The organism is Flavobacterium acetivorans (assembly GCF_020911885.1).
Taxonomy (GTDB): Bacteria; Bacteroidota; Bacteroidia; order Flavobacteriales; family Flavobacteriaceae; genus Flavobacterium; species Flavobacterium acetivorans.
In genome coordinates this window covers 807,403-1,730,148 of sequence record NZ_CP087132.1, presented here as the reverse complement: position 1 = coordinate 1,730,148, position 922,746 = coordinate 807,403, and the positions used below count along the sequence as shown (strand labels likewise).

General features: G+C 35.8%; 789 protein-coding genes, 20 tRNA genes and 7 pseudogenes (1 of these 816 only partly in view). 369 read left to right on the top strand and 447 right to left on the bottom strand.

Features of this window, described 5'->3' with window-relative positions:
- The 12 genes in view from LNP19_RS07660 to fucP are tightly spaced (at most 47 nt apart) and all read right to left on the bottom strand, a layout consistent with a single transcriptional unit that may run on beyond the window.
- On the bottom strand, positions 1–328 hold the 5' end (the start) of the coding sequence (locus LNP19_RS07660) for an amidohydrolase family protein (RefSeq protein ID WP_230064174.1). Its footprint begins 500 nt before the window's first position; 328 of the gene's 828 nt are visible here — the first part of the coding sequence; the start codon lies at positions 326–328; its stop codon lies beyond the left edge, outside the window.
- Positions 325–663, bottom strand: a complete 339-nt coding sequence (locus LNP19_RS07655) for an L-rhamnose mutarotase (protein WP_230064173.1) — start codon at positions 661–663, stop codon at positions 325–327. The genes LNP19_RS07660 and LNP19_RS07655 overlap by 4 nt, the downstream gene beginning before the upstream one ends.
- Positions 664–666: 3 nt before the next feature.
- Positions 667–1,521, bottom strand: a complete 855-nt coding sequence (locus LNP19_RS07650) for a fumarylacetoacetate hydrolase family protein (RefSeq protein WP_230064172.1) — start codon at positions 1,519–1,521, stop codon at positions 667–669.
- 12 nt (positions 1,522–1,533) lie between these two features.
- Positions 1,534–2,865: an alpha-L-fucosidase gene (locus LNP19_RS07645; RefSeq protein ID WP_230064171.1), complete on the bottom strand. Its 1,332-nt coding sequence runs from the start codon at positions 2,863–2,865 to the stop codon at positions 1,534–1,536.
- A 29-nt stretch (positions 2,866–2,894) separates the two neighbouring features.
- Positions 2,895–5,276 (bottom strand): family 20 glycosylhydrolase, encoded by a 2,382-nt coding sequence (locus tag LNP19_RS07640; protein WP_230064170.1) that lies wholly within the window; start codon positions 5,274–5,276, stop codon positions 2,895–2,897.
- Positions 5,277–5,283: 7 nt separating this feature from the next.
- Positions 5,284–6,813, bottom strand: a complete 1,530-nt coding sequence (locus LNP19_RS07635; protein WP_230064169.1) for an alpha-L-fucosidase — start codon at positions 6,811–6,813, stop codon at positions 5,284–5,286.
- A gap of 47 nt (positions 6,814–6,860) precedes the next feature.
- Positions 6,861–7,445 carry a LutC/YkgG family protein gene (locus LNP19_RS07630; protein WP_230064168.1) on the bottom strand — a complete coding sequence of 195 codons (585 nt, stop codon included), beginning with the start codon at positions 7,443–7,445 and terminating at the stop codon, positions 6,861–6,863.
- 4 nt (positions 7,446–7,449) lie between these two features.
- Entirely contained in the window at positions 7,450–8,826 is a 1,377-nt protein-coding gene (locus LNP19_RS07625; RefSeq protein WP_230064167.1) for a lactate utilization protein B, read from the bottom strand.
- Positions 8,827–8,830: 4 nt separating this feature from the next.
- Positions 8,831–9,568 carry a (Fe-S)-binding protein gene (locus tag LNP19_RS07620; RefSeq protein WP_230064166.1) on the bottom strand — a complete coding sequence of 246 codons (738 nt, stop codon included), beginning with the start codon at positions 9,566–9,568 and terminating at the stop codon, positions 8,831–8,833.
- Positions 9,568–10,332 (bottom strand): SDR family NAD(P)-dependent oxidoreductase, encoded by a 765-nt coding sequence (locus LNP19_RS07615; protein WP_230064165.1) that lies wholly within the window; start codon positions 10,330–10,332, stop codon positions 9,568–9,570. Before LNP19_RS07615 ends, LNP19_RS07620 begins: the two co-directional genes overlap by 1 nt.
- A gap of 41 nt (positions 10,333–10,373) precedes the next feature.
- Positions 10,374–12,014 carry a UxaA family hydrolase gene (locus tag LNP19_RS07610; protein WP_230064220.1) on the bottom strand — a complete coding sequence of 547 codons (1,641 nt, stop codon included), beginning with the start codon at positions 12,012–12,014 and terminating at the stop codon, positions 10,374–10,376.
- Positions 12,015–12,044: 30 nt separating this feature from the next.
- A complete protein-coding gene (gene fucP / locus LNP19_RS07605) occupies positions 12,045–13,334 on the bottom strand; it encodes an L-fucose:H+ symporter permease (protein ID WP_230064164.1) in 1,290 nt (429 codons plus the stop codon).
- A gap of 123 nt (positions 13,335–13,457) precedes the next feature.
- Here fucP and LNP19_RS07600 point away from each other — a divergent pair, with 123 nt between their 5' ends.
- Positions 13,458–14,324, top strand: a complete 867-nt coding sequence (locus LNP19_RS07600) for an AraC family transcriptional regulator (protein ID WP_230064163.1) — start codon at positions 13,458–13,460, stop codon at positions 14,322–14,324.
- Positions 14,325–14,350: 26 nt separating this feature from the next.
- Here the strand turns inward: LNP19_RS07600 and LNP19_RS07595 are convergent, their stop codons facing one another.
- The 16 genes from LNP19_RS07595 to tgt all read right to left on the bottom strand — a co-directional run bounded on the left by LNP19_RS07595 (position 14,351) and on the right by tgt (position 38,372).
- Positions 14,351–16,504, bottom strand: a complete 2,154-nt coding sequence (locus tag LNP19_RS07595; protein WP_230064162.1) for an alpha-N-acetylglucosaminidase — start codon at positions 16,502–16,504, stop codon at positions 14,351–14,353.
- A 221-nt stretch (positions 16,505–16,725) separates the two neighbouring features.
- Positions 16,726–17,976, bottom strand: a complete 1,251-nt coding sequence (locus LNP19_RS07590; RefSeq protein WP_230064161.1) for a glycoside hydrolase family 27 protein — start codon at positions 17,974–17,976, stop codon at positions 16,726–16,728.
- Positions 17,977–18,004: 28 nt separating this feature from the next.
- Positions 18,005–19,687 carry a DUF4091 domain-containing protein gene (locus tag LNP19_RS07585; RefSeq protein ID WP_230064160.1) on the bottom strand — a complete coding sequence of 561 codons (1,683 nt, stop codon included), beginning with the start codon at positions 19,685–19,687 and terminating at the stop codon, positions 18,005–18,007.
- A gap of 60 nt (positions 19,688–19,747) precedes the next feature.
- On the bottom strand, positions 19,748–22,369 hold the full coding sequence (locus LNP19_RS07580) for a family 20 glycosylhydrolase (RefSeq protein ID WP_230064159.1): 2,622 nt from the start codon (positions 22,367–22,369) through the stop codon (positions 19,748–19,750).
- 18 nt (positions 22,370–22,387) lie between these two features.
- Positions 22,388–25,543, bottom strand: coding sequence for a glycoside hydrolase family 2 TIM barrel-domain containing protein (locus LNP19_RS07575; RefSeq protein ID WP_230064158.1), 3,156 nt, complete (start codon positions 25,541–25,543; stop codon positions 22,388–22,390).
- Positions 25,544–26,020: 477 nt separating this feature from the next.
- On the bottom strand, positions 26,021–27,235 hold the full coding sequence (locus tag LNP19_RS07570) for an asparagine synthetase B (RefSeq protein WP_428979039.1): 1,215 nt from the start codon (positions 27,233–27,235) through the stop codon (positions 26,021–26,023).
- 402 nt (positions 27,236–27,637) lie between these two features.
- Complete coding sequence (locus LNP19_RS07565) at positions 27,638–28,324, bottom strand: response regulator transcription factor (RefSeq protein ID WP_230064156.1); 687 nt, start codon at positions 28,322–28,324, stop codon at positions 27,638–27,640.
- Between the two features lie 3 nt (positions 28,325–28,327).
- Complete coding sequence (locus LNP19_RS07560) at positions 28,328–29,119, bottom strand: sensor histidine kinase (RefSeq protein WP_230064155.1); 792 nt, start codon at positions 29,117–29,119, stop codon at positions 28,328–28,330.
- A 3-nt stretch (positions 29,120–29,122) separates the two neighbouring features.
- On the bottom strand, positions 29,123–29,515 hold the full coding sequence (locus tag LNP19_RS07555) for a hypothetical protein (protein WP_230064154.1): 393 nt from the start codon (positions 29,513–29,515) through the stop codon (positions 29,123–29,125).
- A 246-nt stretch (positions 29,516–29,761) separates the two neighbouring features.
- Positions 29,762–30,160, bottom strand: a complete 399-nt coding sequence (locus tag LNP19_RS07550) for a hypothetical protein (RefSeq protein WP_230064153.1) — start codon at positions 30,158–30,160, stop codon at positions 29,762–29,764.
- 156 nt (positions 30,161–30,316) lie between these two features.
- On the bottom strand, positions 30,317–31,861 hold the full coding sequence (gene dnaB, locus LNP19_RS07545; RefSeq protein WP_230064152.1) for a replicative DNA helicase: 1,545 nt from the start codon (positions 31,859–31,861) through the stop codon (positions 30,317–30,319).
- Positions 31,862–32,001: 140 nt separating this feature from the next.
- Positions 32,002–32,955 carry an acetyl-CoA carboxylase carboxyltransferase subunit alpha gene (locus LNP19_RS07540; RefSeq protein ID WP_230064151.1) on the bottom strand — a complete coding sequence of 318 codons (954 nt, stop codon included), beginning with the start codon at positions 32,953–32,955 and terminating at the stop codon, positions 32,002–32,004.
- Between the two features lie 221 nt (positions 32,956–33,176).
- A complete protein-coding gene (locus LNP19_RS07535) occupies positions 33,177–35,105 on the bottom strand; it encodes an LTA synthase family protein (RefSeq protein WP_230064150.1) in 1,929 nt (642 codons plus the stop codon).
- Between the two features lie 106 nt (positions 35,106–35,211).
- On the bottom strand, positions 35,212–36,093 hold the full coding sequence (locus LNP19_RS07530) for a DMT family transporter (protein ID WP_230064149.1): 882 nt from the start codon (positions 36,091–36,093) through the stop codon (positions 35,212–35,214).
- A complete protein-coding gene (locus tag LNP19_RS07525; protein ID WP_230064148.1) occupies positions 36,080–37,168 on the bottom strand; it encodes an LptF/LptG family permease in 1,089 nt (362 codons plus the stop codon). The genes LNP19_RS07530 and LNP19_RS07525 overlap by 14 nt, the downstream gene beginning before the upstream one ends.
- A gap of 73 nt (positions 37,169–37,241) precedes the next feature.
- The gene (tgt, locus tag LNP19_RS07520) at positions 37,242–38,372 is read right to left on the bottom strand and encodes a tRNA guanosine(34) transglycosylase Tgt (RefSeq protein ID WP_230064147.1); all 1,131 of its coding nucleotides are present in this window, start codon (positions 38,370–38,372) and stop codon (positions 37,242–37,244) included.
- A 334-nt stretch (positions 38,373–38,706) separates the two neighbouring features.
- On the opposite strand from tgt, the gene LNP19_RS07515 reads away from it, so the two are divergent.
- The 5 genes from LNP19_RS07515 to LNP19_RS07495 all read left to right on the top strand — a co-directional run bounded on the left by LNP19_RS07515 (position 38,707) and on the right by LNP19_RS07495 (position 42,097).
- The gene (locus LNP19_RS07515) at positions 38,707–39,120 is read left to right on the top strand and encodes a DoxX family protein (RefSeq protein WP_230064146.1); all 414 of its coding nucleotides are present in this window, start codon (positions 38,707–38,709) and stop codon (positions 39,118–39,120) included.
- Positions 39,121–39,406: 286 nt separating this feature from the next.
- Positions 39,407–39,694, top strand: coding sequence for a rhodanese-like domain-containing protein (locus LNP19_RS07510; protein ID WP_230064145.1), 288 nt, complete (start codon positions 39,407–39,409; stop codon positions 39,692–39,694).
- A gap of 2 nt (positions 39,695–39,696) precedes the next feature.
- Positions 39,697–40,011, top strand: coding sequence for a rhodanese-like domain-containing protein (locus tag LNP19_RS07505; RefSeq protein WP_230064144.1), 315 nt, complete (start codon positions 39,697–39,699; stop codon positions 40,009–40,011).
- A gap of 193 nt (positions 40,012–40,204) precedes the next feature.
- Positions 40,205–41,059 carry a transketolase gene (locus LNP19_RS07500; protein WP_230064143.1) on the top strand — a complete coding sequence of 285 codons (855 nt, stop codon included), beginning with the start codon at positions 40,205–40,207 and terminating at the stop codon, positions 41,057–41,059.
- Between the two features lie 84 nt (positions 41,060–41,143).
- Complete coding sequence (locus LNP19_RS07495) at positions 41,144–42,097, top strand: transketolase family protein (protein ID WP_072944442.1); 954 nt, start codon at positions 41,144–41,146, stop codon at positions 42,095–42,097.
- 117 nt (positions 42,098–42,214) lie between these two features.
- On the opposite strand, the gene LNP19_RS07490 is transcribed toward LNP19_RS07495, so the two are convergent.
- From LNP19_RS07490 to LNP19_RS07395, 20 genes are all read right to left on the bottom strand, one after another.
- Positions 42,215–42,568, bottom strand: a complete 354-nt coding sequence (locus LNP19_RS07490) for a hypothetical protein (protein WP_230064142.1) — start codon at positions 42,566–42,568, stop codon at positions 42,215–42,217.
- 293 nt (positions 42,569–42,861) lie between these two features.
- On the bottom strand, positions 42,862–43,173 hold the full coding sequence (locus LNP19_RS07485) for a DUF3467 domain-containing protein (RefSeq protein ID WP_072944437.1): 312 nt from the start codon (positions 43,171–43,173) through the stop codon (positions 42,862–42,864).
- A gap of 3 nt (positions 43,174–43,176) precedes the next feature.
- Positions 43,177–47,490: a DNA-directed RNA polymerase subunit beta' gene (gene rpoC / locus LNP19_RS07480; RefSeq protein WP_230064141.1), complete on the bottom strand. Its 4,314-nt coding sequence runs from the start codon at positions 47,488–47,490 to the stop codon at positions 43,177–43,179.
- A 296-nt stretch (positions 47,491–47,786) separates the two neighbouring features.
- The gene (rpoB, locus tag LNP19_RS07475) at positions 47,787–51,599 is read right to left on the bottom strand and encodes a DNA-directed RNA polymerase subunit beta (RefSeq protein WP_230064140.1); all 3,813 of its coding nucleotides are present in this window, start codon (positions 51,597–51,599) and stop codon (positions 47,787–47,789) included.
- Between the two features lie 277 nt (positions 51,600–51,876).
- Positions 51,877–52,248 (bottom strand): 50S ribosomal protein L7/L12, encoded by a 372-nt coding sequence (gene rplL, locus LNP19_RS07470; protein ID WP_072944430.1) that lies wholly within the window; start codon positions 52,246–52,248, stop codon positions 51,877–51,879.
- Positions 52,249–52,339: 91 nt separating this feature from the next.
- Positions 52,340–52,843 (bottom strand): 50S ribosomal protein L10, encoded by a 504-nt coding sequence (gene rplJ / locus LNP19_RS07465; protein ID WP_230064139.1) that lies wholly within the window; start codon positions 52,841–52,843, stop codon positions 52,340–52,342.
- 22 nt (positions 52,844–52,865) lie between these two features.
- On the bottom strand, positions 52,866–53,555 hold the full coding sequence (gene rplA, locus LNP19_RS07460) for a 50S ribosomal protein L1 (RefSeq protein ID WP_230064138.1): 690 nt from the start codon (positions 53,553–53,555) through the stop codon (positions 52,866–52,868).
- Positions 53,556–53,568: 13 nt separating this feature from the next.
- Positions 53,569–54,006 (bottom strand): 50S ribosomal protein L11, encoded by a 438-nt coding sequence (gene rplK, locus LNP19_RS07455; protein ID WP_072944424.1) that lies wholly within the window; start codon positions 54,004–54,006, stop codon positions 53,569–53,571.
- Positions 54,007–54,076: 70 nt separating this feature from the next.
- Entirely contained in the window at positions 54,077–54,628 is a 552-nt protein-coding gene (nusG, locus tag LNP19_RS07450; RefSeq protein ID WP_230064137.1) for a transcription termination/antitermination protein NusG, read from the bottom strand.
- Between the two features lie 8 nt (positions 54,629–54,636).
- Positions 54,637–54,834 (bottom strand): preprotein translocase subunit SecE, encoded by a 198-nt coding sequence (gene secE, locus LNP19_RS07445; protein WP_072944420.1) that lies wholly within the window; start codon positions 54,832–54,834, stop codon positions 54,637–54,639.
- 16 nt (positions 54,835–54,850) lie between these two features.
- Positions 54,851–54,921, bottom strand: a tRNA-Trp gene (locus tag LNP19_RS07440).
- Positions 54,922–54,976: 55 nt separating this feature from the next.
- The gene (gene tuf, locus LNP19_RS07435) at positions 54,977–56,164 is read right to left on the bottom strand and encodes an elongation factor Tu (protein WP_230064136.1); all 1,188 of its coding nucleotides are present in this window, start codon (positions 56,162–56,164) and stop codon (positions 54,977–54,979) included.
- Between the two features lie 54 nt (positions 56,165–56,218).
- Positions 56,219–56,290 (bottom strand) — tRNA-Thr (locus LNP19_RS07430).
- An 85-nt stretch (positions 56,291–56,375) separates the two neighbouring features.
- Positions 56,376–56,456: transfer RNA gene (locus LNP19_RS07425), tRNA-Tyr, on the bottom strand.
- A gap of 51 nt (positions 56,457–56,507) precedes the next feature.
- Positions 56,508–56,581: transfer RNA gene (locus tag LNP19_RS07420), tRNA-Thr, on the bottom strand.
- A 91-nt stretch (positions 56,582–56,672) separates the two neighbouring features.
- Positions 56,673–56,975 carry a ribosome hibernation-promoting factor, HPF/YfiA family gene (gene hpf, locus LNP19_RS07415; protein WP_072944528.1) on the bottom strand — a complete coding sequence of 101 codons (303 nt, stop codon included), beginning with the start codon at positions 56,973–56,975 and terminating at the stop codon, positions 56,673–56,675.
- 40 nt (positions 56,976–57,015) lie between these two features.
- Positions 57,016–57,909, bottom strand: a complete 894-nt coding sequence (locus LNP19_RS07410) for a tyrosine-type recombinase/integrase (RefSeq protein WP_230064135.1) — start codon at positions 57,907–57,909, stop codon at positions 57,016–57,018.
- A gap of 76 nt (positions 57,910–57,985) precedes the next feature.
- Positions 57,986–58,180 (bottom strand): 30S ribosomal protein S21, encoded by a 195-nt coding sequence (gene rpsU / locus LNP19_RS07405; protein ID WP_072944412.1) that lies wholly within the window; start codon positions 58,178–58,180, stop codon positions 57,986–57,988.
- A 183-nt stretch (positions 58,181–58,363) separates the two neighbouring features.
- Positions 58,364–59,533 (bottom strand): acyl-CoA dehydrogenase family protein, encoded by a 1,170-nt coding sequence (locus tag LNP19_RS07400; RefSeq protein ID WP_230064134.1) that lies wholly within the window; start codon positions 59,531–59,533, stop codon positions 58,364–58,366.
- 200 nt (positions 59,534–59,733) lie between these two features.
- Complete coding sequence (locus tag LNP19_RS07395; protein ID WP_230064133.1) at positions 59,734–60,621, bottom strand: ComEA family DNA-binding protein; 888 nt, start codon at positions 60,619–60,621, stop codon at positions 59,734–59,736.
- Between the two features lie 299 nt (positions 60,622–60,920).
- Between LNP19_RS07395 and LNP19_RS07390 the strand changes: the two genes are divergently transcribed.
- Positions 60,921–62,372 carry an amino acid permease gene (locus LNP19_RS07390; RefSeq protein WP_230064132.1) on the top strand — a complete coding sequence of 484 codons (1,452 nt, stop codon included), beginning with the start codon at positions 60,921–60,923 and terminating at the stop codon, positions 62,370–62,372.
- A gap of 71 nt (positions 62,373–62,443) precedes the next feature.
- Here LNP19_RS07390 and LNP19_RS07385 read toward each other — a convergent pair whose 3' ends face one another.
- Positions 62,444–62,671 (bottom strand): PspC domain-containing protein, encoded by a 228-nt coding sequence (locus LNP19_RS07385; RefSeq protein ID WP_230064131.1) that lies wholly within the window; start codon positions 62,669–62,671, stop codon positions 62,444–62,446.
- Positions 62,672–62,726: 55 nt separating this feature from the next.
- Complete coding sequence (locus LNP19_RS07380; RefSeq protein ID WP_230064130.1) at positions 62,727–63,998, bottom strand: DUF2851 family protein; 1,272 nt, start codon at positions 63,996–63,998, stop codon at positions 62,727–62,729.
- A 154-nt stretch (positions 63,999–64,152) separates the two neighbouring features.
- Between LNP19_RS07380 and LNP19_RS07375 the strand changes: the two genes are divergently transcribed.
- Entirely contained in the window at positions 64,153–65,829 is a 1,677-nt protein-coding gene (locus LNP19_RS07375) for a GLPGLI family protein (protein ID WP_230064129.1), read from the top strand.
- Between the two features lie 284 nt (positions 65,830–66,113).
- Here the strand turns inward: LNP19_RS07375 and LNP19_RS07370 are convergent, their stop codons facing one another.
- From LNP19_RS07370 to LNP19_RS07340, 7 genes are all read right to left on the bottom strand, one after another.
- The gene (locus LNP19_RS07370; RefSeq protein ID WP_230064128.1) at positions 66,114–66,596 is read right to left on the bottom strand and encodes a 3'-5' exonuclease; all 483 of its coding nucleotides are present in this window, start codon (positions 66,594–66,596) and stop codon (positions 66,114–66,116) included.
- A gap of 136 nt (positions 66,597–66,732) precedes the next feature.
- Positions 66,733–68,094: a pyridoxal-phosphate dependent enzyme gene (locus LNP19_RS07365; RefSeq protein WP_230064127.1), complete on the bottom strand. Its 1,362-nt coding sequence runs from the start codon at positions 68,092–68,094 to the stop codon at positions 66,733–66,735.
- Positions 68,095–68,267: 173 nt separating this feature from the next.
- Complete coding sequence (locus tag LNP19_RS07360; RefSeq protein ID WP_230064126.1) at positions 68,268–70,217, bottom strand: putative porin; 1,950 nt, start codon at positions 70,215–70,217, stop codon at positions 68,268–68,270.
- Positions 70,218–70,367: 150 nt separating this feature from the next.
- Entirely contained in the window at positions 70,368–71,921 is a 1,554-nt protein-coding gene (locus LNP19_RS07355) for a RagB/SusD family nutrient uptake outer membrane protein (RefSeq protein WP_230064125.1), read from the bottom strand.
- A 12-nt stretch (positions 71,922–71,933) separates the two neighbouring features.
- Positions 71,934–75,005: a SusC/RagA family TonB-linked outer membrane protein gene (locus tag LNP19_RS07350; protein WP_230064124.1), complete on the bottom strand. Its 3,072-nt coding sequence runs from the start codon at positions 75,003–75,005 to the stop codon at positions 71,934–71,936.
- 372 nt (positions 75,006–75,377) lie between these two features.
- Positions 75,378–76,874 (bottom strand): RagB/SusD family nutrient uptake outer membrane protein, encoded by a 1,497-nt coding sequence (locus LNP19_RS07345; RefSeq protein WP_230064123.1) that lies wholly within the window; start codon positions 76,872–76,874, stop codon positions 75,378–75,380.
- Between the two features lie 11 nt (positions 76,875–76,885).
- Complete coding sequence (locus LNP19_RS07340) at positions 76,886–80,107, bottom strand: SusC/RagA family TonB-linked outer membrane protein (protein ID WP_230064122.1); 3,222 nt, start codon at positions 80,105–80,107, stop codon at positions 76,886–76,888.
- A 386-nt stretch (positions 80,108–80,493) separates the two neighbouring features.
- On the opposite strand from LNP19_RS07340, the gene rnhB reads away from it, so the two are divergent.
- A complete protein-coding gene (rnhB, locus tag LNP19_RS07335) occupies positions 80,494–81,153 on the top strand; it encodes a ribonuclease HII (protein ID WP_230064121.1) in 660 nt (219 codons plus the stop codon).
- 27 nt (positions 81,154–81,180) lie between these two features.
- On the opposite strand, the gene lipB is transcribed toward rnhB, so the two are convergent.
- Both lipB and LNP19_RS07325 read right to left on the bottom strand, forming a co-directional pair.
- Positions 81,181–81,882 (bottom strand): lipoyl(octanoyl) transferase LipB, encoded by a 702-nt coding sequence (gene lipB, locus LNP19_RS07330; protein ID WP_230064120.1) that lies wholly within the window; start codon positions 81,880–81,882, stop codon positions 81,181–81,183.
- A 69-nt stretch (positions 81,883–81,951) separates the two neighbouring features.
- Positions 81,952–82,701 carry a hypothetical protein gene (locus LNP19_RS07325; protein WP_230064119.1) on the bottom strand — a complete coding sequence of 250 codons (750 nt, stop codon included), beginning with the start codon at positions 82,699–82,701 and terminating at the stop codon, positions 81,952–81,954.
- Between the two features lie 204 nt (positions 82,702–82,905).
- On the opposite strand from LNP19_RS07325, the gene LNP19_RS07320 reads away from it, so the two are divergent.
- The 4 genes from LNP19_RS07320 (at position 82,906) to lysS (ending at position 88,052) form a co-directional block, all read left to right on the top strand.
- The gene (locus LNP19_RS07320; RefSeq protein WP_230064118.1) at positions 82,906–83,655 is read left to right on the top strand and encodes a lipid A phosphoethanolamine transferase; all 750 of its coding nucleotides are present in this window, start codon (positions 82,906–82,908) and stop codon (positions 83,653–83,655) included.
- A gap of 229 nt (positions 83,656–83,884) precedes the next feature.
- Positions 83,885–85,117: a hypothetical protein gene (locus LNP19_RS07315; RefSeq protein ID WP_230064117.1), complete on the top strand. Its 1,233-nt coding sequence runs from the start codon at positions 83,885–83,887 to the stop codon at positions 85,115–85,117.
- 14 nt (positions 85,118–85,131) lie between these two features.
- Complete coding sequence (locus LNP19_RS07310; RefSeq protein WP_230064116.1) at positions 85,132–86,139, top strand: NHL repeat-containing protein; 1,008 nt, start codon at positions 85,132–85,134, stop codon at positions 86,137–86,139.
- A gap of 209 nt (positions 86,140–86,348) precedes the next feature.
- Positions 86,349–88,052: a lysine--tRNA ligase gene (gene lysS, locus LNP19_RS07305; RefSeq protein ID WP_230064115.1), complete on the top strand. Its 1,704-nt coding sequence runs from the start codon at positions 86,349–86,351 to the stop codon at positions 88,050–88,052.
- A gap of 127 nt (positions 88,053–88,179) precedes the next feature.
- Here the strand turns inward: lysS and LNP19_RS07300 are convergent, their stop codons facing one another.
- The 5 genes from LNP19_RS07300 to LNP19_RS07280 all read right to left on the bottom strand — a co-directional run bounded on the left by LNP19_RS07300 (position 88,180) and on the right by LNP19_RS07280 (position 93,722).
- Complete coding sequence (locus tag LNP19_RS07300) at positions 88,180–89,985, bottom strand: hypothetical protein (RefSeq protein ID WP_230064114.1); 1,806 nt, start codon at positions 89,983–89,985, stop codon at positions 88,180–88,182.
- A gap of 210 nt (positions 89,986–90,195) precedes the next feature.
- Positions 90,196–91,155 carry a transporter family protein gene (locus tag LNP19_RS07295; protein ID WP_230064113.1) on the bottom strand — a complete coding sequence of 320 codons (960 nt, stop codon included), beginning with the start codon at positions 91,153–91,155 and terminating at the stop codon, positions 90,196–90,198.
- Positions 91,156–91,160: 5 nt separating this feature from the next.
- Entirely contained in the window at positions 91,161–92,201 is a 1,041-nt protein-coding gene (locus tag LNP19_RS07290) for a cytochrome-c peroxidase (protein ID WP_230064112.1), read from the bottom strand.
- A 261-nt stretch (positions 92,202–92,462) separates the two neighbouring features.
- On the bottom strand, positions 92,463–93,260 hold the full coding sequence (locus tag LNP19_RS07285; RefSeq protein ID WP_230064111.1) for an MbnP family protein: 798 nt from the start codon (positions 93,258–93,260) through the stop codon (positions 92,463–92,465).
- 108 nt (positions 93,261–93,368) lie between these two features.
- The gene (locus tag LNP19_RS07280; protein ID WP_230064110.1) at positions 93,369–93,722 is read right to left on the bottom strand and encodes a hypothetical protein; all 354 of its coding nucleotides are present in this window, start codon (positions 93,720–93,722) and stop codon (positions 93,369–93,371) included.
- A 149-nt stretch (positions 93,723–93,871) separates the two neighbouring features.
- Between LNP19_RS07280 and LNP19_RS07275 the strand changes: the two genes are divergently transcribed.
- A complete protein-coding gene (locus LNP19_RS07275; RefSeq protein ID WP_230064109.1) occupies positions 93,872–94,318 on the top strand; it encodes a DUF4890 domain-containing protein in 447 nt (148 codons plus the stop codon).
- Positions 94,319–94,368: 50 nt separating this feature from the next.
- Here the strand turns inward: LNP19_RS07275 and hemL are convergent, their stop codons facing one another.
- From hemL to LNP19_RS07255, 4 genes are all read right to left on the bottom strand, one after another.
- The gene (hemL, locus tag LNP19_RS07270; RefSeq protein WP_230064108.1) at positions 94,369–95,655 is read right to left on the bottom strand and encodes a glutamate-1-semialdehyde 2,1-aminomutase; all 1,287 of its coding nucleotides are present in this window, start codon (positions 95,653–95,655) and stop codon (positions 94,369–94,371) included.
- A 55-nt stretch (positions 95,656–95,710) separates the two neighbouring features.
- The gene (locus tag LNP19_RS07265) at positions 95,711–96,586 is read right to left on the bottom strand and encodes a glucosaminidase domain-containing protein (RefSeq protein WP_230064107.1); all 876 of its coding nucleotides are present in this window, start codon (positions 96,584–96,586) and stop codon (positions 95,711–95,713) included.
- Entirely contained in the window at positions 96,579–97,475 is an 897-nt protein-coding gene (locus LNP19_RS07260; protein ID WP_230064106.1) for a 1-aminocyclopropane-1-carboxylate deaminase/D-cysteine desulfhydrase, read from the bottom strand. The genes LNP19_RS07265 and LNP19_RS07260 overlap by 8 nt, the downstream gene beginning before the upstream one ends.
- Positions 97,476–97,582: 107 nt before the next feature.
- Complete coding sequence (locus LNP19_RS07255) at positions 97,583–97,912, bottom strand: hypothetical protein (protein WP_230064105.1); 330 nt, start codon at positions 97,910–97,912, stop codon at positions 97,583–97,585.
- A gap of 292 nt (positions 97,913–98,204) precedes the next feature.
- Between LNP19_RS07255 and LNP19_RS07250 the strand changes: the two genes are divergently transcribed.
- The 8 genes from LNP19_RS07250 to LNP19_RS07215 all read left to right on the top strand — a co-directional run bounded on the left by LNP19_RS07250 (position 98,205) and on the right by LNP19_RS07215 (position 106,941).
- Positions 98,205–98,378, top strand: coding sequence for a C1orf53 family protein (locus LNP19_RS07250; RefSeq protein WP_230064104.1), 174 nt, complete (start codon positions 98,205–98,207; stop codon positions 98,376–98,378).
- Between the two features lie 192 nt (positions 98,379–98,570).
- Complete coding sequence (hutU, locus tag LNP19_RS07245; RefSeq protein WP_230064103.1) at positions 98,571–100,562, top strand: urocanate hydratase; 1,992 nt, start codon at positions 98,571–98,573, stop codon at positions 100,560–100,562.
- 49 nt (positions 100,563–100,611) lie between these two features.
- Positions 100,612–101,151 (top strand): DUF4136 domain-containing protein, encoded by a 540-nt coding sequence (locus LNP19_RS07240; protein WP_230064102.1) that lies wholly within the window; start codon positions 100,612–100,614, stop codon positions 101,149–101,151.
- A gap of 359 nt (positions 101,152–101,510) precedes the next feature.
- Positions 101,511–102,095 (top strand): acetolactate synthase small subunit, encoded by a 585-nt coding sequence (gene ilvN / locus LNP19_RS07235; protein ID WP_230064101.1) that lies wholly within the window; start codon positions 101,511–101,513, stop codon positions 102,093–102,095.
- Between the two features lie 7 nt (positions 102,096–102,102).
- On the top strand, positions 102,103–103,347 hold the full coding sequence (gene ilvA, locus LNP19_RS07230; protein ID WP_230064100.1) for a threonine ammonia-lyase IlvA: 1,245 nt from the start codon (positions 102,103–102,105) through the stop codon (positions 103,345–103,347).
- A 60-nt stretch (positions 103,348–103,407) separates the two neighbouring features.
- Positions 103,408–103,806: a group III truncated hemoglobin gene (locus LNP19_RS07225; protein ID WP_230064099.1), complete on the top strand. Its 399-nt coding sequence runs from the start codon at positions 103,408–103,410 to the stop codon at positions 103,804–103,806.
- A 35-nt stretch (positions 103,807–103,841) separates the two neighbouring features.
- Complete coding sequence (locus LNP19_RS07220; protein ID WP_230064098.1) at positions 103,842–104,972, top strand: esterase-like activity of phytase family protein; 1,131 nt, start codon at positions 103,842–103,844, stop codon at positions 104,970–104,972.
- Between the two features lie 211 nt (positions 104,973–105,183).
- On the top strand, positions 105,184–106,941 hold the full coding sequence (locus LNP19_RS07215) for an aromatic amino acid hydroxylase (protein ID WP_230064097.1): 1,758 nt from the start codon (positions 105,184–105,186) through the stop codon (positions 106,939–106,941).
- 136 nt (positions 106,942–107,077) lie between these two features.
- On the opposite strand, the gene LNP19_RS07210 is transcribed toward LNP19_RS07215, so the two are convergent.
- The 4 genes from LNP19_RS07210 to alaS all read right to left on the bottom strand — a co-directional run bounded on the left by LNP19_RS07210 (position 107,078) and on the right by alaS (position 112,435).
- Positions 107,078–107,698, bottom strand: a complete 621-nt coding sequence (locus LNP19_RS07210; RefSeq protein ID WP_230064096.1) for a DUF4230 domain-containing protein — start codon at positions 107,696–107,698, stop codon at positions 107,078–107,080.
- A gap of 2 nt (positions 107,699–107,700) precedes the next feature.
- Positions 107,701–108,651, bottom strand: coding sequence for a GSCFA domain-containing protein (locus tag LNP19_RS07205; RefSeq protein ID WP_230064095.1), 951 nt, complete (start codon positions 108,649–108,651; stop codon positions 107,701–107,703).
- A gap of 30 nt (positions 108,652–108,681) precedes the next feature.
- On the bottom strand, positions 108,682–109,419 hold the full coding sequence (locus LNP19_RS07200; RefSeq protein WP_230064094.1) for a hypothetical protein: 738 nt from the start codon (positions 109,417–109,419) through the stop codon (positions 108,682–108,684).
- Positions 109,420–109,771: 352 nt separating this feature from the next.
- Positions 109,772–112,435 carry an alanine--tRNA ligase gene (alaS, locus tag LNP19_RS07195; RefSeq protein ID WP_230064093.1) on the bottom strand — a complete coding sequence of 888 codons (2,664 nt, stop codon included), beginning with the start codon at positions 112,433–112,435 and terminating at the stop codon, positions 109,772–109,774.
- A gap of 220 nt (positions 112,436–112,655) precedes the next feature.
- Here alaS and LNP19_RS07190 point away from each other — a divergent pair, with 220 nt between their 5' ends.
- The 7 genes from LNP19_RS07190 (at position 112,656) to LNP19_RS07160 (ending at position 119,006) form a co-directional block, all read left to right on the top strand.
- On the top strand, positions 112,656–113,633 hold the full coding sequence (locus LNP19_RS07190; RefSeq protein ID WP_230064092.1) for a M23 family metallopeptidase: 978 nt from the start codon (positions 112,656–112,658) through the stop codon (positions 113,631–113,633).
- Positions 113,634–113,702: 69 nt separating this feature from the next.
- A complete protein-coding gene (locus LNP19_RS07185; RefSeq protein ID WP_230064091.1) occupies positions 113,703–114,035 on the top strand; it encodes a MerR family transcriptional regulator in 333 nt (110 codons plus the stop codon).
- A gap of 59 nt (positions 114,036–114,094) precedes the next feature.
- Positions 114,095–114,682, top strand: coding sequence for a LemA family protein (locus LNP19_RS07180; protein WP_230064090.1), 588 nt, complete (start codon positions 114,095–114,097; stop codon positions 114,680–114,682).
- A 94-nt stretch (positions 114,683–114,776) separates the two neighbouring features.
- Positions 114,777–115,214 (top strand): TPM domain-containing protein, encoded by a 438-nt coding sequence (locus LNP19_RS07175; RefSeq protein ID WP_230064089.1) that lies wholly within the window; start codon positions 114,777–114,779, stop codon positions 115,212–115,214.
- A complete protein-coding gene (locus tag LNP19_RS07170) occupies positions 115,214–116,026 on the top strand; it encodes a TPM domain-containing protein (protein WP_230064088.1) in 813 nt (270 codons plus the stop codon). The genes LNP19_RS07175 and LNP19_RS07170 overlap by 1 nt, the downstream gene beginning before the upstream one ends.
- A gap of 270 nt (positions 116,027–116,296) precedes the next feature.
- Positions 116,297–117,805: a sulfatase family protein gene (locus tag LNP19_RS07165; RefSeq protein ID WP_230064087.1), complete on the top strand. Its 1,509-nt coding sequence runs from the start codon at positions 116,297–116,299 to the stop codon at positions 117,803–117,805.
- 85 nt (positions 117,806–117,890) lie between these two features.
- A complete protein-coding gene (locus LNP19_RS07160) occupies positions 117,891–119,006 on the top strand; it encodes a formylglycine-generating enzyme family protein (protein ID WP_230064086.1) in 1,116 nt (371 codons plus the stop codon).
- Between the two features lie 136 nt (positions 119,007–119,142).
- On the opposite strand, the gene LNP19_RS07155 is transcribed toward LNP19_RS07160, so the two are convergent.
- A complete protein-coding gene (locus tag LNP19_RS07155; RefSeq protein WP_230064085.1) occupies positions 119,143–121,935 on the bottom strand; it encodes an outer membrane beta-barrel protein in 2,793 nt (930 codons plus the stop codon).
- A gap of 93 nt (positions 121,936–122,028) precedes the next feature.
- The gene (gene der / locus LNP19_RS07150) at positions 122,029–123,339 is read right to left on the bottom strand and encodes a ribosome biogenesis GTPase Der (RefSeq protein WP_230064084.1); all 1,311 of its coding nucleotides are present in this window, start codon (positions 123,337–123,339) and stop codon (positions 122,029–122,031) included.
- A gap of 107 nt (positions 123,340–123,446) precedes the next feature.
- Between der and LNP19_RS07145 the strand changes: the two genes are divergently transcribed.
- Entirely contained in the window at positions 123,447–123,950 is a 504-nt protein-coding gene (locus LNP19_RS07145; RefSeq protein ID WP_230064083.1) for a hypothetical protein, read from the top strand.
- 195 nt (positions 123,951–124,145) lie between these two features.
- On the opposite strand, the gene era is transcribed toward LNP19_RS07145, so the two are convergent.
- Positions 124,146–125,027: a GTPase Era gene (era, locus tag LNP19_RS07140; protein ID WP_230064082.1), complete on the bottom strand. Its 882-nt coding sequence runs from the start codon at positions 125,025–125,027 to the stop codon at positions 124,146–124,148.
- 117 nt (positions 125,028–125,144) lie between these two features.
- Here era and LNP19_RS07135 point away from each other — a divergent pair.
- Both LNP19_RS07135 and LNP19_RS07130 read left to right on the top strand, forming a co-directional pair.
- Positions 125,145–125,217: transfer RNA gene (locus LNP19_RS07135), tRNA-Met, on the top strand.
- 33 nt (positions 125,218–125,250) lie between these two features.
- Positions 125,251–125,323 (top strand) — tRNA-Met (locus LNP19_RS07130).
- A 94-nt stretch (positions 125,324–125,417) separates the two neighbouring features.
- On the opposite strand, the gene LNP19_RS07125 is transcribed toward LNP19_RS07130, so the two are convergent.
- The 3 genes from LNP19_RS07125 to LNP19_RS07115 form a co-directional block, all read right to left on the bottom strand.
- Positions 125,418–126,371 carry an ISAon1 family transposase gene (locus tag LNP19_RS07125; protein WP_428979049.1) on the bottom strand — a complete coding sequence of 318 codons (954 nt, stop codon included), beginning with the start codon at positions 126,369–126,371 and terminating at the stop codon, positions 125,418–125,420.
- Positions 126,372–126,393: 22 nt separating this feature from the next.
- Positions 126,394–126,714: an ISAon1 family transposase N-terminal region protein gene (locus LNP19_RS07120; RefSeq protein WP_230061469.1), complete on the bottom strand. Its 321-nt coding sequence runs from the start codon at positions 126,712–126,714 to the stop codon at positions 126,394–126,396.
- A 226-nt stretch (positions 126,715–126,940) separates the two neighbouring features.
- Entirely contained in the window at positions 126,941–127,795 is an 855-nt protein-coding gene (locus LNP19_RS07115; RefSeq protein ID WP_230064080.1) for a leucine-rich repeat domain-containing protein, read from the bottom strand.
- A gap of 177 nt (positions 127,796–127,972) precedes the next feature.
- Here LNP19_RS07115 and LNP19_RS07110 point away from each other — a divergent pair, with 177 nt between their 5' ends.
- A complete protein-coding gene (locus tag LNP19_RS07110) occupies positions 127,973–128,455 on the top strand; it encodes a DUF1761 domain-containing protein (RefSeq protein ID WP_230064079.1) in 483 nt (160 codons plus the stop codon).
- Between the two features lie 83 nt (positions 128,456–128,538).
- On the opposite strand, the gene LNP19_RS07105 is transcribed toward LNP19_RS07110, so the two are convergent.
- The 3 genes from LNP19_RS07105 to LNP19_RS07095 all read right to left on the bottom strand — a co-directional run bounded on the left by LNP19_RS07105 (position 128,539) and on the right by LNP19_RS07095 (position 134,356).
- Positions 128,539–131,457, bottom strand: coding sequence for an FAD-binding and (Fe-S)-binding domain-containing protein (locus LNP19_RS07105; protein WP_230064078.1), 2,919 nt, complete (start codon positions 131,455–131,457; stop codon positions 128,539–128,541).
- A gap of 32 nt (positions 131,458–131,489) precedes the next feature.
- On the bottom strand, positions 131,490–133,385 hold the full coding sequence (gene serA, locus LNP19_RS07100; protein ID WP_230064077.1) for a phosphoglycerate dehydrogenase: 1,896 nt from the start codon (positions 133,383–133,385) through the stop codon (positions 131,490–131,492).
- 155 nt (positions 133,386–133,540) lie between these two features.
- Complete coding sequence (locus LNP19_RS07095) at positions 133,541–134,356, bottom strand: DUF1338 domain-containing protein (RefSeq protein ID WP_230064076.1); 816 nt, start codon at positions 134,354–134,356, stop codon at positions 133,541–133,543.
- A gap of 267 nt (positions 134,357–134,623) precedes the next feature.
- On the opposite strand from LNP19_RS07095, the gene LNP19_RS07090 reads away from it, so the two are divergent.
- Positions 134,624–135,097, top strand: a complete 474-nt coding sequence (locus LNP19_RS07090; protein WP_230064075.1) for an Lrp/AsnC family transcriptional regulator — start codon at positions 134,624–134,626, stop codon at positions 135,095–135,097.
- 8 nt (positions 135,098–135,105) lie between these two features.
- Here the strand turns inward: LNP19_RS07090 and LNP19_RS07085 are convergent, their stop codons facing one another.
- Entirely contained in the window at positions 135,106–135,384 is a 279-nt protein-coding gene (locus LNP19_RS07085; RefSeq protein WP_230064074.1) for a 4a-hydroxytetrahydrobiopterin dehydratase, read from the bottom strand.
- Between the two features lie 93 nt (positions 135,385–135,477).
- On the opposite strand from LNP19_RS07085, the gene LNP19_RS07080 reads away from it, so the two are divergent.
- Positions 135,478–136,626, top strand: a complete 1,149-nt coding sequence (locus LNP19_RS07080; protein WP_230064073.1) for an 8-amino-7-oxononanoate synthase — start codon at positions 135,478–135,480, stop codon at positions 136,624–136,626.
- A gap of 9 nt (positions 136,627–136,635) precedes the next feature.
- Here the strand turns inward: LNP19_RS07080 and LNP19_RS07075 are convergent, their stop codons facing one another.
- Complete coding sequence (locus LNP19_RS07075) at positions 136,636–137,505, bottom strand: diacylglycerol/lipid kinase family protein (protein WP_230064072.1); 870 nt, start codon at positions 137,503–137,505, stop codon at positions 136,636–136,638.
- A gap of 66 nt (positions 137,506–137,571) precedes the next feature.
- Between LNP19_RS07075 and LNP19_RS07070 the strand changes: the two genes are divergently transcribed.
- On the top strand, positions 137,572–138,537 hold the full coding sequence (locus LNP19_RS07070; protein WP_230064071.1) for an App1 family protein phosphatidate phosphatase: 966 nt from the start codon (positions 137,572–137,574) through the stop codon (positions 138,535–138,537).
- Positions 138,538–138,598: 61 nt separating this feature from the next.
- Here LNP19_RS07070 and abc-f read toward each other — a convergent pair whose 3' ends face one another.
- Positions 138,599–140,506 (bottom strand): ribosomal protection-like ABC-F family protein, encoded by a 1,908-nt coding sequence (gene abc-f / locus LNP19_RS07065; protein WP_230064070.1) that lies wholly within the window; start codon positions 140,504–140,506, stop codon positions 138,599–138,601.
- A gap of 73 nt (positions 140,507–140,579) precedes the next feature.
- On the opposite strand from abc-f, the gene LNP19_RS07060 reads away from it, so the two are divergent.
- The gene (locus LNP19_RS07060; protein ID WP_072942830.1) at positions 140,580–140,960 is read left to right on the top strand and encodes a DUF983 domain-containing protein; all 381 of its coding nucleotides are present in this window, start codon (positions 140,580–140,582) and stop codon (positions 140,958–140,960) included.
- 4 nt (positions 140,961–140,964) lie between these two features.
- Here the strand turns inward: LNP19_RS07060 and LNP19_RS07055 are convergent, their stop codons facing one another.
- The 7 genes from LNP19_RS07055 to topA form a co-directional block, all read right to left on the bottom strand.
- Positions 140,965–142,017, bottom strand: coding sequence for an NAD(P)/FAD-dependent oxidoreductase (locus LNP19_RS07055; protein WP_230064069.1), 1,053 nt, complete (start codon positions 142,015–142,017; stop codon positions 140,965–140,967).
- A gap of 100 nt (positions 142,018–142,117) precedes the next feature.
- Positions 142,118–143,008 (bottom strand): type IX secretion system ring subunit PorN/GldN, encoded by an 891-nt coding sequence (gene porN, locus LNP19_RS07050; protein WP_230064068.1) that lies wholly within the window; start codon positions 143,006–143,008, stop codon positions 142,118–142,120.
- Between the two features lie 49 nt (positions 143,009–143,057).
- On the bottom strand, positions 143,058–144,599 hold the full coding sequence (porM, locus tag LNP19_RS07045; protein ID WP_230064067.1) for a type IX secretion system motor protein PorM/GldM: 1,542 nt from the start codon (positions 144,597–144,599) through the stop codon (positions 143,058–143,060).
- Positions 144,600–144,647: 48 nt separating this feature from the next.
- Positions 144,648–145,298 (bottom strand): type IX secretion system motor protein PorL/GldL, encoded by a 651-nt coding sequence (gene porL, locus LNP19_RS07040; RefSeq protein WP_230064066.1) that lies wholly within the window; start codon positions 145,296–145,298, stop codon positions 144,648–144,650.
- 59 nt (positions 145,299–145,357) lie between these two features.
- Positions 145,358–146,761, bottom strand: coding sequence for a T9SS ring complex lipoprotein PorK/GldK (gene porK / locus LNP19_RS07035; RefSeq protein ID WP_230064219.1), 1,404 nt, complete (start codon positions 146,759–146,761; stop codon positions 145,358–145,360).
- Between the two features lie 284 nt (positions 146,762–147,045).
- Entirely contained in the window at positions 147,046–148,197 is a 1,152-nt protein-coding gene (locus LNP19_RS07030) for a formimidoylglutamase (protein WP_230064065.1), read from the bottom strand.
- Positions 148,198–148,199: 2 nt separating this feature from the next.
- Positions 148,200–150,731 carry a type I DNA topoisomerase gene (gene topA / locus LNP19_RS07025; RefSeq protein ID WP_230064064.1) on the bottom strand — a complete coding sequence of 844 codons (2,532 nt, stop codon included), beginning with the start codon at positions 150,729–150,731 and terminating at the stop codon, positions 148,200–148,202.
- Between the two features lie 307 nt (positions 150,732–151,038).
- Between topA and miaB the strand changes: the two genes are divergently transcribed.
- The 8 genes and pseudogenes from miaB to LNP19_RS06985 all read left to right on the top strand — a co-directional run bounded on the left by miaB (position 151,039) and on the right by LNP19_RS06985 (position 159,451).
- Positions 151,039–152,484 carry a tRNA (N6-isopentenyl adenosine(37)-C2)-methylthiotransferase MiaB gene (gene miaB / locus LNP19_RS07020; RefSeq protein WP_230064218.1) on the top strand — a complete coding sequence of 482 codons (1,446 nt, stop codon included), beginning with the start codon at positions 151,039–151,041 and terminating at the stop codon, positions 152,482–152,484.
- An 83-nt stretch (positions 152,485–152,567) separates the two neighbouring features.
- Positions 152,568–153,824, top strand: coding sequence for a sigma-54 interaction domain-containing protein (locus LNP19_RS07015; RefSeq protein ID WP_230064063.1), 1,257 nt, complete (start codon positions 152,568–152,570; stop codon positions 153,822–153,824).
- Between the two features lie 105 nt (positions 153,825–153,929).
- Complete coding sequence (locus tag LNP19_RS07010; RefSeq protein WP_230064062.1) at positions 153,930–154,433, top strand: LptE family protein; 504 nt, start codon at positions 153,930–153,932, stop codon at positions 154,431–154,433.
- A gap of 73 nt (positions 154,434–154,506) precedes the next feature.
- Positions 154,507–155,355 carry a tetratricopeptide repeat protein gene (locus LNP19_RS07005; RefSeq protein WP_230064061.1) on the top strand — a complete coding sequence of 283 codons (849 nt, stop codon included), beginning with the start codon at positions 154,507–154,509 and terminating at the stop codon, positions 155,353–155,355.
- Between the two features lie 7 nt (positions 155,356–155,362).
- Positions 155,363–155,677 carry a preprotein translocase subunit SecG gene (secG, locus tag LNP19_RS07000; RefSeq protein WP_230064060.1) on the top strand — a complete coding sequence of 105 codons (315 nt, stop codon included), beginning with the start codon at positions 155,363–155,365 and terminating at the stop codon, positions 155,675–155,677.
- A gap of 132 nt (positions 155,678–155,809) precedes the next feature.
- Positions 155,810–156,085 (top strand): co-chaperone GroES, encoded by a 276-nt coding sequence (locus tag LNP19_RS06995; RefSeq protein ID WP_230064059.1) that lies wholly within the window; start codon positions 155,810–155,812, stop codon positions 156,083–156,085.
- Positions 156,086–156,162: 77 nt separating this feature from the next.
- Positions 156,163–157,791, top strand: coding sequence for a chaperonin GroEL (gene groL, locus LNP19_RS06990; RefSeq protein ID WP_230064058.1), 1,629 nt, complete (start codon positions 156,163–156,165; stop codon positions 157,789–157,791).
- Between the two features lie 119 nt (positions 157,792–157,910).
- Positions 157,911–159,451, top strand: a pseudogene (locus LNP19_RS06985) (IS1182 family transposase).
- Positions 159,452–159,588: 137 nt separating this feature from the next.
- On the opposite strand, the gene LNP19_RS06980 reads toward LNP19_RS06985, so the two are convergent.
- The 8 genes from LNP19_RS06980 to xrtF all read right to left on the bottom strand — a co-directional run bounded on the left by LNP19_RS06980 (position 159,589) and on the right by xrtF (position 166,441).
- Complete coding sequence (locus tag LNP19_RS06980; RefSeq protein WP_230064057.1) at positions 159,589–160,278, bottom strand: DedA family protein; 690 nt, start codon at positions 160,276–160,278, stop codon at positions 159,589–159,591.
- A 139-nt stretch (positions 160,279–160,417) separates the two neighbouring features.
- The gene (locus LNP19_RS06975) at positions 160,418–160,759 is read right to left on the bottom strand and encodes a heavy-metal-associated domain-containing protein (RefSeq protein WP_230064056.1); all 342 of its coding nucleotides are present in this window, start codon (positions 160,757–160,759) and stop codon (positions 160,418–160,420) included.
- A gap of 19 nt (positions 160,760–160,778) precedes the next feature.
- Positions 160,779–162,791, bottom strand: a complete 2,013-nt coding sequence (locus tag LNP19_RS06970) for a TonB-dependent receptor plug domain-containing protein (protein WP_230064055.1) — start codon at positions 162,789–162,791, stop codon at positions 160,779–160,781.
- Between the two features lie 70 nt (positions 162,792–162,861).
- Positions 162,862–163,275: an HYC_CC_PP family protein gene (locus LNP19_RS06965; RefSeq protein WP_230064054.1), complete on the bottom strand. Its 414-nt coding sequence runs from the start codon at positions 163,273–163,275 to the stop codon at positions 162,862–162,864.
- Positions 163,276–163,328: 53 nt separating this feature from the next.
- The gene (locus tag LNP19_RS06960; protein WP_230064053.1) at positions 163,329–164,684 is read right to left on the bottom strand and encodes an MBL fold metallo-hydrolase; all 1,356 of its coding nucleotides are present in this window, start codon (positions 164,682–164,684) and stop codon (positions 163,329–163,331) included.
- A 26-nt stretch (positions 164,685–164,710) separates the two neighbouring features.
- Entirely contained in the window at positions 164,711–165,550 is an 840-nt protein-coding gene (locus tag LNP19_RS06955) for an ATP cone domain-containing protein (RefSeq protein WP_230064052.1), read from the bottom strand.
- A 59-nt stretch (positions 165,551–165,609) separates the two neighbouring features.
- The gene (locus tag LNP19_RS06950) at positions 165,610–166,053 is read right to left on the bottom strand and encodes an exosortase F system-associated membrane protein (protein WP_230064051.1); all 444 of its coding nucleotides are present in this window, start codon (positions 166,051–166,053) and stop codon (positions 165,610–165,612) included.
- On the bottom strand, positions 166,028–166,441 hold the full coding sequence (gene xrtF / locus LNP19_RS06945; protein ID WP_305070140.1) for an exosortase family protein XrtF: 414 nt from the start codon (positions 166,439–166,441) through the stop codon (positions 166,028–166,030). Before xrtF ends, LNP19_RS06950 begins: the two co-directional genes overlap by 26 nt.
- 210 nt (positions 166,442–166,651) lie before the next feature.
- On the opposite strand from xrtF, the gene LNP19_RS06940 reads away from it, so the two are divergent.
- The 5 genes from LNP19_RS06940 (at position 166,652) to rpe (ending at position 171,884) form a co-directional block, all read left to right on the top strand.
- The gene (locus LNP19_RS06940) at positions 166,652–167,113 is read left to right on the top strand and encodes a GAF domain-containing protein (RefSeq protein WP_230064049.1); all 462 of its coding nucleotides are present in this window, start codon (positions 166,652–166,654) and stop codon (positions 167,111–167,113) included.
- Between the two features lie 128 nt (positions 167,114–167,241).
- Positions 167,242–167,508: a 30S ribosomal protein S15 gene (rpsO, locus tag LNP19_RS06935; RefSeq protein ID WP_072942618.1), complete on the top strand. Its 267-nt coding sequence runs from the start codon at positions 167,242–167,244 to the stop codon at positions 167,506–167,508.
- Between the two features lie 204 nt (positions 167,509–167,712).
- Complete coding sequence (locus tag LNP19_RS06930) at positions 167,713–169,848, top strand: polyribonucleotide nucleotidyltransferase (RefSeq protein ID WP_230064048.1); 2,136 nt, start codon at positions 167,713–167,715, stop codon at positions 169,846–169,848.
- A 163-nt stretch (positions 169,849–170,011) separates the two neighbouring features.
- Entirely contained in the window at positions 170,012–170,875 is an 864-nt protein-coding gene (locus tag LNP19_RS06925; protein ID WP_026707723.1) for a sigma-70 family RNA polymerase sigma factor, read from the top strand.
- A gap of 346 nt (positions 170,876–171,221) precedes the next feature.
- Positions 171,222–171,884 carry a ribulose-phosphate 3-epimerase gene (gene rpe, locus LNP19_RS06920; protein WP_230064047.1) on the top strand — a complete coding sequence of 221 codons (663 nt, stop codon included), beginning with the start codon at positions 171,222–171,224 and terminating at the stop codon, positions 171,882–171,884.
- A 44-nt stretch (positions 171,885–171,928) separates the two neighbouring features.
- On the opposite strand, the gene LNP19_RS06915 is transcribed toward rpe, so the two are convergent.
- The 17 genes from LNP19_RS06915 to LNP19_RS06835 all read right to left on the bottom strand — a co-directional run bounded on the left by LNP19_RS06915 (position 171,929) and on the right by LNP19_RS06835 (position 189,943).
- Positions 171,929–172,351 (bottom strand): CBS domain-containing protein, encoded by a 423-nt coding sequence (locus LNP19_RS06915; RefSeq protein WP_230064046.1) that lies wholly within the window; start codon positions 172,349–172,351, stop codon positions 171,929–171,931.
- A 144-nt stretch (positions 172,352–172,495) separates the two neighbouring features.
- A complete protein-coding gene (locus LNP19_RS06910) occupies positions 172,496–173,311 on the bottom strand; it encodes a zinc-dependent peptidase (protein ID WP_230064045.1) in 816 nt (271 codons plus the stop codon).
- Between the two features lie 115 nt (positions 173,312–173,426).
- Positions 173,427–173,500: transfer RNA gene (locus tag LNP19_RS06905), tRNA-Arg, on the bottom strand.
- 69 nt (positions 173,501–173,569) lie between these two features.
- A complete protein-coding gene (locus LNP19_RS06900) occupies positions 173,570–174,019 on the bottom strand; it encodes a GatB/YqeY domain-containing protein (protein WP_230064044.1) in 450 nt (149 codons plus the stop codon).
- Positions 174,020–174,253: 234 nt separating this feature from the next.
- The gene (ftsZ, locus tag LNP19_RS06895; protein ID WP_230064043.1) at positions 174,254–176,185 is read right to left on the bottom strand and encodes a cell division protein FtsZ; all 1,932 of its coding nucleotides are present in this window, start codon (positions 176,183–176,185) and stop codon (positions 174,254–174,256) included.
- Positions 176,186–176,243: 58 nt separating this feature from the next.
- Positions 176,244–177,620 carry a cell division protein FtsA gene (gene ftsA, locus LNP19_RS06890; protein ID WP_230064042.1) on the bottom strand — a complete coding sequence of 459 codons (1,377 nt, stop codon included), beginning with the start codon at positions 177,618–177,620 and terminating at the stop codon, positions 176,244–176,246.
- Positions 177,621–177,626: 6 nt separating this feature from the next.
- Positions 177,627–178,349 (bottom strand): cell division protein FtsQ/DivIB, encoded by a 723-nt coding sequence (locus tag LNP19_RS06885; RefSeq protein WP_230064041.1) that lies wholly within the window; start codon positions 178,347–178,349, stop codon positions 177,627–177,629.
- Positions 178,336–179,685: a UDP-N-acetylmuramate--L-alanine ligase gene (gene murC / locus LNP19_RS06880; protein ID WP_230064040.1), complete on the bottom strand. Its 1,350-nt coding sequence runs from the start codon at positions 179,683–179,685 to the stop codon at positions 178,336–178,338. Before murC ends, LNP19_RS06885 begins: the two co-directional genes overlap by 14 nt.
- Positions 179,686–179,697: 12 nt before the next feature.
- A complete protein-coding gene (gene murG / locus LNP19_RS06875) occupies positions 179,698–180,792 on the bottom strand; it encodes an undecaprenyldiphospho-muramoylpentapeptide beta-N-acetylglucosaminyltransferase (protein ID WP_230064039.1) in 1,095 nt (364 codons plus the stop codon).
- A 45-nt stretch (positions 180,793–180,837) separates the two neighbouring features.
- Positions 180,838–182,124: an FtsW/RodA/SpoVE family cell cycle protein gene (locus LNP19_RS06870; RefSeq protein WP_230064038.1), complete on the bottom strand. Its 1,287-nt coding sequence runs from the start codon at positions 182,122–182,124 to the stop codon at positions 180,838–180,840.
- Positions 182,125–182,205: 81 nt separating this feature from the next.
- Positions 182,206–183,537 carry a UDP-N-acetylmuramoyl-L-alanine--D-glutamate ligase gene (gene murD / locus LNP19_RS06865; protein ID WP_230064037.1) on the bottom strand — a complete coding sequence of 444 codons (1,332 nt, stop codon included), beginning with the start codon at positions 183,535–183,537 and terminating at the stop codon, positions 182,206–182,208.
- Between the two features lies 1 nt (position 183,538).
- A complete protein-coding gene (gene mraY / locus LNP19_RS06860) occupies positions 183,539–184,768 on the bottom strand; it encodes a phospho-N-acetylmuramoyl-pentapeptide-transferase (RefSeq protein ID WP_230064036.1) in 1,230 nt (409 codons plus the stop codon).
- Between the two features lie 7 nt (positions 184,769–184,775).
- Positions 184,776–186,239, bottom strand: coding sequence for a UDP-N-acetylmuramoyl-L-alanyl-D-glutamate--2,6-diaminopimelate ligase (locus LNP19_RS06855; protein ID WP_230064035.1), 1,464 nt, complete (start codon positions 186,237–186,239; stop codon positions 184,776–184,778).
- Positions 186,236–188,239 carry a penicillin-binding protein gene (locus LNP19_RS06850; RefSeq protein ID WP_230064034.1) on the bottom strand — a complete coding sequence of 668 codons (2,004 nt, stop codon included), beginning with the start codon at positions 188,237–188,239 and terminating at the stop codon, positions 186,236–186,238. The genes LNP19_RS06855 and LNP19_RS06850 overlap by 4 nt, the downstream gene beginning before the upstream one ends.
- Positions 188,230–188,577, bottom strand: a complete 348-nt coding sequence (locus tag LNP19_RS06845) for an FtsL-like putative cell division protein (RefSeq protein ID WP_230064033.1) — start codon at positions 188,575–188,577, stop codon at positions 188,230–188,232. The genes LNP19_RS06850 and LNP19_RS06845 overlap by 10 nt, the downstream gene beginning before the upstream one ends.
- 9 nt (positions 188,578–188,586) lie before the next feature.
- Positions 188,587–189,495, bottom strand: coding sequence for a 16S rRNA (cytosine(1402)-N(4))-methyltransferase RsmH (rsmH, locus tag LNP19_RS06840; protein WP_230064032.1), 909 nt, complete (start codon positions 189,493–189,495; stop codon positions 188,587–188,589).
- On the bottom strand, positions 189,470–189,943 hold the full coding sequence (locus LNP19_RS06835) for a division/cell wall cluster transcriptional repressor MraZ (RefSeq protein ID WP_230064031.1): 474 nt from the start codon (positions 189,941–189,943) through the stop codon (positions 189,470–189,472). Before LNP19_RS06835 ends, rsmH begins: the two co-directional genes overlap by 26 nt.
- Before the next feature lie 364 nt (positions 189,944–190,307).
- On the opposite strand from LNP19_RS06835, the gene LNP19_RS06830 reads away from it, so the two are divergent.
- Both LNP19_RS06830 and yihA read left to right on the top strand, forming a co-directional pair.
- Entirely contained in the window at positions 190,308–191,072 is a 765-nt protein-coding gene (locus LNP19_RS06830) for an alpha/beta fold hydrolase (protein WP_230064030.1), read from the top strand.
- Positions 191,073–191,110: 38 nt separating this feature from the next.
- Entirely contained in the window at positions 191,111–191,731 is a 621-nt protein-coding gene (gene yihA / locus LNP19_RS06825; protein WP_072942575.1) for a ribosome biogenesis GTP-binding protein YihA/YsxC, read from the top strand.
- A 72-nt stretch (positions 191,732–191,803) separates the two neighbouring features.
- On the opposite strand, the gene gldC is transcribed toward yihA, so the two are convergent.
- Together gldC and gldB are read right to left on the bottom strand one after the other, a co-directional pair.
- Complete coding sequence (gldC, locus tag LNP19_RS06820; RefSeq protein ID WP_072942573.1) at positions 191,804–192,142, bottom strand: gliding motility protein GldC; 339 nt, start codon at positions 192,140–192,142, stop codon at positions 191,804–191,806.
- A complete protein-coding gene (gene gldB, locus LNP19_RS06815) occupies positions 192,142–193,098 on the bottom strand; it encodes a gliding motility lipoprotein GldB (RefSeq protein WP_230064029.1) in 957 nt (318 codons plus the stop codon). The genes gldC and gldB overlap by 1 nt, the downstream gene beginning before the upstream one ends.
- Positions 193,099–193,200: 102 nt before the next feature.
- Between gldB and nadE the strand changes: the two genes are divergently transcribed.
- Both nadE and LNP19_RS06805 read left to right on the top strand, forming a co-directional pair.
- Positions 193,201–194,001 (top strand): NAD(+) synthase, encoded by an 801-nt coding sequence (gene nadE / locus LNP19_RS06810; protein WP_230064028.1) that lies wholly within the window; start codon positions 193,201–193,203, stop codon positions 193,999–194,001.
- 91 nt (positions 194,002–194,092) lie between these two features.
- Complete coding sequence (locus LNP19_RS06805; protein WP_072942566.1) at positions 194,093–194,722, top strand: response regulator transcription factor; 630 nt, start codon at positions 194,093–194,095, stop codon at positions 194,720–194,722.
- 138 nt (positions 194,723–194,860) lie between these two features.
- Here LNP19_RS06805 and dnaG read toward each other — a convergent pair whose 3' ends face one another.
- The 5 genes from dnaG to LNP19_RS06780 all read right to left on the bottom strand — a co-directional run bounded on the left by dnaG (position 194,861) and on the right by LNP19_RS06780 (position 201,027).
- A complete protein-coding gene (dnaG, locus tag LNP19_RS06800) occupies positions 194,861–196,837 on the bottom strand; it encodes a DNA primase (protein ID WP_230064027.1) in 1,977 nt (658 codons plus the stop codon).
- Between the two features lie 132 nt (positions 196,838–196,969).
- Complete coding sequence (locus LNP19_RS06795) at positions 196,970–198,562, bottom strand: hypothetical protein (RefSeq protein ID WP_230064026.1); 1,593 nt, start codon at positions 198,560–198,562, stop codon at positions 196,970–196,972.
- A gap of 34 nt (positions 198,563–198,596) precedes the next feature.
- Positions 198,597–199,316, bottom strand: coding sequence for a hypothetical protein (locus tag LNP19_RS06790; protein ID WP_230064025.1), 720 nt, complete (start codon positions 199,314–199,316; stop codon positions 198,597–198,599).
- Positions 199,303–199,863, bottom strand: coding sequence for an RNA polymerase sigma factor (locus LNP19_RS06785; protein WP_230064024.1), 561 nt, complete (start codon positions 199,861–199,863; stop codon positions 199,303–199,305). Before LNP19_RS06785 ends, LNP19_RS06790 begins: the two co-directional genes overlap by 14 nt.
- A 186-nt stretch (positions 199,864–200,049) precedes the next feature.
- On the bottom strand, positions 200,050–201,027 hold the full coding sequence (locus tag LNP19_RS06780) for a polyprenyl synthetase family protein (RefSeq protein WP_230064023.1): 978 nt from the start codon (positions 201,025–201,027) through the stop codon (positions 200,050–200,052).
- Between the two features lie 148 nt (positions 201,028–201,175).
- Between LNP19_RS06780 and LNP19_RS06775 the strand changes: the two genes are divergently transcribed.
- Entirely contained in the window at positions 201,176–202,258 is a 1,083-nt protein-coding gene (locus LNP19_RS06775) for an alkaline phosphatase family protein (protein WP_230064022.1), read from the top strand.
- Positions 202,259–202,348: 90 nt separating this feature from the next.
- On the opposite strand, the gene rlmN is transcribed toward LNP19_RS06775, so the two are convergent.
- The gene (rlmN, locus tag LNP19_RS06770) at positions 202,349–203,392 is read right to left on the bottom strand and encodes a dual-specificity RNA methyltransferase RlmN (protein ID WP_230064021.1); all 1,044 of its coding nucleotides are present in this window, start codon (positions 203,390–203,392) and stop codon (positions 202,349–202,351) included.
- A gap of 82 nt (positions 203,393–203,474) precedes the next feature.
- Between rlmN and LNP19_RS06765 the strand changes: the two genes are divergently transcribed.
- The gene (locus tag LNP19_RS06765) at positions 203,475–204,116 is read left to right on the top strand and encodes an O-methyltransferase (protein WP_230064020.1); all 642 of its coding nucleotides are present in this window, start codon (positions 203,475–203,477) and stop codon (positions 204,114–204,116) included.
- Between the two features lie 50 nt (positions 204,117–204,166).
- Here LNP19_RS06765 and LNP19_RS06760 read toward each other — a convergent pair whose 3' ends face one another.
- The 8 genes from LNP19_RS06760 to LNP19_RS06725 form a co-directional block, all read right to left on the bottom strand.
- Entirely contained in the window at positions 204,167–204,733 is a 567-nt protein-coding gene (locus LNP19_RS06760) for a phosphatase PAP2 family protein (protein ID WP_230064019.1), read from the bottom strand.
- On the bottom strand, positions 204,733–205,059 hold the full coding sequence (locus LNP19_RS06755) for a Sec-independent protein translocase subunit TatA/TatB (protein WP_230064018.1): 327 nt from the start codon (positions 205,057–205,059) through the stop codon (positions 204,733–204,735). Before LNP19_RS06755 ends, LNP19_RS06760 begins: the two co-directional genes overlap by 1 nt.
- 103 nt (positions 205,060–205,162) lie before the next feature.
- Positions 205,163–207,406 (bottom strand): M1 family metallopeptidase, encoded by a 2,244-nt coding sequence (locus tag LNP19_RS06750; RefSeq protein ID WP_230064017.1) that lies wholly within the window; start codon positions 207,404–207,406, stop codon positions 205,163–205,165.
- 65 nt (positions 207,407–207,471) lie between these two features.
- The gene (locus LNP19_RS06745; protein WP_230064016.1) at positions 207,472–207,975 is read right to left on the bottom strand and encodes a DUF6702 family protein; all 504 of its coding nucleotides are present in this window, start codon (positions 207,973–207,975) and stop codon (positions 207,472–207,474) included.
- Positions 207,972–208,718 carry a BamP family beta-barrel-assembly machinery protein gene (gene bamP / locus LNP19_RS06740; RefSeq protein ID WP_230064015.1) on the bottom strand — a complete coding sequence of 249 codons (747 nt, stop codon included), beginning with the start codon at positions 208,716–208,718 and terminating at the stop codon, positions 207,972–207,974. Before bamP (LNP19_RS06740) ends, LNP19_RS06745 begins: the two co-directional genes overlap by 4 nt.
- A gap of 54 nt (positions 208,719–208,772) precedes the next feature.
- Complete coding sequence (gene bamP / locus LNP19_RS06735; protein ID WP_230064014.1) at positions 208,773–209,528, bottom strand: BamP family beta-barrel-assembly machinery protein; 756 nt, start codon at positions 209,526–209,528, stop codon at positions 208,773–208,775.
- Positions 209,518–210,243 carry a carboxypeptidase-like regulatory domain-containing protein gene (locus tag LNP19_RS06730; protein ID WP_230064013.1) on the bottom strand — a complete coding sequence of 242 codons (726 nt, stop codon included), beginning with the start codon at positions 210,241–210,243 and terminating at the stop codon, positions 209,518–209,520. Before LNP19_RS06730 ends, bamP (LNP19_RS06735) begins: the two co-directional genes overlap by 11 nt.
- The gene (locus tag LNP19_RS06725) at positions 210,230–210,994 is read right to left on the bottom strand and encodes a hypothetical protein (protein ID WP_230064012.1); all 765 of its coding nucleotides are present in this window, start codon (positions 210,992–210,994) and stop codon (positions 210,230–210,232) included. The genes LNP19_RS06730 and LNP19_RS06725 overlap by 14 nt, the downstream gene beginning before the upstream one ends.
- Positions 210,995–211,155: 161 nt before the next feature.
- Here LNP19_RS06725 and pepE point away from each other — a divergent pair, with 161 nt between their 5' ends.
- Positions 211,156–211,863, top strand: coding sequence for a dipeptidase PepE (pepE, locus tag LNP19_RS06720; protein WP_230064011.1), 708 nt, complete (start codon positions 211,156–211,158; stop codon positions 211,861–211,863).
- Positions 211,864–211,900: 37 nt separating this feature from the next.
- On the opposite strand, the gene LNP19_RS06715 is transcribed toward pepE, so the two are convergent.
- Both LNP19_RS06715 and LNP19_RS06710 read right to left on the bottom strand, forming a co-directional pair.
- Positions 211,901–211,973, bottom strand: a tRNA-Gly gene (locus LNP19_RS06715).
- Between the two features lie 128 nt (positions 211,974–212,101).
- Positions 212,102–212,174: transfer RNA gene (locus LNP19_RS06710), tRNA-Gly, on the bottom strand.
- Between the two features lie 135 nt (positions 212,175–212,309).
- Here LNP19_RS06710 and LNP19_RS06705 point away from each other — a divergent pair.
- On the top strand, positions 212,310–212,750 hold the full coding sequence (locus tag LNP19_RS06705; RefSeq protein ID WP_230064010.1) for a GNAT family N-acetyltransferase: 441 nt from the start codon (positions 212,310–212,312) through the stop codon (positions 212,748–212,750).
- Positions 212,751–212,817: 67 nt separating this feature from the next.
- On the opposite strand, the gene LNP19_RS06700 is transcribed toward LNP19_RS06705, so the two are convergent.
- Positions 212,818–213,531, bottom strand: coding sequence for a murein L,D-transpeptidase catalytic domain family protein (locus LNP19_RS06700; RefSeq protein ID WP_230064009.1), 714 nt, complete (start codon positions 213,529–213,531; stop codon positions 212,818–212,820).
- 178 nt (positions 213,532–213,709) lie between these two features.
- Here LNP19_RS06700 and LNP19_RS06695 point away from each other — a divergent pair, with 178 nt between their 5' ends.
- From LNP19_RS06695 to pruA, 7 genes are all read left to right on the top strand, one after another.
- Positions 213,710–216,106 carry a DUF5916 domain-containing protein gene (locus tag LNP19_RS06695; protein ID WP_230064008.1) on the top strand — a complete coding sequence of 799 codons (2,397 nt, stop codon included), beginning with the start codon at positions 213,710–213,712 and terminating at the stop codon, positions 216,104–216,106.
- Between the two features lie 244 nt (positions 216,107–216,350).
- Positions 216,351–217,868: a 2,3-bisphosphoglycerate-independent phosphoglycerate mutase gene (gpmI, locus tag LNP19_RS06690; protein ID WP_230064007.1), complete on the top strand. Its 1,518-nt coding sequence runs from the start codon at positions 216,351–216,353 to the stop codon at positions 217,866–217,868.
- Between the two features lie 131 nt (positions 217,869–217,999).
- Positions 218,000–218,818 carry a type I methionyl aminopeptidase gene (map, locus tag LNP19_RS06685; RefSeq protein WP_230064006.1) on the top strand — a complete coding sequence of 273 codons (819 nt, stop codon included), beginning with the start codon at positions 218,000–218,002 and terminating at the stop codon, positions 218,816–218,818.
- Positions 218,818–219,588: a class I SAM-dependent methyltransferase gene (locus tag LNP19_RS06680; RefSeq protein WP_230064005.1), complete on the top strand. Its 771-nt coding sequence runs from the start codon at positions 218,818–218,820 to the stop codon at positions 219,586–219,588. The genes map and LNP19_RS06680 overlap by 1 nt, the downstream gene beginning before the upstream one ends.
- Before the next feature lie 82 nt (positions 219,589–219,670).
- Complete coding sequence (locus LNP19_RS06675) at positions 219,671–220,927, top strand: type IX secretion system plug protein (protein ID WP_230064004.1); 1,257 nt, start codon at positions 219,671–219,673, stop codon at positions 220,925–220,927.
- A gap of 81 nt (positions 220,928–221,008) precedes the next feature.
- Positions 221,009–221,395, top strand: coding sequence for a Co2+/Mg2+ efflux protein ApaG (apaG, locus tag LNP19_RS06670; RefSeq protein ID WP_230064003.1), 387 nt, complete (start codon positions 221,009–221,011; stop codon positions 221,393–221,395).
- Between the two features lie 171 nt (positions 221,396–221,566).
- Positions 221,567–223,198: an L-glutamate gamma-semialdehyde dehydrogenase gene (pruA, locus tag LNP19_RS06665; protein ID WP_230064002.1), complete on the top strand. Its 1,632-nt coding sequence runs from the start codon at positions 221,567–221,569 to the stop codon at positions 223,196–223,198.
- A gap of 94 nt (positions 223,199–223,292) precedes the next feature.
- On the opposite strand, the gene rsmG is transcribed toward pruA, so the two are convergent.
- Complete coding sequence (gene rsmG, locus LNP19_RS06660) at positions 223,293–223,925, bottom strand: 16S rRNA (guanine(527)-N(7))-methyltransferase RsmG (RefSeq protein ID WP_230064001.1); 633 nt, start codon at positions 223,923–223,925, stop codon at positions 223,293–223,295.
- 108 nt (positions 223,926–224,033) lie between these two features.
- On the opposite strand from rsmG, the gene LNP19_RS06655 reads away from it, so the two are divergent.
- The 3 genes from LNP19_RS06655 to purT all read left to right on the top strand — a co-directional run bounded on the left by LNP19_RS06655 (position 224,034) and on the right by purT (position 227,802).
- The gene (locus LNP19_RS06655; protein ID WP_230064000.1) at positions 224,034–225,128 is read left to right on the top strand and encodes a fatty acid desaturase family protein; all 1,095 of its coding nucleotides are present in this window, start codon (positions 224,034–224,036) and stop codon (positions 225,126–225,128) included.
- Positions 225,129–225,178: 50 nt separating this feature from the next.
- Positions 225,179–226,366 (top strand): pyridoxal phosphate-dependent aminotransferase, encoded by a 1,188-nt coding sequence (locus LNP19_RS06650; RefSeq protein ID WP_230063999.1) that lies wholly within the window; start codon positions 225,179–225,181, stop codon positions 226,364–226,366.
- Between the two features lie 275 nt (positions 226,367–226,641).
- Complete coding sequence (gene purT / locus LNP19_RS06645; protein WP_230063998.1) at positions 226,642–227,802, top strand: formate-dependent phosphoribosylglycinamide formyltransferase; 1,161 nt, start codon at positions 226,642–226,644, stop codon at positions 227,800–227,802.
- A 3-nt stretch (positions 227,803–227,805) separates the two neighbouring features.
- On the opposite strand, the gene LNP19_RS06640 is transcribed toward purT, so the two are convergent.
- The gene (locus LNP19_RS06640; RefSeq protein WP_230063997.1) at positions 227,806–228,666 is read right to left on the bottom strand and encodes a helix-turn-helix domain-containing protein; all 861 of its coding nucleotides are present in this window, start codon (positions 228,664–228,666) and stop codon (positions 227,806–227,808) included.
- Between the two features lie 198 nt (positions 228,667–228,864).
- Between LNP19_RS06640 and LNP19_RS06635 the strand changes: the two genes are divergently transcribed.
- The 9 genes from LNP19_RS06635 to LNP19_RS06595 all read left to right on the top strand — a co-directional run bounded on the left by LNP19_RS06635 (position 228,865) and on the right by LNP19_RS06595 (position 233,583).
- Positions 228,865–229,122: a DUF983 domain-containing protein gene (locus tag LNP19_RS06635; RefSeq protein ID WP_230063996.1), complete on the top strand. Its 258-nt coding sequence runs from the start codon at positions 228,865–228,867 to the stop codon at positions 229,120–229,122.
- 58 nt (positions 229,123–229,180) lie between these two features.
- Positions 229,181–229,516 carry a DUF6370 family protein gene (locus LNP19_RS06630; RefSeq protein WP_230063995.1) on the top strand — a complete coding sequence of 112 codons (336 nt, stop codon included), beginning with the start codon at positions 229,181–229,183 and terminating at the stop codon, positions 229,514–229,516.
- Positions 229,516–230,094, top strand: a complete 579-nt coding sequence (locus tag LNP19_RS06625) for a Crp/Fnr family transcriptional regulator (protein WP_230063994.1) — start codon at positions 229,516–229,518, stop codon at positions 230,092–230,094. The genes LNP19_RS06630 and LNP19_RS06625 overlap by 1 nt, the downstream gene beginning before the upstream one ends.
- A 123-nt stretch (positions 230,095–230,217) precedes the next feature.
- A complete protein-coding gene (locus LNP19_RS06620; RefSeq protein WP_230063993.1) occupies positions 230,218–230,934 on the top strand; it encodes a pirin family protein in 717 nt (238 codons plus the stop codon).
- A 15-nt stretch (positions 230,935–230,949) separates the two neighbouring features.
- Entirely contained in the window at positions 230,950–231,234 is a 285-nt protein-coding gene (locus tag LNP19_RS06615) for a GNAT family N-acetyltransferase (RefSeq protein ID WP_230063992.1), read from the top strand.
- Between the two features lie 16 nt (positions 231,235–231,250).
- Entirely contained in the window at positions 231,251–231,478 is a 228-nt protein-coding gene (locus LNP19_RS06610) for a (4Fe-4S)-binding protein (protein WP_230063991.1), read from the top strand.
- Between the two features lie 9 nt (positions 231,479–231,487).
- Positions 231,488–232,018 (top strand): YceI family protein, encoded by a 531-nt coding sequence (locus tag LNP19_RS06605; RefSeq protein ID WP_230063990.1) that lies wholly within the window; start codon positions 231,488–231,490, stop codon positions 232,016–232,018.
- Between the two features lie 292 nt (positions 232,019–232,310).
- The gene (gene fabD, locus LNP19_RS06600) at positions 232,311–233,183 is read left to right on the top strand and encodes an ACP S-malonyltransferase (RefSeq protein ID WP_230063989.1); all 873 of its coding nucleotides are present in this window, start codon (positions 232,311–232,313) and stop codon (positions 233,181–233,183) included.
- A gap of 148 nt (positions 233,184–233,331) precedes the next feature.
- A complete protein-coding gene (locus tag LNP19_RS06595; RefSeq protein WP_230063988.1) occupies positions 233,332–233,583 on the top strand; it encodes a hypothetical protein in 252 nt (83 codons plus the stop codon).
- Positions 233,584–233,621: 38 nt separating this feature from the next.
- On the opposite strand, the gene galE is transcribed toward LNP19_RS06595, so the two are convergent.
- Positions 233,622–234,635 (bottom strand): UDP-glucose 4-epimerase GalE, encoded by a 1,014-nt coding sequence (gene galE / locus LNP19_RS06590; protein ID WP_230063987.1) that lies wholly within the window; start codon positions 234,633–234,635, stop codon positions 233,622–233,624.
- 70 nt (positions 234,636–234,705) lie between these two features.
- Positions 234,706–235,836 carry a DegT/DnrJ/EryC1/StrS family aminotransferase gene (locus LNP19_RS06585; protein WP_230063986.1) on the bottom strand — a complete coding sequence of 377 codons (1,131 nt, stop codon included), beginning with the start codon at positions 235,834–235,836 and terminating at the stop codon, positions 234,706–234,708.
- A 205-nt stretch (positions 235,837–236,041) separates the two neighbouring features.
- On the opposite strand from LNP19_RS06585, the gene LNP19_RS06580 reads away from it, so the two are divergent.
- From LNP19_RS06580 to LNP19_RS06565, 4 genes are all read left to right on the top strand, one after another.
- On the top strand, positions 236,042–237,283 hold the full coding sequence (locus tag LNP19_RS06580; protein WP_230063985.1) for a 3-deoxy-D-manno-octulosonic acid transferase: 1,242 nt from the start codon (positions 236,042–236,044) through the stop codon (positions 237,281–237,283).
- Positions 237,270–237,716, top strand: a complete 447-nt coding sequence (locus LNP19_RS06575; protein WP_230063984.1) for a GNAT family N-acetyltransferase — start codon at positions 237,270–237,272, stop codon at positions 237,714–237,716. Before LNP19_RS06580 ends, LNP19_RS06575 begins: the two co-directional genes overlap by 14 nt.
- A gap of 23 nt (positions 237,717–237,739) precedes the next feature.
- On the top strand, positions 237,740–239,914 hold the full coding sequence (locus tag LNP19_RS06570; protein WP_230063983.1) for a S46 family peptidase: 2,175 nt from the start codon (positions 237,740–237,742) through the stop codon (positions 239,912–239,914).
- A gap of 195 nt (positions 239,915–240,109) precedes the next feature.
- Positions 240,110–240,304: a hypothetical protein gene (locus LNP19_RS06565; RefSeq protein WP_230063982.1), complete on the top strand. Its 195-nt coding sequence runs from the start codon at positions 240,110–240,112 to the stop codon at positions 240,302–240,304.
- Positions 240,305–240,441: 137 nt separating this feature from the next.
- Here LNP19_RS06565 and LNP19_RS06560 read toward each other — a convergent pair whose 3' ends face one another.
- The 4 genes from LNP19_RS06560 to mutS form a co-directional block, all read right to left on the bottom strand.
- Positions 240,442–240,789: a DUF1508 domain-containing protein gene (locus tag LNP19_RS06560; protein WP_230063981.1), complete on the bottom strand. Its 348-nt coding sequence runs from the start codon at positions 240,787–240,789 to the stop codon at positions 240,442–240,444.
- 108 nt (positions 240,790–240,897) lie between these two features.
- Positions 240,898–240,983 (bottom strand) — tRNA-Leu (locus LNP19_RS06555).
- Between the two features lie 11 nt (positions 240,984–240,994).
- Positions 240,995–241,070, bottom strand: a tRNA-Gly gene (locus LNP19_RS06550).
- 149 nt (positions 241,071–241,219) lie between these two features.
- Positions 241,220–243,826 (bottom strand): DNA mismatch repair protein MutS, encoded by a 2,607-nt coding sequence (gene mutS / locus LNP19_RS06545; protein WP_230063980.1) that lies wholly within the window; start codon positions 243,824–243,826, stop codon positions 241,220–241,222.
- A 162-nt stretch (positions 243,827–243,988) separates the two neighbouring features.
- On the opposite strand from mutS, the gene LNP19_RS06540 reads away from it, so the two are divergent.
- The 3 genes from LNP19_RS06540 to LNP19_RS06530 all read left to right on the top strand — a co-directional run bounded on the left by LNP19_RS06540 (position 243,989) and on the right by LNP19_RS06530 (position 248,240).
- A complete protein-coding gene (locus tag LNP19_RS06540; RefSeq protein WP_230063979.1) occupies positions 243,989–244,441 on the top strand; it encodes a DUF1573 domain-containing protein in 453 nt (150 codons plus the stop codon).
- A 75-nt stretch (positions 244,442–244,516) separates the two neighbouring features.
- Complete coding sequence (locus LNP19_RS06535) at positions 244,517–245,053, top strand: RNA methyltransferase (protein WP_230063978.1); 537 nt, start codon at positions 244,517–244,519, stop codon at positions 245,051–245,053.
- 100 nt (positions 245,054–245,153) lie between these two features.
- On the top strand, positions 245,154–248,240 hold the full coding sequence (locus tag LNP19_RS06530; protein ID WP_230063977.1) for a T9SS type B sorting domain-containing protein: 3,087 nt from the start codon (positions 245,154–245,156) through the stop codon (positions 248,238–248,240).
- A 5-nt stretch (positions 248,241–248,245) separates the two neighbouring features.
- Here LNP19_RS06530 and folK read toward each other — a convergent pair whose 3' ends face one another.
- Entirely contained in the window at positions 248,246–249,379 is a 1,134-nt protein-coding gene (gene folK / locus LNP19_RS06525; protein ID WP_230063976.1) for a 2-amino-4-hydroxy-6-hydroxymethyldihydropteridine diphosphokinase, read from the bottom strand.
- A 139-nt stretch (positions 249,380–249,518) separates the two neighbouring features.
- On the opposite strand from folK, the gene sppA reads away from it, so the two are divergent.
- Positions 249,519–251,279 carry a signal peptide peptidase SppA gene (gene sppA / locus LNP19_RS06520; RefSeq protein ID WP_230063975.1) on the top strand — a complete coding sequence of 587 codons (1,761 nt, stop codon included), beginning with the start codon at positions 249,519–249,521 and terminating at the stop codon, positions 251,277–251,279.
- A gap of 160 nt (positions 251,280–251,439) precedes the next feature.
- The gene (locus LNP19_RS06515; protein ID WP_230063974.1) at positions 251,440–254,064 is read left to right on the top strand and encodes an AsmA family protein; all 2,625 of its coding nucleotides are present in this window, start codon (positions 251,440–251,442) and stop codon (positions 254,062–254,064) included.
- Between the two features lie 87 nt (positions 254,065–254,151).
- Here the strand turns inward: LNP19_RS06515 and LNP19_RS06510 are convergent, their stop codons facing one another.
- Entirely contained in the window at positions 254,152–254,946 is a 795-nt protein-coding gene (locus LNP19_RS06510; RefSeq protein WP_230063973.1) for a DUF2797 domain-containing protein, read from the bottom strand.
- A gap of 139 nt (positions 254,947–255,085) precedes the next feature.
- On the opposite strand from LNP19_RS06510, the gene LNP19_RS06505 reads away from it, so the two are divergent.
- Together LNP19_RS06505 and LNP19_RS06500 are read left to right on the top strand one after the other, a co-directional pair.
- Entirely contained in the window at positions 255,086–256,609 is a 1,524-nt protein-coding gene (locus LNP19_RS06505) for a GH3 auxin-responsive promoter family protein (protein ID WP_230063972.1), read from the top strand.
- 3 nt (positions 256,610–256,612) lie between these two features.
- Positions 256,613–256,759, top strand: coding sequence for a hypothetical protein (locus tag LNP19_RS06500; protein WP_230063971.1), 147 nt, complete (start codon positions 256,613–256,615; stop codon positions 256,757–256,759).
- 53 nt (positions 256,760–256,812) lie between these two features.
- On the opposite strand, the gene clpX is transcribed toward LNP19_RS06500, so the two are convergent.
- The 3 genes from clpX to LNP19_RS06485 all read right to left on the bottom strand — a co-directional run bounded on the left by clpX (position 256,813) and on the right by LNP19_RS06485 (position 260,331).
- Entirely contained in the window at positions 256,813–258,045 is a 1,233-nt protein-coding gene (clpX, locus tag LNP19_RS06495) for an ATP-dependent Clp protease ATP-binding subunit ClpX (RefSeq protein WP_230063970.1), read from the bottom strand.
- Positions 258,046–258,116: 71 nt separating this feature from the next.
- The gene (gene clpP / locus LNP19_RS06490; RefSeq protein WP_072942420.1) at positions 258,117–258,791 is read right to left on the bottom strand and encodes an ATP-dependent Clp endopeptidase proteolytic subunit ClpP; all 675 of its coding nucleotides are present in this window, start codon (positions 258,789–258,791) and stop codon (positions 258,117–258,119) included.
- 214 nt (positions 258,792–259,005) lie between these two features.
- The gene (locus LNP19_RS06485; RefSeq protein WP_230063969.1) at positions 259,006–260,331 is read right to left on the bottom strand and encodes a trigger factor; all 1,326 of its coding nucleotides are present in this window, start codon (positions 260,329–260,331) and stop codon (positions 259,006–259,008) included.
- Positions 260,332–261,268: 937 nt separating this feature from the next.
- Between LNP19_RS06485 and LNP19_RS06480 the strand changes: the two genes are divergently transcribed.
- The gene (locus LNP19_RS06480; protein WP_230063968.1) at positions 261,269–262,252 is read left to right on the top strand and encodes a phosphotransferase; all 984 of its coding nucleotides are present in this window, start codon (positions 261,269–261,271) and stop codon (positions 262,250–262,252) included.
- A 130-nt stretch (positions 262,253–262,382) separates the two neighbouring features.
- On the opposite strand, the gene LNP19_RS06475 is transcribed toward LNP19_RS06480, so the two are convergent.
- The 14 genes from LNP19_RS06475 to LNP19_RS06410 all read right to left on the bottom strand — a co-directional run bounded on the left by LNP19_RS06475 (position 262,383) and on the right by LNP19_RS06410 (position 274,835).
- Positions 262,383–262,454, bottom strand: a tRNA-Glu gene (locus LNP19_RS06475).
- A gap of 177 nt (positions 262,455–262,631) precedes the next feature.
- Positions 262,632–264,908, bottom strand: coding sequence for a multicopper oxidase family protein (locus LNP19_RS06470; RefSeq protein WP_230063967.1), 2,277 nt, complete (start codon positions 264,906–264,908; stop codon positions 262,632–262,634).
- A gap of 194 nt (positions 264,909–265,102) precedes the next feature.
- Positions 265,103–265,333 carry a hypothetical protein gene (locus LNP19_RS06465; protein ID WP_230063966.1) on the bottom strand — a complete coding sequence of 77 codons (231 nt, stop codon included), beginning with the start codon at positions 265,331–265,333 and terminating at the stop codon, positions 265,103–265,105.
- A gap of 38 nt (positions 265,334–265,371) precedes the next feature.
- Positions 265,372–267,906 (bottom strand): heavy metal translocating P-type ATPase, encoded by a 2,535-nt coding sequence (locus tag LNP19_RS06460; protein WP_230063965.1) that lies wholly within the window; start codon positions 267,904–267,906, stop codon positions 265,372–265,374.
- An 86-nt stretch (positions 267,907–267,992) separates the two neighbouring features.
- On the bottom strand, positions 267,993–268,553 hold the full coding sequence (locus LNP19_RS06455) for a helix-turn-helix domain-containing protein (protein ID WP_230063964.1): 561 nt from the start codon (positions 268,551–268,553) through the stop codon (positions 267,993–267,995).
- 92 nt (positions 268,554–268,645) lie between these two features.
- Entirely contained in the window at positions 268,646–269,350 is a 705-nt protein-coding gene (locus tag LNP19_RS06450; protein ID WP_230063963.1) for a DUF3347 domain-containing protein, read from the bottom strand.
- Between the two features lie 63 nt (positions 269,351–269,413).
- Positions 269,414–270,223, bottom strand: coding sequence for a hypothetical protein (locus tag LNP19_RS06445; RefSeq protein ID WP_230063962.1), 810 nt, complete (start codon positions 270,221–270,223; stop codon positions 269,414–269,416).
- A gap of 1 nt (position 270,224) precedes the next feature.
- Positions 270,225–270,752 (bottom strand): heavy-metal-associated domain-containing protein, encoded by a 528-nt coding sequence (locus LNP19_RS06440; protein ID WP_230063961.1) that lies wholly within the window; start codon positions 270,750–270,752, stop codon positions 270,225–270,227.
- A 5-nt stretch (positions 270,753–270,757) separates the two neighbouring features.
- Complete coding sequence (locus LNP19_RS06435; protein WP_230063960.1) at positions 270,758–271,237, bottom strand: TlpA family protein disulfide reductase; 480 nt, start codon at positions 271,235–271,237, stop codon at positions 270,758–270,760.
- Between the two features lie 31 nt (positions 271,238–271,268).
- Complete coding sequence (locus tag LNP19_RS06430) at positions 271,269–272,123, bottom strand: DUF3347 domain-containing protein (RefSeq protein ID WP_230063959.1); 855 nt, start codon at positions 272,121–272,123, stop codon at positions 271,269–271,271.
- 294 nt (positions 272,124–272,417) lie between these two features.
- Positions 272,418–272,783 carry a hypothetical protein gene (locus tag LNP19_RS06425; RefSeq protein WP_230063958.1) on the bottom strand — a complete coding sequence of 122 codons (366 nt, stop codon included), beginning with the start codon at positions 272,781–272,783 and terminating at the stop codon, positions 272,418–272,420.
- A gap of 83 nt (positions 272,784–272,866) precedes the next feature.
- Positions 272,867–273,211 carry a phage holin family protein gene (locus tag LNP19_RS06420; RefSeq protein ID WP_230063957.1) on the bottom strand — a complete coding sequence of 115 codons (345 nt, stop codon included), beginning with the start codon at positions 273,209–273,211 and terminating at the stop codon, positions 272,867–272,869.
- A 53-nt stretch (positions 273,212–273,264) separates the two neighbouring features.
- Positions 273,265–274,026, bottom strand: coding sequence for an alpha/beta fold hydrolase (locus tag LNP19_RS06415; protein ID WP_230063956.1), 762 nt, complete (start codon positions 274,024–274,026; stop codon positions 273,265–273,267).
- Between the two features lie 95 nt (positions 274,027–274,121).
- Complete coding sequence (locus tag LNP19_RS06410) at positions 274,122–274,835, bottom strand: pyridoxine 5'-phosphate synthase (protein WP_230063955.1); 714 nt, start codon at positions 274,833–274,835, stop codon at positions 274,122–274,124.
- Between the two features lie 116 nt (positions 274,836–274,951).
- Between LNP19_RS06410 and LNP19_RS06405 the strand changes: the two genes are divergently transcribed.
- From LNP19_RS06405 to murI, 8 genes are all read left to right on the top strand, one after another.
- Complete coding sequence (locus tag LNP19_RS06405; protein ID WP_230063954.1) at positions 274,952–275,608, top strand: CBS domain-containing protein; 657 nt, start codon at positions 274,952–274,954, stop codon at positions 275,606–275,608.
- 86 nt (positions 275,609–275,694) lie between these two features.
- On the top strand, positions 275,695–276,579 hold the full coding sequence (locus LNP19_RS06400) for an NAD kinase (RefSeq protein ID WP_230063953.1): 885 nt from the start codon (positions 275,695–275,697) through the stop codon (positions 276,577–276,579).
- Positions 276,580–276,752: 173 nt separating this feature from the next.
- Complete coding sequence (porG, locus tag LNP19_RS06395; protein WP_230063952.1) at positions 276,753–277,436, top strand: type IX secretion system protein PorG; 684 nt, start codon at positions 276,753–276,755, stop codon at positions 277,434–277,436.
- Between the two features lie 4 nt (positions 277,437–277,440).
- A complete protein-coding gene (gene uppS, locus LNP19_RS06390) occupies positions 277,441–278,181 on the top strand; it encodes an undecaprenyl pyrophosphate synthase (protein ID WP_230063951.1) in 741 nt (246 codons plus the stop codon).
- Positions 278,114–280,858 carry an outer membrane protein assembly factor BamA gene (gene bamA / locus LNP19_RS06385; RefSeq protein WP_230063950.1) on the top strand — a complete coding sequence of 915 codons (2,745 nt, stop codon included), beginning with the start codon at positions 278,114–278,116 and terminating at the stop codon, positions 280,856–280,858. Before uppS ends, bamA begins: the two co-directional genes overlap by 68 nt.
- A gap of 38 nt (positions 280,859–280,896) precedes the next feature.
- On the top strand, positions 280,897–281,907 hold the full coding sequence (locus LNP19_RS06380) for an OmpH/Skp family outer membrane protein (protein WP_230063949.1): 1,011 nt from the start codon (positions 280,897–280,899) through the stop codon (positions 281,905–281,907).
- A gap of 26 nt (positions 281,908–281,933) precedes the next feature.
- Positions 281,934–282,434 carry an OmpH/Skp family outer membrane protein gene (locus tag LNP19_RS06375; RefSeq protein ID WP_230063948.1) on the top strand — a complete coding sequence of 167 codons (501 nt, stop codon included), beginning with the start codon at positions 281,934–281,936 and terminating at the stop codon, positions 282,432–282,434.
- 113 nt (positions 282,435–282,547) lie between these two features.
- On the top strand, positions 282,548–283,324 hold the full coding sequence (murI, locus tag LNP19_RS06370; RefSeq protein ID WP_230063947.1) for a glutamate racemase: 777 nt from the start codon (positions 282,548–282,550) through the stop codon (positions 283,322–283,324).
- A gap of 10 nt (positions 283,325–283,334) precedes the next feature.
- Here the strand turns inward: murI and LNP19_RS06365 are convergent, their stop codons facing one another.
- Both LNP19_RS06365 and LNP19_RS06360 read right to left on the bottom strand, forming a co-directional pair.
- Entirely contained in the window at positions 283,335–283,850 is a 516-nt protein-coding gene (locus tag LNP19_RS06365; protein ID WP_230063946.1) for a gamma carbonic anhydrase family protein, read from the bottom strand.
- Positions 283,851–283,870: 20 nt separating this feature from the next.
- A complete protein-coding gene (locus LNP19_RS06360) occupies positions 283,871–284,866 on the bottom strand; it encodes a PorP/SprF family type IX secretion system membrane protein (RefSeq protein ID WP_230063945.1) in 996 nt (331 codons plus the stop codon).
- 141 nt (positions 284,867–285,007) lie between these two features.
- On the opposite strand from LNP19_RS06360, the gene LNP19_RS06355 reads away from it, so the two are divergent.
- The 4 genes from LNP19_RS06355 to LNP19_RS06340 all read left to right on the top strand — a co-directional run bounded on the left by LNP19_RS06355 (position 285,008) and on the right by LNP19_RS06340 (position 287,731).
- Positions 285,008–285,907: a NifU family protein gene (locus LNP19_RS06355; protein WP_230063944.1), complete on the top strand. Its 900-nt coding sequence runs from the start codon at positions 285,008–285,010 to the stop codon at positions 285,905–285,907.
- A gap of 113 nt (positions 285,908–286,020) precedes the next feature.
- Positions 286,021–286,221, top strand: coding sequence for a dodecin family protein (locus tag LNP19_RS06350; protein ID WP_230063943.1), 201 nt, complete (start codon positions 286,021–286,023; stop codon positions 286,219–286,221).
- 188 nt (positions 286,222–286,409) lie between these two features.
- A complete protein-coding gene (locus LNP19_RS06345; protein WP_230063942.1) occupies positions 286,410–286,817 on the top strand; it encodes an apolipoprotein A1/A4/E family protein in 408 nt (135 codons plus the stop codon).
- 86 nt (positions 286,818–286,903) lie between these two features.
- A complete protein-coding gene (locus tag LNP19_RS06340) occupies positions 286,904–287,731 on the top strand; it encodes a mechanosensitive ion channel family protein (RefSeq protein WP_230063941.1) in 828 nt (275 codons plus the stop codon).
- A gap of 6 nt (positions 287,732–287,737) precedes the next feature.
- On the opposite strand, the gene tsaB is transcribed toward LNP19_RS06340, so the two are convergent.
- The 7 genes from tsaB to LNP19_RS06305 form a co-directional block, all read right to left on the bottom strand.
- Positions 287,738–288,406 (bottom strand): tRNA (adenosine(37)-N6)-threonylcarbamoyltransferase complex dimerization subunit type 1 TsaB, encoded by a 669-nt coding sequence (tsaB, locus tag LNP19_RS06335; protein WP_230063940.1) that lies wholly within the window; start codon positions 288,404–288,406, stop codon positions 287,738–287,740.
- Between the two features lie 49 nt (positions 288,407–288,455).
- Positions 288,456–289,751 carry an efflux RND transporter periplasmic adaptor subunit gene (locus LNP19_RS06330; protein ID WP_230063939.1) on the bottom strand — a complete coding sequence of 432 codons (1,296 nt, stop codon included), beginning with the start codon at positions 289,749–289,751 and terminating at the stop codon, positions 288,456–288,458.
- Between the two features lie 6 nt (positions 289,752–289,757).
- Entirely contained in the window at positions 289,758–291,128 is a 1,371-nt protein-coding gene (locus LNP19_RS06325; RefSeq protein WP_230063938.1) for a TolC family protein, read from the bottom strand.
- A gap of 81 nt (positions 291,129–291,209) precedes the next feature.
- Positions 291,210–292,325, bottom strand: coding sequence for an efflux RND transporter periplasmic adaptor subunit (locus tag LNP19_RS06320; RefSeq protein WP_230063937.1), 1,116 nt, complete (start codon positions 292,323–292,325; stop codon positions 291,210–291,212).
- A 39-nt stretch (positions 292,326–292,364) separates the two neighbouring features.
- Entirely contained in the window at positions 292,365–293,627 is a 1,263-nt protein-coding gene (locus LNP19_RS06315) for an ABC transporter permease (protein WP_230063936.1), read from the bottom strand.
- Positions 293,628–293,629: 2 nt separating this feature from the next.
- A complete protein-coding gene (locus tag LNP19_RS06310; RefSeq protein WP_230063935.1) occupies positions 293,630–294,874 on the bottom strand; it encodes an ABC transporter permease in 1,245 nt (414 codons plus the stop codon).
- Positions 294,867–295,568 (bottom strand): ABC transporter ATP-binding protein, encoded by a 702-nt coding sequence (locus tag LNP19_RS06305; protein WP_230063934.1) that lies wholly within the window; start codon positions 295,566–295,568, stop codon positions 294,867–294,869. The genes LNP19_RS06310 and LNP19_RS06305 overlap by 8 nt, the downstream gene beginning before the upstream one ends.
- A gap of 170 nt (positions 295,569–295,738) precedes the next feature.
- Between LNP19_RS06305 and LNP19_RS06300 the strand changes: the two genes are divergently transcribed.
- Positions 295,739–297,148: a DUF4403 family protein gene (locus LNP19_RS06300; RefSeq protein ID WP_230063933.1), complete on the top strand. Its 1,410-nt coding sequence runs from the start codon at positions 295,739–295,741 to the stop codon at positions 297,146–297,148.
- Between the two features lie 92 nt (positions 297,149–297,240).
- Here the strand turns inward: LNP19_RS06300 and LNP19_RS06295 are convergent, their stop codons facing one another.
- From LNP19_RS06295 to LNP19_RS06170, 26 genes are all read right to left on the bottom strand, one after another.
- Complete coding sequence (locus LNP19_RS06295) at positions 297,241–297,525, bottom strand: hypothetical protein (RefSeq protein WP_230063932.1); 285 nt, start codon at positions 297,523–297,525, stop codon at positions 297,241–297,243.
- Positions 297,518–298,057: a DUF420 domain-containing protein gene (locus tag LNP19_RS06290; protein WP_230063931.1), complete on the bottom strand. Its 540-nt coding sequence runs from the start codon at positions 298,055–298,057 to the stop codon at positions 297,518–297,520. Before LNP19_RS06290 ends, LNP19_RS06295 begins: the two co-directional genes overlap by 8 nt.
- A gap of 6 nt (positions 298,058–298,063) precedes the next feature.
- Positions 298,064–298,750, bottom strand: coding sequence for an SCO family protein (locus LNP19_RS06285; RefSeq protein ID WP_230063930.1), 687 nt, complete (start codon positions 298,748–298,750; stop codon positions 298,064–298,066).
- Positions 298,751–298,761: 11 nt separating this feature from the next.
- Positions 298,762–299,403 (bottom strand): hypothetical protein, encoded by a 642-nt coding sequence (locus LNP19_RS06280; protein WP_230063929.1) that lies wholly within the window; start codon positions 299,401–299,403, stop codon positions 298,762–298,764.
- A gap of 78 nt (positions 299,404–299,481) precedes the next feature.
- Positions 299,482–299,832 carry a cytochrome C oxidase subunit IV family protein gene (locus LNP19_RS06275; RefSeq protein WP_072942320.1) on the bottom strand — a complete coding sequence of 117 codons (351 nt, stop codon included), beginning with the start codon at positions 299,830–299,832 and terminating at the stop codon, positions 299,482–299,484.
- Positions 299,833–299,848: 16 nt separating this feature from the next.
- Positions 299,849–300,877 carry a cytochrome c oxidase subunit 3 gene (locus tag LNP19_RS06270; protein ID WP_230063928.1) on the bottom strand — a complete coding sequence of 343 codons (1,029 nt, stop codon included), beginning with the start codon at positions 300,875–300,877 and terminating at the stop codon, positions 299,849–299,851.
- 42 nt (positions 300,878–300,919) lie between these two features.
- Complete coding sequence (locus LNP19_RS06265; protein ID WP_230063927.1) at positions 300,920–301,507, bottom strand: cytochrome c oxidase subunit 3; 588 nt, start codon at positions 301,505–301,507, stop codon at positions 300,920–300,922.
- Between the two features lie 2 nt (positions 301,508–301,509).
- Positions 301,510–302,412, bottom strand: a complete 903-nt coding sequence (cyoE, locus tag LNP19_RS06260) for a heme o synthase (protein ID WP_230063926.1) — start codon at positions 302,410–302,412, stop codon at positions 301,510–301,512.
- Positions 302,413–302,585: 173 nt separating this feature from the next.
- Positions 302,586–304,709, bottom strand: a complete 2,124-nt coding sequence (locus tag LNP19_RS06255) for a capsule assembly Wzi family protein (protein ID WP_230063925.1) — start codon at positions 304,707–304,709, stop codon at positions 302,586–302,588.
- Positions 304,710–304,727: 18 nt separating this feature from the next.
- Entirely contained in the window at positions 304,728–305,471 is a 744-nt protein-coding gene (gene deoC, locus LNP19_RS06250) for a deoxyribose-phosphate aldolase (RefSeq protein WP_230063924.1), read from the bottom strand.
- Between the two features lie 196 nt (positions 305,472–305,667).
- Entirely contained in the window at positions 305,668–306,039 is a 372-nt protein-coding gene (locus LNP19_RS06245; RefSeq protein WP_230063923.1) for a VanZ family protein, read from the bottom strand.
- Entirely contained in the window at positions 306,032–306,412 is a 381-nt protein-coding gene (gene gcvH, locus LNP19_RS06240) for a glycine cleavage system protein GcvH (RefSeq protein WP_230063922.1), read from the bottom strand. The genes LNP19_RS06245 and gcvH overlap by 8 nt, the downstream gene beginning before the upstream one ends.
- Before the next feature lie 85 nt (positions 306,413–306,497).
- A complete protein-coding gene (gene sov / locus LNP19_RS06235; RefSeq protein ID WP_230063921.1) occupies positions 306,498–313,670 on the bottom strand; it encodes a T9SS outer membrane translocon Sov/SprA in 7,173 nt (2,390 codons plus the stop codon).
- Between the two features lie 24 nt (positions 313,671–313,694).
- The gene (ruvA, locus tag LNP19_RS06230) at positions 313,695–314,276 is read right to left on the bottom strand and encodes a Holliday junction branch migration protein RuvA (RefSeq protein ID WP_230063920.1); all 582 of its coding nucleotides are present in this window, start codon (positions 314,274–314,276) and stop codon (positions 313,695–313,697) included.
- A gap of 88 nt (positions 314,277–314,364) precedes the next feature.
- Entirely contained in the window at positions 314,365–316,647 is a 2,283-nt protein-coding gene (locus LNP19_RS06225; protein WP_230063919.1) for an NADP-dependent malic enzyme, read from the bottom strand.
- Positions 316,648–316,802: 155 nt separating this feature from the next.
- On the bottom strand, positions 316,803–317,237 hold the full coding sequence (locus LNP19_RS06220) for a CBS domain-containing protein (RefSeq protein WP_230063918.1): 435 nt from the start codon (positions 317,235–317,237) through the stop codon (positions 316,803–316,805).
- A 142-nt stretch (positions 317,238–317,379) separates the two neighbouring features.
- Entirely contained in the window at positions 317,380–318,303 is a 924-nt protein-coding gene (gene queG / locus LNP19_RS06215) for a tRNA epoxyqueuosine(34) reductase QueG (RefSeq protein ID WP_230064217.1), read from the bottom strand.
- A 126-nt stretch (positions 318,304–318,429) separates the two neighbouring features.
- Entirely contained in the window at positions 318,430–319,452 is a 1,023-nt protein-coding gene (ruvB, locus tag LNP19_RS06210) for a Holliday junction branch migration DNA helicase RuvB (protein WP_230063917.1), read from the bottom strand.
- A gap of 78 nt (positions 319,453–319,530) precedes the next feature.
- Positions 319,531–321,327 (bottom strand): cytochrome c oxidase subunit I, encoded by a 1,797-nt coding sequence (locus tag LNP19_RS06205; RefSeq protein WP_230063916.1) that lies wholly within the window; start codon positions 321,325–321,327, stop codon positions 319,531–319,533.
- 30 nt (positions 321,328–321,357) lie between these two features.
- Complete coding sequence (locus LNP19_RS06200) at positions 321,358–322,512, bottom strand: cytochrome c oxidase subunit II (protein WP_230063915.1); 1,155 nt, start codon at positions 322,510–322,512, stop codon at positions 321,358–321,360.
- A 19-nt stretch (positions 322,513–322,531) separates the two neighbouring features.
- Entirely contained in the window at positions 322,532–323,875 is a 1,344-nt protein-coding gene (locus LNP19_RS06195) for a quinol:cytochrome C oxidoreductase (RefSeq protein ID WP_230063914.1), read from the bottom strand.
- Between the two features lie 27 nt (positions 323,876–323,902).
- Complete coding sequence (locus LNP19_RS06190; RefSeq protein ID WP_230063913.1) at positions 323,903–324,448, bottom strand: c-type cytochrome; 546 nt, start codon at positions 324,446–324,448, stop codon at positions 323,903–323,905.
- 7 nt (positions 324,449–324,455) lie between these two features.
- On the bottom strand, positions 324,456–324,983 hold the full coding sequence (locus tag LNP19_RS06185) for a DUF3341 domain-containing protein (RefSeq protein ID WP_072942279.1): 528 nt from the start codon (positions 324,981–324,983) through the stop codon (positions 324,456–324,458).
- Positions 324,976–326,379 carry an NrfD/PsrC family molybdoenzyme membrane anchor subunit gene (gene nrfD, locus LNP19_RS06180; RefSeq protein ID WP_230063912.1) on the bottom strand — a complete coding sequence of 468 codons (1,404 nt, stop codon included), beginning with the start codon at positions 326,377–326,379 and terminating at the stop codon, positions 324,976–324,978. Before nrfD ends, LNP19_RS06185 begins: the two co-directional genes overlap by 8 nt.
- 29 nt (positions 326,380–326,408) lie before the next feature.
- Positions 326,409–329,459 carry a TAT-variant-translocated molybdopterin oxidoreductase gene (locus LNP19_RS06175; RefSeq protein WP_230063911.1) on the bottom strand — a complete coding sequence of 1,017 codons (3,051 nt, stop codon included), beginning with the start codon at positions 329,457–329,459 and terminating at the stop codon, positions 326,409–326,411.
- A gap of 86 nt (positions 329,460–329,545) precedes the next feature.
- Positions 329,546–330,865, bottom strand: a complete 1,320-nt coding sequence (locus LNP19_RS06170; RefSeq protein WP_230063910.1) for a cytochrome c3 family protein — start codon at positions 330,863–330,865, stop codon at positions 329,546–329,548.
- 218 nt (positions 330,866–331,083) lie between these two features.
- Between LNP19_RS06170 and LNP19_RS06165 the strand changes: the two genes are divergently transcribed.
- Complete coding sequence (locus LNP19_RS06165; RefSeq protein ID WP_230063909.1) at positions 331,084–331,473, top strand: SPOR domain-containing protein; 390 nt, start codon at positions 331,084–331,086, stop codon at positions 331,471–331,473.
- A gap of 286 nt (positions 331,474–331,759) precedes the next feature.
- Here the strand turns inward: LNP19_RS06165 and infB are convergent, their stop codons facing one another.
- The 3 genes from infB to rimP all read right to left on the bottom strand — a co-directional run bounded on the left by infB (position 331,760) and on the right by rimP (position 336,483).
- Complete coding sequence (infB, locus tag LNP19_RS06160) at positions 331,760–334,639, bottom strand: translation initiation factor IF-2 (protein WP_230063908.1); 2,880 nt, start codon at positions 334,637–334,639, stop codon at positions 331,760–331,762.
- A gap of 112 nt (positions 334,640–334,751) precedes the next feature.
- Positions 334,752–336,005 carry a transcription termination factor NusA gene (nusA, locus tag LNP19_RS06155; RefSeq protein WP_072942264.1) on the bottom strand — a complete coding sequence of 418 codons (1,254 nt, stop codon included), beginning with the start codon at positions 336,003–336,005 and terminating at the stop codon, positions 334,752–334,754.
- 13 nt (positions 336,006–336,018) lie between these two features.
- Positions 336,019–336,483 (bottom strand): ribosome assembly cofactor RimP, encoded by a 465-nt coding sequence (rimP, locus tag LNP19_RS06150; RefSeq protein ID WP_230063907.1) that lies wholly within the window; start codon positions 336,481–336,483, stop codon positions 336,019–336,021.
- Positions 336,484–336,657: 174 nt separating this feature from the next.
- Here rimP and LNP19_RS06145 point away from each other — a divergent pair, with 174 nt between their 5' ends.
- The gene (locus LNP19_RS06145) at positions 336,658–337,482 is read left to right on the top strand and encodes a universal stress protein (RefSeq protein WP_230063906.1); all 825 of its coding nucleotides are present in this window, start codon (positions 336,658–336,660) and stop codon (positions 337,480–337,482) included.
- Between the two features lie 70 nt (positions 337,483–337,552).
- Here LNP19_RS06145 and LNP19_RS06140 read toward each other — a convergent pair.
- Positions 337,553–337,623, bottom strand: a tRNA-Gln gene (locus LNP19_RS06140).
- Positions 337,624–337,888: 265 nt separating this feature from the next.
- On the opposite strand from LNP19_RS06140, the gene LNP19_RS06135 reads away from it, so the two are divergent.
- Together LNP19_RS06135 and LNP19_RS06130 are read left to right on the top strand one after the other, a co-directional pair.
- Positions 337,889–341,182, top strand: a complete 3,294-nt coding sequence (locus LNP19_RS06135; protein ID WP_230063905.1) for a glycosyltransferase family 117 protein — start codon at positions 337,889–337,891, stop codon at positions 341,180–341,182.
- Between the two features lie 90 nt (positions 341,183–341,272).
- Complete coding sequence (locus tag LNP19_RS06130; RefSeq protein WP_230063904.1) at positions 341,273–341,908, top strand: polysaccharide deacetylase family protein; 636 nt, start codon at positions 341,273–341,275, stop codon at positions 341,906–341,908.
- Between the two features lie 23 nt (positions 341,909–341,931).
- On the opposite strand, the gene LNP19_RS06125 is transcribed toward LNP19_RS06130, so the two are convergent.
- A complete protein-coding gene (locus tag LNP19_RS06125) occupies positions 341,932–342,228 on the bottom strand; it encodes a thioredoxin family protein (RefSeq protein WP_072942252.1) in 297 nt (98 codons plus the stop codon).
- A gap of 74 nt (positions 342,229–342,302) precedes the next feature.
- Positions 342,303–343,538 carry a metallophosphoesterase gene (locus LNP19_RS06120; RefSeq protein ID WP_230063903.1) on the bottom strand — a complete coding sequence of 412 codons (1,236 nt, stop codon included), beginning with the start codon at positions 343,536–343,538 and terminating at the stop codon, positions 342,303–342,305.
- A 273-nt stretch (positions 343,539–343,811) separates the two neighbouring features.
- Here LNP19_RS06120 and polA point away from each other — a divergent pair, with 273 nt between their 5' ends.
- Positions 343,812–346,664, top strand: coding sequence for a DNA polymerase I (gene polA, locus LNP19_RS06115; RefSeq protein WP_230063902.1), 2,853 nt, complete (start codon positions 343,812–343,814; stop codon positions 346,662–346,664).
- 76 nt (positions 346,665–346,740) lie between these two features.
- Here polA and LNP19_RS06110 read toward each other — a convergent pair whose 3' ends face one another.
- Positions 346,741–347,766 (bottom strand): LacI family DNA-binding transcriptional regulator, encoded by a 1,026-nt coding sequence (locus tag LNP19_RS06110; protein ID WP_230063901.1) that lies wholly within the window; start codon positions 347,764–347,766, stop codon positions 346,741–346,743.
- A gap of 351 nt (positions 347,767–348,117) precedes the next feature.
- Here LNP19_RS06110 and rplM point away from each other — a divergent pair, with 351 nt between their 5' ends.
- From rplM to LNP19_RS06085, 5 genes are all read left to right on the top strand, one after another.
- Complete coding sequence (gene rplM, locus LNP19_RS06105) at positions 348,118–348,573, top strand: 50S ribosomal protein L13 (RefSeq protein WP_230063900.1); 456 nt, start codon at positions 348,118–348,120, stop codon at positions 348,571–348,573.
- Positions 348,573–348,959 carry a 30S ribosomal protein S9 gene (gene rpsI / locus LNP19_RS06100; RefSeq protein ID WP_072942245.1) on the top strand — a complete coding sequence of 129 codons (387 nt, stop codon included), beginning with the start codon at positions 348,573–348,575 and terminating at the stop codon, positions 348,957–348,959. Before rplM ends, rpsI begins: the two co-directional genes overlap by 1 nt.
- Before the next feature lie 166 nt (positions 348,960–349,125).
- Positions 349,126–349,893 (top strand): 30S ribosomal protein S2, encoded by a 768-nt coding sequence (rpsB, locus tag LNP19_RS06095; protein ID WP_230063899.1) that lies wholly within the window; start codon positions 349,126–349,128, stop codon positions 349,891–349,893.
- A 141-nt stretch (positions 349,894–350,034) separates the two neighbouring features.
- The gene (gene tsf, locus LNP19_RS06090; protein WP_230063898.1) at positions 350,035–350,859 is read left to right on the top strand and encodes a translation elongation factor Ts; all 825 of its coding nucleotides are present in this window, start codon (positions 350,035–350,037) and stop codon (positions 350,857–350,859) included.
- Between the two features lie 88 nt (positions 350,860–350,947).
- Positions 350,948–351,511, top strand: a complete 564-nt coding sequence (locus LNP19_RS06085; protein ID WP_230063897.1) for a DNA-3-methyladenine glycosylase I — start codon at positions 350,948–350,950, stop codon at positions 351,509–351,511.
- A 39-nt stretch (positions 351,512–351,550) separates the two neighbouring features.
- Here LNP19_RS06085 and aat read toward each other — a convergent pair whose 3' ends face one another.
- Positions 351,551–352,201 carry a leucyl/phenylalanyl-tRNA--protein transferase gene (gene aat / locus LNP19_RS06080; protein WP_230063896.1) on the bottom strand — a complete coding sequence of 217 codons (651 nt, stop codon included), beginning with the start codon at positions 352,199–352,201 and terminating at the stop codon, positions 351,551–351,553.
- A gap of 70 nt (positions 352,202–352,271) precedes the next feature.
- Between aat and LNP19_RS06075 the strand changes: the two genes are divergently transcribed.
- Genes LNP19_RS06075 through LNP19_RS06060 form a run of 4 tightly spaced genes read left to right on the top strand, consistent with a single transcriptional unit; the run spans position 352,272 to position 354,400 of the window.
- On the top strand, positions 352,272–352,565 hold the full coding sequence (locus LNP19_RS06075) for a hypothetical protein (RefSeq protein ID WP_230063895.1): 294 nt from the start codon (positions 352,272–352,274) through the stop codon (positions 352,563–352,565).
- Positions 352,559–353,050: a phosphatase PAP2 family protein gene (locus LNP19_RS06070; RefSeq protein ID WP_346432224.1), complete on the top strand. Its 492-nt coding sequence runs from the start codon at positions 352,559–352,561 to the stop codon at positions 353,048–353,050. Before LNP19_RS06075 ends, LNP19_RS06070 begins: the two co-directional genes overlap by 7 nt.
- 53 nt (positions 353,051–353,103) lie before the next feature.
- Complete coding sequence (locus LNP19_RS06065) at positions 353,104–353,424, top strand: ISAon1 family transposase N-terminal region protein (protein WP_230061469.1); 321 nt, start codon at positions 353,104–353,106, stop codon at positions 353,422–353,424.
- Positions 353,417–354,400 (top strand): ISAon1 family transposase, encoded by a 984-nt coding sequence (locus tag LNP19_RS06060; protein ID WP_428979048.1) that lies wholly within the window; start codon positions 353,417–353,419, stop codon positions 354,398–354,400. Before LNP19_RS06065 ends, LNP19_RS06060 begins: the two co-directional genes overlap by 8 nt.
- Positions 354,401–354,512: 112 nt before the next feature.
- Here LNP19_RS06060 and LNP19_RS06055 read toward each other — a convergent pair whose 3' ends face one another.
- Positions 354,513–354,884 carry a DUF3127 domain-containing protein gene (locus tag LNP19_RS06055; RefSeq protein WP_230063893.1) on the bottom strand — a complete coding sequence of 124 codons (372 nt, stop codon included), beginning with the start codon at positions 354,882–354,884 and terminating at the stop codon, positions 354,513–354,515.
- A gap of 27 nt (positions 354,885–354,911) precedes the next feature.
- On the bottom strand, positions 354,912–355,787 hold the full coding sequence (locus tag LNP19_RS06050; RefSeq protein ID WP_230063892.1) for a flavin reductase family protein: 876 nt from the start codon (positions 355,785–355,787) through the stop codon (positions 354,912–354,914).
- A 169-nt stretch (positions 355,788–355,956) separates the two neighbouring features.
- On the opposite strand from LNP19_RS06050, the gene LNP19_RS06045 reads away from it, so the two are divergent.
- The gene (locus LNP19_RS06045; protein ID WP_230063891.1) at positions 355,957–357,105 is read left to right on the top strand and encodes a sensor histidine kinase; all 1,149 of its coding nucleotides are present in this window, start codon (positions 355,957–355,959) and stop codon (positions 357,103–357,105) included.
- Here LNP19_RS06045 and LNP19_RS06040 read toward each other — a convergent pair.
- The 3 genes from LNP19_RS06040 to greA form a co-directional block, all read right to left on the bottom strand.
- On the bottom strand, positions 357,102–358,274 hold the full coding sequence (locus tag LNP19_RS06040) for a transglutaminase domain-containing protein (protein WP_230063890.1): 1,173 nt from the start codon (positions 358,272–358,274) through the stop codon (positions 357,102–357,104). The two genes, LNP19_RS06045 and LNP19_RS06040, sit on opposite strands and share 4 nt — an antisense overlap.
- A gap of 68 nt (positions 358,275–358,342) precedes the next feature.
- The gene (locus tag LNP19_RS06035) at positions 358,343–358,732 is read right to left on the bottom strand and encodes an HIT family protein (RefSeq protein ID WP_230063889.1); all 390 of its coding nucleotides are present in this window, start codon (positions 358,730–358,732) and stop codon (positions 358,343–358,345) included.
- 31 nt (positions 358,733–358,763) lie between these two features.
- On the bottom strand, positions 358,764–359,240 hold the full coding sequence (gene greA / locus LNP19_RS06030; protein WP_230063888.1) for a transcription elongation factor GreA: 477 nt from the start codon (positions 359,238–359,240) through the stop codon (positions 358,764–358,766).
- Positions 359,241–359,405: 165 nt separating this feature from the next.
- On the opposite strand from greA, the gene LNP19_RS06025 reads away from it, so the two are divergent.
- Positions 359,406–359,825, top strand: a complete 420-nt coding sequence (locus LNP19_RS06025) for a Rieske (2Fe-2S) protein (RefSeq protein WP_230063887.1) — start codon at positions 359,406–359,408, stop codon at positions 359,823–359,825.
- Between the two features lie 60 nt (positions 359,826–359,885).
- Here LNP19_RS06025 and LNP19_RS06020 read toward each other — a convergent pair whose 3' ends face one another.
- The 5 genes from LNP19_RS06020 to LNP19_RS06000 all read right to left on the bottom strand — a co-directional run bounded on the left by LNP19_RS06020 (position 359,886) and on the right by LNP19_RS06000 (position 366,295).
- Positions 359,886–362,105 (bottom strand): TonB-dependent receptor, encoded by a 2,220-nt coding sequence (locus LNP19_RS06020; RefSeq protein ID WP_230063886.1) that lies wholly within the window; start codon positions 362,103–362,105, stop codon positions 359,886–359,888.
- 268 nt (positions 362,106–362,373) lie between these two features.
- The gene (gene arfB, locus LNP19_RS06015; protein ID WP_230063885.1) at positions 362,374–362,778 is read right to left on the bottom strand and encodes an alternative ribosome rescue aminoacyl-tRNA hydrolase ArfB; all 405 of its coding nucleotides are present in this window, start codon (positions 362,776–362,778) and stop codon (positions 362,374–362,376) included.
- 25 nt (positions 362,779–362,803) lie between these two features.
- Complete coding sequence (locus LNP19_RS06010) at positions 362,804–364,918, bottom strand: DUF4301 family protein (RefSeq protein ID WP_230063884.1); 2,115 nt, start codon at positions 364,916–364,918, stop codon at positions 362,804–362,806.
- On the bottom strand, positions 364,879–365,502 hold the full coding sequence (gene pnuC / locus LNP19_RS06005) for a nicotinamide riboside transporter PnuC (protein ID WP_230063883.1): 624 nt from the start codon (positions 365,500–365,502) through the stop codon (positions 364,879–364,881). The genes LNP19_RS06010 and pnuC overlap by 40 nt, the downstream gene beginning before the upstream one ends.
- Before the next feature lie 37 nt (positions 365,503–365,539).
- Complete coding sequence (locus tag LNP19_RS06000; protein WP_230063882.1) at positions 365,540–366,295, bottom strand: phosphoglycerol geranylgeranyltransferase; 756 nt, start codon at positions 366,293–366,295, stop codon at positions 365,540–365,542.
- Positions 366,296–366,389: 94 nt separating this feature from the next.
- Here LNP19_RS06000 and LNP19_RS05995 point away from each other — a divergent pair, with 94 nt between their 5' ends.
- The 3 genes from LNP19_RS05995 to LNP19_RS05985 all read left to right on the top strand — a co-directional run bounded on the left by LNP19_RS05995 (position 366,390) and on the right by LNP19_RS05985 (position 367,733).
- Positions 366,390–366,986: a Crp/Fnr family transcriptional regulator gene (locus LNP19_RS05995; RefSeq protein WP_230063881.1), complete on the top strand. Its 597-nt coding sequence runs from the start codon at positions 366,390–366,392 to the stop codon at positions 366,984–366,986.
- A 76-nt stretch (positions 366,987–367,062) separates the two neighbouring features.
- Complete coding sequence (locus LNP19_RS05990) at positions 367,063–367,350, top strand: hypothetical protein (protein ID WP_230063880.1); 288 nt, start codon at positions 367,063–367,065, stop codon at positions 367,348–367,350.
- Positions 367,350–367,733, top strand: coding sequence for a group III truncated hemoglobin (locus LNP19_RS05985; protein WP_230063879.1), 384 nt, complete (start codon positions 367,350–367,352; stop codon positions 367,731–367,733). The genes LNP19_RS05990 and LNP19_RS05985 overlap by 1 nt, the downstream gene beginning before the upstream one ends.
- Here the strand turns inward: LNP19_RS05985 and LNP19_RS05980 are convergent.
- On the bottom strand, positions 367,730–368,371 hold the full coding sequence (locus tag LNP19_RS05980; RefSeq protein ID WP_230063878.1) for a 4'-phosphopantetheinyl transferase family protein: 642 nt from the start codon (positions 368,369–368,371) through the stop codon (positions 367,730–367,732). The two genes, LNP19_RS05985 and LNP19_RS05980, sit on opposite strands and share 4 nt — an antisense overlap.
- 293 nt (positions 368,372–368,664) lie before the next feature.
- Here LNP19_RS05980 and ahcY point away from each other — a divergent pair, with 293 nt between their 5' ends.
- Positions 368,665–369,981, top strand: a complete 1,317-nt coding sequence (gene ahcY / locus LNP19_RS05975) for an adenosylhomocysteinase (protein ID WP_230063877.1) — start codon at positions 368,665–368,667, stop codon at positions 369,979–369,981.
- A gap of 200 nt (positions 369,982–370,181) precedes the next feature.
- Positions 370,182–372,956 carry an outer membrane beta-barrel protein gene (locus LNP19_RS05970; protein ID WP_230063876.1) on the top strand — a complete coding sequence of 925 codons (2,775 nt, stop codon included), beginning with the start codon at positions 370,182–370,184 and terminating at the stop codon, positions 372,954–372,956.
- A 198-nt stretch (positions 372,957–373,154) separates the two neighbouring features.
- On the opposite strand, the gene rpmA is transcribed toward LNP19_RS05970, so the two are convergent.
- On the bottom strand, positions 373,155–373,421 hold the full coding sequence (gene rpmA / locus LNP19_RS05965) for a 50S ribosomal protein L27 (protein WP_066333538.1): 267 nt from the start codon (positions 373,419–373,421) through the stop codon (positions 373,155–373,157).
- 23 nt (positions 373,422–373,444) lie between these two features.
- A complete protein-coding gene (rplU, locus tag LNP19_RS05960; protein ID WP_230063875.1) occupies positions 373,445–373,867 on the bottom strand; it encodes a 50S ribosomal protein L21 in 423 nt (140 codons plus the stop codon).
- A 260-nt stretch (positions 373,868–374,127) separates the two neighbouring features.
- Between rplU and LNP19_RS05955 the strand changes: the two genes are divergently transcribed.
- Together LNP19_RS05955 and LNP19_RS05950 are read left to right on the top strand one after the other, a co-directional pair.
- A complete protein-coding gene (locus LNP19_RS05955) occupies positions 374,128–375,450 on the top strand; it encodes a M16 family metallopeptidase (RefSeq protein WP_230063874.1) in 1,323 nt (440 codons plus the stop codon).
- Positions 375,451–375,460: 10 nt separating this feature from the next.
- On the top strand, positions 375,461–377,509 hold the full coding sequence (locus tag LNP19_RS05950; RefSeq protein ID WP_230063873.1) for a M16 family metallopeptidase: 2,049 nt from the start codon (positions 375,461–375,463) through the stop codon (positions 377,507–377,509).
- A 92-nt stretch (positions 377,510–377,601) separates the two neighbouring features.
- Here LNP19_RS05950 and LNP19_RS05945 read toward each other — a convergent pair whose 3' ends face one another.
- Complete coding sequence (locus LNP19_RS05945) at positions 377,602–378,468, bottom strand: DMT family transporter (RefSeq protein ID WP_230064215.1); 867 nt, start codon at positions 378,466–378,468, stop codon at positions 377,602–377,604.
- A 110-nt stretch (positions 378,469–378,578) separates the two neighbouring features.
- Between LNP19_RS05945 and LNP19_RS05940 the strand changes: the two genes are divergently transcribed.
- The gene (locus LNP19_RS05940) at positions 378,579–378,953 is read left to right on the top strand and encodes a heavy-metal-associated domain-containing protein (protein ID WP_230063872.1); all 375 of its coding nucleotides are present in this window, start codon (positions 378,579–378,581) and stop codon (positions 378,951–378,953) included.
- Positions 378,954–379,045: 92 nt separating this feature from the next.
- Here the strand turns inward: LNP19_RS05940 and gldD are convergent, their stop codons facing one another.
- Genes gldD through mutY form a run of 4 tightly spaced genes read right to left on the bottom strand, consistent with a single transcriptional unit; the run spans position 379,046 to position 382,482 of the window.
- Entirely contained in the window at positions 379,046–379,642 is a 597-nt protein-coding gene (gldD, locus tag LNP19_RS05935; RefSeq protein ID WP_230063871.1) for a gliding motility lipoprotein GldD, read from the bottom strand.
- Positions 379,635–380,933: a gliding motility-associated protein GldE gene (locus LNP19_RS05930; RefSeq protein WP_230063870.1), complete on the bottom strand. Its 1,299-nt coding sequence runs from the start codon at positions 380,931–380,933 to the stop codon at positions 379,635–379,637. The genes gldD and LNP19_RS05930 overlap by 8 nt, the downstream gene beginning before the upstream one ends.
- Positions 380,934–380,956: 23 nt before the next feature.
- Positions 380,957–381,397 (bottom strand): single-stranded DNA-binding protein, encoded by a 441-nt coding sequence (locus LNP19_RS05925; RefSeq protein WP_230063869.1) that lies wholly within the window; start codon positions 381,395–381,397, stop codon positions 380,957–380,959.
- Positions 381,398–381,447: 50 nt separating this feature from the next.
- Positions 381,448–382,482 (bottom strand): A/G-specific adenine glycosylase, encoded by a 1,035-nt coding sequence (mutY, locus tag LNP19_RS05920; RefSeq protein ID WP_230063868.1) that lies wholly within the window; start codon positions 382,480–382,482, stop codon positions 381,448–381,450.
- Between the two features lie 134 nt (positions 382,483–382,616).
- Here mutY and LNP19_RS05915 point away from each other — a divergent pair, with 134 nt between their 5' ends.
- Both LNP19_RS05915 and LNP19_RS05910 read left to right on the top strand, forming a co-directional pair.
- On the top strand, positions 382,617–382,907 hold the full coding sequence (locus LNP19_RS05915) for an HU family DNA-binding protein (RefSeq protein WP_016989051.1): 291 nt from the start codon (positions 382,617–382,619) through the stop codon (positions 382,905–382,907).
- A 391-nt stretch (positions 382,908–383,298) separates the two neighbouring features.
- Positions 383,299–384,843: an Rne/Rng family ribonuclease gene (locus LNP19_RS05910; RefSeq protein ID WP_230063867.1), complete on the top strand. Its 1,545-nt coding sequence runs from the start codon at positions 383,299–383,301 to the stop codon at positions 384,841–384,843.
- Between the two features lie 130 nt (positions 384,844–384,973).
- Here the strand turns inward: LNP19_RS05910 and LNP19_RS05905 are convergent, their stop codons facing one another.
- Positions 384,974–385,417, bottom strand: a complete 444-nt coding sequence (locus tag LNP19_RS05905) for a nucleoside deaminase (protein WP_230063866.1) — start codon at positions 385,415–385,417, stop codon at positions 384,974–384,976.
- Positions 385,418–385,455: 38 nt separating this feature from the next.
- On the opposite strand from LNP19_RS05905, the gene LNP19_RS05900 reads away from it, so the two are divergent.
- Together LNP19_RS05900 and LNP19_RS05895 are read left to right on the top strand one after the other, a co-directional pair.
- Positions 385,456–387,243 (top strand): 1-deoxy-D-xylulose-5-phosphate synthase, encoded by a 1,788-nt coding sequence (locus LNP19_RS05900; RefSeq protein ID WP_230063865.1) that lies wholly within the window; start codon positions 385,456–385,458, stop codon positions 387,241–387,243.
- Positions 387,244–387,274: 31 nt separating this feature from the next.
- A complete protein-coding gene (locus LNP19_RS05895) occupies positions 387,275–388,225 on the top strand; it encodes a DUF3078 domain-containing protein (RefSeq protein ID WP_230063864.1) in 951 nt (316 codons plus the stop codon).
- Positions 388,226–388,228: 3 nt separating this feature from the next.
- Here the strand turns inward: LNP19_RS05895 and LNP19_RS05890 are convergent, their stop codons facing one another.
- The 5 genes from LNP19_RS05890 to LNP19_RS05870 form a co-directional block, all read right to left on the bottom strand.
- Positions 388,229–389,575, bottom strand: coding sequence for a deoxyguanosinetriphosphate triphosphohydrolase (locus LNP19_RS05890; RefSeq protein WP_230063863.1), 1,347 nt, complete (start codon positions 389,573–389,575; stop codon positions 388,229–388,231).
- Positions 389,576–389,702: 127 nt separating this feature from the next.
- Positions 389,703–390,179, bottom strand: a complete 477-nt coding sequence (locus LNP19_RS05885; RefSeq protein ID WP_230063862.1) for an RDD family protein — start codon at positions 390,177–390,179, stop codon at positions 389,703–389,705.
- Positions 390,180–390,439: 260 nt separating this feature from the next.
- A complete protein-coding gene (locus LNP19_RS05880) occupies positions 390,440–392,854 on the bottom strand; it encodes a ribonucleoside-diphosphate reductase subunit alpha (protein ID WP_230063861.1) in 2,415 nt (804 codons plus the stop codon).
- A 222-nt stretch (positions 392,855–393,076) separates the two neighbouring features.
- On the bottom strand, positions 393,077–394,054 hold the full coding sequence (locus LNP19_RS05875; protein ID WP_230063860.1) for a ribonucleotide-diphosphate reductase subunit beta: 978 nt from the start codon (positions 394,052–394,054) through the stop codon (positions 393,077–393,079).
- Between the two features lie 260 nt (positions 394,055–394,314).
- Entirely contained in the window at positions 394,315–394,884 is a 570-nt protein-coding gene (locus LNP19_RS05870) for a DUF3109 family protein (protein ID WP_230063859.1), read from the bottom strand.
- Positions 394,885–395,127: 243 nt separating this feature from the next.
- On the opposite strand from LNP19_RS05870, the gene LNP19_RS05865 reads away from it, so the two are divergent.
- From LNP19_RS05865 to LNP19_RS05855, 3 genes are all read left to right on the top strand, one after another.
- A complete protein-coding gene (locus LNP19_RS05865) occupies positions 395,128–395,706 on the top strand; it encodes a MarC family protein (protein WP_230063858.1) in 579 nt (192 codons plus the stop codon).
- 127 nt (positions 395,707–395,833) lie between these two features.
- Positions 395,834–396,037 carry a hypothetical protein gene (locus LNP19_RS05860; RefSeq protein ID WP_072942162.1) on the top strand — a complete coding sequence of 68 codons (204 nt, stop codon included), beginning with the start codon at positions 395,834–395,836 and terminating at the stop codon, positions 396,035–396,037.
- A 2-nt stretch (positions 396,038–396,039) separates the two neighbouring features.
- Positions 396,040–396,648: an FAD-dependent oxidoreductase gene (locus tag LNP19_RS05855; RefSeq protein WP_230063857.1), complete on the top strand. Its 609-nt coding sequence runs from the start codon at positions 396,040–396,042 to the stop codon at positions 396,646–396,648.
- A gap of 104 nt (positions 396,649–396,752) precedes the next feature.
- On the opposite strand, the gene LNP19_RS05850 is transcribed toward LNP19_RS05855, so the two are convergent.
- The 3 genes from LNP19_RS05850 to LNP19_RS05840 all read right to left on the bottom strand — a co-directional run bounded on the left by LNP19_RS05850 (position 396,753) and on the right by LNP19_RS05840 (position 399,501).
- Complete coding sequence (locus LNP19_RS05850; RefSeq protein WP_230063856.1) at positions 396,753–398,330, bottom strand: S41 family peptidase; 1,578 nt, start codon at positions 398,328–398,330, stop codon at positions 396,753–396,755.
- A 142-nt stretch (positions 398,331–398,472) separates the two neighbouring features.
- Entirely contained in the window at positions 398,473–398,904 is a 432-nt protein-coding gene (locus tag LNP19_RS05845; RefSeq protein WP_230063855.1) for a deoxycytidylate deaminase, read from the bottom strand.
- A gap of 3 nt (positions 398,905–398,907) precedes the next feature.
- Positions 398,908–399,501, bottom strand: coding sequence for a HupE/UreJ family protein (locus tag LNP19_RS05840; RefSeq protein ID WP_230063854.1), 594 nt, complete (start codon positions 399,499–399,501; stop codon positions 398,908–398,910).
- A gap of 194 nt (positions 399,502–399,695) precedes the next feature.
- On the opposite strand from LNP19_RS05840, the gene LNP19_RS05835 reads away from it, so the two are divergent.
- Positions 399,696–400,127 carry a tellurite resistance TerB family protein gene (locus LNP19_RS05835; RefSeq protein ID WP_230063853.1) on the top strand — a complete coding sequence of 144 codons (432 nt, stop codon included), beginning with the start codon at positions 399,696–399,698 and terminating at the stop codon, positions 400,125–400,127.
- A 761-nt stretch (positions 400,128–400,888) separates the two neighbouring features.
- Positions 400,889–401,011 (top strand): annotated as a pseudogene (locus LNP19_RS15485) (IS91 family transposase); the annotation flags it as partial.
- 220 nt (positions 401,012–401,231) lie between these two features.
- Here the strand turns inward: LNP19_RS15485 and LNP19_RS05830 are convergent.
- Both LNP19_RS05830 and fbp read right to left on the bottom strand, forming a co-directional pair.
- The gene (locus LNP19_RS05830; protein WP_230063852.1) at positions 401,232–402,680 is read right to left on the bottom strand and encodes an SNIPE associated domain-containing protein; all 1,449 of its coding nucleotides are present in this window, start codon (positions 402,678–402,680) and stop codon (positions 401,232–401,234) included.
- Between the two features lie 1,059 nt (positions 402,681–403,739).
- Complete coding sequence (gene fbp / locus LNP19_RS05825; RefSeq protein WP_230063851.1) at positions 403,740–404,759, bottom strand: class 1 fructose-bisphosphatase; 1,020 nt, start codon at positions 404,757–404,759, stop codon at positions 403,740–403,742.
- Positions 404,760–404,919: 160 nt separating this feature from the next.
- Here fbp and LNP19_RS05820 point away from each other — a divergent pair, with 160 nt between their 5' ends.
- From LNP19_RS05820 to LNP19_RS05810, 3 genes are all read left to right on the top strand, one after another.
- Positions 404,920–405,408 carry a GNAT family N-acetyltransferase gene (locus LNP19_RS05820; RefSeq protein ID WP_230063850.1) on the top strand — a complete coding sequence of 163 codons (489 nt, stop codon included), beginning with the start codon at positions 404,920–404,922 and terminating at the stop codon, positions 405,406–405,408.
- Between the two features lie 28 nt (positions 405,409–405,436).
- A complete protein-coding gene (locus tag LNP19_RS05815; RefSeq protein ID WP_230063849.1) occupies positions 405,437–406,693 on the top strand; it encodes an aspartate kinase in 1,257 nt (418 codons plus the stop codon).
- Positions 406,694–407,070: 377 nt separating this feature from the next.
- Positions 407,071–407,580, top strand: a complete 510-nt coding sequence (locus tag LNP19_RS05810; RefSeq protein WP_230063848.1) for a hypothetical protein — start codon at positions 407,071–407,073, stop codon at positions 407,578–407,580.
- A 683-nt stretch (positions 407,581–408,263) separates the two neighbouring features.
- On the opposite strand, the gene LNP19_RS05805 is transcribed toward LNP19_RS05810, so the two are convergent.
- The 5 genes from LNP19_RS05805 to LNP19_RS05785 all read right to left on the bottom strand — a co-directional run bounded on the left by LNP19_RS05805 (position 408,264) and on the right by LNP19_RS05785 (position 438,574).
- Complete coding sequence (locus LNP19_RS05805) at positions 408,264–408,413, bottom strand: hypothetical protein (protein WP_230063847.1); 150 nt, start codon at positions 408,411–408,413, stop codon at positions 408,264–408,266.
- Positions 408,414–408,820: 407 nt separating this feature from the next.
- Complete coding sequence (locus tag LNP19_RS05800; protein ID WP_230063846.1) at positions 408,821–410,764, bottom strand: OmpA family protein; 1,944 nt, start codon at positions 410,762–410,764, stop codon at positions 408,821–408,823.
- 40 nt (positions 410,765–410,804) lie between these two features.
- Entirely contained in the window at positions 410,805–411,737 is a 933-nt protein-coding gene (locus tag LNP19_RS05795; RefSeq protein WP_230063845.1) for a PorP/SprF family type IX secretion system membrane protein, read from the bottom strand.
- A 47-nt stretch (positions 411,738–411,784) separates the two neighbouring features.
- Positions 411,785–437,050 (bottom strand): T9SS type B sorting domain-containing protein, encoded by a 25,266-nt coding sequence (locus tag LNP19_RS05790; protein ID WP_230063844.1) that lies wholly within the window; start codon positions 437,048–437,050, stop codon positions 411,785–411,787.
- Positions 437,051–438,370: 1,320 nt separating this feature from the next.
- Positions 438,371–438,574, bottom strand: coding sequence for a hypothetical protein (locus tag LNP19_RS05785; protein ID WP_072946060.1), 204 nt, complete (start codon positions 438,572–438,574; stop codon positions 438,371–438,373).
- Between the two features lie 817 nt (positions 438,575–439,391).
- Here LNP19_RS05785 and LNP19_RS05780 point away from each other — a divergent pair.
- The 3 genes from LNP19_RS05780 to LNP19_RS05770 are packed head-to-tail and all read left to right on the top strand — an operon-like array spanning position 439,392 to position 440,802.
- Positions 439,392–440,147: a hypothetical protein gene (locus LNP19_RS05780; RefSeq protein ID WP_230063843.1), complete on the top strand. Its 756-nt coding sequence runs from the start codon at positions 439,392–439,394 to the stop codon at positions 440,145–440,147.
- Positions 440,148–440,543 carry a DUF5675 family protein gene (locus LNP19_RS05775; RefSeq protein WP_230063842.1) on the top strand — a complete coding sequence of 132 codons (396 nt, stop codon included), beginning with the start codon at positions 440,148–440,150 and terminating at the stop codon, positions 440,541–440,543. It abuts the gene before it with no gap.
- Positions 440,544–440,574: 31 nt separating this feature from the next.
- The gene (locus tag LNP19_RS05770; RefSeq protein WP_230063841.1) at positions 440,575–440,802 is read left to right on the top strand and encodes a hypothetical protein; all 228 of its coding nucleotides are present in this window, start codon (positions 440,575–440,577) and stop codon (positions 440,800–440,802) included.
- Between the two features lie 661 nt (positions 440,803–441,463).
- Here LNP19_RS05770 and LNP19_RS05765 read toward each other — a convergent pair.
- Positions 441,464–442,063 (bottom strand): REP-associated tyrosine transposase, encoded by a 600-nt coding sequence (locus LNP19_RS05765; protein ID WP_230063840.1) that lies wholly within the window; start codon positions 442,061–442,063, stop codon positions 441,464–441,466.
- Between the two features lie 343 nt (positions 442,064–442,406).
- Between LNP19_RS05765 and LNP19_RS05760 the strand changes: the two are divergent.
- Both LNP19_RS05760 and LNP19_RS05755 read left to right on the top strand, forming a co-directional pair.
- Positions 442,407–442,601, top strand: a pseudogene (locus tag LNP19_RS05760) (transposase); the annotation flags it as partial.
- Positions 442,602–442,626: 25 nt separating this feature from the next.
- Positions 442,627–442,956: an IS110 family transposase gene (locus LNP19_RS05755; RefSeq protein ID WP_230063839.1), complete on the top strand. Its 330-nt coding sequence runs from the start codon at positions 442,627–442,629 to the stop codon at positions 442,954–442,956.
- Positions 442,957–443,085: 129 nt separating this feature from the next.
- Here the strand turns inward: LNP19_RS05755 and LNP19_RS05750 are convergent, their stop codons facing one another.
- From LNP19_RS05750 to LNP19_RS05715, 8 genes are all read right to left on the bottom strand, one after another.
- Positions 443,086–443,532 (bottom strand): hypothetical protein, encoded by a 447-nt coding sequence (locus LNP19_RS05750; protein ID WP_230063838.1) that lies wholly within the window; start codon positions 443,530–443,532, stop codon positions 443,086–443,088.
- Between the two features lie 162 nt (positions 443,533–443,694).
- Complete coding sequence (locus LNP19_RS05745) at positions 443,695–444,108, bottom strand: hypothetical protein (protein ID WP_230063837.1); 414 nt, start codon at positions 444,106–444,108, stop codon at positions 443,695–443,697.
- 14 nt (positions 444,109–444,122) lie between these two features.
- Positions 444,123–444,788 carry a hypothetical protein gene (locus LNP19_RS05740; RefSeq protein ID WP_230063836.1) on the bottom strand — a complete coding sequence of 222 codons (666 nt, stop codon included), beginning with the start codon at positions 444,786–444,788 and terminating at the stop codon, positions 444,123–444,125.
- Between the two features lie 180 nt (positions 444,789–444,968).
- The gene (locus LNP19_RS05735) at positions 444,969–445,292 is read right to left on the bottom strand and encodes a hypothetical protein (protein WP_230063835.1); all 324 of its coding nucleotides are present in this window, start codon (positions 445,290–445,292) and stop codon (positions 444,969–444,971) included.
- A gap of 1 nt (position 445,293) precedes the next feature.
- On the bottom strand, positions 445,294–447,696 hold the full coding sequence (locus tag LNP19_RS05730; protein ID WP_230063834.1) for a hypothetical protein: 2,403 nt from the start codon (positions 447,694–447,696) through the stop codon (positions 445,294–445,296).
- Between the two features lie 90 nt (positions 447,697–447,786).
- A complete protein-coding gene (locus LNP19_RS05725) occupies positions 447,787–448,761 on the bottom strand; it encodes a hypothetical protein (protein WP_230063833.1) in 975 nt (324 codons plus the stop codon).
- Positions 448,762–448,902: 141 nt separating this feature from the next.
- Positions 448,903–449,250, bottom strand: coding sequence for a hypothetical protein (locus tag LNP19_RS05720; protein ID WP_230063832.1), 348 nt, complete (start codon positions 449,248–449,250; stop codon positions 448,903–448,905).
- 179 nt (positions 449,251–449,429) lie between these two features.
- Positions 449,430–449,975: a hypothetical protein gene (locus LNP19_RS05715; protein ID WP_230063831.1), complete on the bottom strand. Its 546-nt coding sequence runs from the start codon at positions 449,973–449,975 to the stop codon at positions 449,430–449,432.
- A gap of 155 nt (positions 449,976–450,130) precedes the next feature.
- Between LNP19_RS05715 and LNP19_RS15400 the strand changes: the two genes are divergently transcribed.
- Positions 450,131–450,265 (top strand): hypothetical protein, encoded by a 135-nt coding sequence (locus LNP19_RS15400; RefSeq protein WP_255665932.1) that lies wholly within the window; start codon positions 450,131–450,133, stop codon positions 450,263–450,265.
- Between the two features lie 157 nt (positions 450,266–450,422).
- Here the strand turns inward: LNP19_RS15400 and LNP19_RS05710 are convergent, their stop codons facing one another.
- From LNP19_RS05710 to LNP19_RS05700, 3 genes are all read right to left on the bottom strand, one after another.
- Positions 450,423–450,842: a hypothetical protein gene (locus LNP19_RS05710; protein WP_230063830.1), complete on the bottom strand. Its 420-nt coding sequence runs from the start codon at positions 450,840–450,842 to the stop codon at positions 450,423–450,425.
- Between the two features lie 78 nt (positions 450,843–450,920).
- Positions 450,921–451,388, bottom strand: coding sequence for a helix-turn-helix domain-containing protein (locus LNP19_RS05705; RefSeq protein WP_230063829.1), 468 nt, complete (start codon positions 451,386–451,388; stop codon positions 450,921–450,923).
- Between the two features lie 64 nt (positions 451,389–451,452).
- Positions 451,453–451,716, bottom strand: a complete 264-nt coding sequence (locus LNP19_RS05700) for a hypothetical protein (protein WP_230063828.1) — start codon at positions 451,714–451,716, stop codon at positions 451,453–451,455.
- A 1,496-nt stretch (positions 451,717–453,212) separates the two neighbouring features.
- Here LNP19_RS05700 and LNP19_RS05695 point away from each other — a divergent pair.
- From LNP19_RS05695 to LNP19_RS05685, 3 genes are all read left to right on the top strand, one after another.
- Entirely contained in the window at positions 453,213–456,251 is a 3,039-nt protein-coding gene (locus LNP19_RS05695) for a SusC/RagA family TonB-linked outer membrane protein (RefSeq protein ID WP_230063827.1), read from the top strand.
- Positions 456,252–456,267: 16 nt separating this feature from the next.
- Positions 456,268–457,692 (top strand): RagB/SusD family nutrient uptake outer membrane protein, encoded by a 1,425-nt coding sequence (locus tag LNP19_RS05690; RefSeq protein ID WP_230063826.1) that lies wholly within the window; start codon positions 456,268–456,270, stop codon positions 457,690–457,692.
- Between the two features lie 103 nt (positions 457,693–457,795).
- Entirely contained in the window at positions 457,796–460,339 is a 2,544-nt protein-coding gene (locus LNP19_RS05685) for an alpha/beta hydrolase family protein (RefSeq protein WP_230063825.1), read from the top strand.
- Between the two features lie 105 nt (positions 460,340–460,444).
- Here the strand turns inward: LNP19_RS05685 and LNP19_RS05680 are convergent, their stop codons facing one another.
- From LNP19_RS05680 to LNP19_RS05665, 4 genes are all read right to left on the bottom strand, one after another.
- The gene (locus LNP19_RS05680) at positions 460,445–460,699 is read right to left on the bottom strand and encodes a DUF6520 family protein (RefSeq protein WP_230063824.1); all 255 of its coding nucleotides are present in this window, start codon (positions 460,697–460,699) and stop codon (positions 460,445–460,447) included.
- A gap of 117 nt (positions 460,700–460,816) precedes the next feature.
- A complete protein-coding gene (locus LNP19_RS05675) occupies positions 460,817–462,328 on the bottom strand; it encodes a DoxX family protein (RefSeq protein ID WP_230063823.1) in 1,512 nt (503 codons plus the stop codon).
- A gap of 197 nt (positions 462,329–462,525) precedes the next feature.
- On the bottom strand, positions 462,526–463,452 hold the full coding sequence (locus LNP19_RS05670) for a helix-turn-helix domain-containing protein (RefSeq protein ID WP_230063822.1): 927 nt from the start codon (positions 463,450–463,452) through the stop codon (positions 462,526–462,528).
- Between the two features lie 96 nt (positions 463,453–463,548).
- Complete coding sequence (locus LNP19_RS05665; RefSeq protein WP_230063821.1) at positions 463,549–463,926, bottom strand: DUF7793 family protein; 378 nt, start codon at positions 463,924–463,926, stop codon at positions 463,549–463,551.
- A gap of 176 nt (positions 463,927–464,102) precedes the next feature.
- Here LNP19_RS05665 and LNP19_RS05660 point away from each other — a divergent pair, with 176 nt between their 5' ends.
- From LNP19_RS05660 to LNP19_RS05650, 3 genes are all read left to right on the top strand, one after another.
- Entirely contained in the window at positions 464,103–464,363 is a 261-nt protein-coding gene (locus LNP19_RS05660) for a hypothetical protein (RefSeq protein ID WP_230063820.1), read from the top strand.
- On the top strand, positions 464,324–466,744 hold the full coding sequence (locus LNP19_RS05655) for an aminotransferase class I/II-fold pyridoxal phosphate-dependent enzyme (protein WP_230063819.1): 2,421 nt from the start codon (positions 464,324–464,326) through the stop codon (positions 466,742–466,744). Before LNP19_RS05660 ends, LNP19_RS05655 begins: the two co-directional genes overlap by 40 nt.
- 261 nt (positions 466,745–467,005) lie before the next feature.
- On the top strand, positions 467,006–467,317 hold the full coding sequence (locus tag LNP19_RS05650; protein WP_230063818.1) for a hypothetical protein: 312 nt from the start codon (positions 467,006–467,008) through the stop codon (positions 467,315–467,317).
- Positions 467,318–467,818: 501 nt separating this feature from the next.
- On the opposite strand, the gene LNP19_RS05645 is transcribed toward LNP19_RS05650, so the two are convergent.
- The 3 genes from LNP19_RS05645 to LNP19_RS05635 all read right to left on the bottom strand — a co-directional run bounded on the left by LNP19_RS05645 (position 467,819) and on the right by LNP19_RS05635 (position 469,828).
- Positions 467,819–469,066 carry a type II toxin-antitoxin system HipA family toxin gene (locus LNP19_RS05645; RefSeq protein WP_230063817.1) on the bottom strand — a complete coding sequence of 416 codons (1,248 nt, stop codon included), beginning with the start codon at positions 469,064–469,066 and terminating at the stop codon, positions 467,819–467,821.
- 57 nt (positions 469,067–469,123) lie between these two features.
- Positions 469,124–469,414, bottom strand: a complete 291-nt coding sequence (locus LNP19_RS05640; protein ID WP_230063816.1) for a helix-turn-helix domain-containing protein — start codon at positions 469,412–469,414, stop codon at positions 469,124–469,126.
- A gap of 141 nt (positions 469,415–469,555) precedes the next feature.
- Positions 469,556–469,828, bottom strand: coding sequence for a hypothetical protein (locus LNP19_RS05635; RefSeq protein WP_230063815.1), 273 nt, complete (start codon positions 469,826–469,828; stop codon positions 469,556–469,558).
- Between the two features lie 128 nt (positions 469,829–469,956).
- Here LNP19_RS05635 and LNP19_RS05630 point away from each other — a divergent pair, with 128 nt between their 5' ends.
- The gene (locus tag LNP19_RS05630; protein WP_230063814.1) at positions 469,957–471,024 is read left to right on the top strand and encodes a glycosyltransferase; all 1,068 of its coding nucleotides are present in this window, start codon (positions 469,957–469,959) and stop codon (positions 471,022–471,024) included.
- A 170-nt stretch (positions 471,025–471,194) separates the two neighbouring features.
- On the opposite strand, the gene phoU is transcribed toward LNP19_RS05630, so the two are convergent.
- From phoU to LNP19_RS05590, 8 genes are all read right to left on the bottom strand, one after another.
- On the bottom strand, positions 471,195–471,863 hold the full coding sequence (phoU, locus tag LNP19_RS05625; protein ID WP_230063813.1) for a phosphate signaling complex protein PhoU: 669 nt from the start codon (positions 471,861–471,863) through the stop codon (positions 471,195–471,197).
- Positions 471,864–472,025: 162 nt separating this feature from the next.
- Positions 472,026–472,778, bottom strand: a complete 753-nt coding sequence (gene pstB, locus LNP19_RS05620; RefSeq protein ID WP_072945832.1) for a phosphate ABC transporter ATP-binding protein PstB — start codon at positions 472,776–472,778, stop codon at positions 472,026–472,028.
- Position 472,779: 1 nt separating this feature from the next.
- A complete protein-coding gene (pstA, locus tag LNP19_RS05615) occupies positions 472,780–473,658 on the bottom strand; it encodes a phosphate ABC transporter permease PstA (RefSeq protein ID WP_230063812.1) in 879 nt (292 codons plus the stop codon).
- Between the two features lies 1 nt (position 473,659).
- Positions 473,660–474,868, bottom strand: a complete 1,209-nt coding sequence (gene pstC / locus LNP19_RS05610) for a phosphate ABC transporter permease subunit PstC (protein WP_230063811.1) — start codon at positions 474,866–474,868, stop codon at positions 473,660–473,662.
- A 181-nt stretch (positions 474,869–475,049) separates the two neighbouring features.
- Positions 475,050–475,913: a PstS family phosphate ABC transporter substrate-binding protein gene (locus LNP19_RS05605; RefSeq protein ID WP_230063810.1), complete on the bottom strand. Its 864-nt coding sequence runs from the start codon at positions 475,911–475,913 to the stop codon at positions 475,050–475,052.
- Positions 475,914–476,046: 133 nt separating this feature from the next.
- Positions 476,047–477,264, bottom strand: a complete 1,218-nt coding sequence (locus tag LNP19_RS05600; protein ID WP_230063809.1) for a porin — start codon at positions 477,262–477,264, stop codon at positions 476,047–476,049.
- Between the two features lie 318 nt (positions 477,265–477,582).
- Entirely contained in the window at positions 477,583–478,659 is a 1,077-nt protein-coding gene (locus LNP19_RS05595; protein WP_230063808.1) for a sensor histidine kinase, read from the bottom strand.
- Between the two features lie 84 nt (positions 478,660–478,743).
- Complete coding sequence (locus tag LNP19_RS05590) at positions 478,744–479,427, bottom strand: response regulator transcription factor (RefSeq protein ID WP_072945825.1); 684 nt, start codon at positions 479,425–479,427, stop codon at positions 478,744–478,746.
- A gap of 324 nt (positions 479,428–479,751) precedes the next feature.
- On the opposite strand from LNP19_RS05590, the gene LNP19_RS05585 reads away from it, so the two are divergent.
- The 5 genes from LNP19_RS05585 (at position 479,752) to LNP19_RS05565 (ending at position 486,007) form a co-directional block, all read left to right on the top strand.
- Entirely contained in the window at positions 479,752–482,532 is a 2,781-nt protein-coding gene (locus tag LNP19_RS05585; RefSeq protein WP_230063807.1) for a TonB-dependent receptor, read from the top strand.
- A gap of 185 nt (positions 482,533–482,717) precedes the next feature.
- The gene (locus tag LNP19_RS05580; protein WP_230063806.1) at positions 482,718–483,890 is read left to right on the top strand and encodes a hypothetical protein; all 1,173 of its coding nucleotides are present in this window, start codon (positions 482,718–482,720) and stop codon (positions 483,888–483,890) included.
- Positions 483,891–483,998: 108 nt separating this feature from the next.
- Positions 483,999–484,337, top strand: a complete 339-nt coding sequence (locus LNP19_RS05575; protein ID WP_230063805.1) for a T9SS type A sorting domain-containing protein — start codon at positions 483,999–484,001, stop codon at positions 484,335–484,337.
- A gap of 314 nt (positions 484,338–484,651) precedes the next feature.
- The gene (locus LNP19_RS05570) at positions 484,652–485,563 is read left to right on the top strand and encodes a pseudouridine synthase (RefSeq protein WP_230063804.1); all 912 of its coding nucleotides are present in this window, start codon (positions 484,652–484,654) and stop codon (positions 485,561–485,563) included.
- 81 nt (positions 485,564–485,644) lie between these two features.
- Positions 485,645–486,007 carry a nuclear transport factor 2 family protein gene (locus LNP19_RS05565; RefSeq protein WP_230063803.1) on the top strand — a complete coding sequence of 121 codons (363 nt, stop codon included), beginning with the start codon at positions 485,645–485,647 and terminating at the stop codon, positions 486,005–486,007.
- 137 nt (positions 486,008–486,144) lie between these two features.
- On the opposite strand, the gene LNP19_RS05560 is transcribed toward LNP19_RS05565, so the two are convergent.
- A complete protein-coding gene (locus LNP19_RS05560; RefSeq protein WP_230063802.1) occupies positions 486,145–488,292 on the bottom strand; it encodes a M3 family metallopeptidase in 2,148 nt (715 codons plus the stop codon).
- Between the two features lie 199 nt (positions 488,293–488,491).
- On the opposite strand from LNP19_RS05560, the gene LNP19_RS05555 reads away from it, so the two are divergent.
- Positions 488,492–488,812 (top strand): ISAon1 family transposase N-terminal region protein, encoded by a 321-nt coding sequence (locus LNP19_RS05555; protein WP_230063801.1) that lies wholly within the window; start codon positions 488,492–488,494, stop codon positions 488,810–488,812.
- The gene (locus LNP19_RS05550; protein WP_428979047.1) at positions 488,805–489,788 is read left to right on the top strand and encodes an ISAon1 family transposase; all 984 of its coding nucleotides are present in this window, start codon (positions 488,805–488,807) and stop codon (positions 489,786–489,788) included. The genes LNP19_RS05555 and LNP19_RS05550 overlap by 8 nt, the downstream gene beginning before the upstream one ends.
- A gap of 127 nt (positions 489,789–489,915) precedes the next feature.
- Here the strand turns inward: LNP19_RS05550 and LNP19_RS05545 are convergent.
- Positions 489,916–489,997 (bottom strand) — tRNA-Leu (locus LNP19_RS05545).
- Between the two features lie 111 nt (positions 489,998–490,108).
- On the opposite strand from LNP19_RS05545, the gene LNP19_RS05540 reads away from it, so the two are divergent.
- The 4 genes from LNP19_RS05540 (at position 490,109) to LNP19_RS05525 (ending at position 494,028) form a co-directional block, all read left to right on the top strand.
- A complete protein-coding gene (locus LNP19_RS05540) occupies positions 490,109–491,497 on the top strand; it encodes a dipeptidase (protein ID WP_230063799.1) in 1,389 nt (462 codons plus the stop codon).
- Positions 491,498–491,750: 253 nt separating this feature from the next.
- A complete protein-coding gene (locus LNP19_RS05535; RefSeq protein ID WP_230063798.1) occupies positions 491,751–492,176 on the top strand; it encodes a toxin-antitoxin system YwqK family antitoxin in 426 nt (141 codons plus the stop codon).
- Positions 492,177–492,193: 17 nt separating this feature from the next.
- Positions 492,194–492,568 carry a BlaI/MecI/CopY family transcriptional regulator gene (locus LNP19_RS05530; protein ID WP_072945810.1) on the top strand — a complete coding sequence of 125 codons (375 nt, stop codon included), beginning with the start codon at positions 492,194–492,196 and terminating at the stop codon, positions 492,566–492,568.
- Positions 492,565–494,028: a M56 family metallopeptidase gene (locus tag LNP19_RS05525; protein ID WP_230063797.1), complete on the top strand. Its 1,464-nt coding sequence runs from the start codon at positions 492,565–492,567 to the stop codon at positions 494,026–494,028. Before LNP19_RS05530 ends, LNP19_RS05525 begins: the two co-directional genes overlap by 4 nt.
- A 68-nt stretch (positions 494,029–494,096) precedes the next feature.
- Here the strand turns inward: LNP19_RS05525 and LNP19_RS05520 are convergent, their stop codons facing one another.
- Entirely contained in the window at positions 494,097–495,467 is a 1,371-nt protein-coding gene (locus LNP19_RS05520; protein ID WP_230063796.1) for a saccharopine dehydrogenase family protein, read from the bottom strand.
- A gap of 151 nt (positions 495,468–495,618) precedes the next feature.
- Between LNP19_RS05520 and LNP19_RS05515 the strand changes: the two genes are divergently transcribed.
- The 3 genes from LNP19_RS05515 to LNP19_RS05505 all read left to right on the top strand — a co-directional run bounded on the left by LNP19_RS05515 (position 495,619) and on the right by LNP19_RS05505 (position 498,940).
- The gene (locus LNP19_RS05515; RefSeq protein ID WP_230063795.1) at positions 495,619–496,005 is read left to right on the top strand and encodes a DUF423 domain-containing protein; all 387 of its coding nucleotides are present in this window, start codon (positions 495,619–495,621) and stop codon (positions 496,003–496,005) included.
- 80 nt (positions 496,006–496,085) lie between these two features.
- The gene (gene pckA, locus LNP19_RS05510) at positions 496,086–497,687 is read left to right on the top strand and encodes a phosphoenolpyruvate carboxykinase (ATP) (protein WP_230063794.1); all 1,602 of its coding nucleotides are present in this window, start codon (positions 496,086–496,088) and stop codon (positions 497,685–497,687) included.
- A 152-nt stretch (positions 497,688–497,839) separates the two neighbouring features.
- On the top strand, positions 497,840–498,940 hold the full coding sequence (locus tag LNP19_RS05505) for a DUF4407 domain-containing protein (RefSeq protein WP_230063793.1): 1,101 nt from the start codon (positions 497,840–497,842) through the stop codon (positions 498,938–498,940).
- A 123-nt stretch (positions 498,941–499,063) separates the two neighbouring features.
- On the opposite strand, the gene LNP19_RS05500 is transcribed toward LNP19_RS05505, so the two are convergent.
- From LNP19_RS05500 to ruvC, 7 genes are all read right to left on the bottom strand, one after another.
- On the bottom strand, positions 499,064–501,364 hold the full coding sequence (locus tag LNP19_RS05500; protein WP_230063792.1) for an aminotransferase class III-fold pyridoxal phosphate-dependent enzyme: 2,301 nt from the start codon (positions 501,362–501,364) through the stop codon (positions 499,064–499,066).
- A gap of 240 nt (positions 501,365–501,604) precedes the next feature.
- Entirely contained in the window at positions 501,605–502,315 is a 711-nt protein-coding gene (locus tag LNP19_RS05495; protein WP_230063791.1) for a PH domain-containing protein, read from the bottom strand.
- Positions 502,316–502,389: 74 nt separating this feature from the next.
- Entirely contained in the window at positions 502,390–502,755 is a 366-nt protein-coding gene (locus LNP19_RS05490) for an MmcQ/YjbR family DNA-binding protein (RefSeq protein ID WP_230063790.1), read from the bottom strand.
- Between the two features lie 45 nt (positions 502,756–502,800).
- The gene (locus tag LNP19_RS05485; RefSeq protein WP_230063789.1) at positions 502,801–503,562 is read right to left on the bottom strand and encodes a cyclase family protein; all 762 of its coding nucleotides are present in this window, start codon (positions 503,560–503,562) and stop codon (positions 502,801–502,803) included.
- A 40-nt stretch (positions 503,563–503,602) separates the two neighbouring features.
- Positions 503,603–503,887 (bottom strand): GIY-YIG nuclease family protein, encoded by a 285-nt coding sequence (locus LNP19_RS05480; protein WP_230063788.1) that lies wholly within the window; start codon positions 503,885–503,887, stop codon positions 503,603–503,605.
- Between the two features lie 38 nt (positions 503,888–503,925).
- On the bottom strand, positions 503,926–505,083 hold the full coding sequence (hemW, locus tag LNP19_RS05475; RefSeq protein WP_230063787.1) for a radical SAM family heme chaperone HemW: 1,158 nt from the start codon (positions 505,081–505,083) through the stop codon (positions 503,926–503,928).
- Positions 505,084–505,149: 66 nt separating this feature from the next.
- Complete coding sequence (gene ruvC, locus LNP19_RS05470; protein WP_230063786.1) at positions 505,150–505,704, bottom strand: crossover junction endodeoxyribonuclease RuvC; 555 nt, start codon at positions 505,702–505,704, stop codon at positions 505,150–505,152.
- A 54-nt stretch (positions 505,705–505,758) separates the two neighbouring features.
- On the opposite strand from ruvC, the gene LNP19_RS05465 reads away from it, so the two are divergent.
- Together LNP19_RS05465 and LNP19_RS05460 are read left to right on the top strand one after the other, a co-directional pair.
- Positions 505,759–506,703, top strand: coding sequence for a flippase-like domain-containing protein (locus tag LNP19_RS05465; protein ID WP_230063785.1), 945 nt, complete (start codon positions 505,759–505,761; stop codon positions 506,701–506,703).
- Positions 506,703–507,797, top strand: a complete 1,095-nt coding sequence (locus LNP19_RS05460) for a glycosyltransferase family 2 protein (protein ID WP_230063784.1) — start codon at positions 506,703–506,705, stop codon at positions 507,795–507,797. Before LNP19_RS05465 ends, LNP19_RS05460 begins: the two co-directional genes overlap by 1 nt.
- A 109-nt stretch (positions 507,798–507,906) precedes the next feature.
- On the opposite strand, the gene LNP19_RS05455 is transcribed toward LNP19_RS05460, so the two are convergent.
- A complete protein-coding gene (locus LNP19_RS05455) occupies positions 507,907–508,383 on the bottom strand; it encodes a hypothetical protein (RefSeq protein ID WP_230063783.1) in 477 nt (158 codons plus the stop codon).
- Positions 508,384–508,498: 115 nt separating this feature from the next.
- Here LNP19_RS05455 and LNP19_RS05450 point away from each other — a divergent pair, with 115 nt between their 5' ends.
- Positions 508,499–508,999 (top strand): DUF456 domain-containing protein, encoded by a 501-nt coding sequence (locus LNP19_RS05450; RefSeq protein WP_230063782.1) that lies wholly within the window; start codon positions 508,499–508,501, stop codon positions 508,997–508,999.
- Between the two features lie 82 nt (positions 509,000–509,081).
- Here LNP19_RS05450 and LNP19_RS05445 read toward each other — a convergent pair.
- The 7 genes from LNP19_RS05445 to dnaE form a co-directional block, all read right to left on the bottom strand.
- Positions 509,082–509,155, bottom strand: a tRNA-Asp gene (locus tag LNP19_RS05445).
- Positions 509,156–509,416: 261 nt separating this feature from the next.
- Positions 509,417–509,490 (bottom strand) — tRNA-Asp (locus LNP19_RS05440).
- An 86-nt stretch (positions 509,491–509,576) separates the two neighbouring features.
- Positions 509,577–510,503, bottom strand: coding sequence for a DUF58 domain-containing protein (locus LNP19_RS05435; RefSeq protein ID WP_230063781.1), 927 nt, complete (start codon positions 510,501–510,503; stop codon positions 509,577–509,579).
- Complete coding sequence (locus tag LNP19_RS05430; protein ID WP_230063780.1) at positions 510,500–513,070, bottom strand: M1 family metallopeptidase; 2,571 nt, start codon at positions 513,068–513,070, stop codon at positions 510,500–510,502. Before LNP19_RS05430 ends, LNP19_RS05435 begins: the two co-directional genes overlap by 4 nt.
- 180 nt (positions 513,071–513,250) lie before the next feature.
- Positions 513,251–513,568, bottom strand: a complete 318-nt coding sequence (gene trxA, locus LNP19_RS05425; RefSeq protein WP_073244015.1) for a thioredoxin — start codon at positions 513,566–513,568, stop codon at positions 513,251–513,253.
- 215 nt (positions 513,569–513,783) lie between these two features.
- On the bottom strand, positions 513,784–514,695 hold the full coding sequence (locus LNP19_RS05420; RefSeq protein WP_230063779.1) for an outer membrane beta-barrel protein: 912 nt from the start codon (positions 514,693–514,695) through the stop codon (positions 513,784–513,786).
- 174 nt (positions 514,696–514,869) lie between these two features.
- Entirely contained in the window at positions 514,870–519,405 is a 4,536-nt protein-coding gene (dnaE, locus tag LNP19_RS05415; RefSeq protein WP_230063778.1) for a DNA polymerase III subunit alpha, read from the bottom strand.
- A 645-nt stretch (positions 519,406–520,050) separates the two neighbouring features.
- Between dnaE and leuC the strand changes: the two genes are divergently transcribed.
- The 4 genes from leuC (at position 520,051) to leuB (ending at position 524,960) form a co-directional block, all read left to right on the top strand.
- Positions 520,051–521,445 carry a 3-isopropylmalate dehydratase large subunit gene (leuC, locus tag LNP19_RS05410; RefSeq protein WP_230063777.1) on the top strand — a complete coding sequence of 465 codons (1,395 nt, stop codon included), beginning with the start codon at positions 520,051–520,053 and terminating at the stop codon, positions 521,443–521,445.
- 168 nt (positions 521,446–521,613) lie between these two features.
- On the top strand, positions 521,614–522,210 hold the full coding sequence (leuD, locus tag LNP19_RS05405) for a 3-isopropylmalate dehydratase small subunit (protein WP_230063776.1): 597 nt from the start codon (positions 521,614–521,616) through the stop codon (positions 522,208–522,210).
- A 134-nt stretch (positions 522,211–522,344) separates the two neighbouring features.
- Positions 522,345–523,868 carry an alpha-isopropylmalate synthase regulatory domain-containing protein gene (locus LNP19_RS05400; RefSeq protein ID WP_230063775.1) on the top strand — a complete coding sequence of 508 codons (1,524 nt, stop codon included), beginning with the start codon at positions 522,345–522,347 and terminating at the stop codon, positions 523,866–523,868.
- Between the two features lie 30 nt (positions 523,869–523,898).
- Entirely contained in the window at positions 523,899–524,960 is a 1,062-nt protein-coding gene (gene leuB, locus LNP19_RS05395) for a 3-isopropylmalate dehydrogenase (RefSeq protein ID WP_230063774.1), read from the top strand.
- A gap of 121 nt (positions 524,961–525,081) precedes the next feature.
- Here leuB and rbp read toward each other — a convergent pair whose 3' ends face one another.
- On the bottom strand, positions 525,082–525,435 hold the full coding sequence (gene rbp / locus LNP19_RS05390) for an RNA-binding regulator (protein WP_072945748.1): 354 nt from the start codon (positions 525,433–525,435) through the stop codon (positions 525,082–525,084).
- Positions 525,436–525,582: 147 nt separating this feature from the next.
- The gene (locus LNP19_RS05385; protein WP_230063773.1) at positions 525,583–526,053 is read right to left on the bottom strand and encodes a DUF6252 domain-containing protein; all 471 of its coding nucleotides are present in this window, start codon (positions 526,051–526,053) and stop codon (positions 525,583–525,585) included.
- 196 nt (positions 526,054–526,249) lie between these two features.
- Between LNP19_RS05385 and LNP19_RS05380 the strand changes: the two genes are divergently transcribed.
- From LNP19_RS05380 to LNP19_RS05360, 5 genes are all read left to right on the top strand, one after another.
- On the top strand, positions 526,250–526,795 hold the full coding sequence (locus tag LNP19_RS05380) for a 30S ribosomal protein S16 (RefSeq protein ID WP_230063772.1): 546 nt from the start codon (positions 526,250–526,252) through the stop codon (positions 526,793–526,795).
- 14 nt (positions 526,796–526,809) lie between these two features.
- The gene (rimM, locus tag LNP19_RS05375) at positions 526,810–527,334 is read left to right on the top strand and encodes a ribosome maturation factor RimM (RefSeq protein ID WP_230063771.1); all 525 of its coding nucleotides are present in this window, start codon (positions 526,810–526,812) and stop codon (positions 527,332–527,334) included.
- 77 nt (positions 527,335–527,411) lie between these two features.
- Positions 527,412–528,125: a tRNA1(Val) (adenine(37)-N6)-methyltransferase gene (locus LNP19_RS05370; protein ID WP_230063770.1), complete on the top strand. Its 714-nt coding sequence runs from the start codon at positions 527,412–527,414 to the stop codon at positions 528,123–528,125.
- A 188-nt stretch (positions 528,126–528,313) separates the two neighbouring features.
- Positions 528,314–529,492, top strand: a complete 1,179-nt coding sequence (locus LNP19_RS05365) for an acyl-CoA dehydrogenase family protein (protein ID WP_230063769.1) — start codon at positions 528,314–528,316, stop codon at positions 529,490–529,492.
- A 91-nt stretch (positions 529,493–529,583) separates the two neighbouring features.
- Positions 529,584–530,369 carry a DUF3050 domain-containing protein gene (locus LNP19_RS05360; protein ID WP_230063768.1) on the top strand — a complete coding sequence of 262 codons (786 nt, stop codon included), beginning with the start codon at positions 529,584–529,586 and terminating at the stop codon, positions 530,367–530,369.
- Between the two features lie 35 nt (positions 530,370–530,404).
- On the opposite strand, the gene LNP19_RS05355 is transcribed toward LNP19_RS05360, so the two are convergent.
- The 7 genes from LNP19_RS05355 to LNP19_RS05325 form a co-directional block, all read right to left on the bottom strand.
- A complete protein-coding gene (locus tag LNP19_RS05355; RefSeq protein WP_230063767.1) occupies positions 530,405–530,722 on the bottom strand; it encodes a 2Fe-2S iron-sulfur cluster-binding family protein in 318 nt (105 codons plus the stop codon).
- 198 nt (positions 530,723–530,920) lie between these two features.
- Complete coding sequence (locus LNP19_RS05350; protein WP_230063766.1) at positions 530,921–531,160, bottom strand: NifU family protein; 240 nt, start codon at positions 531,158–531,160, stop codon at positions 530,921–530,923.
- Positions 531,161–531,238: 78 nt separating this feature from the next.
- Positions 531,239–532,375 (bottom strand): Mrp/NBP35 family ATP-binding protein, encoded by a 1,137-nt coding sequence (locus LNP19_RS05345; protein WP_230063765.1) that lies wholly within the window; start codon positions 532,373–532,375, stop codon positions 531,239–531,241.
- A gap of 223 nt (positions 532,376–532,598) precedes the next feature.
- Complete coding sequence (locus tag LNP19_RS05340; protein ID WP_230063764.1) at positions 532,599–532,925, bottom strand: MGMT family protein; 327 nt, start codon at positions 532,923–532,925, stop codon at positions 532,599–532,601.
- Positions 532,926–532,972: 47 nt separating this feature from the next.
- On the bottom strand, positions 532,973–533,608 hold the full coding sequence (locus tag LNP19_RS05335) for a LysE family transporter (protein ID WP_230063763.1): 636 nt from the start codon (positions 533,606–533,608) through the stop codon (positions 532,973–532,975).
- A 49-nt stretch (positions 533,609–533,657) separates the two neighbouring features.
- Positions 533,658–534,335: a tRNA (guanosine(46)-N7)-methyltransferase TrmB gene (trmB, locus tag LNP19_RS05330; protein ID WP_230063762.1), complete on the bottom strand. Its 678-nt coding sequence runs from the start codon at positions 534,333–534,335 to the stop codon at positions 533,658–533,660.
- 165 nt (positions 534,336–534,500) lie between these two features.
- On the bottom strand, positions 534,501–535,007 hold the full coding sequence (locus LNP19_RS05325; RefSeq protein WP_230063761.1) for a nuclear transport factor 2 family protein: 507 nt from the start codon (positions 535,005–535,007) through the stop codon (positions 534,501–534,503).
- 181 nt (positions 535,008–535,188) lie between these two features.
- Between LNP19_RS05325 and LNP19_RS05320 the strand changes: the two genes are divergently transcribed.
- Both LNP19_RS05320 and LNP19_RS05315 read left to right on the top strand, forming a co-directional pair.
- Entirely contained in the window at positions 535,189–536,835 is a 1,647-nt protein-coding gene (locus LNP19_RS05320) for a L,D-transpeptidase family protein (protein WP_230063760.1), read from the top strand.
- Positions 536,836–536,889: 54 nt separating this feature from the next.
- The gene (locus tag LNP19_RS05315; RefSeq protein ID WP_230063759.1) at positions 536,890–538,491 is read left to right on the top strand and encodes a L,D-transpeptidase family protein; all 1,602 of its coding nucleotides are present in this window, start codon (positions 536,890–536,892) and stop codon (positions 538,489–538,491) included.
- Between the two features lie 139 nt (positions 538,492–538,630).
- On the opposite strand, the gene LNP19_RS05310 is transcribed toward LNP19_RS05315, so the two are convergent.
- The 7 genes from LNP19_RS05310 to LNP19_RS05280 form a co-directional block, all read right to left on the bottom strand.
- Positions 538,631–538,945, bottom strand: a complete 315-nt coding sequence (locus LNP19_RS05310; RefSeq protein WP_230063758.1) for an HPF/RaiA family ribosome-associated protein — start codon at positions 538,943–538,945, stop codon at positions 538,631–538,633.
- 352 nt (positions 538,946–539,297) lie between these two features.
- Positions 539,298–541,409 carry a prolyl oligopeptidase family serine peptidase gene (locus LNP19_RS05305; RefSeq protein WP_230063757.1) on the bottom strand — a complete coding sequence of 704 codons (2,112 nt, stop codon included), beginning with the start codon at positions 541,407–541,409 and terminating at the stop codon, positions 539,298–539,300.
- Positions 541,410–541,512: 103 nt separating this feature from the next.
- Entirely contained in the window at positions 541,513–543,720 is a 2,208-nt protein-coding gene (locus LNP19_RS05300) for a TonB-dependent receptor (RefSeq protein ID WP_230063756.1), read from the bottom strand.
- Between the two features lie 222 nt (positions 543,721–543,942).
- The gene (locus LNP19_RS05295) at positions 543,943–544,293 is read right to left on the bottom strand and encodes a hypothetical protein (protein ID WP_230063755.1); all 351 of its coding nucleotides are present in this window, start codon (positions 544,291–544,293) and stop codon (positions 543,943–543,945) included.
- 99 nt (positions 544,294–544,392) lie between these two features.
- Positions 544,393–545,382, bottom strand: a complete 990-nt coding sequence (locus LNP19_RS05290; protein WP_230063754.1) for an aspartate-semialdehyde dehydrogenase — start codon at positions 545,380–545,382, stop codon at positions 544,393–544,395.
- 159 nt (positions 545,383–545,541) lie between these two features.
- The gene (gene mscL / locus LNP19_RS05285; protein ID WP_230063753.1) at positions 545,542–545,958 is read right to left on the bottom strand and encodes a large conductance mechanosensitive channel protein MscL; all 417 of its coding nucleotides are present in this window, start codon (positions 545,956–545,958) and stop codon (positions 545,542–545,544) included.
- Positions 545,959–546,045: 87 nt separating this feature from the next.
- Complete coding sequence (locus tag LNP19_RS05280; RefSeq protein WP_230063752.1) at positions 546,046–548,490, bottom strand: bifunctional UDP-N-acetylmuramoyl-tripeptide:D-alanyl-D-alanine ligase/alanine racemase; 2,445 nt, start codon at positions 548,488–548,490, stop codon at positions 546,046–546,048.
- Between the two features lie 219 nt (positions 548,491–548,709).
- On the opposite strand from LNP19_RS05280, the gene LNP19_RS05275 reads away from it, so the two are divergent.
- Positions 548,710–549,315 carry a hypothetical protein gene (locus LNP19_RS05275; protein WP_230063751.1) on the top strand — a complete coding sequence of 202 codons (606 nt, stop codon included), beginning with the start codon at positions 548,710–548,712 and terminating at the stop codon, positions 549,313–549,315.
- Here LNP19_RS05275 and LNP19_RS05270 read toward each other — a convergent pair.
- A complete protein-coding gene (locus LNP19_RS05270) occupies positions 549,310–550,053 on the bottom strand; it encodes a porin family protein (RefSeq protein ID WP_346432222.1) in 744 nt (247 codons plus the stop codon). The genes LNP19_RS05275 and LNP19_RS05270 overlap by 6 nt on opposite strands.
- A gap of 230 nt (positions 550,054–550,283) precedes the next feature.
- Positions 550,284–550,412: a hypothetical protein gene (locus LNP19_RS15395; protein WP_255665901.1), complete on the bottom strand. Its 129-nt coding sequence runs from the start codon at positions 550,410–550,412 to the stop codon at positions 550,284–550,286.
- A 1,010-nt stretch (positions 550,413–551,422) separates the two neighbouring features.
- Here LNP19_RS15395 and LNP19_RS05265 point away from each other — a divergent pair.
- The 6 genes from LNP19_RS05265 to LNP19_RS05240 all read left to right on the top strand — a co-directional run bounded on the left by LNP19_RS05265 (position 551,423) and on the right by LNP19_RS05240 (position 555,736).
- Positions 551,423–552,178 carry a hypothetical protein gene (locus LNP19_RS05265; RefSeq protein WP_230063750.1) on the top strand — a complete coding sequence of 252 codons (756 nt, stop codon included), beginning with the start codon at positions 551,423–551,425 and terminating at the stop codon, positions 552,176–552,178.
- A gap of 1 nt (position 552,179) precedes the next feature.
- On the top strand, positions 552,180–552,623 hold the full coding sequence (locus LNP19_RS05260) for a DUF5675 family protein (RefSeq protein ID WP_230063749.1): 444 nt from the start codon (positions 552,180–552,182) through the stop codon (positions 552,621–552,623).
- A 284-nt stretch (positions 552,624–552,907) separates the two neighbouring features.
- Complete coding sequence (tnpA, locus tag LNP19_RS05255) at positions 552,908–553,192, top strand: IS66 family insertion sequence element accessory protein TnpA (RefSeq protein WP_230061925.1); 285 nt, start codon at positions 552,908–552,910, stop codon at positions 553,190–553,192.
- A complete protein-coding gene (gene tnpB / locus LNP19_RS05250) occupies positions 553,192–553,542 on the top strand; it encodes an IS66 family insertion sequence element accessory protein TnpB (protein ID WP_230061926.1) in 351 nt (116 codons plus the stop codon). Before tnpA ends, tnpB begins: the two co-directional genes overlap by 1 nt.
- Positions 553,543–553,597: 55 nt before the next feature.
- Positions 553,598–555,190, top strand: coding sequence for an IS66 family transposase (tnpC, locus tag LNP19_RS05245; RefSeq protein WP_230061927.1), 1,593 nt, complete (start codon positions 553,598–553,600; stop codon positions 555,188–555,190).
- A gap of 246 nt (positions 555,191–555,436) precedes the next feature.
- Complete coding sequence (locus LNP19_RS05240; RefSeq protein ID WP_230063748.1) at positions 555,437–555,736, top strand: hypothetical protein; 300 nt, start codon at positions 555,437–555,439, stop codon at positions 555,734–555,736.
- Positions 555,737–556,143: 407 nt separating this feature from the next.
- Here LNP19_RS05240 and LNP19_RS05230 read toward each other — a convergent pair whose 3' ends face one another.
- Entirely contained in the window at positions 556,144–556,680 is a 537-nt protein-coding gene (locus LNP19_RS05230) for a hypothetical protein (RefSeq protein ID WP_230063746.1), read from the bottom strand.
- Between the two features lie 212 nt (positions 556,681–556,892).
- On the opposite strand from LNP19_RS05230, the gene LNP19_RS05225 reads away from it, so the two are divergent.
- The 12 genes and pseudogenes from LNP19_RS05225 to LNP19_RS05175 all read left to right on the top strand — a co-directional run bounded on the left by LNP19_RS05225 (position 556,893) and on the right by LNP19_RS05175 (position 567,703).
- A complete protein-coding gene (locus tag LNP19_RS05225) occupies positions 556,893–557,885 on the top strand; it encodes a tyrosine-type recombinase/integrase (RefSeq protein WP_230062045.1) in 993 nt (330 codons plus the stop codon).
- Positions 557,864–558,980, top strand: a pseudogene (locus LNP19_RS05220) (IS91 family transposase). The gene LNP19_RS05225 and the pseudogene LNP19_RS05220 overlap by 22 nt, the downstream one beginning before the upstream one ends.
- A 777-nt stretch (positions 558,981–559,757) precedes the next feature.
- The gene (locus tag LNP19_RS05215) at positions 559,758–560,627 is read left to right on the top strand and encodes a DUF5677 domain-containing protein (RefSeq protein ID WP_230063745.1); all 870 of its coding nucleotides are present in this window, start codon (positions 559,758–559,760) and stop codon (positions 560,625–560,627) included.
- A 196-nt stretch (positions 560,628–560,823) separates the two neighbouring features.
- Positions 560,824–561,051: an HTH-like domain-containing protein gene (locus LNP19_RS05210; RefSeq protein WP_230063744.1), complete on the top strand. Its 228-nt coding sequence runs from the start codon at positions 560,824–560,826 to the stop codon at positions 561,049–561,051.
- Between the two features lie 4 nt (positions 561,052–561,055).
- Positions 561,056–561,280, top strand: a complete 225-nt coding sequence (locus tag LNP19_RS05205; RefSeq protein WP_230063743.1) for a hypothetical protein — start codon at positions 561,056–561,058, stop codon at positions 561,278–561,280.
- A 317-nt stretch (positions 561,281–561,597) separates the two neighbouring features.
- Positions 561,598–562,824 (top strand): DNA cytosine methyltransferase, encoded by a 1,227-nt coding sequence (locus LNP19_RS05200; RefSeq protein WP_230063742.1) that lies wholly within the window; start codon positions 561,598–561,600, stop codon positions 562,822–562,824.
- Positions 562,812–564,962, top strand: a complete 2,151-nt coding sequence (locus LNP19_RS05195; RefSeq protein ID WP_230063741.1) for a sensor histidine kinase — start codon at positions 562,812–562,814, stop codon at positions 564,960–564,962. The genes LNP19_RS05200 and LNP19_RS05195 overlap by 13 nt, the downstream gene beginning before the upstream one ends.
- A 3-nt stretch (positions 564,963–564,965) precedes the next feature.
- The gene (locus LNP19_RS05190; protein WP_230063740.1) at positions 564,966–566,336 is read left to right on the top strand and encodes a hypothetical protein; all 1,371 of its coding nucleotides are present in this window, start codon (positions 564,966–564,968) and stop codon (positions 566,334–566,336) included.
- 35 nt (positions 566,337–566,371) lie between these two features.
- Positions 566,372–566,464, top strand: a complete 93-nt coding sequence (locus LNP19_RS05185; RefSeq protein ID WP_230063739.1) for a very short patch repair endonuclease — start codon at positions 566,372–566,374, stop codon at positions 566,462–566,464.
- Positions 566,465–566,524: 60 nt separating this feature from the next.
- Positions 566,525–566,824 (top strand): very short patch repair endonuclease, encoded by a 300-nt coding sequence (locus tag LNP19_RS05180; RefSeq protein ID WP_230063738.1) that lies wholly within the window; start codon positions 566,525–566,527, stop codon positions 566,822–566,824.
- A 47-nt stretch (positions 566,825–566,871) separates the two neighbouring features.
- Positions 566,872–566,931 (top strand): annotated as a pseudogene (locus LNP19_RS15480) (hypothetical protein); the annotation flags it as partial.
- A gap of 82 nt (positions 566,932–567,013) precedes the next feature.
- The gene (locus LNP19_RS05175; RefSeq protein WP_230063737.1) at positions 567,014–567,703 is read left to right on the top strand and encodes an NgoBV family restriction endonuclease; all 690 of its coding nucleotides are present in this window, start codon (positions 567,014–567,016) and stop codon (positions 567,701–567,703) included.
- 67 nt (positions 567,704–567,770) lie between these two features.
- Here the strand turns inward: LNP19_RS05175 and dcm are convergent, their stop codons facing one another.
- From dcm to LNP19_RS05100, 15 genes and pseudogenes are all read right to left on the bottom strand, one after another.
- The gene (dcm, locus tag LNP19_RS05170) at positions 567,771–569,138 is read right to left on the bottom strand and encodes a DNA (cytosine-5-)-methyltransferase (RefSeq protein WP_230063736.1); all 1,368 of its coding nucleotides are present in this window, start codon (positions 569,136–569,138) and stop codon (positions 567,771–567,773) included.
- Positions 569,128–569,442, bottom strand: a complete 315-nt coding sequence (locus LNP19_RS05165; RefSeq protein ID WP_230063735.1) for a DUF6471 domain-containing protein — start codon at positions 569,440–569,442, stop codon at positions 569,128–569,130. Before LNP19_RS05165 ends, dcm begins: the two co-directional genes overlap by 11 nt.
- 98 nt (positions 569,443–569,540) lie before the next feature.
- A pseudogene (locus LNP19_RS05160) lies at positions 569,541–569,675 on the bottom strand (ATPase); the annotation flags it as partial.
- Between the two features lie 237 nt (positions 569,676–569,912).
- Positions 569,913–570,269 carry a hypothetical protein gene (locus tag LNP19_RS05155; protein WP_230063734.1) on the bottom strand — a complete coding sequence of 119 codons (357 nt, stop codon included), beginning with the start codon at positions 570,267–570,269 and terminating at the stop codon, positions 569,913–569,915.
- A 149-nt stretch (positions 570,270–570,418) separates the two neighbouring features.
- Complete coding sequence (locus LNP19_RS05150) at positions 570,419–570,883, bottom strand: type II toxin-antitoxin system death-on-curing family toxin (RefSeq protein WP_230063733.1); 465 nt, start codon at positions 570,881–570,883, stop codon at positions 570,419–570,421.
- 2 nt (positions 570,884–570,885) lie between these two features.
- Positions 570,886–571,935 (bottom strand): DNA-binding protein, encoded by a 1,050-nt coding sequence (locus tag LNP19_RS05145; protein WP_230063732.1) that lies wholly within the window; start codon positions 571,933–571,935, stop codon positions 570,886–570,888.
- A gap of 460 nt (positions 571,936–572,395) precedes the next feature.
- Positions 572,396–573,055 (bottom strand): ATPase, encoded by a 660-nt coding sequence (locus LNP19_RS05140; RefSeq protein WP_230063731.1) that lies wholly within the window; start codon positions 573,053–573,055, stop codon positions 572,396–572,398.
- Positions 573,039–574,088, bottom strand: a complete 1,050-nt coding sequence (locus LNP19_RS05135; RefSeq protein ID WP_230063730.1) for a transcriptional regulator — start codon at positions 574,086–574,088, stop codon at positions 573,039–573,041. Before LNP19_RS05135 ends, LNP19_RS05140 begins: the two co-directional genes overlap by 17 nt.
- Positions 574,089–574,131: 43 nt before the next feature.
- Positions 574,132–574,431 carry a helix-turn-helix domain-containing protein gene (locus LNP19_RS05130; RefSeq protein WP_230063729.1) on the bottom strand — a complete coding sequence of 100 codons (300 nt, stop codon included), beginning with the start codon at positions 574,429–574,431 and terminating at the stop codon, positions 574,132–574,134.
- A gap of 290 nt (positions 574,432–574,721) precedes the next feature.
- Positions 574,722–575,558 (bottom strand): RteC domain-containing protein, encoded by an 837-nt coding sequence (locus tag LNP19_RS05125; RefSeq protein ID WP_230063728.1) that lies wholly within the window; start codon positions 575,556–575,558, stop codon positions 574,722–574,724.
- Positions 575,559–575,746: 188 nt separating this feature from the next.
- Complete coding sequence (locus tag LNP19_RS05120; protein ID WP_230063727.1) at positions 575,747–576,985, bottom strand: site-specific integrase; 1,239 nt, start codon at positions 576,983–576,985, stop codon at positions 575,747–575,749.
- A 236-nt stretch (positions 576,986–577,221) separates the two neighbouring features.
- A tRNA-Ser gene (locus LNP19_RS05115) sits at positions 577,222–577,308 on the bottom strand.
- Between the two features lie 55 nt (positions 577,309–577,363).
- The gene (locus LNP19_RS05110; protein ID WP_230063726.1) at positions 577,364–578,392 is read right to left on the bottom strand and encodes an asparaginase; all 1,029 of its coding nucleotides are present in this window, start codon (positions 578,390–578,392) and stop codon (positions 577,364–577,366) included.
- Entirely contained in the window at positions 578,382–579,518 is a 1,137-nt protein-coding gene (locus tag LNP19_RS05105) for a 1-acyl-sn-glycerol-3-phosphate acyltransferase (RefSeq protein ID WP_230063725.1), read from the bottom strand. The genes LNP19_RS05110 and LNP19_RS05105 overlap by 11 nt, the downstream gene beginning before the upstream one ends.
- A 60-nt stretch (positions 579,519–579,578) precedes the next feature.
- Positions 579,579–580,346 (bottom strand): TatD family hydrolase, encoded by a 768-nt coding sequence (locus tag LNP19_RS05100; protein ID WP_230063724.1) that lies wholly within the window; start codon positions 580,344–580,346, stop codon positions 579,579–579,581.
- A 95-nt stretch (positions 580,347–580,441) separates the two neighbouring features.
- Here LNP19_RS05100 and LNP19_RS05095 point away from each other — a divergent pair, with 95 nt between their 5' ends.
- A complete protein-coding gene (locus LNP19_RS05095) occupies positions 580,442–580,882 on the top strand; it encodes a retropepsin-like aspartic protease (RefSeq protein WP_230063723.1) in 441 nt (146 codons plus the stop codon).
- 57 nt (positions 580,883–580,939) lie between these two features.
- On the opposite strand, the gene odhB is transcribed toward LNP19_RS05095, so the two are convergent.
- On the bottom strand, positions 580,940–582,157 hold the full coding sequence (odhB, locus tag LNP19_RS05090) for a 2-oxoglutarate dehydrogenase complex dihydrolipoyllysine-residue succinyltransferase (RefSeq protein ID WP_230063722.1): 1,218 nt from the start codon (positions 582,155–582,157) through the stop codon (positions 580,940–580,942).
- A 98-nt stretch (positions 582,158–582,255) separates the two neighbouring features.
- Positions 582,256–585,033 (bottom strand): 2-oxoglutarate dehydrogenase E1 component, encoded by a 2,778-nt coding sequence (locus LNP19_RS05085; protein ID WP_230063721.1) that lies wholly within the window; start codon positions 585,031–585,033, stop codon positions 582,256–582,258.
- Between the two features lie 117 nt (positions 585,034–585,150).
- Between LNP19_RS05085 and LNP19_RS05080 the strand changes: the two genes are divergently transcribed.
- Positions 585,151–585,693: a hypothetical protein gene (locus tag LNP19_RS05080; RefSeq protein ID WP_230063720.1), complete on the top strand. Its 543-nt coding sequence runs from the start codon at positions 585,151–585,153 to the stop codon at positions 585,691–585,693.
- A 116-nt stretch (positions 585,694–585,809) separates the two neighbouring features.
- Here LNP19_RS05080 and LNP19_RS05075 read toward each other — a convergent pair whose 3' ends face one another.
- Entirely contained in the window at positions 585,810–586,163 is a 354-nt protein-coding gene (locus LNP19_RS05075) for a hypothetical protein (protein ID WP_230063719.1), read from the bottom strand.
- A gap of 79 nt (positions 586,164–586,242) precedes the next feature.
- Positions 586,243–587,217, bottom strand: a complete 975-nt coding sequence (locus LNP19_RS05070) for a polyprenyl synthetase family protein (RefSeq protein WP_230063718.1) — start codon at positions 587,215–587,217, stop codon at positions 586,243–586,245.
- 199 nt (positions 587,218–587,416) lie between these two features.
- Here LNP19_RS05070 and LNP19_RS05065 point away from each other — a divergent pair, with 199 nt between their 5' ends.
- The 5 genes from LNP19_RS05065 to LNP19_RS05045 are packed head-to-tail and all read left to right on the top strand — an operon-like array spanning position 587,417 to position 594,172.
- Positions 587,417–587,938, top strand: coding sequence for a YceI family protein (locus LNP19_RS05065; RefSeq protein WP_230063717.1), 522 nt, complete (start codon positions 587,417–587,419; stop codon positions 587,936–587,938).
- Between the two features lie 19 nt (positions 587,939–587,957).
- A complete protein-coding gene (locus tag LNP19_RS05060; RefSeq protein ID WP_230063716.1) occupies positions 587,958–588,560 on the top strand; it encodes a TetR/AcrR family transcriptional regulator in 603 nt (200 codons plus the stop codon).
- Positions 588,553–589,890, top strand: coding sequence for a TolC family protein (locus tag LNP19_RS05055; protein WP_230063715.1), 1,338 nt, complete (start codon positions 588,553–588,555; stop codon positions 589,888–589,890). The genes LNP19_RS05060 and LNP19_RS05055 overlap by 8 nt, the downstream gene beginning before the upstream one ends.
- A gap of 8 nt (positions 589,891–589,898) precedes the next feature.
- A complete protein-coding gene (locus tag LNP19_RS05050; protein WP_230063714.1) occupies positions 589,899–590,966 on the top strand; it encodes an efflux RND transporter periplasmic adaptor subunit in 1,068 nt (355 codons plus the stop codon).
- A 29-nt stretch (positions 590,967–590,995) separates the two neighbouring features.
- Positions 590,996–594,172, top strand: a complete 3,177-nt coding sequence (locus tag LNP19_RS05045; RefSeq protein WP_230063713.1) for an efflux RND transporter permease subunit — start codon at positions 590,996–590,998, stop codon at positions 594,170–594,172.
- Positions 594,173–594,224: 52 nt separating this feature from the next.
- Here the strand turns inward: LNP19_RS05045 and LNP19_RS05040 are convergent, their stop codons facing one another.
- Both LNP19_RS05040 and LNP19_RS05035 read right to left on the bottom strand, forming a co-directional pair.
- Complete coding sequence (locus LNP19_RS05040; RefSeq protein ID WP_230063712.1) at positions 594,225–595,223, bottom strand: GntR family transcriptional regulator; 999 nt, start codon at positions 595,221–595,223, stop codon at positions 594,225–594,227.
- 251 nt (positions 595,224–595,474) lie between these two features.
- Entirely contained in the window at positions 595,475–596,479 is a 1,005-nt protein-coding gene (locus tag LNP19_RS05035; RefSeq protein WP_230063711.1) for a TlpA family protein disulfide reductase, read from the bottom strand.
- Between the two features lie 148 nt (positions 596,480–596,627).
- Here LNP19_RS05035 and aspS point away from each other — a divergent pair, with 148 nt between their 5' ends.
- The 19 genes from aspS (at position 596,628) to LNP19_RS04940 (ending at position 614,965) form a co-directional block, all read left to right on the top strand.
- Positions 596,628–598,379 carry an aspartate--tRNA ligase gene (gene aspS, locus LNP19_RS05030; RefSeq protein WP_230063710.1) on the top strand — a complete coding sequence of 584 codons (1,752 nt, stop codon included), beginning with the start codon at positions 596,628–596,630 and terminating at the stop codon, positions 598,377–598,379.
- Positions 598,380–598,490: 111 nt separating this feature from the next.
- Positions 598,491–598,685, top strand: coding sequence for a cold-shock protein (locus tag LNP19_RS05025; protein WP_007137066.1), 195 nt, complete (start codon positions 598,491–598,493; stop codon positions 598,683–598,685).
- Positions 598,686–598,928: 243 nt separating this feature from the next.
- Positions 598,929–599,294: an NADH-quinone oxidoreductase subunit A gene (locus LNP19_RS05020; RefSeq protein ID WP_230063709.1), complete on the top strand. Its 366-nt coding sequence runs from the start codon at positions 598,929–598,931 to the stop codon at positions 599,292–599,294.
- Positions 599,295–599,382: 88 nt separating this feature from the next.
- A complete protein-coding gene (locus tag LNP19_RS05015) occupies positions 599,383–599,931 on the top strand; it encodes an NADH-quinone oxidoreductase subunit B (protein ID WP_072939960.1) in 549 nt (182 codons plus the stop codon).
- 5 nt (positions 599,932–599,936) lie between these two features.
- On the top strand, positions 599,937–600,458 hold the full coding sequence (locus LNP19_RS05010) for an NADH-quinone oxidoreductase subunit C (RefSeq protein ID WP_230063708.1): 522 nt from the start codon (positions 599,937–599,939) through the stop codon (positions 600,456–600,458).
- Between the two features lie 32 nt (positions 600,459–600,490).
- Positions 600,491–601,729 (top strand): NADH-quinone oxidoreductase subunit D, encoded by a 1,239-nt coding sequence (locus LNP19_RS05005; protein WP_230063707.1) that lies wholly within the window; start codon positions 600,491–600,493, stop codon positions 601,727–601,729.
- A gap of 3 nt (positions 601,730–601,732) precedes the next feature.
- Positions 601,733–602,263 (top strand): NADH-quinone oxidoreductase subunit NuoE family protein, encoded by a 531-nt coding sequence (locus tag LNP19_RS05000; RefSeq protein ID WP_230063706.1) that lies wholly within the window; start codon positions 601,733–601,735, stop codon positions 602,261–602,263.
- Between the two features lies 1 nt (position 602,264).
- Positions 602,265–603,632 carry an NADH-quinone oxidoreductase subunit NuoF gene (gene nuoF, locus LNP19_RS04995; RefSeq protein ID WP_230063705.1) on the top strand — a complete coding sequence of 456 codons (1,368 nt, stop codon included), beginning with the start codon at positions 602,265–602,267 and terminating at the stop codon, positions 603,630–603,632.
- A gap of 87 nt (positions 603,633–603,719) precedes the next feature.
- Positions 603,720–604,763 (top strand): NADH-quinone oxidoreductase subunit G, encoded by a 1,044-nt coding sequence (locus LNP19_RS04990; protein ID WP_230063704.1) that lies wholly within the window; start codon positions 603,720–603,722, stop codon positions 604,761–604,763.
- A 3-nt stretch (positions 604,764–604,766) separates the two neighbouring features.
- Positions 604,767–605,819 carry an NADH-quinone oxidoreductase subunit NuoH gene (gene nuoH, locus LNP19_RS04985; protein ID WP_230063703.1) on the top strand — a complete coding sequence of 351 codons (1,053 nt, stop codon included), beginning with the start codon at positions 604,767–604,769 and terminating at the stop codon, positions 605,817–605,819.
- 58 nt (positions 605,820–605,877) lie between these two features.
- The gene (locus tag LNP19_RS04980; RefSeq protein WP_230063702.1) at positions 605,878–606,423 is read left to right on the top strand and encodes a NuoI/complex I 23 kDa subunit family protein; all 546 of its coding nucleotides are present in this window, start codon (positions 605,878–605,880) and stop codon (positions 606,421–606,423) included.
- A complete protein-coding gene (locus tag LNP19_RS04975; protein ID WP_230063701.1) occupies positions 606,423–606,935 on the top strand; it encodes an NADH-quinone oxidoreductase subunit J family protein in 513 nt (170 codons plus the stop codon). The genes LNP19_RS04980 and LNP19_RS04975 overlap by 1 nt, the downstream gene beginning before the upstream one ends.
- 1 nt (position 606,936) lies before the next feature.
- Positions 606,937–607,257: an NADH-quinone oxidoreductase subunit NuoK gene (gene nuoK, locus LNP19_RS04970; RefSeq protein ID WP_072939988.1), complete on the top strand. Its 321-nt coding sequence runs from the start codon at positions 606,937–606,939 to the stop codon at positions 607,255–607,257.
- Between the two features lie 6 nt (positions 607,258–607,263).
- Positions 607,264–609,147 (top strand): NADH-quinone oxidoreductase subunit L, encoded by a 1,884-nt coding sequence (nuoL, locus tag LNP19_RS04965; RefSeq protein ID WP_230063700.1) that lies wholly within the window; start codon positions 607,264–607,266, stop codon positions 609,145–609,147.
- A 9-nt stretch (positions 609,148–609,156) separates the two neighbouring features.
- Complete coding sequence (locus LNP19_RS04960) at positions 609,157–610,599, top strand: complex I subunit 4 family protein (RefSeq protein ID WP_230063699.1); 1,443 nt, start codon at positions 609,157–609,159, stop codon at positions 610,597–610,599.
- A 13-nt stretch (positions 610,600–610,612) separates the two neighbouring features.
- Positions 610,613–611,983 carry an NADH-quinone oxidoreductase subunit N gene (locus tag LNP19_RS04955; RefSeq protein WP_230063698.1) on the top strand — a complete coding sequence of 457 codons (1,371 nt, stop codon included), beginning with the start codon at positions 610,613–610,615 and terminating at the stop codon, positions 611,981–611,983.
- Between the two features lie 177 nt (positions 611,984–612,160).
- Positions 612,161–612,877: a DsbA family oxidoreductase gene (locus LNP19_RS04950; RefSeq protein ID WP_230063697.1), complete on the top strand. Its 717-nt coding sequence runs from the start codon at positions 612,161–612,163 to the stop codon at positions 612,875–612,877.
- A 382-nt stretch (positions 612,878–613,259) separates the two neighbouring features.
- A complete protein-coding gene (locus LNP19_RS04945) occupies positions 613,260–614,534 on the top strand; it encodes a Y-family DNA polymerase (RefSeq protein ID WP_230063696.1) in 1,275 nt (424 codons plus the stop codon).
- The gene (locus LNP19_RS04940) at positions 614,525–614,965 is read left to right on the top strand and encodes a LexA family protein (protein ID WP_230063695.1); all 441 of its coding nucleotides are present in this window, start codon (positions 614,525–614,527) and stop codon (positions 614,963–614,965) included. Before LNP19_RS04945 ends, LNP19_RS04940 begins: the two co-directional genes overlap by 10 nt.
- A 37-nt stretch (positions 614,966–615,002) precedes the next feature.
- On the opposite strand, the gene LNP19_RS04935 is transcribed toward LNP19_RS04940, so the two are convergent.
- A tRNA-Leu gene (locus LNP19_RS04935) sits at positions 615,003–615,082 on the bottom strand.
- A gap of 530 nt (positions 615,083–615,612) precedes the next feature.
- On the opposite strand from LNP19_RS04935, the gene LNP19_RS04930 reads away from it, so the two are divergent.
- The 3 genes from LNP19_RS04930 (at position 615,613) to pth (ending at position 618,136) form a co-directional block, all read left to right on the top strand.
- Positions 615,613–616,554 (top strand): ribose-phosphate pyrophosphokinase, encoded by a 942-nt coding sequence (locus LNP19_RS04930; RefSeq protein WP_230063694.1) that lies wholly within the window; start codon positions 615,613–615,615, stop codon positions 616,552–616,554.
- A gap of 42 nt (positions 616,555–616,596) precedes the next feature.
- Positions 616,597–617,208 carry a 50S ribosomal protein L25/general stress protein Ctc gene (locus LNP19_RS04925; RefSeq protein WP_230063693.1) on the top strand — a complete coding sequence of 204 codons (612 nt, stop codon included), beginning with the start codon at positions 616,597–616,599 and terminating at the stop codon, positions 617,206–617,208.
- 253 nt (positions 617,209–617,461) lie between these two features.
- Positions 617,462–618,136: an aminoacyl-tRNA hydrolase gene (pth, locus tag LNP19_RS04920; RefSeq protein WP_230063692.1), complete on the top strand. Its 675-nt coding sequence runs from the start codon at positions 617,462–617,464 to the stop codon at positions 618,134–618,136.
- 30 nt (positions 618,137–618,166) lie between these two features.
- On the opposite strand, the gene LNP19_RS04915 is transcribed toward pth, so the two are convergent.
- On the bottom strand, positions 618,167–620,845 hold the full coding sequence (locus LNP19_RS04915) for a zinc-dependent metalloprotease (RefSeq protein ID WP_230063691.1): 2,679 nt from the start codon (positions 620,843–620,845) through the stop codon (positions 618,167–618,169).
- A gap of 208 nt (positions 620,846–621,053) precedes the next feature.
- On the opposite strand from LNP19_RS04915, the gene LNP19_RS04910 reads away from it, so the two are divergent.
- From LNP19_RS04910 to bioB, 4 genes are all read left to right on the top strand, one after another.
- The gene (locus LNP19_RS04910) at positions 621,054–621,983 is read left to right on the top strand and encodes a bifunctional riboflavin kinase/FAD synthetase (protein WP_230064213.1); all 930 of its coding nucleotides are present in this window, start codon (positions 621,054–621,056) and stop codon (positions 621,981–621,983) included.
- A gap of 107 nt (positions 621,984–622,090) precedes the next feature.
- Positions 622,091–622,528, top strand: a complete 438-nt coding sequence (locus LNP19_RS04905) for a hypothetical protein (protein ID WP_230063690.1) — start codon at positions 622,091–622,093, stop codon at positions 622,526–622,528.
- 77 nt (positions 622,529–622,605) lie between these two features.
- The gene (locus tag LNP19_RS04900; RefSeq protein WP_230063689.1) at positions 622,606–623,043 is read left to right on the top strand and encodes a hypothetical protein; all 438 of its coding nucleotides are present in this window, start codon (positions 622,606–622,608) and stop codon (positions 623,041–623,043) included.
- Between the two features lie 99 nt (positions 623,044–623,142).
- Positions 623,143–624,228, top strand: coding sequence for a biotin synthase BioB (gene bioB, locus LNP19_RS04895; protein WP_230063688.1), 1,086 nt, complete (start codon positions 623,143–623,145; stop codon positions 624,226–624,228).
- 120 nt (positions 624,229–624,348) lie between these two features.
- Here bioB and LNP19_RS04890 read toward each other — a convergent pair whose 3' ends face one another.
- Entirely contained in the window at positions 624,349–627,579 is a 3,231-nt protein-coding gene (locus LNP19_RS04890; protein ID WP_230063687.1) for a T9SS sorting signal type C domain-containing protein, read from the bottom strand.
- A 369-nt stretch (positions 627,580–627,948) separates the two neighbouring features.
- Between LNP19_RS04890 and LNP19_RS04885 the strand changes: the two genes are divergently transcribed.
- Positions 627,949–628,419, top strand: coding sequence for a regulatory protein RecX (locus tag LNP19_RS04885; protein ID WP_230063686.1), 471 nt, complete (start codon positions 627,949–627,951; stop codon positions 628,417–628,419).
- 6 nt (positions 628,420–628,425) lie between these two features.
- On the opposite strand, the gene LNP19_RS04880 is transcribed toward LNP19_RS04885, so the two are convergent.
- From LNP19_RS04880 to LNP19_RS04825, 12 genes are all read right to left on the bottom strand, one after another.
- Complete coding sequence (locus tag LNP19_RS04880) at positions 628,426–629,598, bottom strand: beta-ketoacyl synthase N-terminal-like domain-containing protein (RefSeq protein ID WP_230063685.1); 1,173 nt, start codon at positions 629,596–629,598, stop codon at positions 628,426–628,428.
- 99 nt (positions 629,599–629,697) lie between these two features.
- Positions 629,698–630,969: an adenosylmethionine--8-amino-7-oxononanoate transaminase gene (gene bioA / locus LNP19_RS04875; protein WP_230063684.1), complete on the bottom strand. Its 1,272-nt coding sequence runs from the start codon at positions 630,967–630,969 to the stop codon at positions 629,698–629,700.
- A 93-nt stretch (positions 630,970–631,062) separates the two neighbouring features.
- Positions 631,063–631,695 (bottom strand): dethiobiotin synthase, encoded by a 633-nt coding sequence (bioD, locus tag LNP19_RS04870; protein ID WP_230063683.1) that lies wholly within the window; start codon positions 631,693–631,695, stop codon positions 631,063–631,065.
- 35 nt (positions 631,696–631,730) lie between these two features.
- A complete protein-coding gene (locus LNP19_RS04865; RefSeq protein ID WP_230063682.1) occupies positions 631,731–632,132 on the bottom strand; it encodes a GxxExxY protein in 402 nt (133 codons plus the stop codon).
- Positions 632,133–632,174: 42 nt separating this feature from the next.
- A complete protein-coding gene (locus tag LNP19_RS04860) occupies positions 632,175–633,332 on the bottom strand; it encodes an aminotransferase class I/II-fold pyridoxal phosphate-dependent enzyme (RefSeq protein WP_230063681.1) in 1,158 nt (385 codons plus the stop codon).
- Positions 633,333–633,394: 62 nt separating this feature from the next.
- On the bottom strand, positions 633,395–633,676 hold the full coding sequence (locus LNP19_RS04855; RefSeq protein ID WP_230063680.1) for a FoF1 ATP synthase subunit delta/epsilon: 282 nt from the start codon (positions 633,674–633,676) through the stop codon (positions 633,395–633,397).
- 68 nt (positions 633,677–633,744) lie between these two features.
- Positions 633,745–635,256, bottom strand: a complete 1,512-nt coding sequence (atpD, locus tag LNP19_RS04850; RefSeq protein ID WP_230063679.1) for a F0F1 ATP synthase subunit beta — start codon at positions 635,254–635,256, stop codon at positions 633,745–633,747.
- A 250-nt stretch (positions 635,257–635,506) separates the two neighbouring features.
- On the bottom strand, positions 635,507–637,030 hold the full coding sequence (locus LNP19_RS04845; protein ID WP_230063678.1) for an SGNH/GDSL hydrolase family protein: 1,524 nt from the start codon (positions 637,028–637,030) through the stop codon (positions 635,507–635,509).
- Between the two features lie 32 nt (positions 637,031–637,062).
- Positions 637,063–639,894, bottom strand: coding sequence for a TonB-dependent receptor domain-containing protein (locus tag LNP19_RS04840; protein ID WP_230063677.1), 2,832 nt, complete (start codon positions 639,892–639,894; stop codon positions 637,063–637,065).
- Between the two features lie 290 nt (positions 639,895–640,184).
- On the bottom strand, positions 640,185–642,032 hold the full coding sequence (gene glmS / locus LNP19_RS04835) for a glutamine--fructose-6-phosphate transaminase (isomerizing) (RefSeq protein ID WP_230063676.1): 1,848 nt from the start codon (positions 642,030–642,032) through the stop codon (positions 640,185–640,187).
- A gap of 7 nt (positions 642,033–642,039) precedes the next feature.
- The gene (gene bamH / locus LNP19_RS04830; protein ID WP_230063675.1) at positions 642,040–643,677 is read right to left on the bottom strand and encodes a BamH family beta-barrel-assembly machinery protein; all 1,638 of its coding nucleotides are present in this window, start codon (positions 643,675–643,677) and stop codon (positions 642,040–642,042) included.
- A gap of 21 nt (positions 643,678–643,698) precedes the next feature.
- On the bottom strand, positions 643,699–644,505 hold the full coding sequence (locus LNP19_RS04825; RefSeq protein WP_230063674.1) for a glycogen/starch synthase: 807 nt from the start codon (positions 644,503–644,505) through the stop codon (positions 643,699–643,701).
- A 78-nt stretch (positions 644,506–644,583) separates the two neighbouring features.
- Between LNP19_RS04825 and panC the strand changes: the two genes are divergently transcribed.
- The 8 genes from panC to LNP19_RS04785 all read left to right on the top strand — a co-directional run bounded on the left by panC (position 644,584) and on the right by LNP19_RS04785 (position 651,382).
- Entirely contained in the window at positions 644,584–645,462 is an 879-nt protein-coding gene (panC, locus tag LNP19_RS04820) for a pantoate--beta-alanine ligase (protein WP_230063673.1), read from the top strand.
- A 14-nt stretch (positions 645,463–645,476) separates the two neighbouring features.
- The gene (gene panD / locus LNP19_RS04815) at positions 645,477–645,827 is read left to right on the top strand and encodes an aspartate 1-decarboxylase (RefSeq protein WP_072940070.1); all 351 of its coding nucleotides are present in this window, start codon (positions 645,477–645,479) and stop codon (positions 645,825–645,827) included.
- A 197-nt stretch (positions 645,828–646,024) separates the two neighbouring features.
- Complete coding sequence (locus LNP19_RS04810) at positions 646,025–646,522, top strand: alpha/beta hydrolase (protein WP_230063672.1); 498 nt, start codon at positions 646,025–646,027, stop codon at positions 646,520–646,522.
- Complete coding sequence (locus LNP19_RS04805) at positions 646,522–646,875, top strand: hypothetical protein (protein WP_230063671.1); 354 nt, start codon at positions 646,522–646,524, stop codon at positions 646,873–646,875. Before LNP19_RS04810 ends, LNP19_RS04805 begins: the two co-directional genes overlap by 1 nt.
- On the top strand, positions 646,875–648,236 hold the full coding sequence (radA, locus tag LNP19_RS04800) for a DNA repair protein RadA (RefSeq protein ID WP_230063670.1): 1,362 nt from the start codon (positions 646,875–646,877) through the stop codon (positions 648,234–648,236). The genes LNP19_RS04805 and radA overlap by 1 nt, the downstream gene beginning before the upstream one ends.
- Before the next feature lie 114 nt (positions 648,237–648,350).
- Positions 648,351–648,755 (top strand): hypothetical protein, encoded by a 405-nt coding sequence (locus LNP19_RS04795; RefSeq protein ID WP_230063669.1) that lies wholly within the window; start codon positions 648,351–648,353, stop codon positions 648,753–648,755.
- Between the two features lie 73 nt (positions 648,756–648,828).
- Positions 648,829–649,239, top strand: coding sequence for a PX domain-containing protein (locus tag LNP19_RS04790; protein WP_230063668.1), 411 nt, complete (start codon positions 648,829–648,831; stop codon positions 649,237–649,239).
- Between the two features lie 181 nt (positions 649,240–649,420).
- Complete coding sequence (locus LNP19_RS04785) at positions 649,421–651,382, top strand: transglycosylase domain-containing protein (protein ID WP_230063667.1); 1,962 nt, start codon at positions 649,421–649,423, stop codon at positions 651,380–651,382.
- A gap of 71 nt (positions 651,383–651,453) precedes the next feature.
- Here the strand turns inward: LNP19_RS04785 and LNP19_RS04780 are convergent, their stop codons facing one another.
- From LNP19_RS04780 to LNP19_RS04770, 3 genes are all read right to left on the bottom strand, one after another.
- Positions 651,454–652,491 (bottom strand): aldo/keto reductase, encoded by a 1,038-nt coding sequence (locus LNP19_RS04780; RefSeq protein ID WP_230063666.1) that lies wholly within the window; start codon positions 652,489–652,491, stop codon positions 651,454–651,456.
- 115 nt (positions 652,492–652,606) lie between these two features.
- Positions 652,607–653,548 (bottom strand): OmpA family protein, encoded by a 942-nt coding sequence (locus LNP19_RS04775; protein WP_230063665.1) that lies wholly within the window; start codon positions 653,546–653,548, stop codon positions 652,607–652,609.
- Positions 653,549–653,579: 31 nt separating this feature from the next.
- A complete protein-coding gene (locus LNP19_RS04770; protein WP_230063664.1) occupies positions 653,580–654,344 on the bottom strand; it encodes an exodeoxyribonuclease III in 765 nt (254 codons plus the stop codon).
- Between the two features lie 138 nt (positions 654,345–654,482).
- Here LNP19_RS04770 and LNP19_RS04765 point away from each other — a divergent pair, with 138 nt between their 5' ends.
- Positions 654,483–656,285: a GNAT family N-acyltransferase gene (locus tag LNP19_RS04765; protein WP_230063663.1), complete on the top strand. Its 1,803-nt coding sequence runs from the start codon at positions 654,483–654,485 to the stop codon at positions 656,283–656,285.
- 70 nt (positions 656,286–656,355) lie between these two features.
- On the opposite strand, the gene LNP19_RS04760 is transcribed toward LNP19_RS04765, so the two are convergent.
- The 11 genes and pseudogenes from LNP19_RS04760 to LNP19_RS04710 all read right to left on the bottom strand — a co-directional run bounded on the left by LNP19_RS04760 (position 656,356) and on the right by LNP19_RS04710 (position 666,964).
- Positions 656,356–656,637, bottom strand: coding sequence for a TM2 domain-containing protein (locus tag LNP19_RS04760; RefSeq protein ID WP_072940093.1), 282 nt, complete (start codon positions 656,635–656,637; stop codon positions 656,356–656,358).
- 426 nt (positions 656,638–657,063) lie between these two features.
- Positions 657,064–658,035 (bottom strand): annotated as a pseudogene (locus LNP19_RS04755) (2-hydroxyacid dehydrogenase); the annotation flags it as partial.
- A gap of 539 nt (positions 658,036–658,574) precedes the next feature.
- Positions 658,575–659,351: a pyrroline-5-carboxylate reductase gene (proC, locus tag LNP19_RS04750; protein ID WP_230063662.1), complete on the bottom strand. Its 777-nt coding sequence runs from the start codon at positions 659,349–659,351 to the stop codon at positions 658,575–658,577.
- Between the two features lie 77 nt (positions 659,352–659,428).
- The gene (mgtE, locus tag LNP19_RS04745) at positions 659,429–660,781 is read right to left on the bottom strand and encodes a magnesium transporter (RefSeq protein WP_230063661.1); all 1,353 of its coding nucleotides are present in this window, start codon (positions 660,779–660,781) and stop codon (positions 659,429–659,431) included.
- Complete coding sequence (gene rsmA, locus LNP19_RS04740) at positions 660,771–661,550, bottom strand: 16S rRNA (adenine(1518)-N(6)/adenine(1519)-N(6))-dimethyltransferase RsmA (RefSeq protein ID WP_230063660.1); 780 nt, start codon at positions 661,548–661,550, stop codon at positions 660,771–660,773. The genes mgtE and rsmA overlap by 11 nt, the downstream gene beginning before the upstream one ends.
- Positions 661,551–661,661: 111 nt before the next feature.
- On the bottom strand, positions 661,662–661,973 hold the full coding sequence (locus tag LNP19_RS04735) for a DUF4286 family protein (protein WP_230063659.1): 312 nt from the start codon (positions 661,971–661,973) through the stop codon (positions 661,662–661,664).
- A 67-nt stretch (positions 661,974–662,040) separates the two neighbouring features.
- Complete coding sequence (locus tag LNP19_RS04730; RefSeq protein ID WP_230063658.1) at positions 662,041–663,819, bottom strand: tetratricopeptide repeat protein; 1,779 nt, start codon at positions 663,817–663,819, stop codon at positions 662,041–662,043.
- 93 nt (positions 663,820–663,912) lie between these two features.
- Complete coding sequence (serS, locus tag LNP19_RS04725; protein ID WP_230063657.1) at positions 663,913–665,184, bottom strand: serine--tRNA ligase; 1,272 nt, start codon at positions 665,182–665,184, stop codon at positions 663,913–663,915.
- 143 nt (positions 665,185–665,327) lie between these two features.
- Complete coding sequence (locus tag LNP19_RS04720) at positions 665,328–665,867, bottom strand: DMP19 family protein (RefSeq protein WP_230063656.1); 540 nt, start codon at positions 665,865–665,867, stop codon at positions 665,328–665,330.
- Between the two features lie 198 nt (positions 665,868–666,065).
- The gene (locus LNP19_RS04715; protein WP_230063655.1) at positions 666,066–666,236 is read right to left on the bottom strand and encodes a hypothetical protein; all 171 of its coding nucleotides are present in this window, start codon (positions 666,234–666,236) and stop codon (positions 666,066–666,068) included.
- A 179-nt stretch (positions 666,237–666,415) separates the two neighbouring features.
- Positions 666,416–666,964: a hypothetical protein gene (locus tag LNP19_RS04710; protein WP_230063654.1), complete on the bottom strand. Its 549-nt coding sequence runs from the start codon at positions 666,962–666,964 to the stop codon at positions 666,416–666,418.
- Positions 666,965–667,411: 447 nt separating this feature from the next.
- Between LNP19_RS04710 and metG the strand changes: the two genes are divergently transcribed.
- The 6 genes from metG to LNP19_RS04680 all read left to right on the top strand — a co-directional run bounded on the left by metG (position 667,412) and on the right by LNP19_RS04680 (position 673,639).
- Positions 667,412–669,469 (top strand): methionine--tRNA ligase, encoded by a 2,058-nt coding sequence (gene metG / locus LNP19_RS04705; protein ID WP_230063653.1) that lies wholly within the window; start codon positions 667,412–667,414, stop codon positions 669,467–669,469.
- Positions 669,470–669,572: 103 nt separating this feature from the next.
- Positions 669,573–670,460, top strand: a complete 888-nt coding sequence (locus LNP19_RS04700) for a DMT family transporter (protein WP_230063652.1) — start codon at positions 669,573–669,575, stop codon at positions 670,458–670,460.
- A 31-nt stretch (positions 670,461–670,491) separates the two neighbouring features.
- A complete protein-coding gene (locus tag LNP19_RS04695) occupies positions 670,492–671,184 on the top strand; it encodes an HAD family hydrolase (protein ID WP_230063651.1) in 693 nt (230 codons plus the stop codon).
- A gap of 268 nt (positions 671,185–671,452) precedes the next feature.
- Complete coding sequence (locus tag LNP19_RS04690) at positions 671,453–672,709, top strand: OmpA family protein (RefSeq protein ID WP_230063650.1); 1,257 nt, start codon at positions 671,453–671,455, stop codon at positions 672,707–672,709.
- Positions 672,710–672,904: 195 nt separating this feature from the next.
- The gene (locus LNP19_RS04685; protein ID WP_230063649.1) at positions 672,905–673,414 is read left to right on the top strand and encodes a ferritin; all 510 of its coding nucleotides are present in this window, start codon (positions 672,905–672,907) and stop codon (positions 673,412–673,414) included.
- A gap of 57 nt (positions 673,415–673,471) precedes the next feature.
- Entirely contained in the window at positions 673,472–673,639 is a 168-nt protein-coding gene (locus tag LNP19_RS04680) for a hypothetical protein (protein ID WP_230063648.1), read from the top strand.
- Between the two features lie 57 nt (positions 673,640–673,696).
- Here LNP19_RS04680 and LNP19_RS04675 read toward each other — a convergent pair whose 3' ends face one another.
- On the bottom strand, positions 673,697–674,029 hold the full coding sequence (locus LNP19_RS04675; RefSeq protein WP_230063647.1) for a single-stranded DNA-binding protein: 333 nt from the start codon (positions 674,027–674,029) through the stop codon (positions 673,697–673,699).
- Between the two features lie 190 nt (positions 674,030–674,219).
- Here LNP19_RS04675 and LNP19_RS04670 point away from each other — a divergent pair, with 190 nt between their 5' ends.
- The 7 genes from LNP19_RS04670 to LNP19_RS04640 all read left to right on the top strand — a co-directional run bounded on the left by LNP19_RS04670 (position 674,220) and on the right by LNP19_RS04640 (position 681,683).
- Positions 674,220–675,746, top strand: coding sequence for a carbon-nitrogen hydrolase family protein (locus tag LNP19_RS04670; RefSeq protein ID WP_230063646.1), 1,527 nt, complete (start codon positions 674,220–674,222; stop codon positions 675,744–675,746).
- On the top strand, positions 675,746–676,093 hold the full coding sequence (locus tag LNP19_RS04665) for a hypothetical protein (protein WP_230063645.1): 348 nt from the start codon (positions 675,746–675,748) through the stop codon (positions 676,091–676,093). The genes LNP19_RS04670 and LNP19_RS04665 overlap by 1 nt, the downstream gene beginning before the upstream one ends.
- A 30-nt stretch (positions 676,094–676,123) precedes the next feature.
- On the top strand, positions 676,124–678,505 hold the full coding sequence (locus LNP19_RS04660) for a M28 family peptidase (protein ID WP_428979038.1): 2,382 nt from the start codon (positions 676,124–676,126) through the stop codon (positions 678,503–678,505).
- A gap of 178 nt (positions 678,506–678,683) precedes the next feature.
- Positions 678,684–679,697 carry a hypothetical protein gene (locus LNP19_RS04655; RefSeq protein ID WP_230063644.1) on the top strand — a complete coding sequence of 338 codons (1,014 nt, stop codon included), beginning with the start codon at positions 678,684–678,686 and terminating at the stop codon, positions 679,695–679,697.
- 28 nt (positions 679,698–679,725) lie between these two features.
- Positions 679,726–679,884 carry a hypothetical protein gene (locus LNP19_RS04650; protein WP_230063643.1) on the top strand — a complete coding sequence of 53 codons (159 nt, stop codon included), beginning with the start codon at positions 679,726–679,728 and terminating at the stop codon, positions 679,882–679,884.
- Positions 679,885–679,921: 37 nt separating this feature from the next.
- A complete protein-coding gene (locus LNP19_RS04645; protein ID WP_230063642.1) occupies positions 679,922–680,725 on the top strand; it encodes a Rossmann-fold NAD(P)-binding domain-containing protein in 804 nt (267 codons plus the stop codon).
- A 1-nt stretch (position 680,726) separates the two neighbouring features.
- Positions 680,727–681,683, top strand: coding sequence for a DMT family transporter (locus tag LNP19_RS04640; RefSeq protein ID WP_230063641.1), 957 nt, complete (start codon positions 680,727–680,729; stop codon positions 681,681–681,683).
- A gap of 33 nt (positions 681,684–681,716) precedes the next feature.
- Here LNP19_RS04640 and LNP19_RS04635 read toward each other — a convergent pair whose 3' ends face one another.
- On the bottom strand, positions 681,717–683,780 hold the full coding sequence (locus LNP19_RS04635; RefSeq protein WP_230063640.1) for a M13 family metallopeptidase: 2,064 nt from the start codon (positions 683,778–683,780) through the stop codon (positions 681,717–681,719).
- Between the two features lie 232 nt (positions 683,781–684,012).
- Between LNP19_RS04635 and LNP19_RS04630 the strand changes: the two genes are divergently transcribed.
- The 7 genes from LNP19_RS04630 (at position 684,013) to LNP19_RS04600 (ending at position 693,869) form a co-directional block, all read left to right on the top strand.
- Complete coding sequence (locus LNP19_RS04630; RefSeq protein WP_230063639.1) at positions 684,013–684,681, top strand: SCO family protein; 669 nt, start codon at positions 684,013–684,015, stop codon at positions 684,679–684,681.
- Positions 684,682–684,810: 129 nt separating this feature from the next.
- The gene (locus LNP19_RS04625; protein ID WP_230063638.1) at positions 684,811–685,050 is read left to right on the top strand and encodes a FeoA family protein; all 240 of its coding nucleotides are present in this window, start codon (positions 684,811–684,813) and stop codon (positions 685,048–685,050) included.
- Positions 685,050–687,149 carry a ferrous iron transport protein B gene (gene feoB, locus LNP19_RS04620; RefSeq protein ID WP_230063637.1) on the top strand — a complete coding sequence of 700 codons (2,100 nt, stop codon included), beginning with the start codon at positions 685,050–685,052 and terminating at the stop codon, positions 687,147–687,149. Before LNP19_RS04625 ends, feoB begins: the two co-directional genes overlap by 1 nt.
- Positions 687,150–687,155: 6 nt before the next feature.
- The gene (locus LNP19_RS04615) at positions 687,156–687,281 is read left to right on the top strand and encodes a FeoB-associated Cys-rich membrane protein (RefSeq protein ID WP_106357426.1); all 126 of its coding nucleotides are present in this window, start codon (positions 687,156–687,158) and stop codon (positions 687,279–687,281) included.
- A 484-nt stretch (positions 687,282–687,765) separates the two neighbouring features.
- Positions 687,766–690,639 (top strand): TonB-dependent receptor, encoded by a 2,874-nt coding sequence (locus tag LNP19_RS04610; RefSeq protein WP_230063636.1) that lies wholly within the window; start codon positions 687,766–687,768, stop codon positions 690,637–690,639.
- A 173-nt stretch (positions 690,640–690,812) separates the two neighbouring features.
- Positions 690,813–691,334 carry a YfiR family protein gene (locus tag LNP19_RS04605; RefSeq protein WP_230063635.1) on the top strand — a complete coding sequence of 174 codons (522 nt, stop codon included), beginning with the start codon at positions 690,813–690,815 and terminating at the stop codon, positions 691,332–691,334.
- Positions 691,335–691,412: 78 nt separating this feature from the next.
- Positions 691,413–693,869 (top strand): PAS domain S-box protein, encoded by a 2,457-nt coding sequence (locus LNP19_RS04600; RefSeq protein WP_230063634.1) that lies wholly within the window; start codon positions 691,413–691,415, stop codon positions 693,867–693,869.
- Between the two features lie 13 nt (positions 693,870–693,882).
- On the opposite strand, the gene LNP19_RS04595 is transcribed toward LNP19_RS04600, so the two are convergent.
- Positions 693,883–694,536 (bottom strand): metal-dependent transcriptional regulator, encoded by a 654-nt coding sequence (locus LNP19_RS04595; protein ID WP_230063633.1) that lies wholly within the window; start codon positions 694,534–694,536, stop codon positions 693,883–693,885.
- A 60-nt stretch (positions 694,537–694,596) separates the two neighbouring features.
- Positions 694,597–696,468 carry an Nramp family divalent metal transporter gene (locus LNP19_RS04590; protein WP_230063632.1) on the bottom strand — a complete coding sequence of 624 codons (1,872 nt, stop codon included), beginning with the start codon at positions 696,466–696,468 and terminating at the stop codon, positions 694,597–694,599.
- Between the two features lie 104 nt (positions 696,469–696,572).
- On the opposite strand from LNP19_RS04590, the gene LNP19_RS04585 reads away from it, so the two are divergent.
- The 12 genes from LNP19_RS04585 (at position 696,573) to LNP19_RS04530 (ending at position 709,754) form a co-directional block, all read left to right on the top strand.
- The gene (locus tag LNP19_RS04585) at positions 696,573–698,825 is read left to right on the top strand and encodes a TonB-dependent receptor (RefSeq protein WP_230063631.1); all 2,253 of its coding nucleotides are present in this window, start codon (positions 696,573–696,575) and stop codon (positions 698,823–698,825) included.
- The gene (locus tag LNP19_RS04580; RefSeq protein ID WP_230063630.1) at positions 698,825–699,289 is read left to right on the top strand and encodes a thioredoxin family protein; all 465 of its coding nucleotides are present in this window, start codon (positions 698,825–698,827) and stop codon (positions 699,287–699,289) included. The genes LNP19_RS04585 and LNP19_RS04580 overlap by 1 nt, the downstream gene beginning before the upstream one ends.
- Positions 699,290–699,323: 34 nt before the next feature.
- Entirely contained in the window at positions 699,324–700,475 is a 1,152-nt protein-coding gene (locus LNP19_RS04575) for a lycopene cyclase family protein (protein WP_230063629.1), read from the top strand.
- A 110-nt stretch (positions 700,476–700,585) separates the two neighbouring features.
- A complete protein-coding gene (locus LNP19_RS04570; protein WP_230063628.1) occupies positions 700,586–700,996 on the top strand; it encodes a BrxA/BrxB family bacilliredoxin in 411 nt (136 codons plus the stop codon).
- 254 nt (positions 700,997–701,250) lie between these two features.
- Positions 701,251–702,609 carry an oxygen-dependent tRNA uridine(34) hydroxylase TrhO gene (gene trhO / locus LNP19_RS04565; protein WP_230063627.1) on the top strand — a complete coding sequence of 453 codons (1,359 nt, stop codon included), beginning with the start codon at positions 701,251–701,253 and terminating at the stop codon, positions 702,607–702,609.
- A gap of 6 nt (positions 702,610–702,615) precedes the next feature.
- Positions 702,616–703,857, top strand: coding sequence for a peptidase U32 family protein (locus tag LNP19_RS04560; protein ID WP_230063626.1), 1,242 nt, complete (start codon positions 702,616–702,618; stop codon positions 703,855–703,857).
- On the top strand, positions 703,857–704,087 hold the full coding sequence (locus LNP19_RS04555; RefSeq protein WP_230063625.1) for a ferredoxin: 231 nt from the start codon (positions 703,857–703,859) through the stop codon (positions 704,085–704,087). The genes LNP19_RS04560 and LNP19_RS04555 overlap by 1 nt, the downstream gene beginning before the upstream one ends.
- A gap of 185 nt (positions 704,088–704,272) precedes the next feature.
- Positions 704,273–705,562, top strand: coding sequence for a PSP1 domain-containing protein (locus LNP19_RS04550; RefSeq protein WP_230063624.1), 1,290 nt, complete (start codon positions 704,273–704,275; stop codon positions 705,560–705,562).
- Positions 705,546–706,025, top strand: a complete 480-nt coding sequence (locus LNP19_RS04545) for a gliding motility lipoprotein GldH (protein WP_230063623.1) — start codon at positions 705,546–705,548, stop codon at positions 706,023–706,025. Before LNP19_RS04550 ends, LNP19_RS04545 begins: the two co-directional genes overlap by 17 nt.
- 8 nt (positions 706,026–706,033) lie before the next feature.
- Positions 706,034–708,340 carry a penicillin-binding protein 1A gene (locus tag LNP19_RS04540; protein WP_230063622.1) on the top strand — a complete coding sequence of 769 codons (2,307 nt, stop codon included), beginning with the start codon at positions 706,034–706,036 and terminating at the stop codon, positions 708,338–708,340.
- A gap of 50 nt (positions 708,341–708,390) precedes the next feature.
- The gene (locus LNP19_RS04535) at positions 708,391–709,092 is read left to right on the top strand and encodes a CoA transferase subunit A (protein ID WP_230063621.1); all 702 of its coding nucleotides are present in this window, start codon (positions 708,391–708,393) and stop codon (positions 709,090–709,092) included.
- Positions 709,093–709,094: 2 nt separating this feature from the next.
- Positions 709,095–709,754 carry a 3-oxoacid CoA-transferase subunit B gene (locus tag LNP19_RS04530; RefSeq protein ID WP_230063620.1) on the top strand — a complete coding sequence of 220 codons (660 nt, stop codon included), beginning with the start codon at positions 709,095–709,097 and terminating at the stop codon, positions 709,752–709,754.
- A gap of 117 nt (positions 709,755–709,871) precedes the next feature.
- Here LNP19_RS04530 and LNP19_RS04525 read toward each other — a convergent pair whose 3' ends face one another.
- The 15 genes from LNP19_RS04525 to hemA form a co-directional block, all read right to left on the bottom strand.
- Positions 709,872–711,473: a fumarate hydratase gene (locus tag LNP19_RS04525; protein WP_230063619.1), complete on the bottom strand. Its 1,602-nt coding sequence runs from the start codon at positions 711,471–711,473 to the stop codon at positions 709,872–709,874.
- 412 nt (positions 711,474–711,885) lie between these two features.
- Positions 711,886–713,325 (bottom strand): nucleoside recognition domain-containing protein, encoded by a 1,440-nt coding sequence (locus LNP19_RS04520; RefSeq protein WP_230063618.1) that lies wholly within the window; start codon positions 713,323–713,325, stop codon positions 711,886–711,888.
- A 111-nt stretch (positions 713,326–713,436) separates the two neighbouring features.
- Entirely contained in the window at positions 713,437–714,150 is a 714-nt protein-coding gene (locus LNP19_RS04515; RefSeq protein WP_230063617.1) for a 3'-5' exonuclease, read from the bottom strand.
- A gap of 90 nt (positions 714,151–714,240) precedes the next feature.
- Positions 714,241–715,524 (bottom strand): NAD-dependent succinate-semialdehyde dehydrogenase, encoded by a 1,284-nt coding sequence (locus LNP19_RS04510; RefSeq protein WP_230063616.1) that lies wholly within the window; start codon positions 715,522–715,524, stop codon positions 714,241–714,243.
- A gap of 60 nt (positions 715,525–715,584) precedes the next feature.
- Positions 715,585–716,055 (bottom strand): methylated-DNA--[protein]-cysteine S-methyltransferase, encoded by a 471-nt coding sequence (locus LNP19_RS04505; RefSeq protein WP_230063615.1) that lies wholly within the window; start codon positions 716,053–716,055, stop codon positions 715,585–715,587.
- 111 nt (positions 716,056–716,166) lie between these two features.
- Positions 716,167–716,601 (bottom strand): c-type cytochrome, encoded by a 435-nt coding sequence (locus tag LNP19_RS04500; protein ID WP_230063614.1) that lies wholly within the window; start codon positions 716,599–716,601, stop codon positions 716,167–716,169.
- Between the two features lie 7 nt (positions 716,602–716,608).
- Positions 716,609–717,604 (bottom strand): porphobilinogen synthase, encoded by a 996-nt coding sequence (gene hemB, locus LNP19_RS04495; protein WP_230063613.1) that lies wholly within the window; start codon positions 717,602–717,604, stop codon positions 716,609–716,611.
- A 165-nt stretch (positions 717,605–717,769) separates the two neighbouring features.
- The gene (hemF, locus tag LNP19_RS04490) at positions 717,770–718,678 is read right to left on the bottom strand and encodes an oxygen-dependent coproporphyrinogen oxidase (protein ID WP_230063612.1); all 909 of its coding nucleotides are present in this window, start codon (positions 718,676–718,678) and stop codon (positions 717,770–717,772) included.
- Positions 718,678–719,058 carry a hypothetical protein gene (locus LNP19_RS04485; RefSeq protein ID WP_230063611.1) on the bottom strand — a complete coding sequence of 127 codons (381 nt, stop codon included), beginning with the start codon at positions 719,056–719,058 and terminating at the stop codon, positions 718,678–718,680. The genes hemF and LNP19_RS04485 overlap by 1 nt, the downstream gene beginning before the upstream one ends.
- A 109-nt stretch (positions 719,059–719,167) precedes the next feature.
- Positions 719,168–720,193, bottom strand: coding sequence for a uroporphyrinogen decarboxylase (hemE, locus tag LNP19_RS04480; RefSeq protein WP_230063610.1), 1,026 nt, complete (start codon positions 720,191–720,193; stop codon positions 719,168–719,170).
- 74 nt (positions 720,194–720,267) lie between these two features.
- Complete coding sequence (locus LNP19_RS04475; protein ID WP_230063609.1) at positions 720,268–720,924, bottom strand: uroporphyrinogen-III synthase; 657 nt, start codon at positions 720,922–720,924, stop codon at positions 720,268–720,270.
- A 2-nt stretch (positions 720,925–720,926) separates the two neighbouring features.
- A complete protein-coding gene (locus tag LNP19_RS04470; RefSeq protein WP_230063608.1) occupies positions 720,927–721,634 on the bottom strand; it encodes a potassium channel family protein in 708 nt (235 codons plus the stop codon).
- 10 nt (positions 721,635–721,644) lie between these two features.
- On the bottom strand, positions 721,645–723,387 hold the full coding sequence (locus LNP19_RS04465) for a TrkH family potassium uptake protein (RefSeq protein WP_230063607.1): 1,743 nt from the start codon (positions 723,385–723,387) through the stop codon (positions 721,645–721,647).
- A 12-nt stretch (positions 723,388–723,399) separates the two neighbouring features.
- A complete protein-coding gene (gene hemC / locus LNP19_RS04460; protein WP_230063606.1) occupies positions 723,400–724,326 on the bottom strand; it encodes a hydroxymethylbilane synthase in 927 nt (308 codons plus the stop codon).
- A 62-nt stretch (positions 724,327–724,388) separates the two neighbouring features.
- Positions 724,389–725,645, bottom strand: coding sequence for a glutamyl-tRNA reductase (gene hemA / locus LNP19_RS04455; RefSeq protein WP_230063605.1), 1,257 nt, complete (start codon positions 725,643–725,645; stop codon positions 724,389–724,391).
- A gap of 227 nt (positions 725,646–725,872) precedes the next feature.
- Here hemA and LNP19_RS04450 point away from each other — a divergent pair, with 227 nt between their 5' ends.
- From LNP19_RS04450 to LNP19_RS04425, 6 genes are all read left to right on the top strand, one after another.
- Positions 725,873–726,745, top strand: coding sequence for a helix-turn-helix domain-containing protein (locus tag LNP19_RS04450; RefSeq protein WP_230063604.1), 873 nt, complete (start codon positions 725,873–725,875; stop codon positions 726,743–726,745).
- Between the two features lie 100 nt (positions 726,746–726,845).
- Positions 726,846–727,865 (top strand): ferrochelatase, encoded by a 1,020-nt coding sequence (hemH, locus tag LNP19_RS04445; protein ID WP_230063603.1) that lies wholly within the window; start codon positions 726,846–726,848, stop codon positions 727,863–727,865.
- 6 nt (positions 727,866–727,871) lie between these two features.
- Complete coding sequence (locus LNP19_RS04440; RefSeq protein WP_230063602.1) at positions 727,872–728,426, top strand: CopD family protein; 555 nt, start codon at positions 727,872–727,874, stop codon at positions 728,424–728,426.
- A 2-nt stretch (positions 728,427–728,428) separates the two neighbouring features.
- Positions 728,429–729,901: a sensor histidine kinase gene (locus LNP19_RS04435; RefSeq protein WP_428979037.1), complete on the top strand. Its 1,473-nt coding sequence runs from the start codon at positions 728,429–728,431 to the stop codon at positions 729,899–729,901.
- A gap of 9 nt (positions 729,902–729,910) precedes the next feature.
- Entirely contained in the window at positions 729,911–730,693 is a 783-nt protein-coding gene (locus tag LNP19_RS04430) for an enoyl-CoA hydratase/isomerase family protein (protein WP_230063601.1), read from the top strand.
- A 179-nt stretch (positions 730,694–730,872) separates the two neighbouring features.
- Positions 730,873–731,274, top strand: coding sequence for a hypothetical protein (locus LNP19_RS04425; protein ID WP_230063600.1), 402 nt, complete (start codon positions 730,873–730,875; stop codon positions 731,272–731,274).
- Here LNP19_RS04425 and LNP19_RS04420 read toward each other — a convergent pair.
- From LNP19_RS04420 to LNP19_RS04410, 3 genes are all read right to left on the bottom strand, one after another.
- Complete coding sequence (locus LNP19_RS04420; protein WP_230063599.1) at positions 731,267–731,926, bottom strand: HD domain-containing protein; 660 nt, start codon at positions 731,924–731,926, stop codon at positions 731,267–731,269. The two genes, LNP19_RS04425 and LNP19_RS04420, sit on opposite strands and share 8 nt — an antisense overlap.
- Positions 731,927–732,040: 114 nt before the next feature.
- Positions 732,041–733,027, bottom strand: a complete 987-nt coding sequence (locus LNP19_RS04415) for an acyl-ACP desaturase (RefSeq protein ID WP_230063598.1) — start codon at positions 733,025–733,027, stop codon at positions 732,041–732,043.
- A 10-nt stretch (positions 733,028–733,037) separates the two neighbouring features.
- On the bottom strand, positions 733,038–733,772 hold the full coding sequence (locus LNP19_RS04410; RefSeq protein ID WP_230063597.1) for a lysophospholipid acyltransferase family protein: 735 nt from the start codon (positions 733,770–733,772) through the stop codon (positions 733,038–733,040).
- A 128-nt stretch (positions 733,773–733,900) separates the two neighbouring features.
- Between LNP19_RS04410 and rnpA the strand changes: the two genes are divergently transcribed.
- Complete coding sequence (rnpA, locus tag LNP19_RS04405; RefSeq protein WP_230063596.1) at positions 733,901–734,314, top strand: ribonuclease P protein component; 414 nt, start codon at positions 733,901–733,903, stop codon at positions 734,312–734,314.
- Between the two features lie 106 nt (positions 734,315–734,420).
- A complete protein-coding gene (locus LNP19_RS04400; protein ID WP_230063595.1) occupies positions 734,421–736,058 on the top strand; it encodes a S41 family peptidase in 1,638 nt (545 codons plus the stop codon).
- Here LNP19_RS04400 and LNP19_RS04395 read toward each other — a convergent pair whose 3' ends face one another.
- The 10 genes from LNP19_RS04395 to LNP19_RS04350 form a co-directional block, all read right to left on the bottom strand.
- A complete protein-coding gene (locus tag LNP19_RS04395; protein WP_230064210.1) occupies positions 736,059–736,505 on the bottom strand; it encodes a GNAT family N-acetyltransferase in 447 nt (148 codons plus the stop codon). It abuts the gene before it with no gap.
- Positions 736,506–736,573: 68 nt separating this feature from the next.
- Positions 736,574–737,551: a DUF4837 family protein gene (locus LNP19_RS04390; protein WP_230063594.1), complete on the bottom strand. Its 978-nt coding sequence runs from the start codon at positions 737,549–737,551 to the stop codon at positions 736,574–736,576.
- Between the two features lie 48 nt (positions 737,552–737,599).
- Positions 737,600–739,594, bottom strand: a complete 1,995-nt coding sequence (locus tag LNP19_RS04385) for a LysM peptidoglycan-binding domain-containing protein (protein ID WP_230063593.1) — start codon at positions 739,592–739,594, stop codon at positions 737,600–737,602.
- 111 nt (positions 739,595–739,705) lie between these two features.
- Positions 739,706–740,893 (bottom strand): phosphoglycerate kinase, encoded by a 1,188-nt coding sequence (locus LNP19_RS04380; protein ID WP_230063592.1) that lies wholly within the window; start codon positions 740,891–740,893, stop codon positions 739,706–739,708.
- Between the two features lie 159 nt (positions 740,894–741,052).
- On the bottom strand, positions 741,053–742,027 hold the full coding sequence (locus LNP19_RS04375) for a PorP/SprF family type IX secretion system membrane protein (protein WP_230063591.1): 975 nt from the start codon (positions 742,025–742,027) through the stop codon (positions 741,053–741,055).
- 45 nt (positions 742,028–742,072) lie between these two features.
- Positions 742,073–759,928: a T9SS type B sorting domain-containing protein gene (locus tag LNP19_RS04370; RefSeq protein WP_230063590.1), complete on the bottom strand. Its 17,856-nt coding sequence runs from the start codon at positions 759,926–759,928 to the stop codon at positions 742,073–742,075.
- A gap of 143 nt (positions 759,929–760,071) precedes the next feature.
- On the bottom strand, positions 760,072–762,726 hold the full coding sequence (locus LNP19_RS04365) for a PorP/SprF family type IX secretion system membrane protein (RefSeq protein ID WP_230063589.1): 2,655 nt from the start codon (positions 762,724–762,726) through the stop codon (positions 760,072–760,074).
- Position 762,727: 1 nt separating this feature from the next.
- Positions 762,728–764,200, bottom strand: coding sequence for a T9SS type B sorting domain-containing protein (locus tag LNP19_RS04360; RefSeq protein WP_230063588.1), 1,473 nt, complete (start codon positions 764,198–764,200; stop codon positions 762,728–762,730).
- 105 nt (positions 764,201–764,305) lie between these two features.
- Positions 764,306–765,601, bottom strand: a complete 1,296-nt coding sequence (locus tag LNP19_RS04355; protein WP_230063587.1) for a hypothetical protein — start codon at positions 765,599–765,601, stop codon at positions 764,306–764,308.
- Between the two features lie 46 nt (positions 765,602–765,647).
- Entirely contained in the window at positions 765,648–766,088 is a 441-nt protein-coding gene (locus LNP19_RS04350) for a hypothetical protein (RefSeq protein WP_072940296.1), read from the bottom strand.
- 845 nt (positions 766,089–766,933) lie between these two features.
- On the opposite strand from LNP19_RS04350, the gene LNP19_RS04345 reads away from it, so the two are divergent.
- The 8 genes from LNP19_RS04345 to LNP19_RS04310 all read left to right on the top strand — a co-directional run bounded on the left by LNP19_RS04345 (position 766,934) and on the right by LNP19_RS04310 (position 773,486).
- The gene (locus tag LNP19_RS04345) at positions 766,934–768,082 is read left to right on the top strand and encodes a DNA polymerase III subunit (RefSeq protein ID WP_230063586.1); all 1,149 of its coding nucleotides are present in this window, start codon (positions 766,934–766,936) and stop codon (positions 768,080–768,082) included.
- A 4-nt stretch (positions 768,083–768,086) separates the two neighbouring features.
- Positions 768,087–768,470 (top strand): DoxX family membrane protein, encoded by a 384-nt coding sequence (locus LNP19_RS04340; RefSeq protein ID WP_230063585.1) that lies wholly within the window; start codon positions 768,087–768,089, stop codon positions 768,468–768,470.
- Positions 768,471–768,509: 39 nt separating this feature from the next.
- Positions 768,510–769,019 (top strand): acyl-CoA thioesterase, encoded by a 510-nt coding sequence (locus tag LNP19_RS04335; protein WP_072940305.1) that lies wholly within the window; start codon positions 768,510–768,512, stop codon positions 769,017–769,019.
- A 185-nt stretch (positions 769,020–769,204) separates the two neighbouring features.
- Positions 769,205–770,212: a recombinase RecA gene (recA, locus tag LNP19_RS04330; RefSeq protein ID WP_072941004.1), complete on the top strand. Its 1,008-nt coding sequence runs from the start codon at positions 769,205–769,207 to the stop codon at positions 770,210–770,212.
- A 259-nt stretch (positions 770,213–770,471) separates the two neighbouring features.
- On the top strand, positions 770,472–770,882 hold the full coding sequence (locus LNP19_RS04325; protein WP_230063584.1) for a hypothetical protein: 411 nt from the start codon (positions 770,472–770,474) through the stop codon (positions 770,880–770,882).
- Between the two features lie 192 nt (positions 770,883–771,074).
- On the top strand, positions 771,075–771,488 hold the full coding sequence (locus LNP19_RS04320; protein WP_230063583.1) for a hypothetical protein: 414 nt from the start codon (positions 771,075–771,077) through the stop codon (positions 771,486–771,488).
- Between the two features lie 16 nt (positions 771,489–771,504).
- Positions 771,505–772,047 (top strand): RNA polymerase sigma factor, encoded by a 543-nt coding sequence (locus LNP19_RS04315; RefSeq protein ID WP_230063582.1) that lies wholly within the window; start codon positions 771,505–771,507, stop codon positions 772,045–772,047.
- A complete protein-coding gene (locus LNP19_RS04310; protein WP_230063581.1) occupies positions 772,044–773,486 on the top strand; it encodes a hypothetical protein in 1,443 nt (480 codons plus the stop codon). The genes LNP19_RS04315 and LNP19_RS04310 overlap by 4 nt, the downstream gene beginning before the upstream one ends.
- Here the strand turns inward: LNP19_RS04310 and LNP19_RS04305 are convergent.
- Positions 773,451–774,230: a lysophospholipid acyltransferase family protein gene (locus tag LNP19_RS04305; protein ID WP_230063580.1), complete on the bottom strand. Its 780-nt coding sequence runs from the start codon at positions 774,228–774,230 to the stop codon at positions 773,451–773,453. The two genes, LNP19_RS04310 and LNP19_RS04305, sit on opposite strands and share 36 nt — an antisense overlap.
- A 107-nt stretch (positions 774,231–774,337) precedes the next feature.
- On the opposite strand from LNP19_RS04305, the gene LNP19_RS04300 reads away from it, so the two are divergent.
- Both LNP19_RS04300 and trpS read left to right on the top strand, forming a co-directional pair.
- Positions 774,338–774,715 (top strand): GxxExxY protein, encoded by a 378-nt coding sequence (locus LNP19_RS04300; RefSeq protein ID WP_230063579.1) that lies wholly within the window; start codon positions 774,338–774,340, stop codon positions 774,713–774,715.
- Positions 774,716–774,899: 184 nt separating this feature from the next.
- Positions 774,900–775,874 (top strand): tryptophan--tRNA ligase, encoded by a 975-nt coding sequence (trpS, locus tag LNP19_RS04295; RefSeq protein WP_230063578.1) that lies wholly within the window; start codon positions 774,900–774,902, stop codon positions 775,872–775,874.
- 59 nt (positions 775,875–775,933) lie between these two features.
- On the opposite strand, the gene dprA is transcribed toward trpS, so the two are convergent.
- Entirely contained in the window at positions 775,934–777,055 is a 1,122-nt protein-coding gene (dprA, locus tag LNP19_RS04290; protein WP_230063577.1) for a DNA-processing protein DprA, read from the bottom strand.
- A gap of 203 nt (positions 777,056–777,258) precedes the next feature.
- On the opposite strand from dprA, the gene LNP19_RS04285 reads away from it, so the two are divergent.
- The gene (locus LNP19_RS04285; RefSeq protein WP_230063576.1) at positions 777,259–778,200 is read left to right on the top strand and encodes an HU domain-containing protein; all 942 of its coding nucleotides are present in this window, start codon (positions 777,259–777,261) and stop codon (positions 778,198–778,200) included.
- 226 nt (positions 778,201–778,426) lie between these two features.
- Here LNP19_RS04285 and LNP19_RS04280 read toward each other — a convergent pair whose 3' ends face one another.
- The 7 genes from LNP19_RS04280 to LNP19_RS04250 all read right to left on the bottom strand — a co-directional run bounded on the left by LNP19_RS04280 (position 778,427) and on the right by LNP19_RS04250 (position 789,278).
- Positions 778,427–778,996 (bottom strand): helix-turn-helix domain-containing protein, encoded by a 570-nt coding sequence (locus LNP19_RS04280; protein ID WP_230063575.1) that lies wholly within the window; start codon positions 778,994–778,996, stop codon positions 778,427–778,429.
- 182 nt (positions 778,997–779,178) lie between these two features.
- A complete protein-coding gene (locus tag LNP19_RS04275; protein ID WP_230063574.1) occupies positions 779,179–781,449 on the bottom strand; it encodes a helix-turn-helix domain-containing protein in 2,271 nt (756 codons plus the stop codon).
- Positions 781,450–781,615: 166 nt separating this feature from the next.
- On the bottom strand, positions 781,616–782,191 hold the full coding sequence (locus tag LNP19_RS04270) for an OmpH/Skp family outer membrane protein (RefSeq protein ID WP_230063573.1): 576 nt from the start codon (positions 782,189–782,191) through the stop codon (positions 781,616–781,618).
- Positions 782,192–782,436: 245 nt separating this feature from the next.
- Entirely contained in the window at positions 782,437–783,285 is an 849-nt protein-coding gene (locus LNP19_RS04265; protein ID WP_230063572.1) for a class I SAM-dependent methyltransferase, read from the bottom strand.
- Positions 783,286–783,441: 156 nt separating this feature from the next.
- Positions 783,442–785,313, bottom strand: coding sequence for a tRNA uridine-5-carboxymethylaminomethyl(34) synthesis enzyme MnmG (gene mnmG / locus LNP19_RS04260; RefSeq protein WP_230063571.1), 1,872 nt, complete (start codon positions 785,311–785,313; stop codon positions 783,442–783,444).
- A 273-nt stretch (positions 785,314–785,586) separates the two neighbouring features.
- Entirely contained in the window at positions 785,587–786,003 is a 417-nt protein-coding gene (gene ybeY / locus LNP19_RS04255; protein ID WP_230063570.1) for an rRNA maturation RNase YbeY, read from the bottom strand.
- Complete coding sequence (locus LNP19_RS04250; protein WP_230063569.1) at positions 786,000–789,278, bottom strand: DUF4175 family protein; 3,279 nt, start codon at positions 789,276–789,278, stop codon at positions 786,000–786,002. Before LNP19_RS04250 ends, ybeY begins: the two co-directional genes overlap by 4 nt.
- A 178-nt stretch (positions 789,279–789,456) precedes the next feature.
- Here LNP19_RS04250 and gltX point away from each other — a divergent pair, with 178 nt between their 5' ends.
- The gene (gene gltX, locus LNP19_RS04245) at positions 789,457–790,962 is read left to right on the top strand and encodes a glutamate--tRNA ligase (protein WP_230063568.1); all 1,506 of its coding nucleotides are present in this window, start codon (positions 789,457–789,459) and stop codon (positions 790,960–790,962) included.
- 33 nt (positions 790,963–790,995) lie between these two features.
- Here gltX and LNP19_RS04240 read toward each other — a convergent pair whose 3' ends face one another.
- Positions 790,996–791,637 (bottom strand): PorT family protein, encoded by a 642-nt coding sequence (locus tag LNP19_RS04240; protein ID WP_230063567.1) that lies wholly within the window; start codon positions 791,635–791,637, stop codon positions 790,996–790,998.
- 76 nt (positions 791,638–791,713) lie between these two features.
- On the opposite strand from LNP19_RS04240, the gene LNP19_RS04235 reads away from it, so the two are divergent.
- Positions 791,714–792,697 (top strand): SPFH domain-containing protein, encoded by a 984-nt coding sequence (locus LNP19_RS04235; RefSeq protein WP_230063566.1) that lies wholly within the window; start codon positions 791,714–791,716, stop codon positions 792,695–792,697.
- A gap of 31 nt (positions 792,698–792,728) precedes the next feature.
- Here the strand turns inward: LNP19_RS04235 and LNP19_RS04230 are convergent, their stop codons facing one another.
- From LNP19_RS04230 to LNP19_RS04215, 4 genes are all read right to left on the bottom strand, one after another.
- Positions 792,729–792,983: a DUF6327 family protein gene (locus LNP19_RS04230; RefSeq protein WP_230063565.1), complete on the bottom strand. Its 255-nt coding sequence runs from the start codon at positions 792,981–792,983 to the stop codon at positions 792,729–792,731.
- A 3-nt stretch (positions 792,984–792,986) separates the two neighbouring features.
- Positions 792,987–793,337 (bottom strand): phage holin family protein, encoded by a 351-nt coding sequence (locus LNP19_RS04225; protein ID WP_230063564.1) that lies wholly within the window; start codon positions 793,335–793,337, stop codon positions 792,987–792,989.
- 40 nt (positions 793,338–793,377) lie between these two features.
- Positions 793,378–793,707 carry a YtxH domain-containing protein gene (locus LNP19_RS04220; RefSeq protein ID WP_230063563.1) on the bottom strand — a complete coding sequence of 110 codons (330 nt, stop codon included), beginning with the start codon at positions 793,705–793,707 and terminating at the stop codon, positions 793,378–793,380.
- A 307-nt stretch (positions 793,708–794,014) separates the two neighbouring features.
- Positions 794,015–796,117 carry a glutamine--tRNA ligase/YqeY domain fusion protein gene (locus LNP19_RS04215; RefSeq protein WP_230063562.1) on the bottom strand — a complete coding sequence of 701 codons (2,103 nt, stop codon included), beginning with the start codon at positions 796,115–796,117 and terminating at the stop codon, positions 794,015–794,017.
- 146 nt (positions 796,118–796,263) lie between these two features.
- Here LNP19_RS04215 and folB point away from each other — a divergent pair, with 146 nt between their 5' ends.
- Both folB and LNP19_RS04205 read left to right on the top strand, forming a co-directional pair.
- Positions 796,264–796,623 carry a dihydroneopterin aldolase gene (gene folB / locus LNP19_RS04210; RefSeq protein ID WP_230063561.1) on the top strand — a complete coding sequence of 120 codons (360 nt, stop codon included), beginning with the start codon at positions 796,264–796,266 and terminating at the stop codon, positions 796,621–796,623.
- A 104-nt stretch (positions 796,624–796,727) separates the two neighbouring features.
- Positions 796,728–796,798 (top strand) — tRNA-Cys (locus tag LNP19_RS04205).
- Between the two features lie 363 nt (positions 796,799–797,161).
- Here LNP19_RS04205 and LNP19_RS04200 read toward each other — a convergent pair.
- Genes LNP19_RS04200 through rnr form a run of 3 tightly spaced genes read right to left on the bottom strand, consistent with a single transcriptional unit; the run spans position 797,162 to position 800,749 of the window.
- On the bottom strand, positions 797,162–797,836 hold the full coding sequence (locus LNP19_RS04200; protein WP_230063560.1) for a LysE family translocator: 675 nt from the start codon (positions 797,834–797,836) through the stop codon (positions 797,162–797,164).
- Positions 797,837–797,875: 39 nt separating this feature from the next.
- Positions 797,876–798,544 (bottom strand): head GIN domain-containing protein, encoded by a 669-nt coding sequence (locus tag LNP19_RS04195; protein ID WP_230063559.1) that lies wholly within the window; start codon positions 798,542–798,544, stop codon positions 797,876–797,878.
- Positions 798,545–798,556: 12 nt separating this feature from the next.
- Complete coding sequence (gene rnr / locus LNP19_RS04190) at positions 798,557–800,749, bottom strand: ribonuclease R (RefSeq protein ID WP_230063558.1); 2,193 nt, start codon at positions 800,747–800,749, stop codon at positions 798,557–798,559.
- A gap of 117 nt (positions 800,750–800,866) precedes the next feature.
- On the opposite strand from rnr, the gene LNP19_RS04185 reads away from it, so the two are divergent.
- Entirely contained in the window at positions 800,867–801,106 is a 240-nt protein-coding gene (locus LNP19_RS04185) for a DUF2007 domain-containing protein (RefSeq protein WP_072940402.1), read from the top strand.
- Between the two features lie 693 nt (positions 801,107–801,799).
- The gene (rpiB, locus tag LNP19_RS04180) at positions 801,800–802,228 is read left to right on the top strand and encodes a ribose 5-phosphate isomerase B (protein ID WP_230063557.1); all 429 of its coding nucleotides are present in this window, start codon (positions 801,800–801,802) and stop codon (positions 802,226–802,228) included.
- A 102-nt stretch (positions 802,229–802,330) separates the two neighbouring features.
- On the opposite strand, the gene LNP19_RS04175 is transcribed toward rpiB, so the two are convergent.
- A complete protein-coding gene (locus tag LNP19_RS04175) occupies positions 802,331–802,594 on the bottom strand; it encodes a DUF1294 domain-containing protein (protein WP_230063556.1) in 264 nt (87 codons plus the stop codon).
- An 87-nt stretch (positions 802,595–802,681) separates the two neighbouring features.
- On the opposite strand from LNP19_RS04175, the gene LNP19_RS04170 reads away from it, so the two are divergent.
- Complete coding sequence (locus tag LNP19_RS04170; protein WP_230063555.1) at positions 802,682–804,805, top strand: Tex family protein; 2,124 nt, start codon at positions 802,682–802,684, stop codon at positions 804,803–804,805.
- 66 nt (positions 804,806–804,871) lie between these two features.
- Here the strand turns inward: LNP19_RS04170 and LNP19_RS04165 are convergent, their stop codons facing one another.
- Together LNP19_RS04165 and tatA are read right to left on the bottom strand one after the other, a co-directional pair.
- Complete coding sequence (locus tag LNP19_RS04165) at positions 804,872–805,480, bottom strand: porin family protein (RefSeq protein WP_230063554.1); 609 nt, start codon at positions 805,478–805,480, stop codon at positions 804,872–804,874.
- Between the two features lie 175 nt (positions 805,481–805,655).
- Complete coding sequence (gene tatA / locus LNP19_RS04160; RefSeq protein WP_072940420.1) at positions 805,656–805,838, bottom strand: twin-arginine translocase TatA/TatE family subunit; 183 nt, start codon at positions 805,836–805,838, stop codon at positions 805,656–805,658.
- Positions 805,839–806,054: 216 nt separating this feature from the next.
- Here tatA and LNP19_RS04155 point away from each other — a divergent pair, with 216 nt between their 5' ends.
- The 5 genes from LNP19_RS04155 (at position 806,055) to LNP19_RS04135 (ending at position 811,665) form a co-directional block, all read left to right on the top strand.
- Positions 806,055–806,567 (top strand): peptidase, encoded by a 513-nt coding sequence (locus tag LNP19_RS04155; RefSeq protein ID WP_230063553.1) that lies wholly within the window; start codon positions 806,055–806,057, stop codon positions 806,565–806,567.
- A 73-nt stretch (positions 806,568–806,640) separates the two neighbouring features.
- Positions 806,641–808,128: a GH3 auxin-responsive promoter family protein gene (locus LNP19_RS04150; protein ID WP_230063552.1), complete on the top strand. Its 1,488-nt coding sequence runs from the start codon at positions 806,641–806,643 to the stop codon at positions 808,126–808,128.
- A gap of 31 nt (positions 808,129–808,159) precedes the next feature.
- Entirely contained in the window at positions 808,160–809,839 is a 1,680-nt protein-coding gene (locus tag LNP19_RS04145; RefSeq protein WP_230063551.1) for a DUF6909 family protein, read from the top strand.
- A gap of 42 nt (positions 809,840–809,881) precedes the next feature.
- Positions 809,882–810,865 (top strand): UDP-glucuronic acid decarboxylase family protein, encoded by a 984-nt coding sequence (locus tag LNP19_RS04140; RefSeq protein WP_230063550.1) that lies wholly within the window; start codon positions 809,882–809,884, stop codon positions 810,863–810,865.
- A gap of 29 nt (positions 810,866–810,894) precedes the next feature.
- Positions 810,895–811,665, top strand: coding sequence for a glycosyltransferase family 2 protein (locus tag LNP19_RS04135; RefSeq protein ID WP_230063549.1), 771 nt, complete (start codon positions 810,895–810,897; stop codon positions 811,663–811,665).
- On the opposite strand, the gene LNP19_RS04130 is transcribed toward LNP19_RS04135, so the two are convergent.
- Genes LNP19_RS04130 through LNP19_RS04120 form a run of 3 tightly spaced genes read right to left on the bottom strand, consistent with a single transcriptional unit; the run spans position 811,666 to position 814,424 of the window.
- On the bottom strand, positions 811,666–812,193 hold the full coding sequence (locus LNP19_RS04130; RefSeq protein ID WP_230063548.1) for an ORF6N domain-containing protein: 528 nt from the start codon (positions 812,191–812,193) through the stop codon (positions 811,666–811,668). It abuts the gene before it with no gap.
- A gap of 48 nt (positions 812,194–812,241) precedes the next feature.
- Positions 812,242–813,555: a phenylacetate--CoA ligase family protein gene (locus LNP19_RS04125; RefSeq protein WP_230063547.1), complete on the bottom strand. Its 1,314-nt coding sequence runs from the start codon at positions 813,553–813,555 to the stop codon at positions 812,242–812,244.
- Positions 813,555–814,424, bottom strand: a complete 870-nt coding sequence (locus LNP19_RS04120; RefSeq protein ID WP_230063546.1) for a hypothetical protein — start codon at positions 814,422–814,424, stop codon at positions 813,555–813,557. The genes LNP19_RS04125 and LNP19_RS04120 overlap by 1 nt, the downstream gene beginning before the upstream one ends.
- A 120-nt stretch (positions 814,425–814,544) precedes the next feature.
- Here LNP19_RS04120 and purD point away from each other — a divergent pair, with 120 nt between their 5' ends.
- Positions 814,545–815,819, top strand: a complete 1,275-nt coding sequence (gene purD, locus LNP19_RS04115; protein ID WP_230063545.1) for a phosphoribosylamine--glycine ligase — start codon at positions 814,545–814,547, stop codon at positions 815,817–815,819.
- Between the two features lie 25 nt (positions 815,820–815,844).
- On the opposite strand, the gene LNP19_RS04110 is transcribed toward purD, so the two are convergent.
- A complete protein-coding gene (locus LNP19_RS04110) occupies positions 815,845–816,075 on the bottom strand; it encodes a DUF6341 family protein (RefSeq protein WP_230063544.1) in 231 nt (76 codons plus the stop codon).
- A gap of 143 nt (positions 816,076–816,218) precedes the next feature.
- Here LNP19_RS04110 and LNP19_RS04105 point away from each other — a divergent pair, with 143 nt between their 5' ends.
- Positions 816,219–817,148, top strand: a complete 930-nt coding sequence (locus LNP19_RS04105) for a DUF6427 family protein (RefSeq protein ID WP_230063543.1) — start codon at positions 816,219–816,221, stop codon at positions 817,146–817,148.
- Here LNP19_RS04105 and upp read toward each other — a convergent pair.
- A complete protein-coding gene (gene upp / locus LNP19_RS04100) occupies positions 817,143–817,796 on the bottom strand; it encodes a uracil phosphoribosyltransferase (RefSeq protein WP_230063542.1) in 654 nt (217 codons plus the stop codon). The two genes, LNP19_RS04105 and upp, sit on opposite strands and share 6 nt — an antisense overlap.
- Positions 817,797–817,917: 121 nt before the next feature.
- Here upp and LNP19_RS04095 point away from each other — a divergent pair, with 121 nt between their 5' ends.
- Positions 817,918–818,523 carry a DUF4254 domain-containing protein gene (locus LNP19_RS04095; RefSeq protein WP_230063541.1) on the top strand — a complete coding sequence of 202 codons (606 nt, stop codon included), beginning with the start codon at positions 817,918–817,920 and terminating at the stop codon, positions 818,521–818,523.
- A gap of 42 nt (positions 818,524–818,565) precedes the next feature.
- Complete coding sequence (locus tag LNP19_RS04090; RefSeq protein ID WP_230063540.1) at positions 818,566–819,582, top strand: glycosyltransferase family 9 protein; 1,017 nt, start codon at positions 818,566–818,568, stop codon at positions 819,580–819,582.
- A gap of 87 nt (positions 819,583–819,669) precedes the next feature.
- Here LNP19_RS04090 and LNP19_RS04085 read toward each other — a convergent pair whose 3' ends face one another.
- Positions 819,670–820,722, bottom strand: a complete 1,053-nt coding sequence (locus LNP19_RS04085) for a ferredoxin--NADP reductase (RefSeq protein WP_230063539.1) — start codon at positions 820,720–820,722, stop codon at positions 819,670–819,672.
- Between the two features lie 130 nt (positions 820,723–820,852).
- Here LNP19_RS04085 and LNP19_RS04080 point away from each other — a divergent pair, with 130 nt between their 5' ends.
- From LNP19_RS04080 to LNP19_RS03970, 23 genes are all read left to right on the top strand, one after another.
- On the top strand, positions 820,853–821,194 hold the full coding sequence (locus LNP19_RS04080) for a PadR family transcriptional regulator (protein ID WP_230063538.1): 342 nt from the start codon (positions 820,853–820,855) through the stop codon (positions 821,192–821,194).
- Between the two features lie 10 nt (positions 821,195–821,204).
- The gene (locus tag LNP19_RS04075) at positions 821,205–821,864 is read left to right on the top strand and encodes a hypothetical protein (RefSeq protein ID WP_230063537.1); all 660 of its coding nucleotides are present in this window, start codon (positions 821,205–821,207) and stop codon (positions 821,862–821,864) included.
- The gene (locus tag LNP19_RS04070) at positions 821,861–822,568 is read left to right on the top strand and encodes a hypothetical protein (RefSeq protein WP_230063536.1); all 708 of its coding nucleotides are present in this window, start codon (positions 821,861–821,863) and stop codon (positions 822,566–822,568) included. The genes LNP19_RS04075 and LNP19_RS04070 overlap by 4 nt, the downstream gene beginning before the upstream one ends.
- Positions 822,569–822,615: 47 nt before the next feature.
- Positions 822,616–824,085, top strand: coding sequence for a DUF5687 family protein (locus LNP19_RS04065; RefSeq protein ID WP_230063535.1), 1,470 nt, complete (start codon positions 822,616–822,618; stop codon positions 824,083–824,085).
- A 49-nt stretch (positions 824,086–824,134) separates the two neighbouring features.
- The gene (locus LNP19_RS04060; protein ID WP_230063534.1) at positions 824,135–824,830 is read left to right on the top strand and encodes an ABC transporter ATP-binding protein; all 696 of its coding nucleotides are present in this window, start codon (positions 824,135–824,137) and stop codon (positions 824,828–824,830) included.
- Positions 824,831–825,172: 342 nt separating this feature from the next.
- Positions 825,173–827,794 (top strand): type IX secretion system periplasmic lipoprotein PorW/SprE, encoded by a 2,622-nt coding sequence (porW, locus tag LNP19_RS04055; protein WP_230063533.1) that lies wholly within the window; start codon positions 825,173–825,175, stop codon positions 827,792–827,794.
- A gap of 5 nt (positions 827,795–827,799) precedes the next feature.
- The gene (locus LNP19_RS04050) at positions 827,800–828,207 is read left to right on the top strand and encodes a bactofilin family protein (RefSeq protein WP_230063532.1); all 408 of its coding nucleotides are present in this window, start codon (positions 827,800–827,802) and stop codon (positions 828,205–828,207) included.
- Positions 828,176–828,400, top strand: coding sequence for an AtpZ/AtpI family protein (locus tag LNP19_RS04045; RefSeq protein ID WP_230063531.1), 225 nt, complete (start codon positions 828,176–828,178; stop codon positions 828,398–828,400). The genes LNP19_RS04050 and LNP19_RS04045 overlap by 32 nt, the downstream gene beginning before the upstream one ends.
- 519 nt (positions 828,401–828,919) lie before the next feature.
- Positions 828,920–830,059 (top strand): F0F1 ATP synthase subunit A, encoded by a 1,140-nt coding sequence (gene atpB, locus LNP19_RS04040; protein ID WP_230063530.1) that lies wholly within the window; start codon positions 828,920–828,922, stop codon positions 830,057–830,059.
- Positions 830,060–830,099: 40 nt separating this feature from the next.
- Positions 830,100–830,300, top strand: coding sequence for an ATP synthase F0 subunit C (atpE, locus tag LNP19_RS04035; protein WP_031453874.1), 201 nt, complete (start codon positions 830,100–830,102; stop codon positions 830,298–830,300).
- 82 nt (positions 830,301–830,382) lie between these two features.
- On the top strand, positions 830,383–830,874 hold the full coding sequence (locus LNP19_RS04030; RefSeq protein WP_230063529.1) for a F0F1 ATP synthase subunit B: 492 nt from the start codon (positions 830,383–830,385) through the stop codon (positions 830,872–830,874).
- 4 nt (positions 830,875–830,878) lie between these two features.
- Positions 830,879–831,412 (top strand): ATP synthase F1 subunit delta, encoded by a 534-nt coding sequence (gene atpH / locus LNP19_RS04025; RefSeq protein ID WP_230063528.1) that lies wholly within the window; start codon positions 830,879–830,881, stop codon positions 831,410–831,412.
- A 38-nt stretch (positions 831,413–831,450) separates the two neighbouring features.
- Positions 831,451–833,028, top strand: a complete 1,578-nt coding sequence (gene atpA, locus LNP19_RS04020; protein ID WP_230063527.1) for a F0F1 ATP synthase subunit alpha — start codon at positions 831,451–831,453, stop codon at positions 833,026–833,028.
- A 73-nt stretch (positions 833,029–833,101) separates the two neighbouring features.
- Positions 833,102–833,962 carry an ATP synthase F1 subunit gamma gene (atpG, locus tag LNP19_RS04015; protein ID WP_230063526.1) on the top strand — a complete coding sequence of 287 codons (861 nt, stop codon included), beginning with the start codon at positions 833,102–833,104 and terminating at the stop codon, positions 833,960–833,962.
- A gap of 191 nt (positions 833,963–834,153) precedes the next feature.
- Entirely contained in the window at positions 834,154–834,594 is a 441-nt protein-coding gene (locus LNP19_RS04010) for a DUF547 domain-containing protein (protein WP_230063525.1), read from the top strand.
- A 96-nt stretch (positions 834,595–834,690) separates the two neighbouring features.
- Positions 834,691–835,134 carry a GNAT family N-acetyltransferase gene (locus tag LNP19_RS04005; protein ID WP_230063524.1) on the top strand — a complete coding sequence of 148 codons (444 nt, stop codon included), beginning with the start codon at positions 834,691–834,693 and terminating at the stop codon, positions 835,132–835,134.
- Between the two features lie 11 nt (positions 835,135–835,145).
- Positions 835,146–835,622 (top strand): hypothetical protein, encoded by a 477-nt coding sequence (locus tag LNP19_RS04000; protein WP_230063523.1) that lies wholly within the window; start codon positions 835,146–835,148, stop codon positions 835,620–835,622.
- 59 nt (positions 835,623–835,681) lie between these two features.
- Positions 835,682–837,151: a lipopolysaccharide biosynthesis protein gene (locus tag LNP19_RS03995; protein WP_230063522.1), complete on the top strand. Its 1,470-nt coding sequence runs from the start codon at positions 835,682–835,684 to the stop codon at positions 837,149–837,151.
- A 67-nt stretch (positions 837,152–837,218) separates the two neighbouring features.
- Positions 837,219–837,653 (top strand): dUTP diphosphatase, encoded by a 435-nt coding sequence (dut, locus tag LNP19_RS03990; RefSeq protein ID WP_072940518.1) that lies wholly within the window; start codon positions 837,219–837,221, stop codon positions 837,651–837,653.
- A gap of 131 nt (positions 837,654–837,784) precedes the next feature.
- The gene (locus tag LNP19_RS03985) at positions 837,785–838,795 is read left to right on the top strand and encodes a sugar nucleotidyltransferase (RefSeq protein WP_230063521.1); all 1,011 of its coding nucleotides are present in this window, start codon (positions 837,785–837,787) and stop codon (positions 838,793–838,795) included.
- 49 nt (positions 838,796–838,844) lie between these two features.
- A complete protein-coding gene (locus tag LNP19_RS03980; RefSeq protein ID WP_230063520.1) occupies positions 838,845–840,191 on the top strand; it encodes a tetratricopeptide repeat protein in 1,347 nt (448 codons plus the stop codon).
- Positions 840,192–840,198: 7 nt separating this feature from the next.
- Positions 840,199–840,972, top strand: a complete 774-nt coding sequence (gene lolB1, locus LNP19_RS03975) for a lipoprotein insertase outer membrane protein LolB1 (protein ID WP_230063519.1) — start codon at positions 840,199–840,201, stop codon at positions 840,970–840,972.
- A 25-nt stretch (positions 840,973–840,997) separates the two neighbouring features.
- Entirely contained in the window at positions 840,998–842,287 is a 1,290-nt protein-coding gene (locus LNP19_RS03970) for a murein hydrolase activator EnvC family protein (protein WP_230063518.1), read from the top strand.
- Between the two features lie 86 nt (positions 842,288–842,373).
- On the opposite strand, the gene LNP19_RS03965 is transcribed toward LNP19_RS03970, so the two are convergent.
- The 8 genes from LNP19_RS03965 to rseP all read right to left on the bottom strand — a co-directional run bounded on the left by LNP19_RS03965 (position 842,374) and on the right by rseP (position 851,817).
- Positions 842,374–843,219 (bottom strand): polysaccharide deacetylase family protein, encoded by an 846-nt coding sequence (locus LNP19_RS03965; RefSeq protein ID WP_230063517.1) that lies wholly within the window; start codon positions 843,217–843,219, stop codon positions 842,374–842,376.
- Positions 843,220–843,244: 25 nt separating this feature from the next.
- Positions 843,245–844,282, bottom strand: a complete 1,038-nt coding sequence (locus LNP19_RS03960) for a hypothetical protein (RefSeq protein WP_230063516.1) — start codon at positions 844,280–844,282, stop codon at positions 843,245–843,247.
- Positions 844,283–844,358: 76 nt separating this feature from the next.
- A complete protein-coding gene (locus tag LNP19_RS03955; RefSeq protein WP_230063515.1) occupies positions 844,359–845,477 on the bottom strand; it encodes a PQQ-dependent sugar dehydrogenase in 1,119 nt (372 codons plus the stop codon).
- A gap of 208 nt (positions 845,478–845,685) precedes the next feature.
- Entirely contained in the window at positions 845,686–847,506 is a 1,821-nt protein-coding gene (locus LNP19_RS03950) for a cytochrome c peroxidase (protein ID WP_230063514.1), read from the bottom strand.
- A 64-nt stretch (positions 847,507–847,570) separates the two neighbouring features.
- A complete protein-coding gene (locus LNP19_RS03945) occupies positions 847,571–849,043 on the bottom strand; it encodes a PhoX family protein (protein ID WP_230063513.1) in 1,473 nt (490 codons plus the stop codon).
- A gap of 885 nt (positions 849,044–849,928) precedes the next feature.
- Positions 849,929–850,246 (bottom strand): GIY-YIG nuclease family protein, encoded by a 318-nt coding sequence (locus LNP19_RS03940; protein WP_230063512.1) that lies wholly within the window; start codon positions 850,244–850,246, stop codon positions 849,929–849,931.
- Positions 850,247–850,266: 20 nt separating this feature from the next.
- A tRNA-Asn gene (locus LNP19_RS03935) sits at positions 850,267–850,340 on the bottom strand.
- Between the two features lie 133 nt (positions 850,341–850,473).
- A complete protein-coding gene (gene rseP / locus LNP19_RS03930) occupies positions 850,474–851,817 on the bottom strand; it encodes an RIP metalloprotease RseP (protein WP_230063511.1) in 1,344 nt (447 codons plus the stop codon).
- Between the two features lie 203 nt (positions 851,818–852,020).
- Between rseP and LNP19_RS03925 the strand changes: the two genes are divergently transcribed.
- The 8 genes from LNP19_RS03925 (at position 852,021) to hflX (ending at position 863,031) form a co-directional block, all read left to right on the top strand.
- Complete coding sequence (locus tag LNP19_RS03925; RefSeq protein ID WP_230063510.1) at positions 852,021–853,091, top strand: NADH:flavin oxidoreductase/NADH oxidase; 1,071 nt, start codon at positions 852,021–852,023, stop codon at positions 853,089–853,091.
- Between the two features lie 6 nt (positions 853,092–853,097).
- Positions 853,098–854,138 carry a Gfo/Idh/MocA family oxidoreductase gene (locus tag LNP19_RS03920; protein ID WP_230063509.1) on the top strand — a complete coding sequence of 347 codons (1,041 nt, stop codon included), beginning with the start codon at positions 853,098–853,100 and terminating at the stop codon, positions 854,136–854,138.
- A gap of 171 nt (positions 854,139–854,309) precedes the next feature.
- Positions 854,310–855,521: an MFS transporter gene (locus LNP19_RS03915; RefSeq protein ID WP_230063508.1), complete on the top strand. Its 1,212-nt coding sequence runs from the start codon at positions 854,310–854,312 to the stop codon at positions 855,519–855,521.
- A gap of 349 nt (positions 855,522–855,870) precedes the next feature.
- Positions 855,871–858,708, top strand: coding sequence for a TonB-dependent receptor (locus LNP19_RS03910; protein WP_230063507.1), 2,838 nt, complete (start codon positions 855,871–855,873; stop codon positions 858,706–858,708).
- Positions 858,709–858,726: 18 nt separating this feature from the next.
- Positions 858,727–860,076, top strand: coding sequence for a DUF5689 domain-containing protein (locus tag LNP19_RS03905; protein WP_230063506.1), 1,350 nt, complete (start codon positions 858,727–858,729; stop codon positions 860,074–860,076).
- 64 nt (positions 860,077–860,140) lie between these two features.
- Positions 860,141–860,590 carry an FKBP-type peptidyl-prolyl cis-trans isomerase gene (locus tag LNP19_RS03900; RefSeq protein ID WP_230063505.1) on the top strand — a complete coding sequence of 150 codons (450 nt, stop codon included), beginning with the start codon at positions 860,141–860,143 and terminating at the stop codon, positions 860,588–860,590.
- Positions 860,591–860,770: 180 nt separating this feature from the next.
- Positions 860,771–861,640 carry a hypothetical protein gene (locus LNP19_RS03895; RefSeq protein WP_230063504.1) on the top strand — a complete coding sequence of 290 codons (870 nt, stop codon included), beginning with the start codon at positions 860,771–860,773 and terminating at the stop codon, positions 861,638–861,640.
- A 140-nt stretch (positions 861,641–861,780) separates the two neighbouring features.
- Positions 861,781–863,031, top strand: a complete 1,251-nt coding sequence (gene hflX / locus LNP19_RS03890; protein ID WP_230063503.1) for a GTPase HflX — start codon at positions 861,781–861,783, stop codon at positions 863,029–863,031.
- A gap of 69 nt (positions 863,032–863,100) precedes the next feature.
- Here the strand turns inward: hflX and LNP19_RS03885 are convergent, their stop codons facing one another.
- The 6 genes from LNP19_RS03885 to LNP19_RS03860 form a co-directional block, all read right to left on the bottom strand.
- Positions 863,101–863,952 carry a DUF3078 domain-containing protein gene (locus tag LNP19_RS03885; RefSeq protein WP_230063502.1) on the bottom strand — a complete coding sequence of 284 codons (852 nt, stop codon included), beginning with the start codon at positions 863,950–863,952 and terminating at the stop codon, positions 863,101–863,103.
- A gap of 58 nt (positions 863,953–864,010) precedes the next feature.
- A complete protein-coding gene (locus LNP19_RS03880; RefSeq protein ID WP_230063501.1) occupies positions 864,011–864,514 on the bottom strand; it encodes a DUF2480 family protein in 504 nt (167 codons plus the stop codon).
- A gap of 80 nt (positions 864,515–864,594) precedes the next feature.
- Positions 864,595–864,918 carry an SUF system Fe-S cluster assembly protein gene (locus LNP19_RS03875; protein ID WP_230063500.1) on the bottom strand — a complete coding sequence of 108 codons (324 nt, stop codon included), beginning with the start codon at positions 864,916–864,918 and terminating at the stop codon, positions 864,595–864,597.
- A 7-nt stretch (positions 864,919–864,925) separates the two neighbouring features.
- A complete protein-coding gene (locus tag LNP19_RS03870) occupies positions 864,926–865,348 on the bottom strand; it encodes a SufE family protein (RefSeq protein ID WP_230063499.1) in 423 nt (140 codons plus the stop codon).
- A complete protein-coding gene (locus LNP19_RS03865; RefSeq protein ID WP_230063498.1) occupies positions 865,335–865,778 on the bottom strand; it encodes a hypothetical protein in 444 nt (147 codons plus the stop codon). The genes LNP19_RS03870 and LNP19_RS03865 overlap by 14 nt, the downstream gene beginning before the upstream one ends.
- A gap of 105 nt (positions 865,779–865,883) precedes the next feature.
- Positions 865,884–867,098 (bottom strand): aminotransferase class V-fold PLP-dependent enzyme, encoded by a 1,215-nt coding sequence (locus LNP19_RS03860; RefSeq protein WP_230063497.1) that lies wholly within the window; start codon positions 867,096–867,098, stop codon positions 865,884–865,886.
- Positions 867,099–867,255: 157 nt separating this feature from the next.
- On the opposite strand from LNP19_RS03860, the gene LNP19_RS03855 reads away from it, so the two are divergent.
- Positions 867,256–868,602 carry a serine hydrolase domain-containing protein gene (locus tag LNP19_RS03855; RefSeq protein WP_230063496.1) on the top strand — a complete coding sequence of 449 codons (1,347 nt, stop codon included), beginning with the start codon at positions 867,256–867,258 and terminating at the stop codon, positions 868,600–868,602.
- A 267-nt stretch (positions 868,603–868,869) separates the two neighbouring features.
- On the opposite strand, the gene sufD is transcribed toward LNP19_RS03855, so the two are convergent.
- The 4 genes from sufD to LNP19_RS03835 form a co-directional block, all read right to left on the bottom strand.
- Positions 868,870–870,186: a Fe-S cluster assembly protein SufD gene (gene sufD, locus LNP19_RS03850; RefSeq protein WP_230063495.1), complete on the bottom strand. Its 1,317-nt coding sequence runs from the start codon at positions 870,184–870,186 to the stop codon at positions 868,870–868,872.
- A gap of 73 nt (positions 870,187–870,259) precedes the next feature.
- Entirely contained in the window at positions 870,260–871,012 is a 753-nt protein-coding gene (gene sufC, locus LNP19_RS03845; protein ID WP_230063494.1) for a Fe-S cluster assembly ATPase SufC, read from the bottom strand.
- Between the two features lie 64 nt (positions 871,013–871,076).
- Positions 871,077–872,525 (bottom strand): Fe-S cluster assembly protein SufB, encoded by a 1,449-nt coding sequence (sufB, locus tag LNP19_RS03840; protein WP_230063493.1) that lies wholly within the window; start codon positions 872,523–872,525, stop codon positions 871,077–871,079.
- A gap of 20 nt (positions 872,526–872,545) precedes the next feature.
- A complete protein-coding gene (locus tag LNP19_RS03835; protein WP_072940607.1) occupies positions 872,546–872,875 on the bottom strand; it encodes a HesB/IscA family protein in 330 nt (109 codons plus the stop codon).
- Positions 872,876–873,122: 247 nt separating this feature from the next.
- Between LNP19_RS03835 and LNP19_RS03830 the strand changes: the two genes are divergently transcribed.
- From LNP19_RS03830 to LNP19_RS03810, 5 genes are all read left to right on the top strand, one after another.
- Positions 873,123–874,082, top strand: coding sequence for a YjgN family protein (locus tag LNP19_RS03830; RefSeq protein WP_072940609.1), 960 nt, complete (start codon positions 873,123–873,125; stop codon positions 874,080–874,082).
- A 4-nt stretch (positions 874,083–874,086) separates the two neighbouring features.
- Positions 874,087–875,154 carry a M48 family metallopeptidase gene (locus LNP19_RS03825; RefSeq protein WP_230063492.1) on the top strand — a complete coding sequence of 356 codons (1,068 nt, stop codon included), beginning with the start codon at positions 874,087–874,089 and terminating at the stop codon, positions 875,152–875,154.
- Between the two features lie 183 nt (positions 875,155–875,337).
- Entirely contained in the window at positions 875,338–876,198 is an 861-nt protein-coding gene (locus tag LNP19_RS03820; protein WP_230063491.1) for an MBL fold metallo-hydrolase, read from the top strand.
- Positions 876,199–876,272: 74 nt separating this feature from the next.
- A complete protein-coding gene (locus LNP19_RS03815) occupies positions 876,273–877,898 on the top strand; it encodes a S8 family peptidase (protein WP_230063490.1) in 1,626 nt (541 codons plus the stop codon).
- A 60-nt stretch (positions 877,899–877,958) separates the two neighbouring features.
- Positions 877,959–879,833 (top strand): M1 family metallopeptidase, encoded by a 1,875-nt coding sequence (locus tag LNP19_RS03810; protein WP_230063489.1) that lies wholly within the window; start codon positions 877,959–877,961, stop codon positions 879,831–879,833.
- Positions 879,834–879,905: 72 nt separating this feature from the next.
- Here the strand turns inward: LNP19_RS03810 and LNP19_RS03805 are convergent, their stop codons facing one another.
- The gene (locus LNP19_RS03805) at positions 879,906–880,844 is read right to left on the bottom strand and encodes an L-threonine 3-dehydrogenase (protein ID WP_230063488.1); all 939 of its coding nucleotides are present in this window, start codon (positions 880,842–880,844) and stop codon (positions 879,906–879,908) included.
- Positions 880,845–881,156: 312 nt separating this feature from the next.
- Between LNP19_RS03805 and LNP19_RS03800 the strand changes: the two genes are divergently transcribed.
- Both LNP19_RS03800 and mfd read left to right on the top strand, forming a co-directional pair.
- Positions 881,157–881,759, top strand: a complete 603-nt coding sequence (locus LNP19_RS03800) for a hypothetical protein (protein ID WP_230063487.1) — start codon at positions 881,157–881,159, stop codon at positions 881,757–881,759.
- Complete coding sequence (gene mfd, locus LNP19_RS03795) at positions 881,752–885,111, top strand: transcription-repair coupling factor (protein WP_230063486.1); 3,360 nt, start codon at positions 881,752–881,754, stop codon at positions 885,109–885,111. Before LNP19_RS03800 ends, mfd begins: the two co-directional genes overlap by 8 nt.
- Positions 885,112–885,181: 70 nt before the next feature.
- Here mfd and LNP19_RS03790 read toward each other — a convergent pair whose 3' ends face one another.
- The 3 genes from LNP19_RS03790 to LNP19_RS03780 all read right to left on the bottom strand — a co-directional run bounded on the left by LNP19_RS03790 (position 885,182) and on the right by LNP19_RS03780 (position 887,273).
- A complete protein-coding gene (locus LNP19_RS03790) occupies positions 885,182–885,838 on the bottom strand; it encodes an aspartate kinase (protein ID WP_230063485.1) in 657 nt (218 codons plus the stop codon).
- 118 nt (positions 885,839–885,956) lie between these two features.
- Positions 885,957–886,316 (bottom strand): YraN family protein, encoded by a 360-nt coding sequence (locus LNP19_RS03785; RefSeq protein WP_230063484.1) that lies wholly within the window; start codon positions 886,314–886,316, stop codon positions 885,957–885,959.
- Between the two features lie 57 nt (positions 886,317–886,373).
- On the bottom strand, positions 886,374–887,273 hold the full coding sequence (locus LNP19_RS03780; RefSeq protein WP_230063483.1) for a S66 peptidase family protein: 900 nt from the start codon (positions 887,271–887,273) through the stop codon (positions 886,374–886,376).
- A 164-nt stretch (positions 887,274–887,437) separates the two neighbouring features.
- Here LNP19_RS03780 and LNP19_RS03775 point away from each other — a divergent pair, with 164 nt between their 5' ends.
- From LNP19_RS03775 to amaB, 3 genes are all read left to right on the top strand, one after another.
- On the top strand, positions 887,438–888,547 hold the full coding sequence (locus tag LNP19_RS03775) for an endonuclease/exonuclease/phosphatase family protein (protein ID WP_230063482.1): 1,110 nt from the start codon (positions 887,438–887,440) through the stop codon (positions 888,545–888,547).
- A gap of 124 nt (positions 888,548–888,671) precedes the next feature.
- Positions 888,672–889,211 carry a 3-hydroxyanthranilate 3,4-dioxygenase gene (locus LNP19_RS03770; protein WP_230063481.1) on the top strand — a complete coding sequence of 180 codons (540 nt, stop codon included), beginning with the start codon at positions 888,672–888,674 and terminating at the stop codon, positions 889,209–889,211.
- Positions 889,212–889,390: 179 nt separating this feature from the next.
- Positions 889,391–890,944 (top strand): L-piperidine-6-carboxylate dehydrogenase, encoded by a 1,554-nt coding sequence (gene amaB, locus LNP19_RS03765; RefSeq protein WP_230063480.1) that lies wholly within the window; start codon positions 889,391–889,393, stop codon positions 890,942–890,944.
- An 80-nt stretch (positions 890,945–891,024) separates the two neighbouring features.
- Here amaB and LNP19_RS03760 read toward each other — a convergent pair whose 3' ends face one another.
- The 3 genes from LNP19_RS03760 to LNP19_RS03750 form a co-directional block, all read right to left on the bottom strand.
- A complete protein-coding gene (locus tag LNP19_RS03760; protein WP_230063479.1) occupies positions 891,025–891,522 on the bottom strand; it encodes a DUF6646 family protein in 498 nt (165 codons plus the stop codon).
- Positions 891,523–891,565: 43 nt separating this feature from the next.
- On the bottom strand, positions 891,566–892,291 hold the full coding sequence (locus LNP19_RS03755; RefSeq protein WP_230063478.1) for a metallophosphoesterase: 726 nt from the start codon (positions 892,289–892,291) through the stop codon (positions 891,566–891,568).
- Positions 892,292–892,617: 326 nt separating this feature from the next.
- Positions 892,618–893,757 carry an ATP-binding protein gene (locus LNP19_RS03750; RefSeq protein WP_230063477.1) on the bottom strand — a complete coding sequence of 380 codons (1,140 nt, stop codon included), beginning with the start codon at positions 893,755–893,757 and terminating at the stop codon, positions 892,618–892,620.
- A gap of 93 nt (positions 893,758–893,850) precedes the next feature.
- Here LNP19_RS03750 and LNP19_RS03745 point away from each other — a divergent pair, with 93 nt between their 5' ends.
- On the top strand, positions 893,851–894,672 hold the full coding sequence (locus LNP19_RS03745) for a DUF4382 domain-containing protein (RefSeq protein WP_230063476.1): 822 nt from the start codon (positions 893,851–893,853) through the stop codon (positions 894,670–894,672).
- A gap of 78 nt (positions 894,673–894,750) precedes the next feature.
- Here the strand turns inward: LNP19_RS03745 and LNP19_RS03740 are convergent, their stop codons facing one another.
- Together LNP19_RS03740 and LNP19_RS03735 are read right to left on the bottom strand one after the other, a co-directional pair.
- Complete coding sequence (locus LNP19_RS03740; protein ID WP_230063475.1) at positions 894,751–895,503, bottom strand: SDR family NAD(P)-dependent oxidoreductase; 753 nt, start codon at positions 895,501–895,503, stop codon at positions 894,751–894,753.
- 45 nt (positions 895,504–895,548) lie between these two features.
- Positions 895,549–896,421 (bottom strand): aldo/keto reductase, encoded by an 873-nt coding sequence (locus LNP19_RS03735; protein WP_230063474.1) that lies wholly within the window; start codon positions 896,419–896,421, stop codon positions 895,549–895,551.
- 212 nt (positions 896,422–896,633) lie between these two features.
- On the opposite strand from LNP19_RS03735, the gene LNP19_RS03730 reads away from it, so the two are divergent.
- The 9 genes from LNP19_RS03730 (at position 896,634) to LNP19_RS03690 (ending at position 906,327) form a co-directional block, all read left to right on the top strand.
- On the top strand, positions 896,634–897,638 hold the full coding sequence (locus LNP19_RS03730) for an AAA family ATPase (protein ID WP_230063473.1): 1,005 nt from the start codon (positions 896,634–896,636) through the stop codon (positions 897,636–897,638).
- A gap of 72 nt (positions 897,639–897,710) precedes the next feature.
- On the top strand, positions 897,711–898,574 hold the full coding sequence (locus tag LNP19_RS03725; protein WP_230063472.1) for a DUF58 domain-containing protein: 864 nt from the start codon (positions 897,711–897,713) through the stop codon (positions 898,572–898,574).
- A gap of 84 nt (positions 898,575–898,658) precedes the next feature.
- On the top strand, positions 898,659–899,018 hold the full coding sequence (locus LNP19_RS03720; protein ID WP_230063471.1) for a four helix bundle protein: 360 nt from the start codon (positions 898,659–898,661) through the stop codon (positions 899,016–899,018).
- A 134-nt stretch (positions 899,019–899,152) separates the two neighbouring features.
- Complete coding sequence (locus LNP19_RS03715; RefSeq protein WP_230064209.1) at positions 899,153–900,784, top strand: hypothetical protein; 1,632 nt, start codon at positions 899,153–899,155, stop codon at positions 900,782–900,784.
- Positions 900,784–901,785 carry a vWA domain-containing protein gene (locus LNP19_RS03710; RefSeq protein WP_230063470.1) on the top strand — a complete coding sequence of 334 codons (1,002 nt, stop codon included), beginning with the start codon at positions 900,784–900,786 and terminating at the stop codon, positions 901,783–901,785. The genes LNP19_RS03715 and LNP19_RS03710 overlap by 1 nt, the downstream gene beginning before the upstream one ends.
- Before the next feature lie 58 nt (positions 901,786–901,843).
- Positions 901,844–902,878, top strand: coding sequence for a VWA domain-containing protein (locus LNP19_RS03705; RefSeq protein WP_230063469.1), 1,035 nt, complete (start codon positions 901,844–901,846; stop codon positions 902,876–902,878).
- Between the two features lie 53 nt (positions 902,879–902,931).
- Entirely contained in the window at positions 902,932–903,708 is a 777-nt protein-coding gene (locus LNP19_RS03700; RefSeq protein ID WP_230063468.1) for a tetratricopeptide repeat protein, read from the top strand.
- Positions 903,709–903,784: 76 nt separating this feature from the next.
- Positions 903,785–905,530 carry a BatD family protein gene (locus LNP19_RS03695; RefSeq protein WP_230063467.1) on the top strand — a complete coding sequence of 582 codons (1,746 nt, stop codon included), beginning with the start codon at positions 903,785–903,787 and terminating at the stop codon, positions 905,528–905,530.
- Between the two features lie 50 nt (positions 905,531–905,580).
- Complete coding sequence (locus LNP19_RS03690; RefSeq protein ID WP_230063466.1) at positions 905,581–906,327, top strand: tetratricopeptide repeat protein; 747 nt, start codon at positions 905,581–905,583, stop codon at positions 906,325–906,327.
- 148 nt (positions 906,328–906,475) lie between these two features.
- On the opposite strand, the gene LNP19_RS03685 is transcribed toward LNP19_RS03690, so the two are convergent.
- The gene (locus LNP19_RS03685; protein WP_230063465.1) at positions 906,476–906,979 is read right to left on the bottom strand and encodes a CvpA family protein; all 504 of its coding nucleotides are present in this window, start codon (positions 906,977–906,979) and stop codon (positions 906,476–906,478) included.
- A 142-nt stretch (positions 906,980–907,121) separates the two neighbouring features.
- Here LNP19_RS03685 and LNP19_RS03680 point away from each other — a divergent pair, with 142 nt between their 5' ends.
- The 3 genes from LNP19_RS03680 to LNP19_RS03670 all read left to right on the top strand — a co-directional run bounded on the left by LNP19_RS03680 (position 907,122) and on the right by LNP19_RS03670 (position 909,052).
- The gene (locus LNP19_RS03680) at positions 907,122–907,478 is read left to right on the top strand and encodes a hypothetical protein (RefSeq protein WP_230063464.1); all 357 of its coding nucleotides are present in this window, start codon (positions 907,122–907,124) and stop codon (positions 907,476–907,478) included.
- Positions 907,479–907,590: 112 nt separating this feature from the next.
- Entirely contained in the window at positions 907,591–908,610 is a 1,020-nt protein-coding gene (gene pheS / locus LNP19_RS03675; RefSeq protein ID WP_230063463.1) for a phenylalanine--tRNA ligase subunit alpha, read from the top strand.
- Positions 908,611–908,644: 34 nt separating this feature from the next.
- Entirely contained in the window at positions 908,645–909,052 is a 408-nt protein-coding gene (locus LNP19_RS03670) for a hypothetical protein (protein ID WP_230063462.1), read from the top strand.
- A gap of 88 nt (positions 909,053–909,140) precedes the next feature.
- Here the strand turns inward: LNP19_RS03670 and LNP19_RS03665 are convergent, their stop codons facing one another.
- From LNP19_RS03665 to LNP19_RS03655, 3 genes are all read right to left on the bottom strand, one after another.
- Entirely contained in the window at positions 909,141–910,136 is a 996-nt protein-coding gene (locus LNP19_RS03665) for an NAD(P)H-dependent glycerol-3-phosphate dehydrogenase (RefSeq protein WP_230063461.1), read from the bottom strand.
- A 295-nt stretch (positions 910,137–910,431) separates the two neighbouring features.
- Complete coding sequence (locus LNP19_RS03660; RefSeq protein WP_230063460.1) at positions 910,432–911,589, bottom strand: iron-containing alcohol dehydrogenase; 1,158 nt, start codon at positions 911,587–911,589, stop codon at positions 910,432–910,434.
- 2 nt (positions 911,590–911,591) lie between these two features.
- On the bottom strand, positions 911,592–912,362 hold the full coding sequence (locus LNP19_RS03655; protein WP_230063459.1) for a type 1 glutamine amidotransferase domain-containing protein: 771 nt from the start codon (positions 912,360–912,362) through the stop codon (positions 911,592–911,594).
- 86 nt (positions 912,363–912,448) lie between these two features.
- On the opposite strand from LNP19_RS03655, the gene LNP19_RS03650 reads away from it, so the two are divergent.
- The gene (locus tag LNP19_RS03650; protein ID WP_230063458.1) at positions 912,449–913,345 is read left to right on the top strand and encodes a LysR family transcriptional regulator; all 897 of its coding nucleotides are present in this window, start codon (positions 912,449–912,451) and stop codon (positions 913,343–913,345) included.
- Here the strand turns inward: LNP19_RS03650 and nadD are convergent, their stop codons facing one another.
- From nadD to LNP19_RS03630, 4 genes are all read right to left on the bottom strand, one after another.
- Positions 913,346–913,927 (bottom strand): nicotinate (nicotinamide) nucleotide adenylyltransferase, encoded by a 582-nt coding sequence (gene nadD, locus LNP19_RS03645; RefSeq protein ID WP_230063457.1) that lies wholly within the window; start codon positions 913,925–913,927, stop codon positions 913,346–913,348.
- The gene (gene gmk / locus LNP19_RS03640; protein WP_230063456.1) at positions 913,927–914,502 is read right to left on the bottom strand and encodes a guanylate kinase; all 576 of its coding nucleotides are present in this window, start codon (positions 914,500–914,502) and stop codon (positions 913,927–913,929) included. Before gmk ends, nadD begins: the two co-directional genes overlap by 1 nt.
- 37 nt (positions 914,503–914,539) lie before the next feature.
- Positions 914,540–915,400: a YicC/YloC family endoribonuclease gene (locus LNP19_RS03635; RefSeq protein ID WP_230063455.1), complete on the bottom strand. Its 861-nt coding sequence runs from the start codon at positions 915,398–915,400 to the stop codon at positions 914,540–914,542.
- Between the two features lie 87 nt (positions 915,401–915,487).
- Complete coding sequence (locus LNP19_RS03630) at positions 915,488–915,838, bottom strand: arsenate reductase family protein (RefSeq protein WP_230063454.1); 351 nt, start codon at positions 915,836–915,838, stop codon at positions 915,488–915,490.
- An 83-nt stretch (positions 915,839–915,921) separates the two neighbouring features.
- On the opposite strand from LNP19_RS03630, the gene LNP19_RS03625 reads away from it, so the two are divergent.
- Positions 915,922–916,377, top strand: a complete 456-nt coding sequence (locus LNP19_RS03625; RefSeq protein WP_230063453.1) for a DinB family protein — start codon at positions 915,922–915,924, stop codon at positions 916,375–916,377.
- Between the two features lie 86 nt (positions 916,378–916,463).
- The gene (locus LNP19_RS03620) at positions 916,464–917,609 is read left to right on the top strand and encodes a cystathionine gamma-synthase (RefSeq protein WP_230063452.1); all 1,146 of its coding nucleotides are present in this window, start codon (positions 916,464–916,466) and stop codon (positions 917,607–917,609) included.
- A gap of 63 nt (positions 917,610–917,672) precedes the next feature.
- Here LNP19_RS03620 and LNP19_RS03615 read toward each other — a convergent pair whose 3' ends face one another.
- On the bottom strand, positions 917,673–918,476 hold the full coding sequence (locus LNP19_RS03615; protein WP_230063451.1) for a THC0290_0291 family protein: 804 nt from the start codon (positions 918,474–918,476) through the stop codon (positions 917,673–917,675).
- A gap of 272 nt (positions 918,477–918,748) precedes the next feature.
- On the opposite strand from LNP19_RS03615, the gene gdhA (LNP19_RS03610) reads away from it, so the two are divergent.
- The 3 genes from gdhA (LNP19_RS03610) to recO all read left to right on the top strand — a co-directional run bounded on the left by gdhA (LNP19_RS03610) (position 918,749) and on the right by recO (position 922,646).
- A complete protein-coding gene (gene gdhA / locus LNP19_RS03610) occupies positions 918,749–920,092 on the top strand; it encodes an NADP-specific glutamate dehydrogenase (RefSeq protein WP_230063450.1) in 1,344 nt (447 codons plus the stop codon).
- A 339-nt stretch (positions 920,093–920,431) separates the two neighbouring features.
- Positions 920,432–921,775, top strand: a complete 1,344-nt coding sequence (gdhA, locus tag LNP19_RS03605; protein WP_230063449.1) for an NADP-specific glutamate dehydrogenase — start codon at positions 920,432–920,434, stop codon at positions 921,773–921,775.
- A 157-nt stretch (positions 921,776–921,932) separates the two neighbouring features.
- Positions 921,933–922,646: a DNA repair protein RecO gene (recO, locus tag LNP19_RS03600; protein WP_230063448.1), complete on the top strand. Its 714-nt coding sequence runs from the start codon at positions 921,933–921,935 to the stop codon at positions 922,644–922,646.
- The last annotated feature ends 100 nt before the right edge of the window (positions 922,647–922,746 follow it).

The window sequence follows — 922,746 nt, the reverse complement described above, 5'->3', positions numbered from 1 at the left end:
CGCCCTGAACTATATGCCGGAAACCTTTCAGTTTTTTGAATTGGGAAAAATATTCCAATCTTGCTTCTAAATTTGCCCCACGCAAATCTATCCAACCCACCACTGCTTTTATGAAATCATTTTCTTCTGCCAATTGCAACAAAAAATGAGTTTCCTCTTCGCTTTGGTCGGCTTGAATAGCGATACAGCCATCAATATTATTTTTTCTCAATAAAGGAGCTAAATCGGCCGGCAAAAAATCCTGCTGAATTACTTTCATCTCATCGGTAATCCAGGCGTCTTTCGCCGGATGATAGTTCCAAAAATGTTGATGGCTGTCTATTTTCATTTCAATTCAAATATTTTTTCCATAAGCATCCATTTCTCACCGGATTTTGCCCAAGGCAAGGCCTGTTGAAACTTCCACATCAATTCTTCCCATTGCTGAACTTTGGGATTACTGGCATCCATTGCTGATTTTTTTTCGAAAGAAAAACTTTCATTCGCCTCAATAATCATGCACATCCGGTTGCCCACACAGTAAATATCTAATACTTCGATTCCGGAATCCTTGATGCTTTTTAGAATTTCCGGCCAAACTTCTTGATGGTAGGCTTTGTACTCGGCCATCAATTCCGGATCTTCTTTTAAATCTAATGCCAAACAATATTTTTGCGCCGCCATAATTTATTTTTTGTAAGCGACCGCCACTTGTTTGCTGGATCCCAATCCGTCCATTCCCAACTCAATTACATCTCCTTCTTTTATATATATCGGTTCCGGCTTGATTCCTAAACCAACTCCTGGAGGGGTTCCCGTGCTGATGATGTCGCCCGGCAGCAAAGTCATAAACTGGCTCAGATAATGAACCAAAAATGGGATTTTGAAAACCAAATTCGAGGTATTGCTGTTCTGGAATTTCTTTCCGTTCACAGTCAACCACATAGGAATATTATTTACATCCGCTATTTCGTCCTGAGTCGCCAAGAACGGTCCAAGCGGAGCAAAGCTGTCGCAGCCTTTTCCTTTTGCCCATTGGCCTCCCATTTCAATTTGAAATGCTCTTTCGCTATAATCATTCAATAAAGCGTAACCGGCCACATAATCTAGCGCTTCTGCCTCTTCGACATAACTTGCTTTTTTCCCCACAACAAAGGCCAATTCGACTTCCCAATCTGTTTTCGTGCTGTTTTTTGGAATAATTAAATCATCATTTGGACCGCATAAAGAGGTAGTCGATTTGAAAAAAATAATTGGTTCCGTTGGAATTGGCGCATTGGTTTCTCTGCAGTGATCCACATAGTTCAAACCAATGCAGATTATTTTTGACGGTCTTGCCACCGGAGACCCCAAACGAACAGCAGCGTCTACTTCCGGTAATACCGGATTATTTTGCAAAGCTTTTTCTAATGTTTTTAATCCGTCATTTTCAAAGAAAACTTCATTATAATCCGCAACAATTGAGGACACATCGTATCTTTTTTCATTGATTATAACTCCTGGTTTCTCTTTTCCCGCTTCTCCAAATCGTATCAGTTTCATGTCTGTTTTTTTTTATTTTAATTGTAATTCTATAATCGTGTCAATAGGGTCTAAAATTATCCCTTCTAAATAAATATAAGTCCCCTCTGGTTTTATTTTAAACTTTAATGCTTTTTTACTGTTAAGCAAGTTGCATTTAGCAATTTTATTTTTCATATCCGGAATCAAAATATAAGAAGAATCTTTTGGTGTTTTGATAATATGGGCAAACCAGGTTTTATCTTTGGCTGTCACCACGCCCCAATCTTGTGCTTTTAAAACATCACCTCTGGTTCCGTAAATACTTTGTCCGTTTATTTTCATCCAATCTCCCATTTCCTTTAAGGTGGCCACAAATTCCGGTTGGATGGTTCCGTCTGGCATTGGACCAACATTCAAAAGAAAATTAGCATTTAGACTGGCAGCATTGACCATATAATGGATTAAATCTTTGGTCGATTTGTATTTTTTATCGGTAATGTTAAATCCCCAAGAATCATTCATGGTCTCACAAGTTTCCAATGGCAATTGAGAAATAGATTGCCCTCCGAAACCGGTTGAATTTCCTCCCGGCAAATCTTTTTCGAAAGCTTGAAAATCTTCTCCTGGAATTGGAGTCAAATGATGATTATTAGAAATTAAACATTGCGGTTGTAAGGAATGAATAAGCTTATAAATTTCGTCATAATACCAGTCAACTTTTGATTTTAATGTTTTATCGGTATCATTATCCAATTGATCCCAATGGCCGTCAAACCAAATTCCGTCAATTTTACCGTATTCCGTTAACAATTCGGTCAACTGCGCTTTCATAAAACGGATGTAACTTTCCCAATCACTCTTTTGGGTTCTGCCGGTTCCTTTACCGGTTTTTCCGGTTTCATATTGGTAATCGCTGCGATACCAATCCAACAGAGAATAATACAGAAATAACTTAATTCCTTCTTTGTGGCATTCATCGGCCAATTGTTTCAGCGCATCTTTGCCGTAAGGCGTATTGGTGATTTTCCAATCGGATTGTTTGGTATCCCAGTTGCTGAAACTGTCGTGATGGCGCGTAATGAAAGTGATGTATTTCATTCCGCCTGCTTTGGCGGTAGCCACCCATTTTTTGGCATCAAAATTTTGCGGATTGAAAATATTAATCAAGCGGCCGTATTCATTCACCCCGATGTTGCGGTTGTTCATCACCCATTCTCCATTGCCCAAAACGCTCGAAGCTCCCCAATGAATGAACATTCCGAATTTCATATCTTGAAACTCCTTTCTAGCCGCCAGATTTTCGGCAGTTGGCGTATAGGTTTGTGCCTGTAATACCATTGTAGCAAAGCAGCAAAACAACAAATTAGATAGTAATCTTCTCATAATTGGTTATGGTTATTTGAAGGTTCATTTTATTCCTCTTCCTTTATAGCTTGAATTTGCGCATCCGATAAAATCGTATTGAATACTTTTAGATCTTTCATTTTACCGATGAAAGAATTTTGACCGTCGCCAATGGTATTCAAAGGAAAAAACAAGGTTTTCATGATCCAAATTGAATCGTTTTTGTGCCCTGTTGGAATTTTTTCCCTGCTTAGTTTTTTTGCTAACTGACCGTTCAAATACAAAGTCGTTGAATTATTATCGCCAGTAATGGCAATATTAGTCCACTTATTTTCGGGAATCGAAATTCCAAAATCATAATCCTTGCCTTCATGCGAAAAACCAAGATTCGATGTATTGCCTTGTTTTAGTTTTACAGTGGCATGTTTAGAATGAAAAAGCACCGCATTGGCAGCATTATTTTCCGAAGGATTTATTGCAAAACTAACTGTATAATTGTATCCAATTTCTTCATAAGGAAGTTTTACATAACTGTCTTTTTGCTTAAGATTTAGTGCTTTTTGCTTTCCGTCAGCAACATAATTAACATATTGTTTTTCTTTAATCTTATCTTTTCCCTTTAAGGCAAAATTCAGCACCAAAGGATCCTTAGCCTTAATTATTCCTCTTAAATTCAAGCCCGGCCCTTCGTTTATATTTTTGGCATTAGCTGAAAAACCATTAAAATCGACTGCGGTATTTGTTCCGCTCCACATTTTTTCGCTCAAAACCTGAATTGCAGGAAATACTCTGTCCGTAACATCCTGAGCGGTGATGCCGTTTTTGGCTACATCATTCCATACCGCAAACATTCCGCCTCTGATAAAAGGATCTCCTTTTTTGAAAATTACATTACCAATGGTTAACGGCTCCCAAGTATTGTACAAATGTTTGATGTTCAAATAATCATAATAATATCCTGCGGCCGGAACGATATACAACAAGCCATCGGGTGTACTGATTAAAGGATAACCCAATTCTTTCATCTTCAAAGGATCAGCATAACCATTGTACCAGGCATTCATCGTAACTCCTTTTGAGGTAACGGGAGTAATTCCTTGGGCATGGGTCAAAGCGCCCCAAACCCGAACGTCCTTGCCAAAACTTTGTACATATTTTATAAAGTGATCTGTAAACTTTCTAAAAGGTTCCGCTTCTTTTTTATCGTATTCGTCGGTTCCGATATGCACTTCTTTAAAACGGAATACCGGTGAATCTCCTTCTAAATATTCTTTAAATACGTTTTCAATAATGGTATAGGTTTCCGGATTTTTTATATCCAAATGATCTTTACCATATTCTTTACTTGCAATTTGCGGAAAAGCTTTGGAAAAAGCCAAAGAATGAGCTGGAACATCAATCTCGGGAATAATATTTATGCCATAACTTTCTGCTAATAATTGCAAATCAATAAATTCTTTTTTAGTATAAAATTCTCCTTTGGTAGGAAGTTCAGGATAACGTTCATTCTCCAATCTAAACCCACTATAAGTCTTGTCCCAATCATTATCATAGTGCTGTACAAAAGCATTATCGCTAAGATGCAGCTGAAAATCTCCCATCTTATAATAGGACATCATCTTTACATAATCGCGCAGAAAATCAATCGTGAAATATTTTCGCCCTACATCAAGCATAAACCCGCGAACTTCGTATTTAGGATAATCTCTTGCAATTCCCTTTGGTAAAGAACTCAGCTTGGCATCTTGTTCCAGTATTTGCAAAATGCTACGCGTTCCCCAAAAAGCCCCTTTATACTGGGCCGCATTGATGGAAACATAGTCTTTTATCGAAAGTGAATAACCTTCGGCTCCCAATTCTGAAGCATTTCCATCCAATGACATAAAAATATCACCTGCTTTCGGAATTCCTACAAGAACGGCTGGTTTTACTTTACATAGTTCAAACAAATCATTTTGAAAAACCTTGGCAGCCTGCATCAGTGTAGTTGCATTTTTAGCATCTACAACAATTCTAGATTTGGCTGTCAACACAAAATTACCTTCGGCACCAACCCATTCTCTCAGTGAAGGAATTACAAAAGGTTTTGCGTTTTTTCCTTGATCTTTATAGCTTCCTTCTACATTTACGGCAATCGGAATTTCTAGACTTGACTGATCATTAATCTTAGTTGCTTTAAACAAAAGATTAACCGAAAGATTATTCAAAGGAGTAAAAATAGTCCCCGTTTTAGTGATTACCGAAAGATTATCCGATCCTATTAGTTGAAGGCTAAAACCTTCGGGCGCCACAGGCATTTTATAGTTTGAAATTCCTTTGGCAATAGTTGCCTCGACAGTCATTTTATTTCTCAAGAAAATTGAATCGGATTTACTCATTCTTGATTGAGCAAATCCTTGAATAGCTAAAAACGAAAATAAAATCGCCAAAGCTTGTTGTTTGTAAGTCATAATTATTTTATTGGTTATTTTTATCAAAATACAAGCCCATTTCAGCCAAGGCCGGTTGCAATCTAGCAGATATAATACGCAATCTTACCTTAGAAGTGGTGATGGTAGGAAACTCCAACAAGCGTTTGTAACCAATGGTAGTTCCTTCGGTTGCTTTTTTCCATTGGTTATTATCCCAATATTCAAGTACGAATTTCTCAACCCTTTGCCCAACTCGGATATTTTCCTGAAGCAATAATACGTTGAATGTTTTTTCTCCATTTAAATCCATTTCAACGGAATTATCGTTTGCTTTCATCGAAAATAAATGATGGGTCGCATCGTTCCCGTCCAACAGCGGTTTTATTTTTTTTACCGATCCAACAGCCTTTGCCTTCTTCAAAAGATTCTCTTGAAAAATTTCATCCAGTTTTTTTCTCCATCCCTTTAAAGCCGCAAGATCATAATCTGAAATTAATCCTCTTTTATCCGGGGGAATGTTCAATAATAAAACACCATTTCTTCCTACAGAATGAAAATAAATTTCCTTTAATTTCTCTGCTGTTTTTACTTTTTTGTCTTGGTCTACATGATAAAACCATCCCGGACGAATCGACACATCCGTTTCGGCAGGATACCATTTTAAGGCGTCTCCATCTTTTAACTGACTGCGACTTCCCAAAACATTGCCCATCATATCCCCAGCTGGTGGCGCATCCACTTTTGTTTGAGAGCCATTATCCGTTTTATTCTTTTTCCCAACAGGAACTACGCTCCATTCTTCCTCTCTGCCTTGACCCGTTTCTGTACCTACCCAACGAACGTCAGGCCCTGAAACCGCAATCACCGCCTGTGGTTGTAATCTTCTGATATGCGCATACCATCTTTCAAAATCATATATTTGTTTTTTCCCATTGGGACCTTCACCATTAGCTCCGTCAAACCAAACCTCATCTACTTGTCCGTACTGAGTCAATAATTCCGTTAGTTGGGCCACCATAACATCATTATAGGCATCACTCCCATAAGTGGGATGATTTCTATCCCAAGGCGAAACATAAACTCCAAAACCTACTCCCAGTTCCTTACAGGCATCAGCAACTTCTTTGACTACATCTCCTTTTCCTTCTTTCCAAGGGCTGTTTTTCAAAGAATATTCCGTTGTTTTTGTTGGCCATAAACAAAAACCATCATGGTGTTTAGCTGTAATAATTACTTGCTTGATTCCTGCATCTTTACACGCTTTCACCCATTGTTTGGCATCCAAGGCCGTTGGATTAAACAACTTCGGATCATCTTTACCTTCTCCCCATTCTCTTCCTGTAAAAGTATTAATCCCAAAATGGATAAAACCCGTTAATTCCAAACGCTGCCAGCGCAATTGCTGTGGCGAAGGAACGATATTAGCAGCGATCTCTACTAATTGTTTTTCAGTCATCGACGAATTGACAACTGCAAAGTTTTTAGTTTGTGAGTAACCTGATAGCACAATTGACGAAAAAGTTAACCCCAACAAGGTTCTCTTTATTCCATTTTTTTTAGTACGATTATGAATCATTATATTGCTTTTTAATTATTAATTTCTCTTCAAATTATTCTTTTCTATTATTCTACAACATAAACAGTAGCACTTCTTGCTCCATGCGCCCCGATAACTAATGACTGTTCAATATCGGCTGTTTTTGAAGGTCCAGCAATGAATGCGCCGAAACCTTCTTTTGCCACATCAATACTCTCATAAGCCTGATGCATTGTTGCTACTATATCTTTTTTATCAATAACTATAATCAAATGTTGGCAAATAAAAGGCAGCAATCTATTTTGCATCTGACTTTCATAAACCCAAACCGCGCCATTTTCGGCCACGCCAAGGGTTGCTTTGATATAGGTTTTTTCAACTTTTTCCATATCCGAAGCCTGCATTGAAGCCACTTGATTGTCCAGCTCGCCTAAATCCGCTACGGCATTTATAACAAAATTACCGCTCGCTTTATCTGCGATGAATTGCTTTTTTAATTCAGTTAAGTTCTGAATCAATTTTACTTTTCCCCCAATACTTTCCAACACTGTTTTAAACTGTGCGTAACGATCTTCATAATCAATAACAGCATTGCGTTCAATCACAGGAAGCGGAACCAAACTCGGTTGATTCGTCGCTATGGCATTCAATATGTTTTCTCTTGCACTCATGCTGTTAGTTTCTGTTGATTTTTCCGTTTTTCAAATACCAATCTCTAAACGATTCTTTTGGCGATTCGGGCATTTCCCTTTGTTTGTACCAAATATTCAATTTGTTGTTGGTCACAAAAGGAAAGATCCGCATCATCCAGCGACCCCATTTTCCCGCAAAGCGGTACAGGCTTGGCTTTGAAAATAAAAAAGCCATTGCGTTCATGCCTATTTTTTTAGTTGCATCTGTATAACCTTCGGCCGCAATTACTTGTCTCCATTTCCACAATTGCTCGTGAATGTTAATTTTCACGGGACAAACATTGGTACAACTGCCGCATAAAGTAGATGCAAAAGGCAAATCGGCATTGGCTTTCATATCCAAATTTGGATTCAAAATAGACCCGATAGGCCCCGCCACCGCAGTATGATAACTGTGTCCGCCACTGCGACGGTAAACTGGACAAGTATTAAAACAAGCGGCACAACGAATGCACTTTAATGAATTTCTGAAATCTTCACGACTCAATTGTTTACTGCGACCGTTATCTACAATTACAATATGCATTTCTTGCCCCGGTCTTGGTTTTTGAAAATGGCTCGAATAAGTCGTGATCGGTTGCCCCGTGGCACTTCTTGCCAATAATCTCAAAAACACACCCAAATGTTCAGCTTTTGGAATTATTTTTTCAAAACCCATGCAAGCTATGTGTATGGCAGCAGTATGCGCGCCCATATCGGCATTTCCTTCATTGGTGCAAACCACAAAACCGCCCGTTTCGGCCACTGCAAAGTTTACTCCGGTAATCGCTAACTCCGATTGAACAAACTTGTCGCGCAAATGCTGTCTGGCAGCTTCGGTTAAATATTGGGGATCATTGTTCCCTTTTTCTGTTCCAAGATGCTCGTGAAAAGTAGCACTTACATCTTCTTTTTTTAAGTGAATTGCCGGCAATACAATATGACTTGGCGGTTCTTTTCGGAATTGCACAATCCGTTCCCCTAAATCAGTATCGACTACTTCTATGTTATACTGTTGCAAATATTCATTCAAATGACATTCTTCGGTAAGCATGCTTTTGCTTTTCACAATTTTTTGAATCTTATGCCTTTGGATAATGCCGTGAATAATTTTATTATGTTCGGCTCCATTCTCCGCCCAATGGACAATTATTCCATTGGCTTTTGCCTTTTCCTCAAATTCTTTTAAATAGTCCGAAAGATTAGAAAGCGTATGGTTTTTTATCTGCGAAGCCCATTCTCTTAATTGTTCCCATTCCGGCAAACCATGCGCGGCCTTATCCCTTTTTTCACGTACAAACCACAAAGTTTCGTCGTGCCAATCGGTTCTTGGCTCGTCTGCGATAAATTTTTCCGCTAATTTTGAATGTGTTGTTTTCATCCTTTTATAATGAGCTATTCAATATCTCCGCAATATGAATGATTTTTACCTTACTTCCTTGTCGCTTCAATATTCCTTCTAAATGCATCAAACAACTCGTGTCTCCGCCGGTGATATAATCTACGGAGTTGGCATCGTGTTCTTCGACTCTGTCTTTACCCATTTTTACGCTTACCGCTTCTTCGAATACGCAAAAAGTCCCTCCAAAACCACAGCATTCATCGTTGCGTTTTGGATTACTCAATTGAATATCTTTCACCATATTCAGCAGTTGTTCCGGTTTAGAAAAAGCGGGCAACATTGTTTCTGTCATAGAAGAAAGATGCAAACCTCTCTGGCCGTGACAGCTGTTGTGCAAGCCTACTTTGAAAGGAAATCGTGCATTAAGTTTTTTCACTTTCAAAACATCGGTCAAAAATTCACTGAGTTCATAAATATTGTTTCGAATCCTGCTAACTTCTTCAAGATGTAATTCGGCTTTTAAATGCTCTTTTATATGCAATACGCAGCTTCCTGATGGAGCCACAATATAATCAAATCCTGAAAAATTTTTGACAAAATTAATATCACAGCCTTTACTCAAACTGGCAAAACCACTATTGGCCATAGGTTGGCCACAACAACTTTGCTCTAAAGGGAAGGAAACGTCACAACCCAGTTTTTCCAATAGCTGTAAAGTCGCAATCCCTACCTGCGGATAAAACTGATCAATGTAACAGGGTATGAATAAGGCTACTTTCACTAGTTGTTCAATTTTATAAATCCACCATCAATTGGATAATCACAGCCCGAAATAAACGAAGCTTCATCACTGCATAAATACAACGCCAAAGCAGCCACCTCATCTGGTTTTGCCATTCGTCCTATAGGTTGTGTCTTAGAAAGTTTTTCAAACATTTCAGCTTCTTTTCCCGGATAAGTTTTAGAAATAAATCCATCGACAAACGGCGTATGTACCCTAGCCGGGGAAATCGAATTGCAACGGATGTTCTCTCCTATATAATCTTTGGCAACCGATAATGTCATTGCCATAACAGCACCTTTTGCTGTAGAATAGGCAAATCGATCCGGAATTCCTACCCAAGAGGCGATGGAAGCCATATTTACAATAACTCCTCCGTTGCTTTTTCTTAACTGTGGAATAGCTGCATGCAAACAGTTGTAAACTCCTTTTACATTTACATTCATAATACGATCAAAATCGGCTTCGGATGTCGTATCTACTTTTCCAATATGTGCAATTCCGGCATTGTTAACTAAAATATTAATGTTGCCAATTTTCTCGAATGTAGCCAATACTTCCTGTTGGTTGGCCACGTTACAGGCATGTGCAACCACTTTTCCACCATTGGCAGTTATTTCGTCAACGGCAGTTTTGGCGCTTTCTTCTGTCAATTCCAGAATGTGAACCGTTGCCCCTTGTTTGGCAAACAATGCTGAGATTGCTTTTCCTATCCCGCTGCCGCCTCCGGTTACCACCGCTATTTTATTTTGTAATGAAAACATAATCTATGTTTGTTTTTTAAATTTTAATAAAAAGTAATTCTTTATAAAGAGACTCCTCGTTTCCAAGGAATAAAATCATCTTGATTCAGTTGTACTGCTTTAGGGATAATTTCACCGCTGGCTACTTTGATACAATATTCCAGAATGTCTTCTCCCATTTCTTCGATGGTTTTTTCACCACTGATAACCGGCCCACAATCGATATCAATAATATCGCTCATTTTTTTGGCCAGAACCGAGTTGGTCGCTACCTTAATAACCGGGCAAACCGGATTTCCTGTTGGCGTTCCCAAACCTGTCGTGAATAAAATTAAAGTTGCTCCGGCTGCTGCCTTACCAGTTGTAGCTTCCACATCGTTGCCCGGAGTACAAACCAAACTTAATCCCGGTTTTACAACGGGTTCTGTATAATCCAATACATCCACCACTGGTGCGGTTCCTCCTTTTTTGGCAGCACCAGCACTTTTGATGGCGTCAGTAATCAAGCCGTCTTTGATGTTTCCCGGAGAAGGATTCATGTGAAAGCCGGAACCTACTTTATGTGCCAATTCATCATAAGACTGCATGAGATTGATAAATTTTTTCGCAGATTCTTCAGTAACACAACGGTCAATCAAATTTTGTTCGACTCCGCACAATTCGGGAAACTCGGCCAATAATACTTTACCGCCCAAAGCCACTAATAAATCAGAAGTATAACCCACCGCAGGATTAGCCGAAACACCACTAAAACCATCGCTTCCTCCGCATTTAACGCCCAAACACAAGTCGCTCAAAGGAGCTGGAATTCTTTCTAACTTATTTATTTCTATTAATCCTTCAAAAGTCTGTTTGATTGCATCGGCAATTAATTGCTCTTCACTAACTGACTGCTGTTGCTCAAAAACAAGCAATGGTTTATCAAAAGAAGGATTTTGTTTTTTAACATCATTTATAAAATCCTGCACCTGTAAATGTTGACATCCCAAACTCAAAACAGTAACGCCTGCTACATTAGGATGATTGGCATAAGAAGCTAACAAAGCACTTAAAGTTGCCGAATCCTGGCGGGTTCCTCCACATCCTCCCTGATGATTCAGAAATTTTATTCCGTCAACGTTTTTAAATACACGATTGGCATTGACAGTAGCTGGCAATTGTAAATCAACTTTCGCTAGGTCTGCTCCATTTTGATATGCTTCCAATAACTGATGAGTATATTGTGTATATTTATCCGTTACTGAATAACCCAATTCATTATGCAATGCTTCCTTAATCACATCCAGATTTCGGTTTTCGCAAAATACTGTTGGAACAAATAACCAATAATTAGCCGTTCCCACACGACCGTCATTTCTTTTATACCCATTAAAAGTTCGTTCTTTGTATTTGGAGATATCTGGAGATTGCCATACAAAATCTACCTCACGATATCCATAAGGCTCAGCCGCATGTTTTAGATTTACTGTTGTCATCAAACTGCCTTTGGCAAGATCACATTGCACTTTTCCGACCAAAACTCCGTACATGATTACCTCATCCCCTTTCTTTAAATCGTTTATATAGAACTTATGCTTTGCTTTAATGTCATCCTGAAGAATATAAATTTCTTCTTCAAAAATCACTTTTTCATTTTTTGGTAAATCTGTTAATGCCACCAAAACATTATCTTTTGGGTGCATTTTAATTACCAATCTTTTCACTTCGTTGTTTAACATGGTATATAAATAGAATTATGCTTTATTTGTTTTATGTCCGTTGAATGCAAACAATAATATTACAGCAAAACACATCAAAGGCACGGTATAACCGTATTGAATATTCCCTGTAATATCTGAGACTAGCCCTAAAACAGGAGGCAATAAGGCACCACCCACAATAGCCATCACGATCAATGAAGAACCAATTTTAGTGTTGTGTCCCAATCCGTCAATTCCCATTGAAAAAATAGTTGGAAACATAATACTCATAAAAAATGCAATGGCTATTAAGGTATAAACTACTATCATTCCAGTTCCTGTTATTGCTAAAATTGACAACAAAATATTGATGGTTGTGTATACAATCAATAATTTTCTTGGTTGGATATATTGCATCAAAAAAGTTCCGGCAAAACGTCCTAACATGAATGCCAATCCAAAAAAACCTAAATATTTAGCTGCGGAAGCCTCTTCAATACCGGCTGTAGTGGTAGCCATTTTGATAAAAAAACTTCCAACGCAAACTTGCGCTCCCACATAAAAGAATTGAGCCAAAATCCCCCATCTTAATTTCATCGATTGTAAGGCTCCTCTAAAACTTGCTTTTTCGCCTCCTTCTACATTTTCATCTTTAACATCCGGCATATTGGTAAAATAAAAGAGTATTGCCACAGCCAAAATAATCAATCCCAAAATGAGGTAGGGCATTTTTACGCTTGCCGCTTCTGAAGCTAAGTAAGTGCTTAATTCTGTTGACGACATGCTTGCCATCTCTGCTTCGGTTAAATTTTTTCCTGATAATATCATTGGCCCAACAACTGTTGGAGCAATGAACGCTGCCAATCCATTGAAAGATTGGGCAAAATTCAGTCTTTTGGTTGCGGTTTCTGCCGGTCCTAATATGGTTACATACGGATTGGCAGCGGTTTCCAGAAAAGTCAATCCGCAGGCAATGACAAACAAAGCGCCCAGAAAGTAAACATATTGCAGTGAATTAGCAGCAGGCACAAATAAAATAGATCCAATACCAAACAAAACCAATCCAATCAAGATTCCTGATTTATAACCATACTTTCGCATTACATATCCCGCAGGTAACGCCATGGCAAAATAGGCTATAAAAACGGATGAATCGATCAGTGAAGATTGCAGATCTGTCAAATTAAAAGCTTTTCTTAAATGTGGAATTAAAATTGGATCTAAATTATGGACAAAACCCCAAAAAAAGAATAAACTAGTTACCAATATAAATGGGAACAGCCAGCTTTTGGTTGTTGCAGAGACTGCTTTATTTTGCACATTCGATTGAGCTGCTAATGCCATACTTATTTTATTAAATTCATACTGTTTTAGAATTCGAAAGATAGAATTACTATGGTATATATATTAATTCAATATTATCTTTGTTTAATTATTAATTATCTTCGTCTCAAAAAAATTAAGAAAATGAAAGTTGAGAAAACAAAAATAACATCCTATCTAAACAGTTCCATTTCGGTCCTTTCTCGTGAAGAGCCCTTTTTTCAAGCTCCCTTTCATTCTCATCCTGAACTTGAATTAGTCTATATTAAAGAAAGCTATGGCAAAAGAATCGTAGGCAATTCAGTAGCTCCTTTTGAATCTGGTGACATGGTTTTTTTAGGTTCCGATATTCCTCATGTATGGCTTAATGACGAAATCTATTATCAAAACATAAACAAACTCAAAGCTAAAGCCATTGTCGTTTATTTTAATAAAGATTTGTTTGGACCTGCTTTTTATGAACTCAAAGAAGCACAAAAAATCAATACTCTTTTTAATCGAGGCATCAGAGGTTTATCCATAAATGGGAAAACAAACAAACTGATTGCTAAAAAACTAGAAAAGCTGGTTCTCAAAAAAGACTTTGAAGTTATCATTGGCCTTTTTGAAATTCTATCAATCTTATCTGAAAGTACTGATCTTAGTTTTATCAACAACGAAGCTTATACACCTATAAACGAACAAACCAAAAATGACCGTTTATCAGACGTTTTTGAATACGTAAATAAAAATTATAAAGAAGATATTTCTCTCGTTGAAATTGCCCAAATTGCGAACCTTACCCCTACCTCATTTTGTAGAATGTTTAAGCTAAAAGCTAAGAAAAGCTTTGTGGAACACCTCAACGAAATAAGAGTAGCCAATGCCTGTAAGTTCCTTATTGAAACCGATATGGGCATGTCTGAAATCGCCTATCAATGTGGTTACAAAACCGCTTCTAATTTCAACAGACTCTTTAAAAAACTAACTAGAACAACTCCTAAAGAATACCGAAAAAGGGCTGAAAATTAATTTTTAAAAATTATCATTATATGTATTTAAATATTTAAAAAAGCTACAATCTCATTTATTACTTCCAAATAATTTCCCTTTGGTGTTGTGACATACACATTCTGTTGCTTGGCCCATTTTAATTCCATTGCAAAAAAATCAATTGCTTTAATAGGTCTTCCAGCAAGCTCATTATCTAATTCTTCAAAAAACAATTTCCATCTCGGTTCGTATAAGTCTTTTATCAACCCTGACCATTCCTTATGAGCATACTCATGCAGGTTAGTCTTTGGATTGTTATCCGGTCCCCAAAAAGTAATTTGCATCCTTGCATTCTTTTCGGCTAATTGCTTTTCATTAGCGGTTCTACCAAAATCTTTCGCCTGTTTGATCCAAGTTCCTACCAAAGAGTTTTTATTAGTTGCCATCAATTTTTCCTGCAATTGCATCAAATCAAGAAATTCCTTTTTATATCTCTTGTAAGTAACTGTATCTTTTTGTTCAAAAGCTTTCATCAGAGAATCATAAGCCATTTGACCCCGATTCGCTACTACCTGTCTACTGATATCAGTAAGATCGTATTGGAAAGTTTCACTGTTTTTGAAAATATCAGAGGCCTTCAAAAAAGATTTTAATCCTTCTTCCAATATTCGATTATCATAAAACAACTTTCTCGTCCCCCAGCTTGAAACCGATTGGATATTTTTAGCTGGTCTTGCCGTAAACAAGGATTCGGTACATCCTTCCTGATATTCACTATGCGAGCTATATACAGATTTCTTCAACGAAAGCAATCCATCAAAAATAGCATTATTCTCTTTCCCATAGCGATATTTTGCATAATCAAGCAGCAAACTATCCGTATCTGTCGTCTTGCCCCAAGCACTGTTCAGCGAGAGATCATACAACAACGGATTATTCAAAATCCCTTCGGGGATGATACCAATTCCTTTCATGTATTTTCCCTGCGGGCTTTGCAATGCACGATGCGGCTCTTCGATAATGCGTTGCAGTTTCCCATACAAACCCGGCTTTTCGCCAAAATTATTGACACTACACCAGACCCAAGGTGTTCCATTGTACGCATTGGAAATTTCCCAATTGTTTTGGTTTTCACCAAAAAGATCAATTACCAAAACCTTATCTTTTTGTAAATCCTTCAATAATTCTTTTCGAGGATTTCCGCCCCAACCCTGCAATACCCATGTACTGTTTATGAAATTAGCCTGCATTTGGTTCTGAATATTTTTTGCCGAAAGCGATACATCGAGCCCTTTACTGCTTCCCCCTTCATGAAAAGGATCACCTCCAAAAAAATTACAATCTCCGTAAGTTTTTTTTAAGTTTTGATAATATATTTTGGCCATTTTTGCAAACAGACTGTCTTGTGGAGATAACATAGCTGGACGTTGAAAACCACCCGCCCATTTGCCCTGTTCTACAATTTTTGCCGACGGAAACTTAGCTTGCAATGTTGAAGGTACCATACCATAAAATCCCTGAAGAATAGGTTCGATACCCAATTCTTTCATTCGAGAAAGCATCTTTTTTTGCAATTCCGATTGTCGTTTGATCATCCCATCTGTAACTGGACCGCCCCAGCCTTCAAGATTTCCCATCAGCCACCAAGCCGTATAAGCTGGTCCCGGAATAAATTCTTTTATCTCTTTATCAGTAAAACCAAATTGCTCCAGTGTTTTTTGCCAAACAATTTCAGTGCCGTTTGTAGCCAAAATTAAATTTACTCCATGCAAGGCCATCCAATCCAGTTCTCTCTCCCAATCCTTCCATTGGTAAAAACTCATCGAATAATTATAGGTACAATAATTCAACGCATAACGGTATTTAAATGGTGTTTCAATTACAATTTTTTCTTTGACCTTAGGCAATATCACAAGTGGCTTTAAATTTTGAGCACCATGAGATATACTTTGATTGCAAAAATGATTCAGATAATAGTTGAATCCCATCGCCGCCGCAGAAGCTGAAGTGGCCCAGACATGTAGTTTTGTATCTTGGGTAAACAATTCAAATCGGTCATTAGTAGATGTGGCAAGTGAATGAAAAACAATTTTTCCTTTTGTCCAAGGAGCTACCCTTTGAGTCAATGCAGTTACAGCACTAAAATCCTGTGCCTGCATCGATTGAATATTTGCGCAAAAAGAAACCATGAACCATAAAAATCCAAATCTTACTTTCATCTTATTTTAATTTTAAGAAACTTCATTCAATAAACCAATCAATAAAAACCCTTTATTTCTATTGCTTAATTTGCAACATAACTATCCCATGAGCAGAAATAGTTGTTTAAAATTTACTTTTAAACAACTATTTCTGCTTTTTCCCAAAAGCTTGTGCCATTTTTGACTCCTTTTTAATTGTAAAAAGAGTATGGAAATTTATCAGGAACTTTCTTCTTTAGCTAAATCTTTTTCAAACGAAACATTTTTGTTTCATGACTCTTCACTTTTCCATTCCATTTTTTTCCTTTTCCTACCACTTTATGTTCCCATAAATCTCTGATTTCGAAGCTTGCATTTAATCCTAATTCGGCAAAATTAATTTTAGCATTTTGTGTAGCTTCAGAACGGTTTAAAATGGCAATCGCAAAATCACCATTTGCCAAGGGGCGTACAAAAACATTCCAAGTATCATTCTTGATTTTACAAACAGCTTGTTTCCCCAAAGCATCCTGATTAATCGCAATTACTTCCTTATTCAATAAAATACGTTTAGTTTCGACATTCATATTACGAACATCATTTGTTGCTGCTAATGGTGAATTCATGATAGACCAAAGACTCATCTGACTTTGGTATTCAGTATCGGTACAACCTACGCCGCCCAAAGCACCTGAAGGTCCTTCTTTACCATAAAGTCCTACTACAAGCATATCCAAATCATTCCAATGTCCTGGGCCTGCATAAGAAGCATAATCGTGGGAGTAATCAACAATATCCAATATTCCCGCACCAACTGAGTGCAACTCACCTCTTGTTTTTACGGCTTTAGTATTCTTCCATTTATCTCTCACATCAGCGGTTGTTCTCCATAATTGCCCGCCTACTTGTCCGGCCCAAAGCCAAGGTTTACGATCGCCCCATTCGCAAATACCAAAAGCAATGTCACGACCGCTTTTGCGCAAGGCATCGGCCATTTTTTTGTAACGGGTTTTGGCAATTTCCATATCATCTGGAGCGCCACAATAATCATATTTTAGGTAATCAATTCCCCAAGAAGCAAACGTTTTGGCATCCTGTTCTTCAAAATTCAAACTGGCAGTATAACCCGCGCAAGTAAGCGGTGCTGCATCCGAATAAATTCCTATTTTCAAACCTTTACTGTGCACATAATCCGCTAATGCTTTGATGCCCGAAGGGAATTTTACAGGATCTGGAATCATATTGTTTTTGTTATCACGACCACCTTGCCAGCCATCATCAATAAACATGTGATCGTAACCTGCGGCTAACATACCGCTACTTACCATAGCGTCAGCCATTTCCCGAATGTCTTTTTCATTGATATTATCGGCAAAATAATTCCAGGTCATCCAACCCATTGGTGGTGTTGGCGACAATATACTGCCGTCAATTGATTTTGATTGTGCTTCTACGCTACCATTACCCAAGCAAAGTGCGATTACGAAAAGGCTAAGAATTTGTTTTTTCATTGTTATTTAGATTTAATTTTACTGATTATTAGAACTTATTCAATTTTGTTTTTGCTGCATCAACCGTTTTTTCAGAAGGAATCTCTTTAAGCATTTTTAAATCAAAACTACTCAGCAACCGATTCAGTTCCTCCATCTTTTCTTGATTTCCTGACTGTTTAAAGCCTTCCTGAAGTAGGTGTATTTTTTCGAAATCCTGAATTCCTTCAATCAATTTTTCAAAACGAATCGAAGTCATAGGACCGGGATATACCTGAAAAGTATCTCCTGCGGGCCAAGCCGTAAAACGACTGTCTGCCAATGGATTTTCAGGCCAGCTATTATAGGCCCAACGCAAATAACCCGTAAATCCTTTTGCGGCAGCATACCAACCCATCCATACGTGTTCTGCAGGGGGTGAAAAAGTAAAACCGTTAGGATAATTTTCTTCGCAACAAGTGTACCAAGTACTTGGTTTTCCTAATGCCGTACGCTCTTTCAAAATTGTCGCATCAAACTGAAATCGCGATGCTATGCTGTAATCAAAAATATCTTTTTCAATCTCAGGATGGTAATTTCCTGCCAAGGCAATTTTCCAATTTGGGTCAATATCTTTCAATAGTTTAATGACCGTTTGCATATCTTTCATTGGTCTTTCGTCCATAGCGATAGTACTGATATCAAACCATCCTTTTTCTTTCAGATGTTTTGTAAAATCTTTTATCATCGAAGACCAAAAACTATTGTATTCATCAGAACCTATTTTAGCGACAAGTTCGGTGTTTTTTGAAAGATTTTCATCGTAGTACTGAAAAGACAACTTCCACGGCACCATACTATAACAATTGATGCGTTTAGTAATTCCGCAGCTCATCACAAAAGAAACATATTTGTCAAACAAGCTGTAATCATAATGCCAGCTGCCATCTTTTTTCCTTATCCATTTTATAAGACTTGGAAAATCATCATAAGTTTGATGTCCCCAAGGCTCATGCATGATACTGGCTGTAATGCATTTTTGACCGGCACTGGCAAGCATGGTATAATAAGGGCGCATTTTTTCAAAATGTTCCTTGCTCCATAAATCTACTTTATGCACTCTGGCAACTGAAGCAGGATGTTGCCAAAGATCCAAATCGAATTTCCATTTATCAGCAGTCGGAAGTGCGTGTTCGAGCACATTTATAGAAATAGGCAAGCTAAATTTTCTCCCTGTATTTATAGAAACAATTCCTTTATATTGCCCTGCAACAGCATTAGCAGGAATACTAATACTCAACCAAATTGGCTGTAATTGCTTTTTTTTAACCGCAATAGAAGATGCCCAATCAATAGGATCAGCCACTAATGAGGATTTGAAATCTTCTGGTTTTCTATGACCACAACCACCAGCAAACTCATCAGTAATGACGTACTGCACAAAACCAGTTTTTACATTCGTTTTAGTAATCTGAGCTCCGGCTTTATTTTTTAGATCACTAATACTTACCGTTAATTTAGTAATATCCGTATCGGCCCAAACCAATATTTGAGCATGAATTTTTTCACCTTTCCAAGCTGTAGCCTCCCAATTCTTAACTGGCAAAACAGTAGGTTTTTCCTCTTTTGCAAAGCGGCTATTACTACTTGCAAAACTAATAAAAACGGGACTTGACTGTTTTGTTTGAACTTTTTTTTGTGCCCCTGTAGTTATACCCACAAATAAAACAATCAGTAAAAAAATATTCTTCATAAAAAGTATTTAATTTTGAAACATTCGCTCTTTTGTTCTCTATTGGTTTGACTAGAATCCTTATTCGGTTACTTCAACAAAAGTGAACATCCATTTTACTGGATTTTGCCAATTAGTTCCTTTGAATGAGCCTACCGGCAGTTTTACCCTGACCTCATTCCATCCCTTTTTTAAAGTGATTTTTGTTGGTTCTCTAAATTCGTATCCTTCATCAATTAGTGGGATTTCTGAGTTACCTTTTTGGTTAGGACGTTCCCAAAGCGGTGGTTCAACCAACTCATTATTTACCCAAATTAAACTATTCAAATTATTCCAAGTTCCCGCCACTGGAGAATCCGTATTCATGGAACGAGATAAATTATTAAAACCAATCCAAAATTCCTGCTCTTTATCCTCATCACTCCAAATTTGAGTTTGAGCATACCAAGTCGTATTTTCTTTTGGTTGTTCTATAACTCCCGAAATTAGCGGAGCCCACCAGTGTCTCATTACCAAAGTACCACCGCTCTCTTTGTACAATGGTTTTTCTTTCGATGGGTTAAATTTTGGCTTTTCGGGTGCAAAAATTTTGGTTAAATCCCCTTTATTGTCAAAAGGACCATAAATATCCCAAACCAAATCAGCTTGTTTTACATAAGTAAAAGCTAAGTCTTTAAAATATTGCTTTTTTTGATCCAACAAACGGTTTTCGAACTCTGCAAAAGCAATCGCTCTTTCACTATTTGGCTCACCAATAGTTGCTGTCCAACCCGCATGACCACCACCAAGCCAGCTGCGTTCAGCAAAAGCTAACATGCCGGGATAAACCGGATTCATAGTCATAACATCTTCTTCATTGGCCACAGCCCTATCATTCCAAACGCAAACGATAGCCCCCAAAGCATTTTCATTGCCTTCGCTTAAATTGCATATTTGGCGATTAAAAATAGTGACTACACTTTCGAGAGGATCCATGTGGTTTAAATACAAATGCCTTGAATCCAGATATTTTATACTTTTATTCTTACTTACCTTAGTTGCGCCTTCCATCCAAAGCTGGCGAATTACTCCATCACTAAAATTCCCACCTGGCTCCCATCCTATTACTTTTTTCCCTAAACTTTCGGTTAAAGCAATTACTTCGGGCAAAAACTTTTGATTGGTGATTTTTACCTCATCGGCACCCAAATGCAAATAAGGCACATCATAGGTGGCACAAAATTCTTTTATGATGTTTTTTACAATTTCTAAACCTTCATCGCTTTGCATATCAACTCCCATCGCCCTTTTGAAAGCAGCGCTGTGACCTGGCATATCAATTTCAGGAACTAAGGTGATGTATCTTTCTTTGCAATAATTGATTAACTCTTTTAAATCACGCTCCGTATAATATTCGCCTTTGTCACGAAGCATAAATTCCGGATTTGTTAACTGCGGATAAAGCTTACTTTGCAAACGCCAAGCGATATCTTCGGTAGGATGAAAGTGAAAAATATTCAGTTTATAAGCTACCATCGCATCAATTTGTTGCTTTAACAATTTAACGGATTGAAAATTTCTTCCCACATCGACCATAAATCCGCGCCAAGCAAAAGCGGGCCAATCTGTAATTTCAACAGCATCTACAAAAACATTGTCGCGCATTAACTGCAATAAAGTCTGGATACCACTATAAATACCCTGAGGTGTATTGGCGGTAAGTACAATTTTATTGGCCGTTGTTTCCAGATGATAGGCCTCAGATTGATTTTGCAGCGAAGCGACTTTTCCCAGACGAAGCTGAATATAGTTTGTTGCCTCCGACACTTCATTGGCTAATTTCACATTGAGACCTTTTTGCTCCATCGCTTTTTTCAGGACCAAAGCTTCCTTTGCCAAAGCCGGATTATCTGTAACAATTGTAGTAACTCCAGTTAATGGAAAAAAACCGTTATTCCATTTCAACTGTTGCGGTTTAGGCAATAAAGAAGGTTTGGATTCCAAATCAAAAACATAAGGATAAACCAAATGCTTCCACATTAAATAGCCTTCTCCCTTGAGGTGTAAACCATCATTAGTAAATTCTTTTATTAGCTTACCATTTTGATCACAAAATGGAGTGTGCAAATCCATATAAGTATAAGGGAATGCCGCTGCATTTTGTTTCAACTTGGCATTTAACTGTTTTATTTGTTCTCCTTTGCTGGTGTGTCCTCCAAATTTTTTGTAGACATCATTCACCGGCAATATACTTTGCACGTACAATTTAGTCGAAGGGGATTCCTGTTTTAGATAAGAAGCAATTTTTGTGATATTTTTAAAAACACTATCTGTCGAAGTATTTCTTGAAAGGTCATTAGTTCCTATCAGTAAAAAAACTTTTGCGGGTTTTCTTATGCTGATTTCATCAATACGGTTCAGGACTCCAGTACTTATGTCACCGCTGATTCCGCGGTTTTTGATGCGATTGTCTGCAAATAATTCGCTCCATTCCGCTCCATCGGTAATACTGTTTCCTAAGAAAACAATATCATTTTTTGTTAAAGGCAGGCTTCTAAAATGGGAAACCCGTTGGTGATAATAGGTAGAAAACAAACTATCAGGCAGTGTTGTTTTTTTTAAAACAGAAACGGTACCGGGAACTAATCCCGACACCTTTTTCTGTTGTGCATTGGTACTAAAAAAAACTAGAAGCAATACTAAAAAGACAATCTGTTTTTTCATTTTTTTATCTAAAATTGATTATTCAACTTTCATCCAATAGCTGTACTTGTAATTTTTAAACGGAATTCTGTATTTCTCCATTGGCATAGAACCCCAGCTATCAATCCCTTGCATACCTGTTTGCTGCAAGTCCATGTGAAGGTAGATTTCGTTTCTTTTATTCAATTCGCCACTATGGTATTGTTTCTTTTGCGCTTCAGGATCTAAATCGTCTAGATTATAAGGCAAGGCTGAAAAACTCAATAAATGATCTACAAATGCAAAACTGATTTTTTTACCTTTTGCATTGGCAAAAGTCACCCAGCGCACTTCGGTTTTGTTCCCGCTTTCCTGTGGTCTGGCATACGGAAAATACTGCTCATCTACTGATTGCTTGAATTGACCAATGAATGTATTGGTTTTTCTATCCCAATAATTCTCACCCGGACCGCGACCATACCAATTGATGGTATTAAAATTTTTATTGATAACCAAATCATTTCCAGCTCTCAACAACAACGAATTTTTACCTTTAATAGCCGTAAATTCATTATCTACTTTGATACTTCCATCACCGTAAACTGTAAATAGTTGTTGGTGCGAAGCTTCTCCGTCAATCAATTTACTTGTAAATTTTACTTGAACCGAACCATCTGTGTTTTTTGAAACAGCGGTCTGCATTTCAGTAGCATTATCATAGGCATTTCTCCATTTTCTTAGGCTGGTATTGAATCCTGCTCCAATATCGTTGTCTGTTGGTGCTCTCCAGAATGAAGGTTTTGGTCCTTGCTCGATAAATTGCTCCCCTTTGACACTATAGCTCGTCATGATACCTTTTTTCAAATCAAAAACAACCTCAAATTTGTCTCCAGAAATAGTACACTGCTCTTTCGTTTCTTTCAAGACCAAAGCTTTTTTCATTTTTGGCGTAAATGCAGCTGCCGGAAGTGTTTTTAGTACAAACTGATCATCGGCAATTTCGTATCCTTTTGGCAAGAAAGGCTCTTCAGTTTTTAGCGAATAATACACATTCAACTGGTATTCTTTATCGGTTTTCTGCGCTGTTTTGATTACTAATCTGAATTCTTTTTCAGTTTGTGGCCCTAATGAAATAGTGTTAATGATGCCATTTTCTTTGGCAATTCCATTTTCCATCAATTGCCAACGCATCATTACATTATCCAGATTTTTAAAGAAAAAACCGTTTTTAATGGCAATCGTATTGTTGCCAATGGATTTTGTTTTAATGTTTTGGTGTGCTTTTTTCACTTCCAAAGCCATTGGCGTAATTTCTCTGTAGGCCGTAACCACTCCTTTTACACAGAAATTATTATCACTTAAATTTTCATCAACTGGTCCTTCTAGCGGAAAATCTCCGCCATACGCCTTGATGCGTTTGCCATTTTTAAGGGTATCTATCGATTGGTCAATCCATTCCCATATAAATCCTCCCTGAAGTTTTGGATTATTTTCTACCACATCCCAATAATCTTGAAAATTCCCCAAACTGTTCCCCATAATGTGGGCATATTCACTTTGAATATTTGGAATTTTGGCATCACTTTTTGAATACCTCAACAAAGCGTCGGGAGACATATATTGCGGGCAAAAAATCTCTGAATAATGCGTATCATTTGGCCTTTCATAATTAATATCTCTTTCATACTGAATTGGCAAAGTCGTATGCTGTTTCAACCAATCGTAAGCGGCATAAAAGTTAGCTCCGTCACCGGCTTCGTTTCCTAAAGACCAAGTTACTACCGAAACATGATTTTTATCTCTTTCATACATACGCTGAATACGTTGCAAATGCGATTCTTTCCAAAGTGGATTGTTTGCCAAAGTCACATCCAAATCGTAACCCAAACCGTGCGATTCAATGTTGGCTTCATTCACCACATACAAACCGTATTCATCACAAAGTTCCATCCAATATGGATCTGACGGATAATGCGACTGACGAACCGCATTGACGTTCAGTTTCTTCATCATCTCCATATCTTTTCTCATGTCTTCCTTACTCAAGGTATGACCATTTGTAGGGTGATGTTCATGCCTGTTAACTCCTTTTATGAAAACTCTTTTTCCGTTTACAAGAAAATCAGCTCCTTTGATTTCTATTTTTTTGAAACCAATACGAAGTGGTACTACTTCAATCACAGCACCTTTTGCATTTTTTAAAGTAAGGTATAAACGGTACAGATAAGGCGTTTCTGCCGTCCATTTTTGTACGTTTTTTATAGTAGTTTGAAATTCTACGTTCGTCTTATATTTCCCCAATATGGTTTTAAAATCTTTGGTTTTATCTTGGTAAACCACATTTCCTTTGGCATCCTCTAAACGTACCTCAACCGTTAGGCTGTCTTTCTTGCTATATAATCCTTTTTCGGTTTTATAGCTGTTAATTTCGGCATCAATGCTAAGCAATCCATTTGTATAAGTATCGTCAAGAGTACTGATAATCTTAGTATCACGAATATTTAATTTTTCTGTGGCATACAAAAAAACGTCTCTTTCGATTCCTGAAAAACGGAACATATCCTGACATTCTAAATAACTGGCATCACTCCAACGGTACACTTGAAAAGCGATTAAGTTTTCTCCTGGCTTCAAAAATTTTGTAATATCAAATTCAGCCGCTAATTTACTGTCTTCACTGTAACCTACTTTTTTTCCGTTTACCCAAACAAAAAGACAAGATTTAGCATTACCTACGTGAATAAAGACCTGTTTCCCCTTCCAATTGGCAGGTAAAGTGATTTTTTTACGATACGAACCTACCGGATTGTTATTGAAAGGAATATCAAATGGTGGATTCATTTTGGCATAGCGTAAATTATGGCCGGCAAAATCATAAGGCTGGTTTACATAAATTGGCAAACCATAGCCATTTACCTCCCAACTCGCTGGTATACGAAAATCCGTCCACTTAGAATCATCATAAGTGGTTTCGAAAAAATTCTCTGGACGCTGGTTCGGGTCTTGCACCCAATTGAATTTCCAACTTCCGTTTAATGAAAAATAGTTAGCCGATTTCTCTCTGTCGTACAGCTTGGCTTTCTCCATGTTTTCGAAACTAAAAGCGCTGTTTCTCATGGGCATTCTATTTATAGAAACGATCTCTGGATTGAGTAGTTCGGCAGGTAGTTGAGCAAAACTGACAGCAGACAAAAAAAACATAGCGACTAGCATCATGATTTTTTCTAATCTTTTAATTTTAATACTATTACAAAGAATCTGTCGATAAACTGTCTTGCACGGCTTTGTTTTTTTCATAACTTTTAATATATCATTTTTGGTTCAAAATTAATAGACATAGTTGTCCCTCACTATTCGGTTTTATATCAATCTGATTACAAAATCCGGCATCAATCAATAACAGCTGTTGCTTTTTAATTAACACAAAAAACTTATTATTTGCATTTATCTACCGGATAGATTTACAATATCATTTATTCAACGACATTTTGTTTCCATTTTAAAAAAAAACCAAATCCAAAAATAGGACACTTTAGTTATAAAATATACCAGTCCCTACCAGTTTTTTTTATTTCTATAAAACCCTTCCAATATGAGAGAAAATCATATTTAAAGCACCAAGAAACTGTGATTTATCACTAAAAAAAAAGCCAATCGCAAACGATTGGCTTTTCTTGGTTTTTAGTAATTCGATTATGTTTTTTGTTTTTTCTTTCTGGCAGCAGGAAACAGCACATTATTCAGAATCAAACGATATCCAGGCGAATTGGGATGCAGATCCAAAACTGTGGGCGCATCACCTACCTGATGCTGATAATCCTCGGGATCATGACCGCCATAAAAAGTAAACATTCCCTTTCCTTTTTGACCATGAATGTATCGTGCTTCTCCGTTTAGTTCACAACTCCCCATGACTAAAACATTAGATTTTATTAAAGCAGCGTCAAAAGAAGTCGTTTGTCCCATAAAACCTTTAACAAGTTGAGTATGATTCTGACACAGCATACTGGGAATAGGATCCCACTTTGCCGAAAAATCCATTAGACTAAAGTAATCTTTATCCATAGGAATTCTTCTTTTATCAGTCATGTCAATATCTGAAAACTCATATCTTTCAGGCTTTCTTTCCAATGTAAAATCCTTAAAGGCAAAGGAATTCGCATAATTTATTTTAGACTGATAATTGGCCTCGCTCTGATCACCATCAAACATAGGCTCACAAATATCAACTCCATCCGCAGCCAAGGCGATATCAAAACTATCGGTAGCAGAACACATGGCAAACATGAATCCGCCTCCAATGACGAAATCCCTGATTTTTTTAGCAACAGCGCCTTTCTCTTGGGAAACTTTTGGATAACCTAATTTAGCAGCTAAAACTTCTGCTTCATTTTTTTGTTCAATATACCAAGGCGCATTTTTATAAGTACCAAAAAACTTCCCATATTGCCCCGTAAAATCTTCATGATGCAAATGCAACCAGTCATAAAGCAGCAATTGATTAGTTAAAACCTCTTCATCATATACAGCAGTAAAAGGAATCTCGGCATAAGTCAAAACAAGAGTAACGGCATCATCCCATGGTTGTTTCCCTTTAGGGGTATAAACCGCAATTCTGGGAGCTTTCTCCAGAATAACCGCTTCCATGTTTTGCGAAGGACTTGCTATCTCATTCAATATATTAGTTTGCTCGGCATCAGATAGGATCTCAAAACTAACACCACGAATTTGACATTCTTTGCGTATTTCTAAGACATCAGGAAGTAAAAAAGCCCCACCCCGATAATTGAGCAACCAGCTGGCTTTATAGTTTTTTTCTAAACACCAAAAGGTTATTCCATAAGCTTTGAGATGGTTCTTTTGCGTGTTCTCGTCCATTGGCAAGAGAATAAAAGAAGCCTTTGCCATTATTGAAATCAGCAAAAAAAGAAAGCATAGTACTCTTTTGAACATCATTTTAAACTATTTTCTATCAAAGATAAAAAAGCACGGCATTTTAGTACCTTAAAATCTTACTTTTTATTCTGTTTCAAAATCTAATTGACCTGTGATCAAAAACATTCTGATTTTACTATTACAGCGAAAAACATAATAAAACACGTAAAAACCCCCATAGCCATCCAGATTCCAATACTTAAATTTGTTTCTGTCAAATTTAAACAAAAAAAACTCTAATGGAATCAAGCGAAAGAAACACTGAATTAAAAGGTCTCGCAAAACTTAAAAAACCAGCTTTATTTCTATTAATAGTTATTATTATTGCTTTTTATGTTTTGTCCTTTAATTTCCTTTTTCAATAAAACTTACAACTCAAAAGAATCGATCTATTTCTTTTTTCTCCAGGATTACCAACTCATTTTGTATAGCAAAAACTACTAATCCTGCGCTATTTTTAGATTCGGTTTTGAGTAATAAATTATTCCTGTGCCCTTCTACGGTTCTTGGACTGATAAAAAGTTTTTCGGCTATTTCGACGGTTGTATTTTGATCGCAAATCATTTTTAATACCTCCAGTTCTCGATTGGTCAAAAAGTTAGAATCCATGTGACTTTTAGTATTCTTCTCTTCCAATAAATTTTCCTGAATAATTTTCAGCACATAATCCGAATAGTAAAATCCTTTTAAAGCTACCTCTTGTATGGTTTTCAATAATTCTTGAGGGCTTGCATTTTTTACGAGATAAGAAACAGCACCAATAGCAATCATATTAGCGACAAAAGATTTAGATTCATAACTAGTCAAAGCAATAATCTTGATTTGGGGAAATTCTTTAAGAATGATTTTCGTCGCTTCAACACCATTTAATGAAGGCATTTTCAAATCCATAATGATAATATCCGGAAGACTTTGAGCTTCCCGCAAAAACAAAATAAGTTCACTACCGCTTGAAGCTTCAAAAATAATCTCCAAATTTTCCTCTCTACTCAATAGAAAAGAGATTCCTTTTCTAAAAAGAACTTCATCATCTGCTAAAATTATTTTTATGCTCTCATTCATAATTTAAAAATTAAAAGTGACTTGAGTTCCGTTATTGATTTGAGAAGAAAAGAAAATTTCGCCTCCTAAAAAATCAATTCTACTCTTTATATTATTCATCCCAAGACCGTTTTGATTCCTCTTGTCCTTCAAATCAAATCCTATCCCATTATCAAAATACCTACACACTTTCTTACTTTCTTTTTTTTCAAAAGCTATCACAATTTTTGAAGCTTTTCCATGCCGAAGTGAATTATTCATCAATTCTTGTAAAACCCTAAAAACATGAAGATGTTTATCCTTTTCTAAATCGTCAAACACAACCGCATTATGATACTCTACCCGAACTGATTTACTGCTGTTAAATTCTAAACACAATTCCTCAACACCGGCATGAAGTCCAAATTTATCAAATACAGGAGGCAATAAATCATGGGCAATCCTTCGGGTACTCTCTAATGCTTTTCCGGTGAGACTAATGATATTTCCGGTAATATCTTCAATTTCATTCTTGGTCAAATTTGATGCTTTTAGAAGATGACTATTCAAGGAAACAACGTTTAGTTTTGAGCTGATATCATCATGTAAGTCTTGGGCAATTCGTTTTCGTTCTTCTTCCTGTGTAATGATGACGGCTCGCAATTGCTCTTTTTGATACTGTATAATCAAATCACTTTTTTCTAATTCCTTCTGGATAATTTTTTTCCTCGAAAAATAAAAGAACAAGACTAAAACTACCGAAACAACAATAAAAAAAACTGAAGTAAACAGAATTATTCTGATTATTTCTTTCTCGTATGCTGGGTTTGCTAACATGATTTATTTTTGAATTGCTTTTTTAGAAAAGCTTTTTTTCCATTCCAATAATATAAACAGTTGGTAAATGATTATCAATCCAGCATTCAACGTCCATGTTAGCAAACTTAGTTTTGGATTCAATAAAGCAGTTAAATTTCCAACAAAAAACAAAACCGTACTTCCCAACAAGTAAATGATAATTCCCAAATTGATGTAATAAAACTCTTTCTTCTCGGTGAGCATGTTGTACAGATGCAAAACAGCAAATACGACTAACAACAAAGAAGTAACGGCAATCTCAAACAAATTGAACTGAAAAAATTGCTTAGGATCAAAAGCATACTGCACTCCTAAAGCAAGTAAGCCCATACCAATGCCCCATTTTACAAAATCTTTTTGTCGTTTTGCTATCATTAAGGATTCATAAAATAACCCCAACAATACAAATTGTCCAATAAAATAAAAATGAGACACAAACAAGTTGTTAATATATAACTTCATCATAATAAATGATATGATTTGAATGCTGAAAATTATTCCTAAATACCATCTAAAGAATTGAAAAGCTTTCCCGTAAGCATAAAAGCTTTTCAAATATAATACTAAATTTACTAAAGAAATTAAATATCCAATATTTACAAGTGTGTAATACATCCGTCATTACTGATTTAATGGACTTTCCGGATCACCGGCAGGCGGACAAGGCGTTGAAAAATCATAAATATCATCTTGCTCAGTTGCTGAAGCCCCTGCACCAATGGTAATCATGTCTTCGTAGATTCCTGTTTCCGGATTAAGTTTAGTTCCAACTATCATAAGCTTTTCCACATTATTTGCATCAACCCCAATATAAGCTCTTACTGCATCTACACCTTCTGCTAAAACTTCAATCAAATCAATTTTTGGAATAAGGAAAGCATGCAACTCGTGATGCTTATTGTAATGTCCTTCTTTCTTACTCCATCTATTAACCCATGCTTTTGCCTCTTTTAAAGGAATAGTATTAATCTTTTTTACTTCTCCAGTATTATTACTCATAGGGTTGGTTTCTTGGGTCATAATTTAAACTTTTATAAATTAAAACAATCTTTTTAAAAGTATTTTGACGCTAATTTACTACTTATTTTTTCTCAATTAATCAAATGTTAAAATTTTAAAAGATTTTTATTAAACGACAAAAAAAATCCATCCGTTTTAGTCAGATGGATTTTTGTTTTAAAATGGCATATCACTGTCATCATCGTCGTCATTTAAATTGCTTCCAAAAGCCTCATGCGCTGATGGCAAATTTTTAGTTGCAAAAGGATTTTCATCCTGATTCATAGATGATGGTAAATCATCATAATTTCCGCTGTAATCTTCTAAATTGTCAAATTTACCAAGATGTCCAATAAATTTCAAACGTACGTTTTCAATACCACCATTACGGTGCTTGGCAATCATAATTTCGGCCTGTCCGGCAGTTGGAGAAGCTTCATCATCATCCCACTCGTCAATTTTATAATATTCCGGACGATATAAAAACGAAACAATATCAGCATCTTGCTCAATCGCTCCCGATTCACGAAGGTCAGAAAGCAATGGTCTTTTACTGGATCCACGAGTCTCTACCGCACGCGATAATTGGGAAAGCGCAATAACTGGAACATTCAATTCCTTAGCCAATGCTTTCAAGTTTCTGGAAATTGTCGAGATTTCCTGCTCTCTATTTCCTCCCCCTTTTGCATTCCCTCCGGCAGTCATCAACTGCAAATAATCAACAATTATAATTCGTATCCCGTGTTGCGAAACTAAACGTCTTGCTTTGGCTCTTAAATCAAAAATAGATAGTGATGGTGTATCATCTATAAAAAGGGGTGCTTTTTCTAAATTTTTCACTTTCGTACTTAATTGCTCCCATTCGTGTTTTTCGAGTTTTCCGGTACGCAATTTTTCGGAAGACAATCCCGTTTCCGAAGAAATCAAACGCGTGATCAACTGAACGGATGCCATCTCCAGTGAGAACAATGCTACAGGCATTCCAAAATCAATAGCCATATTTCGAGCCATCGATAATACAAAGGCTGTTTTTCCCATCGCAGGTCTAGCCGCAATAATAATTAAATCACTTGGTTGCCAACCGGAAGTTAATTTATCTAATTTCTCAAAACCGGTCGCTACTCCACTTAATCCTTCTTGTCCGGCTATTTCTTCAATTCTCTTTTTAGCCTGTAATACTAAACTCTGAGCCGTTTCGGAACTACGCTTGATATTCCCCTGAGTAACTTCGTATAGTTTTGATTCGGCTTTGTCCAATAAATCAAAAACATCTGCCGTATCATCATAGGAATCTTCGATAATCTCCGAAGAAATACGAATCAAACTTCGCTGGATAAATTTCTGCAGAATAATTCTAGAGTGAAACTCAATATGCGCCGAAGAAGAAATTTTTTGGGTCAATTGAATCAAATAGAAATCACCTCCCGCTAAATCTAGTTTAGCATTTTTTCTTAATTGAGCCGAAACGGTCAACAAATCAATTGGCTGTGTATCTGTAAATAATTGAACTATTGCTTCAAAAATATGTTTGTGTGCCTCTTTATAAAAAGCGTCCGGTTGCAAGATGTCAATTACATCATCAACTCCTTTTTTATCAATCATCATGGCGCCAAGTACAGCCTCTTCCAGTTCGATAGCCTGAGGTGGTAACTTCCCCTTTTCCAGACTTATAATTGTTGTTTTATCTACCTTAACAGGGCTTATATTTTTGAAGTTTTCCATATAGCGAATGTACCATAAAATTAAAAAAAAATGCTATTGAGTTATTACAAAGAATTGTTTATAAGTACCTCAATTTTGTTTACAACCAAAAAAAAATCCGAAACAACAAGGCTTCGGATTTTTTATAAAAATGTAAGATTTTACTCCTTGAACTCGCCCATTTTACAGTATTTATCCATTCTCTGAGCGATTAGATCTGCTGTTGATAAGTCTTTCAATTCATTATAACCTTTCATAATATAATGCTCCACTGTCTTGAAAGTAGTCTCTCTGTCGTAGTGTGCTCCACCTAATGGCTCAGGTATGATATCATCAATCAGTTTTTGCTTTTTCATGTCAGAAGAAGTCAATTTCAAAGCTTCAGCAGCTATTTCTTTGTATTCCCAGCTTTTCCATAAAATAGAAGAGCAAGATTCAGGAGAAATAACAGAATACCAAGTATTTTCTAACATGTAAACTCGGTCTCCAACACCTATTCCTAAAGCACCACCGGAAGCACCTTCACCTACAATAATTGTTATAATAGGCACCTTAAGACGAACCATCTCAAAGATATTTCTGGCAATGGCTTCCCCTTGTCCACGTTCTTCAGCTTCAAGTCCAGGATAAGCACCCGGAGTATCGATAAGTGTTATAACTGGAATTCCAAATTTTTCAGCCATTTTCATCAATCGCAATGCTTTACGGTACCCCTCAGGATTTGCCATCCCAAAGTTTCTGTATTGCCTTGTCTTTGTATTATAGCCTTTTTGTTGACCAACAATCATAAAAGATTGTCCTCCAATTTTACCCAATCCACCAACCATGGCTTTATCATCTTTGAAGTTTCTATCCCCAAAAAGTTCAAGAAAACTATCTCCGCAAAGTGCCTTGATATGGTCCATTGTGTACGGACGACTTGGATGTCTAGACAATTGTACCCTTTGCCATGCCGTCAAATTTTTGTAAATCTCCTTCTTAGTATCTATTAGTTTTTTGTTGATTTGTTTACAAGTATCTGTAACGTCAACATCTGACTCCTGACCAATAACAAGGCATTTATCTAACTGATCTTCTAGTTCTTTTATCGGAAGCTCAAAATCTAAATATTCCATAGGATTTGTGCGTTTTTGTTTTTATTTTGGACTGCAAATATAAAATATTATATCGTTCATAAAGCTATATTTTTTATTTATGTCCTAAAACTATCGGTCTGAATTTGCAATTTAGTTCAAAGTCAAAGCAATACTTGAGGACAGCTTTTGATTTAATTTTAAAAAATAATAGCCAGAAATTAATTTATTGATTCTTTAACACAAAGAAGATAAACCAATTACTACTTATCCAGTTTTTTATCTACTACTCTTTCCATATAATCCTGGATAAAAGCCTTGCAGTTTAACTCTATTTCATCCATTTCAGCATTTCTTTTCTTTATTAAATTATGCTTCAATGCTTTATCCTCTTTATCATAAAAACCAAGGGCTTTTTTTCCGTCAAATGTACAAATGTAATTTCCCTTTGCGAATTGATAAATATTTCCGGTAGAGTTGATTACAAATGGGACTGAGGTTTTTTTATCCAACAAACTTCTGCCCCAGCTTCTAAAAGGCTTATCGTAACCTATCATGTCCAAAATAGTAGGATAAATATCGATTTGCTGTGCCAAATCTTCATCGACTCCCACATAACTACTATTTGGTTTGTAAATCAATATAGGTACCGCAAAACGATTTATGGGTTTTTGATACTCATCATAATAAATTTGATTACAATGATCAGCCACCATCACGAAAATGGTGTTCTCAAACCAAGGTTCTTTTTTGGCCTCTTCGAAGAAACGTTTCACTGCATAATCTGTATATTCGACAGCTTTATGAATAGGAACACCTCCCTCATGAAAACGATTTTTATATTTTTCAGGAATAACATAAGGCTCGTGTGAGGAAACCGTAAATACAGAAGCGAAAAACGGTGTTTTCTTTGTGTCCAATGTTTTTTTCATAAACTGAAGGAAAGGCTCGTCCCAAATTCCCCAAAAACCATCAAATTGAGAATCATCATTGAACTCCGTTCTTCCGTAATAATCATCTATTCCCAGAATTTTACTGAAACCTAAAAATCCCATAGAACCATTGGCAGCACCATGAAAAAAGGAAGTATTGTATCCTTCTCCTTTTAAAGTAGAAACAAGCGATTCTATTTTTTGTTTTGGATAAGGCGAAGAAGTAAAAGCATCCTTAAACGAAGGAATACCTGCCAAAACAGAGGACATGCCGTGAATGGACTGTCTTCCATTAGCATAAGCATTGGTAAAAATCATACTATGCTGCGCCAAAGAATCCAAAAAAGGCGCGTGACTTTTATAATCCGGTATATTCGATTTTTTATTGAAAGCACCAATGTATTCCCGTCCATAACTCTCCAGAATAAAAACCACTACGTTCGGTTTGGTTTTCGGATTATTGTGATAGCTTTTTACAGGTTGAATTTTATCAGTAATAACTTTCGAATTGACTTCAGGATAATCAACCTTTAAAAAACTATTAGAGAATAAAGTTCGAATTATTGCAAAAGGCGTATTCAAAACAATATCCGAATGTACAATATTTTTTACATTACGACTGGCATCCAAAAGATTAATCGGTCTTGTGGATTTCTTGAAATCACCACCACGAATTCCTCCAATCACAAATAAAACGATCATTAAAAACCCAACGGTAGAAAAGCTAAAATATGGCACATATCCTGTAGGTTTAAAATCCTGTACTTTTATTCTTTTATACAAAAATACCCAAAGTGCCGAAGTCAAAACAAACAACGCAAAGACATACCAATATTCTACCAAAAAATTAAGGAACAAAGTCGTTTTATTCGTTTCATGTTCTAAAACATTCAAGGCTGCAGATGTAGTACGGGCAAAGGTAAATTTATAGTAAATAAAATCTATAAAATTAGTAGCAAAAGCCAGTAGATTAGTACCGAAATACAAATAAAACAGAAACTTTTGATATCCTGCATTGGTATTTTTCCAAAAAGGAAGAATGGAAAAAACGATAAACAGCAAATTTATATATAAAATGGCCGTAGTATCAAAAGCCAATCCATAATAACTAAGCGATAAAAAATCACTAACCGACTCAACTCTCAGCAAATCAGCATTAAAGTAATAAAATAAAACCCGGGCAATAAAATAAAATAAATAGGCTAAAGCTATCCTGTAAAATAAGATTTTGTACTCGTTTAGGCGCAAGTGTTTTTGCATTCTATTTTTATTAATTAGTAAAACTTGGCAAAGGTATCACATTTAATTTGTTCCATACTGTTAAAAAAACTCTAATTGAAACCTAAAATTAAATGTAAAAAATAACTTAAACTTCTTTCTGCCTGTGCTTTATAACTCCATTCAAAATGACCGTTATAATAATAATCACGGCTCCCACATAAAAAGAAAAACTCATTTTCTCTTTACCGCCAATGATAAAATACGCTAAAATAATACCATAAACAGGCTCTAAATTAGTGGTAAGCATCACCGTATAAGGACTTAGTTTCTCCATTACTTTTACCGAAGCTGTAAAAGCATAAGCCGTACAAATGGAAGCAAGAAGCAGGATCAACATCCAGTTATTAAGATTTAGATCAAAGAAATCTACGGAGAACTTATTTTGATACAAGAAATAAACAGAAATAAAAACCATACCCGCCAGAAATTCATAAAAAGAAATAACAGTAGCATCATGTTTTTCAATTAGTTTCCCATTCATCAACGTAAACAAAACACCCAATATAATAGAGATCAAAGCAAAAATCATCCCACTCATATAACCCACCTCTACTTTCATAATCATCGCTAATCCCGCCATAATTATCAAACCGAAGAACACCTCATACCAAAGTACTTTTCGACCATAAAAAATAGGCTCTAACAACGAAGCAAAAAAAGCACCTAAGGAAAAAACGGAAAGCGTGATTGACACATTAGAAACATGAATAGCATGAAAGAAAAAAATCCAATGCAGGGCGATCAACAATCCCACAAAAATCAATTTCAGAAAAGATTTTAAGGGAATCCGAAAAGACTTCTTTTGAAAAGCAATAAAAAAAAATAAAAAAACTGCTGCAAAAAGCATTCGATACCAAACGATAGCATCGGCAGAAATAGTAATTATTGCGCCTAAAATGGCCGTAAAACCCCAAATAAAAACAATTAAATGAAGATTTAAATAACTTTTGAATTTATCGTTTTGCATTGCGTAGTAAAAATATAGCCAGAATTCCAAAAACAATATTTGGAAACCAAACGGCAATCAAAGGGGAAAAAGTAGACTTCTCAGCTAAAGTGCCGAATATTTTATCAAAAAAAACAAAACCAAATGCCACAGCAATTCCAATGGTTAGATTCATTCCCATTCCTCCTCTTCTTTTCATTGAAGAAACCGAAACAGCAATAACAGTTAAAATAAATGCCGAAACAGGCACACTGTATTTCTTATACAACACCACCAAGTAAACATTGATATTAGAAGATCCTCGTTTTTTTTCTTTATCGATAAACTGGTACAGTTTATTCAAACTCAAGGTTTCTGCAATATAAACCACCGGAGTCAAATCCTCCAATTCAAAACTGAATTTTGCATTTTTCTCTGGTGCTTTTTCAAGTTTATCACCAAATTCACCTACAGTTCTTTTAGAATAATCATACAGGGTATACGTACTATCCTTAGGGTTCCATTTTATTCTGCTGGCGGTAATTTTTGATACTAGCTTTTCTTTATCGAATTTTTCCAAAACAAAGTTAAAGGCCACTTTTGATTCTGTATTAAAGCTATTCACATATAAAAATTCATTGCTGCTTATTTGTCGATACACATCGGTATTATCACCACGCATCAATTCCTTGCCTCCTGTCTTGAGATAGGTATATCGGAAATTATTGAAACCTTCACTCGAAACTGGAACAACAAAGAAACCCATCAACAATACAAAAACAGAGATAATCGATGCCCCAATAATATAAGGTCTTAAAAAACGGGTAAAAGAAATTCCCGAACTTAAAATAGCAATAATTTCTGTATTGTTAGCCAGTTTTGAGGTAAACCAAATAATGGATAAAAACAGAAAAATAGGAAACAAAGAGTTAGCAAAATAAATCGTGAAATGATAATAATAGACCGCAACAGCAAGAAACGGCACCTTATTTTCAATCATGAAGTTGATTTTCTCCGAAACATCAATGATAATCCCAATAGGTATAAACATCAACAACATGGCTGCAAAAGTGGCCAAGTATCTCTTCAGGATATATTTATCTATTATTGTTAACATAAAAAGTTTAATCGGTTAATCGTTAATTTGGCTATTCATAGATTCGATTAAACAAATAACCAAATCAACTAATTTACAAACGTTGGCTCATATTGCGCACCATCATTTCTTTCCAAGACCTAAAATCACCGGCGATAATATGTTTTCGGGCCTCACGAACCAGCCACATATAAAAACCAAGATTATGGATGGTCGCAATTTGTTTTCCTAAGTATTCATTGGCTGCAAACAGGTGACGCAAATAAGCTTTAGTATATTCCGTATCGACAAAAGTATGCCCCATTTCATCAATAGGAGAAAAATCGGCTTCCCATTTTTTATTCTTGATGTTAATGGTACCGTTAGCCGTAAAAAGCATCCCGTTTCTGGCGTTACGCGTAGGCATCACGCAGTCAAACATATCAACTCCAAGAGCTATATTTTCCAAAATATTTATAGGCGTCCCTACGCCCATCAGATAACGCGGTTTGTCTTCGGGAAGAATTTCGCAAACTACTTCGGTCATCGCATACATTTCTTCGACTGGTTCCCCTACTGAAAGTCCGCCGATAGCGTTTCCTACTTGGTTCGAATTAGCTATATATTCTGCTGATTGCTGGCGTAAATCCTTATAACAACTTCCTTGAACAATAGGAAAAAAAGCTTGATCGTAACCGTATTTCACAGGCACTTTTTCCAAATGATTCACACATCGGTCCAGCCAACGATGGGTCATTTTCATCGAACGTTTTGCATAGTTATAATCACAAGGATAAGGTGTACATTCATCAAAAGCCATGATAATATCAGCCCCAATAGTACGCTGAATTTCCATCACATTTTCTGGTGTGAAAAAATGATAAGAACCATCAATATGCGATTTAAACTTCACTCCTTCTTCTTTGATCTTTCGATTTGAAGACAAAGAATACACTTGATATCCTCCAGAATCAGTCAAAATATTACGATCCCAGTTCATAAATTTATGCAATCCACCCGCTTTTTCTAAGATTTCCGTCTGCGGACGTAAATATAAATGGTAGGTGTTCCCCAGAATAATATCCGGGTTTATATCTTCTTTCAATTCTCTCTGGTGCACTCCTTTTACTGAGGCTACAGTCCCAACAGGCATGAAAATAGGTGTTTCAATTACACCGTGATCTGTAGTAATACTTCCCGCTCTAGCTTTGGACTGCGGGTCTTTTTGTAATAAATCAAACTTCATAGTAACGTTTTTCTACCGATTGTTCGGCGGGCAAAGATAGGTTAATTTGAAAACTAGATAATTAGATAAGTTAAAAATTTAAAAATGTTTTATGATTTCTATTAAGCGTGCCCTCCTTCATCTATCCAATCAGGCTCTTCGCCCTATCTTTATACCGCTACTATTCTTTGTGTAAAAAACAATTTCAAAGAAGGCATACCAAAAACCACAAATAATATCCTCTCCCAAAAGAAGAATAATTATAATAGTATTGATTTACAATTTTTAAAGCGCAGCAAAATCTTTTAAAAATTATATTAGATTTGTAAGAGTTATAAACCTAAAACTTAAAATAATGATTCAAAAACTACTATCCCCAATTTCTTGGTCTGCCAATGCTGCAGCTTTGTCTTCACTTATTTTGCGATTAACACTTGGCTTGTTGATGCTGAGTCATGGCATCCCAAAACTCATCAACTTAATAAATGGCAATATGGAATTTGGAGATCCAATAGGTATTGGCGCCCCGGCTTCATTAATCTTAACCGTTTTTGCCGAGGTATTATGCTCTTTATTAATCATAATTGGATTATGGACCAGATTAGCTTTGATTCCCCTCATTATAACAATGGTAGTTGCCGTATTTATCATCCATATCAATGACAGCCTAGGAACAATGGAACCCGCTTTAATGTATTTATTATCGTATTGTGCTTTATTTTTATTGGGTAGCGGTAGGTTTTCTGTTGATGCAGTTTTGAAAAAATAGATCCAGAAACACAAACTATAAGATTTAAACAACAATTGACTTTTAGCCTGTTTTAGACAGGCTTTTTTTATGATTACTTACTAATTTAACTTCAATGTTACTTAAAAAAACTTCCCCTTCAAAGATTAGCCAAGCATCCTTAGAAAATTAAACAGTAAATTTACCTTATGTAACAAAAGTTACTGTAAACAGCTATTTTCTATATTACTTTTGTCTTATAAATAGATTTAGAGCGATTCAACAACAAACATCGCTTTAATTCCAAATCATCTTTAAAAAAAACAAAATGGATTTAGAAAAAATAATCACAGAAAACCAAGGAACAATAATCGATGTACGCTCTTATGCCGAGTTCATGGGAGGCCACGTTGTCGATTCGATCAACATTCCTTTGAATGAAATACCGCAAAGAATAGAAGAATTAAAAAACACTAAGACACCTTTAATTTTATGTTGTGCTTCAGGAAACAGAAGCGGACAAGCCCAACATTTCCTTTCGCAACAAGGAATAGAATGCTACAATGGTGGTTCTTGGCTGGACGTTAACTATTACAAATCAAAAGCAACAAAATAATCATGATCAATACATTAAAAAAAATATTAGGCTTAGGGCCAAAAGTAAACTACGCTGATTTAGTAAAAAAAGGAGCTATTATACTGGATGTACGTTCTCCCGGCGAGTACAAACAAGGACACATTAAAGGTTCTACAAATGCGCCCTTGAACGAACTTTCAAAGCATCTTTCGAAAATAAAAAAAGACACTGTAATTATCACTTGTTGTGCTTCAGGAATGCGAAGCGCTTCGGCAAAAAGCATTTTGAAATCAAATGGTTTTGAACAAGTCTATAATGGTGGAGGTTGGAGCAGTTTGCAAAACAAAATACAATAAAACTAAAAAGACAACGTCCTAAAAAACTCGTAAGTTACAACAGAAAGATTGCTTTATTTTTAAATAAAATTCCAAAAAGTCCAATTTCGGGCTTCTTTTTTATCAACACAGACGACTGTAACAATTATAAAAAATCATTTGTCTTACGCCAAAATAAAATTACCTTTGCGCAAGTTTAACTTTTACACACAAAATGAAGCCTAACACACAACAATTAAACGATTTAACTATCCAAGTCAGAAGAGATATTCTTCGAATGGTACACGCTGTCAACTCAGGTCACCCAGGAGGCTCTCTTGGTTGTACTGAATTTCTGGTAGCCCTGTACCAAAACCTAATGGATCGCAAGGAAGGATTTGATATGGACGGAATTGGAGAAGATCTTTTTTTCCTTTCAAACGGACACATCTCACCGGTTTTCTATAGCGTATTAGCAAGAAGCGGTTATTTTCCAGTTTCTGAATTAGCGACTTTCCGTCTGATTAACTCAAGATTGCAAGGACACCCAACTACTCATGATGGTTTACCTGGAGTAAGAATGGCGTCGGGTTCTCTTGGACAAGGATTATCTGTAGCTATTGGTGCTGCACAGGCTAAAAAACTAAATAATGACAATCATATCATTTACTCTCTTCACGGAGATGGTGAATTACAGGAAGGTCAAAACTGGGAAGCAATTATGTATGCCTCTGCTAAAAAAGTAGACAATATTATTGCTACAGTAGATTTGAACGGAAAACAAATTGACGGTACTACTGATGAAGTATTGAACATGGGAGATCTTCGTGCTAAATTTGAAGCATTTGATTGGGAAGTTCTTGAAATTAAAGAAGGAAATAACATCGAAGCGATTATCGCAGGAATGACTGACGCAAAATCCAGAACAGGAAAAGGAAAACCAGTTTGTGTGTTATTACATACTGAAATGGGTAACGGTGTAGACTTTATGATGCATACTCATGCTTGGCATGGTAAAGCGCCTAGCGATGCTCAACTAGAAGCTGCTTTGGGGCAAAATTACAATACAGGAGGACAAAGCGACTACTAGAATTAAGATTGCAGATTAGGAATTTCTGAATTCAGATTTTTTTTTAATCTTTCAATTTTTTAATCTTTCAATTTTACAAGAATAATGAAAAAATATACAAACACAGGAAGTAAAGATACTCGTTCGGGTTTTGGTGCGGGAATGACTGAGTTAGGTCAAAAAAATGAAAATGTAGTAGCACTTTGTGCTGATTTAATTGGTTCGTTAAAATTTGACGATTTCAAGAAAAATCACCCAGAGCGTTTTTTCCAAATTGGTATTGCTGAAGCTAACATGATCGGAATTGCAGCTGGTTTAACTATTGGTGGAAAAATTCCTTTCACAGGAACTTTCGCTAACTTTTCTACGGGAAGAGTTTATGACCAAATTCGTCAATCAGTAGCTTACTCTGAAAAAAACGTGAAAATTTGTGCTTCTCACGCTGGTTTAACACTAGGAGAAGACGGAGCTACACACCAAATACTTGAAGATATCGGTTTAATGAAAATGTTGCCGGGAATGACCGTAATCAATACATGTGATTACAATCAAACTAAAGCTGCGACTCTTGCTCTTGCCGATCATCATGGTCCTGCTTATTTGCGTTTTGGACGTCCCGTAGTGCCTAATTTCATGCCTGCTGACGAACCATTCGTAATCGGAAAAGCAATTCTTTTAAACGAAGGTACTGATGTAACTATTGTTGCTACAGGTCATCTGGTTTGGGAAGCTCTTATTGCTGCTGAAGCATTAGAAGCTAAAGGAATTTCTGCCGAGGTAATTAACATACACACTATAAAACCATTAGACGAAGAAGCTATTCTAAAATCATTGGCCAAAACTAAATGCATTGTTACTGCTGAAGAGCACAATATTCTTGGAGGTCTTGGCGAAAGTGTTTCTAGAGTATTGGCATTACACCACCCAGCTCCACAAGAGTTTGTAGCGGTAAATGACAGCTTTGGTGAATCTGGAACTCCTGAGCAATTGATGGAGAAATACAAATTGAACAATCAAGCGATTGTTGAAGCTGTAGAAAGAGTGATCAAAAGAAAATAAGTTCACAGGGATAATCCTTTCTTGAAATAAAAAAAACCGTTGATGAAAATCAACGGTTTTTTTATGCCTAGTATTTCGTACTATTTCTATTTATCGAAAACGAAAGCAATTGCTTTATTAAGCCAAAGCACTTTCAAAATTTACTGCTTTTTTCAAAAAAGCTTTAATCAACAAACGGTTAGGAGTTAATCCAGAAGTCATAATTTGCTTTTTAGTATTTGCTCCTTCAGTTGATATCGTACTATTTGGATTTTGTTTTGAAGTCATAAACCAAAGAACAAATTCTAAATTAGAATTTCTAACAGAGGCCCCTTGTTTTATTTCGTGAGTAGTTTCATTAGTGGTAGATACAACTGCATCTTGCTCAACAGATTGACCAAAAGCAGTAACATTAAACAATAAAACAATAGCAACAACGAAGTAAAAACTCAAAGATTTTTTGTTGTCGTTATGTGTAAATAAATTGTTCATAATATTCTTTTTTTTTAATGATAAACTTTTATCACTTATTCTTGACCAAAACTACCGCAAGAAATACCTACAAAAAAATATTTTCGACAAACAGCTGTTATAAACGTTTAGCTACAAAAATGTAACAACACACAGTACAACCAAACCGTTATATTTAGTTTATTAAAACATTAACCGATAAACAAACTACAATTAAAAAAAAAATCCCGAAAGTGTAAATACAATCGGGATAAAGTAACTTTAAAAAACACTAAGACAAAAAAAGGCTTCCACAACGGAAGCCTTTTTAAAAATTATGCTTGTCCTGCAGGACCAAAATTAAGCGGAATAGGAGCTTGTTCGGTGTCTTTGATTTCGCCATGGGCAATTTCGAAACGATGAATATTCTCTCCAATAGCCTTTAATAGTCTTTTGGCATGCTGTGGGGTCAAGACAATTCTTGATTTCACTTTGGCCTTAGGAACACCAGGCATGATACTTACAAAATCTAAAACAAACTCAGATGAAGAATGATTGATAATAGCTAAATTAGAATAAATCCCTTCAGCTGTTTTTTCATCCAATTCAATATTTATTTGCTCTTGTTGTTGATTAGAATTACTCATGTCTTAGTAAATATATTCCTCTTTATTAGCCATCATATCATTGTAATCTTCTTTTGAACCTACAATTGTATGATCGTATTCTCTCATACCCGTTCCGGCAGGGATTCTATGACCTACAATTACATTTTCTTTCAATCCCTCTAAGTAATCGATCTTACCTGCTACAGCAGCTTCGTTCAATACTTTAGTGGTTTCTTGGAAAGAAGCCGCAGAAATGAATGATTTCGTTTGAAGAGATGCCCTTGTGATACCTTGTAATACCGGAGTTGCAGTTGCAGTGATTACATCACGAGCCACAACTAGGTTTTTATCCGTACGTTTCAAAAGAGAATTCTCATCACGTAACTCACGAGGCGAGATAATTTGACCTTCTTTCAAATTCGTAGAATCACCAGCATCTTCAATTACTTTCATTCCGTACAATTTATCGTTTTCTACGATGAAATCTTTAGTATGAATCAATTGATCTTCTAGGAATAATGTATCTCCTGGATCTTGAACTCTCACTTTACGCATCATTTGACGTATTACTACTTCAAAGTGCTTATCATTAATTTTCACCCCTTGTAAACGGTAAACCTCTTGAATTTCATTTACTAAATACTGTTGAACAGCAGCTGGCCCTTTAATTCTTAAGATATCGTCTGGAGTAATCGCTCCGTCAGACAAAGGTACACCAGCTCTTACAAAGTCATTTTCTTGAACAAGAATTTGACTTGAAAGTTTCACTAAGTACTTTCTAACATCACCAAATTTAGATTCGATAACGATCTCACGGTTACCTCTTTTGATTTTTCCAAAAGAAACAACACCATCAATTTCAGAAACTACAGCTGGGTTTGAAGGATTACGAGCTTCTAAAAGTTCAGTAATTCTTGGTAAACCTCCTGTAATATCCCCAGATTTAGAAGAACGACGTGGAATTTTCACCAATACTTTACCAGCTTTAATTTTCTCTCCATCTTCAACCATCAAGTGAGCTCCAACCGGTAAGTTGTAAGAACGGATCAATTCACCGTCTTTACCGTAAACCAATAAAGTTGGAATTAATTTCTTATTTCTAGCCTCAGAGATTACTTTTTCTTGGAAACCAGTTTGCTCATCAATTTCAACCATGAATGATTGACCTTGCTCTAAATCTTCGTAAGCAATTTTACCGGTAAATTCCGAAACAATAACTCCATTATATGGATCCCATTTACAGATTACATCTCCTTTTGCAACAGACTGACCGTCTTTTACAAAAATACTTGATCCATAAGGAATGTTATGTGTATTTAAAACAATACCTGTTTTTTCATCTACTAATTTCAATTCAGTTGAACGAGAAACCACGATATCAACAGCATTTCCTTCGTTATCCTCCCCTTTAACAGTTTTTAGATCTTCGATTTCAAGCTTACCGTTGAATTTAGTAATGATACTAGATTCTTCAGAAATACCACCCGCAACCCCACCAACGTGGAATGTACGCAGTGTTAACTGTGTTCCTGGTTCTCCAATAGACTGAGCAGCAATAACTCCAACTGCCTCACCTCTTTGTGTCATTTTTCCTGTAGCTAAGTTTCTACCATAACATTTGGCACAAATACCTTTTGTAGCTTCACAAACAAGAGGCGAACGTACTTCCACTTTCTCAATAGGAGAAGCGTCAATAGTTTTCATTATAGCCTCAGTAATTTGTTGTCCCGATTGAACTAGCACTTCACTAGTTAAAGGATTAACAACATCTTGCAATGCAACACGTCCTAAAATTCTTTCTCCTAATGATTCAACAATTTCTTCATTCTTTTTCAATGCAGAAACTTCTACACCTCTTAATGTACCACAATCGTCAATGTTAACAATAACATCTTGAGAAACATCATGTAATCTTCTTGTTAAGTATCCAGCATCTGCCGTTTTAAGAGCCGTATCTGCAAGTCCTTTACGCGCACCGTGAGTAGAGATAAAGTACTCAAGGATCGAAAGACCTTCCTTAAAGTTAGAAAGAATCGGGTTTTCAATAATTTCACCACCACCAGCAGTCGATTTTTTAGGCTTAGCCATCAAACCACGCATACCGGTTAACTGACGAATTTGTTCTTTAGATCCCCTTGCTCCAGAGTCAAGCATCATATACACTGAGTTGAAACCTTGTTGGTCTTCTCTAATGTTTTTCATTGCCAATTCTGTCAATTGTGCATTCGCAGAAGTCCATACATCAATAACTTGGTTGTAACGTTCGTTATTAGTAATAAGACCCATGTTATAGTTAGCAGAAATTCCTTCTACTTGCTCACGAGCATCAGCAATCAATTGTGTTTTTTGTTCTGGAATTCTAATATCACCTAAAGAGAATGACAATCCACCTCTAAAGGCAAATTTGTAACCCATATCTTTCATATTATCCAAGAAGGCAGCCGTTTCTGGTACACTTGTTGAATTTAATACGTGACCGATAATATCTCTAAGGTTTTTCTTAGTCAATACATCATTGATATATCCTGCTGCTTCTGGTACTACTTCATTAAATAATACACGTCCGGCAGTTGTTTGGATAATTTTGTATACTAATTCTCCTTCATCATTAAAATCTTTGGCTCTAATTCTCACACGAGCATTCAATTCTAATCTTCCTTCATTCAATGCGATATTCACCTCTTCAGCAGAATAGAAAGTCAAATCTTGACCTAAAATTTTCTTTTCTGGTGTTGATATACGTTCTTTGGTCATATAGTATAGACCCAAAACCATATCCTGAGAAGGTACTGTAATTGGCGCACCATTTGCAGGATTCAGAATGTTATGAGAAGCCAACATTAACAATTGTGCTTCAAGAATAGCTTCTGGTCCTAATGGTAAGTGAACTGCCATTTGATCCCCATCAAAATCCGCATTAAATGCCGTACAAACTAAAGGGTGCAATTGGATTGCTTTTCCTTCAATTAATTTTGGTTGGAAAGCTTGAATACCTAATCTGTGCAAAGTAGGAGCACGATTCAGTAATATTGGGTGACCTTTAATTACATTTTCAAGGATATCCCAAACTACAGGCTCTTTCTTATCTATTATTTTTTTAGCTGATTTTACCGTTTTTACAATACCTCTTTCTATCAATTTACGGATAACAAAAGGTTTGTACAATTCGGCTGCCATATCCTTAGGGATACCACATTCGAACAATTTCAATTCAGGTCCAACGACAATTACCGAACGAGCAGAATAATCCACACGTTTTCCAAGTAAGTTTTGACGGAAACGTCCTTGCTTACCTTTTAGGGAATCAGATAATGATTTTAATGGTCTGTTTGATTCTGTTTTAACAGCAGATGCTTTTCTTGTATTGTCAAATAATGAATCTACCGATTCTTGCAACATACGTTTTTCGTTTCTCAAGATCACCTCAGGAGCTTTAATCTCCATCAATCTTTTCAAACGGTTGTTACGGATAATTACACGACGATATAAGTCATTTAAATCTGAAGTTGCAAAACGACCTCCATCAAGCGGAACAAGCGGACGTAATTCTGGCGGTATAACCGGCACCACTTTCATGATCATCCATTCTGGACGGTTCTCACGGTTCAAGTTAGACTCACGGAAAGATTCAACTACTTGTAATCTTTTTAATGCTTCTGTTTTACGTTGTTTAGACGTTTCATTGTTGGCACTATGTCTCAATTGGTAAGACAATTGATCTAAATCAATTCTTGCCAATAAGTCCATAATACACTCCGCTCCCATTTTGGCAACAAATTTATTTGGATCAAAATCATCCAAATATTGATTATCAGCAGGAAGAGTATCTAAGATATTCAAATATTCTTCTTCAGTTAAGAAGTCAAGTCTTTGAACTGATTCACCATCAGCATTTTTAGCAATACCCGCTTGGATTACTACGTATCTTTCGTAGTAGATAATCATATCTAATTTCTTAGATGGAAGACCAAGGATATAACCAATTTTGTTAGGAAGAGAACGGAAATACCAGATGTGGGCAATTGGCACAACAAGGTTGATGTGACCTACTCTATCTCTACGTACTTTCTTCTCCGTAACTTCTACTCCACAACGGTCGCAGATGATTCCTTTGTAACGAATTCTTTTATACTTACCACAAGCACATTCAAAATCCTTAACTGGTCCAAAAATTCTTTCACAGAAAAGACCGTCACGCTCAGGCTTGTGCGTACGGTAGTTGATGGTTTCCGGCTTTAAAACTTCACCTCTTGATTCTTTCAAAATCGATTCAGGAGAAGCAAGACCTATTGAGATTTTATTAAACCTTTTTACAGGGTTTTTATCTTTATTGTTATTATTTCTATTATTTATCATAGTTTTTACTATTGATTTATTTGCAATTAAAAATTGATTCTCGTTTTAGCCTAAATTCAAATGTCTTACAGTTTTAAAAGTCACGTATAACTTTCGACTTTGGACTTTGACACTTTCGACTATAACACTACCTCGAATTACTTCTCTAAACTTCAAATCTAATTTTGAAGTGCTAATTATAAAACCTTTGGTTTGTATAAAAAATCGGAACGGTTTACGGGTCTAAATCCTAAAAACTCTTATAAACAAGTAATCAGTCCCGATAAAAATCAGGACTGAATACTGCAAACTTTAATTTATTCTTCTAATCTAAGATCTAAACCAAGACCTTTTAATTCATGCATTAATACATTGAACGATTCAGGCAATCCTGGTTCTGGCATAGATTCACCTTTTACGATTGCTTCGTAAGTTTTAGCTCTACCTATAACATCATCCGATTTCACTGTTAAGATTTCTCTCAGTGTACTTGATGCTCCATAAGCTTCAAGTGCCCAAACCTCCATCTCTCCAAAACGTTGACCTCCAAATTGAGCTTTACCTCCAAGTGGCTGTTGTGTAATCAACGAGTATGGTCCGATAGAACGTGCGTGCATCTTATCATCAACCATGTGTCCTAATTTAAGCATGTAAATTACACCCACAGTTGCCGCTTGATGGAAACGTTCTCCAGTACCACCATCATAAAGATGGGTATGTCCAAAACGTGGTACTCCAGCTTCGTCAGTCAATTCATTAATTTGGTCAAGAGAAGCACCGTCAAAAATTGGAGTAGCAAATTTTCTACCCAAGTTCATTCCAGCCCAACCTAATACCGTTTCATAAATTTGACCAATGTTCATACGTGAAGGTACCCCTAGTGGATTCAACACAATATCAACTGGTGTTCCGTCTTCAAGGAAAGGCATATCTTCATGACGAACAATACGAGCAACAATACCTTTGTTACCGTGACGTCCTGCCATCTTATCCCCTACTTTCAACTTACGTTTCTTAGCGATATAAACTTTAGCTAATTTCAAAATTCCTGATGGCAATTCATCTCCAACAGTAATGGTGAATTTCTCTCTTCTTAAAGCTCCTTGTAAGTCGTTCAACTTAATTTTATAGTTATGAATTAAATCATTCACCATTTTATTAGTTGCATCATCAGCTACCCATTGACCTTTGCTTAAGTGAGCAAAATCTTCCACTGCATAAAGCATTTTTTGAGTGTATTTTTTACCTTTTGGTAAAACTTCTTCACCCAAATCATTCATTACACCTTGAGAGGTTTTACCGTTTACGATCAAGAACAGTTTCTCTACTAATCTGTCTTTTAATTCAACAAATTTAACTTCGAATTCCATTTCTAAAGCGCCTAAAGCATCTTTATCTTGAGTACGTTTGCGTTTATCTTTTACCGCTCTTGCAAATAATTTTTTGTCAAGAACTACACCGTGTAAAGATGGAGATGCTTTTAATGAAGCATCTTTTACATCACCTGCTTTATCCCCGAAAATTGCACGAAGCAATTTCTCTTCTGGAGTAGGATCTGATTCTCCTTTTGGTGTAATCTTACCGATAAGAATGTCTCCAGGTTTCACCTCGGCTCCAATTCTAATCATACCATTTTCATCCAAATCTTTAGTAGCTTCTTCAGAAACGTTTGGTATATCATTTGTAAGTTCTTCGTTACCTAATTTAGTATCTCTAACTTCTAATGAATAATCATCAACGTGAATAGAGGTAAAAATATCATCACGAACTACTTTTTCAGAAATTACAATCGCATCCTCAAAGTTGTATCCTTTCCATGGCATAAACGCCACTTTTAGGTTACGACCTAAAGCTAGCTCCCCGTTTTGAGTAGCATAACCTTCAGATAATACTTGACCAGGCACCACTCTATCCCCTTTTCTTACGATAGGTTTTAAGTTGATACTTGTTCCTTGATTGGTTTTTCTAAATTTAATTAAATTGTATGTTTTCTCATCAGATTCAAAACTTACCATTCTTTCTTCTTCAGAACGGTCGTATTTGATAGTGATGATATTTGCATCTACATATTCAATAACTCCATGACCTTCAGCGTTAATTAAAACTCTGGAATCAGAAGCTACTTGACGCTCTAAACCAGTTCCAACAATAGGAGCTTCAGGACGAATCAATGGTACGGCCTGACGCATCATGTTAGATCCCATCAAGGCTCTATTCGCATCATCATGTTCCAAGAAAGGAATCAACGATGCCGAAATAGAAGCAATTTGGTTAGGAGCTACGTCTGTATAATCTACTTTAGCTGGATCAATTACAGGGAAATCACCTTCTTGACGTGCAATTACGTTTTCAGCAATAATTTTACCTGAATTATCCATTTCAATGTTGGCTTGTGCAATCAACATTCCTTCTTCTTCTTCAGCACTTAAGTAAATTGGAGTGGAATCTAAATCTACTACTCCATTAGTTACTTTACGGTAAGGTGTTTCAATGAATCCCATTCCGTTTACTTTAGCATAAACTCCAAGAGATGAAATCAAACCAATGTTTGGTCCCTCTGGCGTTTCAATAGGACATAAACGTCCGTAGTGCGTATAGTGAACGTCACGAACCTCAAATCCGGCTCTTTCTCTCGAAAGTCCACCTGGTCCTAGTGCAGATAATCTTCTTTTGTGTGTAATCTCAGCTAATGGATTCGTTTGATCCATAAATTGAGACAACTGGTTCGTTCCAAAGAAAGAGTTGATAACTGATGATAATGTTTTAGCATTAATCAAATCAATTGGTGTAAACACCTCGTTATCTCTAACGTTCATTCTCTCGCGAATAGTTCTAGCCATACGTGCTAAACCAACACCGAATTGTTGAGACAATTGTTCTCCAACTGTTCTAACACGACGGTTTGATAAGTGGTCAATGTCATCGATATCCGCTTTTGCATTTATCAATTCAATTAAATACTTCACGATAGTTATGATATCTTCTTTGGTAAGCACTTGCTTTTCCATTGGGATATCTAAACCAAGTTTTTTGTTCATTCTATAACGACCTACTTCACCTAAGTTGTAACGTTGGTCAGAGAAGAACAATTTATCAATAATACCACGAGCAGTTTCTTCATCAGGCGGTTCTGCATTACGCAATTGTCTGTAGATATGCTCAACGGCTTCTTTTTCAGAGTTTGTTGGATCTTTTTGTAACGTATTATGAATGATCGCATAATCAGCTTGATTTGCATCTTCTTTATGTAACAAAATAGATTTAACGTTAGAATCGATGATTTCTTCCACATTATCTTTGTCGATAATGGTATCTCTATCAAGGATAATCTCGTTACGTTCGATAGAAACTACTTCACCAGTATCTTCATCTACGAAATCTTCATGCCATGTATTCAATACACGAGCAGCCAATTTTCTACCGATATATTTTTTAAGTCCTGTTTTAGAAACTTTAATTTCCTCAGCAAGGTCGAAAATTTCAAGGATATCCTTATCTCTTTCGAAACCGATAGCACGGAATAAAGTAGTTACAGGTAATTTTTTCTTTCTATCGATATAAGCGTACATAACGCTATTGATGTCAGTAGAGAATTCTATCCAAGATCCTTTAAAAGGAATTACTCTTGCAGAATATAATTTTGTTCCATTAGCATGAAAAGACTGTCCAAAGAAAACCCCTGGAGATCTATGTAACTGAGAAACTACAACACGCTCAGCACCATTGATAACAAAGGTACCACTAGGCGTCATGTAAGGAATTGTTCCAAGATATACATCCTGTACAATTGTTTCAAAATCTTCGTGTTCTGGATCTGTACAATACAGTTTTAATCTTGCTTTTAAAGGTACGCTATGAGTTAAACCTCTTTCTATACATTCTTGAATTGTATAACGTGGTGGATCTACAAAGTAGTCCAGGAATTCCAATACAAAGTTATTTCTTGTATCTGTAATTGGAAAATTTTCCATGAAGGTATTATAAAGTCCTTCATTGCCTCTTTCATCAGATTTAGTTTCTAATTGAAAAAAATCTTGAAAAGATTTTACCTGAACATCTAGAAAATCTGGATAGTTCGGGATATTTTTTGTAGAGGCAAAATTCAATCTTTCAGTCTGATTTGTTATCATCAATGGACAAAATTTTGATTAAAAAAGTAATTTTTTGTGTATAAATAAAACCTATTTATACTTTTCTTCTACGACCATTACATCTTTAAAAACCAATTTAAGATAACTACTTTCTTATTATCTGTTAATTTTTTTTCCTCGTAATGGGCAAAAGGAATTGAATTTCAAAAGCTAATTTTATAGCAAAATAAGATAGACTTTTGTAATACGAAAAATGGTTTAGGTCTTTGGGCGACTAAACCCAAGACCTAAACCTTATTCTTTAAACTGAGTTTAACTATTTAAGCTCAACTACAGCTCCAGCTTCTTCTAAAGATTTTTTAAGACCTTCTGCCTCTTCTTTAGATACACCTTCTTTAACATTAGATGGAGCTCCATCAACTACATCTTTAGCTTCTTTCAAACCTAAACCTGTAAGTTCTTTTACCAATTTCACAACAGCTAATTTAGAAGAACCAGCTTCTTTTAATACTACTGTAAATTCAGTTTGAGCTTCTTCTGCAGCACCATCAGCACCACCAGCAGCAACTACTACAGCTGCAGCAGCTGGTTCGATTCCGTACTCATCTTTTAATATTGTTGCTAATTCGTTAACTTCTTTTACAGTTAAATTAACTAATTGTTCTGCGAATTGTTTCAAATCTGCCATTTTTTCTATCGTTTTAAAATGATTTGTAAAATTATATTTTGTTTATTGTGCGCATTGTAAATAATAAAAGGGAACTAAAAGTTCTTTTTTATTATGCTTCCTCAGCTTGCTCTTCTCCAGCAAATTTGTTTTGAAGTGCAGAAATAATTCTTTGTGCTGGTGATTGAAGTAATCCAATAAGTTCACCAAGAAGTTCTTCTTTAGATTTGATAGTTGCTAACGCATCTAATTGATCATCTCCAATATAAACTTCAGCATTTATATAAGCTCCTTTCAAAATTGGCAAAGCCGATTTTTTACGGAAATCTTTAATTATTTTCCCAGGTGCATTAGCCACATCTGAAATAAATATAGCACTGTTACCTACAAGAACTGAAGGCAATTCACCATAACTATTGTCAGAAGCTTCCATTGCTTTTGCAAGCAAAGTGTTCTTAATAACCTCTAATTTCACACCTGCTTTAAAACAAGCTCTTCTCAAGTTTGAAGTTGTTTCTGCATTTAGTCCAGAAATATCTGCTACATAAACAATATTTGTACCAGCTAACTGTGCAGTTAAATCTTCAATCGCGATTGATTTTTCTTCTCTAGTCATACTAAAAATTTTTAACTACCAATTATACTGCTTTAGGGTCCAATGCAATTGCCGGACTCATAGTGCTTGTAAGGTGAATACCTTTAATATAGGTACCTTTAGCAGCAGTTGGTTTAAGTTTGATTAATGTTTGAATAATTTCGTGTGCATTGTCATAAATTTGCTCAGCTCCAAAAGAAACCTTACCAATTCCTGCATGTACGATACCGGTTTTATCAACTTTAAAGTCAATTTTACCAGCTTTTACCTCTGTTACAGCTTTTGCAACATCCATAGTTACAGTACCTGTTTTAGGGTTAGGCATTAAACCTCTAGGTCCTAAAATACGACCTAATGGACCTAATTTACCCATAACAGCAGGCATAGTGATAATTACATCAACATCTGTCCAACCGTCTTTTATCTTTTGTAAATAGTCATCAAGACCTACATAGTCTGCACCAGCTGCCAAAGCTTCCGCTTCTTTATCTGGAGTAACTAATGCTAATACTTTAACATCTTTACCAGTTCCATGAGGTAATGTTACCACACCTCTAACCATTTGATTCGCTTTTCTTGGATCTACACCCAAACGTACTGCGATATCAACAGACTCATCAAATTTTGCAGAAGCTATCACTTTGATTAATGCAGCTGCATCTTTCAAAGAGTATAGTTTGTTCTTTTCAATTTTTGAAGCAGCCTCTTTTTGCTTTTTTGTCAATTTTGCCATGTCTTTCTCTTAATTAAAAAGGAGCGTCTCCTGATACAGTTATACCCATAGATCTAGCTGTTCCAGCAACCATACTCATAGCTTTCTCAATAGTGAAAGCATTTAAGTCCGGCATTTTGTCTTCAGCAATAGTTCTAATTTGTTCCCAAGTAACACTTGCTACTTTTCTACGATTAGGCTCACCAGAACCAGATTTAAGCTTCGCAGCTTCCATTAACTGAACGGCCGCAGGAGGAGTTTTTACAACAAAATCGAATGATTTGTCTTTATACACAGTAATTTGCACTGGGCATATTTTGCCGGCTTTATCTTGTGTTCTAGCATTAAATTGCTTACAGAACTCCATGATATTAACACCAGCAGCTCCTAAAGCAGGTCCAACCGGTGGCGACGGATTCGCAGCACCTCCCTTAACTTGTAGTTTAACTACTTTACTAATTTCTTTAGCCATTTTTTTAAAAATTTAACACCACAATCATTGGAAGCGACTGCAATGGTTATTATAGGTAATGTAACAAAAATTATACTTTTTCAACTTGCATAAAACTCAACTCTAATGGAGTCTTTCTTCCGAAAATCTTAACCATTACTTCCAGTTTACGCTTTTCTTCATTGATTTTCTCAACAGTTCCATTGAAACCATTAAAAGGACCATCAATAACCTTAACCGTTTCACCAACATTGAAAGGAATTGAACGAGTATCAGTATTCACAGCTAACTCATCTACTTTTCCTAACATTCTATTTACTTCGGAAATCCTTAACGGAACAGGCTCACCACCTTTAGTTTCACCTAAAAAACCAATAACACTTGTTATAGACTTAATAATATGTGGAATTTCTCCAATAAGGTTAGCCTCAATCATAACATAACCCGGAAAATAAACTTTATCCTTAACAATCTTCTTTCCCTCTTTTACAGTAACTACTTTCTCAGTAGGAACCAAAACTTGAGAAACAAAATCTTCCATCCCTAATCTAGAGATTTCTGTTTCAATATAAGCTTTTACCTTATTTTCCTGACCACTTACCGCTCGAACGACATACCACTTTTTTATACTACTATCTGTCATCACAAAAATTAAGCTTTTATCCAGTTAAAAAATCCAGCTAATGCTTTTGTAAAAAACTCATCCACTCCCCATGTTGCCAAAGCGAATAATACCGAAAAAACAGCAACAACAATCGTAAGTTTTTGAACTTCTGCCCAAACAGGCCAAGTCACATTTGATTTCAATTCTTCAAATGCCTCTGATATGTAATTAACAATTTTTGCCATGATATATATTTTTTTGCACGGGCGGAGGGATTCGAACCCCCATCAACGGTTTTGGAGACCGCTATTCTACCCTTGAACTACGCCCGTAGAATTAACCAGCAATACCAATAAAGATATTGCTGGTTATAAATTTATTTTATAATTATGCTACAATCTCAGTTACCTGACCTGCACCTACAGTTCTACCACCTTCACGGATAGCAAAACGTAAACCTACATTCATTGCAATCGGGCTTAACAAAGCTACATTAATAGTTAAGTTATCTCCTGGCATAACCATCTCTACACCTTCTGGCAAAGTAATAACTCCAGTTACGTCAGTTGTACGTACGTAGAACTGTGGACGGTAGTTATTATGGAATGGAGTATGACGTCCACCTTCTTCTTTTTTCAAGATATAAACCTCAGCTTTAAAAGTAGCGTGTGGCTTCACAGATCCTGGCTTAATGATAACCATTCCTCTTTTGATAGATTCTTTATCAATACCTCTCAACAACAAACCTACGTTATCTCCAGCTTCACCTCTATCAAGGATTTTACGGAACATCTCAACTCCAGTAATAGTAGAAGTCAATTTCTCAGCCCCCATACCAATAATTTCAACCGCATCACCTGTATTAGCAACACCAGTTTCGATACGACCTGTAGCAACAGTTCCACGACCTGTAATTGTAAATACATCCTCAACCGGCATCAAGAAAGGTTTCGCAACATCTCTAACAGGCTCTTCAATCCAAGCATCAACAGCATCCATCAATTCAAGAATTTTTGGTACCCAAGCTGGATCATTATTCAATCCTCCTAAAGCAGAACCTTGAATTACAGGACAATTATCCCCATCATATTCATAGAAAGACAATAAGTCTCTGATTTCCATTTCAACAAGCTCTAACAATTCCTCATCATCAACCATATCCACTTTATTCATGAATACAACAATTCTAGGAATACCTACTTGACGACCTAAAAGGATATGCTCACGTGTTTGTGGCATTGGTCCGTCAGTAGCAGCTACAACAAGAATAGCCCCATCCATTTGAGCAGCTCCAGTAACCATGTTCTTTACGTAATCCGCGTGACCAGGACAGTCAACGTGCGCATAGTGACGGTTAGCAGTTTCATACTCAACGTGTGATGTATTAATTGTAATACCTCTTTCTTTTTCTTCAGGAGCATTATCAATTTGATCAAATGATTTTGCTTGACAGTAACCTGCATCAGATAACACTTTAGTTATCGCAGCAGTTAATGTAGTTTTTCCATGATCTACGTGTCCGATCGTACCAATATTTAAGTGTGGTTTCGAACGGTTAAAGGTTTCTTTTGCCATTTTACTTAATTTTTAATCTTAGTTATATATTTATTTCAATTTCCTACTTACTTGAGCCAACTACGGGAATTGAACCCGTGACCTCTTCCTTACCAAGGAAGCACTCTACCTCTGAGCTAAGTCGGCAGAACCCTTGATTTAAAAGCTTTTATTTTCAAAATCCAGACCTTAAATCTATTTTCAAAAATAAGCAACCTAAATTCCATTCTTGTGGGGAGAGCAGGATTCGAACCTGCGAAGTTCTCACAGCAGATTTACAGTCTGCCCTCGTTGGCCGCTTGAGTATCTCCCCTTTTTTTTATCAATAATTGCATGAACTGGTTCCAATCGCATTGGAAAAAAGAGCCGGCGGAGGGACTCGAACCCACGACCTGCTGATTACAAATCAGCTGCTCTAGCCAACTGAGCTACGCTGGCGATTTCAATAAAAAAAGTCCGCTATTTCTAACGGACTGCAAATGTAGAGATTTTATCCATGAATCAAAACATTTTTTTAAAAAAATTTGCATTATATATGTGTTCTTATTTTTTCTTTTCTTTTTACCAGCAATCTCTCCAAGGATTCTGCCGACAATTCGATTGCCTCCTCAAAAGTTTTACATTGTTTTTTTACCAGAAAATCATCCCCCGGAACATTAACCTTTACCTCAACAAGCTTATTCTCTTTATCACTCGTCTTTTCCACCTTCAAATAGACATCTGACGAGACCACCTTATCATAATACTTTTCCAGCTTATCCATTCTCTCTTGAACATAATCCACTAATTTCCCGTCAACAGTAAAGTTAACCGCATGAACATTTACCTTCATAATTACTTTTTTTTAATAGTTAAACTTTTTTACAGAATCATTATCTATTCCTTGGATGCGCCTCTTCATAAATCTTTTTCAACTCAGACAAACTACTGTGCGTATAAATTTGCGTTGAAGCCAAACTAGAATGACCTAATAATTCTTTTACCGAATTCAAATCTGCCCCGTTATTTAATAAATGAGTCGCAAACGTATGTCTTAAAATATGCGGACTTTTTTTTACCTTTTCCGAGACAGTACTAAAGTAAGAATTTATTAACCGATACACAAAAGAATCACTCAATTTTAATCCTTTTTTTGTTGTAAAAAAATAACCACAATCCTCACTAATTCCCAACAGAGCCTTCTCCTTAACATATAACAAAAACTGATCCATCACAACAGACAAAACAGGAAGCAACCTTTCTTTATTTCTCTTACCAAGAACCTTTATTGTGTTATTCGAAAAATCAACTGCATTAACCCCTAAATGAATCAATTCCGTCCTTCGTATACCCGTAGTATAAAACAAGTCAATTATCAACTTATTCCTCACCTCTTCAAAACCAACTAAAACCGAAGCTCCAGCCAAGACCGCATCCACTTCTTTCTCTGAAAAAGGTATCTGCAGTTTTTTTGCCGTTTTTAATGCTTTGTGCTTAAGTAGCGGACTAACCTCTATCCGCTTGATTTTTAATAGAAACTTATAAAAAGCTTTTAAAGATGCTATTTTTCTATTAATAGAGGCATTCGACATTCCATTATCAACCAATGAAACTATCCAACTCCTAATTTGAGAATACACCACTTTTTCTAAATCATCCTGACCAAAACAAATCTCATTAAAAGACTGAAAACTTGCCAAATCATTCAAATACGCATTCACAGTGTGCTGAGAATATTTCTTCTCCTTCTCTAAATAATCCCTGAATGCAATTAAAATGGAACTCATATAAAATAAAAAAACCGTTAGTATCAAAGTTATAAAACTTTAATGACTAACGGCATTTAATTTAAAAAGATATTAACTAGTTCTCTAAGTTATCTTTCATGTTTTGAATATAAGCTGCTTTCTGGATCTTAATTCTATTTTTCACAGAAGGCTTAATAAAAGCAGTACGTGCTCTTAACTGACGAACAGTTCCTGTTTTATCAAATTTTCTTTTATAGCGCTTTAATGCTCTATCGATATTTTCTCCGTCTTTAATTGGTATAATTAACATAATATTGACACCCCCTTTCGTTAAGTGTGCAAAAGTATATATTATTTATGAGTTATGAGTTATAAATTTCGGATTATTTTAAAAGAAATAAATCTCAACAAACAAAATTCATTTTTCCTCATTTTCTAATTAACAAAACAGAAATAAACAAAAAAACCTTTTTTAATCAATTAGAATTCGCCATTATTTCACGGCTGGCTTATAATTTTGTTTATCAATAATCATTTTCGAAAGAATCTCTTTAAGAATTTCCGAAGTTCCTCCGCCAATTGGCCCCAAACGACTATCTCTAAACAAACGTGCTAAAGGATATTCTTCCATATAACCATAACCACCCAACATTTGCAGACAACTATAAATGGTTTCATCGGCCACTTTTGTAGACTTCAATTTAGCCATGGTAGCCTCCTTAACCACATACTCCCCTTTATCCAATCGCGCTACAGCGGCATAATTAAACACCTTGCAATGCTCAACATCCGTTGCGTGCTCTACTAATGTATGCCTTAATGCCTGAAACTTATCTATTGTTTTACCAAATGCTTCGCGTTGCGACATATATCCTATTGTATAATCAATAGCATACTCCGCTCTTGCATGGGCATTTATAGCCATAATCAAGCGCTCTAAAGCAAAATGCTGCATAATATAAGGAAAACCCTTTCCTTCTTCTCCCATTAAATTCTCTAGAGGTATTTCTACATTATCAAATGCGATTTCGGCTGTATCCGAAGCTCTCCAACCTAATTTATCTAATTTGGTAGCTGAAATCCCTTTGAGATTACTATCCATCAAAAACATACTTATCCCTTTATTTCCCAGCTCTGGACTTGTTTTTGCAGCAACTACATAATAATCTCCATAAACACCATTTGTAATAAAAGTTTTAGAGCCGTTAATAACATATTTATCTCCTTTTTTAACAGCCGTTGTTCTCATCCCTGCAACATCACTACCACCAAAAGGCTCTGTAATACACAAAGCTCCTATTTTATCACCAGCTATACTTGGCGCTAAATAGTCTTGCTTAATTCGCTCGTCACCTTCAGCATTTAAATGCGTCATCGCTAAATAAGAATGCGCCCACATAGCAGCAGCAAAACCAGCAGATTTTATTTTTTGAAGCTCTTCTAGAAAAATAACCGTATAGAATAAATCCAAATTCAACCCACCATAAACCTCAGGATAGCGTATTCCTAAAAAACCCATTTCACCAAACTTTTTCCATATAAAACGCTCTATTGTACCTGTTTTTTCCCATTTTTCAATATGAGGTACAACTTCTTTATGCAAAAAATCTTTTAAACTCTCTCTAAATAATTGATGTTCTTCCGTGAAATAAACTGAATCCATATAATTAATAATTTTATTGTTTTGACAAATTGATGTGGCAGAAACTTTTTTAACAAAAACAAAAAGCAAGGACTTTATACCTCAGATTTAAGCTAATGTTAAGCTAGATAACAGAGTTACAACTTCCCGAAATCAAAACAAGTAACAAAAGAATATTTTGTATCCAATTAAGAAAAGCTCAAACCCTTTAATACACACATCTAATTAAATGCCAAATATAAACCAATTATATTCGCTTTTTCTATTGGGAAACCTTTAATTTTTGTTAAATCCTCAACACCTTTAAGATCCCCATTCATACTTCTATACATTACAATTTCCTTTGCTAACGCATATTTAAAATATGGAAACTGAGCAATTTCCTTTAACGAAGCATTATTTATATCTATTTTTTTGATATCCGGCAAAGCCGAAATCTTGAAACGAGCATTAAGCTTTTCAATTACTTCAGGGGACAAACCCCAAACATCCTCCATCTGATTCATTGAAACAAATCCACCAAGACTTTCCTTCAACTTTAAGATACGAACAGAAATCACCTCGCCTATCCCATAAACTTTCATCAAATCTTCCTTAGTAGCTGTATTGATGTCTATCAAAACAAGCTTTTCCTTTTTTGAAAAAGTCTTATCCTTATAATCTATGTACTTTTTAGATTCTTTTTGCTTATTCACCCAATCCGGGAATTTAAAATAAGGCGACATTACATTCAAAAGAGAATCAGAAACTTTAGTGACATTTTGAAATTCTTTTGCTGAATTAACAAACTTCCCCATTTTTCTATACAAAAGAAGCCTATCGATTTCTTCAATTGACATTCCAAGTTTATACCCTTTGTAATCTGTAATAAAATTGGGATTGAAAAGATAAATTTTAAAATCACGTTTCGAATTCGCTTCTTTCATCGAATCAATTTCGGACTGAACAGAAAGCCACTTTTGTTTTTCGGGAGCGCTTTGCACAGCTGGATCAAAACCAATAAAAAAATAAATTGACTGCAAGATTATAATAATTATAAATAATGAGAAAATCCCTGCACTTTGTGATTTCGAAAATTTAAAATAAGTATTCGCTTTTTTTAAATCCATTTATGATAAAATTATGATTACTTAACTTATATTATAACCTGCCTAACGACAGTAATTAACAAATATTAAATTTATTAAAAATAACACAAAATCAACAACTTAAAGACAATTGTTCAATAACCAATGAGATAACGTTGAGTTTTTCACAAGATTAACAGAAGAAATATACTTATTTCAGAATAAAGCAGCAAATTGCAAATCAAAAACAACAATATTTACCTATAAAACTAGATAATTGTTTTAATATTTTACAAAAAAGAATACATTTGAAAACTTAAAACAATAAAACCCATAAATATATGTCAATTTGGAAAACAAAACCTCTATCGGTTTTACTAAACGAAGCGTCAGAAGATGAGAAAGGATTAAAAAGAACTTTATCTTCTCGATCACTTGTAGCCCTGGGAGTTGGTGCAATAATTGGTGCCGGATTATTTTCATTAACAGGAATTGCGGCAGCCGAACATGCGGGACCTGCTGTAACCCTCTCTTTTGTTTTAGCAGCTATAGGATGTGCCTTTGCAGGTCTTTGTTATGCTGAATTTGCATCTATGATACCTGTTGCTGGTAGCGCTTACACCTACTCTTATGCTACAATGGGAGAATTTATGGCTTGGATTATTGGTTGGGATTTGGTTTTAGAATATGCTTTAGGGGCCGCAACCGTTGGAGTAAGCTGGTCACGGTACTTACTCGAACTGCTAAACAAATATGGCGTACATCTCAATCCAAAATTTATCTGTTCGCCCTGGGAAACTCTAACCTTGGGAGATGGAACCGTAGTCGAGGGTGGCTACATCAACCTTCCTGCTATTTTAATCGTTTCTTTATTGTCTTTATTATTAATTAGAGGAACCAAAGAATCAGCAAACATCAATAACTTTTTAGTAGTATTAAAAGTTATCGTAGTAATATTGTTTATCGTTTTAGGATGGCACTATATAGACCCAGCTAACTATTCTCCATATATTCCTGAAAACACAGGTGTAAAAGGTCAATTTGGATGGACCGGAATTGCAGCCGGAGCTGGAACAGTTTTCTTCGCTTTCATTGGCTTTGATGCTGTTTCAACTGCAGCTCAAGAAGCAAAGAACCCTCAAAAAGGAATGCCAATCGGTATTTTAGGTTCTCTAATTATTTGTACTATTCTATATGTACTGTTTGCTCATGTGATGACTGGTCTTATACCTTATTATCAATTTGCTGGTGATGCAAAACCTGCTGCAACTGCATTTGCTGTAACCGGATACAACTTCCTTCAAACAGGACTAATTGTAGCTATTTTGGCAGGATACACCTCAGTAATGCTAGTGATGTTAATGGGACAAAGTCGTGTCTTTTACACCATGAGTAAAGACGGTCTATTACCTCCATTTTTTGGAGAAATTCATAAAAAATTCCGCACTCCTTGGAAAACAAATTTATTCTTTATGTTTTTTGTTAGTTTGTTTGCCGGTTTCGTACCTGTAAGTGATTTAGGTCATATGGTGAGTATTGGAACCTTATTGGCTTTTACTTTAGTTTGTTTTGGTGTTTTGGTAATGCGTAAAAAAATGCCAGATGCACCAAGATCTTTCAGAACTCCTTTCGTTCCTTTTGTTCCTATTGCAGGGATTTTAGTTTGTGTATATTTAATGTACTCTCTACCTTATGAAAGCTGGATTCGATTAGTTTTATGGATGGCTTTAGGGGTTCTTTTCTATTTTGTATACGGAAAGAAAAACAGTAAATTAAACAATCCTGACAAATAATTTATTACTGAAATAAAAAAGGCTATAAAGTATCTGATACTTTATAGCCCTTTTTTTATGCTAACTATTTTCTATAAATCAAAAACTGATGTTCTTTTGGCACGAATCAGATCTTTTAAACGAATCCAAAAAGCCAAAGTCAAATACACACCAAATCCCAATCCTGCAGTAACAAAAGAAATGTAAATAAAAAAAAGCCTCACACTAGTCACCCGCATTCCTAATTTATCGGCCAACCTAGAAGATACATGAAAACCATATTTTTCAAAAAAGAACTTTAGTTTAATTACTAGTGACATTTTAAATTATTTAAATTTAAAGGCAAAATTACAAAAATAAAGCAATTTTACCCTTTTAATTACTTCTTAATAAATCGATCCCAACGGCGCATTCTAGACATTTATTCTTAGTGCAATACTCATTTTTAAGTTGTAAAAGAGATTGAGTTTCAAAAGCATTTTTGGGTTTTATTCCAAAAAAAATAAATTTATCCATCACCGCATTCTTCTCCGGAACAACTCCGTTTAATAATTTTATTAAGTCTTCCGAAATTTCCGAACCTTGACTTTTAGCATAAGCAAACTGAATTGGGACTATTGTATTTATGATGATTAAATCAACAAAAGCCTTAGAAAGCTTTTTCTTCTTCTTTGGACTTACTTTATCAAACTGATAATGATTTTCCCAATATGTCGAGCTAGCGATTTGAAAAAGTTGATAAATATCCGTGACCGTACCTGGATTTTGTACTTTCGAAAAAAGATTGTGATGACTATGATACAAATTAGCCAATTGAGAAAGTCGGATTGTGGGGAAATTATCAGGTCGGTGTTTAAAAAACTGAACATACACCCGGCTGTTTTTATCTAATTGATATTTATGCGACAAATACGCGAACCTGCTTTTTAAATCTGTAAAATAATTATCTTCCTTTTCTGAGTCTAATAAACCTGCATAACCCAAAAAAAGTGCTTCCAGATTTTCGACTTCGATACTTTCTTTTCTGACAATCGAAAAAGGAATCGATTGGGCTATTCTCAAAAAAGATTCTCCATTGGTATTCAATCCAAAATTTTTTGCCAACAGACAAAACAAAACTGTTTCCCAATCATTATTAGTGGTTTCCAACAACTCAAACACCGGTTTTGATTTTCTTTCTAAACGTTCAAAAAACAAGCGCTCTTGCCAATTTTTAAAAGTAAATCCCTCAATTTCTTTTATTTGTTTTTCGCAAAAAATCCAGGATTTAGGCGACACAAGCGACTCGTAATTTGACAAAACTCTTGAATCAACATAATTCTTAAGCTCCAAAACAGGAATCTCTGAATTATTTTTCCTAAAAACAGCAGTGTCATGTTCCCAAACTACATGTAGAATTACATTTTCATAAGCCCGATCATTCTCGTGATGATGCACATACCAATCTGAAGATTTAAGATGAATTTCAACATTCCCGGCCCATTTTTGATTACCAATGATTATTTGGGCATTAAAAAAATCAGGCCCTGCTAATTCGAGATATTGCCCCGCATTAACAATAGAAATCTCCTCACCAGCTGATGTTTTTAAATTTAAAGTGTCAAATTTCTTAAATTTCCACAGGTAATGGAGAAAATCTTCTTTCATCGTATCATTTTTAAATAAACACCTCAAAATGAATTACCTAAAGTATAAAATAATAATGAATTTTCATTACAATTATTTATTTCGATTCAAGTTTTAGAAACATACAAAAATTTCATCACACTTTATTTATATTTGTATTTCAACAACTATTTCAATGAAAAACTATTACATCCTACTCCTTGCGCTTTGTGTAATCTTACCAACTCAGGCACAAAAAAAACCAAAATCAATAAAAGTAAGTTATCTAAAAAGTTCTAACGGAAAAGTTTTGGGAAACCAAGATCCAATACTACTCTTTACTTCTGAAAAAACCAGCCTAGTTAGTACCGAAAAAATCAGGCTTCAAAAAGCCGATTTTCCAATTGAACAAGTTTTTGTTGACTTTCAATTGAAAACCATTTCGCAATTAGCTCAATTCAAAAATCAAAGCACAATTTTAAGCATTGATAGTTTGGCTTTGGGCAAACAAAATTTCACATTTAGTACCGAAACCAGAAAAATATTAGGCTACAATTGCAAGAAAGCCACAACCTCAATCAATTCCAATACGATAGAATTATGGTACACGGATGAGTTGAATCTAAAAGGAGCACCTACAGTTTTAGGACAAGATCTGGGCTTGGTCCTAGAAATGGTTCGCAATGGAAACAGCAAAGTGACCGCCAACAAAATAGAAATATTAAAGAATGTTCCTGCATTTCTAAAACTTCCCATTCCCCAACCCAAAATAGTAGATCAGCTGACGTATAAAGACCTGCTTTGGAAAAGCCGTTTCACTTCTATTCCAATTTTCGAAAAAGAAATCATCAACTTTTCGGATGCAGCCCAATCTAATGACAGTATTTTACGATTTGCCAATGGTACTATCATTGTCAAGAAAGTACGTTTTCCTAAAATCAAAAAAGGAAGTTCTGTTTTTGTAGATGTTACAGAACAATCTAACGGTGATGCCTACGACAGAACCGGATCTGTATTTGTAATTCCTACTGACAAAAGCATTTCGTTCTTAGATGGTTTAAAAAACGGAGCCAAAACACTTCCTATTTATGAAAATGGAAATGGAGAAAAATACCAAGGAGTTGTTCGTACAGAAAATTATGCTCCTCTGCTGGAACTGATGCGTTTCTTTACTCCTTTTGGCGTAAAGCAATTCAATAACCTTCAATTAAAAAATAAAGTTTGGCAAGATAGCGTGTATTATCGCCAAGAAATTTCAGAACTGCTTCCTGCCTTAGATGATCAAGAAGTGTGGGTAGGGATGAATATTGGAAATTATGACAAAGGCGGTCATAAAGTGAGCCTGAATGTTTCTATTCATCAAGGAGATGACAGTCAAACGCAAAACAGTTGGTTGCTGCCTCTTTTCAACACCAATAATGTCATGGAAATGGCCGGACAACAATATGCTACCATGTTCAATAGCGAGAAAGGTCTCGAACTAACATTTGAAGTGCCGGAAGGCAACAAAAATTACAAACTTCGCTACATCACCACCGGTCACGGCGGATGGGGAAATGGCGATGAATTTATACCAAAGAAGAATACGATATTAGTCGATTCTAAAGAGATTTTTGCTTTCACTCCCTGGCGTACTGATTGCGGTTCGTATCGCTTGAGTAACCCCGCTTCAGGGAATTTTAGCAATGGATTGTCATCGTCTGATTTAAGCCGTTCAAACTGGTGTCCCGGTACTGTTACTCCTCCTGTCTATATTGATCTAGGAAAACTATCCGCCGGAAAACACAGCATCCAAGTTACAATTCCTCAAGGAGCACCCGAAGGCTCTAGTTTTAGTTCATGGAATGTATCGGGAATAATAATCATGGAATAAATGATTATTGCTAATTTACCTTTATTCCTCCAAACTGACTACAGCTTAAAATAGATCAAGATCATGGTATTATTCTATGCAAAAGCCAATACTTATTTTTCAATTTACACACAACTTTTGGGATTGATCTAACTGTAGTATACTGTTTTGTTTTCATGCACTATCCATGCTTTATCCATACACTATCCATGCTTTATCTATACACTGTAAAAATAAATAAATCCGTTTAATCTTTGTTCTATTTTTATTTTGGAACCGCAAACAGATAATCTTATTATAATTAACTATCGCAATAAATATAATTTGGCACAAGCCCGAGCATCTGACAAAGCTTCATGGTGATTGAGTTGAATTTTCATTGCTCGGCAGCAGTCGCTAAGCTTAGTTGGTCTCAATCCTTTGGCCTTATAAATTTTCACCGTGCATTCCCAGCGAGAAGCAATATTCAAATCGGCATAATCTAAGCCATAAAGCGCCATTGATTTAGCCAGAACGTTGCGGTCAAAACTTTCGTTGTGAGCCACGACAAGCCTATTTTTTAACCGTTTTTGAATTTCGGGAAAAACCTGAAGAAATGATTTTGCATTGACTGTGTCTCTAGGATAAATCCCATGCACTTGAATGGTAAACGGAGAATAGAGATTATTGGGCGGTTTGATTAGGCTGACAAACTCATCTACAATAACTCCGTTTTCTACGGTTACAATACCCACCGAACAAGGATGGAAGGCTGTCGCGGTTTCAAAATCTATCGCAGTGAAGGTCATATTGGAGGTTAGTAGTTAGAGGTCGAAACTTTAAATTAGAATTCATTTAATAAATTAAAAAAAGCCACAAATTACAATAATTGACACAAAATAAATTTGCGTTTCTTAGTCTAATTTGTGGCAAAAAAAAAATGTTTTATTTGATAGAACCGATAATATCATATTTTGTAATAATATGATATCTACCATTTCCTAAATCCAACAATACAGCTTGATTTTCTTTGGTAAACAGTTTAGAAACTTCTTCAATTGCAGTTCCTAATTTCACTATTGGATAGGGTTTTCCCATCACTTCACGAATAGGTCTTTCGGCAGTATTTTTATCATTGACATAACTTTGAAACAAATCTGATTCATCAAGCGAACCCACAAAACCGTTAATATCAATCACTGGAATTTGCGAAATTTTGTATTTACGCATTCTTTCTATCGCATGCGAAACCAATTCTTCGGTGCGCGCTACAATCAAAGGTTTTTCGATGTGATCTTGAATTACGTCCTCTGCTTTGGTAATATTCTCATCAAGAAAACCACGCTCTCTCATCCAATCATCATTGAACATTTTACCCACATAACGGCTTCCCGAATCATGGAATAAAACCACAACTACATCTTCTGGTTTGAAATGTTCTTTTAGCTGTAACAATCCTTTTACCGCTGCTCCTGCTGAATTCCCAACAAAAATTCCTTCCTCAAGAGCAATCTTACGGGTATATACTGCAGCATCTTTATCAGTGACTTTTGTAAAACCATCAATCAGCGAAAAATCAACATTCTTAGGTAAAATATCTTCTCCGATTCCTTCGGTGATGTAGGAGTAAATTTCGTTTTCATCAAAAATCCCGGTTTCATGGTACTTTTTAAACACCGATCCATAGGTATCAATTCCCCAAATTTTGATATTTGGATTTTTCTCTTTCAAGTATTTTCCAATTCCCGAAATGGTTCCACCGGTTCCCACACCAGAAACAAAATGGGTGATTTTGCCTTCGGTTTGTTTCCAAATTTCAGGACCTGTTTGTTCATAATGCGCTAATGCATTAGATGGATTATCGTATTGGTTTACATACCAGGAATTTGGTGTTTCCTCGGCCAGTCTTTTCGAAACCGAATAATACGATCTAGGATCAGTAGGTTCAACATCAGTAGGACAAACCACTACTTTAGCGCCAACAGCACGAAGGATGTCCATTTTTTCTTTAGACTGTTTATCTGATATCACACAGATTAATTTGTATCCTTTTATGATTGCCACTAAGGCCAATCCCATTCCAGTATTTCCAGAAGTTCCTTCGATGATGGTTCCGCCTGGTTTTAATCTTCCATCAGCCTCAGCGTCTTCAATCATTTTTACCGCCATTCTGTCTTTGACTGAATTCCCAGGGTTAAAAGTTTCCACTTTGGCCAGTACCAAAGCGTCTATTCCTTTGATCACTTTATTGAGTTTCACCAATGGTGTATTGCCAATTGTACCTAATATATTTTCTTCGTATTGCATTGAATGATACGTTTAAGATTCTAAATTGTTATAAATAATTATGCAAAGATAGTATTTTGTTATAAAATATTAGCTGATGATTGTTTTTGCGTTCACGATGGCAGCGGCATCCTTTAGCGGCTTTCTTTAAGCGGCTAAAGATATAGCGAACAGCGTGATGAAACGCCCAAGAATTAATTGAAAAAGTTCCAAATCAAACCAAATCGGATCATGAAATCACGATAAGGCATATTGGGTGCGGAATAGAAGTTATTTCCAGAAAATGAAGAATTAAAATGCTCCGCCTTTAGATAAATACGGGTTCTCTGAATTTTGGCGTTAATGAAAAAATCCAGGTTAGGATAATTCCCAATTTCCTTTTTATTTTGGATAAAAAACTCTCCAATTACAGGATTGTAATCATTAGCCATGTATTTTGTAAAATAATTTAAAGTCACTCCGGTTTGCAGAAACAGGGCTTTTTTAAACATATAATTAGTATAGTAAATGGTATTTCGCGTTACAATCTCGGGAACATTTAGAATGGCATCCATTTGATCCGTTTTTTGATACAAAAGCGTATTGTTTAAGGCAAAATTCCCAAATTTAAATTCCTTAGCAACTTTTACCGAAACGTAATTTATCGTTTTTCCGTACTGATTTGGAGTGATAACTTGTTCTTCATTATAAATGGCTGTATTTTCAAAATACAAATGATCCCTTAGCGTCATCAATTGAACCGAAGCTTCGATCCAAGGCGTACTGGCATTGGCCACGATAGTATTTATTTTCTCATTTCTAAAATCATTGTACCAATTATACCCAATATAACTGCTTTGATACAAATTGTAATTATCATTTGGGAGCTTATTTAAGTTTTGATATTTAAACGAAAATTGATAATCCTCATTTAAATCATATTGTAAATTGGCATCCAAATTAGACAAAGACTGATTTGTAATTGATCTGGAATATAAAAAATTCCCTTTCCAATTGTTTTTTTGATATTCGTATTGTCCGCCGGCGCTATTAATATTTCTACTCAATGAGGCAGGTATGGTCTTGTCATCTCGAATTAAAATTTGGTTGTAATAGTAATTGCTTCTGAAGTCATCTACAAAAAAATGAAATTTTCCCAGAGTCATATTCTCATAAGTCAATCCCGCCTTATTGTACATTTTATTGTAACGGGTTTGATCGTTGATTCCGCTTGTCACATAAGAATCCCCAAAACGAAATACTGTTGTAGCACCTACAGTTGAAGGAACCGTTACCTGATTGTACTCGAAAAACTTATTCTCATAATTGAACTGATGTGCCACATATAAATTGTTGGCTCCTTTTGTAGTATTGATTCTAAAAAAATGGTCTAAAAATATTCTTTTCCCCTTTAGAAAAGACTTGGCATCGGTCAAATAGACCTCTAACCTTTGTCGGTTATCGTATTTAGGGTCTTCATTCTCGAAATCCGAAATGGTCGTGATTCCGCCATTTTCTTCATTTAAAATATCTTGATAGGTATAATGAGCATTCGCAAAATAACGTTCGTTTGACGTATTATAACTGGTGGTAAATCTAAAGTTTCCCGTACTTGCTAGTTGGTTAATGTATTTTCCACTGGAACGCAAGCCTTTGTAAGCAATAGAAAAATTAAGCCTTGGCGTAATATTCAAAGTAAAAAAAGCATCTAGAGATTGTCCTTTTTCCATCACGGACTTAAAATACAATTCGGTTACCGGCGTAGCCACAGAGCTGTATCTAATTTGGTTTGCTTCCAAGAAATTGAAGTGTTTGGCCTTAAAACCAAATTCCGGGTAAGGAGAAAACTTCGTTAAACTATATTGTAGCGTATTGTAGGTTTGTCCTTCATTAGGAAAAGCCAAAAGCCCAAAATTATCCTTGCGTAAATAGTTGTGACTGTATTCTTTTTGTATTGTAAGTGAAGTATCAATATAGGTTGTATCGCGTTCTAAGGTAATAAAACGGTATTGGTCTATACTAGCCTGTTCTTTGGCTTTCTGTTCTTTAATGGATTCTGAATCTCCCCTCAAGGATTTTATTTTGTTCGTATTCTCCGCAGATCTTATTTGAGAGAACAACACTGTTGGCACTATTAAAAAATATAAAAAGAAGAGAATTCTCATTTGGAAGGATCTTATTAAGACTATTACAAGTATAATTTTATAGTGGCAAAGGTAAATTAAAAAAGTTTTTAAAAATAAAAAACATTTGATATGAAAAAACCGCCTAAAATAAATTTAGACGGTTTCAACTACAATACAATCATATCTCAACTACCAACCAGGGTTTTGCTGAGCTTTCAAAGTTGGGTTATTATTAGTTTCTTGAAGTGGTATAGGCCATAAAAATCTTCTATCTGTAGACGGAATAGCTGCTGTCAAACTACCACTATAAGGCGTCCCCAAAGCATAAGCAGATGCTGCTGGATAACCATTAGGAACTTTACTTGGAATCCCTGTAGTCGGAGCAATGTCATCATTCAAAAGTCTATGAATATCACCCCATCTCTTCCCTTCACAAATAAATTCAATTCTTCTCTCTTTAAGAATTGCTTTTACTAAATCAGCATCTGTTGCAAAAGAAATTGCAGTATATGCTTGAGTAGTTGGATTTGCCAAAGCTCTATCTCTAACTTTATTAAGCAAAACTAAAGCATCTGTACTATTTCCTAATCTAGCATTAGCTTCAGCTGCAGCTAAAACCATTTCAGCATATCTAATCAATGGTGATCCATCTGAGTAATTAGTTACATCTTTGTATTTTCGTGTAAACACGGCATTAGATACCACCTCAGTATCGGCTCTCCTTTTATCATCCACTAACCATTGGCTATCTCTCCAAATCAAAGGAGAAATAGCAATAAGATTTCGTCTGTTAAATTGCGAAGCTAAAGCACCATTAACCCCTGGATTTGTATTTGCTGTATTATACATTGAGAAAATAGATTCATTATTGCCATAATTATTAGCAAATACTCCCATAGGATTGGCTTCTAAGGCATACTGACCTTCCAATTTAGCAAATTCGATCAATACAGCTGGCCAATTTCTCATGTTTTGGTAAGCAACTATTTTGGTTGATATAGCTGCCCCTTTATTCACCTTAACTATCTTATCAATCCCGGCTCTTTGTGCTTTTGTTGGAGCATTTAATTCCGCAAAATTCAAATCATCTAAAGCCAAAGTATAACATTCAGCTACGGTATTCCTAGCTTTAGACAGATTTGCATCAACATCTTCAGGAGTAACAATAGCAGCAGTCCTGTATGGCACACCAAGGTGCGAAGCATCAGAAGTATAAGTATAAGGCATTGCAAAATGCTTCAGTAATTCCAAATGAGTTAATGCTCTGAAATAGCGTATCTCAGCCCTGTAACCATTAGCAATAGCTTCAGTGATTGTACCATTAGCAACAGCTCCGTCTAATCCTTTAAGCACAACATTTGCTTTATTAATCAAAAGATAGGCATCTGACCAGTAATAAACATTATTAGCTGAAGTCGCATCGTAATTGGCTTCATAAGTCAATTGATAGAAAGCTTCCGTATTTACAACATCCTCTCCTCTAGCTTCGTTTTGTTGAAAATAAGCTGCTCCAAAAACATATCCTCTAGAAGCAGGGCTACCTTCAGTACCATTGAATACTCCCATCTGAGCAGCATTATAAACTCCGTTTACTGCTGCTTGAATTAGCGTAGGACTTGAAAATGCTGTTTCAGACTTAACTGTTCCAGACGGATCAATTTCAACGATTTCTTCTGAACAGGAATTCAATAAAAAAATTGAAAAAATCGCTAAGGTTACTAAAAATTTATTTTTATTTTTCATATCATATTTTAATTATAGTCCAACATTTAATCCAACAGAAAACACTCTTGAACGAGGTACCACATTGTAGTCAACTCCTCCAATTTCCATCTCTGGATCAGAACCTGAATATTTTGTAATAATAATAGCATTTTGAGCTAAAATATAAAGTCTAAAATTCTTAATATTTAATTTCTCAGTAATACTAGAAGGCAAGTTATATCCTAAAGATATATTGTCAAATTTGATAAAATCACCTTTCTCAACAAACCTAGAATTTGATGTAATAGGCCCGTTTACTATAGGATCTGCACTTGACCATAACTTAGGTGTCCATCCGTCTCCAGGATTATCAACACTTTGCCATCTTCCTAAAATCTCAGTAGAGTTATTATTAAAGTTTTGACTTAACATCTCATATCTAGTAACATTCATTATTTTATTTCCACCGCTGAATCTCACTAATGTACCAAAATCAAAATTATGATACTTCAATTTTAAATCAACAGCCCCAAAATACTTAGGTAAAGTATTTCCTAAAACCATTAAATCTGGAGATGTAGCAGTTTTAGAAATATCTGTTGGGTTTGCCGGATCAAAAACCCTATAATTATTAGTAGCCAAATTTCCTTGAACTAAACTGCCGTCATTTTTGTAGTATACAGGATTACCATTACTGGCATTAACACCCCAATATTTAACTCCATAAAGTGAATTCAAAGGCAATCCTTCTTTAATAATATTATACGTAGAAATTTGATCAATTCCTTTTGACAATGAAACTACTTTATTCTTGTTGAATGATAAATTTGCATTCACATCAAAAGTAAACTTCTCTTTGTTTATTACATTAAAATCAACACCAAATTCCCAACCGCTATTGTTAATATTTCCAACATTCGCAGTATACTGATTGTTTGGCACCCCTAACGACATAGGTGTTTGAAATCTTTCAACTAATTTATCCGCATCATTACTATAGTAATCGACAACAAATTTAATTTTATTCCCTAATAATCCAAAATCAACACCGATATTACGTTTTTCGATAACTTCCCATGTCAATTTCAAGTTTTCCATGTTTGTAAACGCTACACCATTATAATCTCCATATTTCCTAGGTCTATAAGTTCCCATATAAGGAAAATCACCTCCCAATACACTAAAGTTACCTGTTTTACCCCACGAAGCTCTAACTTTAAAATCATTAACATAATTGTTAATTTTCTCAAAGAACTTTTCATTTGATGCAGTCCAACCTACCGATACTCCAGGAAAAACCTCTGACCTCAAATCAGGTGCAAATTTTGACATTAAATCTTTACGCAAGGAAGCTTGAACATAATATCTCTTATCAAAATTATATCCTGCTTTACCTAAATAAGAAACTATTGCATTTGCAGATTTATACCCACTTGAAAAAGGAGTTCCGTAAGATCCCGTTATAACGTTTTGAGAAAAGAACTCATCTGCTAAATCCGTTCCTCCCCCTATATAACCATTAACTTCGTTTTTTTGATACTCATTAACAGCAGATAGAGATAAACTATGCTGATTAAAATCTTTATTAAAAGAAAGAATATTTTGCCAGTTATAGGTTTGTGAAATATCCGTACTATTCTCGATTCTTCCTTTTGAACTCACCCCATCACCATGAAAAGGATGCCAAAATCTTAAACCTGTTGCATTCGACTGATCTAAACTTACTTGAGTTCTAAAGTTCAACCAAGGCTTAATAGCATATTCTCCAAACACACTTGCCAGAACTCGATTTGTCGTAGTTCGCTGAATATTTTTATCCAAAACAAATCTGATATTTGGAAGATTATTTGCAATATAAGCAGTATTTTGACCTCTTCCTACAATTGTATTTGCTCCCACAGTTGCAATATTATAACCTCTAGGACCATTCACATCATAAACTTCAGTATTTGGTAATTGACGGATTACATTAAACATTGCTCCCGAAAGAGAATTATTACCTGTATTCAAACCATTTGTCAATGTTCTTGATAAAGCTACATTTGAACCAATTTTGAAGTTTTTAGTAATTTTTTGATCAACATTAAACTTAGCATTATAACGTTCCAAATCATTAGACAAAATTATACCTTCTTGCTTCGCATATCCTACAGAAGCATAATATGTACCACTCCCTAATCCTCCAGAGAAATTTAGATTGTGTTCTAATTGTAAAGCACTTCTTAGAATTGCTTTTTGCCAGTCAGTATCAACAGTATTGCCAACAGCCCAAACACCAAGACCTCTATTAGCTCTTTTTTCGTTAGAAATTTGAATAAAATCATCCGTCTTTAGCAAATCTGCATATTCAGCAACTTCAGCAAAGCCCGTGTAGGTATTATAACTGAAATTTGTTTTTCCTTCTTTACCCTTTTTGGTCGTAATCAAAATAACCCCATTAGAAGCTCTTGACCCATAAACAGCAGATGCTGCACCATCTTTCAATATTTCAAAAGATTCTATATCATTAGGATTAATATCAGCTAAAGCATTATTAGCAGCATAACCACCTAAATCTCCAGTAGAAATTGGCAAACCATCCACAACAATTAAAGGATAAGTGCTAGAATTTATTGAATTAATACCTCTAATTCTAATTCTTGGCGCTGCCCCTATTAAACCAGAGTTTTGAGTTATTTGCACACCAGCAGCTCTTCCAGCTAATTGTTGATCAAAACTCTGAGTAACAAGACCTTTAATCTCTCCACCTTTAATTTGAGAAATCGAACCCGTTATTTCACTCTTTTTTTGAGTTCCATACCCCACAACTACCACCTCTTCTAGAGCTTGTGAACCTGATGTCAATTTTACATTTACAGTATTAGAAACACCAACTGTTACAGATGAATTATCCATCCCTATAAAAGAGAATACTAAAACATCTCCCACTTTGGCTCTAACGGAATACTTACCATCAAAATCTGTTTGAACACCTATTTTGGTTCCTTTAACAATTACGTTTGCACCAGGTATCGGACCTGAAGCATCTGAAACAACTCCACTAACGGTTTTCTCTTGAGCAAAAGAAAACTGCACAGACAACGCTATCAATAGCGTAAAGATCCATTTGAATTTTAATCTCATATTAATTTATTTGAATTAGTTATCCGACAAAAATCATAATAATTTCTTAAAAAACCAAATATTCTTGGAATTTAATAATTTAACTTATTACACATATTTAACTAAATAAAAAGCAATAAATAATCAAAATTAACAACTAAAACTAAATAAAAACAACTAAAATCCAGAGATAAAAACACTAACTTAAAAACAAGCAAAAAAACAACACTAATAAAAACCAAAAAAAAGCTTAATAAACACAGAGCCAAACACACCACAATAGACTAAAAACAACCAAAATTCCATCTAAAAACAAAACAACAGAATCTTAAACTACTAATTCTAACAAAAAAACCCGCTTTTAAAGCGGGTTTTTAAATTTAACAAAATTCATTAATCTATAAATGGATTATTTAAAACTTCTTGTTGCGGAATCAAAAATGATAAACGAGGATCATCATATGTGAATGTCTGACCTTTCAAATTAAGATGATTAGAAGCTCTTGTACTGGATCTTTTATTTCTCTTCATAGCTAAATAAATTTTACCTTCACCCCATAACTCAACACGCATTTGTTTATAGATCTCGTCTTTTAATGCATCACCCCCCAAAGCATCAACATAAGCATAGTCTAGAGCAGAAGCAAATCGAATAGCTAATAACTTCTTAAGGCTATCAATAGCAGCACCTTCATTATTTAACTTAGCATTTGCTTCAGCATTTAAAAGTAAAAACTCATCAGATCTCATATAAATATAATCAGTTTCAATTACTCTTTGACCTCCAACTACACGCTTTGGATCGAAAAACTTACCTAAAGGCCTAAAAGAACCACTTGAAAACTGAGCTCTTCTTATGTCCGTAGTAGGTATAGAAAGCAACAAATCACGATCAATACCTTTTGGATCTCCAGCCCATGAATAGCTGTATGTATAATAATCCATCTGACCCCACCAAGATATAAGATCAAGATTGATCGCATTTGTCAAATCAACACCCCACATCCAACTTGGAGTGTTAACATTATTAAAGCCAGAATCACTATTAGTTAAAACACCATTAGCTAAAACAGCAGTAGATTGACTTTTAGTTGTTAACGGATAAGCAGCTAAAATATCGTTCGTTAAAGACACAATTTTTGTTAAATCGTCTGTAGTACCACGAGCAGCATAAACATACGCTAACAAACCTTTAGCAACATTCTTGTCTAAATTAAATTTTGCAGAACGTGTATAACCATCTAAATAAGCTATAGACTGAGTCAAATCAGAAATCATCAAATCATAAACTTCTGAAGCTTTACTCTTCGGCTGATTATTAGACTTCGCATCTTTATAAATTGGCAATATTAATTCATCCGCTTTATAAGATATTTGATACATCTGAGACAAATAAAAATAAGCATAAGCACGTAAACCTTTTGCTTGCCCCATAACGTTTTTTGCCTCTTGATCTACAAGAACAGCATCAGTACCTCCTAAAGCATCAATTACAGAATTAGCTCCCAAGATGATCTTATAATAATATCTCCAAGGCTTGTAATTTTCATTATTTGCAAAATTAGGAGTAGCCGTCAATTGCGTAAGTGCATTATACCAACCATAATTATTAGCTGTATAAGCCATATCAGAACTCAATAAATCTAAGGTAATATCAACTCCTTTTTGACCAAAGTCAGAATGATCATCTGTTCCACCAGCACCTACAGTATACATAGTTGAATACACCCCTAGCAACAAACCGTTTAAAACTTTTGGATTCACTTTTGCAATTTCATCTAGCTGAGAATCCGTAGTGGTTCCTCCGTCAGGGCGCGCATCCAAGTAATCTGATTCACAAGAAATCAAAAAAACTGAAATAGCTAAACTAAATATTAGTATTTTTTTCATAATTATATATATTAAAATTTAACACGAACTCCATAAGAAATGGTAGACAATGGAGAATAACGATAAGTATCCGAAGAACCTGCTTCACTAGTAGATGGATTAAAACCAGTCCTTTTAGAACTCAACCATAAATTATCACCAGAAACAAAGAAGTTCAAACTAGACAATCCGATTTTTGTAACAAATTGCTTTGGAAGCGTATATCCAATTCTAACGTTGTTCAAAGAAATGTAATCAGACTTTGTAAGGAAACGAGTTGATGAAGAATTCACATTCGGATCTTTACCATTAGATAATCTAGGAACATTTGTTACATCCCCAGGTTTTTGCCAACGATCTTGAATATCAACATGCCAATTATTTGAACCAGCTTGACCTGAGCCCATTAAACCTGCATAAGCTCCATCATATGAATAACCTCCAATACCATACAAAAATTGCATTGACAAGTCAAAACCTTTAAATCCGGTATTCACATTAAAAGCACCACGTATTTTTGGAACTGCTGTTTTTCCAACATATTTCGTAGCAGCTTGGCTGTAAGTTTTAGTAGTTGTTTCAACAATACCGCTTACATTATTAGGATTAGCTCTAACATACTCTTCCATTGAAGTAATAAAATCTTCATTACTATCTTTCGCTCCATTTGCATTAGCATCAAAATAATATGCATTCCATTGAGAACGACCATCAGCAGGATCAACTCCAGCAAACTCTCTCATGTAAAAATCATATATAGAATTACCAACAGATCTTCCGTATATACCATCAATATCAATTACTTTTTGCTCTCCTGTTGCAGGATCAATAGGCATACGTGTAAGCTTATTATTAATCAACTCACCATTAAACGACAAATCTAAGAAATAATCATTCCCTTTTAACACATGTGCAGTTAAATCAAACTCCACCCCATTATTAACCAATGCGCCATCATTAACAAAAATTGAAGCATACCCAACAGATGGACCTACACGTCTATTAAAAAATAAATTATCCGTTTTTTTGTTATAGTACTCAACAGTAACGTCTAAAAATTTCCCTAATCTAAATTCAACACCCGTCTGAAACATATTAGATTTTTCCCATGTCAAATTTGGATTCCCTTTCGTAGCGAAAGCAATTGAAAACTCGTCATTCAAGTTAGATGTATTATAAATATCATATCCTGAATACAAAGAAGCACCTCCTTGATCTCCAATAACCCCGTAACTTGCTTTTAATTTCAAAAATTTCAACCAACTTACATCACTCATAAATGATTCATTCGAAACTACCCAACCGGCACCTACTGCCCCAAAAGTTCCCCATTTATTATTTAAAAATCTTGAAGAACCATCTCTTCTCACCGTACCAGAAAAATAATAAGTATCTTTAAAATTATAAGAAACCTGACCAAAAACACTCTCTAATGAAAACCTATCAGCAAAAGAGTCAGAAGGATTACTTACTACAGCATTACCTAATTCTGTTCCTTCAGGATCTAATAAATTATACTTAGAAGCTGTCAACACTCTATTCTCATAGTTGGTATTCTCATGAGCTAAAAGACCGTCTATACGATGATCGCCAAATGACTTTTTGAAACGCAGTAATTTTTGAAAATTATAATTCAATAATTCTGTATTTCTTTTAAAAATCGACCCCCCTTGAGAAGCTGAAGGACCATAAAAAGGATTCTCCTTATTAGTATAGGCACTATTGAAATACTGAGCTCCAAAACGAGTCTCAAATGTCAAAAAGCTTGCTATTTTAAAATCTAATGAAGTATTCAAATTCAACTCATTACGTTTCGTAACATTCACACTACGAACAGCATCAGAAATTGAATTTGTTAAACCACCAAAACCTCTTGTCAATCCATAATCATACAAACCTCCACCGTATATTGGATCGTTAATAATCGCCCCAGAGGCATCACGCTGAAACAATGGATAAATTGAAGGAATATTATCTACAAACCAAAAAACACTTCCTGAATCTGAAGATTGCCCATTACTATTTGTTGTTGAATTAGTATATCCAAAATTAGCGCTACCTGATAACCAAGGCTTCACTTCATGAGTAACATTTAAACGCGTTGAGATACGCTCAAAATTAGAATTCACAATATACCCCTTATCATTTAAATAACCCAAAGAAGAGAAGTATTTTGTCTTACCTTCTCCACCACCTAAAGTTAAATTAATCTCTTGACGTACCGCTTTTTGAAAACCAAAATCCTCCCATTTTTCCGGTGTATATCTCCTAGTTACCCCAGCCTTAACCTTTCCTGTTGCAGGATCAATTAAATCAGCACCATTAGCAACATTCCACATATTATAAGTAGGATCGATACCCGCATTATTCGGATTAAACAAAGATGAATTAGCGTAATCTGTAGCAGCAGTTCCTGACAAACCTTCATAATACTTACCCTGATTCAACAATGACTCCCACGCATAACCAATATACTCATCAGGAGATTTAATTGTTTTATAACGAGGCAATAAAGAATAATTTAAACCAATTTTCGAATCTACCTCAATAAAACTAGTATTTGATTTACCTTTTTTAGTAGATACAAGAATCACACCATTAGCTCCACGCGAACCATAAATCGCTGTCGCCTCAGCATCTTTCAAAACAGTCGTTGACTCAATATCGCTTGGATTAATAGCACTCAACGTCCCATTAAAAGGAATTCCATCAACCACATAAAGAGGAGCTCTATTACCATTAACAGAACCTATACCACGAATACGTATAGTAGCCGCAGATCCCGGTTGTCCAGAAGTATTAATTACCCTAACACCTGCAACCTCACCTGCTAATGCCTGAGAAATATTTGAAACACTTTTTTTCTCAATATTTTCAGACTTAACTTGTTTTGCTGATCCAGTAAAAGATTGCGTTGAAACTGTTCGGTAACCTACAACTACTACTTCCTCTAGAGCTTGCGAGGCAGCAGTCAACTTCACATTCACATTAGATGCAGCACCAACAGTAACAGAAGAATTATTCATTCCAATGAATGAAAACACTAAAACATCTCCAACTTTTGCTCTAACCGAATACTTACCATCAAAATCTGTTTGAACACCTGTTTTAGTTCCTTTAACAATTACGTTCGCACCAGGAATTGGCCCTGTTGCATCTGAAACAACTCCACTAACAGTTTTTTCTTGAGCAAAAGAAAACTGCATAGATAACGCTACCAATAGCGTAAAAATCCATTTGAATTTTAATCTCATATTAATTTATTTGAATTAGTTATCCCACAAAAATCTTAATTATTTCCTAAACTTCACATAGCCCACTCCTTCTAAAATCAAAGTTTAACTTTAGACAAAGTATTACTCAATACAAGTGCTAAAAAATAGATAAAAAATATAAATATTAACATTTTACATAAAAAATCGATAAATAAAATTTAAAAAGAAAATCCTAAAAACACCAATAAAACCAAGCATTAACAAATTTCAATATTAACATTAAGTTAAATATCGTCGTTACCTATCTTTTATTTTAACTTTTTCAATATTCTAAAATCAAAATCCCAATCTATAAATCCTAGCATCAAATAAAACATTTATTTAGAATAAAATTTTACAATCTTTGCAACATCAAAATATCACTAGTGCTTAAAATTACTTTTTCAAACAAAATACTGGAATCCGGAACCGATGAAGCCGGTCGCGGCTGTCTTGCCGGACCTGTTACTGCAGCTGCAATTATTCTTCCCCCAGACTTTGAGAATGAAATTTTGAATGACAGCAAGCAACTGTCTGAAAAAACCAGAGAAAAACTACGCCCTCTAATAGAACAACAAGCCATTACATATGCGGTAACTCATCTGGAACCAATGGAAATTGACGATATCAACATATTAAATGCCTCTATTAAAGCCATGCAGGAATGTGTTTTAAAACTCGAACCGCAACCGGAATATATTATAATAGATGGAAACGCTCCTTTTATTAGAAAAAAAGGCATTAAAAACAATAGCGGAAAAATCTTCTCCCCAGCCGAAATAGAAATCCTCGCTTCTATCCCTAGTAGCAGTATCGTAAAAGGAGATTCTAAATTTATGAGTATCGCCGCAGCATCCGTCTTAGCAAAAACCTACCGAGACGAATATATGAATCGGATACATGAAGAATACCCGATGTACAATTGGAAAAAAAACAAAGGCTACCCAACCAAAGAACATCGGGAAGCGATTAGGAAATATGGCGTAACAAAATACCACCGAATGAGTTTTCGACTATTGCCCGAACAATTGAAATTGGATATATAGATTTTTGGATTCTTAGATTTTTCAAATTTATCGAATAAACGAACATTCGAATAATTCTGAGAAATGTTTTAAGATTTTTTCCTTTACTTCCTCTTCATCGACTTTTTCAACACCCAGTTCCACGTTTAAGGAAGTTACCGCTTTGCCGCGAATTCCACAGGGAATGATATTGTCAAAATAACCCAAATCGGCATTTACATTTAAAGCAAATCCGTGCATGGTAACCCAGCGTGAAGCGCGAACCCCCATAGCACAAATTTTTCTGGCAAATGGAGTTCCAGCACCAAGCCAAACTCCGGTTTCACCTTCGCTTCGTCCGCATTCTACACCATAATCCTGTAAAGTAAGAATAATAGATTCTTCGAGTAAACGCAAATATTTATGAATATCAGTAAAGAAATTTTCCAAGTCCAAGATAGGATACCCAACAATTTGCCCAGGTCCATGATAGGTTATATCACCGCCACGATTGATTTTATAAAAAGTAGCCCCTTTATCTTCCAGTTGTTTTTCAGATAAAAGCAAATTACTTAAATCCCCGCTTTTCCCTAAAGTATACACATGAGGATGTTCTACAAACAAAAAATAATTTGGAGTTTCTAAATTGGTTTCTTCTCTCCTATTTTTGATTTTTAAATCAATAATTTCTTTGAACAATTCCTCTTGATATTCCCAAGTGGTATTATAGTCTTTATTTCCTAAATCTTGAAGCTGAATTATTTTGTTCATTTTATTTCTTTGAGACGCAAAGTTACAAAGGTTTTTACTGACTTAAAGTGATATTACCAAAAATTGAGCCTAGATATCCTCCTCCAAAACCACCTCTAGATTTGTACTCTCTGGGTTTTGCAAACAATCCGATAATAAAAAGTATAATTTAACTGATTTACGGTCTTCACTAATTTTAGCACCCGCATTAGAAACTGACTTTATTTTTCGAGGAAAACGATAATCTAACGTATACGTTTGAACCAATTGAAACTTTGAAAATCGTTTTTTTAAACTCTCAATTTCATCAAAATTCTTTTTCAACAAAACAGCATCAATTATCTTCACTGTTCTTTTAAAGGTATTCCCATCAAAAGTGTAACTAACCCTATAATCATGTTCTTCGGCAGTTAGGGCATAATTGAATTTTATATCACTTGCATAATTATCTGTTTTATATAAATCAGGTACCTCTTCTACATTAGCAAAAGATTGCGAAATTACGGTTCTAAATTCCTTCTCAAAAGCACTTTGCTTACTATGAACCTTTACCTTACTATATTCACTTAGAAACTTTTGCTCAGGCTCGGTGTATCTAACAAAATTTTCATTATACTTTTTTATATAATCTTCAAATACATAAGTAGTATCCCTAAAGATTGTCTCTTTCGAATAATTCTCTCCTACCAACTGCATATAACTATGTTCTTCTCTATGCTTTACAACTTCAATGGTTCCGCTACCATCTTGATTGATAGCAATTGTCTCTCTAATCTCGCAGCTTACTGTAAGTGTAATTAAAAACAAAAGAAAACTCCCCTTTATAGTCTTAAATATCATTCTATTTAATTTTTACCAAATATAATTAAAATCTGACAATAATTACCGTTACTAATTTTACCACAACAATTGATTCACCATTAAAAAATTCTATTAACGAAACAAAAATAAATCATAAAGTCTTATTTTACAGTATTTTAACTAACTTTATAAGACTTTTCAAAACCAAGTTTTTTTTAATACGTGACATCAATATGGGAACTCATGAAAACCACCATTTTTCAAATCTTAACATTTCTCATTTGGGTAATTCCTATGAATGCTCAAGAAACCGTTTCACGAAGTTTTTTGACTGAACCCCGATTTAATTTTTTCAAAAAAACAATACTTATTTATAACGAATATTTAAACACTAACGATGGTTCATACAACACCACAAACCTTCGAATACTTTATCCACTTGGCAATAAAGCTTTGAATTTTAGATTTGATTTACCAATTATCACCACAAACAGTCCAGACTTCACTGGCCAAACCGGCCTAGGCGATATTGATCTCTCTATTGCTTACATACCACAAATGAATGAGAAAACCGGTATTGCATTTAGAGGTAAAATCAACATCCCAACTGCAACCGAAAACGCATTTGGCACTGGAAAATGGGTTTTTATCTCGACCGCTTTTTTAGGTCATTATTGGGACACACAAAAACAGTGGTTCTCCATCACCAGTCTGGAACAGCAGTTTAGCTTCGCTGGAAAAAAAACAAGAACCCCTGTAAATACAACTATTTTTGAGAATGATATTTATTATTCATTCCAAAAAAATTGGGTTGGAACCACTGCTATCATCCGCTATAATTTTGAACTACAAGGCTGGCAAAACTCAATCGCTGTAGAATATGGCCGAAAACTAACTCCCAGTTTTAACGTTTATATCCATCCAAGCGTTGCCATTGGGTCGAAAAAATACTATAATAATGGTGTCGAAATTGGCTTCTTCCTATTCTTTTAATTGCGTTCAAAAAAAATCACTAGAAAAATCCTATTCAATCCAAAAAAAAAATCACCAAAAATAGAACTCAAAAAAGACGACCAACACAATAATACTTCTCTTACTAAACTCAACCATTATAAAAACAAAAAACAATTTTTTATTTAAAAAAGAAGTGCGGAATTTTACGGTTTTAAAATAAAAAAAATACAATACCCTAAAATCTTTAACAAATTATCAAACCCACTAAATGAACCCAAACACTAAAAAATGGCTCATTCTCAACCTGCTATTTGCCCATTTTACGATCGTCACAAGCTGCGACAACGAATCCAAATTTTCAAGTTACAATGCTAATTACTTACCAAGTATTGATGCAACAAATTTACCGCTAGAAAACAGGCCAATGACTCTGTTTGAAGACAATGAAAATCCTTCAAAAATGTATGACAAAAAAGACCGTTGGTTTCGAGTAAATCAACCGTTACAAGTAATACAACAAGGAAAAGATTCAGTACAAGTATCTCTTTATTCTCCAGTTGAACTTAGCGATGTAAAAGTTTATGCCAAACTTCCTAATTATGACAAGCGATTTTTGATTTATCATTTTACAACAATCCCGGCTTTTCATCGTTCTTCCCACCAGATTCCATTGGTAGCGGGAAAAAATGATTATTTACTGGAAAATGGCAAGACTGTCACCATTGACAAAATTGAAGGCTTTTCTTCTGGTGCAATTGAATTTTCAGTAGAATCCAGCGATCCGTTATTTGCCAAATTCAAAAAAATAAAATCTTCAAGATTGGTACAATTTCACGATGGTTACCACATCAATGAATATGGTAAATTTTTACCAATGAATCCAGTTTTGGCTAAAGAAGCCATAACAATGATTCTTAATTACTCTTATGCTTTGAGTCATCCTATTTACTACGAGACTTTTACTAATTTTAACAAATATAAGCAAGAACAAGCTGCTCTAGCTGGAACTGCGATAAATGGTGCAAATGATTGGCATGGAAATGCAGATGATGTTAATGGAGTTTACGATTACATCAGTAAGGCAGAAATAGAAAAGATATACTGGAGCTACCTCGATAGCAGAACTCTTTATATAGCAAGGGTAGGAGGAGCTGCTGCATTAGGAGGTGGTCCTTTAGCTTCTCAATGGGAATCAGGATATGTAACCGGACATTGGATAGGTGAAATGTCAATTTGGTCCCATGAATATTCGCATCATACAGGCTTTGGACACAGCAGTAATCTAGCCAATAGCGGCGAAGGTGGCGGTCAGCAAGAAATGCTAACCCATTTTTACAAATATCTAATTTACCTAAACGATCTTCCATTTACCGATCCGGATATATTGAAAGGGTGGACTAAAACCGAGTACTTGACCGGAACTTACAAAAAACCTGTTTTCACTATCAGCCCTAAAAACACATTTTTATTAAAATATAAAGGAGCTGGAAAATGGAATTAAAACCTCAAATCAACATGAACAAAATAGCTTTCTTTCTATTATTACTTTTTTCCTTTACTAATTGCAGCAAAGATTCTTACGATGCAACTAAATCTAGCTATAGCTATTACTATCCTACTAATGAAGCTGAAATCACCGCAAGTCAAATTGGAGACGGAACAGGAAAACTGGACCCAAAGGGAATCGCTATTGCTAACGATAAATTATACATCTGCAATGGTGATGTACTCGAAGTTTTCAATGCTAAAACTTTAACATTCTTAAAAACAATTTCGACTTATTCCAAAGGAACAACGAGCGTTCCATTTACTAAACTTTCATCCATTTCTATTGACAACGGACGCATCTACCTAGGAAGTGTAGATTCTAGACTTTTTGTGATTGATGAAAACACAAATCTCGGTATCAGCATAGTCGGAAACGGACAATGGTGGAATACTTTTGTACACGTTTTTGGAGTTGCGGTAAAAGACGGACTCGTATTTGTCAAAGAAAAAAGCACCACCATTAAAGTTTTCGAAACATCACAAATTACCGAAACAAGCAATTGGAACATCGCTCCTATCGCTAAGTTAAACACCTTACAAGGTTTTGACGAAATCTATTCTATGGATATTGACACCGGAAACTTAGTGATTGCCGGAAGAAATACAAAAGGGTATCTGTATTATAAACTTACAGATATTCGTGCCAATGCCACAAATTCGCTCACGACTCCAATCAATCCAACAGTAGTTCCATTTGCTGACACAAAACCTCTAGCGGTTTCTTTTAGTACCGATTGGGCAGTCACATCAGAATATAAGGGAGGCTTAAATTACCTATGCCTATACCCGAAAGAAGAATTTATGACTAAAACCTATAATCCTAGAATAAATGCTTCTGATGTCCTGGGAGAAAATCCTTTTGGCACTATTGTGAGTACCGCACAACTGGACGATCGCCTATTCTTGGCTGATAATACCAATAAAAAAATACGAATTATCAAACTGAATCAATCCGCAATCGTTGAGCAAAGGTAAATTAAATACCACTAGATGTAAAGTCGTCCTATCAGTATTAAGAAAATGTTTTAGGTCATAAAACCAGTATTGGAATTACAAAATTTATATAAAAAACCAGGCTCATCTGGCTCTATTTTGCAATAAATTTATCGTCCAAAAACCTTTACTTTTAAACTTAAAATTTAAAAACAAAAACTTTATCTTTGCAGACTTAAAAACAGCATAAAATGGCATTATCCGAACAAGAAATCATCCGAAGAGAGAAACTTCAAAACTTACGCAACCTAGGAATCAATCCTTATCCTGCTAATCTTTTTCCTGTAAATCATACTTCCAAGCAAATAAAGGAGTCTTTTGAAGAAGGTAAAAAGGTGATCGTTGCCGGACGTTTGATGAGTGTAAGAGATCAGGGCAAAGCTTGTTTTGCTGAATTGCAAGATAGCGAAGGACGTATACAATTGTACGTTAATCGTGATGTTTTATGTGAAGGAGATGATAAAACGTTGTACAACCAAGTGTTTAAAAAATTAACTGATTTAGGTGATTTTATCGGCATTGAAGGTGAATTATTTACTACTAAAGTGGGTGCGCAATGTATTCGTGTTGACGGATTTACTTTTTTGAGCAAAACCTTACGTCCGCTACCATTACCTAAAGTGGATGAAGACGGAAACGTACACGATGCTTTTAACGATCCTGAATTGCGTTACAGAATGCGTTACGTAGATTTAACAGTGAATCAACATGTTAAAGAAAATTTCATCAAACGTACGAAGTTGTACACCGCTATGCGTGGCTATTTTAATGATGCCGGATATCTTGAAGTAGAGACCCCTGTTTTACAGTCTATTCCAGGTGGTGCAGCAGCACGTCCGTTTATCACACACCACAACTCCTTAGACATTCCGCTTTATATGCGTATTGCTAACGAATTGTACTTAAAAAGATTAATTGTTGGTGGTTTTGAAGGTGTTTATGAATTCTCGAAAAACTTTAGAAATGAAGGTATGGACAGAACGCATAATCCTGAATTTACCGCTATGGAAATATATGTAGCCTACAAAGACTACAACTGGATGATGGAATTTGCCGAAGGTTTATTAGAACATTGTGCTATTGCTGTAAACGGAACTAGCGAAGTGACTTTTGGTGAACATAAAATCAACTTTAAAGCACCTTATGCTCGCGTAACCATGACCGATTCTATCAAACATTTTACTGGTTTTGATATTTCCGGAAAAAGCGAAGTAGAATTGTTTGATGCTGCAAAATCAATGGGAATCGACGTTGATGAAACCATGGGTAAAGGAAAATTGATCGATGAGATTTTTGGAGCAAAATGCGAAGGAAATTACATTCAGCCTACTTTCATTACCGATTATCCAAAGGAGATGTCGCCTTTATGTAAAGAGCACCGCGACAATCCAGAGTTGACAGAGCGTTTTGAATTAATGGTTTGCGGAAAAGAAATCGCTAATGCTTATTCTGAATTGAACGACCCTATTGATCAACGTGAACGTTTTGAAGACCAAATGCGTTTGGCTGAAAAAGGGGATGACGAAGCAAATGGCGTAATTGATGAAGATTTCTTGAGAGCACTTGAATATGGTATGCCTCCAACATCCGGAATGGGAATTGGAATGGACCGTTTGATTATGTACCTAACCAATAATGCTTCTATTCAAGAAGTTTTATTCTTCCCGCAAATGCGTCCGGAGAAAAAACTAGTTCAAATTGAATTGACCGAAGAAGAAAAACTAATCATCGATTTATTGAAAGCCAGCAATAACCAAGTAGAATTGCCTATTTTGAAAGAGAAAGCAGCTTTAAGCGGAAAAAAATGGGATGTTTCGATGAAAAATTTAGCTAAACACGGATTAACAAAAGTAGTTGTTGCCGGTGATACCAAAATGGTAGAATTGGTGGATTAAGACTTTTTTATCTTTAAAATATATTTTATAAAAGGAACTTCGTTATGGAGTTCCTTTTTTATCTTAAGCAAACAACAAGTTAACAAAATAGTTAAAACGGCTTGAATTACTCAAGCCGTTTATTTATTTAAGCCAATTCCAATTCGGGAATCTTGACCTCAATTAATTCCTCCTTATAAAAATGCAACAAGTATTGCACCTTCGCATTATCTGCCAAAGAAGTACCGGTTGAAACGAATAAATTTTGATAATAGCTTATTCCTTCTAACAAATTATTTTTAAATGCGTTCCATTTTTTTATTTGCCCGGCATTTATCTCAGCAGAAACCGTTGCAATTTCATTTTTCAAATAATCAATATACATCGACAATTCCTTCACAAACATATTCGGGCGGTTTGTGGTAGTCAAAACGGATGCATTCCCATAAATATGTTGCACCATTTTAGAAAGAGACACTTCTTGGTCAAAATAAGCCATATTAGGTCCAGGACATATTACAACGCCTTGAGCCTGTCCCTTAATTTTTATGTCATTTTCTAAATAAGAAGCATTGGCTAAACCTACGCAAAGACAAGATTTATCAGTAATTTTATTTTTAGCGTTTTGGTAAATCGCAGCAGACATATTCTCTTTATTTGCTTCCAGTTCTTCCAGTTTGACATCCTGGTATTTCTTAGAAGCGGTACAAATTCCTTGTGCTCCAAATTCTTTGCTCAGGGCCAAAAACTTTTTAGGACAGGAACTTCCTGCCTTATTTTCCTGAATTCTCTTTTGCTTCAGCTTTTCATTGGTCGTTCCTCTCAAGGTATTAAAAGGAATTCCTAAAGGCGAAATAGGGCTCAGATACAAATCTTCTTCTTTGGCTTTGGCCAATAATTCACGAGTATGCGCATCCACAGAAGTTGCTTCGGGAACCAATAAAAACGGTGAACCCCAGCCCACAGAATCTACTTCGTAATGATTCAATAAAAAATCATGCTCTTCGGCAGTTCCTACGCCGCCCTGAACAGTAATTTTCAATTCCAAAGGCATTTCTGGAATGTGTTTTCCCTTTTGCGCTAAGGCTTTTACCATCAATTCATGAGCAGAAGCTATCAATTGCCCTTTTTTCTCTTTGAATTCCTCTAAAATTGGTCCTAACAAAAAGCCTTCGGTAGCAAAAGCATGTCCACCACAGTTCAAACCGGATTCAATGCGATATTCCGAAACCCAAAGCCCTTTTTTAGCCAAGAAATTCCCTTGAATCATAGCCGATCTAAAATCGCTTACTTTCAGAATAATTTTCTTATTCAGTTGGTTGTTTTCATCTGGAAAAAAGACATCAAAATTCTCGAAATAACTGTACAATCTTGGATTCATTCCTGCCGAAAGCACCACCGAAGAAGTCAAAGTACTATTGGCAAAACCACGAAGTGAAGCATGTGCGTCATTAAATTCAGTAGGCAATTGCTTGTCTTTAATGAAATTGTCCTTATCAACTTTGGTCATGATATTCACATCAATTTCACCCGGAGTCAAATTAGAATCCAAATAATTCATCACAGCTTCCTTGCCTTCTTCCATCAGGTTTTGCAAGCCTTGCTTAATTTCGGACTTGTTAGGTAACATCGCAATGTAATTCTCCAATGCTAATTTGCTTTCGGCTAATTCATTCTTGAAATTCTCAAATTTCTCTTTTACGATTTTATCTACCAAATTCAAATAAGAAGTCACGCGTTCTGCACGGTAATCGTGAATTTTTTGCGTAATTTCCTGATAAGGCAGATTAAATTTAGTGCTATAAAAAGCATTCATCTTTTCTATAAGATCGTCATCTATGATAGAAATCACAGAGGATATACCATACTTTGCCACTCGAATGGGACTGTCAATAGTGTATGCCAATCCCATTACAGGAATGTGAAAAGTATGCAATGGCTTAATTGTTGTCATCGTTAATTATTTTTTATTCGAATAGTTTACAAATTTCGATAAAGCAAACCGTTTAAAACCTGATATTTATCATGCCTTTTAATCACTTAAAAAAAAAAAGAAAAGCATGAAAATCAGGCAAAAATAGTTCTCGCCTAATCATTCATGCTTTTACCTCAATTCTCTTTGGAAAATTATTATCCGCTTTTTCCTAACGGTTATTCCTGTTTTTTACAACACATAATTAAGATTAATACTCCAGCGGTAATTGGCTTCCATATTTCCATTTGATAAATTTTGACTGATGGGAAGCATGGCATTAATACCAATCGAAAGTTTTTCTTTTCCCACTTCAAGGCCAAATTTACTAAAAAGAACATCTCCCGAAGTATTGGCTAATTTCTCACCATATTGTTTGTTAGACTCGAATACTTCTCCGGCAACGCCAATTTGCGGCACAATTTTTAAAGTATTATAATCCAACAGATAAAACAAGGTACTACCATAATTGAACTGATTCCCAAATTGATAATTCTTTTGATTCTTTGTCTTAAAATTGTAATTTAACATTGTATTCAAACCCAGATTTTCCTTTTTCACAACGTATTCACCAACCAAAAGATAATCCCAACTGCCGGTACCCAACTGAAAACTTTGATTAACAGTTCCTGCATTATTTGCTTCCTCAAACTTTCCTGTTGGCATTTTTATTCCGCCACCCAATTGTAAATCATGGACCAAAAGAGCCTCTTCCTTTTGAGTTTTATAAATCGAATAACTTGCAATAACGGATGCATCACCCAATCCTTTGATACTCTCCGTTCCAGCCGTTAGTGCTCGATCGTGAAAATGGTAAGGAATCAAAGCCGAAAGCTGAACTTTTTTACCAAGGGGTATTTTGGACCAAATCTGGAGTGTATTGAAATTCTCGTCTATCCAAGGTGAATTAGCAAAAATTCCGTCTCTGCTGGTATAACTTTGCTTGAAATAACGCAAGCCTACAAAATTGCTGTTGAGCATAGAACTATAGCCCATACTTCCGCCACTTGCTGAACAACCGCAGGCATCACAATCAAAATCGGTTAAAAGTTCCCTTTTTTGAAATGTAAAATTGGAAACACTATCCACTTCCCCATTTGCAATAGCAAACTGAAATGCAAAAAGAAATACTATTATTATTTTATTTTTCATTGTATTTAATATTCTGAAAATCGTTTATCGTTTAGATATTGATTATCGGTTAATGTTTTTAAAAAGGCTACTAATTGTTTTTTCTCTATCGTAGAAAGAGGAATTCCAAGCGCGCCGTTTTTATTTAAAATGGGATCCAGCGTAGCTGATTTTTGAACACCCAAACTATAATGATTTAAAACGGCTTCTAAGCTCCCAAAACGTCCATCATGCATATAAGGGGCGGTCTTTTCTACATTTCGCAAACTAGGCACTTTAAATTTATAATAATCCGTTTCCAATTCGGTTACACGAAATCGCCCAACATCATTCAGCGCTGGATTAATTGCCAAACCATTGTTTCGAAACGAATTATCAGTCATTAAATCAGTAGCATGACAGGAAGCACAATTTGCATTAAAAAGGGCATAACCGGCCAATTCATCCGAAGACAGCTCACCTCCGGTTTCATGGCGACGAAACTTATCAAACTTTGAATTTGACGAAGTGAGCATAACCATAAACTGTGAAAGGGCTTTAAGCATGTTTTCGGCATTAATTTGCCCGTCAGCAAATGCTTGCTTGTACAACTTCCTATAAACGGGATCAGCTTTCATCATAGCGATAATCGCTGTTAGATCAGCATCCATCTCCACCGGATTGGTCAGCGGAATAATAGGTTGCAAATCCAAATGGTTAGTGGCACCATCATACATGAATGTAGTTTGATAGGCTAAATTTTGAATCGAAGGCGTATTCCTAGTCCCAATTTTATCCGCTACACCATGACTAAAAACATGCCCATGGTGCGTGAAAGCATCTTCCTGAATATGACAAAATCCGCAGGAAACAAGTCCGTCCGAAGATAAGCGTCCATCGTAGAACAATTTTTTTCCGAGTTCAAATCCTTTAACTGTTGGCGGATTCAGATCGATATTATAAGCCAATTCCGGAAAATTTTCGGGTACTTTAAAATCTAAAGTTTGATCATTATATGCTGCATCATCATTATCAGAACAGCTAAAAAACAATGGCAATAGGAGCCAAAGAAAATAGTTCATTTTCATAGTTAATGTTTATGGGGTTATATCGACATACAAATCGCTGTCGGGAATAATTCACCTCAGTTCATCCAATCTCAAATGGATTTAATGTGATGTGAATTTTCTTTTTTGGATTCCATCATCAAGGAACGAAGAAGTGATCAATAGCCCCGATAGAGCCGATATCCCGTTCTGTCTTGTACAAAAAACAAGACAGAACGGATAAAGGGGAAAGCGGGACAAAAATGTATTGTATGATAAAAATTTCTGCTCCTTAAAACCTAACTAATCGTTATGAACGTGATCTACCGTAAACATATTGGAAATATTTTGAGTGATTAAAGGCAAAGTAGCTCCTCCCATAATCATGGCTCCCATTCCTCCCTTATTATTATCAGAAAGTTTGATTTTATTGGTTCCGTCAATTACTTTAGACAAATCAGTAATAACATGGATTATTGGACTTATTGAACTGCGGACGATGGCTTTTGAAGGTAAATCCAAAGTAACTTCGGTATAATTATAGTCCGTTCCCGTTTGTCCGGTGTGTATCATAAAAGAGGTTTCATCGCTCACCGTTGGAGCAGTAAACATTCCTTCGAAAGCGATAAATTTATACCCTGCAGACCAGCTCCACATCATTCCTGCAGCTTGTGCCTCCAAGAGAAAATTGCCCTGTCCGGTAGCTCCAAGTTCCCATTGCGCTTTATCAACTCCGATTCCAAATTTTATTTTGGTATAATTTCCGGCTGGCACATTTTCTAATTTTGCGATTAAACTTGTAGGATTTGATTCGTCAATTATGAAATAGCTTTTATTTTTTGGATACGTAAAAACGGTTCCTTCGGCAGTGGTCAAAACGATATTACTGATGATGTACTTAATTTTTTCGATTTTCAAAACTTCATCATTAGAAGTGATATTAGGTTGCGTGCTTAAAATCAAATCATTCCCCGCAAAGGAATTATCAAATTCTACACCTAAATTTCCAGTTCCTGACATTGTAGTTTCATCATTAGTACAAGCTGTAAACACAGCGCTTAACGCAATAATAGCTATTGCTCTATTTAGTAAATTTTTCATTTTATGCTATAATTTTATTCTCAATTTTAAATTAATAGTGCGCAAAGAAGTTCTTCAAATGAAAATATTCAAATGAAAAGCACACACGAAAGTCGTTCAACTAAAAATTTAAGAAATAAAATTGGGCGGGTGAAATATAGCATTTCCATTCAAATAAGAATATAGATTTGAATAGCTACTATTTAATTGGTCTTTTTCGATAAAACCCACTGATAAAAAAGACAAGGAATTGATTTCATAGAAAAACAATACTTCTTGCATAGGAGTAACTGTTTTTTTATTTGAAGGTAAAGAATCAGTTGTATCTGAGGCTTTGGCCAATTCTTTCATCAAGTGGCATTTTCCATTACACTCTAACTTGGGTTTTTCCTTGTTTATACAGAGTACTTTTGAAATATAGTCATAATTGACCACATATTCCAGAACCGGAAATACCGGTTTTAAAAGAATAAATAAAGCCAATATGAACACCCCTTTTTTCACGATGCAAATATAAAGCTCCTTTTCATAATAAAATGTGATATAAATCAGTTTTCACATTTTTATGTTAAGGATTAAACTCTTTTAAAAAAAAGCAGTCTTACTAACTATAAACTATAAAACAACATACCATGAAAAAATTAATTATCGCCGCATTACTGGTTGTAGGAATGACCACATTTGCACAAGACAAAAAAGAACGCCCTAAAAGAGCCCAAATGGAGAAAATGACTCCGGAGCAACGTCAAGAAAAACAACTGCAGAGAATGACGACTGAATTAGGTCTAAACGCCAAACAACAGGAACAAATGAAGCAACTTCTTGCGGAACAAGCCACCAAAAGAGAAGCTATGATGGAAAAAAGAGAGGCTAGCAGAGAAGAGATGAAAAAACAACGTGAAGCTTCTCGAGACAAAATGGAAAAGCAAAGAGAAACTATGGAGAATAAAATGAAAGCTATTTTGACTCCTGAACAATTGGCGAAATGGAAAAGCAACCAAGAAAAGATGAAAGAAAGAGCCGGAAATCGAATGAAAGAAAGGATGCATGACAAAATGCAAGACGATATGGAAAATTAAAAAAAAGCTTCGGAAAACATCCGAAGCTTTTCTTTTTAAGTAAAACAAATCTATAACGTTTTTGCTACTTTATCTATTGCTTGTATTGTAAAGTCTAAATCATCGTAAGAAAGTGCATCAGTGATAAACCAAGTTTCATAAGCCGATGGCGCGATATAAACGCCCTCATCTAACAATCCGTGAAAGAATTTCTTAAAGCTTTCGTTATCTCCTTTAGCCGCAGATTGAAAATCAACCACAGGATTGGCATCAAAATGCACTGAAATCATAGATCCAATTCTATTGATGGTAAAAACAATATTATTTGCTTTTAAAACCCTTTCGATACCTTCATGCAAATAAGCTGTTTTCTCTTCAAGTCTTTTAAAAATAGCGCGATCCTTATCCAAAGCTTGCAACATCGCTAATCCAGCCGCCATAGCCAATGGATTTCCTGATAAGGTTCCAGCCTGATAAACCGGCCCAAGCGGAGCTAAATAATTCATGATTTCCTCACGCGCTGCAAAAGCACCTACAGGCAAACCACCGCCAATTACTTTTCCGAAACAAACAATATCTGCATTGATGTTAAATAATTCTTGGACTCCACCTCTTGCCAAACGGAAACCGGTCATCACCTCATCAAAGATTAATAGAATCCCATTCTCGGTACAAAGTTGGCGCAAGCCTTCAAGGAAACCCTTATTTGGAGGAATACAACCCATATTTCCTGCTACAGGCTCTACTATAATGGCAGCAATCTCATTTGTGTTGGCTTCGATTAATGTTCTAACATTTTCTAAATCATTGTACCTTGCCAATAAAGTATCTTTGGCTGTACCTTCAGTTACTCCCGGGCTATTAGGCGATCCAAAAGTAATAGCACCACTACCTGCCTGAATCAAAAACGAATCTGAATGGCCGTGATAACAACCGGCAAATTTTATTATTTTATCTCTTTTTGTAAATCCTCGTGCTAGACGAACGGCGCTCATACAAGCCTCGGTACCGGAATTTACGAATCTTATTTTGTCGATATTAGGAACCATCGAAACTGCCAAAGCGGCAATTTGAGTTTCTAATTCTGTTGGCATACCAAATGAAGTTCCCAGTTTCGCTTTTTCAATCACGGCTTCAACAACCGGCTCATAGGCATGACCTAAAATCATTGGCCCCCATGAATTGATGTAATCTATTAAACGATTTCCGTCTTCATCATACAAATAAGCTCCTTTGGCACTTTTCACAAAAATGGGTGTTCCACCTACTGCTTTGAATGCTCTCACCGGTGAATTTACTCCTCCCGGAATTACTTTTTCTGCTTCAGCAAAAAGCTGACTGCTTCTTTTATATATCATCTTTAAATTATGATTTTGGATTTAAAATATCCGATATGTAATTGTCTTCAGGTTTTTAATTTACCCTCAACTTCTGCCCAATAGAAAGGGTATTATCACTAAGATTATTATTCTGTTTTAACTGATCAACCATTAGGTTAAACTTTTTCGATATAGAATACAAAGTATCTCCTTTTTGAACTTCATAAAAAGAACCACTTCTATTATCTACACTGGCAATTTTAATCGTTTGTCTTTCTGAAGGGACATATTTTCTTCCCAAGGCTTGATTATCATATTGCTCTAAATTGTATCTTTCAATATAGGAAATTAATTTTTCAGGATATTTTGGATCAGTAGCATAACCCGCTTTTCTTAATCCAATGGCCCATGCCTTATAATCTTCTTTAGGCAAAGAAAACAAACTTGCATAGCGGCTTCTTCCAGTTAAAAACAAGGCATGATCATCAAAAGATTCAGCCGGATTACTGTATTTTCTAAAACATTCTTGACTGGCATCATCATCATGCTTTACACTATCACCCTCCCAACCCGTATGACATTTAATCCCAAAATGATTATTGGCATTCATGGCCAAGGTTCCTCTTCCTGCTCCTGATTCTAATATTCCTTGAGCCAAAATGATACTTGCAGGAATACCATATTTTTTCATGTTGCCCATTGCAATATCTTTGTATTCAAAAATATAATCCCCAATCACATCATTGGTAACACTTGTTCTTGAGCTAGACTCAATCACTTCGGCTACCCCTCTATTTGGGGTGCGCGAGTCTGTTCCCTTAGCTGTAGGTTTGACTTTATTTTTAGTGGAATGAGATACGGTTTTTTTAACTTTTCCGGGAACCAGCTTTGTGGTCACAATAGCCGGCTTTGTGGTATTACAACTTACGATAGTCAGAATTACAAGTAGGAGCAGTATTTTTTTAAACATAAATATCTATTGTTGGTAATTGTTTGTTTTTTAGTTTCAAATTCATGCCTTGGATTCCTTGAATTCCACCGGTATGAATTAACAAAATCTTTGAATGAGGGCTAAAATAGTCTTTTTGTATTAAATCCATAACGCCAAAAACCATCTTTCCAGTATAAATAGGATCTAAAGGAATCTGATGATCAGCATAAAACTGGTTAATAAAGGCAATTAAATCTTGATTCACCTTCCCATAACCACCAAAATGATATTGCGTTATTAGCTCCCAATTTTCATTTTGGGCAAAAATACGAATTTCATCTTTTAAAAAATCCCCTTTTAAGGCAGGAAATCCCAAAACTTTTTGATGTGGCAACGCACCGTTGATAATTCCCGATATGGTTCCGCCGGTTCCCACAGCACAGCACACATAGTCAAATTGCGCATCTTCATCGGTCAAAATTTCCTGACAACCTTTTACCGCCAACTCATTTGTTCCACCTTCTGGAATAAGATAAAAACTTCCAAATTTCCGTTTTAAATCGTCTAAAAAAGAGTCGTCATTCTTTGACCGATAGGTTTCTCTTGAGACAAATTCGAATTGCATTCCGCAACTTTCAGCAAATTTTAAGGTTGGATTTTCTGAAATTTTATCTCGCAGTTCATCTCCCCGAATAATTCCAATAGTCTTAAATCCTTGTTCTTTTCCTGCAAAAGCAACTGCGGCAATATGATTAGAATAAGCCCCACCAAAGGTAAGCAGCGTTTTCTGCTTGTCTTCTTTGGCTTGCAGCAAATTGTATTTTAGCTTTCGAAACTTATTTCCAGAAACAAAAGGATGAATTAAATCCTCGCGTTTAATATGCACGGAAATCGAATTTGGAAATTCTATAACTAACTTTTGGTTCAAACTGGATGATTTTGCAGCAAAGGTAAAATTTATATATAAAAAAAGGCAATCTACATCCACTGCATTTTTTTTATAAGCTTCCGGTTTAAGGTATTTGCCTTCTCCTTTTACCTTAAAAATTTGACAAATCTAAAAAAAGACCGTTTCTTCAAATAACCTAATTCAGATTCATGAGCATAAGCCTCGCGCTCAAAACTGATATTTCGATACGCTAAATGGCTATTCCTAAACTGAAGCAATCGAATCAAATACTCCAAAAAATACCAAATAAAAAAAGGAAGTACTAACAGTTCTATCTGTTGGCGCAAATGAATTTTTTCGTGATTTATAAGAACACCACTCTCTTTATCAATACAGCATTTCAAAAAAACAAAAGGAAACACCGTTAATCCGCGATATCCTTTTGGAACCAAATATTTAGATACAATAAAAATCATTGAATAGGATTTTGAAAAAATTAAAACAAAACAATCATGAAATTCTATAAAATTAGGAATTTAAAATACAGCCCTTTTTAAGAAATTATTTTTTTTTTTAAAATCAAAATAACTTGTCCAAACAAACTTCAAAAAGCTTAGGATTTAAATATTCGGTAGCATTAACAATCATTCACTATAAAATCTATAAATTTGTACATCTGGAATTGCGTATTTTAACATAAAATCCAATTATTAAAGTTGTTTTTAATTTACGAGCATTCCAAAAAACAATAGAATACTTCAAAAAAAGATGACTCAAAATAATGAAAATAAAATAATAGAAGGAGAAGATTTCTATTACACCCCAGAAGGATACAAATGCTTTACGGAAAAATTCCATCTCAAAAGAGGCTATTGTTGCAAAAGCGGATGTCGTCATTGTCCTTATGGCTATGATAAAAAAACAGGAACAAATAAAAAATAGTCAAATAAAAACTAACTGCCTTTAATTAAAAACAAAATGGATATTCGTTTGCAAAAATACAGGATAAGGATTCACAAGTCCTACCACCGATCGGATATTCGTTATCCCTAGTTGTTTCGTTACAAATGACAATCCGCGAAAACCGACAAGGTTTCAAAGTGGCTTTTTAATAAATTAACGAATCTATCTAAAATGACTTTTCAAGAACAAATTCAACAGGGAATCCCTGCTATATTACCTCAACCAAAACCGTACGAGGCTAACATCAATCACGCACCTAAACGTAAAGAAATACTATCGGCAGAAGAAAAAAAACTGGCACTTCGCAATGCGCTTCGCTATTTTGAGCCGAAACATCATGCCGAATTAATTCCTGAATTTCGAGAAGAACTGGAAACTTACGGTCGCATTTACATGTACCGTTTGCGCCCGGATTATGAAATGCGTGCGAGACCTATTCAAGAATATCCAGGAAAGAGCGAACAGGCAAAAGCCATTATGCTAATGATCCAGAACAATCTGGATTATGCCGTAGCCCAACATCCACATGAGTTAATTACATACGGAGGCAATGGAGCCGTTTTCCAAAACTGGGCACAATACCTCCTAACCATGCAATACTTATCGGAAATGACCGATGAGCAAACACTGACCATTTATTCTGGCCACCCAATGGGCTTATTCCCTTCGCATAAAGAAGCACCAAGAGTAGTGGTGACCAACGGAATGGTAATTCCTAATTACTCTAAACCGGATGATTGGGAAAAAATGAACGCTTTGGGCGTTTCTCAATACGGACAAATGACCGCCGGAAGCTATATGTACATTGGTCCGCAAGGAATTGTACACGGTACAACTATTACCGTTTTAAATGGTTTTAGAAAAATAAAACGCAGTCCATCAGGGGGACTATTCGTAACCTCAGGATTAGGCGGTATGAGTGGGGCACAACCCAAAGCCGGAAACATTGCCGGCTGTATCACCGTTTGCGCCGAAGTTAATGCTAAAATCACCAACATCCGCCACAGTCAAGGTTGGATCAATGAAGTTATAGAAGACATTGACGAACTAGTAAAAAGAGTCGCTTTGGCCAAAGCCAACCAAGAAATCGTATCTATTGCCTATTTGGGAAATGTGGTTGATGTTTGGGAAAAATTTGACAAAGAAAACATACATATCGATTTAGGTTCTGACCAAACCTCACTTCACAATCCATGGGCTGGAGGCTACTATCCTACTGGTTTTAGTTTCGAAGAATCGAATGAAATGATGGCCAACAATCCGGAACAATTTAAAGTCGAGGTCCAAAAAACATTACGCCGTCATGCCGATGCTATTAACAAACATACTGCCAAGGGAACTTATTTCTTTGACTATGGAAATGCCTTTTTACTGGAAGCATCCCGCGCCGGAGCAAATGTAATGGCCGAAAATCCTACTCTAGGAAGAGAATTCAAATACCCAAGTTATGTACAAGATATCATGGGACCTATGTGCTTCGATTATGGGTTTGGCCCATTCCGTTGGGTTTGCGCCTCTAACAAAACAGAAGATTTGGCAAAAACAGACGCTATTGCATGTGCGGTTCTTGAGGAAATGATGAAAAACTCACCTGAAGAAATCCAGCAACAAATGGCTGATAACATTCAGTGGATAAAAGGAGCTCAAGAAAATAAATTAGTCGTAGGTTCTCAAGCACGTATTTTATATGCCGATGCAGAAGGTCGTGTAAAAATTGCCGAAGCTTTCAATCAGGCTATTGCCAAAGGAGAAATTGGAACAGTCGTTTTAGGTCGCGATCATCACGATGTTTCCGGAACTGATTCTCCATACAGAGAGACATCCAATATTTATGATGGATCCCGTTTTACAGCCGATATGGCCATACAAAACGTAATAGGAGACAGCTTCCGTGGTGCCACCTGGGTATCAATCCATAACGGAGGAGGAGTTGGCTGGGGCGAGGTTATTAACGGTGGTTTTGGTATGGTTCTTGATGGTTCAACAGAAGCCTCTAAACGTTTGCAATCCATGCTCTTTTGGGATGTTAATAATGGGATTTCCAGAAGAAGTTGGGCAAGAAATGAAGGAGCTGTCTTTGCCATAAAAAGGGCAATGGCAACACAACCTCTATTGAAGGTCACTCTTCCTAATACAGTGGCAGACGAGCTATTGGATTTTTAAAAATTTGAGCGTATCTTTAGTAAACACATAGTAACCAAATATTTAAGACATGAAAGCAATTAAATTCCTTCCAGTATTCTTACTTTTCGTTATTGCATCATGCAGTTCCGTCAGAGTATATTCAGATTATGATACCAATGTTGATTTCAATCAATACAAAACCTATGCTTTCCATAAAAGAGGTATTGACAGAGCTAATATTTCAGAATTAGACAAGAAAAGAATTCTTCATGCAATTGACAACGAATTAAGCAAAAAAGGAATGACCAAAAGCGAAAATCCAGATTTACTCATCAATATTCTTACTAAAGAAAGAGAGCGTTTAGATGTAAATCAATACAATGCCGGCTGGGGATATGGCTGGGGATGGGGATGGAATCCTTACCTTTGGGGAGGACGCACTTATGTAAGCTCTTCTACAGAAGGAACCCTTTATATTGATTTAATTGATGCCAAGAAAAAAGAATTAGTTTGGGAAGGTGAAGGCAATGGTTATTTAACTGAAAATCGCGCCAAAAAAGAAAGCCAAATTAATGAATTTGTCTCAAAAATTTTAGCGCAGTTCCCTCCTTCAAATTCAAAAAAATAATATTTTTTAATTTGATTTTATCAAATAATCGATACATTTGCCCAACAAACAAAAAACAATGAAAAATTTAAGTAACATTATTATCGCTATTATCATTATTATTATTCAACAATAATAGCGGAGTGTTATATAAATTAGTAAAACAAATATATTTATCAAACCTCCCACATCGGGAGGTTTTTTTTTTAGTCCAATGAAAAATTTATCTATAATCGCAATTATCATTATTATCATTATTCGTTTCAGTTGACGAGTCAGAATAATAGTGCCCCTATTTGCCTTTCTCACCAAAATGAGAAAGGCTTTTTTTTTATCTAAAAATCAAAAAAAGCAAACACTTTCAAAAAAACAAATAAACAATGAAACAGGAATATACCATAAGCATCTATACCGAAAATGAGCTCAACCTTATCAATAAAATTGACCTTATTCTTTCCAGAAGAAAAATTAGAACAGAAAGCTTAAACATTTCACTTAACGAAATAGAAAAAAAATATAGATTTGCCATTGTGTTAAACGAGACTGATACGGTGGTAAAAAATCTGATTCTTCAAATAGAAAAAACAGTGGGTGTTTTAGAAGTTTATTCCAATACCGCTGAGGAGATAATCGAACAGGAAACAGCATTATGCAAAGTCCCAATAGCCAGTAGCTTCAAAGAAGCAAAAGCGGAACAACTATTAAAGGAATACGGAGCTAAGCCTGTCCTGATTCAAGAAGATTACGCCATATTTGAAGCCCAGGGAAAGGGACAGGAAATCAATAATCTTCTTCAGGAACTACGGAAATATGATTTGATTGAATTTGTCAAAACTTGTAGAATTGCACTTCCAAAATCGAATGAAAAACCAATAGGTATTTTGGACATAGAGAAAACCTCAACACAAAAACACAGCAACAACCCATTTTCAAATCATAGCAACATGGTTTTTGAAACAAAATAAATAGATTATGAAAATATTAAAAGAAGCGTTAGCGGCAATGAGTCAGTTGAACGGAGTGATTTCTTCGACACCGTTAAACCAAAACCTAAATCTTTCAGAAGAATTCGAATCGAATATATTACTAAAAAGAGAGGATCTACAAATTGTACGTTCCTATAAAATAAGGGGTGCTTACAACAAAATCAGTACCTTAACATCACACGAAAAAAACCAAGGGGTTGTATGTGCCAGTGCCGGAAATCACGCACAAGGGGTTGCCTATTCCTGCAATTTACTAAAAATAAAGGGCAAGATTTATATGCCTAAAACCACCCCAAAACAAAAAGTAAAACAGGTACAATTATTCGGAAAATCCTTTGTTGAAATTGTACTTACAGGAGATACTTTTGACGATGCTTATGCAAAGGCAGCTCAAGATGCGACAGAAAACAAGCTAACATTTGTTCACCCCTTTGATGACTTAAAAGTTATTGCAGGACAGGGCACCGTAGGCTTAGAAATTTTAGAATCCTTCAAAGAGCCCATAGACTATGTCTTTGTCCCTATTGGCGGTGGCGGATTGGCAGCAGGACTTTCGGAGGTATTCAAGGAATTGAGTCCCAATACTAAAATCATAGGTGTAGAACCTGAGGGCGCCCCTTCGATGAAAACTGCTATTGCCGCAGGTGTAAACACACCATTAGAAAGCATCGATAAATTTGTGGATGGCGCAGCGGTAAAACAGGTAGGCAACATGACTTTTGAAATATGCCAAAAAAACCTTGACGCTATTATTCTGGTTCCCGAAGGAAAAGTATGTACTACTATTTTGCGCTTGTATAACGAAGAAGCTATGGTCGTAGAACCAGCGGGAGCCTTAACTATTGCGGCTTTGGATTTTTATAAAGACGAAATAAAAGGAAAAAACGTGGTTTGTATCGTCAGCGGAAGCAACAACGACATCGAGAGAACTGCCGAAATAAAAGAACGTTCTTTATTGTATGAAGGGCTCATGCATTATTTCATGATCCAATTTCCGCAACGTCCAGGTGCCTTAAAGGAATTTGTAAATGACATCCTTGGTCCGGATGACGACATTACTTATTTTCAGTTCACCAAGAAAAACAGTCGAGAGGTAGGTCCAGCCGTTGTAGGACTGGAATTAAAAAACAAGAATGACATTATGGCTATCAAAAACAAAATGACACATAAAGGATTTGAATTTAAATACCTCAACGAAAAACAAGATCTTTTCACTCAATTAATTGGATAAAACAATTTCCCTTTCCTAATTTATGGCCTACCTTTGCGTAGGCTTTTTTTATACCCAATTATGACAACCCTTACAGACATAAAAACCTTAGAAGATATCAAATTACTGGTAAACACCTTCTATTCTAAAGTTCAGAAAGACGAATTCATTGGCCCTATATTCAACGAAAAAATTGGAAACCAATGGCCAGAACATCTGGAAAAGATGTACCGTTTTTGGCAAACTATCCTTTTGGAAGTCCACAGCTATTCCGGAAGTCCTTTTCCTCCGCACAAACAATTGCCGGTTGCCAAAGAACATTTTGAGCGTTGGATGGAAATTTTCAGCGAAACAATAGACGGATTATTTGTTGGCCCAATTGCTGATGAAGCAAAATTACGCGCCAAAAACATGGCTGAAATGTTCAATTATAAGATTGATTATTTTAGAAATGCAGCAAAAAACAATTCACAAAACTAATTATACATTCTAAATATAAACATCGGACAATTCTCATGCGTAAACTTCTATTTGGATTCCTTTCCATCTCTTTTTTTCTTTCTTGTTCGAATTTAAAACAAGCAAGCCAAACCAATTCAACTCCCCGCTTAAATTTTGTAAACGCAATCGAAATTCCTTACAATCAGGATTTCAAGAATACCAAAATTGGTGGACTTTCCGGCATTGATTACGACAAAAAACAAGATACCTATTATCTGATCTGTGACGAAAGATCCCAAGTTAACTCTTCCCGATTTTACACAGCGAAAATCGACCTGGATAACAATCAGATACAAGCCATCGATTTTCAAGATACACATACCCTAAAAAATCAAGAGGGCAAACTTTTTGGCAATTGGTTAAGCACTCCCGAAACCTCTGCCGATCCCGAAGACATTCGATACAATCCCAAAAGCAACTCTTTAATTTGGAGCAGCGAAGGCGCACGCGTCCTCACTTCTGACAAGACCGTTTTACAAAATCCATCGATCACTTTTATGGATTTGAAGGGTAATTTTAAAGATTACATTAAGTTGTCTTCTAATCTTGAAATGCAAAAAGAAGAGAAAGGACCTCGAAATAATGGAACCCTTGAAAGCATCACATTTGATAAAAATTACAAAAATATTTATACCTGCATAGAAGAACCTCTTTTTGAAGACGGAGAAAAAGCCAGCACAGATAAAGGCGCATTGATTAGACTGTATCAATTTAATGTTAAAACAAAAAAAAATACGGCCCAATATGCATATCTATTGGATCCAATTGCCAAAGAACCCAATCCTAAAGGCTCCTTTGGCGTAAATGGTGTCGCAGCCATTCAATATTACAAAAAAGACCAATTACTTGTACTGGAACGTTCCTATTCAACCGGAACCCTAGCCTGCACGATAAAAGTATATTTATGCCATTTGAAGAAAGCTACTGACGTAAAAAACCTTGTTTCTTTAAAAAACCAATCTATCGAAGTCGCTTCAAAAAAATTAATCTTGAACATGGACGATTTGGGGATTTTTACTGACAATATTGAAGGACTGACTTTTGGGCCAAAACTGGCAAACGGACACCAATCGCTGATTTTTGTATCGGACAATAATTTCTCCGATAAACAGAAAACACAATTATTATTATTTGAAGTAGAATAAAACAAAAGTTTAAAATCATTCAGAATCCGCAACATGGCTGTTGCGGATTTTTTTTATACTTTTTTAAATATTAAAAAGCTACCGTTAATTCTCATTCTATCAAAGCAATAAGCCCTTATAAAAAGTAAAATCTACAAAAAACTTGCAACGAAAAGCGGTAAATAGCTCTTGAAATTTGTACTTTTACGACTTAAACTACAACGTTTTCGAAATGAATCCAACTATTGAAACTAATCCGTTATTAGAGCGATTACCAAAACATTTAAAGCAATTTATTAAGCCTCAAGACTATAGCGAGTACAACCCTATTAATCAGGCAGTATGGCGCTACGTGATGCGCAAAAACGTAGATTACCTTTCAAAAGTGGCACATCATTCTTATTTAGATGGCTTGAAGAAAACAGGAATAGAAATTGACAACATCCCCAGCATGTATGGCATGAATCGAATCCTTAGTGAAATAGGATGGGCAGCCGTAGCTGTTGACGGATTTATTCCGCCAAATGCTTTCATGGAATTTCAAGCTTATAATGTCCTTGTTATTGCATCAGATATTCGTCAATTAGAACATATAGAATACACGCCAGCACCGGATATTATTCACGAAGGTGCCGGTCACGCCCCTATTATTGCTAATCCTGAATATGCTGAATATTTACGTCGTTTTGGAGAAATAGGTTGCAAAGCCATTTCCTCATCTAAAGATTATGAAATGTATGAAGCTATTCGACTGCTTTCTATTTTGAAAGAAGCCGAAGACACTCCGCAAGCAGATATTGATGCCGCCGAAAAAGCGGTGGAAGATTTACAGAATGACATGGGTGAACTATCCGAAATGGCTCAAATTAGAAACCTACATTGGTGGACGGTAGAATACGGATTGATAGGTACTGTAGAAAATCCAAAGATATATGGTGCCGGCTTGCTTTCATCCATTGGTGAAAGTGCTTGGTGTATGACTGACAATGTCAAAAAAATCCCTTACGATATATCGGCTGCCAATCAAAGTTTTGACATTACTAAGCTGCAACCACAGCTTTATGTCACCCCAACTTTTGCCTATCTGAATTTAGTTTTAGAGGATTTTGCCAATAAAATGGCCTTAAGAACTGGCGGATTATCCGGTATAAAAAAGCTGATTACTTCTAATGCTTTAGGAACTATAGAACTAAGTACCGGACTACAAATTTCGGGTGTTTTTACCAATGTAATTGAAGACGAAGGCAAGCCCGTTTACATACAAACCACCGGAAAAACCGCCTTGGCTTACCGCGAAAAAGAACTGGTAGGACATGGGACTTTGACTCATCCAGACGGATTTGGCAGTCCAATTGGTAAACTAAAAGGAATTAACCTTGCTATCGAAGATATGAGCCCAAAAGATTTGAATGCTTACGATATCTTGGAATCCAAAAGTGTCAAACTGGAATTTGAAGGCAATATTACTGTAGAAGGCGAAATAATTACGGGTTCCAGAAACCTACAAGGAGAAATCATACTTATCCGATTGAATAACTGCACCGTAACTCATGGTGAAACTGTCTTATTTCAACCGGAATGGGGCGTTTATGACATGGCTGTAGGCAAAAAAGTAGTTTCTGCATTTTCCGGTCCCGCAGATGTGAACAGTTTTGATTTGATTTCGCATATTCCTTCAAGCAAAACCATCAAAGCAAAACACACTTTAGAAAAAGAGGAACTGGAAGAATTATACAAAACCGTTCGTGACATCAGAGAAACAAATGGCGCACAAACAGCCTTAAATTTTGTCTTCAATAAACTGACTACAAATCATTCCCATGATTGGCTTTTAGCCATAGAAATTGCTGAACTTTTGGCAAACCAAAAAGACTCCGAGCTCTTAACAAAAGTGCTTGATTATCTTGAAAAAATGAAAATCAAAAGACCTGAAACGGCCCATTTAATTGATGCTGGCTTAGAATTGATTTTTACTAAAGAAAAAGCCTAAAAAAGCAAACCGCAAATTCGCAAATTCGTAAATTATACAATTCTAAGCTATAGCAATAATTACCGGATTTGCGGTTGAAAGTATCCAAAAAAACTAAACATAAGTGATTGTTAAAACTAATAGAAACCTAAGGTTTCTAAAGTTTAATTTTCTGATTCATGTCTTTTTCACTTTCAATCAGCTCCCCTTTATATTGCAACTTCCATCCAAAAGAATTACTAAGAATCAATATTTTAGACAGTTCACTTATTAAACGGTTCTGGGCATTCTTTTTTAAGGATGATTTTTCAATTTTCTTAGCCAAATTTGTTTTAACTGATTTATTTATTTTATTGTAATCTTCGGCAGTAAATGGGTTCAATTTGCTTTGCTCCACATCATAAAACTGGATGTCCGGACTTATTTTTATTTCTTCTTTTGGAATACTAATGATTGTGATTACTTTGTTTTCTTCATCGATATTATATTTCATTTGATGCAAGTCATAAGCAACCGTTACATCAGCATTCACTATTACTAAGGCTTTTTTCTCAAAAGAAAGCATATCTAACAAATATTTCTCTTGGTTTTTATATGTAATCACTTCAGAAAAATGCCCTTCTGTCACCACAAGTTTACCTACGTTGACTATTTGTTGCTGAATGAGATTTGTATTGTAATTTAAATCTTCAGCATCGTTTTTTTTAAATTCACAAAACTTGAACAATAAAAATATGCTGACAATAATTCCTGTTCCAATGCCTATTTTTCTAATCATATTTAAAATTTCATGAATGAATATTGAGATTCCAATTTACTGATTTTATCCATCAGTTTGCTTTCAAATTTACGATGACTTTCTGAGTTAGGATTAAAAGGTTTATGTGAAAGACTTTTTTGGATTGTCTCTACCTGATCCATAATTGAAAAACAATGCTCAGAAATATTTGTTTCTTTGAAGCGTTTCCAAATAAAATCTATCGCTACAGAGCTAGGATGCAACATATCTTCGGCATAAAAACGATAATCACGCAGTTCGTCCATCATGATTTCATAACTTGGAAAATAGCTTATTGGTTTAGCTTTATTGCTTATTAGCTGATGGATACCCGAAATCAAATGTGCTTTACTTAGCTGATTTTCGACAACACCATCTTTAATATGACGCACGGGTGAAACGGTAAAAATGATATTGCAATTAGGATTTACACAATAAATTAAATCCATTGTTTTCTCCATACTTTCTTTAATTGTTTCAATCGAAAGCAACTCTTTCTCAAACTGTTTTTGCGGAACTTTATGGCAGTTAGCAACTATTTCATTATTGTCAATATTTCGATACACCCAAGCCGTACCATAGGTAATCACGACATGAGTAGCTTCTAGTATTTGTTGATGCATAGTCTTAATCGTATCATTCAAATCACTTGACAAGCTATCGGGATTAGGATTACTTAAATCGGAATGAGCATCGAAACAATGCCATTGTTCATTATGAAAAAACAAATCAGCCTTAGTAAACTCTTTTTCAGATACTGCAAATTCAATTAGCTTCTCAATAGCCAAAGGATGAAACAAAATCCCGAACGGATTACACCAATTTTCGAACTTAAAATAATTCAGTTTCTCCGCCATATTAACCGCAAAACAAGAACCCAAAGAGATAATCTTTGAGTTGTAATCGATTGGGGAAATACTCTTAGAAATAGGTACTGGGGTCCTGAATTGCATTTTATATTTTTTCCCAAAATTAAGTATTAATTAATAGAAAAACTGGGTTTTCACATAATTTGGGTTTACAATACTGGCTTCAGTAACGTGTTCTACAGGATAATCATCAGTGTCATATTTAAAAACACCTTGATACAAATTTGCCGATGAAGTCAATTGATCATCTTGGATAACAACTCGCTCCACTACAGCCAACCTATTATTATTAATTGAAATCACCTCATTATGACTTAACAACTTAGCATATCCTAAGATGTTATAAAAAGGATTATTCTTGGAATCGTATTCAAAACTTACTTTTTGTTTAGATAACACACCTTGCGGCGAATCGTCAAAAATCCGTTCATCTTTAACTAAATTCCAATTTTCAAAATATAAAATTCCATGAAATACTTTTGTTTCCTGATTTTGAGAATCTAGTACTACTTTCTCATAAGAAACAGTTCCATCTCCCTTATGACTATAATTCATCACATAACCCTCTGAAGAATGCATGCGCACTAATTGTGCTTTATTATAGGTATAATCTAATGTGACACTCCATTGACTCTCTTTGTCTTTAGTTATAATTTTAGTAATGAGACCATCCGTATAAGTATAGCTAATGTATTTCTTTGCTCCGTCAACACTTACTATTTCATTGCCATTGTAATTATACAAAGTAGTGGTCGAAGTTCCATTTTCAGAAATTTTAACTGTTTTTCTCAAGAGTTTATCCGTACTTACTTTATCTTCTGAACAAGAACAAAGTACTACTATCGAAACCATCAAAAGACTTACTATTTTATTTACCTCTCCCAAGCCAGCTATTTTTAGAATAAATTCAATCTAATTCAACACAAACTATTTTACTGGCTAAAGTTAAAATCTTAATTCACTAACACCTTAAAAGAACGTTAATTAGCTAAAAAACTCGTCAAACAGTGTTTTTTAACACAACTATTCTTGGGCATTTACAAAATACTATTTTTTTTTCGAGGAACTCTATTTCAGACACTTAACCATTAAAATAATCACAAAAAGTAGATTATTCCCTAACTTTATCAAAAGAAATTCATAAAAAAAACCTCTTCCAAACAAATTAGAAGAGGTCTTTTCTATATTAAAAAAATATTCGAAACTATTTTACAAAATCAATTGCTTTTGCTAAAGCTTCCGGAATTCCGGCAGCATTTTTTCCTCCTGCAGTTGCAAAGAAAGGCTGCCCTCCTCCTCCACCTTGGATAAATTTTCCTAATTCGCGAACTACCTGACCCGCATTCAGATTTTTATCGGCAACCAATTCCTTAGAAATATAACAGCTCAACATTGGTTTTCCTTCTTCGGATGTAGCCAAAACTAAAAATAAGTTTGTGCCTAAATTTCCTAATTCATAAGCCAAATCTTTAGCTCCTTCCGGATTCAAATCGACTTGTTTAGCTAAGAACTGAACACCGTTTATTTCTTGCAATTCTTTGATCAAATCACCTTTCATGTTTTTGGCTTTCTCTTTCAACAAAGCTTCCAACTGTTTTTTCAATTTGGCATTTTCATCTTGTAATGAAACTACAGCTTTTACCGCATCCTGTGGATTTTTCAATGCTGATTTGATTTCGCTCAACAATTCTTCCTGCGAAGCAAAAAATTGTCTTACACCATCGCCTGTAATAGCTTCAATACGGCGAATTCCAGCTGCAACTGCTCCTTCAGAAACAATTTTGAATGACCAAATATCAGCTGTATTGCTTACATGGATTCCACCACACAATTCCATGCTGTCTCCAAATTTAATTGCACGAACATGATCTCCGTATTTTTCCCCAAACAAAGCCATCGCACCTTCGTCTAAGGCTTGTTGGATTGGGATGCTTCTTCTTTCAATTAAGGGCAATTGCTCTTGAATTCTCGCATTAACAAAGTCTTCAACTTGCTGTAATTCCTCATCGGTTACTTTTGCAAAATGTGAAAAGTCAAAACGCAGATAATTTGGATTGACCAAAGATCCTTTTTGCTCCACATGCGTTCCTAAAATAGATCGCAAAGCCTGGTGCATTAAGTGCGTCGCTGAGTGATTTTTAGACGTATCTGCTCTTAAATTGGTATTTACTTTTGCTACGAAAGAGGCGTTTAGATTTTCCGGTAATTTTTTAGCAAAATGCAGAATTAAATTATTTTCTTTCTTGGTATCTATAATTTCAATGCTTTCATTTGCCGAAACCAATGTTCCTTTGTCTCCCACCTGTCCTCCTCCTTCCGGATAAAATGGCGTAGCATCTAAAACAATTTGGTACAAAACACCATCTTTTTTAGAATCTACTTTACGAATGCGAGTAATTTTTACTTCGTTTTCTGTTTGATCGTAACCAACAAAAGATTCCGTATTTCCATCAACCAGAATTTTCCAGTCATCTGTAGAAACTTCCGAAGCCGCACGAGAACGTGTTTTTTGTTCTTGCATGTTCTTTTCAAATCCTTCAATATCAACAGAAAATTTATTTTCTCTAGCAATTAATTCTGTTAAATCAAGTGGGAAACCATAAGTGTCGTAAAGTTCAAATGCAAGATTACCACTTATTAATTTTTCTGGATGAGCTCCTTCTTCTTTCAAGCCTTGAATTAATCCTATGTGCAAATTAATTTTACTAAGACCATTTTCAATTGTTCTCAAGAAAGAAGCTTCTTCCTCACGGATTACATTAGTAACCAAAGTTTGTTGTTTTTTGATTTCTGGGAAAAACTCTCCCATTTGATCTGCCAAAACAGCCACCAATTGATAGATAAACGGCTCTTTTGTACCCAAAAATGTAAATCCGTAACGAATAGCACGACGCAAAATACGACGAATTACATAACCCGCTCCCGTATTCGATGGCAATTGTCCGTCGGCAATAGCGAAAGCTACAGCACGAACGTGATCTACAATTACACGAATAGCAATATTGGTTTTATTTTGTTCTTCAGAAACATTTTTCACTTCGTTTGAAGTGTATTTCAATCCTGTAATTTGCTCCACTTTTTCAATAAGCGGCGTGAAAACATCGGTATCATAGTTTGACGTTACATTTTGCATCGCCATACACAAACGCTCAAATCCCATTCCTGTATCAACGTGTTGCGCCGGTAATTTTTCTAAAGAACCATCGGCTTTACGGTTGAATTCCATAAATACGTTGTTCCAGATTTCGACTACCTGCGGATGATCGGCATTGACTAAACTTCTACCCGAAACAGAAGCTCTTTCTTCATCGGTACGCAAATCAATATGAATTTCAGAACAAGGTCCGCAAGGTCCCTGATCTCCCATTTCCCAGAAATTGTCTTTTTTGTTTCCAAGAATAATGCGGTCTTCCGAAACAAATTGTTTCCAAATATCAAAAGCTTCTTGGTCAAAAGGCACATTCTCAGCTTCGTTTCCTTCAAAAACAGAAACATACAAACGGTCTTTGTCTAATTTTAAAACTTCGGTCAAAAATTCCCAAGCCCAAGGTAAAGCTTCTTTTTTGAAATAATCTCCAAAAGACCAATTTCCTAGCATTTCGAACATCGTGTGGTGATAGGTATCAAAACCTACATCTTCTAAATCATTATGCTTTCCTGAAACACGAAGACATTTTTGTGTGTCAGCAATTCTAGCGCTTTTTGGTGTGGCGTTTCCTAAAAAATATTCTTTAAACTGTGCCATTCCTGAGTTGTTGAACATCAGGGTAGGATCATCTTTTAGAACAATCGGTGCCGAAGGAACAATTAAATGCCCTTTACTTTGAAAAAAATCCAGAAATTGTCTACGTACTTCTTGTGAGTTCATTTATTTATTTTTTTTTCACTAAGGCGCTAAGGCACAAAGTTTTTAAATTTATTTTTTTATCAAAATCAAAAATTCAATAATCTTTCAATCATTAAATTTTTAAATCTTTTAATCCGTTTTATATTTTATTTATTGCCTAAAAAAGATTGAACAAATGAAACATTTATTAAATTTGTTCAACTAACACTTTATAAGGTGCAAAAATAGGGTATTTTAAAATATGGCGAAAGTAAAATATTATTACGATTCCGAAAATCTGGCGTATCGAAAAATTAAAACAAAAAAACGATGGAAATTTGGCTTCGCAGCCTTATTTTTAGTGGCTTCGGCATTATTTGGTTTCATCAGTTTTGTCATTTTACTGAACACTCCTTATTTCGACACACCAAAAGATCGTTTGTTAATACGTGAAATTGAAAATTTAAAACTGAATTATGCGGTTTTGAATAAAAAAATGGATCAGGTAGACGATGTCATTGAAGCCATTGAAGACCGAGACAACAATTTATACCGCACCTATTTTAATACCGCTCCCATTCCAGAAGAGGAAAGAAAATCAGGCTATAAAGACATCAATAGATACACCGCTTTAGAAGGTTATGACAACACCCAGTTAGTCCTAAACACGACAAAAAGAATAGATGTTCTTAGCAAACAATTAGCAATACAATCAAAATCGCTAGACCACATCTTAAAACTGGCCAAAGAGAAAGACAAATTATTGTCTGCCATTCCTGCCATTCAACCTGTGAGAAATGAAAATTTAAAACGAATGGCTTCAGGTTTTGGCTACCGGACAGATCCATTTACAAAAGCTAAGAAAATGCATGAAGGAATGGACTTTACAGCAAAAACAGGCACTCCGGTTTTTGCCACCGGAGACGGAGTAGTAAGTCAAGCTGACAATAAAGCTTCCGGTTTTGGGAATCACGTAGTAATTAGGCATGGTTATGGATACGAAACTTTATACGCCCATTTGAGCAAATACAACTGTCGAGCCGGACAAAGAGTAAAGCGAGGTGACATTATTGGTTATGTAGGCAGCACAGGAAGATCCGAAGGGCCTCATTTGCATTATGAAGTCCACAAAGACGGTAAAGTGGTCAATCCGCTTAATTTTTATTACGGCAATATTTCGGCTGTCGAATATGTTGCTATTTCAAAACTGGCGAACCAAGAAAATCAATCGCTGGATTAATTTATAATATAAGAGCTTGTTAGCAAAGTATTTTGCTTTAAACTTGAAACATTAAACTTGAAACAAAAAATGCATATAGAACTATCTGCTGATAAAAGATATTACAGCATTGGCGAGGTTGCCAAGGCTTTTGATGTAAATGCATCTCTTATCCGTTTTTGGGATAGTGAGTTCGACATTCTTAAACCAAAGAAAAACGCGAAAGGCAACAGAATGTTTACGCCCGAGGATATCAAAAACCTACAGCTAATTTACCATTTGGTAAAAGAAAGAGGTTTTACCCTTGAAGGAGCCAAAATCCATTTGAAAGAAGGTCAAAAGAAAACTTTGGATAAGTTTGAAATTATTCGAAAACTGGAAGGTATCAGAACACAATTAACTAATATAAAAAATCAATTATAATTTTTGGATTGATGAATACAAAATAAAAACCTTAATATTAAACTTTAAATTAAACAAACATGAAAAGATTTTTGCCTTGGATTATTGGAGCCGTTATTATTTTTGGGATTTACAGCTGGGTTAAAGGAATTAACAATACAGCCGTAACTTTAAATCAAACCGTTGAACAATCATGGGGAGACGTACAAACTGCTTACCAAAGACGAAATGACCTAATTGGAAACTTAGTCAACACCGTAAAAGGAGCTGCTGATTTTGAAAAAAGCACTTTGACTGCTGTTATTGAAGCCCGTGCAAAGGCAACACAAACAACCGTAGACCCTACAAATATTACTCCTGAACAATTGGCCGCATTTAACAAAGCTCAAAGCGGTGTTAGTAGCTCATTATCTCGCTTATTAGTTACAGTTGAAAAATATCCTGATTTGAAAGCCAACCAAAATTTCTTGAAATTACAAGATGAACTGGCAAGCACCGAAAATCAAATATTAACAGCTAGAACTCGTTTTAACGAAGCAGTAAAACCATACAATACTCATATTAAAACTTTCCCAAATTCATTATTTGCAGGCATGTTTGGTTTTAAAGAAAAAGCTTATTTTAACGCTGTGGAAGGAGCTGAGAAACCTGTGGAAGTAAAATTCTAAAAAACGATTTCAGATTTTCGATTAACGATTTTTGATCACAGAATAAATACTTCTAAAATCAAAAATCGTTAATCTTCATTCAAAAATTTTTCCCATGTCAAAAGTAGAAGATTTTTTAACCCAAAAAGAAGAACAAGAAATTGTGGAAGCCATTCGTTTGGCCGAAAAAAATACTTCTGGAGAGATTCGAGTTCATCTAGAAAAAACAACAGAACTAGATCCCTATGATCGTGCATTGGAAGTTTTTCATGACCTAAAAATGGACGAGACCCAACTCAAAAACGGTGTGTTAATTTACGTAGCCATAGAAGACAGAACCTTTGTAATTTGTGGAGATCAAGGAATTAATGATATTGTTGGTCATGATTTCTGGGATTGTACCAAAGATATTATGGTAGCCCATTTTAAAAACAGCAATTTCAAACAAGGACTTATTGACGGAATTGACAGAGCTGGAGAACAATTAAAAAAACATTTCCCTTACCAAGAAGGGGACGTTAATGAATTATCAAACGAAATATCAAAAGGATAATGAAAACAAAAAAAACTATTTCTTTTTCCCTAAAACTGTTCGTTTGTTTATTTATCACTCAAATTGGTTTTGCTCAATTTACAATCCCTGAAAAACCGAGTTTTCAGACTTCTGTGTACGACTATGCCAAGGTACTAAGCGCAAATGAAAAAGCACAATTAGAAGAAAAACTCATCAAATATTCTGATTCTACCACAACCCAAATCGTAGTAATTACAATTGAAAGCCTGAAAGGTGAAGATATTGGAATTCTAACTCCAAAATGGGGACAAACATGGGGAATTGGAGGGACAGAAAAAGACGACAATGGCGTTCTTATTTTATTGGCTAAAGCCGAAAGAAAAATATGGATCTCTCCTGGTTACGGACTCGAAGACCGATTGACAGCAGGGATTGGAGGGGAAATCACCCGAAACATTATCATTCCCGAATTTAAAGCCGGAAGCTATTACAAAGGACTTGATAAAGGTACGGACGCCCTGATTGATGTTTTTAAAGGCAAATACAAAGGGGAAAGAAAAAAACAAACCAAAGGGAAGGACTTTCCTATTCTCCCGTTTATCGTTATTATCGTATTTATTGTTATTCTTATTTCGAGAAACAAAGGCGGTGGAGGCGGAAACTCTGGCAATAACAACGGAGGACACCATGGCCCAAGTCTACTAGACGTCATCATATTGAGCAGTCTGGGTCGCGGAGGAGGCGGAAGCGGTTTTGGAGGTTCATCTGGAGGTGGCTTCGGCGGAGGATTTGGTGGCGGAGGATTTGGTGGCGGAGGATTCTCAGGTGGTGGATCTGGCGGAAGCTGGTAAAAAAACAAAAGATTATAAATAAGGCTGTCTAATTTTAGACAGCCTTATTTATTTGAAAATTGAGTAAAAAATAAGCTGTTTTAAAACTAAATCTGACTAATAAAAAAGAACCCGTTTCGCTTTAAGCCAAAACAAACTGGTAGGCACTAGTATATTTTTTTTAAAAAACTATTCTATTTTTGGAATTAAACCTGCATTAAAAAAAATTAGAACCTCCAAAAAATAATTTTGTACCCACTAGCTGACAAACTAACTTTAAAAACTAAAAATATGACCAGAGTAAGAAATACTTTTTTTCTATGCTTGATGACAAGTTTACTCTTTGCCCAACAAAAACCTAATGTTGTTTTCATCTACGTAGATGATTTAGGTTATGGTGACCTAAGCTGTTATGGCGCCACCAAAATCAGTACGCCAAATATTGACAAACTGGCCAAACAAGGCGTTCGGTTTACCAATGCGCATTCCACCTCGGCCACTTGCACCCCTTCCCGCTATGCATTGATGACCGGAATTTATCCTTGGCGTAAAGCTGGAACCAGTATTTTACCTGGAGATGCAGCTTTAATCATCCCAACGGACAAAACAACCTTGCCTTCCTTATTCCAAAAAGCAGGATATCAAACCGGCATAGTAGGAAAATGGCATCTGGGATTAGGGGACAAACTCGAAAAAGAGTGGAACGGGGAAATAAAACCCGGACCAAACGAAGTTGGTTTTGACTATTCCTTTATTTTTCCGGCAACTGCCGATAGAGTTCCTAGCGTGTTTATAGAAAATCGTCATGTGGTTGCCCTAGACCGTAACGATCCCATCGAAGTTGATTATAAGAAAAAAGTAGGAAATGACCCGACAGCTGCTGAGCATCCTGAACTGTTAAAAATGCCATCTTCACCCAATCATGGTCACAACAATACGATCGTAAACGGCATTGGTCGTATCGGTTACATGAGTGGCGGCAAAAAAGCTCGATGGACTGATGAAGAAATGCCTTTAACTTTTTTGGCGAAAGCCAAAGAATTTATCGACACCAATAAAAACAATCCCTTCTTTCTATATTACTCCCTAACTGAACCGCATGTACCCCGAATGCCTTCAACTCTGTTTAAAGGAAAAAGTAATCTGGGGTATCGGGGTGATGCCATTTTACAAATGGATTGGGCAGTGGGCGAAATAATGAAACAACTGGCGAATTTAGGCATAGCCAAAAATACTTTAATCGTTTTTAGCAGCGACAATGGTCCCGTGCTCGATGACGGATATCAAGACGAAGCGGTTTCAAAATTAAACGGTCATACTCCCGCAGGTGTTTTACGCGGAGGAAAATACAGTACTTTTGAAGCAGGAACAAGGGTGCCAATGCTTATAAGTTGGCCATCAAAAACAAAACCGACTGTATCACAAGCCTTACTATCACAAATTGATTTTATGGCCTCGTTTTCAAAACTACTCAACATCAAAAAGGAAGACAGCGAAGCAACTGATAGCGAGGATATGCTCGATGCCATGTTAGGAAAAACGACCAAAGGGAGAACTATCCTGATTGAGCAAGGGACCTCTTCCTTAGCAATCCTGAGAGATAATTGGAAATATATCGAACCCAACAACAGACAGGCGATGGATTTATTAACCAATACAGAATTAGGAAATAATCCGCAACCACAATTGTACGATTTGAATAATGACATTGGAGAAAAAGAAAATCTTGCAAATCAAAAGCCCGAGGTTACAAATGAATTGGCAAGCTTATTGCAAAAAATAAAAGAACAAAAAAAATAAGAATAAATTATTTTTCTTAAAAATAAAGAATAAACTGCTCATTAAAACTATTTTTAGCTTTAAAACAGGATTAAATAAATAACAAATGAAACATCAGACGGTTACTCTTGGACTACTACTATTTTCAATGTATGCCTGTGGTAAAAAAGAGGGAAATGTGGCTAAAATGGGTAATAAAGAAACCATGAGTTGTGAATCTTCTCTCCCATCCCGTTTTTCGGCATCAAATAAAACCGATACGATCAGCGAGTCAAAAACGGTTTCCTATGACGGAATGGTTCAAATCCCTTCAGGTGAATTCCTCATGGGCGCATCGGATGATGAAGGAAGACAAGATGAGTATCCGCAGCACCGAGTTAAAATTAGCGGTTTTTGGATGGATGCCACCGAAGTGACCAATGCACAGTTTGAAAAATTTGTCAAAGCCACAGCTTATGTAACCACCGCCGAGATAAAGCCGAATTGGGAAGAGATAAAAAAACAATTACCTCCAGACACTCCAAAACCGGACGAAAGTTTGTTGGTTGCCGCTTCACTTGTTTTTACCCCAACTAAAACAGCTGTCGATTTAAATAATGCCTCTCAATGGTGGAGTTGGACCGAAGGAGCCAATTGGAAACATCCCGAAGGTCCAAAAAGCAACATTAAAGGCCGAGAAAACTATCCAGTGGTACACATATCGTGGGATGATGCTAATGCTTATGCAAAATGGGCCGGCAAAAGATTACCCACAGAAGCCGAATGGGAATATGCTTCCAGAGGAGGATTAATTGACAAAAAATATTTTTGGGGAAATGAAGACCCTGAAAAGGGAAAGCCTAAAGCGAATATCTGGCAAGGAAAATTTCCGTACCTGAACACAACTAAAGATAAATTTGTTGGCGCTTCACCTGTAAAATCATTCGCTCCCAATAAATACGGACTCTATGATATGGCTGGAAATGTTTGGGAATGGTGCAGCGATTGCTACACGCCCGAATACTACAAGGAATTGTACGGCAGCATTGCAAACAACCCAAAAGGCCCTTCAAAAAGCTATGATCCCATGGAACCTACAGTTCCCAAAAAAGTGGTTAGAGGAGGCTCATTTCTATGTAATGCTTCTTACTGCAAAGGATATCGCGTTACAGCACGAATGAAATCATCTCCTGATACCGGATTAAGTCATACCGGTTTTAGATGCGTTGCAGATATCAAATAAAATCGTTACAATTAACACCAATAAAAAATAATCTTATTGCAACACTAGAAAGTGTAAAATATAAAAAAGTCCCGATAAAATCGGGACTTTTTTAGTTGTATATAGTTTTGTAATTAAAAATAGAGACTAAATTATTCTAGTGAAAAATCATTCTATTACCTCCAGAAGGCTTTTCCTTACCTCCAAACTTATTCAGTTTATAAGTCAATGAAAACATCGCATATCTTTTTAAAACAACATTTTCTTCATCGCGAATGTTTGTTGGAGAAATTGTTCTTGTGGCACTTTGATTTTGGTTCAACATATCGTAGACTTTTACTTTCGCCGTCATTTTATTAGCAAAAAAACTATAAGCTAAACTGGTATTCCACAAATAAAAATCTTTCTTAAAACCATCTGCAATATTAGAATTATAGGTATATCCAAAATCATTTCCAAAAACCCAGTTTTTAGGCCAAAAATTGGTCGTTTGAACATTAAAACGATGCACTACACTTGAGGCACCACTTGTTCTGTAATTCGTATATTTTGAGTCATTGTAAGTAAAATTATAAGTTGGGTTAACAGTCAACAACTCCCCATATTCATAAGTAAAATTGGCCCTAGGATTCAACCTTAATGTTTTGGCTTCAAACATTTCTCCATCAATAAAACCTTTTGACAATCCATAATTAGAACTGAAACCCAAACCAAATTTAAAATTATGAGCGTCTTTTTTGATTGACTTGTTCCAATTGCTTCCAAACCAAGTAGAATAGGTTCCGGAAACATTTTCGAAAGTAGTGAAGTTTGTTAAATTTTCAGTATCGTATGAAACTGAAGAGGCCACTTGATCACCATACAAATTTCCACCAAAATAAATTGAATAACCGGAGCGTGTAGCATAATCATAATTATTGAAACTAAAATACCCCCATTGATTTCTACTCGGCTTTAAATTTACATTCCCCATAACGGTACTCAAAGGATTGGATAAATCCTCAACCGGTAAAATTTGACTTGCTGTAGGAAAATCAAAATCATAACTATAATTCATGTAAATCGATTTGGACTTCGTTAATCGATACCCAAGTCGGGCATTAGCATAAGGCAAAACATAATCTCTAGTCAAATTAGTAGTTTGCCCAAGATAAAGCGAATTCGCATCAAATTGTACAAACGAAGGTCCGGCATTAACATTAATATTAAATTTTTTCTTATTCAAACCGAATCCCGCTTGTGGGCGAAACGTTTTTTCACCGGAAGACAAATGATTAGTCAACTCTGGATTCAAATCAGAATAGGATTGAGATCCCGAATTAAAATCATAGGTATTCCTGTCGTCTGATTTGGATTCATTGCTGTAATTCATCCCAAATTTAACATTCAATGAATCAGTAATAGGTTCAGCATATTCCATTTCGGCAACATACTTATCCATCAAATTCTTGTTTTTTCTAATTTGATCTCGAACAACATCAGGATCGGTACCTTGATAAAACACGGTATTAGTTTTATTTAAAGAACTCACATCCTCTTTTGAGTTTTCATTATTAAATGACAAACTGAAAAAACGACCTTTTCTTTTGAATCTTTTATTAAAATTTATCGAATTGCTAAAACTCCCTCTATCACTGTCATCAAAAACCAAAGCAGTACTTTCATTTACCAATTGACTGCTGTCATTAAAATATTTTTCAGAAGAATCATTAGTAAATTTAGAAGTCGACTTGGTGAATTTCGGTCCAACGAAAATGGTTGCCGTAGAATCTATTTTATATTCCAATTGAAAATTAACATTGTGTCCAAAGTTTTCGCCATTTGTTGTTGCTTCTGATTCTCTGTTTATATTTCCAGTAGGCAAAAATGTAATCATTTTAGTTCTGTTTACATTTTCAGAATTAGAATTCGAGAAAAAATAACTGCCGCTCGTTTCCAAATCTTTTACGAATTGATCCGAATAATTTATCCCCAACATATTAGAGCGGGTAATTCCTTTTCCGCCACCAAAACGATTGCCGTTAAGCGTAAAAGAACCTCCATCTGAGTTGTATGACATAGAACTGTTTCTTCCTCCGCCCATATTATCAAAAATTTCGTCCATCGAGAAACCCGTAGAATTGATATTATTGGAAGAAGCCAAAACACTAATTTTTCGTTTATTTTTAAAATAATTTAGCAGGGCACTGCTCTCATAACGATTATCCGTTCCATAACCGCCCATAAATTTCCCGAAGAGTCCTTTATTTTTCTTTTCATCAATGGTGAGATTGATGCTGGCATTATTAGAAGTCGAAGCTTCCTTGTTCAGCTCTTCTTTTTTCGTTTTTGTATCCGAAATTTGAACTTTATTGATGATATCCGAAGGCAAACTCTGAAGTGCTATTTTTCCATCTTTATCAAAAAATGGTTTTCCGTTGACCAATATCTGATTTACCTCTTTTCCGTTAACGGTAATTTTCCCGTCTGTTCCAACTTCCACTCCTGGCAGCTGTTTTAATAAAGTTTCCACATTCGCATCTGGGCGAACCTTAAAAGAGGAAGCGTTAAACTCCAAGGTATCTTTCTTTATTCTAACGGGTGGCGCTTCACTTTTAATAACCACTTCTGACAGCACATTTGGATTTTCAGAAAGATGCAAAACACCAAAATCCTTGTTTTCAGTAACTGTTTGCATTTCCTGTTTAAAAGTCTGATATCCCATATAGGATATCTTCAGAAAGAAAGGCTTGTTAATTTTTTTGGTATCTATTTTAAAAAAACCGTTTTTATCCGAAATGGTGTAGTCAATAACCGTAGAATCTTTCACCGAAGTTAAAAAGACAGTAGCGGCTTCAATGGGGACTTGGGTGTTCTTATCTAAAACTTTACCTTTGAGGCTAATGCTGTTTTGTGCAAACAAAGAAACACTGAAAAAGACAAACAAAATAAGGAAATAACTTTTTTTCATAAATAAAAAATTCGCTGTTAATGATTGTAAATCAACAGCGAATTAAGTTATTTATTGTGAGTTTATGTAATTTCTTACATAAAATTTAACATTTTATTTTTCTCTAATATAAATATCGATAGGAACTCCTGAAAAATCCCAATTGTCTCTGATTTTATTTTCAAGGTAACGTTTGTAAGGCTCTTTTACATATTGCGGCATATTGGCAAAAAACACAAACTGAGGTGTTGGTGTAGGCAATTGCATACAATATTTAATTTTTACATACTTCCCTTTGGTTGCTGGTGGCGGATAGGCTTCAATCACTTTCAACATGTATTCGTTAAATTTAGAAGTCGCTACGCGCTGTTGTCTGTTTTCATAAACTTTTACCGTCGCCTCCAATGCCTTCAACAAACGTTGTTTTGTTAACGCAGAAACAAAAAGAATGGGCACATCGGTAAATGGCATTAACTCTTTTCGGATTTTTTCCTCATAATCACGGGTTGACATCGTATCTTTTTCTACCAAATCCCATTTGTTTACTAAAATAACAACTCCTTTTCGGTTCTTTTCTGCTAACCAGAAAATACTTTGATCCTGACCTTCAAAACCACGCGTGGCATCAATTATCAAGATGCAAATATCAGCATGCTCAATCGCACGAACCGAACGCATTACCGAGTAAAACTCTAAATCTTCCTTCACTTTGGCCTTACGACGAATTCCAGCGGTATCGACCAAGTTGAATTCAAAACCAAAACGGTCAAATTTTGTATCAATTGCATCACGAGTTGTTCCCGCAATATCAGTTACCATAAAACGCTCTTTACCAATTAATGCATTAATAAAGCTTGATTTTCCAGCATTTGGACGACCAACTACTGCAAAACGAGGCAAAACAACAGCTTCCTGAACTGGTTCAGGTTTTACTGGAAATGATTCGATTAAAGCATCTAATAAATCTCCTGTTCCGCTTCCTGAAATACTTGCAAAAGTGTAATATTCCCCTAAACCAAGGTTGTAAAACTCAATTGCATCTTTTTCACGCATGGCGTTATCTACCTTGTTCACAGCCAATAAAACGGGCTTAGTAACTTTACGCAACAAACGGGCAACAATATCATCCATTGGTGTAATACCTTCCTCAACATCAACTACAAAAATAATAACATCGGCTTCATCAATAGCCAATTCTACTTGTTTACGGATTTCCCCTTCAAAAACATCATCGGATCCACGAACGTATCCACCCGTATCAATTACAGAAAATTCTTTTCCGTTCCACTCGCTTTTACCATAGTTTCTATCTCTGGTAACCCCAGAAACTGAATCTACAATAGCTTCTCTTCTTTGTATCAGCCTATTAAAAAGGGTTGATTTCCCTACATTAGGTCTTCCTACTATCGCAACAATATTGTTCATAATATAAATTCAAATATTTTGCAAAGGTAGTGTTTAAAACCCTGAATATCTATTTTTTTGGTATATTCGCTACAATATGTTTACTTAACCTCTTCATTTCTACATTTATGGACACTAATAATGAGATCCGTTTGCGTTTGCGATTCTACAGAGATGTCAATCAGAACATCGATTCACTGCGTCAAAAATTCATACAATTCACAACCACAAAATCTCCGGATTTCATTTTAAAAATAAAAGAATATCATGTTTGGATCAACATCAAAGGTCCAAAAAAAGCCTATTGGTCACCCCATTTACATCTCGAAATGGAATCCAAAGGCGAAAATCAAACTCACATCCGCGGATTATTTGGACCTGATCCTAATTTATGGACTTTTTTCATGTTTCTGCATTTTATGATAGCGGGAACATTCATCATTTTTTGCGGAATCGCCTATTCCCATTACGTTCTAAAAGAATCAACAACAGCTGATTTCGTTATAATGTCTCTCATGGTTTTCGCTTGGTTTCTGCTCTACGTCATCGCCAAACAAATTCGCAGCAACGGCGAAAAACAAATGAATGACATCGAAAAAGTATTTTTAGAAATTATTGAATCATCTTTATAAAACTTAACCGCAAAGTTCGCAAAGGAATCGCAAGGCACGCAAAGCTTTGCAAACTTAGCGTAATTCTTTGAGCTCTTTGTGGTTTAAAAAAAAAAATCAGTATCAGAAATAAATTCCAATACTGATTTTATATTTATTAGCTTTAAGTTCGAACTTACTCACTGAACACTAAAAAGATGAATTCTGAACACTTCTTTACTGGTTGTAACCAAATCGTTTCAGCATATTAGCATTACTTCTCCAGTTTTTATTTACTTTCACATACAACTCAATATGTATCTGTTTTCCAAAGAATTTCTCCAAGTCTACGCGAGATTCCATTCCTACTTTCTTTAGAGCAGCTCCTTTGTGACCAATAACGATCCCTTTTTGCGTATCTCTTTCCACCATGATCAGAGAACGAATTCTAATAATATCATCTGTTTCAACAAATTCCTCTGTAACAATTTCTACTGCATATGGAATTTCTTTGTTGTAATTCAACAAAATCTTCTCTCTAATGGTTTCATTCACAAAGAAACGTTCTGGCTTATCTGTCAAAGTATCCTTTGGATAATAAGCCGGCGATTCCGGCAACAATTCAATAATTCTTCCAAAAACTTCTGGTACATTAAAGTTTTTCAAAGCCGATATGGGAAAAATCTCCGCATTAGGGACTTTAGCAGACCAAAAAGCAACTTGTTCTTCCAATTGCTCTTGATTTGAGTTATCGATTTTATTCAGCAATAACAAAACCGGAATTTTAGCATGAATGATTTTATTAAAAAAAGCTTCATCTTTCAAATCTTGCTCCCCTATTTCGACCATATAAATCAAAATATCAGCATCCTCAAAGGCAGACTTAACAAAATTCATCATAGATTCCTGCATCTCGTATGCCGGTTTTATGATTCCAGGAGTATCTGATAAGATTACCTGAAAATCATCGCCATTAACAATTCCAAGGATTCTATGACGTGTTGTTTGTGCTTTAGATGTAATTATAGACAATCTTTCCCCTACAAAGGCATTCATTAAGGTTGACTTACCTACGTTTGGATTCCCTATGATATTTACAAAACCTGCTTTATGTGACATTTCTATTTTATTTATTTTGCAAAGGTAGTCATATCAAGTCAATAGATAAAATAAAACATTTTTTTAAATTTATGTTGCAAAATGCGGAATTTGGTTGTACATTTGCACCCGAAACATCGCGGGATAGAGCAGTAGGCAGCTCGTCGGGCTCATAACCCGAAGGTCACAGGTTCGAGTCCTGTTCCCGCTACTAAGTTAATTTATTGAGATTACAAACGCACATCGCGGGATAGAGCAGTAGGCAGCTCGTCGGGCTCATAACCCGAAGGTCACAGGTTCGAGTCCTGTTCCCGCTACTAGAAAAGCTTCAGAGAAATCTGGAGCTTTTTTTATTTAACACTATTTTCGCTTCTCTAAAGGATCATGGGATCATGCGCAAAAGTTGGGGGATTAGGCAAAAAGATTAGATAATCTGAACAAGAAGAAATCTATTTTCCTTACTCCTCTAAACTGACTTCTAAAGGCTTTTATTTTTGCATTGAAAGATTCAGCAGAAGCATTGGTACTTCTATTATCAAAGTAGTTTAAGATTGACCGGTAATTGAAAGTTATAGTATTGAGTAGAATATTGAAGTTTTTAAAACCAGATTCCTCTACATTCCTATACCAATGTGCTAGTTTAGTCATCGCAATGTGCTTGTCATTGTTGCTATTGTAGATACCTCGAAGTTGTTGGCTTAGATAATAGGCTGTTTTTATATCTGGATATAGTCCAAATAATAATTGAGCTCTTTCATTTTGATTCTCAGTCCATTTTTCGCGAGATTTATAAAGTGCATATCGACTCCTGGCTAATAGCTGTTTTACAGAGTCACCGTTAGCTAAGAGCTCCGGAATATAGGTTTGATTCTCTCTTTTGGCTTGCAATATCAATTGATTCTCAAAATCCATAGCCTCCCATCGATGTTTAATCTTAATCTCTTGTAAGGCTTCCAGTGCCAGTTTTTGGACATGAAATCTATCTGTTACCTGTGTGGCTTTAGGGAAACATCTTTTAGAGATCAATTTCATAGAATTAGCCATGTCAAGTGTTATTTCTTTGACACAGCTTCTCTTCTTGTAATCAATCTTTCTGATATGTTCTATGACTTTATCTGCCTTTGTTCCAGCAACAATGGCAACTAAGGAACCTTTTTTACCTTTGAACTTCTTGTTGGTTACAATAGTGTAAAGTTCACCCTGAGACAAAGCTACTTCGTCAATTGATAAATGGGTGCCCATATTTTCAGGGTAAACAATCCATTGATGTGCATGTTCTCGTGGAGCCCAAGCATTAAAGGAACTCAGGTGTTTTTTATATTGTCGTTGGAGTTTCTTTCCGTTGACTCCGAAGAAACCACCAATGGTGTGACAATCAGTAGCACTCTTATCTATTAATTTCTTTTAAAAAAGCCGCAAACTCTTGAGTCATGCGGGTTCCTTTAGCAACTAAATTCCAATCTCTTTTAAGAATTTCGCCTGTTGTCTTATTTGTCCAGCGACGTCTTTTTATATGTAGATATACATATTTACCTCTGAGAGGGAAATCCTGAATGGTTATCTCATCCTGAAAGCCCTTTGATACTAGTTCCAGTGTATCAAATTCTTTTGGAGGCTTGGCATTCTCTTCAAAATATAGGTGTACTATTTCTTCTGTGTTAGTAGAAGAAACCACTTCAAAGTGATCTACTAAAAAGTCAGGTAACATGAATTTTAAAAGGTCTATTGGGGGCATCTCTCATTCTTAAGATTGCAAATCTCTCAATTTATTTTGACATTTCCCCCCAGGTTTTGGGATTGATCCTCTCTAAACCCACTACAACAAAAAAACCCGTGAAGCGCAAACTAAACGGGTTTTAAATGAACTAAATTTACCAAAACAAACTTATTATTTAGAGCAACTAAAAAATTAAATTACAACTCTCAAAAGTACACTAGTCCTCAGACACCAAAGGCCTTTGAACTTCCATCGCTACATCCATCAAAACCGCCACACCTTTATCATTAATCATTGTCAGATTCAGGGTATCCAAAACCGCTAATTTTCTTGAAACCAAACCATTAAACTTATTATAGGAAATATTCATCTCTTTCAAATTGTTTAATTTTTCCAAATCAAAAGGGACTTGGCCTTCAAAATTATTTTCAAACAAACTCAAATTTTCTAACATTTTTAAGTTTGCCACATCCATACTTAATTTTCCACTTAACTTATTACTGTTTAGAAGCAAAACCTTTAATGTACTGATTTCATAAAGAGAATTTGGTATCTGGCCTTCAATTTCATTATTAAAAAGAGCCAAAGTTTCCAATTCTTGCAAATCCCCTATTTGAGCAGGTAGCTGACCTGAAAGTCTATTCATATACAACTCTAGCTTCTTCAGGCTTTTTATTTCACATAATGAAGAAGGAATAATACCCGAAAATTTATTGAAGGAAAGATCTAAAACTTTCAATTCCTTTAAATTCCCTAAAGCTGCAGGTATTCTACCCGACAAAGCATTCTTGTGCAAATTCAATTCCTGCAAACTTACTAAGTCACCCATCTCACTTGGCAAATCTCCCTCTAAATTATTATTAGCCAGATTCAGCCCAATTATCTTATCACCGCTAAGCTTAACACCATACCAAGAAGATACTGGAGCAGACAAATCCCATTTTGTTTTCCAGTTTTCCCCATGAGTAGTTTTATGCAACTTCAAGAGCACTTTTTTATCTGCAACCGAAATATCTGCCATCATTGAGATAGAGGCAAAAACCGTTAAAATAATAGTGAATAGATTTTTCATAACCCGGAATTTTATTTTGTGTAATTAAAAGTACTCACAAAACAGCTTATCAACAAAAATACTCGATGAAATACACAATTTACAATTAAAAAAAGGTATTTTTCTTACAAATAAGATTATTTATTAACAAACAAAATAATTTCTTACATTTGATTCACTAACCTTAAAACCAAATTTATGGAAATCAATTTTTTAGTCCTTTTACTTGCTGCGGTATCGACATTATTAGTAGGTTTTGTATGGTACCACCCAAAAGTATTTGGAACAATCTGGATGAAAGAGGCCGGTATGACCGAAGAAAAAATGAAAGGAAGCAACATGGCTTTCATCTTTGGAATGGCAGTATTCTATGCTTTTCTAATTGCAATGGTTCTTCAATTCCTAGTAATCCATCAATGGGGAGCAGTTAGTATGACTGGAGGCGAAGTAGCAAACGCCAAACCTTCATACGCTGCTTTTATGGCTGATTATGGTACTGTTTTCCGCACCTTTAAACATGGTATGCTTCATGGATTTATTACAGGATTATTTCTAGCACTTCCCATAATAGGAACCAATGCTCTTTTTGAGAAAAAAAGCTGGAAATACACTTTGGTAAGTGGCGGTTTTTGGATCATTTGTTTTATGCTAATGGGCGGCATAATTTGCGCTTGGAGCTAAAAACAAAAAAACCTCGACTCTTTGATTCAAGAGACGAGGTTTTGTATCTAATTTACAGTACTTTTCTTTTTAAAAAATCCTTATTATTTTAAAGCTTTATATAAAATTTCAACCGGATGTAAAGCCTTCACTCCAGTTCCATCTGCAATTTGATGACGACAACTGGTTCCGGAGGCCGAAATCAAAGTCGTTGATTCTTCGGCTCTAATAGTTGGGAACAACACCAGTTCACCAATATTCATCGAAATTTCATAATGCTCTTTTTCATACCCAAAAGATCCTGCCATTCCACAACACCCACTTGGAATATTCAAAACAGCATAATTCACAGGAAGGGAAAGAATTTTTTTCAAAGGAACCAAAGAAGACAAAGCCTTTTGAAAACAATGACCATGCATACGGATTCGCTCTACCGAATCTGTAAAGAAATCCGCATTGATATTAGCCGCTTCCATTTCATTAGCCAAAAACTCTTCAATTAAAAAAGTACGTTTGGCTATTTCCTTGGCTTTGGCTTTCAATTCGCCTCGGCACAATTCTGGATATTCATCTCTAAAAGTCAGAATTGCCGAAGGTTCAATCCCAATCAACAATGCATCTTGCGGAATGCTTTTTCCGAAATCAACTATATTCTGCTCAGCAATATCACGAGCTTGTTTGACCATTCCTTTAGACAAATACGTACGTCCGCTAATTCCCAGATTAGGAACAATAACCTCATAACCTAATTTATTTAAAAGCTTTACCGCCGTTTGTCCAATAGCTACATCATAATAATTCAAGAATTCATCATTGTATAAATAAACGGCAGGCTTATCAAAAGTCCCTTGCTGCAAATAACTTTTAAACCATTTATCAAAAGTGGTTCCGTTCATTGTTGGCAATTTTCGCTCCGTGGCAAAACCGGTCATTTTCTTGACCACAGTACCAATGAATCCTTTGGTCGAAAGATTATAAACCCAAGGAATACCCGCAAAAAACTTATTGATAACCGGAGTGTTACCTATTAATCTAGAGCGGAATTTCACCCCGTTTTTATCATGATACTGCTGTAAAGTTTCAGCTTTTAACTTGGCCATATCCACATTTGAAGGACATTCCGACTTACACCCTTTACAACTCAAACATAAATCCAACACTTCAAGCAAAGCTTCGCTGTCAAATTTATTCTCCTTATCCGAATTCGTGATCGTTTCTCGGAGCATATTAGCTCGGGCACGTGTAGTGTGTTTCTCATTGCGTGTCGCCATATAACTAGGACACATAGTTCCGCCGCTTTTCTCTGTTTTGCGACAATCACCTGAGCCATTACACATTTCAGCAGCGCGAAGAATTCCGTTCGTTTCTGTGAAATCAAAATAGGTATCCGGCATTGGCGTATCCTGTCCCGCAGTATAACGCAATGAGGTATCCATCGGCGGTGTATCTACAATTTTACCCGGATTAAAAATATTCCAAGGATCCCAAGTATGTTTTACTTCTTTGAAAATTTGGTAAATTTCATTACCTAACATGAGCGAAATAAACTCTCCTCTTAGTCGACCGTCTCCGTGTTCTCCACTTAACGAACCTTTATATTTTTTTACTAAATGTGCAATATCAGTAGCAATGGTTCTAAAAAGAGCGGTTCCTTCGGCTGTTTTTAAATCCAGAATTGGACGCAAATGAAGCTCCCCTGTAGCCGCATGAGCGTAATGCACACAATTCAAACCACGTTCTTTTAAAATCGCGTTGAAATCTTCGATAAAATCAGGTAAATCATTTACATCTACAGCCGTGTCTTCAATTACAGCCACCGCTTTAGCATCACCCGGAATATTGGACAACAATCCAAGACCAGCTTTTCGAAGTGTCCAAACCTTATTGGTATCTTCACCAAAAACTATTGGGAAATGATGACCTAAGTTTTTAGCTCTCATTTGGGCCTCCATCTTTTCGGTAATTTCCAAAATTTCTTCTTTGGAATCTCGTAAAAATTCGACTACCAAAATCGCTTTAGGATCTCCTTGAACAAAGAATCTGTTTTTACTTTGTTCGATATTTTCTTTGGTACATTCCAGAATGTAATGATCGATCAACTCGACACTGTCCGGATTGAACTGTAAAGCTTCCAAATTCGCTTTTAAGGATTCATTGATACTATCACAATGCACACAAACCAAACCCGAAAACGGTTTTAAGGCGTCGACTAAATTCAATTTAATTTCCGTTGAAAAAAACAAAGTTCCCTCAGAACCCGCAATCAACTTACAGAAATTGAATTTCTCATCGAAATCACCAAACGGTTTACTATCTGCCAATAAATCTAAGGCATAACCCGTATTACGACGTGGAATTGATTTTTTTGGATAATTTTCATCAAATAAATCTCTAGTCGTTTGGTTCGACAAAATCGCTTTTGCCTGAAGATATATTTTTTGTTCTAATTCGCTAACAACGTTTTCTCCTTTGCATTTTGCCTCAAATTCTTCATTGGTCAATGCTCCAAAAGTAACTTCATTCCCATCAGCCAAAAAACCTTTAATTTCTAACAAATGCTCTCTGGTAGAACCGTAAATCACCGAACGCGCTCCGCAGGCATTATTCCCAACCATTCCGCCTATCATACAACGGTTAGAAGTAGAGGTTTCCGGACCAAAAAATAACTGATAAGGCTTTAGGTACAAGTTTAATTCATCGCGAATTACTCCAGGCTGAACCCAAGCAGTTTTAGTCGCTTTATCAACCGAAAGTATTTGGGTGAATTTTTGTGAAATATCTACGATAATTCCGTTCCCCACCACTTGACCAGCAAGCGAGGTTCCAGCCGCACGAGGAATAACACTTGTTTTATTCACTCGGGCAAATTGAATTATTTTCTGAATATCTTCTTTGGTCGAAGGTATCGCCACAGCAAGCGGCATTTCTCGATAAGCACTGGCATCAGTGGCATAAAGCGTTCGCATAGTGTCGTCATAAAACAACTTTCCCTCTAATTGATTCGCTAAACTTTGAAGATTCATTCTGATATTTTTATTATTTAAACCAATATTCATTAATACAATATTCTGTATTTTATCGTATTAGGAATTTCTTTTAATTTCTTTTCTAATTCTGGGTTGTAAGCATTATCTATATCTGTAATTACATAACCCAATTGCTCATTGGTTTTAAGATATTGTCCCAAAATGTTACTATTCGAATCTGAAAGTATGGTATTGATTTGAGCCAGGATACCTTTTACATTTTCGTGAATATGCATAATTCGGTGGGCACTTTCAAATTCCGGCAACTGGATTTCCGGAAGGTTCACGCTTCCATAAGTTGTTCCGGTATTGATATAGTTTATGATTTTTTGAGAAACAAACTGCGCAATATCAACCTGAGCTTCTTCGGTACTTCCACCAATATGAGGCGTCAAAATTACATTTGGCATCCCACATAATTCCGAAACAAAAGGTTCATCATTACTTTTTGGCTCTTCAGGGAAAACATCGATTGCAGCTCCTTTGATTTTACCATTTTTCAAATTAACAATTAAAGCCTGAATATCGACCACATGGCCTCTTGCCAGATTCAAAAAGACAACGCCTTCTTTCATACTTTCAAAAGCATCGGCATCAATTAAATTCAGATTACTTTTTCTTCCATCAACATGTAAACTAACTACATCAGCAACCGAAAGTAATTCTTTTAAAGAAGAACACTTTTTGGCATTTCCTAAAGCTAATTTATCAACAACATCATAAAAATACACCTTCATTCCCAAGGCTTCAGCAATAACCGAAAGCTGAGATCCAATACTTCCGTACCCTACAAGTCCTAGTTTTTTCCCTCTAAGTTCCACGCTATTATTAGCCGATTTATCCCAAATTCCTTTGTGCATTTTATTGCTTTTTTCAAAAGTATCGCGAACCAGCATAATCATCTCCCCTAAGGCCAACTCTACCACAGAGCGGGTATTGCTATACGGAGCGTTAAAAACCGCTATTCCTCTGTCGCTACATTCCGGTAAGTTCACCTGATTGGTTCCGATACAAAAAGTACCAATCGCATGGAGTTTAGTTGCTTGATCCAGCACTTTTTTAGAGATTTGTGTTTTTGAACGAATCCCTAATATCGAAACATCTTTTATTTTTTCACACAATTCCTCTTCTGACAGCGATCCTTTTACAGTTTCCACATTATACCCTTCTTTGGCGAAAGCCGCAACGGCATCAGAATGTACGTTTTCTAACAACAATACATTAATTCTATTCTTTGGATACGAAACAGATGCTTTATATGATAAATCATATAGAATTTCATCCAATGAAGGTGCAATACGATCAGCATTATCAATTACTATTTGGCGACTCACATTTTCAGTAAAAGCATAAAACTTAGAAACCGCTCCACCTTGCAAAGTTTCATAATCAGTATAACCATCACCAATCATAAAAACATCACCTTCTAATTTGAGAGACTTGATCTTTAAAACTTTACCTTGATTTTCACATAACTCATCTTTTTCGTCAAAACCAATAATATTTCCATCGTGATCAAATTTAAAAGTGTTAGCCAAAACCTGCTCTGGTCTTATACCATATTCCTGAACAATAGGAATAATAATCTCTTTAAATCCGTTTGAAATGATATATATATTTTGGGCATGCATTTTAAAAAAAGCTCGGTTTCGAACCACTGACGAGGACACTTTATTTTTTAAGGTCTCAATCAAAGCTCCTAAATGATCTCTATTGGCTTGCAATAATCCTATTCGTTCTGTTAATGATTCTTTTAGAGACAATTTTCCTTCCATCCCTAAATCAGTTAGTCTCTGGATTTCTGCTAAAACCTGCTTACCGGTACTATTGTTTGCATAAATGATTTCGCATAAAACATCAAGCGCTTCCACTTGAATAAAAGTACTGTCAAAATCAAAAATAAAAGTTTCTTGTTTCTTAATCATTGTCTGTGTGTTGCTGTAGTTTTTAATAAATTTCAATCTATTGAAACGCAAATTATTTTGTTTCATAATACAAAGAAAACCAATGTATATCAAAAAAGCCCTCTTAATTTGACAAGAGAGCTTAATTTTATTAATTTAACAATGAAACCCCCTAATTAATTCATACTTTGCAACTTTACATCGGTACTTTCGAAAATTTTGTCTGCAGAGGCAGCCACAAATCCTTGATACAATTCTCCATTTTGCATTGGGTAACGAAGTGCAAACTCATAATAGCAAGAAGGAATGTGTTTTACACCCTCATCAAAAGTAACTTCATACAAATCAGCCAAAGTACTGGATTGTTCCAATAATTGCTCTGGAGTCCCTTTAATTTCCCCACCAGAAGCATTCATTTTCCAGTTATTTTCTTTCAAATAAGCATTCAATTCTTCTAAATTCTGAAAACCAGTCAAAGCATTCACATTGATCGTAAAATGATTGGCTCTAAAGCCATACACATACATCCAAGCAGCATACTCCGATTCTTCTAATAACGAAGTATAAGTTTCATACGAATTTGCACTCCAAACTGCACCACTTAAAACCAAATCTTCTTTTTCAAAAACACTTTGATCGCAACTGTCCAATAAGTTTTTAACCGAATTTTGAAGACTTTCGGAACATTTTTCTAATTCTAACTCTGATATAAAAATCCTTGGTGCTTTAGAATCAGTCTCATGCTCATAATGTTTGGCATACAATTTTTTAGACTCAAAAAAATATTCTCCTTTGGCTACATAACCCGCTTTTACAAAGGGTTTTTCTAAAACACTAATATTCACACGCACATCATTATAGGTTCTAATGGCGATATGGTCATTCTCAATTGTTTCGCCATTTTGCTCCAGCAAGGCGTGTATTCTTTTAGCAGAAGGAGTGATGTTTTTATATTGCTCCCATAACTTTGACAATAATAGATCTTTATTCATAACGCTAATATTAATTAGTAAATATGACACAAATCTAGCTTGTATGTAATTATATTTACACTATATACTCTAAATTTTAAATTTTATGACATTATAACACTTAGTATGTGTAAATTTGACACAAAATCAATCCTAGTTTCACTGATTTATGGTCAAAATTATTTTTAATGATTTTCAAAGGCTCTTTTTAGGCCATCAAAACATACTTTTAATCTTAATAATTAATGCATCATTAAGTCAAAAAATTTAATCTCCATCAAAAAAATCATGAATAAAAACAGCCACAACGAAAATATTGATTTCATCAACCAACAAATCATCGCAATGCTAAGTACTGATGGTCGCATTGCCTATTCAGAAATTGCAAAAGAATTAAAAATCTCGAATTCATTAGTGCATCAACGCGTTCGAAAATTACAAGAAGCCGGAATTATAAGTGGTTTTTCGGTTATGCTAAATGCCAAAGAAATAGGCTACGAAACCATTACTTATACAGGAGTTACAACCAAAGAAGCGCGTTTTGCCTATTCGATTGCCGAAAAACTAAAAGAAATCCCTGAAGTGGTGGAATGTCATTTTGTTTCTGGAAAATATGCTCTGTTTCTAAAAATCGTCGCTGCCAATAACGAAGAATTCAGAAAAGTTCTTTACGAAAAAATACACAATATTGAAGGCGTAGGCGGCACTGATTCCTTCATCTCCTTTGGATCAGCATTCCAGAAAAATGTTACTTTACTGTAAAATACTGATTACATTATTTTTTCTATGGCTTTCGCCAAATCAAAATCCCTATCGGTCAATCCGTTAGCATCATGAGTCGATAATCGAATATCTACTCTATTATACACATTGAACAGCTCAGGATGATGATTGTGCTTCTCTGCCAAAACCCCAACTTGAACTATAAAACCCAAAGCCTGATTAAAATTTTTGAAAACAAATTTCTTCTCGATCCCATTATTGTTAAATCTCCAATCGGCTAAATCTTTCAAAAAAGGCTGTGCTGAATTCTCGTTATAAGTGTCCATCTTTTTTTTGATTAAAATTAGTTAAAAATATCCTTAATTGCTTTCTCATTTAACTTTATATACTACTTTAGACAAACATAAATAGTTTTTCAATTGAGCCCTGATTTTTCCTTCAAAATTTATTCTTCTGTCCAAAATTTACCATTCAATTGGGATTCCTTGGCCAATGAAAACATTTTTCTTACTAAGGATTATCTGACAGTACTAGAAATTTCTGCACCAAAAAACATAAGCTGCCACTTCATCGGTTTATTTATGGGTGATGAACTAGTAGGCATTGCAACATCTCAATTCATCAATTTAAGCGAGATCAGCTCTTTTGGCGAGCGCGATCATTGTATAAAAACACATATTAGAAATTTTGTTTTTAAAAATTTCAGTTCTAAAGTTTTAATCCTTGGCAACAATATGCTAACGGGACAGAATGGTTATTGCTTCAGCCCAAAACTTCCCATTAAGGAAGGATTAATTCTATTGAAAAATGCAGCCGATGAACTAAAGCATATTTTCATCAAAAAAGGAACTAATGTACATCTCACTATTTTTAAAGATTACTTAGAATCAGACATAGAGCATTTCAAAATTCCTGAGTACCAATCTTTTTTTCAGTTTTCTACCCAGCCCAATATGGTTTTCAAAATAAGGGATTCTTGGCAAGTATTTGATGACTATGTGGGCAGTAAAAGCAAGAAGTACCGCGACCAATACAAAAGAGCAAGAAAAAAAGGCGAAGGGATTTCGAAAAGAAAATTATCGCTTGAAGAAATCAAAATTCACAATAAACGGATATACGAACTATACATGAATGTGGCTAAAAATGCACCGTTCAATACTTTTTATTTACCCGAAAATCATTTCGAAATTTTCAAAAAATCACTAAAAGACAAATTCCTTTTTTACGGTTATTTTATCGAAGAAAAACTAATCGGTTTCAACACTTTGATAAAAAACGGCAATGACTTTGACACCTATTTTCTGGGATATGACGATCAATTTCAACGAGAAAAAATGCTCTATCTAAACATGCTTTATGACATGATTGGCTACTCCATAAAAAAAAGGCACAAACAGATCATCTTTGCCAGAACTGCATTAGAAATCAAAAGCTCTGTGGGTGCCCAACCCATAGAAATGTTTGGACTGATGAAACACAGTAATCCCTTTATCAATTTATTTGTTTCTAAAACTTTCCGTTATTTTGAACCAAAAATGGAATGGCAGGAACGCAATCCTTTTAAATAATTGCTAAATTCAAGCAATTGCTACTTTTAACTTATGAGGTGAAATACTTACTTGGAGCTCATTTACAGCGCCACAATATTCTCCATCAATCTGAAAACTCACCGGAACATTCGTTTTAATCGTTGCCTGATCTGTAGAAATAATTTCAACATCCTGAAGATCAACAGGCATATTGCCAGTGATAATTTTACCAAAAACCTTCAAATCTAAATTTTTTAGAATTATTAATTCGAATTTCCCATCGTTCATTACTCCCACGGGATTAATCACAACGCCGGTGCCATATTTTTTTGCGTTTGCAATAACAATCATCCTTACCAGACATTCCACGACTTGATTATTGGCTGTAATTGTAGCTAAAAACAATTCATCAACATCAATCAAAGTAGTAAAAGCTTGCAAAACATAGCCCCATTTTCCATGTATAGAGCTTTTTTCATAGTTTTTTATAAGTTTTGCATTCAGTCCCAAATCACTTAGATGCAAACTTTTTTGTTGGTTAATGATTACAACATCCATTTCGGCATAATTATCCCCAAAAGCAATTTTTAGATTTTCCTCCAATGTTTTGACTAAATTCAACTCGGCCGCTAGTCCATTTGAGGATCCGGCGGGTAAAATCCCTAAAATCACATCTTGGTTTTCTACAGCTTCAACAACCATCTTTAAGGTTCCATCACCACCAGCAACAATAATTCTTTTGGGAGTAAATCGTTCATTCAAACGTCGTATCTTAGAAATATCATCTTCACCCGATGTTTCATAAAGCACAAAATTAAGATTCTCTCCAGCAGCAAAAAGAGCCGTCTCCTTAATATATTCCGATTTATCGAGACCGCCCGAAACAGGATTTACAATCATTAACACATTATTTCTCAAGGCTTTATTTCTTTTATTCCTTAAAAATAATTAATTTTAAGAACACTTCGAAAGTTATTCCATAATATGAAGCCTATTTTAAAATTATATCGCGGTTATGCCAATGAGCAAGAACTAATTGTGATGGGTCATGTATTTAAACCTACTAAAAGAGAAGACTACGATTTTCTTTCTAAAAACTTTAAAAATGCTACTTCGACGATCAATATGTTCCGGATCAAAACCCAAGCTAACGCCGATGTTTACCTAAAACACAACAATCAAAAAATTCATACCAAAACTCTTGTTGACGGCTATTTTAAGTTTTGTATTCCTTTAAATCAAGATAATTACGGCTGGATTGATTATGAAGTTAGCATCATTTATCAAAACAAAACTATAACGACCAAAGAAAGTTACATTCGTCCCGAAGTGGGGAATTTAGGTATCATATCTGATATTGATGATACGTTTTTGGTTTCCTACACTTTAAATCCTGTAAAAAAAATGTATCATTTGTTGTTCAGAAATGTTGCTTCGCGTCAAATTTTTGAAGATGTGGTGACACATTATCAAGCTTTAAGTTCGGCCGGGAGAAGTAATCAAGAAGAAGAAAACGCTTTTTTTTATGTTTCTAGCAGTGAATGGAATCTCTATCGATTTATTGTAAAATTTACTGAAATTCATCAGTTACCCAAAGCCGTTTTATTATTGAAAGACATCAAAACCAGCCTGACTAACTTTTTTTGGACTGGCAGAGGCGGCCACAATCATAAATTTGAAAAGATAAAACACATCTTAGAATTTTATCCTAATTTAAAATATGTCTTAATTGGTGACGACTCTCAGCACGATCCTTTTTTATACGAAGCAATAAGTAAAATTTTTCCATTGACCGTAAAAGCTATATATATTCGGCAAACTGGTAAACGTAAAAAAGAAAAGGTACTCCTAGCCTTAAACAATCTAGAGACATTGAATGTAGCTGTTTGTTATTTTAAAAATAGCACCGAAGCCATAGCCCATTCAAAATCCATTGGGCTAATTTCATAAAAAAAAGAGTCCATGTAGGAACTCTTTTTTTATATTTCAATAAATACCGAAGTTAAAATAACTACAAATTATCAATTTCTTCCTGAACAATTTCCCAGTCTGAAAGTAGCTTATCTAATTCAGCTTTCTTTTTATTGTAAGCCGTAAAAAACTTGGCATCTTCAATATGTTTGTCATAATTAGAAGCCAACATTTTATCATCGTTTTGGATGTCTTTCTCCAATTGCTTGATTTGACTTTCCACTTTACTCAAACGATTCTGTAATGCTTTGCCTTTCTTTTGCTCTTCATAAGAAGCTTTGTTGCTTTCTTTGGGAGCTGCCGCCTTTACAGCATCTTTTTTCTCAACTTCACGCATGTTTTCAAGATTGCGCTGTTCCAAGAAATAATTAATATCCCCTAAATATTCTTTGATTTTTTGATCTTTGAATTCGTAAACGATATTCGACATCCCTTGCAAGAAATCCCTATCGTGAGAAACCAATAATAGTGTACCTCCAAATTTTTGAAGTGCTGCTTTCAATACATTCTTAGATTTAATATCCAAGTGATTGGTAGGCTCATCCATCAACAAAACATTGATAGGCTGCAACAACAATTTACACAATGCTAAACGGTTTCTTTCTCCTCCTGAAAGGACTTTTACCTTTTTTTCGACATCGTCGCCACGAAACAAAAATGATCCCAGCATGTCACGTACTTTGGAACGATTTGTATCCATAGCCGCATCTTCCATGGTTTGAAGTAAGGTGATTTCACCATCGAGATATTCAGCCTGATTTTGGGCAAAATAACCCAGCTGAACATTATGTCCTAATTTTATATTTCCTTGATATTCGAATTCGTTAACGATGGCTTTAATAAAAGTTGATTTCCCCTGACCGTTTTGTCCCACGAAAGCAATTTTACTACCGCGTTCCACTAATAGATCTATGTCTTTCAGAATCACTTTATCGCCATAAGCCTTGGTAACATTCTCGGCTTCTATTACCACTCTACCTGGCTCTTTAGATACCGGAAAAGAAATATTCATCACCGAATTATCGTCTTCATCGACTTCAATTCGCTCTACTTTATCTAATTTTTTAATCAATGATTGCGCCATCGAAGCCTTGGAAGCCTTGGCACGGAATTTCTCAATTAACTTCTCTGTTTCCTCTATTTTCTTGGCCTGATTCTTTTGGGTGGCCAATTGTTTCTCACGAATTTCATGACGCAATTCTAAATATTGAGAATAAGGTTTATTGAAATCGTATGCTTTACCAAGAGAAATCTCAATAGTTCTATTGGTCACATTATCCAAAAACATTTTATCGTGCGATACGATGACAACAACTCCCGGATAATTTCGAAGAAAACTCTCCAGCCAGATGATACTTTCGATATCCAAGTGATTCGTAGGCTCATCCAGCAATAAAACATCATTGGCCTGCAATAAAAGCTTGGCTAACTCGATACGCATTCTCCATCCTCCAGAGAAAGTTTCGGTTTGATTATTAAAAACCTCTCTTTTGAAACCTAAACCAAGTAGAATTTTTTCAGTATCTCCTACATAATTATAACCGCCCAATAATTCAAAACGATGAGTATAATCAGACAGGTCTTCAATAATCTGACTGTATTCTTCGCTTTCATAATCAGTACGGGTGACCAATAAATGATTAATTTCTTCTAACTTTTTCTCTACAACTTTTATTTCAGTAAAAGCTTCATAGGCTTCTTCAAGTACAGTTCTTCCCTGTTCAAAATCAATATCCTGACGTAAAAACCCCATTCGAAGGTCTTTTTCTTGAGAAATAACTCCCGAATCAGGAGCAAAATCTCTGGCCAACATTTTAAGCATAGTTGATTTTCCGGCTCCGTTTTTTCCAACAAGACCTACACGGTCTCCAGCACCCAATCGAAAGGTCACTTCTTCAAATAAATAAGAGCCACCAAACGAAACCGATAAATTATGTATATTAAGCATGTATTGTTATTTTATTTCTTTTTGAATGTGTAAATTTACAACTCCAAAAAAGGAAAAATTAATTTTTTTGCAAATGTTAAAAAAAGGATCCAAACTATATAGTATTTTAACAGGAACTTGTCCTAAATGTCAGAATGAGAGTATGTATTTAGATAAAAATCCATTTCATTTAATGAATACTTTAAAAATGCATGAAAATTGCAGTCACTGTGGTTTAAAATACCAAATTGAACCTTCTTTCTTTTATGGCGCCATGTATGTCAGTTATGGACTGAATGTAGCACTTGGTATAGCTGCTTTTATTATTTCCTATGTGATCTTAAATTCCTCTTTAAAAACGGCTTTTATTGCAATCATTGCATCCCTGGTTATTTTATATCCTTATGTACTTCGTGGATCACGAAATATTTATATCAATATGTTTGTTTCTTACGATCCAAACTTTAAGAAATAATTACTTATTTCTGATTTTTAGGTCTAAACCTTTTGATATCAATTGCTGAATCTAAAGGCAATTTATTTTCAACATGATCAAACAGCGCTTTAGCCATAGCCGGCCCAAGCATAACTCCTCTTGTGCCTAAACCATTAAGAATATGTACAGAACTATAATCCGGATGTGTTCCTACTAGTGGACGCCTGTCTTTGACCGTGGGACGAACTCCGGCAAAATGTTCCACAATTTCAAATTTACAATTTAAAATTTCGTTGATTCTCTCTATCAATTCCACCTTCCCTTCCACGGTAGGCAAATCTGTTTTATCTTTCCAATTATAAGTGGCACCTACTTTGAACAAATCATTCCCTAACGGCAAAATAAAAACACTGGTATTCACAATAACATCCAAAACTAATTCAGGTGCTTTAATGATAAAAAGCTCCCCTTTCGTTCCATCCAAAGGCAAATGATTAAAATAAGGATTAGCATGCAAGCCAAAACCCTCAGCAAATATGATATGCTTAGCTTCTACATCTTTATATCGCACACTATCCTGTTCGACTTGTAAAAGCGTATAATCAAACGCTTCCTCCCGAAACCAATTGTTTTTTATTAAATAGTCCTGATACTTAGATAGTAGTAAAGCTGTATCAACATAACCGGTATGCAATACCTCTCCATAAGAATAGGGAGAATCAATCCCTGCATATTTTTTCGAAATTAAGTCTGGAGACAAGAATGGCGCTAAAGTATCTTTATCCGATGCAGAGAACCAATTATTCTGTTCTTCTATTGAAAAAAATTTTCGCAAAATTGGCATTTTAAAATCGACTTTCATTTGGAGTTTTTCTTCTAAAACACCATAAAACTCTTTCATTAAAACCAATTGTTCTTGCGCCTTCCAAACCTCACTAAACCTTTTTAAAATAACAGGATTATACAAGCCGCCTGCAATTTTTGAAGAATTCTGCGAATTATTATCCAAAACTAAAATGGATTTATTGTGACCTAAAGCCATTTCAGAAAAGGAAATCCCTGCAAGACCAGAACCCACTATTAAATAATCAATCATATGAAATACTTACTTTTAAAAAACTGCTCAAAGATAAGCCGATTAAAACAAAAAAACTCTTACCATGACGGTAAGAGTTTTATCTATTAGAAAATGAAATCTAGTAATTCCACATATCTTGTTCAAAATTGCGAATTTTCTCTTTCACTCTTTCTGATTCCAGCAATTGATTTTGCGCATTATCTTTCATGTACTCATCTATGGCGCGATCTCCATAAACGTTTTCTTCTTTATAAATAACACTATTAAAACGCCTCGAATTCAAAATTTGATCAAACGAAATTGGCATCGCTGAATTTTTATTATTGAAAGCTTTTGCTTCATGCAAAACATCTCTTGCAGATGGGAAAAAGATCCAAAACAATTCAACATAATCCTTTTCCTCCTCATTCATCGTATATACATCCGGAGTAACAGGACAAATTCCAAGCAAACGATATTTCAATTCACTCTGTCTTTTGTCAAAATACCAATACCCTTTAATTTTATATTGGGTAACATCTTGAGCCGTTAAATCAGATCTCAAAATATACTCTGGAGACAAGCTCATTCCAGCATTAATTTGTTCTCTACCGGCATCAGTAGTATCAATACGGCTCAATGCCGCTTGAATGTCTTTGAATGATTTTTTTGTATTAAAATAGCTATCCGAATACACCTCACTAATTTCACCTCTTTTTATGGCTTTTGTCAAAACATCATACAAAGAACGTCTATCAGGTCCTATATTGGCTGTATCAACTGGAAAATACAAAGCAAAATTGATCTTCTCGTTCAAATCAATAATCTCCCATGTCATTTTGCCCATTAGAACATCTCTGTCATGTACATAACCGTAAGCTAATGGCTTATCATTATCTGAAATGAGTTGCGCATCTGTTTTTAGTCCTATTTCCTCCGGAATTCTTGCATTAAGCAAATTCGATTGTGCAAAAGAGCTACAACTCCCGGCAATAGACACAATAGCTATTAAAATTTTTTTAACATTCATCTTGTTATGATTATAAGATATTGAAAATGTTTTTCAGACAAATTATTTATTATTGTATTTCAAAAATAACTGGAGCTGTTCTTGGCAATAAATAGCTACCCGCCCCAACTAGCTTTGTTTTGATCTCAGAAATACTCACTTGATCTCCTCTACCAGCCTTAGAAATAACTGCTTTGCATTGTGCATTTAACCTATTTCCTTGAACAACCACAGTAGGTTGACCACTAACTTTCAAATTGAAACCAACCACATCCAATCCTACTTCGAAGTCGAAATCTTCTAATTTAGCACCAATGGTAGCAATCTCTAAATTAGATTTAGGCCCTTTTACAATACCTGATTCTCCTCTAATTGTTCCTGTTGGACCTGGAATCCCTTTGATTCTAAATACTTTTTTATCAGAAACTTTTGAACCATCATTAAGAACCGCAGTAACATTAATTACCACTTCATTTCCTGAGCCTGGACTCATTTTATATTTTCCTCCACCTGCTGAAGTAAGACCTGGAGCAGAAGCCACCACTTTATCAGCAGATACACCTGCAAAAGATATAGTCATAGGATTCACAACACCTCTATAAACCACATTCATTTTATCAGCAGATATTGTAGCTGCATTAGGTCTTGGTACTACAACATAATTCCCTTTGAACTTAAGAGGTATATTTTTACCGTCTTCTAAGAAAGTAAATTGACCATTTATTGTTTGCTCACCTACATTTCCGGCAGTCATGGCTATAACAGCCTGGCCGTTTACAATTTTTCCAGGACCTGAAAAAGAAGTTGGTTTAGTATTCTCGTCATATCTTCCCAATACCACTTTTCCTGTTACTTTTTCTCCTTGAAAATAAGCACTCTTATCAAGCACAACAATCGCCTGATAATTACTATATGATGCAGCTGCTACAGCCGCTTTTCCCAACAATGTATTATAAACATCGGTTTCAACTTTCTTCACATCATTCTGCCAAGCAGAAAGTTTTGCCAAGGAAGCTACTGCAGGAAAACCTTTAAAATGATAATCTAAATAATCAATAGCAATGCCATCTTTATTTTTAACCTTATCTAAATTAAATTTACTATTTACTTCTGAAAGAATTGGTTTTAATTTGGTATTACTGCCTAGGGCAGATTCCATATCTGACTTGTATTTTTCAATTGTAGCAACAACTTCTTTCCCTTTTGCAGAATAACCTCCAGGCCCGAACCATAATTGATCTATATTATCCCCTTTATCCATTTCCTCATAGGGTAATTTACCCGTTTCAGGATCAGCTTCTGTGCCTACTAAAACTTCTGATTTTATGTTTCCAATATAATCATAAAAGTTTTTAGTGATTGCTTCCACTTTGTGAGCAGTAACCGCGGCTTCCGTAAATTCACCTCCAGCTTCAGAAGCTTTAGCATCTAAACCAGCTAACATTTGCATGTTAGATGACTGTGCTGAGGAGTTTGCTCCTTCAAATTTTTCATTCATTAAACCAAAAGCAGATAAAACTTCTTTGGACATATTTAAAGCTAACATTGCGATAAAAATCAAATACATCAGATTTATCATCTTCTGTCTAGGGGTTAATTTTCCTCCTGCCATATTTTCTAATAATTAATTAGTTGTTGTTTTTTAATAGTTCGAAACTAATTATCCCTTATTACTCATTGCAGAAAGCATTCCACCATAAACATTGTTCAAAGAAGACAAATTTGTAGTCAATGACTGCATTTGCTCTTTTAATTTTAAATTATTTTCAGCAACTTCTTCATTAATTTGAGCATTTCTTGAAGCACTTTGCAATTGTACTTTATACAAGCTATTCAAAGACTCCATTTGTGCAGCTGCCAAAGTCAACTCTTCACTGTATTTTTTTGTAGAAGCAATTGAATCAACAGTTGGCGCAATTCCTTTTGCAGCAGATTCGAAATTCTTAATACTATTCCCTAAACTTGACATCAATTCACCATCAATTTTAGCATCTTTCAACATAGCATCTAACTTTTGAGACAATAAACCTTGAGCATCAGAAGGAGTTTCAACTTTTGCCTTTCTTGCTGCTGCCGGAGTACCGTTTGCTAATTCAGGATAAACCAGAGTCCAGTCTAACTCTTCATCAACAGGTTCAAATGCAGAAAGTGCAAAAATAGCGGCTTCAACAACAAGCCCAATAGTCAACATTAAATTTCCCGTAATAAAACCGAATTCAATATGCGTTATTTTGAATAAAGCTCCGATGATTACAACTGCAGCACCCATTCCATAACAGAAATTCATTGCTTTTTTACCCAATATTGCCATAATTTTTAATTTTTTTTAAGTTTATTGTAGATTAATTTAGTAGGTTCTGATTTTAATTTTTATTTTCTTTTTCCGTTTCCGGTTGTTTGTAATCCCATATAGTCTTGAACGGTTCTGAATCCTATAAAACTTCTTGCAGAATCAGCATATTCAAAATCTCTAGTACTTACTTGTAAAAAGTATGCTACGTCTTTCCAAGATCCTCCACGAACTACTTTGCGTTTATTAGAAGCATCCAATACATTTGGATTCATTGATGAAACATATTCATAAGCATTTGGATCATAAGCTGAATCTGTCCATTCTGAAACATTTCCTGCCATGTTATACAAATTATAACCATTAGGCTCATAGGACTTAGCCTCTACGGTATATAAAGCTTCGTCAGCAGCATAGTCTCCTCTATTTGGTTTGAAGTTTGCTAAGAAGCAACCTCTGTCATTTTTAGTATAAGGACCTCCCCAAGGATAGGTTGCAGATTGAAGGCCACCTCTGGCGGCATATTCCCATTCCGCCTCCGTAGGCAATCTAAAACTATTAATCAAATCACGGCCTTTTTTCTTAGATTTAATATAGCTGTTTTTATTTAGCGTTCTCCAAGCACAAAAAGCTTTGGCTTGAGTCCACTTCACCCCAACTACTGGATAATCACCGTATGCTTTATGCCAAAAATAATCATTGTGCATTGGCTCATTATAAGAATAAGCAAAATCTTTAATCCAAACTGTAGTATCAGGATAAACCTTAATTTCTTCTGTTTTAATGAAATTTTTTCTATTACCCACTTTTGCTTTTGCTGCCCCTTGAATATCCATCCATGAATAACGGAATTTCAATTTATTCACATCAATAGTTCTCAAACCATTATAAGAAGCTTCTATAGGCAAGTACATCGAATCCATAACCTCAACATAATATTCGTCTGGATATAATTTCGGATCTTTAATCAACTTTACCTTTTTATTTAGCTTTCTTCCGGCATACTGATCATCATCCGTACCTACGCTATAGTAGTTATCGTACATGTACTTATCGTAAGCAGTCATTTTTTCCGGATCAGAATCATTAAAAGCAAAATCTCCAATGCTACCTGCATTTTTCCCTTTTCCTTTTACATCTCCTGCCTTAATCCCACTCATGTCCGCAAGAATAGCTAAACGAACTCTCATAGTAGAATCCTTAACCCATTCCACAAATTGACGGTACTCACTATTTGTGATCTCCGTTTCATCCATATAGAACGACCTAACAGTAACTGTTTTAGTAGGTGCATCCTGAATATCAGCCAAATCGCCATCAGATTTACCCATAATATAAGCTCCTCCTGGTATCAAAGCCATGCCATAAGGCTTCTCTGGATGCCATTTTCCTCCCTTGACACCAACTAGTTCGCCTTTATCACTTGACTTACCACAGCTAATTAATAGCGTCACAATTGCTATAAATGCAATGAACTTCTTCATATAAATTCGGGTTATTATATTCATTATTTTTAAGTGTGTAAACCTATTTATTATTTATTAATAAAACAATATTTTTTTTCCTTAAAACATGTTCACGATTCAAAATTAAAGTTAATTAAATTATGAAAAAAATATTTTATCGACAAAACAACAAAAACAATCGATTAAATACAATCCGCTAAGCCTTTTCGTAAAAACAAATAAAACTTAACTTACATAAAATCAGCAGATATAAGATTTTACCCCAAACTTCTGTTATTAACAACAATTTTTAAATAAAAAAATCAAAGAACATTCTTACGTTGAGCTTTCCACCATCTTTCGGGTATTTCTTGATTACAAGCCGCTAAATACTCTTCGTAAGAACATGGTAATAACGTATTTCTTTTTAACTTATTATTCCCATTAGAAACAAAAGGAATCTCAATCCACCATCTGTCAGTTTTATCGCTCTTATAGAAAACAAGTAATTCTTCTTCTATTGGAACAATATATTTGATGTAATTTTCTCTACTCCCAAAAGGATACTCGTAAGAACGATAATGAAAACCTTCAATAAAATACCAAATAATCTGAGCTACCAAAACGGATTCCTGAGCTGAGTTATTGTGATTAAATATTCCAAAAAGCGAGACTTTATCACTAATTCCGGCATATCTGGACAAAGAACAAATCTCTTTTCCGTTAAAACCATTTGGCATAAATTTCACGAAATTCCCAGAATCTGAAGATTTTATCGAATTTAAATCCAAACTCACAATATCAGCATCCCTAAAAACAGGCTCTGCTATAGCGATATTGTTAGAAACTTCACCCAGCCTGTAAGCATCAAAAAATAATTTTTCAATCAGATCAATTTCTTCTTGCGAATTATAATAGGTTTGGTAACCGATATTAGAATAATTAAAAAGATTATTAGGCTCATCTATAATGATTTTAGTCAAAAAAGAGGAAGCCAAAACATTCTCATTTTCTTTCCCAAAATCAAATTTACTGTCTATAGACACCAAATTCACCATTTGTTCCAGTTCATCATAAGCCCTATACAAGGCATAAGTCAAATCTTGAGAACCTCCTATCACGATAGGAATAATTTTATTTTTAATCAAACTCGATACCACTTTGCGCAAAGCAAAATAAGTATCCGTTGCCGAATTCCCAGCTAAAATATCCCCTAAATCAGCTACAGAAGCATCCCAATTACCGGGAAACATACTGTAAAACTCTGTACGAATAGCCGATAAATCAACCACAGAATCAACATTATCGCTTCCTCTATTTTCTAGAACACCAATTATTGCAATATTAATTTTATTTAAATCCGGAAATTGATCTTTCGTATGAAAAACTATTTTACTACCCAATTGCTGGGAAGTGAACCCCTGTACTAATTTAAGGATTTTATCATTTACAGGTTGCAGAAAATCAAATTCCATTTTTATTTCTTTTTAGCTACGGTTTTTTTTGCTACCGGTTTTTTATCAGCTGCTTTCTTTGCCGGAGCTTTTTTGGCAGCCACTTTCTTTGCAGGGGTTTTCTTGGCTATCATTTCTTGAACTTCAGCCAAGGTCAATTTTGTAGCATCTACATCTTTACTCAACTCAATTTTGATTTTACCTTTGGTAATAACCGAACGTCCCCAACGCGCCTTTTCAACCAAGATTCCTTCTTCTTCCCAGTTATGCAAAACCTTATCAATATTTTTCTGCAGTTTATCCTCTATCAATGCTTCAATATCCGATTGGGACAAATTATCAAAATCGTACTTCTTACTTACATTGATGAATATTCCGTTCCATTTAATAAAAGGCCCAAAACGGCCAACGCCTTTTTGCACTCCTTCTCCTTTATAAACCGCAATTGGCGCATCAGCCAATGCTTTTTCATCAATTAATTCCTTTGCTCTTTCAAAATCTACATCCAGCGGATTCTCGCCTTTTGGCAAAGAAACAAAAGCCGCTCCGTGGCGAATGTAAGGACCAAAACGTCCATTACTCACTTCCACTTCTTCGTCTTTATAATTTCCAAGATTTTTGGGCAACAAAAATAAATTTAGGGTTTCCTCCAAAGTAATATTCCCAATATTTTGATCCGCCATTAAACTGGCGAATTTCTTATCCTCATCATCCGCAGCTCCAATTTGAGCCATTGGACCAAACTTACCTAAACGAACCGAAACCGGTTTGCCTGTTTTAGGATCTGTACCTAAAATACGTTCTCCGCTTTCTCTTTCAGCATTCGCTTCGACATCTTTCACCGTTGGATGAAACTGATCGTAGAATTCCTGCATCATTTTTGCCCATTCGATATTTCCTTCGGCTATTTCGTCAAAATCATGCTCCACTTTTGCAGTGAAATTATAATCTAATATGTTTCCGAAATTCTTCACCAAGAAATCGGTAACAATGGTACCGATATCTGTTGGAACTAATTTCCCTTTATCCGAACCTGTATTTTCTTTCAACAGCTTCTCTCCTACTTTTCCAGATTGTAAAGTCAGTTGTGTATAATTACGTTCTTGACCGTCAAGATTTCCTTTCTCCACATAATTTCTGTTGATGATTGTAGAAATCGTTGGCGCATAAGTAGAAGGACGGCCGATACCGAGTTCTTCCAATTTTTTCACCAAAGAAGCTTCGGTATATCTTGCGGCAGCTCGAGAATATCTTTCGGTAGCCGTGATGTAATTATTTTGTAATTTTTCGCTGACTTTCATCGCCGGCAACATCCCCTCTTGCTCTTCTTCGTCATCATCATGACCTTCCAAATACACTTTCAAAAAACCTTCAAAAAGCAATACCTCGCCGGAAGCGGTAAAAATTTCACCGTGATTGTTCGCTTCAATTTTCACGTTCGTACGTTCCAATTGCGCGTCGCTCATTTGCGAAGCTAAAGTTCTTTTCCAAATCAAATCGTACAAACGCGCTTGATCTCTGTCAATATTCACCGTATGACGCGACATATCCGTAGGACGGATCGCCTCGTGCGCTTCCTGGGCACCTTTGCTTTTATTGGTAAAAGTTCGAGGTTTCGAGAATTCCTTACCATAGGATTTGATAATTTCGGCTTCGGCAGCTTCCATCGCCTCTTTAGATAAGTTCACGCTGTCCGTTCTCATATAAGTTATAAGTCCGGCCTCGTATAAACGTTGTGCGAGTTGCATCGTGATTCCAACAGGCAAATACAATTTTCTCGCCGCCTCTTGTTGTAAGGTCGAAGTGGTAAAAGGTCCTGTTGGTGATTTTTTAGTAGGTTTCGTTTCTAAATCCGCTACCTTATAAGTAGAACCAATATTTTTATTCAAAAAATCTTCGGCTTCTTTTTTTGTATTGAAATTTTTAGGCAGTTTTGCCTTGAATGATTTTCCGGCTTCGTTAGTGAATTCTGCCACAACAGAATAAGTTGCCACTGCTTTGAAATTCTGGATTTCGCGTTCTCTTTCGACAATCAAACGAACGGAAACCGATTGCACGCGACCGGCAGAAAGTCCGCCTTTGATTTTTCTCCACAAAACCGGAGACAATTCGTAACCAACTAATCGATCCAGAACTCTTCGCGCTTGTTGTGCGTTGACCAAATTGTAATCAATTTCACGCGGATTATCGATAGCTTTCAAAATCGCCGTTTTGGTGATTTCGTGAAAAACGATTCTTTTTGTTTTCTTTTTATCTAATTTTAATTCTTCGGCAAGATGCCAAGAAATAGCTTCTCCCTCGCGATCCTCATCACTTGCTAACCAAACCATTTCGGCATTCTTAGCTAAAGTCTTTAGTTTGGAAACCAATGCTTTTTTATCAGCAGAAACTTCATATTTAGGCTTAAAACCATGCTCTACATCTACCCCAATTTCTTTGGAAGGCAAGTCGGCAATATGCCCATAACTTGACTCTACTTGAAAATCACTCCCCAGAAATTTCTCTATTGTTTTCGCCTTTGCAGGTGACTCAACTATCACTAAATTCTTTGCCATTGCTCTATTTTTCTAGGACAAAAGTATCTATTTTTTTTAAATGACAGATATTTTGAAATGATTTTTAAAAATCACGTCAATCAAAGGCAAATAAAAATAAGTGCTAAAAACCCGCTTTTTTCAACAACTACTAGTTTAGAAATCTATCCTTACAAACTTCTACAAAATGTATTTTTCTGAAAAAACAAAGGAACACTCATTACTTTAAAAACAAAAAACAATGTTAATTCTTCATCTGACATCTTGTCAGATTTATTCAAATAATCGTATCTTTACCGCCTTATTAAAAGACACTTTAAAAGTGATTATGGAAAAGATTATTGAAGAAAGCAAACAAGGAGGAACTATTGTCTTAGAACAAAAACCGCAAAACACCAAAAAACTATTCATAGAAAGTTACGGCTGCGCAATGAATTTTTCAGACAGCGAAATAGTGGCCTCTATATTATCTGATGGAGGATACAATACCACCCAAGTTCTAGAAGAAGCTGATTTGGTTTTGGTAAATACCTGTTCCATTAGAGACAAAGCAGAACAAACGATTCGCAAGCGTTTAGAAAAATACAATGCCGTAAAACGAATTAACCCAAAAATGAAAGTAGGGGTTTTGGGCTGTATGGCCGAACGTTTGAAAAGCCAATTCCTAGAAGAAGAAAAAATTGTGGATCTTGTTGTAGGTCCGGATGCCTATAAAGACCTTCCTAATTTATTAGCAGAAGTTGAAGAAGGACGAGACGCTATTAACGTGATTTTGTCCAAAGACGAAACTTATGGCGATATTTCACCAGTGCGATTGATGAGCAACGGCATTACTGCCTTAGTTTCCATCACCCGTGGTTGCGATAATATGTGTACCTTTTGTGTAGTACCTTTCACCCGCGGACGCGAACGCAGCCGTGAACCACAAAGCATCATGAAAGAAATTCAGGATTTATGGGATAAAGGATTTAAAGAAATTACACTTTTAGGCCAAAATGTAGACAGTTATTTATGGTATGGTGGCGGATTGAAAAAAGATTTCGAAAATGCTTCTGAGATGCAAAAAGCAACCGCAGTGGATTTTGACCAATTACTGGAAATGGTAGCGACAGGTTTTCCTAAAATGCGCATTCGTTTTTCAACCTCCAATCCACAGGACATGCACGAAAGTATTTTGCATGTCATTGCAAAACATCCGAATATTTGCAAACACATTCACTTACCGGTTCAATCAGGAAGCAATCGAATTTTGAAGGAAATGAATCGTTTGCACACTCGAGAACAATACATGACTTTGATTGACAAAATCAGAACAATCATTCCAAACTGTTCTATTTCGCAAGATATGATTGCGGGATTCCCAACAGAAACAGAGGAAGATCATCAAGACACCTTGAGTTTGATGGAATATGTAAAATATAATTTTGGTTATATGTATTCGTACTCGGAACGTCCGGGAACTTTGGCAGGAAGAAAAATGGAAGATGACGTAACTGAAGAAACCAAAGCCAGAAGATTACAGGAAATTGTCGACTTGCAACAAAAGCACGCTTGGTTGCGCTCTGAAGAATTCATAGGACAAACAGTTGAAGTTTTAGTCGAAAAAGTTTCTAAAAAATCAACCGAAGAATTCTCCGGCAGAAACTCACAAAGTATCACAGTTGTTTTCCCAAAAGAAAACTATAAAATTGGCCAATTTGTCAATGTAAAAATTACCTCTTGCACCAGCGGAACTTTGAAAGGCGAAGCGGTTGGACTGAGTGAAATGAATTAAAAAAAGTTTGTTTCAAGTTTCAGGTTTAAAGTTCTCTCGATAACTTGAAACCTGAAACAAAAAAAACTTTAAACAAAAATCAAATGGAATCAGTTCAAAATATAAAACAACGATTTGAGATTATCGGGAATGACCCGAAGCTCAATCGTGCCATCGAAAAAGCAATTCAAGTTGCGCCCACTGATATTTCGGTATTAGTCACGGGGGAAAGCGGAGTTGGAAAGGAAAGCATACCAAAAATCATTCATTCTCTGTCGCACAGAAAACACGGCAAATACATAGCCGTAAACTGTGGCGCTATACCAGAAGGAACAATTGACAGCGAACTTTTTGGCCACGAAAAAGGTTCATTTACCGGAGCAACAAGCACCCGCGAAGGCTATTTTGAAGTTGCTAACGGCGGAACTATCTTCCTTGACGAAGTAGGCGAATTACCCCTTACAACTCAAGTGAGACTGCTTCGCGTACTGGAAAACGGCGAATTTATAAAAGTAGGTTCTTCACAAGTACAAAAAACAGATGTAAGAATCGTAGCGGCTACGAATGTCAATTTATTTGACGCAATTGAAAAAGGAAAATTTCGTGAAGATTTGTATTATCGTTTGAGTACCGTAGAAATTTCTTTACCACCTTTGCGAGACAGAAAAGACGATATCCATTTATTGTTCCGAAAATTTGTTGCCGATTTTGCCCATAAATACAAAATGCCCCCATTAAAACTGAATGACGATGCGGTTCAAGTGTTGCAAAAATTCAGATGGAGCGGAAACATCCGCCAGCTTCGAAATGTAGCGGAGCAAATTTCGGTATTGGAAACCAATCGTGACATCACTGCCGAGACTTTAAATTCCTATTTACCAACCGAAGGAAGTAATTTGCCTTCAGTTATAAAAACTAAAAAGGAAGAAAGCGACTTCAGTACCGAAAGGGAAATTTTGTATAAAGTTCTTTTTGACATGAAAAGTGATTTACATGATTTAAAAAAACTTACCTTAGAATTAATGCAAAATGGCAGTTCTAAAGTACAGGAAACCAATCAGAATTTAATCAAAAAGATATATGGTTCTAAAGAAAACGACAGTGAAATCGATTTTGAAGAAGAACCAAGAACTGCTTTGATAGCAACCCAAAACAAGGAGGAAGCATATCAGGAAAATGATGACAATTACCTTTTTGCAGAAACTATCGAAGAGGAAGAAATTTTACGATTAGAGCAAAAAGAAATCGAGATGATTAAAAAATCATTGGAGAAAAATAAAGGAAAAAGGAAAGCAGCAGCCGATGAACTTGGGATTTCCGAAAGAACGTTATACCGAAAAATAAAGCAATTTGACTTGTAGTTTTTCTGATAAAACAGAAAAATCCACGACAAATAATTTAATCCTTAAAATGAATATCTTTGACCCAAGCGTTAGCAAACCGGCAAAGCAATTTTAAATATAATAATGAGACACTTACACCTACTAATTTCTTTTGTCCTACTTGCAACTTTTAGCAGTTGCTCCGTATACAACTTTACTGGAACAGGGAAAATTGACGCAAAAACATTCCAGGTAAACTTTTTTCAAAACAATTCAGATTTAATTGAACCTGGAATTGACAGAACATTTACGCTTGCTTTACAGGAACTCATCCAGAATCAAACCAATTTAAATCTGGTAAAAAACGGAGGCGATTTAACCTATGAAGGCGAAATTGTAGATTATAGAATTAGCCCAATGACAGCAACCGCGGATCAACAAGCCTCACAAAACCGCTTAAAAATAAGAATCAATGTTCGATTTACCAATAAAAATAAAGAAGCTGACAATTTTGAAAAACCTTTTGAATTTTATTACGATTATCCTGCAAATCAACAACTTTCAGGCGCAACATTGAATTCAGCTTTAAAAGATATTTTTGACAGAATTACCCAAGACATTTTTAACGAATCACTGGCTAAATGGTAAAGAATGTGTTGATTTGTTTATTTGCTTAATCCGAAAACAAATCAACGAATAACCAAACAAACGAATCCTCTTTATGAATGTAACCGATTATACTTATTTAATTAACAAACCAGACACAATAACCGAGAAGCAAACGCTGGACTTGGAAAATGTCTTGGAAGAGTTCCCTTTTTTTCAAAGTGCAAGAGCTTTGAGACTAAAAGGGCTTTACAATCAAAATAGTTTTAAGTACAATCAAGCTTTAAAAGTAACGGCGGCTTATACCACTGATAGAGCCGTTTTGTTTGACTTCATAACATCTGATCATTTCATTGCTATTGAGAAAAAAATATTCGATAAAAAAGCGCTTGAACTTCTTGACATAAAAGTAATTGATAGTACCGAGTTTGTACCAGAGAAAAAACCAGAAGTTAAGGCAACTCCCTTAGAACAATCCATTCTGACTTCTATCAAGGAAGCTCAAACTGTAGAGACTAAAAAAGAATCTACTGAAATTGAAGACAAACTGTCCATTGGAAAACCTTTAGACTTTTCAAAAAAAGAAACGCATTCTTTCCAAGAATGGCTTCAACTTTCCAGTACTCAGCCTATAATTAGAGAAGTTGAAACTGTTAGTCCTGCCAAATCTGCATTCGAAAATGAAGAGAAAAAGAAAAAAGCAGAATTGATAGACAAATTTATTGAGACAAGTCCAAAGATTTCACCGGTCAAGAATGGTGCTTCACCCGTAATTCACATTGACATTAACAAAGACGACAATAGCCATCTGATGACTGAAACTCTGGCTAGAGTCTATTTAGAACAAAAAAAATATCAAAAAGCGATTCAAGCTTATGAAATATTAATTTTGAAATATCCAGAAAAAAGTAGTTTCTTTGCAGACCGCATCTCGGATATAAAGATTTTACAACAAAATAATTAAATAAACAATGAGCACATTTTCAATTTTTTTAGTTTTAATAACTATAGTTTGTTTTCTATTAATCGTAGTTATAATGGTTCAAAATCCTAAAGGTGGCGGACTTTCTTCTACATTAGGAGGTTCAACTCAAATGGGTGGTGTACAAAAAACAACTGACTTTTTAGACAAAAGTACTTGGACCCTAGCAACTATTTTAATCGCCTTAATATTACTTTCTAGCTTAAGCTTTACAGGAACATTAAGCGATACTGATTCTAAAATTATTGAAAAAACAGAAACTGCTGCTCCTGTGCAAAACGCTCCTGCAAATCCTGCAAAATAGTTTAATTACAAATATATACAAAGTGCCAGCCTGTCAAAGCTGGCATTTTTTATAGGAAAAAATGTCACCTTTGGGAGAATGGCATAATTTCTGAAATCTAAACAGCATTCATAAAATTAAAAAAATAAAATCATGGCTTTAAACATTAAACCACTTTCTGACCGAGTTCTTATAGAACCAGCGGCTGCTGAAACCAAAACTGCGTCAGGGATTTTTATTCCAGATACAGCTAAAGAGAAACCACAAAAAGGAACTGTTGTTGCCGTAGGAAACGGAACCAAAGAACATGCAATGACCGTTAAAATAGGTGATAGTGTCCTTTATGGAAAATACGCCGGTACTGAATTGAAATTAGAAGGAAAAGATTACTTGATAATGAGAGAAGACGATATATTAGCGATCATCTAAATAGTTTTAAGTACGAAGAATTAAGTATCAAGGCAACTTGAAACTTTAAACAAATTAAACATTAAACAAAAAGAAAAATGGCAAAAGACATAAAATTTGATATAGAAGCACGTGACGGATTAAAACGTGGTGTGGATGCATTGGCTAATGCAGTAAAAGTAACGCTGGGACCAAAAGGTCGTAACGTAATCATTGGAAAATCTTTTGGTGGTCCAACAGTTACTAAAGATGGAGTTTCGGTTGCAAAAGAAATCGAATTGAAAGATCCATTGGAAAACATGGGTGCTCAAATGGTAAAAGAAGTCGCTTCTAAAACCAATGATTTAGCCGGAGACGGAACTACAACTGCTACTGTTTTAGCACAAGCTATCGTAAAAGAAGGTTTAAAAAACGTTGCTGCTGGAGCAAATCCAATGGACTTGAAAAGAGGAATTGACAAAGCAGTTGAAGCTATTGTTGCTGATCTTGCAAAACAAGCTAAAGTAGTAGGAAGTGATTCTGATAAAATCAAACAAATCGCAGCTATCTCAGCAAACAACGACGAAGTAATTGGCGAATTAATTGCTAATGCTTTTGCAAAAGTGGGTAAAGAAGGAGTAATTACTGTTGAAGAAGCTAAAGGAACAGATACATTTGTTGATGTTGTAGAAGGAATGCAATTTGACAGAGGATATCTTTCTCCTTATTTTGTTACCAATCCTGAAAAAATGGAAGCAGAACTAGAAAGCCCTTACATTTTATTGTATGACAAAAAAGTTTCTTCTTTAAAAGAACTACTTCCTGTTTTAGAGCCAGTTGCTCAATCAGGAAAACCCTTATTAATCATTGCTGAAGACGTTGATGGTGAAGCCTTATCAACTTTAGTTGTAAATAAATTGCGTGGTGCCTTAAAAATTGCTGCCGTAAAAGCACCTGGTTTTGGAGACAGAAGAAAAGCAATGTTGGAAGATATCGCTATCTTAACTGGTGGAACTGTAATTTCTGAAGAAAGAGGTTATACTTTGGAAAACACAACCATCGAAATGTTAGGTACTGCAAAAAGAGTAACGATCGACAAAGATAATACAACGATTGTAAGTGGAGCTGGAGAAGCGGATACAATCAAAAATCGCGTAAACCAAATCAAAGGTCAAATGGAAGCTACAACTTCTGATTATGACAAAGAGAAATTACAAGAGCGTTTAGCTAAATTAGCCGGAGGTGTTGCCGTTCTTTATGTTGGTGCTGCTTCTGAAGTGGAAATGAAAGAGAAAAAAGACAGAGTTGACGATGCTTTACACGCTACTCGCGCAGCTGTTGAAGAAGGAATTGTTGCTGGAGGAGGCGTTGCTTTGTTAAGAGCTAAAAATGCTTTAGCTGACTTAAAAGCTGACAATGCTGACGAAGCAACCGGAATTCAAATTATTTCACGTGCAGTAGAATCTCCACTAAGAACTATCGTTGAAAATGCAGGTCTTGAAGGTTCAGTTGTTGTTGCAAAAGTAGCCGAAGGAAAAGACGACTATGGTTACAACGCTAAAACTGACGAATATGTAGACATGCTAAAAGCTGGAATTATCGATCCTAAGAAAGTAACTCGTGTAGCATTAGAAAATGCAGCATCTGTTGCCGGAATGATATTAACTACTGAATGTGCATTAATCGATATTAAAGAAGAAAACGCTGGCGGAATGCCAATGGGTGGCGGAATGCCAGGAATGATGTAACATCAATCCTTTCTAAATAAAAAAGAAGCCGTCTCAAAACTGAGGCGGTTTTTTATGCTTACATTTGTTTTTGTATAGGTTATTTCGTATTTTTAAGTATTGATTTACAGATATTAAATATGAAATTCAAGCATTATAACCAACAACAAACGGTGCTTTTGCCTTATTCGTTTGACGACTTAATTCCAGAGAAACATCCTGTTCGAGTAGTTGACTACGTAGTGGAGTCGATTAACATCCAACCACTTTTAAAAGCTTACAGCAAAGAAGGTAATCCAGGCTATCATCCAAAGATGTTGCTTAAAGTGATGTTGTATGCCTATATGACCAATGTTTATTCCTCTCGCAAAATAGAATTGGCCCTTCGTGAGAATATCAACTTTATGTGGTTAACCTCAATGACCATTGTCGATCACAATACCATTAACCGTTTTAGGAGCAATAAACTAAAAGACAGTTTTAAAGAAATCTTCAAACAAGTAGTGTTGATGTTGGCATCAGAAGGGTTAATTACGCTCAAGCAAATCTATACTGATGGTACGAAAATAGAAGCCCAAGCGGGTCGCTATACTTTTGTTTGGGGCAAAAGCATTAAAACCAACAAAGCTAAAATGCTTACCCAGTTAGAAGATTTATGGAATTATGCCCAAAGTATTGATAATGATGACAACCCTGATCCAGAGCCAACCGAGTTTAAGGAAATTAGCAAAGAGGTGATTGAAAAAACCGTTGCCAAAATAGACGCCAAACTCTCTGGAAACGAAAAAGCCAGTTCCAAATCAAAAGCCAAATTACGCTACATCAAAAATAATTTTGTAGCCAATTTAGAAAAATACGAGCAGCAAGAAGCTATTTTAGCAGAACGCAACAGCTACAGTAAAACCGCGATACAGAAGCCACATTTATGCGTATGAAAGAAGACCATATGCGAAACGGACAACTCAAGCCGGCTTATAACACCCAAATATCAACCGAGAATCAAATCATCGTTCATTATACCATTCATCAAAACCCAACCGATACTAAAACCCTGAAACCTCATTTAGAAAATTTTGAAAAAACCTTTGGGAAAGAAGCACTTCAGCAATTGAAAGAAATAACAGCCGATGCAGGTTATGGCAGTGAAGAAAACTATAATTATCTACAAGAAAAAGAGCTTACCGCTTACGTGAAATACAATACTTTTGATAAAGAGCAAGACAAGAACTACCAAAAAAAGAACAAACCATTTAGCAAAGAAAATCTCTATTATAATCCAGAAGAAGATTATTATGTTTGTCCAATGGGGCAAAAAATGCACAAAACCCATCAAAGCAAGCGTACCACCGAAGCAGGGTACGAACAATCATTGAGTCATTATCAAGCAAAGAACTGTGAGGGTTGCCCACTACGAGGGAAATGTTTTAAAGCCAAAGGAAGCAGAAGCATTGAGCGAAACCACAACCTTGAAAGACACAAACAAAGAACAAGAGAGTTACTACTAAGTGAAACAGGAATCCAAAAAAGAAAACAACGCACTGCCGATGTAGAACCAGTCTTTGCTCAACTCAAGCATAACAATGGATTTAGACGATTTTCTCTAAAAGGACTTCAAAAAGCAGAATTAGAGTTCGGATTAATGGCTTTAGGACATAATTTAAGAAAGAAAATTGCCGCTTAAGCACAATTTTGACTTTTTTTCAAAAGGAGTAAAAAATCAATCAAATTAACAGAAATGAAAAAACCGCCTCAAATTATGTTTTGAGACGGCTTCTTTTTTTATAAACAATATTAAATCAATCTTAGTCGATTATTTTTCTATTTATCTTCTTCAGGCGCAGGCGTCTTTTTAGCAAACTTAAGAATCACTGGCAAAAGAGTAACAACAACCAAACCTATAACAATTAACTCAATATGCTCTTTCAAATCGATTTGATAGCTGTCAAGTAAGAAACCGTATAAATAATGTCCCGCAAAAATCAGTGTAAAAGACCAAACTAAAGAACTCACTACGTTATAAAACATAAATTTCTTTCTTTCCATATTTACAATTCCCGCTACTATTGGAGCGAAAGTTCTGAAAATAGGTAAAAATCTGGCAAAAATAATTGCCCTTCCTCCGTGTCTTTCAAAAAAATCTTTAGACTGAACAAGGTATTTTCTCTTAAACCAAAATGAATCTTGCTTGTTATATAAGTAATATCCACTTTTAGAACCAAACCAGTAACCTATCATATTCCCTAAAATACCGGCCACAGCCACCATGGAAGCCAAAAGCGTCACATTTACAAAATCACTCTCTATGAATAAAATATTCTCTATTAACTCTCTATTGTAAATTCCCGCAAGGAAAAGCAAACTGTCCCCCGGCAAAAAGAAACCGGCAAAAAGCCCCGTTTCTGCAAACACAATAAATAAAACGATGTAAATACCTAATTTTATTCCATTTACATCAAAATGGATATAAAAAAGCGGGTCTATTAAATTCTTCCAATCAAAACTGTTCATTCTTTGTCTTTTTAAGCTAAAATAATTCGTGCGTGAAAGTAATCATAAATTACATCAACAACAATTTATTGAATCTTTTTAAAGTTTTATTAACTATAAATTCAAAAAAAATCCAAGGCTTTCGCCCTGGATTGAATTATTAATTTCTTTCGTACAAACAACAACCGTGAAGCTTGTCATAAGCTTCTTGAGTTGCCTTGACTCTTTTTGTATCATGTCCTACTTTTACAACTGATTTCTCCACATCCAAAAGTGACGTTTTTTGCTCATTTAGAATCAAACTCAATTCATGTGTCCCAGTATCCCAAACTGCCGATTTCACACCAGAAACACCATAAGCTGCTTTCTCTATTCGTTTTTTACACATCTCACAATTGCCATTAACATCAATAGTATATTTGGCATTTTTATTTTTTTTCTCTTGCGCCTGTGCACTTAATCCAAAAAACACAACAGCGATAATCATAATTATTTTTTTCATTTCAATATTTTTTTAAAGTTTATTTTATTTTAAAACGCAATCCAGCATAATACATTCGACCAAAAATAGGCGCATACACCATAGAAGTATCAAAAGTAGTTCCAAAAGGATTATCAGCACCCAATATCGCTTTTTCCTGTCTGTAATTTCCAATATTCTCTCCACCTAGATAGATTTCAAAAGTTGAAGAAAAAGTTCGGGTTACTTGAGCATTCATCACAGAAAAAGCAGGCGAAAATTCCGGCAGCCTATCTTCAACAGGATTTCCATTAGTCGATGGCAATTGTTGTTTTCCCAACCAATTGTACGTAAAATCAAATTTCCATTGTTTTCCTTTCTCCACAATATGCGTTTCGTATGCTAAATTACCAAAAAAACGATGTTTGGCCTGCATTGGTCTTTGAAAAGTTCCAGACAAATAAGCTGTTTGAATATCATAATATTTATAAGCTGTTCGCAAATTTAAATGTTCCAACAACTCATAATTAAACTCTACTTGCAAACTATTGGCAATCGATTTTCCATCCAAATTATAAAATAAAACCTGCTGCGGGCTTTGAAATAAATCAACCACAGCTTGATTTTTAAAATCGGTTCGGTAAAAATCAAATCCAAAATCCCCTCCTCTATTAAACAAACTAAATCCTTGCATAAAACTTAGTCCATAATTCCATGCAATTTCCGGATTCAGCCCATATATTTTTCCGCCAGTATTTAAAACATCAAAGGTTCTAGAGCTTGCAAAAAGCTGTTGATTCTCTGCAAAAATATTAGCACTTCGTTTCCCTCTTCCTGCCGAGAATCTCAAAACCCCTTTTTCCCAAGGATTGTATCTGGCATGTAATCTTGGCGTAGCAAATGTCCCTAAACGATTGTGATTATCAATTCTTCCTCCTAATACTAAGCTAAAATTATCCGTATTATCATAGGTATATTCAAAAAAAGCGCCAACAGAATTATCAATTCTGCTATAATCTGCAACATTTACAAACTCATCATAAGCATCGTATGTAAAATTCAAACCTGTAGCAAATTTATGCATCGTATTATTGATTATCGAATTGAAAATTAAATTCGAATAATAACTTTTTTGCTTGATATTGTACTCTTTCAACCCAAAATAAGAATCCTGATCATGGCTGTTAAAAGCATTTTGAAAACCAATACTTTGATAAGGCATTTCTGGAAAAACATAGCCCAGCTTAGTCGAAACATCAATTCGCTCCGTATTGATTTCTGAACCCCAATAATTAGTCATTCCTTTATCTCTATCCCGCTCAAATTCTAATTCTCCCGTTTGCTTCTTGTCATTCATATAACGGAAATTAACAAAACTCACCCAGCCTTTTTCAGCATCAGTATATTGCCAACGATTCAGGACATTGATTTGTTTCCCCAATGGATTATCAAGAAAACCATCTTCATTCATGTCGTTTTTAGAAACCCTAGCGTTTCCGTGAACAAAAAGACTACTGCTCCATTTATCAGATATTTTCCTGTTGAAATGGGTATTCAATTCAAATCTGGAATCGCTCGATCCATAAGCATTCAAGAAAAAAGGAATGTCATTTATTGGCTTAATCAACTCGGTATTGATTTGTCCTGAAATACTTTCAAAACCATTCACAACTGATCCAGCTCCTTTGGTAATTTGAATGCTTTCGACCCAAGTCCCTGGTGTAAAAGACAAACCATAGGCTTGAGAAGCACCTCGCACTGATGGAATATTCTCTTCGGCAATCATCAAGTATGGACTGGTTAAACCTAGCATTTTTATCTGCTTCGTCCCTGTTAGTGCATCCGAAAAACTGACGTCAATTGAAGGATTTGTTTCAAAACTTTCGGCAAGATTACAACAAGCAGCTTTGAGCAATTCTTTGCTAGTCAGCGTAGTCGTATTAGAAGTTAAGGTATAGGATTTCTTTAAGCTTTTACGCGTTGTTTTAACTTTAATTTCCTGTAAAGTATCTTGAGAATAGGAATTAAAAGCGCAAAACAAAAACAATAAAAGCATTGTAATTTGTTTATTCATGATAAATTTTTAATGTTTAAAAAAGATTTTCAAGCCACAAAACGCAGCCTGCTTCATAAAAACATTAAAATTAGGCGTAGAAAATATATTGATGGTACAATTTAAAAAATGGTGGTGCATTTGCATCACAAACATAAGGAGTAACTGGATAAACTTTGAAATTCGCCTCCAATGGGAAGACTAAAGGACTCCAATCAGGCACCAGAACGGCGGTAACTAAACTAAAAAAGAATGTTTTTACGACAAAATGATCTGACTTTTTTTGAAAATCAACAAGCTTGTCTTTACAGCAAGTTTCGTTGGTTTCCGAAACAGAAGTACAACATTGCTCCTCCGAACTTTGTCCAGTTGGCGAAACTTTGAAATAAACTGGAGCAACAGAGGCGATTTCCCCGCCACAATAATGCACATTTACAGCCAATCCCAAATTGGAAACCAATAAGAAAATGGCTAAAAGTAAACTTATGTGTCGCTTCAACTTCATAGAGCAAAAATACTACTTTAATCAGTATTGACCTCTAAATAGCTGTTAAAAATTTAAAGCTCAAACTCCTGTCCCATTAAAGGAATCACACAATCAAAACCATAGTGTTCATTAATTTTTATTCGAAGTTCATCCGCAGGCTGGTTTTCGCCATGAACCAAAAACACTTTTTCAGGCTTATTTTCCAAAGCTGAAAGCCAATTCAATAGGTCTTTCTGATCACCATGCGCAGACAATCCTTGTATTTCAAGAATATTAGCCAATACTGGATAATATTTCCCGTGAATCTTAACTTCTTTAGCTCCTTCTAATAATTTTCTTCCACGAGTTCCTTCAGCTTGATAACCTACAATAATGACAGTGGTTTCAGGCAACCCAATATAATGCTCTAAATAACTTAAAACCCGCCCTCCGGTAACCATTCCGCTCGCGGCAATTACAACCTTAGGTCTCTCATCATATATTGCTTCTATCGTATCTTTATAATCTGTAATCATCTGAAACATCTTACTCATTGCAATACAATCTTCCAATTTCAACTTATGCCATTTCAAATTACCAAAGAAAATATCAAAGGCTCCTACCCCCATAGGAGAATCAATGATATAAGGAATATCCGGTATCTTATTCTCTTCTTTAAGCTGCCAAAGCAAATACATAATGGTTTGTGCCCGTTCCACTGCAAAACTAGGAATGATGGTTGTTCCGCCTTTATCAAAAGTATTATTGATATACATCTCTAATTCTAATTTCGCATCCGTATCAGGGTGAAGTCGATTTCCATAGGTACTTTCAAGGAATACATAATCTGCTTTTTTAGGCTTGATTGGCGGAAACATCAAAACATCATTATCCCTTCCTACATCTCCTGAAAAAACTAAGGTTTTATTTTCGAGCATCAATTCTATGCTGCAAGCCCCCACAATATGACCTGCATTAATAAAAACGGCTTCGATTTGCGCATCGAAAGGCACTGATGCGTTAGTTTCTACAACCCTAAACAGAGGAAAGACTTTTTTTGCCTGATCCACATCATAAAGAGGCTCTGCAATTTCATGCTTAGAATAGTTGCCTTTATTAGCTTTCTCGGCTTCTTCTTCTTGAATTTTGGCACTGTCTAACAAAATTAGCTTTGTTATCTGCTTCGTTGGCTCAGTACAATAAATCTTTCCTTTGAAACCTTGATCTACTAATCTTGGTAACCAACCACAATGATCTAGATGTCCATGCGTCAATAAAACAAAGTCTATCGTTGAAGGTAAAATAGGCAAAGACTCCCAATTGAGTTCCCGCAAAGGTTTTATTCCTTGAAATAATCCACAATCAATCAAAATCCGAATCCCATTACTTTCCACTAAGGTTTTTGATCCGGTTACTGTTCCAGCTCCTCCAATAAATTTAATTTTCATGATATTATTTTTTAAAATCAATAAAATCAGATATTCAAAACGCATCGACTTAACTCCCGTGCTTCTTTCAAAACATTTTTTATCCTTGGTAGACTCAATCCGATTTTCTCCAAACTATCCGAATTATTTATTAGTTCTTTTACCAAAATTACATCTAAAATGAGTAATTTATCCTTCTCAGCAATTGTCAATGTAGTCAAACAAGTTATTGGGTAAAGGCAATCAATATCGTTCTTCGTTTTTAAATTGTCATTTTTTGGATAATCCCAACTTAATAAATTCATACCGGAACATTTTGCAAAATCTATGGCATCGGCAGTAAACCTATTATTAGTAACAATCCAACATTTAGAAATCATTTCTTTTTTAGAAAAAATAGTATGTTCCCTTCCTTTCAAATCATTAAATCTAGAAAGAACATACAAAGGGACTTTTACATCTGAAGCCGCTTCTCTACTTACGTGAAATTTACATTCCATCATAGCAATGGCATTGTTCTTCTTTACCAAAACATCTATTTCATGGGAAACACATTTTCCTTGCAAAATAATATTGTTTTTTGTCTCATATTTTTCTGCAGAGAAAAGCTTTGCGATATATTTTTCGAAGAAAAAACCCGCTGGTCCCAACAACTGAATCGCTGCTCTTAAATTGTAGCGCGCAGCATGAGAATTAGCCTCTTTTTTTAATAAACCAAAAGCTCTTTTATAAATATGTTTGGTACTGATTCCTTCATAAATCTCCTTACATATTTTACTAACAATATCTTCAACAATCTTTGGATTGGCACCAGATTTCAACAGTGATTTCCTGAGTTTTTCAGGTTCAAAATCCACTATATCTCCTGAATGCTTAATAATTTTCATACGCACAAATAACTGATTAACAAATCAATAAAACCATCATTAAAGGTAGTTAAAATAAATCATTTATTTATTTTTTGATAATAAAATGCAGGGATAAACAATAGGGCAAAAATAGGCTGTATAAGAAAACGCCTTACGTAAAAAAGGATAAGATTATTGGTTTCCCCATAAAAATAAATAATAGTATAGAAAGAAAAAATCAAAATTAGAAAGAAAAAAAAATATAAAAAGCCAGCAAATTTCACCATTGATTCATCTTCAAAAAGAGTATAGATCATCGCTAGCGAAATCAACATATTTAACGAATACCTAAACAACAATCCAAAAAACAACCGAAATGGATCATAGACAGGAAGTGATACACCATTAAAATCGCTTTTAAAATAATTCAAAAAAGGATCATAGAATAGATAATCCTCATAAGCTCGAACTAAAGCAAACAAAAAAATAAGTATTAATACTAAAGTAATTTTCAACTTATGTTTCAACAGTATTTTTAGCATACAATGAAAATTTACGTACCCAGATTACCCATAGAATAAAAACAACACCATAAATAAACAACGGAAAAAGCACGCCGTGAATTACAGGATTCTGTCCCGGAAAAAAATACAACAAGACGCATAATACAGCTATTCGAAACACATTCAACACATAGATAATCAAGCTTCCTAATATAATAAAAAACAAAGTTTGCCTGAATCGACCAGAAAATGAAACTACAAATGCGATAAATAAAATAATAACATTTATTGCATTACAGCCCTCAATTATACGAGCAATATAAACCTGATTATAAAACAACCTAATATAAGGCTCTGATGATTCTTTGTCAATTATTGCATCTGCACCAAAAAATTGCAGCACTTGCTCTGTATTTATAGCAACCATGAGGGTAACCGAATCTACCTTATTATTCTCAAAACTTTCCAAAAATTACTGATAAACCAAGGTAAGAATACTATAGATCAAAAAAAACTTTGCCAAAAAAAGCAAAAAAGGCTTATACAGAGTAAAGTATTTTTTCAACATCTGTTTTTTAACAAATTTATACAATTTTTAAAAGCTACTTTAAATACTTTTACAAAAAAAAACTCAAACATGTCATTTCAAGAATTAAAACCAAAAGTAACCGCAATTACAGCTGACCAGAATCTTACAAGAGACGAAAAACTCTTAGCTGTCTGCCAACTCCTAAATAAAAACATCGATTATTATAACTGGGTTGGCTTTTACTTTGCAAATCACGATGCACAAACCCTACATTTAGGTCCTTATGTTGGTGCAGAAACAGATCATACTGTAATTCCTTTTGGGAAAGGGATTTGTGGACAAGTAGCTGTTTCCAACAATAATTTCGTGGTACCAGATGTAAAAGCACAGGACAATTACATTGCTTGCAGCTTCACCGTAAAATCCGAAATTGTAGTTCCTTTATTTGTCAATGGACAAAATATTGGACAAATAGACATTGACAGCCATGTTATTGATCCCTTTACAGAAGCCGACGAACGATTTTTGGAATTTGTTAATGAAGAAATCGCAAAGACTTTCATCAATTAACTCCTTGAAAAACAACATCCTGAATCTTACATAAATTTTCTGTTGTCGTTTTAAAAATAAATATTATCTTTGCCCCCGTCTTACAATAGCTGTATGACATACATAAAAATCATTAAAATAATATTGGAATGTATTTAACGAAAGAGATTAAAGAAGAAATCTTCGCACAACACGGAGAAAAAACAAACACTGGAAAGGCTGAAGCTCAAATTGCTTTGTTCACTTACAGAATTTCACACCTAACTGAGCACTTGAAAAAAAATCGTCATGATTACAACACTGAGCGTTCATTAGTATTATTAGTTGGTAAAAGAAGATCTTTGCTGGATTACTTAAAGAAAAAAGAAATCAACAGATATCGTGAGATTATCAAAGTATTGGGTATTAGAAAATAATCAATATCAAAAAGAGGTGCGAAAGTGCCTCTTTTTTTATATAAGAATTTAGAACTTTAGCTTTAAATTCTTCAATCGCATCAACTTTAAAAGTTGACATTTACATAAAAAAGTTTGGTTTTTCATTGGGTTTTTTAGACAACAACTACACACAACAACTACAACACAACTAAAATCCATTGTATAACCAATAAGGAAAAAATTATGATTCCACAATTATTTGTAGAAAGCATCGATTTAGGTGATGGCAGAAGCATCACAATCGAGACAGGTCGTTTAGCCAAACAAGCAGACGGATCTGTAGTAGTAAGAATTGGAAAAACTGTAATTCTAGGTACAGTTGTTTCTTCAAGAAAAGCAAGTCCTGGGATCGACTTTCTACCACTTACGGTAGATTATCGTGAAAAATTTGCTGCAGCAGGTCGTTTCCCTGGCGGTTTCTTCAAAAGAGAAGCTCGTCCAAGTGATAGCGAAGTATTAACTATGAGATTAGTTGACCGTGTATTACGTCCACTTTTCCCAAGTGATTACCATGCTGAAGTACAAGTTATGATTCAATTAATGTCTTATGACGAAGACGTAATGCCAGATGCATTAGCAGGATTAGCCGCTTCGGCAGCACTGGCGCTATCTGACATTCCTTTTGAAACTTTAATTTCTGAGGCTAGAGTAGGAAGAATTGACGGTAAATTTATCATCAACCCATCTCGCGCACAATTAGCATTATCAGATATTGACATGATGATTGGAGCTTCAATGGATTCTATCGCAATGGTAGAAGGAGAAATGAAAGAAATTTCAGAAGCCGAAATGTTAGAAGCAATTAAATTTGCACACGAACACATTAAAGTACAAATTGCAGCTCAAGAAAGATTAGCAGCCGCTTTTGGAAAAAAAGAAGTTCGTACCTACGAAAAAGAAAAAACAGACGATGCTATTTACGCCAAAGTAAAAGCAGCGGCTTACGATAAAATATACGCAATTGCAAGCAAAGGTTCGGCTAAACACGAACGTTCAGCTGCTTTTGATGCTGTAAAAGAAGAAGTAAAAGCCTTATTTACTGAAGAAGAATTGGCAGAGAATGGAGATTTAGTTTCTAAATACTTCTATAAAACCAATAAAGAAGCGGTTCGTAATGTAACTTTAGATTTAGGAACGCGTCTTGACGGAAGAAAAACTACCGAAATCAGACCAATCTGGTCAGAAGTAGATTATTTGCCTTCTGTACACGGTTCAGCATTGTTTACACGTGGAGAAACTCAAGCTTTGGCAACAGCCACTTTAGGAACTTCTAGAGAAGCAAACCAAATTGATTCACCATCTGAACAAGGAGAAGAAAAATTCTATTTACACTATAATTTTCCACCATTTTCAACAGGAGAAGCTCGTCCTTTAAGAGGAACTTCAAGAAGAGAAGTTGGTCACGGAAACTTGGCTCAAAGAGCATTAAAAAACATGATTCCTGCTGATTGTCCTTATACAATCCGTGTCGTTTCTGAAGTATTAGAATCAAATGGTTCCTCTTCTATGGCTACCGTTTGTGCTGGAACACTATCTTTGATGGATGCCGGTATTCAAATGATTCGTCCCGTTTCTGGAATTGCGATGGGATTGATTACTGACGGTGAACGTTTTGCCGTTTTATCTGATATTTTAGGTGATGAAGATCACTTAGGAGACATGGATTTCAAAGTAACTGGAACTTCTGAGGGAATTACAGCTTGTCAAATGGACATCAAAATCGACGGATTGAAATATGAAATCATGGAGCAAGCTTTGGCTCAAGCTCGTGATGGACGTTTGCATATCTTAGGAAAAATAATGGAAACGCTTGACAAACCTAATGCAGATGTAAAAGCACACTCTCCAAAAATCATCACAAGAACCATTCCTGGAAACTTTATTGGCGCATTGATTGGACCTGGTGGAAAAGTAATTCAAGAATTACAAAAAGCTACCGGAACAACTATCGTTATCAACGAAGTAGACGAACAAGGTGTTATCGAAATTCTTGGAACTGATCCTGCTGGAATTGAAGCTGTTTTAGCGAAAATTCAATCCATCACTTTCAAGCCTCAAATGGGAGAAGCTTACGAAGTAAAAGTGATTAAAATGCTTGATTTTGGAGCTGTAGTTGAATATACTGCTGCACCAGGAAACGAAGTATTGCTTCACGTATCTGAACTAGCTTGGGAACGCACAGAAAACGTAGCTGACGTTGTAAAAATGGGAGATGTTTTCCAAGTGAAATACCTAGGTTTAGACCCAAAAACAAGAAAAGAAAAAGTGTCAAGAAAAGCGCTTTTACCAAGACCTCCACGCGAGGAGAAAAAAGAGTAATCAGATCTTAGTTTACTAAAGGTTCTTTTATAGAAAACCCCGATTCATGCATTTGAATTGGGGTTTTCGCATTTAATTAAAAAATCTTCATGACTTTTGTAACTTTTTAGCAACTCCACACGTATAACAACTCGTACACTTAAAATTGAGGAGACAAAACAACATGAGACAACTTAAAATCACCAAGCAGGTTACCAATCGTGAAACTGCTTCATTAGACAAATATTTACAAGAAATTGGAAAAGTTGACCTTATTACCGCTGACGAAGAAGTAGAGTTAGCACAAAAAATTAAAGCTGGGGACCAAAGAGCCCTTGAGAAATTGACAAAAGCGAATTTACGTTTCGTAGTTTCCGTAGCAAAACAATACCAAAATCAAGGATTAACCCTTCCTGATTTAATTAACGAAGGAAATTTAGGATTGATAAAAGCCGCACAACGATTTGATGAAACACGTGGTTTCAAATTCATTTCGTATGCCGTTTGGTGGATTCGTCAATCGATACTACAAGCTTTGGCAGAACAATCTCGTATCGTTCGTTTGCCTTTGAATAAAATTGGTTCTATCAATAAAATCAACAAAATGTACGCTTTACTAGAACAATCTAATGAACGTCCACCATCTGCTGAGGAAATTGCAAAAGAACTAGACATGACCGTAAATGACGTAAAAGAGAGCATGAAAAACTCTGGTCGTCACTTATCAATGGATGCCCCTCTTGTTGAGGGAGAAGATTCAAACCTTTATGACGTTTTACGTTCTGGCGAATCTCCAAATCCAGACAGAGAATTAATCCACGAATCTTTACGTACCGAAATTGAGCGTTCCCTAGAAACATTGACTCCAAGAGAAGCTGATGTTGTTCGTTTATACTTTGGCCTTGGTGACCAACATCCAATGACTCTTGAGGAAATTGGAGAAACTTTTGACCTGACTCGCGAGCGTGTACGTCAAATTAAGGAAAAAGCCATCCGTAGATTGAAACATACTTCTAGAAGTAAAATACTAAAAACTTACTTAGGTTAAAAAATATTTGTTTCAAGTTTAATATTCCAAATTATTTAGTTAATTTGGAATATTAAACTTGAAACTTTTTTAAAGCAAACAACAGTCTGATTAACTGTTCGTTTTTTGATTGATGATTGAAACTCCGGCTGATTACCGGAGTTTTACTTTTTCAGTAAAACTCTCGAAGTTCACTGAACTCCTATAAAAATAAATACAAAGCGAAGCACTCCCTTACGTAATACACAGATAGTTTACAGAATGTTCCTTCAACAAAAAAATCTTTCCAGTTTGTTTTAAATAAACTAATTTTGCACAAATAACTCAACTGTAAAGACGCAGCTCGTCTCAACACAACAACTACAAAATGAAGAATACACTTATCGCACCATCAGTCCTAGCGGCAGATTTTGGAAATCTACAACGAGACATTGAAATGATTAACAACAGCGAAGCTGATTGGTTTCATATCGACATCATGGACGGTGTTTTTGTTCCTAACATTTCTTATGGTATGCCAGTTTTAGAAGCAATAAACAAGCATGCTAAGAAAACTATTGATGTACACTTGATGATTATAGATCCAGATCGTTACATTAAAACTTTTGCTGAATTAGGAGCTAATGTATTAAGCGTACACTATGAAGCCTGCACACACCTTCACAGAACACTACAAGCGATCAAAGCAGAAGGAATGAAAGCTGGTGTAGCCATCAACCCACACACAAATATCGACTTACTAGAGGATATAATCAATGATATCGATTTAGTTTGTATTATGAGTGTCAATCCAGGTTTTGGAGGACAATCTTTCATCGAAAACACTTATGCTAAAGTTAAAAAGTTAAAAGATTTAATCACAAGAAAAGGAGCCTCTACATTAATCGAAGTGGACGGAGGAGTGACCAATAAAAATGCAAAACAACTGGTTGAAGCCGGAGCAGATGTTCTTGTTGCCGGAAGCTTTGTTTTTAAAGCAGTAAACCCAACAGAAACCATTGCTGATTTAAAGAAATTAACAGCATTCTAAAAAAGCAAAAACTCCCTTTCAAATTAGAGAAAGGGAGTTTTTTTTTATTTGTATTGATCTATAAGATATTTTATCAAATCAGTAGTAGTTACAATCCCAACCAACAAATCACCTAAACAAACCGGTAAGGCATGAAACTCGTTCTCAGACAAGATTTCAGCAGTTGCTTTTATAGTTGTTTCAGGCGATACGGTAATCAACTTCTTAGCCATTACCTGTTCAATAGTAAACATATTATAGAGCGTTACATCAACTACCTCCGCATCATCATCAACAGCATCAACAAATGAGATTCGCAATAAATCCGTATAGCTAAGCATACCAATTATTTTATTGCCATCCACAACAGGAATATGTCTAATTTTATGTTTCTTAAAAAGCTTTTCGGCTTTTATTAAATCATCTGTTTTATTTAATTTAATGACATTTTTAGTCATTATAACTGATACTGGTACCTTTTCTTTCATAATCTACTAGTTTTTTGATTTATTCAAAATTAACTCAAACAAAGCATTAAAAACATGATGTTTATCATCCGCAATTGCCCCATTTAATTCTTACAAAGAATACTCTTTCACAAATTCAAATAATCCTAAAACAAGAACCCTTTTCTACTGCAAATCGCTTTCCTCAAAGTTGATCATACTTCTAATATTATTATACAATTCAGGGAACTCCTGTTTAAAAAGCTGTGGCGTTTCAAAGAAATGTTCTAAAACTACAGCAAAAAATTCAGCCTGACTGGTATAAGCATAAATCCTTAAATAATTTGAAGCAATGAGATGATCCAAAACTTTAGGCTGCACTAAATACTCTTGTATTTTGACATAGGCATCTGCAAATACAACACTGCTTTGATCTTTAGCTTTTAAACCATGAAAATACAAAGCGTGAGCAAATTCATGCAGACCAAGATTAATATTATCGTTTTCAAATTGAAAACCTTCCTTAAAATCCTTCCAAGAAAAAACGACTGCCTTTACTCCCGGATTAAACTCTCCCTTATGAAATTCTTTATTTATCGTTGAAAAATACGCCTCTGGATAAATGATAATCTTATTAAATACCTTTATCAAATAGTACCTTATTCCAAAAGTAAGCATCACAAAAGTAGCCGAAACCAATACTTTAACCTGATCCGTAATGACAAAACCTTCTTTACCTATAAATTTATACTTCGATATAAATGCAGCTACCCTAAACTCAAAAAACCGCTTTCTTTTATCGGATAATTTTCCATAAAACACAAATTCCTTTTCCAAGATACTTCTTTGAGAAGCGGTTAATTTTTGTCCAAAAGGATACCAATGAATATAAACTGGTTTATTAAAAACAAGCACATACAAAGGCTCAATAATAGCCCCAAAAAACAACAAAGCGATAAAAAAACCAAAAAATACAATTATAAAAATCTGAACTAGACTCATCTATCTTACTTTTTAACCTAATTGATTGCTCTAAACTACAAAAACCAATAGTCGGAAACAAAAAAAGCAACAAAAAGACAAAAGTAAATTTGTCTTTTTGTTGCCCATATTGAAGTGGCCGCGACAGGGTTCGAACCTGCAACCCTCAGAGTCGAAATCTGATATTCTATCCAGTTGAACTACGCAGCCGTTATATTTGAGATTGTCGATTAATGATAGTAGATTTAAAAAAAAGTAATCAACAATCTAAATAAAATGCTACGTCAATAGTTTCTTAACGATTGTAGAAATCGTTTTTCCTTCTGCAGTTCCGCCTAATTGTGCCGAAGCCAATCCCATTACTTTACCCATTGAAGCAATTCCAGATGCTCCGGTTTCGGCAATGATTTTCACAATAACAGCTTCCACTTCAGCTTCACTTAATTGTGCCGGTAAGAACTTTTCAATTACAGCCACCTGTGCCAATTCTGGCTCAGCTAAATCCAAACGGTTTTGTTCTGTAAAAATCTTAGCACTCTCTTTACGGGTTTTAACCAATCTTTGAAGTAATTTTATTTCGTCAGCTTCAGAAATTTCCTCTTTTGATCCTGATGCAGTTTCAGCCAAAAGGATTTCAGATTTGATTGCTCTTAAAGCTTCTAAAGCTACCGTATCTTTGGCTCTCATGGCGGTTTTCATTTCGCCCATGATGTTTTTTGATAAACTCATTTTATTTTTATTTTATGAAGCGTTATCCGCTTTAGTTTAATTTTTTTTGATTTTTTGAAACTAATTTTAGCGTTTCAAATAGTAATGAAAAGCATTTGATGAGAAAACACTCTCATGAGAAGAACTATAAGTCCTCAAACATCATCACCTTCAATTATTGTGCTGCGAAGATAAAAAAAATAACCCGAAAATTAAATTCAATTTTCGGGTTGTTTTGATTTTGATTCAAGTTGACTAGTCTACATTGTCGTGTAAATACGAGTTATTAGAACGCAGCTGTAAATCATTATTGCTATCCATCCCAACAGATATTCTTGAAGTAGTATTATTAGCTTGTGTATTTGATATATCTATACCCAATCTTTTATAAGCAGGCTCCTTTTCATACTCATCAATTTTAGAAACATTGTTGTGAAACTTATAATTGAATTCTTTTAATTTTTTTCTTCTCTCATCGGCTCTAAGTCTTAGAGTCTCTTCGATCGTCATTTCCATAGGGGAGATTTCCTCTAATTTTGACGGAGCATTTGCATAACTCTCAACTTGCTTCATCGTGATGTTCAACTCCTCAGGAACAACCTCTTCAACTACTTTTGAAACAGGCTTAGAAGTCATAAAATCATTTTCTAATTCCATATATTCCTCTAGAGAATACTTGATAACCCCTTTATCCGAAACCTCCGTTACAGGCACAAATTGAACTGGTTGATTTACTTTTATATCTCGAGTTTCATTTGTTAATTCAAACAAAACCTCCGGCTCTTTTACCGCTACTGGCTCCGGCTTAGAAAGTGGTAAATCAAAAGAAAAAGTAGTTTGCTCTTGTCTTTCAATTGCTTTAGGTTGCGGCACTTCTTTAACTTCGACAGCTTTTGGAGCCGTAAAAGTAAAATCGGTATCTTTTATAGGAGATACGATTTCAAAAGCTACATCTAGGTTTTTTATAAACTCAGACATAGCCATCAAATCTTCATTCCCTTCTACAGGAACAATAGGTTCAGGAGCAACTTTATCTTCTGTTAATTCAAAAACTACTCTTTCTTCTGTATTGGCTTTCGGAGTTTCGGTATCTAAATCGAAAGCAGGAACCGTATTTTTAGTTAGATTATAAACACTTCTTTGTTCGTCTTCTAGCGTATGAATTATCTTTTTTGGCTCTGTATTTACAATCCCGTTTTGTTGTTCGATATCAAATCCTGTGGCAATAATTGTCACTGCAATAGCATCTCCTAATGTTTCATCTTCACCAACACCCATAATAATATTAGCATTGAAACCTGCTTCGGCTTGAATATGGTCATTGATTTCACCAATTTCATCCAAAGTGATTTCATTAGATCCAGAAACGATGAGCAACAATACGTTTTTGGCCCCTGTAATTTTATTATCATTTAGTAAAGGAGAATCTAAGGCTGAAATAATAGCTTCTTTGGCTCTGTTTTCGCCTGAAGAAACAGAAGAGCCCATAATAGCCGTTCCACTATTTGCCAAAACAGTCTTAGCATCACGTAAATCGATATTTTGCGTGTAGTGATGTGTTATTACTTCGGCAATACCTCTTGAGGCTGTAGCCAAAACTTCATCCGCTTTTGAAAACCCAGCTTTGAAACCAAGATTTCCATATACTTCTCTTAACTTATTGTTATTGATAACTATTAAAGAATCGACCTGTTTGCGCAGTTTTTCGATTCCTATTTTTGCTTGTTCCTGACGTACTTTCCCTTCAAACAAAAACGGCAATGTTACAATACCTACAGTAAGAATTTCTCTTTCTTTGGCCAATTGAGCAATTACTGGCGCTGCACCTGTACCGGTACCTCCGCCCATTCCTGCTGTAATAAAAACCATCTTAGTATTGCGATCCAACATTTTTTCGATATCGGCTATACTTTCTATAGCTGACTGTTGTCCCACATCTGGATTTGCACCAGCACCAAGACCTTCAGTCAAGTTTACTCCCAACTGAATTTTATTTGGAACAGCACTATTCTGTAATGCCTGAGAATCAGTATTACAAACAATAAAATCCACTCCTTTAATTCCTTGTTTAAACATGTGGTTTATAGCATTACTACCGCCTCCACCGACACCAATTACTTTGATTACATTTGATTGGTTTTTTGGTAAATCAAATGAAATACTTCCAAATTCTGAGTTGCTCATCATATTATTTGGTTTTTGATATTAATTATAAATTGTTGTTTTAATATTTTGGGCGTTACCCCTATTCTGCATTATCTAAAAAATCCTTAATCTTATCTACATAACGATCAAAAAAAGATCTCTTAATCTTATCTCCCGTAGATTCTTCTTTCTTTTCATATTTTTTAGTTTGCTCTTCCCGTTCTTCTTCTCTTAATTCATTAGTTTCGAAAGCAGGCGCTCTATAAACTGGTATTTTTGGAGCAACGATTTCGTCTTTTCTGACTGCGCTTTGAGTATTATTCTCAATACTATTCATTACCAGACCAACCGCTGTTGCATATAATGGACTTGAAAATTCCTCATCAGAATCACCCGCTAAATGCTCATTTGGATAACCTATTCTGGTGTCCATTCCAGTGATATATTCTACTAATTGCTTTATATGTTTTAGCTGTGCGCCGCCACCTGTAAGCACAATTCCGGCAATTAATTTCTTGCGCGGATCTTCGTGTCCGTAAGCTTTTATTTCTGTAAAAACCTGCTCTACAATTTCCACAACACGAGCATGAATTATTTTCGACAAGTTTTTCAAAGAAATCTCTTTTGGCTCTCTTCCTCTCAATCCAGGAATAGAAACAATTTCATTGTCTTTATTTTCTCCCGGCCAAGCAGATCCAAATTTCACTTTCAATAATTCGGCTTGCTTTTCAATAATAGAACAACCTTCTTTGATATCATCCGAAATTACATTTCCTCCAAAAGGAATTACAGCAGTGTGACGAATTATCCCATCTTTGAAAATGGCCAAATCTGTTGTACCACCACCGATATCAATCAAAGCTACTCCAGCTTCTTTTTCTTCCTGACTCAATACTGCATCTGAAGACGCTAATGGCTCCAACGTCAATCCTGACAATTCAATTCCCGAACTTTGGATACATCTTCCTACATTTCTTATTGACGAAGCCTGCCCCACTACGACATGAAAACTAGACTCTAATCTTCCGCCATACATCCCAATAGGCTCTTTGATTTCTGACTGCCCGTCAATTTTAAATTCTTGAGGTAAAACATGGATTATTTCTTCTCCGGGCAACATCGCCAATTTATTTACCTGATCAATCAAAAGCTGAATATCTGCCCCTCCAATTACTTCTTCAGGATTGTTTCTGCTAATATAATCTGTATGCTGAATGCTGCGTATGTGTTGACCTGCAATTCCCACAACAACATCTTTTATTTTATAACCCGAATTATTCTCGGCTTCTCCTATTGCTTGCTGAATAGACTGTATTGTTTGGGTAATATTGTTAACTACTCCTCTGGCAACACCTAAACTTTTAGCTTTACCAACTCCTAAGATCTCTAACTTACCATACTCATTTTTCTTGCCTATCATGGCAACAATTTTGGTTGTCCCAATATCTAGACCCACTGCAATATTCTCTTTTTCCATTATCTATTATTTAGTGCAAACTACTTGTTTTGTAAATCTGAGATCTATCTTTTTATATTTATACAACGAACTATCTAAAACTGCTTTTTGAAAAAAAGCTTTATAATCTTTAAATTTTTGTTCAAAATTAGCCGTTCCACCAAAATTAATTTGGTAATTGTAATTCCTATTAAGCATTTTTAAGCTCCCGCTCGGCATAATTTGAATCGCAATAATGTTTTTTTTCAAAAAATCATCATCATAAATTACACGTAACAATTGAACTAATTTATCGTTGTTTTTTTTATTTATTGCACCAGTTACAAGCGGAACTCTAGCTGTAAAATTGTCTGATAATGGCATTACACCCCCTTCATAATCAATATAAAAAGAGTCGTTTCCATCAAAAACCCTTGCTATTGGAGTCTTCTGTTTCACCACGGCTTTCAAAACACCATCAATACTTACAAACACATCCGATTGTTCAATCATCTCGTTCGAAGACAGCTTTCTTTCCAGCCTATTCAAAGCTAATTTTTCTTTTCTTATACTTGATGCGTTCTCATTATTTTCTATTAACAATTTATTAACCGTTTCTCTTTTCAAAAAAAGAGTATTTTCTCCAACAAAAACCACTACTGATTTTGTCAGTTTTCTATTTTGATTTCGCTTTGAAGTGAATGAAAATAGAAAAAGAACAACCCCAATCATCAGAAGCAATCTACTATTTGTCCAATTAAATATTTTCATTTAATGTTCGTTTTATCTCCCCTACTAATTCCCCAATATCACCTGCTCCTATAGTCACAATTATTGACGCATCACTCTTTAAAATTGCATCAACCACGCTTTCTTTTGAAACTAATTTCTTATTTGGATTATCAATTTTTCCCAACAACCATTCTGATGTTATTCCTTCCATTGGAAGTTCTCGAGCAGGATAAATATCCATCAAAATAACTTCGTCAAAGTTAGCAAGACTTTTGGCGAAATCAGCAGCAAAATCGCTTGTTCTGCTGAATAAATGAGGCTGAAAAACAGCCAAGACTTTCTTCGTCGGATACAATTCCCTAACTGCTTGATAAACTGCATTAATCTCCGTTGGATGATGCGCATAATCATCAATATAAACTAGACCATCCGTTTTTATCTGGTAAGAAAACCTTCTTTTTATTCCCTTAAATGAAGCTAAGGCTATCGCAATAGCACCGGTTGGGGTGCCGAAATTTATTGCCATTGCGATAGCCATTAAAGCATTCATTAAATTATGTTTTCCCGGTAAGCCAAAACGAAAATCTGCTAGAATCCCATCTGGAGTTTTTACATCAAAAACATAAGTCCCATTATCGATTCTAACATTAAAAGCACTATAAACCGCATCTTCATTTACAGCCACAGTTACACCTTCTAAAGGCAACTCCTTCGTTATAAATAATCTATTCTTATCTTCAATCTTATTCGCAAATTCCACAAAGGACTCTTCTATAGCTGCACTGGTACCGTAGATATCCAAATGATCTGCATCCATTGAAGTAATGCAAGCAATATTAGGATGCAAATGCAAAAAAGAGCGATCAAATTCATCAGCTTCTACAACAGTTACCGTTTTTCCGCTTCCTATCAAATTCGAATTATAATTCTCAACTATTCCGCCTATAAAAGCCGTAACATCGGCGCCGCTTTCATATAATATATGTCCTAAAATACTGGAAGTCGTTGTTTTTCCATGCGTTCCGGCAACGGCAAAACAAAAAGTATCTTTTGTTATTATCCCTAATACCTCGGCTCTTTTTTTAACATGATATTCTCTTTCCAAAAAATAATTCCATTCAGAATGAGTTTTAGGAACCGCAGGAGTAATAATCACCAAAGTATTTTCGACAAAATAGTCTTTTGGAATCAAGTTAATACTGTCCTCAAAATGAATAGCAATCCCGCTTTCGATCAACTCTTTTGTCAAAGTCGTAGGAGTCTTATCATAGCCCGAAACTTGCTTGCCGATATTTTTAAAATAACGAGCCAAAGCACTCATTCCGATACCACCAATCCCGATGAAATAGACGTTATGTATTTGATTTAAATTCATTGCTATCGCTTACTATTTATTTTTAATTAACTTCACAATTTCGTCAGCAATTCGTTTTGTTGCTTCAGGCATTGCTAATTCTTTTATATTCTCACTCAATTGTTTCTGCTTGCCTTGATCTTTCAATAAAGCTTCAAAAACAAGACTAAATTGAGAATCAAGTTCTGATTCTACCAGCAAAAGAGCTCCTTTTTTATCTACGATTGCTTTTGCATTTTTCGTTTGATGATCTTCGGCTACATTAGGCGATGGGATAAAAATTACCGGTTTTCCCACGATAGCTAATTCTGAAACCGAGGACGCGCCCGCTCTTGAAATAATCACATCAGCTGCAGCATACGCAAAATCCATTTTTTCGACAAAAGCTAACACTTTGACATTAGCTGAGTCATATTTCTTATAGTCCTCATAATACAATTTCCCGCATTGCCAGATTATCTGGATATCTTGGGAAAGCATATTTTTCAACTCTTTTTCAATTAATTGATTTACCCGTCTTGCTCCCAAACTTCCCCCAAGAACCAATAAGGTTTTTTTATTGGCATCTAAATTAAAAAATTCAATTGCTTCAGCTTTTTTCCCTTCAATATCAATTAAATCCTGACGCACTGGATTTCCAGTCAAAATCATTTTATCGGCAGGGAAAAATCGATCCAAATTTTCATAAGCCACACAAATTGCACTGGCTTTTTCACTCAATAACTTATTAGTAATTCCCGGATACGAATTTTGCTCCTGAATTACCGTTGGAACATTCATCAAACTAGCCATTTTTAACAACGGACCACTGGCAAAACCACCGGTACCAATAACAACGTCTGGTTTAAATTGTTTAATTATTTTTCGGGATTTCCATAAACTATCCGCTAATTTAAATGGAAACATTAGATTTTGTAAACTAATTTTTCTTTGCAAACCCGCAATCCATAATCCCTTAATTGAATAACCTGCCTGTGGCACTTTTTGCATTTCCATTTTATCTTTGGCACCCACAAAAAGAAATTCGGCATCAGGAAAACGCAACTTTAATTCATTGGCAATCGCAATAGCAGGATAAATATGTCCTCCGGTTCCACCGCCACTCAATATGAATTTATACTGCCTCATCTTATCTAAAATTATGATCGTTATCTAAAAAATTATTGCAAATTATTATTTATTCAAAACCGCATCCATCGGATTTGCTGCTTTATCTTCAATGGAATAATTATCTAAATTTTCTTCACCCGAAGCCAATTCCGCATCAATCAGTTTTTGAAGTGCTTCGTCTCTTTTGGCCGCCACTTTCAATTCCTCTTCAATTTCTTCATCTTTTTTGGTCACCCCAATGATGATTCCCAACGCAATACAAGTCATCCAAATTGATGTTCCTCCACTACTGATTAACGGCAATGTCTGCCCTGTTACGGGCAATAATTCAACAGCCACCGCCATATTAATCATGGCCTGAAATATCATAGGAAATCCTAAACCTACAACCACTAATTTGCCAAACATGGTCTTAGCTTTGTGCGAGGCGATAACAAATCGAAAAAGCAACAATAAATACAAAGCTAAAACCCCTAAACCTCCTATAAGCCCGTATTCCTCAACAATAATGGCAAAAATGAAATCAGAAGAAGACTGTGGCAAGAAGTTTTTTTGAACGCTTTTTCCCGGACCCAATCCATAAATTTTACCGGAAGCAATCGCAATTTTAGCTTTTTCGATTTGATAATCGTCTTCACCTGGTTTATCACTAATAAAACTTTCTACACGACTTTCCCAAGTATGCACCCTGTTTTTAAATGCATCCGGAAATGCTTTAGCAACTAAAATAAAAAAAGCTAGCGCCAAAATACCCATACCAATTATAAAACCAATATATTTTACAGGATATTTCCCAATGAATACCAAAATGATTATCATAGAGAAAATTAAGGCTGTAGTCGAAAAATTCGAAGGAAGAATAAATATCAACGTAACAAAAACTGGCAACCAAAGCTCTTTAAATGACTCCACAAAATCAATAGGTTCTTGCCTGGTTTTTGACAAATAACGAGCCACAAAAACAAATAACACCAAAGCCGCAAAAGCCGAGGGTTGAAACGAAATTCCTACCACAGGAATTTGAAGCCATCTACTCGCATTAGCTCCACCTATCACCGTTCCCTTTATCATTGTAATGGCCAAAACACACCAAACTACCGGCAATAACCATTTAGAAATAGAGCGAAAATAATGGTACGGAACTTTATGAATACAATAAATAATCATAAAACCGCAGCCAATATGTGCCAAATGCTTTACCAAATAGCCCAATGTATTGCCGGTTCCACGACCTAAATAAGCTAAATTACTGCTTGCACTAAATACAGGCATAAACGAAAACAAAGCCAATAAGGCCACAAACGACCATATCCCTTTATCTCCTTTTAATTTGCTTACTAGTTGTTTCATTTTAGGTTTTGACTTTTTTTAATTTAGGAATTAGGATTTCGCCCTTATAATGGAATTCTCAATCCTGAATTTCTTATTCTTTTATAAATTATAAACTGCTTGTTTAAACTGATTCCCTCTGTCTTCATAATTTTCAAACAAATCAAAACTGGCACAAGCCGGTGATAATAAAACAGTATCTCCTTTTTCAGTCAATCGTTGCCCCATTCTCACTGCATCATTCATAGTATTAACTTCAACCATTACATCCACCACGTTTCCAAAAGCTTCGATAATTTTTTTATTGTCGACTCCCAAACATATAATAGCTTTTACTTTTTCACGTACTAGCGACATTAACTCGTTATAATCATTTCCTTTATCAACACCACCAACAATCCAAACCGTTGGCGTATTCATACTATCCAAAGCGAAAAAAGTAGCATTCACGTTTGTTGCTTTCGAATCATTGATGTATTGCACATTCTGAATTTTCAAAACCTTTTCCAAACGGTGTTCTACCCCCTGAAAATTAGACATACTCTCACGTATTGTTGATTTGCGTATTTGCATCAATTTTGCCACAGAGGTTGCTGCCATTGCATTTTTCATATTATGTTTTCCTTCTAAGGCAATAGATTCTGTTTCCATTAAAAACTCCTCTTTATTGATAATTACTTCCATTTTATTGTTTTTTATATATGCTCCTTCACTGAATGTTTTGGTCAATGAAAAAGGAATTAATTTAGCTTTCGTTTTATTATTTTTCAACCATTTTTCTATGGCTTCGTCATCGGCATCATAAATGAGGTAATCTTCCTCAGTTTGATTCATTGTAATTCGGAACTTTGAATCAATATAATTTTGATAATTATATTCATAGCGATCCAAATGATCCGGACTTATATTGGTAATAATGGCTATATGTGGCTTATAATTTACAATCCCATCCAGTTGAAAACTACTCAATTCAAGAACATAGGAATCAAAATTATTTTCTGCAACCTGCCAGGCAAAACTCTTTCCAACATTTCCCGCTAAACCCACATTCAATCCAGCCGATTTAAGCAGATGATACGTCAACATTGTCGTAGTCGTCTTACCGTTACTACCAGTTATTCCAATTGTAATGGCTTTTGTAAAAGGAGCCGCAAATTCAATTTCAGAAATTACCGGAATTCCTTTTTCAACCAGTTTTTTAACAATCGCCGATTTCTCTGGAATCCCCGGACTTTTCATAACCACATTGGCATTTAGAATCAAATCTTCGGTATGCTTTTCCTCTTCCCACGCTATCTCATTATTAATCAGAACTTCTTTGTAAGATTCTTTTATTTTTCCAAAATCAGATACAAAAACATCATATCCTTTTTTCTTTCCAAGGATAGCAGTTCCAACACCACTTTCTCCTCCACCTAAAACAACTAATCTCATACTATCTTAGTTTTAAAGTGACAATTGATAGTATAGCCAACATGATTGCAACAATCCAAAATCGGGTTACAATTTTACTCTCATGATAACCTTTCTTTTGATAATGATGGTGAAGAGGCGACATTAAAAATATCCTACGTCCTTCGCCAAAACGTTTTTTGGTATATTTAAAATAACTGACTTGTAAAACAACTGAGAAATTTTCGACCAAAAATATCCCGCACAATAATGGAATCAATAATTCTTTTCGAACAGCAATTGCCAAAACTGCAATGATTCCACCAATAGTCAAACTTCCCGTATCCCCCATAAATACAGATGCCGGATACGAATTGTACCATAGAAATCCAATTAACGAGCCAACAAATGCCGCAATAAATACAGTCATTTCGCCTGAATTGGGGATGTACATTATATTAAGATAATTAGAGAAAATAATATTTCCTGAAACGAAAGTAAATATCCCCAATGCCAAAACTGATACTGCCGAAGTTCCCGCAGCGAGTCCATCAATTCCATCAGTTAAATTAGCTCCGTTAGAAACCGCCGTAATAATAAAAATCACAACCGGAATAAATATCAACCAAGCCCATTTTTCATAACCTTCTCCGGTCCAAGCCAACAACTCTGCATAATCAAACTCATTATTTTTAAAAAACGGAATGGTCGTAGCTGTAGATTTCTCTTCTAGAGGCGCTTGGGTGATGACATTCTCCGTTGTAACTTTAAAGACATCTGTTTTACCAGTATCTTTTCTTACGGTCACTCCAGGATGAAAATAAAGAACAAAACCTACAATTAAGCCTAAACCAACTTGACCGAATACTTTGAAAATCCCTTTTAAACCCTGTTTGTCTTTCTTGAAAATCTTAATATAATCATCCACAAAACCGATAGTCCCCATCCATAAAGTAGTCACAATCAACAACACGATATAAATATTATGCAGTTTAGCAAACAGCAAAACAGGCACTAGTGTAGCAAAAATGATAATCAAACCTCCCATGGTAGGTGTTCCCGCTTTTTCATTTTGACCTGCTAATCCCAGCTCTCGCACAGTTTCACCTACCTGTTGATTTTGCAAAAAGCGAATAATCCTTTTACCATAAATAGTAGACAACAACAAGGAAAGCATTAATGCCAGTGCCGATCTAAAAGTGATGTACTGAAAAACACCAGTCCCAGAAACGTCTAATGTTTTGTCTAAATATTCAAATAAGTAATACAGCATATTTTTACTATTTATGAAGTTGTTCTAATATTTCTTTAACTATTTCCATATCATCAAAATGATGACGCACACCATTTATTTCCTGATAGGTTTCATGTCCTTTTCCAGCAATCAAAATAATATCATTGGTTTGAGCCAGTTGACAAGCTGTTTTTATCGCTTGTTTTCTATCAGTGATTGCTAACACTTTTTTATAATTCTGAGCTGCAACCCCTTGCTCCATTTCATGAATAATCGTTTCCGGATCTTCATTTCTTGGATTATCAGAAGTCAATATCGCTTTATCACTCAAATCAGAAGCAATTCCGGCCATAATTGGTCGCTTGGTTTTATCTCTATTTCCTCCGCAACCCACAACAGTAATCAGTTGTTCATTTTTGGTCCGAATATCATTAATTGTTTTCAACACATTTTCCAAAGCATCTGGGGTATGTGCATAATCTACAATTGCAGTAATATTAGTATCGGAAACGATGTATTGAAATCTTCCCGAAACACTTTCCAACTCAGACAATAAACGGAGTGTTTCCAGACTATCTAAGCCCAACTCAATCGCGGTTCCATAAATAGCCAAAACATTATAAGCATTAAAAGTTCCGATTAGTTTTACCCAAACTTCATTGCCATCAACCTTCAACAACAAACCTGATAATTGGTTTTCAAGAATTTGCGCCTTATAATCCGAATAGGATTTCAAAGCATAAGTACGTTTTTTGGCCAATGTATTTTGCAACATAATCGTCCCATTTTTATCGTCAATATTTGACAGGGCAAAAGCTGTTTTAGGCAAATTATCAAAAAATGACTTTTTCACGTCTCTATACTCCGAAAAAGTAGGATGGTAATCCAAATGATCGTGAGATAAATTAGTGAATACACCTCCGGCAAAATGCAAGGCTTCAGTTCTTTCTTGATGAATCCCATGAGAACTCACTTCCATGAAACAATATTCGGCACCGGCATCAATCATCTCTTTCAAATAATGATTAATGGTTATGGAATCTGGTGTTGTGTGTGTCGCTTTGTACTCAAGATCATCCACCATTATTTTTACCGTAGACAATAAACCAACTTTGAAACCTGCTTTTTTAAATAATTGGTATAACAACGAAGCAATAGTAGTTTTCCCGTTTGTACCGGTTATACCTACTAGTTTTAATTTTTCGGAAGGATTTCCAAAATAATTAGCCGCCATAAAGGCCAACGCTTTATTCGTGTCTTTAACTTGAATATAGGTAATCTCTTTTTCAAAATTCTCTGGAAAAGTATCACAAACAATCGCTACAGCTCCTAACTCAATTGCTTTTTGAATGTAATCATGTCCATCCGAAATTGATCCTCGTATTGCTACAAAAACATCCTTTTGTTCAATTTTTCTAGAATCAAATTCAATTTTACCAATGGAAACATCCGTTGAACCATGAACCACTTCAATAGCTACTTTATACAATATATCTTTTAGCATAATCACAATAATTCTAGTGTTATGGTTGCGTTTTTCATTATATCCTGACCCGCTTGAAGGGATTGATTTTTTACTTTTCCTATTCCAACAGCTCTTACTTTTAAACCTAAATTCTCTAACAATGCAATTGCATCCATAGCCGGCATTCCTTTAACATTAGGAATTGACTGTTGCTGTTTTTGCACCTTGGCAAAATAAGTATTGTAACTTTCTTCCTGTTTTGGAATCTTTCTATTCAACTTTTTAATTTCATTCGTTGAAGGAGCATCAGTGAAAATTTTCTGTGCGATTCTTTTAAAAACAGGCCCAGCGACATCGGCACCATAATAATTGTTTCTTGCTGTACTTGGCTTATGCACCACCACTATGCAGGAATACTTTGGCTTGTCAGAAGGGAAATACCCCACAAATGAAGAAGCATAATAAAAGCTTGTTCCATCATTTTTCCCGTAATTCACTTTAACCGTACCCGTTTTACCCGCCATTGAAAAATCTTTGGAGTACAATTTAGAACCCGTTCCTTTCTTAACCACATTGGCTAATACCGCTTTTACTTTTGAGAGCGTCTCCGGAGAGCAAACCTTTGGATTAATAACTTCTTTCTCTTTTTTTACAATCGTTCGGTTCCATTCTTTAATTTCAGAAACAAATTGCGGTTTTACCATTTCCCCATTATTGGCAACCGCATTGTAAAAAGTTAAAGTTTGCATTGGAGTTACCGAAACACCGTAGCCAAAAGCCATCCAAGGAAGCGAAATATTTGACCAGTTTTTATCGCTTGGCTGCGGAATATAGGGTCTTCCTTCTCCCTTAAAATCCATATTTAATTTTTTATTAAATCCGTACGAATTAACATGTTTAATAAACCTAGAAGGATTGTTTTTATAATTATCATAAACCGCTTGTGCTACTACTGTATTTGACGATAATTCAAATCCTCTAGCCAAAGAAACTTTTCCATACCCCCCTTTTTTAGAATCCCTTACTACTTTTCCCGAATATCTTACTTCGCCCCCATTAGTATCATAAACGGTACTAGTATCTGCAACTTTGTCTTCCAAAATAGCCATTAAATCAACCAGCTTAAATGTAGAACCCGGCTCATGAGACTCTGCAACGGCATAATTAGTGGTCTCATAATAGCCTCCATTTTTATCCCTTCCTAAATTCGAAATGGCTTTTACATGACCGGTATTAGTTTCCATAACTACAACACAGCCATGATCCGCCTCAAAATCCTCCAATTGTTTCAACAAAGCATGATGAGCTATATCCTGAATATAAACATCAATGGTAGAAATCACATCATAACCATCTCGAGGATCTATTTCATTAACATCTCTGATTGGTTTCCATTGGCCTTTTGCAATTTTTTGTTTTAAAACCTTACCGTCTTTTCCATTTAGATAATCTCTGTAAGCCCATTCGATTCCTTTTCCGTCAAAAGTCCCGTCAGGCCTTTTTCTCTCATAACCAATAGTTCTTTCCGCAATTTTACCTATTGGATGTTCTCTGATTGTTTTTTGTTCAATTATAATACCTCCTTTGTTTGCTCCAAGATTAAACAAAGGGAAACTTTTAATTTTCACATATTCAGTGTAACTTAAATTGCGTGCAATTAAATAATAACGATTCTTATTTGCTCTAGCTTTCCTAAGCTCATTTAAATAAAAACCACTGGATTTTCCTAAAATAGACGCCAATGAATCCGATAAGGACTCGACATTTTTATCAAAATTTTCTTTTTTAGGCGCAAGAGCATCAAATCGTATCTCATAATTTGGTATCGATGTCGCTAATAGGCTCCCATCAGCCGAATAAATATTTCCTTTATTAGAAGGAATAACGAAGTTCTTAACCGTTCTTTCTTTGGCTAATTTTCGATAATAATCCCCTTCCACCCATTGGATATTAGTTAACTTTACAGCTATCGCAATGGCTATCAAAAAAATAGCAAAAGCAACCAGATAGATTCTATACGATATTTGTTTATCTTCTACTGCCATATTTTTTTAAGAAAACTTTTTTCCTCTTCTTTTTTTACCTTAATCTTAACTGGAGGAACTGTTGATGGAAAAATTTGTCTTTCGAGCATTTTCTCTGAAACAGTCGACTCCATTTTTAATTTCATTAACTGAGAACGCTTATCTACAAACTCTGATCGCAGTTCTTTCACTTCATTTGTCAACCCGGCAATCATAAACACTTTTTGCTCAAAACGTTGCGTATTAGCAATCATAATTATAGCCAGCAAAATAAGAAAAACGATAAAGCGCCAATTTTTAACCGCATCATCATCGATAAGAAACCTTGCTTTTAATATGTTATACACACCGTATTTCATACCTTATAATTATATCTTTTCTGCTATCCTTAATTTTGCACTTCGCGCTCTATTGTTTATCCTAATCTCCTCTTGATCCGGAATAATTAGCTTTCCTATTGTTTTAAACGGAACTGAAAAATTTCCAAAAAAATCACGCTCCGGTTCTCCTTCGAACATTCCATTCTTCATAAATCGTTTCACCAACCTGTCTTCCAATGAATGATAAGAAATAACACTCAATCTTCCGCCTGGACTCAAGATCTCCAAGGATTGCTCCAGAAACTCCTTCAAAACATCCATTTCCTGATTGACTTCAATTCGAATGGCTTGATAAATTTGAGCCAAAATTTTATTTCTAACTTTTTCAGGTAAATATTTAGCCAAAACCTCTTTCAGTTCATCTGTAGTCTTGATCGATTGTTTCTCCCTTGCCTCAACAATTGTTCTTGCCAAAGCAGGAGCACTTTTTAATTCACCATAATCTAAAAAAACTCTTTTTAAATTTACCTCATCATATTCATTTACAACTCGGTACGCATTAAGATCATTTTTCTGACTCATTCTCATATCCAAACCAGCATCAAATCGAGTAGAAAAACCTCTTTCAGCAACATCAAACTGATGAGAAGAAACTCCTAAATCAGCCAAAATCCCATCTACACTCTTTACACCATGAAAACGCAAAAAACGCTTAATGAACCTGAAATTTTCATTAATAAGAACAAATCTCTCATCAGACAAAGCATTAGCGAGAGCATCCTCATCCTGATCAAAAGCAAACAACTTACCGTTTGGACCTAATCTTCTTAAAATTTCTTTTGAATGCCCACCTCCACCGAAGGTCACATCAACATACACCCCATCAGGCTTAATATTTAAACCATCAACTGATTCCTGAAGCAAAACCGGATTATGATATTCCATTGTCGTCGTCATTTATATTTCCCATTACTTCTTCTGCTAAATCGGCAAAATCAATATCTTCACCGCTTATCGATTTCTCATACAAGTCTTTATCCCAAATCTCAACTATATTCACTGCCGAAGAAAAAACAACATCCTTAGCTATACTTGCAAAAACCACTAAATCTTTAGGCACCAAAAGTCTCCCCAAAGCATCTATTTCAACTATTTTTACACCCGCTGTAAACCTTCTAATAAAATCATTATTCTTCTTAACAAAACGATTGAGCTTGTTGATTTTTTGCATCATCAAATCCCACTCCTCCATTGGATACAACTCTAAACAAGGCTGAAAAACAGAACGCTTCAAAACGAAACCGCTTTGAAGTGAAGTAGCCAATTGCTTTTTCAAAGGAGACGGCAACAAGACCCTTCCTTTAGCATCGACTTTACATTCATATGTCCCTACAATCGTGTTCAAGCGCGTTTTTTATTAAAATTGATGTAGAGCAAAAATATAAAAAAAATTACCACCATTTACCACAATCTACCACTTTGTTAATAAGTTTAACCACTTTTTACAAAAAACCCTTAATTTTTAGACTGTCAATAGATTAGCTATCCCAAAGTATCCTTGCAAGAATGTTCATACAAGACAAAAAACAACAAACAATACGAATAAAATCCCAACCCAAAATCACATTATTTTGAACACAAAAAGTCTTAAAAAACCATCTTTTCCACTTCAATAAAAAGGATTGAAAAACAAAAAAAAGTTCTCAAAAATTCATTTTAATTTATTAAATCCTATATTTGTGAAAATTGAAAATCACCATCCAAAAAACATGGAAAAAAACTATAAGAAAGAAGGTAAATACAGCTATTATGAAGCAGGAGAGGGAACTCCAATTGTAATTTTACACGGCCTGATGGGAGGCTTGAGTAATTTTGACGCAGTTGCGAGCCACTTCTCTAAAAAAGGATATAAAATAGTCATCCCAGATTTACCTATATACACCCAAAACATTCTAAAAACGAACGTTAAAAGTTTCGCCATTTACGTTAAAAATTTCATCACTTTCAAAGGATTCGACAGAGTCATCCTTTTAGGAAATTCACTAGGAGGCCATATCGCCTTATACCACACTAAAATGTATCCTGAAAAAGTTGCCGGACTAGTTATTACAGGTAGTTCCGGATTATACGAAAGCGCCATGGGTGACAGCTACCCAAAAAGAGGCGACTATGAATACATCAAGAAAAAAGCCGAAGACGTATTCTACGACCCTAAAATTGCCACACCAGAACTTATTGACGAAGTTTATGCCACAGTTAATGACAGAATAAAACTAATAAAAACCCTGACGATTGCCAAAAGCGCCATTCGTCACAACATGGCAAAAGACTTACCTAAAATGCACGTTAAAACTTGTATAATCTGGGGAAAAAACGATAAAGTTACGCCACCAGAAGTCGCAGAAGAATTCAACAAATTACTTCCTAACTCCAACTTATACTGGATAGACAAGTGTGGACATGCGGCCATGATGGAACAACCACAGGAATTCAATCGCCTACTCGAAGAGTGGCTAACAGAAAGCCATTTATAAAGCACCCTCTCTCTAAAAGAGATTTACACAAACAGAATATGAAAATCAATACCGCCGAATTTGTAATTAGCAACTCTGATGTAAGCAAATGCCCTAAGGACTTTTTGCCCGAATATGCTTTTATAGGCAGGTCTAATGTTGGAAAGTCATCATTAATCAATATGTTGACCAACCAAAAAAAATTAGCCAAAACATCAGGAAGACCAGGAAAAACACAGCTGATTAATCATTTTTTAATCAACAACAATTGGTTTTTGGTAGATTTACCTGGATACGGCTATGCCAAAGTATCCAAAAAAACCAAATCGGTTTTCCAGCAATTCATAACGGACTATTTTGAAACCAGAGAACAATTAGTTTGTGCTTTTGTTTTGATAGACATTCGCCACGAAGCCCAAGCCATCGATATTGAATTCATGTCTTATATGGGAGAAAGCGAAATTCCTTTTTGTATCATTTTTACCAAAGCTGACAAGATCAGTAAAACAAAAATTGATTCCCATATTGCAGCCTACAAGAAAAACATGTTTGCCAATAACTGGGCCGAAATGCCGCACTATTTCGTGACCTCTGCCACAGAATCAATAGGAAAAGACGAAGTTTTAAATTATATAGACGAAGTAAACCAAGAGGTTTTCAAAAACAACAGTCAGTTTTAGAAAACTTATTTAACATAAAAAAAATTCCAAAACTCAATCTGAAGAGTTTTGGGATTTTTTTTATGAAGCTTATTACTGCTTTTTCAATTCTAATTTTTCGGCAAAATAATCGCAAAAATCTTTCATCGTATCTGACATTTTTTCATCGCCAGTGGCTCTATGAAAAGTATCTGACATAGCTACTAAGGTTTGATGAAAGAAAATCTTCATCTCATCTACAGGCATGTCCTTTGTCCACAAATCGATACGCATACTTTCTTTGGCCTTACTATCCCAAACAGACAGCATAATTGCCTTGGATTCCTCTAACTCGACACCTCCGTCTTTTGCGGACCACAATAATTTTTCAGGAACACGGTTCTCATCTAATTCTACTAGAAACTTAATTTCTGATCTGTTTTTATCTGACATTACTTTTTAGGTTTGTATTTTGATTTTTCAAATATTTCTTTAGCATTCGCATCTAATAATTGCTGCAAAGATACTTCATTGTTTTTCATATAAGACCGAACAATTTGCCATCCTATCCACGCACCCACACGTCCCGGACTTTCATTATCTATTTCTAAATAAAATTTAGAAAAGGGCGCTGGACTTACAAATCTGGAAATCAACTTCTGTTCATCACTATAAAGCAGCTCATTTTCGATGAAATAACGCCACATATAACTCTCATTTTCCTCACACCATAATAACTGTTGATCCGTATAACCCATTTTATCGGCATCACTATAATCAGGCAATAGCAAATCCTTTATATACAATTCTTTCCCGGAATAAATCATGTTTGATAATAGGTTTTTATCCAAATTTGGTTTCATTTTCTGCTTTACAAAACTAGAAACCACATCTGGCATCATCTGTCTTTGCTCAAAATTTTGCTTGATATAATTTGGAAACTGATAAAACTTATGCTCTTTCCCTAAATACAACTCCAGAGAAACAATCAAAAGGCTGTCTGCATAAATCACCTTATTATTATAGTCCATTTCCGAGATCACCGTAATAACTTTTGGCGTTTTCGTTTTAGGGAAGTAGTATTTTATACGTTTAAACAAAGTTTCCAATTCCTTTTGTTCAGGTTCAAAATTTGAATATTTTTTCTGAACCTCAGCGTACAATTCACGCCAAAGCGGATCTTGCATTTTACTCAACCAAACAGCATCATTGTTACCAGCCGGAAAGAAAAGCGGAAAATCTTGCTTCACCTTATCCAAATCCTCGGGCTTTGTTTCAAAAAAAGCTTTATCAAAGCGCTCTACCTTTATAGTAACTGGAATTTCCTCAACTGCTTTATCTATTTTATCTTTTTTACCGCAGGAAAAAAAAAACAAACATAAGAGAATAGGTATTTGATATAATTTCATTTTTTTTTAATTAAATTTGCACACATAAAAATCAGATAAGCGAGTAAATCTCTGAATGCTTTTGCAAATATACATTCCTACTCGTTAAAACTTAAACTATTTATGATTAAAAAAGTCGCTTTTCAGGCTGATAAAGTGAACACGCATATTGTGAACTGGTTAAAAACCTATGCCGAAAATGCAAATGTCAATGGTTTTGTCGTAGGAATTTCGGGTGGAGTAGATTCTGCAGTAACTTCTTCCTTATGCGCACAAACTGGTTTAAAAGTTTTATGTGTCGAAATGCCAATCCATCAACACGAAAGCCATGTCAGCCGTGGACGTGAGCACATTGAGCAATTAAAGAAAAGATTTCCCAATGTTAGCAACACATTAACCGATTTAACTTTGGTTTTTGAAACTTTCAAAAAAGAAGTTCCTACTGATTTTGATGAAAAAAAATTACACCTAACCCTTGCAAACACACGTGCCCGCTTACGCATGACTACCTTATATTATCACGCAGGTGTTCATGGATTATTAGTTGCAGGAACAGGAAACAAAGTAGAAGATTTTGGTGTTGGTTTTTTTACAAAATATGGTGATGGCGGAGTCGACCTCAGCCCCATAGCAGATCTAATGAAATCAGAGGTGTTTACTCTAGGCGCTTATCTAAAAGTTCCGGAGTCCATACTCAAAGCCGCCCCCTCAGACGGTTTGTTTGGCGATGAAAAGACAGATGAAGAGCAATTAGGTGCTAATTACGACGAATTAGAATGGGCAATGCTTGCTGATGAAGCAGGAAAATTAACAAATGATTTCTCAGGTAGAGAAAAAGAAGTTTTCGATATTTACAAATGTCTAAACAGAACCAACCAACATAAAATGAAAGAAATACCAATTTGTTTAATTAATCGAACATAATTGCATTTTATCAGGAAAATTAGTAATAATGTGTTTTTTTTTATTAAATTTATAAATGATTTTAACAAACAACTCTTAAAAATTTAAAGTTATGATTAAAGTTTGTTTTGCAGATAACTACCCTGTCGTACATTTTGGTGTTAAATCTTATTTTAAAGACCATGCCGACATATCAATTGTTGCCAATGTAGGCAGTTTTTTGATGATTCGCGATATACTCCTTACTAAAGATATTGATGTTTTAGTACTAGATTTAGAACTGGAAGGACTTTCCAGTATTTTTGAAGTGAAATCCATTTTGAAAAACTTTCCTAAAACAAAGATTATTATCTTCAGTGGTCTTTCGGAACAAATTTACGCACCCAATGCCATTAAAGCAGGTGTAGCTGGATTTGTCCATAAAAAAGAAAAACTAGAAACTTTGGGAGCTTCTATCATCAAAGTTCACCAAGGAAAGATTATCATGAACGAAACCGTCAAGAAAAATTTAGCCTTAATTGCCAAACAAAGCAAGAGCGAAAGACTGTATAGAAAACTTTCTAATCGTGAAGTGGAAGTTCTACGCTATTTAAGCGGCGGAAAGAAAAACCATGAAATTGCCGAAATCCTAAATCTAAACGAAAAAACAATTAGTACTTACAAGTTGCGCCTATTGACAAAACTCAATGTTACTAATCTAGTTGATTTAGTTAACAAAGCAAAAACATTAGAAATTGTCTAAAAGAATATCGCTATTCTATTTTAGTATTTCCTAGTCAAAAAAGCAGCACACTAAATGTGTCAAAATGAAAACGCTGCATTAGCCGAATAAAATTCAGCTAATGCAGCGTTTTTTATTTATACAAAGAGCCACGTCTAATTAATGATAACGAACTACTACTCTACCTAATTTTTTAGAAAACTTACCTCTAAGCTCAATATAACTCATCACCATAGACAAGGATTCCATATTATCAGAGCCCGGCTCATTTGAGATTGAATTTTTTAGATTTTCAATAATCTCACTAATCAAAAACCATCTTAAAGTAAACAATGTGTCTGACACTCCTTGATTCAAGGTTTCTTCAATAGTTTTTGGAAATATATTTTGCCCCATCCAATCATGCAGCACATACTTTTCATCTTCCATCATTATCGTCGTTATCTCTTGTGGAACACCTGACTGCAAATGATTAATGTATTTTTCAACTCCTGAATTTTCATTTTGAAGATAATAATTAATCAAATCTTCATAAATAGATTTAAAAACAGGACTTGCAAACTCTATTTCATCTTCTTGTAAACTCAAGAATATTTTTTGAAATACCTTTAACTCTTTGAATTCCGTAACTTCAATAATCTCCCCCTCTTCATTAGACTTCATCAATGTTTCTTCAAAATTTTCAGTCTTATTGCCATAAAGCAGCAAAATTCTGATAATTTCTCGCTCAACATTAGCTAACACATCTACTTTTTCAGTCGATTCTGGGTTTTCGTTTTTTATTACATCGAACGTTTTTTGCTCCGGTTTTTGTTTCTTTGCAACCTCAGCTATATCTTTTTGAGTTAATTGTGCCAAAGTACTCACTAAAACTTGCTCGGAAATATCCATGATTCGAGAACATTCCTGAATATATATTTCACGCTGAATTCTATCGGGTATCTTGGAAATACTCGTCACCATATCCCGAATTAAATCAGCTTTTTTTATAGGATCATTCTTTGCTTCATCCATTAAAAGCGATGCCTTGAACTGGATAAAATCTTTGGCATTGTTTTCCAAATAAGCCACTAGATCATCATGCGAGGTTTTTTTGGCAAAACTATCCGGGTCTTCTCCCTGCGGAAAAGTACAAACTTTGACATTCATACCTTCTTCAAGAATCAAATCAATTCCGCGGATAGACGCCCGAAGTCCGGCTGCATCTCCGTCAAAAAGAACCGTTATGTTTTTTGTCAACCTATTAACTAAACGAATCTGATCCGGCGTCAAGGCTGTCCCTGAAGAAGCCACAACATTTTCAATTCCCGATTGATTGAACTGAATAACATCCGTATATCCTTCAACTAAATAACAATTATTCAATTTAGCAATAGATTGTTTGGCTTGATAAATACCATACAAAACCTTACTCTTATGATAAATATCGCTTTCTGGAGAATTCAGGTATTTTGCCGCTTTTTTATCATTGGTCAAAATCCTTCCTCCAAAACCAAGTACTCGTCCGGACATACTTTGTATAGGAAACATGACACGTCCTTTGAAACGATCAAAAGGCCTGTCCTCTCTTGCGATTGTCAATCCGGTACTTTCGAGGAATTCTAATTTATAGCCTTTCCCAAGCGCTTCCTTAGTAAAAGCGTCCCAAGTTTCTGGAGAATATCCAAGACCAAACTTTTTTATAGTTTCACCGGTAAATCCTCTTTCTTTGAAATAAGAATAACCAATGGCTTTTCCTTCTTCGGAATTTAAAAGTGTATTATGAAAATAAGTTTTCGCAAATTCAGATACGAGATACATACTTTCCCGTACATCTGTATTTGCTTTCTCCTGGTCAGTCTGTTCCGTTTCTTCAATCTCAATATTATATTTTTTAGCCAAATATCGAATCGCTTCCGGATAGGTAAAATGTTCGTGCTCCATCAAGAAAGCGATAGAATTGCCGCCTTTTCCGGAACTGAAATCCTTCCAAATCCCTTTAGCAGGCGAAACCATAAATGAAGGCGAGCGCTCGTCAGAAAACGGGCTCAATCCTTTAAAATTACTTCCTGCGCGTTTCAATTGTACAAAATCACCAATAACCTCCTCTACACGAGCAGTTTCGAAAACAGTATCTATTGTGGCTTTTGAAATCAAAATATATGAAATAATTTATTTATTGAAAGAAAGCAAAAATACACAAATCATAGCTCATAATTGAATTACTTAAAATAAAAAAGCGCCTCTTTCGAAGCGCTTCTAACCTATAAACTAATTGAAAATAAATTATTAATTAAAATCAAAACGCAATCCTAAGGAAACATTATTTTGCTTCACTGCATTATTTTTAAACAAAGGATTCAAATCGTATTTCAGATAAAAACTGGTTGCGCCATAGCCCAGATAACCACTTAATCCGTAGATAAAATTATCTACATTAAAACTGCCTTTGGTAATTTCTTTTGTTTTGTATCCATCAATATCATAGTCTATGTATTGCTTCGATTTCAAATTAGTCCCAACAAATCCACCTAGACCCAAACGAAAACTTTCGTGACTTTTAAAATAGGTTTTGCCATCTTTAACTTTCGGCTTTGTAAAATCCAATTCTAAATGCAATGGAAATACTAAATTCACATTTTTAAAACGCGAATCTTCTTGAGGAATGGGATTCAATTCTAAATTAGTTTGATTATCGTTCACCACAAAACTTCTATTAGCTGTTGGACGAAGATTGTTATACACTACAGAAAACCCATATTTAGCATGTAATAAGTTGTTGTTTTTCAAGATTCGGCTATTGTATGTCAAACCCCATTCGTAAAAATGTGATCCCCAATATTTAAAATCCGATTTGCTCGCTGTCCCATTTGTAACAACATTATTTAGCCCAGTCGCAAAAACCAATTGAGTTGTTGTTCGCTTTGCTTGTCGATTTTGCTTATCCTCTTGTCCATTATAAAACTTCAATCCAGTAACATTTAATTCTCTACTATACTTACCAATAGAATCATTATTAATCCCTAAAATGACCTTGGTTCTACCTCTCACAATTTCTTCTTCTTCAAACTTTCCATCAACTTTATCCTGTATTAGCTGACTTAACTTCCCTTCTTCAATCGCAACTTTTGTTTCAATATTAGCCGCACATTCTTCCGCTTTTTTTAATTTAAGTTCTTCTGCTTTTTCTTTAGAAATTATTCCTTTTGTAACTTCCTTATCTATTACTTCTATTTCGGCTTTTAATGCGTTCTTTTGATTGTCTTTAATAGTTTTAATTTGCTCAGCAATTACTTTTGCTCTTTTTTCAAATGAAACTACTTTGTTTTTCCTTCCTTTAACCGAACCTGTTTCGGGAACAGCATCATCAACTACTTCCAGTTTTACGTCTTTAAACCAAATTTGACCAATACCATCTAACAAAACTCCATAAGAAATTGACGTTGCCTCTTTGGGCACAAATAAAACAATTTCATACTTTTCCCAATCCTTCGTCCCTTTTATGGCTCTATTTTGCATATTATCGAAAGCCAAAACAGCAGCCGTATAATAATCTACACGCATCCAAAGTCCAGCCCAAGATTTGACTTTGTCGCTTTTAACGTAAGCAGTCATTTTAAGGTTTTTTCCTCTATACAAATCAGAATTGACGGTTTTCATAATATTGCCAAAACCATTGATTTTACTTTCAATCGATTTAATTTTAAGAACAGTTTGACCGCTAAATTCAGTATTTTCCTCAGGCCCCATTTCATAACTGGCAGGCTTAGAACCTCTATAATACCATTCTGAAGTTTTGCTAATTGAATCGGATTCCTGAGCATTTAATTTGGTTGCCACAGCAACCAACATTAATAGTGTAACTAAAATAATTTTTTGCATGATTTTCGTTTTTTGATTGATGATTGATGATTATTTATTCTTCATAATTTCTATTAGCTAAAACTGTTTTTATAGCATTATAATTTTTGTTCAATTTTTCTAATGCAGATTCTCTAAAAGATTGATTTAATTCCGTCTCAACATTTGATAATAAACTGTTTGGATCTATAGAAATAACCTTTATCGTTTTTTCTATAATTTTATCCGAAGCTCTTGCTTCAAATTTAGTATCATAAACTTCCGCTAATAATTTCTCTGCCGAAACGTATTTATTTCTGCTGATAGATTGGTAATCCTTGTTATCAGAAGAATTAATTACGATATTATTTCCCTTCGATTGATTGATGATTAAACCCTCCTTATTGTTATTTTTAAGCGGATTGGACGGAGTTTTGAGTTTATTATTCTGAGCAACTACTTGTTTTGCAGTATTTGTATTCTTAATAGAATTTAAAACTGACGTTTCCTCATCGATAATCCCGGATTCTTCCGAAGAAATTTCTGGATCTTTTTGCTCTATAACCAGAGGTAGATTCAGATCTATTTTCTTTGTCTCATAAGTCTTAAAGAAAAATGTCCCAATGAAAACAAACCCAATGAAACTTGCGGCAATATAAATCCAAGACCATTTACGTTTGGGTTTTTCGACACCGTTTAACATTGCGTCCAATCTATCCCAAGCCATTTCTGATGGTTTGATCTCTCGTGAATCTAACTTCTCTTTTATCTGTTTTTCAAGTTTACTCGGTTCCATACTCATAATTTTTTAACTTGTTAATCTGTCCTTGCAGCATTTTCCTTGCATGTGACAATTGCGATTTTGATGTCCCTTCATTTATCTCCAGCATACTTGCAATTTCCTTATGCTTAAAACCCTCAATAGCGTATAAATTAAAAACCATTTTGTAACCATCCGGCAAACTGTCTATCAAGAACTGAATATCATCAACTGAAAACTGGCTTTCGATAGCATTAAAACTTTCCTCAAAAAAAGTCTCCTCTTCAACAAACCGGACCTTTTTTTGAACACGAAGAAAAGAAATGCATTCGTTGACCATTATTCTTCTAATCCAACCTTCGAAACTACCCTGGTGCTGAAAATTTTTAAGATTAACAAAAACCTTCATAAAAGCGGTAATCATTATGTCTTCTGCCTGATGAATATCTTTAATATATTGTCGGCAAACACTTAACATTTTTGGAGAAAACTGGGTATAAATCTTCTGTTGCGCTTGCCGATTGTTTTCGACAGCCAACTGGATTATTTCGTTTTCCTCTTTATGTAAGTTGATTACCTTCATTATCAGTGTTTCGTATTCAGCTATTAGTTCACAGTTGAAACACTAATAACGATCTTCTATTAGTATAGACGAGATGGAATGCAAAAAGGTTGCATCCTAATTTGGATAAAAATAACATTTAAGAGCCTAAAAATTTTAAACACAACAAAATCAGATACTTAAAACAATAAAGAAGTTGAAAAAAAATTATTTTTTTCTTTCAATTACATAATTCACCATCAAGATCAAGGCATCTTTAAATTCGGAATCAGAGTAATTATCTAAAAGCGAAAGCGCTTCTTGTTGAAACTGAATCATTTTTTGCTCAGCATAATGCAAACCGTTATTGTTTTTGACAAAAGCAATCACTTCTTTTACTCGTTTTTTGTCTTTATTGTGGTTTTTGATCGAATTGATTAACCAACTTTTTTCTTTTGAAGTACAAGTATTTAAAACATGGATCAAAGGCAAGGTCATTTTTTGCTCTTTAATATCAATTCCTGTTGGCTTGCCAATGGCATCTTCAGTATAATCAAACAAATCATCTTTTATCTGGAAAGCCATCCCAATAAGTTCACCAAATTTCCGCATATTTTCGACCTGAACTTCATCTTCAATAACAGATTTAGCCCCAAGAGCGCAACAAGCAGCGATAAGTGTCGCCGTTTTTTTTCGAATGATTTCGTAATAAATATCCTCAGTAATATCTAGTCTCCTTGCTTTTTCAATTTGTAATAATTCGCCTTCACTCATTTCGCGGACAGCGACAGATATAATTTTCAGCAAATCAAAATCACCATTATCGATCGAAAGTAACAATCCTTTGGACAATAAATAATCTCCCACCAAAACGGCAATTTTATTTTTCCATAGCGCATTGAGTGAAAAAAAACCGCGTCGGCGATTACTGTCATCCACTACATCATCATGAACTAAGGTTGCAGTATGAATAAGCTCAATGACACAGGCACCGCGATAAGTTCGTTCGTTAACGATATTGTTTGAAACCATTTTGGCTGTCAAGAAAACAAACATCGGACGCATTTGTTTGCCTTTTCGGTTCACGATATAGTAAGTAATCCTATTCAGCAACGCCACTTTGGAAGTCATCGATTCATAGAACTTTTTTTCAAAAAGTTCCATTTCATTAAAGATGGGCTGTTTTATTTGAGAAGTAACATTCATTTAGGATTCAAAGATACATTTTTTGGCCACGAATAAATAGTCTTAAAACTAATTTTGATAAAATCTAAAAATAACTTTATTTTTAAACAACAAAAAATAAATTAAGAGTTTAAAACCTAAATAGCAATCAACAGCAAAAACTACAAAAATGAAAAAAATCACTTTAATTCTATTCCTATGCTCTGTCCTATTAACTCACGCCCAAAAAACAGAAAATATTATCATCATAACCACAGATGGATTGAGATGGCAGGAACTCTATAAAGGTATGGATCCTTCTATTGCTAATAACAAAAAATTCAACCAAGGCGACAGTACCTACATTTACAATAAATACTGGAGCGAAAACACATCCGAACGCAAAACAAAACTCTTGCCTTTTATATGGTCTACCATAGCCTCAAAAGGCCAATTGTACGGAAACAAAGATTACAATAACAACGTAAATAATGCCAACCCATATTGGTTTAGTTATCCCGGATATAGTGAAATGCTGACGGGTCATGCAGATCCACTAATTAATTCCAATGATTACAAGGCCAATCCAAATGTTAATGTATTGGAATTTTTGAACAAACAACCTAAGCTAAAAGGAAAAGTAGCCGCTTTTGGCGCATGGAACGCCTTCGATAGAATCCTAAACGAAGAAAGAAGTGGCTTTCCGGTAATTTCAGCTTTTGACAAAATTGGAGGAAATAGTCCAAGCCCAAAACAACAATTAATAAATGACATGTTGGCTGATTCTTTCAAACCATTTCATCAGAGTGAATGTCTTGATGTATTTACTCATTATGCCGCCATGGAAGAATTGAAAACCAAAAAACCGAGAGTATTATATATTGCCTACGGCGAAACAGACGAATGGGCACATTCTGGACATTATCGCTCTTATTTAGACGCCGCCCATCAAGTGGACTCCTGGATCAAACAAATTTGGGATTATATCCAAAATGACCCGCAATACAAAAACAAAACCACATTAATACTAACAACAGATCACGGACGTGGAGACGAAATAAAAACTCAATGGACCAGTCATGGAAGCCAAATAAAAGGCGCTTCAGAAATTTGGTTTGCTGCTATGGGTCCCGGAATTAATGCTAAAGGGGAAATAAAAACAGAAACTCAATTATACCAAAAACAAATTGCCCAAACTATCGCTAAACTTATGGGCTACACTTTTGAAGCCAATCATCCAATAGCCAAAGAAATAACCGAATTAGCACATTAATTTCTTTTAAAAACACGCTTCTAAACAAAAAAAGGATTGACTTTTATCAAGTTCAATCCTTTTTTAATATATTTATAAAACAGAATGCAATTACACTTCTTTATTGGCCAATTGGCCACAAGCAGCATCAATATCTTTTCCTCTACTTCTTCTCACCTTAACAACTATACCCGAATTTTCAAGCGCTTTGATATAGGCATTAATCGATTCTTCCGAGGCTTGTTGAAATTCGCCGTCATCAATCGGATTGTATTCTATCAAATTTACTTTACAAGGAACATATTTACAAAATTTAACCAAGGCATCAACCGATTCTTTGTTGTCATTGATATCTTTCCAAACCACATATTCGTAAGAGACCTTACTTTTGGTTTTTCGATACCAATATTCCAAAGCTTCTCGTAAATCTTTCAAAGGAAAATTTTCACTGAAAGGCATAATTCTAGAACGGATTTCATCAATCGCCGAATGTAAAGATACTGCGAGCTTAAATTTAACGTCGTCATCTGCCAATTTTTTAATCATTTTTGGCACACCCGAAGTAGAAACCATAATCCGTTTTGGTGACATCCCTAAACCTTCGGGCGAAGTTATCATTTCGATCGCTTTCAGCACATTATTGTAATTCATAAGCGGCTCGCCCATTCCCATAAAAACAATATTCGAAAGCGGATGATTGTAATACAAACGGCTTTCTTTGTCAATGGCAACAACCTGATCATAAATTTCAGCCGGTTCCAGATTACGCATTCTTTTTAATCGCGCTGTGGCGCAAAAATTACAATCCAAACTACAACCCACCTGACTGGAAACACAGGCTGTTGTTCTCGTATTTGTAGGAATCAAAACCGATTCTACCACCAAACCATCATGTAAACGGACTGCGTTTTTAACGGTTCCGTCTTCACTTCTTTGCATCGTATCTACTTTGATATGATTGATAACAAAATTGGATTCAAGCATTAGCCGAGTTCCTTTTGCCACATTAGTCATATCATCAAAACTATGGGCGCCTTTACTCCACAACCATTCGTAAACTTGATTTCCGCGAAAAGCTTTGTCTCCTTGGGAAACAAAAAAATCACGCAATTGTTCTTTAGATAAGGCTCGTATGTCTTTTTTTTCGATTTGCATGCTGCAAATTTAAGGACAATTTGTTGATTTGTTGTTTTGATAATTTGGTAACTTTGACCCAAATTGAAAAAAACACACAAAAATGCATTTCATTTCCCAAGAATTAGAAGATTATATTGAGCAGCATTCTCAAAAAGAACCTGAACTGTTAGCCGCCTTAAACAAAGAAACCTACCAGAAAATTTTGCTGCCGCGCATGCTGAGTGGACATTTTCAAGGACGAGTTCTAAGTATGTTAGCCAAATTAATCAGACCGTTAAATATTCTAGAGATTGGAACCTACACAGGCTATTCGGCTTTATGTTTGTGCGAAGGGATGCAAGAAAACGGCCAACTCCATACAATTGACATTAAAGAAGAGTTAATAGACTTCCAGCGAAAACATTTTGACAAATCCCCTTGGGGAAATCAAATCGTGCAACATTTAGGCACGGCCATTGATATTATTCCAACGCTTGACCTAAAATTCGACTTGGTTTTCATTGATGCCGACAAGGAAAACTACATTAATTACTTTGAATTGATTGTTCCCAAAATGAACAAAGGAGGCGTTATTCTTTCGGATAATGTACTATGGAGCGGAAAAGTATTGGAGCCCTTGCAAAAAAATGATTTGAGTACTAAAATACTATTGGAATACAACAAACTATTAGTGAATGATCCTCGTGTTGAAACGGTTTTATTACCTATTCGGGATGGTTTAACCGTAAGCAGAGTACTCTAGTTTCTACAAACAAAAAGAGCTTCCGTTAGAAGCTCTTTTTGTTTGTAGAATTATGATTGAGGAAAATATTTCTTTTGAACAGCCTGATATATTTTAAAGAACATAAATCCTGAAAATATACCAAATAAATAACCACACATAATATCTAAAGGATAATGCAATCCTAAATATATCCTACTGTAAGCAAATATTAAAGGCCATAAAAATAGCAATCCAAAATATTTAAAATACCTTTTATAATTGAAATATAAAAAAACAGCTACTGCCATACTGTTTGCAGCATGACCCGAAAAGAAACTGAACGAACTGCTTGATTTAACTACTCTTATTATAGTATTAATTTCCGGATTACTACAAGGTCGTAATCTTTGAACATTATTTTTAACCAAGTTCGTTACTTGATCGGTAAATGTTATCAAAAGAGCTATGAACAAGATCAAATACAAGCTTTGCTTTGCTCCAATTTTTTTAAAAATAAAATATAACAATAGCAAGAATAAAGGAGTCCAGTAGATTTGCTTGGTAATTATAAGCCAAAACCCATCATAAGTTTCTGAGCCAAGACCGTTCAAAAATATTAATAACTCGGTATCAAGTGATAGTATTTTTTCCAGCATTACATATTTCGTTTTACTGGTCCGGTAATGTCTTCGATGTCTTCTTTAACTTTAGTGGCCTGAATTACTGAATCACCCAAAAGATCTTCTTTGGCTTTTTCAATTTCTGAAGTTATATTTCCTGTCATATTTGTAAAAGAAGCTGCATCAAGACCATTAGCCTCAGCGCCTTTTTGAATTTCACTTTTTATATCGTTGGTTGCATTTTTTAATTGTGCCATTGCCTTACCCATTGTACGCGCCATTTCAGGTACTTTATCAGCGCCAAAAAGCATCAGTACAATAAACATAATGAAAACCAACTCTCCTCCTCCTATGCCAAACATATTTTTATATTTTATTGTTGCAAAGATATTAAATTTTGCCCCCTAGTTATTTAAATTTTTCATAAAAAAGGACTCTTTACAGAGTCCTTTTTTATGTGATTATTTAATCAAATTTAGATTTCAATTCTGTTTTTGGCCAAGTGTTATTGGTTACATCAACATCTGCTGTTTCTAATTTTGGATCAATTTGAATTTTCTTAATCGCTTTTTCTGTAGCATATACCTTTCTGGCAGTATCATTATTTTTTCTCCAGATTTGAGCTGGATATTTAAAGTTTTCAACCGTTCCGTCTTCGTATGTAAACTCTACAACAATTGGCATCAGCATCCCTCCAGGCTTACTAAATTCAACTTCATAGAAGTATTTAGGATTTTTCAGTTTAGACTTTTCTTCTGCAGAGAGTTTTGTATTTACATAATCCGAAAGTAATTTTACTTCTTCAATTTGCAAAGGCTTCTTTGAAGAGGATTTCAATTCTTCGTTTTTATCTGAAACTAAATATAAAAAAGGGCCTTTATCTAATCCGAAACGCCCTCTTCTTACTTTGGCATCCTTCAATTCCTTAGTTGGAGTCTCTGTAACATAATATTGCTTCACATCATTGATGGCAATATCTACAACATCGGTCGAGTAAAACCATCCTCTAAAGAACCAATCTAAATCTACTGCCGAAGCATCTTCCATAGTTCTGAAAAAATCTTCCGGTGTAGGGTGTTTGAACTTCCATCTGTTTGCATAAACTTTGAAAGCGTAATCAAACAATTCTCTTCCCATAATGGTTTCTCTAAGAATGGTAAGTCCCGCTGCCGGCTTTCCATAAGCATTATTACCAAACTGAACAATACTTTCAGAGTTAGACATTATTGGCTCTAAAAACTTCTGATCACCACTCATATAAGGAACAATTTTACTTGGAACTCCTCGATTAGAAGGGAAATTAGTACCTAATTCCTGTTCGGCCATATATTGCATAAATGAATTTAAACCCTCATCCATCCAAGTCCATTGACGCTCATCAGAATTAACAATCATAGGAAAAAAATTGTGTCCCACTTCGTGAATCACTACTCCTATCATCCCATTTTTTATGCGTTCATTGGTCACTCCGTTTTTATCAGGACGCCCATAATTCCAGCAAATCATTGGATACTCCATTCCTTGATCTTCAGCAGAAACGGATACTGCCTTTGGATAAGGATAATCAAATGTATGCGAAGAATAACTTTTCAAAGTATGTGCAACCATTCTAGTAGATGTTTCTTCCCAAAGCGGATTAGCCTCTTTTGGGTAAAGCGATTCTGCCATCACCACTTTGTTACTCAACTGAACCGCCATGGCATCATAAATAAACTTCCTTGATGTAGAAATACCAAAATCTCTAACATTTTTAGCACTGTATTTCCATGTTTTTTTCTTGTCCGAAAAACCTTTTTCACTCGCTTCAGCTTCAGCCTGAGTCACAATTATTACCGGTTTATCAAAAGATTTTTGGGCTAACTCATATCTTTTTAGTTGTGCCGGAGTAAAAACCTCACTTTTGTTCATCAATTCTCCTGTTGCATTCATCACATGATCTGCAGGAACAGTAATATTTACATCAAAATCCCCAAAAGGCAAAGCAAATTCCCCACTTCCCCAAAATTGCATATTCTGCCATCCTTCAACATCATTATAGACAGCCATTCTAGGAAAAAATTGAGCAATTACATACAATCTATTTCCGTCTTTTTCGAATAATTCATAACCGGAACGACCTCCTTCTTTTTGGTAATTATTGATATTATACCACCATTTTATAGCAAACGAAAATTTCTCTCCTGGCTTCAATGGAGTTGCTAAATCAATGCGCATCATCGTATGATTTATAGTATATGCTAATGGCTTCCCTTTGGAATCTTTCACATATTCAATATTAAATCCTCTATTCAATCCTTCTTTCAAATACTCATCGGAGAATTTCTCCACAGGCAACACCTGTTCAATTTTTTCGTTTTCAGCCAATGGAGATTGAGAATTTTTAGCGGCTTGATTTTGGTCTAATTGTACCCATAAATACTCTAAGCTGTCTGGGGAATTATTATAATAAGTTATCGTTTCTGAACCATCAAGTCTGGCATTCTTATCATCTAATTCTATATCCATTTTATAATCTGCCTGTTGCTGATAATAAGCTGGTCCTGGAGCGCCCGAAGCCGTACGAAACATATTGGGTGTAGCCAATAAATCATACATCTGTCGAAACTTATTCGTATCGTATTTCCCTGCTTCTTTTGGAGCCGGCGTTGTCGCTTTTTCCTGGGCAAACAATGCCATCGGGAGGAGAAAAAATAATGTGATTTTTTTCATGGGTAGTTTTCGAAATTATTTAAGTGGGTGAAAATAATAATTTCGAACAATTTTTTAAGTATAATTTAATATTTTAACACTTCACGAGTAGAAGAATTAGTAAAAAGAAAACTATTCTTAATCTTATTAACGCTAAAATGGGTTATATTTTGCTGTTCTGAATTCCAATCGACCAATACCGCATTATACACTTCGATCGATTTAATTTTTGACACCTCTCTAATATTCCAATAACAAACCATTACATCTCCGTCTAGTTCTTTACTCAAAAACTGTATTGGTTTCAATTCCCCGTTTACCTTAAGGGAAAATTTTTCAGACATGTACTTTTTCAACAAAACCAGTTCCTCCGAAGATTCTTTATCGGTTCCCAAATTCAGTTTCTTAGTGTACTTTTTCTCCAGAGCATTATTCAAATCATCTACAAAGATCCTCGAAGTGATTTGTAACATCTTCTTATCTGGCGCATAATTGACTTGATAAATTCCCATATAAAATTTATGATAGCCAAAAGAAGTAAGACTCAAGAATACTATTCCGAAAAATAAATAGACGATGGTGTTTTTCATTCTACAAAAGTAGCAATTCTTTTAAACTCTTGATTTTTCGTAATTAAAAAATCAATCAGATGAAACTTATTCTCCAATTTCACAAAAGATTGGGCTCTAGAATCATTTTCGCAAAAAATCAAAAAAAGACCTATTTCCTCTTTTTTTAGCTTTAATGTCTGGGTAAAAAAATCAGCTGTAACTGCTTTGGAAGCAGCTTCACTAAAATCTTCATAGTAATCGCCTCTCTTTTTCTCCGCCTTCTTTTTACTGAACATATCCCCAATCATTCTGCCCACTTTTATAAAATCAAAACCGTTTTCAATCCCCATAAGAGGCATTGTGGTGTTTTTGAGTGAAGATTGTGCATCATCAAAATAAGGCCTATCAATCATCAACTGATTACTCAGTAGATAAGGCACTCTTGTTTTTGAAACAACCACTTCTTTTAAATTATTGGTAAAACTTTCGAGCTTTATAATCAGCAAAGGAACTTTGAAATTTTTATCTGTAAGAATGATTTTCTTTGATTTGAAAGCCAAACTCGAAATTAGTAGCGTATCATTTGCCTTAGCAAGAACATCAAAAAAACCTTCGGAACTAATGAATGTCTTTAGTTTTGCACTGCTGTTAAAAACATATCCACCGCTAACCCGCAAGGAATCATTTAAAACTTGTGCATGCAATGGTTTTCTTTCTTCTATTTGACTGAAGCAAAACTGACAAAAGAACCCCATAAAAAGAATCGTAATTTTAGCTTTCATCCGTAATAAGTTAGTGGCATTTTCTTCAAAAATAGTATCAAACTCAGTACTTGTTTATTTTTCAAGGGCAGTGACACTTTTGTATTCCTTATTCTTTGTTACCAAAAAATCAATCAACTGAAATTCCTCACTAGGTTTCATCAAAAACCTTGATTTAGGATCATTTTCGCAAAAAACAAGAAAAAGCTTAATTTCATCATCATTCAATTTTAATGTATTAGCAAAAAAAGAATAATTGATGCGCTTCAAGGCAAGCTCAGAAAAGCTGGTTTCCTGATAGAAATCGACTTTTTTAGGATTATTTTTTCTAAGTACCTTTAAAACATCCTTGTAAATCCGTACAAAGTCCATCCCATTTTCAATCCCACCCACTGGCGGCATTGTTCTGTTTTTTGGAGACGATTTTTCGTCATCAAAATACTTAACATCTACATATTTCTGGGTATTACCACTAATTGGATTCAGTTCTTTTTTGGCTAAAACTAATACCTCAGCCAATTCATTTGTGAAAACATCCAATTTTACCACAAACAGTGGATTGATAAATTCCTTCTCTGAGAGAACAATCCTCTTAGATTTAAATGCCAAACTCGAAAAAACCAAAGTATCATTTGCTTTAGCCGGAATAGTAAAGAAACCATACTGATTAACGACCGTCCCCGTTTGAGAATTAACATTAAAAACAATCACATTTTCTACGGGTACCAGATCATTCCTCACCTGACCCTTCAATGTCTTTCTCTCTCCTACTTGAGCAAAACAAAATTGACAGAACAAAGTGAATAGTATTATTGTTGTTTTAGTTTTCATCTTTTATGATTTTATTGTATTTCAAAGCCAAAGTGGTAATTAAAAACTTTGTCAAAGTTTTATTTTTAGCTGCTAAAGCCGCCACAAAACCGTTATCCTCTACGCAGTAATATTGAAATCCCCGAATATAATCTTGTGGAATCTTTAATTCTTCAACATAATATTCATCTTCAAAAAGATACTCTAATCTATTCAATACCGTCTCTTTTCCCTCTACAACAATTTCCTTTTTTAGCATCTTCTTCCTGCCCGAAATAGTATTCAGCAAACCATCAATCCCTCCACCTGATGTAGCGGTATACATTTTCCTTTCGGCAGCTGTATATTTCTTTTGACCATAAGGAATAATTCTTAAGTTTTCAGCCGTTATATGCGAATTTTCATTGATAATCACTTCCTTCAAGGGGATGTTTTTCAACGCCATTTGAACCTTAATCACATCCACCACTAAATCTTGTGCATTGATTCTCCTACGTAAAGTTACGAGATTTACGGCAGAAAAGACCAAAAGATCTCCTTCTTTTACAAAAAGCGAAAAAGTCCCATTTTTATCTGAAACAGTGGTTTTAGAAGTTCTTGTATTGACAATATTAACCGCCTCCACAGAACTGGAATCGGCACGAATTCTTCCCTGAATTTCAATTTCTTTTAATTGTCCAAAAGAAATTTGGCATAATAAAACCAGAAAAATTAATAGAATATTATTTGTTTTCAATATCAATGATTTCTTTATATTTTATAGCTAATTCACTTAACAGAAACTCGGTAGTTGTTTTGTTTTTTGACTCCAAAATTTTAGTGAATTTTTCATTTTCTACAGTGTAATATTCAAATCCTTTCACGTAGTCTGACGGGATTTTTAATCTATTTACAAAATGATTTCGGTCGAACATTTTTTCCAATAACTTCATATAATGCTCTTTTTTCTCCACCTTAAGTTCTTTTTTGAGCATTTTAGTTCTGCCCGAAAGAAAATTAAGCAAAGGATCAGCCGAGACGGAACCTCCAGCCATACTTCCTGCATTTGCCGAAGCATTAAGATCGGTGGCCGTGTATAACTTTCGCTCGGCCTCAGTATATGATTTTTGATTCCCAGGAATAATCCCTAATGCAACAGCATTGATATTATTGTAACGTTTAATCACAACTTCATTCAACTGATTCATTATAGGCTGCATTCGCACCAAAAAAAGACTACTTCCAAAATCTTGGTCTGTCAAAACAACTTGAATCTTTTTATATTGAAAACCAGAAAAAACCAAAGTATCGCCAACTTTGGCCATAATAGAAAACGCTCCTCCATCTTGGGTGACAACCGTGTTTTCTGTCTTTAAATTCACAACATAAATCCCATCAAGACCCGTCATTTCAAAGCTTACTTTTCCATGGAATAATTGACCGGCAGTTCCTTGTCCCGAGACATTAACCGCATTAAAAACAAAAAACAGGAATACGAATCTAAACATGAAACTAGCCCCAATTTAAATATGGGTTGCTTGTAAAAGTATCCTAATTCGCTCCAAATTAATTATTAAGGACTTGGTAAAAATATGTTAATTAAAATCAAAAAACCGCAGAGCATAAAAATACGATTTTATACCTTTAGCCCAATTTATTAAGCAAACACATGAAAAACATAATTATTGCTAGCACATCTACCCTACATGGTGGGGAGTATCTAGACTATATTTTGCCCGAATTACAGAATCATTTCAAAAACTGCAAAACGATTCTTTTCATTCCCTATGCAAGACCAAGTGGTATTTCGCACGAAGATTACACTGCAAAAGTAGCTTTGGCTTTCGCCAAAATAAACATAGCCGTAAAAGGAATACACGAATTTGAAAACGCAGCAGAAGCAGTTCAAAAAGCAGAAGGAATTTTCACAGGAGGCGGAAATACTTTTTTATTGGTAACCCAATTATACAAAAACGAAATCATGACCATTCTTGCCGAAACGGTAAAAATTGGAACTCCTTATTTAGGTACCAGCGCCGGAAGCAACATTTGCGGATTGACTATGCAAACTACAAATGACATGCCTATCATCTACCCGCCCAGCTTCAAGACTTTGGGATTAATTCCTTTTAACATAAATGCACATTACCTGGATTCTGATAGTCAATCAACCCACATGGGCGAAACACGCGAAACAAGAATAAAAGAGTTTCATGTTTTCAACACTATTCCCGTTTTAGGACTAAGAGAAGGAAGCTGGCTGGAAGTAAAAGACGATAAAACACTTTTAAAAGGCAATCTAAGCGCACGTCTTTTTAGACAAAACCAGATTCCCGTAGAAATAGAAAGCGGAACTGATATTAGTGATTTAAAATAAAAAAAGCCGAAACTTAATAGTTTCGACTTTTTTAAAGAGCGAAAGACGAGGCTCGAACTCGCGACAACCAGCTTGGAAGGCTGGAGCTCTACCAACTGAGCTACTTTCGCATTAACAGGGTGCAAATATACAAACTAAATTCAATTTGACGCAAGTTTTTTTTATTTTTTTTTTCAATGATTTAAAATAGTCCAAATCATTAAAAACAAAAAACCTCAAACTTACGTTTGAGGTTTAGAGCGAAAGACGAGGCTCGAACTCGCGACAACCAGCTTGGAAGGCTGGAGCTCTACCAACTGAGCTACTTTCGCATTACTGTGGTGCAAATATAAATAATAAGTTAGCTTTGAACCAAGTTTTTTTAAATAAAAATGCAATAAAAAATCACATCAATTCTTAACCTTTTTAAAATTAAACCTTTATAAATTAATTTATTTTTTATCAAAATGTATTCTATCCAAAAAATCAGTGCTCAGGACACTTATTCAGTCCGCCACCCTGTCCTTAGAAAAGGAAAACCTACAACTACTTGCTACTTTGATGGGGATGATTTAGCAACAACTTCTCATTTTGGCTTTTTCGCAGACCAAGAATTAGTTGGAGTCCTTTCACTATTTAAAAAAACTAACACTCTATTCTTAGAAAAAGAACAAAGTCAGATTCGAGGCATGGCCATTTTAGAAAATCAGCAAAAGAAAGGATTTGGAGAAGCACTAGTCCAGTATTGTGAAAAAGATTGCATTTCAAAAAAAGTCCCTTTGATATGGTTCAATGCTCGAATTCAAGCTGTAGGATTCTATCAGAAATTAGGATACTCCATAAAAGGGAATCCATTTGAAATTGAAAACATTGGCGAACATGTTGTTATGTTCAAAAAACTGATTTAGAAAAAATCGCATTGTATTTTTTCAATTAAAACCCGTTAGACAATCTTAGTAAAACTTGACTATACAATCAAGAAACTAATTTCGAAGTTTCTATATAGCTTTGAGACGGATAGTAAATAAACAAACAAGATTTGTCTTTAATTGTTTGTATAATACCATCAACTAGCGGCAAAGGTACCGCAGGACAACCTAAGCTCCTTCCTAATCTTTTATTGTTTTTTATAAAGGAATCCGACACATAATCGGCTCCATGAATGACAACGGCTCTTTCTCTAGCATTACTATTGATACCCTTTTCTAAGCCATCCAAACGCAATGAATTACCGTGTTTTCCATTGTATATTTCTCCTGTGACATAAAACCCTAAACTACTTTTGAAAGATTCTGCCACATTAGAAAAACTAGCCGCAAATTCATCACCAGTATTTCTTCCGTGTGCGACTAAAGTATTATATAAAATTTTATTCGTATTCAAATCAATCACCCAAAGCCTTTTGGAATTAGATGACAAACTAAAATCAATTAGTGTCAATATGTTTTTACTAATCAAGCCTTTCTCTTTTAATCGATTAAAGCCTTTTAAAGCCTGTGTAAAACTTTCTAATTTAGGCAAAGGGTATTGATCCGAATTCAATTTACTATAAACCTTTTCTTCATCATTGTCAGAACTCGATTTAATCAATTCTACCGCACTGGTTTTTTTAATTTCCGGTAAGAAAAACTTGTTTGGTGACAACGAAATAAACATTAGCAATAAAGCGGGACAAATTTTATAAATCATTGATTATTATAGTTTTAATTTTTTTTGAATGGCTCCAAATATATAACATAAGATTGTTTTTCTAAAACGAACAAAAGCGAAAAAAGCGATTTTGTAATCAAAATAAGACATCTAAAAATGTTAAAGATTTGCTTATTGTGTTAATTATGTTATTTTTGCTTACCTATACCTCTGATTTATGTCTAAATTTCACTATTTACCGTTATACTTTTTAATTTTATTTAATTTTTCCGCTTTTAGCCAAAAAAAGAGTTTAAAAGCGAAATCTATTACAGAAAGTATCACTGTTGACGGAAAAATAATTGAGGATGCCTGGAAGGAAAATACTGAAGTTGCTACCAATTTCATCATGTTTGAACCAGACAATGGCAAACCAATAAACAAAGATAAGAAAACAGAAGTAAAGGTATTGTACGACAACGACGCTATTTATATTTCGGCAATTTTATACGACAACGAACCTGAAAAAATCCAAAAAGAAATAACCAATCGCGATGTTTTTGGGGTATCAGATCATTTTTCAGTTTCCATAAACGGCTTTAATGATGGTCAGCAAGATTTTAGATTTTATGTTAGTGCTGCCGGAGTTCAGATGGATTGTTTAGCAACAAAAGACAATGAAGATTTCACTTGGGATGCAATCTGGGACAGTAAGGTTGCTATAACCAATTTTGGATGGGTTGTTGAGATGAAAATCCCTTACGCTGCTTTACGTTTTTCAAACACTCAGAAACAAATTTGGGGATTGAATTTCATGCGAGAAATAAAACGAGATGTGCAAAAGTACACTTGGAATCACGTCGATACTAAAATTGGTGCTATAATTGCCCAAGCAGGAACTCTTGAAGGTATTGAAAATATGAAAACCGCAACACGTCTTTTTTTCATTCCTTATACTTCTGCCTATTATCAAGAAGATGATTTTGCCTCTGACCGAACATTCAAAGCGGGTCTTGACATCAAATATGGCATCAATGATTCTTTTACCTTGGATGCGATTTTAGTTCCGGATTTTGGACAGACGCGATTCGACAATGCAATCTTGAATTTGGAACCTTTTGAACAAAAACTCGAAGAAAACCGACCTTTTTTTACCGAAGGAACCAATCTATTCAACTTAGGAAATTTATTTTATTCCCGAAGAATTGGTGGCGCCCCTACCACTGGACCTGGACTAGTAACAAATGAAGAAATCACCAACTATCCGAGCAAAGTTGATTTAATTAATGCGGTAAAAGTTTCTGGCCGAACAGAGAATGGTTTGGGAATTGGTTTCTTAAATGCCGTTACCGAGAAAACTTATGCCGAGATTCTGAACAACGACACAAACGAAAGCAGAAAAGAAGTCGTAGAACCCTTGACCAATTATAACATTTTAGTCTTAGACCAACGTTTTAGACAAAATTCTTCGGTTTCTTTTATCAACACAAACACCACACGTAACGGCAGTTTTAGAGATGCCAATGTTTCAGCCTTACTTTTTGATTTAAGCACCAAAGCCAATACTTATAATCTATATGGAGATTTCAAATACAGCACTATCAATGACATTGAAGATTACAATGGTTTTAAAGCGGGATTAAACTTCGCAAAAACTAGCGGGAGATACCGCTATCTTTTTACCGGAAGATACCTTTCTGAAAATTACGACATAAACGATCTAGGTATTATTTTTTACAACAATTACCACGGCGCTTCGGCCAATGTGAGCTATCGAATATTGAACCCTACTACTCTATTCAACAAATTAAAAATAGAACAGGAACTGAATTTTGAATCTCAAAATACAACAGGAAAAACACAAGAAGCCTGGTACAAAACCATAATAAAAGCAAGTACTTTAAAAAATCATTACGTTGAATTTGCATTGGTTGCAAATCCTCTTGAAAAGTTTGATTTTTACGAACCTCGTAATTATGGAAGTTACGTTTACATTCCCAGAAGTGTTTCCTCCTATTTAGGCATTGAATCTAACAGAAACAATCCCCTAACAATTGATGCCACCATCTCAGGAGCAAAGTTTGACGAAGATGGAAGAATCACCTATGGCGTTGCCGTTAGACCCAAATACAGATTCAATGACAAGCTCTCATTAGAATACACCTTAGATTATACCCGTAAAGAAAATGATCGAGGATGGGTCGCTTTCACAAATACCGATATTATTTTTGCCCAACGAAACAGGGAAATTGCCCAACATGATTTTACAGGAAAATATGCCTTGAGCAATAAAATGACCTTAAACCTTACCGCTCGTTATTATTGGTCTTATTCTGAAAACAGTAAATTCTTTAATTTACAACAAAATGGCTATCTAGCTCAAAACGACGACTACACTTTGAATAAAAACAGAAATTTCAATTCTTGGAATTTTGATTTATCCTACTCTTGGTGGTTTGCGCCCGGCAGCGAATTATCGATTTTGTACCGAAACTATGCACAAGAAAGCACCCCCGATGTCGAGAAAAGCTTAAACACCAATCTGAAAAATGTTTTCAACAGCAACATGACTAATATCTTTTCGATAAGTCTCCGCTATTTTATTGATTACAATTCCGTAAAAAACAAATTTTAATTTTCGGCAAGCCTTACAAAAGCAGTCTTCCCCAAAATCATTGCTAAAATCCCTTCGCATAAAACAAAGAAAAACAATTCAACACACATCAACTGCGCAAGGGAGTTATAATTAATTTAAAAAAAACTGTGATAGAAAATGCATTTGTGATTTTTCAACGCTCTTAGCTTGCAAATACATAATTGTGATTTTGTTCGCAATGAAGATTTTAGAAATACTTTATATTTGTATAAAATTAATCAAAATGAACAAGAAAGTAATTCTAATGATTTTAGACGGTTGGGGAAAATCGCCCGACCCTAAAGTTTCTGCAATTGACAATGCCAATATTCCATTCATAAACAGTCTTTACAAGAATTATCCAAGCGCCCAACTTAGAACTGATGGTTTAAATGTAGGTTTGCCGGAAGGCCAAATGGGAAATAGCGAAGTAGGACATATGAACCTGGGTGCCGGAAGAATCGTATATCAGGATTTAGCCAAAATAAATCTGGCTGTGGCCAATAAAACTTTAGCAAAAGAGCAAGTACTTAAAGATGCTTTTCAATACGCCAAAGACAATAATAAAAAAGTACATTTCTTAGGATTGGTTTCTGATGGTGGGGTTCATTCGCATACTTCTCATCTAAGAGGTTTGATTGACGCAACCCAAGATTATGGTTTGAAAGATGTATTCGTTCATGCCTTTACTGATGGTCGTGATGTTGATCCAAAATCTGGAAAAAAATACATTCAGGATCTGGAAAATTATATTGCAAATACTTCGGTAAAAATTGCTTCGGTAATTGGAAGATATTACGCAATGGATCGTGACAAGCGTTGGGAAAGAGTGAAACTTGCCTATGATTTAATTGTAAACGGAACAGGAACTCATTCCAAAAATCTTGATGTATCCATAGAAGAAAGTTACAAAAATGACATTACAGATGAATTCATCCATCCTATTGTCATGGTAGACGAAAATGACAAACCGCTGGCAACAATTCAAGACGATGATGTTGTTATTTTCTTTAACTTCAGAACCGACAGAGGAAGAGAATTAACAGAAGTATTAAGCCAAACAGATTGTCATGAACAAAACATGCACAAGTTGAACTTGTATTATGTTACCCTTACTAATTATGACGAAACCTATAAAAATGTAAAAGTCGTTTACAATAAAGACAACATCACCGAAACCTTAGGAGAAGTATTAGAAAAAGCGAACAAAAAACAAATACGAATTGCCGAGACTGAGAAATACCCTCACGTGACTTTCTTCTTCTCAGGAGGAAGAGAGGAACCTTTTATTGGCGAAAGCCGCATTTTAAAAAACTCTCCAAAAGTCGCTACTTACGATTTGCAACCGGAAATGAGCGCTTATGAATTGACAGACGCCTTAGTTCCTGAACTTGAAAAAGGAGAAGTGGATTTTGTTTGCCTTAATTTTGCCAACGGAGACATGGTTGGCCATACCGGAATTATGAGTGCCGCCATCAAAGCCTGTGAAGCTGTAGACAAATGCGTCGAAAAAGTAATTACCGCCGCCCTAACCAACGATTACACCACAATTGTAATTGCCGATCACGGAAACTGCGAAACCATGATTAATCCTGACGGAAGCCCAAACACGGCTCACACAACCAATCCGGTTCCAATTATTTTAGTAGACAAAGATTTGAAAGTGATTCATGATGGTGTTTTAGGCGATATTGCTCCAACGGTGCTGGATTTAATGGGAATCGAAAAACCGGAGGTAATGACTTGTCATTCTCTTTTATAAAAAAATTGGATTAAAATCCAAACAACTCTCAACTAAAGCTGTTCCAATCGGGACAGCTTTTTTTATTATAAACTACTTTGATTTTATAAGTTCTTATAAAATCGTACTTTTGCCAACTGAAAACAAGAAATATGATTATAGTTAAATCACGTGAAGAAATAGAATTAATGCGCGAAAGCGCATTAATCGTGTCAAAAACATTAGGAATGATTGCTTCTGAAATCAAAGAAGGAGTAACCACTTTATATCTTGACAAATTAGCCGAAGAATTCATTCGTGACCACGGAGCTGTTCCAAGTTTCCTTGGTTTATACGGATTCCCAAATTCACTCTGTATGAGCCCAAATTCTCAGGTAGTACACGGAATCCCAAATAACAAACCATTAGAAAGTGGCGATGTCATATCGGTGGATTGTGGCGCTTACAAAAATGGATATCATGGGGATCATGCCTACAGTTTTGAAATTGGCGAAGTAGCTCCTGAGGTAAAAAAATTATTACAGGTAACCAAAGAATCTTTATACGTTGGAATCAGAGAATTCAGACTTGGTAACCGCGTGGAAGATGTTGGAAATGCTATTCAAAAATATACCGAAGCACACGGTTACGGTGTTGTTCGTGAATTAGTAGGACATGGAGTTGGTCAAAAAATGCATGAAGATCCAGAAATGCCTAATTACGGAAAACGTGGTCGCGGAAAACTTTTTATCGAAGGAATGGTTGTTGCCATTGAACCGATGATTAACTTGGGAACTCGCAACATCAAACAACACAAAGATGGCTGGACAATTACCACCGCTGACGGAAAACCAAGCGCCCATTTTGAACATGATGTAGCTATTATTGACGGAAAGCCAGAAATACTATCTACTTTTGGATACATCTATAAAGCATTAGGAATTGTGAGTAACGAAGAGGATGAATTTAGAAAAACACCTTTAGTTCTGTAATGAAAAAACTCTTCAAACTCGTACTCAATACCATACCTCGCCCATTACTTATTCGTTTAAGTTATGTTGCGCGTCCTATTATCGCTTTTTCATTAAAAGGAAATAAATATACCGATCCTATTGACGGAAAAAGTTTTAAATCGATGTTGCCTTATGGATACGAAACACAACGCAACAATGTGCTTTCGCCAAGTACACTTTCACTCGAAAGACACCGATTACTTTGGTTGTATTTGAACGAGGAAACTGATTTTTTTACTTCTAAAGAAAAAAAGAAAGTCCTGCATTTTGCACCCGAACAGGCTTTTTATAAATTATTCAGAAAACAAAAAAACCTGGATTATACCACAACCGATTTGTTTTCGCCTTTGGCCGATGTAAAAGCTGATATTTGTGATTTGCCTTTCGAGGACAATCAATACGATGTCATTTTGTGCAATCACGTTTTAGAGCACATTCCGGATGACACCAAAGCAATGCAGGAGTTATTCCGGGTTTTAAAACCCGGCGGAATGGCCGTTTTACAAATTCCGCAAGATTTATCAAGAGCCATAACATTTGCAGATGACACGATTACAGACCAAAAAGAGCGCGCTAAGATATTTGGGCAATACGATCACGTTCGAATTTACGGACGCGATTATTTTGATAAATTAAGAAGCATTGGCTTTAAAGTAGTTGAAGAAGATTACACAAACAAAATCTCGCCAGAATTAGTAGAGAAATATTGTTTAGCAAAAGGGGAAATTATCCCTGTTTGTTTTAAATAGGCTCCAAAAAAAGCTTTGACAGATTGGCATAATAATGGTACTACTTTATTTGTTATATTTACACTTTAGCAATACCATTATTATGCTTAAATCTTTTTTACAAAAAATAATCCTACTCCTTTTTATTACTTCAGCTGCTGCCCAAGTAGAGAATGAAGTAAGCCCACCATATAACATAAAAACAGTTTCGTTTGTCCAAAACAATCAAAATGCAATTCCAATATTCCCATTAGGAAGTGGATTTCAATTGCAGTTTGATGATTTATTTGGAAATGAAGCCGATTATTTTTATGAAATTATCCATTGTGACTACAACTGGATTCCTACTGATATCCCAAAAAATGAATATCTACAGGGTTTTGACAATCAAAGAATCCAGGACTATACAAATTCTTTCAACACCTTACAAATTTACTCGCATTACAAATTAGCAATTCCCAATCAGCACACCCAGCAATTGCTTATTAGCGGGAATTACATGCTCAAAGTTTTAAACAGCGATAGAGAACTTGTCTTTTCGAGAAAATTCATCCTTCATGAAGATGTAGCAAGCGTTCCTATCCAAGTAAAAAGAGCCCGAACTGTACCTAATTTAGAATCCAAGCAAAACTTAGAGTTCACTATAAAATCAAAAATTATCACGTTCCAAAACCCTCTAAAAAACATCAAAGTAGTATTGCTTCAAAACGGAAAATTCAACTCCGCCATTAAAAACATCAAACCTCAATACACCATTGGCAATGATTTAATTTACAAATACGATGCAGAAACCCAGTTTTGGGCAGGAAATGAATTTTTATATTTTGAAAACAAAGATATAAGAGCTGCTAACAACAATGTGTCACGAGTGGACTCAAGTACTGATATTTACAATTCTTATCTATACACAAACAATGCCCGAACAAATTTCCCTTATTCCATCACCCAAGATATTAATGGAAACTTTGTTGTTCGAAACTTAAATGCAGCAAATGATGAAATTGAAGCGGATTATGCTTGGGTATACTTTAGTCTTTCTGCCCCAACTTTCCGTTTAAATAAAGACATTTACATCAATGGTATGTTCAACAATTACAGCCTGACCCCAGAATACAAAATGGACTATAACCCAAAAAAAGGGATTTATGAAAAAGCTCTTTTAATCAAACAAGGATTTACAAATTTTGAATATACTGTGGCTGACACCAATAAAAAAATTGACTACCCAAATGCCATAGATGGTAATTTCTACCAAACGGAAAATGATTACACCATTTTAGTTTATTACCGAGAAAATACCGATCGATACGATCGTGTAATTGGAAAAGGCACTACAAATTCAACAAATATCATCAACTAAAAAAACATCCGCATAAACAACAAAACCAAAGCAAAAATTTTGTATTTTTGTTTCTGTAACGCACCCCTTTACTGTTCAAATATGGTAACTCAAATTACAAGAGGTATAAAAATATCAGTATTGACTAGTTTTGAAGGAACCTACTTCAAAAACTACAAAATTCACTTTGCCTTTAGTTACCAAATCACAATTGAAAACCACAGTAAAGATTCTGTTCAACTGATATCTCGCCATTGGGAAATATTTGACTCTTTAAATGATGTCGAAATTGTTGACGGAGAGGGAGTTATTGGAAAAAAACCTGTTTTAAAACCAGGCGAACGCCACACCTATAGTTCCGGCTGCTTACTATCATCTCCTTTCGGCTCGATGAAAGGCTATTTTAACATGATTAATTTCACAAGCACAAAAAACTTCAAAGTTTTCGTACCTACCTTTAGGTTATGCGCACCATTTGCGTTAAATTAAGCTTTTGATTTCTAAAGTTATTTTTGATTTTCTTATCGTTTATTTATACCATTTTTAATTTATCCTTTGTACTTTTGTTGGGCAGTAAATTATTCGCAATCATTAGCGTAATTTATTTTTTTTAATGTCTAATCTTATCTGTATTTAAACAGATTAACAAATTACAACATCATGCTAAAAGGATTTTTTCATGTACCAAAAGCAGTAAACGAGCCGGTAAAGAGCTACGCACCTAACTCACCAGAAAGAGCAGCTGTTCAAGCGGCCTACGCAGAAATGTGGAATTCTAAAATTGACGTTCCTCTTTACATTGGAAACGAAGAAATTAGAACCGGAGACACTAAAACAATGTCAGCGCCTCACGATCACCAACATATTGTAGGGACATACCATCAAGCTGAAAAATCACATATCGAAAAAGCCATTTCAACAGCACTTGAAGCTAGAAAGACATGGTCAAAAATGGCGTGGGAACAACGTGCAGCTATCTTCTTAAAAGCAGCCGAATTGATCGCAGGACCATACAGAGCTAAAATTAATGCAGCAACTATGATTGCGCAATCTAAAACTATTTACCAGGCCGAAATTGATGCCTCATGTGAACTTATTGACTTTTTACGTTTCAACGTAGAATACATGACGCAAATCTATAACGAACAACCTAAGTCAACATCAGACATGTGGAACCGCGTTGAATACAGACCATTAGAAGGTTTTGTATACGCGATCACTCCTTTTAACTTTACAGCAATCGCTGGAAACTTACCTTCTTGTGTTGCTTTAATGGGTAACGTTGTAGTTTGGAAACCAGCTGCAACCCAAGTATATTCAGCAAATTTATTGATGCAAATATTTAAAGAAGCCGGATTACCTGATGGTGTAATCAACATGGTAATGGGAGATTCAGGAATGGTAACCGAAACCTTATTAGCAAATCCACATTTCGCTGGAGTTCACTTCACCGGTTCAACTGGAGTTTTTAATGATATTTGGGCAAAAATTGGAACAAACATCAGCAAATACAAAACATACCCAAGAATTGTAGGAGAAACAGGTGGAAAAGATTTCATTATTGCACATCCATCAGCTAACGCAAAACAAGTAACTACAGGGATTTCTCGCGGTGCATTTGAGTACCAAGGGCAAAAATGTAGCGCTGCTTCTCGTGTATATATTCCACAAAGTTTGTGGCCAGCTGTAAAAACTCAATTAGAAGCCGATTTAAAATCGATGAAGATGGGTTCTCCGGAAGACATGAGCAACTTTATCACTGCTGTTATATCTGAAGGTTCTTTCGACAAATTAGCTAGATATATTGATCAAGCTAAAAAAGATAGCGATGCTGAAGTAATTATTGGTGGAAATTATGATAAATCAAAAGGTTATTTCATTGAACCAACGGTTATTTTGACAACAAACCCAAAATATACTACAATGGAAACCGAATTATTCGGACCTGTTGTAACTATTTATGTTTATGAAGACGCTAAATGGGCCGAAACTTTAGAATTAGTTGACACTACATCTGAGTACGCTTTAACAGGTGCTGTTTTCAGTCAAGATCGTTACGCTATTGAAGAAGCTACTGTAAAATTACAAAACGCTGCTGGTAACTTCTACATCAATGATAAACCAACTGGAGCTATAGTAGGGATGCAACCTTTTGGTGGAGCAAGAGGGTCAGGAACCAATGATAAAGCAGGTTCTATGCAAAATTTATTGCGTTGGGCTTCAGCAAGAACAATTAAAGAAACTTTTGTAACTCCAGTAGACTACAGATACCCATTTTTAGGAGAAGAATAGTCTGAGACCTGCCTCAAGTGACATTATATAAGAAACCCACAAGATTCAATTAGTTGATTTCTTGTGGGTTTTGTCTTTAAATAAAAAAACTTAATTATTGCGCAACAAACTTTAACGGTAAATGCACTACTTTTTTAGTTTCGAAAAATTCATCTTCAAAAAAATCAGCTAGATCGTACTGCGTTGCTTTTGGGAAGTCTTTTAATTCCTCTGTTAAATCTCCACCTTTTAGATATAAAATTCCGTTTTTTAATTCGTGTTTATGCTGTTTCTTGATTTTAGTTTTCACCCAAGAAACAAAATCAGGCATATTAGTAACCGCTCTACTAACGATAAAATCAAAGTCTCCTTTTACGTTTTCGGCGCGAATTTGTTCTGCTTTAACATTTTTAAGCTCCAAGGCTTCGGCAACAGCCTGAACGACTTTTATTTTTTTGGCAATGACATCAATCAGGTAAAATCGTGTTTCAGGAAAAAGTATCGCCAATGGAATTCCGGGAAAACCGCCGCCAGTACCCACATCCAGTACATAAGTTCCGGGTTCGAATTTCATTATTTTAGCTATTCCCAAAGAATGCAAAATATGCTTTGTATACAAAGCATCAATATCTTTTCTTGAAATAACATTTATTTTTTCGTTCCAATCATGATATAGCAAGTCTAATTTCGCGAATTGCTCTTTTTGAGCCTCAGTCAAATTAGGAAAATACTTAAGAATCTCGTCCATCAGTCTAATTTTTTAACAAAAGTACTCTTTTTAGCTTGGAAATATTTAACTCAATTTTGCAAATTGAAAATTTATAATAATTATCTTTGGAAACTATTTCAATTTTATATGAATAATACTGCTCCTACATTTGCTAAGCAAGATCCTTTGAAGTTTTTCAGAACACTTAACTCCCGAGTTAACAACTACTTTAAAGAAAATAATATCCAAAAAACCGGAAACTGGAAACTTCACCTCAAAGCTGTCATCTTATTTACAGTTTTTCTTGTTCCTTATTTTCTTATTCTAACCCTTGATATGCCGTTTTGGGCTCACTTACTTTTAACCATTGTTATGGGGATTGGAATGGCTGGAATTGGCATGAATGTCATGCACGATGGCAACCATGGATCGTATTCAAACAAAAGCTGGATTAATAAAATAATGGGAGGAACCATTTATGTATTAGCCGGAAACGTATACAACTGGCAGGTACAACACAATGTTTTACATCATACCTATACAAACATTCCCGGCCATGACGAGGATCTGGATGCAGGAAGAATCATCCGTTTTACGAAAAGTGCAAAATGGCATAGCTTTCACCGCTTCCAACAATATTATTCTGTTTTCTTATACGGTTTGCTTACATTCAATTGGGCGATTACAACCGATTTTAAACAGATGAGAAACTACCTTAAAAGAAAATTATCTTACGGAGAAGCCAAAAGTCCAAAAATCCTTTGGACAACTTTGATCATAACAAAAATAATCTATGTGACTATCTGGATTGCATTGCCTATAATCATTGGAATCACATGGTGGAAAGTGCTGATAGGCTTCTTTGTCATGCATTATACAGCCGGATTAATCCTAAGCATCGTATTCCAATTAGCACATGTTGTTGAAGAAACAACCAACCCTTCCCCAAATGAATTAGGAGAAATGGATAACACTTGGGCAATTCATCAATTGTTCACGACAACTAATTTTGCTCCAAAAAACAAAATAGTAAACTGGTACACCGGTGGCTTAAATCACCAAATAGAACACCATATATTCCCGAATATAAGTCACATTCACTACGGTAAAATTGCCAAAATTGTTCGTGAAACCGCACAAGAATGCAATCTGCCTTATTACGAATACAAAACGATGCGAAGTGCCGTTATTGCTCACTTCAAGCATCTAAAAGAGTTAGGAATGAAACCGGAACTTAACTAACAAGAGAACTAAAAACGTATCTAAAAATATTTAACTACAACCTATTTACAATGAATCCACTTTCAGACAGAATCAACAACCTGGCTACCTCGCAAACACTAGCAATGGCAGCTTTGGCCAGAGAATTAAAAGCGCAAGGAAAAGACATTATCAGCTTAAGCTTAGGAGAACCGGACTTTAACACGCCCGATTTCATCAAAGAAGCAGCAAAGAAAGCAATTGACGAGAACTACAGCACTTATTCTCCAGTAGAAGGATATCTAGAATTGAAAGAAGCAATCTGCAGAAAATTCAAAAGAGACAATAATTTAGAGTACAAACCTTCACAAATTGTCGTTTCAACAGGAGCAAAACAATCTTTATACAATATTGCACAAGTAATGTTAAACGACGGTGACGAGGTAATCTTACCAGCTCCATATTGGGTTTCATATTTCGAAATCGTAAAATTATCCGGTGGAGTGCCTGTAGAAGTTCCAACTTCTGTAGAAACGGACTTCAAAATCACAGCTGAACAACTGGAAGCTGCCATCACACCAAAAACTAAAATGATGTGGTTCTCTTCTCCTTGCAACCCAAGTGGTTCAGTATACAGCAGAGAAGAATTAACTGCCTTAGCTAAAGTATTGGAAAAATATCCAAATATTTATGTTGTGGCTGACGAAATATATGAACATATTAATTTTTCAGGGACTTTTTGCAGTATCGCATCTATCCCAGGAATGCTAGAAAGAACAATCACTGTAAACGGAGTTGCCAAAGCATTTGCAATGACAGGATGGAGAATTGGTTATATAGGAGCACCAGAATTTATCGCAAAAGCCTGTACTAAAATCCAAGGACAAGTAACTTCTGGAGCAAACTCCATTGCACAACGCGCTACAATCACCGCATTAGATGCTGACCCTGCTGTATTAAACGAAATGGTTCAAGCTTTTCACAACCGTAGAGATTTAGTAGTTGGATTATTAAAAGAAATTCCAGGAGTAAAAATCAACGTTCCTGAAGGTGCTTTTTATGTATTCCCAGACGTTTCTTCATTCTTCGGAAAAACATTAAAAGGAACCGAAATCAAAAATGCGATGGATTTATCAATGTACCTTTTGGCCGAAGCTAACGTAGCCACAGTTACAGGTGATGCTTTTGGGAATCCAGATTGTATTCGTTTTTCATACGCAACAAGCGACGAAATCTTAAAAGAAGCTTTAAAAAGAATCAAAAACGCTTTGGCATTGTAGTCAAAAACGCATTCTATACCATTTTGCCTCAAGGAAACTTGGGGCATTTTTTTTGGGCGTGCCCCGCCAAAAAAAGCGGGTCAGGCTATTCGCTCTAGCTTTTATTCCGCTAGGCTTCATAAAAGGATGCCGCTACTATCCTTCACGCGAATAAAACTAACAAGGCGAAAATACTCAATCCGCAAAACATAATATATAACACAAAATAATCAGCGAATTATCGCTCAAAAAAAAGCAATTCAGTATTTTTACATCTCAAATTAGATTTAAAAACGATGAAAATACTATTGCTAGGTTCAGGCGAATTAGGAAAAGAATTTACAATTGCAGCCCAACGCATCGGCCAAACCGTTATTGCTGTTGATAGCTATGAAAACGCACCAGCCATGCAAGTAGCTCATGACTTTGAAGTCATCAACATGCTTGATGGTGAAGCTTTGGATCGCATTGTAGCTAAACACAATCCTGATTTTATCGTTCCAGAAATAGAAGCCATCCGTACCGAGCGTTTTTACGATTACGAAAAACAAGGAATCACAGTGGTTCCCTCTGCCAAAGCGGCTAACTTTACTATGAATCGCAAAGCCATTCGCGATTTGGCCGCTAAAGATTTAGGACTAAAAACAGCTGCTTATCGTTACGCTACAACTGCCGAAGAATTAAGACAAGGAGTCGAAGCCGTTGGAATGCCTTGTGTGGTAAAACCATTGATGAGTTCGTCAGGAAAAGGACAATCAACCATAAAAACCGAAGTGGACATTGAAAAAGCATGGAATTATGCGGTAGAAGGTTCCCGAGGTGATGTGGTAGAAGTTATCGTTGAAGCATTTGTGAAATTCAATTCCGAAATCACTTTATTAACCGTTACTCAAAATAACAATCCAACACTTTTTTGTGCTCCGATAGGACATCGTCAAGAACGAGGTGATTACCAAGAAAGCTGGCAACCCGCTAGAATTTCGGACAAAGACTTATACGAAGCACAGGACATGGCCGAAAAAGTAACTGAAGCTTTAGGAGGCGCAGGACTTTTTGGAGTCGAGTTTTTCTTGGCAGATGATGGTGTTTATTTCTCGGAACTCTCTCCAAGACCACACGATACCGGAATGGTAACTTTGGCAGGTACACAAAATTTCAACGAATTTGAACTGCACCTAAGAGCTATTTTAAGCTTACCTATTTACGAAATTACCTTAGAAAAAGCAGGAGCCAGTGCTGTAATTTTAGCCACAGCAAACTCAAACAATCCAAGCTTTAGCGGAATTGAAAAAATCGCTTGTTTACCCAAAACTGATTTCAGACTTTTTGGCAAACCTACATCAAGACCATATAGAAGAATGGGTGTCGCTTTGACCTATGGCAGCTTAGAAACTCCAATCGAACAAATTGTCGAACGAGCTAAAAAAGCAGCCGATTTAATCTCTGTACACTCATAAATTTCATTTAGAAACCCTAAAATCTGTGGGAGTAACAGTAGTGTTTTTTTTGAAAAATCTAGAAAAATAGGAATAATCATCATATCCCAATGCGGTAGCAATCTCATTGACAGTCATTTTCTTGTCCATCAACATACGCTTTGCCTCGAGAATAATCCTATCGGTAATAACATCTGTGGTTGTTTTTTTCAGGATCTCATTACATATTCGATTCAAATGCTTTAATGTAATATTGAGTTGTGAAGCATAAAAAGATGCTGCTTTTTGATCTTTGAATTTTTTTTCTAAAAGCTTCTCAAATTCACTGATTTTCACATTATAAGAATGCTTTTCATATACATAGGTTTCACTATATTTTCGAGCAATTTCAATATGAATGATATCTAGCAAATTCATTATTTTATCTTGCTTTAATGCTTTGTTTCCTTGGTTTTCAACAATTAAACTATTAAAATAAGGCAACAAAGCTTTTGATTCAGCATGATCAAAAATAATTTCGGGAACACTATTAATTGAATGATAGAAAGAATAGTCTTCAATTCCTTTTTGTCCAAAATAAAGATTATACACTTCCTGAGAATAGAAAATAACAAATCCCTCCACATCATCGGACAAATTCCAATGATGCATCTGTCCGGGTTGCATCATGAAAACACTTCCCGGTTGCACCTTATAAGTGTCAAAATCAATTTCATGAAAACCGGAACCCTTAGTAAAAAAGGTTAAAACATAAAAACTATGCCTATGAGGTTCCTCTACAAAACTATGATCTATCAAATGGTTTTTGAACGTATTGACATACAAATCGCCATTAACTGAATTACAGTTAAACCGCTGAATATTGTAAATAGGATACTTTTTCATAAGCTTAAAAATGTCTTTATTGTGCTATAATAAGCGAATATAGAAAACATCTGAAACATAGCTTATAGATATCTTTGAAAAAAAATAACAAAAATGTCAAGCACAATTGCCCACATCCTAAACAATGACTGCCCTCATTGTCATCAAGGCAAAATTTTTAAAGAAAAAAGCATCTTTTTTAAATTTGGATTCCCAAAAATGAACTCCCATTGTTCTCATTGCCAGTACAAATTCGAAAAAGAACCTGGTTTTTTCTTCGGTGCCATGTATGTCAGTTATGGCCTGACCGTAGCCGAAAGTATTGCCACTTATGTCATTGCCCAATTCTTTTTTGACAAAGCTTTCGATTTAAGACTCATTCCTATTATAGGTGTAGTTATTCTCGCAATGGCCTCCTTTAACATTAGACTCTCGCGATTATTATGGATTTATATGTTCAAAAATTATTCGATGTAAAAATTTGAAATAGCAATCCAAAAAAGTACTATATTGGTCGGAATAAATTTGAAACGAAATGAAAAAAATTCTAACTTCTATATTCCTGTTCTCAGTATTAGTAGCCACTGCCCAAGATAAAAAAGAACAGCCAAAAACACAAATTCTAGATGCAGCCTGCGGACAATGCCAGTTTAAAATGGAAGGATACGGCTGTGATTTAGCAGTGCGCATTGACGGGAAAAATTATTTTGTAGATGGAACTTCGATTGATTCCCATGGCGACGCCCATGCCGATGACGGTTTTTGTGCCGTTATTAAGAAAGCAGAAGTTGTTGGCGAAATAAAAAACAATCGCTTTGTGGTTACGCATTTCAAAGTACTTCCCGAGCAAAAGAAAAAAGACCAAAAATAGTGTCCCTCATTCTACTCAATATCAACAAACACATCTCGCTTAGTCCAGAAGAGCAGCAACTTTTTTTGTCCAAAACTGAAGTCCATCATTTTAAAGCCAAAACCATTTTGTTGAATTCCGGCCAAGTTTGTAAACATTCTTACTTTGTAAATTCAGGAACACTCAGGAGTTTCAACATCAATGATAATATTGTCGAGCATGTGCTTAGTTTTGCTTGTGAAGGCTGGTGGATTAGCGATATGTATAGTTTAATTTCACAAAAACCCGGTAATCTCTTTATTGAAGTTCTGGAAGATGCCGAAGTGGTATTACTTTCAAAAGAAAACCAAGAACAGCTTTATATCGAAATACCAAAATTCGAACGCTTTTTTAGAATTCTGACCGAAAACTCCCTAGTGGCTAATCAACAAAGACTAATGGACAGTTTAAGCTTATCGGCCGAAGAACGCTTTGAAAAATTTTGCGAAAAATACCCCACTTTAACCCAAAAAATTCCTCAAAAGCAGATTGCTTCTTATATAGGCGTAACACCCGAATTTTTCAGTAAGATGAAAAGCAGATTACTAAGAAATCAATAAGTCGTCTTCAGTCGCAATTTAGAGTCTTAAAAACGCAATACTACTTTTCTTAATCTACATTAAGAGCCTACTCCTTTCAATGGTTGTAAATTTGTATCATAATAATCACTAAATTTATATATCATGAAAAATACCGTTTTACATAAAGCAGATACAAGAGGACATGCAGATCATGGTTGGCTAAACGCTTATCACAGTTTTAGTTTTGCAAGTTGGTACAACCCAGACCGAGTTCAATTTGGAGCACTTCGTGTATTGAATGATGACACCATTGCAGGCGGAATGGGTTTTGGCACACACCCCCATGACAATATGGAAATCATCACCATTCCTCTTGAAGGCGATTTAGCCCATAAAGACAGCATGGGAAATACGGAAACCATTAAAACCGGTGACATTCAAGTTATGAGTGCCGGAACTGGGGTAAAACACAGTGAATTTAATCCAAATTCTGATCAAAGAACAAAATTATTGCAAATTTGGGTTTTTCCAAACAAAAGAAATGTAACGCCTCGTTACCAACAGATTACTTTAGATTCTGAAGATCGAAAAAACAAATTACAACAAATTCTTTCACCAAACGAGGAAGATGCCGGAGTTTGGATTCATCAAGATGCTTGGTTTCATTTGGGCAAATTCGACAAAGGAATTGAAACTACTTATGATTTAAAAAAATCAGATAATGGCGTTTATATTTTTGTTCTTTCCGGAAATCTATCCATCAACGGACAGGAATTAGAAACTCGAGATGGTCTAGGGCTTTGGGACACCAATTCTTTAGAAATTAAAGCAACTTCTGATGCCGAATTCTTATTAATGGAAATCCCAATGCATTATTAATTAAAAAATTAGGTTATGAATGCAATTCCAGAACTAGAGTACAACGAGAAAAAAGGCCATTTCCACATCACAGTAAATAATCAAACAGAAGCCAAAATGACCTTTGTTTTCGCTGGTGAACACAAAATAATCATTGACCACACCGAAGTAAATCCAGCTAGTAACGGCAAAGGCTATGGGAAAAAATTAGTAGAAAAGGCCGTTGAATTTGCCCGAGAAAAAGGAATTACAATTCTTCCTTTATGTCCTTTTGCTAAAAGTGTTTTTGATAAAACACCTGAATTAAGAGACGTATTGTAACCTAAAAACTAAGATTATGGATCCAAAAGACATCAAAAAAGAATACACTAACGGAGAAATTACCATAATATGGCAATCAGGCAAATGTATTCATTCAGGCAACTGTGTACGAAATAATCCCGATGTTTTTCAACCTAAACAAAAACCATGGATTAAGATTGAAGGATCTTACAGCAAAAAAATTATTGATGCGGTACAAAAATGCCCATCAGGAGCTTTAACTTATTACAAAAATAACATATAAAAACATCTTATGGCAACAACAAAATGGGCAATTGACCCAACACATTCAGAAATAGGCTTTAAAGTAAAACACATGATGTTTACTAATGTTTCAGGTAAATTTGAAACTTATGACGCTACAATTGCTACCGAAGACGAAAACTTCGAAAATGCAAAAATTGAATTTTCAGCCGACATTAATTCTGTTAATACTCACAATACGGATAGAGATACCCATCTAAAAAGCGCTGACTTTTTTGACGCTGACAATCATCCTAGACTTACTTTTAAAGCATCTTCTTTTTCTAAGATAGACGATCATAATTACACTTTGACAGGAGATTTAAGTTTAAGAGGAGTAACAAAACCTGTACAATTCCCAGTTGAATTTAGCGGATTAATGAAAGATCCTTGGGGAAACACTAAAGCCGGATTGAACATTTCAGGCAAAATTAACCGTAAAGATTGGGGACTAAACTGGAATGCGGCTTTGGAAACAGGTGGTCTTTTAGTAAGCGAAGAAGTACGTTTACAAATCGAATTGCAATTGGTAAAATTGTAATTCCAAAACAGATTCCTAATACTAAAACAGCCTTATTTTTCAAATGAAGAATAAGGCTGTTTTTTTTTTGTGTATTACAAAAGCTAAACTTTCTCTTTAGCCCTGATGGAAGTAAAAATCCTTTACAGCCGGGGTTCGGCTGGAAAGATTGAAACGTACAGCAGGAGAAAAACTGATTAGAAGCACTTGATGAATGCTCCTAAAACTCCTTGCCATAAATTATAAAAAAATAGTATTTTTGCAGTCGGTTTAATTTATTGAATCGTTCAATCTTTAAATAAAAAAACTACAGATGAAAGCATACGTATTTCCAGGTCAAGGGGCACAATTTACAGGAATGGGTAAAGACCTATATGAAAACTCTACATTAGCCAAAGAATTATTTGAAAAAGCAAATGAAATATTAGGTTTCCGTATCACAGACATCATGTTTGAAGGTACGGCAGAGGAATTAAAAGAAACCAAAGTAACCCAACCGGCAGTCTTTCTTCATTCGGTAATTTTGGCTAAAACATTAGAAAACTTTGAACCAGAAATGGTAGCAGGACATTCTTTAGGCGAATTTTCGGCCTTAGTAGCCAACGGTGCTTTGTCCTTTGAAGACGGTTTAAAATTAGTTTCGCAACGCGCTTTGGCCATGCAAAAAGCTTGCGAAATAAAACCATCAACTATGGCGGCCGTTTTAGGATTGGCCGATAATATCGTCGAAGAAGTTTGCGCTTCAATTGACGGGGTTGTAGTCGCAGCAAACTACAATTGCCCGGGACAATTAGTGATTTCGGGAGAAACATCAGCAGTAGAAAAAGCTTGTGAAGCGATGAAAGCCGCTGGCGCAAAAAGAGCCCTATTATTGCCTGTAGGTGGTGCATTTCACTCGCCAATGATGGAGCCGGCAAGAGAAGAGCTGGCAGCAGCAATTGAAGCAACTACTTTCTCTACACCTATATGTCCGGTATATCAAAACGTAACAGCAAGTGCTGTTTCTGATCCTGCTGAAATAAAGAAAAATCTAATTATCCAATTAACTGCTCCGGTAAAATGGACACAATCAGTACAGCAAATGATTGCCGACGGCGCTACCTTATTTACCGAAGTAGGTCCAGGAAAAGTATTAGCCGGATTGATTGGAAAAATCGATAAAGAAGCTGCAACAGCGAATGCTTAATTTAAAAGGCAGCTTCTAATTTGCAACGTACAGCCTTCAAAATGGGGCTCAACGATAAAATACTCATGAACAAAAGTTTATGAGTATTTTTTTTTATCTTTATCAACAATACTCTAAATCGATTATTAATTCATCTAAAACCAAGAAAATGAGAAAAGTACTTTTAGGATTAGCATTTATTGCAACTTTAATGACTTCGTGCAAGAAAGAAACAAAAGACGAAGTAAAAGAAGCTACCGAAGCCGTAGGCGACGAAATGAAAGAAACTATAGATTCAGCAAAAGTAAAAGCTGATGCTGCAATTGACTCTACAAAAGTCAAAGCCGCAGAAACACTTGAAAAAGGGGCTGAAAAAATGGACGAAGCCGCTGAAAAATTAAAAAAATCAGGTGAAAAATAATTACCAAAAAAAGGCTGTCCTTATTGACAGCCTTTTTTTTATTCTCTGATTTTTTGCTCCCATTTCCAAGCGCTCGCTAAAGACTCCTCCAGAGTAGACTTAGCTTTCCAACCTAAAATTTTATTCGCTTTATCAGTATTGGCATAAGCCTCAGTGATATCACCTTCACGACGAGGAACTATTTTATAAGGTAATTTTTTACCACTTACTTTTTCAAATGCTTGAATTACTTCCAAGACTGAACTTCCTGTTCCAGTTCCCAAATTAAAGGTTTCAACCTTGGTCTCATTTTTCTTACTCAATAATCGCTGCAAAGCAACTACATGCGCCTTGGCCAAATCTACTACATGAATATAATCACGAATCGCTGTTCCGTCAGGAGTAGGATAATCATCTCCGTAAACTGATAATTGCTCACGCAAACCAAAACCGGTCTGGGTAATAAACGGCACTAAATTTTGAGGAACACCGATAGGCAATTCTCCTATTTCAGCCGAAGGATGAGACCCAACCGGATTGAAATAACGCAACAAAATGGCGTTCACATTAGTCACTTTGGCCACATCAGTGATGATTTCTTCTCCAATTTGCTTGGTATTTCCATAAGGAGACATCGCCGTTTGAATCGAAGCATCCTCTGTTATTGGCATTGTTTCCGCTTGGCCATAAACCGTACAAGACGAACTGAAAATAAAATGCGCCTCTGGTTTTTGCTGTAATTCCTGAAGCAAATAAACTAAAGTATTGATGTTATTTTCATAATACAACAACGGATTCTCGACACTTTCCCCTACTGCTTTTGAAGCAGCAAAATGAATTACACCGGAAATATCATCGTGTTTTTTGAAAAAATCCTGAACTGATTTTTTCTCTCTAAGATCTAATTTTTCAAAAATGGGCATTTTAGCTGTTATAGCAACAATTCCTTTCAAAACTTCTTCCGAAGAATTAGATAGATTATCGATAATTACTACTTCAAATCCTTCATTCTGCAATTCAACAACGGTGTGCGAACCTATAAAACCTAATCCGCCTGTTACTAATACTTTCATGTAATCTTAATTTGTTGATTCGTTTAATCGGTTTATCGATTAAACGAATAACCGATTAAACAAAAAAAAATTATTTTAAAAATTCTAAAACGCTATCTGTGATAAATTTGATTTGTTCTTCATCAAGTTCCGTGTGCATTGGTAAGGAAATCACTTCTTTTACCAATTGATTGGTTACCGGAAAATCTTCTTCTTTATATCTTGGATCCAAATACGCTTTTTGAGAATGCAAAGGAATCGGATAATAAATAGCACATGGAATTCCTTTATCTAATAGATGTTGCATCAAAGCGTTTCTGTCAGCATCTATAATTCTTAACGTATATTGGTGAAAAACATGACAGTCGCAAATATCACAGATATTTGGCGCCACAATATTCTTATGCCCTTCAAAAGCAGCAGAATATTTCCTGGCCGCATCTTGTCTGGCTTTATTATACTCATCGAGTAACGGCAATTTAGCATTCAAAACGGCTGCTTGAATACTGTCTAAACGAGAATTTACTCCTACAACATCATGGTGGTAACGTTCATACATTCCGTGATTTACGATTCCACGAAGTTTGTGTGCCAAAGCATCATCATTTGTGAAAATTGCTCCGCCATCACCATAACAACCTAAGTTTTTAGAAGGAAAAAAAGAGGTTGCTCCTACATGTCCAATTGTTCCGGCTTTCTTTTTAGTCCCGTCCGAAAATTTACAATTGGCTCCAATAGCTTGAGCATTATCTTCAATAACGTATAAATTATGTTCCTTGGCCAAAGCCATAATCGCTTCCATATTGGCCGCACGACCAAATAAGTGAACCGGAACAATCGCTTTTGTTTTAGGCGTGATAGCCGCTTTGATTCTTTCCAGCGAAATATTCATATTATGCATATCTACATCGACTAAAACCGGTGTTAATTGCAATAATGCGATCACTTCTACCGTTGCTGCGAAAGTAAAATCGGCTGTGATTACCTCGTCACCTGGCTTTAAATCCAATCCCATCATGGCAATCTGCAAAGCATCCGTTCCGTTTGCACAAGGAATTACATGTTTTACATCAAGATATTCCTCTAACTCTTTTTGAAACTGGTGCACCTGAGGCCCATTAATGTATGTATTTGTATCTAAAACATTTTGAATAGAAGCATTTACAGTTGCTGCAATTTTATCATATTGACTTTTTAGGTCAACCATTTGGATTTTTTTCATTTCTATTTTTTTTAAATCAATTAGCTCCGAATCTCAATAATCTGGCTTAGCCAACACATTGTATTCATGACATTGTTCAATTCTACATGGGAGCAGTCCTCGTTAGACTTCATTAAAATTCTTAAGGGCAAAAATATGAATTTAAGCACTAAGATTTAAATGATAAACAAAAGAAACTGTATTTTAGCAAAATAAATTTATCCGTATGCTTTTTCTATACAACACGGCACTACAAATTGCCAGTTTTCTCCTAAAACCCATCGCTTTCTTCAATTCAAAAATCAAACTTTTTGTAGATGGAAGAAAAGTAGTTTTCCCTATTTTGGAACAAAAAATCAAAGCTTCCGATAAAACGATCTGGTTTCACGCCGCTTCGCTTGGCGAATATGAACAAGGCTTGCCGGTAATGGAAAAAATCAAAGAAAAATTTCCCAACCACAAAATCATTCTTACTTTCTTTTCTCCTTCGGGATACGAAGTCCGTAAGAACAATACGGTAGCTGATGTAACTGTTTACCTGCCTTTGGACACTAAAAGTAATGTCGAAAATTTCTTAAAACTGGTACATCCTGAAATGGCGTTTTTTATTAAATATGAGTTTTGGCTCAATTACTTAAACGAATTAAAAAAACAACAAACTCCTACTTATTTGATCTCTGGGATTTTTAGAGAGAACCAAATGTTTTTTAAATGGTACGGCGGTTTTTACAAAAAGGCATTAGACGCCTTCACTTTCTTCTTCGTTCAAAATGAAAGCTCTAAAAAATTACTATTAGAATTAAACAAAACCAATGTAGCCATTTCTGGCGACACCCGTTTTGACCGAGTTGCCACCATTTTGGAAAAAGACAATTCCTTAGATTTTATTTCTGAATTTAAAAACAATAAACTTACAGTAGTTGTTGGCAGTTCATGGCCAAAAGACGAAAATTTACTGATTGACTATATCAATTCGAACAAACATTCCATTAAATTTATTATTGCGCCACACAATATTAAAAGCGAACAAATCAAGCAACTAAAAGCCAAGATCTCAAAAAAAACAGTATTGTACTCTGAAAAAACGAGTAAAAACCTTACCGATTTTGATGTGTTTATCATTGACACGATTGGAATTTTGACTAAAATTTACAGCTATGCTGATATCGCTTATGTGGGCGGTGGTTTTGGAAATCCAGGTGTTCACAATATTTTAGAGCCGGCAACATTTGGTGTTCCAATAATTATCGGACCTAATTATTCCCACTTTGCCGAAGCTACAGCATTAGTCCATATGGGCGGCTGCATTTCGATCAAAAACAGCAAAGAGTTAAATACCGCTTTTGAAGATTTAATTATAAATGAAGACTTCCGAAACGAGAAAGGACACATTTGCAACACTTTTGTATTAATGAACAAAGGCGCTACGGCTATAATTTTAAAAAATATTTTGAATGATCCAATTTAAACCTTTAGCACTTTCTGACATTGATACCATCGTAGATTTGATGCAGCAATTTTACGCTATCGACAATTACCCAATTGACATTGAAATCTCTAAATCGTTATTTAAAGAATTTATCACCGATGAAAATCTGGGAAAGGCTTGGCTTATTCTATCCGAAAACGAGATTGTTGGCTATGTTATTTTAACCTTTGTTTTCAGCTTTGAATATCAAGGAAAAATTGCCTTTTTAGACGAATTGTATTTGACCGAAAAAGCGCGGGGCAAAGGAATTGGAAGCAAAACCATTGCCTTTATTTTGGACGAAAGTAAAAAAGCAGACCTAAAATTAATCTACCTTGAAATAGAAAACCACAATCAAAACGCACAAAAATTGTATCTTGCCAACGGTTTTGAATTACATAATCGAAAATTAATGGCATACAAAACCAGATAAAATTGAAAACTAAATTTATAAACATGAGATTTTTAAAGTTATTCGTATTATTATTCGTCATTCAAACCCAAGCCCAACAAGGTGGCATGTGGATTCCTTCTTTACTAAAAGGAATGAATGAGACAGAAATGAAAAATTTAGGCATGAAAATGTCGATAAAAGAAATTTATGATGTAAACCAATCCAGTCTGAAAGATGCTGTTCCGCATTTTAACGGTGGCTGTACATCGGAAGTTATTTCTCCAAAAGGATTAATATTAACAAATCACCATTGTGGATTTTCTCAAATCCAGTCGCATTCTACCGTAGAAAACGATTACCTAACTGATGGTTTTTGGGCGTATAAAATGGAAGACGAATTACCAAACGAGAATCTATACGTAACTTTTATCGTAAAAATTGAAGACGTTACCGCATCCGTACTGGAAGGAACAGCCGCACTTACTAATGAAGCGGAAAAACAAAAGAAAATCCAGGAGAATATTACAACTCTTAGCCGCACTTTACCAAAAGAAAGCTGGCAGGAAAACAAAATCCGTACTTTTTACGAAGGAAACCAATACATGCTTTTCGTAACCGAAACCTTTACCGATGTTCGTTTGGTGGGTGCTCCGCCTTCCTCAATTGGGAAATTTGGATCTGATACTGACAACTGGGTTTGGCCGCGCCATACCGGAGATTTTTCTTTGTTCAGAATCTATGCAAACAAAGACAACCGTCCGGCAGCCTACTCAAAAGACAATGTTCCTTACACGCCAAAACACTTCTTACCTATTTCACTTGATGGTGTAGCCGAAGATGATTTTACGATGGTTTTTGGATATCCTGGAAAAACAAACGAATATTTGCCTTCAGTTGCGATTGAACAAATCGTAAACGAATTGAACCCTGCAAAAATCGAAATTAGAGACAAAGCATTAAAAGTAGCCGATGGCTTTATGAGAAAAGACAATGCCATCAAAATCCAATATGCCTCTAAATATGCCGGAATTGCTAACTATTGGAAAAAATGGATTGGTGAAACCCAAGGTTTAAAAAAATCAAATGCTATTGCCATTAAAAAAGAATCCGAAAAAGTTTTCCAAAACAATATTACGAAAGCAGGCAAAGAGAAAGAATACGGCAACCTATTAACTGATTTTGACAAAAACTACACCGAAATAGCTCCTTATGCCTTAGCAAGAGATTATTTCCAAGAAGTGGTACAGCGTAATACCGAGTTATTAAGCGTTGCATACAGACTGTACCAATTGGAACAAGTATACAAAGCAAATGGTGAACAATCCTTCACAGATCGAAAAAACAATTTGATTACAGGTCTTTCCGGTTTCTATAAAAACTTTAACGCAAATGTGGATCAAAATGTTTTTGAGCAACTAATAGACTTGTATTCTAAAAAGTCCCCTAAACAGTTTTTACCTCAAAGCTTGGTAAATATAGATGCTACAAATCTGGCTACGGAAATTTACAGCAAATCCAGACTTAAAAGCTATCAAGATTTAAAAGAGCTATTGACCGGCGATACCAAAACCGTCTTAACCAACCTGAATAACGACAAAGCTTATCAACTTGTAAAAGAGTTGTCCGATAAATATTCTATAGAAGTGGCTCCAAAATACGATGAAATCAATTTAAAGATAACAGCCCTGCAAAGAACTTACATGAAGGCGCAGTTAGAATTAAACAAAGACAGCAGAATTTTCCCAGATGCAAATAGCACTTTAAGGGTTACTTACGGAAAAGTAAAAGGATATGAACCAAAAGACGCAACCATTTACACCCCTATCACCTATTTAGAAGGAGTTATGGAAAAATATGTACCTGGAGACTATGAATTTGATGTACCCGCAAAATTAATCGATTTATACAAAGCAAAAGATTATGGAATCTATGCCGAAAATGGCAAACTACCTGTAAACTTCATTGGTACGAATCATACTACAGGAGGAAACTCAGGAAGTCCTGCTATTGATGCAAAAGGAAACCTAGTAGGACTTAATTTTGATAGGGTTTGGGAAGGAACAATGAGTGACATCTATTACGACCCTAGCATTTGCAGAAACATTATGGTAGATGTAAGATACATCTTATTCATCATGGATAAATATGCCGGAGCTAAAAACTTGATCGAAGAATTAAAATTAGTCCACCCAAAAAAGACTAAAACACTGAAAACAAAAACAGTAAATAAAAAATAACGCTCAAAAACAAGTCACTTTATAGATGTATCTTTTCTATAAAGTGTCCTGTTTTAAAGGCTCCACCTAGGCACACTAATTTGAGCTTCACAAAAAACATTATTTTTTCAAAAAAAAAATGAAAATATATTTTACATGTCAAAAAATTTATATCTTTGCCTCGAATTAATAATTAACCTTTTATAATAAAGTAAGATGAAAAAAGTATTTTTAAGTTTAGCTGTTGTTGCTGTTTTAACTGTTGTATCTTGTAAAAAATCTGATGCTGCTGCTGAAGAAACTACTGCTGCTGACACTACTGCTGTAGTTGCTGATACTACTGCTGTTGTTGCTGACACTACTGCTGTTGACACTACTGCTGCTGCTGTTGAAGCTCCTGCTGCTGAGTAATTTTAAATTACATCAAAAAATAAAGCCATCCCACATTGTGTGATGGTTTTTTTTATGTCAAGAAAGCATAAAAAAGCGCCCAAAACAACTGGTTGTTTTTGGGCGCTTTTTTTCATTCACTAATCAATAAAAACAGATCAATCTTCGAACACAAAATTATTATTCGAAAAATCTAAAATCTCAGCTTTCGAACCATATTTCACAATCTCAGCAATTCCCTTTTCTACCATCAATTCCGTACTATACTTTCTACTAGTCGCCACAACCTCATTATCCACTACCACTCTAAAAAAAAACTTTCCTTTAGATGTTTTAAACTTCACATAAGAACAAGTCTCCAAAACAGACCTTATATGCTCTGCTGCCGACTCACAATCCATACGCAACTCATAGGCATTACTTGTAAAAATTGTCTTTCCCTTCCTAGAAGTAAATTCAAATTTATAGTCACCACTAAACCTTTTACTAATTACAAAAGAAGCCATATTTTTTTGAGTGATTTTTTTTATACAAAGCCAGAACCGACTTATCATAATCCCTATCCAAGAATAGTATTAAACAAAAAAAACCTCTTCAAAAAGAAGAGGTTTTTGTACTCAGAGCGGGACTTGAACCCGCACGAACATTGCTGTTCACTGGATTTTAAGTCCAGCGTGTCTACCAATTTCACCATCCGAGCATTGTGTGATGTGGAGCGAAAAACGGGGCTCGAACCCGCGACCTCGACCTTGGCAAGGTCGCGCTCTACCAACTGAGCTATTTTCGCATTTTCAATTCTTAAAAAGAACCGCAATACTTGTTCTGTATTGCGGATGCAAATTTAGGACATTTATTGAATTACACAAGTCTTTTTTACAAAAAAATCAAACAGAAAAGTTAAACTTCTGATAACCTCAACTTTAAAAACAAATAAATTTATTTCCTGCTTAGCATTCTCTTGATTTCATTCAATTTCATCAACGCTTCTACCGGCGTCACGCTATTGATATCCAAATTAAGAATCTCTTCCTTGATTTCTTCCAATAAAGGATCATCCAAATTAAAGAAACTCATCTGCATTTCTTCTTTATCCGATTTAACGCCACTCAACATCTCACCAGAATGATCTTTCTCCAGCTTCTTTAATATTTTTTGAGCCTTCAAAATCACTATCTGAGGCATTCCCGCCATCTTAGCCACATGAATACCAAAACTATGTGCACTTCCTCCTTTTACTAATTTTCGAATAAAAAGAACCGTATCTTTCAATTCCTTTACCGAAACATTATAATTCTGTATTCTAGGCAGCGACTCACTCATTTCATTCAACTCATGATAATGCGTTGCAAACAAAGTCTTAGGCTTTGAAGGATGTTCGTGCAAGAACTCCGCAATGGCCCAAGCTATAGAAATTCCGTCATAAGTACTGGTTCCTCTACCAATTTCATCCAGAAGCACCAAGCTTCTGTCGGAAATATTGTTCAAGATGGAAGCTGTTTCGTTCATTTCAACCATAAAAGTTGACTCTCCCATCGAAATATTATCACTCGCTCCTACTCTGGTAAATATCTTATCCACAATTCCCATTCTCACGCTGTCTGCCGGAACAAAACTTCCCATTTGAGCCAAGAGCACAATCAAAGCTGTTTGACGCAAAATAGCCGACTTACCAGACATATTGGGTCCCGTAATCATAATCAATTGCTGTGTTTCTCGATCCAAATACACATCATTGGCTATATAAGGCACTCCCACCGGCAATTGTTTTTCGATAACCGGATGCCTTCCGTTTTTAATATCCAATTCAAAAGTTTCATCCAGCTCAGGACAAACATATTTATTTTCAATGGCTAATTGAGTAAAAGAACACAAACAATCCAACTGCGCGACTAAATTCGCATTCATTTGAACCGGTTTAATGTAAGTCGAGATCCAAGCGACCAACTGTTCGAATAATTCCACTTCTATTTTGTGGATTTTCTCTTCGGCACCAAGGATTTTAGCTTCATACTCTTTCAACTCCTCCGTAATATAACGTTCCGCATTCACAAGTGTTTGTTTTCTAATCCACTCTGCAGGAACCTTGTCTTTATGCGTATTTCTAACCTCGATATAATACCCAAAAACATTATTAAAGGATATCTTCAAAGAAGAAATCCCTGTTCGTTGTGACTCTCGCAACTCTATTCCTTCAAGAAACTCTTTTCCTGAGGTCGATATCGCTCTTAAATCATCCAGCTCAGCGCTGATTCCTTTAGCAATCGCATTCCCTTTGGCAACAGCCACAGGTGCATCCTGATTTAGCGTCGTTTTAATTTTCTCCCGAAGCAAATCACAACTATGCAAACTGTCTCCAATAATCTTAACCGCTTCCTGCGAACTTTCTAATGCTAGTTTCTTCATAGGAATAATAGCATCCAAAGATTCCTTCAAATAAACAACCTCACGTGGCGAAACTTTTCCCGCCGCAATTTTCGAAATCAAACGCTCTAAATCCGAGATTTGTTTTATTTGATATTGCATACTTTGCAACACTTCTTGTTTTTCTTTCAAATAAGACACCACCTGATGACGACCTTGTATTTTGTTCGCATCCTTCAAAGGCAAGGCTAGCCATCGCTTCAACAAACGTCCTCCCATTGGCGAAAGCGTTCTATCGATAACATCCAGAAGCGTAACCGCATTTGGATTATAACTATGATACAACTCTAAATTTCGAATCGTGAATCGATCCATCCAAACGTAAGCATCTTCGGCGATACGCTGAATAGCAGTTATATGTTGCACCCGGTTGTGTTGTGTTTCGGACAAATAATACAAAATAGCCCCCGAAGCAATAATCCCTTCTTTCAAATCTTCGATTCCAAATCCTTTCAAAGAAATTGTTTGAAAATGCTTGGTCAAAATTTCATTTGCATAATCTTCCTTATAGATCCAATCTTCTAAATAAAAGCTATGATACTCATCTCCAAAATTCTCAAGAAAGTCTTTCTTATTGTTTTTTTGAACTAAAACCTCCGAAGGATTAAAATTCTGCAATAATTTATCAATGTATTCCGCGTTTCCTTGAGCCGTAAGAAACTCTCCAGTAGACACATCTAAAAAAGATACACCTATTGATTTATTGGCAAAATAGACAGAGGCCAAAAAGTTATTGGTCTTTGAATGCAAAACCTCATCATTCATCGAAACTCCAGGAGTCACAAGCTCAGTAACCCCTCGTTTTACGATGGTCTTAGTCATCTTTGGGTCTTCTAATTGGTCGCAAATCGCCACACGAAGTCCGGCTTTGACCAACTTTGGCAAATAGGTATTTATCGAATGATGCGGAAAACCCGCCAATGCAGTCTCCGTTTCAGAACCTGCTCCTCTTTTAGTTAAGGTAATTCCTAATATTCTAGAAGCTCTTACAGCATCTTCTCCAAATGTTTCATAAAAATCTCCCACCCGAAATAACAAACAAGCATCTGGATATTTCCTCTTGATTTCATTATATTGCTTCATTAACGGCGTTTCTTTAACTACCTTATCTTTAGCTGCCAAATTATTGATATTTATATTAATGTTAGAAATGACAGCGAATTTAAGATATTTAATAGCGAATATGGAAGGTCTTAAAGTAAAAAATAAAAAATTTTAAGTGTTTTTTAAGTTTTAATTTCAATATTTTCTATAAATTTGTTATGAATAATAAAACGACACAAAATGAAAAAAATATTTTTACTAGCTGTGCTTACAATTTTAGGGGTTACAACTTCTAACGCCCAAGAAACTACCAAAAAAATAAAAGCGAAAGCAGCAACTAAAGCAAGTGTTGCTAAAGTTGACGGAGCAGGAATCGTTTTTGTTACTGAAACAATTGATTATGGTACTGTTGCATACAATTCTGATGGAAAACGTGATTTTGTATTCACAAATAACGGAAACAAACCTTTAATTATAACAAATGCTCAAGGTTCATGTGGATGTACTGTACCAACCTATCCTAGAGAGCCAATTGCTCCAGGTGCAAAAGGAGTTATTAGCGTAAAATACGATACTTCTAGAGCTGGACAACCTTTCACAAAAACAGTAACTTTGACAACCAATGCTAATCCTTCTAACAAAGTTTTGACTATAAAAGGAAATGTATTGGCGGCTGATGCTCCAAAAAGCTAAATTTTAAAATAATATCATTAAAAAGCTTCCTCACTCTTGGAAGCTTTTTTTATTTCAACATACCCCAAAAAGAGAATGAGAAAATTAGAAAACAGTGAACTAGAAAGAAAATCAATTGAGGATTTCAAAAAATCAGAAAAAACACCAATCATTTTAATACTGGATGATGTCCGCAGTTTGCACAATATTGGATCGGTATTCAGGACTGCCGATGCTTTTTTGATTGAAAAAATATATTTGTGCGGCATAACAGCGACACCTCCAAACAAAGAAATTCACAAAACAGCACTTGGCGCAACAGATACCGTTGCCTGGGAACATAACGAAAACGTACTTGAAGTCATTGCCAATTTAAAAAAAGAAAACGTAACGACATTGGCGATAGAACAAGTCGAAAGCGCCATTTTTCTTCAAAATTTCAAAATAGAGAAAGACCAGAAATACGCCTTAGTTTTCGGGAATGAAGTTCATGGTGTTTCTCAAGAAGCAGTTGCCTTATGCGATGGCTGCATCGAAATTCCGCAACTTGGAACCAAGCATTCATTGAACATCTCGGTGAGCGCAGGAATTGTGGTTTGGGATTTATTCCAAAAACTGAAATGGAATCGATAAACTTTAAATTTAGTTTTTACACAAACGAATTTATTATTGTCATTTATTTCACACATTTCTTAACTATTTTTACAAAATCATTTTGAGAAATCGATTTTGTATGAAAAAAATATTCTTTATTGGTTTATTATTCAATAGTTTGTCTGGGTTTACTCAAAGCACTATTATTCCTGATGTAAATTTTGAAAAGGCGCTTATTGACTTAGGAATTGATAGTGGCATTCCAGATGGAAAGGTACTTACAGCTAATGTTCAACTACTTTCCAGTTTGGATGTTTCTAGTAAAAACATCACTAATCTAACTGGAATTCAGGATTTTTTGGCATTAACTAATTTGAATTGTTTTAACAATCAATTAACTAGTTTGGATGTTACTAAAAACATTTCTCTGACTTATTTATCTTGTTTTAATAATCAACTAACCAGTTTAGATGTCACAAAAAATACTTCTTTGACATATTTAGATTGTAACAACAATCTACTAACTAGCATTAATGTTACGCCAAACACTGCTTTGACTCATCTATTTTGTAATGATAATGAATTAACTAGCATTAATGTTACGCTAAATACTGCTTTAGCTGGTTTAGGTTGCAGCACAAATCAACTTACCAGTTTAGATGTTACCAAAAATACTTCTTTGACTTACTTATCTTGTTTCAGTAATCAATTAACTAGTTTGAATGTTATTAAAAACACCTCTTTGACTTATTTAACTTGTTCTTTTAATCAATTAACAAGTTTAGATGTTTCTAAAAACATGGATTTAAAGGAATTATATTGTACTACAAATCAATTAACCACTTTGGACGTTACCAAAAACACTTCTTTAAATGCTTTAACTTGCTGGAACAATCAATTAATTAGTTTAGATGTTTCTAAAAACACTTCTTTAAATCTTTTATTTTGTGACAATAATCAATTAACCAGTTTAGATGTCTCCAAAAACACCTCCTTGAATGATTTTGCTTGTTCTAATAATCAACTAATAAGTCTCAATTTAAAAAACGGAAATAACACAAATATCAATACCGTACCCTTTGACTTAACTTTCAACCCCAACCTAAGCTGCATACAAGTAGATAATCCCAGTTATTCCAACATCAACTGGACATCACACAAAGACGCCTCGGCTAGTTATTCCAATAACTGTAACGCAATAGTTCCTCCAATCAACAACTCCGCTCCCATTATTTCTACTATAGGTGACCAAATCTATTGCCCACTCACCAACATCAAAATAGTAACTGACATAACAATTACTGATTCAGACGACATAAGTACTGATGCAATTTATATTCAAATTACTTCAGGCTATATCAACGGACAAGATCAATTAATCCTTGCTGGATCACACCCAACGATCACAACGAGTTGGGATGTTGGCGAAGGAAAATTAAAACTATACAGTCCAACCGGAATACCAGTACTCTATACAGACTTTGTCGCAGCTATAAAGGATGTCCAATTCAACAATTCAACACTTAACCCATCAGGTATTCGGAACTTTTCCATTAGCATTGGACAGGCCAATTATCTTCCGTCATCAGGTCACTATTATCAATTTATCCCTAGCCCAGGTATCACTTGGACAAATGCGAAAACAGAAGCCGAATTAAGAACTTATTATGGCTTACAGGGTTATCTAGCGACCATAACAACTTCTGAAGAAGCACAGTTAGTCGGAGCGCAAGCTTCAGGCACTGGCTGGATTGGCGGTAGTGACGCTACAACGGAAGGGGTCTGGAAATGGATGACAGGCCCAGAAAAAGGGACTGTATTTTGGAATGGAATACAAAATGGATATACTCCAAACTTTGCCTTTTGGAACATCGGAGAACCCAACAATGGTTCTGGAAGCATTGAACATTATGCCCATATTACCGACCCAAACCTTCCCGGTGCAATCAAGGGCTCATGGAATGATTTAGCAGATATTGGAGGTCCCGGATTATATTATCCCAAAGGATATATTGTCGAATACGGCGGAACAACAGGAGACCCCATACTAAAAGTTGCTGCCAGCACAACAATAACAATCCCTCAAATCTCTGGAACAACTCCCGCCATAATTTGTGATTCTGGAGCCGTTACACTTAAAGCAACTGCTTCAATTGGAAATGTATATTGGTATGGCGACGCAACTGTTACTACTCCATTGGCAACAGGCAATAGTTTCACAACACCTCAATTACTGACCTCGACAACTTATTATGTAAGTACCGAATGCTCTACAACCAGAATTCCAGTAACAGCCACAATAGACAAAACCCCTACAATTAGCATGACAAACTCTCCTGTTTCCAGATGCGGTGCGGGATTGGTAACTCTAACAGCAAACTCTGATATTGGAAGTATTAAATGGTATTCAACCCTAACCGGAACATCTATCGAAGGGATAGGGACTCGTTTTACAACAAACATCACACAAAGTACAACATATTATGTAGAAGCCATAAATAACAGCTGTACCAATGGCATACGAATTCCAGTAACCATAACTGTTTACCAACCTCCTTTGGTGGCAGACGAAGAAGTAATACTTTGTGAATTAAGCACATTAACACTGGATGCTTTACTCCCAGGAATGCACTACGAATGGTCTACCGGCGAAACAACCCAAGAAATTATTGTATCAAATCCTGGTATCTACACAGTGGAAATAACCAGTTCCACACCGGAAAACTGTACCAGCACCAAAAAAATCACTGTGCTAAAACGCAATTTGCCACAGATAAAAAACATTACAATCAATGAAACTACCGTTGCAATCAATCTAAAAAATCCGGAAAATTATTTTGAATATTCTGTTGACGGCATTAACTATCAAAGCTCAAATATTTTTTTTAATGTCCCAAGCGGACTTCAAACAGCATATGTAAGAGAAGTTAATCTTTGCAGTTATGATTCACAAACCTTTATCATACTCAATGTCCCTAAGTTTTTCACCCCAAACAATGATGGGTATAATGATTTTTGGGAAATAAAAGGATTAATTAATTACTCAGAAGCCGAAGTAGCCATTTTTGACCGATATGGAAAATTAATTACCACACTAAACACATTAAAATCAACCTGGGACGGAACTTACAATAAAAATTTATTGCCTGCTTCAGATTATTGGTATGTGATAAAAATAGACCAAACAAAACCTGAGATAAAAGGCCATTTCTCATTAAAAAGGTAATTACATTAGCTTATTTTCTTTTTAATTTCATCCAAAATATAAAGATAATCTTCCTGATTTTTTACAAAATCCCTATCAGAAACATCAATAATCAGCACATTTAAATCCGTTTGTGATTTTATATAATCCAGATAGCCATTATTAATTTTATCTAGATATTCGGCTGGGATTTCTTGTTCGTAACTTCTACCCCTTTTCTTGATGTTTTGTAGTAGTCGTTCCGAATTTTGATACAAATAAACGTACAAATCAGGTTTTGGCATTTCCCTATAAATAATATCGAATAAGTTGCGGTACAAACGGTATTCATCATCTGCCAAGGTAATTTTGGCAAAAATCAAGGATTTAAAAATATGATAATCGGCAACTAGAAAATCTTTAAACAAATCAAATTGTGCTAAATCATCCGACAATTGCTGGTATCTGTCAGCCAAAAAAGACATCTCCAGCGGAAAAGCATAGCGATTCTGATCTTTATAAAATTTAGGTAAAAAAGGATTATCGGCAAAACGCTCCAAAACTGTTTTCGCATTGAAATCATCGGCGATTTTAGAGACCAAAGTTGTTTTTCCGGCTCCAATATTTCCTTCAAAAGCAACATAATTAAACTGTTCCAGAGTAATACTGTCCAAAGGACTTTCTAAATTCTGAACCACTTTGCAAATACTTAAATCCGGAGAACTCTCCAACAGTTCCGAGATTGTCTTATCAAAAACGGGATGTTTCCAATCTAAATTTAAATCCTGAACCGGCAGCAATACAAAATTTCTATTTTGCATTAAAGGATGTGGAATTTGCAATTTTTCAGAATCTACAATCTCCTCATCAAAAGCAACTAAGTCAATATCAATGATTCGGGACTGATATCCTTTCTCAGTTCCTCTAATGCGACCCAGTTTTTTTTCAATCTTTAAAGCCTGAGACAAGATTTTATGAGCCGTATTAAAGGTATGTAAAACTAAAGCACAATTGTAAAAATCATCACTTTCAAAACCCCAGGAAGGGGTTTCATAAACTCGGGAAACTTTGATAACAGTACCCATTTCCTGATGGATTAACTCAATGCAATGTTTTATATTTTCAAGTCGATCGCCTTGATTACTCCCTATAGATAAAATGACCTGATGCTGTGCTTTCATAATTAAGCACAAATTAACTAAAAGAATTTTAGAAATAGCGATATATTTGCGCAAAGTGTTGGAACTAAATTTTCACTTATACCATCTCGTAATGTAACATTTTAGCACTTTTCACTACTTATTATATAAAAATATTATTATGAAGTTTTTAGGAAATGTTTTGGCAACCATCATAGGGCTATTTGTCTTTTGCATGTTATTCTTTTTTGGAATTCTGATTATCGCAACCGTTTTTGGCGGTGAGGCCGAAACGGTAGAAATCAAAAACAATTCGGTTATCGAATTGAATTTGGAACACATCAAACATGATTATGCCGGAAAATACGAAGATCCATGGATCACCATTTTTTCAGACAAAAAAAATATCGGATTATCAGATGTTCTCTCGGCTATCGAAGAGGCTAAAATAGACGACAACATCAAAGGGATTTCTATCCTAAACAACTACTCCTCTTTAGGTATGGCACAAAGTAAAACGTTAAGAGATGCTTTGGAAAGTTTCAAAAAGTCAGGAAAATTTGTAATGGCTTACGCTAATTCCTATTCCCAAAAAGAATATTACTTAAACTCCGTTGCCAATACGATCTATATCAATCCTGTAGGAGATATGGATTTTAAAGGTTTGTCTTCTGAAATTATGTTTTTCAAAGATTTACAAGATAAATCCGGCGTAAAAATGGAAGTGATACGTCACGGAAAATACAAAAGCGCCGTAGAACCTTTCCTGGAAAACAAAATGAGTGATGCCAACAGGGAACAAGTTACTGCTTTATTAAATTCGATTTGGAGCTCTGTTGCCGCTGACATCTCAAAAAGCAGAAACGTATCTGTAGCACAACTGAATGCAATTGCTAATGGACTTCTTGCCAGAACACCAGCAATGGCAAAAGAACAAAAACTAGTAGACGTTGTAGCCTATGAAGATGTTTACCACAATGCCATCAAAAAAGCTTTGAAAGTTAACAAAGACGAAGACTACAACAAAGTCAGTATTTCCGAATACACCAAAAAAATAATGACTACTGCAGCGCTGAATGACAGTAAAGATCAAATAGCCATAATTTATGCCCAAGGCGAAATTCAAGGCGGCGAAGGTGATGTTACCACTATAGGCGAAGGATCGATGCGCCGTTCATTGCAAGATGCAAGAAAAAACAAAAACGTAAAAGCCATTGTACTTCGTATTGACAGTCCTGGTGGAAGTGCCTTGACCTCTGATTTAATTTGGAGAGAAGTCGAATTAACAAAAAAAGTAAAGCCAGTCGTGGTTTCCATGGGCAATTATGCGGCTTCGGGCGGGTATTATATCGCTTGTAATGCGAACACTATTTTTGCCGAAAACAACACCATCACAGGCTCTATAGGGGTTTTTGGAATATTACCTAATTTTAGCCAACTAGCCACTAAAATAGGAATAAACACAGAACAAGTAAAAACCCATGAAAATGCGGCAAGATACAGCCCATTTGTACCTATTGACGAAAAATTCAAAGCAGTCACACTGGAAGGAGTAGAACACATCTACAAAACTTTTGTAACCCACGTTGCCGAAGGTAGGAAAATGACCTTTGCACAAGTGGACGCCATTGCACAAGGTAGAGTTTGGACGGGTTCTGAAGCGATCAAAATTGGATTGGTGGATAAAATCGGTGGATTAAAAGATGCAATTAACGAAGCAGCAAGATTATCTAAAACAAAAGATTTTTCTACTCAAAACTATCCAGAATACAAGAAAGACATCAATGATCTTTTTGCCGAATTCCCTTTTGGACAATCTAAAGAAGCCTTAATAAAAGAAGAAATTGGCGAAGAGAACTACAGGGTCTTAGAACAAATAAAAAAACTACAAACTAAAAAAGGAGTTCAGGCAATGATGCCATTTGAAATCAACATCCAATAAAAGAGTTTAAAACCAAAAAAGAATCCGTTTGATTAAATTTCAAACGGATTCTTTTTTATGACAACTTTAAAGATTCCTTAATTCATAAAATATTATTTTTGTAAATAAATTAAGGCAACATTTTTGCACTACTAATTGAAAAACAAAAACATTAAAAGATATGCTAAAGAAAATTTTAAAAATCACCGGAATTACAATCATCCTATTTGTTGCGGCATTATTCGCTATTCCGTATTTCTTTAAGGATCAAATAAAAGCTAAAATTGCAGATGCTATTAATCAAAAAGTAGATGCAAAAGTCACTTTTGCAGAAGCTGATTTGAGTTTGTTCAAGAGTTTTCCTAACGCCACAGTTACCTTAGATCAATTACTGATCATCAACAAAGCGCCATTTGAGGGCGACACTTTAGTTTCGCTTGGAGAATTAAATTTAAAAATGTCTATCAAGGAACTTTTTAAAGGAGAAAACGAAGCGATGAATATCGAAGGAATTTCGTCAAAAAACGGTTTAATAAATATCATTTTCAACAAGGATGGAATTGGCAATTATGACATTGCTCTCAAAGATGACACTAATACGGACGATACCAAAAGCAAACCTTTATCCTTAAAAATACAGGATTATAAAATAGAAAATTTCCAGTTTCGCTATTTTGACGAAAGTTCCAAAATAAAAATGCGCATCGATAGTCTGAACCATGAAGGAACTGGAGATTTTGCGGCATCAAAATTGGATTTGGTCACTAAGTCGACTGCAAAAGTGTCTCTCGACATGGACAAAGTCAATTACATGAAAAATGTTGCACTAACACTCGATGCCGTTTTAGGAATTGATTTAGAAAAAAGCAAATATACTTTCAAAGAAAACAAAGCATTAATCAACCAATTACCGCTAGAATTTGATGGGTTTATTCAACTTGTTGAGGCTGGTCAGGAATATGATTTGAAATTTAAAACACCCACTTCCTCTTTCAAAAACTTCTTAGGAATCATTCCAGCGGCCTATGCTTCGAGTTTAGATAATGTAAAAACGACCGGAGATTTTACGGTCATCGGCTTTGCAAAAGGCCTTTATTCAGATACGACTGTTCCAAAATTCAATGTCGAAATCGCATCAAACAATGCTTCATTTCAATATCCTGATCTACCAAAATCAGTTCAAAACATTATCATTGACACTAAAATTATAAACGAAACGGGAATCCTGAACGATACTTATGTCAATCTGGACAAACTTTCTTTTAGAATAGATCAAGATGTTTTTAATGCAAAAGCAAACATTAGAAATATAACTCAAAACGCCTTAGTCAATGCGGCTTTAAAAGGAACCATCAACTTGGGGAATTTATCCAAAGCTTATCCCGTAAAACTGGACAAACCTTTGAGCGGAATTTTGAAAGCGGATGTAACCACCAAATTCGACATGCAATCGGTCGAAAAGAGTCAGTACCAAAACATCAACAATGCTGGAACGATGAGCTTGACCGGATTTAAATATGTTGATGAAAATGGCAAAACCATGAACATCAGCAAAGCCTTGGTACAATTCAATCCAAATCAGGTCAATCTAAAACAATTTGATGCTGCAACCGGTAAAAGTGATCTTAGTGTAAGCGGCGTTTTAGAAAACTTTTATGGTTTTATCTTTAAAAATCAAGAACTAAAAGGAAACTTTAACCTGAATTCTAATCAAATTGCGGTTAGCGATTTTATGACCACAGAAGAAGCCAGTAAAGCGGAGACCAAACAAACAGAAGCCATGAAAATTCCCGCTTTCTTGAATTGTTCTCTTACTGCAAAAGCGAATACGGTTTTATACGATAACTTAACTCTAAAAAACGTTTCTGGAAAACTGATTGTTAAAGACGAAAAACTGACGATGGAAAATGTAAAAACATCTATTTTTGGCGGAACCATTGGCTTAAACGGAGCAGTTTCCACAAAAGGAAAAACACCTACTTTTGACATGAATTTGGGGTTAAACCAAGTAGACATCGCGCAGTCATTTACCCAATTGGACATGTTGAAAAAAATTGCTCCAATAGCAGGAATTATCAACGGAAAATTAAATTCGACCATAAAACTGAACGGAAATCTAACCGATTCCATGAGTCCTGATTTAAAAACATTAACGGGAGATTTATTAGGACAATTACTTTCAACAACCGTCAATTCAAGTAATTCCACCTTACTGACAGCTCTAGGTTCAAATTTGAAATTTATTGATTTAAAGAAAATCAATTTAAATGATTTAAAAGCGGCAATTACTTTCAAAAACGGCATGGTTAACGTAAAACCTTTTGATATCAAATATCAGGACATAAAAGCAAACATTGGCGGAACACATGGCTTTGACCAAAGCATGAATTACAATTTAAAATTTGATGTTCCTGCTAAATATTTAGGCTCTGAAGCCAACGCCTTAATCGCAAAACTATCTCCAGCTGATGCTGCGAAACTGGAAAACATTCCAATCAATGCCATGCTAACAGGTAATTTTACAAATCCTAAGATATCCACTGATTTAAAAACGGCAGTTAGCAATCTGACCAATCAATTGATTCAACAACAAAAAGAGAAATTGGTTGGTAAAGGCACATCGGCATTGACTGATTTAATCAACAAAAACAAAAAACCTGGCGACACTACCAAAACAGTTGTCCCGGCAACTAAAGAAGAAGTAAAAACAAAAGCGAAAGAGGAAGTTAAAGCGAAAGCCTCGGAACTATTGAACGGACTTTTCAATAAAAAGAAAAAAGTAGCCGACACTACAAAAGTAAAATAAAAAGCAATTTAGAATTTGTCCTAAAAAAAGAGGAATCCTGATAGTTCAGGATTCCTCTTTTTTATTGCTTTAATAGTATTGTTTAGTTTAAACAGCAATTTTCACCACATAACCCTCAGAGCCTCTAATATTAAAAACCGTTCCGTCTTCAAATAAAAGATACTGCCCTTTTATACCGGTTAATTTCCCTTGAAAATGAGGCGTTTTATCCAAACTCAAACTTTTAACTTTGGCAGGATATTCCAAAACAGGATAATGCATCTCGTACAAATCATTTTTATTCAAAAAGAAGTATTCCTGAACTTCGGCAGGAATGAGGTTTTCCAGTTTCAATCGTTCTTGAATTAAGTCAATATGCTCTACAGAATTAGTTAACATTTTTCGCCAATTGGTTTTATCGGCATAATGGTCTTTTAGTGCTACCTCAGTGATTCCCGCCAAATAACGATTGGGTACTTCCACTATCGAAATGGCCTGAATTGCTCCCTGATCAATCCATCGGGTAGGCACTTGGGTTTTTCTGGTCACTCCCACTTTTACTTCACTTGACAAAGCCAAATAAACAATATGAGGTTGCAATTGTACTTTCTGTTCATAAACCAAATCCCTGTCAGCTATTCCCAAATGGGCGGTACTTAACTCCGGTTTCATAATCCAATCTCCAACAGCAGCACTGGAATAAAAACATTCATAGCAAAATCCCTGACGAAATATCTTCTTCTTCTTTCCACAATTCAAACATTGATAGCCTTCAAAATTGATTTCAATATTTTTATCTAACAATTGATTTACGTTTAAAAAACTATCCTCAAAAACCAAATAATATTGAATCGGCTCTCCAAATTCTGTTTGCATCTTAGTAAGTACTCCCTCGTATTGCATTAAGTTTAAATTTTAAAGTTTGAAGTTTAACAAATTTTGTTATTTTTGGTAAAGTTAATATTCAAATCTTAAATTTCACCCTTTTTGCAATTGCAAAAATTTGAAATCTAAAATCGTTAATCAACAATCTGAAATCTATATGCCATTAACAATAATAAATTCTTTTGCATCTTGGGTTTTAAAGCAACGAATCCACCAGATTGAACTTTTCATAAAATACCCCAATGAAGTTCAGGAAGAGTTATTGTTAAATCTAATACGAGGCTCCGAAAAAACAGCCTTAGGCACTGAATATGACTATGCGTCCATAAAATCATACCAAGCATTTGCTGAACGAGTTCCTATTTCTACTTATGAAGAATTACAACCCTTAATAGAGCGCACCAGACAAGGCGAACAGCATGTTTTTTGGGAGACCCCTATAAAATGGTTTGCCAAATCAAGCGGAACCACTAATGCCAAAAGCAAATTTATTCCTGTCAGCAACGAAGCGCTGGAAGACTGTCATTACAAAGGAAGCAAAGATTTACTTTGTTTGTATTTGAACAACAACGAAGACTCTGAACTCTTTCTTGGAAAAAGTCTTCGCCTTGGCGGCAGCTCTCAAATATATGAAGATAAGAATACTTTTTTTGGCGACTTATCGGCGATACTGATTGAAAACATGCCTATTTGGGCTGAATTCAGCAGTACGCCAAGCAACAAGATTTCGTTGATGAGCGAATGGGAAGCCAAAATCGCAGCCATCATAAACGAAACCAAAAATGAAAACGTCACCAGTTTCGCCGGAGTTCCATCGTGGATGTTGGTTTTAATGAATAAAATGCTCGAAGAAACAGGAAAAGGAAACTTACTGGAAATTTGGCCTAATTTAGAAGTGTATTTTCACGGTGGCGTCAGTTTTGAACCATATCGCGACCAATACAAAAAAATATTACCGAAAAAAGATTTTAAATACTACGAAATATACAATGCCTCTGAAGGTTTCTTTGCCATTCAGGACTTGAACAATTCCAGTGATTTACTGTTAATGTTAGATTACGGAATTTTCTACGAATTTATTCCAATGGATACTTTTGGAACTGCAAACCAAAAAACGATCCGCTTGTCTGAAGTGGAGCTTTTCAAAAATTATGCTTTGGTCATTACTACCAATTCTGGTTTGTGGCGCTATTTGATTGGTGACACCGTTCGTTTCACCTCATTAAATCCGTACCGAATTAGAGTAACTGGCAGAACTAAACACCACATCAATGTTTTTGGCGAAGAATTGATGGTCGAAAATACCGATCAGGCCATAGCCAAAGCCTGTCAGTTGACCCAATCAGAAGTTATTGATTATACAGTGGCACCTGTTTTTATGATTGACAAAGAGAAAGGAGCACATGAATGGATGGTTGAGTTCAAGAAAAAACCAGCCGACGTAGCCCTTTTTCAAAGAATTCTAGACGAAACTTTACAGTCTTTAAACTCAGATTATGAAGCCAAAAGACACAACAATATGACGCTAAATCCGCTAATTTTAAATGTGGCTCGCGAAAACCTGTTCTATGACTGGTTAAAAGACCGCAACAAACTAGGCGGACAACACAAAATTCCAAGGTTGTCCAACCAAAGAGATTATTTGGAACAGTTGAAAGACAGGCAATTTACAGCAATTTAACCCATGAAAACAATTCACCTAATAGCCGTGTTTTTCATTTTAACTTCCTGTGGGCCGCATAGAATGCGTTGTGGCGCAAGAGGAATTTGCCAAACTCAGCCCGAATTGATTCAGCCGGAAATCCAAGCAAAAATCACTATTAAAGCATAAAAAAATCCCGTATTGAACTCACAATACGGGATTTTTACTATTTATAAGTTGGATTATGAAGCAATTTCCAATCGTTTCAACAAATTTCTATTCAAAGTTTCCTTTGCATATTCTTTATTGATTTCTAATACTTTATCATCAGAACTTGGCAATTCATACATCGCATCCGTTAAGATTGCTTCGCATAAAGAACGCAATCCACGAGCTCCTAATTTGTATTCTAAAGCTTTATCCACAATAAAATCTAACGCCTCATCAGTAATCGTGAATTCTACCTCATCCATCAAAAATAATTTTTGATACTGCTTAATTAAAGCATTTTTAGGCTGTGTCAAAATCGCTCTCAAGGTTTCTCTATCCAAAGGATCCATGTGAGTCAAGACCGGCAAACGACCAATAATTTCGGGAATTAATCCAAAATCCTTGATGTCTTTTGGGATGATGTATTGTAACAAATTGTCTTTGTCAATATTATCCACATTTTTTGAAGTAGAATAACCCACAGCCTGACGGTTCAAACGTTTCGAAATTATTCTTTCAACACCATCAAAAGCACCACCGGCGATAAACAAAATGTTTTGGGTATTAACCTCAACAAATTTTTGGTCCGGGTGCTTACGCCCTCCTTTAGGCGGTACATTTACTACCGTTCCTTCCAATAATTTCAATAAGGCTTGTTGCACTCCTTCTCCCGAAACATCACGTGTAATAGATGGATTATCGCTCTTACGGGCAATTTTATCAATTTCATCAATGAATACAATTCCACGTTCCGCTTTGGCCACATCATAATCTGCAGCTTGTAAAAGACGGGTTAAAATACTCTCTACATCTTCTCCAACATAACCTGCTTCGGTCAATACCGTGGCATCAACGATAGCCAAAGGAACGTCTAACATTTTAGCGATGGTTTTGGCCACCAATGTTTTTCCTGTTCCCGTTTGTCCCACCATGATAATGTTACTTTTTTCGATCTCTACCTCATCGTCTAATTGCTGTTGCATCAAACGTTTGTAGTGATTGTAAACCGCAACCGACATTACTTTCTTTGTTTGATCCTGACCAATAACATATTGATCTAAAAACGCTCTGATTTCTTTTGGCTTTTTCAAAATCAAATCACCAACCAATTTAGAACTTCCGCTTGATTTTATTTCTTCAAGAACAATTCCATGTGCTTGCTCAATACATTTATCACAAATATGCGCATCAATTCCCGCAATTAACAATTGGGTTTCTGGCTTTTTCCTTCCACAAAATGAGCATTCTAATTTTTCTTTCGCCATCTTTTATAGTTTTCAGTCTCGGCTAACAGCTACAGTACTGAATACTGCGACTGCAAACTGCCAACTGATTTTTATCCTCTTATTAAAACTTCATCAATCATTCCGTATGCTTTTGCTTCTTCAGCAATCATCCAATAATCGCGTTCGCTATCATTGTGTACTTTTTCGAAAGTTTGTCCTGAATGGTGCGAAATAATTTTATATAATTCGTCTTTCAGTTTCAACATTTCTCTCAAATTGATTTCCATATCCGTAGCAACACCTTGTGCTCCTCCTGATGGCTGGTGAATCATTACTCTTGAATGTGGCAAAGCCGAACGTTTTCCTGCCGCACCTGCGCATAACAACACGGCTCCCATAGAAGCAGCCATTCCTGTACAGATTGTAGCTACATCAGGCTTAATGTATTGCATGGTGTCATAAATCCCTAAACCGGCGTAAACGCTTCCTCCTGGAGAATTCAAATAAATTTGAATGTCTTTTGAAGCATCGGCACTTTCAAGGAACAACAATTGCGCTTGAACGATATTTGCAATTTGATCGTCAATTCCTGTTCCAAGAAATATAATTCTGTCCATCATCAATCTCGAAAAAACGTCTAATTGCGAAATATTCAACTGACGTTCTTCGATAATATAGGGAGTCATATTTGTAGGAGTCATAGCACTTACGATTTTATCGTAATACATTGCATTTACTCCTTGGTGCTTTGTAGCAAATTTTTTAAATTCTTTACCGTAGTTCATTTTTATAGGTTTAAAAGTTTGAAAGTCTAATGTCTGAAAGTTGCTCAAACATAATGCGAAGCATCAAACAAAAGAGCGTCAGAAAAAAATTTCTGACGCTCAAATATAACTATTTTTTATTGTTTACCATCTGTTATGAAATCATAAAATTTTAATAATCTCTTGCACTCTTAGGGCCTTTGACTTTCGACTTTATGACATTACAAACAAAAATTTATTCTCCGTAAGATGCAGCAATAAATTCTTCGTAAGTAACTTCTTTAGTTGTTGGGTTTGCTTTTTCTTTGAACAATTCCAATAACTTCTCAGCTACCACTTGGTCAGAAAGTCTTTTTACTTCGTCTTGGTTAGACAAAACTCTCGCTACAATTCCTTGAACTTCTTCGTCTGTAGGATTTGTTTGCCCGAATTGTGCCATTTGTTGACGAATGTTTTTCGCTGTAAATGTTTTCAAATCTTCAAAAGTGATTTTGATGTCTGATTGAGCCATTGCTCTACCTTCGATCAATTGAAAACGCAATCCTTTTTCAGAACGTGCATATTCTACTTCAGCTTCTTCTGGAGTCATTTTTTTCTCTCCTACAGTTTGCAACCATTTTTTAAGGAATTCAGCCGGTAAATCAAATTTGGTATTTTCGATTAAGAACTCAGTAACATCTCCTAATAATTTTTGGTCTGCTTGTTGTGCAAATTGAGCTTCAGCATCTTCTTTGATTTTTGCCTTCAATTCTTCTAGTGAAGCTACATTTCCAGCTCCAAACAATTTATCAAACAATTCTTGGTTTAATTCAGCCAATTCAGTTGTATTGATTGCTTCGATAGTGAAATCTACGTCAACTGCAATAGTATGAACCTCATCATGAGCAATTTTCATCACATCCATCAATTGATGAGCGTCTTCAAATAAATCTTTTGTATTTACAGTAACCACATCACCTACTTTTTTACCGATGAATTTATCAGCAGTAGCTTTGTCTTTAAAAATATCCAAAGAAATAGTTGTTGCGTTATTGATTCCGTTTTCTTCATTTGTGAAAGTTCCTGTCAAATCTGAACCTGCCACAACCACTTCTTGAGGGATGGCAGTACCAAATTGTTTTTGGATACGCTCTACTTGACCGTCAATTAATTTATCGTCAGCAGTAACCACATATTTCACGATGTCGTTTTTAGCCTCTAAGTCTAATTCAAAATTTGGAACCAAACCAATTTCATATTCGAATACCAATTCCTCAGCATCCCAATCAAAATTTTCGTTCACTTTAGGAAGTGGAGTTCCAAGAAGGTTTAATCTTTCAGACTGAACGAAACGCTCAAGAGCCAAATCAACTACTTTTTTTACCTCTTCTTCTTTTATTTTTTTACCGTATTGTTTTTCAACAAGATCTTTAGGTACCTGCCCTTTTCTAAAACCTTTTACGGTTGCCAATGGCATTTTTTCGTTTATTCTTTTGGCTACTTGACCTTTGTAATCCATGTGAACAACTGTCATTACAATCGTTTCATTTACAGCGTCTATTGCTACTCTTTTAATATCCATCTTCTTCTTTAATTTACATAATAAAATTGGGTTGCAAAATTATAAAATTTTTACAAGCCAACCAAGGATTTTACCATTTTGAATTTTAGGCGGTTATTTACTAAAATTCAAAATCTAAAAAGGAAAATAATTTGAGCATGTCCCTCCGTAAAAACTGCGGGGTAGGCTGTTCGTTACAAACGAAGTTCCACAGCTAGCGCGAGCGTCCCGCTCGTGCACACACAGCATAAAAAAACAAAAAAAAATTAGATAGTCAATGATTCTACTATATTTTTTTAAATGATTTTGACTGTGGGCACGAGCGGGACGCTCGCGCTAGCTAAAGATCTGAATTAAAGCCATCGATTATCCATTTTTGTAGGACAAATTGAACTTGCTAAGCCACAATAAGCTAATCTTTTAAAAAGTCTTTAATCATAAGAAAAAACATATAAATCCAAGCTTTTAAACTAAAAAATAGCATAAAATCACCAAACGGATAATGCATAGTTAAAGCATGGATAGTGTATGACTGAAGTATCAAAACTGGAAAGCAGCAATAAAACACTAAAAAAGAGCCAACCTGAGCACTAAAAAACACTTATCGAATTCCTACAAAAACCACTTAATACGGATAAAGAATAATTAGAAAAACTGAAGCTTTCAAATCAAAATTCACAGGAATGAGAAATATTGATTTTTTTCTTTTTAGGCTAACTTCAATTTATGCATAATTTCTGAAATTTCACAGCTTTTCCTATTGATCCACTAAAACCTAATACATATTCAAAATACCCTGCTGCGCAAAGTCTCCCGACTTTGCGCTTTTTTTTAAAAATCATCTTATAAACTATTAACGTCATTAAGTCTTCAGACTTTTAAAACATTTTATTATCGATTGTATTTTGCAAATCTAATCAATAGCATAGCTTTGCAATCCGGGTAAAAATTAAAAAAAATGACACATTTTCCAGTTACAACATCCACTCTCTCTGCTACCGCATTAGGTCAATTGGCTATAGAAAAATACACCTTGAGCCAAAACGCTACTTGCCAACTGTATAGAACAGGAATGAATCACACCTATTTTATCACTGACAACGATGCAAAATATGTGTTTCGTGTATATTGCTTTAACTGGCGTTCCAAGTCTGAAATTGAAGAAGAAATCAAATTGTTACAGCTCCTAAAAGAAAACCAACTTAGCATCTCTTTTCCTATTGCGGACAATCAAGGCGAATTCATTCAAGATATAAACGCCCCAGAGGGACTGCGTCATGCCGTTCTTTTCTCTTTTGCCAAAGGAGACAAAATAAGATTCATGGATAGCAAAACTTGTTTTTCTATTGGCATGCTGATAGCCAAAATTCACACTACGACTGCCAACAAAAGTATCGATCGCATCGATTATAATGTAGAGACTTTGTTACGATTGCCTTATGAATATGCGAAAAATCATTTTCTGGAATCGAATACGGAAATGCAATTCATAAAAAACCAAAGCAAGAAAATCAGTCAAACTTTTGACACGATCGACTATTCAAAGGTTCGAAAAGGAATTATTCATTTGGATATTTGGTATGACAATATGAGCGTGACAGATAAAAACGAAATCACCATTTTTGATTTTGACTTTTGTGGCAACGGTATATTAGTTTCAGATGTGGCTTATTTTTGCAAACAGCTTTTCCATATTGAAGCAGATAAAGCAGAATACGAACTCAAAAAAGACCATTTCTTAAAAGGCTATCAAAGTATCAAACCATTAACTCCCGAAGAAATCAAATTAATTCCGGAAGCTGCAGCGGCAATTTGGATTTTTTATCTTGGCGTACAATCGCAACGATTTGATTGGTCTAATATCTTTTTGACCAAAAATTATCTAAAAATGTATGTAGGCAGAATGCAATCTTGGCTCAGCTATCATGATACCACAAAATAATCCAGATTTCTTAAAATTGAACTGTTGTATTTATTTTATCAAAACTGCAAAAAAGAAACAGCAAATCAAATAATAAAAAAAGCCTCGAAAAATAATTTTTGAGGCTTTTTAAGCTTGTTTTTATAAAATGTAGCCCGTAGCGGAATCGAACCGCTCTTACATGGATGAAAACCATGCGTCCTAACCGATAGACGAACGGGCCTTACTTTGTATTGCGGGTGCAAAAATAGTACTTTTTTCGAGATGCGCAAACCCAAAATCCAAAACAGCCAATCAAAAACAGCTTTTTTTTCATGCGCCAATTACAACCAATTCATAATTAGCACTTACCAAAAAAAGGAGAAGAAAGTTTTTTCAAAAACAAGAGGCTATAAAACTCTTAATAATTCAAATTGATTCCAAAACCCGCCCCCATGTCACTGTCATAATGTGTGGTTATCCCAATATTTTTACCCACAATATATTTCAATCCTGCCATATATTCCTTATCGGTATTGACCATAAACGCCATTCGCAGTCGTTTTGAAACCGGAATATCCTCCCGCATCAACTGAAAACGAACATTCCCATCATGGGAAACCTCAGCTTGAGCAACCACTAAAAGAGGCAAAGTATAATTGACTCCTAAACTCAACACCGCTCTTTTATCCTTAGTATTCGATTTTCCAAAAACGTTTTTCTCTATTTCGTTCCTTCCCATTTTTCGATAACGCCAGTCGAAACCAATAAATGGCATCAACCATTGATTTTTATCGATGTAGCGGCCAATATGTGTTTCAGTTTCATAACCGTGTTCGGCATGATACCCCAAACGCCATTCGGTTTCAAAACTCCATCTTGCATTTTGCAGCATGGCTCTTCCATCATTCCCATTGGTAGCAAAATCATTTTCGGCCATAAAATGAAGTCCGTTACTTTCTCTTTGTAATTTTTTGTAAGCCCATTCTTTATTGGGCAAAAGCGGATTGGGAGCCGAGTTTTCATAACTAAAAACCCTGTTCATTCCCGCCATCATATGGTATAAAATGTGACAATGAAAAAACCAATCTCCATCAGTATTGGCATTAAATTCAATAACATCAGTTTCCATTGGCATAATGTCCAACACATTTTTCAATGGTGCATAATCTCCTTGACCGTTTAACACCCTAAAATCATGTCCGTGCAAATGCATAGGATGGCGCATCATGGAATTATTGCGCAAAACAATGCGAAGATTTTCTCCTTTTTTAATTAAAATCTTATCCGATTCTGCCAGCACTTTATTATCCATACTCCATTGATAGCGACTCATATTTCCCGTTAATTCAAAATGCAATTCCCGCACGGGAGCATCTTTGGGAAGCGTAGTCACCGTGGGTGATTTCAGCATCGAATAATTTAGCGTTGTAATATCTGAGGAATTGGAACTCATAGTATGCTTTGAATGATCCGTTTTATCATTCCTATCCATTGTATTGGAAAGTTCATTTGGTTTTTCTCTTTCCGCTTTTTTCTTTTCTCTTTTTTCTATATCACCAGTAATCTCTGGGTACATCACGGTATTCATATCCATTTTTTGCAAACTCATATCCATACCCATATCATTCATGGTTCCGTCCATGTTCATCATATCATTCATCATTTTCATCCCTTCAAAATAATTCAATTTTGGCAAAGGCGAAACTAATTGTTTGATCCCATTTCCAATATACAATGAAGCCGATTTCGTTCTGTCTTCCGGCGTAGCCAAAAATTCATAGGCGGTTTTATCCGCAGGAATAGTCAACACCACATCATAGGTTTCTGAAACTCCTATTATTAATCGATCTACTTCAACCGGTTCCACATCATTTCCATCATTGGCAATGACCGTAATTTTTCCGCCGGCATAAGTCAGCCAAAAATAAGAGGAAGCACCGGCATTTGAAATTCGCAAACGCACCTTATCTCCCGCTGCCGACTTAAAATCTGGAGCTACTGATTCATTTTTTCCATTAATTAAAAATTTATCATAATACACATCGCTGACATCCATAGCCAGCATGCGTTTCCATTCGTTAGTGAGTTTGGTTTTAAAATGTCCTTTTTTGATGGCTTCGGCATAACTTTGGGTTGTTCCTTTTTTGATAGCAAACCAATCCGAAGCATTGTGTAGCATTCGATGCACATTATCCGGATTGTAATCTGTCCATTCGCTTAAAACAACAGGAAGCGTTGGTAGATCATCAATTCCTTTTCTAAAAGTAGGATCATTGTCTTTCTTTTTCAAAATCAAAGCGCCATACATCCCAATTTGTTCTTGCATTCCGGAATGGCTATGGTACCAGTGTGTCCCACTTTGCACGATAGGAAAGCTGTATTTGTGGGTAGTATGAGGAGCAATTGGCATCTGCGTAAGAAAAGGGACACCATCTTCCTTGTTAGGCAAAAAGAGACCGTGCCAATGCAAAGAAGTTGCCTCTTCCATTTCATTATGAACATAGATTTCGGCAATATCCCCTTCGGTAAAAGTCAATGTAGGCATCGGGATTTGCCCGTTTACAGCAATCGCTCTTTTTTCCTTTCCTGAAAATTTAACAAGAGTATCTTTTACATACAAATCATAGCGAACTACTTTTTGAGCGTTAGCAGCAATTGCAATTAATACTAGTAGTAAACTTAATTTAAGTTTCATTTTTTTTCACTTTCTGTTTAATAGATTTACTTTCTTTTTCTATACCTATGGGCCAATACTATTAATAACAGCGCAAAAAACAATATTGAAAACCACCAAAAAACATGCATTCCCATAAATGAGTAGGCTCCCATATGCATTCCTTCATTACCATGATTATTCATAACTTTATCGTTTTTGGATTATTTTAAATCTCAGTGATGCCCTTTATGATCTTCTTCTTTTTTAGACTTCTGATCCATTGCTTTCATTTTATTATTCATCAACATTTCCATCATTTCCTCAGACATACTTTCGTCATTGGCAATGGCGTTCATGATTTGGGTTCTTTTCTCTGATTTTGACAAAACCGTATTAGTGGACTGACAGGAAAATAAAAAAGCAGCTACACCCAACATCAATACTAATTTTCGAAGTGCTTTCATGATTTTATTTTTTAGATTAAAAACAAACTATAACATCATTACAATTTTAAATTTCGAAGTCTCAAGGCATTTCCAATAACAGAAACAGAGCTAAAACTCATCGCTAAAGCCGCAATCATAGGAGACAATAGCAATCCAAAAAAAGGATACAATACTCCGGCTGCAACCGGAATCCCCAGCACATTGTAAAAGAAGGCGAAAAATAAATTCTGATTGATATTTTTCATCACGGCATGACTCAGTTTCTTTGCTTTCACAATCCCTTGTAAATCGCCTTTTACCAAGGTTATTTTAGCGCTTTCAATCGCCACATCGGTACCGGTTCCCATTGCTATTCCTACATTGGCTTGAGCCAAAGCAGGCGCATCGTTGATTCCGTCACCCGCCATCGCCACGATTTTTCCTTCGGCTTGTATTTTTTTAATCTCCTTGAGTTTATCTTCAGGCAAACAACCCGCAATAAAGGAAGTCAGTTGCAACTCATCGGCGACAGCCTTAGCGGTATTATTATTATCGCCTGTCATCATAATGACTTCAACTCCTTGACGCATCAATTCTTTTACAGCCGCAGCACTTGTCGCTTTGATCGCATCGGTGATGGTCACATAGCCTAAAACCACTTTGTCTATCGCGATATAGGAAACTGTTTTTCCCAGCTTTTGTTCTGCAATAATTTTATTTTCAATTTCAGAAGTAACCGTTGCTCCAACTTGTTCTAATAGGCTTTTATTTCCTAAGGCTACTTTTTTATTGGCTACCGTTCCTATCACTCCTTTTCCGGTTACAGCCTCAAAATCGTTAACTTCAACTAATGAAATATTTTTCGCTTTTGCAAAATTTACTACGGCTTGCGCCAAAGGATGCTCGCTGTACTGATTTAATGAAGCTATATTTAGCAGTAAATCATCCTCTTGATTATTAGAAGAAAACACCTTTTCTACAGAAGGTTTTCCCTCAGTTATAGTTCCCGTTTTATCTGTAATCAATACATTTACCTTATTCATGTTTTCTAATGCTTCGGCATTTTTTATCAAAACTCCAGATTGCGCTCCTTTACCCACTCCCACCATTACTGACATGGGTGTTGCTAATCCTAATGCGCATGGACAAGCGATAATCAGCACTGCAATGGCGTTGATAAATCCATAAACCAAAGCCGGTTCCGGACCAAAACTTGCCCAAATAAAGAAAGTAATTATGGACACAATCACAACAATAGGCACAAAATACTTCGCAATCCTATCAGCCATTTTTTGGATAGGTGCTCTAGATCGGCTGGCGGTATTGACCATCTGTACAATTTGAGAGAGTAAGGTTTCTGAACCTACTTTCTCAGCGACCATAACAAAAGATTTATTTCCATTTATCGTTCCTGCAACAACAGCATCATCGATTTTTTTATCCACTGGGATAGGCTCTCCCGAAATCATTGATTCATCAATAGTACTTTCTCCGGCAGTTATTTTTCCGTCAACAGGAATTTTCTCTCCCGGTTTTACTCTTAACAAATCGCCTTTCTTGATATCTTGGACAGCAATAACTTTATCGTTTCCATCAGCAACTAAGGTAGCTACTGTGGGCGCCAGCTTCAACAACTCTTTAATTGCCCCACTGGTTCTACTGTGGGCTTTGGCTTCTAATAGTTGTCCTAATAAAACCAAGGTCAATATCACTGTTGTCGCTTCAAAGTAAAGATGCGCTGTTCCTCCATGAGATTTAAATTCATTCGGGAATATTTCAGGGAAAAACAAAGCTATTAAACTAAACAGAAAAGCTACTCCTGAACCAATCCCAATAAGGGTAAACATATTGAGATTCCAACTAACAATTGACTTCCAAGCGCGTTCAAAAAACATCCAGGCTGCATAAAAAACAACTGGTAGCGATAAAACAAGCTGAACCCAATTCCAACCTGAAGTGTCCATAATTTTCAACAATGGATTATTGGGAATCATGTCAGACATGGCAATAATAAAAATGGGCACTGTAAAAATAAGAGCTATTTTCATTTTATGCAATAAATCAATATAGGTCTTATTCTCCTCGCTTTCCGCAGGTTCCATTGGTACTAAATCCATCCCGCAAATAGGACAAGACCCTGGTCCTTCTTGAATAATTTCAGGATGCATCGGGCAAGTGAACATGGTCTTCGCCGGAGTTAAATCAGGTGCTTTTACCAAGTCCATTCCGCAAACAGGGCAATCACCCGCTTTGTCATATACTTTATCTCCCTCGCAATGCATAGGGCAATAGTATTTTCCGGCAGCATTTATTAAAACCGAATGTTCAACTTTGTGCTGGTGCATTTTTTGAGTGCCGCAACAGGATTTCGCCATCGGTTCTTCTTTATCCGCTTTAGTGGGAGATTTACTCATCTCTATGGTATAATTACCCGCTTTGGACAAAGCTTGTTGTAATTCTGAGGTAGGAATATGATTTTTCATTGTAATGGTAGCCAAAGAGGACTCTAAAACCACCGTGGCCTGAATCCCTTCTATGGCGTTGAGCGTTTTTTCTACTTTGGTACGACAACCATCGCAACTCATTCCGTTAATAGTATAGGTATGTGTCATTCTATTGTATCTTAAAATTAGTAATACAAAGTTGCCACTAAATAAGACCTTGACTCTTATACAATTTTGGTTCTCTTTTGTATCTTTTATAGATTTTCAAGAGGTTGACGTTTTTGTTCTTTCAAGGTTTTGAAATACGTAGGGGTCAAACCTGTTACTTTTTTAAACTGCTTGCTTAAATGCGATGCACTGCTGTAATTGAGTTCAAAAGCAATCTCATTCAAACTTAACTCATCATAAACGAGCAACTCTTTGACCCTTTCAATTTTTTGAAGGATATAATATTGCTCAATAGTAGTGACTTCTTGCAATGAAAACAAATTACTGATATAGCTGTAATCATTCCCAATGGCCGCTACTAAATAATCTGATAAATTCGTTTTGAAACGGTTGTCTTTCAAATGGACTAATTCCACAATCAGGTTTTTTACCTTTTCGACTATTCGCTTTTTTTTATCATCTATAATTTCGAAACCCAAAACAAGCAATTGCTCGTTCAGCTCATGCTCTTTTTCTTTTTCCAAATCTTCGGAAATTTCTACTTCGCCCAATTCAACCGAGACGGGATGAAGTCCAAACTTTTTCAGTTCAGACTTCACCACCATGACACATCGGTTGCAAACCATATTCTTTATGTATAATTTCATTGATGTGAAATCTATTTATCAGTAAGTCCTATTCTATTCACAAATCTTCGTTAGTGAATACGACTAATTACGGTTACACTCATTTCAAAATACTATTTTACAGTAGCTACAATGCTGCCACAATTTAACATTTGAGAGCCAAAATACGGATTTCGGATTTCTTTGGTTTCAGAAATCCAATACCCACTTTTTCCTTCTTCATACATTGGACAATAAGCCTGATAGAGTTTTTTGTCTGTTCCAAAAGCTTTAATAAGATCATTCATGTCTTTACTCAACAGGGCAAAATATGCTCTTTGATGGTCTATATCAGCTGGATTTCCAATAATATGTTTCAAATGTTCATTTATAACAGCGGAAATTTTCGCGTATTTCTTTTTCCCAAGCTCATCCAATTCATTCGGATTCGAGGAGTTTAAAGTTACGGATAAAATCGCAGATACTTTGGCCGCGGCTTTAGAATCGTCATTGGCTAACGCATTGGCCAGTTTTAGATAATCCTCAACTACTTTATTGATTGTAAATGAAGACAAAATTACTTCATTTATTTTAGTTTCCGCTTTGGCTTCAACAACTGCCTTTTGGCTTGTTTTACTAATTGGCTCTGTCAATTCCATAGCACATACTGGACATAAACCTCCTTTTTTGCCAATAACCTCAGGATGCATAGGGCAAGCATATTGTCCAGAAGCCGTTTCTGTTTGTTCCAAATTAGAAGTCTCAGCCTGCTTGCTTTTTTGGTTGCAACCAATAAACAAGAATGCAACGGCAATTATAGAAAAGATCTTATTTTTCATATTATTAAATTAAATTTAATTGTTGGTATTTTCCTCACTGCTTTTCTCTAAAGTCAGTTTCATCTACTTGGTTACATTAAAGAAAGTATATTCCAGTTTTAGATAAAAACCATCCGAAGCGGAACGGAGCATCGAACTGTACAATTCCTTTTTGTAAGCCACATCAATTCTCGCCTGGCTGTTGATTATAAATTGAACAGAAGGCACCACATCCAAATACGATTTTCCACTATCAGTCAAAGTTTGCCCAACAAATTCCAACATCGTATTGATATTAGTTTGTTTAAAGCTAGTGTATTTTTTAGGATGCATCAATCTTCCTACAGAAAAAGTATAATTTAAAGCATTGCTTCCCAGAAATTCCGGAAACTGATAATCCGGTTTGTTGTCTGTGGCCTTTCCGTAACTAACAGAAGAACTAATCGCTACTTTCTTGATCAATTGTGTCGCAACCAAGCCCGCTTCATAGCCCGAATTTCCAGCAGTCATATCAATAGCTTCTTGCCTTATAGCCGAATTATTCCAGCTGTAACGTCCAAAAGCAGCCATACGAAAATGGCTTTGCAAATCGTCTACCGAAAAGAAACGATATTTAGCATATACACCAGCACCTTCGGCTTTCAATTCATTAGTGGCATTAGTCGAAAAAACTGAGCCGCGCACCATCAAATTCTTATTGATTCCCCAAGTCACCTCAGGAGAAAGACCATAAACGGAGCCACTGCCTATTTCCTTTTTCATCAAAGATTGACCAACACGAACCCCAATGGAACCCGCAGGAACATTGCTCGCGGGTTCAGTAACTACAAATAATTCCTGAGCATTCATTTCGAACGAAACAAAAGCCAATAAAACAATAGATAAATACCTCATATTAAAAAGTTTTCACATGATAATCGTCCTCATTCTCTGTCGCATAACTCGGATACTTAGAATAGGATTTCATTAATTTTTTATATTCTTTTTGAGTTACAAAACCTTTGTCTAGCACCTTCACTCTCGTTTCGGCCGATAAAACTTGATTTTTGCTGTCGATAAAAACAAACGAAGCTTCTCCTTTTTTAACAACAACATTATCTTCAATTTTTAAATTATCAAAAGGCATTGTCAGCACCATTGAGCCCACAAAAAACCCTGCTTTTTCAACGGCAGTTTTAAGTACTTTAGGCTGAACCGCATTGTCTTTCTTGAAATAAACTGTAAAAGTATTGGTATTCAAATCAGTGCCTACACTGTCCACTTCGGTCATTGCTTTCAACTGTTTGTTTATCGCATTCGAGCACATCGAACAGGTTAGTCCCGTGGCTATTATTTCAGCTTTTGAGATTTGAGCATGGATTTGAGCACTTGTCATTAAAGCAAAAAGTGCGATTGCTACCAATTTTATATTTGATGTTTTCATAGTATTTATTTTTTAATTTGGGCAATAATTTCTTCTTCTGTTGGATTGATTGCGATTAGTTTACCTGTAGTGTCAAAAAGATAAGCAGCCGGTAATTCTTCTACCCCAAAAGTCACTGCAGATTTAGCGTCGAATCCTTTGGCATCTATCAATTGCTGGTGTTTCATTTTGTCTTTTGCAATGGCATTCAACCATTTTGTCTTATCTGTATCGATGGATATTCCAACAATTTCAAAGTTTTTGTTTTTATAGGTTTCATAGAGTTTAACTAATTTTCTGTTGGCCAATCGGCAAGGACCGCACCAGGAAGCCCAAAAATCTACCAGAACTGTTTTCCCTTTGAATGAATCTAATTTCACTACAGTATTTTGATTGCTTTGCAATGCGACATTAGGAAAAGTATCTCCCAATTTCACTTGAGCCTTAACACTTGAAAAAACAAGCATAAAACTGAAAGCCAGAATTATATTTTTTATTTTAATCATTAATTTATGATTTTAAACAGCCTTGACTGAATTATTTCTTAATCGTTTCGACAGTTTCTCCACAGCTCAACATTTGAGAACCATAGTAAGGATTTTTAACCGAATCTTCTTTACTTAACCAATTTGCACCTTTCCCTCCATTTGCCATAGGACAAAACTGATAATAAACAGGAACTTCATATTTGGCCACCTTTATTAGATCATGCATATTTTTAGACAAAGACATAAATAGGGTTCTTTGTTTTTTGACATCTTGTGTTTCAGAAATTGTTTTGGCCTCTGTGTTTAAATCTTTCATTACTTTCATCCAAACCATATGCACATCCATCGCTAATTGATCCATTTGAACAGCATTAAGAGCCAAAAGCAATTCTTTAGCCTCGGCCGATGCCGTTGCACCATCCGTTTTTACCAATGCATCTTTTACCAAAAAATAAGTATCAAAAACCGCATTTAACTGATTCGATTCTTGCTGTAGCTTATTCGTTTGCATCGCATGATTAGTATGATTTTCTATTTTTGCCATTCCAGTTTCAACAGTTTTTGCTTCTCTGTCGTATTGACAACAACCGTGTAATTGATCATAAACTGCATCCGGAGCCAAAAATTTATCGCTATCATAACCAGCCAATGCCACACGTTTCAAGATTTCGTCTGAATTGGTTTTCTTAGCATCATAAGTTATAGTAGCCATTTTCGTGTCAGCATTCCAATCTACCTTTGCTACTTTTTTAACGTTGGCAGCTGTTTCGATATTTTTTTTACACATACCACAGTTCCCATAAATTTTAATGTTTTCGGTGGTAGCATTTTTAATTTGCGCATTCGCGATAGTGACTGAAAGCAATAGCGTTATTGCCATCAATATGTTTTTTATTGATTTCATTTTGTAGATATTTAATGTTGTTTTTAAAAGTCGAATGTAATTTGCAGAATTGCCTTTGGTATTTATATCATCGTATACAACTTTGTTTTGGCATTCGATGATTTTCAATTAAGACCAATTTGCAGCAATGCTCCTTTCATTCTAATATTAATTTAGAAGTGAGATAAACCTAAAGCACGAAACAAACTATAGCACAATGACTATAATTAAAAATGCATTTAGATTAAAATTTAATGATTTTAAAGCACAAGAAGGCTTTGAATCAGACAGACTTCTGGCTGTCAATAAAGGAATTTAGCTTATTTTAGGTGGAAGCCAAACAGAACGAAAATCTGAAGAAATAAAGATTTCCGAATAATAATAATTTTGATTTTCTTTCGAAAAAAGGAAAGTTTGGTTCAATTCTTCATAGAATACAGAAGGCAAGCCCAAATGAACAACAGGACTGCAAGAAATATTCTTACAGGCTCCGTCGCAACCGCTATGCGAACTTTCGTTTGATTTTTTATTCTTCTTACAACAATCAGGAGTTTCAGTTTGTGAAGAAGATTCTTTTTTACAACAAGCTTTCTCTGTCTTTGTTCCACATGCAAAAGCTAGGCTTGGCGTCATAAAGAAACCAAACATAACCAACAATAAGATGTAAAACTTTTTAGACATCAATCCTCATTTAAAAAGCAAAGGTATAAAATTAGCCGTTATTGCCATTTTATACCCTCCTAAATAGTTGTTAAAAACCGATTTTATTTTCCTTCGCCCAATATTCCATTCAATATGGATTGGGATAAAGATAGAATTACACTAAATAATAAGGCTGTCCAAAACGAATCTACGCCAAATCCTCCCACAATATTGGAGCACAACAAAATCATTAATGCGTTGATGACCAACAAAAATAATCCCAAGCTAAGAATGGTGACCGGCAAAGTTAGTATCACTAAGATAGGTTTGATAAATATATTAAGCAAGCCCAAAACGATGGCAACAAATAAAGCCGTCGTAAAACCAGCAACATGAACTCCTGGCATAAAACGTGAAATAAACACAACCAGTGCCGCCGTAATCAGAATTTTAAGGATCAATTTCATGAATTTTTGTTTTAAGATTTTAATAAAAGTACTACTAATTCAAATTAGTTGTTCTATTTCAAAAAAGAAAATACCATTTGATGAAACAATTGTGGATTTTCGGCATGAAGCCAATGACCCGCATTTGGAATTGTTTCTAGTACTGAATCCGGAAAATGTTGCTTTATGTTTTCCATATCACTGTCTAAAACATAATTGGAATTGCCCCCGCGAATAAAAAGCGTAGGTTTCACAAAAACTGCATTCTCTGCTAAGGCTACCCCTATTTCATCCATTTTTCTATTAAAAACTACTAGATTAAAACGGAAAGCGAGTTGTCCCGGTTCTTTCCAATACAAACCTTTCATCAAGAATTGTCGGGTTCCAAAATCGGTTATGTGCTGCGCTAAAATTTCTTCAACTTCGGATCGGCTTGGCTTTTTAGAAAAATCAACGGCATTCAAGCCTGCCAAAATGGTTTGATGGTGTTGCGGATAAAATTTGGGACCAATATCGGCTACAATGAGCTTATCAACCATTTCAGGATAGGTTGTTGCAAACAACATCGCGGTTTTTCCACCCATCGAATGACCTAGAATGTTAACGCTTTTAAGATTATTGCCCTGACAGTATTCAAAAACATCTTGAACCATCAATGCATAACTAAATTCTTCTGAATGAAAGCTACGACCGTGATTGCGCAAATCTAATAAGTGAACTTCGAAACCATCGGCAGCAAATTGCACTCCGAGTGTTTTCCAATTGTCTGACATTCCCAGAAATCCGTGGAGGATTAAAAGCGGCTTTCCTGCGCCTTCTATTTTTGAATATAACATTTTGATTTTAGATTTTAGAGTACCGATTTTAGATTGCAGAAAATGACTTTGAAAGTAAAATCAAAAATCATCATTCGTTAATCTTCAATCGAAAATCATTTTAATTTTTGTAAATACATATTAACCACATTCTCCAAGCCCAAGTACAATGCCTCAGAAATCAGTGCGTGCCCGATGGAAACCTCGAGTAAACCGGGGATGTTTTGTTTGAAAAATTGAATATTATCTAAACTCAAATCATGACCTGCGTTGATCCCAAGTCCCAATTCATTAGCCAAAACCGCGGATTTTATGTAAGGATCAATTCCGTTTTCATTTCCCAAACTGTATTGATGTGCAAAAGCTTCAGTGTACAATTCGATTCTATCTGTACCGGTTTTTTTGGCTTCTTCAATCATTTCTAAAACGGGATCCACAAAAATGGAAGTTCGAATGCCGTTGCGTTGAAATTCCTGAATCATCTCGGTCAAATACGCTTGGTTTTTTATGGTATCCCATCCTGCCGAAGAAGTAATCGCTCCAATCGCATCAGGAACCAAAGTAACTTGATCCGGTTTACATTCTAAAACCAAGTCGATGAAATTATGTTGTGGATTTCCTTCTATATTGTATTCGGTGTAAACGATTGCTTTTAAATCGCGTGCATCTTGATAACGAATGTGACGTTCATCCGGACGCGGATGAATCGTGATTCCTTGTGCGCCAAATTTTTGAATGTCGGTGGCTACCTTCAATAAATCGGGAACATTTCCTCCACGCGCATTACGTAAAGTAGCTATTTTGTTGATATTTACACTTAACTTTGTCATTGGTACACTTTTTATTTATGAAACAACTGTTTTACAACGGCAAAAATACAAAGTAAAAGGTAGGACTATTTGCCTTTTTTTGATTATTTTGCATAAAAATTAAGTATTCATTTAAGATGGAAATTACGAACTACATAACCACGGACTACAAAGCCATTGACAGCCAAGAGACTATTGTGGCTGTTAAAGAGTTTTTTACTGAGCTGGGCTATTCGCATTTCCCTGTGACTGAAAACGGGATTTACATTGGCAGTATTTCATCAGATGATATTGAAACTTTTGATGATGATAAAAAGCTAATTGATTACAAATACACCCTGGAAGGTTTTTTTACTAAAACAGATTCCATCTGGCTTGAGGTTTTAGAAGTTTTTGCAAAAAACCACACTGATTTGATTCCGGTATTAGACCAGAACAATACATATGTGGGCTATTATATGATAGAGGACATCATGAGTTTTTTTCACCAAACCCCTTTTTTAAAGGAGCAAGGACGAATTATCAAAGTTAAAAAAGGAATATCGGATTATTCTATGGGACAAATTGCCCAAATTGTGGAAAGTAATAATGGCAAACTCTTAGGATTGTTTATTTCGGAATCAGACAACGAAAGCGTTGAAGTGACGATAAAAATTACTTTGGGAGCCATCAATGAAATTATTCAAACTTTCAGAAGATACAATTACGAAATCACTTCTGAACATAATGAAGACGACTACATCAATAATCTAAAGGAGCGTTCGGATTATTTGGACAAATACCTTAATATGTAACCGCTTATTTGGAGATTTGTTGATTCGGTTATTCATAACCACATTCTCAAATAACCAAATAACCAAATTAACGAGTAAACAACAAAATGAAAATAGCCATATACGGTCAATATTACCAGAACAGTACCGAGCCTATTATTAGAGACATCTTTTTATTTTTCAACGAAAAAAAAGTAGAATTAGTTATTGAAGCTAATTTTTTAAATATTCTTCACGAAAAAAAACTGATCGAAAAAGAATACAAAACCTTCGAATCTCATACGGAACTAAATCAAAGTTTTGACATGCTAATCAGCGTTGGTGGTGACGGAACGATTTTAAGAGCCGCAACTTTAGTACGGGATTCAGGTGTACCCATATTGGGAATAAATGCAGGCAGACTGGGCTTTTTAGCTACAGTTCAAAAAGACAATATTGCTGAATTCTTGCAACTTACAATCGACAAGAAATACACCCTGTCTAAAAGAACCTTATTAACTTTGACTTGTTCCCCAGAAAACGAATCTTTTCAGAATATTAATTTCGCAATGAACGAAGTTACTATCAATCGAAAAGATACTACTTCGATGATTACCATCGAAACCTATCTGAATGGAGAATATCTTAACTCTTATTGGGCCGACGGTTTGATCATTTCTACACCAACAGGATCAACAGGATATTCGTTAAGCTGTGGCGGACCAATATTGACTCCTGACGTAAAAAGCTTAGTCATCACTCCTATTGCTCCCCACAATTTAAATGCTAGGCCACTTGTTATTCCTGACGAAACCGAAATTAGATTAAAAATTACCGGAAGAGAAGAACACTATCTCGTTTCTTTGGATTCTCGAGTAAATACCATTAAAAAAGAATCCATATTAACCATAAAGAAAACCCCCTTTCATATTAATATGGTCGAAATCCCAGAAGAAACCTTTCTAAAAACACTTCGTTCAAAATTACTTTGGGGTGAAGACAAAAGAAATTAATTCTTTTTTCGGCAACAGACTATACGATTCCATCCATAACATCCGTTTTACTTTAGACAATTTTATTTAATATCGTCCTAAGCAGCCTATTATTGAAATAAAAGGCATATTTAACAGATTAGATATTGATTCGTATTGATTATTATTATATTTGCACGCAATTTTCAATTAAAATGACTAAAACTTTCAGTTTGTTTATATGCTTATTCTCAAGTATGGCTATGCAATCGCAAATCCATGAAATAGGTGTGTTTATTGGCGGAAGCAATTATATTGGCGACATTGGCTCAACGACTTATATCGCTCCAAACGAACCTGCTTTAGGACTTCTTTACAAATGGAACAAAAGTCCCAGACACGCATGGAGAGCTTCATATACTATGTCTAAAATCAGTTCTAATGACCTCAATTCAAAAGAACCCAGTAGAAACCAAAGAGGATATCATTTTGAAAATAGCCTAAAAGAATTATCTTTAGGGCTTGAATTTAATTTTTTTGATTTCAATCTCCATCAATTAGGACGAAAAACCACTCCTTATGTATACAGTGGTTTGAGCTATTTAAGATATGAAGAAATGTATTTTCAATCGGGAGAAACGCAAAAAGACAAGAATTCAAATTCATTTGCTATCCCCATGATTGTGGGAATTAAATCAAATATTTCAAGAAGTCTAATTTTGGCAGCGGAAATTGGGGCACGTTACACATTTACTGATAATCTAGACGGCAGCAACCCTAAGAATGAGAATTTGAAACCATTTCAATTTGGAAATATTAATAATAATGATTGGTATGTTTTTTCAGGGTTTACATTAACTTATACCTTTGGCGAAAAACCTTGTTATTGCGCAGACTAAAAAAATGAATTTACTAGAGAATATAGATAAAGATAAGTTACCAAGACATTTAGCCATTATTATGGACGGCAACGGCCGTTGGGCTAAACAGCAGGGTTTTTTGAGAGCAATTGGACATGAAAGTGGTTCCAAATCAGTGAAGCAAATCATAAAAACAAGTGCCAAATTAGGCATTGAATTCCTTACCTTGTATGCTTTTTCAACGGAAAATTGGAACAGGCCCAAACTAGAAGTTGACACCTTGATGAAAATCCTTATTAGATCCCTAAAAAAGGAACTCCCAACATTAGAACAAAATAACATCAGACTCAATACAATAGGAAACTTAGAAAAACTACCTCAATCAGCTCAAAAAGAACTGCTTGATGTGATGGAAAAAACTAAGAATAATACGCACATGACTCTAACGCTAGCGCTGAGTTACGGCTCAAGGGAAGAGATGGTTAGCGCGATAAAAGAGATCAGTAATAAAGTTAAAAATAATATAATTTCGATAGACACTATTGACGATTCAATTATAAATGAGCATCTTTACACGCATGATTTACCTGATGTAGATCTATTAATACGAACAAGTGGAGAACATAGGATAAGTAATTTCCTGTTATGGCAGATAGCCTATGCAGAATTGTATTTTACTGATATATTGTGGCCTGACTTTAAAGAACAAGATTTATATGAGGCTATTGTTAGTTATCAAAAAAGAGAACGTAGATTTGGAAAAACAAGTGAACAAATTAAATAAATTTTCAGTGTTGAATAAAAGTACAAAAGCAATCCTTACCCTGTTATTATTGGGAAGTTTTTCACAAATTAAAGCTCAAGAAAAAGTCCCTTTTGACCAAGGAAAAAAATACATTCTTGCTGGCGTTTCCGTTACCAGCGAAATCAGCTTCAACGAACAAACAGTAGTAACCTTTGCCGGACTTGAAAAAGGACAAGAAATTACCGTTCCAGGAGAAGAGATAAGCAGCGCGATAAAAAAACTAGGGAAACTAGGGCTTTTTGACGAAATTTCATTCTACGTGAATCGAATTCAAAATGACAGCATCTACCTTGATTTAGACATCAAGGAACTTCCTAAATTGAATGAAGTAAAATTCGTTGGAGTTAAAAAAAGCAAAACCGAAGCGCTGATTAAAGACAACAGCCTTAACAAAGGAAAAGTAGTTAATGAAAATTTAATTACAACTACCAAAAACTACATCGAAAACAAATACAAAAAAGATGGTTTCTACAATACCAAAGTAAACTTAAATATTGTAAAAGACACTGCAGCAACAAACCAAGTCAATATGGTTGTTAGTGTTGATAAGGGAGAAAAGATAAAAATTCAAGAAATTGATTTCGTAGGAAACGAAAAATTATCAGACAAAACCTTGCGTAAGGCAATGAAAGATACGAAGCAAAAAAATCCTATTCGATTATTAAAAGCTTCTAAATTCATAAAAGACAAATATAAAACTGATTTAGAAAAAGTAATTGCAGCCTATAAGGAAAAAGGGTATAGAGACGCTAGAATCCTTTCAGATTCTGTCACTTACAACAAAGACAAAAATACTTTAGCCATAAAAATAAACGTAGAAGAAGGAAACAAATACTACTTTGGAAACATTAAATTTCTAGGAAATACAGTATATCCAGACCAAGGGCTTAGCAGAATGTTAGGCATCAAGAAAGGAGAAACATACAACGGTACACTTCTTGAGAAAAGAATCGCTGACAAGTCAAAACCAGACGGAGATGACATTACCAATTTATACCAAAACAGTGGTTATTTGTTTTCGAACATCAATGCCGTTGAAGTAAAAACAGCTAATGACACCATTGATTTTGAAATAAGAATCACCGAAGGTCCTTTGGCTTATTTCAACAAAATATCAGTTGTAGGAAATGACAAAACGAATGACCGCGTAATCTACAGAGAATTAAGAACAAAACCGGGTGAAAAATACAGCAAAGAACAACTGGTAAGAACCATTCGTGAAATTGGACAATTAGGCTTTTTTGATCCTGAAGCAATCGATCCTAAATTTAAAAATGTAGACGCAGGCGCAGGAACCGTTGACATTGAGTACAATCTTGTCGAAAAAGGATCCAGCCAAATTGAACTTCAAGGAGGTTATGGAGGCGGAGGTTTCATAGGTACCTTAGGATTGTCATTCAACAATTTCTCAGCCAGAAACTTAATGAATAAAGACGCTTACAAACCACTACCAATGGGAGATGGACAAAAAGTATCTTTACGTTTACAAGGAAGTACTTATTTCCAGACTTATAGCGTATCTTTCTCTGAACCTTGGTTTGGTCAAAAGAAACCAGTACAATTTAGTACGTCTTTATCCTATAGTAAGCAGTTTTTAAACAATTACATTACTTACAAAGTAGACAAAACCAAAAGTTTTAACATCTTAACTTTATCAGTAGGTTTAGCCAAAAGATTGACGGTTCCAGATGATTTCTTTGTACTATCACAATCTATAAGTTACCAACATTACGACCTAAACAATTACAACACTGGTTTATTTACATTTGGTAACGGAACATCAAGAAACTTTGCTTATACTGTTGGGCTTTCTAGAAGCAATAAAGGGGTAAATCCTATATTCCCTACTTCTGGATCCGAATTCAGTATCACGGCAAAACTGACGCCTCCTTATTCACTAGTAAACGGAACTAATTATGCAACCTTAGGAGACAAAGCAGAATACAAATACAAATACAGCGGAACATCATACATTGGTTCTGATGGAATAATTGTAAAAGAAGGAGACTATGTTAGCGCTATACCAACAGCCGCAAACCCATCTCCGAACAAAGTTACTAATTTACAAGACGCCGCTGCCGATCCTGCATTGGTCGACCAAAAGAAATACGATTGGTTAGAATATTACAAAGTAAAGTTCAAAGCAGATTGGTATACCAAAATTTATGGTAAATTAGTATTGCGAACATTAACTGAATTTGGATTCCTAGGAGCATACAATCAAGATAGGGGTTCAATTCCTTTTGAAAGATTCTACGTAGGAGGTGATGGAATGGCCAATTATTCAATGGATGGTAGAGAAACGATACAATTAAGAGGATACCCAAACAACTCTCTTACACCTATTAATAGTAATGGAGAACAAATTGGAGCAACTGTATACAATAAATTCTCTATGGAATTACGTTATCCAATAACATTGAAAGCATCGGCCTCTATTTATGCATTGGCATTTTTGGAAGCAGGTTCATCCTATCCAGATTTCAAAAGCTACAATCCGTTTGCTCTAAGCCGTTCCGCCGGAGTTGGTTTACGTGTATTCATGCCAGCTTTTGGATTATTAGGAATTGATTTTGCAAATGGTTTCGACGCCTTACCAGGTCAATCAAAACCAAATGGATGGGAAACCCATTTCATTATTGGGCAACAATTTTAAAAAAAAATTGGCCTATAATTTTCTAATACTATAAAGCTATGAGAAAACAAATTTTATTTCTATTTTTAGCCTCGATTGTAGCCACAACAGTACATTCACAAGCTAAAGGAACAAAAGTAGGCTACATCGATATGGAATACATTTTACAGAATGTTCCCAATTATAATGAAGCCAATATCCAATTAGAGCAAAAAGCTCAAAAATGGAAACAAGAAATAGAGGCCAAAAAGATTGAAATTAACAAATTAAGAGAAACCCTCAATTCCGAAAAACCTTTACTGACAAAAGGTCTAATAGAAGAAAGGGAATCCGAAATTAAGTTCCTTGAAAATGAATTACTGGATTTTCAGCAAAATAGGTTTGGAGCCAATGGCGCTTTAATGATTCAAAAATCAGCTTTAACCAAGCCCATACAAGATCAGGTTTTCACCGCCATACAAGATATTGCAGAAGCCAGAAATTATGATTTAATTTTTGACAAATCATCTGATCTAACAATCCTTTTTGCGGCAAAAAAATTCGACATTAGCGACCAGGTTTTACGCATATTGAATAGAGCTGAAAAAAGAGAAAAGCTAACAAAAAAAGAAATTGCTGACGAAGAAGAGCTAGAAAGAAAACAAGAGGCAATTGATGACAATCCGGCCTTGGCTGAAAAAGAAAAAGCCTTAGAGGAAAGAAAGTCCGTTAGAGAGCAACTCATAGCCGACAGGAAATTAGCTCAAGAAGCTAAGAAAAAAGAATTTGAAGATAGAAGAGCAAAAATTTTAGCAGATAGAGAAGCTAAAAAAAATGGCACGGTTTCTGCCTCTGATAAAAAAGAAGATGCAAAACCTATTAATAGCAGTAGCCCCGCAAAGGATTCTAAAACAACAGCTGCCGAAGAAGCCATCAAAAAACAAGCAGACGCAAAAGCTAAAACATTAGAAGATCGAAAAAAAGTACTGGAAGATCGAAAAAAAGCAATAGAAGAAAAAAGATTGAGAACGCTCCAAGTTAGAGATTCGATAAAAAAAGCAAGAGAAGAAAAATTAAAACCAAAACAATAAATTAATTACTTAATATTTTAAAAACGATGAAACAAATTAAAACTTTATTAATTGCTGCAATATTTATCCTAGGAGCAAGTCAAACTAGTAATGCTCAAGCAAAAACAGCCCATGTTGATGTAAGTGAAATCATGTCCAAAATGCCAGCAATGCTTGACGCCCAAAAACAATTGGAAAAATTAAGCGCAACTTATGATACCGACTACAAAAAAATGGTAGATGAGTACCAAACAAAATTAAAAAAATACGAAGCAGAATCAGCTACTGTAACTGACGCAATAAACGCAGATCGTTCTAAAGAAGTTCAGGACATGCAAAAAAGAATTGTTGATTACAGAGACAACGCTCAAAAAGAATTACAACAAAAAGAGTCTGATATTGTAAAACCATTAATGGAAAAAGTAAGAACTTCAATCCAAAAAGTAGGAAAAGCTAAAGGCTTCCAGTACGTATTAGACGGTTCTTCTCTTTTACTTGCTGATGGTCCTAACTTAACTGCAGATGTAAAAAAAGATTTAGGTTTCTAATAAATACATTCCTAACAATCTAAAAAACCGCTCAGCCAAAATTTGGAATGAGCGGTTTTTTTGTTAGAATAATTCTTTAGGAAAATTAGTCAAGAGAACTTAACTTTGTCTTAATGGAGAACAATCAAGCTATAGGGATATTTGATTCAGGCATAGGAGGAACATCAATTTGGAAAGAGATACATCATCTACTTCCAAACGAAAAAACCATCTATCTTGCCGACAGTAAGAATGCACCTTACGGCCAAAAATCTAAAGAAGAGATTATTGAACTGAGCATGAAAAACACCGATTTCCTGCTTCAGATGAATTGCAAACTTATAGTTGTGGCTTGCAATACAGCAACCACAAATGCAATCAAGGAATTAAGAGAAAAATACGATGTTCCTTTTATTGGCATCGAACCGGCAATAAAACCCGCAGCCACCAATTCAAAAACGCAAACTATAGGAATCCTCGCCACGCAGGGTACTCTAAACAGCGAACTATTCCACCGTACGGTACAAAAGTATGAAAGTACCAAAATAATTGAACAAGTAGGACATGGATTAGTTCAATTGATTGAAAGTGGCAAAATCAATTCACCAGAAATGACTCAATTACTCTATTCCTACCTCAACCCAATGATTGATGCCAATATCGATTATCTTGTCTTAGGTTGTAGCCATTACCCTTACTTGATACCACAAATAAAAAAAATTCTTCCTAATCATATTCAAATTATTGATTCAGGAGAAGCAGTAGCTAAGCAAACTCAGCATTTATTGCAGGAAAAGATTGGTTTTAATACACAAAAACATGTCGAAACTCTTTTTTACACCAATACCGATCCGTCTGTGCTAAAACAAATCTTAGAAAACAAATACGAAGTCAGCCAAATAGATTTTTAATTAATTATATCTATTCTTCTTTAAACCAACCGGAATACATCACATAATTATTCGAAATACGTTCGATCTCTCCAGCAAAATCAGATTGATCTATATCCTTCACTTTTTTAGCAGGTACACCAGCCCAGATTGTACCAGATTCCACAACAGTATTTTGAGTGATTACAGCGCCGGCTGCCACAATCGAATTACTTTCTATTACACAATTATCCATTACTATTGCCCCCATTCCTATTAGCACATTGTCATGAACAACACAGCCATGAACTATTGCGTTATGCCCTATTGAAACGTTATCACCAATAATTGTAGGATGCTTTTTATAAGTACAATGCACAACAGCACCATCTTGTATATTTACCTTATCCCCTATTGTAATAAAGTTGACATCACCTCTAATAACAGCATTAAACCAAACACTACAGGATTTACCAAAAGAAACATCTCCTACAATGGTAGCATTTTCGGCCACATAACAATCCTCAGGAATAAGCGGAGATTTTCCGTTTACAGATTTTATTAACATTAGAATATAAAAATTTAGATTTAATTAATGGCAGGACAGTAGCAATCGTATTTTTCTCGTTTACAAAACAAATTAATTCCTAAAGTGATTTGGTGGTACCCACCATTATCAAACTTCACCGCTCCCGTAAGATGGGAATAGGTGTAAGCCACCATAAAGTTTTTATAATTCACCCCCAAAACAGGAGTTATATACTGCAATTTTTGCTTAGCAATACCTGCGTTATTACTATACTCGGCGCCTTCCAGACTTCTACGATAAGACAAACCTCCCCAAAGCTGACCAAAATCAATACTCTTGTATACTTTCATATTCAAATCGACTGTTTTTTCCTTGGTTTTATCCACCATCATTAACAATACAGAGGGTTCAAACAAAATTCTTTCTTTATTTCCAAAAACATAACCGGCACTCAACAAATATTTTCTCAAATTATCGCTTTCATACTCTGTGTAAAGATCACGTCTTGTTTCCAAAGCACCTTGAACAGTAGCATGAGCATAAAAATCCAAATAATTAAAAGAAGCCCCTATATCAACGTTGAAATAAGAATCCTTTTGAATTTGACCAAATACTGTTGGATCAAAAACGCCCGATTGCAAAAAACTAGTTTCATCTAATTGATTTTGGATCAATCCAGCGCTTACTCCAAAAGACAATTGATTTAAATCTATTTCATCTCTGGAAAACATAATATGATGCGCAAAACTTAGTTTTACTCCTTTTTGAGAATGATAACCATTCTTATCATTAAAAATGATAATACCGGCTCCTGACTTTTCTCCCACACGCCCATTAAAACTCAATGTTTGAAGTTCAGGCGCATCTTGTTGACCAAACCATTGTTTGCGCGCTGTCAACCTTATCTTGGCACAATTTGAAGCCCCTGCCATAGAAGGATGAATCAAATAATAGTTATCTGAAAGATAGTCTGAGTAGACCGGAATACCCTCTTGACCAAAAGAATACAGGCTCACAAACAAACAAATTAAAAAATACTTGATTTTGATTTTCATTGGACAATTTTTAATGTAAAAAAATTAATTCAACAAAATTTAGGCAAAAAAGCTGTACTAAAGTTAATTAAATAATTAATATATCAAATATAGCTATTCGTAGAAAATAACTTTAGTAAATTTGTAAAAAATTACAAGATCATGATAAAAGTTAGCATAAAAGAAACTCAAAATCCAACCATACTAAAATTTGAATTCGAAGATTTCATCACAAAAAACGAAAATTTTGAATTTAAAAACATCGACGAAGCCAAGGCATCGCCACTTGCCCAACAATTATTTTATTTGCCCTTTGTAAAAACCGTCTACATTTCGGGAAATTTTATTGCAATCGAAAGATTTAGTATTGTAGAATGGGAAGACGTGAAAGACGCCGTAGCTGAGCAAATTGAAAACTTTGTGAACAATGGAGGCACCATCATCACAATTGATGAAAACAAGACCAAAAAACAACCTATAACCGTATACGGAGAAACGACTCCAAACCCGGCTGCTTTAAAATTCGTCGTAAGTCGCATGTTGACTAAAACGGCAATCGAATTCAAAAATATTGACGAAGCCACTGCCTCACCTTTAGTACAGGAACTTTTTAAATTCCCTTATGTAAAAGAAGTTTTTATTGACGAAAACTACATCTCAGTTACAAAATACGAAGTAAACAACTGGGACGAAATAACGCTGGAACTAAGAAGTTTTATCAAACAATTCATCGAAAATGGCGGAACCGTTCTTGACGAAAGTCTAATTGCTATCAACGACAAAAAAGAAAATAACAAAAACGAAGATTTCGATAAACTAGATGTTACCTCCCAACAAATTATTAACATCCTTGAAGAGTATGTGAAGCCTGCCGTAGCCGCCGATGGAGGAAATATTGCTTTTGATTCTTTTGATGAAGAAACCAAAACAGTCAAAGTAATCCTTCAAGGAGCTTGTAGCGGTTGTCCCTCTTCGACTTTTACCCTAAAAAGTGGTATAGAAAATATGTTAAAAAGCATGCTAAACGATGATAAAATAAATGTAGAAGCTGCAAACGCTTAAGAAAAATATCACAACATATTGACATACTATTAGTTAAGATACTTAAATTTCATTTTTTTTCTAAAAATCTAAAAAAAATAATTAAATTTAAGATCACCTAAAAAATAGAAATTATGTCAGTATTAAAAGTCATTGAAGTTCTTTCCAGTTCTGAAGTTAGTTGGGAAGAAGCAACTCAAAAAGCAATTTCCAAAGCTTCAAAATCTGTCAAACACATACGTTCTGTTTATGTAAACGAACAAAGTGCCGCAGTAAAAGATGGTAAAATATCAGAATTTAGAGTCAATCTAAAAATAACTTTTGAACTTGAATAAGTTATTTTAAGAAAAATATTTAAAGCGTTTCGCAAGAGACGCTTTTTTTTATCCTTAACTCTAAATCTTACTTACACAAAATTTAAAAAATACACCTAATGATTGATTATCAGCAAATTATTAGCATTTAAACAAAACAACCAACAGATAAAATGCTTACTATTGTAAACTAATCAAATAAAAAAGCCATGGGACTAACATCATTTTTAAAGAATTTATTTGGCTCTGCCACAGAAACAACAAATGAACTGACAGCTAAAGCCGAAACAGCTTTAGAGCAAACAAAAGAAACAGCGGCGCCTTATATGGAAAAAGCCCAAGCTTTTGCAGAAGAAAAAATTGGCGATTTAAAAGAGGCAGCCCAACCAATTATAGAAAAAGCAGAAGCACATGCTGAACATGCTAAAGAGCTAGTTAATGAATATACTGAAAAAGCAAGCAACCTTTTAGGGAATGTTTCGGAGAAAGAAAATGCAACAGAAGCCATAAAAACCCCGGAAGAATTAGTTTCAAACACCATGAAAATCGTTTCTGATGACATAGAAACAAATCCTAATCCTGCTTCCGAAGAAACGGATGACTTAAAAAAGGAATAAAATCTTTTTTTCGAAAAACTATTAATTTGTACTTTTGTCACACAAACTCAAACCTTCTCTAAGAGAGGGTTTTTTATTTCTTAAAAATGTACTTAAGTCCTGAACATCTTACCAATTATGCCGAAACCTTTATCAACGTTTTAATTGATTATTCTCCAAAATTAATTTCGGCCTTTCTAATTCTGTTTGTTGGCCTCTATGCCATAAGGATTATAAATAGATCTATTAGAAAAATAATGATCAAAAGGGAATTAGAGCCCACTTTGACTAAATTTCTGACCGATATATTACTTTGGGTATTGAGAGTATTATTATTCGTTACATTCATCGAAAAGCTAGGAATTGGAGCTTCTTCATTTGTAGCCATTCTAGGCGCTATGGGGCTTGCGGTAGGACTTTCACTTCAAGGTTCACTGTCTAATTTTGCAGGAGGAGTGCTGATTATTCTTTTTAAACCATTCAAAGTTGGAGACACTATTGAAGCACAGGGAATCATAGCTTCTGTTAGCGAGATACAAATATTTTCAACAAAATTAATAACATCAAACAATCAAACCGTTTTTATACCAAACGGAGCATTATCTAATGGCACTATTATCAACCATTCGATGCAAGGCTACCGAAGAGCTGATTTGACCTTTGCTATTTCTTATGATTCGGATATCAAAAAAGCAAAAGATATAATTACAAATGTTTTAACCGCTAATCCAAAAGTACTTAAAACTCCTGGCTTTGAAGTTTCTGTAAAAAGCCTAACAGACACTGCGATCCAGTTAGCAGTAAGACCTTGGGCTACTAATGAGAATTTTGGTTCAATTACTTCGGATACATTAGAAAATTGCAAAATTGCATTTGATGCAGCAGGTATTTCAATACAGCCTTTTGTAAAAGAACTATCTAAAAACGACGCCTAATAACATCTATTTCTTAGAAGTAGTAATCATAAAATCTTTCAAATAATAAGGTTCAAAATAAGCGACATCTACGGTGTCGCTTATTTTGTATTTATCAAAACTTAAAGAACTCATTTCTTTTGCGGAAGGGTATTTAAATTCGTCCAAGAAAACAAAATTCTCTTTGGTCAAAACCGTTTTGCATTTCTCAGCACAATCTCCCACAAAATAGATAGTCTCCGCTAAATCATCAAAAGAAACCTCAGTTATAACTTCGGCTTGAGTCGCTCTTATAGTTTCTAAATTTGGGCCAAATATCGCGCTATACACTTCCATTCTTCTGGCATCGATCATTGGAACAATCAATCCGTCAGAAATATGTGCCTGAGCTGCCAAAGTTTGCATCGTATCTACCGCAATCAAGGGAATTCCTAAGGCAAAACACAAACCTTTAGCCGCCGAAACGCCTATACGCAATCCGGTATAAGAACCCGGTCCCTGACTTACGGCAATAGCAACTAAATCTTTATAGTTGATTCCGGCTTCTTTTAAACTTTCCTCAATAAAAACGTGCAAACGCTCAGCATGAGAATAACCTTCTTCGGCAATTTCTTTGCACACAATAGTTTTTCCTTCTTTTGCAATAGCAACAGAACAATTTTTTGTGGAGGTTTCGATATTAAGAATATAGGACAAAGCTTTTAATTTAAAATTACTAAGAGCTACAAATGTAAAATAAAACTATTTATTTCTTACTCTTTTCTTTATCTGTCTTCACCGTCACTTTGTCTCCTGAATTCAATTCTTTAGTTACTGTAGTATAAGGCCCTGTAATTACAACATCTCCTTTTTTCAAACCGTTTACAATCTCAATATTAGTGTCGTCTTGAATTCCTGTTTTAATGACGCGAATTTTTGCCTTATCACCTACTTTTACAAAAACACATTCAAATTTTTTATCACTTTTAGGAGCTGCTTTTTTTTCATCGGCTACCTCATACTTCTCTACTCCTTTTACTGCAGCAGTATCGGATTTGATAACTATGGAGCTAATTGGCACATTTAAAACATTCGATTTCGTTTTAGTAATAATATCAACAGTCGCGGTCATTCCTGGTCTAAAAGGAGAATAAGACACTGGCTTTCCAACCAATAAATCTTCATAGGATTCTTTCAAAATCCTAACCTTTACTTTAAAATTAGTCACCTGATCCGCAGTCAAAGCAGTACTAGCCGAATTTGAGATACTAGTAACCATTCCTTTAAATTGTTTTTTCAAATAAGCATCAACCTCAACATTAGCTAGATCTCCTACTTTAATTTTTACAATATCATTCTCATTTACATCAACCTCAACTTCCATATTATTCAGGTTAGCGACTCTTAGAATTTCCGTTCCGGTCATCTGTTGAGTTCCCAAAACACGTTCCCCTAATTCTACATTAAGCATCGAAATAGTCCCATCTGCAGGAGAAAAAATGATGGTTCTCCCCAGATTATCTTTGGCCTCATTGACAGATGCCGAAGCACTTTGAACATTAAAATAAGCCGATTGCTTGGTTGCTTTGGCTACTTCAAAAGAAGCAGTGGCTTTATCCCAATCCGACTTAGAAATAATTCCTTTTTCGAATAAAGACTTATTCCTGTCATAACTCGCTTTAGCTTCCTTAAACTGCGCATCAGCCTGTGTCAATCCCGCTTTGGAACCGGACAAACCCGCAATGGTTCTGTTTAAACTTGAAGTATATAAATCTGGATTGATTTTTACCAATAAATCTCCTTTTTTAACCACTTGTCCTTCTTTCACCGGTAAAGAAATGATTTCTCCAGAAACCATCGAAGCAATTTTAACCTCAATTTCAGGCTGAATCTTACCCGTGGCAGAAACTGTTTCTACAATAGTCGAAACATTTACCTGAGCAGTTTCTATCTCGATTCCTGTATCCTTATTCCCAATTACCCCACTTTTAGAAAGCGTAATTAAAGCAACTATTACTAAAACTGCTCCACCTACTATATAATAAACTGTTTTTTTAGACATAATGTATTAGTTTTTAATGATTGGAATTCCAAAATAGAATTCTAATATTTTTATTTTAAAAATGTAATCGTATTTAGATCGCAACACTTCCGATTGAGCGTTAGAAAGCAAAGTCTGTGATTGGTTCAAGTCAAAAGAATTCATCAAACCAACATCAAATTTTTCTTTGGCATAATTGTAAGACTCTTGTCTAGAATCTAATGCCACAAGTGATGATTCGTGCGCTTTTAAAGCGCCTTTGGCATCTGCAAAAGCGGTATATACATTTCTCTGCAAATCCAGATTTTGTTGTTCAACTGCAATTTTAGACTTCTCTAAATTCACTTTAGAACGCTCCACATTATTTCTGGCAGAGAATCCGTTAAAAACCGGAATACTCAATTGTGCCCCAAATGACTGTCCTTTATTGGTATTAAACTGATCAAAAAATGGCGGCGCCGCTTGAGTTCCTATAACCATCCCATTACCGTCTCTCAATGGAACATCAGCATAGGAAATTCTGGAACTAAAGCTGTAAAAACCTTGTAAAGTGGGCTGAAAACCTCCTTTTGCAATAGCTAAACTTTTTTGGGCGATTTCAAGATTTGTTTCCGCAATCTTTAATTCGGTTCTGCTTTCTTTGGCCTTATCATAAATGGCAACCGGAGTTTGAGACAGGATATTATTCTCATCTTTTGCCATAGTGTCATCTACGACATCAAAACTTTCAAAATCCTTTAATTGCAACAATTGGGCTAAACTCAATTTCGAAATCAACAAAGTGTTCTCGGCTGTTATCACTTTTTGATTATCTGAAGCCAATGTTGCTTTTACATCTAATAAATCTCCTCTCGGGATAGTTCCAGCCTTAACTAATTCCTCTGAACGGGACAATTGCTTTTCATTAATACTTCTTTGTTCTTTTTGAACCTTCAAATTCTCCTTATTAAAAAGCACTTGCAAAAAAGCATTTGCTACATTAAGCGCAATATCTTCCTGCATTTTCAACAACTGATATTTTGCCGCAACTATAGAAAGATTAGCTCTTCGCAATGAATTTTGGTTTTGCAGGCCTTTATAAATATCAATACCTACACTGGCTCCGGCAGAAGTAAATTGAGTGGTTTGGTTTTGTAAAAGACCAGTAGTAATATCCTGGTTTAAACCAATATTCCACGAATGAGAAGCATTTGCATTTAAGGAAGGAAGAAAATTTCCTATGGCTCCTTTCTTATCAATCGCCGCAGTTTTGGTATCTAACTCGGTTTGCTTGATTGAAATATTATTTTGTATGGCGTAATTCACACATTCTTCCAGCGACCATTTTTTAGTTTGTGCCTGAGCAGACAAACTAATGACAGAAATTAAGACTAAAGATATCCAACTATTTTTTTTCATATATTTTAAATGGTGGTGTAGCAAAGATACTACACAAGATTAACATTCTTTTTTAAAACAAAAAATTCTTTAAGACTCTAATTAAGATTTAGGCTCTTCTTTTTTCAGACCTTGGTTCCAAACTTTAATTTTATCCGAAGCTTTCAAACCGCTTTTTATCTCTACGTAAATTCCATCACTTACTCCCAACACAAGGTCTTTTCTAACAAATTTCTGGGAAGCAGTTTCGATCTCTACATAAGGTTTTTGTGTTTTTTTATCAAATTGAAGCAGCGATTCTTTGACAGCCAAAACCTTGTCGGCTTTTTCCAATATAATTGATGCATTTGCACTCAAACCCGCTCTGATAAAAGTATTATCAGAATTAGAAAGGCTGGCCTTAATCTCAAATTGAATTGCCCCATTCTCTGTTTTTCCTTTTGGCGCAATATATTCTAAAACAGAATCAAATTTTTTGTTTTCTATAGCACCAATAGTGATTTCGATAGGCAATTTTTCTTTTATTTTCCCTACTTCGGATTCGTCTATTTTACCTACAAATATCATTCTTCCCACATCGGCTACACTGGCAATGGTTGTTCCTTCATTAAAATTATTACTTTCAATAACCTGATTTCCTACTTTTACAGGAACATCAAGCACCATTCCGTTCACAGTTGAACGAATTAAAGTATTGGCATAATTCCCTAAACCGGATGTTGTTCCAGTTTTTACAATATCAAAACCTTGTTTAGAAGAAGCATAAGCTTGTTTGGCTTGCTTGTAAGCTAATTGTGCCGTATCAAAATCATTGGCCGAAATCACCCCTTTATCAAACAAAGTCTTTTGTCTTTGGTACACTTTTTCTTGGTTATCCAAAGCGATCTTAGTCGTTTGCACCTGATTTTGGGAATTGCTCAAATTAGAGACATTAGCCACCACCTTAATTTTTGCAATTAAATCCCCCGCTTTGATACTCTCACCGGCTTTGATATAAACCGCTTCAATAATGCCTGAAATATTAGGCTTGATTAAAACCTCTTCATCCGGAACAATATTTCCTGTGGCAATGGTATTTTTTACGATTGTTTTGACCTCTACTTTATCTGTCTCAAACACTACTGGAGACTCTTGGTTTTTAGCATACAAATAATACAGAGACCCAAAAAACAGTACCGTTATAAGAATTAAAATCGTGATTGTAGCTCCTTTTTTCATTGAAATATTAGATTAGTCGGTTATTTTTTGATTAAAAATTTATTCGGCGCGCAAGGCATCGACGGGTTTTACATTTATGGCAGTTTGAGCGGGGATGAATCCGGCCAATAAACCGGAACCAACCAATATAAGTAGGGCAATAAATACTACTGTTAAATCGACACTTGGATTGGCAAACATCATTCCTTCGCCCGGCATTGAATCCAAAATCATATTGACTACAGCCAGTAATCCGGTTGCAGCGGCAATCCCAAACATTCCGGCGATAATAGTCAGAAAGATGGCTTCGGACAATATTTGGGTTCGAATAGCTCCTGGAGTTGCTCCTAGTGCTCTGCGAATTCCAATTTCTTTTGTTCGTTCTTTGACTACGATCAACATGATATTTGAAATCCCAATAACTCCTGAAATTAAGACTAGAGTCCCAACAAAATAAGCGATAAATCTTAATATTGAAAACAGACCTCGTATCTTATTAAACTGTTCGTATAAATCAAAATTACCAATAGCCCTATCATCTGTAGGATTTATGGAGTGTCGCGATTTAATGACTTCTAATATCTTTGGCTTCAAATCGGTTATGGAAGAATTATCATTGGCCGTAAGCGCCATCCATCCTACTCTATTCCCAAAATTAAACGCTTGTTGGAAGGTAGTAAAAGGCACAAATATTTCTTTTTGTTCCTGTTCCGCATTCCCTTGATTGGATTTAGAATTATAAATCCCAACCACCATAAAATTCACACCATTAACCTTGATATAAGTACCAATAACCTCTTCAGTTTTCTCATATAGTTCATTGATAACCCCTTGCCCTATCACCGCAATTTTTCTCTTTAAAAGAATATCTTGTTGATTCACAAAACGCCCTTTGATAATGGTTTTAGGTTGTTGTTTGATCAGTTCCGGATAATCCCCATATACTGTAAATGCAGCCGTTTTTGTCCCTCGAACCACATTATTTGCTCCTTCAAATCCTCCAAGTTGATTGCGAGGCGAAACATATAACAAATCCGGCAAGGCCTCTTTTAAGGCCGCAACATCACTGTTCCTAAAATCATACCTTCTGGTTTTTGGCAATCCTTTATAAGGCTTTGAAGTCGTTTGCGTCCACATAAACATAGTATTGGTCGCAATGCCATCAAAACCTTTCTTGACTCCATTTTCCAGTCCATTTCCGGCTCCAAGCAATATCACCAAAATAAATATTCCCCAAAAAACACCAAAAGCGGTAAGGATAGTCCTGAAAGTATTTGCAGTAAGCGCCTCTAAAATTTCGTTCCAATTATCTCTATCTAACATAATTATTCGTCTCTAAGTGCAACAATCGGTTTAATTTTAGCGGCTCTATAAGCAGGAAAAAAACCTGCTATTGCTCCTGCAACTACCAGTATAACTAAAGTGGTAAGAGCAACACTAAAGTCAACTTCAGGATTCAAAAAGTAATCACTCTTTATTTGCGGCCCTACTAATTCCAAAAGTAATAAACTTGCTAAAAGCCCCAAAAAACCTGCAATTGTGGTAATAAATACAGACTCATGCAGAATCATCCCAACAATTGAAATTGGAGAAGCACCTAATGCTTTTCTAATACCAATTTCTTTGGTTCTTTCTTTTACAATAATCAACATGATATTACTTACCCCAACCACTCCTGCAATAATAGTACAAATTCCAACCCACCAAAAAAACAGTCTGATATAAAGATTTAGATCATAAAACTGTTTGGCATTCTCTATCGAATTATTAATTCCAATAGCTCCGTCATCTTCCGGGGCAATCATATTTTTACTTTTCAATAACAGACTTAGTTCTTGGGTAAATTTATTAGACTGTGCCAAAGCCTCTTCATAAGTGTCTTTTTTCTTAAGGGTAAAATCCAAATTACTGACTTTGTCCCCCACACCAAAAGCTTTTTGAGTAGTGGTAAAAGGCAGATAAACTCTCGATTCTTCCCGTTCTCCAGCCGGATCGGTAAACACACCAACCACTTTGAAATTAATGCCACTGATAACTATTTGTTCTCCAATAGGATTTTTATCTTTAAATAAATCCGATTTTACTTTTTGACCAATAACCGTAACTTTTTCGCTGTTGATCAAGTCCTTATCGTTAATAAATCTTCCTTCGATAACTTTTGCGTTTTCCACAGCTTGATAGTCTGGATAAACTCCTATATACCTGTAATTCCCTGTTTCTTTACCATAAGTCATAACTCCATTCCAGAAAATAAAATTGGCTGATTTAATCTCTAATTTGTCATCAAACTTTTGAACCGAGACATCAAAATCGCTGTTTCTGAACTGAATTTGTCTTCCGGGATTCAACCCTTTATATTCCTTGGTTGTGGTTCCGGACCAAAACGAGATCAAACCATTGGCATCATTTTCAAATTGTCTTTCGATTCCGTTTTGAAGTCCTTTTCCAGCCCCCAAAAGAATCACTAAGATAAATATGCCGGAAGCCACCGAAACGCCCGTAAGAAAGGTTCTCAGCTTATTCTTGGCAATAGCCTCAAATATTTCCTGCCAGCGCTCAATATTAAACATAATCAGACGCTCTAACTTGTTCTACCATTTTATCATCGATGATTAGACCATCTTTTAATACTACATTTCTCTTACACATTGCAGCGATATCCGGTTCATGGGTTACTATCAAGATTGTTTTTCCCTCATCATTAATTCCTTGAATCAATTCCATCACTTCATAAGAAGTTTTGGTATCCAAAGCTCCCGTTGGCTCATCGGCCAATAATACTTTCGGGTTAGACGCTAAAGCTCTAGCAATGGCAACACGCTGTTTTTGACCTCCCGAAAGTTCGTTTGGCAAATGATGAGAATGCGAGGCTAAGCCTACTTTTTCGAGGTAACTCATCGCGATTTCGTGACGTTCTTTTCTTTTTATTCCCTGATAATAAAGCGGCATAGACACATTATCCAAGGCGCTTTTATAATTAATCAAATTGAATGATTGGAAAACAAAACCTAAAAATTGATTTCGATATTTAGATGCAATCGTTTCATTAAGATTCCTAATGGTCACTTTATCCAAAATATAATTTCCGGAATCCGCTTCATCCAAAATCCCTAAAATATTCAACAGTGTTGATTTTCCTGAACCAGAAGACCCCATAATAGCCACTAACTCTCCTTCTTTTATATTGAAATTGATTCCTTTTAAAACATGTAATTCGGAATTTCCCATTTTGTAGGATTTATGGAGATCTTTAATTTCAATCATATTTTTGTTATTTTAAACAATATTAAATATTTAGAAAAAGAAATAGTACTAAAGAAATGCTAAAAACTTTTCCTACTTCTTTGAATAAGACAATAATTGAGTTAAAATGTTACAGTTTCAACTAAAAAATATTCTCCTTTTAGTAATTTTGTTTTCACAAATCCAAACTAATGACAAAATCCATCATAGCCTTACTCGTGATTCTATTCGTTTATAGTATTTCAGGCTGTTCTTCTTCACAAAAAATAACAGCCCTAAAACCGGAACCAGATGATGCCAGTCCTTTGGTTTATGATAGCGCCCCTTCCTTCATCAACTTGCCCATAAGCGTAAAATTAAAAGACATTGAAAACCAGACTAATTCTTTATTGAAAGGACTAATCTATGAAGACAATAACATCGAAGACGATGATATTGAAATAAAAATTTGGAAACTCGCTCCTATAACAATTGAAAATGAAAACGAAAAAGCGGGAGAAAAAATAAAAACTGTTTTGCCATTAAAAGCTTTGGTTAAATACCGTATAGGGACAAAAACCCTTGGCACAGAACTCTACAACATTCGTGAATTTAACTTGAACGGAAGAGTCACTTTAACTAGCGATGTGGCCTTAAACAACTGGAATTTAAAAACTAAAACAGAATTAAAATCATTAGATTGGAACGAAAGCCCTACGATGAGCGTTTTTGGCAAAAAAGTTCCAATTACCTATCTTATTAATCCTGCCGTAAAACTGTTTAAATCCAAAATAGAAAGAAAAATTGATGAAGCCATAGAAAAATCAATGGATTTCAAACCTAATGTACTGGCTGCTTTAGAAAAAATGTGCACTCCTTTTAAAATGAATAACGCTTATGAAAGTTGGCTTAGAATTGTACCGGTTGAAATTTATTCGACCGCTGCTAAATTAAAAAACGATTCCTTCTTGTTACAAATGGGAATGAAGTGCACCATGGAAACCTTAATTGGACAGCAACCAGAAACGAAATTCGACGCCAATAAAATCATTCTAAAACCCGTCGTTAAAATCCCGAACCTAATTACAACAAATATTGTCGCCGTTTCTAGCTATAGAGATGCTTCAAAAATAATGAATAAAAATTTCTATGGTCAGGAATTTGGTTCTGGAACTAAAAAAGTAAAAGTGCAAAATGTAGCTATTTGGCATAAAGAAGGCAAAATGGTAATAGCCCTGGATCTTTTGGGCTCGGTAAACGGAACCATCTACTTAGCCGGTTTCCCTCAATATGATGAGAAAACCAAAGAAATCTATTTCGATAAGCTCGATTATGCCTTAGACACCAAGAATAAGCTGATGCGGACCGCTAACTGGCTTGCTCAAGGAATAATTTTAAGAAAAATTCAGCAAAGCTGTCGCTATTCGATAAAACCTAATTTAGAGGAAGGCAAACAAACCATGATGACTTATTTAAAAAATTATTCTCCTATGCCCGGTGTTTTTGTAAATGGAAAAATGGACGATATTCAGTTTCAAAAAATCCAATTGACAAACAATGCTATCATCGCATTTGTAAAAATAAATGGCGAAATTAATGTCTCGGTTGACGGTTTAAAATAACAACCATCACAGAGATTCATCTCCATAAAAACACAAAGGCATCAAGTTTTCTAATTAAACTTGATGCCTTTGTCATTTATTTTTTCCCGCTATTATTTCGATTTATTTTTTCTCATCCTATAAACAGAGTAACCTATAATTGCAACGAGTAAATAGGGTATTGCCATCAAATAGACGATGCCGTCATTTACAGCTTGTGCTTGCGTTGTATTAGCATCTCCTCCCAAAGCCGCACGACACATAGCGCATTGCGCATTAGCCGTAACAGAAAAAAAGATCGCAAATAATATATAACAATATTTAGCTAAAAAAGATTTTCCGCTTTTCGTTATCGTTCTATTTTCTGTATTCTGAATTTTATTTTCCATTTTACGCATAATAAGGAGAAATCATTAAATAAACAACAACGCCAGTAACAGCAACATACAACCAAATAGGAAAGGTAATTTTGGCAATTTTTTTATGTTTGTCAAATACTTGAGCCAATCCGCGAACGTAGGTAATCAATACCAATGGAATAATAACAATTGACAAAATAATGTGCGTTATTAAGATAAAATAATAAACGTAGCTTATCAACCCTTCCCCACCAAATTTTGTAGAATCCGAAGTCATGTGATAAGACACATACATCGCCAAAAAAGCAACAGAACAGCCTATAGCCGTTTTCATCAAATTCTCGTGTAATTTCCTTTTCCCATTTTTAATAGCCACTACCGCCACTATTAAAACCAAAGCTGTAATACCGTTTATTGTTGCATAAATAGGTGGTAAAAAAGAAAGCGGCTCCACATCATAACCTAATTTTCTTAAATTAACACCAAAAAGTAAAGCTACCACAAGCGGAATTGCCACTGACAATACCACAATCCATTTATTATATTTTTGTTCTAAATTTTGTTCTTTCATTAGTACTTATTCTTTTAATAATATATTGATGTCTTGCTGCAAGTCTCGTACCCCTTTTTTATCTAAACCATCATAATATAAGATAGGATTTCCAAAATTATCTCTTCGGCAACGGATGTTTCCATTTTTATCAATCAAGGCAAACAAGCCTGAATGCTCAAATCCGCCATTAGCCTTACTATTTTCTCCTGCATAAAGATTAAAACCTTTATTAGCCAAATCAAAAATAGCTGCCTTTTCTCCACTTAGAAAATTCCAGTTTGAAGACCTTACTCCTAATAAATCAGCATGCTCTTTTAACACCTTAGGTGTATCATGTTCAGGATCGATTGTAATAGAAACAATCCCAAAATTAGGATTCCCAAAAAATTTATTTTCAATTTCCAACATGCTTTGATTCATTTTCGGACAAATGGTAGGACAAGTTGTAAAGAAAAATTCCAAAACATATACTTTCCCTTTATAGGTTTCATTACTAATTAAAACGTTATTTTGATTAGTTAATTCGAACTTTGGAGCAGGTCCTATTTCAACTAACTTTCCGTCTTCTTTTGTACCCGTGGAAACCTTATCCAGCCGTTCTCCTTTTACAATGTCATCATTCTGAATTCTTGAAACTAATTTAGGGATTACAAAGATTCCGAAAACAAGAATTACAAATGAAATCCCGATATAAGATTTATTTTTGAACATAAAATATGATTTTAAAGCTGTTTTGAAGCATTATTATTTTTCTTAAGAGCTGCTCGGTATTCATATAAAATGATTTTAAAATCATCAGCCATTTCATTACTTAACTCCGAAGGGTGAAAAGTATTATAACCTTCCTTATACTCATCCTGATCCTTTCTCCCTCTAAGGTTTCTTTCTTTATCTACAATAAATACATTTGGAGTCCCAGTATTAGAATCTAATTTCCCTACTAATTTAAGTTCTTTGTAATAGGCATTTATTTGATCAGGAGTGGCAAATAAGAAATGCCAATTAGAAACATCAGTGAAATCGTCAAATGCATCCATAATCTGATGAACATCTCCTTCGGTACCCAAAGGACAAATCATAACAAATTGAAGATCCTTAAACGTGTGGTATTTTTGATAAATTTTTTCATTGAGATTAAAAAGATTACCTCTATTTTTTAAAATCTCAGTCCCTCCAAAACCAAGAATTGTGATTTTATTATCCAGCGTGGCTTTTTTACCATCTAAAGACTGCCATTCTCCAAAATCAGCAATTTTAGGAATAATGACCGGTAGTTTTGTAAAACCATTTACCCCTGAAGCAAAGAATAGATAAGCTACAATAGGCAAAATAAAAAGAACAAAAAGAACGATATTTTTTTTCATTATGATTCTGATAATGTTTAATCGGCAAAAATAAAAAAAGGTACGCAATGCGTACCCTTTTTTTGAATTAATATATTGTTAAAAGTTCCATTTAATGGTCGAATCCTTAAAAACACCATAAATATAATCCCCTTCAGTCAAAAGTATAAAAAGTATATACAAAATCAGAAATACAATAGGCAAAACAATTGACCATCTAAGACTTGATTTTTCACCTTCTAAATGCATAAATGCCCATACAATATAATATGCTTTAAAAACAGTCAGTATATAGAAAATCCAATTTAGCAAGTTCATACCTAGGAAATGATTCAAATGAAATACAGCCGGTTTATAAATACCAAGTATAACCTCAACTATTGTTACCACAGATAACAATGCAAAAACAAACCAAATTCTCTTTGTATTAGAAACGTGTTCGTGTGACATAATAATAAATCTAAAATTAAACTAAGTAGAAAACTGTAAATACAAATACCCAAACTAAATCAACAAAGTGCCAGTAAAGCCCCACTTTTTCGACCATTTCATAACTTCCTCTTCTCTCATAAGTTCCTAGAAGTACATTGAAAAATATAATGATATTGATAATCACTCCAGAAAAAACGTGGAATCCGTGGAATCCTGTGATAAAGAAAAAGAAATCAGCAAATAATTTATTCCCATATTCATTTCTTATCAAATTCGCTCCTTCAACAACATGAGCTGCTTGCGCTAATCTTAACTCTGACTCTTCTCTAGTTAAAACTGTTTTGAATTTAACTTTAGACAAATCATGGTTTATTGTAGAATTCTTAGCCTCTTCAACACTTCCTTCATAAATAACTTCAGTTCTAATCAACAATTCAGGATGCGCTTTAAAACCGGCTTGCACCTCAGCAATTGAATACGAAGGTAAGGCAGGCTCACTAACAAACCAGCTTCCTTTATCCCTTGTATGCTGAACTCTTTCTTCATTTAAGGTTGCTGCAAAATCAGCTAAAGCCACACGTTTACCATCTTTATCAACAAACTGAAGCAAACTACCTCCAGTTGTTTCGATGGCACCATACTGCCCCTTTATGAAATTCTTCCATTCCCAAGCTTGTGACCCAACGAAGATCAAACCACCAATAATGGTCAAAAACATATAAACGACAACTTTATTTTTTTTCATTTGATGACCTGCATCAACAGCCAAAACCATCGTTACAGATGAAAAAATCAAAATAAAAGTCATCAATGCCACATAATACATTGGCGCATCAACACCATGCATAAATGGGAAGTGATTAAACACTTCATCGGCCAAAGGCCAAGTTTCAATAAATTTAAATCTAGAAAAACCGTAAGCTGCTAAAAATCCAGAGAACGTTAAGGCATCAGACATGATAAAAAACCACATCATTAATTTACCGTAACTTGCTCCCATTGGCTCATTGCCGCCTCCCCAAGTTTTTTCTTCACTATTTGCAGTAGTAACTGTCGCTTTCATAAAAGTTATTCGTTAAAAAGTTCCCAAATTTACGTTTTTTTCTTATTTAAAGAAATATAAAAATACAAATAAACAAACCCATAGTAAATCCAGAAAGTGCCAGTACATCGCACCTAGTTCTATACCAAGAGTTTGAGTCGAATTGTATTTTTGTTTAAAATGATTATAAATTATAATTAGAAGCGAAATCAATCCTCCAGCCAGGTGCAACAAGTGAACAAAGGCGATAACATATAAAAAAGTCGTAGTTATTACGCTTGACGGACCTGTAGGATAATACCCCATTTCAATCAAGTTTGAAAACCCCACAAATTGCAAGATAACAAAAAGTATCCCCAATGCTAATGTAACTAAAAGATACGTAGAAGTAGCTTTTCTATTGTCTTTTTGAATCGATTTTTTAGCCAGATGCATTGCAATACTGCATCCAACGATTACAATCGTACTAAAATAAAACACCGCTGGCAATTCGAAATCTTTCAACCAGTCTACCCTAGACTTACTGACTATAAAAGCACTGGTTAACCCTCCAAACATCATTGTCATACTAATTATAGCAAACAACAATATCATCTTAGACGACCTCGCTGCTCTTTCTTTATGCTCCTCTGTTGTCATTATCATATCCATAACTATCTTAAAAATTTATCAAATATATACACTAACTGTAATAAGGTAATATAAGAAACACTTACCAGCATTAACGTTCTAGCTGCTTTAGCACTTCTCACCTTATATAAACGAACCGCATAAAACAACATCCAAAGCCCTAATAAAAAAACAATCACAGCAGATATTGGCGTAATAAACAATTGCCCCGTAAACCCTAAAGCAGGCAAAAGTGACGCTATAAGAAGCCAAACGCTGTACAGAATAATTTGCAAAGCAGTTCCTTTATCTTTTTTCCCCGTAGGCAACATAAAGAAACCCGCCTTCTCATAATCTTCATATAAAAACCAGCCAATAGCCCAAAAATGAGGAAATTGCCAGAAAAACTGAATCAAAAACAAAGTTCCCGCCTCTATACCAAACTCACCCGTTGCAGCCACCCAGCCCAACATAAAAGGAATTGCTCCAGGAAAAGCACCTACAAAAACAGACAACGAAGTCATCGTCTTCAAAGGTGTATAAACACTCGTATATAAAAAAATCGAAATAGCACCAAACATGGCAGTTTTAGGATTAATCGCATAAAGCAAGGAAATCCCCGCCACTGTAAGAAGAGATGCTACAACCAGAGCCAACAAAGGCGACATTCTTCCCGACGGAACCGGACGATTCTTAGTTCGATCCATCAAAGCATCCAAATCCTTTTCGATCACCTGATTATAAGCATTAGAAGCGCCCACCATACAGTAACCTCCAACAATCAACATCAACAAAACAGACCACTGAAAAGGATGTTTATCATCAATCCCCAGGAAGTAGCCCGCAATGGAAGAAAACAAAACACTTATAGCCAACCCTGCTTTTGTGATTTCTTTGAAATCCGAAAAAACCGTTTTAAGGGAAAATGTATTTGATATTGTATTCAATGCGGTTTTTCTTTAGATTTTACAAAACTGTTGCAAAGGTACAAATTAGATACAGAAATAGAAATTAAGAATTTAGATTTTTTCAATCGAAAAAAACAAAAGCAAAACACCCGCAAAACTTGATTCCTGAACCTATAACAAACATCAAAAAACATGTTTACTAAAAAAGAACATTAATAATCAAAATACCAATTAAAAACATCAGACCTTAAACCTAAAGCAAACCAATTTGTGCTTTGATTAAAAGTAGCCGCAGTATTCATTTTCGGGTCAAAATTCCTGTAAATATAACTTCCAAAAAGCTTTAGATTAGTCGCCGGATTTACCAAATAGCCTCCCTGAATGTCCACCATAAAAACATTCGTCTTATTTCCCTGACCTACTTTTACACCGGAATCAAAAGGCCTTTTTTCATCATAATCTTTATAAATATTTCCGCCATAATTAAAATTATCTTCTACTGTATCAAAATCCAGACCTCTAGTTCCTAAAGTAATTTTGGCATCACCAAAATACCGATCCTTATGATAACGCGCTATTGCAATAAACTCTTTAAAATTCCCGCCCCATTGATGCCCCACACTTTGGTTATTATGCCCATAATTAGTAACAGGCTCACTATGAGAATACACATAAGGTCTTACATGATTGTATTCGAGCTGCAACAATAAATTATCTACCTTAAAAGCATTGTAATATTTAGCCCCTAATTGATATCCGTATTTATTTCTCCAACTATTATCTCCATTCTTGATATCTCCAAGTGAAAATTCATCCAAAAGAAACTGACCGTAAAGATTAATATGATTATTCAATTTGTATTTAAATGACAAACCCAAAAGCGCATTTCCTGTCCTAGCCGAGGAAGCAAACTCAACAGATCGATAAAAAATAATTGGATTTACAAAACTCGCATCAAAACCTCGGTCATTTGTATTTGTCCAAATCACCGATTCAAAAAAACCAAGATTTAATTTATTAGACACATTCCAACTTAAATAATGGTTAGCCATAAACTTAGTTGCATAAGTTCTTTCGAGCGTAACTGCTGGCCTAACATCTTTAAGCCACATATAAGTATTGGTGTATTTTATTTTCCAAAAATTGGTGTTCAGCTTAAAATAAGGATATGGACTAGCTCCATCACTTCCCAACAAAGAACGATAACCATCACCTATAAAATTCCTGCCATAACCCAACTGTAAATCGATGTGTTTTGTAGGTGCAAAAGTCAAATTAGCTTCCGACAAAGGGAAATCATAGGCATCCGTTTTAAAATCTTTAGCGATGCCCATCCCCGGAATAATGGCAGGATTGCCTCCAGCCGGCATAATAGACTTAGCATAATCATTAAAATAATCAGCAAAACGTCCTTGACTTTCGAAAATAGTTGTGGTAAAATTTAATTGTTTTCCCAATCCACCTCTGAAATTAATCGCTCGCGTATTTACGTAGGTGTACGAAGCTTTATTTTGTGAGGCCTTCCCTAGTTGTAAATCCAAAATAGGATTCAAAGCAAACCAATAATCCTCGCCTTGAATTTCCACCATATTTTCATTCCATAATTTTCTGGCCCACCAGCCAGAAGCATTTTTTTTAAGTTTATCATTCACTCCTTTTAGGTCATAGTATTTAGCAACTTCAGCATAAGTATAGGGCTTAGACGCTGTATGATTATTACTTCCCACTCGGTTCAACGAGGAATCAAATTGCGCATAATAACTATGAGAGAAAGGAATATTTAAATGACTTTCATATTCTGGATTCTTGTATTTTTTATACACAATACTATCCAACTCCGTAAGTTGTTTCGTATTACTCTGTAAAATATCGGCTTTAGCCAAAGCTTCAGCAGCTAAAATGTCAGGACTTTTTAATGGAATTTCAATGGTTATATTGTATTTTGAATAAGTGGGCTTCCCATCATAAGTCGCCGAAACAATCTTAGGAAACTTAGCAAACACCCTTTTCGCTTCCTGAATCAGTGCGTCATCCAAAGCATTTACATAAATCACTTTAAACACACCTTTCTCATCTACTTCAAATAGTACTTTAAGACTTCCTTTAAAATGATTTTGTATCAAATTCTCAGCAACAACAAAATTTTCAAAAACATGCTCTTGTACCTTCGCATAAAAACAGTTTTCCAATTCATTGTCTTCTAAAGTAGCACAAGAAGGAAAAACAGGAAAACGTTCGGCAGAAAAATTAGATTTCGTAGCGGTATTGGTTAAATTTTGAGAGTAAGTAAAAAAACAAAAAAATGATAAACCGAGAGTTAGCCAACCTTTTTTCATATGTTTTTGATTGTAGATTTAGTATCCAAGCTTTGCGTTTTCACGATTTGCAATTGCTTTTGCTCCTGAGGTCCCAATACGCTTCACCCCTAATCGAATCATTTCGATTGCCTCTTCATAAGTTCTTACTCCTCCAGCCGCTTTTATGGGAAGCGGAGACGCATTCTCCAGCATCATCATGATTGCGGAAATGGTGGCGCCATTCGGCAAATCATTCTCTGTTTTATAAAATCCTGTCGAAGATTTCACAAAAACGGAAGCATAATCTGCTTCTTTAAAATTAGAGATCACCATATTTTTTATCAAAGCCGAAAGTTGCATAATTTGTTTATCATTGAGTGCCGCAACTTCTATAATCCATTTTACAACTTTACTGTTTTCCAATCCTAGTTGGGTACATCGTAGAATTTCATCTTTCACCAAAGCAACATCACCCTTTTTGAAGGCTTCATAATTACAAACAAAGTCCAAATCATCAGCACCATCTTTAATTGCTTGGACCGCTTCTTTAATTTTATCTTCCACATTTGAGTTTCCTTCCGGAAAATCAATTACAGTTCCTATTTGCAGGGGCGAATTAGCATCTAAAATCATTTTTTTAGCAACAGAAACCATATCGGGGCGAATCATAATAAGCTTGAACTTCTCTTCAATAGCTTCTTGAATAAAGTTTTTAACCACTTGAAGATTTTCATTCTCATCAAGTCCCGCTTGGCTTGGAGTTTTTAAATAAGTCGAATCTAAATACTTTCTGATATTCATTAAGCTTATAATTTCTGGTTGGCACCAATTTGATTTCTAAGAATGCACAACAAATTCCTACTGGTATAAATATAATCATTTCACTTTTAAAAACAACATCACTATCGATGAGTTTGCATTTACAGCGACTATCAAATTGTTCTTTTAACAAAAAAATCCCACCGAAGTGGGATTAGTAATATTTATATCATTTTTTTTAGCGCTTCTTTCTAAAATAAATCCGAAGAATCAGAACAGCTAAAGTGGCTCCTGTAACATTTGCCAAAATATCTGACACATCTGACTTTCGACTTATAGTAAACATTCCTTGAGCTATCTCAATTGCAATTCCAAAAAAAACAGATAGCAAAAAAGAAACAACATAAGGCTTTGCTGAATACTGATTTTTGAATTGTTCTTTCAAAAATAAAAACCAAAGAAAGGTAAATACAAAATGAAAGAAAGCGTGAACATATTTATCAACATTCTGAATTCCTACTGTTGGAACATCATTCAATTGAACTAAACAAAGAATAAGAACAACCGCAGTCCAAGAAAAAGCAAGCCAAAAAAATATTTTTTTAAGCACCAATAAGTTCTTTATAAGCTTCGCTTGAAAGCAACGAATCATAATCAGCTACGTCAGCAACTTTAATTTTTATCATCCATCCCGCTCCATAAGGATCAGAATTTACAGTTTCTGGAGCGCTTTCTAAAGCATCATTAAACTCAATAATTTCACCTGCTAAAGGAAGAAACAAATCAGAAACCGTTTTTACTGCTTCAACAGTTCCAAAAACTTCGTCTTTATCTAAAGTTTGATCTAAAGTTTCCACTTCTACATAAACGATATCCCCTAATTCTTTTTGAGCAAAATGTGTAATTCCTACAGTTGCAACATCTCCTTCTAGACTAACCCATTCGTGATCTTTTGTGTACTTTAAATTTGCTGGTATACTCATAATAAATAGTATTGATAATTGATAATATTTTTTTGTTTGGCAAATGTAACAATCTTCTTTTCAAATCCTGTTTAGATTTGAAAAATTAATTTCCAAAATTATAACGGAGCGTAAAGCCGGAACGAATATTTGTCAAAGGAAAGGTTGTTGATATTACTGCTTTCGAAAAAGAATGATCATAATAGAAAATCGCTGTTAGATTTTTACTAAAAGCATAATCGGCAGTTAACTTTAACGACCATATATTTTGCCCACCAGCCAGTTGATTGTTATCATAATCTAAATAACGCACAATGGTTTGATTATTACGATATGAAAAATCAGCTTTCATGTTGATATCTCCTTTGATTATTCCCGTAGGATTATCGGCTAATCGAGAAGAGAAAATCACGTCTTTAAATCGATACCCAAGTCCTATCACATATTCAATACCTTTAACCTCTGTCAATAGATTATTATCAAAACTCATAGACAAGGCTCTGTCTTTTTTCACTTCTGTCAGTAATTTTAAAGAGCTTTTCAATTCAAAATCCATTCGAATAAGCGGACTAAACTGCTCTACCAAGTTAATGTTTGACATGATGGTCTTGTTAAAAAAGTTACCATTAGCATCCACTCCATTTGGTGTATTATCATATTCAAAATTAGATCGATACTGATTGATTGTATAAGAAGCTCTGTAATTATGTTGCAAAGAAAAACGCTTAAAATTATTTTTAAACAAATTATATCGCATAAGCCCATTGTATCTGACAGACCAGTTCGGAATTGGGAAATTCCTAAAAATGCCGAGCGAAGATCCTGAAGCATCACTACCAGCATAGGCTGCCAGAAAAGCCGGTAACAATACCGCTTGATTATTTTTACCATAGCCCAACGGATATCCATCAGCATCCAAATTAGCCGGATTACTTATATCAATACCCCGTTGTGTTGCTAATCGATTAGCCACCGTGAGCCTATTGGCCCTAAAATCATCAAAAGCTGCAGATGAAATTTCGTCACTTGTAGAAAAGGAAGTTTTAATCAACACTGTCGATATTGAGAAAAGGCCATAAGTATAAGGCGAACGCGAATTATAAATTCCATTAGACACATCATATTGCTCTGAAAAATTTTCAGAGAACGAACGATCCGCAGTAAGGTCAATCTTTAAATCCGGGAATAAATCTACACTGGCAGTCGCTTTGAAAAGTTTATTATCTATCTGTGTGTAGTTTTGATTGAATTCCTGATAATTAGTCAACCAACCATTCTTGGCAGCTTCGTATCTCACATCGTCTTGACTTCCAAAAATAAAACCTAATGAAGGTCTCGAAGAACCCAGAAAACCTATACTTGGCGTATAGCCGGGCAAAACCGTACCGCTGTTCTCTGCATAATTGATTTGGATGTTTTTAACACTTGTCAAAACTCCTATAAGTCCATCAACAAATTCATTGCTTTTCGCAGCTGGTTTTACATTTGTATTTACCAGTTTTTCACCTGGCCTCGGCGCTTGTACTTTAGGCTTACTTGCTACTTTATTAGCCGTTTTAGACAATCCCAAATACTTGTACAGCATTTCCATATTGAAATTTGCATTCAAATTATTAGAACGCGCATTTTGAACTGTATTCCCTAAATTATAATCGATTCCCTCAATTTCAATTTGCGACAGGGCTGTAGAAGAACGTTGCCAACTATAGTCGCCAGTATAAGAATAATTAGCCTTTACAAAACTAAACAATGGAATTTTATTAATCGGGATTTCATAATTCAGAACCAGTTGCTGCATGTGCTGATTAGGATCTCCAATATCCCAATAACTATCCCAAATGGTAAAACTATCTATTGGCTCATTATCCTGATTTAAATAATTTTTAACAATATTATTAGACGAAGCCGTATAGCTTAACTTTAACGATTTACTCAAATTATAATTAAAACCGTATTGGTAATTGAAGGCAAAATTGCGTCTGTACAAAGGATCCAAACCTATGCCCTGAACATCTTCTACCTGTCTAAACTGCTGACGATTGTATTGTCTGTTAATATTAGTATTGAACGAAATATTAGACGGCAAATAATTAAAATTAAAATCGCTGAGTAATTTCCAATAGCTGCTCTTTTTCATAAACTTCGTGTTCTTGAAAGGTTCAACTGGCTTTGGCTGGAAACTGTAAGCATAATCCACTGACGAAGAAGCCTGCTGATCTGCATAATCTTCAATCTCAAAATCATGCCTTTCAACTTTATTATAAGACTGCGAAAAAGTAAAATTCTCTGGATCGTAAACATGTGGTTTCTGCTCAGGACTTCTTTGTTTTCTTACTCCAATAAAATTAATACTAGTGCGTTTTGTATAATCTATGGCTCTATTTCTGATATTGTCTTTCGCGGCCTGATCTGTGGTAAAATCCAATAACTGGTTCAACCTAATATCTTGATTAAAAGGATCATATTCTGGCGTTATAATTTCTTCACCAATACCATAATTAAAAGGCAGATTGATTCCCCATTTTACTGGTAATAATTTTCCAAGATTGATATTAGTGACTATATTATACTGCTGAATATCTTCCCTACTTCTCTCATTTGGACCTTGTTCCAAAGCTCCAAAACCAATAGTACTCATTTTTCCTGTAGCCGAAACCGTTGCAAAATCAGCTAGATTAGAGTCAACATTCAACACGGCTGCCATACCTCCTTTATTGTCCATATCCGCAAGACGCAGTTCATTGAACCACACTTCTCCTTTTATATCCTGATGTGTTTCATTACTTTTTACACCCACCATCAAAGTACGAACCAATCCAAAATTAGGATTCCCTTTTATCCCCAATCTCAATTTATTGATTTTATTAGCTAAACCAGGATTTAGCTCATCTTCATTTTGATAATAAATTCCGTCCAGAGGCAAATCACTTGGATTCACACTCATTGCCTGAATTTTCAATTGAGTCAATAAAGCTAATGTCAAATCGATCTCATTGGCTTCCGGCCAAACCAGTTCGGCACTCAAAGGAGAACAATTAGCTCCTGAAGTAGAGGAAGGCAAAGTCACTTTTAACGGAATTTCAATCTGGTAGAAATTCTGGGTAAAATCATTTCCAAAACGAATAAAACCTACCATCTGATCATCTGTTAAGACGGTTTCATTAGGTAAAGATTCGGCATGTAAAAACATTTTCAGTTTTTTGAATTGACGCATGTCAACACTAACATTTTTAAAAACAGCTCTGGAATCTTCCGGTTCTAATCCATCACCGGAAACTCTTAGCGCCAACGATTGTTCGTTTTGATTAATCAGTGTATTGTTGTTATACAATTGTTCACGTTGCACGCCCGGAGGAGTTATATAATTTACAGGACATCTTTCGTTGTTTTCTTGAACATTTACAGCCAACACATCCAAATCAGTTCCATCATCCGCAACATTCGTATCATTAAAATCAAGCGAATTAGTATACCTTCTCCAATCTCCTCTTACTAAATCCAAAGCTCCAAAACGAACAGTCACTTCCTGATTAAAGCCTGTCATAAACATTCTCATGAAACGAATCGATCTGAAATCGGAAATATTTCCAATGGTGTTCTGTGGTTGCGAAACCGGTATTTTAAACTGAAGCCATCTGGCCTCTGTCACCTCTCCATTAGCCAAGGTAACTTGCGTATTTCTTACATCAGTTATATAATTTTGACCAATCTCCATCGCAGGTCTTACATCAATACTGTATTCATAATATGCATTGATCGTATTCATGGTGTTATCCCTGTTTATATCTTCGACATCCGGAACGGTCGAAGCTCCACGATTAGGATCATTAATATCTACAGCCGAGTTCCCCTCTACTCCATTGTAATTTTTATATCGCTCAATAACACTGCCTGTTGTATTCAAATAGTAAGTATAATCATCTGCAGCGGGATCTAAAACTGAAGCAAAATTATCATAAACTGCTCCTTCATTGGCGCTAGACAAACCATCCAATCCAACATCCTGATTAGCACGATTACCGGCATTGGCATCGAAGGCATAAATTAAAGATTGCGAAGCCGGAACATCTCCCCAAATTGGTCTTGGATTCACCAATATCTGATCAGGACCGAGGCCATTTTCATATTGCTTTCTTCCATCCTTCAAAACATCTTCGGATATTTCACCCAGATTGAAATAGATTTTACCCATATTGGTATCTGTCGTTTTTCCTTTCCCAACAAAAGGATCTAAAACCCAAAGCTGAATGTATTCTACGTTTCCTTGTTCAAAATTAGTAGAATTCAACGATCGCATAATCCCACCAAAATTAGATGCAGGATCAGCAGCATAATTTACATTATTATTGTACGGCCCTCTATCCGAAGGATAATAAGTTAAATCCAATGTATTTACCACCTGCGACTGCCCTTGGGCAATATCTGTCAAAGGATACAATTCTTCGCTGTAAATCCTTCTTGTGGTATTAAAAGACAAATCATCATTGGTAATTCCGGATGGTTTTTGAGCATAAAAAATTGGATCTATCGAGTACCAAGCCAACTTGGCTCTCTTAAAACCATAACTCAAATCATTGGCTCCTGCATTAAAATCATACGTACTGTAAGCGTTTTTTTCAGGAGTAGACGCCAAGCTCCAAGCGTAAGCGGAACGCATGTCAATAGTAGACTGCGAACCTTCAAAATCATCTATATAAATGGTAGACTCGCCTTCAAAACGATCGGCTTTTGGTGAATCCGGCTTTAAAAAAGCAACTTCTCCTCTTACAGAAAGATTCGATGGAACATCGGTATCGAGATTAGGCAATTTATTCACTAATCTTGTTAAAAAAGGAACCTCTGTAGAAAAATTAGTATTGAATCCAAAAATAGTATTGTTCACCGATTCCTGACCAAAACTGGATTTTTGGGTAAATGGTTTTTCGGTCATCTTCAAAAAAGTGGCGCCAACCAAGAAATTATCCGAAATTTTATGTTCTACATTGACACCCATAAAACGTCTGGTTTGCTGCCCAAAAATTGAATTATTTTCCAATGAAACGTTTATAGGCGTATTGGATGCTTGAAGCGATGGGTCCAGAATTTGAACTCTTCCCAATTGATAATTCACGCTATAATCAACGCCTTCAACTAGAACTCTTCCCCCGGCCGTAACAACTACTGATCCTTGGGGAACATTAAATGCTCCAATGGGAATTCCGTCACCACTAGACGACTTAAATTTCCCTCTTAAAAGAAACTTATTTTTCTCACTGTCTTGCAAAGCCCCAGATTGAGTGTTGCGATACATATTTCGAAACACATACTTTTTTTGATTTGGATTATACGAATTTACATCATTATAATTTTCGCCACCATTTGCTAATTTAGAAAACAACAATTCCCCAAACGGTTCTTTGGTAGTGAATATAATTCGTCCGTTTTGAGAATCCACGGTCAAGCCCTGCATAAAATCAAAAAAACCGTCTCCACCCACTTGCGGATCGTTGTTATAATTGAGTTTATCTAAATTGAATACTTTTAATAAAGGCGTTTCTTTAACTCTATCTTCTACCGAAGGATTGGATGGAAATGGGATAGGGTTACCAGTTGCATCTTTGGCTTCAGTGATGTAATTCAAAGGCGAAGGATCTGTGTAAAGGATATTAAATCTAAAATCCTCTTGCTTCACTTGATAAGCACCTGGAATTTGATAAATATTTTTCATCATCAAGTTCCAAACTGGATTTTTCACATTGGTCAAATTGCTTTTCAGCATTTTAAGAACCAAACTTTGAGTAATAATAGCGCGATTAGAATCGGTTCCAGTTACTACTGTGGCATCAATTCCGTCACTTCCAAATTCCCCTACCTGATACACTTTTTCTCCAATTGTATATTCGTAAGCAACCGCTAGAATCTCATCATTAGCTAATTTTTGTTGCAATGAAATATACCCTAATTGCGGATGATAGGTATATTCATTCGAACTTAATTTTCTGGCATTCTCTAGTTTTGAATAATCCTGACCTTCACTTACGGTAACGTTAAATCCAGAATTTGAAGTTACAATTTCTCGAATATTATTATTTAAAAAACCTCCGTTCCCTATTAATGCCGGGTCATACTTATTATTTTTATTGTCTGAAGGCGTACCTAATCCCGAAATAAAAAAATCAGCCGGAATAGGATCCAAAACTACAACTTCATTATCATTTATTGGATTTCCGTTTGAATCTCTTAATTGACCTTCTCCTAAATCTTGAAGCGCAATAATGTTTCTTAAATTATTAGAAGTGGTATTAACCCTTGCTTGTTTATTAGTTACCCAAATCTCCAATCTCGTGATTTGAGCTCTACTATCAACAAAAGGATAATTTTTTAACGAAGCGTCATATCTACTTCTAAAATACTGCGACAGGAAAAAGTGTCTGTCACTGTCATAATCCAACGCAAAGATGTCAAAATCCTGAATGGTACCGCCGCCTTGAGAAACGATACTTTTAGTCTGTGATTTCTGTTCAGAAAAAACTCCGGTAACCGTTGTTTTCCCAAACTGCAATTGGGCTTTTACCCCAAATAAGCTCTGAGTTCCTCTTATCAAAGAACTGTTCAAAGGCATACTTACATTTCCAACCTCAATTTTTTGAATGATATCATCCTCGGTAGGACTATATTCTAATTTCATTAAATTTTGAAATGCAAAAGTAGACTGCGTATCGTAATTTGCGTTAACATTCAATCTTGTCCCTACTTTTCCCATCAAGCTCATGCTGATGCGTTGTTCAAAGTCAAAAGACAAATTGGATCTGTTTCTTGGAGAAAAGGATGGATTATCTTGCTTGGTATATCGGGCACCTAAATCCATTTCTACGGATCCAGTAGGTTTTACATCAATGGTATTACTTCCAAAAATGGATTCAAAAAGACCGGAATTCACATAATATTTAGGCAGTAAATCTTTTTTATCTCCTTCGCTACCTTCTTTTTTACCGTCAATAGCATCGGTTTTTTTCTTAAAATAGGCTCGCATTGATTCTTTCAAAACCAAGCTTTCATACTCTTTTGGGGTCAAAACAACCGGATAGTTAATAGAAAATCCATCTATAGAATTAGTATAGATATATCTGTCACTGGCAGCATCATAAGTATATCCAGACAAAACACTTTGAGGGTCTTTCATTTGAATTTTCCCTTTAGAAAAACCAGTTTTAACTGTATCCTTAACTTCTTGTTTTACCTGAGCTTGTGATATAAAACCACAAAACAAAATCAGCAAAAAAATATGAAATCTATACATACAATTCGTGTTTTTGAATACTTTTTATAGAATCTTCAATGCCTTTTTTATAATCGACTCAACAGAAGCTTCCGGATCCTCTTTTATAATTTTTTCAATAACTTTTTCAGCGTTTTTTCTAACAAAACCTAGAACCTCCAAAGCAGATAACGCTTCGTCTCTATTTGTATTGCTTTGCGAAACCAAAACTTCATCTAAATCGTACAACTTTAACACTTTTTCTCTTAAATCGAGAATTACTCTTTGGGCTGTTTTACTTCCAATACCTTTTATAGATTGAATGGTAACCACATCAGCAGAGCCAATAGCATTTGTAATTTGCTTAGGATCTAATGAGGAAAGCATCGTTCTGGCGATATTAGCACCGATACCCGAAACGGATAATAGTAATTTAAAAATCTCTCTTTCTGATTTCTCGACAAACCCAAATAAAGTATGTGCATCTTCTTTCACTTGAAGATACGTATATAATTTTAAAAAATCTGTATTTGCAAGCAATGAAAAGGTATGCAGCGATATATTCACATGATAACCAACACCTCCACAATCGACAACAACATGTGTTGGCGTTTTTTCTACTAATTTCCCTTGAAGTTGTGCTATCATTTATTTATTGTATGATTCATAAATTCCTTTAACCAAAAAACAAAAAGGTTCCTTAAAAACTCAAGGAACCTTCAGTCTAATAAATAAATTATTTAATCTTTTTCTTTTGCTTTTCTTGGGCGTCAATAACTGTAATGGCAGCCATATTGACCATTTCTTCTACACTGGCTCCTAGTTGAAAAATGTGAACGGGTTTCCCCATTCCTAACATTATTGGCCCTATAGAATCTACCTTGTTTAATTCTTTTAACAGCTTATAAGTGATATTTGCTGAATCAAGATTAGGGAAAATCAAGGTATTCACTTTTTTTCCAGCCAATCTAGAGAACGGGAATTTTTCTTTTAGCATTTCCGGATTTAAGGCAAAATCGGCTTGAACTTCGCCATCAATAACCATTTCTGGATGATTTTCATGCAAGTAAGCTACCGCTTCTCTAACTTTTCTTGCGTTGTCATCCGTTGATGACCCAAAATTAGAAAATGACACCATTGCAATTACTGGTTCAACACCAAACATTCTTGCTGTTTTTGCAGTCATAATTGCAATTTTGGCTAAGTCATCTGCCGAAGGATTGATGTTTATAGCCGTGTCTGACAAAAACATTGGACCACGAGATGTCATCATCATATTTGTAGTCGCTACAATAGAAGCCCCAGGAGCTTTATCAATAAGATGAAGCATTGGTTTTACCACTGAAGGATAACTTCTAGAATGTCCCGAAACCAAACCATCTGCCTCTCCTTCATTGACCATCATGGCAGCAAAATAATTTCTTTCTCTCATTAATTTTTGAGCATCCAGTAAAGAAATCCCTCTTCTTTTTCTAGATTCCCAATAAGTAGTAGCAAATCTATTTCTCCTGTCTTCTTCTTCTTTTGTTTTTGGATCAATAATTTCAACTTCGGCATCGAATCCTAATTCTTCTTTTAGTTCCAAAATAATCTCTTTGTTTCCCATCAAAACAGGAAAACCAATACCCTCTTCATGAACAATTTGCGCTGCTTTTAAAACATCTAAATGATCTGCTTCGGCAAAAACGATTTTTTTAGGATCCATTTTAGCTCTATTGGTAATCAATCGAACCATCTTGTTATCATTTCCTAGTCGATTCAAAAGCTCTTCTTCATATTTCTCCCAATCCGTAATTGGATTTAATGCCACTCCAGAATCCATCGCTGCTTTTGCAACTGCAGGAGCTACAATCGAGATCAAACGAGGGTCAAAAGGCTTCGGTATAATATAATCTCTACCAAAAACTAATTTAGTCGCTCCATAAGCAATATTTACTTGTTCTGGAACAGATTCCTTTGCTAATAATGCCAATGCTTTTACAGCTGCCATCTTCATCGCTTCGTTAATCTTAGTGGCACGAACATCTAATGCTCCTCTAAAAATATAAGGAAAACCAAGCACATTATTTACTTGATTAGGATGATCAGATCTTCCCGTTGCCATTATTATATCTTTACGTGTGGCGATAGCTAAATTATAATCTATTTCGGGATCAGGATTTGCCATGGCAAAAACAATCGGGTTTTCGGCCATTCCTAACAACATTTGAGCTGTCATGATATTCCCAGATGACAAACCTAAAAACACATCCGCTCCTACCAATGCTTCTTCAAGACTCATTGGAGCCTTATCTGTAGCATATTTTTGTTGCATAACCGATATAGAAGGACTATCCTTTGTCAAAACTCCTTTACTATTGAACATCAATATATTCTCTACTTTTACTCCAAGTAAAACATATAAATCAGCACAAGCCAAGGCTGCCGAACCTGCACCAGACACGACCATTTTCACATCTTCTGCTTTTTTACCCGCCAACTCTAATGCATTTATTAATGCCGCCGAAGATATAATAGCCGTTCCATGTTGATCATCATGCATCACTGGGATGTTCAATTCTTCCACAAGTCTGCGTTCGATTTCAAAAGACTCAGGCGCTTTGATATCCTCTAAGTTTATCCCTCCAAAAGTTGGAGCAATATTTTTTACGGTTTGAATAAATTCTTCAACGTCTTTAGTACCTATCTCAATATCAAAAACATCAATATCAGAAAATATTTTAAACAGCAATCCTTTGCCCTCCATTACTGGTTTTGAAGCCTCAGGACCAATATCACCAAGTCCTAAAACAGCCGTTCCGTTAGTTATTACAGCAACCAAATTTCCTTTTGCAGTATATTTATATACATTATTTACATCTTTGGCAATTTCCAAACAAGGCTCAGCTACGCCTGGCGAATAAGCTAATGACAAATCCCTTTGGGTTGCATATTTCTTGGTAGGAACTACTTGTATTTTCCCTGGAGTAGGTTTAGCATGATATAATAATGCTTCTCTTCTTTTGCTATTTTTGTTCATTTTATTAGATTTTATTCTAGTATACAAAGATATAAGACTTGATTTAATAAGGAAGCTTTTATATTATTCTTTTACAAAAAACCAACCTCTCTTTTGAATAAAAAAAAGCCGCATCAATTTGCAGCCCTTTATTAATCTATCTGTAGAAATCGAATTTAGGCCTTAGAGCCACTGATATAGGAGTCCAAATGCGCAATGGTATTTTTCTGAACTTCGATTATCGCCATAACAACATCCCCAATGGAAATAATTCCCAAAACTAAATTTTCATCCATAACTGGTAAGTGACGGACTCTTCTTATGGTCATTAATTCCATACAATAATCTAGATTATCGGTCGGTTTTACGGTAATAACCTTTTCCTCCATAATCTCTTTCACTAGAGTATCTTTAGAAGCTTTGCCTTTTAGAACAATCTTACGAGCGTAATCTCTCTCAGACATGATCCCTTTTAGAATCCCATCTTCAATTACTAAAATAGCACCAATATTTTTCTCCCCCATTGTTTTAATGGCTTCATATACCGTAATTGTGGAAACAACAGAGTAGATCGCATTGCCTTTTCTGCTTAATATTTGATTTACAGTCATAACTAAAAGATTTAATTGACTCTAAAGTTAAAAAAAAAAGCACACAAAAGATATTTTATTAAGCTTGATAAAAACCTAAAGTCCAAAAAAAGGAAAAAAAATTAAATAAAAAAGAAGAGAAAAGCTATTGAGAAACCTTCGTTTATTTTAAAAAATCGATATTTCTTTTAATTCCTTGAAATTTTGTTCGCTTCAAAGGAGAGTTTTTAAAGACTGATTTAAAAGTTTCCTCGGTAATTTCCTCCCAATCTTTTTTAGACATCGAAAGTAATTCTGGATTTGGATCAAATAAAGGTTCCTTATGCGCTTTTGAGAATCGGTTCCAAGGACACACATCCTGACACACATCACAACCAAAAGCCCAATCAGCAAACTTTCCTTTCATTTCCTTAGGAATATTTTCTTTGAGTTCAATGGTAAAATAGGATATGCATTTGCTACCATCAACAACATAAGGAGCTACGATTGCCTGAGTAGGACAGGCATCAATACAAGCAGTACAGGTTCCACAATGATCCGTTGTGGCGTTATCATAATCTAAATCCAGATCGATAATCAGTTCAGCTATAAAATAAAAAGAACCTACTTTTTGAGTCAGCAGATTGCTGTTTTTCCCTATCCAACCCAAACCGCTTTTGGCTGCCCAAGCTTTATCGAGTACTGGAGCCGAGTCTACAAAAGCACGACCGGAAACCTCACCTATGGTTTCCTCAATTGAAAACAATAACTCTTTCAATTTATCCTTTATGACAAAATGATAATCCTGACCAAAAGCATATTTAGAAATCTTATAGGAATCCGGATTTTGTTTTTCTTCCGGATAATAATTCAACAATAGAGAAATGACGCTTTTGGCATCATCGACAAGCTTAGTAGGATCTAAACGTTTGTCAAAATGATTCTCCATATAGGTCATCTGTCCGTTCCTGTTCTTATTAAGCCAATCTTCCAGTCTAGGCGCTTCTTGCTCCAGAAATCCAGCCTTAGATATACCACAAGACAAAAATCCGAGGCGTTTGGCTTCGGATTTTATAAACTGCGTGTATTGAGATTTTAAATTAATGATTCCATATCCTAAATTAATAACTAAACGTTTTTGGCTCTGATAGCAACGGCATGCCAAGCCTTTTTTTGGCCTGGATATAGAGCATAGCAGAACACGAGCGAAGCGAACTGATGAAGTAAATCGTTCCTAAAACAATCCTCCTTGAATATTTGTATTTACTTTTCCTAAATGTTTATAAGCTTTATCCGTCACTTCTCTCCCTCTGGGGGTCCTCATAATAAATCCTTCTTGAATCAAGAAAGGCTCATAAACTTCTTCAATGGTTTCACTACTTTCAGAAACAGCAGTTGCTAAAGTTGATAAACCAACCGGGCCGCCTTTAAATTTATCAATAATAGTATTCAATATTTTATTATCCATTTCGTCAAGCCCGTGCGCATCAACATTCAATGCTTTTAGGGCATAACGAGCAATCTCAATATCAATGGTTCCGTTGCCTTTGATTTGGGCAAAATCACGAACGCGACGCAATAATGCATTAGCAATACGAGGTGTTCCCCTACTTCTGCCAGCAATCTCAATTGCAGCTTCCAAAGAAATAGGCATTTTTAAAATAGAAGCGCTACGTTCTACAATGGTAGTCAATAATTCAGTCGTATAATATTGTAATCTCGATGATATACCAAAACGGGCTCTCATGGGCGCTGTTAGCAACCCTGAACGTGTTGTAGCACCTATTAGAGTAAAAGGGTTAAGATTAATCTGTACTGTTCGTGCATTTGGCCCAGATTCAATCATAATATCAATCTTAAAATCTTCCATTGCTGAATACAAATATTCTTCAACAATAGGACTCAAACGGTGGATCTCATCAATAAACAAAACGTCTCTTTCTTCAAGATTTGTTAACAATCCCGCTAAATCACCCGGCTTATCAAGAACGGGACCTGAAGTTATTTTTATTCCAACTTCCAATTCGTTAGCTAGAATGTTGGCCAAAGTCGTTTTTCCCAAACCCGGAGGACCGTGAAAAAGGGTGTGATCTAGTGCTTCATTCCTCTGATTTGCAGCCTGAACAAAGACTTTTAAATTTTCTAATACCTGATCTTGACCCGCAAAATCATCAAATGACAATGGTCGCAATTTTTTTTCAAGATCAAATTCTTCCGAATTATAGCCTTTGGTTGTTGGATCTAAATTTTCATTCATAAAGCAAAGATAGAACAAAGTTACAAGTAAAAAAAAATGCCTCTCTGAATAGAAAGGCATTTTTTATATTTATAGAAACTAGTGATGTAAAACTTCTTCACCTGGTTTCATTGGTACATTTTGAGGAACAAAATCCTCTTCATGATTAGGATTACTATAGTCATATGGCCATCTATGAACTTCTGGAATTTCACCTGGCCAGTTTCCGTGTATGTGTTCAACCGGTGCAGTCCATTCAAGAGTGTTCGATTTCCAAGGATTCTGAACGGCTTTCTTACCGTAGAAAATACTAACAAAGAAATTATACAAGAAAACCAATTGGAATATACCTCCTATTAAAGCAAATGCTGTAATAAGTACGTTTACATTTTGCAAATCGTCAAACAATGGGAAATTTGTATTTGTGTAATAACGTCTTGGTAAACCTGCTAATCCGATAAAGTGCATTGGGAAAAATACTCCATAAGCACATATTGCAGATACCCAAAAGTGAACATAACCTAAGTTCTTATTCATCATTCTTCCATACAATCTAGGGAACCAGTGATAAACTCCGGCAAACATTCCATAAAGAGCAGAAATACCCATTACCAAGTGAAAGTGAGCAACTACGAAATAAGTATCGTGAACGTTAATATCCAAAGTACTATCTCCAAGAATAATTCCTGTTAAACCTCCAGTGATAAAAGTTGAAACCATTCCAATAGAGAATAACATTGCAGGGTTTAATTGCAAATTACCTTTCCATAAAGTTGTAATCCAGTTGAATGCTTTTACCGCTGACGGTATCGCAATTAATAAGGTTGTAAATGTAAATACAGAACCTAAAAACGGATTCATTCCTGAAATAAACATATGGTGTCCCCAAACAATTGTAGACAAGAAAGCAATTGCTAAAACAGACATAATCATCGCTCTGTAACCAAAAATTGGTTTACGAGCATTAGTAGCCATAACTTCAGATACAATTCCCATTGCCGGTAAAATTACGATATATACCTCTGGGTGACCTAAAAACCAAAATAAGTGTTCAAACAATACTGGAGAACCACCTTGGTAATGTAAAACTTCTCCAGCTATATAAATATCTGACAAGAAGAAAGAAGTACCAAAACTTCTATCAAAAATCAACAATAAAGCTGCTGATAATAATACCGGAAACGAAACTACACCAATTATTGCTGTAACAAAGAAAGTCCAAATTGTTAATGGCAATCTTGTCATTGACATTCCTTTTGTTCTAAGGTTGATTACAGTAACAATATAATTCAAAGAACCCATTAATGAAGAAGCAATGAAAATAGCCATAGATACTAACCAAAGTGTCATACCCATACCAGAACCAGGAATTGCTTGTGGCAATGCACTCAAAGGAGGATAAATTGTCCATCCTGAAGATGCAGGACCTGCTTCAACAAATAATGAACAAATCATAATAACGGCTGATAAAAAGAACAACCAATAAGAAACCATGTTCATGAATCCTGAAGCCATATCACGTGCTCCAATTTGAAGTGGAATAAGCAAATTACTAAAAGTTCCACTTAAACCGGCAGTCAAAACAAAGAACACCATAATGGTTCCGTGAATTGTAACCAAAGCTAAATAAATATCATTAGCCATAACACCCTCAGGAGCAAACTTATCTCCCAATAAGACATTAAAAATCTTAAAAGACTCTTCTGGCCATGCAATTTGCATCCTAAAAAGCAATGACATCAAAATCCCGATAACCCCCATAATAATACCTGTTATCAAGTACTGCTTGGAAATCATTTTATGATCTATACTAAAAATATATTTAGTAATAAAAGTTTCTTTATGATGATGTTCGTGTTCGTGATCCATTGCGTGATCGTGACCTTCTGCTGACATATATGTATACTTTAAATTTTCTTAATAATTTTATTTCATTGCTATTTTTGCAACAGCCGTGGTATCACCACCTTTTGTAGAATCGACTTGAATCTCTCCTTCAATAGCAGCTGGAGCCTTAGACTCTTTTACTTGTTGTACCAAAAGCGCTTGTTCCTTCAACCATTTCTTATAATCCTCAGGAGTATCAACGATTACTTTCATTTGCATATTGTAATGTGAAGCACCACATATTTTATTACAAAGCAACAAATAATCAAAAGTATAAGGATCTAAAGCATTTCCTCCTTTTGCAACAAGTTCAGTACTCTTCTTGGCTCTTAATGCATTTATATTAGCCACTTTTTCAATCATGTATGGCAATTCTCTGTACTCTGCTGTGGTATAGACCGGCAAAAACGCAAATTCAGTAACCATACCAGGAACACAGTTCATTTGTGCTCTAAAATGAGGAAAATAAGCAGAGTGTAATACATCCTGAGACCTCATTTTAAAATGAACCTTTTTACCTTTTGGGATATGCAATTCTGAAACCACAATATCATCTTGAGCATAAGGATCTGACATATCAACTCCAAGAGTGTTTACACCATCAATTAATCTCACATTTGCTTTTCCAAGAACATTATCTTCTCCTGCATATCTCGCAGTCCATTTAAATTGTTGTGCATATAATTCGATTACAACTGTATCCTCATCTTCATCAACAAACATGATATTAGTCCAAGCATAAAGTCCATAAAGGATTAAACCAGCTAAGACTACTGCCGGAATTACACTCCAAATTGCTTCTAATCTATTGTTATCAGCAAAAAACAATGCTTTTTGACCTTTTTTACCTTTATATTTAAAAGTAAAATAGTGTAATAAAACTTGTGTAATCGCCTGAACTATAAAAATCAAGACCCAAGTAATATTCATTAAGTTATCTACTTCTCCACCATGTTCAGAAGCAGGTGTATGTAGCACTAATGGCCCCCATTTTAACAACCCATAAATAGAAAATATATAAAGAAAGGCTAAAAAACCAAACATTAAATACCCCTGTACATTATTATCTTTATCTGTAGCTATTTCGGAAGTGTCCGTACCTGAACCTACCTGAGTAAGGTCAAATATTTTTGTCAATTGCCACAAGGCAACAGCCAATAAAACTAAAACTATAATTACCAACAAACTTGTCATCTGTTTATTTCTTTAAATATTAATAATGGAAATGTTTACTTTCTTCTATAAATGGATTTCTTTTTGGCAACAAAGGAGCTTTAGTTAATGCAGTAAATACGGCATAGATAAATAATCCAAGGAAGAAAAGAACGGATGCAATTTCAGACACACCAATAAACCATCTGTCCCCTACTGTTCCAGGCATGATCATATTGAAAAAATCAATATAATGTCCTGCTAATATTACAACACCAGCCATAACTATAACCCAAGAGATTCTTTTGAAATCTGTATTTATTAATATCAACAATGGGAAAACAAAATTCATAACTATAGCGCCAAAGAAAGGCAAATTATACAGCTCGATTCTAGTAACATAATAAGTCACCTCTTCAGGAATATTTGCATACCAAATCAACATGAATTGCGAGAACCATAAATAAGTCCAAAACACGCTAATTCCAAACATGAACTTAGCTAAATCATGAATATGACTTGTATTAACATATTCTAAATATCCTTTTGATTTCAAGTATAATGTAACCATAGCAATCATTGTAATACCGCTTACAAAGAAACTAGCGAATACATACCATCCGAATAATGTACTAAACCAGTGTGGATCAATTGACATAATCCAGTCCCAAGACATAATTGATTCAGAAACAATGAAGAAAACTAAAAATCCTGCAGAGATATTGAAATTCTTTTTGTAAAAGGAATTATCATTAGACTCATCTTGAGCAAGACAATTTTTTCTAGTATAATAATTATACAAATTCCAACCTATAAGGAATATTGCAGCTCTCACTATCCAAAATGGGAAATTTAAATAACCCGCTTTATTTGCAATAAGCGCATCATGAGCCACTACTTCAGGATCTAACCAAATAAATAAGTGATTGAAATGAAGACCACATAAAACCAATATGATAAAGAAAATAACAGAACCATAAGGCAAATAAGCCGTAATTCCCTGCATTACTCTAAACAAAACTGGAGACCAACCCGCTTGAGCGACTTGCTGAATAGCGTAAAATGCTAAAACCCCCATAGAAAGAAGCAAAAAGAAAATACAAGCAACATATAAAGCCGCCCAAGGCTTGTTTTGTAATTGATGCAAAACATGAGTTAAATGTTCTTCATGTTCAGCTGCAACTTTAGCTTCATCAACTTTGTTATGAACTCCGTGAGCATCTTCAGAGGATTGAGTATCTTGATGAGCTACTGCTCCGTGACCACCATGATTCTCTACAGCTAGGAGAGTTTCAACCTCGTGAATATCTTTGGGTGCATTGAAAAAACCATAACCTATTCCTAATATACCAACGGCCATTAAGATGAAAGAAAAAGTTTTTAATTTATTTGAAAATGTATACATATCTATTACGATCAGTTAGTTCAACAATTATAATTGGCTTTTAAGTTTAAGAACATAGTCAGCAACCAACCAACGTTCATGTTTACTTAATTGATTTGCATGAGAACCCATTGCATTTAAACCATAAGTTTCAACATGAAAAATACTTCCTTCGGTAATTTCCCTGTCCTTATAGCTAGGAACTCCTAAGAATTTTTCTCTTTCCACTAATTTCCCTTTACCATCACCAGTTGCACCATGACAACTGATACAATAAATATCATAAAGTGCTTTTCCTTTATCAGAGCTTCTGTCCAATGAATCTAAAGGTGATTTAAGATTCGCTTTGGCTAGTTCGTAACCTGCAGTCGAATTCTCATAATCATAAGTTTCAAAACCTCTATTAATAGTACCATCAACAGGTAATTGTCCTTCTTTTCCGTTTTTGAATGCAGCTGACTCAGAATAGGTTTCATAACCTACAGATTCGTACATATTTGGAAAATACTGATAATTTGGCGCTTTTTTATTATGACAAGATGCCACTAAAATAGTGATGCCAAATAAAAGTGTTATTTTATATACCCTTTTCATATCTAAATTAATTCTTTTCTATTACTTTAACTTCTACAGCTCCTGTATTTTTGAAAAAAGAAACTAATTCCTCTTCATTATCATTAATGGAAACTTCCATCAAGAAGTGATCATCTGTAGTTCTAACATCAGGATTTTCAGCCTGTTTAAAAGGCCACAATTTACTTCTCATATAGAAAGTAATAACCATTAAATGTGCTGCAAAGAAAACTGTCATTTCAAACATAATAGGCACAAAAGCAGGCATATTTTGAATATAACTAAAACTAGGCTTCCCACCGATATCCTGAGGCCAATCTTGAATCATAATATAATTCATCATTGCCGTTGCAACAGTGATACCCACACATCCATACAGAAAAGCACAAATCGCTAATCTTGTAGGTGCTAATCCCATAGCCTTATCTAGACCGTGCACTGGGAATGGTGAAAAAACTTCCTCAATATGATGATGAGCTGCTCTGGTTTTTTTAACCGCATCCATCAATATATCATCGTCATTATAAATGGCGTAAATAACTTTATTACTACTCATGGTGTGAATCTTTTTTTACTTCTCTTTCTCTAATGTAATTATCTCCAGTTGCTTTCAATATTGTTTTTACCTCTGCCTGAGCAATCACTGGGAATGTTCTAGAATAAAGTAAAAATAATACAAAGAAGAAACCAATTGTTCCAATGAAAATTCCAATATCAACAAAAGTAGGAGAGAACATTGTCCAAGAAGACGGTAAATAATCTCTATGCAAAGATGTAACAATAATTACAAATCTCTCAAACCACATTCCTATGTTTACAACAATAGAAATGATAAAAGAAAACATAATACTTGTTCTTAATTTCTTAAACCACATGAACTGAGGAGAAAACACATTACAAGTCATCATTGACCAGTAAGCCCACCAGTAAGGTCCTGTTGCTCTATTCAAGAAAGCATACTGCTCATACTCTACTCCAGAATACCAAGCAATAAATAACTCAGTAATATAAGCAACCCCAACTATCGAACCCGTAATCATAATTACGATATTCATCAATTCGATATGCTGTATTGTAATATAAGCCTCAAGGTTAGACACTTTTCTCATAACAATAAGCAAGGTATTTACCATCGCAAATCCTGAGAAAACCGCACCAGCCACGAAATAAGGAGGGAAAATTGTAGTATGCCATCCCGGAATTACCGAAGTAGCAAAGTCCATCGATACAATAGTATGTACCGAAAGTACAAGTGGAGTAGCCAAACCTGCAAGAACCAAAGAAACCTCTTCAAAACGTTGCCAATCTTTAGCTCTACCGCTCCATCCAAAACTCAATATAGAATATACTCTTTTATTAAAAGGGGTTATAGCTCTATCTCTAAGCATTGCAAAGTCAGGTAACAAACCAGTCCACCAGAAAACTAATGATACTGATAGGTAAGTAGAGATCGCGAATACGTCCCAAAGCAATGGAGAGTTAAAGTTTACCCATAAAGATCCAAATTGATTTGGAATAGGCAATACCCAATAAGCTAACCAAGGACGTCCCATGTGAATAATTGGAAACAAACCAGCTTGGATAACTGAGAAAATTGTCATTGCTTCCGCAGAACGGTTAATCGCCATTCTCCATCTTTGACGAAACAATAATAATACAGCAGAAATTAAAGTTCCTGCGTGACCAATACCAACCCACCAAACGAAGTTCGTGATATCCCAGGCCCATCCAACAGTTTTATTTAATCCCCAAGTTCCTATACCTGTAGATACGGTGTAGATGATGCAACCCAACCCCCAAAGGAAGGCAATTAATGCGATTGTAAATACAATCCACCAATGTTTGTTGGCTTTTCCTTCAACAGGCGCAGCGACATCTACTGTTACGTCGTGATATGATCTATCACCTATAACTAAAGGCTTTCTAATACTAGAGTCGTATATATGAGACATATTCCTTTATATTGATTTTTAATTTATTTCTAAGTGTTTCTAACTTTAACGTGATAAATCACATTTGGTTTTGTTCCTACATGCTCTAACAAGTGATACATCCTATCATCTGCAGCTAATTTAGCAACTTGACTTTCAGTATCATTAACATCTCCAAAAACCATTGCCCCAGTAGAACAAGCATTTGAACAAGCCGTTTGGAATTCCCCATCAACAATAGCTCTTCCTTCTCTTTTTGCTTTCAAGATAGTTGCTTGTGTCATTTGAATACACATAGAACATTTCTCCATTACACCACGAGAACGAACATTCACATCAGGATTCAATACCATACGCCCTAAATCATCATTCATATGATAATCAAATTCACTGTTTTTGTTATACAAGAACCAGTTAAAACGACGTACTTTATAAGGACAGTTGTTTGCACAGTAACGAGTACCCACACATCTGTTATAAGCCATCTGATTTTGACCTTGACGACCATGAGAAGTTGCCGCAACCGGACAAACAGTTTCACAAGGTGCGTGATTACAATGCTGACACATTACAGGCTGGAAAGAAACTTGAGGATTATCTCCTGCTTTCTCCATTTCATTAAATGTAGACAAAGAACTTGACAAACCAGCAATATTTTCTTTTCTTTCATTATCCCCTTCAAAAGTACTTTCAGAAGAGTAGTATCTGTCGATACGCAACCAGTGCATATCACGACTTCTTCTTACCTCTGATTTACCTACTACAGGAACATTATTTTCAGCATGACAAGCGATAACACAAGCACCACAGCCAGTACAAGCATTCAAATCTATCGATAGATTAAAGTGATGACCAACAGAACGATCAAATGAATCCCATAAATCTACTGTTGTAGCCTCAACCTCTTGATGATTTAAAGACACCATTGGCACTTTGTTCCAAATTTTAGCATCCTTAGTATTAAAGATTTCCAAAGATGTTTCTTTGATAATATCTCCTCTACCCATCAATGTCTTTTGACCTTGAACACAAGCAAATTCGTGTACACCGTCAGCTTTTACCAATGTAACTGATTGTACATCATTAAAACCTTTATATAAAGAGTAAGCATTTACACCTACTTGCATTTCTTCTTTTAAAGCCGCTTTGCGACCATAACCTAATGCCAATCCAATAGTACCAACCGCTTGACCTGGCTGAACAATTACAGGTACACTTTCAAGTTTTACTCCACCTGCCATAGCAATTGTAGCATAACTTCCGTCTAAACCACCATTAGCAACAATTTCATTAGAAAGACCCAATTTCTTAGCATCTTCATTAGAAACAGTAACATAGTTATCCCATGAAACTCTTGTGATAGGATCCGGAAATTCTTGCAACCAAGGGTTATTAGCTTGCTGACCATCTCCCATTCCTGTTTTAGTATACAATACTAATTCAAAATCACTAGAAGCTTTTGATTTCGCCAATTCAGCAGCAGCAGCTGCATAATCTGCAGAACCTGACAATGCAGAAGAAGCTCCTACAAAAACACCATCATGTAAAACGCTGTTCCAAGTACTACCTGAAATAAACGAAGCCGAATTTGCTTTAACATAATCGTAAAAAGTTCCAGTCAAACCATTCAAAGACATCAAAACATCTTGAAATTGTTTTGTATCAAACAACGGACGAATTACTGGTTGAGTCAAACTGTAAGTACCTTTAGTTAGGCTTAAATCCCCCCAAGATTCTAAATAATGAGGAACCGCAGCTGCAACAGTACTAACCAAAGCTGTTTCATCTTCTTTTATCGAAAAAGCCACTGATGTTTGAACTTTTTTAAGTCCACCCACAAATGACGCTGAATCCGCTAAAGTATAAACAGGATTAACACCACTCATTATCAAAGTATGAACACTACCCGCATTCATGTCTTTCAATAATTGAGCTACTTTCTCATTAGATCCTTTACGTATTTGTCTAGTACCTGAGGTCACAAAAGCCTCACTAGCCAAAACTTGATTGATTGCTAAAACTAATAATTGAGCATTTTTATCCTGAATCCCAGAAACCAAAACCCCTTTAGAACCAGCAGCTTTTAATTGTTGACCTGCCTTTGTAACTTCTGATTTAAACTTAGCATCTAAACTCACAGCAACAGAAGAACCAGTAACAATATTATAAATATGTACTAACGCTTGTTTTTGATTCGCAACAGACATAGGCAAACGCTTATCAGCAGCAGCACCAGACAAAGTCATATTTGCTTCTAACTGAAAATGACGCGACATTTTTCCGTTTTTCGGAATCCTACCTTGTGCATAAGATGTATCATATCCTCCACCTTGCCAATCTCCCAAGAAATCTGCACCTACAGAAACTATAAGTGAAGCTTTTGAAAAATCATAATCCACTAAAGCTCTTTCACCGTAAACCGTTTCGAAAGCATCTAAAGCTTCTGACGAAGAAACCGCATCATAAACCACATGCTTAGCAGTTGGATTACTTGCAATAAATTCACCTATTAATTTTTCAGTCGATGGACTCGCCAAAGTATTGGTTAACAATACTACTTGACCTCCTTTAGCTTTAGCATCTGCAAGACTAGCCTTAATTTTTGTATCTACAGCAGCCCAAGTCGCAGATTTACCCTCAATTTTAGGCTCCTTCAAACGCATATTGTCATACAATGACAATATTGAAGCATGAACCCTAGCATTTGCAGTAAACTTTGCTCCAGAAATAGTGTTATTATCTACTTTAATAGGACGCCCCTCACGTGTTTTAACAAGTAGATTTGCAAAATCAAAACCATCAAAAACAGAAGTCGCATAATAATCTGCAACCCCAGGAATGATTTGTTCTGGTTGTAATACATAAGGAATCGACTTGTGCACCGGCCCTTCGCACGCTACAAGCGTAGCTGCAGCAGTACTAAAACCAACGTACTTTAAAAAATCACGACGTGATGTTGAAGACGATGACATAGCGTCATTATTTCCTAAAAACTCATCAGTAGGAATTGCCTCAACAAATTCGTTATTTCTAAGCGCCTCAACAATAGAACCATTTTCTAGCTCCTCAACACTTTTCCAGTATTTTTTGTTTGATGACATTGTATATAAATATTAGAATCTTAATTATTTTTATTTGTTCAATTGCAATTTAAGAAATCAGTCATAATTAACCGACTAAGTAAATCTTAGTAATGACACTTACCACATTCTAAACCTCCCATTTGCGCTGCAGTCAATTTCTCTACACCGTATTTTTTTGAAAGTTCAGCATGAATCTTAGCGTAATACTCATTACCTTCCATTTTAACATCCGTTTTTCTATGACAATCAATACACCAACCCATTGTTAAAGGAGCAAATTGTTTTTGCACTTCGTATGTTTCAACCGGCCCGTGACAAGTCTGACATTCAAGACCAGCAACTGTTACGTGTTGAGAGTGATTAAAATAAACAAAATCAGGTAAATTATGAATACGAACCCATTTCACAGGCTCCGTTTTTCCAGTGTAAGCTTGAGTTGATTTATCCCAACCCACCGCGGTATACAACTTCTGAATTTGCTCATCATAAAAAGCTTTACTGTATTCCGGAGTAGCAGTAGTTTCAGCTACTTCAGCAATATTCTTATGACAGTTCATACAAACATTTAAAGAAGGAATACCGGCATTTTTACTAACTCTAGCTGCAGAATGGCAATACTTACAATTAATTTCATTATCACCTGCGTGAATCTTATGAGAAAAATGTATTGGCTGAATAGGAGCATAATCCTGATCCACACCCACTTGCATCAAATAACCATACACAAAATAACCACTTGCCAATAACAAAAACACTGAAGCAACCAATACTAAAAATTGATTTCTAACAAATGCTTTCCAAATTGATTGTCTTGGCTCATTTGGAGACACCTCTATACCATTAGCTTTTGCCACTTTAGTCAAAACATTGCTCACCAAGAACAACATCACAACCAACATTAGCATTACAAGTGCAAGAGCGCCTAAAATTAAATTATTAGACAAACCACTTTCCTGACTAGCTGTACCAGCAGCAGCACCAGGCAATGGAGCCGGAGCTTCAGCCTTAACTTCTGAAGTATAAGCTATAATATTATCAATATCACCGTCTGACAACTGAGGAAAAGCAGTCATCGCAACTTTATTATTCTCTTCAAATACTTTTACAGCAGCTGCATCACCTGATTTAATCAAATCAGCACTATTACGAATCCACTTGTAAAGCCATTGCATATCATGCTTTGCAATAATACCTCTAAGGGCAGGACCCGTAGATTTACCGTCAAGTTTATGACAAGCTGCACAATTAGAATTAAAAAGCTCTTTACCCTTTATCGGGTCACCCCCTTGAGTAGCTACTGGAACTTCTGTTGCGGCCGCTGGCGCAGCATCTTGAGCAAATGAAGTTAAGGAAAAAGCCAGCGATAAAGCTAAGCTAAAAAACAATTTCCTCGAGATCGAATTATGGTTACCCACCTTTTTCATATTATATAATGATTATCTAATAAAAATTGGCACAATATTTTCTATAATGAAATACATAAAATACGGTTCCTTTATTATAAACTTCGACAAAAATACGACTTAAGAACTATTCTCAAAACCTTAAAATAGCCTTAATTCCAATTTATACTTATTCTAAATAATAAATCTGAATACTATTTATACATTAAATACTATTTTTGCACAAAAACAATCACGTTATGAGAATTTTAAGACTTGGAAAACTATTTTTTTATTCATTTACACTTTGTATTTCATCGAGCTACATCATGGCTCAAGACCGAAATATTAACATAAAACAAGATGCTAAGTTTGAACAATTACTAAATGAAAAGCGAAAAATCAATGCTTCGAACTCTGTAAATGAATCTTATAAGATTCAAATATTTAGCGGGAACAGTGAAACAGCTAAAAAAAAGCTTAAAGAATGCCAACAAGACTTCCAAAATCTTGATGGAACTATCGTTTTCAACACACCAAACTATAAAGTTTGGATTGGAAATTTTAAAACTAAAATAGAAGCCGAACGTCACTTGATTGACGTAAAGAAAAAATATCTAAATGCGTTTTTAATCAAACCTCAAAAATAAGGTTTTAGCCAACTATTAAACGAAGAAACCATTCAGCTAGCTGAATGGTTTCTTCGTTTAATACAACTTAGCCTCAAGCTTAAATCAACAATTCAAACATCTATTTAAAAACACAATAACAACTACGATTGTTTCTATTTTCATCGACATACCACTAAAACATCTTTTTCTTTATTCATCTCAAAAAAAACGACAATTTAAACCTATAAATATCGTATCTATAATAGCAAATACGACAAAAAAAATCCCGACGAATCGGGATTTTTTAATTTAATATATCGAAATTTTATTTCAATTTTTTCTTGATAGCCACTTCATGATAAGCTTCAATAACATCTCTTTCTTCGATATCGTTGAAGTTTTTAATTTGAATACCGCAATCGTATCCTTTTGCAACTTCTTTCACATCGTCTTTGAAACGTTTCAGAGCCAATAACTCACCTTCATGAACTACAACACCATCTCTGATAATTCTAATCTTAGCATTTCTGGCAATTTTACCGTCCATAACCATACATCCTGCAATTGAACCCACTTTAGAGATTTTAAATATCTCTCTGATTTCGGCAGTTCCAAGAACTTCCTCTTTCATCTCAGGAGCAAGCATTCCTTCCATCGCATCTTTCAAGTCATCAATTGCTGCGTAGATAATTGAGTAGTAACGGATATCGATCTCTTCTTTATCGGCAAGTTGTCTTGCATTTCCAGCAGGACGAACATTAAATCCGATAATAATTGCATCAGAAGCAGAGGCCAACATAACATCTGTCTCGGTAATTGCCCCAACCCCTTTATGAATAATATTAATTTGAATCTCTTCAGTCGACAATTTAGAGAACGAATCAGATAAGGCTTCTACAGAACCATCAACGTCTCCTTTAAGAATTACATTCAATTCTTTAAATTGACCCAATGCAATTCTACGTCCAATTTCATCCAATGTGATATGTCTTTGCGTACGTACCGATTGCTCACGCATTAATTGAGAACGTTTAGCAGCAATTTGTTTTGCTTCTTTTTCGTCTTCAAAAATATTGAACTTATCTCCAGCAGTTGCTGCTCCATCCAAACCTAAAACAGAAACTGGAGTCGAAGGCCCTGCCTGAGTAACAATATTTCCTCTTTCATCATGCATGGCTTTAACCTTACCATGATGCTTACCAGCTAACATATAATCACCCACTTTAAGCGTACCATGTTGCACCAAGATAGTCGAAACATATCCTTTTCCTTTATCCAAAAAGGCCTCAACAACAGTACCTTGAGCCGCTTTATTAGGATTCGCTTTTAAGTCTAACACTTCAGCTTCTAACAACACTTTTTCTAATAATTCCTTAACACCTGTTCCTATTTTTGCAGAGATATCTTGTGATTGGTATTTTCCTCCCCAGTCCTCAACAAGTAAATTCATACCTGCTAATTTCTCTTTAATTTTTTCTGGATTAGCATTTGGCTTATCCACTTTATTGATTGCAAATATAATAGGAACTCCAGCAGCTTGCGCATGACTGATTGCTTCTTTAGTTTGCGGCATGATATCATCATCCGCAGCAATTACAATAATTGCAATATCTGTAACTTGAGCACCACGTGCACGCATCGCGGTAAACGCCTCGTGACCTGGTGTATCAAGGAATGCTATTTTTTGTCCATTATCCAAAGTTACTCCATAAGCACCGATGTGTTGCGTAATTCCACCCGACTCACCTGCAATAACATTTTCTTTACGAATATAATCCAGTAAAGATGTTTTACCGTGATCCACGTGACCCATTACAGTAACAATAGGCGCTCTAAAAACCAAGTCTTCTTCTTTATCTTCAACTACCTGAATTGCTTCTTCAATATCAACAGTAATAAACTCAACTTCGTAACCAAATTCATCCGCTACAATCGTTAATGTTTCCGCATCAAGACGCTGATTTTGGGTAACCATAATTCCAAGAGACATACATGTTCCAATTACTTTTGTAATTGGTACATCCATCATTATAGCAATTTCACCAACAGTAACGAACTCAGTAACCTTAATAGTTTTACTTCCTTCTTCTATCGCTCTTTGCTCTTCATCCGATTTCTGACGGTGTGTATCTCTTTTATCTCTTCTGTATTTTGCCGCTTTAGATTTTCCTCCTTTTTTACCTTGAAGCTTCTCTAAAGTCTCACGAATTTGATTTTTAACTTCTTCTTCTGTAGGCTCTACTTTAGCTACAATTGCAGGTCTGTTTCCTTTTACGAAACCAGGTCTAGAACTTCTGTTAGCATTAAAACCGCCACCACCAGTATTTGGCGTAATCTTATTAGGATTTGGTACTCCAGGAACCCCAGGAGGTCTAGGTGTTGTGCCCGGTTTAGGAGCAATCCTTTTACGCTTGTTCTTATTTGCAGCTCCAGCAGCACCAGGCGCACCCGGTTTGTTTGGAGTAATTTTAGGCTCTTCTTTCTTCTTTTTTGGCTTGTTAAACTGAGACAAATCAATAGTTTGCCCTGTCAATTTAGCACCTGATAATTTTTGATATTGAGTAGCAATTGCTTCTTCAACTGGAGCTTCATCCGTTTTTGGAACTGCTTTTGTTTCCGGAACAACTACTTTTGGTTCTTTAGCAACAACCTCTTTCTGAACCTCTTTTACAGGCTCTTTTATCTCAACAACAGGTTTTATCTCTTTTACGTCTGAAACAGGTTTTTCAGGAGCAGCTTGTTCTTTTTGAGCCGGTTTTTCAGCGACAATCTCAGTTTTTGGAACTTCAATATTTTCAGCGACTACTTTCGGAGCTGGTGTAACAACTGCTTTTTTTAGATTAAGATCAATTTTCCCCACTTGAACAGGACCCGTTACAACCGCTTTTGCTTTTATAACTTCTTGTTGCTGTTTTAGTCGCTCTTCATCCAGCTTGCGTTTATCCTCAATCTCTTTCTCTCTCTCAACACGCAAAGCTTCTTTTTCTTTTCTCTTCTCTTCGCCTACTTCTTTTGAAGCCTCTTTTTTCCCTCTGTCACCTGCAAACTGACCGCACAAGACATTGTATACATCATCAGAAATTTTTGTGTTTGGATTTGCTTCAATAGCAATTCCCTTATCTTTCAGATAGTCCACAGCTCTTTCTAAAGAAATATTCAATTCCCTTAAAACTTTGTTTATTCTAATAATTCTCTCTTCAGACATAAAACCTTTTTATTATTACCTTTTTTGTTATTCCTCACTTTGCTCCCAAATCGATACCTATCGAATTAGAATTCATTGCAAAATGGCACGTTTATCGTTGAAGATCCCTTGACTAACTATCAAATTCTTCTTTCAATATTTTCATTACATCTAGAATCGTTTCCTCTTCTAGGTCTGTTCTTCTTACTAAGTCTTCTACATCTTGCTTCAAGATACTTTTTGCCGTATCCAAACCAATTTTTGCAAATTCTTCAATAACCCAGTCTTCGATTTCATCTGAAAACTCTGTTAATTCAACATCGTCTTCATCAGCAGTAGCACCAGCTACATCACCCTCACGGATGACATCTAACTCATAACCTGTTAATAAACCAGCCAATTTAATATTATGACCACCTCTACCGATTGCTTTAGAAACCTCTTCCAATTTCAAAAACACTTCTGCTCTTTTTGTTTCTTCATTAATTTTAATTGAAGAAACTTTTGCAGGGCTTAATGCTCTTGTAATAAACAACTGTATATTATTAGTATAGTTAATAACATCAATATTTTCATTTCCTAGTTCACGTACAATACCATGAATACGAGATCCTTTCATTCCCACACAAGCTCCCACTGGATCAATACGATCATCATAAGAATCTACAGCTACTTTTGCTTTTTCACCTGGAATTCTTACTACTTTTTTCACCATGATTAAACCGTCAAATACTTCAGGAATTTCTTGTTCAAACAATTTCTCTAAAAACTTCTCCGAAGTTCTAGACATAATAATTTGAGGTTTATTTCCTTTCAATTCAACGCTTTCAATAATTCCACGGACATTATCTCCTTTACGGAAAAAGTCAGATGGAATTTGCTTTTCTTTTGGCAATACGATTTCGTTCCCTTCATCATCCACCAAAATTACAACTCTTGGACGTACATGGTGTACTTCGGCAGTATAAATCTCTCCAATTAAATCTTTAAATTGTTTATAAAGATTGGTATTGTCGTGCTCATGAATTTTAGAAATCAAGTTTTGACGCAAAGCCAAAATAGCTCTTCTTCCTAAGTCAATCAATTTCACCTCTTCAGAAACCTCTTCGCCAATTTCAAAATCCGCTTCAATTTTTCTAGCCTCAGTTAAAGTAATCTCTTCATTTTCAAAATCCAAATCTTCGTCAGCAACGATTACCCTTCTTCTCCATATCTCCATATCCCCTTTATCAGGATTGATGATGATATCGAAGTTATCATCCGAACCGTATTTTTTCTTCAATGCATTTCTAAATACATCTTCTAAAATTGCCATAAGCGTTACACGATCAATAAGTTTATCATCTTTAAACTCCGAGAATGAATCGATTAATGCTAAATTTTCCATGCGAATTCTTTAATTAAAATGTTACTGTAACAATTGCCTCTTTAATCTCTGTATAAGGTATCTGTTGCTCTTTTTGTACTGTTTCTTTTCCTTTTCCTACTTTTTTAGGTTCTCTCGCCTTCCAAGACAAAATTATGAAATCTTCGTTAGCATCAACCAATTCAGCTTCAATTTTTTCAGTTTTTGTAGTCACAATCAACGTTCTACCAATATTTTTCTTATACTGACGAACAATTTTCAACGGCGATCCCACTCCCACTGAAGCCACTTCTAGAGAAAAATCCTGCTCTTCTCGATCTAAATTACTCTCTATTGCACGACTAACATCAATACAATCCTGTAAAACCACACCATTGTCATCATCTAAAGTCACAATAACCTTAAAAGCATCTGTAATAGTTAGGTCAATCAAAAAAAGCGACGGCCTTTCAGATAGCGCTTCCGACAACAATTTATTTACTTTTTCTTTAAATACCATAATTTTATAAAAAGAGGGGACATTTAGTCCCCTCATTATCTAGATTTTAATAAATAACGGTGCAAATATAGTGTTTTTTTTATAAACCTAAATAATTGATTGATGTTAAAAATATTTCTTATCTTTATTCAAACAAAAAATAAAGATTTTTCCCATACTTTAACCACCAAAACTATGAAACGAATTCTTGTTCCAACTGACTTTTCTTCCCATGCCGAAAGCGCTTTGAAAATAGCCGCCCAAATTGCAAAAAAAAGTAATTCGGAGATATTCCTTCTCCACATGATTGAAGTCCCCAGTCAAATGAACGACGCCATCACTGGCGCCACCGGCATACCAGAAACAATGCTATTCATTCAAAAAGCAAAAGAAACACTCCAAAAGAGTAAGGAAAAAGAATACCTAAAAGACATTCAAATCACCGAACAAATAAGCTTTGAAAGAGCACACGAAGGAATACTATCCTTTAGCACAAAAAACGAAATTGATTTAATCGTTATGGGTTCACATGGAATTTCCGGAATTGAAGAAATTCTCATAGGATCCAATACCGAAAAAGTGGTACGCCTTTCGGACACACCAGTACTGGTAATTAAAAAAAACACAAGCGAATTAAAAGTCGAAAATTTTGTATTCGCCTCCGATTTTTCAGAAGAAATAAAAAAACCGTTTAAAAAAATGCTTGAATTCGCTAAACTGTTTGATGCAAAACTACATCTTACAATGATTTGCACACCCAACAGTTTCAAAACAACAGCGCTTTCTGAACAAATAATAAGTGATTTCACCACAGCTTTTGACCTTAAAAACTACGCCACTCATATCTACAACGACACCAATATAGAAAAAGGGATCATCAACTTCTCTAATAAAATAAATGCTGACTTAATCGGACTATGCACACACGGTAGAACAGGAATGGCACATTTTTTCACAGGAAGCATAAGCGAAGACTTAGTAAATCACGCCGCTAAACCTGTTATTACTTTCAAAATATAAAAACAAGCTACAATCAGAACCTAAACTTTAGTCCATAAAAAAAACCTCTCAAATTTGAGAGGCTTTTCTGTTGGTCTACAAGGACTCGAACCTTGAAAGACTGCACCAAAAACAGTTGTGTTACCATTACACCATAGACCAATATCCTTTCGCTTAGCAAGCTATTATTCTGCTTAGCGAGTGCAAATTTAATACAAATTTTAGTTTGCGCAAACTTTTAGAACATTTTTATTAAAAAAAAATTCAAAAAAATTCCAATCTTCAAAATTGTTTTACAAAATCTACTGACAACCAAATAATTAACATTACGAACCAGATTTACAAAAATTTTGTTAATACCTCGAGCTTTAAACAAAAAAACATTTTCTTTGTATCTTGCAAAAAAACTAAAATTTAACACGTAAATATGGCAGCATTCAATTTCAATAAGTGGAACACGATCATAGGTTGGTTTACATTTGGAATCGCATTATTAACTTACACACTCACCGTAGAACCCACAATGAGCTTTTGGGACTGTGGAGAATACATTGCTACCGCAGCAAAACTTGAAGTAGGACATCCACCGGGAGCTCCTTTATTCCAAATGATTGGTGCCTTTTTTGCAATGTTTGCCGCTTCAGACCAACACATTGCTTTAATGGTTAACATGATGTCTGTATTTTCAAGTGCCTTTACCATATTATTTATGTTCTGGTCTTCTTCGATGATCTTGAAAAAACTCATCACAGCATCCAATGCATCACAACCAGAAGAAAAACCAAGTAAATACGACGCTATTGTTATTCTAGGAAGCTCCTTTGTAGGATCTCTTGCTTATACCTACTCAGACAGCTTTTGGTACAATGCGGTAGAAGCCGAGGTTTACGCTATGGCCTCTTTATTTATTGCCTTACTATTTTGGCTTGGATTACGTTGGGAACAAGACATGGACACTCCAAGAGGGAACAAATGGCTACTTCTTATATCTCTAGTTATAGGATTAACTTTCGGTGTTCACTTTATGGCACTCCTAACCATTCCTTCCATTGGTTTATTGTACTTTTTCAAAAACTACAAAACCGTTACAGTCAAAAATTTCATTATTGCCAATATCGTAGTAATTTCTATTCTACTTTTCATTTTCAAATTACTGCTACCGTTAACGATGGCCTTTTTTGCCGAAACAGAAGTATTTACTGTTAATGCGCTGGGAATGCCTTTTAACTCCGGAACCATTTTTGTTACTATTCTTCTTATCGCCTTATTCTATTTTGGACTAAAATACACTCAAAATAAAGGCTTAGTTACTTACAACACCTTAATATTATGCATTCTTTTTGTTTTAATTGGTTTTTCAACATGGACCATGCTACCAATTAGAGCCAATGCTAATGTAAATATTAACGAAAACAAACCTTCAGATGCTCGTGAAGTTTTAGCCTATTACAATAGAGAGCAATACGGCTCTAATCCATTATTCTACGGACCGCAATACACAGAAACCTTTGCAGGATTAGACAAAAACAAACCCTATTTAGACAAAGCCCCTAATTACGAAAGAAACTACACAACAAAAAAATACGAAATTGTAAATAATTTCAAAAATGCAGAGCAAAACAGCGATGATAATCAGAAGACTTTCTTACCTAGAATGTGGAGTTCTGATCACATTGTTAACTATATGAATTTCACCAATCCTCCGCAATTCACCCTAAATCCTAATTATCCTTATGAAGAAGATTTAGCACAATACGGAATTGACGCAAGCCAACTTAGCGAAGAGGATTACAACAAAGCAGTGAGCCAACTAAAGCACGAGATTGAAAAAATAGTTAGCGAATTCAGACAAGCTTACGCCCAAAAACAAATTGACAACGACGGCTATGTAAAATTTCTTAAAAGTTATGGTGATTATTTAATCATTCAAAAACCTACAACCGCAGACAACCTAAGCTTCATGTTTGAATACCAATTTGGATACATGTACTGGAGGTATTTGATGTGGAACTTTGTAGGAAGACAAAATGATGTACAAGGAAGATACGATTATCTTGACGGAAACTGGATGAGCGGCATCAAGTTCATGGACGAACTTCATTTAGGCTCACAAGACAACCTACCTTCGGACGTATTAAACAACAAAGGACGCAACACCTATTACTTCCTACCTTTCCTTTTAGGACTAATTGGCCTAATGTACCACGCTAGCAAAGATCGAAAAAGCTTCTACGTTTTACTAGTGCTGTTCCTTTTTATGGGGATTGCCTTAAAAATCTATCTAAACGAAAGACCTTTTGAGCCTAGAGAACGTGATTACGCCTTAGTAGGATCTTTCTATGTTTTTGCAATATGGGTAGGATTTGGAGTTTATGCCTTATATGATAGTGCCAAGAAATATCTAGCCCCAAAAATAGCAGGACCTGTTATTATTGCAGCAAGTTTATTAGCTGCACCTGTACTTATGGCTTCACAAAACTGGGATGACCATGATCGTTCAGGGAAATATACAGCTACAGCAATGGCAAAAGCTTACCTTAATTCTTGCGAACCTAACGCCATACTATTTACAATAGGCGACAATGACACCTTTCCGCTATGGTATGCCCAAGAAATTGAAAAAATCAGAACCGATGTAAGGATTGTCAATACCAGTCTTTTCATGACAGACTGGTATATAGACCAAATGAAAGCTAAAACTTATGAATCAAACCCTCTGCCAATATCCTTTACCCACGATCAATATGTAGGGGATAAACTAGATTATGTTGCACATATTCCAAAAATAGAAAACAGATGGGACATAAAAGATCTTTTGAGCTTTATCAAAAATCCTAAATCCACTGTTGAAATGCAAAATGGACAAACAATACATTTTTATCCAACGAATAAGATCAGGATTCCGGTTGACAAAAACAACATCATCAAAAACAAGGTGGTTGCTGAAAAATATTATGATTCCATCGTCCCTTACATTGATATAGACATCAAAGGAAAAGCATTGTACAAGAACAGACTAATGATGCTTGACGTAATTGCCAATAATAACTGGAAAAGACCTATTTATTTCAGCCCAGGAGCTTTTGATGATGAAGATTATCTTTGGATGAAAAATTATCTTCAATTGGACGGAATGGTTTACAGATTAATTCCGGTAAAAAACACTATTCCTAAAGACGGAAGCCCGCTAGAAATGGGACAAATTGACTCCGAAAAAATGTATAACATTGTCATGAAATGGGATTGGGGAAATAGTGATAGTGATAAAATATACCATGATCCGGAAACCCGTAGAGAGAGCATTACTTATAGAAGCAACCTATCTCGATTGATGAATCAGTTAATCGCTGAAGGCCAAAATGACAAAGCAAGAAAAATAATTGACTTAGCCATGACTAAAATGCCTTTTGAAAAATACGGCTACTATTCTTTACTGGATCCTTTTGCATCTGGCTATTACAAAATTGGCGAAAAAGCAAAAGCACAAGATCTTTTGAAAAAATTGATTAACAAATACAAGGAAAACCTTAATTACTACGGTAAATTAAAAGCATCTGAACAAACAGGAGTAGCCTATGACATCATAACTGATATTGAACGTTACAGAGGCCTGCTACAAGTAATGAAAGAAAATAACGACCTTACTTTTTACAATGAAAGCAGAAAAACATTCAACACTTATACAGATATGTTTGAGCGTTTTGGTCGTGAAAAAGAATAATTCCTATATTTGTTTCAATTAAAAAATGTGGTAAAATCAAGCGATTTTACCACATTTTTTTTTATTTTTAATATTATAAAACAGAAACTAATGCGTTTTTATTGGATTAAAACAAATACAATCATTAAAAGAATATTCTCCAATTACATTTGGGATATCCCCAATAGGAACAATAAAATCTACCTAACTTTTGATGACGGCCCCACACCTGAAATTACAGAATGGGTTTTAGAAAAACTCGACCAGCATAATGCCAAAGCCACTTTTTTTTGCATCGGAAAAAACATCGAAGCTCAGCCTATTATTTTCAAAAAAATAATCGCTAAAGGACATGCAATAGGCAATCACACCTTCAACCATTTAAACGGATGGAAAACAACAACAGAAGAATATTTAAAAAACATCACTCTTTGCGAGCAATCCATTTTAAAGCATAAATTGCCCTCCAAAGTATTTCGTCCGCCTTACGGCAAAATCAACTCTATTCAGGCTAAAAAATTAAGAAGAAAAGGATACAAAATCATCATGTGGGATGTACTAAGCGCCGATTTCGACCAAAGCATCACCAATGAAAAATGTCTAAAAAACGTAGTCGAAAATATAAAACCAGGCAGTATAATTGTTTTTCACGACAGCCAAAAAGCATCTGATAATCTCAAATATGCCTTACCAAAAGTCTTGTATTTTATAGACAAAAAGAATTTCAGTTATGAAATTATAAGTTAATAAAGTATTTAAAAACACACTCTTTAGAATTGCCCTTGAACAAGTCCTATTATAGTGTTAGCATCAAGCTCACCAGATTGTCTCCAAATCATTTGCCCCTCTTTATAAATCATCAATGTAGGAAGGCCTTTAATTCTTAGAGCATCAGCCAACTCTTGATTTTTATCTACATCAATCTTAATTACCTTTGCTTTGTCACCAAGAGCAGCCGCAACATCTCTTATAACAGGATGCATAGAAACCGATGATTCATTCCAGTCTGTGTAAAAATCAATTAACACAGGCACTTGTGCGCTTATAAGTTCTCCAAATTTTGACATAAAATCAACAAATTTAATTTTTAAATCTACTAAAAAAATAGATATTAATTTACAAATGTAGCATTTTTAACGAATTATGATACATTAGACCCTTTTTTTAGCTCTATAACCGTTATTTCAGGCATAATCCCTACTCTTCCAGGATAAGCATGATATCCAAACCCTCTATTTACATAAACATATCTTCCCAAATTCTCGTACAAACCTGCCCATTGGGCATATACATACTGAGCTAAACTCCATTTAAAATAACCTGGAATTTCAATCCCAAATTGCATTCCATGGGTATGTCCTGAAAAAGTCAAATGAAAATTCTTTTCATGATTTTTAATTTCATAATCCCAATGACTTGGATCGTGACTCATCAAGATTTTAAAATCTTTCTGATCTACCTCTTGCGAAGCCTTGTTTATATCGCCAGCTTTTTTAAAATTATGACCCCAATTCTCCACTCCAATCAAGGCAATTCTATCCTCTCCTTTATGGATATAGGCATGCTCGTTCAACATCAATTTAAAGTCAATCTGCCCATAAAGATCCTTTATCGCCTGAAAATTCTCGTCTTTCGCTTTTTCTGTTGGCCAAGTGACATATTCGCCATAATCATGATTCCCTAAAACAGAGAACTTCCCATATTGATGTTCTTTAATCCTTTTAAAAACATCTATCCAAGGATGCATTTCCTTAGCGTCAGTATTCACGATATCTCCAGTAAACAAAATCATATCCGAATCCTGCTCATTAATCAAATCAATCGCATAATTTATTTTTTCTGGATTATCAAAGCTACCACTATGCACATCTGATATTTGCGTAATTCTAAATCCATCAAAAGCATCCGGTAAATCCGGAAAAAAAATGCGCTGCTTCATGACCTTGTAATTATACCTCCCAACAGTTATACCATAAATCAAAGACAAAAAAGGAACAGCTGCCAGACCCAATCCCAACTGACTGACAAATTTTCGTCTGGAGGCCAAAAAACCAATTTTATCATTCTTATCAATAAAATAGTTAACTGAGCCCGCTCCCATCCTAAAAATGTCCTCACCCAGTAAAACCAAAGCCAAAACTAACTTAGGAACATAAATTACCAACAACAAAGCCATCGTAAACATCGTTTGTCTGGTTTGCCCCACAGAACGGTCAAACTGGGTAAAAGAATAGAGAATAACTACAAAAAAAAACAAACTTAGAATTTGATACGAAATCAATACCCATCTCGACTTCACCAAAGTTTTTAAAGCCTGATAAGCATACAGCTCTATAGCAAGAAGAATCAAACTTAATACTACTATTCGAAAAACCATTAGAATTATTTTAGTTGACAAAATAACAAATTAAGTAAGCATTACACACTTTTATTAATCAATATTTAACTAAAATCATACCATTCTATACTGTCATGACAACTTAAGCAACTGAAAAACCTTCACCAAAAACCAGACAGCAACAAACTTAAAACCAACATCCTTTTCACCTATTGTCAGTACAATTCTTAAATGAATTACAGAAATAGTAAAATCAGCCTATCCATTCTCTCTTAAGTTTTGTACTTTTGAAATCTTTACAAAATCACAATTATGTCGCAACAAAAACGCCTTTTCCTACTCGATGCCTACGCTTTAATTTTTCGTGGTTATTATGCCTTTATAAAAAACCCAAGAATCAATTCTAAAGGAATGGATACATCCGCCATTATGGGATTTATGAATTCCTTGATGGATGTTATCAAACGTGAAAAACCGGATCACTTAGCCGTTGCATTTGACAATGGCGGGAGCCAATTAAGAAACGAAATATTTCCAGAATACAAGGCTCACAGAGATGCCACTCCCGAAGCCATAAAAATTGCCGTTCCTTACATACAGGAATTACTAAAAGCCATGCATATTCCCATTATAGAAGTCAAAGGTTACGAAGCCGACGACCTAATTGGAACCATCGCTAAACAGGCCGAGAAAGAAAACTATAAAGTCTTCATGGTAACCCCTGACAAGGATTTTGCCCAACTGGTATCTGAAAATATTTTCATGTACAAACCTGCCCGAATGGGGAACGGTATCGAAATCTGGGGAATTCCAGAAGTCTTAGAGAAGTTCCAAGTCGAAAGACCCGAACAAGTAATTGACTTTCTAGGAATGATGGGCGACGCTGCCGATAACATCCCCGGACTACCCGGCGTAGGCGAAGTTACCGCCAAAAAATTACTAAAAGAATTCGGCTCCATGGAAAACCTTTTAGCAAATACAGACAAGCTTAAAGGGAAAATGAAAGAAAACATTGAAGCCAATAAAGAAAAAGGCCTTTTGTCCAAAACCCTAGCAACCATTCTTTTGGACTGCCCTGTTGTTTTTGACGAAAACGACTATGAACTATCGACTCCTGATGTCGAAAAAACAGACGCCTTATTCAACGAATTGGAATTTCGCCGAATGGCAGAGCAATTTGACGCTATATTCAAAAAAGGAACAACAGCAACAACTCCGACAGTTGACGAATCCAAATTATATAAAAAACCGCTCCCGAAATCTTTCGGGACAAAAAACGAAGATCAATTTGATCTTTTCGGAAGCGCCATCTCCGAGGACAATACAGCAGAAACACACCATAAATACTTCAACACCTTAGAAGACACGCCTCATTCTTACCAAATTATTCAAGGCGATTTAGGTCTTAAATTGTTGTTGCAAAATTTAGAAAAACAAACTTCGGTTTGCTTTGATACTGAAACTACCGGATTAGATGCTTTGCATGCGGAACTAGTTGGGATATCTTTCTCTTACGAGAAAGGCAAAGGATTCTACGTACCTTTTCCTGAAAACCAAACCGAAGCCAAAGCTCTAGCAGAAAAATTCATTCCTTTTTTCGAAAACGAAACCATTGAAAAAATAGGTCAAAATATAAAATACGATTTAAAGATTCTTTCTAATTACAATATTAATGTAGCAGGAAAATTATTTGACACCATGATTGCCCATTATCTTATTAATCCGGATATGCGCCATAATATGGATATTTTATCCGAAACCTATTTGAAATATTCCCCAAAATCCATCGAAGAATTAATTGGTAAAAAAGGAAAGAATCAAAAATCAATGCGCGAGGTTGAACTCGAAGACATTAAAGAATACGCTGTAGAAGATGCTGATGTTACACTTCAACTAAAAGAACTATTCTCAATCGAATTAGACAAAACAGAAACCAAAAAACTTTTTGACGAAATCGAAATTCCATTAGTCAAAGTTCTAGCCGACATGGAAAGAGAGGGAATCAATTTAGATGTTCCGTTTTTAAAAAGCATGTCAGTCGAAATGGCTGCCGAAAGCAATGCCTTGGAACAAAAAATATACGAAACTGCTGGCGAAAAATTCAATTTGGCTTCGCCAAAACAACTGGGCGATATTTTATTTGACAAATTAAAAATTGGCGGTGCCAAACAAAAGAAAACCAAAACAGGCCAATATGCTACTGGCGAAGAAGTCTTGAGTTACCTTGCCAATGACAACGAAATTGTACGCGATATTCTAGAATGGCGTCAAATGGTAAAATTACAAAGTACTTATATTGATGCTTTGCCCAATCAAGTCGACTCAAAAACAGGACGTGTTCATACGGATTACATGCAAACGGTTGCTGCAACGGGACGTTTGAGTTCGAATAATCCGAATTTACAGAACATCCCAATTCGCACCGAAAGAGGCCGATTGATTCGCAAAGCGTTTATTGCTCGTGATGAAAATTACACCTTGGTTTCTGCCGATTATTCTCAAATAGAATTGCGCATTATTGCTGCTTTGAGTGGTGAAGAAAATATGATTAAAGCCTTTCAAAATCACGAAGATATTCACAAATCGACTGCGTCTAAAGTTTTTAATGTGCCGCTTGAAGAAGTAACTCGAGAACAAAGAAGCCATGCCAAAACAGTAAACTTCGGAATCATCTATGGCGTTTCGGCTTTTGGACTTTCAAATCAGACGAACCTTTCTCGTTCAGAAAGCGCCGATTTGATTGATGCATATTACAAATCGTACCCAAGATTAAAATCCTATATCGGCGAGCAAATTGATTTTGCCAGAGATCATGGTTATGTACAAACGGTTTTAGGGCGTCGCAGGTATTTAAAAGATATTAATTCACAAAACGCAATTGTTCGTGGCGGCGCGGAGCGAAATGCCGTAAACGCACCTATACAAGGAAGCGCTGCCGACATTATCAAAATTGCGATGATCAATATCCATAAAAAACTAACTTCAGAAAACTGGAAAAGTAAAATGTTGTTGCAAGTACATGATGAACTTGTGTTTGATGTTCACAACTCTGAACTCGAAAAAATCCAACCGATGATCAAACACGAAATGGAAAATGCTTTTAAATTGACCGTACCCTTGGATGTAGAAATAGGAATGGGACAAAATTGGCTAGAAGCACATTAAAACCAACTAAAATATCTGTCATAAAAAAAACCATCTGAATTCTCAGATGGTTTTCTCTTTTATATCTAATTAAAAATTAGCCTTTTTTAGTAGTTTCTCTTTCTTTCAATACCGTCTTAATGACAACGGTCTCATAAGGCTTATTTTCCTCTTCTGATTCTAGTCTATCAATAAGCAGTTTCGCGGCAACTTCCCCGATTTCAACCCCATGCTGACTTACCGTGGTCAAACTTGGCGTCAATCGTCTTGATGCCAAAATTCCATCAGCAAAACCAATAATAGCCAAATCCTCCGGAATACGGAAATGTCTTTTCAATCCCATTTTTAAAGCGGCAACCGAATCATTTTCGTCCAAAGCAAAAATACCATCAATGATGTTATTCTCAAAGATCGATTCAACCCTGCGCTTCATTTCTTCCTCAGAATTAGTGCGAATAATTATTCTTTCATTAATCGCGATATTATTATCCTTCAAAGCTTGCAAATAACCCTCAACTCTTAACTTCCCAACACTCAGATTATCTACAGAAGAAACCAAAGCAATATTCTTGCATCCTAAATCAATGAGATGTTGCGTAGAATTCATAGCCGAATCAAAATCATCAACAATTACCTTATCACATTCCACATCATTAGCAATCCTGTCAAACATAACTATAGGTGTCCCTTCATTGATAACATCTTTAAAATGTCCGTATTCATTAATCTCTTGCGCTTCTTCAGAAATTGACAAAATAAAACCATCAATGGTTCCGTTGCTTAACATTTCTAGGGTGTGTGCCTCTTTTTCTAGTGATTCATTAGAAATACACATAATTACATTGTATCCTTTTTCATCGGCTACTTTCTCAATGCCGCTAAATACTTTGGCAAAAAAAGAGTTTAAAATATTAGGAATGATTACCCCTATTGTTTTTGTTTTTCTGTTTTTTAGATTCAGACCAATAACATTAGGCTTATAATTTTTAAGCTTAGCGTATTCTTTTATTTTGATTTTGGTCAACTCACTAATCTCCGGACTATCATTAAGAGCTTTAGAAACTGTAGAAACAGAAACATTAAGCTCCTTGGCAATTTGTTTTAAAGTGGCTTTGACTTTCATAATTTGGCATTTATTGTCATTGTTAGTAAATTAATAAGCTACCGATATTTTTAGTTCCTTTACCAGCAACGCTTTTTGAGGTTAAAAAACGTCATTCTTTTTCATAAAAAATACAGGTCAAGAACGCAATATAAAAATTTTATTTTTGACTACAAAAGTAATATAAAAATAGAAAAAAAAGCGGGACCAAAATCTCAAATAGGAAGTCCTGTAAATCATTTGAAATATACAATTGATAATCAGGATAAAAACCACTAAAAATTATTCTTTTAAGGTATTTGTATTTAAAATAATTAATTGTACTTTTGCAACCCCTTTATTGGGGATGGAATGTTTAATTAAAATAATATTATGGACGCATTAAGCTACAAGACACAATCAGCAACAAAAGCCAACTCAACTAAAGAGTGGATTGTTGTAGATGCTGATGGTCATAACTTAGGTCGTCTTGCTTCTAAAGTCGCTATGATTTTAAGAGGTAAGTACAAGCCAAGTTATACCCCTCACGTTGACTGTGGAGATAACGTAATTGTTATCAACTCAGAAAAAATTAACCTTACAGGTAACAAAATGGACGAAAAGATTTACATGCGTCACACAGGTTACCCAGGAGGACAAAGAACTTTAACTGCTAAAGTATTGCAATCAAAAAACCCTGCATCACTAGTAGAAAAAGCGGTAAAAGGAATGTTACCTAAAAATAAATTAGGAGCTGAACTTTTCAGAAATTTAAATGTTGTTGTAGGTTCAGAGCACAAACAAGGTGCACAAAAACCGAGAACAGTTAACCTTAACGATCTTAAGTAATGGGAGTTATTCACAAAATCGGTAGAAGAAAATGTGCTGTTGCACGTGTTTATGTTTCGGAAGGAACAGGAGTAATCACTGTAAACAAAAAAGAATTCGCAACTTATTTCCCAACAGCTACTTTACAATACAAAGTAATGCAACCTATGTCTATGACAGAAAACGCAGCTAACTTTGACGTAAAAGTAAACGTTTATGGAGGTGGTTCAACTGGTCAAGCAGAAGCTGTAAGAATGGCATTAGCCCGTGCAATGTGCGAAGTAGGTGAAGGAAACAGAGCTATACTTAAACCAGAAGGTTTATTAACAAGAGATCCAAGAATGGTTGAACGTAAGAAATTCGGTCAGAAGAAAGCTCGTAAGAGATTCCAATTCTCTAAACGTTAATATTGCCTGTCTTGTTCCATTAGGACAAGACTCATTTATATTGAATTTAAAAACAATGTTGTTGTTGCCTACCGAGGTAGGAATTAGTTTAGCATCTAAATGTATACAGCCGAAAACATCGCCATTTATACATTGCTAATCAACAGAACGTAAACTAGTACAAAAAATGTCAAACAAAGTAGAAGTAAAAGAATTACTAGAAGCAGGTGTTCACTTTGGACACATGACTAGAAAATGGGATCCAAACATGGCCCCATACATTTATATGGAACGTAATGGTATTCACATTATCAATCTATATAAAACTGCAGCTAAAATTGAAGAAGCTAATGAAGCTTTGAAAAAAATCGCTGCATCTGGTAGAAAAATATTATTCGTTGCTACCAAAAAACAAGCAAAAGACATCGTTGCTGAAAAAGCAAAAGCTGCAAACATGCCTTACATCACTGAAAGATGGCCTGGTGGAATGCTAACTAACTTCGTAACTATCCGTAAAGCTGTTAAAAAAATGGCTACTATTGATAAAATGAAGAAAGACGGTACATTCATGACCCTTTCTAAAAAAGAGCGTTTACAAGTTGATCGTCTTCGTGCTAAATTAGAGAAAAATTTAGGTTCAATCTCTGATATGTCTAGATTACCAGCTGCATTATTTGTAGTAGACATCAAAGCTGAACACATCGCAATAAAAGAAGCTCAAAAATTAAACATTCCAGTTTTTGCAATGGTTGATACAAACTCTGATCCACGTGAAGTAGAGTATGTAATTCCATCAAATGATGATGCTTCTAAATCAATCGATAAAATTTTATCTTTAGTAACTGCTGCAGTTATCGAAGGACTTTCTGATAGAGGTTCTGACAAAGAAGCTGATGCAACTGACAAAGAAGCTCCAGTAGCAACTGAAACAGCTGCTCCAGCAACTGAAGAATAAAAAATACAATTTTTAAATTCCAAATTTTAAATTCCAAATTCCCCTTAAAAATTAGAAACAATTAGTTGATAATTTAATAAAATTGGAATTTGGGATTTAAGGGTTGGAATTTTTACTTTTAACCTTAAAAAATAATACAACATGGCAACAATAACAGCTGCAGACGTAAATAAATTAAGAACAGCAACTGGTGCAGGAATGATGGACTGCAAAAAAGCATTAGTTGAAGCAGAAGGGAATTTTGACTTAGCAATCGAAAACCTACGTAAAAAAGGACAGAAAGTAGCTGCAAACCGTTCAGATAGAGAATCTACTGAAGGTGCTGCAATTGCTATTGTAAACGCTGACAAAACAGTAGGTGTGGCTATCACACTAAACTGTGAAACTGACTTCGTAGGTATGAACGAAAGTTTTGTAACTATGGCAACTGAATTAGCTGCTTTAGCATTAAACTTTGACACAAAAGAAGCTTTCCTAGCTGCTGAATACAAAGGAATTACTGTTGCTGAAAAATTAATTGAGCAAACAGGTGTTATTGGAGAAAAACTTGAAATCAGAACTTTTGAGAAATTAGAAGGCGCATTCGTAGGATCTTACATCCACTCTGGTAACAAAATCGCTACTTTAGTAGCTTTATCTGCTGCTCCAGCTGGTGCTGAAGAAGCTGCTAGAAACGTTGCAATGCAAGCTGCCGCAATGAACCCAATTGCTTTAGATGCTGCTGGTGTTGATGCTTCAGTTATTGAAAAAGAAGTAGAAATTGCTAAAGAACAATTAAGAGCTGAAGGTAAGCCAGAAGCAATGTTGGAAAACATTTCTAAAGGAAAAATCCAACGTTTTTACAAAGACAATACTTTAGTAAATCAAGATTACATCAAAGATAGCTCAGTAAATGTTGCTGCTTATGTAAAATCAGTTGATGCTAACTTAGTTGTTACAGGTTTCAAAAGAGCTGCTTTAGGATAATCTATATTCTAAACAACATATTAAAATCCCATTTCAAAGCAATTTGAAATGGGATTTTTCTTTATATTTGGCTCAATAATACAAATATATGGAAGTAAAAAACAGATGCGCTTGGTGCGAAAAAAACGATATGTATAAAGAATACCACGATCAAGAATGGGGAATTCCTGTTTATGACGATGCTACTTTATTCGAATTTTTACTCCTCGAGACCTTTCAGGCAGGACTAAGTTGGTATACCATTCTCAACAAAAGAGAAAATTTCCGCAAAGCCTTTGATAATTTCGATTATCAAAAAATAGCAACCTATTCCGAAGAAAAAATCCAAGAATTACTCCTAGACGCCGGCATTATTCGAAATAAACTCAAGGTATATTCTGCCGTAACTAACGCTCAGAATTTCATCAAAATCCAAGAAGAATTTGAAAGTTTTTCTAAATACATTTGGGCTTTTACTGATGGCAAACCCATTGACAAAAAACCCAAAACATTGAAAGAAGTTCCCGCCACTACTCCTCTTTCGGATGCCATTAGCAAAGATTTAAAAAAAAGAGGATTCAAATTTGTAGGCTCAACAGTAGTATATGCTCACATGCAAGCCACAGGCATGGTGAACGATCATGTAGAAGATTGTTGGACAAGAAAGAAGTAGAACAGTATTCACTAAACAGTCGCAGCTTCATAATCTATGCTATGAATCAACCTTTTCGACTTTCAATATTTCGATAAATTCTTCTCGATCTATTTCCCTGCATCCCAAACTTTCTAAATGAGAATTATAAACCTGACAGTCGAGCAGTTTATAATTCTCTGTTCTTAATTTTTCTACCAAAGCAATAAAAGCCACTTTCGAAGCATTGGAAACCAAAGAAAACATACTTTCGCCACAAAAAACATGGCCTAAATCGACGCCATACAATCCGCCAACTAATTCCTCATCTTGCCATACCTCAACCGATTTAGCTATTCCCAATTCATGCAATTTACAATAGGCTTCAATCATATCATTAGTAATCCAAGTACCGTTTTGACCTTCTCTTTTTACTTCTTGACAATTAGAAATTACATCTCTAAAATTCTGGTTGAAAGTCACTTTCAAAACATTTCTGTTTAAAATATTTCGCATGCTTTTAGACACAATTAGTTCGTCCAAAAACAAAACCATCCTAGGATTTGGTGACCACCAAGTAATGGGTTCTCCATCTTCAAACCAAGGGAAAATACCGCTTTTATAAGCTAATTGTAATCGTTCTGGCGACAAATCTCCTCCCAAAGCAATAATTCCCGAAGAGTGTGCTAGAGAAACAGATGGAAAAAATAATTCTTTAGGTAAATAATACATTCTTTTTTAATCTAAAATATAAAACAAACTGCTAATTTTGACTGAGCAAATTTACATCATACAAAAAACTTTGAGAAACAATATCCTAACAACAAGAAAATTATTTATACTCTTCTTTACATTGATGGCATCTCAAATGTACGGACAAAGTCTTGACACAATAACAAGAACTAGAAAACTAAGTTATAAATCATTCATTTTTCCAGCTTTACTTACAACTGGAGGTATTGTAATGATCAATTCAGATTTAAGTAATACTATTCAAAATCAGTCAAATCTCCTTTTTGGAAAAAACTTCAAAACAGGCACCGATAATTTCCTTCCTTTTGTTCCAATTGCCCAAATCTATATGGGCCAATTTTAGGTTTCAAACCAAAAGACAATATTCGAAATCAAACAATAGATATCGTCGTTGCAAATTCTATAACATTTGCAGTTGTAGGAATTACAAAAAATATTGTTAGATACGAAAGACCAGATCTTTCAAATAAATTTAGTTTCCCGTCAGGGCACACTGCCATTTCATTTACCACAGCAGCACTCCTATACCATCAATATAGAGATTCTAATTTATGGTATGCATCTAGCGGTTTTTTGTTTGCAACAGCAACAGGAATTCTTAGAATAGCCAACAACAAACATTTTGCGCCAGATGTAATAACCGGTGCCGGAATAGGTTTAGCCTCTGGGCTTTTGGTTTCCTACTACAATCCCTTACGAACTATTAAACTTGGAAAGAACAAGAAAACTTCGGCTTTAGTTTACCCACAAATTGGAAACCAAATTGGAGTTGGCTTAATTTTAAAGGATCAATCCCAAAACCTGGGGGGAAATGTCAAAATAAATTGAGAGATTTGCAATCTTAAGAATGAGAGATGCCCCCAATAGACCTTTTAAAATTCATGTTACCTGACTTTTTAGTAGATCACTTTGAAGTGGTTTCTTCTACTAACACAGAAGAAATAGTACACCTATATTTTGAAGAGAATGCCAAGCCTCCAAAAGAATTTGATACACTGGAACTAGTATCAAAGGGCTTTCAGGATGAGATAACCATTCAGGATTTCCCTCTCAGAGGTAAATATGTATATCTACATATAAAAAGACGTCGCTGGACAAATAAGACAACAGGCGAAATTCTTAAAAGAGATTGGAATTTAGTTGCTAAAGGAACCCGCATGACTCAAGAGTTTGCGGCTTTTTTAAAAGAAATTAATAGATAAGAGTGCTACTGATTGTCACACCATTGGTGGTTTCTTCGGAGTCAACGGAAAGAAACTCCAACGACAATATAAAAAACACCTGAGTTCCTTTAATGCTTGGGCTCCACGAGAACATGCACATCAATGGATTGTTTACCCTGAAAATATGGGCACCCATTTATCAATTGACGAAGTAGCTTTGTCTCAGGGTGAACTTTACACTATTGTAACCAACAAGAAGTTCAAAGGTAAAAAAGGTTCCTTAGTTGCCATTGTTGCTGGAACAAAGGCAGATAAAGTCATAGAACATATCAGAAAGATTGATTACAAGAAGAGAAGCTGTGTCAAAGAAATAACACTTGACATGGCTAATTCTATGAAATTGATCTCTAAAAGATGTTTCCCTAAAGCCACACAGGTAACAGATAGATTTCATGTCCAAAAACTGGCACTGGAAGCCTTACAAGAGATTAGGATTAAACATCGATGGGAGGCTATGGATTTTGAGAATCAATTGATATTGAAAGCCAAAAGAGAGAATCAAACCTATATTCCGGAGCTCTTAGCTAACGGTGACTCTGTAAAACAGCTATTAGCCAGGAGTCGATATGCACTTTATAAATCTCGCGAAAAATGGACTGAGAATCAAAATGAAAGAGCTCAATTATTATTTGGACTATATCCAGATATAAAAACAGCCTATTATCTAAGCCAACAACTTCGAGGTATCTACAATAGCAACAATGACAAGCACATTGCGATGACTAAACTAGCACATTGGTATAGGAATGTAGAGGAATCTGGTTTTAAAAACTTCAATATTCTACTCAATACTATAACTTTCAATTACCGGTCAATCTTAAACTACTTTGATAATAGAAGGACCAATGCTTCTGCTGAATCTTTCAATGCAAAAATAAAAGCCTTTAGAAGTCAGTTTAGAGGAGTAAGGAAAATAGATTTCTTCTTGTTCAGATTATCTAATCTTTTTGCCTAATCCCCCAACTTTTGCGCATGATCCATTTTAAAACCAGAATAATCTTCATTCGAAACACTATAGCACAAAAAAAGCCTTGAGATTATCAAGGCTTTCAATGAATATATGTATATTAAAATGGTAAATCGTCCGGTTCGTCTTCGTTTAAACTTGTAGCTGGAGCAAAGGTTTGAGCTGTAGGCATTGGAGCCGAAGGAGCTTGTGCTTCATTAGCCATTTTCTCAATTCTCCACCCTTGAATACTGTTAAAGTATTTTGTTTCTCCTTGTGGATTAACCCATTCTCTACCTCTTAAATTGATTGAAACTTTTACAGGCTCACCAACACTATAGTTGTTTAACAAATCACATTTATCTTGAGTAAACTCAATCATAATATGTTGAGGATATTGCTCTTCTGTAGTAACAACTAACTCTCTTTTTTTAAATGATGCACTAACTTGTTGTTCTGGATTAACAACTTTAATTTTCCCTGTAACTTCCATCTTCGCTATTTTAATTGTTATTTAAGATTATTTTTTGGCCAGAAGCACTTTCCATGCAGAAAATACATCATCGTTATCTAAGTATTTTTTAGCTTCTTGATGCACCTTTTGTTTGTCATCTGAGCTCAATACTCCTTTCACAGAAAAATTCTGTTTTACAAATATACTAACTTCTTCTATTGTAGGCAAGGCTTCAATATTTCCTAATTTACCCAAATCATTCCCGTCAAATACGGCACTTTCCTTGACATGATTCGGGATAGCGTCAACACCAATACCCAAAGTCACCAAAGGTTTCGGCACTTCAAATAATCCTTGATTCGACCTGGAATACCAATTCCCGCCTAAACGAGAAACTAAATCAATTTTATACTGATCAATCACTCCATTTTCGTCCAAAATCGCTTCATCGATATGAATTTTTACCACCTCACAAAGAATTAAATTCCCAGCTCCGCCCTCAGTGCCTAACGGAATTATCTGATTCACTTTACATTCAAACTGCACCGGCGATTCTTTAACCCTATACGGCTTCACAATATCCGAGGGAATTGCGGTTAAACCGGCCTTCAAAAACTCGTTTACGCCATCGGCATATTCGGTACTTGCAAGAGAAGTTTGTTGTACGATATTAAAGTTAACGACATTGATCACCACTTCTTTGGTTGCTTCACAATTCATCAAAGTATGCTTAATTGAATTATCGCGCACGCGTCTTGAAGGCGAAAAAACTAAAATAGGCGGATTAGCGCTAAAAACATTAAAGAAACTAAAAGGGGATAAATTTGGATTCCCTTTTTCATCTACGGTACTTGCAAAAGCTATTGGCCTTGGACCAACAGCGCCTTGTAAATATCCTTGTAATTTAGCAGTTGCAATACTTTTGGGATCAATACTAATCATATTTATTTTGGTTTCGCCATTTTATTTTACAAAAATAAGTAAATCGTTTTGTAAAAAAAGAAGCTAGCTCTATTTAATCTTAAAAAATACTTTTAACAATAATCCCTCTATTAAAAACTGAAATAATACTGCGTATATTTCGTTATATTTATACCTCAAAATCTCATTTATGCAGTTTTCTAAAAAAAGAAACACCACACGCTGGGTCATTATTACCGCCTCTTTCTTTATTATTTCACTAATTCTATGGAATACGTATACCTTTTTTCAAATATTCAAAAACGAAGAGCGTCTAAAAATGAATCTTTGGGCAAACGCCCAAAAAACACTAAAAACAGCTGGAGAAAATACGGATGTTGAACTTCCGTTACTGATTTTCAGCAACAATACTTCCATCCCTATCATTCTTACTGAACACGACAGCATTATAAACACCGTTAACATTGACGAAGAAATCATAAAAAACACTGATAAAGCCGCTGATTTTTTATCTGATTTAAAAAGTGAAAATGACCCCATTGTAATTGAATATGTACCCGGTAAATTTCAAAAACTATACTATGGAAATTCGGCCTTACTCAATAAACTCAAATACTATCCCATAGCCTTGTTGCTCATCATTTTCTTATTTGTCGCCTTGGTTTACAATTTTTACAAAAGTACCCGAATAGCCACACAGAACAAACTTTGGGCTGGAATGGCTAAAGAAACCGCACATCAAATTGGGACTCCACTCTCTTCTCTAATAGGCTGGGTCGAACTACTAAAAACCGAAAATATTGACAAAAATACCACGGCCGAAATCGAAAAAGACATCGAACGCCTGCAAACCATTACGGATCGTTTCTCAAAAATAGGCTCTGAACCTGTACTTGAAAAAAAAGATATTATTGAAGAAACCCTACAGTCATACAACTACCTGCAATCCCGATTTTCCAAACAAATTGAATTTACTTTCGAAGGTCCAAAAATGCCTCTTTATGTAATGCTCAACCCTATCTTACATAGTTGGACGATTGAAAACTTGGTGAAAAACGCCATTGACGCCATGAAAGGAAGAGGAAAACTATCTATAAAAATTGAACAAGACAATGAGATAGTAAAAATAAATATTACAGACAGTGGCAATGGAATTCAGAAAAAACAATTCAAAACCATCTTCGAACCTGGCTTCACTACCAAAAAAAGAGGCTGGGGATTAGGACTTTCCTTGACCAAAAGAATAGTAGAAGAATACCACAAAGGAAGTATAAAGGTATTGAACTCCGAAATTGGGAAAGGAACCACTATGCAGCTTTCATTCAAAAAAACAAGTTAATTTAACGGGATTCCAAACCAAGACACTTTCGAAAACATTGTTTTTCTAACTAATTTAGATTTTCCTAAATAGTCTTTTACAAACAAAGCATGTTCTTCGGCTTGGGCCAAAGCGGTTGCAATACTACTTTTAATCGAAGTTAAGTTTGATGCATTCTCACTCCCTACTGAACCAATACTATAGATATCATTCTGACATTTGATTAATTTCTCTCTTGGAATTTGGATCATACTATTGATTTGCTCATCCGGAAAAGTAGGTTTAAACTTTTTATTTCTGTAATTAATAAAATCATTCAATAAAACCACCGCCTCATTCATCTCATTCACGATTGAATTCAATTTATCAATACTTATACTTTGTCTCAAATAAGCTATATTCTTCTTTTTACCTTCATAACGCTCCAGAATCATGGCGTTTTTCAAACCGTTTTCCTCTATTCTTTTGGCAGTCTCAAACAATTGATCAATCTCTGACAAGCCATTGTACTTGACAATTTCTTTTTCAAAGTCAAAGTACTTCTTCGTTTTATTAATTTGGATTTTACCTTCATAAAACTCCCCATTGGTTATGGGATAATTCAGGAATTGCCATAAATAATCAAACGAAATATGAGAGGCAATCATTTTTGTAGGCGCAACCTTAAAATAAGCATCGTTTATTTTTTTATAAAACTTGCCGTTATTAACGTATCCTGCGCCCCATGTTGGGTCAAAAAGAAACCATTGTCCATCAATTTTTGCCACAACCCAAGCGTGAGCCAAATCTCCCACTTTTCCGTTTTGTTTTGTATAGCCCTCGATGATATAAGACTCGATACCTATTTTCTTAGCAATATCATTAAAAACAGCAGCATAGTGACTACAAACTCCTTTTTTTGTCTGTACTGTCTTGGTTATTTTTTCTAGTTCTGTCTCATTGAAATTTACAGCAAACATATTCGCTACATCATAGCTTATATTAGAAGCAGTCCAATGAAAGGCAGCACGAATTTTATCATTGTCCGTTTTGAAATTAGTACTAATAAACGCTGCTATCCCAGCCGTGGAACTACTCAAATCCCTAGGAATTACAGTCATTTTATTATCAACTACGGTGTAAGTCGTTTTCGTTTGAGCAAAACTAAAAACGGATAAAAACAAGATTAAAAATGAAAAATAGTTTCTCATACTCGTTAAATTATTTCATAAAAAAAAACACGACAAAAATCGTGCTTCTTTTTAATAGAATTATGTTGCTATAAATTAGATTGAATGCTTTGTGCCAAAGCTTCAAATTCTTCTTTGGTCAAAGAAACTTTATTTTGAAATCGCATTTCGTCCATTTCATTCAAGGGAATTAAATGCACATGGGCATGAGGTACTTCAAGTCCTACAACGGCCATTCCAATTCGTTTACAAGGAACAGTTTTCTCTAGCGCAATGGCAATCTTTCTTGAAAAATGCATCAAGCCCAAATAATGTGCTTCATCCATGTCAAATATTTTATCGACTTCAAACTTCGGGATACAAAGCGTATGTCCTTTTGCATTTGGATTTACATCCAAAAAAGCCAAATAATTCTCGTCTTCGGCAATTTTGTAACAAGGTATTTCCCCGTTTACTATTTTGGTAAATATTGAACTCATTTTTTACTTTGTAATTTTTAAAAACTAATAATTAGTCGCGGGAAATTTCTAGAATTTCAAATTTCAAAACCCCGTTTGGAACCGTAATTTCGGCAACTTCACCAATGGATTTCCCTAATAAACCTTTCCCAATTGGAGAAGTAACGGATATCTTTCCGGTTTTCAAGTCAGCTTCACTTTCGGCAACCAAGGTATACTTCATTTCCATGCCATTAGCCTGATTTTTGATTTTCACGCTAGACAAGACTAATACCTTAGAAAGATCAAGGTTCGTTTCATCAATCAATCTTGCATTAGAATGTATTTCCTCTAATTTGGCAATTCTCATCTCCAACATTCCCTGTGCTTCCTTTGCCGCATCATATTCTGCATTTTCTGACAAATCTCCTTTATCTCTTGCCTCAGCTATATCAGCAGATGCTTTTGGACGCATCACACTTTTCAAATAATCCAATTCTTCTCTTAACTTTTTTAATCCTTCTGCGGTGTAATAAGATATTGCGCTCATAGTTTCGTCATTTATTTAAATAGAAAAAATCCCATCAGGACGGGATTTCTTTCCACAAAGATACTTTTATTTTCTTTAGTCTAAAATTATATGTTAATCATATATATAAGTCAAAGTTAAATAAATTAAATTTGTTTAACTAATACTTTTAATTTATTTTAAAAAATGAAAAAACACCTTCTCCTACTCCTGATTGTGCCTTTCTTTTTTGGCTGTAGCGATAATGGTTTTAACAATAAAAACCCATATATCCCTAATTATAGTTTTTCGGTAAATCTAAATTTGGCTTTTTATCAGAATCTTACCTATCCAGGAAATGCCATTTATTACTCGGGAGCTGGCGTAGGATCTAGAGGTATTTACGTTTTTAATACCGGTAGTGGTTACAATGCTTTTGATGCGGCCTGTCCTAATCAAAGCTTGGATTCCTGCACTAACTTGACTTTAAAAGGAATCAATCTGGTATGTCCCTGCGACAAATCTGAATATAGCTTATATACAGGTCTAAGTCAATCGGGATTGCAATATCCTTTAAAACAATATAGGGTTGAAGTGAATGGAACTGTGCTGCGGGTTTATAATTAAAACTAAAAAAGGTTGAAAGTTTAAAACTTTCAACCTTTTTTACTATTTACATTCTTATCTTTAAAACTTCAATGTCAATCCGGCAAGGAAATTAATTCCGGCTTGCGGATAATAACCTGCCCCTTCAATTGTGGTAACAGCAGGCGGATTAGAATAATCATCATCATAAGTATAGAAATACCCATTAGACACGTATTTATAGTCAAAAATATTATTCACCAAAGCAGACAGCAATATTGATTTAAAAACCGACTTTGGTTTAAATTCATACGAAACGTTCAAATCATTTACAAAATAGGATTTCAACTTAGATCCATCTGAGTCTATGTTACCCATGTATTGCTCTCCAACAAATTTAGACAACAACGATATTTGAAGATTTTTAACTGGTAAAAAGTTCACCATATTCCCGGCAATAAAATCAGGTGAATACGCAATATTTGTATTTCCCAAGGCGGTCAAAACGCCATCTCTCTTAAAGAAAAAATCTTTGTTTTTATTGGTACTTATTGTCGCATTAGGTTTGATAAACAAATTATCTAATATTGCAATTGTAGCATCAAGCTCAAGACCCAAACGGTAACTGTCTCCGCTATTTTCACGAACAGGAGCACCAACATCGTCTAAGGCTCCGGTAAGAATCAATTGATCTTTGTAGGCCATATAATAAACATTGGCATTGAATTTTACTTTTGAGCTAACGTGGCGCAAACCTAATTCAAAATCATTCAGTTTCTCCGGTCTTGGACTACCGTTTTCATAATCGGTTCTATTAGGCTCCCTATTCGCTCTGGCATAAGAAAAATACAAAGCGTTATTGGCGTTGATTTCAAAATTCAAACCCGCTTTTGGGTTAAAGAAATTAAAATTGTCGTTAACTAAACCTGCTTCTGCGCTATTTGCTTTATAATGCACATTTCTAAGTTGCAAATCTCCAAACAAACTAAGCTTTTCGGCAATTTGATAATTGGCTTTCACAAAAATATTCCCGTCTGTTCTTGAAGCGAAATCATCGTAATAACGATCATCCAATTCACTTTGTGAAGCATAACGCGCCCAGATTATTTTCCCAAAATGAGCTCCTTCGTATTTGTTGTATCCACCGCCAAAAATCACATCCAATTTTTCGTCTTTGTAATTAGCCGAAAAAGTGGTTCCATAAAAATCATTGTCCAGCCATTTTTGACGAATTAAATCAGTTCTATTAATTATGGCTCCATTAATAACAATTGGAGTTAAACCATAAGCCGAAAATTTCGCATCTTCTTTGTAATTCTCATAATAGCCTTTTCCTTTGGTGTAATGAAAAGCCAAATTCGTGTTCCAATTTTCAGCCACTTTTTCATTCCAATGCAACTGATAATGGTCTTGCTGGTAATTATCGGTTTCATTGTCATAAAAACGAGTGTTCCCAAATTCATCGGTATACATTCCTGCAGTATTGTAGGTTCGGTCATTTTTTAGTTTATCCAAATCTTCCAAACCGTTCCAAGACTGATACGTTTTCTCCATTCCTCCAAAAGCCAACGCTTTTATTAAAGTGGCTTTACCCACATAAGTTCCTTGCAAGAAATAGGATTTCAAATCAGAAAAAGCCCTGTCAATATAGCCATCTGACTTAAGAGCAGATACTCGACCTGCTAATTCAAAATGATCATCAATTAATCCGGTACTGAATTTTACAGTATGCTTTCTGGTATTGAAACTTCCAAAAGAATTAGAGATTTCCCCATTGCTTTCCTTGGCAAAAGAATCCGTCAACATATTCAAACTCGCTCCAAAAGCTCCAGCACCATTAGTCGAAGTTCCCACACCACGCTGCAACTGCAAACTTTCTATCGAAGAAGCAAAATCTGGCATGTTTACCCAAAAAGTCCCATGACTTTCGGAATCATTGTAAGGAATCCCATTAATAGTTACATTGACTCTGGTTGCATCGCTACCACGGACACGAATCCCTGTGTAACCTACTCCATTTCCGGCATCACTAGTCGTAACTACAGATGGTAAAAAAGTCATCAAAATAGGAATATCTTGTCCTAAATTTCGAAATTTAATCTCTTTTTTATCGAGGTTGCTAAAACTTACCGGTGTTTTTGTGCTGGCACGAACTGCCGAAACCAAAACGGCATCGAGCTGATTGACTTTGGTCGTGTCTTTGACTTGTGAAAAAGTGAAAAGTGAAAAGTGAAAAATGAAAAGTATAAAAAATACTCGAATTGAACTGTTTGGGTTCTTGCTTTTTGGCTCTTGGCTCTTTTTGTAAAATAAAGTATTCATCCGTAAAAAAATTACGAATAAAAGGGGGAATTATTCTTTTTGTTAAATTAATAAATGATTGTTTCCTATGACAAATAGATAGTGTGCACGCTACGTTTTTGTCATTTTTTCCCTTAGCAACATTACTTGCTCAGGTTCGTTGGGTATAATCTCAGCTCGTTATTTAGAGCACCCCTTTGAGACGCGGCAAATTTAGAAAAGATTTTTAGATATTCAGATTGTTTATCCCTTAGATTTAAAAAAAATAATTCCATTCCAGAAAACACTATCAATTTAAATCTGGTTTTCTGCGGTTTAGCTTGGTTTGAGAAATATTCTTTTTGTCCTTAATTCGCTTTCTAATGGCTGATTTTGGTATCTTGGTTGCTTTTCTTTCTTTAGGAACCAGCAATCCTTTTTTGATCAATTCCAAAAAACGCTTCGTAACAATTTCTTTATTTTTAAGCTGACTGCGGTTCTCATCACAATTTAATATTAAGATCAAATCAGAGGTTAATCTTGAAGCCAAATTCGTTTGCAACAGTAACTTTTCTTCTTCGGACAATGCCTGAGATTGTTTTAAATCAAAAGTCAAAACCACCTTTGATGCAACTTTGTTCACATTTTGTCCACCAGCTCCACTGCTTCGAACAGCCTTATACTGTAACTCAGATATTATTTTATGCGTTTCCATTTAGACTGAATTTATTTCAGTTAGATTAATGTGATTGATGTGCTGGTTTCAATAAATCGTTTACCGTTTTTACGGGATTAAAAGTAATCAAAGGCACTTCGACAAAAACTGTCAGCCAATTTGCCATAGCTCCATTCCACAAACCTGGTAATTCATAGGCTTTAATACATTTTCCCGAACTGTTTTTTTCAACAATAAAACCGCTATTGTGATTTACAAACTGCAATAAATCAAACTTTTCGTTTTTGTAATTTTTGATTCCGCAAACAAGATCAACAGGGTTAAAATGGGTGGCATCAGCAAGAATCTTGGCTTGATTTTCATCATTCAAATCCACTTGCGAGGATTCTACAATCTGAAGTGAAACTGTATTATCCTCATTCCTGACCCAAAACGGTCCACCTCCGGGTTCTCCTTCATTCTTCACCATTCCACAAACTCGAATGGGTCTATTTAAAGCATTGTTGACAAATTTAATTTTATTTTCCAAAGCCAAGGCATCAAAACCCGCTTCCATTTCTACATTTAATTTCGTTTCTAAGAAAACCCTAATTCCTTCAACTTGTTCTTCATTTATCGAATTTTGATCCATTAGCTTCAAATAACTAAAAATTTGCTGCTGTAATCCAACCAATATCCCCGCCAAAGCCTTTTTATACAACGCATTTTTCTCGTTGTTATCATGAATAACATTGTCAATGTTTTTTATAAAAATGACCTCAGCATTTAATTTATTCAAATTCTCAATGAGAGCGCCATGTCCTCCCGGTCTAAAAACCAGTTGGCCTTCATCGTCTCTAAACGGCTTATTTTCCAGATCAACAGCCAGCGTATCGGTACTTTTATCCTGATAGGAGTAAGATACATTTATTGCCGTTTTAGATTCCTCTTCCACCTTAGCTTTTATCGAATTGATTATGCTCTCAAATTGATCTTGATGCGCCTCAGAAACGGTAAAATGCAGATGAGATTGCCCATTAGAACTGCCATAATAACTACATTCGTACAAATGCTCCTCTATTGGTGTGGCAATATTGGTTGCATATTTATGAAAAGGCAAAATCCCTTTTGGTTTATTGGCAAAATCAAAATAATCCGAAGACAAGAGGAATTTTATAAAATAATAATTCTTATAGTCGTTTTCCAAAGCATCAAAACTTGGAAATTCTTCTCTTAGCTTTCTATCAATTGCCTCAAAAAACGGAAACTTCTCCATAGCGACAATAAAAATCGACAATTCGCTGTCTTTTTTTCGATTGATATAAGCATTGATAGTTTCATTATTAATATCAAATTCATTTAAAAAAGCAATCAAAAACTTGAACATCCTTGTGGCTGCACCCGAAGCAGGAACAAATTTCAGCAGATTTAGGGATTGTTTATTGGCATCAAAAAAAGCTGCCCTTTCTATAAAATCCGTTTCAGAAAGTTTCAAAATCCCATTATATAAGGTTGCCGGCTGTACCAACAGTGTTTTGGAGATTCCGTTTTGAAGGAATTGCAATTGTTTTTGAATCTTCTCTATTGAAATTCCACGAGTATAAATCTGAACAAAATCAAGCGAAGAAAATCCCAATTCTTTCGCTTTAGTTAAATCATCAGTAATAGAAATTGCCGTATTCAATCTCAATTTTTGATCTCCCGAAAGAGTAATAAAAGGTTTTTTATTATCAATCAATGATTGCTTGAAAACTTCAAAAACGTTTTCTCGTCCTTCGGCTGTATCTCTTAAATCATCTTTTTCCCAAGGAACATCAATATCTGTCAGAAAAAACAAATCGTATTCGTGTTCCTGAGCCGCTTTGTCCAGCAAAGGATCACAATAGTTATAATAAACTTCCGAAAACACCTTAGTCACCAATAAATTAGTATCGCAAAAAAGGTATTTATTGGCGATCGACAGCTTTTCGTTTTCCAATTGCGTTTGACCATAAGCAATAGGCAACATATCATTTACATCACAAATAAGCTGGCTCTTATCCCATTTCTCTTGAAGATATTCCCTTGCAAATTCAGGAGCCCAAGCCGTTTTATAATGTCCAGCGAGTTGTTTTGCCAATGTCGTTTTGCCGGTGCTTTCAGGACCAAACAAAGCGATTTTTATAATTGCGGATTGCTTTTGTTTAAGATTTTTCTCCATTCTAAATAGGCCGAAATAGCCATTATTGTAAAAATTAAATATTGCAAAGATAACATTCCCAGTCCACGATAAGCATACAAAGGAGTCACAATTATATCACCGATTATCCAAAGTGTCCAGTTTTCGATTTTCTTGTTAGCCATAAACCACATTCCGGTAAAAAATATTCCCGAGGCAATAATGTCTAAATAATTTTCCTTATGAATCTCGTAATCGAACCATTTGTATATCCCAAAAACCACTAAAACTGTAATAAAAAACAATAAAATTCCAATGGCTTTTTCTTTGGTATTTGTTCTTGTTATAGGCAATTCTTCGGTATCATTTACTTTGCGACCCCATTTATACCAGCCATAAATACTCATAATAGAGAAATAGCCATTAATCATCATATCACCCAGATAACCAGCAACAAAAAGCAAATAAACCGAAATAACTGTTGCAATCAATCCCGTTGGGTAAACCCAAATATTCTCTTTTTTGGCAAACCAAACACTTAAAATTCCGAATACAAAAACAACAAACTCCAATATGATTTGAGTAATTGAGGCATTCTTGTAAGCATCTAGAAAAAATTCTATCATTTTAGTTCATATTTAAATTTCAAATAGTGATAAAAAATTAACGAATGCTGCTTTTTGATTGCTCCGCTATTCTAAAATCAAAAAAATTCATGTCATTTTCAAAAGCCGTCCCAATGACCACTAAATCAGCTCCCGCTTCATAGGCATTTTGAATTTCGCGCAAATTTACGATTCCGCCTCCAACAATTAAGGGGATTCCTATATTTTTAGAAACTAATCCAACCATTTCTAAAGGAATTGCCTGTTGGGCACCGCTTCCGGCTTCCAGATAAATTAATTTATTACCAAGCATTTCTCCGGCTTGAGCGGTTGCCAAAACCAAATCCGAATTATTTCTGTCTAAAGGTTTTGTTTTGCTAATTCTTTCAACGGCAGTTTCTCCGCCGCTTTCTATCAAAACATATCCGGTAGGAATTATTTCAAGACTAGTTTGCCTCAAAATGGGTGCCGCTTTTACCTGATGTTCTATCAAATAATCGGGATTTCTTCCCGAGATCAATGACAGAAACAAAATCGCATCGGCTTTGTCCGAAATTTGCGAAGGATTTCCCGGAAAGAGTACGATTGGCAAAAGACAATTTTGTTTTATCTTTAAAATTAATTCGTCAAGAATAGTAGTGGTAACCAAGCTTCCGCCGATGAAAATATGTGTTCCCGGCGATTGGTTGATTTTTGAAATCAGATTGTCTAAATTCCCCCAAACGATCTTGTCAGGATCCAGCAAAATAGCCAATAATTTTTGACCATCCAACTTCGCCCGAAGTATTTGACAATATATATCTTTATTTTTCATAACGAACGTAAAAATATAGGTTTTTTGAAAGCCAGCATTACTTTTATAAAATTTATCTTTGTTTTAGGATTCTAAAATACAAAAGAAAAAAGCCATGATCGAAATAGAATTACTCGAAAAATATGGAGCGGTACGAAAGCAATACAAAAAGTCGGAAATCATTTTTGAGAAAGGCAATTTGGCAACGCATTATTATCAAATTATTTCGGGAGCCGTAAAAATGAATAATTTTAATGATGAAGGTCGGGAATTCATCCAAGGTTTTTTTTATGCAAATCAGAGCTTTGGCGAACCTCCTCTATTTTTAGACCGAACCTATCCCGCCAACGCCGAAGCCATCGAAGATTGTGAATTACTTAGTATTCCGAAAGACAGTTTCCTGAAATTAATCGCCGAAAATACCGCAGTTTCTATTAAAATCATCGAAAACCTAGCGCAGCGTCTGCATTACAAATCGGTTATGGCGGCGGAGATTTCGACCCAAGATTCGGAGCACCGACTCTTGCAGTTATTTGATTATTCTATTACTTATTTTAATTTTAAAAAAGACAAGAACGGATTTCATATTGATTTGACGCGACAACAAATGGGAGATTTAACAGGCCTTCGGGTAGAAACCGTCATCAGAACCATTAAAACATTGGAAAAAAAAGGAGAGTTGAAAATCGTAAATCGAAAGGTATATCGGTAAAAAAAGCTTTATGACCTAGGTCATAAATAATCGAATCCAAGCGGTCGTAAATTTGTACCAACAAAAACAAATTATCATGACACTTTACAAAAAAACACTCACAGGTTTTGACAACAATTTCATTGGCTCTGCAACATTAATCGTTATTGGACAAAGTTGTTTGGGTTCAGCCGCTGCCATGAATGTTCTTAAAAACGGAACAACTCTAGTACAAATGCTTCAATTGGCCGTTATTGTACTGATTTGTATGCTTGTAAACACTTCTATTTTGGCACAAATGAAACATAAAGTCATACTTAATCTTACCATTATTAGTGTATTTTTCAGCATTTTATTTATTATAATCAATTCCATTACCATCTGATGAGAAAACAAATTGAAAACCGAGACGATCTAAAGCTTTTAGTCGCCACTTTTTATGATAAAATAAGAGCAGACGAGGAAATTGGTTTTTTCTTTAATGAAACCATCAGCAACTGGGACGAACATCTGGAGAAGTTGACCGATTTTTGGGAAACCAATTTATTTGCCGTAAAAAAGTACAAGGGAAACCCAATTTTGGCACATAATGCGGTCGACAAACGTTTTGGTCAGCGCATCACGCCAAACGAATTTGGGATTTGGCTGAATTTGTGGTTCGCTACTTTGGACGAACTTTTTGAAGGCGAAAATGTGGAAATTCTAAAACGAAGAGCCCGAAAAATGGGGACTTTTCTCTATATGAATATTTTTGAAAGTCGGGCTTAAGATTCGTTTTCCTGAAAAGCATAAACCAAGGTAAATCCCTCAATTTCTTCAAAATGAATAATGAAATCTTTGATCAGATTATCAAAATGAAGTTTAACATTGGCTTCTTTACTTTCTAATTCAAAGGCATCGACCTTGATGTGATTTTTGAAACTGATTCCTTTTTCGTTTCGGATTTTGAAAATCGCTTCTTTGGCACCCCAAATCATCGTTAATTTTCGGATGTAATCCGGCATTTTTTCGGGTTCGAGGAATTGAAATTCGCAGTCGCAGAATTTATCGGCGATTTTGATGATTTTCTCGCGCTGCAGTTCGATGTCGATTCCCACAGTTTCGTCGCTGATAATAATTGCCGAAAAATCATGGGAATGCGTTATCGAAATGTGCTTTCCGTCATGCAAGTGCGGTTTCCCGAATTGGTCATAATACAAATCGAAATCCGTATAACCCAATTCCTGCAGCAATTTACGCACACTCAAAAACGCACGTTGCTGCATTTGGGATTTCATTCCACCTAGACGAATACTGTTTTTTTCGTTTAGTTGTATTTCATTGTTTAGTTCCTCGAATGATTCGGTGATTTTCCAAACTAGGATTTGGGTGGCCGAATTGAAATTGATGGTTTTAAAAAGTGGCATATTGGTTTCTTGATTTTATAGCCCCGATGGAAACGGCATCCTTTTTATGCTGAATTCATTTCAGCGTCCTGAAATGAATTCAGCATAAAAAGATATAGTGTACAGCGGGATCAGCTCCTAAAACGAAATCTATCTATAAATTACAGCATTAATATTCAAAAGATTAAGCCATTAAACATTTCACAAATATTCTACAAATTAGTATATTTCTAAAGATATTACGTAATTTTGCACAAAAATTTTCACCCGAGCCTGAAAGGCGAACGGACGAAGTAATTACAAATATACTATAAATGAGTACAACGACTATGCCTTTTGTGGCTTTCAAAGTAAAAGACATTTCCTTAGCGGCTTGGGGAAGAAAAGAAATTGAACTGGCGGAAGCTGAAATGCCAGGTTTAATGGCACTTCGTGCGGAATACAAAGACGAACAACCGCTTGCTGGTGCTCGTATTGCAGGATGTTTGCACATGACGATACAAACTGCGGTTTTGATTGAAACTTTAATCGCTCTTGGAGCTGAAGTGACTTGGAGTTCTTGTAACATTTTCTCTACTCAGGATCAAGCTGCTGCTGCTATTGCTGCTGCTGGAATTCAAGTTTATGCTTGGAAAGGTCTAAACGAAGAAGATTTTGACTGGTGTATCGAGCAAACTCTTTTCTTTGGTGAAGACAGAAAACCATTAAACATGATTCTTGATGATGGTGGAGATTTAACAAACATGGTTATTGACCGTTACCCACATTTAGTTGAGGGAATCAAAGGATTGTCTGAAGAAACTACCACTGGAGTTCACAGACTTTATGAAAGAGTAAAAGCGGGAACTTTACCAATGCCTGCAATTAACGTAAATGACTCGGTTACTAAATCGAAATTTGATAACAAATACGGTTGTAAAGAATCGGCTGTTGATGCGGTTCGTCGTGCAACTGATATCATGTTAGCTGGAAAAAGAGTTGTTGTATGTGGATACGGTGACGTAGGAAAAGGAACTGCAGCTTCTTTTAGAGGTGCCGGTTCTATTGTAACTGTTACTGAAATTGATCCAATTTGTGCTTTACAAGCTGCAATGGACGGTTTTGAAGTAAAAAAATTAAACACCGTTGTTGGAAATGCTGATATCATCATCACAACTACAGGAAATAAAGACATCGTTTTAGGTGAGCACTTCGAGCAAATGAAAGACAAAACTATCGTTTGTAACATCGGACACTTTGATAACGAAATTGATATGGCTTGGTTGAACAAAAACCACGGTGCATCTAAAATTGAAATCAAACCACAGGTTGACAAATACACAATCGCCGGAAAAGATATCATCATTCTTGCCGAAGGTCGTTTAGTAAACCTAGGTTGTGCTACAGGTCACCCAAGTTTTGTGATGAGTAATTCATTCACCAACCAAACTTTGGCTCAAATCGAATTGTGGAAAAACAGCGCAGCATACAACAATGACGTTTATATGTTACCAAAACACCTTGATGAGAAAGTGGCTATGTTGCACCTTGCTAAATTAGGCGTAGAACTAGAAACTTTACGTGACGATCAAGCAGCTTACATTGGTGTTGCTGTTGAAGGTCCATTCAAACCAGAATATTACAGATACTAAATAATTTAAGATTGTAGATTTTTAATTTACGATTTCAGAATTACAACCCTTACAGCGAACTGAACTAAATTCAGTTTGAATGTAAGGGTTTTTTTATGCGTGCTCGACAACAACACCTGCTAGCTGAAAAATAATTTTTCTATAAACCATTAAACCTTTCTAATTATTTGACATCTAAAAACCAGTCAAATAAATTTAATATGCTAAAGTACTATTCCATTCTGCTTTTTTTAATTTTTCCTTTTCTAACTAATGCTCAAGAACAATACAGCATTACTGGTAAAGTTTTAAACATCAATGACCAAACTCCGCTAGAAGCAGCTACCGTCTATTTTTCTACTGTAAAAGATTCGGCCGTATTAGAATATGCTACTACAAACAAGGAAGGCATTTTTAAATTTATGACTAAGAAATACGATAAACCTGTATTTCTAAAAGTCAGCTTTATGGGATTTCAGACATTTACAGAAGAACTGACCAAAATTTCAGAAAACAAAAACTTCAATACTATTTACCTATCTGAATCCTTCAACACATTGGATGGAGTAACGATAAAAACAGAAGCCCCGCCTATTCGAGTAAAAAAAGACACCTTAGAATTTAACGCCTCTTCTTTTAAGGTGCGCCCAGACTCTAATGTAGAAACGCTGCTAAAACAATTGCCCGGTGTTGAAATTGACAGTGACGGAAAAGTTTCGGTTAATGGAAAAGACGTAACCCAATTTCTAGTCAATGGAAAAACCTTTTTTGACAAAGATGGAGCGATGATTTTAAAAAACTTACCTGCCGAGATCATCAATAAAGTTCAGGTTTCTGACTTTAAAACCAAAAAAGAAGAACTATCAAAACAAGAATCTACTTCTGATTTTTCGAGTATTAACTTCACTATCGACGACAACAAAAACAAAGGTATGTTTGGGAAATTTTTAGGAGGCTACGGCACAGACAATCGTTATGAAAGCAGCATGGTAATGAACTTCTTTAATAACAAACAAAAAATTAGCGTTTTAGCTTCCTCTAATAACATCAACTCTACAGGCTTCTCTATGGATGAAGTTTTTGACAGCATGGGTGGTGGGAGAAACAATAACGGAGGAAACAGTTCTTCCTCAGGAAGAGGAATTACAAAGTCAAATTTAGGAGGATTTAACTATACTGACGAATGGTTTAAAGGTTTTGATGCTTCGGCAAATTACTCGTTTAACAATACCAATACCACAAACGACAACCGATCTAAAACAATAAATCTTCAACCCACCGGGAATTTCACAACAGAATCTAATTCAAGCTCAAAAGATGAAAACACCGGAAATAAAGCTAATTTTGAATTGGAATATAAAATTGATCCTAGAACACGAATAGTCGTTAGGCCAAATGTCAATTTATCTCGTTCGAATAGTTCTAATAACTCCGACAGCTTTTCTAAAGACGAAAATGACCAATTTTTAAACGAAAGCAATTCAATATCGTTGCGAGAAAACCAATCAAGCAGTTTTGGAAATTCGATTAATTTCAATAGAGCTTTTGAAAAAAAAGCACGTAATTTAAGTTTTGTTTTCAACAACAATAACAACAACAGCGACTCAGACACTTTTGCTGAATCTACCACAATTCTTTACAAGGATGGTTTATTCGAATCAAATGATATTCGAAATCAAAAGAGCAAAAACGACAACATCTCGGATTCCTATTCGGCCGATATCGAATACACTGAACCTATTACCGACTCTTTGCGTGTCCGCTTTGGAGCTGATTTTGACTGGAGGAATGAGATCAAAGATTTAAAAACCTACGATTTTGATACCAATTCAAACAGCTTTTCAATTTTAAATGAAGGATTATCGACTTACACTACTTCCAGACAAAACTCAATTAGTCCAAAAGTTGGCTTGAGTTTTGAGAAGAATAAATTTACTTTTAACTTAAACTCCAGCACTTCGATTATACAATTTGACAACTACTCGCTCTACAAAGGAGAAGCTGCCAATTTAAATAAAAAATACCTGCTGCCTTATGGAGGCGCACAAATCAGATATCGAATCGAGCGCTCTAAATTTATTGCTTTAAAATATGATTACCTTAATAGCTTGCCCTCATCAAATCAATTATTAGCGATTACTAATTTATCTAATCCACTGAACACTGTAATAGGAAATCCCGATTTAAATCCCAATGAAAAGCACAATATTAACTTAGATTTCAGGAATTTTGATTTCAGAACTCGTTCCGGCTACAGTTTATTTGCAAGCGCAACTTTTAATAATAGCGAAATTGTTTCAAGCACTGTTTTTGATGAAAGCAGAAAAAGAACAACGACCTACGAGAACATATCAGGAACCTATTCGACTTCACTGGGAGGAAACTGGAATCAAACCATAAAAAAGGAGGAACATGTCTTTCGATATGGAATAGGCCTTAGAGGTAGCTATTCATTGAACAAAGGTTTTACAGACGGCGTTTTATATGAGGCTAAATCAATAGGAATCAGTCCTAGAATGTATTTTAATTATGATTACGGAGAATTATTAACCATCGCCCCTTCCTACAGCATGTCGTATAATGAATCCAAATATCAAAATTATCAGATTAGCGGAAGATCGAATGCTGTTCACAGAATTAATTTACAAACCACAAACTACTGGCCTAAAAATTGGATTTTCGGAAATGACTTTGGCTACACTTATGATGCCAGCAGAACAAATAATAATTTCTACCAATGGAACTCTAGCTTGTCCTATGGTTTATTTGACAAAAAACTGATTGCAAAAATAAAGGTATATGACGTTCTGAATCAAAATCAGAGTTATTCCAGAACCATTTCGGCCACAACTATACGCGATGAAGAAAACACTATTTTAAAGCGATACGCCTTATTTTCTTTAACCTATAAAATCGAAGATTTTGCTGGCATGAAAAAAATCCCTGGAAATAGAGATAACAACAGAAGAGGCGGACAAAATTTTAGAAACGACTAAAACCCTCACAAAACACTTCCATTAAATTCAAAAACCAAAAGCCGTTCTTAGGACGGCTTTTTTTATGAGTTCAAAACGGAAAAGAATAAACTTTTAAATTGACCAAATCACAAACACAATCACTCCCTTTAAAAAGCTAAGAACACAAAAAAACCCGCTTCTTTCGAAACGGGTTTTTAAATAAATTGAGAAAATCAATTATGCTTCAACTTCAAAAGGAAGGATTGAAACGTATGATTTATTATCTCTTTTCTTTTGGAAGTGTACCACTCCATCTACTCTTGCGTGTAGGGTGTGATCTTTACTGATGTAAACATTTTCACCTGGATTGTGTTTTGAACCTCTTTGTCTTACGATGATGTTCCCTGCAATAGCAGCTTGTCCACCAAAAATCTTAACACCTAAACGTTTCGATTCTGATTCTCTACCATTCTTGGAACTACCGACACCTTTCTTGTGAGCCATGACGTATTAGTTTTATTTTGTTATTATTCTTGAGTATCTTCTTTTTTTGCTTTTGGAGCTTTCTTCACTTTTGGAGCTGCAGTTTCTGCAGTTGCTTCTACCGCCGCTTTTTTAGGAGCTGCTTTTTTAGCACCAGTTGAAGTAATACCTTCAATTACAATTTGAGTAAGACACTGTCTGTGACCGTTTCTCTTTTTGTATCCTTTTCTTCTTTTCTTTTTGAAAACGATAACTTTATCTCCTTTTAAGTGTTGTAACACTTTAGCTTCTACAGAAGCACCTTCTATAGCTGGGGCGCCTAAAGTAACGTTTCCGTTATCGTCTAATAAAAGAACTTTATCAAAAGAAACTTTTGAACCTTCTTCATTAGCCAAACGGTGAACATAAACCTTTAAGTCTTTGCTTACTTTGAATTGTTGCCCTGCTATCTCTACGATTGCGTACATAACAAATTGTTTTATTAATTTTTAAGGTTGCAAATATACAATTAAATATTTACTAAGCAATCAGTTGTATCAAAAAAAATAGCCTCTTTATTTTCGCTTGTTTTAGAAACCATAAACCAGCACAAGTTAGCTTTCTCAAACTTGACTAATCTTGTTAAAAAAGCAGTAATTTTCCTATTTAACCATTAAAAAAAATTACTTTTGATGTAACAATAGAACAACTATTGCTACTTACTACCAACATAATTTTATTAATTCTTATGAAAAAATCAATAATGGCATTAAGCGCCACACTTTTACTTGGAGGAGCTGTTTCTGCTCAAAAAGTAGCCTTCGAAGAATACACTTTAGACAACGGCCTGCATGTTATTTTACAAAATGACCCTTCGGCACCAGTTGTAATCACATCAGTAATGTACCATGTAGGTGCCAAAAATGAAAACCCGGAAAGAACTGGTTTCGCACACTTTTTTGAACATTTATTATTTGAAGGTACCCAAAACATCAAGCGTGGTGAATGGTTTAAAATTGTTACCGGAAACGGAGGAACAAACAATGCCAACACCACTGAAGACAGAACCTATTATTACGAAGTATTCCCTTCTAACAATCTAGAATTAGGACTATGGATGGAAGCCGAAAGAATGCTACACCCAGTAATCAACCAAATTGGCGTTGATACGCAAAACGAGGTCGTTAAAGAAGAAAAAAGATTGCGTTATGACAACAGTCCTTACGGAGAATTGATTCCCGAGGTAAAGAAAAAAATGTTTACAAACCATCCTTATCGCTGGACAACCATTGGATCAATGAACCATCTAGATGCCGCAACACTGGATGAATTTGAAGCATTTAACAAGAAATTTTACGTTCCTAACAATGCTGTTCTTGTTGTTGCCGGAGATTTCGACAAAAACCAAGCTAAAGAGTGGATTCAAAAATACTTTGGCGTTATTAAAAAAGGTGCTCCTATTGAAAGAGAAACTTTCGTAGAAGAACCTATTACCAAAACTATTAAATCTAAATTTGAAGACCCTAACATTCAAATCCCAATGATAGTTGCTTCCTACAGAACGCCATCGATGAAAACTCGTGATGCTAGAGTATTGGATTTCATTTCAACAATCTTAAGCGATGGAAAAAGCTCCAGATTGTACAAAAAAATTGTTGACGACAAAAAAATGGCTTTACAGATTGGTGCATTTAGCTACAACCAGGAAGATTACGGAACATACATCCTGTACGGTTTACCGCAAGCTCCAAGCACAGCTGAGAACATCCTTGCTGAAATTGATGCTGAAATCGTAAAATTACAAACTGAATTAATTTCGGATAAAGAACTAAAGAAATTACAGAATAAGTACGACAATCAGTATGTAAATAGCAACTCTACAATTGAAGGAATTGCCGAGAATCTTGCTACTTTCCACCTGCTATACAAAGACGTAAATCTAATTAACACTGAGATTGAAATATACCATTCTATCACTCCAGAAGAGATTAGAGACGTTGCCAAAAAATACCTAAATCCAAACCAAAGATTAGTATTAGATTATGTTCCAACTGACAAATCCAATAATTAATACCAACATCATGAAAAAAACAATATATATAATATCCAGTCTGTTTTTGACTTTAGCTATGCAAGGACAAATAATTCCACAACCAAAAGCCACCGCTTCTCCAACAATCAAAATTGGTAAATCCAACAATTTTGAACTAAAAAATGGACTAAAAGTAATGGTGGTTGAAAACCATAAACTACCAAGAGTTTCATTCCGATTAAGTTTAGACAACATGCCTTATGCCGAAGGAGACAAAAAAGGAGTTGCCGACATTACAAGCCAACTTATAGGAAGCGGAACCACTAAAACTAGCAAAGACGCCTTCAATGAAGAAGTAGATTTCTTAGGAGCAAATATCGGTTTTGATGCAAATGGAGCTTCTGCCAGCGGATTATCTAAATATTCCGGTAGAATATTAGAATTAATGGCAGACGGTGCGCTAAACACTGTTTTCACTCAAGAAGAATTCGATAAAATAAAAGCAAAAATGCTAGAGGCCATCAAGTCTCAAGAAAAAAGCATTACTGCTGTAGCCGGAAGAGTTGAAAATGTTTTGACTTTTGGAGCAAATCATCCTTCAGGTGAATATTTAAGCGCGGAAAGCATCAACAAAGTAACTTTGCAAGATGCCGTTTCAAACTACAAAAACAATTTTGTCCCAGGAAATGCATACCTGATTATTGTAGGTGATGTAAAAACCAAAGAGATAAAAAAAGTAGTTGAAAAACTATTTGGTTCTTGGAATAAAGCTACTGCTCCGCAAATAACTTATCCGGATCCTAAAAACGTAGCGCAGTCACAAATTAACTTTGTAGACATGCCCAATGCGGTACAATCTGAAATTTCCGTTGTAAACACAGTCAATCTAAAAATCACCGACAAACAATATTTTGCCGCTATTTTAGCAAATCAAATTCTTGGTGGCGGTGGCGAAGGAAGATTATTCCTGAACTTACGTGAAAAACACGGTTGGACATACGGAGCATATTCTTCAATAGGATATGGCAAATATGTAGAAAAATTCCGTTCTTCAACATCAGTAAGAAATGCTGTAACAGACAGCTCTGTAGTTGAAATTTTAAACGAATTAAAAAAGATCAGAACCGAATTAGTATCTGCTGACGACTTGAAAAATGCCAAAGCAAAATACATTGGTAACTTTGTAATGCAAATTCAAAAACCGGCAACAGTAGCCCGTTATGCATTAAACACAGAAACACAAAATTTACCTGCTGATTTTTACGAAAATTACATCCGAAGCATCAATGCGGTAACCGTAGAAGATATCAAAGCGGTAGCCAATAAATATTTCTTGGCCGATAATATCCGAATTCTAGTTGTAGGTAAAGGAGCCGAAGTAGCTCCAGCATTGGAAAACCTAAAAATGCCAATGTTTTATTTTGACAAATTTGGTAATCCTATCGAAAAACCAGTTTTCAAAAAAGACATCCCAAAAGACGTAACATTCAAAAGCGTATTAGACAAATACATTGTAGCCATTGGTGGAGAAAAAGCGGTAAAAGCAGTAAAAACCATCTCCATGAAAGGTTCTACTACAATCCCACAAGCTCCTTCTCCGCTAAGCTTTACTTCAAAAGCAGACAGCAAAGGAAAACTAAACGTAGAATTAGCCATGGGGACTATGAGTCTAATGAAACAAGTAGTTAATGAAACAAGTGCTTACGTTCTTCAACAAGGACAAAGAAAAAACTTTGAAGGAAGCGAATTAGCTGAAATGAAAAGTAGCGCAGTCTTATTTGAAGAATTACAGCTTTCCAAAAAAGAAGGTATCAGCCTTGACGGTATTGAAAACTTAAACGGAAAAGAAGCTTATGCCATTAAAAACGGAAAAACTACACTTTATTTTGATGTGACTTCTGGATTGAAAATTGCCGAAGCCAAAACAATGGAACAAGGAGGTAAATCCATCACCCAAACAACTAACTTTGGCGACTACAGAGAGGTAAAAGGAGTAAAAGTACCTTTCAACATCGTTCAGAATGTAGGTTTTGAATTAGACATTAAAATGTCTGAAATTACCATTAACGAAGGTGTTACTGATGCTGATTTCAAATAGTCAAAAATACGACTAACCAATAAACCAACCAACAAAGGCTATCGCAAATGATAGCCTTTGTTATTTTATAAATAGTCTGCTTAATTTGAAAACTACTTTTTGGCAGATAAATAAACCCCAATCAATATGATAAAAGCACCAAAAAACTGTATCGAAGTAAGCATTTCATTATCCAGCAATCCCCAGAAAAAAGCCACTACAGGAATCAAATAGGTCACCGAAGTTGCAAAAACAGGCGATGAAATCTGAATCAATTTGAAAAATAAAATATTAGCAATCCCCGTTCCCACAACTCCCAAAATCATAATAAACAAAATAGCCTCTTGCACTTTTTCGATATGAATTGCTGAAGTAAAACCCGTTAAATATAAAATAGTCAAAGACGGAAATAGCAATACCAAAAAATTACCTGTAGTAATACTCACCGGACTCAAATCAGACAAAAACCGCTTAATCAGATTCACATTTACTGCATAGCAGATTGAAGCAATAATTACCAAAATTGCATAATAGTAGTTCTGATCCGGATGGTTCATTGCACCGTTAAAAACCAACAACAAACTACCCAAAAGCCCAATAAAAACACCAAAAACCTGTCTTCTTTGAAAACTAACCCCAAAAATCAAGGCTCCCAAAATCAAGGTATTCAAAGGCGTCAGAGAATTAAGAATAGAACTCACTGAACTATCAATCTCCGTTTGAGCCAATGCAAAAAGAAAAGCAGGAACAAAAGTTCCAAACAACGAAGTCAAGGCAATATATTTCCATTTTTCTTTCGGAATCTTAAACAAACTTTTGAAACCAATTAACAACAAAAACAAAGCAGCAAACACAATTCGTAGCGAACCCAACTGCAAAGCAGTAAGCCCTATTAATCCTTTTTTGATTAAGATAAAAGAACTGCCCCAAACCAAGGCAAGAACTGCCAAATAAACCCATTTCAACTGTTTTGATTCCATCATCTCTATTTTTCCCCCAAAATTGTAATAATTTTATGAATTAGCCCTCGTTTTTTTATTAATTTTGCAATCGAATTAAATTCTTGTTAAATCCCTAAAAATCAATTACTATGAATATCACAAAATCAATTACAGCGATAACTCTTGCCAGCCTTCTTTTTGTAAGTTGTAAAAAAAACACTCCTGAAACTGCCACTGCAGAAACAGAAACAGTAGCTCCAAAAGTTAAAAAAGAAATTGCTGCAGAGAATCTACAAACAGCCAGTTTTGCCATTGAAGGAATGACCTGTGCCATGGGTTGTGCCAAAACGATTCAAGAAGAATTGACGGCCCTTGACGGCGTACAAACAGCCACAGTAGATTTTGAAACAAAATCAGCTAGCGTAACTTTCGACAAAACGATCCAAAATCCTGAAAGTCTAACCAAGGTAGTTCAAGCTACAGGAGACGGTAAAACATACACTGTAAAAAGCTCTAAATCATAATCAAATTATTTTTTGATTGTATAAAAAAAAGCATTCACTTCGCGGTGAATGCTTTTTTTTATGAAAAACTTTTATAAACAACCTTAGACAGTTTACTTCCACTTCATGGTCTCCATCAGTCGCTGCATATCATTTTTAATATAACTCGCGGCCGGCATGATTGAATCAAAGTTAGGCTTCGCATAGAAATAAACTGAACCGGTGACAAAATGCTTTATACTATCCGTCACATAGAATTGCGAATTCGTGGCTGCATTTCCATCCACCTGATAAAACATCCCATAAACCTTGTTATCCGGATTCAAATAAGGTTGCTCCAAAATGTCATCTGCTTTGATCACATGTTCAAAAGTCAGTTTTTGCGCATCGCGCAACAGTTTATTAATATCATTATTGACCGGTTTATAAGTCAAATAGATCGTTGCCTTCATTTTTGGATACGAAATAGTAAAACCGCAATTCTTCTCACCTTTAATCACTGCATCCGAATTCATTTCAAAAGTAAACGGACATTCATTCTCAAAATCAGCATATTTTGCGACAGGATAATCCAAACGCAAATAGCCCGAAGGCTTAGGCAATACATCGTCTTTACAAGCCGAAAACAAGAGCAATCCAAAAATCGCAATCAACCTTATCGCAGCTCTATTTTGATTTGATTTTTGTTGGTAGTACTTTAAATTAAGCATCAATGGTAACTTTTATCTGTATTATTCTTTTTTTATCCACAGCTTCAACGGTGAACAGGCAATTTTCGTATGCTATTTTTTGTCCTTTTTTAGGGAAGTTTCCTAAAATTTCCAGAATAAATCCCGCCAAAGTCTCTGCTTCTCCTTTTTTGACTTCAAAAAGATCTTCGTCAACATCTATAATCCTGTAAAAATCCTTCAGGTTTATTTTCCCTTCAAAAAGATAATTGTGATCGTCTATCACTGAATAAACCACATTTTCATTGTCAAATTCGTCACTAATGTCGCCCACAATTTCCTCGATCACATCCTCAAGAGAAACCAATCCTGATGTCCCGCCATATTCATCAACCACAATAGCCAAGTGACTTTTCATCCTTTGAAAATCCTTTAACAAGTTGTCTAGTTTTTTATTCTCCGGAACGAAAAAAGGCTCTCTAACCAATGCAACCCAATCAAAATTCTTTTTATCAATATGCGGCAGCAAATCCTTCACGAATAAAACACCTTCAATTTGATCAATATTATCGCGATAAACCGGAATTCTGGAATAACCTTTCTCAATAATTTTCGAATAGATCTCAACAAAGGATTCTGTGATTTCAAGAGCAAAAATATCTATTCGAGGACTCATCACCTGTTTTGTATCTGTATTTCCAAAAGACACAATCCCTTCTAATATTTTCTGTTCATCAGACGAAGTGTCTTCCGAAGAAGTCAACTCCAGCGCCTGAGAAAGCTGATCTACCGAAAAATTTGTTTTTTGCTTTCCCAGCTTATTATGCAAATAAACCGTTGTGTTGCGCATGGGCACGCTAATAGGCGAAAGCAGTTTATCCAGTAAAACAATTGGATAAGCAATTATTTTAGCAAACTTAATATTGTTTCTGCTGGCATATACTTTAGGCAAAACCTCTCCAAACAACAACAATAAAAAAGTAACTACAATAACCTCCAATACAAATTTTAAAACTGGGGAAGTTATACCCGAAAACAAATCACGACCAACAAAAGAAAACAAAATTACCACACCAATATTGATAAAATTATTAGCCACTAACAAGGTTGCTAATAGTTTTTTTGGTTTCTGTAAAAGATCCGATAGGATTTTTCCTTTTGAGGGATTTTCTTGAATTGTATCATCGATGTCTTTTTGAGACAAGGAGAACAAGGCTACTTCGGCTCCGGAAACTAATGCCGAGCAAAAAAGCAAGGCCGCAATTCCGATAAAATCAATCACTAGTTCAGTATCTAGTGCGTTTAAAAGTGTTAAACTGGGCTCTGGGTCCAAATTAAAAAGGATTAGTTAGACAATCAAAACGGCAAATCATTGATTGGCAAGCCGTTATTTTGTGGGTCAAAGTTAGTGTTTTTTACGGAATCCTGATCGGGAATTTGTTTGCTGTTTTCATTTCCTTTTTTTGTCGATAAAAAAGTAAACTCAGTCACCTGAATTTCCGAAGTATGCTTCACAATTCCTTCCTCCGTCTGCCATTGTCGTGATTTTATACGTCCTTCCACATAGATCTTATCCCCTTTTGATAAATATTTTTCACAAATTTCGGCCGCTTTGTTACGCACCACTAAATTGTGCCATTCGGTAGAAACAATCTTTTCGTTTGTCGTTTTATTGATATAGACTTCATTGGTTGCTAATTGAAATCGACCAATACAATTGCCTCCGTCAAAATAATGCATCTTCACTTCATCACCAAGATGACCTATCAGCATTACCTTATTTAATGTTCCGTTCATAGTGTTTAAATCGCATTTCTACCAAAGGTACATTTTTTTAGAAATTAATTTTATTCCTTTTCAATAAAATTATAAATCACAATCGGGAATGGCAAAGTTTTTAAATTCTCTTTATTTATACCGCCTTCAACTCTGCCTTTTATCTTTATCTTCCAAAATTTTATATGCAAATGCTGATGCGATAATTTATGAATGATACTTTTTTCATTATCCTCCATCATACCTATAATAGTATTGGGAGCAAAATGATTCTTTTGCACCTGATCAGCAATACAATCAAAACCTTCTTCTTTTTCCGTTTCAATCAAAGGGAATTCATATAAGTTGTGCCAAATTCCCTTCGAAGTCCGTTTTTGAATTATAGTATTTTCCTCCTCATCCGAAACCACTAAATAATTAAAGTAGCGATTCCTCACTTTCACCTTCTTTGATTTCACCGGCAATTGAGCCACTTTCTTTTTTTGCAAGGCGGCACAGCTGTTATTAAAAACACAAAGACCGCAATCGGGACTTTTAGGAACGCATTGCAAAGCGCCAAACTCCATTATCGCCTGATTAAAAATAGCCGGCATATCTTTTGGCATTAATTCGAAAGCCAGAGCCGCGAATTCTTTTTTGGCTGAAGCCAAAGCAATATCCGTTTCAACATCAAAATAACGAGAAAGTACTCGAAACACGTTTCCATCTACAACCGGAACCGCTTCGTTATACGAAAAAGAAGCAATCGCCGCAGCAGTATATTCGCCCACGCCTTTCAACTTCAACAAATCATTATAAGTTCCAGGAAAAACACCACCTAACTCAAAAGCCACATATTGAGCCGTTTTATGCAAATTCCTTGCACGAGAATAATAACCCAAACCCTGCCAAAGCTTCAGCACCTCTTCCTCATTGGCTTTGGCCAAATCAAAAACAGTGGGAAAGGCATCCATAAAAGACAAAAAATAAGGCGTTCCTTGCGCCACACGAGTCTGTTGAAGCATTATTTCTGAGAGCCAAATAGCGTAAGGATTTGTAGTATTTCTCCAAGGTAAATCACGTTTTTTTTGTAAATACCATTGAATAAGTGAGTTAGAAAAAATCATTATTGAATATTTGTTGACAAAAGTAAAAGTTTATGTGATTAAAATTTAATGAATTAGCTTGAATATTTGTTTTTTAAATTCCTATATTTGCAAACTCAAAAAAATTATTATAAAATAATAAATAAGGAAAGAAAATGACGAAAGCAGATATCGTAGCGAAAATTTCAGAAAAATTAGGCCTTGAAAAAGGTGATGTTCAAGCAACAGTTGAGACCTTTATGAATGAAGTAAAAAATTCATTAGAGACTGGAGATAACGTTTATTTAAGAGGTTTTGGTAGTTTTATAGTAAAAACTAGAGCAGAGAAAACAGGTAGAAATATCTCTAAAAACACTACAATAAAAATTCCTGCGCATAACATCCCTGCTTTCAAACCTGCAAAAGTATTTGTAGAAGGAGTAAAAATTAATAACGAAGCAAAATAATAATATTAACTAATCATAAAATCGACAAGATATGCCAAGTGGTAAAAAAAGAAAGAGACATAAGGTAGCGACGCACAAACGTAAAAAAAGAGCTAGAGCTAACCGTCACAAAAAGAAAAAGTAGTTTTAAACTACTTTTTCTTTTTTAACCGTTCATTGAAATTTGGAAAAAAGAAAACAGATTACAGATTACAGATTGCAGTTTTAACTGCTGCCTGAAAACTGGCATCTGCCATCTGAACTTCCATCCGGGTTCAATACCTGTTAAAATTATTGTTTAATCCATCCTTACAATTCAGTTATGAGTTATAAGTTATGAGTTATGAGTTGTAAAACTGAAAACCATAAACTGAAAACTGAAAACTAAAAAGTTCGGATAAAAATTTACAACGTGAATAAAGAATTAATCATTCGATCTAGTTCTGATTTCGTAGATTTTGCCTTATTAAAAGATGGAAAACTAATTGAATTACACAAAGAAGAAGAGAAAAGCAACTTTCAGGTTGGTGATATTTTTGTTGCCAAAATACGAAAACCAGTTGCCGGATTAAACGCTGCTTTTGTAAATGTAGGCTTCGAAAAAGATGCTTTTTTACATTATCACGATTTAGGTCCTAATCTAACTTCCCAACTGAAATTCATAAAACTTGTAAGCGCAGGTAAAATAAAAGATTTCTCCCTAAAAAACTTTCAGTTTGAAAAAGAAATAGACAAAGATGGCACCATTACCGATGTAATCAACGCCAATCAATCTATTTTAGTACAAGTCGTCAAAGAACCAATATCTACCAAAGGGCCAAGAATTAGCGCTGAGCTTTCTCTTGCCGGACGTTTTATTGTTTTAGTTCCTTTTTCGGATCGCGTTTCTATTTCTCAAAAAATAGAAGACAAAAAAGAAAAGGATCGCTTGAAACGATTAGTACAATCCATCAAACCAAAAGGATTTGGTGTTATTGTTCGCACAGTAGCCGAAGGCAAAAATACAGCCGAATTAGAAAAAGATTTGCAGAACCTGCTTGGCAGATGGACTGCAATGTGTAAAAAATTACCAACTGCTCATCATCCGTCCAAAGTATTAGGAGAACTCAACAGAGCTTCTTCAATATTGAGAGACGTTTTTAACGATACTTTTACCAGTATTCAAATTGATGATGAAGAGTTGTACCACCAAACAAAGGATTATTTGCAAGAAATTGCACCATCCAAACAATCCATTGTTAAGTTTTATCAATCAAACGACACGCCTATTTTCGAGAAATACAATATAGAGAGACAAATCAAGACTTCATTCGGGAAAACTGTTTCCATGAGTAAAGGGGCTTATCTTATTATCGAACACACCGAAGCTCTTCACGTCATAGACGTAAACAGCGGAAACCGTTCTAATAAAGCCACTAACCAGGAAGACACCGCCATGGAAGTCAACATGATTGCCGCTGCCGAAATCGCCAGACAATTGCGTCTACGAGATATGGGCGGAATTATTGTGATTGATTTTATCGACATGTCGAATCCCGAAAATCGTAAAGTTTTGTTCGACTTCCTGAGGGAAGAAATGAGCGATGATAAAGCGAAACATAAAATCTTGCCTCCTAGTAAATTTGGATTAGTCCAGATTACCAGACAAAGAGTAAGACCAGAAAGAAACATTAAAACCAGAGAAGAAGATCCTAACAATGAGAATGGCGAAATTGAAGCGCCAATTTTAATCATTGATAAAATTGCATCTGATTTAGACCGAGTTTTAAAAACCCATAAAGAAGTTGTTCTCAACGTACATCCCTTTGTGGCAGCATACCTTACCAAAGGTTTTCCATCATTACGTTCAAAATGGTTTTTTGAACATAAAAAATGGGTGAAAATCATACCTCGTGACGCTTACACGTATTTAGAATATCATTTCTATGACAAAAAAGGAAATGTTATAAAAGAATAAATCAGAAACTCCTCAAGAAATTGAGGAGTTTTTTTTTGCTTATTTTTTTAAGTATATTGTTCATATTGACTCAATATTATCAACACAAGTACAACCCTATTACATTAAAATCAAATTCAGAAAAACAGGATTACTTTCTTTTCTTAGCAAAAAAACGTTTCATCAAATCAGAGGCTTCATCAGCCAAAACACCTCTTTTTACAATTGTTTTAGGATGCAGCTGTGTTCCCATTTTCTCGTAGCCCCGATTTTCATCGCTGGCTCCAAAAACAATTTTAGAAATCTGGCTCCAGTACAAAGCGCCTGCACACATTTGGCAAGGCTCCAGCGTTACATAAAGCGTACAATCTTTCAAATATTTCCCACCTAAATAATTAGCCGCGGCGGTTATAGCTTGCATTTCGGCGTGGGCCGTGACATCGTTCAGCATTTCGGTCAAATTATGACTTCTCGCTATTATAGTATTATTAACAACAATAACAGCTCCTACAGGAATTTCACCATGCTCAAAAGCCATTTCGGCTTCTTGTAAAGCCTTTTTCATAAAGTATTCGTCAGTGAAAATATTTTCCATGAAGCAAAAATACAGCATTCAATTCGTACATTTGCTTTATGCCAGAAAATTTGCTTTTAAACATAAACGATCCCGAGGATTTACGCCAACTCGACGAAGCCCAACTTCCTCAAGTAGCACAAGAATTACGTAATTTCATTATTGATATTGTTTCAACAAAAGAAGGCCATTTAGGCGCTAGCTTAGGAGTAATCGAGTTAACCATCGCTTTGCATTATGTATTCAACACACCAGAAGATCAATTGGTTTGGGATGTGGGACATCAGGCCTATGGGCATAAAATATTGACCGGAAGAAGAGCCATTTTTCACACCAACAGACAATTACATGGGATTTCCGGTTTCCCAAAAAGAAGCGAAAGTATTTATGATGCTTTTGGCGTAGGCCACTCTTCCACTTCCATTTCGGCAGCCTTGGGAATGGCAATTGCGTCCAATTTAAAAGGAAACTACAGCAAACAACACATTGCAGTGATTGGCGATGCCTCTATAGCCTCAGGAATGGCTTTTGAGGGACTAAATCACGCCGGAGTAACGGATGCCAACTTATTGGTAATTTTAAACGACAACGCCATCGGAATTGACCCAAGTGTTGGTGCTTTAAAAAAATACCTGACTTCGGTTAAAAACGGAAAAAATCCAAAGCAAAATAACATGATCAAATCCTTGAATTTTGATTATTCAGGACCTATTGACGGGCATGATGTTTTTGCCTTAATCAAAGAATTGAAACGATTACAAAAAACAAAAGGACCAAAGTTCCTTCACGTTATCACCACAAAAGGAAAAGGCTTAAAACAAGCCGAAGAAGACCAGGTGAAATACCATGCTCCGGGAAAATTTGACGCCAATACAGGAGAAATACATAAAAAATTAGAGGAAAACCTCCCTCCAAAATACCAGGACGTTTTTGGCCTAACTCTTTTGGATTTGGCACGAAAAAATGAAAAAATCATTGGCATAACCCCAGCAATGCCTTCCGGGAGTTCCCTCAAATTTATGATGGAAGCATTGCCGGATCGCGCTTTTGATGTAGGAATTGCCGAGCAGCATGCCGTTACACTTTCGGCAGGAATGGCAACACAGGGGATGATCGTTTTTTGCAATATTTATTCTACTTTTTTACAAAGAGCTTATGACCAAGTAATTCATGATGTTGCTCTACAAAATTTGCCCGTCATTTTTTGTTTGGACAGAGCTGGATTAGTAGGAGAAGATGGCGCCACGCACCATGGCGTATATGACTTGGCTTATTTGCGTTGTATTCCCAACATCATCATTTATTCTCCTTTGAACGAAATTGACCTCCAAAACATTTTATACAGCGCACAATTAGGACTAAAAAACCCAATAGCCATACGATACCCGCGCGGTCGTGGTGTGATTAGTGATTGGGAATCCGTCAATTTCGGTCACTATGAAAAAATAGCCATTGGCTCTTCTAACTGCTTAAAAGAAGGAACTAAAATAGCAGTCTTATCCAATGGACCGATTGGTAAAAACGTTACTTTGGCTTTAGCCAAAATAGCAAATCCGGATGAAATTGCGCACTACGACTTCGCATTCGTCAAACCCTTGGACGAGAAAGCACTACATTCTATTTTTAAGAAATTTAAAACAATCCTTACAATAGAGGATGGCACAATTATTGGAGGATTTGGATCTGGCGTTCTTGAATTTGCATCACAACATCAATATTTCCAAGAAATAAAAACATTAGGAATTCCTGATCAATTTATAGAACAGGGAACGGTAGAAGAACTACAACAATATTGCAACGTTGACGTTAGCTCTCTTGAACAGATTTTTTTAAACTATTTGAAATAATTATATTGCCATCTAAAAAATATTGATATTCATGACAAAGTTAGCATGCAACACCTTATTGACACTTTTATTACTGTTCACTATAAACAGCTTCTCCCAAGACATTGTAAGCCCTAAACCTAAAAACGTTTCAAATTGGAACGGAAAAAACACTATTGGTTTCGATTTCAGCGAAATTGCCTTTATGAACTGGAGTTCAGGAGGAGAGAGTTCTATTTCAGGATTGTTTAAAGGAAGCTTTGTTCTAACTTATTCTAATAGAAATGTCAAATGGGTCGAAGAACTTATTGTGCGTTATGGTGTAAACAAACAAGACGGTCTTGATCTTAGAAAAACAGATGATGCCTTTCGATACAACTCCACTATCGGCTACAGAAAAGACAGTACTTCTAATTGGTATCATTCGGCAAAATTTACCTTTAATACCCAGTTTACAAACGGTTACAAATACCCGAATAGAGAGATCGCTATTTCGAGACTTTTTGCGCCTGCTTATACTTTCCTAGGAGCCGGAGCAGAATATTCTAGCAAGAAAAAAGACGAAAACCTTTACATCTCACCTATCACGATGAAAAACACGCTCGTTTTAGATCAATATTTAGCAAATCAAGGAGCCTTTGGTGTTGCCAAAGCCGTCTACGACGTCGACGGAAACTTAATTTATGAAGGAAAAAAATCAAAAACAGAACTTGGATTCCTAATAACCAGTTACTTAAAAAAGGAAATTTTTAAAAATATAATTCTTGAAAACCGATTGAGTTTGTATTCTGATTACATCAATAATTTTGGCAATGTTGACATTGATTGTAATACTCAATTAAATTTAGTGGTAAACCGATATGTCAGGGCGAATATTGGAGCCCATTTTGTCTATGACGACGATATTAAATCCAAAGAAGAAATTAACGGAGTACAAACAACCGTCGGCCCAAAACTGCAATTAAAACAAGTTTTAGGCGTAGGTTTAGAGTATGTTTTTTAATAATTAATCTTTCTTGCGTCCATTGATTGTTTCGTATAATTCCAATGCATTTCCATCTGTAAGCAAGGAAATAAAATGGCAAATATGAAGCAATCTTTCATAAACGTTTTCTTTTTCCAAAAGATGTTTCTCCGGCAATAATTTCAAGATCAACGCATCATAATTCGACGCATGCCCGTTAAATTTATTATTATAAGCCGTTATGAATTTATCCAACAAAGTCTGTATAATCTGGTAACCCACGATTTCTTTTTCAATCACTTCGCGACTTTGATAAATATTATTGACGCTAATCTTAATAATATCATCCATCTGAACCTTGTACTTACTTTTATCCATTAAAGCAAAAGGGAATTGCCCTTCCAAAATCGCTTCTTCGTTAGCAACAAATACTTTTACGGCATCATTGATCAAACTACCGATAGCCAAGGCCCGCAGATAACTTATACGATCTTCTTTAGTCTCTAAGGTCTTGTACTTTGAAGTATCAATACTGTCTTTGACCAATTTAATCAAATATTCTAAAGCAAAATCTTCTGAGACCAAGCCCAAATTAATTCCGTCTTCAAAGTCAATAATAGTATAGCAAATATCATCCGCAGCTTCCACAAGATAAGCCAAGGGATGTCTTTCAAAACCAATGTCATCTCCTGTTTTATTGAAAATCAAACCCATATCTTTGGCTGCTTCCTGAAAGAATTTTTTATCCGTTTGGAAGAATCCGTATTTTTTATCAGCGATATTTTTTGTTGGTTTTTTTGGAAGACTCTCTTTAGGGTATTTCATAAAAGCACCCAAAGTGGCAAAGGAAATTCGGAGTCCGCCTTCTATTCCGGGACGACTGGCTGTCAAAACCGAAAAGCCATTGGCATTCCCTTCAAAATCAATCAAATCCTGCCATTCTTTATCAGTCATCTGGCTTTTATATTGCTGACCATTTCCAATCGAAAAATACTCTCCGATGGCTTTCTCTCCTGAGTGGCCAAAAGGCGGATTCCCAATATCATGAGCCAATGATGCTGCAGCCACAATAGCCCCAAAATCGTTCATATGAAATCCGTGAACTTCTTTTAAATGCGGATATTTTTCAATAATCTTTTTCCCAACCAAACGTCCCAAAGAACGCCCAACAACAGAAACTTCTAAACTATGCGTTAATCGGGTATGAACAAAATCCGTTTTAGAAAGCGGAATCACCTGCGTCTTATCTTGAAGGCTTCTGAAAGCCGAGGAAAAAATAATCCGGTCATAATCTACCTCAAATCCCAAACGGGTATCATCTTGTTCTATTCGCAATCGCTTGCTGGTATCGCCTTGGCGTTTTAGTGATAAGAGTTGTTCCCAGTTCATTTTTACTATTTAAGTACTATTAAATTACAAGTAGCGAATATAGAAAAAAGCAACTGTTTAAAACAAAAAAACCATCGTTAATGATGGTTGTTTTTATTGTTTTCAAACTATGCTCCCGCAGTTTCCTCTAAGTTTCAATTAATTTCATTTTTCTGGCTAACTTCTTTTTCTTGACTACATAAGTCTCCGAAAAAACATCATGCCATCCTCTTGATGAAGCGCCTAAAAAGGAGAAAGGTTCAAAAGGAATAAACCTAAACAATGTTCTTTTGAAGAACATTGCATTATCAGGTTTAGAACCGTCTTTCTTCACAACAACCGTTCTGGTTACCAGTTGAGCAAAAGTTCGAGAGAAATAAATCTCGGTCAGGCTATAGTACAAAAACATAATTAGTAAGCTGTAAAAAACAATCTCAAGCCAACCCATTGACTTTATCCAATCAGAAAGCGCCAAATTATAAGAAGCTTCTCCTATAAGCATAACAGCTGTCCCAACACTCAATATAATGATATAGAGAAACAGTAAATCAATGATTAAATTGAGAAGACGCTGCTGTTTAGTCGCCAGCAAATCATCCGTAATTGTAAATTCTATATTTTTCATATTTTACCGTTTTAGTATCTTTTAAAAAATAAAAACCTAACAAAGTATAACTTACTCAAATATAACTAATTATCAGCAGACTATAATTCTAATCAAACTAAATTATTTACATCAATAAACCGCAATTTTATTTTTTTATTAACTCAAAAAAAAAGCAGCTACCAAAATGATAGCTGCTTTAGAACTCTCCTTCGTCGAAATGACAAAAGAGCTATGAATTATTGAATTTCGATTAAAAATCGTTAATCACTCCAAAATTCTTACGACCCACACATTTCACAATCATCCGGATCGGCGTTTTTAGCCAATTCGATCATCGCTCTGTATTCTTCGGCAGTCAATTCTACCGGAGCAGTGGCAACAGGAGCCGACACAGGTCTCGACAATACCTGAATTGGTTCTGCTTTTTTATCGTTGTTCAATGTGAATTTAATTGCATCAACAGCCGCTTTTGTTCTTAAGTAATACATTCCTGTTTTCAATCCGGATTGCCAAGCATAGAAATGCATAGAGGTCAATTTCGAATAGTTGGCATTTTGCATAAACAAGTTCAATGACTGAGATTGATCTACAAAATAACCACGTTGACGTGACATATCGATAATGTCTTTCATAGACATTTCCCACACGGTTTTGTACAATTCTTTCAAATCTTGCGGAATATTTAAGTCTTGAACCGAACCATTATTTCGCATTAGTTCTTGTTTCAAGGTTTCATTCCATAAACCAAGTTCTACTAAGTCATGCAACAAATGTTTGTTTACCACGATGAATTCTCCTGACAATACACGACGAGTGTAAATATTAGAAGTATAGGGCTCAAATGCTTCGTTGTTTCCTAAAATTTGAGATGTAGAAGCTGTTGGCATTGGCGCAACTAACAATGAATTACGAACTCCGTGCTCTACCACTTCTTTACGCAATGAAGCCCAATCCCAACGACCTGATAATTCCTCATCTTTCATTCCCCACATATTGTGCTGAAACTCTCCTTGAGACATTGGTGAACCTTCAAAAGTAGAATACGGCCCTTCTTCTTTGGCCATTTCCATCGAAGCCGTTACAGCAGCGAAGTAAAGGGTTTCAAAAATTTCCTGATTCAGTTTCTTAGCTGCATCACTGGTAAAAGGCATACGCAACATGATGAAAGCATCCGCTAATCCTTGTACTCCAAGGCCAATAGGTCTGTGACGTTTATTTGAATTCTCTCCTTCTTTTACAGGATAATAATTTCTATCAATAACTCTATTCAAGTTTCGGGTTACACGTTTTGTAACGGTAAACAATAATTCGTGGTTGAATTCATTATTCTCCACAAACATTGGCAATGACAATGAAGCCAAGTTACAAACTGCAATCTCATCTTTGGAAGTAAATTCCATAATCTCCGTACACAAATTCGATGAACGAATAGTTCCCAGATTTTTTTGATTTGATTTTCTATTGACCGCATCTTTATACAACATGTAAGGAGTTCCAGTCTCAATTTGCGATTCCAAGATTTTCTCCCACAATTCATGCGCTTTGATCGTTTTCCTTCCTTTTCCTTGCTGCTCGTAACTTACATACAAAGCTTCAAATTCTTCGCCATAAACATCATATAATCCTGGGCATTCGTTAGGACACATCAAGGTCCAAATACCATCTTCCTGTACTCTTTTCATGAATAAATCCGAAGTCCACATAGCAAAGAACAAATCTCTAGCACGCATTTCTTCTTTTCCGGTATTCTTTTTCAAATCCAAGAATTCAAAAATATCGGCATGCCAAGTTTCGATATAAATCGCAAAACTACCTTTGCGTTTTCCACCACCTTGATCAACATATCTTGCCGTGTCGTTAAAAACTCTCAACATAGGAACAATCCCATTTGAAGTTCCGTTGGTCCCGCGTATATAACTTCCTGTCGCGCGGATGTTGTGAATAGAAAGTCCTATTCCACCTGCTGATTGCGAGATTTTCGCCGTTTGCTTCAAAGTATCATAAATCCCGTCAATACTATCATCTTGCATGGCCAAAAGGAAACAAGAAGACATTTGAGGTTTTGGAGTTCCTGCATTAAACAATGTTGGTGTGGCGTGAGTGAAGAATTTCTTCGACATTAGCTCATAGGTTTCAATCACCGATTCTAAATCATCTAAGTGAATTCCAACTGACACACGCATCAACATATGTTGTGGTCTTTCAACAATTTTACCGTTTATTTTCAACAAATAAGAACGCTCTAATGTTTTAAAACCAAAATAGTCATAATTAAAATCTCTGTTATAGATGACATGAGAATCCAAGAATTCCGCATTCTCCATAATCACCTTATGCACTTCCTCTGAAAGCAAAGGCGCATCTTGTCCATTTCTCGGGTTCACATAATGAAACATATCGTTCATTGTTTCCGAGAATGATTTTTTAGTATTGGAATGCAAGTTCGAAATCGCAATTCTCGCCGCCAATTGAGCATAATCAGGATGCGCAATAGTCATCGAAGCCGCGGTTTCGGCTGCTAAATTATCTAATTCTGACGTAGAAACTCCATCATAAAGTCCTTCAATTACTCGCATCGCCACTTTCACGGCATCTACTAAATCATTCAAACCATAGCATAGTTTTTTAATTCTATCCGTGATTTTGTCGAACATTACCGGCTCTTTACGACCGTCTCTTTTTACTACGTACATACTTTTGTTTGTTTTTAAAACAGAAAATCCCTTCGCTGTTTTCGTTATTTGTAATCTTTTTTTGGAGCTTCTTCCAGCTATCCGTTGCAATCTTTTTATTTAAAAAAAATAAAAAGGATTTCCACTGCTATCTGGGCTAAAACCACAGTAACAGGAAGGTATTAAACAAAAATCAAACCAGTCAAGAACTAATTAACTACAGGTTCAATAAAAATTTTAATTTTAAAAATCAGCGTCAAAAGATATTTTTTGAGCATCACTATCCGTATTCATCACACCTGATTTTTGATATTCGGCCACTTTTTTCTCAAAGAAATTGGTTTTCCCTTGAAGCGAAATCATGTCCATAAAATCAAATGGATTTGTAGTATTGTATTCTCTGTCACAACCCAATTCCACTAACAATCGATCCGCAACAAATTCTAGGTATTGCGTCATCAATGTAGCATTCATCCCTATTAAACTTACCGGAAGCGACTCCGTAATAAACTCTCTTTCTATATTCAAAGCATCTACAATGATACTTCTAATTCTGTCTTTTGGCACTTTATTCACCAAGTGGTGGTTGTGCAAATGCACCGCAAAGTCACAGTGAACACCTTCGTCACGAGAAATTAATTCATTAGAGAAGGTCAATCCTGGCATTAAACCACGTTTTTTCAACCAATAAATAGAACAAAACGCCCCTGAGAAGAAAATCCCTTCTACGGCTGCAAAAGCAATCAAACGTTCTGCAAATGAATCCGATTCAATCCATTTCAAAGCCCAATCTGCCTTCTTCTTGATTGCAGGAAATACTTCCAATGCATTAAACAGCTCATCTTTCTCGGTTTCATCTTTGACATAAGTATCAATCAATAACGAATAAGTTTCGCTGTGAATGTTCTCCATCATGATTTGAAAACCATAGAAAAATTTCGCTTCGGCATATTGCACTTCATTGACAAAGTTTTCAGCCAAATTCTCATTTACAATTCCGTCAGATGCGGCAAAAAAAGCAAGAATATGTTTAATGAAATATTTTTCATCTTCACTTAACTTATTGTTCCAATCATTCAAATCTTGCGATAAATCAATTTCTTCTGCAGTCCAAAAACTGGCCTCCATCTTCTTATACCATTCCCAAATATCATGATGTTTGATAGGAAAAATTACGAAACGATTTTTATTCTCTTGTAAAATTGGTTCAATTTGCGACATTATAATTTTATTTTTTAAAAGATTTTAACGGAATTTTATACTTTTTGAGAGTTACAAAGATTGTGAAATATTGCGGCAATTAAAAGCCAAACTTATTCACAATCGGCCCTAGTTTTTAACAAAGGACAGAAATAGAATATTTTTAAAGCTTATTTATATCTAATTGAATATGAGTGTTTTACAAAACATAAAAAACCCTTAAGTGCCGTAAAATATAGGATTTATAAAAGCAAAAAACAAATAAAAAAAATAGTTTTCTCTTATTGCTTTTTTAACTCTTCAGCAACTTTTTCAAGCTCTGCATACCAGTCTTCACCAAACTTTCGAACCAGCGCTTCTTTAACAAATTTATATACAGGAACTTCAAGTTCCTGACCTAAAGAACAGGCAGCATCACAAATATCCCATTTGTCATAATTAACAGCTGCGAACTCCGAGAAATCTTTCACCCGAATCGGATAAAGGTGACAAGAAACAGGCTTTTTCCAGTCAATTACCCCTTGATTATACGCTTGTTCAATTCCACACAAGGCGGTTTTACCATCAAAAATTACGTAAGCACAATCCTTATTGTCAATTAGCGGAGTTTCTAAATCACCGTCAATACCATTCACCCAAGTTCCCTGAGCTTCGATTGCCTCGATGCCCTGCTTGCGTAAAAAAGGTTTTACCTTAGGATAGATTGCTTCCAAGATTTTAGTTTCATCAAGACTCAAAGGTGCGCCGGCATCGCCGTCAACACAACAAGCCCCTTTACAGGCTGATAAATTACAAACAAAATCTTTTTCTAAAATGTCTTCTGAGACGATAGTTTTTCCTAATTGAAACATTACTTTGTAGTACTTAATAATTAAACGCAAAGGTAATTAAAGTATCCTATTATTCTCCGGATAAAAACCAACTTTAACCTTTCTACAAAATCCAACACAGAGTCAAGCAGCGATAAACACATCACAAACCTAGTCCCAACAAGACAATCCGCACGACCTTAACCAAAAAATTAAAAATAAAACACTTACTCCCTAAAATAACCAATAATAAGTCAAAAAGTTTAACTTTGCTCATAAAAAACTATGCTAGGATTAGACTTAAAAGAAATCATTACCGTAGGAATGGTATTATTTGCAGTAATTGACATTATCGGTTCTGTTCCCATTATCATAAATTTAAGATCTAAGTTTGGACATATCGAATCCGAAAAAGCCTCGGTAGTCTCTGGAATCATCCTGATAACTTTTCTTTTTGTTGGAGAAGAACTTTTAGACCTCATTGGAATCGACGTCAACTCTTTTGCTGTAGCAGGTTCCTTTGTATTGTTTTTTCTAGCACTGGAAATGATTTTAGGAATACGAATTTACACAGACGAAGAAGCGAGTTCAGCCTCTATAGTTCCGCTTGCTTTCCCTTTGATTGCCGGAGCAGGAACTATGACCACATTGCTTTCATTAAAATCACAATTCCACACCACTAATATCATCATTGCCATACTCCTTAATGTTATCTTGGTGTACATTGTCTTAAAATCCTCTTCTAAAATAGAAAGAATGCTGGGAAAAAACGGCCTTGGTGTTGTACGAAAGACTTTTGGAGTAGTCCTTTTGGCTATTGCTGTTAAATTATTCGCAGCGAATGTTAAAGGTTTGTTTCTCTAAAAAAAAATTTTATAAATTTACTCCCTAATTATCGCTGTAAAAATAATCCTAAGTTTACATGGATTGTAATGTAAATTCAAAACAGACTGAATATCTTGAATTTACAACAGAAATAAAAAATCAACTTATGAAAATCTTTACTAACATCTTAGTAGTTTTAGCACTGGCGCTTATTATTTTCAATATCACATTACTGGATTTCAAAAATCCTTTTCAAGGAGATAGTATAGTTGCTTTTATTGGAATTGCAGCCTCTTTCTGCGCGATGTTGATTCTTTTAATTTTTAGAATGTCTAAAAAAATAGAAGAAAAAATGAAAGACAAACTATAATTATGTTTGATGTCCTTATTATTGGCGGCGGAGTTTCAGGCATATCCTGCGCTCTGGTCTTAGGCTCTGCAAAAGACAAAGCCTTTGCCCTCAATAAAAAAATAGGTATTTTTACCCACCAAAAAACATCTTCTCTTCAAGAAGCTGTTTTTAACAACGCCTACGGAATCCCACCGGGGAAACTAGGATCAGACTTGTTAATCGAAAGTACCCGGGATTTATCCGAAACCTATCCGCACCTTATTCAAATTCCAAACGAGAAAGTTCTAAAAATAGAAGGAGCCTACCCTGAATTCACGATCACTACAAACAAAAACAGCTATCAGTCTAAAATAATCGTGGTCGCCATTGGAGCAGCAAACACCTTTGCAATAGAAGGATTGATGGACTACATTGAACCCCATAAAAAATCGATTCCAGAGAAGCAACGCATCCAGTTACGAAATGTTGATCATAAAGTTACCGAGGGCATTTATGTCGCAGGTACACTTGCCGGCTGGAGAAGCCAATTATCCATTGCCGCAGGAAGCGGAGCCGCTGTCGCTACAGACATTCTTACTTTATGGAATAACGGCATTCAGACCCACGCACACGACAGTATTAAAAAATAGTCCTATTAAGGTTCGAAATCAAAAGTCAATATACTTATTTGAGACAATAAAAAATAGACTCATTTATAAATCCTGCCAAAATTGCCAAAATGGGTTTTGGACAGCTAATTTAACCGATTCAAAACTCGTTTGATCATCGCGTCCTCCTTTAAAACAATTTTGTAATAATAATTTTCTCCAAACAATTGTCGGGCAAATTCTGCTTCAAGATAACGCTTGACCAAGGCTTTACTGCCTCTTAAATTTACATCCAAGCCTATTTTTGAAAGATATTTTTGAAAGGAGTTAAAATACAAATCGCTCGCATTCATTTTAGTGCTAAGTTTCTCAAAAGTGGTGTTTTTAAAAAGGTTACGGTTTTTATCCAATTCTTCAAAAACAAACCTGCCAACGATTCCTGTTTGCATCAAATAAGAAACATTAATATCGCCATGCTCTGTTTCAATAGGAACAAACAAATCCGGAACGATGCCACCTCCACCATAAACAATTTTCCCTTTTGGTGTTTTAAACTTTAGACTGTCGGCTACTTTGATACTGTCTTTATTGAATAATTCCCCGTTTGCAAAACGAGATTCCGACTCCTTAAGATAAGCTTCATTTCCTTTAGAATAAGGCTTCTGGATGGAGCGTCCCGTTGGGGTATAATATCGGGCAACTGTCAACCTTACTGCTGATCCGTCTTCAAAATCCATTTCTCTCTGCACCAAACCTTTACCAAAAGAACGACGACCAATGATAATCCCCCTGTCATTGTCCTGAACTGCACCAGCAAGAATTTCACTTGCTGAAGCACTATTCTCATTGATTAGCACAAAAACTTTTCCGCTTTCAAAATCACCTTTCTTAGTGGCAAATGTTTTCTGAATCTTTCCCTTTTTATTTTTGGTAAAAACAATCAACTGCTTATCCTTCAACAATTCATCGGCAATAGCAATGGCTTCTTCCATATAGCCGCCTCCATTATCCCTAACATCTATAACCAGTGATTTAGCGCCTACTTTTTTCAGTTTTGTCAATCCGGTTTTAAATTCTGCAAAAGTAGTTTCGGCAAAACGATTGATTTTAATATACCCCGTGCTGTCATTTAAAAGTATAGCCGCATCGACACTTTTTAACGGCACCACATCCCGAATGACATTTAATTTGATTCTTTTGCGCTCAGATTTCCTGTAGATTGTAAGTTCCACAACAGAACCTTCTGCACCTTTTAACTTAGAAAACAAGCTGTCGCTTGGCCATTTTCTTCCATATAATTTTGTCTTGCCGGCATAAAGAATTCGATCTCCCGCTTTGACTCCCGCCTTGGCAGAAGGACCGTTTTCGACGGGTTTTATTACCGCAACAGAATCATTATACATATAAAAACTCACCCCAATCCCAACAAAATCTCCTTTCATATTCTCAGCTACCTGAGCCTGTTCGCTTGGCGGAACGTAAACAGAATGCGGATCCAATTGCCCCAAAATAGCATCAACAGTCCTATCTACAATAGAATCTGTATTTACGTTATCTACATATTCATTATCAATAAAGTCAATTAGACTGTTTAGCTTTGCTTTCGAATTGTTTTTTGCTAAAAAATGACTTTGGTCAGAAGAATTCAACCATCCGCCAAGCAACACCCCAAAAGCAAGAGTAGCACAAATGATGATTGGAAAATATTTAGAATTAGTTTTCATATATGTGAAATTTATATATCAGCGGTCATATATGGTATCGCCTTTTTATTTTATTGGTATTTATCTCACTCTATATTATTGCCATCGGTGTTCGATGATTATTCAATTGCTTTCGCAAACTTGTTAAAAATGGCGATTTCATTTATTCTTCTAATATCGGGATATGCTCCACTTCAACTCCGGCCTTAATTAAAAACTGGATTCCGGAATCGTCACGATAACCATGGTGATAGACTACTCTTTTTATACCGGATTGATGAATTAATTTACTGCATTCTTTACAAGGAGAAAGTGTAATATACAAAGTAGCTCCTTCGCAAGACTGCGTTGATCTGGCCACTTTTAGGATGGCATTGGCTTCGGCATGCAGAACATCCCAACGCGTCAATCCTTCATGGTCTTCACAGCAATTTTCGAACCCAGTTGGTGTTCCATTATAACCATCAGAAATAATCATTCGGTCGCGAACGATTATTGCTCCTACTTTTTTACGGTTGCAATAAGACAAAAGCCCCCATTCGGTTGCTATTCTAAGATAAGCTTTATCGTATTTATTTAATTTTTTCTTCTCCATTTATTATCTCGTCCAAATTTCATTCTCAATAATCATTGGCAACACCACTCCAATCACAAATGCCGACATCACCAAAGTCCAATCCCTTTTAGAAAATCTAAAAACGGTTTGTACAATATACGACAAAATCAACACTACAAAAACGACAATAATTTGAGCCGCCTCAATCCCCAAAGCAAATTCGGCCAAAGGAAGTAATTTAGAGGTCGCACTTCCGCCCAGAATCGATTTGAAGTAATTTGAAAAACCTAGGCCATGTATGATACCAAAGAAAAGGGTAACAAAAAAAATCAAATTGATGCTTTCCTTTTTATTGGATTTCCCGGCGGTAAAAAGGTTAAACAATGCCGTTATTAAGATCGTAATAGGAATTAACAACTCAACCACATTCACTTTTATGGCAATAATTCCCATCACCGAAAGCAACAAAGCCATCGTATGCCCTACTGTAAAAAGGGTCACCAATAAAACGATTCGTTTCCAATCTTTAAAAGAAAAAGGAATTGCAAGAGCGATTAAAAATAAAACATGATCATAGGCTTTGATATCCAAAACGTGTTGTAATCCTATTTGAAAGTAAATCCAAAACTGCGACATAGGTTGGTTTTAATTAATTTATTAAAGGGGTTGTAAACTTACGATTTATTTTGAAAATCCTTGTTTTGAATCTTTGAATCCAAAAATTAAATTTCTGTTTAAAAAAAAGAAAATTATTACGAAATTAAACCTGAATTGAAATTAATAATTTAAAAATTGAATTATCTTTGTGAGACAACAAAAACAAATTAATTATGTCATTTTCAGATTTATTTGATAGCGAATTTAAACAACGAAATAAAGGTCATTTTTCTGCCATTGTTCGCGTAGCTTTAGCTGACGGCATCTGTGCCCCAGAGGAAAAAACCTTTTTAGACAAATTAGCTACTAAACTAGAGATTTCTGCCGAAGAGTATGAAGAAATTTTAGAAAACCCGTTAAAATACCCAATCAATCCCCCGTATTTATACACGCAAAGATTGGAGCGTTTATATGATTTAGCCCGAATGGTTCACGTGGATCATCAACTAGGAGACAAACAAGAAACCCTGTTGCAAAGAATTGGTCTTGCTTTAGGTTTCACTCCGGGAAATGTTAAGCACATTATTGCCAAAGCACTTTCTTTGGTAGATAAAAAAGTAGATTTGGACACTTTTGTCTTTGAAATGCAAAACATGAACAAATAATACAAAAACTTCCGCTAAAAACGAGGATGGTAAAAATCTTCTCCTCTTTCTTAGTTTATTAAAAAAGCGATTAAGTTAAAACTGATTTTAACTTAATCGCTTTTTCGTTTGTAAAGATTTGAATCCTATTTCGATTTTCTGTTTATTTAAGTGCTCTTTTATAGTAATTGGAAGTAAGCTGTTGTAAAGTTTTTTTTTGACCCTAACGCTCTAAACATCCTGAGAAAAATGAGTCTTCTTTTTGGTTTAGTTTTTCATACATTACTCATACACTATCCATACACTATCCATGCTTTATCCATGCACCATCCATGCACCATCCATTCCATTGATTAGTGATTGCCCTATCCCGTGACCCCAATGTCATTAAGTTAAAGATTCGTCAGTTCGAATTGAGTAATAATTTGCGATAGAAAATTATTGCGAAGTATCGAGAACCCTTATGTTTCGCAAGCTTCTCGATACAATTTTGAACATTAAAGCTATCGCATTAATACTCAAAATCACTACCATTGACGTTTTTGTTAAAAGAAAAAGATTAAGGTTACTAATTTTCTTTTTTGCTTGATCAAAAAAGAAACAAAAAAATCAAGTCTGAGCTTCCTCGTCGGTCAAATTAGTTTTCGAAGTCTAAAACAAAAAAACTCGCTTCGCTCAAACAGTTTTTGTTTTTACGACTTCTTCAAACATTTGACACTCGACTGCGGAAGCTAAGGACAATTGAATCTTGGAAATAATAGCAATTTGAATTTAATTGAGCATTTTCACCCAAATGCCCTTGTTGTAAAATAGGCAATTTACACCGAATAGCAGTCTTCGACCAGCGTGGTCCGCCTGCTTGGTATCTTGGCGGTGGCCAAAACACCAATCCCTGTCAAAACTAACTTCATGGGTAGGGGCACTTATGCCCGAAAGTGAAGGAAAAACACCTGAAAACCACCTGAAAAACTACTTCAAAAAAAAGAGGACACTAAATCCTCTTGACATTCTCTCTCAAAACTTTACGATAACTCCATAGTACCTGCCAGTGACCGGTTCCGTTCAACAGGAATTTCATTGTTCGTGCTGCGCACGCAACGAAATTCTAGCTGTTGTAGGCAGTGCTTAATTTAGAGTGTTCGGATATTCTTCGGCTATAATTTCTTCAACTGTTTTGATTTTTTCTTTTGAATTTATTCTATTTAAGATTGCTTCTGTTTCTCTAAATTGCATAGCTTCAGGATATTTTGTGAATTCTGCTCCAAATCCTAATTCTTTTATTTTATTTTCGATTTCATCTAAACTTACTTTAAAAAATTCCTTTCTATAATTTAACATATTGATTTTTTTATCTTCAAAAGCTTTATGTAATTCATTTTCTAAACTTCTTGCTTCTTCGGAATATATCATCGCATGTATGTCAAACTTAAATGGAACTGATGCATTTCCCAATTCATAAACTCTATCAGACGGCTCTAACCTTCTTGTCATTCCTATTTTATACACATCTTCTCCAAAAGAACCAATATTTGAAATTATGTAAACATGACCACGTTTTGTTTGCTGAGCCATTGATATCGCTCTTTCTTTTTTAACTTGAGCATTTTGCAACTCAATTTCCAATTTTTCAATTTTATTTTGAAGTTTTTCAAATTCTTTACCTGAAGCTAAACCTAATCCTTTTTTTGCTTTGTCTAATTCAATTTTAAATTTATCTTCTTCCTTTTCGGCTTCTCTTTCTTCTCTTTCAAATTCCCTTAAAGCTCTCTCTTCTTCTTTCAGTTCTTCTCTAATTTCTCTTAATTCTTCTTTTTCTTTTTGTTTTTTTGCCTGATATTCATATTCTAAAAATAATTCATTCATTTTTAATTTTAAAAATTCAAGTTGAATAAAAATTTCTTGACTTTTTCCTAGTTTATTTAATGTTTCAAATGAATTTAGAATTCGCAATTTCATTTGATTTACATTATTCCATTTTACTTTTGCAATCAATGAATTACATTCTCCATTAAAAGCCTTTAAAACTAATTTTACGTATCTATTTACCGAAACTCTACCTTTTGTTTCACTACCATTAATTGTCCATTTTGTTTCACATATTACAGCTTTACCTTGCTTTATTAATTGTCTTTGTTTTTCAATTATTTTATTTTGCTCAGTTCGATAATCTTCAGATTTATTAAATTCGTAAACAGGTTCATAAATACCAAATTCTATTAAATCTAATTTTGATTCATACAGACTTACATCTTTTCGAAGGCGAGTATAAGTTTCGAATGAAGTCTCATAATTCAGTTTTAATTCGTCAAAATCTTTTCGTATATAATTTATTGCTAGTTTTTTGTTCTCAATAATTGAATTTAATTCAATTTCTTTATCTGAAATAACTTTATTAAGTTCTTTTTCTTTCTCTAAAATTTCATTTGTTTTATTTTGGATAAGCAATTCTAGTTCGTTCTTTTTATTGTCAACTTCATTTTGAATATCAGTAATAGTTTTAAACTTTTCAAGTTTTTCTTGAAGAGTACATATTTCTTCAAATTCTTTCTTTTTTAGAAAATCGAAAAATCCCATAATTAGAAATTTATGATAAAGTGTTTATTTATATTGCTTTTTTGCGCAATTTTGGGCGCATTGCCTACAACTTGCATATAGGCCTGATCATGTCCGATTTATCACCCTTAAATCGGGTAGATAGATCTGACAAACAGCAGTGTTTATTTATTTTCAAATATATAAATTAATACCGAAAATACTTATAAAAGTAATTGGTTTTGTCTCTTTTATCAAAACTAACTCCTTTTGATTCAGGGATTTTACGGGAAACCGTAAATACTATTTATTAGTAAAACAGACTGTGGTTTTTTAGGATTGTACTTTGTGGTGTTTTAGTTGGTTTGGGTATCGAGCTAGATGTTCGCCTGCTGGCTTCTCGATACAATTTTGAACATTAAAGCTATGGCATTAATACTCAAAATCACTACCATTGACGTTTTTTACATTGAAGCCTCTCGACTCCGCTCGAGGTGACACTGTGGATTTCATATCATATTGCTTTTTTTGGTAAAAAATTATGCTTCGAAGTGACGGAAATCAACCGACAACTCACAAACCACAACTCACAACTCACCACTACCATTGACGTTTTTTACATTGAAGCCTCTCGACTCCGCTCGAGGTGACACTGTGGATTTCATATCATATTGCTTTTTTTAGTGAAAAATTATGCTTCGAAGTGATGGAAATCAACCGACAACTCACAACTAGCATTGACGTTTTTTACATTGAAGCCTCTCGACTCCGCTCGAGGTGATACTGTGGATGTTATATCATATTGCTTTTTTTGGTAAAAAATTATGCTTCGAAGTGACGACTGAAACAGCTCAACTTAATGATCATTGAGGCCTCTCGACTCCGCTCGAGGTGACACTGTGGATTTCATATCATATTGCTTTTTTTGGTAAAAAATTATGCTTCGAAGTGACAACTGAAACAGCTCAACTTAATGATATTGGTCCTGACCCTGCAAACGCTACGATTCTACTTTTTATTAAAATTGATAAAAAAGGAAAAAGAGTAGAAATCCAGGACTTCTACTCTTTTTTGTTACTATTAAAATAAGCTTTTTAGTTTTTAATACTTGCTTAATTTCGCCTCGTTCATAAATTCCTCTGCTTTCTCGACCATATTATAACTACCGCAGAAAAAGGGAACTCTTTGATGCAGTTCTGTAGGTTGAATTTCCATAATTCTTCCAAAACCATCAGAGGCTTTTCCGCCGGCCTGCTCCACTATAAAAGCCATCGGATTGCATTCGTACAGCAAGCGCAATTTGCCTTTTGGCGCTTTGGAACTGGTAGGATAAATATAAATTCCGCCTTTAATCATGTTTCTGTGAATATCCGAAACCAAGCTACCTATATAACGAGAAGTATAAGGACGATCTCCTTCTTCGGATTGACAATACTTGATATAATTTTTTACTCCTTGGGGAAAATGAACATAATTCCCCTCATTTATCGAATAAATATTGCCGTCCTTAGAAAACTGCATATTAGGATGCGACAAATAGAAGGTTCCAATAGCGGGGTTTAATGTAAATCCGTTTACGCCATGACCGGTGGTATAAACAATCATCGTCGAAGTACCATAAATCACATAGCCTGCGGCGACTTGATTGATTCCCGGTTGCAGAAAATCTTCTAATGTTACCGGTGTGCCTATGGGTGTAATTCTTCTATAAACCGAAAAAATAGTCCCCACCGAAACATTGACATCAATATTTGAAGAACCATCGAGCGGATCCATCAAAACCACATATTTGTTGTTATGACTTTGATCGCTGCCTTCTACGGTAATAAAATCATCATTTTCTTCGGAAGCGATACCGCATACAATCTCCCTATTTATTAAAGTCTGGATAAAAACCTCATTGGCATATACATCCAATTTTTGCTGGTCTTCTCCCTGAATATTTTGTTCTCCGGCCGCTCCTACGATGTCAACCAGTCCCGCTTTGTTCACTTTGTAGTTGACCACCTTGGCCGCCAATCTAATTGAATTAATAATTCTGGATAATTCACCTGATGAATACTGAAAAGCATTTTGGTTTTCGATGATAAATTCCCCTAAGGTCTTATTGCGTTCTTTCATTACGAAATCGTTGTAGTTAATTTGAAGTCACAAATATCGTTTTTTTTGTGAAAATGAATTCAATAATATTTACTTAGTTTATCACTATTGTATATTTGCTGATAAAACAGTCTGAAATACTATCGATAAAACTGCTTTTAATCACAAAAAACAGGGAATTATGAATATTAGAAGAGGAAAAGCTGAGGACATGAAAGCCGTTTTAGGACTGATTCAGGAACTGGCTGATTTTGAAAAAGAGCCGGATGCCGTCCTGATCACTGTTGACGATTTAATCCGAGATGGTTTTGGTGCTAATCCGCTATTTCATGTTTTTGTTGCCGAAATTGAATCGGACACGAAGGAAATTGTAGGTATCGCCTTGTATTATTACCGTTATTCTACCTGGAAAGGAAAGATCCTTCATTTGGAAGATTTGGTTGTCAAGGAAAAAATGAGAGGTACTGGCTTGGGTTATGCCTTATATTCTGAAATCATCAAGCAGGCCAAGAAAGATCAGGTTCGCCGGATTGACTGGCATGTGCTGGACTGGAATACTCCTGCAATTGAGTTTTACGAAAAAACCGGGGCGAAGTATTTAAAAGACTGGTCTGTTGTGCAAATGGACGAAATGGGGATCGACCATTTCATCGAGAACAAATTAAAATAAAGAAAATTAAAATTATATTCTAAATACTATGAGAGTATTCAAATTTGGTGGCGCTTCCGTCAAAGATGCAGCGGGAGTTAAAAACGTTTACGATGTGCTACAAACGGTAGGTTATGAGGATGTACTTCTGGTGGTTTCGGCCATGGGAAAAACCACCAATGCGCTTGAAGCGGTTATTAAAGACTATTTCGATAAATCGGCAGGCTTGCAATCCTCTGTTCAAGAGGTAAAAAAATACCACAATCAAATCCTTTTGGATTTATTTGAGGATGATAAAAATGCCGTTTTCACGGCGGTAAATGCTCTTTTTAGTGATTTGGAATACTTTTTAGCCCATAACAAATCGCCGAATTACAATTTTGTCTACGACCAAATTGTGAGTTATGGCGAGTTGATTTCGACAACGATCCTTAGCCATTTCATGAATCACATGGGCATACAAACCCAATGGATTGATGTGAGGAGTTTTATAAAAACCAATTCGAATTACAGAGATGCCGAAGTGGATTGGGATTTGACCCAAAAGAACATTTCTAAAAATGTAAAACGAAAAATTTTAAATATTACCCAAGGATTTTTAGGCTCTGACGAGAATAATTTCACCACCACTTTAGGTCGTGAAGGTTCTGATTATACTGCCGCCATTTTTGCCTATTGCCTGAATGCTGACAGTGTGACCATCTGGAAAGATGTACCAGGAGTGATGAATGCTGATCCGCGCTATTTTGAAAATGCCCGTTTGCTGAATCATATTTCGTATAGAGAAGCAATCGAATTGGCTTTTTACGGGGCCACGGTAATTCACCCTAAAACCTTGCAACCTTTACAGAAAAAAGAAATTCCTTTGTATGTAAAATCTTTTATCAATCCGCTCTTAGAAGGAACAGAAGTTTCAAAAGGAGCCGCTTTGGAACCCTATTTGCCTTGTTTTATCGTCAAAAAGAATCAGTTATTGATTTCGCTTTCCTCGATTGATTTTTCTTTCATTATGGAGGAAAACATCAGCAGTATTTTTTCTTTGTTTCACCAATTCAAGATCAAAGTCAACCTGATCCAGAACTCGGCGATTAGTTTTTCGGTATGCGTCGAAGACAAATTTGATAATTTCAAACAGCTGAATACCATTTTATCCAAAAATTTTAAAGTCGACTTTACTGAAAATGTAACGCTTTATACCATCAGACATTTCAATGAAGATGCCGCTTTAACAGTAGAAAACGGCAAAACGGTACTGTTAAAACAAATCAGTACGGAAACCATGCAGATTGTGACAAGTGGGAATTAAAAAACATTTCCAATAATCTCATTTTTTTAAAGCCATCTAATTTCCCTGGATTTCACTTTCCGGGGATTTTTTTGTTATATCTAAAATAGATTAGCTCAAAGTTATTCACCGCGAATTCGCAAATTTCATTTTAACCTTATGGAATAATTAGTGTGTTAGTGTCTCTGCCTTAATGGTTAATTCGGCTTAAACAACAAGTGATTAAAAAAAAGAATTGTTTTTAGGTCTTCAATAAAATTCACACAAAAAAGCTGATTTACAACAAAATAAAAAACAAAGTAAGTGACTCTTATTTTTCAATAGAATATTCCAAAAATTATAAGAAGATATTTAATAATTTACTATTTTTAACATAGAAACCTTAAAATCAAATCACTATGAAAAGATTAGTAGTATTACTTTCGTTTTTTGTCATTTCCAATAGCTTCTATGCTCAAGAGGCAGTCGCTAAGAAAAAAACCTCTATTTCAAAAACGGAAAAACTAAAAACGGAAAAACTAAAAATGGAAAAGGCTGAAGCTGAAAAAGAAGCTAAAAAACAAGCCGCCAATGAAAAAAGAAAGGCGACCATAGCCGCTAAAAAAGAGGCTGCTGAGACGGCAAAGAAAGAAGCTGAAAAAGCCAAGGAAAACTCTGCATCCACAAAAGGGGAAATAAAGTCTACCGCAGGAAAAGCAAAGGCAGCAACCAATAAAATGGATGCCAAAATGAAAGAGGAAAAAAAGGCGGTATCCAAAAAAATGAAGGAGGTTTCAAGTAACGAAAAAGCACCAAAGGTAGCGGATAAGGTTACGGGGGAGTATAACGGTAAAAAAGTGTATACCGGTCCTAGAGGAGGAAAATATTATATTAACTCTAATGGAAATAAAACTTATATTCAGGAATAATAGCTTTTTTTTAAATACAAAACGAGCCTCCACAACTATGCAAAGGCTCGTTTTTTTTATAGTAATACAATTTTATTTTGGTACTAAAGCATAACCACAGTTTATACTTTATTAGCTCATTTAACTTCTATTTTAAGTGGTATCTACTTCGTTTATTCGATTACAATGGTTTAAATAATTATGATTTTACTTTTTTAGCTCACTCAAGTTTATTTTAAGTGGTGTTTGCTTCGCCTGTTCGCTGCGCTCGAGTGTCTGAATATTTGATTTGTCTTGATTAACCCTTCGACTTCTCTCAGGGTGACGGAAACAAAAAAACTATTAATCCCGTTTCAATAAAAGCAAGCAATATTGGTTTTCAACAATCATAGCTTTTCTTTTTTGCTTGATCAAAAAAGAAACAAAAAAATCACTGCCTAACGATTTTTACCTAAAAAATCATCGAACAAATTTCCCCTATCGCGACCCCAGCCGCTCGTCGTTCCTCCTCGTCTCCGGGGTCACTCCCGCCGGCCAACGCAGAAATCTGCTTCGTGATTTTGGAGGCAAAAATAGTAGGGCGGAAAAAAAATCGTTAACAATAACGGTTACCAGTAAGCAAGTCTGTCTCCTGAAAGTTTCGCCCTTCGACTTCGCTCAGGATGAAGGAAACAAAAAATATTCATATATGTAAAATTTATTTATTAGAGGTCATATATGGTATCGCCTTTTAATTTATTGGTGTTTGCTTGCGCAAACTTTTTGTTATTGGCGATTTCATGCTTTATTATTCCTTTTTGGTATTCATGACCCGAGCCTGCAAAGCGAACGGATGAAATAATCTTCGATTTCACTGCCTAAAAATTCAAAACTTAAAAACTAATCTTTTTATATACCTGACAGCCACTGGCTGTCCTCCTCGTCTCCGGGGTCACTCCCGCCGGCCAACGCAGAAATCTGCTCCGTGATTTTGGAGGCAAAAATAGTAGGGCGGATTTAAGCCATCAGTTTTGGGTTGGAGGTTATCTGTATTCTGACTTTTGCTTTCTTTTCTGTTTTCATTATATTATTACCGTTTTTGTTCCGCAGATTATTATATTATAAATATTTTAAAATCTGCCAATTTACGGTGTGTTTTTTTTAGAAGATAGAGCGAAATGCACTCAAAGTGCATCGTGTTAGACTCTATTTGAAATCAACAAATACAAAAAAAACCTTTCCAAAATGGAAAGGCTGTTTTTTTCATGCTCTTATAACATGCTTATTCTAACGCAAGAATAATAAATTCACTTCGCCTATTGGCTTGATGTTCTTCCTCTGAACATTTGACAGCATCACTGCATTTGTTGACCAGCTGACTTTCCCCATAGCCCTTAGCGGTCAATCGATCCGCAGCAATACCGTTTTTGATCAACCAAGCCACCGTAGATTTAGCTCTTCTATCTGACAATGCTAAATTGTATTGGGCTGTTTGACGGCTGTCGGTATGTGAACGGACATCGATTTTCATTTTTGGATATTGTTTCATGACATCGAGGATTTTCTCCAGTTCAAAGGCCGCTTCTTTTCGGATTAAGGATTTATCCAAATCGAAATAAATCATTTTTATGCCAAAACATTTTCCCAAATCATCTCCAACGGCCACCTTACAGCTTGCTTTGGTTAAAGCCAACGAAAGATTGGTTCTGCCAGAGTTCTTGGCAATAGTCACAGCCTCTTCCTTTGTCTCGTAGCTGTCTTGTGTGGCTCTCACATAATAGGTTTTTCCGCAAATTAGCTGAAAATCATAATAGCCGTTTTCATCAGCCTTAGTCTCTTTTAAAAGAACAAATTTTTCATCAAATAAGCTCACCACCGAATTGGCCAAAACCAAGCCCGTATCCTGATCGCTAATAACACCAGACAAAGATTGCTCACAGCTCATCTTTTTAATCTCAGTAAACTTATAGATATCGTCATAGCCTTTCCCCCCAGGCCTGTTAGACGTAAAAAAACCGGTACGGCTGTTGGCATCTATCAAAAAAGCAAAGTCGTCAGCAGGACTATTTACCGGCGCCCCTAAATTCTGAATTTCTTCAAAGCCGCCTTGCTCTTTCATTTTGGCTACAAATAAGTCCAAACCACCCAAACCCGGGCGTCCGTCACTGGCAAAATAGAGCTCATTATCGGCGGATACAAAGGGGAAGGTTTCCCTTCCTTCGGTATTGATTGCACTGCCTAAATTCTCCGGTTTGCCATAAGTACCATCCTTTAGTATGGCTACCTTAAATAAATCCGATTGCCCTAAAGTCCCCGGCATGTCAGAGGAAAAATAAAGGGTTTCGCCATTTGGACTCAAAGTCGGATGCGCTACATTGTATTGGTCGCTGTTAAAAGGAAGTGCGGTTATATTAACCCATTTTCCATCCTCAGCTCTCGTTGCCTTATATATTTTCAAGAGCGTGATTTTTTTATCATCCTCCCCTTTTCTTCCGTTCAAATAATTATTTCGGGTAAAATACATGGTCTTTCCATCGTTAGTAAAAACTGGCGTAGACTCATGAAATTTAGAATTTATTTTCTTGTCGAATAAGACCGGGCTGTTCAGATTCCCATTCGCATTCACCTCCGAACTGTAGAGGTTGGTAAATGTTTGATTGGTCCATCGAAAGATTTTTTTGGAAACTCCTCCAGTATCACGAGCAGAGGCAAACACTAATTTATTATTAAAGAAAGAACTCCCATAATCGGAGTATTCTGAATTAATCCCTGCATCTGCAATGGTATAGCGCCCTGAATTGGCCTTAATGTCTTTCAGATAATTCTTGTTTTCCATAAAGAGTTTTGCTCTTTGGTCATTACCTGATTTTTTATTGAACTGCTCCAACATTTTATCGGCTTTGGCATAATCTCCAATTGACTTGAGTGCCTGCGAATAACGATAATAATATTCGGCTTGCTGCTCCTGATTCATTGCAAAAAGTTCGCTATACCAATGCGCTGCCTTGGCCAAATCAGCATTAAAATAATAGGCATTCCCTAGTTTTTGGAACATTTTTTCGTCTTTGTATCCCTTTTCGGCCACACGCTCATAAGTGGCTATTGCATCCACATAAGCATAACGTTCGTATTGTTTATCAGCTGCTTCCACAGCTGTTTTTTGTCCGTAACTTTGAAAAGAAAGTGCCGTTAAAAAAAGACTGTAAAATATATTTTGTATTTTCATCTGTAGCTATTTATTGCTTTTTATGGATCCAATATCCTATTTAGAAAAATCTTGGAGAAACCATTTTATCGTACCTATTAAACAATTCGTATCTCAAAAATATCTCATGGGAACCCGAATTGTAATTTTCCAATCGGGTGGTTTCTAAATCATAGCTGTATCCAATGAACCAAGAATCATTGACCTGAAAACCAACCATCGCACTCAAAGCTGCGCTCCAACGGTAGGCTACCCCTGCCATCACTTTATCATTAATCAAAAAGTTTCCGGACAAATCTACTTGAAGTGGTGCACCCTGAACCAACTTAGTCAGAACTGATGGCTTAAACTTTACTTCAGAACTCAAATCAAAAACATGACCGGCTATTAGATAATAATGCATTTTTTCGGCGGCAACATGACTGTTGGCTCCTCTACTGGCATAACGATCAAAATGTTTGGTTTCTAAAAAATTAGGAACCGAAAGACCGATATAACTATTTTCAGAATGCAAATACACTCCCGCTCCAATATTGGGAGAAAACTTATTGTCGATATTGGTCTCAAACTGATAATCATTCAAATCGTATTTGCTCAGCTTATTAATAAAATCAATATTAAGTAGGCTGGCGCTTGCCTTCAATCCGAAAGACAATTTAAGAGTTTCGGAAGTAGGAATCGTATAGGAGAAATCAGCGGAAATGGTACTCTCATCTGAAGGTCCAATTTTATCATTGACAATTGAAAACCCCAGTCCCACATCACTGCTGTTCATAGGAGTATGGAGCGAGACGGTATTGGTTACCGGAGCCCCATCCAGACCTACCCACTGCGCCCGATGCAGTACAAAAATACTCATCGCCTCCCTGGATCCGGCATAAGCAGGGTTGATGTTAATGGTATTGTACATGTATTGGGTGTACTGCGAATCTTGTTGGGCATAGCCAACGGCTGTTAAAAAAAATAAAAACAATCCTGTAAACTTCTCTTTCATACTCTGTTTATAGTACCAGGGGATCTACTCCCCCGGTTATTCTTTTTTTATCGATTTATATACAAATAGCCTGATTTCTCGTAGGTATTTGCCCCGCCATCCTTGTATTTCAAAATATAGAAATAGGTTCCCGTTGGTAATTCTTCTGCTTGTTTTACCGTTACACGTCCTTCAGATGTTCCTCTAAAAGCTCTGTCGTCATTATTGTAACGGTCGCGTTCAAATACCAAGACACCCCAACGATTATAAATTTCGACCGTATTTTCCGGGTAAAACTGCAATCCTTCTATCCTAAAGACATCATTGAATCCATCTCCGTTTGGAGATACTGCATTGAAGACTTTAACTACACTTTCAGGCAATACTAATTTCAGACCGGTATTTACCGTATCCTCATCTGACACCCTAACTGCAGTTGGACTATCCGCAGTCGCCGAAGCTGTATTTATGACTTCACCCCTATCTATGTCAGTTTGGGTTATACTATAGGTAAGCGCATACTCTTTGTTTTCTCCCACCGCTAAGCTTATCGAAGCTGCAGTTGTATCAAAACCAAGCATTGCATCTTTTACAATTGCATTTGTCAAAGCCACATTACCCGTATTAGTCACTAACAAAGTATAGCTAATTGTTTCCCCTACTTGTGTAGAACCATTTCCGTCCTCATCGTTTAAGACTGCTGTTTTCACTAGAGCAATACTTGGAGCTTCTACCTCCACCGATGGAATAGTGATTGTTGCTGTTGCCGTAGCACAAGCTGACGGAGCTAATTTATCACATAACTGGTAAGTCACATTATACACTCCAGCCGCTGTTCCTGTTGCCACAGTAATCGCTCCAGTAGTCGTATTCAAACTAATGCCTGCTGGCCAAGTTCCGTTCTCTGAAACTGTCGAGTTCGTTGTCGTACTCGGAGCCCCATTAGTTGTATCATTAGATAATACATTGGCAATAGCTGTTCCTCCTGTTGAAGGCGCGGTTCCGCTATCGGCCGCTGGGCATACATAACTATTGATTGTAACTGCAACCGGATTAGAGGTACAACCTCCAGCACTAGCTACCGTAAAATTATAAGTGGCTCCTGCCGCTAAGCCGCTAATCGTTGTTGTACTTCCCGTTCCTGTAATATTCCCAGGATTAATGGTCCAGTTTCCTGCCGGCAAGCCGCTTAACAATACCGTTGCTGTAGGAATTGAACATGTGGGTTGGGTGATGGCTGTTGTAGGTTGAGCAGGTTGTGTTCCTGTTACTACCCATTTACATGTAGCGTCATCAAAAGTCGCTGTCTCCCAACATTCTGTAGCTGGTTTCGTTTCTTGCGTTCCTGTTACTACCCATTTACATGTAGCGTTATCAAAAGTCGCTGTCTCCCAACATTCGATAGTTGGTTGAGCTGGTTTTGCATTCACCATTACATCTCGTGTTATTGTAACATCACCACAACCACCTGTACCTAATACGGTATAAGAAATAGTTGCTGTTCCTGCTGTAACTCCCGTAATCAATCCTGTTGAAGAAACTACTGTGGCAATTGAAGTATCAGAAGAAGTCCATGTTCCACCTGTTACAGTTGATACAAATGTTGTTGTACCATCGATACAAATTCCTTGTGTCCCTGATAATGTACCAGCATCTGGCAACGCACTTACAGTTACTGTTTGAGATGCTGTATTGATACAACCTCCTGCAGTTGTTACACTATAATTGATAGCACTAGTTCCTGCTGCAACTCCTGTTACAACTCCTGTACTTGCATCAACTGTAGCTACTGCTGTATCAGTAGAACTCCATGTCCCACCTGATGTTGTACTAGCGAAAGCTGTTGTGCTTCCGATACAAACCGTATTTGTTCCTGTTACTGTTTGTGCAATTGGCGCACTTACAGTTACTGTTTGAGATGCTGTATTGATACAACCTCCTGCAGTTGTTACACTATAATTGATAGCACTAGTTCCTGCTGCAACTCCTGTTACAACTCCTGTACTTGCATCAACTGTAGCTACTGCTGTATCAGTAGAACTCCATGTCCCACCTGATGTTGTACTAGCGAAAGCTGTTGTGCTTCCGATACAAACCGTATTTGTTCCTGTTACTGTTTGTGCAATTGGCGCACTTACAGTTACTGTTTGAGATGCTGTATTGATACAACCTCCTGCAGTTGTTACACTATAATTGATAGCACTAGTTCCTGCTGCAACTCCTGTTACAACTCCTGTACTTGCATCAACTGTAGCTACTGCTGTATCAGTAGAACTCCATGCCCCGCCTGATGTTGTACTAGCGAAAGCTGTTGTGCTTCCGATACAAACCGTATTTGTTCCTGTTACTGTTTGTGCAATTGGCGCACTTACAGTTACTGTTTGAGATGCTGTATTGATACAACCTCCTGCAGTTGTTACACTATAATTGATAGCACTAGTTCCTGCTGCAACTCCTGTTACAACTCCTGTACTTGCATCAACTGTAGCTACTGCTGTATCAGTAGAACTCCATGTCCCGCCTGATGTTGTACTAGCGAAAGCTGTTGTGCTTCCGATACAAACCGTATTTGTTCCTGTTACTGTTTGTGCAATTGGCGCACTTACAGTTACTGTTTGAGATGCTGTATTGATACAACCTCCTGCAGTTGTTACACTATAATTGATAGCACTAGTTCCTGCTGCAACTCCTGTTACAACTCCTGTACTTGCATCAACTGTAGCTACTGCTGTATCAGTAGAACTCCATGTCCCGCCTGATGTTGTACTAGCGAAAGCTGTTGTGCTTCCGATACAAACCGTATTTGTTCCTGTTACTGTTTGTGCAATTGGCGCACTTACAGTTACTGTTTGAGATGCTGTATTGATACAACCTCCTGCAGTTGTTACACTATAATTGATAGCACTAGTTCCTGCTGCAACTCCTGTTACAACTCCTGTACTTGCATCAACTGTAGCTACTGCTGTATCAGTAGAACTCCATGTCCCGCCTGATGTTGTACTAGCGAAAGCTGTTGTGCTTCCGATACAAACCGTATTTGTTCCTGTTACTGTTTGTGCAATTGGCGCACTTACAGTTACTGTTTGAGATGCTGTATTGATACAACCTCCTGCAGTTGTTACACTATAATTGATAGCACTAGTTCCTGCTGCAACTCCTGTTACAACTCCTGTACTTGCATCAACTGTAGCTACTGCTGTATCAGTAGAACTCCATGCCCCGCCTGATGTTGTACTAGCGAAAGCTGTTGTGCTTCCGATACAAACCGTATTTGTTCCTGTTACTGTTTGTGCAATTGGCGCACTTACAGTTACTGTTTGAGATGCTGTATTGATACAACCTCCTGCAGTTGTTACACTATAATTGATAGCACTAGTTCCTGCTGCAACTCCTGTTACAACTCCTGTACTTGCATCAACTGTAGCTACTGCTGTATCAGTAGAACTCCATGTCCCGCCTGATGTTGTACTAGCGAAAGCTGTTGTGCTTCCGATACAAACCGTATTTGTTCCTGTTACTGTTTGTGCAATTGGCGCACTTACAGTTACTGTTTGAGATGCTGTATTGATACAACCTCCTGCAGTTGTTACACTATAATTGATAGCACTAGTTCCTGCTGCAACTCCTGTTACAACTCCTGTACTTGCATCAACTGTAGCTACTGCTGTATCAGTAGAACTCCATGTCCCGCCTGATGTTGTACTAGCGAAAGCTGTTGTGCTTCCGATACAAACCGTATTTGTTCCTGTTACTGTTTGTGCAATTGGCGCACTTACAGTTACTGTTTGAGATGCTGTATTGATACAACCTCCTGCAGTTGTTACACTATAATTGATAGCACTAGTTCCTGCTGCAACTCCTGTTACAACTCCTGTACTTGCATCAACTGTAGCTACTGCTGTATCAGTAGAACTCCATGTCCCACCTGATGTTGTACTAGCGAAAGCTGTTGTGCTTCCGATACAAACCGTATTTGTTCCTGTTACTGTTTGTGCAATTGGCGCACTTACAGTTACTGTTTGAGATGCTGTATTGATACAACCTCCTGCAGTTGTTACACTATAATTGATAGCACTAGTTCCTGCTGCAACTCCTGTTACAACTCCTGTACTTGCATCAACTGTAGCTACTGCTGTATCAGTAGAACTCCATGTCCCACCTGATGTTGTACTAGCGAAAGCTGTTGTGCTTCCGATACAAACCGTATTTGTTCCTGTTACTGTTTGTGCAATTGGCGCACTTACAGTTACTGTTTGAGATGCTGTATTGATACAACCTCCTGCAGTTGTTACACTATAATTGATAGCACTAGTTCCTGCTGCAACTCCTGTTACAACTCCTGTACTTGCATCAACTGTAGCTACTGCTGTATCAGTAGAACTCCATGTCCCACCTGATGTTGTACTAGCGAAAGCTGTTGTGCTTCCGATACAAACCGTATTTGTTCCTGTTACTGTTTGTGCAATTGGCGCACTTACAGTTACTGTTTGAGATGCTGTATTGATACAACCTCCTGCAGTTGTTACACTATAATTGATAGCACTAGTTCCTGCTGCAACTCCTGTTACAACTCCTGTACTTGCATCAACTGTAGCTACTGCTGTATCAGTAGAACTCCATGTCCCACCTGATGTTGTACTAGCGAAAGCTGTTGTGCTTCCGATACAAACCGTATTTGTTCCTGTTACTGTTTGTGCAATTGGCGCACTTACAGTTACTGTTTGAGATGCTGTATTGATACAACCTCCTGCAGTTGTTACACTATAATTGATAGCACTAGTTCCTGCTGCAACTCCTGTTACAACTCCTGTACTTGCATCAACTGTAGCTACTGCTGTATCAGTAGAACTCCATGTCCCGCCTGATGTTGTACTAGCGAAAGCTGTTGTGCTTCCGATACAAACCGTATTTGTTCCTGTTACTGTTTGTGCAATTGGCGCACTTACAGTTACTGTTTGAGATGCTGTATTGATACAACCTCCTGCAGTTGTTACACTATAATTGATAGCACTAGTTCCTGCTGCAACTCCTGTTACAACTCCTGTACTTGCATCAACTGTAGCTACTGCTGTATCAGTAGAACTCCATGTCCCGCCTGATGTTGTACTAGCGAAAGCTGTTGTGCTTCCGATACAAACCGTATTTGTTCCTGTTACTGTTTGTGCAATTGGCGCACTTACAGTTACTGTTTGAGATGCTGTATTGATACAACCTCCTGCAGTTGTTACACTATAATTGATAGCACTAGTTCCTGCTGCAACTCCTGTTACAACTCCTGTACTTGCATCAACTGTAGCTACTGCTGTATCAGTAGAACTCCATGTCCCACCTGATGTTGTACTAGCGAAAGCTGTTGTGCTTCCGATACAAACCGTATTTGTTCCTGTTACTGTTTGTGCAATTGGCGCACTTACAGTTACTGTTTGAGATGCTGTATTGATACAACCTCCTGCAGTTGTTACACTATAATTGATAGCACTAGTTCCTGCTGCAACTCCTGTTACAACTCCTGTACTTGCATCAACTGTAGCTACTGCTGTATCAGTAGAACTCCATGTCCCACCTGATGTTGTACTAGCGAAAGCTGTTGTGCTTCCGATACAAACCGTATTTGTTCCTGTTACTGTTTGTGCAATTGGCGCACTTACAGTTACTGTTTGAGATGCTGTATTGATACAACCTCCTGCAGTTGTTACACTATAATTGATAGCACTAGTTCCTGCTGCAACTCCTGTTACAACTCCTGTACTTGCATCAACTGTAGCTACTGCTGTATCAGTAGAACTCCATGTCCCGCCTGATGTTGTACTAGCGAAAGCTGTTGTGCTTCCGATACAAACCGTATTTGTTCCTGTTACTGTTTGTGCAATTGGCGCACTTACAGTTACTGTTTGAGATGCTGTATTGATACAACCTCCTGCAGTTGTTACACTATAATTGATAGCACTAGTTCCTGCTGCAACTCCTGTTACAACTCCTGTACTTGCATCAACTGTAGCTACTGCTGTATCAGTAGAACTCCATGTCCCGCCTGATGTTGTACTAGCGAAAGCTGTTGTGCTTCCGATACAAACCGTATTTGTTCCTGTTACTGTTTGTGCAATTGGCGCACTTACAGTTACTGTTTGAGATGCTGTATTGATACAACCTCCTGCAGTTGTTACACTATAATTGATAGCACTAGTTCCTGCTGCAACTCCTGTTACAACTCCTGTACTTGCATCAACTGTAGCTACTGCTGTATCAGTAGAACTCCATGTCCCGCCTGATGTTGTACTAGCGAAAGCTGTTGTGCTTCCGATACAAACCGTATTTGTTCCTGTTACTGTTTGTGCAATTGGCGCACTTACAGTTACTGTTTGAGATGCTGTATTGATACAACCTCCTGCAGTTGTTACACTATAATTGATAGCACTAGTTCCTGCTGCAACTCCTGTTACAACTCCTGTACTTGCATCAACTGTAGCTACTGCTGTATCAGTAGAACTCCATGTCCCACCTGATGTTGTACTAGCGAAAGCTGTTGTGCTTCCGATACAAACCGTATTTGTTCCTGTTACTGTTTGTGCAATTGGCGCACTTACAGTTACTGTTTGAGATGCTGTATTGATACAACCTCCTGCAGTTGTTACACTATAATTGATAGCACTAGTTCCTGCTGCAACTCCTGTTACAACTCCTGTACTTGCATCAACTGTAGCTACTGCTGTATCAGTAGAACTCCATGTCCCGCCTGATGTTGTACTAGCGAAAGCTGTTGTGCTTCCGATACAAACCGTATTTGTTCCTGTTACTGTTTGTGCAATTGGCGCACTTACAGTTACTGTTTGAGATGCTGTATTGATACAACCTCCTGCAGTTGTTACACTATAATTGATAGCACTAGTTCCTGCTGCAACTCCTGTTACAACTCCTGTACTTGCATCAACTGTAGCTACTGCTGTATCAGTAGAACTCCATGTCCCGCCTGATGTTGTACTAGCGAAAGCTGTTGTGCTTCCGATACAAACCGTATTTGTTCCTGTTACTGTTTGTGCAATTGGCGCACTTACAGTTACTGTTTGAGATGCTGTATTGATACAACCTCCTGCAGTTGTTACACTATAATTGATAGCACTAGTTCCTGCTGCAACTCCTGTTACAACTCCTGTACTTGCATCAACTGTAGCTACTGCTGTATCAGTAGAACTCCATGTCCCGCCTGATGTTGTACTAGCGAAAGCTGTTGTGCTTCCGATACAAACCGTATTTGTTCCTGTTACTGTTTGTGCAATTGGCGCACTTACAGTTACTGTTTGAGATGCTGTATTGATACAACCTCCTGCAGTTGTTACACTATAATTGATAGCACTAGTTCCTGCTGCAACTCCTGTTACAACTCCTGTACTTGCATCAACTGTAGCTACTGCTGTATCAGTAGAACTCCATGTCCCGCCTGATGTTGTACTAGCGAAAGCTGTTGTGCTTCCGATACAAACCGTATTTGTTCCTGTTACTGTTTGTGCAATTGGCGCACTTACAGTTACTGTTTGAGATGCTGTATTGATACAACCTCCTGCAGTTGTTACACTATAATTGATAGCACTAGTTCCTGCTGCAACTCCTGTTACAACTCCTGTACTTGCATCAACTGTAGCTACTGCTGTATCAGTAGAACTCCATGTCCCGCCTGATGTTGTACTAGCGAAAGCTGTTGTGCTTCCGATACAAACCGTATTTGTTCCTGTTACTGTTTGTGCAATTGGCGCACTTACAGTTACTGTTTGAGATGCTGTATTGATACAACCTCCTGCAGTTGTTACACTATAATTGATAGCACTAGTTCCTGCTGCAACTCCTGTTACAACTCCTGTACTTGCATCAACTGTAGCTACTGCTGTATCAGTAGAACTCCATGTCCCACCTGATGTTGTACTAGCGAAAGCTGTTGTGCTTCCGATACAAACCGTATTTGTTCCTGTTACTGTTTGTGCAATTGGCGCACTTACAGTTACTGTTTGAGATGCTGTATTGATACAACCTCCTGCAGTTGTTACACTATAATTGATAGCACTAGTTCCTGCTGCAACTCCTGTTACAACTCCTGTACTTGCATCAACTGTAGCTACTGCTGTATCAGTAGAACTCCATGTCCCACCTGATGTTGTACTAGCGAAAGCTGTTGTGCTTCCGATACAAACCGTATTTGTTCCTGTTACTGTTTGTGCAATTGGCGCACTTACAGTTACTGTTTGAGATGCTGTATTGATACAACCTCCTGCAGTTGTTACACTATAATTGATAGCACTAGTTCCTGCTGCAACTCCTGTTACAACTCCTGTACTTGCATCAACTGTAGCTACTGCTGTATCAGTAGAACTCCATGTCCCACCTGATGTTGTACTAGCGAAAGCTGTTGTGCTTCCGATACAAACCGTATTTGTTCCTGTTACTGTTTGTGCAATTGGCGCACTTACAGTTACTGTTTGAGATGCTGTATTGATACAACCTCCTGCAGTTGTTACACTATAATTGATAGCACTAGTTCCTGCTGCAACTCCTGTTACAACTCCTGTACTTGCATCAACTGTAGCTACTGCTGTATCAGTAGAACTCCATGTCCCGCCTGATGTTGTACTAGCGAAAGCTGTTGTGCTTCCGATACAAACCGTATTTGTTCCTGTTACTGTTTGTGCAATTGGCGCACTTACAGTTACTGTTTGAGATGCTGTATTGATACAACCTCCTGCAGTTGTTACACTATAATTGATAGCACTAGTTCCTGCTGCAACTCCTGTTACAACTCCTGTACTTGCATCAACTGTAGCTACTGCTGTATCAGTAGAACTCCATGTCCCACCTGATGTTGTACTAGCGAAAGCTGTTGTGCTTCCGATACAAACCGTATTTGTTCCTGTTACTGTTTGTGCAATTGGCGCACTTACAGTTACTGTTTGAGATGCTGTATTGATACAACCTCCTGCAGTTGTTACACTATAATTGATAGCACTAGTTCCTGCTGCAACTCCTGTTACAACTCCTGTACTTGCATCAACTGTAGCTACTGCTGTATCAGTAGAACTCCATGTCCCACCTGATGTTGTACTAGCGAAAGCTGTTGTGCTTCCGATACAAACCGTATTTGTTCCTGTTACTGTTTGTGCAATTGGCGCACTTACAGTTACTGTTTGAGATGCTGTATTGATACAACCTCCTGCAGTTGTTACACTATAATTGATAGCACTAGTTCCTGCTGCAACTCCTGTTACAACTCCTGTACTTGCATCAACTGTAGCTACTGCTGTATCAGTAGAACTCCATGTCCCGCCTGATGTTGTACTAGCGAAAGCTGTTGTGCTTCCGATACAAACCGTATTTGTTCCTGTTACTGTTTGTGCAATTGGCGCACTTACAGTTACTGTTTGAGATGCTGTATTGATACAACCTCCTGCAGTTGTTACACTATAATTGATAGCACTAGTTCCTGCTGCAACTCCTGTTACAACTCCTGTACTTGCATCAACTGTAGCTACTGCTGTATCAGTAGAACTCCATGTCCCGCCTGATGTTGTACTAGCGAAAGCTGTTGTGCTTCCGATACAAACCGTATTTGTTCCTGTTACTGTTTGTGCAATTGGCGCACTTACAGTTACTGTTTGAGATGCTGTATTGATACAACCTCCTGCAGTTGTTACACTATAATTGATAGCACTAGTTCCTGCTGCAACTCCTGTTACAACTCCTGTACTTGCATCAACTGTAGCTACTGCTGTATCAGTAGAACTCCATGTCCCGCCTGATGTTGTACTAGCGAAAGCTGTTGTGCTTCCGATACAAACCGTATTTGTTCCTGTTACTGTTTGTGCAATTGGCGCACTTACAGTTACTGTTTGAGATGCTGTATTGATACAACCTCCTGCAGTTGTTACACTATAATTGATAGCACTAGTTCCTGCTGCAACTCCTGTTACAACTCCTGTACTTGCATCAACTGTAGCTACTGCTGTATCAGTAGAACTCCATGTCCCGCCTGATGTTGTACTAGCGAAAGCTGTTGTGCTTCCGATACAAACCGTATTTGTTCCTGTTACTGTTTGTGCAATTGGCGCACTTACAGTTACTGTTTGAGATGCTGTATTGATACAACCTCCTGCAGTTGTTACACTATAATTGATAGCACTAGTTCCTGCTGCAACTCCTGTTACAACTCCTGTACTTGCATCAACTGTAGCTACTGCTGTATCAGTAGAACTCCATGTCCCGCCTGATGTTGTACTAGCGAAAGCTGTTGTGCTTCCGATACAAACCGTATTTGTTCCTGTTACTGTTTGTGCAATTGGCGCACTTACAGTTACTGTTTGAGATGCTGTATTGATACAACCTCCTGCAGTTGTTACACTATAATTGATAGCACTAGTTCCTGCTGCAACTCCTGTTACAACTCCTGTACTTGCATCAACTGTAGCTACTGCTGTATCAGTAGAACTCCATGTCCCACCTGATGTTGTACTAGCGAAAGCTGTTGTGCTTCCGATACAAACCGTATTTGTTCCTGTTACTGTTTGTGCAATTGGCGCACTTACAGTTACTGTTTGAGATGCTGTATTGATACAACCTCCTGCAGTTGTTACACTATAATTGATAGCACTAGTTCCTGCTGCAACTCCTGTTACAACTCCTGTACTTGCATCAACTGTAGCTACTGCTGTATCAGTAGAACTCCATGTCCCGCCTGATGTTGTACTAGCGAAAGCTGTTGTGCTTCCGATACAAACCGTATTTGTTCCTGTTACTGTTTGTGCAATTGGCGCACTTACAGTTACTGTTTGAGATGCTGTATTGATACAACCTCCTGCAGTTGTTACACTATAATTGATAGCACTAGTTCCTGCTGCAACTCCTGTTACAACTCCTGTACTTGCATCAACTGTAGCTACTGCTGTATCAGTAGAACTCCATGTCCCGCCTGATGTTGTACTAGCGAAAGCTGTTGTGCTTCCGATACAAACCGTATTTGTTCCTGTTACTGTTTGTGCAATTGGCGCACTTACAGTTACTGTTTGAGATGCTGTATTGATACAACCTCCTGCAGTTGTTACACTATAATTGATAGCACTAGTTCCTGCTGCAACTCCTGTTACAACTCCTGTACTTGCATCAACTGTAGCTACTGCTGTATCAGTAGAACTCCATGTCCCGCCTGATGTTGTACTAGCGAAAGCTGTTGTGCTTCCGATACAAACCGTATTTGTTCCTGTTACTGTTTGTGCAATTGGCGCACTTACAGTTACTGTTTGAGATGCTGTATTGATACAACCTCCTGCAGTTGTTACACTATAATTGATAGCACTAGTTCCTGCTGCAACTCCTGTTACAACTCCTGTACTTGCATCAACTGTAGCTACTGCTGTATCAGTAGAACTCCATGTCCCACCTGATGTTGTACTAGCGAAAGCTGTTGTGCTTCCGATACAAACCGTATTTGTTCCTGTTACTGTTTGTGCAATTGGCGCACTTACAGTTACTGTTTGAGATGCTGTATTGATACAACCTCCTGCAGTTGTTACACTATAATTGATAGCACTAGTTCCTGCTGCAACTCCTGTTACAACTCCTGTACTTGCATCAACTGTAGCTACTGCTGTATCAGTAGAACTCCATGTCCCACCTGATGTTGTACTAGCGAAAGCTGTTGTGCTTCCGATACAAACCGTATTTGTTCCTGTTACTGTTTGTGCAATTGGCGCACTTACAGTTACTGTTTGAGATGCTGTATTGATACAACCTCCTGCAGTTGTTACACTATAATTGATAGCACTAGTTCCTGCTGCAACTCCTGTTACAACTCCTGTACTTGCATCAACTGTAGCTACTGCTGTATCAGTAGAACTCCATGTCCCGCCTGATGTTGTACTAGCGAAAGCTGTTGTGCTTCCGATACAAACCGTATTTGTTCCTGTTACTGTTTGTGCAATTGGCGCACTTACAGTTACTGTTTGAGATGCTGTATTGATACAACCTCCTGCAGTTGTTACACTATAATTGATAGCACTAGTTCCTGCTGCAACTCCTGTTACAACTCCTGTACTTGCATCAACTGTAGCTACTGCTGTATCAGTAGAACTCCATGTCCCACCTGATGTTGTACTAGCGAAAGCTGTTGTGCTTCCGATACAAACCGTATTTGTTCCTGTTACTGTTTGTGCAATTGGCGCACTTACAGTTACTGTTTGAGATGCTGTATTGATACAACCTCCTGCAGTTGTTACACTATAATTGATAGCACTAGTTCCTGCTGCAACTCCTGTTACAACTCCTGTACTTGCATCAACTGTAGCTACTGCTGTATCAGTAGAACTCCATGTCCCGCCTGATGTTGTACTAGCGAAAGCTGTTGTGCTTCCGATACAAACCGTATTTGTTCCTGTTACTGTTTGTGCAATTGGCGCACTTACAGTTACTGTTTGAGATGCTGTATTGATACAACCTCCTGCAGTTGTTACACTATAATTGATAGCACTAGTTCCTGCTGCAACTCCTGTTACAACTCCTGTACTTGCATCAACTGTAGCTACTGCTGTATCAGTAGAACTCCATGTCCCGCCTGATGTTGTACTAGCGAAAGCTGTTGTGCTTCCGATACAAACCGTATTTGTTCCTGTTACTGTTTGTGCAATTGGCGCACTTACAGTTACTGTTTGAGATGCTGTATTGATACAACCTCCTGCAGTTGTTACACTATAATTGATAGCACTAGTTCCTGCTGCAACTCCTGTTACAACTCCTGTACTTGCATCAACTGTAGCTACTGCTGTATCAGTAGAACTCCATGTCCCACCTGATGTTGTACTAGCGAAAGCTGTTGTGCTTCCGATACAAACCGTATTTGTTCCTGTTACTGTTTGTGCAATTGGCGCACTTACAGTTACTGTTTGAGATGCTGTATTGATACAACCTCCTGCAGTTGTTACACTATAATTGATAGCACTAGTTCCTGCTGCAACTCCTGTTACAACTCCTGTACTTGCATCAACTGTAGCTACTGCTGTATCAGTAGAACTCCATGTCCCACCTGATGTTGTACTAGCGAAAGCTGTTGTGCTTCCGATACAAACCGTATTTGTTCCTGTTACTGTTTGTGCAATTGGCGCACTTACAGTTACTGTTTGAGATGCTGTATTGATACAACCTCCTGCAGTTGTTACACTATAATTGATAGCACTAGTTCCTGCTGCAACTCCTGTTACAACTCCTGTACTTGCATCAACTGTAGCTACTGCTGTATCAGTAGAACTCCATGTCCCGCCTGATGTTGTACTAGCGAAAGCTGTTGTGCTTCCGATACAAACCGTATTTGTTCCTGTTACTGTTTGTGCAATTGGCGCACTTACAGTTACTGTTTGAGATGCTGTATTGATACAACCTCCTGCAGTTGTTACACTATAATTGATAGCACTAGTTCCTGCTGCAACTCCTGTTACAACTCCTGTACTTGCATCAACTGTAGCTACTGCTGTATCAGTAGAACTCCATGTCCCGCCTGATGTTGTACTAGCGAAAGCTGTTGTGCTTCCGATACAAACCGTATTTGTTCCTGTTACTGTTTGTGCAATTGGCGCACTTACAGTTACTGTTTGAGATGCTGTATTGATACAACCTCCTGCAGTTGTTACACTATAATTGATAGCACTAGTTCCTGCTGCAACTCCTGTTACAACTCCTGTACTTGCATCAACTGTAGCTACTGCTGTATCAGTAGAACTCCATGTCCCGCCTGATGTTGTACTAGCGAAAGCTGTTGTGCTTCCGATACAAACCGTATTTGTTCCTGTTACTGTTTGTGCAATTGGCGCACTTACAGTTACTGTTTGAGATGCTGTATTGATACAACCTCCTGCAGTTGTTACACTATAATTGATAGCACTAGTTCCTGCTGCAACTCCTGTTACAACTCCTGTACTTGCATCAACTGTAGCTACTGCTGTATCAGTAGAACTCCATGCCCCGCCTGATGTTGTACTAGCGAAAGCTGTTGTGCTTCCGATACAAACCGTATTTGTTCCTGTTACTGTTTGTGCAATTGGCGCACTTACAGTTACTGTTTGAGATGCTGTATTGATACAACCTCCTGCAGTTGTTACACTATAATTGATAGCACTAGTTCCTGCTGCAACTCCTGTTACAACTCCTGTACTTGCATCAACTGTAGCTACTGCTGTATCAGTAGAACTCCATGTCCCGCCTGATGTTGTACTAGCGAAAGCTGTTGTGCTTCCGATACAAACCGTATTTGTTCCTGTTACTGTTTGTGCAATTGGCGCACTTACAGTTACTGTTTGAGATGCTGTATTGATACAACCTCCTGCAGTTGTTACACTATAATTGATAGCACTAGTTCCTGCTGCAACTCCTGTTACAACTCCTGTACTTGCATCAACTGTAGCTACTGCTGTATCAGTAGAACTCCATGCCCCGCCTGATGTTGTACTAGCGAAAGCTGTTGTGCTTCCGATACAAACCGTATTTGTTCCTGTTACTGTTTGTGCAATTGGCGCACTTACAGTTACTGTTTGAGATGCTGTATTGATACAACCTCCTGCAGTTGTTACACTATAATTGATAGCACTAGTTCCTGCTGCAACTCCTGTTACAACTCCTGTACTTGCATCAACTGTAGCTACTGCTGTATCAGTAGAACTCCATGTCCCGCCTGATGTTGTACTAGCGAAAGCTGTTGTGCTTCCGATACAAACCGTATTTGTTCCTGTTACTGTTTGTGCAATTGGCGCACTTACAGTTACTGTTTGAGATGCTGTATTGATACAACCTCCTGCAGTTGTTACACTATAATTGATAGCACTAGTTCCTGCTGCAACTCCTGTTACAACTCCTGTACTTGCATCAACTGTAGCTACTGCTGTATCAGTAGAACTCCATGTCCCACCTGATGTTGTACTAGCGAAAGCTGTTGTGCTTCCGATACAAACCGTATTTGTTCCTGTTACTGTTTGTGCAATTGGCGCACTTACAGTTACTGTTTGAGATGCTGTATTGATACAACCTCCTGCAGTTGTTACACTATAATTGATAGCACTAGTTCCTGCTGCAACTCCTGTTACAACTCCTGTACTTGCATCAACTGTAGCTACTGCTGTATCAGTAGAACTCCATGTCCCACCTGATGTTGTACTAGCGAAAGCTGTTGTGCTTCCGATACAAACCGTATTTGTTCCTGTTACTGTTTGTGCAATTGGCGCACTTACAGTTACTGTTTGAGATGCTGTATTGATACAACCTCCTGCAGTTGTTACACTATAATTGATAGCACTAGTTCCTGCTGCAACTCCTGTTACAACTCCTGTACTTGCATCAACTGTAGCTACTGCTGTATCAGTAGAACTCCATGTCCCACCTGATGTTGTACTAGCGAAAGCTGTTGTGCTTCCGATACAAACCGTATTTGTTCCTGTTACTGTTTGTGCAATTGGCGCACTTACAGTTACTGTTTGAGATGCTGTATTGATACAACCTCCTGCAGTTGTTACACTATAATTGATAGCACTAGTTCCTGCTGCAACTCCTGTTACAACTCCTGTACTTGCATCAACTGTAGCTACTGCTGTATCAGTAGAACTCCATGTCCCACCTGATGTTGTACTAGCGAAAGCTGTTGTGCTTCCGATACAAACCGTATTTGTTCCTGTTACTGTTTGTGCAATTGGCGCACTTACAGTTACTGTTTGAGATGCTGTATTGATACAACCTCCTGCAGTTGTTACACTATAATTGATAGCACTAGTTCCTGCTGCAACTCCTGTTACAACTCCTGTACTTGCATCAACTGTAGCTACTGCTGTATCAGTAGAACTCCATGTCCCGCCTGATGTTGTACTAGCGAAAGCTGTTGTGCTTCCGATACAAACCGTATTTGTTCCTGTTACTGTTTGTGCAATTGGCGCACTTACAGTTACTGTTTGAGATGCTGTATTGATACAACCTCCTGCAGTTGTTACACTATAATTGATAGCACTAGTTCCTGCTGCAACTCCTGTTACAACTCCTGTACTTGCATCAACTGTAGCTACTGCTGTATCAGTAGAACTCCATGTCCCACCTGATGTTGTACTAGCGAAAGCTGTTGTGCTTCCGATACAAACCGTATTTGTTCCTGTTACTGTTTGTGCAATTGGCGCACTTACAGTTACTGTTTGAGATGCTGTATTGATACAACCTCCTGCAGTTGTTACACTATAATTGATAGCACTAGTTCCTGCTGCAACTCCTGTTACAACTCCTGTACTTGCATCAACTGTAGCTACTGCTGTATCAGTAGAACTCCATGTCCCACCTGATGTTGTACTAGCGAAAGCTGTTGTGCTTCCGATACAAACCGTATTTGTTCCTGTTACTGTTTGTGCAATTGGCGCACTTACAGTTACTGTTTGAGATGCTGTATTGATACAACCTCCTGCAGTTGTTACACTATAATTGATAGCACTAGTTCCTGCTGCAACTCCTGTTACAACTCCTGTACTTGCATCAACTGTAGCTACTGCTGTATCAGTAGAACTCCATGTCCCGCCTGATGTTGTACTAGCGAAAGCTGTTGTGCTTCCGATACAAACCGTATTTGTTCCTGTTACTGTTTGTGCAATTGGCGCACTTACAGTTACTGTTTGAGATGCTGTATTGATACAACCTCCTGCAGTTGTTACACTATAATTGATAGCACTAGTTCCTGCTGCAACTCCTGTTACAACTCCTGTACTTGCATCAACTGTAGCTACTGCTGTATCAGTAGAACTCCATGCCCCGCCTGATGTTGTACTAGCGAAAGCTGTTGTGCTTCCGATACAAACCGTATTTGTTCCTGTTACTGTTTGTGCAATTGGCGCACTTACAGTTACTGTTTGAGATGCTGTATTGATACAACCTCCTGCAGTTGTTACACTATAATTGATAGCACTAGTTCCTGCTGCAACTCCTGTTACAACTCCTGTACTTGCATCAACTGTAGCTACTGCTGTATCAGTAGAACTCCATGTCCCGCCTGATGTTGTACTAGCGAAAGCTGTTGTGCTTCCGATACAAACCGTATTTGTTCCTGTTACTGTTTGTGCAATTGGCGCACTTACAGTTACTGTTTGAGATGCTGTATTGATACAACCTCCTGCAGTTGTTACACTATAATTGATAGCACTAGTTCCTGCTGCAACTCCTGTTACAACTCCTGTACTTGCATCAACTGTAGCTACTGCTGTATCAGTAGAACTCCATGTCCCGCCTGATGTTGTACTAGCGAAAGCTGTTGTGCTTCCGATACAAACCGTATTTGTTCCTGTTACTGTTTGTGCAATTGGCGCACTTACAGTTACTGTTTGAGATGCTGTATTGATACAACCTCCTGCAGTTGTTACACTATAATTGATAGCACTAGTTCCTGCTGCAACTCCTGTTACAACTCCTGTACTTGCATCAACTGTAGCTACTGCTGTATCAGTAGAACTCCATGTCCCGCCTGATGTTGTACTAGCGAAAGCTGTTGTGCTTCCGATACAAACCGTATTTGTTCCTGTTACTGTTTGTGCAATTGGCGCACTTACAGTTACTGTTTGAGATGCTGTATTGATACAACCTCCTGCAGTTGTTACACTATAATTGATAGCACTAGTTCCTGCTGCAACTCCTGTTACAACTCCTGTACTTGCATCAACTGTAGCTACTGCTGTATCAGTAGAACTCCATGCCCCGCCTGATGTTGTACTAGCGAAATCTGTTGTGCTTCCGATACAAACCGTATTTGTTCCTGTTACTGTTTGTGCAATTGGCGCACTTACAGTTACTGTTTGAGATGCTGTATTGATACAACCTCCTGCAGTTGTTACACTATAATTGATAGCACTAGTTCCTGCTGCAACTCCTGTTACAACTCCTGTACTTGCATCAACTGTAGCTACTGCTGTATCAGTAGAACTCCATGTCCCGCCTGATGTTGTACTAGCGAAAGCTGTTGTGCTTCCGATACAAACCGTATTTGTTCCTGTTACTGTTTGTGCAATTGGCGCACTTACAGTTACTGTTTGAGATGCTGTATTGATACAACCTCCTGCAGTTGTTACACTATAATTGATAGCACTAGTTCCTGCTGCAACTCCTGTTACAACTCCTGTACTTGCATCAACTGTAGCTACTGCTGTATCAGTAGAACTCCATGCCCCGCCTGATGTTGTACTAGCGAAAGCTGTTGTGCTTCCGATACAAACCGTATTTGTTCCTGTTACTGTTTGTGCAATTGGCGCACTTACAGTTACTGTTTGAGATGCTGTATTGATACAACCTCCTGCAGTTGTTACACTATAATTGATAGCACTAGTTCCTGCTGCAACTCCTGTTACAACTCCTGTACTTGCATCAACTGTAGCTACTGCTGTATCAGTAGAACTCCATGTCCCGCCTGATGTTGTACTAGCGAAAGCTGTTGTGCTTCCGATACAAACCGTATTTGTTCCTGTTACTGTTTGTGCAATTGGCGCACTTACAGTTACTGTTTGAGATGCTGTATTGATACAACCTCCTGCAGTTGTTACACTATAATTGATAGCACTAGTTCCTGCTGCAACTCCTGTTACAACTCCTGTACTTGCATCAACTGTAGCTACTGCTGTATCAGTAGAACTCCATGTCCCACCTGATGTTGTACTAGCGAAAGCTGTTGTGCTTCCGATACAAACCGTATTTGTTCCTGTTACTGTTTGTGCAATTGGCGCACTTACAGTTACTGTTTGAGATGCTGTATTGATACAACCTCCTGCAGTTGTTACACTATAATTGATAGCACTAGTTCCTGCTGCAACTCCTGTTACAACTCCTGTACTTGCATCAACTGTAGCTACTGCTGTATCAGTAGAACTCCATGTCCCACCTGATGTTGTACTAGCGAAAGCTGTTGTGCTTCCGATACAAACCGTATTTGTTCCTGTTACTGTTTGTGCAATTGGCGCACTTACAGTTACTGTTTGAGATGCTGTATTGATACAACCTCCTGCAGTTGTTACACTATAATTGATAGCACTAGTTCCTGCTGCAACTCCTGTTACAACTCCTGTACTTGCATCAACTGTAGCTACTGCTGTATCAGTAGAACTCCATGTCCCACCTGATGTTGTACTAGCGAAAGCTGTTGTGCTTCCGATACAAACCGTATTTGTTCCTGTTACTGTTTGTGCAATTGGCGCACTTACAGTTACTGTTTGAGATGCTGTATTGATACAACCTCCTGCAGTTGTTACACTATAATTGATAGCACTAGTTCCTGCTGCAACTCCTGTTACAACTCCTGTACTTGCATCAACTGTAGCTACTGCTGTATCAGTAGAACTCCATGTCCCACCTGATGTTGTACTAGCGAAAGCTGTTGTGCTTCCGATACAAACCGTATTTGTTCCTGTTACTGTTTGTGCAATTGGCGCACTTACAGTTACTGTTTGAGATGCTGTATTGATACAACCTCCTGCAGTTGTTACACTATAATTGATAGCACTAGTTCCTGCTGCAACTCCTGTTACAACTCCTGTACTTGCATCAACTGTAGCTACTGCTGTATCAGTAGAACTCCATGTCCCACCTGATGTTGTACTAGCGAAAGCTGTTGTGCTTCCGATACAAACCGTATTTGTTCCTGTTACTGTTTGTGCAATTGGCGCACTTACAGTTACTGTTTGAGATGCTGTATTGATACAACCTCCTGCAGTTGTTACACTATAATTGATAGCACTAGTTCCTGCTGCAACTCCTGTTACAACTCCTGTACTTGCATCAACTGTAGCTACTGCTGTATCAGTAGAACTCCATGTCCCGCCTGATGTTGTACTAGCGAAAGCTGTTGTGCTTCCGATACAAACCGTATTTGTTCCTGTTACTGTTTGTGCAATTGGCGCACTTACAGTTACTGTTTGAGATGCTGTATTGATACAACCTCCTGCAGTTGTTACACTATAATTGATAGCACTAGTTCCTGCTGCAACTCCTGTTACAACTCCTGTACTTGCATCAACTGTAGCTACTGCTGTATCAGTAGAACTCCATGTCCCGCCTGATGTTGTACTAGCGAAAGCTGTTGTGCTTCCGATACAAACCGTATTTGTTCCTGTTACTGTTTGTGCAATTGGCGCACTTACAGTTACTGTTTGAGATGCTGTATTGATACAACCTCCTGCAGTTGTTACACTATAATTGATAGCACTAGTTCCTGCTGCAACTCCTGTTACAACTCCTGTACTTGCATCAACTGTAGCTACTGCTGTATCAGTAGAACTCCATGTCCCACCTGATGTTGTACTAGCGAAAGCTGTTGTGCTTCCGATACAAACCGTATTTGTTCCTGTTACTGTTTGTGCAATTGGCGCACTTACAGTTACTGTTTGAGATGCTGTATTGATACAACCTCCTGCAGTTGTTACACTATAATTGATAGCACTAGTTCCTGCTGCAACTCCTGTTACAACTCCTGTACTTGCATCAACTGTAGCTACTGCTGTATCAGTAGAACTCCATGCCCCGCCTGATGTTGTACTAGCGAAAGCTGTTGTGCTTCCGATACAAACCGTATTTGTTCCTGTTACTGTTTGTGCAATTGGCGCACTTACAGTTACTGTTTGAGATGCTGTATTGATACAACCTCCTGCAGTTGTTACACTATAATTGATAGCACTAGTTCCTGCTGCAACTCCTGTTACAACTCCTGTACTTGCATCAACTGTAGCTACTGCTGTATCAGTAGAACTCCATGTCCCGCCTGATGTTGTACTAGCGAAAGCTGTTGTGCTTCCGATACAAACCGTATTTGTTCCTGTTACTGTTTGTGCAATTGGCGCACTTACAGTTACTGTTTGAGATGCTGTATTGATACAACCTCCTGCAGTTGTTACACTATAATTGATAGCACTAGTTCCTGCTGCAACTCCTGTTACAACTCCTGTACTTGCATCAACTGTAGCTACTGCTGTATCAGTAGAACTCCATGTCCCACCTGATGTTGTACTAGCGAAAGCTGTTGTGCTTCCGATACAAACCGTATTTGTTCCTGTTACTGTTTGTGCAATTGGCGCACTTACAGTTACTGTTTGAGATGCTGTATTGATACAACCTCCTGCAGTTGTTACACTATAATTGATAGCACTAGTTCCTGCTGCAACTCCTGTTACAACTCCTGTACTTGCATCAACTGTAGCTACTGCTGTATCAGTAGAACTCCATGTCCCGCCTGATGTTGTACTAGCGAAAGCTGTTGTGCTTCCGATACAAACCGTATTTGTTCCTGTTACTGTTTGTGCAATTGGCGCACTTACAGTTACTGTTTGAGATGCTGTATTGATACAACCTCCTGCAGTTGTTACACTATAATTGATAGCACTAGTTCCTGCTGCAACTCCTGTTACAACTCCTGTACTTGCATCAACTGTAGCTACTGCTGTATCAGTAGAACTCCATGTCCCACCTGATGTTGTACTAGCGAAAGCTGTTGTGCTTCCGATACAAACCGTATTTGTTCCTGTTACTGTTTGTGCAATTGGCGCACTTACAGTTACTGTTTGAGATGCTGTATTGATACAACCTCCTGCAGTTGTTACACTATAATTGATAGCACTAGTTCCTGCTGCAACTCCTGTTACAACTCCTGTACTTGCATCAACTGTAGCTACTGCTGTATCAGTAGAACTCCATGTCCCGCCTGATGTTGTACTAGCGAAAGCTGTTGTGCTTCCGATACAAACCGTATTTGTTCCTGTTACTGTTTGTGCAATTGGCGCACTTACAGTTACTGTTTGAGATGCTGTATTGATACAACCTCCTGCAGTTGTTACACTATAATTGATAGCACTAGTTCCTGCTGCAACTCCTGTTACAACTCCTGTACTTGCATCAACTGTAGCTACTGCTGTATCAGTAGAACTCCATGTCCCGCCTGATGTTGTACTAGCGAAAGCTGTTGTGCTTCCGATACAAACCGTATTTGTTCCTGTTACTGTTTGTGCAATTGGCGCACTTACAGTTACTGTTTGAGATGCTGTATTGATACAACCTCCTGCAGTTGTTACACTATAATTGATAGCACTAGTTCCTGCTGCAACTCCTGTTACAACTCCTGTACTTGCATCAACTGTAGCTACTGCTGTATCAGTAGAACTCCATGTCCCGCCTGATGTTGTACTAGCGAAAGCTGTTGTGCTTCCGATACAAACCGTATTTGTTCCTGTTACTGTTTGTGCAATTGGCGCACTTACAGTTACTGTTTGAGATGCTGTATTGATACAACCTCCTGCAGTTGTTACACTATAATTGATAGCACTAGTTCCTGCTGCAACTCCTGTTACAACTCCTGTACTTGCATCAACTGTAGCTACTGCTGTATCAGTAGAACTCCATGTCCCGCCTGATGTTGTACTAGCGAAAGCTGTTGTGCTTCCGATACAAACCGTATTTGTTCCTGTTACTGTTTGTGCAATTGGCGCACTTACAGTTACTGTTTGAGATGCTGTATTGATACAACCTCCTGCAGTTGTTACACTATAATTGATAGCACTAGTTCCTGCTGCAACTCCTGTTACAACTCCTGTACTTGCATCAACTGTAGCTACTGCTGTATCAGTAGAACTCCATGTCCCACCTGATGTTGTACTAGCGAAAGCTGTTGTGCTTCCGATACAAACCGTATTTGTTCCTGTTACTGTTTGTGCAATTGGCGCACTTACAGTTACTGTTTGAGATGCTGTATTGATACAACCTCCTGCAGTTGTTACACTATAATTGATAGCACTAGTTCCTGCTGCAACTCCTGTTACAACTCCTGTACTTGCATCAACTGTAGCTACTGCTGTATCAGTAGAACTCCATGTCCCGCCTGATGTTGTACTAGCGAAAGCTGTTGTGCTTCCGATACAAACCGTATTTGTTCCTGTTACTGTTTGTGCAATTGGCGCACTTACAGTTACTGTTTGAGATGCTGTATTGATACAACCTCCTGCAGTTGTTACACTATAATTGATAGCACTAGTTCCTGCTGCAACTCCTGTTACAACTCCTGTACTTGCATCAACTGTAGCTACTGCTGTATCAGTAGAACTCCATGTCCCACCTGATGTTGTACTAGCGAAAGCTGTTGTGCTTCCGATACAAACCGTATTTGTTCCTGTTACTGTTTGTGCAATTGGCGCACTTACAGTTACTGTTTGAGATGCTGTATTGATACAACCTCCTGCAGTTGTTACACTATAATTGATAGCACTAGTTCCTGCTGCAACTCCTGTTACAACTCCTGTACTTGCATCAACTGTAGCTACTGCTGTATCAGTAGAACTCCATGTCCCACCTGATGTTGTACTAGCGAAAGCTGTTGTGCTTCCGATACAAACCGTATTTGTTCCTGTTACTGTTTGTGCAATTGGCGCACTTACAGTTACTGTTTGAGATGCTGTATTGATACAACCTCCTGCAGTTGTTACACTATAATTGATAGCACTAGTTCCTGCTGCAACTCCTGTTACAACTCCTGTACTTGCATCAACTGTAGCTACTGCTGTATCAGTAGAACTCCATGTCCCGCCTGATGTTGTACTAGCGAAAGCTGTTGTGCTTCCGATACAAACCGTATTTGTTCCTGTTACTGTTTGTGCAATTGGCGCACTTACAGTTACTGTTTGAGATGCTGTATTGATACAACCTCCTGCAGTTGTTACACTATAATTGATAGCACTAGTTCCTGCTGCAACTCCTGTTACAACTCCTGTACTTGCATCAACTGTAGCTACTGCTGTATCAGTAGAACTCCATGTCCCACCTGATGTTGTACTAGCGAAAGCTGTTGTGCTTCCGATACAAACCGTATTTGTTCCTGTTACTGTTTGTGCAATTGGCGCACTTACAGTTACTGTTTGAGATGCTGTATTGATACAACCTCCTGCAGTTGTTACACTATAATTGATAGCACTAGTTCCTGCTGCAACTCCTGTTACAACTCCTGTACTTGCATCAACTGTAGCTACTGCTGTATCAGTAGAACTCCATGTCCCGCCTGATGTTGTACTAGCGAAAGCTGTTGTGCTTCCGATACAAACCGTATTTGTTCCTGTTACTGTTTGGGCGATTGGTGCACTTACAGTTATAGCCCCAGTAGTATTTACTGTACCACAACCTCCCGTTAAGCTAACTGTATACGAGAACGAACCAGAGGCGGTTGGCGTTCCGCTGATAGTCACAACATTTCCAGCCCAAGAACCCGTCACACCAGTAGGCAAACCACTGACTGTAGCTCCCGAAGCTCCTGTTGTTGTATACGTAATATTCGTAATTGCAGTATTGATACATTTAGTCTGGGAATCCGTACCCGCAGCTGAACTCAATGCAATGGTATTATTTGCACTCGTCGTTACCTCAATCACATTGGAAGAATCAGTACTAAGACCACATGAATTTGACGCCCAAACCCTATAAAAATATTTAATCCCTGGAGTTAATCCCGTTAGAGTATAAGAAGTAGAAGTACTATTTAAATCAACTCCGTTAAGCCCATTGACAATCTGAGTAAATTCGATATTAGTAGAAACCGCCAACGAATAAGAAGTAGCTCCAGCAACCGCATTCCAGTTAGCAGTAAAGCCACTGCAAGTTACAGCTGTTGCAGCTGTAGCCACAGGCGCTGATGGTCTTACTGGTTGTGCATCAACCGCAACACTTGCCGATGTTACACTTGTACATCCAGCTGAATTGGTTACAGTATAAGTATATGTTCCTGTAGCTAATCCTGAGATTGTAGTACTAGCCCCCGTTCCTGTTGAAGTTACAGCTCCTGGACTTCTTGTTAAAGTCCATGTCCCACTTGACGGCAATCCATTTAAGACAACACTTCCAGCAGCTACTGAACAAGTGGGTTGCGTGATTGTTCCAACTGTTGGAGCTGTAATTGTTGACAGATTCAAAGTAACCGAAGCACTATTATTCGTTGGGATTTCATCTTTCCCTTTACCAGAAATATTTGCCGTATTGGTATAAGAACCTGTAGCGTTTACTTTGGCTGTAATTCTTAATATAACAGTAGCCGGATAAAAAAAAGAATCGCCAATAGTCCAAACCCCTGTACCTGACACATAACTACCATTCCCATTATCACTTACATAAGTATAACCTGTGGGGAGTTTATCTACAACCTTTACCTCCTGTTCAGTAGAAGGACCATTATTAGTTGCTGTTAAAGTAAAAACTACATTATTCCCAACACTTTGACAATTAGAATCTACACTCATCGTAATTCCAAGATCAGCTTTTTGAGCTACAATTGAAGAAGAAAATATTAAAAACAAAAACAAAAAAACTCTTTTCAAAAAAGTAAAATTCCGCATATAGGCAATGATGTTAAATTTTTAAGTAAATTATTAAGGATTGGATGCTGAGATCAAATAAGTCCGTAGCGCTATTTTTTGTCCAAGCCAATCCGGAAATCTTGGGGTTTAAAGCAGTGCTGTAGGTCGAATTGAGATTAAAAAAAGAATCAGCTTTGCGCTTTCTGCTTTTCTTACAACTCCTCTAGCCCAGCAACCAACTAGGAATCAAATTCCGACAAAAAACCAAAACCGTTAACAAGGAGTGATCTAACAAATAAATTGTCGCCTGAAGAATTTGCGACTGGGGATAATTGCAGAAACAATTGATCCATATATAATTCAGTAGGTTTCATACTATTTATATCAAAGGATAAATTTTATCCTTAAGTTTAACAATCAGATATTTAGGTGTGCGAAAATACACTAATTAAAAACAACAGAAAACATTAATATTGTTTTATTTATAATTATCGACAAACGGTATTTTTCTATAGATGAACTACATTAAATTCACCTATAAATCCTTTATTTTACTACAAAAAAGTCGTTTTTTTTAGAAAAAACTATATCGTAGTGGGTTGTGGGTTGTCGGTTGTGAGTTGTGAGTTGTGGCCCTTCGTCCGGCTCAGGGCAGGCTTAGCTCAGGGTAGGATCTGCTACCATTGACGTTTTTATTAAAAGAGAAATATTAAGGTTGCTAATTTTCTTTTTTAGTGGTGTATCCTTCGTCTGTTCCCTGTGCCCGCGTTTGAATCTTCGATTTCAATGCCCGAAAATTAAAAACACTACTCTCTGATTTCTAAGTTAAAAAATTTGACCGCAAATTCCGCAAATTTTCACTGATTCGTTTGCGGGAATTTGTAGGGTTTGTGGTTAGAAACACTTTTGCATTGGGGTGTGGGTTGTAGGGTGTCGGTTGTGGGGTGTGTCCTTCGACTATGCTCAGGATGACAGTGGGTTGTGAGTTGTCGGTTGTGAGTTGTCGGTTTCCTGAATCCAGCATTCTTTGCTGTTTTCATTTCACTATAACATTTTTACTTTTTCGCTAGATGAAAGAAGCTTCTTAAAAATTAAAAACATCATCCTCTGATTTGGCAGTTAAAAAATCCCACCGATGATTCCGCTAATTCGTTTTTGGTTAAAAACCAGTTCTTATTTTATTATATTAACAACACATAAATCGCATAACTAGGCAATTGATTATGCTCTCCAAAAATTATTTGAACCAGTCATTGGACCAGTCATTGAACTAGTTCGCAGAATGTGTAAAAATCGGTCTGAGTTATTTATCTCAAACGACTAACCCACAATCAGCGGTTGTACCAGTTCTAATTTTAAGCCCGTGTATAAACAAAATTCTTCAATGCTTAGGAATTGATGTTCTTGCTTATTCAATTCCTTTTTAATGGCAATTAGAAGTAATCTTGAATACCGATAACTTTTACCTGTAATCCTCTGAACGTCTTTTGGGTATATGCATATTCTTTTCTGTTCTGCTTTCATTGACCCGTTCTAAAATAACTATAAATATTATTAAATAAATCTTATTATAGTTATACAAATATAACTTTTAATCCGAAACTTACTACACAAAATCAGGCCGGTACCTTCGCCTTGCTCGTGCCTAAAAACTAATTCGGATCTATATCTAAAACTGTAGTATCCTTATGACCATTAGGATGGAACTAAAAGTCAAGAGAGATTTGTAGCGGGGAAAGCTTTGATGAGATCCCCGTCTTTATTTAGTGCTGTCGCCTTTCTGTAATTTATTTTCGAAATCAAATTCCTTCAACCAAAAAACATTAATTCCATTTTGTTGAAAATGAAAATTATAGTTTAATACTTTTCTTTTTTGCTTAATCAACCCTTCGACTTCGCTCAGGATGACAGTGGGTTGTGGGTTGTGGGTTGTGAGTTATCGGTTATCGGTTGTGGGTTGTGGGTTGTGGGTTGTGGGTTGTGGGTTGTGGGTTGTGGGTTGTGTCCTTCGGCCCTTCGTCAAAAGCTCAGGGCAGGCTCTGCTCAGGATGACAGTGGGGTGTGGGTTTTCTGTTATCGGTTAGGGTTGGAAATAAGCTTGATAGAAAAATAATACTGGAATTTGCCGCACTGGGATGTAAAATTGTATAGTATAAAATAGGCCATAATGGTTTTTAATAGTCCTTTATGGTCGTTTATGAACCCTAGTGCTTTGATTTTCATTTAAATAGTGAAAGCTTTGTACCATAGATCCGCTTTTAGATGCATCGAAATTGGTTTTATAAGGTTTGAAAAAATGTACCTAACATTTTATACATCAACATTATAACAATTAGAAATTATGGCCCAGCAAAAAGGTATAATTAAATTAAGAGGTACTATCGGGGATATTACTTTTTACAAAACTAAAGACGGTCATTTGGCTCGTGAAAAAGGAGGCGTTGATGCCAAACGAATTGCCAATGATCCTGCTTTTCAGCGTACAAGGGAAAATGGAGCTGAATTTGGCAGAGCCGGAAAGGCAGGTAAAGTTTTAAGATCTTCGATACGCAGCCTGCTTTTGAATGCTGCTGACAGCAGAATGGTCAGCCGATTGACACAAGCTATGATCAAGGTCATTCAGGCCGACACTATCAGTATCCGTGGTTTGCGAAACGTTATTGACGGAGAAGCTGAATTGTTAGGCGGTTTCGAATTTAATATCAATGGGACATTGGGTAGTAGTTTGTTTGCCCCTTATGCCGGAACTATTGATCGTATTAGTGGTGAAATTGCGGTTGCCATTGCTCCTTTTGTGCCCGCAAATATGATTGCTGCTCCTGCCGGGACGACGCATTTTAAAATCATTTCGGCTGGAACCGAAATTGATTTCGAAGCGGAAACATTTGTAGCCTCGCACTCAGAAACTGCTACTTTAGCCTGGGATATGGCACCTACGATTGCCATTAGCCATGTCAATATGGTGACTCCAAACAGTACTAAGCCTTTATTTTTAGTATTGGGCATGGAGTTTTACCAAGAGGTCAACGGACAGATGTACCCCTTGAAAAATGGTGCTTATAACGCATTGGCTGTGGTTGCCGTAAGCGGACTATAAATGGTTTTGGTATTGACCAGAACGTATTTCCCCGAAGGAACTAACGGGAAGCTTGTACATGAAGGCACAATAATCTGTCATACGATTGAATTGCCATGGAAAGACAATCTTAGTCAAGTTTCCTGTATTCCTGAGGGGGAATACTTTATAGAAAAGCGCTACAGTAGCCGATTTGGATGGCATTTGGAAGTTTTGAATGTTCCGAACAGGAGTTTGATTTTGTTTCATCCGGCTAACAATGCCTTGAACGAACTACGGGGTTGTATTGCTCCTGTTAGTCAACATTCAGGTTTTGGATTAGGGCTCCAATCGAAACAAGCCTTTAGAAAGCTTCAAACGGTGGTTTATCCTGAACTGGATGCAAAAGAGAGTATTTTATTAATTGTTCAATCTTGATTCCTTAAGGGAATTGCAAAAAAATAAAATTATGAATGTTATCAAACGAGCGAAAGCTCCCACTCCAAAATTTTTTAAAATGCTTCGAAATATCGGGCTTGCCTTGGCGGCGGTTGGCGGCAGTATTATTGCTGCACCAGTAGCCTTGCCTTTGACCCTTGTTTCGATAGGCGGTTATCTGGCTGTTGCCGGTGGTGTATTATCGGCTGTAAGTCAGCTGACTGGCGAGCCTAATTATGATCCTGATGCAAACGAGTAACAGTCCGCTCATAGGGACTGCCAGTGGTACTTTTTTGAGTGTGCTACCGAATTTACAATCGGAAGACTTATTGAAAACCATTGTGCTGGCAATTATTGGCGCAGTTGTTAGTTTTGCCATCTCGGTCCTGCTCAAAAAACTGGTTCGAAAGGAGAAGAAATGAAACTTTTCCTGATGTGAGTTGTGTCCTTCGGCAAGCTCAGGATGACTCTGTTGTGAGTCTTGAGTCCAGACCTTAAGGTCTGGGCTTTTTTTTGATTTAAGGGAGGTTCTTGTGGGTTTCCGGTTATGGGTCATTGGCTTTCCCGAGGCTAACATATTGCTTGTGCCCAAACCAATTCTAATCTATTTTTAAAACTGTATTATCATTATCACCAATTTGAAAGGGACGCAAAGTCAGGAGACGTTTGCGGAACTGATCTTTTTTATTTTGCTTTTAGGTATGGAAGAGATTACCCCAAGCATCAAATTGGCGTCTTTCTACCGCCACAGCTGCCTCGTCAGAGATGACAATTATACTTCCCAGATAATCCCGGTGTAAATAATATTTTTTATCGAAAATGGCCCCAGCTCTTCGAAGTGTTTCCTAAAAGTCAGGGTTGCTGTGCGAAGTCTCCCGACTTCGTACCCGTTCCAATATTCCGTCCCTACTTTGTCAAACTCAATATTCATTATATTTAGTAAAATTATTCAAATTCAAAACATCAACAATAGGATTGTCTGCTTTTTCAATTTTTAGTAATCCTGTATCTGAAACATAATTACTGGCACTGGAATAAATATAATGCGATGCTTTCTCGACAATACCAGCACGCACAGGATTAAGATGGATATAATCCAACTTTGACCACATAAATTGGTTGCTATAAATTTCTTCAGGATGATTGCCGTACTGCCAAAACTGATAGTTTTTGTTTCTAGAATGACTTTCGGTTGCTAATTTAAAACGCTCCAACATCCATTCTCGTCGACTCTCTGGATCTGATTTTATCTTTTCTAATATTTTTGTAGCCGTAAATTTCTTGAAATCTCGCAACAAATCCGACAATTCTCCATCGCCCGATTGCACTACCATGTGGATGTGATTGCTCATAATTACATAGCCATACAAAACCATTGCTTTGTTTGTAATACAATATTCTAAACATGCTACAACTATGTCTCTGTAATTTTTTCTTGTAAAAACATCAACCCAATCTACAACGGTTGCTGTGATAAAATGAGGCAAAGTTTGATCTCTTATTTTATACCCCTCTGACATATCTTTTTAATTCAAATATAATAGTTTTTTACTACAAATAAATACTTGCCTTTTTTGACTTGTTTTTGTTGCTCACGTTGTGGCTCAACCTCAACTTTGTGGGTACGAAGTCAGGAGACTTCGCACAGCGCCCTAGATTTTTAAGAATGTTTATTTTTTATGGAACACTTCGGAGAGCTGGTGTCGGGAGACTTCGCACAGCACCCTAGAATTTTAAGAATGTTTTTTTTTATGGAACACTTCGGAGAGCTGGTGTCGGGAGACTTCGCACAGCACCCTAGAATTTTAAGAATGTTTTTTTTTATGGAACACTTCGGAGAGCTGGGTTGATAGTCCAGTCATCAAAAATTTTGCTAAAAATCTATTAAGAGACTATGAGGCTGTTAACAATGCAGTGATTACTCCATATAGTAATGGGCAAGTTGAAGGCCAGGTTAATAGACTTAAGAACATAAAAAGGATGATGTATGGAAGGGCTGGATTCCAATCGTTAAGAAAAATAGTGTTGTCCAAATCGATTTTAGATCACCAAAATTGACGAAGAACCACTTTGTAGCGGAATCATGGTGCACTTTGTAGCGGAATCGTGGCGACCTTTACAGCGGAATATCCAGATAGAGAATATCTGTACAATACCTGGTATAGGTGAGCTAACTGCTGTTATTATTTTGGCGGAAACTAATGGTTTTGAACTCATACGAAGCAAGAGACAATTGACAAGTTATGCAGGACTTGATGTTAAAGAAAAACAATCCGGAACATCGGTAAAAGGAAAACCTCGAATATCAAAAAGCGGAAATAGACACTTGCGCAAAGCAATGCATTTACCAGCACTAGCTGCAGTAAAATGGGATGATAATTTCAGAGATTTATACCTGCCACAAAACTACTAAAAAAAGTCTCTCAAAATGGTGTTCAAGGAGCTACTTTAAAGATTTCTTTGCTGAAAATATAGCAACTTTATAGAACCAGAAAACCCGAGCTATTGCTCGGGTTTTCTGGTTCTATGTCTTTTTTTTGAACTACATTTTATTTTTGAGAAGTTTTTTTGTCTCATTATTATAAAGTTCTTTTGCAATAGTTATTTCCTTTGCATTGATAAAATCATCTATACTGATGTATATAAATCCATTATCATCATCTATATTTAGATTTTTTTTGTCGGCACATTTTACACTTTTTTTTCCATCTATTAGGTAAAGTAATATTCCGTCATTAAAATTTTTAATCGCAAGTTCAATTAATCTTTTGTAAATCACTTTATTTATTTCTTCATAACTAATACTTCTAAAACAAGATTTTATAGAACATAAATCTTCTAATGGAAAATTAGGATATGCTTCAATTTTTTCAAGAGGAGTTAAATCACTATGACAAAATGTGTAATATTTTTTTTGAATATCTCCCATTTGATTTTGACTAAATGAAATATTTGATGCTAATAAGAAAAGAAAGAATATCTTTTTCATAAACATATCAGTTTTTAGGTTAGTTTTCATCATTTAGTTAGATTTAAAAATTGATTATACATCTGACTATTAAAGTAAGGAGAACCCATACTTTGTTCCCAACCATAAGCCTTAACTTCTGAACGGGCATTATTTCCGAATTGATTTAGCCATCCAGCATAATTACCGCTTATATAATCTGCAACGTGATTTAATTCGTGACCAGCTACACTTGCAACGTGTCTTACACTGTTTAAAGCCAGCTTTTTTTATATAAATTAATCCTTTAGATACTATTTTGTAATTTCCTGGCGTCCCTGTTTGTGATTTTTGGGCTTGACCACAAACATTATCTTTTCCGCCTATGACATCTTGTATTTCAAACCTTACTTCATGATACTTTTCTTTACCAAGTTCAACTTCAAGATTCTCACAATCTTTATCAAACTCTGAAATATTATTTTTTAAAATCCCATTTAGTGTATTCATACTAGGAAGTCCAAAAGGGACTGTTGCTCCAGAGCCCCAGATAATTACAGGAGGTGTTTTTAGATAATTTTGAATTACTGTAAATACTGTTTCTTTTATTTCTTCCATTTCAAATATGCCTTTCAAAAAATTATTTTATCACAATATTTAATTGCCTCGGGACAATGAATAACTATTCCGTTTTCAATTTGAACTTCAGAAAACCATAATAACCTGTGTTCTTGTTGATGCTCATATTTTTTATGCTTCATAAACATTTCAACCCCTAAAGTTATTTGGGATAATTCCTCTTTCATTATAATTGGATTTTCAAAGTCAATATCATGAAATGCTTTATTCTGTTCATTTTCTAATATTTGAACTTTAGAATCTCCATATATACAATCTCCTTCAATACCGGTATTAACAAAAGGTAATTTCCTTGCTATTTCTTTACCAAAATTTACTGAATCTTTTATTTTTATTGCACCTATACCTTTAAAATCCTTAATTACATTTTCATTCAAAGAATTTGTAGCACACAGTACATAAGCGTTGATCCCACCTTCATAAGATACATATTGGCTAGCGTCTTTGCCATTAAATCCACCAACTAGATTTTGTCCTTCAGTTCTATCACCTTGCATTTCATCTTCATATTTTTTAAAATTTTTAAAACTTGATAGATAAATATTTCCATTCTCAAAAAAATCTTCAACATATTGAATATCACTTAAAATTCTGTAAATAGGATTTAATCTACTTAACCAAGTTACATGAAAAGCTGATGTACTGTGAATATAGTTCATAATGTTTGCGAAATTTCAGCTCCAACTTTTGTCATTCTTGCTAGTATTAATTCTTCCAATTCTTTATTATCATATTCAATAACCTCGTGCCAACTTTATTTCCATTCTATGTTTTGTATCTCACTCATTATTTACAGGTGAATTGTTAATGCTGGGTTTATTGTTTTTAAAATTTTAAAATTAAAAAGGTAAATCATCATCATCGTCATTAACTAAAGAAACTTGTCCAGTTGATTCAATTGTTGATATGCTTTCATTATATTTTTTAATAATTTCGATTATTGTTTCCAAAACAATTGAAATTTTCCCTTCTTTAGGTAAATCATCAGTGTTTTCAATTTTAATGAAAATGTTTTCTTCAATAAAAACGGTTAAAGTTTCTACTAAATTAGTAAAGTCAATATCGCCAGTGTAATCAATTTGAAGATTATTAGAACCGATACCCTCAATTGTAATAATGTTAGCATCTTCATCAAACAATATTTTAGCTATTTTTTCTGTCATTTTAATTATCTTTTAAAATTCTTTTAATGTTATATTTTTTAGATCGCATATTGAAGATATATTCTCCACCATCAAGTATTCCGCAAATTTCTTTTTGAGCATTTTGATTTTCAAGGACAACTTGTTTATAGCTAATCTTGTTACTTTGATTTGATGCTATGATTATGCTTTCAGCATCTCCATACACAACAATTGATGGATTATGTGTAACTAAAAAAATTTGTTTATTGAATTTAATTTCTCTTATTAGTTTTACCAATGTATCGGTAATGAATTTGTTCCCAAGATTGTCTTCGGGTTGATCTATAAAAATAATTTTAGACTTGGGGTTTTTTAAAATTATTTCTAAATATTTTTCAGAGTTATATCCAGGACTATTCTTTTTGGAACTTTCACCATTTTCATATTCCAAATAATCTGTTGGATTGTCATATGAATTTAATAAATCTGAAAGTTGTTTTCTTATTTTTTTCCGAAGAGAATCACTACTTACATCGCTATAATTTTTAATGCTTTTTTTAGAATTAAGAAGACCTAACGTATTAAGATATAAACTAATATTATTTTCTCCATTTTGAATACCCTCAAGAATTAAATCAATAATAGTATTTACTTTTTCTATTTCTAGAATTAATGAAACACTATCATTAATTTTAATAGGTTGTTTTAATTCATAGTTGAATTTTTCAAGAGAATCAGAACTTTTTTTAAGAATTACACTAGAATTAAATTTCTTTTCAATACTAGTTTTTAAATCATTAATTATTTTTTTTGATTCACTCTTACTTCTTGCTTCTTGGGTAAGTTGTTGATTTACATTATCGATTACAGAATCTATTGAATTCAAAAACCTTATTTTTTTTGTATTTAGTTTATCTAATTTCGAAATTAATTCCAATTTGACATCGATTAAATCTTCATAATTTTGAATTGTTTCTAACTCATTTTCTTTAAACGAAAGAATGGTCTTTGTTTTTAATTCAGCATTTTTTTCTTTAATTAAATCTAGTAAGTCTTTTGATTCAGTTATCAAATCCGTTTGATCTAATTTTTCAAACGACTGGTTTTTATTCCAACTGAATACAAAATGTTCACTTAATATATTTTCAATAGTTGAATCGTGAAGTATAAACTTTTGTCCTTTATCGTTTGAGCTTACACTATATGCTTCTAAAAAGGTATCAATTACAGAATCGAAGGTTCTTTTATGTTCCGTAAAAAGAGTACGTGTTTCTGTATATAGAGTCCCTTTATTAGCTTCTTTTGCTAAATCTTCAAGTTTTTTATCTTCAAAATATCTAACAATATCACCCTGCTTAATGTAGATAATTTCATCTTTTGTTATTGATGCTTTGTCTCCATAAAGCATATCAAATTTTGACTTAATTTCAATTTGATCGTAATCGATATTGTACTTGCTTTTTTCAATATTTACACTATCAATTTTATCTCCTAAAATTGTCATCATTAAACTCTTTCCGCTTGAGCGTCCACCTATTAATGTGTTTAGGTGTGGACTAAATACTAACTCACAATCGGTTAATGTAGAATTATTAGTAATCTTTATTTTCTCAATATAGTTGAAAGTTGGATGAATTTTGTCTAGCTCTGGTGTTGATTTAATTCGAGATTCGGGATCTATAAAAGCTAAACGCAATGCTTCAAAACTTTTATCTCCTTTTAGATAATAAAACTGATGGATTTTACATTCCTGCCCTCCTTTATTGGTACAAGGGTATTGTGAAATATTATGATTGTCAGAAAAGTTAATATACGGTATATCATTTCTTTTCTTAAAATCATATTCTAAAACCTTATCAAATCCTTTGTTATATTGTTGCCTAGCTTTTTCGGCTACTTTTTCAAATGCACTTGGCATTAACAAAACCATTCGTTGAGCGTCTTCAATATTTTCTTTATAGCCATCTAAAATACTTTTTGTATTTCCTGCGTGAGGGATAAAAAAGAAATCATCATCTGGAAATAATTCTATAACTTCCTCAATATTTAATACCCTCTCTTTATCTGCAACACCATTTTGAGCGTATTTGGCTTCTAATTTATCTGAAATATTTCTTGCGTTTGTTTTATCCTGGAAATTAAAAATTATTAATGAATGGTATGTTTTATTACCTCTTGATTCAGTATTAACAATAATGTCAAGTTCTACGCCAAGTAAAAGTAATGGGTCCTCAAATTCATTATAACTATCATAGTAGGCATTATAAGCATCAATGTTTATTATATTATGATCGGTTAGGGAAAAAATATTAACACGACTCTCTTTTAGCTTTTGTTTGAGAATATCAACACAAAAACTTCCGTTATAATCATTTTCCTTTGTTTTTCTACTCCAATCTGTGTGGATATGGAGATCTATTTTCTGCCAATCTGAATAACTCATAATTAGTTCCTTTTTAATTTTATATGGTTATCGTTCTTTTTAAATTTTACCAAAAAAGATAAAAGTCACAGCTAACCAAAATCACACATTTTAATCAAACATTCCATATTGAGATTCGTCAGCTTCTCGTTTTTGTCTATAATTTTTACCTTCTGGAGTTTCAATAGGTTTGTCATTTTCAAAATAATTATTCACTCTTTTTATGGTATAGTTAGAGATTTGTTCAATGCCTTCGTTGTTCATCTTCTTGTCTATTTTTAGTAAACAATTTATTGAAGAACCATTTTTGAATTCAATTTTACCAGTTTGAACTAATGTTTTAAATTCATTGGATTTCATTGTAAAAGAAACGGTTTCTCCATTGTAAATACCTCTCCATTTGTAATCTCCTTTTTTTAGTACTGGGGAAATAATTTCAATAATTGCATTGTCAATATAATCAGGTTCTAGTTTATCAGTAACTAAAATAAATTCTTTGAAATTTTCTTTTCGAACAAAATTTTCTTCGGAAACACGTTTTTTGTCTTTATCCTGAATAGCAATTGAAACCTGAGTGACTTTTGGATATCTGTCTAATATTTCATAAAAATTGGATTTCTTTTTACTGATTACAGTGTTTTTATGTAACAACTGTCTTTTGAGCTCTACATTGAGTTTTAATTCTTCGAGTTCAAGTTTTTCTTTTTCGGTAGCACGATTAGTTTTTTCTTCATCTTCAAATGCCTTTTCAATTAATTTTTCTGTAGCTTTTGTTACAACAGTATTTAGAGGGGTAACTAATATTGTTGTGGCTAATGCAGTTACAATAGCAACTTTTAAAACAGATGATTTTTCATTTAATTTGGTTTTTATTCTAAACCAACGTATCAAACCACCATCACCAAAAGGTTCTGTTTCAATTATTATTTCTGCACCGAAAGTAGTTGCAATTTCATTAATAATACCAAGGAACTCCAATTCACACTTATTCTGAACAAAAGCATTCATTGTGTGCGAGTTATCGTTAAACCAATAATGCAACTCTAAAGCATTTGCATTTAAAACGGTTGTCGTTTGTTGTTCCATATTATTTGTTTTAAAATTCCATTTCTATTTTTTAATTGTCGTTACACTGTCACGTCAATTAAACTAACATAAATATTTGCTCAATAAATAAATTTTACTTTCATCAAACCAGTGATTTGAATTTCTGCATTATAATAAAATCTAACCTGTTTTATATTTATAGATTCGAGCTTGATCTTTATATTTTTCGACAAACTCTTTTGCATCTTTTATGTTTTCTGGATATTTTGCGTAATTTTCATAAACTATGATTCCACTTTTTTTGACTTCAACATTTTCATAAACATGTTGATAGTAAAAACCATGTTCAATTAGAAAATTTACAGTTTCCCATTTTTTGTCTTCAGTTTTTTTAGGCGGTTTGAATCTGTGTGGCAAAAGTGTCATAGGTTTTCCACATTCAGAGCATGGATAAATTCTCTCAGAATTACTGTCAATTTCCCTATTTAATGATTTTCTACATTCTAAACAAACACTTTTATGTCCCATTTCTTCTTTTGAGTAATTTTCGTTTAAGCTGACGCATAACGGTTTGCTGCTTTGAGATGGCTGGAAATTCGTAACCTTTCAATTTTCGGCTTAACGAAAACTTGATGCGAAACGGTAATTCCACTAAACCCACAATCTCGCTAAATGGCTGTTATGCCTTATACTTTTCATCTCTAAGATTAATCTATAAAATAAGATTCGTTTAAAGTGAGTACAAAACCAGTACCCATTCCATATGGTCTTTTCAGTTCTTCGAAGTGATTACCTACTCGATTTCCTGCTCCCATTGAACAAGTAGCTCCAGTTGATTTAATGGATATCCATTGAATTTCAATAAATGGTTGTAATTCATTGATAGTTTGATTGTTTAAAACCAATGGGATTTGAGAATTGCTTTTCTCTAAAAACTTTTCAGCATTATCATTTCCAATAATTTCACCAATCAGCAGGGTCATTTTTGTTTTGGTAGGTGTCTGTAATAAATTTTCAATATTTACTAAAATATCTTTTAAATCGGATTCAGTCTTATTTGCCCATTCAGCTAATACTTGATTATATTCTTGTTGTTCTTTTTCACTCCAAACGGAACCAGTAGCTGAAATCATTCCTCCAACAACTGGAACTGAACCAAGCGAATTTAATATAAATCTAATAGCTTGTTTTCCTGCTGGTTTTTCAATTATTTCATTCATTTTTTGAATTAACTCATATTTTTCTTTACTCATTTTTTTGTCGTTAGTTTTTTTAGTAGAAGGCATAACGTCAGTCTGTGAAATAACCTCCGTTGTATTACCACCAAATATAACAAAATACTTGTGTAAAAAGAAGATTATTCTTATTTTTAAGAAAGCAACACATCAGCGGAATTTGCCACCAACAAATGCGTTTTTCAAGTTTAGAAGACGCAATACCTTCATTGAGTTTTAAAAACATTCACGCAAACAGTCAGGAGAATTTCATTATTCTTGCGGCTTTTAAGGGTATTTTAAAGAAAATGCATGAAACATTTGCCTAGCGTAGAGACGAACACTTAGTGGAGCGGGATACGAAGTCAGGAGACTTCGCACAGCGCCCTAGATTTTTAAGAATGTTTATTTTTTATGGAACACTTCGGAGAGCTGGGAGCCTGTTAGCCGTTCGTGTATTTACTATTCTTCCAATCCCTTTCAAAGTCAATGACCTCTTAATTGATGCAACATTAACGACAAATTTTCATTGTCTTTTATAAACTCTAGTAAAGATGATTCTGTAATAGTGAACTGCTCATTATTTTTTGTCTTGGTTCTAAGTACCTGTTCGTTATTTTCAGTTATCTGAAAACTATGAATTATTCGGTTTCTTTTGCCAATTACCGATGAAAATAATACTGCAATTTTCGTGTCGGAATTTTTAGTAATGGTTTCTTTCACAGGCTGCGACAAATCTCCGGAAGTTTTATCTATTAGTTCATACCAATTGTAATTCGAGTCGTCTATTCTCAAAATATTTTCGATAATAAATTGATTATTAGAATTAAACACACAGATTGCAGAACCTAGCAATTCTCTATATCTTTTTGAAGGCAATGCTTGTCGGCTATATTCTTCGTACATAGTAATATTCTTTTTTAAATCTTTCCCTTTACGTATTTTTATATATCATTTATATAGTCTCAATCATTTTTTGTCCTCTCAAAACAAAATATTTTTTCCATAAAACTCCTCAAATAATTCCCCTGGCTTCTTTCCGATAGCTTTTTCAATAAATAGTAATTCATAGGCATCTAAAGCTCCTTTTCTATAATACAATTCACTTAATCTTATTTCATTAATTCCAGTTTTAGCTGAAATTTCTTCTAGCGAATTTGTGATATTCTCGTATTTAGACATTATTTTCCCAAATTCATTACGCTCTTTAGGAATCCATTTATTTAAATCGAATTTCTGATTTAGGAATACAATTCTAGTTGCATTATCTATAGAATCATTAAAAGCTTTTACAATTAAATAAAAGGTTTGAGCAGATAATTTTGATACTGAACCATTTTTTAGTTTGCTAACTTGTCCTTTTGATAACCCAGAAATTTCGGATAGTTGTTTATCCTGCCATTTTAATTCTGAAATCTTGTCACTAATGTATTTATCAATATTATGATTCATTTTCTTTGTTTAAAAATTTTGTAATTAAGAAACTATTGTTATATTTGTTCTAGCGAATTGACAATTAGCCTTTTTTGGCATAATCAAAACGATGTTTTCTCGAACCGAAACGACCAATTTTACTATCGAGAGTATCGTGAAGTCGCTCCATGTCAAAAAGTTTTTTACTTTTGCAAGGCATGCGAGCGGTTCTCACGTAAGCTTTAGATAGTACCTTCTCAATCGAAAGATTGTGGGGATGGGTTTGGTCGCCCACGGTTCTAAAGTGTGAGGCCGCTCCTTGCTTTTTCTGCAAAGACCATTCATACCACGAAATACATCGTTCCATAACCATAAACCTATAAATTATGAGAACGATCTTTTTATGCATCAGCACGATCAAACCACCTTAACCACCTGCTACAAGCAAGCTGCTTTACCGTCTCAAAACCGGAAACAATTAGGGCATCAAGCCAGGAAAACAACAAACAGGATTGTAATCCTGCAGCGTTTAACCCTGCCTTGACACATAAAAAAAGGAATTACATAAAATAATCCCCTTTATAGCCCATAAAACTTAAAATGCCTTTGGCACTTCGATTGAAGCCCTTCCTCTTTAAACTCGCACTTTAAAAGTATTGTCTTTATTTCTATTTTCCAAATGCGTCCCCAAAGTTTTCAGACTTTGTTTCAGTAAGCCTAGTAAAAACAGCTTCTTAAACCCCAAACCCATAATTCAGCATTCCCAGTCAGGAAAATGTACTTTTCTTAACCGGTCAGGAATCCCTATGCCAATTTTAACCAATAACCTGTGTCACCCTGAGCTTGTCGAAGGGCATAACTGATAACAGACAACCGATAACTAAAAAAACGCCAATGATAAAAAAATACCAAGCATAAAGACTTTAAGACCTTAGACTTGAAACTTTAAGGCTAAAAAAAAACACCTGCACCGCACGATCCTTTGAGCAATTGATCTCATTAATTTAATTTGAATTTATTAATGGTGCAGGATGTTTTTATCGTGAGATGTGTCCTTCGACAAGCTCAGGATGACAAAGAATAAAGAGTAAAGAAAACAGTGGTCAGAGGTCAGAAGGCAGTGATCAGATTGCAGTGGTCAGACAACAGACAACCGATCCCGATCGCTATTGGGGCGGATAACCGACAACAGAAAACTGATAACCGACAACCCATAACTCATAACAGATAACCTACTAAATAACATGAAATATTACAAACAAATACAAGCCTTATTAATACTAGCATTTATAACATTGATATGCCTTTATATTTATGGTTGATGAAGAAAGAAGGCAGTGGTCAGTGATCAGATTGCAGTGATCAGAAAACAGAAAATCCATAACTCAAAACGCCTATGACTAAATAAAGATTATGCTTTTGCTAAAACCGCCCTTCTATTTTTATCTCAGAAAATCGAAGAATGGATTTAAGCCTTGGCCGAAGGGAGTGACCCCCGAGTCGAGTGCGCAGCAAGAGCGGCTGGGGTCGCGATAGGAAAATACATCCGAAGATTTTCAGGATAAAAATAGTCAGGCTAGCGTTTTTTGGTTCTTTTTTGGGCAATGCAAAAAAGAACGGAATAGTAATTAAAACCCAACTGTTTATGGATAAAAATAAATTTAATGTTTAATCACTAACAAAAGATCAACTATGACAGAGTAATAATAATAAAAGTGAGGTTAGCTAACGCTCCGTTCGCTTCTCTCGGGTGCGTCGTACCTCGCAATGACTTTGTAAACAAAAAAGGCCCCCTAACCGTCTGGACAACTGAAGAGAACCATCGCAAACAAAACTAACGTTTCATTAAACTAAACCAATATTATGAAAAATTCTTCATTTCACAACACAGCTTCAGCTTTATGCTACATAATCCTTATCGGGATTATCCTAAGCAGCAGCCCAGCCTTAGCTAACAAAACACTAAGGCCAGAGCTGTCTGAACGACAGCAAAACCAAATAAGTGGTATCATAACCGATGGCAGAACCCCCTTGCCCGGCGTGACCATCTCCATAAAAAACCGCGTCAATTATGCCGTCCTATCCGACTTTGATGGCAAATACAGCCTCCTAGCCAAAGCCAATGATACCTTAGTTGTGAGCTATATCGGTTACAAAACAGCTATAATCCCCATAAACTACCGCAAAAACATCCACATCCAGCTACAGGAAGACATCACCTCCTTGCAGGAAGTCCGTATCAATGCCGGTTACTATTCCGTCAAAGAAAAGGAGCGCACCGGAAGTATTGCCCGCATTACGGCTAAAGATATTGAGACCCAACCGGTAACTAATGTGCTGGCTGCTATGCAGGGACGTATGGCGGGGGTAAATATAACCCAGACTACTGGTGTCCCGGGAGGTGGATTTGATATACAGATACGCGGGCACAACAGTCTCAGAGCTGATGGAAACCGACCATTATATATTATAAATGGGGTGCCATATGCAAGTGATCCCATCGGGTTTAGTGCCACTGCGTCAATTATGCCTACCTTGACTAGCCCCTTGAACAATTTGAATCCCGGAGATATTGAAAGCATAGAAGTACTCAAAGATGCTGATGCCACAGCTATATATGGTTCTCGTGGAGCCAATGGCGTGGTACTGATTACAACTAAAAAGGGGAAGGCAGGCAAAACCACTTATGCCGCAAACTATTCCTATGGTTTTGGCAAGGTAACCCGCTTTATGGACTTAATGAATACAGAGCAATACTTAGAAATGCGTAAAGAAGCTTACGCTAATGATGGTTACACTAAATATCCTGCTTCTGCTTATGAAATCAATGGTACTTGGGACCAAACTCGAAATACCAATTGGCAAAAAGTACTTACCGGAGGTACTTCCACCATCACGAATCTACAATCCTCTGTTATGGGTGGCAACGAATACACTCAGTTTATCATCAATGGAAATTATGGAAAAGAAACGACCGTTTTTCCCGGTGATTTTGGATATAAAAAAGGAAATGTCCGGATCAACTTGAACCATGCGTCTGAAAATAAAAAGTTTGGCATTACGTTTTCAGCTGGCTATACAGTACAGGACAATAATCAGCCCTCTACCGACCTAACTACTATTTCAAGAAAACTAGCCCCGAATGCTCCAACGCTTTATGATGCAGCAGGCGAGTTGAACTGGGAGAACAGTACTTGGGAAAATCCTTTGAGCAATTTGAACGGTAAATCATTGAGCAAAACCTATGATTTTGTAGCAAACACTATTTTATCATATCAACTTCCCTATCACTTTGAACTGAAATCTAGTTTTGGTTTTACTGAGCTGAAACACACAGAGAGCAGTACTTTTCCATCGACGATTTACAACCCTGCTTATGGACTTAGCAGTGAATTTTCTTCTCTTTTTACCAATTCAACTTCTAGACAATCATGGATTATAGAGCCACAGATAAATTGGCACACTACCATCGGTCAGGCTAAGATTACGATGTTATTGGGAAGTACTTTCAATCAACTCAATGGAGAACAGCTGGTTCTAGGCGCTGAGGGATTTACCAGCAACAGCTTGATTTATGATTTGGCATCGGCCTCTAATGTCAATATTATGAGTAGCGATGATACTGAATACAAATACCAAGCTTTCTTTTGTCGCGCCAATTTAAGTTGGCAGGATCGCTATTTTGTAAACGTTACCGCTAGAAAAGATGGTTCAAGTCGTTTTGGTCCAGGCAACAAGTTTGCTAATTTTGGTGCCATCGGTGCTGCATGGCTTTTTACTAAAGATAGTTATACAACTGATGGAAACACTTCACTTCTAAGTTTCGGCAAACTGCGAGCCAGTTATGGAATAACAGGAAATGACCAAATCGGGGATTACCAGTATTTAGACAGCTACAGCTCTTCTGGGAATCCATACCAAGGGATTGTTGGCTTAGAACCTACTCGACTATTTAATTCTAATTTTGGATGGGAAAACAATAAAAAATTGGAGATAGCAACAGAACTTGGCTTTTTTAAAGACCGCGTTTTCTTGACCGCCGGCTGGTTTCGAAATACCTCATCGAGTCAATTAGTAGGGATTCCTTTACCTGGAACAACTGGTTTTAACAGTATACAAGCCAACCTTGATGCCAGTGTACAGAATGATGGAATAGAATTGACACTACGAACCGCAATTATTCAACGCAAGGACTTTGGATGGAGCAGTAATTATAACATTAGTATTTCGAAAAACAAACTGTTGCGATTCCCAGATTTAGAGAGCTCAACCTATGCAAATAAGTATGTTATAGGGGCACCCTTGAATATTGTAAAAGTATATAATTTTACAGGCCTTGACCCCGCAACAGGATTATATCAGTTTGAAGATTTTAATGGTGATGGAGTACTTTCTGCTAAAGATGATAAAAAATACCTTAGCGACTTAAATCCTGCGTTTTATGGGGCTTTACAAAACCAACTTCACTACAAAGGCCTACAGCTCGATTTCCTATTCCAGTTTGTTAAGCAATTAAATTACAACTCAGTCTCTACCCTTGGCTTGCCTGGAAGTAGAAATAACCAAACGACTGATGTGCTGGCGCACTGGCAAAACCCTTCTGATGTAGGCCCTTTTCAGCAATACAGTACCGGTGCAAAGGCTGCTGTAGCAAACGCATTTACTAAATACCGAGAAAGCGATGCGTCAATTACTGATGCTTCCTACATACGATTAAAAAATATATCCTTGAGCTATGAGCTCCCTTCTAGCTGGATAAAAGGCGTAGTGTGTAAATTCAATATCCAGGCACAAAACTTGGTCACCTTTACCTCCTATAGAGGTGCTGATCCTGAGTTTAAAACCAGAGGTGGACTACCCCCATTGAAAATAGTTACTACAGGATTCCAATTTAGCTTTTAACCTTAAACCCACAGAAATGAAAAATATATTTAATAAAAATAGCGGTCTTATTTGGCTGCAGAAAAAAAATCGCTTTCTCGCATTCGGTTTTAGTGCTAGTTTATTATTCTCACTTTTCGCCTGCGAAAACTTTGTAGAAATCGAACAACCCTCTTCACAACTTGCCTCTAGCGGAGTATTCAATAGCCCTAGCACTGCTAACGCTGCAATGGTAGCCATTTATGCTCAATTGCGCAATGCTACCCTATTAACAGGTTCACCACTTGGACTATCGAATCAGCTCGGACACTATGCTGACGAGCTTAATTTTTATGGGGATACTGAAATTTCGACCTTTGGTTTCTACACAAATAGTTTATTAGCTTCGAATAGTACCGTTGCCGGATTATGGAACAACAGCTACCATGTCATTTATAATACTAATGCTGTAATAGAAGGGGTTACAGCCTCTACTACATTGCCTGATGCAACAGCCCAACAGCTTAGGGGTGAGGCTCTATTTGTAAGAGCATTGGTGCATTTTTATCTTGTTAATATCTATGGTGCTATTCCATATATCACTACCACAGATTACAAGCAAAACAGAGTAGTCACTAGGATGCCAATTGAAAAAATATATGAATTGATCATTACTGACCTATCTCTTGCCTCGTCTTTACTTTCCTCAGAAGATAGTAGTGGAGAAAGGACTCGTCCAAATAAATATGTAGCTCAGGCATTACTGGCACGAACGTATTTATATGATGGATTATGGTCGCAAGCGGCTAATGCTTCATCTGCTATACTAAACAATACCGCAGTTTATCGCCTAGAAAATGATCTCAATTCTGTTTTTTTGAATGGCAGCAGTAGTACGATATGGCAATTTTCGCCCGGATATTATGGCAGTAGTACAGAAGAGGGCAACCTATTTATATTTACTTCAGGCCCTCCCCCTTTTACTGCTTTAAGTGATGTTCTTATGGCTGCGTTTGAACCGATGGACATGCGCAGAGCAAAATGGACAAATGCTGTAACTAACGGTACCTCAACTTGGTATCATGCCTATAAATACAAAGATAATAATTCCACCACCTTCTCTGCTGAATATGCTGTTATTCTGCGACTTGAAGAGCAATATCTCATCCGTGCAGAAGCGCGTGCAAGGACTGGTGATTTGATTGGAGCAAAAGAGGATTTGAATGTGATTCGAAATCGAGCGGGGCTAGATCCAACACTTGCTGTTTCCCAGCAGCAAATTTTAGATGCTATTTTGAAAGAGCGACGTGTGGAGTTATTTACAGAACATGGACATCGCTTTTTTGACTTAAAACGATATGGAAAACTTGATGAAGTTTTAGGTACTAAAGTAGGCTGGAACTCCACCGATGCATTGCTTCCTATTCCGGAAACAGAAATACTCGTGAATCCAAATCTTGCCCCTCAAAACACAGGCTATTAATAAACAGACTATGAAAAATAAAAAAGGCTGTGCATGGATAGTCGTTTACCTACATTACGCTCGAACGATAGGGTTACTAATGTTTTTGGTTTCCAATCTATCCATGGGTCAGATAAAAGAGAAAAAACAATTGACTGCTGCTGATTATGCGCTCTGGGCGAAGCTTGGACCACAAGAACTTTCAGATAATGGCCAATGGGTAAGCTATAACCTAAGTTATGAATCACATCAGGACACTTTATTTGTCAGGGATACCCACACTTTAAAAACATATGCCTTAGCCAAGGGCAAAAATGGAAAATTTAGCAAAGATGATTTTTTTACTTATTTTGCTGCCCCTGATACTTTGAATGTACTCGATTTAAAAAAGGATAAGGTAAAAATATTTAGCCATGTCAAGGACTACCTTTTTGCCAATGATGATCGCTTTCTTATTCTTACCATAGATTATCAAAAAGAGCGAAAAATAGTTATTTGTAAAACCAATGGGCAAATACTCAAAAGTATTGATTCTGTTCTTTCTTTCTCATTAAATCCTGATAAAACTATCATGGGTATTGTTACTAAAAGTAAGAAAGGGATTGTTGCAGAATTAGTCTTTATGCAGGAGCATTTCAGGCACTTAAAAATGGTGGAGAGCCAAGATGAAAACTTTGAAAAAATAACCTGGAGTAAAAAAGCCAAAGCACTAAGTTTTTACGGCATTTCTATGACTGATCCAATACCAAACATTACACTTTATCATTATACTATTGACCAAAAGAAGTTAGCCGTTTTTGATTCCAGTCGTGCTGACTTTCCTAAAGCAATGCAATTGTCCAATGATATAGCACCGTTGACTTTATCGGATGATGGGAATAGAGTGTTTATGAAAGTCTCTAAAAATGAAGCTGTTCTTACCGTAACGGATACTGCAATGGTTTGGAATACTACCGACCCTCTGTTGTATCCTGAGCGAAAACAAATGAAAAACACCATTTTTTACTCGGTATGGTGGCCAAAAAGCAATCGCTATTTACAAATTACCGATGCAGCATTGTCTAGGATGATGCTCAATGGGAACCAAAGTGTGGCCCTTTTATTTGATTCTGAAACGCACCACCCCCAATTCAAAGACAATAAAGATGTTACTTCTTGGCTACTTGATCTCGATACAGGCCACAAGCAACTTTTCCTGAAAAAGCATCCCAGTTTAGATAATCCTATCCTTGCTTCCCCCAGTGGTGGGTATTTTAGTTATTTCAAAGATAGCAACTGGTGGGTATACAATATTGCCCAAGCCACGCATACGAATGTTACCCAAAACAGAACTGCATTTTCACATCACCCCTATGTTGTGCAGGAAGATGCTCAGCCTTTTGGCCTTGCAAGCTGGAGCACTAATGACAAATCACTATTGGTATATGACCAGTTTGATCTTTGGGAAATTACTCCCAACGGCAGTACCGCCCAACGTTTGACTAGTGGAAAGGAAGACAATCTTGTTTATAGAATAGCGCTAAGAGAGCAAGTGCAACGCATTGCTCCCAATTACAGCGGTATGACCAGTGCCTGCTTCAATTTGGACAAAAACCTCATTTTGAAAGTCCATAGTACCGATTATACGGCCAGTGGCTACTCTTTGTGGCAACGTACTAAAGGTTTACAGTCCCTCGTATTTGAAAAAAAGAAAATGGATAATTTGATTACTTCCAAAAAAGGAAATACCTATGTCTACCGGGAAGAAACCTTTGAGCACTCCCCTGCATTAGTTTTTAAATCAGATGCTAAGGCGGTACCCAAGCTCATTTGTAAAAGCAACAGCCAACAGCAAAAATATTTGTGGTCTAAGGCGCAAAGTATCTCCTATATCAATAGCACCGGTACCCCTTTGCTGGGTGTACTGTTTTATCCCGCTGATTATGATCCACACAAAAAATATCCAATGGTGGTTCATATTTATCAGAAACAGTCGCAAGAGTTACACCAGTATGTCAATCCTTCGCTACATAATTCTGCGGGATTTAATGTTCGTAATTTAGTCGCTCAGGGCTACTTCGTACTGTATCCGGATATCGTTTACCACCAGGGTCAACCAGGGAAATCGGCAATGGATTGTGTATTAGCAGCCGTGGATCAGTCGCTTTTGACGGCATCCATATCGCCTGAACACATTGGCCTTATTGGTCATTCTTTTGGGGGCTATGAAACGAACTTCATCATTTCACACAACAATAGATTTGCAGCTGCTGTGGCAGGAGCTGGCGTAGCGGATCTAACGAGTTTTTATTTGCAGATTAACGGCGTAACGGGCAAAGCAAATTACTGGCGTTTTGAATTTCAGCAGTTCCGAATGGGAACATCCTTATTTGAAAACAAACAAGGCTATCTGAACAATTCCCCCATACTTGATGCTGCAAATGTGAATACGCCTCTTTTATCTTGGTCAGGAGATTCCGACCCACAGGTGCATTACTTACAAACTGTCCATTTTTTTATGGCTTTGAGGAGAATGCAAAAGCCATCTACAATGTTACTCTATCCCAATGAAGGACATGCATTAGAGCAGCGCAAGAATCAACAGCACTTAACGCAACACATTGAAAAATGGTTTGACCATTATTTAAAGAAAGAGGTTTCAGAAAATTTGAAATCACCCCCTAATTGATATATAAACCAATAATGTTTTCTTAAAAAAAACAATACGGTTTCTCGAAAATAGAAACCGCATTGCCAACTACTAAATCTAAAACCTAAAAATACAAGCTTTTAGCTATTGCTTGTAAAGAGGAACGTTACAAGTTGTAGCTTCGGGATTAGTTTTACCCCACAGTCGTACCTCTTCCACACCTACAGTACAGAAGTCTCCAATTACATCAGAACACATTTCTGAAATGTCACATACTGACGAAGGACTGGTATGCGTGTATCCTTGCCTAAGCGCAAATGCTTTTGATTTTTTATTCATCGCATTTGAACTGAACGCGCCTGATATGGCAACTGCAATGACTGCCACTGGCAGTATCATTTTTAAAATTTCTGTTCTCATAATTAATAGAATTAAAAATTAATGATCTACTCTGTTAACAGGTTTTCGATCGTATCCCTGATAGCCGGGCCCGGTTATTTTTTAAATTCATAGTACTTAATTTTGATTATACTTAAAGAGGCTGTTTAATTTATAAATGACCAAATGTGTACCTACGATAGCGAACAGTTGCTTGTCCTCTACGACAAAACTTTTCATTTTTTCTTTCTTTATATTGTATATAGGAAAACTAAAAAGATAACTGTTGTTTTGAAGATTATACACATCAATAATAGTTGCTGTTTCCCAAAGTGCGATTGGCTCATATTTTCCTGGCAATGCTGAGGCTACATACAACAAATTACTGTGAACCGCTATTGCTTTGTTGACTACAAAAGGAGGAGCAACCATTTTCCGTTCCTTAGATTGAGGTAGATATTTTACTTGTATTTTTGCTTTGCTGAAAGTATCAATAGTTTTACCACGAGCAACCATTGAAAGCTTTTGATCCATTGTTATATACTGATTCCGATACTTATAGCCGTATACTACTTTATGCTTTAGTTTGTCAAATTTAAGCATCCCATCGGTATCAAATACCCCGTCAATTTGTTTTTCCAAAAGCTTTGGATTGAAATATATGGTATTCACTTTGGCAAGTTTAAATAGACCTAAAGTATTTTCTCCTGTTTTAGGTGCAAATGCACGAAAAACAACAGTGTTTGTATCAACAGGCTCTGCCAGCGTGTATCTAGTTTCAATTGATGCTTGAAGTTTGGCTTCCCAATCTGCTATTTTTCCTTTGTAAATGCATGGAACTGTCCCATCAAATAAGTAGAAAGTAGAGTCTAGTACACGCATTTCGGCACTATGAAAATTGAAATTAACTTGGTCTAGCTGAATATTATTTTCCTTAATTGTTTTTAAAAGAGTGTCCACTACAGTAAGTTGAAATGGGGTTGTATAATTTCCGAGATAAATTGTTCCAGGATTCGTACCAGCAAAATAATAGGAGTTGTATTTAAGATCCATCTGACGTATTTGAGTTGTCGGATAATGGGGAAAACGTCTGATAAAATTATTGCGATGGTGGATAATATCTTCTGACCACATAAACAACAAAGCAACAATGCCAATACTACAAAATAGCGATAGTGAAAAAATACTGGCAAGGGCAGCGGGTTTTGAAATTCGGCGTTCCTTAGAAACGCCACCGCGCAGTATCAGGATACCCGCTGCCGCCAGTATTACAAACACAATATTAAATATCAGATGCTCCGTCCAACCCATCTTCTCCAAAATGCCTCCACAAGAACAGGGAACAAATGAACTATAATTCAATATGATGAAAATATAAGTAGTAAACATTACCATTAAACTGAATGCGGCAAAAAGCCCCACAAGACGAAATCGTGGAAAAACCAGTAATAACGCAATTACAAGTTCTACAATTACAACTCCCCAGGATACCCATCCCGCAAAAGCACTCAACAAAGGCGATTGCCCCAGCTGTACCTGAAAGTTCTCAAAATCCAGCAGCTTACTCACTGCCGCATAAACAAATAATAATATATAGAGCAGGCAGATAATTTCGACAATAATTCTTTTGGTGGTGGCAGCTAATTTCATATCGGTCGTACTTTAAATTAATCCGATATAAAATTCCGAAAAAACCAACAAAGAGCAGTACTCAAATCAGGAGTATCACTAGTCAAAAAGGGATTCTTTAAATAACCCAAAAAACACAACCAATTAACAACAAACAACTTAACACTTCCTCCCGACACGCTCTCCAAACCGATAACAGACAACTGACAATCAATAACTCACAACCGCAAACCGCCTCCCCTCCTCTTAACATCCATAGGACTACAGCCAAAACATTTCTTAAACCCTTTCAAAAAGTTAGAATAGTTATTAAAACCACAGCTGCTGGCAATCAGCTTAAAAGGCATTCCCGTTTGCTGAATCAATAAATGCGCCTTTTTCAGCCTCTCATTAGTATAAAATTGATAAATTGTCGTTTTAAACAAAAGCTTGAAATCACACTTCAGCTTATGTTCATTAGTGCCAAAAATGCGCGAAAGCTCTTTGATTGAAGGTAAGGTCGAATCCAAATTCTCTAAAATATAATCATAAACATCCTGCATCAGGGCAATATCCGAATGCCGATACAAACCGCCAAGCAACTGAGGCGCTTCAGCCACAGCTACACCATCGGTATCTATAGTCTCTTCAATGACGCAACCAACCATACTGATTAAAATAGAAGAACAGCCTAATATTCGCGAAATGGAGCAATAAAAAGAAACAAGCGACTCATCCTGATTAATAAAAACCAATTCCAATCTGCTCCTATAATGGTCCTGATGTGGAATCTCCGCCGCAACGCGATTCCAGGATGCCAAAGAAGACTCCGCAAGAATACTGCTGAACGGATTGTTATCAAGCATCCCACAGGAAAAACCCAATACCTCCAGAGCATTTGCATTATAACCTTTGATGACAAAATCGGCATCCAGTATAAAACTGCTCTCCAGAAGATTTTTATAAGTACGATGAGGATTGATAAAACCGGCATGAAAAACACTCTCCCTCAATTCCTCAGCAAGCATGTTAGCAAGAACAGCCAATGCTTCCAATTCATCATCTTTTCCCGTACGCCTTATCCTATAACTAAAATTACCTTTCGCCATCTGAAGAAGCATTTTAGAAATTTTACGAATACGCCTTTGATTAATCTTCTGATCCATAGTGTAAAGTTTATGATAGTAAGCCATTCGCTCTAATTAGAATCCCCTTACAACCCAAAACCGAAAACTCATAACCCATAACTGAGATCTCACAACTCACACATACCCCCCCAGAAACCCCAAGGCACCCCCACTATCGGTAAAAATCGCGCTAGGCACCCGATGCTTGTTGACTTCAAGATAAAAAGTGGAAAGCGTCAAAGAAACAGGACCGCTGTATAGTAAAGCCACTGCCTTCGTCATAACAGAACCGCTTTGAGCCAGATAATCCCGTCCCCCTTTATCAATAAAAGCAATACCCCTGGTATCACATAAAACAGGATAATAGCTATTGTTTTGAAACCGAATCCGATCGGCCACAATCAGCCGGGCGGCAGCCAAATCAATACTAACATCGGGCTTATATTCAAAAAACAGAATCCCATTCCGAATCCAAAATTGGCTAAACTCATTTTGATGATAATCAGCTGTCATTTTCACGAATTTTAAAATAAAACCCCCAATTTAACCAAAAAAATAGTATAAAACAAAACCACCTCGGGATAGACAACCTAAAACTCATAACTGACAACTCACGATTCACGATTCACAACCGACTTCTCGATACAATTTTATAAAAAGGCTATCGCTATTTTATAAAATCACTCGAAGTGACGGAATCAACTGAAAACCGACAACTCACGATTCACAACCCACAACCGACAACAGACAACCGACAACCGAAAAGTGTCAAATCGGGAGTATTAGTAGTCAAAAAGGGATTATTTGCAAGTCCATCTACCACAATCATGTTTTTATTCAGAATTTTACTAAATAAAAAACTGCGCATGCCTCAAAAAAACCTACTCTCTAACCTAAAACTTAAAATGACATGGCAAAAATTAAACACAACAATTTCATTGATACCGTAGAGGAAGTATTCTCAGCAGCAAAAAAAGAAGGCGTACTCCATCTCTATGCCGAAGACAAAAACCTAAACGGACGTACCCTGCAAATAAACGGCCAAAAAATGTTCCATTTTGGTACAACAGGCTACCTCGGACTCGAACAGGACAGCCGTTTAAAACAAGCGGCAATCGCAGCCATTCAACAATATGGCACCCAATTTCCACTTTCAAAATCATACATATCCCATCCGCTATACAGCCAATTGGAAGCCAAAATCGAAGAAATGTATGCAATCCCTCCTATTATAACCAAAAACAGTACCCTCGGTCACATGGCCGTTATCCCAACAGTGATAAGGGATGAAGATGGGGTAATTCTCGATCATCAGGTGCATTGGGGCGTTCAGAATGCCTGCCAAATTCTCAAGACAAGAGGCATTCCGGTCGAAATGATCCGCCACTCCAATCTGGATATGCTGGAAGACAAAATCAAATACCTCACAACCCGATGCAATAAAATATGGTATATGGCAGACGGCGTATATTCCATGTTTGGCGATTATGCACCCATAAAGGAACTGATGCAACTCGCTGACAAATACCCCCAGCTGCATCTTTATTTTGATGATGTGCACGGCATGAGCTGGAAAGGAAAAAACGGAACTGGATATGTCTTGGACATTTTAAAGGAATTACCGGACAATGTCTTACTCTTCGGTACCTTGAGCAAGACCTTTGGTGCCAGCGGAGCAACAGTACTGTGTACCGATAACCGCCTGCGCGAAAAAATTAAAAACTTTGGCGGCCCCCTCACTTTCTCAGCCCAACTCGAACCCGCTTCCGTAGCTGCCGCAATTGCATCGGCACAAATTCACCTTTCTCCCGAAATCACAGCCTTGCAATCCGATCTGGCCGATAAAATCGAATACTTCAAATCCCTATTGGCAAAAACAGCCCTGCCAATGATAGCCCCAAACAACTCTCCGGTGTTTTTCCTGGGAACCGCTATGCCGCTAACGACTTATAAATTGGTCCAATGCCTCTTTAACGAAGGCTTTTATCTCAATGCCGCCATCTATCCCGCCGTACCGATAAAAAATACCGGTATCCGCATCACCCTCTCCCGTCACAATCAAAAAGAGGAAATAAAAGCATTGGTAGAAGCAATGGAATACCATTTCCCCAAAGTCCTGCTGGAAACGGCCAACAGCCAATCTAAGATAAAGCGAGCCTTTGGAATAGCAGAAACCAACCCGCCAGCTAAGACAATAGAAAGCGGAACAGCCTTAATACTCCAATACGAAACAACGATACAAAAAATAAACAAACCGCTCTGGAACGAACTCTTGGGCAGCCAAAGCGTTTTCGACTGGGATGGGCTCTGTTTCCTTGAAAACACCTTTACAAATCAAGCATGTCTGGAAAATCAATGGGATTTCCATTATTACATAATCAAAGACCAAAACGGAATGCCGCTATTGGCTACTTTTTTTACCATTGGTTTATGGAAAGACGATATGCTCGCACCGGAATCCATTTCACTGCAATTGGAAGAAAAAAGAAAACTAAATCCATTATACCTGACTTCAAAAGTACTGGGAATGGGCTCACTGTTCACCGAAGGGAACCATTGCTACATCAACAAAACCCATCCCTTGGCAGATGAGGCTTTACAACTCTTACTAGAGCAAGCTGAAGCTTTATACCATCAATTAAATGCCGACATGTTAGTATTAAGAGATTTTGATGAAGACAAACAAATAAATGACATTTTTCACAATCAAGGCTTCCTAAAAATAAACATGCCCGAAAGCTGCATCGTGCAAAATATAAGCTGGAATACCATCGAAGAATTTTCTGCTTCACTTTCTCCCCGTTCTAGAAAACATTTCTTGAAAGAGATACTGCCTTTTGAACAGGCTTTTGATATTGTAATAAAAAATCAATTAACTAATGAAGAATTAGAACAAGCGTATAAACTGTATCAAAATGTTAAAAATAACAACCATGCCATAAATACATTCACCTACCCCATAGAAGTATTCCAAAAAATGGATGAACATTCCCAATGGGAATTCATTCTATTATATTTAAAAAAAGGAGTTTCAAACCCATTGGTCGGAATCATGTTTTGTTATAAAAACACAGAGCAAACTTATGCTCCGGCACTAATCGGAATGGATTATGATTCTGCTAAAGAATTCCACCTCTACCGCCAACTTCTATTTCAAACCATCAAGCGGGCTCGGGAAATAAATCGGAGCAAAATTGATTTTGGCTTTTCTGCAACTTTCGAAAAGAGAAAACTGGGAGCGACAATAATTCCAAAAGTAGCCTACATTCAAACAAGAGATAATTTTTCGATGGAATTGATGGGAATGCTACAAAACGAAGCTTTAAGCTAAACCTCTATAGACTGACGAAGAAAAAGATTTAGTTTGACTGATTGAGAGTGCATCCGGTTAAATTTAAACTACAAATTGCACTAATTTTCACAAATTAATTAGTACCAATACTTGCAATTTGTGATAAAGATGTTTTTTATAATAATTCTGTATTTAATATAGAATCCCGAATATAATCGGGATTCTATATCATTACTATTCGGAATTATATACCAAAATTATGGATTATTAAGACCCTTCTGCATCTCAAATCTAAAAAACATGAAACCTATAAAACACCTCACCCGCTTATTTGATCGCCTGATTGAAGACCAAGCTATTCATCCCACCCACATCAGTTTGTACTTTACTTTATTTCAATATTGGAATATCAATCGCTTTCAAAATCCGATTAGCATTACCCGAGATGAGATCATGATCATTAGTAAAATAAGCTCTAAGACTACCTACCATAAATGCATGCGGGAGCTTAATGATAAAGGCTATATCAAATATGAACCGACTTTCAATCCATTCAAAGGCAGTATAGTATTGTTATTTAACTTTGCGGAAGATGAGGGTGTGGAGGTATGAATTATCGGCTGTAAGTCAGCTGACTGGCGAGCCTAATTATGATCCTGATGCAAACGAGTAACAGTCCGCTCATAGGGACTGCCAGTGGTACTTTTTTGAGTGTGCTACCGAATTTACAATCGGAAGACTGGATATGCACATAAAACCTGCAGTATAAGTTAAGCTACATTTTTGTAATTAATTTGATTGTTAAATTCTTCAATAGTTGCATAATTCAAAGTAGACCCGAGCGTAGAAAAGCCAAATCAATGTCTTTTTTTTCTGTTATACCCAGTTTCAATGTATTGCTTCGTCTGTTGACTGTGCTCGGGTCAAAGATTTGAAGAAGCTTACCGCTACAGCATTATTCCAACAATTTCCTTTACGACGCAGCTCAACAAATAAATCATCATTAATACTGTAATTAACAGATAAAAAAAAGTAGTTTTTAATGAAAAATGGAGGTGGTCATTTTGAATTGGAATTGGGTGGTCAATTTGACTGGTTTTTCCAGCTAGATTACTAAAAATGGAATGCTTTTATCATTAATTCCTGCTCATTTCTTGAAATTCCTATTTCTTTAGCTATAGATTTCCAGTTGCTTGTTACTTGAATAACTTCTTGCATAATAACTTCCATTTGTTGTTTGTTTAAACGGAAATATTTGCCAACGCTTTTTGCCAAATCCAAATCGAGTGCATTATTGTCCATATCAATGTTCAAGGCTAAGCCGTCTTTATCAATGGAAGGATTAAGGTCATAAGCAGGAGATAAAATCCAACCTTCTGTTGTTAATATAAATCCGTGGTTGCGTAGATGGTCATCAGTATTGGAAATAGCAATATTGAAGATAATTCTTCGCCATAGTTGGTGTAGATTGGCTTCTACATTAGCACCATGATTACTAATGAACTCGGCAATGTCTAAATAACTGGCCGGATTGTCCCGGATAGTATCCTCATTGTTCGCTGTCATGGTCATTGCAGAAGCAAAGTGAATTCTTTCTCCGTTTTCTCTATCAAAGCGTTTGGTGAAGAAAGTATGGTGGTTGCCCATGATTTTTTGTATACGGCATGGTGCCATGTCAATTCCTGCATTAATCGCTAATTGACAGGCTAGGAATTCCCAAGCTGCTTTATCGATAGCATCTGTTTTGGATGGGAATTTAGCAATCCAAAGACTTTTATCATTGTCTAGGATATTGGCTTTTGGTCTTGCTCCACCCAAAGAAGAACCCGGAGCCATCAATACTGTTAACCATTTATTGACTTCATCGTTTTCGTTGTCATTCTCGAAAATTGAAGCTGCGTTTTGTAATTCTCTAATAGAGGACCAAGGTGGAGTAGAAGAGGTTTTATTATTGTCTAAGAAATCTCCATCTGGGTCTGTTTTAAAACGTAAGGCTCCCATACGACTTTCGTCATACACACCTAAAAGAAAATCAATATCGTAAAGCGTCTTCGGTTTTTCATTATTTTCTCTTGCTAATTGTGCTTCTCTGCGTTTCATTAATGTGCGTCCCCAGGTGTCGGGCATGCTGTCTAGAAAAATTCCGAAGTTTTCCTTTTGGTTTGGGTATTGTGAGCCACCATAGAGTTGGATGTCTGGGTCTAAAAGAAACTTCTGTTCTGTTTTGAGCCAGTTTTTATCGTATTCAAAGCTAAATGCTTTTTTGCCTTTGGCTTGTTGTGCTGATAGAATACCAATAATTTTTGGTTCTTGTATGCCCTTCCAGTGGGCGTAAACATATATGTTGGTTTTTGTGGACATATAGATTTTAAGAAGGTTAGATTTTTGGACGAGATTGCTTCGTACCTCGCAATGACTTTATTTAAGAAGTTCGAGATCTTGGAGTTTTCTTCCTAGTTCATCGTCTGCAGCTAGTTTTAGGAAGTCGTCTTGTAATCCTAAAACGCGGAGCACATTGAAATAAGCACCAATAGCTACACTCGGATTTCCTTTCTCTATTTGGTATAGAGTAGTACGAACAATATCTGCTCTTTCTGCTACTTGTGTAGCTGTGAGCTTCCTTCTTTTTCTAGCCAATTTTATATTTTCACCCATATGTTCCAAGATTTTCAGGTGCTTTGGGAATATGGATTGCTTTCTACTACTCATGATGTAATGTTCATTATTATGAACAAAGTTAGCTTATTTGTTCATAATAACAAACATTTATCGATTGTTGTTGTGATTTTTCGTATGTTAAAACTATTGGAATGAAGTAATCTAATATTGTTATGTCAACGAATTGATTGGTTAAATTGAGTAATTCTCTATAATAATCTGAATTTTATGACTTATTTGATTTAATATCTTTCCATTGATATTTGTTCTGCCAATTTGCTTTTTTATAATTTCTTTACGTTTATCGACCAATAATCGTCTTTCGTTATTAAAAAATAATTTTTCTGCTTCATTGAGTTCTTGATTGTCTAATGTTTTTAGGCGAAGTAATTCGTATTTTATTTCCCGTTTTATTTCACCGTTTTCTAAAATATAATTGACAATTTTTGGATGTAAATTTTCCAAACTTAGCGGAAAAGCCTAGAAATAAAACTATTCCAAACAACAACTTAAGAATTTGGTAACGCTTTACCAACACAAAAAAACCAACACTTTATGTATCTTTCGTTTTGATTAAAACTTAGAGTATACAAATGGAAAAAGACCCCAGCTACAAAACTATTTTGGTTGCCCCGTTGAATTGGGGTTTAGGACATGCTACCCGATGCATCCCCATTATCAAAGCCTTACAAGACAATAATTACATCCCCATAATTGCGTCGGATGGTGTTGCCCTCGCACTTTTACGAAAAGAATTTCCCTATATAAAAACACTCGAACTGCCTTCTTATCAGATCGAGTATGCCAAAAACGGCAAAAATTTCAAGTGGAAACTAATAAAAAGTCTCCCAAAAATGATTCGTGCCATTTGGAAAGAAAAAAGAACCACCAAAGAATGGATTGCGAAATACGAAATTGATGGCATCCTATCTGACAACCGCTTGGGCGTTTTTGACCAGAAAACGCCATCGGTATTTATCACCCACCAACTCAACGTGATGACAGGAAATACCAGCTGGCTTAGCAGTAAAATCCACCAGAACATCATAAAAAAACACCGCATTTGTTGGATTCCGGATGTAGCGGGAACACCAAATCTAAGCGGGGAACTGGGCCACCTTCAAACGACTGATTTGAAACTGAACTACATTGGACCTTTAAGTCGGATTCAGAAAAAAGAAGTCGAAAAAAAATACGATCTCATGGTTATTCTCTCAGGGCCGGAACCGCAACGAACTTATCTGGAAGAGAAATTAAAAACGGAAGTTCAAAACTATACCGGAAAGGTGATTTTCATAAAAGGTATCATAGAAAAAGAACAGAAAAAAGAAGAAAAGGAAAACATCACTTTTTACAATTTCATGAACACAAAACAGTTGGAACAAGCGTTTAATGAAAGTGACTTGGTATTAAGCCGTTCCGGTTATACCACCATTATGGATTTGGCCAAACTAGAAAAAAAGGCTTTTTTTATTCCAACTCCAGGCCAATACGAGCAAGAATACTTAGCTAAAAAACTAGAAAAAGATGGCATTGCCCCTTGGTCAAGTCAGGGTGATTTCAGTATTGAAAAATTATCGGAAGTGAGTGCTTATTCGGGATTAAAAAAATTCAACAGTCCCGTAGATTGGAAGCAACTTTTCGAAATATTTGAACAATAATATGGGTTATCGGTTATCTGTTTTGAGTTATGGCCGACATAGGTTGTTGTAGGAGCAAGATGCTCGCAGAGGAAGATTAAGAAGCTGAAGTATGAACTTCAAGACCTGTCAGGCTTCGAAAACCTGACAGGTCTATCCCTTACATTTACAGTTAAAATTCAACCCCAAAATTACTTCTTATCAAACAATCTTTCGTGTTTAATTGTCTTGGCATTGATCATAAAATAGACCGATTCTGCAATATTCGAATTGTGATCTGCAATTCTTTCCATGTGTTTCAGTGCAATAATAAGATTGGTTCCCGAGCCCACAGTTTTAGAATGGTTCTTCATTTCACCAATGATTTCTTCTATAGCGGTTGCGCTCTTGGATTTTATACTATCATTCAAAACAAAAATTTCTTCGATAGTGGTTTCATCCCTATCTTGAAAACACTCATTTGTTTTTATTGTAATGGTCTCCACTTCTCTGGCAATTTCGGCAATATTGAATTTTGAGATCAATTCGTGTTTCTCTTTGATGTTTTTAGAAGCCTTTATAACACTGACTGCTAAATCCCCGATTCTTTCTATTTCATTACTAATTTGCATTGCTGACATGATAAAGCGCAAGTCAGAAGCCACCGGTTGTTGCAAAGCAAAAACACTTTGACAAATATCATCGATTTTTACATCTAATTTATCAATCTTATTTTCTGTTTTCTTCACTTCTTTCCCCACAGCAACGGGCTCGGAAAGCAATGCTTTTACCGACTCGGCCACTTGGCCTTCAGCCAGCTTAGCAATTTTTAATATGATATTTCTAAGTTTACCTAGTTCTGTTTCTAAATATGATGCCATTTGATTTTAGATTTTAGATTTTAGATTTTAGATTTTAGATTTTAGATTTTAGATTTTAGATTTTGAAACTTAAAACAAAACTACTACTTTAATTAAAACGAACTTATTCATAAGTCACATTTGACAAATAGTACCTCCTAATTTTAGTCCCAATAACTAAAACTATCCAAACCTTCCTGTTATATAATCTTCGGTTTGTTTTATCGCCGGTTTTGTAAAAATCGTCTTTGTTGTATCGTGCTCAATCAACTCTCCCATGTAGAAAAAAGCGGTCGTATCACTGATACGTCCTGCCTGTTGCATGTTGTGCGTTACAATAACGATGGTGTATTTATTCTTGAGCTCATAGATTAATTCTTCGATTTTTGAAGTCGAAATGGGATCTAAAGCAGAAGTAGGTTCGTCCATCAACAATACTGATGGTTTAATGGCCAAGGCGCGCGCAATACACAACCTTTGTTGTTGTCCTCCGGAAAGTTCAAAAGCCGATTTTTTAAGTTTGTCTTTGACCTCATCCCAAAGTGCTACTTGTTCTATTGAAGTAATCACTCGTTCTTCAATTAGCTTTTTATCGGTAATTCCGTTTACTCTTAGACCATAAGCCACATTCTCATAGATTGTTTTAGGAAAAGGATTGGGTTTTTGAAAAACCATCCCGACATTCTTACGCAAATCGTCTACATTCGTGTTTTTGGCATAAATATCGTTCCCATCAATAAGAATACTTCCCGACATCTGGGTATTGTCAATCAGATCATTCATTCTATTCAATAAACGAAGATAAGTAGACTTTCCACAACCCGAAGGGCCTATTAATGCGGTCACCGTATTGGTTTTCATTGATAACGAAATATCGTGTAATGCTTGATTTTCGCCGTAGTAAAAATTTACGTTTTTGGATTCTATTTTATGCATGTTAATTCATTTTTACTTTTTTTCCGTAATACTTGCGAAGGGCGTTCGCCAATAAATTAGAAATTAATACAATAATAATTAAAATAAGCGCTGTACCATAAGCCATCGCTCTCGAAGCTTCTATATTAGTTCCACTTGTCGCTATCACATACAAATGATAAGGCAAGGCCATGGCTTGATCGAATATTGATGTAGGCAATTTAGGTAAAAAATAAGCAGCAACGGTAAACAAAATTGGTGCCGTTTCTCCCGAAACCCTTCCAATGGATAATATCAATCCGGTAATAATATTTGGAAAGGCAATTGGAAACACAATTTTACTGGTGGTTTCCCATTTACTGGCTCCTAATCCAAAACTGGCCTGACGGAAAGTATCATCCACCGCTTTTAGCGATTCCTCTGTGGTTCTAATCACAATAGGCAAAACTAATAAACCAAGCGTCAAACCTCCGGCTAAGATCGAATCGCCAAATCCCATCTTATTAACAAACAAAGACATCCCGAACAATCCAAAGACAATCGAAGGTACACCGGCAAGGTTGTTAGTCATTTGCTTGATTATTTTCTTAGGCCATCCTTCTTTGACATACTCATTCATGTAAATTGCAGCCAAAACACCTACCGGAAAGGCAAACACCATACTCACTAAAACCAGACAAAGCGTTCCTATTATGGCAGGGAAAATTCCTCCTTCGGTCATTCCATTACTTGGCATTGCGCTAATAAATTCCCAACTGATAACTCCTATTCCTTTGATTACAATAAAAGCTAATATTACAAATAAAATAGCCACAACTGTATAACTAATAAGGCTAAATATACCAAAAGCAATTTTTTGATTTCTTCTTTTCTTTTTTGCTAAACGAATTTCCTTACTCATTTTAGTGTTTTTTATGGGATTGTTTATTCGTAACCATCTCTACTAACATATTTATTCCAAAAGTGATTAGAAACAAAATACATCCTAATGCAAATAAGGCCTCATAATGCAAACCACCGTTTGGCGCTTCTCCTAATTCTGCAGCAATAGTAGCCGGAATCGTCCTTACAGGAGCTAAAAAAGAATTTGGTATCACAGCCGCATTTCCGGTAACCATTAAAACCGCCATAGTCTCCCCAATAGCCCTACCAATTCCTAAAATAGCTCCTGCCGTTATCCCAGAAGCAGAATAAGGAATCACCACTTTATAAATAGTCTGCCATTGGCTCGCACCCAAAGCCAAACTGGCTTCTTTCATGGCACGTGGTGTATTGCGCATCGCATCTTCAGAAATAGTAATAATTGTAGGCAAGGCCATAATAGCCAAAACGACACTTCCCGCCAAAGCCGTTTCTCCAACTGGTAAATTGAAAAGACTTTGAATTAAAGGCACTATAACCACCAAGCCAAAGAAACCGTAGACCACTGATGGGATTCCCGCCAGCAATTCGATAAGCGGTTTTAACAAACTGCGAGTTTTTTTCTTGGCAATTTCACTCAAATAAATCGCAGCTGCTAAACCTATAGGCAAAGCCAAGAGGATTGCTCCAAGACTCACCCAAAGCGTTCCATAAATCAACGGCTTTACTCCCATTTGAGCAATGGGCTGTGCTGTTGGGAACCATTCTTCGCCCGATAAAAACTCAAAAACCTTGATTTTATCAATGTCAAGTTCCTTTCCTTTAAAATCTTTGGCTTTGTATTTATCCGAGAAAAAAGCAACTATTCCGGGAGTTTTAGCGATAAGCTCATTAATCTTTGCCGGAAAATACTCAAAATTCTCACCAAGTTCTTCGTCCGTGTAATAGTCGGTAATATCACTTGTTCGAAACAAAACGATCGCTTCGTCTTTTCCACCAACTTCTTTCCAGTTTTTAATTTTTTGATCAAAAATATCTTTAATCTGGGAAGGTTTTAATTTCTTTACCGGATTATCCGCCGCAACAGCGAGCAAGAAACCATCTTCTATGGGTTTTTTAGTAAAAACCCCAGCGCCTTCAATAAATAAAAAAAAGACAATAAGCAATACCGTAATACTAGTAGCAGCGCTACTTAGCATCAAAATAGATTCAATTATCTTCTCCTTAATCTGTTTCAAATTTGTTTTCAAATCAGTCTTTTTTATTTTTAGCAAAACTACGTTAGGTATTTGTTAACCATGTTTTGATGTTGTTATCCTTGTGTTAGCTTAATGTTAAGAAAAACTTGTTGCTTATAAATTTACAACTTATTTCAATAAAAAAAGCTATCGCAATACGACAGCCTTTTCTAGTTATAAAAATTAACCTTTATTAATTTAATGGAATATAACCTATTTCAGAAACATTTTTCTGTCCTTCTGCAGAAAGAGCGTAATCAATAATTACTTTCACTTTTGCTGCATTAGTCTTATCATACATATAAAACAATGGTCTTGAAATAGGGTAAGACTTGTCTTTAGCAGAAGCAATAGATGGCTCTACAAATGTTTTTCCCTGATCGTAAGATACTGCCAATTGTTTTACTTCTTTGGTCTCATAAGCCAATCCGATATATCCAATTGCGCCTTTCGTCTGACCTACTGCTTGTACAATAGCCCCTGTTGCCGGCAAACTCAAAACATCTGTAGCATAATTTTTCTTATCCATTACCTCATCCTTAAAGAACTCATAAGTCCCCGAAGAAGATTCTCTTGAATAAGCTACTATTTTCTCATCGGCTCCGCCTACTTCTTTCCAGTTTTTAATTTCTCCCGTAAAGATTTTCTCTAATTGCTCACGAGTTAATTTTGAAACTTTATTTGCCGGGTTAACGATAACCGTCAATGCATCATAAGCAATGATTACTTCTTCGATTTCTTTTTTCATTTCTGAAAACTTCAATTTCTCTTCTGTTTTAATATCTCTTGAAGTCATTGCAATATCAGTGGTAGCATCAATTAAGGCTGTCAATCCTACTCCACTTCCACCACCTACAACAGTAACACTAACATCGGCATTCTTTTTCATTAATTCTTCTGCCTCTTTTTGTGCCAATGGCAAAACGGTGTCACTTCCTTTGATTGTAACAGAAATAGCGGCTGTTTTAGATTCAGTTCCTTTGTCTTCTGTTTTTGCTTTACCGCAGCTTAACATACCAATTAATGGTAAGATTAAAAATAATTTAGTTCTATTCATTTTTGTTGTTTTTTTGTTGTTTTTATTTTTGACAAAAGTATTTCTTAAGTGTTAAGTCAGTGTTAAGCCAGCATTACCCAATTGTGATATTTAAGGCTTTCTAAATCAAGAAAACGAGCTCATCCCCAAATTGTTATATTCCAATTTCAAATTGAAAACGAACATACCAACTTCCTGTTGTGTTCCCCGAAAAATGATTTAAGTTCTCGTACGAACATTCTGTTTGTAATTTTACTTTATGCTCTAAAAAATATTTAGAGAAACTAACGGCAAACTCTTCTGCATCCGGAGTAAAAGCATGAATTTCTTTCCCTACATTTTGCGTAGAATATCTTCCGGCAATTTGATATTTAGACGGAAACAAATAACTCAATTGGGTGTCTACCCCTTCCCCCACAAAAACAGCCTGGGTTTTCGTGTTGTCCAAAGGATTTCTGGTAATTGGATTATCCGCTCTTCTTGACATATAATTAGCCGAAGCCGCCCATCCGTTGTACTTTAGCATTGTATCAAAAAAGAAAGATTGTAATGTTCTTGCTTCAAATAAATCATTACCCAGTTGACCTTGTGATCTACGGGCATTATTATTTTGATTAAAAGCCCCGGAAATCAATAATTTTGGCGTTTTTTCTCTTGCCAAATCTGCTTCAAAGTGAGAGCCATTTTTGGTAAATGAACCCAAAGGAAACAATTCCAGTTTTCCCGTTAAGGATATTCCATCATCTTTAGTTTTTGTCCAGTTTCTACCTTCTCCTTTAGTCAAGGCTCCTTTTACAGCATAGGTAAAATGATTTGGATTTTCTTTTCCATAGTCAATAAACAATCCAAAGTCACGATCAATATTGAACTTAGAGTTATTTATAGTTCTATCTGTAAATTCCAGCGCTCCCGAAGAAATTACACGCTGATTGTTCCCTGGCAATTTAGTCTGACCAAAACCGATCGACCAATTTTTTGTTGGCTTATAAAAAAGAACCCCGTCTAAAATTACATTTTGATTTTCTCCCGCCTTGATTACTCCTAAATCTCCTGCCGAAAAACCAAGTTCAATTTTATAACCAAACTTTGGATTATAAACAAAACCATCAAACTTTAGTCGCATTCTTCTGATTTCCCCTTCTACTGCACCCGCTTGTCCATCCGTCTTCTGATAACCGGCTCTACTTTGAACTCTAACACCAATATTCACCTGGAACAAACTGTCTTGGGCTGTGAATCCCAACTTTTTATCTGAGTTAAAATAATTCTTGGAACTCGCTTTTTTCTCTGAAGTCTTCCCTTCAATTTTACTGTCCTGCGCCGCTGCAATCATAGAAAACATAAAGAAGGCAAGTAATGATAGTTTTTTCATTTTGATTTTTAATTAACGTTGTGTTATTATAAAGCAAAAATAATGTTAATTTTTTTTTCTTATATTAAGAAAAGGTTACGCTTCTAATAAATTTAGGTAATCTCCCGCCCATAAACAACCGTTTGACAGTATTTTATAAAAAACAGCAGCAGAAGCATCAGAACATTCCTTCAGCTTCTGTTTTTCATTTTTATTTCTTCACAAAAGCTTAGATACTTACTCCTTTATAAAAAGTAAAAGCACAAAAAAACCTGTAGCTGAATAAACAACTACAGGTTTGAAAATTCTTCCTATATAAGAATCTATTTTTTATATTAATTAAGTTTTAGCAATCTTCTTTCGGGGGGCTTTTTCGAGGGTAAATGAAAAATCAGACCCTATACCAAACTCACTTTCTACATAAATTTTTTCTTTGTGCGCTTCTATTATATGTTTCACAATGGCCAGCCCTAAACCAGAACCTCCTTCAGAACGGGACCCGCTTTTGTTGACCCGATAGAAACGTTCAAAAAGTCGGGGAATATTCTGCTTTTCGATTCCCTCCCCGTTATCACTTATTCGGATCAATATCTTTTTCTTGGTTAGATTAACGACCGTCACTTCGGTAACCCCATTCTCTTTTCCGTACTTAATGGAGTTCACGATCAAGTTTTCGATCACCTGCTGGATTCTGTCTTTGTCTCCTTGAACAAAATTTGGTTGAATATTAGCATTTTCGAAACACAGTTTGATATGTCTTTTTTCAGCTTTCATTTCCAATAAATCAAAAACGTTCTGGATCAATTCGACCACATCAAACTCAGAATACTCTAAATTCAAATCCCCCGCTTCTAACTTGGTAATCATATCTAAATCCTCCACAATGTAGATCAATCGCTCCACGCCTTTCTCGGCACGTTTCAGGTATTTTTTTCGAATATTCTTATCTTCCATCGCGCCATCAATCAATGTAGAAAGATAACCTTGAACGGTAAACAAAGGGGTTTTTAACTCATGGGATACATTACCCAGAAATTCTCTTCGGTATTCTTCCCGAATTTGCAGCATTTCGATTTCCAGTTTTTTATCCGTGGCAAATTTCTTCACCTCTCTGGACAGGGTCTCCATATCTGTAGTAATGGGTTGATTAATCAAACTACTGGATTCGAGTAAGGAAACCTCATCATAAATCTTTTTTACTCTCCTATAGATAAAACGCTCCACGCGGTATTGCAAAACAATAAATGAAAAAGCATAAAGGCAAAAAATAAAGACAAACCCAAAAAGCAATAAACTTTGAAAGCTGGGCTTAAAAATTGAATTCACAATTAGCAATCCAAATCCTGTGGCAAAGACACTGATATACAATGCCGATTTTATAGCAAACTTGTAGGTTTTTTTAAAACTGATTTTCATCTAATATACATGCTGTTAATATCGTCGAAAGCAAAATAGCCTTCGACTCATTTAAAATTTATCACTACCTATATATAGTATCACTTAAACTTCAAATTTATAACCTACTCCTTTTATGGTTTTAAAAAGATCTTCTCCTATTTTTTCTCGCAGTTTCCTGATGTGAACATCAATGGTTCTTCCTCCTACAACGACCTCATTTCCCCAAACCTTATCTAAAATTTCATCTCTCTTAAAAACCTTACCCGGTTTTGAAGCTAATAGATAAAACAACTCGAATTCTTTCCTAGGTAAGGATATTTCAATTTCATCCTTTACAATCTTGTACTCTTCGCGATTTATTTCAATTCCGCCTACATTCAGGGTTTCCGTATTTTGTTCTTTCTCCTTTAATCTGCGCAAGAGTCCTTTTACTTTACTCACCAATAATTTAGGCTTAATTGGTTTTGTAATATAATCATCGGCTCCGGCATCAAATCCGGCCACCTGAGAATAATCTTCGCTTCGTGCTGTTAGAAAAGTAATGATTACATTACTCAATTCAGGAATTTTTCGAATATTCTCGCAAGCTTCCATTCCATCCATTTCCGGCATCATCACATCCATAATAATAAGATCCGGCAATTCTTTCTTGGCTTTCAAAATGGCTTCTTTACCGTTTGCTGCAGTAACTATTTGATAACCTTCCTGGGCAAGATTGTAGCCTACAATTTCCAAGATATCCGGCTCATCATCTACCAACAAAATCTTTGTATTTTTCTTTTTCATAGTATGTAAAAATTATTTGTCTTTGGTCATATATGGTATCGCCTTTTATTTATTAGGTGTTTGCTTAGGCAAACTTGTTGTTAGTGGCGATTTCATAAATGCAAAATTATATTTCTTGCTATCGAATCTTCATCAATATTTAGACCCAATAATTGTTAAATGTGTTGTAAATGTAAGAATAAAACAACGGCTAAAAAACTGAGTTTACCTTAATTTAATATCATAACCTTTTAATAATATTAGAACAACGCAATCGTAACAAAGCATTAACCTGAACTTTACAAAGACGACATTACTTTGCGGTAAATAAAAACAACAAACACAATGAAATTTAGAATTCTATTTATTGCCCTATTAATTACCACTTTGGCTTTCTCCAAAAGTCAGGGTACAATTACAGGAATATTGAAAGACCGAGACCTTAATGACAAAGGTTTACCCGCAGCAAACGTACTAATTAAAGGAACAAACATTAGTACTAACACTGATGCTGACGGAAAATACAGCTTGACCATTACACCTGGAAACTATGTTGTCCAGTTCAGCTTAATGGGTTATGAAACCGTTGAAGTACTGGTAACTGTAAAAGAAGGGCAAACAACCGTTATTAACGAAACTTTGGTTTCTGCCAGCTACAATCTGGACACCGTTGTTATTAAATCAAAGGTGAACAGAGAAAAGGAAACCGCTTTGCTATTAGAACAAAAAAATGCGGTTGAGATAAAACAAAGTATTGGTGCCCAAGAAATGTCCAGAAAAGGAGTGAGCGATGTAGAAGAAGGACTGAGTAAAATTACAGGTATCACCAAAGTAGAATCACGTGGTTTATTTGTTAGGGGATTAGAAGATCGCTACAACAATTTACTAATAAATGATTTACAGGCACCGTCTAATAGTCCTTTTACCAAAATTATTCCATTGGATTTGTTTCCTACAGATATTGTTGGAGTACTAAATGTCTACAAAACTTTTAATCCAAATATTTCCGGTGATTTTGCAGGAGCAACCGTGAACATAGAAACAACTCAAGCTAAAAGTACAACCAAGATCAGCTTAGGAGCTGGTTACACAACTGCAAATAATGGCTCTGATTTCTTAATCCATTCAGACGCTAACAACACTCAAGGTATCTTTGGTTTGAACGGGAAAGACCGTCAATTAAGCACTGCTTTTGGTAATGTCCCTACAGCCAGAAAATTAACTCCAGAACAATATAATACCGCATACAAAGATAATACTTGGAATGTAGACAAAACTTCAAGTCCGTTAAACACCAGTATCGGTTTTATTCATTCTGAAAAATTCGATTTAGAAAACGGAGATAAAATCAATTACTCCTTTTCTATAAACGGAGACAATAAATACGTTATCCGTAAAGGAGTAGATCGTACATTTATATTAGGTGCCGGTGATTATGACAATAATTTTCAAAAAGAAAGCTACAGCTATCAAACTAACGCATCAGCTTTAGTAGCTATAAAATACAAAGCAAAACGATTTGATATTGGCATAAATTCTTTCTATTTGCGCTCTACTGACAGTAAAATCCAAGACCAATTAGGGTATACAAACAATCAGTCCTCAAATCCAAACATCTTAATTCGCACCAATCAATTTGATCAATCTGACTATATTAACACCCAACTTACAGGAAACATTAAACTTACTGAAGATGAAAGACAAACTCTAAAAATTGGCGGTTCTTTTGTAAAAACAGCTTACGAGCAACCTGACCGTAAATTTATCGTTGGAGAGAAAATTTCGAATACGGAAATCAACACCTCATATGGTGGAAATCATTTGAACAGACAGTATTTAGACATCAACGGAAACTATTATTTCTCTGGCTTATTAGAGTACAGTCTAAAATTTAAAGAAAAAGAAAATGGTAAATTCAATCGTTTAACCATTGGCGCAAACTCTTTTGTTAATAATCTAAACTCTATTTATAGAATTTTTTCCGGATTTAGAATGACAAACAAAAATTACACTGCTCCTATCAATACTATTGATCAATTTATCACAGAGGATATCAATAGTGGAATCTTAAGCGTTCGTGAAGAAACTAATGCGGATTATAAAGTAAAATTAAACCAAATGGTACATGCTGGATATGTAAATTACTTACACCAAATTGGCGACAAGTTTGAGATCAACGGAGGAATTCGAATAGAAAACTCAGAAAGAGTTATAGATTATAGGAATTTTGGAGACATCATCAATGGGAAATACAGAAAAATTAACAACCAGAAAACAAACTTTCTACCTGTTGTAAATGCTAAATACGAATTGAACGATAAAACTAATTTACGTTTTAATGCTTCTAAAACAATTACCAGACCAGTAACGATGGAGTTATTACCAATACAATACATAAGCCCAGACGGAAAATCTATTTTAGGTAATAAAAACATAAAAGACAGTGACAATTACAACCTGGATGCGAAGTATGAACTGTTTCCAAAAAGTAACGAATTGGTAGCCGTAGGTCTATTTGCCAAACAAATTCAAAACCCAATCGAAAGAATTTTCATTGCAGGAGCCGGAGGTAGCGGACAAACAATGACCTACCAAAACTCCAAAGAAGCTTTCCTATTTGGCGCAGAAATTGAACTGCTTCTACAATTGGAACGTTTATCCCCCCTTTTATCCGATTTTTCTTTTGGATTTAACACTTCCTTAATGAAAACCGATGTCAAAGTAAATTACGGCCCTACTTCATTAGAAAACAATCCGAGTAGAAAACTACAAGGAGCTTCAGAATGGATTGTGAATTCAGATTTAAAATATGACTTTAAATTCAATGAAACCATGAAAAACTCCGTTTCGCTTGTTTATGGAGTATACGGGCCTAGAATTTTCGCAGTAGGTTCTGCAGGAATGGACCATATCTACGAACAACCGTTTCATAAATTAGATTTTATATGGACCAGTAAGTTAACTAAAAATATCGATGTCAAATTTGCTGTAGATAACATTTTAAATTCATTATATAAAATGGAATTAGGTACTGAGAATCGATTTACAATAAACGAAAGCTCCTTAATATTAGAGAATTTCAAAAGAGGCCGAGGATTCTCCTTAAACCTTTCATATACTTTTTAACACCTAAAGCTACCTAAAACGGTAGCTTTTTTTGTGAAAAACAAAAAATAATGTCAATCACTTTATATAAAGTTTACATAAAATTCAAATTTTAGCAACAGTATTATAATATTGAGTTAACCTCTGCCTGTAATATCCTTTCTAGATTTGTATCAAATAATTACAACAAAAACAAAAAAATGAAAATGAAAAAATTAGTATTAAGCTTAGCAATAGTAGCTTTAACTTTAGGAAGCTGTTCTTCTGATAATGAAGACATCAAAAATGAACCAATCCCAACTGGAGAAATTAGCGGAGAAATCACAACAGACAAAGAGTATCCGTTAGGAAACTACACGATACAAGGAACGGTAAAAATTAAAAGTACAGGATCATTAACTATTGCTGCCGGATCTACAATCACAGCAAATGGCAGTGATGGTACAGCAGATGCTTTACTTGTAGAAAACGGAGGGCAATTATTTTTGAATGGTACAATTGCTTTGCCAATTATTTTTACCGAAACATCAAAAACTGCAGGTTCTTGGGGAGGAATCATCATGTATGGTGATGCTCCAATAGTAGGTGCAAATGGAGTAACATCTGCGACCTCTGAAGACGGAAACAATTTAACGTACGGAGGAACAAATGCAGCTCACAATGGGGGGGCATTAAAATATGTACGTGTAGAATATGCAGGTAAAAAATTAACTGATAACACTAGTGAAATGAATGGGTTTTCATTTTATTCCGTGGGTTCAGCAACTAAATTAGAAAATCTAATTGCTTACAAAGGGGCTGATGACGGATTTGAATTTTATGGTGGAACTGTAAGTGCTAAAAACTTGATTTCTTATGGAAACTTTGATGACTCATTTGACTGGCAAGATGGCTGGAGAGGTGCTGAAAATACAAACTGGTATGCTTATCAAACAGGAACCGGAAATTATGGAATGGAAATTGAAGCTAAATCAGTAAACAATGCTTTTGGACCAAAAATCAGCAACATTACTTTAACTAGAGCTGCTGGAACAGCTACTGAAGGAGGTTCATCTGCTGCTGAATATGATGCTATCCAATTCAAAAAAGAAGGAAATGGAGAATATTCAAATGTAGTAATCTCTGGATACACTACTTCTGGAGCTACTGCAGTAAGAATTCAAGATGCTACAACAAACACTAATCAAGTAACTGGTGGAAAAATCAAATTATTGAATGTAAAAATCAATGATGGTACTTCTCTATTTGGAGGTGTTGGAACTGGATTTACTGTTGCTTTCCCAACAGGAAATTACACCACAAGCAGTACTTCTACTGGAGCTTCATTAACAGGCGGAGCTTGGGCTATCATCGACGGTGTTAATTTATTAGGAAAATAATAAAGCAAACTTTTTATTATATTTAAAAACACCCTGACAATCAGGGTGTTTTTTTTGGCATACTATTTGAATATTTTTTTATATCTTTACTATTCAAAAATCCTGCTAATGAAAAAAAAATACTTTTATACTACAATCTTAATGGTACTTTTCTTTTCCTTAAGCCTCAGCGCACAGGATCTTAAGCAAATACCAAAACCGCAAGAAACCTCGGTCATTGAAGGTTTGAACTTGTACCCCAATCCTGTGAGTAATGGCAAAGTATACATTTCGACAAAAAATGATTTAGAAAAAGAAATCATTATTTTTGACCTTCTAGGAAAAAAAGTACTCCAAACGATGATTAATTCCAGAGAACTAAATGTTTCCAATCTATCACCGGGTGTTTACATCATAAAGATTAACGAACAAAACGCATCGGCCACCCGAAAACTCATCGTAAGATAAAACACTAAAATAACTTATAAAGCTCCAACTCAACTTGGGGCTTTTTTTATTTAGATCCCGAAAAAAAACATCAAAGACCCGAATCAAAAAGGTCCTGCATTTTCCTGAAATGATTTACGCAGGGATTGAAAGCCGATTTAAACTCAAAAAAAAACTCAGCAATTCATCTTGCCCAAAGAAAAAATAAAACCTCTTTTACAGCAATTACAATATCCTTCCAACAGACTTATTAATTAGAGAGTTAGCGTTTTATAATTAGCATTTATCGATTCTCAATGATATAAATACTATCTTTGCACAAATTATGGAATATTATGAGTAATAAGGAAGGCAATAATAAAAGAAGCGGAGCTAGACCAACAAGTTCTAGACCTAGTTCTAATAAGCCAAAACCTGCGATGCAAAAAAGGGCACAAGGTCCAAAAAAAGCAAAAATAAATACTAAAGCAGTAGAAGTTGTTTCTGATAAAGTGGAAAAAAAACCAAATCAGGCACCTAAAAGACCTAAAGTAAAAGACGAAATTCGTTTGAATAAATATATCGCCAACTCTGGCGCTTGTTCCCGCCGTGATGCGGATATTTACATTCAATCCGGTAACGTAAAAGTAAACGGAATTCCGGTTACCGAAATGGGATACATGGTAAAACCAGGCGATACCGTAAATTTTGACGGAGCAACATTAACTCCTGAGAAAAAAGTATACATCCTATTAAACAAACCAAAGAACTTTACAACGGCACTTGACGAAGGTCAGGAATTTCGAAATGTATTAGAACTGGTAAAAGGTTCTACAACTTCAAAAATTGCTGCTGTAGGAAGAATGGACAAGAACACTACTGGTCTGCTATTGTTTACGAATGATACCGATATGATTCGTAAATTCTCCTTACCAAGCCAAAAATCATCTAAAATCTACCAGGTTTCTTTAGACAAGAATTTGAAATTTGAGGATTTAGAAAAAATCAGCAAAGGTCTTGTTCTTGATGGACACCGTGTTTTTGTAGAAGATGTAAGCTATATTGAAGGAGAAGCAAAAAGTGAGATTGGACTTAAATTAAGATCTTCAAACGTAAAAGTGGTTCGTTCTATTTTTGAACACTTCAAATACGATGTTTTAAGAATTGACCGTGTTTCATTTGCTGGTTTAACCAAGAAAAATTTACCAAGAGGAAACTGGAGATTACTTACAGAACAAGAAGTTATCAATTTGAAGAATCTAAAATAAATTCATTGAAATCATTACAATTAAAATCCCTTTCGTGACAAACGGAATGGGATTTTTTTATGCCTGACAAACACAATTATTATGACAGCCGAAAAATTACAGTCTATTGCCTTCAAATGGTTTGATGCTTTTAACACACACAATCTAGAACAACTGCTTTCGCTTTATGATGATGACGCACAACATTTCAGTCCAAAATTAAAGATTCTCAAACCTGAAACTAACGGACTTGTCATTGGGAAACAAGCCATGCGCGAATGGTGGCAGGACGCCTTTCACAGATTGCCAAGCCTAAACTACAAAGTCACTTCGCTTACGGCAAATGGCGATCGCGTCTTCATGGAATACACCCGATCTGTAGAAGGAGAAGACAACATGCACATAGCCGAAGTTCTTGTGGTAAAAGAAGATAAAATCATCGCTTCACGCGTATATCACGGATAAGATTTAACAGACGTTCGATACTGAATTTGCGGTAAAAATATTTCTAGAAACTAAAACGATACTTGAAACCCACAAAAAAAGCCTACAACAGAAATATTCTTGTTGTAGGCTTTTTTGACAGTAAAAGACTTTATTTATTATCCCCTCACTTTTTTAGTCGGCGCTTCCTTTTTATCTAATCCTCTTTTTCTTAACAAAGGTGCAATACTCGGTTCTGCCCCGCGAAAACGCTTGTAAAGAATCATTGGATCTTCTGTCCCTCCCTTTTCCAAAATATTCTCGCGGAATAGTTTTGCTTTCTCGGGATTAAACAAAGTAGTGGTTTTAAAGGCTTCAAATGCATCGGTATCCAAAACACCAGACCAGATATAGCTATAATATCCTGAAGAATAACCTCCTGCGAATATATGGTTAAAATATGTACTTCTATATCTTGGAATAATCGCGTCTATTAAACCTATTTTATTCATTGCTGCCTTTTCAAAAGTATTTGCATCAACAGTAATATCTTTGGTTTGCGAGTGGTATTCTAAATCAAGTAAAGAAGCCGCAAGATATTCAGTAGTAGTAAAACCTTGGTCAAAAGTTCCTGCTTTTTTTAATTTATTGATTAAACTTTCAGGAATAACTTCACCCGTTTTGTACTGTTTGGCATACATTTTCAAAACCTCTGGTTCTGCTGCCCAGTTTTCCATAATTTGAGATGGCAATTCAACAAAGTCTCTTGGAACGCTTGTTCCCGCAAGACTCTTATAAGTTACATTAGATAACAATCCGTGTAAAGCATGTCCAAATTCATGGAAAAAAGTAGTTACTTCGTCAAAAGTCAACAATGCTGGAGTCGATCCTGTAGGTTTTGTAAAATTACAAACAATAGAAATGACTGGTGCCATACGTTTTCCATCAACCGTTTTTTGACTTCTGTACGAGGTCATCCAGGCGCCACCACGTTTTGATTCACGCGGATGAAAGTCCATGTAAATAATCCCAATATGACTTCCATCAGCTTCTAGAACTTCCCACACAGAGGCATCTTCGTGATACTTAGGAACATTATTTAATTCTTTAAACTGAATTCCATATAATTTCTCTGTTACCTGAAAAACTCCGCTTCTCACGTTTTCTAAACTAAAAAAAGGTTTTAATTCTTCCTCGTCTAAATCAAAACGCTCTTTTCTGATTTTTTCGGTATAATACCTCCAGTCGTAAGGCTGCACCTCACCTTTTATACCATCTTTGGCCATCATTTTTTTAATATCGGCCGCTTCTTGCTTGGCAATTTCCAAAGCTGGTTTCCACAAATCACTCAAAAGTTTGTTCACATTCTCAGGTGTCTTGGCCATCGATTCTTCCAATACATAATTAGAATGGGATTTATAACCCAGTAAACGGGCTTTCTGACCACGCAAATTAGCCAATTTTACGGCGTTCTCTTTGTTATCAAATTCATCATCATGATTTGCCCTAGTTTGATAGGCATTCCAAATTTCCTGACGCAATTTTCTATTAGAGCTGTATTGCAAGAAAGGCATCACGCTAGAATTAGCAAGTGTAAAAACCCACTTCCCTTCTTTTCCTTTAGCCTTAGCATCTGCGGCTGCCGCATCAATTAACCCTTGGGGCAAGCCGGCTAAATCCTTTTTAGCGGTGATAACCAATTCGTATTTATTGGTTTCGGCCAAGATATTTTGGCCATATTTCAGCCCTAATAACGAAAGTTCTCCATTAATTTTTCTGAGTTTTTCTTTATCTGAATTTGATAAATTAGCGCCACTTCTCACAAAATCTTTATAGGAATTATCCAGAATTTTGGCCTGCTCTAAGTTCAATCCCAAAGATTCTTTTTGGTCCCAAAGTGCTTTTACTCTTGCAAATAACTTTTCGTTAAGGTAAATATTGTCTCTGTGTGCCGACAAATTCGGCGCCACTTCTTTGGCAATATTTTGCATTCCTTTATTGGTATTCGCACCATTTAAATTCGAAAAAACCACATTTACATTCGATAATAATTCTCCTGCATTTTCCATGGCAAGAATCGTATTATCAAAAGTAGGAGCCGCTATATTATTGGCAATGGCATTAATTTCTGCATCATGTTTTTTGATTCCTTCTAAAATTGCAGGTTTAAAATGCTCGTTTTTGATCTTATCAAAAGGCGGCACGTTAAAAGGAGTATCATACGGCTGAAAAAAAGGATTCGCTATCGATCCATCTTTTCTTTCTTGGGCGTCAATAGTTATCATATTACCGATAACTAACAGCATAAAAAATGATTTCTTTCTCATTTGAGTGTAATTAATTTAAAAAAGTAAACTTATACAAAACAACTCAAAAGACTAATCATAATAGAATTAGTTAACTAAATTTTAGGAATATTTTACACATTCCGGATCAATCCCAAAACCTGGGGGGAAATGTCAAAATAAATTGAGAGATTTGCAATCTTAAGAATGAGAGATGCCCCCAATAGACCTTTTAAAATTCATGTTACCTGACTTTTTAGTAGATCACTTTGAAGTGGTTTCTTCTACTAACACAGAAGAAATAGTACACCTATATTTTGAAGAGAATGCCAAGCCTCCAAAAGAATTTGATACACTGGAACTAGTATCAAAGGGCTTTCAGGATGAGATAACCATTCAGGATTTCCCTCTCAGAGGTAAATATGTATATCTACATATAAAAAGACGTCGCTGGACAAATAAGACAACAGGCGAAATTCTTAAAAGAGATTGGAATTTAGTTGCTAAAGGAACCCCCATGACTCAAGAGTTTGCGGCTTTTTTAAAAGAAATTAATAGATAAGAGTGCTACTGATTGTCACACCATTGGTGGTTTCTTCGGAGTCAACGGAAAGAAACTCCAACGGCAATATAAAAAACACCTGAGTTCCTTTAATGCTTGGGCTCCACGAGAACATGCACATCAATGGATTGTTTACCCTGAAAATATGGGCACCCATTTATCAATTGACGAAGTAGCTTTGTCTCAGGGTGAACTTTACACTATTGTAACCAACAAGAAGTTCAAAGGTAAAAAAGGTTCCTTAGTTGCCATTGTTGCTGAAACAAAGGCAGATAAAGTCATAGAACATATCAGAAAGATTGATTACAAGAAGAGAAGCTGTGTCAAAGAAATAACACTTGACATGGCTAATTCTATGAAATTGATCTCTAAAAGATGTTTCCCTAAAGCCACACAGGTAACAGATAGATTTCATGTCCAAAAACTGGCACTGGAAGCCTTACAAGAGATTAGGATTAAACATCGATGGGAGGCTATGGATTTTGAGAATCAATTGATATTGCAAACCAAAAGAGAGAATCAAACCTATATTCCGGAGCTCTTAGCTAACGGTGACTCTGTAAAACAGCTATTAGCCAGGAGTCGATATGCACTTTATAAATCTCGCGAAAAATGGACTGAGAATCAAAATGAAAGAGCTCAATTATTATTTGGACTATATCCAGATATAAAAACAGCCTATTATCTAAGCCAACAACTTCGAGGTATCTACAATAGCAACAATGACAAGCACATTGCGATGACTAAACTAGCACATTGGTATAGGAATGTAGAGGAATCTGGTTTTAAAAACTTCAATATTCTACTCAATACTATAACTTTCAATTACCGGTCAATCTTAAACTACTTTGATAATAGAAGTACCAATGCTTCTGCTGAATCTTTCAATGCAAAAATAAAAGCCTTTAGAAGTCAGTTTAGAGGAGTAAGGAAAATAGATTTCTTCTTGTTCAGATTATCTAATCTTTTTGCCTAATCCCCCAACTTTTGCGCATGATCCCACATTCCTCAAGTTTAGATCTAAAATCCAAAACACGGAACAGGAGTTGAATCCAGAAAATAAAACCAAAAAAAAAAGCTTCTCGATTGAGAAGCTTTTTTTGTGCGGATAATAGGACTCGAACCTACACGCCTTGCGGCACCAGATCCTAAGTCTGGCATGTCTACCAATTTCACCATATCCGCGTAATTGTGGGTGCAAAGATAATCATATCTTCCAATATTCAAAACATTTTTTCAAAAAATTTATTATTCTCTTTTTTGTACTTTTGATTTTTATAAAAATTTAGCCCATACATGGAAAATATTAAGTCATACGTACAAGAAAACAAGGAGCGTTTCCTAAACGAATTAATTGAATTATTAAAAATCCCATCCGTAAGCGCAGACACAGCCTACTCTCAAGATGTCATCGACACTTCTGAAGCTGTAAAACGAAGTCTGGAAAAAGCAGGTTGTGACAAAGTCGAAATTTGTGAGACGGCGGGCTACCCTATTGTTTATGGAGAAAAAATAATTGATCCAAGTTTGCCAACGGTTCTCGTTTACGGTCATTACGACGTACAACCGGCCGATCCAATCGAGCTGTGGACCTCTCCTCCGTTTGAACCCGTAATAAAAACTACCGAAATTCATCCCGAAGGAGCCATATTTGCCCGTGGCGCCTGCGACGATAAAGGCCAAATGTATATGCACGTCAAAGCGTTCGAATACATGATTCAAAGCAATACTTTGCCTTGTAATGTGAAGTTCATGATTGAAGGAGAAGAAGAAGTAGGTAGTGTTAATCTAAAAACCTTCGTAGAAAACAATGTCGAGAAACTGAAAAATGATGTGATTTTGATTTCGGATACCGGGATGATTTCTAATCAACAACCCTCTATTACAACTGGATTACGCGGCTTAAGCTATGTCGAAGTGGAAGTGACCGGACCAAACCGCGACTTACACTCCGGACTCTACGGTGGCGCAGTTGCCAACCCAATAAACGTTTTAGCAAAAATGATTGCTTCGCTTCACGACGAGAACAATCACATTACCATCCCAGGATTTTATGATAACGTAGAAGAATTATCGCTTGAAGAAAGAGCCGAGATGGCCAAAGCACCTTTCAATCTGGAAAATTATAAAAAAGCACTCGATCTAAATGATGTTTATGGCGAAAAAGGTTATGTTACTAACGAAAGAAATTCGATTCGCCCAACGCTGGACGTAAACGGAATTTGGGGCGGTTATACCGGCGAAGGCGCAAAAACGGTAATTGCAAGTCAGGCTTTTGCAAAAATCTCGATGCGTCTGGTTCCAAACCAAGATTGGGAAAACATCACCGAATTATTCACCAAACATTTCATGAGCATTGCTCCTGCTGGTGTTACCGTGAAAGTAAAGCCACATCATGGCGGTCAGGGTTATGTAACACCTATTGACAGCATTGGCTATAAAGCAGCAAACATGGCTTATACCGAAACCTTCGGTCTTCCTGCTATTCCGGTTCGTTCTGGAGGAAGTATTCCTATCGTTGCCTTATTTGAAAAAGAATTAAAAAGCAAAACAATCTTAATGGGATTTGGTTTAGACAGTGATGCTATTCACTCTCCAAACGAGCATTTTGGGATTTTCAATTACCTGAAAGGAATTGAAACTATCCCATTGTTTTACAAATATTTTGTTGAGCTATCAAAATAATTTCAGCATAAATAAAGTTTCAAATCCGTTCAGCAATGAGCGGATTTTTTTTTTTTGCGTTCCCTTCGGTCGGGCTATCCGCTCTATCTTTTGTTCCGAAAAATCGAAACAAAAGGATGCCACTACTATCCCTAACGCAATTCTGCAAAAAACATAATCAGCTACTAATCAAAATAATCCGAAATAAATTTGCTTCTTAATAATATATCTCTACATTTGTAGAACAATGTCTTTTTCTGTAGAGCAAAAACAAATGAAAAAATCAATTATAATTCTAGGCTGCGCAATTTTGAGTTTGTTTTCCTGCAAATCCAAACTAACCAACCAAAAGATAAACAAAAAAAGAGAAGGCCTTTGGATAGAACAATATTCACAAGACAGCTCACACTACAAGTCCATCGGGAAATATCACAATGACGATCCCATCAAAAAATGGCGTTATTATCTAGACGGAAAAATAATCAAAAAAGAAAAACACAAAGGCAACAGCTGCTTTACCCGTTTTTATCACAAAAACGGAAAAATACAATCTCAAGGAAAAACTACTTTGGATCTCAGCAAGAAATACGCCCATTGGTTTTACAGTGGCAATTGGAATTTTTATGACGACAAAGGCAAACTAATAATGAAACGAGATTATGACAAAGGCAGGCTTGTTTCTGAAACAATATTGAAATAAAACTTAAAAAAATCAAAATGCAACAACTCACCAACTCCGAAGAACAATTAATGGAACACCTTTGGAAACTAGAGAAAGCTTTTATGAAAGATTTACTCGAAGCTTATCCCGAGCCAAAACCCAAAACAACTACAGTCGCCACCTTATTAAAGAGAATGATCGACAAGCAATTTATTGCTTATACTGAATTTGGGAACTCAAGAGAATACTATCCTTTGGTCAAAAAAACGGCCTATTTCTCGAAACACGTCAACGGATTAATAAAGAACTTCTTTAACGATTCCGCTTCACAATTTGCCTCTTTCTTTACAACCGAAACCAATTTGTCTGAAAAAGAATTAGAAGAGCTCAAGAAAATAGTAGATAGTGCCATTCAAAAAAAGAAAAAATGATAGACTTCTTAATCAAATCGACACTTTCCTTAGTTGTGCTGTTGGCCGTGTACCATCTGGCATTGGAAAAAGAAAAAATGCACCATTTCAATAGGCTTTACCTGTTGTTTAGCATTCTGTTTTCATTTAGCATTCCTTTCATAACCATCGAAGTAATCCAAGAAGTTTCCTCTCCTGAAGCATCTCAAAACATCATCACAATGGAAGGAAGCAGCACGGCTGTGCTTGAAGATTCTACTAATTATTGGCTTATAGCCGTATGGAGCCTGTATACTTTACTGACTTTAGTGTTGTTACTTCGGTTCATTTTAAATATTATAAAATTGACTGCAAGAACAAAATCAAATCCAACTATTGATTACAAAAATTCGAAACTGGTTTTAGTCCAAGAAGAAACGCTTCCCTACACTTTCCTGAACAGTATTTTTATCAATGAAACCGACTATCATCATCGAAAAATTGAAGCCGAATTATATACCCATGAGCTGATTCATGTCAGCCAAAGACACACCTTAGACATACTATTTATCGAAACCCTGAAAGTAATTTTTTGGTTCAATCCCATTTTTATCTTTTACAAAAAAGCCATTCAACTCAATCATGAATTTCTCGCCGACGAGAAAGTCGTGAAATCCCATAACAATGTTCCGTTTTACCAAAATTTACTTCTATCAAAGGCAAACGCGAACCCAACCTATTACTTGGCCAGTAATTTGAATTATTCAGTAACCAAAAAACGATTAATTATGATGACAAAAACCACGTCTCCATCAAGAACTGTGTTGAAAAAACTAGTGTTAATACCGCTATTCACAGGACTTACTTTCTTAGTATGCACAAAAATAGTTGCCCAAGAGACCAAGACAACTAAAAAACAAGAACCCTCTAAAACTTCAAATATATTTGATGACTACTACAACAATACAACTTTTAAAATTAAAGATGAAAAAGGCAAAGTTACAACCCAAAAAAAATACAAAGAATTAACACCTATCGAAAAGAAAGCTATTCCTTCATTTATACCCAAAAAAGAACCTTTACCTACACCTGAAGAACTTTTGGCAATATTAAAAAAAGGAGCTTCAGAATCAATCGAAATAGATATTTACGATCCTAAAAACCAAAAAGTTAAAAAATCGGAAGGAGAAACACACAACGTTAGCGAGCTCACAGAAAACCCATCTTACCCTGAAGGAATGGAAAAATTTTACTCTTTTGTTGCTCAAAACTATAAAATCCCAACACAAGCTAATTTAAAAGGAAAAATATATGTAACATTCATTGTTGAGGTAGACGGTAGTCTAAGTGACATTAAATTACTTCGAGACATTGGCTATGGAACGGGAGAAGAAGCCGTAAGAGTTTTAAAATTAAGCCCTAAATGGAATCCTGGAAAAGTCAATGGAGAAGCCGTTCGAACAATGTACAGCCTACCCATCACTATTCAATCTAAAATATAAACAGCAAAAAAAATCCGCTTCCTGGCATGGAAGCGGAATAATAAAAACTAAAAAAATCTAAAAAAAATCTAACTAAAAATCTTATCGGGTTTATACCCCAAATATGGCATGGATTGCTCTTTAAAGACAACTCCATACTCCTCTAACTCTTCCAAAATAGGCAGATACACTTCTTTATTGATAGGAAGCTGTACTCCTGGAGTTTTTATTTTTCCGTTTAATATTTGCAAAGTAGCCATAGCAACCGGCAAACCAACGGTTTTAGCCATTGCCGTATAGGTTTGATCGTCTCCTATACAAACCATTTTTGAATCGATTTGCTGTTTTACTCCATCTAATTCGTAACCAAATTTATGATACATCACGATCATATCTTTGTCATTGGCTTGCAGTGCCCAACTTTCGCTTAATATTTTTTCTAATATTTGAGCCGGTGTAGCATTTTTGAGGCCAACGATTTTAGCATCGTTGAACAAATCCAATTCCAGTAGCTTATCCCACATAATATCATCCTGATCGATTTTTAGAATCAAACGCGTTTTAATTTCAACTGAATCCGTTGGATGATAAGGCAAAAAGGAATTCACAAATTGGCGGTAACTCATATTTTCAGAATCCTCCATCACATAGCTATCATCAGTCATTCCCAGTTGAACAAACATATTCCAAGCCTTTGAAAAACCAATACGCCTTATTGTACCCCTATATAAAGTTAGAACGTCATCTAAACCATAGACGCTTTTATATTTTAGCGAATCTCTATTGGAATAAGCCTCAAATCGTCCATAACCTTCCACTTCCAAGAATTCAGTCCTTCTAAATAAATTACAATAGGGAATGTATTTATAAGTCCCTTCTTGGATAAACTTTGCGCAACCGCCTTGTCCGGCAAGTACCACATTACGCGGAGCCCAAGTAAATTTATAATTCCAAAGGTTGTTGTCAGATTCAGGAGCAACTAGGCCACCACAAAAGGATTCGAATAAAAGCATTTTTCCTCCTTTATCCCTAATGCTGTCAATAACTTTCATCGCACTCATGTGGTCAATCCCCGGATCCAGACCAATCTCATTCATAAAAATAAGATTGTTTTCTTTGGCAGCCGCGTCCAGCTTCTGCATTTGATCGCTAATATAAGAGGCGGTAACCATATTTTTTTTATAGGCAATACAATCTCTGGCAACTTCGATATGCAAATGAGCCGGCAACATCGAGATAACGATATCGGCTTTTTGAATCGCTTCTTTTCTTTGATTGGCATCAAAAATATCCAAAGCTATTGCTGTTGCATTAGGATGATTATTCGTTTTCCTTTGAGCCAAGTCCAATGACAGGTCCCCAATAACGAGATGCAAATCCTCTTCTATTGATTTATTTAAAAGATACTGTATCAACGAAGATGCGGATCTACCTGCACCAATTACTAAAATGACTCTCATAATTTACATAAATATAACACAAACATACATAATTGTTGTATTTATAACAACATCGCTGTGTTAAAAAAGCAAGAAATACCAAAAGTATCTATCCAATTCCTTTTGGATTTCTCAGATAAGGAATACTTTTACAATTAAAAAAAAAATAAAAATGGACAGAAAAATAATATCCACAGGAGCTTTAATTGGGATGGTAGCTATCATATTAGGCGCGTTTGGAGCGCATGCTCTCAAAAAAGTTTTAGACGCAGAACAACTAATCACTTTTGAAACAGGTGTACGCTATCAAATGTATCATGGTCTATTTTTAATCCTTATTGGCACACTAACAAGCTTGCCAGAAAAAACAAAGAAAAAAATCTATTTCTTGACAGTTACGGGTGTTCTATTATTCTCTGGATCAATTTATTTATTGGCAACAAACAGCCTCTCCTCATTTGATTTTAAAACAATTGGTTTTGTAACACCTATAGGCGGACTCCTATTAATACTTGCTTGGGGAGCCTTATTATTGAATTATTTTAACAAAAAATCATAAAAATAAGATAATCAAAACATATCTGAAATATAATTTCTACTTTTGTTGCCGTTAAATTAAACAACACAATAATTAATTTTATGGATAATAACACACCGTTTACGCAATCGATTTCGCTTGAGCACTTAGGAATTGAAAACGCAAAGATTCATTATCAATTATCAGCCAACGAATTACACGACATTACTATAGCCTCAGGCCAAGGAATTGAAACCTCAACAGGAGCTTTAGCTATTAATACGGGAGAATTCACAGGACGTTCCCCGCAAGACCGATTCATTGTAAAGGACAGCATCACTGAAAACCAAGTTTGGTGGGGAAATGTAAATATCCCTTTCGAATCGAAGGCTTTTGATGCCTTATACAACAAGGTTACTGCCTATTTATCTAATAAAGAAATCTTTGTAAGAGATTCTTATGTATGTGCAGATCCAAATTACAGATTGAATGTGCGCGTGGTTACTGAAACGGCTTGGGCAAATTTATTTTGCTACAATATGTTTTTAAGACCTACATCAGAAGAAATAGCTAATTTTAAATCGGATTGGACAATAATGTGTGTTCCTAGTTTTCTAGCAGATCCTGCAGTTGATGGAACACGTCAAAGCAATTTTGCCATCTTGGATTTTACCCGAAAAATTGCATTGATTGGCGGAACAGGTTATACCGGAGAAATGAAAAAAGGAATTTTCTCAGCATTAAATTTCATACTTCCAGTTGACAAAAACACCTTACCCATGCATTGCAGTGCCAATGTAGGAAATGAAGAAGATACTGCTATTTTCTTCGGATTATCAGGAACAGGAAAAACAACCCTTTCTGCTGATCCAAACCGAAAATTGATTGGTGATGACGAACATGGTTGGACTAATGAAAATACCGTTTTCAATTTTGAAGGAGGATGCTACGCAAAAGTGATCAACCTTTCGGAAGAAAACGAACCGGATATTTTCAGAGCCATTAAAAAAGGGGCTATTTTAGAAAACGTAGTTTTCAAAAAAGGAACAAATGAAGTGGATTATAGCGATATTTCCATAACTCAAAATACCCGTGTAAGTTACCCTATAGAACATATTAACAATATTCAACCGGGCTCAATTGGAAAAAACCCTAAAAATATTTTCTTCTTAACGGCCGATGCTTACGGGATTTTGCCTCCAATCTCAAGACTTACACCAGGTCAAGCCGCTTATCACTTTATTTCAGGTTATACTGCAAAAGTTGCAGGAACAGAAGCTGGTGTTACTGAACCTCAACCTAATTTTTCAGCTTGTTTTGGTGCTCCATTTATGCCCTTACATCCTACAAGATATGCCGAAATGTTGAGTAAGAAAACTAAAGACGCTAATGTAAAAGTTTGGTTAATCAACACTGGATGGACAGGTGGACCTTATGGAACAGGAAGCCGAATGAAACTAAAATATACTCGCGCCATGATTACTGCCGCTTTAAACGGAGAATTAGACGCAGTAGAATATAAAGACCACGCTGTTTTTGGAATCGCAATTCCACTATCTTGCCCTGATGTTCCTAGCGAAATATTAAACCCTAGAAATACTTGGGAAGACAAGGATTTATACGACCAAAAAGCGATCGAATTAGGTCAAAAATTTAAAAGCAATTTCGCTAAATTCGAAGAGTTTGCCAATGCCGAAATTATGGCAGGCGCTCCTAAAGCATAAGTTAATTATAATTCAATAATTAAAAGAGCTGTCCCAAAAGGACAGCTCTTTTTGCATTCAACAATACTACAATCAAAAACAAATCAGTGTTTTACAACAATATTCATTTTTTGGCGTTAAATTTGCATCATCAATCAATCAAAAAATCAATCATGTTAAAACATTTTTTTATCCTCTGTTCAGGGGCTGACAAAGAGCTGCTCGAAGGCTGCTCCGAAGGTGAACAAACCAAATACATTGGTATTGGTGCTACCGTTTTTTTCACAGCAGTGATGGCATTTATAGCCAGTGCTTACGCCCTTTTTACTGTTTTTGACAGTGTTTATCCCGCCCTACTTTTTGGACTCGTTTGGGGTCTGCTTATTTTCAATTTGGATCGTTTTATTGTTTCTACCATTCGAAAAAGAGATAAATTTGGAAGTGAATTTCTTCAGGCAACACCCCGAATTATTCTGGCGGTTATTATTGCAATCGTAATTTCGAAACCACTTGAAATTAAGATTTTTGAAAAAGAAATCAATACCGTTTTATTGAAAGAAAAAAATGCAATGGCTTTGAATAACAAAAAAGAAGTCGCTAATTATTTCAAATCGGATTTAGACAAAAACAAAGCCGAAATCGACAGCCTAAAATCAGACATCATTAAGAAAGAAAAGGAAGTAAATACCTTGTATGAAACCTACATCACCGAAGCCGAAGGAACAAAAGGCACCATGAAATTAGGCAAAGGACCTGTTTTTAAAGAAAAAATAGCCAAACACAATCTGGCTTCGGCCCAATTGGACAGCATTCGAAAAAACAACTTAGCAAAAATTGCCGAGAAAGAAGGCAAAACAAAATTACTTCAAGCTGATTTGGACAAAAAAGTAAGCGAAACACAGCCGATAATTGATGGTTTTGATGGTTTAATGGCTCGAATAAATGCTTTGAATAAGTTGCCTTGGCTGCCTTCATTCTTTATCATGCTATTATTTTTGGCCATAGAAACCTCGCCGATTATCGCCAAATTACTTTCTCCAAAAGGGGAATACGACTTTAAACTAGAAGACTTGGAAACCGCTTTGAAAGCAACGTTAAACCAAGACAAGTACCAAAGAGAACTTTTGGTAAAAACCAGTGCGGCCATGCACGATAAAGTATATGCCGATATCGCCGAGGATAAAAAATTATATGATTTACAACGGCAAAAGGCGACCGAGCTTTTGGAATTACAAGCTCACAATTTTGTTGAAAAACAAAAGAAAACTTTATAAAAAAGAGGCTGTCCCAATAAAGACAGCCTCTTTTTTTTTCTCAAATCAGCTCATCTACTGAAAATGTTGAACGACTTTCAAAAATTTCAGAGCAGTATGTAAGGAGCACTTGGTGACAATCATTTAAAAACCAGCAAAAACGGCATCCAGATTATCCACAAATTCATCCGCATTTTCTTTACTGAAAATAATCGGTGGTTTTATTTTTAAAACATTATACAAAGGCCCGTCAGTACTGATAAAGAAGCCACGGTCTTTCATTTTCTCGACAATAAGATCAATTTCTGGAACGGCGGGCTCGAGTGTGATTCTATCTCTTACCAGTTCCACGCCGACGAACAATCCGTTGCCACGGACGTCGCCAATGATGTCGTATTTCGGTTTTAATTCGGCTAATCTCTGCAGCAAATAATTTCCAACTTCAAGCGCATTTTTTTGTAGTTCTTCTTCTTCAATTACATTCAAAACCGCCAATCCAGTTGCCATTGATACCGGATTTCCTCCAAAAGTATTGAAATATTCCATGCCGTTATTGAAAGCATCGGCAATTTCTTGGGTGGTGACCACCGCTGCCAACGGATGTCCGTTTCCTATCGGTTTTCCCAATACCACGATATCTGGAACTACTTCTTGTAACTCAAATCCCCAGAATTTCGTTCCCACGCGACCAAATCCCACCTGAACCTCATCGGCAATGCAAATCCCACCCGCCTTTCTTACCTTGGCATAAACCTCTTTCAGATAATTAGGCGGCAAGGCGATTTGGCCTCCCACTCCCAATAAAGTTTCGCAGATAAACGCGGCCGGTTTTTTGGAATCCGTTTCCAAGGATGCAATGATGCGGGAAACATCTTTCGCGTATTTTTCCCCGGCTTCGCCGTCGCCGTATTTAAATTCACCTCGGTACATATCCGGATTTTGCGCTTTGTGTATGTAAGGCATTTTTCCAAAACCGCCTTTGCCGTCAAATTTATACGGACTCATTTCAATTGCGGTAGTCGAGGTACCATGATAAGCATGATCCAATACAATCACGTCTTTTTGTTTGGTGAAATGACGACTCATTCGAATGGCGAGATCATTAGCTTCACTTCCGGAATTGGTAAAATAACAAACGGTTAATTCTTTAGGAAGTGTAGCGGTCAATTTCTTGGCGTATTCGATGATTTTGTCATTTAGATAACGCGTATTGGTATTTAATGTGGCAATCTGTTTTTGCATTGCTTTTACCACCGCAGGATGGCAATGACCCACATGACTCACGTTGTTCACACAATCAAGGAACGTATTTCCTTGGTCATCATAAAGATATTGAAGCGCTCCTTTGTCTATTTTTACTTTTTGGGCGTAGCTGATGCTTAGGTTTTTGCCAATATAGTGTTGCCTTTCTTTCAGGATTGCTTCGTGTTTGTCATTTGGATTTATCAAAGACGAGAATCCGCAAGCGAGCCTAAATTCGTTATGCGCTTTTAAAGGATTGATTCGGATAAGTTGCTGCAGTAATTTCAAGGCCGGTTTTTCGGTGAGAAAATGATGCTCGTTTGTACTGTCTTTCGAATAATTGTAGGCCGATTGGCACAAACTAATACAAAGTCTGCCGCCAATAAGGTAATACAACAAAGAAAGTTCCTGCTCAGTTAAAGGCATTTTCTCATGATAGCCTTTTGCGATTTCGGCAGCAACTTCAAGTGGTTTTTCGCTGTCCAGCATTGCATAAGTACAGGCAATAGCTAAATTATTTATCAGTGAAGTATGGACCATATCGCCAAAATCGATCAAACCGCTAACGGCATCTCCATTTACCAACACATTGTAATCGTTGGCGTCGTTGTGGATAGTTGCGGTTCGGAGCGACGAAATATTTGGTGTAACTTCGGTTTCAAATTGCAACAAAAAATAATCCACTAAACGTCTGTTTTCATGTGATTTGATGCAATGTAAATTTTTCCTTGCGTCTAAGGTGTTTTTGATGTCCCATTCGTAATAGCGGTTTGCCGCAGCATGTTTGAAATCTTTCAGAAGGGAATCCATTTCACCTAAAAACTGTCCCAAATTTCGGGCTAAGACAGGCGATTTTTCTTTTTGGTTTACCCAAAAATCTCCTTCCAAAAAAGAAAGCAATCTGTAATAGTATTTGGTTCCCTCAATGGTCATCTGTCCGATGTCTTCCTTGCTTACGATAGCGATATAATGTTGGAATTTTTCTGCCAATTTACTTTTAGAAAGCAACTTAAGCATTTGTACCTGCGCATCCAAAAAGTACGGATTGTGTTCTTCGGTGGCAATTTTAAAAATATATTTTTTATCAAAAGAGTCTGTCAGTAAAAAATTAAGTTCGTCATATCCGTTCAATATTTTGCAACTCACATCCAGTTTATATTGTTCTTGAATGAGATTAGTTATAAAAGATTCTGTAAATTTCATATTGGTGGTTAATTATTTTAAATGTTAGAGTAAAGATATTGGATTTTTATTACAGCGTTTATTGTCAATAAAAATAAGCGCCTAATTAAATCCAGTCTTTTAAAAAAAAAATTAAAAAACTTTTAATAGTATTAAATTCTTACCGATCAAAGCATTTTACCACTGCAATACCGAAAATTGAACTCCTAAAAAAAAGCTGCCTTAAACAGACAGCCTCTTTTAAAATTCGCATTCGATTGCTTACATGTAGCCCAAAATTTCTTTTTTGTAAGCATCATATTCTCCCTGTAAAATCAATCCGTTATCGAGTAGTTTTTTATAATTCTGTAATTTTTCAAAAAGCTCGTCCTGAGACAATTCACCAAGTAATTGTTCTTTTGAAGTTTCTTGTTGGGTGTAATTCTTTAGGTTTTCGGCACTGAAATCCGGCGGGCTTACTGTCATTATCTCGGCAAAGCTTGTCACTTCTTCTGTTTCCATTTCTTCAACTGCCTCAAATTCATCGGTTGTACCCACTGCAATTTCCTCAAGAATCGTTGCATTCGAAACAGCTCCGCTTTTTAAAATATCCAATTGCTCTTTGGCATAGGTAAATATCTTTCTGGCTTGAATTTTAGGAATATAATCAATAGAAACTTCCATATTCGTTTTGGTCGAAAACGAAAACTCAGATCCTAATATATTTTCTTTAACAAAAGTGCCTTCTATTTCATCCCAGGTATAATCAATAAAATTCATCGAAAGTCCCAGATTTTTTGGCTGACAAATGATAATCCTTTTGTTTGTCATCACAATGCTATCCGGTAAAACGGTAATTGCCGGTTTTTTTTGAACTGCTATATAACCTATTTCTTCATTTTTCATCAATAAATCATCCAGCTTTGAAGTGATTTTCTCAATGGCTTTTGGGTCTTGTTCCTCGTTTAGGAATTTCTTGATTTGTTCTTTCATTTTTATGCTGAATTTATTTCGGTATCTATTTATTTTTTAGCTTAAAAAGGCATAGCAAAAGTAATACCTAAATTCTATAATTCTGCAATTTCATTCTGAATTTTCTTCGTTAAACTTTTGAAAACCAAATCATAGGAATGGTCAATCAATTCCTTAACCAGTGCATCCGGAACAGCTGTATTCAAGCTTATCGTATTCCAATGCAGTTTACTCATATGAAAACCCGGTTGAATTTCATCATACAGAGCCCGCAATTCCTGGGCTCGGTCTGGATCACATTTTAAATTGACAGATGCTTCGCCTTTTTCCCATCTCTCCAAAGAAGATAGGGCAAACATTTTTCCGCCCACTTTAAACACCAAAGTATCTTCATCAAAAGGGAAATGTTCCGTCACTGCTTTTTTAAAAAGGCAATATTCATAATAGGTTTCTAGATTCATTTTAAAAAACTATTTTAAATTATAAATGTTGAATTATAAATTTAATTAATTATCCTCTAAAGTAGCATATAATAGCGGTTTACTTGGACTCGCATCATTTTCGAAAGAGGCTATTTGTAAATTCAGCAGATAGCTCCCATCTGGCACTTCATCAGCAACAAAAATCATTTCGGTAATCGTACAATCCATTCGAGCATCGGCATTCAAATGATGGACATCTTTTACATTCCAAAATGCTTTGTGCGCCACTAATTTCCCTTCATCCTGTTCCTTATCCACACTTGGCAAATCAATCAACAAATGTTTTATTCCGCTTTCGCGAATGAAAACCGCAGCCGCTTCCTCCAGATAAGGCGGATTCGTATTCGAATATTTCTTAGTGCGTTTTTCGGCAGAATTTGGCAATGTTCTGATAATAATTGCTTGGCGGCTTTTTCCATTCAAGGCTTTCTCAATCTCATCTTTTGTAATCACCAAATCTTCTCCTTGAACTTCAGGCTGTACCGAAACCAATTCTGCCATAAAGAAAAACTCTCTTAAACATTGATTAATGCTGTAAAATTCTCGAGTAATATGTCCCAGACATTCGGTATGTGTACCATGACCGTGCGGATTGAAAAGGATGTTATTGAAATTAGTCGAGCTCCCTTCGGATACTTTCCCAATCCAATCCCCAAAAACTACCGGTTTTATCTCCGGTTGCTCAATATACCAAGCAATCGGATTAGCATCCGTATTTGATAAAGGAATCGAAATATCGATTGGTTTTGAAAGATCTATTTGAAAGTTATTTATTGTTGCTATCATTTATGCTGAATTTATTTCAGCATCTCATTGTGAGATACATTTACAAACTCAAATATAAATCTTTTAACTCAGGATTTACTAATTTTATTAAATTCAGTTTCCAATCCTTGTGCCAATTTTTCAATTGTTTTTCTCTTTTAAAAGCGTCCGAATAATCTTCAAATCCTTCAAAATAAACCAATATTGTAGCATTATACTTTTTAGTAAAAGCTGCACCTCTTCCATTAATATGAGTATCAATTCTTCTTTTTAAGTCTTTAGTTGCTCCCACATATAAAACAGTATGATTTTTATTTGTTAAAATATAAACAAACCCTTTTTTCATAATCTCTGTTGTAAAATTAAACAGATCCTGAAATAAATTCAGGATAAATAAAATAAGTCCGATGCAATTCCATCTGTCAGAAACTTTCCTTTTGAAGTTGGTTTCAAAATGTTATTTTCAATAAAAAGCAACTCATCCGCTAAGAACTTCTGTGCCTGCTTTAGTAAATAATCGAAATAAATTTGCCCAAATTCCGATTGAATTCGATCCAATGAAACGCCCCAAATCGTTCGCAAACCTGTCATAATATATTCGTTATAGCGGTCGGCTACACTTAAAACTTCGGTTTCTTTAGGCAATTGGTTTTCTTGAATCGATTTCAAATACAACGGATTATTGGCAATATTCCAACTTCTGGAAATCCCATCATAACTGTGCGCCGAAGGACCTATTCCAATATATTTTTTTCCTAACCAATAAGCCGAATTGTTTTTTGAAAAATAATTTTCTTTTCCAAAATTCGATAATTCATAATGAATAAAACCATTGGCTTCAAGCGTTTCAACGAGAATCATAAAATGTGCTGAAGCCACTTCGTCTTTGGGCTCGGCTATTTTTCCGGTTTGAATTAATTTATTCAAAGCTGTCTTAGGTTCTACCGTCAACGCATAACTGGAAATATGCGGGATTCCAAAACTCAAAGCGGTTTCAATATTTTGTTTCCATTTTTCGTTGCTCATTTGCTGCGCCTGTTCGCCATTTTGGCTCGAGTCAGGAACGCCATAGATTAAGTCCAATGAAATATTATCGAAATATTTTGTCGCTATTTCAAGGCATTTTTTGGCTTCTTTCGCATCATGTGCCCGATTCATCATCTTCAAATCATCTTCAAAAAACGATTGGATTCCGATGCTCAATCGGTTGATTGGACTTTTAGACAATTCAATTATTCGTTCTTCAGACAAATCATCCGGATTGGCTTCCAAAGTAATTTCAGGATTATCAATCACTTTGTAATTATTGTAAATCTCAGCAATCAAAAAATTAATTTGCTCCGAAGACAATACCGAGGGAGTTCCTCCACCAAAGTAAATCGTTTCGACCACTTCATTTTCAGATTCATTTTTGCGCATTTGAATTTCCTTGGCCAAAGCCAAAACCATTTCATCTTTCTTCTTCATTGAGGTCGAAAAATGAAAGTCGCAATAGTTACAAGCCTGCTTGCAAAATGGGATATGAATGTAGATTCCGGACATTTTTTTAGTGTTCTGTAATCAGTAATTAGTGATCAGAACTGCTAGCTGAACACCGAATACTGAATCCTATTTTTTAATTCGTTCTTGATTTTGTTGTACAAAAGCATCCCAGCCGGTATAGCTTTTTGTTCCGATTACTTTTCCTGAGTTGAAAAAGTGACAAACCGCAGCCGCCAATCCATCAGTTGAATCGAGGTTTTTAGGTAATTCTTTCAATCCCAAAAGCTGTTGTAGCATTTTGGCCACTTGTTCTTTACTGGCATTTCCGTTACCGGTGATTGCCATTTTAATTTTCTTGGGTTCATATTCCGTGATAGGAATATCTCTCGAAAGTCCCGCCGCCATGGCGACTCCTTGCGCACGTCCTAACTTCAACATCGATTGTACGTTTTTTCCAAAGAAAGGCGCTTCAATGGCAATTTCGTCCGGATTATGGGTATCAATTAACTCAATCGTACGTTCAAAAATAATTTTCAACTTTTGATAATGGTTGTCGTATTTAGACAATTGCAGTTCGTTGAGCTGCAAGAATTCCATTTTCTTGTTGACAATTTTTATCAACCCAAAACCCATTATTGTTGTCCCTGGGTCAATTCCTAATATGATGCGTTCGTTTGCCAAAAGATTTGTTTAAAGTTTAAAGTTCAAAGTTTAAAGTTTTGTTTCTTTGCACCCATGATTTCAATATCCCACAAAGCTAAACAATTCCTCGTTCTTATAATCAAACTTTTGATTGTGGGCGGTGCATTCTATTTCATTTACGATCAACTGGCCCACAACGACAAACTCGACTGGGAGAAGTTTATTGTTTTATTCCAAAAAAACCAGTCCGTTTCAGGAATCTGTTTTATTTTATTATTGAGTGTTTTGAATCGTTACTTCGAAATCTTGAAATGGCAAAATTTAGCCCAACACATTCACAAAATATCCTTGGCCGAATCAACAAAACAGGTTTTGGCAGCTTTAACCGCAGGATTATTCACTCCAAACGGCGTGGGGGAATATGCAGGAAAAGCGTTGTTTTTCAGTAAATCTGATGCTAAAAAAGTGGTTTTCTTGAACTTAATTTGCAACGGCATCCAAATGGTTTTGACTATCCTTTTTGGAATTTTTGGCTTATTGTATTTCAATTCCCTTTTCAATGTCATCACTCCAAGAACGGTTTTGATTCTTTTTGGAATTTTAGTTGCTCTTTTCATCCTGCTTTTTTCGATAAAAAAACTAACAATCAAAGGTTATTCCATTGAAAAACTAATTCATAAAATTAACGAAATCCCAAAAACCATTCACCAACGCAACATTCTTCTTGGAATTTGTCGCTATCTGGTTTTCTCTCATCAATATTACTTTTTGTTTTTAGCTTTTGATGTCAATTTACCTTATTTAATACTGATCGCTACCATTTCTAGTGTGTATTTCCTAGCTTCTTCATTACCTACATTTCAGTTTCTGGACTTTGCCGTCAAAGGAAGTGTGGCGGTTTATTTCTTTGGGATTTTGGGCGTAAATGAATGGATTGTTATTTTCATTTCGACCCTGATGTGGTTTCTCAATGTAGTTTTACCAGTTATTATTGGCAGTTATTATGTATTGAATTTTAAAACGAAAGAAAACGCCTAATGCTTTTTCTATTTGTCATATTACACCTTTATTTCGCCACTATATTACTTTTGATTTATGGTTTTACAAAAGTAAAAACTTACTATTCTATTGACTTAAAGCCAAAAACAGCATTTGCTATTATAGTTCCTTTTCGAAACGAAGCAGATAATTTACCCTTGCTTTTGGAAAGTTTTTCAAAACTGAACTACCCAATGGATTTGTTTGAAGTGATTTTGGTTGACGATGAATCGGAGGAAGAGTTCAGTACGCAACATTCAGTATTCAGTATACAAATTATTAAAAACAACCGGGTTTCAAATTCACCCAAGAAAGATGCGATAACAACAGCCATTCCCTTTGTCAAAACCGATTGGATTATCACCACTGATGCCGATTGTATTGTTCCTGAAAACTGGCTTTTAACCTTAGACAATTACATCCAGCACAACAAGGTTTCTATGATTGCCGGAGCCGTGACTTATAATTGTGATACTACTTTTTTGCAGCAATTTCAACAATTAGACTTAGCCAGTTTACAAGGTGCTACGATGGGTAGTTTTGGCATTGATAAAGGATTTATGTGCAATGGCGCTAATTTGGCTTACACCAAATCTTTATTCAAAAAACTCAATGGTTTTGACGGAAACAACAAAATTGCCAGCGGCGACGATGTTTTCCTGTTGCAAAAGGCTATGGCAAAATATCCTGAAAAAGTGCATTATTTGAAATCCAAAAACACAATTGTCACGACAAGTCCATTGCCGGATTGGAAATCTTTGTTTGATCAAAGAGTCCGTTGGGCTTCTAAAACAGCCGCTTACCAAAGTAATTTCGGGCAGTTTGTAGCCATCCTTGTTTTTGTTGCAAATCTGGGTTGGATTTTCAGTTTGGGCTTGGGGATTTTTAGATTAATTCCGATTGAGAATATGGTCCTTTTCCTAATTATCAAGTTTATAGTTGACACTCTATTAATCCAAAAAACAAATGCTTTTTTAGGAAATAAAAGTCATTATCTTGTTCTGGGCAATTTGATTTATCCTTTTTTTAGCGTTGGGGTTGCTCTCTATTCGCTATTTGGAAAGTACGAATGGAAAGGCCGGCGGTTTAAATAAATGTTGTGGTAACAAAGAATGCCTTAGCCCAGATGGAAGCGGCATCCTTTTTCTTTTTTCTTTAAAAAGAAAAAGATAGAGCGAACAGCTGGAAAAAGCTCCAAAAAAACTACTCTACTTTAATAATTACGGGAAGAATAAATTGGGTTTTAACTGGAATTCCGCGTTTGATGGCGGGATTAACTTTTGGAAAATCGACCAGTCTGGCATTCAAGATGCTGTCTATTTTTATGGTATCATAAGCCACCGAATCTTTGGGAAACTGAGGTTCAAATTTCATCTTTGCATTTGGAAAAATCGTCACCTTGACTTCTATGGTATCGAGTTCAGGATAAAGAATCGAAAGGGTGTCAATACTGAGCTTTTCTTGGATTAACTGGGCTAAATACTCAAAAAAACATTGCTGACGCTGACTCTTATTGCCTAGTTTATCACAATCTTTAAATGATGGATATTCGTCTACTTCTTTCCAATTGATGGCTTTCAGTTCCTTTTGCAACAATTCCTTTTCCGAAGGCACTTGCTTTTCGAAATATTGGCAGGAAGTAAAAAGTAAGAATACTAAAAAAAAGTAATAGTGCTTCAATGTTTTGTTTTTGAATTGGACTAATATGTTATAAAAATACAATTATTATTTGGGTAACGCTTTATAAAGCAAATAATGGTTATTTTTATTTTTCAAAATTACTAAAAAATAATTTATGGATACATTGTTCTTAATTCTTGGTATAGCATGTATGCTTATAGGTCTATTAGGCAGTTTTATCCCTGTTTTGCCTGGCCCGAGCATTAGCTGGGTTGGCTTGCTACTCTTATACCTTACCAATGCCGTCCCAACTAATTATTGGATTTTAGGTATCAGCTTATTGTTAACCATCATCATCACCGTTTTAGACTACCTGATTCCAGCCAAAGGGACAAAGTATTTTGGAGGCAGTTCCTATGGTATTTGGGGAACAAATATCGGCTTGCTTATTGGTCTTTTTTCTCCTATTCCTTTCGGTTTCATAATTGGAGCTTTTGTTGGAGCTTTGATCGGTGAGCTCGTCTACGATTCTAAAAATCACAATCGGGCATTGAAAGCAGCGACAGGCTCGTTAATAGGATTCCTTGCCTCTACTTTTATGCAGTTTTTAGTAGCTGTACTTTTTATGGGATTATTTATCGCTATTGTATGGCAGTACAGAGCCAGTTTGTTTTAAAGATTTTAGGATTATAATCATTCTTAAACCTACAGATAATAAAAAAAGCCTTTCAGTTACGAAAGGCTTTCCCCAATATTAGCGGTCTGGACGGGACTCGAACCCGCGACCCCATGCGTGACAGGCATGTATTCTAACCAACTGAACTACCAAACCTCTGCTTTATTGCGGTGGCAAAGATACAATAGATTTTCGTTTAAACACGAAAAAACTAAAAAAATTTACCTTAAAATTTTACTGCGTAAATCTAGCTTGTTTAAAATCAAAAAAGCCGTTCGCCGAGGCGAAAAGCTTTTCATTGGTCTAACTACTAAACCGGGTTAGCTTACAAAGGCTAACCAAACAACACAACTAGCTTTAGATACTTTATAGGGGCAAAAAAAGCCTTTCGATTACGAAAGGCTTCCCCAATATTAGCGGTCTGGACGGGACTCGAACCCGCGACCCCATGCGTGACAGGCATGTATTCTAACCAACTGAACTACCAAACCTCTGCTTTATTGCGGTGGCAAAGATACAATAGATTTTCGTTCACACAAGCCTTTTCACAGAAAATATTTCATTAAATCTTTTCCATTTATCCAAAGTTTTGTTTTTCAGCCAAATATGTTAAAATTATTTTTTCAAAATTTTCTCCAACACTCACCGGAACATACTTAATTCTATTTTGAGCACAGCTTAACGCAAGTCTTTTAAAGTATAATTGGGTTTGTTTTTCATATTCCAACTTCACATTATCGGCAAAAACAGAAATTTCCTCTCCCGTTTCCACATCAATAAACTTTCGAGGAGCATTATCAAAATCAAAATTAAGCTCCGTTTTATGATCCACAACATGAAAAAGAACTACTTTATGCTTATTCCTCTTCAAATGTTGCAAGGCATTAAACAAATCCGCTTCGTTCTCGGATTGAAACATATCAGTAAACAGAATAATCATCGAGCGGCGATGCATCTTTTCGGCAATTTGATGCAAAAAGGCAATCGTATCGGTTTTTTTTCGGGCTGCTGGCTTTTCCAAAAGATTTTCGAGCGCATTCAGAACCATTCTATGATGACGATCACTGCCCTTTTCAGGCGCGTAGTACTCATAGCTATCCGAAAAGACACTCAAGCCTATGGCGTCTCGTTGCTTCTTTAAAAGATTCATTACAACCGCCGAAGCCAAAACCGAAAAACCGATCTTGTTTTCAAAAAAATTTTGCGCACCTTTTAATTTAGGATAATGCATTGATGACGAATTATCTATAATGATATGACAACGCAAATTCGTTTCTTCCTCGAAGCGCTTGGTATATAGACGGTCCGTTTTGGCAAACAGCTTCCAATCGATATACCGAGTGCTTTCGCCCATATTATACACTTTATGCTCCGCAAATTCAGCCGAAAAACCATGAAAAGGACTCTTATGCATTCCCGATATAAAGCCTTCCACTACTTGATTGGCCAGCAATTCAAGATGTTGAAAACTGGAAATTCTTTCTATTTGCGATTCAATTTTCATTCTGCTTCTTTTTTTATTTCCTGAGCGCGCGATAAATCATCCGTAGCCTGCAATAATTTTCTCTTTAAAATTGGACTAAATTTAGGATTTTCTTTTAAAAAATCATTAACAATCTCAAAAGCATCTGAAGACGAATACTTGCCAACACTATTAACAAGCCATCCTTTTGGAAAGAAAATATCTCCCGTGAGCTGAACCTCTTCAATCAAATCCAGGCATTCTCTTAAATACTTCTTAGACCTTTGCTGACGCAACGGATGATGAATATTAGCCAAAGCCAGCTGTACCCATGACTCTTTTTCCCTATTCTTTTCCTGTTTTAACGATTCCATAAAAGCATCTCTCACCAACTCATCCTCTGACAAGGAAGGACGCAAAAAATCAAATCGCTTTTGTTTATCTGAATTACTGATTAAATCTCTGGTTTTTTTAAGTATTTCAGCTGATTTTTTATGCTTATAAATAGCCAAATTCATCGCCATATTTGCATAGTCATCTTCATTCAATTTCAAATTGGCAATCACAACCTCCTTATTCCAAACCTGATATAATTTTTCCATTGCTGTTTCAGAATAAGCAATATCCGCAAACAAAGCAAACAGGTTCTTCTTAACATTAGCAGGTAAATCTTCCTGCAACCTTTTATACAACATTGTTTCCTGCTGTTTCTGAATGCCAAGCTGTTGTTTTTCGGTTAGAAATTTCCAAAACAAAGCATTCAATTGACCAGACAAAAGCTTTACAACTAACTCATTCTCCTCCTGAACAATTCCTTTTAAACAACTCTCAAAAGCCTTTATAGGTGCAATTTTACCTATCAGCGTATTCTCATAGAGATTCATATAGCTGTAAGCACGCGCGACTTCGTCCTTTATTTCGAGGATTTTATCTAAATTATCGATATCTATTGGAAATACTCCATATCCGTATCCATTGTAATTATAAATAATCGAAATTGGCTTTGGTAAACCTGTCGCTTCTTTCACTTCCGTAAATCGACCATTCATATCTATTTTAATCAACTTAGTTTCATCAGGATAAACTAAACCAATTTCGAAAATTTGGGGCCATACACTCAAAGAAGAATCCTCGGCCTGTTGTCGTATTACAAAACTTTTTATTGCACCTGCTCCATCATATGCAATTTGATCCGTAAACAACGCTCTGCCGGATTGATTCACCCATACATCACTCCATTTTTTTATATCTACAGGAGTTTCCTTATCGAAAATAGCAACTAGGTTTTCCCAATCCGCATTCGCATTTGCATATTTATGGATGTATTTCTGAATCCCTCTTTGAAACGCCTCTACTCCCATAGTTGCTTCTAACTGCCGCATCATAATAGGTGCTTTGTTGTAAATGATACTTCCATAAAGAGAACCCGCATCTTTAAGATTAGCTAAATTTTGACGAATAGGATGCGTTCCTTTGGTGCGGTCTTCTCCATAAGCACTGGGATAATGAGCCGTGAGAAACTGCAAATCATGATTGATACCAGGAAAAGCCGGATTCATTATTTTGTCGGCCATAAAATTAGCAAACACTTCTTTCATCCAAACATCGTTAAACCATTTCATGGTCACTAAATCACCAAACCACATGTGCGCGGTTTCGTGGGCAATCAATTTTCCTCGATTCAGCTTTTCGCTATTGGTTGCAGCATTATCCAAAAACAAGGTTGACTCCCTATACTGAATAGCCCCTACATGTTCCATTCCTCCATATTGAAATACCGGAATTGTAGCAAAGTCCATTTTCTTAAACGGAAAAGGATATTGGGTATATTTTTCTAAAAAAGAAATGGACTGACGGTGCAAACTAAAAATAGGCTCCATGCTCTCTTCCAGTTTTTCGGGATTATTCTCCCGATACAAAAGCGTCATAGGAAAGTTATCAATATTCTGAGAAACACTTTTAAATTTACCCGCTACAAAAGAGAACAAATAGGTACTCATCAAATCGGATTTTTCAAACTGGTATTCATTAAATTCTCCTTTTTCCGTTTTTTGACTAAGTGGAGCTCCTGCCAAAACCGACCAATCCTTAGGCGCCGTTATAGAAAGTGTATAAGTGGCTTTAATATCCGGTTGATCAAAACAAGGGAACAAAGTACTGGCTCTATCCGGAACCAACAAAGTATATAAAAAATCGTCGTTCCTGTTCAATGATAAATCCCCCGCGACAAAATCAATTTCAACAATATTTTGTCCTTTAATTAAGTATTCTTTGGGTATAATCAGATGCTCTTTCTCGTGCAAAATAGCAATCTCTCTACCATTGACAATTAGGTTTTTTAGATTTTGCTTCTTTTCATTAAAATCCAAATATAAAGGCTCGCTTACATCATTAAGTTTAACTTTCAAAATAAGCTCCGATAAAATAGGACTTTCTTTTTTTTCCGGAATAGCAAATGACAATCCATAAGATACTTCCGAAACTTGATTTTTTCGAAAAACAGCTAGCTCTTTAGCAATTCCATTTTCCAACAGCAAAGCAGATCTCTTAACCGATTGGCAAGAAAAAATCACTAAAGCAAAACACAACAAACAGGAACTGATTTTCATATATGTGAAATTTGTTTTTTTTTAGCTGTCCTATATGGTATCGCCTTTTATCTATTGACGTTTGTTTGCAACAAACTTGTTGTCAGTGGCGATTTCATTATAACAAAGATTAATGTGGGCTAAAAATAAGAAAAGGCTTGACTTTCGCCAAACCTTTCTATATAAATCATAATCTACAGATTACAACAAAGCGTCTAAACTATCTGCATAGGTTTGTTTTGGAGCTACTCCTACTTGTTTCCCTACAACTTCTCCGTTATGAAAAACCAATACCGTAGGTATGTTTCTCACTCCGTATTTTGCAGCAAATTCTTGGTTTGCATCAACATCTACTTTCCCAATTACTACTTTTCCGTCGTATTCAGTACTCAATTCGTCAATGATTGGACCAACCATTCTACAAGGTCCACACCATGCTGCCCAAAAATCTACCATTACCGGTTTGTCTGATTTCAAAACTACTTCTTCAAAAGTAGCATCTGTTATTGCTAATGCCATATTATTTGTTTTTGTTTAAAGTTTAAAAAAGCCTTGATCGAATTCAAAACTTGGATACAAATTTAGAAATTAAAAACAAATCAAACACTATTCACAAATTAGTTTTGACTATAAATACATTGTCAATAGCTATCAAAATGTCTTTTAAACAAAAAAGGTTGCCAAAACTGACAACCTTTTTACAAACTATATTTTTTTTTAAAAAAACTGTAGTATTACAGACTGTATTTCAAACCTACTGTCAAACCTAGACCACTAATCCCAACATAAGAACTCAATTCGTCCATTGGTTTACTACTATCCAATCCATTTGGATTTGTAGCAGCGTTATTTGAATTTACATCCAAACGATCTACATAGTTTGTATGAATCTGTGCTTGAGTTCTACCTGCTAATGCATTTGTACCGTTTACAGTAAACTCAGTAGTTTCCTTGCTTTTTCCATGCACGGTAAAGTTACGGTACTCTAATTCTGCAAAAGCAGAGATTTTCTTCCCTAATCTATATGAAGTTCCTAAAGCTGACATAAATCCTACTGTTGGATTAGGTTTTACCTTATCAACACTATGAACAGTCATCGTCGCCGGACTAGCCACACCTGTTGGAGCCACAGCATCTGTAGTGATTTCTAAATCACCGTGAACAGGTACTAAAACACCTACTTTTGTATAAGGTTCAAAACCTTTGTGTTCTCCTAAAAACAACACTAAGGCTGGAGCTAAATCAAAAGCTGTAATTTGACCGACAGACTTGAAATTATACACAGGCTTTCCACCGGAAATAAAAATATTATCAGTGGTTGTTTGGGCCATTGTTTTATCATTACTAGAATAATAATTAACCCCCATCTCAACACCTAAACGGGTATTGAATCTATATCCTGCTGTAATTCCAGTTCTAAAACCTTCACCAAAAGACCCTGTAACACTTTCTTCAGAAGTTAATTTTCCTCCTACATAAACTTTGTTCAATGCTGCATTCCCTCCCACAGTTGGAAATTCAGTAGCCGCTGTTTGAGTAAAATAAGATCCACCCAATTTAAAATACCAGCTTTCTTTTTTGTCAGTTTGCCCCATCATAGTCAAAGAGCAAGCCATAAATCCTAATAAAAATAGGTTTTTTTTCATAATATTTTTTTTTGTTTTACAACAAACATAAATAATTTAGACAACAGCTCTTAGCCATTTTTAAAATAAATACGAGCTTAAAATCAAAATTATATGCACGCATATAAACATCAGGCTTTTACAAAAAAAAATTAACCCATTTTAATTAAAATAAAGAATCCATAAGCTCCAGAATTAATTCAATTTAAAATTAATCTGCATTTTTTCTAATTCAAAAAGCAATTCGTTTGAGATTTTAATTTTTAATTTTCTACTTGGCATCGACAACTTCGTCACTACATTGATCTCTTCTATCTCGGTAACTCCAACTGTGTTTGAAGAATCGGATTCTGAAGTTTCGACATCATCGATTTCTTCAACAAAAGCATCTTCGTCGTTTTCAGAAACTACCGGATCTGCCTGCACAATCTTCCTGACTTTCTCCAGCTCCATGATTTCAAAAGTAACTTGATTGTCTCCTTTATTCTCCTGAAAAAGTCGGCTTAGTTTATGAATAAATTCCGCCTGTAAATCTTTTATATTCAACAGCAAAATCAACTTTTTGGCAAAATCATCCAAGACATCCTGTAAATACTGCACTAAAGTGAACTGTATTCTGGGTTCACTGCGTTTCCCTGTATCCTGATTAACCCAGCCTTCTTTGACCAATACCTTTATGTAGGTAAAGTTATTTTGAATAAAAAAATGCCTGAACTTTAGATATTCTTCACCAAAAATTTTAAATTCATAACTTTCATCATAGCCTTCTAAGGTAAAAATCCCCCAGCCTTTTCCATTTTTGGCCACGCGATGCTGAACGTTATTGATTATTCCGCCAAACGACAGACTTTTCCCTACGTACAAATCCAGACTTTTAAGAGCTTCTAACTTAGCGTTACAAAAATATTTCATTTCAAATTTGTAATCATCCAACGGATGTCCCGAAATATAAATCCCAACAACTTCTTTTTCTTTGGCCAATTTTTCCATCGTACTCCAATCCTCGCAAGGCGGTACAACAGGTTCCGCAATTTGCACATCGCTGGCTTCTCCAAACAAACTCACCTGTGACGAATTCTCGTTTTCCTGAAATTTAGCACCGTAACGAATCGCCTTTTCATAAAAAGTAATTCCGTCACCGTCATCATGAAAATACTGTGCCCGAGTGGTTCCCAAAAAAGAATCGAATCCTCCGGCCAAAGCCAGATTTTCTAATGCTTTTTTATTGGCGGCACGCAAATCGATACGCTTGGTCAAATCAAAAATAGACTTGTATTTCCCGTCTTTTCTATTCTCTACGATAGTTGCCACGGCTCCAGAACCCACACCTTTAATAGCCCCCATCCCAAAACGCACCGCATAATCATCATTTACGGTAAATTTATGAAAAGACTCATTGACATCAGGCCCTAAAACCTGCAGCCCCATACGCTTACATTCTTCCATAAAGAACGACACCTGCTTGATGTCACTCATATTATTCGAAAGTACCGCAGCCATATATTCTGCCGGATAATGCGCTTTTAGATAGGCCGTTTGATAAGCAATCCAAGCATAACAAGTAGAGTGCGATTTATTAAAGGCATAACTCGCAAAAGCTTCCCAGTCTTTCCATATTTTCTCTAATACTTTAGCATCATGACCTTTGGCAGCGGCTTGTTCTACAAACTTTGGTTTCATTTTATCCAAAACGTCTTTTTGCTTTTTACCCATGGCTTTACGCAAAACGTCAGCCTCACCTTTGGTAAAATCGGCCAAGGACTGAGACAAAAGCATCACCTGCTCCTGATAGACCGTAATTCCATAGGTTTCACCAAGGTATTCTTCGCAGGCATCTAAATCATAAACAATAGGTTCCTCTCCATTTTTTCTTCGAACAAAAGAAGGAATATATTCCAAAGGTCCCGGACGATACAAGGCATTCATCGCAATCAAATCCCCAAAAACCGTTGGTTTCAGGTCCTTCATGTATTTCTGCATTCCGGGTGACTCGTATTGGAATATCCCCACCGTTTCCCCTCTTTGGAACAACTCATAGGTTTTGACATCGTCAATCGGGAAAGTGTCCGGATCCAATTGAATTCCGGTTCTGTATTTTACTAGTTTTACAGTGTCTTTTATCAAAGTTAGGGTCTTCAAACCCAAGAAGTCCATTTTTAATAGTCCGGCACTTTCAGCAACCGAGTTATCAAATTGGGTCACATATAAATCCGAATCTTTGGCCGTGGTTACCGGAACGAAATTAGTGATATCCGATGGCGTGATAATCACCCCACAGGCGTGAATACCCGTGTTTCGCATCGAGCCTTCCAAAATTTTCGCCTGTTGAATAGTTTCTCCTGCCAAACTATCTTCATTGGCAATGGCAATCAGCTCTTTTACATTCTCAAATTCGTCCGAACGCAAGGCTTTTTTAACATCTTCTTCTTTTTCTGAAATAAAACGCGCCAAATTCCATTTAGAAGGCATCATAGCCGGAATCAGTTTTGCAATCCTGTCGGCTTCAAACAAAGGCAAATCAAGCACCCGAGCCGTATCACGAATCGCTGATTTGGTTGCCATTTTACCATAGGTGATAATCTGAGCCACCTGATTGGCTCCGTATTTTTTGATTACATAATCCATTACACGACCACGACCTTCATCATCAAAGTCAATATCGATATCGGGCATGGACACACGATCAGGATTCAGGAAACGCTCAAAAAGCAAGTCGTACTTAATCGGGTCAATATTGGTAATTCCAAGACAATACGCCACCGCCGAACCCGCTGCCGAACCACGACCCGGCCCTACAGAAACATCCATTTCCCGTGCTTTGGCGATAAAATCCTGCACAATCAAGAAATAACCCGGATATCCGGAATTGGAAATAGTCAATAACTCAAAATCCAATCGTTCCTGAATAGAGGGTGTAATTTCACCATATCTTTTTTCCGCCCCTACCATAGTTAGGTGACGCAAATATTTATTCTCCCCTCTTACTCCTCCATCCGCTTCATCTTCAGCAACTACAAATTCTACTGGAATATCGTATTTAGGCAGCAATACATCCCTGTAAAGCGAGTAAATTTCGACCTTGTCTACAATCTCCTGAATATTAATAATGGCTTCAGGCAAATCAGCAAAGAGTTTTTTCATCTCTTCTCCCGACTTGTAATAATATTCCTGATTGGGTAAGCCATAACGATAGCCTCGGCCTCGACCTATTGGCGTTGCTTGCTTCTCCCCATCTTTTACACACAATAAAATATCATGCGCATTCGCATCTTCTTTATTTACATAATAGGTATTGTTAGTAGCGATTAATTTTACATCGTGTTTTTTTGAAAATTCAATCAGGGTTTTATTCACCCTGTTTTCATCCTCTTGATTATGACGCATGATTTCGATATAAAAATCAGCTCCAAATTGTTCCTTCCACCAAAGCAAGGCTTCTTCGGCTTGGTTTTCACCAATGTTTAGAATTTTACTCGGAATCTCTCCGTATAAATTCCCGGACAACACCATGACATCTTCCTTGTATTTTTCTACAATCTTTCGGTCAATACGCGGTACATAGTAAAACCCATCTGTAAAAGCTATCGAAGCCATTTTGGCTAAATTATGATAGCCTTTTTTGTTTTTGGCTAATAAAACAACTTGATATCCATTGTCTTTTTTGGTTTTATCCAAATGATTCTCGCAAATATTAAACTCGCAACCTACAATGGGTTTGATTTCGGTTTCTGTTGGTTCTTCTCCATTTTCTACCAAAGATTTATTTTTGGCAGAAGCTCCTTTGTTATGGTTCATTATCGCACTCACAAAATGGAAAGCTCCCATCATATTACCGGTATCGGTCATAGCTACAGCCGGAAAACCATACTTAGCAGTTACGGAAACCAAAGGCCCCATTCCAATAGTCGATTGCAAAACCGAAAATTGAGTATGATTGTGCAAATGAGCAAACTTGGCCGCCGAAAAATCTTTTTTATCTGCATCCGAAATAATCGTTTGCGAAAGATCCTGTCCAACCTCTTGAAGCTGCTGACGAATCTTATCCGAAGCTGCCTTTAAATTGATATGTTTTAATCCAATAAGTTGAATTTCTCTTGGATTCTTAGCTTGGAAATCCTGAAAATAACTCGCCGGAACATCCAGCTGTTCTTTGGTAAAATTTTCTCTTCTAATTAATTCTAAAAAACAACGCGTAGTTGCCTCCACATCGGCAGTGGCATTGTGCGCCTCAGCAAACGGCTTATTAAAAAGAAAACTATGTAATTCAGTCAAGGTAGGTAGCTTAAACCTTCCTCCACGACCACCCGGCAATTGCAATAAAGAAGCCGTAACTTCGGTACAGGTATCGAGAACCGGAATATTAGCCATTGGACTTTCGACCCCAAAACGGTAAAATTCACAACCCATAATATTGACATCAAAACCTAAATTCTGACCTACAATAAATTTGGCTTTGCCTAGTGCAACATTGAATTTCTCCAAAACTTCCGCCAACGAAATACCTTCGGCTTCGGCCAATTCAGTAGAAATACCGTGAATTCGTTCGGCATCATAGGGAATATTAAAGCCGTCTGGCCTCACCAAATAATCCTGATGTTCGATGAGTTTCCCCATGTCATCATGCAACTGCCAAGCGATTTGAATACATCGCGGCCAGTTGTTCGTATCGGTTATGGGGGCGTCCCAACGCTTAGGTAATCCTGTAGTTTCGGTATCGAATATTAAGTACATAATTGCAAATGAGATGATTGTAATTTCAAAAAATTACAAAAATTGAATTTCAAATTTAGTTTTTTTTCAAGTAAGAACTAAGGCAAGTTATCAACAAAAGAACATCCAAAGATCCCATCATTGTTTCTTTAAAATTCCCACAACCAAATTTAAAAATCTTCTAATTAACGAGCTGCTTAATTTTTTGGATGTCGTAGTATTTTACAAAAAAAATGAACAAACAAATGAAACAAAATATCCTTTTTTCGCCTAATAAAAAACAATTGAACACGATCAATCAAAAAAACACAAAAGAAGCAATCATTGCTAATTATAAACAAAAATATCGTTTATATTAAATTATTTTTAAAACAACCTTCAATTTGAAATGATTTTAAAGCACATGAATAATTTTAAAAAAAAACATTCCTTCACCTTTAAACGAAAAATAAAAGAAAATTAAAACCAAAACCAAACTGCTTTATAAAATTATTTGCAAACAAAATTAAGCACTAGACAGTTGTAAAAACGGCGTTGGGTATCGTATATAATGAATAATCGAAATTTATTTTATTGACTCTTTTAATAAATTTGCTCTCATTGCTACGGCTTTATTTAAAGAATTGGGCTGAACAAAGAAGAAATACACTAAAAAAATAGTTAAAAATGAGTACTACATTATTCGACAAAGTATGGGATTCGCACGTGGTGCGTAAAATTGAAGATGGACCGGACGTTTTTTTTATTGACCGTCATTTCATCCATGAAGTTACTAGTCCTGTAGCTTTTTTAGGTTTAAAATCAAGAGGGGTTTCCGTTTTATATCCGGAACGTACTTTTGCCACTGCCGATCACAACACACCAACTATAAACCAACATTTGCCTGTTGAAGATGCTTTATCTGCCAATCAGCTGAAAGCTTTAGAAGATAATGCTGCCGAATATGGCATTTCACACTGGGGATTAGGTCATCAAAAAAACGGAATTGTACATGTTGTAGGTCCTGAAAACGGAATTACTTTACCTGGAGCAACAATCGTTTGTGGGGATTCTCACACTTCTACCCACGGTGCTTTTGGCGCAATCGCTTTCGGTATCGGAACTTCAGAAGTTGAAATGGTTCTTTCTACCCAGTGTATCATGCAGCCGAAGCCAAAGAAAATGCGTATTAACGTAAATGGCAAATTAAGCAAAGGAGTGGGACCAAAAGATGTCGCTCTTTATATCATCTCTCAATTGACTACTTCGGGAGGTACGGGATATTTTGTGGAATATGCCGGAAATGTTTTCGAAGAAATGTCTATGGAAGGTCGTATGACGGTTTGTAACCTAAGTATCGAAATGGGTGCTCGTGGTGGTATGATTGCTCCCGACCAAAAAACATTCGATTTCCTTGAAGGAAGACTATACGCTCCTAAAGGTGAAGCTTGGGATAAAGCCGTTGCGTACTGGAAAACCTTGAAAACCGATGCAGACGCCGTTTTTGATGCTGAATTAAACATCAATGCCGAAGACATTGAACCCATGATTACTTATGGTACCAACCCTGGAATGGGAATTGGCATCTCTGCAACTATTCCAAATGCCAACCAAGTAGAAGGTGGTGAGGAAACTTACAAAAAATCTTTGGCCTATATGGGCTTCGAAGAAAACGACGTAATGATTGGCAAACCTATTGATTTTGTTTTCTTGGGAAGTTGCACCAATGGCCGAATTGAAGATTTCAGAGCTTTTACCGAAATTGTAAAAGGACGAAAAAAAGCCGATAACGTAACCGCTTGGCTAGTTCCGGGTTCTCATGTTGTTGAAGCGCAAATCAAAGAAGAAGGACTATTAGACATTCTTACCGAAGCTGGATTTGTATTGCGTCAGCCGGGATGTTCGGCTTGTTTGGCGATGAATGATGATAAAGTTCCTGCAGGAAAATATACGGTAAGTACTTCCAACAGAAACTTTGAAGGTCGTCAAGGTCCAGGCTCAAGAACTTTATTGGCCAGTCCGATTATGGCTGCTGCTGCTGCAGTTACCGGAGTATTAACCGATCCGAGAGAGCTTTTTTAAAGATTTATGAATGAAGATTAACGATTTTTGATTTCAGATTTCGACACACTTCATTAAAAAATCTCCTAAAAATTTCAATTTACATTTTACAAAAAAAAATTAACGCCTACTATTTTACATTCGAATAAATCTAAAATCAGAAATCGTTAATCAAAAATAAAAAATCAAATGGCATACGATAAATTTAACATCCTTAGAAGTAGTGCAGTGCCACTACCTATCGAAAACGTAGATACTGATCAAATTATTCCGGCGCGTTTCTTGAAAGCAACAGAACGTGTTGGTTTTGGCGATAACCTTTTCCGCGATTGGAGATACAATGGAGACGATTCTCCAAAAGCAGATTTCGTTTTGAATGATACAACTTATAGCGGAAAAATATTAGTAGGCGGAAAAAATTTTGGTTCAGGTTCTTCCAGAGAGCATGCTGCTTGGGCGGTTTACGATTACGGATTCCGTGCGGTAGTTTCTTCTTTCTTTGCTGACATTTTCAAAGGAAACTGTCTAAACATCGGGGTTTTACCAGTTCAAGTTAGCCCAGAGTTTGCTGATGCTATTTTCAAAGCTATTGAAGCTGATCCAAAAACCGAATTGGAAATCAACCTAGAGGCGCAAACTATTACCTTATTAACAACAGGACAACAAGAATCTTTTGCCATCAATGGTTACAAAAAGAACAATATGTTGAATGGTTTTGATGACATCGATTATTTACAAAACATCAAAGAAGAAATTATTGGCTTTGCCGATAAACTTCCTTATTAAAAGCAACCAATAAACGCAGTTACTCTAGTCTCAACTTTATTGGTGAGCTAAGTAACTGCTTTTACTATTATCCAAAAAAACACAGGCATTCGACTGCAGAGTATCATTAAAACAAAAATCGTATTAGTATTAAGATGGAAAAAAGAAAAATTGAAATAATGGACACCACACTCCGTGATGGCGAACAAACCTCAGGAGTATCCTTTTCTGCTGCAGAGAAGCTAACCATTGCACAATTGTTGTTGGAGGAATTAAATATTGATAGAATCGAAATTGCTTCGGCACGCGTGAGTGAAGGCGAATTTCAAGGTGTAAAAGGAATAATGGTTTGGGCTGAAGAAAAAGGATATAGCAATAAAATTGAAGTGCTAACATTTGTTGACGGCGGACTTTCTATCGAATGGATGAAAAAAGCCGGAGCTAAGGTTCAAAACTTATTAACCAAAGGTTCTTTGAATCATTTGACACATCAATTAAAGAAAACACCCGAACAACATTTTGCCGAAATTGCACAAGCCATTGCGTTGGCAAATGAGAACAATATTGTTACCAATGTCTATTTGGAAGATTGGAGCAACGGCATGCGCAATTCTCCTGAATATGTTTTTCAGTATTTAGATTTTCTGACCAAACAACCCATCAAAAGAGTCTTACTTCCAGACACTTTAGGCGTTTTAATACCTTCTGAAACCTTCGAATTTATCTCTAAAATTGTAACGAGATACCCAAATACCCATTTTGATTTTCACGCACATAATGACTACGATTTAAGTATCGCCAATGTAATGGAAGCTTTAAAAGCAGGTATACAGGGACTTCATGTAACCGTAAACGGTATGGGAGAACGTGCTGGGAACGCTCCGCTTGAAAGTACCGTTGCCGTAATCAATGATTTCATGCCTGAGATTGCAATCAATGTAAAAGAATCTTCTTTGTACTCCGTGAGTAAATTGGTGGAAACATTTACAGGTTATAGAATTCCCGCCAACAAACCCATTGTTGGTGACAATGTTTTCACACAAACTGCAGGAATTCATGCCGACGGCGATAACAAAAACAATCTCTACTTTAATGATTTATTACCAGAACGTTTTGGCAGAAAAAGAAAATATGCCTTAGGAAAAACTTCGGGAAAAGCTAATATCGAGAAAAATCTTCAGGAGCTAGGTTTAAAATTAAATCCTGAAGATCTAAAATTAGTCACCCAAAGAATCATTGAATTAGGAGACAAAAAAGAAACCGTTACTAAAGAGGATTTGCCTTATATTATTTCTGATGTTTTGGACAGCCAAAGCTATCAGGAAAGAATTATAGTCCAATCGTATATTTTATCGCACGCCAAAGGAATGCGCCCTTCAACAACACTTTGCCTTAAAATTGAAGGAGAAATCATTGAAGAACATGCCCAAGGCGATGGCCAGTTTGACGCTTTTATGAATGCTTTGGCAAAAATATACAAGAGCAAAGAGCTCGAATTGCCTCAACTAATCGATTATGCAGTGCGAATCCCTCCCGGAAGTAGCTCAGACGCTTTATGCGAAACCATAATCACTTGGACAAGTAACGGAAAAGAATTCAAAACAAGAGGTTTGGATTCTGACCAAACAGTTGCTGCAATCATAGCAACACAAAAAATGCTGAATGTAGCAGCAAACTAATCCTTAAAACAACAATACAAAATCTCTATAATGAAATACACCATTGCCCTTTTAGCCGGAGACGGAATTGGACCAGAAGTAATCAATGAAGCCGTAAAGGTTTCGGATGCTATTGCCAAAAAATTCAATCATGAAATTACCTGGACTCCAGCTCTTACAGGAGCTTGCGCCATTGATGCCGTTGGCGTTCCCTATCCTGACGAAACGCACGAAATCTGTATGAAAGCCGATGCGGTTTTGTTCGGAGCTATCGGACATCCGAAATATGACAACGATCCATCAGCACCCGTAAGACCGGAACAAGGATTATTATTGATGCGCAAAAAACTAGGTTTGTTTGCCAATGTACGACCAACTTTTACCTTTCCGTCTTTAATTGATAATTCTCCTTTAAAAAGAGAACGCATCGAAGGAACCGATTTGGTTTTCTTAAGAGAGCTTACCGGTGGAATTTATTTTGGAGAAAAAGGAAGAAGAGACCACGGAGAAACAGCTTTCGACAACTGCGTTTACACCAGAGCAGAAGTACAACGTTTGGCAAAAAAAGGTTTCGAATTAGCAATGACACGTTCTAAAAAATTATGTTGTGTGGACAAAGCCAACGTTTTGGAAACTTCCCGTTTGTGGAGAGAAACTGTTCAAGCCATGGAAAAAGAGTATCCAGAGGTGACTGTTTCTTACGAATTTGTAGATGCGGTTGCGATGCGATTAGTACAATGGCCCAACTCTTATGACGTTTTAATTACCGAAAACTTATTTGGAGATATTTTAACAGATGAAGCTTCTGTAATATCAGGTTCTATGGGATTAATGCCTTCTGCATCCGTAGGAGAACACACTTCGTTGTACGAGCCAATTCACGGTTCTTATCCACAAGCAACCGGATTAAATATTGCTAATCCTTTAGCTACAATATTATCTGCAGCGATGATGTTTGAAGATGCTTTCGGCTTAAAAGAAGAAGCGGCAGCAATAAGAGAAGTCGTTAATAAATCACTCGAACAAGGAATTGTTACCGAAGATTTAGCAGAAAAAGGAAACAAAGCATATAAAACCAGCGAAGTAGGAGACTGGCTGGTTGCTAATTTGTAAAGATGCACCGCAGAAATGTAAAGACGCATTGCAGTGCGTCTCTACACAATACAAAACAATATACAAACAAAAAAGCTGTCAATTTTCATTGACAGCTTTTTTTATATGATTGAAAAAAATATTAATATCTTCCTCTGTCTCCACCACCACGGTTGTCTCCACCACGGTTGTTTCCGTAACCTCCGCGAGAATCACCTCCACGGTTGTTGTTAAAACTTCTTCTTTCACCTTCTGGTTTAGGCTCAGATTTGTTTACTACAATTGCACGTCCTTGAACAGTCGCTCCGTTCAATTCGTCAATTGCTTTTTGAGCATCGTCATCATTTGGCATCTCAACAAAACCAAATCCTTTACTTCTTCCTGTAAATTTATCTGTGATAATTTTAACTGAATCAACTGCTCCGTAAGCCTCGAAAGACTCTCTTAAATCTGCTTCCTCAATACTGAATGGAAGGCTTCCAACAAAAATATTCATATGTACTTATTTATAATAATGCAACAAATGTAGACTATTTTTATTCTAATCCACTATCTATTAGCTTATTTATGTTTTTATTTTGATTAGCAAACATAGAATCCAAGTAAAATCAATCGATTGCAAATGGAATTGCTATTAATCATTCTATTGAACTAATGGTACTTTATAAAAAATCCCTTGCTGAAAATTTAAAAACTCACCCGCAAATGGATTATTGCTACTATTCACGGCATTAAATTTAAAAGTACCTGAAACTGTCCTCCCTAACTCATCATATTCTGTTATTACAATTTGACCATCGCCAAAACCAATTCCAGTAGAAAAAATAATTGTACCATCGGCTTCTGTCAAAATATAGGTCGCCCGCTTCGAAGTACTATTTCCTAAAAAATAAGTTTGAGGCAAAGCAGAAGTAGTTTTCAAAGTAATCACTTCGTTTCTGGAATAAGCCTCGATAGTTAAACCTCCATTGGCTTCTAAAATCGCTTTTGAATCGACAGCCCTCCAAAAAACATTGTCTTTTACGCCTTGAAAAGATGGATTATTAAACTTGACATCTTCTTGACAGGAAATCAAAAAAGACAACATACTAATAAATACAAGATATTTTTTCATAAACGCTTCTTTTACAATAACAAAAATATGCTTTTGTGTTCAAAAAAAAGAATTTACAACAAAAAAAGCCAGGTAAAAACTCCCTAAAACTTTCTTATTCATTACAATAAGCGCTATTGCTATATTAAAATAAATACTATATCTTTGCACCCTTAATTAATCGAGGTCGAGTACCTCAAAATTTAATCATAAGATTATGTCAGTAAAAATTAGATTACAAAGACACGGTAAAAAAGGAAAACCTTTTTACTGGGTTGTAGCTGCAGATGCACGCTCAAAAAGAGATGGTAAATACTTAGAGAAAATCGGTACTTACAATCCAAACACAAACCCAGCAACTATCGACTTAAACCTTGATAGCGCAGTAAAATGGTTGCACAATGGTGCTCAACCAACTGATACTGCTAAAGCAATTCTTTCTTACAAAGGAGCTTTATTGAAACACCACCTTGATGGAGGTATTCGTAAAGGAGCTTTAACTCAAGAACAAGCTGATGCTAAGTTAGCTGCTTGGTTAGAAGCAAAAGCTGGAAAAGTTGATGCTAAAAAAGACGGTTTAACAAAAGCGCAAGCTGATGCTAAAGCTAAAGCTTTTAAAGCAGAACAAGAAGTTAACGCTAAACGTTTAGCTGCAGCTGCTCAAGCAGAAGCTGACGCTATCGCTGCTGCAACACCAGTTGCTGAAGTAGAAGCTGAAGAAGCTCCTGCTGCAGAAGAAAATAACGAAACAACTGAAGCATAATTTAGTAGGCGAAGATGCGTAAAGAAGATTGTTTCTATTTGGGTAAAATCGCCAAAAAATTTAGTTTCAAAGGAGAAGTTCTGGCTTATTTAGACACGGACGAACCTGAGTTATACCAAAACTTGGAATCAGTGTTTGTTGAATGCAACAAACACTTGGTTCCTTTTTTTATTGAAAACAGCTCATTGCACAAAAACGATTTCCTTAGAATTCGTTTTGAAGATGTAAATACCGAAGAGGAAGCCGATGCTCTATTAGGCAACGACCTTTATCTACCTCTTAAAATGTTACCCAAACTTAGCGGCAATAAATTTTATTTTCACGAAGTAATTGGTTTTGAAGTAGAAGACAAACGCCTTGGCGTTGTTGGAAAAATTCAATCCATAAACGACACTACCGCCCAACCTCTTTTTGAAGTTCTCAACGGCAGCGTAGAAATTCTCATTCCGATGATCGACCATTTTCTGATAAAGATTGATCGCGAAAACAAAAAAGTCATCATGGATCTGCCGGAAGGACTTATCGAAATGTATCTTTAGAAAAGTATTCAGTGTTCAGTCGCAGTATTCAGTTGGTAAAAAACCTAAAAATCTGCATTCGTTAATCCAAAATCGCTATGTCCAAATTCCAATTCAAACAATTCTCTCTTGAACAAGACCGTTGTGCCATGAAAATTGGAACCGATGGTGTTTTATTAGGCGCCTGGACCCCATTAGACAACAATCCATCCCGCATTTTAGACATAGGAACAGGAACAGGAATCATTGCCTTAATGCTTTCACAAAGAAGTCAGGCAGAACAAATTGATGCTCTTGAGATTGACGACGAAGCCTACGAACAAGCAACTGATAATTTCGAAAACTCCCCTTGGAACGACCGCTTATTTTGTTTTCATGCCGGCTTGGATGAATTTGTCGAAGAACCCGAAGACGAATACGACCTAATCGTTTCCAATCCTCCATTTTACTCCGAAGACTATAAAACAGCTTGCGATCAAAGGGATTTAGCCCGCTTTCAAGACGCCATGCCTTTTGAAGATTTGATTGAAGCGGCTGATTTATTATTATCCGAAAACGGAATTTTTTCCGTTATCATTCCATTCAAAGAAGAAGATAAATTTCTGACTTTAGCCAAAGAATACGAATTATATCCTTTGAAAATCACTCGCGTAAAAGGTGCTCCAACTGCAGAAATCAAACGCAGTCTATTGGCTTTTAGCCGAAATGAAAATCCAAATTTCCCGATTGATGAATTAATTATAGAAACCGCCAGACATATTTATACTCCAGAATATATTGCCTTGACGAAGGATTTTTATTTGAAGATGTAAATTTCAAATAAAAACCAGTTATCTTCATAAATCCTATTTTTCAGAACAAGAGATCACTCCGCCCATTCTCCAAGCCCACAAATCAAAAATTCATCCCTTTTCAATCAAATTAACTTGCTTTTACAACATTTTAATCTGGTTTTGTTATATTTCTTTATGTAAATTTGTTTTCTAAAAACGAACGAACCATGAAACCAGACCTATTTCAAGCTCCCGATTATTACAACCTTGATGATTTACTAACTGAAGAACATAAATTAGTACGCGATTCAGCCCGTGCCTGGGTAAAACGCGAAGTCTCTCCAATTATAGAAGAATATGCTCAAAGAGCCGAATTTCCAAAACAAATCATAAAAGGTTTGGGAGAAATTGGTGGTTTTGGCCCATACATTCCGGTTGAATATGGCGGCGCAGGACTAGACCAAATTTCGTACGGTTTAATCATGCAGGAAATTGAACGTGGTGATGCAGGTGTTCGTTCTACCTCATCGGTACAATCTTCCTTAGTGATGTATCCCATTTGGAAATACGGAAACGAAGAACAAAGAATGAAATATTTACCCAAACTAGCCACTGGAGAATTCATCGGTTGTTTTGGATTAACAGAACCCGATCACGGTTCTGACCCTGGAAGCATGATCACCAACTTTAAAGACATGGGAGACCATTATTTATTGAACGGTGCCAAAATGTGGATTTCGAATGCTCCCTTCGCCGATATTGCCATTGTTTGGGCAAAAAACGAAGAGGGAAGAATTCACGGACTTATCGTAGAACGCGAAATGGAAGGCTTTAGCACTCCAGAAACACACAACAAATGGTCGCTTCGTGCCTCAGCTACCGGGGAATTAATTTTTGACAATGTAAAAGTACCTAAAACCAATTTATTACCTAATAAATCCGGACTTGGAGCGCCACTTGGATGTTTAGATTCTGCCCGTTATGGCATTGCCTGGGGCGCAATTGGTGCCGCCATGGATTGCTATGACACAGCGCTTCGTTATGCCAAAGAAAGAATCCAGTTTGACAAGCCTATCGCCGGAACACAATTACAGCAAAAGAAACTAGCCGAAATGATCACCGAAATCACCAAAGCACAATTATTGACTTGGCGTTTAGGCGTTTTAAGAAACGAAGGTAGAGCAACAACGGCTCAAATATCCATGGCCAAAAGAAATAATGTTGACATGGCCATTCATATCGCACGAGAAGCAAGACAAATTCTTGGCGGCATGGGCATCACGGGCGAATACTCAATTATGCGCCATATGATGAACCTAGAATCTGTAATTACCTACGAAGGAACACATGATATCCATTTGTTGATTACAGGAATGGACATTACCGGAATTCCAGCATTTAAATAAAATAAACAACTATTAAAGTATTTATAAAATTGATCCTAAAAGCTTCTTGTAGACAGGAAGCTTTTTTATATTTACTCCAAAAAAAATTGATATGAATATTCAGCATATAAACGACACTATTGCACCTCAAAAAAAGGCGTTGCTGCTTCACCCACTTTACAAAAAAGTAAAGACCATCGAAGACTTACAATGTTTTCTGGAGAACCATGTGTTTGCGGTTTGGGACTTTATGTCATTATTAAAAGCTTTACAAACCAAACTAACCTGTACTACCACACCTTGGTTTGCTACCAGTAATCCTCAAACTCGCTACCTGATAAATGAAATCGTATTAGCCGAAGAATCGGACCTAACGCTTGACGGTCGCCGCCAAAGTCATTACGAAATGTACATTGAAGCGATGAAAGATTGCGGGGCAGACACTTCAGAAATTGAACATTTTTTATCCGAGATCCATTCGTTACAAAACATATTTGTAGCTATACGAACAAGTAGTCTGCATCCTAAAATAAAAGCTTTTTTAGACTTTACTTTCAGTGTTATTGAACAGGGCAAGCCGCACGAAATAGCTGCAGCTTTTACCTTTGGAAGAGAAGATTTGATTCCGAGTATGTTTACCGAAATCTTAAAAAACTTTCAAGCCAATTTCCCAGATACGGACTTAAGCAAACTCATTTACTATTTCGAAAGACATATCGAATTGGATGCCGATGAACATGGCCCGATGGCAATGCACATGATCAACGAGCTGTGTGAAAACGACACTCGAAAATGGCGAGAAGCTGAAGAAATATCGGTATTGGCTTTAGAAAAACGCATCGGTCTTTGGGACGCAATTGAAGAACATATCATGGAAAATCATTTGACCACAACATAAAAAAAGTCCCAACTAAACATTGGGACTTTTCTATTTTAACTTTCTGGAGCTAGCTCTAATTCTAAACCTTCCAGATTTTCAGTAATTGGAATTTGACATCCCAAACGACTGTTTGATTTCACGTAAAAAGCTTCCGAAAGCATCGCTTCTTCATCCTCGCCCATTTCAGGCAATGCAACATCGTTCAACACATAACACTGACAAGAAGCACACATAGCCATACCACCACAAGTCCCTTCAACAGGAAGCTCATAAGCTTTACACAATTCCATGATATTCATGGCCATATCTGTTGGAGCCTGTAATTCATGAACGACTCCTTCTCTATCTTTTATTTTTATTAATACATCCATTGCTATTCGTGATGGGTTTTGAATTAATTTTTTTGAATTGAAAACTAAATGTTGCGATCTCAAAAATTATTAAGATCCAATTGAAACAAACATTCCACTTTAAATTCACCTTTTAACACTAAAGATTACTTCGATTGTGCTATTCAGAAAGCATACAACTCTCTTATCATCGACACAATCTAGCTTTCCACGTCTAATTTACAAGACATTTACAACAGTTTCAATTTGTGGCGCAAACTTTTTGATTGTAGTTTCCACTCCAGCTCTAAGAGTCATTTGATTTACACTACAACTCGTGCAGGCGCCTTCAAGTCGCACTTTCACATGTTTACCATCTTCAATGGAAATAAGCGTAATATCACCTCCGTCAGAAACTAAAAAAGGTCTAATTTCCTCGAGTGCTTTTTGAACTTCGCTTGTTAATTCTTCTGTTGTCATATTTTAAATTATTGGATTATTAGCGTGTTGGATTAGCAGACTTAATTATTTATCTAATGATCCAATACTCTAAGAAGTCTATTTTTTTACTGCTGAACAACCTGCCATAGTCGTTATCTTGATAGCTTCGGTAGCAGGAAGACTTTCATTTCTTCTTACCGTTTCTGCCACTACCTTACGTGTAATTTCTTCAAAAACACTTTCGGTCACAGAACCTGTTTGCATAGCAGCCGGACGTCCGTAATCTCCCGCTTCACGGATAGATTGTACGATTGGCACTTCACCAAAGAACGGTACTTCTAAATCTTCTGCCAAATTCTTAGCTCCTTCTTGACCAAAGATGTAGTATTTATTGTTTGGCAATTCCTCTGGCGTGAAATAAGCCATGTTTTCAATAATTCCCAAGACAGGTACATTTATTGCATCCGACAAAAACATAGAAACTCCTTTTTTAGCATCTGCCAAGGCCACCGCTTGAGGCGTACTTACCACAACAGCACCGGTAACAGGTAATGATTGCATAATCGATAAATGAATATCTCCTGTTCCTGGAGGCAAATCGATTAACATGAAGTCCAATTCTCCCCAATCAGCATCAAAAATCATTTGATTCAAAGCCTTAGAAGCCATCGGACCTCTCCAGATTACTGCCTGACTTGGCGAAGTAAAAAATCCTATCGAAAGCATTTTTACTTCATAACTTTCTACCGGTTTCATTTTGGATTTCCCATCAACAGTAACCGAAATTGGTTTTTCATTCTCTACATCAAACATAATAGGCATAGATGGACCATAAATATCGGCATCAAGAACACCTACACTAAAACCCATTTTAGCAAGTGATACTGCTAAATTAGCCGTAACGGTCGATTTCCCCACTCCTCCTTTACCGGAAGCAACAGCAATAATATTTTTTATTCCCGGAATTGCTTTTCCTTTAATTTGATTTGGATTTTCGGCCGCGACCGCTTCAACCTTACTATTTACTTTCACTTTCGCATCAGCAGAAACTAAATCATGAATCGTTTTCTTGATGTCATCTTCTGCTCTTTTCTTGATATGCATCGCAGGCGTGTGTAAAACTAAATCTACCACTACTTCATCACCAAAAGTAATTACATTTGTAACTGCACCGCTCTCTACCATGTTTTTTCCTTCTCCCGCTATAGTAATTGTTTCCAAAGCTTTAAGGATATCTTTTCTGTCTAATTTCATTATAAGTGTATGTTTTTTTGACAGCTTCTAGCCGTACTATTGCTATCTTTATTTAAACTGATTTTAGATTGCAAATATACTATGAAAAGTTCTTATTATAAAGAAATTAGGCTGGATTTATTAAGTCTTTCATCGGCTCAAAATAGAAATGAGTTATAGCAATTCCAAAAGGGTTCAGAATTCAAAATCAGGCTCTAGTTATACAAGTATTCATCAAAGAAGCCTAATATTGCACCTCAGGCTGCCAAAAATGCTTTTCAAAATCCACAATCTGATTATCGATTACTTCAACCCCTTCACTTTCTAACAATTGTTGCATCAGATTGGTTCCATCAAAATGAAATTTTCCGGTCAGTAATCCTTTTCTGTTCACGACACGGTGCGCAGGAACATCCTCCATATCATGCGAAGCATTCATCGCATAACCCACCATTCGTGCCGAACGCGCTGCTCCCAATGCTTTGGCAATTGCCCCATAAGAAGTAACCCTTCCATAAGGGATTTTTCTGGCGATGGCATAGACTCTTTCGAAAAAATTATCGTCTGACATGGTATAAATATTAGAAACAGATCGATCCGAGACTATAAAACTGCGAATTAATCCAGATAAAACTTAATGATATTGAATAATGTAATCAGGGATATTAATCCAGTTATACAACCAATAATTGTATTCATGTTACGCAACAAATGATCTGCTTTGCTTTCTATTTTTTTAAAGAAAGTAATATAGAAATAAAAAACGATTGAAGATCCCAATACTACTCCGCTGACAAAAGTAAAAACCGAAGGCGTATCGAATGAAAAAAGCCTATAACTAGACAACGTTATACTGACAAAAACATAATAAGGAATAGGAAAAAAATTGAGCGCCGAAAGTAACATTCCCAGAAAAAAACGCTTCTTTTTACTGCTTTGTTTAATTTTAGCTTTCTTGATTTTGGGCTTTTTGGCTATCCACAAAAAATAAACCGTTAAAGCACCAAATATTCCAAAACCAACTTCTCGCAATAAGATGATAATATCCGGGCGAATATTAATCACACGAGCAAATATGATAGCCAAATAAGCTTGAAAAAAAATTACAATTACTGCTCCCAGAATAAACCATAATGAATTTCTCAACCCTTCTTTCAAATTCACTTTGGCAGCCGTCATATTAATCAAACCCGGAGGTATAATCCCTATAACAGCCGTTAGGAACCCTAAAAAAAAGGTGGTCATAAAATTCATTTACTAAGATTAAAGCATTCGAAAGAACAATCCAGACATTGCTGTACTATTATTCTTTAATTTTAAATCGAATATACGTAATTGCTTTGTTAATTTCCAAATATTGTTTTTCATAGAAAGTCTGAAAAGCAGTTACCTCTTCAGGACTACCTTCGTTTACATACACATTATGGTTAGCATACAAAACCTCATGTCCTTCACCATGAAGCAAGCCAAGAGTATAACCGTGCATGAATTCACTATCCGTTTTCAGATTTACAACACCTTCTTTTTTAAGTATTTTTTTATACAACTGCAAAAACTCCGAATTGGTCATTCTGTGTTTTGTTCTTTTGTATTTGATTTGAGGATCCGGAAAAGTAATCCAGATTTCATCTACTTCATTTTCGGCAAAAATATGATTGATTAACTCGATTTGAGTTCGAATAAAAGCCACATTGTGAAGTCCTGTTTCGACAGCAGTCTTGGCACCACGCCAAAAACGAGCCCCTTTAATGTCAATCCCCACAAAATTTTTATTAGGATATCTTTCGGCCAAACCTACAGAATATTCCCCTTTTCCACAGCCTAATTCCAAGACCACTGGATTGTCATTTTTAAAGAAATCTGAGTTCCATTTCCCTCTTAAAGGAAACAAATTACCTACTACCTCTTCTCTTGTCGGTTGAAAAACGTTATTGAATGTTTCGTTTTCCTTGAATCTTTTTAATTTATTTTTACTTCCCACGCTTTTACAGATATTTTGGCAAAATTAAGGAAATATATAAGACCGAATGGATTGGTGATGAAAATTAATTCAAAACCTCTAATAAACGCTAGTAGTTACTCGATTGCTGTTCTGTCCAAATCAAACTCTTCAATCAGCTTACTAAGCCCAAAAAAAATCAATTGCTCACTTTTTCTCTTGCAATTTTTCGATAAGAGCGTCTTCAATGCGAGCTTTTACTTTTATCACATCGCCGCTATTGTCATTAGGAATAGTCATCGACAAAACATAATGCTTTATTTTCCAATGCTTCCCTATTTTTACCAATACTCCAGAACCCCTACAGATTTTCATCTGCGTATTCAACAACTCATCAAACCAAGCTGTTTTTCCTGTTTCATCAAAATAAATATGGCGCTCCAAGGCGGTAAAACTCCATGCTTTTCCCTTATCAAAATGAGGTTTGGCATAAACCTGAAAATCCGTTTTATTCCAGTTCTCATTCGCATCAGTTCCAATGAAAACAGCATCTGAAGCCATGAAATTAAAATAAGCCTCATAATTGGCTTCGGCAGCGGCTTTGTGCCAAGAATCAAGTACAAGATTAATTTGATCCTCATCAGAAACCACAGCGTCTTTGGTTGATTTACAGGAAACCAAAACAACCAACAAGAAGAAAAAAGTTTTTTTCATGGTAAAAGAATTTGGATAAAAGTATAAAAAGTTTCCATACAATTAAGCGGATAAAAACAAATTCCCTTTGGAATTTAAGCTTCCAAAAACCCCTATTTATCAATGTATTCAACTGTTAACACCATTACAATTAACTTTTTTCAAAGAAAATATTTAGCTACCTTTAGTAAACAATTGTGCTATGAAAAAGTTTATTTTACCCATAGTAGCTCTTTTATTTGGTTTTTCAGTTGTCGCTGTGTACCAATACAAAAATAATGACCTTCTGGTTAAGGTGATTTACTTTGTCAAAAATCTCCCGGAATCCATCAGCGGAAAACCCATAAATTCTATTGACAACGCAAGTCTAAATAATTTTTTCAAAAAATACCCCCATTTAGACAAATTCCAATTGGAGGTAACTGCACTCTACAAAAAAAGAAACTACAAATCCATTTGGTATAATGACGGAGAACTTATAAAATTTGCCAATGAATTGTATTCCAAGTCGGAACAAATTGAAAATGAAGGACTGAAATTTGATTTGGCTTACAAAGATAAAATGGACGCCATCTTCAACGACGCCTCTGCCGCCAAAATCAGCCAAACCGAAAAAGAATTATTACTCTCTAGCCTCTATATCTATTATGCCAAAAAAGTATTTTATGGCATAGACACTGATGAAATACATCAAACCGGATGGTTCCTGCCCAGAAAGGAACTTTCTTATAAAAATTTATTGGATTCCTTATTGGCCGAACCGGAATTACTGGACAAAAATGAAAAAATACTCATTGGTCAATATTACAAACTACGAGCTGCCTTGCAAAAATACCGACAAATAGAAAAAAATAACGATTGGGAATTTATAGAAACCGAATCACAAATGAAGAAATACGGCCCCGGAGACAACGCAAAAACCATCAGTCAAATCAGGCACCGGCTTTTTGTTCTGGGCGATTTGCCCCAAGACTCTAAAAACAATCTCTATGATGAGGAGCTGAAAGCCGGCATTCTCAATTTCAAAACAAGAAACGGTTATAAACCGGATTACCTTATTGGTTCCCAACACATCAACCGCATGAATCAGTCTATAGAAAAATACATTCAGCTCATTAGCATCAACATGGAACGTTGCCGCTGGATTTCTCCAAAACTGGAAAAAGCCAATGAATTTATTGTTATCAATATCCCCTCTTTTCAATTATTCTATATCAAAAACGGGGAAAATGTATTAAGCTCTAGAGTATTTGTAGGCATCAATACGATGGAAACAGTGATTTTCAGCTCTACTATCAGCAGCATTGTGTTTAGCCCTTACTGGAATGTACCGCAAAGCATTTTGGAAAACGAAATTAAACCGGCGATGGAAAAAGACCCTGATTATTTGACCAAACACGATTTGGAATGGAATAAAAAAAGCCTCCGACAACGACCAGGACCAAAAAACGCTTTGGGAGTAGTCAAATTTGTCTTTCCCAACACCTACAGTATTTATTTGCATGATACTCCATACAAATTGAATTTCAATTTTGAATTTCCACGTTTCAGTCACGGCTGCATTAATATGCAAAAAGCCAAAGAACTGGCCTATAAAATTCTAGAAAACAATCCCCAATGGCCCATAGAAAAAATAAATGAAGCCATGAACAGCGGAGTAGAAACGGTCTATCTGCTAAAAAAACCCATCCCCATTCACATTGGCTATTTTACCTCTTGGGCAAATGACGAAGGAAAAATTAATTTCTATTTTGATATCTATACTAAAGATGATCTCCTGAGCGAATTTCTTTTTAATGACACCCTAAATTTAGCGGAAACGACTCCTGTCAAGAGACTATCAAACTAAGCCATTCAGCACACTTTTTCGTATCTTTAGCACTAATAATCAAACAGCACTAACATGAAACGCCCTCCTATCTGCTTTCTTTTTCTGGCCTGCTGCTTTGTACTTTTTAGCACTCCCCATATCCTAAAAGCCAATGCTAAAAAAACGATGCTCGTCCCTACAAAATTATTTTTCCAAAGAATCCCATCCTTCGAGCCCATTCCTTTTGACAGCACTTTAATCGCTCCTTTTTTTTCGAAATACCCAAAACTAAACTACCTCAAACCCGAAGTAGTACAATTGTACCGAAAACACAACTACCACTACCTATGGTTCGACTATAAAGGCCTTAATGAATTTGCCAACATTTTGTACGACAAAATCAACAATCTGGATCAAGAAGGCTTAAAAGTCCGAGTTCCGTACGAAGAAAAGATAAGAGCCATTTTTCAAGATCCGGACGATATGGAGAAATCAAACATCGAGGTCGAATTGCTAATGTCTTCGTTGTATTTTTTTTATGCCGATAGGGTATTCAAAGGCTTGAATGCTACAAAAACAGCAGAATTGGATTGGTATTTACCTCGAAAAAAACAATCCTACGTCAACAGCCTGGACTCCCTGCTTCGGGATCCCAAGCTGATCAACCAACAAGACAAAGATCTTCTTGGCCAATATTACCTTTTGAAAAATGCTTTGAAAAAGTATCGTGATATTGAAAAAAAAGGAGGGTGGAATCCTATTATTTTACCCAAAAAGATCAAATCCCTCAAACCCAAAGACACCGCAGAAGTCATTCTTCAAATTAGAAAGCGCCTTTTGGCCAGCGGTGACTTAGACAACGATTCCGGGAAAAATGTCTTTGATTCCGAATTATTGGCAGCAGTCTTGAAATACAAAAAAAGAAATGCTTTTGCGGCTGATTCGCTGTTGTTACCCAAACACATCGCCAACATGAATATTCCTATAAGCGAACACATCAAAACGATCATGATCAACATGGAACGCTGCCGCTGGATATCGCCTAGTTTGACTCGAAAAAAACAATACATTACGGTAAACATCCCTGCCTTTACTCTCACTTATTTCATAGACGGCAAACCCGAGTTGGTTTCCAAAGTCGTCGTAGGCAAAGCATTGAACAAAACGGCGGTTTTTAGCGGCGAATTGAGCCAAATTGTCTTCAGCCCTTATTGGAATGTACCCCCCAGCATTTTACAAAAAGAGATTTTACCTTCCATCGCCAAAAATCCCAACTATCTGGCTAAAAATGACATGGAATGGATTAATAATCGCGTGCGCCAACGCCCTGGGCCGCAAAACGCCTTGGGAAAAGTAAAGTTTGTTTTTCCTAATTCCCATATCATTTATATGCATGACACCCCCGCCAAAAGTCTTTTTAATCAAGATAGCAGAGCGTTCAGTCACGGTTGCATCCGCGTGGAGCGACCGCGGGATTTGGCAATTTTACTATTAAAGGAAGACCCAAACTGGCCAGTGGAAAAGATTGATGAAGCCATGAATAAGGGAATTGAAAAAACATACAACCTAAAGACAAAAATTCCCGTTTATATTGGTTATTTCACCGCTTGGGTAAATCGTGATGGAACAATCAATTTCTATGACGACATCTATGGACATGACGAGCGCCTCGCCGAAATACTTTTTACGGATTGATTTGAGATGAACTTTAGCATTTTCTTCTGAAATCTCTCCTTTGCCGAGAGCTTAAATTTGTAATAAGCATAAAAAAACTGACGCCCTCTTATTTAAAAGAGGACGTCAGTTGTATAATGAGCTAACTGATGGCAGTTACTTAATAGGTCTTTTGTTTTTCAAAACTTGTGCTCAACACTTTCTTGATCTTGTCCAGGGCACCGTGAAAGGCTTTCTCGGTAGTATCGGCATGATGAGTTACTGCTACAGGCTGCATATTTACCGGTCGGGCTTCAATAAGACATCGTTTGTCATTGACTCCGGACTTATCGCCGTTTTCATCTCCAAAATGCACTTCTAAACGGGTTACTTTGTCATCAAAACGCGCTAAAGCCGTTTCTAATTCCTGCGCAATATACGCTTTCAAACGAGCGTGTCCTTCTACATTGTTGTCTGTGTTGATTTGTACTGTCATGTTTTTATGATTTAATGTTGTCTTTCAAATTTACCGATTGCCAAACGAATAAACGAGGAATTTAATAAAACATTATGAAAAGAAAGAAAGAAAAAAACGAATATAAAAAGCATTAGAATTGACTTAGCCGTCTTCTAAATAATCTTAAACAAAATCGTTCTTATTATCAAATTTGCAATCAATTTCTATTAGAAATCGACAGCTCAATTTAGCCATCCTTTTTCTTAATTTCTTGTTTTCAATCTAGATTACTAAGAAATATAACTCTCTTCTACCTTCAAAAGAATATGTTCCATAAAAAAAACGCTACTCTTTCGAATAGCGTTTTTTGTTTTAAAAAATAAAAGGGTTCCTATTTTACTTTTGGTAAACTTTTGATTCCCATATTATAAAGTGTGAAAGCTTGAATATCCACATTCTCTTGAATGTTTGCCGCTACGGATTTTCCTGCTCCGTGACCTGCTTTAACATCAATACGGATTAAAACCGGATTAGTTCCCGCTTGTTTTTCCTGCAACTCAGCCGCAAATTTAAAACTGTGCGCCGGTACCACTCTATCGTCATGATCTCCTGTGGTTACCATCGTTGCCGGATACTGTGTTCCTTTTTTAACATTATGTACCGGAGAATAGCCTTTGATGTATTCGAACATTTCTTTGCTGTCCTGAGCCGTTCCATAATCATAAGCCCATCCTGCACCAGCCGTAAATGTATGGTAACGCAACATGTCCATCACACCTACCGCCGGCAAAGCCACTTTCATCAACTCCGGACGCTGTGTCATCGTTGCCCCCACAAGCAAACCTCCATTAGACCCACCACGAACGGCAAGAAAATCAGAAGAAGTATAGTTTTTAGCAATCAAATACTCAGCAGCTGCGATGAAATCGTCAAACACGTTTTGCTTTTGCATTTTAGTTCCGGCGTCATGCCATTTTTTACCGTATTCACCACCACCACGAAGGTTAGGCACGGCATATATTCCGCCATTTTCCATCCAAACCGCATTGGCTATGCTGAAACTTGGTGTCAAACTTGCGTTAAAACCACCGTAACCATAAAGAATAGTTGGATTTTTACCGTCTAGTTTCAATCCTTTTTTGTGGGTAATCATCATCGGTACTTTTGTCCCGTCTTTTGAAGTATAAAATACCTGATTCGACACATATTCACTGCTGTTGAAATCGACTTTTGGTTTTTGGTATACGGTAGATTTTCCTGCTTTTGGTTCGAAAGCATAAATGGTTCCCGGAGTAATGTAATTGGTAAAAGAATAATACAAGGTTTTATCTTTTTTCTTTCCTCCAAAACCACCGGCTGTTCCTAATCCCGGTAATTTGATCTCACGAAGCAATTTTCCACTGTAATCATATTGTTTCACTACCGAAACAGCATCTTTCATATAATTAGCAAAGATGTAGCCTCCACCGGTAGTCGGCGACAATACGTTCTCTGTTTCAGCAATAAAATTTTTCCAGTTTGCCGGTTTTGGATTATTCACATCTACAGTAACGATGCGTTTGTTAGGCGCATTCAGATCGGTTTCGATAAATAATTTACCGCCTTCGTTTTCAATAATAGAGTTGCTGCTGTTGAAATTATCGACAATAGTAACAATTGGGCTGTTGGCTTTTTTCAAATCTTTGATGTACAACTCATTTCCATAAGTAGAATTGGCCGCAGTAATCACTAGGTAATTATCGTCTTCTGTTACATAACCTCCCACATATCTTCTTTTTTGGTCTGCGCCAAAAATGACCTGATCTTCTTTTTGAGAAGTTCCCAGTTTATGAAAATACAATTTATGCTGATCCGTCTTGGCCGACAATTCACTTCCTTTTGGTTTCTCATAACTAGAATAATAGAAACCTTCGTTTCCTTTCCAAGACAATCCGCTGAATTTTACATCTATCAGGGTATCTTCGATTATTTTTTTAGACAAAGCATCCATAATGATTACTTTTCTCCAGTCACTTCCGCCTTCTGAAATGGCATAGGCAACTTTAGAACCGTCTTTAGAAAAATCCAATCCACCAAGTGAAGTGGTACCGTCTTTAGAAAAAGTATTTGGATCTAAAAAAACCTCTTCTTTACCGGCAGCATCTTTTCTATATAAAACCGATTGATTTTGTAATCCATTGTTTTTAGAATAGTAGGTGTACTTTCCTTCAACAGATGGAGCACCAATTTTTTCATAATTCCATAGTTTTTCCAATCTTTCTTTCAGCTGGTTTCTAAATGGAATTTTGGCCAAATAATCATAGGTTACTTCGTTTTCGGCTTTTACCCAAGCTGCCGTTTCAGCAGACCGATCGTCTTCTAACCAACGGTAAGGATCATTTACTTTTGTCCCAAAATACTCATCAACAGTTTCTCCTTTTTTGGTTTGAGGATATTGAATGGAATTTTGGCCAAACGAACTTAATGTAGAAGTCACTGCCATTACAAGAATTAGTTTTTTCATTAAAATAATTTTAAAGGTTAATACAAAAATAGGGAAATAGTCCCGATCGACAAGCTCCCTTAAAATAAGGGAGACTGTCAATTAGGTTGAAATTGAAATGATTTTATAAATTGAAATGAACTCCTAGAACCACATTTCTACCAATGTTAGGAATTCCGTCTGTTTTTAATCTGGAAAGATGGGCAATATAGGATTTATCAAACAAGTTATTTCCGTTTACGTTAACATTAAACACTGTTTTTCCTAGTTTTACTTTTCCTCCAAAACCAAGATTAATCAAGGTATATCCATTTGAACTGGTTTCAAAACCACTCACATTGTCTTGACTCAAGGTCGTGTTTACGCTTAATGCGGCAAAACCTTCTTCGAGCCAATTTTTAATCTTAAACTCGGTTCTAATGGTGTTTTTCCAATTGTTTGCCGGAATCAAAGGCAAATAATCCCCGTCCTGTTTTTTCCCTGTTACGGTTTCAAAACTGGTCTCATAATGCAACCAATCCAATGGATGCGGGTGAAGATGCAATCCTATTTCACCACCGTATAATTTGGCATTATTCTGAATATAGTTAAAAACATCATTGTTATCGATTTGAGTCCCTGCAGGGGAAGTATAGATGTAATTATTGATGTGATTGTAAAATCCATTTACAAAAAACTCAAAATGGCTGTTGCCGTATTCTAAATTCAAATCCGTTTGCAGGTTTTGTTCTGTTTTCAAATCACTGTTCCCTACTTCGTAGCGATTACTTCCTTCGTGAACACCATTGGAAGTCAACTCGGCCAAATTCGGCGCTCTGAAACCCGAAGCAAGATTCAGTCGTAACGTTAAAGCATCGGCAAGATTTGTCTTGTAGCCCAACGAAGCATTAAAGCTGTCGAATGATTTATCGATGGCTTTAAAATAACCTTCTTCACCTAACTCGCCATGGGCACTACTGGTAATTTGTCGGTTATCAAAACGCAATCCCGCTTGTAATACATTGGATTTCCACTCGTAATTTGCTGTTCCAAAAACACCAAAATCATTTGTAGTTGCATCCGGAATTAAATATTCTTCCCCAGAATTCGTATTTGTCTGATGCATTCCTTGTATCCCCACAATGGACTCTAACTTACCTATTTTTGGAAAATAATATTTCGCATCATAGTTGAAGGTTTTTAACTTCATCTGCAATCCGGCTATATTGCTGTCTTCAAATTCGCTTCTGTCATTGGCCACATAACCCAAATCCACATCGATTTTTGAATTTTTCAGATAGAAAATAGAATTCAAGCTCAACAAATGATTGAAAACGCCTTGTCTAGGAAACTCGGTATTCTTGCTCGAAGTCTGCTCAGCAATTCCTTCCTCGGGAATCCCTAAATCCAACTTATTGTAATTGTATCTTAAAACCGTAGAGAATTTAGCATTGTTGTAGCCAATTCCTGTTTTGAAATCCGTTTCATTGTAACGGGTATTGGTTACACGATCTCCTCCTGCAATTCTATAATCAGAGTGGGTGTCGTAACTCCCTCGAGCAAGAAATTTCCAGTTTTCAGTAGATGTTTTTACCCCTAAAGAAGAACTGCTTCCCAATGTATTTGAAAATAATTTTTGACTAAAATCCGCTTTAAAAGTATTGGCGATGGCAAATTTCTCTGGATTAAAATACAAAACACCACCTAAGGCATCCGAACCATAGAGCAAAGATGCCGGCCCTTTGATTACCTCAACACTTTCAATTCCAGAGTCATTTAATCCCAAGCCATGCTCATCCCCAAACTGTTGATTTTCCATTCGAACTCCTTGTGAATAAACTAATACGCGATTGCCGCTCAAACCTCGAATAACCGGCTTGCCGATGGATGTTCCAGTTGAAACCTGCGAAACTCCAGGAATAGTAGCCAATCCTTCGATTAGAGTCGCAGTTCCTTTTCGTTGTAAATCAACCATTTTTTCGTGTTCGACTTTCATTACATTTTGCGATTGTATTTTGTTGAAAGCCGTGGAAACAATTACCTCGTCCATTTGAAACAAGGTCTCTTCCAGAACTACGTCTAGTATGTTTTCTTTTTGAAGATTTGTTATCGTCTTATTCTGATTGGAAAAACCAACAAAGACAAAAGTTATATTTAAATTTCCATTAGGGAGATTGTCCAAGATATATTTTCCATTGGCATCCGTAGTTGTGCCTTTATGGAGTTCAGGAGCATAAACCGAAACCCCTATTATGGGTTTATTAGCACCATCCCTAACCGTTCCTGAAACCGTGTTTTGAGCCTGAAGCATCGCCGAAAACCCTAGTATTAGGGTAATTATAATTTTTTTCATTACAAGTAATTGAATTTTTATTTAGAAATACATGCTCTTGAATAATTTTTCTAAAGCCATAATACAAACAAAATACAAAGGCCCAACTATTGATATAGTTGCGACTTTATATGCTATTTACGATTAAAACCTAGATAAAAATTACAAGAAAAACATCTTTTAAAACTGTCCCATCAAACGGGTCTGTTTGATGACGAGCTATCCGAAAAAAATCGGAATCTATTAAATGTAGAAAAAAGGTGGCCCCCGATGCGAATACAAACTCCCTGGAAAGAAAGTAATTTCCTTTTCGTTTTTAAAGAAATGAGGAAGCAGTTTGTAATTTGGATTGAATTTATAGACAAAAACTTCCGGAGTCACATAAGCTCCAAAAGTAAAATGACACACATTACAATGCTCAATATTATGATGCTGATGGGTAATTTCGGCTTGGTTGCCGTTGTATTTGTGATGACATACTTTTTCAGAAAACTGCTTCACAAAATGCTCATACATGTGCAATGACTGATACAGTATTGAAAACAATACGATCATCGACAATGAAAGACTTATTATGAGCTGTTTCTTTTTCATTTGCCACAAAAGTAAGAAAACATCAAAGAAAAAACCATCTGTTAAGCAAAATATAAGAATTGCTTAACAGATGGTTCAAAAAATTGTATTCAGAAAAACTTATACCAGTTTAGCGGCAATAAGATATTCCGCAATTTGAATTGTATTTGTGGCCGCCCCTTTTCTTAAATTATCAGCAACAATCCACATGTTTAATGTATTTGGCTGGCTTTCGTCACGACGAATTCTTCCCACAAAAACATCATCTTTCCCTTGGGCATACATCGGCATTGGATAAGTAAAGGTATCATTGTTGTCTTGTACTACAACCCCATCAGTATGATGCAATATATTTTGAATTTCAGCTACTTCAAAGTCATTCGAAAACTCCACGTTTACCGCTTCACTATGTCCGCCTACAATAGGTACACGCACGGCGGTAGCAGTAACTGCGATAGTGTTATCACTTAGGATTTTTTTAGTCTCACGAACTAATTTCATCTCCTCTTTGGTGTATCCGTTGTCTTCAAAAGAATCACATTGAGGAATTGCGTTTCTATGAATTGGATATTTATAAGCCATTTCGCCTTGAACCCCAGCATATTCATTTTCCAATTGTTGTACTGCTTTCACACCAGTTCCAGTAATCGATTGGTAAGTAGAAACAATAACACGCTTGATATTGTATTTTTTATGCAAAGGCGCTAAAACCAGAACCATTTGGATGGTAGAACAGTTTGGGTTGGCAATAATTTTATCTTCTTTGGTTAATTCGCCGGCATTGATTTCAGGAACAATCAATTTCTTTGTCGGATCCATTCTCCAGGCCGAAGAGTTGTCAATAACTGTTGTTCCAGCTGCAGCAAATTTTGGAGCCCACTCTAATGAAGTTTCTCCACCGGCAGAAAACAAAGCAATATCGGCTTTCATGTCTACGGCAGTTTGCAAACCTACAACCGTGTATTTCTTTCCTTTGTATTCAATTTCTTTTCCTACTGATCTTTCAGATGCAACGGGAATTAATTCTGTTACTGGAAAATTTCTTTCCGCCAATACTTTTAACATTACCTCGCCAACCATTCCAGTAGCGCCTACAACTGCTATTCTCATAGTATATTTTATTATTGAATTCTTAATTTTAATTGCAAAAGTAAGTAATATCAAACCGAAAACAAGCACGTTAACAAAAAATAACAAAATGTTACAAATACAACAAAAAAGAAAAACCACCCTATTTTGGGTGGTTGAATTGAATATATAAGTAGCGGTTTATTTCTTTAGCAAGTCCCTAATTTGAGTAAGCAACTCCTCTTGAGTAGGTCCAGCAGGAGCTATAGGTGCAACCTCCTCTTTCTTTCTCGCTTTTTCAGCAGCTCTCAAAACAACAAAAATAAAGAATGAGATAATCACAAAATTAATAATAGCTTGAACTAAATTACCATAGGTAATAACAGCAGCACCGGCAGTTTTTGCAGCAGCTAAATCAGCATAACTGTTCCCATCTAGTGTAATAAACTTCTGAGTAAAATCGATTCCTCCAGTTAATAAACCCACGATGGGCATAATAACATCATCTACAGCCGAACCCACAATTTTCCCGAATGCACCACCAATTACAACAGCAGTCGCCAAACTTAATACATCACCTTTCATTAAAGATGCCTTAAAATCGCTAAAAAATCCCATAAATTTTATTTTAAATTAAACTTTCACTCTGTCTAAATTAATAAATTTTTAACATTCTACACTATGTTGAATACAATTAATAAGAAATTATCGGTAAAAAACTCTTTTCACTCTTTGAGAAATACTAGTAAGAATCTCATAAGGAATTGTATGCAACTTTTGAGCAATTTCAGAAACGGTAGGGCTTTCGCCAAAAACGATTACCGAATCTCCTTCTGTACACTCAACATCTGTTACATCTACCATCATCATATCCATACAGATACTTCCCAAAATAGTTGCTTTTTTACCTTTAATGGTAACAAATCCAACACCGTTACCCCAAGCTCTTGCTATTCCATCGGCATAACCTATAGGAATAGTAGCTACTGTTGTGGGCCTTTGGGCAATAAATCTTCGGCCGTAACCTACGCTTTCTCCCACGGGAACTAATCTGATTTGTGAAATAACGGTTTTCAATGTCCCTACGTTTTCTAAATACTTCTGTTCAGCAGTATCGTTAGAAACGCCATAAAGCCCTATACCTAAGCGCACCATATCAAATTGTGAATTGGGAAAATTACTAATTCCTGAGGTGTTTAAAATATGACGAATAGGATTAATCCCTAATTCCCTCATAATCCTTGAAGACAATTTATCGAACAATTCAATCTGTGAAACTGAAAAATCATGGTGTTTTAAATCATCACTTGTTGCCATGTGCGTCAAAATACTTCGCACCTCAACCGAATCTTCCCCTTTCAGAGCAGCAATCAATTCCTCAATGACATTTTCCTCAAATCCCAAACGATGCATTCCCGTATCAAGCTTAATGTGAATTGGAAAATGCTCCAAATTTTTCTGTTTCGCAATTTTTAAAAAAGCGTACAGGCCTTTCAAACAATAAATTTCAGGCTCCAACTGATGCTGTATAATCGCCGAAAAACTGGTGTTTTCTGGATTCAACACCATGATAGGCAATTGAATACCTCCGTTTTTCAACGAAATTCCCTCATCGGCAAAAGCCACACCCAAATAATCAACTTTATGATGCTCGAGTAATTTGGCTATTTCCAGTCCTCCGCTACCGTATCCAAAAGCCTTGACCATGACCATCAATTTCACCTTGGCCTTGAGTTTCGACTTGAAGAAATTTAGGTTGTAACTGATTGCATTCATATTGATTTCGAGAACAGTTTCATGAGTTTTCTCTTCGAGCAAATAAACAATCTCTTCAAATTGGAACGAGCGAGCCCCTTTTATCAAGATAGTCTCGTTAGTAAAATCTAAATTTTCAAAATTCGCAACAAACTCGGCCGTATTTTTAAAAGTGAGGCAATTTGCAAACTTATCCTTGAATGCTGATATCGTTTCGCCAATTCCGATGACTCTATTTATATGATTAGACACGACCAATTGGGAAACTTTGGTATACAATTCTTCATTAGACAAACCACTCTGAAAAATATCCGACAGAATGACCGTTTTCTTTTGGTATTGCTTTTGACTCTCTAGAAAATCCAACGCTATTTTTAAGGATTGAAAATCCGAACTATAACTATCATCAATCAACGTGCAATTGTTGATACCATCTTTTACTTTCAATCGCATTTCAACAGGAAATAACAAGGCCATTCGGGACTGGATTGTAGCAGTATCATACTCAAAATAGAGCATCGCCATTAAACAACTAATCGCATTTTCTAAAGAAGCCTGATCCTGAAATGGTATGGTGAACTCATACGAATTCCCATTGTATTTATAATAAAGTTTGCTGTCTTGATTCTCTAACTCTTTCTTGAAGACAAAAACATCAACCGCTTCATTAACAAAACTCCATGTAAATGCTTTCGTTCTTGGCTCTAGGTATCTATCGACCAAATCGTTTTTTTGGCAAATAAGCACTGAAGTATGTTTAAAAAGAAGTAGTTTTTCTTTTATTTTTTCTTCCAAATTGTCAAAGCCTTCGTCATGTGAAGAACCAATATTAGTCAAAACTCCTATTGATGGCCGAATGATTTTCTCTAATTTTTCCATTTCGGCGACAGTAGAAATCCCTGCCTCAAAAATCCCCAGATTGTGTTTCTCATTTATAGAAAGAACTGATAAAGGAACACCCACCTGAGAGTTATAACTCTTGGGACTCCGAATCACATTAAAATCTGGGCTTAGCAAAAAATTAAGCCATTCCTTTACAATTGTTTTACCATTACTTCCAGTCAAACCAATAACAGGAAAATCAAAGAGACTCCGGTGATAAGCCGCAAATCGCTGCAAAGCAACTAGGGTATCTTCAACAACCAAAAAATTAGCCTTATCAGCACATCGCTCTGGAACATGGGTTACAACAAAATTGCGAACCCCAATGGTTATTAAATCTTCAATAAAAGAATGCGCATCGTTATTAGGCCCTACCAAGGCAAAAAACAAAGTATGTGGTCCGTTTTGCAACGAGCGGCTATCAATAGAAACAGTATCTATTATCGCTTCTAGATCACTCCCAACACATTGGGCTCCAAGAACAGGGAAAATATTTTTTATCAGTAAATTCATCTAATGGAAGGCGTGAAACACCTAATTATATTAATATAAAAGAACTTCGAAATAAAAGCTCATTTTCTACTCAAATGCATTCAAAAATACCACTTCTTTTTAAAATGCTGTTAATATAAGCCATAATTTTGGCTCATAAAATTACTTATAAAAACGGCATTATCATGAGGATCTTTAGTTAATTCCTTATATTTGTTTGGTTAACCAATAGCTGCTGTTTTGAAAAAACTACTTCTCCCTTTTTCCTATATTTTTCATCCTATATTCATTCCTATTTATGCGACTTTGTTTTACCTTTTTGCAAATGACTCTTATTTTGTAAACCGTGAAAAATATATAGTTCTGATTCAGGTTTTTATCATTAGTTTTATAACCCCCATTCTGTTCTTTTTTCTTTTGCGTTATACCGGAAAAATAAGTTCTATGATGGCTCCCGCCTTATCTGAGCGAAAAATCCCATTAGTAATTCAATGTTTTTTGATTATTTTATTGGTTAGACAAAGTATTACTCTAGATCGCTATCCTGAATTGCACTTTTTTTTCTTAGGAGCTTTATTAAGCACTATGATTGCTTTACTGCTTTTATTTGTCAAAACAAAAGCCAGCCTTCACATGATGGGAATAAGTGGTTTAACCTTATTTGTTTTTGGTTTGAGTTTGCATTATCACACACCATACCTCTACACCATTGCCGTTTTGATTCTAATGAATGGGGTTGTAGCTTCCTCTCGAATAGAAATGAAAGCACACACAATAAAGGAATTGATTATTGGACTATTACTAGGTAGTATTCCGCAAATGCTGCTATTGTATTTATGGTTATAGGATATAAAAAATAACTCCAATCTTGAGGGATTTCATCGCTATTTTATCTCCATCTATTGCTGCTGTTTTAAAAATAGGCGTTAAACCATAATAGATATATACATTGATAGTATTATAACCCGCGGAAGCATAAGCTCCGTATAAAATCTTATTGAAATCCTTATTCCCTGAAACTGGCACTTTACCTTGATCATCAGTAAAAACAGAGCGATCCATCAGCAAATAACTAAATTTAAGTCCGCCGTAAATTCTCCAAAACTTGTAACTCTCATAAGTTGAAGTCCTCCACCTAAATTCGATTGGAACATCAACCAAAAGTTGGCTAAACTTATTTTTAGAATAGGCACTTCCAGGATCTATAATTGCATAAGAAGGCTTTTCACCTATTCTTGAAATAGCCAGATTTTGAATGTAATTATTATATGAAAAACCAAGACCAGAAGCGATGGCAATAGTTCTATCTTTATTTATTGGCATATCCCTAAGGAAACCAGCAGAAATTTCTGTTGAGAATTTATCTTGATTCAAACCAGCAGGTTTTTGCAATAAAGAATTATAAGTAAATCCAAAATAAAACTGATCTTCCCGATAAAGAGAATCTACTTTCACCTCTATATTCTCTTCAATTTCCTGCGAAAAAACAGCAGAAACAGACATTAAAAGAACCCAACTAAAGAATAATCGTAAAGTCGTGCTTTTGCCCAATGATTGATTTATTTTAGTCTTTACCATATTCATCTATACCTCTTTTACCATACAAATATAGGATTTTGACCGTATCATTAAACCTATAGAATTAAAAAACAGTCTCATTTCTACAATAAAAACAAAAATCCATACTAAAACTATTTTTAGTATGGATTTTCTCCCAGCCTTCGTTTGTTTTCTATTGTCTAGAAATTTAAAGCTGGTTCAATTTGACCATTAAAACAGTACAAACTCATCTGTTTTATCAGTCCTAAAATCATTTAGATTCCCATTCCAGATGAAATAATCAAAAACATGATTATTAAAACCCCTAGAGACAGGCTCGCTGTAGTTACAAAAAAAGCACCTACATATAAAAAAACTTGTTTTTTCTTACTTTCTATTCTCATATCTTAGAATTTTTAGACTCTAAATTGTTTATTTGTTTACAAACTTTAATATCATTTCACACTAACAAGCCGATACAACAGTCAATCTAAATTAGTCCATTTTCACACAAAAATACAAATATAATCGGTAATCTACATTTTTTTACAATATAAGTAAATTTATTACTACAAAAAATATTGTTCAAAATAAAAAAATCACACTACTAGTGAACGCTAAAAATTAAGCCTAAAAAAATCCGCTAAAGCTATTTAGCGGATTAAAATTCTATGCAGAGAGGAAGGGATTTGTACCTCTCGTGAAAACCCCATGTTTTAAAGGGATTTGAAGCTTTATCAAAATGAGTGCACCTCTTTGTGCACCTTTAAAATTAAGTCAATTTATGTCTTGTGTTTACAGGTACAAAGTTAATGTAAATCGTACTTTTTTACAATGTTTTTCGTCCCCAAATAATCAGAAAGTTGTGTTAATTTATTACGATTATTATCCTATTATCAGATGTTCTACTTGTTCATATTTTAATCCTGTGCAGGAGCAGAATTCTTCTATGGTCAGGAATTCGTTTTCCAGTTTGTTTAAATCTTGTTTCACTTTCTGCATCAACCTGATGCTTTGGCGATAACTTTTACCGGTGATTCGCTGTATGTCTTTGGGGTAAATACATACTCTCTTAGTTTCTGTTTTCATACTCTATCCATAGCTTTGAGTGGGCTTTGACTAAGCTAATCCATTATGCTTCATCCTGAAACAACTGTACAGCTTATTCAGAATAAATTTAGCGAAAAAACTCATCATTTTAACAATTACAAATTTAGGACTTGTCAGCCGCTTCCAGGGATGACATTTATGCTGTTATGTGCCATTTGTACCATTGGGTGCCATCCTGTACGGCGACCTCTTTCAAATTCCTCTTCGATACCTCAACTTTGTCTGATAATCAATCAAAAGGTGTTGCAACAGGATGATGATTGAAAGAGCAGTTAGATTATTTTGAACTTAAAAATTAGAGATTATGGCAAGGCAGAAAGGCATAATTAAGTTGAAAGGTACTATCGGGGATATTACTTTTTATAAGACCCAAGAAGGGCATTTGGCACGTGAAAAAGGCGGTATCGATGCGAGCAGAATTGCGAGCGATCCTGCGTTTCAGAGAACGCGTGAGAATTGCGCTGAGTTTGGCCGAGCCGGAAAGGCCGGTAAAACGTTGCGAACGGCATTGCGTACTTTGCTTTTGAATTCGGCGGACAGCCGAATGGTGGGCAGACTGACGCAAGCGATGGTCAAGGTGATTCAGGCGGATATGGTAAACGAAAGAGGGTTGCGCAATGTCATTGATGGCGAGGCGGAATTGCTTGCCGGATTTGAGTTTAATGCCAGAGGGAAATTGGGGACCAGTTTATTCGCCCCTTTTGAGGGAACGATTGACAGAGCGACTGGGCAAATTGCTGTTGATCTGGATTCATTCCTTCCTGGGAATATGATTGCGGCTCCGGGCGGAACCACGCATTTTAAAATTATTTCGGCGGGAGCTGAAATCAATTTTGAAACGGAGACTTTTGTTGTTGCAAGTTCCGAAACTGCGATTTTACCATGGGATATGACTCCAACGGCTGCTATTAACCAAACTAATTTGGTTAGTCCAAACAGCGTTAGTCCGTTGTTTTTGGCTCTTGGGGTTGAGTATTTTCAAGAGGTGAATGGCAAAATGTATCCGTTGAAAAACGGTGCTTACAACCCGTTGGCTCTGGTGCAGGTAAGCGGATTGTAAGATGGTTTTGGTGTTGAACAGAACTTATTTTCCCGAGGGAACGCAGGGGGTCTTGGAATGGAACGGCACAATAGTTTGTTATACCATCGAATTGCCTTGGCTTCAAAATCAAAGGCAGATTTCCTGTATTCCCGAAGGAGAATATGTTTTAGTAAAGCGATTTAGCCCGAAATTCCAATGGCATTTGCATTTGAGAAATGTAGCAGGAAGAGATTTGATATTAATCCATCCCGCCAATGATGCAAAGAAGGAATTATTGGGTTGCATTGCTCCCGTTAGTCAGCATAGCGGAATTGGTAAAGGGTATTTTTCCCGAAAGGCGTTTGGAAAGCTTAAAGCTTTGGTTTATCCGGTTTTGGAGCGCAATGAAGAAGTGAAAATAAGTATTCAATCTAATCCTTCGATTCTGTTACCATTGACGTTTTTATTAAAAGAAAGAGATTAAGGTTGCTAATTTTCTTTTTTAGCTCACTTGATTTTTGTTTTTTTAGTGGTGTTCGCTGAATCTTCGATTTATCTTGATCAAAAAAGAAACAAAAAAATATTCATGGCTTGTTATTGTTTTTTGGTATTCATGAATCTTCGATTTCAAGTCTGCGCTCCCTCGTCGGTCAAATTAGTTTTCGAAGTCTAAAACAAAAAAACTCGCTTCGCTGTATCCTTCCCACCAATGCCATATTTGATACCTAAACCCGCTAATTTAAATTTGCTGATTCAATATTATGGGATATGAATCAACAAGAACAGATGTATTTTTTGGTTGAAGAATGGAAACAATCCGACTTAACCAAAGCAGAATTTTCAGCTTTAAAATCGCTGAGTTATCATCAATTCAATTATTGGCTAAAAAAGTACAATAAGGAGATGGATTTCGGACAGTCCAAACCGGAAGTTTCCTTTTTCTCGGTTTCGGATAGCCCGAGAAAAGATAAAAAACAGTCAGCCTCAAAAGAGATAGATCAGAAAACCATGCGAATCGATCTTCCTGGAGGAATCACCATTACGATTTACTGATGCTGGGCTTGAGTGCAGGTGTTCGCTATCACATGTGCTGTACTTTGGTGGATATGCGAAAGGGTTTTGACGGACTTTCGGGCTTGGTTCGGAATTATCTGAACCAAAACCCTCAAACGGGCGATGTTTTTGTTTTTTTGAACAAATCCAAAACCCATATCAAACTGCTGTATTGGGACGGCGACGGATTTGCGATTTTCTACAAACGACTAGAACAAGGAAGGTTTGATTTTTTGACAAGCGATTCGGTTTCAAGGGAATTAAAAAGAGAGGAATTGCTACTGGTTTTGGGTGGTCTTAAATTGAGAGATTTCAAGCAAAAAAAGAGATACAAAACAGCCGAAAAATAATCGTAAATACCTTTGAAATTTTGCATTTTTACTGTTGTTTTCTTATTTTTGAAGCATGGAAAACGCACCAGATTTGTTTGATAATTACTCTAAAGACGAACTTTTGAAATTACTCAAAAGTCAAATAAAAGCGAATTCCAAATTAGAATCCAAATCTAATAAATTAGAATCCAAAACCGAAAAATTAGAGATTGTAGCCACGAAACTTGAACAAGAGGTTAGTTATCTAAAATTCCAGATTGAACAGTTCAAAAGAGCAATGTACGGTTCTAAGAAAGAACGTTTCATCGCCAGTGAAAATCCGGAGCAATTAGCCATTCCTTTTGAAATCGATGAGCAAGAAGTAGCACAAGCCGTTGAATCGGTAAAAGAGCAAATCACTTACGAACGCGAAAAAGCAAGCAAAAAGCATCAAGGCCGTATGGCTTTACCATCGCACCTTGCGGTAAACGAAATCATTTTGGAACCGACTGAAAATGTAGAAGGATTGAAATGCATTGGTCAGGAAATTACTGATGAATTGGAATATACTCCCGCAAAATTGTTCATCAACCGTTACATCCGAAATAAATATGTTGCCCCGGTGGATGAAAAAGGAAACCAGCAAGTCAAAATTGCCTCTCTCGATTTTCGTCCGATTCCAAAATGTATTGCTGGAACCCATCTTTTGACTCAAATCATCACCGATAAGTTTGTGGATCACCTTCCGCTTTACCGACAGATACAGCGATTTTCAAGAGAAGGAGTCGATATACCTTCTTCTACGGTCGATTCATGGGTAAGATTAGTATCCCAATTACTTCGACCCTTGTACGAATGTCACCGACAGCATACGCTGAAAAACGGTTATCTTCAGGCGGATGAATCCCCAATAAAAGTACAGGACACAGATAAAAAAGGCGCAACACATACTGGATTTATGTGGGTGTATCACGCGCCTATACCCAAAAGTGTGTATTTTGATTATCGAAAAGGACGCGGCAGCGAAGGCCCTTTGGAAATGTTAAACGATTTTGTAGGTTATCTTCAAACCGATGGTTATGGAGTATATCCGCAATTTGCACTCAAAGAAAACGTCACACAGATAGCTTGTTGGGCACATGCGCGCCGTTATTTTGAAAAAGCATTGGATTATAACAAAGCAAATGCTTCGCACGTGATGTTGCTTATCCAAAAGCTATATGAAATTGAACGAAAAGCCACTTCTGAAAACTTTTCAATCCAGGAAAAATATGCTTTAAGATTAAAAGAATCACATCCCTTACTTAACGAAATAGGGAACTACATTGCAGTGCAGTCAAAATTAGAATTACCCAAAAGTCCGCTGGGCAAGGCCTACAATTATTGCTTGAAACGTTGGGACAGTTTGATGGCTTATCTAAAAGACGGAAATCTGCATATTGACAACAATCAGGTTGAAAATACCATTCGACCCTTGGCCTTGGGAAGAAAAAATTATCTTTTTGCAGGTTCACACCAAGCTGCAAAGGATATTGCCATGTATTATTCGTTTTTTGCCAGCTGCAAGAAAAATAATATCAATCCATCCAAATGGCTACATCATGTCCTTGAAAATATCAACGACACCAAATCTTCAGAACTTCACAATCTTCTTCCTCAATACTTCAATCAGAATTTATTGGATTGATGTAGTTGCTGGGGTGGATACGCTTCGCTCAAACAGTTTTTGTTTTGCTTCGCCTGTTCGCTTTGCTCGGGTTACGACTTCTTCAAACATTTGACGCTCGACTGCGGAAGCTAAGGACAGTTAAATCCTTGAAATAACAGTAATTTGAAGCATAATTGAATGCAAATATCAAAGGTCATTTTATATTGCTTTTTTTGTAAAAAATTAAACCTTAGGATGACAAGTTAGAAAATAAATAGAAAAATTATGAATGTAGTAGAACGCGCGAAAGCGCCCACTCCGAAGTTTTTTAAGATTTTGAGAACCGTTGGTTTAACCTTGTTGGCCATAAGCGGAAGTGTGATAGCGGCTCCCATTGTTTTGCCGGCTACTGTTGTTACTGTTGCCGGTTATTTGGCCGTTGCCGGTGGGGTGATCTCGGCGATTAGTCAAATTACTGTTGATACCTCAACGATGGACAAACAGGATAAGGGTGTCGATGAAGGGATCCTGAAACAAGTTCAGGATAAAAATTCAGGCAGAGACCCTGAAATAAATTCAGGGTAAAATGGAAACTAATATCTCCCTGCGAACCGGCACGGTATCAGGAACGTTGTTGAGTGTGATCCCCAACATCTTTTCTGAAGATATTACAAAAACGATTGTCTTAGCGGTAGTGGGAGCCGTTGTGAGTTTTGCAGTATCACTCCTTTTAAAATGGTTGACAAAATCTAAAAATAGACACTGAAATAAATTCAGTGTGAATCCGGATTTGATTGGTAAGCTTTTCCGGATTTATATTAAAGCCTGGTCCGTTTGGATCAGGCTTTCTTAGTTTTTAACGTTTTGCTGCTTTGAGATGGCTGGAAAATCGTAACCGCTCAATTTTTTCGGCTTAACGAAAACTTGATGCGAAACGGTAATTCCACTAAAACCCCACTATCTCAAAATGCTATTAGCGACTGCCCTTGCATTTACTCAGACTTATTCTTTTTTCCAAAGAAATTTGCCAATTGATTTGAATAAATAATAGCAATTAATCCAACTAGTATTTTTATTAATGAAGTCATAAAAAACATCGTTTCATATTCCTTTTGAGGATAGTCGCTTTTAATGAATTGAATGTGTTTTTTTAGTTTGTATGCAAAGTCAGGAAAAGTTTCCACAATTAAAAGCAAACCGACTATGGTTAAAGCAATTTCGTAAATTGTAGTTTTTTCCGCAAAAAGACTTACAGAATCCTCATAGTCTGTTGATTTGCATATTAGTTTAGTTATTGCTTTAGTTTTAAATATCAAAAGTCCTGAAATAATTGTCAAAACTAAAAATGAAGAAATACTTATTAATAATATTGGAGTTTGGTCAAATCCTTCGAAAATTTTAGGATTGCTTCTTGATTGAATTAATAATGAAATTGAAGATAATATATCTCTCAATTGCCATAGAAGAATTGTTACTAAATAAAGTCCTAATATCTTTATTGCAATTTCATAGATATCCGATTTTTTCATGTTGGTTGTTTTTAGGGTTGCTGCTAACGTTCTGATAATAAGATTGTTTTAGGTTTAATTAAGCCTTGTTTTCGGATTTGCCAAATCTCCAAAATACAACCCGAGGCTGAAAGCCGAACTGGCCGGAGGCAAACCAACTTCCCATTAAGCTAATTGCCCAAATCCGTTGTAGTGGCTGTTGAACTAAACCTTCGGTAGCACTTACCGAGATTTTGTACCTTACGAATATAACTAAAAATTATAATTATGGTCACAAAAAAAAGTCGGTTGAAGAATTAAGAGAAAACAAAATTCTCAACCAAGCCAAGCGGGAAGTTCCTGGATTTGAGCAATTACTTCAACGGTTTGAGCGTACGGTTTCCGTTTTGGGCAGAAGTCAAAGTACGTTCAATAACTATTCGCGCCATGTGGCGGCTATTTCGCTCTATTTTGGTAAAATCCCAACAGAACTCGATTCTGAACAAGTACAGGACTACTTGTTTTACCAACAAAAAAAGTCAAAAACACCCTCTCAAACCTATTTTAAGCATTGCGTTTACGGACTTCGTTTTTTACTCAAATCAGAAGGATTTCCGTATGAATACCTGCGTTTACCGTCCATAAAACACGAGAAAAAGCTCCCTGTTGTTTTGAGTAAAGAGGAAGTTTGGGCTATGCTTCAAGGTGCCAAACTACTCAAACATAAAATTCTTATCGGTTTGCTTTATGGTTGCGGACTTCGCTGTATGGAGGCCCGAGGTGTGCGATTACAAGACCTGGATTTTGACCGAAAACAGCTCAAAGTGGTTCAAGGCAAAGGTAAAAAAGACCGTTATGTACCGCTTTCTATTCATTTAATCCGAGGATTGAAAAAGTATATTGAAGCCGAAAAACCCCAGGATTATCTTTTTAATGGACAGCCTTTGCCTACTGGAGCAGGTGGTGATTTTGACAATCGGTATTCACAACGAGGCGTGCAATGGGCGGTGCGGCAAGTCGCTAAGGCATCGGGAATAAAAAAGGAAGTTCATAGCCATACGCTGCGGCACAGTTATGCCACACATTTGCTCGAAGACGGTATGGATATTATGACGCTAAAAGACCTTTTGGGACACCAGAATGTTGAGACCACAATGGAATATCTGCATATTGCCCAACTCGAGAGTCAACGCATTTTTAGTCCACTAGATACCCTTTTTGCCAAGTGCAGTCAAAAATTGAAGTAGCTGATGTATTAAGAAAGGCAGGCTCAAGACTCGAAAACTATGGATTAAACACCTGGCAACTTCGCACGCTTTACGCCATTAAAAAATGCAGAACAGCCGAGCTGGGTGGTCATATCGATGCTTGCGATAGTTGTGGAAACATCAATATAAGCTACAACTCTTGCCGCAATCGGCATTGTCCGAAGTGTCAGGGCAACAAACGAGAAGATTGGATTCAAGCAAGAGCTATTGAGCTTTTACCGGTTCCGTACTTCCACGTAGTTTTTACCTTGCCTGGTAGTATTAATTCTTTGGCAATACATCAGCCAAAAATAGTCTATGATAGCTTGTTTGAAGCTACTTGGGAAACGTTAACAACCTTTGGCAAAGGCAAGGGAATGCAAATGGGAATGATTGCCGTTTTGCATACCTGGGGGGCAGCAATTAAGTTTGCATCCGCACCTGCATTGCATTGTTCCCAGTGGTGGCGTGGACAAAAATGGTATGTGGCAAAACAGCCGCTCCGACGGGAAATTCTTATTCCCGGTAAAAGCTTTGTCGAAGGTTTTTAGAGCAAAGTATTGCGAAAAACTGAAAGCCAAAAACCCGATTAGGTATGAGCAAATCCGACAGGAATTATGGCAGAAACCTTGGGTAGTTTTTGCCAAACGCCCTTTTGGAAGTCCAAAATCGGTGGTGGAATATTTGGGAAGATACACCCATAAAATTGCTATTAGCAATCACAGAATCAAAGCTATTGATAACCAAAACGTCACTTTTGATTACAAGGATTATCGAATGGAGGGAGTAAAAAAGCAAATGACGCTCACGCATCAGGAGTTTATCAGGCGGTTTGCGTTGCATATTTTGCCCAAACGATTCGTCAAGATTCGTCATTACGGTTTTTTAAGCAGTACTTGGAAACGACAAAAGCTGAAAGTTTTACAAGAAAAACTCCAACAAAAAATATTAGAAAAAGCAGAAAAAAAGCCTTTTTTTCCTAAATGTCCGTGTTGTAAAACGGGCAATTTGTATCGAATAGCAGTTTTCGACCAACGCGGTCCGCCTGCTTGGTATCTTGGCGGTGGCCAAAACACCAATCCCTGTGAAAACTAACTTTATGGGTAAGGGCACTTATACCCGAAAGTGAAGGAAAAACACATTAAAACCAACTGAAAAACTACTTCAAAAAAAAGAGGACTATAAGTCCCCTTGAAATTCTAAAACTCATTATACGATAACTCCATAGTTGACGGACATGTAATCGGTTCCGTTCAACAGGAATTTCATTGTTGGCTCTGCGAGCCCAACGAAACTCTAGCTGTTAGGCGCTCGGTTATGTTTATGTTTGCAATATTTCAGATATAGATTTCTTAAGATTATTTTTCTACTTTAATCAATACAAATTTCGATGATGCTTCTATTAAAGTTATGTATAAATAATTGTCTATAATTTTGAATGGCATTTCAAAATTAACATTTTTACCTTTTAGTCCTATCTAATGAATCTATTTGAAGAACATCCGTGGTATGACATAATACCTATTTACCAAAATAGTGAACAGGAACGATACCGCGCGAGGGATGGCAGCGGAAATCCTCTTGCGTAGTTTACGAAGCAGGAGATTAGAGCGAGCCCGACCCGCCTTTTTCGGCGGGACGCGCCATAAAGAATGGTCTTGTAGTAAAAATCAATTCGACAGGAACAAATTGAAATACGAAGTCCGAGCGTCTTTAAATTTGTAATAAAAATATTATTTATATATTTGACCATAATGCGCTATACAAGCGACTATTTAACCGATTTTGGGTGTATATTCGTTATAGGGTAGCGAGTATAAACGAGTTATCGGTCAGGTTATAACAATAACTACCAAAAGAAACAACCTTAAAATGAACGATAGTAATTTACCTTGGACTGACGATAAACGAAAAATTACTGAAGCGTATTTTGAGGCTATCAATAAAAACAATCTTGAACTTTTTAGAATTATAAAACTTCATTTAAAAGAGTTTGATGGTATTCTTCCAATTCTTGAATTTATTGTAGAACGGCTCGAAACAGTTGCAACCTTAACAGTTGACAACAGAATTTGGGACGCAGAAATTATATTGAGATCCGCAATAGAAACTTTTGTAAAATATGTTTTTATTACTACTGCTGACAAAAATGAGCGAGAAAAACGGCTCGATGAGTTTTGGAATTTGTTGGCGGAAGTAAATTCTTTGAAGCAATCTGAACAAGCTAAAAAGAACTTAATTCATCTTGGAGAACTTGAAACGCACAACTTGGCTTATTCCCCTATGCTATTAACAGAGGAAAAAGAAACAGAATTAAGAACCAAATGGACAAAAACGGAACGACAGAAACTTGAGCAAAAATGGTCGTTTACAGAAATAGTGAATTCTTTATCTAAGAATTACCGAGGAAAACCAATGGAAATTTTCATTACTCTAACTCACGGATACAGAATGAGTAGCCATGTTACCCATGGTGACGAAACAGGTATTTTAATAATTCGAGAAAGAAATAGTAGATCATTTGAAAATAGAGAATTGGCCTATTTCACCCATTATTTGAGATTGTTAAGTGATGTTTTTACTTTTTGTGCATTTATCGGTGTTGAAACGATGAATTTACTCGGTTTGAACAATGATTTTTTTTTCAAAAATCAGGAGACTTTAAAGGACATTCAAATCTTAACAGAAAAATATCATAGCGACTTATTTAAAGACAAGGATTATGACAAGTATAGAAAATAGGCTAAACAAAAAGCCCGAACGGCTAATAGCTACTACAACGGATTTGAGCAATAGACTTAATGGAAATTTGAGTTTGTATTTGGAAGATTTGGCAAATCCGAATAAAGGGTTTAATTTAGTCCGAAACCCGCTGTAGCACCAGAGCGCATTGGGCACAATTTGACCAAAGCACAAACCTAAACCAAAACAATAGAATATGACACTAAATGAATTAGGAACAAAACTCAGCGAAATGTATAATAATGCCCCAAAAGGTGATTCTGTTGCTATGATACATTTATTTGGAATTAAATATGCGAACGAAATAAAAGAAAGTGAATACTCAAAAAAAGACATAATTACGCAATCTGGAATCTCAGCATCATATTTGACTGAATTGACTAAAGGTGTGAAATTGGCTGAATATGTAATTCCGAAAAATTAATTAAATGGATAAAATATATATTCGTTCCAAACATTTCACATACGACGAGTTACAAACAGTTATAAAGCAACTAAAAGAATTGAATTACGAATGGATTACGAATATAGATTATATAGGAAGTAGCGATTCGGAAGAAATAGACGTGACTTTTTCTCTTTTAAAAGAAGATTTAGGAGAGTTTCTTTCTGTTGTATTTAGTTGTGGATATTTTTATGCATTTGAAAAATAAAAACTGTGCCCAACAACTAAGGATCCGTTGGGCTTGAAAAGCCAACAATGAAACTACTGTTCAACGAAACCGATGCAGCTTCCGGCCGCTATGGAATTATCGTTGCAAAAGTTTAAGCATTTCAAGCGGATTTATTCTCCTCTTTTTTGTGATGGTGGGAGTGTATTAAATTGCCTGTCATGTTTGGAACGGAAATGTTATTGTAAAAAAAACATTTAAATAATAAAGCACTTTATAGAAATATTCAGAGTATTTAAGAAAAAAGACGAATTATGAAGAATATATTTGTATATTTTTGCATTTAACAAATTTTTCGTATGCCAGATAAATTACGTTTTATCGATTTATTCGCAGGAGCATCAGGGATGTCTGAGGGGTTTATAAAAGCCGGATTCTCTCCTGTGTCTCATATTGAAATGAATCCTGAAGCATGCCAAACCATAAAAACAAGAGCTGCTTATCATTATTTAAAATCTATAAATAAATTAGATTTCTATAACAAATACATAAAAAAAGAAATTAACTCCGAAGAATTTTATAGAGAAATTCCTGAAAAAATATTAAACTCAGTTTTGAATATTGAAATTGATGACAAATCAATAAAAGGTATTTTCAACAAAATAAAAAAATCAGAAAATAATATTGATTTAATTATTGGTGGACCACCATGTCAGGCCTATTCCCTTTTAGGAAGGCATCAGGAAGACATTGAAAAAGATCCCAGAAATAAGCTATACATTCAATATGGCAGATTCCTGAAAGAATTCTCACCTAAAGCATTTGTTTTTGAAAACGTTCCAGGAATGCTTAGCGCTAATAAAGGACAGCACTTTAAAAATTTAAAAACATACTTCAAAAAGTTAGGTTACGAAGTACATCATGACACACTTAATGCTTCCGATTATGGTGTAGTTCAAGCACGTAAAAGGATTATTATTGTAGGTTGGAAAAAGGAAATAGATTTAGGCTTCCCGGAATTTGAGAAGACTGTATTAAATTTCAGTGTAAATGATACTTTTAGCGATTTACCGAAGTTAAAGCCAGGAGAAAAATATGATGTAACCAATTACACAAATTCGAAAAACGAATACTTGGAAAAATCAGGACTCCGAAACGGCGTTGATTTTGTAACGCAACATATCTCCAGACCACACAATAACCGTGATTTAGAAATTTACAGAAGAGCCATTGAAAAATGGGACACAAATAATGAACGATTAAAATATCCGGATTTACCTGAAGAGCTAAAAACCCATAAAAATGAAAACTCCTTTACAGACCGTTACAAAGTAGTTAACGGGACTGGTGTTTCCCATACCGTGGTGGCTCATATTGCTAAAGACGGGCATTATTACATACATCCAGATATTGAACAATGTCGCTCTATATCTGTACGTGAAGCCGCCAGATTACAATCCTTTCCCGATGATTTTTATTTCGAAGGTTCCCGCTCAGCAGCATTTAAACAAATAGGCAACGCAGTGCCTCCATTAATGGCGTTTGCAATTGCTAAAAAAATGAAAGAATTATTATGTCAGATATAATCAAAAAGGATAAACAATCTGTAGTTAATTTCAAGCCTCGAGCACGGCTATTAATCCAGCTAGGAGATCAACTTATTAAAAATGAGAGTATCGCCTTAGTTGAATTAGTGAAAAATTCTTATGATGCAGATGCTAACAAGGTTGACATCTACATGGAAAATGCTGAAGACCCTGACAATGGCATTATTATAATTGAGGATGATGGTTTTGGTATGAGTCCTGAAATTGTTGAAAACGTTTGGTTAGAACCTGGAGCGGATTTTAAAAACACTTTAATCAAACAAAATATAGTTTCTCCGAAATACAATCGCCTGCCTATTGGAGAAAAAGGAATAGGTAGATTTGGTGTACATAAATTAGGTAACATAATTGAACTTACAACAAAGTCTGAAGATACTAACGAAGTATATGTCAAAATAAATTGGGACGATTTTAATAATTACAAGTATTTAGAAGAAGTTCCTATAACCATAGTTGAACGTGCTAGTCCTGAGCATTTTAAAGAGGGGAAAACGGGTACAAACATTGTCATCAGTAAGCTTCGTAAAAAATGGGAAAGAGGAATTGCCCGTGAAATCAAACGTTCTATTACTGCTCTTGCTTCTCCTTTTGAGAATAACGATTCTTTTTTACCCACATTCGATATTATTGATAAACCAGGGTGGTTTGATGGTTTGTTAAACTGGGAGGATGTTAAAGATTATTCATTATTCAGGTTCAAAGTAACCATGAATGACAATTCTATAACAGATTTTGAATACGCATTCACTCCTTGGTCAACAATGACTAAACTTTTCCCTAGAGAAGTTGGTATTAACGATAATCTAATTGAGACATTCAAAACACTGAAGTACAAAAATGACCTTGGAAAAGAAGAAACTTTTTCTCTTTCAAATTATAAAATAGGAAAAGTCATTTTTGAAGGATATGTCTTTGATCAAGACCCATTCCTTTTAAAGATGGGAGTATCCGATAAAGTTGGTTTTAAAAAATACCTAAAATCAAACGGTGGTGTAAAAGTATTTCGCGATGGATTAAGGGTATATGACTATGGAGAACCTGAAAACGATTGGTTAAATTTAGATTTTAGAAGATTTCAACAACCTACAAAAGCAATTAGTAACAACTTAATTTTAGGAGCGGTTTATCTTGATAGAAAGGATAGTTCTGATTTAACCGAAAAAACAAACAGAGAAGGTTTTGTCGAAAATGATGCATACAAAGCTTTTAGAAATTCGATCCTTCACTCATTAGACATCGTCGAAACTTTAAGGCTAACAGATAAAAAAAGACTAAAGGAAATTTACGGACCAACTCCAAAATCTGCCCCTCTTGCTTCAACTTTAAATGAAGCTAAAAATTATGTTGAAGATAAAATCAAGGATAGTGAAGTTAAAACACAAATAATAAAATATCTCAATAAAATTGAAGGTGATTATAAAAAAGTCAGTGAAAATTTACTGAAAGCTGCTGGTGCAGGATTAAGTATGTCAGTTGTTGTACATGAAGTCGAAAAGATTTTATATGAAGTTGAGAAAGTTTTAAAAAGCGAAAAAGCATCAGATAGAGTTTTAAAATTAGTTACGCATTTATCCTCATTGATAGACGGATATGCCGAAATAATCCGAAAGTCAAGCCAAACAACTGAAAATATATCCCAGGTTATTGATCAATCATTATTCAATACTGAGTACAGACTTATGTCACACAAAGTCGAGATTATCAAGCAATACAAGTTATATAAAGGAAATAGCAAACTCAAAATTGCTAAAAATCTTCTAATCGGCACAATTATGAATATAATTGACAATGCCATCTATTGGTTAGACCAAAAGTCTTTTATTTCAACTGAAAAGAAAGAAACTTATATTAAAAAACTATTCATTAATATTACTGAAGATCAAAACTTTTTATATCTCATAATTGCTGATAACGGTACCGGATTTTTAATTCCAACTGATGACATTACAGAACCTTTTGTTTCTGCAAAGCCGGGTGGGATGGGACTTGGTCTACATATTGCCAGTGAAATAATGGAAGCTCAAAATGGAAGAATTATATTTCCAAATGAAGGTGATTTTGAAGTACCAGAAGAATTTAAAAAAGGAGCAACTGTAGTATTATCTTTTAAAAAATAAATTATGTCTTTACCCATAAACGGAAGAATTGCCATCATAGATGATCAGTTAAAACATGCGGAGCCTTTAATGAAAATTTTATCAAAAAATCAACTTCCTCATACATATTTCTCCGGAGACATACTATATCTCCCAGAAGAAACAGACAATTCAAATGATATACGGTTATTATTTTTAGATATTAATTTAATCGACAATAGTGAACATTCTGACAAAATATTAAAATCAAAATTAGTTCCAGTAATTAATCGCGTAATCTCACAAAATAATTATCCTTACGCAATCGTTTTTTGGAGTAGACATGAGCATCACAGAGCTTTACTTGAAAATGATATTTTTGAAAACGATTTAAAAACAAAAAAACCAATTGGTTATTTATCTGCTACAAAATCGGACTTTTTTGATTTAGATGGAAATCATACAGAAGAATTTGATAAAAATATAGATAAGCTTTTTAAAAAAATAAATGATTTATTCCATGATTTCTATTCATATAAATTACTTCTAAACTGGGAAAATTTAATTCATAATGCAACTGATTCAACCCTACAAGAAATTTTCTCTATTCACCACCAGAAAGAAGGCTGGAAAGACAACAGCAATTGTATTATCAGTAAATTAGGTAATGCTTATTTAGGCAACTATTATAAAGAGGCTGGTGTTGCTGAAAAAAACACAGCAAGTTTTATTTCTTTTAACTCTGTATTCAAAGACACTATCGACAGCACAGTCTATAACTTTAATGAAACAACTCCTCAAGAACTTACTTATGATACTAACGAAACAGATGTAACTGAAATACTCACTCTTATTAATGAGAAGCTTAACTTATCAAAAAATATAGTTAATACAAATGATCCTGGAAATATTATTTTTTATGATGATGATAAATTATTCAAACAAATATTAAATAAAATTTTATCATTGTTCAAATTAAAAAATTTAATAAAATCTAGCAATAATGGTATTGAAGAATCAGTATTAAAAAAAGCAGCTTCAAAAAAATTTGAAGAAATAAAAACAGAAATAAAAAGCAGTTGGAAAAAAATCGGAGTTGTTGTTACACCAATATGTGACTATGTCCAAAAAAATAATCACATATATGATCGAATAGTAAATGGATTACTAATAGATAATAAATATAAAGAATACGTTGACACAAATTCTGAAGCCATATTTATTTGCCCATTTACAATTAAAATTGAGGATATAGAATACTTGCTAATTTTAGATTTCAGATATTTCACAACAACTGATCTTACAGGAATTGAAAAAAGTAAAGTAAAATATAGGATAAGACAAGAATTACTATCTGAAATACAATCAAAACTTTCTAGACATATAAACAGACAAGGAATTTTATTTGTAAACTGATGAATGTTCATAATCTCCAACAACGCTCTAAAAACATGTATACTATCAAAAGCAAAGACATCAAGGGCGAAGTTCGTTTGGCAAAAGCATTATGGCATTTAGGATATAGATATCAAAAAAATGATTGAGTTAAAATACCTCCCAAATAAAATCACTAATTTTTAGCTCCAATTTTAAATTATGGTGACATGGATCGCTTTAGCCCAGAACAACGTTCCAAAATTATGCGTGCCATCAAAAGCAAAGGCACTAAGGATGAGGTTCGTTTGGCAAAAGCGTTGTGGCATTTGGGGTATAGATACCGAAAAAACGATAAGACCGTTTTCGGCACACCGGATTTGACTTTTAAAAAATATAAGGTGGCGGTATTTGTTGACAGTGAGTTCTTTCATGGCAAAGACTGGGAAACCGAAAAACTACGAATTAAAACCAATCCAGAATTCTGGCAAAAAAAGATAGAACGAAACATAGAGCGTGATAAGAAGTAAATGATTATTTAGTCTCCAATGGCTGGGTCGTATTAAGATTCTGGAGTGATGAAGTGAAGAGTGCGCTTGAGGATTGTATTGGGGCTGTCATAAGTCACCTAAGCTAATTGAATAAATTGATTATTTAGGATGCTTTATATCCCAGAATTTTAACTTAATTTGTAATAAAAATAATACTATAATTAATAAATGAAAGTAACAGCAGAACAACTATACGAAAAACTGGTTAACGATTACAAAATTGTTGGACAAAGGGGAAGAATTACTTTTCAATTAAAGGACATCATACTTGAAGTTGAAACAAAAGATACGGTTGGGAATTTAATTCAAGAATGGATTAAAGCCTGGATGATTAAAGAAAATATTGAATTCAGTAATCCTCCACACACTCAGGATTTCCCAGATTTCCAACTTGATTCAGATGATAACAGGACAGGATTATTAGAGGTAAAGTGCTTTGATTATGACGCTTCGCCAAATTTTGACATTGCTGCTTTTTTAGCTTACAGAAGGTCACTTTTGACATATCCTTTCAGATTAGATTCTAACTATCTAATAATTGGTTATGCCATGGAAGGCGCTGACGTTGTAATAAAAGATGTTTGGCTGAAAAAAGTTTGGGAAATAACATGTCCAAGCGAGGCATGGGATTTAAGATGCAATGTTAAGCAAGGAGAGCCGACCAATATCAGACCTGCCAAATGGTATGATAATCATAGAACAAAATTTAAACCTTTTAACAATGCTACGGAATTTGTAACAGCTTTTGATAGTACCCAACGTCAATGGTCAAGAACCGCAAGAGACCCTGAAACCAGCACTTGGTTAAAAAATGTAATTAAGGGCTATAAGAAAGCAACTGGACGTGATTTAGTTTGATTTCGAATACTTTTATAAATTGGTTCATGGTTAAATATAAAAAAGGGGCTTAGCCCCTTTTTTATATTTATGCAATTAGTGAAGCACTATTTTCCTTAAGTTTTAAATAAGGTTCACAAAATATGGAATAGTTATTTGCCAATTGGGAAGCCACAAATTCAACAACGGGAACAGCAACGGTATTCCCCAGTAAATCGAAAGCATCGTATTCTTTTGCAGGAATAACATACCATTCCGGGTAACCGAACAAACGTAAGCCTTCACGAATGGTTAATTTTCTCAATCCATCCCCATCAGGAACAGCCAAACGGGAAACATCTGTTGCCACTAATGTAGGGGCAATATCATTTGGATCAAGAATTTTATTTACCTCAAAACTTAATTTTCCGGTAACTATATTATAACCTTTAGGTTTGCTAGTATCTTGCTCCCTAAATGTTCTTAGCCCATTATCCGTTAATTCCTTTACCAATTTCTTTGGATGCTCAAATTTTAAATATCCTTTTTGGGTTAAATCTTCCAGCATTTCTTTGAGTTCATTTTCGGGGTGTTCAATGAAAGTGGCTATTTGTTGTAATGTTAATGCCATTCCATCCATCCAATCTATTCCAATTTCTTCCGCCCAATGTTTTTTTCTTCTCTGCTTGAATAACTTATTAAGCAGTATCGATTGCTTTTCAGAGACTTCCCCCTTTAAACCAATGTCCCAACTATGAATATTATTGTCACCTCCACGTTTGTCTTTGATAGATTTACCGTATAAATCCGTCAATTGAAAGTGTGAAAGTATTTTGGTTACGAAATCCGACTGAATGGTAGGCAAACCGCTTTCCAGAATACTTTTTAAAGAATTAAATCTTGGCTCATTTCCATATAAATTGACTTTTTCACTTTTTGTCCCTACGATAAAAATTCTTTTCCTTGATTGAGCCAAACCGAATTCCAACGAATCAAAAACTTTCCAGGAAACACTATATCCCAAATCATTTTCCAATCGATCCAATATGGTCGATAAAGTTCGTCCAATTTCGTCACCCTTGTTTTCCAAATCATGCTTAACCAAGCCTTCCACATTTTCCAAAATAAATCCGTAAGGTTTTTTTTCTTTCAATATTCTTTCTATTTCAAAAAACAGAGTACCTCTCGTATCGACGAACCCCTGTCTCTTTCCACCAGCACTAAATGGTTGACAAGGAAATCCCCCCAATAGGAAATCAAAATCAGGAATAAAATCATTCCCCACTTCAAAAATATCCCCAACAAAAAAGTCATGCTTAAAATTTTGCTGTAGAGTTTTAACAGCATGTGGTTTGATTTCGGAAGTCATAACACATTCTGTTTTGAAACCCAAACTATTAAAAGCGCTTTCAAAGCCAAGTCTAATTCCACCTAATCCGGCAAATAAGTCAATAAATTTTACAGTTTTATTTTCCATCGGTCATTTTTTTATATTCAACATTTGGCTCGGAAGCAATCAATAAATCGGTTTCATAATCTTCAATTTCAATCTTGTTACATCCGATAACAGATAAACACTGTAGAAAAAAAGAAGCACTAAAACTACCTCGACTTATTTTACTATCGATACTAGCTTTGGTTTCATCAACCCCTTTTTTTCTTAACATCAAGGCTAAATCACTATTAGAAATCCCCCTCTTTACCAATTCGGACTTCAGTAATCGCTTAACTATATTATTCCAATTTTCCATTGCGACAAAATTATTAGCAATTTTAGTCATAATTTATCATATATGCAAATAAATAATCAGATATAATAAAAAGCTATGCGATTTTTTTAGATTGAAACAGTAATCATTTTAAAAAGGAAATTATTAAACTATCTTTTGTCTTTGGTGTTCTTGTCGAAGGCGATGAGGTTGAACATGGCCCGCATCCGGGAACGGACGCGGTTGCCGTAAAAGTTTTCGATTTCTTTGACCGAAAGACTGGTGGTCAGGTGGGTAACTAACTTTTGTACACTGAAGACCAGGGCGTAAAAGTTAGGATTTCATTTGAAGCGTACGGGACGAGCCATTTAGGCTTTATTCTGCTTCCAAGATTCTCAATTCTATTGTCAGTCCTTTCCTTTGCTAAATTTCTCATTTCCTTTGCTAATTTTTTTAATCTTAACTAAGCACAACGGCTTTAAAATCAATGGTTGCAGACGAAATGAATTAGAATTCTCTTTGCTAAATTAGAATTCTCTTTGCTAAATTTTTAATAAAACCCATTTTGATTTTGCTCTACTGCCGTTATTAACTATTGAAACACCTGACATTTCTTGTAGCAGATTATGAATTTTCTTTTTCCTTTGCTTTTCAGTCATGTAGTCGGGTAAATTATTCAATAGCAGGCTGTCAATTTCTTCACGCGTGGCAAAACCGTGATTTTCTATATGTTTTAAAATAAAACCTTTATAAACGTCTTTATCTAATCCTTTATTTTTAGTGTAATTGGCTTTTTGTCCCGTTAGTTCGGCCAGTTTAGCCGAAATATAATAGTTTGGTTTACGGCCTTCTATTAATTCTTTTTTCTTTAGTAATTTAGCACCGTCATCTGTTATCAATTGCTTTTTCTGTACCTTATCTAAAAGTATGACCTCGGTTAGACTTAAGTCATCTTTTTTCTCGATTAGCAGTTTAGAATAAATAACAGAATCAGTACCTATTTCATATTCCTGAATTCCCTCCTATATTTCAATATCTTTGCATTTTTTTAGAATTCGGTTTCTTCTTGGTTATTCTCTTCTCTTACTGATATAGCATTAACTATTTTTAATTGAAGCTCTTCATCATAGTCGCTTTCGTATAGAATTGATGTAATGATTTCCTGCAATAAATCTTTATCTATCTTATTGTCAGCCACCTGAACCGCAATGTTTTCCATTTCTCGAATGAAGTGACTTACTTTGAAATCAAATCCATTCACTTCAAGAAAATAAGAAGTCAGAACAATTGAACTTCTTTTGTTTCCATCTTCAAATGCATGGTTTTTATTTATCGAATAGAATAAATGACAAACTTTGTTTTCAAACTCCGGATAATACGAATCATTTTGAATATGTTCTAAAACACTATCAACTAAACCAATGTTGATAATTCCTTTTCTGCCGCCACTATTTTCAATAATAAAATCTTGTTCTTTAATGGCATGTGCTGTGTCAAAATAAAAGTACTTCATAATTAGCGATCTTTTAATCTTTTGAACACATCCATATTATCTTTCAATCTTTCTTCCAGTGCCTGGCTTTTTTCTCCTAAAAATTTATTAAAATCTTCAGCACTTACGGTACCTATATAATCTTTTAATTTTTCATGTAATGCATCCCTAAAAACCATATCTCTACTTGCCATAAGCCCCCTTGCTTTATCTCTCAATGGTTCATAAATCTTATTGGTTCGTTTCTCAAATTCAGAAAACACCCCATGTGCCTCGGTTAAAGAAAATTTCTCTCCTTTTTTCTCAAATTCTTCCTTCAAAAATTCAGAAAAACCACTTTCATAACTAGAAATCAGATCTAATACTTCCGAATACATTGTATTTCTTACGTTTTCTGATAGCTTTAAATCCAGTACTTTGCGGTATTCTTTTGAATCTTCGTTAAAAATATTTTTGTAGATTTTATCTGTTAATTGCCCGTATTTGAATTTATTAGGAACTATATAAAAATCAACTGCATTGGTAAATTCTTGTCTATAATTGATTGTGCTTATTGCAGACCTCAAAAACTCTGGCTCTCTTTGATTAATAAATTTGGTAGAACCTCCACTGTTTTTATTCAAAACATCTATTACTACGTTAAGCATAAAACTTCTTACTTCTTTTGCCTTATCCGATGTTTGAAGTAACATACCAATATTTAATAATGCTTTAAAAGTAAAGACAGATAAGCTAGTCGCTCTTTTTCCTACCAACTCATTATCATCATCTTGCATCAACTGACCGACATTGGTGTCGGTCAGTTGATTTATCAAATCTTTAAACATTTTAAGTTTGATACCTTTGAAAATTTCATACCCTGAATTTTGCAGCTCAGCGCTATTTTCTTGTAAAATCCGTTCAATTGTTCTTGTATCTACTTCATAAAATCTAGATACTTGATTCAAGGTGTAACGGTATTTTTTTTCGAACATAATGCCCTTAAATCCCAATTGGTTGTATATTTCTTTAACAGCCGTATTGTTATTAATTACATTTTCACGGTCAATGTGTGAATTGGTTAAATCTTTCATTTCTGCAAGCTTTATTTTTTATTTTTTTCAACTGACCGACATGGATGTCGGTCAGTTGCTATCTATTTCTTCTTTTTTCTAGTGGGGACACTGATTTCCCTACCAGAAATTCAGCCCGTTTTTTGAGAGGGACATTGATGTCCCTCTCAAAATGATTTTCGCTATTTCACAGAGGAGCATCCGTGTCCCTCTGTGAAATTACTTCATTTACATTTATGCAGTGCCATTGTGAAAACGTAAATCTATAACTTTTCGAAATAATAACCTATCTGAAAAATTTAAGAAAAATATATACCAAAAATATTCTCCCCCTTATTTTAAAAAATTATATGTTTTTAAAATAGCACGAACGTTATTTTATTTTTCAACACTTTATTGAATTAACAGAATTTCTTATTTTAAAAAGACATCATTTTTAAAAACAGCCCAATTTTACCAAGGTCGCAACCGCATTTTTGACTTACCTTTTATCCTTTGTTTCCTTATCAAAAGCGATGAGGTTGAACATGGCCCGCATCCGGGAACGGACGCGGTTGCCGTAAAAGTTTTCGATTTCTGTGGCCGAAAGGTTGGTGGTCAGGTGGGTGACGGAATTATTCATCACAAAATGTTCGTAGCGGCTGATCAGGATCTCGGCCATCACATTGCAGTCGTTGCCGTAATGTTTTATTTGCTGTTCGGCGCCAAGATCATCGAAACAATAGCCGGCTAAACGAGTGCTTTTGTGTTGGATTTGGTTGTAATTGGTCATGGTTTCAAAACCGTTTTTGGCGAAGTCGAAAGCAATTTCACGACAACTCTTCATTTTATAGTCGAGCGAAGGATTAATAAACGGCCTTAATAAGCTCATTATCGACGTTTTCCCGCATCCAATTGTGCCGGACAGCAATATACCTTTGCAGAGGTCTAAATTGAGTCTATAAGCCTCTTTTTTGTCTTTGATGGCATAAATCAGCAATTTGTAAATTGTTTCGTGGTCGATTTCGCTGATTTCGAAAGATTGGCCGTAGCTGATTTTGCCCTGGTATTCGAGATAGCTGAGGCATTTGCTGAAGCTGTAGTTTTTGACGTTGTTAATGATTTGGTAGGTCTCGACAACTGATTTACAATGGTTCGTCATAATTTTTCTGGGTTAGGATATGAAGATGAGCCGGTTTGGGTTGGTTATTGATTGCCGGTTTGGCATTGTTAGCGAATTTTGTTGCATTGAGCATCCAATTGCGCGCTGCTGCTTTCCAGTCTTTCATTTTGGATTTCCCACCTACGAGCCAGCCGTTGCTTTGGAAATGGTTGAAGAATCTTTGGGCTTCGGTTTCCGGAAAGTTTTTCTCCAGGAAAAAGGCCATTAGCTCATCGGGATTGGGAGGGATTTTGTCTTTGGCTCCTGGCATCTCGCATTTCGACTCCGCTCGATGTGACAGGCTCGATTTGACAGGCTCGGGATGACTGGCTCGATGTGACAGGTTTTGGTTGATTTGATCGGGATGATTTGATCGGGATGACCTTGTTGGAATTTGAACTTCACTTATTTCTTTTTTTTCGCGCAACTTTTTTTTCTTTTCATCATTTTCTTCGAATGATTTAAAGTTTTTATCATCACTTTTTTTTTGCTCACCCAAGTTTATAATGTTTAAATCGTTTGTACTGTTTATAATGTTTGTATTGTTTATATAAGATACCAGCGCTTGTTCAGTGCCTGTCCCAGTACTAGTTTGCTGCTTGTTCAGTACTTGTTCAGCACTTGTCTCATCACTAGTCTGATCACTAGTTTGGAGCTTGTTTAATGCCTGTTCAATAACTTGTTTAGCAGCCTGTCTGTTTTTTAGTACTCGGCGTTCCTTTTTGGGTACCGGCTTTAAGTCGTCACTAAAATTGAATAAATGCACTATGCTGCCCCGAAATGGATTGTAAGAAGGCTCGTATTTGATATATCCCTTGTTGTGGATATCTTTCATGCACTTATGATAGGTTGCCTTGGAACAGATTTTACTGATGCGCATTACCTCATCACGGGAGATACTGATGGGGTTTTGAAAGCGGTTGACATTCCACAATTGGAACAAGGCCATATACAGGCTGACATGGGAAGGATTTAATTCGAAATCGGTTGATACTTTTTCGAAATAGGCGGTAAGGTGCTTTATGTAATTCATGGCAGTGAAATGTGAATTTTGAGATGTGAGAAGTTTATCGATTTTATTTATCCAACATCTTTTGGATATCCTCGTATTTGTGGTAGATCAGACCGCCGATACGCTTGTAGTTTAAGGTTCCATTGACACGGAGGTTCTGGAGGGTTCCGGGCGATATTTTGAGTAGTTTTCGCACTTCGGTGGATTTGAGCCATTGGGCCGGCTTTTCTTCTCTTGGGCTATTTTTGATCTCATTGAGCAATAGATTCGCAAAATGCCAGAGGTCTTTTTTGGTAACGACTTGGTGACTCAATAATTCCAGATTGTCTGTTTCCGGGAATAATTTCTTAGGGTGTAAATTCATAATAAAATTGTTTGAATAGTTATGAGACAAAGCAACTTTATTTAGTAAAGAATAAATAGCAGGCAGTTAGCAGGTAGCGTGTTTTTTACACTAAAATTAATGCTAAGTACTTATAAATAAAGCTTATTTTTTTTTGAAATGACCAAAACCACGCTTTTCCGTTTCAACGGAAAATAGGAGCAAACCGCTATTTTAGACTAAAGACACTAGTAGCGTATACCTGCTAAATGATTTTACAGCAAAAGAAAAAACTTAAAAGAAAAATCCAGGGCCAGCCTGGATTTGTAGCTTTATTTTCGGAAAGGTTCTTCGGAAATTTTTTTGCAGAAATTTTCGATTGCCTTACTGAGGAATTTTGTCGGGTCAGTCTTTCTTCCTTTAATTTTTTGAAAGGTATCGTAAACTTTATTAGCGTTTATCTCAACATTTAAAAATTTGCCCAGATTAATGGCAAATTCCTTTATGCATAGATTTCCGTTATTTATGACACGAAAATAGTGCAGCACATAGACAATCTCCACGAAATCAGTCTGGGTACCACCCCATTGATAGGTTTTTATCGGATAAAAGCTTGCCTTATTTTGAATTTGATCGATTCTTTCTTCGAAATATTTTGTCAAGGTTGCCGCCGATAGCATTTGAGCCATCAGATAATCATGGGAGGTGGATATTTTAGAATCGAAATTTAAAAGCATCAGATCGTCCTGAATTATGTCCTTATAGGTTTTCCGGATAAAATAATCATTATCCTTAAATGATGAAGCGGTTCTGAAATAAGTGTAAAAGATGTGATTTTCGACCGTTAAATCATGAATTTTTTTCAATGATCTGTTGAAATATTTTAGTTTTTCCTTTTTGTTGATAGGAACATGTGATTCTGTTTTAAGTACTGATTTATAAAAAATGATTTTAGATACGAAAGAAGGTTTCAAGAATTTAAAGAAATAGATTTCCTCTTCAGGGGTTTCAAAAACATGATATTTAAGCCATTTATTAAGCAGTTTGAGTTTTTCCTCTAAAAAGCTCAGTACTGTTTGTGCCTGAAGAAGCGGTTCTGTTTCGGAATCTTCAAGTCGGGTAAATTCCTTTTCTAATTCATTAAAAAATACTTCATAAGTACAATTCATAATCATAGTTTTATAGGTTTTTATTTTGATTTGATATAACTCAAGTCAATAATAAGAATAATGTTACGAATAATACTATTAAATGATTTGATGCCTCTTTAAAAAGCTAGTAAAAAGCTTAAATTACTGAGAATATCGCATTAAAAAAGGCAGTCTGAAACTGCCTTTTGGAAGAGAATTGATTTTGCTTAAGATGCGGTTTTTTTGTTGAATGGAGCTTTGAGTTTTGATTTCAAAATCATCATATCATCGCTGATTTTTTTGTCAAGGATTTTGGCGTAATGCTGGGTTGTTTTCAGGTTTGTATGTCCCAACATTTTACTCACAGTTTCCAGTGGCACGCCATTGGAGAGCGTCACGGTAGTGGCAAAAGTATGCCGGGCAATGTGGAAGGTCAATTCTTTTTTGATTCCGCAAACATCGGCGATTTCTTTAAGGTAGGCATTCATCTTTTGATTGCTCAGAATCGGAAGCAGTCGGTTCTCGTTTTTACAGACGGGATCATTGGCATATTTATCGATTATCAGCTGCGCTGTTGGCAATAGTGGGATTTTTGAAGTTGTGTCGGTCTTTTGGCGGTTTTTAAAAATCCAGTTGTCGCCATCGATTCCCAGACTGATATTGTTTTTGGTGAGTTGCTTCACGTCAATATAGGCTAGACCGGTAAAGCAGCTGAAAACAAATATATCACGGACCAAATCCAAGCGCTCGGACACAAACTCTTTTTTGATCATCTCCTCTATTTCGTCCTCGCTCAAAAATTCCCGAACGACTTCTTTGACCTTGCTTTTGTAATTGACAAAAGGATCTTTGTTGAGCCAACCGTTGGCCAAACATTGATTGATAATCTTGTGGAAGTTCTTGATGTATTTGACCGCGGTATTGTTGGCACATTTTCGTTCGCTACGCAGATAGAATTCGTATTCCATGATAAAGGCATGGTCGATTTTATCGATGCTGATATCACTGAGCTTGTATTTCCAATTCAAAAAATCCTGGGTATGCTTCAAAGAGGTTTCATAACGTTCTAATGTTCCGGCAGCATATTCCAGTCCGATTAGTTCTTTTATTTTTCGGTTGTGCTCTTCAAAAATTGGAATCAGAAGACGAGATCGTTCTTTTTTGCCTTGGTATTCGTTTTTGAATGTTTCAAAGTTGATTTCAGATTCCCTCATAAAAAGACGTTTCTCGGTTTCGTAAACCTTCGCTCTCATCATTTCGAGCTGGCTGTTTATTGTTCGGGTCTCTTCTGAGTTGCCTTTCATTCTGCTCGAATTTACCGACCATTTCGATTCTTCAACATAATGTCCGGTACTGATGTCAAAACGTCGACCGTCTACAGTTATTCGTTGGAAAATTGGCATTCGCCCTTGAGCATTGACTTTTGATCTTCTAAGGTAGAAGAGTACAATGATTGTAGTTTTCATCTTGGTAAGCTTTTAAGTTGATAATTAATTTACTTTAATTGTCAACACAAGACAAGATGTTCATTTTTCAGACTGCCTCATAAAAAAGGTGCACCTGAACTTCTCTTTTTCAAGGTGCACCTCAAAGTGCACCTACATTATGAGAAAAAACGAATAAATTGGATAATTGCTTAAATCAAAAAACCCTTTAAACACTGGGATTTAAAGGGTTTTGATTCATTTTGAAATTTCATTCGCAGAGAGGAAGGGATTCGAACCCTCGATGCAGTTACCCACATACTAGCTTTCCAGGCTAGCTCCTTCAACCACTCGGACACCTCTCTATTTTGGTTTGCAAATAACACAAAAAAAAATGACTTACAAAAGCAAAAAGCAATATTATATTATTTCTCCACGTAAAGGGGTTTCAAACACGGTTTTAAACTCATTTTGAGGAATATTTTGACTCAACAAATACATCAATTTTGTAATTGCCGCCTCTGTTGTGATGTCTTTTCCGGATATCACGCCAATTTCTTTCATAGAAGTACTGGTTTCATATTGACCCATATTGACACTTCCGCCGGAACATTGAGTCACGTTAACCACATGCAATCCTTTATTTATGGCTTTCACCAATAAATTCAAAAACCAATCTTCGGAAGGGGCATTTCCAGATCCATAGGTTTCAAGTACTATTCCCTTTAGATTTGGAATATCAAAAATAGCCGACAAAACCACTTCGCTCATTCCTGGAAACATTTTAACAATAACCACATTGTTGTCCAATTGTTTATGAACCAACAATTCCTTGTCGTCATTTTTAGTCAAAAACAATTCAGATCTCATTTTTAAATGCACCCCGGATTCCATCAAAGCGGGATAATTTGGTGAAGTAAAAGCTTTAAAATGTTCTGCATTAATCTTGGTTGTCCTATTGCCTCGATATAATTTGTATTCAAAATAAAGACAAACCTCACTGATAACTGGTTTCCCGTTATTTTGCAATGAAGCAATTTGAATAGCGGTAATCAAATTTTCTTTGGCATCTGTACGCAAATCCCCTATTGGCAATTGTGAACCCGTAAAGATGACCGGTTTGGCCAAATTCTCAAGCATAAAACTCATTGCCGAAGCCGAATAAGACATCGTGTCTGATCCATGAAGCACAACAAAACCATCGAATTTTGAATAATTGGCCTCAATAACAGTAGCGATCTCACCCCATTTTTCGGGATTCATATTAGAGGAATCAATAGGCTTTTTGAATGAAAACGTTTCTATATCACAGTCCAATTGTTTCAATTCAGGAATTCGCTGCAATAATTTACTAAAATTAAATGCCTTTAGAGCTCCCGTATCAAAATCCTTGCGCATCCCGATGGTTCCTCCTGTATATATTAAAAGTATTTTAGCTTTAGAGTTCATCTACATACTTCAATTTATTCACAACCGGATTAGCATACATATCTAATAAACCTTGCAGTGCAATAGGATTTTCGGCATCAATTCGCATATCTAATCTGCGTTCAAAAAGCGATTTCTCGTTTGCCGTATAGAAAGAAGCATGAGCATCGGTTTTATTCAAAATATCATACGCAATATAGTTTGTAGGCCACAACTTGTAATTGCTCAATATAGAATCATCAATCAATTGCGCCAAACCTTGTATTTGCTTGTTTGAATTATCAAATTCTTCTTTGATAACATCAATTTCTTTATCAAGAACATCTCCTATATGGATGTGAATTCTCTTCTTTTGTCCCATAACACCACTGAGAAGCGTCATGAAATCCTCATTTTTCTCTTTGATATACACCTCATTATTAGCTTCAGCCAATAATTGCGGAATTTTTAAAACATCAGTCGGATCATATTCATACGAAATAGAAACAGGAACCACCTTTATCTTTCTGAAATAATCCATCAGATTTTCTTCATCAGAACCCATTGCCAGCATTTTTAAAACTCCCGGATTGGTGGCATCATTACCGTCTTTGGTTCTTCCTTCACGTTGCGCAATCCAAACGGATCTGTTTTCATGTTGCAATAAATGACCAATATATTCTGATAAAGTTTTAGAACTTTGCAACATCTCACGTGGTGTTAAACCGCGTTGCACTAAAAAATTACGATTCATTTTGGCTAAGACATTCAGGAAATCTTTCTTAACCAAATTATCTCCAATTGCCGACGCCGTCATTACTAAGCCATGTTCAAATAGGGCAACATTGAGCAAAGTCGTATCCAAAACAATATCTCTATGATTGGATATAAATAAATAAGACTGGTTCTTTTCTAGCTTTTCAAAACCAGAAGTCGACAAACCATCAGAACTTCTTTGAAGGACATTTTGTATTGTATTGTAGATAAAATTACATTGGAAATCGCGAATGGAATGCGTTTTTCTTAGTTGCTCTTTCCAAACTTCATCAGCCACATCAGGGAAAGTAAAATTCATCAATGCTTTCATCATCGGATGATCGATCACATTGAGAATAGCATTATTAATTTCGGAATCATAAAATGGCCGAATAGCGTCAAATTTTTGCATTTTGGTTATTTTAGGTGGGCAAATGAACAAAAAAAATATCAATTTTTTGTGAATTCTACTTTAAATCCCGAAAATTATCTTAGAATTTTCAGTTGTTATAGTTGCGATTTCTTCTGTAGAAAGACCATAAATATGAGCTAATTTCTCTACAACATTTATCAGATAGCTGCTTTCATTTCTCTTTCCTCGAAAAGGAATCGGAGCCAGATAAGGAGAATCCGTTTCTAAAACAATGTGACTCAAATCAATTTGATTCAAAAACTGGTCTATTTTCCCGTTTTTGAAAGTCACAACACCGCCAATTCCCAATTTCATATTATAGGATATGGCCTGTAAAGCCTGTTCGTGGGTTCCGGTGAAACAATGAAAAATTCCAAATAAATCCGTTCCTTTTTCTTCTTCTAAAATTTCGAATATTTCATCGAAAGCTTCGCGACAATGAATTACAATAGGTAATTTATATTTTTTTGCCAATTGGATTTGTCTTCTAAAAGCGATTTGTTGTTCCTTTAAATGGGTTTTGTCCCAATACAGATCAATCCCAATTTCTCCGATGGCGTAGAATTTCCGCTTAGCCAATTCCTCTTCAACATGCTTTAACTCATTCAAATAATTATCTTTGACATAAGTGGGATGTAAACCCATCATCAGGAAGACATTTTCAGGATATTTTTTCTCCAAATCATACATGCTTGCAGTACAACTGGAATCTATTGCAGGAATAAAGAACCTTGAAACACCGCCATCTAGGGCGCGTTGCATCATTTCGTTTCGGTCCTGATTAAATTCTTCACTATATAAATGGGTATGAGTATCGGTAATTATCATTTGTCTAATTTGAAACCTACAAAGTTACTATTTTGATTGGTGAATTTTCAGATTATTCTCTTTTTAGATTACATTTGAATATCATTATTTGATTTATGAAAAACCTACACGAAATTCTTAAAAAAGAAAAATACAAAAAGATAAAATTCAAATTAACCAAGACTCAACACCTATTGATAAAGGCCAAAATCAACGGTGTCAAAGGGAATTTCATCTTAGATACTGGTGCTTCGAATAGTTGTATTGGTTTCGATTCTGTCGAATTATTTCAACTAAATGCCATCGATTCTAAAACCAAGGCTTCGGGAGCGGGAGCGACGGGAATGCATACCCAGACCGCATTAAACAACCACTTGCAATTGGGATCTTGGAAAAGCAGCGACTTTGATTTAGTTATTTTTGATTTATCACATGTTAACGAAGCACTACAACAATACAAGGCAAAACCCGTACATGGTATTATAGGAGCTGATGTTCTAATGAAAGGAAAAGCTATTGTAGATTATTACAATCACTATCTCTATTTATTACAATAAAAAATCCCATTTAACACTTGCTGTCAAATGGGATTTTCTTATGATTAGAAATGAATTTTACAATTCTAATGCTTTTTTAGGATTGTTATCCATCAACAATTCCATTGGATTTTCTAAAGCTTCTTTAACAGCCACCAAGAAACCAACTGACTCACGACCATCGATAATTCTGTGGTCATAAGAAAGTGCCACATACATCATTGGGTGAATTTCCACTTTTCCGTTTACGGCAATCGGACGCTCGATAATGTTGTGCATTCCCAAAATTCCAGACTGAGGAGGGTTGATAATTGGCGTAGACAACATCGATCCAAATACACCACCATTGGTAATTGTAAAAGTACCACCTGTCATATCGTCAACGGTGATTTGACCGTCACGTGCTCTAAGAGCTAATCTTTTGATTTCAGCCTCAACACCACGGAAAGTCAAATTCTCAGCGTTACGAACAACAGGAACCATTAATCCTTTTGGTCCTGAAACAGCGATAGAGATATCGCAGAAATCGTAAGCCACTTTATAATCGCCATCCATCATAGAATTTACGTCAGGATACAATTGCAAAGCTCTAGTAACCGCTTTGGTAAAGAATGACATATATCCTAATCCAACTCCGCCATGTTTTGCCTTAAACGCATCTTTGTATTCGTTACGAATCAAGTTGATTGGCGTCATGTTTACTTCGTTGAAAGTAGTCAACATGGCTGTTTCGTTTTTGGCCGCAACTAATCTTTCAGCTACTTTACGACGTAACATTGATAATTTTGTACGTTCAGTTCCTCTAGATCCTCCTGTAGGAGTTCCCATTGAAGGCACTGCATTTACGGCATCTTCTTTAGTGATTCTTCCGTCTTTTCCTGTTCCAGTAATGGAAGCAGGCGTTATATTTTTTTCGTCTAATATTTTTCTTGCTGCCGGAGATGGAGTCCCTGAAGCATAAGTTGTTGCTGGAGCTGCAACTGGAGCTGGAGCCGGTGCTGCTTTTGGAGCTTCAACTGCTGCTGCCACCGGAGCTGCTGCTGAACCTGATGGCTTAGCTGCTGCGGTATCAATTAAACAAACTACTGCCCCTACCGCTACTGCGTCACCTTCTTCGGCTTTTAACGTGATAATTCCGCTAGCTTCAGCTGGCAATTCCAATGTTGCTTTATCAGAATCAACCTCAGCAATTGCTTGGTCTTTCTCTACATAATCTCCGTCTTTTACTAACCAAGTTGCAATTTCAACTTCTTTTATTGATTCCCCAGGTGATGGGACTTTCATTTCTAAAATCATCTTGTATAATTTTTAAATTATGAATTTTATATTTTGAATTGTTTTTAAAAACAACTACTGCTTGTTCTGTTCTTTATTTCTGTCTGTCAAAACAATTTCTAACATCTGAATAAATCTTTGTCAAAAACCATTCTGATAGCATCGGCATGACGGCGTTTTGCTCTGGTATAACTTCCTGAAGCCGGTGCTGAATAGGCTTTTAACGAAGCTAATCTCCATTTGACTAAGTCAAAATTCATCAACATGTAGCTGTATGCTCCCATGTTTTTTGGTTCCTCTTGCGCCCAAACATAATCATCAGCGTTTGGATATTGAGCGATAATTGCTTTTAATTGTTCAACCGGTAATGGGAATAATTGTTCAATTCTTACCACGGCAACATCTTTGCGTCCGTTATTTTCTCTTTCAGCAGTGATGTCATAATAGAATTTACCCGTACAGAAAACCAAAGTTTTTACATCCGCTTTGTTTACTGTTGTATCATCAATTGTTTCTTGAAAACTTCCGCTAGTGAATTCTTCTATTGAGGAAACGCATCTTGGATCACGCAATAAACTCTTTGGGGTAAACACGATAAGTGGCTTACGGAAAGTAGTTTTCATTTGTCTTCTTAGCAAGTGAAAGAAGTTTGCCGGAGTTGTACAATCGGCAACATACATATTGTGTCTGGCACAAAGCTGCAAATATCTTTCCATTCTAGCCGAAGAGTGCTCTGCACCTTGTCCCTCGTATCCGTGAGGCAATAGTAAAACAATTCCATTTTGGTTGTTCCATTTGTCTTCTCCACAAGAGATGTATTGGTCAATCATAATTTGGGCTCCATTAGAGAAATCCCCAAACTGTGCTTCCCAAATGGTCAATGTATTAGGATTCGCCAAAGCATAACCATAATCAAAACCTAAAACACCGTATTCTGACAAGAAGGAATTAAAAATATGGAATTTCCCCTTTGCTCCTTCTAAGCTATTTATTAATGTTACTTCTTCTTCCGAATCTTCTACCTTAACCACAGCATGACGGTGAGAGAAAGTCCCACGTTCCACATCCTGACCGGAAATTCGAACATCATAACCTTCCTGTAATAAAGATCCATAAGCCAAATGCTCTCCCATTCCCCAATCTAATTGATTGGTTTCAAAGAACATGGTTTTTCTGTCGTTTATTAATTTTTCAGTCTTTTTGATAAATTTTTTATCCGAAGGCAAATTACAAACGGCATTTGCCACCTGAGTCAAACCTTCTTTAGAATAAGAAGTATCCACCTTTTGCAACATTTGGGCATCAGAAACCTGCTCAAAACCTTTCCATTCATTTTTCATAAATGGAGTGATAATGGTCAAATCTTTTTTGCGTGAAGCTTCCAAATTGATCTCTAAATTCGATTTATATTCTACCTCTAAACCATTGACATAAGTAGCATCTATAACACTTTCTGACAATAATTTCTCTGCATAAATATCTCTAGGATTTTTGTGTTTTGCAATAAGCTTATACAATACCGGCTGTGTAAAACGAGGTTCATCTCCTTCATTATGCCCGTATTTTCTATAGCCTAATAAATCAATAAATACATCGCGTCCAAATTCCATTCTATAATCCAAAGCAAATGCCATAGCATGTACCACCGCTTCTGCATCATCGGCATTGACATGCAATACCGGCGAAAGCGTAACTTTGGCCACATCTGTACAATATTTAGAAGAACGGGCATCAGTATAATTTGTAGTAAATCCTACTTGATTATTAATTACAATATGAATAGTACCTCCTGTCTTGTAACCGTCAAGCTGTGCCATTTGAATGATCTCGTATAAAATACCTTGACCAGCAATTGCAGCATCACCGTGAACGGCAATTGGCAATACTTTTGAAAAATCATCCGGGAAATACTTATCTTGTTTCGCTCTGGTAATTCCTTCAATTACAGCACCTACCGTTTCTAGATGCGAAGGATTTGGCGCTAAATTAATGTTTATTTTTTTACCTGAAGCCGTTACTTTATCAGCTGTTAAACCTAAATGGTATTTTACGTCTCCGTCAAAATATTCCTGATCGTAATCTTTACCATCAAACTCTCCGAAAATATCCTGAGTAGATTTACCAAAAATATTAGCCAAAACGTTCAAACGACCACGATGTGCCATTCCCATAACGAATTGTTCCACTCCTTTTTCGGCTGCTTTTTCGATCAAAGCGTCCAATGCAGGAATAATTGTTTCTCCTCCTTCAAGAGAAAAACGTTTTTGACCTACGTATTTTGTATGCAAGAAATTCTCAAAAGAAACTGCCTCATTCAATTTATTTAAAATTGATTTTTTCTCCTCGCTAGAGAAATTAGGCAAATTATCATTTACACCTAGCTTATCTTGAATCCATTTAATAACGCCAGGATTCCTGATATACATATACTCTACACCAATGTGCTGACAGTAAATAGTATCAAGATGCTTAATAATATCTGAAAGCGAACAAGGTGCTTTACCTATAATCTTAGCTGCATCAAAAACAGTATTCAAATCGGAACTTGAAAGACCAAAATTCTCGATATCCAAAGTAGGCGTTGATGTTCTACGATCACGAACCGGATTTGTTTTTGTAAACAAATGACCACGAGAACGATAGCCGTCGATCAGTTTTAATACGTTAAATTCTTTTTGAAGTTTTTCAGAAATAGGTGCACATTCTATAGCTCCAGCAGCAACATTTGCAATGTAAGTTGCTGGGTTTTCATCGTTATAAGTAGCCATTCCAAAGTCAAAACCTTGAAAGAAACTTCTCCAGCTTGGCTCTACGCTATCTGGATTCTCTAAATATTGATCGTATAATTGTGCAAAAAACTCGGTATGTGCTGCGTTTAAAAATGAAAACCTATCCATAATATCAGTGAATATACTTTTTGTTAAAATAGTTTGGCAAAAGTACAATAATCCCCTAAATTTATATTTACTTTTATTTACATTTAAATGTTAAATTGTTCAAAAAATTAAATACTTATGAGAAAGAATCCCTTTTTTTCTATTTTAAAATTAATTTCAGCTGCCATTATTTTATTAATTTCAAATAATCTATTGGCACAACAACAAAAAAGTATTTCAAATTCCGGAAACGATTTCTGGAGAAATGTACAATTTGGAGGAGGAATTGGTCTAAGTCTTGGTAGCGGCTATACTGATATTTCTCTGGCTCCTAGTGCCATTTATAATTTTAACGAATATGTTGCTGTAGGAGTTGGCGCTCAATACACCTATATAAAACAACGAAATTATTATGCTTCACATTTGTACGGAGGAAGTCTAATTGCTTTATTCAACCCTATCCAAGAAATTCAACTTTCGGCAGAATTAGAAGAACTAAGAGTCAATGTAAACCTTGACGGATCAAGCAACAACTCGCAAGATTACTGGAATACTGGCTTGTTTCTTGGCGCCGGTTACAGAACCGGAAATGTGACTATTGGAGCCCGTTATAATGTATTGAATGATACAAATGACATTTACGGCAGCGCATTCATGCCTTTTGTAAGGGTTTATTTCTAGGATTGTGCCTTATCAGTTTTCTGTTATCGGTTATGGTTTATAGAACAAATTACTGCTTATTACAAACCCTAAGTTCAAGCTTTAGCACCTAACTAAAAATTAACAACTGATAACTTCTAACGATATTTATTCCTAAACCAAACTTTTTGCCACTCTCTTTTTAGAATCAAAAAAGAAACTTGCTCCGCCAGAACCACCAAATCTGAGCCGTCTAACTGTTTTATTTGTTCCTCTGAAACATCAATGATATAAAGCAAATTGAGATATTCGGCAAACTTATACTGAATCAGCCTATAAATTTTTTCATGCAATTGAATTTTTAATTCCTCAGGAGAAATGCTGAGAGGAAAATCAACTCCTTCATTAGCCAGATTAAAATCTTTGTTCAATTGCTCTATTAATTTAACGTATAAAGCCTCTTTTTCAGCTTCTGAAAACAGCAAATCAACATTTATTGGAGCTATATACATAAAAATTTAATTTTGATTAACGCCCCGAGCTTATCGAGATTAATTTAAGGTCTCTAAATACTACAATTCATCACTAATACTAAACCTTTCTTCTCATCAAGTCTTCGCCAAAAGCTCTTAATATTGCTTTCTTTTCTTCTTCTATATCCATTTTCTCAAGAGTATCAAAAGCTTTAAAAGTATATTGCTGTATGGCTTGTTGAGTCGCTTTTGAGGCTCCCGAACGATCGAAAATTCCCTTTACAGCATTTATTTTATCCAAATTATCCTCTAGTTGAACAGAAAACAAATCTATTAATTGCTGCCCTTCTTCTTTTGCTGAAAACTCTAATGCTTTTAGATACAAATAGGTTTTTTTATTTACGATAATATCACCGCCCACTTGTTTCCCAAAGGTTTCCGGATCACCAAAGGCATCTAAAAAATCGTCCTGTAATTGAAAAGCCAAGCCCAAATTCAATCCAAATTCATAAATTAAATTTGCATTGGCTTCAGAAGTTTCGGCTACAATCGCGCCCATTTTCATCGCTGCAGCAACCAGAACGGCTGTTTTATATTCAATCATTTTCAGGTATTCCGGAACAGTAACATCTTTTCGGGCTTCAAAATCGACATCCCATTGTTGTCCTTCGCAAACTTCGAGAGCTGTCTTACTAAACAATTTTGCCAAGTCCCTAAAAATACCAGCTTCATATTGTTCAAAATATTGATAAGCCAAAATAAGCATCGCATCGCCAGACAAAATCCCCGTATTGAGATCCCATTTTTCATGAACCGTTTCGTGTCCTCGTCTTAAGGGCGCATCATCCATAATATCATCATGAACTAATGAGAAATTATGAAAAACTTCTACCGCCATAGCAGCCGGAAGTGCTTTTTTATAATCTGCATTAAAAACCTCCGAAGCCATCAAGGTCAATAAAGGCCTCATACGCTTTCCTCCTAAACCTATTATGTATTCAATAGGCTCGTATAAATTTTTAGGTTCTTTATGGATGGATTGATTCGTTAAATAACTTAAGAAAAAATCTCGATACTGACTGATGGCGTGCATAAAATATTTTTCGGCTAATTTACAGCATTCACCTTTGATTACAAACTTGCTTGTTAAATGAAATGTTAAAAAAACGCAAATACTTTGGAAACTATTTTTGTTTCCAAAGTTTCCATACTACATTTGCAAACGAAATTTTAACACTAAAGATTCCCGTTTCGTTTTTAAACTGAAACTCAACAGCTATCTCCTTTTAATTATGACAACAAAATGGACTATTGATTCAAATCAATCAGATGCTCTGATTAAAATTAGGCATTCCATAATAGCTTATTTAGCCGGAACCAAAAACAAGTTTGACGGTTTCTTAGATATTAAAAATAATGAACTGGAAAATGCCAGCATCACATTTGATCTAGACATCAACAACAAAGACACTAAACTAGAACAGGTGGATTCTCATTTAAAATTAAATGACCTTTTTGACACCAAGGCACATCCAATTATCAGTTTTAAATCGACATCGTTCCAAAAAGTAAACAAAAACATCAATTTTATCAAAGGAAATTTGACGGTAAAAAATATTACCAAAGTAGTAGAACTTGATGCAGAATTACTGGGAATTGAAACTTATAACGGGAGCACCAAAGCCACTTTTGAAATCACCGGAAACATCAATCGCAAAGATTTTGGCCTAACTTTAAATCCGCACAACCACTCTGGCGGATTAGCCTTGGGGCAAGATATTAAACTCGTTGCTAATTTAGAATTCAGCGCTTAAATAAAATCCATTTAATACAATGAAAGAGAAAATAGTATCAAAAGCCAGCGAATTGTTTTTAAAACTTGGTTTTAAAAGCATTACTATGGATGATATTGCAGGAGAAATGTGCATCTCAAAAAAAACAATTTACAAATATTTCTGCAATAAAGAGGTTTTAATAGAAGAATGCACAACAATGGTTCATCAGGAATTGCATCGGATAGTAGATACCATTGCAGCCAAAAATCACAATGCCATTCAGGAAAATTTTGAAATTAAAAAAATGTTTAAAGAGATGTTCAAGTCTACAGACTCTTCTCCTTTATACCAATTAAAAAAATATTATCCTAAAATGTACCATACGATAATCGAGCGGGAAATAGATGTATGCCAATCTTGGTTCAGACAAAATATTGAAAAAGGGATTAAGCAACAACTCTACCGTGAAGATTTAGACATTGACACTTATGTGCAATTCTATTACACACTAATTTTCACAGTTAACGAAAATACAATTTCTGAAAAAGAAGCACAAAATAAAGAACTACAAGCTCTTGAATACCATACAAGAGCTATGGCAACACCAAAAGGAATCACTGAACTAGAAAAAAATTTACTAAACCTTACTTATAATGAATAAACTAATTTTAATAACCATCTTCACATTTGCCTTGACAGCAAATGCACAAGGCGTAAAATCGCTAACACTAAAAGAAGCGATTAACTATGCTTTAGAGAATAAAGCCGATGCTCAAAAAGCAAAATTAAAAGTAGAAAATAGCGAATACCAAATACAAGAAGTTCGTTCCAGAGCCTTGCCACAAATTTCAGCAAATGGAGGGTTAACCTATAATCCCATAATACAAACCACAGTTATTGATGGCGCAGGATTTGGACAACCGGGAACAACCATTCAAGCTGCTTTTGGACAAAAATGGAATTCAGTTGCCGGCGTTTCTCTTACTCAAAACCTTTTTGACCAATCTGTTTTTACAGGTTTAAAAGCGGCAAAATCAACAAGAGAATTTTACCAAATCAACGCACAATTGACCGAAGAGCAGGTTATTGAGAGAGTCGCAAACAGCTACTACCAAATCTATGTTCAAAGACAAAACTTGGGCGTTTTAGACAATATGTATCAAAACACAGTCAAAGTAAAGAACATTATTCAAGGGCAATTTGACAATGGACTTGCCAAAAAAATTGATTTAGACCGAATCATCGTTAAAATTTCGAACATAAAAACCCAACGCCAACAAGTTCTCAACGGCGTTCAAATTCAGGAAAATACTTTGAAATTTTACATGGGAATGCCCATAGAAAACGCAATCGAAATTCCAAAAGCCGCCTTTGAAGTAACACCTATGGCATTGACTGAAGTTCCAAACACCGCAAACAGAACCGAATTCTTACTATTGAAAAAACAGGAAGAATTACTAGAATATCAAAAAAAGTCAGTTATAGCAGGATACTACCCTACTTTATCCCTTTCTGCAGGATACAACTATATAGGACAAGGTCCTAAAATGCCCTTAGGAGCAAAACCAGCAGACGGTGTTTACTGGTCCGATTTTTCCTCGATAGGATTGAATTTAAGAGTGCCTATTTTTTCCGGATTTGATACTCGTTCCAAAATCAGAAAAGCCGATGTTGAATTAAGATCGATTAAAGAAGACATCAACGATACAAAATTAGGTCTTGATTTGGCTTTCGCCAATGCAAAAACTCAAATTGACAATAGCTTGATCACTATTGAAAACCAAAAGGAAAATGCAAAACTTGCCCAAGAAGTTTTAGAAAACACCCGAAACAATTACGTTCAAGGATTGGCGACTTTAACTGATTTATTAGATGCTGAAAATTCTTTAACAGAAGCACAAAACAATTACACCTCTGCTATATTAGATTACAAACTGGCAGAAATCCAATTAATCAAATCAAAAGGAGAATTAAAAACACTTATTAAATAACTATCAAAATGAAAAAAACTATTATAACGATTGTAGCCATTGCTGGATCTTTGGCCTTAATTGGATTCATATTAACTAAAAACAAAAAAGAAAACGAAGAGAAAACGGCTATTGTTGCTGAAAAAAATGCAGCAGTATCTGTAAAAACAGCCACTGTAAAAACAGCAGAAGTTTCTCTAGATTTTAACGCCAATGGTAATTTTGAACCTACACAGGAATTGACTTTCTCTGCTGAAAAATCAGGAAAAGTAACCAGCGTTCTGGTAAAAGAAGGGGATTATGTAAATGTTGGACAAACGCTATTAATTGTTAGAAGTGACGTGATCAACGTAAACGCTCAAGCAGCACAAGCAGCATATCAAAATGCCAAAGCGGATTATAGCAGATACGAGAATGCCTTCAAAACAGGAGGTATTACAAAACAACAATTAGATCAGGCAAAATTAGCTTTAACAAATGCTGATGCTAATTTGAAACAAGCCAATATTAATGTTGGAGACACTAAAATAAAAGCCCCTATCAAAGGATTTATCAATAAAAAATATGTTGAACCGGGTTCTATTTTAACCGGAATGCCAGCAACTGCCTTGTTTGATATTGTAAATGTTTCCAAATTAAAATTGAAAGTTACTGTAAACGAAAGCCAAGTAGCCAGCTTAAAACTTGGAAATACAGTCAACATCTCTGCCAGCGTTTATCCTGACAAAAGCTTTTCTGGAAAAATTACATTTATTGCTGCAAAAGCGGATAGCAGCCTGAACTTTCCAGTAGAAATTGAAATCACAAACAATTCATCTAACGACCTAAAAGCAGGAATGTACGGAACGGCCCAATTTGCTTCTCAACAACAAAAACAAATGCTAACGGTAGTGCCTAGAAATGCTTTTGTAGGCAGTGTAAGTAGCAACGAAGTTTTTGTAGTAGAAAACGGTATTGCAAAATTGAAAAAGGTTACTGCAGGAAGAATCCTAGGAGATCAAGTCGAAATTATCAATGGATTAGCTGATGGTGAAATCGTAGTTATTACAGGTCAAATTAACCTACAAGACGGAAACACTGTAGAAATCATTAAATAATTGATTTTAAGAATCAACAAAAGAGAAATATGAAATTAGCCGAAATATCCATAAAACGTCCGTCGCTGGTAATTGTATTGTTTACAATTCTGACTCTTGGTGGATTATTCAGTTACAGCCAGCTAGGTTACGAACTGATTCCAAAATTTGAAACAAACGTGATTACGGTTTCAACTGTTTACCCAGGAGCTTCTCCGAGTGAAATAGAAAACACCGTAACCAAGAAGATTGAAGATGCCATTGCATCCTTAGAAAATATAAAAAAAATAGACTCTAAGTCTTACGAAAGCCTTTCGATAGTATCGATTACATTGACTTCGAATGCCAATGTTGACATCTCTATGAATGATGCCCAACGTAAAATTAATGCCGTTTTAAGTGACTTGCCAGATGATGCCGATCCGCCTTCGCTGACAAAATTTTCCCTGAGTGATTTACCTATTATGACCATTGGTGCCAATGGAAAAATGGACGAGGCCGAATTTTATGACTTAATCGACAAAAAAATCGCCCCTATTTTATCTCGTGTAAATGGAGTTGCTCAAGTGAACATTATTGGAGGCCAGGAACGTGAAATTCAGGTAAACCTTGATGCGGTAAAAATGCAAGGTTATGGACTATCAGTTCCACAGGTACAACAAGTGATTTTATCGTCAAACTTAGATTTCCCAACAGGAAATATTCAAACTCGTGAGCAAAAAATATTAATTCGTTTAGCGGGGAAATATAAAAATGTAAATGAGTTAAGAAATTTAGTAGTTTCCTCTCAAAACGGAATTCAAGTTCGTTTAGCAGATATTGCTGATGTTCAGGATACTCAAAAAATTGCCGAAAAAATTGCTCGTATTAACCAAAAAAGTGCCATTATTCTTCAAATTGTAAAACAATCTGATGCGAATGCGGTTGCCGTTAGTGAGCAATTATTAAATACTATTAAAACACTAGAAAGTGACTACAAACAGGTAGACTTAAAATTAAGCGTTGCAAAAGACAGTACAGTTTTCACCCTAGAAGCAGCTGACTCTGTTGTACATGATTTATTGATTGCCGTTCTTTTAGTTGCCTTTGTAATGCTGTTTTTCTTACACAGTATCCGAAACTCTTTGATTGTAATGGTAGCCATCCCAGCTTCATTAATCGCAACATTTATCGGGATTTACTTGTTGGGCTATACCCTTAACTTAATGAGTTTATTAGGACTATCGCTGGTGGTAGGTATTCTGGTTGATGATGCCATTGTGGTAATTGAGAATATTTACAGGCACATGGAAATGGGTAAGAGCCGAATTCGAGCTTCTTATGATGGAACTGCCGAAATTGGCGCCACCGTAACTTCGATTACCTTAGTAATTGTGGTTGTATTTTTACCAATTGCAATGAGTTCTGGTTTAGTTTCAAACATCATTACCCAATTTTGTGTTACAGTAATTATTTCCACTTTATTCTCTTTATTAGCTTCATTTACTATCATTCCATGGTTGTCTTCCCGTTTTGGAAAATTAGAACATATTGAAGGTAAAAATGCTTTTGGAAGAATTATCCTTGGCTTCGAAAGCTATTTAACACGTTTTACTAACTGGGTTTCTAACTTGCTAAACTGGTGTCTGGATCATTATATAAAAACGATTCTAGTGGTATTGGTTCTTTTCTTTGGATCCATTTTTTCACTACTTGGTGGTGGTTATATTGGTGGGGAGTTTTTCGCTGCATCGGATAGTGGTGAATTCTTAGTTCAAATCGAAATGCCAAAAGACGCTTCCTTAGATCAAACCAACTTTATGACTCAAAAAGCGGAAGCTTTCTTGAAAAATGAAGAATATGTTTTTAGTCAAATTACAACAGTAGGTCAAACCAGTGAAGGTCTTGGAGCATCGCAAGCAACAGCTTACAAAGCAGAGATCAACGTTAAAATGATTGATCAAAAAGATCGTACTGATGATGCTTCTGTATATGCTGCAAAAACAAAACGCAAACTGGAAAAAGTTTTAGTTGGTGCCAAAGTGAAAACCGTTCCTGTAGGTCTTCTAGGAACTGCCGAAGATGCTACTTTAGGATTGATTGTAACGGGGCCAAATGTTGATAGTGCAATGAAATTTGCAAAATTAGCTGAAGCTGAATTACGCAAAATTCCGGGTACAACTGAAATCAAACTAACAGTAGAAGACGGTAATCCGGAGATAAACGTACAAGTTGACCGTGATAAAATGGCTGCTTTAGGATTAAGCTTGCAAACTGTTGGTTTAACCATGCAAACAGCTTATAGCGGTAATACCGATGGGAAATTTAGAGCCGGTGAATATGAATATGACATCAACATTAAATACAATGCTTTTGACAGAAAAAACATTACTGATGTTAGTAATTTAATTTTCATTAATAGTGCCGGTCAGCAAATCAAACTAAATCAGTTTGCTAAAATCACCGAAGGTTCTGGCCCAAGTAAATTAGAACGTAGAGACAAAACTGCCTCGGTAACGGTACAAGGTCAAAACGTGGGAGTTCCAGCTGGAACAATTGTTGGTCAATGGCAGGAAAAACTTGACAAACTAGAGAAACCGGTAGGCGTAAACTACATTTGGGGAGGTGATCAAGAGAACCAAAGTGAAGGTTTTGGTACTTTAGGAATTGCATTGTTAGCCGCCATTATTTTGGTTTACCTTGTAATGGTTGGTCTTTATGACAGTTTTGTTCACCCGTTTGTAGTATTATTTGCTATTCCGCTATCGTTTATTGGAGTATTATTAGCCTTGGCTTTGACCAATAACTCATTGAACATCTTTACGATTTTAGGTATCATCATGTTAATTGGTCTGGTTTGTAAAAATGCGATCATGCTTGTCGATTACACGAACCAGCGAAGAGCCGCAGGCGAATCTATCCGTACTGCCTTAATCCAAGCAAATCATGCCCGTTTGCGTCCTATTTTGATGACAACAATAGCGATGGTATTTGGTATGCTTCCAATTGCATTAGCTTCTGGAGCGGGAGCAGAATGGAAAAACGGTTTGGCTTGGGTAATTATTGGAGGATTGATTAGTTCGTTATTCTTAACCTTGATTGTAGTTCCTGTGATCTATGAAATCATGGAAAAAATAATCCATAAATTCTCAAAAGGAGAAAAAATCGATTATGAAGCGGAGATGGTCGCTGATTATGTGCACCAAGAACTCAGCGAAGACGGTTTTAATCCAAAACACACTCTTTAAAAATTGAATAAATCAGTAATAAAAAACCTGCTCCAATGAGCAGGTTTTTTAGTTATAATGAATTCCTGATAATCAAAGAACACTTGTTTTCTATTTGTTCTTTCTTCCCTTTCAAGACCATTTGGGCCAAAATTTCTCCCATAGCCTCAAAATCTGTAGAAATGGTCGTGATGCCGTTTTCTACCACCTTTTTCAAAGCTGTTTCATTATAAGAAATAATACCATAATCACTCCCCAATTTCAAGTTCTGAAGCTTTGATTTTTCAATGACAGCCACTAAATCCCTGTCATTTGGAATAATGTAAGTTTCACCCACTTCAATCTCACGATTATCAAACTTTGTGATTACCTCGTGCTCAAATAAAAAGTCCTTACAAAAGTTTTCAAAACCCTCTTTCATCCCTAATGGTTCTCTAAAACCGGGAAAAATAATAATTAACTTTTTGAATTTATCCAATTTAGACTTCCCTTTCAACAAGGCATCATAAATGTCTTTTTTATGATTTTGATAGATGGCAGGATAGGATTTTAGGTCGGGATTAGTTTGATCCAATATAAATACTTCCTTCGCCGGCAAGCTTTTTATCGCCATAACTGCACCTGACAAATTTGTAGGCATTATAATATATTTAGTATAATTTCCGTTGCTTTCATTGATCAACTTTCGAAACATTTCATTATTGAAATGATGAAAGAAAATGTCGACCTGAACATCATTACCAATACTTTTTAAAAAAGAATTATAGATGTCTTCCTTGAAAATATTTAATTCATCAAACAATAAAAATATTTTTTGCTTGATGGTCACTTCAGTGCTCTTTATGTAATATCCTTTTCCAAGAATAGCATAAATAATTCCTCTTTTCTTTAATTCTTCGTAGGCTTGCAAGACAGTATCACGTGACAAAGAAAATTCTAAACAGACTTTGTTTATGGAGGGTAGCCGCTCCCCTTTTGCTAATATCCCTTTTTCAATTGCTTTTTCAATTGATAAAACTATTTGCCTATATTTTGGCAAACCCAAATTATTTTGAATTGAAATAATTTTCATGAACCTCTTTTTTTTTGGCCAAGTTACAAAAAACTGGTAGGTACTGGTGTATTTTATTAAAAAAATCCCTTTTTAAATTTCACATTCCATACAAAAACAACAAAAAACAAACACAAATCATATTTTTTTTCACAATAAAAAAGACAAGATGAAGAGTCTGCCTCTTTTGCGAACAATAACCTTATCAAGAAAACACAAAAAAACACCAATGCTTTCACATTGGTGTTTTTGATATAGTACTACTATATAAACTAGTTCAAAAGAGCATCCAATTCTACTTGAATCCTTGGACTAGAAGGTCTTGGCGCATCAGCCTTAACGATTTTTCCGTTTGGATCTATCAAAATAAATCTAGGAATTCCTGTAATATTAAAGTCTTTTACAAACTGAGAATTCCAATCATTATCTGCAAAAACCTGCACGCCTCCTAATTCTTTTTCTTTGATCATTGTTTTCCATTTTTCAATGTCTTTCAATTTATCAATAGACATACTTAAAAAAACAATGTTTTTACCATGATATTTCTCTTCCATTTTCTTTAAAAACGGAATTTCAGTACGACAAGGACCGCACCAAGTAGCCCAAACATCTATGTAAACATATTTCCCTCTAAAATCTTCTAATTTTGTTTTTCCGCCTTTATAGTTATCATACTCAAAAGAAGGAGATTGTGTACCGTTCATCTTATTTGTCTCCAAACCTTTTTGATGGTATTTAGTCAATCCTTCCAAAGATCTTTCTACACTTGTCTTTTGCAATTCCACAAATTTTGGATCTAATTTATTGTTGTTTAATTTCAACAAATCAGCCGTTTTTTTCTCCCCGATAAGTTTAGCAAAACCTTCTTCATTTGAAGCTAAAAGCGAATCATAATCGTATTTTGAATCTTCAATTGCGTTTTGTGCCAAAAAATTATTCTCAACAGCTCCTTTTCCGGAATACACAATTGACTCATCAAATTTTTGAGCATCCATTTTAAGCTTTAAATCATAACCATTTTTAAGAAATAATTGAGTGTATTCCTTACCATCAAACAACATATAGAAACCTTCTTCTACAGAAAAAGAATCTTTAAAAATCCCATCTTTTCCAACTAAAATCTTTTTTACTTCCTTTCCATTATTTCTATCCAGAAAGCTAATAGCATCAGTATTCCTATTGGCAATTTCAGCTTTAAAAGACAAGGTGGCCTTGGTTTGTCCTATCACATTAACAGCACTCACAAGCGCTAAGGCGATAAAAAGTAATTTTTTCATATGGTTATAGTTTAATATTTTCAACCAAATCTAATTGATTAATCTGAAGTGAAATTAAAAATTAACAAAAAATTAATTTATTGAAGTTTGCCTCTTTTCGGGATTAATTTAATTTTTGTCGCTACTTTTGTATCCTAAAATTTTGATAATGTATAGAAGTCATAACTGTGGAGAACTTAACGCTTCACATATTAATACTGAGGTTACTCTAGCCGGTTGGGTTCAGAAATCCAGAGATAAAGGTTTTATGAATTGGGTAGATTTAAGAGATCGTTACGGAATCACTCAACTTATTTTTGACGAAGGCCGTACGGACAAATCCGTTTTTGAATTAGCCAAAACACTTGGACGCGAATTTGTTATCCAAGTAAAAGGAACCGTTATCGAGCGTGAAGCCAAAAACAAAAACATCCCAACAGGTGAAATCGAGATTTTAGTTACTGAACTAAACATATTGAACAGCGCTTTGACACCTCCTTTCACTATAGAAGATGAAACTGACGGTGGCGAAGACATTCGAATGAAATACCGTTACTTGGACATCAGAAGAAATCCGGTAAAAAACAGCTTGCTTTTCCGTCACAAAGTGGCAATGGAAGTTCGAAAATATCTTTCAGACTTGGATTTCTGCGAAGTGGAAACCCCATACTTAATCAAATCGACTCCGGAGGGAGCAAGAGATTTCGTTGTACCAAGCCGTATGAACGAAGGTCAGTTTTATGCTTTACCGCAATCGCCGCAAACTTTCAAACAATTATTGATGGTGGGCGGAATGGATAAATATTTCCAAATCGTAAAATGTTTCCGCGATGAAGATTTACGTGCTGACCGTCAACCTGAGTTTACACAGATCGATTGCGAAATGGCATTTGTAGAACAAGAAGACATTCTAAATGTTTTTGAAGGACTGACAAGACATTTACTAAAAGAAATAAAAGGAGTAGACGTAGATAAATTCCCTAGAATTACCTACGATTACGCCATGAAAACCTATGGAAATGACAAACCGGATATTCGTTTCGGGATGGAATTTGGCGAATTAAACGAATTTGCGCAACATAAAGAATTCCCGGTATTCAATGCCGCCGAACTAGTTGTCGGGATTGCGGTTCCGGGAGTCGGAAATTATACCCGCAAAGAAATTGACGCTTTAATTGACTGGGTTAAGCGTCCTCAAATTGGCGCATCAGGAATGGTTTATGTGAAATGCAATGAAGACGGCACCTACAAATCTTCTGTTGACAAATTTTACGATCAAGATGATTTATCCAATTGGGCAAAAACAACCGCAGCAAAAGCAGGTGACATGATTTTCGTTCTTTCCGGTCCGGCAGATAAAACACGTGCTCAATTAAGTGCTTTGCGTATGGAATTAGCAACTCGTTTAGGTTTGCGCAAACCGGAAGAATTTGCTCCGCTTTGGGTTGTTGACTTCCCTTTATTAGAGTTTGACGAAGAAAGCGGTCGCTACCACGCCATGCACCATCCGTTTACCTCTCCAAAGCCAGAGGACATGCACTTATTGGAAACCAATCCAGGAAAAGTTCGTGCTAATGCCTATGATATGGTTTTGAATGGTAATGAAATTGGAGGAGGTTCAATTCGTATCCACGATAAGGAAACTCAACAATTAATGTTTAAATACTTAGGATTTACCGAAGAAGAAGCCAAAGCACAATTCGGGTTCTTGATGGATGCCTTCCAATTTGGAGCTCCACCACACGGAGGATTGGCATTTGGATTAGACCGTTTAGTAGCAATTTTAGGAGGCCAAGAAACCATTCGTGATTTCATAGCCTTTCCAAAAAACAACTCTGGAAGAGATGTTATGATAGACGCCCCTTCAACAATTGATGCTTCGCAATTAAAAGAGTTACACATAAAACTAGCTAGCATCTAAAGGACGAAATCACTGAATATCAATATTTTTGCAAAAAAATATTAGAATTTTAGCGTTCGTATTATATTAAAGATTACATTTGCCTCATTATAAATTATTATTACTATTACAATGCGTACAGGTACAGTTAAATTTTTCAATGAGTCTAAAGGTTACGGATTCATTACAGACGAAGAAACAGGAAAAGACATTTTTGTTCACGCTTCAGGAATCAACGCGGAAGAATTGCGCGAAGGTGACAGAGTTAGCTATGAAGAAGAAGAAGGAAGAAAAGGAAAAGTTGCTGCGAAAGTAGCAGTTATCTAAGCATAAAAAAATATTTTTTTTTGCCTACGAATGTTTAAAACGTTCCGATTTATTTCGGAACGTTTTTTTTTGCTTACATCGAAAAGCACCGCTAAGAAAATACAAAACAAAATTTCTTATTTATAATCATTAAAAATTAAGGAGTAACCGCATTTTCGCTCCAACTAATTTCCGGATTTGGCTTGTGTTTTAATTCCTTGAAACCTATCTTTGTGGCTTATTTTAGTGCTAAAAAAGACAATTATGCAATCTGATCAATTAAATTATATTCCTATTTTAATACAGTTTTTACTGGCTGTTGGATTTGTTGCAGGAACAATCATCGTTTCTGGAAAATTAGGCCCAAAAAGGTCTTCTAAAGTTAAAGATGCTAATTTCGAGTGTGGGATCGAATCCGTAGGAAATGCTCGAATTCCTTTTTCGGTAAAATATTTTCTTGTTGCCATTCTTTTTGTTCTGTTTGACATCGAAGTAATTTTCCTTTATCCTTGGGCTGTCAACTTCAAAGAACTTGGTATCGAAGGCATGATTAAAATGTTGATATTCATGTCTTTACTTCTTATTGGCTTTTTCTATATCATCAAGAAGAAAGCTTTAGAGTGGGAATAATAAATTTATTTTAAATTAAAAATGATGAATTAAAAATGGTTTTGAACATTCAAAATTTACAATTCAAAATTCAAAATAAAAATATAAAATGAGCAATTCAAATATAAAAATGGTTGAACCGCCAGAAGGTGTTGTAGGCGAAGGTTTCTTTGCCACAAAACTAAATGATGTTGTAGGTTTAGCTAGAGCTAATTCACTTTGGCCTTTGCCTTTTGCAACTTCTTGTTGCGGTATTGAGTTCATGGCGACCATGGCATCTCATTATGATTTGGCACGATTTGGATCTGAGCGTGTGAGTTTCTCTCCGCGTCAAGCAGATATGCTGCTGGTAATGGGAACTATTTCGAAAAAAATGGCCCCAATTTTACGCCAGGTATATGAACAAATGTCAGAACCTCGTTGGGTTATTGCTGTTGGTGCTTGCGCAACATCAGGAGGAATTTTTGACACCTACTCTGTCCTTCAAGGAATTGACAAAGTAATTCCGGTTGATGTTTATGTTCCAGGTTGCCCTCCGAGGCCAGAGCAAATTGTAGATGGAGTAATGAGATTGCAAGAACTAGTAAAAAATGAATCTGTAAGAAGAAGAAGTTCTCCAGAGTACCAAGAATTATTAGCTTCTTATAATATCAAATAATCAAGATGGCATTAGAAAATACAGATATTCAAGATAAATTAACGCAAAACTTTGGTGAAGAAGTTTTCAATTTTCAACAGCAAAAAGACATTTTTACTTTTGAAATTGATGCTGACAAAAATAAAGCTATCATTTTATTCTTGAAAAACGATCCTAGCTTACAATTTCACTTTTTGACTGACTTATGCGGAATACATTATCCAGATAATGAAGTTAACAAGCAATTTGCAATTGTATATCATTTGCACAATTGGTACGAAAACAAACGTATAAAAATCAAAACCTACATCAACGGTGAAAAACCGGAAATAAAAACAATATCCAACATTTTCCTAAGTGCAAACTGGATGGAAAGAGAAACGTTTGATTTTTATGGAGTAGATTTTATAGGTCATCCACAATTGAAACGTATTTTAAATATGGATGAAATGATTTCTTTCCCAATGCGTAAAGAGTTCCCTATGGAAGACGGCGGAAGAACAGATAAAGACGATCGTTTTTTCGGTAGAACAATAGACAATTGCTAAAAACACATTTTATAATTTTTCACATTCTATAAATGTCAGAACTATTATTACCCCCAGAGCATCGATATGCTAAAATAATAAAAGAGAAGCTAAATGAAGACGGAAGCGAGCTTTCTATTCTGAATTTAGGCCCTACTCACCCTGCTACACACGGAATTTTTCAAAACATATTGTTAATGGATGGGGAACGGATTTTAGATGCCGAACCAACTATTGGCTACATTCACCGTGCTTTTGAAAAAATCGCTGAAAATCGTCCTTTTTACCAAATTACTCCACTTACGGACCGAATGAACTATTGCTCTTCCCCTATCAACAATATGGGATGGTGGATGACTGTAGAAAAACTATTGGATATTGAAGTGCCAAAACGTGCGCAATATTTAAGGGTTATCGTGATGGAATTGGCCAGAATAGCGGATCACATTATCTGTAACTCTATTCTAGGGGTAGATACGGGTGCTTATACCGGCTTCCTTTATGTTTTCCAGTTTAGAGAAAAAATATACGAAATCTACGAAGAAATTTGTGGCGCTCGTTTAACAACGAATATGGGAAGAATTGGTGGTTTCGAAAGAGACTGGTCACCAGAAGCTTTTAGAAAATTAGACTTGTTTTTAGAAGAATTTCCGGCAGCTTGGAAAGAATTCGAAAACTTATTCGAAAGAAATAGAATTTTTATTGACAGAACCGTAAACGTTGGACCAATATCTGCTGAACAAGCCATGTCCTACGGATTCACAGGGCCGAACTTACGTGCCGCAGGTGTCGATTACGATGTTCGTGTAGCACATCCGTACAGTTCTTACGAGGATTTTGACTTCATAATTCCAGTAGGAAAATCAGGTGATACTTACGACCGTTTTTGCGTGCGTAACGCCGAAGTTTGGGAAAGCTTAAGTATCATTCGTCAAGCATTGGCAAAAATGCCGGAAGGAAATGAATATCATGCCGAAGTTCCTGATTATTACCTGCCTCCAAAAGAAGATGTTTACACTAGCATGGAATCGTTAATATATCACTTTAAAATTGTAATGGGAGAAGTCCCTGTTCCAGTGGCAGAAATATATCATGCAGTAGAAGGCGGTAACGGAGAACTTGGTTTTTATTTAGAAACAGACGGAAGCCGTACTCCTTATAGACTCCATTTTAGAAGACCTTGCTTTATTTATTATCAAGCCTATCCTGAAATGATCAAAGGAGCATTACTCTCTGATGCTATTGTGATTTTGTCAAGTTTAAATGTAATTGCCGGAGAATTAGACGCATAAATTATGGAACGTACACATTACAAACAAGAAATAAACATGACTGAAGCATTGATGAATCGCATCAATGAATTAATTAGTCATTATCCTGCAGACAAACGAAAATCAGCCTTACTCCCTGTTTTACACGAAGTTCAGGACGCTCATGAAAACTGGCTGAGTATCGAACTAATGGATAAAGTAGCCGAAATTCTTCAAATACTACCCATTGAAGTTTATGAGGTGGTTTCCTTTTATTCCATGTACAATCAGAAACCTGTTGGGAAATACATGTTTGAATTTTGTCAAACTTCACCATGTTGCTTAAACGGCACCGAAGACTTGATGGATTATACCTGTGAAAAACTGGGTGTAAAAATCGGAGAAACTACTCCAGACGGACTCTTTGAAGTAAAAGGAGTAGAATGTCTGGGAGCCTGTGGTTATGCCCCGATGATGCAATTGGGTGATTTTTACAAAGAGCATCTTACCAAAGAAAAAATCGATCAGCTAATTGCTGATTGCCGAGATAATAAAATAATATTACACGATAAATAAGATGTCAAAAAAAATATTATTAGACAAAATAAACATTCCTGGAATCAAAACCTATGAAGTATACCGTCAAAACGGTGGTTATGCTTCGGTCGAAAAAGCGATCAAATCAATGACTCCTGACGAAGTTGTTGAGCAAGTTAAAACATCAGGACTTCGTGGTCGTGGTGGCGCTGGATTCCCTGCCGGAATGAAATGGAGTTTTATTGATAAAAAATCAGGAAAACCAAGACATTTAGTTTGTAATGCCGATGAATCAGAGCCAGGGACATTCAAAGACCGTTATTTGATGGAATTTATTCCTCATTTACTGATTGAAGGAATGATTACTTCCAGTTTTGCTTTGGGCGCAAACCTTTCTTACATCTACATTCGTGGAGAATACATGTGGGTTTATAAAATTCTGGAAAGAGCCATCGCCGAAGCAAAAGCGGCAGGTTGGTTAGGAAAGAATATATTAGGCTCTGGTTATGACTTAGAACTTTATGTTCATTGTGGTGCCGGTGCTTACATCTGTGGGGAAGAAACCGCATTGATTGAATCCTTAGAAGGAAAAAGAGGAAATCCTCGTATCAAACCGCCATTCCCAGCCGTTTCAGGACTTTGGGCTAATCCTACAGTGGTTAACAATGTAGAAACTATAGCTACGGTGCCATGGATTATCAATAATTCTGGTGATGATTATGCAAAAATTGGAATCGGAAGATCTACGGGAACCAAATTAATTTCGGCTTCAGGAAATATCAAGAATCCGGGTGTTTATGAAATTGAATTGGGTTTAAGTGTTTACGAATTCATGAATTCAGATGAATATTTAGGCGGCATGAGTTCTGACCGACCTTTGAAAGCATTAGTGCCCGGAGGATCATCAGTGCCAATTTTACCTGCCGATTTAATATACAAAACCGCCAACGGTGAAGACCGCTTGATGTCTTACGAATCTTTGAGTGACGGTGGATTTGCAACAGGATCAATGTTAGGTTCGGGAGGTTTTATAGTTTACGATGATACGGCTTGTATTGTACGTAACACTTGGAATTTTGCCCGTTTTTACCACCACGAAAGTTGCGGACAATGTACCCCATGTCGTGAAGGTACAGGATGGTTAGAAAAAGTATTACATCGTATCGAAAACGGCCACGGTCGTGAAGAAGATATCGATTTGCTTTGGAGCATTCAAAGTAAAATTGAAGGGAACACTATTTGTCCATTAGGTGATGCGGCTTCTTGGCCGGTAGCAGCAGCTATCCGTCATTTTAGAGACGAATTTGAATACCATGTTCGCTTCCCGGAAAGAATAAAAAACAGAAACCATTTTGTTGCTGAACCTTTTGAAAAAGTAAAGCATTTAGTAACGAAACAAACAGTTTAAATTAGTTTCAAGTTTTAAGTTTTTTTTAGTTTCAAGTGTAGCAACCTGAAACTTTAAACTTTTAAACTAAAAAAACAAAAGTAAGAAATGAAAGTAACAATAGACGGTCAAGCGATTGAAGTAGAACCAGGGACAACCATTCTACAAGCAGCACGTATGATAGGCGGGGAATCTGTTCCACCAGCAATGTGCTACTATTCTAAATTAAAAGGGAGCGGCGGAAAATGCCGTTGCTGTTTAGTAGAAGTTGCCAAAGGAAGTGAAGCAGATCCAAGACCAATGCCTAAACTAATGGCTTCCTGTGTAACAGGATGCATGGACGGCATGGAAGTAAACAGCAAATCTTCTGACAGAGTAAAAGAAGCCAGAGAATCAGTAACTGAATTCTTATTAATCAACCACCCACTAGACTGTCCTATTTGTGACCAAGCGGGCGAATGTGATTTACAGGATTTAAGTTTTGAGCACGGAAAGGCAAAAAGTCGTTTCATTGAAGAAAAAAGAACTTTTGAACCAGAAGATATTGGTCCAAATATTCAACTGCATATGAATCGTTGTATTTTATGCCAAAGATGTGTACAAGTTGCCGATCAATTGACAGATAAACGTGTACACGGTGTAATGGACAGAGGCGATCATTCGAATATTTCGACTTGTATCTCTAAAGCAATCGACAATGAATTTTCAGGAAACATGATCGATGTGTGCCCAGTAGGCGCATTGACTGATAAAACCTTCCGTTTCAAATCAAGAGTTTGGTTCAACAAACCATTCAATGCACACAGGGATTGCGACAAATGTTGCGGAAAAACAACCCTTTGGATGTTTGGAGACGAAATACAAAGAGTTACCGGAAGAAAAGACATCTATCATGAAGTAGAAGAATTTATCTGCAACGGCTGCCGTTTTGACCATAAAGATCCTGCTGATTGGGTTATTGAAGGACCAAGAGAGTTCGATAAAGATTCGGTTATCAACCAAAACAATTATACGCAAGAACTAGAAACAGTTCACATAGCTACCGAAGAAGGAATTCTTAAAGGAAGAGAGCAAGACCGTAAGAAAATAAGCATGTCTGCTATCCCATTGAAGAAAGAAGAAGGAGAAGATTTTAAACATGGTAATCTTTAAAAAATGGATAGTACAATCATTATAGAAAAAAGCATCATCATACTAGTCGTTTTTGCCATTACTATGCTTATGGCAATGTACTCTACTCTTGCTGAAAGAAAAGTTGCCGCCTGGATACAAGACCGTATTGGTCCCAACAGAGCCGGAAAAGGTGGTGTTTTACAACCACTTGCCGATGGATTAAAATTATTCTCCAAAGAAGAATTTGAACCAAACACACCAAACCGTTTTTTATTTTTCGTAGGTCCGGCAATTGCCATGAGCACCGCTCTAATGACCAGCGCCGTAATTCCTTGGGGAGATAAATTTCATCTTTTTGGGAGAGACATCATTTTACAAGCCACTGACATTGATGTTGCCTTATTATACATCATCGGTATATTGTCTATAGGTGTTTACGGAATTATGATCGGTGGATGGGCATCTAACAATAAATTCTCCTTAATGGGTGCAATTCGTGCCGCTTCACAAATGATCTCTTATGAAGTAGCGATGGGATTGTCATTAATAGCCTTATTGATGATGACTGGTACCTTGAGTCTAAGAGAAATTTCATTACAACAAGAAGGAATGAACTGGAATGTGTTTTACCAGCCACTTTCTTTCTTGATTTTCTTAGTTTGTGCCTTTGCAGAAACTAACAGAACACCATTTGACTTAGCGGAATGTGAAACCGAATTAATTGGAGGATATCATCTAGAGTATTCTTCGATGAAAATGGGATTCTATTTATTTGCTGAATATGCCAATATGTTTATCTCCTCTGCTATACTTGCCGTTTTATTCTTTGGAGGTTATAATTATCCCGGAATGAGCTGGGCTGTGGAGAACTGGGGTGTAAACATTGCCAATGTAATAGGAATTGGAGTATTATTTGTAAAAATATGCGGTTTCATTTTCTTCTATATGTGGGTAAGATGGACAATTCCAAGATTTAGATACGATCAATTGATGCACTTAGGATGGAGAATTTTAATTCCATTGTCTATCATCAATATCATTATTACCGGAATCGTAATTTTGAGAGCTGAAATAGCAGTATTCTTAGGGTTTTAATTAGAAAAGATCAGCTCATTCCTAAGCTAACAGGAATGGCTACAAATAAAATAAAAAAATGTCAATAGAAAGCATATCCTTATCGGGAAGAAAAAAGCAAGTCTCCAATAAAGAGATGAGCTTTTGGGAAAGAATGTACCTTGTTGCGATTGTCAAAGGTTTGATGATTACATTAAAACATTTATTCTCCAGAAAAGTGACCATTCAATATCCTGAACAGGTTCGTGAAATGAGTCCTGTCTATAGAGGCCAACACCAATTGAAACGTGATGAACTAGGGAGAGAAAACTGTACCGCATGTGGATTATGCGCACTTTCTTGCCCGGCAGAAGCCATTACAATGAAAGCCGCTGAACGCAAACCAGAAGAAAAAATGCTATACCGCGAGGAAAAATATGCTTCAATCTATGAAATCAACATGTTGCGTTGTATTTTTTGCGGATTGTGTGAAGAAGCTTGTCCAAAAGACGCTATTTACCTGACTACTTCAAAAGTATTGGTTCCCGCTAACTATGACAGAGAAGATTTTATTTTCGGTAAAGACAAATTAGTTATGCCTTTGGATATCGCAATGAAAAATGCTCAACTTAAAAACGCTAACTAATGTCAACGATACTTATTATATTTTGTGTTTTAGCTGCCATCACTTTGGCAACAGCCTTTTTGACTATTTTTAGCAGAAACCCTATTCACAGTGCACTTTATTTGGTAATCTGTTTTTTCTCTATTGCAGGTCATTATTTATTATTGAACTCTCAGTTTCTGGCAATAATGCATCTTATTGTCTATTCAGGGGCAATTATGATTTTATTCTTGTTTACTGTCATGTTGATGAATTTAAATAAAGAAAATGAAGTACATAAACCAAGAATTACGCGTTTAGGAGCTATTGTCTCTTTTTGTTTGATTTGTATCGTTCTAATTTTGGTTTTTATCAACTCTAAACCAATTATTGGCGAATATGTTACCACAGGAGAAGATTACCAATCCATAAAAGTTTTGGGTCATGTGTTGTTGAACGAATATATGGTACCTTTTGAATTTGCCTCTATTCTGCTTTTAGTAGCAATGATTGGAGCAGTTCTATTGTCTAAAAAAGAAAAAAAAGAGAAATAACATGAATAATATTTTAAATGAAATAGGCATCGAAAACTACATTTTTCTCTCTACTATACTTTTTTGTATTGGGATTTTTGGAGTTTTATACAGACGCAATGCTATCATTGTATTTATGTCTATCGAAATTATGTTGAATGCGGTCAACCTTTTATTTGTTGCCTTTTCTACATATCACCAAGATGCCCAAGGACAAATCTTTGTGTTTTTCTCAATGGCTGTTGCGGCCGCAGAGGTTGCAGTAGGTCTAGCCATTCTAGTTTCGATCTTTAGAAATTTAGGTTCGATTGACATCAATAATTTAAAAAACTTAAAAGGATAAACTATAATGAATACAAATTTAGCTTTACTCTTATTATTAGCTCCTTTTTTAGGATTTTTATTTAATATTTTCTTCGGAAAAAACATTGGAAAAACGGCTTCTGGGATAATCGGAACACTCACTGTAGTGCTTTCATTTGCGCTAAGCATTTTCTTTTTTCTTAAAATAAATCAAAGCCAACAACCAATCAGCATTCAACTATTTGATTGGATTCAAATCAGTAATTTCAAAGTAGATTTTGGTTTTCTTCTAGATCAATTATCTGTTTTATGGTTGCTTTTTGTAACCGGAATTGGTTCCCTGATACACTTGTACTCCATCAGCTACATGCATGATGATGAGAACATGCACAAATTTTTTGCTTATTTGAATCTGTTTATCTTCTTCATGATTGCTTTGGTAATTGGAAGCAACTTATTGGTATTATTTATCGGTTGGGAAGGCGTTGGACTTTGTTCTTACCTACTTATCGGATTTTGGCATAAAAACCAAGACTTCAATGATGCGGCTAAAAAAGCGTTTATCATGAACAGAATTGGTGATTTAGGATTGTTAATCGGGATATTCATCATCGGCTCATTATTCTCAACTTTAGACTATGCAACTTTAAAAACAGCTATCGCTGGAGCAACAGATCTAAATATGTACTGGATTTCGGCTGCGGCCTTTGCTTTATTCATTGGAGCTTGCGGAAAATCGGCACAAATTCCATTGTACACTTGGTTGCCGGATGCAATGGCAGGACCTACGCCGGTTTCGGCATTGATACATGCCGCAACTATGGTTACCGCTGGGATCTTCATGATCACAAGATTGAATTTCTTATTTGATTTAGCTCCAGACGTTCAAAATATTATCGCTATTGTTGGTTCCGTTACTGCTTTGGTAGCTGCAACAATTGCCTTGGTACAAACCGACATCAAAAAAGTTTTGGCCTATTCTACAGTTTCACAATTGGGATTAATGTTTTTAGCATTAGGATTAGGCGCCTATGAAGTTGCCGTTTTCCACGTGATCACACATGCTTTCTTCAAAGCTTGTTTGTTCTTGGGTTCTGGTTCAGTTATTCATGCTTTGCACGGAGAACAAGACATGCGCAAAATGGGTGGATTGAAAAAAGTAATGGGAATTACATTTATCACTTTCTTAATCTCTTCATTGGCGATTTCCGGAATTCCACCATTTTCAGGATTTTTCTCGAAAGATGAAATCTTGTTAGTGGCTTTTGAACACAATAAAGTATTATGGTTTATCGCTTCATTGGCTTCGCTTATGACCGCTTTTTATATGTTCCGTTTATTATACCTTACATTCTTCAAAGAATTTAGGGGCACAGCCGAACAAAAAAGTCATTTACACGAAAGTCCTTCTCTCATCACTTTTCCTTTAATTGTTTTGGCAATTTTAGCTACAATTGGTGGATTGATTAGTTTACCAACGAACAGCTGGTTGAATGCTTATCTTGCTCCTTTATTTACACGAACAACAACCGAAGCACATCATTTTGGAACTACGGAATATGTCTTGATGGCCGTAGCCGTAATTGGTGGAATAGTAGGAATTGCAATTGCTTATACAAAATACATCAAACAAAATCAAATTCCTGCCGAAGATGCTCAGATTACTGGTTTTGCAAAAGTTTTATATAACAAATATTATGTAGATGAAATCTATGACTTTTTATTTGTAAAATCAACAAACAGCCTATCTAGATTTTTTAGAGACAATATCGAAACTACATTGTCCTCAGCTGTTTTTGGATTAGAAAAAGTAACCAACGAAATAGCGTTTCAAGGAAGAAAATTACAAAGCGGAAGTATCGGTTTTTATCTTTTTGCTTTTGTTTTAGGGCTTTGCGCCATTGTAACCTATTTATTTTTAGCTCAATAATTTTATACCATGAACGTATCACTACTATTAATTATACTTCTTGTTGGTGCATTTGCAACTTATCTTGCCGGTGACAAACTGGCTCCAAAAGTGGCTTTATTCTTTGGATTATCAGCTTTAGGATGTTCCATTGTATTATTAAACCATTTTAATGCCGGCGAAAACATTAGCTTCATAAGCCAATGGATCAACCAACCCAATATTGCTTTTGCTTTAAAAGCGGACGGTCTTTCAATCGCTATGCTATTATTGACAACGGCTTTGACTCCAATTATTATCTTTTCATCTTTTGGAAATGATTATAAAAATGCAAAAACCTTCTATAGTCTAATCTTGTTTATGGCTTTTGCTATGGCAGGAACTTTCTTAGCAGCCGATGGACTTTTATATTACATTTTCTGGGAATTGTCATTAATCCCTATTTACTTCATCGCATTAATTTGGGGTAACGGTGATACCGAAGAACGCAAAAAAGCAGTGGTAAAATTCTTTATCTATACCCTTGCCGGATCTTTATTCATGCTGGTTGCTTTTGTTTATTTGTACCAACAAGCAGGAAGCTTCCTATTGGAAGATTTATACAAATTAAATTTATCGGCTACTGAGCAATTGTGGATCTTCTTGGCTTTTTTCTTGGCCTATGCTATCAAAATTCCACTTATTCCTTTTCACACTTGGCAAGCCAGCGTATACCAAAAAGCGCCAACTGCGGGAACAATGCTTCTTTCAGGAATTATGCTAAAAATGGGATTGTACAGCGTTATCCGTTGGCAATTGCCTATTGCTCCGCTAGCAGCAAAAGAGTATATGCATATCTTCATTGGTCTTGGAATCGCTGGAGTTATCTACGGTTCAATTGTGGCTTTAAGACAAAAAGACTTGAAAAAATTATTGGCCTACTCTTCATTAGCCCACGTTGGACTAATTGCTGCGGGAAGTTATACACTAACTATTGACGGATTACGCGGTGCGGTTTTACAAATGATTGCTCACGGTTTTGTGGTTGTTGGATTGTTCTTCATTGCTGAAATCATTTTCAGAAGATACGAGACCAGAACTATTGCTGATATGGGTGGTATTCGTACCCAATCGCCAAAATTCGCTTCGATGTTCTTAATTTTAGTATTAGCATCTGTGGCACTTCCTACCACTTTCAACTTTGTTGGAGAATTTACCGTATTGTACAGTCTTTCTCAAATCAATATATGGTTTGCCTTTTTAGGAGGAACAACCATTATTTTGGGAGCTTACTATATGTTGAAAATGTACCAAAACGTAATGCTAGGAGAAACTAATAGCAAATTATTTGCGGATGTTACTGCTAAAGAAGCGATAACATTGGTACTTATTATCGCCGTTATTTTCTTCTTTGGAATGTATCCAAAACCAATTACAGACTTGATCACACCAAGTTTGGTAAATATTTTAACTCAAATTAATAGAATTAACTAGTCAAATAAAAATAATGAATACATTAATAGCTATAATAGGATTAGGTGTTTTATGCCTTTTATTTGAAATTTTCGAATGGAGAAAAGCGATTATTCCAGTAACCGTTATTGGATTATTGGCAGTCCTTGGGTTGAATATATCAGAATTCAATTCTCCCGAAGCCTACTACAACAACATGATGATTGTGAGTGAATTTTCTACCGCATTTTCCTCTTTGTTTATCATCTTAACTATTTTCTTGGTAATCTTAAGTCATAAATTTTACGAAAACCAACAGGGAAAACTATCTGATTTCATTGCCATAAAGATATTCTTGCTTGCAGGAGCAGTTGCTATGGTTTCTTTTGGAAACTTAGCCATGTTCTTCTTAGGGATCGAAATTTTATCTATTGCTTTATACGTTTTGGCGTCAAGCAGCAGACTGAGCGTAAAAAGTAACGAAGCGGGATTAAAATACTTCCTGATGGGATCTTTTGCCTCAGGAATCATCTTATTTGGTATCTGTTTAATATACGGAGCCATGGGAAGTTTTGATGTTATTGAAATCAGCGAATTATCCCGTTCTGCCGAACTACCGGTTTGGTTTCCTATTGGGATTATTTTAGTTGTTATCGGAATGTTTTTCAAGATTGCCGCTGTTCCTTTCCATTTCTGGGCGCCGGATGTTTATGAAGGTTCTCCAACATTGACAACTGCCTTAATGAGTACTTTGGCAAAGGTGGTAGCTATTGCTACTCTATTCAAACTGTTAAACGTGATGAATGCAGATCTTTCACCTTCTTTCCAATTAGTGATTGTTATTATCTCTATGGCTTCCATGACCGTAGGAAATATCATGGCATTAAGACAAGTAAACGTAAAACGTATCTTAGCTTTCTCTGGAATTTCTCATGCTGGTTTCATGTTAATGACCTTGTTAAGTACAACAAACGCAGCCGGAACCTTATTGTACTATACCTCTGCTTATGCCTTGGCTGGAATCGCAGCTTTTAGCGTAATTCTATATGTTTGTAAACACAACGAAAACGAAGATATCACGAACTTCCACGGCTTAGGAAAAACAAACCCTTTATTAGCCGCTATTCTAACTGCTTCGTTATTGTCTATGGCTGGAATCCCAATATTTTCTGGATTCTTTGCAAAACTGTTTTTATTCAATCAGACCATCCAGGCGGGTTATATCGCCTTAGTGATAGTTGCCGTAGTCAATTCAATTATAAGCGTTGGGTACTACTTTAAACTGATTCTAGCAATGTATACCAAAGAGCCAAACGAAGAAAGAACCGGAACTCCCATTACGATTTATGCCGTTGCTGTTATAGCAATTGTACTGAATATTGCTTTAGGATTGTTCCCTTCCTATGTTTTGGATTTGTTGGCCTAAACAAAAAAACTTCTATAAAAACACAAAACCATCAAGAGCAATTTTGATGGTTTTTTTATGGTTGACTTTTACAATTAAAAACCAATTTCCTAATAAAAACCAAAAATACATTTTGTTCCAAAAGCTTTTCAGTACATTTGTATATACAAATAAATTTCGCTCTAAAATAGATCAAGGATGGAAAATAAATTAAAAATACAAATCTGGTCGGATATCATGTGTCCGTATTGTTATATTGGGAAAAGAAGAATCGAATCAGCGCTGGAGCAATTCGAACATAAAAATGCCGTAGAAATTGAATGGAAAAGCTTTCAGCTTGACGCAAATTTTGTAGCCTCGGAAGGAGATAATTTGACTGAACATCTGGCAGAAAAATACCAGAAAAACAAAGAATGGGCTCAAGAAATGATGGACAACATGACCAAAAATGCTAAAAATTCAGGATTGGATTTTCATTTTGAAAAAGCGGTAATGGCCAATTCATTTGATGCCCATCGTTTATTGCATTTGGCCAAGAAATTCCAACTAGGCAACGAACTAAAAGAACTCTTATTTAAAGCGTACTTGACTGATGGAAAAAACATAGGAGACTTAGAAACCTTAAAGCAACTAGGAATCGAGGCTGGCCTTGACGCCACTGCAATCGAGGCTGTTTTACAATCAGATACCTATTCAGAAAACGTAAAACAAGATATCGAAATGGCGCAAAAAATAGGTGTTCAAGGCGTTCCCTTTTTTGTTTTAGACAATAAATATGCTATTTCAGGCGCACAACATGTCGATACTTTTGTTCAAACCATTCAAAAAGTATGGGAAGAAGGACAATTTGATTCCAAAATAACGGTAATCAACAATTCTTCCGAAGGAAGCTGTGATATTAATGGATGCAATTAAAATCCCGTCTATACTCTTAAATAAAAAAAGGCTCTTAAAAGAGCCTTTTTTACAAACCAAACCAATTTATTAGTAATAAAACTAATTAGTTAACCGCTAAAACAACAACACAATTCATGCCAAAAATCAATTTAACAATTGACTTTTATCTTATTTTGTAAAACTTTAACAAATTAACCATAAGAAGCACAAATCAACACAAATAATTACAGCTTCCTAAACTCAAAACAAAAGTAGCAATCGCCTAAAAACTATTTAAAAGTACTACTAAGCTATTTCCATGCCTTTAATGGGATAATACACCAAATCACTACAACTTTAAATACCAATATAAAGAGCTAAAGACTGCCGAGCAAAGCAGACAATTGCTTAAATTTGTCCTATGTATGCTTTAGTTGATTGCAATAATTTTTATGCTTCCTGCGAACGTGTTTTCCAACCGGAATTCAACGAAAAACCCGTTGCTATCTTGTCTAACAATGATGGCTGCGTGATTTCAAGAAGCGAAGAAGCCAAATTCGCCGGTATTCCCATGGGAGTTCCTGCCTTCCAGATTAAAGATTTAGTACGAGAGAAAAACGTAAAATTATTTTCATCTAATTATGCTCTATATGGAGATTTAAGTCATCGCGTCATGTCAATCTTAGGGCAGTTTACACCCAATCTAGAAATCTACAGTATTGATGAAGCCTTCTTGAACTTTGACGGAATGACAATCCCAGATTTTCATGACTATGGGATTCAAATGAAAAAAAGGATACAAAAATGGGTAGGAATCCCAGTATCAATAGGTTTTGCTGAAACTAAAGCCTTATCTAAAGTAGCTAATAAAATTGCCAAAAAATTTCAAGACAGAACCCAAAGTGTTTATGTAATAGATAGCGATGAAAAAAGAATAAAAGCACTAAAATGGACAAAAATTGAAGACGTTTGGGGCATCGGATACCGAACAACTAAGAAAGCTAAACTAAGAAACATCAAAACAGCTTTCGATTTTATTCAGCCACAACATGAATCTTGGATCAAGAAAGAAATGGGAGTAATTGGACTGCGCCTCAAATATGAACTGGAAGGGAAATCAGTACTGGATTTAGAACCCATAGCAGATCAAAAGAAAAGCATTGCCGTTACCCGAAGTTTTCCAAAACAAATCTCTGATTTTGACTTATTGCGAGAACGTGTAGCCACGTTTGCTTCGGTATCCGCAGAAAAATTAAGAAAACAAAAATCTTGTTGCCATACTATAATTGTGATGTTGCTTATTGACAAACACAGTGTTCAAACATCAAAATATTATTTCAATATGGCAGTAACCCTGCCTTATGCGACAAATTCCAGTTTGACCATTTCAAATGCAGCTATTGACTTATTAAAAAAGCTACATAAAGGAAACGAACATTTGAAATTCAAAAAAGCAGGAGTCATCGTAACGGCACTTATCGATGAAAACCAAAAACAATTTCAATTATTTGAGGATGAAAATCCAAAACATTTGGCCCTAATGAAAGCAATAGACAAGCTCAATAAGAAAATTGGATATACTCAGATAAAACTGGCAACTCAAAATTTAGACCTGACCTGGAATATGAACCAAAACCATTTATCGCCAAAATACACTACTAATTTTAAAGAGATCCTTGAAATACGATGCCAATAAAAAACAAACAAAAACTCCAGTTTTTCCATCCCGAATATAAGAGTGACCTAAAAATTCCTTTTATTGCAGACGGTGTATCGGCAGGTTTTCCTTCCCCCGCAACCGATTTTATGGAAACCAACATCGACTTAAATAAAGAATTAAGCGAAAATCCATTGGCTACTTTTTACATCAGAGTCAAAGGCAATTCGATGATTGATGCTGGCATCAACGATAAAGACGTTCTGATTGTAGATCGAAGCCTGGAACCGCAAAACAATAAAATCGCCATTTGCTTCATAGACGGGGAGTTTACCGTAAAACGAATCCAACTTGAAAAAGACTGTCTCTATCTAATGCCCGAGAATCTGAATTACTCACCAATAAAAGTAACAGAAGAAAATCAATTAATTATCTGGGGAATTGTAACCTATGTAATTAAGAAAGTATAAAATAAAAAAAGCCTCTTCTTACGAAGAGGCTTTTAAGTACCCGGAGCCGGAGTCGAACCGGCACGGTTTCCCACAGGTGTTTGAGACCAGCGCGTCTACCAATTCCGCCATCCGGGCTTAGCAGACAAGAATAATAAACAATTATTCTAACGCAATAAAGAGATATTTAGTGGTAGCTAGACATCTTTTCCTTTAACACGGTGCAAATGTAAAAAATAAATTTAGAAATCCACCCAAAAATATTTTATTTTTTGTCTCAAAACTAAAACCATTTTTAACCCTAAACTAACACAACAAATTAACTCCTTACAAAACAATAATTTAAACTAAAAACAGCATTGTAAAAAAACTTTTAACCCACAAACCTCAGCAGAACAAAACAACTATTAAGTCAAGACATCAATCTTCACCGCTACAATTCAAAATCGAATTGAACAAACAACTCCGTTTTATCATCCTTGAGGCGCTTCAAATCTGAAAATACTTAATTTTTTCCTTTCAGAGTTAAATAAATTTTCTAAATTTGCACCTCGTTAAAAACACAACACACAACTAACTACACCCGAGGCGTATACACATATTTAGCTAACACAAATTACAAAGCGAAATTGTATTAAGCGCAGCGGAATAAAAAACAACAATTTACAATGTCACATCTAGAACCGGAAGCTAAAATTTTTGCTTGTTCACAAAGTGTCTATCTAGCCGAAAAAATCGCAAAAGAATACGGAATTCCGTTAGGAAAAGTCACCATGTCTAAATACAGCGATGGTGAATTCCAACCTTCTTACGAAGAGTCTATCAGAGGATTAAGAGTTTTTATCGTTTGTTCTACTTTTCCAAATGCAGACAATTTGATGGAATTATTACTCATGATCGATGCTGCAAAAAGAGCTTCTGCAAGACACATCACAGCAGTAATACCGTACTTTGGTTGGGCAAGACAAGATAGAAAAGACAAACCTAGAGTTCCGATAGGAGCAAAACTGACAGCTAAATTACTCGAAACTGCGGGAGCAACAAGAGTAATGACAATGGATTTACATGCAGATCAAATCCAAGGATTCTTTGAAAAACCAGTAGATCACCTTTTTGCATCCACTATCTTTTTACCATATGTAAAAGGACTGGGACTAGAAAACTTAACCATTGCTTCTCCTGACATGGGAGGATCAAAAAGAGCCTATGCTTATTCTAAATTTTTAGAATCAGATGTAGTGATTTGCTACAAACAAAGAAAGGAAGCCAATATCATCGACACCATGGAATTGATCGGTGAAGTAAAAGGAAAAAATGTAATCCTTGTAGATGACATGATTGACACAGGAGGCACTTTGGCGAAAGCCGCTGACTTAATGCTAGAAAAAGGAGCATTAAGCGTAAGAGCCATTTGTACTCACGCCATTTTATCAGGAAGTGCTTACGAAAAAATTGAGAATTCTAAATTAACAGAACTAATCGTTACCGATTCTATTCCGTTAAAGAGAGAGTCAAACAAAATAAGAGTGTTGAGTTGTGCCCCTCTTTTTGCCGAAGTAATGCACATGGTACACCACAACAACTCGATCAGCGGGAAGTTCATAATGTAACCACAAACAAATAGAATATTTAATAACTATATAATTTTTACAATGAAATCGATTACAATTAAAGGATCAGAAAGAGAAAGCGTGGGCAAAGTAGCTACTAAAGCCTTACGTAATGCTGGAGCGGTTCCTTGCGTGTTATACGGAGGAGATCAACCAGTACATTTTTCAGCAGAAGAAAAAGCATTCAAAAGCTTGGTTTACACTCCAAACGCTCACACTGTTGTGATCGACCTTGGTAACGGCAAATCATTTAATGCCGTTTTACAAGACATCCAGGTTCACCCTGTGTCTGACAAGATTTTACATATTGACTTCTTTCAAATTTTTGAAGACAAAGAAATCACTATGGAAGTTCCTGTAAAAATCATTGGTAACTCTAAAGGAGTTATGGCCGGTGGAGATTTACGTTTGAACAACCGTAAACTTAAAGTAAGAGCTATCCCAGCAAATCTTCCAGATTTCGTTGAGGCTGACATTACTCCACTTGACATGGGTAACAAATTATACGTTACTAAAGTGCCATCTGAAAACTTCAAAATCATGCACCCAGACAATACCGTAATTTGTCAAGTGAAGATTTCTCGTGCTGCTATGAAAGCGGCTCAAGAAGCTGCAAAAGCTGCAAAAGCACCTGCAAAAGGAAAGAAAAAATAATCTTTTTTCAAGCATACTTAAAAGCATCAGTTGTAAAACTGGTGCTTTTTTTTTTGCTTTCAAGCGAAAGAAGCGGCTTTCCCAGCCGGCAACTTTCCCGCTGTTCGCTTCAATCTTTTTTTCGGCAAAAACCTCAAAAAAGGATTTCCACTTCCATCGGGGCTACTTAGGTTTTAAGGTTTTGTTCTTGTCATTAATCTAAAAATACACCAATCTTATAGCCCAATAATCGAATAAAGTCTATTTTTGCAGCATGATAAAATGGATAGCCAAAATATTCCCATCAACAAAGAAAGAAGACCATACAGATTCTATGAAACCGGAGGTTCAGGAACATCAAAAAAATAATACAGAAAGCGTGAGTAATAAATTTTTAATAGTAGGATTAGGCAACATCGGTGCCGAATACGTAAACACCAGACACAACATTGGCTTTAAAATAGTAGATCATCTTGCCAAAAAAGAAGGAATTCAATTTGAAACGGCGAAACTAGGCTCATTAGCCCAATTCAGATTCAAAGGAAGAACTTTTTTCCTTTTGAAACCCAATACCTACATGAATTTGAGCGGAAAAGCAGTACAATACTGGATGGACAAAGAAAACATTCCTTTGCAAAATTTATTTGTCATTACCGATGATTTAAACCTGCCATTCGGAACCATCCGTATCAAACCAAAAGGAAGCGACGGCGGACACAACGGACTAAAAAACATCAACCTTGTCCTAAACACCAATCAGTACACCCGTTTCCGTTTTGGTATCAGCGATGAATTCAAAAAAGGAAAACAGGTAGATTATGTACTGGGAGAATGGGACGACAACGAAAAAACAGCCTTGCCAGAACGTTATGAAATAGCTTCCGAAATAATAAAATCTTTTGGGACTGCCGGACTAGAAAACACCATGACCACATACAACGGAAAATAAAAAAGGAAGCTTTGCGCTTCCCTTTTTATTTTACTCTATTATTATTTTTTTAACCTCTCTTCTATCCCCATCAATAACTGTCAATAAATAAATCCCCGATCCTAACTGCGGCAACTGAATATTTTCATTGAAATTAAATTTACTCTCAAATTCTCTTTTAAACAATTCCTTACCCAACAAGCTGTGAACCATGACTTTGACACCATTTGTGTTCTTACTCATAAATTGTACCGTAATATTACCATCGCTAGGATTAGGATAAGACACTATTGGTGAAAACTCAAAATCCGGCGCTATTAAAGTATAATTTTTGGTGCAAATCGTTATCGTAGCCGAGTCTAAAGTTCCTGTATCTTCAAGGAAACGGTCACGCCCTCTAAACACCCATTCTCCTTGAGGATTTTGACCATTAAAAACAGCCAAAGACTCATAGGGACTAACCTTTTGAACAACTGCAGACCCACAGTCAAGAGCATCACCCAGATCATCATAATTCAACAACAAACTGCCATCTGTATTTCCGCAACTTTCTTCAAACAACTTCACAGTAATCCCTTGAGGATTCACAACATCTATTTTCACATCCGACATATAAGAATGTGTAAAACCTACGGACAAATTCACATCTACAATTGTTCCTGTTGTTGGCGGAACAGTAATTTTTCTCGTTACATAAGTCGGTGATTCCGGTATATCAAAAGGAGTTGGAGCAAATGTATAAGTCTCACAAGAGGAAACAACCGAATACCCAATTGAAAATGCCTTACTGTTTATGGCATAATAGATATTTGCTGTGGGCTCAATTAAAATCCGACAGTCTTTAGCCGTAATATTTGGAATCACGATAACCTCTGAGCCATCATTTGGAGTATTTGCCGCCAAAATCGTCGGAAACGTCAAACCTCCGTCTGTAGAAAGTTTTATATTCACATTAGACGATCCTGGCAAAATATTAGAACCGTTTACACTCCAACTGACCGTTGTGTTTTCGCCCTGAAACCAACTTAAATCTTCGGTATTTTGTGATGTTATTGCAAATGGACCCGCTGCTCCACTTACATTTACAATCATTGATGCGGTATTCGTTTGAGCGGTACCTAGAGGAGCATTATCCCTTGCCGTCAAGGTAAAATGAAGCGTTCTTGCAATAGAGGAAACCGACTCCCAAGTGGTGCTCAACCTACCCGAGAGTACCGTACTAAGCGCCGGCATATAACGTATAGGAGAACTCTTTGGTTTCAAAGATCTAAAAAGAGGGCCGTCAGGCTTAGTAGGAAATGCGATACTACTTGAACCACTTTGGGTTTTGGCATCATCATTTTGCTCCCAGCAATACGTTAGCACATCTCCATCAGGATCAAGCCCAGTACCTTTTAACACAAAAGCAGTTCCCTTTGGGATCGTCCAATCAGTGCCAGCACTTACAACTGGAGGATTGTTATTTAGACTAACTGTTTGAGGACAAACTTTTGAAGCAAGATTATTTTGTATTTGTAAAATGCTAACATAAGCAAAATAATCATCCGAATTGTTTTGAATATTATTATCGGCTATTCCAGCATATCCCATAATAGTAGAACCACTACCCGGCTCCACATTGACGCCTGTACCTTCAATATCTTCAGAAAAAGTATGATTTGCTCCCAATTGATGCCCCATTTCATGAGCGACAAAATCGATATCAAAAGCATCCCCCATAGGACGCCCATCAGAAGGAGAAGTATAAGCACTTCCCTTAGCATAAGAATCTTCAATGGTAGGATCTACACAAACACAACCAATACAGCCTGCGTTGCCTCCACCACCCGAAGCACCAAACAAATGTCCTATATCATAATTCCCATTTCCTATCACATTGCTTAGATTATTCTGCAACTCGAGACTCCAACTACCATCTACTCCCGTTCTAGCATCAGAATAAGGATCTGTACTAGCATTGGTATAAACAATAAGATTATTATTGGCAATTATCTGTAATTTTAAGGCCAAATCTCTATTAAAAACCCCGTTAACCCTTGTCATAGTAGCGTTCATAGCCGCCAAAGCTCCAGCGACTGTTCCACCGTGATACGCCGCATACTCTCCTGTGCAAGATAAAGCCAAACGCAGGGTTTTAAAAACCTTAGTATTGTCCGAAACTCTACTTGTCTTCTTCAACAGCTGCTTATTAATCGCAATATCCTCCGTCTTACAAGAAAAGGGAAGACTAGCGGAATTTCTACTTCCAGAATTAAAAAGCACGTAGATGCCTTTATCACTTAATGAAGCTTCTATAAATTCTGATGCGCTATCAGCTCTAAGCACCATCGTTTGAATTCCATCGGGTGACAAACTAAAATTCAAGGAAGCCGTGGGATCTGTAATTCCTATTCCGGTATAAGACTTTATATCTGGGAATTTGGCCTGTAATTCCGGATCAAAATTGGAAGATTCCCAAACTGAAAACTCCTCAAAAGCACCATTAATATTAGGGATTTTAATACGTTTTAATTGTTTTCTATCCGTACTGCTTGGCAAGAAACTCAAAGATTGCCTCAGCATTGTTTCGTCCAATTGAAAAAACAACTTTTTTTCGAGACCGGAATTCAATCCATTCCCCTGAAAATCCAAATTCATATCCCGATTAACTCGCTTCCAAGGGGATTCTTTTTGGGCATAAACCACCGAGCCGAAGAAAATAACAAACAGCCAAAGTATATTTTTTTTCATAGCTTGAAAATATAAACTCAAAAATAAACCATTTTTATCTAATTCGAGTATTCCTTTTGGCTTTCCTTAAAATCTAACCTTCAATTCAGTCTGTTTCATATGAATTTACTTTTTTTTAAAAACAACACAAAATATATTGAAAATCACTGGCAATACCGCTAAATTTAAAATAGATACCATAAATTTGCAGTATTATAAAACAACAGCTTTGAATATTTTTCAATCGATACAAGATTTTAACTCTACCAAAAAAACGATTCTTACCCTTGGCACTTTTGATGGGGTACATATAGGTCATAAAAAAATTCTGAAAAAACTGACCCAGAACACGGAAAACAACAAATACGAAAGTGTAGTGTTGACCTTTTTTCCACATCCTAGAATGGTTTTACAAAATCAATCTGACATCAAATTACTGAATACAATCTCCGAAAAAATAGATTTACTTGAAAAAACAGGAATTGAAAACCTTGTTATTCATCCTTTTGACGAGAGTTTTTCCAGATTAGCTGCCGAAGATTTTGTTAGAGAAATTCTTGTAGATCAATTCCATATCCATAAAATAATCATTGGTCATGACCATCGCTTTGGAAGAAACCGCACAGCAAACATTGATGATTTAATCCTTTTTGGACAGCAATTTGGTTTTGAAGTTGAACAAATATCTGCCCAAGAAATAGATGCAATCTCAGTAAGTTCTACTAAAATAAGAAAAGCATTATCCCAAGGAAACATGGCTCTGGCAAACCAATACCTAGGATACAACTATTTTTTGACAGGCATCGTTGCAGAAGGAAAACGCCTTGGAAGAACGATAGGATTCCCTACTGCTAACCTAAAAATAAAAGAAGACTACAAACTGACTCCAACAAACGGCGTCTATATCGTAGAAAGCACAATTGACCAAAAAACTATTTTTGGAATCATGAATATCGGTTATAATCCCACTGTTGGCGGAGAACATTTATCGATAGAAATCCATTATTTAGATTTCGATGCTGATTTGTACGGCCAGGAATTATCGGTTTCAATACTACACTATCTGAGACCAGAACAAAAATTCGACTCTATAGAATCGTTAAAAACACAAATAGAGAAAGACCGAAACAACGCAATATCCTACCTAAAAAAACACTAATAATTAGTAAATAAAACCTTAAGCTATCTCAAATTTTTTGTGTAAATTTGAGATGTATTCCCTTGTTTATCAAAAAGATATTTTTTTAACTTTTTAAAACTAAACATATGAAACTACCAAAAGAACTATACAACGGATGTATTATTTTTATTGGAATTGGTCTCTATTTTTTTTCAATGGAACTTTTAGGCCTAGCCGATTTGGTTTACTTACGATTATTAAACATCCTATTTGTTTTTTATGGAGCAAACAGGACTTTAAAAGCAAATTTTAAAGAAGGAAAAACTATTTTTCCATACAATGCTGTTTCTGCTCTAATCACATCTCTAGTTGGAGTATTTCTAAGCATAATAGGTCTAATAGCCTACACCTACTACAAAGGCGGAGATTCTTACATCCAAACATTACCGGACACTTTTCTATTTGTTGGCAAACCCTCCGTGATGACGTATAGCATTTCTTTGCTTTTTGAAGGAATTGTTTCTGCTGTAATTGTAACATTTTCACTAATGTTATTTTGGAAGAAGCAGTACCCATCTGATTAACCAACATCTTAACCCAAAAAAGGTTGAAAAGCAATTTCTGGTATTTTACAACAAATTAGTTTTAATAAGGAACCTATATGAAACTACCACAAGAATTAACAAACGGAATACTTATTTTCATTGTTATTGCGCTCTTTTTTTTATCAATGGAAGCACTTGGCTACAGTAATTTATTTTACTTACGCTTCTTAAACATTTTTTTTGTTTTATATGGTGTGAACAGAACCATTAAAGCAAATCTTTCCCAAGGCAAAAAAAAGCTTGCCACTAATGCGGCTTCAGCCATAATCACCTCATTTATTGGTGTGGTTTTAAGCGCCATCGGGTTAATTTTTTACAGCTATTCCAAAGGAGGAAATTCCTATATCCAGACCTTACCCAGAACCTTTCTATTTGCTGGAAATCCTTCAATCAACACCTATTCTATTTGTTTATTATTTGAAGGTATAGCCTCTTCTGTTATTGTCACTATGTTACTAATGCTGTATTGGAACAATCAATTCACCACTGACTAAGCTTCTAGACCACTCAACTTCAAAATGCTTTTTAAAAAACATTACATTGCTTCATTAGAACAATTTGACTACTTTTGGGGCATTAAAAAACAGCATACAATGAGTATCACAAAACATAATTGGACTAAAGAAGAAATAATCGCAATATACAATAAACCCATGATGGATTTGCTTTACGAAGCAGCTTCGATTCATAGAGAACACCATGATCCAAACGTGGTTCAAGTTTCAACCTTATTGTCTATTAAAACTGGTGGATGCTCTGAAGATTGTGGCTATTGCCCACAAGCAGCTCGCTACCATACTTCTGTTGAAGGCAATGATTTAATGTCAGTTAGTCAAGTAAAGGCACAAGCTTTACGTGCAAAATCAGGAGGTTCATCACGCGTATGCATGGGAGCCGCTTGGAGAAACGTTAAAGACGGCCCTGAATTTGACCAAGTTTTAGAGATGGTTCGCACCATCAATAAAATGGACATGGAAGTATGTTGTACTCTTGGAATGATCACTGAAAATCAAGCGCAGCGTCTAGCAGAAGCAGGTTTGTACGCTTACAATCACAATTTAGATACTTCTGAAGAATATTACAAAGAGGTGATTTCAACCCGTGGCTTTGAAGATCGTTTGCAAACTATAGAAAATGTACGTAAAACTAATGTTACGGTTTGTAGCGGCGGAATAATTGGAATGGGAGAAAGCATTGACGATAGAGCCGGAATGCTTGTGGCACTTTCTACACTAAACCCTCAACCGGAATCGGTACCAATTAATGCTTTGGTTGCCGTTGAAGGAACTCCTCTGGAAGAAGAAAAACCAGTAGAAATTTGGGAAATGATCCGTATGGTTGCCACAACCAGAATTATAATGCCTGAAACCCAAGTACGTTTGTCAGCAGGTCGAATGAACATGAGCCGTGAAGGACAAGCTATGTGTTTCTTTGCAGGAGCCAACTCTATTTTTGCAGGTGATAAATTACTAACCACTCCAAATCCGGATGTGAATGAGGACATGAAAATGTTCGAAATGTTAGGTCTTAACCCTCAAAAACCTTTCACCAAAGTGGTTCAACCAAAAACAGTTGAAGCTAAAGACTCTGAATTTCAATCCCTAGGAGAAAAACCAAAATGGTCACGCCCTGGGCACACTATTGAAAGAAATCTTGAAGCATCTGTCAAAGGAAAATAAACCATCAAATAGAATATCAAAAATCCCAGCTTTTTATACAAAGCTGGGATTTTTGCATTATAACTATTTACTTTTGGAAATAGACTTGTTTAGCAAGAAAAAAGACAGCCCTCAAATGGGTTAATAAATGATTTTTTTACTAACTGTTGAGCCATTTTTCAAAACCACATTCACAATTAATACCTGCTCACCAGAAACCACATTAGAAACTGTTAAACTAGCATCATTCACATCTTCTTTATAAAAAACCCTACTGCCACTAACATCATAGATCGCAATTTTTTCTATAAAACCATCCGCTGAACTGATTTTTATTACTTTATCCTGAACCAAAACGAGCACCTTATCATCCATACCTGAAACGACTTTCAACATATTACTATTGTTATAACGCAATACAAATCGGTCATTAAAAACACCTTTTTCTGTGGTGAAGCTATAGGCTTCTTTTTTTAAATCATGAAAAACGCCTATCAATTTATCTTCTAGAAATACATCTTGCGAAGCTAATTGACCATCTGTACGGTCGATGCTTACTTGAAAATCTCCTTTGACCGAAGTTTTATAACCCAATCGTACTGTATCATTCTCTTGAAATGGTAAGGCCCGACCTTGAATCGTTAAATTTAAGTTCTCATTTATACTATAAAAATCCACAAACTGATTTCCGTCATAACTTATTCCATCAAAAAAACCTTCATTATTATTTGTTGCTCCAGTAATGTATCCAATTAAAGTCTGTTTGAAAGCACCTTGTTGATTAGTTAAATTCAACCAAATACGGTTTTTTTCTAATGTCTTAGCATTGGTTGATTTTGATGTTGATTTAAATCTAAAAAACTGTGCATTATCATTGCCTGATGGCCCTCCAGAAATACGCATACTGTTATTGAAGGTAACTAAACCACCTGAAATACTGCTTGAAGCAAAAAAAGCCTGTCCAGCAGCAATTTTACCTGTTGGCAAATTCAGATTATTATTGTTATTCGGATCATTTGTATCTGAATCTGTTCTGGCTGAAATAGTAGTTTTAATCCCGCCAGTAAGATTGTAGGATGCATAATCGTTAGCAGTATAATTATAAGTAGCATTGCCAGCCACAGCACTACTGGGCGGGGAGTTATGAGTCCAAAAATAAAGAGTCCCTTCCAAAGCTGTCGAATTATAGATCAAAAACTCATCAGCATCTATGGCTGAAGGATATGGATTCCCTATAAGATAAGACTTGTCACCCTCAAGTGAGACGGTTTTTATTCCATTATTAGGCACTCCTATAAATTTAGGATTAGAGTCAATACTAGCTTCTGTAATACTGAAACTTTGCGGTGCTCGTATACTATATCCTTTTGCCGCTTCCATACTTATAGTACCATTGACATGTATCACCCAACCTTTATCAGGGTTAAAGCTATAATACTTATCATAGAACGTATTTGGAGATAAATCATGCAATGTTTGCCCGACCACTGGTGAAGACCAATAAGTAAAATCATATCTTTTTACAGGAGCCGTATAGCGTCTGTAAATGATATTTCCCATATTTATTGCATTATCGGCAATTTGAACCAGACTTGAATTATTGTCAAAAGTCAATGACCCTCCTGAAACAATTAATCCATTAGTTAGCGTGAGCGTTCTTCCGTTTGGAATAACAACAGCACCTGATTTTACCTCACACGAACAACCAACTAAATCTTGGTTTTCAGAATAATTTCCCTCAAAAACAATCTTATCAGAAACTGTAGGAACATTTGGAAACCATGAACTCCCATTCCATTTTGATTCTACCGCTGCTTTTATGACACAATCGGTAACAGTAGAAATACAACCAGCACTGTTTTTTATAATTACCTTATAAATTCCTGCGGTCAAAGCTGATTTAGTATTACTTGCTTGGTAACTCGCTCCATTATCAAAACTATAAACATCTGTTTCACTCTGCACCGCCACTGTAATTGACCCTGTAGCTGATATACAATCCGGCTGAATAATAGTTGTTTGAGGCACTGTCAACTGAGGTAAAAAAGTTATCAAACGTGTTCTTGTCGAACTATCCACTGAGCATTGGGTTGTCGAATTATTAAAAGTGACATAAACCCGATATTCCCCTGACTCTGCCGGCGTTCCGTTACTAATACTCAATGTTGCAGTTGAAGCTCCTGAAAAATGAGCCCCATCAACAACATCAGTCCATACTCCAGAGACAACAGATCGTTTCCATTTGTAGAGAACGGGCCCATTGGAAGCATTAGAAACTACCGCTGTATACGAATAACTTGCTCCGTAACAAAGCTTCACATTCACTATAGATTGAACCGGAGTCAAAGCTGGCGATGTTATATTGACTAATTCATTCACTGAAAGAGTAGCAACACTGGAAGTGACACTACAAGTCCCATTAGAAACAACGGCTTGGAATTGTGTGCCATTTGGAAATTGAGCACTACCAACATTCTTTACAGTAATCACATTAGTATCAAAATTACTCACATTTGTTGTAGCTAAGGAAATGGAAGTAAAACCCAAATCCCCAGTTTTTTTATATTGCCACGAATAAACTAAACTCGTACCCGTAGCAACCACCTTAAAATTAACATCACGCTTTTCACAATCCAATTGATCCGTAGGTTGTACTGTGATTACAGGAGATGAATTAACAACCACCGTAGTATGGCCGTAAGCAACTTTATTATCAGATTGTCTGGTCATTACAACATTGTAAACACCCCCAACTGCATTAGAACCAGCCAGAAAACTAGGATTTTGAGCCGTACTTGTAAAAGAATTAGGCCCTGTCCACGAATAGCTAAAAACCCCATTGGGCGGTGGAGTAGCAGTAAGATTAACAAGCCCCCCTACACATACTGGCGAATTTGATGTTGCAGCTCCTGTCCCTCCCAAAGATTCTAAATCACTAAAACTACTATTTGAATTGGCTTGACCATTACAAGTCGATACCAACTGGTCTCCTATATAAATCCTATCAGATGCTGTGCATTGATTCCCACCATCAAGTTTCCCACCTGCATTAACGGTAATACTAGAGCCTTCTGCCAGTGTTATTCTATCATTAGCTCCAGTTCCAAATAATAGTATAGCCTTATCTCTAACAACAAGATTAATTGGCCCCAAACAACTAAGATTAAATCCTGAATCAATCGTCAAAGTCATCGTATTGGTATCATCCCCAATATATAAAAATGCACCACAATTACTTAAGGGTACAGTACCACATGATAATGTGCTTGTACTTACAGATGCCGTAATAGAACATTGTGCTTTAGTATCAATTGAAAAGAAAAATGTTAAAAAGAAAAAAACAAAACTAATAATAGTACAAATTTGTCTCATAAAAAATTGATATATAGATAATATATTCTTAAATCATTAGTTTTAAATCAATGAAATTGAAATATCCTACAAGATTAAATGATATTTTATGGCTAAAAAATTAAATACGTTTATATACATTTTTCGTCGCCAAAATACACGTTTTCAAAGCAATACAATATTCTATAAAACAACTACTTACACCTTTTTAGACATCTGTTTTTAAACTCATCAATTTTAAAAAAATAGCAAAAAAAAGAACAGTAAAACACGTCGGTACGATCGGGAGAATAACAACTAATTACGATGCTTTTATAAAAAAAGCTTTTCATTTTTTTATTGGAACCAAGCTATAGTTTTCAGTATAAATTCTTAATTTTAAAATTTCAAATGAAAGACATTTTTTCCATCAAAGAGGCCATCCAAAAAATAGAACATTATTGTGCTTATCAAGACCGCTGCCATGAAGAAGTGGAGCAGAAATTGAGAAGTATGAAAATGGATTCTGAAGAAATCAGTTCCATTATTACGCATCTTATCAAGGACAATTTTCTCAATGAAGAACGTTTTGCCTGCAGTTTTGCCCGAGGAAAACACCGCATCAAACATTGGGGTAAAATCAGAATTGTAAATGAATTAAAATACAGAGGTATCAATCAGACATTGATTAATATTGCCCTAAAAGAGATTAGCCCAGATGAATACATTAGTACTTTTGATTCATTGGCAGAAAAACATTGGGAATCGATAAGAGAAACCAACATTCAAAAAAAACGAAAAAAATTTTGTGATTATTTACTCCGTCGCGGCTTTGAAAGTAATTTGGTTTATGAAAAAGTAAAGGAATTAGAATTACTCTAAAACATTTTATAGAGACAACAAAACACTCACAGCATTCCCTCCAAAACCCACCGCATTCACCAATACTTTCTTGATATTTCTTGTTTGATTTTGTGCTTTTGCAAAAGGAACTCCAATAAACTGATTGTGTTGCATCATCATTATAGCCAGCTCCATACTCAATATACCCGATGCTCCGAAGGTGTGACCAATTTTCCATTTATTAGTGGTCAATAAAGGAAGGTTTTTACCAAAAACTTTCTCTATCGCTCTATATTCTGTCAAATCCCCTTTAATAGTTCCAGGAGCATGCATAACAATCGCATCTACGGCTGATAAATCTGTGTCTTGCAATGCCATTTTCATCGATTTTTGGAAACAAGTAGCTTCTGCCGAAATAGAAATATTATGTTCCAAAATTTCAGTCGCATAACCAATTCCTTCAATAAAAGCCAGCGCATTTTCTTTTTTCCCGATTTCAAGACAGCAAACAGCTGCTCCTTCGCCCAGAATCATCGTATTTTGTTTTTTCTCTAAGTCCAAGGCCCGATTTGGCCATTCGGCAAGCTCAGGCTGACGTTCATCTATATTCGAATAAATCTTCAACGCTCGCATCTGGGCTATTGTAAAATCAGTCAAAGGAGCCTCGCTTCCTCCAACAAGGAATTTATCAGCCATTCCTGCACGTAACCAAGCTACACCATTCAATACCGCATGCAATGCCGTCGAACAAGTAATAGAATGAGAAATTTCGGGTCCGATACTTTGCAAATCATGGGCAATCCAAGAAGAGATATTACCCAAAGTCGTTGTTGGCGAAGCCAATGTCTGCGCTTTACCCGATTCCAGATATTCAAGATGGTGCTTTTCAAATAAATCAGTGGCACCACGAGAAGAACCTATGTTTATCCCAAAAATATCTTGCTGTCCCCATCCGGCACTTTCAATCGCTTTTCGAGAAGCCAGCATAGCATACAAAACCGATTTATCCAAGGCTTTGTATTTAATATCTGAATCACGCATAGCCGCAACAAGCACTTTAGAATCTTCACCAAGCACAGCTGTCAATGTTTCTTTATGATCCAGCACTTGTTTTTCAAAAAAATGAGTATTCTTTAGATAATTCTCCCAAATGACTTTTGGCTTATTTCCTAAAGGGGAAACAGAAGCGATTGCAGTTATAGAAATGGTTTTTGACAAAATGTTGTTTTTTAACCGCAAAGGTCGCAAAGTTTTTCGCAAAGTTCACACGCCTTTGAGAAAATTTACACGCTAAAATTACGGCTTATAAATAAAAAATTATACAATTTCTAAAGCATTTTCGACCACTTGATATACTTTTTGCAACTGCTCATTAGTCATAATATAAGGTGGTAAAATATAGACAATATTACCAACGGGACGAAGAATCACTCCGTTTTCAATGAAGAAATTATAAAGTTTATTACGCATAGTTCCATAATAACTCTCGTCGCTTTCCTTTTTTATTTCTAAAGCAAAAACAACTCCCAAAACACGGGTAGCGGTGACTTTAGGATGCGTCTTGATATGCTCTTGAAAAGCCAAATGACTGGCGTTTACCCTTTCCAAATTCGACTGCATTTCCGGAGTTTGCAATAATTCTAAACTCGCCAAAGCCGCGGCACAACCCGTAGGATTGGCAGTAAAAGTATGACCGTGAAACAAAGCTTTATTGATATCATCGTCATAAAAAGCTTCGAATATTTCCTGAGTAAAAGTAGTAATCGCCATCGGAATCGTTCCTCCTGTCAATGCCTTAGACAAACACATAATATCCGGTTTTTGTGTTGCATAATCCATAGCAAAGGTTTTTCCGGTTTTACCAAAACCAGTCATGACTTCATCAGCAATGGTAATTACATGATTCTCTTGGCAAATCTTGATTAATTCATCCAATGCTTCTGGCTCGTACATCACCATTCCGGCTGCTCCCTGAACCAAAGGTTCAAATATAAAACCGGCACAATTATGATCTTGAATCACTTTTTTCAAAGCCTCAAAACTCACTTGTTCCTGTCCTTTTACCGGAACTGGAATACGAACCACATCGATAAACATGCCTTGAAAAGCCTGAGTGTAAAAAGAAATTCCGCTTGCGGCCATTGCCGCAAAAGTATCACCGTGAAAAGCATTTTCGAAAGCAATAATGGTGGTTCGTTTCTCTCCTTTATTGAAAAAATATTGCAAAGCTACTTTTATAGCTACTTCCACCGCTGTCGAACCATTATCTGAAAAGAATATTTTCTGCTGATTTTCAGGTAAAATTGCCATCAGTTTCTCAGCTAAAACTACTGCCGGTTCGTGTGTAAATCCACCGAACAAAACGTGTTCTAAGGTCGTCAGCTGTTTATAAATCGCATCGGCAATAAATTGATTACTGTGTCCGTATGGGTTCACCCACCAAGAAGCAATAGCATCGATGTATTCTTTGTTGTTTTCGTCCCAAAGCAAAGCTCCTTCACCTTTTGTAATAGCAATAGGAAGTGAGGCTGTTTTGTGTTGCGTATAAGGATGCCAAAGATATTGGCTGTCTTTTTCTATTAAGTTCATTTCTTATTTTTTAGATATAAGAAAAAAGAACAAGATGAAAGACCTAACAATCTATTCTCTTCGTTCTTTTTTCTTGTTTCTTTTTTCTATTTTTTATAAATTTAATAAATTATCACGAAACAAATCAGCGTATTCACTAATAACGTTTTGATCAAAATAAGGTTCTTGTTCTATTCTTCCAATACATTTGACGCCAGTTTTATTCTGAATTATACTTTCAGAAGATTTGTTTTCCTCGCCACTAAAAATAATTCCTGCAATGTTTATTTTCCTGTTTTTTAAGGCTTCAATTGTCAACAAAGTATGGTTGATACTTCCTAAATAATGTCTAGAAACAATAATTACTTTATAATCCTTTTGAATCAAATCGACAATGCAATCCTTTTCATTTATTGGAACAAAAATACCTCCGGCACCTTCAATAACGAGATGGTTTTTGTCCCGATAGCTATCGGGATTGGGTTCTTTTATTTTTTTTAAATCAATAGTAATTCCGTCCAATTCAGCGGCAAGATGTGGACTGGCTGGCGTGTTGAGTTTATAGCTGTTTTCGTGAATAATGGTTTTGTCGTTTGAAATATAACTCTTGATTTTATGACTATCAGAATTGTCCAAATCGCCCGCTTGAATGGGTTTCCAATAATCGGCTTCGAGAGCTTCGACAATTATGGCTGAGGCGATCGTTTTGCCTACATCGGTAGATATTCCTGTTATAAATAGTTTCATAGTTAGCCCACGGATAATACTGATTTAACAGATTATCACGGATTTTTTTTGTTTTGTTTTCTATCGTTTGTATAAATCATACGTTTGAATTCTGCATCTTCTCCAAAATTTAATAATAAGCCAACTTCAATTTCAGTCGCTTTAAGATAATTCATTATTTGTGCAACGTGAGCATTCATAAGCAATTCACAAGCTTTGAGTTCAACTATCACCTTGTCTTCAACCAATAAATCAGCATAATATTCACCAACTAATTGATTTTTAAAATAGACTTTTATCGGTTTCTGTGCTTCCACTTTATAACCCAAAGATTTTAACTCAAAATACATTGCATTTTGGTAAACTTTCTCCAGAAAACCATAACCCAACTGATTATATACATCATAATAAGTCTTTAAAATAGAGTCTGTTATTCCTTTATGAAGCAAGTTTGACATAATTAATCTGTGTTAATCAGTAAAATCCGTTTAATCAGTGGGCTAAAATACAAAAGTACTCAACAAAGCTAAGACTTCTTCGATTTCTTGTTTCGAATTAAAACTATGCAAACAAAAACGCAATCGTTCCTGACCTTCGGGAACTGTGGGCGAAAGAATAGCTTTTACGTCAAACCCTTTCTCTTGTAGCTGAAACGCTATACTTTTTACTTTTTCGTTTCCTGGAATAATCGCACTTTGTATCGCCGATTTACTTCGAATAAAAATTGGTTTTAATCCCAATAAATTCTTTTGCTGATTGAAATGAATGATGTTTTCACAAAGCGATTCAACATTCTTTTTATCGCTTTCTAAATATTGATAAGCAATCAAGATTGTCGCTACCGAATGTGGAGAAAGCCCTGTAGTATAAATAAAACTTCGGGCAAAATTGACCAAATATTGTTTTAATTCTTGACTTCCCAATATCGCAGCACCATGACAACCCAATCCTTTTCCAAAAGTCATGATTCTGGCAAAAACGCGGGCTTGTAAACCTAACATTTGAACCAATCCTTCTCCCTTCTCACCAAAAACACCTAAAGCATGTGCTTCATCAATGACTAAATAACAATTGTGTTTATCAGCCAAACCAACAAGTTCTTCTAAATTTGGCGTATCCCCATCCATAGAGAAAACACTTTCGGTAACAATGTAAATGTTTTTAAGTTGTGAGTTCTGAGTTATAAGTTGCTTTAGAATTAATTTCTCTAAATTCTCAAAATCATTATGATTGAATTTAAACGATTTAGCATTCCCCATTTTAATTCCGTCTCGAATGGAGGCATGACAGAGTTCATCAAACAAAACAACGTCATTTCGTTGCGGTACAGCCCCAAAAAAACCAACATTGGCATCATAACCGGAATTAAATATCAAGGCCGATTCTGATTGATGGAATTGCGCAATAAAAGATTCCGCTACTTGATATACTCTATGATTTCCTGAAAGCAACCGTGAACCTGTGGCTCCATTTTGAAGATACGAATTAGCTACTAAATACTGATGAGTTTCATTAAAAATAGCTTCCGATTTCGAAAAACCAAGATAATCATTCGATGCAAAATCGATTAAATTATTATACTCTGGTAATTGGCGCAAAGCATTATTTTGAATCCTAGTATCTAGTTTTGCTTTAAGGGTTGTAGATAGATTTATCATGAAACAAAAATAAAAAAAAACGCCAAGCTAAGCTTGACGTTTTATATAAAATTCAAATTGCCTTAATCAGCTAAAACAATTACTTTATTGTCTTTCATTTCAATAGTTCCTGAAGAAATAGCTAGAGTATAGTTCTGATCGTTTACTTTCGAGAACAAAGCTGCTGTTTCTTTACTGAACTTAAAACTTGGAGCGGTTATGCTCACAATTCCTTTTTGTAGTAATGAAACTATAGGCGCGTGATTATTCAAAATTTGAAAAGCTCCATCAACTCCAGGTACAGATACAGATGTTATTTCTCCTTTGAACAAAGATGCTTCTGGTGATACTATTTCTAATAACATAGTTATGAGTTTTGAATTATGAGTTATGAGTTTTACATTAAAAACTCATAACTCATAACTTATAATTATTAAGCTTCTGCTAACATTTTTTCTCCAGCTTCGATAGCTTCTTCGATAGTTCCTTTAAGGTTGAAAGCTGATTCTGGCAAGTGATCTAATTCACCGTCAATAATCATGTTAAATCCTTTGATTGTATCTTTAATATCAACTAAAACACCTTTCAAACCTGTAAATTGCTCTGCAACGTGGAATGGTTGAGACAAGAAACGTTGTACACGACGTGCTCTAGAAACTGACAATTTATCTTCTTCAGATAATTCTTCCATACCAAGAATCGCAATAATATCTTGCAATTGTTTGTATTTTTGAAGAATTTCTTTTACTCTTTGCGCACAGTTATAGTGCTCATCTCCTAAGATATGTGGAGTTAAAATTCTTGAAGTAGAATCCAATGGATCTACCGCTGGGTAAATACCTAGCTCAGCAATTTTACGAGACAATACTGTTGTTGCATCAAGGTGAGCAAATGTTGTAGCCGGAGCCGGGTCAGTTAAATCATCCGCAGGAACGTAAACCGCTTGTACAGATGTAATAGAACCCTTATTTGTAGAAGTAATACGCTCTTGCATCGCTCCCATCTCAGTTGCCAATGTTGGTTGGTAACCTACCGCAGATGGCATACGACCTAAAAGTGCCGATACCTCAGAACCTGCTTGTGTAAAACGGAAGATGTTATCCACGAAGAACAATACATCTTTTCCTTGATCAGAACCAGCTCCATCACGGAAATATTCAGCAATAGACAATCCTGAAAGTGCTACACGAGCACGAGCTCCAGGTGGCTCATTCATTTGTCCGAAAACGAAAGTAGCTTTAGACTCTCTCATTCCTGGCATATCAACTTTAGACAAATCCCATCCTCCATTTTCCATAGAGTGCATGAATTCATCACCGTATTTTATAATTCCTGACTCTAACATCTCACGAAGTAAGTCATTTCCTTCACGAGTTCTTTCTCCTACTCCTGCGAATACTGAAAGTCCACCGTGACCTTTTGCAATATTGTTAATCAACTCCTGAATCAATACTGTTTTACCAACACCAGCACCACCAAATAATCCAATTTTCCCTCCTTTAGAGTAAGGCTCAATTAAATCGATTACTTTAATACCTGTGAATAAAACTTCAGATGAAGTTGAAAGATCCTCGAATCTTGGAGCTTGACGGTGAATTGACATTCCGTTTTCTCCTGTTTTTGGCAAGTTTCCTAAACCATCAATTGCATCTCCAATAACATTGAATAAACGTCCGTAAACATCAGCACCAACTGGCATCTGGATTGGATTTCCAGTTCCAACTACTTCATAACCTCTACTCAAACCATCTGTTGAGTCCATCGAAATGGTACGAACGGTGTTTTCACCAATGTGAGATTGCACTTCAAGTACTAACAAAGTACCGTCTTTTTTTGTGATTTCTAATGAATCATAAATTTTTGGAAGTTCAACATCTTTACCGTTGAAAACTACATCAACTACTGGACCAATGATTTGGGCAACTTTTCCTATTACTTTTGACATTACTTATGTATTTATTAAATAGCTATTTAGGTTTATGAAATAAAATCAATCGAAACATATCGATTAGATGCTTTTTTCAGAGTGCAAAGATAATTTTTAAAAATAAAAAATCAATAATTTTTATATAAAATAAATGAAAAATTGAAGTATTACTCAAAAACCCAAACTAAGCCCAAGAAATCGGCTAAAAAAACAAAAACCATTCGACTCTAGCCGAACGGTTTTTGTCACATACAACAAGACCTTTAAATTAAAGTGAACTTGGAAATAATATTCTATAATTCCCTAAATCAACTCCTTTTAAATTTGATCCATAAGTCATATTAATTGCTTCAATAAATTTATTAGCAATTAAAGCATATCCTCTTGGACTAGGATGAACTCCATCCAAAGAAAACCCGCCACCCGTTACAAAAACATTAGTGACCGTAAAACCATTTGAAGCGATTCCTCCGTTTATCAATTTATCCATAATTGCTTTAGTATCTACAAATGCTAATCCTTTACTATCAGCAACAGCTTTAATAGTCCCATTATAAGCATCTGTAGCTGTTTTAACTTGCATCGTTTCGTCAGCAGTTAAAACATGACCATCTTGCAAAGGGTAGGTAATTCCAAATTTATTGATTGTTGAAGGCGCACCCGGAACTGTAGAACCTATAACACTACTTGTTGTCAGCAACACATAATCGCCCGCAGTAGCTTGTCTAGCCTGCCCAAAAATAGAAGCAAATATCGCCGCATTTGTAGCCGCATTAGGATCCCCCTGTTGAGTAAAATACCCTGTTAAGACAGGAATCATTTGAGGAGCCTTATCAACTAAACTCTCATCTTTTATTAATAAAGGGTTAGCTGCAGCTGCCGAAAGCAAACCTATTCTTCCCGCATCAGCAGAACCCAAAGCCGTTCTTAAAAGAGTATACAAACCATTAATCTGAGCAACACCTACTGCACCACCCAAAGCCGCAGGCGACAAAGGACTTGTAGGAACAGTCGTAAAATAAGGCAATGTATTTATATAAGGCAAATTAGCCACAACCCCTTTCGCTCCTTTAGCTGTAAGATTTGTAACCAATGAAGTAAAAGCACCTGCAAAAACATTAGGATCTGTTATATCATTAGTACCATATGTAGCCGGATTAGTGTTTCCAGTACGATTCACCCCAATACCACCAGACGTAGCATAAGTCAACACATCATTACCCCCTATCCATAAAGAAAAGAAAGTCGCATCCTGATTAGCTGCATCAGCCAAAACTGTAGCGCTAGAACTAGAAGCAAATCGTCCAAAATAGGGATTTAAAGTTCCATAGCCCGGAGTAACAAGATGAAAACTCTTAGCCCCCGGCAGTCCCATATTATTAAAAGAACCCGTTAAGCGAGTCGTTATTTCAGTTGTTGGCGTTCCTGAAACCGGGACTGGCCCAACTCCATTAAAGTACAATCGTGGAGAAGCCGCCACATTACCCATAAACAAAAAGCCTCCAATATTATCAGCCATAAATGGAGTCGTAAAAGTCCCTCCGCCAACTAATGCAAATTGCTGCGCTACAACACTAGGATACGCCCCTTCTTGCCCTTTCTTGAATAAAGCACCATCACTATAACCTGCAGCAAAGGAATCTCCTAATGCCACGTATTTAGAAAAATTTGCAGATCCAGAAGTTAAAGGCAATCCATCGGATGAATTAGACACTACTACAACTTCATCATCATTATTACAAGCTACAAAGGTCAAAGAAACCAAAAGTAACCATTTGATATTTTTTATCATATTGTTAATATTATATGTTACTAATAAATAAATTACGGGTTGATTGTCCAAGAAGCAAAATACTGCTGTCCTATCAAACCTGCACCCAACACCTGAGTATACTCTTTACCTCCAATATTTGCCGCACCAATTTTTAATGTTGATTTCAGTTTTGGAATATTGTAATTAATTTGAGCATCAATTACTGTAGCTGCATCAATCATTCCATCAACCATTGTAGATTGCCATAAATACTCACTATTCCATCTTCCGCTTAGGTTAAACCCGAAGTTTTTAAACAATTTTTCATTCCCAAATGATGCCTTCACCCTATGTTTTGGCGTATTGAAACCAGCTTCAAAACTAGGATCTTTAGCTTGATCAAACTTGAATTCAGCATAGTTATAATTCACACCCACTTCAAAATCTCTATATACTTTTCTAGAAAGACCCAATCCAAAACCAAGTGACTCAATCTCTACATCTGTATTTGTATACAATTGATAAGCTCTATAATTCCCTTTTTGCAATGCATGTACTGACTGAGCTCCCGGATCTGTAGGGCCTAAAAGTGGATTTGGCGCATCTTGTGCAGTACCATAAAATGGGGCCACAACATTCAAATTACCAATAAAATCATTGTAAATATTATAATACCCATTTATATCAACAGAAAAATTACTTATAAATGAACGATACCCTAATTCGAACGCTTTTACTCGTTCAGGCTTTACATAGTCCACATTAGTTTTCTTCAACAACCCCGGATTTCCAGTTGCTGTAAGAGCACCTACAGAAGACGCCGTATATGAGTTGTTGTATGCATTTAGTCCTGTCATCACCACTGATGAACCACCTGCAAAAAATTGCCCTTCGGGAGTAGACACTGTCAATGTCTCACTGTATCTCGCCAAGTTATCTGGAGCCGAACCAAGCAATATTGCACTTCCTACATTAAATCCTATGTATTGATCCTGCGTAGATGGATTTCTAAAACCGGTCTGAAAAGATCCTCTGAAATTATGTCTTCTACTCTGACCTCCCGAATACACCAAAGAAACTCTTGGAGAAACATTACCATCGAAATTTTTAGACTTATCATAGCGAATAGACCCTGTAAACTTCAATCTATCGTCTATAAATTTCTTAGTCAACTGCGTATAAGCTCCATATTCATTGTAGTATATCGGCCCATCGGCATCGGTATAAATTCTACCATAAGAATTCAGTTGATATTGTCTGTAAGACCCACCCAGTTGAATCTCGGCAAATTTTATAATATCTTTAAAATTATAATTCGCATCTGAATGGTATATCTTCGAATTATCTACCAATTTTGAACCCGTAAGTACGCTTTCCCCAGCAATTACTTCATTAAACGCCGCTTTAAACTCAGGCGTACCAGGTAAAAACCTGCCTGATTCAGCCGTACTCCTTGCAATCATATGGGCGTTTTCAGGAGTTTGACCAACTAAAGTTGCACCAACAAATGCAGCTGCATATTGTCCAAACCATGTTTTATCGTCCTTCCACTTTCTATTTACATTAATTCCCGTAAAAAGCATGTCGTAGGAATCCCCTCCATCTTCGTTAGTAGTATAACCTCTTAGAAAAAAGTTTTTACCTTTTATTTCTAATTTATGTTGTTGCATAAAAAAGTTATTCAGATAATATCTGTTTGCCCCTTGGTAAACAGCATTTCCAAAACCAAATTTACTCTGCCAAATCACTTCCAGATTTTCACTACCGAAAGGTCTATAATGAAGGGAAAAATCAATTTTAGTATTACTGGCTTTATTATCTGTAAGGTCCGTTTCATTGTAACCTGTTCTACTTACATTATAATTAGGAAGAATCGCATCAAAAGCAGCAAACTGAGATGGCGTTATCGCACCAGCAGCTAACAAGCCATCAGCAACTGCATTTAAATTTGTAGAAACTTCATCTCCATAAACATTAATCCCATCATAATTAACATGACTTCTATCCGCACCTGGATTCGTTTTATCATCATAATTTGTCGCATACCAATCTGTCCCTCTCATATAAGTAAAATTGACTTTTCCTGCTAATTTTGGACTAAAAGCATGCGCCATTCTTACACCATAATCATAATACTCATTATTACCCGCTGCTTTTTGACTTGTCTGACCAAACTTAGCATAAGCAGTTATACCCTGACTGGTAAACGGGCTTTTACTATTCATAAATAAAATACCATTGAAAGCATTCGCTCCGTACAGAGCAGAAGATGCCCCTGGCAACAACTCCACACTTTGAACATCAATTTCAGAAATACCAATCATATTTCCCAACACAAAATTCAACAACGGAGAGGAGTTATCCATCCCGTCTACCAATTGCATAAAACGCGTATTGGCTACCGTTGCAAAACCACGAGTATTGATCGATTTAAAAGACAAACTACTAGTATTCATTTGAACCTCTTTCAAATTTTCTAACCCATCATAAAAACTTGGAGAAGCATTTTTTTTGATATCAGCAATTCCCATTCGCTCAATAGTAACAGGAGATTCTAAAACTCGCTCGGGCGTTCTTGAAGCCGAAACCACTATTTCATTAAGCAGTGTCTCCTCATCGCTTAGAACAATATTGACTTTTTGATTACTGGCCGTAATATTGATTTTCTTCGAAACAAAACCAACACATGAAATTTCAACAACAAAAGGTGGCTTCACCGAGGAAGCCAAAGTAAACTTTCCGTCAGCGTCCGTTACCGCAGAAGCGGCAGCAACTCCAACAATTTTAATATTGGCACCAAAAACAGCCTGATTGCCACTATCTACAACCGAACCCGAAATCGAACTCTGAGCAAAACTTATGCTACAAAAAAATAAAGACAAAAAAAGCAAATAAATTCTCATGTGGTTAAATTTTATTGATTTACACCACCAAAATACAATTATTTTCGATATCAATAAAAAAACATGAAAAAAATACAATTATCATCAACTTTTTTATACCATAACAACTTATTCTTTATTTTAATTTATTGAATTAATATTTAAAAAAATGTTAAAAAATTACCATATACTATGCATACATATAATTTTTTATGAGAAAAAAGAGATATATCGTAAAAATGTATATTTTAAAATATTTACAAAAAAAAGCGAGACCTAGGCCTCGCTTTTTTTATTTATCTATAAATCAATTATTCAACTGTAACTGACTTTGCCAAGTTACGCGGTTGATCAACATTACAGCCTCTCATAACAGCAATGTGATATGACAAAAGTTGTAATGGAATTGTAGTAATCAATGGAGACAACGCATCCGAAGTTTCCGGAATTTCAATAACATAATCTGCCAATTCACGAACCTGCATATCGCCTTTGGTCACCACAGCAATAATTCGCCCACTTCGGGATTTAATTTCCTGAATATTACTTACAATCTTATCATAATGTCCTTGTTTTGGCGCAATAATAATTACTGGCATTTGGTCATCAATCAAAGCAATTGGTCCGTGCTTCATTTCTGCTGCCGGATATCCTTCTGCATGAATATAAGAGATCTCTTTTAACTTCAAAGCACCCTCAAGAGCCACCGGGAAATTATACCCTCTACCCAAATACAAGCAATTTGGCGCATCTTTAAAAGTAGCTGCAATCTCTTTAGCTCGCTCATTAGTTTCCAAAGCCTCTTTTACCTTCTCAGGAATCAATTCAAGCTCTTGCAAATACATATGAAAATCCGAATGAGACAAGGTTCCTTTGGCTTTTGCCAAACGCAAAGCGATCATCGTTAATACTGTAATTTGAGTCGTAAAGGCTTTCGTTGAAGCCACCCCAATCTCTGGACCAGCATGCGTATAAGCTCCTGCATGAGTTTCTCTAGAAATAGAAGAACCTACCACATTACAAACACCAAAAACAAAAGCACCATTTTCTTTAGCCAACTTAATAGCAGCCATTGTATCAGCCGTCTCTCCAGACTGAGATATCGCAATCACAACATCTTTACTGTTTATAATAGGATTTCTATATCTAAACTCCGAAGCATATTCTACTTCAACAGAAATACGCGCAAACTCTTCAAATATATACTCCGCTACTAAACCGGCATGCCAAGACGTACCACAAGCAACTATAATAATTCGATCAGCATTAAGGAATTTTTCCAAATTATCCTCGACTCCTGCCATTTGAATAATTCCTTCGTTAGCATGAAGCCTACCTCTATAGGTATCTTTTATAACATTAGGTTGCTCATAAATCTCTTTTAACATAAAGTGATCATAACCCCCTTTTTCAATTTGCTCTAAATTCATTTGAAGTTCCTGAATATAAGGATCAACCAAAGAATCATCTTTGATTTTTCTTACTTTCATCTCTTTATGTAACCTGACATTAGCCATTTCACCGTCTTCTAAATAAACTGCATTAGAAGTATACTCAATAAAAGGAGAAGCATCAGAAGCAATAAAATATTCTCCCTCACCAACTCCAATTGCCAACGGACTTCCTAAACGAGCCGCTACAATTTCATTTGGATTTTTTTTGTCAAAAACAGCAATCGCATAAGCGCCTACCACTTGGTTAAGGGCAATTTGCACTGCCTTCCCTAATTTTATATTCTCTTTCTTCTGTATTTCTTCGATAAGATTAACTAACACTTCCGTATCTGTATCTGATTGAAAAACATAACCTCTCTTGATTAATTCTTCTTTTAGTGGAGCGTAGTTTTCAATTATTCCATTGTGGATAATTACCAATTCCCCAGAATTAGAACAATGTGGATGCGAATTAACATCATTAGGCACTCCGTGAGTAGCCCAACGCGTATGTCCTATACCTATAGTTCCATTAGTGGTGATTTCATTAGCTGCTTTAGCTTCCAAATCCACAACTTTTCCTTTGGTCTTACAAAGTTTGACATCCTTTCCGTCATATACCATGACACCAGCACTATCATACCCTCTATATTCCAGTCTCTTTAATCCTTTTATAACGATAGGATAAGCCTCTCGGTGGCCTATATACCCAACAATTCCACACATATATTAGTTAATTAGATTTCGTGTAATACATTTCAAACTTCAATCTTTTGGCATCCGGAACAGATTGCTTGTTACTTCCGTGAAGCATCGTGCCTAGAGGACTCATAACAGCAGACCTTGGTACCGCCAACAACGGAGAAGCAGTGTTCTTTAATTTATAGAAATTAACATCCGTAACATCCTCTGTAACTACAAGACCTAACTTTACATTTTTAGCTGACTTATCTTTAATAAGATTTCTGACATGATTAGTAATTCTGATCTTATAAATGCCGTCCCCAGCCTTTGTGTTATCTAACAAACCTCCAAAAATAATTTGACCATTCTTGCTATTTGAACCTGTAGTCGCATCTGCATAAAAATCAACTAAAGGCGTATTATTGTCCAAATCATACAAGTAAACTCGCATTGGCTCCTTACTGTTTGACATTATCTCGTCAATATGAAAAACAAGATTAGCCTCATTTATCAACTTTCTGCCACCTGATTGAGGATTACGCAAATCATCTAGCTCATCCGAAATATTATTAGACCCAGTTAGATTTCCGTTGCTATCATAACCCTTAACATCTGTTTTATTAAAAAGTTCAATAACAGCCATTGCTCCATCTCCACCTTTCAAATACAAAACTTTATCCCCATTTACATCGTCTCCTTTATTTGGTGCTGCACCATAATCAACCCCATTAACAGAAAAATCATTGCTCAACAAACTCACGGTGTTTCCGGTCATATTAAGAACAATTTCCTTTTCAACTTTCGTCGCATCAGTATCCGAAGTTTCATGTTTGTATTTAATCGTAATTTTTCCTTTTTTAAAGTCCAGCATAGCCAAAGCCCCTGGATTTGTACCCGATTTCTCTACTTTAAAATACAAACCTCTAAAATAATTTTTAAAAACTTCATTTGTAGCAAGATTACCTGAAGTAGCCGCATCGATTATTTTTTCTTTAAAAAAAGCAGTATTAAGATTCAAACGCATTCCCGGCGGAGTTCTAGTGACCGTTTCCTTATCACCATCCTTTGTAGTCACCTTATATTCAGCTGCACTAAAGAAAAACGCATTATTTTGAGCATCATCTGTAGCATCATTCAAAAGAACAGTTCCTTTTAAATTATCGAAATCAGCGTTTTGATCCGTAAAATACTTTTGAGCGTCTTGAAATCCTCCTGCAGGATCCAAATCTCTCATAAAATATTTTGACTCATATACACTTAACTTAATTTTGGCATCCGCGGGACCATAAATTGAATCCAATACATACACATGACTACCATCATCATTTGTCTTTGTTTTTGAAGCAACAGTAAAATAAGGAATTGTTAAAACTACACTTTCAATTTCTGGGTTTTTACCGATTGTTGGACTTAATGCCTCTAAAGTAAGTTGAGTAGCAAAATTAGCCGTAGTGGTTCCAAAATTCTTATTATCATAAATCCCCAAAGCATTAATGGGTAAATTATTGGATTGAACCGCTCCGGTTTTCTGACTGTAAGCAATCACATCATACGATTTCTTATCTAAGTCAAAATGATTCTCGCCTAATAAATCATCCCCAACTGAATTATAATCTTTATCACAGGAATACAAAAAAAGAACGCTCGCAACTATTAGAATTTTATTGATAAAAGAATTATTACACATACTTAAAATAAAAGTTTAAATTTATAGAACCTCGTTGTTATAAAAATTGCTATACGCTTCAGCGAAAGCATCTTTTGGGACGAAAGGTAAAAAAGGTTTTCCTGAAGATTCTATATATTTTGTTAAACTTGAAGAAACCCCAGTTGAAGCTATAATTACAGCATCCGAATGTTTGATGGTTGCCTTCATAATATTTTCAAAATTAGGTATTTCAAGATCAGAAACAGCGTCTTCAGGAACGCCATCCATCTTAACTTTATTGATCATCTCTGCATCTAAATTAGTATCGAATGACTGACTGTAGACAGAGGTAACAATCTTAGTATCTGAAAAAAGAGCCTCATTTTTATAAAAATGTTTCATATATACCGGCAACATAGCCGCCATCCAACCATGGACATGGATAATATCTGGAACCCAGTTCAATTTCTTAACTGTTTCTACCACTCCTTTAGCAAAGAAAATAGCACGCTCATCATTATCAGGATACATTACCCCTTCCTCATCGGCAAAAGTTGCTTTTCTTTTGAAATATTCATCATTATCGATAAAATAAACTTGAATTCTTTCTTTTGGAATGGAAGCTACTTTAATGATCAAAGGCATATCTAAGTCATTTACTACCAAATTCATCCCCGAAAGGCGAATCACTTCATGTAATTGATGTCTTCTTTCATTGATATTTCCATATCTTGGCATAAAAATTCTGATTTGGCCACCTTGATCATTAACCATCTTCGGAACATCGTAAGACATTAAAGAAACCTCATTTTCAGCCAAATAAGGCACCACTTCAGATGATACGTATAATATCCTCTTATCTTTCATATTATAATTTACTTAGTTTATTGGTAATAAAAACCACGCAAAATTACAAAAATTTATGCAGTTATTGACTAATATATTATGTTTGCACTTAATTTTAATAAAACGACCATGCCTATTTTCTATGGAAAAGTGGCTTTAATAGACTTTTTAAATTCTGTTAAAACCAAAAATTCCACTGTTGGATTTATCCCAACCATGGGTGCTCTGCATCAAGGACATCTTTCATTGATGCAACAATCACTGGCAGCAAACGATTATACAGTAGTAAGTATTTTTGTAAATCCTACCCAGTTCAATAACCTCGAAGATCTGGAAAAATACCCTCGCACTTTAGACCAAGATACCCAGAAAATAGCTCAGCTAAATGATACCATTATCGTTTACGCTCCTTCAGTAGATGATATTTATGAAGGAAAAGTATTATCACAAGATTTTGACTTTGACGGATTAGAAAACCAAATGGAAGGCAAATTCAGACCAGGGCATTTTAATGGCGTTGGTACCATCGTAAAACGTCTTTTCGAAATTGTAACTCCAACCAATGCTTATTTTGGGGAGAAAGATTTCCAACAGTTACAAATTATAAAAAAGATGGTTCAAAAGAACAATCTCGATGTCAACGTAATTGGCTGTCCCATCTACAGAGCACCCAATGGCCTAGCCATGAGCTCCAGAAATGAACGTTTGACGGAACAACAAAAAGAAGAAAGCGCTTTCATTTATAAAACGCTAACCGATGCCAAAGAAAAATTTCAAACCGACAGCCCAAAATCGGTAACGGAATGGGTTGAAGAATCCTTTGCCAAAAACCCCACTTTTGAACTGGAATACTTTCAAATCGCAGATGAAGCAACACTTACTCCTTGCATCACAAAAAACAAGGAGAAAAAATATCGCGCTTTTATAGCCGTTTTTATCAATAACATTAGATTAATTGATACCATTTCATTAAATTAATTTACTTTTGTAGCATGCAAATTCAAGTTTTAAAATCCAAAATACACAGGGTAAAAGTTACCGGAGCCGATTTAAATTACATCGGCAGCATTACTATAGATGAAACCCTTCTCGAAGCTTCTAATATTATTGAAGGTGAAAAAGTTTCCATTGTAAACATCAACAATGGCGAACGATTTGAAACCTATGCTATAAAAGGCGAAAAAAATTCAGGTGAAATAACCCTGAACGGGCCTGCAGCTAGAAAAGTACAAAAAGACGATATCATCATCATCATTTCATACGCTACGATTGATTTTGAAGAAGCAAAAACTTTTACTCCTTGGATTATTTTTCCAAATGAAAAAGACAATTCTTTAACCTAAACAATTATTTACCCCCTTTTGTGCTCAATTTACAGCTGTATTTTGAAAGTCATTTCTATGTCTAATTTTTAATAAAACAAGAATTCTATTCTCTTGATCCCCATTCTGAGATTGTTACTTCTGCTTTTTTATTAATTTAAAGTATTATATTGGTACTCCATTTACGACTATTCTATTTTTTCTAAAAAAACTGAATTATGAAACAGACATTCTTACTATTCTTCTTTTCTATTTGCATGTTTTCACAAAACAAAACCGAACTATTCAATTCCAACAGATTAGGAGAAGCTCGAGAAATCACCATAAGTCTGCCCGCTTCATACGAAAACAATCCGACAAAAAAATACCCCATCCTTGTTTTGCTCGATGGCAACTATTTATTCGATCCTTTTTATGGCGCACTGAGATACGGTGCCTATTGGGATGATTTACCCGAAACAATTATCATCGGAATCAATCAAAAAAACAGTCGATCAAATGATTGCCAATACGACGACACTGAAGGCTTGCCTACAGCAAAAGGAGCTGCGTTTTTTGAATTCATTGGAGGCGAATTAGTACCTTACATCGAAAAAAAATACCGTACAGCACCTTTTCGAATTATAGCGGGACACGACACAACTGCCGGTTTTCTAAACTTTTTTCTGTATAAAGAAAACCCATCTCTTCTGCTGAATTTTCGGAAAAAATTGTAGTGCTCCAAGAAGGATATGTAGATTATTTGATAAAAAAATACGCACTCTTATCCGATAAAATAGGTTTAAAACCCCTCATCAGATTAAATGATTTCAAAGCCATTGAAGCAGCCATCTTAAAAAACAAAGCATATAGAGAATTGGATAAATTAGCCGAAATAGCCGATAAAAACTATCCAAAATCCATGCTTGCCTCTTATGAATTAGGTTTGATGTATGAAAAAATGGACGATCCAAAAAGAGCCGCCAGCAAATACCAACATGCCTCTCAATTAGAAGAAATTGGTGACCTCACAAAGGACATGATGCTCAATAAATATGAAGACATGAAAAGCTTAACCCCAAAAAAATAATGTCAAAAGTTAAAACCTCTTTTTTCTGTCAAAGCTGCGGAACTCAATATGCTAAATGGCAAGGACAATGCAATGCCTGTAAAGAATGGAATACCATTGCCGAAGAAATCATACAAAAACAAGAGAAAGTAGCCTGGAAAAGCGAAGCTTCCTCGAAAAGTACAGCTCCAAAACCATTAAAAATAAACGAAATCGATTCGACTCAGGAAATCCGAATGGACACCACTGACACCGAACTCAATCGCGTGCTTGGGGGAGGAATTGTTCCCGGCTCTCTTACGCTTTTAGGAGGAGAACCCGGAATAGGAAAAAGTACGCTTTTGCTACAAATTTCACTGAAATTACCCTATAAAACCTTATATGTTTCGGGTGAAGAAAGCCAGAAACAAATTAAAATGCGAGCGGAAAGAATTACGCCAACAAGTGATAATTGCTACATTTTGACCGAAACCAAAACGCAAAACATCTTCAAACAAATTGAAGCTATTGAACCTGAAATTGTCATTATTGATTCGATTCAAACCTTGCATACCGATTACATAGAATCAACCGCCGGGAGTATTTCTCAAATCAGGGAAACCACAGCCGAGCTCATAAAATTTGCCAAAGAAACTAACATTCCCGTAATTCTTATTGGTCACATTACCAAAGACGGAAACATTGCCGGACCAAAAATTCTGGAACACATGGTCGATACGGTTTTGCAATTTGAAGGTGATCGAAATCATGTCTATCGCATTTTGCGTTCGCTCAAAAACCGTTTTGGTTCCACTGCCGAAATAGGAATTTATGAAATGCTAGGAAGTGGCTTACGCGAAGTTTCGAATCCATCCGAAATATTAATTTCACACAAAGACGAGGAATTATCAGGAACAGTAATTGCCAGCACACTCGAAGGCATGCGCCCTTTGATGATAGAAATTCAATCACTAGTAAGTACCGCAGTTTACGGAACACCGCAACGCAGCACCACAGGTTATAATGCCAAAAGACTCAATATGATTTTGGCTGTTCTGGAAAAGCGTGCCGGTTTTCGCTTAGGAGCCAAGGATGTTTTCCTGAATGTAACGGGAGGTATTTCGGTGGACGATCCTGCGATAGATTTAGCTGTAGTAGCCGCCATTTTATCATCTAACGAAGATATTCCTGTAAACAAAGATTTTTGCTTTGCCGGTGAAGTAGGACTTTCGGGAGAAATCCGTCAGGTAAACCGCGTGGACCAACGCATTCAAGAAGCCGAAAAACTGGGTTTTTCGACCATTTTCGTATCCAAATACAACAAAATCGCTTTAAAAAACCCCGGAATTAAAATTGAATTAGTCGCCAAAATAGAAGATGTAGCGAGTATGCTTTTTGGATAAAAAACACACTACTCACTGTAAATTAACTATTTAGATGTTAATTTTGACATTATCCTTATTTATATTTTGTATTTTTATAAGACGAATCTTTTTCCCTTTTAAAAGTCTATAAAAATGAAACCATCAGATCAAACAATGATTCATTTTTACCAACACTTAGGCAAAGTGTTCTACTGCATTGCAGCCATAGATAAGACTGTCCGAACAGAAGAAATTGAACGGCTCAAAAAAATTATTAAAACCGAATGGATTCCGCTAGAAGGCACTGTGACTGAATTTGGAGATGATGCTGCTTATCAAATAGAGATAATCTTTGACTGGTTAATGGAAAACGAATGGGATTTAGAACAAGTAATTCCCAATTTCAAAATTTTCAGAAAAGAACACCAAAGTCTCTTTACCCCGGAAATCAGGATATTAATCCTGAAAACAGCAATTGCAATTGTTACTGCTTTTTCAGGTGAAAACAAATCAGAACACCTTATAATAAGCCAACTGACGAGTATCCTGCAACCATAGAATTAGTAGCATTTTCCAAAATAAAGAATAAGCTTGTTTTTAAATAAATTCGTTTAATATAAAAAGAAAAAAAATGAAAAAGCAAACTGGCATTTGGATTGACTCCAAAAAAGCAATTATTGTAACTTTGAATGACGGCAAAGAATTTATCTGTGAAGTACAATCTGACCTAGAAAACAAAGTTTATCATGACAAAGAAGGAGATAAAGGTAGTTTCCAAGGCAATCAACATATTAACAACGACAAAACATTTGAAGAACGAAAAAAACACCAGATGAATACCTATCTTAATGATGTTATTTCTACCGTAAACGGTTCCGATGAATTGTATGTTTTTGGTCCGGCAGAAACTAAAACAAAACTGCAACAAAAGATTATCGACAGCAAATCAAATAATGTCGAAAAATTAAAATCCGTAGAAACAGCTGACAACATGACTCAAAACCAAATTGTGGCTAAAGTCAAACAATTCTACAAACAATAAACAAATCAATCACATGTATATACAAAAACCGCAATGAAAACATTGCGGTTTTATCTTTTATACCAAAAAACAATAAAATTAAGAAAACAGATGAACCATTTTTATTCAAAATTCACTTCCTTAGCAACGGCTAAAAAATTTTAGCCCTTTTTAAAATTACTTGACAAATGCGCTTTATTTCATGAAAACCGGAAAACAAAAAATAATTTTAATCCTAAAAATACTTGCCGTATTTTTCATTGTTATGGCAATAACTTTTTTTACTTTTAGAGATTTCCTTTTAAAACAAGCCATTGCAAAAGTTTCTACTAAAATAGAACAAAAATACGACAGTAATTTTAGCGTAAAAGAAGCCACATTTGAGGGGATTTCGGGCGTTAGTTTAACCAAAATAACATTGGCTCCTAAAAATGCCGATACACTCTTCAGCATCCAAAAAATGAGAACCAGTGTTAATCTTTGGCATTTATTGCTTGGTGAGATCCAATTGGGCACGCTAGAGATCAAAAATGGATTGGTACAGCTAACGCAAAAAGGCGATGTGAAAAATTTTGCCGCTTTTCTAAAGAAAGACAATCAGGAACCAACAAGCAATGATAAAAGAGATTATGCCGCTTTTGCCTATCGGATTATTTCGAAAGTATTGAATCTCGTTCCGACCGATATGAGTATTGAAAATCTAAAATTCAAACTGGACGACAACGGCAAAAAAGCGACAATCGACATAAAAAAATTAGTGCTTTTTGACAAAGAATTGGAAACATCCATAAATGTACAGACCAACACTTTTGCGCAACGTTGGAAAATAAAGGGATTTGCCGACCCCAGAAACAAAAAAGCAGACATCCGTTGTTACAATATTGATACCGGAGCCATCAAAGTCCCTTATTTTGATGAACGTTACAATCTAATATCCAGCTTTGATTCCATTCGACTGAATATTCAAAATATTGATCGAAGCGGCGGTGAATTGCACATTGACGGCTTCACTGCTATCGCAAATCTAAAACTAAACCATCCAAAAATTGCACGCAAAGATGTTGTCATTAAAAATGCCCGATTTGACTATCGTTTTCTACTGGGTACTGATTTTATATCTATAGACAGCAGTTCTACGGTGCAACTCAATAAAATTAAATTTCATCCTTATCTGGCCTACGAAACTTCGCAAGACACGATTTATAAACTCAAAGTAGCGCTGCCAAAAATGAAAGCCCAGGATTTTATTTCCTCCCTTCCTGATGGACTTTTCTCCAATTTTCAAGGCATGGAAGCCGAAGGAAGTTTTGATTATAATTTGGATTTCGAATACAATAAAAACAAACCGAAGGAATTGGTTTTTGACAGCAATCTGAAAAAAGACAACTTAAAAATAACCAAATATGGTCAAGCCAATCTCAACAAACTCAATAGCGAATTTATTTATCGTGCCATAATAAAAGACGTATTACAACGTCCTGTTTTGGTTGGGAATACCAATCCAAATTACACGCCATTGGAACAAATTTCGCCTTATTTAAAAAAATGTGTATTAACAACCGAAGATCCTTCGTTCTTTTCGCATCACGGTTTTATCAATGAAGCCTTCAAACAATCCATCATAAAAAACATAAAAACTAAGAAATTCTCCCGTGGTGCCAGCACCATAAGCATGCAGTTAGTAAAAAACGTTTTCCTGACCCGAGAAAAAACCTTGTCCCGAAAACTCGAAGAAATTTTATTGGTTTATATCTTAGAAAATAACCGAATCGCAAGCAAAGAGCGCATGCTTGAAGTGTATTTCAATATCATCGAATGGGGACCAAATGTTTATGGAATAGGAGAAGCCAGTCATTTTTATTTCCAGAAAAAACCTGCCGATTTGACTTTTAATGAATGCCTGTACCTTGCGCGAATTATTCCAAGCCCAAGAAAATTCATGTACCAATTTAACGATGAAGGAGCATTGAGGGAATTTGCCGTAAAACAAGAATCTTTTTTGACAAACCTAATGATTCGAAGAGGATTGCTAACCATAGATGATACTATTTTCAAACACCAACCCATGCATATTTCAGGTGCTGCAAAATCTTTCCTTCGACTAAAAATCAAAGATTCAATACCTGTAGATACTTTATCCGTTATTGAGGAATTTGAATTTTAAAATTTAGCCACGAATTCACCGATTATTTGTGAATTCGCGGCTAAATTTTTATGCCTAAACTGGCCTCTTCTTTATGGTGCAGGATCAGGAATTATCGCCTGAACTTGATTGATTGCAGCTATTATTTCATCTGAAAGTGACACTTTTATAGTATCTATATTTTCTTTTAATTGTGCCAAAGTCGTAGCGCCAATAATGGTGCTGGTTACAAAGGATTGCTGTTCAATAAATGCCAAAGACAACTCGGTCAAAGTCAATCCATTTTTCTTGGCGATTTCGCTGTACAACTTAGTCGCTTCAGTACATTGAGCGCTGCTGTATCTTGAATAGTTTGGGAATAAATTAACTCTCGCCTTAGGATGGCTTTCGCCCGTTAAAAACTTGCCGGACAACACCCCAAAAGCCATAGGAGAATAAGCTAACAAACCTACATTTTCCCTAAGGCAAACTTCTGCCGAACCTACTTCAAAAAGCCTGTTCAATAAAGAATACGGATTTTGAACAGTTTTTATCCTTGGTAAGTTTTGGTATTTACTTTCTTCGAGAAAACGCATGATTCCCCAAGGGGTTTCATTAGAAAGTCCAATATGCTTGATCTTTCCTTCTTTGACAAAACCATCTAGCGTTTCTAAAACCGCATGAATGTTATCTTCCCAAGCATCTTCTTGAACTTTGAAACCGCGTTGTCCAAAATAATTCGTTTTGCGCTCCGGCCAATGCAATTGGTACAAATCAAGATAATCCGTTTGTAGGCGTTTCAAACTATTATCCAAGGCATATTTTATACTTGCTGGAGAAAAATCAAGCTTGTCACGCATGTATCCAAAATTAGGATTGGGACCGGCAATTTTAGAAGCCAAAACCACCTTATCTCTATTTCTTGTTTTTTTGAACCAAGTTCCAATTATTCTCTCGGTACTTCCATAAGTTTCTTTTCTTCCCGGAACCGAATACATTTCGGCAGTATCAAAAAAATTGACTCCTTGTTCTAGAGCATAATCCATTTGGGCATGGCCTTCGGCTTCCGTGTTTTGCTCGCCAAAAGTCATGGTGCCTAGACATATTTTACTCACTTTTATGTCAGTGTTGGGCAATGTAGTATATTTCATATTTATTAAATACAGGGTTATAAAAGGGTAAAGTTACAAAGGTTTTCTAGATATCTTTTAATGAAAAAAGGCCCAAAGTTATACTTTGAGCCTTTTTTCATTTTATCATTTTATCTTAGTTAATATCATTCAACATTTCGGCAATTTCATCTAATCTTGGTGTTAAGATGATTTCAATTCTGCGATTTTTAGCTTTTCCTTCTGCAGTGGCATTAGATGCTAGAGGAGAGAATTCGCTTCGTCCTGCTGCAGTCAAATTTTGTTTGTTGATTGCACTGTTTTCGCTCAAAATAGCTACAATAGCAGTCGCTCTTTTTGTTGATAAATCCCAGTTATTGGCAATTGGTCCTGCACTAGAAAATCCATCATTATCAGTATGTCCTTCGATTAAAACAGAAATCTCAGGGTTTTCTCCCAATACTTTTCCTAGTTCAACTACCGCTTTTTTTCCTTCTGTTCCAACGGTCCAACTTCCCGAATTGAAAAGCAATTTGTTTTCCATAGAAACATATACTTTTCCGTTTTTTTGTTCTACGGTCAGTCCTTTTCCTTCAAAACTATTCAAGGCTTTAGAAAGGGTTTCCTTAAGTTTTCTCATGCTTGCTTCCTTTGCAGCAATCAGGCCTTCTAATTCTTGCAATCTTTGTGCGTTTTTACTTAAACGTTCTTGCTCTATTGCCAATGCTTTTCCTTTAGCATCTAATTGGGCCAACAAATCGCGATTCTTGTTCATATTAGATTGCAAAGCCTCATTACTGTTTTTCTCCAAGGCCTTGTATGATTCCTGCAAAACATTCATTTTGTTTTGCAAAGCATCATAATCCGCCAGCAATTTATCTCTTTCCGATTTAACTTTATTCAAATCACCTTTTAATGCTTTACGTTCTAATTCCAACTGATTTTTGGTTTTCAAAAGTTCCGCATTCTCATCAGAAATACTTCTGTTTTCTTTCTTTAAATCTGCGAACTTGTTTTCTAAATCATTATAAATTTTCTTCGACACACAAGAAGTCGACAAAACCATAATCAATAATCCTAGAGAAATTTTTTTAATCATTTTATATAATTGTTTAAGATTGGGGAATCATTTATACTATTTCTACCATAACGGGACAATGGTCAGAATGTTTTGCTTCCGGTAAAATCACTGCTCTTTTTATTCTTTCTTTCAAAGGCTCACTAACCAGGCAATAATCAATACGCCATCCTTTATTATCGATTCTCGCCGTTGGTACACGAACCGTCCACCAGCTGTAATGACCCGGTTCTTTGTTTAAAAAACGAAAACTATCGATAAATCCATTTTTCAGGAAAGTATCCAGCCAAGCTCTTTCTTCGGGTAAAAATCCGGAAACTTTTTTATTTCGAATGGGATCATGAATATCAATGGCTTCGTGACAAATATTATAATCTCCACAAATAACAAGATTTGGAATTTCTTTCTTCAAATTCGAAATATACTCTTGAAAATCATCCATATACATGAATTTATGATTCAATCTTTCGCTGTTTGTTCCAGAAGGCAAATACAAACTCATCACGGATAAATCGTCAAAATCAACTCGGACATTCCTTCCTTCGAAATCCATATGTTCGATTCCGGTTCCAAAAACAACATTATTAGGCTTGATTTTAGATAAAATCGCCACCCCACTATATCCTTTTTTAGTAGCTGGAAACCAATAGTGATACGGATAACCCGCCAATTCGAAATCCAACAAGGGAATTTGCTCCGGATTAGCCTTAATTTCCTGAAGACAAATCACATCTGGATTTGCTTGTTGCAACCAATCAATGAATCCTTTAGAAATTGCGGCTCGTATTCCGTTAACATTATAAGAGATAATCTTCATTTTTACATTTTTTGTGTTTCAAAAGTAAGAAAAATTAAAAAGGATGCCGTAGAAAAAACAGGAAAATCCAATAGTGTCTTAGTCAGATAATCGAGTTTTTTTCTATCTTTGTTTTTCGCTCAAATAAACAGAAAATAAATGGGTTTAGTTACCGCCAAAGAAGTTGCAAAAGTAATAAATGCTGAAAAATATGGAGTTTTCGGAACTTTTTCCGGCTGGTTATTGATGAAAGCACTGAAAATCTCTACTTTAAACAAAGTATATAACAGAAACAAACATCTAAAAGATCTTCCCTTTTTGAATAACATTTTAGATGATTTGCAGATAAAATTCGAAATTCCGGAAGAGGATTTAAAACGTTTGCCAAAAGATGGTGCCTATATTACCATTTCTAATCATCCCCTTGGAGGAATTGATGGTGTTTTATTATTGAAATTGATGCTCGAAAGAGAGCCCAATTTCAAGATTATCGCTAATTTTTTATTACACCGCATCGAACCATTAAAAAAATACATCATGCCGGTGAATCCTTTTGAAAACCACAAAGACGCTAAGTCTAGCGTGGTTGGGATTAAGGAAACTTTACGCCATTTAAGTGATGGGAAACCCCTAGGAATGTTCCCTGCAGGGGAAGTTTCCAGTTATAAAGACGGAAAATTGATGGTTGACAAACCTTGGGAAGAAGGCGCTATAAAAGTCATCCGAAAAGCTCAGGTTCCAGTAGTACCTATCTATTTCCATGCAAAAAACAGCCGATTATTCTATTTCCTTTCCAAAATAAGCGGAACTTTTCGCACGGCCAAATTGCCTTCTGAGGTTTTTAGCCAAAAACACCGCGTGATAAAAGTACGTATTGGGAAACCGATTTCGGTAAACGAACAAAATGAGTACAAAACCTTAGAATCTTATTCAGAATTCTTAAGGAGAAAAACATACATGCTTGCCAATCCTTTTGAAAAAGAAAGTAAACTATTGACTACGCCAAGCTTGAAAATTCCTAAAAGCCCAAAAGAAATTGTAACTCCGGCCAATAGCGAAAAAATGATTTCGGAAGTAGCCGCTTTGAGAAAAACAGACTGCCGACTTTTGCAAAGCAAGAATTATGAAGTCTTTTTTGCTGAAGCCGATGCAATTCCAAATGTGCTGCACGAAATAGGCCGATTACGAGAAATCACCTTTAGAGAAGTAGGAGAAGGAACAAATGAGTCTATCGATTTGGATAAATTTGACAAATACTACCACCATTTATTTTTATGGGATGAAGACGCTCAAAAAATTGCCGGAGCCTATCGAATGGGATTGGGTTCAGAAATTTATCCAAAATACGGAATAGAAGGTTTTTATTTGAATGAACTTTTTCGTTTTGAACCTGAATTACACGACATGATGGGTAAATCAATCGAAATGGGACGTGCTTTTATCATCAAGGAATACCAACAAAAACCAATGCCTCTTTTCTTACTTTGGAAAGGAATCATTCATACTACACTGCGCTTTCCTGAACATAAATTCTTACTTGGTGGCGTGAGCATCAGCAATCAATTCTCTGATTTTTCTAAATCTTTGATGATTGAATTCATGAAGTCAAATTATTATGACCCTTATATTGCGCAATATATTAATCCAAAGAAAGCCTACAAAGTAAAGCTCAAAGATGCTGATAAAGATTTTATCTTTAACGAAACAGAAGCCGACTTAAATAAATTTGACAAAATCATAGACGAGCTAGAGCCTGGTATTTTGCGTTTGCCTGTTTTAATCAAGAAATACATCAAACAAAATGCGAGAGTCGTTGCCTTTAACGTCGATCCTCTATTCAATAATGCTGTAGATGGCTTAATGTACATCAGAATTGCCGATATTCCTGAAAGCACTATGAAGCCCGTAATGGAAGAGTTTCAAGCAGAATTGGAACGAAAACTGGCAGATAAAGAAGAATAAAAGCAAACAGTTAAAGCTGTCAAAATTCATAAAAAAAAGTCTCGACAAAATCGAGACTTTTTTAGTATAATTAAAACCAAGCTTTCTTATTAACCTGATAGGTTTGATAAAACTCCTGATCTGATTTGGTCAGATAAATTATCCCTTCTATAAGTCCGAGAACACCTGTAACAATTCCACAAGTACAAAGGCTGATGATTAGCCAAATTATGCCTTCGGTCGTATACCCCAGGAGGAATTTATGTATCCCAAAAGGCGCCAAAAGTATGGCTAATAAACCTGCTGCTATTTTTTTATTGTCTTCCTGAGCCGGTTGTGGATTATTCCAATGTTCGTATTTTGTTTCTTCCATGAATTGCTAGTTATTATATTGGTTTTAAGGAATTAAATATAAAAAAAATTATTTAAAAACAGCATCTACCGGTTCCCAAAGTTCAATTTTATTTCCTTCTACATCCATAATCCACCCGAATTTACCATAATCATAAGACTGCATTTCACCCACAACAGTTACTCCTTCTTGTTTTAACTGAATCAACAATCCCTCCAAATTCTCAACACGAAAGTTTTGCATAAATTGTTTTTCACTTGGAGAAAAATAGCTCGTCTCCTCTGCAAATGGTGACCATTGTGTAGAACAGTCATTTCCTTGCGCATCTTTCCACCAGAAAGTACTTCCATACTCATCTGTTTTTAAACCCAAATGCTTAGCATACCAAGCAACCAGTTCTTTTGGATTTTTGGCTTTAAAAAAAACACCACCAAGACCAGTCACCCTTTTCGCAACAATCTCATTTGGAGTTTTGCCAAAATATTTCTCTTTAATTTTGTCGACAATTACCTGAGCCAATCTTTGATGACTTTCAAATGTCCAGCCGGCAACATGAGGTGATAAAATCACATTATCAGCTTTCAATAAATACTGAAAAGCCTCCGGAGTTCCTTTATCCTGAAAAAGCGTTTCGAATGACAATTTCTCATATTCTAAAACGTCTAAACCCGCGCCTAGAATCTTCCCTGACTTCATTGCATCGGCCATATCAGCCGTTACAATGTTTTTTCCTCTTGAGGTATTTAAAATCCAAAAAGGCTTCGCAAAACCAGCTATAAAATCAGCATCGACCATTTTATTCGTCTCTGGGGTCCATGGAATATGCAAACTCAATACATCTGCTTTTTTTTGCAATTCTTCCAGCGAAACCTGTCTCGCATTGGCATCCCCAACATTATCCAAAATATCATAACACAAAACCTCAACATCAAAACCTCGTAATTTCTTGGCAAAGGATTTTCCCATATTTCCATAACCAATAATCCCAACCGTTTTTCCATCCAGCTCATGCCCTCTATTGCTTTCCCTATTCCACAGTCCCGATCTAATTTCCCTATCAGCAAGATTTAACTTATTGAAAAGAGACAATAGCATTCCCAAAGTGTGCTCGGCTACCGCATTCCTATTCCCTTCGGGAGCGGCAATAAGCGTTATGTTTTTTGACGATGCATACTCACAATCGATGCTTTCCAATCCGGCGCCAACACGGGCTATAAATTGCAAGTTAACGGCCTTATCTAAAAAGGTTTTATCTATCTTAAATCGGCTTCTAATAACAATACCTTGATAATCCTTAATTTTTAATTCGATTTCTTCCTTGGAAGAAGTAAAATCTTCATGGTTTTCAAAACCCAATTTTTGCAATTGTTCCATCAAAATTGGATTGTTACTGTCGATGTGAAGAATTTTAATAGCCATAAAAAAGTATCTAAGTTTAGTAGTCAAAATTAACAAAAAAACACGGCTCTTGCTATATAAAAAACGGCCTACTTTTCTAGTAGATTCAATCATCTAAAAACCGAAAACTACTATAAAAAAACCATTTCTAAATTGATCTCAATTTAGAAATGGTTTTTCATATAATTTGCTCTAATAAAGTAGTCTTTTTACATACGCTCCCTTTTAAACAATAGCTGTAATTGTGTTAATATCTCATCACTTTTTCGTTTCCAAATAAAAATTTAGAAATTCTGTCGTAAAAACTGTCAAATAATTTTCTCATGATAATGTTTTTTTAAGTTAGAATTAAATTAAACACTTATACGAAAAGTAAAAAGTAGACATAGGTAGGCTTTACTAATATACGCCACATTTTTCTTTATTTAAAACATCCTTATCCTTTTTCGACGTAAGGTAACTTTAAATAGATTAAAAACACATAAATACCTTTTTTTGAACGATTTAAACTACACTGATGATTTTAATTTTCACTAAAACAAAACAGTTACTAACAAGAGCTAACCTTTAATTTGCTTCAAAGAGGTTTTAATTCCACGTATTAATGACGAACTAAATCCGTGCATTTCCATATCATTCAATCCTGCAATAGTGCAACCTTGAGGTGTAGTAACTCTGTCTATCAATTGTTCCGGATGCACCTGTTCTTCCATTAGCATCGCGGCTGCTCCTTTGACCGTTTGGGCCGAAATTTCCAATGCCGTTTTCCAGTCAAAACCTATTTCGATACCAGCCTGCATCGAAGCTCGGATATAACGCAAGGCAAATGCTGTTCCGCTTGCGGCTAATACTGTGGCAGCATCCATTAACTTTTCGTCAATTACCGGTGCTGTCCCTAAATCTTGAAAAAGTGCAATTACATTTTCGGCAGCAGACTTGTCTTTTTCCTGAAAAGAAATACAAGTGGCTGATTCCCCAAATTGAGCGGCAATATTAGGCATAATACGAATAATAGTATGCGCACCATTAGTTTTGTCCTGAAGTGCAGCAATATCAACCCCACTTACGGCAGAAGCTATTATTTTATTGGTTATTTTGGGCAGAATCTCTGTCAAAACGGTATCTACCTGATACGGTTTTACGGTAAGAATAATCAAATCGGCTTCTTGAATATGAAGTGTATTATCTGTCGAAACTATAATACCCGATTGTTCCAGATGCATTATACTTGAGGTATTCCTTCTGGTTATGGTAATTTGATTGTTTTTAGAAAATTTCGAGAGTCCTAAAGCAATGGAAACTCCCAGATTCCCACCTCCTATTATATGTACTTTCATTTTTGGTTTTTTGGTTTTGGTTAATAGTTTATTCTTTATCGGCCTTAGCCTTATTTTAGAAACATGACTGTTTAAGATTAAAATCCCAGAATCAATTTGGCAATAGAGAAATAAATCAGAATTCCGCAAATATCATTACTTGTCGTTATAAACGGGCCTGTGGCCAATGCAGGGTCAATTCCAAATTTATCCAGCAATAAGGGTACAAAAGTTCCGATAAGAGAGGCAATTATAATCACCGAAACTAGTGCAATGGTGACAATAACCCCTATGATAACTTCAACATTCAAAAGAAAATGACTTCCTAAAAACAAGATTACGGCCAAAATTAATCCATTCAGCAAACTAAGAGAAACCTCTTTCAGCAAGCGACTGAACAATGATCCACTCAACGTATTATTTGCCAAACCTTGCACTATAATTGCCGAGGATTGCACCCCAACATTTCCTGCCATTGCAGCAATCAAGGGAGTGAAAAAGAACAACTTGCCATGTTCTAACATAGCATCCTCAAACAATCCCAATACTCTCACCGAGATAAAACCGCCCAGAAGAGCCAAAACCAACCAAGGCAAACGCGCTTTAGTATGTTCTAAAATACTGTCATCGGCTTCAATATCTTGCGAGATACCCGCAGCTAATTGATAATCCTGATCGGCTTCATCCCTAATAACATCAATAATATCGTCAATAGTGATTCGCCCTACTAATCTACCCATTTCGTCCACTACCGGTATAGCTTCCAAATCGTATTTTTGCATAATTCGAGCCACCTCAACATCTTCAGTATCGACATTGACCGAGTTGACTTTTCTAATATAAATATCACTAATATGTGTTTTTGTCGAAGTCGTCAATAAATCCTTGAGCGAGAGTCTTCCTTTCAGTCTGTTTTGATCGTCCACAACATAGATGGAATGAACGCGCGAAACGTTTTCGGCTTGGATACGCATTTCCTTAACACAAGTAAGCACATTCCAGTTTTCATTGACTTTCACCAACTCTTTCCCCATCAATCCCCCGGCTGAATTCTCATCATAACGCAATAAATCAACGATGTCTTTTGCGTGTTCCACATCATTCAATTCCGAGATTACTTCGGCTTTTAAATCCTGAGAAAGCTCCGCGATAATGTCGGCAGCATCATTGGTATCCAGCTCATCAAGCTCTTCTGCAATTTCCTTTGGCGAGAGACGGCTTAATATATTCTCTCGTAAATCATCTTCTAATTCAAGAAGAATCTCTGCCGTTTTATCACTATCTAATACCTTAAAAATATAGGTTGCCTCATCAAAATCAAGCTCGTCCAGAATCTCAGCGATATCAGCATGGTGCATGTCAGCGAGTAAGACTTCTAGTTCCTTATCGTTTTTATTGACAATGTGTTGCTCTAATTCGAGTATTAATTCTTTGCTGATTTTAAACTCCATCGGCCTCTATTTTTTGGGTCAGTTCTATAAACTGCGCTACATCCAATTGTTCCGGGCGAAGATCAAAAACTGGATCTTCTCGTAAAGCGTCGGACAAATTCAATGTTTTCAAACTATTGCGCAAGGTTTTACGCCGTTGTTGAAAAGCTGTTTTTACAACCGTAAAGAACAATTTTTCGCCGCAAGGCAAACTAAAATCTTCTTTTCTGCGCAAACGCAAAACTCCTGATTTCACTTTTGGTGGCGGGATAAACACATTTTCATCGACCGTAAACAAGTACTCGGCGTCATAAAATGCTTGCGCTAAAACGGATAAAATTCCATAAGCTTTTGTTCCTTTCTTTTCACAAATACGCTCTGCTACTTCTTTTTGGAACATACCCGCAAATTCAGGAATTTGGTTGCGATATTCCAAAGCTCTAAAAACAATTTGTGTCGAAATATTATACGGAAAATTCCCGATTATGGCGAATTGTTTTCCTTGAAAAGTTTCATTGATATCATACTTCAAAAAATCCTTCGAAATAATCTTATCTTTTAATTTTGGATAATTTTCATCCAAATAAGCAACCGATTCCGTATCAATTTCGATCACATAAGTATTAATTGGTTTTTCTAACAAATATTTTGTCAAAACACCCATTCCCGGTCCTATTTCCAAAACATCGTCATATCCTTTTAAATTCAGAGTATCTGCTATGTCTTTAGCAATACTTTCATCTTTCAGGAAATGTTGTCCGAGGTGTTTTTTAGCTTTTACTTTTTCCATTTTGTTTTATTTTACCACTAAGGCGCAAAGTGTAATTTTGATTGTAACTTACTTTTAACCTTTATGCCAAAAGCAGCTTACTGATTTTTGTCTGAAGACTTAAAACTGAAATTAATGTTCCGAAATCAACTCTAATTCCGTTCTAAAAGCCAGCATTTTATCCCCAAATAATCTTTGCCCTTCTTCACGAAAACTAGGCGCATCTTCCTGGTAATATTTCTCCAAAGTTTCCTTACTATCGGTTGTATATTGAACCGAATACGTAGTTCCTCCCATTTCTTCTTCTATCAAAACCTTCACTATTCTCGCCGAAGAAAACTTCCCAGTGGCCAAAATTTCGGGAATGTGTTTTTGCTGCATCCAGTTCAACCATTGGTCATGAACGCTTTCGTGTATGTTTGTGGTAACGTTGTATATTATCATCTTATTTGTTTATTTGTTAAATCGTTAATTCGGTTAAACCAATAAACAGTTAACCAATTAAACTTTTTTATAAATTTTTATCGCCTCGCAATTCCCTGAATTTAATTCGGGCATCTACAAAGTAAATACTGTCTTCGTGACTAAAAATTATCTTTTCATATAAAGGCTTTGCTTTATCTGGCGCCGCTAATTTTTTATTATATATTTCAGCCGAAAAATACAGCGCTTCATCAATGTAAATCCCATCACTGTGATGCTCAATTATTTCTTGGTATTGGCTTAAAGCCAAATTGTAATCGGCTGTTTTTTCATAAATTTTACCCAGACGCAATAAAGTGACTGCCTCAATTTCCTCTCCTTTATGCTTTTTCAAAATCAATTGAAACTGAGCCACCGCTTCCTGATCCCTATTTTGATATAAAAGGTAATCTCCTTTGGCAAATTCCTTCAAAGCTGTTTGTGTCGAATCGGCGGCTGTATTGTCATTTATCAAAAGAAAATACTCCAAAGCATCATTAGCAATCAATTGGGTGTTCGCCGATTTCAACTCCTTAAACTGCTTTAATGCCCATTCAAAATCGGTTTTGAAATAACTGGTTTTAGCCGCTTTCAAACTCGCTTCATGCGCCACCACATCGTTTTTCAAATCCATCTGAATCTGGGAATAATACAACAAAGCCTGATTGAATTTCTCTTCGAAAAGCAAAATATCCGCCAACTCCATTTTGGCCTGAGCTACTTGGTAGTCATTCAATTGTAAATCGAGTGCTTTTTTTATTATTGCCTTGCCTTCTTCGGATTTTTTTAAATTAAAAGCCGCAAAATGAGCTTGAATCAGCTGCAAAGATAAGGTAAAAGGACTTATTTCATATTGTTTCAGCAAAGCATCCAGTTCAGCATTAATCGCAGGATAGTCTTTTGGGGCTGCATTTTTAATTTTCAATTCTATCAAATAAGAATTTGCCTGAATCAGCAATTCTAAATCCTTAGTGTTCTCCAGAACAAAACCCAGAATTTCTTTAGCGGTTTCTTCATCCTCTTCCTCAATGGTAAGTTGCGCCAGATTAATGATATTCGACAAGGATTCCGGATTGCGTTTGTAAATCGCCTTTTCCTGAATAAAAGCTTTAGAAAACTCTTTTTGTTGTACATAAAACCAACTCAAATAACGATTCCAAAACAGGTCTTGACTTTTTTGAACTCTTAAAATCAGTGCTTTTCGCAATATTTCATTAAAATTAGCATCACCATCGCCAGACATAAATCGCGACAATTGATTTTGAATCAAAATAGAACGCTCAGGACTGGCAAAAGCTTCGTCCAAAAAAGTTGAAATCATCATTTCTTGATTTCCTAACTGTCCGTAAAGCAAGCCTATTTGATAATTAAAATTGTAATTAGGCACTAATTGAGATGCCGTTTGATAAGCTTTCAGAGCATATTCGAGCAATACCTTTTTTTCAAAAGAATTTGAAATAGCATAGACTTCATTCGGATTTTTTTGGATTCGCTCTAAAGCCTGACCGTAGTAATCTTTGGCTTTGGCATCCTCTTTTTGCAATTGGAGGTTATAGCCCAACTCGACCAGAAGTGCTCCTTGCTTGTATTTATCGAAACGTTCTTGTATTGCTTTTTGAGCAAAATCAAACTGCGATAGCTGCTGATAACAATCAATGGTTCGCAGAAAATATTGGTAATTTTGGGGAACACTAGCCAATAATTCCTCATAACTGATTTTGGCTTTTTCAAAATCGCCTTTGTCATAATAATACTGCGCTAATTGTTCGTTTTGAGAAAACGCAAAAAGCGAGAAGAACAAAGTGATATAGAGAAAAAAAATCTTCATATTAAAAGTGTTCAGTATTCAGTGTTCAGTTTGCTAAACGGTGTGTTGTCCAAAAAGCTAACTGAACACCGAGCACTGATGACTGAACACTAATTAATCTATAATATCAAATCCGCAATACGGACGTAAAACCTCAGGAATCACGATTCCTTCCGGAGTTTGGTAATTTTCTAAAATTCCGGCCAAAACTCTTGGCAAAGCCAATGAGCTTCCATTTAGCGTGTGAGCCAATTGATTTTTACCGTCTTTGTCTTTGAAACGCAATTTCAAACGATTCGCTTGAAAAGTCTCAAAATTAGAAACCGAAGAAATTTCTAACCAACGGTCTTGCGCCGTAGAAAACACTTCAAAATCATAAGTCAAAGCCGAAGTGAATCCCATATCACCTCCGCAAAGGCGTAAAATTCTATATGGCAATTTCAATTCGTTCAGAATATCTTTTACATGCTCTACCATGCCGTCTAGAGCTTGGTATGATTTTTCAGGATGCTCTACACGAACAATTTCTACTTTATCAAATTGATGCAAACGATTCAAGCCACGTACATGAGCACCATAAGAACCCGCTTCTCTACGGAAACATGGTGTATAAGCCGTAGTTAAAATTGGCAATTCACTTTCAGTCAATAAGACATCTCTGAACAAGTTGGTCACCGGAACCTCAGCTGTTGGAATTAAGTATAAATTATCGGTAGCATCGTGATACATCTGCCCTTCTTTGTCTGGCAATTGCCCCGTTCCATAAGCCGAAGCTTCATTGACAAAATGAGGAACCTGTACTTCATTGTAACCAGCAGCGGTATTTTTATCTAAGAAATAATTAATCAAGGCTCGTTGTAATCGCGCTCCTTTTCCTTTGTAAACCGGAAAACCAGCTCCCGTGATTTTATTTCCTAATTCGAAATCGATGATATCGTATTTCTTCACCAATTCCCAATGTGGCTGTGCTCCTTCGTTCAAAACGGGTACTTCACCAGCCTCAAACACATTCAGGTTATCATCAGCCGATTTTCCTTCGGGAACAATATCCGCAGGAAGGTTTGGCAAAGTATAAAGTTTTTCAGTAAGTTCAGCAGCGATTGCCTCAGCAACCTCAGCCAGTTTCTTACTTTTCTCTTTGTTTAAAACTGTTTTTTCTTTCAAGATGGCAGCCTTAGCTTTCTCACCTGCCTTCATCATTTCCCCTATATCCTTGGACAATTTATTAGATTCTGCTAAGATGTTGTCTAATTCTACTTGCGTAGCACGACGACGCTCATCAAGTTCTACCACTTCTTCCACAACGGTTTTGGCGTCTAAATTTCTTTTAGCCAAAGCTTGGATCACTTTTTCTTGATTCTCTCTAATAAATGCAATTTGTAACATAGTTGGGTTTTTATAACTATTATATTTCTAATAACGGAAGCAAATTTAAGGAAATGTTTGAGACTTATGAGACAAACTTTAGGGTTTGGTTCCTTTTTTATGGCTTTGTCATTTCGAGGAACTAAAACGAAACCAAATAATCCCTAAGCCCTTTTAATCTCGTGTCCCACAAATTCTTCTAAGGTTGCAAACATGTCGTCTACCGAAAGCACTTCCAGATCAGGATGGGATTTTAGGAAAGCAGCATTCAAAGCCACCAAGTTTTCTTCCAATTCAAAAAAAGTATCGTTGTCCAATCCCTCTTTTATTGGGTTTATGCCTTCGAGTTTACCTTTTAGGAATTTGCCTAATTTAACGCTGCTCATCAAACGGACTTTTTTGGCATTTTGCTGAAACAATTCCAAATGCTTTTCGGCCCCAAGTAAGGCCAAACCTTCTTCGATTAATTCGTTTAATTCTTTGTTCCAACCCGAATTATAAACAAATTGCGCAAAATTGCCTTCGGTATATTGGGAAGTGTAATAATCTAAATAATAACTCATCAAGGCATCTTCATGAATCAAATCATCATCAATTTTTTCCTCACGCATCAGGTTGATTACCGAAATATTAGAGTTGATAACGTCTTGTGGGTTTTCGCTGTTTGCTGCGGTTTCTGAAATAATAATTCTGCCGAATTCCATTTGCTTTTGTGTTTAAGGAGTTTGCGGCAAATTTCGGGGAAATAATCGAGTTGCTGTTGCTTTTTTACCACAGATTACACAGATTAAGACGGATTTTTTTGAAGTCATTGCGAGGAACGAAGCAATCCTACTAACAAGAACACAAGTTGAGCAACAAATCAGGATGGCGCCCGTCTCTTGCAATACCCAAACGGTAATTTATTTCTTATCCGATTCCTCAGCTTCCTTTTGCTGATTCATTTTGGCAACCAAAGCTTTCAAACGCAAGGCTTTTTCTTTTTTTTCTTCTTGCAATTTCGCCTTTTTCCGATTGAGCAATTTAGTATGCAAAGCCTTATTTTTGGTGTTTTTTTCAGGTCCTTTTGGCATGATTTTTAATCTTTTAAGGATTGCAAAGATAAATAAATTGATAGTAAGAAGAGATTAAATTAACCTCTATACTATTTTGCCGAAACCAATATTATGAATTTCCTAAACAATCTTGCAACCATAAGATACGCTAGCTAGCTATTAATATAAATAATCCAAAGCTTACGTAAAATCATTATTTATAGTTTTTCAAATTCATTATGCATTTTAGTCGAAAGTAATATGTATGAATCAATATATCTATCCAGTTCTTCCAGATTCGTGAAATTTGATTTAAAATAGGGATGTTTTTTTAAAAGAAGTACCCATTTCAAAAGCTCAGGAGGAAGCCTTTCTTTTATCACAAGAATTGAATCCAAATTATTATGTAAATCTATTTGAAGTTTTTTTAGAAATTCCCCGATAAAAACATTTTCACCATTTAAAGATATTTCAAATTTCTCATCAACATTAAGATTTTTCAAACTACTTAGTTTTTTCCTTTTTCCAATTATAAATACCACATCATTATTTATTATCCTTTTAATTCTTTTAGAATTACGTTTCTCCGGTAAATATGTATTTCTATAATAAAATATACATCCCGCAATATAAGCCAATGATAAATTAGATATGACAATTTCAAATTTATCAGGATTTTCAACAAACGATGAAAGTTTGTATGGAATATAATCTATCCAAATTACTAACAATATTGATGTTATTAAATAATAATCTATTTTCCTCATTTATCTCAAAAACTATTAAATGGATATTCTCACTTTTACAAAAACCTAATAAAAAAGACAAATACAACTCATATTCTTAACTATCTATCAAAGATATTGCTCTTTACTTTTTCAAAGATAAAAATTAATCATACAAAGCATTAAATAGTTTTGACTTTGTCATTCCGACAAAGGAGGAATCACATCAAGTGACTCACACAACGGAGATTCCTCGTGCCTCGGAATGACAAATGCTGTAGGAATTTAAATTCTCTAGCCCTGATTACTTCACTTAATTTATATTTTCAGCGGAGTTCAGCGAATTTCGTTTGCAGTGAAAATCCTTTTATTTTTTTCTTTAAAAAGTAAAAGATTGCAACGGAAAGCGGGAAATTGCTTCAAATAAAATTTCTATTGCTTATTTTTGCACCACATTCTGAATAAATTTCAGAATCTAAAAATAATTTTATGACACAGAATCCAAAAAGATATATCATTACGGCGGCATTGCCTTATACGAACGGACCGATTCACATTGGCCATTTGGCGGGGGTTTACGTGCCTTCGGACATTTATTCCCGTTACTTGCGTTTGCAAGGTAGAGATGTCTTGTTTGTTTGCGGAAGCGACGAGCATGGTGTTGCCATTTCGATGAAAGCCAAAAAAGAAGGCATTACGCCTCAGCAAGTAATCGATAAATACGATGGAATTATCCGTAAATCGTTCGCTGATTTTGGGATTTCGTTTGATAATTATTCCCGAACTTCGGCTAAAATTCATCATGATACGGCTTCGGAATTTTTTAGAAAGCTGTACGACAAAGGCGATTTCATTGAGGAAGTGACCGAGCAATTGTATGACGCGAAGGCAGACCAATTTTTGGCGGATCGTTTTGTGACGGGAACTTGCCCGAAATGCGGTAACGAGGAAGCTTACGGCGACCAATGCGAAAAATGCGGCTCGACGCTGAACGCTACGGATTTAATCAACCCAAAATCGACCATTACCGGGGAAACTCCTATCTTGAAATCGACCAAACACTGGTTTTTACCTTTGGATCGTTACGAAGATTTCTTGAAAGAATGGATTCTCGTGGGTCATAAAAACGACTGGAAACCCAATGTTTACGGACAAGTAAAATCCTGGATTGACGGCGGATTGGAGCCTCGTGCGGTTACGCGTGACCTGGATTGGGGAATTGATGTTCCGGTTGAAGGCGCCGAAGGAAAAAAATTATATGTTTGGTTTGACGCGCCGATTGGCTACATTTCTTCGACCAAAGAATGGGCCGCGCGCGAAGGAAAAGACTGGGAGCCATACTGGAAAGATCAGGACACGAAATTGGTACACTTCATCGGGAAGGACAATATCGTTTTCCATTGCATAATTTTCCCGGCGATGCTGAAAGCCGAAGGAAGTTATATTTTGCCGGACAATGTTCCTGCAAACGAGTTCTTGAATTTGGAAGGAAACAAATTGTCGACTTCTAAAAACTGGGCGGTTTGGTTACACGAATATTTGGAAGAATTCCCAAATCAACAGGATGTTTTGCGTTATGCTTTGACATCGAATGCGCCGGAAACAAAAGACAATGATTTTACCTGGAAGGATTTTCAGGCGAGAAATAACAATGAATTGGTAGCGATTTACGGAAATTTCATCAATCGCGTCGTGGTGTTGACCAATAAATATTATAACGGGATTGTTCCACAGCCGAACGAATTGTCTGAGGTTGATGAAGCGACTTTAACCGAATTGAAAGCGTATCCGGCGGTGATTTCGAGTTCTATCGAAAGATACCGATTCCGCGAAGCTTTGGGCGAATTGATGAACGTGGCCCGACTTGGAAACAAATATCTGGCAGACGAGGAGCCTTGGAAAATGATAAAAATTGATGAGGACCGTACAAAAACTCAAATGTATGTGGCTTTGCAAATTGCTGCCGCATTGAGTGCACTCTGCGAACCCTTTTTGCCATTTACAGCCGCAAAATTATCCCGAATCTTGAAAATAGAAAGTCCGTTGAACTGGAATACCATCTCCCAAGATTCTGATTTACTTCCTGCCGGACACCAAATTGGCGAAGCCGTATTGCTTTTTGCCAAAATCGAGGACGAAGAAATCCAAAAACAAATAGACAAACTGGAAGCTACCAAAACAGCCAATACTGCCGAAAACAAAAAAGCGGAACCACAAAAAGAAGCGATTCAATTTGAGGATTTTGCTAAAATGGATTTGCGTGTGGGTACTATTTTAGAAGCTTCGAAAATGCCAAAAGCCAACAAGCTTTTGATTTTGAAAGTAGATACTGGAATTGATGTTCGCACGATTGTTTCTGGAATTGCCGAGAGTTTTTCACCGGAAGAAATTGTGGGTAAAAAAGTGACCGTTCTAGTGAATTTAGCTCCGAGAAACCTTCGTGGCGTGGAAAGTCAAGGAATGATCTTGATGACCACCAATGCAGAAGGAAAATTGGTTTTCGTAAATCCGGACGCTGAAGCCGCAAATGGCGAAACAATAAATTAAGAAATAACCGCAAATTCGCGAATTTGCGGTAAAATAAAAACAATGATGTTTGCAAATTGCCACTAATTAATTTGTGGCAATTTGTGTTTCATAACACCTAAAAATGACCAACGCAAAACCAAAATTAGCTTTAGCCTTTGGAATACTTTGTATTTCTATTTTTCCAATTCTGGTTAAACTCAAGTTAACTCCAGGTCTAATTTCTGCTTTTTACCGAATGGCGATCGCCGCGATGCTAATTTTACCTTATATCCTAATTACAAAAAAGTTTGTTCTCCCAAAAAGCAAAACCTTAATCCTAGCGATTATTTGCGGAATATTATTTGCCTCCGATGTTGCTGTTTGGAATATCGCCATACAGGAATCAAGTGCGACCCAAGCTTCTTTACTTACTAATTTATCCCCGCTTTGGGTTGGTATTATTTCTTTTGCTTTTTTTAAAACCAAACCGGCAACCAATTTCTGGATTGGCACTCTAGTTTCCTTATTTGGAATGACGATGCTGGTAGGCTTTCAATTTTTTCTCGAATTGAATTTTGACAAAGCTTTTCTACTTGCTGTCTTATCGGGAGTTTTATATTCCATTTATCTTTTGGTTAGTAAAAATGTACTTTCAGAAGTGGATGTTTTATCCTTTATGAGCATTAGCTTATTGGCGTCAAGCGTCTATTTAGGAATCCTTTGTTATTTTTTAGATGAGCCATTCACAGGATTTTCTAATACCGGCTGGCTGGTTTTAGTGCTTCAGGCGGTTATTTGCCAATTGTGCGCTTGGATTTCGATCAGTTATGCCACACAGCACATGAGAGCCACAAGAATTTCACTAAGTTTATTGAGTCAGGCCGTCATTACATCACTATTAGCTTGGCTTTTTTTAGATGAAAAAATCACATTGAATATGGCAATCGGTGGTGTAATTTTACTTTTCGGTATCCGAATTACGTTTTACACCAAAACACTTTCAATCAAAAATATATTAAATAAAAACTAAAGAGGATTTTCTTTAGCAACACTAAAAAAAGATGAAAAATATAAAAGTAATCGCTTTTGACGCAGACGACACCTTATTTGTCAACGAAACTTATTTTGCCGAAACTGAAGAAAAATTCTGTAGTTTAATGAGCGATTACCTGTCGCATCAGGGAATTTCGAAAGAGCTTTTCAAGATAGAAATTGACAACCTAAAAGTATACGGTTACGGAATCAAAGGATATATTCTTTCGATGATTGAAGCCGCGATGAAAATTTCGAACAACACTATTTCTATTGAAGCCATTGAGCGAATTATTCAATATGGAAAAGAATTAACCGAAAAACCAATTGTTTTATTGGAAGGTGTCGAGGAAACCCTGCAAGCCTTACACGGAAGATACAAGCTGGTCGTTGCCACCAAAGGTGATTTATTAGACCAACGCAGAAAACTGCACAACTCGGGACTAGGAAAGTATTTTCACCACATTGAGGTGATGTCAGACAAACAGGAAATTGATTATTCTGATTTGATCAAACGATTGGAAATTCAACCCGAAGAGTTTTTCATGATTGGAAATTCATTAAAATCGGATGTTTTACCGGTTTTGTCAATTGGCGGCCATGCCGTTCACATTCCTTTTCATACCACTTGGGAACATGAAAAAATAAACCACAAAGTAGAGCATAAAAATTTCAGGTCTTTTGAAAAAATAACCGATGTCTTAAGCCAATTTAAACAGTAAACAAATCACCAGCAACGAACTTTTTCTTGGCCTATTTTTAACATATAAAGCCTTTAGATTGAATTATCGCTAATTTTGAATTCAAAAAAACTCATAATTGATTTCATTATCAAAATTTATAGCATTAAAAATTAATTAAAAACCCAATAAAAGACTAAAAAAAATGCTTATTTACAAAATAAGCACCTATCCTTACATAATTAACTGATTGAAATTTCTTATCAAATAATATATCGTATTTTTGCATAAATTTTAAAAAATTACAATAATGAAAAAATTAATGTTTGCATTAGTTTTTGCATCTGCAGCTTCAACTGTAAATGCTCAAACTGTAGCTGAAAAAAACACCGAAAACAACTTCAACAAATGGTCTGTTGAATTGGCCGGTGGTGTTAACAAAACACAAAGACCAATGACAGCAGGTTATGCTACATCTACACCAAGTCCTTATGTAATTGATCTTGGCGCTAGATACATGTTCAATAATAAATTCGGTTTAAAAGCTGACTTTGGTTACAACAGTTTCCAAGGAAAAAACAACTCTATTGATTTTGACACTAAATACTACAGAGCAGATATTCAAGCTGTAGCTAACTTAGGAAGAATCATGAATTTCGAAACTTGGACCAACACTCTTGGTTTATTAGGTCACGCTGGTTTTGGTTTAGCTCAATTAGAAGATCAAAACTCTGCATTAAAAGACAGAATGGGTAATTTTATGGCAGGAGTAACTGGTCAAATTAAATTATCTAACAGAATTGCTTTAACAGGAGATTTTACAACTATCATTAACGCTTCTCAAAACGCTGCTTTTGACGCTGCAAGTACTGTTTCTTCTAGAGGTTTTTCTGGGATTTTATTCAACGGAACTGTTGGTTTAACTGTTTACTTAGGTAAAAACGCTAAACATGCTGACTGGGTTACTCTAGTAGACAAAGATGTATTAGCATTAAAAGACAGAGTTGACACTCTTGAAACTATGTTGATCGATACTGATCAAGATGGTGTTGCTGATTATTTAGATCTTGAAAAAAACACTGTTTCTGGAGTAATGGTTGATTCTAAAGGAAGAGCTATTGATTTAAACAAAAACAACGTTCCAGACGAATTGGAAAGCTATTTATTGGCAAACTACGCAAAAAACACTGGTAACTCAGCAGTTTTAAACAACAACGAATTGATTAAAAACTTAATCAATAGTGGTTATGTAGCTACCTATTTTGATTTCAACAAATCAACTCCAACAGTTGTTTCAACTGATGGTATTGATTTCATCTTGACTTATTTAAGAAGTAATCCTTCTGCTTCAGTTGACATTATTGGTCATGCTGACGAATTAGGAAAAACTGCTTACAACAACAAATTAGCTACTGCAAGAGCTAACAGCATAAAAGATGTTTTAGTTAAAGCTAAAATCGCTGCTTCAAGATTGAATGTTGTTTCTGCTGGTGAAGACAATTCAGTTGAGAAAAATTCTGATGCTGCTAGAAAACTAGTTAGAAAAGTTACTTTCACAATAAAATAAGCTGTTTTCTTAATAGCTCAAAAGGTCCCAAAAGAAATTTCTTTTGGGACCTTTTTCTTTTACTAATTTGCCAAAATCAACAACCAGAAAAAACAGCCTTAACACAACGATCTGTACAAATTCAAAGCTTACTTTCTCTAAATCACGCCTAGATAACAAACTCTTTTTTTGTAACTTTACAAGAAACATTTTACCATGCTATCAAAAAACATCGAAACCGCATTAAACAATCAAATTCGCATTGAAGCCGAATCTAGTCAAATTTATCTTGCAATGGCTTCTTGGGCCGAAACACATGGACTAGAAGGGGTATCACAATTCATGTATCTACAATCTGACGAAGAGCGCATGCACATGCTCAAAATAATTAAATTTTTAAATGAACGCGGCGGTCATGCCAAAGTCACTGATTTACTGGCTCCGAAAACAAATTACGCCACATTCAAAGAAATGTTTAAAGAAGTGTACCAACATGAAGTTTTCGTTTCCGAATCCATTAACGATTTAGTACATATTTCTCTCACTGAAAAAGATTATGCTACTCATAACTTCCTACAATGGTATGTTGCCGAACAAATCGAAGAAGAAGCCCAAGCTAAAGTTATTTTGGATAAAATCAACTTAATTGGTGACGACAAAGGCGGGCTATACCTATTTGACAGAGACATGCAAGAACTCACACAAAAGAATTCTACCGCTAAATAAAACTAACCTAAGTTAGTCTTTAAAGAATTTCTACCTCTTGATTTAATTCTTTACAAATTGGGCAAAAAGGATAAAAATAAGGCAAAAAAAAAGGATAAAAAACAACTCCTTGAAAAGGATAAGCCCGCCAAAGACTTAAAGAAAGAGTGTTGCGAAAAATATAAAAAAGGAGAAGACAAAAGATGCAAACGCTGCCCTCGGTTTGACTTACCCAAAAATAATTAGTCCCGATTTTCAGCATAAAAAACTGAGAATCGGGACTTAATTGTAATAAATACTGACCTACTTTCCTAATAAAAGAACTTCGTTTACAACCACTTCAGTAACATAACGTTTCTCTCCGTTCTTATCATCATAACTTCTGTGGGCAAGTTTGCCCTCAATGGCAATTTCTTTTCCCTTAGTTACGTATTTTTCAATAATTTCAGCCGTTTTCCCCCAAGCTACTAATCGATGCCACTGGGTTTCTTCGACTTTCTCGCCTTTGTCATTTTTATAACTCTCATTTGTGGCGAGTGTAAAATTGGCCAATTTTTTTCCTCCTTCAAAATTTTTGATTTCCGGATCATTCCCTACATGTCCGATTAGCTGTACTTTGTTTCTTAATGCATTCATGGCGTGTAAAATTTAAATGTTGCTGTTCGTTTAAAACTCTTGCCGATCTCACTTTGATTTCGACGAGGCAAAGATGCGATAAGACCCAAATCTTATTCGGTTAGTATTCAATTACTTTCGATTATAAACATTTGTAAACGTTTGCTACTGAATAAGAAATTAACTACTTTAGCCAATATCAAAAGATCTTATGCAAACGGAAATCAACAAAGTCGAACTTAGAAATCTAAGAATAGAAGACTATAAAGAACTCAAGAACTCTATGATCGAATCCTATCCAGAGATGGTAGGTTCCTATTGGAAAGAATCACATATAGAGAAACTACTACAATTATTTCCTGAAGGACAGTTGGTAATATTAGTAGATGACATTGTGGTAGGCTCTGCCTTATCCTTAATCGTAAACGAAGACCTAGTTGATAAAAAACACGATTATGCCAAAATAACCGGCAATTACTCTTTCTCTACCCATGATCCAAAAGGAGATGTCTTATATGGAATTGATGTTTTCATTGCTCCAAAATACCGTGGATTGCGTTTAGGAAGAAGAATGTATGATGCCCGAAAAGAAATTTGCGAACAGCTAAATTTAAAATCAATTGTTTTTGCCGGAAGAATTCCAAACTACGGAAAATACGCTGACGCCCTAACCCCAAAAGAATACATAGAGAAAGTAAAACGAAAAGAACTGCACGACTCCGTTCTTTCCTTTCAACTAAGCAATGACTTCCATGTCATGCGAATCATGAAAAACTATCTAGAAGGTGACAAACTATCCAAAGAGTTTGCCGTTCTACTCGAATGGAACAACATCTATTATGACGAAAGTCCACGGATAATAAATCTGGAAAAAAGCGTCATCCGCTTGGGATTAATCCAATGGCAAATGCGTCCCTTAAAAGATTTAGAAGCTTTATTCGAACAGTCGGAATTTTTTATTGATGCCGTTTCCGGTTACGGAAGCGATTTTGCTCTTTTTCCGGAGCTATTTATTGCTCCCTTAATGGCCGATTACAACCACCTCTCAGAAGCAGATGCCATTAGAGAATTAGCCCGTTATTCTGAACCTATACGCAAGAGATTCCAGGAATTAGCCATATCCTACAACATCAATATCATCACCGGGAGTATGCCTCACATTATTGATGGCACCTTATACAATGTTGGTTTTCTTTGTAAAAGAGATGGAACCTATGAGATGTATACCAAAATTCATATCACACCAAACGAAGTGTTCCACTGGGGAATGAGTGGCGGAAACGAAATCAAAACCTTTGATACCGACTGTGGAAAAATAGGAATCATGATCTGCTATGATGTAGAATTTCCAGAACTTTCAAGATTAATGTCAGACGAAGGAATGAATATCTTATTTGTCCCTTTTTTAACAGACACCCAAAATGGATACACGAGAGTAAAACATTGTGCCCAAGCCAGAGCTATAGAAAACGAATGCTATGTTGCCGTAGCCGGATGTGTAGGAAACTTGCCTAAAGTAAACAACATGGACATTCAATATGCACAAACGGCCGTTTTTACACCCTCTGATTTTGCTTTTCCAAGCAACGGAATCAAAGGAGAAACAACACCTAATACTGAAATGACGCTTATTGTTGATGTCGATTTGAATTTACTAAAAGAATTACATGAGCATGGAAGTGTCAGAATTCTAAAAGACCGTAGAAACGACTTGTATCAAATTAAAAAACTAAAATGATGAAAAGCTGTTTAGAATGTGGCGAAAAAATCATAGGTCGCGAAGACAAGAAATTTTGTAGTGACGGTTGCCGTAATGCCTATAACAACAAAATAAACAAAGACAGCAACAATTTTATGCGCAACATCAACAACAAATTGCGCAAGAATTACCGCATTCTATCTGAACTAAATCCAGAAGGAAAATCCAAAACCACAAGAGCAAAACTCTTGAGTAAGGGATTTGATTTTGAATTTTTTACTAACATTTTACAAACTAAAACAGGAAATACCTACCATTTCCTCTATGACCAAGGCTACATGCTTTTGGACAATGACTACTATATGCTAGTTAAAAAAGACCTTTAATACCACAACCCCAATTCTATTAACCAAAAAATGAAAAAAGATTACTCCTCTATTTTTGCAATTTTATTTTTTCTGCTAACCCTAGGATTCATTTACTTTAGCATGATGCCGCAATGGACTTCGGATGATGAAGGTCCTCTCGCTGAGTTTTCTACCAAAAGAGCTTTTGCCCAGGTAGAAGCTATCGCAAAACAACCTCATTATGTAGGTTCGGAGAATCATGATCAAGTAGCTCTTTATTTGCAAAAAGAACTAAGCAAATTAGGCTTGCAAACTTCTATTCAAGAAGGCTACACTTTGACTGATTGGGGCAATTTAGTCAAGTCCAAAAATATAATGGCAAAAATAAAAGGAACCAACAATTCCAAGGTATTACTTTTACTTTCGCATTATGACAGTGCTCCTCACTCCTATTCCTATGGCGCCAGTGACGCAGGATCTGGAGTAGCCACAATACTAGAAGGTGTGCGCTCTTTTTTATACGACAAGAAACAACATAAAAACGACATCATTATTCTGTTTACTGATGCAGAGGAATTAGGTCTAAATGGTGCCGCTCTTTTTGTAACCCAACACCATTGGGCCAAAGAAATTGGACTCGCACTTAATTTTGAAGCCCGAGGTTCCTCAGGACCAAGCTACATGTTAATGGAGACCAATAAAGGAAACGCCGCTCTGGTAAAGGAATTTGCTGCTGCTAAAACTACTTATCCTGTTTCTAATTCTCTAATGTACAGCATTTACAAAATGCTCCCTAACGACACTGATTTGACCGTTTTTAGAGAAAAAGGAGATATTCAAGGCTACAATTTCGCTTTTATAGACGGTCACTACAATTACCATACAGCACAGGATGACAGCAACCATTTAGCCAAAAACACATTAGCACACCAAGGCAGCTATTTAATGCCTTTGCTAAGCTATTTTTCAAATGCTGATTTGAATGCCACTCAAGCCAGCGAAGATTACATTTATTTTACAGGACCTTATACTTTTATAAACTATCCCTTTAGCTGGGTTGTTCCTATGGTGATTATTGCAACATTACTGTTCCTAATGCTCATCTTCATCGGAATCGCTAAACGCATCTTGTCCTTTGAAGAAATCATGCGAGGATTCATTCCTTTCTTAGGCTCATTAATCAGCGCTGGCTTAATCACCTTTTTAGGATGGAAACTGCTCTTAATTCTTTATCCGCAATACAATGATCTACTCAACGGATTTACCTATAATGGTCACGCCTATATAGCCGCTTTTGTCTTTTTAGCAATGGCTATCAGTTTTGCGTTTTACCAACGTTTTTCTGCTAAGAAAATCAAGATGAATCATTATATAGCGCCACTATTTATTTGGCTGCTTATTAATGCCTATCTCGCAATTAGTCTGCAAGGAGCTGGCTTTTTAATAATTCCCGTCTATTTTGGCCTATTGGCTTTCACTGTTTTTATCGTCACCCAAAAAACAAACAAAACGCTTAACCTTTTATTAAGTATTCCGGCGCTAATCATCATTGCTCCATTTATTCAAATGTTCCCTATAGGCTTAGGCTTAAAAGTATTGTTTGGAAGTGCTATGCTTACCGTTTTAACCTTTGGTTTGTTACTACCCACTTTTGGTAGTTTTATCAAAAAAGGATGGTGGTCTTTTGCTTTTTTATTGGCTTCTATTGGCTTTTTTGCGAAAGCGCATTACGAATCCGGTTATGAAAAAGGAAAAGCCAAATCAAACAGCCTATTGTATGTTTATGATGCCGAATCAAAAGCCGCAAACTGGGTTACTTATGACAAAAATCTGGACTCCTGGACAAAACAATATTTAGGAGAAAATCCTAAATCACCAATAATTCACAATGAAACTCCTCTTTTTAGCAAATACAACTCCGAATTTACATTCGCTGCCGAAGCGCCTAAAAAAGATATTCCTCAACCTACAATTCACTTTCTAAAAGATAGTATCGCCGGAAATCAACGCTATTTAAAAATTAGGATTTCTCCGAATCGAAAAGTGAATCGTTATGATATTTTTGCCAATGAAAAGATGAGCATAAATAACTTTACAGCCAATGGTGTAAAGCATTTAGAACAACAAGGATTGCAATTAAAAAGAAACGGCAAGAAAATCCTAAGCTATTATGTAGTGCATAACGAGCCGCTGGATATGGAATTCAGCATCGCTAAAACCGCCGTTTTTGACATGCAGTTACTGGAAAGTTCTTTTGATTTAATGCGCAATCCATTATTTAATATTAGCCAAAGAGCCTCTTGGATGATGCCAACTCCTTTTGTCCTGACTGATGCCGTGGTTATCAAAAAAAGAATCAAACCTAGTCCGGTAGTGATTGACCATACTTTGGTAAACCCTACTGTAAAAGATAGTTTGGCGGTAACGAAAGATAGTTTGAAAAAGCCATAATATTAAATTTTAGCAGGAAATTAATAGTTATATTAGCTAAATAATAGCTAATTCTACAGCTATTCCAGCCGAAAATAGAAGTTTTTCATTAAAACTATAGAGTAACAAATTGCGTCTTGGAATATATCAAGCACATTTGAAATAATAGAATTTCAAACCTGAAAACCGTTTTATAAAGATGGAGATTGCAGCTAAAATAATAACATTCATACTACTACTATCTTTGGTTGTTTCTCCTATATTAATTATTAACAGACTGTTTAAGTTAAATTTAAATAATAAATTCATTATATATTTAATTTCTGGAATTATAATCACTGCTTTTTTGACCTTGACTATTGGATGGTGGTCAACCTTCTCAAATAAAATTCTTCTTTCTCATTACGGCTATAATTTCAATGCTATGAATGATGTTGAAAGATTTGAAAATGTTGGTCTTGAAAACCTAGACAGAGTAAAGCAACTAGAAATTAACATATTAGGAATTGGCTGGCCTCTTAAAGCTTATACAGTCTATACTATTTATTCTCCCTATCTTATAATTGTATATTTGGCAACTTGTTATTATAAAAAAACGAAAAATTCCTTTTGCATCAGAATAAATATGAAAAAACTTTTATTAATTATAATTTGCAATTTATCTAATATTGTCACCGGTCAAAACCTTCCACAATTGAAATTACAAGATCCAATTGGCAAAGAATTAGATTTGCCAGGAATAATACTAAATAAAGATGAAATATGTGTCATTTTGACTACCAATCAAGGCTTCACTGCCTATGATGAAAAAACATATTATACTTTTAAAAAAAATGGAAAAATAGAAGCCTATGAAGAAATGGCTCCAAAGTCAAACCTTAAATACTTAGATTTAAAAAAGTCTGGGGAGAAAATAATTCTTGATACTGCTACACAAAAATATTTTTTAGACTGTTTAAATTCCAAAGTTACTTTAGATTTTCTCAACTATTCACAATCAGATTTTACTATTGAGAACAATGAACCTGTAACAACATTATTAAAGTCCCATCCAAAAAAATATGAAATTACTTTTCTTCAAAATAATAATTCAAAATCATATTTTTTTTATGAACCACGACAACAATTTCGTGATACAAACTCTAGAATAAATAAAATAATTTTAGAAAAGTTTATTAAACTTTTAGAATTGTGGCAAATGCTAAAAACCTAAATTTCGATAAGAGAAAAGAGCCTCTTGGATGATGCCAACTCCTTTTGTCCTGACTGATGCTGTGGTTATCAAAAAAAGAATCAAACCTAGCCCAAGATTAGTTGAAGAACTCCCTAAAATTCCGATGCAAAAAACATTTAAAAAAGAAAATGCAATAATTAAAGTTGACAGTATAAAAGTTAAATAATTATGTTGAAATTTGCATTCAATAAAACGATTGCAAAATGGCAAAAATTAGCATCTTAGGTTGTGGTTGGCTGGGATTCCCTTTGGCAAAAAGCCTTTTAAATAAAGGATTTCCTGTAAAAGGTTCGACTACTTCCGAGGGGAAAATCTCTGTATTAGAAAATTCTGGAATTCAGCCTTTTTTAATTTCGCTCGACAGCAACGGCATTTCTGGTGACATTTACTCTTTTTTGAACGAAAGTGAAATTTTAGTCATTGATATTCCGCCTAAATTGAGAGGAGACAGCAAAGAAGATTTTGTCGGAAAAATTAAAGTCTTAATCCCTTTTATCGAAAAGTCTACTGTTGAAAAAGTACTTTTTGTCAGCTCGACTTCTGTTTATGGGGACAATAATGATTTAGTGACCGAAGAAACTCCCTTGAACCCAGATTCAGAAGGCGGAAAACAGCTTGCCATCGTTGAAAATCTATTGCAAAACAACACCCATTTTAAAACTACCGTTTTGCGTTTTGGTGGTCTAATTGGTGAAGACCGACATCCCGTAAAATTTTTATCGGGGCGTGAAAACCTAGATAATCCCGAAGCTCCGATAAATCTAATTCATCAAAAAGACTGCATCGGCATAATCCAAAAAATAATTGAATTGAATGCGTGGGGAAAAACTTTTGATGCGGTAGCTCCTTTTCATCCCTCGCGCGAAGTCTATTATACCCAAAAAGCTTTAGAATTAAATTTAGCTGTTCCAAAATTTAGTCATGAAAAAACATCCGCTAGAAAAACAATTTCTGGAAATTTATTAACAGAAATGCTTGATTATACATTTACAATACCTCATTTATAGCGTGATAACGAAAATAAAAAACTCCTTTTCATCAAAAATAAACGCAGTCGGGCTTCCTATAATCGCTTTGTGTTGGGTTAGCTTTTTTTGGGGAACCACTTGGCTGGCCTCAAAAGAAGGGGTAAAGCACATGCCCGCTTTACAACTAGCAGCAATCAGGCAATTCATCGGTGGTTTTCTCTATGTTTCTTTTTTCTTATTTAAAAAAACACCTTGGCCAAAAGGAAAGCAATGGAAAACAATTTTGATTCTCAGTGTTTTGAATTTTGCCTTAAGTAACGGCTTGAGTACTTGGGGAGTAAAATACATCAGCAGCGGCTTAGGAGCCATTATCGGGGCAATTGTCCCTTTATGGATTGTCATTATCAGTTTGTTTAGAGGAGAACGACTAGCTCGATTAGCAATACTAGGCCTAATAGTCAGTTTTGGAGGTGTCTGCGTAATCTTTTACGACCATTTACACGATTTCCTCGAACCTGATTTTAGATTTGGCATTATTCTTTCCTTGATTGCAACATTAACTTGGGCTTTCGGCACTTTATATACTAAGAAAAAAGCAGCAAGTTTTAATCCGTATTTTAGTTTGGGTTTGCAAATGTTTATATCCAGTATTTTCTTATTTGCCTATACGGGAGCAACCGGAACCTCTGTTAGTTTAGACTCAATTCCAGCGATTTCTTGGTGGTCCATAGCGTATTTAGTTATTTTTGGTTCGGTTCTTACTTTTATTGCTTTTATCTATGCATTGCAACATTTACCGGCAGAAATAAGCAGTATTTATTCTTATATCAATCCTATTATTGCTGTGATTTTGGGAGCTATAATCTTTGGAGAATCCCTTAATGCAGCTATAGCTATAGGCGGAACTGTAACTTTAACTGGTTTATACATCGTAAACTATTCGATGAGAAAAGGACGTAAACAAACATCCATTTTAACAAAAAAACCTGTCAACTAAGCTGACAGGTCTTTTTTTTCTAGCACTATAGTACTACCAGATTTTTACTCTTTTAGAAGGCTCAATATACATGTGGTCATTAGGCTGAATGCCAAAGGCTTGATAAAACGTATCTATGTTTTGCAAAGGAACATATGCGCGATACATTCCTGGAGAATGCGGATCAGTCTTTACCTGATTTTTGATTGCTTCATCACGTGATTTTGTACGCCAAATAGTAGACCAAGAAATGAAAAAACGCTGCTCAGGAGTAAATCCATCTATCAAACCTGGATTTCCGTTTTCTTTTAAATACAATTGTAATCCATCATAAGCCGCGTTCACTCCGCCCAAATCACCTATATTTTCCCCGAGTGTAAATTTCCCATCCACAAATGTTCCCGGCAATGGCTCTAAAGCACTATATTGCACCGCAAGCGCCGCAGTTAAAGTCGAAAATTGCTTTAAATCTTCGGCTGTCCACCAGTCTACAAGATTTCCATCGGCATTATATCTCGCTCCTGAATCATCAAAACCATGAGAGATTTCGTGACCAATTACAGCTCCTATTCCACCATAATTTACGGCTTCATCTGCTTGGTAATTGTAAAAAGGCGGTTGTAAAATGGCTGCCGGAAATACAATTTCATTATAAGAAGGGTTGTAATACGCATTTACAGTTTGCGGAGACATTCCCCATTTTTCTTTATTAACTGGCTTAGCTAACTCGGCAAGACTTTCATTATAACGCCATTTCGCTAAATTTTTAACATTTTCAAAATAAGATCCACCTTCTTCAGGACCAGCAATAACTAAAGCCGAATAATCTTTCCATTGATCCGGATAACCAATCTTGATTCTTGATTTATGTAATTTGGCAACAGCGCTAGTCTTGGTCGCTGCAGACATCCAAGTTAAATTTTGAATTCTGTTTTCGAAAGCAAGAAAAACATTTTTAATCATTTTTTCTGCTTTAGCTTTAGCTTCTGCCGGAAATTTTTTCTCGACATATAATTTCCCTAAAGCTTCTCCCAAAGACCCGTTGATAACTTGAAGAGCGCCCTCGTCTCTTGGTCTTTGCTTTACAGCTCCCGTTAACGTTTTGCCATAAAATTCCCAGTTAGCATTCTCAATCACAGTAGAAAGCTGGCTCGAAGCTCTATTCAACAAAGTCCATCTCATGTAAGCTTTCCAATCTTCTACTTTATTTTCTTTAAAGATGGTTTCTAGTGCAACCATATATTTTGGCTGAGAAACAATCAAGGAATCAGTGGCTGGCAATCCAATTTTTGTAAAATAATTATTCCAATTGATTGATGGAGTCAACTTTTGAAGATCCTTAACGGTCATCGGATTGTATGATTTTCTTCTGTCTCTTCTTTCAACTCTGTCCAGTCTTGGTTTTGACATTTCGGTCTCTAATGCTAAAATCTTAGTTGCATGAATTTTAGCTTGTGCTGGTTTTTCACCGATAAATTGAAGCATCTTTGCTAAATGCTCCACATATTTAGCTCGTTTTTCTTTAGAATCGGCATCTTCGGAAACATAATAATCCCTGTCAGGCAAACCCACACTTCCTAATCCAAGATTGATCACGTTTCGATTGCTGTTCTTAGCATCCGGTCCAATACTGGCTCCAAAAAACCCTAAACCACCCAATGGCTCCATCTCAATTAAAAAGGCTTCTAAATCCTTAGTGTTTTTAATTGCATTAATCTTTTTTAAATAAGGCTTTAAAGGCGTTACTCCCAGTTTATTTCTACCAACAGTGTCTAATATAGTTTTATACAAATTAATCGCTTTCCCTTGATCTGTATTGGACTTGTAAACTGGATTTGTCACTGCCTCTTTTAAAATTGCCAAAGCATCATTATCTGTCCTTTGGCGCAATTCATCAAAACTCCCCCAACGTGTTCTGTCACTTGGAATCTCTGTATTGTCTAACCAAGTTCCATTTACATAGCGGAAGAAATCATTACTAGGTTTTACTTTTTTATCCATATACTGGACATTAATTCCCGGCTCTTTGGCCGCTGGAACAACTTGGCCATGAAGATCAATAAATCCCACCACTGCAGGAATCACAAAAAGGAGTTGCTTATTTAGTTTTATTTTCATATTATCAAATCATTAAGTTAGTTTCACAAAGCTATTGATAATATTTCAAAAAAAACACCAAATCCTTCTTGACTGTTAATACTTTGATTCCTCCTGTGAAGAAGATTACTTTTTTGTACTTTTGCAAAAATTTTTTTATGAAATCGCCATTAATAATAAGTTTGCGCAAGCAAATACCAATAAATAAAAAGGCGACAACATATATAACCTCTAACAAATAAATTTTACATATATGAAATCTATTTTATATAAGTACCGAAAATTTTTTGCCGTTTTTTTACTGTTTTCAGCCATAACCCTCTATTTGTTTTATGGCGCTTTAAAACCCAGTAAATCTCTCCCAATATACAACCCTGCCGACGTGAATCCTGAATTGGTTGATACTGCGGTGCAATACGTCCGAAAATACCATACCATTGCCGACTTCTCATTTGTGAACCAAAATGGAAAAACCATCACCCAAAAAGATTATGAGGGCAAAATATATGTAGCAGATTTTTTCTTTACCACCTGTGGCTCCATTTGTCCAAAAATGACAACAAACCTAGCCGAAGTTCAAAAAGCAATCATCAATAACCCAAAAGTAATGTTGCTTTCCCATACCGTTTTCCCTGAAACGGATAGCGTTCCCGTTTTGAAAGCTTACGCCATAAAAAATGGAGTAAATGACAAAAAATGGAACTTGGTAACCGGTGACAAAAAAGAAATTTACACTATGGCCAGGAAATCATATTTGGCGGTAAAACTGGGTAAACCAAGCGAATTATATGATATGGTGCATACGGAGAATTTCGTGTTGGTTGACGCCAAAAAAAGAGTCCGTGGCTTTTATGACGGGACCAACAAAGAAGAAGTTCAAAAATTAATCGCCGACATTGCCTTCTTATCTGAAGAAGAATAGTTCAACCCAAACTGACATTCTTTTTCCAGACTGTTAATGTATTGCAAAAAAGCTACAAAAGTGATAAATATCATTTGTATTTGTATTATAATGTGTACTTTTGCAATCTTAATTCAATCTAAATAAGCTTTGCGAACAACCATATTTTCTCTAAAAAAAGGCGAAAAAGCCATTATCAAAGATTTCGATATTGATATTGTACCCTTAAAATTACTTGAAATGGGCTGTTTGCCAGGCAACACTGTCGAATTACTGCAAATTGCTCCTTTTGGAGATCCTTTATATTTGAATATAAACGGTTCCCATTTAGCCATTCGTGTAGAAACGGCACGTGAGATCGAGGTTGAACCCCTAAAAGAGGATATCTAATGAGTGGAGAAAATATCAATGTAGCGCTTATAGGCAATCCAAACGTAGGTAAAACTTCGGTTTTCAATCAATTGACTGGCTTGAATCAACAAGTGGGAAATTATCCAGGAATAACCGTGGAGAAAAAGATTGGTTTTTGCAAATTACCAAACAATGTCAAAGCAAACATTCTAGACCTGCCAGGGACTTATAGTCTCAACGCCTGTTCTATTGATGAGAATGTTGTTATTGAACTATTGCTAAACAAAAACGATAAATTATATCCTGACGTAGCCCTTGTAGTTACTGACGTAGAGAATCTAAAACGCAATTTACTGCTCTTTACCCAAATAAAAGACCTCGAAATCCCAACGATCTTAGTCATTAATATGGCCGATCGAATGGAACACAAAGGAATTTCATTAGACATTCCTTTTCTGGAAGAACACTTAAAAACTAAGATTGCCTTAATCAGCTCTAGAAAAGGTTTTGGTATAGACGAATTAAAAAAATTAATAGTTACCTACAAATCCATATCCAGCGAACCTTGTTTGAATGCTTCGAGCATAGATCCTGATTATTTCAATAATCTTCGAAAAGCTTTCCCTAATCAGTTATTATACAAATTGTGGTTAGTGATTACTCAGGATGTAAACTTCCTGAATTTAGAACGAAATGAGATCAGAAGTTCTTTTACCAAATCGCACTCAGATTTAAAACGTTTACAGCAAAAAGAAACCATAAAACGCTATCAGTTCATTAATGATGTGCTGAAAGAAGGCTTAAAAGTGGATTCTTCTAAAGCCAAAGATTTCCGCAGCAAACTGGACCGCGTACTTACCCACAAAGTATGGGGTTATGCCATTTTCTTTTTGATTTTATTTGTTATTTTCCAATCGATTTTCGAATGGTCCAAAGTCCCTATGGATTTCATCGACTCGACTTTTGCGTCTTTGAGCGCACTCGCTGACGAAGAATTACCTGCCGGTGTTTTGACAAATTTACTTTCGCAAGGAATCATACCCGGAATAGGCGGAATCCTTATATTTATTCCTCAAATTGCCTTTCTTTTTATGTTTATTTCCATTCTTGAAGAAAGCGGCTATATGAGCCGAGTAGTTTTCCTGATGGATAAAATCATGCGAAAATTTGGTTTATCCGGAAAAAGTGTTGTGCCACTAATCTCCGGAACTGCCTGTGCAATTCCAGCAATTATGGCTACAAGAAACATCGAAAACTGGAAAGAAAGACTGATTACCATTCTGGTCACTCCATTTACAACCTGCTCTGCCAGACTACCGGTATATGCTATCATCATTGCATTAGTAATTCCAGACAATCGAATTTTTGGGGTTTTAAATCTACAAGGTTTAACCTTAATGCTATTGTATCTTTTAGGTTTTGGGATGGCTATATTTTCAGCTTATATTTTGAATAAAATATTGAAGATAAAAGGCAAAACTTTCTTCATCGTTGAAATGCCTAATTACAAGTTACCTATGTTCAAAAACGTAGCGATAAATGTGGTCGAAAAAACAAAAGCCTTTGTCTCTGGCGCTGGTAAAATTATCTTGGCAATATCAATCGTGCTTTGGTTTTTGGCTTCCTACGGGCCTGGAGAAAAATTTAAAAATGCCGATGCTATCGTCATCGAAGAAAACATAAACAAACCACTTTCGGAAACTGAATTTGAAGACGCGGTCGCTTCTCAAAAACTAGAAAATTCCTATATTGGAATTATGGGAAAAACCATAGAACCTGTTATTTCACCTCTAGGCTATGACTGGAAAATAGGAATTGCTATCATCAGTTCATTTGCAGCTAGAGAAGTTTTTGTAGGAACCTTAGCTACAATTTACAGTGTAGGCGGTAGCGATAATGAAGTTACTATAAAAAACCGAATGGCTGCCGAGATCAATCCCGTTACTGGAAATAAAATATTCAATTTTGCTTCTGGAATTTCCTTGTTGTTGTTCTATGCTTTTGCCTTGCAATGCGCCAGTACATTAGCCATTACCAAAAAAGAAACGAATTCTTGGAAATGGCCTTTAGGTCAACTCATTTTCATGAGCGGACTAGCCTATATTGTTGCTTTAATCGCTTTTCAAATTTTAAAATAAAGACCTATGTTTCAAGAAATCGTCGCCTTTACTTTACTGGGACTTGCCCTTGCTTTTTTGATTAGAAAGTTTTTTTTCAAAAATAAAAAAAAGAAGAAAAACTGCGGAACAGATGATTGTGGCTGTCATTAAAAGCGCATTTCATAACATTCAAATAAACCCACTTTTAGAAACCACATTGTCTTTGTCCTTCTTTTGAAACGAATAAAAAAGCGGCTAGTATTTGAAGTTAATTGATTAAAATTGACTAAATTTACATATTACAAATCCAGCCCTAACCACTTATTATCAGGCTGTTATTTTTATAAAGTTGCTGAATTAAAATCGGTTCTTTATTTTTTTAAAAAAAATTGATTTATTCAAAATACGATTTCAATTTTCAAAAAATGCCAACACAGAGTTAAGATTATTTCCCCAAATCTTATACAGTGTTAGTCCATGAGTCTAATTTTATTTTTATAATTCAAAAAAGAGAATAACTCTACAACTCACATTCCGTTTTCTAGCTGTTAGGATAACTGCTTTTTCTACCAAAAACACCTAAAGCAGTAAGATAAAAGCTTCTTGCAACTATTATGTTGCTATTGCTTTAAAGTCAAACGAACATCAACTTATTATGAAAAAGTTTTTGTTAATATTGTTTCTAATAAACGTGACTTTTCTTTTCGCCCAAAAAGAGGTTTCTGGCTTTGTCTTCGATAACGCCGGCAGCCCTTTGTCAGGTGTCAACATAACTGAAAAAGGTACCAGCAATAGTGTTTCGACAGACATTAACGGAGCTTATTCTATTCAAGTCAAAGAAGCCGCTATATTGATTTTCAGTTATTTTGGATTTTCAAAACAAGAACATGAAACCAAAGAAGCTGTTTTAAATGTTTTCCTGTCTGAAGAAGGAGGCCAAATTCTTAATGAAATCATAGTCACAGGAACTAGAGCAGCTCCACGAAGCAACACAGCAACAGCCCTTCCTATAGATATCATATCCGCCAACGAATTGGCTTCAACAGGACAACTCACTTTTGACAAGGCATTACAATACCGGATCCCATCCTTTAACACAGTTCAAACACCGGTAAACGATGCCACTTCATTACTTGATCCTTATGAAATCAGGAATCTGGGTCCCAGCAGAACCTTAATGCTTATCAATGGAAAACGCAAAAACCTAAGCTCTTTACTTTATATCCAACCTTCACCCGGAAGAGGAGAAACGGCAGCCGATATTTCAGCTATACCGATTGATGCCATCGACAGAATAGAAATCTTACGTGACGGTGCTTCTGCACAATACGGATCGGACGCTATAGCCGGAGTGATCAATATTATACTTAAAAAAAGCCCTGATGATGGTTCAATAACCCTAAGAACCGGTATCACTTCTAAAGGAGACGGAGAACTCTTGAACATAAGTATAAACAACGGTTCTACTATAGGCAACAAAGGATTTCTAAACTACACTGTAGACTTCTCTAAAATAAACCTGACAAATCGTGCCGGTAAAGTAGATGCCGAAGGAGATTTTAATGATTTTGTGAGGCTGCTACCAAATAATCCTTTGAATTATGTAAACGATGACAATACTCTTGGCAATACAACTCTGACTGATGCTATGACCGAGGCACAAATTAACAGCCTTTTTGAACAATACAAAGTCAACTTCCCAGCAGATTATAATGCAAAACTAGCCACTATAAACCAAGGAAACATCGCTGGAAAGCAAGCCGTAGACTCATTTTTAAAAGACCAACCATACGCAGCAAATACCAACGGAACACCTGAAACTGCAGCTGCAAAATTTTTAATCAATGGAGGATTGAATCTATCCAATGAAACTGAATTGTATTATAATGCCGCCTATACCTATAAAAAAGTGAATTCGTTTGCTAATTATAGAACTCCTTATTGGATGTCAATCAAAAATCCATTTGAAAACCCCACTATTCCTAATTGGCGAATCGCTACTGCTTACCCAACCTATTTGAAGGATTTTTTTGGGAACGGCACTGTCGCTTCTTATAAAGGTTATCAGCCTACTTTTACCGGAGATTTAACCGATTATAATGCCAGCTTAGGTTTTAAATCCATAAAAAATGGCTGGAATGCCGATGCCAGCATAACCATCGGCGGAAATTCACAAATCTATACCTTAGACAATACCCAAAATAGATCACCGCTGAAAGATTCCAATGGAAATCCTATTTATCAGGAAAACAGCCCAATCTCGTTCCAACCCGGAGGTTCTAATTTCAATCATGTTATAGGGAATCTGGATGTGTTCAAAATACTATCTGACAAAATTAGTATTAGTTTTGGTTCTGAATTTCGATCCGAAAATTTTGAGACAATCGAAGGCGACAAAGCTTCTTGGGAAGGAGCTGGTGCAGATTCCTTTGCCGGAACCACTCCTAAGGAAGCCGGAAAATGGAATAGATACAACTGGGGAGCTTATTTTGACTTGGCCTATGATCTAACAAAAGATTTTCTTATAAACGCCACACTTCGTCAGGAAGAATACAGTGATTTTGGCAGTGCCACCGTCTGGAAAATAAGTAGCCGTTATAAATTCCTCGATGATAAAATTACCCTCAGAGGTTCAGTTTCTACTGGTTTCAGAGCGCCTACACTACATCAAATTTACACTCAAAAATCCCAATATACGTTTAATGCTGGAGGCGGAATTGAAGTTACCCGAATTATTAATAATGTTTCTCCAGAAGCACACATTTTAGGCATTACAAAATTAACTCCAGAAAAATCGACAAACACAACGATAGGAATTGGAGCCAGACCCCTCAAATATTTCAACATCACCATTGACTATTACAACATTGCAATAACTGACCGGATCGCTTTAGGAGATGTGGTCAATACACCACAATTTGGAAAAGTGGCTTGGTTCGAGAACTCCTTTGATTCTAAAACATCTGGACTCGACTTGGTTATGAATTACAGCAACCTAGGACTTGGAAACGGACAACTGGCATTCAACTTATCGGGAAACATCACATTCGAAAATAAAAGAATCTCTGATGTAGCCAGTGATAACTTTGGCGCAACAATTGAAGCATTGACTTTCACCTCCAGACCCAAAACCAAATGGATTTTGGGAACAAATTATAAAGTAAAAAAATTAGATTTCTACCTCAACAACAGCTATTTTGGCAAAACAACTTTTAAACAATCCGGCTTAGATTCTAATTTAAGAACTGAATTCAGCCCTAAAATCGTTACCGATCTAGGAATTAATTTTCTTGTAACAACTAAATTAACGCTGGCTCTAAACATAGACAATGTATTTAACATTTTGCCGAAATGGAAATTCAAGTCCGAAAATGCAGCTGGAGCCGCCATATTAAACGACCCCGCTCAAATAAAAAACCAATTTAACCTGATTACTTTCAACGGACGCTATTCACAAATGACTTATGGCGGATCACAATTTAGTCAATTAGGCACCCAGTTTAGTTTGTCTTTAAATTACAAACTATAATACCTTGACAATCAAACAATATAGATTTAAATTTTTCTTAAAGCAACCCAAATAGCCTCTATAATTCGTTAAATTTATACTATCAAAACAAATAATTAAAACCAAAACACACCGAAAATAACACGAAACTATTCGACCAATAAACGATACTCTTCCTATAAAAACAAAATATAATGACCATCAAAAGTTATATCTATATTTTAAGCTTAATCACCATATTCACGGGCGTAAATCCACTAACTGCCCAAGAGGATATGACAGATAACGCCTATGCTATGAAAGCCGATTTCCTGTACCGTTTTATAGATTATGTACGCTGGAAAGACAACCCTAAAAATCAAGCTTTCAAGATTGCTGTTCTGGAATCAAGTCCAATTACTCCATTATTAATTAGCAATGCTAAAAACAAAAAAACAGAAATCAAAGAATACAAAGATATCGCTCAAGTAGGTAGCTGCAATATCTTATTTGTTCCCTATAACTGCAGCATCCCAATTGAAACAATCATTTCTAAATTTTCAGATCGATCCGTATTGATTGTAACGGAGCGAAACGGATTTGGAAAAAAAGGCGCACACCTAAATTTCATTATAATTGAAAATAAATTAAAATTTGAAATCAATCTTAAGGCAATAAACAAATCAGGAATTGGAGTTAGCTCTTTCTTATTGCAACATGCCATTATTGTACAGTGACACCTTTAAACCTTATTTAGCCTAAACTTAAAAAGCCAAATTGCCTTTGACATAAAACTGCCTTAAATACCGCCAACAATGATAAATTTAAAAAACATATCAATCAAAAATAAACTTGTATTGATGCAAGTTTTCACCTCAGCACTTGTACTAGGCATATGTATTACCGCCTTTGTATTGATCGACATCAAAGGATTTAAAGACCGAAAAGAAACCACTTCCATTGCCATTGCCCAAATGATAGGTTTCAACAGCATTTCGGCTCTAGAATTCTTGGACAATACTGCCGCAAACAAAAGTTTGTCTGAATTAAAGGGACAAACAGATATATTAAATGCAAGTATTTTAGACAAAAACGGAAAAGTTTTTGCTTCCTATACTAAAGCGGGTTCCGATCCCAAATATCAATTTGCTATTCCAAATGAAAAACAAAAAAACATTCAGTTTACAGATCAAAATCTCTTTGTTTACTATAAAATCCTTAAAGACAATGAAACTATAGGACATGTTGGACTTCGCTTTGAACTCTCGGAACTGAATAAAATAAAAATGGACGTTTTACGATTAGGAATTGTGTTGCTACTTGTAGGAACTGGGCTTGCGTTTTTAATTGCCATGATCATCAAAATGTACATTTCAAAACCCTTACTGAACTTGGTTACTGTGATACAAAAAATTAAGGATACCGCCGATTATGGAATGCGCATGACAGTAGACGGAAAAGATGAAATCAGCATTCTGGCAAGCGGACTTAATGATATGCTTTCTACAATCGAAAAAAGAGATAATGAAGTCGCATTGTCCAAGGAACAATTAAACAAACAAAATACCCTTTTACAGTCCGTAATACAGAATATGGGAGATGGATTAGTTGTGGTTGACGAAAAAGGCAAATTCATTCTTTGGAATCCCGCCAGTGAAAAAATAATTGGAATTGGTCTTCTGGATATCTCTCAAGAAAAATGGGCCGATACCTATGGTGTTTTTTGGCCTGAAAACAAAAACCTTTTTAAGACCGAAGAACTTCCTTTGGTTAGAGCCTTAAAGGGAGAAGAACTTGATAATTTGGAAATTTTTATCCAAAATTATAAAAAAACCATAGGCAATTTTATAGTAATGTCTGCCAGTCCACTAAAAGATGAATTCGGTAAAATCACTGGTGCTGTAGCTGTTTTTCATGACGTCACGGAAAGAAAAAACTCAGAAAATGAAATTCGAAAACTAAATGAGGAACTGGAACAAAAAGTCATCGAACGCACTGACCAACTCGCAAAAGCCATTGAAACAGTCCGTAAAAGTGAAGAAAAATACCGAGAAATTGTCGAAAACACCAGCGATGTGCTCCACACAACTGATTATAAAGGAAATTTCACTTATATCAATCCTGCCTGTAAAAAATTAACCGGTTACAGCCAGGACGAACTCATTGGAGAAAACATCTCAGAACTCGTAGCCCCTGAATGGAGAGAACGTGTTGCTGAATTTTATATGAACCAATACAAACATAAGATTGATGAAACTCTCTATTCCTTCCCTATCATTACAAAAACAAGGGATCAAAAATGGATTGAACAAACCGTAACCCAACTAAGAGAAGGAAATAGGATAACTGGTCATAAATCTATTATGAGAGATATTACCGAAAGAAAAGCTGCTGAACAAAAACTAAAAGAAAGTGAGGATCAATTACAAACCATTTTTAATGAAGCACCGGATGCATTAATTGTAATTAATGAAGAAGGAGATATCCTTAGATGGAACCCACAAGCCGAAAAAATATTCGGTTGGTCCATTGAAGAGGTGTTAGGAAAAAAAATGAGGGACTTAATTGTTCCAGAGCAATACAAAGAAAGTCACATGAAAGGCTTCCAACATTTCCTTGAAACCTCAGAAGGTCCCTACATCAACAAAACAGTAGAAATTACTGCACTTAATAAAAAAAATATCGAATTTGACATTGAATTGACCGTTTCTACTGCTACCATTGTAGGAAAACATATTTTTATCGCCTTCATCAAAGACATATCTTCAAGTAAAAAACTAGAAAATGAAAAAAGAGAAGCCGATAGATTAGTGCGCCTAAATGAAATGAAATTAAAATTAATTCTGGAAAACATCGGTGAAGGAATTATTGTTACGGATACCCAGAAAAGAATTGTACTTTCTAATCATATGGCCGAAGAAATCATAGGCATAAAACAAGATAGCGAAACCCATAACACACTGGATTGGTCCGCTAAATACGATCTTTATTATCCTGATGAACAAACCATTTTCCCTTCCCAAAATCTTCCTTTGGAAAAAGCCCTTAAAGGAGAGTCAACGGATGATGTTGAAATCATAATCGCAGATTCAGAAACCAAAGACAAGAAAAGGGTCATCATTAGCGGCAGACCCATCGTAGATGAAAATAATTACATTATTGCCGCAGTAGCCAATATAAAAGACATTACCTATTACAAACAACTGGAGAACGCACTAGAAGAAAGCGAACAGAAATACCGAAAACTAATTGGTTTTAAAAGCGGAAAATAGAGTTGCTTTTCTGCTACGTTATTTTCACAAAAAGATTGCTCGCAATTTTATTGGAAATAGTCAAATCAACAGCATCTACTTTTATTTTTAAGGATAAATCAAAACTTTCTTTTCCGATGATTTCAATTTTAGATCCAAGGGCAATTCCTTGTTTGTCCAGATATTTCAAAAATTCAGAGGAAGTATCTTTCACGCCAACACATATCCCTTTTTGATTCTCGACCAATTCAGAAAGTAATTGTTTTTCTACTTTCAAAATCTGCCCTTCAGCATTAGGAATTGGGTCACCATGCGGGTCTTCGGTTGGATTTCCTAAAAAATCATCTAGTTTATTGATCAGCTTTTCTGATTTTATATGCTCTAATTGTTCCGCAATATCGTGTACCTCATCCCAGGAAAAATCTAATTTTTCGACCAAGAAAACTTCCCAAAGACGGTGTTTTCTCACTATCATTTTGGCCGCTAATTTCCCGCTCTCCGTCAAAGAGACGCCTTGGTATTTTTTATAGTTTACCAAATCCTTTTCGGCCAATTTCTTAATCATATCGGTAACTGAAGACGCTTTGGTCTCCATCATTTCGGCAATGGCATTCGTGCTCACTTCGGAATTAGAAACTACCGTAAGATGGTATATGGCTTTGAGATAATTTTCTTCTGAAAAGGTCATTTTGATTTTGGATTGAAGATTAACTGTTTTTTGATTTCAGATTTATAGTTCCTAATAAATCTACTTTTTAGCAATCAGCAAAGGTATAGAAATTTTGTGGCGTAACTTATCAACGGTCGTTCCAAAAATCAAATCCCTCAACCCCGTATGACCATGAGTTCCCATGACCAAAATATCAAAATTCCCAGAATTGATAATCTCCGGAATCACCTTGTTTGGATTTCCAAATCCCAATTGGGTTTCTACTTTAAATCCTTTTTCAAAAAGCATTTTTTTGTATTCTTTTAGTATTTTTTCGTCAATTACGGTTTCATGGTCCTCTACATCTTCCCCATAAACTATGGCACCAACGGATTCTTGCACATGAATTAAGGTATATACGGCATCTATTCCGCCTAATTCAAAAGCATTGTTTAAAGCCGCTTCATCGGCTCTGGAAAAATCTAAGGCAACAGCAATGTTACTTTTTTTACAACTTATGGACTTAGAAAACTCCAACTTTAAACTATGTGGCGAATGATTTTGGATGTCAATCTTTGCCTTGGAAACAAATGGCTTAAAGACAATATACAACAGTAAAACCAGAAAACTTATTGCTAAAGGAACTACTGTAAGCCACAACACCATTGGATTTTGAGAAGTTTCGAGCCAGCCACTAATTTCATCAAAAACCAATTTTGCATTTAGGATAACAATAACCGTAGCAACAACCCAAGAAGCAATTTGAGTTGCTTTTCCTATGTGAAAGCCTTTCATTTTTGACTTATCGCTCACAAAATGAATCAGTGGTATAATAGCAAATCCCAATTGCAAACTCAGAATCACCTGACTTAAAATCAACAGTTTTCCTGTTACGCTTTCGCCAAAAATACTGATCACAATAACGGCAGGAACTATCGCAATTAATCGGGTAATGATTCTGCGCACCCAAGGTTGAATCCTTAAATTTAGATAACCCTCCATAATAATTTGACCTGCCAACGTTCCTGTTATTGTTGAACTTTGCCCTGCCGCTATCAAAGCGACAGCAAATAAAACAGGTGCCCATTTGCTTCCCAAAAGTGGCTCCAAAAACTGATGTGCATCTTGAATCTCAGCAACTTCAAACATCCCATTTTTATAAAATGTAGCTGCCGCCAATATTAAAATAGCCGCATTAACTAGAAAAGCTAAATTTAAGGCAATGGTAGAATCGATAAAATTATATTTCAATGCCTGCTTGATTCCGGCAGGGCTTCTATCAAATTTTCTGGTTTGTACCAAAGAAGAATGCAGGTACAAATTGTGCGGCATAACCGTTGCCCCAATAATACCAATAGCAATGTATAATGCGGCTTCACTAGGTATCGATGGAATTAAACCCAGGATTACCTTATCCATCTCCGGTTGAGCAAAAATCATTTCAAAAATAAACGAAACTCCAATAACTGTCACCAAAGCAATGATAAAGGCTTCCATTTTACGAATACCTTTATTGATCAAAAATAATAATAAAAAAGTATCCAATACCGTAATCAGAACCCCTTCAATCAGCGGAATTCCAAACAAGAGGTTTATACCAATGGCCATACCTAAGACTTCGGCAAGATCACAAGCAGCAATAGCAATTTCTGCCAAAAAATAAAGAATATAATTAATGAATTTCGAGTAAGTTTCCCTAGAAGCCTGGGCTAAATCGCGTTGAGTAACGATTCCTAAACGGGCACTTAAACTTTGCAACAACAAAGCCATGATATTACTCATCAATAATACCCAAAGCAAGGAATACCCAAACTGACTACCTCCGGCAATATCAGTCGCCCAATTTCCCGGATCCATATATCCCACACTTATCAGGTACGCAGGACCAAAAAAAGCTAATATTTTCCTGAAAACTGATTTTTTATTTTGTGTAGAAACTGATCCGTGAACCTCTTCTAATGACTTACCCATTTTTTAACTATTTGAAGCAAATATAATTGTATTTTTTTGCTTTATCAAATATAATTTTTAGATTTGTCTAAATTTAAAATATAAATTAATCTAAAAATATAGTCGTGAGAAATCTAATTTTGCTTTTCTTTATTCAAATCACTATTGCGTCATTTGCTCAAACCAGTATAAAAGGAAAGGTTTCTTCGGATGGAATGCCATTACAGCACGCCAACATTGTATTAAAAAACATAAAAAAAACAACCACAAGTGATAAAGACGGAAATTTTATAATTAAAAACATCTCAAACGGAAACTATGAAATCCATGTTTCTTATACCGGTTTTAAATCCCAAACAAAAACCATTATTGTTAGCGACACCACTGAAGTTTTTCTGGATTTTGATTTGCAAGAAAACAATACCTTAGACGAAGTGGTTGTAACAGGAACCTTAAAACCGGTTTCCCGAATAGAAAGTCCCGTTCCTGTTGAAGTTTACAAACCGGTATTCTTCAAGAAAAACCCAACGGCAAACATCTTTGAAGCCTTACAAAACGTCAATGGCGTGCGCCCACAACTAAATTGTAATGTTTGCAACACCGGCGACATTCACATTAATGGCCTTGAAGGCCCATATACCTTGGTTTTAATTGACGGAATGCCAATTGTTAGCGGACTTTCAACCGTTTACGGCCTTTCTGGAATTCCCAATTCTTTATTGGAGCGTATCGAAATAGTCAAAGGTCCCGCTTCGTCTTTATATGGAAGCGAAGCCGTGGGCGGATTAATAAATATCATTACCAAAAACCCAAAAAATGCCGCTGTTTTTTCTGCCGATTCATTTCTTACTGATTGGGGAGAACTCAATGTAGATTTGGGTTTTAAAGCCAAGATTGGCAAAAACACTTCCTTGCTAACCGGAATCAACTATTTCAACTACAGCAACCCGATTGACAACAACAACGATAATTTTACCGACTTAACCTTACAAGATCGAATTTCGGTTTTCCAAAAATGGAATTTTAATCGCAAAAGCAATAAATTATTTTCTTTGGCAGGGCGCTATTTTTACGAGGACCGTTGGGGAGGCGAATTGCAGTGGAAGAAAAAATACCGTGGTGGAACCGAGGTTTACGGAGAAAGCATTTACACCAAGCGTTGGGAATTACTTGGTGCCTATGAATTACCTATTGCCGAAAAAATGCTATTTTCCTTTTCCTATACAGATCATGACCAGAACTCGGTTTACGGAGCCATTCCCTACCTAGCCAAACAGCGTATTGGTTTTGGACAACTGACTTGGGATAAAAAAATAGAAAACCACGATTTGCTTTTTGGCACTGCCCTACGCTATCAATATTATGATGACAATACCACAGCAACTGTCAAGGAAGATGTGAACTGGATCCCGAGTTTGTTCGCTCAGGACGAAATCACTTTTAACGAAAATCACAAAGTACTTCTTGGCGCACGATACGATTACAACCGAAATCACGGCTCAATCTTTACACCACGCCTTGCCTACAAATGGAAAATAAACGATAACAACATTTTACGCTTTAACACCGGAACAGGTTTTAGAATTGTCAATCTTTTTACCGAAGAACATGCCGCTTTAACCGGATCTCGCGATGTAATTGTATTAGAAGAACTCAAACCGGAACGTTCTTTTAATGCTAATTTGAACTATTTGAAGAAAATCTACACCAAAAACGGCAATTTTATTGGTATTGAAACCACGGCTTGGTACACCCGCTTTAGCAATTCCATTATTCCGGATTATGACAGCAATCCTAATCAGATTATCTATAAAAACTTAGATGGCTACGCCGTTACCAAAGGAATAAGTACCAATATTGACTTGGTCTTCAACAATGGTTTAAAAATGATTATAGGCGGTACTTATATGGATGTTTCCAAAACCGAAAACAACACCACAACCCAACAAATCCTTACCGAAAAATTTTCGGCAACTTGGGCAATTTCATACCGAATCAATAAATTATTCTTAGATGTTGATTATACCGGAAATCTATATGGCCCAATGCGTCTGCCGCTTTTGGGTGAATTAGACCCGCGAAAAGAATATTCTCCCGCTTGGAGCATCCAAAATATTCAATTTACTTTTAATAAGTTTAAAAACATAGAAATCTATGCCGGTGTGAAAAATCTTTTGGATTGGACACCCAATAAAGGAAATCCATTCATAATTGCCAGAGCCAACGATCCATTTGACAAAAACGTACAATTTGACGCCAATGGAAATGTACAAGCTACACCTGATAATCCTTATGCTTTAACTTTTGATCCAAGTTATGTATATGCGCCAAATCAAGGAATTCGTAGCTTTTTTGGCATGCGTTATACTTTAAAATAATGAAAAAAGATTTTTTCATACTACTGCTTTTGCTTTGGGCAATTCCATCAAGTTTTGCCCAATTGAAAACTCACAGCTTTGAAGAAGTAGAACAATTGTCAAAAGAAAACCCAAAACCAATTGTCGTTTTTACACATACTAACTGGTGTAAATACTGCAAAATCATGGAAAATTCGACTTTCAAAAACCCAACTATAATCAAAGTATTGAACGAACATTACTATTTCGTTCCATTCGATGCCGAAACCAAAAGCGACATCATTTTCAACAATCATAGATTCCAATTCAAACCTACGGGAACAAATACTGGAATTCACGAATTGGCGACAGCTTTAGCAACTATCGATAATCACGTCGCATATCCATCATTGACGATTCTGGAAAGTGATAACTCTATTTTATTCCAGCAAGCTTCGTTTATTTCGGCAAAAGCCTTAATGACTATCCTTGACAAACTGAAATAATTGCCTATTTTTGAGAAGAATTTCTTCCAATCCTATGAAACACTTCGATTACATTTTTACGGGTACAGGTTTAGCGGCATTAATGACAGTCTATAAAATGATTGAATCCGGAAAATTTACTGACAAATCTATTTTACTGATTGATGAAAACTCCAAAAAAGACAACGATAGAACTTGGTGTTTCTGGGAAACCGAAAATTCTATTTGGGAAAAAAGCATTTCTAAAAAATGGGAATCGGCTTTGTTTGGCAATGCCGACTTTAGTCGGAGTCTCGATCTAAAACCGTATGAATACAATATGGTAAAAGGATTGGACTTTTACAATCAAGTTTTTGAACTGATTTCGAAACAATCAAATATCACTTTTGCAAATGAAAAAGTGACCGACATCAACGAGCTCGAAAACCACGTATTTGTGGCTACGGAGAAAGAAAATTACACTTGCGAAAAACTTTTAAACAGCATTTACCGAAAATCGGAAGTAGAAAACCAAACCCAATATCCCGTTTTGCAACAACATTTTATAGGTTGGTTTATCAAAAGCAAAGAAGCCGCTTTCAATCCGGAGCAAGCCACTTTCATGGATTTCTCGGTTGCGCAAAAAGGCAACACCCGTTTTATGTATGTGCTGCCTAGCTCAAAAACAGAAGCATTATTAGAATACACCTTATTTTCACATCAATTATTAAAGAAAGAGGAATACGAACAGGAAATTGAAAAATACATTCAGAAACTGGGTATTCAAAATTATGAAATTACCGAAAAAGAACAAGGTAGCATCCCAATGACTTGCTATCCTTTTTGGAAAAAAAACACACAAAAAGTACTGAATATAGGCACTGCTGGAGGATGGACCAAAGCCAGTACGGGTTACACCTTTAAAAGTTCCGATAAAAAAACAACTCAATTAGTGGCTTTTTTACTGACAGAAACGGATCTTATAAAATTTCATAAAAAAACCAAATTCTGGTTTTATGACCTCTTGCTTTTGGATATTTTAGACCAAAAAAACGAATTGGGAGCCTCAATATTTTCGTCTATGTTCAAAAAAGGAAATCCTAGCTTGATTTTCAAATTTTTAGATGAAGAAACCTCATTATTTGAGGATTTAAAAGTGATTTTAAAATGTCCTAAAATGCCGTTTATAAATGCTTTGATACGTTCAAACCGTTATTTATTTCATTAACAAAAGAACGACTATCAAACAATAACAAAACTTTATAATGCAAATCATGGAGTTCTTTGTAAACTTTGTAACTTTGCCTAATTAAAAAATAATATTTAAAATACAACGATATGTATCCAGAAGAAATGGTAAAACCAATGCAAGCCGAGTTAACGGCAGCAGGTTTTCAAGATTTACATAGTGCCGAAGCAGTAGAAAACGCAATAAAAGCCGAAGGAACAACTCTAGTGGTTGTAAATTCAGTTTGTGGTTGTGCTGCAAGAAATGCGCGTCCGGGAGCAAAAATGAGCTTAGAAGGAGCAAAAAAACCAGATCATTTAATCACGGTTTTTGCAGGTGTTGACAAAGAAGCAGTAGATGCGGCAAGACAACACATGTTCCCTTTTCCTCCATCTTCTCCATCTATGGCCTTGTTCAAAAACGGTGAATTAGTTCACATGTTAGAGCGTCACCACATTGAAGGTCGCCCAGCAGAAATGATTGCCGAAAACTTGAAAGACGCTTACGCAGAATTCTGTTAAGGCTTAACCGCAAAGCACGCTAAGTTTTTCGCTAAGTTAGCTAAGAAATCTTAAATTTATTTTACCGCAAATTCGCGAATTAAATCTTTCAAAAGACTAAAATTTGCGAATCTGCGGTTTATTTTTTCTTCATTGCGAACTTTGCGATTAAATAAAAAATCTTAGATTTGCACCCGAATTCTTCCATTTAGAATTCAAAAACATATTCTGTACAGATGCGATTAATCGCGTCTCAAACCTTAAACGTTTATAGCATGCAACTGTATAACACCTTAAGCGCAGAAGAAAGAGCCGAACTGATTGATCAAGCTGGCCAACAACGTCTTACGTTGTCTTTCTATGCGTATGCCAAAATTGAAGATCCCAAAAAATTTCGTGACGATTTATTTCTAGCTTGGAATGCACTCGATGCGCTAGGCCGAATTTACGTTGCCCACGAAGGCATCAACGCTCAGATGAACGTTCCTGCCGAAAATTTTGAAGCTTTTAGAGAAACTCTGGAAGTCTATGATTTCATGAAAGGCATCCGTTTGAATGTAGCCGTAGAACATGATGACCATGCGTTTTTAAAACTCACCATTAAAGTGCGTCACAAGATTGTTGCTGACGGACTAAACGACGAAACTTTTGATGTAACCAACAAAGGAATTCACTTAAAAGCCAAGGAATTCAACGAAATTCTAGAAGATCCAAATACTATTGTAGTTGATTTTAGAAATCATTACGAAAGTGAAGTGGGCCATTTTAAAGGCGCTATAACTCCTGACGTAGAAACTTTTAGAGAAAGTTTACCCATAATTAATGAACAACTGCAAGATCACAAAGAAGATAAAAACCTGGTAATGTATTGCACAGGTGGAATTCGTTGTGAAAAAGCAAGTGCTTATTTCAAACACCAAGGTTTTAAAAAAGTTTTCCAATTAGAAGGCGGAATCATCAATTACGCGAAACAAATTGAAGCAGAAGGTTTAGAAAGCAAATTCATTGGAAAAAACTTCGTATTCGACAACCGTTTGGGCGAAAGAATCACCGAAGATATTGTTTCTCAATGCCATCAATGCGGTAAACCTTGCGATAATCATACTAATTGTGCCAACGATGGTTGTCATTTATTGTTCATACAATGTGACGACTGTAAAGCGGCTATGGAAAATTGCTGTTCCGTGGGATGTCACGAAACCATCCATTTACCTTGGGAAGAACAATTGAAATTAAGAAAAGGGAAACAAGTTGGTAACAAAGTATTCCGTAAAGGAAAATCAGAAAATTTAAAATTCAAACATTCTGGAGAACTAACGGATATTGCTTTGGCAATAGCTCCAAAAACAAACGATATTCGTCAAAAAATAAAAGTAAAAAAGGTATTAGTTGGTAAAGCAGAACATTATTATGTAAAAGCACAAGTAGGACTTTTTACCATCGAAAATCAAGAATTGAATGTAGGTGATAAAATATTAATTTCTGGACCTACAACCGGAAACCAAGAATTGGTTTTAGAAAAAATGTTTGTCAACGGAACCGAAGCCAATCAGGCAAAAACGGGTGACAAAGTAACTTTTACAGTACCTTTCCGCATTCGTTTATCTGATAAATTATATAAAATCCTAGACTAATTTATCATGACATCGAATAACAAAATTGAACTTATGGCTCCCGCCGGGAACTTTGAGTCACTTCAAGCTGCGATAGATAATGGTGCTGATTCGGTTTACTTTGGCGTAGACCAATTAAATATGCGCGCCAGAGCAACGGTAAATTTTACCATCGATGACCTAGCAGAAATTGCCCGTCGTTGCGAAAATAAAAAAATCAGAACCTATTTAACTTTAAATACGATAATCTACGATCACGATTTATCGGTGGTTAAAACATTGTTGAACAAAGCTAAGGATGCTAATATCACTGCCGTAATTGCATCAGACCAAGCCGTGATTGCCATGGCAAGAGGAATTGGGATGGAAGTACACATTTCGACCCAATTGAATGTGACCAATATTGAAACCATAAAATTCTACAGCCTTTTTGCCGACACCATGGTTTTAAGTCGTGAATTGAGTTTGCGTCAGGTGAAAAACATCACCGATCAAATTAAAAAAGAAGAAATTAAAGGTCCTAACGGAAATTTAGTCGAAATAGAAATTTTCGGTCATGGTGCTTTGTGCATGGCGGTTTCTGGGAAATGTTATTTGAGTTTACATTCGCATAATTCTTCGGCAAATCGTGGCGCCTGCAAACAAAATTGCCGTAAAAAATATACAGTGATTGATCAGGAAAGTGGTTTCGAAATCGAGTTAGATAACGAATACATGATGTCCCCAAAAGATTTATGTACTTTGGATTTTCTGGATCAGGTAATTGATTCCGGCATTCAGGTTTTAAAAATCGAAGGTCGCGGTCGCGCTCCGGAATATGTGGCAACGGTAATCAAAACCTATCGTGAAGCGATTGACAGCTACTATGACGGTACATTTTCTAAAGAAAAAACAGCCGTTTGGATGGAGGCTTTGAACACCGTTTACAACCGCGGATTTTGGTCGGGTTATTATTTGGGACAAGAACTAGGCGAATGGAGTGCTATTCCCGGATCGATGGCGACTCAGAAAAAAGTCTATGTGGGAAAAGGAACGCATTATTTCCCGAAAGCAGCTGTAGGGCAATTCAAAATCGAAGCTTACGACATAAAAATTGGCGACAAAATTTTAGTTACCGGACCGAATACCGGATCACAAGAAATGCTGATCGAAGAAATGTATGTAAATGATGCCGTTGCCGAAAAAGCTACAAAAGGCGACGATTGCACTTTAAAATTGCCATTCAGAATCCGAATGTCTGACAAATTATACAAAATTGTGGAAGCCTAATGGTCATTGTAACCCTACAAAGAGACAAATGCATTGGTTGTAATTATTGTGTAGAAATGGCACCTGTTCAATTTCAAATGTCAAAAAAAGACGGAAAATCGGTTTTGATTCATTCGCAAAATGCCAAAGGTTTTTTCACCTTAAAATCACACGATCATACGATTGTGGAGCATTGTGAATTGGCCGCCAAAGCCTGTCCGGTAAAAATAATTTCGGTAAAAGAAACTTAAAAACACGATTAAATACACTAATATTCAACCCATTACAACAACAATTGTAATGGGTTTTTTTAATAAAATTTTATCACTTTCATCCATTTTCAATCGTTGTAACATAAAATTAAAAAATACTATCTTTACAAATTAATCGTTTTAAGAACTTAAGTTGTGCCAGTCACAACACTACATATAAAATTATGGCATGTACAAGTTGTTCAACTTCTGATGGTGGTGCACCAAAGGGTTGTAAAAATAATGGGACTTGCGGCACCGATAGCTGCAACAAATTAACTGTTTTCGACTGGCTTTCTAATATGAGTTTGCCTAATGGCGAAGCTCCTTTTGACTGTGTTGAAGTTCGTTTTAAAAACGGAAGAAAAGATTTTTTTCGCAATACAGAAAAACTGACACTAAGCATTGGAGACATTGTGGCAACAGTGGCTTCTCCTGGACACGACATCGGAATTGTAACCTTGACAGGAGAATTGGTAAAAATTCAAATGAAGAAAAAAGGGGTTAATTCCAACAGTAATGAAGTTCCTAAAATCTACAGAAAAGCATCTCAAAAAGACATTGATATTTGGTCAGCAGCAAGAGCCAAAGAAGAGCCGATGAAGGTTAGAGCACGCGAACTGGCAATTGCTCAAAAACTCGAAATGAAAATTTCGGATATTGAATTTCAAGGAGATGGTTCTAAAGCTACTTTTTACTATACCGCTAATGACAGAGTCGATTTTAGACTTTTAATCAAAGATTTTGCTAAAGAATTCAGCACCAGAGTCGAGATGAAACAGGTAGGTTTCCGTCAGGAAGCAGCTCGTTTAGGAGGAATTGGTTCTTGCGGTAGAGAATTGTGTTGTTCAACTTGGCTAACCGATTTTAGAAGTGTCAATACTTCTGCGGCTCGTTACCAACAATTGTCTTTAAACCCACAAAAACTGGCAGGGCAATGCGGAAAATTAAAATGCTGTTTGAACTATGAATTAGACACTTACATGGACGCCTTGAAAGGTTTTCCTGATTTTGACACGAAATTAGTTACTGAAAAAGGCGATGCCATTTGTCAAAAACAAGATATTTTTAAGGGTTTAATGTGGTTTGCTTACACTAATAATTTTGCCAACTGGCATGTATTAAAAATAGAAAAAGTAAAGGAAATCATTGCCGAAAATAAACTCAAAAAGAAAGTTTCGGCTCTTGAAGATTTTGCCATCGAAATTGTTCAGGAAAGAGAAAAAGACTTTAATAATGCGATGGGACAAGAAAGTTTAACCCGTTTTGACCAACCTAAGAAAAAGAAAAAACCAAACAAAAAACCAAGACCAGCGGGTGAAAATGTAATTGTTGCCAATAAACCGAAACCAACAAATAATAATAACAATAGACCTGCAAACAATAACAATAAACGCCCAAATCCTTCAAACGATAAAAAGCCAGCAGAACCAAGAAAACCAATAATTATTAAAAAAAATGAGAATAAAAAATAGTGTTTTTCTCCTTTTGATTGCGATTCTATTTTCTTCTTGTGATGAAAAAAGAGTATTTGATGAGTACAAATCTGTAGGTAGCGCCTGGCATAAAGACAGTATTGTATCGTTTAATTTACCCGAATTAGACTCTACAAAACGATATGATTTATTTATAAACATAAGAGACAACAACAATTACCAGTTCAACAATCTTTTTTTGATTGTCACCTTGGAGAAACCAAACGGCTATACAAAAGTAGACACCTTGGAGTACCAAATGGCAAGCCCGGACGGCACTTTGCTGGGCAATGGCTTTACCGATATAAAAGAAAGCAAATTGTTTTACAAGGAAAATGTAAAATTTAGAGGAAAATACAAAGTCAACATAAAACAAGCTGTGAGAGAAACCGGAAAAGTTCCCGGAGTTACTCTATTAGAAGGAATTACAGAAGTAGGTTTACGAATTGAAAACAAAGATTAAGATAATTTATGGCTGCGAAAAAAAACAATAAGACCGCTAATACTGATAAAGATTTTAAGTATTATACTAAAGCGTTTTGGAAATTTTTCCTTTACGGAATGGGAGGAATCCTGCTGTTTTTCTTATTTGCCTCTTGGGGGCTATTTGGCTCGATGCCTTCCTTTGAGGATTTAGAAAATCCAGACTCGAATTTAGCAACGGAAATCATCTCTTCTGATGGGGTAATTTTGGGTAAATACTTTCAAAAAAACAGATCTCAATTAAAATATTCTGATTTACCTAAAAACCTGGTAGATGCACTTGTTGCAACAGAAGACGAACGTTTTTATGAGCACTCCGGTATTGACGGAAGAGGAACCCTGAGAGCAATTGCCAGTCTGGGAACAAGCGGAGGAGCAAGTACTTTGACCCAACAATTAGCCAAACAATTGTTTCACGGCGAAGGTTCCAAGTTTTTGCCTTTTCGAATTGTACAAAAAGCCAAAGAATGGATCATTGCCATCCGATTAGAGAGACAATACACTAAGAACGAAATCTTGGCTATGTACTGCAATGTTTACGATTTTGGGAATTATGCCGTTGGGGTAAGTTCAGCTGCCCAAACCTATTTTTCAAAAGCTCCAAAAGATTTGACCATTGACGAATCTGCTATTTTAGTTGGTATGTTCAAAAACTCAGGACTTTACAATCCGGTAAGAAACCCGCAAGGGGTAAAAAACCGTAGAAATGTAGTGCTTGCACAAATGGAGAAAGAGCACATGATCACTAAAGATCAAAAAGAGAAATTACAAAACTTACCTATTTCCTTAAAATTCAAACTAGAAAGCCACAGAGAAGGAACAGCCACTTATTTTAGAGAATACTTGCGTGATTATATGAAAAAATGGGTAGAGCAAAACAAAAAACCCGACGGATCTGATTATGATATCTATAAAGACGGATTAAAAATTTACACTACCATTGATTCAAGAATGCAATTGCATGCCGAAGAAGCTGTTTCGGCTCACATGGCAAATCTTCAGGAAGAATTTTTTATTCAGTCAAAAAACAATAAAAATGCCCCTTTTGTTAATATTTCTCAGGCAGAAACCCAGCGTATTTTAAAACAAGCCATGAAAACCTCAAACAGATGGTATGTTATGAAAAATATGGACAAAAGTGACGATGAAATCATAGAATCTTTCAATAAAAAAACACAAATGACCGTGTTTACTTGGAAAGGCGAAAGAGATACAATTATGACTCCAATGGATTCTATCCGTTACTACAAGCATTTTTTACAATCGGGTTTAATGGCTATGGAACCACAAACAGGAAATATCAAAGCCTGGGTAGGTGGAATTAATTACAAATACTTCCAATACGATCACGTAGGCCAAGGTGCAAGACAAGTAGGTTCTACTTTCAAACCTTTCGTTTATGCAACGGCTATTGAACAATTAAACATGTCACCTTGTGACACTATTATTGATGGTCCATTTATGATTCGCAAAGGACGCCATAATGTTACAGAAGACTGGGAACCTAGAAATTCAGACAATAAATACCGTGGTATGGTAACACTAAAACAAGCATTGGCAGGCTCCATCAATACAATATCAGCAAAATTAATAGACAAAACAGGACCTGAGGCTGTAGTTACTTTGGCTCACAAATTAGGAATAAAAGGCAAAATACCGGCTCAACCTTCGATAGCATTAGGAGCTGTAGACATTACCGTAGAAGATATGGTAGCAGCCTACAGTACTTTTGCCAATCAAGGTGTTTATACCAAACCGCAATTTTTAAACCGAATTGAAGATAAAAGTGGCGTTGTTATCTACGAACCTATCCCGGAATCTCATGACGTTTTAAATAAAGACATTGCTTTTGCAGTTATAAAATTACTCGAAGGCGTTACCGAAGGCGGATCTGGATCTAGACTTAGAACCCAAGGAGGAGGAAGTGGTGACAACAGATGGACAGGATACCCTTATATGTTTACAAACCCAATTGCGGGTAAAACAGGTACAACACAAAACCAATCTGACGGTTGGTTCATGGGAATGGTGCCCAATCTAGTTACCGGCGTTTGGGTAGGTTGCGAGGATCGTTCAGCCCGATTTAAAACGATTACTTATGGACAAGGAGCAACTGCTGCCTTACCGGTTTGGGGTTATTTCATGAAACTTTGCTATGCTGATCCTGAATTAAAAGTATCAAAAGAACAGTTCGAAAGACCTGCTAATCTTTCGATAAAAGTAGATTGCTATCGTGCTCCAGTAGTAAAAGACACCACCGATATTCAACAAGACACAGAAGAATTTGATTTCTAATTAAAAACATGAAATCCCGATTCACTCTGAACTAAAAAGCACAATATAATATGATTAACAAAAAAGTAAACTCCGTTCAAGACGCCCTTCAAGGAATCGAAAACGGAATGACCATCATGTTAGGTGGATTTGGACTATGCGGTATTCCCGAAAATTCTATCGCAGAACTGGTTAAAAAAGAAACCAACAATCTTACTTGCATTTCAAACAATGCCGGCGTTGATGATTTTGGTCTTGGATTGTTATTACATAAAAGACAAATCAAAAAAATGATTTCTTCCTATGTGGGAGAAAATGCCGAATTTGAACGTCAGATGCTTTCCGGAGAATTAGATGTTGAATTAACTCCGCAAGGAACTTTAGCCGAAAAATGCCGTGCTGCCCAAGCGGGAATACCTGCTTTCTTCACCCCGGCCGGTTATGGCACCGAAGTTGCCGAAGGAAAAGAAGTGCGTGAATTCAACGGAAAAATGCATGTAATGGAATTAGCCTACAAAGCTGATTTTGCCATTGTAAAAGCATGGAAAGGCGATGAAGCAGGAAATTTAATTTTTAAAGGAACCGCGCGAAACTTCAACGCTTGTATGGCTGGTGCCGGAAAAATCACCATTGCCGAAGTAGAAGAACTTTTGCCTGCAGGTTCATTAAACCCAAACGAAATTCATATCCCAGGAATTATGGTGCAGCGCATCTTTCAAGGCGAAAAGTTTGAAAAAAGAATTGAGCAAAGAACCGTTAGAAAAAGAAATTAATTATGCCATTAGGAAAAGAAGAAATAGCAAAACGTATAGCCAAAGAAGTTAAAGATGGTTATTATGTAAACTTAGGAATCGGAATTCCAACCTTAGTGGCTAATTATGTCAGGACAGACATTTCGGTTGAATTTCAAAGCGAAAATGGCGTTCTGGGTATGGGTCCTTTTCCTTTTGAAGGAGAAGAAGACGCCGACATCATTAATGCCGGAAAACAAACCATCACAACCTTAGCGGGAGCCAGTTTCTTTGACTCGGCTTTCAGTTTTGGAATGATCCGTAGCCAAAAAGTAGATTTAACCATTCTTGGCGCCATGGAAGTGGCCGAAAACGGGGATATTGCCAACTGGAAAATCCCGGGAAAAATGGTCAAAGGAATGGGAGGCGCAATGGATTTAGTGGCTTCTGCCGAAAACATTATCGTTGCCATGATGCATGTTAACAAGGCTGGAGAATCAAAAATTCTTAAAAAATGTACTTTACCCTTAACAGGTGTTGGTTGCGTTAAAAAAGTAGTGACTGAATTAGCCGTTTTGGAAGTAACTCCAAAAGGTTTTAAATTACTCGAAAGAGCACCCGGAGTTTCTGTAGATAATATCATCGCATCTACAGAAGCGGAATTGATTATCGAAGGCGAAATTCCGGAAATGGCAATTGACTAAGCTTTCACAAAAAATAAACCGCAAATTCGCAAATTTTAAATCTCAAAAACATTTGAAATAATTTGCGAATTTGCGGTTTTTATATTTAAAAAACGTAGCGCCCTTTGCGCTTAAATATTATAAATTCTCAAAGAAATCATTTCCTTTATCATCCGTAATGATAAAAGCCGGAAAATCCTTAATGGTAATTTTACGAACCGCTTCCATACCTAACTCTTCAAAGTCAACTACCTCAACAGAAAGTATATTTTCTTTAGCCAAAATCGCCGCAGGACCACCAATAGAACCTAAATAGAATCCGCCATACGTTTTACAAGCGTTCATAACGTCTTTGGTACGGTTTCCTTTGGCAAGCATTATCATGCTTCCGCCATTTTTTTGGAACTCTTCCACATACACATCCATACGTCCAGCTGTAGTTGGTCCAAAACTTCCTGAAGGCATTCCATCCGGAGTTTTTGCAGGTCCGGCATAATATACGGGATGATTTTTAAAATATTCCGGCATTGGTTTTCCCGCATCCAATAATTCTTTGATTTTGGCATGCGCAATATCACGAGCTACAATCAAGGTTCCGTTTAATTTCAAACGGGTTTTGATTGGGTATTTAGTCAACTCGGCCAAAATTTCAGCCATAGGACGGTTCAAGTCAATTTCTACAGCAGGTTCCAAATGCGGCGCCGTTTCCGGCAACAATCTTTTTGGATTCACCTCCAGCTGCTCAACGAAAATTCCGTCTTTGGTGATTTTCCCTTTGATATTTCTGTCAGCTGAACAAGACACGCCTAATCCAACCGGACAAGAAGCGGCATGACGCGGCAAACGAATCACACGGACATCATGGGTGAAATACTTTCCTCCAAACTGCGCTCCAATAGCACTTTCTTGACAAATTAATTGTATTCTTTTTTCCCATTCTAAATCGCGAAAAGCCTGACCAGCCATATTTCCAGTAGTAGGTAAATTATCGAAATAACCTGCAGATGCTTTCTTAACAGCGGCCAAATTAGCTTCGGCGGAAGTTCCTCCAATTACAAAAGCCAAGTGATAAGGCGGACAAGCAGAAGTTCCTAAATCCATTATTTTGGCACGAACAAAAGCATCCATTGACTTTTCATTCAACAATGATTTTGTTTGTTGGTACAAATAGGTTTTATTGGCAGAACCGCCTCCTTTTGCCAAAAATAAAAATTCATAAGAAGCTCCTTTTTTCGAATAAATATCAATTTGCGCCGGAAGATTCGAACCCGAGTTCTTTTCTTCAAACATACTGATTGGCACAATTTGAGAATAACGCAGATTGCGTTCTTGATAGGTGTTAAAAATCCCTTTTGAAAGCCATTCGGCATCATCTACACCCGTATAGATATCTTCGCCTTTTTTGGCCATTACAATCGCTGTTCCGGTGTCTTGACAAGAAGGCAATTCCCCTTCAATAGCCACAGCGGCATTTTGCAACAAATTGTAAGCTACAAAACGGTCGTTATCGGTCGCTTCCGGATCATCCAGAATGGCGCGTAATTTTTCTAAATGGGAAGTTCGCAACATAAAAGACACGTCTTTCATGGCTTCTTGAGAAAGCAATTCCAAACCTTTTGGATCAACGGTTAAAATTTCTCTTTCCCCTAGTTTTTCAACTTTTACATAACCTGAAGTAATTTTGCGATATTGGGTATCGTCTTTTAAAATAGGATAAGGATCCTGATATATAAAGTCCATTGAATATTGTTTTTTGACAAAGATAAAAATTATTTACCGTCGCATCACTTCTTAACCAAGGTGATTATCATAAAAAAAACTTGCATTTTTGTTAAAACAGAAACCAAAAAAGTGTTTTCACTACTGCTTAAGGCAGGTAAAAACACTTTTATGCGTAAATTAAATAAGGCTTGTTTAACTCAACAAACTTGTTACTAGAAATAAAATAACTAAGCCTATAGCGATGTATTTAGTGTATTTTGACATTTTTTGGTTTTTTAATTGGTTATTAATTAATCCGATTGTTCCCTTTTCAAAAGAATGAAAAATAGATCAAAACTCCTAATCTTCAAAAATAAAAAATCGCAAATTTCTCGAATTACCACAAACTAATTGGCAAGAATTTGTGGAATTTATCGTTGCTTTATTTCTACTAAAAAAACCAACTTGCCACAAAAATAGCGGTAATTACACAAATCACATCAACTAAAAGCATGGTTCCTAGAGCATAACGGGTATTTTTGATATTAACTGATCCAAAGTACACCGCGATAACATAAAAAGTACTTTCGGCGCTGCATTGAAAAATACTACTCAATCTTCCCGTCATCGAATCGGCACCAAAAGTATTCATCGAATCAATCAAAAACCCTCTTGATCCCGCCGAACTAAATGGACGAAGTAAGGCAACCGGTAGCGCATCAGTAATTTGTTTATTTACTCCCATATTCGAAAAAATGAAAGCAATCCAGTTGCTTATAATTTCAAATAATCCACTGTTTCTAAACAACGAAATCGCCACTAACATCCCTAAAACATAAGGAAAAATAACGACTCCCGTTTTTACTCCGTTGTTAGCTCCCACTACAAACGCATCAAAAACGGTGGTTTTGGCCTCAGCAAATTTTTCCTCTTTGATAAAGGAAAAAATCAAAGTAAAAGCGATGATTCCAACTAATATTAAAGCAGAAAGGTTAGAAGTAAAATAGTTTTTTCCGATCAAATCCAAATGATTAACGTACATCAACAAACCAATAATGGCAGCAATTAAAACCATTAAACCCACAACCAAAGAGGCACTTTTGAAATTAATTTTTTGTTTGATTCCAACAATCAGAAAGGCAGCAATCGTACCAATAAAAGAAGTGATAATACAAGGCAACATCACATCAGCCGGATTACTGGCGCCAGCAGCAGCACGATAACCAATGATAGAAGTCGCTATCAAAGTCAGCCCCGAAGCATGCAAACACATGAACATGATTTGCGCATCGCTGGCTTTATCCTTTTCGGGATTTATCTCTTGTAAACTTTCCATCGCTTTCAAACCAAATGGCGTCGCAGCCGAATCTAATCCTAGGAAATTAGCAGCAAAATTCAAAGTCATATAAGATATTGACGGATGATTTTTAGGAATACTCGGAAATACTTTTACAAAAACAGGACTCAATGCTTTAGCTAATTTTCCAGAAGCTCCTGAAATAATTAAAAGCTCCATCAATCCGCAGAAAAATGCCAAATAAGCAATAAGCGGAAGAACTAAATCAAGTAAAGTATTTTTACATGTTGGCAATAAGCCATCTGATTTTTGTATGCCACTGTAGATTTTTACCGTTTTGTTAGAATAAACATAAGTCGTATCAGGATTTGACACATTGTTATTGACCACCATCATGTTATCCGGTGCATTGACAATGCTGTCTTTTACAAAAGTAGGAATCTGGTGTAAGTATTTTTCAGATATTAAAATCGGGTCGTCTTTTTTACCATTTAACACAAAATCGATTGTGTAACTGTTTCCCATAAACAAACTCAACACAATAAAAGCAATCGAAGAAATGAAGATTGCCAACCAGAATCTACTCAATACCATAATCTATAATTTTTGTAAATGTAAATATTTAACCGTTAAATACACAAAGGATTCTGCAAAGCGCACAAAGACTTAGAAATATAATAGAAAACTAAACTACTTTATGGATAATTAAACATGAATAATCTCTTCCTCAATCAATAAATCCTCTCTTCTCAGACGAAGGAAAATTTGCGCCACGGCAATGGTGTCTTTCTCGCAATAAGTTACTATGCGGTCAATATCTTTTTCTACATAAAAAACATGACCTACTTGACTGCCGTCGATATCACCTTTGGGAGAAGGGATTCCGAGCACTTTACACAATAATTTTAAAGAAGTAAAATGTTTGTAATCGCCAAATTTCCACAATTCTAAAGTGTCCAAATGCGGAATTTCCCAAGGCTTTTTACCAAAAAGATTCAGCTTATCCGGAATAGCGATTTGATTGATAATCATGCGACGCGCCAAGAAAGGAATATCAAATTCTTTGGCATTATGACCGCACAAAATATGTTGGGCACCATTAAAATGATTGTTCAACAGATTATTGAAATCCTTTAAAATCTTAGTTTCATCTCCAAAAAAAGAAGTCACCCGAAAGTTTCGAATATCCCCTTTGACAGTAAAAAAGCCAACGGAAATACAGACTATCTTGCCAAACTCAGCCCAAATACCCGCACGATCGTAAAAATCTTCGGCTGTATATTCCTCTTTGCGCTGGTATTGGGTTTTCTGTTCCCAAAGCGCTTGCATTTCTGAATCCAAAGTATTGAAATCCTCGGTTTCAGGAACCGTTTCTATATCCAGAAAGAGGATGTTATTGAGGTTTATTTTTTCTATCATGGGCGTTTTTTTAACTTCTTGAACGAATTTACGTAATTATCTGATGTTTATACAACTATTTTATTCCCCCTCATTTAAAGGGGAATAAAATCATCTTATCACCACCGTTTTACAATTCACAAATTCCAGGATTCCTTCTCTGGCAAGCTCTCGTCCGTAACCTGATTTTTTAACACCTCCAAAAGGCAAACGTGGATCAGACTTCACCATATCGTTGATAAAAACAGCACCTTCGTTAAACTCATGAAGATGCAATTTTATTTGCTCAATATCAGTAGTAAAAACAGAAACTCCCAAGCCAAAATCCGATTGATTGCTCAGAGCGATGGCTTCGTCTAATGTTTTAAATGAGACTAAAGCAGCCACAGGTCCAAAAGTTTCTTCTTTGAAAACCGGCATATCAGGAGTAACATTAGTTAAAATGGTTGGTTCAAAAAAAGCTTCTTTTCTTTTTCCGCCTAACACAACCTCTGCTCCCATAACTACTGACTGTTTCACTTGCTTTTCTAAATCCTCGGCTAAATCTACTCTGGCCAACGAACCTATTTGTGTTTCCGGATCCATTGGATCACCGGTTTTCAATTGACTTACAGCCCATTTATATTTCTCAACAAAAATATCGAAAATCGTTTCATGCACTAAAAAACGCTTGGCGGCAATACAACTTTGTCCGGCATTTTGCATGCGAGCATTCACAGCAATTGCAACGGCCTTCTCTAAATCGGCATCTTCACACACAATAAAGGCATTGCTTCCGCCTAATTCCAACAACGATTTTTTCAGGTATTTTCCTGCCTGCATCGCTACTGAGCTTCCCGCCTGTTCACTTCCCGTTAGTGACACGGCTTTAATAATTGGATGCGCAATCAACTCCCCAACTTTATCACTGGAAATTGGCAAATTCTGATAAATCCCCAACGGAAAACCGCTTTCCAAGAACAAGGATTCTATGCCTACGGCCGATTTAGGAACATTGCTGGCGTGTTTTACCAAAACCGTATTTCCGGCCATGATAGCGGGAACGGCAAATCGGAATACCTGCCAGAAGGGAAAATTCCAAGGCATTACTCCAAGCAAAACTCCCAAAGGTTCGTAAGTCACAAAACTTTCGTTGGCTTCAGTTGAAATGTATTGTGTTTGTAAAAAAGTTTCAGCTTGTTCAGCATAATACTCACAGAGCCATCCGCATTTATCTATTTCGGCCAGCGATTGGGTGATGGGTTTTCCCATTTCCTGTGTCATCAAAGCGGCATAATGCATACGACGCTCCTCCAAAACCGTTTTCAATCTTTTTAACAATAGTGCACGATTCTCGAATGAAATAGTTTTCCAATGTTCGAAAGCACTTTGGGCGGTGTGTATTTTGTTTTGCATAACGATATGAATTAAAAGCTAAAGTTATGGCTTTTTTCTATTCGGAAGGAAAGTTCACCATTAAAACAAACTTTGCTGCATAGTTGGATTTTCGTGTTCCAATAGCCATTTTTTACGCCATAAACCGCCGGCATAGCCCGTGAGTGAACCATCTGTTCCTATAACGCGATGACATGGCACTACAATCCAAAGCGGATTTTTTCCATTGGCAGAAGCCACTGCACGAATGGCTTTGACATCACCTAATTTTTTGGATAAATCCATATAACTACAGGTTTTACCAAAAGGAATCTCCAATAATCCTTTCCACACTTTTTGCTGAAATTCGGTACCTTTTGGGTTTAATTTAAAAGTAAAATCGGTTCTTTTCCCTTCAAAATAATCATTGAGTTGCGAAACTGCTTTTTGCAAAATTGCTGGAACATTAGCCGAAACCGCTCCTTCATCCGAAACTGAAATTTCTGCAATTCCATTTTCATCACCTGCGATTGTAGCAATTCCCAAAGGCGTTTTGATATAGGCTGTTTCCATTTGATAAAAGTAAAAAAATAAATATAAAGACCCTAAAAAAGCAGAAAGTCCACAAGAAAATAAATTCCTTGTGGACTTTGTAAAAGCGTTTTTATAATTTGGGCTGAAAAACTATTTTAAATTGGAATAAAAATAAGCTTCCAAGGCTTTCAACTCTTCATCAGACATGGCTTTGGTGATTGCAAAATTAGCTTTCATTACTTCAAATTGACTTGGATCAACAATAGGCTCGCTGTTTCCTTTCAAAAAGCTGATCATATCGCTGTTTTTATCTTTGTACATTTTGGCAATTTCCTGAACACTTGGCCCAATTGATTTTACGTCAATCTGATGACAGGAAGCGCAATTCCCTTTTCCATTGAAGAGTTGTTCTCCCAATTGGACCGGTGTTTTCTTTTCGGCCTGCATACCTTCTGAAACTGCTTCGGTATTGGTTTCTTCCTTTCCAAAAGATTCTTGACTTTCTTTTTTACAAGACACGAGCGTTAATGAACTACCGAAGCAGATTAACACAAATAAAGCTAATAAGGATACATTTTTTTTCATGACGATTTTATTTATTTAAGATTACAGCAGCTTCTTTGGCAAAATAAGTCGAAATCAAACTGGCACCTGCGCGTTTGATGCACATCAATTGTTCCATCATAATTTTATCATGATCGAGCCAGCCTCTTTCGGCGGCGGCTTTAATCATCGCATATTCGCCCGAAACATGGAAAACGGTTACCGGAACATTAACCGCGTTTTTTACTTCACGAACGATGTCCAAATAAGCAATTCCGGGTTTTACCATCACCATATCAGCGCCTTCTTCTACATCCCAAACGGCTTCTTTGATGGCCTCGATGCGATTGGCATAATCCATTTGGTAGGTTTTTTTGTCTTTTGGAACTTCAACATCAGCTTCTCTTGGCGCACTATCCAAAGCATCACGGAAAGGGCCATAAAATGCCGAAGCATATTTTGCCGAATAACTCATAATTCCCACATTGTGAAAACCTGCCGCGTCCAGTCCTTGGCGCAAGCGCAACACACGACCGTCCATCATATCTGATGGCGCGACAAAATCGGCACCGGCTTGGGCATGAGAAACTGCCATTTTTACCAAAGCATCATTCGTAGCATCATTGGCGACATCGCCGTTTTCTATAATTCCATCATGACCGTAAATCGAATAAGGATCTAATGCCACATCAGGCATAACGATTATTTCCGGACAAGCAGCTTTGATCGCACGAATAGCGTTTTGCATCAGTCCGTTCGGATTCCAGGCTTCTTTTCCCGTATTGTCTTTTAAATTCTCGCTCACTTTTACATAAATGTTCACGGCGCGAATTCCCAAAGCATAAATTTCTTTGATTTCTTCTACCGTTAAATCTATCGAGCGACGAAAGATTCCAGGCATCGAAGGAATCTCCACTTTTACATTTTCGCCTTCTGCAATAAACATCGGGAACATAAAATCGGATGGACTTAAACTCGTTTCACGAACTAAAGAACGGATGGATTCATTGACGCGTAATCTTCTGCCTCTGTGTAATGGGAACATAATGATCTAGGATTTTAGACTAACGATTGCTGATTTCTGATTTGTGCGCCTGTACTACTGCAATCACAAATCATTCATCATCACTCTTCAATCTTGTTATATTTTTTTTTTCTATTAATTAGTTGTTGATTAAGGATTACATCTGCAATCAAAAATCGTTAATCATCAATCTACAATCCATTCAATCGGATTTTCTAATACTTTTAATAGTTTTTCTTCTTCACTTCCTGCTTCCGGATGATGATCGTAAACCCATTGTACATGCGGCGGCAAAGACATCAGAATACTTTCAATTCGACCGTTGGTTTTTAGTCCAAACAAGGTGCCTTTATCGTGAACCAAATTGAACTCTACATAACGACCACGACGGATTTCCTGCCAAGTTCTTTGCTCAGTTGTAAAAGGGAGATTCTTTCTTTTCTCTACAATTGGAACATAAGCTTGCAAGAAACTATTGCCGACTTCGGTAACGAAATTGAACCAATTTTCCATGCTCATGTCATCGGTTGCCTTACAATAATCGAAAAACAATCCGCCAATTCCGCGGGCTTCATTACGATGTGCATTCCAGAAATAGGCGTCACATTGTTTTTTATATTTTGGATAAAACTCCGGATTATGTTTGTCGCAAGCCGTTTTACAAGTCTGATGAAAATGTATCGCGTCTTCCTCGAACAAATAATAAGGCGTCAAATCTTGTCCACCGCCAAACCATTGCTGGATCACGTTTCCGTTGTCATCGTACATTTCAAAATAGCGCCAATTGGCATGCACCGTAGGTACCATCGGGCTTTTAGGATGGATAACCAAACTCAGTCCGCAGGCAAAAAAATCAGCTTCGCCTACGTTGAATAATTTCTGCATGCTGTCCGGTAATTTCCCGTGAACTGCCGAGATGTTGACGCCGCCTTTTTCAAAAACGGCTCCGTTTTCAATCACACGGGTTCTTCCGCCACCGCCTTCCGGGCGTTCCCAAAGGTCTTCGCGGAATTTAGCCTGACCATCCACCGCCTCTAATCCTGCTACAATCTGATCTTGCAGATTTTGTATATAGGTGTAAAATTTATTTTTCATTATAAATTAGCTTTTGCGAAAGCGATTTTATTAAAAATTTCAAACGAAAATGTCTTGCTTTCGGATTGAATATACTCGTAAATGACAATTGCTTTTTCGGTTAAATCAAACGGATTTTCTTTTGAAAAAGCAATCATAAAATCAGCAAATTGTTCCTGCTGCTTCCAGTCCAATTGCAATTTTAGCAACAATTTGATTAAATCGTTTTGTTCCATTTCGATTAAAACCGTAGTGCTCAAACCGAAATCCGTCAGTTGATTATCAATCAAACTTGTATCTTCAATATTCCAAAATTTAGGCACAAAAACCAAAGAATGCAACGTCTTTAGCACATTGTCTATCCGTATACTTTCTTGGTCTCGTAAACCTTTGTTTAGCATCTTTATTTTTTGTTATACTCCTACAAGGTTTTCTAAACCTTGTAGGTACAATCTTTAACTTTATCATAAACACCTACAAGGTTTAGAAAACCTTGCAGGATTGGCAAACTTACTGCTTGTATTCCTTCACCGCATCGATAAACGCTTTGGCGTGATCGACCGGAATATTAGGCAAAATTCCATGACCCAAATTCACGATGTACTTATCTTTGCCAAATTCATCAATCATTTCGTGTACCATTTTCTTGATTACCGGAATCGGCGATAACAATCTTGACGGATCAAAATTTCCTTGAAGGGTAATATTTCCACCTGATAAATAACGTGCATTTCTAGGCGAACACGTCCAATCTACTCCAAGTGCCGAAGCACGACTTTTCCCCATTTCACCAAGTGCAAACCAACATCCTTTTCCGAAAACAATCACCGGCGCATCATCGGCCAAAGCCTCCACGATCTGGTTGATGTATTTCCAAGAGAATTCTTGATAATCCACCGGAGAAAGCATTCCTCCCCAAGAATCAAAAATTTGAACGGCATTTACTCCCGCTTTTACTTTTTCTTTTAGGTATAAAATAGTGGTATCAGTGATTTTTTGCAATAAAACATGTGCAGCTTCCGGGTATTGGAAACAGAATCCTTTGGCCATATCAAAACTCTTCGATCCTTTTCCTTCAACGGCATAGCACATAATGGTCCAAGGGGAACCTGCAAAACCAATTAATGGCACCTCATCGTTCAACATTTCTTTGGTCAATTTGATAGCATCCATCACATAACCTAAAGTTTCCTGAATATCCGGAACAACTACTCGCTCTACGTCTTGAATCGTGCGAATAGGATTAGGTACAAAGGGACCGAAATTTTCCTTCATCAACACCTCTATTCCCATGGCTTGTGGAATCACCAAAATATCCGAGAATAAAATCGCAGCATCAGGAGCAATTCGGCGAATAGGTTGCACCGTAATTTCAGCAGCCAATTCTGGCGTTTGACAACGGGTAAAAAAATCATATTTATCACGCAAAGCGATAAACTCCGGCAAATATCTTCCCGCCTGACGCATCATCCAAACTGGCGGACGCTGTACTGTTTCTCCTTTTAGTGCTTTTAAAAATAAGTCGTTCTTTATCATAATAGTATTGAATTCAAAGGCGCTAAGGCGCAAATTTTTATTTCTCTATATTAATTCCTCTTTGTGATTGGGGTTTATTTATACTCGGCAATCACATCCTCAATCACGTCTTCGATTGTTGGCTGATCTGCGATAATGATGTTTTTAGTCACATTTTCCAAGGCGCTGGCCGTGGTTTCACCAATACAAAAACAAATCTCTTTTTTGATACTGTTCTCTTTCAAATAACTTTCAATGCCAGAAGGACTAAAAAACAAGATCGCATCTACAGGAGTTTTTATTTTCTGAGGCGTCAAAGTTGTTTCGTAAACCTGAATTTCATTAAACTTTATTTTTGCTTGTTTAAGAGCATCGGGCAAAGTATCGCGTCGCAAGTTACCACTAAAAAAAGTATAGCTTTGCGATCCATAGATTAAAGTGATAATTTCGGCCAAATCTGCTGCATATCCGGTATAAGCTACCACGTTAAAGCCACTTTCTGACAACAAAATCTTAGTTTTCAGTCCGACGCAAAAAACATCTTTTGTTTTTAATTCTTCCGATTTTGGGTCTAACAAAAAACTTTGAACCGCATTTTGACTGGTGAAAATCAAATTATCATTGATATCCTTTAGTTCAAAAGCTTGGCTTTTTGTATGAATAAAATCAGCTTCAATGACATTGAAATCAGCTTTGACCAATGCTTGCTTTTGATTGTCCAAAAGTTTTTTTGTAGATAGTATTTGAATCATTATTAGCTTCTTATTTGATGTTCTTCTTGCCCTAAGCAATAGGTTTCTATATCTTTATTGTAGCCATAAACCACTAAAATGTCGTTTTCTAAAATAACGGTTTCTGGCGATAATCGACCAATGGATTCTTTTACAATGGATTTTTTCCCTATTAAATTTTTCTTCTCTCTTTTTCGAATAATAGTAATTAAAGTTAGGCGGTATTTATCAATTGTATCTAATACGGCTAATGTTTTCCCAAAGAATTCCGGTTTTGCTTTTACTTCAGAAATAGTATAATTATCGTCTAATTGGTAATTTTCTAAAGTTGATTTAAAATTGATTTGTTTGGTTAATCTATCCGCTGATTCTTGTTCGGGATGTACGATACTATGAATTCCCATAGCCTCTAAAACCGTATCGTGAATAGGTGACAATGCTCTACTGATGATTTTTACATCACTCAATTTTTTAATTATTGCGGTGGTGATAATAGCAGCTCCTTCGTTTTCTCCGATGGCAACAACAACTTTGTCAGTGTCTTTTAAAGGCAGTGCTTCATAGGACAATTCGTTAGTTGAATCCATTGCAATGGCATGGGAGATCTTGTCTTTCACTAAATTCACTTTTTCGATATTTTTGTCAACACCAATAACTTCATTTCCTGTTTCGGTCAGACTAATTGCTAATGACATTCCGAAATTCCCTAAACCAAATACGATTATTTTCATTTGAACAAGTTTAGTTAATTAATATATTCTCTTTTGGATATTCGTAAAACTGATGATTCAATCTTCGTAATAATCCGACCATTAAATTGAGCATTCCTATTCGACCAATAAACATACACAGAATTAAAACCAATTTACTAGGTTCTGATAAAGTTTGTGTAAAATTTAAGCTTAAACCCACGGTGCTATAGGCTGAAAAGCATTCAAAAGCAACCGTTAATAAAGGCGTACCTTTAGGCTCAAAAATTAAAACTGCCATAATAGAAACACCAATAGTAATCAATGAAATACATAAAATAGCAAACGCACGCGAAGTCGATTCAGAGGATATTCTTCTTCCAAATATTTGAATTCTACTCTTGCCTCTAGCCACTGCAAATATATTTAAAGTTGCTAATGCAAAAGTACTCGTTTTAATACCACCGGCAGTTGATGCTGGCGATCCTCCAATCCACATTAAAAAAATAACAAAAAGCAATGATGGCACATTCATTTTTTCATAATCTACCGCATTAAAGCCAGCAGTCCTTGGTGAAACGGCATTAAAACTAGCAGCTGTTATTTTTCCAAAAACAGTATTGTGCTCTAGTAAAGTGTTGTTGTATTCAGAAATAAAAAGAAAAACAAAACCACCTACTAACAATAACAAAGTGGTATAAATTACAATTTTAGTATTTACAGTAATGATTCTGATTTTTTTATGGACAATTTTTTTCTTAAACAACTCAACAACATAAGTTTTTAAATAGTAGAAAAAATTGAATACTATATTATGCCCAAGCCCACCCAGTATAATCATCAACATGATAATCCACTGTAAATAATAATTAAAAAAAATCGTTTCGTTTAACATTCCTCCGGGAATAATAGAGAATCCCGCATTACAAAAAGCAGAAACAGAATGAAATATTGAAAAGTAGAAATCATTCTCGATAGCTGGATTATCAATAATGGAAGAATAAATAAATAACGCACCCACCAGTTCGACTCCTAAGGTAAAAATAACAACGTTCAGTGCTGCTCTAAAAACGTCTTTTAAACCATCATTAGCGATAAAATCTCGAGTGTTCAACCCTTCTTTAAAGGAAGAACTCCCTCTAAAAAAAAAGGCAAAGAACGAGGTGAAGGTTAAAATTCCAATTCCGCCCAATTGTATTAAGACGATGATTATGGATTGGCCCACGATGGTAAAATCTACCGCGGTATCAACTACGGTAAGACCAGTAACGCAAACCGCACTGGTGGCGGTAAAAAGAGCATTTGTATAACTTATTCCATTTGTAGTAGCACTTGGAAGCATCAGTAAAAAACTTCCAATCAAAACTAAAATCATAAAACTTCCTACAAAAACAATCGCCGGATTAAAGTAAATGTCATAAATATAACGCACAAAGACCATTAAACGCAATAAAAAATAGAAAATCAATCCACCTTCTAGCACAGGTTTTATTTTTTGCAAGATATAATAGGCCGGAAAACTACTATTTAGCAACCAGATTATCCCACAAATTACCAACAGAATAACCAACAAAATCATATTGATTAAAACTACTTTCTTGTTGCTCTTAAAACTATAATTAAAAAACTTAAAGGTATTGAAAGCCAACAAACCAACAGAAAGAAGGATTAAGCCCACAATATGAAGAGAATCATAATTATCTTCAAAATCATATCCAAAGTCAAAAACAATAAAAAGCAATACGATAATATCGAAAAAGCGATACAAATAATTGAGCAAGGATTCTTTCTTCATATTGAAATAAAATTATTTTTTTAAATCTTTACGAATGCTTTCCATTAAATTTACTCCTCCATTTTGTAAAATTTCTTGGGCTGCATGGAAACCTAATTTTTTCCATTCCCCGATATCAAAGGTTTTATTTACTTCCAGTTTTTGTTTTCCGTCCAATGAAAACAAAGCTCCTTGAAAGTGAATACTATCTTCCTCTTCGTTATACTGCGCCAAAGCACCAATTGGAGCCGTACAACCGCCTTCCAAAGTTCTCAGAAATTGTCTTTCAATATGCGTACATATTTCGGTTTCAATATCATTTAACTGTGACAAAGCGTCCAAAGTAAAATTGTCGTTTTGCATTCCCACCACAACCATTGCTCCTTGAGCAGGGGCCGGAATCATCCAGTCTAAATCAATAAAATCTGTTGGTTTCAGATTGATACGTTCTAAACCTGCTGCGGCAAAAACAGCTCCATTCCAATCGCTATCCTGTAATTTCTGCATTCGAGTATTGACATTTCCACGCAAATCGACCGTTTTATGAGTTGGGTATTTGTGCAACCATTGTGCCTGACGACGCAAACTTCCGGTAGCAATTGTTCCTTCTCCTTCCAAAAAATTAAGATTGTCTTTGTAAACCAGAATATCCAAAGTATTGGCTCTTTCCAAAACGGCTGCTTGTACAATTCCCGTTGGCAAAGCCGTAGGAACATCCTTCATGGAATGCACGGCGATATCTACCTGACCATTGATCATGGCAATATCGAGCGTTTTAGTAAAAATTCCTGTGATTCCTAATTCGTAAAGTGGCTTATCGAGAATGATATCACCCTGAGATTTGACGGCAACAATTTCAGTTTTATAACCTAAATCGTTTAGCTTTTTTTGAACCGTATGTGCTTGCCAAAGTGCTAATTCGCTATCGCGAGTTCCTATTCGTATTATTTTATCTGCCATTTTTATTTTAATAGAACCTTTGAGAAATTAAGATTCGTTAAGGTTTCGTAAAAGAACATTATTTACTTCACAGAAGCGTTAATTTTAAACACTTTTTCAATCCATTCGATGCTTTCATCCACCATGGTATTGTCATCTTTCAAATGGTTGGCAAATTGTGTGGTTATTTTCTGAATGATTCTGTTGCTGATAATTTCAGCATGTTCTTCGTTGAAATTTGCGATTTTTTTGCTTTGAAAATCCAATTCAGAAACTTTAATCGCATTCAGTTTTTCTTTTAGCGCATTAATGGTTGGGGCAAATTTTCTGCCTTTAGTCCAAGTAATGAACTCTTCTTTTATCTCTTCGATGATGGCCTCGGCAGCTGGGATGTGTGTTTTTCTGTTTTCCAGAGTTTCGTCTGTCAACTGGGACAAATAATCCATATGAATCAGCGTAACCCCTTCTAATTCCTCAACATCTTCATTTACATTTTTAGGAATGGATAAATCTAAAATTAGCAACGGTTTTTTAAGATTCAAAATCGCTTTGTCTACCGTAGGATTTTGTGCGCCGGTTGCCACTACAACAACATCGGCTTTTTGCAGTTCCAAATGCAGTTCTGAATAATCTTTTACGATTAGATTGAGTTTTCCTGCAAGCTTTTCGGCCTTGTCTTTGGTTCTGTTGATCAGAGTGATGTGCTCATTTTTAGTATGTTTCACTAAATTTTCGCAGGTATTTCTCCCTATTTTCCCCGTTCCAAACAATAAAATATTTTTATTTCCAATGTCTTCCACATTCTTGATAATATATTGAACCGAAGCAAAAGAAACAGAAGTAGCACCCGAACTGATTTCGGTATCTGTTTTTATCTTTTTACTCGCCTGAATCACGGCATTGACTAATCGCTCCATGAAAGCATTGGCAAGACCAAAAGCTTTTGACTGTATAAAACTGGATTTTATCTGTGAAATAATCTCGAAATCTCCTAGAATTTGACTGTCTAAACCGGTTCCTACGCGAAACATGTGTCCAATGGCTTCTTTATTTTTATATACAAAACCAACTTTTTGGAATGCTTCAACACTGCCTTGGCTGTTCTCACAAATCAATTTAATTAATTGAAAAGGATGCTCTGCAAAGCCGTAGATTTCCGTTCTATTACAAGTAGAAGTGACGATTAAACTTTCGATCCCTTCGTTTTTTGCCTGTTCTAACAAACGTGTTTTAGCTGTTGTGTCTAAGCTAAATTTCCCCCTTATCTCAGCATCTGCTTTTTTATAGCTTAATCCAACTGCATAAAAATAAAGAAGCTTTGATTGTTTATTATTTTCCATATGAATACCTTTCAAGAAAGTGCAACAAAATTATCACTATAGTATTTATAAAAGTAACGCTAAAAGTACTTTTTGTGTCGCTGTATGTTTTTTATTTCTAAAGATCTATTTTATCGCAAATTATGTTATTTTTGCAGTAAAATAAGGCCATGTTACCTAATTTATTTAGAGTCGTTCTAAACAGTTCTAACTGATAATTATCATGTTTTTAATTAAAAAATGTCGCTATGAGTTCTCAAGAAATTATTAAAATAGAAGATGACTTCACCCTAATTCGCTTTCAAAACGACAGCGCAGAGCCTTTTTTTGCCCAACGAGAAGTGAGCAGCGGATTGATTCAGTTTCATTTTGGATTAAAAGGCGGTGCAAAATTCATCTTCAACCAAGGAAATTACACCTTGGAACTAAAAGAAGAGAAATCATTGCTTTTATACAATCCGCAAAAAGAATTGCCTTTAAATTTGGAACTTTCGCCTAATTCTTGGGTTATTTCGGTGATTATTTCCATCAAAAAATTCCACGCCTTATTTTCAACCGAGGCCGATTACATCACTTTTTTGAGTCCCGACAATAAGGACAAAAAATACTATAACGAAGGAAATGTAAGTCCATCAATGGCTATTGTATTGAGTCAATTGTTTCATTACAACCTGCATCCTTCGATAAAAAATCTCTATTACAAAGGAAAAGGTTATGAGTTACTGAGTTTATACTTTAACCGAACCGAAGATCCAAATGCCGAACAATGTCCGTTCCTGATTGATGAGGACAATGTGATGAAAATCAAGAAAGCCAAAGAAATCATTATTGCCAATATGGCTGAGCCACCGGGTTTACAAGAACTCGCCGATGAGATAGGTTTGAATTTGAAGAAACTAAAAATGGGTTTCAAACAGATTTATGGCGATACCGTTTATGGCTTTCTGTTTGACTACAAAATGGATTTTGCCCGAAAACTGCTCGACAGCGGTTCCTATAATGTCAATGAAGTAGGATTAAAAATAGGTTACAGCACCGGAAGTCATTTCATTGCTGCATTTAAAAAGAAATTTGGCACCACTCCAAAAAAATACCTAATGTCAATCAATCCCAATACCTAAGACGATTGATTTTGCGCATTACACAATAAATAAAAATTAGTTAATCCCAATTTATAAAAAAGTAAGTTTGTTTACTTTTATCAAAAACAAAACAAAAAAAATGAAAGGTGTATTATTAATCAATTTAGGTTCTCCAGAAAGTCCAACTCCAAAAGACGTAAAGCCTTATTTAGATGAGTTTTTAATGGACAAATATGTCATTGATGTTCCATTTTTATTAAGAGCCTTGCTGGTTCGAGGTATTATTTTAAGAAAAAGACCCGCCAAATCAGCCGAAGCATACGCTAAAATTTGGTGGAAAGAAGGTTCCCCACTTGTGGTACTTTCCAAAAGAATGTTTGAAAAAGTAAAACCGCAAGTCCAAGTTCCAATGGCTTTGTCGATGCGATATGGAAATCCTAACATCTATTCCGGCTTAAAAGAACTGGCTGACCAAGGCGTTACCGAAGTTTTACTTTTCCCATTGTACCCGCATCATGCGATGTCCTCTACGGTTACGGTTTTGGAAAAAGCCGAAGAAATCAGAAAAGAGCATTTTCCAACTATGAAATTCTCTACGGTTCCTGCCTTTTACAACAAACCCGATTACATCAAAAACCTTTCTGATTCTATAAAAAGCCATCTGGCAAATTTTGAATACGATCATTTGTTATTTTCGTATCACGGTTTACCGGAACGCCACATTCGAAAAACCGATGTCACTAAATCGCATTGCAAAATTGATGGCTCTTGTTGCAACACGCCTTCGCCAGCACATGAATTTTGTTACCGCCATCAATGCTACGAAACCACTAAACTGGTCGTACAACAATTAGGCATTCCAGAAGGAAAATACAGCCAAACCTTTCAATCCAGATTAGCCGGTGACAAATGGCTTGAGCCTTATACTGATGTTGAAGTCAACAAAATGCCGGAGAAAGGAATTAAGAAATTAGCAGTTGTAACTCCAGCTTTTGTCGCTGATTGTCTAGAAACTCTAGAAGAAATCGCCATGGAAGCCAATCACGAATTTAAAGCACATGGAGGTGAAGAATTTACCGCTGTTCCTTGTTTAAACGATAGTGAAGATTGGTGTAAAACCGTGAGCAACTGGATTAACGACTGGGCTATTGCCAAATAAAAACCTATGGAATACTACAACTACCTCAAATCTTTACATCTTATTTTTGTAATTACCTGGTTCGCTGGTTTGTTTTATATTGTTCGCCTCTTTGTTTACCAAATTGAAGCCGCACAAAAACCATCGCCTGAGAAAGAAATACTACAAAAACAGTATAAAATAATGAGCTATCGCTTGTGGTACATTATCAGCTGGCCATCAGCTATCTTGGCCAGCTTTTTTGCTTTTTGGATGCTGTTTTTTACTGATTTGGGACGATCGTGGTTACAAATGCCTTGGATGCATGTAAAACTTGGCTTCGTATTTGTGTTGTATTTATACCATGGAAAATGCCATCAAATATTCAAACAATTGCAAAATGATCAAGTAAAATACACCACAAACTTTATGCGTTTATGGAATGAAGGCGCCACAATTATCCTTTTTGCAGTCGTCTTTTTAGTTGTTTTAAAAAACGCCTTCAACTGGATTTATGGGGTAATTGGAATATTTTTGTTTTCTATATTGATTATGTTGGGTTTCAAATTTTATAAAAGAATTAGAGAGAAAAACCAATCTTAACTATGCTAAAAGGCTTCAAAATATCGATGCTTTCGTTGCGGATTCGAATTTTTATTTCGATGATCTTATTGATAATCGTGGCTTCTGTTTTGTTAGCTTCCATTTCGATCATCCAATTTAAAAACGAAGCCAAAGAATACCATCAGGAAAGACTGGAACGTAAGGAAAATGCGGTAAAAGAGCACATCAATTACATTCTTTCGACCACCACTTATCCCTTGACAAGCGAGAATTTAGATTTGATTTTCAAAGATAAGATTCACGAATTGGCGCACATTCACAATATTGAAATTAACATTTACGACCTAGACGGAAAGCTGTTGAAATCCTCTAAAGAATCTTTCTCTATAGACAAGGTTTCTCCACCCATTCCTGCATACATATTAAAGCTCGTTCGCTCCTCTATTGAAAAAAGATATGTAGACATTAAAACCATAAATGGGGTTAAAAACAGATCCTCATTTACACAAATTAAAGACGATAAATTTAAACCCTTAGGTGTTCTCAATTTACCTTATTTAGAAGATGATGGTTTCTATGAGAAGGAACTTCATAATTTCCTAATTCGCTTGAGTCAGGTCTATTCCTTTATGCTTATTGTAGCATTTGGACTGGCTTATTTCCTTTCGTCATATATCACTAAATCGCTAAAAACTATTTCGGACAAGCTGAATGAAACCAGCTTAAATCAAAAAAACGAAAAAATTCTTCTCGAAGCCAGCAGCAAAGAAATCAACTTGCTGATTAATGCTTACAATAGAATGGTCGATGAATTAGAAAAAAGTGCCGTAAAACTCGCTCAAGGCGAAAGAGAAGGCGCTTGGCGCGAAATGGCCAAACAAGTAGCACATGAAATAAAAAATCCATTGACGCCGATGCGATTAACGGTACAGAGTTTTCAGCGAAAATTCGATCCAAATGATCCGAACATCACTCAAAAAATGAAGGATTACTCCGAAACGCTGATCCAACAAATTGACACTATGAATGCTGTTGCCTCAGCCTTTTCAAATTTTGCTTCGATGCCTGCCCAACAAAATGAAACACTTAACGTAGTGGAAGTGGTAGAACTAGCCTTAGATATTTTTAATGAGGAGCATATTGTTTTTGAAAGCGAATCACCCGAGATTATTGCAAAAATTGACCGAACCCAACTCATTCGAATCATCACCAACTTGGTTAAAAATGCTATTCAATCCATACCGGAACAACAAGAAAATAAAAGCGTATCCGTTTCCGTTAGAAAAGAATCCAATGATGTGCTAATTACCGTGAAAGACAATGGAATAGGAATGAAGCAACAAGACATTGATCGCATATTTGAACCCAAATTCACCACTAAAAGCAGTGGAATGGGATTGGGTCTTGGTATTATCAAAAATATTATCGAAAATTATAAAGGAACAATTACCTTTGATACAGAACTTGGAAAAGGAACTCAATTCACCGTTTCGCTTCCTATAATTAACTCTTAAATTAGTACCATGAGCTACAAAAACATTTTAATCTCATCCGAAAATAGCATTGCAACAATAACCATCAATCGTCCAACAAAATTGAATGCTTTGAATAAAGCTACGATCAAAGAGTTGCATGAGGCCTTTGGTGAATTGGAAAAAAACTATGAAACTAGAGTAATTATTTTAACCGGTGCTGAGGAAAAAGCTTTTGTTGCCGGTGCTGATATCGCTGAATTTGCCCATTTTTCTGTAGAAGAAGGCATACAATTGGCAGCTCAAGGTCAAGAAATTTTATTCAACTTTGTGGAGAATCTTAAAATACCCGTTATTGCAGCCATTAACGGATTTGCCCTTGGAGGCGGATTAGAATTGGCCATGGCTTGTCATTTTAGAATTGCTTCCGACAACGCCAAGATGGGGCTTCCTGAAGTATCTTTAGGAGTAATTCCAGGATATGGTGGCACCCAACGTTTGCCTCAATTAATAGGCAAAGGACGCGCCATGGAAATGATTATGACCGCCGGAATGATCACTGCTGAAGAAGCTTACAGAACCGGTTTAGTGAATCATGTAGTCCCACAAAGTGAACTTTTGCCTTACTGTAACGGAATTGCACAAAGAATCATGAAAAACTCGCCCTTAGCCATCAGCAAGGCGATTCGAGCAATCAATGCCAACTATAAAGACGGAGAGAATGGTTTTGAAACCGAAATAAAATCCTTTGGGAAATGTTTTGGAACCGAAGATTTTAAAGAAGGAACCACCGCTTTTTTAGAGAAAAGAAAAGCAGTATTTACTGGCGAATAAAAAACAATTCTTTACTAAGATAGAATACGAACCGCAAATGTTACAGACTTTAACCTCTGAACATTTGCGGTTTTGCATTTAGAAACCAAAGTTTTTATAGATTTTAAGCACTTTTCCACTTACAACACTTAATTTTGTCCTTTCAAATGGAGCATTTTCCACCATCTAAAAACAATCCTATGTCATTTCAACCCGTATTCGTTCAATTTTGGGAAAAAGTAAAAGAAAGCATCCAAAATGGTACGTATGCCAAATTAACTTTGGCGAAGACCATAGGCGATACCGAATTAAAAAATATCTATGTTCGTCCTGTTTTAGTGGATGAAGGCGGTTACAAACTTTGCCTAACGGCACGTTACAAAACCGAAGAAATAGAAAGCTTTCATACTGTAGATGAAGCCTTCGTTGTTTTGGCTCCTTACATGAATAATCCGTTTTTGACGGCACTTTTATTCACGACCGAAAACGACATCACCTTTAAACTCAATAAAAAAAGAGTGGGAACCATCATCGAACAAGCACCTACTTTTAAAAATGCTTCGGGTGTGATTATCGAAATGAAAGAAAAAGGAATTATTTAAATAATTCACCATCCCATTCGGCATAAAACTGAGACAGAAATCCCTCCATATAACGGTGTCTTTCCTTCGCAATTTTTTTTCCAGTGTCAGTATTCATTTTGTCTTTCAAGAGCAGTAGTTTTTCATAGAAATGATTCAGCGTTGGCGCTTCATTATTTTTATATTCTTCCTTAGTCATCTTGGTATTTGGCGCGATTTTAGGATCATAGAGTGTTCTATTTTTAAAACCGCCATAATTGAAGGTTCTTGCAATTCCAATAGCACCAATAGCGTCTAAACGATCTGCATCTTGGACAATATCGAGTTCGATGGAAGTAAAATCCCTTTGAACATTACCTCCTTTGAAAGAGATATTTTCGATAATCTTTACCACATGGGCAATGGTAGCTTCATTGACGTTTTGAGTTTCCAAAAAAGTTCTGGCTAATTTAGGCCCAACAGTCTCATCTCCATCATGAAATTTACTATCAGCAATATCGTGCAGCAAAGCGGCCAATTTTATGACTGTTAGATCACCATTTTCAGTCGTTGCAATCAACAATGCATTTCTATAAACTCGTTCAATATGAAACCAATCGTGTCCTCCTTCGGCTTGGTGGAGTTTTTCTTTTACAAAAGCAATCGTTTTACTGATGATATCGGTATTGTTCATTTTTTATAATTTTAAAAAAAATGTTGATTTTCAAAGTTTTCCCACTTTAAAAACCAACATTTATAATATAGTAAATTGGATTCTCAAAATCCTAAAAATTAACTTTCGTTAATGTTACAATCTTGCTGGTTCAACCCATTTGAATTGAAAGGATTCTTGAGGAATAACTAACCTTTCTGAAATACGTGCCATACGAGCCGGTAATTTCATCAGATAATCACGTGCTTTTTCGGCTTCGTCAGTCAAACCACCTATTTTATCAATTTCCCACTTGTCTATTAATTTTTGCATGATATCCACATAATCATTGGCGGTGTACACCCCAATTCTTTGTGCAGAATCCGAAAAATGCTCAAAAGCGGAACTTATTTTTTGTCCCGATTCTCTCAAGAAATGCGCCGGCATGACAATTTTTTGCTTCATCATGTACTGAAAAGCAAGCATCATTTCGCTAGGATCTACCTTAAAAATCTGATTTACAAATTCGCTATAAGCATGGTGGTGACGCATTTCGTCACCTGCAATCATCTTACACATTTTGGCCAATTTTTTATCACCGTAACTTTTGGCCAATTGTGAAACCCTATTGTGAGAGACATAAGTGGCTAGTTCTTGGAAACTGGTGTAAACAAAATTTTTATACGGATCTCTTCCTGTTCCAATATCAAAACCATCATTGATAAGATGCTGTGTAGTCATTTCGATCTCACGCATATTGACACGTCCCGATAAGTACAAATATTTATTTAACAAATCACCATGACGATTTTCTTCTCCTGTCCATTGGCGTACCCAAGTAGACCAACCGTTTCTCTCTAAATTATCCACACCTTCCACTTCCATTAACCAGTTTTCATAGGTTGGCAAAGCTTCTTCGGTAATGGTATCCCCTACCATTGCAACCCAAAAATCATAAGGTAAATCCTTAGAGATTTCACGTAACTCTTTTACTTCTTCTAAGAAATTATCGCTTTCAGAATTTGGTAAAAAATCAGATGGCTGCCAAATTTGTTCCACAGGTATTAAATACTGGTCAACATAGCTAGTCACGTTTTTTTCTAAAAACTGCATAACTTCTAATCGAATGTTTTTTATAGACATTTTATATAAATTAAAATTGTATTCCTTTTATTACTTCATTTTCCGTTTTCTCTATCAACTCCGGAAAATTATATTCACTTACCTTTAATGGCTTATGAATTACAAAGGTAAGACGATTTCCTAAACCAAGAGGAAAAAAACCGTATTTAACCATTTTCCAAGAATTATTAATACTCACAGGAACCACATAGGCCGATGGTGCGTATTTACACAATATTTTCAAACCGCTTTGGGCAAACTCTTTTGGCTTACCTGTTTTGCTTCGGGTTCCTTCGGGGAATATCACCGCCGAACGCTTGTTTTTTTCAATATATTCCGATAATTTTTTAATCTCCGGAATGGCTTGTTTGGGATCTTTACGATCAATCAAAGCCGAACCTCCATGACGCAAATTAAAAGAAACACTTGGAATTCCTTTTCCTAATTCCTTTTTACTTACAAATTTACAATGGAAACGTCGCAAAAACCAAATCATAGCGATAATATCGTACATACTTTGATGATTGGAGACAAAAATGATTGGAACCCCTTTTGGAATACTTTCGGTATTTTCAAACTTGTAGGTTGTACCAATAAGATTGGTGCACTTCACTAAAAAAAAGTTAAGGTAATCAACGCTTTTTTTATGTGCCTGATAACCAAAAAATTTCAGACAAATCCATTGAATCGGATGGAAAATCACCAACGTAAGTCCAAAACATAAATAATAAATTACGGATATGGGATACGAAATTATTTTTTGCATTCTTAAAAAAATTAGCTGCAAAAGTAAGAAATAAATTTTTAGCGGTATTTTAATTCTGAAACAATAAGCAGGTTTAGGGTTTAATTGTACCTTTGTCAACAAAAATCTTTGCCTTTTTATACCAAAAAATGAAGTTCAATTATCCAAAAAACGAAAAACTAAAAAGTAAAACTACCATTGGATTATTATTCTCTGAGGGCAAATCGGTTTCTAAATACCCATTGCGTTTAGTGTATCATTCCGGCTCATTAAATGAAGATGAAAAAATAAAAATGGGCGTTTCTGTCTCTAAAAGGAACTTCAAGAAAGCAGTAGACCGCAATCATTTTAAAAGAATCCTTCGCGAAACTTACCGCCTCAACAAGCACTTGCTTATTGACAATCTGGACAAGCCTTATGCTTTCATGCTTTTTTATCAAACCAAAGACCGCTTGTCCTACGAGGAAATCAATACTAAGACGATTCAATTGTTTGAAAAATTCATCGCCCAAAACATAAAAAAAGACGCTAGTATTGACGATGCTAAGTCAATAAAAGATTAATTTACAAAGCATTACAAGCTCTTCTTTAAGATTCCTTCATTAGCCGTCTTTATTATTGGTCATTTATTACTAATTTAGTAGTTCAATAATTCTAGAACTACTTCTCATGATTTCCTTTTTCAAAAAGAAATATATAATTCCTGTTGTCGCTTCGGCATTTTTATTTGTGGGCGCCAGTTTCAAAAACGACTTTTTTGAAATCGCCAAACAAATCGAAATATTCACCACCCTTTTCAAGGAATTGAACACTAACTATGTCGATGAAACAAACCCTGGCGACTTGATGGACAAGGCCATCAAAGGCATGTTGGCCAATCTGGATCCTTACACCGTTTATTTTAATGAGCAGGATGTGATGCAATTTAAAATAAACAATACCGGAGAATACACCGGCATAGGCGCTTTGATTACTCGAAAAGAAAACAAACTGATCATAAGAGAAGTCTACAAGAATTTTCCGGCTGACAAGGCCGGATTTAAAGCCGGAGACGAAATAATCCAAATTGGAGACGTTCTTTTGGCTGACTTCAAAGAAGATGCTTCCCAACTCATGAGAGGAACAAAAAACACTAAAATTGATGTAAAATTCCTCCGTCAAAATAAAACCAATACTGCCCAAATAGTCCTTGATGAAGTGGAGATAAAATCGGTTCCTTTTTTTGCAAAAATAGACGAGAAAACAGGTTATATTGTTTTGGCACGCTTTAACAACAAAGCGGCACTCGAAACCAAAGCCGCTCTTGAAGAACTAAAAAAGCAAGGTGCTGAAAGAATTGTACTCGATTTAAGGGGAAATTCTGGAGGATTATTACATGAGGCGGTAAATATCTGCAATTTATTTGTTCCTAAAAATGAGGTTATTGTCACCACCAAATCAAAAATAGAAAAACACAACAACACTTACAAAACCGCTTTTGAACCCGTAGATACTCAAATTCCCTTGGTTATTCTTATTAATGGCAAAAGTGCTTCGGCCTCAGAAATTGTTTCAGGAGCTTTACAAGATTTAGACCGCGCGGTTATTGTAGGAAGCCGCAGTTTTGGAAAAGGATTAGTGCAAAAACCGGTAGACTTGACTTATAACACTCAATTAAAAGTAACTATTTCGCGTTATTACACGCCTTCGGGCAGATGTATCCAAGCATTAGACTATACACATAAAGACAAAAACGGACAGGCTAAAAGAACCGAAGAAAAGAATTTTAACGCTTTCAAAACCCGCAAAGGCAGGATTGTTTATGATGGTGGAGGAATTTTGCCGGATATTGCACTGGAGGAATCAAGCACAAGTGCTATTGCCAACGCCTTATTGAAAAATGACGGAATCTTTAATTATGTGACCCGCTATTATTTTAAAAACCCAAATCCGGGAGATCAAATTCCAAATTTTACCGCAGCAGATTATCAGGATTTCAAACAGTTTTTGAAAACCGAAAAATTCTCTTTTGACACTGAAACCGAGTTGGCTCTGAAAAACACTTTGGCTATGGCTAAAAAAGAAAGTATAGATGCCACAATCAGCAATGAATACCAGCAGTTACTTACTGCTTTGCAAAAAAGTGAGGAAACACTGTTGGATAAAAACCAAGAAGAAATCAAGAAATTAATTCTGGAAGAGATCATAAAACGCTATCAATACCAAGAAGGACTGTATCAATATTATCTAAAAAATAATTCCGAAATTAAGAAATCAGTCTCTATTTTGAATAATACTACCGATTATAAAAGTATCCTCAAAATATAACTATTCTTTTTTCATCTCAATATGCGGAATATCATCTTCGAGATACATTTCACTGGTTTGCACAAATCCGTGGCTTTCGTAGAATTTTTTCAGGTACAATTGCGCTCCAATGGTAATCTTGCTTTCGCCAAAATGTTGCGCTACACCTGCGATGGCTTCCCGCATTAAATCATGTCCCCATTTCCTGTCTCTGTAATTTGGATCAACGACTACTCTTCCTATTGACGCATTATCAAAACTGATTCCGGCTTTAAAAAGTCGGGCGTGGGCAACGATTTTGCCTTCAAATTCGCCAAAAAGATGCAATGCAAGCTTATCCTTGCCATCTAAATCAAGATAGACACAGTTTTGCTCCACAACAAAGATCTCGCTTCTCAATTGAAGTAAATCATATAGTTCATGAACTGATAGTGCCTCAAAAGGCTTTATTTTCCACTGCAACCCCATGCTATTATTTTTTATCATTTTGGTTTAAAAATCGACTCTTATATGAATTCAAAGCCACAATTCACTATTTATTTCTTATCAATACTAACCGATTTAATGATTGACTCCAATTCATGCATTAAGTCTCTTTTTTCTTTTGAAGGAGAATAACAAAAGCCTTCTAGAACCAAAAGTCTGTTATGTTCTTGATCAACTATCGCATAGTTTACAAATGGGCCGGACATGAAATCATTCTTTACTTCCCAAGTTCCTTTGGTTTCATAAGTCAGTTTGCCGTCCTGTTTTATTTTAAAAAAATAAGGTGCATAAGCTTCTTCGGTAACCATATCCGTATTGGCTTCTTTCCCATGAATATACAAATGCCCGATAGAATCCCGTATTTTGATGACATTAGACACTAAGTTACCACCCGATTTAAATGAATTTAATGGCAATTGATAAATTAACAAACTCGTGCTTCCGCTGACGATTTCTTTCTTTAGCCAAATAAAATTATCTTTTTGAAGCACCTGCTCATAACTGGAAGGAATTTCGATTTTGATATCAAACTGCTTGTTAATTGCTTTAGTATTCATCAAAGACATTCTATTGAGTCTTTGCTTTTCAGCAATTTCCGTTTGATGAATAATCTGAATCATTTTGGGTGAATTTTTTTCAAGAATTTCCAGAATGGCGCCAGCTGTTTTTCCGGTAATATGAAATACATTTTGAGGTGCGGCACATTGATTTTCCTTAATTTGGAATTTATTTCCATTGCCTTTTTTAATCACAATAATGTTTCGGCAATCGGTCATAAATCCTTCCATCAGTTTTACAGGATACTGATTGATGGTAAAAAGAGGTTCTTCCTGCGGCAAGCCAATCACGGGAGACGCAAACTTATTCCGAATATTGTCTCCTATCTCGCCATTCCACCACAAGTCATCAACAATAACCGAGATGCTATTGATTCTTCCTGTAGTTTTTTTAGGTAAATCGGTATCACCTTTTTTACATGAGAAAAGGAACAGAGAGATAAAAAGATATAAAAAATGGGTTTTATTCATTAGAATTCAGTTGTAAAACAAAACCAAATTTAAGAGAAAAACATCATGTTATCCTCCAATTTTTAATTTCATTCCGGGTTTTATTTCTTCACCGCTAATATCGTTCCACTTTTTAATATCTGAAACAGTTACACCTGGATATTTTTTGGCAATACTGTACAAAGAATCCCCTTTTTGGACAAAATAACTGCTTTCTTGTTTTAGAGCAACAGCAGCATTCTCTTTTTTCTTGAATGTATTTATACTTAACTGCTTAGTATTACTTTCTCCATCTTCCTTGCCCACAATCAAATTATGTCCCAAAACAATCGTATTGTCCGATAGATTGTTCCATTGTTTTAAATCGGTTAAAGTTATACCAAACTTTTTAGCAATATTGCCTAGATTGTCGCCTTTTTGAACAACATATTCCCTGTTTTTCAAGTCTGAATCCGATACCACAATTTCTTCAACCTCATTCTCGATGGCGTTCAATCTTAAAGAAGTCCCCAATTGAATAGCATCACCGCTAAGATGATTCCATTCTTTAATTTGGGCAACAGTCACATTATTATTTTTAGCAATCGCATGTAGATTATCCCCTTTTTGAACAATATAAAAGCTTGCAGTAGCCGCTAAGGAATCTCTACTAACTTCTTTGGTAATTTTTGTTGTTTTGGTATTTTTGACTTGAGTTGCGGCTATTTCAATTTTTGGCTCATTCTTTACGGTTTTTACTCTATTTTCCGTACTTATGATTTTCAAGCTTTTCCCGGCAGCAATTGTATTCCCTTTGATTCCGTTCCACTTTTTTAAATCGGCTACAGAGACATCGTATTTATTAGCAATTGCGCCCAGATTATCCCCTCTTCGCACTTTGTAATATTTTGTTCTGGCTTGTGAAACCGTTTGACTCGCTATGGCAGAGGAACTCTGAAAAGGACTTTCTCTTTGTTCCAATTGATACTGAGCATAGGCATAAATTTTATCTTCGTTAGAAGTAAAAACAGCGATTTTATCCAGCGGCAATCGCAGATAATGATTTTTGTCTTTATAAAAAGGCACTAAATTTAACTTGTACGACGGATTCAATAACTGCAATTGTGAAACAGGAACATCCAGTAAATCCGAAATTTGCTTAAATGAAATCTCTCTTTTGATCCTTATAGTATCGGTGGCAAAATGAGGCAACTCCGCCCTATCAGGAACAATTCCATGCTCTTTTCGATAGTTATACAAATACATGGTTGCCAAAAAAGCGGGAACATAACCTTGGGTTTCTTTGGGAAGATTTTTTCTAATGTTCCAATAATTTTGCTTTCCTCCAGAGCGTCTGATCGCTTTAGAAACGTTTCCGGGACCCGAATTGTAAGCCGCCAATACCAGCTCCCAATCTCCAAAAATAGCATGCATATTGGTCATGTATTGTGAGGCTGCTGCTGTCGATTTTAGGGGGTCACTGCGTTCGTCTACATAAGAATCAATTGTAAGATTGTATTGTTTTCCGGTATGGTACATGAACTGCCACAGCCCGGTAGCTCCCATTTTAGACACTGCTTTTGGATTTAAAGCCGACTCCACAACGGCCAAATATTTCATTTCTAAAGGGATATTGTTTTTGGCAAACTCTTCTTCGAACAATGGGAAATAATATTCAGAAATAGCCATCAATCGCCCAAACGATTTTTTCCTGTATTTTAAGAAGGATTTGATAACATTTTCAAGACTTTGATTGTATTCAATTCGAAAAGGTGATTTGGCATTCATTTCTGCCAGCCTCGATTGCAGCAATTCAGTAGAGAGTTCATAATCTACTTTTTCATCAATATTAAGATTTTCAATATCATTAGTGATGTCATTGTACAAATCCAGATCAATCAATTCCTTTATCCACAAACTGTCAACACAGGCAGCCAGATCATCATTGACGAAGGTTTTTTTTATCGAATCTAAGTAGGATAGCTTTTTCTCAACAATAGAAATTCCTTTGTCTTCGGCAACTTCTTGCGAAAACAAAGGAATTGATACTAGTAATAATAGTAGGGTAGCATATTTTATATTCATCTCTTTTCTTTTGTCAACTTACTAAATTATAAATAATTAAAAATCACTTACTTTACAAACTTAACAGCTTACAACTAAAAAATTGAATAAATATTGTTAAAAATGCAATTTTTAGTCCAATATCGCAGCAATACCTGGCAAAGTTCTACCTTCTAACATTTCTAACATAGCGCCTCCACCAGTAGAAACATAACTCATTTTTTCCTCCAGACCAAATTGCTTCACTGCCGCAACCGAGTCTCCTCCGCCTACAAGAGAAAAAGCTCCATTTGCTGTAGAAGCAGCAATATAGTTCCCTAGGGCAATGGTCCCTTTGGCAAAAGTTTCCATTTCAAAAACACCCAATGGCCCGTTCCAAAGAATTGTTTTAGACTCCATAATCACTTTCTCAAAATTAGCCAATGATTTAGGACCTGCGTCCAAACCTTGCCATCCATCAGGAATTTCTCTTACATCTACAACTTGTGTGTTCGCAGTATTCGAAAAATCGTCTGCTGCAATAACATCAACCGGAATATGAATTTGAACCCCTTTTTCTTTGGCCAATCTTAAAATCTCGAGAGCTAATTCCTGTTTGTCATCTTCACAAATAGAATCCCCAATTTTTCCGCCCAAAGCTTTCACGAACGTAAAGGTCATTCCGCCACCGATGATCATGTGGTCTACTTTGTCCAAAATGTTTTCGATAACCGTAATTTTCGAAGACACCTTTGAACCGCCAAGAACTGCCGTTACCGGTTTCTCGCTATTTTTTAATACTTTATTTAAGCTTTCAATTTCTTTAGCCAACAACAATCCGAAACATTTCTCCGTTGGAAAAAACTGTGCAATAATGGTAGTCGAAGCATGCGCTCTGTGTGCTGTTCCAAAAGCATCATTTACATAAATGTCGCCCAATGAAGCTAATTCTTTTGCAAAAGCAAGATCACCCGCTTCTTCTTCGGCATGGAAACGCAGATTCTCTAACAACAAAACTTCACCCGATTTTAAATTTGCTGCAGCCGTTGCCGCTTCTTGACCAACACAGTTTGAAGCAAACTGAACTGGCACGCCAAGCACTTCTGAAGTTGTTTTCAAAATGTGTTTCAAAGAATACTTCTCTTCTACTCCTTTTGGCCGTCCCAAATGCGACATTAAAATCACACTTCCACCTTGAGCAAGAATAGCATCAATGGTTGGTTTTGCGGCTTCTATACGAGTTGCATCAGTTACGTTAAAATTCTCATCCAAAGGGACATTAAAATCAACACGGATTATTGCTTTTTTATTTTTAAAATCAAAGTTGTTCAAAGTTTTCATTTAGGTCTGTTTTTTGTTTTTAAAGAACAGCAAATATAAGACTTTTAGCTGCGCCACAAATTTGAAAAAATTAAAAAAAACGACTTTAAATCAACGAAATCGTTGTAATTTAATAAAAAAAATATGTTTTCTTAAATAAGAATCAAGCAATTGCCTATTTTAGTCATGTACCGGACTTTGGGTACAAGGACAATTACTGATTCCTTGTAGAAAATCAAGTCCAATGGTAACAACATGTGTCCCAGAATTGAAAGAAGCCAGTTGATTAAGCGTTAATTGGTATGAATACCCAAAATAAAAATTAGATTTTTTCACTCCCACCATTGGACCTACGTTCAAAGGCTTAAAAAACTGATCGTTCAAGAAACGATAGGAAGCCCCAATCCAGTAGTAATCATCATAGCGGTCGTATTTTCGATATTTTATATTTACGTCAGTACTGGAGCGTCCGTCACTGGCAAAATATTGGTAAAAAGCAGAAGGCTCCAATTCAGCCCTGCCATCGTTTGGCAATTTAAAAACATAGCCGGAATAAATTTGATAGTTGCGAAGCAAAATAGGTTCTACTCCTGTAAAGCGATCGGCATTTTTATCTAAAATATTGCTGGCATTAAGACTCAAATAATAGGATTTGTTCCTGTACAAAAACCCCACTTCAAAGTTGTTATTTGACACAAATCTATTGTCAGTGATACTCGGATCCGGAAGAGGCCTGTCATAGGATGTATCAAACTTGTCGATATCAATTTTAAAATTATTGATGTTGTAAGACATTCCAAAAGACAAATATTGCTTAGAATAATAATCTAAAATCAAATGATGCGCAAAAGAGATTTTGGCACCAGTTTGCCTTGTATATCCATTGCTGTCATTGTAAAAAGAAAGTCCTACCCCAGATTGATCCGCAATTCTAAAATCGGCATAAACGGATTGATTGTCTGGAGCACCTTTTATACCAACCCATTGGGTTAATCCATTGGCTCTAATTTTAAGGTTGTCACCAATCCCTGCGAATGTAGGTGAAATCACAAAATGATTATCGGCAAGATACTGCGTAAAAACCGGTAAATTTAACTCCTGACTGTAACCCGAAGTTACAGCCAAAAGTAGTAATGATGCTATTATTTTTTTCATTTGAATATTTTCATTTGGGAGAATCGCTCCGTCACTTTAATAAATTTATCTGTACAGCGTGAAATGCCCCACAAATTCACGAGCGTCTTTGACATCATTCAGTTTTAAAACATACCAATAATCTCCTGAAGGAAGCTCCGTTCCGTTATATCTACCATCCCAATATTGTCCTAGTCGATAATTACCCACTTTACGGCCGTATCTGTCAAAAACTTCGAAAGTCAAATCTTTATAGTTTACCGTACATCCAGGAGCCCATACATCATTGATGCCGTCTCCATTTGGCGTAAAGTTATTCGGAATACAAACATCGATATACTCGAAATACCTGGTAGCCGAAGCGACACAACCATTACCGTCCGTAACGGTAACAGTATAATTTCCTGATTTGTATATGATGAAATTAGACTTATTGCTATAAGATTCTCCATTAAGCGTGTACTTATAATTCCCTCCACCACCTGCGGCTACAGCAACGATTTCATTCAATCCACCGTCATTCAAAACAAGTGTCAATGGTTCTACTTGTTTAATTTCAAAATTAATGGTTTGCTGTTCGCAGCCATTACTATGTCTTGCAGTAACATAATGGAAACCTGGAACTAGATTAGTGAACACACTTGAAGCCTGGAAGTTACCTCCGTCTAAGGCGTAATCAACATCGGCAGGATTAGTGATACTGTCATCAATCATTATAGTAACTGTATTGGCAGCAGCATTATTCACGCAACCGTAATCTACTATAGCAATTGGGTTCATGTTTATAGACTCAGGTAAAGCCACAAGCCAATCGGTTGTACAACCATTAGCATCGCGAATGAAAACAAAATGGTTTCCGCCACTCAATCCTGTAAAGTCAAATTCCGTTTGAGTCAAATCTCCTGTGGTGTAAGTTCCGTCAATATCTCCCAAGCTAACACTGTAAGGTGCTGTCCCGCCAGTTATTTCAATGCTAAAAGCACCGTCTTTGTCTCCAGCACAAATTTCCGGAAAAACAGAATCCGCTACAGTGGAAACACTTAACAAACTAGGTTCTTTGATTTCGAAATCATAAACTTCAAAACAGCCGTTCTCATCTTGAATCACCACCTGATATACTCCAGGAACCAATTCGTCAAAAACACCAGAATCAAAAAACTGATCCAAACGCGGTGAAATAGCATATTTGATTTGGCCTGTACCGCCAGAAGCGTTAATTTCTATTTTACCATTGTTTTCTCCGTTACAAGTAACATCGGTAACAATAGTGTTAAATGTTAAGCCTGTTAATGGTTCTTTAATTTCAACAATTCTAGAAGTCATTTCACAATCACCGCTTTCTACTTTTACTTGATAGAAACCAGCAATCAATCCATCAAAACGACCCGGCGAACTTTGTACTGGTGCAGGTACTATTGCATTGCCAGCACCGTCTAAAAGAGTATAAACATAGTTTCCTAGTCCTCCGGTGGCATGCGCCACAATAACTCCGCTAGCATCCCCTTTACAATTAACTACTGCATTTTGAACATCCAGATTTGCCTCTAAAGGTTCTAAAGGATCAATCTTGATATCATTCGAAATATAACTCGTACAACCATTGACGTCTTTTACATAGTAATGATAGATTCCTACAGGCACTGAGAACGTTACAGAAGTTGCGAACGAACCTAAAACCGCAGTGAAAGTAGCACTGTCGCTATAAGTATATGGTTCTGTCCCTCCAGTTGCACTCAATGTAAGAGTCGCATCATTATCACAAGTAATTGTGGTAGCTGTCACTAAGCTTGCTACTACTTTTGTTGGCTCACTAATTACAATAGGAGTAGCTGAAATTGCCGAACAATTCCAATTATCGGTCACCTTAACCTCATAACTTCCGGCACCCAAATTAGGGAATATTGGAGAAATTTGAGGCCCATTGCTCGTTACAGTCCCATCTCCAAAAGTGCTTATCAAGGTATATAAATAACTTCCTGAACCTCCTGTAGGCAGCGTTGTCACCTCGATGTTTTCGCTGGTATCCCCAAAACAACTTACAACAGCTGCACTAAGAGTTGCCGTGAAAATGATAGGATCCGGATTTTTCAATTCAACCTCGACAAAATCAACGCAGCCTTTGCTGTCTTTTACATTGATTCTATAGATTCCTGCTGTTAAACCGGTAAATTCTGTTTGAGTTGTATAACCGATGAAAGGATTCCCATCTTTAAGAACTTCAAACTCATAACCTCCTGACCAACCTCCTGTTGCGCTTACGGAGATAGAACCGTCATTATTTCCGGCAACACAAGTAATTGCGGTGTTCGTTTCTGTAATATCCAAAACTGCAGCGGGTTGCACAATGGTAAAACTGCTACTGGCACTACAAAACGGGCTATTTACTAAAGTAGCCGTAACGCTGTACAATCCGGCAGTTAAACCTGTTAAGGTAAATGGTCCTTTATCAGGTGAATTGCCATTATCCGTTGTTCCATCAGGTCTGGTTAAAACATAGCTAAAAGGGCCAGCTTCGTCATCTGGATTGGTTTGATTATCAATTAGTGTTAATTCGACCGTTCCTTCATTCGAATTATAACAAATTACATCGCTGGTTTTAACCGCTTTTAATACAAAGGTATTCGGGTTGTTTACATAATGAACCGTTTGTATGCTACAGCCGGTATCAGGATTGCTAACGGTAATAATATAATTCCCTATTGGTAATGCTGTGAAAATACCGTCTTGATTGTTAGGATTCCCTGCTACAGCATTGCCCGCAGCATCCGAAATAGCATAATCCAATACTGCTGGTGTTCCTCCATTTGTAGTCACATTTACTCGAATACTTTCACCATCAAGACAAGTAATAGCAGCTGTAACTGTAACATCAGCAGACTCCAAACGAATATATGGATCGATGGTTACTGATGCAGTGGTACTGCCCATACAACCTTTGTCATCATAGACATTCACTATATATGTTCCGCCTAATAAATCATACTCCGTGTATTGACTATTTGGACCAAAGTAAACTCTTGTATTTGGGGTTCCAACTTTAATAAATTCATAATTGACATAATTTGTTGAACCTCCTGTTATCGCAGTTGGATCAACGCTAATAGTAGCAAAATTAAGGCTGTTTCCTGTGGTGCAACCAAAACCATCCACTGCAGGAGCAGCAACAACAATTAGATCCGGTTCAACCACTACAGCAGTTCCCTGAGCTTCACAACCACGTCCAGAAGTTACCGTTACGGTATAACTACCTGCTGGTAAATTAGCAAACAATTCTGATTCTTGAGCAGATCTAGCGGTGAATCCAACTGGTCCACTTAAAGCATAAGTATAAATAGGATTATTATTCGATGCGTCTAAACTTACCAAAATGCTTCCGTCTGATCCCCCTTTACAAGTAACCGCGGTAGGTGTTGCCGTAATTCCAATAACATCGGTAGGTGCATCAATAATTACTTGAACTTCTTTTTCGCAAAGTGTACCTAAATCTCTAACTACGAAATTATAAGTTCCTGGAGCATAACCGGTAAATACATTACTTGGTTGGGGCGTGCCTATGTTTTTATCGAAATAAACATAATTATTAGCAGGTGTAACTGTTCCTCCAGCAGCATATAAGGTAATTTCACCATCCGCATCCTTACATGTTGGTACTAAAGAAACTTCACCACGTAATGTTAGAGGTTCAAGAACCGTTACAGCAGTCGTTGCAGTTGTAGTACATCCGTTGTTATCCATTACCGTTACGGTATAATCTGCAGCAGCATCAACCGTGAAGAAAGCATCATCCTGGAACTGCACTCCGTCCAGACTGTATTTTAAAGGTGCAACTCCTGTAGCAGTAACATCTATTCTATATCCGGTTGCGCTAGCGCATTGACTATCCACAGTTACATCCGTAATTACAGGAAGCGGATCGGCACTAATTGGTACAGTCACGAACTCATAACATCCGTTAGCATCTCTTACATACACATCTATTTCATCAAATGCCGGAGCTATTTGTGAAGTCGGAATTGTTTTGGTTGGCGAAGGCGAATAAGATCCGGCCGGATTATCTCCTCTAGGCACAAAAGCATATTCATAGCCTAGTGTTCCTCCAACAATAGTAGCAACATCAACCGTCAATACTGCACCTGCATTATTACAGTTTTGATTCTTAACGTCTACAGCCATTCCGCTTATGTCTAAAGCAGCTGGTTCGCTAATTATAACATCCGCTGAAGCAACCGTACAACTTGGGTAGGCTGCTTGTGTAACCTCAACCCTGTAATTATTTCCGGCTACTAATCCGAAAGGAATTACAAACGGGTTAGTCGTTGTATTTTTTCCAGTTTCTGAGAACACCTCCACTGGATTTGCGCCGTCAAAAACTTTATAATCATAAAGACCATCATAATTAATGATGTTAATTTCAATGGCACCCGTAGCATTGCCATTACAATCTACATCAGCTGCAGCACTTGCAATAACTTGCATCGTATTGAAAACAGGAACGTTGTAAATATCTGAAAGAATAGAACAACCAGTAGTTCTATCTGTTATTTTAAACTGATAGAAATGACCTGCGGCCATAGTCGCTAGATACTCAAAACTATTCTCTCCTGGCAGAATTACAGTAGCAGGGATACTAAATAAACCACCATCCGCCGCAACTTGATATTCAAAATTGTAAGGAGTAGCCCCACCTACAATATCAACGCCTATCATTTCCTGATCCAAATTAAGACAGTCTGCCTTAGTTACTAATCTTGTTGTAGCCGAAATCAATTTAGGGAATGGATTAGTTGTAATTTGAACATCGTCAATACAGCCATTGGCATCCTTCACATAATAGGTTAGGTTCTGAACGGCTTCGGTATCAATTACCGTAAAGGTATTGGCATCGTTCCAGTTTATTCCGTCTTTACTGTATTTATAGTCCGTAATTGCTCCCGATCCGGCACCGCCTGTTCCAGTAACTATAACAATAGTTGCGTTTAAAGTATTCGTTGGTGAACATGTAAATGGCGATGCAATAGCATCAGCCACAACTGGAGTTGGAGCGGTTATTTCTACTGTTTGGATAGCTGCACAACCTCTGCCAGATATAACTGTAACAGAATAAGTTCCCCTGCTTAAACCAGTGAATAAACCGGTATCTTGAGTACGTGAAATTCCAGCTGTAGGTCCTGTTTGAGTAAGGGTATAAGTATACGACGGATTGTCATTTGTTGCATCTAATGTTACTAAAATACTACCGTTATCAACAGTTCCTTGTGTTCCTGAACAACTTGGTGAAGTTGGAACTGCACTAAAAGTAACTGCAGTTGGAGCCACCATCACTACCGTATTTGTAATAGCGTAAGAACATCCTTTAGCATCATAAACCACAAAAGTATAGGTACCCGGAGCTGTAACTGTAAAGTCAGCCGTACTAGACCCTACCGGGAATGCTACTGGAACTGAAGTCGTCACTCCATCAGAAACTGTATATTCATAAGAACCATAACCGCCTACTGCCGAAATTTTGATAGTTCCATATTCATTTCCAACAGTACAGAAAATATCTTTTTTATTTTCTGCCGTAGCAAAAAGCTGTGGTTCAATTACTGTGTTTACAGCTACTAATGATGTACAACCATAAGCATCTTTTACAATAATATCATAACTACCAGGAGTTAAGTTAGAGAAGGTATTAGATAATTGGAATGATATCCCATTGTCAATACTATATTCAAAAGGCGTTACTACAAAAGTAGATGTAGAGGCCGCATTAACCACTAAGGTTGTTGTATTTGATCCTACATAACAATAATCAGAAGTTATATCGATTGTTGCTGTTGGATTAACCGGAGTAATTAAATCAAATGAATCTGTTTCTTCACAACCATTTGCATCTCTTACTGATATAATGTATGTGCCTATTTGAGTAAGGCCACCAAAAACACCTGTGTTGTTATTTAAAACTGTTGCATTTGGCTGTGTTAATGTATAGTCATAATCACCCCATCCGTCAGTGGCGGTAATTGTTACATCTCCAAAAGTAGTACAACCCAATGGTGTAACAACTTTAGAAATCGCTAAAGCAACAGCTGGAGCAGCTATATTAAAATTAAGCGTCTTAAAACAAGTTGTTGCATCATCATATACTGTAATAGTATGATTACCCGCCGCTAAAGCTGATAAATCAATTGTAGCTGCTGTTAAAGCATTTACAACGGGCTCCGCATCTAGTATGTAATGATACGTTCCTACTCCTGTACCAAAACCTGATACAACAAAACTAGCTTTACCATCGCTTGCCCCTAAACAAGTAATTCCTGTTGTTGACTGTTCGATAATATCTATACTAATTACATCTAAAATTTCATACGGTAATTGCTTCACACATCCGTTTGCATCCGTTACTTGGAACACATAATCTCCAGATACTAGATTGGTAAATGTAGCACTCGCATTATTCTGAACAAATGATGGAGAAATAATTTGATACGTCAAACCTGTTGTTACTGGACCTGCACCATTTACGACTTTCGAAATAGTAACATCTGTATCATTTGTAGTACACGTAATCACGTCGGCTTGATCAATATCAAAACTGGTTGGAGGATCTAATTTCAAAATAGTAACTGTACTGGAAGCTTCACAACCATTTACGTCTCTTACTGCGTAAGCAAAAGTTTGATCTGAATCTGTATCATTAACGGTATAAGTTGTTTCAAAACTAAAATCACTTCCGTCAAAACTGTACTCATAACTTCCTGAACCTCCCGTTGCCGACAAAACAACCGTTGCTGCTTGTGCTACATTTCCAGTACCACAACTCAATGGAGTAATTATAGGTATTCCCAAAACAACTGCTGTTGGCTCACCTAATATTGCTGAATCAGTTACTTCACATCCTAAAGCATCTTTTACAATGTAAGGATAAGTTCCTGCAGATACTGTATAAATAGTTTGAGGTAAAAATACTCCTGAACCATTAAAATCATAAGTATATGGCCCTTTTCCTCCTGTTGCTGATAATTCTATAGTACCTGCCCCCCCATTACATAATGGTTGAATTGGATTATAAGCTGGAACGAGAGTAATGATTGGATCAATAACAACTTCAGTTGTTTGCACCGTACAACCGTTTGCGTCTGTAATTTCAAATACGTAAGTCGCTGCATCTGCCTCAGCTACTGGGAAATCAAATGTTCTTAAAGCTGCTCCCACATCGATATCGGAACCAAATGAACCACTTCCCTTTTTAACTGCATATTTAAAATCCCCTGTTCCTTTTGTAATGGTAACGGTAATAACAGCATTTGGACTAACCGAACAATCTAAAACTTTAGCTACTTCGGCCGTTGCCTGAGGTTTTGCATTTATAGTTATTTTATCTTCAACTGGACAACCATTTTTGTTTTGAATAATTATAGTTTGTTCCCCTGAATTAAGACCCGTAGCCGAATAAGTCAATCCTGTGAAATTTTGAAAAGCACCACCATTTACACTCACTGAATATGGTGCCATAGATGGTGAGGAATCCGTAACGCTAATCACTACTTCATAATTACCTTCGCCGGCACATAAATCTGTCACCGCCAAGTTAAATACTGGATCTGGGTCACGATCTAAAGTCACCGAAGCAGTCACAGGTTTTACACAACCATTAGCATCCTTGGCAAAAACATAATAAATTCCTGCAGCTAAATTAAAAGTACCACTAGGTTGCCAACCCGCAGTTGTTGCAACTGGAGTCGTATTTGTAGTGTTTACTAAATATTCATAAGGTGCAGTACCATCTTTGGCCTCAGCAATGATAATTCCTAAATCATTACAATTTTCATTTTTAAATGATGAAGCTGTCACTGATAGATCTATTGCAGATTCTGAAATATTAAAAGGTACAGAAGCAATACTACACCCATCATTAGGCGCTCCCGTGGTTTCTGTAATTAAAACAAAATAATTCCCAAATGGTAATGACCCAAAATTATTAACTATCAAAGAACCACTAGCCGGAATTGTGGTGGAAACTAAAGGTCCAACTGCAGAAACGGATTGCGAATTGTAAACTTGATATGTAATAGGCGTTGCAACAGTATAAGGATGATTAATTGTAAATGTCACATTACCATCTGCTTCCCCTTTACAAGTAATATTATTAGCAGTAATTGGGTCAACTGTTATAGTAGAATTCGTTGGTATCGCCTGTGTTGAAGTTTCAAAATAATAACAACCAGTTCCGGCATCATACACAATAAAAGTATAATTGACCCCAGGTATTAAATTGGGGATAGTGGCTTTTTTACTTCCATTTGAATCCTCATCATACCAAGGTAAGGCTGTTGGACCTGTATAAGTTAAACCAGGGGTATAAACCGCAAAATGAAATGGACCAACACCTGTTATAGACGAAGAAGATCCAATAGCAACTTCAGCAGAACCTAAGCCCGCACAAGTTGGTCCAACTGGTTCAACCGAAATATCTAAATCAGTTGGTGGCGATGCAACTAGTATGTCTTGTTCAATATATGTACAACCATTAGCATCTGTAATTATAATTTGATACAATCCAAAATCAACTACCTCAAAAACAGCAGTACCACCTGTTTCATTTGGAAACTTTTCATCGTAACCATTAACTCCAGTTACATGATAAATATAATTTGGCGTTCCTCCAGAAACAGAATTAATTGTTATACTTCCTAATGAAACTCCTGTACCAGAGTCGCAAGTAATATGAGTAATCGTTCTATCAACAACAATTAAAGTTGGTTCAACAATCTCTATCCTTTCAGTATCTGTACACCCTTTGGCGTCTATCAATGTTACTTGGTAAAAACCTGCAGGTAAACTTGACGTTTGTGAACCAAAAGCTTTAAGCACTGAACTATAAGTATTATCCGTGTATTGGTCTACGGTAATCACAAACGGTGCAACACCTTGTGTGTTATCATAAATTACTGAAAGTGCTGCAGTTGCATATCCATTACATTTAATAGATTGTAATTCTGAAACATTAGTTATCACTGGTAACACCGGATCAGTAACCTTAACCGGAACAATGGTTTCTACAGAACAGCCACCAGAAGTCACTCTAAAATAATAATCTCCTGCTACTGTAGGATTATAAACATTTCCTGCAATTGCAATATAAGTAGCACTTGGGTCTAATCTGTATTCATAAGTATAAGTTCCGTTTCCTCCTCCAGCTGACAATGTAATTTGTGCAGCCTCTGGTAAAGAACAACTAAGGTTTTTGTCTAATTTTGGAGTAAGGGTCAATTGGCTATTAACCACAAATGATGTAGTCGCAGTACAACCATTATCATCTTTAACTCCAAGATAATACGTACCTGGACCGGTAATTGTTTTTACAGCGTTTGTATTGTAGGTTAGGTTTGCAGCCGTAGTACCAATACCGTATTGTATTGAACTACTTGCAAAAACAGTTCCCGAAACCGAAACAGCAAACGAAGCTCCTGAATAGCAAGTATCTGCTACAGGGTCAATAGTTGGTGCAGCATCATTCACTACGTTTACAGGAATATTTTGGGAACAATTACCATTCTTATCTACTACATAAGCCGTATAAGCTAAACCATCCACAGTAGTATCTTTACTAAATAAACCTGTAGTGTTGTAATCTCCTGGGAAAACTGGAACGGCTGCACCTAATTTCACAACTGCATAATACAACGGCGTTGCTCCACCAGTGGCAGAAACCGTAATCGTTGAAGTTGTTTTCGAACAAAATACTTTAGTAGCAATTGCATCTAAAGCGGTAATAGCCGCAGGTTGTGAAAGTGTAATTGTTTTGGTGGCAGAACATTTAGTTGCTGTATTTGTAACAGTAAACGTATAATCTTCATCTCCTTTTAGTCCAGAAAAGCTAATAACATCACCTACTTTCGCATCAAGACCAGTAATTATCCCTGAAATACTTCCCGTTAAGCTATAAGTATAACCTCCTGTTCTGTTTCCTGAAACCGTGAACTTAATTTTACCATCAGCAGCACCATTACAAGTTACATTAGTAACAATAGCACCAACCGCTTGAATTGGTACAACGGGATCAATTTTATATTGTCCAGTAAGAGTACAATTATTAGCATCGGTCACTTTAAAGAAATAAGTTCCCGGAGCTAAATCTACAAAAGTATGCTCTTGAGCATTAACTCCCGTTGCAACCGGATTAGTTGGAGCTACTGCAGCATCTGTACTTGTGATTTCAAATTTAAATGGAGCTACTCCATTAGTAACCGTTACTTCCAAATCAGTATCTAATTGAGTTGAATCACAAGTAATTGAGTTCACTTGAACAAAAGCCAAAGCAGTTGGTGGGTTTAATGTGTTTACTGTAGTTGAAGTCGAAACTTTACAACCATTCGCATCATAAACATCAATTGTAACTAGCCCTGAGCTTGTTGTAGTATAAGTATTAGAAGTTACCGGTGTTTGACCATTATAGCTGTATCGATATGGATTTGCTCCGCTATATGGTGTTCCTGGTAAATCTACAGTAACGGTAATTATAGCAGCTTGAGACACGTTCCCAGTCCCACAGGTTAGTTCAGTTGTAACTTCTGCTGTAGCTGTTAATTCTAAAGGATTTGTTAATGTGGTTACCGCTGTTACAAATTGACATTTTTTAGCATCTGTAACTCTAAACCAATAATCTCCGGCAGTAGCCCCTGGATAAGAGTTTGAAGTCATAGCGACAAAGGGGCCAGTAGCAGATGTAGTTGAAACTTCATATGTATAAGGTCCAGTACCTGAACTTGCATGAACTACAATTGAACCATCATTTCCATTGTAACATTTAGGGTTTGTTGGTGTTGTAGTTGCTGTAGGTAATACTATGGTATTTATTGTTCTAGAAACAACGGTTGTACAACCTTTATTATCTGTAATTTCAAAATAATAGGTGCCTGCTAAATCTGAATAGGTAAATTTTGTCTGACCAACACCTACTTCAGTATAAACACCTGAAAAAGGATTACCCGTTGTATTTACTCTATATTTATAGTCAGGGTATCCGTTAGCAATCGTAATCTGAATATTTGCCTCAGGATTAATAGGATCGCAGTCTAAATCCTTAAGCAAGATAGTACTTGCAGTTAGTGGAGAAGCAATCGTTTGTTCTGCTAAATCGATATAACATCCTGTTGATGTATCGGTAACTCTAATGGTATATTTACCGGGAGTTAATCCTGCAAAAGTTCCATTATTTTGAGGCGTTGCGTTATTGATGCTATACACATAGTTAGCAAATGTATTTGGTGTTACTTTAATAGTAGCTTTATTAGTTGGGTCATAACAAAAATTTGATGTCGCATCAATACTTGCAACAACAGCAACTTTATCATCAATAGTAAATGTTCCTGATACTTGACAACCTTTTAAGTCAGTTACCGTAAACGAATAATCTCCCGCAGATAAATTAATAAATTTTTCATTATTGTATTGCGTAATTACTGCTCCTACTGGTGCTGTAGGTGTAACCGTATAGGTATAACTTCCCCAACCGCCAGTGACATTGATTTCTGCTGTACCAAGTACGTTACAAGTTACGTGAGTCAAATCAGTTGGGTCTAAAGCCAAGACTGTAGATGGACCTGCAATAATAACTGACGCTGTAACAGGACAATTAGTTAGTGTATTAGTCACTGTAATACTATGCGTACCTGCATTTAATCCCGGTGCTACAATAGTAAACGTAGTTCCTGTATTTGGTGAAGTTCCTGATTGCACAGCTCCTCCATCAATAGTATACGTGTATTCAACATCATTCCCTAATCCAGAAACCGTAAAGGTGGCCGAACCATTGGCTTCGCCCAAACATTGTACATCTGCATCCACAACGCCAGCTACCGTGAAAACTGGCAACGGAGCGATGGAATAAGGTTTAGAATAAGTACAATTATTGGCATCCTTAACTTCAAAAGTATAGATTACTCCCGGGTCTAAATCTGCAAAAGAATTACTTGATTGAAAAACAGTAGCTGTTGGTGCAACTATTCGATACTCCAGTCCTGAAGTAATTTCAATTCCAGCAGCATTGGTCACATTAGTAATGGTTACCGTGGCTTTATTTGTTGGGCATTTCAGTGCCGAATTTCCAATGGTCATTGCCGTTGGCGGGTTCAAAGCTACAATCGTTCCTGCAGCTACAGTCAATGGACAGCTTTTGGCATCCGAAACCGTAACTGTATAATCTCCCGCAACACTTAAATTAGAAAATACACCTGTCGTATTTGAGGCAACTGGATTACCGTTTCTTTTTAGTACGTAAGTATAAGGGGCGTTCCCTTTATCTGCTACAGCTGTAATAGTTGCAGGACCATCACAGGTATAAGCCGTGGTTATACTGGCTGTTAATTCTAGGGCTTCCGGTTGTTTTACTGTTATTGTTCCATTATAAATACATCCCTTGCTGTCCGTAACTATATAATCATAAGAAGTCCCGGCAACTGATCCTATTAAACCGGAATAAGAAGCCGATGTATTGCTTGAAGAAACTAAATTACCTCCTGAAAGTTGAAATGTGAATGGAGCCACTCCTGTCAGCGCTTCAAGGATTACACTACCGTTATCTGCTCCAAAACATGTGACGTCAGTAACAGTTGATTTTGCGGTCACGGGCACCAATGGATTTACTTTTTGGGTAACCGTTAGTGGGCATTTATTGGCATCTTTAATTTCAAAAGTATAGGTGTCAGCCGTTGTAGCCGAATATTGGAATTTTGGTCCCGTTGTAGTTCCGTTGGAAACCAAAATATCTCCAGCACTGTTTTTAACAACATAGGTATATGGACTGGTACCACCAACAATTTCGACTTCAATAATCGCATCGCTAGAACCCGTTACACAACTTAATGATTTGAAAACTTTTGGTATAGCGGTAAGTTTAGGACTAATTATCTGTGTTACTTCGTTAGATTCGCAATTGTTTTTATCAATAACGATAAAAGAATAGCTTCCTGCGGCGGTTGCTGTATAGGTAAATGAAGTTCCTGTAAAAGTAGGCGTCGGAGCACTGTAAGCACCCGCATCTACTTTTACTTTATAACTATACGGTCCAACGCCTCCGCTAATGGTAACGACAATGGTAGCATTAGTGTCAAAACATAAATTTGATGTTGCGTCTATGGTTGCCGTAGGCGGTATCGGCGCAATAACAGAAACAGGAGCTCCAACAGCACTGATACATAATTTAGCATCACGTGCATAAACCAGGTAGTCCCCTGTTGGTACATCTGTGAATATACCATTATTGTTACTAAAAGCTTTTACAATAATGACCCCATCAGACTCACGCAATTCGTATTCGTATGCTGGTGTTCCTCCAGCTGCCGAGGCAGTAATAGTTGCCCCCGTAGTACAAGTAGGTTCCTTTGTAACAGTTGCTAAAACCGTTACCGGAGTTGGAGCTTTAATTTCTATAGTCCCTAAGGGCAAAGTACAATCCCCTAAATTATTATAGCGAACCTGAATATCATAAGTTGCCGCTACTAAATCTTTCACTATTGCTGGTGAAACTAAACTAATTTCCCAATTTGTACCACCATCAATAGAGTATTGGAAACCACTAGTCGTATTGAAATTTTGAGCCGCAATGGTGATAGTCCCATCATCAGAAGTGGCACAAGTCAAATCCGTTCCGCTAACTGTAGCTGTAAAAGCCTTATCCGTAGGGACTGTAATTGGAAATTCAACTTCGGTTATACAAGATTCCGGGAGTTGGTATACCTCTATGTCATCTATAGCCACATCATTACCATCTACTTCTTGTACGTTAGATCGCACTACAAATTTTAAGTTAGTATTGTCTCCGGGATTTAAAGTTAATAAATAATCTTCCCATTTATTTGATTTGGGTATAGCTCCAGTAGCTACACTAGAAACGTCATTACCTGCAAGATCTACTAGCGCCAATTGTATATTCGGATTAGCTCCATTTCGCCCTGACATCAATAAGTTTATAGCTGCTATTTTGACATTTATGGGTTGATTTCGTATAATATCTTTTATCTCTTTTTGATATAAAATCGCTGATGTCGGAATCTGATCCCCAATATTAACGGCTAAATATCTTCCTTTATTTACTGCCGTTCCTGTTGTATGATCTACTGGATTCAACCATGTTCCGTGCGGAGATACTATCTTTGCAGTAACAGTATATTCACCATCATTTAATTTAATACTTCCATTTTGTTGCGTAGCCAGCACTTGTCGCTCCCATTTATAATAAAATGTATTAATTCCTGGAGAAGTAACGTCTGGTCCAGAACCAAAATCTTCAAATAATAAATTACTATAAGTTGGGACTGATACCAACTTATAATTTACCGTTATGGTATATGAACCCGAAGCAAGATTTAAAAAAACTTTTGGGTCAGCCGTATTCGGGTTTGGATTACCATCTATCAGATATTCATATTCATAATTTGCTCCGCCCTCATTTGTAACTGTTACCGTAGCAGTCGCGGTACCATCACAGTTAAAGGCTGAGTAATCTACAGTAATTGTTGGAGCAGTTGGTTTTTCATCTAAAATAATGCTATAAGGAATTGTATATTCGCAACCCCCTTGATCACGAACTTTAAGGACATAAGTACCCGGCAATACCTCTTTTTCATTTGAAGTCTGCCATGAAGCACCTCCGTCAAAACTGTATTCATAACCTCCGATTCCTCCTTGAACATTTGTAATTCTTAACAATCCTCCATCTCCTGAAAGGGTACAACCCGCTAAACTCGCTACTCCCGCCGAAGCAGTCAAAGCAGTAGAAGGCGCTGTAATTGTAATTTTTTCAGGAGTTCCTAAACAATCCGAGCCGTCTAATGAATATTTCAGGATAACATAATACTCTCCCGCGGCAAGATTTGAAATCGTTGGATTTATTCCATACGTATAGTTTACTCCATTATCCGTACTGATTCCATAGGACAAAGTATAACCATTATTATTGGTAACGTCAAACTTGATTTCTCCAGAATTAGTGCCATAACATTTCACATCTGTTTTGGATACCGTGTATTCTGGTTTAGGGATGGCAGCAACTGTAATTGCATCGGTAGCTTCACAGTTACTGACATCAATCACTTTTATATTATAAGTACCCGCTGTAGCAATCGGAACTGTAATAGACGTTAAAGGAGTATTCAATAAAACTTCTACGTCATTTACATAATAATTATAATTTGCTGTACCTCCTTGAACATTTATGGTTATCTCACCATCGACGCAGGTCAATGCTTTACTAAGGCTGGCTGTTACTTTTAGTAATGGCGGGGCAATTATCTCTACGATATCTGTATAAAGGCAATTGTCGTCTTTTGTGGAGACAGTTACATTATAAAGACCCGGACTTAAGGCAGGAGAGGTATATTCGTTAGTTGCAATAGGACCAACACTTCCAAATATTGTTGTTCCTTGAGAAATGGTGAAAAAATATTGAGGGTCAACATTATTGGCAACAAGCTTAATGAAACCTTTGTCGCCAGTACAAGAAGGCTGAGTAATAAAAGTATCAACCGCCAAATCTCTTTTATATATTTGAATATTGGGTACAGTAAAATCACAAAGAAATTGGGCTGCAATTTTTTGCCTGATATGAACCGTATAGTTATTTGGAGTGTCTATAGAAAATTTAGGACTATCTTGATAATCGATGCCGTCTAAGCTATACTCGTATCCGCTAGGCACATCCCCAATAGTAATATTTCCTGGAGAATTACAAACAATGTCTTCCTTGGTAAAAGTAGGCGCCAGTAGATTTTGATAGACATTAAAATAAAAGGTACTTTGACATCCGCCAGCATATTTTAAAGTAACTCTGAATTGACCCGCTGTATTGGCCAAGTAATCCGGCCCAGATCCCACTTCTTTCCAACAAGTGTTGGCAAAATTTTCATTGGCACAATTAGCAGGAGCTGTGGAGGGACAAGCAACTTCATCTAATTTCTCCCAAACAATCGATGTGGCATCACTAATTCCGGTTTTAATTAAACGTGTGTCATTAGCACCACACAGAAAAAGATTCGGCAATGGCTTCGCATTATTTGTACAAATCACTACTTCTCCTCTATAAGGAGACTGAGCATAAGGTATTACAGGGTTTGTGTTCGTTGCCCCAAAAAAGCTAACTGTAATTTCTTCAACAATATCCTTACAAGTTGCTGGTGCACTATTATGAACATAATAGGTTCCAGTTTGTGTAGCTGTATAGGTTTGTCCCGTACCGATTGGATTACTTCCATCAAGGCTTTTTGACCAAGAATAACTACTGTAACCATCTGATGCTTTCAATACCGCACTAGACCCACATAAAATAACCTTCTGGGTAAATGTACATTTACTGATATCTACCAAAAAATTAGTAGATTCTGGCGATCCCAACTTACAAGCTGTGGAGGCAAAACTTCCCTCTTCCTGGACTACTTTTGGATTAATTATCCCTTGATAGGTGGCAAAAGCCTGATTTTTTATTTCGTTCGAACAGGCTGTATCTAAACTATTACAATCAGTCGCTACTCTAACTTTTAATCGTATCGTATATAAGCCTCCTTTTATTAAAACCGAAGCATCCGGAATTTTGAAAATAAGTGTTCTTGTAAGCGGATCGTAAGACTGTAATGTTGCCCCTCCTGCGTTGCTGTAATCTATATCAGTATCTGGATTAAAAGTAACATTTACGGGTAGTACGTCTTTTATCGTAAAATTAGTCACATTATCATTCCCTACATTTTGGTAGCTGATTTCATAAGTTAAATACTGTCCTAGATTGACAGTAGCACCTCCAACATCAACTCCTGTTGCATCTTTTACTATTTTGGTCAGATCTATTTTTGGTGCGATAATATCAACTGCATAGGCAGAGAAAAAAGCAAATACAGGATCTGCTTTCCCATTGGCAACTTGCAATGAGAAACTGGTAGAAGTTTGATCATTTTTAATATATTCCGGCTCTGCTGCATTAACTTCCAAAACTCCGGTATCATAACCAAGGGTGTTTGATCCCGAAGGATTTCTTGGTGTTTGAACTCCATTGGTATTTTCAACAGTAGCATTAAAAAATTCGTTGGCAGGCCTTAAGGGAGTGGTAACTTGTTTCGTTCCAAATTCCAGTTTTGTTGCTCCAATAGTTTTATCACCATCTAAAGCAGCATAGGCAAATTGTAGATCTATATTACCAGACTTAGGAGTTATAAACCCCGAAACGGGAATATCTTCCACTTTTGTATTAAAAATTTGAGTAAATCCATCAAAAACAGTAAATGACTTCATGTGAAGACTAGGGTCTTCATAAACCACAAAAAGTGTCCAACCTGCGGACAATCCTGTTGACCCATTAGAACCTTCACTTGCAATTACGTTAGCAACAGTATAGGTTCCGTTTAGATCGGACAAACTACCTAACAAATCGGTCACATCTGCATAACAAGCATAAGGCGTGTTCGGATTTTCACTATTAAAAGATTTGATTGGATCATTAATTGCATCATAAACTTCCTCACCAATAATATTATTATAGGTAGTTGCTCCAGGTAATTTTAATTTTACTTTTTTTATATCTGTTCTACTCCCGCTCTGTAACATAGCTCCCCAATACAAGGCGGCATAGGCAACTTTATAACAACTGGTGGTGCTACCGTTTGCTTGTTTTGGTACTATTAGATCAGCACTACTGGAACTAAAAATACCTGGGGTTGCTCCATTATCAATATTGATATATTTCATATCAATATCTTGGTTAGATTTTGTGTTGTTGTTAAAAGGAAGGATCTTGTCTTGGCCTAGGATATTATTCCCAGCCACAATCATTTTTCCTCTTATCTCTATATTTTTTCTTATCGAAAAAGGCTTATAGGTTTGGGCATAAGAACCAAAATGCAGTAAAATCATTAAAACAACAAGAGCTGCTTTAAAAAAAGTAGGTTTTTTCATGGTTATTCTGGTTTGACTTATGGTTTCTTAAGAAGGGGCACCAAGATTAAGAAAGCATTCGTCCTTTAATATTATTAACTAGCTCTCCGCTTACATTTTGTAATACTGAGGAATTTATTTGTTTTTATAGTTTTATTCTTAGCTTAATTCTCCACTCTTACCATTACCATTTTACCGTTGTATGGTTTACTTCCGCTAGATTCCAATGCTTTTTTAGCTTCTTCGATAGAATCAAATTTAGTGTCGTAAATAAAATATTTACTGGTATTTACATCATAGAAGAAATTAATATTTCGTTCGCCAGCTGCCACTACTTTGGTCAAAAATGCATCTCTCTTCGCAACATCACTATGTACAGCCAGTACCAGATAATAACCTCCATCCACATTCTGTACATTCTTTACAATCTGCATATTAGACTGCTCATCACCATAATCAAAATCTTCAGGTTTAAAAATTTCTTTACTAAGCGGAGTCGATTCTTTGATACGTTTCAATGTTGCTACATCATTCAAATATTTGCCTTGATCATTCTCGAAAGAGGCTCGCTTAATTCGGCGTTTTTTCTCAATCTCTATACCTTCTTTAATTTTCTCCAATGATGAAAGCAAATTCGTATTCTTTTGTATTGCTTTCGTTTGATCTAATTTCAAAGTTTCAATCGTTTTTAAATAGAATTGAACCGTTGGATCGTTTTTATTGCTTTTCTTAAGTCGCTCTTTATACAAACTTTCCAAACTAGCAATCTTGCTATTTTGCATTTTATTTAGTTCTTCTATTTCAAACTCTAATGAAAGTAAGGCATTATTTTGGGCAGAAACACTCTTAAACGGCTTAGGTTCTTTAAAAATACCTTTATCGCTTAAATCATTTTCCTCTTTTAAGTCCTTCAGGTCTTTTTCCCTATCTGCTACCGTAACATCAAGCCTTTCTAATAGTTCTTGTTGCGTCTTTTTGGACTCCTCAATAAATTGGGTTAAATTTTTCATTTCCCTGGCATTATCATCCTTAGGCTCTTCAGCGAGTTTGGCTTGAGCCTCTGCTTCTGCTTCTGCTTTTAATTTCGCATCAGCAGCTAATTTAGCTTGAGCTAATGCATCGGCTTTTGCCTTAGCTTCGGCAGCTAATTTGGCTTGGGCGTCTGCTTCTGCTTTTAACTTCGCATCAGCAGCCAGTTTGGCCTGTGCCAGCGCTTCGGCTTTCGCCTTAGCTTCGGCAGCTAATTTGGCTTGGGCGTCTGCTTCTGCTTTTAATTTCGCATCAGCATCGAGTTTGGCCTGTGCCAGTGCATCGGCTTTCGCCTTAGCTTCGGCAGCTAATTTTGCTTGGGCGTCTGCTTCTGCTTTTAATTTCGCATCAGCAGCCTGTTTGGCCTGTGCCAGTACATCGACTTTTGCCTTAGCATCTGCTGCTAATTTGGCTTGGGCGTCTTCTTCTGCTTTTAACTTCGCGTCAGCAGCCAGTTTGGCCTGTGCCAGCGCTTCGGCTTTCGCTTTCGCATCTGCATCGAGTTTGGCCTGTGCCAGTGCGTCGGCTTTCGCTTTCGCATCTGCTGCTAGCTTCGCTTGGGCTGCTGCATCTGCTTTTAATTTCGCATCAGCATCGAGTTTGGCCTGTGCCAGTGCGTCGGCTTTCGCTTTCGTATCTGCTAATTTGGCTTTCGCTTCCGCATCGGCTTTAATTTTGGCATCAGCAGCCAGTTTAGCCTGTGCCAGTGCATCGGCTTTTGCTTTAGCTTCGGCTGCTAGCTTCGCTTGGGCATTAGCTGCCCTAGTTTTAGCATCGACATAAGGGGTTGTATTTTTAGGTTTTACCGATTTTGGACTCAAATCCGGAACAAATAATGCCCCTTCTTCTTCCTCATCGCCATAATAATTGTTCTTACTCGTAAAATTATAGGCAAGTGTAATTTCATGAGAAGATCCAAAATTTGATAAATTGCCTGTAGCCTTTTCAAAATTATATTCAACGGAAATTTTAGGTGTAATATTCAATCCTAAACCAGCCGAAGCTCCATATAAAGTATTATAACCCGCTTGAGCCCAAACACCACTTGGAATAGTAAACATCATTAAGCCTGAAACAACCGTTTTCTCTTTCTTTAGTTCTGTTTTTACTAAAGCCGAAAATTTACTTTTATCAAAAAAACCATAGCTGTCCAAATAACCCGTGTGCATCAGATGCAATTCGATGCTTTTTTCAGGATCATCTTGAATCAGTTGCGATGTTTTTAAATTGTATAAAAACAAATTATTTAGCGATATTCCAAAATCAAGAAAGGCCGTCCCATAATTGATTCCGGGATTTGCGGCAAAAAGAAAATTAGAAGGAATATTATCTAAAGAAGGATCTGGGTAGTTTGTAATTACTTTACCGCTATTGAAACCGCTTTTATAAAAGCCTAAATTCAAGCCAAAAGTAAGATTGCTGTCTTGATCTAATTCTACATTTTGAGCGAAATTAGTAACCGCTCCAAAGGTGGTAAAAACACCATAATTCTGCTGAAACAATCCAACGGCGATTCCTTGGGTCTCACTCAACCTACCGGCATAGCTAAACAAATACGTTTGGGGTGCATTATCAAATTGTACCCATTGTCTTTTATTATAAAAACTGACAAAAGTGCTTTGTTCCCTAACAAAACTAAAGGTGGGATTAATAATAAATTTATTGAATTTTAATGAATTTCGAACGGGTAATGCAAACGAAACCACTCCATCTTCAGCTGTTGTTGTCTGAGAATAAAGTGCGGAAGAAACGCCATAAAATAAAGTAAATAAAAGTAAAATTTTCTTCATATTATTTTATTACCGTTATGGAACCTTTCTTCACTTTTTTATCCTGCGTAGTAATGATATAATAATAGACCGGATTTACATTTTTAAAATCCACCATATTCTCAGGCCAATTATTTTGATAATCATTTGTTTTAAATATTTGTTCACCTGTAGAACTCATCAACAGTACTTCGGTATTTGTGCCGCTTAAATATTCCTGAGGAATCACCCAAGTATCATTTATCCCATCCCCGTTTGGACTTATCAAATTAGGAATCAAAACGACATCTGGATCAACGATAGGGTACTTTATAGTGAAAAGAAATTCATCAGAGGCAATACAAGCCGTAGTCTGGCTAATAACAACCTTATAATCCCCTGCCGCTGTCGCATCAAAAGTGGCGCCATTGGCTCCTTCAATTACTACATCGTTTAAATACCACTGATAAGCAGGATTTTCGGCAGTTGTTGTTGTGATTACTGTTTTTATTTCGCCTTCCTTTATTGTATTGGTTCCTGAAATATTGATAGCACTCGAAAATTGAATTTCCTGTAAATTAATCGATGCATCAGTAGTACATCCTCCAAAATCTACTTTTACAACATATAAGCCTGCTTTAGTAGCTTGATAAGTACTCGCAGTTGCTCCCTCAATTTTCACATCATTAAGGAACCATTGATAGCTATTAGCGGTTTGTGTACTGAGTGTTGTAGGACCTTCGGAAGCGCAAAAGGGATTTCCTTTGCTGGAAGTTATGGTTGAAGCTTGTGCGGTGGACTCAGAAACGGTCACCCTGTTAGAATAAGAATAGGAAGTACAAGAACCATAATTGGTCTCTACATAATATTTTCCGGGTTGGGTTACTGTATAACTACCGGTACTGGCACTTGCCAATAATGTTGGAGGAACTGAATTACCGTTATCCCTAAACCAATTATAGGTCAACGAAGGATACTTTAATGGGGAATCATTGGTAGCTGTCCCGGGAGTATCTATTTTTAAAACATAGCTTCCTCCGGTGCAATAAGTGGCCGTTTCAACAAAATTATTGATGGAAAAAGGCGTGTTTTGTATCTGATAATAGGCAGAAAAGGAATTCGAATCGGGGCTGGTGGATGCTGGACTGGTACTCCGTACTCTTATCATATACCCTTCTCCTGCTATGTTAGTGGGAATCCGAAATCCTAAAGTAGCGGGTGATTTGGTAATAGCTCCAACATCAGAACTAACCAAAGTTGTAGGGTTAGAAAAACTTCCCGTTGCGTTCGATAATTCTACTATAAATTGATTGGTTGAACTTAAAGCCGATTGTGGACTAAAACTAAAAGTTACCGTAGACAAAATAGGCACTTGAGTATTATAATCAGCGTCAGCACAAATCTGAGTAAAACTAAGCGTAGATTTACCAATCGTTATTTGAGCATAACCCTCATTTGCTAAGGATAATACAAAAAATAAAAAATAAAAAAAACATTTTTTTTCTATAGTAGGCATCGCAGAACTGATCTTTATTTAGCATAATTAACAAATATAACTTAGGAGTGATTTATTATATTTTACACCTAATAGGCTTTTAAAAAACCTAAAATTTAGCTAAAACTATTTATTATCGACATTTGAAGCCACAATCTTTCCGATTTTTAATCTAAAATCAGGTCTTTTATCATTCAAAAAGTCAATAAAGGTTTCCTTATTGTCACTTTTTGAATACACATTAGAAAAAATACTATTCCCGTACCAGCTTTCTAAATCTTCATTATTAGAATTAAATTCAGTAAATATATTTCCTTTACAGAAATTGAAATACATTTGTTCAAACTTAATTTTATTAAGGTTTTTATCGTTAATTTCTATTTTACTATCTAATAAAACTGCTGGATTAAATCCTGAAATCACTGTTCTTCTACATTCTAAAGCTGAATTTTCTCCTACATAAATCGCTTCTTTTACTAAACCTGACTCAATATCAACGCTTATGTTTTCGCTATTATTAACCAAGGTTAAGTTAGTAGCTACTACTAGTGTTTGTTTTCTTGTAAAATCGACTTCCTCCTTAGTAACGTAAGAAGCAACATCCAAGCATCTTGAGCCATACTTACTTGACAAAAATGAAGAACGAACCGCTAATGAATTCTCAATATGGCATTGTGTCCCGTAATTAAATTTATAATCATCACTACTTGATTTAAATGAGACCATCTTATTCAACTTAAGCTCACCTCCCAATATTTCAAAAGAATCACCTCCGGAATAACTCACCATTACATTTTCTACAATGGTTTTATTACCTACACCAGCTAAAAGTAAAGAATTAAAATTCTCAGTCCCTTTCAATTTTGCCCCTGCAAACTCTATCCTTACAAATTTTAAAATACCGGAATTACTGCTGGCATTTGCTCCGCCATAAGCAGTTAAAGCCAAATTTAAATCAAAATTTACAGATGAAACGCCTCCAAATTTATTAATTGGTGCATCTCCTAATACGACTATACCTCCCCAATCTCCCGCTTTTTTAAGGCCTTTGTTTGATGTAAAAACAATTGGATCGGTTTCTAATCCTTCGGCAATTATTGTAGCACCTTTTGTAATAATAAGAGATGCTTTAGATTCTGAGTCACATATGATTACCGTACCAGGATCGATGGTAAGCGTTGCATTATTAGTAACATAAACACTTCCCTGTAATAAATAAATATTCTTCTTTTCTAATCTTGTATTTACAGAAATATTTCCAGCCAAAATTCGATTGGCTTCGCCATAATCCAGTTTATTTGGCTTGAATTCTGTCCAATTGTTTAACCAATTGTTTGATCCTATTATTCCTTTTTCTTGCTGTGCATTTACACTACAAACTACCAAAAGAAAGATGCTAATAATTTGAGTTATATTTTTCATAAGATAAAAGGTAAGTTGTTAATTTTATTGAATAGAAAGCTATTAACTACAAGTCATTGAATTCATGTAATGATTTCATCGTATTCTCGTAAAATAAAATAGCTGATATTAAATTTTCTTTATCTGAATATGGCAACATTCTTCTCTGAAAATCCACCGTTAAATCAAGAAAAGCACTTGTCCCTTCTGCCTGAGATTCCATCGCTTTTCTATTTTCATTATTAGTAGGAATTCCTAAATCAGCAATTGTTACACCTGGTTTTGTAGCTAAGGCAATATATGGAAGGGTTTTTACAAGAACCTGTATGCGTTCTACATACAGCTCTAAAAGCTCACCTTTTTGCATGCCTCTTAACTCGTCCAAACCATGGTACTTCTTAATTGATGCACTTGAACTGATAATACTTCTTGGTGCGTTTTTATTTTGAGAAAAAACAACACCGGCAGTGAATAAAAAAACACTTAAAAAAACAACTTTAGTATTCATAGTTTTAAACTTAAATAGTGACTCTATAGAAACAAAATTAAATAATTAAAATTAATTTACAACATTTATCAACAATTGTTTCATAAATAAAAGTATTACAAATAAAAAAAAAGAGTGCACAATGCCGTAAAAATGAGCAATACAACGACTTTTTTTATAATATTCGTTTAAAAAAAAGAGCAGTTAACAACAAATAAAAATGTTGAAAAAAAAAAGTACAACAATTGAAAAAATGCACTATTATTCTTAAGTAATTATAAAATCAAAAAAAGAAATATCACAATTATGCACTCAAAAAAAAGCTAATCAGATCGTAATTATAAATCAGAGCAGTCTTTTTTAATAATTAAAATACTATAAACTGTTTTGTATTTCTCTATTTCAGCGTTGCAATACTAGGGCTTTATATACAATCATGCAATTTTATTTTAACTTATTACTAAAAATTTTAGCAGGAATAAGATTAAAAAAAAATATCCAAAAATGATGCTCAAAATTTATCTCATAGAAATATTACCTTTTTGACAAAAAATCTTATTTAAAAACTGACTTCTACAATTATGAACAACTTAAGACCTAAATTCTGAATTAAAAAATGTAAAAAACACATTATAATTTAACAAATGACAACTAATATCTTAATTCAGACATAGTTTAACCCAATCAAAAAAATATTACTTTCATTAAAACAATTCAGAATATCGCAATAAAAACAAGACTTATAGCCACAAACACTTATTTATTCGAATCAAATATGTTCTTCTATTACTAATTTTGAATTTTAGGACTCTAAAACTTTGCAATCAAAAATTTTTGCCTAACCCATTTTCTTCTATCTTTGCTTCATGCAATTTTCAGAAATTTTAGGGCAAGAACACATCAAAAGTCATCTGACAAGAAGTGCCGATTTAGGCAGAATTCCTCATGCCCAATTGTTTGTAGGTCCCGAGGGGAGTGGCACCTTAGCCATGGCCATCGCTTATGCCCAGTATATTCTATGTGGCAATCAAAATGCAGAAAACCAAGGTTCGAATGAATCTTGCAATTTAAAATTTCAAAAATTATCTCATCCAGATTTACATTTTGCCTACCCAACGGTAACCACCGATGAAGTGAAGAAAAACCCTAAAAGCATTGATTTCATAACCGATTGGAGAAAATTTATTTCGCAAAATCCCTATGGCGGCTTATTTGACTGGTATGCCGTTTTAGGTGTTCAAAACAAGCAAGGTGAAATCCGTGTCGATGATGCCCAAGAAATACTGAAATCATTATCTTTAAAATCATACGAAGGCGGATACAAGATTATGATTGTTTGGATGGCTGATAAATTAAATATTGCCGCCTCTAATAAATTATTGAAACTACTTGAAGAGCCGCCAGAAAAAACGGTTTTTATTTTAATTTCAGAAAACGAAGAAGACATCATCCAAACCATACGATCTCGTTGCCAAGTATTGCATTTTAATGGCTTGAGTGAACCTATAATTGCTGAAGCTTTAGTTTCTCGTGAAAATGCTGACCCAAAATTAGCAGCAAAAATAGCACATCAGGCACAAGGAAATTACAATATTGCCTTGCATTTACTTCATGATGACGATCAAGAACATCCATTCGAACAATGGTTTGTAACCTGGGTTCGTGCGGCTTTTAAGGCAAAAGGAAATGCAGCAGCTATCCAAGATTTAATTCTTTGGAGCGAAAAAATTGCCGGTTTAGGAAGAGAAACTCAGAAAAAATTTCTCGAATTCTGTATCGAAATGTTTCGTCAGGCGCTATTGCTCAATTACGAAACTAAAAGTTTGGTCTATTTTGAACCCAAAGTTGACAAATTTAAATTGGAAAATTTTGCGCCTTTTGTAAATGGTAATAACATTCAAGATATTTTTAAAGAACTTTCGGATGCCATGTACCATGTGGAACGCAACGGAAATGCCAAAATCATTTTAACCGATTTATCTATCAAACTCACCCGATTAATCCATAAAAAATAATACTATGAACAACGTCGCTTCAATTTTAATTTTAGTCTTTTTAGCCCTATCCTTTCTTCAATCCGGATATGATAAGCTGTTCTATTGGAAAGACAATGTCGATTGGTTGAAAAGCCATTTTGCCAAAACCCCTTTAAGAAATCAAGTACCATTAGCCTTAGCCAACATTCTAGTATTAGAATTAATCGCCGGAATCTTATGCGTAGTAGGCGCTATCCAATTAGTGGTAAACGATGGTCGCATGTTTGGCTTTTATGGAGCCGTTTTTTCTTGTATTACCCTGATTATGTTGCTTTTTGGTCAAAGACTGGCCAAAGATTATGACGGTGCCAGAACTATTGTTATCTATTTTATCCCAGCAGTTATGGCTGTATACTGGCTAAACTAGCAGACATCCAATAAAAAAACAATTACATTGACAAATAAAATGACACCAAAACATCCTTCTGAGTCCTTGACCATACTAACCGATTTAGTTTTACCAAGTGAAACCAATCCTTTAAATAATCTTTTTGGCGGCGAACTATTGGCCCGAATGGATCGAGCGGCAAGTATAGCTGCAGGCAGACATTCCCGAAGAATTACCGTAACCGCATCTGTAAATCATGTGGCGTTTAACAGAGCAATTCCTTTGGGAAGCGTTGTAAATGTTGAGGCCAAAGTCTCTAGAGCCTTCAAAAGTTCTATGGAAATATTTATTGATGTTTGGGTCGAAGACAGACAATCTGGAAATAGAACCAAAGCCAATGAAGCGATTTACACCTTTGTTGCCGTGGATGACACAGGAAGACCCGTTGAAGTGCCTCAAATAATACCGGAAACTGAACTGGAAAAACAACGTTTTGATGCCGCTTTAAGACGCAAACAACTCAGTTTAGTATTAGCCGGAAAAATGACACCGCACGAAGCTACCGAATTGAAAGCAATATTCCTGTAGCGAATCCAACTAACTTCTTTTTTGTGATTAAATATTTGTGAAACAGAAAATTTGAATCAAAAAAAGAAGTATTTTTACAAGCACAAAAATTCATATTCAAAGGAAATTCCAGAAAAAACAAAGCCTTCCGGAATTTTTTTTTCAGTGATAAAATAATATAAATGAAAGAAAAGGTAAAAGAGAAGATGAGTACAGAGAAAGAAGCCAAATTAAAAGCATTACAGCTAACGCTGGACAAACTGGACAAAACCTACGGGAAAGGAACAGTGATGAAAATGGGCGACAAGGCCATCGAAGAAGTAGAAACCATTTCATCAGGATCTCTGGGAATTGATTTAGCTTTGGGAGTTGGCGGTTATCCAAAAGGGAGGATTATTGAAATATATGGTCCGGAGTCTTCTGGTAAAACGACCTTAACACTTCACGCTATTGCCGAAGCTCAAAAAGCCGGCGGAATAGCTGCTTTCATTGATGCTGAACATGCATTTGACAGAAACTATGCCGAAAAATTAGGCGTAGACATCGAAAATCTAATCATTTCTCAGCCAGATAACGGGGAGCAAGCATTAGAAATTGCCGAAAACCTAATCCGTTCAGGAGCCATAGATATTGTGGTTATTGACTCGGTTGCCGCTTTGACTCCAAAAAGTGAGATTGAAGGCGAAATGGGAGATTCTAAAATGGGTCTTCATGCCCGTTTAATGTCACAAGCATTAAGAAAATTAACTGGAACCATCAGTAAAACTCATTGTACTGTTTTCTTTATCAACCAATTGAGAGAGAAAATCGGAGTGATGTTTGGAAATCCAGAAACTACCACGGGAGGAAATGCCTTGAAGTTTTACGCTTCGGTACGTTTAGATATTCGTCGTTCTACCCAAATCAAAGATGGTGAAAATGTTATTGGAAACAGAACCAAAGTGAAAATTGTCAAAAATAAAGTGGCACCACCATTTAAAGTAGCCGAATTTGACATCATGTACGGTGAAGGAGTTTCAAAAACAGGAGAAATCTTAGACTTAGCGGTTGAATTTGAAATCGTCAAAAAATCAGGTTCTTGGTTCAGCTATGGCGAAACTAAGTTAGGCCAAGGCCGTGATGCCGTAAAATCTTTAATCAAAGACAATCCGGAATTAGCGGATGAACTTGAAGAAAAAATCAAAGCTAGAATAAAGGAATTAGCAGAAAACTAATCCTCCTTTTTTATTATATTTTAAAAAATGCTCGAAAAATTTTCGGGCATTTTTTTATTCTTCTAACTCTAATTTAAACGTAATTTTTGTTAAAAAATTGAACTTCTTCATTTTTATCTAATTTTTAAAATAGGCTGATAATTAAATTTTTACAAGTAAAAACTGAAATTATTTTCATAAAAACACACTTTTATAAGCAACCATTACAAGTCAAAGGCATCTTTATTATAATTAATAACCATTTAAAAATTTTAAAGAAATGAAAAAGATTAAATTACAAATGCTTGGATTAGTTTTATTTGTAGCTGCTGGATTCACGGCTTGTTCTAATGATGATGAACCACAAAAAGTGATCACCAAAAAATCATTCGTTACGGAAGTGACAGGCCCTACAACCGGAACCGTTAATCAAGAACTTACATTAGAAGTTAGTTATGCCGTTGACAACAGCTGCGGAATTTTTAATAAATTTGTTGAAACTGCATCTGAAAATACCAAAACAATAGAGGTTGAATCTCAATATGAAGACGTTAATTGTAATGCAATTCCAACCATAAAAAAGACGCCATACAAGTTCAAAGCCACAGCCGAAGGAACTTACATTTTGAAGTTTAAAAAAACAGAGACTGAATTTATAACTCAAACTATTGTTGTAAGCCCAGCTTCATAAATCCTATTAAAAAAGGTTGTTTAGTATTAGGCAACCTTTTTTTATACAATAGACAGAAAATAAAAGTTTAATTTTTTGAAAAAAAATACCTTTTTGACGCAACCTTTTTTAAAACACCTTATCTAAGACGTAGAGCTTGTTCCATCTGTAACAAAAACAAGTTCATTTTTAACCTATTAAATTTTAAAGAAGATGAAAAAAATTGCATTATTAGTACTATTCATGACAACATTGGTAAGTTGTAGCCTTGACAACGACAACAGGGATACTTATACCTACAGTGTGCTTCCGGTAGAAAGTTATACTCTGCCTGAGAGTTTTAAACTGGGAGAGACTTATAAAATAGAATTAAAATATCAAAAACCTACAGCTTGCCATATTTTTCAAGGAATATATTATGCTAAAGATTTAAACACAAGAACAATAGGTGTACAGACTGCAGTAAAAGACAACCAAGTTTGCTCTACTGATGTTCCTGCTTTATCAGAAACTTCATTTAACTTTACTGTAACGGCAACGGGTTCTTATATTTTTAAGTTTTACAAAGGGAAAGATGCTGATAATAAAGACATATTTGAAGATGTAGAAATTCAAGTAGTTGAATAACCCATAAAACCATTCTGTGGCATTAGAACAAATAATCAAGGATTGTAAAAAGAATCACCCCAAAGCTCAGGAGCAACTATACCAATTGTTTGCTAAGAAGTTCTTTGGGGTGTGTTTAAAATATTCCCGAAATTATGAAGATGCTCAAGATAACTTGCAGGATGGTTTTATACTTATTTTTAAAAAAATAGAACAATTCAGCGGCAAAGGTTCTTTTGAAGGCTGGGCCAAAAGATTACTGATAAACAATGCCTTACAAAAATTTAAAGGCGTCCGATTTATGGAGGTGCTGGACGAGAATATTTCAGAGGTCGAAGTTGATATAGATGATGAAAAAATATCCCTAGACTATTTATTACAAATCATTCATGAACTCCCGGATCAATATCGAATCGTATTTAGCTTATATGTCCTGGACGGCTATTCACACCAGGAAATCAGCGAAATGCTAAACATTTCGACCGGAACAACAAAATCAAATCTTTTCAGAGCACGATTGATTTTGAAAGAAAAAATTGAAAAACTAACAGAAATTAAATTCGAATCATCGGCAAAATGAAAAACAACAAAAACATAGACCGATTGTTTCAAGAAAGATTCAAAGATTTTGAAACAGAACCTCAAGAGCAAACTTGGTCTAACATCCAAGCCGCTATGAAGGAGGAAAAAAAAGAACGAAAAGTACTTCCGCTTTGGCTGAAATACTCTGGAATCGCAGCAGCCTTTTTTCTGGGCTTTTTTGCGTTAAATACCATTTTCAAAACCGCTACGGATTCTCCTGACCGCATCGTTCTAGACAATAACTCTTTGAATTCTTCAACCTTCGATACAACTTCTGTTCCTACAAAACCAGAGGAAAATAAAAACAGTATTAATTTAAAAAACAATACAAAAGTTGCCCTAACTCCACCAAAAAACCTAAAAAAAACCAACAAAAATGAAAAAGAAATTACAACTCCTGTACCAACAAAAATCGCCCTTGGCCAAGCGAAGAATCAAAATTCTGTTGCAGTTTATTTCCAAAAAAATAATTCACCGTTAAAGCAAACGGATCTCAAAAAAGAAACTTCGAAGTCAGAATTAGCGCTCTCAGAAAAAAACAAGCTGAAAAATCCAAATACCACGGAGGAAATTTTTAATATAAAATCGGAAAAAGAAGCTGTCAAAGAAAATCCGAATACTTCTATTGTCCAAAACGATTTGAAAAAACAAATTGAAATCACACCTGAAAATGAATTAGAAGCTATTTTAAAGGACAAAGAAGCAAGAAAAGGCAAAGTGTTTGCCTCTTACAAAAACAGATGGGAAATCACGCCAAATATTGCCGCGATGTATCCACAGTCAAGTTCTAAAGGATCCTCTATCGATCCACAATTTTCAGAAAATTCTAAAACTACGGATAAAAGCCTTGGATTTGGTATTGGAGTCAATTATGCCATCAATAAAAAAGTAGCTTTACGATCCGGAATCAATAAGTTTTCATTGGGGTATAATACTAATAATGTGGTTTATTCTTCGGGTTTGCAAAACACCACTTTGGCCAATGTCAATTACACTAACACCGCACTAATAGAAGTTCATACTAATACTAATCTAAATTCGTTGATGTCTTTTGAAAAAAATTTACAAAAAACAAGCAGTGGCACCATCAATCAAAAAATGGGCTATTATGAAGTTCCTTTAGAACTTTCCTATGCCGTTTTGGATAAGAAAATAGGTATTAACATCATAGGCGGAATCAGTACTTTATTTCTCGAAGAGAATGAAATTTCATTATTATCAACCAATACTAATCTAAAACTTGGTGAAGCAAATAACTTGAATTCGGTTCATTTTAGTACCAATTTTGGACTTGGATTCAAATACAAATTTGTCAAATCTTTCCAACTGAATATTGAACCCATGGTCAAATACCAACTGAATACTTTCACTAATGATTCTGGAAATTTCAAACCAGTCCTTTTAGGCTTGTATTCCGGAATTAGTTATCATTTTTAATTTATCAGATTCAAATTCGATCAGTTGCTTATAAATAGTTTCTCGAACCTTGTCCCTAATTTCCTTACGATCAGCTCCAGTCTTTCCCTTAGTTTTGACAATTCGATGAATTTTAACCCGCATCAAACCTGGGCTTCCGCTGAAAAAAGTATAAGAAAGCCTTTTTTTATTGTCGCCAAAAGTGATGGGAACAATTGGAATTTGATGCTCTATTGCCAATCGGAAAGCGCCATCCTTGAACGAATCTAACAGTACCGATTCGTCATCCGGTACACCGCCTTCAGGGAAGATACAAACACTCAAACCTCTGTTTATTCTCTTTTGTGCCTCATTAAAAACTTCCATTCGGCTTTTTGAACAACCTCTATCGACTAAAATACAGGTTCTTTTGTAGAAAAATCCAAACAAAGGAATCTTTGCCAATTCTTGTTTTCCCACAAAAACAAAAGGATTTTTAACAATCGCTAGCATCAACATAATATCGGCCATCGAAGTGTGATTGGCCACAATCATGTAGCTTTTATGAGAATCTAAGGATTGGTCTTTATCGATTTTATAGTAAAAACCCATCCCGAAAAGAATAAATCGAGCCCAAATTCGTGCCATTTTAAAAAAATAAGGATAGCCTTTTTCTGTTAAAATTGAAAGAACCAAAAAAGGAAACATAAACAAGATGGGGATAGCCATTAAAATATAAAACCATACCCGCCACAAAGTCCAAAAGATTATTTTTATTCCTTTCATAATGCCAAAAGTATGAAATCGAATGTAAAAACACATAAAAGAATTAACTTAGTGCTTTAATAACCGCAAAGAGCGCAAAATTTCTTCGCAAAGTAAAAAAGTTCAAGATGACCGAAAATGAAATTTCTAAAATTATAATCGGTTTAGCAATCGAAGTCCATAAAAGCCTTGGTCCAGGATTGTTAGAAAACGCCTATAAAGAATGTTTGTTTTATAAAATAAATCAATCTGGGCTTTTTGTCGAAAAAGAAAAAATGCTGCCATTAATTTTTGAAGAAGTAAAATTAGATTGTGGTTATCGTGTTGATTTATTAGTTGAAAAAAAGCTAATAATTGAGCTTAAAAGCGTAGAATCGTTAAATGAAATTCATCTGACTCAAACCTTAACCTATTTAAAACTTGGAAATTACAAACTAGGATTGCTTATAAACTTTAATGAAATTTTATTAAAAAACGGAATCAGAAGAGTGGTCAATAATTTATAAAAATCCAAAAAATAAAATCTCGTTGAACTTTGCAAAAAACTTTGCTTTCTTTGTAGTATAATAATAATCTTTGCGAACTTTGCGCATAACAAAAAATTACACTGCAATCTCTGCGGTTAGAACGAACTAAACTTTGCGAACTTTGCGAAAAAACTTTGCAAACTTTGCGGTTAATTAAAAAATAATGGCAAAAATACTTACTGGTGTTCAAAGTACAGGAACCCCACACTTAGGAAATTTATTGGGAGCAATCATTCCCGCAATCCAATTATCTAATAATTCTGAGAACGAATCCTTTCTTTTTATAGCCGATTTGCATTCGATTACGCAAATAAAAAACGGCAAAACCCTAAGGGAAAACACCTATAGCGTTGCTGCAGCTTGGCTTGCTTTTGGATTAGATGTGAACAAAGTCGTTTTTTACAGACAATCCGATGTGCCACAAACAGCAGAATTATCTTGGTATTTGAGTTGTTTTTTTCCTTTTCAACGCCTCACATTGGCACATTCTTTTAAAGATAAAGCCGATAGACTGGACGATGTAAACGCCGGTTTATTCTCGTACCCAATGTTGATGGCCGCCGATATTTTATTGTATGATGCCGAATTTGTCCCTGTAGGAAAAGACCAATTGCAACATCTTGAAATCACCCGCGATGTCGCTTCGCGTTTCAACCACCAAATGGGAGAAACTTTTGTGCTTCCCGAAGCCAAAATCCAAGATGACAGCATGTTGATTCCGGGAACCAATGGCGGAAAAATGAGTAAATCAGCCAATAATATCATCAACATTTTTCTGGATGACAAATCCCTGCGCAAACAGGTGATGAGCATTGAAACCGACAGCACACCGCTGGAAGATCCTAAAAATCCGGATACTTGTAATGCTTTTGCAATTTATTCTTTATTAGCCAAAGAAGAACAAATTGCCATTATGAGAGCTAATTATCTGGGCGGAAATTACGGTTATGGTCATGCCAAACAAGCTTTGTTTGAACTAATTACCCAAACATTTAAAACCGAAAGAGAAAAATACCATTATTACATTAATAATTTAGAAGAAGTAGATGCTTTGCTAAAAATTGGTGCCGCAAAAGCCGCAGCAGTTGCCAATGGAGTTCTGGCAAGAGTAAGAACCAAATTAGGATACGAAATTTAATTTTTAAATTCACCTTATTCACAACCCTTTCCCCTCAAAACGGAAAGGGTTTTTGTTTTTTAAATCGCCTCAAACAATTTCCCCGGCAAGGGTCTGATTACTCCTTTAAGTTCCATGTTCAACAGCAAACCCGAAATCCTGTAGATGGGAAAATCGCAATGTAGCGCGATGACATCCATCAATTCTTTTCCGGTTTTCAACAGATAATCGTACACTTTTTGCTCGTCCTCGTCCAGAGTGACAAACAATTGTTTCTGAACGGGTTTTTGACCATTGCGAGATTCCGAAGCAATCCCTTCCAGATCCCAATTCAGGATGTAAACCAAATCAGCGGCGCTGGTGAGCAGGTTTGCTTTTTGGGTTTTAATCAGGTTGTTGCAACCTTGGCTGTATTTGTCGGTTACGCGGCCCGGAACGGCAAAAACATCGCGGTTGTAATCGTTTGCCATGTTGGCCGTAATCAAAGAGCCGCCTCTTTCTGCCGACTCGATCACAATAGTCGCTTCGCTCATTCCTGCAACTATTCTATTTCTACGAACAAAATTTTCCTTGTCGGGATTAGACAAACTCCAAAATTCGGTCATAAAACCGCCGTTTGCTTCCACTTTGGCCACATATTTTTTATGGGTTTTGGGATAGATTTGATTTAAGCCATGCGCCAATACTCCTATCGTCTGCAAATTATTTTCGATTGCCAATTGATGCGCCACAATATCCACCCCATAGGCAAAACCACTGACGATTACAGGATTTAAAGGCGCCAAATCCTCTATCAGTTTTCGGCAAAATTCCGTTCCATAAGAGGTGATTTGGCGCGTACCGACAATGCTGATGATTTTTCTATTTTTTAAATCAATATTTCCCGAGGTAAACAACAATACCGGACCATCGATGCAATGTTTCAATCGATCCGGATAATTTTCATCCTGGAAATAAGCCAATTTAATCTCATTCAATTTAATAAATTCCAATTCTTTAGCGGCTTTGTCAAAAACGGTCTTATCCTTCAAATTTTTCAATAACATTGAGCCTACGCCGTCAATGGCGGCAAGTTGCGCTGTTTTGGTTTTAAAAACGGCCTCGGCACTGCCACAATGCGTCAGTAGTTTCTTGGCCATGATATCGCCCACTCCTTCTACCCTTAACAAAGCCAATAGAAAAAATAAATCCTGCTCCTTCATTTATTTAAATGTTATTATATTCATAAAATACTACCTTGATTTGAAGCAAAACTAAGGTCGAAACACAACTAAATCCGTTTTGACTCTCTTCATTTTTTAAAGCTAAACAATTGTTTATGAAAAGTATACATTTTTGTGGGAATTGTTAATAAAAATTGTGAATAAAATTTTGATAACTATTTTCATTGTATAACTTTGTAAGTATGAACATCCAACCTTACATCGCCCAGCTTTTATATCGTTATCAATGCGTTACCGTTCCTGGTTTCGGAGCTTTTTTGACCGAAACTCAATCGGCACAATGGATTGAAAGCGCAAATTCGTTTTTTCCACCAAAAAAAATGATTTCTTTTAATGCTAACATTAGAAATAACGACGGCTTATTGGCCAATCATATTGCCCAATCGGAGAAAACCTCTTACGAATATGCGGTTAGTGCCATTCAACATGCTGTTTTGAATTGGAAAAAAACATTGGAAGAAAATGGAGCGCTTTCGATTAAAAACGTTGGAGAAATAAGTCTAAATACCGATAAAAATCTGGTTTTCATCCCTACGGATCAAACTAATTATTTGTCGAGTTCTTTTGGTTTAAGTTCATTTGTTTCTCCGGTTGTAAAAAGAGAAATCTTCGAGAAAAAACTCGAAGCGATTGAAGAAAAAGCCGCAATTACTTTAGAACCACAAACCGAAGAAAGAGCAAGCAGATCGTATTTGAGATATGCCGCTATTTTTGTCCTTGGATTGGGATTAACCGGAAGCATTGGTTTTAGCCTGTACCAAAATCAAATGGCAAACGAAACTATGCTGGTTGAAACGGCGGTTCAAAAACAAGTGAATAACAAAATCCAAGAAGCTACTTTCTTTATAAAAGCACCCATCCCTGCGGTAACCCTTTCGGTAAAAGAAGGAAAAATGCCTTATCATGTAATGGCCGGAGCTTTTAGAGAAGAGAAAAATGCCGATAAAATATTCCACCGTCTTTCGGATCTTGGATATAAAGCCAAGCGTTTGGCGCCAAACAAACACGGACTTTTTCCTGTTGTTTACGGAAGCTACAGCACTTTAGCAGAAGCTGAAAAAGCCAAAAAAGAAATTCAAGAAAAGGACAATCCCGAAGCTTGGCTCCTGATTGAATCTCTATAAAAACAAAAAACCTCTGGTTTTAAATTACCCCTAAAAAGTGAAAGCTATTTAGGGGTAATTTTTTATACATCGTGCTCTGAAATGTGATGGATTATTAGCACTCCGATGCAACTGATTTTTAAAAATTGATACAGATTTTTATATTTGTTAACGAGTGAATTATAAATAACCAGAAATCAATATAATAAACAAAACATTTTTTATCTGTTGCATGAGATTTAAACGTTTATTTGATCAAATTTATAAGATTGGGATAAAAATTGTCCGTTTTTCCATTTCTTGTTTTAATGGCAAAGAAAATAGGCAAAACTATATTTATTACATAAAGTATTACCCAGACAAATATTAAGAGATTACTCGGGCCAATCACTAAATGTGTGATTTTAAAAAATGCAGCAGCAATTAATATTAGAAAAGCAGAAAAAGTCCAAATGAGTTGAAAATTTAAGAGATTTGCACCGATATTTTTCAATCCAATTATTTTGTCTTTTTTAGTTAGCCATAAAACTAGAGGAACAATTATATTTCCGCTCGGAATTACTAAACCTGACAATACAGAAAGATGAAAATAAATCAAATAATTTTTATCTATGTGTTTATCACAATCTAAAATATCTTCTACGTTAATATCAAGAACTTCACAAATTAAATTCAAAGTTTTTCCACGAGGTTCACTTTCATTATTCTCAATCCGTTGAATTGTCCTTAAATTTACTTTAGCAGATTCAGCTAACTCTTCTTGAGACAAACCTTTTTTCTTTCTTACTTCTCTAATCTTTTCTCCTATTTCGTTCATAATATTTAGTCTAAATTTATTTCACAAAACTATTTATGAAACGATTAATTTGATAACGGTTTATTTGCGGCATTTTTACGGCATTCTTGTCAATCAGTTGATTTAGGTTATAAATTCATCGCACACTCAAAATTTTAAAGCTATAACACTTGCGAATTTAGTCATTTATGAACTTACCCCGCTTAATTCAAACTCGCTTTAAACATCCTTAATTCGTCCCAAGTGTATTTTTCGCCAAATTGTTCTTTCATTGCGTTCAGCGATTCTTCTTTGTAATATTTGAAAGCTTCGCTTAATTCCTCAATTTTATCCTGCGGCATTACGTCACTGACAGCAATTTTTTTGGATTGAATCAATTTAACCAAATGGCTTTCCACCGTTTGTGTGGTGAGTTTACGGATTCTGGCAATATCTTCAATCGAATTTTTATGCAGCCACAAATCATAGGTTTCTTCCACAGTAGATTTCTTTGGCGCTTTCGGAGCAGATTTTTTTGAAGTGTAACGCTCTACATCCTTATCGTCTTCAATCAGGCTGATGTTTAACTTCTTGAATTGCGTAGCAATCACTTCCGTTTTTCGGGATTTGTATTTTTTAATTTCGTCCGAAGTCAATTTCTCTTTCGAAATAGTTTCACCCGAAACGACAACCGCCATCAACAGTTTTGCCTTCATCAATCGCAAAACCGCTTTGGTTTGCAATTCTTCCAGCACCGACAATTCTTCGTAATAAGCTTTTGCTTTTTTGGTTCGTTTTACTTCCTCTATTTTCCAAAGGACTTCAAAAACCAACTCGTCCATTGGTGCCCAAAAATAATTCAAGGCCGCCTCTATTCTATCCGAAACATGAATTAAATCGACGGTTTCATTTGCAAATATTTTATTCAATTGCTGCATGAACTTTTTGGATGGATCCAAAAGTGAGTCGATAGCCTGCATTTGCTTCGTTGCCCAAAGCGCATTCTTCGATTTGCCCGAAGTTTCTGATTTATCCGAATAACTGAATTTGTGATTCCGCCATTCCTGAGCCAAATCGGCCCAATCAAAACTATTAATCAGGTAATTATGGATAAAATTTTTGGTTTCAAAATGCAATGAATTCTTCAACAATTCCTCCGAAGCTTTGTTCAGCGCATAATCCATCACATCCTGATCGTTAGAAATACCGTTCATGCGCAGCGGAGAAAGCAAAACAAGCCCATTTAAGGAACGTAAACGCGAAAGTGCCACATAGGCCTGCCCCGGCAGAAAAACCTGCGAAACATCGAGCGCTGCTTTGTCAAAAGTCAAACCTTGGCTTTTATGTACGGTAATGGCCCAAGCCAACTTGATCGGATAATGCACAAAAGTGCCCAAAACCTCCTCTTCTATTTCTTTGGTCATCTCATCAAGCTTGTAGCGGATGTTCTGCCATTCGTATTTTTCGACTTCAATCATTTTGTCTTCTTCCGGAAAATAAACAAGAATCTCCTGACTCGAAAGCGATTTGATAACACCCATTTTTCCGTTGAAATAATGCTTATCCGCAGAGAGATCATTTTTAACGAACATCACCTGTGCTCCTATTTTCAATTGCAAATACTCGTCGACCGGAAAAATCTTTTCGGGAAAATCACCCACAATGTCCGGTTTGTAACTTGTCAGTTTTCCCTCCAAATCCTCCAAAGCTTGGGCATTTATTGCATCGGCTTTTGCGTTATGAGTCGTCAGCGTAATATAACCCTTGTTCGCTTTTAAATCAAAATCCGGTTTTACGTATTCATTGAGCACTTCAACATCCTCTTTAGAAATCTGATTATTGCGCAAATTATTCAAAACAGCGATAAACTTGTCATCGGTTTGACGGAAAATCTTAGACAATTCAATGTACAAGGGCGGATTTTGTTGGACCACATGCGAATGAAAAAAGAATTTCCCTTTGTAATAATTCTTTAAGGTGCGCCATTCTTCATCACGAATAACTGGCGGTAATTGTAATAAATCTCCTATATATAAAACTTGTACCCCACCAAAAGGCGTTGCTTTTTTTCGAACCGTTTGCATCATGTAATCCATGGCGTCCAGCAAATCGGCACGCAACATACTCACCTCGTCAATAATCAGCAGTTCCATATTACGAATCACCGATTTCTTAAGACCGCTCATTTTAAAATGCCTGCGCAAGGTATCTTTGGATTCAAATTTTACCGTTTCCGAAAATTGAGATTCAACATTAAACGAAGGAATGAATCCACCAAAAGGCAATTGAAACATCGAATGAATCGTAACACCACCTGCATTTAAAGCCGCAATTCCAGTTGGCGCCACCACAACAGTATTCTTATGTGTCGTTTGGATAATTTCACGCAAAAGCGTGGTTTTGCCCGTTCCTGCTTTTCCGGTAAGAAAAACAGAACGCTGTGTTTGATTGATGAATTGTAAGGTATAGGACGCGGCTTCGGATAGTGTTTGCATTTGGCTTGAAATCTAAGATGCTAAATTATTAAAAAAACAGCTGTTTTATATTAAGAAACGTGCTTTCTTGTAGTACTTGTCTGGACGCTAAAATCAGAGTTAAATTCAAAAAAAAACCTTCAATCTAAAACTTAGATGAAGGTTTTCTGCTGAATTAATATAAAAATTATTTTTTAACCTCTGCTTTTTCTTCTTTTTTATCATCAGTTTTCGCAGCTGTTTTGTACTTATCATTCAAGCCTTTAAGGATTTCTTTTGTGATATCATACTTATCCTCAGCATATAATACTGTGGCAGCATCACCCGTTCCATAAATATAAGCGTAACCTTTTTCTTTACCGTAATCTTTGATAAATTTCTTTACACCACTAACTAAACTGTCCATTTCAACACCACTTTCTTGTTGCAATTGTTGCGCTAGAGCTTGTTGAGCATAACTTAATTGTTGTTCTCTCTTTTGTAATTCAGCTCCTCTTTGTTGTGCCCACGCTTGACCGTTTGCTTGAGCCTGAGATTGAAAATTAGCTGCATCTTGTTTGAAACGATTAATTTCAGCTTCCAACTGTCTACCTTTTTCTTCAGACTGCGCTTTATATTTAGCCTCAAGATCTTTTGCCTCTGTGTATTCTTTCATTAATACCGAAGTATCTACATAAGCTGTTTTAACTTCTTTAACTTCCGCTGTTTTGTTACAGGCAACAACTGAAATAGAAATTGCGATAATTAATAATACTTTTTTCATTTTGGTTTATTTCTAATTTTATGTAAGTAGGACAAAAATATAAAAAAATAGATAGTATCCTAAAAAAGATTGAAAAATGCCTAAAAAGGGCACTATTAGATTTTGTTATTTAAAAATGGAAAATTATAATTTGAGCTTATAAAAAACAAGCTTTTTAGCTTTTATTTAAGACGTTTTTATAAAAACGGACACGCAATTCACCTTTATCGAGGAAATCTCCCCTTAAAACCGCCTTAAAATCGATTTTAACTATTTTTCAGTACATAAATGTGCGATGAATACTCAAAATTCCTCTTTGCCTTCCAATTGGATTGTAAACCTATAAAAAAGGCCTTAACGAAATTCATTTTTCCGCTTTTATACTTTTCGGAAAGTAAGCTCACATAAAAAGAATCAAATTTCATAGGAAGTACTTTTTCTAATTCCATTCCTTCTTTTTCAAAAAGTGTTTTTATTGCTTTTTTTGAAAAATGCCAAAAATGAATTGGCACATCGTAAGCCGCCCAAAAACTACCATAATATTTTGCATCAAAAGATTTAAAATTTGGGACAGCAATAATCAATGTTCCATTTGGTTTTAACAAGCGTTTCAATTCTTTTATCTGATTATCCAAATTGGGCACATGTTCCAAAACATGCCACATCGTAATCACATCAAAAGAATTATTTTCTAATTCTGAAGTTTTTTCTACAAATGACACTCCCTTGTTTTTTGCAATCGCTTTGGCTTTAGCACTAGGCTCCACTCCTATTGTTTGCCAACCGCTTTTTTGGGCAACCGATAAAAAATCTCCGGTACCCGCGCCAATATCCAAAATCTTACCTTTAGTCGGTTGCTGGGCATTAATTAAATTCAATTTATTTTTTAGCGCGATGCCTTTTACAAAGTGATAGGCTTTTTCAAATAACGAACGTTTGTTATCTGTATGGGAAATATAATCATCGCTTTCGTAATATTTCCCCAAAATATTTTCATTTGGTTGTGGTGACGTAATTAACATGTCTAAGGTTTCGTCATAATACAATTCGAAAATTTCTTTTGACACCGAGTGATCTTTTACCGTTAAGAAATGCTTTTTGTTTGAAATATCCATTAAATAAACTATATATTATTCACATTATTTTTAAACCAAACCCCGAAGCTGTATAAAACAGTTCAGGGTTTAAAATTATATATTCTTAAAACTTTCCAGTGAGAGTAGGCTTTTCGGCCGTAGTTTCACGTGGAACAAATGATCTGAGCATTTAGATTAACGCCCCATATAGATCAACAAAACCGAAACATCACTTGGAGAAACCCCACTAATACGTGAAGCCTGAGAAATAGTCACAGGACGAATCTTGCTCAATTTCTGTTTCGCCTCAATGGACATTGACTTAATTTTATTATAATCAAAATCAGCAGGAATTTTTACATCTTCCAAACGCGTCAATTTATCGGCATTATTTCTTTCTTTCTCGATATAACCGGAATACTTCACTTGAATTTCCGCTTGCTCTAAAATCTCCTGATCCAAATCATTTTCCTCAACATAGGTTTTAACCTTTTCAAATTTCATTATATCTTCCAAATCAATTTGCGGACGCGAGAAAACTTTAAACATTTTATCGCCTTGCGAAATCAACGCCGTACCTTTAGACTCTAAAACAGGATTCGCTTCCGCTACCGAAATACTCGTCTCTTTGAAAAAAGCAACCATTTTTTCCGATTCATTCAATTTATGCTCCATTCGACGCAAACGCTTTTCAGAAGCCAAACCAATTTCGTGTGACAAAGGCGTTAATCTAAAATCAGCATTATCCTGACGCAATAAAGTTCTATACTCAGCGCGCGACGTAAACATACGATATGGCTCTTCGGTTCCTTTAGTAATTAAGTCATCAATCAAAACTCCAATATAGGCTTCATCTCTTTTTAAAATTAAAGGCGCTTTTTCTTGTACTTTTAAATGTGCATTAATTCCAGCCATCAATCCTTGAGAAGCAGCTTCCTCATAACCTGTCGTTCCATTTATCTGTCCGGCAAAATACAAACCTTCCACTAATTTGGTTTCCAAAGTATGCTTCAATTGTGTTGGCGGAAAATAATCATATTCGATTGCGTAACCAGGACGAAAAAATTTAACCTTTTCAAAACCGGCTACAGAACTCAACGCTTTAAATTGAATATCTTCCGGAAGCGAAGTCGAAAAACCATTCACATAAACTTCACAAGTATTCCAACCTTCGGGTTCTACAAACAATTGGTGACGCTCCTTATCGGCAAAACGATTAATTTTATCTTCAATCGATGGACAATATCTAGGACCAAGACTTTTTATTCTACCGTTAAACATCGGCGAACGATCAAAGCCTTCTCTCAAAATATCATGCACTTGCAATGAAGTGTACGTCATGTGACAAGATCTCTGATGAATCAACGGCTTTGTCAAATCCGAATAAGAAAACTTGTCTGGTTTCGCATCACCTTTTTCCTCGTTCATTTTAGAATAATCCAAAGAACGTCCGTCAACACGAGGAGGCGTTCCTGTTTTCATTCTGCCCGCTTCAAAACCGGCATTCACTAAATCTTCGGTAATTCCATAAGCGGCACTTTCGCCAGCTCTTCCTCCTCCAAACTGTTTTTCACCAATATGAATCAAACCGTTCAAAAAAGTCCCATTGGTCAAAACAACCGATTTCGCTTTTATTTCCACTCCTAGCGAAGTGCGAATTCCTTTTATTTTTCCGCTCTCAATAATCAATCCCTTTACCATCTCTTGGTAAAAATCAAGATTTGGAGTTCCTTCCAACATCATCCTCCATTCTTCAGCAAAACGCATACGATCGCTCTGAACTCTTGGCGACCACATTGCAGGTCCTTTCGATTTGTTCAGCATCTTGAACTGGATTGCTGTTCTGTCTGAAACAATTCCAGAATATCCGCCAAGGGCATCAATTTCACGAACGATTTGACCTTTGGCGATTCCGCCCATCGCAGGATTACACGACATTTGTGCAATGTTTTGCAAGCTCATTGTTACCAACAGGGTTTTGGAACCCAAATTGGCCGCCGCAGCCGCAGCTTCAGAACCCGCATGACCCGCACCCACCACAATTACATCATATTCTTCTTGAAACATTTTCTTTTATGATTTTACTCCCGATTCTCGGGAGTTAGATTCAAAGATCGAAACTGCGTTCTACTCTTAAAATCTAAATTAATTTGTTGTTTCTTTCGAAACATTATTTACCAGAGCATTTCTAAAAAAAACCAAACGTTCCACGTGAAACATTACAACACAACATACTATTCTATTATTTTGTTTCACGTGGAACACTTAACTAACTTCGAACAGAAATCAAAAATCGTTCCACGTGAAACATTTTTTGATTTTAAAGAAGTAGTTTAATTATTATTCCACGTGAAACATCGCAAGTTTTTCATCTTCTTTGGCTCGCATCATCAATTCTTCTTTCTCACCTTTATCTTTGTATCCGCAATAATGCAAGATACCGTGAACCAAAACTCTTCTTAATTCGACCTCGAAAGGAACATTAAAATCGATAGCATTATCTTGAACACGTTCAACAGAAACAAAAACATCGCCGTGTAATTCATTTCCAATTGTGTAATCAAAACTGATAATATCCGTCAATGTATCATGATTCAGGTATTCTAAATTAATCTTGTGCAGATATTCATCATCGCAAAAAATATAATTTATTTCCCCTTCTTTCTTATTCTCGGATACAATCACATCAGATAACCATTTCGCAATTGCCTCTTCGTTCTCTAAAGTAAACTCGTTTTCGTAATTAAAATTGATCATTTTTTATTAAAATATTCTTGAACCTTATGGTTAAAATTGGAGCGCAAAGGTAATGATTGTCTGTTTAATATTTCTATGCTATTCAAATAATCTAATAAAGCGTCTGGTAAGCCTTTAGATTGATTATTAAATTCCTTTTTATTGGTAAATGATTCCCGCTTATTATCTTCCCCTTGCTCCTTTACAGCAGTATCCAATTTTAATAATTCTTGTTTAATATTAACAATCCTTTGTATCGTTTCGTTATTAAAACCTTTATTTAAAAGTTGTTTTTCTAATTGCTTCATTTTATCCAAAGCACTTTGTCCAATAGAACCCAAACCTTGTTTATTCAATTCTTTCTCCAAAGCTTCCCTCAATTGCTGCTGCTCTTTAAATATCTCCATTAATGCTTGAGCATCTCCTTCCCCATCTTCTCCATTTTGTTTTCCTGACTTTCCGGTTTTAGCACCCTCCCCCGGTTTTTGACTTTTACTCATGCCCTCTTTCATCTTATCACCAAGAGCTTCTTGTTTTTTAATGATATCAGGCAATTGCATTTTTGAACCGCTTCCAGGTTTCGGCTTTCCTTTTCCCATTCCTGATAATGAATTTTTCATATTATTAAGCAATTCACTTAAAAAATCTCCTAGCTTATTAGCAGAAGCAACCGAATACTGTTGGTGAGAAATCCCTTTTGGAATTTGAGAATCGGATAAAGATTCCAGTGATTTATCAATATTGTAATGCACGTTTCCAATTTCCTTGATCACATCTTCTGCAATTTTAGGGTTACGCAAAGACATTGAAAATAAACTATCATCAACATGTTTGAACTGCTGTTTCAAATTTTGCTGTTGTTTAATGTATTTATTAAATGCAGGTGAACCGGATTTTAGACTTTTAAATTGACCCATGACATCTTCTTGCGATAAAGAAAAGGCTAATAAATTATCTAAAATCTGTCTCAACATTTTAACGTCCTCTTCCATTTGCTCCTTTTCATTCGCTTCCATACTTTGTGTCATTTTCATCGACATAGACTTCATACTTTTGGAAGCATTCTTTTGTTTTGGTTTAGCCTTCGCAGCATTTTCCTTTTGAAGTTCATCGGTTGCATTCTTTAAATCATCATCAATGCTTTTCTCCATAGCTGGATCTTTAGGCAAATCCAATGGTGATTTTAATTCCTTATTGTCTTTATCTAAATTCTCTAACTCCTCTTTAATTTTATTAAAATCTGAATTGATTTCTTTCTGTTTATCCACTTTATTTTCCTTCTCTGAATTAGATAATTTATCCTGCTTATCTGAAAGTTTGTCCAGTTTATCCGCAAGCTGTTCCGCTTTCTTTTCTACATAATACTTCTTGGTAAGCTCAACCAATTGCTGTAAATTCTTAGTTTGATTTTTACTGTTTTGTTTAAATTTATCTAACTTATTAAGCAAATCTTCATTCTGAATTTTATCGTTTAAATCTTTAAGTTCATCTAAAAGTTTCTTGTTTTTTTCTAAATCCTTATCTGCATTTTCAAGGCGTTTCTGTAATGCTTCTTTCAATTCATCTTTTTGATCAGCTTTGAATTTATCTAAATTGCCTTTCATTTTTTTTGCAAATTCCTTCATCATCTCATCCTGTTGTTTTTGGCGTTGGATAAAATCATTGACTTTTTGTTGGTCTTTAAATTCAAATTGCTCCTTTTCTTTTCCTGTTCTTTGCAATTTATCAATATCTGAAATTTGCTTGTTTTGATTTTTTAAAGACTTTTCTAATCCGTTAATATTATCATTTTGCTGTTTTAAAACTAAATCAGCATTCTCTTCATCAGTAGAAATTCTATTGGAAAATACAACCGATTTTGTACTTTTAAAATTATGAAGCGCATCATTGTCAAAAACCTCAAAAAAATAATCATAAGAAACACCTTGAATCACGGGAAGATTTGAAGGAAATGAAAACACAAATTGATCGAATGCAGCTTTCTTAATTGCAATTGTTCCACGTTTGGCAGTCTCAGGTTTATTGTTTTCATAATACACAATCTGAAGTTGAGATAAACCATAATCATCGGCAATTTGACCCACAACATAATTGCTTGCTACCTTTAAACTGTCCGGTGCTTTGCTTACATTGATCGAGGGAAACTGATCTTTGACCACGGTAAGCTGATAATTCAACTTTTCATACTTTTCGACCTTATTATTTGAAGTAAAAATTTGATATTCAGTACTATTAACTATCTTTTTTGATAAAGTAAAGCTGTTTCCTGCTTTGGCAAAAGGAAAATGAGCAATTTCATTAGACCAATCTACTTTTTGAGTCGCTTCGGTATCCATTTTCCAAGTCACGCTGGTTCCTTCTGGAATAACTGCATTACCAGTTCCTTTTAAAACTTCTGGTTTTCTGTTTAGATAAGAAGGGAAATTCAAAAGCATTTCAAAATTAGCAATCGACGGAACTCTAATAACTTTTAACTCAAACTCATTAGATGAAACCGAATTCGCTTTTAAATGAAAAGAAACATTCACGGCTGGTTTGGAAATTTTAAACTGAAATTCCCCAGGAGAAACACTTTCCAAAAAGTAGCTTTCATCATCTATAAATATCATCGCATTATCAGGAACTATTTTTCCAACGGTTTTAATTCTAAGAATGAAATCTTTGTTCTGTTCTGTTTGCAAATCAGAATTCAACACCACAAATTCAAAAGGCGCCGGAGGATTAAACGCCACATTAAAATGCATTACCCTATTTAAACTCTGAGAAATCACAGCATTGTTTCCCGATAAATAAAAGAAAATAAAAACCAAAATAGGAAGCACCGCTAAAGGAAAATATTTCCTGTTTTCCCTAAAATTAATCGCATTGCCAAAAGGAATTGGTTGCAAACCATTCGCTTTTTGTTCAATTGAAGCCATCAATAATTCAGAATTTTGATGATAGTCTGCATTTGCTAATTGAAGATAATTAGTCAATTTATCATTTACTTCTACAAAATGATTTCCAATAATTGTTGAGGCTTGATTGTAATCTAATCCTTTTTGAAGTTTGAATAATTTGAATATTGGAAACAAAATAAATCGAAGAAAAAGAAAAACTTCTACCCCAATGAAAATCCAAAAAAGAAAAGTTCTTCCCATTGGTTTCAACCAAAGAAAATATTCGATAAAAAGCGTAAACAAGAAATACAACAGCCCTAAACCGATAAAGAAAACAATTCCTCGTATCAATTCATTGATATAAAACTTCCTGATAAAAGCTTCTAACTTTTGATAAATAAAATTGGAATGACTCAAAATTTTCAATTAAGATTATATAACCAATAAAAGTAATAATTTTAATGAAATAATTTGCCAATGCAGTACTTAGAAAAGATGCCCATCGTAAAGTTAAAACATTAATTCTGTTTCATCTCTTTCTCAAATTTTCTAATTCACGCATTGAAAACGTATATTTGCATTAAAATTTACTACAATGTCAAAGCAAGTACGAGTGCGTTTTGCACCAAGTCCAACCGGACCTTTACATATTGGCGGGGTTCGTACCGCATTATTTAATTATCTGTTTGCCAAAAAAAATGGTGGAACTTTCTATCTAAGAATTGAAGATACAGATCAAAATCGTTTTGTACATGGTGCCGAAGCTTATATCATGGAAGCTTTAGAATGGTTAGGAATTGCTCCTGATGAAACCATTGGGAAAAATGAAAAATTTGGTCCTTACCGTCAAAGCGAAAGAAAACATTTGTACAAAGAATATGCTGACCAATTAATAAGTTCCGATTGGGCCTATTATGCATTTGATACTGCCGAAGCTTTAGATGCTGCAAGAAAAGCACAAGAAGAGCAAGGAAAAACATTTATTTACAATCATACTAACAGAGAAAAACTAGACACTTCCTTAGTTATTTCTGCTGAAGAAACGGTACAGAGAATTGCAAACGGAGAACATTATGTTATTCGTTTCAAAACTCCGGTTAACGAAACCTTACATTTACAAGATATCATTCGTGGTGATGTTAAGTTTGAAACTGGCTTATTAGACGATAAAGTTTTGTTTAAAAGCGATGGAATGCCAACATACCATTTAGCCAATATTGTTGATGATCATTTAATGGAAACAACTCATGTAATTCGTGGTGAAGAATGGTTGCCATCAATGCCATTACACGTTTTATTGTACAGAGCTTTTGGTTGGGAAGCACCCCAATTTGCACATTTACCATTAATTTTAAAACCAATTGGAAATGGTAAATTATCAAAACGTGATGGCGATAAACTGGGATTTCCAGTATTTCCTTTAGAATGGAAAACCGAAGAAGGAATATCATCCGGTTACAGAGAAAAAGGATTTTTTCCTGAAGCAGTTGTTAACTTCTTGGCCTTATTGGGTTGGAATGACGGTACCGACAAAGAATTGTATTCTTTGGAAGAATTAGTAGCAGCTTTTGATTTAAACAGAGTACATAAAGCCGGTGCTAAATTTGATCCGGAAAAAAACAAATGGTTCAATCACCAATATTTAATTAAGCAAAAAGATGAAAATTTGGCGAAAGCCTTCTCCCCTATTTTAGAAGAAAAAGGAATTGAGATTTCAAAATTTGATGTTGTGAGAATCGCTTCATTGATAAAAGAACGCGCTCATTTTGTTTCTGAATTTTGGGATTTGAGTGATTTCTTTTTTGTGGCTCCAACATCTTATGATGAAAAAGCATCTAAAAACTGGAAAGCAGAAACACCGGCTTTAATGCAAGAATTGATTTCAGTCATTGAAGAAATAACCGATTTTACTTCGGCTAATATTGAAACATTGGTAAAAGATTGGATGAGCAAAAATGAAATTGGGATGGGAAAAGTAATGCAACCTTTCCGCTTAAGTTTAGTGGGAGCCTTAAAAGGTCCTCACCTATTTGATATCGTGGAACTCATTGGAAAAGAAGAAACGATCAAAAGACTTCAAAAAGCAATTGAAACATTATAATACTAAAAGGCTCCTAAATTTAGGAGCCTTTTTTTATAAATAAATAATAACATTTCCGTTCATAATTCCCGGATTTCCTTTGAAATTAACGCCAAGGTTTTTATTGTTTAGATTTCCCAGCATATTATTAACACCATATTGATAGGAAACATTTATCCTAAAATGCTTCACTCCTGCTGTGACTCCAACAGTTGGATAAAAATTAAATTTAGAAATATCGACAATATCTTTGGCTAACAAAGTTGTCCCTGAGATAATATTATTTTGATTATCAGAGTTAATTTTAAATTTTCCGTTCACCTGGACAATCGGACCCAGCTCAATACTCAAATGATCTTCAATCAAGATATAACTCAACTGCAATGAGATTTGAGCAGAAGGCAATTTATACATTACATCCTCATTCATCAAAAGTAAATTTCTTGTGGCGACAGAAAAATTATTCTCACTAAACTGCAATGCATAAACCATATCCCAATTATCATAGAAATTCCCTCTTACCGAAAGTCCGGCATTCCATCCCATCTCAGAATTCGTTGTAAAATTAGCAGTGTTCATACTAAACTGATTCACCCCTACAGTTATCCCAATTCTATTGGAATCCCTATAACCATATTGAGCTGAAACTGTAAAAGAAATCAATGCAATAACTGAAATTAAGACCGCTTTTTTCATATAAACAGATTTAAGTAGGAAAAACCTAAAGTTATTTGTAATTTACACCTAAAATTACACCTAAATTAAATATATTATGAACATTACATTGATTTTCCTTCTAGTTTTTGGATTATTTATTTTCCTGTCTTCCTTTTTTACAGTGAAACAGCAAACCTCAGTTGTTATAGAACGCTTTGGAAAATTTTTGAGTATAAGACAATCAGGACTACAATTAAAAATTCCATTGATAGACAGAATTGCTGGACGTGTAAATCTTAAGATTCAACAATTAGATGTTATTATTGAAACTAAAACCAAAGATAACGTCTTTGTAAAACTAAAAGTTTCGGTTCAATTTATGGTTGTAAAAGAAACCGTTTACGATGCATTTTATAAGTTAGAATATCCACACGATCAAATTACCTCTTATGTATTTGACGTGGTTCGTGCCGAAGTTCCTAAATTGAAACTCGATGATGTTTTTGAAAGAAAAGATGATATTGCCATTGCCGTAAAAAGAGAATTGAATGAAGCCATGACCACTTATGGGTATACCATTATCAACACTTTGGTAACTGATATTGACCCAGATATTCAAGTAAAAAATGCAATGAACAGAATAAATGCTGCCGATAGAGAAAAAACGGTTGCTGAATTTGAAGCTGAAGCATCAAGAATCAGAATTGTAGCCAAAGCCAAAGCAGAAGCAGAAAGTAAACGTTTACAAGGACAAGGTATTGCAGATCAAAGAAGAGAAATTGCCAGAGGTTTAGTAGAAAGTGTAGATGTTTTGAACAAAGTTGGTATCAACTCTCAGGAAGCTTCAGCACTAATTGTAGTTACTCAACATTATGATACTTTACAAGCCATTGGAGCCGACACTAATTCTAACTTAATCTTGTTACCTAATTCTCCACAAGCCGGAAGTGATATGTTGAATAATATGGTGGCCAGTTTCACGGCAAGCAACTTGGTTGGAGAATCCATGAGAAAAGGAATCAAAAAAGTAAAACCTAAACAGGAAACTATTATTCCGATAGAAACTAAAGAGGACGAAACTCCTGAAACTGAACAATAATACGAATAGTAATTTATAATAAAAAAGAGGCCTAACAGCCTCTTTTTCTATTTGTTATCCATTTAAGTATAAATGGAATGGCAATATTTAATATCGTCCCGTAGGAACCCTCTAAAGAAGTTTTGAAAGATCCCAAAAGACCTCTTGCAATGTTTTTGGGAGCAAAACTATCCTTTGTTACTTGAATACTCAAGACCAATTTTTGATAACTGATTTCCTTTTCTATTTTTAAAATTTCAAGTTCCCTATCAATCTGAGCATAGGATGAATATTTTTTAGTTGCCATAATTTAATCGTTAAAAAATATTTCTGAAAATTTCTCTAAAATGGGACCTTCGACAATTTTGTCTCTAACAAAAAATAAAAGAATGGTCAAGACCAAATAAATTCCTCCCACTATTGCAAATCCATAAGCATAACTGTTTAAATAATTTCCTATTGCAAATGCCAAAGCTATGGAGCAAAATAATAAAACCATACAAACACACAATAAAATCAATACAAATTTAAAAATTGCCGTAGTGGATTTCATGGCCACCTTGAAACTCTTTAATTTATAATAGGACAGATTGTTTTCTATGTAGGATTCTAATTGTTCCTGAATATTCTCGGTATTCTCCTTTAACTCTTCAAAAGCCATATTTATATTTTTAAATTTCAATTATAATAAATAACTGCTTTTATTTTTGAAGTTTAGCATTTTGTTCTTTCAACTCAGCCAATTTAATTTCCAAAAAAGAAATTACATCTTCCGTTTTATGGCTTACATCAGAAATCAGGTCTTCATAACTCTCTTCAAAATTTGATTTTGAATTTTTGAATTTTTGTTTCATTTCAGTCGTCAGCTCATCGTACTTACATTTCAAATCTTTCTTGGCGTCTTTATAGCCATCCTTAATTTTTCCTCTTGTTTTTGTTCCCTTGTCCGGAGCAAACAAAATTCCTAAACCTGCACCGATAGCTGCTCCACCAATAAGAGCTATTAACATATTTCCTGCGTTATTTGCCATGATATTTAAATTTGAGTTAGTAGATTTATAAAGTTAAGCATTTTATTAACATATCGGTGTTAACAAGCAGTTAAAGTAGCTTTATTAATACTAAAAACTAAAATAAAAGCTTTTAATGAAGTAAAAACTAAAAGATATACAAAGTATCAAAAAGAAAATAAAATCGGCTTAAAATTAATTTATGAAGGTTAATTTTAATCAATAAATATTATAAAAAATAAAAAAATAATCATAAATACTTATAATAAAAAAACACCTTAAAAAAGGTGTTTTCTAATTGATAAAATCTATAAGTTTAAAATAAATTCTAAAGCAGTAAATCATTTAAAAAAATTAAAACTTTTTCGTTTTTCTCTGTATTTTTTAATTCTGACAATTGCACTTTAAAATCATTAAAATTTACTGCATCGTTTTTTAAATTTTCAATAGCCGAAATTCTAACCGCTGCCAATTGACTTTTTAGAGACATCGAATACAATTTGGTCAAAGATTCCAATTCGATATCCTTTGGCTGCACTTTATCTGAATATTGCAAAATTAAATTTGCAAACAATAAAGAATTATTGTCATTCTTCACATTTTTGACAACAGTTTGATTTATTAAACTAAAATTATCAATACTTTCTATGTTATCGACAATACTTTTTAATAATACAGCCGCATTGGTTTCGTCTTTCTCTTTTACAAATTTATTGATTTCTTTTTGCGTATTCATCAATAAATTAGCTTCCTTCTTCCCCTTTTCTTCCCAAGCATCTTTAAGTCCAACAGTCTTGTTAAATACTAATTTTGAAGGAGTTGAATCTTTATCAACATTAAAATAACCCAAACGTTGAAATTGAAACTTATCTCCTGAATTAACATTTGCCAAACTTGGTTCTACAAAACCTTTAACAATTTCAAGCGAATTGGAATTCATAAATTCCAAGAAGTTTTTTTCCTTATGACTGTCCGGAGCTTCATCAATAAACAAACGATCGTACAAACGAACTTCGGCTTCAATGGCGTGTTTTATCGAAACCCAATGCAAGGTTCCGGCCACTTTTCGTTGAGAAGCTTCACTCCCACTCCCGCTTCGGCTGTCTTCATCATAAGTAACATGAATTTCAGTAATATTTCCTTCTGAATCTTTTACAACACTTTCCCCTTTAATGATATACCCATTTTTAAGACGAACCTCATTTCCTATGCTTAAACGAAAGAATTTAGCCGGAGCCACTTCTAAAAAGTCTTCTCTTTCTATGTATAATTCACGGGAAAAAGGGACTTCTCTAAAACCGGCTGCATCGTCTTCTTGGTTGTTTTCGGCTTCTAAAACTTCTTCTTTTCCTTCAGGATAATTAGTGATAATTACCTTAACTGGGTCTAAAACAGCCATAACTCTTGGAGCTGTTTTATTCAAATCTTCGCGAAGACAGAATTCCAAAAGGGAAACATCAATCACATTTTCACGTTTGGCAACACCAATAATTTCGCAAAATTTACGAATAGAATTAGCCGTATATCCTCTTCTTCTCAAACCGGAAATAGTAGGCATTCTAGGATCATCCCAACCTTTAACTATATTTTCCTGAACCAATTGCAACAATTTTCGCTTGCTCATTACGGTATAATTCAAGTTCAAACGCGCAAATTCATATTGATGTGGTCTAACTTTATTATCGTCATAAATTTGGTCTAAAAACCAATTGTATAACTCTCTGTGCATCACAAATTCCAACGTACAAATAGAATGCGAAATTTGTTCTATATAATCACTTTCACCATGTGCAAAATCATACATTGGATAGATTTTCCAATCGTTTCCGGTTCTATGATGATGACGGTGCAAAATGCGATACATCAATGGATCACGCATCAACATATTAGTCGATTTCATGTCAATTTTAGCACGTAAAACGTGACTTCCTTCCGGAAAATCACCGTTTTTCATTCCTTCAAATAAAGTCAAATTTTCTTCTATGGAACGGTTTCTATAAGGTCCGTCAACACCTGGTTGCGTAGGAGTACCTTTTTGAGCAGCCATATCTTCAGATGATTGACTGTCAACATAGGCTTTTCCATTCTTAATCATCGCAACAGCCCAATCATACAATTGTTGAAAATAATCAGACGCATAGCGTTCTTCGGCCCAATTAAAACCCAACCATTGCAAATCTTCTTTAATTGCATCTACATATTCTTGCTCTTCTTTGGCAGGATTGGTATCATCAAAACGCAAATTTACCGGCGCATTGTAACGCAATCCTAAACCAAAATTCAAACAAATAGATTTGGCATGGCCAATGTGTAAATACCCATTAGGTTCTGGCGGAAAACGAAAACGTAATTGATCCTGAGAAAAACCCTTTGCTAGGTTTTCTTCAATAATTTGTTCTATAAAATGGAGTGATTTTTCTTCAGTTGACATATTCATGTATTAAAGAAGCAAAGTTACCAAAATAGTTGCGGAAACGATTAATCACTAAGTTGTTTATTTTAGTATTGCAATCCAAAAAAGAAATTATTCGTACTTTTATCAAATAAAAGAACCATCAAATTAACAAATACGCTAAAATGGGAACTATAAAATTAAAAAATATCCGCACTTATTCTTATCATGGATGTTTACTAGAAGAAGGAAAAATTGGTTCTGATTATTCAGTAGACTTAGAAATTAAAACCGATTTGAGAAAATCTTGTTTATCAGATAATTTACATGATACGGTTGATTATGTGCTTTTGAATAAAATTGTAGAGGAAGAAATGGCTATTCGTTCCCATTTATTAGAACATGTCGCACATCGTATCATTAAAAGGATCTTTGATGAAATTCCTACAGTTTCCAGAATCCTCGTTGGTGTTTCAAAACTAAATCCTCCTATTGGAGGTGATGTTGAAGCAGTTACTATCGAATTGGAAGAATATAGAAGTTAAAGCTTAGATTCGAAAAAATAAAACTTATTGTTTTTTTGAAAATTTTAAACTTTAAGCTTTTAAACTTTAAACTTTTTAAGTACTTTTGCAATCCATTCAATAATGGCGTCGTGGCCGAGTGGCTAGGCTGGGCTCTGCAAAAGCTCCTACTGCGGTTCGAATCCGCACGATGCCTCAAAACCTTCAAAGCAATTTGGAGGTTTTTTTTAGGTCTAATTTTTAAGAAAAATTAAATAAACTACAGTTCGAATCCATACGATACCTCAAAACCTTCAAAGCAATTTGGAGGTTTTTTTATGTCTAATTTTTAGGAACCTAAATTCAATATTTAATCTGTCATTCCGATGAAGGAGGAATCTCCGTTAGGTGAATATTTTGATGAGATTCCTCCTTCATCGGAATGACAAGTTTATAGCTATGTTTTATCACAATATTCTTATAAAAAAATAAATAAAACATAAGCTCGAATCCACACAAAACGGATAAAAATAAAAAAACCGCTCAAATTGAGCGGTTTATATACTTAAGTAAACTATTATTATTCTATTTTTTCAAATGCTTTTTTCACCATTTCTTTTTCTTTTGGAAACCAACCTTGAGTGATCAACACAGTTCCAAAAACCATCAAAACAATACTGATTCCTTTTTTAATTTTTAAAATATTAGAAGGAGTCATTTTAGTTTTTAGCTGTTTAGCTAATACTATTTTAAGACAATCGATCAATAAATATGTAATGATTACAGTGCTAAAAAAAGTAAACATTCTGGAAGTTTGCATCTCTAATTTTGGTCCTACCGATATAATAATTGCCAACCAAAAACCTAAAACACCAATATTAATGATGTTTAAAAATAAACCTTTTATAAAAAGACTAAGGTAATTTTTCTTGATAATTTCACTATCGATCTCTTTAGTGTTTATTTTTTTTTCCTTTCTTAATCCTATAAAAGAAATTACACCATAAGCTAACATCAATATTCCGCCAAAAATAAAAAGTGCCGGTTTGTCTTTTAAACTTTGTATTAATCTAAAACTCCCTAAATAAGCAATTGCAATAAAAATAATATCCCCTAAAACAACTCCTAAATCAAAAACTAAAGCTGCTCTAAATCCCTTTATAATACTTGTTTCAAGTAAAATAAAGAAAACCGGACCTATCATAAAACTTAAAAATATTCCCCAAGGAATACCAGATAAAATATCGTTTATCATTAAAAATTCAAATTTTGTTAGAATAAAATTACATAATTTTTATTCTTTTTCTATAATTGTTCCGCCTAAAATTGTTTGTTGATTGATTTGTTTCGGTTTTCCATAAATAAAAATAGATCCTCCAGCTTTCACTTTTGCATCAACTAATACTGAAGCATTAATTTCGGCATTTCCTCCAGCAGAAACAGTAATAGTTGTTTGTGAAGTCTTTAATCCTTTTGATCTTAAGCTTCCGCCTGACATAATACTTACATCTTGATTTATAGCCTTCCCTATTAATTCAATGATTCCGCCAGTCACCGCTTTTACATTCGCTTTTTGAGTGTCTAGTTCTAAATAAATTTCTGAACCTTCTTTTGCACTTAAATCTAAAATTGTTTGTTTAAAAACAGCATCGCTTGATATATAAGAACCCTCGCTTGCCGTAATTCCATCAATACTTTTAAAATACAATTTAATACTTATATCTTCTCCGGATAACAATTTAGGAAATGGCATTCTTAATTTTAATTCGCCATTTTTATTTACTACCTCTACTTCATTTTCCCTTTTACCGCTTATAACTACTTTATTCTCCGAAGATTCTATTAATTCAACTTTTAATTTATCATAGACTTTCAATTGATTAAAATCGCCTATTTTTTTAGTTACTTGTGCAAATGTAATTTGTGAAACGATTGCAAATGCAACTACTACTACTTTTTTCATTTTCTACTATTTTTATTTTATTGTTTCTTCTATTCTTCTCAAAAAATTAAAATCCAATTGTTTTTTAACTAAATCAGCGTTTTTAACTTTAACGAAAATTTCATCTCCTAATTGTAATAACTTGTTTGAAGTTGCTCCTACCAAAGCATATTGTTTTTCATCGAAAGTATAATAATCATCTTTTATATCTCGAATACGAACCATACCTTCACATTTATTTTCAATGATTTCTACATAAATTCCCCATTCGGTCACGCCCGAAATTACACCCAAAAACTCCTGATCCTGATGATCTTGCATGTATTTTACCTGCATGTATTTAATCGAATCACGTTCGGCATTTGTAGCTAAACCTTCCATTGTGGAACAATGTAAACACTTCGTTTCATACAACTCTTCATCAGCAGACTTTGCTCCATCTAAATAAAACTGTAACAAACGGTGTACCATAACGTCAGGATAACGACGAATTGGCGAAGTAAAATGCGAATAATAATCAAAAGCCAATCCGTAATGACCAATATTATCCGTAGAATATTTGGCCTTACTCATACTTCTAATGGCCAAAGTATCAATTAGATTTTGCTCTTTTTTACCGTTTACTTCTTCCATCAAAGCATTCAATGATTTGGAAATATCGCCTTTATTTCTAAAATCAATTTTATAACCAAATTTAGCAATCACCGTTTGCATGGCGATTAATTTATCTTCATTGGGTTCATCGTGAATTCTATAAATAAAAGTTTTCTTTTGTTTTCCAATGTATTCTGCCACTTTTCTATTGGCCAAAAGCATGAATTCTTCAATCAAATGATTGGCATCTTTTGATACTTTAAAATAAACGCCTTCTGGTTCTCCTTCTTCATTCAAGTTGAATTTTACTTCTACTTTATCAAAAGAAATAGCTCCTTCATTCATTCTTTTTCGTCTGAAAATCTTGGCTAATTCATCCATTTTTAGAGTCGCAGAGACAATTTCTTCCGAAACTTTATAGGAAGATCCCGTTATCGAAATTTCTTCCGGAATTACATCGTCTTTTGTCTCGATGATGTATTGCGCTTCTTCATAAGCAAATCGCTGATTGGAATAAATCACGGTTCTTCCAAACCATTGGTTGATAACTTCACATTTATCGGTAATTTCAAATACAGCCGAGAAGGTATATTTTTCTTCATTTGGACGCAATGAACAGGCAAAATTGGATAAAACTTCGGGTAACATGGGTACTACCCTATCTACAAGATAAACCGAAGTAGCTCTTTGATAAGCTTCATCATCTAAGATGGTTCCTTCTTCCAGATAGTAAGAAACATCGGCAATATGAATACCAATTTCGTAATTTCCATTTTCTAACTTTTTAAATGATAAGGCATCATCAAAATCCTTAGCATCTTTTGGGTCAATAGTAAATGTCAAAGTATCACGCATATCACGACGCTTTGCAATCTCGCTTTCCTGAATCGAAGTATCAATTTTTTGTGCAAAAGTTTCTACTTCAATAGGAAACTCAGCGGGCAAACCATATTCGGCCAAAATAGCATGAATTTCAGTATCATGTTCTCCCGGTTTTCCTAATACTTTTATCACTTTTCCAAAAGGACTATCGGCTCTTGCAGGCCAATCTTCAATATGAACCAAAACCACATCTCCTTGCTCTGCCTCGCCTATTTTGTCTTTTGGAATAAAAATATCGGTATACATTTTTGGATTGGCTGTTGACACAAAAGAAAAATTCTTCTGAATATCAATTACTCCAACAAAGTCCGTTTTATGTCTTTCGATCACTTCAATAACTTCGCCTTCCGGTCTTTTCCCCTTTCTGCGATTGTAAACATATACTTTTACGGTATCTTTATCTAAAGCATGATTTAAATTATTGGTCGGAATAAAAACATCTTCTTCTAAATCAGCGCAAACAAAATAAGCCGTTTTACGGCCTGTCATATCAATTTTTCCTTCGTAATAATCTTTGCTTACTGCTTTTATTAAATATTTTCCGGGTTCGGATTCAATAATTTTTTTTTGTGCAGCCAAAATCTTCAAATCTTTGATAATCTGGTTTCTGCTTTGGGTATCGTCGAGCTCTAACTTTGCTCCTATTTGCTTATAATTGAATGCTTTATTGGCATTTTGCGATAATATTTTTATAATTTTTTCAGAGAAATCTTTCTCTTTTTTTACCGGCTTTCTTAATCTTTTTCCCATAAATCTTTTCTTAAAGCTCGAAATTACAAAATTGTTGCGCAGTTATAAAGAAAAGAAGTAAGTTTTACAGAAAATATAACTTTAAAGAATAGTCGTATCTTTATAAAAACACTAAAAATGGAAGCCTTTATAACCATTGCTATTTTTGATTACATCCATGAAATCGAAATTCTAAAACACCGATTGGATCAGGAAGGACTGCAGTATTATTTTGAAAACGAAATAATGTCCTCCATCGTTCCCATGTACTCAACTGCCTTGGGAGGAATCAAACTCAAGATTCATCCTAACGACGTTGAAACTGTCAAGACAATTCTTCAAGAAATGAAATACGGTAACAATTTAAAAATTGTTTGATTCTTTCAAAGTTGTCAACATATATATAATACAAAAAAAAGAAAATTTAAATTTAAATAATTTTTTAATGGTTATTATAGTGTGTTAATAGTGGCAATAAATTTATTTTGAAAAGCATTGAAATGAAGTTTTAGTATGTTATTCAGAGTTATCAACAGTGTTATTTGTAGCTAAAGAATTAATTTTAAAGCGTTTTTGAATTTTAATTAACAACGGTTGATAAACTAAAAAGCTTTCAAATTGTAAATAAGTCTTTTTAAAATTTCTGTTGATAAACCATTTTTAAATATTGATAACTTTTCTAAAAATTCACCAAACTAAATTAGGTTTTTAAAAGTGGGTTTTGGATTACTTATTTTTTCGACACAAGCAAAAAATACTTCTAAAATTCTATCCCAAGTTATGAACAATTTATGTTAACTTAAAGTTAACTGATTTTCAGTTATTTAGGTTTTGCTATTAACAATGCAAAATTTTAACAAATAAATTATATAATAGCAATTGATTTCCAATGTTTTATAAATTTTAAAAAATGTTGATAAGTAGCTAGTTTTTTAATAATAAGACAGTTATGAATTATTTTAGATGGAGTCATTTTAGACTGTTCATTTTTTAACAAATAAACAAAACCTTCATTTATTAAATCCGATAATCTTTTGGTAAATTTGCAGCACACAACTTAATATATATAGAATGAAAATCTCAATAGGAAACGATCACGCAGGACCGGAGTATAAAAAAGCCATTGTTGAAATGTTAATAGAAAAAGGCCACGAAGTAACTAATTATGGAACTGACACAACTGATAGCGTAGATTATCCTGATTTTGCACATCCGGTTGCAACAGATGTTTCTGAAGGAAAGGCTGATTATGGTATTGTTATTTGCGGAAGCGGAAACGGAATTGCTATGACGGTTAATAAACATCAAAAAGTAAGAGCAGGTTTGTGTTGGACAAAAGAAATTGCTGAGTTGACAAGATTACATAATAATGCAAACATTGTTAGTATTCCAGCTCGTTTTACTTCAATTCAACAAGCAGTTGAAATAGTAGAAACTTTTTTAAATACTGCATTTGAAGGAGGAAGACATCAAAATAGAGTTGACAAGATTTCTTGCTAAAAAATTCTAGGTGCTTCGCACCAAATAAGATTAGAGCTCGGTAATTTACCGGGCTTTTTTGTTTTCTATTAACTGAATTTAAAGCTTATTATTTTATAGTAATTATTTCTGTATAAAAAAAGTATATAGAATTACAATTTGAAATATAACAATTCCAAAAAACTTCAATAAATAGCTTCTTTTTGCTGTTTTATGTCTAAAAATCAGCATTCCTAATCCTGAACCAACTGTCCCACCAAAAAAGACTAAGCTTAAAAGTGTTTTCTCTGGAATTCTTCTTTTATTTCTTTTGGCTAAATATTTGTCGTAGCCAATAATTAAAAAAGTGAATAAATTAAGTCCTAAAAAAACGTAGAATAAAATCATTATTGGTGATTAATTAAAAGTTAAAGATAGTATTTTCGCATATGGATTAAACTAAATTTATCCTTTGGAAAAAAATAACAAACTAGAATGACAAATATAGATTTCATAAAAAAAGCGGTTGCAACAGCAGCTATAAACATTCAAAAAACAGTTGAACTTTTACAAGAAGATTGCACCATTCCGTTTATTTCTCGTTATCGAAAAGATACAACTGGAAATCTGGATGAAGTTCAAATTGAGCAAATTGCTAAACTTCAAAAAGAATATGAAGTAATCGTAAAACGTAAAGAAGCTATTCTCAAATCAATTGAAGAACAAAAACAATTAACGCCAGAATTAGAGAAAAAAATCCAACAAAGTTTTGATTTACAAGAAATTGAAGATTTTTACCTGCCTTTCAAAAAGAAGAAAAAAACAAAAGCCGATGTGGCTCGTGAAAACGGTTTAGAACCTTTGGCAAAAATCATCATGGCGCAAGGAAAAGACGATGTTGATTTCTTAGCTACGAAATATTTGAATAAAAATGTTATTAATGAAGACGCCGCTTTGCAAGGAGCTCGGGATATTATAGCCGAATGGATTAACGAAAATATTTATGTTCGCAAACAATTGCGTCGTTTGTACGAACGTAAAGCAACCATTACAACTAAGGTTGTAAAAAGCAAAAAAGACGAAGAAGCGGCCCAAAAATTCAATCAATATTTTGATTGGTCAGAACCCTTGACCAAAACGCCTTCACACAGATTATTGGCAATGCTTCGCGCCGAAAATGAAGGTTTTATCAAGTTCAAGGTCGAAGTGGATATTGACGAAGCTTATGATATTATTGATGAATTGGTGTTAAAAGGACAAAGCCCGGCCACACCACATGTGCAATTGGCAATCGAAGACAGTTTCAAACGATTGTTAAATCCGGCAATTTCTAATGAAACCTTGCAGGAAGCCAAAGCCAAAGCAGATGCCAATTCTATTCAGGTTTTTGCCAATAATTTAGGTCAGCTTTTATTAGCACCGCCTTTGGGCGAAAAACGAATTTTGGCGATTGATCCCGGTTTTAGATCCGGTTGTAAAGTGGTTTGCCTGGATGAAAAAGGAGATTTGTTGTACAATGAAACCATTTATCCGCATGCGCCACAAAATGAAAGCGCTATGGCAATGAAAAAAATCCGTTCGATGGTCAATTCTTATAAAATTGATGCGATTTCGATAGGAAACGGAACTGCTTCAAGAGAAACGGAATTCTTTATCAAAAAAATTGCTTTTGATAAACCAGTGCAAGTATTTATAGTTTCTGAAGCTGGAGCCTCGGTTTATTCGGCATCTAAGATTGCGAGAGAGGAATTTCCAAATTATGATGTAACCGTTCGCGGTTCGGTTTCAATTGGTCGAAGATTGTCAGATCCTTTGGCCGAATTGGTAAAAATTGATCCTAAAGCCATTGGCGTAGGCCAATACCAGCATGATGTAGATCAGAATAAATTGAAAGAAGAATTAGACAATACGGTGATTCGTTGCGTGAACTCGGTTGGAATTAATATCAACACAGCAAGTAAACATTTGTTGAGTTATGTGAGTGGAATAGGAGAGAAGTTGGCCGAAAATATTGTGAATTACCGTTCAGAAAACGGTCCATTTGAAAATAGAAAACAGCTTAAAAAAGTGCCTCGTTTGGGCGAAAAAGCCTATCAGCAAGGAGCGGCTTTTATCCGAATTTCGAATGCCAAAAATCCGTTGGACAATTCCGCTGTACATCCCGAAGCCTATGGAATTGTAGAAAAAATGGCCAAAGATTTAAAGCTTTCGGTTGATGATTTGATTGCCAACAAGGAGAGAACGGCTTTAATAAAAGCAGAAAATTATGTAACGCCCGAAATAGGTTTATTAACTCTAAAAGACATTATAAAAGAGCTCGAAAAACCAGGATTAGATCCTAGAAAATCAGCCAAAGTGTTTGAATTTGATCCCAATGTAAAATCGATCAAAGATGTAAAATCAGGGATGATTCTCCCGGGAATTGTCAATAACATCACTAATTTTGGTTGTTTTGTAGATATCGGAATCAAAGAAAGCGGGCTGGTTCACATTTCCCAGCTCAAAGCCGGTTTTGTTTCGGATGTAAATGAAGTGGTAAAATTGCACCAACACGTAGAAGTAAAAGTCACCGAAGTGGATGAGGACAGAAAACGAATTCAATTGACGATGATTTTGTAAAGCATAAAAAAACCAGTTTCAATATAAAGAAACTGGTTTTTTAGTAATATGATTAGTTTATATCTTTTATAGCTGAATAACGCCACCTAAATTAAAGCTATAACCTCCATTTGTTATTTCTGAACTATTGGTTTTATTAATATTTGTTAAACCATTAAACCATTGTGCATCTATTAAAATCCCAAATTTTTCGGTAATTCCTATTTTATAACCAATCCCAAAAGTGAAACCTAATTGGAAAGATTTTATTTCACTACTGGGAATATCACTAGTATATCCATTTTCTTTTAATTTTGCACTCATTAAAAATGAAGGAGCTAATCCAAAATTTAAGTTCCATTTTCTAGTGCTACCAAAGTGCCAGTTGGCATTGACAGGAATACTTAAATAATTTAATTGATCTTCCCATAAAAAAGGATCACCAACATCATATTTACCTCCCATTTTATCAAAAATTAATCCAGAACGCAAACTCCATCTGTTATTAAAATAATAATCAACTGTTGCTCCTAATTCTACTCCTGAATTAAATTCAGTAGAATTATTTTCTTCATTGTATTCTGAAAAGCTTGAAGTTCCAATTTTTGGTGTAATTTCAATTACCCCTTTTTCTTTTACTTGTGCATTAGTAAAACCAAATGAAGCTAAAGCAACTACTAATAATATTTTTTTCATTTTTTAGAAGTTAAAATTTTCAGCGTAAATGTAATAAGTAAAATCTTTCAAAAAAAATATAAAGTAAGAAAAATAAATAGAATTTTATAAGCTGATTTTAATTGAATATTTGAAGCATTCAGCTGACAATGATTATTTAAAGTCATAAAAAAAGTCCCGAATCTCGGGACTTTTTTTATTTTTTTTCGTTTTCGCTTTCTTCTTTTTTATCAGCAGGCTGATCTTCTTTGGCGGCATTTTTGAATTCTTTAATTCCGCTTCCTAAACCTTTCATTAATTCTGGAATTTTTTTACCTCCAAAAAGTAATAAAACTACTGCTAAAATAACTAGGATTTCTGTAACTCCAAATCTTCCCATGATTGAATATGATTTATTGCCGAAGCAAATTTGTAATAAAACTGGCGACAAAGATAATTAGAATAACTTAATAGGAACTCATTTTAAGATAATTATTTAGTTTTTGGGGAGTTAAAAATTTATTAAAACAAATCCCTTTTTCAATTAAGTTCTAAGTGTACTTGCAAAGTGTTATCATTGACATTAATTATTATATTTGTATGATAAAGAAAAAACATGTCAGGAAAAAGATTAAAAAGAAAAAAAATCCACAGTAAATTATTCACAAAAAACCGCTTGGTTATTTTGAATGAAGATACTTTTGAAGAAACTTTTTCTTTAAGACTAACCTTAATGAATGTTTTTGTGGTGGCCTCCATAGGTGCAATTTTATTAATTTTAATAACCACTTTTATCATAGCCTTTACGCCTTTGCGTGAATTTATTCCGGGATATTCCTCTTCTAAATTAAAAAGAGATGCTACGGAATTAGCTTTAAAATCAGATTCCTTGACAACGGCATTGAAAAAAAATGAAGCTTATATTTTATCTATCCAAAAAGTACTCAACGGAGAACTGGAATATGCTAAATTTAATAAAGATTCGATTTTGGATTCTACTGATGCACAGCCACCTCATGTTGATTTAAAAGCATCCAAAGAGGAATTGGAATTAAGGGACGAAGTAGCAAAAGAGGAAAAAAAGGCGCAATCAGTTCCTTCAAAAGAGATTAAGAAAAAGTCCAAATAGCCTGTACATGCTAATAAAAAACGGCCAGTATTTAAGTGAGCTGGGCAAAAAATATCCAAATAAGTACGAATAAATGTCAATAAAATCCGTTGCGGCAAAATTATTTGCCAAAAAAATACATACGAAAACCCAGGCTTGGGCTACTAAACCTGTTGCAAGTCAAAAAGCAGTTTTCCTTGACTTAATAAAGCAGGCCAAACAAACACAATTTGGTATTGACCATCATTTTGACCAGATAAAAACATACGAAGATTTTGCAAAACGGGTTCCAATAAGGGACTATGAAGATCTAAAGCCGTATGTAGAAAGAGTGGTAAAAGGAGAGGAGAATATCTTATGGAAAGGAAAACCACTTTATTTTGCCAAGACTTCGGGAACTACATCTGGTGCCAAATACATTCCGCTCACCAAGGAATCAATGCCTTATCATATTGAAGCCGCGCGAAATGCTATTTTGCTTTATATCCATGAAACAGGAAAAGCGGATTTTGTTGACGGTAAGATGATTTTCTTACAAGGAAGTCCAATTTTAGAAGAAAAAAACGGAATACAATTTGGAAGATTATCGGGTATTGTGGCTCATTTTGTTCCTAAATATTTACAAAAAAACCGCATGCCTTCTTTTGAAACCAATTGTATCGAGGATTGGGAAACCAAAATTGATGCAATAGTCGAAGAGACTTACCATGAAAATATGGCAGTAATTTCCGGAATTCCATCTTGGGTTCAAATGTATTTTGAGCGATTACAGCAAAAGGGAGGGAAAAGCATAGGAGAAATTTTTAAGAATTTCAATCTGTTTATTTATGGAGGAGTGAATTACGAACCTTACAGAGCAAAATTTGAAAATTTAATAGGAAGAAAGGTTGACAGCATCGAGTTATTCCCGGCTTCGGAAGGTTTTTTTGCCTATCAGGATTCTCAAAAGGAAAAAGGAATGCTGCTCTTACTCAATGCCGGTATTTTCTATGAATTTGTGAAAAGTGACGAGTTTTTTACCGAAAATCCAAGACGGTATACCATTGGCGAAGTGGAATTAAATGTAAATTATGTGTTGATTATTTCTACCAATGCGGGACTTTGGGGTTACAATATTGGCGACACGGTTCAGTTTACCTCATTAAAACCATATCGAATAATTGTATCGGGAAGGATCAAACATTATATTTCGGCTTTTGGAGAACATGTAATCGGCAAGGAGGTAGAATGTGCTTTACAGGAAGCGATGCTGGGAACTGATATTCGGGTAAATGAGTTTACAGTAGCGCCTCAAATCACACCAGTAGAAGGATTGCCGTACCATGAATGGTTTATCGAATTTGAAAACGAACCTAAAGACAGAGGTACTTTTGCGAAAGCCTTAGACAACGCCATGCGCAAACAAAATGTCTATTATGACGATTTGATTGCCGGAAAAGTATTGCAGCAACTAGTAATTACAAAGGTTGCGAAAAATGGTTTTCAGGATTATATGAAATCCATCGGGAAATTGGGCGGTCAAAATAAAATCCCAAGATTGTCTAATGATAGGAAGATTGTGGATTTGTTAAAGACAAACTAAAATAATACTTTGGTTATTAAAAAACATTAAAATGAAAGAAACTAAAAATATATCAAGATCCAGAGCGCAGGAATCATCGGCGGCAATTGAAAAAATGTACATCACAATGCGCCATTTATTTAACCGAGGTTTCTATAAACCTATGGGAGTTTCGGGTGATACTTTGCGTGAAGCTTTATTGGCTTTGCGTCCGGAGATTTATGGAAATATTGCCGAAGAAAAAGTAGAACTAAAAGGACTTTTATACGTTATTGAGCGGCTTCCGGTAGGAATTGAAGAATGTCGTTTTATTAATCTAACTTCGGATGAAGGCTATTCTAAATCCCATTTTCAGGCGATTGTTCCCCCAAAAAGAAGACGCAATTGTTATCGCATAGACGAAGAACAAATGAATGTGGAGATTACGCGAGGGCGTTCAGACATCTACGATATTTTGACACATTTGACCTTTATTTTTATTGAATCCCATAAGATAAAAAATAGGGTTTTGCTTGATGACGCCGGCGAAGTATCACGCGATTGGAACAAACTGGAACAAGCAGTTTCGTATAATGAAAAATTATCTCAAATAGAAAAAGAGAAAGCCATTTCTCATGCAGCGAATATTCTGGGTAGGACTTTTGAGGAAATTTTAGATATTTATGATGACTTTGGTTCTGCAACAGAGCCAGACCGATTTTTACATGTTATTTATTGGCTCGGAAAATTAGCTATTGAAGAAGTTGTTGACAATAATAAAAGAACCATCACTTTTAGTCCTATTTTAAGGGAACGTTTGGGTCATCATATTCACGGGGAAATCTGGGCAACAAACATCAAGGAAGTTTTAAAGCAAAATGGTCTTTTAGACCGCCCTATTCACGTGATTAGTGCCAATATGCACAGCGTGATGAATTCTATTTTTGCTACTACAACTTTAAAAAAGAACTTTAAAGACAAATCGGATTTCTTTATTTACGAAGAGTTAAGTAAATCGACAGCAAATGAAGTAAGGAATAAGGTCGAAGAAATTGCTTTAAAGCAAGGGATGATTTCGTTGCCGGATACTTCAGGAACTAATATTGATGTACAAATTTTTGATACAGCCAAAATTGATTGGGCTAATTCATCGTTTCCCAAAGCTAAAATTGGAGCGAATAAACCAGTGCTTATCGTTATGGATTACGCCTTTGGAGAGCAGGCTTATGAAACTATTGATGAGCTGTTAAAACCTTTCAAAAAAGATATTTTACTCAATGTAGAATCGGTTTCCATAATGGGAAAAGCGGGAATTCTTGAAGGCGGAAAAGGAGATATCATGATTCCAAATGCCCACATTAATGAGGGAACTGCAGATAATTATTTTTTCCATAATGAATTAACTGCTAATATGTTTGAAGGCAACGGAATAGAAGTTTTTGCCGGACCTATGGTTACGGTATTGGGAACTTCGTTGCAAAATAAGGATTTGTTGAAATTCTTCCATGAATCCACTTGGGGTGTTATCGGTTTAGAAATGGAAGGATCTTATTATCAAAAAGCCATTCAATCGGCTTCCAAAATCAGAAAAAGTGTTCCTCATGACATCAAAGTAAGATATGCTTATTATGCCTCGGATAATCCTTTGGAAACCGGAAGCACATTGGCTTCGGGCGGACTTGGAGCAACAGGAGTAAAGCCTACGTATTTGATTACGATCAAAATATTGGAACAAATTTTCAATATCATTTAAAAAGACAATAACATTTATGGTCATGGCCAAATAAATTTACATATGAAAAGGATACTTATTACAGGTGCTGCGGGATTTTTGGGATCACATTTGTGTGATCGTTTTATCAAGGAAGGTTATTTTGTCATTGGAATGGATAATCTCATTACAGGAGATTTAAAAAATATTGAACATTTGTTCAAACTCGAAAATTTTGAATTCTATCATCATGATATTACCAAGTTTGTTCATGTACCGGGACAATTGGATTATATCCTTCATTTTGCTTCACCGGCAAGTCCGATTGATTATTTAAAAATACCGATTCAAACCTTGAAAGTAGGTTCGTTAGGAACACACAATTTGTTAGGATTGGCAAGAGTTAAGAAAGCCAGAATCTTGATTGCATCCACTTCTGAAGTGTACGGAGATCCATTAGTTCATCCTCAAACAGAAGAGTACTACGGAAATGTAAATACCATTGGTCCAAGAGGCGTTTATGACGAAGCCAAACGTTTTCAGGAATCTATAACAATGGCGTATCATACTTTTCATGGCGTAGAAACCAGAATAGTTCGTATTTTTAATACCTATGGCCCAAGAATGCGTCTCAATGATGGTCGGGTGATTCCGGCATTTATAGGTCAAGCTTTGCGTGGCGAGGATTTGACTATTTTTGGCGATGGCATGCAAACGCGTTCTTTCTGTTACGTTGACGATCAGGTCGAAGGGATTTTCAGATTATTGCATTCTGATTATGTGTATCCGGTAAATATTGGAAATCCGGACGAAATAACCATTAAAGATTTTGCCGAAGAAATCATCAAATTGACAGGAACCAATCAAAAAGTGGTGTATTATCCCTTACCAATAAACGATCCTTTACAAAGACAACCTGACACCACCAAAGCTAAAGAAATTCTGGGTTGGGAAGCCAAGGTAAACCGTGCCGAAGGAATGAAAATCACCTATGATTATTTCAAATCCTTGTCTAAAGAGGAGCTTTTAAAAGAGGAACACAAGGATTTTATGGATTATATCAAATAAGAAATAAGGAAAGATAAATCATTTAAAAAATGGAATTACCCTTAGTATCTATAATAATTCCAATTTATAATTCTGAAAAATTCATTGCAGAAGCGGTCGAGTCTGTTCAAAAACAAACGTATCACAATTGGGAAATCATCTTGGTTGATGATTGTTCTACAGATAATTCAAGTTCAATTATTTTAGAAATGATGCAAAAGGATGAAAGAATTCAGTTTCATCGACTCAATACGAATTCAGGAACTGGAATTGCCCGAAATTTAGGAGTGTCAAAAGCTTCGGGTAGATACATTTCTTTTTTGGATGCCGATGATTTATGGAAACCTAAAAAACTTGAAAAACAGCTTAATTTTTTGAAGGAGAACAATTTACCATTCACTTTTTCCTACTACGATTGGATTGACGAAGAGGGTGAATTGTTGAATAAAAGGGTAGAAGCGCCACAAAATCTCTCCTATAGACAATTGTTTTTTTGCAACTATATTGGGAATCTTACCGGGATTTATGATGTCAGTTATTTCGGGAAAATGGAGATTTCTCCAATTAGAAAACGACAAGATTGGATGCATTGGCTTTCTGTTTTAAAAAAAATAAAAAAGGCGCAAGCTGTTCCCGAGAGTTTGGCTTTTTACAGAATTAGAACCAACTCCATTTCTGCCTCAAAATTGGATTTATTGAAACATAATTTTGCCGTTTACAGAAACTTTCACGGTTATAATTTTGGGGTTTCCTTACTTTGTATGACTGGTTTTTTGTTTACGCAATTGATTATAAAACCACTTTATTGTAAAAGCATCTGATTATTTTTTATAACCAATTTTTGTTCTTGGCATTGCATCTTCTTTTTTCTCTGTTAGTTCATCCAAATAAAAGAAAACCAGTTCAATATTTTTGCCTTGATTTTCCAGTTTCCTCTGAATTTGGGCAATATCCAATTTCATTTCGGTGGTGTCCAAGAGCATTTGTCTCACTTTGGTAAAAATACGCATAATTTGAATGTTGGTTTGAATGGCTTTGTCGCTATTCAAAACACTTGACAACATTAGGACTCCATGTTCTGTGAAGGCCATTGGGGCATAACGCAAACCCATCTTCTCAGAATTGGAGGTCGCAAATTGCGACCTCCAATTTTCAAATTCCGTTTTAGACAGTTGAAACATGAAATCTGTTGGAAATCGGGATAAATTTCTTTTTACTTGTTCTTTTAATCTTTTGGTTTCAACTCCATAAAGTTGAGCTAAATCTCTATCTAACATTACTTTTTGATTTCTAATAAAGTAGATTTTATTAGAAATGGTTTCTTCAGAAAGCATCAAATTTTCATCCATAGATTTATATTTTTTTAAATTTGGTCTTGTATTTTTCAACTTCAAATCTTATTTCAGCAGAGAAGTAAACTGCTTCAATTTGCCACGATTACTTCTTTCTAAAGCGTTTTTTCTAGTGAATTTAAAGGCTAAATTTGGTTCCAAATACAAAGCAATCGCTTGTTTTATTTTTTGGATTTGTTCCAAATTTAATTCGGTTTCACTGACATATTCTATTTCAAAAGCATCTATTTTGGTTTGTTTGATGATAAATTCTTTGACGTTTCCGTCATCTTCAATGATGCTTTTGGTCACATAATAAAAAGTCAAACCTGGCGATTTTTTTCCGCTTGGTAAAAGCGCAACATCATTGGTACGACCAATTAATTTCTTAAGAATCGGTTTATCCAAAGTACTTTTCGCATCCAAAATCCCAATATCGCCAATATCATATCGAATAAAAGGATGCGCTTTGTTGAACAAAGATGTAATCACAATGCGACCTTCTTGGCCATAAGGCAATACATTATTTTTGTCATCCAGAATCTCTACAAATAGCGTTTCGGTATTTACTTGCCATTTGCCTTCGGGATTTTCAAAAGCTATTAGATCCAGTTCGGAAGCGCCGTATTCATTGATAATTGGGATTCCGAATTGGGTTTCGAGAAGTATTTTATCTTCTTCAAAAAGCATTTCTGAAGTCACCATGCAGACTTTCAATGTAGGACAAATTTCTTTTAAGATGAGGTTTTGCTTCCGTAAAAATTTGCCAAACAAAACAAGGGAACTAGTGTAACCGTTGAGGTAATCGAATTTAGTATTTTCAAATTTTTTCAACACTTTTTCTAAAGCCTGATCTGATAAATCAAAAACAGGAAAGCGGAAACGTTTGCTCAAAAAGTCCTTAAAACGTTCTTTTTTGTTACCAATGAAATCCAAAGGAATGCCATAAAAACGTGCCTGAATAGAACGGTTAAAATCAATGCCAAACCAGCCAAAACGATACATATACGAAGCCCAAGTCAGCGCATGACAGTATTTGTCTTTGGCAAAAATAAAAGGATCGCCACTGGAACCAGATGTTTTGTTAACGTACGTATTTTTAGAATTGTAACCATTGGATAATCTTTCATTCAATGGTTTTTGTAAATTTTGTTTGTTTAAAATGGGTAAATCTCCCCAACTCTTAAATGTTTTTGAACCTACTAATTGTTGATAAAAGGCATTGTTTTGCAGATGAAATTCAACAATTTCTCTTTTTTTATTTTCGATAAATAGTTGATGTTCTGTTGTTGATTGAGCTACAATTTTTCGCAATTCGGCCTTGGCCTCTTTTATCGGATAGCCATTGAATTTTAGCGTTAAATCGAATAATTTCAGCATTATACTTTTAGAACAATATTAATATTTCCGGCTGTTAATTCTTCGTCTGAATAATTTTTATAATCAGAGTGTATTTCAATATTCTTAAACAAACAATGTTGTTCAGAATCTTTTTTGACGCTATCGAAAGTTAAATATATAATTTCATAATCCAAAGATTTGAAAATTTCCAAGTATTGCGGAAGCCTTAATCTGTTGTGATAATCAAATTTGGTTTGGATACGATTCCATTCTTTTTGATCGTATTTTAAAAAATCGTGAAGGGACAAGGACGGATCAGAATAAGCTCTGTGATCACTCGGCGAAATAAAATGAACGATATGGGATCCTTTTTCAAGTGTATTTTTAAATTTCATATGCATTTCTGCAATATCTTCGGGAGTGACATGTTCAAGGACAAACCTTGAAAAAACGATTTCTGCTTTTGGAATTTCCGCTGTAATTATATTTTGTGAAGGAAAATAAACAAGCTCTTTTGGAAGGCTGTATTTTCCTTTTTTAGGAATGTCAATAATTTGATTGTACTCTTTTGAAAAAACGGCATTAAAATCTACAATCGAATTTTCCTGATAATGTTCATTCAAATCATAGGTATAAACGCGCTTTGCTTTGCCTTTAAAGATAAATAAATAAGGAATAATAGGTAACCATCCGGAGCCAATTTCAATAATTGATTTGTTGTCAGGCTCTATTTTCAACAGCTTACAAATGGTAAGAAAGCTGTTAAATGTATTTTCGGAACTTTTTAGTTTTAGATTTAAATTCTTGTTTTCGGAGAAATATTGTAGTTTATGGTATAGCTTAACGCCCAAAGGATTGGGCAAAAAGCTCAAAAACTGAAAAACGGATGTTTTTATTTTATGATTCATAAACTAATTTTATCAAAAATAAGAAAAGAAATCGCTGGTTTTATTTAATTTTTTAGCCGAATCTCTTTTGGTAAACTTTAAAACAACCTATTTTTGCAGCACAACTAAAAACAACAACAGATGACTATTTTATTATTGGGTTCAGGAGGAAGAGAACATGCATTTGCATGGAAAATGATTCAAAGTCCACTTTGCGACAAACTTTTTGTAGCTCCGGGTAATGCAGGAACGGCTTCAATAGCAACCAATGTAAATATAGGCGTAACTGATTTTGATGCGATAAAAGCTTTTGCTTTGGCTGAAAAAATCGACATGGTTGTTGTAGGTCCCGAAGATCCATTGGTAAAAGGAATCTATGATTTCTTTTTGAATGATGCCGATTTAAAACATATTCCGGTGATTGGACCTTCAAAAATAGGAGCACAACTCGAAGGAAGTAAAGAATTTGCCAAAGAATTTTTGGTAAAACATAATATTCCAACTGCGGCTTACGATAGTTTTACTGCCGAGACGGTAGAAAAAGGATGCGAATTTTTAGCCACTTTGCAACCTCCTTATGTTTTGAAAGCAGACGGACTAGCAGCCGGAAAAGGGGTTTTGATCATTCAAGATTTGGCTGAAGCCCAAGATGAATTAAGAAACATGTTGGTTCATCAAAAATTTGGTGCTGCGAGTTCAAAAGTAGTTATCGAGGAATTCCTTGACGGAATAGAATTGAGTTGTTTTGTGCTTACCGATGGTAAAAACTATAAAATTTTACCAACAGCCAAAGATTATAAACGCATTGGCGAAGGCGATACGGGCTTGAATACAGGTGGAATGGGAGCTGTTTCTCCGGTTCCTTATGTTGATGCCGTATTGATGGAAAAGATTGAAACACGAATTGTAAAACCAACTATTGACGGTTTCCAGAAAGATGGAATTCCGTATAAAGGTTTTGTTTTTATAGGATTAATCAATGTCAAAAACGAGCCAATCGTAATTGAATACAATGTAAGAATGGGTGACCCGGAAACCGAAGTGGTTGTTCCAAGATTGAAAACGGATTTAGTCGAGTTATTTTTGGCTGTAGCCAATGAAAAACTGGATGAAATTACCTTAGAAATTGATCAGAGAAGCGCGACTACCATTATGGTGGTATCTGGTGGATATCCGGAAGATTTTGAAAAAGGAAAAGTAATTTCAGGTTTGGAAAATATAACGGATTCTATCGTTTTTCATGCCGGAACAAAATTAGATAACGGAGATGTTGTTTCTAATGGAGGAAGAGTTTTAGCGGTAACTTCTTACGGGGATGACTTTGAACAAGCCATAAAAAAATCTTACCAAAACATAGATAAACTAAATTTTGATAAGATGTATTTTAGAAAAGATATTGGAAACGACTTAAAATAGTTTCCAATATCTTCTTTTTTTAATATTACTTTAAAAAAGAATGAGCAGTTGTGTCTTGGTTTTCTGTTCCTGCCGCATCAAAAATTCTTAATTGTTTGATCCAATATAACATTGCAGCAGCACAAATAATCATAAAAATCCAGTTGATTGAATTTGCTGCAAACCAAGATTTTAACTCTAAAGAACGTAAAAAATCAAGGGGAGCAAATAAAACATTTACAAATAAGTATTCTATTCCTTCGAAAAATGCTTTCATAATGTATAAAATTAATTTTATTAGATGTTTTAAAGGAGCTTCATTACTAAACATTCTTCTTTGTTAAGAATCTTTTTGAACTTGCAGAGTTTCCTTTTTAAACAAGTACTATATTTACAGTCACAAAAGTATAAAATATCCTTATGATTACAAGTGTTTTTAAAAAATCTACACCATTAAATTTTTCGTTGGTCGTATTTTTGATACTGGTTTTCTTTTTTCTTTTTCAGATTCAAGATTTAGCCTGGACTAATTCGCTTGTTTTGATTTTAGAGAAAATAGGCCTGCTCACTATTTTATTAGCATCGGTTTTTATTACTAATTTCATTTCTAAGAAGAACGGCCTTAGTAAAGACAGCAGTTATATCATATTATTTTATTTGTTGTTTTTACTTTTTTTCCCCACGTTTTTAGGGAATACAAACTTGCTTTTGGCTAATTTTTTCCTTCTTTTGGCGTTGCGAAGATTGATTTCCCTTCAATCATTAAAAGCGTCCAAAGAAAAAATATTTGATGCTTCCTTGTGGATTTTTGCGGCCTCTTTATTTCATTTTTGGAGTATTCTATATATTGTATTGGTTTTTATTTCTATCATTTTTCACGTTTCAAGAGATTACAGAAACTGGATTTTACCATTTATAGCCTTGGTTGTTGTAGGAACTATTTTTACTTTTTTTTCGCTGGTATTCGATTTAAATTCAATAGAATATATTAGCCGTAGTGTAAAAACTAATTTTGAGATTAATTATTTTACTAATAATTACCAGAACGGTGCCTTGTCTATTTATGCAACCGTGGCTTTATTTTTTATCATTTCGATGTTTTCTACATTGTCAAACAGACCACAGATTTTACATAGCTCCTACAAAAAGATTATTGCCTCTTTTTTTATTGGTGTATTGATTTTCTTAGTTTCGGCTAATAAAAGCAATGATTTACTGGTGTTTACCATTACTCCTTTGGCTATTTTAGCAAGCAGTCATATTGAAATGCCACAACTTAAATTGAAACAGGAAATGGTATTAACAGTACTTATTGTTTGTAGTTTATTTGCGTTTTTTTCCCAATTATAATTTATTTCCGTAGGCCAAATCTCCTGCATCGCCAAGTCCTGGCACAATATAACTGTGTTCATTTAGTTTTTCGTCAATAGAGGCGATCCAAAGATGGCAGCGGTCTGGCAAGTGTTTTTCAAGATAAGCAATCCCTTCAGGAGCGGCTATGATAACGGCAATATGAATCTCTTTTGGCGTGCCTCTTTCCATCAATTTATTAAAAACGGCAACAATAGACTGTCCTGTGGCGAGCATAGGATCAAGTAGCAATAAGTAGTTATCATTAATTTCTGCGATGGCTTGGTATTCTACAAGAATATCAAAATAATCATCGTTATTTGGATGGTGTCTGTAAGCCGAAACAAAGCCGTTTTGAGCACTGTCAAAATAATTTAAAAATCCCATATGCAATGTCAATCCGGCGCGTAGGATAGAACACAAAACCAATTGATCTTTAATTTCTGTAGTTTTTTTAATTCCGAGTGGGGTTTGGATTTCGATCGCTGTATAATGCAATTCCTTACTCATTTCATAGGCCATAATTTCGCCAATACGCTCAATATTTCGTCGAAAACGCATACTGTCATTGTGTACATTGACATTTCTGATTTGACCCAAAAAATGGTTGAGAACACTATTGGTTTCTGATAAATGGTGAATTTGCATAAGAGAATTTTAATTTCCAAATCAAATGTGTTGCCCTTTCAGACTTTCGAAATAGATTTGTGATTTGTGATTTTTTTATAAAAGTATAAAAAGTATCTTTGTAACCATAAAATATAAAAAGATGTTTTCAAAATTAGCGTATTCCGTTTTCGAACAAAGTATCAAAGATTACCATCAATTTGATAATGTAGATCAACCTATAAATAATCCTTTCCCAAAGGATAAATTCGAACATTTACTATACCTAAAAAATTGGATCGATACAGTACAATGGCATTTTGAAGATATCATTCGTGATCCGAATATTGATCCGGTTGCTGCTTTGACTTTGAAAAGAAGAATCGATGCTTCCAATCAGGAACGCACGGACATGGTGGAATATATTGACAGTTATTTTTTGCAAAAATTCAGCAACGTAAAAGTGAAAGAAGGTGCAAAAATCAATTCAGAAAGTCCAGCTTGGGCTTTTGACAGGTTGTCAATTTTGGCATTAAAGATTTACCATATGAATGAGGAAGCGACTCGTACTGAAGCTTCTCAGGAACACAGAGACAAATGTCAAGCAAAATTGAATATTTTATTGGAACAAAGAACCGATTTGTCAACTGCTATTGATGATTTATTAACCGACATTGAAAACGGCGATAAATTCATGAAGGTGTACAAGCAGATGAAAATGTACAACGACGATGATTTGAATCCGGTTTTGTACCAAGGAAAAAAATAATTGGCAGCTAAATTGTCAAGTAAAATTCAGCATATAGCCGTCATGAGACTTTCCGCAATGGGAGATGTCGCCATGACGGTGCCTGTTTTACGTGCTTTTGTAAATCAGCATCCCGAAGTTAAAATCACGGTGATTTCCCGTCCTTTTTTCAAAGCTTTTTTCGAAGGAATTCCTAATGTATCTTTTTTTGCTTTCGATGAAAAGCAGCGCCATAAAGGATTCTTGGGTTTGTTGCGATTGTTTCAAGATGTAAAACAACTTCGGATTGATGCTTTCGCCGATTTGCACAACGTTTTGCGATCTAAAATTGTCAGATCACTTTTTGCCCTGAGCGGAAAAAAAATGGCTTATACGGATAAAGGCCGGTCGGAGAAAAAAGCCTTAACCCGAGCCGAAAATAAGGATTTCAAACCACTTACAACGATGTTTGAAAGACACGCGAAAGTGTTTGAAAAACTTGGTTTTTCGATAAATTTATCCCATCCCATTTTTCCTGAAAAAGCAGTTTTAAAGGATGAAATTTTAGATTTAATAGGAGAAAATTACGAACAATTAATTGGAATTGCACCTTTTGCGCAATATGATTCTAAGGTGTATCCGATTGATTTGATGCAAGAAGTAATCGATCAATTGGCCGAAAATAGTAATTATAAAATACTGCTTTTTGGAGGTGGAAAAAAAGAAATCGAAGTCTTAGATTCGCTTTCTTCCAATAAAGAAAACGTCATCAATATGGCGGGAAAAATCAAGTTTCAACAGGAATTAGAATTGATCAGTAATCTGGATGTGATGCTGTCAATGGATTCCGGAAACGCCCATATTGCGGCTATGCTTGGCGTAAAAGTCATTACGCTTTGGGGCGCCACACATCCTTATGCCGGATTTATGCCATTTAATCAGCCTATTGAAAATGCTCTGGTTTCTGATAGAGAAAAGTACCCATTTTTACCTACTTCGGTCTATGGGAATAAAAAAGTAGCAGGCTATGAAGAGGCCATGCGAACGATTATTCCTGAGAAAGTAGTGTTGAGTATTCAGTCTAAACTAGCAGCAGATTAAAATGATTTTATAATAAACCGCAAATTATCAACATTAAGGTAAATTTGCGAATTTGCGGTTTATTTTTAATAGCTTGTAATTTATTTCCTAAACATCATCAAAATCAACATAGATCGTCTCTGATGTTGGATGTGCTTGACAGCTCAATATTAATCCGCTTGCAATTTCTTTATCGGTCAAAATCGAATTTTTCGTCATTTCGGCAGTCCCCGATGTGATTCTGCAAAGGCAGCTGCTACAAATTCCGCCCTGGCATGAATAAGGAGCATCGATTCCTTGTTTTAAGGCCGCTTCTAAAATGGTTTGTTTCTGTGACATCTCAAAAGTGGTCTCTTCGTCATCTACCATAACGGTGATTTTAGAATGACCTTCTAATGATTCTTTGATTTCGTTTTCTTTAGAAGAAGTCGTGAAAAGTTCAAACTTGATAGCCGATTCTTTCACGTTTTTTTCTTTCAAAACACCGGAAACGGTATTAATCATGTCCTCAGGACCGCACAAATAGAACTTGTCAAATTCCAATTCCTTGTGTTTGTTGTTCAATACAAAATTCACTACCGATTTATCAATTCGACCAAATAACGACTGATCTACTTTGGCTTGACTGTAAACATAATGCACAAATAGACGGCTTACATACTGCGATTGTAAATCGTGTAATTCTTGGTGAAATATTGTTTCTTCAGGTGTTTTGTTACCATAAACCAGAACAAAGGAGCTCTTTGGTTCACTTTGCAAAACCGATTTCAGCATTGACATTACAGGTGTGATACCACTTCCGGATACAAAAGCGACATAATTTTTTTGTCTGCTTGCTTCTGGTTCCAATGTGAATTTCCCTTCAGGTTTCCCTACTTCAAGAACGTCACCGGCTTTTAGTTTTGTATTGGCAAATTGAGAGAAAGCACCATTTTTAACCGCTTTAACTGCAATACGTAATTCGCCGCTTTCTGGAGCTGAGCAAATGGAATAAGCACGACGAATTTCTTGACCGTCAAGGGTTAACCTCAAGTTAAGATATTGACCTGCAATGAAATTATAATTGGCTTTTAGTTCCTCAGGAACATTAAAAAGTACCGAAATCGCGTCTTTGGTTTCGCGACGTACTTCTTTTATAATTAATTTTAAAAAGGATGGCATGAGATAAATTTTTTACAAATATACTAAAGAGATTAGGTTTCTTTAAATCAAAAAGATTGAAATTTTCATACCTAGATAAGTTATGTATAAGAATCTTATGTATATTTGTTTTGTAAAAATGAAAAGGATTATGAAAAATTCACAATTGTACAAAGGAAGTTTGAATACGATCATCATGAAGTTGCTGGAGGAAAATGGCAAGATGTACGGCTATGAAATTACCCAAAAAGTAAAAGCAATAACTCAAGGCGAACTCAATATTACCGAAGGCGCTTTGTATCCCGCTTTGCACAAGCTTGAAGCGGAAGGCTTGTTGGATGTAGAAATTGAAAAAGTGGATAACAGAATGCGTAAATATTACAAATTGACTGAAAAAGGAACTACCGAAACGGTAAATCGTCTCTCTGAACTCGAGGATTTTATCCGAAATATGCAGAGTTTAGTGAACCCTAAACCGAATTTAGAATTTTAATTTTTTGATGATGAAACTAACTGCTGAACAAATAGAATGTATTAACCAAACTTTAATTGGTAAGGGGATAAAATATGACGATTTAAAATTGGAAGTTTTAGATCATATTGCCTCCGAAATAGAAAACGAAATGGAAACTACAAATAAGGATTTTCCAATGGTTTACAAGCAAGTTTTTGAAAACTGGAATACAGAGTTTAAGATGACAAGAGCATTGTTTTCATTTAATACTTATTATCCTAAACTAGCTAAAAGTAAATTCGGAAATCAGTTTAAAAAGGAATTAATAACATCCCTAGTATTATCAATACTATTACTTACTATTTTTCAAATAATTGAAAATAAACAAGTTAAATTGCAATTTTTAAGTGTAGTGAAAGAAGTACTGTTTTATACCTATTGTACAACAGTAGCTGTAGCACTCGTAATCAAACTCATGAACTTAAAATCAAAAGTGACTTCTACATATAAGCATTTGTTTGATACTCGTTTCGCTGTAATGATTGTTTTTTTATCAGTTATTTTTAATGCAAATATTCCTCATGATCTGACGAATCAAAATTTATTTGTAGGAACTATAAGCTGTCTTTTTGTTTTTTTTGTTTCTGTTATTTATGTAGGACTAAAGCATCTTCAATTTGAACAAAAATTATCCATTTCCAACTCATGAAACTAACTGCCGAACAAATAGACCAACTTTATCTTTTCTCCCGTCAGCATTATGTGGAATATTACGATTTGCAAACAGAACTCGTGGATCATCTGGCAAATGCAATAGAAACACAATGGTTGGAAAATCCAGAGCTTACTTTTGACGAAGCCTTGAATATTGAATTCAAGAAGTTTGGCATTTTTGGTTTTATGGATGTAGTAGAAAACCGTCAGTGTGTTCTAAACAAAAAATACAATAAATTGGTTTTTAAACATTTCAAGCAATTTTTTGCTATTCCAAAGATTGTGTTGACCATTGCAATGACTTTGTTATTGTTTAGTATTTTAAAAGTAACTACTTATAAAGAGTGGATTATTATTGGGTTTTATCTCGTTTTGATCAGTTTTACTTTTTATGAAATGATTGGAAACCGAAAAAAAAGGAATAAAAAAAAGCAATCAAAAGATAAAAAATGGCTCTTTGAAGAAATAATCAACCAATATGGCACTCTTTTCGGAGCAATATTAGTACCGTTTAATTTTCTCTTACAATTGATTAATCATGTTGACAGTATCTTAAGTAATGACTACTGGATATTGGGTTTAAGTTTTGTTTCCATATTATTTAGTTTGCTACTTTTTATTATTTTCAAAGTCATTCCATCCAAAGCTACAGAATACCTGTTAGATACCTATCCGGAATACAAATTGGAAAAATTGTAACATTTTCCCGTTTTCAACTACTTACCATAAAACTAAACCAATAAGTTATGATTCAAAAATTCCTTTATCTCGAATGGAAAGCATTTTTTCGATCGGCTTCCTTCGCTACTAATCTGGCTTTAAAAATCCTGATGGGTTTTTTCGCTATTTATTTTATTTTAATCTTTTTAGCATTAGGAATCGGTGTTTTTTATATTTTAAAAAAATCCAACCTCGATCCTATTGTTACCGTAAATAAGTTCATTATTTACTATATAATCGTTGATTTAATCATTCGATTGCTTTTGCAAAAAATCCCAGTGATGAACATTCGTCCGCTCTTGATTTTACCCATAAAAAAATCCACCATTATCCATTTTTCCTTAGGGAAAACGGCCTTGTCGTTCTTCAATTTGGTTCATGGCTTTTTCCTGATTCCATTCAGTGTCGTTTTAATAATAGAAGGCTATGATGTGCTGTCAGTACTGCTATGGTTTACGGCAATTTTCTCATTGATGTACATCAATAATTTTATAAATATCCTGTTGAGTAATAAGGATAATTTGTTCGCAATTTTCTTAGCAATGGCAGCTATTTTGGGAGGATTTCAATATTACGAATTATTCAATATCACCGATTATACGGCACCTTTTTTTGACGCTATTTTCAATACCTATTGGGCTTTTGCAATTCCGGTATTGGCTTTGATCGCTTTGTATTATGTCACTTTCCAATATTTTAAAAATAACTTATACCTTGATGCAGGATTGTCTAACAAGCATGATATTGCTAAAACAGAGGATTTGACTTGGTTGAATCAATTTGGAACCATTGGGACCTTCTTGAAAAATGACATTAAACTGATTAAAAGAAACAAACGTTCTAAAACTACGGTAGGTTTGAGTATCATGTTTCTTTTTTATGGTTTTCTATTTTTTACCAACGGAATTGAAGCTTACAACAACCCTGTGATGCACATTTTTGCCGGAATTTTTGTTTCGGGCGGATTTCTGATCACTTTTGGACAATTTGTACCCAGCTGGGACAGTGCTTATTATCAGTTAATGATGACACAAAATATTCCTTATAAAGGGTATTTGAGTTCTAAATGGTGGCTGATGGTAATTGCAACAGTAGTGACTACGACCATTGCTTCTTTCTATCTGTATTTTGGTTGGCAGGTGTATCTTACCATTGTGGTTGGAGCGATTTATAATATTGGTGTCAATTCTCATCTGGTTTTACTAGGAGGTGCTTATACCAAAACGCCAATCGATTTGAGCTCGGGCAAAGGGGCCTTTGGCGACAAGAAGGCATTCAATGTAAAAACCATGTTGATTTCATTACCACAATTAGGCTTGCCGGTTTTATTGTACTGGGCAGGTTCTAGCTTGGCCAATGCCAATGTGGGATTAGCCTTAGTGGCTGGAGTAGGAGTCATTGGATTTGCTTTTAAAGACAAGGCTTTTTCTTTGATTGAAAAAATCTATAAATCAGAGAAATATGCAACCATTGCCGCTTACAAACAAAAGAGTTAATTAAAAATCGATTAAAAAATTAGTAAATAACCGAATTAACCATAAGAAAATGATACAAGTAAACAATCTTTCAAAAACATATAACGGAACAACCGTACTTAAAATAGATAATTTAGAAATAAAAAAAGGCGAAAGCTTTGGTTTAGTGGGGAATAACGGAGCCGGGAAAACTACTTTTTTCAGTCTTTTATTGGATTTAATCCATCCTTCAACAGGGAATATTGTAAACAACAACGTTCAGGTAAATACCAGCGAAAACTGGAAACCATTCACCGCTTCTTTCCTGGACGAAAGCTTCTTGATAGGATACCTTACTCCCGAAGAATATTTTTATTTCATAGGCGATTTGCGCGGGCAAAACAAAGCCGATGTCGACGCTTTATTGGCAACTCATGAAGAATTTTTCAACGGAGAAATTTTGAACAACAAGAAATATTTGCGCGATTTGTCCAAAGGAAATCAGAAAAAAGTAGGTATTATCGCTACTTTAATCGGGAATCCGGAAGTGATTATTCTGGACGAGCCTTTTGCTAATTTAGATCCAACCACACAATTTCGATTGAAAAAAATCATCAAGGATTTAGCCGATAATCCAGATGTGACGGTATTAGTTTCCAGCCATGATTTAATGCACACGGTAGAGGTGAGCGACAGAATCGTAGCTTTGAATAAGGGAGAAATCGTAAAAGATATTCAAACATCTCAAGAAACTTTGCAGGAATTAGAACTATTTTTTGCGGTTTAAAAAGCCACAATCATAATTAAATATTTTACCGCTAATTTGCCCATTTCATTTTTTTATTGAAATGGAAAATTGGCGGTTTTCATTTTAAAACCAGAATAGTTCAAGCAGTCAGCAGCAGTTTTATTTGGCCGTAACCCTTCGTAAAAACTGCGGGTCGGGCTGTGCGCTGTATCTTTATTTCCTTAAAGAAAGAAAATAAAGGATGCCGCTTCCATCCCTTACGAACGATGGGGAAATTCAAATAAATCCCGATAATTTTCAACATATCAAAAAGAAACGTATTTTTACCAGTCATTATACTAAAAAACATTTTTTAAAGTTTAATGATATAAACATTTGCCTTTGAAAACCAAGCTTTTTAAATATTCAATTCCATTGGGATCTTTGTTTTTTTTGGTAGCCTGTTCTACTAAAAACAATACTTTTTTGTCTAGAAATTCCCATGCTTTAAGTACGGAGTATAATATTTTATACAATGGACAAATAGGATTAGACAAAGGGATTGAAGGAATAAAGTCAAATAATAAGGACGATTTTTGGAAGCGCTTGCCAATTGAGCGCATGCAACTCATCGATAATGTAACGGCCGAGGAAAAAGCTAAAAATGCCGATTTTGAATTGGCCGAAACCAAAGCTACCAAAGCCATTCAGAAACATTCGATGAATATTGACGGCTGGGAAAGAAATTCCCAGATCGATGAATCTTACCTACTTTTGGGCAAATCCCGTTATTACGATCAAAGGTTCATTCCCGCCTTAGACGCCTTCAACTACATTTTATACAAATATCCCAATAGCAGTAAGATTTACGAAGCTAAAATTTGGCGGGAAAAAACGAACATGCGCATGGGAAATGACGCATTGGTGGTCAATAACATCACGCGTCTTTTGAAAGATAAAAAACTCAAAAAACAAATTTATGCTGATGCTAATGCACTTTTGGCGGAGGCCTTTTTAAATTTGGAAGAAAAAGATAGTGCCGTAGCCAAATTAAAAATAGCCAAAGATTTCACCAAGCGTAACAACGAAAAAGCGCGGTATAGATTCATATTAGGGCAATTATATGAGGAGCTGGGCAAGAAAGACAGCGCAATTTATAGCTATGAATCGGTGATAAAGATGAACAGAAAATCCGAAAGGAAGTATGTCATCCAATCTCATGCCCGAAAAGCGCAATTGTTTGACTATCAAAAAGGAGACACAACCGCTTTCTTAAAAACCTATAAAAAGCTGATTGCCAACAGAGAAAACCGACCTTTTCTGGACGTGTTATTCTATCAAATGGGCGTTTTTTACGATAAAAATGACAAGCAAAAACAAGCTTTGGATTTTTATAATGCCTCATTAAAAAAAACGACTACAGATCAATATTTAATGGCATCCAATTATAGAAACATTGGAAACATGCATTTTAAAAATGCCGAGTATCCAATGGCGGCAAAGTACTATGACAGTACTTTGGTAAAACTTGACCTTAAAACCAGAGAATTTATCCGCATTCAAAAAATCAGAAAAGATCTCGACGAAGTGATTTTATATGAAGCTTTAGCATCAAGAAATGACAGTATTATCAATGTAGTTTCCTTGTCAGAAGCAGATCGGGTTTCCTATTTTGAGAAAGCGATCGATCAATTGAAAAAGGACGATGAAGCCAAAAGAATTGTGGAGAAAAAATTGAAAGAGAAACAGCAAAATATTGAGAGAAATACCAAAACAGGAATGGCTGATCAGGCTGTTGCTGTGCAAAATTCAGGAAAACCCTCTAATAAACCTTCCATTTTACCCCCTACAATGGCTTCTGCTGGTCCAGCGCTAAGCACTTTTTATTTTTATAACCCTACAACGCTTTCTTTTGGGAAAATAGAATTTAAAAAAATTTGGGGAAACAGAATATTAGGCGGCAATTGGAGACGATCTAGCAGTAAAACGAATTTGGTTGCCACGGATACCATAAATGCCAATAAGATTACCCCGGAAGATACATTGACCGAAGAAGTTATAGCGCAAGAATACACCACTGATTTTTATTTGAAACAACTTCCAGTTTCGCAAACAGCAATCGATAGCATTGGCAAAGAACGCAATACGGCCTATTACCAACTGGGTGTTATTTATAAAGAGAAATTCAAGGAATATGAGTTGGCTGCCAATAAATTAGAACAGTTATTGAAGAATAATCCCGAAGAAAAATTGATTCTTCCGGCGATGTACAATTTGTATAAAACCTATCAAATTACCGATAGTGCCAAAGCACAAGAGATAAAAAACCGCATTATCGCTCAATTTCCGGAATCTCGTTATGCACAAATTATCACTAATTCAAACCTCGATGCATCCGCGCTGAACGATTCTCCTGAAAATGTATACGACAAAACGTATAAACTATTTGAAGAGGAACAATTTACGACTGTTTTAGAAAAATCGGATGCCTTGATTAGCCAGTTTTCCGGTGACGAAATTGTTTCTAAATTTGAACTTTTAAAGGCAAATACTATCGGAAAACTAAGAGGATTAGCAGCTTATAAAAACGCCTTACAATTCGTGGCCGATAATTATCCAAATAGCGATGAGGGTAAAAAAGCACAGGAAATAGTAAACAATCAAATTCCGTCCTTAGAGCGTTTGGATTTTAGCACTACTGATACACATAATTGGAAAATTCTTTATGCTGTTGCGAAAGGCGATAATAAAAGTCGAAAAGAAATTGAAGAAAAAATCGATAAATATAATGTTGGAGAAAAATTTCAAAAACTAACTTATTCTTATGATGTTTATACTGATAATGAGTTTTTTGTGACCATTAACGGAATTCGATCAGAAGCACATGCAAGAAACCTAAGTTTGACTTTGAAAGAGAATAAAGATTTTAGAATAGACAAACCAGCGATTGTACTTACCAACGAAAATTACAAAGTAATTCAAATCAAGAAGAATCTGAATGCTTATTTAGCCCCAAAAAATTAAAAAAAATGTTTGATAAAAAAGCGAAGCCCTACACCGATCTTTTAGGGAAAACCAATAGAATTGTAGAAGGAACGATTATAAAAGGAGATATTATTTCTCAGGCTGATTTTAGGCTTGACGGAGAATTGACGGGAAATTTCAAATCTACCGGCAAACTGGTTATTGGTCCTGCCGGAAGTGTTACCGGAGACATCGTTTGCAATAATGCGGATATTGAAGGTAAATTTAATGGAACTATTCAAGTTACCGAAATTCTAAACGTAAAAGCCACCGCTAGTATTCATGGAGAAGTTAGCGTAGGGAAATTATCAGTAGAACCCGGTGCTGATTTTAGTGCCTCATGTACCATGAGTACTGATACAAAAAAACAATCACTTCCTGATGGACAAGAAACCAAGCAAAAATCAAACTAGTAAATGGTTAGCGATGATGAATATTCCTTTTCAAATGGGAGTAATCATTTTTTGCTTTACTTATTTAGGGATTTGGCTTGACGAGAAATATACCGGCACGGCTATTTTTACTATAATATTATCACTGGTATCTGTTCTTATAGCATTATACAATGTTATTAGGCAGGTTAAAAATTTAAACAAAGAAGACTAATGCAACAATTTTACAAATACCTAAAGTTACTAATCCCTTTTTCCCTTGTATTGTTTTTCATACAATATTATATAGTAGGTTCTTTTTTTGAAAAAACGCTCTTTTTTTATTCGACCTGGAGTATTTATGTTTTTCATTTTATAGTTACAGTGCTTTCTTATGCTTTTTTAATTTTTGTAAACAAAACCTTTGCTGACAAAACCGGTTTTGCTTTTATGGGTCTTAGCTTGATTAAGATGATGGCAGCGATAGTTTTCCTAATCCCTTTATTACAATCAGATCTGAAAAGCAAAATTCCTGATGTCAGTGCTTTTTTTATCCCTTATTTTTTGTTTTTGTTTTTCGAAACTTTTTTCGCGATTCGCTTAATAAACAAACAATAAATGCTCGTTTTTTTAAAACAAAGTCATTTAATTGGAATATAACATCTAAAAACAAAATGATATATTTTCAATTGTGAATAAATTATGTACCTTTGCAAAAAATTTTGAAACGTAAAATTAGACACACAATTTAATAATGGTATTTTCAAATAAACCTGTTCAGTTCTTATTAGTTGCTTTAGTAGCCAGTATTCCTTACTTTGGATTTGCAAATCCTGGGGTTGATAGTATTCCAGTTGTTAATGAAGCTGTTGCGGAGCATGGCGTTCAAGTAGCGCACGAAGAAAAAGAATTTAATGCGACTGAATTGATTAATTCCCATATTGGGGATTCTCATGAGTTTCATATCGCTGACATTGGCGGACACCCAATTTCTTTTTATTTGCCTGTAATTTTATGGACAAATAATGGTTTGGAAATTTTCTCTGCAGAGCAATTTCACCATGATAATTCAGGAGAACATGTGGTTTCTGTAAACGGACAACGTTTAGTTCGTTACAATGAAATTATTTTTTACGCTGATAAATTTGAAAGTTTAACAGAAGAGCAAAGAAAAAACGGAGCATTTGAATTTGATGCCAGACCTTTGGATTTTTCCATCACAAAGAATGTTTTCTCTATGATGATGTCGGCAATCGTTTTGTTCTTGTTGTTTTTTGCTGTAGCCCGTTCTTATGGAAAAAATCAATTAGCGCCAAAAGGAATCGCAGGTTTCTTAGAGCCATTGGTGGTATTTGTTAGAGATGAAATTGCAATTCCAAATATTGGTACAAAAAAGTACGCTAAATACATGCCGTATCTTTTGACTATCTTTTTCTTTATTTGGATTAACAACCTTATTGGTTTGATTCCGTTTTTCCCATTCAGTTCAAACTTAACCGGAAATATTTACTTTACTTTTGTATTGGCTTTGATCACTTTCCTTGTAACTTCTTTCAGTGGAAACAAAGATTACTGGAAGCATATTTTGACTCCGCCGGTACCAAAAGCATTATACCCAATTATGATTCCTGTTGAAATCATTGGGATGTTGACAAAACCTTTTGCATTGATGATTCGTTTATTTGCTAACATCACTGCAGGACATATTATTATCTTAAGTTTGTTTTCGTTAATCTTCATTTTTGAAACGGTATGGGTTTCTCCTATCTCAGGAGCCTTCGTTTTATTCATGAGTGTATTAGAAATGTTAGTGGCAGCTTTACAAGCATACGTGTTTACACTGTTGTCAGCATTATTTATTGGTCAGGCTGTAGCAGAGCATGATCATCATTAATCAGAGTTTTATTAATTATTAACTATATAAATTTATTATTATGGTATTAGCTGGAATCGGAGCTGGATTAGCTGTAATCGGAGCAGGTCTTGGAATTGGAAAAATTGGTGGATCTGCAATGGATGCAATTGCTCGTCAGCCAGAAGCTGCTGGAAAAATCCAAACTGCTATGATTATTGCTGCTGCACTTATTGAAGGTGTTGCACTTTTCGCAGTTGTTGTTGCTTTAATTGCAAAGTAATTAAAAATTAAAATTTCCTGTGGCGGTTGGCTACAGGAAGTTTTTATTTCTAAAATGAAAAAATTATTTTAAATATACCTATATGAATCTTACAGCACCGGAGAGTTTAATTTTTTGGACATCGATCATTTTCTTTGTTTTCTTTCTTCTTTTAAGAAAATTTGCCTGGAAACCAATTTTGGGAGCGGTAAAAGGTCGTGAAGAATCTATTAATAATGCTTTAGCATCTGCTGAGGCTGCTCGTTTAGAAATGCAGAATTTAACTGCTGACAATGAGCGCATCTTACAAGAAGCAAGAATAGAACGTGATGCTTTGTTAAAAGAAGCTCGTGATATGAGAGACAAAATGATTGCTGATTCTAAAAAAGAAGCGCAAGTTCAAGGAGAGCGATTGATAGCACAAGCCAAAGCGGCTATTGAAGCGGAGAAAAATGCGGCTATGGCTGAATTGAAAACTCAGGTTTCTACTTTGTCACTTAATATTGCAGAGAAATTATTGAAAGACGAATTATCTAATAAAGAAGCTCAAACTAAATTAGTTGAGAAAATGTTAGGTGACGTAAAATTAAACTAAAATTATGTCAGGAACTAGAGCAGCAATTCGTTATGCAAAAGCATTCTTAGACTTAGCTATTTCTGCAGGAAATGAGCAAGAAGTTTATAAAGACATGGCTTTAATTTCTTCAACAATCAATGGAAATGAGGAATTGAATAATTTTATTCAAAATCCTACCATTTCGGTTAGTGTTAAGGAAAGTGCTTTGACAGAAGTTTTTGCGAGTACAACAGGAGTGACTAAAAGTCTTTTCCGTTTATTATTCGAAAACAAAAGATTTGAAATTTTAGGAGATGTTGTTTCTCAATACATTCTTTTATCAGATGAAAACAATGGATATCAAGTAGTAAAAGTAACTACAGCAACTCCAATGGATTCCGTTTTAGAAGCAAAAGTTTCTGAAAAAATCAAAGAATTTTCAAATAAAAAAATTACAATAGTAAATACGATAGATCCATCTATTATTGGAGGATTTATTTTAAGAATTGGTGATAAGGAGTACAATGCTTCTGTTGCTAATAGATTACAAGTATTAAAAAGAGAATTAAGTAACTAGTTTTATCGCACGTTAAAGTGTCTAAATTATAAATTAAGATGGCGGAAATCAAACCTGCTGAAATTTCAGCAATATTAAGAAAGCAAGTAGAAGGTTTCGAATCTGGCGCTACGCTAGAAGAAGTAGGAACAGTACTTCAAGTTGGAGATGGTATTGCTCGTATTTACGGGCTTTCAAATGTTCAATATGGTGAGTTAGTAGAATTTGACAATGGTCTTGAGGCTATTGTATTGAATCTTGAAGAGGACAATGTTGGGGTGGTACTTTTAGGACCATCAACAGGAATCAAAGAAGGTTCTACTGCAAAAAGAACACAACGTATCGCTTCTCTTAAAGTAGGTGAGCAAATGGTAGGACGTGTAGTAAACACTCTTGGTTTTCCAATTGATGGAAAAGGACCAATTGGTGGAGACTTATACGAAATGCCATTAGAAAGAAAAGCTCCTGGAGTTATCTTCCGTCAGCCGGTAACTGAACCATTACAAACAGGTGTAAAAGCAGTAGATGCTATGATCCCGGTTGGTCGTGGACAACGTGAATTGGTTATTGGTGACCGTCAAACAGGTAAATCAACTGTTTGTATTGATACCATCTTAAATCAAAAAGAATTTTACGATGCAGGAAAACCTGTGTTCTGTATATATGTTGCTATCGGGCAAAAAGCTTCGACAGTAGCAGGAATTGCTAAAATGTTAGAAGAAAAAGGTGCAATGGCTTACACAGTTATCGTTGCTGCTAATGCTTCTGATCCAGCTCCAATGCAAGTTTATGCTCCTTTCGCAGGTGCTGCAATTGGAGAATATTTTAGAGATTCAGGTCGTCCGGCTTTAATTGTTTATGATGATTTATCTAAACAAGCTGTTGCTTACCGTGAGGTTTCTCTTTTATTAAGAAGACCACCGGGACGTGAGGCATATCCTGGAGACGTTTTTTACCTACACTCTCGTTTATTAGAGCGTGCTTGTAAAGTAATTGCTGATGACGGAATTGCTAAAAACATGAATGATTTACCAGATTCTATCAAAGGAATCGTTAAAGGTGGTGGTTCATTGACAGCTTTACCAATTATCGAAACTCAGGCTGGTGACGTTTCTGCATATATCCCAACAAACGTAATTTCGATTACTGATGGTCAAATTTTCCTTGATGGAGATTTGTTTAACTCAGGAGTTCGTCCGGCAATTAACGTAGGTATCTCAGTATCTCGTGTTGGAGGTAATGCTCAAATTAAATCAATGAAAAAAGTATCAGGTACTTTAAAATTAGACCAGGCTCAATTCCGTGAATTGGAAGCCTTTGCTAAATTTGGTTCTGATCTTGATGCTGTTACATTGAACGTAATTGAAAAAGGGAAAAGAAACGTTGAAATCTTGAAACAAGGTTTGAATGATCCTTATACGGTTGAAGACCAAGTAGCAATTATCTACGCTGGTTCTAAAAACTTATTGAAAAATGTTCCTGTTGAAAAAGTGAAAGAATTTGAGAAAGAATTCTTAGAATTCATGAACAACAAGCACAGAGCTACACTTGATGCTTTGAAAGCAGGGAAGTTAACAGACGAAATTACGGATGTAATTCAATCTGTAGCAAAAGAAGTTTCAGCAAAATATAACTAATACTAGTGAATAGTGAAAAGGGAGTAGTTCTAAACTATTCGCTTTTCATTTCTCACTTTTCACAATAAATAAAATGGCAAATTTAAAGGAAATCCGTAATAGAATTACTTCCGTTTCATCAACGATGCAAATTACATCTGCGATGAAAATGGTTTCTGCAGCTAAGCTTAAGAAAGCTCAAGATGCAATTACAGCCATGCGCCCTTATGCCGAAAAATTAACGGAATTATTACAAAATCTTTCCGCTACACTAGACGGTGATATTGGTGGAGAATTTACCACTCAACGTGAGGTAAAAAAAGTATTGGTTGTTGCTATCACTTCTAACAGAGGTTTGTGTGGTGCTTTTAACACTAATATAATTAAGGAAGCTAAAAATCGCTCTGCATTTTATGCTGGGAAACAAGTTGATATTTTTGCCATTGGTAAAAAAGGAAACGATGTTTTGAGCAAGACAAATACAGTTGTTGACAATCAAAGTGCTGTTTATGACAATTTGACTTTTGATAATGTGGCTGCTATTGCAGAAACATTAACTCAAAAATTTGTTTCGGGTGAATATGATAAAATAGAATTGATTTACAATCAGTTTAAAAATGCTGCTACTCAAATTGTTCAAACAGAGCAGTTTTTACCATTAGCACCCTTAAAAACGGACTTAAATCTTTCAGCGAGCGATTATATTTTTGAACCTTCAAAAGAAGAAATTGTATTGACTTTGATTCCAAAATCATTGAAAACACAATTGTATAAAGGGATCAGAGATTCATTTGCTTCAGAACATGGTGCTCGTATGACTGCTATGCATAAAGCAACTGATAATGCAACTGAATTGAGAAATCAATTGAAATTAACTTACAACAAAGCCCGTCAGGCTGCTATTACTAATGAAATCTTGGAGATTGTTGGTGGAGCAGAAGCGTTGAAAGGATAATAAGATTCAAATTTTAAAGTTTAAAATGTGAATATTTGAAAAAATAAGTAGCATTCATACCAATAAAAAAAGAGCCAACATTTTGTTGGCTCTTTTTTTATTGGTACAAACCAAGTATAAATACCTGTAGTTATTTGTAAATAAAAGTTTACATTTACGAAATTAATTTGCTAATTTTAATGCTATTAGGTATGGATAATTCTTTAATTCGCTTGTCTGAAAGTATTTTATTGAGTGTAAAATTGGGATATGATACTTCATTGCTCAGAAGAGAGCTTTATTTTGTAAAAGATAAAAAATTACACTCTTTTTTAAACAATGATGAGTTGAAAGGAATTTTTTGGACTAATATTTATAATGCTTATGTTTTAATTATGAATTTAGAGAAAATTAATGAAAAAACTATTTTTCAGGTAAAAAGAATTAAAGTTGCTAAATATGCTTTATCATTAGATGATATTGAACATAAAATCTTAAGGATGGGGAACCATCGCGGTATTTTTTTGGTAATGAATAATTTATTTTGTCCTAATTTTATAAAAAATAATGCTGTAGAAAAAGTCGATTTTGATTTAAAGATTAGACTTGACAAAAGTCCTGTTACAGGTAATCAGACTACTAATTATAAATAATAAACTTTTATATATAACAATAACTATTGTCTAGTGGAAAGGATTGTCGTGTTTTTTTTGATTAATTTTAATGTTTAAATTTATTCATTAAAGAATATGCACTTGTACATTAAAGAATTGACTACCCAAGAGGAGATGCTGGATCAAATTGAGATGATGAAGCATCTGTATCCTAAATTTTCGTTTGAGAAATACGAATCCTATCTGCAGGAAATGATTCCACGTAATTACCAACAAATAGCTGTTTTTGAAAATGAGATTTGCGTAGGTATAAGTGGTTTATGGTCCGGTACTAAACTGTGGTCTGGAAAGTATTTAGAAATCGATAATTTTATAGTCCATCCAGATCATCGTTCGAAAGGTATTGGTAAAATGATGACGGATTATGTTGACCAAAAGGCCAAAGAAATGAATTGTTCGATGATAGTTTTGGATGCATTTACCGGAAATTTCAAAGCACATCGATTTTATTACAACCAAGGTTATGCTCCTAGAGGATTTCACTTTTTAAAGATATTAAACGAAGAAGGCATATCCTAAATCAATTGTAAATGAGACTTATTACAAAAAGTATTTTCTTAGTTTTGATCACTTTTAGTCTGTTTTCTTGTGGATGTAAACCAACTGATCAAAAGGATTTCCCCCAAGAAATAGCGGCGGTTTATTTTCAAAGGCAAAATGCAGGACAGGATAAATCTAATCAAGTCTTGGATTTTTTTATTGAATTGAAGAATCCGATTAAGGAAGGGATGTTTTTGGATACCATCTATTTTCGCCATGAGCAAGCCAAGCTGGAAATGAAAAGTGAAAAAGTTTTTGTGGCTCATTTTTATCCTAATCAAGCGCAGCAAGACTTCATTTTAGATAGTGATTCCTTAAAGGAATATGGAAATAAGGCACCTGTGATTGTACCACCAAAATTTGATTTAAAACCAACGGAAGCGGTATTGGAATATAAATTAAAAACAAAAACATTTTACTACAAAATCGCCGGTGTAAAAGAAAAACCAATCATTGTTCATCCTTGAAGGAATAAACCAAAGATTTAGTTATTTTTGTTTCCTAGAAATTAATAAGAGACAGCATTTTGGGATTATATAAAAATCTTTTTAAACAAACAGCCATATATGGACTCGCGACGGTTTTACCGCGAATGTTCAGCTTCTTATTGGTTCCGCTTTATACCGATTTATTGCCAAAGGCCGAGTATGGAAAAGTATCCGTTATTTTTGCCTACATGATCTTTTTCAATGTTATTTTGGCTTATGGAATGGAAACAGCTTTTTTCAGGTTCTACAACAATGAAAAAGATAAAAAGTCGGTGCTGGAAACCTCTATGGTTTCTATTTTTTGGACTACAATACTCTTTTTATTTGCCGCTTTGTTATTTCGCAATACTTTAGCGGTATGGTCTGGAATAGATTCTCAGTATATCTCTTATACTATTTGGATTCTGGCTCTGGATGCTTTAGTTATTATACCTTTTTCAAAATTAAGAGCGTATCAAAAACCAATGGTATACGCGATCATTAAAATTGGGAATGTGCTGGTAAATTTGATACTAAGTGTACTGTTTTTGCTTTATTTTCCTAAATTGACAGAGGTAAACCCAGATGGTTTTGTGAGTTCTTTGTATGTAGAGAATTTTCAAATGGGATATATTTTCCTGGCTAATATTATAGCCAGTTTATTGACTTTTGTAGCAATTTCCCCTGATTATGTGTATTTAAAATGGAAATTTGATTTCCAATTATGGAAAAAAATGATGCGTTATGGAATGCCCATCATGGTTGCCGGAATTGCCTTTGCTATTAATGAACAATTTGATAAAATTCTTTTGTCTAAATTATTACCGCCCAATATTGCCGAAGCAGAAGTGGGTGTCTATTCGGCTTGTTATAAATTAGGTTTGTTTATGGTTTTGTACCGTACGGCTTATACTTTGGGAATTGAACCTTTTTTCTTTAGCCATGCCTCAGATAAAAATGCGCCACAGACTTATGCGATGGTAACCAAATACTTTGTCATCTTTGGTTCTTTTATTTTATTGTCGGTAATTGTATTTGCTGATCTTTTTAAATTGTTGATGATTCGTGACAGTTCCTATTGGGTTGCAATGAAAGTGGTTCCTTTAATTATTTTGGCCAATTTCTTTTTGGGGATTTACACGAATCTTTCTGTTTGGTATAAATTGATCGATAAGACTTATATTGGTGCTTATATTTCAATAGTAGGAGCGCTAATTACTTTGGCGCTTAATTATTTGTTGATTCCATCAATGAGTTATATGGGGTCGGCCATTGCAACTATTGCTGCTTATGGAAGTATGATGCTCATTTCCTACTATCTGGGCAATAAATATTATCCGATTCCTTATGATTTAAAAAAAATAGGAGCCTATCTTTCGCTATCCATATTTTTCTCTGTGGTATCTTTTTACGGTTTTAGAGAGAATTACTTCGTAGGAATTGCGTTATTAATCATATTCCTGTATTTTATTTATTACAACGAAAAAGAAATATTAATCAAAATTATAAAACGTAAAAATTATTCGTAGGGACAAGTCGTGACTTGTCCCTACCAGATGTCATGACTGATTCCCAATTTATCATAAAAAACACAAAATGAACATAAACATTATCAATAAATCACAACATGCTTTGCCTAACTATGAAACCATAGCTTCGGCTGGAATGGATTTAAGAGCCAATCTTACCGAATCGATAACATTACAGCCTTTAGAAAGAACCATTGTAAAAACAGGTCTTTTTATGGAATTGCCCATAGGTTATGAAGCGCAAGTAAGACCAAGAAGCGGACTGGCTTTCAAAAACGGAATAACGGTCTTAAACAGTCCCGGAACTATTGATGCCGATTATCGCGGGGAAATAGGCGTGATTTTAGTAAATTTATCCAATCAGGATTTTGTGATTCAAAACGGGGAACGTATTGCCCAATTGATTATTGCAAAACACGAACGTGCAGACTGGATTGAAGTTCAGGAATTAACGGAAACATCAAGAGGCGAAGGCGGATTTGGTAGCACAGGAGTGAAATAATAGCAGTTTACAGTGATCAGTATTCAGTTTTACTATTAAAAAAAATAGAAATAAATAAACTTCGTGAACTTTGCGTGTCATCCTGAGCTTGTCGAAGGACTTCGTGAACTTTGCGTTTAAAAAAATATTTAATGAAAATAATTGTACCAATGGCAGGACGCGGTTCGCGTCTACGTCCACATACATTAACTATTCCTAAGCCATTAATTCCGGTTGCAGGAAAACCAATTGTACACCGATTAGTAGAAGATATTGCAGCTGTTTTAAATCAAGATATTGAAGAAATAGCTTTTATTATCCATGAAAGTTTTGGAGAAAAAGTAGAACAGGATTTAATTGCCATTGCTGAAAAATTAGGAGCCAAAGGAACCATTTATTATCAAAATGAAGCTCTTGGAACAGGCCACGCCATTATGTGTGCCAAAGATTCACTTTCTGGACCAGCCGTAATTGCTTACGCAGATACTTTAATTAGAGCTGATTTTGAATTAGATCCCGCTGCTGATTCGGTAATTTGGGTAAAACAAATTGAAAACCCAGAGGCTTTTGGAGTTGTGAAATTGAACGAAAATAGTGAGATTATCGAATTGGTAGAAAAACCACAGGAATTTGTGAGTGATTTGGCCGTTATCGGGATTTACTATTTTAAAGATATTGCGGTATTAAAAGATGAATTGCAAAATGTTTTAGATAATAATATCCAAAATGGTGGTGAATACCAAATTAATGATGGGATCAAAAACATGATGGCAAATGGAAAAATATTTAAAACAGGTGAAGTAAGTGCTTGGATGGATTGCGGGAACAAAGATGTAACTGTGGAAACTAATTCCAGAATGTTGAACTTCTTACACAATGATGGTGTAAATCTTGTTGCGCCCAGCGTGAAACTAGAAAATGCAACTATCATCCCACCTTGTTATATTGGAGAAGATGTGGTGTTGATCAATGCAACGGTTGGACCAAATGTTTCTTTAGGCAAAGGATGTCATGTGGTAGATAGTACGATAAAAAACAGCTTGGTTCAAACACATGCCCACATAAAAAATGCTAATTTAGACAATGCCATGATTGGTAACCATGCGAGTTTTGACGGTAATTTCACCAGTATCAGCATTGGGGATTATTCGGTATTGGAATAATTATTTGATTTCAATTTCCGGTAAGGTTTTTGAATTTTATAAAAAGACAATGAAAAAGGTTTCAGCATTATTAATTCTATTCTCGGTTTTGCTAAGCAATTCAGCTTTGCTATGGGCACAAACCGAGCCGGAAGACATAAAGCTGAATACGGATAAATTTCAGGAATTTTTTTACGAGTCACTTAAACAAAAAGGAATTGAAAACTATGATAAAGCGATTTTGGCTTTAGAAAAATGTTTGGCCATAGAACCGGAAAATGCAACGGTTCATTTCGAATTAGGGAAAAATTATTTGGCTTCCAAAGACTATAAAAATGCCTATATTTCTTTTGAAAAAGCCACAAAAATTGATCCTACTAACAAATGGTTTTGGATAGGCTTGTACGACGTGGATTATGCCACAAAGGATTTCAATCGCGGTATTATTACCATTCAAAAGCTGATCGAATTTGACCCCAGATTCAAAGAAGATTTGGCCTCACTTTACATGAGTACGAGTCAGTTTGACAAGGCATTAGAACTGATTAACGAACTCAATGCTACGTTTGGAAAATCAGAACGCAGGGAATCCTACAAGACTCAAATTTTGTCTCAAGGAAAATATCAAAATGTAGAAATAGCTAATTTATTAGAGCAAATAAAGAATAATCCCAAAGAGGAATCGAATTATATTTCTCTGATTTATTGGTACTCTAAAAATAATGAAACCGATAAAATGCTGGAAACGGTACGAAAACTGGAAACGGCAATTCCTACTTCTGAATGGGCGCAGCTGAGTTTATTTAAAAGTCATTTAGAAAATAATGACGGAGAAAAAGCGGTAAAAGCAATGAATATAGCTTTGGCAAGCAGTAAAATAGATTCTAAAATAAAACACCGAATCTTGAATGAGTTTTTGATTTTCACTAATAAAAACCCTCAATTCACAGCCGATTTAGAAAAGGCGGTTAGTTATTTTGATAATGATCCAGAAGTGAATGTGGCCAAAGAAATAGGGAAGTTTTATCACAATAAGAAACAATGGGATAGAGCGATTGGGTATTATGACAAAGCGATTTCAAAAAGTACTGAGACCGATATCGAAACCAATTTGCTATTGTTTCAGGCCTATGCCGAAACACAACAATTTGAATTGCTAAGCAAAAGAGCAATCAATATGGTAGATTTATTCCCAACTCAGCCGCAGTTTTATTATTATTCAGGATTGGCTTACAATCAGTTGAAGCAATTTAAAAAAGCGAAAGACATATTAGAAATGGGATTGGATTATCTGGTTGACGATAAAACATTGGAAATAAATTTCAATATTCAACTGGGAGAAGCCTTTAATGGTTTGGGAGATGTAAAGAAAAAAGAGTTTTATTTTTCTAAAGCCAATCAATTATTAAAAAAATAAAATTTAAATGAAAAAATGTTTAGCAGGACTATTAGTAGTCATTATTATGGTTTCCTGTAAATCAAAGGCAGTAGTAGCCTCAGCAACTACTCCGGTGACTTATATGAAGGCAAAGAAAATAATAGAAAATCATTACAACAATAAAAATGATTTTTCTACATTATACATTAAAGCCGATGCGAGATATGCCGATGACAAGCAAACACAAAATGTTACCGCTGAGATAAAAATAAAGAAGGACGAGCAAATATTGGTAAGCATCCGTTTTTTGGGAATCACCATGGCCAAAGCTTCCATAACTCCTACTGCAGTGGGCTATTATGAAAAAATAAAAGGCACTTATTTTGAAGGAGATTTCAGTTCTTTAAGTCAATGGTTAGGTACTGATTTGGATTATAATAAAATCCAAAACCTATTAGTTGGTGAGGCCTTGGACGATTTGAAGGAAGGAAAATACACAGAATCCTTAGTAGAACATTTGTACCGATTGGATGATGTAGATAATGAGAATACCAAAAAAACCTTCTATTTAGATTCGGATAATTTCAGTATAAAAAAGCAGGAAATAACCCAAACGGCCGAGGGTAGAATGATTCAAGTGGCTTATGCTAACAATAAAGTATTTAACGAAGTTGTTATCCCCACAAGTGTTATGATAAACACCTATCAAAAGAAAGGAAAAACAGAAATCAATTTAGATTATAACACTATTTCTTTCAATGAAGAACTTTCTTTTCCATATAGTGTACCAAATGGGTACAAAAGAGTTATAATTAAGTAAATTTGCAAAAAAACATTTTTTTAAGATGCCAAAATTTCTCCTAAGCCTACTATTTTTATGCATGACTTCAGTTATGTGGAGTCAGTCTTCTCAACAAGAAAAGCTAGAACAGCGAAAAGCCCAGATTCAACAGGAAATAAGAGATAACGAAAAGTTATTGCAGTCTGTGAAATCAAAGGAAAAATCAGCGGTGAATATTTACACGATTCAAAAAAACAAAATAAGACTGAAAGAAATCCTGATTAATACAACCGAAAGACAAACCAAACTTTTGGCAAATGACATGTACATCAATCAGTTGGCAATCAATAAACTTAATAGAGAATTAGAGGTTCTTAAAGAAGATTATGCTAAGATGATAGTAAAATCATATAAAAGCCGTTCTGAACAAAGTAGGGCGATGTTCATATTGTCATCGGAGAATTTTTTGCAGGCTTATAAAAGAGCGCAATATCTTAAACAATATACTAGTTTTAGAAAAAATCAAGGAGAAGAAATCAAGGGTAAGTCTACTGAATTGGCAGCTTACAATGATAAATTAAACGTTCAAAAAGTAGCCAAACAAAAACTATTGGCCGAAAATAAAAAAGAAAGAGCAGCTCTTGAAGTAGAGAAGAAAGAGCAAGAAAAGCTAGTCAATGCAATTAAGAAAGATAAAAACCGAATTGTATCTGACATTAGAAAGAAGCAAAGAGAAGCGAAAACAATTGAAAAACAAATTGATCGTTTAATACGTGAAGCGATTGCTGAAGCAAATAGAAAAGCGGCTTTAGAAAGAGCGAAAGCAAAAGCCTTAGCTAATAATTCTAAAGCAAGTCCTAAAGAAGTTGCGGCAGCGGCAGCCAAAGCACCCGTTTCTTCTTCCAGAATAGAATTGACACCAGAATCTAAACTAATCGCTGATAGTTTTAGAGCGAATAAAGGACGATTACCTTGGCCTGTAGAAAAAGGATTTGTTTCACTGGGTTATGGTAGCCAGGCGCATCCTGTATACAGTACTTTGGTGATCAATAACAGTGGATTAGAAATTACCACCAATGATGGCGCCATGGCAAGAGCGGTTTTTGGAGGAGAAGTGACCAGTGTTATTGTTTTATCTCCAATAAATAAAGCAGTGGTAGTCCAACACGGAGATTATTTTACGGTTTATCAAAACTTGAGCTCAGTATCTGTAAGTAAAGGGGATAAAGTGAATGAAAAACAAAGTTTAGGTAGAATAAGAACCAGTAGTGAAACGGGTAAAACAGTACTTAAGTTTTTACTTTCACAGAATACAACTTATACTGATCCAAAAGCTTGGTTGTCTAATAGATAAGCTGTTTTTGTTGTTATAATAAAAAAGCCCTGTTTTATTCGAGAATGATAAAACAGGGCTATTTTTTTATGAAGTCAGCTTTGCTACTAATTTTTAAAACTACTTTCCATATTTTTTAAAAGTGATTCAGCTGACCAGCCTCCAGGGACTATAATGCGTCTAATAGTATAAAGCGGATCAATCGAATCTCTTTTGGCAGAAAGGATATATGCCATTTTATAACCGGCTTTTTTTACCTCAGGAATAGCTTCTTTGTCCCATAATCCAAAAGGATAAGCGAAATATGGCACCGGTTTACCAATGATTTCTTCCAGTTTCTTTTTAGGTTTTAGCAATTGGGTATTCCAATCCTCATCTGAATATTTAGTGACCATGTGGTGATCCCAAGTATGAGCTGCTATCACATGTCCATTATCAGCTAAACTTTTAATTTGATCTTTTGTCATATAGTTAGGACGGTTAATGGAGACAGTCATTATAAAAAAGACTCCTTTTAAACCTTGTTTTTTCATTTCTGTAGCTCCTATGGTGAATTGTTCCTCACGGGTATCGTCAAATGTAATCATGACAGGCTTAGTAGGCAATGGTGTATCATAAACCAAATAATCATAGAGTTGGTCCGGCAAGATGGTTTGATAGCCATTATCATGCAAGGCTTTCATTTGTTCGGCAAAAGCCTCTGGAGTAACGGAATAGGTTTTCATGTCGCTACTGTCTCCGGGTAGAATTTTCCGGATGCGGTGGTAGCATAATACCGGAACTTCTTTTTTGGATAGTATGGTGGCTGAATTAGCCATCAATAACTTAGCTTCCATTTTTTTCTTGCTAATGGAAGATACTTTGGAAATGTCCTTGTTGATTTCGGCTTCTTTTTTTTGGCAACTAAGAACTAGAGAAATACAAATAAAAAAGAAAAATACAGATTTTTTCATACTTCAAATTTTAAGATTTCCCAATTTATTGGTATTGAATGTAAACGGGTTTTGGAGTAAATTTCAGAAGTTCCTCTGGAGTGTACAGGCCGTTTGGGTTGTTTTTAGTATCATTTTTATAAAATAATTTAAAGCCTGTAAACTGAATTGGCTCTCTATAGATGTAACTTAAATAAGTCGATCTTTTTAGAATTTTACTGCCAAAACCATCCATATCAATCACAACTTGTACTTCTGGAACTGTTTTTATTTTTTTGTAATTGGTGAGCATACCTTGGGTAAAGCGATGTATCACAAGTACTTTAGGTGCCAACTTATTTTCACGGACAATTTTTGCGAGAATATCAATAGCGTCATTGACATCATCAGCGGTAAAACTGCCAATTTTAGTGCCAGGAACTTCTCCATTTTTCAATGAAAATTCAGGATCGATTCCTAAGTGAACCTGAGGTAATTTTAAATATTTTTCAAGTTCGCTAACTTCGGTTTTTAGGGAGCTATGTCCCACTTGGATATCCAGAAATACTAAAGCATCAATAGGTTTTGCCCAGTCTAAAATAGTGTCTATTTGTTTAAAAGGCATGCGCATGCGGTGCATATTATCTTTTCCGGGTGCACCTTGGGCAGTTACTGCGATATAGTGCAAAGCGGGAATAGCCTTCATGGTAGAATCTGCGGCTTGCCACTTTGCCACTTCGCCCTGTAATTTTTGAATCATCTCTGCTCTTGGAAGTTCTCCTAGAATCCCCATTCTTTTAGAATAAAGATTACCGTAATAGGCTATAATTCTATGATAAGGCAATATTGCGCCGTTAAGCGGATATGGAGTTTTGACAGGCCATCTGCCAGTAGTGTCTTTATTACTGAGATGTAACATTCTTTTGTTGTAATCGGCTGTGTCGATTGTGGTAACTGCTTTTTTATTTACAACATTAGGGCTTACAGCCGTTTCTGTTTCTGGTTGTTTTTTTGAGTTTACATCGTCTGCAGCTTTGCCTTTGTTACAACTGGAAATGCTAAATAAAGTGATACATATAATGAAGGCGATTGCGGAATTTTTCATAAAAATAATCTTCGATTTAATACAAAGGTAAAGCTTTTAATGAACGAGAGATTTATTAGTATAGTATTCTTAACATCTATTTATTAGGGACTATTTTTAAAATTCCTTTGTTCTCCACAGCCAGATAAATATAGCCATCCGGACCTTGAGCGACATTGCGCAAGCGCCCAATATCTGTAGCTATTTTTTGTCTTCCAATGATTTTATTTCCGTTTAATTTTAGCAGTTCCAGATATTGGAATTTTAAGGAGCCCACAAGTAAATGTCCTTTCCAATCAGGATACCGGTCAGAGGTTACAAATGCCATTCCGCTTGGGGCAATTGAGGGCACCCAATAATAGATTGGATTTTCAATCCCTTTTTTTTCTGTTTTAGTACTGATGTCACTGCCGTCATAATCGATTCCATAGGTAACAATAGGCCAGCCATAATTGGCTCCTTTTTTTATGATGTTGATTTCATCGCCTCCTTTGGGTCCATGTTCGTGTTCCCAAATAGCACCCGTAAACGGATTTTTGGCTAAACCTTGAGGGTTGCGGTGTCCATAGGAATAAATTGCTTCTTTACTGCCTTGCTTTCCTACAAATGGATTGTCTTTTGGAATGCTTCCGTCATCATTAAGGCGGTATATTTTCCCATTGTCCCTGCTGATGTCTTGTGGATTAATAAAATGATCTCCGCGTTCTCCTGCCGAAAAATACAAATATCCGGCATTGTCAAAAACGATTCGGGAACCAAAATGCTGGCCTTTAGTAGTGTTGGGTGAGCATTTATAAAGTGATTGAATATTGATCAGGCTTTCATTTTTGAGTTGGGCGCGAATGAGTCGAGTGTTGCCGCCTTTGCCCGTGCCTTCGCTGGAGGCTAGTGTCAGGTAAATCCAGCCGTTTTTAGTATAATTGGGATGTAAGGCAATGTCAAGTAAACCGCCTTGTCCCTGATTATAAACTTCAGGCACGTTTTTTATTTGTGCTTTTCGACCGTTTTTGATACGGTATAGTAAACCACTTTTTTCAGTGACTAATAGGCTGCCATCTGGAGTCCAGGCCATTCCCCAAGGAATAGGAATTCCGTTAGCGACGGTTTCTAGTTTATAGTTCTTTAACTCCTCTTGAAGAGGGATGTCATTTGGATTGGGTTGTGCTTGGCAATTTAAAAAAAAGAAAGGCAGCAATAAGAATTTGAGTTTATCCATGATTTTGTTTTTTTGGTAGGTGCTTGATTTAAAGATAGTAAAAGAAAATCATTGGCTGGCTTTTTTTTAGGATTTTGGAGGATTATTTTATCGGAAATGAAAAAAGACCATCCAGAAGGACGGTCTTTTAAGGGGCTACTCTTAGAACAATAGAGTAGCAAATAAAAACAACGTTTATTTTTTTAAGCTTTAAAGAAGCTTTTAGGAGCTAGTGTTGGTATTTTTCATCAGTTAGTGTTTCCATAAAAGCAACTAATGCCTTTTTTTCTTTTTCGGTAAGGTTTAGTTGATCAGAAGACAAGCTTTGATTTTCAACGATTGTTCCAGAGCCTTGACCTCCGCCTTTATTGTAAAAATCGATTACTTCTTCTAAAGTAGAGAATACACCGTTATGCATGTAAGGCGCTGTTATCGCAACGTTTCTAACGGTTGGTGTTTTGAACGCGTTTTTTAATTGAGGCATTTGGTATTGGATGTATCTTCCTAAATCGGGGCTTATTTTTAAACTGTTTTTTTCTGCTGGTGTACCAATGATCTCGTGTTCGGTTTTATTAAATTTTGGAGGAACTGTTCCGTTGAATAGGGGAATGAAATGACAAGTAGCACATTTGGCTTTGCCTGAAAACAGATTAAAACCTAGTTTTTCTTCGAAAGTAAAATCATTGGATTCTCCGCGAATGTATTTGTCAAATTTACTGTCGAATGCATTTAGGGAACGAATATAACTCGCCAAGGCATTTTGAATTTGCCATTGCTCTATTTTTTTGGATTTTGGGAATGCCGACTGAAATGACTTCAGATAGTTTTTATCTTTATTTAAATGTGCCATAATATCCGATATGTTGCCATGCATCTCCTCTTTATTTTGAATGACATCAGTACTTTGTTTCTCTAGGTCTAATTGACGCATGTCCCAAAACTGGGCGTTTTGCAAGGATGCATACGTTAAAGTGGGTGTGTTTCGACTCAGGCGACCTCCTTGTAAGGAATTGTTGGTTTTTAAATTATCTGTAAATGCCAAATCGGGATTATGACAAGAGGCACAATTTCTAGTCTTGTCCTTAGAAAAGGAATTTTCATTAAAAAGTTGTTTTCCCAAGGCTGCTTTTTGGGCAGTATATTGGTATTCTTTTGAAGGAATGAACGCATTTACATCAAAGGCATCTTTGTCAAAAATAGTGGCAGCATTTGGATTTACCACATTGTTTTTGTCTATGTTTTTTATAGCATTTGTTTTCTGAAATGCAATTAAATTTTTGTGGATTGGGTTCAAGAAATTCTTGATAAAATAAGCCCTGTCGAAAGTGTTAAAATCCGAATTGGAATGGCAATATTTTTCTGCCTCAAGACACAAATCCTTTATTTTTTGTTCTATTTGTTTTGATTTTTCTCCTTTGTAATCCATTTTGTCAATCAAAATACCTAAAGCATTCAAGCTTGTTTTTGTTTCCGGGATGGATTGCAGAGCGATAGGAGAATCAAATCCAGTAATTCCCAGTGCAAGAATGCGGTTGATTTGCATTTTGGATGCATCTATAACAAAATCATCCGAAATGGTGATTACGCTCAAACTTTGTTTCACCTGATTCAAATTAGCCTTAATCATTTTAATTTCTCGAATTAAATCGATATTGTTTTTGGGCTCATAATTTGGATACAACAGTTCTTCTATAACTTGAAAGCCATTTGGAGGCAAAAATTTATTTTCGGCAACTTCTAGCTCGTCTAAAGCGGGACCGTTAATGAATCGCGCTGGATCTGGTGTAAAATATTCCACCGCCCATTCTATTTTTTTATAGGATAGTCTAGTTGCTTTGAAAGCTTCGCAAAGCTTTTTTTGATCCGTTTCTTTTTCGGCAATCTGTAGAAATTCATTGGTTTTTTGTTCAAATTTTTCAACATCTGCCAGCAGTTCCTCTTGGATACTTAGACGGCTATATTCTTTTTCACAACCCAAGAGCAGCAGTGCAAGGGTGCAGTTGAGAATAAGAATAATTTTTAGGGAACAAATGCTTTTACTGAATTTCATTTTAGGTAAAATAAAAACAAAGGCAACCCTTGAAAGAGTTGTCTTTGTTTATGGGTATCAAAAATTATTTTTGTACGTTTCTAATAATTACGGTTTGACCTCCTTCTTTATTGGTGTTTACACCACTTCCATCAGGATTTAAGAAGGCATCTTTTTGCCAAGTATGAGGGTGAATGTTTACAATAAATGTATTTGGCACTCCTATCACATCAGAGATGTCTTCCATAGCTCCGTATTCCCAACTTCCCAGTTTAGTAGTTCCGGTTTGATTGTAGGTTGCATTCCAAGCGGCATCGTCTCTTTTATGATTCATGGTCAACCATGGTTTGTTTACTTTTGTAGCAATATTGTATTGCCAGATATAAGAGTCGTGTTTTGCATCTGCATAGTAAGAATCTCCATCCTCTTGGATGTAAACATAATTCTCAGTCACACAAATATTATCTGGATTGATGATTCCGGTTCCAGGAGTAGAATCGCCTTCTACTACTAATTCTAGTTTTCCTGATAATGGACTATTCTCGTTTAAGACCAATTTGTATACTCTACCCCACATGGTGTATCCGGCAACTGGAGCGCCACCACTGGCTTGACCTGTAGCTGTAAAATAGATCTCTCGGTTGTTTTTAGCAGAACCTTTTCTATAATCTACATCTTCCACTCTTGAAAAACGGATGGCACCTAAATTATTTACGGCAGTATTAATAGCGGCTCCTGTTATGTTTTTGGCATTCGGAATTTCTACAAATGACACATCAAAAGAGTTGCCCACAGTCATGGAAGTTTCAGCTTGTACTCCGTCATTTCTTTTTAAGGCATATAATTTACCGTTAGTAAGGTCGCCAACAACATCGCTTACATACATGATGACTTGTCCAGCACTGGTATGGCCGGTTGAATAGCCTTGGTCTTCGCCAATAAGAATTACTGTTTTGCCGGAATAAGCTGCTTTTGTAAGCGGAACAGCATTTTCCATACTCGCTTTACCTAAGGCTGGTAAAACACGGTCTGTTCTGCTTTTTTGGCTGCTTAAGCTGAAAGGATCAATGCCGTGTACCATACTTTCTTCGCCACTTTCTCCAGCGGTTAAAAACATAGGGCCAAATCCGTGAATTGCCGGAGTTGCCAAAGTTGCAGAACACAAACGGGTCATGCCTCCAATTCCGTCAACGATATAATCTCCTTTTACCGGTTTTAAGGTTTTGTCAAAATAGACTCTGGAAACCGATTTTAATATTTCATGGTTCGTAATCATCATGTAACCGTCCCCGCTTGGATCTTTCATAAATCCGGCTCCATCAGGTTGTGCTCCATAAACGAAACCAGGTGATTGTGCCAATACATCAGTACTACTGATTAATGAAGTAATCTTTAGGTTTTCAAAACCTTCTTTGGCTACTACCAAAGCAGGCATAGATGAGCTGTTAAAATCAATCAAAGGATTCGGTTTGCTCTCGTTAGTATCATCTTGGCAACTTACAGCCGCTAAGCTTACGACAGATAAAAGTCCGAGTTGTTTCAGGTAATTAAATTTCATGATTCGTTTTTTGAATTATTTTTTACAAAGAAACAGTGAAGGAATCGGAAAGAGGTTATGAGACTTTATGGAAATAGTGACTATTTCGTTAAGCGTAGGTAAGGGGAATATTACCAAGTTAATTTAGAGTAAATAGAAACAAAAGGAGGTTTCTTAAATCATTGCGGTTTTGATTATATTGTCTTTATGATAAAGAAAGAACAATGAAAAACAGAAAATTCAATTTCGTTCAGCACAGGGCAGCTATTTTTTAAGCTTGATTTTTACCGCTCAATAACTTCAATAATTGATCTGAAGTAAGGCCATCGATTATCCATTTTTGTAGGACAAATTGAACTTGCTAAGCCGCAATAAGCTAATCTTTTAAAAAGTCTTTAACCGTAAGAAAAAACACATTAATCCAGGCTTTTAGACTAAAAAACAACACAAAATCACCTAACAGATAAAGCATAGATAAAGCATAGATAAAGCATAGATAAAGCATGGATAGTGTATGGATAGTGTATGGATAATGTATGACTGAAGTATCAAAACTGGAAAGCAACAATAAAACACTAAAAAAGAGCCAACCTAAGCACTAAAAATCACTTATCGAATTCCTACAAAAAACCACTTAGGAGGGATAAGGAATAATTAGAAAAACAGAAGCTTTTAAATCAAGATTCAGAGGAGTGAGAAATATTGATTTTTTCCTTTTAGGCCAACTTCAATTTATGCATAATTTTTGAAATTCCACAGCTTTTCGCATTGATCCAAAATAGCTCTGGATGATAGATAATTCGACCCATAAAACAAAAAAGCCTCTACATTGCTGTAAAGGCTTTCTATCAGTAGCTCCCCCTCTTGGGCTCGTCCCGATTGCTATCGGGACAAGGATCCTCTGGATCAGGTGTATTTTTCTAATAATTTTTCACTTATTTCAGAATGCATTTTTAAATTCTGGAAATAGATTCTACTTTTCATGGCTTTGATATGTTTTTCAATTTTTCTTGCTTGAGAAATATCATTACAATCTATTTGATAGAAAATAGCCCAATCGTCCGTTATTTTTGAGTATGCTTTAGAAAATTCTTTTTCATTATGCCATTTTAAACGATTGTGTAAATTAGAAGTTTCGCCAACATAATAGGAATCTAATTTTTCGGAGAATAATATATAAACGAAGTGTCCCATATTCAAATATAAACAAAAAAAGCCCGACATTGCTGTCAGGCTTTTGAAAGCTCCCCCTCTTGGGCTCGAACCAAGGACCCTCTGATTAACAGTCAGATGCTCTAACCAACTGAGCTAAGGAGGAAACTGTATATTTTAAATGTAATTAAGAACGTTTTGTTGTGCTTTCGTCGATGTTGTTTGTTCGTCTAAGCGGTTGCAAAGATAGGCTATCATTTGGTTTCTGCAAATAAAAATCAAACTTTTTTTAATTTTTTTTACTTGCCAATAATTGCTTTGTAAATATCGTTTCCATTGGCAAATAAAAGCAGGGTTATAAGTAAAACAAAACCAACCATTTGGGCGTTTTCTAGAAATTTATCGCTCGGTTTCTTGCCTGAAATAATTTCGTATAATAAAAACATTACATGACCTCCATCAAGCGCCGGAATAGGTAATAAGTTCATTACTCCAAGCATAATTGATAGTAAAGCCGTGATAGACCAGAAAACTTCCCAGCTCCATGTACTCGGAAAAATATCAAATATGGCTTTAAAACCACCTACTTGTTTGTAGGCTTTGGTTTCAGGATTGAAAATCATTTTCAATTGTTTTCCATAACCTATTAATTGGTCTTTTCCTTTGGTAATTCCCACCGGAATAGATTCCATGAAACTAAATTCTTGCTTACTTACTTTATAGTAGCCTAATTTCTCTAATGATTCCATGCTTATGCCACCTAGATTTACTCCTAGCGTACCTTCTTTAGAAACTTTTACATTGATGCTTTCCTCTTTTTGATTGCGCAATACAATTGCAGGAATGGTTTTTCCTTTATTATTTTCTAAAATCAATTTTGCTTCATCGATGTATTTCGCTTTTTGACCGTTTAGAGAAAGGACTAAATCTTTTGCTTGTAATGCTTTATTTGGTGATTCCTCACTTACGGCACCGATTGCAAATGGCATTCTGATACCTACGATTGGTGATTTTTCAATTTTAGATAATTGATCTACAAAGTCATTCGGCATTTTTATAGACTGTTCAACTCCGTTTCTTTCAATCAGAACCTCTTTGGCCATAATAATTTTCATATTGATGTCGTTGTCAAACTTGATGATTTTTGTGCCATCAACGGCCAAGATTTTATCACCCGTTTTGAAACCGGCATTTAGCATGACTTGGTTCTCGATTAAAAGACCGTCTTTCAAATCAGCATTGGCAATATAGGTGTCGCCATAAGCAAAGGCCATTCCGATATAAATAATGAAAGCCAAAATAAAATTGACAGTAACTCCACCCAACATGATAATCAAACGTTGGTAAGCGGGTTTAGAACGGAATTCCCAAGGTTGTGGTGGCAAAGCCATTTGTTCCTTATCCATACTTTCGTCAATCATCCCGGAAATTTTTACATATCCGCCTAGAGGTAACCAACCGATTCCGTATTCGGTTTCACCAATTTTCTTTTTTATAAGTGAATATTTCACGTCAAAAAATAAGTAGAATTTTTCGACTCTGGTTTTGAATAATTTAGCAGGAATAAAATGTCCTAATTCGTGAAGTATAATAAGTAATGATAAGCTCAATAAAAATTGAGAAAGCTTGATAAATAGATCCATTTTTTAATTTTAATTCTTTTTACAACTCACAAAAGTAAGGTTTTCTATTTGTTTTATTGACAATTATTGTTCCAGAGCGTTTTAAAAGTTTGTTAATTAAATCGAATTTGAATCCTTAGTTTCAATTATGTCCTGTAACTTTACTTTTTTCGAAAATCAGGACTCCTTTTTTTAGATTTAAATTACTTTAAAAATTACGTATTATGTCTTCAAAATTATTTTCTACTCTTCAAATAAAAAGCATTTCGCTTAAAAACAGAATTGCAATTTCGCCAATGTGTCAGTATTCGTCCGAGGATGGTTTTGCCAATGATTGGCATCTCGTGCACTTAGGCAGTCGTGCCAGTGGAGGAGCGGGATTGATTATTCAAGAAGCTACTGCTGTTTCCCCAGAAGGTCGAATTTCCCCCGAAGATGTGGGAATTTGGAAAGATGAACATATTGAAAAATTGCAGGAAATCACCCGATTCATCAAAAGTCAAAATGCGGTTGCCGGAATTCAATTGGCGCATGCCGGACGCAAGGCCAGTTCCGCATCTCCTTGGAATGGCGGAAGAAAGGTGGCGGTAGAAAATGGAGGATGGGCTACTGTAGCGCCTTCGGCAATAGGCTTTCATGAAAATGAAATGGCTCCGTTTGCCTTGGATAAAACGGGTATTCAAAAAGTGATTTCCGATTTTAAAGCAGCCACCAAAAGAGCGGTTCAAGCAGGTTATCAGCTTCTGGAAATTCATGCTGCCCATGGTTATTTATTGCATCAATTCATGTCGCCTTTGTCTAATTTAAGAACCGATGAATATGGAAGAAGTTTCGAAAACAGAATCCGTTTGACCATGGAAGTTCTGGAAGCGGTACAATCTGAATGGCCAAAAGACTTGCCTTTATTTGTTCGAATATCAGCTACAGATTGGGCGGATGGCGGCTGGAATATCGAAGAATCAATCCAACTTTCGAAAATTTTAAAAGAAAAAGGAGTCGATTTGATCGATGTATCTTCGGGTGGAGCGGTGTCACATCAGCAAATTCCGTTGGGACCCAATTACCAAGTTCCTTTTGCAGAACAAATAAAAAAAGAAACCGGAATATTGACCGGAGCCGTGGGACTAATTACAAAATCAGATCAGGCGGAAGAAATCCTCGCTAGCGGAAAAGCCGATTTAGTTTTATTTGCCAGAGAATCATTAAGAAATCCCAATTTAGGATTAACATTTGCCCAAGAACTAAATGCCGATGTTCCATGGCCTAAACAATACGAAAGAGCTAAAAATAAATAAAAAAAAATGCAAAAAATAAAAACAGCACTGCTTTCTTACGGCATGTCTGGAAAAGTTTTCCATGCTCCGTTTTTGGATATTCATCCAGGATTTGAACTGCTTGGCTCTTGGGAAAGAAGTAAAAAATTGATTCAAAATGATTATCCTTTGGCGAAAAGCTATGCTTCTTTGGATGATTTATTGAAAGATAATGTTGATTTGGTCATTGTCAATACGCCTGTGGAAACGCATTTTGAATATGCTAAAAAAGTCTTGCTGGCCGGAAAACATGCTATTGTCGAAAAAGCATTTACCACGACGCTGGCCGAAGCGCAGGAATTGGCTGCATTGGCCAAAGAAAAAGGATTAAAATTGGCCGTTTTTCAAAACAGAAGATGGGACAGCGATTTCAAAACCGTAAAGAAAGTTATTTCAGAGAATCTATTGGGCGATATTGTCGAGGCCGAATTTCATTTTGATCGTTACAATCCGAATTTGAGTCCAAAACAACACAAAGAAACGGCTAATTCTGGTGCCGGAATTTTGAAAGATTTAGGACCACATTTGATTGATCAGGCTTTGAGTTTTTTTGGTTTACCTCAAGCTGTTTTTGCAGATATCCGAATTACCAGAGCGCACTCTTTGGTAGATGATTATATCGATATTTTGCTGTATTATCCTGATGTAAGAGTGCGATTGAAAGCTGGGTTTTTTGTTCGCGAAGCCATTCCTTCCTATGTGATTCATGGCAAAAAAGGCTCGTTTTTAAAAGTGCGTGGCGATGTGCAGGAAGACGATTTAAAATTGGCTAAGAAACCAAATCTTGATATTTGGGGTAAAGAGCCTAAAACCAAAGAGGGAATTCTTCATACAGAGATTAATAATGATGTTTTGATCGAAAAGATCCCAACACTTCAAGGGAATTATTATGATTTTTTTGACGGAGTTTACAATTCTATTTCAAAGGATATGCCAGAACCGGTTACAGCGCAGGATGGGGTTCATGTCATGCAAATTATCGAAGCTGCAATACTAAGCAACAACCAAAAGAAAGTAATTGATTTATAGTTTTGCCTTTGGCAGAAAGCAAGAAATCTTCCCTAGAAACTCTGAAAGTAATTAGGGAAGATTTATTTTTATAAACAATAACGTTGTAATTTTAGTTAAAGAAGTAAGCAGGTTCACTGAGTTATGGCATTTTGTACCTTTGCAGAATTAAACTTCTAAAGTCAATCAATTTTGATAGATCTAAACTTCATATCCCGATTTAAAACCAAAGCTAAGTATAAGAAAACGTACAAAAATGCTAAGATTTCGTATCTCAATAGAATTCGTTGGGCAGTTTCTATGTTTTATTTTGCCATGGGTTTGTGTTTTGCCACTTGGGCCAGCCGAATTCCGGATATTAAATCGGCATTGCATCTAAGTGAAGGTCAGTTAGGAACTATTTTATTTGCATTGCCATTGGGACAATTAGTGATTATGCCTTTTTCAGGAAAATTAGTTACCCGTTTTGGTAGCCACCGTATTCTTATAATTTCGTTGTTATTCTATGCTTTTAGCTTGACAAATATTGGTCTGGCAACTCAAACTTGGCAGTTATTGGCGGGATTATTTGTATTTGGAATTTTTGGGAACTTGGCGAATATAGCTGTGAATACCCAAGGAGTCTATACCGAAGTGCTTTTCAAGAAAACAATCATGTCTTCTTTTCACGGGATGTGGAGTTTTGCTGGATTTACGGGCGCTTTGGTTGGTTTAGGAATGCTGGCATTAGAACTTACGCCTTATCATCATTTTCTGATAGTTGGCGGAATTGTATTGCTAATGGTAGCATTAAATTTTAAATTCTTGATAAAAGCCAAAGAAACCATTAAAGCTAAAAAGAAAAAAAGGTTCACCAAACCAGACAGTGCTTTAATTTGGCTGGGAGTAATTGGTTTCTGCGGGATGGCAAGTGAGGGTGTAATGTTTGATTGGAGCGGTGTTTATTTTAAGGATGTGATTAAAGCGCCGGGTGCATTAGTAATTTTAGGTTATACTTCGTTTATGATTATGATGGCCGGAGGTCGTTTCATTGGGGACGGTTTGATTCTTAAATTTGGGCGAAAAAAAGTCATGCAAATTAGCGGGCTGATGATTTCTACCGGACTTTTTGTTTCGGTATTTTTCCCGTATATCATTCCGTGTACTTTTGCTTTTATGCTTGTGGGATTAGGGGTTTCTACGATTGTACCAACAATTTATAGTGTGGCAGGAAAAAACCCAACAGTTCCTCCTGGTGAAGCACTGACAATTGTTTCGAGTGTGAGTTTTCTGGGGTTTTTAATGGGACCACCCGTGATCGGTTATATTGCCGAGTTGTTTGGTTTGCGATTCTCTTTCGCTTTTATTGGAATCTTCGGAATTTTGATAGCCCTTATGGTTTCCAGAATCAAAGCAATCGAGTAAAATACATTTACACTTTTTAAAAGCCGACATGTCCTAGAAAAACAGTCGGTTTTTTTTATTTTTATTGAAAATCAGTCACTTAACGATTTTTTTTACTATTTTTAACATTAGTATTCAAGCCGTTGTGTTTTTAAGTTGGTTTTGAATTCTAAATACCACTTTTCTATTTTTTTGTAGAGCCCAATTGGGTGATGCCTTTATTTCCAAAGACCTTTTTCTGTTGTTTCTGACATAGTATTCCTTTTCGGGATATTTTTTATGGACAGAAATGAAACAATCATTTTTTTATTTAACAGGCAAAATTTCCTGATTTATTAGGATTTTTTGGCGGAAAAGTAGAGACAGGCTTATGAGAAATGGTATTTTGTCACTCTTGTTTATTTTGCAGATGGGATTTGTTTTTGGCCAAAATAATGCCGGAATTTCGGGTAAGATTTTAGATGCGAAAACAATGCAACCCTTGACTTATGTAGTTGTTTCAATTCAAAACACAAATTGGATGCAACTGACAGCAACCGATGGGCAGTTTCTTTTTAATACTTTACCATCTGGGGATTATCTGATTCTTTTTCACAATCAGGGATACAAAGATGCTTTGGTTCCCATAAGTTTGAATGCGGGTCAGTTGCTCGACTTGGGAACTATTTTACTGGAAGAAGACCAAATTTTAGATCAGCAAAGTGGATTAATTCGGCTTTTCGAAAACGAACTGACAGATGACAATAGTGGTTCTGAGAGTACTTCGGGGCTTTTACAATCATCCAAAGATGCTTTTCAGCAGGCAGCCGCTTTCAATTGGGGACAGGCTCGATTCCGGGTACGCGGTTTGGACAGCGAGAATGCAACGACCATGATTAATGGCGTCGCGATGAACAAGCTTTATGACGGCAGACCGCAATGGAGCAACTGGGGCGGACTCAATGATGCTACTCGAAATCAGGAGTTTTCCATCGGGACCGCACCATCCGATTATACTTTTGGGGGTATTTTGGGAACGCAGCAAATCATTACTCGTGCTTCAATTTATAGGACTGGCGCCAGAATTACAGTATCAGGAACCAATACGAATTACAGTTGGCGTATGATGGGAACTTATGCTTCGGGCATGAGTAATGCCGGTTGGGCTTATGTGGTTTCGGCTGGAAAGCGCTATGCCGAAGAAGGTTATTTTGACGGAACTACTTATGATGCAAATTCGCTTTTTCTTAGTGTCGAAAAGAAATTGAACGAGCAACATTCGATTAACGTTACGGGCTTTTATACGCCCAATACCCGAGGAAAAAATTCGCCAAACACAGATGAGGTTAGGCAATTGACGAGTGAGAAATACAATTCCTACTGGGGTTATCAAAACGGTAAAAAAAGAAATGCGAGAGAAAAAACCATCGAAGAACCCATCCTGATGTTAAATCATTTTTTTAAAATAAATGATCACACTAATTTGAATTTCAGTGTGATGTATCAGTTTGGGAAAATAGCGAACAGTAATATCGATTATCAAAATGCCAATAGTCCGGATCCAACTTATTTTAGAAAAATGCCCAGCTATTACAGTTCGATGTATGCCAAAGACAATGGAGAGTTTTCGGGTGAGTTTATACCGGATTATGAGAATGCTGAGAAAAGTAAACTTGCATTTCTGGCAAATCCTCAAATCGACTGGGAGGCAATCTACCGAGCCAATCAGAATCCAATTGTGGGTAACAATGGAACCATAACAGCTTATGAACCGGCACAAAGTCATTATGTTTTATATGAAGATCGGACCGATGATCAAACCATTGTGGCAGCGTCTAACTTTAATTCGCAACTAAATGAAAATTTAATTTTGAATGTGGGTGCTTCGTTTCGGGATTTAAAATCTCACAATTACCAAAAGCTGTTGGATTTATTGGGAGGCGCTTTTTTTGAAGATATTGATGGATTTTATAACGGAAGCCAAGCGCAATCTGATTTGAATAATCCAAACCGTCAGGTGCTAGTGGGCGACGCTTATGGCTACAATTATAAGTACAGCGCTAATACTGTTGACGCTTTCAGTCAGTTTAAATTTTCTTATAATAAAGCCGATTTTTACTTGGCGCAATCCTTCAGTAGCACTAATTATCAAAGGGAAGGTTTGTATCGCAATGGAATTTATGAGACGACCTCTTTTGGTAAAAGTGAGAAAGTGCAATTCGAGAATTTTGGCTTCAAAGGAGGGATTACTTTTAAAATATCGGGCAAGCAATCATTGAATTTCAACGCAGCCCATTTGACCAAAGCACCCAGTCTTAGAAGCGCTTTTCCCAATGCGCGATTGAATAATTCGATTGTGGAGAACTTGAAAAGTGAAGTTGTCAATAGTCTTGATATTAGCTATACTTTTCGATCGCCCTATTTAAAAATGAGAGGAACAGCCTATTATTCGACCATAAAAGATGCTACTAAAATTTCCTTTTTTTATGCCGAAGGAATCTTTGACAATGAGGCGGGATATACTAATACCAATGCTTTTGTCAGCCAGACCTTGACCAATCTGAACCGCAAGAATATCGGAGCCGAATTAAGTTTGGAGTACCAACTCAGTACTACATTAAAAACAAGCTTTTCGGCGGCTTATGGGCAATTTACCTATGACAATAATCCTAAGGTAAGTATTAATAATGATGCGGTAGCCACTATTGAAAATACGAATCCATCGTATGATTTTGGGACAGCACTTTTAAAAAATTACAAGCAAGCAGGCATGCCACAGCAGGCGTATTGTTTAGGGCTCGAATATCGAGATCCCAAATACTGGTGGATAGGAACCAATGTGAATTATCTAGCCGATTCCTATATTGATGTTTCACCCATTTCCAGAACAGCACAATTTTATACAAATCCCGCCAGCGGTTTCACTTTTCCCGAAGCTACCGAGGAAAGAGCAAAGGAGTTACTACAACAGGAGCGATTTGATCCTGTAGTTTTACTCAATTTAATTGGAGGGAAATCCTGGAGAATTAAGGGAAAATATCTGGGGCTTTTTGTGAGTGTAAATAATATATTGGATAAAAGTTATAAAACAGGCGGCTATGAGCAAGCTCGTAATGCTAATTTCCGTCAGCTCAATCAGGATATTTCCAGCGGGACACCTTCTTTTGGCAATAAATATTTTTATGGCTATGGTCAAAGCTATTTTGTGAATCTCTACTTCAGTTTTTAAATTTTTAAATCAAATGGTATGGAAAGTAATAGTATAAAATGCTTTTTTTTAATGGTCTTTGCAGTGCTCTTTTCTAGTTGCGTAAATGATGAGGTCGAAGTTCCTAAGCTGAGTTGTACCCAGCCGGATTTTGTCGCAAACAAAACTGTCGTCCAAGTTCATGCCAATGCTGCCGAAATTGTAGCTCAATATCCCTATGATGACGTAATCGAAGCTTATGTGGTCTCCAGTGATGAGAAGGGAAATTTTTTTAAAACAATCTCGCTTCAAACCTTGGCTACAGCCACCAATCAAACCATCGGTTTTAGTGTGCCTGTTGATGCCACTAATTTATATGTTGATTTTCGGGTGGGGAATAAAGTATATGTGAAATTAAAAGAGCAATATACCGATTTATATTATGGAGCACTGCGTATTGGGGCTTTGTATGTGAACGCCTACAATCAGGGAGGAGTAGGACGACTTTCGCAAAATGATTATAAAAAGGTGTTGCTGGCTTCATGTATCAATATGAATGAAGAACAATTAGTTCAGCCGTTGAGTTTGGATCAAATTAACGATAGTTATCTCAACACTCTCGTTGAGGTATCGAAAGTGCAATTTACAGAGCCAGCCATTGGGCGTCAGTATTATGAAGCAACTAATGATGTAGGTGGGGCGACCAATTGGAATCTCGTAGATGAAAAAGGCAATCAGATTATTTTTAGAACCAGTAGTTATGCTGATTTCTCTAAAAATAGCGTCCCTGATGGAAGCGGTAAAGTGCGTGGAGTTTTAACAAAATATGCCAGTGATTACCAATTAGTGGCTCGAAATGAAACCGATCTTCAAATGAATGCTGAGCGCAAGATTCCTTTTTTTATCGAAGATTTTCAAAGCGTATCCGATGGTACTAATTTGAGTTTGCCGGGTTGGAGTAATATTATTGAAACCGGAGCCATTGTCTGGAAAGGCGGAATTACAGCAACGAATGGTTATGCCGAATTTACCATAACGGGAACCAAAGTGGTTTCTAATATTGTTTGGCTCATTAGCCCAAAAATTGATATGGATACTCATACTAATGAAACACTTTCATTCAGAACCGCTCAACATCATCTGGATGTAGATTCTCCTTTAAATACGTTAGAAGTTTATATCTCGACTGATTTTGATGGGCTCCATATCAATTCGGCAACTTGGATCCCCGTTTCGGTCAGAATACCTAATCAAAGTACGCCTTGGAATGAGTTCATTGGTTCGGGGACGGTTGATTTGTCGACTTATACGGGGAAGATAAACATCGCCTTTAAATACATTGGTTCTGGAAAAGACCTAGCCTTAGATGGTTCATTTCTGGTAGATGACGTGCAGGTATTTGGTGACTAGTTTTTTTTGCGAAGGAGATAGTTTGAATTGTGCTATATTTGCTTTTTTATAAAAAAAATGCACCATGAAATACACTTTAATTGCCCTAATCTCGATTCTATTTATATCTTGTTCAAAAGATAAAGAAACGGATTATACCGCTAAGAATGAACAAGAAATTGTTGATTATATAGCCAAAAATGATTTAACTGCTCAAAAAAGCAGTTCAGGTTTGTATTACGTAATTAAGGAAGCCGGAACGGGAAAACAACCTACTGCTACCTCTAATGTAACGGTGGCTTACAAAGGCTATTTTACCAATGGTACTGTATTCGATCAAAGTAAAGACAGCGGAATTTCCTTTGGTTTGCAACAGGTAATAAAAGGATGGACAGAAGGAATTCCTTTTTTTAAAGAAGGCGGTAGCGGTATTCTTTTAATTCCGGCTCATCTGGGTTATGGAAGCAATGATAGAGGGCCTATTCCTGGAGGTTCTGTACTTATTTTTGAGGTAAAATTGATTACCGTTAATTAAAATAATGAGCTAAAACCCCTCTTTTTGAGTCGTTTTAGCTCATTCTAAATTGGGTTTTATAATATCCCGAACCTACTTTTAAATATAAATAACTTTTAATAAGCAGCAATTGTGCAGTCATAATTGTTTTGCTTATTTTTTGTTTTGTATTTTGCCGTCCCAAATCTATAAAAATACCACATGAAAACGTACTTTATCACCATTATTCTTATGGTGGTCTCGCCTTTTTTGACGCAAAGTCAAACACTAGAGAACACAGTTAAGTTAAAACAAATTAATGTTGTTAAAACAAATTTTCGCAATTTGAAAGATGGTGAAATTGTCAACAAAACAATGCAATTTAAGGGAGGAAAACTCTCCTCTATCAAAACGTCTGATGTTATCCAAAGCTTCTTTTACAATCCAAATGGACTATTGGACATGACGGTAAAAGAAAGAGAGGGAAGCGGCTGGAAAGAAGTGGTTAATTACAGCTATGACAAAGCAAACAGACTAACAAAATTTAGTAAAAAATACGATGAAAATGGCCAATATGTTACTAAGACAATAACGCTAACATACGAAGGTGCCAGAATAAAAGCAATCACAAAAAAAAGTAATAATCACCAAAATTTTGTTGAAGACATTGAATATATAGTCGAAAACGGGATCATCGTAAGGAGAGCTTCAAGAGATAGAAACCAACAGATTATCAGTAAAAAAGAGTATGGTTATTACAAAAATAATTTTGTGAGTCAGAAAGGATTGGTTGGAGATAAATCAACTCAGTATTATACTTTTGATGATAAAAATTCGATTAATCAGCTGATTGTAAAAAATATATTTGGCGAGAATTACAGACTGATTGTTCCCATAGTTTCTTTTTATGAAGATGAATTTGATTTGCAATCCGTTTCTGAGAATAATCAATTGAGTTCTAAATCTACTTCGGTAAATTTTATTGGAAAATCGGGCACTTATAAATACAACAGTACTAATTATCCTGTTTCGCATGCGCTAATAGAAGAGAATGGGATTGTAAAAACGCAAACCACCTATCTTTACGAGTAATATGTTGACGATAACTAATGCATTTTTAGGTTCAAGTCTGGAAAACAAGCGCATTAATTTGTTTTCTATTCGATTTAAAAAGCGATTTCAATAAGTGTAAGTACCTAGCAAATGATTAAATTTGTAGCTTATTCAAAGTTATGTTAGAAAAAGAAGTATTAAATTTCGAAAAAACAGCCATTGTAGGCATTGTAACTCAAAATCAAAGCGAAGAGAAATTAAACGAATATCTTGACGAACTGGAGTTTTTAACTTTTACGGCTGGTGGAGAAGTGGTGAAACGCTTTTCGCAAAAAATGGAACGTCCCAATCCTAAAACTTTTATGGGTACAGGAAAGATCGAAGAGATTCATGCGTATGTAAAGGAGAATAGTATTTCGACATTGATTTTTGATGATGAGTTAACACCTTCACAACAAAAAAATATTTCCAAGATAATTACCGAATGTAAAATTCTGGACAGGACGCACCTTATTCTGGACATTTTTGCACAGCGTGCCGAAACTTCCTATGCAAGAACCCAAGTGGAGCTGGCACAATGTATTTATATGTTGCCGCGATTATCCGGACTTTGGACACACTTGGAGCGTCAAAAAGGGGGAATTGGAATGCGTGGACCCGGTGAAACAGAAATTGAAACAGACAGACGTATTGTACGCGATAGAATTGCGTTACTCAAAGATAAAATTAAAGCGATTGACAAACAAATGGGAACGCAGCGAAGCAATCGTGGTTCTATGGTACGTGTTGCTTTAGTGGGATATACGAATGTGGGTAAATCTACTTTGATGAATGCCATTGGGAAAAGTGATGTGTTTGTAGAAAACAAACTTTTTGCAACCTTAGACACAACCGTTCGCAAGGTGGTGATCAAAAACCTGCCTTTCCTATTGTCTGACACCGTGGGATTTATTCGTAAATTACCTACTATGCTAGTAGATTCGTTCAAGAGTACGCTTGATGAGGTTCGTGAGGCCGATTTGTTATTGCATGTTGTCGATATTTCACACCCTGAATTTGAAGATCATATTGCATCGGTAAACCAAACGCTATTGGATATCAAAGCGAATGACAAACCCGTAATCATGGTTTTCAATAAAATTGATGCTTATAGACATTTGACCATTGACGAAGATGATTTGATGACCGAAAAAACGACAAAACATTATACGCTGGAAGAATGGAAATCGACTTGGATGAGTCGCGTAGGTGAGCAAAACGCTTTGTTTATTTCGGCTAGAAACAAAGAAAACTTTGAAGAGTTTAGAGAATGTGTTTATGAAGCGGTAAGGCAAATTCACATTACCCGTTTTCCGTACAATAAGTTTTTGTATCCTGATTATAAGGATGCTATTGAAAAAGAAAAAGACGAAGATGATACTGAAATCTAAATTGGTTTAAATAAAAAAATCCCTTTTGAAATGAATTAAAAGGGATTTTTTATGTCGTTTTTTGAAACCTTAGATACCAAAATTGATACCCAATCCAAAGATTTCACGCACCTGAACGGCTTGGACTGAATTGTCATCATAGATGGCCTGAACAGCAACATTCGCCGACAGGTATTTGTTGATTTTCATGACTAGATTCATCTGGTAATCGATATCAACGTTTTGCGGGTTGTCTAAATAATTGGAATATAAATTCAATCGGTTTTCAATGGATACATTAGCCATTACATTAAATTTGTAATAACCGGAAACGCTGGCGCCCAATTCAAATCGGGAAGCGTCGCCTTGCAAAACGCCAAAGGAAGGAGCTAAATCAGTAAAATGTTTATGGACAAGAATTAATTTTCCTGCTGCTGGAGAAAAATTGAAACTCAGATTATTGCTTTTCTTCCATAGCATTCCGGGACCAAGCTGGAAATAGGCAGGGGAGAAAAAATGAGAGATTATCTCGTCGTTTTTACCCAAACCAGAATCCATTTGTGATTTAAAATTGAAATATAGGGAATAGTACCAGTTAGGTGCAGATGACTTTTTACCCCAAAGAGAATTCAATTCTATGCGGTCATCCGTTTTAGCTGTTCTTTCATTTCCTTTTATTTTACTTAGACCATAAGCCAGAATAAATTTATTGTCCCATACAACATTTCCTTTTTTATAATTGAAATCATAGTTCAAACCAAAATTTCCCGCAAGATTTGAGGTACCGCCTCCTAACCATTGTTTGTTGTAGGCTGATTGGCTAAAAAGTAAGGAGATATTGCCTTTTTTTGTCCAAATTTTTGTAGTGTCTTTTGCGACTTCTTGGGCATTTCCGGATAGGAGTGTCAAAATAAAGACCAAAGAAAGTATTGCTTTTTTCATATTCTTTAATTTGTTAGTATAACAAATATAAAAAAAGCAATTGAGAAAATAGGGCTTATTATTTTTTCTTATACAAGGGTACAGCGGAGCAGGCTTCACCATACATGATGCTTCTGGCATAAACTTGCAGATGATGCGCCGCTAATACATAAGCACGCATCGGAACCGGTTTTCTGGAACAGCCTTTTATGATAATCGGTTTGTTTTGATATACAGAATAATCCAATTTCGGAAGTAGTTCTTCATATAAGGCGGCATCTAAATCTTCGATCGTTCCATTGACAATTTTTTTGGCAAATGGCGCCAGTTGGATTGCTACTAAAATGGAAGCCCAAGCAGGAATAATAGCATCCGTACTGCAATGGATGGCTACAAAATGGTTTTGGTATTGGGTCCAGTCGTGATTTTTAAGATGCTCTCTAAAGTCTTTTTCTTTTAACAAAAAACCGTCTAACAGCCATTGTGAAATGTCGATTTGAGTCCGAATCCCTTTTGGATAGTAATCTTCTAGATCGAAAACTTCCAAGACACTATTGGCTACTTTATTAATTATCTCGTCCATTTTTTAAGTCTTAATGTCAAAGATCGAAAGTTATAAAGTACTCGTTTTGACTTTATGACTTTCGACTTTATGACTTTATTTTAAAGCATTCCTAATTCTAACTTAGCTTCTTCACTCATGAGATCTTTGCTCCAAGGTGGATCAAAAGTGATTTCTACTTCGGCGTCTTTGATATGCTCAATAGATTTTACTTTTTCTTCTACTTCTCTAGGTAAACTTTCGGCAACCGGGCAGTTAGGAGAAGTCAATGTCATCAGGATTTTTACTTCATAATCAGTGTTGACCATTACGTCATAAATCAATCCTAATTCGTAAATATCTACAGGAATCTCAGGATCGTAGATGGTTTTTAGTTTCTTTACGATTGCTTCGCCTAATTCGTTAGTGTCTATTTCTTGTTCCATTTTTATTTTAGTTTTTAGTGTTGAATGCCAAGGCATACATTTTAATATTTTTTATCATTGAGACCAAACCATTGGCTCTTGTAGGGGATAAATGCTCTTTCAGACCTATTTCGTCAATAAAACTCATGTCGGCATTGATGATATCCGCAGGCGACTGGTTTGAAAAAACACGGATTAAAATCGCAATAATTCCTTTGGTTAAAATGGCATCGCTGTCGGCGGTAAAAACCACCTTATCTTCGTTTTTTTCTCCTTGCAACCACACTTTCGATTGGCAACCTTTAATCAAATTGTTTTCTGTCTTAAATTCCTCTTTGATTAGTGGAAGATTTTTCCCCAATTCGATGATGTACTCGTAGCGTTGCATCCAATCATCAAACATAGAAAATTCATCCACTATTTCGTCCTGTATGTTTTTAATTTTCGTCATTCTGTTTTACAAGTGAATTTATTTTATTTACTAATTTTTTAATTTCTACTGGTGGAAATCCATGATCAAAACTCTTCGATTCATAGGTTTTTCCTTTGTAGGTGATTTTTAAATTGGCGATAGCCGCCCCATCATAAAAGCGTTTTTCTGTTGGCGATTTCAAATCTGGAATTTCATCCAGATTGACTTCTTGAAATAGTGTAGTTAAATCGTCCCAATCAGGGTTTGCAATTTTGGTTGGAACCGCTTTGTCGTGTTCGTTCCGGTCTTTTGAAACGGTGATCATCTGTTTCTTGATTACTATTTTCTGGTAAAAACCTCTTGTATTGGCTACGTATTCTATTATTGCAGCATCAATTTCTTGTGCTTTGGCGTTTTCGCAAGCATTTCCCAAAAACAGGGTTAAGAACAATAAAGAGATTAGTTTCATATATGTAAAATTTATTTGTCGTTGGTCATATATGGTATCGCCTTTTTATTTAAAGGTGTTTGCTTGAGCAAACAGGTTGTTAATGGCGATTTCATAATTTAGTTTTTAAGATAACATTGTTTTCGCTTTTTTAACGGCTTCGACCATAAGATCAATTTCTTCTTTGGTATTGTAAAAAGAAAAAGAGGCTCTGATGGTTCCCGGAATACAGAAAAAATTCATTATCGGTTGGGTGCAATGGTGTCCTGTTCGTACCGCTATTCCCAATTTGTCAATTATCGTACCAATATCATAAGGATGAATTCCTTCAATATTAAATGAAATTACCGACGTTTTTTCCTTGGCTGTACCAAAAATTTTCAAACCTTCAATTTCCAATAAACGTTGGGTTCCATATTCCAATAATTCTAGTTCCTGTTTTTGGATATTCTCAAAACCAATGGAATTCATATAGTCAATGGCGGTTCCCAAGACGATTCCTCCGGCAATATTAGGCGTTCCGGCTTCAAATTTATGAGGCAAATCAGCATAAGTAGTTTTTTCGAAAGTCACTTCTTTGATCATTTCACCACCACCTTGATAAGGCGGTAATTTATTCAGCCAGGCTTCTTTTCCGTATAAAATACCGGTTCCCGTAGGTCCGCACATTTTATGCCCTGAAAAAACATAAAAATCGCAGTCTAATTCCTGTACGTCCGGTTTTAAATGCGGAACGGCTTGCGCCCCGTCAATTAAAATGGCTGCGCCAACTTCATGCGCTTTGTCAATCATGTACTTAATCGGATTGATAGTTCCGAGTGCGTTTGAGATATGATTCACAGCGATAATTTTGGTTTTATCCGAAAGGATTTTGTCAAATTCAGCCATTATCAGTTCCCCGTTTTCATTCATGGGAATGACTTTTAGTGTAGCACCAGTTTTCTCGCAAAGCATTTGCCAAGGCACAATATTGCTGTGGTGTTCCAATGCTGAAACCAAAACTTCATCGCCCGGTTTCAAAATCGAGGCAAATCCGTTGGCAACTAAATTAATCCCAAAAGTAGTTCCGGAAGTAAAAAGCACTTCGTGGACAAATTTGGCATTGATATGATTTTGAACTTTGCCACGAGAAATTTCGTAGGCATCGGTCGCTAATTGGCTTAAAGTATGAACACCACGATGAATGTTGGCATTGATTTCTTGGTAATATTTAGAGATGGCATCAATGACCACTTGTGGTTTCTGAGATGTGGCTCCGTTATCGAAGTAAACTAAAGGTTTTCCGTTTACTTTTTGAGATAGTATAGGAAAATCGGCTCTTATTTTTTGAATGTCTAGCATAATTATTTAGAAAAATTCTAAATACAAAAGTACTAAAATTATACCATTAAGAAATTAAGTTTTCATAGATTCTTACTATGCTTTATAGTCTAAATGATTTGTAAGTATAATTCGCCGTATTGAATGTTTTTAATAAATTGCATTAAAATAGTTTTTTATGAAAAAAATATTCAAACTTATTGGTTTTGCGTCTTTTATAGGTGTTTTTTATATTGGATATACAACCTATCCAAAGTTGGATTTAATTTCCGGTTTTTCGGCCAAAAGTGTTGCTTCGGGACATTTCATAGATCAGCGTTCGCTGGAAATGATTGAAAAGGGTGACAATGATATCGACATGATTGATTTGGCTAAAAACAAAATTGACGATGAAGGAAAATTTGCAACTGCTTCGGTATATGGACTGAAAAAACGAAAAGCGATTTATCGGGAAGGCTTGGGTGCGACATTAATTAACGATGATTTTGATGTAAATAAACCGTATTTGGTTCCAAAAAGAGCAAAATTGGAAAATAATTTAGCTTTCCCTTATGGAAATAAGAATCCAAAAGATACTATTTTCTCTAACATTGATTATGAAAAATTGAACGCGGCTGTCGCCAATGCCTTTGATGTTAAGGGCAAAAAAGACAAAAGAACACGTTCTCTTTTGGTTGTTTATAAAGATAAAATCATTGCCGAGAAATACGATACGGGTTTCAATAAAGACAGCAAAATTTTAGGTTGGTCAATGACCAAAAGTATTACGGCGACTTTATTTGGAATACTCCAAAAACAAGGAAAATATGATATTTATAAACCCGCCCCGATTCCCGAATGGGAAAATGATGAACGAAAAAACATCACCACAAATGATCTGATTCACATGAATTCGGGATTAGAATGGGAGGAAGATTACAGTACGATTTGTGATGCGACAAAAATGCTTTTTCTATCAGAAAATATGGGAAGAGTTCAACTCGAAAAACCGGCGGTACACAAGCCTAATACGCATTGGAATTATTCTTCGGGAACTACTAATTTATTGTCTTATATTTTGAGAAATCAATTTAAAACCCATCAGGAATATCTTGATTTTTGGTATGCTGCTTTGATTGATAAAATTGGAATGAGCTCGATGTTGATTGAAACAGATATGGCAGGCAATTATGTAGGTTCGTCTTATGGTTGGGCTACAACAAGAGATTGGGCTAAGTTTGGTTTGTTGTATTTACACAAAGGGAATTGGAACGGAGAGCAGCTTTTTGAGGAGAGTTGGGCTAAATATGTTGCAAAGCCTACCAATGATTCTAAGGGAGATTATGGAGGACATTTTTGGTTGAATGCCGGTGGAAGATATCCAGACGCGCCAAAAGATTTGTATTCGGCAAATGGTTATCAAGGGCAAAAAGTATTTATTATTCCGTCGCTTGATTTAGTGATTGTGCGTATGGGATTGACCGAAGATGCCAAGTTTGATGTTAATGCGATGTTGAAAGGGATCGTCGAGAGTGTGAAAAAATAATTTTTATGATAAAGAATAAAGTTTTACAATCAGTTTTAATGATAATTGGAGGTTGGTTTTTAATAGGTTTAGGTTATTCTACGAATCTAGGTTACTCAATAATAAATACATTTTGTTTTTTGGGAGGTCTTGTATTGTCTTTTATAGGAATTATAATGTTTATTATTGCAGTAAGAGACTAAAAAATTAACCGCAAAGGGCACAAGGTTTAGTAAAAACCTTGTGCCCTTTGCGTTAATCTTAACGAACTTTGCGGTTAAAAATTAACTACAAATCAAATCCCATTTTCACGCCTAATTTAGTGGCGATAATGGTGTTGATTCTTTGTTTTAATTCTGGTATTTTGATGTTTTCGATAACTGCATTCGAGAAAGCGTACATCAATAAAGCTTTAGCTTCTTTTTTAGGGATTCCACGTTGTTGCATGTAGAACATTGCAGTTTCGTCTAATTGACCTATGGTACATCCGTGAGAACATTTTACGTCATCGGCAAAAATTTCTAACTGAGGTTTTGCATTGATTGTCGCTTTGTCACTCAATAAGATGTTGTTGCTTTTTTGGAAAGCATTTGTTTTTTGAGCTTCTTTGTCAACAAATACTTTTCCGTTGAAAACACCTGTTGAACGATCAGAGAAGATTCCTTTGTAATCCTGGAAGCTTTCACAGTTTGGAGAAGTATGGTTCACTAGAGTGTAATGATCTACGTGTTGTTTTTCGCCAATGATCGTGATTCCGTTCAAAGTACTTGTCAATCTTTCACCAAAGTGGTAGAAATTCAAATTGTTTCGGGTTAAGTTTCCTCCAAAAGAGAAAGTGTGAACAGAAACGTGACTCTCTTGTTTTTGAGAAACGTAAGTATTGTCAATTAGGTTTGCCTCAAGATTGTCATTTTGAATTTTGTAGTAATCCACAATGGCACGTTTTTGAGCAAAAATTTCGGTAACGGAGTTAGTTAATACTGGATTTTCGCTTAAACTTTGATGACGCTCAATGATTTGAACATGAGAATTCTCACCTACAATCACTAAGTTTCTTGGCTGAACCATCAATGCAGCTTCGTTACCTGTAGAGAAATACATGATTTCGATAGGTTTGTCAGCTACTTTGCTTTTTGGGATATTGATGTAAGCTCCTTCATTGGCAAAAGCCGTATTTAATGAAGTCAAGCTTTCGTCTTTACTTGCAATCTGGTTGAAGTAAGTGTCAATAATCATCTTATATTTTGGTTTGTTTAATGCCGATGACATCAAACAAACATCGATTCCTTCGTGAGTTGTTGAAGATAAATGAGAGCTAAAAACACCGTCAATAAAAACCACTTTGTAAGTGTCTATTTCGTTGATAAAGTATTTTTTTACTTGGTTAAATTCAATTGAACTTTCGTTTTTTGGAAATACCGTAAAGTCATTTTTCAGGATGGCGTTTAGCGAAGTATATTTCCAAGCTTCTTCTTTTTTGGTTGGGAAGCCTTTATTTTCAAAGTTTTTTATAGCCGAAGTTCTTACATCATGAAGTTCAGAATGAACATCAATACGCTCCTCAAAAGCCATAAAAGACGAGATTAATTTATCTTTCAATTCCATTATTGTTTAGTTAAAAGTTATGAGTTGTGAGTTATGAGTTTTGAAAACTGCTAACCGCAAACTGCTAACTAATTTATGCTTCTTGTTCTTGTTTAATCCAGTCGTATCCTTTTTCTTCAAGTTCTAAGGCTAAGCTTGCATCACCCGATTTTACAATTTTTCCGTTGTAAAGGACGTGAACAAAATCAGGAACGATATAATCTAATAATCTTTGGTAGTGCGTGATTACGATTACTGCGTTTTTATCGCTTTTTAATTTGTTTACGCCATTGGCAACAATTCGCAAAGCATCAATGTCCAATCCTGAATCGGTTTCGTCAAGAATGGCCAATTTTGGTTCTAACATTGCCATTTGGAAAATTTCGTTACGTTTTTTCTCTCCTCCAGAAAATCCTTCGTTAAGAGAACGAGACAAAAATTTTCTGTCAATTTCTAATAATTCTGCTTTTTCACGAATCACTTTCAGCATTTCATTGGCAGGCATTTCGTCCTGACCGTTTGCTTTGCGTGTTTCATTGATAGCCGTTCTCATGAAATTGGTTACTGAAACTCCAGGAATTTCAACCGGATATTGAAAAGAAAGAAAAACTCCTTTGTGTGCTCTTTCTTCGGGAGCCAATTCAGAAATATCTTCGTTCTCCAAAAGGATTTCTCCCTCGGTCATTTCGTAGTTTTCGTTTCCTGCAATTACAGCCGAAAGGGTACTTTTTCCGGCACCGTTTGGCCCCATTATCGCATGAACTTCACCTGCTTTTACTTCAAGGTTGATTCCTTTTAATATTTCTTTGTCGCCAATTGCGGCATGTAGATTTTTTATGCTTAACATTTGTTTCTATTTTTTAAACCATTAAGGTATTAAGATTCAGTACGTTTTATTTTGGATCTGGAAATTAACCCACACTTCCTTCTAGTGAAATTTCTAATAATTTTTGAGCTTCTACCGCAAATTCCATTGGCAACTTATTCAATACATCTTTACTGAAACCGTTTACGATTAAAGCAATTGCTTTCTCGGTTGGGATTCCACGTTGGTTGCAATAGAAAACTTGGTCTTCACCAATTTTACTTGTCGTGGCTTCGTGTTCTACTTTGGCCGATGGATTTTTGCTTTCTATATAAGGAAAAGTGTGTGCGCCACAATTGTTGCCCATTAACAACGAGTCACATTGTGAAAAGTTTCTGGCGTTGTCTGCATTTGGTGAAATTCGTACCAAACCACGGTAACTGTTTTGGGATTTTCCGGCAGAAATACCTTTAGAAATGATGGTTGATTTAGTGTTTTTACCTAAATGTATCATTTTTGTTCCGGTATCGGCTTGTTGGAAATTATTGGTTACAGCTATTGAATAAAATTCACCTACTGAATTGTCACCTTTTAAAATAACCGAAGGATATTTCCAAGTTACCGCTGAGCCCGTTTCAACCTGTGTCCAAGAAATCTTTGCGTTTTTCTCGCATATTCCTCTTTTGGTTACAAAATTGAAAACGCCTCCTTTACCTTCTTTATTTCCAGGATACCAGTTTTGAACGGTCGAATATTTAATTTCGGCATCGTCAAGAGCGATTAATTCTACTACGGCAGCGTGCAATTGATTTTCATCACGACTTGGAGCAGTACAACCTTCAAGGTAAGATACGTAACTTCCTTCGTCAGCAATTAATAATGTTCTTTCAAATTGACCTGTTCCGGCTTGATTGATTCTAAAATAAGTCGAAAGTTCCATTGGGCAACGAACTCCTTTTGGAATATAACAGAAAGAACCGTCAGAGAATACGGCTGAATTTAAAGCAGCATAAAAGTTGTCTTTTTGCGGAACTACTGTTCCTAAATATTTACGAACTAATTCCGGATGTTCTTTGATAGCTTCAGAAATACTCATGAAGATAATCCCTTTTTCGCCTAATGTTTTTTTGAATGTTGTTGCAACCGAAACCGAGTCGACAACAATATCCATCGCTACATTATTCATCATCTTTTGCTCATCGACAGAGATGCCTAACTTTTTATACATTTCTAAAAGTTCCGGATCTACATCGTCTAATGTTTTATTAGGGTCAATGGCTTTTGGGGCTGAATAATAGGAAATGGCTTGAAAATCAGGTTTCTCATAATGCACATTCGCCCATTCCGGTTCAGTCATTTCTTGCCATGCACGAAAAGCTTCAAGGCGCCACTCGGTCATCCATTGTGGTTCTTCTTTTCTAAGGGAGATGGCACGAACGATATCTTCGTTTAAGCCTGTTGGAAAAGTGTCCGATTCCAAATTAGTATAAAATCCGTACTCGTATTCTTTAGTTTCGAGTTCGATTTTTAAATCGTCTTCGGTATATTTTGACATAATTTTTTATTTTAAATGTTTTACAAAGAGAAACTCTCTCCGCAACCACAAGTTCTGTTTGCATTTGGATTATTAAAAACAAATCCTTTTCCGTTTATTCCTCCTGAAAATTCCAGTATTGTTCCGGCTAAATAAAGGAATGATTTTTTCTCTACAGCGATGGTGATTTCGTTATCTACAAATATTTTATCATCCTCGCTTTTAGTTTTGTCAAATTTTAAATCATAAGACAAACCAGAGCAACCGCCGCTTTTCACACCCACTCTTACATAGTCAGTGCTAGCATCAAAACCGTCCTCTTTCATCAAATCGATGATTTTCTTTTTGGCAGTATCAGAAACTTTTATCATGTGTTTGTATTGGTATTATGGGATTTGCATTGAAATTGTGATTTGAAAATCAGGCCTTTCAGGAAGCTTATCGCATCGTTATATTGATTTTGTCTAAATTAACTGCAAAGATACTATATAAAAACCTTTTTCCATAATTGATAACATTTTTATAACTAATCTTAAAATAGAAAATGTCTATATGGTTTGGTAATTCAAAAAATAAATTACTTTTATGATTTATTAACAAGAAATAACGCTATAAAGCATGAACGAACCATTAACCAGCTCAAAAAGCTATAAAATTGATTTTAACGGAAATGGAAGTGACTTTTTTGGAGTCATTATTGTCAACTGGTTATTAACAATTGTGACACTAGGTCTTTATTATCCCTGGGCAAAAGCAAAACGCCTTCAGTTTCTGTATGGAGAAACTTCATTGAATGGAGATTCATTTTCTTTTCATGGTACGGGCAAGGAAATGTTTAAAGGATTCTTGAAAGCAATTTTGATATTCATTAGTCTTTATGGTCTGCTGGCTTTATTTATCTATTTAAAAATTCCATTTGTAGGTTTATTATTGTTTTACCTTGGCTTTATCGCCATTTTACCTTTGGCAATTCATGGATCGTATCGCTATAGAATGTCAAGAACATCATGGCGAGGAATTCGTTTCGGCTATAGAGGAGACAGGAATGAACTGACCAAAAATTTTTTCAAATGGATTTTCTTTACAATTATATCTCTTGGGCTTTATGGTTCATGGATGTCAATAAATCTCAGAAAATACCTGTTGAATAATGTTCGATTTGGTGAAATTGAAATGAATTATGAGGGAGACGGAGGAGATTATTTTATCTTAAATTTGAAAGGTTACTTCTTGACAGTGTTTACTCTTGGAATTTATGCTTTTTGGTGGCAAAAAGATCTTTTCGAATATTATATAGACAACCTAAGTCTAAATAAAGGAAAGGATGAAATTCAATTGAATTCTACTGTAACCGGCGGTGGTTTCTTTAAATTGGCTTTTGTAAACTTATTTATTTTAATCGGTACGTTAGGACTTGGGTATGCATGGGTTGTAACAAGAACGATGAAGTATATTTTTAGCAATATAGAATTAGAAGGAAATATTGATCTGGATTCGATACAACAAACAGAAGCGAATTATAAAGACGCTACAGGCGAGGATATCAGTGATTTCTTGGATTTAGATTTTGTAATGTAAGATCATGAAGAATAAAACAATTGGGGTTTTTTATGATGGAAATTCTTCGGTTCCCCAGCCAATAGAATTGTTCTTCGACAAAGGAACTTCGATGTTTCATTTTGAATCGGCTAATAACACGGCTAATAGTTGGAAATTAGAGTCTGTTTCTTTTGAAAAAAAAGGAACGGCTCTGTATTTTCAACATGGTGATGAAACGGTTCAGGGTATTATGGTGAAAGATCCTGATTTCATTCGGGATTTGACTGTTTTTAGAAAAAATAACGGACAACTGGATTGGTATCATAAATTATTAGATTTAGGATTGACTTCACATGTTGGTTTTGCTTTCTTGATTATGCTGTTTATAGGATTGTCTTATGTTTATGCCATTCCTTGGGTAGCCGAAAAATCAGTGGTTTTGATTCCAGAAGATTATGACGACAAACTGGGAAGCAATTTTTTTCAGGAGAATATGTTTTTCAGTTCCGTTGATTCGGTGAAAACAGCGGCTTTGAATGCATTTGCAAAAGAATTGAAATTAAAAAATAGTAAACCGATAAAATTTACTGTTGTCAATTCGGATATTGTCAATGCTTTTGCTCTTCCTGACGGAAATATTGTTGTTTATCAAGGGATTTTAGACGAGATGAAGAGTTATGAAGAATTGGTGGCTTTAATTGGTCACGAAGTATCTCATGTTAATAATCGGCATTCGATGAAAGCGATTTGCAGAAGTCTATCTGGTTATTTATTCATTTCTGCAATTTTAGGGGATGCCAATGGTATTATGGCGACGATAGGGGACAATGTGAATAGTTTGCAATCACTTTCCTTTTCCAGAGAATTTGAACATCAAGCAGATTTAGATGGTTTTGAAATTTTAGTTTCCAATGGGGTTAATCCACAAGGGATGTCTGATTTATTCCAGCGGCTGCAGCAGGATAACACCATTTCTATGCCGGAATTTTTAAGCTCACATCCGCTGACACAAGAAAGAATAAAATATATTGATAAGATGATAAAAAAAAGGTCTTTCGAAGCTAAGACTAATGATAAACTCAAAGCTATTTTTGAGAAATTAAAAAAGTAGGACTACTTCAATAGCGTGACTTTTTTTATAGCTAATTCCCTGTTATTAGCGTTTTTATTTAGTGTATAATTCGGATGTATCGGGTTTTTGATTTCAAGATTCAACAATATAACAACTATTTAAGGGGGTTTTATTGTTGAATCTTTTATATTTGAGGATAATTTAGTTTTAAACAATACGACCATGAAACTCTATCCGATAGAAACTGGAAATTTTAAACTCGATGGTGGCGCTATGTTTGGCGTGGTGCCCAAAACCATTTGGAATAAAACCAATCCTGCTGATGAAAATAATTTGATTGATATTGCGGCAAGATGCCTGCTTATTGAAGATGAAAATCGATTGATTCTTATTGATACTGGAATGGGGAACAAGCAATCGGAGAAGTTTTTTGGCTATTATTCACTTTGGGGAAGCCATTCTATGGATAAATCCTTAGCTAAATACGGTTTTCATCGCGATGATATTACCGATGTTTTTATGACGCATTTGCATTTTGATCATTGCGGTGGAAGCGTACAATGGAACAAGGACAAAACCGGTTATGAACCTGCTTTTAAAAATGCCAAGTTTTGGAGCAATGACAGCCATTGGGAATGGGCAACAAAACCGAATCCTAGGGAGAAAGCTTCTTTTTTGTCAGAAAATATTTTGCCTATGCAAGAGAGCGGACAATTGAATTTTATCAAAAGACCGGAAGGTGATTTTCTGGAGCAGTCAGAACTGGGTTTTAGCATATTCTTTGTAGATGGACATACCGAGAAACAGATGATTCCACATATTCAATACAAAGACAAAACGATTGTTTTTTGTGCTGATTTATTGGCTACAGCCGGACATATTCCGGTTCCTTATGTGATGGGATATGACACCAGACCTTTATTGACAATGCCTGAGAAAACTAAATTCCTCAATGCCGCTGCCGATAATAATTATTATTTATTTTTGGAGCATGATGCCCATAACGAAATTATTAGGGTGCAACATACCGAAAAAGGAGTCCGGCTGAAGGAAGTGTTTAGCTGTGAAGAAATCTTAACATAGTGTTAATCCAAGTGTTTTTTGTAACAAAAAAATCTATTTTAGACCAATATTTTAAACATAAAATAAATAATTAAATGAATAGTATTAAACCCATTTGTCTTTCTGCTTTTGCCGTTTTGGTTTTAGCTGGTTGTGGAGCTCAAAAACAAGTTTCAACTACGACTACTTTAGCAGTGATCAGTGCTCCTTTGAATGTGAAAAAAGTAGCTCCGTTAAAAGAAATTGAGCTAAAACGCTGGAGTCATTTGGATATCGTAAACGATACGATTCCGGGAATGAGTGTAGATAGAGCTTATGCTGAGATTTTGAAAAACAAAAAAGGAGTTAAAGTGATCGTTGGGATTGTAGATTCGGGGGTTGATATCGAACACGAAGACTTGAAGTCAGTAGTTTGGACTAACTCAAAAGAGATTCCAGGAAACGGAATTGACGATGATAAAAACGGTTATATTGACGATATGCACGGTTGGAATTTTCTAGGGGATATTACCAAAGAGAATTATGAGTACGAAAGAATCATCAAAAATAAAAACCTGACTGATGAGCTTACTTATCAGGAAGCAAAGAAACTAAATGATAAAAAAATAGCCGAAGCGACAACAGGAAAAGGTCGTATGGAAGAAATGTTAGCAACCATTGCTGCTGGTGATGCGGCTTTGGTAAAGCATTTTGGTAAAGCGGTTTACACAGCGGAAGAAGTGAAAGCTATCGTGTCAGAGAATCCAGAAATACAAAAAAGCAAGGCGTCAATCCAGAGAATGCTTTCTTTTGGGATGCCTTTGGCAGAATTGAAAACGGCAGTTCAAAAACAATTGGCAGATTTTGATGCTCTTTTAAATGGAGATAATTTAAAGACTGACTATAGAAAAATTTTGGGAGACAACCCTCAAGATATTACCGATACAAAATATGGGAACAATAACGTTATTGGGCCAGATAAAGACGAAGCGCTACACGGGACACACGTAGCGGGTATTGTAGCTCAAAGTAGAGGTAATTCTATAGGTGGGGACGGTGTTGCCACTAATGTAGAAATTTTAACCGTTCGTGCCGTTCCAGACGGGGATGAGTATGACAAGGATATTGCTCTTGGAATTCGTTATGCGGTAGACAATGGAGCAAAAGTGATCAACGGAAGTTTTGGAAAAAGTTTCTCTCCTCATAAACAATGGGTTTACGATGCAATTAAATATGCCGAAAAGAAAGATGTACTAATTGTTCATGCAGCAGGAAATGATGCAAAAGACATCGACTACAGCGATAACTTTCCAAATGATTCTGATGATAAAATAAAGGAATTTGCCGATAATATGATTACTATTGGCGCCTTGAATTTTGAATATGGCGATAAGGTGGTTGCTCGTTTTTCAAACATCGGTAAAGTGAATGTGGATGTTTTTGCACCTGGAGTACAAATTTATGCTACCACTCCAAAAGATTCTTACCAATACCTACAGGGAACTTCTATGGCCGCACCAAATGTTGCCGGCGTTGCTGCCTTGATTCGTTCGTATTATCCAAAATTATCGGCTTCTCAGGTAAAACATATCTTGATGGATTCAGGAGTAGCAATCACAACTGATGTTGTAGTAGGCGGAAATCCAAACGACAGCCGTTCTTTTTCAGCTTTATCTAAATCCGGAAAAATAGTCAACGCATACAATGCTTTATTGATGGCTGAGAAAATGTCTAGAAAATAATCTTAATAATTTTAATCCAATGGAAGGACCCCTGTCCTTCCATTTTTTATTTGCAAAATGATGAGAAAATTGCTTTTAATTTCAATTGTCACTCTTAATTTGGGTTCTATTTATGCCCAAAGTTCCACTTATTGGCAACAGCATGCCGATTATAAAATGGATGTTGTCATGGATGTGAAAAACTACCAATACAAAGGAAAACAAGAATTGGTTTATACCAATAATTCCTCTGACACCTTAAGAAAAGTCTATTATCATTTATTTAATAATGCATTCCAGCCGGGAAGTGAAATGGATGCCAGACTGCACAACATCAAAGATCCAGATGCCAGAATGGTCAATAAAGTAAATGTTGACGGCAAAGAGGTGAAAGTGAGCCGAATTGAAAGTTTAAAACCTAACGAAATTGGTTATCTCAAGATTAGTAATTTTAAACAAGATGGCGTTGCTGCTACTACAAAAACTGTAGGAACTATCCTTGAAGTAAATTTAGCCAAGCCAATATTGCCAAATTCTAAAACAACTTTCACACTTGATTTTGACGGACAGGTTCCGGTTCAAATTCGCCGTTCGGGAAGAAATAATTCCGAAGGTGTAGCATTTTCTATGTCACAATGGTATCCAAAATTAGCTGAATTTGATTTCGAAGGTTGGCATGCCGATCCTTATATTGCCAGAGAATTTCATGGGGTATGGGGAAATTTTGATGTAAAGATTACAATCGATAAGGAATATACTCTTGGAGGTTCGGGCTATTTGCAAAATCAAAACGAAATAGGTCATGGTTATGAAGATGCAGGGGTGAAAGTTACTTATCCGAAGAAAACTAAAACCCTGACTTGGCATTTTATTGCCCCAATGGTTCATGATTTTACTTGGGCAGCCGATAAAGATTATATTCATGATGTGGTGAAAGGACCTAATAATGTTGACTTGCATTTCTTGTACAAGAATAACCCAAAAATCATTGATAACTGGAAGAAATTACAGCCAATGATGGTCAATATGTTGGATTTTTTCAATAAAAATATAGGTGATTATCCATACAAACAATACTCGTTTATTCAAGGTGGCGATGGCGGAATGGAGTATGCCATGTGCACATTGATGCTAGGAAACGGGAAATTAGAAGGCATTTATGGGACAGCAACACATGAATTAGCGCATTCTTGGTTCCAACATGTTTTAGCCTCAAACGAATCAAAACATCCTTGGATGGATGAAGGTTTTACGACTTATGTTCAAGATTGGGGAGAAAATGAAATGTCAGCTAAAAAAGTTGAAAATCCATTCAAAGGAAATTACAATGCCTATTACAAATTAATAGAATCCGGTAAAGAGCAATCACAAAGCACACACGGAGACCGTTATGATGAAAATAGACCGTATAGTGTTTCTTCGTATGTAAAAGGAAGTCTCTTTTTGTCTCAATTGGGTTATTTGATTGGGCAAGACAAATTAGCTGAAACGATAAAGAGATATTATCACGATTTCAAGTTCAAACATCCTACTCCTAATGATGTCAAAAGAACAGCTGAGCGTGTTTCGGGAGCAAACCTAGATTGGTATCTGATGGATTGGACTCAAACCACCAATACAATCGATTATGGAATCAAAGCCGTAACTGATAATGGTGCTAATACTACCGTAAGTTTAGAAAGAATCGGAAGAATGCCAATGCCTATCGATTTGATAGTTGAATATACTGACGGAACAACCGAAAGCTTCTACGTTCCATTGCGCATGATGAATTTTGAAAAAGAAAATCCAAATCCATCTGTAAAAAGAACAGTTCTTAATGATTGGGCTTGGGCAGCTTCTAATTATGATTTTACCATAGCTAAAGCAAAAAACAGCATCAAGAAAATCACTATTGATCCAAGCGGATTAATGGCTGATGTAAAACAAACGAACAATCTTTACGAAATGAAATAAGAGTTATTCTTAGAAATAAAAAAAAGTCTAGTTTTTGAAGCTAGACTTTTTTTGTATTTGTATTTTTTTGATTTATTTCAAATGCTCCAACATATCCGTGGTCATGGATTCCAAATCAAATTTGTGATTCCAGTTCCAATCTGCTCTGGCGCTACTGTCATCAATGCTTGCAGGCCAGCTGTCGGCAATTTTTTGACGGAAATCCGGCTCGTAAGTGATTGTAAATTCAGGAATGTGTTTCTTGATCTCGGCAGCAATTTCTGTCGGAGTAAAACTCATGGCGGCCAAGTTATAAGAAGAACGTATTTTAATTTGCTCTTCCGGTGCCTGCATGATGCTTATGGTTGCATTAATTGCATCGTCCATATACATCATTGGCATTTTAGTTTCTGATGATAAAAAGCATTCGTATTTTTTATCAGCCAATGCTTTGTGGAAAATATCTACCGCATAATCCGTAGTCCCGCCACCAGGAGGCGATGACCAGCTAATCAATCCAGGATAACGGATGCTTCGAACATCAACGCCAAAAATATTATGATAGTATTCGCACCATCTTTCACCAGCTTGCTTGCTGATTCCATAAACCGTCGAAGGTTCCATAACGGTATATTGAGGTGTGTTTTCTTTTGGAGTTGTAGGTCCAAAAACGGCAATACTGGAAGGCCAGAATATTTTTTTGATTTTTCCGGCTTTCGCCAAATTCAAAACGTGAAAAAGGGAATTCATATTCAAATCCCAGGCAAAGGCAGGGTTTTTTTCGGCAGTTGCCGATAATAAGGCAGCCATTAAATAAACATCAGTTATTTGATGTTGCTCTACAATATGTTCAATTTGATTGAAATCTAAAGCATTAATAACTTCAAATGGACCTGAGTTTACCACATCGGTATTCAACTTTCGAATGTCCGAAGCAATGACATTTTTGGTTCCGTATATATCCCTTAAAGAATGGGTTAGCTCTGTGCCTATCTGTCCGCAAGCACCTATAATTAATATTTTTGGATTCATTGTGGTTATTTTTTTGTGATGCAAAGATACTGTTTTAAAAAATATTTAACGAGGTCAAAGCAGAGTTTGTACGCCTAAAAAGAAACACCTCAAACCAACTATTGTTTTTGTGAATTTGAACGATATAAAGGAGGTGCGTCTCTTTGCTTTGTAATTCGCATTTTGCAATCTGTAATTATAAATTTACTTTGTAACTTTGCGCTTGGATGGAATTCAAAATGAAAGGGATATAAAAAGAAGATTTGATTCTATCCATAATAATGGGATGAGGATACGATTACTGATCCTTAGGATAATAATAAATAACTATAAATGAAATATAAATTATCATACTTTCTTTTTTTGATTGTCTTACTGTCTTCATGTAAAAACGAGAATCAAAAAAGGGTATCCGACAATCAAAAAAATGCCGAAAAAAGGGAGGTTGTCTTCTCGAAAATCAATAAAGGCTGGGTTTTTAATGACACGCCAATTAATACCGCTACTGAAGCCAGTGTGACTAAGTGGAATGAGTTGCGTCTGTTTTTGGCTGAACTGGCCCAAAAACCCAAAAAATCGATTGAGGCATTTCAGGAAAAATCGGCAGCGATTTCTAAAAAAGTCATGGACTTGAACAACAGTATTCCGCCAGAGTTTGACAAACCTCAAATAAAAGCCAGAATTTCTACCTTGATTACTAAAGTACGACTGTTGGATTTATTCATTCATTTGGATAATATTCCAGCCGAAAAAGTGGTTCAATTAGTTGCTGAAATCAACCTCGAATTAATATCCTTAGAAAGACAAATGGATAAAATTGTAGAGAAAAGCAAAATCCCTTTGGAAGAAGGAGAATCTGAATTAATGAAAATGATGGATACCGCAAGAGCGATTCCAAATGTAAAAATAGATCCAAATTTACCTCGAGTTGAGTAAGACAGCCTTATACAATACCTACGATTCCTCGCCAAAAGTCTTGCAGATTTCAAGTCTTTTGCAGGAAAATAACCAACAAAAGATGTATCTCAACGGCTTGTTGGGATCTTCGGCCTCGTTTATCCTTCGGTCGTTATTCAAGAAAACAGAGCATCCTTTTTTGATTGTTTTAAACAATAAAGAGGAAGCCGCTTACTATTTGAACGATTTAGAACAAATGATCGGCGAGCAAGATGTGTTGTTTTATCCCGGTTCTTTTCGCCGTCCGTATCAAATTGAAGAAACTGATAATGCCAATGTTTTGCTTCGTGCCGAAGTCTTGAACAGAATCAATTCCCGTAAAAAACCGGCAATCATCGTCACTTATCCTGAAGCTTTGTTCGAAAAAGTGGTCACTCGAAGAGATCTGGACAAAAACACCTTGAAAGTTGCTGTTGGCGACAAAATTTCCATCGATTTCATCAACGAGGTTTTGTTTGAATATGAATTTAAAAGAGTCGATTTTATCACGGAACCCGGGGAATTTTCGGTTCGTGGTGGGATTGTTGACGTATTTTCTTTTTCGAATGATAATCCGTACCGAATTGAATTTTTTGGTGATGAAGTAGAAAGTATTCGAAGTTTTGACGTGGCGACTCAATTGTCTATAGAAAAACAGAAGAAAATTACGATAATTCCCAATGTAGAAAACAAGATTTTTCAGGAAAACAGAGAAAGTTTCTTGGATTATATTTCGGAGCGAACGATAATTTTTATTCAAAATACCGAAGATTTATTGTCGCAATTGGACAAGCAATTTGCCAAAGCCGAAGAAGCTTTTGAGAAATTGTCCAAGGACATCAAGCATGCCACGCCAGATCAATTGTTTCTGGATCAGAAGGCTTTTATAAAACGTGCCTTGGATTTCTCCATTGTCGAATGGGGTTCGAAACCGGTTTTTAAAGTCAGCCAGAAATTCGAATTTCATATAAAACCGCAGCCGTCTTTCAACAAACAATTTGATTTGCTGTTGAATGATTTGAATGAAAATCATTTCAATGGATACAAAAACTATTTGTTTTGTTCCAATGAAAATCAGGCAAAACGATTTCATGATATTTTTGAAACTTTGGACGAAGCCAATTCGGAGAATATCAGAAAACAGTACAACACCATTGTTTTGCCTTTGTACCAAGGTTTCATAGATGAAGAAAATCAAATAACTTGTTATACGGATCACCAGATTTTTGAACGCTATCATAAATTCAGCATCAAAAACGGTTATTCGAAAAAACAAAATATCACTTTAAAAGAACTGACTACACTTTCTGTAGGCGATTATGTAACGCACATCGATCACGGAATTGGCCGTTTTGGAGGATTGCAAAAAATACAGGTTGAAGGCAAAACGCAGGAAACCATAAAACTGGTTTATGCCGATAATGATATTGTGTATGTGAGCATTCATTCGCTGCACAAAATTTCGAAATACAACGGAAAAGACGGAACACCGCCTAAAATTTACAAATTAGGCTCGAATGCCTGGAAGGTTTTAAAACAAAAAACCAAGGCAAGAGTTAAACATATCGCTTTCAATTTGATTCAGTTGTATGCCAAAAGGCGTTTGGATAAAGGATTCCAGTTTGCGCCCGACAGTTATTTGCAAAATGAATTAGAAAGTTCGTTTATCTATGAAGATACGCCAGATCAAACTAAATCGACTCAGGAAGTGAAAGCCGATATGGAAAGCGACCGCCCGATGGATCGTTTGGTTTGTGGAGATGTAGGTTTTGGTAAAACCGAAGTTGCCATTCGTGCCGCTTTTAAAGCTGTGGATAACAGCAAACAAGTAGCGGTTTTGGTGCCTACGACGATTTTGGCGTACCAACATTATAGAACTTTTACCGAACGATTGAAAGATATGCCGGTTTCTATTGGTTATTTGAACCGATTTAGGACCGCCAAACAGAAAGCAGAAACGCTTAAAGATTTAGCCGAAGGTAAACTGGATATTGTCATAGGAACCCACCAACTGGTCAACAAAAATGTGGTTTTCAAAGATCTGGGATTATTGATTGTAGATGAGGAACAAAAATTTGGAGTGAACGTAAAAGACAAACTCAAAACGATTGCTGCCAATGTCGATACCTTGACGTTAACGGCGACGCCTATTCCGAGAACTTTGCAATTTTCATTAATGGCGGCCAGAGATTTATCGGTAATTACAACGCCTCCGCCCAACAGATATCCGATTGAAACTAACGTAATTGGTTTTAGCGAAGAGTTGATTCGCGATGCCATTTCGTATGAAATTCAGCGAAACGGACAGGTTTTCTTTATCAATAACCGAATTGAGAACATCAAGGAAGTGGCGGGAATGATTCAGCGTTTGGTTCCCAATGCCCGAGTCGGAATTGGTCATGGCCAAATGGATGGAAAAAAACTCGAAGAGTTGATGTTGGCTTTTATGAACGGAGAATTCGATGTTTTGGTTGCAACCACGATTATCGAAAGCGGACTGGATGTTCCTAATGCGAATACGATTTTCATCAATAATGCCAATAATTTCGGTCTGTCTGATTTGCATCAAATGCGTGGTCGCGTTGGTCGAAGCAACAAAAAAGCGTTTTGCTATTTCATTTGTCCGCCTTATTCAGCCATGACAGATGATGCAAGGAAAAGAATTCAGGCTTTGGAGCAATTCAGCGAATTGGGGAGCGGTTTTAATATTGCGATGAAAGATTTAGAAATTCGTGGTGCAGGAGATTTATTGGGCGGTGAACAATCTGGTTTCATCAACGAAATTGGTTTTGATACCTATCAAAAAATCATGAACGAAGCCATCGATGAATTGAAAGAAAATGAATTCAAGGATTTGTATCCGGAGGAAAACGATATTGAAACCAAAGAATACGTCAAAGATCTACAAATCGACACCGATTTTGAGTTGTTGTTTTCGGATGAATATATCAATAATATTAGTGAACGTTTGAATTTATATAACGAATTGGGAGCCATTAAAAACGAAGAGGATTTACAGCTTTTTCAGAAAAAATTGATTGACCGTTTTGGTCCGATGCCACCACGAGCGATTGCTTTAATGAACAGTATTCGAATTAAATGGATTGCCAGCAATATAGGAATCGAAAAACTGGTAATGAAACAAGGGAAAATGATAGGCTATTTTGTGTCAGATCAGCAATCGGATTATTACCAGTCCAATCGTTTCCATAAAGTATTGCAATTTGTACAAAAAAATCCTTCGCTTTGCAAAATGAAAGAGAAACAAACAGCAAATGGCTTACGTCTTTTATTGACTTTTGAAAATGTAAAATCAACCAGAAGAGCATTGGAATTGATGCAGATGTTTTAAAAAAGTACTTTTGATTTAAATTGAATAAATAAAGCCTCCTAAATTTCAGGAGGCTTTATTTTTATTTGGTCTAATTTTTCAAATCCTTAATTACTTTAAAGGCAACATCTACCTGCTCTTCGCTTACTAATATGGTAAATTCATTAGAAGTTGATATCACTTCGTTAATGATAATTCCTTCCCAGGCCAGACGCTGAAAGATGAAATAATAAATACCTGGAACAGCAATGTTCTCTTTAGGTAATTTTACGGTAATAGAAGCAAGATCATCCAGTTTTTGGATTAGTTTTTCATTGGCAAAGTGCTTGTCTACTAATTGATTTACGCTTTTGCTGACCACAATGTTAATTTCGTTTACGCCACGGGATGAGGTGTAAAAAACATCCGGAAACGAATTAATGTCCGAAATTAGTTCCGCTTGTTTGTTCAAAACGGTTTCAGAAACGGCAAAAGTATAATCGGTCAATGAAGAGCGTACGGTGATTTCGCCAATATTTTTTATTACTTTATTGATTTTGTGATTTAATCTAAAATCGAGTTCTTCGGTTAGTCTTTTTAAAGACATTACTACGGCGCCTTGTTTTACTTCCTTGTCAAATTCATTCTCTAATTCAGCCATTATGTTTCTTGACAATGAAGTCAAGTTAATGATTCCGAGTGATAAGGCGTTTAATAAAAAAGGCTTCGTTTTGATGTAATTCTCTACTATAGAAGAAACAGTTTTCATAATAAATCAGTTTTTTATTTATTGTAAGCGATTGGTTTTAATAGTATTTTGTTTGAAAAACAATTGCAAATATAAATAAAAAACAATTTGTTACAAATATAACAGCAATAAAAAGCGTTTAAAAATGATAAAAGGCATCTGTAAGGTGTTCAATTACAAAAGATTTCCCTTCCTTATGCACTGCAATAATATCAAAACGGACTTCAATGTTTAGATTTTTTTGATTGACATAAGCATCGACCGCTTTTACCAAAAGTTGGATTTTTTTGGGTTTGACAAAATCTTGTGGCAAACCAAAATCCAATGATGAACGGGTTTTGACTTCTACAACAGCAAGAATACCTTCTTTTGTTGCAAGAATATCAATTTCCGCTTTTTGAAAAGTCCAATTGGTTTCTAAAATGGCATAGCCGTTTTTTTGCAGAAATTCCACAGCCAATTCTTCTCCCAGTTTTCCTAATTCGTTGTGTTCGGCCATTTTTTTAATTTCAACTTCAACATTCCAATTTCAAGGCTTCAGGGCGAGATTTCATTATTAGTGTTCAAATCTCAAAATACTTTTACGATTATTGACCTCAATAGTTACTTGACTTCCTAAAATCAATGCTCTGTTGTCATCAATATGACCAGCCGGGAAGTTATAAAGAACCGGAAGGCTATGATTTCGGGTAATTTCTTCTATGATCTCAAATGCATCTTTGCCCCAAGGAATTTCATTGTCACGCATTTTTGACATGGAACCCACAATGATTCCTTTGATGTTTTCCAGACAGCCATTTCGTTTTAAGTTCATCATCATTCGGTCGATATGATAAAGATATTCATCTAAATCTTCTATGAACAATATTTTGTCCTGACATTCAATTGCCGTTGGAGAACCAAAAAGGCTATAAAGAATGGATAAATTTCCTCCCACTAATTCGCCACTTGCGGTCCCTAATCTATTTTTAGCATCAGTGTTAATTTCATAGGTTAATGGTTTTCCAAACAAAGCCGTTTTTAGCGTTTCAATAGCTTCATCGCTTGCTTTTTCAAGACTTATAGGCATAATTGCATGAATGGATTTATAACCCATTAAATTTAAATGACTGTGCAAAACGGTAATATCGCTAAAACCGATAATCCATTTTGGGTTTTGTTTGAATTGGGTAAAATCCAACAAATCAAGCATGCGCACCGTTCCGTATCCGCCACGAACGCACCAAATGGCTTTTACGTTTGGGTTGTCTAATTGCTGCTGAAAATCCGCGGCTCTTTCTTCATCGGTTCCGGCCAGTTGATTGTGGTCTAGGCCAATGGTTTTGCCAATTAGGACTTCTAATCCCCAGCTTTGTAATAAATCAATTGCAGGTTTAAGGTTGTCGTCTGTGTTTTTTCGGGCTGTCGCCAAAATTGCTACGGTATCTCCTTTTTGTAATCTGGGTGGTGTTATCATTGGTATTTGGGCTTGACTGTTTTTAGATTTTAAGAACCACTAACAAAGATAGGAAATTTCAAAATATTTTTTAGATTGTTCTATAAATGAAGTATTTTTACTAGAACTAGTTTTGGATTTTCAAAAAAGTACTTTGAGTTTAATCAAATTTTAAAAAATCAGTTATGAGAGTATTGCGTTTGATTTCCTTTTTTATTTTATTGTGGCCAATGGTAAAACTTACTGCCCAGCCTAAGAAATATTCCATTCATACGGTTGCATTCTACAATTTTGAAAATCTTTTTGACACCATTAATGATCCTAATACTAATGATGACGAATGGACGCCAAAAGGGGAACAACGCTGGACTTCTAAAAAATACAATCAGAAACTACAAAATCTTTCCAGAGTTTTACTCGAAATTGGTTCTTCGGAAAATACGAATGCGCCCACTTTTATTGGCTGTTCCGAAATAGAAAATAGAGGTGTTTTGGAGGATTTAATTAAAGACACCAAACTTATTGACAAAGAATTTGGAATTATCCATTTTGATTCGCCCGATAAAAGAGGAATTGATGTGGCCTTATTGTATCAGAAGAAATTTTTCAGACCAACCACTTATACTAATATTCCATTGTATGTGTTTAAAGCAGAAAACAAGACAAAGACACTCTCAAAATTTGAAGCGGAAGATAAAACAGATGATAATTTAGAATTGAATCCGCAGACAAACCGTGTTTTTACTCGGGATCAATTAATGGTCACCGGATTCTTGGAAGGGGAAGAAATTAGTATTATTGTCAATCATTGGCCATCGCGATCCGGTGGTGAAAAAAAATCAAGCCCTTATAGAGAAGCCGCAGGGCTATTGAACAGGAAAATCATCGATTCTTTACAAAGGATAAATCCAAATGCAAAAGTGATTACACTTGGCGATTTAAATGATGGACCTTATAATAAAAGCATAAAAATAGCGCTTGGCGCCAAAGCCGCTAAAAAGGAAGTTCCGCTGATGGGAATTTATAATCCATTTGAAGAAATGGCCAAAAAAGGATTGGGTACAATTGCTTTTAGGGACTCTTGGGATATTTTTGATCAAATCATGGTTTCGCAATCCTTAATTCAGGACGACTTTTCGACTTTAAAGTATTGGAAAGCCGGAATTTACAATAAGCCTTTTTTAATACAAACTTCGGGACAATATAAAGGGTATCCAAAACGACATTCTGCTACCGAAATTGGCTTCAGTGATCATTTTCCTGTTTATATTTATTTGATTAAAGAATTAAAATAGAATCTTTTTAATAGCGTTTTGATGGTGTAATTGATTCGAAATCTAAAAGAGTTTATGTTCTTATAAACAATAAGACTTAGGATTTTTAGTAACTTAGCCTTCCTAAATACAAGAACACAATAAAATGGCAATAGTAAAACCTTTCAATCTTAATCAATGGATTGACGAAAACCGTCATCTGTTGAAACCACCAGTTGGTAATAAAAATCTATACCAAGAATCAGGGGATTATATTGTCATGATAGTAGCCGGTCCCAATGCACGAAAAGATTACCATTATAATGAAACCGAGGAATTGTTCTACCAATTAGAAGGGTCAATAAAAGTGGTGATTCAAGAAGACGGCCAACGCAAAGAAATGGAGCTTCATGCAGGCGATATGTATCTGAATCCGGCAAAAATACCGCATTCTCCAATTCGTTCAGAAGGTTCAATAGGTTTGGTAATTGAACGCAAAAGAGCCGGAAAAGGATTTACCGACGGTTTAATCTGGTATTGCGATAATTGTAATCATAAATTACATGAAGTTTATTTTGAACTTCATAATATCGAAAAAGACTTTCTTTCTCATTTTGAAGACTTCTATAGTTCATCTGAACTTAGAACTTGTACTAAATGTGGTACTGTTATGGATACTGACCCAAGATTTGTAAGTCAAAAGTAATACGATTTTACCCTAAACTTTGTTAGAGTTATTCATGTTGGCCGTTTCGGGATTTCTGGTTCTGAAATGGCTTTGATTTGGCTAGTCTTTTATTTTAATTTGTACATTATTTTAAAATTTCAGGATTTAATAATATCTTTACCTAAAAAAATATAACAATTTTTAATAAAAAAGTTACAATGATAACAATAGCAGATCAATTTGGAATGAAAGAGGCTTTTGCACAATTGGGCATTAAAGACATAAATGAAGGAACTTCAACAGGTTTGAATCACTTTGCAAATGGAGCGATTCTTGAAAGTTATTCGCCTGTGGATGGTAAATTGATTGCATCCGTAAAAACTTCAACTCCGGAAGATTACGAAAAAGTCATGCAGGCTGCTACCGCCGCTTTTAAAACTTTCAGATTGATGCCGGCTCCACAACGTGGTGAAATCGTGCGTCAATTTGGAGAAAAATTGCGAGAGAAAAAAGAAGCTTTAGGTAAATTGGTTTCTTACGAAATGGGGAAATCATTGCAAGAAGGTTACGGTGAAGTGCAGGAAATGATTGATATTTGTGATTTTGCAGTGGGTCTTTCCCGTCAATTGCACGGATTAACCATGCATTCAGAGCGTCCGGGACATAGAATGTATGAGCAATACCATCCATTGGGAATTGTTGGAATTATTTCTGCTTTCAACTTTCCGGTAGCGGTTTGGTCTTGGAATACTGCCTTGGCTTGGATTTGTGGAGATGTTTGCGTTTGGAAACCATCTGAAAAAACACCTCTTTGTGGTATTGCCTGTCAAAATATAATCGCCGAAGTGATAAAAGAAAATAACCTTCCAGAAGGAATTTCTTGTTTGATTAACGGAGATTATAAAATAGGAGAATTAATGACTGCTGACAAACGAATTCCATTAATTTCTGCAACAGGATCTACTCGTATGGGTAAAATTGTGGCACAAACCGTGGCAGGACGTTTAGGGAAGTCATTGTTAGAACTAGGAGGAAACAATGCGATTATTGTAACTCCAGATGCCGATATAAAAATGACTGTTATTGGTGCTGTTTTTGGAGCTGTAGGAACTGCGGGACAAAGATGTACTTCGACACGTCGTTTAATCATTCACGAAAGTATTTATGATAAAGTAAAAGATGCCATAGTTTCGGCTTATGGTCAATTGCGTATTGGAAATCCATTAGACGAGAAAAACCACGTTGGACCGCTAATCGATACTCATGCTGTTGAAATGTATAACAATGCTTTGACTAAGGTTGTAGAAGAAGGCGGTAAAATTCTTGTTGAGGGTGGTGTACTTTCTGGCGAAGGATATGAAAGTGGTTGTTATGTTAAGCCAGCTATTGCCGAAGCTGATAATTCATTTGAAATCGTGCAACATGAAACTTTTGCACCGGTATTGTATTTATTGAAATATTCTGGTACTGTAGAAAATGCAATCGATGTTCAAAACGGAGTTGCTCAAGGACTTTCATCAGCCATTATGACTAACAATTTAAGAGAGGCAGAACACTTTTTATCAGTTGTAGGTTCTGACTGTGGAATTGCCAATGTAAACATAGGAACTTCTGGCGCTGAAATCGGTGGTGCTTTTGGTGGAGAAAAAGAAACAGGTGGTGGACGCGAGTCAGGATCTGATGCTTGGAAAATCTACATGAGAAGACAAACCAACACCATCAATTACACGACGAGTTTGCCATTGGCACAAGGCATTAAATTCGATCTGTAATAGAATTTAGTCCTACTAAAAAAGGCAATTTGATTGATTTCAAATTGCCTTTTTTAATAACATAGAGATTTTAATCCTGATTATAAATTGAATGAAGCTCCAATATTAAATACAAACTGGTTGTTTAATTTGTCAAAACCGATAGGATTAGTTTTATAACTGGCAATTGGGACTCCAGCTTCGGTAAAAACACCAAAACCTTCCGTGAAGAAATAACGGAATCCTAGATGGGCGCCAAAATTTCTTAGGCCTAAATCAAGTCCTGGATAAATATCCATTTTTTCATCAAGTTGAAAAACATTTCCCATATTCGCATTGAATCGTAATTTTAGGTCAAATCGATCTCCAAACTCAGGCTTGTTACCTAGAGCATCTGTATCGACAGAAAGCAGATAGGAAGTGGCAAAACCATAGGACATGTTCTCTCCGATTCCAAAATCAGAAGAAACTCCAATCCCTGTTCCTCCGTTTTGAATATTTGCGCCAAGATTGAATTTTGCGTCTCCTTTACCTTTAAAGGCTTGAGCATTCAGGAATCCAACGAATAATAATAACGATATTGTGATAATTTTTTTCATTTCTTAAATATTTAGAATTTGGTGCAAAAATAGTTTAATTAAGTTAATTCCTTCCTTTTTCGTCAAAATAGAGCGTGTTTAAAGGTTCGCTTTGCCAAAATTCTTTGGTATTAACATCCATAATAGTAAGCGGTCCTTTGAAAGCAGCACCAGTGTCAACATTCCACACGCAAGCCATTTGTACAGGAACGGTTTTTCCGATGCGAGAAACTGGCGTATGTCCTATGTAGATTTCATTGTATAAGGTAAGTCTTTTTGGATATAATACATCCGAAGGTTTTATGCTTTTGTCTAGCGCTAAAGCAGTTTCCCATAATGTTCTGTCCCAATAAAAGGATTCAGGAAAGTATTCATAAGCTACTCCATTCATATTGGTAAATCCGGCATGAATGAACAAGCGCATTTTATCGTCAAGATGGTAATCTTCTAAAGATTGTAAGAATTCAATATGTCTTTGGCGTCTTTCGTCATTTACCGATTCATAGGCTGTAACAGTAGATTCGCCACCATGTTTGTGCCATAAGAGATTGTCTTTGTTGTCTTTTAGCCAATGGAGCAATAAATCATCATGGTTACCTCTGATGAAAACGCAGTCGTTAGTTGTTCTTAACTGGATCAAAAAATCGATTACCTGGGGTGATTGGCTCCAGCCATCTACATAATCCCCCAAAAAAATTAAACGGTCTTTTGAGGTTACTTTGGCTCTTTCCATAATTTGATGCAAAGCTCGCAAGCCGCCATGAATGTCACCTATTACTAATGTTCTCATTTATTGTGTTCTCTATAATATTTCATAAAATTACGTAAAAGACTTAGGAAGATAGCGTTTTTCTATAGGTTTTTTACAGCATGAAATATCATTAAATTTAGTGATTGCTTGTAAAGCAAAATAGAATTATATTTATAAAAAAATTAAAGCTTTAAAAATGAATGCAATTATTGCTTTTACACTACTGTTGGTTCATATAGTTTGCAATTTGATCAATGACATTTTATTTGCCTAGAATGTTGCAGTTAATTCAATCAGCATAAATAGTTAAGATATCTCGCTTAGGATTGAAAGGATAAATTATGTCTATTAGTAAAATTTTGAATTTAAGGCACATCATACTTCATTTTTCTCAGGACCCGCATGGCTTCTTTAAAGGATAGATAGATTTGCGGATAGAGTTTTAAAAAAGGTTTGGCATCAATCAATTTGTCTTTGGCTTCTTCAAAACCGTTGAGGTAACAAATCATAAATGTCGAGGGCAAATTCTCTAAATCTTTACATTCTCTTTCAGTTAAAGAAAACCCTTTTTGGAGTTTAGCTAATAGTGAAATATTGGCGTTGAATACGTGGTAAAGCATTTTTCTATTGAATTCTGGCGGTTGAAAAAGCATTTTATTTTCAATTTTATAATAGCCATTTTCATAAAAATATATTGTTTTTTCTTCTAATGGATAATAACTTGTTCGATCATTTAAACCCAAAGGAAGGTATTCCGTAATTGTAAATGAATCCTCATCGCAACTAATGGTAACTACATCCTGTGCCGAATAAAACAGTTTGATTTGCTCATTGATTAATTCAATATCTACTCTGGAAAGATAGGTTTTGTCTCTTACCTTTTTTGGTATTCCTGCCCAGCAAATGACAAATAATTCTTTAAAAACCTTGTATTTTGGTGCCATGTCTTTGTGGCGGAAATTCATAAAATCAAATACACCATCCAAAGTATATTTGATATTGTTTCTAGAAATGTTTTCAATACTTAGGACGGCTTCTACATTTTGATAATTTTTTTCAACCGTATCTTCAGTAGGTGTTGTATTGCTTCCTCGTCTGATAAAAATGCTGTTAGCGGGTATTGTATGAATTCCTTTTTTAAAAAAAGAAGTTTTCTTTTTAGGTTTTATAGTTACTAAACCCACTACCTTATCTTTTGAAAGATTGGGGAATGGAATGTTTTCATATTGAATTTTAGGCGGATTTTCCAGATAGGCATTCACGAGGTTCTGAATTCGGCTATCGTCAAAAAAATCATCTCCTACAATTTCATTGTCTTGATCTTCGACACCTACTACGATATAAGAATTATTAGATGGATTAGAATTGGATAAAGCACAGATGTGTTTTAGGAATTTTGCTTTTCCTTCTCGAGTGTGTAAATTCAATTGTCTTTTTTTGTCATAAAAACTGTTTTCATCGTTGTGTGCGAGCAAGTTTTTTACCAGTAGGCGTTTGTTGATCATATGTTAAAACGGCTTAGAAAATCTATTAAAAGAATACTAATTTGTAAATTTAAGCGTTAATAAATGTAACCAAATTTAAATAAAAGGAAAGATATGAAAAAGATTAAATTTTACGCATTAAGTTTTAGTGTAATAACATTTATGTTTTTGTCACTTATAGGATGTAACTCAAGTGATGATTCGACGCAAACTTCAAGAGTTTCAATTCGAATGACAGATGCTCCAGGAGATTATGATGAAGTAAATATTGACGTACGAGACGTTTTGATCAAATCGTCTGCAGATAATGACGACAGCAAAGGTTGGGTAAGTATAGGGAATGTCACTCCTATGACCTATAATTTGTTGGATTTAACAGGTGGGGTAAATGTATTATTAGCTGATAATTTAGTTCCTTCTGGGTTTTTAGGACAGGTACGATTGCTTTTAGGTGAGAACAATACTGTTGTAAAAGATGGTGTAACTTATTCTCTAAAGACACCAAGTGCACAACAATCCGGATTAAAGTTACAAATCAACCAAACACTACTTGCGGGGGCTTCATATGATTTTTTATTAGACTTTGATGTTCATAGTTCCATTGTTGTTCAAGCAGGTAATTCGGGTAATTTTAATTTGCATCCGGTTATCAGAGTTTCTACTGCCGCAACTTCAGGAGTTATTAAAGGCACTATTAATCCTGTTTTGACAGGTTATCAGGTATTGGCATCCGTTCAGGTAGGAGATACGGTAGTTTCTGCCTATGCTAATGATTTAGGAGTGTTTCAGCTTAATGGGATTCCTGCGGGGACTTACACTGTGACACTAACTCCAGACATAGCTTCAGGAAAAGCAATTAAAATAATTCCGGGGATAGTAGTAGAGAATGGAAAAATGACCAACATTGGAGATGTATCCTTAGATTCAATACCATAAAATCAGGATTAGAATTAACCCTAAAATAAAAAAACAGCTGTTATTTAGCTGTTTTTTTATTTTAGGATTTTAAAGAAATTAATCTCTTTTGACGAGAGTTGATGAAGCTTGAGCCGTAGGCATCACTATCAAATCGGCAATATTGACATGGTAAGGTCTTGAAATCACAAAATGAATGATATCAGCAATGTCTTCTGCTTGCAAAGGATCAAAGCCTTTGTAAACATTTGCTGCTCGTTCCGAATCTCCTTTAAAACGCACTTCGCTGAATTCAGTAGCAACCATTCCGGGATGAATCGCGCCAACTTTTATTCCAAAAGCATTCAAATCCATTCGCATTCCTTGATTAATGGCATCAACGGCATGTTTTGTGGCGCAATAAACATTTCCATTTGGATACACTTCTTTGGCAGCCGTGGAGCCAATGTTGATAATATGGCCTGATTTTTTTTCGATCATTTGCGGAATGATGGCCTTAGAAACGTACAAAAGTCCTTTTACATTAATGTCAATCATGGCATCCCAGTCGTCTAAATCCCCGTTTTGAATTGGATCTAAACCGTGGGCATTTCCAGCATTATTGATAAGAATATCAATATTAGAAAAGGCATCGGGTAAAGAAGCAATACTTTCAAAAACAGATTTTTTGTCCCGCACATCAAATAGTAAAGTATGGGTTTCAGTATGCTTAGAAAGTTCTCTTTCGAGTTCAATCAAGCGGTCTTCTCGTCTTCCGCAAAGAATGATTTTATAGTTATTTCGGGCTAATAGTTGTGCTGTTGCTTTACCAATTCCGCTGGTGGCACCAGTTATAAGGACTGTTTTACTCATGGTTTTATACGTCTAATTTTTTGTATCCTAAATTTCACCATTCTTTTATGGCACGTCTTCTCCTCTGCTTTCGGCCCAAATGGCAAACCAATCTTCTTTTTCTAAATCTAATTCGACCGCTTTCATTAAAGATTGTATTCTTGCCACGTTTACGGTTCCGGCAATTGGAATCACTTTTGCGGGATGTTTTAAAATCCAAGCCAATAAAATGGTATCGGCACCCAGACTGTATTTTGAAACTAAGGTTCCTAATAATTTTTTCAAACGATGGGTTTGTGGGATATCTTCTCTGAAAACAAATCCCAAAGGATTCCAAGACATCGGACGGATGTTGTGGATTTGCATATAATCAAAACTGCCGTCAATCATAGGCTCAAAATTAGTGGCCGAAAATTGCACTTGATTGTAGCTAACTTCTATTTTTTGGCGAATTAATTCTGTTTGTGATGAAGTGAAATTAGAAAGCCCAAAATCGATGATTTTTCCATCTGTTTTTAGCTTTTCTACTGCTTCGGCGATTTCGTCTACTTGCATCAATGGACTCGGTCTGTGTAGCAAGAAAGCGTCCAGGTAATCTGTCTGTAAATTTTTTAAAGACTGCTCTACTGAGGCAATAATGTGCGATTTAGAATAATCATAATGCTTAATTGTATTGTTTCTATTTTCCGCCAGCATTTGGATACCGCATTTCGAAATCAGTTGTATCTTTTCTCTGGCAACTTTGCTTGAAGAAAAGGCTTTTCCAAAATCAGCCTCGGTGGTATAGGAACCGTAAATGTCAGCATGGTCAAAGGTGGTTATTTTATTTTCTAAACATACATGAATTATATTTTCCATCTCCTTTGGAGTGAGGTTTTTATCCCAAACTCCCCAATTCATGGTGCCAGCAATAATAGGCGATAATGTTGTTTTACTCATGGGTTTTGTTTTTTATTAAAAAATGTAAATTCTCTGTTTTGAAGTATATTTTTCAAAGTTCTTAAAAATATAAAAATTGAATCATAATTCATCCTTAAAATTAGGATGTAAATTGAAGTTTTAACCATTTTTTAACATCTTCCTTCTAAAAAAAAATTCAATTTGCACTACCAAAAGAAAGAGATACAATTCAAGGGTTTAAAAATAATAATATGGAAGAAAATACTGCGACTATAGACATTAGAGCAATCAATGAAAAAATTGAAAGAGAGAGTGCTTTTATAGATCTCCTTAGTATGGAAATGAACAAGGTGATTGTGGGCCAAAAACACATGGTAGAGCGTTTGTTGATTGGACTTTTAGGCCAAGGGCATATATTATTGGAAGGGGTTCCCGGTTTAGCAAAAACTCTAGCGATAAATACACTTTCACAGGCTGTTCACGGTTCGTTTAGCAGAATACAATTTACACCTGATTTATTGCCTGCCGATGTTGTGGGTACCATGATTTATAACATAAAACAAAATGAGTTCTCGATAAAAAAAGGACCAATTTTCGCTAATTTCGTCCTTGCCGATGAGATTAACCGTGCGCCGGCCAAAGTGCAATCGGCGTTATTGGAAGCGATGCAGGAAAAACAAGTGACCATTGGTGATACTACTTTCAAGCTCGACAGACCTTTCTTAGTTTTGGCAACCCAAAATCCAATTGAACAAGAAGGAACATATCAACTTCCTGAAGCTCAAGTCGATCGTTTCATGTTAAAAACGGTTATTGATTATCCAAAAATGGATGAAGAGCGAATGGTAATTCGTCAAAATCTAAAAGGAAGCTATGAGAAAGTGAATCAAGTGGTTTCTGTAGAGCAAATTTTACGTGCGCAAGAGGCGGTTCGTGAAGTGTATATGGATGAAAAAATAGAGAAATACATTCTAGATATTATTTTCGCCACCCGTTACCCTGAAAAATATAAATTGGCCGATTTAAAGCCATTAATCAGTTTTGGAGCTTCACCTCGTGGAAGTATCAACTTGGCTAATGCCGCTAAATGTTATGCATTTATCAAACGTCGCGGTTATGTGATTCCAGAGGATGTTCGTGCCGTTGTTCATGATGTATTACGTCACAGAATAGGGGTTACCTATGAGGCAGAAGCTGAAAATATTACCTCTGTTGATATCATCAATAAGATTATAAACGAAGTAGAAGTACCTTAATTTAGTTTGCAGTCATCAGTATTCAGTTAGCAGTAACTGATTATTGACCACTAAACACTGACCACTGAACTTATGGATACAAAAGAGCTATTAAAAAAAGTACGGAAAATAGAAATTAAAACCCGAAGATTGAGCGATCACATCTTTTCGGGGGAATACCATACCTCATTCAAAGGACGTGGAATGACTTTTAGCGAAGTGAGACAATACCAATATGGTGATGATATTCGCGCTATCGATTGGAACGTAACGGCACGTTATAACGAAGCCCACGTAAAAGTTTTTGAAGAGGAACGCGAATTGACGATGATGCTGATGGTTGATATTTCAGGTTCTGAAAGCTTTGGTTCCAAAAACCAGTTTAAAAAAGACATCGTAACCGAAATTGCCGCTACGATGGCTTTCTCGGCTACACAAAACAACGATAAAATTGGGTTGATATTATTTTCTGATCAAATAGAATTATACATTCCGCCCAAAAAAGGAAGATCGCACGTATTGCGCATCATTCGTGAATTGATAGAATTCGAACCAAAAAGTCATAAAACAGATGTCGCTCAAGCCTTAAAATTTTTGTCGAGCACTCAGAAAAAGAAAGCCATCGTGTTTATGATTTCTGATTTCATGGCAGAAGATTATGAGCATACTTTAAAAATAGCATCAAAAAAACATGACCTTACCGGAATTCGAGTATATGACATTCGAGAGGAAAAAATGCCAAATATAGGAATGGTTTCCATGCTTGATGCCGAGACCGGTGAAACCCAACTGATTGATACCAGCTCTAAAACAGTTCGATTGAATTATGAAAAATACTATCACCATAAGGTGAATTATTTTAAAGAAACTTTTAGAAAATCAGGTTCCGGGATTGTCAACACCAGAGTTGATGAAAGCTATGTCACTAAATTATTAGGCTATTTTAAATCGAGATAATGATTGAAGAATGATGATTAACGATTTTTGATTGCAGATGTGGTTGTGATAAATGAAAAGATTAACGATCATAAATATAAAAGCATGAACAAGCAGGTTTTAGAAGATAGATTGATAGATTTTGCAGCTTTAATTATTAATGTGGCTAATAATTTTGAGAAAAATTATGCGGGAAATCATTTGGCGAGTCAAATAATTCGTTCTGGAACCTCGCCAGCTTTAAATTATGGAGAAGCTCAAAGTGCTGAAAGCAAGAAAGATTTTATCCATAAAATGGGTATCTGTCTTAAAGAATTAAGAGAATCATTTGTATGCTTGAAAATTATTGAAAAAGCAAATTTAACATCAGATATTGAAAAACTAATAATAGTAAAAAAAGAAGCAAATGAATTAATATCGATTTTTGTTTCAAGTATTAAAACATCAAAGGCAGGTTCTGATTAGGAAAAATTGAATTAAATGTATAGAATGAACGATGTTTGATTACAATTGCAGCTCAGTTCTGAAATCAAAAATCGTTAATCTTCAATCAAAAATCATTTGCTTCAATCGAAAATCAAAAAATGGAAACATTATACATGAAAAAACACTTATTCTTACTATTATTATTTCTTTCCACAGCTGTTTTTGCCCAACAAAAAAGGGTGATTACAAGTATCGATACCACAAAAAACAAGATTGGTGCTGAATTTAAATTGACTTTAAAAACCACGGTAGATACTTTGTCTAAAGTGGATTTTCCGAATCTAAAAAACATCGGTGCTCTTGAAGTGATTCAGTCCTATCCAATTGATACAGTAAAGAATAATGACCGCTATGAATTAATCAAAAAATATGGATTAACGCAGTTTGATTCTGGAAAATATGTTATCCCGAGCATAAAGATATTCATCAATAGTAAGCCTTACATGACGGATTCTCTTTTGGTAGAAGTGGCCAATGTACAAGTGGATACTTTAAAACAGAAAATGTATGATATTAAGGATATTGTTCCCGTAAAGAGCCCGATGTCTGTTTGGTGGAAATACCTTTTGATTCTGGCATTAATTCTGGGTATTGGCGCATTGGTGTATTGGTTGGTCAAAAAACAACAAAAGAAAAAAATAGAAGAAGAGGTTTATAAAACGCCTATAGAAAAAGCGACAAGTTTATTGAACACACTGGAACAAAAGGAACTTTGGCAAAAAGGCGAGGTGAAAGCTTATTATAGCGAATTGACTGATATTGCTCGAAATTATATTGAGGAAGCCATCGAAATTCCGGCTATGGAAAGCACTACTTCTGAATTGATAGTTGGTCTTAGAGCCGCTTCTGTCAAAAAGAAAATGACGGTTTCACAAGAAACTATTGAAAACTTAGAACGCGTTTTAAAACAAGCCGATTTAGTGAAATTTGCCAAATCCAAACCTTTGGATTATGAAATTACCGAGGATCGAAATAAAATTCAAAAAGCCATTTTAACCTTGGATAGTTCTATTCCTGTGGAAGTTGCATTGGAAGAAGATACATTACTCAATGAAGCCCAAAGACAAAAACAAATTCAAATTCAGTTGAAGAAAAAGAGAAACAGGCGCATTGCCGTTTCGGTGGCAGCCGTTCTTTTTTTACTAATTGGAACCACACTATTTTTTATTGCAACAAAAGGATTTGATTTTGTGAAAGACAACATCATAGGTCATCCAACCAAAGAATTGCTAGAAGGCGAATGGGTACAAAGTACCTATGGAAATCCAGGGGTTAAGATTGAGACGCCTAAAGTGCTTAAAAGAATTGATTTGACAAAATCACTACCAAAAGAAGGCTTGGCTTTGGTCAAAGAAATGCAATCTTTTGCCTATGGTAGTTTTACGGATAATTTCTATCTGATGGTTTCTACGATGAAATACAAGCAGGAAGTAGCTGTCGATTTGAAGAAGTCAATCGATGTTACAATTCAAACTTTAGAAGCACAGGGAGCGCAAAACATGATTGTGAAACAAGAAGATTTTGATACCGGAGAAGGAATTAGCGGTCAAAAAGCATACGGAACTTTTTCTCAAATGAATAAAGACAGCAAGAGTAGCGAAAAAATGTATTATGAAATTTTGTTGTTTGGACAAGATGGAGGATTGCAGCAAATTATGATCCTTCACAAGGAAGGTGATACCTATGCAAATGAAATTTCTGAACGAGTTTTAAACTCTGTAGAATTAAAACAACTGAGTAAATAATGGGGAAAATAACTTTTTTAAATCCGGAGTTTTTTTGGTTGTTTCTTTTGATTCCACTTGCCATTATTTGGCTGGTTTATAAAAGAAACCATCAATCAGCAACTCTAAAAATGAGTTCGATAGAAGGATTCAAGGGATCGACTTCTTTTTTAGCAAGGATGAAGCCTTTTTTAAGCGTTTTTAGATTATTAGCCTTAAGCTCCTTGATTGTAGCCATGGCGAGACCCAGAACGGTTGACATTAGCAATAAAACAAAAACGACCAAAGGAATTGATATCGTCATGGCGGTGGATGTTTCCGGAAGTATGCTTGCCAAAGATTTGAAGCCAAACCGAATGGAAGCGCTGAAAAGAGTCGCGGCTGATTTTGTGGAAGAAAGACCAAACGATAGAATAGGACTAGTGGTTTATGCTTCTGAAGCCTATACCAAAACTCCGGTAACCAGCGATAAAGCGGTTATTCAGGAAGCCATTAAAAGCATAAAATACGATAATGTTTTGCAGGACGGAACAGGAATTGGAATGGGATTAGCCACTGCCGTGAACCGTTTGAAAGACAGTAAAGCCAAGAGCAAGGTTATTATTCTTTTGACGGATGGTGTGAATAATGCCGGTTTTATTGAGCCAGAAACCGCTTCGGATATTGCCAAGCAATATGGGATAAAAGTATACACCATAGGACTAGGAACAAATGGGATGGCCCTATCTCCATATGCTATAGCTCCAAATGGGGAATTGATGTTTCAAATGATGAAAGTGGAAATTGACGAGCAATTGATGAAAAGCATCGCTAAAAAAACCGATGGTAAATATTTTAGAGCCACAAGTAACAGTAAGCTGGCAGCGATTTATGGAGAAATAAACAAACTGGAAACCACAGAAATTGAAGAATTAAAATTCTACGATTATGATGAGAAGTACAGGGCTTTTGTTTGGCTAGCCGGATTTTTGTTGTTGGCCGAAATAGGTTTGAGAAATACGGTTTATAGAAGTTTTATTTAATTAAAATAGTTTTCTGTCGATACAGGGAGCAAGACTGAAAACGGAGACTAAAAGGAAAATGGAATTAGACGAAAAAAAATATTTATACCTGCTTTTAATATTGCCATTGATGGTGCTTTTGTTCTTGTTCAATTTGTATTGGAAAAGAAAAAAGCAACGTGAATTTGGGGATTTGGATTTAATAAAAAAATTAAGTCCAGAGCGTTCTGCTTTTAAGCCTGTTTTCAAATTGGTTATAATTCTTTTGGCTATGGCGGGTTTAATTTTGGGATTGGTAAATCCTAAAATTGGAACCAAAATGGAAACGGTAAAGCGCGAGGGAATCGATATCGTTTTTGCGATGGATGTTTCCAAGAGTATGCTTGCCGAGGATATTGCCCCGAGCCGATTGGAAAAAAGCAAACAAATTGTTTCGCAAATCATCAACCAGCTTGGCAATGATAGGATAGGAATTGTGGCTTATGCGGGAAGTGCATTCCCTGTGTTGCCTATAACAACGGATTATAGTGTGGCCAAAATGTTCCTGCAAAGCATGAATACCGGAATGGTTTCTTCTCAAGGAACATCACTGGATGAAGCTATAAAATTATCGGCGACTTATTTTGATGACAAAAGTAAAACCAGCAAATTATTGATTTTAATTTCAGATGGTGAAGATCATTCTGAAGGTGCTCAAGCAGCAGCAGAAGAAGCCAATGCACAAGGAATGCGAATCATAACCATAGGTGTTGGTACCGAAAAAGGAGGAACTATTCCTTTGAAAAGAAATGGAATCGTTGAAAGTTATCAAAGAGATAATAATGGTGAAGTGGTTGTGACAAAATTAAATCAAGCCAGTATGGAAGCGATTGCCAAAGCAACAAAAGGAGGTTATGTAAACGGAAGTAATACCAAAGAAGTTTTAGAATATGTAAAAAACACTTTGGATAAAATCCAAAAAACAGAGTTTGAAGCTACGCAAATGGCCGATTTTCAATCGCAGTTTCAATGGTTTTTAGGATTTGGATTTGTTTTACTATTCTTGGATCTCTTTTTATTAGAAAGAAAAACAAGCTGGGTGAAGAGGTTGAATTTATTTAACGATGAAAAATAAATGTCGATGCCATCATAAAGCTTGCTTTAGTGGATTAACATAATGTAATAAAAATGAAAAATTTTAAAATATATCTATTTAGCTTTTTGACGCTTCTTTTTTTAGGGCTGGGGAATATATTTGCCCAGGAAAAGGATAAAAATTTACCAGAGGCGAATGCAGAATATGCCCAAAATAAATTTGTTGATGCGGAGGCCAATTACAGGATTTCTAATTCTAAATTTCCAAATAGAAGTGTTGCTACCTATAATTTAGGCAATACCATATACAGACAAAATCAAGTTGGCGAAGCTAAATTAGCTTATGCAAAAGCGATAGAGAATAGTAAAACAAGACCTCAAAAACATAAGGCTTTCCACAATCTAGGGAATGTTTTTATGAAAGAAAAAGATTATACACAAGCCGTAGCGGCTTATAAAAACGCGCTTCGTAACGACCCTTCCGATGAAGAAACGAGGTATAATTATGCTTTGGCAAAAAAGTTGTTGAAGGAAAACCCTCCAAAAGACGATAAGAATAAGGATAAAGACAAAAAAGATAAGGACAATAAAAACGATAAAAAAGACGGAGAGAAGGACAAAAAAGACGATAAAGGAGACAAAGACAAAGATAAGAAAGACGATAAAGGGGATAAGGATAAGAAAGACGGCGAAGACAAAAAAGATAAGCCTAAAGAAGAAGGGGAACCAAAACCAGCTCCTGGAGGAATTTCTAAACAAAGATTAGAAAGTCTTTTAGATGCCGTAAATAATGAAGAAAAGAAAATCCAGAACAAAGTCAATGCTCAAAAAGTAAAAGGAAAACCAACCAAGACTGAGAAAGATTGGTAACAAAGTTTTACTTCTTAAATAGATTCAAACTCAAGATTAAATAAAACGTTAGGAAAAGATAAGGATTAAATAAAAAATGAAAAAACATTTAATTTTATTACTGTTAAGTTTTCAAGGACTTTTGGCTCAAGTACAATTTGAAGCTAAAGTGAGCAAAACCACGTTGGGATTGAACGAAAGACTTCGTATTGATTTTGTAATGAATATAGATGGGGATAACTTTAACGAACCGTCTTTTGATGGATTCAGAGTTATAGCGGGACCGAGTCAGCAAGTGAGCCAATCTTGGGTAAATGGAAGGAGTTCTTTTGAGAAAATCTATTCGTATTATCTTTTACCAAGTCAAAAAGGGACCCTTACTATCAGGCAGGCCACAATTGAATATAATGGTCAATTGTACAAAACTTCGCCCATAAAAATTAATGTGACGGCAGCTGTTGAACTACCAAAAGATCCAAATGACACTAGTGTTTCTGCGGACAATAATATTTATCTCGTTGCTGATATCTCTAAAACAAATCCCTATATCAACGAGCCAATTACCGTAGTTTATAAATTGTATTTCAGTCATAATATAGGAATTACCAATTTGGGAGAGCTCAGTAGACCGAAATACAATGATTTTTGGAGTCAAAACATAGACATCAAACAACTTGTTCCCGAAGAGGGAATGTTTAAAGGCGAGAAATACAGGTATGTGGTTTTAAGAAAAACAGTCCTTTATCCTCAAAAATCAGGAAAACTGAAGATAGAACCGCTTTCACTAGATATAGACGTTCAGTTGCCAACGAATCGTAGAAATATGTTTGGGCAAATGGTACTGAAAGACGATAGTAAAAGAGTTTCAGCCGGTGCAAAAACCATTGCGGTCAGAGCATTGCCGGAAGCGGGAAAACCTGCTGATTTTTCGGGAGCTGTGGGGAATTTTGATTTCAAAGTAACTCCTAGTAAGACCAGTCTTAAAAACGGGGAAAGCCTTGATTTAGTGGTGAGCGTGAGTGGTAAAGGGAATATGAAATTATTTAATTTACCAAAACCAGTTGTTCCAAATGCATTAGAAATGTATGACGCAGTTCATAACGAACAGGTAAATACGTCACTGGCAGGTATGAGCGGAAAAATTTCGGATAGTTATACGATTATACCCCAATACAAAGGGAATTATCCAATTAAACCAATGCAGTTTTCCTATTTTGATTTGGGCTCAGGAACTTATAAAACCATTACATCTTCAGAGGTAATGATAAACGTTCTTGACGGACCAACGGATACAAGAGCTGTTGCCAGTTCAAGTTCTGATAAAAATAAAATTACGAGTAGCGAACAATTTAAATTCATTAAGTTGAAAACGAATCTTGTTCCGGTGGCCGAGAATGATTTTTTTGGTTCTAATTTGTATCTGGGTTTACTATTTGCGCCATTTTTGCTATTGCCGTTAATTGTATTGTTCAAGAATAAAAAAGAAGCTATTGATGGCGATATTGTTGGGAATAGAATTAAGATGAATAATAGGCTGGCCAAGAAATATTTATCTGAGGCCAAAAAGCAGATTAATAACAAAGAGCCATTTTATGTTGCGCTTGAAAAAGCAATGCACAATTTCTTGAAGGCCAAGTTGCATATAGAAACCTCAGAGATGAGTAAGGATAATATCAAGGAATTGCTGTTGAACAGAAATGCAAAACCAGAAGCCGTGAATGATTTTATTGCGCTTACTGAGAATTGTGAAGTGGCTCGATATGCGCCTTCCTCAACCGCTACGATACAGCAGGATTTTGACAAAGCGGTTTTGATTATTTCGGAATTGGAAAAACAAATATAATTTTAGATTTTAAATTTATAGTTGGTACTTCGCAACTTATGACTAATAAAATGAAAAACATACTTTATATATTATTGTTTACAACCCAAGTTTTCTTTGCCCAAAACGGCTTCGAAAAAGGGAATGAATTCTATAAAAACGCAAAATACCAAGAGGCAGTTGAAGCCTATGAAAGTGTTTTGAATGTCAATAAGCAGCAATCGGCAGAATTGTTTTTTAATTTAGGCAACTGCTATTACAGACTCAATAAGGTAGCGCCGGCAATCTATAATTATGAAAAAGCGTTGACGTTCAGTCCTAACGACGATGAAATCATAAACAACCTGAAGTTTGCCCAAAAACGCACCATCGATGAAATAAAAGTAATTCCAAAAGTAGGTTTTGCTAAGTTGTTACGCGATTTTACGGGAATTTATCAATACAATACTTGGGGGTGGATTTCCATATCATTTTCGGTATTGTTTTTATTGTGTTTTTGTGGTTATTATTTTTCTCAAATTTCACTCTCCAAGAGAATCTTCTTCTTGGGAATGTTCCTGATGTTAGCACTGCTTCTTGTGAGTGTTTCGGCAGCGATTTTTGAGAAAAGTCACGCTAAAAATGAAAGACCTGCAGTGGTTTTTGCTGAGATTTCCGATATGAAGAGCGAACCACAAAGGAAAGCTGCTAATGTTTTCATATTACATGAAGGCACTAAAGTATTCGTCAAAGAAACTTTGGATAATTGGAAAAAAATTCAATTAACGGATGGCACCGAGGGTTGGATTGAAAGCAGCGCTATTAAGGAAGTGAAATAATAGTTTCAGGTATCGGTTTTTAGTGTTCAGATTTAAGATAGAACCTTTAGATTTTATTGATGCGTATAAAAAGTGTATTCTTTCAGCTGAAACTTTTGACTTTCATTTTCCTTTCCTGAATTACTGATCACTAAACGCTGACCACTGATTATTTTTTCTTCGCACCATCGTACCATTTTTCGATTGAAGGAAAAAGGAATCCAGCGGTTTTTTGAATCGGATTATAGAATATCGAATTGTCGAGAGTTTCTTTTTTGGCCAAGAAATTTTTGTAATTTACTTTTTCGAAAACAGTCAAAACTACACTGATAATTAATACTGTTTTCAATAGGCGAAAGAAACCACCGCCCGCTTTATTGATCCAACCCAGATAGGCAAAATCAGCAAGATTAGTAAAGAATTTTCCCAGCATATAAATACCGACAACCACTACAATAAAAGTAAGGACAAAAGCAGTCACCTGAACCGTATAAGGATTCCAGGAAACAAATCCCGAAAGCATTCCCTTGATTATTGAAGAAAATTTGACCGCAAAATAAATTCCTGCCAAAAGGGAGATTAGAGAAGCGATTTCAACAAAAAGTCCGTTTCGGATTCCTTTGTACAAAGCATATCCAAGTAATCCTCCTAAAATAATGTCCAAAAAACCCATTCGTAGTCTGTTTAAAATAAAAATGCAAAGATAAAAGAATTGTTGGTTATCAATTGCCAATTTTCAAGTTCTTATCTTTGCTAAAATAATTTTATGATTTGCGATATAATAACTCATAATTCATAATTCATAACTCGTAAACATGTCAAGAGATATACAACTTAAAGAACGCTGGGAACAGCTTGTAACGATACTTTCCAATCAATTTTCGCAAGGGGAAGATTTAGATTTAGATGCCATCATATACCTAATTGGTGTTCAGGAATTGGGAAAAATTCATCGTGAATTTAAAAAAGATGAAAAATTGAACCTGATGCACATTGCTATTTGTAGATTATTAGAACCTTATGGATTCTATGAATTCGATTTTTTTGACGAAGAAGGATGGCCTCATTATAAGGTGAAAGAAGAATTACCACCTTTAAAAGCAGGAGAACAATCGGTTTTGATGAAAGAGGCAATTGTGAATTACTTTCTGGAGCGGGAATTGATAGAATAGGTATTTTATATAGAAACTTGGAGTTACCGCAAAGTACAGGAAACAAATTTGTGAAAATTAGTGTAATTCGTGGCAAAAAAACTAAATTTGCACTCTCAATTATTGGATGAAAATGATAGACAAGATAAAAGAATATATTGGTGAAGCACAAGCTTTCTCTACTCAAAATGCAGCCGAATTAGAAGCATTTAGAATCAAATTCCTTGGAAGTAAAGGGATTCTAAAAGATTTTTTTGCCGAGTTCAAGAACGTTCCTAATGACCAAAAAAAGGAATTTGGGCAAGTAATTAATTTGCTAAAAACTTCTGCCGAGGAAAAAGTAAAGACCATACAGGAAGCTTTAGAAAGTAAAGAAGAATCAAAAGGTTTTTATGGTGATTTGACACGTTCGTCAGAACCGATTTCTATTGGTTCCCGTCACCCTATTTCATTGGTAAAAAACCAAATTATCGATATCTTTTCAAACATCGGTTTTAATGTTTCTGAAGGCCCGGAAATCGAAGACGACTGGCACAATTTTACCGCATTGAATTTACCGGAATACCATCCGGCAAGAGATATGCAGGATACTTTTTTCATTCAAACAAATCCGGATATTTTATTGCGTACGCATACATCATCTGTTCAGGTGCGTTATATGGAAAATAATAAACCGCCTATTCGTACCATTTCTCCGGGAAGAGTTTTTCGTAACGAAGCCGTATCTTCCCGTTCTCACTGTATTTTTCATCAGGTAGAAGGATTGTATATTGATAAAGATGTTTCCTTTGCTGATTTGAAACAAACCTTGTTGTACTTTACCAAAGAGATGTTTGGCAAGTCAAAAATTCGTTTGCGTCCTTCTTATTTTCCTTTTACAGAACCAAGTGCCGAGGTGGATATTTATTGGGGTTTAAAAACAGAAACCGATTATAGAATTACCAAAGGAACAGGTTGGTTAGAAATTATGGGTTGCGGAATGGTTGATCCTAATGTATTAAAAAACTGTGGCATTAATCCGGACGAATACAACGGTTTTGCTTTTGGAATGGGAATTGAGCGTATTGCCATGTTGTTATACCAAATTGGTGATATCCGAATGTTCTACGAAAATGATGTACGTTTCTTAGAGCAATTTAAGGCAAGCATTTAAAAAGTCAATAAGCAAAATATTTAGTGTAAAAATAATGAAGTCCGATATTATCATCCCCGAAGTAGAAAATGTATTTGTAGCTACCGTTCAAGAATGGAGCGACGATTTCATGGAAAAAGTTTGGTACGCCTATTTAGTGAATGATAGTGATTTTCTTATCGAAAGCGTGATGGTGGTTTCTAAAGCTTTTGGAACTATTGATGGAGAAATGAAAAAAACCTCTCTTTTGCGTCATGCCTTTGTTGAAGTTCCAGCAGTTTCTGTGGTGAAAATTGAAATGATCGAAAAAAGTGTTTTGGCACTCAATAACGAGTTTTCGGTATCTTATTTTATAGGAAATAAGATGTACGATAAGAAATTTATTTTTAAAGCCAATAGTATTAACGAAGCAGAGACAGAAGAGGTGCCTATTTTATTCGTGGAAGGCATTATTGTAAGATAGAAAATAGATTTTATATAAATTTAAAAACCGCTAATCTCCGGATTTCATCTGAGAATTAGCGGTTTTTTATGTAGGTTGATAGCTGAATTTAATCCAGCTTCTCTGTCAGTTCTTTAAAAATAGTTTTAGCTTCTTTTCCTTTGTATAGAATTTCATAAACGGCATCTATAATTGGTGTTTTGGCACCATAACCCTGATTGAGTTTATAAGCGCTATTTGTAGCATAATAGCCTTCAGAAACCATGCTCATTTCCATCATGGCACTTTTCACAGTATAACCTTTACCAATCATATTCCCGAAGGTTCTGTTTCTTGAAAAAAGCGAATAACCCGTTACCAATAAATCACCCAAATAAGCCGAATCATTGATGTTTCGCTTCATTTTGTGTACTTTCTTGATGAATTTTTTCATTTCTCGAATGGCATTACTCATCAACACAGCCTGAAAATTATCACCATAACCCAGACCGTGGGCAATTCCGGCTGCAATGGCGTAGATGTTTTTTAGCATGGCCGCATATTCGGTGCCTATAATGTCATCCGTTATTTTTGTTTTAATATAATTCCCGGACAAGTTTTTGGCTACTATTGAGGCTTTTTGAGCATCGCCACAAGCAATTGTTAGATATGATAAACGCTCTAGAGCTACTTCTTCGGCATGGCAAGGACCAGTTATTACACCGATATTATAGTAAGGAATGTCATATTGAAAGTGGAAATGTTCACCAACAATTAGACTGGTTTCTGGAACAATACCTTTGATTGCCGAAAAAATAATCTTGTCCTTCAATGAGACCGTCAGTTTTTCCAATTCACCATTTAAAAAAGCGGATGGTATAGCAAAAATAATGTAATCAGCATATGCAACTGCTTCGTTAATATCACTGGTAAGTTTTAACTTTTGAGTGTCAAATTCAACTGAACTTAGATAATTAGGATTGTGTTTGTGAAGTTTTATATGCTCAATTGCAGATTCATTACGCATATACCAAGAAACTTCGGAAAGATTTACGCATAACATTTTTGTGATTGCTGTTGCCCAACTTCCACCACCAATTACTGCAAATTTTAAATTTTCGGTCATTTTAGTATTAAATTTAATCAAAAGTACTTAAAAATGTACTAATGAGACAAGAAAATAATGAAGGACTCTCAATATTTAGGACGCTGTAAGCTTTAAAATTTTAATAAAATAATATTTTTTTTATTTCTGTACAATATTACAGCTTTTGTTCCGTTGTAACCCATTGTAAGTTAGTTATTTAATTGAATATGAAAATTGAATTAGTTAGTTTTGTTTTGGTGTTATGAAAAAGGCGTTCTAGAATAAATTCACGAACGCCTTTTTATTTTAAATAAATTCTTCTTTTTTTTTCGAATTAGTAACTCATTTCTACAATTGATTTTACTTTGTCTAAAGTGATGTTTTGTCGCTCTCCAAGACCTTTCCAGCCTCTTTCTTCAAAACGATTTACAATGAAGTCAGCTGTTTTATTATAGTCTTCGGTATATTCAGATAATTTAGTTTGCATTCCCATTTTATGGAAAAATTCAACGGTTTTGTTGATGGCCTCATTTGCGATTTCGTCTTCCGTTCCTTCTAAATTAAAAATACGTTTTCCGTATTGAGCTAATTTTGCTTTTTTGGTTTCAAACATTACTTTGTACAAACTAGGAGCAATAATTGCCAATGTACGTGCATGATCGATTCCATATAAAGCGGTTAATTCATGACCAATCATATGTGTGGCCCAATCGCTTGGAACTCCTTTTTGGATTAATCCGTTGAGAGCCATTGTACACGACCACATAAAGTTAGAGGCTAGTGCATAGTCTTTTGGATTTTCCACTACTTTGGGACCTATTTCAATCAAGGTTTGAAGGATTCCTTCGGCAATTCTATCTTGTAAATAGCCTTCATGCGGATAAGTTAAATATTGTTCCATTACATGGGTGTAGGCATCAACAACGCCATTTTGTAATTGTCTTTTTGGTAAAGATTCGATTACTGTTGGGTCACAAATAGAGAATTTTGGAAATAAGGCCGAACCACCAAAAGCTAATTTTTCTTGGGTAGCTTCAATAGTTACCACAGCTCCAGAATTCATCTCACTTCCTGTTGCAGGCAAAGTTAAGACCGTCCCAAAAGGCACTGCATTTTCTTTTATTAGAAGACGTTTTTGAAGAATATCGATAGGGTTTCCTTCAAAATTTACTGCGGCTGAAATAAATTTCACCCCGTCAATCACAGAGCCTCCACCAACAGCTAAAATAAAATCAATTTTTTGTTCTTTAATGATCGCAACTGCTTTCATCAAAGTTTCAAAATGAGGGTTGGGTTCTATACCGCTGAATTCTACTATTTCAAAACCTTTTAGATTGTTGATTATTTGCTCGTGGATTCCGTTCTTAAAAATGCTTCCTCCGCCATAAGCCAAAAGGATTTTTGCACCTTGTGGGACTAATGTTGGTAATTTTTCAATCTGCCCTTTTCCAAAAACTAAATTGGTAGGATTGTATAATTCAAAGTTTAACATGTTTATTTTTTTACGTTTAATTGATTCAATAATTTTTGGGCAACCAGTTTAGATGAAGCTGGGTTTTGACCTGTAATCAATAAGCCATCTTCAACGGCATAAGGTTGCCAGTCAGCTGCTTTAGAATAGTTTGCGCCATTTGATTGCAAAGCATCTTCCAGTAAAAATGGAACCACTTTGGTTAAGCCTACGGCTTCTTCTTCTGTATTAGAAAATCCAGTTACTTTTTTACCTTTTACTAAAAAAGCGCCATTTACTTTCACATTTTTCAAAGCTCCGGGAGCATGACAAACAAAACCAACGGGTTTATTGTGTGTGTAAAAAGATTCAATTAAAGCGATTGAGGTCTTGTCTTCGGCTAAATCCCAAAGCGGACCGTGACCTCCTGGGTAAAAAACCGCATCATAATCTGCTTGATTTACATCGGCTAATTTTTTTGTGTTTTTTAGTTTTGAAAGAAGTGCGGTGTCGTTATCGAATCTTTTGGTGTCTTCAGTAGCGGCAGATGGATCTTCACTTTTTGGATCAATTGGCGGCTGACCTCCTAATGGCGTTGCAATATCAATTTGAACCCCTTTATCGGTTAATTCATAATAAGGTGCTGCAAATTCTTCGGTCCAAAATCCTGTTTTTTCTCCGGTGTTGCCTAGTTTATCGTGACTAGTAACAACAAATAATACTTTTTTCATGCCTTTTTTATTTAGTTTTTGAGCAGTCGCTGTCAGGCAACTCGCAGTTAATATTGTAATGGTAAGTAATGCAATTTTCTTCATGATTCATTTTGTTTTTACAAATTTAGGGCGAATATGCCATCAGTAAAAATAATTTAAATTATGTTTGTGATAAATATATTTATACCATGGTTAATCTGGAATGGTATCGAACTTTTAAATCGGTTTATAAAAACGGAAACTTTTCTTTGGCCGCTAAGGAATTGTTTATCAGTCAACCGGCTGTAAGTCAGCAAATATCAATGTTAGAGGCACATGTAGGTTATAAGCTTTTCAATCGAAAGTCGAAAGGGGTGGAACCAACGGAATACGCTAAGTTACTCAATAATTTAATCATTGAGGCTTTAGATCGCTTGGAAAATGTGGAGAATGGTTTTAGAGCCAAAGCATTCAATGCGAATCGATTGATTTCTATTGGGATCTCAAAACATTTGATGAGCAGTATAGGAAGTGCGCTTGTTTCTAAATTTGAATTTATTGATTTTAGCTTTCATAAAGATGACGCACTTTTTGAATTAGTAGATTCTAAAAAACTTGATTTTGCTATTGTTAGCAAGCGATACGATACTTTTGATACAATTCAGAAGAAGCTGGGAGCAATCAAGCAAATTATAGTGGGCTCCACAAACATTGATGCGTCAGAATTGAAATCAAAAATTAAGAGTAAAGATTTTAACGCTATTGAACATTGGTTAAACGAACAAAAATGGTATAGTCCTGATGCCGGCATTCCACATATAAAATTATTTTGGCTGCACGTTTTTAATAAAAAAAGACCGTCGATGATTCCCAATTATATTATTCCGTCAGAATATGAAATGTTGGGAATCCTTGCTAAAAATTCCGGGATTGCAGTAGTTTGGGATAGTAATGCAAAGGATTTTATTGAAGAGAAAAAACTGCAATTGTTATGGAATAGCAAGCAAATGCCTCATACGGAAATCTTTCTTTTATCGGGTAAAAGCGATAATTTTAATGCGGCTTTTCAGGAAATTGAAGCGGAATTAAAAAAAGTATTGGCTTAATTACTTTTTGTAAAAATTATTGTGATCAATATATTCCCAAACTTTTTGGGGTAATAACGGTTGTATGTTCTTACCTTCCTTGATGCTTTTTCGGATAAAAGTGGAAGAAATTTCAACTATGGGAGCATCAATCAAATGAATTTTGGAATGGTTTTTTAAATCCAGATTTTCAGCCTCGGAAGAAATCCTAGGATAAACATAGATTTCATGATTTTGGAGAATCACTTCATGGTTTTTCCACTTATGGAAAGACTTTAAATTGTCTTCTCCCATGATCAAAGAAAACGCATGATTAGGGAATTTCTCTTCCAGATGAACTAAGGTATTTACCGTATAATTAGGTTGCGATAGCTTGAATTCAATATCTGAGGGCTTTAATTTTGGGAAATTTTCAGTCGCAAGATGCACCATTTCCAGACGGTGGTAATCGTCCAGCAGTGTGTCTTTCTTTTTTAGGGGATTATGAGGTGTGACTACGAGCCACACCTGGTCTAGATCGGCGTTTTCGGCCATGTGATTGGCAATGATTAAATGGCCAACATGAATGGGATTAAAAGTTCCAAAATACAATCCGATTTTCATTATTCTTTCACAAAGTTTTTAACTAATTGGTAAGCTTCTTCCAAAGCAACTTCTAAATCGTAATTTTTTATGATGGTATCAAATTGCGGCGCTGTAGCTAGTTCGACTGATGCTTTGGCAATGCGCATATTGATTTTATCTTCGCTTTCGGTGGAGCGTTCTTTTAGTCTTCTTTTTAATTCATCCACGCTAGGTGGTTTTACAAAAACAGCTAGGGTTTGTTCAGGGAATTTATGCTTGATTCGCAATCCTCCGGCAACATCAATATCGAAAATCACGTTTTTTCCTTTGGCCCAAATGCGTTCCACTTCACTTTTTAAAGTTCCGTAAAAGTTGTCACGGTATACTTCTTCCCATTCCAGAAAATCATCGTTTTTGATGTGCTTTTTGAATTCTTCGGTCGAGATGAAATAATAGTCTTTCCCATTTACTTCTTCTCCTCTTGGGTCGCGTGAAGCTGCCGAGATCGAAAATTCTAAGTTTAAATCTTCTTTGCTTAATAAATGCCTAACTATGGTTGTTTTTCCAGATCCCGAAGGTGCTGAGAATACAATTAATTTTCCTCCTGTGCTCATTGTTATTCTTTTTTAGAAGCTTTAAATTGCTTCTCTGCTATAATACGTTTAAAACCTGTTCTTTGATTTTTTCCAATTCGTCTTTCATCATCACAACTAGTTTCTGCATTTGTGCATGATTGGATTTAGAGCCCATCGTATTGATTTCGCGTCCCATTTCTTGAGTGATGAAACCTAGTTTTCTGCCGTTGGCTTCTGTCCCGTTGATGGTTTCCAGAAAATAATCCAGATGATTGGTCAGGCGGACTTTTTCTTCGGTGATATCTAATTTCTCTAAATAATAGATTAATTCTTGTTCAAAACGATTTTCGTCAACGTTTACTTTCAATTCTTCGATGGCTGTTTGCAAACGATCTTTTATAGCCTGAACACGTTCTGGATCAAGTGCTAAAGCTTCGGTCATATATTGGCGAATATTTCCTATTCGCAATTGAAATTCTTTTTCTAAAGATTGACCTTCGTCTTTTCTGAATGTGGCAATGTTTTGCAAAGCCTCTTCGATGACGTTTTTTATTTGCGCCCAATCATTCTCGTCAATTTCATCACGTTCAATTTTCATCGTATCGGGCATGCGGATCGCCATTTTCATTAGTTCAGTTTCATCAGCATCAGCATAAACGGCACGCAATTGCTCTATATATCCTTTTACAATTGGCACATTCACTTTTGTGGAAGTTTGTTCGGCAGTACTTTCGATAAAAATAGAGAAATCGACTTTTCCTCTTTCGAGTGTTGATGCAATTTGGGTTCTTAAGCCTAATTCCATTTCACGGTAAAGAGAAGGCATTCTCACGTTCAAATCCAAACCCTTACTGTTTAAGGATTTTATTTCTACCGTTATTTTTTTGGTTGGTAATTGCAAAGTAGCTTTACCAAAACCTGTCATTGATTGTATCATATTATTTTCTAAAAAGAGGTCAAAGATAAGAAAAAAGTACTCAGTGTTCAGTTTTCAGTGTTCAGACCGCAGACTACGGTTTGAAAACTATTCCAAGGCTTTCATTACTTGAAGCATGTTTTGCTGGCTTCCGCCAATGTAAACCTTGTTATCAATGACAAAAACGGGTCTGCTCAAGAAGGTATAATGTTCTAAAATATAATTTTTATAATCGTCCTCGGTCAAGGATTTGTCCTTTAGGTTCATCGATTTGTACAACTGGGCTTTTTTGCTGAACAGAGTTTCATAACTGCCCGTGAATTGATACATTTCTTCGAGTTCCTCAGGTGTAAGTGAATCCTGTTTGATATCGCGAAAAACAAGATTATTTCCTTTGGGTAAAGATTTTATGATTTTTCGGCAAGTATCGCAGGAAGAGATGTAATAGATTTTGTTCATGTTGTTTTGTGTTTTCTTTGTACAAAGAAAATTCATTTGACGCTGAAAATGATTAATTTTATAGAAAAATAAAATTATAACCGATGGATCAAACATTCGAGATTACCATAACAAGTAGAAAAACATTGTCTCAATTTCTTCAAGGCTACACATTGGAGCAATTAAATAAAATTCCGGAAGGTTATAATAATAATTTAATTTGGAATATCGGTCACATCGTAGTGGTGCAGCAAATGCTGGTTTATAAATTATCGGGTTTACCTATGATGATTTCGGACGAAATGGTTAATAAATATAAAAAGGGAAGTGCGCCAATTCAGGAAGCAACCCAGGCAGATGTTGATGAGATTAAGAAATTTCTCTTTGAGACAATCAATCAAACCAAAATTGATTTGGATAATAAAATTTTCGAAAATTTTCAGGAATTTACAACTATGACCGGTTTTGCCGTAAAAAATGCAAAAGACGCTATTTCATTTAATATTTACCATGAAGCGATTCATACCGGGATTATGATGGGAATCAAAAAATTTGTGTAAAACAAACGAAGAAGCCGACGGCTTGTTTAGAATAAATTAAAGGGTAATTTTGCGAAACTTATTCGCAATTAAAAAAATTAAGAGATATGAAATTCAATACTAAAACAATTCACGGAGGCCAGCATCACGATCCAAGTACGGGAGCCGTAATGCCACCGGTTTATCAGACATCAACATTTGTGCAAAAAAGCCCTGGCCAGCCTATAAATCCTGACTATGAATACAGTAGAGCGGCAAATCCTACCAGAACGGCACTTGAAAATGCATTAGCAAGTATTGAGAATGGGGTAAGAGGATTGGCTTTCTCCTCCGGATTGGCGGCAACGGATTGTTTGTTGCGTTCTTTTAAAGCCGGAGATGAAATCATTGCCATGGATGATTTGTACGGAGGAACCTATAGAATGTTTACCAGAATCTATAAAGATTCAGGGATTAAATTTCATTTTGTAGATATGAATGACATGGGGAAATTCCAGTCATTGATAAATGAAAACACGAAGTTGGTTTGGGTAGAAACACCAACAAATCCCTTGATGAAATTGGCAGATATTCAAGAAATTGCCAAGATCACCAAGGCAAATAATATACTTTTTGCGGTTGATAATACTTTTGCAACGCCATACTTACAGAATCCGTTAGATTTAGGCGCAGATGTGGTGATGCACTCCGCAACGAAATATCTGTCCGGACATTCTGATGTTATAGCAGGAGCATTGATTGTAAAAGACGAAGCATTAGGCGAGCAATTGCATTTTCAGCAATTTGCTACAGGTGCCACGCTTGGACCAATGGATAGTTTTTTAGTGCTTAGAGGGATAAAAACATTGCATTTAAGAATGCAAAGACATTGTGAAAATGGTGTCAAGGTGGTAGAATTTTTAAACAACCATCCTAAAATTAAAACGGTTTATTATCCGGGATTAACGAGTCATCCGTTTCATGAAATTGCAAAAAAACAAATGAGTGATTTTGGAGGAATGGTTTCTTTTACCTTTGTGTCGGGTAAAAAAGAAGATTCGATCGATTTTCTTGAAAAACTAAAAGTGTTCACCTTGGCAGAATCTCTAGGTGGAGTAGAATCATTGGCAAACCACCCAGCTTTGATGACACATGCATCGATTCCGGAAGACAAAAGAAAAGAAATAGGAATTACTGATGATTTGGTTCGATTGAGCGTAGGGATCGAAGATGCCGAAGATTTAATTGAAGACTTAAAACAAGCATTGACATAATTCGGACAAATTTTATAAAAAAAATCCCAATTCTAATTTTCTTAGGATTGGGATTTTTTTTTTCTATTGCAGATAATATATATAACCAACATTAAACCAAACCAACCAATCGTTGGCTTTGTTCTCTTTGTAAATGGCTGGATTCGGATTTAAGCCGTCTACCCAGTTGGAGAAAAAATATTGAAATCGCAAATCAACCATTAAATCTTGTAGCGGGCTTAATTTGTAGCGGGTTCCTACACTTGAGATGACGGACCAAACTGTGCCTGTTTCTGTTGAAAATCCGTAAGGGCGACCATCCGTTGGGGTTAGGTATTTTGGGAATGTGGTCAAAGGAGTTCCTAATGGGCCCATTGTTGAAGACGCCTTGGCGTTGTACTGACTGAATTGTCCTCCGAGGCTTATAAAAGGCCCTAAGCTCCCTATTCTGGCGGTGAAATCCCGGATACTTAAAGGAAAGTATTCTAACTGCATACCTATATTAATGAGTTCTGTACTTCCTTTCATCGCTCTTAATTGATCTGCTCCTAAGGAGGTTTTGTCCGGTGCTACCCATTCTCCAAAATGGTGTAAGTCGGTTTTATTGTAGGATAATTCACTTCTTAATTTGAAATGATCGTTAAAATAAGTTTCGGGGGCATAGCAGTTGCATTCTGCTTTGTACGAAAAATTGATATAATGAATCAAACCTATACCAACACCTGTGTTTCCGGCATTGGTATCGAGATTGTAACGTTCCCCATAATCGGATTGAAAAGCAACAGGACCAGCAATAATCCCCACTTCGTGCGAAAAACCAAATTGCGCATTTGTTTTATTTGAAAATCCCAAAAAAACAAATAAAGTGAAGGAGAGGTACTTTAGCATTTTTAGTTACAATTTCAAGTATTAACAAATATATGAAAAACATCAATGCTGTACTGAATTTAAATTTAAAATTATTGAACTAAATTCTGTTTTGATTGTGAAAAATACAGCGATTGTCGACTAAAATCCAATTTTAAAATGGATTTCTTCAAAATTGCTTAATAAAAAGATAATTCTATAGGGGAGATAAAAAAAAAAGATTCAATATTCGTAGAAGATGTATATTTGTATTGGCTAACGAAAACGTTTTCTTAATTAATTTGTTATTATATATGTTACTAAAAATAAATGATTTTATGGCTCAAGTGGAAGCCAAGAATCCAAATGAGCCGGAATTTATTCAAGCAGTTAGAGAATTTGCCGAAACGGTGATTCCATTTATTGCAACACAGAAAAAATATGACGGAAAGAATTTACTTTTAAGAATGGCAGAGCCGGAACGTTCTATTATTTTTCGTGTTCCATGGGTTGATGACAAAGGTGAAATACAGGTAAATAGAGGTTTTAGAATCCAAATGAATTCAGCAATTGGACCTTACAAAGGAGGGATTCGTTTTCATCATACCGTAAATTTATCGGTGTTGAAATTTTTGGCTTTTGAGCAAGTATTTAAAAATAGTTTGACTACTTTGCCAATGGGCGGAGGAAAAGGAGGCTCTGATTTTGATCCACAAGGAAAATCAGATGCTGAGGTGATGCGTTTTTGCCAGTCTTTCATGACTGAATTATGCAGACATATTGGCCCGCAATTAGACGTTCCTGCTGGAGATATCGGTGTTGGAGCAAGAGAAATCGGGTATTTATTTGGTCAATACAAAAGAATAAGAAATGAATTTACGGGAGTTTTAACCGGTAAAGGATTGGCATACGGAGGTTCTTTGATAAGACCGGAAGCTACAGGTTACGGAGTGGTTTATTTTACTGAACAAATGTTGCAGACCATTGGTCATACTATCAAAGATAAAAGAGTAGCTATTTCAGGATTTGGTAACGTGGCTTGGGGAGTTGCTTTAAAAGTAAATGACCTTGGCGGAAAATTAGTTACTATTTCTGGTCCTGACGGTTATATTTATGACGAAGAAGGGATTTCCGGAGATAAAATTGAATTTATGCTCGAAATGAGAGCCAGAGGTGATAACAGAGTAGAATCCTATTTAGAGAAATATCCAAATGCAGTTTTCCATAAAGGAAGAAGTGTTTGGGAGGTTAAAGTTGATGTTGCGATTCCTTGTGCGACTCAAAATGAGTTAAATGAAGAGGATGCAAAAAAATTGATTGCTAACGGAGTAATCTGTGTAACCGAAGCGGCCAATATGCCAAGTACATTGGGAGCAATCAAAGAATTTTTGAATGCCAAAGTGCTTTTTGCTCCAGGTAAGGCGGCCAATGCCGGTGGTGTTGCGGCTTCAGGATTAGAAATGACGCAAAACTCAATTCGTTTGAACTGGACGAGTGAAGAGGTAGATTCACGATTGAAAGAAATCATGACAGGAATACACAATCAATGTAAAAAATATGGCACTGAAGAAAGTGGTTATGTAAACTATGTAAAAGGAGCAAATATTGCCGGTTTCGTTAAAGTTGCTGATGCCATGCTAGCTCAAGGAGTAGTATAAAATAATTTTAGATATTTCTGAAAACCTTCTGTCTTTTTTGACAGAAGGTTTTTTTGTTTTTATATCAAATTGATCCTGATAATAGGCCAAATTTTATGCAATAAAAACAGGGATTAGCCTCTTTTTGTTGAAATAAATAGACTGATGGCTTGAGCGTTATTGTGAAATTCATAAAATACCCCATTTGAATTTTGTTTTAAAATAAATTTGATAGCCCTTATTTAATGAATAGGGAATTCTTTAGGCAAAACAAAAAAAAAGTTTCAGTCCTTTTATTGTATCTTATCTTTGTAAACCTGAACAATGACTCATTTTTGAACGTTTATAATCTAAATTATCATGTCGCAAAGCATTACTACTTTTATAGAAGAGGTTGCCAAAAATAACCCAAATGAACCAGAATTTATGCAAGCTGTAGCAGAGGTGGCTGAAGCTGTAATTCCTTTTATCGAAAAAAACAAGAAATACCAAAATAAAATGCTTTTGGAGCGAATGGTTGAGGCAGAACGAATCGTGATTTTTAGAGTGCCTTGGATTGATGATAAAGGGAAAACGCATGTAAATAGAGGGTATCGTATTCAGATGAACTCGGCAATTGGCCCTTACAAAGGAGGAATTCGTTTTCATCCTACGGTAAATTTAAGTATCCTTAAGTTCTTGGCCTTCGAGCAAACTTTCAAAAACAGTTTAACTACTCTGCCAATGGGCGGCGGTAAAGGAGGATCTAATTTTGATCCAAAAGGAAAATCGGATATTGAAGTGATGCGTTTTTGCCAAAGTTTTATGAATGAATTGTGCAGGCATATCGGCCCGGACACCGATGTTCCAGCAGGTGATATTGGTGTTGGGGGAAGAGAAGTGGGTTATATGTTTGGTCAGTATAAGAAAATTAAGAACGAATTTACGGGAGTTTTAACCGGCAAAGGAATCTCTTTCGGAGGTTCATTGATCAGACCGGAATCAACGGGATATGGTACGGTATATTTTGCACAAAGTATGCTGGCCACCAAAGGAGACGATTTTAACGGCAAAACGGTGGTGATTTCAGGTTCCGGAAATGTAGCGCAATATGCAACCGAAAAAGTAAATGAATTAGGAGGAAAAGTGGTGGCTCTTTCCGATTCTTTAGGTTATGTTTATGATGCTGATGGATTTGATGCAGAGAAGTTAGCTCATGTAATGGAGTTGAAAAATGAATTAAGAGGAACAATTAAGGATTATGTGACTAAATATCCATCTGCTAAATATGTAGAAGGCGCGCGCCCTTGGGGAATCAAGTGTGATGTTGCCTTACCTTGTGCAACTCAAAATGAATTGGATGAAGAAGATGCAAAAGCATTAGTTGCCAACGGATGTATTTGTGTTTCCGAAGGTGCTAATATGCCTTCAACTCCGGACGCAGTTTCTGTTTTTCAAAACGCAAAGATATTATATGCTCCCGGAAAAGCTTCAAATGCTGGTGGAGTTACAACTTCGGGTCTTGAAATGTCTCAAAATTCATTAAGACTGAAATGGTCTTCCAAAAAAGTTGATGAAAGATTAAAAGAAATTATGGCTGATATTCATACTTCTTGTGTGAAATATGGAACTGACGAAACCGGACATGTTGATTATGTAAAAGGAGCTAATATTGCCGGTTTTGTAAAAGTTGCCGATGCCATGCTGGCTCAAGGGGTGGTTTAGTCTCTTTTTTAAAATATTTTTAAAAGCCTTCTATTTTTCTGAAAGTTCAGGAAGATAGAAGGTTTTTTTTGGGGAATCAATCAAAAGCCAAGTGTTTTGGTTTGTAGTATATTTGCAGGCGAATCAAACTGTTTTATTCCCGAAAAAAAGTTAAAAAATGCAGGTAAAAACCAAGGCAATCGTCATTTCGTCTTTAAAGTTTCAAGAAAAAAGCTTGATTGTAAAGTGTTTCACGCTCTCGCATGGATTGAAATCTTATTTTGTTCGGGATGCTTTTTCAGGCAGAAAATCCAATCAAAAAATTGCTTATTTTCAGCCGCTGACGCTACTCGAAATTGAAGCGGTTCATAAAAACAAAGGCACTTTAGAAAACTTTAAAGAAATAAAAATTGCCGCACCTTTTCATTCTATACATTCGGATATTTACAAAAGCACCATCGTGATGTTTATTTCCGAAATTTTGCATCATTCCATCCACGAAGAGGAAAAAAACGAACCGCTTTTTACTTTTTTAGAAACCGCTCTAGATTGGTTGGATAATCATGATGAAATGGCTAATTTTCATTTGATTTTACTGCTTGAAATTACAAAATACCTCGGCTTTTATCCCGATATTTCCGATATGGATATGCCTTTTTTTGAGATGACCGAAGGTGTTTTTACGCCTTTCCATGCCCTAAGTTCGTTGACGGAACACGAAACGAATTTGTTTAAAAAACTGATTGGTTTAAAGTTTGAAACCGATCAAAAAACATTTCACGTTATTGAAAGGCAAATTGTTTTGAAAATACTGATTGATTACTACAGCGTTCATCTCGATGGTTTCAAAAAACCAAAATCCTTGGAGGTTTTAAAAGAAGTTTTTTCTTAAAAATTCATAAATTGACTTAATTTGCGAGAGTATTGTGGAATTGACTTTTCATATTCTGCTATTTTTACTTTACTTTTCTTTGTTTTATTCAAAATTCCTT

Coding starts and splice junctions, on each gene's coding strand:
- LNP19_RS05705 (WP_230063829.1), bottom strand. CDS start 451,388: ATGAATCATAATATTGATAAATACATTAGTGACAAGATTTCAGAATTA.
- LNP19_RS04795 (WP_230063669.1), top strand. CDS start 648,351: ATGAAACCATCAGATCAAACAATGATTCATTTTTACCAACACTTAGGC.
- LNP19_RS05485 (WP_230063789.1), bottom strand. CDS start 503,562: ATGATAGCAACAATAAATAACTTTCAAATAGATCTTTCAAAACCAATC.
- LNP19_RS05810 (WP_230063848.1), top strand. CDS start 407,071: ATGAAAAGATTAGTAGTATTACTTTCGTTTTTTGTCATTTCCAATAGC.
- LNP19_RS07060 (WP_072942830.1), top strand. CDS start 140,580: ATGTTAAAAAAAGGATCCAAACTATATAGTATTTTAACAGGAACTTGT.
- LNP19_RS06345 (WP_230063942.1), top strand. CDS start 286,410: ATGGGACTAACATCATTTTTAAAGAATTTATTTGGCTCTGCCACAGAA.
- nusG (WP_230064137.1), bottom strand. CDS start 54,628: ATGACAGATAGTAGTATAAAAAAGTGGTATGTCGTTCGAGCGGTAAGT.
- bamH (WP_230063675.1), bottom strand. CDS start 643,677: ATGTGTAATAATTCTTTTATCAATAAAATTCTAATAGTTGCGAGCGTT.
- LNP19_RS04435 (WP_428979037.1), top strand. CDS start 728,429: ATGCTAAAAGGCTTCAAAATATCGATGCTTTCGTTGCGGATTCGAATT.
- LNP19_RS06350 (WP_230063943.1), top strand. CDS start 286,021: ATGTCAGTATTAAAAGTCATTGAAGTTCTTTCCAGTTCTGAAGTTAGT.
- LNP19_RS03820 (WP_230063491.1), top strand. CDS start 875,338: ATGAAACTCTATCCGATAGAAACTGGAAATTTTAAACTCGATGGTGGC.
- LNP19_RS07495 (WP_072944442.1), top strand. CDS start 41,144: ATGAAAAAATATACAAACACAGGAAGTAAAGATACTCGTTCGGGTTTT.
- infB (WP_230063908.1), bottom strand. CDS start 334,639: ATGTCTGAAGAGAGAATTATTAGAATAAACAAAGTTTTAAGGGAATTG.
- LNP19_RS04660 (WP_428979038.1), top strand. CDS start 676,124: ATGAAAAAAGATTACTCCTCTATTTTTGCAATTTTATTTTTTCTGCTA.
- LNP19_RS04335 (WP_072940305.1), top strand. CDS start 768,510: ATGACACCAAAACATCCTTCTGAGTCCTTGACCATACTAACCGATTTA.
- map (WP_230064006.1), top strand. CDS start 218,000: ATGATTATAGTTAAATCACGTGAAGAAATAGAATTAATGCGCGAAAGC.
- rpoC (WP_230064141.1), bottom strand. CDS start 47,490: ATGATAAATAATAGAAATAATAACAATAAAGATAAAAACCCTGTAAAA.
- LNP19_RS04765 (WP_230063663.1), top strand. CDS start 654,483: ATGGGTTTAGTTACCGCCAAAGAAGTTGCAAAAGTAATAAATGCTGAA.
- LNP19_RS07380 (WP_230064130.1), bottom strand. CDS start 63,998: ATGAAAGAAGATTTTCTCCATTACCTGTGGAAATTTAAGAAATTTGAC.
- LNP19_RS06995 (WP_230064059.1), top strand. CDS start 155,810: ATGGCTTTAAACATTAAACCACTTTCTGACCGAGTTCTTATAGAACCA.
- LNP19_RS03705 (WP_230063469.1), top strand. CDS start 901,844: ATGGAATTAGACGAAAAAAAATATTTATACCTGCTTTTAATATTGCCA.
- LNP19_RS07625 (WP_230064167.1), bottom strand. CDS start 8,826: ATGAAAACAACACATTCAAAATTAGCGGAAAAATTTATCGCAGACGAG.
- LNP19_RS05435 (WP_230063781.1), bottom strand. CDS start 510,503: ATGAAAATTGAATCGCAAATAGAAAGAATTTCCAGTTTTCAACATCTT.
- LNP19_RS06965 (WP_230064054.1), bottom strand. CDS start 163,275: ATGAAGTTGAAGCGACACATAAGTTTACTTTTAGCCATTTTCTTATTG.
- LNP19_RS05420 (WP_230063779.1), bottom strand. CDS start 514,695: ATGAAAAAAAACCTATTTTTATTAGGATTTATGGCTTGCTCTTTGACT.
- LNP19_RS03760 (WP_230063479.1), bottom strand. CDS start 891,522: ATGAAAAAAATTATCACAATATCGTTATTATTATTCGTTGGATTCCTG.
- LNP19_RS04200 (WP_230063560.1), bottom strand. CDS start 797,836: ATGATAAACGATATTTTATCTGGTATTCCTTGGGGAATATTTTTAAGT.
- LNP19_RS06950 (WP_230064051.1), bottom strand. CDS start 166,053: ATGCTAAAAATACTGTTGAAACATAAGTTGAAAATTACTTTAGTATTA.
- LNP19_RS06630 (WP_230063995.1), top strand. CDS start 229,181: ATGAAAAAAATTCTAACTTCTATATTCCTGTTCTCAGTATTAGTAGCC.
- LNP19_RS03625 (WP_230063453.1), top strand. CDS start 915,922: ATGGATCAAACATTCGAGATTACCATAACAAGTAGAAAAACATTGTCT.
- LNP19_RS04280 (WP_230063575.1), bottom strand. CDS start 778,996: ATGAACGAAATAGGAGAAAAGATTAGAGAAGTAAGAAAGAAAAAAGGT.
- LNP19_RS05755 (WP_230063839.1), top strand. CDS start 442,627: ATGGTGCACTTTGTAGCGGAATCGTGGCGACCTTTACAGCGGAATATC.
- LNP19_RS07005 (WP_230064061.1), top strand. CDS start 154,507: ATGAATGTAACCGATTATACTTATTTAATTAACAAACCAGACACAATA.
- LNP19_RS04450 (WP_230063604.1), top strand. CDS start 725,873: ATGAGTTCTCAAGAAATTATTAAAATAGAAGATGACTTCACCCTAATT.
- atpB (WP_230063530.1), top strand. CDS start 828,920: ATGGTATTTTCAAATAAACCTGTTCAGTTCTTATTAGTTGCTTTAGTA.
- LNP19_RS07215 (WP_230064097.1), top strand. CDS start 105,184: ATGAATCCAACTATTGAAACTAATCCGTTATTAGAGCGATTACCAAAA.
- rpoB (WP_230064140.1), bottom strand. CDS start 51,599: ATGATAACAAATCAGACTGAAAGATTGAATTTTGCCTCTACAAAAAAT.
- groL (WP_230064058.1), top strand. CDS start 156,163: ATGGCAAAAGACATAAAATTTGATATAGAAGCACGTGACGGATTAAAA.
- LNP19_RS05185 (WP_230063739.1), top strand. CDS start 566,372: ATGTATACTATCAAAAGCAAAGACATCAAGGGCGAAGTTCGTTTGGCA.
- LNP19_RS06750 (WP_230064017.1), bottom strand. CDS start 207,406: ATGAAAAAAATCACATTATTTTTTCTCCTCCCGATGGCATTGTTTGCC.
- LNP19_RS03620 (WP_230063452.1), top strand. CDS start 916,464: ATGAAATTCAATACTAAAACAATTCACGGAGGCCAGCATCACGATCCA.
- LNP19_RS03775 (WP_230063482.1), top strand. CDS start 887,438: ATGAGAGTATTGCGTTTGATTTCCTTTTTTATTTTATTGTGGCCAATG.
- mscL (WP_230063753.1), bottom strand. CDS start 545,958: ATGGGATTTTTTAGCGATTTTAAGGCATCTTTAATGAAAGGTGATGTA.
- LNP19_RS04085 (WP_230063539.1), bottom strand. CDS start 820,722: ATGCCATCCTTTTTAAAATTAATTATAAAAGAAGTACGTCGCGAAACC.
- LNP19_RS06960 (WP_230064053.1), bottom strand. CDS start 164,684: ATGAAAATTAAATTTATTGGAGGAGCTGGAACAGTAACCGGATCAAAA.
- mnmG (WP_230063571.1), bottom strand. CDS start 785,313: ATGTTTCAAGAAGAATATGATGTAATTGTGGTGGGTGCGGGTCATGCG.
- sppA (WP_230063975.1), top strand. CDS start 249,519: ATGAAGTTTTTAGGAAATGTTTTGGCAACCATCATAGGGCTATTTGTC.
- LNP19_RS07165 (WP_230064087.1), top strand. CDS start 116,297: ATGACCAGAGTAAGAAATACTTTTTTTCTATGCTTGATGACAAGTTTA.
- LNP19_RS04675 (WP_230063647.1), bottom strand. CDS start 674,029: ATGAATGCATTAAGAAACAAAGTACAGCTAATCGGACATGTAGGGAAT.
- LNP19_RS06120 (WP_230063903.1), bottom strand. CDS start 343,538: ATGGTTTTTCGAATAGTAGTATTAAGTTTGATTCTTCTTGCTATAGAG.
- LNP19_RS05835 (WP_230063853.1), top strand. CDS start 399,696: ATGTCATTTTCAGATTTATTTGATAGCGAATTTAAACAACGAAATAAA.
- LNP19_RS05980 (WP_230063878.1), bottom strand. CDS start 368,371: ATGCCACTTTTTAAAACCATCAATTTCAATTCGGCCACCCAAATCCTA.
- LNP19_RS07155 (WP_230064085.1), bottom strand. CDS start 121,935: ATGAAAAAAAGTTATTTCCTTATTTTGTTTGTCTTTTTCAGTGTTTCT.
- LNP19_RS05530 (WP_072945810.1), top strand. CDS start 492,194: ATGCAACAACTCACCAACTCCGAAGAACAATTAATGGAACACCTTTGG.
- LNP19_RS03945 (WP_230063513.1), bottom strand. CDS start 849,043: ATGAAATTTAATTACCTGAAACAACTCGGACTTTTATCTGTCGTAAGC.
- gldC (WP_072942573.1), bottom strand. CDS start 192,142: ATGTCAGATAAAAACAGATCAGAAATTAAGTTTCTAGTAGAATTAGAT.
- LNP19_RS06360 (WP_230063945.1), bottom strand. CDS start 284,866: ATGAAAATCAAAATCAAGTATTTTTTAATTTGTTTGTTTGTGAGCCTG.
- LNP19_RS05895 (WP_230063864.1), top strand. CDS start 387,275: ATGACAAAGTTAGCATGCAACACCTTATTGACACTTTTATTACTGTTC.
- LNP19_RS05800 (WP_230063846.1), bottom strand. CDS start 410,764: ATGAAAATACAAAATATATTTTACAGTCTTTTTTTAACGGCACTTTCT.
- LNP19_RS06755 (WP_230064018.1), bottom strand. CDS start 205,059: ATGTTTGGCATAGGAGGAGGAGAGTTGGTTTTCATTATGTTTATTGTA.
- LNP19_RS05830 (WP_230063852.1), bottom strand. CDS start 402,680: ATGGGATTTTTCGATTTTCTAAAAAAGAAAGAATTTGAAGAAATATGT.
- LNP19_RS03660 (WP_230063460.1), bottom strand. CDS start 911,589: ATGTTAAACTTTGAATTATACAATCCTACCAATTTAGTTTTTGGAAAA.
- LNP19_RS03810 (WP_230063489.1), top strand. CDS start 877,959: ATGAGAAAATTGCTTTTAATTTCAATTGTCACTCTTAATTTGGGTTCT.
- LNP19_RS04650 (WP_230063643.1), top strand. CDS start 679,726: ATGATGCCAACTCCTTTTGTCCTGACTGATGCTGTGGTTATCAAAAAA.
- LNP19_RS07650 (WP_230064172.1), bottom strand. CDS start 1,521: ATGAAACTGATACGATTTGGAGAAGCGGGAAAAGAGAAACCAGGAGTT.
- gldB (WP_230064029.1), bottom strand. CDS start 193,098: ATGAAATTATATCAAATACCTATTCTCTTATGTTTGTTTTTTTTTTCC.
- LNP19_RS07200 (WP_230064094.1), bottom strand. CDS start 109,419: ATGGTTTCGATAGTAGTACTTTGTTCTTGTTCAGAAGATAAAGTAAGT.
- LNP19_RS04150 (WP_230063552.1), top strand. CDS start 806,641: ATGTCAATAAAATCCGTTGCGGCAAAATTATTTGCCAAAAAAATACAT.
- LNP19_RS03955 (WP_230063515.1), bottom strand. CDS start 845,477: ATGGATAAACTCAAATTCTTATTGCTGCCTTTCTTTTTTTTAAATTGC.
- bioB (WP_230063688.1), top strand. CDS start 623,143: ATGAGTATCACAAAACATAATTGGACTAAAGAAGAAATAATCGCAATA.
- LNP19_RS04535 (WP_230063621.1), top strand. CDS start 708,391: ATGATTAACAAAAAAGTAAACTCCGTTCAAGACGCCCTTCAAGGAATC.
- arfB (WP_230063885.1), bottom strand. CDS start 362,778: ATGGAAACGCATAAAATAATATCTGAGTTACAGTATAAGGCTGTTCGA.
- LNP19_RS06000 (WP_230063882.1), bottom strand. CDS start 366,295: ATGAAAAATAAAGATATATATTGTCAAATACTTCGGGCGAAGTTGGAT.
- secG (WP_230064060.1), top strand. CDS start 155,363: ATGAGCACATTTTCAATTTTTTTAGTTTTAATAACTATAGTTTGTTTT.
- LNP19_RS06955 (WP_230064052.1), bottom strand. CDS start 165,550: ATGAAAATTATTAAGCATTCAGGAGATATAGTGGATTTTGAACCTGAA.
- LNP19_RS07565 (WP_230064156.1), bottom strand. CDS start 28,324: ATGAATGAGAGCATAAAAATAATTTTAGCAGATGATGAAGTTCTTTTT.
- LNP19_RS03715 (WP_230064209.1), top strand. CDS start 899,153: ATGAAAAAACACTTATTCTTACTATTATTATTTCTTTCCACAGCTGTT.
- LNP19_RS07365 (WP_230064127.1), bottom strand. CDS start 68,094: ATGCAATACGAAGAAAATATATTAGGTACAATTGGCAATACACCATTG.
- LNP19_RS06175 (WP_230063911.1), bottom strand. CDS start 329,459: ATGTCATCAAACAAAAAATACTGGAAAAGTGTTGAGGAGCTAGAAAAT.
- dprA (WP_230063577.1), bottom strand. CDS start 777,055: ATGAAGGAGCAGGATTTATTTTTTCTATTGGCTTTGTTAAGGGTAGAA.
- LNP19_RS06790 (WP_230064025.1), bottom strand. CDS start 199,316: ATGGAACCGAGTAAACTTGAAAAACAGATAAAAGAGAAGTTAGATTCA.
- LNP19_RS07170 (WP_230064088.1), top strand. CDS start 115,214: ATGAAAACAAAAAAAACTATTTCTTTTTCCCTAAAACTGTTCGTTTGT.
- LNP19_RS06970 (WP_230064055.1), bottom strand. CDS start 162,791: ATGAATAAACAAATTACAATGCTTTTATTGTTTTTGTTTTGCGCTTTT.
- LNP19_RS06435 (WP_230063960.1), bottom strand. CDS start 271,237: ATGATTAAAATAAAAAATATAATTCTGGCTTTCAGTTTTATGCTTGTT.
- LNP19_RS04075 (WP_230063537.1), top strand. CDS start 821,205: ATGAAACTAACTGCTGAACAAATAGAATGTATTAACCAAACTTTAATT.
- LNP19_RS06480 (WP_230063968.1), top strand. CDS start 261,269: ATGACACATTTTCCAGTTACAACATCCACTCTCTCTGCTACCGCATTA.
- LNP19_RS05270 (WP_346432222.1), bottom strand. CDS start 550,053: ATGAATATGGTAAAGACTAAAATAAATCAATCATTGGGCAAAAGCACG.
- LNP19_RS06050 (WP_230063892.1), bottom strand. CDS start 355,787: ATGATTAGTATTGATCCCAAAAGTATTGCAACTGCTAAATTACAAGGA.
- LNP19_RS07310 (WP_230064116.1), top strand. CDS start 85,132: ATGAACAAAATAGCTTTCTTTCTATTATTACTTTTTTCCTTTACTAAT.
- gpmI (WP_230064007.1), top strand. CDS start 216,351: ATGAACAAGAAAGTAATTCTAATGATTTTAGACGGTTGGGGAAAATCG.
- LNP19_RS05565 (WP_230063803.1), top strand. CDS start 485,645: ATGACAGCCGAAAAATTACAGTCTATTGCCTTCAAATGGTTTGATGCT.
- LNP19_RS05315 (WP_230063759.1), top strand. CDS start 536,890: ATGAAACGCCCTCCTATCTGCTTTCTTTTTCTGGCCTGCTGCTTTGTA.
- LNP19_RS04990 (WP_230063704.1), top strand. CDS start 603,720: ATGAAAGTAACAATAGACGGTCAAGCGATTGAAGTAGAACCAGGGACA.
- LNP19_RS05700 (WP_230063828.1), bottom strand. CDS start 451,716: ATGGAACGATGTATTTCGTGGTATGAATGGTCTTTGCAGAAAAAGCAA.
- serS (WP_230063657.1), bottom strand. CDS start 665,184: ATGTTACAAATTGCATTTATTAGAGAGAATCAAGAAAAAGTGATCCAA.
- apaG (WP_230064003.1), top strand. CDS start 221,009: ATGGTAACTCAAATTACAAGAGGTATAAAAATATCAGTATTGACTAGT.
- LNP19_RS05595 (WP_230063808.1), bottom strand. CDS start 478,659: ATGAAAATCAGTTTTAAAAAAACCTACAAGTTTGCTATAAAATCGGCA.
- LNP19_RS04145 (WP_230063551.1), top strand. CDS start 808,160: ATGAAAGAAACTAAAAATATATCAAGATCCAGAGCGCAGGAATCATCG.
- atpD (WP_230063679.1), bottom strand. CDS start 635,256: ATGTCAAAAGTAATAGGAAAAGTTGCCCAAATCATTGGTCCAGTAGTT.
- LNP19_RS06765 (WP_230064020.1), top strand. CDS start 203,475: ATGCATTTCATTTCCCAAGAATTAGAAGATTATATTGAGCAGCATTCT.
- LNP19_RS05095 (WP_230063723.1), top strand. CDS start 580,442: ATGAAAAACCTACACGAAATTCTTAAAAAAGAAAAATACAAAAAGATA.
- LNP19_RS03745 (WP_230063476.1), top strand. CDS start 893,851: ATGAAAAAGATTAAATTTTACGCATTAAGTTTTAGTGTAATAACATTT.
- LNP19_RS07290 (WP_230064112.1), bottom strand. CDS start 92,201: ATGAAAATGAACTATTTTCTTTGGCTCCTATTGCCATTGTTTTTTAGC.
- LNP19_RS04520 (WP_230063618.1), bottom strand. CDS start 713,325: ATGGTATTGAGTAGATTCTGGTTGGCAATCTTCATTTCTTCGATTGCT.
- LNP19_RS04380 (WP_230063592.1), bottom strand. CDS start 740,893: ATGAAAACTTTGAACAACTTTGATTTTAAAAATAAAAAAGCAATAATC.
- LNP19_RS07070 (WP_230064071.1), top strand. CDS start 137,572: ATGAAGCCTATTTTAAAATTATATCGCGGTTATGCCAATGAGCAAGAA.
- LNP19_RS06285 (WP_230063930.1), bottom strand. CDS start 298,750: ATGTTCAAAAATAAATCTTATATCGGGATTTCATTTGTAATTCTTGTT.
- LNP19_RS15400 (WP_255665932.1), top strand. CDS start 450,131: ATGCGTTTTTCAAGTTTAGAAGACGCAATACCTTCATTGAGTTTTAAA.
- yihA (WP_072942575.1), top strand. CDS start 191,111: ATGAAAATCAATACCGCCGAATTTGTAATTAGCAACTCTGATGTAAGC.
- LNP19_RS07395 (WP_230064133.1), bottom strand. CDS start 60,621: ATGGATTTAAAAAAAGCGAATACTTATTTTAAATTTTCGAAATCACAA.
- LNP19_RS05795 (WP_230063845.1), bottom strand. CDS start 411,737: ATGAAAGAGAAGTTTACAGGATTGTTTTTATTTTTTTTAACAGCCGTT.
- LNP19_RS07255 (WP_230064105.1), bottom strand. CDS start 97,912: ATGATTTTTATTGTATCTAAATATTTGGTTCCAAAAGGATATCGCGGA.
- LNP19_RS07640 (WP_230064170.1), bottom strand. CDS start 5,276: ATGACTTACAAACAACAAGCTTTGGCGATTTTATTTTCGTTTTTAGCT.
- LNP19_RS05695 (WP_230063827.1), top strand. CDS start 453,213: ATGAAAAATTCTTCATTTCACAACACAGCTTCAGCTTTATGCTACATA.
- LNP19_RS07315 (WP_230064117.1), top strand. CDS start 83,885: ATGAACCCAAACACTAAAAAATGGCTCATTCTCAACCTGCTATTTGCC.
- LNP19_RS04915 (WP_230063691.1), bottom strand. CDS start 620,845: ATGAAAAAAAATATACTTTGGCTGTTTGTTATTTTCTTCGGCTCGGTG.
- LNP19_RS05675 (WP_230063823.1), bottom strand. CDS start 462,328: ATGAAATTAGCTGCCACCACCAAAAGAATTATTGTCGAAATTATCTGC.
- lolB1 (WP_230063519.1), top strand. CDS start 840,199: ATGAAAAAATGTTTAGCAGGACTATTAGTAGTCATTATTATGGTTTCC.
- LNP19_RS06530 (WP_230063977.1), top strand. CDS start 245,154: ATGAAAAAAATATTCTTTATTGGTTTATTATTCAATAGTTTGTCTGGG.
- LNP19_RS05690 (WP_230063826.1), top strand. CDS start 456,268: ATGAAAAATATATTTAATAAAAATAGCGGTCTTATTTGGCTGCAGAAA.
- LNP19_RS05820 (WP_230063850.1), top strand. CDS start 404,920: ATGAATATTAGAAGAGGAAAAGCTGAGGACATGAAAGCCGTTTTAGGA.
- LNP19_RS05520 (WP_230063796.1), bottom strand. CDS start 495,467: ATGAGAGTCATTTTAGTAATTGGTGCAGGTAGATCCGCATCTTCGTTG.
- sufD (WP_230063495.1), bottom strand. CDS start 870,186: ATGGAATTGAAAGATAAATTAATCTCGTCTTTTATGGCTTTTGAGGAG.
- LNP19_RS03860 (WP_230063497.1), bottom strand. CDS start 867,098: ATGCTAGACATTCAAAAAATAAGAGCCGATTTTCCTATACTATCTCAA.
- phoU (WP_230063813.1), bottom strand. CDS start 471,863: ATGGCATCATATTTAGAAACAGAACTAGGTAAACTTAGAAATATCATA.
- LNP19_RS06540 (WP_230063979.1), top strand. CDS start 243,989: ATGAAAAAAATATTTTTACTAGCTGTGCTTACAATTTTAGGGGTTACA.
- LNP19_RS06845 (WP_230064033.1), bottom strand. CDS start 188,577: ATGAAATACGGTGTGTATAACATATTAAAAGCAAGGTTTCTTATCGAT.
- LNP19_RS05360 (WP_230063768.1), top strand. CDS start 529,584: ATGAATATTCAGCATATAAACGACACTATTGCACCTCAAAAAAAGGCG.
- LNP19_RS05955 (WP_230063874.1), top strand. CDS start 374,128: ATGAAAAAATCAATAATGGCATTAAGCGCCACACTTTTACTTGGAGGA.
- LNP19_RS04510 (WP_230063616.1), bottom strand. CDS start 715,524: ATGCAAAACAAAATACACACCGCCCAAAGTGCTTTCGAACATTGGAAA.
- hemB (WP_230063613.1), bottom strand. CDS start 717,604: ATGTTCCCATTACACAGAGGCAGAAGATTACGCGTCAATGAATCCATC.
- LNP19_RS07360 (WP_230064126.1), bottom strand. CDS start 70,217: ATGAGAATTCTCTTCTTTTTATATTTTTTAATAGTGCCAACAGTGTTG.
- LNP19_RS06605 (WP_230063990.1), top strand. CDS start 231,488: ATGGCAACAACAAAATGGGCAATTGACCCAACACATTCAGAAATAGGC.
- LNP19_RS06430 (WP_230063959.1), bottom strand. CDS start 272,123: ATGAAATCAATAAAAAACATATTGATGGCAATAACGCTATTGCTTTCA.
- LNP19_RS07115 (WP_230064080.1), bottom strand. CDS start 127,795: ATGAAAAATCTATTCACTATTATTTTAACGGTTTTTGCCTCTATCTCA.
- LNP19_RS07370 (WP_230064128.1), bottom strand. CDS start 66,596: ATGACCTTCACTGCGATAGATTTTGAAACCGCGACAGCCTTCCATCCT.
- rpsO (WP_072942618.1), top strand. CDS start 167,242: ATGTATTTAACGAAAGAGATTAAAGAAGAAATCTTCGCACAACACGGA.
- LNP19_RS06805 (WP_072942566.1), top strand. CDS start 194,093: ATGATTAAAGTTTGTTTTGCAGATAACTACCCTGTCGTACATTTTGGT.
- LNP19_RS05265 (WP_230063750.1), top strand. CDS start 551,423: ATGGCAAGGCAGAAAGGCATAATTAAGTTGAAAGGTACTATCGGGGAT.
- LNP19_RS06440 (WP_230063961.1), bottom strand. CDS start 270,752: ATGAAAACATCAAATATAAAATTGGTAGCAATCGCACTTTTTGCTTTA.
- LNP19_RS04375 (WP_230063591.1), bottom strand. CDS start 742,027: ATGAAAAAAATAATAGCATCATTACTACTTTTGGCTGTAACTTCGGGT.
- LNP19_RS06565 (WP_230063982.1), top strand. CDS start 240,110: ATGAAAAAAGTATTTTTAAGTTTAGCTGTTGTTGCTGTTTTAACTGTT.
- LNP19_RS06915 (WP_230064046.1), bottom strand. CDS start 172,351: ATGAAAGAAAAGGTACCAGTATCAGTTATAATGACTAAAAATGTCATT.
- pstA (WP_230063812.1), bottom strand. CDS start 473,658: ATGAGTAAGGAAATTCGTTTAGCAAAAAAGAAAAGAAGAAATCAAAAA.
- LNP19_RS03730 (WP_230063473.1), top strand. CDS start 896,634: ATGGAAGAAAATACTGCGACTATAGACATTAGAGCAATCAATGAAAAA.
- gcvH (WP_230063922.1), bottom strand. CDS start 306,412: ATGAGTATACCAGCAAATTTAAAGTACACAAAAGATCACGAATGGGTT.
- LNP19_RS05540 (WP_230063799.1), top strand. CDS start 490,109: ATGGAAAATATTAAGTCATACGTACAAGAAAACAAGGAGCGTTTCCTA.
- LNP19_RS05870 (WP_230063859.1), bottom strand. CDS start 394,884: ATGTTTCAATTAGGAAAAACTATCGTCTCAGAAGACATTTTAGAAAAA.
- LNP19_RS06510 (WP_230063973.1), bottom strand. CDS start 254,946: ATGCAATACGAGGGAGTACTTACTAAGATGCAAACAGAATTTGGAGAG.
- purT (WP_230063998.1), top strand. CDS start 226,642: ATGAAAATACTATTGCTAGGTTCAGGCGAATTAGGAAAAGAATTTACA.
- LNP19_RS05765 (WP_230063840.1), bottom strand. CDS start 442,063: ATGTCAGAGGGGTATAAAATAAGAGATCAAACTTTGCCTCATTTTATC.
- LNP19_RS04090 (WP_230063540.1), top strand. CDS start 818,566: ATGAGACTTTCCGCAATGGGAGATGTCGCCATGACGGTGCCTGTTTTA.
- LNP19_RS05180 (WP_230063738.1), top strand. CDS start 566,525: ATGGATCGCTTTAGCCCAGAACAACGTTCCAAAATTATGCGTGCCATC.
- LNP19_RS06280 (WP_230063929.1), bottom strand. CDS start 299,403: ATGAAAAAAAATATCGTTCTTTTTGTTCTTTTTATTTTGCCTATTGTA.
- LNP19_RS03920 (WP_230063509.1), top strand. CDS start 853,098: ATGCAAAAAATAAAAACAGCACTGCTTTCTTACGGCATGTCTGGAAAA.
- LNP19_RS04695 (WP_230063651.1), top strand. CDS start 670,492: ATGAAAAATATAAAAGTAATCGCTTTTGACGCAGACGACACCTTATTT.
- LNP19_RS07390 (WP_230064132.1), top strand. CDS start 60,921: ATGTCAATTTGGAAAACAAAACCTCTATCGGTTTTACTAAACGAAGCG.
- LNP19_RS06930 (WP_230064048.1), top strand. CDS start 167,713: ATGATTCCACAATTATTTGTAGAAAGCATCGATTTAGGTGATGGCAGA.
- ftsA (WP_230064042.1), bottom strand. CDS start 177,620: ATGGAAAAAGAGAATATTGCAGTGGGTCTAGATATTGGGACAACCAAA.
- LNP19_RS04305 (WP_230063580.1), bottom strand. CDS start 774,230: ATGAAAGGAATAAAAATAATCTTTTGGACTTTGTGGCGGGTATGGTTT.
- LNP19_RS03750 (WP_230063477.1), bottom strand. CDS start 893,757: ATGATCAACAAACGCCTACTGGTAAAAAACTTGCTCGCACACAACGAT.
- panC (WP_230063673.1), top strand. CDS start 644,584: ATGTTTGCACTTAATTTTAATAAAACGACCATGCCTATTTTCTATGGA.
- LNP19_RS04215 (WP_230063562.1), bottom strand. CDS start 796,117: ATGTCAACTGAAGAAAAATCACTCCATTTTATAGAACAAATTATTGAA.
- LNP19_RS05490 (WP_230063790.1), bottom strand. CDS start 502,755: ATGAATCTAGAAACCTATTATGAATATTGCCTTTTTAAAAAAGCAGTG.
- LNP19_RS06220 (WP_230063918.1), bottom strand. CDS start 317,237: ATGACTGTAAATCAAATATTAAGCAGAAAAGGCAATGCGATCTACTCT.
- LNP19_RS06020 (WP_230063886.1), bottom strand. CDS start 362,105: ATGAATACTTTATTTTACAAAAAGAGCCAAGAGCCAAAAAGCAAGAAC.
- LNP19_RS05450 (WP_230063782.1), top strand. CDS start 508,499: ATGGATACATTGTTCTTAATTCTTGGTATAGCATGTATGCTTATAGGT.
- LNP19_RS06650 (WP_230063999.1), top strand. CDS start 225,179: ATGAATCCACTTTCAGACAGAATCAACAACCTGGCTACCTCGCAAACA.
- LNP19_RS07590 (WP_230064161.1), bottom strand. CDS start 17,976: ATGAAAAAACAAATTCTTAGCCTTTTCGTAATCGCACTTTGCTTGGGT.
- greA (WP_230063888.1), bottom strand. CDS start 359,240: ATGAGCGCAATATCTTATTACACCGCAGAAGGATTAAAAAAGTTAAGA.
- LNP19_RS06870 (WP_230064038.1), bottom strand. CDS start 182,124: ATGAAACAACTAGTAAGCAAATTAAAAGGAGATAAAGGGATATGGTCG.
- LNP19_RS06725 (WP_230064012.1), bottom strand. CDS start 210,994: ATGTTTAGATTCGTATTCCTGTTTTTTGTTTTTAATGCGGTTAATGTC.
- LNP19_RS07105 (WP_230064078.1), bottom strand. CDS start 131,457: ATGAATCTTCAAAGTTTAGCGAATCAATTAGAGGGAAAGTTGTTTTAT.
- LNP19_RS06085 (WP_230063897.1), top strand. CDS start 350,948: ATGGAAGTAAAAAACAGATGCGCTTGGTGCGAAAAAAACGATATGTAT.
- LNP19_RS03670 (WP_230063462.1), top strand. CDS start 908,645: ATGAAGTCCGATATTATCATCCCCGAAGTAGAAAATGTATTTGTAGCT.
- LNP19_RS07095 (WP_230064076.1), bottom strand. CDS start 134,356: ATGAATAAAGATCTATTATTGTCAAAGTTATGGGAGCAATATAAAAAC.
- LNP19_RS06675 (WP_230064004.1), top strand. CDS start 219,671: ATGCTTAAATCTTTTTTACAAAAAATAATCCTACTCCTTTTTATTACT.
- LNP19_RS03960 (WP_230063516.1), bottom strand. CDS start 844,282: ATGAAAAATTCCGCAATCGCCTTCATTATATGTATCACTTTATTTAGC.
- hemC (WP_230063606.1), bottom strand. CDS start 724,326: ATGGCAGATAAAATAATACGAATAGGAACTCGCGATAGCGAATTAGCA.
- LNP19_RS04265 (WP_230063572.1), bottom strand. CDS start 783,285: ATGGATATTTCAAACAAAAAGCATTTCTTAACGGTAAAAGATCACTCG.
- LNP19_RS04300 (WP_230063579.1), top strand. CDS start 774,338: ATGACCGAAAATGAAATTTCTAAAATTATAATCGGTTTAGCAATCGAA.
- LNP19_RS04785 (WP_230063667.1), top strand. CDS start 649,421: ATGAAAACCGGAAAACAAAAAATAATTTTAATCCTAAAAATACTTGCC.
- LNP19_RS04560 (WP_230063626.1), top strand. CDS start 702,616: ATGACATCGAATAACAAAATTGAACTTATGGCTCCCGCCGGGAACTTT.
- porL (WP_230064066.1), bottom strand. CDS start 145,298: ATGGCAATATTGGGTAAAAAAGCAATGAATTTCTGTTATGGAATGGGT.
- LNP19_RS04225 (WP_230063564.1), bottom strand. CDS start 793,337: ATGGCTTTTGAAGAGTTAAAGGAGAATACCGAGAATATTCAGGAACAA.
- leuB (WP_230063774.1), top strand. CDS start 523,899: ATGAAATACACCATTGCCCTTTTAGCCGGAGACGGAATTGGACCAGAA.
- LNP19_RS04120 (WP_230063546.1), bottom strand. CDS start 814,424: ATGAATCATAAAATAAAAACATCCGTTTTTCAGTTTTTGAGCTTTTTG.
- LNP19_RS06190 (WP_230063913.1), bottom strand. CDS start 324,448: ATGAAAAGGGTATATAAAATAACACTTTTATTTGGCATCACTATTTTA.
- LNP19_RS07175 (WP_230064089.1), top strand. CDS start 114,777: ATGTCAAAAGTAGAAGATTTTTTAACCCAAAAAGAAGAACAAGAAATT.
- LNP19_RS04575 (WP_230063629.1), top strand. CDS start 699,324: ATGAAACACTTCGATTACATTTTTACGGGTACAGGTTTAGCGGCATTA.
- LNP19_RS05010 (WP_230063708.1), top strand. CDS start 599,937: ATGGCATTAGAAAATACAGATATTCAAGATAAATTAACGCAAAACTTT.
- LNP19_RS04905 (WP_230063690.1), top strand. CDS start 622,091: ATGAAACTACCAAAAGAACTATACAACGGATGTATTATTTTTATTGGA.
- bamP (WP_230064015.1), bottom strand. CDS start 208,718: ATGAAAGCTAAAATTACGATTCTTTTTATGGGGTTCTTTTGTCAGTTT.
- LNP19_RS05280 (WP_230063752.1), bottom strand. CDS start 548,490: ATGAATTTACTGATAAAAAATATTTTCCCTGTTCTTGGAGCCCAATGT.
- mgtE (WP_230063661.1), bottom strand. CDS start 660,781: ATGGAGTTTAAAATCAGCAAAGAATTAATACTCGAATTAGAGCAACAC.
- LNP19_RS03635 (WP_230063455.1), bottom strand. CDS start 915,400: ATGATACAATCAATGACAGGTTTTGGTAAAGCTACTTTGCAATTACCA.
- aspS (WP_230063710.1), top strand. CDS start 596,628: ATGTATAGAAGTCATAACTGTGGAGAACTTAACGCTTCACATATTAAT.
- LNP19_RS05310 (WP_230063758.1), bottom strand. CDS start 538,945: ATGACAGTACAAATCAACACAGACAACAATGTAGAAGGACACGCTCGT.
- LNP19_RS04005 (WP_230063524.1), top strand. CDS start 834,691: ATGCACTTGTACATTAAAGAATTGACTACCCAAGAGGAGATGCTGGAT.
- trhO (WP_230063627.1), top strand. CDS start 701,251: ATGCAACTGTATAACACCTTAAGCGCAGAAGAAAGAGCCGAACTGATT.
- pckA (WP_230063794.1), top strand. CDS start 496,086: ATGGATAATAACACACCGTTTACGCAATCGATTTCGCTTGAGCACTTA.
- LNP19_RS04960 (WP_230063699.1), top strand. CDS start 609,157: ATGAACGTATCACTACTATTAATTATACTTCTTGTTGGTGCATTTGCA.
- LNP19_RS05775 (WP_230063842.1), top strand. CDS start 440,148: ATGGTTTTGGTATTGACCAGAACGTATTTCCCCGAAGGAACTAACGGG.
- rplU (WP_230063875.1), bottom strand. CDS start 373,867: ATGTACGCAATCGTAGAGATAGCAGGGCAACAATTCAAAGTAAGCAAA.
- LNP19_RS04595 (WP_230063633.1), bottom strand. CDS start 694,536: ATGACCTTTTCAGAAGAAAATTATCTCAAAGCCATATACCATCTTACG.
- LNP19_RS03650 (WP_230063458.1), top strand. CDS start 912,449: ATGGTTAATCTGGAATGGTATCGAACTTTTAAATCGGTTTATAAAAAC.
- LNP19_RS04865 (WP_230063682.1), bottom strand. CDS start 632,132: ATGTCAAACTTGCTTCATAAAGGAATAACAGACTCTATTTTAAAGACT.
- LNP19_RS06485 (WP_230063969.1), bottom strand. CDS start 260,331: ATGGATATTAAAAGAGTAGCAATAGACGCTGTAAATGAAACGATTGTA.
- LNP19_RS07180 (WP_230064090.1), top strand. CDS start 114,095: ATGAAAAGATTTTTGCCTTGGATTATTGGAGCCGTTATTATTTTTGGG.
- rseP (WP_230063511.1), bottom strand. CDS start 851,817: ATGGATCTATTTATCAAGCTTTCTCAATTTTTATTGAGCTTATCATTA.
- rbp (WP_072945748.1), bottom strand. CDS start 525,435: ATGAATATTTTTGTTGGAAGCCTTCCATTCAGTATTGAGGAAGCAGAT.
- LNP19_RS04540 (WP_230063622.1), top strand. CDS start 706,034: ATGGCTGCGAAAAAAAACAATAAGACCGCTAATACTGATAAAGATTTT.
- LNP19_RS05750 (WP_230063838.1), bottom strand. CDS start 443,532: ATGAAAAAGATATTCTTTCTTTTCTTATTAGCATCAAATATTTCATTT.
- LNP19_RS06405 (WP_230063954.1), top strand. CDS start 274,952: ATGGAAATTACGAACTACATAACCACGGACTACAAAGCCATTGACAGC.
- LNP19_RS06445 (WP_230063962.1), bottom strand. CDS start 270,223: ATGAGGTATTTATCTATTGTTTTATTGGCTTTTGTTTCGTTCGAAATG.
- LNP19_RS03875 (WP_230063500.1), bottom strand. CDS start 864,918: ATGGAACAAGAAATAGACACTAACGAATTAGGCGAAGCAATCGTAAAG.
- LNP19_RS05875 (WP_230063860.1), bottom strand. CDS start 394,054: ATGTCGCAAATTGAACCAATTTTACAAGAGAATAAAAATCGTTTCGTA.
- hemW (WP_230063787.1), bottom strand. CDS start 505,083: ATGTCCGGAATCTACATTCATATCCCATTTTGCAAGCAGGCTTGTAAC.
- rpsU (WP_072944412.1), bottom strand. CDS start 58,180: ATGTTAATTATACCAATTAAAGACGGAGAAAATATCGATAGAGCATTA.
- LNP19_RS03710 (WP_230063470.1), top strand. CDS start 900,784: ATGGGGAAAATAACTTTTTTAAATCCGGAGTTTTTTTGGTTGTTTCTT.
- LNP19_RS05715 (WP_230063831.1), bottom strand. CDS start 449,975: ATGAGTAAAGAAAAATATGAGTTAATTCAAAAAATGAATGAAATAATT.
- bioD (WP_230063683.1), bottom strand. CDS start 631,695: ATGAAACTATTTATAACAGGAATATCTACCGATGTAGGCAAAACGATC.
- LNP19_RS04845 (WP_230063678.1), bottom strand. CDS start 637,030: ATGATAAAAAATATCAAATGGTTACTTTTGGTTTCTTTGACCTTTGTA.
- LNP19_RS06580 (WP_230063985.1), top strand. CDS start 236,042: ATGCTTTTTCTATACAACACGGCACTACAAATTGCCAGTTTTCTCCTA.
- LNP19_RS04500 (WP_230063614.1), bottom strand. CDS start 716,601: ATGAAAAAAAATGTATCCTTATTAGCTTTATTTGTGTTAATCTGCTTC.
- LNP19_RS04760 (WP_072940093.1), bottom strand. CDS start 656,637: ATGGAAGAAACAAAATACGAACATTGGAATAATCCACAACCGGCTCAG.
- LNP19_RS05045 (WP_230063713.1), top strand. CDS start 590,996: ATGAAATTAGCCGAAATATCCATAAAACGTCCGTCGCTGGTAATTGTA.
- LNP19_RS07015 (WP_230064063.1), top strand. CDS start 152,568: ATGGAATCAGTTCAAAATATAAAACAACGATTTGAGATTATCGGGAAT.
- LNP19_RS05260 (WP_230063749.1), top strand. CDS start 552,180: ATGGTTTTGGTGTTGAACAGAACTTATTTTCCCGAGGGAACGCAGGGG.
- LNP19_RS06410 (WP_230063955.1), bottom strand. CDS start 274,835: ATGACAAAGTTAAGTGTAAATATCAACAAAATAGCTACTTTACGTAAT.
- LNP19_RS04730 (WP_230063658.1), bottom strand. CDS start 663,819: ATGAAGATTTTTTTTCTCTATATCACTTTGTTCTTCTCGCTTTTTGCG.
- LNP19_RS05865 (WP_230063858.1), top strand. CDS start 395,128: ATGCTAGGATTAGACTTAAAAGAAATCATTACCGTAGGAATGGTATTA.
- LNP19_RS05290 (WP_230063754.1), bottom strand. CDS start 545,382: ATGAGAATAGCAGTTGTAGGCGCTACTGGAATGGTTGGCGAGGTAATG.
- LNP19_RS03880 (WP_230063501.1), bottom strand. CDS start 864,514: ATGGACGAGATAATTAATAAAGTAGCCAATAGTGTCTTGGAAGTTTTC.
- LNP19_RS04770 (WP_230063664.1), bottom strand. CDS start 654,344: ATGAAGATTATCTCTTATAATGTTAACGGAATACGAGCCGCAATTTCT.
- LNP19_RS05150 (WP_230063733.1), bottom strand. CDS start 570,883: ATGAAGTACTTTTATTTTGACACAGCACATGCCATTAAAGAACAAGAT.
- LNP19_RS07190 (WP_230064092.1), top strand. CDS start 112,656: ATGGCGAAAGTAAAATATTATTACGATTCCGAAAATCTGGCGTATCGA.
- LNP19_RS04810 (WP_230063672.1), top strand. CDS start 646,025: ATGAAACAGACATTCTTACTATTCTTCTTTTCTATTTGCATGTTTTCA.
- LNP19_RS05655 (WP_230063819.1), top strand. CDS start 464,324: ATGGCAAAAATTAAACACAACAATTTCATTGATACCGTAGAGGAAGTA.
- LNP19_RS07240 (WP_230064102.1), top strand. CDS start 100,612: ATGAAAGCAATTAAATTCCTTCCAGTATTCTTACTTTTCGTTATTGCA.
- rplL (WP_072944430.1), bottom strand. CDS start 52,248: ATGGCAGATTTGAAACAATTCGCAGAACAATTAGTTAATTTAACTGTA.
- LNP19_RS06200 (WP_230063915.1), bottom strand. CDS start 322,512: ATGACAAGTTTGTTGGTAATTATAGTTTTAGTTTTATTGGCTGTTGCC.
- LNP19_RS04465 (WP_230063607.1), bottom strand. CDS start 723,387: ATGAAGAAAGAATCCTTGCTCAATTATTTGTATCGCTTTTTCGATATT.
- clpX (WP_230063970.1), bottom strand. CDS start 258,045: ATGGCGAAAGAAAAATTAGAATGCTCATTTTGTGGAAGGAAAAAGCCA.
- LNP19_RS03835 (WP_072940607.1), bottom strand. CDS start 872,875: ATGATAAAAGTTTCTGATACTGCCAAAAAGAAAATCATCGATTTGATG.
- LNP19_RS04780 (WP_230063666.1), bottom strand. CDS start 652,491: ATGAAATATACTACATTGCCCAACACTGACATAAAAGTGAGTAAAATA.
- LNP19_RS03740 (WP_230063475.1), bottom strand. CDS start 895,503: ATGAGTAAAACAGTCCTTATAACTGGTGCCACCAGCGGAATTGGTAAA.
- LNP19_RS03755 (WP_230063478.1), bottom strand. CDS start 892,291: ATGAGAACATTAGTAATAGGTGACATTCATGGCGGCTTGCGAGCTTTG.
- LNP19_RS03790 (WP_230063485.1), bottom strand. CDS start 885,838: ATGAAAACTGTTTCTTCTATAGTAGAGAATTACATCAAAACGAAGCCT.
- rlmN (WP_230064021.1), bottom strand. CDS start 203,392: ATGCAAATCGAAAAAAAAGACATACGAGCCTTATCTAAAGAACAATTG.
- rpiB (WP_230063557.1), top strand. CDS start 801,800: ATGAAAATCTCAATAGGAAACGATCACGCAGGACCGGAGTATAAAAAA.
- leuC (WP_230063777.1), top strand. CDS start 520,051: ATGAGTACTACATTATTCGACAAAGTATGGGATTCGCACGTGGTGCGT.
- LNP19_RS07355 (WP_230064125.1), bottom strand. CDS start 71,921: ATGAAAAATAAAAATAAATTTTTAGTAACCTTAGCGATTTTTTCAATT.
- LNP19_RS06980 (WP_230064057.1), bottom strand. CDS start 160,278: ATGAACAGTTTTGATTGGAAGAATTTAATAGACCCGCTTTTTTATATC.
- LNP19_RS04645 (WP_230063642.1), top strand. CDS start 679,922: ATGGCAAAAATTAGCATCTTAGGTTGTGGTTGGCTGGGATTCCCTTTG.
- LNP19_RS04170 (WP_230063555.1), top strand. CDS start 802,682: ATGACAAATATAGATTTCATAAAAAAAGCGGTTGCAACAGCAGCTATA.
- tgt (WP_230064147.1), bottom strand. CDS start 38,372: ATGAAGTTTGATTTATTACAAAAAGACCCGCAGTCCAAAGCTAGAGCG.
- LNP19_RS06900 (WP_230064044.1), bottom strand. CDS start 174,019: ATGAGTTTATCAAAAAACATCATGGGCGAAATGAAAACCGCCATGAGA.
- LNP19_RS04390 (WP_230063594.1), bottom strand. CDS start 737,551: ATGAATAAAACCCATTTTTTATATCTTTTTATCTCTCTGTTCCTTTTC.
- LNP19_RS06340 (WP_230063941.1), top strand. CDS start 286,904: ATGTACTTAAGTCCTGAACATCTTACCAATTATGCCGAAACCTTTATC.
- LNP19_RS06830 (WP_230064030.1), top strand. CDS start 190,308: ATGGAAAAAAACTATAAGAAAGAAGGTAAATACAGCTATTATGAAGCA.
- LNP19_RS04365 (WP_230063589.1), bottom strand. CDS start 762,726: ATGAAGAAAATTTTACTTTTATTTACTTTATTTTATGGCGTTTCTTCC.
- LNP19_RS05135 (WP_230063730.1), bottom strand. CDS start 574,088: ATGAATTACATAAAGCACCTTACCGCCTATTTCGAAAAAGTATCAACC.
- LNP19_RS05305 (WP_230063757.1), bottom strand. CDS start 541,409: ATGAAAAAACTAATTCTTGTAATGGCAGTGACTTCTACATTAAGTTCG.
- pstB (WP_072945832.1), bottom strand. CDS start 472,778: ATGCATAAAATAGAATCCAAAAACGTAAATTTTTACTACGGCGAAAAT.
- dnaE (WP_230063778.1), bottom strand. CDS start 519,405: ATGTACTTAATATTCGATACCGAAACTACAGGATTACCTAAGCGTTGG.
- porK (WP_230064219.1), bottom strand. CDS start 146,761: ATGAAGAAGTTCATTGCATTTATAGCAATTGTGACGCTATTAATTAGC.
- LNP19_RS04570 (WP_230063628.1), top strand. CDS start 700,586: ATGTATCCAGAAGAAATGGTAAAACCAATGCAAGCCGAGTTAACGGCA.
- LNP19_RS06460 (WP_230063965.1), bottom strand. CDS start 267,906: ATGACACATACCTATACTATTAACGGAATGAGTTGCGATGGTTGTCGT.
- LNP19_RS06775 (WP_230064022.1), top strand. CDS start 201,176: ATGAAAAAAATCACTTTAATTCTATTCCTATGCTCTGTCCTATTAACT.
- LNP19_RS05365 (WP_230063769.1), top strand. CDS start 528,314: ATGAAACCAGACCTATTTCAAGCTCCCGATTATTACAACCTTGATGAT.
- LNP19_RS06570 (WP_230063983.1), top strand. CDS start 237,740: ATGAGATTTTTAAAGTTATTCGTATTATTATTCGTCATTCAAACCCAA.
- LNP19_RS05335 (WP_230063763.1), bottom strand. CDS start 533,608: ATGAATTTTATGACCACCTTTTTTTTAGGGTTCCTAACGGCTGTTATA.
- era (WP_230064082.1), bottom strand. CDS start 125,027: ATGTCACATAAAGCAGGTTTTGTAAATATCATAGGGAATCCAAACGTA.
- LNP19_RS04955 (WP_230063698.1), top strand. CDS start 610,613: ATGAATACATTAATAGCTATAATAGGATTAGGTGTTTTATGCCTTTTA.
- LNP19_RS05995 (WP_230063881.1), top strand. CDS start 366,390: ATGATCGAAATAGAATTACTCGAAAAATATGGAGCGGTACGAAAGCAA.
- LNP19_RS03985 (WP_230063521.1), top strand. CDS start 837,785: ATGAAAATAATTGTACCAATGGCAGGACGCGGTTCGCGTCTACGTCCA.
- rpsB (WP_230063899.1), top strand. CDS start 349,126: ATGTCAAACAAAGTAGAAGTAAAAGAATTACTAGAAGCAGGTGTTCAC.
- LNP19_RS03700 (WP_230063468.1), top strand. CDS start 902,932: ATGAAAAATTTTAAAATATATCTATTTAGCTTTTTGACGCTTCTTTTT.
- LNP19_RS07185 (WP_230064091.1), top strand. CDS start 113,703: ATGCATATAGAACTATCTGCTGATAAAAGATATTACAGCATTGGCGAG.
- LNP19_RS06355 (WP_230063944.1), top strand. CDS start 285,008: ATGATAAAAGTTAGCATAAAAGAAACTCAAAATCCAACCATACTAAAA.
- LNP19_RS04790 (WP_230063668.1), top strand. CDS start 648,829: ATGAAAAAGCAAACTGGCATTTGGATTGACTCCAAAAAAGCAATTATT.
- LNP19_RS05140 (WP_230063731.1), bottom strand. CDS start 573,055: ATGACGAACCATTGTAAATCAGTTGTCGAGACCTACCAAATCATTAAC.
- LNP19_RS05080 (WP_230063720.1), top strand. CDS start 585,151: ATGAGAAAGAATCCCTTTTTTTCTATTTTAAAATTAATTTCAGCTGCC.
- deoC (WP_230063924.1), bottom strand. CDS start 305,471: ATGAATATCAGAAAGTATTTAGATTCGACTTATTTAAAAACTCCAAGC.
- LNP19_RS05720 (WP_230063832.1), bottom strand. CDS start 449,250: ATGGGACATAAAAGTGTTTGTTTAGAATGTAGAAAATCATTAAATAGG.
- LNP19_RS06300 (WP_230063933.1), top strand. CDS start 295,739: ATGACAAAATCCATCATAGCCTTACTCGTGATTCTATTCGTTTATAGT.
- rnpA (WP_230063596.1), top strand. CDS start 733,901: ATGAAGTTCAATTATCCAAAAAACGAAAAACTAAAAAGTAAAACTACC.
- LNP19_RS07630 (WP_230064168.1), bottom strand. CDS start 7,445: ATGAGTGCAAGAGAAAACATATTGAATGCCATAGCGACGAATCAACCG.
- LNP19_RS06110 (WP_230063901.1), bottom strand. CDS start 347,766: ATGAAAGTCAAAGCCACTTTAAAACAAATTGCCAAGGAGCTTAATGTT.
- LNP19_RS05200 (WP_230063742.1), top strand. CDS start 561,598: ATGCCAGATAAATTACGTTTTATCGATTTATTCGCAGGAGCATCAGGG.
- recO (WP_230063448.1), top strand. CDS start 921,933: ATGCAGGTAAAAACCAAGGCAATCGTCATTTCGTCTTTAAAGTTTCAA.
- LNP19_RS04400 (WP_230063595.1), top strand. CDS start 734,421: ATGATTTCCTTTTTCAAAAAGAAATATATAATTCCTGTTGTCGCTTCG.
- LNP19_RS06040 (WP_230063890.1), bottom strand. CDS start 358,274: ATGAGAAACTATTTTTCATTTTTAATCTTGTTTTTATCCGTTTTTAGT.
- LNP19_RS05175 (WP_230063737.1), top strand. CDS start 567,014: ATGAAAGTAACAGCAGAACAACTATACGAAAAACTGGTTAACGATTAC.
- LNP19_RS04275 (WP_230063574.1), bottom strand. CDS start 781,449: ATGCAAACACTATCCGAAGCCGCGTCCTATACCTTACAATTCATCAAT.
- LNP19_RS04385 (WP_230063593.1), bottom strand. CDS start 739,594: ATGAATATAAAATATGCTACCCTACTATTATTACTAGTATCAATTCCT.
- LNP19_RS04430 (WP_230063601.1), top strand. CDS start 729,911: ATGAGCTACAAAAACATTTTAATCTCATCCGAAAATAGCATTGCAACA.
- xrtF (WP_305070140.1), bottom strand. CDS start 166,441: ATGGTTGCTATAAATACAGAGCAAGTGCTGCAATTTTTTGGTGCAGAT.
- LNP19_RS04240 (WP_230063567.1), bottom strand. CDS start 791,637: ATGAAAAAAGCGGTCTTAATTTCAGTTATTGCATTGATTTCTTTTACA.
- gldD (WP_230063871.1), bottom strand. CDS start 379,642: ATGCTTAATTTAAAGTACTACCAACAAAAATCAAATCAAAATAGAGCT.
- LNP19_RS03965 (WP_230063517.1), bottom strand. CDS start 843,219: ATGAAAAAATCTGTATTTTTCTTTTTTATTTGTATTTCTCTAGTTCTT.
- upp (WP_230063542.1), bottom strand. CDS start 817,796: ATGCAAATTCACCATTTATCAGAAACCAATAGTGTTCTCAACCATTTT.
- LNP19_RS07600 (WP_230064163.1), top strand. CDS start 13,458: ATGAAAGTTGAGAAAACAAAAATAACATCCTATCTAAACAGTTCCATT.
- porN (WP_230064068.1), bottom strand. CDS start 143,008: ATGAATGTTAAAAAAATTTTAATAGCTATTGTGTCTATTGCCGGGAGT.
- LNP19_RS04775 (WP_230063665.1), bottom strand. CDS start 653,548: ATGATTAAAAAAATTTCTCTAGGATTATTGATTATGGTTTTGTCGACT.
- LNP19_RS05815 (WP_230063849.1), top strand. CDS start 405,437: ATGAGAGTATTCAAATTTGGTGGCGCTTCCGTCAAAGATGCAGCGGGA.
- LNP19_RS05495 (WP_230063791.1), bottom strand. CDS start 502,315: ATGAAAGAACAAATCAAGAAATTCCTAAACGAGGAACAAGACCCAAAA.
- LNP19_RS05740 (WP_230063836.1), bottom strand. CDS start 444,788: ATGAACTATATTCACAGTACATCAGCTTTTCATGTAACTTGGTTAAGT.
- nuoH (WP_230063703.1), top strand. CDS start 604,767: ATGGATAGTACAATCATTATAGAAAAAAGCATCATCATACTAGTCGTT.
- LNP19_RS06975 (WP_230064056.1), bottom strand. CDS start 160,759: ATGAAAAAAATAATTATGATTATCGCTGTTGTGTTTTTTGGATTAAGT.
- LNP19_RS05035 (WP_230063711.1), bottom strand. CDS start 596,479: ATGAAAAAATTACTTTTTATCGCCTTAGCGCTTGTGAGTGCTGTTAAT.
- gdhA (WP_230063450.1), top strand. CDS start 918,749: ATGTTACTAAAAATAAATGATTTTATGGCTCAAGTGGAAGCCAAGAAT.
- fbp (WP_230063851.1), bottom strand. CDS start 404,759: ATGAAAGAACGCAATAAGACCTTAGGGGAATTTATCATCGAAAACCAA.
- LNP19_RS07295 (WP_230064113.1), bottom strand. CDS start 91,155: ATGAAAAATAAAATAATAATAGTATTTCTTTTTGCATTTCAGTTTGCT.
- LNP19_RS03970 (WP_230063518.1), top strand. CDS start 840,998: ATGCCAAAATTTCTCCTAAGCCTACTATTTTTATGCATGACTTCAGTT.
- LNP19_RS05400 (WP_230063775.1), top strand. CDS start 522,345: ATGGAAAAAAGAAAAATTGAAATAATGGACACCACACTCCGTGATGGC.
- LNP19_RS06275 (WP_072942320.1), bottom strand. CDS start 299,832: ATGTCACACGAACACGTTTCTAATACAAAGAGAATTTGGTTTGTTTTT.
- LNP19_RS04900 (WP_230063689.1), top strand. CDS start 622,606: ATGAAACTACCACAAGAATTAACAAACGGAATACTTATTTTCATTGTT.
- LNP19_RS04065 (WP_230063535.1), top strand. CDS start 822,616: ATGATTCAAAAATTCCTTTATCTCGAATGGAAAGCATTTTTTCGATCG.
- LNP19_RS07340 (WP_230064122.1), bottom strand. CDS start 80,107: ATGAGATTAAAATTCAAATGGATTTTTACGCTATTGGTAGCGTTATCT.
- LNP19_RS07485 (WP_072944437.1), bottom strand. CDS start 43,173: ATGAGTAATTCTAATCAACAACAAGAGCAAATAAATATTGAATTGGAT.
- alaS (WP_230064093.1), bottom strand. CDS start 112,435: ATGAACTCACAAGAAGTACGTAGACAATTTCTGGATTTTTTTCAAAGT.
- nuoK (WP_072939988.1), top strand. CDS start 606,937: ATGAATAATATTTTAAATGAAATAGGCATCGAAAACTACATTTTTCTC.
- LNP19_RS06745 (WP_230064016.1), bottom strand. CDS start 207,975: ATGAAAAACACCATCGTCTATTTATTTTTCGGAATAGTATTCTTGAGT.
- hpf (WP_072944528.1), bottom strand. CDS start 56,975: ATGAAGGTAAATGTTCATGCGGTTAACTTTACTGTTGACGGGAAATTA.
- LNP19_RS04885 (WP_230063686.1), top strand. CDS start 627,949: ATGAAAGACATTTTTTCCATCAAAGAGGCCATCCAAAAAATAGAACAT.
- rpsI (WP_072942245.1), top strand. CDS start 348,573: ATGGGAGTTATTCACAAAATCGGTAGAAGAAAATGTGCTGTTGCACGT.
- LNP19_RS06635 (WP_230063996.1), top strand. CDS start 228,865: ATGAACTCCCATTGTTCTCATTGCCAGTACAAATTCGAAAAAGAACCT.
- LNP19_RS04165 (WP_230063554.1), bottom strand. CDS start 805,480: ATGAAAAAAATATTATTAGTAGTTGCTTTAGCTTCATTTGGTTTTACT.
- LNP19_RS06365 (WP_230063946.1), bottom strand. CDS start 283,850: ATGTTAATAAAATCTGTAAACGGAAAATCTCCGCTTATTCCTGAGGAT.
- LNP19_RS04350 (WP_072940296.1), bottom strand. CDS start 766,088: ATGAATACTAAAGTTGTTTTTTTAAGTGTTTTTTTATTCACTGCCGGT.
- LNP19_RS04235 (WP_230063566.1), top strand. CDS start 791,714: ATGAACATTACATTGATTTTCCTTCTAGTTTTTGGATTATTTATTTTC.
- porG (WP_230063952.1), top strand. CDS start 276,753: ATGACTAAAACTTTCAGTTTGTTTATATGCTTATTCTCAAGTATGGCT.
- LNP19_RS06035 (WP_230063889.1), bottom strand. CDS start 358,732: ATGAGTTCAATATTTACCAAAATAGTAAACGGGGAAATACCTTGTTAC.
- LNP19_RS07490 (WP_230064142.1), bottom strand. CDS start 42,568: ATGAACAATTTATTTACACATAACGACAACAAAAAATCTTTGAGTTTT.
- LNP19_RS04425 (WP_230063600.1), top strand. CDS start 730,873: ATGTCATTTCAACCCGTATTCGTTCAATTTTGGGAAAAAGTAAAAGAA.
- LNP19_RS06500 (WP_230063971.1), top strand. CDS start 256,613: ATGAAAACAATTCACCTAATAGCCGTGTTTTTCATTTTAACTTCCTGT.
- LNP19_RS05065 (WP_230063717.1), top strand. CDS start 587,417: ATGACAACAAAATGGACTATTGATTCAAATCAATCAGATGCTCTGATT.
- LNP19_RS06130 (WP_230063904.1), top strand. CDS start 341,273: ATGCGTTTTTATTGGATTAAAACAAATACAATCATTAAAAGAATATTC.
- LNP19_RS05915 (WP_016989051.1), top strand. CDS start 382,617: ATGACGAAAGCAGATATCGTAGCGAAAATTTCAGAAAAATTAGGCCTT.
- LNP19_RS04440 (WP_230063602.1), top strand. CDS start 727,872: ATGGAATACTACAACTACCTCAAATCTTTACATCTTATTTTTGTAATT.
- LNP19_RS04010 (WP_230063525.1), top strand. CDS start 834,154: ATGGATAATTCTTTAATTCGCTTGTCTGAAAGTATTTTATTGAGTGTA.
- LNP19_RS04825 (WP_230063674.1), bottom strand. CDS start 644,505: ATGAAAGATAAGAGGATATTATACGTATCATCTGAAGTGGTGCCTTAT.
- LNP19_RS06760 (WP_230064019.1), bottom strand. CDS start 204,733: ATGCTGGAAAAAATACTATCACTTGATACCGAGTTATTAATATTTTTG.
- murD (WP_230064037.1), bottom strand. CDS start 183,537: ATGAGATTAGTTGTTTTAGGTGGAGGAGAAAGTGGTGTTGGAACTGCT.
- LNP19_RS06940 (WP_230064049.1), top strand. CDS start 166,652: ATGTCATTTCAAGAATTAAAACCAAAAGTAACCGCAATTACAGCTGAC.
- LNP19_RS04285 (WP_230063576.1), top strand. CDS start 777,259: ATGAACATCCAACCTTACATCGCCCAGCTTTTATATCGTTATCAATGC.
- LNP19_RS04220 (WP_230063563.1), bottom strand. CDS start 793,707: ATGGCAAATAACGCAGGAAATATGTTAATAGCTCTTATTGGTGGAGCA.
- LNP19_RS07030 (WP_230064065.1), bottom strand. CDS start 148,197: ATGGAATTTGATTTTCTGCAACCTGTAAATGATAAAATCCTTAAATTA.
- LNP19_RS03950 (WP_230063514.1), bottom strand. CDS start 847,506: ATGAAATTCAGTAAAAGCATTTGTTCCCTAAAAATTATTCTTATTCTC.
- LNP19_RS06325 (WP_230063938.1), bottom strand. CDS start 291,128: ATGAAAAAAAATAGTTGGATATCTTTAGTCTTAATTTCTGTCATTAGT.
- bioA (WP_230063684.1), bottom strand. CDS start 630,969: ATGAACTTAATAGAAAAAGACAGCCAATATCTTTGGCATCCTTATACG.
- LNP19_RS05105 (WP_230063725.1), bottom strand. CDS start 579,518: ATGCAAAAATTTGACGCTATTCGGCCATTTTATGATTCCGAAATTAAT.
- pheS (WP_230063463.1), top strand. CDS start 907,591: ATGATAGACAAGATAAAAGAATATATTGGTGAAGCACAAGCTTTCTCT.
- LNP19_RS07655 (WP_230064173.1), bottom strand. CDS start 663: ATGGCGGCGCAAAAATATTGTTTGGCATTAGATTTAAAAGAAGATCCG.
- LNP19_RS04685 (WP_230063649.1), top strand. CDS start 672,905: ATGCTATCAAAAAACATCGAAACCGCATTAAACAATCAAATTCGCATT.
- ilvA (WP_230064100.1), top strand. CDS start 102,103: ATGAAAATATTAAAAGAAGCGTTAGCGGCAATGAGTCAGTTGAACGGA.
- LNP19_RS05380 (WP_230063772.1), top strand. CDS start 526,250: ATGTCAGTAAAAATTAGATTACAAAGACACGGTAAAAAAGGAAAACCT.
- LNP19_RS06125 (WP_072942252.1), bottom strand. CDS start 342,228: ATGTCAAAATTTGGAGAACTTATAAGCGCACAAGTGCCTGTGTTAATT.
- ilvN (WP_230064101.1), top strand. CDS start 101,511: ATGAAACAGGAATATACCATAAGCATCTATACCGAAAATGAGCTCAAC.
- LNP19_RS05040 (WP_230063712.1), bottom strand. CDS start 595,223: ATGAAAATTATTTCAATTCAAAATAATTTGGGTTTGCCAAAATATAGG.
- LNP19_RS04700 (WP_230063652.1), top strand. CDS start 669,573: ATGACCAACGCAAAACCAAAATTAGCTTTAGCCTTTGGAATACTTTGT.
- LNP19_RS04070 (WP_230063536.1), top strand. CDS start 821,861: ATGAAACTAACTGCCGAACAAATAGACCAACTTTATCTTTTCTCCCGT.
- LNP19_RS07595 (WP_230064162.1), bottom strand. CDS start 16,504: ATGAAAGTAAGATTTGGATTTTTATGGTTCATGGTTTCTTTTTGCGCA.
- dnaB (WP_230064152.1), bottom strand. CDS start 31,861: ATGGAAAACTTCAAAAATATAAGCCCTGTTAAGGTAGATAAAACAACA.
- nadD (WP_230063457.1), bottom strand. CDS start 913,927: ATGAAAATCGGATTGTATTTTGGAACTTTTAATCCCATTCATGTTGGC.
- LNP19_RS07350 (WP_230064124.1), bottom strand. CDS start 75,005: ATGAGATTAAAATTCAAATGGATCTTTACGCTATTGATAGCGTTGTCT.
- tnpA (WP_230061925.1), top strand. CDS start 552,908: ATGAATCAACAAGAACAGATGTATTTTTTGGTTGAAGAATGGAAACAA.
- rplK (WP_072944424.1), bottom strand. CDS start 54,006: ATGGCTAAAGAAATTAGTAAAGTAGTTAAACTACAAGTTAAGGGAGGT.
- LNP19_RS06290 (WP_230063931.1), bottom strand. CDS start 298,057: ATGAAAGAACAAAATTTAGAACAAAAATATAATAAATGGATTGTGGTA.
- LNP19_RS06705 (WP_230064010.1), top strand. CDS start 212,310: ATGTATTCTATCCAAAAAATCAGTGCTCAGGACACTTATTCAGTCCGC.
- LNP19_RS05880 (WP_230063861.1), bottom strand. CDS start 392,854: ATGTACGTAGTAAAAAGAGACGGTCGTAAAGAGCCGGTAATGTTCGAC.
- LNP19_RS06330 (WP_230063939.1), bottom strand. CDS start 289,751: ATGTCTAAAAAAACAGTTTATTATATAGTAGGTGGAGCAGTTTTAGTA.
- LNP19_RS05000 (WP_230063706.1), top strand. CDS start 601,733: ATGGAACGTACACATTACAAACAAGAAATAAACATGACTGAAGCATTG.
- secE (WP_072944420.1), bottom strand. CDS start 54,834: ATGGCAAAAATTGTTAATTACATATCAGAGGCATTTGAAGAATTGAAA.
- LNP19_RS07285 (WP_230064111.1), bottom strand. CDS start 93,260: ATGAAAAATTTACTAAATAGAGCAATAGCTATTATTGCGTTAAGCGCT.
- LNP19_RS07325 (WP_230064119.1), bottom strand. CDS start 82,701: ATGATATTTAAGACTATAAAGGGGAGTTTTCTTTTGTTTTTAATTACA.
- LNP19_RS06595 (WP_230063988.1), top strand. CDS start 233,332: ATGAGAAAAGTACTTTTAGGATTAGCATTTATTGCAACTTTAATGACT.
- LNP19_RS07345 (WP_230064123.1), bottom strand. CDS start 76,874: ATGAAAAAAATACTAATATTTAGTTTAGCTATTTCAGTTTTTTTGATT.
- LNP19_RS04980 (WP_230063702.1), top strand. CDS start 605,878: ATGTCAATAGAAAGCATATCCTTATCGGGAAGAAAAAAGCAAGTCTCC.
- LNP19_RS06270 (WP_230063928.1), bottom strand. CDS start 300,877: ATGAAAGCGACAGTTACTACTGCAAATAGTGAAGAAAAAACTTGGGGA.
- uppS (WP_230063951.1), top strand. CDS start 277,441: ATGAATTTACTAGAGAATATAGATAAAGATAAGTTACCAAGACATTTA.
- rsmG (WP_230064001.1), bottom strand. CDS start 223,925: ATGGACGAGATTCTTAAGTATTTTCCTAATTTGACTGAGGCTCAAAAA.
- LNP19_RS04270 (WP_230063573.1), bottom strand. CDS start 782,191: ATGAAAAAAGTATTATTAATTATCGCAATTTCTATTTCAGTTGTTGCC.
- LNP19_RS06615 (WP_230063992.1), top strand. CDS start 230,950: ATGAATGCAATTCCAGAACTAGAGTACAACGAGAAAAAAGGCCATTTC.
- LNP19_RS03980 (WP_230063520.1), top strand. CDS start 838,845: ATGAAAAAGGTTTCAGCATTATTAATTCTATTCTCGGTTTTGCTAAGC.
- LNP19_RS06310 (WP_230063935.1), bottom strand. CDS start 294,874: ATGTTTAATATTGAGCGCTGGCAGGAAATATTTGAGGCTATTGCCAAG.
- LNP19_RS06695 (WP_230064008.1), top strand. CDS start 213,710: ATGTCTAAATTTCACTATTTACCGTTATACTTTTTAATTTTATTTAAT.
- LNP19_RS07410 (WP_230064135.1), bottom strand. CDS start 57,909: ATGAGTTCCATTTTAATTGCATTCAGGGATTATTTAGAGAAGGAGAAG.
- LNP19_RS05570 (WP_230063804.1), top strand. CDS start 484,652: ATGAGTAATAAGGAAGGCAATAATAAAAGAAGCGGAGCTAGACCAACA.
- topA (WP_230064064.1), bottom strand. CDS start 150,731: ATGGCAAAGAATTTAGTGATAGTTGAGTCACCTGCAAAGGCGAAAACA.
- LNP19_RS05840 (WP_230063854.1), bottom strand. CDS start 399,501: ATGTCGCAGTTTTGGATTTACTTTCAAATAGGATTACAACACGTTTTG.
- LNP19_RS05945 (WP_230064215.1), bottom strand. CDS start 378,468: ATGGAATCAAAACAGTTGAAATGGGTTTATTTGGCAGTTCTTGCCTTG.
- LNP19_RS03815 (WP_230063490.1), top strand. CDS start 876,273: ATGAATAGTATTAAACCCATTTGTCTTTCTGCTTTTGCCGTTTTGGTT.
- LNP19_RS06585 (WP_230063986.1), bottom strand. CDS start 235,836: ATGAAAAAAATCCAAATGGTTGACCTAAAAAGTCAATATGATAAAATT.
- gltX (WP_230063568.1), top strand. CDS start 789,457: ATGTCAAAGCAAGTACGAGTGCGTTTTGCACCAAGTCCAACCGGACCT.
- LNP19_RS06320 (WP_230063937.1), bottom strand. CDS start 292,325: ATGAAAAAAGGAGCTACAATCACGATTTTAATTCTTATAACGGTACTG.
- LNP19_RS04890 (WP_230063687.1), bottom strand. CDS start 627,579: ATGAGACAAATTTGTACTATTATTAGTTTTGTTTTTTTCTTTTTAACA.
- LNP19_RS06025 (WP_230063887.1), top strand. CDS start 359,406: ATGAAAAAACACCTTCTCCTACTCCTGATTGTGCCTTTCTTTTTTGGC.
- LNP19_RS05025 (WP_007137066.1), top strand. CDS start 598,491: ATGCGTACAGGTACAGTTAAATTTTTCAATGAGTCTAAAGGTTACGGA.
- LNP19_RS05990 (WP_230063880.1), top strand. CDS start 367,063: ATGACACTTTACAAAAAAACACTCACAGGTTTTGACAACAATTTCATT.
- LNP19_RS04185 (WP_072940402.1), top strand. CDS start 800,867: ATGGAAGCCTTTATAACCATTGCTATTTTTGATTACATCCATGAAATC.
- LNP19_RS04610 (WP_230063636.1), top strand. CDS start 687,766: ATGAAAAAGTTTTTGTTAATATTGTTTCTAATAAACGTGACTTTTCTT.
- LNP19_RS05885 (WP_230063862.1), bottom strand. CDS start 390,179: ATGAAAAATATAGAATTTACAATTACGGATGATTTGCTGGCGACTAAA.
- hemA (WP_230063605.1), bottom strand. CDS start 725,645: ATGGAAAATAATAAACAATCAAAGCTTCTTTATTTTTATGCAGTTGGA.
- serA (WP_230064077.1), bottom strand. CDS start 133,385: ATGATTAAGAAACAAGAAACTTTTATTTTTGATTTTGACAGTACTTTT.
- LNP19_RS07580 (WP_230064159.1), bottom strand. CDS start 22,369: ATGAAAAAACAGATTGTCTTTTTAGTATTGCTTCTAGTTTTTTTTAGT.
- LNP19_RS05070 (WP_230063718.1), bottom strand. CDS start 587,217: ATGCACGCCATCAGTCAGTATCGAGATTTTTTCTTAAGTTATTTAACG.
- LNP19_RS03895 (WP_230063504.1), top strand. CDS start 860,771: ATGAAAACGTACTTTATCACCATTATTCTTATGGTGGTCTCGCCTTTT.
- LNP19_RS05585 (WP_230063807.1), top strand. CDS start 479,752: ATGAAATTTAGAATTCTATTTATTGCCCTATTAATTACCACTTTGGCT.
- LNP19_RS05970 (WP_230063876.1), top strand. CDS start 370,182: ATGCTAAAGTACTATTCCATTCTGCTTTTTTTAATTTTTCCTTTTCTA.
- LNP19_RS03910 (WP_230063507.1), top strand. CDS start 855,871: ATGAGAAATGGTATTTTGTCACTCTTGTTTATTTTGCAGATGGGATTT.
- LNP19_RS07570 (WP_428979039.1), bottom strand. CDS start 27,235: ATGGCAAAGGCTTCTTTTATTCTCTTGCCAATGGACGAGAACACGCAA.
- LNP19_RS04975 (WP_230063701.1), top strand. CDS start 606,423: ATGTCAACGATACTTATTATATTTTGTGTTTTAGCTGCCATCACTTTG.
- LNP19_RS07615 (WP_230064165.1), bottom strand. CDS start 10,332: ATGTTTTCATTACAAAATAAAATAGCGGTGGTAACCGGAGGCGGCAGC.
- sufC (WP_230063494.1), bottom strand. CDS start 871,012: ATGTTAAGCATAAAAAATCTACATGCCGCAATTGGCGACAAAGAAATA.
- LNP19_RS05725 (WP_230063833.1), bottom strand. CDS start 448,761: ATGGAACAACAAACGACAACCGTTTTAAATGCAAATGCTTTAGAGTTG.
- LNP19_RS06185 (WP_072942279.1), bottom strand. CDS start 324,983: ATGAGTAGTAATAAAGTTATTTACGCCATTTATAATGACGATGATATA.
- tnpC (WP_230061927.1), top strand. CDS start 553,598: ATGGAAAACGCACCAGATTTGTTTGATAATTACTCTAAAGACGAACTT.
- LNP19_RS03900 (WP_230063505.1), top strand. CDS start 860,141: ATGAAATACACTTTAATTGCCCTAATCTCGATTCTATTTATATCTTGT.
- tatA (WP_072940420.1), bottom strand. CDS start 805,838: ATGGGAAGATTTGGAGTTACAGAAATCCTAGTTATTTTAGCAGTAGTT.
- rpe (WP_230064047.1), top strand. CDS start 171,222: ATGAAGAATACACTTATCGCACCATCAGTCCTAGCGGCAGATTTTGGA.
- LNP19_RS06455 (WP_230063964.1), bottom strand. CDS start 268,553: ATGAAATTATACATAAAGAATATGGTTTGCAACCGATGTGTCATGGTG.
- LNP19_RS04230 (WP_230063565.1), bottom strand. CDS start 792,983: ATGGCAACTAAAAAATATTCATCCTATGCTCAGATTGATAGGGAACTT.
- LNP19_RS03630 (WP_230063454.1), bottom strand. CDS start 915,838: ATGAACAAAATCTATTACATCTCTTCCTGCGATACTTGCCGAAAAATC.
- ruvB (WP_230063917.1), bottom strand. CDS start 319,452: ATGAATGAAAATTTAGATCCAACAACCAAAGGCTATAATTCGGAAGAA.
- LNP19_RS05735 (WP_230063835.1), bottom strand. CDS start 445,292: ATGACAGAAAAAATAGCTAAAATATTGTTTGATGAAGATGCTAACATT.
- leuD (WP_230063776.1), top strand. CDS start 521,614: ATGGCATACGATAAATTTAACATCCTTAGAAGTAGTGCAGTGCCACTA.
- LNP19_RS05345 (WP_230063765.1), bottom strand. CDS start 532,375: ATGAAATTAGACAGAAAAGATATCCTTAAAGCTTTGGAAACAATTACT.
- panD (WP_072940070.1), top strand. CDS start 645,477: ATGCAAATTCAAGTTTTAAAATCCAAAATACACAGGGTAAAAGTTACC.
- LNP19_RS07225 (WP_230064099.1), top strand. CDS start 103,408: ATGACAACCCTTACAGACATAAAAACCTTAGAAGATATCAAATTACTG.
- LNP19_RS07530 (WP_230064149.1), bottom strand. CDS start 36,093: ATGCAAAACGATAAATTCAAAAGTTATTTAAATCTTCATTTAATTGTT.
- LNP19_RS04605 (WP_230063635.1), top strand. CDS start 690,813: ATGACCATCAAAAGTTATATCTATATTTTAAGCTTAATCACCATATTC.
- LNP19_RS07265 (WP_230064107.1), bottom strand. CDS start 96,586: ATGTTTAAAAAAATACTGCTCCTACTTGTAATTCTGACTATCGTAAGT.
- LNP19_RS06165 (WP_230063909.1), top strand. CDS start 331,084: ATGAGAATTTTAAGACTTGGAAAACTATTTTTTTATTCATTTACACTT.
- porM (WP_230064067.1), bottom strand. CDS start 144,599: ATGGCAGGAGGAAAATTAACCCCTAGACAGAAGATGATAAATCTGATG.
- LNP19_RS06575 (WP_230063984.1), top strand. CDS start 237,270: ATGATCCAATTTAAACCTTTAGCACTTTCTGACATTGATACCATCGTA.
- LNP19_RS04615 (WP_106357426.1), top strand. CDS start 687,156: ATGTTTCAAGAAATCGTCGCCTTTACTTTACTGGGACTTGCCCTTGCT.
- radA (WP_230063670.1), top strand. CDS start 646,875: ATGTCAAAAGTTAAAACCTCTTTTTTCTGTCAAAGCTGCGGAACTCAA.
- nadE (WP_230064028.1), top strand. CDS start 193,201: ATGATTAAAAAAGTCGCTTTTCAGGCTGATAAAGTGAACACGCATATT.
- LNP19_RS03720 (WP_230063471.1), top strand. CDS start 898,659: ATGAACAAGCAGGTTTTAGAAGATAGATTGATAGATTTTGCAGCTTTA.
- LNP19_RS05350 (WP_230063766.1), bottom strand. CDS start 531,160: ATGACAACAGAAGAATTAACAAGCGAAGTTCAAAAAGCACTCGAGGAA.
- LNP19_RS03690 (WP_230063466.1), top strand. CDS start 905,581: ATGAAAAACATACTTTATATATTATTGTTTACAACCCAAGTTTTCTTT.
- atpH (WP_230063528.1), top strand. CDS start 830,879: ATGTCAGGAACTAGAGCAGCAATTCGTTATGCAAAAGCATTCTTAGAC.
- LNP19_RS05165 (WP_230063735.1), bottom strand. CDS start 569,442: ATGACTAAAATTGCTAATAATTTTGTCGCAATGGAAAATTGGAATAAT.
- purD (WP_230063545.1), top strand. CDS start 814,545: ATGACTATTTTATTATTGGGTTCAGGAGGAAGAGAACATGCATTTGCA.
- tsf (WP_230063898.1), top strand. CDS start 350,035: ATGGCAACAATAACAGCTGCAGACGTAAATAAATTAAGAACAGCAACT.
- LNP19_RS06640 (WP_230063997.1), bottom strand. CDS start 228,666: ATGAAAAAGTATCCTATTTACAATATTCAGCGGTTTAACTGTAATTCA.
- LNP19_RS04530 (WP_230063620.1), top strand. CDS start 709,095: ATGCCATTAGGAAAAGAAGAAATAGCAAAACGTATAGCCAAAGAAGTT.
- LNP19_RS04600 (WP_230063634.1), top strand. CDS start 691,413: ATGATAAATTTAAAAAACATATCAATCAAAAATAAACTTGTATTGATG.
- LNP19_RS05055 (WP_230063715.1), top strand. CDS start 588,553: ATGAATAAACTAATTTTAATAACCATCTTCACATTTGCCTTGACAGCA.
- LNP19_RS05215 (WP_230063745.1), top strand. CDS start 559,758: ATGAACGATAGTAATTTACCTTGGACTGACGATAAACGAAAAATTACT.
- LNP19_RS06400 (WP_230063953.1), top strand. CDS start 275,695: ATGAAAATAGCCATATACGGTCAATATTACCAGAACAGTACCGAGCCT.
- LNP19_RS05710 (WP_230063830.1), bottom strand. CDS start 450,842: ATGTACGAAGAATATAGCCGACAAGCATTGCCTTCAAAAAGATATAGA.
- LNP19_RS04665 (WP_230063645.1), top strand. CDS start 675,746: ATGAAAAGCTGTTTAGAATGTGGCGAAAAAATCATAGGTCGCGAAGAC.
- LNP19_RS05195 (WP_230063741.1), top strand. CDS start 562,812: ATGTCAGATATAATCAAAAAGGATAAACAATCTGTAGTTAATTTCAAG.
- LNP19_RS05340 (WP_230063764.1), bottom strand. CDS start 532,925: ATGTCAGACGATAATTTTTTCGAAAGAGTCTATGCCATCGCCAGAAAA.
- LNP19_RS07145 (WP_230064083.1), top strand. CDS start 123,447: ATGGACACTAATAATGAGATCCGTTTGCGTTTGCGATTCTACAGAGAT.
- folK (WP_230063976.1), bottom strand. CDS start 249,379: ATGAAAGCACAGCATCAGGTCATTTTATCTATAGGGAGTAATCAAGGC.
- LNP19_RS04155 (WP_230063553.1), top strand. CDS start 806,055: ATGTCAGGAAAAAGATTAAAAAGAAAAAAAATCCACAGTAAATTATTC.
- LNP19_RS05890 (WP_230063863.1), bottom strand. CDS start 389,575: ATGAACTGGGAACAACTCTTATCACTAAAACGCCAAGGCGATACCAGC.
- nrfD (WP_230063912.1), bottom strand. CDS start 326,379: ATGTCTCATATATACGACTCTAGTATTAGAAAGCCTTTAGTTATAGGT.
- rplJ (WP_230064139.1), bottom strand. CDS start 52,843: ATGACTAGAGAAGAAAAATCAATCGCGATTGAAGATTTAACTGCACAG.
- LNP19_RS04340 (WP_230063585.1), top strand. CDS start 768,087: ATGAACAACGTCGCTTCAATTTTAATTTTAGTCTTTTTAGCCCTATCC.
- LNP19_RS04325 (WP_230063584.1), top strand. CDS start 770,472: ATGAAAAAGATTAAATTACAAATGCTTGGATTAGTTTTATTTGTAGCT.
- LNP19_RS04095 (WP_230063541.1), top strand. CDS start 817,918: ATGTTTTCAAAATTAGCGTATTCCGTTTTCGAACAAAGTATCAAAGAT.
- odhB (WP_230063722.1), bottom strand. CDS start 582,157: ATGATTTTAGAAATGAAAGTCCCATCACCTGGGGAATCAATAAAAGAA.
- LNP19_RS07505 (WP_230064144.1), top strand. CDS start 39,697: ATGATCAATACATTAAAAAAAATATTAGGCTTAGGGCCAAAAGTAAAC.
- bamA (WP_230063950.1), top strand. CDS start 278,114: ATGAGGCTATTGTTAGTTATCAAAAAAGAGAACGTAGATTTGGAAAAA.
- LNP19_RS05020 (WP_230063709.1), top strand. CDS start 598,929: ATGCAATCTGATCAATTAAATTATATTCCTATTTTAATACAGTTTTTA.
- LNP19_RS05320 (WP_230063760.1), top strand. CDS start 535,189: ATGAAAAAGTTTATTTTACCCATAGTAGCTCTTTTATTTGGTTTTTCA.
- ahcY (WP_230063877.1), top strand. CDS start 368,665: ATGAGTACAACGACTATGCCTTTTGTGGCTTTCAAAGTAAAAGACATT.
- LNP19_RS07560 (WP_230064155.1), bottom strand. CDS start 29,119: ATGTTAGCAAACCCAGCATACGAGAAAGAAATAATCAGAATAATTCTG.
- LNP19_RS06315 (WP_230063936.1), bottom strand. CDS start 293,627: ATGTTAGATAGAGATAATTGGAACGAAATTTTAGAGGCGCTTACTGCA.
- atpA (WP_230063527.1), top strand. CDS start 831,451: ATGGCGGAAATCAAACCTGCTGAAATTTCAGCAATATTAAGAAAGCAA.
- LNP19_RS06010 (WP_230063884.1), bottom strand. CDS start 364,918: ATGGAGAAAAATCTTAAACAAAAGCAATCCGCAATTATAAAAATCGCT.
- LNP19_RS05640 (WP_230063816.1), bottom strand. CDS start 469,414: ATGAGTAGTAGAAAGCAATCCATATTCCCAAAGCACCTGAAAATCTTG.
- LNP19_RS06450 (WP_230063963.1), bottom strand. CDS start 269,350: ATGAAAAATAAGATCTTTTCTATAATTGCCGTTGCATTCTTGTTTATT.
- LNP19_RS04635 (WP_230063640.1), bottom strand. CDS start 683,780: ATGAAAATAAAACTAAATAAGCAACTCCTTTTTGTGATTCCTGCAGTG.
- LNP19_RS07090 (WP_230064075.1), top strand. CDS start 134,624: ATGAATAAAAACAGCCACAACGAAAATATTGATTTCATCAACCAACAA.
- LNP19_RS07205 (WP_230064095.1), bottom strand. CDS start 108,651: ATGCAATTCAGGACCCCAGTACCTATTTCTAAGAGTATTTCCCCAATC.
- hflX (WP_230063503.1), top strand. CDS start 861,781: ATGTTAGAAAAAGAAGTATTAAATTTCGAAAAAACAGCCATTGTAGGC.
- LNP19_RS05100 (WP_230063724.1), bottom strand. CDS start 580,346: ATGATAATTACCGATACTCATACCCATTTATATAGTGAAGAATTTAAT.
- LNP19_RS05295 (WP_230063755.1), bottom strand. CDS start 544,293: ATGAAAAAGAAACAGCTCATAATAAGTCTTTCATTGTCGATGATCGTA.
- polA (WP_230063902.1), top strand. CDS start 343,812: ATGTCGCAACAAAAACGCCTTTTCCTACTCGATGCCTACGCTTTAATT.
- LNP19_RS04590 (WP_230063632.1), bottom strand. CDS start 696,468: ATGGGTAAGTCATTAGAAGAGGTTCACGGATCAGTTTCTACACAAAAT.
- rpmA (WP_066333538.1), bottom strand. CDS start 373,421: ATGGCTCACAAGAAAGGTGTCGGTAGTTCCAAGAATGGTAGAGAATCA.
- hemE (WP_230063610.1), bottom strand. CDS start 720,193: ATGATAAAGAACGACTTATTTTTAAAAGCACTAAAAGGAGAAACAGTA.
- LNP19_RS04050 (WP_230063532.1), top strand. CDS start 827,800: ATGTTTGATAAAAAAGCGAAGCCCTACACCGATCTTTTAGGGAAAACC.
- LNP19_RS05145 (WP_230063732.1), bottom strand. CDS start 571,935: ATGAAAGATTTAACCAATTCACACATTGACCGTGAAAATGTAATTAAT.
- dut (WP_072940518.1), top strand. CDS start 837,219: ATGAACATAAACATTATCAATAAATCACAACATGCTTTGCCTAACTAT.
- LNP19_RS06700 (WP_230064009.1), bottom strand. CDS start 213,531: ATGATTTATAAAATTTGTCCCGCTTTATTGCTAATGTTTATTTCGTTG.
- mutY (WP_230063868.1), bottom strand. CDS start 382,482: ATGATTTTTTCTAACTCACTTATTCAATGGTATTTACAAAAAAAACGT.
- rnr (WP_230063558.1), bottom strand. CDS start 800,749: ATGGGAAAAAGATTAAGAAAGCCGGTAAAAAAAGAGAAAGATTTCTCT.
- LNP19_RS06655 (WP_230064000.1), top strand. CDS start 224,034: ATGAATAATACTGCTCCTACATTTGCTAAGCAAGATCCTTTGAAGTTT.
- nusA (WP_072942264.1), bottom strand. CDS start 336,005: ATGGAAAATTTAGCATTAATCGATTCATTCTCGGAGTTTAAAGATGAT.
- LNP19_RS05645 (WP_230063817.1), bottom strand. CDS start 469,066: ATGTCCACAAAAACCAACATATATGTTTACGCCCACTGGAAGGGCATA.
- LNP19_RS05605 (WP_230063810.1), bottom strand. CDS start 475,913: ATGAATAGAACTAAATTATTTTTAATCTTACCATTAATTGGTATGTTA.
- LNP19_RS07055 (WP_230064069.1), bottom strand. CDS start 142,017: ATGATTGATTATTTAATAGTGGGTTCTGGTCTTGCAGGGATTTCCTTT.
- LNP19_RS05210 (WP_230063744.1), top strand. CDS start 560,824: ATGACACTAAATGAATTAGGAACAAAACTCAGCGAAATGTATAATAAT.
- dcm (WP_230063736.1), bottom strand. CDS start 569,138: ATGGAAAATAAAACTGTAAAATTTATTGACTTATTTGCCGGATTAGGT.
- LNP19_RS05005 (WP_230063707.1), top strand. CDS start 600,491: ATGTCAGAACTATTATTACCCCCAGAGCATCGATATGCTAAAATAATA.
- LNP19_RS03685 (WP_230063465.1), bottom strand. CDS start 906,979: ATGGGTTTTTTGGACATTATTTTAGGAGGATTACTTGGATATGCTTTG.
- LNP19_RS04505 (WP_230063615.1), bottom strand. CDS start 716,055: ATGGAAACAGCCTATATCAAAACGCCTTTGGGAATTGCTACAATCGCA.
- LNP19_RS05300 (WP_230063756.1), bottom strand. CDS start 543,720: ATGAAAAAAATTATAATTACCCTAATACTAGGGTTTTCGGCGATGCTT.
- LNP19_RS05860 (WP_072942162.1), top strand. CDS start 395,834: ATGAAAATCTTTACTAACATCTTAGTAGTTTTAGCACTGGCGCTTATT.
- tuf (WP_230064136.1), bottom strand. CDS start 56,164: ATGGCAAAAGAAACCTTTAACCGTTCGAAACCACACTTAAATATTGGT.
- LNP19_RS05205 (WP_230063743.1), top strand. CDS start 561,056: ATGGATAAAATATATATTCGTTCCAAACATTTCACATACGACGAGTTA.
- LNP19_RS05650 (WP_230063818.1), top strand. CDS start 467,006: ATGAAACCTATAAAACACCTCACCCGCTTATTTGATCGCCTGATTGAA.
- LNP19_RS06465 (WP_230063966.1), bottom strand. CDS start 265,333: ATGAAAGCACTTCGAAAATTAGTATTGATGTTGGGTGTAGCTGCTTTT.
- LNP19_RS04140 (WP_230063550.1), top strand. CDS start 809,882: ATGAAAAGGATACTTATTACAGGTGCTGCGGGATTTTTGGGATCACAT.
- LNP19_RS07555 (WP_230064154.1), bottom strand. CDS start 29,515: ATGATAGCAAAACGACAAAAAGATTTTGTAAAATGGGGCATTGGTATG.
- LNP19_RS04710 (WP_230063654.1), bottom strand. CDS start 666,964: ATGAGGAAAATAGATTATTATTTAATAACATCAATATTGTTAGTAATT.
- bamP (WP_230064014.1), bottom strand. CDS start 209,528: ATGAAAACTAAAACAACAATAATACTATTCACTTTGTTCTGTCAATTT.
- abc-f (WP_230064070.1), bottom strand. CDS start 140,506: ATGCTTAATATACATAATTTATCGGTTTCGTTTGGTGGCTCTTATTTA.
- LNP19_RS04320 (WP_230063583.1), top strand. CDS start 771,075: ATGAAAAAAATTGCATTATTAGTACTATTCATGACAACATTGGTAAGT.
- LNP19_RS07400 (WP_230064134.1), bottom strand. CDS start 59,533: ATGGATTCAGTTTATTTCACGGAAGAACATCAATTATTTAGAGAGAGT.
- LNP19_RS06910 (WP_230064045.1), bottom strand. CDS start 173,311: ATGAGTCTAGTTCAGATTTTTATAATTGTATTTTTTGGTTTTTTTATC.
- LNP19_RS05555 (WP_230063801.1), top strand. CDS start 488,492: ATGTTACCTGACTTTTTAGTAGATCACTTTGAAGTGGTTTCTTCTACT.
- LNP19_RS07500 (WP_230064143.1), top strand. CDS start 40,205: ATGAAGCCTAACACACAACAATTAAACGATTTAACTATCCAAGTCAGA.
- LNP19_RS03830 (WP_072940609.1), top strand. CDS start 873,123: ATGAACGAACCATTAACCAGCTCAAAAAGCTATAAAATTGATTTTAAC.
- LNP19_RS03665 (WP_230063461.1), bottom strand. CDS start 910,136: ATGACCGAAAATTTAAAATTTGCAGTAATTGGTGGTGGAAGTTGGGCA.
- aat (WP_230063896.1), bottom strand. CDS start 352,201: ATGTATTATTTACCTAAAGAATTATTTTTTCCATCTGTTTCTCTAGCA.
- LNP19_RS05515 (WP_230063795.1), top strand. CDS start 495,619: ATGGACAGAAAAATAATATCCACAGGAGCTTTAATTGGGATGGTAGCT.
- LNP19_RS04950 (WP_230063697.1), top strand. CDS start 612,161: ATGGAAAATAAATTAAAAATACAAATCTGGTCGGATATCATGTGTCCG.
- LNP19_RS05500 (WP_230063792.1), bottom strand. CDS start 501,364: ATGAAATTTACAGAATCTTTTATAACTAATCTCATTCAAGAACAATAT.
- LNP19_RS03680 (WP_230063464.1), top strand. CDS start 907,122: ATGTCAAGAGATATACAACTTAAAGAACGCTGGGAACAGCTTGTAACG.
- rsmA (WP_230063660.1), bottom strand. CDS start 661,550: ATGGAAAAAGTAAAAGCTAAAAAACACCTCGGACAACATTTCCTGAAA.
- LNP19_RS06680 (WP_230064005.1), top strand. CDS start 218,818: ATGAAAAAACTCTTCAAACTCGTACTCAATACCATACCTCGCCCATTA.
- LNP19_RS07160 (WP_230064086.1), top strand. CDS start 117,891: ATGAAACATCAGACGGTTACTCTTGGACTACTACTATTTTCAATGTAT.
- LNP19_RS04135 (WP_230063549.1), top strand. CDS start 810,895: ATGGAATTACCCTTAGTATCTATAATAATTCCAATTTATAATTCTGAA.
- LNP19_RS04545 (WP_230063623.1), top strand. CDS start 705,546: ATGAGAATAAAAAATAGTGTTTTTCTCCTTTTGATTGCGATTCTATTT.
- LNP19_RS04735 (WP_230063659.1), bottom strand. CDS start 661,973: ATGATAATATACAACGTTACCACAAACATACACGAAAGCGTTCATGAC.
- miaB (WP_230064218.1), top strand. CDS start 151,039: ATGGAAAAGATTATTGAAGAAAGCAAACAAGGAGGAACTATTGTCTTA.
- LNP19_RS04045 (WP_230063531.1), top strand. CDS start 828,176: ATGGACAAGAAACCAAGCAAAAATCAAACTAGTAAATGGTTAGCGATG.
- LNP19_RS07210 (WP_230064096.1), bottom strand. CDS start 107,698: ATGATTAGAAAAATAGGCATTGGAACAGGAATTATTGTCAGCATATTT.
- LNP19_RS04475 (WP_230063609.1), bottom strand. CDS start 720,924: ATGATTCAAATACTATCTACAAAAAAACTTTTGGACAATCAAAAGCAA.
- LNP19_RS04840 (WP_230063677.1), bottom strand. CDS start 639,894: ATGAGAATTTATTTGCTTTTTTTGTCTTTATTTTTTTGTAGCATAAGT.
- LNP19_RS05075 (WP_230063719.1), bottom strand. CDS start 586,163: ATGTATATAGCTCCAATAAATGTTGATTTGCTGTTTTCAGAAGCTGAA.
- LNP19_RS05465 (WP_230063785.1), top strand. CDS start 505,759: ATGATTTCAATATCCCACAAAGCTAAACAATTCCTCGTTCTTATAATC.
- hutU (WP_230064103.1), top strand. CDS start 98,571: ATGACTTTTCAAGAACAAATTCAACAGGGAATCCCTGCTATATTACCT.
- hemH (WP_230063603.1), top strand. CDS start 726,846: ATGAAAGGTGTATTATTAATCAATTTAGGTTCTCCAGAAAGTCCAACT.
- LNP19_RS03785 (WP_230063484.1), bottom strand. CDS start 886,316: ATGGCCGAACACAACGAATTAGGAAAACTGGGAGAAGAATTGGCTGTG.
- LNP19_RS03805 (WP_230063488.1), bottom strand. CDS start 880,844: ATGAATCCAAAAATATTAATTATAGGTGCTTGCGGACAGATAGGCACA.
- LNP19_RS07525 (WP_230064148.1), bottom strand. CDS start 37,168: ATGTTAACAATAATAGATAAATATATCCTGAAGAGATACTTGGCCACT.
- murI (WP_230063947.1), top strand. CDS start 282,548: ATGGAGAACAATCAAGCTATAGGGATATTTGATTCAGGCATAGGAGGA.
- LNP19_RS04105 (WP_230063543.1), top strand. CDS start 816,219: ATGATTACAAGTGTTTTTAAAAAATCTACACCATTAAATTTTTCGTTG.
- LNP19_RS05580 (WP_230063806.1), top strand. CDS start 482,718: ATGAAAAAATTAGTATTAAGCTTAGCAATAGTAGCTTTAACTTTAGGA.
- gdhA (WP_230063449.1), top strand. CDS start 920,432: ATGTCGCAAAGCATTACTACTTTTATAGAAGAGGTTGCCAAAAATAAC.
- fabD (WP_230063989.1), top strand. CDS start 232,311: ATGAAAGCATACGTATTTCCAGGTCAAGGGGCACAATTTACAGGAATG.
- LNP19_RS05670 (WP_230063822.1), bottom strand. CDS start 463,452: ATGGATCAGAAGATTAATCAAAGGCGTATTCGTAAAATTTCTAAAATG.
- LNP19_RS04670 (WP_230063646.1), top strand. CDS start 674,220: ATGCAAACGGAAATCAACAAAGTCGAACTTAGAAATCTAAGAATAGAA.
- LNP19_RS04580 (WP_230063630.1), top strand. CDS start 698,825: ATGAAAAAAGATTTTTTCATACTACTGCTTTTGCTTTGGGCAATTCCA.
- gmk (WP_230063456.1), bottom strand. CDS start 914,502: ATGAGCACAGGAGGAAAATTAATTGTATTCTCAGCACCTTCGGGATCT.
- LNP19_RS05505 (WP_230063793.1), top strand. CDS start 497,840: ATGTTAAAACATTTTTTTATCCTCTGTTCAGGGGCTGACAAAGAGCTG.
- glmS (WP_230063676.1), bottom strand. CDS start 642,032: ATGTGTGGAATTGTTGGGTATATAGGCCACCGAGAGGCTTATCCTATC.
- LNP19_RS06415 (WP_230063956.1), bottom strand. CDS start 274,026: ATGTTATATTCAAAAATAGAAGGCGCAGGAAAGCCGCTTTTAATCCTC.
- LNP19_RS04360 (WP_230063588.1), bottom strand. CDS start 764,200: ATGCCTACTATAGAAAAAAAATGTTTTTTTTATTTTTTATTTTTTGTA.
- pruA (WP_230064002.1), top strand. CDS start 221,567: ATGCTAAAAGGATTTTTTCATGTACCAAAAGCAGTAAACGAGCCGGTA.
- LNP19_RS05850 (WP_230063856.1), bottom strand. CDS start 398,330: ATGAAAACTAATTCTAAATATTTTCCAATCATCATTTGTGCTACTCTT.
- LNP19_RS04030 (WP_230063529.1), top strand. CDS start 830,383: ATGAATCTTACAGCACCGGAGAGTTTAATTTTTTGGACATCGATCATT.
- LNP19_RS05745 (WP_230063837.1), bottom strand. CDS start 444,108: ATGGAAGAAATAAAAGAAACAGTATTTACAGTAATTCAAAATTATCTA.
- LNP19_RS05785 (WP_072946060.1), bottom strand. CDS start 438,574: ATGAAAGCAGAACAGAAAAGAATATGCATATACCCAAAAGACGTTCAG.
- LNP19_RS07375 (WP_230064129.1), top strand. CDS start 64,153: ATGAAAAACTATTACATCCTACTCCTTGCGCTTTGTGTAATCTTACCA.
- LNP19_RS05085 (WP_230063721.1), bottom strand. CDS start 585,033: ATGGATAGGTTTTCATTTTTAAACGCAGCACATACCGAGTTTTTTGCA.
- LNP19_RS06225 (WP_230063919.1), bottom strand. CDS start 316,647: ATGAACAAAAATAGCAAAAGAAGAGAAGCATTATTATATCATGCTAAA.
- LNP19_RS05985 (WP_230063879.1), top strand. CDS start 367,350: ATGAGAAAACAAATTGAAAACCGAGACGATCTAAAGCTTTTAGTCGCC.
- LNP19_RS03855 (WP_230063496.1), top strand. CDS start 867,256: ATGAAAAAAATATTCAAACTTATTGGTTTTGCGTCTTTTATAGGTGTT.
- LNP19_RS07575 (WP_230064158.1), bottom strand. CDS start 25,543: ATGATGCTAGTCGCTATGTTTTTTTTGTCTGCTGTCAGTTTTGCTCAA.
- LNP19_RS04630 (WP_230063639.1), top strand. CDS start 684,013: ATGAAATCTATTTTATATAAGTACCGAAAATTTTTTGCCGTTTTTTTA.
- LNP19_RS05355 (WP_230063767.1), bottom strand. CDS start 530,722: ATGGATGTATTAATAAAAATAAAAGATAGAGAAGGAGTCGTTCATGAA.
- murG (WP_230064039.1), bottom strand. CDS start 180,792: ATGAGGCAGTATAAATTCATATTGAGTGGCGGTGGAACCGGAGGACAT.
- LNP19_RS05925 (WP_230063869.1), bottom strand. CDS start 381,397: ATGAACGGAACATTAAATAAGGTAATGCTGATAGGTCATCTTGGTGAT.
- LNP19_RS06045 (WP_230063891.1), top strand. CDS start 355,957: ATGCAGTTTTCTAAAAAAAGAAACACCACACGCTGGGTCATTATTACC.
- LNP19_RS06205 (WP_230063916.1), bottom strand. CDS start 321,327: ATGTCAGCAGAAGGTCACGATCACGCAATGGATCACGAACACGAACAT.
- LNP19_RS07300 (WP_230064114.1), bottom strand. CDS start 89,985: ATGACAACAATTAAGCCATTGCATACTTTTCACATTCCTGTAATGGGA.
- metG (WP_230063653.1), top strand. CDS start 667,412: ATGACACAGAATCCAAAAAGATATATCATTACGGCGGCATTGCCTTAT.
- der (WP_230064084.1), bottom strand. CDS start 123,339: ATGAACAATATTGTTGCGATAGTAGGAAGACCTAATGTAGGGAAATCA.
- LNP19_RS04720 (WP_230063656.1), bottom strand. CDS start 665,867: ATGGAATTCGGCAGAATTATTATTTCAGAAACCGCAGCAAACAGCGAA.
- LNP19_RS06305 (WP_230063934.1), bottom strand. CDS start 295,568: ATGATTGAAATTAAAGATCTCCATAAATCCTACAAAATGGGAAATTCC.
- LNP19_RS06170 (WP_230063910.1), bottom strand. CDS start 330,865: ATGAAAAAGGTGGGTAACCATAATTCGATCTCGAGGAAATTGTTTTTT.
- LNP19_RS06560 (WP_230063981.1), bottom strand. CDS start 240,789: ATGGCTTCTTTTGTAATTAGTAAAAGGTTTAGTGGTGACTATAAATTT.
- LNP19_RS04515 (WP_230063617.1), bottom strand. CDS start 714,150: ATGATAGAAAAAATAAACCTCAATAACATCCTCTTTCTGGATATAGAA.
- LNP19_RS04930 (WP_230063694.1), top strand. CDS start 615,613: ATGTCACATCTAGAACCGGAAGCTAAAATTTTTGCTTGTTCACAAAGT.
- atpE (WP_031453874.1), top strand. CDS start 830,100: ATGGTATTAGCTGGAATCGGAGCTGGATTAGCTGTAATCGGAGCAGGT.
- LNP19_RS06610 (WP_230063991.1), top strand. CDS start 231,251: ATGGATCCAAAAGACATCAAAAAAGAATACACTAACGGAGAAATTACC.
- LNP19_RS06145 (WP_230063906.1), top strand. CDS start 336,658: ATGAAACGAATTCTTGTTCCAACTGACTTTTCTTCCCATGCCGAAAGC.
- LNP19_RS05940 (WP_230063872.1), top strand. CDS start 378,579: ATGAATATCACAAAATCAATTACAGCGATAACTCTTGCCAGCCTTCTT.
- LNP19_RS06515 (WP_230063974.1), top strand. CDS start 251,440: ATGCTAAAGAAAATTTTAAAAATCACCGGAATTACAATCATCCTATTT.
- LNP19_RS06795 (WP_230064026.1), bottom strand. CDS start 198,562: ATGCAAAAAATTATTTTAGTTACACTATTAATGTTGGTTGCTGTGGCA.
- pnuC (WP_230063883.1), bottom strand. CDS start 365,502: ATGATAGAATTTTTTCTAGATGCTTACAAGAATGCCTCAATTACTCAA.
- LNP19_RS05325 (WP_230063761.1), bottom strand. CDS start 535,007: ATGAAAAAAACTTTTTTCTTCTTGTTGGTTGTTTTGGTTTCCTGTAAA.
- ftsZ (WP_230064043.1), bottom strand. CDS start 176,185: ATGATGAGCAACTCAGAATTTGGAAGTATTTCATTTGATTTACCAAAA.
- LNP19_RS05665 (WP_230063821.1), bottom strand. CDS start 463,926: ATGACAGCTGATTATCATCAAAATGAGTTTAGCCAATTTTGGATTCGG.
- LNP19_RS05385 (WP_230063773.1), bottom strand. CDS start 526,053: ATGAAAAAATATCTTGTATTTATTAGTATGTTGTCTTTTTTGATTTCC.
- LNP19_RS04550 (WP_230063624.1), top strand. CDS start 704,273: ATGGCATGTACAAGTTGTTCAACTTCTGATGGTGGTGCACCAAAGGGT.
- LNP19_RS05230 (WP_230063746.1), bottom strand. CDS start 556,680: ATGAAAAAATCGGATATCTATGAAATTGCAATAAAGATATTAGGACTT.
- LNP19_RS05060 (WP_230063716.1), top strand. CDS start 587,958: ATGAAAGAGAAAATAGTATCAAAAGCCAGCGAATTGTTTTTAAAACTT.
- sov (WP_230063921.1), bottom strand. CDS start 313,670: ATGTATAGATTTCATATTTTTTTGCTGATTTTGTTTTGTGGTTTTATA.
- trpS (WP_230063578.1), top strand. CDS start 774,900: ATGGCAAAAATACTTACTGGTGTTCAAAGTACAGGAACCCCACACTTA.
- LNP19_RS05855 (WP_230063857.1), top strand. CDS start 396,040: ATGTTTGATGTCCTTATTATTGGCGGCGGAGTTTCAGGCATATCCTGC.
- LNP19_RS05535 (WP_230063798.1), top strand. CDS start 491,751: ATGAAAAAATCAATTATAATTCTAGGCTGCGCAATTTTGAGTTTGTTT.
- LNP19_RS03770 (WP_230063481.1), top strand. CDS start 888,672: ATGGCAATAGTAAAACCTTTCAATCTTAATCAATGGATTGACGAAAAC.
- LNP19_RS05680 (WP_230063824.1), bottom strand. CDS start 460,699: ATGATACTGCCAGTGGCAGTCATTGCAGTTGCCATATCAGGCGCGTTC.
- LNP19_RS04715 (WP_230063655.1), bottom strand. CDS start 666,236: ATGCCAAAAGGACCTGAAAAAAACACCAAAAATAAGGCTTTGCATACT.
- murC (WP_230064040.1), bottom strand. CDS start 179,685: ATGAATTTAAATCAAATACATAACGTCTATTTCATCGGGATTGGTGGT.
- LNP19_RS07320 (WP_230064118.1), top strand. CDS start 82,906: ATGAAAACCACCATTTTTCAAATCTTAACATTTCTCATTTGGGTAATT.
- LNP19_RS04690 (WP_230063650.1), top strand. CDS start 671,453: ATGAAAAAATTAATGTTTGCATTAGTTTTTGCATCTGCAGCTTCAACT.
- LNP19_RS04080 (WP_230063538.1), top strand. CDS start 820,853: ATGAAAAATTCACAATTGTACAAAGGAAGTTTGAATACGATCATCATG.
- clpP (WP_072942420.1), bottom strand. CDS start 258,791: ATGAACTACGGTAAAGAATTTAAAAAATTTGCTACAAAGCACCAAGGA.
- LNP19_RS04855 (WP_230063680.1), bottom strand. CDS start 633,676: ATGTTATTAGAAATAGTATCACCAGAAGCATCTTTGTTCAAAGGAGAA.
- LNP19_RS05480 (WP_230063788.1), bottom strand. CDS start 503,887: ATGAAAAAAGGGTTTGTTTATATTTTAACAAATAAAAATCATACTGTT.
- LNP19_RS05730 (WP_230063834.1), bottom strand. CDS start 447,696: ATGAGTTATTCAGATTGGCAGAAAATAGATCTCCATATCCACACAGAT.
- recA (WP_072941004.1), top strand. CDS start 769,205: ATGAGTACAGAGAAAGAAGCCAAATTAAAAGCATTACAGCTAACGCTG.
- LNP19_RS05130 (WP_230063729.1), bottom strand. CDS start 574,431: ATGAATTTACACCCTAAGAAATTATTCCCGGAAACAGACAATCTGGAA.
- LNP19_RS04130 (WP_230063548.1), bottom strand. CDS start 812,193: ATGGATGAAAATTTGATGCTTTCTGAAGAAACCATTTCTAATAAAATC.
- ruvA (WP_230063920.1), bottom strand. CDS start 314,276: ATGATAGCACAACTTCAAGGGAAATTAGTAGAAAAAACGCCAACACAT.
- LNP19_RS05685 (WP_230063825.1), top strand. CDS start 457,796: ATGGGTCAGATAAAAGAGAAAAAACAATTGACTGCTGCTGATTATGCG.
- LNP19_RS05190 (WP_230063740.1), top strand. CDS start 564,966: ATGTCTTTACCCATAAACGGAAGAATTGCCATCATAGATGATCAGTTA.
- LNP19_RS06195 (WP_230063914.1), bottom strand. CDS start 323,875: ATGTATACATTTTCAAATAAATTAAAAACTTTTTCTTTCATCTTAATG.
- LNP19_RS07515 (WP_230064146.1), top strand. CDS start 38,707: ATGATTCAAAAACTACTATCCCCAATTTCTTGGTCTGCCAATGCTGCA.
- LNP19_RS03695 (WP_230063467.1), top strand. CDS start 903,785: ATGAAAAAACATTTAATTTTATTACTGTTAAGTTTTCAAGGACTTTTG.
- LNP19_RS06380 (WP_230063949.1), top strand. CDS start 280,897: ATGAGAAAACAAATTTTATTTCTATTTTTAGCCTCGATTGTAGCCACA.
- LNP19_RS05430 (WP_230063780.1), bottom strand. CDS start 513,070: ATGAAAATCAGTTCCTGTTTGTTGTGTTTTGCTTTAGTGATTTTTTCT.
- lysS (WP_230064115.1), top strand. CDS start 86,349: ATGGCATTATCCGAACAAGAAATCATCCGAAGAGAGAAACTTCAAAAC.
- LNP19_RS07635 (WP_230064169.1), bottom strand. CDS start 6,813: ATGATTCATAATCGTACTAAAAAAAATGGAATAAAGAGAACCTTGTTG.
- LNP19_RS05590 (WP_072945825.1), bottom strand. CDS start 479,427: ATGAAAAAGAAAAATACAAAGATTTTGTTGGTAGATGATGAGCCGGAT.
- LNP19_RS04525 (WP_230063619.1), bottom strand. CDS start 711,473: ATGGACTTTATATATCAGGATCCTTATCCTATTTTAAAAGACGATACC.
- LNP19_RS06375 (WP_230063948.1), top strand. CDS start 281,934: ATGAAACAAATTAAAACTTTATTAATTGCTGCAATATTTATCCTAGGA.
- LNP19_RS05460 (WP_230063784.1), top strand. CDS start 506,703: ATGCTTTTTCTATTTGTCATATTACACCTTTATTTCGCCACTATATTA.
- LNP19_RS03905 (WP_230063506.1), top strand. CDS start 858,727: ATGGAAAGTAATAGTATAAAATGCTTTTTTTTAATGGTCTTTGCAGTG.
- LNP19_RS04925 (WP_230063693.1), top strand. CDS start 616,597: ATGAAATCGATTACAATTAAAGGATCAGAAAGAGAAAGCGTGGGCAAA.
- LNP19_RS04345 (WP_230063586.1), top strand. CDS start 766,934: ATGCAATTTTCAGAAATTTTAGGGCAAGAACACATCAAAAGTCATCTG.
- LNP19_RS04940 (WP_230063695.1), top strand. CDS start 614,525: ATGCCAATAAAAAACAAACAAAAACTCCAGTTTTTCCATCCCGAATAT.
- LNP19_RS04125 (WP_230063547.1), bottom strand. CDS start 813,555: ATGCTGAAATTATTCGATTTAACGCTAAAATTCAATGGCTATCCGATA.
- LNP19_RS03885 (WP_230063502.1), bottom strand. CDS start 863,952: ATGAAAAAAGCAATACTTTCTTTGGTCTTTATTTTGACACTCCTATCC.
- trxA (WP_073244015.1), bottom strand. CDS start 513,568: ATGGCATTAGCAATAACAGATGCTACTTTTGAAGAAGTAGTTTTGAAA.
- LNP19_RS07010 (WP_230064062.1), top strand. CDS start 153,930: ATGAGACACTTACACCTACTAATTTCTTTTGTCCTACTTGCAACTTTT.
- LNP19_RS06780 (WP_230064023.1), bottom strand. CDS start 201,027: ATGAATGTTACTTCTCAAATAAAACAGCCCATCTTTAATGAAATGGAA.
- LNP19_RS03865 (WP_230063498.1), bottom strand. CDS start 865,778: ATGAAACTAATCTCTTTATTGTTCTTAACCCTGTTTTTGGGAAATGCT.
- LNP19_RS04310 (WP_230063581.1), top strand. CDS start 772,044: ATGAAAAACAACAAAAACATAGACCGATTGTTTCAAGAAAGATTCAAA.
- nuoF (WP_230063705.1), top strand. CDS start 602,265: ATGTCAAAAAAAATATTATTAGACAAAATAAACATTCCTGGAATCAAA.
- lipB (WP_230064120.1), bottom strand. CDS start 81,882: ATGAACAAAATAATTCAGCTTCAAGATTTAGGAAATAAAGACTATAAT.
- LNP19_RS05560 (WP_230063802.1), bottom strand. CDS start 488,292: ATGAGAAAGAAATCATTTTTTATGCTGTTAGTTATCGGTAATATGATA.
- LNP19_RS03725 (WP_230063472.1), top strand. CDS start 897,711: ATGGATACAAAAGAGCTATTAAAAAAAGTACGGAAAATAGAAATTAAA.
- LNP19_RS04415 (WP_230063598.1), bottom strand. CDS start 733,027: ATGTCTATAAAAAACATTCGATTAGAAGTTATGCAGTTTTTAGAAAAA.
- ybeY (WP_230063570.1), bottom strand. CDS start 786,003: ATGATCAATTTTAATTACGAAAACGAGTTTACTTTAGAGAACGAAGAG.
- LNP19_RS05120 (WP_230063727.1), bottom strand. CDS start 576,985: ATGAAAACTACAATCATTGTACTCTTCTACCTTAGAAGATCAAAAGTC.
- LNP19_RS07275 (WP_230064109.1), top strand. CDS start 93,872: ATGAAAAAATTAATTATCGCCGCATTACTGGTTGTAGGAATGACCACA.
- hemF (WP_230063612.1), bottom strand. CDS start 718,678: ATGAAAAATAAATTTTACACCTATATACAAAATCTGCAAGATCAGATT.
- LNP19_RS04000 (WP_230063523.1), top strand. CDS start 835,146: ATGAGACTTATTACAAAAAGTATTTTCTTAGTTTTGATCACTTTTAGT.
- LNP19_RS04110 (WP_230063544.1), bottom strand. CDS start 816,075: ATGAAAGCATTTTTCGAAGGAATAGAATACTTATTTGTAAATGTTTTA.
- LNP19_RS05110 (WP_230063726.1), bottom strand. CDS start 578,392: ATGAACTCTAAAGCTAAAATACTTTTAATATATACAGGAGGAACCATC.
- LNP19_RS06055 (WP_230063893.1), bottom strand. CDS start 354,884: ATGGAAGTTACAGGGAAAATTAAAGTTGTTAATCCAGAACAACAAGTT.
- LNP19_RS05845 (WP_230063855.1), bottom strand. CDS start 398,904: ATGGAGAAGAAAAAATTAAATAAATACGATAAAGCTTATCTTAGAATA.
- LNP19_RS04175 (WP_230063556.1), bottom strand. CDS start 802,594: ATGATTTTATTCTACGTTTTTTTAGGACTTAATTTATTCACTTTTTTA.
- LNP19_RS05780 (WP_230063843.1), top strand. CDS start 439,392: ATGGCCCAGCAAAAAGGTATAATTAAATTAAGAGGTACTATCGGGGAT.
- LNP19_RS05015 (WP_072939960.1), top strand. CDS start 599,383: ATGAGCAATTCAAATATAAAAATGGTTGAACCGCCAGAAGGTGTTGTA.
- LNP19_RS05770 (WP_230063841.1), top strand. CDS start 440,575: ATGAATGTTATCAAACGAGCGAAAGCTCCCACTCCAAAATTTTTTAAA.
- atpG (WP_230063526.1), top strand. CDS start 833,102: ATGGCAAATTTAAAGGAAATCCGTAATAGAATTACTTCCGTTTCATCA.
- LNP19_RS05370 (WP_230063770.1), top strand. CDS start 527,412: ATGTCCAAATTCCAATTCAAACAATTCTCTCTTGAACAAGACCGTTGT.
- LNP19_RS04470 (WP_230063608.1), bottom strand. CDS start 721,634: ATGAAAATAATCGTATTTGGTTTAGGGAATTTCGGAATGTCATTAGCA.
- LNP19_RS07250 (WP_230064104.1), top strand. CDS start 98,205: ATGACTCAAAATAATGAAAATAAAATAATAGAAGGAGAAGATTTCTAT.
- hemL (WP_230064108.1), bottom strand. CDS start 95,655: ATGATATATAAAAGAAGCAGTCAGCTTTTTGCTGAAGCAGAAAAAGTA.
- LNP19_RS07585 (WP_230064160.1), bottom strand. CDS start 19,687: ATGAAGAATATTTTTTTACTGATTGTTTTATTTGTGGGTATAACTACA.
- LNP19_RS06135 (WP_230063905.1), top strand. CDS start 337,889: ATGGCAGCATTCAATTTCAATAAGTGGAACACGATCATAGGTTGGTTT.
- LNP19_RS05525 (WP_230063797.1), top strand. CDS start 492,565: ATGATAGACTTCTTAATCAAATCGACACTTTCCTTAGTTGTGCTGTTG.
- LNP19_RS03870 (WP_230063499.1), bottom strand. CDS start 865,348: ATGACGAAAATTAAAAACATACAGGACGAAATAGTGGATGAATTTTCT.
- LNP19_RS07535 (WP_230064150.1), bottom strand. CDS start 35,105: ATGCAAAAACACTTGCGCCTAAACGAGTACAAAATCTTATTTTACAGG.
- rplA (WP_230064138.1), bottom strand. CDS start 53,555: ATGGCAAAATTGACAAAAAAGCAAAAAGAGGCTGCTTCAAAAATTGAA.
- LNP19_RS04420 (WP_230063599.1), bottom strand. CDS start 731,926: ATGAACAATACCGATATCATCAGTAAAACGATTGCTTTTGTAAAAGAA.
- LNP19_RS03780 (WP_230063483.1), bottom strand. CDS start 887,273: ATGATAACACCACCCAGATTACAAAAAGGAGATACCGTAGCAATTTTG.
- folB (WP_230063561.1), top strand. CDS start 796,264: ATGGGAACTATAAAATTAAAAAATATCCGCACTTATTCTTATCATGGA.
- fucP (WP_230064164.1), bottom strand. CDS start 13,334: ATGGCATTAGCAGCTCAATCGAATGTGCAAAATAAAGCAGTCTCTGCA.
- LNP19_RS04195 (WP_230063559.1), bottom strand. CDS start 798,544: ATGAAAAAAGTAGTAGTAGTTGCATTTGCAATCGTTTCACAAATTACA.
- LNP19_RS06885 (WP_230064041.1), bottom strand. CDS start 178,349: ATGAAAATATTTAATTGGACAAATAGTAGATTGCTTCTGATGATTGGG.
- LNP19_RS03615 (WP_230063451.1), bottom strand. CDS start 918,476: ATGCTAAAGTACCTCTCCTTCACTTTATTTGTTTTTTTGGGATTTTCA.
- LNP19_RS03925 (WP_230063510.1), top strand. CDS start 852,021: ATGTCTTCAAAATTATTTTCTACTCTTCAAATAAAAAGCATTTCGCTT.
- LNP19_RS04655 (WP_230063644.1), top strand. CDS start 678,684: ATGGAGATTGCAGCTAAAATAATAACATTCATACTACTACTATCTTTG.
- LNP19_RS06425 (WP_230063958.1), bottom strand. CDS start 272,783: ATGTCTAAAAAGTTTTACATCTTATTGTTGGTTATGTTTGGTTTCTTT.
- LNP19_RS06785 (WP_230064024.1), bottom strand. CDS start 199,863: ATGAAGGTAATCAACTTACATAAAGAGGAAAACGAAATAATCCAGTTG.
- LNP19_RS04945 (WP_230063696.1), top strand. CDS start 613,260: ATGTATGCTTTAGTTGATTGCAATAATTTTTATGCTTCCTGCGAACGT.
- rimM (WP_230063771.1), top strand. CDS start 526,810: ATGCGTAAAGAAGATTGTTTCTATTTGGGTAAAATCGCCAAAAAATTT.
- proC (WP_230063662.1), bottom strand. CDS start 659,351: ATGAAAGTACATATAATAGGAGGTGGGAATCTGGGAGTTTCCATTGCT.
- sufB (WP_230063493.1), bottom strand. CDS start 872,525: ATGTCAAAATATACCGAAGACGATTTAAAAATCGAACTCGAAACTAAA.
- tnpB (WP_230061926.1), top strand. CDS start 553,192: ATGCTGGGCTTGAGTGCAGGTGTTCGCTATCACATGTGCTGTACTTTG.
- LNP19_RS07645 (WP_230064171.1), bottom strand. CDS start 2,865: ATGAGAAGATTACTATCTAATTTGTTGTTTTGCTGCTTTGCTACAATG.
- LNP19_RS05240 (WP_230063748.1), top strand. CDS start 555,437: ATGAATGTAGTAGAACGCGCGAAAGCGCCCACTCCGAAGTTTTTTAAG.
- LNP19_RS03800 (WP_230063487.1), top strand. CDS start 881,157: ATGAAATATAAATTATCATACTTTCTTTTTTTGATTGTCTTACTGTCT.
- LNP19_RS06420 (WP_230063957.1), bottom strand. CDS start 273,211: ATGAAATTGATCCTTAAAATTCTGATTACGGCGGCACTGGTTGTGTTT.
- LNP19_RS04060 (WP_230063534.1), top strand. CDS start 824,135: ATGATACAAGTAAACAATCTTTCAAAAACATATAACGGAACAACCGTA.
- mraY (WP_230064036.1), bottom strand. CDS start 184,768: ATGCTGTATTACTTATTTGAATATTTAGACAAAACATTAGACGTTTCT.
- LNP19_RS07540 (WP_230064151.1), bottom strand. CDS start 32,955: ATGGAATATTTAGATTTTGAGCTTCCGATAAAAGAACTAGAAGATCAG.
- LNP19_RS06535 (WP_230063978.1), top strand. CDS start 244,517: ATGAGAAAATTAGAAAACAGTGAACTAGAAAGAAAATCAATTGAGGAT.
- LNP19_RS03940 (WP_230063512.1), bottom strand. CDS start 850,246: ATGTCGGGCTTTTTTTGTTTATATTTGAATATGGGACACTTCGTTTAT.
- LNP19_RS04395 (WP_230064210.1), bottom strand. CDS start 736,505: ATGGGGTTGCAGTGGAAAATAAAGCCTTTTGAGGCACTATCAGTTCAT.
- LNP19_RS06925 (WP_026707723.1), top strand. CDS start 170,012: ATGAGACAACTTAAAATCACCAAGCAGGTTACCAATCGTGAAACTGCT.
- LNP19_RS06850 (WP_230064034.1), bottom strand. CDS start 188,239: ATGGCAGTAGAAGATAAACAAATATCGTATAGAATCTATCTGGTTGCT.
- LNP19_RS04370 (WP_230063590.1), bottom strand. CDS start 759,928: ATGAAAAAACCTACTTTTTTTAAAGCAGCTCTTGTTGTTTTAATGATT.
- rplM (WP_230063900.1), top strand. CDS start 348,118: ATGGACGCATTAAGCTACAAGACACAATCAGCAACAAAAGCCAACTCA.
- LNP19_RS06265 (WP_230063927.1), bottom strand. CDS start 301,507: ATGGATATGATAATGACAACAGAGGAGCATAAAGAAAGAGCAGCGAGG.
- LNP19_RS03825 (WP_230063492.1), top strand. CDS start 874,087: ATGAAGAATAAAACAATTGGGGTTTTTTATGATGGAAATTCTTCGGTT.
- LNP19_RS05630 (WP_230063814.1), top strand. CDS start 469,957: ATGGAAAAAGACCCCAGCTACAAAACTATTTTGGTTGCCCCGTTGAAT.
- galE (WP_230063987.1), bottom strand. CDS start 234,635: ATGAAAGTATTAGTAACAGGCGGATTAGGTTTTATAGGTTCGCACACC.
- LNP19_RS05900 (WP_230063865.1), top strand. CDS start 385,456: ATGCCAGAAAATTTGCTTTTAAACATAAACGATCCCGAGGATTTACGC.
- amaB (WP_230063480.1), top strand. CDS start 889,391: ATGATAACAATAGCAGATCAATTTGGAATGAAAGAGGCTTTTGCACAA.
- LNP19_RS05125 (WP_230063728.1), bottom strand. CDS start 575,558: ATGAATTGTACTTATGAAGTATTTTTTAATGAATTAGAAAAGGAATTT.
- LNP19_RS06470 (WP_230063967.1), bottom strand. CDS start 264,908: ATGAAACTTAAATTAAGTTTACTACTAGTATTAATTGCAATTGCTGCT.
- LNP19_RS06505 (WP_230063972.1), top strand. CDS start 255,086: ATGCCATTAACAATAATAAATTCTTTTGCATCTTGGGTTTTAAAGCAA.
- rsmH (WP_230064032.1), bottom strand. CDS start 189,495: ATGACGACGACAATGGAATATCATAATCCGGTTTTGCTTCAGGAATCA.
- LNP19_RS07110 (WP_230064079.1), top strand. CDS start 127,973: ATGGAAATCAATTTTTTAGTCCTTTTACTTGCTGCGGTATCGACATTA.
- LNP19_RS03735 (WP_230063474.1), bottom strand. CDS start 896,421: ATGAGTAAAACAACATTATCGCCTATTATTGCTGGCACCATGAATTGG.
- LNP19_RS04485 (WP_230063611.1), bottom strand. CDS start 719,058: ATGCTAAACAAAGGTTTACGAGACCAAGAAAGTATACGGATAGACAAT.
- LNP19_RS05950 (WP_230063873.1), top strand. CDS start 375,461: ATGAAAAAAACAATATATATAATATCCAGTCTGTTTTTGACTTTAGCT.
- LNP19_RS04860 (WP_230063681.1), bottom strand. CDS start 633,332: ATGATAAATCTATCTACAACCCTTAAAGCAAAACTAGATACTAGGATT.
- LNP19_RS07550 (WP_230064153.1), bottom strand. CDS start 30,160: ATGACCCAAGAAACCAACCCTATGAGTAATAATACTGGAGAAGTAAAA.
- LNP19_RS05905 (WP_230063866.1), bottom strand. CDS start 385,417: ATGGAAAATATTTTCACTGACGAATACTTTATGAAAAAGGCTTTACAA.
- LNP19_RS05600 (WP_230063809.1), bottom strand. CDS start 477,264: ATGAAAAAACTATCATTACTTGCCTTCTTTATGTTTTCTATGATTGCA.
- nuoL (WP_230063700.1), top strand. CDS start 607,264: ATGAATACAAATTTAGCTTTACTCTTATTATTAGCTCCTTTTTTAGGA.
- LNP19_RS06620 (WP_230063993.1), top strand. CDS start 230,218: ATGAAAAATACCGTTTTACATAAAGCAGATACAAGAGGACATGCAGAT.
- LNP19_RS03655 (WP_230063459.1), bottom strand. CDS start 912,362: ATGAAGAAAATTGCATTACTTACCATTACAATATTAACTGCGAGTTGC.
- LNP19_RS05050 (WP_230063714.1), top strand. CDS start 589,899: ATGAAAAAAACTATTATAACGATTGTAGCCATTGCTGGATCTTTGGCC.
- LNP19_RS07220 (WP_230064098.1), top strand. CDS start 103,842: ATGCGTAAACTTCTATTTGGATTCCTTTCCATCTCTTTTTTTCTTTCT.
- LNP19_RS04410 (WP_230063597.1), bottom strand. CDS start 733,772: ATGCAAAAAATAATTTCGTATCCCATATCCGTAATTTATTATTTATGT.
- LNP19_RS05575 (WP_230063805.1), top strand. CDS start 483,999: ATGAAAAAAAAATACTTTTATACTACAATCTTAATGGTACTTTTCTTT.
- rimP (WP_230063907.1), bottom strand. CDS start 336,483: ATGGTATTTAAAGAAAAAGTAAATAAATTGTTGTCGGAAGCGCTATCT.
- LNP19_RS07085 (WP_230064074.1), bottom strand. CDS start 135,384: ATGGACACTTATAACGAGAATTCAGCACAGCCTTTTTTGAAAGATTTA.
- pth (WP_230063692.1), top strand. CDS start 617,462: ATGATAAAATGGATAGCCAAAATATTCCCATCAACAAAGAAAGAAGAC.
- feoB (WP_230063637.1), top strand. CDS start 685,050: ATGAGTGGAGAAAATATCAATGTAGCGCTTATAGGCAATCCAAACGTA.
- LNP19_RS04555 (WP_230063625.1), top strand. CDS start 703,857: ATGGTCATTGTAACCCTACAAAGAGACAAATGCATTGGTTGTAATTAT.
- LNP19_RS07120 (WP_230061469.1), bottom strand. CDS start 126,714: ATGTTACCTGACTTTTTAGTAGATCACTTTGAAGTGGTTTCTTCTACT.
- LNP19_RS15395 (WP_255665901.1), bottom strand. CDS start 550,412: ATGAGAATAGAAAGTAAGAAAAAACAAGTTTTTTTATATGTAGGTGCT.
- LNP19_RS06295 (WP_230063932.1), bottom strand. CDS start 297,525: ATGCGTAAAATGGAAAATAAAATTCAGAATACAGAAAATAGAACGATA.
- LNP19_RS04355 (WP_230063587.1), bottom strand. CDS start 765,601: ATGAAAAATATAACTCAAATTATTAGCATCTTTCTTTTGGTAGTTTGT.
- LNP19_RS07510 (WP_230064145.1), top strand. CDS start 39,407: ATGGATTTAGAAAAAATAATCACAGAAAACCAAGGAACAATAATCGAT.
- LNP19_RS06255 (WP_230063925.1), bottom strand. CDS start 304,709: ATGAAAAAAGGTTGGCTAACTCTCGGTTTATCATTTTTTTGTTTTTTT.
- LNP19_RS07385 (WP_230064131.1), bottom strand. CDS start 62,671: ATGTCACTAGTAATTAAACTAAAGTTCTTTTTTGAAAAATATGGTTTT.
- LNP19_RS06065 (WP_230061469.1), top strand. CDS start 353,104: ATGTTACCTGACTTTTTAGTAGATCACTTTGAAGTGGTTTCTTCTACT.
- pepE (WP_230064011.1), top strand. CDS start 211,156: ATGAAAAACATAATTATTGCTAGCACATCTACCCTACATGGTGGGGAG.